This is a genomic window from Halocatena halophila (assembly GCA_027563145.1).
Taxonomy (GTDB): domain Archaea; phylum Halobacteriota; class Halobacteria; order Halobacteriales; family Haloarculaceae; genus Halocatena; species Halocatena halophila.
Map to the genome: position 1 here is coordinate 1581933 of CP071306.1, position 902864 is coordinate 2484796.

At 57.0% G+C, this 902864-nt stretch carries 938 protein-coding genes, 16 tRNA genes, 3 rRNA genes, 4 other RNA genes, 9 pseudogenes and 1 CRISPR repeat array (1 of these 971 only partly in view); of the genes and pseudogenes, 488 read left to right on the plus strand and 482 right to left on the minus strand.

Annotated features, from left to right (window positions below):
- Window positions 1-57: 57 nt before the first annotated feature.
- The 3 genes from JXQ78_RS08425 (at window position 58) to JXQ78_RS08435 (ending at window position 1750) form a co-directional block, all read left to right on the plus strand.
- A complete protein-coding gene (locus JXQ78_RS08425) occupies window positions 58-414 on the plus strand; it encodes a DUF5830 family protein (protein ID WP_330630330.1) in 357 nt (118 codons plus the stop codon).
- 51 nt (window positions 415-465) lie between these two features.
- A tRNA-Met gene (locus tag JXQ78_RS08430) sits at window positions 466-601 on the plus strand.
- A gap of 72 nt (window positions 602-673) precedes the next feature.
- A complete protein-coding gene (locus tag JXQ78_RS08435) occupies window positions 674-1750 on the plus strand; it encodes a hypothetical protein (protein WP_330630331.1) in 1077 nt (358 codons plus the stop codon).
- A gap of 52 nt (window positions 1751-1802) precedes the next feature.
- Here JXQ78_RS08435 and JXQ78_RS08440 read toward each other — a convergent pair whose 3' ends face one another.
- Window positions 1803-2252, minus strand: coding sequence for a hypothetical protein (locus JXQ78_RS08440; protein ID WP_330630332.1), 450 nt, complete (start codon window positions 2250-2252; stop codon window positions 1803-1805).
- Window positions 2253-2672: 420 nt separating this feature from the next.
- On the opposite strand from JXQ78_RS08440, the gene JXQ78_RS08445 reads away from it, so the two are divergent.
- The 10 genes from JXQ78_RS08445 (at window position 2673) to JXQ78_RS08490 (ending at window position 11909) form a co-directional block, all read left to right on the plus strand.
- Window positions 2673-3767, plus strand: coding sequence for a mandelate racemase/muconate lactonizing enzyme family protein (locus JXQ78_RS08445; RefSeq protein ID WP_330630333.1), 1095 nt, complete (start codon window positions 2673-2675; stop codon window positions 3765-3767).
- Between the two features lie 39 nt (window positions 3768-3806).
- Complete coding sequence (locus JXQ78_RS08450) at window positions 3807-5051, plus strand: aminotransferase class V-fold PLP-dependent enzyme (protein ID WP_330630334.1); 1245 nt, start codon at window positions 3807-3809, stop codon at window positions 5049-5051.
- A gap of 181 nt (window positions 5052-5232) precedes the next feature.
- Window positions 5233-6348 carry a hypothetical protein gene (locus JXQ78_RS08455; RefSeq protein ID WP_330630335.1) on the plus strand — a complete coding sequence of 372 codons (1116 nt, stop codon included), beginning with the start codon at window positions 5233-5235 and terminating at the stop codon, window positions 6346-6348.
- A gap of 121 nt (window positions 6349-6469) precedes the next feature.
- Window positions 6470-7492, plus strand: coding sequence for a hypothetical protein (locus tag JXQ78_RS08460; RefSeq protein WP_330630336.1), 1023 nt, complete (start codon window positions 6470-6472; stop codon window positions 7490-7492).
- 248 nt (window positions 7493-7740) lie between these two features.
- Window positions 7741-8829, plus strand: coding sequence for a hypothetical protein (locus JXQ78_RS08465; protein ID WP_330630337.1), 1089 nt, complete (start codon window positions 7741-7743; stop codon window positions 8827-8829).
- Window positions 8830-8893: 64 nt separating this feature from the next.
- Complete coding sequence (locus JXQ78_RS08470) at window positions 8894-9310, plus strand: iron-sulfur cluster assembly scaffold protein (RefSeq protein ID WP_330630338.1); 417 nt, start codon at window positions 8894-8896, stop codon at window positions 9308-9310.
- A gap of 77 nt (window positions 9311-9387) precedes the next feature.
- Window positions 9388-10128 (plus strand): helix-turn-helix domain-containing protein, encoded by a 741-nt coding sequence (locus JXQ78_RS08475; RefSeq protein WP_330630339.1) that lies wholly within the window; start codon window positions 9388-9390, stop codon window positions 10126-10128.
- A gap of 74 nt (window positions 10129-10202) precedes the next feature.
- Entirely contained in the window at window positions 10203-10904 is a 702-nt protein-coding gene (locus JXQ78_RS08480) for a class I SAM-dependent methyltransferase (RefSeq protein ID WP_330630340.1), read from the plus strand.
- Window positions 10888-11610 carry an AzlC family ABC transporter permease gene (locus JXQ78_RS08485; RefSeq protein ID WP_330630341.1) on the plus strand — a complete coding sequence of 241 codons (723 nt, stop codon included), beginning with the start codon at window positions 10888-10890 and terminating at the stop codon, window positions 11608-11610. The genes JXQ78_RS08480 and JXQ78_RS08485 overlap by 17 nt, the downstream gene beginning before the upstream one ends.
- A complete protein-coding gene (locus JXQ78_RS08490) occupies window positions 11607-11909 on the plus strand; it encodes an AzlD family protein (protein WP_330630342.1) in 303 nt (100 codons plus the stop codon). The genes JXQ78_RS08485 and JXQ78_RS08490 overlap by 4 nt, the downstream gene beginning before the upstream one ends.
- Before the next feature lie 4 nt (window positions 11910-11913).
- Here the strand turns inward: JXQ78_RS08490 and radA are convergent, their stop codons facing one another.
- The 4 genes from radA to JXQ78_RS08510 form a co-directional block, all read right to left on the minus strand.
- Window positions 11914-12942, minus strand: coding sequence for a DNA repair and recombination protein RadA (gene radA / locus JXQ78_RS08495; protein ID WP_330630343.1), 1029 nt, complete (start codon window positions 12940-12942; stop codon window positions 11914-11916).
- Window positions 12943-13130: 188 nt separating this feature from the next.
- Window positions 13131-13493: a hypothetical protein gene (locus tag JXQ78_RS08500; protein WP_330630344.1), complete on the minus strand. Its 363-nt coding sequence runs from the start codon at window positions 13491-13493 to the stop codon at window positions 13131-13133.
- Entirely contained in the window at window positions 13483-13722 is a 240-nt protein-coding gene (locus JXQ78_RS08505) for a hypothetical protein (protein ID WP_330630345.1), read from the minus strand. Before JXQ78_RS08505 ends, JXQ78_RS08500 begins: the two co-directional genes overlap by 11 nt.
- Complete coding sequence (locus tag JXQ78_RS08510) at window positions 13715-14095, minus strand: hypothetical protein (RefSeq protein WP_330630346.1); 381 nt, start codon at window positions 14093-14095, stop codon at window positions 13715-13717. The genes JXQ78_RS08505 and JXQ78_RS08510 overlap by 8 nt, the downstream gene beginning before the upstream one ends.
- Before the next feature lie 565 nt (window positions 14096-14660).
- Between JXQ78_RS08510 and JXQ78_RS08515 the strand changes: the two genes are divergently transcribed.
- Window positions 14661-15638 carry a hypothetical protein gene (locus JXQ78_RS08515; protein WP_330630347.1) on the plus strand — a complete coding sequence of 326 codons (978 nt, stop codon included), beginning with the start codon at window positions 14661-14663 and terminating at the stop codon, window positions 15636-15638.
- Between the two features lie 11 nt (window positions 15639-15649).
- Here JXQ78_RS08515 and JXQ78_RS08520 read toward each other — a convergent pair whose 3' ends face one another.
- Window positions 15650-17125 carry a hypothetical protein gene (locus tag JXQ78_RS08520; RefSeq protein ID WP_330630348.1) on the minus strand — a complete coding sequence of 492 codons (1476 nt, stop codon included), beginning with the start codon at window positions 17123-17125 and terminating at the stop codon, window positions 15650-15652.
- A gap of 95 nt (window positions 17126-17220) precedes the next feature.
- On the opposite strand from JXQ78_RS08520, the gene JXQ78_RS08525 reads away from it, so the two are divergent.
- The 3 genes from JXQ78_RS08525 to JXQ78_RS08535 all read left to right on the plus strand — a co-directional run bounded on the left by JXQ78_RS08525 (window position 17221) and on the right by JXQ78_RS08535 (window position 21005).
- Entirely contained in the window at window positions 17221-18171 is a 951-nt protein-coding gene (locus JXQ78_RS08525; RefSeq protein WP_330630349.1) for a D-2-hydroxyacid dehydrogenase, read from the plus strand.
- 173 nt (window positions 18172-18344) lie between these two features.
- Complete coding sequence (locus tag JXQ78_RS08530) at window positions 18345-20339, plus strand: hypothetical protein (RefSeq protein WP_330630350.1); 1995 nt, start codon at window positions 18345-18347, stop codon at window positions 20337-20339.
- Between the two features lie 123 nt (window positions 20340-20462).
- Complete coding sequence (locus JXQ78_RS08535; RefSeq protein WP_330630351.1) at window positions 20463-21005, plus strand: VOC family protein; 543 nt, start codon at window positions 20463-20465, stop codon at window positions 21003-21005.
- 86 nt (window positions 21006-21091) lie between these two features.
- On the opposite strand, the gene JXQ78_RS08540 is transcribed toward JXQ78_RS08535, so the two are convergent.
- The 7 genes from JXQ78_RS08540 to htpX all read right to left on the minus strand — a co-directional run bounded on the left by JXQ78_RS08540 (window position 21092) and on the right by htpX (window position 26960).
- Window positions 21092-21709: a methyltransferase domain-containing protein gene (locus tag JXQ78_RS08540; protein ID WP_330630352.1), complete on the minus strand. Its 618-nt coding sequence runs from the start codon at window positions 21707-21709 to the stop codon at window positions 21092-21094.
- Between the two features lie 212 nt (window positions 21710-21921).
- On the minus strand, window positions 21922-23130 hold the full coding sequence (locus tag JXQ78_RS08545; protein WP_330630353.1) for an MFS transporter: 1209 nt from the start codon (window positions 23128-23130) through the stop codon (window positions 21922-21924).
- Between the two features lie 97 nt (window positions 23131-23227).
- Complete coding sequence (locus JXQ78_RS08550) at window positions 23228-23995, minus strand: SDR family oxidoreductase (RefSeq protein ID WP_330630354.1); 768 nt, start codon at window positions 23993-23995, stop codon at window positions 23228-23230.
- Window positions 23996-24331: 336 nt separating this feature from the next.
- Window positions 24332-24781 (minus strand): MarR family winged helix-turn-helix transcriptional regulator, encoded by a 450-nt coding sequence (locus tag JXQ78_RS08555; RefSeq protein WP_330630355.1) that lies wholly within the window; start codon window positions 24779-24781, stop codon window positions 24332-24334.
- A 299-nt stretch (window positions 24782-25080) separates the two neighbouring features.
- Window positions 25081-25323 (minus strand): hypothetical protein, encoded by a 243-nt coding sequence (locus JXQ78_RS08560; RefSeq protein WP_330630356.1) that lies wholly within the window; start codon window positions 25321-25323, stop codon window positions 25081-25083.
- A 123-nt stretch (window positions 25324-25446) separates the two neighbouring features.
- Complete coding sequence (pspAB, locus tag JXQ78_RS08565) at window positions 25447-26046, minus strand: PspA-associated protein PspAB (RefSeq protein WP_330630357.1); 600 nt, start codon at window positions 26044-26046, stop codon at window positions 25447-25449.
- Between the two features lie 56 nt (window positions 26047-26102).
- On the minus strand, window positions 26103-26960 hold the full coding sequence (gene htpX / locus JXQ78_RS08570; protein ID WP_330630358.1) for a zinc metalloprotease HtpX: 858 nt from the start codon (window positions 26958-26960) through the stop codon (window positions 26103-26105).
- A gap of 125 nt (window positions 26961-27085) precedes the next feature.
- On the opposite strand from htpX, the gene JXQ78_RS08575 reads away from it, so the two are divergent.
- On the plus strand, window positions 27086-28201 hold the full coding sequence (locus JXQ78_RS08575; protein ID WP_330630359.1) for a 60S ribosomal export protein NMD3: 1116 nt from the start codon (window positions 27086-27088) through the stop codon (window positions 28199-28201).
- A 4-nt stretch (window positions 28202-28205) separates the two neighbouring features.
- On the opposite strand, the gene JXQ78_RS08580 is transcribed toward JXQ78_RS08575, so the two are convergent.
- The 5 genes from JXQ78_RS08580 to JXQ78_RS08600 form a co-directional block, all read right to left on the minus strand.
- Window positions 28206-28466: a DUF7553 family protein gene (locus tag JXQ78_RS08580; protein ID WP_330630360.1), complete on the minus strand. Its 261-nt coding sequence runs from the start codon at window positions 28464-28466 to the stop codon at window positions 28206-28208.
- 124 nt (window positions 28467-28590) lie between these two features.
- Window positions 28591-30303 carry an ATP-dependent DNA helicase gene (locus JXQ78_RS08585; RefSeq protein ID WP_330632808.1) on the minus strand — a complete coding sequence of 571 codons (1713 nt, stop codon included), beginning with the start codon at window positions 30301-30303 and terminating at the stop codon, window positions 28591-28593.
- A gap of 93 nt (window positions 30304-30396) precedes the next feature.
- On the minus strand, window positions 30397-31902 hold the full coding sequence (locus JXQ78_RS08590; RefSeq protein WP_330630361.1) for a PH domain-containing protein: 1506 nt from the start codon (window positions 31900-31902) through the stop codon (window positions 30397-30399).
- Window positions 31899-32357: a PH domain-containing protein gene (locus tag JXQ78_RS08595; RefSeq protein ID WP_330630362.1), complete on the minus strand. Its 459-nt coding sequence runs from the start codon at window positions 32355-32357 to the stop codon at window positions 31899-31901. Before JXQ78_RS08595 ends, JXQ78_RS08590 begins: the two co-directional genes overlap by 4 nt.
- A gap of 46 nt (window positions 32358-32403) precedes the next feature.
- Window positions 32404-32835, minus strand: a complete 432-nt coding sequence (locus tag JXQ78_RS08600) for an SCP2 sterol-binding domain-containing protein (protein ID WP_330630363.1) — start codon at window positions 32833-32835, stop codon at window positions 32404-32406.
- 106 nt (window positions 32836-32941) lie between these two features.
- On the opposite strand from JXQ78_RS08600, the gene JXQ78_RS08605 reads away from it, so the two are divergent.
- Together JXQ78_RS08605 and JXQ78_RS08610 are read left to right on the plus strand one after the other, a co-directional pair.
- Window positions 32942-33853, plus strand: a complete 912-nt coding sequence (locus JXQ78_RS08605; protein WP_330630364.1) for an NAD(P)H-binding protein — start codon at window positions 32942-32944, stop codon at window positions 33851-33853.
- Window positions 33850-34572 carry a DUF7530 family protein gene (locus tag JXQ78_RS08610; protein ID WP_330630365.1) on the plus strand — a complete coding sequence of 241 codons (723 nt, stop codon included), beginning with the start codon at window positions 33850-33852 and terminating at the stop codon, window positions 34570-34572. Before JXQ78_RS08605 ends, JXQ78_RS08610 begins: the two co-directional genes overlap by 4 nt.
- Here JXQ78_RS08610 and JXQ78_RS08615 read toward each other — a convergent pair.
- Window positions 34559-34732, minus strand: coding sequence for a DUF5786 family protein (locus tag JXQ78_RS08615; protein WP_330630366.1), 174 nt, complete (start codon window positions 34730-34732; stop codon window positions 34559-34561). The genes JXQ78_RS08610 and JXQ78_RS08615 overlap by 14 nt on opposite strands.
- A 160-nt stretch (window positions 34733-34892) precedes the next feature.
- Here JXQ78_RS08615 and JXQ78_RS08620 point away from each other — a divergent pair, with 160 nt between their 5' ends.
- The 4 genes from JXQ78_RS08620 (at window position 34893) to JXQ78_RS08635 (ending at window position 38373) form a co-directional block, all read left to right on the plus strand.
- A complete protein-coding gene (locus tag JXQ78_RS08620) occupies window positions 34893-35903 on the plus strand; it encodes a DUF5784 family protein (protein ID WP_330630367.1) in 1011 nt (336 codons plus the stop codon).
- A gap of 180 nt (window positions 35904-36083) precedes the next feature.
- Window positions 36084-36995: an ABC transporter permease gene (locus JXQ78_RS08625; RefSeq protein ID WP_330630368.1), complete on the plus strand. Its 912-nt coding sequence runs from the start codon at window positions 36084-36086 to the stop codon at window positions 36993-36995.
- Window positions 36992-37747: an ABC transporter ATP-binding protein gene (locus JXQ78_RS08630; RefSeq protein ID WP_330630369.1), complete on the plus strand. Its 756-nt coding sequence runs from the start codon at window positions 36992-36994 to the stop codon at window positions 37745-37747. Before JXQ78_RS08625 ends, JXQ78_RS08630 begins: the two co-directional genes overlap by 4 nt.
- Window positions 37744-38373 (plus strand): hypothetical protein, encoded by a 630-nt coding sequence (locus JXQ78_RS08635; RefSeq protein ID WP_330630370.1) that lies wholly within the window; start codon window positions 37744-37746, stop codon window positions 38371-38373. The genes JXQ78_RS08630 and JXQ78_RS08635 overlap by 4 nt, the downstream gene beginning before the upstream one ends.
- A gap of 4 nt (window positions 38374-38377) precedes the next feature.
- On the opposite strand, the gene JXQ78_RS08640 is transcribed toward JXQ78_RS08635, so the two are convergent.
- Entirely contained in the window at window positions 38378-38665 is a 288-nt protein-coding gene (locus JXQ78_RS08640) for a DUF5789 family protein (RefSeq protein ID WP_330630371.1), read from the minus strand.
- Between the two features lie 160 nt (window positions 38666-38825).
- Between JXQ78_RS08640 and JXQ78_RS08645 the strand changes: the two genes are divergently transcribed.
- The 5 genes from JXQ78_RS08645 to JXQ78_RS08665 are packed head-to-tail and all read left to right on the plus strand — an operon-like array spanning window position 38826 to window position 41804.
- Window positions 38826-39611, plus strand: a complete 786-nt coding sequence (locus tag JXQ78_RS08645) for a PHP domain-containing protein (RefSeq protein WP_330630372.1) — start codon at window positions 38826-38828, stop codon at window positions 39609-39611.
- Between the two features lie 46 nt (window positions 39612-39657).
- Complete coding sequence (locus tag JXQ78_RS08650) at window positions 39658-40776, plus strand: pyridoxal phosphate-dependent aminotransferase (RefSeq protein WP_330630373.1); 1119 nt, start codon at window positions 39658-39660, stop codon at window positions 40774-40776.
- 59 nt (window positions 40777-40835) lie between these two features.
- A complete protein-coding gene (locus JXQ78_RS08655; RefSeq protein ID WP_330630374.1) occupies window positions 40836-41192 on the plus strand; it encodes a helix-turn-helix domain-containing protein in 357 nt (118 codons plus the stop codon).
- Window position 41193: 1 nt separating this feature from the next.
- Window positions 41194-41523: a hypothetical protein gene (locus JXQ78_RS08660; protein ID WP_330630375.1), complete on the plus strand. Its 330-nt coding sequence runs from the start codon at window positions 41194-41196 to the stop codon at window positions 41521-41523.
- Window positions 41520-41804, plus strand: coding sequence for a DUF7521 family protein (locus JXQ78_RS08665; RefSeq protein ID WP_330630376.1), 285 nt, complete (start codon window positions 41520-41522; stop codon window positions 41802-41804). Before JXQ78_RS08660 ends, JXQ78_RS08665 begins: the two co-directional genes overlap by 4 nt.
- Here the strand turns inward: JXQ78_RS08665 and JXQ78_RS08670 are convergent.
- Window positions 41791-42549: a sensor domain-containing protein gene (locus JXQ78_RS08670; RefSeq protein ID WP_330630377.1), complete on the minus strand. Its 759-nt coding sequence runs from the start codon at window positions 42547-42549 to the stop codon at window positions 41791-41793. The two genes, JXQ78_RS08665 and JXQ78_RS08670, sit on opposite strands and share 14 nt — an antisense overlap.
- Before the next feature lie 148 nt (window positions 42550-42697).
- Between JXQ78_RS08670 and JXQ78_RS08675 the strand changes: the two genes are divergently transcribed.
- The 5 genes from JXQ78_RS08675 to JXQ78_RS08695 all read left to right on the plus strand — a co-directional run bounded on the left by JXQ78_RS08675 (window position 42698) and on the right by JXQ78_RS08695 (window position 45639).
- Entirely contained in the window at window positions 42698-43180 is a 483-nt protein-coding gene (locus JXQ78_RS08675; RefSeq protein WP_330630378.1) for a halocyanin domain-containing protein, read from the plus strand.
- A complete protein-coding gene (locus JXQ78_RS08680; RefSeq protein ID WP_330630379.1) occupies window positions 43177-43728 on the plus strand; it encodes a hypothetical protein in 552 nt (183 codons plus the stop codon). Before JXQ78_RS08675 ends, JXQ78_RS08680 begins: the two co-directional genes overlap by 4 nt.
- The gene (locus JXQ78_RS08685; protein WP_330630380.1) at window positions 43725-44222 is read left to right on the plus strand and encodes a hypothetical protein; all 498 of its coding nucleotides are present in this window, start codon (window positions 43725-43727) and stop codon (window positions 44220-44222) included. The genes JXQ78_RS08680 and JXQ78_RS08685 overlap by 4 nt, the downstream gene beginning before the upstream one ends.
- 241 nt (window positions 44223-44463) lie before the next feature.
- Entirely contained in the window at window positions 44464-44754 is a 291-nt protein-coding gene (locus JXQ78_RS08690; protein ID WP_330630381.1) for a hypothetical protein, read from the plus strand.
- A 42-nt stretch (window positions 44755-44796) separates the two neighbouring features.
- On the plus strand, window positions 44797-45639 hold the full coding sequence (locus JXQ78_RS08695) for a UbiA family prenyltransferase (RefSeq protein ID WP_330630382.1): 843 nt from the start codon (window positions 44797-44799) through the stop codon (window positions 45637-45639).
- Here JXQ78_RS08695 and JXQ78_RS08700 read toward each other — a convergent pair.
- A complete protein-coding gene (locus JXQ78_RS08700) occupies window positions 45636-46496 on the minus strand; it encodes a polyprenyl synthetase family protein (protein WP_330630383.1) in 861 nt (286 codons plus the stop codon). The genes JXQ78_RS08695 and JXQ78_RS08700 overlap by 4 nt on opposite strands.
- Window positions 46497-46656: 160 nt before the next feature.
- On the opposite strand from JXQ78_RS08700, the gene JXQ78_RS08705 reads away from it, so the two are divergent.
- Entirely contained in the window at window positions 46657-47661 is a 1005-nt protein-coding gene (locus JXQ78_RS08705) for an ROK family protein (RefSeq protein WP_330630384.1), read from the plus strand.
- A gap of 60 nt (window positions 47662-47721) precedes the next feature.
- Here JXQ78_RS08705 and JXQ78_RS08710 read toward each other — a convergent pair whose 3' ends face one another.
- On the minus strand, window positions 47722-48786 hold the full coding sequence (locus JXQ78_RS08710; protein WP_330632809.1) for a glucose 1-dehydrogenase: 1065 nt from the start codon (window positions 48784-48786) through the stop codon (window positions 47722-47724).
- A gap of 100 nt (window positions 48787-48886) precedes the next feature.
- Here JXQ78_RS08710 and JXQ78_RS08715 point away from each other — a divergent pair, with 100 nt between their 5' ends.
- The 4 genes from JXQ78_RS08715 (at window position 48887) to ilvA (ending at window position 53765) form a co-directional block, all read left to right on the plus strand.
- Entirely contained in the window at window positions 48887-49804 is a 918-nt protein-coding gene (locus JXQ78_RS08715) for a dihydrodipicolinate synthase family protein (RefSeq protein WP_330630385.1), read from the plus strand.
- An 82-nt stretch (window positions 49805-49886) separates the two neighbouring features.
- Window positions 49887-51125 (plus strand): mandelate racemase/muconate lactonizing enzyme family protein, encoded by a 1239-nt coding sequence (locus tag JXQ78_RS08720; protein ID WP_330630386.1) that lies wholly within the window; start codon window positions 49887-49889, stop codon window positions 51123-51125.
- A gap of 46 nt (window positions 51126-51171) precedes the next feature.
- Window positions 51172-52470, plus strand: a complete 1299-nt coding sequence (locus JXQ78_RS08725) for an AI-2E family transporter (protein ID WP_330630387.1) — start codon at window positions 51172-51174, stop codon at window positions 52468-52470.
- Window positions 52471-52550: 80 nt separating this feature from the next.
- Window positions 52551-53765 carry a threonine ammonia-lyase gene (gene ilvA / locus JXQ78_RS08730; protein WP_330630388.1) on the plus strand — a complete coding sequence of 405 codons (1215 nt, stop codon included), beginning with the start codon at window positions 52551-52553 and terminating at the stop codon, window positions 53763-53765.
- On the opposite strand, the gene msrA is transcribed toward ilvA, so the two are convergent.
- The 3 genes from msrA to JXQ78_RS08745 are packed head-to-tail and all read right to left on the minus strand — an operon-like array spanning window position 53766 to window position 55841.
- Window positions 53766-54302: a peptide-methionine (S)-S-oxide reductase MsrA gene (gene msrA / locus JXQ78_RS08735; protein WP_330630389.1), complete on the minus strand. Its 537-nt coding sequence runs from the start codon at window positions 54300-54302 to the stop codon at window positions 53766-53768. It abuts the gene before it with no gap.
- A gap of 40 nt (window positions 54303-54342) precedes the next feature.
- The gene (locus JXQ78_RS08740) at window positions 54343-55179 is read right to left on the minus strand and encodes an aldo/keto reductase (RefSeq protein ID WP_330630390.1); all 837 of its coding nucleotides are present in this window, start codon (window positions 55177-55179) and stop codon (window positions 54343-54345) included.
- 35 nt (window positions 55180-55214) lie between these two features.
- Entirely contained in the window at window positions 55215-55841 is a 627-nt protein-coding gene (locus JXQ78_RS08745) for a hypothetical protein (protein ID WP_330630391.1), read from the minus strand.
- A 319-nt stretch (window positions 55842-56160) separates the two neighbouring features.
- Between JXQ78_RS08745 and JXQ78_RS08750 the strand changes: the two genes are divergently transcribed.
- Both JXQ78_RS08750 and JXQ78_RS08755 read left to right on the plus strand, forming a co-directional pair.
- Window positions 56161-56349, plus strand: coding sequence for a hypothetical protein (locus JXQ78_RS08750; protein WP_330630392.1), 189 nt, complete (start codon window positions 56161-56163; stop codon window positions 56347-56349).
- A gap of 47 nt (window positions 56350-56396) precedes the next feature.
- Window positions 56397-56558: a hypothetical protein gene (locus JXQ78_RS08755; protein WP_330630393.1), complete on the plus strand. Its 162-nt coding sequence runs from the start codon at window positions 56397-56399 to the stop codon at window positions 56556-56558.
- A 68-nt stretch (window positions 56559-56626) separates the two neighbouring features.
- Here JXQ78_RS08755 and JXQ78_RS08760 read toward each other — a convergent pair whose 3' ends face one another.
- Window positions 56627-57370: a DNA polymerase sliding clamp gene (locus JXQ78_RS08760; RefSeq protein ID WP_330630394.1), complete on the minus strand. Its 744-nt coding sequence runs from the start codon at window positions 57368-57370 to the stop codon at window positions 56627-56629.
- A 70-nt stretch (window positions 57371-57440) separates the two neighbouring features.
- Window positions 57441-58418, minus strand: coding sequence for an NAD-dependent epimerase/dehydratase family protein (locus JXQ78_RS08765; protein WP_330630395.1), 978 nt, complete (start codon window positions 58416-58418; stop codon window positions 57441-57443).
- A 78-nt stretch (window positions 58419-58496) separates the two neighbouring features.
- Here JXQ78_RS08765 and JXQ78_RS08770 point away from each other — a divergent pair, with 78 nt between their 5' ends.
- Together JXQ78_RS08770 and JXQ78_RS08775 are read left to right on the plus strand one after the other, a co-directional pair.
- Window positions 58497-59159, plus strand: coding sequence for a cob(I)yrinic acid a,c-diamide adenosyltransferase (locus JXQ78_RS08770; RefSeq protein ID WP_330630396.1), 663 nt, complete (start codon window positions 58497-58499; stop codon window positions 59157-59159).
- Between the two features lie 164 nt (window positions 59160-59323).
- Entirely contained in the window at window positions 59324-60820 is a 1497-nt protein-coding gene (locus JXQ78_RS08775) for a cobyric acid synthase (protein WP_330630397.1), read from the plus strand.
- Here the strand turns inward: JXQ78_RS08775 and JXQ78_RS08780 are convergent, their stop codons facing one another.
- Window positions 60821-62182 (minus strand): adenosylhomocysteinase, encoded by a 1362-nt coding sequence (locus JXQ78_RS08780; RefSeq protein WP_330630398.1) that lies wholly within the window; start codon window positions 62180-62182, stop codon window positions 60821-60823.
- Between the two features lie 57 nt (window positions 62183-62239).
- Complete coding sequence (locus JXQ78_RS08785) at window positions 62240-63526, minus strand: amidohydrolase (protein WP_330630399.1); 1287 nt, start codon at window positions 63524-63526, stop codon at window positions 62240-62242.
- 90 nt (window positions 63527-63616) lie between these two features.
- Between JXQ78_RS08785 and hisG the strand changes: the two genes are divergently transcribed.
- On the plus strand, window positions 63617-64462 hold the full coding sequence (gene hisG, locus JXQ78_RS08790) for an ATP phosphoribosyltransferase (protein ID WP_330630400.1): 846 nt from the start codon (window positions 63617-63619) through the stop codon (window positions 64460-64462).
- A 2-nt stretch (window positions 64463-64464) separates the two neighbouring features.
- Here hisG and JXQ78_RS08795 read toward each other — a convergent pair whose 3' ends face one another.
- The 3 genes from JXQ78_RS08795 to JXQ78_RS08805 form a co-directional block, all read right to left on the minus strand.
- On the minus strand, window positions 64465-64980 hold the full coding sequence (locus JXQ78_RS08795; protein WP_330630401.1) for a hypothetical protein: 516 nt from the start codon (window positions 64978-64980) through the stop codon (window positions 64465-64467).
- Window positions 64981-65041: 61 nt separating this feature from the next.
- On the minus strand, window positions 65042-65404 hold the full coding sequence (locus JXQ78_RS08800) for a DUF7473 family protein (RefSeq protein ID WP_330630402.1): 363 nt from the start codon (window positions 65402-65404) through the stop codon (window positions 65042-65044).
- A 43-nt stretch (window positions 65405-65447) separates the two neighbouring features.
- A complete protein-coding gene (locus JXQ78_RS08805) occupies window positions 65448-66008 on the minus strand; it encodes a TATA-box-binding protein (protein ID WP_330630403.1) in 561 nt (186 codons plus the stop codon).
- Between the two features lie 102 nt (window positions 66009-66110).
- Between JXQ78_RS08805 and JXQ78_RS08810 the strand changes: the two genes are divergently transcribed.
- From JXQ78_RS08810 to aspS, 4 genes are all read left to right on the plus strand, one after another.
- A complete protein-coding gene (locus JXQ78_RS08810; RefSeq protein ID WP_407934012.1) occupies window positions 66111-67097 on the plus strand; it encodes a methyltransferase domain-containing protein in 987 nt (328 codons plus the stop codon).
- Between the two features lie 61 nt (window positions 67098-67158).
- Entirely contained in the window at window positions 67159-67302 is a 144-nt protein-coding gene (locus JXQ78_RS08815; RefSeq protein WP_330630404.1) for a rubrerythrin-like domain-containing protein, read from the plus strand.
- 80 nt (window positions 67303-67382) lie between these two features.
- Complete coding sequence (locus tag JXQ78_RS08820) at window positions 67383-68090, plus strand: phosphoglycerol geranylgeranyltransferase (protein ID WP_330630405.1); 708 nt, start codon at window positions 67383-67385, stop codon at window positions 68088-68090.
- An 80-nt stretch (window positions 68091-68170) separates the two neighbouring features.
- Complete coding sequence (aspS, locus tag JXQ78_RS08825; RefSeq protein ID WP_330630406.1) at window positions 68171-69475, plus strand: aspartate--tRNA(Asn) ligase; 1305 nt, start codon at window positions 68171-68173, stop codon at window positions 69473-69475.
- Between the two features lie 126 nt (window positions 69476-69601).
- Here the strand turns inward: aspS and JXQ78_RS08830 are convergent, their stop codons facing one another.
- The 3 genes from JXQ78_RS08830 to JXQ78_RS08840 form a co-directional block, all read right to left on the minus strand.
- Complete coding sequence (locus JXQ78_RS08830; protein ID WP_330630407.1) at window positions 69602-70132, minus strand: hypothetical protein; 531 nt, start codon at window positions 70130-70132, stop codon at window positions 69602-69604.
- Window positions 70129-70431, minus strand: coding sequence for a UPF0175 family protein (locus JXQ78_RS08835; RefSeq protein WP_330630408.1), 303 nt, complete (start codon window positions 70429-70431; stop codon window positions 70129-70131). Before JXQ78_RS08835 ends, JXQ78_RS08830 begins: the two co-directional genes overlap by 4 nt.
- A 162-nt stretch (window positions 70432-70593) precedes the next feature.
- Entirely contained in the window at window positions 70594-70734 is a 141-nt protein-coding gene (locus tag JXQ78_RS08840) for a hypothetical protein (RefSeq protein ID WP_330630409.1), read from the minus strand.
- 103 nt (window positions 70735-70837) lie between these two features.
- Between JXQ78_RS08840 and JXQ78_RS08845 the strand changes: the two genes are divergently transcribed.
- From JXQ78_RS08845 to JXQ78_RS08880, 8 genes and pseudogenes are all read left to right on the plus strand, one after another.
- Window positions 70838-71662, plus strand: a complete 825-nt coding sequence (locus JXQ78_RS08845; protein WP_330630410.1) for a pantoate kinase — start codon at window positions 70838-70840, stop codon at window positions 71660-71662.
- A 36-nt stretch (window positions 71663-71698) separates the two neighbouring features.
- Entirely contained in the window at window positions 71699-72442 is a 744-nt protein-coding gene (locus tag JXQ78_RS08850; RefSeq protein ID WP_330630411.1) for a 4-phosphopantoate--beta-alanine ligase, read from the plus strand.
- A 106-nt stretch (window positions 72443-72548) separates the two neighbouring features.
- Window positions 72549-74285, plus strand: a complete 1737-nt coding sequence (locus JXQ78_RS08855; RefSeq protein ID WP_330630412.1) for an alkaline phosphatase D family protein — start codon at window positions 72549-72551, stop codon at window positions 74283-74285.
- A gap of 144 nt (window positions 74286-74429) precedes the next feature.
- Window positions 74430-75338, plus strand: a complete 909-nt coding sequence (locus tag JXQ78_RS08860; protein WP_330630413.1) for a transcription initiation factor IIB — start codon at window positions 74430-74432, stop codon at window positions 75336-75338.
- A gap of 111 nt (window positions 75339-75449) precedes the next feature.
- Complete coding sequence (locus tag JXQ78_RS08865) at window positions 75450-76382, plus strand: sulfide-dependent adenosine diphosphate thiazole synthase (RefSeq protein ID WP_330630414.1); 933 nt, start codon at window positions 75450-75452, stop codon at window positions 76380-76382.
- 8 nt (window positions 76383-76390) lie between these two features.
- Entirely contained in the window at window positions 76391-77158 is a 768-nt protein-coding gene (locus tag JXQ78_RS08870) for a DUF7001 family protein (RefSeq protein WP_407934013.1), read from the plus strand.
- An 87-nt stretch (window positions 77159-77245) separates the two neighbouring features.
- A complete protein-coding gene (locus JXQ78_RS08875) occupies window positions 77246-78265 on the plus strand; it encodes a hypothetical protein (protein WP_330630415.1) in 1020 nt (339 codons plus the stop codon).
- Between the two features lie 151 nt (window positions 78266-78416).
- A pseudogene (locus JXQ78_RS08880) lies at window positions 78417-78729 on the plus strand (UPF0175 family protein).
- A 90-nt stretch (window positions 78730-78819) separates the two neighbouring features.
- On the opposite strand, the gene hmgA reads toward JXQ78_RS08880, so the two are convergent.
- On the minus strand, window positions 78820-80031 hold the full coding sequence (hmgA, locus tag JXQ78_RS08885) for a hydroxymethylglutaryl-CoA reductase (NADPH) (RefSeq protein WP_330630416.1): 1212 nt from the start codon (window positions 80029-80031) through the stop codon (window positions 78820-78822).
- Between the two features lie 100 nt (window positions 80032-80131).
- Here hmgA and JXQ78_RS08890 point away from each other — a divergent pair, with 100 nt between their 5' ends.
- Window positions 80132-81667: an amidohydrolase gene (locus tag JXQ78_RS08890; RefSeq protein ID WP_330630417.1), complete on the plus strand. Its 1536-nt coding sequence runs from the start codon at window positions 80132-80134 to the stop codon at window positions 81665-81667.
- A 35-nt stretch (window positions 81668-81702) separates the two neighbouring features.
- On the opposite strand, the gene JXQ78_RS08895 is transcribed toward JXQ78_RS08890, so the two are convergent.
- Window positions 81703-82260 (minus strand): HD domain-containing protein, encoded by a 558-nt coding sequence (locus tag JXQ78_RS08895; RefSeq protein WP_330630418.1) that lies wholly within the window; start codon window positions 82258-82260, stop codon window positions 81703-81705.
- Window positions 82261-82389: 129 nt separating this feature from the next.
- Between JXQ78_RS08895 and JXQ78_RS08900 the strand changes: the two genes are divergently transcribed.
- From JXQ78_RS08900 to JXQ78_RS08935, 8 genes are all read left to right on the plus strand, one after another.
- Entirely contained in the window at window positions 82390-83076 is a 687-nt protein-coding gene (locus JXQ78_RS08900) for a helix-turn-helix domain-containing protein (protein WP_330630419.1), read from the plus strand.
- A 57-nt stretch (window positions 83077-83133) separates the two neighbouring features.
- Window positions 83134-83916 carry an alpha/beta fold hydrolase gene (locus JXQ78_RS08905; RefSeq protein WP_330630420.1) on the plus strand — a complete coding sequence of 261 codons (783 nt, stop codon included), beginning with the start codon at window positions 83134-83136 and terminating at the stop codon, window positions 83914-83916.
- A gap of 123 nt (window positions 83917-84039) precedes the next feature.
- Window positions 84040-85161, plus strand: a complete 1122-nt coding sequence (gene nadA / locus JXQ78_RS08910; RefSeq protein WP_330632812.1) for a quinolinate synthase NadA — start codon at window positions 84040-84042, stop codon at window positions 85159-85161.
- A gap of 4 nt (window positions 85162-85165) precedes the next feature.
- On the plus strand, window positions 85166-86650 hold the full coding sequence (locus tag JXQ78_RS08915; protein ID WP_330630421.1) for an L-aspartate oxidase: 1485 nt from the start codon (window positions 85166-85168) through the stop codon (window positions 86648-86650).
- Window positions 86640-87458, plus strand: coding sequence for a carboxylating nicotinate-nucleotide diphosphorylase (gene nadC / locus JXQ78_RS08920; protein WP_330630422.1), 819 nt, complete (start codon window positions 86640-86642; stop codon window positions 87456-87458). Before JXQ78_RS08915 ends, nadC begins: the two co-directional genes overlap by 11 nt.
- 42 nt (window positions 87459-87500) lie before the next feature.
- A complete protein-coding gene (locus JXQ78_RS08925; protein ID WP_330630423.1) occupies window positions 87501-88724 on the plus strand; it encodes a potassium channel family protein in 1224 nt (407 codons plus the stop codon).
- Between the two features lie 40 nt (window positions 88725-88764).
- Window positions 88765-89454 (plus strand): hypothetical protein, encoded by a 690-nt coding sequence (locus tag JXQ78_RS08930; RefSeq protein ID WP_330630424.1) that lies wholly within the window; start codon window positions 88765-88767, stop codon window positions 89452-89454.
- Between the two features lie 110 nt (window positions 89455-89564).
- A complete protein-coding gene (locus JXQ78_RS08935; protein WP_330630425.1) occupies window positions 89565-90953 on the plus strand; it encodes a bifunctional metallophosphatase/5'-nucleotidase in 1389 nt (462 codons plus the stop codon).
- Here JXQ78_RS08935 and JXQ78_RS08940 read toward each other — a convergent pair.
- Complete coding sequence (locus JXQ78_RS08940; protein ID WP_330630426.1) at window positions 90937-91218, minus strand: DUF7536 family protein; 282 nt, start codon at window positions 91216-91218, stop codon at window positions 90937-90939. The two genes, JXQ78_RS08935 and JXQ78_RS08940, sit on opposite strands and share 17 nt — an antisense overlap.
- Window positions 91219-91360: 142 nt before the next feature.
- On the opposite strand from JXQ78_RS08940, the gene JXQ78_RS08945 reads away from it, so the two are divergent.
- Together JXQ78_RS08945 and JXQ78_RS08950 are read left to right on the plus strand one after the other, a co-directional pair.
- Window positions 91361-92317 carry a succinylglutamate desuccinylase/aspartoacylase family protein gene (locus JXQ78_RS08945; RefSeq protein ID WP_330630427.1) on the plus strand — a complete coding sequence of 319 codons (957 nt, stop codon included), beginning with the start codon at window positions 91361-91363 and terminating at the stop codon, window positions 92315-92317.
- The gene (locus JXQ78_RS08950) at window positions 92307-93371 is read left to right on the plus strand and encodes a threonine synthase (RefSeq protein WP_330630428.1); all 1065 of its coding nucleotides are present in this window, start codon (window positions 92307-92309) and stop codon (window positions 93369-93371) included. The genes JXQ78_RS08945 and JXQ78_RS08950 overlap by 11 nt, the downstream gene beginning before the upstream one ends.
- 31 nt (window positions 93372-93402) lie before the next feature.
- Here the strand turns inward: JXQ78_RS08950 and JXQ78_RS08955 are convergent, their stop codons facing one another.
- Entirely contained in the window at window positions 93403-94056 is a 654-nt protein-coding gene (locus JXQ78_RS08955) for a helix-turn-helix domain-containing protein (protein WP_330630429.1), read from the minus strand.
- Window positions 94057-94144: 88 nt separating this feature from the next.
- Between JXQ78_RS08955 and JXQ78_RS08960 the strand changes: the two genes are divergently transcribed.
- On the plus strand, window positions 94145-95107 hold the full coding sequence (locus tag JXQ78_RS08960) for an NAD-dependent epimerase/dehydratase family protein (RefSeq protein ID WP_330630430.1): 963 nt from the start codon (window positions 94145-94147) through the stop codon (window positions 95105-95107).
- A gap of 88 nt (window positions 95108-95195) precedes the next feature.
- On the opposite strand, the gene JXQ78_RS08965 is transcribed toward JXQ78_RS08960, so the two are convergent.
- Entirely contained in the window at window positions 95196-96527 is a 1332-nt protein-coding gene (locus JXQ78_RS08965) for a tRNA(Ile)(2)-agmatinylcytidine synthase (RefSeq protein ID WP_330630431.1), read from the minus strand.
- 118 nt (window positions 96528-96645) lie between these two features.
- Here JXQ78_RS08965 and JXQ78_RS08970 point away from each other — a divergent pair, with 118 nt between their 5' ends.
- Window positions 96646-97614 carry a transcriptional regulator gene (locus JXQ78_RS08970; RefSeq protein WP_330630432.1) on the plus strand — a complete coding sequence of 323 codons (969 nt, stop codon included), beginning with the start codon at window positions 96646-96648 and terminating at the stop codon, window positions 97612-97614.
- On the opposite strand, the gene JXQ78_RS08975 is transcribed toward JXQ78_RS08970, so the two are convergent.
- The gene (locus JXQ78_RS08975; RefSeq protein WP_330630433.1) at window positions 97611-98714 is read right to left on the minus strand and encodes a MinD/ParA family ATP-binding protein; all 1104 of its coding nucleotides are present in this window, start codon (window positions 98712-98714) and stop codon (window positions 97611-97613) included. The genes JXQ78_RS08970 and JXQ78_RS08975 overlap by 4 nt on opposite strands.
- An 83-nt stretch (window positions 98715-98797) precedes the next feature.
- Between JXQ78_RS08975 and prf1 the strand changes: the two genes are divergently transcribed.
- Entirely contained in the window at window positions 98798-100042 is a 1245-nt protein-coding gene (gene prf1 / locus JXQ78_RS08980; RefSeq protein ID WP_330630434.1) for a peptide chain release factor aRF-1, read from the plus strand.
- A 411-nt stretch (window positions 100043-100453) separates the two neighbouring features.
- On the opposite strand, the gene fer is transcribed toward prf1, so the two are convergent.
- Window positions 100454-100843, minus strand: coding sequence for a ferredoxin Fer (fer, locus tag JXQ78_RS08985; protein WP_330630435.1), 390 nt, complete (start codon window positions 100841-100843; stop codon window positions 100454-100456).
- Window positions 100844-101020: 177 nt separating this feature from the next.
- On the opposite strand from fer, the gene hisA reads away from it, so the two are divergent.
- From hisA to JXQ78_RS09000, 3 genes are all read left to right on the plus strand, one after another.
- Window positions 101021-101749, plus strand: coding sequence for a 1-(5-phosphoribosyl)-5-[(5-phosphoribosylamino)methylideneamino]imidazole-4-carboxamide isomerase (hisA, locus tag JXQ78_RS08990; protein WP_330630436.1), 729 nt, complete (start codon window positions 101021-101023; stop codon window positions 101747-101749).
- A gap of 144 nt (window positions 101750-101893) precedes the next feature.
- Window positions 101894-102220 (plus strand): hypothetical protein, encoded by a 327-nt coding sequence (locus JXQ78_RS08995; protein WP_330630437.1) that lies wholly within the window; start codon window positions 101894-101896, stop codon window positions 102218-102220.
- Between the two features lie 58 nt (window positions 102221-102278).
- Window positions 102279-103232: a ferritin family protein gene (locus JXQ78_RS09000; RefSeq protein WP_330630438.1), complete on the plus strand. Its 954-nt coding sequence runs from the start codon at window positions 102279-102281 to the stop codon at window positions 103230-103232.
- A gap of 282 nt (window positions 103233-103514) precedes the next feature.
- Here JXQ78_RS09000 and JXQ78_RS19045 read toward each other — a convergent pair.
- From JXQ78_RS19045 to gatB, 9 genes and pseudogenes are all read right to left on the minus strand, one after another.
- A pseudogene (locus tag JXQ78_RS19045) lies at window positions 103515-103859 on the minus strand (aminoglycoside phosphotransferase family protein); the annotation flags it as partial.
- Between the two features lie 184 nt (window positions 103860-104043).
- A complete protein-coding gene (locus tag JXQ78_RS09005; protein ID WP_330630439.1) occupies window positions 104044-104445 on the minus strand; it encodes a hypothetical protein in 402 nt (133 codons plus the stop codon).
- A complete protein-coding gene (locus tag JXQ78_RS09010; protein ID WP_330630440.1) occupies window positions 104435-104851 on the minus strand; it encodes a hypothetical protein in 417 nt (138 codons plus the stop codon). Before JXQ78_RS09010 ends, JXQ78_RS09005 begins: the two co-directional genes overlap by 11 nt.
- Window positions 104852-104881: 30 nt before the next feature.
- Window positions 104882-105337, minus strand: a complete 456-nt coding sequence (locus JXQ78_RS09015; RefSeq protein ID WP_330630441.1) for an SHOCT domain-containing protein — start codon at window positions 105335-105337, stop codon at window positions 104882-104884.
- A 684-nt stretch (window positions 105338-106021) separates the two neighbouring features.
- Window positions 106022-106441, minus strand: coding sequence for a Rieske (2Fe-2S) protein (locus JXQ78_RS09020; protein ID WP_330630442.1), 420 nt, complete (start codon window positions 106439-106441; stop codon window positions 106022-106024).
- Window positions 106442-106564: 123 nt separating this feature from the next.
- Complete coding sequence (locus tag JXQ78_RS09025) at window positions 106565-109051, minus strand: DNA topoisomerase I (RefSeq protein WP_330630443.1); 2487 nt, start codon at window positions 109049-109051, stop codon at window positions 106565-106567.
- A 94-nt stretch (window positions 109052-109145) separates the two neighbouring features.
- On the minus strand, window positions 109146-110699 hold the full coding sequence (locus JXQ78_RS09030; protein WP_330630444.1) for a S8 family serine peptidase: 1554 nt from the start codon (window positions 110697-110699) through the stop codon (window positions 109146-109148).
- A 48-nt stretch (window positions 110700-110747) separates the two neighbouring features.
- Window positions 110748-111371 (minus strand): ArsR/SmtB family transcription factor, encoded by a 624-nt coding sequence (locus JXQ78_RS09035; RefSeq protein WP_330630445.1) that lies wholly within the window; start codon window positions 111369-111371, stop codon window positions 110748-110750.
- Between the two features lie 64 nt (window positions 111372-111435).
- Complete coding sequence (gatB, locus tag JXQ78_RS09040; protein ID WP_330630446.1) at window positions 111436-112914, minus strand: Asp-tRNA(Asn)/Glu-tRNA(Gln) amidotransferase subunit GatB; 1479 nt, start codon at window positions 112912-112914, stop codon at window positions 111436-111438.
- Window positions 112915-113016: 102 nt separating this feature from the next.
- Here gatB and JXQ78_RS09045 point away from each other — a divergent pair, with 102 nt between their 5' ends.
- The 3 genes from JXQ78_RS09045 (at window position 113017) to JXQ78_RS09055 (ending at window position 117693) form a co-directional block, all read left to right on the plus strand.
- Window positions 113017-113982 (plus strand): replication factor C small subunit, encoded by a 966-nt coding sequence (locus JXQ78_RS09045; RefSeq protein ID WP_330630447.1) that lies wholly within the window; start codon window positions 113017-113019, stop codon window positions 113980-113982.
- A gap of 148 nt (window positions 113983-114130) precedes the next feature.
- A complete protein-coding gene (alaS, locus tag JXQ78_RS09050) occupies window positions 114131-116926 on the plus strand; it encodes an alanine--tRNA ligase (protein ID WP_330630448.1) in 2796 nt (931 codons plus the stop codon).
- A gap of 5 nt (window positions 116927-116931) precedes the next feature.
- The gene (locus tag JXQ78_RS09055) at window positions 116932-117693 is read left to right on the plus strand and encodes an alpha/beta fold hydrolase (protein WP_330630449.1); all 762 of its coding nucleotides are present in this window, start codon (window positions 116932-116934) and stop codon (window positions 117691-117693) included.
- Between the two features lies 1 nt (window position 117694).
- Here JXQ78_RS09055 and JXQ78_RS09060 read toward each other — a convergent pair whose 3' ends face one another.
- The 3 genes from JXQ78_RS09060 to JXQ78_RS09070 all read right to left on the minus strand — a co-directional run bounded on the left by JXQ78_RS09060 (window position 117695) and on the right by JXQ78_RS09070 (window position 120170).
- Window positions 117695-118810 carry a DUF373 family protein gene (locus tag JXQ78_RS09060; protein WP_330630450.1) on the minus strand — a complete coding sequence of 372 codons (1116 nt, stop codon included), beginning with the start codon at window positions 118808-118810 and terminating at the stop codon, window positions 117695-117697.
- A 31-nt stretch (window positions 118811-118841) separates the two neighbouring features.
- Entirely contained in the window at window positions 118842-119858 is a 1017-nt protein-coding gene (sppA, locus tag JXQ78_RS09065) for a signal peptide peptidase SppA (RefSeq protein ID WP_407934014.1), read from the minus strand.
- 63 nt (window positions 119859-119921) lie between these two features.
- A complete protein-coding gene (locus tag JXQ78_RS09070; RefSeq protein WP_330630451.1) occupies window positions 119922-120170 on the minus strand; it encodes an amphi-Trp domain-containing protein in 249 nt (82 codons plus the stop codon).
- 177 nt (window positions 120171-120347) lie between these two features.
- Between JXQ78_RS09070 and JXQ78_RS09075 the strand changes: the two genes are divergently transcribed.
- Window positions 120348-120668 (plus strand): transcription factor S, encoded by a 321-nt coding sequence (locus JXQ78_RS09075; RefSeq protein ID WP_330630452.1) that lies wholly within the window; start codon window positions 120348-120350, stop codon window positions 120666-120668.
- Between the two features lie 154 nt (window positions 120669-120822).
- Window positions 120823-123423 carry a succinylglutamate desuccinylase/aspartoacylase domain-containing protein gene (locus JXQ78_RS09080; RefSeq protein ID WP_330630453.1) on the plus strand — a complete coding sequence of 867 codons (2601 nt, stop codon included), beginning with the start codon at window positions 120823-120825 and terminating at the stop codon, window positions 123421-123423.
- Between the two features lie 3 nt (window positions 123424-123426).
- Here JXQ78_RS09080 and JXQ78_RS09085 read toward each other — a convergent pair whose 3' ends face one another.
- Genes JXQ78_RS09085 through JXQ78_RS09095 form a run of 3 tightly spaced genes read right to left on the minus strand, consistent with a single transcriptional unit; the run spans window position 123427 to window position 125016 of the window.
- Window positions 123427-124152 carry a tRNA (adenine-N1)-methyltransferase gene (locus JXQ78_RS09085; protein WP_330630454.1) on the minus strand — a complete coding sequence of 242 codons (726 nt, stop codon included), beginning with the start codon at window positions 124150-124152 and terminating at the stop codon, window positions 123427-123429.
- Complete coding sequence (locus JXQ78_RS09090; RefSeq protein WP_330630455.1) at window positions 124149-124502, minus strand: nascent polypeptide-associated complex protein; 354 nt, start codon at window positions 124500-124502, stop codon at window positions 124149-124151. Before JXQ78_RS09090 ends, JXQ78_RS09085 begins: the two co-directional genes overlap by 4 nt.
- A gap of 40 nt (window positions 124503-124542) precedes the next feature.
- Entirely contained in the window at window positions 124543-125016 is a 474-nt protein-coding gene (locus JXQ78_RS09095; protein ID WP_330630456.1) for a PUA domain-containing protein, read from the minus strand.
- A 95-nt stretch (window positions 125017-125111) separates the two neighbouring features.
- On the opposite strand from JXQ78_RS09095, the gene JXQ78_RS09100 reads away from it, so the two are divergent.
- On the plus strand, window positions 125112-125291 hold the full coding sequence (locus JXQ78_RS09100; RefSeq protein WP_330630457.1) for a hypothetical protein: 180 nt from the start codon (window positions 125112-125114) through the stop codon (window positions 125289-125291).
- Here the strand turns inward: JXQ78_RS09100 and JXQ78_RS09105 are convergent, their stop codons facing one another.
- From JXQ78_RS09105 to JXQ78_RS09120, 4 genes are all read right to left on the minus strand, one after another.
- The gene (locus JXQ78_RS09105; RefSeq protein ID WP_330630458.1) at window positions 125292-126587 is read right to left on the minus strand and encodes a glutamine synthetase family protein; all 1296 of its coding nucleotides are present in this window, start codon (window positions 126585-126587) and stop codon (window positions 125292-125294) included.
- 54 nt (window positions 126588-126641) lie between these two features.
- On the minus strand, window positions 126642-126827 hold the full coding sequence (locus JXQ78_RS09110; RefSeq protein ID WP_330630459.1) for a DUF7333 family protein: 186 nt from the start codon (window positions 126825-126827) through the stop codon (window positions 126642-126644).
- 40 nt (window positions 126828-126867) lie between these two features.
- Window positions 126868-127707, minus strand: coding sequence for an aldo/keto reductase (locus tag JXQ78_RS09115; RefSeq protein ID WP_330630460.1), 840 nt, complete (start codon window positions 127705-127707; stop codon window positions 126868-126870).
- A 92-nt stretch (window positions 127708-127799) separates the two neighbouring features.
- The gene (locus JXQ78_RS09120; RefSeq protein WP_330630461.1) at window positions 127800-129173 is read right to left on the minus strand and encodes a geranylgeranyl reductase family protein; all 1374 of its coding nucleotides are present in this window, start codon (window positions 129171-129173) and stop codon (window positions 127800-127802) included.
- A gap of 353 nt (window positions 129174-129526) precedes the next feature.
- Here JXQ78_RS09120 and JXQ78_RS09125 point away from each other — a divergent pair, with 353 nt between their 5' ends.
- Genes JXQ78_RS09125 through JXQ78_RS09135 form a run of 3 tightly spaced genes read left to right on the plus strand, consistent with a single transcriptional unit; the run spans window position 129527 to window position 131347 of the window.
- Window positions 129527-129820 carry a ubiquitin family protein gene (locus JXQ78_RS09125; RefSeq protein WP_330630462.1) on the plus strand — a complete coding sequence of 98 codons (294 nt, stop codon included), beginning with the start codon at window positions 129527-129529 and terminating at the stop codon, window positions 129818-129820.
- A gap of 56 nt (window positions 129821-129876) precedes the next feature.
- Window positions 129877-130470 carry a DJ-1/PfpI family protein gene (locus JXQ78_RS09130; RefSeq protein ID WP_330630463.1) on the plus strand — a complete coding sequence of 198 codons (594 nt, stop codon included), beginning with the start codon at window positions 129877-129879 and terminating at the stop codon, window positions 130468-130470.
- 25 nt (window positions 130471-130495) lie between these two features.
- On the plus strand, window positions 130496-131347 hold the full coding sequence (locus JXQ78_RS09135) for a DUF7351 domain-containing protein (RefSeq protein WP_330630464.1): 852 nt from the start codon (window positions 130496-130498) through the stop codon (window positions 131345-131347).
- On the opposite strand, the gene JXQ78_RS09140 is transcribed toward JXQ78_RS09135, so the two are convergent.
- Window positions 131348-132052 (minus strand): archaeal proteasome endopeptidase complex subunit alpha, encoded by a 705-nt coding sequence (locus JXQ78_RS09140; protein ID WP_330630465.1) that lies wholly within the window; start codon window positions 132050-132052, stop codon window positions 131348-131350. It abuts the gene before it with no gap.
- The gene (locus tag JXQ78_RS09145) at window positions 132052-132675 is read right to left on the minus strand and encodes an Ntn hydrolase family protein (protein ID WP_330630466.1); all 624 of its coding nucleotides are present in this window, start codon (window positions 132673-132675) and stop codon (window positions 132052-132054) included. Before JXQ78_RS09145 ends, JXQ78_RS09140 begins: the two co-directional genes overlap by 1 nt.
- 105 nt (window positions 132676-132780) lie before the next feature.
- Between JXQ78_RS09145 and JXQ78_RS09150 the strand changes: the two genes are divergently transcribed.
- Genes JXQ78_RS09150 through JXQ78_RS09160 form a run of 3 tightly spaced genes read left to right on the plus strand, consistent with a single transcriptional unit; the run spans window position 132781 to window position 135274 of the window.
- Entirely contained in the window at window positions 132781-133617 is an 837-nt protein-coding gene (locus JXQ78_RS09150; RefSeq protein WP_330630467.1) for a lipoate--protein ligase family protein, read from the plus strand.
- A 27-nt stretch (window positions 133618-133644) separates the two neighbouring features.
- Window positions 133645-134472, plus strand: a complete 828-nt coding sequence (locus tag JXQ78_RS09155) for a deoxyribonuclease IV (RefSeq protein ID WP_330632814.1) — start codon at window positions 133645-133647, stop codon at window positions 134470-134472.
- A 4-nt stretch (window positions 134473-134476) separates the two neighbouring features.
- Window positions 134477-135274, plus strand: a complete 798-nt coding sequence (locus JXQ78_RS09160) for a class I SAM-dependent methyltransferase (RefSeq protein WP_330630468.1) — start codon at window positions 134477-134479, stop codon at window positions 135272-135274.
- Here the strand turns inward: JXQ78_RS09160 and JXQ78_RS09165 are convergent.
- Both JXQ78_RS09165 and JXQ78_RS09170 read right to left on the minus strand, forming a co-directional pair.
- A complete protein-coding gene (locus tag JXQ78_RS09165) occupies window positions 135271-137028 on the minus strand; it encodes a cbb3-type cytochrome c oxidase subunit I (protein ID WP_330630469.1) in 1758 nt (585 codons plus the stop codon). The genes JXQ78_RS09160 and JXQ78_RS09165 overlap by 4 nt on opposite strands.
- Window positions 137029-137180: 152 nt before the next feature.
- A complete protein-coding gene (locus tag JXQ78_RS09170; RefSeq protein WP_330630470.1) occupies window positions 137181-137666 on the minus strand; it encodes a DUF6789 family protein in 486 nt (161 codons plus the stop codon).
- 79 nt (window positions 137667-137745) lie between these two features.
- Here JXQ78_RS09170 and JXQ78_RS09175 point away from each other — a divergent pair, with 79 nt between their 5' ends.
- The 3 genes from JXQ78_RS09175 to JXQ78_RS09185 are packed head-to-tail and all read left to right on the plus strand — an operon-like array spanning window position 137746 to window position 140179.
- Window positions 137746-138687 carry an ABC transporter ATP-binding protein gene (locus JXQ78_RS09175; protein WP_330630471.1) on the plus strand — a complete coding sequence of 314 codons (942 nt, stop codon included), beginning with the start codon at window positions 137746-137748 and terminating at the stop codon, window positions 138685-138687.
- On the plus strand, window positions 138684-139508 hold the full coding sequence (locus JXQ78_RS09180) for an ABC transporter permease (protein WP_330630472.1): 825 nt from the start codon (window positions 138684-138686) through the stop codon (window positions 139506-139508). The genes JXQ78_RS09175 and JXQ78_RS09180 overlap by 4 nt, the downstream gene beginning before the upstream one ends.
- Before the next feature lie 47 nt (window positions 139509-139555).
- Complete coding sequence (locus JXQ78_RS09185) at window positions 139556-140179, plus strand: rubrerythrin family protein (protein WP_330630473.1); 624 nt, start codon at window positions 139556-139558, stop codon at window positions 140177-140179.
- 64 nt (window positions 140180-140243) lie between these two features.
- Here the strand turns inward: JXQ78_RS09185 and JXQ78_RS09190 are convergent, their stop codons facing one another.
- From JXQ78_RS09190 to JXQ78_RS09200, 3 genes are all read right to left on the minus strand, one after another.
- Window positions 140244-140933 (minus strand): DNA-directed RNA polymerase subunit epsilon, encoded by a 690-nt coding sequence (locus tag JXQ78_RS09190; RefSeq protein WP_330630474.1) that lies wholly within the window; start codon window positions 140931-140933, stop codon window positions 140244-140246.
- 51 nt (window positions 140934-140984) lie between these two features.
- Window positions 140985-141563 carry a DUF7090 family protein gene (locus tag JXQ78_RS09195; RefSeq protein WP_330630475.1) on the minus strand — a complete coding sequence of 193 codons (579 nt, stop codon included), beginning with the start codon at window positions 141561-141563 and terminating at the stop codon, window positions 140985-140987.
- A gap of 110 nt (window positions 141564-141673) precedes the next feature.
- On the minus strand, window positions 141674-142453 hold the full coding sequence (locus JXQ78_RS09200; RefSeq protein WP_330630476.1) for a DUF7089 family protein: 780 nt from the start codon (window positions 142451-142453) through the stop codon (window positions 141674-141676).
- 198 nt (window positions 142454-142651) lie between these two features.
- Here JXQ78_RS09200 and JXQ78_RS09205 point away from each other — a divergent pair, with 198 nt between their 5' ends.
- Complete coding sequence (locus JXQ78_RS09205) at window positions 142652-143062, plus strand: hypothetical protein (RefSeq protein WP_330630477.1); 411 nt, start codon at window positions 142652-142654, stop codon at window positions 143060-143062.
- A gap of 16 nt (window positions 143063-143078) precedes the next feature.
- On the opposite strand, the gene JXQ78_RS09210 is transcribed toward JXQ78_RS09205, so the two are convergent.
- The 5 genes and pseudogenes from JXQ78_RS09210 to JXQ78_RS09230 form a co-directional block, all read right to left on the minus strand.
- The gene (locus tag JXQ78_RS09210; RefSeq protein ID WP_330630478.1) at window positions 143079-143690 is read right to left on the minus strand and encodes an OapC/ArvC family zinc-ribbon domain-containing protein; all 612 of its coding nucleotides are present in this window, start codon (window positions 143688-143690) and stop codon (window positions 143079-143081) included.
- Window positions 143691-143708: 18 nt separating this feature from the next.
- The gene (locus tag JXQ78_RS09215) at window positions 143709-144083 is read right to left on the minus strand and encodes a DUF2073 domain-containing protein (RefSeq protein WP_330630479.1); all 375 of its coding nucleotides are present in this window, start codon (window positions 144081-144083) and stop codon (window positions 143709-143711) included.
- Window positions 144084-144088: 5 nt separating this feature from the next.
- Window positions 144089-144619 (minus strand): annotated as a pseudogene (locus JXQ78_RS09220) (Era-like GTP-binding protein); the annotation flags it as partial.
- A gap of 6 nt (window positions 144620-144625) precedes the next feature.
- Window positions 144626-145213: pseudogene (locus JXQ78_RS09225) on the minus strand (Hint domain-containing protein); the annotation flags it as partial.
- A pseudogene (locus JXQ78_RS09230) lies at window positions 145187-145285 on the minus strand (GTP-binding protein); the annotation flags it as partial. The pseudogenes JXQ78_RS09230 and JXQ78_RS09225, both read right to left, overlap by 27 nt.
- Window positions 145286-146275: 990 nt before the next feature.
- Here JXQ78_RS09230 and JXQ78_RS09235 point away from each other — a divergent pair.
- Window positions 146276-147793 (plus strand): Cdc6/Cdc18 family protein, encoded by a 1518-nt coding sequence (locus JXQ78_RS09235; protein ID WP_330630480.1) that lies wholly within the window; start codon window positions 146276-146278, stop codon window positions 147791-147793.
- Window position 147794: 1 nt separating this feature from the next.
- On the opposite strand, the gene JXQ78_RS09240 is transcribed toward JXQ78_RS09235, so the two are convergent.
- Window positions 147795-148532 carry a S26 family signal peptidase gene (locus JXQ78_RS09240; RefSeq protein WP_330630481.1) on the minus strand — a complete coding sequence of 246 codons (738 nt, stop codon included), beginning with the start codon at window positions 148530-148532 and terminating at the stop codon, window positions 147795-147797.
- Window positions 148533-148747: 215 nt separating this feature from the next.
- Complete coding sequence (locus JXQ78_RS09245; RefSeq protein WP_330630482.1) at window positions 148748-149134, minus strand: hypothetical protein; 387 nt, start codon at window positions 149132-149134, stop codon at window positions 148748-148750.
- 145 nt (window positions 149135-149279) lie between these two features.
- Here JXQ78_RS09245 and JXQ78_RS09250 point away from each other — a divergent pair, with 145 nt between their 5' ends.
- The 5 genes from JXQ78_RS09250 (at window position 149280) to pstB (JXQ78_RS09270) (ending at window position 155177) form a co-directional block, all read left to right on the plus strand.
- On the plus strand, window positions 149280-150464 hold the full coding sequence (locus JXQ78_RS09250; protein WP_330630483.1) for an aspartate kinase: 1185 nt from the start codon (window positions 149280-149282) through the stop codon (window positions 150462-150464).
- 171 nt (window positions 150465-150635) lie between these two features.
- A complete protein-coding gene (locus JXQ78_RS09255) occupies window positions 150636-151646 on the plus strand; it encodes a PstS family phosphate ABC transporter substrate-binding protein (RefSeq protein WP_330630484.1) in 1011 nt (336 codons plus the stop codon).
- Between the two features lie 14 nt (window positions 151647-151660).
- Window positions 151661-152629, plus strand: coding sequence for a phosphate ABC transporter permease subunit PstC (pstC, locus tag JXQ78_RS09260; protein ID WP_330630485.1), 969 nt, complete (start codon window positions 151661-151663; stop codon window positions 152627-152629).
- The gene (gene pstA / locus JXQ78_RS09265) at window positions 152629-154305 is read left to right on the plus strand and encodes a phosphate ABC transporter permease PstA (RefSeq protein WP_330630486.1); all 1677 of its coding nucleotides are present in this window, start codon (window positions 152629-152631) and stop codon (window positions 154303-154305) included. Before pstC (JXQ78_RS09260) ends, pstA (JXQ78_RS09265) begins: the two co-directional genes overlap by 1 nt.
- Window positions 154302-155177, plus strand: coding sequence for a phosphate ABC transporter ATP-binding protein PstB (pstB, locus tag JXQ78_RS09270; protein ID WP_407934015.1), 876 nt, complete (start codon window positions 154302-154304; stop codon window positions 155175-155177). Before pstA (JXQ78_RS09265) ends, pstB (JXQ78_RS09270) begins: the two co-directional genes overlap by 4 nt.
- On the opposite strand, the gene JXQ78_RS09275 is transcribed toward pstB (JXQ78_RS09270), so the two are convergent.
- Entirely contained in the window at window positions 155178-155750 is a 573-nt protein-coding gene (locus JXQ78_RS09275) for an IMP cyclohydrolase (RefSeq protein ID WP_330630487.1), read from the minus strand.
- Between the two features lie 102 nt (window positions 155751-155852).
- Between JXQ78_RS09275 and JXQ78_RS09280 the strand changes: the two genes are divergently transcribed.
- From JXQ78_RS09280 to thsB, 5 genes are all read left to right on the plus strand, one after another.
- Window positions 155853-155925 (plus strand) — tRNA-Gln (locus JXQ78_RS09280).
- 137 nt (window positions 155926-156062) lie between these two features.
- A complete protein-coding gene (locus JXQ78_RS09285; protein WP_330630488.1) occupies window positions 156063-157571 on the plus strand; it encodes a hypothetical protein in 1509 nt (502 codons plus the stop codon).
- A gap of 83 nt (window positions 157572-157654) precedes the next feature.
- Window positions 157655-158500, plus strand: coding sequence for a helix-turn-helix transcriptional regulator (locus tag JXQ78_RS09290; protein ID WP_330630489.1), 846 nt, complete (start codon window positions 157655-157657; stop codon window positions 158498-158500).
- A 26-nt stretch (window positions 158501-158526) separates the two neighbouring features.
- Window positions 158527-158607: transfer RNA gene (locus JXQ78_RS09295), tRNA-Ser, on the plus strand.
- Window positions 158608-158817: 210 nt separating this feature from the next.
- A complete protein-coding gene (gene thsB / locus JXQ78_RS09300) occupies window positions 158818-160488 on the plus strand; it encodes a thermosome subunit beta (protein ID WP_407934016.1) in 1671 nt (556 codons plus the stop codon).
- A 31-nt stretch (window positions 160489-160519) separates the two neighbouring features.
- Here the strand turns inward: thsB and JXQ78_RS09305 are convergent, their stop codons facing one another.
- From JXQ78_RS09305 to JXQ78_RS09315, 3 genes are all read right to left on the minus strand, one after another.
- The gene (locus JXQ78_RS09305) at window positions 160520-160846 is read right to left on the minus strand and encodes a hypothetical protein (protein ID WP_330630490.1); all 327 of its coding nucleotides are present in this window, start codon (window positions 160844-160846) and stop codon (window positions 160520-160522) included.
- A gap of 179 nt (window positions 160847-161025) precedes the next feature.
- Window positions 161026-161820 carry a hypothetical protein gene (locus JXQ78_RS09310; protein WP_330630491.1) on the minus strand — a complete coding sequence of 265 codons (795 nt, stop codon included), beginning with the start codon at window positions 161818-161820 and terminating at the stop codon, window positions 161026-161028.
- Window positions 161817-162620 carry a hypothetical protein gene (locus tag JXQ78_RS09315; RefSeq protein ID WP_330630492.1) on the minus strand — a complete coding sequence of 268 codons (804 nt, stop codon included), beginning with the start codon at window positions 162618-162620 and terminating at the stop codon, window positions 161817-161819. Before JXQ78_RS09315 ends, JXQ78_RS09310 begins: the two co-directional genes overlap by 4 nt.
- A 111-nt stretch (window positions 162621-162731) precedes the next feature.
- Between JXQ78_RS09315 and JXQ78_RS09320 the strand changes: the two genes are divergently transcribed.
- Together JXQ78_RS09320 and JXQ78_RS09325 are read left to right on the plus strand one after the other, a co-directional pair.
- Window positions 162732-163727 (plus strand): ornithine cyclodeaminase family protein, encoded by a 996-nt coding sequence (locus JXQ78_RS09320; protein ID WP_330630493.1) that lies wholly within the window; start codon window positions 162732-162734, stop codon window positions 163725-163727.
- A gap of 54 nt (window positions 163728-163781) precedes the next feature.
- Window positions 163782-164045, plus strand: coding sequence for a hypothetical protein (locus JXQ78_RS09325; protein ID WP_330630494.1), 264 nt, complete (start codon window positions 163782-163784; stop codon window positions 164043-164045).
- A gap of 15 nt (window positions 164046-164060) precedes the next feature.
- Here JXQ78_RS09325 and JXQ78_RS09330 read toward each other — a convergent pair whose 3' ends face one another.
- The 11 genes from JXQ78_RS09330 to lipA form a co-directional block, all read right to left on the minus strand.
- Window positions 164061-164255, minus strand: a complete 195-nt coding sequence (locus tag JXQ78_RS09330) for a DUF7535 family protein (protein WP_330630495.1) — start codon at window positions 164253-164255, stop codon at window positions 164061-164063.
- Between the two features lie 44 nt (window positions 164256-164299).
- Entirely contained in the window at window positions 164300-167137 is a 2838-nt protein-coding gene (leuS, locus tag JXQ78_RS09335) for a leucine--tRNA ligase (protein ID WP_330630496.1), read from the minus strand.
- A gap of 70 nt (window positions 167138-167207) precedes the next feature.
- Complete coding sequence (locus JXQ78_RS09340) at window positions 167208-167618, minus strand: Hsp20/alpha crystallin family protein (protein ID WP_330630497.1); 411 nt, start codon at window positions 167616-167618, stop codon at window positions 167208-167210.
- Window positions 167619-167690: 72 nt separating this feature from the next.
- Window positions 167691-168497: a prephenate dehydratase gene (gene pheA / locus JXQ78_RS09345; RefSeq protein ID WP_330630498.1), complete on the minus strand. Its 807-nt coding sequence runs from the start codon at window positions 168495-168497 to the stop codon at window positions 167691-167693.
- 63 nt (window positions 168498-168560) lie between these two features.
- The gene (locus JXQ78_RS09350) at window positions 168561-169172 is read right to left on the minus strand and encodes a Yip1 family protein (RefSeq protein ID WP_330630499.1); all 612 of its coding nucleotides are present in this window, start codon (window positions 169170-169172) and stop codon (window positions 168561-168563) included.
- 18 nt (window positions 169173-169190) lie between these two features.
- Window positions 169191-169964: a DUF4013 domain-containing protein gene (locus JXQ78_RS09355; protein WP_330630500.1), complete on the minus strand. Its 774-nt coding sequence runs from the start codon at window positions 169962-169964 to the stop codon at window positions 169191-169193.
- Between the two features lie 230 nt (window positions 169965-170194).
- Entirely contained in the window at window positions 170195-171622 is a 1428-nt protein-coding gene (gene lpdA / locus JXQ78_RS09360) for a dihydrolipoyl dehydrogenase (RefSeq protein ID WP_330630501.1), read from the minus strand.
- A gap of 3 nt (window positions 171623-171625) precedes the next feature.
- Window positions 171626-173029, minus strand: coding sequence for a dihydrolipoamide acetyltransferase family protein (locus JXQ78_RS09365; RefSeq protein WP_330630502.1), 1404 nt, complete (start codon window positions 173027-173029; stop codon window positions 171626-171628).
- A gap of 25 nt (window positions 173030-173054) precedes the next feature.
- Window positions 173055-174053 (minus strand): alpha-ketoacid dehydrogenase subunit beta, encoded by a 999-nt coding sequence (locus tag JXQ78_RS09370; RefSeq protein ID WP_330630503.1) that lies wholly within the window; start codon window positions 174051-174053, stop codon window positions 173055-173057.
- Window positions 174050-175153 (minus strand): pyruvate dehydrogenase (acetyl-transferring) E1 component subunit alpha, encoded by a 1104-nt coding sequence (pdhA, locus tag JXQ78_RS09375; protein ID WP_330630504.1) that lies wholly within the window; start codon window positions 175151-175153, stop codon window positions 174050-174052. The genes JXQ78_RS09370 and pdhA overlap by 4 nt, the downstream gene beginning before the upstream one ends.
- 203 nt (window positions 175154-175356) lie before the next feature.
- Window positions 175357-176304 carry a lipoyl synthase gene (gene lipA / locus JXQ78_RS09380; protein WP_330632817.1) on the minus strand — a complete coding sequence of 316 codons (948 nt, stop codon included), beginning with the start codon at window positions 176302-176304 and terminating at the stop codon, window positions 175357-175359.
- 183 nt (window positions 176305-176487) lie between these two features.
- On the opposite strand from lipA, the gene JXQ78_RS09385 reads away from it, so the two are divergent.
- Window positions 176488-177426 (plus strand): hypothetical protein, encoded by a 939-nt coding sequence (locus JXQ78_RS09385; protein ID WP_330630505.1) that lies wholly within the window; start codon window positions 176488-176490, stop codon window positions 177424-177426.
- 35 nt (window positions 177427-177461) lie between these two features.
- Window positions 177462-179798, plus strand: a complete 2337-nt coding sequence (locus tag JXQ78_RS09390) for a DEAD/DEAH box helicase (protein WP_330630506.1) — start codon at window positions 177462-177464, stop codon at window positions 179796-179798.
- Here the strand turns inward: JXQ78_RS09390 and JXQ78_RS09395 are convergent.
- On the minus strand, window positions 179795-181432 hold the full coding sequence (locus JXQ78_RS09395; protein ID WP_330630507.1) for a right-handed parallel beta-helix repeat-containing protein: 1638 nt from the start codon (window positions 181430-181432) through the stop codon (window positions 179795-179797). The two genes, JXQ78_RS09390 and JXQ78_RS09395, sit on opposite strands and share 4 nt — an antisense overlap.
- A gap of 132 nt (window positions 181433-181564) precedes the next feature.
- Here JXQ78_RS09395 and endA point away from each other — a divergent pair, with 132 nt between their 5' ends.
- The 7 genes from endA (at window position 181565) to JXQ78_RS09430 (ending at window position 189947) form a co-directional block, all read left to right on the plus strand.
- The gene (gene endA / locus JXQ78_RS09400) at window positions 181565-182593 is read left to right on the plus strand and encodes a tRNA-intron lyase (RefSeq protein WP_330630508.1); all 1029 of its coding nucleotides are present in this window, start codon (window positions 181565-181567) and stop codon (window positions 182591-182593) included.
- Window positions 182590-184125 carry a tryptophan--tRNA ligase gene (locus JXQ78_RS09405; protein ID WP_330630509.1) on the plus strand — a complete coding sequence of 512 codons (1536 nt, stop codon included), beginning with the start codon at window positions 182590-182592 and terminating at the stop codon, window positions 184123-184125. The genes endA and JXQ78_RS09405 overlap by 4 nt, the downstream gene beginning before the upstream one ends.
- Before the next feature lie 153 nt (window positions 184126-184278).
- On the plus strand, window positions 184279-185247 hold the full coding sequence (locus tag JXQ78_RS09410) for an ABC transporter ATP-binding protein (protein WP_330630510.1): 969 nt from the start codon (window positions 184279-184281) through the stop codon (window positions 185245-185247).
- A complete protein-coding gene (locus JXQ78_RS09415; RefSeq protein ID WP_330630511.1) occupies window positions 185244-186089 on the plus strand; it encodes an ABC transporter permease in 846 nt (281 codons plus the stop codon). Before JXQ78_RS09410 ends, JXQ78_RS09415 begins: the two co-directional genes overlap by 4 nt.
- A gap of 246 nt (window positions 186090-186335) precedes the next feature.
- Window positions 186336-187841, plus strand: coding sequence for a phenylalanine--tRNA ligase subunit alpha (gene pheS, locus JXQ78_RS09420; protein WP_330630512.1), 1506 nt, complete (start codon window positions 186336-186338; stop codon window positions 187839-187841).
- Entirely contained in the window at window positions 187841-189547 is a 1707-nt protein-coding gene (gene pheT / locus JXQ78_RS09425) for a phenylalanine--tRNA ligase subunit beta (protein WP_330630513.1), read from the plus strand. Before pheS ends, pheT begins: the two co-directional genes overlap by 1 nt.
- 40 nt (window positions 189548-189587) lie before the next feature.
- Window positions 189588-189947, plus strand: coding sequence for a hypothetical protein (locus JXQ78_RS09430; protein WP_330630514.1), 360 nt, complete (start codon window positions 189588-189590; stop codon window positions 189945-189947).
- A 6-nt stretch (window positions 189948-189953) separates the two neighbouring features.
- Here the strand turns inward: JXQ78_RS09430 and JXQ78_RS09435 are convergent, their stop codons facing one another.
- Window positions 189954-191009 (minus strand): quinone-dependent dihydroorotate dehydrogenase, encoded by a 1056-nt coding sequence (locus tag JXQ78_RS09435; protein ID WP_407934017.1) that lies wholly within the window; start codon window positions 191007-191009, stop codon window positions 189954-189956.
- A complete protein-coding gene (locus JXQ78_RS09440; RefSeq protein WP_330630515.1) occupies window positions 191009-191209 on the minus strand; it encodes a hypothetical protein in 201 nt (66 codons plus the stop codon). The genes JXQ78_RS09435 and JXQ78_RS09440 overlap by 1 nt, the downstream gene beginning before the upstream one ends.
- Window positions 191210-191388: 179 nt before the next feature.
- Here JXQ78_RS09440 and JXQ78_RS09445 point away from each other — a divergent pair, with 179 nt between their 5' ends.
- From JXQ78_RS09445 to JXQ78_RS09485, 9 genes are all read left to right on the plus strand, one after another.
- A complete protein-coding gene (locus tag JXQ78_RS09445) occupies window positions 191389-191703 on the plus strand; it encodes a non-histone chromosomal MC1 family protein (RefSeq protein ID WP_330630516.1) in 315 nt (104 codons plus the stop codon).
- A 715-nt stretch (window positions 191704-192418) separates the two neighbouring features.
- Window positions 192419-193889: ribosomal RNA gene (locus JXQ78_RS09450) — 16S ribosomal RNA — on the plus strand.
- 96 nt (window positions 193890-193985) lie between these two features.
- Window positions 193986-194057, plus strand: a tRNA-Ala gene (locus tag JXQ78_RS09455).
- A gap of 195 nt (window positions 194058-194252) precedes the next feature.
- A 23S ribosomal RNA gene (locus JXQ78_RS09460) occupies window positions 194253-197169 on the plus strand.
- A gap of 102 nt (window positions 197170-197271) precedes the next feature.
- Window positions 197272-197391, plus strand: a 5S ribosomal RNA gene (gene rrf, locus JXQ78_RS09465).
- The 16S, 23S and 5S rRNA genes sit together here with 2 tRNA genes alongside, the layout of an rRNA operon.
- Window positions 197392-197621: 230 nt before the next feature.
- A tRNA-Cys gene (locus JXQ78_RS09470) sits at window positions 197622-197697 on the plus strand.
- A 240-nt stretch (window positions 197698-197937) separates the two neighbouring features.
- Window positions 197938-199176 (plus strand): hypothetical protein, encoded by a 1239-nt coding sequence (locus tag JXQ78_RS09475; protein WP_330630517.1) that lies wholly within the window; start codon window positions 197938-197940, stop codon window positions 199174-199176.
- Between the two features lie 55 nt (window positions 199177-199231).
- On the plus strand, window positions 199232-199663 hold the full coding sequence (locus JXQ78_RS09480; RefSeq protein ID WP_330630518.1) for a DUF6884 domain-containing protein: 432 nt from the start codon (window positions 199232-199234) through the stop codon (window positions 199661-199663).
- Window positions 199664-199946: 283 nt separating this feature from the next.
- Entirely contained in the window at window positions 199947-200573 is a 627-nt protein-coding gene (locus JXQ78_RS09485; protein ID WP_330630519.1) for a uracil-DNA glycosylase, read from the plus strand.
- A 97-nt stretch (window positions 200574-200670) separates the two neighbouring features.
- Here JXQ78_RS09485 and JXQ78_RS09490 read toward each other — a convergent pair whose 3' ends face one another.
- The 4 genes from JXQ78_RS09490 to JXQ78_RS09505 form a co-directional block, all read right to left on the minus strand.
- Window positions 200671-202200: a TROVE domain-containing protein gene (locus JXQ78_RS09490; protein ID WP_330630520.1), complete on the minus strand. Its 1530-nt coding sequence runs from the start codon at window positions 202198-202200 to the stop codon at window positions 200671-200673.
- Window positions 202201-202728: 528 nt separating this feature from the next.
- A complete protein-coding gene (locus JXQ78_RS09495) occupies window positions 202729-203172 on the minus strand; it encodes an SRPBCC family protein (protein WP_330630521.1) in 444 nt (147 codons plus the stop codon).
- Entirely contained in the window at window positions 203169-203318 is a 150-nt protein-coding gene (locus JXQ78_RS09500; RefSeq protein WP_330630522.1) for a hypothetical protein, read from the minus strand. Before JXQ78_RS09500 ends, JXQ78_RS09495 begins: the two co-directional genes overlap by 4 nt.
- A gap of 167 nt (window positions 203319-203485) precedes the next feature.
- Entirely contained in the window at window positions 203486-204223 is a 738-nt protein-coding gene (locus JXQ78_RS09505) for a hypothetical protein (protein WP_330630523.1), read from the minus strand.
- A 215-nt stretch (window positions 204224-204438) separates the two neighbouring features.
- On the opposite strand from JXQ78_RS09505, the gene JXQ78_RS09510 reads away from it, so the two are divergent.
- The gene (locus JXQ78_RS09510; RefSeq protein WP_330630524.1) at window positions 204439-204690 is read left to right on the plus strand and encodes a hypothetical protein; all 252 of its coding nucleotides are present in this window, start codon (window positions 204439-204441) and stop codon (window positions 204688-204690) included.
- Window positions 204691-204947: 257 nt separating this feature from the next.
- On the opposite strand, the gene JXQ78_RS09515 is transcribed toward JXQ78_RS09510, so the two are convergent.
- The gene (locus tag JXQ78_RS09515) at window positions 204948-205454 is read right to left on the minus strand and encodes an anthrone oxygenase family protein (protein WP_330630525.1); all 507 of its coding nucleotides are present in this window, start codon (window positions 205452-205454) and stop codon (window positions 204948-204950) included.
- Window positions 205442-205591 (minus strand): hypothetical protein, encoded by a 150-nt coding sequence (locus JXQ78_RS09520; protein ID WP_330630526.1) that lies wholly within the window; start codon window positions 205589-205591, stop codon window positions 205442-205444. Before JXQ78_RS09520 ends, JXQ78_RS09515 begins: the two co-directional genes overlap by 13 nt.
- Before the next feature lie 139 nt (window positions 205592-205730).
- On the opposite strand from JXQ78_RS09520, the gene JXQ78_RS09525 reads away from it, so the two are divergent.
- Window positions 205731-206180: a winged helix-turn-helix transcriptional regulator gene (locus JXQ78_RS09525; protein ID WP_330630527.1), complete on the plus strand. Its 450-nt coding sequence runs from the start codon at window positions 205731-205733 to the stop codon at window positions 206178-206180.
- A 153-nt stretch (window positions 206181-206333) separates the two neighbouring features.
- Here the strand turns inward: JXQ78_RS09525 and JXQ78_RS09530 are convergent, their stop codons facing one another.
- A complete protein-coding gene (locus tag JXQ78_RS09530; RefSeq protein ID WP_330630528.1) occupies window positions 206334-213443 on the minus strand; it encodes a DUF4011 domain-containing protein in 7110 nt (2369 codons plus the stop codon).
- A 312-nt stretch (window positions 213444-213755) separates the two neighbouring features.
- On the opposite strand from JXQ78_RS09530, the gene JXQ78_RS09535 reads away from it, so the two are divergent.
- The 3 genes from JXQ78_RS09535 to JXQ78_RS09545 all read left to right on the plus strand — a co-directional run bounded on the left by JXQ78_RS09535 (window position 213756) and on the right by JXQ78_RS09545 (window position 218277).
- Window positions 213756-215564, plus strand: coding sequence for a bifunctional metallophosphatase/5'-nucleotidase (locus JXQ78_RS09535; RefSeq protein ID WP_330630529.1), 1809 nt, complete (start codon window positions 213756-213758; stop codon window positions 215562-215564).
- Window positions 215565-215751: 187 nt separating this feature from the next.
- Window positions 215752-217032, plus strand: coding sequence for a dicarboxylate/amino acid:cation symporter (locus JXQ78_RS09540; RefSeq protein WP_330630530.1), 1281 nt, complete (start codon window positions 215752-215754; stop codon window positions 217030-217032).
- 54 nt (window positions 217033-217086) lie between these two features.
- On the plus strand, window positions 217087-218277 hold the full coding sequence (locus tag JXQ78_RS09545; RefSeq protein WP_330630531.1) for an iron-containing alcohol dehydrogenase family protein: 1191 nt from the start codon (window positions 217087-217089) through the stop codon (window positions 218275-218277).
- An 18-nt stretch (window positions 218278-218295) separates the two neighbouring features.
- On the opposite strand, the gene JXQ78_RS09550 is transcribed toward JXQ78_RS09545, so the two are convergent.
- A tRNA-Asn gene (locus JXQ78_RS09550) sits at window positions 218296-218368 on the minus strand.
- Between the two features lie 93 nt (window positions 218369-218461).
- On the opposite strand from JXQ78_RS09550, the gene cca reads away from it, so the two are divergent.
- Both cca and JXQ78_RS09560 read left to right on the plus strand, forming a co-directional pair.
- The gene (gene cca, locus JXQ78_RS09555) at window positions 218462-219811 is read left to right on the plus strand and encodes a CCA tRNA nucleotidyltransferase (protein WP_330630532.1); all 1350 of its coding nucleotides are present in this window, start codon (window positions 218462-218464) and stop codon (window positions 219809-219811) included.
- Between the two features lie 47 nt (window positions 219812-219858).
- Entirely contained in the window at window positions 219859-220338 is a 480-nt protein-coding gene (locus JXQ78_RS09560) for a DUF7529 family protein (protein ID WP_330630533.1), read from the plus strand.
- Here the strand turns inward: JXQ78_RS09560 and JXQ78_RS09565 are convergent.
- Complete coding sequence (locus JXQ78_RS09565) at window positions 220326-221060, minus strand: DUF5806 family protein (RefSeq protein WP_330630534.1); 735 nt, start codon at window positions 221058-221060, stop codon at window positions 220326-220328. The two genes, JXQ78_RS09560 and JXQ78_RS09565, sit on opposite strands and share 13 nt — an antisense overlap.
- A 75-nt stretch (window positions 221061-221135) precedes the next feature.
- Between JXQ78_RS09565 and JXQ78_RS09570 the strand changes: the two genes are divergently transcribed.
- Window positions 221136-221498 carry a universal stress protein gene (locus tag JXQ78_RS09570; protein ID WP_330630535.1) on the plus strand — a complete coding sequence of 121 codons (363 nt, stop codon included), beginning with the start codon at window positions 221136-221138 and terminating at the stop codon, window positions 221496-221498.
- Window positions 221495-222028, plus strand: coding sequence for a GNAT family N-acetyltransferase (locus JXQ78_RS09575; protein ID WP_330630536.1), 534 nt, complete (start codon window positions 221495-221497; stop codon window positions 222026-222028). Before JXQ78_RS09570 ends, JXQ78_RS09575 begins: the two co-directional genes overlap by 4 nt.
- Here the strand turns inward: JXQ78_RS09575 and JXQ78_RS09580 are convergent.
- Window positions 222018-222413 (minus strand): universal stress protein, encoded by a 396-nt coding sequence (locus JXQ78_RS09580; protein WP_330630537.1) that lies wholly within the window; start codon window positions 222411-222413, stop codon window positions 222018-222020. The genes JXQ78_RS09575 and JXQ78_RS09580 overlap by 11 nt on opposite strands.
- 68 nt (window positions 222414-222481) lie before the next feature.
- Here JXQ78_RS09580 and JXQ78_RS09585 point away from each other — a divergent pair, with 68 nt between their 5' ends.
- Window positions 222482-222868, plus strand: coding sequence for a universal stress protein (locus JXQ78_RS09585; protein ID WP_330630538.1), 387 nt, complete (start codon window positions 222482-222484; stop codon window positions 222866-222868).
- Between the two features lie 46 nt (window positions 222869-222914).
- A complete protein-coding gene (locus tag JXQ78_RS09590; protein WP_330630539.1) occupies window positions 222915-224051 on the plus strand; it encodes a DHH family phosphoesterase in 1137 nt (378 codons plus the stop codon).
- Window positions 224052-224054: 3 nt separating this feature from the next.
- Here JXQ78_RS09590 and JXQ78_RS09595 read toward each other — a convergent pair whose 3' ends face one another.
- Entirely contained in the window at window positions 224055-224786 is a 732-nt protein-coding gene (locus JXQ78_RS09595) for an FAD-binding protein (RefSeq protein WP_330630540.1), read from the minus strand.
- Window positions 224787-224872: 86 nt separating this feature from the next.
- Here JXQ78_RS09595 and JXQ78_RS09600 point away from each other — a divergent pair, with 86 nt between their 5' ends.
- Both JXQ78_RS09600 and JXQ78_RS09605 read left to right on the plus strand, forming a co-directional pair.
- Entirely contained in the window at window positions 224873-225640 is a 768-nt protein-coding gene (locus JXQ78_RS09600) for a nucleotide-binding protein (protein ID WP_330630541.1), read from the plus strand.
- Entirely contained in the window at window positions 225640-226179 is a 540-nt protein-coding gene (locus JXQ78_RS09605) for a hypothetical protein (protein ID WP_330630542.1), read from the plus strand. Before JXQ78_RS09600 ends, JXQ78_RS09605 begins: the two co-directional genes overlap by 1 nt.
- Here JXQ78_RS09605 and JXQ78_RS09610 read toward each other — a convergent pair.
- Complete coding sequence (locus JXQ78_RS09610; RefSeq protein ID WP_330630543.1) at window positions 226173-226850, minus strand: hypothetical protein; 678 nt, start codon at window positions 226848-226850, stop codon at window positions 226173-226175. The two genes, JXQ78_RS09605 and JXQ78_RS09610, sit on opposite strands and share 7 nt — an antisense overlap.
- Window positions 226851-227036: 186 nt before the next feature.
- Here JXQ78_RS09610 and JXQ78_RS09615 point away from each other — a divergent pair, with 186 nt between their 5' ends.
- The 4 genes from JXQ78_RS09615 to cysE all read left to right on the plus strand — a co-directional run bounded on the left by JXQ78_RS09615 (window position 227037) and on the right by cysE (window position 231173).
- Entirely contained in the window at window positions 227037-228467 is a 1431-nt protein-coding gene (locus JXQ78_RS09615; protein WP_330630544.1) for an aldehyde dehydrogenase family protein, read from the plus strand.
- A 17-nt stretch (window positions 228468-228484) separates the two neighbouring features.
- Window positions 228485-230248, plus strand: coding sequence for a pyruvate kinase (pyk, locus tag JXQ78_RS09620; RefSeq protein ID WP_330630545.1), 1764 nt, complete (start codon window positions 228485-228487; stop codon window positions 230246-230248).
- A 38-nt stretch (window positions 230249-230286) separates the two neighbouring features.
- On the plus strand, window positions 230287-230535 hold the full coding sequence (locus JXQ78_RS09625; protein ID WP_330630546.1) for a BolA family protein: 249 nt from the start codon (window positions 230287-230289) through the stop codon (window positions 230533-230535).
- Window positions 230536-230615: 80 nt separating this feature from the next.
- Entirely contained in the window at window positions 230616-231173 is a 558-nt protein-coding gene (gene cysE, locus JXQ78_RS09630) for a serine O-acetyltransferase (RefSeq protein WP_330630547.1), read from the plus strand.
- Between the two features lie 33 nt (window positions 231174-231206).
- On the opposite strand, the gene JXQ78_RS09635 is transcribed toward cysE, so the two are convergent.
- The gene (locus tag JXQ78_RS09635; RefSeq protein ID WP_407934046.1) at window positions 231207-232586 is read right to left on the minus strand and encodes an FAD-binding oxidoreductase; all 1380 of its coding nucleotides are present in this window, start codon (window positions 232584-232586) and stop codon (window positions 231207-231209) included.
- Between the two features lie 127 nt (window positions 232587-232713).
- On the opposite strand from JXQ78_RS09635, the gene JXQ78_RS09640 reads away from it, so the two are divergent.
- Both JXQ78_RS09640 and JXQ78_RS09645 read left to right on the plus strand, forming a co-directional pair.
- The gene (locus JXQ78_RS09640) at window positions 232714-233781 is read left to right on the plus strand and encodes a phosphotransferase family protein (RefSeq protein WP_330630549.1); all 1068 of its coding nucleotides are present in this window, start codon (window positions 232714-232716) and stop codon (window positions 233779-233781) included.
- A gap of 42 nt (window positions 233782-233823) precedes the next feature.
- The gene (locus tag JXQ78_RS09645; RefSeq protein WP_330630550.1) at window positions 233824-235449 is read left to right on the plus strand and encodes a rhomboid family intramembrane serine protease; all 1626 of its coding nucleotides are present in this window, start codon (window positions 233824-233826) and stop codon (window positions 235447-235449) included.
- Window positions 235450-235451: 2 nt separating this feature from the next.
- On the opposite strand, the gene JXQ78_RS09650 is transcribed toward JXQ78_RS09645, so the two are convergent.
- The 6 genes from JXQ78_RS09650 to JXQ78_RS09675 all read right to left on the minus strand — a co-directional run bounded on the left by JXQ78_RS09650 (window position 235452) and on the right by JXQ78_RS09675 (window position 242582).
- Window positions 235452-235991: a DUF7529 family protein gene (locus JXQ78_RS09650; protein WP_330630551.1), complete on the minus strand. Its 540-nt coding sequence runs from the start codon at window positions 235989-235991 to the stop codon at window positions 235452-235454.
- A gap of 56 nt (window positions 235992-236047) precedes the next feature.
- Complete coding sequence (locus JXQ78_RS09655) at window positions 236048-237526, minus strand: ABC transporter permease (protein WP_330630552.1); 1479 nt, start codon at window positions 237524-237526, stop codon at window positions 236048-236050.
- 3 nt (window positions 237527-237529) lie between these two features.
- Entirely contained in the window at window positions 237530-238591 is a 1062-nt protein-coding gene (locus JXQ78_RS09660) for an ABC transporter permease (protein WP_330630553.1), read from the minus strand.
- A 134-nt stretch (window positions 238592-238725) separates the two neighbouring features.
- A complete protein-coding gene (locus tag JXQ78_RS09665) occupies window positions 238726-240603 on the minus strand; it encodes an ABC transporter substrate-binding protein (RefSeq protein WP_330630554.1) in 1878 nt (625 codons plus the stop codon).
- Between the two features lie 147 nt (window positions 240604-240750).
- Complete coding sequence (locus tag JXQ78_RS09670) at window positions 240751-241020, minus strand: DUF7513 family protein (protein ID WP_330630555.1); 270 nt, start codon at window positions 241018-241020, stop codon at window positions 240751-240753.
- Window positions 241017-242582: a Na+/H+ antiporter NhaC family protein gene (locus tag JXQ78_RS09675; protein WP_330630556.1), complete on the minus strand. Its 1566-nt coding sequence runs from the start codon at window positions 242580-242582 to the stop codon at window positions 241017-241019. The genes JXQ78_RS09670 and JXQ78_RS09675 overlap by 4 nt, the downstream gene beginning before the upstream one ends.
- A gap of 177 nt (window positions 242583-242759) precedes the next feature.
- Between JXQ78_RS09675 and JXQ78_RS09680 the strand changes: the two genes are divergently transcribed.
- Window positions 242760-243290, plus strand: a complete 531-nt coding sequence (locus JXQ78_RS09680) for a 50S ribosomal protein L16 (RefSeq protein ID WP_330630557.1) — start codon at window positions 242760-242762, stop codon at window positions 243288-243290.
- A gap of 14 nt (window positions 243291-243304) precedes the next feature.
- Here the strand turns inward: JXQ78_RS09680 and JXQ78_RS09685 are convergent, their stop codons facing one another.
- Window positions 243305-243577, minus strand: coding sequence for a hypothetical protein (locus tag JXQ78_RS09685; RefSeq protein ID WP_330630558.1), 273 nt, complete (start codon window positions 243575-243577; stop codon window positions 243305-243307).
- Window positions 243578-243669: 92 nt separating this feature from the next.
- Here JXQ78_RS09685 and JXQ78_RS09690 point away from each other — a divergent pair, with 92 nt between their 5' ends.
- Genes JXQ78_RS09690 through JXQ78_RS09700 form a run of 3 tightly spaced genes read left to right on the plus strand, consistent with a single transcriptional unit; the run spans window position 243670 to window position 244969 of the window.
- Window positions 243670-244059 (plus strand): 30S ribosomal protein S6e, encoded by a 390-nt coding sequence (locus JXQ78_RS09690; RefSeq protein ID WP_330630559.1) that lies wholly within the window; start codon window positions 243670-243672, stop codon window positions 244057-244059.
- Window positions 244060-244074: 15 nt separating this feature from the next.
- The gene (locus JXQ78_RS09695; protein WP_330630560.1) at window positions 244075-244506 is read left to right on the plus strand and encodes a DUF7112 family protein; all 432 of its coding nucleotides are present in this window, start codon (window positions 244075-244077) and stop codon (window positions 244504-244506) included.
- Window positions 244507-244540: 34 nt separating this feature from the next.
- Entirely contained in the window at window positions 244541-244969 is a 429-nt protein-coding gene (locus JXQ78_RS09700) for a DUF5807 family protein (RefSeq protein ID WP_330630561.1), read from the plus strand.
- Here the strand turns inward: JXQ78_RS09700 and JXQ78_RS09705 are convergent.
- The 3 genes from JXQ78_RS09705 to JXQ78_RS09715 form a co-directional block, all read right to left on the minus strand.
- Window positions 244959-245948, minus strand: coding sequence for a glutathione S-transferase family protein (locus JXQ78_RS09705; protein WP_330630562.1), 990 nt, complete (start codon window positions 245946-245948; stop codon window positions 244959-244961). The genes JXQ78_RS09700 and JXQ78_RS09705 overlap by 11 nt on opposite strands.
- A 70-nt stretch (window positions 245949-246018) precedes the next feature.
- Window positions 246019-247194 (minus strand): inorganic phosphate transporter, encoded by a 1176-nt coding sequence (locus JXQ78_RS09710; protein WP_330630563.1) that lies wholly within the window; start codon window positions 247192-247194, stop codon window positions 246019-246021.
- Between the two features lie 53 nt (window positions 247195-247247).
- Window positions 247248-247838, minus strand: coding sequence for a DUF7474 family protein (locus JXQ78_RS09715; protein WP_330630564.1), 591 nt, complete (start codon window positions 247836-247838; stop codon window positions 247248-247250).
- Window positions 247839-247928: 90 nt separating this feature from the next.
- Between JXQ78_RS09715 and JXQ78_RS09720 the strand changes: the two genes are divergently transcribed.
- Window positions 247929-248927 carry a DNA primase regulatory subunit PriL gene (locus JXQ78_RS09720; RefSeq protein ID WP_330630565.1) on the plus strand — a complete coding sequence of 333 codons (999 nt, stop codon included), beginning with the start codon at window positions 247929-247931 and terminating at the stop codon, window positions 248925-248927.
- A gap of 148 nt (window positions 248928-249075) precedes the next feature.
- Here JXQ78_RS09720 and JXQ78_RS09725 read toward each other — a convergent pair whose 3' ends face one another.
- The 3 genes from JXQ78_RS09725 to JXQ78_RS09735 all read right to left on the minus strand — a co-directional run bounded on the left by JXQ78_RS09725 (window position 249076) and on the right by JXQ78_RS09735 (window position 250801).
- The gene (locus JXQ78_RS09725) at window positions 249076-249510 is read right to left on the minus strand and encodes a hypothetical protein (protein WP_330630566.1); all 435 of its coding nucleotides are present in this window, start codon (window positions 249508-249510) and stop codon (window positions 249076-249078) included.
- Window positions 249511-249627: 117 nt separating this feature from the next.
- Window positions 249628-250059 (minus strand): Holliday junction resolvase Hjc, encoded by a 432-nt coding sequence (gene hjc, locus JXQ78_RS09730; protein WP_330630567.1) that lies wholly within the window; start codon window positions 250057-250059, stop codon window positions 249628-249630.
- A gap of 382 nt (window positions 250060-250441) precedes the next feature.
- Window positions 250442-250801 (minus strand): hypothetical protein, encoded by a 360-nt coding sequence (locus JXQ78_RS09735; protein ID WP_330630568.1) that lies wholly within the window; start codon window positions 250799-250801, stop codon window positions 250442-250444.
- A gap of 167 nt (window positions 250802-250968) precedes the next feature.
- On the opposite strand from JXQ78_RS09735, the gene JXQ78_RS09740 reads away from it, so the two are divergent.
- The 4 genes from JXQ78_RS09740 (at window position 250969) to JXQ78_RS09755 (ending at window position 253357) form a co-directional block, all read left to right on the plus strand.
- The gene (locus JXQ78_RS09740) at window positions 250969-251208 is read left to right on the plus strand and encodes a hypothetical protein (RefSeq protein ID WP_330630569.1); all 240 of its coding nucleotides are present in this window, start codon (window positions 250969-250971) and stop codon (window positions 251206-251208) included.
- Between the two features lie 273 nt (window positions 251209-251481).
- Window positions 251482-251706: a hypothetical protein gene (locus JXQ78_RS09745; protein ID WP_330630570.1), complete on the plus strand. Its 225-nt coding sequence runs from the start codon at window positions 251482-251484 to the stop codon at window positions 251704-251706.
- A gap of 126 nt (window positions 251707-251832) precedes the next feature.
- Window positions 251833-252267, plus strand: a complete 435-nt coding sequence (locus JXQ78_RS09750) for a bis(5'-nucleosyl)-tetraphosphatase (protein ID WP_330630571.1) — start codon at window positions 251833-251835, stop codon at window positions 252265-252267.
- Between the two features lie 58 nt (window positions 252268-252325).
- Window positions 252326-253357 carry a DUF5787 family protein gene (locus tag JXQ78_RS09755; protein WP_330630572.1) on the plus strand — a complete coding sequence of 344 codons (1032 nt, stop codon included), beginning with the start codon at window positions 252326-252328 and terminating at the stop codon, window positions 253355-253357.
- 7 nt (window positions 253358-253364) lie between these two features.
- On the opposite strand, the gene JXQ78_RS09760 is transcribed toward JXQ78_RS09755, so the two are convergent.
- The 9 genes from JXQ78_RS09760 to nadE all read right to left on the minus strand — a co-directional run bounded on the left by JXQ78_RS09760 (window position 253365) and on the right by nadE (window position 266422).
- On the minus strand, window positions 253365-253835 hold the full coding sequence (locus JXQ78_RS09760; RefSeq protein ID WP_330630573.1) for a DUF5797 family protein: 471 nt from the start codon (window positions 253833-253835) through the stop codon (window positions 253365-253367).
- Between the two features lie 51 nt (window positions 253836-253886).
- On the minus strand, window positions 253887-254876 hold the full coding sequence (locus JXQ78_RS09765; RefSeq protein WP_330630574.1) for a mechanosensitive ion channel family protein: 990 nt from the start codon (window positions 254874-254876) through the stop codon (window positions 253887-253889).
- Window positions 254877-255078: 202 nt separating this feature from the next.
- The gene (locus JXQ78_RS09770) at window positions 255079-255939 is read right to left on the minus strand and encodes a cytochrome c oxidase subunit 3 (RefSeq protein ID WP_330632819.1); all 861 of its coding nucleotides are present in this window, start codon (window positions 255937-255939) and stop codon (window positions 255079-255081) included.
- A 418-nt stretch (window positions 255940-256357) separates the two neighbouring features.
- Window positions 256358-260893 (minus strand): glutamate synthase large subunit, encoded by a 4536-nt coding sequence (gene gltB / locus JXQ78_RS09775; protein ID WP_330630575.1) that lies wholly within the window; start codon window positions 260891-260893, stop codon window positions 256358-256360.
- A 188-nt stretch (window positions 260894-261081) separates the two neighbouring features.
- Window positions 261082-262530, minus strand: a complete 1449-nt coding sequence (proS, locus tag JXQ78_RS09780; RefSeq protein ID WP_330630576.1) for a proline--tRNA ligase — start codon at window positions 262528-262530, stop codon at window positions 261082-261084.
- 51 nt (window positions 262531-262581) lie between these two features.
- Window positions 262582-263262 (minus strand): carbonic anhydrase, encoded by a 681-nt coding sequence (locus tag JXQ78_RS09785; RefSeq protein WP_330630577.1) that lies wholly within the window; start codon window positions 263260-263262, stop codon window positions 262582-262584.
- A 64-nt stretch (window positions 263263-263326) separates the two neighbouring features.
- Window positions 263327-263890 carry a cysteine hydrolase family protein gene (locus JXQ78_RS09790; protein ID WP_330630578.1) on the minus strand — a complete coding sequence of 188 codons (564 nt, stop codon included), beginning with the start codon at window positions 263888-263890 and terminating at the stop codon, window positions 263327-263329.
- The gene (locus JXQ78_RS09795) at window positions 263887-264708 is read right to left on the minus strand and encodes a YqcI/YcgG family protein (RefSeq protein WP_330630579.1); all 822 of its coding nucleotides are present in this window, start codon (window positions 264706-264708) and stop codon (window positions 263887-263889) included. Before JXQ78_RS09795 ends, JXQ78_RS09790 begins: the two co-directional genes overlap by 4 nt.
- A gap of 40 nt (window positions 264709-264748) precedes the next feature.
- On the minus strand, window positions 264749-266422 hold the full coding sequence (nadE, locus tag JXQ78_RS09800) for an NAD(+) synthase (protein WP_330630580.1): 1674 nt from the start codon (window positions 266420-266422) through the stop codon (window positions 264749-264751).
- 308 nt (window positions 266423-266730) lie between these two features.
- Here nadE and JXQ78_RS09805 point away from each other — a divergent pair, with 308 nt between their 5' ends.
- Window positions 266731-267588, plus strand: coding sequence for a hypothetical protein (locus JXQ78_RS09805; protein ID WP_330630581.1), 858 nt, complete (start codon window positions 266731-266733; stop codon window positions 267586-267588).
- A gap of 61 nt (window positions 267589-267649) precedes the next feature.
- Entirely contained in the window at window positions 267650-268501 is an 852-nt protein-coding gene (locus tag JXQ78_RS09810) for a hypothetical protein (protein ID WP_330630582.1), read from the plus strand.
- Here JXQ78_RS09810 and JXQ78_RS09815 read toward each other — a convergent pair.
- Entirely contained in the window at window positions 268498-268977 is a 480-nt protein-coding gene (locus JXQ78_RS09815) for a hypothetical protein (RefSeq protein WP_330630583.1), read from the minus strand. The genes JXQ78_RS09810 and JXQ78_RS09815 overlap by 4 nt on opposite strands.
- 239 nt (window positions 268978-269216) lie before the next feature.
- Here JXQ78_RS09815 and JXQ78_RS09820 point away from each other — a divergent pair, with 239 nt between their 5' ends.
- From JXQ78_RS09820 to JXQ78_RS09835, 4 genes are all read left to right on the plus strand, one after another.
- Complete coding sequence (locus tag JXQ78_RS09820) at window positions 269217-271130, plus strand: beta-CASP ribonuclease aCPSF1 (protein ID WP_330630584.1); 1914 nt, start codon at window positions 269217-269219, stop codon at window positions 271128-271130.
- 197 nt (window positions 271131-271327) lie between these two features.
- Entirely contained in the window at window positions 271328-271495 is a 168-nt protein-coding gene (locus JXQ78_RS09825) for a DUF6757 family protein (protein ID WP_330630585.1), read from the plus strand.
- A 42-nt stretch (window positions 271496-271537) separates the two neighbouring features.
- Entirely contained in the window at window positions 271538-271999 is a 462-nt protein-coding gene (locus JXQ78_RS09830; protein WP_330630586.1) for a cupin domain-containing protein, read from the plus strand.
- Entirely contained in the window at window positions 271999-272367 is a 369-nt protein-coding gene (locus JXQ78_RS09835; protein ID WP_330630587.1) for a thiol-disulfide oxidoreductase DCC family protein, read from the plus strand. Before JXQ78_RS09830 ends, JXQ78_RS09835 begins: the two co-directional genes overlap by 1 nt.
- Here the strand turns inward: JXQ78_RS09835 and JXQ78_RS09840 are convergent, their stop codons facing one another.
- The 4 genes from JXQ78_RS09840 to JXQ78_RS09855 form a co-directional block, all read right to left on the minus strand.
- Window positions 272368-273525 (minus strand): acyl-CoA dehydrogenase family protein, encoded by a 1158-nt coding sequence (locus tag JXQ78_RS09840; protein WP_330630588.1) that lies wholly within the window; start codon window positions 273523-273525, stop codon window positions 272368-272370.
- Between the two features lie 42 nt (window positions 273526-273567).
- Entirely contained in the window at window positions 273568-273996 is a 429-nt protein-coding gene (locus JXQ78_RS09845; RefSeq protein WP_330630589.1) for a hypothetical protein, read from the minus strand.
- Window positions 273997-274026: 30 nt separating this feature from the next.
- Entirely contained in the window at window positions 274027-274728 is a 702-nt protein-coding gene (locus tag JXQ78_RS09850; protein ID WP_330630590.1) for a type 1 glutamine amidotransferase, read from the minus strand.
- Window positions 274729-274796: 68 nt separating this feature from the next.
- Window positions 274797-275213, minus strand: a complete 417-nt coding sequence (locus tag JXQ78_RS09855) for a DoxX family protein (RefSeq protein WP_330630591.1) — start codon at window positions 275211-275213, stop codon at window positions 274797-274799.
- Between the two features lie 228 nt (window positions 275214-275441).
- Between JXQ78_RS09855 and JXQ78_RS09860 the strand changes: the two genes are divergently transcribed.
- On the plus strand, window positions 275442-275807 hold the full coding sequence (locus JXQ78_RS09860) for a winged helix-turn-helix transcriptional regulator (protein ID WP_330630592.1): 366 nt from the start codon (window positions 275442-275444) through the stop codon (window positions 275805-275807).
- A 46-nt stretch (window positions 275808-275853) separates the two neighbouring features.
- Entirely contained in the window at window positions 275854-276579 is a 726-nt protein-coding gene (locus JXQ78_RS09865) for a diphthine--ammonia ligase (RefSeq protein WP_330632820.1), read from the plus strand.
- 6 nt (window positions 276580-276585) lie between these two features.
- On the opposite strand, the gene JXQ78_RS09870 is transcribed toward JXQ78_RS09865, so the two are convergent.
- A complete protein-coding gene (locus tag JXQ78_RS09870) occupies window positions 276586-277542 on the minus strand; it encodes an NDP-sugar synthase (protein WP_330630593.1) in 957 nt (318 codons plus the stop codon).
- An 86-nt stretch (window positions 277543-277628) separates the two neighbouring features.
- Between JXQ78_RS09870 and JXQ78_RS09875 the strand changes: the two genes are divergently transcribed.
- From JXQ78_RS09875 to JXQ78_RS09905, 7 genes are all read left to right on the plus strand, one after another.
- Complete coding sequence (locus JXQ78_RS09875) at window positions 277629-277919, plus strand: transcriptional regulator (RefSeq protein ID WP_330630594.1); 291 nt, start codon at window positions 277629-277631, stop codon at window positions 277917-277919.
- A 212-nt stretch (window positions 277920-278131) separates the two neighbouring features.
- Window positions 278132-279466 (plus strand): diaminobutyrate--2-oxoglutarate transaminase, encoded by a 1335-nt coding sequence (locus tag JXQ78_RS09880; protein WP_330630595.1) that lies wholly within the window; start codon window positions 278132-278134, stop codon window positions 279464-279466.
- Window positions 279463-280962 carry a pyridoxal phosphate-dependent decarboxylase family protein gene (locus JXQ78_RS09885; RefSeq protein WP_330630596.1) on the plus strand — a complete coding sequence of 500 codons (1500 nt, stop codon included), beginning with the start codon at window positions 279463-279465 and terminating at the stop codon, window positions 280960-280962. The genes JXQ78_RS09880 and JXQ78_RS09885 overlap by 4 nt, the downstream gene beginning before the upstream one ends.
- Entirely contained in the window at window positions 280959-282740 is a 1782-nt protein-coding gene (locus JXQ78_RS09890; RefSeq protein ID WP_330630597.1) for an IucA/IucC family protein, read from the plus strand. The genes JXQ78_RS09885 and JXQ78_RS09890 overlap by 4 nt, the downstream gene beginning before the upstream one ends.
- A complete protein-coding gene (locus JXQ78_RS09895) occupies window positions 282737-283336 on the plus strand; it encodes a GNAT family N-acetyltransferase (RefSeq protein ID WP_330630598.1) in 600 nt (199 codons plus the stop codon). Before JXQ78_RS09890 ends, JXQ78_RS09895 begins: the two co-directional genes overlap by 4 nt.
- Complete coding sequence (locus tag JXQ78_RS09900) at window positions 283329-284684, plus strand: lysine N(6)-hydroxylase/L-ornithine N(5)-oxygenase family protein (protein ID WP_330630599.1); 1356 nt, start codon at window positions 283329-283331, stop codon at window positions 284682-284684. Before JXQ78_RS09895 ends, JXQ78_RS09900 begins: the two co-directional genes overlap by 8 nt.
- Window positions 284681-286483: an IucA/IucC family protein gene (locus JXQ78_RS09905; protein ID WP_330630600.1), complete on the plus strand. Its 1803-nt coding sequence runs from the start codon at window positions 284681-284683 to the stop codon at window positions 286481-286483. The genes JXQ78_RS09900 and JXQ78_RS09905 overlap by 4 nt, the downstream gene beginning before the upstream one ends.
- Window positions 286484-286495: 12 nt before the next feature.
- Here the strand turns inward: JXQ78_RS09905 and JXQ78_RS09910 are convergent, their stop codons facing one another.
- Complete coding sequence (locus JXQ78_RS09910; protein ID WP_330630601.1) at window positions 286496-287638, minus strand: outer membrane protein assembly factor BamB family protein; 1143 nt, start codon at window positions 287636-287638, stop codon at window positions 286496-286498.
- A 105-nt stretch (window positions 287639-287743) separates the two neighbouring features.
- Here JXQ78_RS09910 and JXQ78_RS09915 point away from each other — a divergent pair, with 105 nt between their 5' ends.
- Window positions 287744-289177, plus strand: a complete 1434-nt coding sequence (locus JXQ78_RS09915; protein ID WP_330630602.1) for a carotenoid oxygenase family protein — start codon at window positions 287744-287746, stop codon at window positions 289175-289177.
- Window positions 289178-289188: 11 nt separating this feature from the next.
- Here the strand turns inward: JXQ78_RS09915 and JXQ78_RS09920 are convergent, their stop codons facing one another.
- From JXQ78_RS09920 to JXQ78_RS09940, 5 genes are read right to left on the minus strand one after another with little or no spacing between them, the layout of a single operon-like run.
- Window positions 289189-289602, minus strand: coding sequence for a hypothetical protein (locus JXQ78_RS09920; RefSeq protein ID WP_330630603.1), 414 nt, complete (start codon window positions 289600-289602; stop codon window positions 289189-289191).
- Window positions 289603-289651: 49 nt separating this feature from the next.
- Complete coding sequence (locus JXQ78_RS09925; RefSeq protein ID WP_330630604.1) at window positions 289652-290263, minus strand: METTL5 family protein; 612 nt, start codon at window positions 290261-290263, stop codon at window positions 289652-289654.
- Between the two features lie 37 nt (window positions 290264-290300).
- Entirely contained in the window at window positions 290301-291347 is a 1047-nt protein-coding gene (dph2, locus tag JXQ78_RS09930) for a diphthamide biosynthesis enzyme Dph2 (protein WP_330630605.1), read from the minus strand.
- A 41-nt stretch (window positions 291348-291388) separates the two neighbouring features.
- Window positions 291389-293965 (minus strand): PEP/pyruvate-binding domain-containing protein, encoded by a 2577-nt coding sequence (locus JXQ78_RS09935; RefSeq protein ID WP_330630606.1) that lies wholly within the window; start codon window positions 293963-293965, stop codon window positions 291389-291391.
- 52 nt (window positions 293966-294017) lie between these two features.
- Window positions 294018-295214 (minus strand): MFS transporter, encoded by a 1197-nt coding sequence (locus tag JXQ78_RS09940; RefSeq protein WP_330630607.1) that lies wholly within the window; start codon window positions 295212-295214, stop codon window positions 294018-294020.
- A gap of 309 nt (window positions 295215-295523) precedes the next feature.
- On the opposite strand from JXQ78_RS09940, the gene JXQ78_RS09945 reads away from it, so the two are divergent.
- Window positions 295524-296651 (plus strand): glycosyltransferase family 2 protein, encoded by a 1128-nt coding sequence (locus JXQ78_RS09945; RefSeq protein WP_330630608.1) that lies wholly within the window; start codon window positions 295524-295526, stop codon window positions 296649-296651.
- Between the two features lie 48 nt (window positions 296652-296699).
- Window positions 296700-297101 carry a YlbF family regulator gene (locus JXQ78_RS09950; protein WP_330630609.1) on the plus strand — a complete coding sequence of 134 codons (402 nt, stop codon included), beginning with the start codon at window positions 296700-296702 and terminating at the stop codon, window positions 297099-297101.
- Here JXQ78_RS09950 and JXQ78_RS09955 read toward each other — a convergent pair.
- From JXQ78_RS09955 to JXQ78_RS09965, 3 genes are read right to left on the minus strand one after another with little or no spacing between them, the layout of a single operon-like run.
- Window positions 297092-297703 (minus strand): GrpB family protein, encoded by a 612-nt coding sequence (locus tag JXQ78_RS09955; protein WP_330630610.1) that lies wholly within the window; start codon window positions 297701-297703, stop codon window positions 297092-297094. The genes JXQ78_RS09950 and JXQ78_RS09955 overlap by 10 nt on opposite strands.
- A 9-nt stretch (window positions 297704-297712) precedes the next feature.
- The gene (locus JXQ78_RS09960) at window positions 297713-300388 is read right to left on the minus strand and encodes an AAA domain-containing protein (RefSeq protein ID WP_330630611.1); all 2676 of its coding nucleotides are present in this window, start codon (window positions 300386-300388) and stop codon (window positions 297713-297715) included.
- A gap of 46 nt (window positions 300389-300434) precedes the next feature.
- On the minus strand, window positions 300435-301979 hold the full coding sequence (locus tag JXQ78_RS09965) for a helicase HerA domain-containing protein (RefSeq protein ID WP_330630612.1): 1545 nt from the start codon (window positions 301977-301979) through the stop codon (window positions 300435-300437).
- A 198-nt stretch (window positions 301980-302177) separates the two neighbouring features.
- On the opposite strand from JXQ78_RS09965, the gene JXQ78_RS09970 reads away from it, so the two are divergent.
- Window positions 302178-302492, plus strand: a complete 315-nt coding sequence (locus JXQ78_RS09970) for a hypothetical protein (RefSeq protein WP_330630613.1) — start codon at window positions 302178-302180, stop codon at window positions 302490-302492.
- A gap of 4 nt (window positions 302493-302496) precedes the next feature.
- Here JXQ78_RS09970 and dinB read toward each other — a convergent pair whose 3' ends face one another.
- On the minus strand, window positions 302497-303705 hold the full coding sequence (gene dinB / locus JXQ78_RS09975; RefSeq protein ID WP_330630614.1) for a DNA polymerase IV: 1209 nt from the start codon (window positions 303703-303705) through the stop codon (window positions 302497-302499).
- A gap of 165 nt (window positions 303706-303870) precedes the next feature.
- On the opposite strand from dinB, the gene JXQ78_RS09980 reads away from it, so the two are divergent.
- On the plus strand, window positions 303871-304812 hold the full coding sequence (locus JXQ78_RS09980) for a helix-turn-helix domain-containing protein (RefSeq protein WP_330630615.1): 942 nt from the start codon (window positions 303871-303873) through the stop codon (window positions 304810-304812).
- Window positions 304813-304951: 139 nt separating this feature from the next.
- Here JXQ78_RS09980 and JXQ78_RS09985 read toward each other — a convergent pair.
- Both JXQ78_RS09985 and JXQ78_RS09990 read right to left on the minus strand, forming a co-directional pair.
- Window positions 304952-305183 (minus strand) — tRNA-Trp (locus JXQ78_RS09985).
- 49 nt (window positions 305184-305232) lie between these two features.
- Window positions 305233-305460 carry a DUF5795 family protein gene (locus JXQ78_RS09990; RefSeq protein WP_330630616.1) on the minus strand — a complete coding sequence of 76 codons (228 nt, stop codon included), beginning with the start codon at window positions 305458-305460 and terminating at the stop codon, window positions 305233-305235.
- Between the two features lie 113 nt (window positions 305461-305573).
- Between JXQ78_RS09990 and JXQ78_RS09995 the strand changes: the two genes are divergently transcribed.
- The 5 genes from JXQ78_RS09995 to JXQ78_RS10015 all read left to right on the plus strand — a co-directional run bounded on the left by JXQ78_RS09995 (window position 305574) and on the right by JXQ78_RS10015 (window position 309279).
- Window positions 305574-306275, plus strand: coding sequence for a hypothetical protein (locus JXQ78_RS09995; RefSeq protein WP_330630617.1), 702 nt, complete (start codon window positions 305574-305576; stop codon window positions 306273-306275).
- 133 nt (window positions 306276-306408) lie between these two features.
- Complete coding sequence (locus JXQ78_RS10000) at window positions 306409-307455, plus strand: ferritin family protein (protein WP_330630618.1); 1047 nt, start codon at window positions 306409-306411, stop codon at window positions 307453-307455.
- A gap of 1 nt (window position 307456) precedes the next feature.
- Entirely contained in the window at window positions 307457-307744 is a 288-nt protein-coding gene (locus JXQ78_RS10005; protein WP_330630619.1) for a hypothetical protein, read from the plus strand.
- 6 nt (window positions 307745-307750) lie between these two features.
- The gene (locus tag JXQ78_RS10010) at window positions 307751-308068 is read left to right on the plus strand and encodes a 2Fe-2S iron-sulfur cluster-binding protein (protein ID WP_330630620.1); all 318 of its coding nucleotides are present in this window, start codon (window positions 307751-307753) and stop codon (window positions 308066-308068) included.
- Window positions 308069-308109: 41 nt separating this feature from the next.
- Window positions 308110-309279, plus strand: a complete 1170-nt coding sequence (locus JXQ78_RS10015; protein WP_330630621.1) for a CaiB/BaiF CoA transferase family protein — start codon at window positions 308110-308112, stop codon at window positions 309277-309279.
- Window positions 309280-309581: 302 nt separating this feature from the next.
- Here the strand turns inward: JXQ78_RS10015 and JXQ78_RS10020 are convergent, their stop codons facing one another.
- On the minus strand, window positions 309582-310775 hold the full coding sequence (locus tag JXQ78_RS10020) for a redox-regulated ATPase YchF (RefSeq protein ID WP_330630622.1): 1194 nt from the start codon (window positions 310773-310775) through the stop codon (window positions 309582-309584).
- Between the two features lie 43 nt (window positions 310776-310818).
- Window positions 310819-311694, minus strand: a complete 876-nt coding sequence (locus JXQ78_RS10025) for a polymer-forming cytoskeletal protein (protein ID WP_407934018.1) — start codon at window positions 311692-311694, stop codon at window positions 310819-310821.
- A gap of 105 nt (window positions 311695-311799) precedes the next feature.
- Here JXQ78_RS10025 and JXQ78_RS10030 point away from each other — a divergent pair, with 105 nt between their 5' ends.
- Both JXQ78_RS10030 and JXQ78_RS10035 read left to right on the plus strand, forming a co-directional pair.
- Complete coding sequence (locus JXQ78_RS10030; RefSeq protein WP_330630623.1) at window positions 311800-311997, plus strand: DUF5800 family protein; 198 nt, start codon at window positions 311800-311802, stop codon at window positions 311995-311997.
- A gap of 43 nt (window positions 311998-312040) precedes the next feature.
- Window positions 312041-312172 carry a hypothetical protein gene (locus JXQ78_RS10035; RefSeq protein WP_330630624.1) on the plus strand — a complete coding sequence of 44 codons (132 nt, stop codon included), beginning with the start codon at window positions 312041-312043 and terminating at the stop codon, window positions 312170-312172.
- Window positions 312173-312410: 238 nt separating this feature from the next.
- Here the strand turns inward: JXQ78_RS10035 and JXQ78_RS10040 are convergent, their stop codons facing one another.
- Entirely contained in the window at window positions 312411-313235 is an 825-nt protein-coding gene (locus JXQ78_RS10040; RefSeq protein ID WP_330630625.1) for a hypothetical protein, read from the minus strand.
- 166 nt (window positions 313236-313401) lie between these two features.
- Between JXQ78_RS10040 and JXQ78_RS10045 the strand changes: the two genes are divergently transcribed.
- Complete coding sequence (locus JXQ78_RS10045) at window positions 313402-313569, plus strand: hypothetical protein (RefSeq protein ID WP_330630626.1); 168 nt, start codon at window positions 313402-313404, stop codon at window positions 313567-313569.
- Here the strand turns inward: JXQ78_RS10045 and JXQ78_RS10050 are convergent.
- Genes JXQ78_RS10050 through JXQ78_RS10075 form a run of 6 tightly spaced genes read right to left on the minus strand, consistent with a single transcriptional unit; the run spans window position 313533 to window position 318121 of the window.
- Window positions 313533-314261: an adenosylcobinamide amidohydrolase gene (locus JXQ78_RS10050; RefSeq protein WP_330630627.1), complete on the minus strand. Its 729-nt coding sequence runs from the start codon at window positions 314259-314261 to the stop codon at window positions 313533-313535. The genes JXQ78_RS10045 and JXQ78_RS10050 overlap by 37 nt on opposite strands.
- Complete coding sequence (locus JXQ78_RS10055; RefSeq protein ID WP_330630628.1) at window positions 314248-315261, minus strand: aminotransferase class I/II-fold pyridoxal phosphate-dependent enzyme; 1014 nt, start codon at window positions 315259-315261, stop codon at window positions 314248-314250. The genes JXQ78_RS10050 and JXQ78_RS10055 overlap by 14 nt, the downstream gene beginning before the upstream one ends.
- Complete coding sequence (locus tag JXQ78_RS10060; RefSeq protein ID WP_330630629.1) at window positions 315251-315829, minus strand: NTP transferase domain-containing protein; 579 nt, start codon at window positions 315827-315829, stop codon at window positions 315251-315253. Before JXQ78_RS10060 ends, JXQ78_RS10055 begins: the two co-directional genes overlap by 11 nt.
- Entirely contained in the window at window positions 315814-316581 is a 768-nt protein-coding gene (locus JXQ78_RS10065; protein WP_330630630.1) for an adenosylcobinamide-GDP ribazoletransferase, read from the minus strand. Before JXQ78_RS10065 ends, JXQ78_RS10060 begins: the two co-directional genes overlap by 16 nt.
- Window positions 316578-317486 carry an adenosylcobinamide-phosphate synthase CbiB gene (gene cbiB / locus JXQ78_RS10070; RefSeq protein ID WP_330630631.1) on the minus strand — a complete coding sequence of 303 codons (909 nt, stop codon included), beginning with the start codon at window positions 317484-317486 and terminating at the stop codon, window positions 316578-316580. The genes JXQ78_RS10065 and cbiB overlap by 4 nt, the downstream gene beginning before the upstream one ends.
- Window positions 317483-318121, minus strand: coding sequence for an HAD family hydrolase (locus JXQ78_RS10075; protein WP_330630632.1), 639 nt, complete (start codon window positions 318119-318121; stop codon window positions 317483-317485). Before JXQ78_RS10075 ends, cbiB begins: the two co-directional genes overlap by 4 nt.
- 191 nt (window positions 318122-318312) lie before the next feature.
- On the opposite strand from JXQ78_RS10075, the gene JXQ78_RS10080 reads away from it, so the two are divergent.
- Genes JXQ78_RS10080 through JXQ78_RS10090 form a run of 3 tightly spaced genes read left to right on the plus strand, consistent with a single transcriptional unit; the run spans window position 318313 to window position 319296 of the window.
- Window positions 318313-318765 (plus strand): restriction endonuclease, encoded by a 453-nt coding sequence (locus tag JXQ78_RS10080; RefSeq protein ID WP_330630633.1) that lies wholly within the window; start codon window positions 318313-318315, stop codon window positions 318763-318765.
- Between the two features lie 44 nt (window positions 318766-318809).
- Window positions 318810-319070: a DUF7553 family protein gene (locus JXQ78_RS10085; protein WP_330630634.1), complete on the plus strand. Its 261-nt coding sequence runs from the start codon at window positions 318810-318812 to the stop codon at window positions 319068-319070.
- Window positions 319071-319113: 43 nt separating this feature from the next.
- Window positions 319114-319296: a hypothetical protein gene (locus JXQ78_RS10090; RefSeq protein WP_330630635.1), complete on the plus strand. Its 183-nt coding sequence runs from the start codon at window positions 319114-319116 to the stop codon at window positions 319294-319296.
- Window positions 319297-319373: 77 nt separating this feature from the next.
- Here the strand turns inward: JXQ78_RS10090 and JXQ78_RS10095 are convergent.
- The 3 genes from JXQ78_RS10095 to JXQ78_RS10105 all read right to left on the minus strand — a co-directional run bounded on the left by JXQ78_RS10095 (window position 319374) and on the right by JXQ78_RS10105 (window position 320373).
- A tRNA-Lys gene (locus JXQ78_RS10095) sits at window positions 319374-319447 on the minus strand.
- Window positions 319448-319514: 67 nt separating this feature from the next.
- A complete protein-coding gene (locus JXQ78_RS10100; protein WP_330630636.1) occupies window positions 319515-320180 on the minus strand; it encodes a DUF7119 family protein in 666 nt (221 codons plus the stop codon).
- Window positions 320181-320226: 46 nt separating this feature from the next.
- Complete coding sequence (locus tag JXQ78_RS10105) at window positions 320227-320373, minus strand: hypothetical protein (RefSeq protein WP_330630637.1); 147 nt, start codon at window positions 320371-320373, stop codon at window positions 320227-320229.
- Between the two features lie 310 nt (window positions 320374-320683).
- Between JXQ78_RS10105 and JXQ78_RS10110 the strand changes: the two genes are divergently transcribed.
- The 3 genes from JXQ78_RS10110 (at window position 320684) to JXQ78_RS10120 (ending at window position 323157) form a co-directional block, all read left to right on the plus strand.
- Window positions 320684-321004, plus strand: a complete 321-nt coding sequence (locus JXQ78_RS10110) for a hypothetical protein (RefSeq protein WP_330630638.1) — start codon at window positions 320684-320686, stop codon at window positions 321002-321004.
- Between the two features lie 85 nt (window positions 321005-321089).
- Complete coding sequence (locus JXQ78_RS10115; protein WP_330630639.1) at window positions 321090-322835, plus strand: nitrite/sulfite reductase; 1746 nt, start codon at window positions 321090-321092, stop codon at window positions 322833-322835.
- A gap of 37 nt (window positions 322836-322872) precedes the next feature.
- On the plus strand, window positions 322873-323157 hold the full coding sequence (locus JXQ78_RS10120; protein WP_330630640.1) for a DUF6360 family protein: 285 nt from the start codon (window positions 322873-322875) through the stop codon (window positions 323155-323157).
- Here JXQ78_RS10120 and JXQ78_RS10125 read toward each other — a convergent pair.
- Together JXQ78_RS10125 and JXQ78_RS10130 are read right to left on the minus strand one after the other, a co-directional pair.
- On the minus strand, window positions 323154-324386 hold the full coding sequence (locus tag JXQ78_RS10125) for an MBL fold metallo-hydrolase (RefSeq protein ID WP_330630641.1): 1233 nt from the start codon (window positions 324384-324386) through the stop codon (window positions 323154-323156). The two genes, JXQ78_RS10120 and JXQ78_RS10125, sit on opposite strands and share 4 nt — an antisense overlap.
- Before the next feature lie 256 nt (window positions 324387-324642).
- Window positions 324643-325035, minus strand: coding sequence for a cupin domain-containing protein (locus tag JXQ78_RS10130; protein ID WP_330630642.1), 393 nt, complete (start codon window positions 325033-325035; stop codon window positions 324643-324645).
- Between the two features lie 97 nt (window positions 325036-325132).
- On the opposite strand from JXQ78_RS10130, the gene JXQ78_RS10135 reads away from it, so the two are divergent.
- The 5 genes from JXQ78_RS10135 (at window position 325133) to JXQ78_RS10155 (ending at window position 332205) form a co-directional block, all read left to right on the plus strand.
- Entirely contained in the window at window positions 325133-325594 is a 462-nt protein-coding gene (locus JXQ78_RS10135) for an RDD family protein (RefSeq protein WP_330630643.1), read from the plus strand.
- Window positions 325595-325710: 116 nt separating this feature from the next.
- Entirely contained in the window at window positions 325711-327207 is a 1497-nt protein-coding gene (locus tag JXQ78_RS10140) for a type I restriction-modification system subunit M (RefSeq protein ID WP_330630644.1), read from the plus strand.
- Window positions 327200-328525, plus strand: a complete 1326-nt coding sequence (locus JXQ78_RS10145; RefSeq protein WP_330630645.1) for a restriction endonuclease subunit S — start codon at window positions 327200-327202, stop codon at window positions 328523-328525. The genes JXQ78_RS10140 and JXQ78_RS10145 overlap by 8 nt, the downstream gene beginning before the upstream one ends.
- Entirely contained in the window at window positions 328518-331490 is a 2973-nt protein-coding gene (locus JXQ78_RS10150; RefSeq protein WP_330630646.1) for a type I restriction endonuclease subunit R, read from the plus strand. The genes JXQ78_RS10145 and JXQ78_RS10150 overlap by 8 nt, the downstream gene beginning before the upstream one ends.
- Window positions 331483-332205 (plus strand): M48 family metallopeptidase, encoded by a 723-nt coding sequence (locus tag JXQ78_RS10155; protein ID WP_407934019.1) that lies wholly within the window; start codon window positions 331483-331485, stop codon window positions 332203-332205. Before JXQ78_RS10150 ends, JXQ78_RS10155 begins: the two co-directional genes overlap by 8 nt.
- Before the next feature lie 156 nt (window positions 332206-332361).
- Here JXQ78_RS10155 and JXQ78_RS10160 read toward each other — a convergent pair.
- Window positions 332362-332435 (minus strand) — tRNA-Phe (locus JXQ78_RS10160).
- 63 nt (window positions 332436-332498) lie between these two features.
- Here JXQ78_RS10160 and JXQ78_RS10165 point away from each other — a divergent pair.
- On the plus strand, window positions 332499-333584 hold the full coding sequence (locus tag JXQ78_RS10165; RefSeq protein WP_330630648.1) for a tyrosine-type recombinase/integrase: 1086 nt from the start codon (window positions 332499-332501) through the stop codon (window positions 333582-333584).
- Window positions 333585-333760: 176 nt separating this feature from the next.
- Here JXQ78_RS10165 and JXQ78_RS10170 read toward each other — a convergent pair whose 3' ends face one another.
- The 27 genes from JXQ78_RS10170 to JXQ78_RS10300 form a co-directional block, all read right to left on the minus strand.
- Window positions 333761-334099 carry a hypothetical protein gene (locus JXQ78_RS10170; protein ID WP_330630649.1) on the minus strand — a complete coding sequence of 113 codons (339 nt, stop codon included), beginning with the start codon at window positions 334097-334099 and terminating at the stop codon, window positions 333761-333763.
- A 309-nt stretch (window positions 334100-334408) separates the two neighbouring features.
- Complete coding sequence (locus JXQ78_RS10175; protein WP_330630650.1) at window positions 334409-335860, minus strand: hypothetical protein; 1452 nt, start codon at window positions 335858-335860, stop codon at window positions 334409-334411.
- 62 nt (window positions 335861-335922) lie between these two features.
- On the minus strand, window positions 335923-336603 hold the full coding sequence (locus JXQ78_RS10180) for a hypothetical protein (RefSeq protein WP_330630651.1): 681 nt from the start codon (window positions 336601-336603) through the stop codon (window positions 335923-335925).
- A gap of 44 nt (window positions 336604-336647) precedes the next feature.
- Window positions 336648-337802, minus strand: coding sequence for a hypothetical protein (locus JXQ78_RS10185; RefSeq protein ID WP_330630652.1), 1155 nt, complete (start codon window positions 337800-337802; stop codon window positions 336648-336650).
- Between the two features lie 6 nt (window positions 337803-337808).
- A complete protein-coding gene (locus JXQ78_RS10190; RefSeq protein WP_330630653.1) occupies window positions 337809-338450 on the minus strand; it encodes a hypothetical protein in 642 nt (213 codons plus the stop codon).
- Window positions 338451-338459: 9 nt separating this feature from the next.
- Window positions 338460-339686, minus strand: coding sequence for a baseplate J/gp47 family protein (locus JXQ78_RS10195; protein ID WP_330630654.1), 1227 nt, complete (start codon window positions 339684-339686; stop codon window positions 338460-338462).
- A complete protein-coding gene (locus JXQ78_RS10200) occupies window positions 339686-340009 on the minus strand; it encodes a hypothetical protein (protein WP_330630655.1) in 324 nt (107 codons plus the stop codon). The genes JXQ78_RS10195 and JXQ78_RS10200 overlap by 1 nt, the downstream gene beginning before the upstream one ends.
- A gap of 73 nt (window positions 340010-340082) precedes the next feature.
- On the minus strand, window positions 340083-340610 hold the full coding sequence (locus JXQ78_RS10205) for a hypothetical protein (RefSeq protein ID WP_330630656.1): 528 nt from the start codon (window positions 340608-340610) through the stop codon (window positions 340083-340085).
- Between the two features lie 3 nt (window positions 340611-340613).
- Window positions 340614-341864 (minus strand): hypothetical protein, encoded by a 1251-nt coding sequence (locus JXQ78_RS10210; RefSeq protein WP_330630657.1) that lies wholly within the window; start codon window positions 341862-341864, stop codon window positions 340614-340616.
- Between the two features lie 60 nt (window positions 341865-341924).
- A complete protein-coding gene (locus JXQ78_RS10215; RefSeq protein WP_330630658.1) occupies window positions 341925-342377 on the minus strand; it encodes a hypothetical protein in 453 nt (150 codons plus the stop codon).
- A 10-nt stretch (window positions 342378-342387) separates the two neighbouring features.
- Entirely contained in the window at window positions 342388-344556 is a 2169-nt protein-coding gene (locus JXQ78_RS10220) for a hypothetical protein (protein ID WP_330630659.1), read from the minus strand.
- A 222-nt stretch (window positions 344557-344778) separates the two neighbouring features.
- Window positions 344779-345258 (minus strand): hypothetical protein, encoded by a 480-nt coding sequence (locus JXQ78_RS10225; RefSeq protein WP_330630660.1) that lies wholly within the window; start codon window positions 345256-345258, stop codon window positions 344779-344781.
- 50 nt (window positions 345259-345308) lie between these two features.
- Window positions 345309-345719 carry a hypothetical protein gene (locus JXQ78_RS10230; protein WP_330630661.1) on the minus strand — a complete coding sequence of 137 codons (411 nt, stop codon included), beginning with the start codon at window positions 345717-345719 and terminating at the stop codon, window positions 345309-345311.
- A 66-nt stretch (window positions 345720-345785) separates the two neighbouring features.
- Window positions 345786-347087, minus strand: coding sequence for a hypothetical protein (locus tag JXQ78_RS10235; RefSeq protein WP_330630662.1), 1302 nt, complete (start codon window positions 347085-347087; stop codon window positions 345786-345788).
- Window positions 347088-347114: 27 nt separating this feature from the next.
- The gene (locus JXQ78_RS10240; RefSeq protein ID WP_330630663.1) at window positions 347115-347618 is read right to left on the minus strand and encodes a hypothetical protein; all 504 of its coding nucleotides are present in this window, start codon (window positions 347616-347618) and stop codon (window positions 347115-347117) included.
- The gene (locus tag JXQ78_RS10245; protein WP_330630664.1) at window positions 347615-347794 is read right to left on the minus strand and encodes a hypothetical protein; all 180 of its coding nucleotides are present in this window, start codon (window positions 347792-347794) and stop codon (window positions 347615-347617) included. The genes JXQ78_RS10240 and JXQ78_RS10245 overlap by 4 nt, the downstream gene beginning before the upstream one ends.
- A complete protein-coding gene (locus tag JXQ78_RS10250) occupies window positions 347787-348179 on the minus strand; it encodes a hypothetical protein (RefSeq protein ID WP_330630665.1) in 393 nt (130 codons plus the stop codon). The genes JXQ78_RS10245 and JXQ78_RS10250 overlap by 8 nt, the downstream gene beginning before the upstream one ends.
- A gap of 4 nt (window positions 348180-348183) precedes the next feature.
- On the minus strand, window positions 348184-348492 hold the full coding sequence (locus JXQ78_RS10255; RefSeq protein WP_330630666.1) for a hypothetical protein: 309 nt from the start codon (window positions 348490-348492) through the stop codon (window positions 348184-348186).
- 75 nt (window positions 348493-348567) lie between these two features.
- A complete protein-coding gene (locus JXQ78_RS10260; RefSeq protein ID WP_330630667.1) occupies window positions 348568-348966 on the minus strand; it encodes a hypothetical protein in 399 nt (132 codons plus the stop codon).
- 8 nt (window positions 348967-348974) lie between these two features.
- Entirely contained in the window at window positions 348975-349931 is a 957-nt protein-coding gene (locus JXQ78_RS10265) for a phage major capsid protein (RefSeq protein ID WP_330630668.1), read from the minus strand.
- A 57-nt stretch (window positions 349932-349988) separates the two neighbouring features.
- Window positions 349989-350366 (minus strand): hypothetical protein, encoded by a 378-nt coding sequence (locus JXQ78_RS10270; RefSeq protein ID WP_330630669.1) that lies wholly within the window; start codon window positions 350364-350366, stop codon window positions 349989-349991.
- Between the two features lie 95 nt (window positions 350367-350461).
- A complete protein-coding gene (locus JXQ78_RS10275; RefSeq protein WP_330630670.1) occupies window positions 350462-350860 on the minus strand; it encodes a hypothetical protein in 399 nt (132 codons plus the stop codon).
- Window positions 350861-350896: 36 nt separating this feature from the next.
- The gene (locus tag JXQ78_RS10280) at window positions 350897-351553 is read right to left on the minus strand and encodes a hypothetical protein (protein WP_330630671.1); all 657 of its coding nucleotides are present in this window, start codon (window positions 351551-351553) and stop codon (window positions 350897-350899) included.
- A 2-nt stretch (window positions 351554-351555) separates the two neighbouring features.
- Window positions 351556-351819 (minus strand): hypothetical protein, encoded by a 264-nt coding sequence (locus tag JXQ78_RS10285; RefSeq protein WP_330630672.1) that lies wholly within the window; start codon window positions 351817-351819, stop codon window positions 351556-351558.
- A gap of 10 nt (window positions 351820-351829) precedes the next feature.
- Window positions 351830-353275, minus strand: coding sequence for a phage portal protein family protein (locus JXQ78_RS10290; protein ID WP_330630673.1), 1446 nt, complete (start codon window positions 353273-353275; stop codon window positions 351830-351832).
- A complete protein-coding gene (locus JXQ78_RS10295) occupies window positions 353275-354993 on the minus strand; it encodes a phage terminase large subunit family protein (protein WP_330630674.1) in 1719 nt (572 codons plus the stop codon). The genes JXQ78_RS10290 and JXQ78_RS10295 overlap by 1 nt, the downstream gene beginning before the upstream one ends.
- Before the next feature lie 289 nt (window positions 354994-355282).
- The gene (locus JXQ78_RS10300) at window positions 355283-355999 is read right to left on the minus strand and encodes a hypothetical protein (protein WP_330630675.1); all 717 of its coding nucleotides are present in this window, start codon (window positions 355997-355999) and stop codon (window positions 355283-355285) included.
- A 2797-nt stretch (window positions 356000-358796) separates the two neighbouring features.
- Here JXQ78_RS10300 and JXQ78_RS10305 point away from each other — a divergent pair.
- From JXQ78_RS10305 to JXQ78_RS10390, 18 genes are all read left to right on the plus strand, one after another.
- Window positions 358797-359498, plus strand: a complete 702-nt coding sequence (locus JXQ78_RS10305) for a hypothetical protein (RefSeq protein WP_330630676.1) — start codon at window positions 358797-358799, stop codon at window positions 359496-359498.
- 596 nt (window positions 359499-360094) lie between these two features.
- Window positions 360095-360352, plus strand: coding sequence for a hypothetical protein (locus JXQ78_RS10310; RefSeq protein WP_330630677.1), 258 nt, complete (start codon window positions 360095-360097; stop codon window positions 360350-360352).
- An 86-nt stretch (window positions 360353-360438) separates the two neighbouring features.
- The gene (locus JXQ78_RS10315; protein ID WP_330630678.1) at window positions 360439-360984 is read left to right on the plus strand and encodes a hypothetical protein; all 546 of its coding nucleotides are present in this window, start codon (window positions 360439-360441) and stop codon (window positions 360982-360984) included.
- A 45-nt stretch (window positions 360985-361029) separates the two neighbouring features.
- Window positions 361030-361094, plus strand: an RNA gene (locus JXQ78_RS10320) — hammerhead ribozyme type II.
- Window positions 361095-361099: 5 nt separating this feature from the next.
- On the plus strand, window positions 361100-361402 hold the full coding sequence (locus JXQ78_RS10325) for a hypothetical protein (protein WP_330630679.1): 303 nt from the start codon (window positions 361100-361102) through the stop codon (window positions 361400-361402).
- Window positions 361401-361466, plus strand: an RNA gene (locus tag JXQ78_RS10330) — hammerhead ribozyme type II. The genes JXQ78_RS10325 and JXQ78_RS10330 overlap by 2 nt, the downstream gene beginning before the upstream one ends.
- Before the next feature lie 44 nt (window positions 361467-361510).
- Window positions 361511-362041, plus strand: coding sequence for a hypothetical protein (locus JXQ78_RS10335; protein WP_330630680.1), 531 nt, complete (start codon window positions 361511-361513; stop codon window positions 362039-362041).
- Between the two features lie 63 nt (window positions 362042-362104).
- Window positions 362105-362587 (plus strand): hypothetical protein, encoded by a 483-nt coding sequence (locus tag JXQ78_RS10340; RefSeq protein WP_330630681.1) that lies wholly within the window; start codon window positions 362105-362107, stop codon window positions 362585-362587.
- Between the two features lie 66 nt (window positions 362588-362653).
- Window positions 362654-362902, plus strand: coding sequence for a hypothetical protein (locus JXQ78_RS10345; RefSeq protein ID WP_330630682.1), 249 nt, complete (start codon window positions 362654-362656; stop codon window positions 362900-362902).
- A gap of 10 nt (window positions 362903-362912) precedes the next feature.
- Window positions 362913-362979: hammerhead ribozyme type II (locus JXQ78_RS10350), an RNA gene on the plus strand.
- 51 nt (window positions 362980-363030) lie between these two features.
- Window positions 363031-363972, plus strand: a complete 942-nt coding sequence (locus tag JXQ78_RS10355) for a hypothetical protein (RefSeq protein ID WP_330630683.1) — start codon at window positions 363031-363033, stop codon at window positions 363970-363972.
- Window positions 363973-364152: 180 nt separating this feature from the next.
- A complete protein-coding gene (locus JXQ78_RS10360) occupies window positions 364153-364329 on the plus strand; it encodes a hypothetical protein (RefSeq protein ID WP_330630684.1) in 177 nt (58 codons plus the stop codon).
- A gap of 281 nt (window positions 364330-364610) precedes the next feature.
- On the plus strand, window positions 364611-364844 hold the full coding sequence (locus tag JXQ78_RS10365; protein WP_330630685.1) for a hypothetical protein: 234 nt from the start codon (window positions 364611-364613) through the stop codon (window positions 364842-364844).
- A 296-nt stretch (window positions 364845-365140) separates the two neighbouring features.
- Entirely contained in the window at window positions 365141-365374 is a 234-nt protein-coding gene (locus JXQ78_RS10370; protein ID WP_330630686.1) for a hypothetical protein, read from the plus strand.
- Window positions 365375-365657: 283 nt separating this feature from the next.
- Window positions 365658-366242, plus strand: coding sequence for a SprT-like domain-containing protein (locus tag JXQ78_RS10375; RefSeq protein WP_330630687.1), 585 nt, complete (start codon window positions 365658-365660; stop codon window positions 366240-366242).
- 78 nt (window positions 366243-366320) lie between these two features.
- Window positions 366321-366731 (plus strand): hypothetical protein, encoded by a 411-nt coding sequence (locus JXQ78_RS10380; protein WP_330630688.1) that lies wholly within the window; start codon window positions 366321-366323, stop codon window positions 366729-366731.
- 376 nt (window positions 366732-367107) lie between these two features.
- Window positions 367108-368412, plus strand: a complete 1305-nt coding sequence (locus JXQ78_RS10385; RefSeq protein WP_330630689.1) for a glycosyltransferase — start codon at window positions 367108-367110, stop codon at window positions 368410-368412.
- Window positions 368413-368497: 85 nt separating this feature from the next.
- Window positions 368498-368737 carry a hypothetical protein gene (locus JXQ78_RS10390; protein WP_330630690.1) on the plus strand — a complete coding sequence of 80 codons (240 nt, stop codon included), beginning with the start codon at window positions 368498-368500 and terminating at the stop codon, window positions 368735-368737.
- Window positions 368738-368739: 2 nt separating this feature from the next.
- On the opposite strand, the gene JXQ78_RS10395 is transcribed toward JXQ78_RS10390, so the two are convergent.
- Together JXQ78_RS10395 and JXQ78_RS10400 are read right to left on the minus strand one after the other, a co-directional pair.
- Window positions 368740-369165 carry an ERCC4 domain-containing protein gene (locus JXQ78_RS10395; protein WP_330630691.1) on the minus strand — a complete coding sequence of 142 codons (426 nt, stop codon included), beginning with the start codon at window positions 369163-369165 and terminating at the stop codon, window positions 368740-368742.
- Window positions 369165-369692: a hypothetical protein gene (locus JXQ78_RS10400; protein ID WP_330630692.1), complete on the minus strand. Its 528-nt coding sequence runs from the start codon at window positions 369690-369692 to the stop codon at window positions 369165-369167. Before JXQ78_RS10400 ends, JXQ78_RS10395 begins: the two co-directional genes overlap by 1 nt.
- 583 nt (window positions 369693-370275) lie before the next feature.
- Between JXQ78_RS10400 and JXQ78_RS10405 the strand changes: the two genes are divergently transcribed.
- The 28 genes from JXQ78_RS10405 (at window position 370276) to JXQ78_RS10540 (ending at window position 390253) form a co-directional block, all read left to right on the plus strand.
- Window positions 370276-370773: a hypothetical protein gene (locus JXQ78_RS10405; RefSeq protein ID WP_330630693.1), complete on the plus strand. Its 498-nt coding sequence runs from the start codon at window positions 370276-370278 to the stop codon at window positions 370771-370773.
- A 152-nt stretch (window positions 370774-370925) separates the two neighbouring features.
- A complete protein-coding gene (locus tag JXQ78_RS10410) occupies window positions 370926-371942 on the plus strand; it encodes a hypothetical protein (protein WP_330630694.1) in 1017 nt (338 codons plus the stop codon).
- A gap of 1 nt (window position 371943) precedes the next feature.
- The gene (locus JXQ78_RS10415) at window positions 371944-372159 is read left to right on the plus strand and encodes a hypothetical protein (protein WP_330630695.1); all 216 of its coding nucleotides are present in this window, start codon (window positions 371944-371946) and stop codon (window positions 372157-372159) included.
- A gap of 180 nt (window positions 372160-372339) precedes the next feature.
- Window positions 372340-373902 (plus strand): hypothetical protein, encoded by a 1563-nt coding sequence (locus tag JXQ78_RS10420; protein ID WP_330630696.1) that lies wholly within the window; start codon window positions 372340-372342, stop codon window positions 373900-373902.
- Window positions 373899-374144, plus strand: a complete 246-nt coding sequence (locus JXQ78_RS10425) for a hypothetical protein (RefSeq protein ID WP_330630697.1) — start codon at window positions 373899-373901, stop codon at window positions 374142-374144. The genes JXQ78_RS10420 and JXQ78_RS10425 overlap by 4 nt, the downstream gene beginning before the upstream one ends.
- A gap of 265 nt (window positions 374145-374409) precedes the next feature.
- Window positions 374410-375300, plus strand: coding sequence for a hypothetical protein (locus tag JXQ78_RS10430; RefSeq protein WP_330630698.1), 891 nt, complete (start codon window positions 374410-374412; stop codon window positions 375298-375300).
- Between the two features lie 270 nt (window positions 375301-375570).
- Window positions 375571-376791 (plus strand): hypothetical protein, encoded by a 1221-nt coding sequence (locus JXQ78_RS10435; protein ID WP_330630699.1) that lies wholly within the window; start codon window positions 375571-375573, stop codon window positions 376789-376791.
- 192 nt (window positions 376792-376983) lie between these two features.
- A complete protein-coding gene (locus tag JXQ78_RS10440; protein ID WP_330630700.1) occupies window positions 376984-377376 on the plus strand; it encodes a hypothetical protein in 393 nt (130 codons plus the stop codon).
- Window positions 377377-377394: 18 nt separating this feature from the next.
- On the plus strand, window positions 377395-377661 hold the full coding sequence (locus tag JXQ78_RS10445) for a hypothetical protein (RefSeq protein WP_330630701.1): 267 nt from the start codon (window positions 377395-377397) through the stop codon (window positions 377659-377661).
- Window positions 377662-377901: 240 nt separating this feature from the next.
- The gene (locus JXQ78_RS10450) at window positions 377902-378102 is read left to right on the plus strand and encodes a hypothetical protein (RefSeq protein WP_330630702.1); all 201 of its coding nucleotides are present in this window, start codon (window positions 377902-377904) and stop codon (window positions 378100-378102) included.
- A gap of 18 nt (window positions 378103-378120) precedes the next feature.
- On the plus strand, window positions 378121-378486 hold the full coding sequence (locus JXQ78_RS10455) for a hypothetical protein (RefSeq protein WP_330630703.1): 366 nt from the start codon (window positions 378121-378123) through the stop codon (window positions 378484-378486).
- 111 nt (window positions 378487-378597) lie between these two features.
- The gene (locus JXQ78_RS10460) at window positions 378598-378912 is read left to right on the plus strand and encodes a DUF6378 domain-containing protein (protein ID WP_330630704.1); all 315 of its coding nucleotides are present in this window, start codon (window positions 378598-378600) and stop codon (window positions 378910-378912) included.
- A complete protein-coding gene (locus JXQ78_RS10465; RefSeq protein ID WP_330630705.1) occupies window positions 378909-379313 on the plus strand; it encodes a hypothetical protein in 405 nt (134 codons plus the stop codon). The genes JXQ78_RS10460 and JXQ78_RS10465 overlap by 4 nt, the downstream gene beginning before the upstream one ends.
- Window positions 379310-379522 carry a hypothetical protein gene (locus tag JXQ78_RS10470; protein ID WP_330630706.1) on the plus strand — a complete coding sequence of 71 codons (213 nt, stop codon included), beginning with the start codon at window positions 379310-379312 and terminating at the stop codon, window positions 379520-379522. The genes JXQ78_RS10465 and JXQ78_RS10470 overlap by 4 nt, the downstream gene beginning before the upstream one ends.
- Complete coding sequence (locus JXQ78_RS10475; RefSeq protein ID WP_330630707.1) at window positions 379515-379715, plus strand: hypothetical protein; 201 nt, start codon at window positions 379515-379517, stop codon at window positions 379713-379715. The genes JXQ78_RS10470 and JXQ78_RS10475 overlap by 8 nt, the downstream gene beginning before the upstream one ends.
- 170 nt (window positions 379716-379885) lie before the next feature.
- Window positions 379886-380851, plus strand: a complete 966-nt coding sequence (locus JXQ78_RS10480; RefSeq protein ID WP_330630708.1) for a PD-(D/E)XK nuclease family protein — start codon at window positions 379886-379888, stop codon at window positions 380849-380851.
- A gap of 275 nt (window positions 380852-381126) precedes the next feature.
- Complete coding sequence (locus tag JXQ78_RS10485) at window positions 381127-381561, plus strand: hypothetical protein (RefSeq protein ID WP_330630709.1); 435 nt, start codon at window positions 381127-381129, stop codon at window positions 381559-381561.
- The gene (locus JXQ78_RS10490; RefSeq protein WP_330630710.1) at window positions 381558-381824 is read left to right on the plus strand and encodes a hypothetical protein; all 267 of its coding nucleotides are present in this window, start codon (window positions 381558-381560) and stop codon (window positions 381822-381824) included. Before JXQ78_RS10485 ends, JXQ78_RS10490 begins: the two co-directional genes overlap by 4 nt.
- A gap of 5 nt (window positions 381825-381829) precedes the next feature.
- Window positions 381830-382195: an RtcB family protein gene (locus tag JXQ78_RS10495; RefSeq protein WP_330630711.1), complete on the plus strand. Its 366-nt coding sequence runs from the start codon at window positions 381830-381832 to the stop codon at window positions 382193-382195.
- A gap of 17 nt (window positions 382196-382212) precedes the next feature.
- The gene (locus JXQ78_RS10500) at window positions 382213-383106 is read left to right on the plus strand and encodes an RtcB family protein (RefSeq protein ID WP_330630712.1); all 894 of its coding nucleotides are present in this window, start codon (window positions 382213-382215) and stop codon (window positions 383104-383106) included.
- 308 nt (window positions 383107-383414) lie between these two features.
- Complete coding sequence (locus JXQ78_RS10505; RefSeq protein WP_330630713.1) at window positions 383415-385955, plus strand: DNA-directed DNA polymerase; 2541 nt, start codon at window positions 383415-383417, stop codon at window positions 385953-385955.
- A gap of 2 nt (window positions 385956-385957) precedes the next feature.
- Entirely contained in the window at window positions 385958-386749 is a 792-nt protein-coding gene (locus JXQ78_RS10510) for a nucleotidyltransferase domain-containing protein (protein WP_330630714.1), read from the plus strand.
- Window positions 386746-386994: a hypothetical protein gene (locus tag JXQ78_RS10515; protein WP_330630715.1), complete on the plus strand. Its 249-nt coding sequence runs from the start codon at window positions 386746-386748 to the stop codon at window positions 386992-386994. The genes JXQ78_RS10510 and JXQ78_RS10515 overlap by 4 nt, the downstream gene beginning before the upstream one ends.
- Before the next feature lie 23 nt (window positions 386995-387017).
- Complete coding sequence (locus JXQ78_RS10520; RefSeq protein WP_330630716.1) at window positions 387018-387314, plus strand: hypothetical protein; 297 nt, start codon at window positions 387018-387020, stop codon at window positions 387312-387314.
- A gap of 198 nt (window positions 387315-387512) precedes the next feature.
- Window positions 387513-388493: a hypothetical protein gene (locus JXQ78_RS10525; protein ID WP_330630717.1), complete on the plus strand. Its 981-nt coding sequence runs from the start codon at window positions 387513-387515 to the stop codon at window positions 388491-388493.
- Between the two features lie 242 nt (window positions 388494-388735).
- Window positions 388736-389176: a hypothetical protein gene (locus JXQ78_RS10530; RefSeq protein ID WP_330630718.1), complete on the plus strand. Its 441-nt coding sequence runs from the start codon at window positions 388736-388738 to the stop codon at window positions 389174-389176.
- A gap of 61 nt (window positions 389177-389237) precedes the next feature.
- Window positions 389238-389945 carry a hypothetical protein gene (locus JXQ78_RS10535; protein WP_330630719.1) on the plus strand — a complete coding sequence of 236 codons (708 nt, stop codon included), beginning with the start codon at window positions 389238-389240 and terminating at the stop codon, window positions 389943-389945.
- A gap of 26 nt (window positions 389946-389971) precedes the next feature.
- Window positions 389972-390253, plus strand: a complete 282-nt coding sequence (locus JXQ78_RS10540) for a hypothetical protein (protein ID WP_330630720.1) — start codon at window positions 389972-389974, stop codon at window positions 390251-390253.
- A gap of 391 nt (window positions 390254-390644) precedes the next feature.
- On the opposite strand, the gene JXQ78_RS10545 is transcribed toward JXQ78_RS10540, so the two are convergent.
- The gene (locus tag JXQ78_RS10545; protein WP_330630721.1) at window positions 390645-391295 is read right to left on the minus strand and encodes a hypothetical protein; all 651 of its coding nucleotides are present in this window, start codon (window positions 391293-391295) and stop codon (window positions 390645-390647) included.
- 120 nt (window positions 391296-391415) lie between these two features.
- Window positions 391416-392840 carry a hypothetical protein gene (locus tag JXQ78_RS10550; RefSeq protein ID WP_330630722.1) on the minus strand — a complete coding sequence of 475 codons (1425 nt, stop codon included), beginning with the start codon at window positions 392838-392840 and terminating at the stop codon, window positions 391416-391418.
- Between the two features lie 378 nt (window positions 392841-393218).
- On the opposite strand from JXQ78_RS10550, the gene JXQ78_RS10555 reads away from it, so the two are divergent.
- A complete protein-coding gene (locus JXQ78_RS10555; RefSeq protein WP_330630723.1) occupies window positions 393219-393677 on the plus strand; it encodes a hypothetical protein in 459 nt (152 codons plus the stop codon).
- A gap of 397 nt (window positions 393678-394074) precedes the next feature.
- Here the strand turns inward: JXQ78_RS10555 and JXQ78_RS10560 are convergent.
- Window positions 394075-394148: transfer RNA gene (locus JXQ78_RS10560), tRNA-Val, on the minus strand.
- Window positions 394149-394271: 123 nt separating this feature from the next.
- Here JXQ78_RS10560 and JXQ78_RS10565 point away from each other — a divergent pair.
- From JXQ78_RS10565 to JXQ78_RS10580, 4 genes are all read left to right on the plus strand, one after another.
- Window positions 394272-394781, plus strand: coding sequence for a DUF192 domain-containing protein (locus JXQ78_RS10565; RefSeq protein ID WP_330630724.1), 510 nt, complete (start codon window positions 394272-394274; stop codon window positions 394779-394781).
- Between the two features lie 127 nt (window positions 394782-394908).
- Window positions 394909-395487 (plus strand): thymidine kinase, encoded by a 579-nt coding sequence (locus JXQ78_RS10570; RefSeq protein ID WP_330630725.1) that lies wholly within the window; start codon window positions 394909-394911, stop codon window positions 395485-395487.
- Between the two features lie 70 nt (window positions 395488-395557).
- Window positions 395558-397486 (plus strand): ABC transporter ATP-binding protein, encoded by a 1929-nt coding sequence (locus tag JXQ78_RS10575; RefSeq protein ID WP_330630726.1) that lies wholly within the window; start codon window positions 395558-395560, stop codon window positions 397484-397486.
- Window positions 397487-397562: 76 nt separating this feature from the next.
- Window positions 397563-398291, plus strand: coding sequence for a creatininase family protein (locus JXQ78_RS10580; protein WP_330630727.1), 729 nt, complete (start codon window positions 397563-397565; stop codon window positions 398289-398291).
- A 2-nt stretch (window positions 398292-398293) separates the two neighbouring features.
- Here the strand turns inward: JXQ78_RS10580 and JXQ78_RS10585 are convergent, their stop codons facing one another.
- Window positions 398294-398692 carry a DUF5790 family protein gene (locus JXQ78_RS10585; RefSeq protein WP_330630728.1) on the minus strand — a complete coding sequence of 133 codons (399 nt, stop codon included), beginning with the start codon at window positions 398690-398692 and terminating at the stop codon, window positions 398294-398296.
- A gap of 70 nt (window positions 398693-398762) precedes the next feature.
- The gene (locus tag JXQ78_RS10590; protein WP_330630729.1) at window positions 398763-399101 is read right to left on the minus strand and encodes a dihydroneopterin aldolase family protein; all 339 of its coding nucleotides are present in this window, start codon (window positions 399099-399101) and stop codon (window positions 398763-398765) included.
- A 103-nt stretch (window positions 399102-399204) separates the two neighbouring features.
- On the opposite strand from JXQ78_RS10590, the gene JXQ78_RS10595 reads away from it, so the two are divergent.
- Together JXQ78_RS10595 and azf are read left to right on the plus strand one after the other, a co-directional pair.
- Window positions 399205-399819, plus strand: coding sequence for a translation initiation factor IF-2 subunit beta (locus tag JXQ78_RS10595; RefSeq protein ID WP_330630730.1), 615 nt, complete (start codon window positions 399205-399207; stop codon window positions 399817-399819).
- 109 nt (window positions 399820-399928) lie between these two features.
- Window positions 399929-400708 (plus strand): NAD-dependent glucose-6-phosphate dehydrogenase Azf, encoded by a 780-nt coding sequence (gene azf, locus JXQ78_RS10600; RefSeq protein ID WP_330630731.1) that lies wholly within the window; start codon window positions 399929-399931, stop codon window positions 400706-400708.
- Between the two features lie 3 nt (window positions 400709-400711).
- On the opposite strand, the gene JXQ78_RS10605 is transcribed toward azf, so the two are convergent.
- Window positions 400712-401335, minus strand: coding sequence for a DUF309 domain-containing protein (locus tag JXQ78_RS10605; RefSeq protein ID WP_330630732.1), 624 nt, complete (start codon window positions 401333-401335; stop codon window positions 400712-400714).
- Window positions 401336-401419: 84 nt separating this feature from the next.
- Between JXQ78_RS10605 and JXQ78_RS10610 the strand changes: the two genes are divergently transcribed.
- The 3 genes from JXQ78_RS10610 to JXQ78_RS10620 all read left to right on the plus strand — a co-directional run bounded on the left by JXQ78_RS10610 (window position 401420) and on the right by JXQ78_RS10620 (window position 402922).
- On the plus strand, window positions 401420-401869 hold the full coding sequence (locus JXQ78_RS10610) for a MaoC family dehydratase (protein WP_330630733.1): 450 nt from the start codon (window positions 401420-401422) through the stop codon (window positions 401867-401869).
- A gap of 54 nt (window positions 401870-401923) precedes the next feature.
- Window positions 401924-401998, plus strand: a tRNA-Ile gene (locus tag JXQ78_RS10615).
- A gap of 240 nt (window positions 401999-402238) precedes the next feature.
- Window positions 402239-402922 carry a hypothetical protein gene (locus JXQ78_RS10620; protein WP_330630734.1) on the plus strand — a complete coding sequence of 228 codons (684 nt, stop codon included), beginning with the start codon at window positions 402239-402241 and terminating at the stop codon, window positions 402920-402922.
- Between the two features lie 57 nt (window positions 402923-402979).
- On the opposite strand, the gene JXQ78_RS10625 is transcribed toward JXQ78_RS10620, so the two are convergent.
- Entirely contained in the window at window positions 402980-403978 is a 999-nt protein-coding gene (locus JXQ78_RS10625; RefSeq protein ID WP_330630735.1) for an AAA family ATPase, read from the minus strand.
- Between the two features lie 104 nt (window positions 403979-404082).
- Between JXQ78_RS10625 and rnz the strand changes: the two genes are divergently transcribed.
- The 4 genes from rnz to JXQ78_RS10645 are packed head-to-tail and all read left to right on the plus strand — an operon-like array spanning window position 404083 to window position 409118.
- Window positions 404083-405003, plus strand: a complete 921-nt coding sequence (rnz, locus tag JXQ78_RS10630; RefSeq protein ID WP_330630736.1) for a ribonuclease Z — start codon at window positions 404083-404085, stop codon at window positions 405001-405003.
- 39 nt (window positions 405004-405042) lie between these two features.
- Window positions 405043-405888 (plus strand): PhzF family phenazine biosynthesis protein, encoded by an 846-nt coding sequence (locus JXQ78_RS10635; RefSeq protein ID WP_330630737.1) that lies wholly within the window; start codon window positions 405043-405045, stop codon window positions 405886-405888.
- Between the two features lie 49 nt (window positions 405889-405937).
- Window positions 405938-406792: a sulfite exporter TauE/SafE family protein gene (locus tag JXQ78_RS10640; protein WP_407934047.1), complete on the plus strand. Its 855-nt coding sequence runs from the start codon at window positions 405938-405940 to the stop codon at window positions 406790-406792.
- A complete protein-coding gene (locus tag JXQ78_RS10645; protein ID WP_330630739.1) occupies window positions 406770-409118 on the plus strand; it encodes a heavy metal translocating P-type ATPase in 2349 nt (782 codons plus the stop codon). Before JXQ78_RS10640 ends, JXQ78_RS10645 begins: the two co-directional genes overlap by 23 nt.
- A gap of 2083 nt (window positions 409119-411201) precedes the next feature.
- Here the strand turns inward: JXQ78_RS10645 and JXQ78_RS10650 are convergent.
- Window positions 411202-412986, minus strand: a complete 1785-nt coding sequence (locus JXQ78_RS10650; protein WP_330630740.1) for a hypothetical protein — start codon at window positions 412984-412986, stop codon at window positions 411202-411204.
- A gap of 3 nt (window positions 412987-412989) precedes the next feature.
- Here JXQ78_RS10650 and JXQ78_RS10655 point away from each other — a divergent pair, with 3 nt between their 5' ends.
- Window positions 412990-413340: a hypothetical protein gene (locus tag JXQ78_RS10655; RefSeq protein ID WP_330630741.1), complete on the plus strand. Its 351-nt coding sequence runs from the start codon at window positions 412990-412992 to the stop codon at window positions 413338-413340.
- A 96-nt stretch (window positions 413341-413436) separates the two neighbouring features.
- Here the strand turns inward: JXQ78_RS10655 and JXQ78_RS10660 are convergent, their stop codons facing one another.
- The gene (locus tag JXQ78_RS10660) at window positions 413437-414015 is read right to left on the minus strand and encodes a DUF1102 domain-containing protein (protein ID WP_330630742.1); all 579 of its coding nucleotides are present in this window, start codon (window positions 414013-414015) and stop codon (window positions 413437-413439) included.
- A 316-nt stretch (window positions 414016-414331) separates the two neighbouring features.
- On the opposite strand from JXQ78_RS10660, the gene JXQ78_RS10665 reads away from it, so the two are divergent.
- The 5 genes from JXQ78_RS10665 to JXQ78_RS10685 all read left to right on the plus strand — a co-directional run bounded on the left by JXQ78_RS10665 (window position 414332) and on the right by JXQ78_RS10685 (window position 420236).
- Entirely contained in the window at window positions 414332-414928 is a 597-nt protein-coding gene (locus JXQ78_RS10665) for a DUF7344 domain-containing protein (RefSeq protein ID WP_330630743.1), read from the plus strand.
- Window positions 414925-415509 carry a hypothetical protein gene (locus tag JXQ78_RS10670; protein ID WP_330630744.1) on the plus strand — a complete coding sequence of 195 codons (585 nt, stop codon included), beginning with the start codon at window positions 414925-414927 and terminating at the stop codon, window positions 415507-415509. Before JXQ78_RS10665 ends, JXQ78_RS10670 begins: the two co-directional genes overlap by 4 nt.
- Window positions 415510-415598: 89 nt before the next feature.
- Window positions 415599-416759, plus strand: a complete 1161-nt coding sequence (locus JXQ78_RS10675; protein ID WP_330630745.1) for a signal peptidase I — start codon at window positions 415599-415601, stop codon at window positions 416757-416759.
- A 23-nt stretch (window positions 416760-416782) separates the two neighbouring features.
- Entirely contained in the window at window positions 416783-417928 is a 1146-nt protein-coding gene (locus JXQ78_RS10680) for a DUF5305 family protein (RefSeq protein WP_330630746.1), read from the plus strand.
- A 325-nt stretch (window positions 417929-418253) separates the two neighbouring features.
- Window positions 418254-420236 (plus strand): DUF460 domain-containing protein, encoded by a 1983-nt coding sequence (locus JXQ78_RS10685; protein ID WP_330630747.1) that lies wholly within the window; start codon window positions 418254-418256, stop codon window positions 420234-420236.
- Here the strand turns inward: JXQ78_RS10685 and JXQ78_RS10690 are convergent, their stop codons facing one another.
- Both JXQ78_RS10690 and JXQ78_RS10695 read right to left on the minus strand, forming a co-directional pair.
- The gene (locus tag JXQ78_RS10690) at window positions 420237-420425 is read right to left on the minus strand and encodes a DUF7470 family protein (RefSeq protein ID WP_330630748.1); all 189 of its coding nucleotides are present in this window, start codon (window positions 420423-420425) and stop codon (window positions 420237-420239) included. It lies immediately after the preceding gene.
- Between the two features lie 51 nt (window positions 420426-420476).
- Window positions 420477-421544, minus strand: a complete 1068-nt coding sequence (locus JXQ78_RS10695; RefSeq protein WP_330630749.1) for a zinc-dependent alcohol dehydrogenase family protein — start codon at window positions 421542-421544, stop codon at window positions 420477-420479.
- A gap of 185 nt (window positions 421545-421729) precedes the next feature.
- On the opposite strand from JXQ78_RS10695, the gene eif1A reads away from it, so the two are divergent.
- The 3 genes from eif1A (at window position 421730) to JXQ78_RS10710 (ending at window position 423585) form a co-directional block, all read left to right on the plus strand.
- A complete protein-coding gene (gene eif1A, locus JXQ78_RS10700) occupies window positions 421730-422020 on the plus strand; it encodes a translation initiation factor eIF-1A (protein ID WP_330630750.1) in 291 nt (96 codons plus the stop codon).
- A 114-nt stretch (window positions 422021-422134) separates the two neighbouring features.
- Window positions 422135-422974, plus strand: coding sequence for a serine/threonine-protein kinase Rio1 (gene rio1 / locus JXQ78_RS10705; RefSeq protein WP_330630751.1), 840 nt, complete (start codon window positions 422135-422137; stop codon window positions 422972-422974).
- A 62-nt stretch (window positions 422975-423036) separates the two neighbouring features.
- Window positions 423037-423585: a KH domain-containing protein gene (locus tag JXQ78_RS10710; protein WP_330630752.1), complete on the plus strand. Its 549-nt coding sequence runs from the start codon at window positions 423037-423039 to the stop codon at window positions 423583-423585.
- Window positions 423586-423762: 177 nt separating this feature from the next.
- Here JXQ78_RS10710 and JXQ78_RS10715 read toward each other — a convergent pair whose 3' ends face one another.
- The 3 genes from JXQ78_RS10715 to JXQ78_RS10725 form a co-directional block, all read right to left on the minus strand.
- A complete protein-coding gene (locus JXQ78_RS10715) occupies window positions 423763-424464 on the minus strand; it encodes a class I SAM-dependent methyltransferase (RefSeq protein ID WP_330630753.1) in 702 nt (233 codons plus the stop codon).
- Window positions 424465-424545: 81 nt separating this feature from the next.
- Window positions 424546-425337 carry a hypothetical protein gene (locus JXQ78_RS10720; protein ID WP_330630754.1) on the minus strand — a complete coding sequence of 264 codons (792 nt, stop codon included), beginning with the start codon at window positions 425335-425337 and terminating at the stop codon, window positions 424546-424548.
- Between the two features lie 112 nt (window positions 425338-425449).
- Entirely contained in the window at window positions 425450-425833 is a 384-nt protein-coding gene (locus JXQ78_RS10725; RefSeq protein WP_330630755.1) for an SHOCT domain-containing protein, read from the minus strand.
- Window positions 425834-425941: 108 nt separating this feature from the next.
- Here JXQ78_RS10725 and JXQ78_RS10730 point away from each other — a divergent pair, with 108 nt between their 5' ends.
- The 3 genes from JXQ78_RS10730 (at window position 425942) to JXQ78_RS10740 (ending at window position 428261) form a co-directional block, all read left to right on the plus strand.
- Window positions 425942-426403 (plus strand): MaoC/PaaZ C-terminal domain-containing protein, encoded by a 462-nt coding sequence (locus tag JXQ78_RS10730; RefSeq protein WP_330630756.1) that lies wholly within the window; start codon window positions 425942-425944, stop codon window positions 426401-426403.
- Window positions 426404-426468: 65 nt separating this feature from the next.
- On the plus strand, window positions 426469-427944 hold the full coding sequence (locus tag JXQ78_RS10735) for a sodium-dependent transporter (protein ID WP_330630757.1): 1476 nt from the start codon (window positions 426469-426471) through the stop codon (window positions 427942-427944).
- Complete coding sequence (locus JXQ78_RS10740) at window positions 427944-428261, plus strand: hypothetical protein (protein ID WP_330630758.1); 318 nt, start codon at window positions 427944-427946, stop codon at window positions 428259-428261. The genes JXQ78_RS10735 and JXQ78_RS10740 overlap by 1 nt, the downstream gene beginning before the upstream one ends.
- Before the next feature lie 20 nt (window positions 428262-428281).
- Here the strand turns inward: JXQ78_RS10740 and JXQ78_RS10745 are convergent, their stop codons facing one another.
- The 11 genes from JXQ78_RS10745 to JXQ78_RS10795 form a co-directional block, all read right to left on the minus strand.
- On the minus strand, window positions 428282-429259 hold the full coding sequence (locus JXQ78_RS10745) for a M48 family metalloprotease (RefSeq protein WP_330630759.1): 978 nt from the start codon (window positions 429257-429259) through the stop codon (window positions 428282-428284).
- 81 nt (window positions 429260-429340) lie between these two features.
- The gene (locus tag JXQ78_RS10750) at window positions 429341-430309 is read right to left on the minus strand and encodes a M48 family metallopeptidase (protein ID WP_330630760.1); all 969 of its coding nucleotides are present in this window, start codon (window positions 430307-430309) and stop codon (window positions 429341-429343) included.
- Between the two features lie 63 nt (window positions 430310-430372).
- Window positions 430373-431794, minus strand: a complete 1422-nt coding sequence (locus JXQ78_RS10755; RefSeq protein WP_330630761.1) for an ATP synthase subunit B — start codon at window positions 431792-431794, stop codon at window positions 430373-430375.
- A 1-nt stretch (window position 431795) separates the two neighbouring features.
- Window positions 431796-433562: an ATP synthase subunit A gene (locus JXQ78_RS10760; protein ID WP_330630762.1), complete on the minus strand. Its 1767-nt coding sequence runs from the start codon at window positions 433560-433562 to the stop codon at window positions 431796-431798.
- Window positions 433563-433597: 35 nt separating this feature from the next.
- The gene (locus JXQ78_RS10765; RefSeq protein ID WP_330630763.1) at window positions 433598-433939 is read right to left on the minus strand and encodes a V-type ATP synthase subunit F; all 342 of its coding nucleotides are present in this window, start codon (window positions 433937-433939) and stop codon (window positions 433598-433600) included.
- Window positions 433936-434991, minus strand: a complete 1056-nt coding sequence (locus tag JXQ78_RS10770; RefSeq protein ID WP_330630764.1) for a V-type ATP synthase subunit C — start codon at window positions 434989-434991, stop codon at window positions 433936-433938. Before JXQ78_RS10770 ends, JXQ78_RS10765 begins: the two co-directional genes overlap by 4 nt.
- A complete protein-coding gene (locus JXQ78_RS10775) occupies window positions 434988-435572 on the minus strand; it encodes a V-type ATP synthase subunit E (RefSeq protein WP_330630765.1) in 585 nt (194 codons plus the stop codon). The genes JXQ78_RS10770 and JXQ78_RS10775 overlap by 4 nt, the downstream gene beginning before the upstream one ends.
- A gap of 30 nt (window positions 435573-435602) precedes the next feature.
- The gene (locus JXQ78_RS10780; protein WP_330630766.1) at window positions 435603-435875 is read right to left on the minus strand and encodes a F0F1 ATP synthase subunit C; all 273 of its coding nucleotides are present in this window, start codon (window positions 435873-435875) and stop codon (window positions 435603-435605) included.
- Between the two features lie 321 nt (window positions 435876-436196).
- On the minus strand, window positions 436197-438407 hold the full coding sequence (locus JXQ78_RS10785) for a V-type ATP synthase subunit I (protein WP_330630767.1): 2211 nt from the start codon (window positions 438405-438407) through the stop codon (window positions 436197-436199).
- Complete coding sequence (gene ahaH / locus JXQ78_RS10790; RefSeq protein WP_330630768.1) at window positions 438394-438726, minus strand: ATP synthase archaeal subunit H; 333 nt, start codon at window positions 438724-438726, stop codon at window positions 438394-438396. Before ahaH ends, JXQ78_RS10785 begins: the two co-directional genes overlap by 14 nt.
- A gap of 88 nt (window positions 438727-438814) precedes the next feature.
- A complete protein-coding gene (locus JXQ78_RS10795) occupies window positions 438815-440239 on the minus strand; it encodes a PKD domain-containing protein (RefSeq protein ID WP_330630769.1) in 1425 nt (474 codons plus the stop codon).
- 192 nt (window positions 440240-440431) lie between these two features.
- Between JXQ78_RS10795 and JXQ78_RS10800 the strand changes: the two genes are divergently transcribed.
- Window positions 440432-441046, plus strand: coding sequence for a methyltransferase domain-containing protein (locus JXQ78_RS10800; protein WP_330630770.1), 615 nt, complete (start codon window positions 440432-440434; stop codon window positions 441044-441046).
- A gap of 9 nt (window positions 441047-441055) precedes the next feature.
- Here JXQ78_RS10800 and JXQ78_RS10805 read toward each other — a convergent pair whose 3' ends face one another.
- Entirely contained in the window at window positions 441056-441517 is a 462-nt protein-coding gene (locus tag JXQ78_RS10805) for a type IV pilin N-terminal domain-containing protein (protein ID WP_330630771.1), read from the minus strand.
- A gap of 41 nt (window positions 441518-441558) precedes the next feature.
- Window positions 441559-442821, minus strand: coding sequence for a hypothetical protein (locus JXQ78_RS10810; RefSeq protein ID WP_330630772.1), 1263 nt, complete (start codon window positions 442819-442821; stop codon window positions 441559-441561).
- A gap of 130 nt (window positions 442822-442951) precedes the next feature.
- On the opposite strand from JXQ78_RS10810, the gene JXQ78_RS10815 reads away from it, so the two are divergent.
- The 3 genes from JXQ78_RS10815 to JXQ78_RS10825 are packed head-to-tail and all read left to right on the plus strand — an operon-like array spanning window position 442952 to window position 445858.
- Window positions 442952-444076: a helix-turn-helix transcriptional regulator gene (locus JXQ78_RS10815; RefSeq protein ID WP_330630773.1), complete on the plus strand. Its 1125-nt coding sequence runs from the start codon at window positions 442952-442954 to the stop codon at window positions 444074-444076.
- Between the two features lie 37 nt (window positions 444077-444113).
- On the plus strand, window positions 444114-444908 hold the full coding sequence (locus JXQ78_RS10820; protein ID WP_330630774.1) for an electron transfer flavoprotein subunit beta/FixA family protein: 795 nt from the start codon (window positions 444114-444116) through the stop codon (window positions 444906-444908).
- A complete protein-coding gene (locus JXQ78_RS10825; RefSeq protein WP_330630775.1) occupies window positions 444905-445858 on the plus strand; it encodes an electron transfer flavoprotein subunit alpha/FixB family protein in 954 nt (317 codons plus the stop codon). The genes JXQ78_RS10820 and JXQ78_RS10825 overlap by 4 nt, the downstream gene beginning before the upstream one ends.
- 4 nt (window positions 445859-445862) lie before the next feature.
- Here JXQ78_RS10825 and JXQ78_RS10830 read toward each other — a convergent pair whose 3' ends face one another.
- The 5 genes from JXQ78_RS10830 to JXQ78_RS10850 all read right to left on the minus strand — a co-directional run bounded on the left by JXQ78_RS10830 (window position 445863) and on the right by JXQ78_RS10850 (window position 450260).
- Window positions 445863-447158 (minus strand): amidohydrolase, encoded by a 1296-nt coding sequence (locus JXQ78_RS10830; RefSeq protein WP_330630776.1) that lies wholly within the window; start codon window positions 447156-447158, stop codon window positions 445863-445865.
- Between the two features lie 38 nt (window positions 447159-447196).
- Entirely contained in the window at window positions 447197-447529 is a 333-nt protein-coding gene (locus JXQ78_RS10835; RefSeq protein WP_330630777.1) for an uS10/mL48 family ribosomal protein, read from the minus strand.
- A gap of 99 nt (window positions 447530-447628) precedes the next feature.
- Entirely contained in the window at window positions 447629-448552 is a 924-nt protein-coding gene (locus JXQ78_RS10840; protein WP_330630778.1) for a transcription initiation factor IIB, read from the minus strand.
- Between the two features lie 658 nt (window positions 448553-449210).
- Window positions 449211-450056 carry a DUF5794 domain-containing protein gene (locus JXQ78_RS10845; protein WP_330630779.1) on the minus strand — a complete coding sequence of 282 codons (846 nt, stop codon included), beginning with the start codon at window positions 450054-450056 and terminating at the stop codon, window positions 449211-449213.
- 3 nt (window positions 450057-450059) lie between these two features.
- On the minus strand, window positions 450060-450260 hold the full coding sequence (locus JXQ78_RS10850; RefSeq protein WP_330630780.1) for a hypothetical protein: 201 nt from the start codon (window positions 450258-450260) through the stop codon (window positions 450060-450062).
- Between the two features lie 219 nt (window positions 450261-450479).
- Here JXQ78_RS10850 and aroA point away from each other — a divergent pair, with 219 nt between their 5' ends.
- Together aroA and JXQ78_RS10860 are read left to right on the plus strand one after the other, a co-directional pair.
- Complete coding sequence (gene aroA, locus JXQ78_RS10855) at window positions 450480-451763, plus strand: 3-phosphoshikimate 1-carboxyvinyltransferase (RefSeq protein WP_330630781.1); 1284 nt, start codon at window positions 450480-450482, stop codon at window positions 451761-451763.
- Window positions 451764-451770: 7 nt separating this feature from the next.
- Window positions 451771-453012: an alkaline phosphatase family protein gene (locus tag JXQ78_RS10860; protein ID WP_330630782.1), complete on the plus strand. Its 1242-nt coding sequence runs from the start codon at window positions 451771-451773 to the stop codon at window positions 453010-453012.
- On the opposite strand, the gene ribB is transcribed toward JXQ78_RS10860, so the two are convergent.
- From ribB to JXQ78_RS10880, 4 genes are all read right to left on the minus strand, one after another.
- A complete protein-coding gene (gene ribB / locus JXQ78_RS10865) occupies window positions 453009-453683 on the minus strand; it encodes a 3,4-dihydroxy-2-butanone-4-phosphate synthase (RefSeq protein ID WP_330630783.1) in 675 nt (224 codons plus the stop codon). The two genes, JXQ78_RS10860 and ribB, sit on opposite strands and share 4 nt — an antisense overlap.
- The gene (locus JXQ78_RS10870; RefSeq protein ID WP_330630784.1) at window positions 453670-454362 is read right to left on the minus strand and encodes a DUF120 domain-containing protein; all 693 of its coding nucleotides are present in this window, start codon (window positions 454360-454362) and stop codon (window positions 453670-453672) included. Before JXQ78_RS10870 ends, ribB begins: the two co-directional genes overlap by 14 nt.
- A 102-nt stretch (window positions 454363-454464) precedes the next feature.
- Complete coding sequence (locus tag JXQ78_RS10875) at window positions 454465-454962, minus strand: RNA-binding protein (RefSeq protein WP_330630785.1); 498 nt, start codon at window positions 454960-454962, stop codon at window positions 454465-454467.
- A gap of 52 nt (window positions 454963-455014) precedes the next feature.
- Complete coding sequence (locus tag JXQ78_RS10880) at window positions 455015-455863, minus strand: ATP-grasp domain-containing protein (protein WP_330630786.1); 849 nt, start codon at window positions 455861-455863, stop codon at window positions 455015-455017.
- A gap of 288 nt (window positions 455864-456151) precedes the next feature.
- On the opposite strand from JXQ78_RS10880, the gene JXQ78_RS10885 reads away from it, so the two are divergent.
- Window positions 456152-456376 carry a hypothetical protein gene (locus tag JXQ78_RS10885; RefSeq protein WP_330630787.1) on the plus strand — a complete coding sequence of 75 codons (225 nt, stop codon included), beginning with the start codon at window positions 456152-456154 and terminating at the stop codon, window positions 456374-456376.
- Window positions 456377-456466: 90 nt separating this feature from the next.
- On the opposite strand, the gene JXQ78_RS10890 is transcribed toward JXQ78_RS10885, so the two are convergent.
- Window positions 456467-456539 (minus strand) — tRNA-Arg (locus JXQ78_RS10890).
- 165 nt (window positions 456540-456704) lie between these two features.
- Between JXQ78_RS10890 and JXQ78_RS10895 the strand changes: the two genes are divergently transcribed.
- The 3 genes from JXQ78_RS10895 to JXQ78_RS10905 are packed head-to-tail and all read left to right on the plus strand — an operon-like array spanning window position 456705 to window position 459595.
- The gene (locus JXQ78_RS10895) at window positions 456705-458108 is read left to right on the plus strand and encodes a single-stranded DNA binding protein (protein ID WP_330630788.1); all 1404 of its coding nucleotides are present in this window, start codon (window positions 456705-456707) and stop codon (window positions 458106-458108) included.
- A gap of 51 nt (window positions 458109-458159) precedes the next feature.
- A complete protein-coding gene (locus JXQ78_RS10900; protein WP_330630789.1) occupies window positions 458160-458594 on the plus strand; it encodes a histone in 435 nt (144 codons plus the stop codon).
- Window positions 458594-459595: a histone deacetylase family protein gene (locus JXQ78_RS10905; RefSeq protein ID WP_330630790.1), complete on the plus strand. Its 1002-nt coding sequence runs from the start codon at window positions 458594-458596 to the stop codon at window positions 459593-459595. Before JXQ78_RS10900 ends, JXQ78_RS10905 begins: the two co-directional genes overlap by 1 nt.
- Before the next feature lie 57 nt (window positions 459596-459652).
- On the opposite strand, the gene JXQ78_RS10910 is transcribed toward JXQ78_RS10905, so the two are convergent.
- From JXQ78_RS10910 to JXQ78_RS10940, 7 genes are all read right to left on the minus strand, one after another.
- A complete protein-coding gene (locus tag JXQ78_RS10910; protein WP_330630791.1) occupies window positions 459653-460420 on the minus strand; it encodes a glycosyltransferase in 768 nt (255 codons plus the stop codon).
- Window positions 460421-460742: 322 nt separating this feature from the next.
- A complete protein-coding gene (locus tag JXQ78_RS10915; RefSeq protein ID WP_330630792.1) occupies window positions 460743-461480 on the minus strand; it encodes a sporulation protein in 738 nt (245 codons plus the stop codon).
- 69 nt (window positions 461481-461549) lie between these two features.
- Entirely contained in the window at window positions 461550-461804 is a 255-nt protein-coding gene (locus tag JXQ78_RS10920; protein ID WP_330630793.1) for a glutathione S-transferase N-terminal domain-containing protein, read from the minus strand.
- Between the two features lie 54 nt (window positions 461805-461858).
- Entirely contained in the window at window positions 461859-463301 is a 1443-nt protein-coding gene (locus JXQ78_RS10925) for an NCS2 family permease (RefSeq protein ID WP_330630794.1), read from the minus strand.
- Window positions 463302-463398: 97 nt separating this feature from the next.
- Entirely contained in the window at window positions 463399-464112 is a 714-nt protein-coding gene (locus JXQ78_RS10930) for a phosphoribosyltransferase family protein (RefSeq protein WP_330630795.1), read from the minus strand.
- A 74-nt stretch (window positions 464113-464186) separates the two neighbouring features.
- Complete coding sequence (pyrE, locus tag JXQ78_RS10935) at window positions 464187-464711, minus strand: orotate phosphoribosyltransferase (RefSeq protein ID WP_330630796.1); 525 nt, start codon at window positions 464709-464711, stop codon at window positions 464187-464189.
- Window positions 464712-464801: 90 nt separating this feature from the next.
- The gene (locus JXQ78_RS10940) at window positions 464802-465233 is read right to left on the minus strand and encodes a DUF2391 domain-containing protein (RefSeq protein WP_330630797.1); all 432 of its coding nucleotides are present in this window, start codon (window positions 465231-465233) and stop codon (window positions 464802-464804) included.
- Window positions 465234-465306: 73 nt separating this feature from the next.
- Between JXQ78_RS10940 and JXQ78_RS10945 the strand changes: the two genes are divergently transcribed.
- The 14 genes from JXQ78_RS10945 to JXQ78_RS11010 all read left to right on the plus strand — a co-directional run bounded on the left by JXQ78_RS10945 (window position 465307) and on the right by JXQ78_RS11010 (window position 482332).
- Window positions 465307-465987: a class I SAM-dependent methyltransferase gene (locus tag JXQ78_RS10945; protein WP_330630798.1), complete on the plus strand. Its 681-nt coding sequence runs from the start codon at window positions 465307-465309 to the stop codon at window positions 465985-465987.
- Window positions 465988-466170: 183 nt separating this feature from the next.
- Complete coding sequence (locus JXQ78_RS10950; protein ID WP_330630799.1) at window positions 466171-467769, plus strand: alkaline phosphatase family protein; 1599 nt, start codon at window positions 466171-466173, stop codon at window positions 467767-467769.
- Window positions 467766-468776 carry a lipid II:glycine glycyltransferase FemX gene (locus tag JXQ78_RS10955; protein WP_330630800.1) on the plus strand — a complete coding sequence of 337 codons (1011 nt, stop codon included), beginning with the start codon at window positions 467766-467768 and terminating at the stop codon, window positions 468774-468776. Before JXQ78_RS10950 ends, JXQ78_RS10955 begins: the two co-directional genes overlap by 4 nt.
- Before the next feature lie 52 nt (window positions 468777-468828).
- Entirely contained in the window at window positions 468829-469821 is a 993-nt protein-coding gene (gene hemB, locus JXQ78_RS10960; RefSeq protein ID WP_330630801.1) for a porphobilinogen synthase, read from the plus strand.
- Window positions 469822-469873: 52 nt separating this feature from the next.
- Window positions 469874-471214 carry a glutamate-1-semialdehyde 2,1-aminomutase gene (gene hemL, locus JXQ78_RS10965; protein WP_330630802.1) on the plus strand — a complete coding sequence of 447 codons (1341 nt, stop codon included), beginning with the start codon at window positions 469874-469876 and terminating at the stop codon, window positions 471212-471214.
- Window positions 471215-471292: 78 nt separating this feature from the next.
- Window positions 471293-471502 (plus strand): hypothetical protein, encoded by a 210-nt coding sequence (locus tag JXQ78_RS10970; protein WP_330630803.1) that lies wholly within the window; start codon window positions 471293-471295, stop codon window positions 471500-471502.
- An 854-nt stretch (window positions 471503-472356) separates the two neighbouring features.
- Window positions 472357-472695 (plus strand): hypothetical protein, encoded by a 339-nt coding sequence (locus tag JXQ78_RS10975; RefSeq protein WP_330630804.1) that lies wholly within the window; start codon window positions 472357-472359, stop codon window positions 472693-472695.
- A 1036-nt stretch (window positions 472696-473731) separates the two neighbouring features.
- Window positions 473732-475060 (plus strand): outer membrane protein assembly factor BamB family protein, encoded by a 1329-nt coding sequence (locus JXQ78_RS10980; RefSeq protein WP_330630805.1) that lies wholly within the window; start codon window positions 473732-473734, stop codon window positions 475058-475060.
- A gap of 309 nt (window positions 475061-475369) precedes the next feature.
- The gene (locus tag JXQ78_RS10985) at window positions 475370-476314 is read left to right on the plus strand and encodes a hypothetical protein (RefSeq protein WP_330630806.1); all 945 of its coding nucleotides are present in this window, start codon (window positions 475370-475372) and stop codon (window positions 476312-476314) included.
- The gene (locus tag JXQ78_RS10990) at window positions 476314-478029 is read left to right on the plus strand and encodes a GMC family oxidoreductase (protein WP_330630807.1); all 1716 of its coding nucleotides are present in this window, start codon (window positions 476314-476316) and stop codon (window positions 478027-478029) included. Before JXQ78_RS10985 ends, JXQ78_RS10990 begins: the two co-directional genes overlap by 1 nt.
- 210 nt (window positions 478030-478239) lie before the next feature.
- On the plus strand, window positions 478240-479328 hold the full coding sequence (hemC, locus tag JXQ78_RS10995; protein WP_330630808.1) for a hydroxymethylbilane synthase: 1089 nt from the start codon (window positions 478240-478242) through the stop codon (window positions 479326-479328).
- Complete coding sequence (cobA, locus tag JXQ78_RS11000) at window positions 479325-480125, plus strand: uroporphyrinogen-III C-methyltransferase (protein ID WP_330630809.1); 801 nt, start codon at window positions 479325-479327, stop codon at window positions 480123-480125. The genes hemC and cobA overlap by 4 nt, the downstream gene beginning before the upstream one ends.
- Entirely contained in the window at window positions 480122-480856 is a 735-nt protein-coding gene (locus JXQ78_RS11005; protein WP_330630810.1) for a uroporphyrinogen-III synthase, read from the plus strand. The genes cobA and JXQ78_RS11005 overlap by 4 nt, the downstream gene beginning before the upstream one ends.
- Before the next feature lie 51 nt (window positions 480857-480907).
- Window positions 480908-482332 carry a DHH family phosphoesterase gene (locus JXQ78_RS11010; protein WP_330630811.1) on the plus strand — a complete coding sequence of 475 codons (1425 nt, stop codon included), beginning with the start codon at window positions 480908-480910 and terminating at the stop codon, window positions 482330-482332.
- Window positions 482333-482337: 5 nt separating this feature from the next.
- Here JXQ78_RS11010 and JXQ78_RS11015 read toward each other — a convergent pair whose 3' ends face one another.
- From JXQ78_RS11015 to JXQ78_RS11025, 3 genes are all read right to left on the minus strand, one after another.
- Window positions 482338-484014 carry an alkaline phosphatase D family protein gene (locus JXQ78_RS11015; RefSeq protein ID WP_330630812.1) on the minus strand — a complete coding sequence of 559 codons (1677 nt, stop codon included), beginning with the start codon at window positions 484012-484014 and terminating at the stop codon, window positions 482338-482340.
- Window positions 484015-484223: 209 nt separating this feature from the next.
- Window positions 484224-484853 (minus strand): LysE family translocator, encoded by a 630-nt coding sequence (locus JXQ78_RS11020; protein ID WP_330630813.1) that lies wholly within the window; start codon window positions 484851-484853, stop codon window positions 484224-484226.
- Window positions 484854-484944: 91 nt separating this feature from the next.
- The gene (locus JXQ78_RS11025) at window positions 484945-485628 is read right to left on the minus strand and encodes a helix-turn-helix domain-containing protein (RefSeq protein ID WP_330630814.1); all 684 of its coding nucleotides are present in this window, start codon (window positions 485626-485628) and stop codon (window positions 484945-484947) included.
- 154 nt (window positions 485629-485782) lie between these two features.
- Here JXQ78_RS11025 and JXQ78_RS11030 point away from each other — a divergent pair, with 154 nt between their 5' ends.
- The 7 genes from JXQ78_RS11030 to JXQ78_RS11060 all read left to right on the plus strand — a co-directional run bounded on the left by JXQ78_RS11030 (window position 485783) and on the right by JXQ78_RS11060 (window position 492109).
- Window positions 485783-486034: a hypothetical protein gene (locus JXQ78_RS11030; protein ID WP_330630815.1), complete on the plus strand. Its 252-nt coding sequence runs from the start codon at window positions 485783-485785 to the stop codon at window positions 486032-486034.
- 227 nt (window positions 486035-486261) lie between these two features.
- On the plus strand, window positions 486262-487308 hold the full coding sequence (locus JXQ78_RS11035) for a PstS family phosphate ABC transporter substrate-binding protein (RefSeq protein ID WP_330630816.1): 1047 nt from the start codon (window positions 486262-486264) through the stop codon (window positions 487306-487308).
- 48 nt (window positions 487309-487356) lie between these two features.
- A complete protein-coding gene (gene pstC / locus JXQ78_RS11040; protein ID WP_330630817.1) occupies window positions 487357-488358 on the plus strand; it encodes a phosphate ABC transporter permease subunit PstC in 1002 nt (333 codons plus the stop codon).
- Complete coding sequence (gene pstA / locus JXQ78_RS11045) at window positions 488358-489983, plus strand: phosphate ABC transporter permease PstA (RefSeq protein ID WP_330630818.1); 1626 nt, start codon at window positions 488358-488360, stop codon at window positions 489981-489983. Before pstC (JXQ78_RS11040) ends, pstA (JXQ78_RS11045) begins: the two co-directional genes overlap by 1 nt.
- Window positions 489983-490813, plus strand: coding sequence for a phosphate ABC transporter ATP-binding protein PstB (gene pstB, locus JXQ78_RS11050; protein ID WP_330630819.1), 831 nt, complete (start codon window positions 489983-489985; stop codon window positions 490811-490813). Before pstA (JXQ78_RS11045) ends, pstB (JXQ78_RS11050) begins: the two co-directional genes overlap by 1 nt.
- A 101-nt stretch (window positions 490814-490914) precedes the next feature.
- Window positions 490915-491103, plus strand: coding sequence for a hypothetical protein (locus tag JXQ78_RS11055; protein WP_330630820.1), 189 nt, complete (start codon window positions 490915-490917; stop codon window positions 491101-491103).
- A 55-nt stretch (window positions 491104-491158) separates the two neighbouring features.
- Window positions 491159-492109 (plus strand): oxidoreductase, encoded by a 951-nt coding sequence (locus JXQ78_RS11060; RefSeq protein WP_330630821.1) that lies wholly within the window; start codon window positions 491159-491161, stop codon window positions 492107-492109.
- On the opposite strand, the gene JXQ78_RS11065 is transcribed toward JXQ78_RS11060, so the two are convergent.
- On the minus strand, window positions 492110-493456 hold the full coding sequence (locus JXQ78_RS11065; protein ID WP_330630822.1) for an arylsulfotransferase family protein: 1347 nt from the start codon (window positions 493454-493456) through the stop codon (window positions 492110-492112).
- A gap of 95 nt (window positions 493457-493551) precedes the next feature.
- Between JXQ78_RS11065 and JXQ78_RS11070 the strand changes: the two genes are divergently transcribed.
- Entirely contained in the window at window positions 493552-494571 is a 1020-nt protein-coding gene (locus tag JXQ78_RS11070) for an LLM class flavin-dependent oxidoreductase (protein ID WP_330630823.1), read from the plus strand.
- Between the two features lie 114 nt (window positions 494572-494685).
- A complete protein-coding gene (gene solA, locus JXQ78_RS11075) occupies window positions 494686-495825 on the plus strand; it encodes an N-methyl-L-tryptophan oxidase (RefSeq protein ID WP_407934048.1) in 1140 nt (379 codons plus the stop codon).
- Window position 495826: 1 nt separating this feature from the next.
- Here solA (JXQ78_RS11075) and JXQ78_RS11080 read toward each other — a convergent pair whose 3' ends face one another.
- The 4 genes from JXQ78_RS11080 to JXQ78_RS11095 all read right to left on the minus strand — a co-directional run bounded on the left by JXQ78_RS11080 (window position 495827) and on the right by JXQ78_RS11095 (window position 501138).
- Window positions 495827-496975 (minus strand): hypothetical protein, encoded by a 1149-nt coding sequence (locus tag JXQ78_RS11080; RefSeq protein ID WP_330630825.1) that lies wholly within the window; start codon window positions 496973-496975, stop codon window positions 495827-495829.
- A gap of 125 nt (window positions 496976-497100) precedes the next feature.
- On the minus strand, window positions 497101-499056 hold the full coding sequence (locus tag JXQ78_RS11085) for an archaea-specific SMC-related protein (protein ID WP_330630826.1): 1956 nt from the start codon (window positions 499054-499056) through the stop codon (window positions 497101-497103).
- Between the two features lie 131 nt (window positions 499057-499187).
- A complete protein-coding gene (rdfA, locus tag JXQ78_RS11090) occupies window positions 499188-499838 on the minus strand; it encodes a rod-determining factor RdfA (RefSeq protein WP_330630827.1) in 651 nt (216 codons plus the stop codon).
- Between the two features lie 439 nt (window positions 499839-500277).
- Window positions 500278-501138 (minus strand): DUF7351 domain-containing protein, encoded by an 861-nt coding sequence (locus tag JXQ78_RS11095; RefSeq protein ID WP_330630828.1) that lies wholly within the window; start codon window positions 501136-501138, stop codon window positions 500278-500280.
- A gap of 113 nt (window positions 501139-501251) precedes the next feature.
- Here JXQ78_RS11095 and JXQ78_RS11100 point away from each other — a divergent pair, with 113 nt between their 5' ends.
- The 3 genes from JXQ78_RS11100 (at window position 501252) to JXQ78_RS11110 (ending at window position 506704) form a co-directional block, all read left to right on the plus strand.
- Window positions 501252-503000, plus strand: coding sequence for an ABC transporter ATP-binding protein (locus tag JXQ78_RS11100; protein WP_330630829.1), 1749 nt, complete (start codon window positions 501252-501254; stop codon window positions 502998-503000).
- On the plus strand, window positions 502997-504766 hold the full coding sequence (locus JXQ78_RS11105; RefSeq protein WP_330630830.1) for an ABC transporter ATP-binding protein: 1770 nt from the start codon (window positions 502997-502999) through the stop codon (window positions 504764-504766). Before JXQ78_RS11100 ends, JXQ78_RS11105 begins: the two co-directional genes overlap by 4 nt.
- Before the next feature lie 156 nt (window positions 504767-504922).
- Window positions 504923-506704, plus strand: coding sequence for a M3 family oligoendopeptidase (locus JXQ78_RS11110; RefSeq protein WP_330630831.1), 1782 nt, complete (start codon window positions 504923-504925; stop codon window positions 506702-506704).
- A gap of 9 nt (window positions 506705-506713) precedes the next feature.
- Here the strand turns inward: JXQ78_RS11110 and JXQ78_RS11115 are convergent, their stop codons facing one another.
- Window positions 506714-507151, minus strand: a complete 438-nt coding sequence (locus JXQ78_RS11115) for a GNAT family N-acetyltransferase (RefSeq protein WP_330630832.1) — start codon at window positions 507149-507151, stop codon at window positions 506714-506716.
- A gap of 64 nt (window positions 507152-507215) precedes the next feature.
- A complete protein-coding gene (locus tag JXQ78_RS11120; RefSeq protein ID WP_330630833.1) occupies window positions 507216-507506 on the minus strand; it encodes a class I SAM-dependent methyltransferase in 291 nt (96 codons plus the stop codon).
- Between the two features lie 151 nt (window positions 507507-507657).
- Here JXQ78_RS11120 and JXQ78_RS11125 point away from each other — a divergent pair, with 151 nt between their 5' ends.
- Window positions 507658-509520, plus strand: coding sequence for a cation:proton antiporter domain-containing protein (locus JXQ78_RS11125; RefSeq protein ID WP_330630834.1), 1863 nt, complete (start codon window positions 507658-507660; stop codon window positions 509518-509520).
- Between the two features lie 8 nt (window positions 509521-509528).
- On the opposite strand, the gene JXQ78_RS11130 is transcribed toward JXQ78_RS11125, so the two are convergent.
- The 3 genes from JXQ78_RS11130 to JXQ78_RS11140 all read right to left on the minus strand — a co-directional run bounded on the left by JXQ78_RS11130 (window position 509529) and on the right by JXQ78_RS11140 (window position 513363).
- On the minus strand, window positions 509529-510581 hold the full coding sequence (locus tag JXQ78_RS11130) for a hemolysin family protein (RefSeq protein ID WP_330630835.1): 1053 nt from the start codon (window positions 510579-510581) through the stop codon (window positions 509529-509531).
- A gap of 164 nt (window positions 510582-510745) precedes the next feature.
- Window positions 510746-512923, minus strand: a complete 2178-nt coding sequence (locus tag JXQ78_RS11135) for an amino acid permease (protein ID WP_330630836.1) — start codon at window positions 512921-512923, stop codon at window positions 510746-510748.
- Window positions 512920-513363, minus strand: coding sequence for an NAD(P)-binding protein (locus JXQ78_RS11140; protein WP_330630837.1), 444 nt, complete (start codon window positions 513361-513363; stop codon window positions 512920-512922). The genes JXQ78_RS11135 and JXQ78_RS11140 overlap by 4 nt, the downstream gene beginning before the upstream one ends.
- 254 nt (window positions 513364-513617) lie before the next feature.
- On the opposite strand from JXQ78_RS11140, the gene JXQ78_RS11145 reads away from it, so the two are divergent.
- Window positions 513618-514097: an Lrp/AsnC family transcriptional regulator gene (locus JXQ78_RS11145; protein WP_330630838.1), complete on the plus strand. Its 480-nt coding sequence runs from the start codon at window positions 513618-513620 to the stop codon at window positions 514095-514097.
- Window positions 514098-514173: 76 nt separating this feature from the next.
- Here JXQ78_RS11145 and JXQ78_RS11150 read toward each other — a convergent pair whose 3' ends face one another.
- Window positions 514174-514440, minus strand: coding sequence for a hypothetical protein (locus JXQ78_RS11150; protein ID WP_330630839.1), 267 nt, complete (start codon window positions 514438-514440; stop codon window positions 514174-514176).
- 309 nt (window positions 514441-514749) lie between these two features.
- On the opposite strand from JXQ78_RS11150, the gene JXQ78_RS11155 reads away from it, so the two are divergent.
- The gene (locus JXQ78_RS11155) at window positions 514750-516090 is read left to right on the plus strand and encodes a hemolysin family protein (RefSeq protein ID WP_330630840.1); all 1341 of its coding nucleotides are present in this window, start codon (window positions 514750-514752) and stop codon (window positions 516088-516090) included.
- Window positions 516091-516099: 9 nt separating this feature from the next.
- On the opposite strand, the gene JXQ78_RS11160 is transcribed toward JXQ78_RS11155, so the two are convergent.
- On the minus strand, window positions 516100-516651 hold the full coding sequence (locus tag JXQ78_RS11160) for a GNAT family N-acetyltransferase (protein WP_330630841.1): 552 nt from the start codon (window positions 516649-516651) through the stop codon (window positions 516100-516102).
- A gap of 156 nt (window positions 516652-516807) precedes the next feature.
- Here JXQ78_RS11160 and JXQ78_RS11165 point away from each other — a divergent pair, with 156 nt between their 5' ends.
- Window positions 516808-517008, plus strand: a complete 201-nt coding sequence (locus tag JXQ78_RS11165; RefSeq protein ID WP_330630842.1) for a hypothetical protein — start codon at window positions 516808-516810, stop codon at window positions 517006-517008.
- Window positions 517009-517052: 44 nt separating this feature from the next.
- On the opposite strand, the gene JXQ78_RS11170 is transcribed toward JXQ78_RS11165, so the two are convergent.
- The 4 genes from JXQ78_RS11170 to JXQ78_RS11185 all read right to left on the minus strand — a co-directional run bounded on the left by JXQ78_RS11170 (window position 517053) and on the right by JXQ78_RS11185 (window position 520931).
- Window positions 517053-518024 carry an arsenic resistance protein gene (locus JXQ78_RS11170; protein ID WP_330630843.1) on the minus strand — a complete coding sequence of 324 codons (972 nt, stop codon included), beginning with the start codon at window positions 518022-518024 and terminating at the stop codon, window positions 517053-517055.
- 678 nt (window positions 518025-518702) lie between these two features.
- The gene (locus tag JXQ78_RS11175; protein WP_330630844.1) at window positions 518703-519284 is read right to left on the minus strand and encodes a hypothetical protein; all 582 of its coding nucleotides are present in this window, start codon (window positions 519282-519284) and stop codon (window positions 518703-518705) included.
- Window positions 519281-520243, minus strand: a complete 963-nt coding sequence (locus JXQ78_RS11180; protein ID WP_330630845.1) for a CBASS oligonucleotide cyclase — start codon at window positions 520241-520243, stop codon at window positions 519281-519283. The genes JXQ78_RS11175 and JXQ78_RS11180 overlap by 4 nt, the downstream gene beginning before the upstream one ends.
- A 1-nt stretch (window position 520244) precedes the next feature.
- Window positions 520245-520931, minus strand: a complete 687-nt coding sequence (locus tag JXQ78_RS11185; protein ID WP_330630846.1) for a hypothetical protein — start codon at window positions 520929-520931, stop codon at window positions 520245-520247.
- 278 nt (window positions 520932-521209) lie between these two features.
- On the opposite strand from JXQ78_RS11185, the gene JXQ78_RS11190 reads away from it, so the two are divergent.
- Together JXQ78_RS11190 and JXQ78_RS11195 are read left to right on the plus strand one after the other, a co-directional pair.
- Complete coding sequence (locus tag JXQ78_RS11190) at window positions 521210-521950, plus strand: TrmB family transcriptional regulator (protein ID WP_330630847.1); 741 nt, start codon at window positions 521210-521212, stop codon at window positions 521948-521950.
- An 85-nt stretch (window positions 521951-522035) separates the two neighbouring features.
- The gene (locus JXQ78_RS11195) at window positions 522036-522398 is read left to right on the plus strand and encodes a hypothetical protein (protein ID WP_330630848.1); all 363 of its coding nucleotides are present in this window, start codon (window positions 522036-522038) and stop codon (window positions 522396-522398) included.
- Window positions 522399-522462: 64 nt separating this feature from the next.
- Here JXQ78_RS11195 and JXQ78_RS11200 read toward each other — a convergent pair whose 3' ends face one another.
- Window positions 522463-522858, minus strand: a complete 396-nt coding sequence (locus JXQ78_RS11200) for a DoxX family protein (RefSeq protein WP_330630849.1) — start codon at window positions 522856-522858, stop codon at window positions 522463-522465.
- Window positions 522859-523030: 172 nt separating this feature from the next.
- Here JXQ78_RS11200 and JXQ78_RS11205 point away from each other — a divergent pair, with 172 nt between their 5' ends.
- The 3 genes from JXQ78_RS11205 to JXQ78_RS11215 all read left to right on the plus strand — a co-directional run bounded on the left by JXQ78_RS11205 (window position 523031) and on the right by JXQ78_RS11215 (window position 525853).
- Window positions 523031-523387 (plus strand): winged helix-turn-helix transcriptional regulator, encoded by a 357-nt coding sequence (locus JXQ78_RS11205; RefSeq protein ID WP_330630850.1) that lies wholly within the window; start codon window positions 523031-523033, stop codon window positions 523385-523387.
- A gap of 133 nt (window positions 523388-523520) precedes the next feature.
- A complete protein-coding gene (locus tag JXQ78_RS11210; RefSeq protein WP_330630851.1) occupies window positions 523521-525431 on the plus strand; it encodes an alkaline phosphatase D family protein in 1911 nt (636 codons plus the stop codon).
- Between the two features lie 125 nt (window positions 525432-525556).
- Window positions 525557-525853, plus strand: coding sequence for a hypothetical protein (locus JXQ78_RS11215; protein WP_330630852.1), 297 nt, complete (start codon window positions 525557-525559; stop codon window positions 525851-525853).
- A gap of 101 nt (window positions 525854-525954) precedes the next feature.
- Here the strand turns inward: JXQ78_RS11215 and JXQ78_RS19050 are convergent, their stop codons facing one another.
- Both JXQ78_RS19050 and JXQ78_RS11220 read right to left on the minus strand, forming a co-directional pair.
- A complete protein-coding gene (locus JXQ78_RS19050; RefSeq protein WP_407934020.1) occupies window positions 525955-526176 on the minus strand; it encodes a PIN domain-containing protein in 222 nt (73 codons plus the stop codon).
- 162 nt (window positions 526177-526338) lie between these two features.
- Window positions 526339-526515, minus strand: a complete 177-nt coding sequence (locus JXQ78_RS11220; RefSeq protein ID WP_330630853.1) for a hypothetical protein — start codon at window positions 526513-526515, stop codon at window positions 526339-526341.
- Window positions 526516-526718: 203 nt separating this feature from the next.
- Between JXQ78_RS11220 and JXQ78_RS11225 the strand changes: the two genes are divergently transcribed.
- Both JXQ78_RS11225 and JXQ78_RS11230 read left to right on the plus strand, forming a co-directional pair.
- Window positions 526719-527045 carry a DUF5783 family protein gene (locus tag JXQ78_RS11225; protein WP_330630854.1) on the plus strand — a complete coding sequence of 109 codons (327 nt, stop codon included), beginning with the start codon at window positions 526719-526721 and terminating at the stop codon, window positions 527043-527045.
- Between the two features lie 45 nt (window positions 527046-527090).
- The gene (locus JXQ78_RS11230; protein ID WP_330630855.1) at window positions 527091-527444 is read left to right on the plus strand and encodes a NifU family protein; all 354 of its coding nucleotides are present in this window, start codon (window positions 527091-527093) and stop codon (window positions 527442-527444) included.
- Here JXQ78_RS11230 and JXQ78_RS11235 read toward each other — a convergent pair.
- On the minus strand, window positions 527441-528328 hold the full coding sequence (locus JXQ78_RS11235; protein WP_330630856.1) for a ketopantoate reductase family protein: 888 nt from the start codon (window positions 528326-528328) through the stop codon (window positions 527441-527443). The two genes, JXQ78_RS11230 and JXQ78_RS11235, sit on opposite strands and share 4 nt — an antisense overlap.
- A gap of 212 nt (window positions 528329-528540) precedes the next feature.
- Here JXQ78_RS11235 and JXQ78_RS11240 point away from each other — a divergent pair, with 212 nt between their 5' ends.
- A complete protein-coding gene (locus JXQ78_RS11240) occupies window positions 528541-528699 on the plus strand; it encodes a DUF7563 family protein (protein WP_330630857.1) in 159 nt (52 codons plus the stop codon).
- Here JXQ78_RS11240 and glmM read toward each other — a convergent pair.
- On the minus strand, window positions 528696-530003 hold the full coding sequence (gene glmM / locus JXQ78_RS11245; RefSeq protein ID WP_330630858.1) for a phosphoglucosamine mutase: 1308 nt from the start codon (window positions 530001-530003) through the stop codon (window positions 528696-528698). The two genes, JXQ78_RS11240 and glmM, sit on opposite strands and share 4 nt — an antisense overlap.
- Window positions 530004-530094: 91 nt before the next feature.
- On the opposite strand from glmM, the gene rpiA reads away from it, so the two are divergent.
- Window positions 530095-530784 carry a ribose-5-phosphate isomerase RpiA gene (gene rpiA, locus JXQ78_RS11250; protein WP_330630859.1) on the plus strand — a complete coding sequence of 230 codons (690 nt, stop codon included), beginning with the start codon at window positions 530095-530097 and terminating at the stop codon, window positions 530782-530784.
- Between the two features lie 40 nt (window positions 530785-530824).
- Here rpiA and JXQ78_RS11255 read toward each other — a convergent pair whose 3' ends face one another.
- A complete protein-coding gene (locus JXQ78_RS11255) occupies window positions 530825-530992 on the minus strand; it encodes a DUF1931 domain-containing protein (protein ID WP_330630860.1) in 168 nt (55 codons plus the stop codon).
- Between the two features lie 176 nt (window positions 530993-531168).
- Between JXQ78_RS11255 and larB the strand changes: the two genes are divergently transcribed.
- The 4 genes from larB to JXQ78_RS11270 all read left to right on the plus strand — a co-directional run bounded on the left by larB (window position 531169) and on the right by JXQ78_RS11270 (window position 534042).
- Window positions 531169-531936: a nickel pincer cofactor biosynthesis protein LarB gene (gene larB, locus JXQ78_RS11260; protein WP_330630861.1), complete on the plus strand. Its 768-nt coding sequence runs from the start codon at window positions 531169-531171 to the stop codon at window positions 531934-531936.
- Window positions 531937-532042: 106 nt separating this feature from the next.
- On the plus strand, window positions 532043-532195 hold the full coding sequence (locus tag JXQ78_RS19185) for a DUF7563 family protein (RefSeq protein WP_456237570.1): 153 nt from the start codon (window positions 532043-532045) through the stop codon (window positions 532193-532195).
- A 200-nt stretch (window positions 532196-532395) separates the two neighbouring features.
- Window positions 532396-532632, plus strand: a complete 237-nt coding sequence (locus JXQ78_RS11265; protein ID WP_330630862.1) for a GIY-YIG nuclease family protein — start codon at window positions 532396-532398, stop codon at window positions 532630-532632.
- 36 nt (window positions 532633-532668) lie between these two features.
- Window positions 532669-534042: a phosphohexomutase domain-containing protein gene (locus tag JXQ78_RS11270; protein ID WP_330630863.1), complete on the plus strand. Its 1374-nt coding sequence runs from the start codon at window positions 532669-532671 to the stop codon at window positions 534040-534042.
- On the opposite strand, the gene JXQ78_RS11275 is transcribed toward JXQ78_RS11270, so the two are convergent.
- Genes JXQ78_RS11275 through JXQ78_RS11285 form a run of 3 tightly spaced genes read right to left on the minus strand, consistent with a single transcriptional unit; the run spans window position 534023 to window position 535080 of the window.
- Window positions 534023-534397 (minus strand): GNAT family N-acetyltransferase, encoded by a 375-nt coding sequence (locus tag JXQ78_RS11275; protein ID WP_330630864.1) that lies wholly within the window; start codon window positions 534395-534397, stop codon window positions 534023-534025. The two genes, JXQ78_RS11270 and JXQ78_RS11275, sit on opposite strands and share 20 nt — an antisense overlap.
- Window positions 534397-534597 carry a ubiquitin-like small modifier protein SAMP2 gene (gene samp2, locus JXQ78_RS11280; protein ID WP_330630865.1) on the minus strand — a complete coding sequence of 67 codons (201 nt, stop codon included), beginning with the start codon at window positions 534595-534597 and terminating at the stop codon, window positions 534397-534399. Before samp2 ends, JXQ78_RS11275 begins: the two co-directional genes overlap by 1 nt.
- A gap of 39 nt (window positions 534598-534636) precedes the next feature.
- A complete protein-coding gene (locus JXQ78_RS11285; protein WP_330630866.1) occupies window positions 534637-535080 on the minus strand; it encodes an acyl-CoA thioesterase in 444 nt (147 codons plus the stop codon).
- 133 nt (window positions 535081-535213) lie between these two features.
- On the opposite strand from JXQ78_RS11285, the gene JXQ78_RS11290 reads away from it, so the two are divergent.
- On the plus strand, window positions 535214-535672 hold the full coding sequence (locus JXQ78_RS11290) for a GNAT family N-acetyltransferase (RefSeq protein WP_330630867.1): 459 nt from the start codon (window positions 535214-535216) through the stop codon (window positions 535670-535672).
- Here the strand turns inward: JXQ78_RS11290 and JXQ78_RS11295 are convergent, their stop codons facing one another.
- Together JXQ78_RS11295 and JXQ78_RS11300 are read right to left on the minus strand one after the other, a co-directional pair.
- A complete protein-coding gene (locus JXQ78_RS11295) occupies window positions 535673-536581 on the minus strand; it encodes a PLP-dependent cysteine synthase family protein (RefSeq protein ID WP_330630868.1) in 909 nt (302 codons plus the stop codon).
- Between the two features lie 51 nt (window positions 536582-536632).
- Window positions 536633-536899, minus strand: coding sequence for a hypothetical protein (locus tag JXQ78_RS11300; protein ID WP_330630869.1), 267 nt, complete (start codon window positions 536897-536899; stop codon window positions 536633-536635).
- A 92-nt stretch (window positions 536900-536991) separates the two neighbouring features.
- Between JXQ78_RS11300 and JXQ78_RS11305 the strand changes: the two genes are divergently transcribed.
- Window positions 536992-537348, plus strand: coding sequence for a thioredoxin family protein (locus JXQ78_RS11305; protein WP_330630870.1), 357 nt, complete (start codon window positions 536992-536994; stop codon window positions 537346-537348).
- A gap of 2 nt (window positions 537349-537350) precedes the next feature.
- Here the strand turns inward: JXQ78_RS11305 and JXQ78_RS11310 are convergent, their stop codons facing one another.
- The gene (locus tag JXQ78_RS11310; RefSeq protein ID WP_330630871.1) at window positions 537351-539441 is read right to left on the minus strand and encodes a thioredoxin domain-containing protein; all 2091 of its coding nucleotides are present in this window, start codon (window positions 539439-539441) and stop codon (window positions 537351-537353) included.
- A gap of 38 nt (window positions 539442-539479) precedes the next feature.
- Complete coding sequence (locus JXQ78_RS11315; RefSeq protein WP_330630872.1) at window positions 539480-540133, minus strand: hypothetical protein; 654 nt, start codon at window positions 540131-540133, stop codon at window positions 539480-539482.
- 110 nt (window positions 540134-540243) lie between these two features.
- Here JXQ78_RS11315 and purD point away from each other — a divergent pair, with 110 nt between their 5' ends.
- Window positions 540244-541533, plus strand: coding sequence for a phosphoribosylamine--glycine ligase (purD, locus tag JXQ78_RS11320; RefSeq protein ID WP_330630873.1), 1290 nt, complete (start codon window positions 540244-540246; stop codon window positions 541531-541533).
- A gap of 4 nt (window positions 541534-541537) precedes the next feature.
- Entirely contained in the window at window positions 541538-542047 is a 510-nt protein-coding gene (locus JXQ78_RS11325) for an acyltransferase (protein WP_330630874.1), read from the plus strand.
- Here the strand turns inward: JXQ78_RS11325 and JXQ78_RS11330 are convergent.
- The 6 genes from JXQ78_RS11330 to JXQ78_RS11355 form a co-directional block, all read right to left on the minus strand.
- Complete coding sequence (locus JXQ78_RS11330) at window positions 542044-542538, minus strand: DedA family protein (protein ID WP_330630875.1); 495 nt, start codon at window positions 542536-542538, stop codon at window positions 542044-542046. The genes JXQ78_RS11325 and JXQ78_RS11330 overlap by 4 nt on opposite strands.
- 120 nt (window positions 542539-542658) lie before the next feature.
- Window positions 542659-543444 (minus strand): mechanosensitive ion channel domain-containing protein, encoded by a 786-nt coding sequence (locus JXQ78_RS11335; protein ID WP_330630876.1) that lies wholly within the window; start codon window positions 543442-543444, stop codon window positions 542659-542661.
- Complete coding sequence (gene dacZ / locus JXQ78_RS11340) at window positions 543444-544256, minus strand: diadenylate cyclase DacZ (protein ID WP_330630877.1); 813 nt, start codon at window positions 544254-544256, stop codon at window positions 543444-543446. Before dacZ ends, JXQ78_RS11335 begins: the two co-directional genes overlap by 1 nt.
- Window positions 544257-544327: 71 nt before the next feature.
- Window positions 544328-545722 carry a dihydrolipoyl dehydrogenase family protein gene (locus JXQ78_RS11345; protein ID WP_330630878.1) on the minus strand — a complete coding sequence of 465 codons (1395 nt, stop codon included), beginning with the start codon at window positions 545720-545722 and terminating at the stop codon, window positions 544328-544330.
- A gap of 42 nt (window positions 545723-545764) precedes the next feature.
- Complete coding sequence (locus JXQ78_RS11350) at window positions 545765-545923, minus strand: DUF7331 family protein (RefSeq protein WP_330630879.1); 159 nt, start codon at window positions 545921-545923, stop codon at window positions 545765-545767.
- 204 nt (window positions 545924-546127) lie between these two features.
- The gene (locus tag JXQ78_RS11355) at window positions 546128-546301 is read right to left on the minus strand and encodes a DUF7838 family putative zinc beta-ribbon protein (protein ID WP_330630880.1); all 174 of its coding nucleotides are present in this window, start codon (window positions 546299-546301) and stop codon (window positions 546128-546130) included.
- Between the two features lie 115 nt (window positions 546302-546416).
- Here JXQ78_RS11355 and JXQ78_RS11360 point away from each other — a divergent pair, with 115 nt between their 5' ends.
- Complete coding sequence (locus JXQ78_RS11360) at window positions 546417-547667, plus strand: tRNA (N(6)-L-threonylcarbamoyladenosine(37)-C(2))-methylthiotransferase (protein WP_330630881.1); 1251 nt, start codon at window positions 546417-546419, stop codon at window positions 547665-547667.
- Here the strand turns inward: JXQ78_RS11360 and JXQ78_RS11365 are convergent.
- Both JXQ78_RS11365 and JXQ78_RS11370 read right to left on the minus strand, forming a co-directional pair.
- A complete protein-coding gene (locus tag JXQ78_RS11365; protein ID WP_330630882.1) occupies window positions 547664-548554 on the minus strand; it encodes a cation diffusion facilitator family transporter in 891 nt (296 codons plus the stop codon). The two genes, JXQ78_RS11360 and JXQ78_RS11365, sit on opposite strands and share 4 nt — an antisense overlap.
- 24 nt (window positions 548555-548578) lie before the next feature.
- Complete coding sequence (locus JXQ78_RS11370) at window positions 548579-549112, minus strand: HIT family protein (RefSeq protein ID WP_330630883.1); 534 nt, start codon at window positions 549110-549112, stop codon at window positions 548579-548581.
- 245 nt (window positions 549113-549357) lie between these two features.
- On the opposite strand from JXQ78_RS11370, the gene JXQ78_RS11375 reads away from it, so the two are divergent.
- Complete coding sequence (locus tag JXQ78_RS11375) at window positions 549358-549564, plus strand: DUF7835 family putative zinc beta-ribbon protein (RefSeq protein WP_330630884.1); 207 nt, start codon at window positions 549358-549360, stop codon at window positions 549562-549564.
- Here JXQ78_RS11375 and trpG read toward each other — a convergent pair.
- From trpG to trpD, 4 genes are read right to left on the minus strand one after another with little or no spacing between them, the layout of a single operon-like run.
- A complete protein-coding gene (gene trpG, locus JXQ78_RS11380; protein ID WP_330630885.1) occupies window positions 549561-550154 on the minus strand; it encodes an anthranilate synthase component II in 594 nt (197 codons plus the stop codon). The genes JXQ78_RS11375 and trpG overlap by 4 nt on opposite strands.
- Window positions 550151-551722 carry an anthranilate synthase component I gene (gene trpE, locus JXQ78_RS11385; protein WP_330630886.1) on the minus strand — a complete coding sequence of 524 codons (1572 nt, stop codon included), beginning with the start codon at window positions 551720-551722 and terminating at the stop codon, window positions 550151-550153. The genes trpG and trpE overlap by 4 nt, the downstream gene beginning before the upstream one ends.
- A complete protein-coding gene (locus tag JXQ78_RS11390; protein ID WP_330630887.1) occupies window positions 551719-552348 on the minus strand; it encodes a phosphoribosylanthranilate isomerase in 630 nt (209 codons plus the stop codon). Before JXQ78_RS11390 ends, trpE begins: the two co-directional genes overlap by 4 nt.
- An 11-nt stretch (window positions 552349-552359) precedes the next feature.
- Window positions 552360-553367: an anthranilate phosphoribosyltransferase gene (gene trpD / locus JXQ78_RS11395; RefSeq protein ID WP_330630888.1), complete on the minus strand. Its 1008-nt coding sequence runs from the start codon at window positions 553365-553367 to the stop codon at window positions 552360-552362.
- A 173-nt stretch (window positions 553368-553540) separates the two neighbouring features.
- On the opposite strand from trpD, the gene JXQ78_RS11400 reads away from it, so the two are divergent.
- Window positions 553541-553615 (plus strand) — tRNA-Val (locus JXQ78_RS11400).
- Window positions 553616-553943: 328 nt separating this feature from the next.
- Here JXQ78_RS11400 and JXQ78_RS11405 read toward each other — a convergent pair.
- Window positions 553944-554777, minus strand: a complete 834-nt coding sequence (locus tag JXQ78_RS11405; RefSeq protein WP_330630889.1) for a translation initiation factor eIF-2B — start codon at window positions 554775-554777, stop codon at window positions 553944-553946.
- Window positions 554778-554896: 119 nt separating this feature from the next.
- Between JXQ78_RS11405 and JXQ78_RS11410 the strand changes: the two genes are divergently transcribed.
- The 4 genes from JXQ78_RS11410 to JXQ78_RS11425 are packed head-to-tail and all read left to right on the plus strand — an operon-like array spanning window position 554897 to window position 558642.
- Window positions 554897-555379: a GNAT family N-acetyltransferase gene (locus tag JXQ78_RS11410; protein ID WP_330630890.1), complete on the plus strand. Its 483-nt coding sequence runs from the start codon at window positions 554897-554899 to the stop codon at window positions 555377-555379.
- 44 nt (window positions 555380-555423) lie between these two features.
- Complete coding sequence (locus JXQ78_RS11415) at window positions 555424-556611, plus strand: DNA primase small subunit PriS (protein WP_330630891.1); 1188 nt, start codon at window positions 555424-555426, stop codon at window positions 556609-556611.
- Window positions 556608-557414 (plus strand): hypothetical protein, encoded by an 807-nt coding sequence (locus JXQ78_RS11420; RefSeq protein WP_330630892.1) that lies wholly within the window; start codon window positions 556608-556610, stop codon window positions 557412-557414. The genes JXQ78_RS11415 and JXQ78_RS11420 overlap by 4 nt, the downstream gene beginning before the upstream one ends.
- A 43-nt stretch (window positions 557415-557457) precedes the next feature.
- Window positions 557458-558642, plus strand: coding sequence for a GNAT family N-acetyltransferase (locus JXQ78_RS11425; RefSeq protein WP_330630893.1), 1185 nt, complete (start codon window positions 557458-557460; stop codon window positions 558640-558642).
- Here JXQ78_RS11425 and JXQ78_RS11430 read toward each other — a convergent pair.
- From JXQ78_RS11430 to JXQ78_RS11470, 9 genes are all read right to left on the minus strand, one after another.
- Window positions 558639-559793, minus strand: a complete 1155-nt coding sequence (locus tag JXQ78_RS11430) for an acyl-CoA dehydrogenase family protein (RefSeq protein WP_330630894.1) — start codon at window positions 559791-559793, stop codon at window positions 558639-558641. The two genes, JXQ78_RS11425 and JXQ78_RS11430, sit on opposite strands and share 4 nt — an antisense overlap.
- A 252-nt stretch (window positions 559794-560045) precedes the next feature.
- Window positions 560046-561698, minus strand: coding sequence for a long-chain fatty acid--CoA ligase (locus JXQ78_RS11435; RefSeq protein ID WP_330630895.1), 1653 nt, complete (start codon window positions 561696-561698; stop codon window positions 560046-560048).
- 51 nt (window positions 561699-561749) lie between these two features.
- A complete protein-coding gene (locus JXQ78_RS11440; RefSeq protein ID WP_330630896.1) occupies window positions 561750-562412 on the minus strand; it encodes an O-methyltransferase in 663 nt (220 codons plus the stop codon).
- A gap of 71 nt (window positions 562413-562483) precedes the next feature.
- Window positions 562484-563128, minus strand: a complete 645-nt coding sequence (locus JXQ78_RS11445) for a hypothetical protein (protein ID WP_330630897.1) — start codon at window positions 563126-563128, stop codon at window positions 562484-562486.
- A gap of 153 nt (window positions 563129-563281) precedes the next feature.
- Complete coding sequence (locus tag JXQ78_RS11450) at window positions 563282-563818, minus strand: GTP-dependent dephospho-CoA kinase family protein (protein WP_330630898.1); 537 nt, start codon at window positions 563816-563818, stop codon at window positions 563282-563284.
- A 2-nt stretch (window positions 563819-563820) separates the two neighbouring features.
- Window positions 563821-564018 carry a transcription elongation factor subunit Spt4 gene (gene spt4 / locus JXQ78_RS11455; RefSeq protein WP_330630899.1) on the minus strand — a complete coding sequence of 66 codons (198 nt, stop codon included), beginning with the start codon at window positions 564016-564018 and terminating at the stop codon, window positions 563821-563823.
- Window positions 564019-564020: 2 nt separating this feature from the next.
- A complete protein-coding gene (locus JXQ78_RS11460) occupies window positions 564021-564590 on the minus strand; it encodes a DNA-directed RNA polymerase (RefSeq protein ID WP_330630900.1) in 570 nt (189 codons plus the stop codon).
- 2 nt (window positions 564591-564592) lie between these two features.
- A complete protein-coding gene (locus JXQ78_RS11465) occupies window positions 564593-564961 on the minus strand; it encodes a PIN domain-containing protein (protein WP_330630901.1) in 369 nt (122 codons plus the stop codon).
- Between the two features lie 18 nt (window positions 564962-564979).
- A complete protein-coding gene (locus JXQ78_RS11470) occupies window positions 564980-566209 on the minus strand; it encodes a translation initiation factor IF-2 subunit gamma (protein WP_330630902.1) in 1230 nt (409 codons plus the stop codon).
- 258 nt (window positions 566210-566467) lie between these two features.
- On the opposite strand from JXQ78_RS11470, the gene JXQ78_RS11475 reads away from it, so the two are divergent.
- From JXQ78_RS11475 to JXQ78_RS11485, 3 genes are all read left to right on the plus strand, one after another.
- Window positions 566468-567412, plus strand: a complete 945-nt coding sequence (locus tag JXQ78_RS11475; protein WP_330630903.1) for a DUF5787 family protein — start codon at window positions 566468-566470, stop codon at window positions 567410-567412.
- Between the two features lie 100 nt (window positions 567413-567512).
- Window positions 567513-568379, plus strand: coding sequence for an ABC transporter ATP-binding protein (locus JXQ78_RS11480; RefSeq protein WP_407934021.1), 867 nt, complete (start codon window positions 567513-567515; stop codon window positions 568377-568379).
- Between the two features lie 17 nt (window positions 568380-568396).
- Entirely contained in the window at window positions 568397-569248 is an 852-nt protein-coding gene (locus JXQ78_RS11485; RefSeq protein ID WP_330630904.1) for an NAD(P)-binding protein, read from the plus strand.
- A gap of 7 nt (window positions 569249-569255) precedes the next feature.
- Here the strand turns inward: JXQ78_RS11485 and JXQ78_RS11490 are convergent, their stop codons facing one another.
- A complete protein-coding gene (locus JXQ78_RS11490; protein ID WP_330630905.1) occupies window positions 569256-569660 on the minus strand; it encodes a hypothetical protein in 405 nt (134 codons plus the stop codon).
- Between the two features lie 50 nt (window positions 569661-569710).
- Entirely contained in the window at window positions 569711-571723 is a 2013-nt protein-coding gene (locus JXQ78_RS11495; RefSeq protein ID WP_330630906.1) for a hypothetical protein, read from the minus strand.
- A gap of 140 nt (window positions 571724-571863) precedes the next feature.
- Between JXQ78_RS11495 and JXQ78_RS11500 the strand changes: the two genes are divergently transcribed.
- Both JXQ78_RS11500 and JXQ78_RS11505 read left to right on the plus strand, forming a co-directional pair.
- The gene (locus tag JXQ78_RS11500; RefSeq protein WP_330630907.1) at window positions 571864-572145 is read left to right on the plus strand and encodes a DUF7552 domain-containing protein; all 282 of its coding nucleotides are present in this window, start codon (window positions 571864-571866) and stop codon (window positions 572143-572145) included.
- A gap of 46 nt (window positions 572146-572191) precedes the next feature.
- Window positions 572192-573181: an aldo/keto reductase gene (locus tag JXQ78_RS11505; RefSeq protein ID WP_330630908.1), complete on the plus strand. Its 990-nt coding sequence runs from the start codon at window positions 572192-572194 to the stop codon at window positions 573179-573181.
- On the opposite strand, the gene JXQ78_RS11510 is transcribed toward JXQ78_RS11505, so the two are convergent.
- Both JXQ78_RS11510 and JXQ78_RS11515 read right to left on the minus strand, forming a co-directional pair.
- Window positions 573182-574000, minus strand: coding sequence for an MBL fold metallo-hydrolase (locus JXQ78_RS11510; protein ID WP_330630909.1), 819 nt, complete (start codon window positions 573998-574000; stop codon window positions 573182-573184).
- A complete protein-coding gene (locus JXQ78_RS11515) occupies window positions 574000-575406 on the minus strand; it encodes an ATP-binding protein (RefSeq protein WP_330630910.1) in 1407 nt (468 codons plus the stop codon). Before JXQ78_RS11515 ends, JXQ78_RS11510 begins: the two co-directional genes overlap by 1 nt.
- Before the next feature lie 172 nt (window positions 575407-575578).
- On the opposite strand from JXQ78_RS11515, the gene JXQ78_RS11520 reads away from it, so the two are divergent.
- Both JXQ78_RS11520 and panB read left to right on the plus strand, forming a co-directional pair.
- Window positions 575579-576712: a thiolase family protein gene (locus JXQ78_RS11520; protein ID WP_407934049.1), complete on the plus strand. Its 1134-nt coding sequence runs from the start codon at window positions 575579-575581 to the stop codon at window positions 576710-576712.
- Between the two features lie 65 nt (window positions 576713-576777).
- Entirely contained in the window at window positions 576778-577605 is an 828-nt protein-coding gene (gene panB / locus JXQ78_RS11525) for a 3-methyl-2-oxobutanoate hydroxymethyltransferase (RefSeq protein ID WP_330630912.1), read from the plus strand.
- 54 nt (window positions 577606-577659) lie between these two features.
- Here the strand turns inward: panB and JXQ78_RS11530 are convergent, their stop codons facing one another.
- Window positions 577660-578523 carry a hypothetical protein gene (locus JXQ78_RS11530; protein ID WP_330630913.1) on the minus strand — a complete coding sequence of 288 codons (864 nt, stop codon included), beginning with the start codon at window positions 578521-578523 and terminating at the stop codon, window positions 577660-577662.
- A 210-nt stretch (window positions 578524-578733) separates the two neighbouring features.
- Window positions 578734-579489: a hypothetical protein gene (locus tag JXQ78_RS11535; RefSeq protein WP_330630914.1), complete on the minus strand. Its 756-nt coding sequence runs from the start codon at window positions 579487-579489 to the stop codon at window positions 578734-578736.
- A gap of 165 nt (window positions 579490-579654) precedes the next feature.
- Here JXQ78_RS11535 and JXQ78_RS11540 point away from each other — a divergent pair, with 165 nt between their 5' ends.
- Window positions 579655-581907: an NADP-dependent malic enzyme gene (locus JXQ78_RS11540; protein WP_330630915.1), complete on the plus strand. Its 2253-nt coding sequence runs from the start codon at window positions 579655-579657 to the stop codon at window positions 581905-581907.
- Window positions 581908-581910: 3 nt separating this feature from the next.
- Here JXQ78_RS11540 and JXQ78_RS11545 read toward each other — a convergent pair whose 3' ends face one another.
- The gene (locus JXQ78_RS11545) at window positions 581911-583635 is read right to left on the minus strand and encodes an asparagine synthase-related protein (protein ID WP_330630916.1); all 1725 of its coding nucleotides are present in this window, start codon (window positions 583633-583635) and stop codon (window positions 581911-581913) included.
- Complete coding sequence (locus tag JXQ78_RS11550) at window positions 583635-585554, minus strand: asparagine synthase-related protein (RefSeq protein WP_330630917.1); 1920 nt, start codon at window positions 585552-585554, stop codon at window positions 583635-583637. The genes JXQ78_RS11545 and JXQ78_RS11550 overlap by 1 nt, the downstream gene beginning before the upstream one ends.
- Before the next feature lie 305 nt (window positions 585555-585859).
- Here JXQ78_RS11550 and JXQ78_RS11555 point away from each other — a divergent pair, with 305 nt between their 5' ends.
- The 3 genes from JXQ78_RS11555 to JXQ78_RS11565 all read left to right on the plus strand — a co-directional run bounded on the left by JXQ78_RS11555 (window position 585860) and on the right by JXQ78_RS11565 (window position 588440).
- Complete coding sequence (locus JXQ78_RS11555; RefSeq protein WP_330630918.1) at window positions 585860-586165, plus strand: hypothetical protein; 306 nt, start codon at window positions 585860-585862, stop codon at window positions 586163-586165.
- 175 nt (window positions 586166-586340) lie between these two features.
- Window positions 586341-587597 (plus strand): alkaline phosphatase family protein, encoded by a 1257-nt coding sequence (locus JXQ78_RS11560; RefSeq protein ID WP_330630919.1) that lies wholly within the window; start codon window positions 586341-586343, stop codon window positions 587595-587597.
- Between the two features lie 315 nt (window positions 587598-587912).
- Window positions 587913-588440: a hypothetical protein gene (locus JXQ78_RS11565; RefSeq protein ID WP_330630920.1), complete on the plus strand. Its 528-nt coding sequence runs from the start codon at window positions 587913-587915 to the stop codon at window positions 588438-588440.
- Between the two features lie 1244 nt (window positions 588441-589684).
- Here the strand turns inward: JXQ78_RS11565 and JXQ78_RS11570 are convergent.
- Window positions 589685-589948 (minus strand): hypothetical protein, encoded by a 264-nt coding sequence (locus tag JXQ78_RS11570; protein WP_330630921.1) that lies wholly within the window; start codon window positions 589946-589948, stop codon window positions 589685-589687.
- A gap of 384 nt (window positions 589949-590332) precedes the next feature.
- Here JXQ78_RS11570 and JXQ78_RS11575 point away from each other — a divergent pair, with 384 nt between their 5' ends.
- The 10 genes from JXQ78_RS11575 (at window position 590333) to JXQ78_RS11620 (ending at window position 600455) form a co-directional block, all read left to right on the plus strand.
- Window positions 590333-591205: a DUF7351 domain-containing protein gene (locus JXQ78_RS11575; protein WP_330630922.1), complete on the plus strand. Its 873-nt coding sequence runs from the start codon at window positions 590333-590335 to the stop codon at window positions 591203-591205.
- A gap of 198 nt (window positions 591206-591403) precedes the next feature.
- Window positions 591404-592108, plus strand: coding sequence for a phosphotransferase (locus JXQ78_RS11580; RefSeq protein ID WP_330632822.1), 705 nt, complete (start codon window positions 591404-591406; stop codon window positions 592106-592108).
- A gap of 210 nt (window positions 592109-592318) precedes the next feature.
- Window positions 592319-592720 carry a fluoride efflux transporter FluC gene (locus tag JXQ78_RS11585; protein WP_330630923.1) on the plus strand — a complete coding sequence of 134 codons (402 nt, stop codon included), beginning with the start codon at window positions 592319-592321 and terminating at the stop codon, window positions 592718-592720.
- A complete protein-coding gene (gene crcB / locus JXQ78_RS11590; protein ID WP_330630924.1) occupies window positions 592717-593076 on the plus strand; it encodes a fluoride efflux transporter CrcB in 360 nt (119 codons plus the stop codon). Before JXQ78_RS11585 ends, crcB begins: the two co-directional genes overlap by 4 nt.
- A 56-nt stretch (window positions 593077-593132) precedes the next feature.
- Window positions 593133-594422: an MFS transporter gene (locus JXQ78_RS11595; RefSeq protein ID WP_330630925.1), complete on the plus strand. Its 1290-nt coding sequence runs from the start codon at window positions 593133-593135 to the stop codon at window positions 594420-594422.
- An 82-nt stretch (window positions 594423-594504) separates the two neighbouring features.
- The gene (locus JXQ78_RS11600) at window positions 594505-594666 is read left to right on the plus strand and encodes a hypothetical protein (protein ID WP_330630926.1); all 162 of its coding nucleotides are present in this window, start codon (window positions 594505-594507) and stop codon (window positions 594664-594666) included.
- Between the two features lie 71 nt (window positions 594667-594737).
- A complete protein-coding gene (locus JXQ78_RS11605) occupies window positions 594738-595415 on the plus strand; it encodes a DUF5828 family protein (RefSeq protein WP_330632823.1) in 678 nt (225 codons plus the stop codon).
- Between the two features lie 156 nt (window positions 595416-595571).
- Complete coding sequence (gene glmU / locus JXQ78_RS11610; RefSeq protein ID WP_330630927.1) at window positions 595572-596759, plus strand: bifunctional sugar-1-phosphate nucleotidylyltransferase/acetyltransferase; 1188 nt, start codon at window positions 595572-595574, stop codon at window positions 596757-596759.
- On the plus strand, window positions 596759-598573 hold the full coding sequence (glmS, locus tag JXQ78_RS11615) for a glutamine--fructose-6-phosphate transaminase (isomerizing) (protein ID WP_330630928.1): 1815 nt from the start codon (window positions 596759-596761) through the stop codon (window positions 598571-598573). Before glmU ends, glmS begins: the two co-directional genes overlap by 1 nt.
- Before the next feature lie 136 nt (window positions 598574-598709).
- Complete coding sequence (locus tag JXQ78_RS11620) at window positions 598710-600455, plus strand: Rieske (2Fe-2S) protein (protein WP_330630929.1); 1746 nt, start codon at window positions 598710-598712, stop codon at window positions 600453-600455.
- An 11-nt stretch (window positions 600456-600466) separates the two neighbouring features.
- On the opposite strand, the gene JXQ78_RS11625 is transcribed toward JXQ78_RS11620, so the two are convergent.
- The gene (locus tag JXQ78_RS11625) at window positions 600467-601555 is read right to left on the minus strand and encodes a right-handed parallel beta-helix repeat-containing protein (protein ID WP_330630930.1); all 1089 of its coding nucleotides are present in this window, start codon (window positions 601553-601555) and stop codon (window positions 600467-600469) included.
- A gap of 84 nt (window positions 601556-601639) precedes the next feature.
- Between JXQ78_RS11625 and JXQ78_RS11630 the strand changes: the two genes are divergently transcribed.
- Entirely contained in the window at window positions 601640-602176 is a 537-nt protein-coding gene (locus JXQ78_RS11630; protein ID WP_330630931.1) for a GNAT family N-acetyltransferase, read from the plus strand.
- A 3-nt stretch (window positions 602177-602179) separates the two neighbouring features.
- Here JXQ78_RS11630 and JXQ78_RS11635 read toward each other — a convergent pair whose 3' ends face one another.
- The 3 genes from JXQ78_RS11635 to JXQ78_RS11645 are packed head-to-tail and all read right to left on the minus strand — an operon-like array spanning window position 602180 to window position 604369.
- The gene (locus JXQ78_RS11635) at window positions 602180-602998 is read right to left on the minus strand and encodes an ABC transporter permease (RefSeq protein WP_330630932.1); all 819 of its coding nucleotides are present in this window, start codon (window positions 602996-602998) and stop codon (window positions 602180-602182) included.
- 37 nt (window positions 602999-603035) lie between these two features.
- Window positions 603036-603554 carry a hypothetical protein gene (locus tag JXQ78_RS11640; protein WP_330630933.1) on the minus strand — a complete coding sequence of 173 codons (519 nt, stop codon included), beginning with the start codon at window positions 603552-603554 and terminating at the stop codon, window positions 603036-603038.
- The gene (locus JXQ78_RS11645; protein ID WP_330630934.1) at window positions 603551-604369 is read right to left on the minus strand and encodes an ABC transporter permease subunit; all 819 of its coding nucleotides are present in this window, start codon (window positions 604367-604369) and stop codon (window positions 603551-603553) included. Before JXQ78_RS11645 ends, JXQ78_RS11640 begins: the two co-directional genes overlap by 4 nt.
- Before the next feature lie 276 nt (window positions 604370-604645).
- Here JXQ78_RS11645 and JXQ78_RS11650 point away from each other — a divergent pair, with 276 nt between their 5' ends.
- Window positions 604646-605233 carry a metal-dependent hydrolase gene (locus JXQ78_RS11650; protein ID WP_330630935.1) on the plus strand — a complete coding sequence of 196 codons (588 nt, stop codon included), beginning with the start codon at window positions 604646-604648 and terminating at the stop codon, window positions 605231-605233.
- Window positions 605234-605236: 3 nt separating this feature from the next.
- On the opposite strand, the gene JXQ78_RS11655 is transcribed toward JXQ78_RS11650, so the two are convergent.
- From JXQ78_RS11655 to JXQ78_RS11670, 4 genes are all read right to left on the minus strand, one after another.
- Window positions 605237-606154, minus strand: coding sequence for an ABC transporter ATP-binding protein (locus tag JXQ78_RS11655; protein ID WP_330630936.1), 918 nt, complete (start codon window positions 606152-606154; stop codon window positions 605237-605239).
- 148 nt (window positions 606155-606302) lie between these two features.
- Window positions 606303-606650 (minus strand): hypothetical protein, encoded by a 348-nt coding sequence (locus tag JXQ78_RS11660; RefSeq protein WP_330630937.1) that lies wholly within the window; start codon window positions 606648-606650, stop codon window positions 606303-606305.
- Between the two features lie 114 nt (window positions 606651-606764).
- Window positions 606765-606944: a hypothetical protein gene (locus JXQ78_RS11665; protein ID WP_330630938.1), complete on the minus strand. Its 180-nt coding sequence runs from the start codon at window positions 606942-606944 to the stop codon at window positions 606765-606767.
- Window positions 606944-607207: an NUDIX domain-containing protein gene (locus JXQ78_RS11670; RefSeq protein ID WP_330630939.1), complete on the minus strand. Its 264-nt coding sequence runs from the start codon at window positions 607205-607207 to the stop codon at window positions 606944-606946. Before JXQ78_RS11670 ends, JXQ78_RS11665 begins: the two co-directional genes overlap by 1 nt.
- 98 nt (window positions 607208-607305) lie before the next feature.
- Between JXQ78_RS11670 and mutS the strand changes: the two genes are divergently transcribed.
- Window positions 607306-609975: a DNA mismatch repair protein MutS gene (gene mutS, locus JXQ78_RS11675; RefSeq protein ID WP_330630940.1), complete on the plus strand. Its 2670-nt coding sequence runs from the start codon at window positions 607306-607308 to the stop codon at window positions 609973-609975.
- Entirely contained in the window at window positions 609896-611545 is a 1650-nt protein-coding gene (gene mutL / locus JXQ78_RS11680) for a DNA mismatch repair endonuclease MutL (protein WP_330630941.1), read from the plus strand. The genes mutS and mutL overlap by 80 nt, the downstream gene beginning before the upstream one ends.
- A gap of 4 nt (window positions 611546-611549) precedes the next feature.
- On the opposite strand, the gene JXQ78_RS11685 is transcribed toward mutL, so the two are convergent.
- From JXQ78_RS11685 to JXQ78_RS11695, 3 genes are all read right to left on the minus strand, one after another.
- Window positions 611550-612068 (minus strand): peptidylprolyl isomerase, encoded by a 519-nt coding sequence (locus JXQ78_RS11685; protein WP_330630942.1) that lies wholly within the window; start codon window positions 612066-612068, stop codon window positions 611550-611552.
- A 72-nt stretch (window positions 612069-612140) separates the two neighbouring features.
- Window positions 612141-612647, minus strand: a complete 507-nt coding sequence (locus JXQ78_RS11690; protein ID WP_330630943.1) for a twitching motility protein PilT — start codon at window positions 612645-612647, stop codon at window positions 612141-612143.
- On the minus strand, window positions 612644-613012 hold the full coding sequence (locus JXQ78_RS11695; protein WP_330630944.1) for a UPF0175 family protein: 369 nt from the start codon (window positions 613010-613012) through the stop codon (window positions 612644-612646). The genes JXQ78_RS11690 and JXQ78_RS11695 overlap by 4 nt, the downstream gene beginning before the upstream one ends.
- A gap of 455 nt (window positions 613013-613467) precedes the next feature.
- Here JXQ78_RS11695 and JXQ78_RS11700 point away from each other — a divergent pair, with 455 nt between their 5' ends.
- The 3 genes from JXQ78_RS11700 to JXQ78_RS11710 all read left to right on the plus strand — a co-directional run bounded on the left by JXQ78_RS11700 (window position 613468) and on the right by JXQ78_RS11710 (window position 616649).
- Entirely contained in the window at window positions 613468-615144 is a 1677-nt protein-coding gene (locus JXQ78_RS11700) for a hypothetical protein (RefSeq protein ID WP_330630945.1), read from the plus strand.
- Window positions 615145-615249: 105 nt separating this feature from the next.
- Window positions 615250-615852 (plus strand): hypothetical protein, encoded by a 603-nt coding sequence (locus tag JXQ78_RS11705; RefSeq protein WP_330630946.1) that lies wholly within the window; start codon window positions 615250-615252, stop codon window positions 615850-615852.
- A gap of 404 nt (window positions 615853-616256) precedes the next feature.
- Window positions 616257-616649 carry a hypothetical protein gene (locus JXQ78_RS11710; protein WP_330630947.1) on the plus strand — a complete coding sequence of 131 codons (393 nt, stop codon included), beginning with the start codon at window positions 616257-616259 and terminating at the stop codon, window positions 616647-616649.
- A 205-nt stretch (window positions 616650-616854) separates the two neighbouring features.
- On the opposite strand, the gene JXQ78_RS11715 is transcribed toward JXQ78_RS11710, so the two are convergent.
- A complete protein-coding gene (locus JXQ78_RS11715; RefSeq protein ID WP_330630948.1) occupies window positions 616855-617394 on the minus strand; it encodes an NUDIX hydrolase in 540 nt (179 codons plus the stop codon).
- A 297-nt stretch (window positions 617395-617691) separates the two neighbouring features.
- Between JXQ78_RS11715 and JXQ78_RS11720 the strand changes: the two genes are divergently transcribed.
- On the plus strand, window positions 617692-618117 hold the full coding sequence (locus tag JXQ78_RS11720; RefSeq protein WP_330630949.1) for a hypothetical protein: 426 nt from the start codon (window positions 617692-617694) through the stop codon (window positions 618115-618117).
- Window positions 618118-618162: 45 nt separating this feature from the next.
- Here JXQ78_RS11720 and JXQ78_RS11725 read toward each other — a convergent pair whose 3' ends face one another.
- The gene (locus JXQ78_RS11725) at window positions 618163-619212 is read right to left on the minus strand and encodes an anthranilate phosphoribosyltransferase (protein ID WP_330630950.1); all 1050 of its coding nucleotides are present in this window, start codon (window positions 619210-619212) and stop codon (window positions 618163-618165) included.
- Between the two features lie 48 nt (window positions 619213-619260).
- Window positions 619261-619788, minus strand: coding sequence for a PH domain-containing protein (locus JXQ78_RS11730; RefSeq protein ID WP_330630951.1), 528 nt, complete (start codon window positions 619786-619788; stop codon window positions 619261-619263).
- Window positions 619789-619957: 169 nt separating this feature from the next.
- Between JXQ78_RS11730 and ahbB the strand changes: the two genes are divergently transcribed.
- Entirely contained in the window at window positions 619958-620995 is a 1038-nt protein-coding gene (ahbB, locus tag JXQ78_RS11735; RefSeq protein ID WP_330630952.1) for a siroheme decarboxylase subunit beta, read from the plus strand.
- A gap of 2 nt (window positions 620996-620997) precedes the next feature.
- Here the strand turns inward: ahbB and JXQ78_RS11740 are convergent, their stop codons facing one another.
- Together JXQ78_RS11740 and JXQ78_RS11745 are read right to left on the minus strand one after the other, a co-directional pair.
- Window positions 620998-621258 (minus strand): hypothetical protein, encoded by a 261-nt coding sequence (locus tag JXQ78_RS11740; RefSeq protein ID WP_330630953.1) that lies wholly within the window; start codon window positions 621256-621258, stop codon window positions 620998-621000.
- A gap of 60 nt (window positions 621259-621318) precedes the next feature.
- Window positions 621319-621549, minus strand: a complete 231-nt coding sequence (locus JXQ78_RS11745) for a hypothetical protein (RefSeq protein ID WP_330630954.1) — start codon at window positions 621547-621549, stop codon at window positions 621319-621321.
- A gap of 106 nt (window positions 621550-621655) precedes the next feature.
- Between JXQ78_RS11745 and JXQ78_RS11750 the strand changes: the two genes are divergently transcribed.
- Window positions 621656-624202, plus strand: coding sequence for an ATP-dependent DNA helicase (locus tag JXQ78_RS11750; RefSeq protein WP_330630955.1), 2547 nt, complete (start codon window positions 621656-621658; stop codon window positions 624200-624202).
- Here the strand turns inward: JXQ78_RS11750 and JXQ78_RS11755 are convergent.
- The 4 genes from JXQ78_RS11755 to JXQ78_RS11770 all read right to left on the minus strand — a co-directional run bounded on the left by JXQ78_RS11755 (window position 624196) and on the right by JXQ78_RS11770 (window position 629540).
- Window positions 624196-624609 carry an acyl-CoA thioesterase gene (locus tag JXQ78_RS11755; protein ID WP_330630956.1) on the minus strand — a complete coding sequence of 138 codons (414 nt, stop codon included), beginning with the start codon at window positions 624607-624609 and terminating at the stop codon, window positions 624196-624198. The two genes, JXQ78_RS11750 and JXQ78_RS11755, sit on opposite strands and share 7 nt — an antisense overlap.
- Before the next feature lie 55 nt (window positions 624610-624664).
- Window positions 624665-626170, minus strand: coding sequence for an aldehyde dehydrogenase family protein (locus JXQ78_RS11760; protein WP_330630957.1), 1506 nt, complete (start codon window positions 626168-626170; stop codon window positions 624665-624667).
- Window positions 626171-626222: 52 nt separating this feature from the next.
- Entirely contained in the window at window positions 626223-627845 is a 1623-nt protein-coding gene (locus tag JXQ78_RS11765; RefSeq protein ID WP_330630958.1) for an MBL fold metallo-hydrolase, read from the minus strand.
- A gap of 141 nt (window positions 627846-627986) precedes the next feature.
- Window positions 627987-629540, minus strand: a complete 1554-nt coding sequence (locus tag JXQ78_RS11770) for an aldehyde dehydrogenase family protein (protein WP_330630959.1) — start codon at window positions 629538-629540, stop codon at window positions 627987-627989.
- A 79-nt stretch (window positions 629541-629619) separates the two neighbouring features.
- On the opposite strand from JXQ78_RS11770, the gene JXQ78_RS11775 reads away from it, so the two are divergent.
- Entirely contained in the window at window positions 629620-630267 is a 648-nt protein-coding gene (locus JXQ78_RS11775; RefSeq protein WP_330630960.1) for a hypothetical protein, read from the plus strand.
- A 5-nt stretch (window positions 630268-630272) separates the two neighbouring features.
- On the opposite strand, the gene JXQ78_RS11780 is transcribed toward JXQ78_RS11775, so the two are convergent.
- From JXQ78_RS11780 to JXQ78_RS11790, 3 genes are all read right to left on the minus strand, one after another.
- Complete coding sequence (locus tag JXQ78_RS11780) at window positions 630273-632108, minus strand: carbon starvation CstA family protein (protein ID WP_330630961.1); 1836 nt, start codon at window positions 632106-632108, stop codon at window positions 630273-630275.
- A gap of 71 nt (window positions 632109-632179) precedes the next feature.
- Window positions 632180-633124, minus strand: a complete 945-nt coding sequence (locus JXQ78_RS11785) for an ArsA family ATPase (RefSeq protein WP_330630962.1) — start codon at window positions 633122-633124, stop codon at window positions 632180-632182.
- Window positions 633124-633420: a hypothetical protein gene (locus JXQ78_RS11790; RefSeq protein ID WP_330630963.1), complete on the minus strand. Its 297-nt coding sequence runs from the start codon at window positions 633418-633420 to the stop codon at window positions 633124-633126. The genes JXQ78_RS11785 and JXQ78_RS11790 overlap by 1 nt, the downstream gene beginning before the upstream one ends.
- A gap of 90 nt (window positions 633421-633510) precedes the next feature.
- On the opposite strand from JXQ78_RS11790, the gene upp reads away from it, so the two are divergent.
- On the plus strand, window positions 633511-634188 hold the full coding sequence (gene upp, locus JXQ78_RS11795; RefSeq protein ID WP_330630964.1) for a uracil phosphoribosyltransferase: 678 nt from the start codon (window positions 633511-633513) through the stop codon (window positions 634186-634188).
- A gap of 9 nt (window positions 634189-634197) precedes the next feature.
- Here the strand turns inward: upp and JXQ78_RS11800 are convergent, their stop codons facing one another.
- Window positions 634198-635271 (minus strand): phosphotransferase family protein, encoded by a 1074-nt coding sequence (locus tag JXQ78_RS11800; RefSeq protein WP_330630965.1) that lies wholly within the window; start codon window positions 635269-635271, stop codon window positions 634198-634200.
- A gap of 96 nt (window positions 635272-635367) precedes the next feature.
- Here JXQ78_RS11800 and JXQ78_RS11805 point away from each other — a divergent pair, with 96 nt between their 5' ends.
- Window positions 635368-635604, plus strand: coding sequence for a hypothetical protein (locus tag JXQ78_RS11805; protein ID WP_330630966.1), 237 nt, complete (start codon window positions 635368-635370; stop codon window positions 635602-635604).
- A gap of 29 nt (window positions 635605-635633) precedes the next feature.
- On the opposite strand, the gene JXQ78_RS11810 is transcribed toward JXQ78_RS11805, so the two are convergent.
- The 4 genes from JXQ78_RS11810 to JXQ78_RS11825 form a co-directional block, all read right to left on the minus strand.
- Window positions 635634-635810 (minus strand): hypothetical protein, encoded by a 177-nt coding sequence (locus tag JXQ78_RS11810; RefSeq protein WP_330630967.1) that lies wholly within the window; start codon window positions 635808-635810, stop codon window positions 635634-635636.
- Between the two features lie 107 nt (window positions 635811-635917).
- The gene (locus JXQ78_RS11815) at window positions 635918-636604 is read right to left on the minus strand and encodes an IMPACT family protein (protein ID WP_407934022.1); all 687 of its coding nucleotides are present in this window, start codon (window positions 636602-636604) and stop codon (window positions 635918-635920) included.
- Window positions 636570-636866, minus strand: coding sequence for a DUF424 domain-containing protein (locus JXQ78_RS11820; RefSeq protein WP_330630968.1), 297 nt, complete (start codon window positions 636864-636866; stop codon window positions 636570-636572). The genes JXQ78_RS11815 and JXQ78_RS11820 overlap by 35 nt, the downstream gene beginning before the upstream one ends.
- A 1-nt stretch (window position 636867) precedes the next feature.
- A complete protein-coding gene (locus JXQ78_RS11825; RefSeq protein WP_330630969.1) occupies window positions 636868-637596 on the minus strand; it encodes a tetratricopeptide repeat protein in 729 nt (242 codons plus the stop codon).
- A 52-nt stretch (window positions 637597-637648) separates the two neighbouring features.
- On the opposite strand from JXQ78_RS11825, the gene thpR reads away from it, so the two are divergent.
- The 7 genes from thpR to ftsY all read left to right on the plus strand — a co-directional run bounded on the left by thpR (window position 637649) and on the right by ftsY (window position 641065).
- On the plus strand, window positions 637649-638212 hold the full coding sequence (gene thpR / locus JXQ78_RS11830) for an RNA 2',3'-cyclic phosphodiesterase (protein WP_330630970.1): 564 nt from the start codon (window positions 637649-637651) through the stop codon (window positions 638210-638212).
- 61 nt (window positions 638213-638273) lie between these two features.
- Window positions 638274-638426 (plus strand): 50S ribosomal protein L39e, encoded by a 153-nt coding sequence (locus tag JXQ78_RS11835; protein ID WP_330630971.1) that lies wholly within the window; start codon window positions 638274-638276, stop codon window positions 638424-638426.
- Between the two features lie 3 nt (window positions 638427-638429).
- Entirely contained in the window at window positions 638430-638705 is a 276-nt protein-coding gene (locus JXQ78_RS11840) for a 50S ribosomal protein L31e (protein ID WP_330630972.1), read from the plus strand.
- A gap of 2 nt (window positions 638706-638707) precedes the next feature.
- Entirely contained in the window at window positions 638708-639373 is a 666-nt protein-coding gene (locus tag JXQ78_RS11845) for a translation initiation factor IF-6 (RefSeq protein WP_330630973.1), read from the plus strand.
- 35 nt (window positions 639374-639408) lie between these two features.
- Window positions 639409-639582 carry a 50S ribosomal protein L18Ae gene (gene rpl18a / locus JXQ78_RS11850; protein ID WP_330630974.1) on the plus strand — a complete coding sequence of 58 codons (174 nt, stop codon included), beginning with the start codon at window positions 639409-639411 and terminating at the stop codon, window positions 639580-639582.
- Window positions 639579-640022 (plus strand): prefoldin subunit alpha, encoded by a 444-nt coding sequence (gene pfdA / locus JXQ78_RS11855; RefSeq protein WP_330630975.1) that lies wholly within the window; start codon window positions 639579-639581, stop codon window positions 640020-640022. The genes rpl18a and pfdA overlap by 4 nt, the downstream gene beginning before the upstream one ends.
- An 8-nt stretch (window positions 640023-640030) precedes the next feature.
- Complete coding sequence (gene ftsY / locus JXQ78_RS11860) at window positions 640031-641065, plus strand: signal recognition particle-docking protein FtsY (RefSeq protein ID WP_330630976.1); 1035 nt, start codon at window positions 640031-640033, stop codon at window positions 641063-641065.
- A 190-nt stretch (window positions 641066-641255) separates the two neighbouring features.
- On the opposite strand, the gene JXQ78_RS11865 is transcribed toward ftsY, so the two are convergent.
- Together JXQ78_RS11865 and JXQ78_RS11870 are read right to left on the minus strand one after the other, a co-directional pair.
- Window positions 641256-641326, minus strand: a tRNA-Gly gene (locus JXQ78_RS11865).
- 43 nt (window positions 641327-641369) lie between these two features.
- Window positions 641370-642002, minus strand: coding sequence for a class I SAM-dependent methyltransferase (locus JXQ78_RS11870; RefSeq protein ID WP_330630977.1), 633 nt, complete (start codon window positions 642000-642002; stop codon window positions 641370-641372).
- Between the two features lie 274 nt (window positions 642003-642276).
- Here JXQ78_RS11870 and JXQ78_RS11875 point away from each other — a divergent pair, with 274 nt between their 5' ends.
- Window positions 642277-642525: a hypothetical protein gene (locus JXQ78_RS11875; protein WP_330630978.1), complete on the plus strand. Its 249-nt coding sequence runs from the start codon at window positions 642277-642279 to the stop codon at window positions 642523-642525.
- Window positions 642526-642533: 8 nt separating this feature from the next.
- On the opposite strand, the gene JXQ78_RS11880 is transcribed toward JXQ78_RS11875, so the two are convergent.
- The gene (locus tag JXQ78_RS11880) at window positions 642534-642905 is read right to left on the minus strand and encodes a universal stress protein (protein WP_330630979.1); all 372 of its coding nucleotides are present in this window, start codon (window positions 642903-642905) and stop codon (window positions 642534-642536) included.
- An 85-nt stretch (window positions 642906-642990) separates the two neighbouring features.
- On the opposite strand from JXQ78_RS11880, the gene JXQ78_RS11885 reads away from it, so the two are divergent.
- From JXQ78_RS11885 to JXQ78_RS11895, 3 genes are read left to right on the plus strand one after another with little or no spacing between them, the layout of a single operon-like run.
- A complete protein-coding gene (locus tag JXQ78_RS11885) occupies window positions 642991-643425 on the plus strand; it encodes an HIT family protein (RefSeq protein WP_330630980.1) in 435 nt (144 codons plus the stop codon).
- A complete protein-coding gene (locus JXQ78_RS11890; protein ID WP_330630981.1) occupies window positions 643422-644024 on the plus strand; it encodes an NUDIX hydrolase N-terminal domain-containing protein in 603 nt (200 codons plus the stop codon). The genes JXQ78_RS11885 and JXQ78_RS11890 overlap by 4 nt, the downstream gene beginning before the upstream one ends.
- 31 nt (window positions 644025-644055) lie before the next feature.
- Window positions 644056-645018, plus strand: coding sequence for an AIR synthase related protein (locus tag JXQ78_RS11895; RefSeq protein WP_330630982.1), 963 nt, complete (start codon window positions 644056-644058; stop codon window positions 645016-645018).
- Here JXQ78_RS11895 and JXQ78_RS11900 read toward each other — a convergent pair.
- Both JXQ78_RS11900 and JXQ78_RS11905 read right to left on the minus strand, forming a co-directional pair.
- Window positions 645015-646118, minus strand: coding sequence for a DNA topoisomerase IV subunit A (locus JXQ78_RS11900; RefSeq protein WP_330630983.1), 1104 nt, complete (start codon window positions 646116-646118; stop codon window positions 645015-645017). The genes JXQ78_RS11895 and JXQ78_RS11900 overlap by 4 nt on opposite strands.
- Before the next feature lie 2 nt (window positions 646119-646120).
- Window positions 646121-648493: a DNA topoisomerase VI subunit B gene (locus JXQ78_RS11905; protein ID WP_330630984.1), complete on the minus strand. Its 2373-nt coding sequence runs from the start codon at window positions 648491-648493 to the stop codon at window positions 646121-646123.
- A 181-nt stretch (window positions 648494-648674) separates the two neighbouring features.
- On the opposite strand from JXQ78_RS11905, the gene gyrB reads away from it, so the two are divergent.
- The 10 genes from gyrB (at window position 648675) to JXQ78_RS11955 (ending at window position 661446) form a co-directional block, all read left to right on the plus strand.
- Window positions 648675-650591 carry a DNA topoisomerase (ATP-hydrolyzing) subunit B gene (gene gyrB / locus JXQ78_RS11910; RefSeq protein ID WP_330630985.1) on the plus strand — a complete coding sequence of 639 codons (1917 nt, stop codon included), beginning with the start codon at window positions 648675-648677 and terminating at the stop codon, window positions 650589-650591.
- An 83-nt stretch (window positions 650592-650674) separates the two neighbouring features.
- The gene (gene gyrA / locus JXQ78_RS11915; protein ID WP_330630986.1) at window positions 650675-653098 is read left to right on the plus strand and encodes a DNA gyrase subunit A; all 2424 of its coding nucleotides are present in this window, start codon (window positions 650675-650677) and stop codon (window positions 653096-653098) included.
- A gap of 174 nt (window positions 653099-653272) precedes the next feature.
- Window positions 653273-653722, plus strand: a complete 450-nt coding sequence (locus JXQ78_RS11920; RefSeq protein WP_330630987.1) for a DUF5793 family protein — start codon at window positions 653273-653275, stop codon at window positions 653720-653722.
- A gap of 109 nt (window positions 653723-653831) precedes the next feature.
- Window positions 653832-655196 carry a phosphohexomutase domain-containing protein gene (locus tag JXQ78_RS11925; protein ID WP_330630988.1) on the plus strand — a complete coding sequence of 455 codons (1365 nt, stop codon included), beginning with the start codon at window positions 653832-653834 and terminating at the stop codon, window positions 655194-655196.
- 60 nt (window positions 655197-655256) lie between these two features.
- Window positions 655257-656327 (plus strand): BMP family lipoprotein, encoded by a 1071-nt coding sequence (locus tag JXQ78_RS11930; protein WP_330630989.1) that lies wholly within the window; start codon window positions 655257-655259, stop codon window positions 656325-656327.
- Window positions 656328-656381: 54 nt separating this feature from the next.
- On the plus strand, window positions 656382-657911 hold the full coding sequence (locus tag JXQ78_RS11935; protein WP_330630990.1) for an ABC transporter ATP-binding protein: 1530 nt from the start codon (window positions 656382-656384) through the stop codon (window positions 657909-657911).
- Complete coding sequence (locus JXQ78_RS11940) at window positions 657911-659155, plus strand: ABC transporter permease (RefSeq protein WP_330630991.1); 1245 nt, start codon at window positions 657911-657913, stop codon at window positions 659153-659155. Before JXQ78_RS11935 ends, JXQ78_RS11940 begins: the two co-directional genes overlap by 1 nt.
- Window positions 659148-660173: an ABC transporter permease gene (locus tag JXQ78_RS11945; RefSeq protein ID WP_330630992.1), complete on the plus strand. Its 1026-nt coding sequence runs from the start codon at window positions 659148-659150 to the stop codon at window positions 660171-660173. Before JXQ78_RS11940 ends, JXQ78_RS11945 begins: the two co-directional genes overlap by 8 nt.
- A gap of 30 nt (window positions 660174-660203) precedes the next feature.
- Window positions 660204-660614 carry a cytidine deaminase gene (gene cdd, locus JXQ78_RS11950; protein ID WP_330630993.1) on the plus strand — a complete coding sequence of 137 codons (411 nt, stop codon included), beginning with the start codon at window positions 660204-660206 and terminating at the stop codon, window positions 660612-660614.
- A gap of 25 nt (window positions 660615-660639) precedes the next feature.
- On the plus strand, window positions 660640-661446 hold the full coding sequence (locus JXQ78_RS11955; protein ID WP_330630994.1) for a nucleoside phosphorylase: 807 nt from the start codon (window positions 660640-660642) through the stop codon (window positions 661444-661446).
- On the opposite strand, the gene JXQ78_RS11960 is transcribed toward JXQ78_RS11955, so the two are convergent.
- The 4 genes and pseudogenes from JXQ78_RS11960 to JXQ78_RS11970 form a co-directional block, all read right to left on the minus strand.
- The gene (locus JXQ78_RS11960; RefSeq protein ID WP_330630995.1) at window positions 661447-661896 is read right to left on the minus strand and encodes a hypothetical protein; all 450 of its coding nucleotides are present in this window, start codon (window positions 661894-661896) and stop codon (window positions 661447-661449) included.
- 8 nt (window positions 661897-661904) lie between these two features.
- Window positions 661905-662195 (minus strand): annotated as a pseudogene (locus JXQ78_RS19055) (class I SAM-dependent methyltransferase); the annotation flags it as partial.
- A 62-nt stretch (window positions 662196-662257) separates the two neighbouring features.
- The gene (locus tag JXQ78_RS11965; protein WP_330630996.1) at window positions 662258-663421 is read right to left on the minus strand and encodes an NAD(P)/FAD-dependent oxidoreductase; all 1164 of its coding nucleotides are present in this window, start codon (window positions 663419-663421) and stop codon (window positions 662258-662260) included.
- Window positions 663422-663552: 131 nt separating this feature from the next.
- Entirely contained in the window at window positions 663553-664086 is a 534-nt protein-coding gene (locus tag JXQ78_RS11970) for an HTH domain-containing protein (protein ID WP_330630997.1), read from the minus strand.
- A gap of 249 nt (window positions 664087-664335) precedes the next feature.
- Here JXQ78_RS11970 and rocF point away from each other — a divergent pair, with 249 nt between their 5' ends.
- Window positions 664336-665235 carry an arginase gene (gene rocF / locus JXQ78_RS11975; RefSeq protein ID WP_330630998.1) on the plus strand — a complete coding sequence of 300 codons (900 nt, stop codon included), beginning with the start codon at window positions 664336-664338 and terminating at the stop codon, window positions 665233-665235.
- Between the two features lie 235 nt (window positions 665236-665470).
- On the opposite strand, the gene prs is transcribed toward rocF, so the two are convergent.
- Entirely contained in the window at window positions 665471-666319 is an 849-nt protein-coding gene (gene prs, locus JXQ78_RS11980; RefSeq protein ID WP_330630999.1) for a ribose-phosphate diphosphokinase, read from the minus strand.
- 39 nt (window positions 666320-666358) lie between these two features.
- Window positions 666359-667150 (minus strand): HVO_0234 family beta-propeller protein, encoded by a 792-nt coding sequence (locus JXQ78_RS11985; RefSeq protein ID WP_330631000.1) that lies wholly within the window; start codon window positions 667148-667150, stop codon window positions 666359-666361.
- Between the two features lie 331 nt (window positions 667151-667481).
- On the opposite strand from JXQ78_RS11985, the gene JXQ78_RS11990 reads away from it, so the two are divergent.
- Window positions 667482-669671 carry a PAS domain S-box protein gene (locus JXQ78_RS11990; protein ID WP_330631001.1) on the plus strand — a complete coding sequence of 730 codons (2190 nt, stop codon included), beginning with the start codon at window positions 667482-667484 and terminating at the stop codon, window positions 669669-669671.
- Here the strand turns inward: JXQ78_RS11990 and JXQ78_RS11995 are convergent.
- Window positions 669657-670547 carry a winged helix-turn-helix domain-containing protein gene (locus JXQ78_RS11995; protein WP_330631002.1) on the minus strand — a complete coding sequence of 297 codons (891 nt, stop codon included), beginning with the start codon at window positions 670545-670547 and terminating at the stop codon, window positions 669657-669659. The genes JXQ78_RS11990 and JXQ78_RS11995 overlap by 15 nt on opposite strands.
- 218 nt (window positions 670548-670765) lie before the next feature.
- Here JXQ78_RS11995 and JXQ78_RS12000 point away from each other — a divergent pair, with 218 nt between their 5' ends.
- Window positions 670766-671356 (plus strand): 50S ribosomal protein L15e, encoded by a 591-nt coding sequence (locus JXQ78_RS12000; RefSeq protein WP_330631003.1) that lies wholly within the window; start codon window positions 670766-670768, stop codon window positions 671354-671356.
- A gap of 78 nt (window positions 671357-671434) precedes the next feature.
- Here JXQ78_RS12000 and JXQ78_RS12005 read toward each other — a convergent pair whose 3' ends face one another.
- The 4 genes from JXQ78_RS12005 to JXQ78_RS12020 form a co-directional block, all read right to left on the minus strand.
- On the minus strand, window positions 671435-672004 hold the full coding sequence (locus tag JXQ78_RS12005; protein WP_330631004.1) for a twin-arginine translocation signal domain-containing protein: 570 nt from the start codon (window positions 672002-672004) through the stop codon (window positions 671435-671437).
- Window positions 672005-672298: 294 nt separating this feature from the next.
- Window positions 672299-673261: a transcription initiation factor IIB gene (locus JXQ78_RS12010; RefSeq protein ID WP_330631005.1), complete on the minus strand. Its 963-nt coding sequence runs from the start codon at window positions 673259-673261 to the stop codon at window positions 672299-672301.
- A gap of 186 nt (window positions 673262-673447) precedes the next feature.
- On the minus strand, window positions 673448-675247 hold the full coding sequence (locus JXQ78_RS12015) for a flippase-like domain-containing protein (RefSeq protein ID WP_330631006.1): 1800 nt from the start codon (window positions 675245-675247) through the stop codon (window positions 673448-673450).
- A gap of 98 nt (window positions 675248-675345) precedes the next feature.
- On the minus strand, window positions 675346-677043 hold the full coding sequence (locus JXQ78_RS12020; protein ID WP_330631007.1) for a radical SAM protein: 1698 nt from the start codon (window positions 677041-677043) through the stop codon (window positions 675346-675348).
- Window positions 677044-677486: 443 nt separating this feature from the next.
- On the opposite strand from JXQ78_RS12020, the gene JXQ78_RS12025 reads away from it, so the two are divergent.
- Window positions 677487-678038: a DUF7344 domain-containing protein gene (locus JXQ78_RS12025; RefSeq protein ID WP_330631008.1), complete on the plus strand. Its 552-nt coding sequence runs from the start codon at window positions 677487-677489 to the stop codon at window positions 678036-678038.
- Between the two features lie 2 nt (window positions 678039-678040).
- Here the strand turns inward: JXQ78_RS12025 and JXQ78_RS12030 are convergent, their stop codons facing one another.
- Entirely contained in the window at window positions 678041-678202 is a 162-nt protein-coding gene (locus JXQ78_RS12030; RefSeq protein WP_330631009.1) for a hypothetical protein, read from the minus strand.
- Window positions 678203-678382: 180 nt separating this feature from the next.
- On the opposite strand from JXQ78_RS12030, the gene JXQ78_RS12035 reads away from it, so the two are divergent.
- The 3 genes from JXQ78_RS12035 to JXQ78_RS12045 all read left to right on the plus strand — a co-directional run bounded on the left by JXQ78_RS12035 (window position 678383) and on the right by JXQ78_RS12045 (window position 682476).
- The gene (locus JXQ78_RS12035) at window positions 678383-679603 is read left to right on the plus strand and encodes a glycosyltransferase family 4 protein (RefSeq protein ID WP_330631010.1); all 1221 of its coding nucleotides are present in this window, start codon (window positions 678383-678385) and stop codon (window positions 679601-679603) included.
- Window positions 679604-679623: 20 nt separating this feature from the next.
- A complete protein-coding gene (locus JXQ78_RS12040; protein WP_330631011.1) occupies window positions 679624-680883 on the plus strand; it encodes a sulfatase-like hydrolase/transferase in 1260 nt (419 codons plus the stop codon).
- A gap of 162 nt (window positions 680884-681045) precedes the next feature.
- Window positions 681046-682476: a lipopolysaccharide biosynthesis protein gene (locus JXQ78_RS12045; RefSeq protein ID WP_330631012.1), complete on the plus strand. Its 1431-nt coding sequence runs from the start codon at window positions 681046-681048 to the stop codon at window positions 682474-682476.
- Window position 682477: 1 nt separating this feature from the next.
- On the opposite strand, the gene JXQ78_RS12050 is transcribed toward JXQ78_RS12045, so the two are convergent.
- The 6 genes from JXQ78_RS12050 to JXQ78_RS12075 form a co-directional block, all read right to left on the minus strand.
- Window positions 682478-683755, minus strand: coding sequence for a carboxylate--amine ligase (locus JXQ78_RS12050; protein ID WP_330631013.1), 1278 nt, complete (start codon window positions 683753-683755; stop codon window positions 682478-682480).
- A 68-nt stretch (window positions 683756-683823) separates the two neighbouring features.
- Window positions 683824-684636: an FkbM family methyltransferase gene (locus tag JXQ78_RS12055; protein WP_330631014.1), complete on the minus strand. Its 813-nt coding sequence runs from the start codon at window positions 684634-684636 to the stop codon at window positions 683824-683826.
- Window positions 684633-685307, minus strand: coding sequence for a DHH family phosphoesterase (locus JXQ78_RS12060; RefSeq protein ID WP_330631015.1), 675 nt, complete (start codon window positions 685305-685307; stop codon window positions 684633-684635). The genes JXQ78_RS12055 and JXQ78_RS12060 overlap by 4 nt, the downstream gene beginning before the upstream one ends.
- The gene (locus tag JXQ78_RS12065; RefSeq protein WP_330631016.1) at window positions 685300-686331 is read right to left on the minus strand and encodes a lipid II:glycine glycyltransferase FemX; all 1032 of its coding nucleotides are present in this window, start codon (window positions 686329-686331) and stop codon (window positions 685300-685302) included. Before JXQ78_RS12065 ends, JXQ78_RS12060 begins: the two co-directional genes overlap by 8 nt.
- Window positions 686328-687236 (minus strand): polysaccharide deacetylase family protein, encoded by a 909-nt coding sequence (locus JXQ78_RS12070; protein ID WP_330631017.1) that lies wholly within the window; start codon window positions 687234-687236, stop codon window positions 686328-686330. Before JXQ78_RS12070 ends, JXQ78_RS12065 begins: the two co-directional genes overlap by 4 nt.
- A complete protein-coding gene (locus JXQ78_RS12075; protein ID WP_330631018.1) occupies window positions 687233-688342 on the minus strand; it encodes a glycosyltransferase family 2 protein in 1110 nt (369 codons plus the stop codon). Before JXQ78_RS12075 ends, JXQ78_RS12070 begins: the two co-directional genes overlap by 4 nt.
- A gap of 316 nt (window positions 688343-688658) precedes the next feature.
- Between JXQ78_RS12075 and JXQ78_RS12080 the strand changes: the two genes are divergently transcribed.
- Together JXQ78_RS12080 and JXQ78_RS12085 are read left to right on the plus strand one after the other, a co-directional pair.
- Window positions 688659-689660, plus strand: coding sequence for a GNAT family N-acetyltransferase (locus tag JXQ78_RS12080; RefSeq protein WP_330631019.1), 1002 nt, complete (start codon window positions 688659-688661; stop codon window positions 689658-689660).
- A gap of 70 nt (window positions 689661-689730) precedes the next feature.
- Window positions 689731-691032, plus strand: a complete 1302-nt coding sequence (locus tag JXQ78_RS12085) for a pectate lyase family protein (protein WP_330631020.1) — start codon at window positions 689731-689733, stop codon at window positions 691030-691032.
- Between the two features lie 18 nt (window positions 691033-691050).
- Here JXQ78_RS12085 and JXQ78_RS12090 read toward each other — a convergent pair whose 3' ends face one another.
- Window positions 691051-693180, minus strand: coding sequence for a DUF2206 domain-containing protein (locus JXQ78_RS12090; RefSeq protein WP_330631021.1), 2130 nt, complete (start codon window positions 693178-693180; stop codon window positions 691051-691053).
- 370 nt (window positions 693181-693550) lie between these two features.
- Between JXQ78_RS12090 and JXQ78_RS12095 the strand changes: the two genes are divergently transcribed.
- Complete coding sequence (locus tag JXQ78_RS12095) at window positions 693551-693997, plus strand: VOC family protein (RefSeq protein WP_330631022.1); 447 nt, start codon at window positions 693551-693553, stop codon at window positions 693995-693997.
- A 239-nt stretch (window positions 693998-694236) separates the two neighbouring features.
- Here the strand turns inward: JXQ78_RS12095 and JXQ78_RS12100 are convergent, their stop codons facing one another.
- The gene (locus tag JXQ78_RS12100) at window positions 694237-694764 is read right to left on the minus strand and encodes a hypothetical protein (protein ID WP_330631023.1); all 528 of its coding nucleotides are present in this window, start codon (window positions 694762-694764) and stop codon (window positions 694237-694239) included.
- 349 nt (window positions 694765-695113) lie between these two features.
- On the opposite strand from JXQ78_RS12100, the gene JXQ78_RS12105 reads away from it, so the two are divergent.
- Complete coding sequence (locus tag JXQ78_RS12105) at window positions 695114-695581, plus strand: GNAT family N-acetyltransferase (RefSeq protein ID WP_330631024.1); 468 nt, start codon at window positions 695114-695116, stop codon at window positions 695579-695581.
- Window positions 695582-695733: 152 nt separating this feature from the next.
- A complete protein-coding gene (locus JXQ78_RS12110; RefSeq protein WP_330631025.1) occupies window positions 695734-696450 on the plus strand; it encodes a class I SAM-dependent methyltransferase in 717 nt (238 codons plus the stop codon).
- Between the two features lie 218 nt (window positions 696451-696668).
- Here the strand turns inward: JXQ78_RS12110 and JXQ78_RS12115 are convergent, their stop codons facing one another.
- Together JXQ78_RS12115 and JXQ78_RS12120 are read right to left on the minus strand one after the other, a co-directional pair.
- Window positions 696669-697475, minus strand: coding sequence for an HD domain-containing protein (locus JXQ78_RS12115; RefSeq protein WP_330631026.1), 807 nt, complete (start codon window positions 697473-697475; stop codon window positions 696669-696671).
- A gap of 50 nt (window positions 697476-697525) precedes the next feature.
- The gene (locus JXQ78_RS12120) at window positions 697526-698002 is read right to left on the minus strand and encodes a redoxin domain-containing protein (RefSeq protein ID WP_330631027.1); all 477 of its coding nucleotides are present in this window, start codon (window positions 698000-698002) and stop codon (window positions 697526-697528) included.
- A gap of 118 nt (window positions 698003-698120) precedes the next feature.
- Here JXQ78_RS12120 and tatA point away from each other — a divergent pair.
- The 3 genes and pseudogenes from tatA to hmgB form a co-directional block, all read left to right on the plus strand.
- A pseudogene (tatA, locus tag JXQ78_RS12125) lies at window positions 698121-698307 on the plus strand (twin-arginine translocase TatA/TatE family subunit); the annotation flags it as partial.
- A gap of 359 nt (window positions 698308-698666) precedes the next feature.
- Window positions 698667-698739, plus strand: a tRNA-Arg gene (locus JXQ78_RS12130).
- 282 nt (window positions 698740-699021) lie between these two features.
- Complete coding sequence (gene hmgB, locus JXQ78_RS12135; protein ID WP_330631028.1) at window positions 699022-700362, plus strand: hydroxymethylglutaryl-CoA synthase; 1341 nt, start codon at window positions 699022-699024, stop codon at window positions 700360-700362.
- 4 nt (window positions 700363-700366) lie between these two features.
- On the opposite strand, the gene JXQ78_RS12140 is transcribed toward hmgB, so the two are convergent.
- Window positions 700367-701629 (minus strand): Glu/Leu/Phe/Val family dehydrogenase, encoded by a 1263-nt coding sequence (locus JXQ78_RS12140; RefSeq protein WP_330631029.1) that lies wholly within the window; start codon window positions 701627-701629, stop codon window positions 700367-700369.
- Between the two features lie 114 nt (window positions 701630-701743).
- Window positions 701744-702580 (minus strand): HpcH/HpaI aldolase/citrate lyase family protein, encoded by an 837-nt coding sequence (locus JXQ78_RS12145; protein WP_330631030.1) that lies wholly within the window; start codon window positions 702578-702580, stop codon window positions 701744-701746.
- A gap of 133 nt (window positions 702581-702713) precedes the next feature.
- Here JXQ78_RS12145 and JXQ78_RS12150 point away from each other — a divergent pair, with 133 nt between their 5' ends.
- Window positions 702714-703499: a winged helix-turn-helix transcriptional regulator gene (locus JXQ78_RS12150; protein WP_330631031.1), complete on the plus strand. Its 786-nt coding sequence runs from the start codon at window positions 702714-702716 to the stop codon at window positions 703497-703499.
- On the opposite strand, the gene JXQ78_RS19190 is transcribed toward JXQ78_RS12150, so the two are convergent.
- Entirely contained in the window at window positions 703496-703669 is a 174-nt protein-coding gene (locus JXQ78_RS19190) for a DUF7573 domain-containing protein (RefSeq protein ID WP_456237571.1), read from the minus strand. The two genes, JXQ78_RS12150 and JXQ78_RS19190, sit on opposite strands and share 4 nt — an antisense overlap.
- 75 nt (window positions 703670-703744) lie before the next feature.
- Here JXQ78_RS19190 and JXQ78_RS12155 point away from each other — a divergent pair, with 75 nt between their 5' ends.
- The gene (locus JXQ78_RS12155) at window positions 703745-703957 is read left to right on the plus strand and encodes a hypothetical protein (protein ID WP_330631032.1); all 213 of its coding nucleotides are present in this window, start codon (window positions 703745-703747) and stop codon (window positions 703955-703957) included.
- Here JXQ78_RS12155 and JXQ78_RS12160 read toward each other — a convergent pair.
- From JXQ78_RS12160 to JXQ78_RS12170, 3 genes are read right to left on the minus strand one after another with little or no spacing between them, the layout of a single operon-like run.
- A complete protein-coding gene (locus tag JXQ78_RS12160; RefSeq protein WP_330631033.1) occupies window positions 703951-704931 on the minus strand; it encodes a 5,10-methylenetetrahydromethanopterin reductase in 981 nt (326 codons plus the stop codon). The genes JXQ78_RS12155 and JXQ78_RS12160 overlap by 7 nt on opposite strands.
- Window positions 704928-705680 carry a coenzyme F420-0:L-glutamate ligase gene (locus tag JXQ78_RS12165; RefSeq protein ID WP_330631034.1) on the minus strand — a complete coding sequence of 251 codons (753 nt, stop codon included), beginning with the start codon at window positions 705678-705680 and terminating at the stop codon, window positions 704928-704930. The genes JXQ78_RS12160 and JXQ78_RS12165 overlap by 4 nt, the downstream gene beginning before the upstream one ends.
- A gap of 58 nt (window positions 705681-705738) precedes the next feature.
- Window positions 705739-706230 carry a metallophosphoesterase family protein gene (locus JXQ78_RS12170; protein ID WP_330631035.1) on the minus strand — a complete coding sequence of 164 codons (492 nt, stop codon included), beginning with the start codon at window positions 706228-706230 and terminating at the stop codon, window positions 705739-705741.
- Window positions 706231-706303: 73 nt separating this feature from the next.
- Here JXQ78_RS12170 and JXQ78_RS12175 point away from each other — a divergent pair, with 73 nt between their 5' ends.
- The 4 genes from JXQ78_RS12175 to JXQ78_RS12190 all read left to right on the plus strand — a co-directional run bounded on the left by JXQ78_RS12175 (window position 706304) and on the right by JXQ78_RS12190 (window position 710765).
- The gene (locus JXQ78_RS12175) at window positions 706304-707440 is read left to right on the plus strand and encodes an initiation factor 2B (RefSeq protein ID WP_330631036.1); all 1137 of its coding nucleotides are present in this window, start codon (window positions 706304-706306) and stop codon (window positions 707438-707440) included.
- 71 nt (window positions 707441-707511) lie between these two features.
- On the plus strand, window positions 707512-709302 hold the full coding sequence (locus tag JXQ78_RS12180) for an ArnT family glycosyltransferase (RefSeq protein WP_330631037.1): 1791 nt from the start codon (window positions 707512-707514) through the stop codon (window positions 709300-709302).
- 178 nt (window positions 709303-709480) lie between these two features.
- Entirely contained in the window at window positions 709481-710398 is a 918-nt protein-coding gene (ddh, locus tag JXQ78_RS12185; protein ID WP_330631038.1) for a D-2-hydroxyacid dehydrogenase, read from the plus strand.
- A 37-nt stretch (window positions 710399-710435) separates the two neighbouring features.
- A complete protein-coding gene (locus JXQ78_RS12190; protein ID WP_330631039.1) occupies window positions 710436-710765 on the plus strand; it encodes a BsuPI-related putative proteinase inhibitor in 330 nt (109 codons plus the stop codon).
- 1 nt (window position 710766) lies between these two features.
- Here the strand turns inward: JXQ78_RS12190 and JXQ78_RS12195 are convergent, their stop codons facing one another.
- A complete protein-coding gene (locus JXQ78_RS12195) occupies window positions 710767-711696 on the minus strand; it encodes an NAD-dependent epimerase/dehydratase family protein (protein WP_330631040.1) in 930 nt (309 codons plus the stop codon).
- Between the two features lie 81 nt (window positions 711697-711777).
- On the opposite strand from JXQ78_RS12195, the gene JXQ78_RS12200 reads away from it, so the two are divergent.
- Together JXQ78_RS12200 and JXQ78_RS12205 are read left to right on the plus strand one after the other, a co-directional pair.
- The gene (locus JXQ78_RS12200) at window positions 711778-712317 is read left to right on the plus strand and encodes a tRNA (cytidine(56)-2'-O)-methyltransferase (protein WP_330631041.1); all 540 of its coding nucleotides are present in this window, start codon (window positions 711778-711780) and stop codon (window positions 712315-712317) included.
- Window positions 712317-712892 carry a cupin domain-containing protein gene (locus JXQ78_RS12205; RefSeq protein WP_330631042.1) on the plus strand — a complete coding sequence of 192 codons (576 nt, stop codon included), beginning with the start codon at window positions 712317-712319 and terminating at the stop codon, window positions 712890-712892. Before JXQ78_RS12200 ends, JXQ78_RS12205 begins: the two co-directional genes overlap by 1 nt.
- Before the next feature lie 13 nt (window positions 712893-712905).
- On the opposite strand, the gene JXQ78_RS12210 is transcribed toward JXQ78_RS12205, so the two are convergent.
- From JXQ78_RS12210 to solA (JXQ78_RS12225), 4 genes are all read right to left on the minus strand, one after another.
- A complete protein-coding gene (locus JXQ78_RS12210) occupies window positions 712906-713112 on the minus strand; it encodes a hypothetical protein (RefSeq protein WP_330631043.1) in 207 nt (68 codons plus the stop codon).
- A 109-nt stretch (window positions 713113-713221) separates the two neighbouring features.
- The gene (locus tag JXQ78_RS12215; protein WP_330631044.1) at window positions 713222-713530 is read right to left on the minus strand and encodes a metal transporter; all 309 of its coding nucleotides are present in this window, start codon (window positions 713528-713530) and stop codon (window positions 713222-713224) included.
- The gene (locus tag JXQ78_RS12220; protein ID WP_330631045.1) at window positions 713527-714165 is read right to left on the minus strand and encodes an energy-coupling factor ABC transporter permease; all 639 of its coding nucleotides are present in this window, start codon (window positions 714163-714165) and stop codon (window positions 713527-713529) included. Before JXQ78_RS12220 ends, JXQ78_RS12215 begins: the two co-directional genes overlap by 4 nt.
- A gap of 650 nt (window positions 714166-714815) precedes the next feature.
- Window positions 714816-715940, minus strand: a complete 1125-nt coding sequence (solA, locus tag JXQ78_RS12225) for an N-methyl-L-tryptophan oxidase (RefSeq protein WP_330631046.1) — start codon at window positions 715938-715940, stop codon at window positions 714816-714818.
- A 207-nt stretch (window positions 715941-716147) separates the two neighbouring features.
- Here solA (JXQ78_RS12225) and JXQ78_RS12230 point away from each other — a divergent pair, with 207 nt between their 5' ends.
- Window positions 716148-717578, plus strand: coding sequence for a hypothetical protein (locus tag JXQ78_RS12230; RefSeq protein WP_330631047.1), 1431 nt, complete (start codon window positions 716148-716150; stop codon window positions 717576-717578).
- Here JXQ78_RS12230 and JXQ78_RS12235 read toward each other — a convergent pair.
- Window positions 717575-718558: a hypothetical protein gene (locus JXQ78_RS12235; protein ID WP_330631048.1), complete on the minus strand. Its 984-nt coding sequence runs from the start codon at window positions 718556-718558 to the stop codon at window positions 717575-717577. The two genes, JXQ78_RS12230 and JXQ78_RS12235, sit on opposite strands and share 4 nt — an antisense overlap.
- Window positions 718559-718712: 154 nt before the next feature.
- Here JXQ78_RS12235 and JXQ78_RS12240 point away from each other — a divergent pair, with 154 nt between their 5' ends.
- The 7 genes from JXQ78_RS12240 to JXQ78_RS12270 all read left to right on the plus strand — a co-directional run bounded on the left by JXQ78_RS12240 (window position 718713) and on the right by JXQ78_RS12270 (window position 724040).
- Window positions 718713-719624 carry a transcription initiation factor IIB gene (locus tag JXQ78_RS12240; RefSeq protein WP_330631049.1) on the plus strand — a complete coding sequence of 304 codons (912 nt, stop codon included), beginning with the start codon at window positions 718713-718715 and terminating at the stop codon, window positions 719622-719624.
- A 2-nt stretch (window positions 719625-719626) separates the two neighbouring features.
- Entirely contained in the window at window positions 719627-720001 is a 375-nt protein-coding gene (locus JXQ78_RS12245; protein ID WP_330631050.1) for a PadR family transcriptional regulator, read from the plus strand.
- A complete protein-coding gene (locus JXQ78_RS12250) occupies window positions 719994-720230 on the plus strand; it encodes a hypothetical protein (protein WP_330631051.1) in 237 nt (78 codons plus the stop codon). Before JXQ78_RS12245 ends, JXQ78_RS12250 begins: the two co-directional genes overlap by 8 nt.
- Complete coding sequence (locus JXQ78_RS12255; protein WP_330631052.1) at window positions 720220-720579, plus strand: hypothetical protein; 360 nt, start codon at window positions 720220-720222, stop codon at window positions 720577-720579. The genes JXQ78_RS12250 and JXQ78_RS12255 overlap by 11 nt, the downstream gene beginning before the upstream one ends.
- 457 nt (window positions 720580-721036) lie before the next feature.
- Window positions 721037-721609, plus strand: coding sequence for a hypothetical protein (locus JXQ78_RS12260; RefSeq protein ID WP_330631053.1), 573 nt, complete (start codon window positions 721037-721039; stop codon window positions 721607-721609).
- Window positions 721610-722169: 560 nt separating this feature from the next.
- A complete protein-coding gene (locus tag JXQ78_RS12265) occupies window positions 722170-723162 on the plus strand; it encodes an ABC transporter ATP-binding protein (protein ID WP_330631054.1) in 993 nt (330 codons plus the stop codon).
- Complete coding sequence (locus tag JXQ78_RS12270; protein WP_330631055.1) at window positions 723159-724040, plus strand: ABC transporter permease; 882 nt, start codon at window positions 723159-723161, stop codon at window positions 724038-724040. Before JXQ78_RS12265 ends, JXQ78_RS12270 begins: the two co-directional genes overlap by 4 nt.
- 4 nt (window positions 724041-724044) lie before the next feature.
- Here JXQ78_RS12270 and JXQ78_RS12275 read toward each other — a convergent pair whose 3' ends face one another.
- Window positions 724045-724764, minus strand: a complete 720-nt coding sequence (locus tag JXQ78_RS12275; protein ID WP_330631056.1) for a CPBP family intramembrane glutamic endopeptidase — start codon at window positions 724762-724764, stop codon at window positions 724045-724047.
- Window positions 724765-724878: 114 nt separating this feature from the next.
- Here JXQ78_RS12275 and JXQ78_RS12280 point away from each other — a divergent pair, with 114 nt between their 5' ends.
- Window positions 724879-725508: a phosphoribosyltransferase gene (locus JXQ78_RS12280; RefSeq protein ID WP_407934023.1), complete on the plus strand. Its 630-nt coding sequence runs from the start codon at window positions 724879-724881 to the stop codon at window positions 725506-725508.
- On the opposite strand, the gene JXQ78_RS12285 is transcribed toward JXQ78_RS12280, so the two are convergent.
- The 3 genes from JXQ78_RS12285 to JXQ78_RS12295 form a co-directional block, all read right to left on the minus strand.
- The gene (locus tag JXQ78_RS12285) at window positions 725505-726965 is read right to left on the minus strand and encodes an RtcB family protein (protein ID WP_330631058.1); all 1461 of its coding nucleotides are present in this window, start codon (window positions 726963-726965) and stop codon (window positions 725505-725507) included. The two genes, JXQ78_RS12280 and JXQ78_RS12285, sit on opposite strands and share 4 nt — an antisense overlap.
- 72 nt (window positions 726966-727037) lie before the next feature.
- Complete coding sequence (otsB, locus tag JXQ78_RS12290; protein ID WP_330631059.1) at window positions 727038-727907, minus strand: trehalose-phosphatase; 870 nt, start codon at window positions 727905-727907, stop codon at window positions 727038-727040.
- A gap of 22 nt (window positions 727908-727929) precedes the next feature.
- A complete protein-coding gene (locus JXQ78_RS12295; RefSeq protein WP_330631060.1) occupies window positions 727930-729489 on the minus strand; it encodes an alpha,alpha-trehalose-phosphate synthase (UDP-forming) in 1560 nt (519 codons plus the stop codon).
- Between the two features lie 215 nt (window positions 729490-729704).
- Here JXQ78_RS12295 and JXQ78_RS12300 point away from each other — a divergent pair, with 215 nt between their 5' ends.
- A complete protein-coding gene (locus JXQ78_RS12300) occupies window positions 729705-731552 on the plus strand; it encodes a glycoside hydrolase family 15 protein (protein WP_330631061.1) in 1848 nt (615 codons plus the stop codon).
- On the opposite strand, the gene JXQ78_RS12305 is transcribed toward JXQ78_RS12300, so the two are convergent.
- Complete coding sequence (locus JXQ78_RS12305; RefSeq protein ID WP_330631062.1) at window positions 731549-731905, minus strand: hypothetical protein; 357 nt, start codon at window positions 731903-731905, stop codon at window positions 731549-731551. The genes JXQ78_RS12300 and JXQ78_RS12305 overlap by 4 nt on opposite strands.
- A 101-nt stretch (window positions 731906-732006) precedes the next feature.
- Here JXQ78_RS12305 and JXQ78_RS12310 point away from each other — a divergent pair, with 101 nt between their 5' ends.
- Window positions 732007-732750, plus strand: a complete 744-nt coding sequence (locus JXQ78_RS12310) for a DUF2797 domain-containing protein (RefSeq protein WP_330631063.1) — start codon at window positions 732007-732009, stop codon at window positions 732748-732750.
- Here the strand turns inward: JXQ78_RS12310 and JXQ78_RS12315 are convergent.
- On the minus strand, window positions 732747-733157 hold the full coding sequence (locus tag JXQ78_RS12315) for a hypothetical protein (protein WP_330631064.1): 411 nt from the start codon (window positions 733155-733157) through the stop codon (window positions 732747-732749). The genes JXQ78_RS12310 and JXQ78_RS12315 overlap by 4 nt on opposite strands.
- A gap of 99 nt (window positions 733158-733256) precedes the next feature.
- Here JXQ78_RS12315 and JXQ78_RS12320 point away from each other — a divergent pair, with 99 nt between their 5' ends.
- From JXQ78_RS12320 to JXQ78_RS12330, 3 genes are read left to right on the plus strand one after another with little or no spacing between them, the layout of a single operon-like run.
- Window positions 733257-733472, plus strand: coding sequence for a DUF7525 family protein (locus JXQ78_RS12320; RefSeq protein WP_330631065.1), 216 nt, complete (start codon window positions 733257-733259; stop codon window positions 733470-733472).
- An 18-nt stretch (window positions 733473-733490) separates the two neighbouring features.
- A complete protein-coding gene (locus JXQ78_RS12325; protein ID WP_330631066.1) occupies window positions 733491-733715 on the plus strand; it encodes a DUF7123 family protein in 225 nt (74 codons plus the stop codon).
- 33 nt (window positions 733716-733748) lie between these two features.
- The gene (locus JXQ78_RS12330) at window positions 733749-734174 is read left to right on the plus strand and encodes a CoxG family protein (RefSeq protein WP_330631067.1); all 426 of its coding nucleotides are present in this window, start codon (window positions 733749-733751) and stop codon (window positions 734172-734174) included.
- 139 nt (window positions 734175-734313) lie between these two features.
- Here JXQ78_RS12330 and JXQ78_RS12335 read toward each other — a convergent pair whose 3' ends face one another.
- The 4 genes from JXQ78_RS12335 to JXQ78_RS12350 are packed head-to-tail and all read right to left on the minus strand — an operon-like array spanning window position 734314 to window position 738206.
- On the minus strand, window positions 734314-735849 hold the full coding sequence (locus JXQ78_RS12335) for an aldehyde dehydrogenase family protein (RefSeq protein WP_330631068.1): 1536 nt from the start codon (window positions 735847-735849) through the stop codon (window positions 734314-734316).
- Window positions 735850-735906: 57 nt separating this feature from the next.
- Window positions 735907-736539: a protein-L-isoaspartate(D-aspartate) O-methyltransferase gene (locus tag JXQ78_RS12340; RefSeq protein WP_330631069.1), complete on the minus strand. Its 633-nt coding sequence runs from the start codon at window positions 736537-736539 to the stop codon at window positions 735907-735909.
- Between the two features lie 6 nt (window positions 736540-736545).
- Window positions 736546-737196, minus strand: coding sequence for an HVO_0476 family zinc finger protein (locus JXQ78_RS12345; RefSeq protein WP_330631070.1), 651 nt, complete (start codon window positions 737194-737196; stop codon window positions 736546-736548).
- A gap of 53 nt (window positions 737197-737249) precedes the next feature.
- Window positions 737250-738206: an aminopeptidase gene (locus tag JXQ78_RS12350; RefSeq protein ID WP_330631071.1), complete on the minus strand. Its 957-nt coding sequence runs from the start codon at window positions 738204-738206 to the stop codon at window positions 737250-737252.
- A gap of 145 nt (window positions 738207-738351) precedes the next feature.
- On the opposite strand from JXQ78_RS12350, the gene JXQ78_RS12355 reads away from it, so the two are divergent.
- Complete coding sequence (locus tag JXQ78_RS12355) at window positions 738352-739365, plus strand: type II glyceraldehyde-3-phosphate dehydrogenase (RefSeq protein WP_330631072.1); 1014 nt, start codon at window positions 738352-738354, stop codon at window positions 739363-739365.
- A gap of 26 nt (window positions 739366-739391) precedes the next feature.
- Here the strand turns inward: JXQ78_RS12355 and JXQ78_RS12360 are convergent, their stop codons facing one another.
- On the minus strand, window positions 739392-739727 hold the full coding sequence (locus JXQ78_RS12360; RefSeq protein WP_330631073.1) for a hypothetical protein: 336 nt from the start codon (window positions 739725-739727) through the stop codon (window positions 739392-739394).
- 188 nt (window positions 739728-739915) lie between these two features.
- Between JXQ78_RS12360 and JXQ78_RS12365 the strand changes: the two genes are divergently transcribed.
- Window positions 739916-740302: an Hsp20/alpha crystallin family protein gene (locus tag JXQ78_RS12365; RefSeq protein WP_330631074.1), complete on the plus strand. Its 387-nt coding sequence runs from the start codon at window positions 739916-739918 to the stop codon at window positions 740300-740302.
- Window positions 740303-740304: 2 nt separating this feature from the next.
- Here JXQ78_RS12365 and JXQ78_RS12370 read toward each other — a convergent pair whose 3' ends face one another.
- Entirely contained in the window at window positions 740305-741387 is a 1083-nt protein-coding gene (locus tag JXQ78_RS12370) for an aminopeptidase (RefSeq protein WP_330631075.1), read from the minus strand.
- A 120-nt stretch (window positions 741388-741507) separates the two neighbouring features.
- Here JXQ78_RS12370 and JXQ78_RS12375 point away from each other — a divergent pair, with 120 nt between their 5' ends.
- Window positions 741508-741798, plus strand: coding sequence for a hypothetical protein (locus JXQ78_RS12375; protein ID WP_330631076.1), 291 nt, complete (start codon window positions 741508-741510; stop codon window positions 741796-741798).
- A gap of 40 nt (window positions 741799-741838) precedes the next feature.
- Entirely contained in the window at window positions 741839-742672 is an 834-nt protein-coding gene (gene ubaA / locus JXQ78_RS12380) for an SAMP-activating enzyme E1 (protein ID WP_407934050.1), read from the plus strand.
- Here ubaA and JXQ78_RS12385 read toward each other — a convergent pair.
- Window positions 742651-743547: an ABC transporter substrate-binding protein gene (locus JXQ78_RS12385; protein WP_330631078.1), complete on the minus strand. Its 897-nt coding sequence runs from the start codon at window positions 743545-743547 to the stop codon at window positions 742651-742653. The genes ubaA and JXQ78_RS12385 overlap by 22 nt on opposite strands.
- Before the next feature lie 51 nt (window positions 743548-743598).
- Between JXQ78_RS12385 and JXQ78_RS12390 the strand changes: the two genes are divergently transcribed.
- From JXQ78_RS12390 to JXQ78_RS12400, 3 genes are read left to right on the plus strand one after another with little or no spacing between them, the layout of a single operon-like run.
- Window positions 743599-743949: a DUF1232 domain-containing protein gene (locus JXQ78_RS12390; RefSeq protein ID WP_330631079.1), complete on the plus strand. Its 351-nt coding sequence runs from the start codon at window positions 743599-743601 to the stop codon at window positions 743947-743949.
- A gap of 44 nt (window positions 743950-743993) precedes the next feature.
- Window positions 743994-744572 carry a DUF6663 family protein gene (locus JXQ78_RS12395; protein WP_330631080.1) on the plus strand — a complete coding sequence of 193 codons (579 nt, stop codon included), beginning with the start codon at window positions 743994-743996 and terminating at the stop codon, window positions 744570-744572.
- A 54-nt stretch (window positions 744573-744626) separates the two neighbouring features.
- Window positions 744627-744995, plus strand: a complete 369-nt coding sequence (locus tag JXQ78_RS12400) for a cell division protein SepF (protein ID WP_330631081.1) — start codon at window positions 744627-744629, stop codon at window positions 744993-744995.
- 30 nt (window positions 744996-745025) lie between these two features.
- Here JXQ78_RS12400 and JXQ78_RS12405 read toward each other — a convergent pair whose 3' ends face one another.
- Together JXQ78_RS12405 and JXQ78_RS12410 are read right to left on the minus strand one after the other, a co-directional pair.
- Window positions 745026-745415: a DUF5611 family protein gene (locus tag JXQ78_RS12405; protein WP_330631082.1), complete on the minus strand. Its 390-nt coding sequence runs from the start codon at window positions 745413-745415 to the stop codon at window positions 745026-745028.
- A gap of 37 nt (window positions 745416-745452) precedes the next feature.
- Window positions 745453-746190, minus strand: coding sequence for a DUF7093 family protein (locus JXQ78_RS12410; protein ID WP_330631083.1), 738 nt, complete (start codon window positions 746188-746190; stop codon window positions 745453-745455).
- An 82-nt stretch (window positions 746191-746272) separates the two neighbouring features.
- Here JXQ78_RS12410 and JXQ78_RS12415 point away from each other — a divergent pair, with 82 nt between their 5' ends.
- Together JXQ78_RS12415 and ygfZ are read left to right on the plus strand one after the other, a co-directional pair.
- Window positions 746273-746578, plus strand: a complete 306-nt coding sequence (locus JXQ78_RS12415) for a DUF6432 family protein (protein ID WP_330631084.1) — start codon at window positions 746273-746275, stop codon at window positions 746576-746578.
- Between the two features lie 41 nt (window positions 746579-746619).
- Window positions 746620-747690, plus strand: coding sequence for a CAF17-like 4Fe-4S cluster assembly/insertion protein YgfZ (gene ygfZ / locus JXQ78_RS12420; RefSeq protein WP_330631085.1), 1071 nt, complete (start codon window positions 746620-746622; stop codon window positions 747688-747690).
- Window positions 747691-747719: 29 nt separating this feature from the next.
- Here the strand turns inward: ygfZ and JXQ78_RS12425 are convergent, their stop codons facing one another.
- Window positions 747720-748610, minus strand: a complete 891-nt coding sequence (locus JXQ78_RS12425) for a coiled-coil protein (protein WP_330631086.1) — start codon at window positions 748608-748610, stop codon at window positions 747720-747722.
- A gap of 325 nt (window positions 748611-748935) precedes the next feature.
- Here JXQ78_RS12425 and JXQ78_RS12430 point away from each other — a divergent pair, with 325 nt between their 5' ends.
- Window positions 748936-749364, plus strand: a complete 429-nt coding sequence (locus tag JXQ78_RS12430) for a DUF371 domain-containing protein (RefSeq protein ID WP_330631087.1) — start codon at window positions 748936-748938, stop codon at window positions 749362-749364.
- A 31-nt stretch (window positions 749365-749395) separates the two neighbouring features.
- On the plus strand, window positions 749396-750166 hold the full coding sequence (locus JXQ78_RS12435) for an endonuclease III domain-containing protein (RefSeq protein WP_330631088.1): 771 nt from the start codon (window positions 749396-749398) through the stop codon (window positions 750164-750166).
- A 1-nt stretch (window position 750167) separates the two neighbouring features.
- Here JXQ78_RS12435 and JXQ78_RS12440 read toward each other — a convergent pair whose 3' ends face one another.
- Window positions 750168-751358 (minus strand): 3-dehydroquinate synthase II, encoded by a 1191-nt coding sequence (locus JXQ78_RS12440; protein ID WP_330631089.1) that lies wholly within the window; start codon window positions 751356-751358, stop codon window positions 750168-750170.
- Between the two features lie 105 nt (window positions 751359-751463).
- Here JXQ78_RS12440 and JXQ78_RS12445 point away from each other — a divergent pair, with 105 nt between their 5' ends.
- Window positions 751464-752153 (plus strand): HAD family hydrolase, encoded by a 690-nt coding sequence (locus JXQ78_RS12445; RefSeq protein WP_330631090.1) that lies wholly within the window; start codon window positions 751464-751466, stop codon window positions 752151-752153.
- A 39-nt stretch (window positions 752154-752192) separates the two neighbouring features.
- Here the strand turns inward: JXQ78_RS12445 and JXQ78_RS12450 are convergent, their stop codons facing one another.
- The 4 genes from JXQ78_RS12450 to trpC are packed head-to-tail and all read right to left on the minus strand — an operon-like array spanning window position 752193 to window position 755862.
- Complete coding sequence (locus JXQ78_RS12450; RefSeq protein WP_330631091.1) at window positions 752193-752993, minus strand: 2-amino-3,7-dideoxy-D-threo-hept-6-ulosonate synthase; 801 nt, start codon at window positions 752991-752993, stop codon at window positions 752193-752195.
- Window positions 752994-753030: 37 nt separating this feature from the next.
- Window positions 753031-753852: a tryptophan synthase subunit alpha gene (gene trpA, locus JXQ78_RS12455; RefSeq protein ID WP_330631092.1), complete on the minus strand. Its 822-nt coding sequence runs from the start codon at window positions 753850-753852 to the stop codon at window positions 753031-753033.
- On the minus strand, window positions 753845-755095 hold the full coding sequence (gene trpB, locus JXQ78_RS12460) for a tryptophan synthase subunit beta (RefSeq protein ID WP_330631093.1): 1251 nt from the start codon (window positions 755093-755095) through the stop codon (window positions 753845-753847). The genes trpA and trpB overlap by 8 nt, the downstream gene beginning before the upstream one ends.
- Window positions 755092-755862: an indole-3-glycerol phosphate synthase gene (trpC, locus tag JXQ78_RS12465; RefSeq protein ID WP_407934024.1), complete on the minus strand. Its 771-nt coding sequence runs from the start codon at window positions 755860-755862 to the stop codon at window positions 755092-755094. Before trpC ends, trpB begins: the two co-directional genes overlap by 4 nt.
- A gap of 94 nt (window positions 755863-755956) precedes the next feature.
- On the opposite strand from trpC, the gene JXQ78_RS12470 reads away from it, so the two are divergent.
- Window positions 755957-756412 carry an MGMT family protein gene (locus tag JXQ78_RS12470; protein WP_330631094.1) on the plus strand — a complete coding sequence of 152 codons (456 nt, stop codon included), beginning with the start codon at window positions 755957-755959 and terminating at the stop codon, window positions 756410-756412.
- A 64-nt stretch (window positions 756413-756476) separates the two neighbouring features.
- On the opposite strand, the gene JXQ78_RS12475 is transcribed toward JXQ78_RS12470, so the two are convergent.
- The gene (locus JXQ78_RS12475) at window positions 756477-756698 is read right to left on the minus strand and encodes a hypothetical protein (RefSeq protein ID WP_330631095.1); all 222 of its coding nucleotides are present in this window, start codon (window positions 756696-756698) and stop codon (window positions 756477-756479) included.
- A 363-nt stretch (window positions 756699-757061) separates the two neighbouring features.
- On the opposite strand from JXQ78_RS12475, the gene JXQ78_RS12480 reads away from it, so the two are divergent.
- The 3 genes from JXQ78_RS12480 to JXQ78_RS12490 are packed head-to-tail and all read left to right on the plus strand — an operon-like array spanning window position 757062 to window position 759574.
- Entirely contained in the window at window positions 757062-757952 is an 891-nt protein-coding gene (locus tag JXQ78_RS12480; protein WP_330631096.1) for a rhomboid family intramembrane serine protease, read from the plus strand.
- 3 nt (window positions 757953-757955) lie between these two features.
- Window positions 757956-758699, plus strand: a complete 744-nt coding sequence (locus JXQ78_RS12485) for an endonuclease V (protein WP_330631097.1) — start codon at window positions 757956-757958, stop codon at window positions 758697-758699.
- 53 nt (window positions 758700-758752) lie between these two features.
- The gene (locus tag JXQ78_RS12490; protein ID WP_330632826.1) at window positions 758753-759574 is read left to right on the plus strand and encodes an SDR family oxidoreductase; all 822 of its coding nucleotides are present in this window, start codon (window positions 758753-758755) and stop codon (window positions 759572-759574) included.
- A gap of 6 nt (window positions 759575-759580) precedes the next feature.
- Here the strand turns inward: JXQ78_RS12490 and JXQ78_RS12495 are convergent, their stop codons facing one another.
- Complete coding sequence (locus JXQ78_RS12495) at window positions 759581-760654, minus strand: ArsA family ATPase (RefSeq protein ID WP_330631098.1); 1074 nt, start codon at window positions 760652-760654, stop codon at window positions 759581-759583.
- Window positions 760655-760775: 121 nt separating this feature from the next.
- Between JXQ78_RS12495 and JXQ78_RS12500 the strand changes: the two genes are divergently transcribed.
- From JXQ78_RS12500 to JXQ78_RS12515, 4 genes are read left to right on the plus strand one after another with little or no spacing between them, the layout of a single operon-like run.
- Entirely contained in the window at window positions 760776-761309 is a 534-nt protein-coding gene (locus JXQ78_RS12500) for a CinA family protein (protein WP_330632827.1), read from the plus strand.
- 7 nt (window positions 761310-761316) lie between these two features.
- Window positions 761317-761508 carry a hypothetical protein gene (locus JXQ78_RS12505; RefSeq protein ID WP_330631099.1) on the plus strand — a complete coding sequence of 64 codons (192 nt, stop codon included), beginning with the start codon at window positions 761317-761319 and terminating at the stop codon, window positions 761506-761508.
- 40 nt (window positions 761509-761548) lie between these two features.
- Entirely contained in the window at window positions 761549-761800 is a 252-nt protein-coding gene (locus JXQ78_RS12510; protein WP_330631100.1) for a hypothetical protein, read from the plus strand.
- A 53-nt stretch (window positions 761801-761853) separates the two neighbouring features.
- Entirely contained in the window at window positions 761854-762318 is a 465-nt protein-coding gene (locus JXQ78_RS12515) for a metal-dependent hydrolase (RefSeq protein WP_330631101.1), read from the plus strand.
- Here the strand turns inward: JXQ78_RS12515 and JXQ78_RS12520 are convergent.
- The 5 genes from JXQ78_RS12520 to JXQ78_RS12540 form a co-directional block, all read right to left on the minus strand.
- Window positions 762315-763043, minus strand: a complete 729-nt coding sequence (locus tag JXQ78_RS12520; RefSeq protein ID WP_330632828.1) for a PHP domain-containing protein — start codon at window positions 763041-763043, stop codon at window positions 762315-762317. The genes JXQ78_RS12515 and JXQ78_RS12520 overlap by 4 nt on opposite strands.
- Window positions 763044-763146: 103 nt before the next feature.
- Window positions 763147-763584 carry a transcription elongation factor Spt5 gene (locus JXQ78_RS12525; RefSeq protein WP_330631102.1) on the minus strand — a complete coding sequence of 146 codons (438 nt, stop codon included), beginning with the start codon at window positions 763582-763584 and terminating at the stop codon, window positions 763147-763149.
- Entirely contained in the window at window positions 763584-763757 is a 174-nt protein-coding gene (locus tag JXQ78_RS12530; RefSeq protein ID WP_330631103.1) for a protein translocase SEC61 complex subunit gamma, read from the minus strand. Before JXQ78_RS12530 ends, JXQ78_RS12525 begins: the two co-directional genes overlap by 1 nt.
- Before the next feature lie 93 nt (window positions 763758-763850).
- Window positions 763851-765026 (minus strand): cell division protein FtsZ, encoded by a 1176-nt coding sequence (gene ftsZ / locus JXQ78_RS12535; protein WP_330631104.1) that lies wholly within the window; start codon window positions 765024-765026, stop codon window positions 763851-763853.
- Window positions 765027-765057: 31 nt separating this feature from the next.
- Window positions 765058-766392: a D-aminoacyl-tRNA deacylase gene (locus tag JXQ78_RS12540; protein WP_330631105.1), complete on the minus strand. Its 1335-nt coding sequence runs from the start codon at window positions 766390-766392 to the stop codon at window positions 765058-765060.
- A 105-nt stretch (window positions 766393-766497) separates the two neighbouring features.
- Between JXQ78_RS12540 and JXQ78_RS12545 the strand changes: the two genes are divergently transcribed.
- From JXQ78_RS12545 to JXQ78_RS12570, 6 genes are all read left to right on the plus strand, one after another.
- Window positions 766498-767658, plus strand: coding sequence for a sodium:calcium antiporter (locus tag JXQ78_RS12545; protein ID WP_330631106.1), 1161 nt, complete (start codon window positions 766498-766500; stop codon window positions 767656-767658).
- 25 nt (window positions 767659-767683) lie between these two features.
- Window positions 767684-768475, plus strand: a complete 792-nt coding sequence (locus JXQ78_RS12550) for a shikimate dehydrogenase (RefSeq protein WP_330631107.1) — start codon at window positions 767684-767686, stop codon at window positions 768473-768475.
- 63 nt (window positions 768476-768538) lie between these two features.
- Window positions 768539-769303 (plus strand): helix-hairpin-helix domain-containing protein, encoded by a 765-nt coding sequence (locus JXQ78_RS12555; RefSeq protein ID WP_330631108.1) that lies wholly within the window; start codon window positions 768539-768541, stop codon window positions 769301-769303.
- Window positions 769304-769345: 42 nt separating this feature from the next.
- Window positions 769346-770782 carry an aminodeoxychorismate synthase, component I gene (gene pabB, locus JXQ78_RS12560; protein WP_330631109.1) on the plus strand — a complete coding sequence of 479 codons (1437 nt, stop codon included), beginning with the start codon at window positions 769346-769348 and terminating at the stop codon, window positions 770780-770782.
- Complete coding sequence (locus JXQ78_RS12565; protein WP_330631110.1) at window positions 770779-771393, plus strand: anthranilate synthase component II; 615 nt, start codon at window positions 770779-770781, stop codon at window positions 771391-771393. Before pabB ends, JXQ78_RS12565 begins: the two co-directional genes overlap by 4 nt.
- Complete coding sequence (locus tag JXQ78_RS12570) at window positions 771378-772250, plus strand: aminotransferase class IV (protein WP_330631111.1); 873 nt, start codon at window positions 771378-771380, stop codon at window positions 772248-772250. Before JXQ78_RS12565 ends, JXQ78_RS12570 begins: the two co-directional genes overlap by 16 nt.
- Here JXQ78_RS12570 and JXQ78_RS12575 read toward each other — a convergent pair.
- The gene (locus tag JXQ78_RS12575) at window positions 772238-773302 is read right to left on the minus strand and encodes a saccharopine dehydrogenase family protein (protein WP_330631112.1); all 1065 of its coding nucleotides are present in this window, start codon (window positions 773300-773302) and stop codon (window positions 772238-772240) included. The genes JXQ78_RS12570 and JXQ78_RS12575 overlap by 13 nt on opposite strands.
- A 106-nt stretch (window positions 773303-773408) precedes the next feature.
- On the opposite strand from JXQ78_RS12575, the gene JXQ78_RS12580 reads away from it, so the two are divergent.
- Window positions 773409-773564, plus strand: a complete 156-nt coding sequence (locus tag JXQ78_RS12580; protein ID WP_330631113.1) for a DUF7559 family protein — start codon at window positions 773409-773411, stop codon at window positions 773562-773564.
- A gap of 45 nt (window positions 773565-773609) precedes the next feature.
- On the plus strand, window positions 773610-774023 hold the full coding sequence (locus JXQ78_RS12585) for an Hsp20/alpha crystallin family protein (RefSeq protein WP_330631114.1): 414 nt from the start codon (window positions 773610-773612) through the stop codon (window positions 774021-774023).
- Here JXQ78_RS12585 and JXQ78_RS12590 read toward each other — a convergent pair.
- The 10 genes from JXQ78_RS12590 to JXQ78_RS12635 form a co-directional block, all read right to left on the minus strand.
- On the minus strand, window positions 774020-774826 hold the full coding sequence (locus JXQ78_RS12590; RefSeq protein ID WP_330631115.1) for a DUF7388 family protein: 807 nt from the start codon (window positions 774824-774826) through the stop codon (window positions 774020-774022). The two genes, JXQ78_RS12585 and JXQ78_RS12590, sit on opposite strands and share 4 nt — an antisense overlap.
- 101 nt (window positions 774827-774927) lie before the next feature.
- Window positions 774928-775527, minus strand: coding sequence for an NUDIX hydrolase (locus tag JXQ78_RS12595; RefSeq protein ID WP_330631116.1), 600 nt, complete (start codon window positions 775525-775527; stop codon window positions 774928-774930).
- Window positions 775528-775589: 62 nt separating this feature from the next.
- Window positions 775590-776045, minus strand: coding sequence for a DUF7109 family protein (locus JXQ78_RS12600; RefSeq protein WP_330631117.1), 456 nt, complete (start codon window positions 776043-776045; stop codon window positions 775590-775592).
- A 64-nt stretch (window positions 776046-776109) separates the two neighbouring features.
- Complete coding sequence (locus JXQ78_RS12605) at window positions 776110-777294, minus strand: MFS transporter (protein ID WP_330631118.1); 1185 nt, start codon at window positions 777292-777294, stop codon at window positions 776110-776112.
- Window positions 777295-777368: 74 nt separating this feature from the next.
- Window positions 777369-778457 (minus strand): aldo/keto reductase, encoded by a 1089-nt coding sequence (locus JXQ78_RS12610; RefSeq protein ID WP_330631119.1) that lies wholly within the window; start codon window positions 778455-778457, stop codon window positions 777369-777371.
- Between the two features lie 3 nt (window positions 778458-778460).
- Window positions 778461-779354, minus strand: a complete 894-nt coding sequence (locus JXQ78_RS12615) for an NAD-dependent epimerase/dehydratase family protein (protein WP_330631120.1) — start codon at window positions 779352-779354, stop codon at window positions 778461-778463.
- Window positions 779351-779776, minus strand: a complete 426-nt coding sequence (locus JXQ78_RS12620) for a DUF5791 family protein (protein WP_330631121.1) — start codon at window positions 779774-779776, stop codon at window positions 779351-779353. Before JXQ78_RS12620 ends, JXQ78_RS12615 begins: the two co-directional genes overlap by 4 nt.
- A 21-nt stretch (window positions 779777-779797) precedes the next feature.
- Window positions 779798-780679 (minus strand): ArsR/SmtB family transcription factor, encoded by an 882-nt coding sequence (locus JXQ78_RS12625; RefSeq protein WP_330631122.1) that lies wholly within the window; start codon window positions 780677-780679, stop codon window positions 779798-779800.
- Window positions 780680-780717: 38 nt separating this feature from the next.
- Window positions 780718-782061, minus strand: a complete 1344-nt coding sequence (locus tag JXQ78_RS12630; protein ID WP_330631123.1) for an alkaline phosphatase family protein — start codon at window positions 782059-782061, stop codon at window positions 780718-780720.
- 254 nt (window positions 782062-782315) lie between these two features.
- Entirely contained in the window at window positions 782316-782849 is a 534-nt protein-coding gene (locus JXQ78_RS12635) for an inorganic diphosphatase (RefSeq protein WP_330631124.1), read from the minus strand.
- Window positions 782850-783069: 220 nt separating this feature from the next.
- Here JXQ78_RS12635 and JXQ78_RS12640 point away from each other — a divergent pair, with 220 nt between their 5' ends.
- A complete protein-coding gene (locus JXQ78_RS12640) occupies window positions 783070-783435 on the plus strand; it encodes a PadR family transcriptional regulator (protein ID WP_330631125.1) in 366 nt (121 codons plus the stop codon).
- A gap of 12 nt (window positions 783436-783447) precedes the next feature.
- Here JXQ78_RS12640 and JXQ78_RS12645 read toward each other — a convergent pair whose 3' ends face one another.
- Together JXQ78_RS12645 and rnhA are read right to left on the minus strand one after the other, a co-directional pair.
- Window positions 783448-783966 (minus strand): DUF7108 family protein, encoded by a 519-nt coding sequence (locus JXQ78_RS12645; protein WP_330631126.1) that lies wholly within the window; start codon window positions 783964-783966, stop codon window positions 783448-783450.
- A complete protein-coding gene (gene rnhA / locus JXQ78_RS12650; protein WP_330631127.1) occupies window positions 783956-784552 on the minus strand; it encodes a ribonuclease HI in 597 nt (198 codons plus the stop codon). Before rnhA ends, JXQ78_RS12645 begins: the two co-directional genes overlap by 11 nt.
- 168 nt (window positions 784553-784720) lie before the next feature.
- Here rnhA and JXQ78_RS12655 point away from each other — a divergent pair, with 168 nt between their 5' ends.
- The gene (locus JXQ78_RS12655; protein WP_330631128.1) at window positions 784721-785677 is read left to right on the plus strand and encodes a transcription initiation factor IIB; all 957 of its coding nucleotides are present in this window, start codon (window positions 784721-784723) and stop codon (window positions 785675-785677) included.
- 76 nt (window positions 785678-785753) lie between these two features.
- Complete coding sequence (nreA, locus tag JXQ78_RS12660; protein WP_330631129.1) at window positions 785754-787010, plus strand: DNA repair protein NreA; 1257 nt, start codon at window positions 785754-785756, stop codon at window positions 787008-787010.
- Window positions 787011-787025: 15 nt separating this feature from the next.
- Here nreA and JXQ78_RS12665 read toward each other — a convergent pair whose 3' ends face one another.
- Window positions 787026-787313 carry a DUF5789 family protein gene (locus JXQ78_RS12665; RefSeq protein WP_330631130.1) on the minus strand — a complete coding sequence of 96 codons (288 nt, stop codon included), beginning with the start codon at window positions 787311-787313 and terminating at the stop codon, window positions 787026-787028.
- A 61-nt stretch (window positions 787314-787374) separates the two neighbouring features.
- Between JXQ78_RS12665 and JXQ78_RS12670 the strand changes: the two genes are divergently transcribed.
- The 4 genes from JXQ78_RS12670 (at window position 787375) to JXQ78_RS12685 (ending at window position 791411) form a co-directional block, all read left to right on the plus strand.
- Complete coding sequence (locus tag JXQ78_RS12670; protein WP_407934025.1) at window positions 787375-787836, plus strand: DUF5788 family protein; 462 nt, start codon at window positions 787375-787377, stop codon at window positions 787834-787836.
- A complete protein-coding gene (gene polX, locus JXQ78_RS12675) occupies window positions 787833-789581 on the plus strand; it encodes a DNA polymerase/3'-5' exonuclease PolX (RefSeq protein ID WP_330631131.1) in 1749 nt (582 codons plus the stop codon). Before JXQ78_RS12670 ends, polX begins: the two co-directional genes overlap by 4 nt.
- Window positions 789578-790015, plus strand: coding sequence for a Mut7-C RNAse domain-containing protein (locus JXQ78_RS12680; protein ID WP_330631132.1), 438 nt, complete (start codon window positions 789578-789580; stop codon window positions 790013-790015). The genes polX and JXQ78_RS12680 overlap by 4 nt, the downstream gene beginning before the upstream one ends.
- Window positions 790016-790265: 250 nt before the next feature.
- Window positions 790266-791411: a hypothetical protein gene (locus tag JXQ78_RS12685; protein WP_330631133.1), complete on the plus strand. Its 1146-nt coding sequence runs from the start codon at window positions 790266-790268 to the stop codon at window positions 791409-791411.
- On the opposite strand, the gene JXQ78_RS12690 is transcribed toward JXQ78_RS12685, so the two are convergent.
- Together JXQ78_RS12690 and lonB are read right to left on the minus strand one after the other, a co-directional pair.
- Window positions 791408-792142 (minus strand): CPBP family intramembrane glutamic endopeptidase, encoded by a 735-nt coding sequence (locus JXQ78_RS12690; RefSeq protein ID WP_330631134.1) that lies wholly within the window; start codon window positions 792140-792142, stop codon window positions 791408-791410. The genes JXQ78_RS12685 and JXQ78_RS12690 overlap by 4 nt on opposite strands.
- A 1-nt stretch (window position 792143) precedes the next feature.
- Complete coding sequence (gene lonB, locus JXQ78_RS12695; RefSeq protein ID WP_330631135.1) at window positions 792144-794171, minus strand: ATP-dependent protease LonB; 2028 nt, start codon at window positions 794169-794171, stop codon at window positions 792144-792146.
- 164 nt (window positions 794172-794335) lie between these two features.
- On the opposite strand from lonB, the gene JXQ78_RS12700 reads away from it, so the two are divergent.
- Entirely contained in the window at window positions 794336-794851 is a 516-nt protein-coding gene (locus JXQ78_RS12700; protein WP_330631136.1) for a nicotinamide-nucleotide adenylyltransferase, read from the plus strand.
- Window positions 794848-795609, plus strand: a complete 762-nt coding sequence (locus JXQ78_RS12705; protein WP_330631137.1) for an SAM hydrolase/SAM-dependent halogenase family protein — start codon at window positions 794848-794850, stop codon at window positions 795607-795609. The genes JXQ78_RS12700 and JXQ78_RS12705 overlap by 4 nt, the downstream gene beginning before the upstream one ends.
- Window positions 795610-795618: 9 nt before the next feature.
- Here the strand turns inward: JXQ78_RS12705 and thsA are convergent, their stop codons facing one another.
- From thsA to JXQ78_RS12725, 4 genes are all read right to left on the minus strand, one after another.
- The gene (thsA, locus tag JXQ78_RS12710; RefSeq protein WP_330631138.1) at window positions 795619-797190 is read right to left on the minus strand and encodes a thermosome subunit alpha; all 1572 of its coding nucleotides are present in this window, start codon (window positions 797188-797190) and stop codon (window positions 795619-795621) included.
- 108 nt (window positions 797191-797298) lie between these two features.
- Window positions 797299-798288 carry a glycosyltransferase gene (locus JXQ78_RS12715; RefSeq protein WP_330631139.1) on the minus strand — a complete coding sequence of 330 codons (990 nt, stop codon included), beginning with the start codon at window positions 798286-798288 and terminating at the stop codon, window positions 797299-797301.
- Between the two features lie 53 nt (window positions 798289-798341).
- Window positions 798342-799049 carry a class I SAM-dependent methyltransferase gene (locus JXQ78_RS12720; RefSeq protein WP_330631140.1) on the minus strand — a complete coding sequence of 236 codons (708 nt, stop codon included), beginning with the start codon at window positions 799047-799049 and terminating at the stop codon, window positions 798342-798344.
- Window positions 799050-799138: 89 nt separating this feature from the next.
- Window positions 799139-799540, minus strand: a complete 402-nt coding sequence (locus JXQ78_RS12725) for a PPOX class F420-dependent oxidoreductase (protein ID WP_330631141.1) — start codon at window positions 799538-799540, stop codon at window positions 799139-799141.
- 201 nt (window positions 799541-799741) lie between these two features.
- Here JXQ78_RS12725 and JXQ78_RS12730 point away from each other — a divergent pair, with 201 nt between their 5' ends.
- From JXQ78_RS12730 to JXQ78_RS12740, 3 genes are read left to right on the plus strand one after another with little or no spacing between them, the layout of a single operon-like run.
- The gene (locus JXQ78_RS12730) at window positions 799742-800014 is read left to right on the plus strand and encodes a MarR family transcriptional regulator (protein WP_330631142.1); all 273 of its coding nucleotides are present in this window, start codon (window positions 799742-799744) and stop codon (window positions 800012-800014) included.
- A 53-nt stretch (window positions 800015-800067) separates the two neighbouring features.
- Window positions 800068-800838 carry an MBL fold metallo-hydrolase gene (locus tag JXQ78_RS12735; protein ID WP_330631143.1) on the plus strand — a complete coding sequence of 257 codons (771 nt, stop codon included), beginning with the start codon at window positions 800068-800070 and terminating at the stop codon, window positions 800836-800838.
- A gap of 36 nt (window positions 800839-800874) precedes the next feature.
- The gene (locus JXQ78_RS12740) at window positions 800875-801525 is read left to right on the plus strand and encodes a YkgJ family cysteine cluster protein (protein WP_330631144.1); all 651 of its coding nucleotides are present in this window, start codon (window positions 800875-800877) and stop codon (window positions 801523-801525) included.
- Between the two features lies 1 nt (window position 801526).
- On the opposite strand, the gene JXQ78_RS12745 is transcribed toward JXQ78_RS12740, so the two are convergent.
- Window positions 801527-802228, minus strand: a complete 702-nt coding sequence (locus JXQ78_RS12745) for a CDP-alcohol phosphatidyltransferase family protein (RefSeq protein WP_330631145.1) — start codon at window positions 802226-802228, stop codon at window positions 801527-801529.
- Between the two features lie 142 nt (window positions 802229-802370).
- Here JXQ78_RS12745 and JXQ78_RS12750 point away from each other — a divergent pair, with 142 nt between their 5' ends.
- Both JXQ78_RS12750 and JXQ78_RS12755 read left to right on the plus strand, forming a co-directional pair.
- Window positions 802371-802757 carry a TRAM domain-containing protein gene (locus JXQ78_RS12750; protein WP_330631146.1) on the plus strand — a complete coding sequence of 129 codons (387 nt, stop codon included), beginning with the start codon at window positions 802371-802373 and terminating at the stop codon, window positions 802755-802757.
- A 189-nt stretch (window positions 802758-802946) separates the two neighbouring features.
- Entirely contained in the window at window positions 802947-803186 is a 240-nt protein-coding gene (locus JXQ78_RS12755) for a DUF7123 family protein (protein ID WP_330631147.1), read from the plus strand.
- Here JXQ78_RS12755 and JXQ78_RS12760 read toward each other — a convergent pair whose 3' ends face one another.
- The 12 genes from JXQ78_RS12760 to JXQ78_RS12815 all read right to left on the minus strand — a co-directional run bounded on the left by JXQ78_RS12760 (window position 803187) and on the right by JXQ78_RS12815 (window position 814921).
- On the minus strand, window positions 803187-803795 hold the full coding sequence (locus tag JXQ78_RS12760; RefSeq protein WP_330631148.1) for a winged helix-turn-helix transcriptional regulator: 609 nt from the start codon (window positions 803793-803795) through the stop codon (window positions 803187-803189).
- Between the two features lie 163 nt (window positions 803796-803958).
- Window positions 803959-805083 (minus strand): SPFH domain-containing protein, encoded by a 1125-nt coding sequence (locus JXQ78_RS12765; protein WP_330631149.1) that lies wholly within the window; start codon window positions 805081-805083, stop codon window positions 803959-803961.
- 60 nt (window positions 805084-805143) lie between these two features.
- A complete protein-coding gene (locus tag JXQ78_RS12770; RefSeq protein WP_330631150.1) occupies window positions 805144-805710 on the minus strand; it encodes an SPFH domain-containing protein in 567 nt (188 codons plus the stop codon).
- Between the two features lie 34 nt (window positions 805711-805744).
- Window positions 805745-806317, minus strand: a complete 573-nt coding sequence (locus tag JXQ78_RS12775) for an NfeD family protein (protein WP_330631151.1) — start codon at window positions 806315-806317, stop codon at window positions 805745-805747.
- A gap of 45 nt (window positions 806318-806362) precedes the next feature.
- On the minus strand, window positions 806363-806578 hold the full coding sequence (locus JXQ78_RS12780) for a DUF7312 domain-containing protein (RefSeq protein WP_330631152.1): 216 nt from the start codon (window positions 806576-806578) through the stop codon (window positions 806363-806365).
- Window positions 806579-806590: 12 nt separating this feature from the next.
- On the minus strand, window positions 806591-808633 hold the full coding sequence (gene metG / locus JXQ78_RS12785) for a methionine--tRNA ligase (protein ID WP_330631153.1): 2043 nt from the start codon (window positions 808631-808633) through the stop codon (window positions 806591-806593).
- Between the two features lie 60 nt (window positions 808634-808693).
- Complete coding sequence (locus JXQ78_RS12790) at window positions 808694-809254, minus strand: YqaA family protein (protein ID WP_330631154.1); 561 nt, start codon at window positions 809252-809254, stop codon at window positions 808694-808696.
- Window positions 809255-809347: 93 nt separating this feature from the next.
- A complete protein-coding gene (locus JXQ78_RS12795; RefSeq protein WP_330631155.1) occupies window positions 809348-810499 on the minus strand; it encodes a matrixin family metalloprotease in 1152 nt (383 codons plus the stop codon).
- Between the two features lie 151 nt (window positions 810500-810650).
- Window positions 810651-810959, minus strand: an RNA gene (gene rnpB, locus JXQ78_RS12800) — RNase P RNA component.
- A 39-nt stretch (window positions 810960-810998) separates the two neighbouring features.
- Entirely contained in the window at window positions 810999-812141 is a 1143-nt protein-coding gene (locus JXQ78_RS12805) for a nicotinate phosphoribosyltransferase (RefSeq protein ID WP_330631156.1), read from the minus strand.
- A 55-nt stretch (window positions 812142-812196) separates the two neighbouring features.
- On the minus strand, window positions 812197-813489 hold the full coding sequence (locus JXQ78_RS12810; protein ID WP_330631157.1) for an Hvo_1808 family surface protein: 1293 nt from the start codon (window positions 813487-813489) through the stop codon (window positions 812197-812199).
- Entirely contained in the window at window positions 813482-814921 is a 1440-nt protein-coding gene (locus JXQ78_RS12815) for an Hvo_1808 family surface protein (RefSeq protein ID WP_330631158.1), read from the minus strand. The genes JXQ78_RS12810 and JXQ78_RS12815 overlap by 8 nt, the downstream gene beginning before the upstream one ends.
- A 73-nt stretch (window positions 814922-814994) precedes the next feature.
- On the opposite strand from JXQ78_RS12815, the gene JXQ78_RS12820 reads away from it, so the two are divergent.
- Entirely contained in the window at window positions 814995-815567 is a 573-nt protein-coding gene (locus JXQ78_RS12820) for a cysteine hydrolase family protein (protein WP_330631159.1), read from the plus strand.
- Between the two features lie 46 nt (window positions 815568-815613).
- Here the strand turns inward: JXQ78_RS12820 and JXQ78_RS12825 are convergent, their stop codons facing one another.
- Window positions 815614-816060: a PaaI family thioesterase gene (locus tag JXQ78_RS12825; protein ID WP_330631160.1), complete on the minus strand. Its 447-nt coding sequence runs from the start codon at window positions 816058-816060 to the stop codon at window positions 815614-815616.
- A gap of 44 nt (window positions 816061-816104) precedes the next feature.
- Window positions 816105-816956 (minus strand): hypothetical protein, encoded by an 852-nt coding sequence (locus tag JXQ78_RS12830; RefSeq protein WP_330631161.1) that lies wholly within the window; start codon window positions 816954-816956, stop codon window positions 816105-816107.
- A gap of 50 nt (window positions 816957-817006) precedes the next feature.
- Here JXQ78_RS12830 and JXQ78_RS12835 point away from each other — a divergent pair, with 50 nt between their 5' ends.
- The 3 genes from JXQ78_RS12835 to JXQ78_RS12845 all read left to right on the plus strand — a co-directional run bounded on the left by JXQ78_RS12835 (window position 817007) and on the right by JXQ78_RS12845 (window position 820003).
- Window positions 817007-817681, plus strand: a complete 675-nt coding sequence (locus JXQ78_RS12835; protein ID WP_330631162.1) for a lipoate--protein ligase family protein — start codon at window positions 817007-817009, stop codon at window positions 817679-817681.
- A gap of 44 nt (window positions 817682-817725) precedes the next feature.
- Window positions 817726-818994 carry a dihydroorotase gene (locus JXQ78_RS12840; protein ID WP_330631163.1) on the plus strand — a complete coding sequence of 423 codons (1269 nt, stop codon included), beginning with the start codon at window positions 817726-817728 and terminating at the stop codon, window positions 818992-818994.
- Window positions 818995-819130: 136 nt separating this feature from the next.
- Window positions 819131-820003: a hypothetical protein gene (locus tag JXQ78_RS12845; protein ID WP_330631164.1), complete on the plus strand. Its 873-nt coding sequence runs from the start codon at window positions 819131-819133 to the stop codon at window positions 820001-820003.
- A 50-nt stretch (window positions 820004-820053) separates the two neighbouring features.
- Here the strand turns inward: JXQ78_RS12845 and JXQ78_RS12850 are convergent, their stop codons facing one another.
- The 8 genes from JXQ78_RS12850 to JXQ78_RS12885 all read right to left on the minus strand — a co-directional run bounded on the left by JXQ78_RS12850 (window position 820054) and on the right by JXQ78_RS12885 (window position 830670).
- Window positions 820054-820401, minus strand: coding sequence for a DUF7268 family protein (locus JXQ78_RS12850; protein WP_330631165.1), 348 nt, complete (start codon window positions 820399-820401; stop codon window positions 820054-820056).
- Complete coding sequence (locus JXQ78_RS12855) at window positions 820401-821348, minus strand: ABC transporter permease (RefSeq protein WP_330631166.1); 948 nt, start codon at window positions 821346-821348, stop codon at window positions 820401-820403. Before JXQ78_RS12855 ends, JXQ78_RS12850 begins: the two co-directional genes overlap by 1 nt.
- A 2-nt stretch (window positions 821349-821350) precedes the next feature.
- Window positions 821351-822397, minus strand: coding sequence for an ABC transporter permease (locus tag JXQ78_RS12860; RefSeq protein ID WP_330631167.1), 1047 nt, complete (start codon window positions 822395-822397; stop codon window positions 821351-821353).
- 57 nt (window positions 822398-822454) lie between these two features.
- Window positions 822455-824119, minus strand: coding sequence for an ABC transporter substrate-binding protein (locus JXQ78_RS12865; protein WP_330631168.1), 1665 nt, complete (start codon window positions 824117-824119; stop codon window positions 822455-822457).
- A gap of 53 nt (window positions 824120-824172) precedes the next feature.
- A complete protein-coding gene (locus JXQ78_RS12870) occupies window positions 824173-827016 on the minus strand; it encodes an ABC transporter ATP-binding protein (RefSeq protein WP_330631169.1) in 2844 nt (947 codons plus the stop codon).
- Between the two features lie 35 nt (window positions 827017-827051).
- Window positions 827052-828536 carry an outer membrane protein assembly factor BamB family protein gene (locus JXQ78_RS12875; RefSeq protein WP_330631170.1) on the minus strand — a complete coding sequence of 495 codons (1485 nt, stop codon included), beginning with the start codon at window positions 828534-828536 and terminating at the stop codon, window positions 827052-827054.
- Window positions 828537-828589: 53 nt separating this feature from the next.
- Window positions 828590-830221 carry an outer membrane protein assembly factor BamB family protein gene (locus tag JXQ78_RS12880; protein WP_330631171.1) on the minus strand — a complete coding sequence of 544 codons (1632 nt, stop codon included), beginning with the start codon at window positions 830219-830221 and terminating at the stop codon, window positions 828590-828592.
- Window positions 830222-830596: 375 nt separating this feature from the next.
- A tRNA-Tyr gene (locus JXQ78_RS12885) sits at window positions 830597-830670 on the minus strand.
- A 686-nt stretch (window positions 830671-831356) separates the two neighbouring features.
- Here JXQ78_RS12885 and JXQ78_RS12890 point away from each other — a divergent pair.
- Window positions 831357-831536: a ribbon-helix-helix domain-containing protein gene (locus JXQ78_RS12890; protein WP_330631172.1), complete on the plus strand. Its 180-nt coding sequence runs from the start codon at window positions 831357-831359 to the stop codon at window positions 831534-831536.
- Between the two features lie 2 nt (window positions 831537-831538).
- The gene (ftsZ, locus tag JXQ78_RS12895; RefSeq protein WP_330631173.1) at window positions 831539-832702 is read left to right on the plus strand and encodes a cell division protein FtsZ; all 1164 of its coding nucleotides are present in this window, start codon (window positions 831539-831541) and stop codon (window positions 832700-832702) included.
- A 123-nt stretch (window positions 832703-832825) separates the two neighbouring features.
- Here the strand turns inward: ftsZ (JXQ78_RS12895) and ncsA are convergent, their stop codons facing one another.
- Window positions 832826-833800 (minus strand): tRNA 2-thiolation protein NcsA, encoded by a 975-nt coding sequence (ncsA, locus tag JXQ78_RS12900; protein WP_330631174.1) that lies wholly within the window; start codon window positions 833798-833800, stop codon window positions 832826-832828.
- An 87-nt stretch (window positions 833801-833887) separates the two neighbouring features.
- Between ncsA and JXQ78_RS12905 the strand changes: the two genes are divergently transcribed.
- Window positions 833888-834538, plus strand: coding sequence for a DUF7095 family protein (locus JXQ78_RS12905; RefSeq protein ID WP_330631175.1), 651 nt, complete (start codon window positions 833888-833890; stop codon window positions 834536-834538).
- Between the two features lie 41 nt (window positions 834539-834579).
- Here JXQ78_RS12905 and JXQ78_RS12910 read toward each other — a convergent pair whose 3' ends face one another.
- Window positions 834580-835434, minus strand: coding sequence for a sulfurtransferase (locus JXQ78_RS12910; protein WP_330631176.1), 855 nt, complete (start codon window positions 835432-835434; stop codon window positions 834580-834582).
- Between the two features lie 241 nt (window positions 835435-835675).
- On the opposite strand from JXQ78_RS12910, the gene JXQ78_RS12915 reads away from it, so the two are divergent.
- Complete coding sequence (locus tag JXQ78_RS12915) at window positions 835676-836485, plus strand: sulfurtransferase (protein WP_330631177.1); 810 nt, start codon at window positions 835676-835678, stop codon at window positions 836483-836485.
- Here the strand turns inward: JXQ78_RS12915 and JXQ78_RS12920 are convergent.
- Together JXQ78_RS12920 and JXQ78_RS12925 are read right to left on the minus strand one after the other, a co-directional pair.
- Window positions 836482-836841, minus strand: coding sequence for a hypothetical protein (locus JXQ78_RS12920; RefSeq protein WP_330631178.1), 360 nt, complete (start codon window positions 836839-836841; stop codon window positions 836482-836484). The genes JXQ78_RS12915 and JXQ78_RS12920 overlap by 4 nt on opposite strands.
- 201 nt (window positions 836842-837042) lie before the next feature.
- Window positions 837043-837219 (minus strand): annotated as a pseudogene (locus JXQ78_RS12925) (class I tRNA ligase family protein); the annotation flags it as partial.
- 352 nt (window positions 837220-837571) lie between these two features.
- Between JXQ78_RS12925 and JXQ78_RS12930 the strand changes: the two are divergent.
- Entirely contained in the window at window positions 837572-841300 is a 3729-nt protein-coding gene (locus JXQ78_RS12930; RefSeq protein WP_330631179.1) for a glycoside hydrolase family 97 catalytic domain-containing protein, read from the plus strand.
- Between the two features lie 6 nt (window positions 841301-841306).
- Here JXQ78_RS12930 and JXQ78_RS12935 read toward each other — a convergent pair whose 3' ends face one another.
- Both JXQ78_RS12935 and JXQ78_RS12940 read right to left on the minus strand, forming a co-directional pair.
- Window positions 841307-843415: a heterodisulfide reductase-related iron-sulfur binding cluster gene (locus tag JXQ78_RS12935; protein WP_330631180.1), complete on the minus strand. Its 2109-nt coding sequence runs from the start codon at window positions 843413-843415 to the stop codon at window positions 841307-841309.
- Window positions 843416-843508: 93 nt separating this feature from the next.
- The gene (locus JXQ78_RS12940; RefSeq protein ID WP_330631181.1) at window positions 843509-844183 is read right to left on the minus strand and encodes a helix-turn-helix domain-containing protein; all 675 of its coding nucleotides are present in this window, start codon (window positions 844181-844183) and stop codon (window positions 843509-843511) included.
- A 142-nt stretch (window positions 844184-844325) separates the two neighbouring features.
- Between JXQ78_RS12940 and JXQ78_RS12945 the strand changes: the two genes are divergently transcribed.
- Window positions 844326-845945 carry an NADH-quinone oxidoreductase subunit D gene (locus JXQ78_RS12945; protein ID WP_330631182.1) on the plus strand — a complete coding sequence of 540 codons (1620 nt, stop codon included), beginning with the start codon at window positions 844326-844328 and terminating at the stop codon, window positions 845943-845945.
- On the opposite strand, the gene JXQ78_RS12950 is transcribed toward JXQ78_RS12945, so the two are convergent.
- The 5 genes and pseudogenes from JXQ78_RS12950 to JXQ78_RS12965 form a co-directional block, all read right to left on the minus strand.
- Window positions 845923-846078: a hypothetical protein gene (locus tag JXQ78_RS12950; protein ID WP_330631183.1), complete on the minus strand. Its 156-nt coding sequence runs from the start codon at window positions 846076-846078 to the stop codon at window positions 845923-845925. The genes JXQ78_RS12945 and JXQ78_RS12950 overlap by 23 nt on opposite strands.
- Window positions 846075-847475, minus strand: a complete 1401-nt coding sequence (locus JXQ78_RS12955) for an ATP-binding protein (RefSeq protein ID WP_330631184.1) — start codon at window positions 847473-847475, stop codon at window positions 846075-846077. Before JXQ78_RS12955 ends, JXQ78_RS12950 begins: the two co-directional genes overlap by 4 nt.
- A gap of 150 nt (window positions 847476-847625) precedes the next feature.
- Window positions 847626-847836: pseudogene (locus JXQ78_RS19060) on the minus strand (hypothetical protein).
- The gene (locus JXQ78_RS12960) at window positions 847832-848386 is read right to left on the minus strand and encodes a GNAT family N-acetyltransferase (RefSeq protein WP_330631185.1); all 555 of its coding nucleotides are present in this window, start codon (window positions 848384-848386) and stop codon (window positions 847832-847834) included. The pseudogene JXQ78_RS19060 and the gene JXQ78_RS12960 overlap by 5 nt, the downstream one beginning before the upstream one ends.
- A 47-nt stretch (window positions 848387-848433) precedes the next feature.
- A complete protein-coding gene (locus JXQ78_RS12965; protein WP_330631186.1) occupies window positions 848434-848883 on the minus strand; it encodes a DUF5518 domain-containing protein in 450 nt (149 codons plus the stop codon).
- A 165-nt stretch (window positions 848884-849048) separates the two neighbouring features.
- Here JXQ78_RS12965 and JXQ78_RS12970 point away from each other — a divergent pair, with 165 nt between their 5' ends.
- Window positions 849049-849645 carry a conditioned medium-induced protein 4 gene (locus tag JXQ78_RS12970; RefSeq protein WP_330631187.1) on the plus strand — a complete coding sequence of 199 codons (597 nt, stop codon included), beginning with the start codon at window positions 849049-849051 and terminating at the stop codon, window positions 849643-849645.
- A 9-nt stretch (window positions 849646-849654) separates the two neighbouring features.
- Here JXQ78_RS12970 and JXQ78_RS12975 read toward each other — a convergent pair whose 3' ends face one another.
- Window positions 849655-850941, minus strand: coding sequence for an MFS transporter (locus JXQ78_RS12975; RefSeq protein ID WP_330631188.1), 1287 nt, complete (start codon window positions 850939-850941; stop codon window positions 849655-849657).
- Window positions 850942-851292: 351 nt separating this feature from the next.
- On the opposite strand from JXQ78_RS12975, the gene JXQ78_RS12980 reads away from it, so the two are divergent.
- Entirely contained in the window at window positions 851293-851940 is a 648-nt protein-coding gene (locus tag JXQ78_RS12980; protein ID WP_330631189.1) for a CRISPR-associated protein Cas4, read from the plus strand.
- Here JXQ78_RS12980 and JXQ78_RS12985 read toward each other — a convergent pair.
- From JXQ78_RS12985 to JXQ78_RS12995, 3 genes are read right to left on the minus strand one after another with little or no spacing between them, the layout of a single operon-like run.
- On the minus strand, window positions 851914-852510 hold the full coding sequence (locus JXQ78_RS12985; protein ID WP_330631190.1) for an L-threonylcarbamoyladenylate synthase: 597 nt from the start codon (window positions 852508-852510) through the stop codon (window positions 851914-851916). The genes JXQ78_RS12980 and JXQ78_RS12985 overlap by 27 nt on opposite strands.
- Window positions 852507-853019: a redoxin domain-containing protein gene (locus JXQ78_RS12990; RefSeq protein WP_330631191.1), complete on the minus strand. Its 513-nt coding sequence runs from the start codon at window positions 853017-853019 to the stop codon at window positions 852507-852509. The genes JXQ78_RS12985 and JXQ78_RS12990 overlap by 4 nt, the downstream gene beginning before the upstream one ends.
- Window positions 853016-853276 (minus strand): glutaredoxin family protein, encoded by a 261-nt coding sequence (locus JXQ78_RS12995; RefSeq protein ID WP_330631192.1) that lies wholly within the window; start codon window positions 853274-853276, stop codon window positions 853016-853018. Before JXQ78_RS12995 ends, JXQ78_RS12990 begins: the two co-directional genes overlap by 4 nt.
- Window positions 853277-853488: 212 nt before the next feature.
- Between JXQ78_RS12995 and JXQ78_RS13000 the strand changes: the two genes are divergently transcribed.
- The 3 genes from JXQ78_RS13000 (at window position 853489) to JXQ78_RS13010 (ending at window position 857170) form a co-directional block, all read left to right on the plus strand.
- Window positions 853489-854880, plus strand: coding sequence for a hemolysin family protein (locus tag JXQ78_RS13000; protein ID WP_330631193.1), 1392 nt, complete (start codon window positions 853489-853491; stop codon window positions 854878-854880).
- Between the two features lie 164 nt (window positions 854881-855044).
- Window positions 855045-856523: a TraB/GumN family protein gene (locus tag JXQ78_RS13005; protein ID WP_330631194.1), complete on the plus strand. Its 1479-nt coding sequence runs from the start codon at window positions 855045-855047 to the stop codon at window positions 856521-856523.
- Complete coding sequence (locus JXQ78_RS13010) at window positions 856520-857170, plus strand: zinc metalloprotease (protein ID WP_330631195.1); 651 nt, start codon at window positions 856520-856522, stop codon at window positions 857168-857170. The genes JXQ78_RS13005 and JXQ78_RS13010 overlap by 4 nt, the downstream gene beginning before the upstream one ends.
- 1 nt (window position 857171) lies before the next feature.
- Here JXQ78_RS13010 and JXQ78_RS13015 read toward each other — a convergent pair whose 3' ends face one another.
- Window positions 857172-857585: a cytidine/deoxycytidylate deaminase family protein gene (locus JXQ78_RS13015; protein ID WP_330631196.1), complete on the minus strand. Its 414-nt coding sequence runs from the start codon at window positions 857583-857585 to the stop codon at window positions 857172-857174.
- Window positions 857586-857651: 66 nt separating this feature from the next.
- Here JXQ78_RS13015 and purM point away from each other — a divergent pair, with 66 nt between their 5' ends.
- The 6 genes from purM to JXQ78_RS13045 all read left to right on the plus strand — a co-directional run bounded on the left by purM (window position 857652) and on the right by JXQ78_RS13045 (window position 862665).
- Window positions 857652-858641, plus strand: a complete 990-nt coding sequence (gene purM, locus JXQ78_RS13020; RefSeq protein WP_330631197.1) for a phosphoribosylformylglycinamidine cyclo-ligase — start codon at window positions 857652-857654, stop codon at window positions 858639-858641.
- A 103-nt stretch (window positions 858642-858744) separates the two neighbouring features.
- On the plus strand, window positions 858745-859290 hold the full coding sequence (locus JXQ78_RS13025; protein ID WP_330631198.1) for a hypothetical protein: 546 nt from the start codon (window positions 858745-858747) through the stop codon (window positions 859288-859290).
- An 87-nt stretch (window positions 859291-859377) separates the two neighbouring features.
- Window positions 859378-859986 (plus strand): hypothetical protein, encoded by a 609-nt coding sequence (locus JXQ78_RS13030; RefSeq protein WP_330631199.1) that lies wholly within the window; start codon window positions 859378-859380, stop codon window positions 859984-859986.
- Window positions 859987-860079: 93 nt separating this feature from the next.
- Window positions 860080-860775 carry a halocyanin domain-containing protein gene (locus JXQ78_RS13035; protein ID WP_330631200.1) on the plus strand — a complete coding sequence of 232 codons (696 nt, stop codon included), beginning with the start codon at window positions 860080-860082 and terminating at the stop codon, window positions 860773-860775.
- A 194-nt stretch (window positions 860776-860969) separates the two neighbouring features.
- Window positions 860970-861818 carry a hypothetical protein gene (locus JXQ78_RS13040; RefSeq protein WP_330631201.1) on the plus strand — a complete coding sequence of 283 codons (849 nt, stop codon included), beginning with the start codon at window positions 860970-860972 and terminating at the stop codon, window positions 861816-861818.
- A gap of 217 nt (window positions 861819-862035) precedes the next feature.
- Window positions 862036-862665 (plus strand): hypothetical protein, encoded by a 630-nt coding sequence (locus JXQ78_RS13045; RefSeq protein ID WP_330631202.1) that lies wholly within the window; start codon window positions 862036-862038, stop codon window positions 862663-862665.
- A gap of 25 nt (window positions 862666-862690) precedes the next feature.
- On the opposite strand, the gene JXQ78_RS13050 is transcribed toward JXQ78_RS13045, so the two are convergent.
- Entirely contained in the window at window positions 862691-862819 is a 129-nt protein-coding gene (locus JXQ78_RS13050; protein WP_330631203.1) for a hypothetical protein, read from the minus strand.
- Window positions 862820-862885: 66 nt separating this feature from the next.
- Between JXQ78_RS13050 and JXQ78_RS13055 the strand changes: the two genes are divergently transcribed.
- Complete coding sequence (locus JXQ78_RS13055) at window positions 862886-863098, plus strand: hypothetical protein (protein ID WP_330631204.1); 213 nt, start codon at window positions 862886-862888, stop codon at window positions 863096-863098.
- Between the two features lie 4 nt (window positions 863099-863102).
- Here JXQ78_RS13055 and JXQ78_RS13060 read toward each other — a convergent pair whose 3' ends face one another.
- On the minus strand, window positions 863103-863648 hold the full coding sequence (locus JXQ78_RS13060) for a CBS domain-containing protein (protein WP_330631205.1): 546 nt from the start codon (window positions 863646-863648) through the stop codon (window positions 863103-863105).
- Between the two features lie 51 nt (window positions 863649-863699).
- Entirely contained in the window at window positions 863700-864059 is a 360-nt protein-coding gene (locus JXQ78_RS13065; protein WP_330631206.1) for a DUF555 domain-containing protein, read from the minus strand.
- Window positions 864060-864485: 426 nt separating this feature from the next.
- Here JXQ78_RS13065 and JXQ78_RS13070 point away from each other — a divergent pair, with 426 nt between their 5' ends.
- The gene (locus tag JXQ78_RS13070; RefSeq protein WP_330631207.1) at window positions 864486-864659 is read left to right on the plus strand and encodes a hypothetical protein; all 174 of its coding nucleotides are present in this window, start codon (window positions 864486-864488) and stop codon (window positions 864657-864659) included.
- A gap of 49 nt (window positions 864660-864708) precedes the next feature.
- A complete protein-coding gene (gene psmB, locus JXQ78_RS13075) occupies window positions 864709-865431 on the plus strand; it encodes an archaeal proteasome endopeptidase complex subunit beta (RefSeq protein WP_407934051.1) in 723 nt (240 codons plus the stop codon).
- Window positions 865432-865433: 2 nt separating this feature from the next.
- On the opposite strand, the gene JXQ78_RS13080 is transcribed toward psmB, so the two are convergent.
- The 6 genes from JXQ78_RS13080 to JXQ78_RS13105 form a co-directional block, all read right to left on the minus strand.
- On the minus strand, window positions 865434-868949 hold the full coding sequence (locus JXQ78_RS13080; protein WP_330631209.1) for a hypothetical protein: 3516 nt from the start codon (window positions 868947-868949) through the stop codon (window positions 865434-865436).
- 87 nt (window positions 868950-869036) lie between these two features.
- Window positions 869037-870398 (minus strand): bifunctional hydroxymethylpyrimidine kinase/phosphomethylpyrimidine kinase, encoded by a 1362-nt coding sequence (thiD, locus tag JXQ78_RS13085; protein WP_330631210.1) that lies wholly within the window; start codon window positions 870396-870398, stop codon window positions 869037-869039.
- Complete coding sequence (locus JXQ78_RS13090; RefSeq protein ID WP_330631211.1) at window positions 870398-871420, minus strand: AIR synthase family protein; 1023 nt, start codon at window positions 871418-871420, stop codon at window positions 870398-870400. The genes thiD and JXQ78_RS13090 overlap by 1 nt, the downstream gene beginning before the upstream one ends.
- Window positions 871421-871480: 60 nt before the next feature.
- Window positions 871481-873064: a flippase gene (locus tag JXQ78_RS13095; RefSeq protein WP_330631212.1), complete on the minus strand. Its 1584-nt coding sequence runs from the start codon at window positions 873062-873064 to the stop codon at window positions 871481-871483.
- Window positions 873021-873950: a glycosyltransferase gene (locus JXQ78_RS13100; protein WP_330631213.1), complete on the minus strand. Its 930-nt coding sequence runs from the start codon at window positions 873948-873950 to the stop codon at window positions 873021-873023. The genes JXQ78_RS13095 and JXQ78_RS13100 overlap by 44 nt, the downstream gene beginning before the upstream one ends.
- Window positions 873937-874941, minus strand: coding sequence for a glycosyltransferase (locus JXQ78_RS13105; protein ID WP_330631214.1), 1005 nt, complete (start codon window positions 874939-874941; stop codon window positions 873937-873939). Before JXQ78_RS13105 ends, JXQ78_RS13100 begins: the two co-directional genes overlap by 14 nt.
- 140 nt (window positions 874942-875081) lie before the next feature.
- Here JXQ78_RS13105 and JXQ78_RS13110 point away from each other — a divergent pair, with 140 nt between their 5' ends.
- Window positions 875082-876053 carry a TackOD1 domain-containing metal-binding protein gene (locus JXQ78_RS13110; protein ID WP_330631215.1) on the plus strand — a complete coding sequence of 324 codons (972 nt, stop codon included), beginning with the start codon at window positions 875082-875084 and terminating at the stop codon, window positions 876051-876053.
- Here JXQ78_RS13110 and JXQ78_RS13115 read toward each other — a convergent pair.
- Together JXQ78_RS13115 and folP are read right to left on the minus strand one after the other, a co-directional pair.
- Window positions 876040-877077, minus strand: coding sequence for a lysylphosphatidylglycerol synthase transmembrane domain-containing protein (locus JXQ78_RS13115; RefSeq protein ID WP_330631216.1), 1038 nt, complete (start codon window positions 877075-877077; stop codon window positions 876040-876042). The two genes, JXQ78_RS13110 and JXQ78_RS13115, sit on opposite strands and share 14 nt — an antisense overlap.
- Before the next feature lie 44 nt (window positions 877078-877121).
- Window positions 877122-879548, minus strand: coding sequence for a dihydropteroate synthase (gene folP, locus JXQ78_RS13120; protein WP_330632830.1), 2427 nt, complete (start codon window positions 879546-879548; stop codon window positions 877122-877124).
- A gap of 108 nt (window positions 879549-879656) precedes the next feature.
- On the opposite strand from folP, the gene argS reads away from it, so the two are divergent.
- On the plus strand, window positions 879657-881495 hold the full coding sequence (gene argS / locus JXQ78_RS13125; RefSeq protein ID WP_330631217.1) for an arginine--tRNA ligase: 1839 nt from the start codon (window positions 879657-879659) through the stop codon (window positions 881493-881495).
- Window positions 881496-881508: 13 nt separating this feature from the next.
- Here argS and JXQ78_RS13130 read toward each other — a convergent pair whose 3' ends face one another.
- The 4 genes from JXQ78_RS13130 to purH form a co-directional block, all read right to left on the minus strand.
- Complete coding sequence (locus JXQ78_RS13130) at window positions 881509-882126, minus strand: YIP1 family protein (protein WP_330631218.1); 618 nt, start codon at window positions 882124-882126, stop codon at window positions 881509-881511.
- Window positions 882127-882170: 44 nt separating this feature from the next.
- Entirely contained in the window at window positions 882171-882350 is a 180-nt protein-coding gene (locus JXQ78_RS13135; RefSeq protein WP_330631219.1) for a hypothetical protein, read from the minus strand.
- Between the two features lie 79 nt (window positions 882351-882429).
- A complete protein-coding gene (locus JXQ78_RS13140; RefSeq protein WP_330631220.1) occupies window positions 882430-883398 on the minus strand; it encodes a WD40/YVTN/BNR-like repeat-containing protein in 969 nt (322 codons plus the stop codon).
- Window positions 883399-883473: 75 nt separating this feature from the next.
- Window positions 883474-885051: a bifunctional phosphoribosylaminoimidazolecarboxamide formyltransferase/IMP cyclohydrolase gene (purH, locus tag JXQ78_RS13145; protein WP_330631221.1), complete on the minus strand. Its 1578-nt coding sequence runs from the start codon at window positions 885049-885051 to the stop codon at window positions 883474-883476.
- A gap of 166 nt (window positions 885052-885217) precedes the next feature.
- Here purH and purB point away from each other — a divergent pair, with 166 nt between their 5' ends.
- On the plus strand, window positions 885218-886594 hold the full coding sequence (gene purB, locus JXQ78_RS13150) for an adenylosuccinate lyase (RefSeq protein WP_330631222.1): 1377 nt from the start codon (window positions 885218-885220) through the stop codon (window positions 886592-886594).
- Here the strand turns inward: purB and JXQ78_RS13155 are convergent.
- The 6 genes from JXQ78_RS13155 to dapA are packed head-to-tail and all read right to left on the minus strand — an operon-like array spanning window position 886580 to window position 892224.
- Window positions 886580-887641: a M20 family metallopeptidase gene (locus JXQ78_RS13155; RefSeq protein ID WP_330631223.1), complete on the minus strand. Its 1062-nt coding sequence runs from the start codon at window positions 887639-887641 to the stop codon at window positions 886580-886582. The genes purB and JXQ78_RS13155 overlap by 15 nt on opposite strands.
- The gene (gene dapF, locus JXQ78_RS13160; protein ID WP_330631224.1) at window positions 887641-888507 is read right to left on the minus strand and encodes a diaminopimelate epimerase; all 867 of its coding nucleotides are present in this window, start codon (window positions 888505-888507) and stop codon (window positions 887641-887643) included. The genes JXQ78_RS13155 and dapF overlap by 1 nt, the downstream gene beginning before the upstream one ends.
- Window positions 888504-889748, minus strand: a complete 1245-nt coding sequence (gene lysA / locus JXQ78_RS13165; protein ID WP_330631225.1) for a diaminopimelate decarboxylase — start codon at window positions 889746-889748, stop codon at window positions 888504-888506. The genes dapF and lysA overlap by 4 nt, the downstream gene beginning before the upstream one ends.
- Before the next feature lie 6 nt (window positions 889749-889754).
- On the minus strand, window positions 889755-890591 hold the full coding sequence (locus JXQ78_RS13170; protein ID WP_330631226.1) for a 2,3,4,5-tetrahydropyridine-2,6-dicarboxylate N-succinyltransferase: 837 nt from the start codon (window positions 890589-890591) through the stop codon (window positions 889755-889757).
- The gene (gene dapB / locus JXQ78_RS13175; protein WP_330631227.1) at window positions 890588-891325 is read right to left on the minus strand and encodes a 4-hydroxy-tetrahydrodipicolinate reductase; all 738 of its coding nucleotides are present in this window, start codon (window positions 891323-891325) and stop codon (window positions 890588-890590) included. Before dapB ends, JXQ78_RS13170 begins: the two co-directional genes overlap by 4 nt.
- Complete coding sequence (gene dapA, locus JXQ78_RS13180) at window positions 891322-892224, minus strand: 4-hydroxy-tetrahydrodipicolinate synthase (RefSeq protein WP_330631228.1); 903 nt, start codon at window positions 892222-892224, stop codon at window positions 891322-891324. The genes dapB and dapA overlap by 4 nt, the downstream gene beginning before the upstream one ends.
- Window positions 892225-892537: 313 nt before the next feature.
- Between dapA and JXQ78_RS13185 the strand changes: the two genes are divergently transcribed.
- A complete protein-coding gene (locus JXQ78_RS13185) occupies window positions 892538-893029 on the plus strand; it encodes a LabA-like NYN domain-containing protein (protein WP_330631229.1) in 492 nt (163 codons plus the stop codon).
- Between the two features lie 35 nt (window positions 893030-893064).
- Here the strand turns inward: JXQ78_RS13185 and JXQ78_RS13190 are convergent, their stop codons facing one another.
- The 6 genes from JXQ78_RS13190 to JXQ78_RS13215 all read right to left on the minus strand — a co-directional run bounded on the left by JXQ78_RS13190 (window position 893065) and on the right by JXQ78_RS13215 (window position 899294).
- Window positions 893065-893430: a winged helix-turn-helix transcriptional regulator gene (locus tag JXQ78_RS13190; protein ID WP_330631230.1), complete on the minus strand. Its 366-nt coding sequence runs from the start codon at window positions 893428-893430 to the stop codon at window positions 893065-893067.
- A gap of 283 nt (window positions 893431-893713) precedes the next feature.
- A complete protein-coding gene (locus tag JXQ78_RS13195; protein ID WP_330631231.1) occupies window positions 893714-894715 on the minus strand; it encodes a glutathione S-transferase family protein in 1002 nt (333 codons plus the stop codon).
- Window positions 894716-894741: 26 nt separating this feature from the next.
- Window positions 894742-895158 (minus strand): DoxX family protein, encoded by a 417-nt coding sequence (locus JXQ78_RS13200; RefSeq protein ID WP_330631232.1) that lies wholly within the window; start codon window positions 895156-895158, stop codon window positions 894742-894744.
- A gap of 1539 nt (window positions 895159-896697) precedes the next feature.
- Window positions 896698-897111, minus strand: a complete 414-nt coding sequence (locus JXQ78_RS13205) for a type II toxin-antitoxin system VapC family toxin (protein ID WP_330631233.1) — start codon at window positions 897109-897111, stop codon at window positions 896698-896700.
- Window positions 897108-897257 carry a hypothetical protein gene (locus tag JXQ78_RS13210; RefSeq protein ID WP_330631234.1) on the minus strand — a complete coding sequence of 50 codons (150 nt, stop codon included), beginning with the start codon at window positions 897255-897257 and terminating at the stop codon, window positions 897108-897110. The genes JXQ78_RS13205 and JXQ78_RS13210 overlap by 4 nt, the downstream gene beginning before the upstream one ends.
- 459 nt (window positions 897258-897716) lie before the next feature.
- A CRISPR array of direct repeats spans window positions 897717-898046; the repeat unit is 37 nt; unit sequence GTTTCAATCCCGCATTGGGTTTCTAGGGTCCTGTGAC.
- Window positions 898047-898658: 612 nt separating this feature from the next.
- Entirely contained in the window at window positions 898659-899294 is a 636-nt protein-coding gene (locus JXQ78_RS13215; protein ID WP_330631235.1) for a helix-turn-helix domain-containing protein, read from the minus strand.
- 84 nt (window positions 899295-899378) lie between these two features.
- Here JXQ78_RS13215 and JXQ78_RS13220 point away from each other — a divergent pair, with 84 nt between their 5' ends.
- The gene (locus JXQ78_RS13220; RefSeq protein ID WP_330631236.1) at window positions 899379-900023 is read left to right on the plus strand and encodes a nitroreductase family protein; all 645 of its coding nucleotides are present in this window, start codon (window positions 899379-899381) and stop codon (window positions 900021-900023) included.
- On the plus strand, window positions 900020-900991 hold the full coding sequence (locus JXQ78_RS13225) for a DMT family transporter (protein WP_330631237.1): 972 nt from the start codon (window positions 900020-900022) through the stop codon (window positions 900989-900991). The genes JXQ78_RS13220 and JXQ78_RS13225 overlap by 4 nt, the downstream gene beginning before the upstream one ends.
- Before the next feature lie 108 nt (window positions 900992-901099).
- Here JXQ78_RS13225 and JXQ78_RS13230 read toward each other — a convergent pair whose 3' ends face one another.
- The 3 genes from JXQ78_RS13230 to JXQ78_RS13240 form a co-directional block, all read right to left on the minus strand.
- Window positions 901100-901288 (minus strand): hypothetical protein, encoded by a 189-nt coding sequence (locus JXQ78_RS13230; protein ID WP_330631238.1) that lies wholly within the window; start codon window positions 901286-901288, stop codon window positions 901100-901102.
- A 93-nt stretch (window positions 901289-901381) separates the two neighbouring features.
- Window positions 901382-901981: a hypothetical protein gene (locus tag JXQ78_RS13235; RefSeq protein WP_330631239.1), complete on the minus strand. Its 600-nt coding sequence runs from the start codon at window positions 901979-901981 to the stop codon at window positions 901382-901384.
- A gap of 855 nt (window positions 901982-902836) precedes the next feature.
- Window positions 902837-902864, minus strand: the final stretch of a protein-coding gene (locus JXQ78_RS13240) for a hypothetical protein (RefSeq protein WP_330631240.1). 479 nt of this gene lie beyond the right edge of the window; only the last 28 of its 507 coding nucleotides appear in the window; its start codon lies beyond the right edge, outside the window — the gene reads right to left on this strand; it ends in the stop codon at window positions 902837-902839.

Genomic DNA, 902864 nt, shown 5'->3' on the forward strand with positions numbered 1-902864 from the left:
GGTTGGACGCTTCGACCAACCACAACGTATTACGTTCAACCGTCGATAATCACGGGTGTGACCGAGGATCCAGTGGAACTGGGAGTGCAGTTGCTGGCGCGACTTGAGCACGCAGAGCTCTCGCTGGCCGAGCTCATCGACCGACTCGAGATGATTACCACCCATCCCGCCACCACCAGGGCGATCCTCGACACCGCAGAAACCAGGGGGATCATCGAACGCGACGGCGACACTGTACGGCCAACGAGTGGGCAGTTTCTCTCGTTCGAGAGCGATGTGATCACCAAAACGGGAGAATTTGACTGTCGTCGGTGTGGGACGACGATCTCGACGGGCTATTTCATGCAGTTGCCTGCTGGCGAACACGGGCCCTTTGGTTCGACGTGCATCCGGAAGGTGACGGGCCGCGATTGAGTGCATCGAATTGAGAAGGTTAAAGTCCAACAGGGGGTAAGGGATTACTGCGCCCGGGTGGCTTAGCTGGACATAGCGCCGCACTCATAGGGTAACACCGTGCGGTACCACCGCCTCCCTGGGGTTGCCGTCGCAACCCCATACCTGGGATATGCGGAGATCGTGGGTTCGGAGCCCACCCCGGGCATTCTTCATTACGATTGACTGCGAAAGCAAGCGATTGCGAAACACTGTTACTCCGGCTATCACCAGTTCAGCCATGGGAATGGATCTCTCTTCGTCTCGTCGCGACGCCATCGATCGTCGATGGCGTGCTGTGGTCCTCATAGCGGTATTTCTCTCAACGGCATTCATCTGGGCACTCACACGGCTGTGGACGGTCACAGGAACGAATCCGTCCGGCAAACCGGCAGCCGATTTCACCAGAATCTGGCAACCGCTCGCCGATCGAGTGCTCGCAGGCGCTCCCTTGTACAGTTCCGGCGTTGCGGACAACAAACCACCGCTGTTTCTTGCCGTCGATATCGTGACTGGCTTTGCACCGTCACACGCTGGGGCGTTTATTCTCCTCACGGGCCTCATCAACGGTCTCGTCGCCGTTGTGCTCTGGCGGCTCGGGCGACAGTATGACCGCGAATTTGCTGGCGTGTTGGCCGGGGTGCTGTATCTGGCGTTTGTGCCACTGTTCGATGGACAGTTCATTCAGGCTGGGTCGTACACCGTGTTGTTCGTATTGCTCGCCGTGCACGCCAATCGGGCGATGCTGAGTGGCGTCTGGATCGCCGTTGCTGGGTTATTTTATCAGTATGCCGTGTTGCTCGTCCCTGTCGTGTTCGGCCTGCGACTCACTCAAGATAGGCACACGCCAGTTCGTCGTGGACTGTACTACTGCTTTGGCGGACTCGTAACCGTAGGCCTGGTGTTTCTGGGCGTAGCGCTCCTCTGGTCTCCACGGAGCGCACTGCTTGGCCTCCACTGGTCGTTTGGGCTGCCGACCGGTGTCACGAGTGCGCCAGTCCAATCGTTTACGACCGAGCCAGCGACCTACGCCAGTGGGTTGTGGTTGTTCACCAACCCGAGCAAGTGGGCAGAGGAGATGAGCCACGCCCTGGGCTTTCTCATCCCGCTGCTCATTCCTGTCGGGGTTGCACTTCGAACGGTGCAGTGGCGGATTGCTGATGGTTCTCTCATCTCCCATGCAGTGGTGCTCACCGTCGCTTCGACCATTCCATTGGTAATCAGAACGTATCTGGACTACGTAGTCCTCCTGTTGCCGTTCGTCTGTCTTCTCGCAGCGATTGGACTCATCAAGCTGTTCGAGGCCGCTGACGCGTAGTGTTAGTCCACTATGATTACTGTCCAAAGCGACGACCGAAGGTTCACAGCTCTCAATCGTTCGTCTGTTCGTCTGGGTGCACCAACCCGAAATGATGGCGGAGTTGAGCGTAGCCACCATGCCAGACGAGCAGATAGCTGATCGGTAGCAACGCAAGAACGATACCGGGGGTGTAAAAAACCTGTACGAACGGATCTGGCGGAAGGACTGTTGTTCCAACGAGCAACGCCGTCACCGGTGGAAGTCCGAGCGTCCCGAGTAACCGCTCGCGTCGTGATGGTGGCTGATTTCGCGGGCCAAGTCGATGGCGGACGAGGAGATAGACGAGTCCAAACGGAGCAAAGAAGAAAAACACCGACCCCCAGCGCTCAGGATGTGGCTGGCCACGGGCGGCCACGTCATGGGAGACCCAGCGCGAGACACAGACGCCACTGCAGAGGATGAGGAAGGTCACGACGAGAGCGGATTGAACGCCAAGCGACCCACTGATAGACGGTTCCATGGATGGTAGTAACGTCATGATGGATGAAAAAACGTCCCACCTGCTCATGCGCTACTGGTTGCGGTTCGGGTGAGACTGCAATTTCACCATCGGTTCTCCGTTCCGGCCGACCCCACACCAGACGGCGGTAATAGGTTGATTACCCTGTTGTTCTCGCCGATGGGCTTTTGACTGTAGCTGTCAAACACGAACATGGTCTCTGGCCAGTGATTGGAGACCAATCGATGGGTACTACCGACCCGTCGTGTACATTCTTGGATAGCGGTGCTGGCCGAACAAACGGCCGGCCAGTGTCGTTCTACCACAGATCACCGGCCTTGAGCACCCAGTCTGGACCCCAGTAACAACAAAACGGTGTATTCTAGAATGGCCTCGAATCCGAGGCTAAACGGCTAACCGTTCGTCCCCGCCGGATAGCCCATGCAGATAGCGAACGTCACCCAGTATCACCTCGAACACCCTATGGACGAGCCCTTCTACCCAACGTGGATTCCGGAGTATCCACAATCGGTCCACGAGTGTGAGCTGTTCGAGATCGAAACGGACGACGGGATCACGGGGTACGCGGCGAGTCCGAGTTTCGCCGGCGGACTCGACTACGAAGCCCCGCTCTCGTACTTTCTGCTGGGCGAAGATCCACACAATATCACCGGTATCCGCAAGAAACTCGAGTCCATTGGGCTGATCGGGCCACGTAGTTGGCACGTCGAGCACGCGCTGTGGGATATCATCGGGAAAGATGCCGGAAAGCCAGTGTACGAACTGCTCGGTGGGGAACATGCCGAGATTCCTGTGTACGCATCGACCGGTCAAGTGATGGATACAGACGAGCGGATTGAGTACATTGAACGGCGAATCGCCGAGGGATTCGAGGCCGTGAAACTCCGAATCACCGAGCCAGAACAGACGGAAATCGTCCGGGAAATTCGCGAGGCGTTTCCCGAACTGACGCTGATGGTCGATGCGAACAAGGGATGGGCCGTGCGCGTGATGGACGACGAAACAGCCTGGAGCTACAGCGACGCACTGGCCGTTGCTCGTGATCTCGAATCGATCGGTGGTGTCGCGTGGCTCGAAGAGCCGCTCGATCGTCACGATTTCGATGGCTATGCTCGATTACGCGAGGCGACTGACATCGCGATTGCCGGCGGAGAGTTCGATGATGGCGTCTGGCAGCTCCACGAAGCGCTCAAGCGCGGGGCGTACGACATCATCCAGCCCGATGCAGCGCTGGCAACAGGGATTGAGGGGGGCAAGGAGATTGCGGCACACGCGGCCCAGAACGGCGTCGAATTCGTCCCCCACACCTGGACGAACGGGCTCGGCTTCGTTGCGAATCTCCATCTCGTGTGTGCCGTTGGCGGACGCTGGTGTGAGTACTCTATCGAACCGCCCTGGACGCCAGCCGTCCGCGATTTCATGCTCACCGAGCCGCTCACGCAGGAGGATGGGACGATTGCCCCACCCAGTGAGCCAGGACTCGGCGTCGAAATCGACCCAGCCGTCCTCGACTGACCGAAGCAGTGTTTTGTCTGGGGGACTTTCGTTCAGGTAATGAAAGCGAGCACCACCGAGTCGCTGGATATCGAGGCCATCCGGTCAGACTTCCCGATTCTCCAGCGGGAGGTCAACGAGACGCCGCTCGTGTATCTCGACAACGCTGCGACGAGTCAGACGCCCGAGCCGGTCGTCGAGACGATCGCAGGGTACTACCGCCACACAAATTCCAACGTCGAGCGGGGGATTCATCAGCTGAGTCAGGAGGCTTCGATCGCCTACGAAGAGGCCCACGATCGGGTTGCCGAGTTCATCGGTGCGACCGGCGGCCGCGAGGAGGTCATCTTCACGAAAAACACCACGGAGTCGATCAACATCGTTGCTGCCGCCTGGGGACTCGAAGCGCTCGGCCCTGATGATGAGATCGTGACCACGCAGATGGAACACCACTCCTCGCTTGTAACTTTCCAGCAGCTGGCCGAGCGGACGGGAGCGACGATCAAATTCGTCGAAATCGACGATGATGGCTATCTGGACATGGACCACGCACGCGAGTGCATCACCGACGACACGAAACTCGTCTCCGTGGTACACGCCTCGAACACGCTCGGAACGATCAACCCGGTTGCAGAGATTTCCGAGATCGCCCACAATCACGGCGCGCTCGTGCTCGTTGACGGCGCACAGTCCGCACCACACCAGCCGATCGACGTGGAGGCGATCGATGCGGACTTCTTTGCCTTTTCCGGGCACAAAATGTGTGGGCCGACGGGGATCGGCGTGCTGTATGGCAAACGCGAACTCCTCGAATCGATGCAGCCGTACCTCTACGGTGGCGGGATGGTCCGCAAGGTGACCTACGAGGAGACCACTTTCGAGGAGCTCCCCTGGAAGTTCGAAGCAGGAACGCCAGTGATCGCACAGGGAATTGCGCTGGCCAAAGCGTGTGACTATCTCGATGCAATCGGCATGGAGCGCATCGAGGCTCATGGCCAGGAGCTCACAGCGTACGCCCACGATCGACTCTCGTCGTTCGACGACATCGAGATCTACGGCCCGCCAGCCGACGATCGCGCTGGGCTCGTTTCGTTCAACGTCGATGGCGTTCACGCACACGATCTATCATCGATCGTCAACGACCACGGCGTGGCAATTCGTGCTGGTGATCACTGTACGCAGCCGCTGCACGACACGCTCGGAATTGCGGCCTCCGCGCGTGCATCGTTCTACCTCTATAACACACGTGAAGAGGTCGACGTCCTGATCGAGGCAATCGATGACGCCAGACAGCTGTTTGCGTGAGCAGTGAACTACGACGATACATCAGCCCGTAGGAAAAACCGAAATTTCGGGTGACTCATTCTGTGGCAGTGGGCGTTCTCGAATGAAACTGTAAGTAGTCCGAATTGTGCCTCGAAGATGGGGCGAAATAGAATAAATGCAGAATATTCTTCTAATAGAACGGAGTCATAGAAAATAATTAATGGATAGTAAGCCGTTACTGTCACGAATTGGAACCGCGACGATCATCCTACTGATTCTCATTGGAATGGTGATTCCGCTGGGTGCTGGGGCGGGCGAAAAAGAACCCAATGAACCAAATGACGCGCAAGGGGCCGCCACGCAGATTACGGGTGATTCCATCGATGGGGAGATATCCATGACCGGTGGCACTGACTGGTTCTCGAAGGAATACACCAAAGGAGAAACAATCAATATTGTCATTACGAAGAAACTCTGGGAGCAAGGATTGCAAACATTCCTACATGCACCAAATGGAACACAAATAGACAACAGTACAATTCGACGTGGCGTTGATATTGTACAGCTCTCGGCGGACGCACCAGTATCAGGTCGATACGGTGTCCAGATCACTGGTATGCATGATGGAGTGAGAAGTACTGAATACACAATCCATACCGACTACAGTAAAAAAATAGTCAAAACTGATGTAGAACTCGCATCCGGTGTGATGGAAGAATCAGAACCAAATAATAATAACTCAAATGCAACTCAAATTACAAAAAATGAAATCGTCGGAGCGATAGAACACGACAATTCTGCGGATGAAAAGCCTGACTATTATGCCATTCAGGTCGACAAAGGTGAAAGAATATCAGTTTTACTTCGTAAAACGGTAGACAGTAACAGGGAGACCATGTCTCTGTATCAACCGAGAGAAGCCGATAATGACCTTTTGGTACGGGACTCCCAGGTAATACTGCAGGACGACGATTCTCGCGGCCAGAGCGTTATACACGCAAAACAAAATGGCACAGTAGTTATATTAATTACTGGAGACAAATGGTCGGGTCCAGAGCCGTTACCCTACAGACTCGAAGTTTCAAGCTTCGGTCACGAACCGCTTCCTTCAGAACAAGAGCCGACACCCACTCAGGCTACCGCAACCGCCGAACCAACGGAGCAAGCCACTGAAACTCCGTCCAAGCAAGGGGGTATTGATATCCAGTCAGGGGCAGACTCGGAATCCCCAAACAGTGAGTCTGCGACCACAGAGCTATTTGGACCAGGCTTTACGGGATCTGGGGCAATCGTTGCGCTCTTGCTCTCCGGATTGTTCGGCTGGCGTCGATCCTGACGGTTCTCAAACCCGCAGTTGAAGACCCACTCTGAAGTATAGTAATAAATCAGAACCATACAGTTCGTCAGAATTAATTCAGAATCCTCATATAATAGCAGACGGACGCAATACGTAGTAAATGGATAGTAATATATCACAAACACAGGTTGTCGTTATTACAGTAGTGACAATTATTCTAGTCGGCCTCGTTGTTTCACCGGTTGCAGGCGCAAGTGAAGAAGAGAGCGAACCAAATGACGCTCCAGGTGCAACAACCCTTATCTCAGGCAGTTCCATCGACGGAAAAATCAGTACAGAGGGCGATGAGGACTGGGTTGGGAAAAAATATGATTCGGGAGAGAAAGTCACCTTTACCGTAGCAAAGCCGCTCTGGAACCACGGATTGAAGGTGTCACTGCACGGGCCGAATGGATCACAGTTGGACAACACCACTGTCAGAAAGGGCGTCGATATTGCAACTGTCTCAGTGACCGCAAAGAATGCTGGATTCCACGCTGTCAGAATTCAGGGAATCGGACCAGATCGTCAGGGAGCGAACTACACCGTCCACACCGACCCCGATAAGCAACAGGACCCAACCAAAGTATCCCTCCCCTCCGGAATGGTTCGCGACTCCGAGCCAAACAACGGCTCATTCGACGCACAAAAAGTCGATAAAAAATCCGTAAGTGGTGCTATTAATGATAATAAAGATCGGGACGTATATGCCATACAAGTAACTGAAGGTGAAAAGGTATCAATATTGATTGAAAATATAAATAATGAAAATTGGGTCAAATACGAGATGTATTCACCCGCAGATCTAGATGGCCACCGCAGTGAAATCGCAGAAGGTGAATTCGATGATGACCCACGTTCTCAGGTCGTCGTTACCCCTGAAAGGAGTGGTACTATGCTAGTGAAAATGAGAGGAACTATTAATAAAAATTTGGTGAAGTACAAAATCGATGTTTCGTATCCGGGTCGAACATCCACACCGTCTGACGACAAACAGTCAAATGGTCAATCGGATGAATCAGGAGACACCGAGAATTCGTCCACTGATTCGGAGATGACAAAACTGTTCGGACCGGGCTTTACAGGACCTGCTGCGATTCTCGCGCTCCTCCTCACAGGGCTGTTTGGCTGGCGTCGTACCTGAATCCCTTGTCTTTGTATCGCACAAGTGCTGGCATTCGCTGAGATACCGAGGTGGTAAATCGAAATCAAGATTGATGTCGGGCGATTAGCGTCACATATCTGCCGATCGGGGACCGGTCGAAAAAGCCATCCTGTTCAATTGTAATTGAGGCGTAGCACCTGATCAACTACCGATCAGATTGTATCATCTGGCCGGCTGTTGGAATGCAGAATATTCTTCTAATAGAACAGAGTCATAGAAATTAGCTAATGGATAGTAAGAAGTCACTGTCACGTATTGGAACCGCGACGATTGTCCTGCTGGTGCTCGTCGGAATGGCAGTTCCGCTGGGTGCTGGAGCAGGCGACAAAGAGCCAAACGAACCGAATGACGCGCAGGGAGCCGCTACACCGATAACGGGTGATTCCATAGACGGTGAGATTTCAATATCCGGTGGAACCGACTGGTTCGCAAAAGAGTACGCTAAAGGAGAGTCCATCGAAATCGTTATCACCAAACCACTCTGGGACCGGGGACAAAAAATGTCACTCCACAGCCAAAACGGAACACAGTTGGATAACACCACTGCCCTGCAAGGTGTGGATATCGCTGTCCTTTCAGCAAAAGCACCAGAATCAGGTACGTATGGGGTGAAAATCGAGGGTGCTGAAAGCGACGTCAAGAACTCTCATTACACAGTGCATACGAATTATGAAGGTAGTAAAGAAAGGACAGATGTCGAACTACCGGATGAAACGCTGGTGGAAAAAGAGCCGAACGATAACCTCTCAAATGCAATTCCAGTAACGAAAAAGAAGGTCTCGGGGACGTTAACCGATGATAGAGATAGAGACGAATACGTAATCCAGGCCGAGAAGGGGGAAAAGATGTCAATACTTCTTAAATTAAAGAATAATGGCTATAATTTAGATGGAGCTACAATACATTCAGTAAATCACGATGGGGAGACTATCGGTGCCGATCATATATACCTAAGTGAAGAGAATAGGAGAGGCCAATCAGTTGTGCAAGCTAAACGAGATGGAAGATTAGAATTTATAGTGGATGGTGATGTGATTGACCACGATAAAAACCTGAGTTATACGTTTGAAGTGGAAAGCCTCGGCCAAGAACCACTCCCTTCAGAAAAGGATTCGACATCCACCGAAGAGCCTTCCACAACCGAACAAACGGCACAAGGCACTGAAACGGCCACCGAGCAAGCAGATACTGACACCGGTACTGCGACTGCATCCACCGAATCCGACGCCACGCAACTGTTCGGACCGGGCTTTACAGGACCGGCTGCGATTCTCGCCCTTCTCCTCACAGGGCTGTTCGGCTGGCGTCGATCCTAAAAAACCGGTTGCGCCTCAACAGCACGATACGTTTTTCCGGCGGTAGCGACTATCCAGGATAACGATGGGACTGGGCTCAGATATGTATCGCCAGCAGATCCTCGATCACTACAAAAATCCCCGCAACTACGGTGAACTCGAGGACCCAACGTTCTCACACACCGGCGAAAATCCGACGTGTGGCGACACGATCCAGATGGACGTTGTGCTGGCCGACGACGATGAAACGATCGAACGGGTGGCGTTCTCCGGCGATGGCTGTGCAATCAGCCAGGCAAGCGCCTCGTTGCTCACCGAGATGCTCACGGGAATGACGCTCGAGGACCTCGACGAACTCGATCGCGACGACGTGATCGAGATGCTCGGCGTCGACATCAGCCCGATGCGGGTCAAATGCGCGGTCCTCGCGGAGAAAGTCGCACAGGACGGCGCGAAGATCCACACCGGTGAAATTGAAATCGACTCGACGAAAACCGAGTAACGACGCACTTTGCGGTTATTTTTGCCGAAACGAACGAGTGCGACCGTCTCGACTACATACTGACCAGAGAGAGTGTCATGTCCGATCCGAACACGGAACTACTGCAGGTGGAACTCGACGTGTGGCACCCGGACTGCTGGACGACGGAATTGAACGAAGAAACCGGTGCAGGAGTGCTGGGCCACGGAAGCATGGTAACCGGTGAAGAAGCAAGCGAGCGGTGTACGATCTACGGCCAGTCAGCCCAGCAGGTCGAGACAGCGTGGTCGGTCGCAGATCAGTCCGCACGCATCGAACACATTCATCCACTCCACCCACGACCACGCCAGCGCGCGGGGGACACCGCAGGCATCGGTCGATTCGTCCAGGACGTTGTCATCGAATACGACACGACAGAAGGGATCGGACCAGGATTCGCAGCGCGTGGTTTTCTTCTGGATCGTAGTTCCAGAATGACCGACGGACATGAGCGGTGGCCACTGCTCATAGCGACAGATCGGTCAACAATCGATCGCAAACTCGAGTCGTTGCGAACAGAATACGACGCGGCGATCGATCTCCGAAGGCTCGAAGCTGCCGAACGAAACCGGTCCGACACGTGTTCCCCGTCCGTCGATCACCTCACGCCGCGACAGCGCGAAGCGTTCGAACTCGCACGGAGTCGTGGCTACTACGAATGGCCTCGTGGTGTGAGTGCAACGGATCTTGCAGCCGAGCTCTCGGTCTCGAAAAGCACATTCCTTGAGCACCTGCGGGGTGCTGAGCGACAACTGCTCTGTGGCGAGCAGACCGAAAAACGAAAACACCCGACCATGTGAGGCCAATTGTCTTCTGCAGTGGGAGATTCGGTCCACATGCCCCCGTCACTCCCCGAGTCCCTCCACATTCACCTATGTCGGGACCCAGTCGTGCAGAATGGACGGAACTGTACAGTGAAACGCTCGATAGCGACGCCTGTTTGATGCCGACCGACCCCCTCCCGTTCGTTGACGAAATCGAAGCCATCCTTTCCGAAGAATCCTGCGAGCGTGTTTTAGAAGCAGCCGCTGGCGAAGGGAGAAACACACAACGGCTCGCTGAGACAGTGTCGGAATATCACGCCTGTGATATCAGTGCCGACGCACTAAAGACCTGCAAACGGCGGGCGGGCTCACAGGCCACAATTCGAGAGGCCGATATCCGGTCGTTGCCGTATACGTCGCCCTTTGGAGCCACGATACTGCTCGATGCACTCACGCATTTTCGCGACGTTGAACTCGTCCTGCGTGAACTGCAGCGTGTGACCGAGACGGGCGGCTACGTGATTTTTAACATGCCAATCGATGGCGACGACGCAGCAACCAACGGCGAACTGATCGCCGATTACGGTCCGTTATGCGAATACGAATACCGCAACGACAACTATTCGACGACATATATGTTCATCAGCAATTATAGACAATTCTGTGAACTGCTGTCGTCACTCCAACTGCCCATCGACTGTGTGAGCTCCTGGGAGTGGCGAGATCCACCCCATCCAGAATACCGAAACGAAACACACGATCACAAGAACCTCTTATTATATGCTAGAGTGACAGATGCAAGGGGCAACTGAGCAGACCGATAGCAGTCAGTTCACAGCCGATGGGTTCGTTCGTGGCCTCCATGAGAGCGTCCCCATCGCCGTTGCGGTGTTCACCTACGGTGTCGTGTTTGGCGTTCTTGCACGCCAGACTCCGCTGGGAACCATCGAAACACTGCTCATGAGCGTGACCGTTTTCGCAGCTTCCGCGCAGTTTGTCGTGCTCGATCTGTGGCGCACACCGCTGGCTGTTATCCCGATTGTCATCACGACGGTCGCCGTGAATCTTCGCCATCTGTTGCTGTCAGCGGCACTTGAGCCCTGGTTCTCCCGGCTGAAGCGCGGACGAATCTATGGAACGCTGTTTTTTCTGAACGACGAATCGTGGGGCTTGACGATGCGTGCCCATTCGGACGGTGAAACGGATGGTGCCTATCTTCTCGGGAGTGGCTGTCTCGTTTTCGTTGCCTGGGTGAGCGCAACTGGTGTTGGCCTCACTGCTGGTGGGCTCATCAGTGATCCCACCCGGTTCGGCCTCGATATGGCGTTTGCGGCCGTCTACATTGCGTTGCTGGTGGGCGTCTGGGACGGTCGGTCGGACGCCGTTCCCGTTGCCGTTGGGGGTGGCGTTGCACTCGTGGCGTCGATGATTCTTGCGGGGAGCTGGCATATCATCATTGGTGGACTCGCCGGGAGTCTCGCCGGTGTCGTTCGTGACGAACTGGGTGAACACCAATGAACGCTACCGGCGTGCTCGCGATTGCAGGCATGGCCGTTGGAACGTATCTCACACGAATTGGTGGCTACTGGCTCGTCAGTAGGTTCGAGTTGACATCCAGGGCCAGAGCGTGGCTCGAATACGTTCCAGCAGCAGTGCTGGCGTCGCTGGTCGTGCCAGAGCTCACCACTGGCGGGCCAGAAAAGCTCGTGGCTGGGATGGGCGTGTTGTTCGTTGCCTACCGGTGGGGAAATATCCTTTACTCGATGCTTGCCGGCATCGGTCTCGTTCTGGTTTTCAGACAGCTACCGCTCGGGTGAGTGCCTACTCGGGTTTCAGTCCGGCACCTTCGACGCGCATCACAGATTCGCCATCGGGCAGGTTTGGTGCATCCACGAGTTTGACGATCCGCTTGTTCGCTTTCGATTTTCGCAGATACATGCGGAAGGTGGATTTGTGCCCGAGGATGTTGCCACCGATCGGTTTCGTTGGATCGCCGAAGAAGGCGTCCGGATTCGACTGCACCTGGTTGGTGACGAGGACGGCCGCGTTGTAGAGATTGCCCAGTCGATCGAGATCGTGGAGATGTTTGTTGAGCTTTTGCTGGCGGTTGGCGAGCTCACCACGTCCGACGTACTCAGCACGGAAATGTGCCGTCAGCGAGTCGACACAGACCAACCGCACTGGGTATTCGCTGTCTTCGTGTTCGCTGGCGATTTCCTGGGCCTTCTCGGCGAGCAAAATCTGGTGGTTCGAGTTGAACGCTTTGGCCACGTGGATGTAATCCAGGAACGTGTCGATGAGTTCCGCAACTGCGGCCTCGTCGGTTGCGCTGCCTTCGATATCGCGGTCTTCCATTGCGGCCTCAATCAGTGAGTCATCGAGTCCCCGGACCATCTCGTCGATCCGTTCGGGCCGGAAGGTATCCTCCGAATCCACGAAGATCGCGCTTCCGCCGAGTCCGCCAACCGATTTTGGCAGCTGGACGTTCACCGCGAGCTGGTGGGTGATCTGGGATTTGCCCGCACCGAACTCGCCGTACACCTCCGTGATCGACTGGGTCTCGACGCCGCCGCCGAGCATCTCATCGATTTCGTCGATCTGGAACTGGAGTTTGCCGATGCGTTCGCGTCGCTGGAGGACCGACGCACCCGTCTCGAAGCCACCAATATCCGCCTGCTCACGCGCGGCCTGGATGATATCGTGGGCCGTTGACTCACCCACATCTGCGGTGTTCGAAAGCTCGGCGGGGCTCGCGACCGCAATGCCCTGAAACGAATCGTAGCCGTTGTCCGTCAACTTCTCGGCCGTGGCCGGTCCCACGCCCGGGAGGTTCTCGAGATCTGTCGCCATGCACTCGGCTTGTCCCTCACCACTCATAAACGCTCGTTAACAGCGGAGTGAAAGTGAAACAGTGGGAAGGAGGTGGAGCTGTGGTATGCATCCAATGGAAAGCAAGTCTCAGCCACAGAACCATCTCTGTCGTAAATATGGATCAATATTGTTCGAATAGATATTATAATAAAATGAGCTGGGATAAATTATCCACACTCCTGGTAGATGTCGCCACGGAGGTGTTCGAACCGTGCTGTCGTCCACCAGAGGGCTAGATCATACGTTTCGATGTGAACGCCGACCCTCCGTTGGTCCAGTGGATCGTCAAGATCAGCGATGGGGGAGCCAGATTGGTGTTTGTGGCCAGGCCGCGTATCATCCATCACGGTCCACGTGTTGCCATCCGGCCCACGAAATCGATCGCCAACGGACACATCCGCGACTGGGTTGAGTTTCGTCGACGACCAGAGCCGGCGGCCACAGCTCGCACACTCGGCTTCGATCGTCACCGCAGTATCTTCCACGGAGACGATTTCGGGATTTGTCACGGTGTGCTCGTCACAATCCATCAGGGATCGCCTCAATGAGAATGATCCGCCGACAGCCAAGGCATCTGAACACCACGTTCTCGAACGCGTCTGGATCTCCATGGAGTGGATTCGGGTGCGCACAGCGCTCGTGTGGACAAACCGCCGCGCCGAACACGGCGTTGTCCTGGGGGACGAGTCGGTGGTCAGTAGTGAACTCCCGGCAGCGATGGCGTTCGCCAAATCGATCGAAGGCGGCGTTCTCACCCATTATCTTCCCCCGGCGCGATCGCCCTTGAATGGCCACGGCCCAGGTGTTCGAGCCACGTATCGCCTGGGTAGCGGGCCGAATCAGTGTGTGGCTGCGGTTTCGGTAGCCACGTGTGGTGGTTGGTAATCGTCGCTACTCCAGCATCCGTGATCGCGTAGCTGACTCCGTCAGTCGTTTCGTTCGCCACCACCAACTCCGCTTCGAGCAGTCCGTTCAGATGTGAATAGAGCCGTCGGTAGGTGAGCGATGTCGAGAGTCCTACGCTGACCGTTGATTTGAGGTATGACGGCGAGTGCGGACCGGAACCGGCGAGAATGAGCAACAGATCGCGTTCGACTCCGTGGAGATCACCGAACCGTGTCTGCGATGGCACTACTGACCACCTCGCTTTTCGAGTGGCTGTCGGTGGGAAGCTATCTCGTGTAATCGGGGGGTATCACGGCACGGTGCTGGAATATGGGGGGTCTTGGGGATGTTTCCGAACAGGTGTGATGAATCGACAGAGGGTCCGTTTGTCCGTTCATGTGATGGTGCGTCAGTACGATGGTCGTCACAGTCAAGGAACTGTGCGACCGTAGAGTGATTTGCTCGCTGTGACATTGTGATCACGGTTGGTCGTTATCTTTCGCGGTACGACAGGATACGACAATCAGCGAGCGCCGAACGTACCGGGACTAGGGATCCCGAAGCCCAAGGTGGCCTACCACCCTATGGAGGGCGCGTGCGTTCGATTACTGATTGCCCAGGGCCTTCCTATCAGGTTTTCTCTGGGTTATCTTCTTGATCCGACTATCACGCTGAGTTGTGATACTCAACTAAATATGTATTCTATCTATATGCGCATAAATATTGGGGCCAGACCTGATATCGGGGTCGGGTGGGCCAATTTACATATTCGTGCATCGCTAAAAGTGATGTAACGCCTGTCCGCGTAACCCATGTCCATTGAGTATTCCACATCGGATCTCGTCACAGCAGCAAATCTTCTTCAATCCTTAAATCCCTCAAAAGTGGGATTACTCCTAGTTATCTGTGATGATGAAGTGCAGACTCAAGGGGAGCTTTCGGATCTGATAGGACGCAATCAATCAACTATTTCTTCTTATATTCAATCATTGTCGTCACTTTCCCCACCGTTAGTTGCTAAAGGTCGGTATTACATGATTACGGGCACGGGTGGAAAAGTCATTAGCTTGATCAATGATGTGGCCCGCCGATCCGGTGTTGATTTGCGGACTTTGGACTGGTCCAGTCGGTCCTCCCGATCAACAATTGATGATCTCCTAACCCCATTGCATGATTCACAGATCGATCGGCCTATCTTCGTTCTGGAGGCACTTGGCAACAGGAGTGGGATTGACGGTCCTATCGGGTCACCAGAAGCTGTTAGATTCGCCAATATTGTTCGAGATGTGGAGCAGCGACTAGATGACATGGGGAAGAGTGTAACAAAGGAAGAGATCCGTCGTACTGTGAAAAATCGATTTGAGGCCGTTGGAGTGGTGAGGCTGGAGGATGACCTTATCCATTTAACTGATAAGGGGCATCAACTTGCTTGGTTGTTAAGCGAACTAGTTCACCACATTGAGGAAGAAAACTCGTCCGAGAATGAAATGGAGAGGGAAGAAGTCCTTAGCACTGACCCCCCTCGCTCTAATCAGAAGGATGTTATCAAGGATGCCACAGCTGCATCGGATCACGTGATGCCGGTTTATGCCCCTGAGACAGGAGAGGGCCCCATTCTTCCACTTAACGAAAAGACATCAATAAACGAGCTTAGAACGTCTCTTGATCAAGCTGCAAAGAAATATGGAGAAGATGTTGGTCTAGAGTTGGTGTGGATGATTCAAACCGATAGTGGGTTGTATCCGATGTCTCCAGGCCACACAGATTCATTAGGACACCAAAATCGATGAAAAATCGTCAATTATCGGGCTCTGTCGATCTTTTCATACCAGTCGAGGGTACTGTCCCATTCTTTTTTCCTGCGGCGGATGGCTGTGAGACGAGTTTGATTAATGGAGGGCGGGTGAAGTTTGTCGATCAAGCTTTCTCCCTGCTGGTATAGTCTCTCAAGGTTATCGTGTGGATTTGGCTCACAGACAAGTGAAACACCGATCAATCCAGCAACTTGCGAGATGTCTCCTCTGCTGATCAGCGGTCGTATCTCGTTAGACACCCTCGCAAGAGTCGCGGCATGGTTAGTGATTTTCATAATCTCTTGCCTTCGGGCAGGAGTTTTGGCAAATGGCATTATTTCATTTTCAGCGAGGTATTCAGCTGTGTAGGACATGTCTGGATTTCCGCCTCCCAATCGTTCCAGAATGTTTATAACTTCAATTACTTCCCTGGAAACCCTTTCTTTGTTGAGTCCACTTTCAATTTCATTCTGGATTGTATAAATGTCGAATAGATTGTTGTACTGGGGTATGGCTAAGGTTGGCGAGAAATGCACCCAATCATCATGCTGCACCCCAGTTATTTCTGTTACAACCTCTCCTATTGACTCAAAAGCCTCTCGTGTATGTTTGAGATCTCTCGGATTATGGTCCAGAATACGAGATTGATCTGGAAGGTGGATAGCTGATCCTACGATTCCCCCACACCCAGCTATCGCAGATTCCCCTTCCCCAATTACGTACCTTACATTTAGATGCTCAAAAATTTCGTCCGCAGTGCTCCGAACTTCTAGAGCTGCTGCATATTGATTCAGAACTTTCACATTCCACTCAACAGGATCAAGAATTCCTCGCTTAAGCTTTCTTTGCCGTGATTCTTCCGTTTTTCTGCCTCCTATGAAAATGTCTAGATCCTCACCGAGTTTCTCACGAAAGCTCTCTTGATACTCCCCTCGCTGATAGTTTATGCGTCCTTTTGCTGCGTCAATCGCAGCGCGTTGTTGGGTGTCACTCGAAACTGCATCAAGTACATCTCGGTTTTGTTTGACTATTCTCTTCTGAGTGTGTGCCATATAGAAATTTGAATAATCAATCAGTTGGACGACTCCCCTCCGAAAAAGATGTCCATAAGCCATGGCGAGGCTTTGATTCCATGGCGATTGCTTTTCTTTCAAAGCAATAGCCTGCAACCGGTTGTAATCATGGATATCTAAGAGAATCACGGGACTCGATCTACTGGAACCATATTGGAGATACGCCAGATTGGCCAGTAGAGAAGCCATCGATAACCCAGGGAGAGCTACATAAGCTAACCGTTTACCGTCGGTTGTATTTTTTTGACTGTCCATTGATTGTCTCGCGTTATATTGTACCCAATTTATAATTTTATTTTCTTTCATCAATTGTCCTAACGTAGTTAGAGTGAGAAAACCACCGGTCAACTTGATGACCGACCGCCGTGTCGTTTTTAATCCGCTCGGCTGTGTTCTCCACTCACTAGCCATTATATTACATATTCTGTATAGTTCAATATTAGTTGCGGCAGCTATATCATATCCTTTGAGAACAGATAGGGTCGTGCGATGACTGGGTGTGTAGTATGGAAGAAGACTGGCCGATAGTTCTTCCGTATACGCTTGATTCGGAGGAGGCTAGCGTGCTACTCGACGCTCTGCACTCTGAGCTCCCAGAGGTGTCTATCGAATACCACGCGACACCGTCAGCAACAAAGGAAGCTCTCATCGACGCACCGATCGTGGTAGCGTTTGGGTTTCCTGACGAGTTGTTCTCGTACGCTAAATCACTCCGTTGGGTGCAGGCCCTCAGCGCTGGTGTGAACACGTACAACGTCAACGAATTCGAACAGCGGGGCGTCAAACTCACTACGGTGTCGGGTGTCCATGCCCAGCCAGCAGCCGAACAGGCGATCGGATACATGCTCGCATTCGAGCGCGGGTTTCCTGAGGCGTTTCGTCACCAGCATCGCGGCGTCTGGGAACGCTACGATGTAGGTGAGCTCCACAACTCGACTGTCGGGATCGTCGGTCTGGGGTCGATCGGCGAACGGGTAGCCGAGCTCGCCAGTGCGTTCGGTGTTGAGACGATCGGATTGAAACGCGATCTCTCCACTGGTGGTGATGTGGTTGATGAGTTGGTCGGTCCCGACGGATTGGAATCGCTCCTTGTGCGATCAGATCATGTCGTGCTTGCGTGTCCGCTCACCGATAAAACTCGGAATATGATCGACCGAACCGCTCTCAAGACAATGAATGACAATGGAGTGTTACTAAACGTCGCTCGCGGAGGGTTGGTCAAGCACTCAGCACTGGTCCAGGCGCTCCAACGGGATTGGATACGCGGTGCGGCGCTTGATGTCGTAGCAGATGAACCGCTGGACGGTGATTCTCCATTGTGGGACCTCTCGAACGTTATCCTTACTCCCCATATGGCAGGCCTGACGCCACGATATATGGAGCGCTGTGCATCGATTGTCGCAGATAACTACCGAGCGTTCGTTGCGGGGAATCCGCTGCAGAATCGCATCGTATAGTTGAGGCCAATCAGTGATAGTGATGGTGTATCATCAATACCATTAATCGAATATAGAAAATAATTTATTAATATATTATAATTTGAGTGTTATCCCTTTATAATCTGAAGGCATGCAAGTTAGTATGATTTATATAATGAAAAGTGGTATAACCAGATAACAGACCCATATCAATGCCAAGCTTCATACTTGATCTGGATATACTTGTTGAGAATAATTCTCCAAAACTAGAAGAGGTGGCAACTCAAGTTCAAGTTGAACCTGGTTTCATTAGGGAACTCAAGCGAACATTCGGCAACGATCTAGATTCAGTGTCTGAATTGGAAATAGGGATTCAGATTTCAAACATCTGCGAATTGGCATGGGAAGATAATGAAAATTCAGAAAAGATCCAAAAACACACTGTCGCACTAGCAGAGCGTCTCCATGGAGCCCAAAAGGCAAATAAAGGATTGTTGTTCCATAGCACTTCCTCCGAAGTTCTGATCGCACATTACCGGGAAAACGAGGGGTGGGTAAAGGATTCAGATATACTCATCAGTGGTGATCGGGTTGATAAGGATAGTGTTATCAGTATGTTTGCGCTTGAGGCATCGGCCAGCAATCGTGATGTCTCTGTAGTCAATGCAGATTACTATACCGATTCTACAACGATCATGCAGATTTTCAACGTCTTGTCAGATGATATATTACAGGAAATACCTGATCGAGAGGTCTATCTCAATGGGGAGCCAGTATATGACGGACGTTACTCGGTCAGATACTCTTTCGGGCGATGGCAATGTATCGAAATGCTTGATGACGGGTCGCTTCGTCTTGATTCTGATTCAGAGACATTCACAATTGAAAAACAGCATGATGCTAAGCCTCGCCTCTATAACTATACATTCGATGGTGGACGATTTGGTTTGTTGAGATGTGATAAACTTTGGAAATTTGAACGTGAATATTTCAAACACAAACATGGATGGTTGACATCCAAACGTGTTTACCGCCACCTTGTAAACAAGGAGAACACTTACAAGGAGTCCAGAACGGAGATTAAATTCTCAGACTCAACGATACGGAAATGTGAGAAAGCAACTGACCACGGCCATGTCGTCTTCGCCAAACATAACGACGATGGTGTGCTGACTCAAGAGTTTGCAGATAAGATTATCAGGTCTATCACCAGTAATAAGCAATATCGTCTATACTTTGCCTCACATCAAGACGTTCCGGAACATGAAAATCTGCGGTTCGAATCTGGAGATTATACCCTCGTGTTCCCTAATATTGATGCTGGTTCTATCACGAAAAGGAGGGACGAACTCCAGCTATTGTACGACCAAGCGACTAATGATGGACTTCCCCTAGTCCGTCAGTATATGACTGCTGCGGGTCTCTTAATTGGACTCAGCACGGTCTCAAAAACGTCCTCAGCCAATTCACTCAAGGGTGTAATCGCATCAAGCACCTACGGCGCGATTCAGGGATATATCGAACAAAAGCTAGAAACTGCAGAGACACCAGATGCATTTCGGAGTTCACTGAATGCCTACTTCGACACGGTCGGTACGGAAACACAGCCAGCATCTATCGTTGATGGCAGCTTTGGTTACGACGGCTTCAAGAGGTTGGTTCAGATGATCGACAAGGCTGGCCGGTCCCTGAAGCTTTCAGCGGGCGATTTCAAAGGGCTCAATGAAGAGGGATATCGAAGTGTCATCACCTCCACGATTGGTCAGCGAATCGACGGCAACCTGGTCCGTGAACCAGAAACAGGGCGAGGGCCAGCCGATATCCGGCTACAAGATAATAATGGTGATGTCATCTATATCGGTGAGTGTAAATATTGGACAGAAGACAATACTGGTGCTGAATATAACGTTAAGAAACCACTTGAACAGCTCGATACATACTACCAGCATCAATTATTTGATTCAATTATTATATTCTTTAAATCAGAAGACTATAGTCAGCTTGATATCAATGCTGTTTGGAAGGAAATCGACGAGAAGCTCGCATCTCATGACACAACCTTATCTCTTGAGGATAAAATGTCGGAGACTCCTCGGTCTCGAATATATGAGCGTCAATCAGCCAGGAATAATGAATATCGATACTTATCAATTCACGTATTTGATGTTAGCGCAACACAGCACCATGAAATAACCGCATACGCTTGAATGAGAAGAAGACACTCGTCGCTGTATTTAGCCATGAACACGCTTGGCGAAAGCGTCGTTCTTCTCGGCAAGTGATGGTCCTGGTGCGAACCCTTACCCTCCGCCCGGTCTGAGCTCAGTTCTATGACCGATTCCGATCCGCTTCCCACCGCAGAGTTCGTCCATCATACGGCGCTTACCGTCCCCGATCTCGATGAAGCGGTTGCCTTCTTCGTCAAGGTGCTGGGCTGTGAGGAACTGTATCGGAAGGGGCCGTTTGGTGATCCAGATGGTGATTCAATGAAACGGCGTCTCGGTGTGCATCCGGATGCCGTCGCCGAACTCGCAATGGTGCGATGTGGTCCCGCGATGAATCTGGAACTGTTCGAGTGGGACGCTCCAGACCAGGACGAGACCGCTCCCACTCTCGCTGATAACGGCGCAACACACATTGGAATCCAGGTCGGGTCGATCGATCGGGCGCTATCGGTGCTCTCCAATCGTGAGGATGTCGAAGTACTAGATGAACCCCAAACTAATGACGACGGACCCACAGCTGGCCTCACGTACGTATTCTGCCGGACTGACTGGGGGCTGATGCTTGAACTACTCGAAGCGCCGGATTCACTGCCATACGAGCAAACAACTGATGGACGACTGTTCGATCCTGCCACGTCGTTGAGTTAGTCTAAGTAGCATCTCTCCATTGGCTACAGCACCGAATTAGTGAACACCACACCATACTTCTCCCACAAGAGCCCATCCGCAACTATCTATCCAGATGATGGTTTTTGATAGAGTGCCTCAGTCCCAGCGTGCTGATGTGGCTCGCCCCCGGAGTCGTCATCGAAAACTACGTCATCAGCGTAGAGACAATCCCAATCCTCGTAGTAGGTACTGAGCTCGCCTTCATCGTAGAAATATTCATTGTCACCCCAGTCTGGAGCAGGTGGAATTTCGTCTTTGTCAACGAATGCGAAGAGCGCATGAATGCCACCGGGCCGAGTCTGCGATTTGAAGTGGCTGAACTGATCGTGTCGCTCATCGGGTCGGAGATACTGAATCGTTCCGATCGAATAGAAAATATCGATCGGCGTCGTGAGTGTGAGTGTGTTGATGTCGCCTTGCGCGACCTCGATACTAACGGCTTTCTCCTCGGCCAGTTGCTCAGCTTTTTCGAGTCCGTTCGGAGCGATATCGATAGCCGTTACGGTGATCCCCTGCTCTGCGAGATAGACGGAATCACGGCCCTCTCCTGCACCAACATCAACGGCTGTGAGGGTGTTCTGATCGGGTGCGTGTTCAACGGCACGTTTGACGAGTTCGTTTGGTTCCGTTCCCCAGTAGTACTCGTCCTGTGCGTACAGCTGCTGTAGTTCATCGTATTTCATCTGACAATGACCTCACGACAGGCTACTACTCTGGTGAACAGTAGCCACAAAAACTCTGTCTATATCTCTACCTTATCGCCAGAACCACTTAAAGGAAAACGGACAATCAGTTCCAATGGCAGTGTGCAGCAAGAGCCACGAATGAAACGATTCCTGAAATGAGCACAAAAGGCTTCGCTGCGCCGTTATCGTGAAACTCGGTATGTGCTGAGCTACGATGGCGAACGATCCGCAGACCCAGAAGCTGTTTCAGGGAGAAATACCCAGATCAATATTCCAGTGAGGACCATCGCACCGGCTGCTATCAGTGTCGTTCCTGCATAGCCCACGCGCGCGTAGACAGCACCCGCAAGCCCTCCACCGAGTCCAGAACCGATTTGTCCGACCCCAATAGTGAGATTGATGAACGTTCCTCGATTGTCGCTGGGGACGATTTCGGTCAGCAATGTCTGGAACGGCGTCCCCCTGGCTGCGTACAACCCCATCACGCTAAAGAACAGTCCATAGGCGACCCACATACTGACGATAAAATACGTTGTCAGTACCATGAGGCCAGCAAGACCGAATGATCCGAAAATAATGAAGCGTTTTCGGCCGAAGTGATCCGACAGTGTTCCAGCGGAGGGGCCGGCTACTGTCGTTCCAAGCCCACCGAAGAAGAACATCGTCGCGATCGCCCCACCGCCGACCCCGAGTGTCGTCTGAAGCCACGTTGGAAGATACGTCATGTACAGTGAACTGCCGCTAAACATAATCGCAAAGATCACAACTGCCGCAAGCCCTTCGCGTCGCCGCAGTACTGTTGTGTACCCATCAAGAACGCTATGAATTGACAAGTGGTCCGTGCGCTGAACATCGGGCTGTGGGACGTATCGCCAGAGGAAGCCGATAGTTACGGCGAGGAGAATTCCGAACGCGAGGAATGGCCACCGGTATCCGAACTGCTCCGCGACAATCGTGCCGATAGGAATCCCGGCAATTAGACCGGCAGATGTTCCGCTTCCTACCCAACCATTTGCCCATCCACGACGGTCGCGGGGGAAATAATCGCCGATGTATGCAAGCGACGCACCGGTAAGAATTCCACCTGCAACGCCTGCGAGTGCTCGTACCACGATGAGCGATGCGAAATCCCAGGTAAACCAGTGGAGAATAAGCGCAGCAGCCATGATCGCGTTTCCGATGAGTAATATTCGACGTCTGCCGATTCGATCAGAGATGGGTCCAGCAATAAACGCAAAGACGCCGACGAACACCGCATACGCGGTGATGAGTGTCCCCAAAAGAGACTCCGAGACGGCTACCTGTTCGCTGATGTGTGGAAGCAGGGGTGACATAATGAGCACCTGACTCCCAGAAACAAATGCAAGCACCCATAGAATGAGTATAATCCGATACGAGTTCGTTGCTCGCTGGATCATCTCCTCACCGCAATTGTTCCCTGTGCCACTTCATTCGCCAATCCTTTCTCTGGTCCGGCGCCCGTCTTTTGATTCGGTATCCACATGGTCGTCCTAATTAGACCGGTGTCCATTCACCAGATCCCTCTTCCCACCGTCGAACATCCGTGCGGCTATACACCCCAATCGTCTCTCCATGGTGGTCGCTGTCAGTGGCGAGTGCTACTGCGACCGAGCCGAACGCTTCAGCAGGCAGCCACTCTGGATCAGTGTCTGTCTTGGATCGTGTTATGAGGGGCGTTAACGGAACGAGTTCATTGATTCGCACAGACGCTCCGTATTCCGTGGCATCTTTCGCCAGCGCGTGCATGAGCATGTGCTCTCCCGCTGATGCGACAGCCATCAAACTGGCTGCCGGAGCAGCAATGGTTCCTGTCGGACCCGACAATCCGTTAACCAACGTATAGGTGCTATCGACCCGTTCAGCAAGGATTGGAAGGAATGTGCGCGCCGCGACGAACTGCGCTGTCATGAAATTATCAATGACTTGATCCCATATTTCCAGTGGAACATCAATCAATCGATCAATAGGTTGTGGGCCACCGAGGGATGCGACAACAGTATCGACGTAACCGAACTGTTCAAGAATGGTGTCCCGGAGTTGCTTCGCTCCGTCTATCTGACCAATATTTCCAACGAGAGGAGTGAGTTGGTCGGTCGCCACTCCAGACGATTCGAGATGTCCGTGAAGATCATCAAGGTGATCGGAACTCCGTGAAGGAACGATTACGGTCGCGCCTGTTTCAAGAAATGCTCGAGCGATTCCCGCACCAACTTCGCCTGCACCTCCCGCAACAAGTACTATTGAGTCGGTTTGGTCAGTCATCGTCGGGCTCCCAGTCTCTCAGCCACTGTACAGTTGGACCCTGTGTCTCGCACCATATCATTAGCCTAGTAACCATTAGCCGGCTAAATACTTTTCTACTAGTCAAAAACAGCCATCCTCTTTTCTTGCACCCAATAGATTCGACAATAATTCTCTAGTCAATCGGAATCCCCAATTGCCCTAACTTGGGAGTATAGCGCCATTTATGTCCGAATTTTCTCGTTGTACGAGAATGAACCTATTGAATTGGCCAGTGATCCTTGCAATCTATTAAACCGAAAAGGGGAGCTCCTATCAGAGACACCAACCAAAAATAGTTACTAGTGAAAATATATCTCATTCAGTTGTTTCATACGGCATGTCGATATTCTCTTGGATTTGTATCAGCATTCGCCGTAATAGCAGTCGTTCTTCGGTCGTAAATCCGTCCAGCAGTATCTCTTCTCCACGATTCCAACACGCTTCAATCGGGTCTATCAAATCCTCTCCATCTTCTGTCAAAAAGACTTGCTGAACGCGGCCATCGTCTGGATCTTGCTGACGTTCGATGAGGTCAGCATCTTCGAGTTTTCGTACTATTTTGGTGATTGTGGGTGGTTTTACAGAAAGGGCTTCAGCCAAATCAGCTTGCGAACATCCGTTGGTTTCTGCCAGCTGGGCAAGGACGAGTTCCTGTCCACCTTGAAGTCCTAGTTCGTCAAGCGCTGCGGTGAAGTAATTCCGGTGGTGTTTCGACGCATACGCTAGCTGATAACCGACAGAGTTTTGAATTGTTGAGTTATCCATAGTATATTGACGATAACCGTTACCCGAGTAATAAGATTGACGCTGTTCGTGCCGGGGTATTCTGACTGTTTTCTATGAAGCTCTCGAAGAGTTCGGTACTAACGTATCCAGGGGTGCAGGATCAGAGCGAAGGTTGGCTATTGGCGATGTGAGTGCTGCTGCCTCATCACCTCCATCCATTCGCAAACCCTCGCATCGGAGCATCACCCACAAGGGCCTATCAAGACATTGTAATGGCTCCAGAAATATCACCGCCTGCTATGCGGATCGTATTCAAACCAAAAGTACGTTACGCAGGGTTATCGGCCGATCGCATACGCAGTATAGATCCCTGCCAGGAAGATGCCCCACCCGATGATCAGTGTCGGAATTTCGCCGACGGTCGAATAGATCATTCCCTGTGTCAGACTGGCACCGGCTAACGCGACGTAAATTGCAACCAACAATCCAACATGCACGATCCGAGACTGCGAATCCACCCACTCACGATAGCGAATCAACGCCGCAACGCCGGGGACTGATGAGATCGTTGCGTTTGCCATATCAGCGTCCAGACAGTCCCATGTAATACGCTTTTTGGTTTTTCAATAACCCATCATGAGAGTGCGTTGTCGAATCACAAACGGAGCGAAGCGACAGATCCGGAGAATGCCACAAACGGGCGTCTACTCCCACGGATGCCCACGTCCGTCGGGCCAGAGCGGATACCAGTGATCGGTTTCATCTTCCACATCGAGTTCGCCATCAAGCGTGCTCTGGAGTTTGAACTCGGTCGTCGAATCGCGTTCGTGACCGGATTGGGGAGCAAACGGATAGTACGACCCCCGGCGGAACGAATAGACCCAGTAGACCGGCGAATCCTTCTCAAAGGCAAAGACTGCAGCGAGCAGTCGACTGCCGAACCCCTTCTCGACGAACGTATCCGCGGCAAAATGCATGCTCGTGATCAGATCCTCGAACTCGGGATCCTCAAGAATAACCCACTGATAGCCGTGTGAATCGGTGTTGAAACTGGCCTCGGTGCCAGTCTCTTCGCGACCGGCCTCAAGAATCTCTTTGACTTCCTGTTCGGCCTGTTCGAACGAGGCGCTATCAACGTTCGAAAAACAAAGTGCTGCCTCTCCGGAGGGATCGAAGCCAAGATCGGCGGCCATCGTCAGATAGGCGGTGCTCATCCCGAACAGATCGTCAGGATCTGCCGCGCGGGTGGCGTCAGTTTCGGCACTGGTTCCGAGCATCGCACGAAGCGAATCAAGCAGTCCCATGTGTCACTCACGGTGACGGGAGGGCTTGTGGGTTTCCCCCGAAAAACGATGGCCGATCAGGCGTACTGGAGTTCGCGTTCGAGATCCTGGAGCTTCTCGATCCGTTTTTCCGTGCGTGGGTGCGTGCTGAACAGATTCGCGATGACGCCTTTCTTGATTGGGACGATGAAGAAGGCGTTCATCTCCGATTGATCGCGGAGATCCTGATCGGGAACCTTGTCCATCCGCCCGGAGATCTTCATCAGCGCAGAGGCGAGCGCGCCGGGATTGCCGGTGATGACGGCCGCACCACGGTCGGCGGCGTACTCGCGATAGCGCGATAGCGCCCGGATCAAGAAGAACGAAACGATCCAGACGACGAGCGAGGCAATCACGGCGATGAACCCGCTCGGGTTGTCGTCGTCGGCAAACAACCAGCCCCAGCGGACGACCATGAACGCAATCGTCGAGAGGAACGACGCGATCGTCATCACCATCACGTCGCGGTTTTTCACGTGCGCGAGCTCGTGGGCCATCACACCCTCGAGTTCGTCCTCATCGAGGGTGTTCATGATCCCAGTGGTGACACAGACGGTGGCGTTCTTTTTCGACCGCCCGGTTGCAAACGCGTTCGGAACGCGCGAATCAGTGACGGCGACCGTTGGTTTTGGGAGATCAGCCTGCTGTGAAAGCCGGCCAATCATCGCGTGGAGCTCTGGATACTCGTCCTCGGAGACTTCCCGCGCACCCATCGAATAAAGCGCCAGCTTATCGCTGAAGAAGAACTGGGCGACCATGAAGATCCCCATGGCAGCGAGAAACGGAAACATTCCTGCGTTCGCCATGTACGCTCCGAACACGAGATAGAGGGCGAACAGCAGGAACATCGTGAAGACCATGCGTCCACGGAGGTTCCAATCCGGTTTCCACTCCATACAGGGAATACAGGCGTAGAAACATATAGCACCACCGTTTCGGTTCTATGGTATCATGGCACACAATGGTGTTTGACGACTCCGAGCAGCGTCGTTTATACGTCACGACGGAGTATCGTCTGACAATGAGTTCTGGGCAGTTCTGTCCACGATGTGGAGAGCCGATCGAGCGGTCAGATCGATCGTTACCCGGTAATCCAACCGGCCAGCAGGCGACCCTCTGCGATGCGTGTTACTTCGATTCGTTCGAGCTGGTGGCTGCACCCGACGAGCTTGTTGTCCACACCTGTGCCCAGTGTGGAGCCGTCGAGCGCGGCGCGGAGTGGGTGGACGTAGGCGCGACCGACTACACCGACGTGGCCATCGAGGAAACGACCGAAGCGCTCTCGGTGCACGTCCAGGCCGAGGAGATCGAGTGGGGTGTCGAACCCGAACAGATCGATCAGAATACGATCAAAATGCACTGTTTGTTTCGAGGAATCGTCCGCGAGACGGTCTTCGAAGAAGAAACGACGGTGCAAGTACGGTTCAATCGCGGGACGTGCACCCGCTGTTCGCGCATCGCTGGGGATTACTACGCCAGCACCGTCCAGGTGCGGGCCACCGATCGAACGCCGACGGACGAAGAACGCGAGCGCGCGACCACGATTGCACAGGAACTCGTCGAAAAGCGCGAGGATACCGGCGACAGAAACGCGTTCATCACCGAAATTGCAGAGGACACGGATGGCATCGACATCCGACTGTCGACGACACAGCTCGGCCGTGCGATCGCAGACCACATCCAGCGAGCGCTCGGTGGGGAGATCACCGACTCGCGAACGCTCATCACGGAAGACGAAGACGGGAACGAGGTCTATCGCGTCACCTACGCGGTCCGACTGCCGCCGTATCCATCCGGCACGATCGTCGAGCCGGTCGACGACGACCCCGTCCTCGTCCAGAGTGCACACGGTAACCTGAAAGGAGTGCGACTCACCACCGGTAGCCGATACGAAGCCGACGCTGACGACGGAATCGACCCGGATGTCAAGCGGGTGGGCACCGTCGGTGACGCTGTCGAAACGACTGTCGTCACGATCGAAGACGAACACGCAGTGCAGGTACTCGATCCCGACACGTTCGAGGCGAAAACCATCGCCCGGCCGTCGTATCTTGATCCGGACGCAGACACCGTTCACGTCGTTGCCGTCGGGAGTAACCTCTACGTGCTTCCGTCCGATGCGATCGAAACCGAATAACGAGCTACTCCTGCTGGTCTCGATACACCACCACATCCTGGCCCGCCCGACGAACCGTCACTGCAACGTCGCCGTCGAGTCGGCGGCTGGCAGACCGGATCGTCGTCTCCAGAGAGGCAAGCTGGTCGGCGTCCGGATCGCGCTCGGCCAGGTGCTGACACTGATCGGCCAGCCGGGCCAGCCGCTCGCTGACCACCACGTTTTCGACCGTCTCACTCGCCTCCTCCAGTCGGATGCCTGCACGCCGGAGGGTCTCGCCGCTCATACTATCTTCCACGGGGAATTCAAATATAATCATTCTGATCTTCAGTTTGGGATCAAGGGAAACAACAGACGTTCGTATCAGCGCTCAAATCGACGGGCTACAGGGCTTCATGTCGTGACAGTACTCACTGCCAGACATCATCCAGGGGATGGGAGGCATTGCTGTCCCTGCTGGAAGATCGCCGAGGGGCAGTGTCCGCCGAATCGACAGCGAAGGATGGGTCAAACGGCGGAAGCTCTGGGGTTTGCATTCGATCGAGCTGTTGTTGGAACCACGGCGGAACGTCGGTGGCTGCTCGATCGAACAGTTCGAGGAGGCTGGTGTCTGCGAGATACGTCGCGCCGTAATCCGTCGGCGAGCGGACAACACGGCCACACGCCTGAATGACGGTTCGGAGTGCTGTCCGGTAGTACCATCCCCACTGGCCATCCTCGAGCCGGCGGGCGACGCGTGAATCTTTGGTGTTTGGATAGGGAGCCTTACAGAGAAGTTGCCAGCGCGCGAGATCGTCCGCGAGATCGAGGGCCTCTTCCATTTTCACCGAGAGGAGCACGCTCGTCTCATCGCGCTTCCAGGACGACAGCACGGCGTCGCGGTTCTCCGAATCGTGGCTCCGAAGCCGGTCGCCGACGCCAAACTCCGTCAGCTGTCGTTCGAGTTGCTCTGCGATCGCATACGAGTGACAGTGAACGATGCCCTTCTCGTCAGGATGGTGAGCCATGAGTCTGACCAACAGCCGTGCGATCTTCGGAATCGTCTCATCACGAGCGTCGTAGGTCATCTTTCCCTGGGTGACATCGAACAGCGGCCGGTTTTCGACGGGGAACGTGTGCTCGACATCGACGAACGCGACTCGCTCTGGGTCGAGGCCGGTCTGATAACAGAACGCTTCTGCGTTGAGGATCGTGGCCGAGAGGAGTGCAAACCGGTTCGCTCGATCCCAGACGGTGTGTGAGAGATAGCGCTCGGGGTTGACGGGTTTGATCGTCACTGGGGAGTTCTCACCGCCGTGTTGGTCTGTCACCCAGGTGGTTGCGCTCTCGTGGTCGCTTGCATCGTCCACAAACCAGTTGAGATCACGCACGAGTGACGCCAGGGTATCGCGCTTTTTCACTTCATCCGGCGTGAGCTCGGGCTCGCGCTGAAGTTCATGGCGCTGTCGGTCACACACCGCAGCGAGCGTCCTGGCGTACTCGATCGCATCGTCGACGCCATCGATCGCCGGTGGCGGCGTCCGTTCGAACACCGGAACGGTCTGGGGACGAAGGTCGATCGTGGCGTACATCTCCGCCCAATCGGCCAGTCCGTGGGCCTCATCGATCACGAGTACGTCGCGCTTGCCGAACACCTCAGAGCCGGCCGTTTGCATGAAATACGCCAGCGTCATCGCTGCGATCTGGCGGGTAGCAGCCAGATCGCGGTCAGAAAAGTACGGACAGCGGTGTTTTTGCGGGCAATCGAAGCCGGTTTCTCTCGCACACGGGGCCTGATCGACCGGTGTCGTCGTCTCACCGGGGAGAACACACGAGTAGTTGCCCTTCCCGCGGATGACGCTCAGTGAATCCAGTAGTGGATCGGCAGCTACGTCATCAAGCTGTGAGACCTGTGGCGTGGTGTAGTACGCGCCAAAGGCCTCTTCGGGACCAGCATCTCTGGGTCCACGAGCACTGCCAGCGATTGCGCGTGCCAGCAAGGACTTGCCACTCCCGGTTGGTGCACGAACAAGGACGATATCGTTACCCGCCTCGAAGGCGGCCTGGATGTCACGAATCGCCCCTTTTTGGGCACCCCGATAGCTGGCTGCGGGAAACTCGGCTGGAATGCGATCTGGATTCACGAGTAGGGAGGTCACCACGCAAAGCAGCGGTCGGGCGACCGTACGCAGACGTTCGGTGCCCGGGTCGAAATATGGTGCGCTTTCTGTGCGCCGTTACCGCTCAAGCGCCGCTCGAAATTGCTCGCGCCAGCGGTCGGCATCGGTGCGTGCGTCCTCAAGAGTGATGTCGAACGCCGTCGCGTCGTTGCTGAACAGCACGGTCGCGCTCGCGGTGTCGGCCGTGAGATCGGCCAGCCCGAGCCGTCGCTGGAACACCGAGCGCTGGAGTCGGATCGTCTGGAGGCGGTGATACGGGACGATCCGGGTGGTTCGACGCCAGAAACCATCGCGGACGATGATGTGATCGTCTTCGATCCGATAGCCGCGATTGGCCCATTTCGCGTGTGCCCCAAACGGCACCAGCACGAACAGCAGGGCCGGCGCATACCAGAGCTCGAAGCCACCAACGACCGCCCCGACGAGATAGCTCGCGAGCGTTAACAGACTCACGATGATCGAATACCGCGCCGCGTATCGTCTGCGTGCGATCTTCGGTGGCCGGTTGATGGCAGGCGTTTCGAACGATTCGATCGCGGTCGCGATCCTGAGCGTTTGCTCGCGCGGTGCGATCGGAACGACGTAGTCCGTTCCACCGCGGCCGTCGCCACCGGGCGCGTAGCCGGCGGTTTCGGCTTTCAGTCCGGCCCAGCCGATCAGGCGTGCGAGCACTGGCTCGGTGAGCGTGAGCGTCTGGATCTTCGATTGCGGGATCGATCCACTAGAGCGGTTGAGCAATCCAAACTCATAAAGTAGATCCTCACCCGCACGGCCAAGCACGAAGCCGAACTGACCGACGAACACGAGAAATGCGTTCACCAGCCAGATCCAGAGGCAGGCCGACACCATCGAGACAACCAGCAGAACCAGCGCGTTGTCTGGGGTCAGCGACTCGAGTGCCAGCGATGTCGGACCACCGAACGGCTGGGCAACGGAGAGGACCACTCGCTCTGCAATGGAGCGAACGCCAATCAGCGCGATCGCAGAAAGCATCGCCGAGCCACCCCGAACGTCTGTGAGCGCAAGGACCAGCAGCTTGGGCAGGGTGAGCTCGAACAGCGCTGTAGGCTGGGCCGACGAAGATGTGGTATCATCGGCCGATTCTGATCCATCCGCACTTGTGGTGTCGCGTTTGTGCTCGCGAATCGCAGACTGGAGTCGATCGGCCTCCGATTTGCTAACGAAATCCAGTTCGATCTCCGTCTGTGACCCGCCAGCCGTCTCAACGGAGACGACCGCCATATCGAACAGGCGATGTGACAGGGACTGATGAACGTCGACGTTCTGAATCCGGTGATACGGAACGTCGCGTTCTTGTCTGTTGATCACCCCGGATTCGACATCGAACGTATCAGGGGTGAGGTCGTAGCGAAACAACCGGTAGTGGGCGAGCCCGTAGCCGACGCCACCAACGAATCCGACCGGAAAGAGATACAGCCCGTACATAAAGTCAATCTCGGTGATGAAGTTCAGAAACATCACCACCGTGAACGGGATAGAAGCGATCTGGATACCCAGCCTGAGCGACGTGGACACCGCACTCAGTGGATGGAGTCGATTCATACGGCGTCAATTTCGTCCGTACGCGCGCGTTCGCGTAGCCGTTGCTGGATCGTTCGAGCCCGGTCGGGAGATAACCCAGGAATCGTCACGTCACTCCCGCGCGTCCCCGCAGTGTACACGACCACGCGGGCAAGACCGCTCATGCGGTCGATCGCGGTTCGCTGGGTGTCGACGTGCTGAATTCGAACGTACGGCACCACACTCTCGACGAGCGTGACGACACCATACTCGAGTTCGATAGCGTCGTCGCTGAGAGCGAATCCCCATCGGCGATAGCGCAGAAAGGAATACGAGACGCCGAGAACACAAACCAGCACCGCAACCACGATCGCCGGCCAACTGCCAATGTTCAACACCATTCGATCGACGAACACCACGACGACGCCACAGACGAGGGCCAAAACCAGAGACAGGATCGACCACACGAAGCGGATTCGTGGATGGAGGGTCTCCATGCTGTGACCTATCTGCCGAAACGTATTTTAATTCATGGATATAGTCTCAGTAGTCGAACGCCGTGTCGATCTCTGCTGCCGTTTCGGTCAGCAGCTGAATGGCGGTAGCGTACTGGAGCACTTTCTGGATGTCACCGTCGAGTTCGAACATCTCTTCGCGTCGGCCTTCGACAGGATCGAGATCACCCGTGAGCAGTCGCTTCCATTGTGTGGCGGGCCCGTAGAACCGAAACGCTGCGCTTTGTTCTCTGGGAGCATCGAGATAGCTCGCCCGGACGCAGTTTCCATCGACAACATCAATAAAAAACGAGAGCGTCGGACCGTCGTAGTTGTCGTCCGGGAGAACGTCGAAGCGAAACGAGCCATCGAAATCGACGCCCCAGCCCGCTGCTGCCGAGGCGAATGCGTCGCTCTCGTTGAGTCGGCTGCGATACTCCGCGATCCACTCTGTGGCTGTTGCTGGAAGCACGTACGTCATCAAGCGATGGTTTCGTCGATTCGCTCGTAGATGTTTGCCCTCTGATGGACGGCGCTTTTTCCACGCGGTGGGCTGGCAAACGGTTTTGGTGCTCGGCGGGGTCGTGATGCGTAGACAATCATCATACATGCGAATACTCATCACAGGAGCAACTGGTTTCATTGGGCACCGACTCGTCGAGCGGTTGCTCAATGATGGACACGACGTGGTTGCGCTCTGTCGGAACGGAGCCGACGATCTTTCAGCCGCCGCGACGGTCCTCAGAGGCGATTTGCTCGACCGTGAGAGCTTTCAAACGGCGCTTGAGGATATCGATCTCGCCTACTATCTGGTGCACTCGATGAATAACTGCGCATCGTTCGTCGATTGCGACAGAACTGCAGCTCGAAATTTCGTTGCGGCCAGCAGAGACCACAACGTAGACCGCGTCATCTACCTCAGTGGGCTCGGAGGAGGACCCGAGAGTCCGTCGTCGCATCTTCGATCCCGACGCGAGGTCGAGCAGATACTCGCCGATGGGTCGTATGATCTGACAGTCTGTCGATCAGCAATCGTGATCGGAGCAGAAAGCGCCGGCTTCGAGATCATCAAACAGCTCACAGAACGCCTGGCAATCATTCCGGTGCCGCCGATTATCACAACCCGCTGTCAGCCGATCAGTGTCGACGATGCGATAGCGTATCTCACTGGCATTATCGACATTGACGACACAAGAAACGACACCTACGAAATTGGCGGTCCATCGGTGGTGAGCTACGAGGAACTGCTCGAACGTGTCGGAGCAGCTGTCCGTGGCCAACCACCACGTCTCATCACCGTGCCAGGCCTCTCGCCGACGATTGCTGGCTGGGCAGTTGCCCTGCTGACGGACGTAGAACGATCGATCGCAACGGCACTCGTCAACGGCCTCGGTGATCCAGTGGTCGCCACCGACGATCGGTTACATGAACGGCTATCCGTCGATCGAACCCCGCTCGACGAGGCGATCAAACGCGCCTGTCACACTCCAGCCCAATGAGCTCGACGCCCGAATTCGGTGAGACGTGGGTGTACGAATCGATTGTGATGGCACTTCCAGGGATCGAGATCTCCACACCGGTGGCGATCACCATCCAAATCGGACTGTTCGAGTGTGGCGTTCTGCTCAGCGCATGGTACTACGATCTCTGGAGCGCGGTGGGTGCTGGTACTGTCGCCGTGCTTGTGGCTGCCGTCGGCAGCGTCGAAATGCTTCGAATCTCTACGCTCGTCAGAGGCAATCAAATGCCCGAGCCGTATCGGCGACTCCTGTTTGGCTCGAGTATCGAGGTCGTCCTCGGGGTTCTGACGTTTGTCGCCGTCCTCACCCACCTGTTTGTCTTCGATCAGGCAAAGCTGTTACACGAACTACTCGGGCCGAATCCACCGGTGCTCGTCGTCTATCTACTGTTGTTGATTCTCTGGGACGTGAGCTACCGAATCGGAACGGGCTGGTGGACCTCCGTTACCGCCCTGTGGCGAACGCTCTACTACCGGGGGACGTTCGAAGCCGACACAGCACGCGCCCTTCGGCGTGCAGACATCGAAAACATCTCATTCGGCGTCTTACAGCTGGTTTTGCTCCCGTTCTTGCCGAATCACACCGTCCTCGCAACGGCACTGGTCGCACACGTCTGTGCGGTGAGTGTCGTCACTGGACTGTCGGTTGTGCTGCTCAGTAAACAGATCGCTGATGCAGGGCCACCTACTGCGATTTAATCTGCTTGAACTGATCAAGCAGTACCTCCGTCGAGTCACCGGAGTCGTACGTGAGTGTCCCGTGATACTCCACCCGTTCGTCGTCGAAGTCGGCATCGACCACCCCGTTTTTGGCTTCACGACGTTCGTACTCGTCCTCGTCAAAGGCACCCATTGACATGGTATGAATAATCCTTACGAATTGAAGCTTATCAATGTAACGGTGACACACATTAAAAATGAAGACTGTTAATTGATCTATGGTGAATTGCGTACGAGTTATACGCTGATTTCGTTCGGGAGAGCACAATCGCTTTACTCGCCGACCAGCTAGGGAGGATGTGGCAGGACCCCTTCGGTTTCGTATGGCGAACGATTCGTGGTCTCGCGACCGCGTTCGCCGGGAGCTTCTCGCACCACTCGACGACTCATTCGGGGCGACGATGAGCGACTGTGTCGTTCCGGGTGGGTTCGAAGGGTGTCGTATCGATATGGGCAACGGTGACATTGCGCTGTTTTGCTGGCGAACCGAGCCAGGAACGCCCCACGTAGCCTACTGGCTGGGTAACACGGTGACACCAGAGCCGCTCTGGCGGACCGAGAAGGTTGGATTCGAAGGCGCTCCAGATCCACTCGTCGAGTGGGCGACGGAGCTGTTACTAGAGGAACTGTACGAGCAGTCGCCGTGGCTCGAATCGTACGAGCATCTGAGCTGGTTTTTCCTCCCGGTGTTGCTCTCGAAAGATGGCCGCGAAAGCACGCGGTCGTTTTTCAGCGATCACGCGGCCGGGTTTCCAGACGCAGAGCAATCGGCTGCGCTATCGTTTTACGATGGAATTCTCGAGACCGGCATTCTCGATCCGTATCGAGAAACGATGGCTGGCAAGGTCGGAACCAGCTCACACGTCGATCTCGTCCGGATGAGCGCAGCGATGAGCGAGTTCACGGTTGCAAAACTGTTGAACGACGCTGAATATGCGTTCGTTCCGGAGGTCGAACTCGACAGCGGCTACGCACTCGACTTTCGGGTGCCGACCGCGAACACGCTGGTCGAGGTTACCCGACCGTTACGGCCTGAAGACCGCTCGGTCGACACCCCGATCGGCGCGTTGAAACAGACCGCCGGCGCAAAAACCGACGATCAACTGGCTGCACATCCCGATGCGCTGTTGTTCGTCGACTGTTCGTCGTTCCGTGATGACGAATGGAACACAATTCGTGCAGAACGACCGGCCGTATCCCACCAGCCTGCAGTCATTTTCCGGGCGCGACCAAACGGCGCAATCGAGGGCTATCCCGTGGGTGAGCTCCCATTGAATCTGGACCGAGCGCTGTTGTGGCTCACCGAGTGAGCATCACGGACGTGCAATGTTTTTCAACTGGACGAACTGTTGATACTCGCGAAGGTATATCTGTTTTGTGGTCGTCATTCTCCGGGTAGGACGTGTGTTGTACGCCCTTTAACCTGTAGCAGGAGCTGATAGCATCCAGATATGAACAGGCTTATTACCGCTTTCTGAGATCGATCAGGCATGCGATGGATGCCACTCGCCAAAAAGGAGTTTCGGGGCGTCGTCCGATACAAAGCGACGTGGCTGTTGGTCCCGTTCTTGCTGCTCTGGGGCTATCAGCCCAACTATCTGGCCTACGACGTGTTAGGAAGCGACATCACGCTGGTCTACCTCCAGCACATGACGGGCCCAATTCTCGTCCTTGGAACACTGTTGTTGAGCTATCAGACCGTCCTCAAAGAACGATCCTCCGGGAGTCTGAAGTTCCCACTCGGACTGCCGCTCACCAGAACTGACGTACTGCTCGGAAAGATCGCGGGGCGCACGGCCGGCGTCGGCGCGGTCGTGCTCGTTGCGGACCTGCTGATGGCCGGGATTGGCCTCTATCAGTACGGCCTGTTTTCCCCGTTGGGGTTCGTCGGGATGGTAGTGCTGTCGCTGGTGTTCGTCGGCGTCATCGTGTCGATTGCGACGGCGATCTCGACGGTCTTTGATCGAACGATCACCGCAACCGCAGGCACCTTCCTGCTGTATCTCCCACTGTTTGTGCTCTGGGACAATTTCCTGGTGGCGGAGATCCGAACCCGCCTGCTCCCGGTCTCGAACGAGCAAGGGGGTGGCACAGAAACCCAACTCTCGGGCAACCAGGAGACGATGTTTTATCTCATCGATCGATTCGAACCGATGGGGAACTTTCAGGTGGTAACGAACTGGATTCTCGACGCCGGAAACGCATCGACTGGTGCGGTCAGCGCACTTGCATCGACGAATCCTGAACAAGCCGTATTTGGCGGCGGCGACATCGTTGCCACTGCCTTCGACTCCGTGCCGTTCGTGCTCCACGAGGGATTCAGCGTCGTCTGGCTCGTGCTGTGGGCAGTGGTTCCGTTCGCAATTTCGTGGGTGACGTTCACCCGAGGTGATGTACTATGAGTGTTCCTGCAATCGACATCCAGAATCTCACAAAACGGTTCGACGACACAACTGCGGTCGAGAACCTCTCGTTGACGGTAGAACAGGGCGAAACGTACGGCTTTCTTGGACCGAACGGTGCCGGAAAGTCAACGACGATCAGTATGCTGTTCGATTACCTCCGACCAACGGAGGGAACCATCGAACTGTTCGGGAACGACCCACAAACAGATGGCGTCGCCGTCCGAGAGCGAATGGGCCATCTCCCGGATCCATACAGCCTCTACGACGGCATTACGGCACGAGAACATCTGGAGTTCGTGATCGATACCAAGCGAGCAGACGATGATCCAGCAGAACTCCTAGAACGAGTCGCACTGACGGATGCGATCGACAAAAAGGCCGGTGAGTTCTCACAGGGGATGCAACAGCGGCTTGCACTCGCGATGGCGCTCGTCGACGCGCCGGATCTGCTCGTTCTCGATGAGCCCTTCTCCGGGCTCGACCCCCACGGCGTCAGAACGGTTCGCAATATCGTCGAAACCGAACGCGAACGCGGCGCAGCCGTCTTTTTCTCCAGTCACGTCCTCGGTCAGGTTGAGCTGGTCTGTGACACGATCGGCATCTTACACAAGGGGGCGCTCATCACGGAGGGGACGCTTCAGGATCTCAGAGACGGTATCGATGCCGACGAGGAGGACTCGATCGAGGAGATCTTCGTCGAGTACACCGACGACTCCGTTCGAGCGGTCAAAGAGGAGGTGGTACAATGAGACGGCGCGCGTTCCTCGGTGCGGTCGGTGCGTCAATGGCCGGGTTGGCCGGCTGTATGGGCCAGCCGGAGTACAATCTCTCAAATTTCAGCGCGAAAGGTGCGAGCGGACCGCTCGAATTCGATGCGACGCTTGATGGCGGCGGGATCACGGTTGATAGCTCCGGAACACTAACGCTAACGCTGACGAACACCCAGTCCAATCCCATCACAATCAAAAGCAGAACGTTCTGGCCGTTCGGCGTCCCAAGACTCTCGCTCTCGGAGGACGATCGAGAACAAGAGTTCGGGGATACCAACACAACACGCGACAATGGGTTCGACTCATTTTACGACGTGTTACCTGTAAGAAACAAATACGAGAACTCAGAAGCGATCAACGTCTCGGCAATCAACGAGCCCAGATCAATTGATCTCGAATTCACCGAGAAAGCGATCCAGCCGGATAAAACCATCACCAGGGAGTATGAGATCGGTGGCCGTGGAATCACCTTCGATGGTACGTACGAACTCTATGGCTTCGAGAGCAAATCGCTGTTCGAATACGACGCTGGAAACGGCTTCGAACCGTTCGAACCGTCAGTAACACTCGAAATCGAACGAAAACAGCTCATCCCGTTCATCTAGCCGCTCAGAACGAGACCTGCTGATAGCCCCGTTCACCGGTCGCCACGGGATCGCGATCGGAGTAGTATTTACGGCCAATTGCCTTATCGCTGACCGCACCGTAGACCGCGAGCCGTGCGGCCTCTGCGTTCGGATACGTTTCTTTACCGAGCCGCGAGAGCGCCGTCCCAACCGTTTCCGATCCGTTTGGCAACGAAATCTCAACGTCGCCGTAGGCCTCGATCAATTCCCGCTTTGTCGCCGGGAAGCTGTGCGTCTCAATCCGCTCGTCGGCCTCGGTGAAGAGCTGCATGGACATACATAGCTGACAATCCTTCATAAACTTTCAGTATGAATCCCCTGGTATAGATTACAAACCATTAATGATCATTAAGGACCGTGTCGAATTATTCGTATCGCCAGCGAACTCGTTTGGCCCCACCAGCTAAATCGCCAGACTGCGAACGCAATCTATGACCGTCGCGGATCTGCACGTCCACACCACGAGATCGGACGGCGAGCTTGCGCCCGAAGCTGTCGCAAAAACGGCACGCGCGGCGGGGCTAACCTGTGTGGCTATCACTGACCACGACTGCGTGGCAAGCTTTCTCGACAAGCCTGTCGTCGAACGCGAGGGGCTCACTCTGCTATCCGGGATCGAGCTCCGCGTCGAAACTGAAACCCAGCAACTTGATCTCCTCGGCTATGTTGTCCAGCCGACGGACGCACTGACCACAGAGCTCGAACGGATCCAGGCGGATCGAATCGAACGCGCGCGAGCGATCGTCGAGCGCGTCGAGGCCAAAACCGACGTCAAGCTCGATTTCGAGGCGAAACCGGGGGTGGGTAGACCACACATCGCGCGGGCGATCGCAGCGAGTCCGATCGAGCTCGATTTCGAGGGCGCATTCAGGGAGTTGATCGGCAACGACGGACCGTGTTTCATCCCACGGGACGTCCCCTCGTTCGAGCGGGGTCGATCACTCCTCGCCGAATCGTGTGCGTTCGTGAGTCTGGCGCATCCACTACGATATGCTGATCCTGAAAGCGCACTCGAGTATGCAGCGTCGCTCGATGGCGTCGAGTACCGATACCCGTATACGAATCCGGTGGATCTGGACCCCCTCGTGCGGGCGATCGAGCGCTACGAGCTGATTCCAACGGGCGGCAGCGACGCACACGATCAAAATCTGGGCGTTGCAGGCCTCAATCAGGCGGAATTCGAGCGGTTCGCCGAAGCGATCGGGCTCGCCGTGTGAACGACAACCACCAACACATATATCCATTCGGCGTTGGTGTCCAGCTATGGCAGGCTTTTCATCGCGGGTCGAGGCCGTCTCGATCAGTGGCATTCGCGAGGTGTTCGAGGCTGCAAGCGAGGATGCAATCAATCTGGGACTCGGACAGCCCGACTTTCCAACGCCCGAACACGTCAGAGCGGCTGCAATCGACGCCATCGAGGACGGGGCGGTCGATGGCTACACCTCCAATAAGGGAACGAAAGCGCTGCGCGAGGCAATCGCCACAAAGCACGAGCGTGACAACGGATTCACGGTTGATCCGTCGAACATTATCGCCACGTCCGGTGGGAGCGAGGCGCTCCATCTGGCGATCGAAGCCCACGTTGATCCGGGCGAGGAGGTTCTCATCCCCGATCCAGGGTTCGTCTCGTATGAGGCACTCACGCGACTCGCCGACGGCACACCCCGACCGGTCGAGCTCCGCGATGATCTGACGATGGACCCAGCCGCAGTCGAGGCGGCAATCACTGAGGACACCGCCGCGTTCGTCGTCTGTAGTCCGGCAAATCCAACGGGGGCCGTCCAGTCGAAAGCGGACATGGAGGCGTTTGCCCGCATCGCCGACGAACACGACGTGGTCTGTCTCTCCGATGAGGTGTACGAACGGATCGTTTTCGACGGTGCCCACTACTCACCCGCACAGTTCGCAGAAACCGACAGCGTCATCGTCATCAACGCCTGTTCGAAGGCCTACTCGATGACCGGCTGGCGACTGGGCTGGGTGACGGCCAGCCACGATCGAATCGAGCGAATGTTGCGCGTCCATCAGTACGCCCAGGCCTGTGCCAGTGCGCCGGCTCAGTACGCCGCCCAGGCCGCGCTTTCTGGCCCACAGGACGTGGTCACGGAGATGGTTTCGGCCTTCGAACGGCGTCGTGACGTGCTCCTCGATGGACTCGAAGCGATCGGCCTGGAGACGCCAACGCCCAGCGGCGCGTTCTACGCCATGCCACGGGTTCCGGATGGATGGACAGATGCCGTCATCGAGCGCGATGTGGTCGTCGTCCCCGGCGAGACGTTCGGAGCCAACGGGGCCGGCCACGCGCGGATATCGTACGCGACGGACGTTGAGACGATCAAGGAAGCGCTCGAACGAATGGACCGAGCAACCCAGCACGTCTGAATCCGACGGATGGGCTGCGATCGATCGATCTTGCCGGTGGCCGAGAGAGGGCTGACGTTGTGACCCCGCCAGCAGAGCAGCCGCCGGTCCGAGCGATCGCCGCTCTCCTTGAAGACGAATACGCACATGCGATTCTCGTTCACACCAGTACAGAACCGATGTCCGCAGGCGAACTGAGCGACGCCTGTGGAGCGTCGGATTCGACGATCTATCGCCGGCTTGAACGGCTCCAGGAATACGATTTGCTCGCAGAACAGCTCCAGATCGATCGGGAGGGCCACCACTACACCACCTATCGGGCACGGCTCGACCGCATCGAAATCGAACTCGAGGATGGTGCCTTCGAGGTCACGATCGACTACCAGCCGGACGACGCCGTCGATCGGTTCACCGATCTGTTCGAGGGATTGCGATAACATGATTGGACCGCTCCAGACGGCCGTCGGTGGTGATCCTGCTGTCGTCACCCTGACGATCGTCTTGCTGTTTGTCACCGCTGTCAGTTCACTCGTAGTCGCCTGGCTGATCGTCAAGGGCTATCGTCAGAACAGGGATTCTGCACGGCTGTTTCTGGCGATTGGACTGGTGTTGCTCACTGCCGGGCCGATCGTGAGCCAGTTCGTGCTCACGAACGCCACGTCAGTGTCGTCGCTCGGTCGTGCTGCGGTGGCGAACACCAGCAAGCTCTGTGGACTGGCCGCGATGGTGTATGCAATCTACGTCGTCCCACGGAGGACCGATCGATGAGTGGACCGACTGAAACCATGCTGATGGCGGCCTACGCCGCAGTCGTCGGGATCGTCGGCCTGTACGTCGCGTGGCTGGCCTATCGTGGCTATCGACGGAACGAGAGCCGACCGATGGGTGTACTTTCACTCGCCATTGCCCTGTTGACGGCCGTTCCGGTCGTCGTCCAGTACGGGCTCGACTGGCTGACACCAGCCACCCCGGCGATCATCTTACTGGCGGTCACGCTCGCACATCTCGGTGGCGTGCTGGCGATACTGTATGCGCTCACGCGCGCCTGAACCGTGCGCGGAGGGGCTCCCAGTAACGCTCAGTCGAAAGGAGCCGCTGGGCCACCCGCATCCAGAGAGTAGTGAGCACCGAGGCCAGTTCGAGTGCCACCAGGAGAATCACTGCCCCACCGAGTGAGACGGCAACTGCAGCCCACAACGAATCTACCCGAAACGAGCCGAGCGTCAGCGTCGTCTGCAATCCAACCAGCAGCGAATCCCATCCGAACAGCAACTCGACAGGCATCGGCGTCCGTGGAATCGGTCCATACGCCAGGACCGGCGCGTGCTGGTAGTAGAGTGGCGCACCGAGAAAGCTCACACCCGTCGCTATCATCGCCAAAAGCACGCCCACCGACAGCGACGCAAGCCAGAACGCACCGAACAGATACACCGCCACCCCCCAGGTTTGACGATCGGTCAGCAGTCGTCGGTATCGTTGCCAGTATGACCCAGAGGAGATCGTCGAAGTTGCTGGTCGAATATCGACACCGACGACCAACCGGATCGTCAGCCGCTCTATGGCCGCAATCCAGTGAAACAGCGGTGGAATGGCCCCCAGCACGACAATTCCAACCAGATACACCAGCAACGAGAACCCCACCGCAATAATGGCCGAGAACAGGGCGGTGTACACCGTGACTAGCACGAATAACACCCCGAGATAACAGAGATTGCGGTACGACTGCACTCGAAGCGGCGAGCGCACCAGACGGCTGACCCACTGTCGGACGGACGAACGAGGGGGCAACTCCATTGACTCAGTTCGTATCGTCTGGCGGGGCCCGCTTAAGCCGTGTGGATGGGCCTCTTCGACCAGACATAAGTGTTTCGCCGGACTGCAAGGGCGCGAGCTCTGCTTCGTGGGTTATCTTCGGTCCGGCACTACGAGCAGTCACAGAACGATGACAGAAAACCAAACCACACAGACTGACCACCAGAGAACGCGCCGTGCCGTGCTTGGATCGATCGGCACCACACTGCTCGCGAGTACGCTTGCGGGCTGTCTCTCCGGTGATGAGCAATCCGAGGAGCCCGAAAGCATCGACGCATGGCTGTCGGATACCGATTCGTTCGACGGGGTCACAGACCGGACGGGAGCGTCGTCGGTGGTCGTTGACGTCGGAGTGAGCGGAAACAACGGCTCAAACGGATTCACTCCGGTAGCGATCGCAATCAGCCCAGACACCACGATCCAGTGGAACTGGGTCGATGGCTACCACAACGTGGTTGACACGGCCGACGCGTTCGACAGCGGCGAACCAGAATCGGACGCGACCTTCGAGCACACGTTCACGGAGCCGGGAACCTACACCTACTACTGCAGTCCACACCGCCAGATGGGAATGAAAGGCGCGGTAGTCGTGCGATCGGAGGGGTCACAGTGAGTTGGTCATGGCTCGCTCCCCAACGAGTTGGCGCTGCTGGGATCGCCGGAGGATTGCTTGGGCTCGCCAGTCCCGTCGTGTTTGCAATCGCTGGCGGCGAGCTGGCTGGGTCCGTTGCGCCGGTGACACACGCACTGCAGTTTGCGTTGCTCGCAGTGGGCGCGTTTGGCGCGTCAGTGACGATGGTCCAGTCCGACAGCGCTGATACCGCCGTGGCACTACTGGGACTCGGGCTGCTTGGGTATGCCACCAGCACGATGGTGGTGATGCTGGCTCCATCATGGGAGTTTATGCTCGCCCTCGGTGGCCTTGCTGGGACCGCGTATCTGCTCGTCTGGATCGTCGCCAGTGGGTATGGGGTCTTGCTCTGGAACGAAACCAACGTTTCACGGGTGACCGCCGGACTGTTCATCGTCTGTGCGCCAGCACTGTTCGGACTCGGCGTGCTGATTCAGAGTGGCTTTCCGCCACTGGCAATCGAAGCGCCGCTCTCGATCGCGTTCGTTGCGCTGGGCTATGAGCTCATTACACAGGAGGTGCCCGCATGAACCGACGCCGGCTCGCGTTCGGCGCGACGTCGGTCGCGCTCTGGATCGCCATGATTCATCTCGGCGCACTGCTGTTCGAAACCGTCGTCATGTATCCGAATATCTTCCACGACGTTCCGGCATCACTGGAACTGTCGGTGGAGTTTATGGCGGCTGTTGGGCCACACGACTTTTTCGCACCCGTGGGTGCACTCTCGATTGTGGCCAGCAGCTGTGCCATTGCGGCGAGCTGGCGGTTCAAAAGGATCCGAAACTGGTTGCTCGTCGGGCTGGTCGTGGCGATCCTGGGAGAATTCGTGCTCTCGGCCACCGTTTTCTGGCCGCGAAACACGATCATGTTCTCCGAAGGACTTGCAGTCCACTCCGCCGAGACGCTCAAAACGACGGCAAAAACGTTCCAGCGACTCCACTGGCTCAGAGTCGGTGCAACGGTCGTGAACGCGGCTGCCGTCTTTCGGGCGACGGTGACACTCGCCCAGAAACGTCCCTCGTGATGAACAATCACGCTAGGTAATCACACCACTGTGAACGGCCCCCATCCCGATCGACAATTATATCTAAATATAGATAGAAAACTAGCAGTAGAACTATAATTATACTCATTCATCACCACAGACCGGTTGAACATGCTAAATCATGGGAGTGTAGAGATTACCATGGGTATTGGTATCTCTTCTCTAAACACCTCTAAAATGTGAAGTTTTTAGTACCTGGGTCGTATACGTACGAATGAGAATGATACCAATAGCCCCCCCAACCCAGTCCGAACGGACGCCCGTCGAGCCGCTTCATTCGAGCCCGCAGTCATTGCTGGTCATGCTTGGATTTATCCTCGGAACGCCGATCGCCCTGTGGGCCGTCGAACAGCCGGTACTCGCGGCCCAGATCGGGCTCGTCCTCCTCGCTGTCATCCAGCTCGGACGGCTCGCACTCGCCTACGCCCACTCGCTCGCAGAGGCGGAGACATCGTTCTCCGTACCGGGTACGGGCGTCGCGGTCGAGCTGCGCACCGCCCACCGATCCTGAACTGTCACCTCCCTTTATCGTAGCGTAGGTCCTCGCTGATCTATGGCACTCGCCCACCGTCGGGGGATCTCCGGCGTGGTTCGTGCGTATCGCTCGCAGATTCATCCGGTGTTCATGCTGCCGGCGCTGACAGCGAGTCTGTTCGGTGCGGTACTGGCCGAATCAGTCACCGTATCACTGGCCCTGTTTCATGCAGTCGTGGTTTGTGCCCAGCTCTACACCGCGCATCTCAAAGACGGCTACGTCGATCGATATCTCCGGCAGGAGGACGATCACAATCCGCTGACGCCGCGTGGCTGTCGGGTGGGCCTCCTCGGAAGCTCGCTCGTCGTCGCCGTCACGAGTGGGCTGCTCGCCGTGCTCGTCGATCCGTTCGTCATCGTCCTTCTGTTGCCGGGCTGGGTCGTGGCCTACTTTCACGCACCGCAGTTCGACACCCATCCGCTGTCTGCTACCGGTGGCTACCCGTTCGGAATCGGGATTTCGCTCTGTGGTGGGTATTATGTCCAGACGACGACGCTCGCCACGCCAGTACTCGTGTACGCGCTCGTAATCGGAATCGTCCTGGTCGGGATCAAGCTGATTGACGACTGTACAGACGTCGAGTATGATCGCTCGATTCAGAAACGAACTGCGGCCGTGGTGCTCGGCATCCGTCAGACACGGCAGCTCGGCACCGCAGTTCTCGCGCTGGGAATGGTCGTGCTCGCAGTCAGTGGCCACGTTCGAGTCATACCAATAGAGAGTCTCCTGGCCATTGTGGTGTTCACACCGATCGTGCTGGTCGCACGCCACCGATCTGTGGCTGTTGCAACGATGCTGTTGATCCGCGGAACCTACCTCTTTTTTGCTGTGTTGCTCGTGACGGCTTGGCAGTTTGGCTAACGGTTTCGTGAGACGACGAATTCTGCGAGTTCCTCAAGACAGCCGATCGCCTCCTCGCTCTGGCCGTGGGGATTCGTCTCGATTGTGGCCGTTTCGAGTGCATCGAGTGCGCCATCAGCTTTTTCCCGGGCTCGCTGGTTGGCCTCTTCTGGCGTGAGATCTGCCACCTGGACCAGCGATGGCCGCTCCATCTGGGCATCCTGTCCAGCAGGTTTGCCAAGCGCCTCGGTCTGTCCGGTGGCATCAAGCACGTCATCCCGGATCTGAAAGGCAATCCCCACGCGCTCTGCATATTGGCCGAACGACTCGACCGTGTACGGATCCGCGGCGGCCCCAATCGCGCCGAGTTCTGCTGCCGCCCGAAACAGCGCGCCGGTTTTGCGCCGCGCAAGGACCATATACTCCGCTTCTGATTCGGGTTGGCTGACGAGCTCTGAGGCCTCGCCCTCGCCGAGTTCAACCATCGCCTCTGCAACCACCTGCATAGCGGTATCGTCTCCAGAAAACAGTCCGAACGCCTCGCCAAGCAGCCCATCGCTAGCAATGATCGCCGGGCCAAAGCCAAACGCCGACCAGGCGCTGGCCACGCCACGGCGAAGCTCTGCGTCGTCGATGATGTCATCGACCACCAGCGACGCGTTATGAACCAGTTCAATACCGACCGCAAAATCGAGTGCCGACTCGACGGTTCCACCGGCTGCTTCGCACGCGAGAACGGTGATGGTTGGCCGAACCCGTTTTCCACCAGCCAGCGAGATGTGGCGCAGCTCCGAGCCGAGCGACTCCGGAGCAACGTCGTCGAGGACCGATTCCATCCGTCGCTCGACGCGGTCCCGCCGAGTCTGCAGATACTCCATCGTTTTATATCATTCGTGTGGGGAGGTTTGTAGGTGACGAAAGTAACACTCGCCACCGGCTAGAACGGGCTCAATGAATCGGTATGCGTGACTGTGCGGTTCTCACTCACGTTCGAGTGAATCTATGCAATTAAGTAACGTCGGACCGGTTCTGTAACCGATGGCGTACTACGCGGGCGTCGACCTGGGCGCCACGAACACGCGAGCTGCGATCGCAGACGCGACCGCTACGGTTGTGGGCTCGGCAAAACAACCGACTCCCGAGGGACCGAGCGGCATTGCAGTGACCGAAACAGTGCTCGACGTGATTCGTGGTGCCTGTGACGATGCCGGCATCGAACCGGCCGATATTATCGTCGCCGGAATCGGCTCGATCGGCCCGCTCGATCTGGCGGCTGGACGGATCGAAAATCCCGCCAATCTTCCAGATTCAATCGACGTAATTCCGCTCGAAGGACCGGTGAAATCACTCATCGGCGGCGAGCAAGTCGTCCTGACGAACGACGCAGATGCCGGATTGCTCGGCGAGCGATTCTACGGCGAGTACTCGCCCGACGATATGATTTATGTCACCATCTCGAGTGGCATCGGCGCGGGCGTGGCAGTTGATGGCACTGTGCTCTCTGGCTGGGACGGCAACGCCGGAGAAATCGGACACATTCTCGTCGATCCCGATGGGGAGATGACCTGTGGTTGTGGGAACGATGGCCACTGGGAGGCATACTGTTCTGGCAACAACATTCCGCGCTACGCACAGCGGCTCTACGAGTCCAATCCCATGGATACGAAACTTCCGGTCCACGAACACGCTCCCGGTGATCCGGTCGCGTTTGACGCAGCGGATCTATTCGGGCTAGCCGGATCGGATGCGTTCGTCGATCATGTCATCGATCGGATTGCCGAGTGGAACACGATCGGGATGGCCAATCTCGTCCACACGTACGCACCGCTCGTGATCAATATTGGTGGTGCGGTCGCGCTGAACAATCCGGAACTGATCCTTGAGCCAATCAACGAACGCCTTCCCGAGATGGTTCTGACGAACGTTCCCGACGTGCAGCTTACCTCGCTCTCCGGTGAGGTGGTCGTCCACGGCGCGCTCGCAAGCGCGTTGCTCGCGGATGGCCACTCCAGACCGGATAATCCGGCGAAGTACAGAAAGTGATCACGAGATCCACCAGCGACAACCACATACGAGTAGCAGACGCGAAGGGGAGCGAACTGCTCAGGGCGTCTCGAATTCGATTGCGGTTTTGATCGTCTCGTCGGTATTGACGAACGCGTCGGCAAACGACTCGACCGGAGCGACGGTCGTCACGAGCGCATCGAACAGCCAGTCGGGAAGCGACGAAAGCGTCTCGATTGCGCGCTCGAAATGTGGGCGACCGGAGTTCACCGAACCGACCAGAGCCTTATTCTCCATCACCAGTGCCCGATGAAGGTCGCCACCATCGATCTCGAATGCGTGATCACCGGGAACGCCAACCAGCGCGCCGACACCGTTGGGCGCAAGTGCCTCGATCGTTTCGAACGCGTGCGGGGCGTAGCCGGTCGCCTCATACACCAGATCCATCGGCTCGTACGCACGCGGAATCTCTGCCAGTGCTGTCTCCCGGGAATCAATGTACGTTGCACCCAACCGCTCGATAATGTCGATTGTGGGGTCCGGTCGATCACGTCGGCCGAGACAGTAGACACGATCACAGCGCTGGGCGATCATTGCCGTGCTCAACAGCCCGAGTGAACCGTTCCCGAGGACAAGTGCCGATTCGGGTTCCCATTCGAACGCTGATCGCGTTGTGAGCGCGTGTTCGAGTGCCTTCTCAGTGATCGAGGCCGGCTCAACGAGAAATCCGAATTCGGCCAGCGTCTCGGGAAGTTCGACGAGATACTCCGCAGGACTAGTGAAATACGAAGAACAGTAGCCATGCGCCCCCACGATCCCGCGTTCGACGTACGCGCCCGACGGTGCCATATCCGGTTCACCCCGTTCGAAGTACTGATTCGATCCTGATGGCGGAGGGCGGCGCACCATGGGCACCACCACGGTTCCGGGCGAGAGCCCTGCCGCGTTAGAGTGCGCTACGACGCCGACCGCTTCGTGACCGAGCACGAGACGATCGGCACCCGCCGGTGGCTCACCGTGCTCACCGGAGAGGATCTCGTGGTCGGTGCCATCAATGCCAACGCGCAAAACGCGGACCAGCGCCTCATCCGGTCCGGGTGTTGGGCGCTCCATCGTTGTCAACGCAGGCGCTCCACCGCCTGCAGGGACCGCGATGGCGTCCATGGTCGAAGTTTGCATGCCAAAATAGTTATTCTATCCCGAGTTAAATCTTTGTGAGGGTGAAAACGAGGGCTTACGTTGTCGGCCTCGGACGCTCAAAATGATGGACGGACACACACCAACCCCAGGAGATGAGGACCCACTGGAACTCTCGGGCGTCATTCCGCCGACGATCACGGCGTTTTCGGCGGACGAATCGCTCGATGAAACGACGACGGCTGCCCACGCTCGATACGTGGTCGACGGTGGCGCGACAGCAGTGTTTCCGCTCGGCACGAACGGGGAGTTTGCGCTGTTGACCCCAGACGAACGAGTGCGTGCAATCGAAGCAGTCGTCGAGGAGGTCGGCTCTGCTGTGCCGGTGATCGCTGGTGTCGGCGCACCGAGCACACGAGAGACGATCGAGCACGCACAGCGCGCCACAGCCGCTGGTGCTGACGGGCTCGTGGTCGTGACGCCGTACTACTATCCAGTTGATAAGACCGGGGCGGTTTCTCACTATCAGCAGGTGACCGAAGCTGTCGATAGCCCGGTATACGTCTACCACATTCCGAGTAAAACCGGAAACGCACTCTCAAGGGAGACGCTGGTCGAACTCACGGAACTCGACGGGATCGCCGGACTGAAAGATTCCAGCAAGGACATTCCCCTGTTCGGCCAGGTAATCGCCGACGGTGCGGATGTGAGCTACTTCGCCGGATCGGATTCGTTGCTCGTTCCGGGACTCGATCTTGGCTGTGTGGGTCTCGTGAGCGCGGTCGCAAACGTCGTTCCCGAGCTCGTCGTCGAGTTGTACGACAGCTATGTCACCGGCGAGCGCGAACGGGCACAGCAACTACAGGAGACGGTTTTTGAGGTTCGACGCGCGCTCAAGCGTGGACCATACATGGCTGGCGTTAAAACCGCGCTCGAACTCCGTGGCTTCGAGAGCGGTCCGCTTCGCTCGCCGTTGCGCCGTATGAACACCGAACAAGAGCGTGCGCTCGAATCAGCACTTGCAGAGCTCGATCTACTCGGGTAGTGGTGATCGTTCACAAGTGTCGAGGTGTTTGGTAGCATTCTCGTTCCGATAATCATTTACTCCGTGTCGAGTAAACACTGATATGGGTATTAATTACGACGAGCTCCACGATCCGAACGCAGAATACACAATGCGTGAGCTCTCGGGGGAGACGATGGAATTGACACGATCGCGCGGAGAGACACGCGACGTGTCTATCACCGACGTACAAACGACGATGATCGACGGGAACTTTCCCTGGACGCTCGTTCGCGTCTACACCGATGCGGGCGTGACTGGGACGGGCGAAGCATACTGGGGTGCTGGCGTACCGGAGCTAATCGAGCGGATGCGGCCGTTTTTGATCGGTGAAAACCCCCTTGATATCGATCGGCTGTACGAACACCTGGTTCAAAAGATGTCCGGTGAGGGCTCGATTGCCGGCGTCACCGTCACCGCGATCTCTGGCATCGAGATCGCACTGCACGACGTTGCGGGAAAGATCCTCGACGTGCCAGCCTATCAACTGCTCGGTGGGAAATACCGTGACGCCGTTCGGGTGTACTGTGACTGTCACACCGAGGACGAAGCAGATCCCAAAGCCTGTGCTGATGAAGCAGAGCGCGTGATCGAAGAGCTTGGCTACTCTGCGCTGAAGTTCGATCTCGATGTGCCCGGCGGGCGCGAAACCGACCGGGCGAATCGGCATCTCACCGACTCACAGATCGACCACAAGGCCGAAATCGTCCGAACCGTCACCGAGCGCGTCGGCGATCGCGCAGACGTTGCGTTCGACTGTCACTGGTCGTTCTCCGTTGGGAGCGCCAAACGGTTGGCCAGAGCAGTCGAGGATTGTGACATCTGGTGGCTCGAAGACCCTGTTCCTCCCGAGAACATCGACGTTCAGCGCGAGGTTTCCCGGGTAACGACCACGCCAATCGCCGCCGGCGAGAACGTCTATCGCAAACACGGCCAGCGCCGACTCATAGAAGAGCAGGCGATCGACATCGTCGCCCCGGATCTTCCAAAGGTGGGTGGCATGCGCGAGACCCGAAAGATCGCCGATCTGGCCGATAGCTTCTACATCCCAGTGGCGATGCACAACGTTGCATCCCCCGTCGCGACAATGGCCGGTGCCCACGTCGGTGCGGCGATTCCGAACGTGCTCGCCGTCGAATACCACTCCTACGAGCTTGATTGGTGGGAGGATCTCGTCGAAGAGCCCGTCATCGAGGACGGCATGATCGAGTTGAACGAACGAGCTGGTCTCGGAATCACGCTTGATCTGGACACCGTCGCCGAACACATGGTGACTGGCGAGACGCTGTTCGATCCCGCCTGATCAAACGAGCCCAAAAGCGTTTGTAGTAAACCACCCACCATCGGGTATGAATCACGACCCAATGATGGTACAACATCGCTCACGGATCGCGTGGTGGGCACTCACGCTGGTTCTTGGTGCCATTCTCGCTCTCGTCATCTACGCCTTTCTCGGTTCGTTCGTTCTGGGCGTGTTCATCTACTACGCCACTCGGCCAATCTACGAGCGCTTTGGCGATCGGATTCCATCACCGAACGTCGGCGCAGCTGTTGCGCTGTTAACGATTTCGTTGCCAGTGCTGTTGTTGATCGGCTACACCCTTGCCATCGCTATTTCCGCGTTTGGCGGCCAGCTCGGCTCACTGGGGCCGTTCCAGAACGCGTTTGCGGAGTACATCGACAGCGGCATGATTCACTCACCAGAGGACCTTATCACGATTCTCACGACGAATCCGAGCCAGATAACGTCGATCATCGCACCCGAAACGATCCAGAACGTCGCAGGATCACTCGGAGCGTATCTCGGCATGGTGGCCTCCGGTTCTCTCAAAGCCTTTATCGCGCTCATCGTCGCGTTCTACCTGCTTCGAGACGATCACAAACTCGCCCACTGGGCGCGACACGCTATTGGCCGCGACGACGAAACGCTCATCGCATACGGAACTGCAGTCGACACCGATCTGAAGACCATCTTCTTCGGAAACATTCTCAATGCGTTCGTCGTTGCACTCACCTCCGTCTTTGCGTACAACGCATTGAATCTGATTGCTCCGACTGGTGGTGCGATCCCCACTCCCACACTGCTCGGACTGCTCGCTGGAGCGGCCAGTCTGATACCGGTTGTGGGTATGAAAATCGTCTACGTCCCTGTCGGTATCTACATGCTCGTGACGGGAGGGCTGACGAACATCGATCAGCTCTGGTTTCCGATCGCATTTTTGCTCGTTTCGGTCGTTATCATCGATGGACTTACTGAGCTGATTCTCCGGCCGTACATTTCCGGACGGAATCTCCACGTTGGGCTCGTGCTGTTCGCCTATATGCTCGGTCCGCTGTTGTTTGGCTGGTACGGGCTGTTTCTTGGCCCGCTCCTTCTCGTGTTGATCGTTCACCTGGCACGAATCGTCGTTCCCGAACTCATTCACGGCGATCCGCTGACACCCGGCGCAATCGGGGCCGACCCGATCCCCGATCCGAGTCCAAGAGAGACCGACAGTGACACGGCAATCGGTGGACCGTCGGTGGGTGAACACGGCGACATGGCCCAAGAACACGACGGCGTTGACGATGGTCAAGCGGGCGATGGCGATGATCACGGAACCAACTCGGACCATGACCAGAACGAGGACGACACGGATAAATCATAGACGCGAACGGATCAGTCAGTTGCTGCTAGAATAGCGTTGTGTTTCGTACAATTTTTGAAAGGCCACATAGTGGTCCGGGTATGCCCGAGGTGACACTCGCGGACGTGCAGGCTGCCCGCGACCGTTGCAGTGATGAATCGGTGGTACGGACGACGCCACTCGAACGGAGTCGGTCGTTGAGCAGCTTTTCAGGGGGAGACGTGTGGTTGAAGATGGAACACCTCCAGCGAACCGGCTCGTTCAAGACCCGTGGTGCGTACAACAAGCTGGTACAGATCGCAGACGAGTTCGACCGCGTGGTTGCAGCGAGCGCCGGCAACCACGCCCAGGGAGTCGCGCTCGCGGCGACGAAAGTTGGTGTCGAATCGACGATCGTCATGCCAGAAAACGCTCCGCAGGCAAAAATCGACGCCACACGTGGCTACGGAGCGACGGTCGTACTCGAAGGACACGACTTTCAGGCGGCGCTTGAGCACGCACAGTCGCTGGCAGCCGACGACGACATAGCGTTCATTCACGCCTACGACGATCCGGCGATCGTTGCGGGACAGGGAACGCTGGGGGTCGAAATCCACGAGAAGGGCCCGGACATCGATACGGTCGTCGTACCGATCGGTGGTGGTGGGCTGATCGGTGGCGTGGCGACCGCGCTCAAAACGCTCGATCCCTCGATTCGTGTCGTTGGAGTGCAGGCCAAAGCCGCCGCGACCGTTCCGGAGAGTCTCGATAAGGGCTTCCCCGTCGGTATCGACGATCCCCGAACGATCGCAGACGGCATTGCGACCGGCGGGATCTCAACGCTCACGTTCGAACTGATCGAGGAGTACGTCGACGAAGTGGTGCTGGTCAGCGACGAGCAGATTGCCAACGCCACGTTGCTTCTTTTAGAGCGTGCCAAACAGCTGGTAGAAGGTGCGGCGGCCGCCTCCGTTGGAGCCCTGCTCTCGGACGAGCTGGACGTAACCGACGAAACCGTCGTGGCAGTGCTTGGCGGTGGAAACATCGACATCTCGATGCTTCAGACCGTATTGACCCACGCGCTCAGCGACCGCGAGCAACTGATTCGCTTCCGGGTGCGGATCGACGACCAGCCCGGAACGATGGGCGAGCTCTCGTCGGTGATCGGCGATCTCGGCGCGAATATCCGGTCGGTGCGACACGACCGCGCCGTCGAGGATCTCCACGTCGGAGAGGCATATCTCGTCTTCGAGGTGACGACCAGCGGCGCAGGGCACGCAAGAAACATCATCGACGCCATCGAATCGCGGGGCTACACCGTCGATCGGCTGATCTGATCAGCGATTCGTTTCCGCAACCAGCGTTTCGAACCGCTCTCGGACTTTCTCGATCTTCGGCTGGGCGTGCATCTGACAGTAGGCGTCCGAGGGATTTTTCTCGAAATAATCCTGGTGATAGGACTCCGCTCGCCAGAACGTTTCCAGCGGTTCGAGCTCTGTGACCACGTCTGCCTCGTACTCGGCGTCGAGCGCATCGATATACGATGTGGCAAGCTCACGCTGGCGGTCATCGTGATACAGAACGATCGATCGGTACTGTGTACCGATGTCAGGACCCTGTCGGTTCAGCTGTGTCGGATTGTGGGTCGCAAAGAAGACCTCCAGAAGATCGTCGTAGCCGATCACGTCCGGATCGTACGTGACCTGGACGACTTCTGCGTGGCCGGTCTCACCGCGACAGACCGCCTCGTAGGTTGGATTCTCCGTGTCGCCACCGGCATAGCCCGACGTGACGGATTCGACGCCCTCAAGGGGCTTCATCGCTGCCTCCGTACACCAGAAACAGCCACCACCGAACGTCGCTTTCTCGGTCATACGACGGTGTAGGCTGTCTGTCGGTTTGTATGTGACGCGCTCAGTGTGTCAGTTCGTCATACTCAGCATCTGAGAGTTTAATCTCCCGGGCAGCGACGTTTTCCTCCAGGTGATCGACGCTCGAAGTGCCTGGAATCGGCAAAATTACGGGCGAGTGATGGAGCAACCAGGCGAGGCCAATCTGATACGGGGTTGCATCGTGATTTGCAGCGATCTGTTCGACGGTGGGATCCTCCAGTGTGCCGGCATCGATCGGTGCCCACGGAATGAAACCGATATCAGCGTCTTCACACGCTTTGAGCACGCGCTCGTCGTCGCGCGACGCGACGTTGTAGCGATTTTGTACCGTCGCGATGTCGGCAATCGAGCGGGCCTCCTCGAGCTGTTCGACCGTGACGTTGCTCACGCCAAGCTGTCCAATGACGCCGTCGTCTTGCAGCTCTGCCAGGGCTGTGATCGAATCGGCGTACGGAACCTCGGGGTCAGGCCGGTGGAGCTGATACAGGTCGATTTTCTCGACACCGAGACGGTCCAGACTCGAGAGCACCGCATCGCGGAGATAATCGGGATCGCCACACGGTAGCCACTCGCCCGAACGGTTTCGCAGCAGTCCACCTTTCGTTGCAACAATCAGCTCGTCCGGATACGGTGTGAGTGCTTTACGAATCAGTCGTTCGCTCACGCCCGGTCCGTAGGAATCTGCCGTGTCGATGAACGTCACTCCCAGCTCAACGGCGCGCTGGAGTACGGTGCAAGCGGTTGCTTCGTCGGTCGGTCGGCCGATGATTCGCTCACCCGTCAGCCGCATTGCACCGAATCCGAGTCTGTTGACAGTGAATTCGCCGCCGATCGAAAATTCGGATGGAACGGTTGCCATGGAAAGTACTCTGAACGGATGGTGAAAAAATGTGGCTACCGCCAGTTGTGCAGTCGTGACCGAATCCCGAGTCCGGTGACCGAGCCGTTGGCACCGGTGGTGATCCGCCGAAGACGGTCGCGACGACCGCCGAGTTCGGCGACTGCCTGGGCGGTCAGTCGTTCGCCGCGCTGTCGGCTGTAGCTGCCGACCCACGCCTTCTGATCGATCGAGGTCTCATCCGTGACGTGCTCGTAATCCAGTGCCACGATCGACCCCGAACGCGCGATGCCGATCTGGCCCTCGTCGTCGATCCCCAGTCCGAGCCCAGCCTCGTTGAGTTCCCGTTCAAACTCGGCCACTCGGCGTTCATACTCCTGCTGGTCCATTGATTCGGGCTGGGCGTCGTCGGGATAATCGTAGCCGATCGTCTCGACTTCCTCCATGACGAGCCATTGGTAATCGTCTGCGTGATCGACAACGGGGGCAAAACGGTGGGCAATACCACGATCTCTGGCCTGTTCGTAGATTATCGCTTCCACCCAGTTGCTCATCGCCGTTCGAGGCGTGGCCGGATCGACGCCGAATTCGATTTTCAACACGTAGTCGTGTGGACCGGCAACGATCCGCTCGCCATCAAGCACGGATGGTAGGCGACCGGCAACCCGATTGCCCGAGCCCACACTCCACCCGAAACCGTACAGTGCAGTGAGCTGTTTCCATGTCTCGTATGGCGATGATTCCGAGCTGTCGTACAGATGCTTGGTCAGATGGGAACACAGTTGCCTCCCACGTTCGGTCAGGCGAGTCGTCCCGTCGGCGTGAGTAACAGTTCCAGACACCCTATGCTGGTTGTTTGCCAACGGTCGTATCAATCAATCGGTTTGCAGTTCATTCACATGATCGCAATCAGCCGACAGAAAGTTTATATCCATATGGATATGATATGTAATTATTATACGTGGGCGCGTTTTGAACGAACTGGCTCACAGTCGACGAACAATGAGCGTGATCGATCGACTCAGCGATGTATTTTTCGCCCGCGACACAGAGTGTGAGCCCTACGAATGTCGTCGGTGTGGTGAGAAATTTTCATTTCAGTATCAGGTCTGTCCCGACTGTGGCGGCTACGCAATCGAGCGTTTCGACTGGTCTGCACAACTCGATGACGCTCGTCGGTACGATGAATGACAGTACTGTTGGAAACGATTATGCCGTTTCACACGGTATTGAAAGGCATGGTAGATAGCGACATGCTTTCGAGTGTACCGCGGTGTTTGAACTGTGGTTTCGAGGCACCACATGATGGCGGAGACTGGAACTCCGCTTCGGTCCCACCGCTCGGGGACCTGATGCGCTGTCCGGAGTGTGGAAGCACGAACATTCTCGGGAGAACCTGACTGTTCGGTGGCCGTACACACCGAAAACGCGTGGTGAGTGGATCGACGCAAGAGCGTCGATCAGGCAGTTAATTACCCTGAATGCGAGGGGCAAGCACGTACGTGACCGAGCCATTGCCCTCTGCGATCTCGAACTGAAGGTTGACGGGGAATTCATCGCCAAGATCGACCGTCACCTCTGCGTCCTTGGGGATCGCTTTGTTCATCTCCTTGAGGTAATCGAGACTGAACAACGAGTGGGCGTCGCCGGCCGATAGCGAGATCAGTTCGTCGCGGTCGAGTTCGAAATGCACGTCGTCAGTGTCACCCTCCGCATCGACGTAGAAAAACTCCTCGGCGTCGTTCACACCGAGCGCGATGTGATCGGACACCATATCGGCGGCCGTCACCGCACGGTCGATGTCTCGACCTTCGATGGCGATCGTCGCTGGGAGATCGAGATCGGGGAGGTCCGGTTCCTGCCGGATTGAATCCGGATCGATGAGCGCAAGCGTATACTCCAGGCCGTCGATCTGGATCTGAAGCTTGCGAGTCTTCTCCTCGAGCGTCAGGTTGATCAGGTCGTCTGCGTTCGCCATTCCTGCAATATCTTCGAGGCGCGTGAGATTGACGCCGATCGTCTCGCCGTCAGTCTCGTACGATTCGAACGCGTCTGCCTCCAGTCGGAGATCCACCATGCCAGCACTGGCCGGATCGATGGCCCGAATCGTGGCCCCATCCTCGTCGAGACGAATCTTGCACTCATCGACTAACACACTCACCGAATCGAGCGCAGCCAACAGCGTCCCCGAACTCACGATAGCCGTGAACATGGATGGCGATTCACTTCGACGGGTTAAAAAACGATTCATACAGCTTCAACTGTGTTTCATCGCCAGTAGCTCACTGCACGATTGACTCGAGAACCGGTTGCGTTTCGGAGTGATCAGGACCGACCTCGCTCTCGGTGCCGGTGGCTGTAACGTGCGCAACAGTCGCTGTGACTGCATCTTCGGGTGGCGTCGGCTTCCAGCCCAGTGCCTCGAGTTTGTCCGTCGAGAGGACGTGTGGACGATCGCGATAGAGCGGAAATACATCGGGGTCGAGCCCGACTGCAGCAAGCCGGTGGTGATCGACGAAGACGGGCGTGACAGAAGTTTCACACGCTGTTGCGATCAGCTCGAGCCACTCCGAGAGCGTCGGGATCGTGTGCGTTCCAACGTTGTAGGCGTTGCCAGCGGTTCCGGACTCGGCGATCGTGCGGATTGCGCTCGCAACATCGCGGACGTAAACGAGCTGTCGCAGTTTCGTGTGAGGCACGAGCAGTTCGTCGAACTGTGTGACGCGATCGATCCAGTAGTCGAATCGGCCGGTGTAATCGTGCGGACCAAACACGATCGGGGGACGAACGCTCATTGCACGGACGCCATCAGCAGCTGCCTCGAACACCGCTCGATCTCCGGCAGCCTTCCGGTTGCCGTAGGTGGCGGCGGTTTCATCGCGCGCCTGTGCCGGCGTACACGCACAGAGCGGCGTCTCGTCCTCGCGTTTTGGAACGACTTCCTCGCCGTATGCCGCGCCACTAGAGATGTAGACGTATGCGTCAGCGTCGTCGAAGATCGACGTTGCTTGCTCGACATCGTGGGGGTGATACGCGGTGCAATCGACCACCACGTCAGGGTTGACGACTGTCTGTGCACGAGCAAGTGCGCTGTCGTCCGTTCGATCCCCCTCGATGTGGTCGATCCCCGAGCCCTCGGCGAATGGGTTCTCGTGATGTCCACGATTGAAAATCGACACCGAATAGCCACGATCACGGAACTCGGAGACGGTGTGCCGGCCGATGAACCGCGTGCCGCCGATGATCAGTACGGAGTCCATATCAGAGCCAGTCGATCTGGTGGCAAGTGCGTGCTGAAACGACGCTACAACTATTTCACTGGAGTAACAACTGACGGTATGAGAAGTGACACACCTGGTGGCGGGGACAGACCAACGTCTCAGCCGATTACACCAGCAGCCCCGGCGTCGTTCGGACTCGTGCAGGCCTGGTGGGGTGATGGGAAAGGAAAGACCACCGCCGCACTCGGGATGGGACTGCGCGCCGTCGGTCACGGCTATCGAGTCCATCTTCTCCAGTTCATGAAAGGCGGTGCTGACAGCGTAGAGGCGGTCCGTGGCGAGTACAACGCAATCGCTTCGCTCGATGGATTCAGCTACGAAAACCTCGGTCACTACGGCTGGCACGCGCTCAACGACGGTTCAGACGATGCCAACCACGAACGCCAGGCACGGGCCGGACTCGAACGCACTCGCGAGCTGTTCGATGCGATCGATGAGCGCTCGCTCAAGGAGGCACTCGAACCAGATGGTCCACCGGAAAACGGCGTGCACATGCTGATTCTCGACGAATTGCTGTATGTGGCAGAACGAGGGCTGCTCGATCAGCAGACCGTGATCGAACTCATCGAAGACAAACCTGCCAATCTCGAGCTGGTGCTCACCGGCGGTCACGAACGGCCGGCATTTCTGGAAGGCTATGTAGACCTCCTTAGCAATGTCGCAAAGAATACACACCCGTTCGATGACGGACGGAGAGCACGTCGCGGAACCGAATACTGAATCAACTGACAGTTGCAACGACACAGTACTGGCGAATGAGGCGGCGAAAAGCGAAACGTTGAATATGGCTCCGTTATCGAATTGCGGTGGAGGACAGGGCGGCGCACGCACCCGCTGGTCCTCTCGCGTCCGGCCAGCGTATCGGAGCGACGCACCCACACCCCATGACTCACACGCTCCTCGTCGCAGGGACGAAAAGCCATGTTGGGAAATCAACCGTTGTGGCAGGGCTTTGTCGCCTGTTATCGTCCCGCGGCGTTGCCGTCGCTCCGTTCAAGGCCCAGAACATGTCGAACAACGCTCGCGCAGTGATAACGCCGGACGGCGAGACCGGCGAAATCGGTGTCTCACAGCACACTCAGGCCAGAGCAGCCAATGTGGTGCCCACAACCGACCACAATCCGGTATTGCTCAAACCACGAGGCAATGCCGAGAGTCAGCTCGTCGTCGCTGGACAGCCTATCGCCCATCTTTCGGCCAGCGCATACTACGACGATCACTTCGAGCGAGCAAAACGGGCGGCGTTCGATGCCCACGATCGACTCGCCGGCGAATACGACTACATCATCGCCGAGGGGGCCGGATCGATCGCCGAGATCAACCTCCATCATCGTGATCTGGCGAACATCGAGACGGCGCGAAAAACGGACGCCTCGATACTGCTCGTTGGAGATATCGAACGCGGTGGCGTGTTTGCATCGTTGTATGGTACGCTCGAGTTGCTGCCCGACGATTGCAGAGCGCGGATTATTGGCTGTCTGATCACGAAATTCCGAGGGGACCGATCCTTGCTAGAGCCGGGAATCGAATCATTCGAAGAACGGACTGGCGTTCCGATTCTCGGCGTTTTGCCGTACGAACAGGTGGGACTCCCCCCGGAAGACAGCCTCTCGCTTCCGTCCTCAGCGACACTTCTTGGCGACGACGACGGCGTCAGACCCGAACACGCCGTCACGGTCGGCGTGGTTCGTCTCCCTCGGATTTCGAACTTCACGGATCTGACCCCCCTGTTGCAAACGCCAGGCGTTCGTCTCCGGTTTTGTGGTCTCGATGACGGACATCAGCTCGCGACGTCCGACGCGATCGTCGTCCCCGGAACGAAAAACACGGTTGACGATCTGCTCGCACTGAAAGATGCCGGGCTCGATCGCATTCTCCGGACGTTCTCGGGACCGATAGTCGGTATCTGTGGCGGCTATCAACTGCTCGGCGAGCGCCTTCTTGACGCCCATCTCGAGGGCACTGGGAATACACAAACGATCAGTGGAATCGGTCTGTTGCCCGTCGAAACGCGTTTTTCGAGCGGGAAACGCGTTGTACCAATTGAGCGGACGCTCGAAGGCTGTGGCCCACTCGCCGGCGGGAGTGGTCAGGTGACCGGCTATGAGATCCACATGGGAGAGACGACGGCGTGTGAGACGGTCGATCGGCCGTTCGAATCGAGCGGGGCTGTCTCAGAGCAGGTGCTTGGGACGTATCTCCATGGACTGTTCGACAACGCATGCGCTCGCGAAGCGTTTCTCAGGGCCGTGTACAACCACGCGGGGAAAGCACCCCCTGCCGGCGAACAGACGGCGCGAGCAGATGTCAACAGCGCAGCCGACCGACTGGCCACGTTGTTCGAGCAACACGTCGATCTCGATGCGCTGTTCGAGCCGTGATCACGTACCGTGACGCCAGCTGTTGGCGTACTCTTCTTGTTTGTCCGACATATCGTCGATAGCGATATCCTCGGCATCGAGTTTGATGCGTGCGACTTCCCGGTCGAGTACGTCCGGCACCGGATGCAGCCCTGGCTGGTAGCTGTGATTCGCCACGGCGCTATGGCCCGAACCCCCACCGAATCGGTCGCGAATAGCACCGAGGAGCCGATCTGGAAGCCCAGTCTGGGCAGCACCAACCAGTTCGCGAACGCAGACGGCCTGGACGCCAAAGGACTGATCCATCACTTCGACCGGATGACCAAGCGAGAGCGGTCCTGCGAGATTGACCAGCCGTCCCTCTGCGAGGACGTTCAGCCGGCGGCCGTCCGGGAGCTCGTACGCCCGAACACCGTCTCTTACCTCGGTGATCGAATCGGCGAGCGCAGACAGATCGTCGAGATTCACCTCAATGTCAAAATGGCCCGCGTTGGCGAGCACTGCGCCATCTTGCATTCGCTCGAAATGATCCTCGGTGATGACATCACGGTTGCCGGTTGCGGTGATGAACACGTCGCCGCGCGGCGCTGCCTCACGCATCGAGCAGACCTCATAGCCTTCCATGTGTGCTTCGAGCGCACGGCGGGGATCGACCTCCGTGACGATCACGTGGGCGTTCTGACCGGCCGCTTTCTTTGCCAGGCCACGACCACAGTCGCCATAGCCCGCAACGACGACGGTTTTTCCGGCGAACGAGAGGTTTGTCGTCATTGCAATGTTGGCGAGCGACGATTCGCCCGTTCCGTGGACGTTGTCAAACAGCCGTTTCATCGGCGTGTCGTTCACTGCAAACACCGGGTAGTCGAGTTCGCCGTCCTCATCCATGGCGCGCAGCCGGTTGACGCCGGTGGTCGTCTCCTCACAGCCACCGATGATGTCGTCGATCAGCTCCGGGTGCTGTTCATTGATTCTGAAGACGAGATCTGCGCCATCATCGACCGTGATCGTCGGTTCGGCCGCAATCACGGCCTCCAGCGCGTCGTAATACTCGTCTTCGTCCACCCCGCGGCGCGCGACCGAGGTGATGTTCTCCTGGGCGTCGAGCGCTGCACTCACATCATCGTGCGTCGAGAGTGGATTGCAGCCGGTGATGGTGATCTCAGCACCACCGGCGGCGAGCGTTTCGACGAGCACGGCCGTTTTGGCCTCGACATGCATCGCCATCCCGATTCGCTGACCAGCGAACGGTTCGGTGTCGGCAAATTCGGTTTCCAGAGTTGTGCAGATGGGCATGTGCTGGCGTGCCCAGTCGATCTTCTGTCGGCCGGACTCGACCTGTGATTCGGGATCGTCGAGCAGGTCGGTGATCGGTGACGCACTCATTGGCGTATGATTGCGTTACCCGGCAGAAAACGGTATCGAACGAACGTGTTCGGTTGATCAGGCGACTCGTTCGAATAGATCCCGTGCGTGCTGATTGGCCGAGGCTCTAATGTCGGCTTCATCGAGCGTCAACAACTCGCGGTCTTCCATGAGCACCTTGCCATCACAGATCGTGTGGCGCACGTCAGCGCCAGTGGTGGCGTAGACGAGATGGCTGATGAGGTCCGTCTGTGGCGTCAGATGCAACGCGGAGAGATCAACCACCGCGAGATCGGCTGGCGCGTTGGGCTCAATTCGACCGCTGTCAAAGCCACAACAGGCTGCGCTTCCCTCGGTCGCCATCCGGAAGACGGTCGATGCTGGGACTGCGCTCGCATCATCAGCCTGTAGTTTGCCAAGCATCGCCGCATCGCGCATCTCATCGAACATGTCGAGATCGTTGTTCGAAGCGGCACCGTCCGTTCCAAGACCGACGGTAACGCCGCCATCGAGCATCGATTGAACGGGAGCCATTCCGCTTGCGAGTTTCATGTTCGAGGCCGGACAATGAACCACGCCAGTCTCCGTTTCGGCGAGCGTTTCGATTTCGGCATCGTCGAGATGAACGCCGTGGGCAACGAAATCCGTCGGTTCGAGCAAGCCGTGTTCGCGAGCGAACGTTGCCGGGGACACGTTGTGGTTCTCGATGACCGGCGTCACCTCCGCTGTCGTTTCGCTCATGTGGAAATGGACGGGACAGTCGAGCTGGCGGGCGCGAGCACTGAGACGCTCGATCGAATCGGGCGCCACCGTCGTCAAACTGTGGGGCATGATCGCCGTCGAAATCCGATCGCTACTGAGCGATTCGGCGACTTCGATGCCGGTCGTAACATCGACATCCCGTTCGGCCTCGGATTTTCCGACCGTGACGACGCCGTGGCCAAGGCGCGCACGAAGTCCCGCCGTCTCGACGACATCCGCGATCGTCGGCACCTCGAAATACATATCACAGAACGCAGTCGTCCCCGAGCGAATCATTTCTGCGACGCCCAGCCTGGCTCCTGTGGCCACATCTGACGGCGTCATTGCGCCCTCTGCCGGCCAGATGTCCTCACGAAGCCAGGACTCCAGTGGCTTATCGTCAGCATAGCCACGCAACAGCGTCATTGCGACGTGTGAGTGGGCGTTGATCAGTCCCGGAATCACGAGCGAGTCGGACGCATCGAGCGTCTCATCGGCGCGCTCGCCGGCGGCTGGCTCGACGGCAAGGATCGTTCCGTCCTCCTGATCGATGAGCACGTCTGCGCGTTCGATCGAGTGGTTCGGTCGCAACACCTGCCCGCCAGTGAGTCCGAGCGTCGTCATTGGTGTCGATTCCTGACGGTTCGTCCTCAATCCATCGGATCCGACCCAGAATGCAAACACCAATGGGTCACGGCCGTGCACCCTCCAACGATGCGCGTAGCCGTGCCCAACAAGGGACGATTGCACGATCCGACCGTCGAGCTGCTCGAACGGGCGGGGCTCCAGCTGGTCGACGGTGCGGACCGCAAGCTGTACGCCGACACGGTCGATCCGGAGATCACCGTTTTGCTCGCTCGTGCGGCCGACATTCCCGCCTACGTCGAAGACGGTGCTGCAGCGGTTGGCATTACTGGTCTCGACCAGGCAAGAGAAGCAGACGCCGAGCTCGTCGAACTGCTCGAGCTGGGCTATGGGCAGTGTGAGCTCGTGCTCGCCGCGCCCGAAGCAAGCGCGATCTCGACGGTGGCCGATCTCGAGGGGAAAACGGTGGCCACCGAGTTTCCACGCGTCACCCGCCGATTTTTCACAGATCGAGGCGTCGAGCCAACCATCGTTGAGGTGTCAGGAGCCACCGAACTCACTCCACACGTCGACATTGCCGATGCGATCGTCGACATCACCTCGACCGGAACGACGCTTCGGATGAACAAGCTCGAAATCGTCGAGCCCGTCCTTGAGAGCTCCGTCAGGCTGTTCGGGCGGGCAGACGCGGCCAACAAACCGAAGGTGCAACAGCTCCGCACCGCCCTGCAGTCAGTGCTCGCCGCGGCCGATAAGCGGTATCTCATGATGAACGTCCCCGAAGCCGAACTCGAGACGATCCGGGCGGTGATCCCTGGGATGGGCGGTCCAACCGTGATGAACATCGCCGGCGAGGATGACGTTGCCGTCCACGCTGTGGTCGATGAAGAGCAGGTGTTCGAAACGATCGCCAAGCTCCGGAGTCATGGCGCACACGACATCCTCGTCACCGAAATAGAACGGCTGGTGGAGTGAGCTCAGCTCACCATCGACCGAATCCATGCACCAATTCCGAATAACACGCCAACGACAACGATCAAGCCGACCACCGGAATGGCACCAACGATGACGATCACTACAGATCCAACGATCGCTGTCGAGATGTCGGACGACTCGCCTGACGTGAGCGTCGTGCCCACAAGCAGGGCGATGAGCGCAAGCCCAGGGAGATATATGAAAAGCAGATACGCGAGTGCCAACACAAACGCAAGCGGTGCGAGCACCATCGAAAACACGAACAGAAAGCCAAACGCCACCAGCACGCCGACCACAACACCCCATATCAACTGCTGAAACGGTCGGGTTCTGATCGCTTCGAGCGACTGCTCCGTCCGAGACGGAAACCCTTTCGCGAGCAGCACCGAGACGAGCAGGAGAACGATCCCCTGACCAATAATCCACAGAGGAGCGAGTATACCGATCTCGGACGGTAACGAACGAAGCTGCAATCCGACAGCACTCGTGAGGGAGGTCGCAGTTACTGCAAGGACCATGCCAGCAGATGGAGTTCAATGCGCAAGAATGTGTGGGACGGCGAGCTGTTTGCGAGGGGCCTCAGAGTCCAGCCAGCGAGCTGAGATTGAACAGCGCCACGCCGAGAATCGTGGCAATGGTGAAATGTGCAACCAGGAGGACTGCAGTCCCGCGTCGTTCCAGTCGATACACCATGTGGATCGCCACGGCATCACCGAGGAGAACAGCGAGAATGATGAGCGGCGATCGAACGACAGAAAACAGCATCGAGATCACTGCCGGAACGATGCCGACGGCAGCCGCTCTCTGGTGTGGAGTCTCGCCGAGCACATAGAGCACACCGAGATGCAACGTGATCGCATAGTAGCCCCACCCGAGCAGAAATGTCACCAGATACGCTATGAAGCTACCACCGGGAGGCGCAGTCTGGATCACGATAGTCATAGATCGGATTCGTGTCGACGCTATTTTTCCTCTGCGACTTCCGTCAGTCGAGAAGGCCGAGTTCCGAGAGCCGAGAGACGATCTTATCGACCGCTTCCTCGGCATCCTTGGGCTGTTTGCCACCAGTGATGACGAGCTTGCCCGAACCGAACAACAGCGCAACCACGTCGGGATTGTCGAGCCGGTAGACCAGTCCCGGGAACTGCTCGGGTTCGTACTCGATGTTCTCAAGACCGAGACCGATCGCAATCGCATTCAGATTCAGCGTCCGACCGAGATCGGCACTCGTAACGATGTTCTGCACGACGATCTCCGGGTCGTCGTCGACCTGAATGTTGAGATCACGAAGCTTATCGAAAACAATGCGGAGGCTTTCGTGAACGTCGTCGGTGGATTTCGCACCAGTGCAAACGATTTTCCCAGAACGGAAGATCAGCGCCGCAGACTTTGGACTCTGCGTCCGGTAAACCAGCCCAGGGAACTGCTCGGGGTCGTAATCTGCACCCTCCAGATCCATTGCCACGCTCTGGAGGTCGAGTTCCTGACCGATGCCCGTAGACGCCACGACGTTCTCGATATTGATGGTTTCCTTTGGATCTGTCATCGCTCGACTTAAAGAACGTATTTAAGGCTTATAAAGGTACGGGGGTTGGATCGATCACTCCGTTCTGCGAGGGATCGGTGTACTCATTGGGAGTGGGCGGCGATGGGAGGTGTGTACGTCCTGGAACTGGCGGGGGAAGACGATGCGTTCGCCGCATACGAGGCCCAGAGTCACGGGAGTGACGTGACGGTCGTCGCGCCGGGCATTGGGATGGCGTCAGCGATCGATCGGGTGGAGACGCTCGCGTACACGCGACGTGCGAGCAAGCTGCTCGGCCAGACGTCGGCATCAATCGACGCAGCCGAATCGGTGCTTGCTGCAGAGCAGATCGACCGACAGGGAACGGTCGCCGTCCGCGCCCGCGACGTGCGATCGACCGCGGGGGTTGACACCCAACGAGCAGAGCGACAGCTCGGTGCGATCCTGGTCGATCGGGGATACGCCGTCGATCTGGACGCCCCCGATCACGAGCTCCGGGTGTTATTTTCCGACGACAGCTGTCTGCTGGGCTGGTTCGATCGCTCCAGCGTTCGTGATTTCGGCGAGCGAAAGCCGACGGACCGGCCGTTTTTCCAGCCCGGAAGCATGGAGCCGTTGCTCGCACGAGCGCTCGTCAACATCGCTGGGGCAGCTCCCGGTCAACGCATTCTCGATCCGATGTGTGGCACCGGTGGCCTGCTCATCGAAGGGGCACTCTGTGGCGCTACTGTTGTTGGACTGGACGTTCAACACTCGATGGCGGCCGGGACGCGAAAAAACGTTGAATGGGCAGCCGATGTGAACGCAACTACCATCACAGGATCGGCGAGTGATCTCCCGTTCGAAGACGATTCGTTCGATGGCGTCGTGTTCGATGCGCCGTATGGGCGTCAATCGAAGATCGTCGACGACGAACGATCGACTGACAGGGATCTCGAACGGCTCGTTAGCCAGACACTCGCCGAAGTACGACGAATCGCTCCACGGGTCGTGCTCGTTGCCGATCGACAATGGAACGAGCAGGCAACTGATGCCGGCTGGTCGATCGAGCGAACGTTCACACGGCGGGTACACGCCTCACTGGATCGGCATATTCTCGTTCTGGAGTGAGCAACCCGGAGTAGTGTGTGTCGTGGTAACACTTATATGTGTAGGTGTACTGTTATAAACCATGCCACACGATCCCGCCCCATCGGGGAGTCCGTACTACGAATGCATCGACTGTGGACGCCGTGAGCACCAACAACCGGACGGTCGGCTCTGTTCAAGCTGTGGGGGGTATCTCCAGAATATCGGAGTCCCGCGCCAGCAGTAGCACCGCGTGTGTGGATCGTGGGCACCGTCGTGGCTTTTCGTTTCGAAGCGGTTTAGTTCGGTGGTCGGGTGCGGGGGCATATGCAGCCGTGGAACGGGTGGGATCACATCGTAAAGATCGATCCCGATAAGACGCTTCTTGGCGGCGAGTCAGTCGCAGATGTTGCCAAAACGGGCACCGACGCCGTCATGGTCGGGGGGACGATGGGGATGACAGAAACGAAGATGCAAAAGGTGATCGAGGCGTGTAGCGACCTCTCGGTCCCAGTGTACATCGAACCAAGCGGCGCTGGCGTCGTCGTTCACTCCGATGTGCTAGACGGCTATACCATTCCGATCGTGATGAACGCCGGTGAGGTTTCCTGGCTAACGGGGATGCACAAAGAGTGGGTGCGTCTCGATCCGGAGATCGACTGGGACCGAACCGTCACCGAGGCGTACATCGTGTTGAATCCGGATTCTTCCGTCGCGACACTGACGGAGGCTAACTGTTCGCTCAGTGCCGATGAAGTCGGAGCCTACGCGACGGTCGCCGAGCAGCTGTACAACCAGGAGATCGTCTACGTCGAGTACTCCGGAACGCTCGGTGATCCAGAGCTCGTGGCGGCTGCCCACGACGCGCTGGACGAAGCCACGCTGTTCTACGGCGGCGGGATTCACGATTACGACTCCGCGTACACGATGGGACAGCATGCTGATACGATCATCGTTGGCGATCTGATTCACGATGCGGGGATCGAGGCGGTGGCAGAGACCATCCGTGGCGTGAAAGACGCACATTCTGACTGAGGTGTCGGTCAGTCGACGCCGACCAGTGTCGGGCGGGAGAAAAGAACCGAGTTTAAGACGACCGACCGTGCAGTGTCGGTATGGACGATCGAACACACACAGCAGACGCCGAGCCGGGCGAGCGTGTCACCGTTGCGGGATGGGTGCACGAGGTCCGCGATCTCGGTGGTATCGCCTTTTTGATTCTTCGCGATCGCACGGGAAAGATTCAGGTCAAGTTTGCGACCGACGAGATGGACGACGAACTCGTTGATGCGGGGACGAACGCGTCCAGAGAGAGCGTTCTCAGCGTGACTGGCACCGTTGAAGAGGAACCACGGGCACCAACGGGCGTCGAGGTCGTTCCTGAATCGGTCGAGCTATTGGCCCCGGCAGAACCGGAGCTGCCGCTCGATCCGTCGGGAAAAGTCGATGCTGATCTCTCAACGCGGCTGGACAACCGGACGCTTGACGTGCGGGCGGGCGAGAGCAAGGCAATCTTTGAGATCCGGGCAGAGATCCTGCGTGCCGTTCGGGAGTATTTCCGTTCGGTCGGGTGTACGGAGATCAACACGCCGAAAATCGTTGCGACGGGCACCGAGGGTGGAACGGAACTGTTCCCGTTGACCTACTTCGGCCAGGAGGCGTTCATGAACCAGTCGCCACAGCTGTTCAAGCAGCTGATGGTCGGCTCCGGACTCGAGCGGGTGTTCGAGGTCGGCCCAATCTTCCGGGCTGAAGAGCACAACACGCCGCGCCATCTCAACGAGGCGACAATGATCGACTTCGAGAGCGCCTTTATCGACCACAACGAGGCGATGGATGTCTGTGAGGGCACACTGCTTGCAGCGTACGAAGCGGTCGCCGAGAACTGCCAGGAGCAGCTCGAGGTGCTCGGCTATGGCGATTCGTTTGCAGTGCCGGACGCCGGGTTCCCACGGCTCACCTACGAGGAGGCGATCGAACGGATCAACGCGACCGGCGAGCTCGAAGAGCAACTCCTCTGGGGCGACGACCTCCCGACCGAGGGCGAGAAGGCGCTCGGCGCGGACGTTGGTGGCCACTACTTCATCACCGACTGGCCGAGCGAGATCAAGCCGTTCTACATCCAGGATCGCGACGACGATCCACAGCTCTCGAAGGGATTCGATCTCATGCATCCCGAGATGGAGCTCGTCTCCGGTGGACAGCGTGAGCATCGCTACGATGCGCTCGTGGAAGGCTTCGAACAGCAGGGCCTCGATCCTGAAGCGTTCGAGTACTACACCAAGATGTTCAAATACGGCATGCCACCGCACGCCGGCTGGGCGTACGGCGTCGAGCGGCTCGTGATGACGATGCTCGGTCTGGGCAACATCCGCGAGGCCGTGTTGTTCCCACGGGATCGACAGCGGCTCTCGCCCTGATTGCCTCTCTCACACATAAAGACCCACCCAGAACTGCGTAGGAGTTCTGGTTGGCGGACGAGAGCTTCGCTCTCATGACCTGTAGCACACGCGACCGCCTAATTATGCACAGCGACTGAAACTTCATCACTCTGACCGGCAAGCTTCTGCAGCCTCAATGATGAGTCGGCGAGCCGTTACACGGAGTTCGCCCGTCATATGTAGGCCGTTCGCGTCAAGACGTTGGAGGAGGTCAAGCGCCTGGTCGTGATCGTAGCCTTCCTCGACAGCACGGACAAGCACACCGATAGTTCCAGTGATAGTCGCCCCAAGCCCCTCCGTGACAGTCCGGACACGACGATCGTCGGAGACCACTGCAACTGATTCATCGTGGCCGATATGAAACAGCACACAAGCAAGCAATTGGACGTCACCGATGACGACAGTTGTATCGAGGATAGATTGGGCTCGACTAACGTGGGATTCCTCTGCAGGCATGGTCTGGACGACGGTTTCCGATTCAAAAAATCGGTGACAGTTCGTCTCAGCAGGTTCCGTCGAAATCTCCGACTGGACCGCAGGAACGACAACAGGAGTTCCGTTAAATGTTTCGAGAAGGTTCAGCGATCCGACCGTCCCTAGGGCGATGAGCGTGGTCGCATCCAGATATATATTCATAGTTCCCGAGCAGCTTCAACATCAGATTCCAGCTCTTCGGGAGAAAGCTGGCTCGTGAGATTATTCTCGCGTGCGATCGAGAGCCACTTTCCCAGACTGACATCGGCAATCTCGGCCGCCTGTTTCACGGAAATCTCTCCAGATTGATACCGCTTGATTGCTACACGAACTCGAAGATCGGTGAGTCCCTCTGAAAGGGCTTTCCGGATCGTCGTGCTCCGGTCTTCATCGAGGAGCACTGCAACTTCATCAAGTGCCTCTTTTTCACTGTCTGAGAGCCGAGCACTTATTGTTGCCATGTGTACGTTGTAATACGACGTAGACAGTAATATAGCTGTCGCCGAATTGAACGGGATCCAAAACAACACAATTGACACCATTAAAACAAATAACAAAATGAACTCGTGATGGCCCACAACCAGATTCAGACGGGGTGATCGGTGCGAGTCGATCGAAGCCAGTCAACCGGTATCCCGATCGTTTTGGAGTACTCTGTAGGTTTCGAACAGTTTGTATGGGATGTAGACGATCGCAATCAAAAGCACTGCATACAGGAGCACGATGAGCATCTCTGGGCCACCAGGGACTTGCAATTGGATCATGTTCGTGGTAATTCTTTCCAGAAAATTGCGTTTTTCCCCACCCCAAATGGAGATGATCCCCAAACGGTCAGGTTCAAGGCGAGGACTCACCGAGTGAGACTCGATGGCGAGGGGACCAGAGGCGTTCGTGCCGGGCCACGTAACGGGATTTTTCAGCACACACCCGGCCAACGACGCCGTTCGTGCCGGCTCACGCGGCGCGGGTGTTGCACTGTCAGATGGCGTTACCGTCAGTGCAAGCGACGGCGAGCAGCGCTCGCTCACGCTGAACGGCGAAACCGTCTCGATGGCGGCCGTTGATGGCGTGCTGGACCGACTCGGGGTAGACGCACGGATCGAGGCCGAAACGTCGCTCCCGATCAGCGCCGGCTTTGGCGTCTCCGGTGCGTGTGCGCTCGGAACGGCACTCACGGCGAGCGCATTCACCGGGACGAACCGAACGGAGCGCGAGCTGGTGGCGATTGCCCACGCAGCGGAGGTCGACGCTGGCACCGGACTGGGTGATGTGGTGGGCCAGGCCTACGGCGGCGTTCCGATCCGACTCGAACCCGGTGGCCCACCGCATGGAACGGTCGATGGGCTCATCGAACGTCGCCGGATCGAGTACGTCTCCTTTGGCGAGCTCGACACCGCCGAAATCATCACTGGCGACACGGACGTGCTCTCACGGGCTGGCGAGCAAGCACTCGAACGACTCCGAGAAAATCCCACGATCGAGCGGTTCATGGATCAGTCCCGGCAGTTCGCACGCGAGGCCGAACTGCTCACCGCACAGATCGACAGCGTGATCGAGCGCGTCGAAGACGCTGGTGGCACGGCAACGATGGCGATGCTCGGCGAATCCGTCTTCGCGCTCGACGACGGGCTGACGGCTGCCGGTTTTGACGCCAGACACTGCTCAATTGCCACCGGTGCCCACCGACGATAACGCAAGGCTTTTTTGAATCTCCGATAACCACGACGCATGACCGAGATCGACGTGCCGGAGAGCCACCCACGCTACGAATCGTTGCTCATCCGGCACCGAATCGAGCGGGGGGTCAAAGCGGGGATTGCCAGCCCCCAGGGGCTGATCGCACACGGTCGCGGAGAGGCGTTCGATTACTTGCTTGGAGAACAAACGATTCAATCCGCTGACGAGGCTGCCCGAGCCGCTGGGGCACAGCTGTTGCTCGCTCGACATCCGGTGCTGTCGGTCAACGGCAACGTGGCATCGATCGTCCCGGAGGAGTTCATCGAACTCGCATCCGTCACCGGTGCTGATCTCGAGGCGAATCTGTTCAACCGGACGGACGAACGAATCCAGCGAATCGTCGACCATCTCAAAGCACACGGCGCAGAGACCGTCAAAGGAACTGCCGCCGACGAGCGGATTCCTGGATTGGACCACGAACGCGCGAAGGTGGACGCCGACGGCATCTACGACGCCGACGTGGTGCTCGTCCCACTCGAAGACGGCGATCGGGCAAGCGCCCTCGCCGAGATGGGAAAGACGGAGATCGTCATCGATCTGAACCCACTTTCGCGCTCGCCACAGGCTGCAGCCATTCCGATCGTCGATAACGTCATCCGGGCCGTCCCCAACATCACCGAGCACGCACGTGCGCTCGCCGACGCAGATGAATCGGAGCTGCAAGCAATCGTCGAGTCGTTCGATCCGGACGACGCACTCGAGGACGCTGAACGGACGATTCGGACCGAGTCCTGACGCCACGATTCTCTCGTTGTGAGAAGAGAGCAGATAGTATTGTTATTTACAGATATATACTAACTATTAGCAACTTTATTGTATTTTTATTCAACAGATAAGGTCGATGGAGCGCCGTGAGGACAGCGCCACCGAGCCGTCGAATCGCCCGATAAACCGCCGCGCCTTTCTCCAGGGAGCAGCTTCGTCGGCACTCGTTGGGGGACTGGTAGACGCGTTGAGCCAGCGCGCGATCGCACAGCCCGCCGGAACGAGCCCCAGAGACGAACCGTTCGCCACGACCGGAGGCGACGCGGGAACTGTTTTTCCCCAGTCTATCGCCAGCGGCGGTCCCACGCCGTCGGGAGTGTTGTTGTGGACACGGCTCTCGCCGTCGATCGCCGAGGAGGGCCATTCACTTGGTGTCGAAGTCGCAACCGACGAATCATTCGGAGCGGATACTCTGGTGTATCGTGGCGTTGTGGACGAGTCGGTTGGGCCTGCGAGTGACCACACCGTCACGATCGATCTCGACGGGATACTCGAATCCGATCGATTCTACCACTATCGGTTCGTCTACGACGGTGTCGCAAGCGAGACGGGTCGATGTCGGACGCTCCCCGAGTATGACGCGAGCCCCGATCGGCTCACACTGGCCGTGTTGACCTGTCAGGACTACCAGAACGGCTACTACCCTGCGTACCACCACCTCGCAAACACCGATGTAGACTATCTGCTGCATCTGGGCGATTTTATCTACGAGGCAGCCGACGGGCGGTATCGATCGCCATCAAGTCCCGCATTCGAAGACCGACAGCTGTCGTTGCCCAGTGGAAACTCACTTGCCACCACGCTGGAAGATTTCCGGTATTTGCACCGAACGTACCGGAGCGATCAGCACTTACAGAGTGCCCTGGAACGACACACACTCATCGCCGGCTGGGACGACCATGAGATAGCAAACAACCGCTACTGGGACGACCAGACGGGGGCACCGGTGTTGCCACCGCACGAAAATGGCGACGATCCAGCGTTCGCCACGGAGGTGACCGTCAATGGGATTCAGGCCTGGGTGGAGTTTATGCCAGAGCGGGTGGAGTACGATCCGTCTGCGAACGAACTCCACGAACGACTCCAGCTCTGGCGACGGTTCGAATTCGGCGATCTTGCCGAGTGGATGATCACTGACGAACGGCTGTACCGAGACGCCCAGCCGTGTCCGGATGCAACCATTACCTGCCGGACAGAGGAGCGAGCCGACCGGACGATGCTCGGAGCTGCGCAAAAAGCCTGGTTCAAAACGATCCTCGAAGAATCCGATGCCCGCTGGACAGTGTGGGCCAATGAAGTGCTAACGATGCCGTTAACGGCCGGTGATGGTGCAAACCAGATCGAGTTTCTCCACGACTCGTGGGACGGCTATCAGGCAGAGCGCGCGGAACTGCTAGCGCACGTCGAAGACAGCAGCGTTCGGAACTTCATCTCTGTGACCGGTGATCTCCACGCGGCGATGGCTGGCTATCAGCAGGCCGGATACGGCGAGGTGTCGTGGGATTTCGATCGTGTTGGTGTCGAACTGATGGCACCACCGGTGACGAGCGCCAACGCCGCCGATGTCATCGATTTTCCCAGTGACTGGGATCAAGCACTGCTTGAGGAAATCGCCAGAGACCACAACGAGCATCTGGCGTATCTCGACTGGTACGCCCACGGCTACGCGATCCTCGACCTCGAGCGCGACCGAGCGACCTGGTCGGTCTATGGGGTCGATAAGAACACCAACGACACGGAGAACCCACCTGAGTTGCTCGCAAGCTACGAGATTCCCGACGGAGCGATCGAACTGCACCGGCAAGACGGGTGATTCGGTCGACCCTGGGCCACACGCCGTCCACCAAACGACGGCGTCTATCGACCCAGGACAGTCAATTGCCCAATAATTACTGAAATTGTTAAAAATTGCTAGGGAATGCTTTTGTGAGATAGGAATGTAGACTGTCTAAATCAGATGAGTGGTATCACAACTCGTTCGACGTGTCCACAGTGTGAGGGGCGAGTAACCGAAGATCCAAAACGCGGCGAATACGCCTGTTCAGACTGTGGAACCATCGTACAGGAGGACGTGGTCGATCGTGGTCCGGAGTGGAAGGCGTACAGTGTCGAAGAAAATGATCGTCGATCTCGAGTGGGCGCACCGACCACACAGATCAGACATGACAAAGGTTTATCAACAAAGATAGGTAGTCAAAGATTTGATGCGAATGGGAACGCGCTGTCTTCGAAAAAGCGCTCTCAGATTGCACGCTTGCGGACGTGGAACAACCGCTGTCAAGCGTACAACGGCCCCGAGCGAACGCTCAAACAGGGACTGGTCGAAATCAATCGGATGGCCAGCGCGCTTGGGCTCCCAAAATCCACGAGAGAGACGGCCAGTGTGATCTACCGTCGGGCGCTGTCGTGCGACGTTGTCCGTGGGCGATCGATCGAAGGTGTTGCCACCGGGGCGTTGTACGCTGCCACCCGACAGGAGGGAATCCCCCGAACGCTGGACGAAATGGCAGGGGTCTCCCGAGTCGAATACGGACGGATTGGACGCGATTACCGGGAGATCACCAGTCAGCTTGGACTCTCGTTCGAACCAACCGATCCGACGGCCTACATTCCTCGATTTGCGTCCAAGCTGGGCTGTGACGACGGCGTCCGCCGTCGGGCAACGGCAATGTGCGAGCTCGTCGCCGGAACCGCATTCACCTCCGGAAAGAGTCCGGTCGGCGTCGCAGCCGCAGCGTTGTACGCCGCCGGCCAGCACACCGGACGCCGAATCACCCAGCGTGAAGTCTCGAACGTGGCTGACGTTTCGTGTATGACCATTCGGTGTCAGTATCAGGAGATCATCGACCGCTTTGAAACACAGTGATTGTGATCCCTACCGAGCTGCTGAGCAGTCTATCATTGTTTTTTATGGTGTCGTTTCCTCTGTATGAAAAATCGAAACATCCATCACCACTCGGCAATACCACCGAGTTGTATGTCCGACTCAGAGTTCGGCTCATTCAGTGATGTTGGCGAAGCAGACGTGACGCGGGCGATCGGTCAGGAGTGGACCGACGAGTTCATGGACTTTTCCGACAGCGACGTGATCATCATCGGTGGGGGACCATCGGGGTTGATGGCGGCGACGGAGCTCGCCTCGCGCGGTGTAAAGACGATGATCGTCGAGAAGAACAACTACCTGGGTGGTGGATTCTGGCTCGGTGGCTTTTTGATGAACAAGGTGACGGTTCGATCGCCGGCCGAGGCCGTGTTCGACGAGTTCGACGTGGATTACAAACCGGCCGCAGAAAGCGACGGGCTCTACGTCGCCAACGGGCCACACGCCTGTTCTGCGATGATCAAGGCGGCGTGTGACGCCGGTGCAAAAATCCAGAACATGACGGAGTTTACTGATATCGTCATTCGAGAAGACCACCGGATCGGCGGGATCGTGATGAACTGGACGCCAGTCCACGCGCTGCCGCGAGAGCTCACCTGTGTTGACCCGATTGCGGTCGAATCGAAGCTCGTCATCGATGCGACTGGTCACGACGCGATGGCCATCAAAAAGCTCGACCAGCGTGGCGTGCTAAACGCCCCGGGAATTGAGAGTGCAAAATCCAACTCCGGAATGGACCAGACCGAGGACGGTCAGTACGGCGCTCCAGGGCACGATTCGCCCGGCCACGACTCGATGTGGGTTGGCAAGAGCGAGGACGCCGTCGTCGAGCACACTGGACTGGCACACGACGGGCTCATCGTGACGGGAATGGCCGTTGCAACCACGTACGGTCTTCCACGAATGGGCCCGACGTTCGGTGCCATGTTGCTCTCGGGCAAACGTGCAGCGCAGGTTGCACTCGACGAACTCGGTGTTGACGCCGAACCCGTCGAGCTCAAATCAAACGCGGCCCCTGCTGACGACTAGGTCCCACAATGGTGACAGCACTGTCGCTGTATCGAGCACCCACGACCGTCGCAGATAGCGACGCGATCGCTGACTGGCTCGCGCCAAGAATTGCACCCAGCGTCAGTGTGCGTGACCGATTTTGCTCCCGACACGGTGACGATGAGCTGGCGCGGGCGTTCGCCAGGGCGCGGGTGAACGGCCCGTACGATCGCTCCACCGGCTCGGAGATGTTCGGTATCATCCGCTATGAAGAGCGCGCGCTCGAAACCCCCGATCGGGCAGGTGGCGTTCTCTACGACGGACGTGCGATCCAGGACGCGCTCCGGGAGCGGTTGCCGGACGGTGAACGCGGACTGTCCAATGTGCATATCATTCTCATCGATCGCGTGCTCGGAACGTGGGGCGACCACGACGGGCGCTGGCACAAGCGCGTCTCGATCCTCGGCCAGCCAACGCTCATCTCCGTTCCCGGACTGTACGAAGCGCCCGCCAAACCCGAACAATACTACAAAGCACAACAGCGCCACGCGCTCATCTCCGGCGACACACCCCCACGCGAGGTGCTCGAAACCGAAATTGAAGGCGAGTTCCTGATCGAAGACGACCCGCGGACGACCGACGCGCTCTGTGGCTACGCGCTGAGTGCGTTCCACTTTCTCGACACCGGCACAGCCTTTTGTGACGTCGGACACTGTCGGCTGGCTGACCGACACCGCCATCCAGGCGTGATCGAAGCACAGCTCCGTGACCCCGAGTTCTGTGTGGACCACGCCGAGCTGTACGACATCGATTGATTTTCGCTGACGTTTTCTGGTTCATTTACCGACCTCATCTCAAAATCGAAGAATTCTTATAGATATTTCCAGAGACATACCAATTGGATGTCTGATGAGATGAGAGAAGCGGGAGGGATTAATCGGCGGTCAATGCTACGATCACTGGCGATAGCCGGAGCCAGTACGGGCGCAGTGAGTTCGATGGCGAGTTCCAGCGCCACAGCAGAAGGGACGGTTACTGACTGGGACGCGCAGACGTTGTATCAGGTTGGTGATACGGTGCGTCATGAGGGGGCGATCTGGGAGGCAACGATCAACTCGAGAAACGCTGTTCCATCCGATTCATCGGTGTACTGGGAGCGGATTTCGGACGGCAGTGATGGCGGTTCGTGCACGAAGCCACCAGAAAATGGAACGGAAACAGAGCCCGATCCAACCCCTGTTCAGGGGACCTTCGAAATCGCTGTCTGGCTTTCGGAAGGCCTTACCAGCTGGTCACAGAGCAATTTCGGTGATCCGTGGCGGGCCCAGCAACGGACGAAGACGGCGATCGAGGAGGCCTTCGCACGATCGCACGTTCCATACGCTGTAGACGTGACGTTGCCGAGTATTGCTGTCCCGGCCGTGGAGGTCGGACCGTTTGACTCGTTCACCGGTCCACAAATCGACGGCACTGGCCAGACGACCTACGAGCATCCCCTGGATTTCTACACGGAGTGGCTGCGCTCCGACAGAAAACCGGGCGAGCCAGTACCCCACTCGAATCTCGTCCTTTTCGACGGCGGGGGCGGGGGGCTCAGCTGGGTTGGATCGAACGTGGGCACCTATGCCGGCGGGCGATCGATAGCACGACTCGGTGAGGAGTACGTTCCATTCGCGGCGGAGGGGGTCGGCGATCGCTCCGGTCTCGTTGGAGCACTCCACGAGATCGGCCACAATCTGATCGTTGGTGAACCCACACACCACGATCTGGCCGGGCTGCACGAACGGCCAGAAGGGACAATGAAAACGGTGATGGGTTCGTCCGGGACCGAAAACTACTGTGGCGACCCAGCGCCTACAGAGGCCGACGGTCGGGAGCTGACCTACTCACGCTGTGCTGTGAGTCACTTCAAAGACGTGTAGGTCGACTCGGCCCCTGCTATCCGGATTTCTAAAAAACCATCTGACTCAGCAGCCTTCTATGCAGTTTTTATCATTTTCTGTCCTCGCCAAAATTCAAATACTGTATGAAGTCCATAGCTTGAGTGAAGGCATGTCCTGAACCACTGCTACTATTCCGGACGATCTCACCGATCTACTGGAGGGAGCTGTTAGAGCGGGAATCTTCGAAAACAAAAGCGACGCGATCCGTCATGTTCTCCGTGAGTATTTCACCGAGAATCAGAACGCACGGGTTGCAGCTGCGGTGTCGCTGTATTCCACAGGTGACAGTACCCTTGGCACGGCTTGCCGGCGTCAATCGATTCGAGATGCGAAACATACTCCGAGAAGAAAGTGTTGAACTGCGTTTCGGTCCAGAAGATATGGAGACGGCTAGAGATGAAATTGAATCAGCCCGCAACAGTGACGTGTTTCGCAAAGAGTGAAACGTCAGTTGCGTTCTCTAGCAGTCAAGCGCATCGACGTACTACAATACAGTTGAATAGATCGAATGTCCGCTCAGGCCAGGTCAGTGACTACCGCCCGAGTTCTTCGTGCGCCGACGCAAGATTGTCCGAGGCGAGCGCGCCGAGCAGCGAGAGTTCGCCCGCGAGCACGCCCGTGGCGATGACTTCTGCGAGCGCGTCCGCGTTGGCACCCGCAGGATCGCCACCACCAGCCACACCCAGCAGTTCCAGTCCTTCGGACTGAGTCGGGAGCTTCGTTCCGCCGCCGACCGTTCCCACGTCGAGACTGGCAATCGTCACGCTGGCGTAGAGATCGCCGTCGCGAACGTCGACGCTGGTGATTGTGTTCGCGCCTTCGACGACCTGTGCGGGATCCTGGCCCGTGGCGAGAAAGACCGCGGCAATCACATTGGCCGCATGCGCATTGAAACCGAGACTGCCGGCACGTGCGCTGCCGAGCAGGTTCTTTCTGGTGTTCGCCTCCTCGATCGCCCCTGGAGTCGTATCGAAGCGGTCGGCGACCTGCGATGCCGTGAGCTGAACGTCTGCTGCCACGGTTCGACCGCGTCCCTCGATGAGATTGATCGCCGCGGGTTTCTTATCCGAACAGAGATTGCCACTGAGTGCGACGAGGTCAGCCGTGGTTTCGGCCTCGATCAGCTCACAGGCGGCCTGTGTGGCGATCGTGGCCATGTTCATCCCCATGGCGTCTTTCGTGTCGTAGGCAAACCGCAAGAAGACCGAATCACCGACGACGTACGGGCGAATGTCAAGCAGTTTCCCGTGATTCGTCGTCGCCTCGGCAGCGTCGGCGAGCGCGTCGAAGTTCTCGTCTACCCACTCGGCGAGCGCGCTCGCCGCATGGACGTTTTCCACCCGAAAGACAGGGGCTCGAGTCATCTTCGAATCGAGCACGTGTGCGTTTGCACCGCCCGCCGTCTGGATCGCCGAACAGCCACGGTTGATCGAAGCGACGAGCGCGCCCTCGGTCGTCGCCAGCGGCAGATAACTGGTGCCTGACGCGCTCGAACCGTCGATGGCAACCGGGCCGGCAACGCCGACCGGAATCTGAACGGCACCAACCATGTTTTCGATCGCCGACTGGACCACATCGGCGTCGAAAGTGAACGAACCGACGGCCGAAAGGTCAGCATTAGTTGTCGATTCGAGCAGTTCCCGCCGGGCAGCGGCGGCGGTGTCGGGGTCGGTCTGCGCTTCGAGTTCGTGCAGGGCAATCTCACCCGCAGAAACACGTTCGGCGAGCGCCGATGGCGTGGTCATGCCATCCAATCGGCAGTCAATCGACTAAGACCCGTTGGTAGCAAGGCGAAACAACAGGGAGTCCAGTCGATATTTTGCGTTGGGACCGTTGGCTACGGTCATGACCGACCCCGCAGGATTGGTGCTGACCAATGGACGCATTCACAGCCTGACAGAGCCGGATGAAATCCACGAGGCTATTGCGATTCGTGACGGCGAAATCATCAGAGTCGGATCGAGTTACGAGATCAACTTTCTCCGTGGAGCGACGACGGACGTGCTGGATCTCGATGGTGCAGTCGTACTGCCGGGATTCATCGATGCACACACACATCTCGAACAGCTCGGTCGGCGGCTCGTCCAGGCTGATCTCTCCGGGACCGACGACATCGCCGACGCGATCGACCGGCTCAATGAAGAGCGTGAGCGGACAGATTCGGGCTGGATCTGTGGCTATGGCTACGACGAGACCGAGTGGGACGAGCGACGACGGCTCACGATGGCAGATCTGGATCAGGTGAGTGTGGATCGGCCCGTGGTCGCATTTCGGGAGGACCTTCACACGGGATCGCTGAATTCGGTGGCGTTCGATCAGTTTGCCAATGAATTCCCCGAACACGACGTTCATCGTGAAAACGGCGACCCAACTGGCGTCGTTGTCGAGGATGCGCTGAACGTGATTCACGAGGCGACGACACCGGACGCGACTGCAATGCGCTCGTTGATCGAGGCCGCCCGTGATCGCGCTCACGAACTCGGAATTACCGGCGTTCACGATTTTGTCAGGAATTCCACCGCTCCACAGGTGTATCGGGCGCTCGATCTCGCGGATGCGCTGAATCTCCGGGTGCGGATCAACTACTGGAGCGACCATCTCGATGCGTTGATCGAACTCGGCGAGCGCACAAATTACGGCTCGGAGTTTGTTCGGACAGGTGCAATAAAATCCTTCGCCGACGGCAGTTTCGGTGGACGGACCGCCAAGCTTTCCGAACCGTACGAGGATGGTGACACCGGACAATGGGTCACCGCCCCCAACGAACTCGAAGGGCTGATCGAACGAGCCGACGCAAGTGGATTTCAGTACGCCGTGCACGCGATTGGCGATGTGGCAATCGAAACCGTGCTCGATCGGTTCGAGAGGACTGAAGATCCCGCTGGCGCGCGCCACCGGATCGAACACGCTGAACTGCTCACGGCGGAGCTGATCGATGCGATCGCACAGAGCGGCGTGGTCGTCTCTGCGCAACCCAACTTCCTGAAATGGGCCCGCGAGGGCGGCCTGTACGAGGACTGTCTCGGTGTCGATCGCACGGCACGAACGAACCAGTTCCGTCGGCTGCTCGATGCGGGCGTCGTGCTCGCCTTTGGGAGCGATTGCATGCCGATGAATCCGCTGTTTGGCGTCCAGCAGGCTGTCACCGCGCCACATGAACGTCAACGACTCACCGTCACGGAGGCACTTCGGGCCTACACCACTGGTGGAGCCCACGCTGGCTTTGCTGCGGATCGTCTGGGGACGATCAAGGCGGGAAAACGAGCCGATCTGGTCGTTCTCAATGGATCACCGTGGGACGTACCAGTTGAAGTGATCGCCGATATTGGTGTGACCCACACGATCGTGGATGGAAACGTCGTGTTCGAACGAGAGAGGTAACCGTCGAGGAGCCCTTCGACGGTGGAATGGCCGGGTTATGTCGTGTTGTAATCCGTGTCAGCCTGTGCACGAATTGCAGCCGCTGCGACGGCATCGGCCTGTCGGACGACCGTCGCTTCAAGCGTCGCCGGCTCGATATTCGTTCGATGCGTGTGTGAGAGGACGATATGTGCGAGTTCGACCGGCAATTCGGCTGCCGCGATCACAGACACCCCATAGTACGGATGACCGAGCAGAGTACCAATGGTGGTCGCTTCCATCCCGTCGAACTCATAGAGCTTGCTGACATCGTGGAGCAGCGCGCCAGCGATCACAGTATCGACCGAGAGTGTCACTGACCGACGTTCCTTGAGCGTCGCAACGAGAGCAAGCGCCCCCTGTGTCACGTCTCGAATGTGGGGGACGAGCCGTTCGTTGGACAGATCGAGCGACCGCTGAACCGGTGGGAACCATGGCACGGCTTCGATGTCGGCGATAGCATTGTCAGTCATCGCGATGGCCCACGCCTCGCGAACACTATCGCGAAGCTCGCTGTTCTCGATGGATGCCAGTTCGGGGAACGCTCGTTCGATCGCCTCGTAATGCTGGTCCATGATTCATTGCAGTTGCCGAACGACCGTATCTATTCGCTGCTCGTGTTTGAGAACGCAGATCGATGGAACAATCGAAGAAGCAGAGAGATCGATCGAACGGCAAATTCGTGTGGCAGCCGTTGATCGGACATGGAACTGTTCGCCGAGTTCGACATCAGTTGTCCGGCGTTGCCACTGGTGGACGTTGCCCGGGCAGTTCCCGAAGCGACGATCCAACTGAAAATGCAGTACAACCACGGCCGGCGGCCGCCGTTCGTGGTGACGGTTACCCACGACGACCAGCCAGCGGTCGAACGAGCGTTCGAGACGAGTGAGTTCGTCGATCGATCGGTTCATCTCGGGACGGCTGGCGAAACCAGCCGCTATCAGATCGAACCCGCCCGTAGCGAAACCGAACAACTGAGTAGGAAAATCGACGATCTCGATGGACTCAGAGCACTGGCCAGCGCCAACGCGACGATCGAACGCATCGAGGTGACACCCACGGGCTGGCGTCAATCTGGCTGGTTCGCCGACCGGAAAACCGTCGAAGCATTCGTCTCGTTCTGGAACCGCGAGGGTGCGATTAGTGTCCAACGACTCACTCCAATTGAGGAGGCCGCCACAGCCGGCGACGGGCTGACCGATCCCCAGCACGAAGCGTTGCGGGTCGCCTACGAACGCGGCTACTTTGCGGTGCCACGCGAGACGACGCTCGAAGCGATCGCCGCAGAACTGGATATTGCGCCATCATCATGCTCCGAGCGGCTCCGTCGTGCACAAAAACACCTGCTCGAAACGACCATCGGAACGAGCTGGCCACCACTCCCCCGGTAAAAAAGCCCGTCGTACTGCGAGAAAGCCACTTCCGGTGGCCTGAACAAGGACGACTCCATGCAAACTGTCGAATCAGAAGATGGAACGACGATCGCCTACGACAGCCAGGGAGACGGATCACCGCTCTGTTGTCTCCATGGCGGGGGAACCCACCGCTTTTGGGATCCACTGACCGACGCGCTCGCCGAAGACCACCGGGTGATCCGTCCGGATCGACGCGGCCGTGGTGACAGCGGAGATGGACCGACCTACAGCATCGAACAAGAGATCGAAGATTGCTGTGCGGTCCTCGATGCGATTGACGGGACACCAGTGCTCATTGGACACTCGTTCGGTGGACTCCTCGCGTTAGAGACCGCAAGGCGTCGTCCCGTCCGATCGGTTGTTGCGTACGAACCGGCGTATCTGGTCGGGGAATACCGGAACGAAGCGTCGCTCTCTGAAACGATACAACGCCATCTCGATGATGGTCGACCGCGCGCGGCGGCGAAGGCGCACCTCCGAGAGGTGATCCATGGTGGCGACGTTCCACAGTTCGAGGCGTGGCTCAAGGAGTGGCCAGGATGGCCAAAAAGCGTCACATTCGTCGAAAACAATCTCCGGATGGATCGAGCACTCGAATCGTTCGAACTCGACGACACGCTCGAGATCGACGCGCCGGCACTGTTGCTCTCGGGAAGCGAGGGCCCACAGCATCTCAGAGACTCCATTCGTGTCGTCGACGAGCGCCTGCCGGACAGCAAATTCGTCGAATTCGATGGTGTGGGCCACCTGGGACCAATTACCGCACCGAATCGATTTCTCGACGCGGTCGGTCACCACCTCGAGAAGAGCAGGTAACCACAGACCGCCTCGAACGCGGTTATCACGAAATATTGCCCACGGTTCCGGTTATTGAAGAAAAAAGTTTATCAATATAAGCGATCCATGAATGAGTAACTTCGGTGCCGACCAATGGCAGAAATGGAAACCACGGGGTTCGAGACGGAACTCAGCTTGTTCAAATACGATACGCTCGAACGCCTCCCACCGGCGTACCGCGATCTGTCGGCCGACGAGCGGACTGATCGCATCGAAACGGCCAAAGAACTCCTGGGTGATGACGTTATCATCCTGGGACACAACTACCAGCGCCGAGAGATCGTCGAGCACGCCGATTTCATCGGTGACTCCTACGAGCTATCGAAACGCGCGGCCGAGGCAGACGCCTCCTACGTGATCTTCTGTGGCGTCACGTTCATGGCAGAAAGCGCAGACATCATCACCGATGACGAACAGACGGTGATCCTCCCATCCATGGAAGCGTCGTGTCCGATGGCCGGAATGGCAGAAGCGCTCCAGGTGGACGCCGCCTGGGCGAAGATCACTGAGAAGATTCCCGGCGAGGAGATCATTCCGATCACCTACATGAACTCGTACGCGGATTTGAAGGCGTTCTGTGCCGAGCAGGGCGGACTGGTCTGTACCTCCTCGAACGCGCACAAAGCGTTCGAGTGGGCGTTCGATCGCGGTGAGACGGTGTTGTTCCTGCCGGACAAACACCTCGGGGAGAACACGGCCCACCGGCTCGGGATGGCAGATTCGACCGTCGAGTGGAATCCGTGGGCACCAGAAAGCACCGATGGCGATGTTGCCGACGCTGACGTGGTGCTCTGGGACGGTTATTGTCAGGTGCACGAACGGTTCCGCGTCGAGCACATCGAGGAAGTCCGCAACCAACACGCCGACGCAAACGTGATCGTCCACCCCGAGTGCAGACGTGAGGTCGTCGAGGCAGCCGACGTATCCGGATCGACCTCAACGATATGCTCGACGATCGAGAACGCAGAGCCTGGTGAAACGTGGGCGATCGGAACCGAGATTCACCTCACGAACCACCTCCAGCGCTGGCATCCCAACGTGAACGTCATCCCGCTGTGTGGTGACTCGTGTATGGACTGCAATGCGATGCGCCAGATTGACCCGAACTATCTCACCTGGGTGCTCGAAGAGCTGCTCGAAGACCGCGAACGGAACGTGATCTCGGTCGCACCCGATGAGGCAGAGCTCGCACAGGTCGCACTCGATCGGATGCTGGAGGTGTAAGTTGATGGATATCACAGAGACGACGGATGTGCTCGTGGTTGGCAGCGGTATCGGCGGCTGTGCAACGGCGCTTGCGGCCGCCAGAGCAGGGGCAGAGGTGACGCTTGCAACGAAAGCCACCGAGCCCGAACACGCCGCTTCGTGGTGGGCACAGGGCGGGATCGCCGTGACGCGGGCCGATCCAGAGTCGTTCAAAGCCGACATCCTCGCTGCCAGCGACGATACGGCCGATCCCGAGGCGGTGGAGCTGCTCGTCGAGAACGCGAAACCGGCCGTCGAGGACGTGCTGTTCGAGACGCTCTCGATTCCGTTCGACGGGAATAACGGGGAGTACGCCTACGGCCGCGAAGCCGCACACTCGAAACGGCGGATTCTCCACGTCGATGCCTCGACCGGCCGGCACATTCTGGGGCCGTTTCTCAACCATCTCGCATCACTCGAATCGGTGACGATCCATCAGGATACGGCCGCACTCGAGCTGTTGACCCACGAAGGGCGCGTCCACGGCGCATATTTAGAACACGACGGCGACGTGCAGCCGGTGTTTGCCGGGGCGACCGTTCTGGCAACCGGCGGCATTGGTGAGCTGTATCCCCAATCGACAAATCCCGACGGATCGACCGGCGACGGAATCGCTATGGCGGCGCTTGCTGGTGCTCGTGTCCGCGATATGGAGTACGTCCAGTTCCACCCAACCGTCTACACTGGCGACGATCCGTTCCTTCTCAGCGAGGCTGTCCGTGGGGAAGGCGCTTTCCTCCGGAATGGAGACGGCGAGCGATTCATGCCCGAGATTCACGCCGACGCAGAGCTTGCCCCCCGAGATGTGGTCGCCCGGGCAGTGGCCAACGAACACGAACGAACCGGGGGCGTTCGCCTCGATGTCTCACCGCTCGATTTCGAGGATGAATTTCCAGATCTTGCCACAATGTGTGACGATCGAGCGATCGACTGGCGCGAGGGCATTCCAGTCTCGCCCGCCGAACACTTTCTCTGTGGTGGCATTGCGGTGGACACCGAGGGACACACCACACTCGATCGGCTGTTCGCGGTCGGAGAGTGTTCGGCAACTGGTGTCCACGGCGCGAACCGCCTCGCCAGCACCAGTCTGCTCGAAGGACTCGTCTGGGGGCTGCGAGCGGGGAAAACGGCGGCCGGCTTCGAACCGGAACGAATCGAGGCACCCGATCTGCTCGACAGAGATCCGCCGCTCGCAGAGGGATTCGGTGAGGACAAATCCGTCAGGCTACGCCGTGTGATGGACGAGTACGTTGGTCTCGAGCGCTCTCCGGAGGGGCTCAAACGTGCAACGGGCGTGCTCCGCCGGCTGAAAGGTGAGGTGGACGCGTACATCCGAACCCGTACCTCCCGAGAGCTGTACGAACTCCGTGGTAAGAGCGTCTCTGCGCTGTTGATCGCCAGGGCAGCCGCGGAAAACGAACGCTCGAAAGGATGTCACTACCTGACGGAGCCAGCGCATGCTGATTGAACGCCGGCAGATTGAGGCGTGGCTGGCCGAAGATCTCGGTCACCACGACGTGACGAACGCGGTTCCGGGGACAACGACCGCACAGTTGGTTGCAAAAGACGACGGCGTGGTCGCCGGCATCGATGTGGCCAGCGCGGTGTTTTCCGTACTCGATGCTGAGATCACAGTCGAGCCGGCGGTATCCGATGGTGAGCAGGTTGCTACCGGCGACGTGCTGCTCACGGCGCGTGGGCCGGCCAAATCGCTGCTTCGTGGCGAGCGGGTGGTGGTCAACGCCATCGGTCACGCGTGCGGTGTCGCCACACGAACACACCGGGCGGTTACCGCTGCTCGGGAGATTTCAGAGTCCGTGGCGATCGCGGGAACCAGAAAGACAACACCCGGACTCCGCCGGCTTGAAAAGCGCGCAATCGTCGCCGGTGGCGGTGATACCCACCGGCTTGATCTTTCCCACATGGTGATGGTCAAGGACAACCACATCGCCGAGATGGGACTCGAAACCGCGATCGAGACCATGCGCGATCGCGCATCGTTCACCACGAAAATCGAGGTTGAAGTCGAATCACCCAGCGATGGCCCACGAGCAGCGGCTGCGGGTGCCGATATCGTTCTATTCGACAACATGACACCGGACGACGTCGCGCGCGGTGTTGAAAAACTACCTGCAAACGTTCTGAGCGAGGCAAGCGGCGGAATCACGATCGAAACCGTTCCCGAGTACGCCGCCACTGGGGTGGACGTGATCTCCATGGGGTCGCTTACCCATAGCGCGTCCGCTCTGGACCTTTCATTCCGAACAGGAGAATGAATCGCCCCGTACGTTTTTCGCTCCAGATTGCCAACTGACGCTATGGACAACGAGCGCGAGCAGACCGAGTTGACGCCTGACGCTGTGGAGTACGAGCCCGTCCCAGTGAGCAGGCTGCTCGCGGAAATGAAAGACACGGCAGAGTTACAGATCGACCTCTGTTACTCGTCGGTGCTGTTCGGAAGCCAATCCGTGGCACAGGAGGTCCTGGCGCTCGAACGCCACGTTGACACCCTCCAGCTTCAGGCGCGGATGAGTCTGTTGTTGTCGGCCAGACGGCCCACTGATGCAGAGCAACTGGCCCCCGTTCTCGGCGTCGTCACGGCCACGGAGATGGTCAGCGATGCGGCCGCCGACATTGCAAAAATTGTGACCGAAGCAATCGGCATTCCCGCGGCGATACAGGCCACGCTCCCCGATGCACTCGAAACGCTGGTACGGGCGACTGTTGATTCCGATTCCTCGATCGCCGGACAGACGTTGGGCGATCGCAATCTCGAAACGGACACCGGCGTGCGCGTGATTGCGATCAATCGAGGAGGCGACTGGCTGTTGAATCCGGACCACGAGACCGTCATCCAGACCGGCGATCGGGTGGTGTTGCGCGGACCAACGGCAGGGATTGGATCCGTCTACACGGAGTTTACTGGCGATGCCTACGAACCGCCCGAACTACCACCGGGAACGATCGACGACGTCGATCGTGCGGTCGATACGATCATCTTGATGAAGAACATGAGCGAACTGGCCGTCGATCTTGCCTACAGCTCCGTGTTGTTCGACAACGAATCGCTCGCAAGAGAGGTGCGAGAGCTAGAAGTTGAGATGGACGCATTGCAGTCGCGACTCGAGGCCTGGACGTTGCGCGCGGCGAGACAGCTCGACGATCCGATCGAACTGCGCGGACTCATGCATCTCGCTCGCGCCACGGAGGTGATCTCCGATGCGGCCCTGGAGATCAGCGACGGCGTGTTGCGCGGTCTCGAGACCCATCCCGTCATTGAGGCAGCCGTCGGCGAAAGCGTCGAAATCCTTGTGCGGACGACGATCGAATCCGGAAGTCGCCTCGCGGGGACGACACTCGGTGAGCAGACGCTGAGCACCGAAACGGGAATGCGCGTGATCGCGGTCCGTCGTGGACAGGGCACAGACGCAGAGTGGATCGTATCGCCAACGGCATCGACGCGACTGAAGGCGGGTGATGTTGTCGTCGCAAAGGGCACCCGGACGGGACGCGATCGACTCGAAGCGATGGCTCAGGGGTGACGCCGTTTCATTCATGAACGGGGCTGCTCCAGAGAGGCGTATGTACGCAGCGCCACCCGTGACGATCGATCGATTGCCCGCGGCCGAGCGGCATCGATTCGGATCGTTTCTCGGGGCGTATTTCGAGGGTGATGGGCCGTTGCAGCCGTTGTTGCGGTTTGCGCTCGTCATCGCTGGAGAGAAACCCGCCACCGTCGTGCAGGCCGAGTGGAACTGTACGGGCTCGCCGTTTAGCACCGAACGAGAGTTTATTCGGCTGTTCGAACGGCTCGGCTGTACGACGCGGCGGATCTCTGCCCTCCACGGCTGGATCGTTGGGCACGCTCGCGGGCGATTCGATCTGCTGCCGACCACCTGGAACGTGGCCCGCAACGCTGGGTGGCACCGCCGTCTCGGCGTGGTGTTTGGCTATCCAGCGTGTGACATTCGACGATTTCTGGACGACCGCGAGTGGATCGGCCCACGAGCGCGGGTCAAGGCGGGGACGTTCACGCCCGCGGAGGTGGCCCACACCGCGTTTCTCTGCCATCGGTTCGACGATTCGGTCGATGGCTATCGGCGTGCGATCGCGTGTGGGCGTCGGTTACGTGAACGGTATCAGCAGCTGGCCCAATCGTGGAAACTGCCAGTTCTCGCAGCGATTGCAGACCGGCAGTACGAGATCGCAGAAGCCGTCTATTCTGGAGAACGAGCCGGATTTCGTGGCGAGGTGGTGGCCGTTGATGAGTAACGCCACGAGTAGGTGTTCAGTCAGAACAATTCGTACCGATCACTTTAACTATATGATAGTTACACAGATAGCCAGAAGAACAATTGCAAGCCATCCCCAACAGCTGACACATGTCGTTTTCAATGGTGCAGTTCGCTGACCTGGAGTCTGCATACGACGATCCCGAGCAGATCGCCCGGTTCGTTGGAACTGTTCAAGCGCACAGCGACGATCCGTCGCTCGTCGTTGGCGTCGGCGACAACGTTGCACCGAGTGCGATCTCGCTGTGTACTAACGGTCAGGCCGTGCAGCCGGTGTTCAACGCCTGTGCCGTGGCGTTCGACACCATTGGCAACCACGATTTCGATTACGGGACCGAGACGCTCACGACAGCCATCGCGGAGGCTCCCCAGCAGTTTCTCTGTGCCAACGTGTTCGACGCCGATGGCGGTCGGTTCGGAGCGCAGTCGGGCGTTCTCCCCTGGACGACGACGGAAATCGATGGCGTTCGACTCGGAATCGTCGGCGTTGCTCACCCGTTGACGGCCGCAAAATCACCACCAGCCGCTGACCTGACCGTGACCGATCCGATTGCGGCAGTCAATGAAGCGATCGACGCGCTAGAGGAATCTGGGGTCGATGAAATTGTCTGTCTGGCGCATCTCGGAGACGAGGAGAATCACGGCCAGGGCGAAGTAGACGCACTTGCCGAGCAGACCGACGTGGACGTGATCTGCGACGGCCACACACACGGCCAGCCGCGAATTGAGCAGAACAATGGGTCGCTCCTCTGTCGCACGGCAGGAACTGGCATCGACGTGAACGTCCTCACGTACGACGGTGAGTGGAGCGCCGAGCGAATTTCGTGCGACGGTATAGCGCCAGCAACGGCAATCGAGCGCACATATCACCAGCTCCGGACGGCGCAAGGTCTGGACGAGGTGGTCGCCACCGTCGAGAAACCGATCGAACGATCGTCCGAAACCGTCTTTTTCGGCGAGTCCCGTCTGGGGAATTTTGTGGCCGACGCGTATCGATGGAATGGCTCGACAACAGTGGCGCTCCAGCACAGCCCTGGGATGCGTCCGGGTGCTGATCTCGGCGGGGAGATCACAGTCGCAGAGCTGATCGGTGTCGTTCCGTTTGACACCGAGGTGGTCGTGACGACGATGACAGGCGAACAGCTTCGGGAGACGCTCGTATTCGGTGGCGAAGTCCTCGTTCCAGAGCACCCAGAGTACTGGTTCTTGCACGTGAGTGGGGCAACGGTGACGTTTGATTTCGCCGACCGTGCAATCACTGACCTGTCGGTCGGGGGCAAACCGATCAACCCAGACGAGCAGTATACGGTGGCGATGCCAGAGAACTGCCTGGAGTGGTTTCCGGTAACCGTGTCCGCCAAGCGCAGCCTCGGCCTGCAGTACACACTGCTGACGGAATATGCCAGAGAGTGTGGAATCGACCCATCCATCGACGGGCGACTCACGCTTGTGAATCAGAAATCTACTCCATCCGCTTGACAGCCAGCGCAGCGGTCACGACTGTGAGCGCGGTGGTAACCAGCACGAACGTCCCGAACGCGAGCACGAACGCCAGACTCGCGTACAACAGCGGCGAACCGACTTCTGGAGCCGGACCGAGCAGCTCAAACACACGAATCGCCCACCAGCACAGCGCGAACGCGACGCCAACGATTGCGCCGATGGCCGCGTTCTGAAACACGCCGATTGCGTCGAGAAAGGCCACCGCCGGCGAACGAGCGGACTCCGTCGATCGGCTGGACATACGTGGTGTACGCTGAGCGATCAAATAGGCGCTTTGGGACGATCCGACAGGGAGAATCAAACCAGAGATTCGCTTGCTTGATGGCGAACTCGGGTCCATAAAATCGAACGGTCTAAGAGTGTGGATTTACCGACTATACACAATGACGACGCTCGGCACCGCAACCGCGTGTCCCGGTGAGATCGCCACGGGACAGCTGACCGTCGGTGAAGCTCGCGATGGCAGCGACGTCTCGCTCCCGGTTGCGGTGATCAATGGACAAAACGACGGTAAAACGCTCTACATTCAGGCTGTAAGCGACGGTGACGAACTCAACGGACTGGGCGTGATCCAGCGACTGGTGCCACAGCTCGACCCAGACACAATCGATGGCGAGATTCTCATCGTTGGGATCGTCAACTACCACGCGTTCCACGTGAGCCAGCACCGCAATCCGATCGACGACACGAAGATGAATCGGGCGTATCCGGGCGATCCAAACGGGATGTCCACCGAACGGATCGCACACGCCACGTTTCAGGCGGCCACCCGCGCGGATCTCGCACTCGATCTCCACCAGGGCTCGACCAGTCGCATGATCAACGAAACGCGAGTGCGCTGTGGCTCGCGTCATCGGCTCCACAGCGACTGTCTTGAGCTGGCGAAGGTGTTTGACTGTGGCTTCATCCTCGATCAGAAAGGACCCGACGGCCAGCTCGCACGGGCAGCACCAAACGAGGGCGTCCCCACGATCGATCCGGAGCTTGGCGGTTCGGTCGGCTGGGATCAGGATAGTATCGAACGCGGGCTGCGCGGCATCGAGCGCGTGTTGAAATACTACGGCTTTCTCGAAGGGACGGTCGACATCAATCCACAGACGCGCGCCAATGGCTTCGAACAGTATGGTGCGCCCGCGGGCGGACTGACACGGTTTCATGTCGAGCTCGGCGAACACGTCGATCGAGGCAATCCGTTGTTCGATGTGACTGATCCGTTCGGGCGAGTGAAATCCACCATCACCGCCGATTCGAAGGGCGTGTTCTGGCGGGCACGTCGGCTTCCGCAGGTTGCAACCGGCGAGTACGTCTGTTCTGTCGGGACTGATCTCGATGAGTACTGAACTGCGCTGTCCATCCTGTGAAAAACGGGTTGATGATCGCTGGCGGTGTGAGCACTGTCGCTCCCCGCTCGAGTTTGCGTATTCACAATCACCGCTTGATCGCGGGTCCCTCTCGTTTGCCGATGGTGTCTGGGGATTCTCGGAGCTGTTAGCCGTCGATAAAGCCGTCTCACTCGGTGCGGGTGCCACGCCGCTAGTCGAATCGCCCTGGAACTGCGAGTTCAAACTCGAGTACGTTGCTCCGACGGGAAGTTTCAAAGATCGCGGTGCGACCACGGTGATCGCTCGCGCTGTGGACGTCGGTGCTGATGCGCTCATCGAGGATTCCTCAGGCAATGCCGGTGGCGCAGTCGCAACCTACGCTGGGCGGGCGGGGCTGGACTGTACCATCTACGTCCCAGAGAGTGCTCCGGAATCGAAAATTCGGCCAATAGAGCGCAGCGGGGCCACCGTCAAGCGTGTTGTGGGCTCGCGCCAGGACGTGGTCGATGCCTGCGTTGGAGCTGTCGAAGACGGCGCTGGCTGGTACGCCAGTCACGCCTGGAACCCCGCGTTTTTCGAGGGAACAGCAACGATGGCCTACGAGATCGCCATCCAGCGCGACTGGTCGCTCCCAGACGCGCTCGTCATTCCAGTGGGCCACGGGACGCTGTTTCTTGGCGTCCATCGTGGATTCGAACGATTGCAGGCCGCAGGGCTGATCGAGTCCGTTCCACGGCTGCTCGGCGTGCAGGCAGCCGGCTATGCGCCAATAGCCGACGCGCTCCACGACCCTGTTTCCGGGCACAACGACGTGGCCGATGGGATCCACATCACCGAACCCGTCCGCAACAACCAGCTGTTCGATGCGATCGAATCGACTGCTGGAGACTGCATCGCGATCGAACGCGAGCCCGTCGAGCGTGCGCTCAAGGGGCTCCATGCAAACGGCTTCTACGTCGAACCGACGAGTGCGGTGGCGGTTGCTGGGCTCGAACGCTATCGAGAACTGGGCACCCTCGAGAGTGACGACGACGTTGTCGTGCCGTTGACCGGGAGCGGACTGAAAAAGTAGCCGGAAAACGCACAGTTGCTCGCCAGGGCTGCTACAGACGAGTGGTCTGGAGAATTTTGGACTCGGCCTTTCGGAGGTGTTCGGCTGCCGTACTCGGTGCACAGTCGATCAGTGTTGCAATCTCCTCGACAGAGCCCTGGCGAGGGAGCTGGTAGTAGCCCACTGCTTTCGCGGCTTCGAGCGCCTGCCGTTGGCGTGTGGAGAGCAGCGGTTCGGACACACCCGGTAGCGCGCCCATTCCACTCACCTGCTCAACCGTCACCGCAAACGCGTCAGGAACGTGCTCAAGTGCCGATTGTATCTCCTCGGTTGGTCCAAACAACGAGACCGTCACTGAGCCATCGCCGTAGTTGTACGGTGGAACCATCAGCAGGCTACCAGCCGTGAGCGTTGCAAAGAGTTCTTTTGACGCCGCCGTCAGCTCGTTGTGGAAATACGTGTAGAAACTACCCGCTCCGGTTGCCAGTAACTCGAAATCCAGGACGGACGGATGGGTTGAAATCTGCGATCGAAACGCGTCGATATCTCCCTCGATGTAGATCAACAGTCCAAGACGGTCGTCCGAGGCGTTCAGATGGAGCCCAACGACGTGGTCGAGATACGGTGCACTGGCGAGCACCTGGTACATCGAAGGGCTCTCATCGCGCCCGCCGACCGGTTCGATCGTCAGGCGGAGGTGTTTCATGGCAGTGGTTCCGCTGCATCACCTTTTAAACCCCACGTTGCAGTCTTGCAGTATCGCTACGTCACAGGCCCTCCAAACACGAGCTACAATGCGAGTGTTTATCGCTGGTGCGACTGGCGTGCTCGGCAAACGACTGGTTGCAGAGTTCTCCGAACACGGCTATTCCGTGGTTGGTCTCACACGGGATGTGCGGGGTGACGAGATCGTCGAATCACGCGGCGGAGAACCCCGTCGTGGTGATCTGTTCGACGAAGCTTCGATCGTCGACGCCGCACGGGGGGCGGATATCATCATTCACGCCGCGACTGCGATCCCGACAGACTCGCCCACGCCCGAGGCCTGGGAACGCAACGATCGCGTTCGGACTGATGGGGCTCGGGCGCTCGTGAGAGCTGCTAACGAGGTTGGAGCAGAGCAGTTGCTCCAACAGAGCATCGTGTGGGTTGCCCGCCAGCCTGATGGTAGCAGCTACGACGAGCAGTCCCACACACATCCCGAATCGTGGACACAGTCCGCGCTCGACGCCGAACTGATTGCACAAGATGGTGGCGAGGAGTACGGATTCGACGTGACTGTACTCCGGTGTGGCTACTTCTACGCCCCGGATTCGTACTACACACGGGCTGACGGAGCCGGAATCGTCGATGGAGAGCGACCAATCATCGACGGCACAGACGACGTTGCACTGTCGTATCTGCACGTTGACGATGCGGCGAGTGCGTTCCGTGCGGCCACAGACCACTCACTGAGCGGGCTGTATCACGTCGTTGATGACACACCGGTCAGCGATGCGGAGTTCGTCTCGACGCTCGCCAGAAAACTCGGCAGTACTCGACCCGACGGAGTTTCGACCGAAACGGCCAGCGCCGCGATGGGTGAGATCACCGTCGATCTGTTCACACACCCGATGGCCACGACGAACGACGCGTTCAAAGCAGAGACCGACTGGGAGCCACAATTTCCCTCCTGTACGGAAGGATTGGCACAGGTCGTGAACGAATGGGAAACAGAAGGATATCTCATAGATTCTCCCCAGGTCGACATTGACTAATACGAGATACGAACAACTACCATTCCCAGACACTGCTACTCACAACAAACAGCGAGATTGTCGTGTTGTGAGCGGACTGAAAAAGTAATCACCGCTCGGGATGGGTCACCCCGTCAAATCCACCGCGAACGAGCGGTTTGGCAACATGTCGGCGAGCGCTTGGAGGCACCTCATACCACCCCTCCTCCAGGTCGCGATCAATCGGCTGTTCGACCTTTCCGGGCGCGCTCGTTCCACAGTTCCGACAACGATAGCCCTGGCCTGCACCGGCGCTTTTCATCCGTCGCGCACAGTCGGGGCAGGTGGGCGTCACCCGTTCGGTTTCTGTGAGCGACCGGACGGCGAACTTTTCTAGCTTCAGGGTTCCACCCGAAACTTCCCCGCAGACGGTGCAATCGTCGCCAACCCGAAGCTTTCTGACGTGCGCTCTGAACCGCGCAGTCGGAGCGAACGCCACACAGTCGATCGTTCCGGTCTCATCCATGAGTGTCGTAAACACGTGCCCCCCGCGCTTCGTTTCAGGTGCAGAATCAATCGTGCCGTCAATTCGATAGGCGTGACGATCGCCGAGCTCGTCGATCGAGCTGCCATCCTGGAGATGCGCATCGGTCCCCTGATTCGTCACGAACAGCCGCCGCGCAGCGACGGGTTCGCTCTCGATTGCGCTGGCGACGCGTTCGCATTGGATTGGATCGTCGCCGCGAATGCCGTGTAGAATCGGACACGGAGTGTGTGGAACACAGACTAGCTCGTCGCCGTCCGAATCGATCGTGTCCCAGACCGACGGATATGCGCCCTCGACAGCAGATCGGACCGACGCACCGTCAACCTCGCGAGGAGTCCCCCAGCGATCGCGCTCGCGATAAGAGAGACACTCGTACGTCCACTCGTCGAACGGCGGGAGAGCACGCACACCCTCGGTGATCGACTGCTGGCGAGCGATCATCGCACCGATCGCCGCCAGCGCACCGATCCGACCGCGACCGTTACCCCAACCAGCTGCGCGATAGCCAGCCACTTCGATCACTCGCTCTGCGTCGGCGATGGTCAGCTGCTCGGTGAGTGCCGACCGGGCGAACGCTACCACCGCGTCGTGGGGATCGAGCGCCGTCCAATCGCCGTTGGGTGCGAGAACGACGCCAGGGTTCGTCCGTGGATCGTCGACGACAGCCAGCTCCTCGATGAGTGCTGTCGCAATCGATTGTGCAGGATCGGGATCAAGCGTGGTCTGAACTGCGAGCGCGCCGTTGCCGCGTGTCTTGTGCTCGACGGCAGGATTCAACCTGACGAGCAATGGCCGTCGCACAGCCGGTGGCGTGGCTTCTTCGTCTCGCAACCGCGTTATGAGCCGGTGGGCGACGTACGTCGTGCACATCCCACCAGCGCGCGAATCCGTATCATCAATCCCGATAACCGTCACACCTCTGCTTGGCGTGCGCTCTTCAAACGGGTTTCGCCATGGCCGTTACCCGCGAAAAATCGGTGAATTACGGCCGGCGACACAACGCATATATGGTTCGAATCTCCTACACCTATCTATGTCTCGGTCTGCACTGGTCGGGAACGTGATAGCCATGCTTGAGGATGCGGGCTTTCTCGTGAGCGATCGGTGTGCTGTGCGACCAAAGAGCTTCGATGTGGCGGCCCGACGCGGAGCCGACGTTATTCTGGTGAAGATCCTGGGCAACATCGACTCGTTCGACACAGCCATCGGGACGGAAATGCGACGGCTCGGGCTGTATCTCGATGCCACGCCACTGGTAATTGGCCTTCGCACGCGAGATGAACAGCTCGAACCGGGTGTCGTCTACTTCCGTCACGGCGTTCCCGTGTTGAGTCCGGACACAGCAATGGATCTGTTCGTCGAAGAAGTTCCACCGTTGATTTACGCAGCTCCGGGTGGACTATACGTCAACATCGATGGTAGTGTCCTTGCCGACGCTCGCGAGGATCTGGATTTGAGCCTTGGACAGTTGGCGAGCGAACTCGGCGTCTCCCGGCGGACGGTTTCAAAATACGAAGACGGGATGAACGCAAGCGTTGAGGTGGCGATCCAGCTCGAAGATCTGTTCGATGCTCCCCTCACGGATCCGGTCGACGTGTTCGAACCCGATGATGTTCGCGAGGAAGACTCGCCACCAGAAGATGTTGATGCCGACCCAGACGATCAGCCGCTGGTGTCAGTGCTCACACGCGTGGGCTTCGATGTGCATCCCACGCTCCGATCGCCGTTCAAAGCCGTCTCCGAACACGATGGCGAGCGCATAAAAATGCTCACTGGCCACTCGGCGTTCACCCGAACGGCCGAAAAGCGCGCTCGCATCATGAGCTCGGTTGGACGCGTCACGCAAACAACATCGGTCTACGTCGTCGAAGAGACCAGTCGCGAAGCCGTCGAAGGAACGGCACTCATCCGGCGAGAAGAGATCGAAGCGATCGATGATGGCGATTCACTCCGCGATCTCGTTGCCGAGCGCGTCGAAACCGAACGAACGGAGTCGAACTAGTCGAACAGTTTCCGGAGTCGACCCAGCGCGCTCGCTCGCTTTTCTTCCCGGCGCTCGTCACTGAAGAATGCCTCGCCATCAGACCGTCGTTCGTCGAAGGCCGCCGTCGCCACTGGACCGCTATCGGGGATCGGTTCGTCCGATTCCGTGGCTGATGGAGACTCCTGTGACGATTCATCCGCTTGTGACGCAGTAGAAACTGGCTCCGGTGTGGAGCTCTCTGCGGTGTCTCCGGACCCGTCCGCAGTGGCGCTGGGAGGTTCCTCGGCTGGGGGCTGCTCGGGGGTGGAGGTCGACCCACTCTGTTCGTCGGTTTCGCTTTCAGATTCCGTTTCCGTTGGGGTGGCTTCGGATTCTGCAGCTTCTGTAACGGACTGTTGTGTCGCATACTGCCCATCGATCTCTTCGAGTGCTTCCTCGCCGAGGAGCGTCGCCGCAAGATCAGAAAACGAACGGGCCGCCTCGCTCACTGGTTGAGCGACAATGTTTGACATCGTGATCCGCTCGTCGTTCGGAATCGCAGTGAGTACTTCATCGCCGAGCTCATCGATCAGTTCCTCCGTTTGTGGATCATCGCGCGCACGATTGACGGCAACGCCCTCGACGACGCCGCCAACGCGAGCTGTCAGTTCTCCTGTCTTTGCTGCGTCGCGGATCGCCACGACATCCGGCGTCGTGACGAGCACCACACTGTCGGCCAGCTGCAATGGGGCGATGACTTCCTCCGACAAACCAGCACTCAGATCCAACAGAATAATCTCATACTCATCAGTCAACGGTCCAGTTGCATACTGCAAGCGAGATGGATCGGCACTGGCGTACTCATCGAGCGCCTGCGTGCCAGGGATGACCGCAAAGCCACGATCGGTCGTGTAGGTGGCTTCTTTGATGCCCGCATCGCCCGCGAGCACGTTGTGGATGGTCGCTCCATCATCAGGTTGAATATCGAGAACCGGTCCGAGATTTGCCATCCCGAGATCGACATCTACGGCGACGACATCGTAACCGGCTGCCGAGAGCGCGGTGGCGAGATTGGCGACGGTGGTCGTTTTGCCGACGCCGCCTTTTCCGCCCGCGATCGCGTAAACCCGCCCACTCATATTATGCTATTCTCAGTGAGTGAGACACAAAACTCTTCCCACGGTGCAAAGAGTACTTAGGCTCGATCCGTCTATTCCCACCAATGAATGATGACGCCCAGTCGGACCGTCGGAAATACGAGTTCCGGAAGGTCATCGAAGAGCTGACCGAGTATTCCGGTTCGGGCACGCAGCTCGTCTCCATCTACGTTCCCCCAGACCGACAGCTCAGCGACGTGGTCGCACACGTCACTCAAGAGCACTCAGAAGCCGCAAACATCAAATCGAAACAGACCAGAACCGCCGTCCAGGACGCACTCACGTCGATCAAAGATCGACTGCGCTACTACGATAATCCGCCGGAAAACGGAATGGTGCTGTTTTCCGGGGCGATCGACGCTGGTGGCGGCCAGACAGACATGGTTACGCGCGTGCTTGAGAACCCCCCTGAGCCGATTCAGTCGTTCATCTATCACTGTGATTCTGACTTCCTGACCGAGCCACTCGCAGAGATGCTCGGCGACAAGGGACTGTTCGGGTTGGTCGTGCTTGATAGGCGTGAAGCGAACGTTGGATGGCTGAAAGGAAAACGCATCGAGGCGGTCAAAAGTGCGTCATCGCTGGTTCCAGGCAAACAGCGCAAAGGTGGCCAGTCAGCCCAGCGATTCGCCCGCCTGCGACTTGAGGCAATCGACAACTTCTATCAGGAAGTTGCCGGGATGGCAAACGATCTGTTCGTCCCAAAGCGCCACGAGATGGACGGCGTCCTCGTTGGTGGTCCCTCACCCACGAAAGACGAGTTCCTCGATGGCGAGTATCTCCATCACGAGCTCCAGGACATCGTTCTCGGCAAGTTCGACGTTTCCTACACCGACGAATCTGGGCTTTCGGATCTCGTCGATGCGGCAGGAGACGTGCTGGCCGAAACGGAGATGATGAAGGACAAAACCCAGATGGATGAGTTCTTCAAAGAGCTTCACCAGGGAGAGCTTGCTACCTACGGCTTTGGGGCAACCCGACAGAATCTGATCATGGGTGCCGTCGATCGGCTGTTGCTCAGCGAGGATCTCCGTCAGGATGTCGTCACCTACGTCTGTGCGAACGACCACGAGGAACGAGAGCTCATCGACCGGCGCAAGAACACCACCGACCACGAATGTGAAGAGTGTGGGGACGTGGTGCCCGCCGAGGACGGGACGCGTGAGGATGTCATTGAACATCTGATGGCGATCGCCGAACAGCGCGGCACCGAGACGAAGCTCATTTCAACGGACTTCGAGGAGGGCGAACAGTTGATGAACGCCTTTGGAGGGATTGGCGGGATTTTGCGCTACTCCACTGGGATCTAAGCATAGAGGGTTTGCGTTGCAGATATGGGTCATTAATCACCTATTAGTCAAATTATATCTATCTCCAGATAGAGTAGGTACACCCCTATCGATTTGTTCTACAGCAATCCCGTATTCCGAAAATTCGTGTTTTATACCCATAAATAACAAGTTGTTAATATGTCTATATATTGATTACCATTAGAGAACTGAATCAGATCGCCAATCAATTTCGTCGCCGTAGGCGAAGCGTTGTGTTTTTCTTGCTACTAGACACTTCTCATCGATATCATCGACACCTGAGCTGCAATTTCCAACCAGAACAAATCGATAGGGGTGTGTCTGTCTATCACCACTTCAGCGAGCGCTCAAAACAGAGCATCCTGTGAAAAGCGGTTCGCAGAGCCGACGTAATATCGACGGTGTACCGACTCAGATAACGCGGTTCTGCAGGTAGTCGAGATGCTTTGCGTTGTATACGATCTGGACCTCATCGGCTGCTGGCGAGCCAATGCAGGTCAGCCGGACGTTGCGATCCTGGACTTCCTCGTCCGAGAGGATCTGCTGCATGTCCATGTCGATGTCGCCTTCCGTGACGATAGCCGCACAGTTCGCACACGCACCGGCACGACACGAGAACGGCCAGTCGTAGCCCTGTGCCTCTGCGGCTTCGAGGATGTACTCCCCTGCGTTAACGTCGATCGTTCCGTAGTCCTCTTCGTCGAAGTCCTCACCGGCAGCTTTCTCGAAGAGATCGTCGTCCTCGAGCGACCAGCCGTGGTCGTCGAGCACTTCGTAGTTCAGGTATTCGACAGTGGGCATCAAACGGCGGTTTGACGGCCACCGTGTTAGGCCTTGCTGTTGCAGGTGCACAAACGCTAACGGTTGTAAATGAACAAATCGGGAATTGAGCCCGACTGACGAGTGGCCGACTGAACGGTCCGAGCAAATGGTGGCCGTATCCAACTGCTTTTTTCGAGGGGCCACCCAGTTCGAGTCATGTTTCCGGCATTCGAAGTGATTCCGGCCGTTGACATCCAGGACGGACAGGCCGTCCAGCTTGTCGGGGGAGAACGCGGCACTGAGACGACGTACGGCGACCCCGAACGGGCTGCTCGACGGTGGATCGACGCCGGTGCAGAAACGATCCACTGTGTCGATCTCGACGGTGCGTTCGACGGCGAGCGAAAGAACGAAGCCGCCATTCAGGCGATTGTAGACACTCCAGCCACGGTCCAGGTTGGCGGGGGAATCCGGAGTCCAGAGGCGGCGATATCACTGCTCAATTCCGGCGTCGATCGCGTGATACTTGGCACCCTCGCCGTCGAAGAGCCCACAGTCGTCGAGACGATCAGCGAGCAGTATCCAGACGGCGTGCTGGTGAGTGTAGATGCACGCGATGGAGCGGTTGTCGTCGAGGGCTGGACCGAACGAACGGAGATTGATCCCGCAACCGCCGCCAGCAGATACGAATCGCTCGGTGCTGCCGGAATTCTCTTTACCGATGTCGATGTCGAGGGACAGCTCGAAGGTGTCAGAACCGAGCCAGTCGAACGTGTGGCCAGTGCCGTCGACATCCCCGTGATTGCCAGCGGTGGCGTCTCCACACTCGAGGACATTGAAGCGCTTTCGAAAACCACCGCTGGCGCTGTCGTCGTCGGAACCGCACTGTATGAGAGGGCATTCACACTCCAGGCGGCCATCGAGGCCACACACTACCGGGAGTGAATAATACCTACTCTGATCGAAAATTAAGAGAGACAATCACCGAAGCGGTATCTGATTCTGGTCGAAAATCAACTGCCATCGTATAGTATACACTACTATGCTATAATTAAAAAATTACTTTAAATAGCAAACGAATGAGTATTTATGGTCGTATCCAAGACCATCCAGTTGACCCAGGCTGTTGCTGTTCTGGCCCTCCCCGCTTCGCTGTGTGTGCTCGGCTTTCTCGGTGTCGGTCCGCTCTCTACTACAGGGAGCATCCTGTTGATTGCCCTGCTGGGAGCAGTGCTCGCAGCCGCTGATCGAGCAGTTGTTTCGGCCCTGAGTGCGCTGATGTTTGCCGGGGGGTACGTCACGATTCACTACAACGTCGATCCAAGCGCGGCCTACGTCGTGTTCGGTGCCGTGTTGTTCTGTCTCGGTGGAATCTACCACGTTGGCCACCGGATGGAACAGCTCACAACCGCCTGAATCGATTGCCAATTTCTATCAATTACCTATTTCGTTGTTCGTTACATACAGATGTTTGATGCCACAAATTGAGGACACAACCCGAAACTACCGGCTTGATCCGGACTCGTTTGCCGGCGGATATTTCAGAAACGCGGTGTATCGCCACTGGGATCCATACGAGGACGTTCCCCAGACGTTGCTCGAAAACGATCGGGCCCGCTTGAGTGAGGAAGATGTCGATCGGGCGGAGTTCGAAAGCCTTCGTCGGACGCTCGCGCTGTTTGGAGCCGGAGAGGAGGCAGTGACGGAGGATCTCACGCCGTTGTTACAGGTGACGTCGGACGTGGATCGGGAGTTGTTTCTCACTTCACAGCTCTACGAAGAAGCGAAGCACACGCAGTTTTTCGACCGATACTGGCGAGAAGTGATCGATCCGGTGGCACGTGAACGCGGATTCGAGGTGACAAATCCGACCGACCAGCGCTACTTTTCAGAGGATTACGTGGCGCTGTTCGAGAAAACCGCGACGGCGATGGAGCGGCTGTTGACGGAGGACAGCCCGACGAACCGGGCGCGTGCGTACTGTCATTACCACCTGATCGTCGAGAGCGTGTTGGCACAGACGGGCTACTACGGACTGCAATCGAGTTTCAGTCCGACCGGTGCAGAGCGAACTGGCGAGGACCACATCGATCTTGATGGGTTGATCGAGGGGATCACCCGCGTACGCAGCGATGAGGGCCGCCACGTTGGGTTTGGCATGCACGAAGTCCAGCGACTGATCGGCGAGGAGGATGTCGATCCGGGCGTGGTACAGACCACACTCCAGGAGCTGTTGGGACACGTCGTTGGCATTCTCCAGGCCGGAGAGGAGCTTGAGGAGCCTGCGGTTTCAAACGAGGCGCTGACCAAATACGCCACCGAGAAAACGAGCCGGCGAATCGAGATCATCACCGACGCGAAAGCAGATCTCCCGCCCGTTGACGAGCTCGTTCGGATCGAAGGCGGTCGCGAGGACACCAGCGCCTGACCCGTTCGTTTCCAGTGGAGCTGTGGGTCGGTGTGTCGTGAACGCCGCACCCTGCGAACGTTCTTCTGCGACGCGATTGCACACAGTATGATGAAACTCGGCACAGTTCATCGGTGCCGTTGGTGGTGTTGACAAACGTCTCGCCGTAGTGGTGTAAGAATTACTGGTTTTCATAACCATCGTCACACTGCGTGTAGTTTGACTCGTACACAGTGATAGGACGTACCGGCTAGTCCACCCAGTACCTCCAGCCACACATGGACAGAAAGATCGGGAAGTTGTCTAGCTGTCCGAACGTAGAGGGTGTATAGTCCCAAAATTACGATTAGATCGAATCTTAGTTCCCGACAATTTCTTCGAATGCTGTTCATAGCCCAGTGGGAGCTCTCGAACTGACCGATAGCCGTTCATAAACCAGTCTTGGATCGTGAGAGTATCAAGGGCCAAAAGCTGCCGATCAAGCAAAGTGACAGCGATCGTGATTTGCAGTTCCGGTGGTCCAACCATGACATCCTCCCAGTCAACTATGGCACTGATTGTTGACGTCGAATCGATCGTCACGAGGACGTTCAAGGGACAGAGATCTTTATGGATTATCGTTGATTTGAATTGAAGATCTAAATTCGCTCCGTCGTATGCAGCGGCACTCTATCGAATCTAGGAAATTCTCGATAAATAGAATATCTGCCGTCAGAGATCCCCACCTATGTTTAAGAGACGATGGAAAAATTTCAAAAATTCGTTGAAAAGTTCTGGGTCGGCATACTTCACGAACCGAAGCTGAAGTATTGACTCCAACAGATTGGTAGTCCTATCGATTGTCCGTATACGTCATGCGGGCGTCGTGGCCGGTGTATTGAGCTCCTTCATGCCAAAATATTGCCTCCCAACGCATATCTCCGTCTGGTTTGCACCAGATTTTAATCCGGTGAAAGACGTCAATATCTTGTAATGACTTATGGTAGTCAGCATGGCTCTTCAGATAGTAGTCGTTACCGTTAAAGTTGCTGTCGACAAAACCGGCAGACTCTTTCATCCATCCGGTATCACACCATGTCCTCCAATATCGGTCAACCCAATCCACCTCTCCATTATCTACTGTCCAGTTTGCGAATAATTTTGTCACACACCTGTTAAGAAAGGTCCTTTCAGTAGTAACTACTACACCTCCTTCGTAATTGCCATCATAATCCCAATTGCTTTCACTTCCCATTGTCTTGCTCCCTCTCTATTTCTTGCCCCATATCGTAGTTTCCTGACTTACCTTTATTATCTAGAATTTTACTGATTTTTGGGTTAACTTGGTTACGACCCTTCCCTTCTTCTAAATTGACTCTGAAGTCGTCGGCCGAGTTTTTGATTTGGGGGTTGTAGCTACCAGTTACTGTAACCCGTTGTTGCCCACCTTTGAAGACATCTACCTTTACAGACTCCAATCCTCGAATTGCCGATGTATCGGGCGTAAACTCATTTATTTTCCGGTGTTTCTTCCCTTTTGGACCAGTGACCGCCTTGCGTGGCACGTCTTGTGGTTGCGCACTAACCACCCCTGAGAGGGCAGAGGAGGCAATGGCTCCTCCCCCAATTTTCAGCACTGCTCTTCGGTCTAGCTTGGGCATTTTTGTCATGCCTAACTAACAGATAGACTCTTATATGTTAAGTTTATTTTTTTTATCATATGTGTTCTTACTGGATAGTTCGTCTTGATCTATCATGCTCGGCTGAAGCTCTCTTTGCTCACTCCCCACCTCGTTACTCAGTTCAGTGTTGAGTAGACGCTCGATGTGATGTTCGAATTCTTCATCACTGATTTCCCCCTGAGCATACCTTTCTTGAACAATTGACAGGATTTCTTCTTCAGATCGTTCTTTTTTCTGATTCTCCCCGTCGCGTAACAAGTTTAGTTGCTCCACGATCGGCTCTAAACCTCCTCTACTTAGCACTTCGTATGTGAATATTATCATGCATATTATAGAATATAAATATATAATTGGGACAAATCCGAGGCGAATTAAAATCACTTCCCCTATGACAAAGACGGATAGAAGCTTTGTCCAGTAATAGACGCTGTTACCGTTGCCAGACGTTCTAGGCGTATCCACCATGCCTAAAGGTTGTCACGAAGTCATATAAAATCATCTCAAATCGTAACAACGCCACCACCAGGACTCGAACATGAAGATCTCGTTAACAGGAGGTGCACTACCAACTGAGTTATTGCGGCCCGTTCTGCGTTTGTAGGCGGTGACGTTTCGAGTGTTTAAAATCTATATTGGCCAAAAGTGATGATCTAATAAATCTTGGTGCCGAAATTTGTCTGTTATCAGAAGAATTGTGCGAAAGTCATCCAATTCCACATATTTATCTACAGAGAGATTATAATTGCTGTTCGACACAGTTGCATTATTAGTGAATCATATATGAAAACAACTAGAGTATCTCACATGAGGGGTTGCCACCGCCACAACGAACCTAGACCTTATTAGTTCAGTCGTGGCTCTGACTAGTTCGTCGGCGACGACGAGGAACCGTACGAGATCGTTGTTAGCCTAGACAATGATTCGACGACAGCCACTCTCAGCCCAGCGTATTGTGTTGACATTGAACCCATACTATTACTTTCTTCACCGATAGCCGTCGAAAAGTTGACCCAGAAAATTGGAAATTTTAGGCAGAAACTTGATGCAGATCAGACTCCATCTCAAATGGACTCTACAATCCGAATATCTGAATCGACACAAGAGACTGCAACAACAATATCCGAATGCTCCGAGAGCTGGTTCGATAGCTCAGTACTGAACGTTCGAACTCGATTCTAGCGCCGCCGGATCCGTTTCGATCGGGCCGGCGTGATCGAACGCATAGCCCGCCTCGGTCAACCAGACGGTGCCGTCGTCGGTCGTCACGTCGATCGACTCCAGAACGGCCCCCGGACACGGACCATACGTGCACTCACCAGAGTCGGCGTTGAACATCGCGCCGTGGTTCACACAAACGATCTCGTCGTCGCGCATACTCGCTCCCGAGCCCTTATCGAGCGCCACATCCGTGAGATGCTGACAGTAGTTGAACCAGCCGGCGATCCCATCACCAGTCCGCACCAGGATCGCCTCACGTTGTGTGTCAGTGTCAACCTCTCGAACAGTGAACAAAAATGTGCTCTCATCGGGTACCGAATCGGCGCCGACGATCGCCTCACGCGCAGCCATTAGTACAGACTCTGGGATGAAATCACGTTAACACTTCGAACTGTCAATGAGAATGTTTGATGGTAGCAATTAGCAAGAGTTCATTCTGTGCGCACCGGAACCGAACGCGCCGTTGGATTTGGGCTACACCGCGGCCTGTGTCTGCCACTCCCGAATGCGGTCTTCGCTCACGCCAGATACCTCTCCGGCGAGCTCGTCGGCAACGGCGTCGCGGAGATCCTCGAGCGATTCGATGCCCGCCGCTTTGAGTTTTGCTGCGGTTTTCTCGCCAACGCCGTCGAGATCCTCGAGCGATGAGACGGCATGACGCGCTTGATACTCCTCGTAGTTACAGATCGGACAGCCAAGCTCCCACGGATCGTCGTCCTCGCCGTCGTCTTCGTCGTGCACCTCCAAAAACGGAAGATCGTGAGTCTCACAGAGTTCGTCCGTGACGACGATCTCACCGTGGCGGGGCAGCGGCAAGGAGTACTCACAGTCGGGATAGCGCGTACAGCCGACTAGCCGTGAGCCGGTCCGGAGCTGCTTGATCGCGAGCTCGCCACCGTCTTCCTCGCCACAGGCCGGACAGTCGCCGATGATCCGATCTTCGGTGGCTTCTGCCGTGTCTACCGCACACTGTGGACAGCCGTGAACGAACGTGTCCCTGCCGTCGAGAATCTTCACGTAGTGGAGATCGTGCTCTTCACACACCTCGTCCATGACGACGGGTTCGCCCCGGTTGGGCAACGGAAGCGTGTGATCACAGTCCGGATAGCCATCGCAGCCGATGAAATACGAACCGTGTCGAGAGCGACGGAGCAACAACATGTCGTCGCTTTCGGGACACGGCCCGACCGTCTTATCGGCTTTCAGCGATTTTCGTAATCGGTCGCCAATCTCCTCGTGTGAGCCCGACAGCGACTCAAACACGCGTTCGAGGACCGCTCGCGACTCGTCAGTAACGTCATCGAGCGTCGCCTCCCCATTCGCGATCGCCGTCATGTCGTCCTCGAGTTCGGCCGTCATCGATTCGCTGACGATCAGATCAGCAAACTCCTCGGCGGCGGCCACCACCCCCATCGCCAGCGCGGTTGGCCGTGGCGGATCACCCTCGATGTAGCCACGATCGTAGAGCTTCTGGAGCGTGTTGTGTCGGGTGGATTTCGTCCCAATGCCGAGTTTCTCCATCGTCTCGATGAGCCGCGACTGTCCGCGACGACGGGGGGGCTGGGTCTGTTTCGCCTCGAGACGAACGTCCTCGATCGTGAGTTCGTCGCCCTCCTCGACGGGCGGGACGTAGTTCTCCGTCGTCGAATGATACGGATAGACGTCGTGATAGCCGGGCTCTGTGAGCCGCTTGCCGTTAGCCTTCAAGCGGTGGTCGTTCGCGAGCGCCACCACCTTCAGATGTGCCCAGGTTGCGGGCTCGGCGACCGTTGCGAAAAAGCGACGGACGATCAGTTCGTAGATCTGCTGTTCATCCTCACCGAGATCATCGGGGAACTCGCCGGTCGGATGGATCGGTGGGTGGTCGGTCGTTTCGGTGTCGCCGGCCGTCGGCTCAATCGACTCCTGTTCGAGCAACGCCGTGGCATCGTCTCCAAACATCCGGTGGGCACTAAACGTCTCCAGAAGCGCTTCTGGATCGAGATCGTCCGGATAGACGGTGTTGTCGGTCCGTGGATAGGTGACGTACCCGGCGGTGTAGAGCTCTTCGGCGAGGCTCATCGCCCGCTGTGCCGAAAAACCAAGCGAGCCCGCCGCACGGATGTACTGTGTGGTGTTGAACGGCTCCGGTGGATCGTCGGTTCGGGTTCGCCGGCTGACCGTCTCGACGAGTGCGCCACCAGCCTCACGGAGCTCTGTATCAACGGTCTGTGCCCGCGACTCGTCCCAGAGCCGTTCGGTTTCGGTGCCATCCTCGCGATGGAAATACTGGGCCTCAAACGATTCGCCGGCCGTCAGATCGGCGAACAGCTCCCAGTAATCCTCGGGGTCGAACGCCTCAATCTCGCGTTCTCGATCGACGATCAGCTTGAGCGTTGGCGATTGCACGCGACCAACGCTGATGAAATCGTTGCCGAGCTGCTTTGCAGACAGCGATAGATAGCGCGTCAACGAAGCGCCCCACAACAGATCGATGATCTGTCGGGCCTCTCCGGCGGCCGCGAGATCGAAATCGATCGATTCCGGGCTGGCAAACGCCTCTTTGACCTCCCGGTCGGTGATCGAGGAGAATCGAACCCGCTCGATCGGCCCTGAGATTTCCTCGTCGATGAGCTCGTAGGCCTCTTTGCCGATGAGCTCACCTTCGCGATCGTAGTCGGTGGCGATCACGGCCGAATCTGCGTCGCGTGCGAGCGACCGCAGTGCGGCGACGATGTTTTCTCTGGTTTCTGTTTTGACAATCTCTGCGTCGACCAACTCCCCGGGACGGACGTCCCGCCAGTCGGCATACTCCGACGGAAAATCAATGCCGACCACATGTCCCGAGAGCCCGATACAGCGACGGTTACCCCACCGATAGACGTTGACGCCGTTGTGGCGCTCTGCGGTGGCGCTGCCGTCGCTCAGAATCTCTGCAATTCGACGGGCTGCGTTCTCTTTCTCAGTGATGATAAGCTCCACTTGGCTGTTCCCTCTCGTTATCATTGGGCTAAGCTGAGTCGTTACCTAACCCTTTCGCCGATTCGTGAGAGGGAGTTTCTCCCACGATTTTGCGTCACTCTGACGGACAGGACAGTTCGTCTGTGGCCGTCGAACAGCCCACTGCACGCGTTGCGTTTAAAAGACCCATTCCAGACCGCGGATCGTTCGATTGTGTACCGACATCGTCTGCGCTCTCCAACAGTCGGGTGCGAACGGTTGCGGGTTCGATCGAACTGTCAGCTGCCATCACGAGCGCGCCAACACCAGCAACGTACGGCGCTGCAAACGAGGTGCCACCGGTGACAGAAAGCCCATCGACGGCGACCGAGGAGGGCGCAACCAGCGACGGATTGGAGACGCTGTGATCTGGGATCGACTCGTCCGTGTAGCTCCCAACGGAGAGAACGGTTTCAACAGTCGCCGGCGACGCCGGTCGTGACGGTGATCGGTAGCCCAGTCTGCGGGTGGCAAACAGCTCGAGTTCGGTGGGAGTGGTGGCGTTCGCCATCGGCGTTGTCTGTTCGATCGAGACGTAGTACGTGCCGTGTGGAACTGTCGTCTGCAGATGTGCAACTGAATCGTTGTCACTCCCCGTCGTCTCTGCCACCATCGCATCAGTGCCCGGCTGGCGGCGATACAAGGACAGATCGTACTCGGGAGCACTCCGATTCCAGCGAAGCGTAAGCGAAACTGAGCCACTGAACGATCGACCATCGTTGAGTGGATTTACCTGCGTGTCATTTGCTATCTGAACCCATTTTCCCGTGGTGTGTGTGCCGTTCCAGTACCGAAGGCGGTGATTGCCAACGGAAGTGACAAACAGCAGATCATCGGCCGTCGAGTGGACGATTTGATCGATCGCTCCCGATCCGTTGGCGGGCTGGCTGTAGTAACTGCCGGCGTCGATAATGATGTCCACGCCCGATTGGTTGAGCCAACGCACTGCGCGTTGATACTCGGTTGGCGTCGTCTCCTCGCCGATAGCTGCCAGCGCCAGGCTCGCGTTCGGTGCAGTGTCCGTGACGACGCTTGCCACTGCAGTGCCGTGTTCGGCGTCGGTTGGCTGTCCAAATCTGGCGTACGTACTGACTTTTCCGGCGATTTCCGGATGGCTCGGGCGAAATCCACTGTCGATGACCCCGACGGTGACGTTCTCGCCAGTAATTGAGTGCTCGTGAACGGCGGTGGCGTTCACGCGCTCTATCCCCGCCGCCTGTCGTCCACTCGTTCGCCTGGGTCCATTGCGTATCTGCACTGTTGAGGCGTTCGTTGCTCGCATGAACGATCGGATCGAGTCCATCGGGATCGACCCGTAGACGACGCGCTTGTCGTTGTGCTGAACGATCCGATGGAGTTGAAACGTGCCCAGCGGCGAGCCACCGTTCGAAATGCTCTTGAGCACGCCCGATTCGCTCGCTGTCGTGATGGCCACATCGACGCGTGAATCAACCGCCGGTACCGATGAATTGTGCTCGAGAAGGCCAGTGCGATCGAATGGATCGGTACCGAACGACTGCCATTCAGTGGTAGTAGCCGAGAGCTGCTGGGGTGGACCAAGCGAAAATGAGAGTAACACCGTCGTGACGACGACCAGAACGAACGCGGACCGCACCAGGCGTTGGGTCATCGCCGCTCAAAACGGGCCATCGACGGTTTTGACCACCACCGGCGACGATCAACCATTGAGTGGTCTCGATCCCTGGAGTCTGTGGCCCAGTACGAACAGGCCAACGGCGAGCAAGCCACCAGCAAGAAAGATTAGCCCCGGCGGGAGACCGAACAGCGTCGTGGCCGTCGCATCGGACGGCCCGACGGCATCTCCAACACGCGGGAGCTGCTCGGAGGTGGAGCGGTCGATCGTTGGCGTCACGAACCACTCCACCAGCACGCTCGCCAGCCCGAGGACGGTGAGAATCGGAATGAGACGCCGAAGCGAGTCAAAAAACCCCTGTTTTCCGTCTTCGCGGCCAACAAACACCACCAGGGGCTCTTCGCTTGGGGCGTATACGGTCATCTCACGGCCCTTTTCCGAAAATCGGGTGTCTGCCGTCCTGATCGCACCGACCGTTTCGAGCTTCGAGAGATGATGACGAGCATTCTGTAAGGAGGTGTCGACACGAGTGGCTACCTCCGAGGCAGTTTTTGGTCCATCGTGGAGTTCACTGAGAATAGCACGGGCAGTGTCCGAAGAGAGCGAAGACAACACGGCACCAGTATCATCACTGTCCAACCAGAGCGTCCGAGGTTCGCCATTCTGCTCCGAACTAGCGCTCGTGCCAGTCGGCAACAGCCCTGACATTAACTGCCAATATTCGCTGCAAATACAAATAGTTGCGGTAAGTATTTCCGTTCGGACCGATAGCTCAGCTGGTTAGTTTTTCTTCGAGTAGCTGGTTAACGGTCTGTGGATCGGCTGATCCACCGGTTTCTGCCATCACCTGTCCGACAAGATAGTTGAGTGCTCCATCCTCGCCGGCGTGAAAGTCAGCTACTGCTTCGGGGTGGTTGTCGATCGCCGTCGCAACGGCTGTTGCCACGGCATCGGCGTCGGTTTTTCCGAGCCCTTCGCGCTCAACGATCGTCTCCGGATGGGCACCATCGTCGAGCATCGATCTGAGAACGACCTCTGCGCCGTTTTTCTCGGTGATCGCTTCGGTCGCAACGAGTTCGAGGAGATCTGCGAACGCTTTGCGATCAACCGATTCGACCGAGCGGTCTCGGTAATTGAGCTCACCGAGCAACACGTCGGCGGTCCAGGTGGCGACGAAATCGGGATCGAACTGACCGACGAGTGATTCGTAGAAATCGGCGACCGCTTTGGTGGCGGTGAGCTTACTCGCCGTTTCATCGGAGAGATCGAACTCCGTGCCGAATCGCTCGCGACGGGCGTCGGGAAGCTCTGGAATCGAAATTTGCTCTTTCCAGCCGGCGACGCGTAGTGGTGGAATGTCAGCCTCGCGGAAGTATCGATAATCCTTTTCTGTCGCTTTCGAGCGCATTGAGACGGTGACGCCACGGCTTTCGTCCCAGTGGCGGGTCTCCTGTTCGACGGCACGGCCACGGCGAATTGCATTGCGCTGGCGGGTGATCTCATACGCCAGTGCTTTTTGTGCGCCCTTGTGACTGGAGATGTTCTTCACTTCGGTCCGGTTTGTGTCTTCAAGGGTAGCCACAGCAATCGAGTCGTCCTCGGCAACCGCATCCGCAGACACCATCGAAATGTTCGCATCCACGCGAAGCGAGCCGTCGCGGTCGGCATCGAAGACGCCGAGATACTCAAGGACCTCGGTGAGCTTCTCGAGGAAGGCACGGACCTCCTCGGGACCACGAAAGTCCGGACGCGTGACGATCTCCATCAGGGGCATTCCCGCCCGGTTGTAATCAACCAGCGTGTACTCTGCCTGATCGATCGAGCCGCCCGCGTGTTTCAGACTGCCTGGGTCCTCCTCGAGATGTGCTCGTTCGATCTCGATCAGTCGGTCGCTGTCCTCGACGGTGATTTCGAGCTCACCGTCTTGACAGATCGGGTTGTCGTACTGCGTGATCTGGAAATCCTTCGGCAGATCGGGATAGAAGTAGTTCTTCCGGTGGAATCGCGTCTGTTCTGGGATCGCAGCGTCGAGGGCTTTTCCGACTTTCACTGCCATCTCGACGGCGGCCTCGTTGAGCACTGGTAACGCCCCCGGGAGTCCGAGACAGACCGGACAGGTGTGTGTGTTCGGGTCGGCGTCCGCAGTGTCAGTCGAACAGCCACAGAAGATCTTCGTTTGTGTTTCGAGCTGGACGTGTACTTCGAGCCCAATGACAGGGATGAGCTCGCGCGTACGGGCGGCCTGGGTCATTACTGGGTGAAACCGCCCGCGAACGCTAAAGGGTATCGGGAGCCACGAACCCAACCGAAGAGACTGCAAGTGAGTTAAGTCCAAACGGCCTCTGGGGTGCGTATGAGCGAGACCGCACCCCAGGGGCGGGAGGTCTGGACCGAAAAATATCGTCCCGAGTCACTTGCGGAAGTTGCCGGCCACGAATCGATCGTCGGACGGCTGGAGAATTACATTGCGCGCAATGAGCTGCCACATCTGTTGTTTGCTGGGCCCGCCGGCGTCGGAAAGACTACGTGTGCTGTTGCCATCGCAAAGGAAATCTTCGGCGAACAGTGGGAGGCGAACTTCCTTGAGCTGAACGCCTCCGACCAGCGTGGAATCGACGTGGTGCGCGATCGAATCAAGAGCTTCGCCCGATCGAGTTTTGGTGGCTTCGACTACCGGATCATCTTTCTCGATGAGGCTGATGCACTGACCTCTGATGCCCAGAGCGCACTTCGTCGGACGATGGAACAGTTTTCACACAACACCCGATTCATCCTCTCGTGTAACTACTCGAGTAAGATCATCGATCCAATCCAATCGAGATGTACGGTGTTTCGGTTCTCCCCGCTGGCTGATGACGCAATCGCCGGCCAACTGCGGTCGATTGCCGACACCGAGGGAATTGCCCTTACTGAAGACGGCATCGAAGCGCTGATCTACGCGGCCGGCGGCGACATGCGAACGGCCGTGAACGATCTCCAGGCAGCCGGTGTGCTCGACGATACGGTCGATGAGGACGCAGTGTTTGCGATCGCCAGCAGTGCTCGTCCCGAAGCAATCGAAGAGATGGTGTCGCTCGCAATCGATGGCGACTTCACCGCCGCACGGTCGATCTGCGAACGATTGCTCACCGACGAAGGGATCTCTGGCGACGACATCATCGATCAGCTCCATCGAACTGTCTGGGAGTACGACCTCGACGACCAGCAGGCAGTGGCGCTGATGGACCGCATCGGCGAAGCGGACTACCGGCTCACAATCGGTGCGAACGAACGCGTTCAGCTCGAAGCCATGCTCGCAAGTCTTGCGCTCGAACAGTAGACACGGTTGTGTGATAGTACCACACAATTCATACGTTAAACCAATGTTTCCACATATTTCATAGATATATCTAAAAATATAATACAAAGATTCGTCTAACACGGTTGTTCGGAAGGGTTTTACCCGGTGGTCGGCCAATTGCAATCCAATGAGTGAACTCGACGAGGAGTATCAGCTCGAGTATTTCGAGCGTGAGGGGTTCACACGGAAGACGTGTCCTTCCTGTGGCGCCCACTTCTGGACCCGCGATGAGTCGCGGACGACGTGTGGTGAGCCACCCTGCGAACAGTACAGTTTCATTGACAATCCGGGGTTCGACGAGGCGTATAGCCTCACGGAGATGCGCGAGGCGTTTCTGTCGTTTTTCGAAGCGCACGACCACGAACGGATAGATCCATACCCTGTTGCCGCAAATCGCTGGCGCGACGACGTGCTGTTGACACAGGCTTCTATTTATGATTTCCAGCCACTCGTGACCAGCGGTCAGGCACCGCCACCGGCGAATCCGCTCTGTATCAGCCAGCCCTCAATTCGGATGGACGACATCGAGAACGTCGGGAAGACGGGTAGACACACGATGGCGTTCGAGATGATGGCCCACCATGCGTTCAACACGCAGCCGGACGCCGAAGGATATGCGTACCACGGCGAGGTCTACTGGAAAGACGAGACCGTCGAATACTGCGATCAGTTCTTCGAATCGATGGGGGCGGATCTCTCCGAGATCGTCTACATTGAGGATCCGTGGGTCGGCGGGGGCAACGCCGGACCGGCAATCGAGGTCATCTATCGTGGCGTGGAGCTGGCGACGCTGGTGTTCATGTCGATGGAGCAAGATCCCGACGGCGAATTCGAGATGAAAGACGGAAACCGGTACTCGAAGATGGACACGTACGTCGTCGACACCGGCTACGGGTTAGAGCGCTGGACGTGGGTGAGCCAGGGAACGCCTACGGTGTACGAGGCGGTCTATCCCGAAATGATTGACTACCTCAAATCGAACGCTGGGATTGAGCTCAGCGAAACGGAGGCGACACTGGTACACGAGGCGGCGGCGCTTGCAGGCGCTCTCGACATCGAAGAAGCCGAGGACATGGAGAGTGCCAGAGCCGAGATTGCAACCGAGCTCGGTGTGGATGGCGACCGGCTGAGCGAGCTGATGGAGCCCTTAGAGACGATCTACGCGATCGCAGATCACTCTCGGACGCTGGCGTATATGCTCGGCGACGGGATCGTTCCGAGCAACGTCGAGTCTGGCTATCTCGTTCGGATGGTGTTGCGCCGGACGAAGCGACTCGCAGATACGGTCGGCGTGAGTTCACCGATCGACGAACTGGTCGACATGCAAGCAGACCGGCTCGGCTACACCAACCGCGACACGATCCGGGAGATTGTCCGGACGGAGCTCGAAAAATACACCGAAACGCTAGAGCGAGGCGGGCGACGAGTTCGACAGCTCGCCCAAGAGCACGCAGACAGGGATGCACCGATTTCGACGGCACAGCTCCTTGAGCTGTACGATTCACACGGCCTCCAGCCCGATATGGTCGCAGAGATCGCCACAGAGGAGGGGGCCAACGTGTCCGTTCCTGATGATTTCTTCGCGAGAGTTGCCGCACGCCATACAGACAGCTCTGAGAGCGAGGCCGAAAGCGAGCCATCGAAGTCCACAGCGTCGGTCGACGATCGAATCAGCGAGCTACCACCGACCGAACGGCTCTACTACGACGACCAGGATCGTATGCAGTTCGAGGCGGTCGTCCTCGACGTGATCGAGCGCGAAGAGGGGTATGACGTGGTGCTCGATCAGACGATGTTCTACCCGGAAGGGGGTGGCCAGCCCGCAGATCATGGTACCCTGAGCACCGACGACAGTTCGGTCGACGTGCTCGACGTCCAGCGCACAGACGACGTGATTCTCCACCGAACGAACGGCGATCCCGGGAAGGGCGAGTTCGTCAGCGGACAGCTCGACGGACAGCGACGCCGGCAGCTGATGGCCCACCACACTGCCACCCACATCATCGGTCATGCAGCGAGAGAAGTGCTCGGCGACCACATCCGACAGGCCGGCGCACAGAAAGGCATCGATAGTTCGCGATTCGACGTGACCCACTATCGACGCATCGACCGCGCAGACCGGGAGAAAATCGAGTTGCTCGCAAACCGCATCGTCCAGCAGAACATACCGGTCGTGCAGGAATGGCCGGACCGTAACGTTGCCGAATCGCAGTACGGCTTCGATATCTATCAGGGTGGCATTCCACCAGGATCGAACGTCCGACTGATTCACGTTGGCGATGACGTCCAGGCCTGTGCCGGAACGCACGTCAATCGGACCGGCGACATCGGCTGTATCAAGATTTTCGGCACCGAACGCGTCCAGGATGGAATCGAGCGGATCGTCTTTGGAGCTGGTGATGCCGCCATCGAGGCGATTCAGCGAACGGAAGCCGATCTGGCGGCCGCCGCCGACGTACTTGACGTGTCACCGGCAGGCGTTCCCGAAACAGCAGAGCGATTTTTCAACGAATGGAAAGCCCGTGGAAAACGGATCGAGTCGCTCAAAGAAGAGCTGGCCGAGCTGCGCGCATCGGAGAGTGCGACCGAGGAGATCACGATTGATGGCAACGGAACGACGGCCGTCATCGAGCGAATTGATGGTGACGTAGACGAGCTCAGAGCGACGGCAACGGCCATCGCAGAAGACAAAACGGTGGCCGTTCTTGCAAGCGGTGGCGACAGCGCACAGTTCGTCGTCGCCGTTCCGGACGACGTTGGCGTCAATGCCGGCGAGGTGGTCAGCGAGCTGGCATCCCGCGTCGGCGGTGGCGGAGGCGGCCCACCGGACTTTGCACAAGGTGGCGGACCGGACGTATCCGCGCTCGAGGCTGCACTCGAAGACGCACCGTCGATACTCGAACGGAAGTTGAACGTGCAGTAAGCCCTATGCCCAGGGTCCAGACTGATGGTGGCGAGCTCCGGTACGAAACGACAGGAAGCGGGCCGACGGTCGCCTTTGTAAACGACCTGTCGTTTGGCGTCTGGCAGTGGGCCTTCCAGCAACCAGCGCTCGCTGGGCCGTTCGAAACGCTAGCGTTCGATTACCGCGGAGCGGGAGACTCGACCGGGGGGCCCATCACAAGGGTGGCCGAATTTGTCGACGACCTGGCAACGGTGCTCGCAGACCATGGCGCAAGACGCGTCCATCTCGTTGGGGCTGGACTAGGTGGCATGGTGGCACTCGAATACGCCAGGCAGTTTGGCCGTGCCAGAAGCCTCGTGCTGTTCGGGACCACCCAATCGGGAGACACAATCGTCAATGACGCAATCGAAACGATGTGTGCACAAGACGAGTCTGCGCTCGATCCGTGTCTCGACCGAGAGACACTCGAGAGTGCGCCCGAGATCAACGCACAGATCCAGCACTGGCGAGAAAGTGACGACGCGACAGGACGCGTTCGTGACGGACAGCTGGCGGCGATGAAAGCGTATTCGCTGGATCGTCCCTACGACATCGATCAGCACGCACTCATCGTTCACGGGAACGCAGATCCGGTGGTGCCAGTCGATGCCGGACGAGAGCTGGCAGCTGCACTCCCACGAGGCACGTTCGAGCCGATCGACGGAAAACACATGGCAAGAATCGAAAACGCAGCCCACGCGAACGATCTGCTCGTTGGTTTTCTCGAATCACACGCAGATCTGTAAGTTACTCAGTAGAACTGTCGTTTGATGGCGTGTAGACCCGAGACGTGAGTACGACGCCGAGCAGACTGACAAACACGCCGGCAAAGACGAATACGAGCAGCCGCGTTCGGGCGAGTAATCTGACCGTCGTCGTGGTGAGTGGGCCGATTGCCATCGACGGAACGATCAGCGGCGCTATCAGCGCCTGGTTCTCCAGCAAAAATGCGCTGAATCCCCTGCCAACCAGTCCGAGCGCCAGAATGGCAAACGGAGCGTTGAACAGCGTCGCACGAACCTGCTCGTGTCCGAACAGCCCGTCAAACAGCCGTCCAGTCGTGGCCGTTAGCGCACCGAGGGTGAGCCACGGAATTGCGTTGAAGAGAAACGCAACCACCATGAAGAGCCCTGGTTCGTACTCCTGAACCGCGATTGCGCCCAGAAAACAGCCGATGAGTGCCAGTCCAGCACCCACGACGTACGTGACGAACGACACCTGTCCGGAGTAAAACGCCGAACGAACCATGGCTGGTACTGTAGCGAGTGCATTGTCGAGGCCGAGGCCTTTATAAAGTAAGTAGCCACCAACGGTGGCCGCAATAACGGCAACGGCGACCGTCACCGTGTTAGTGACCGAGAGAATCACCGGCATCGCCAACAGCACGGCACCAATTGGGGTGAACAGCGTCCGACGGAGCTCTTCATCCACGACAAGGCGTTTGAGGAGATAGTAGGTCGATTCGATGTCACGGGCTTGCTGGACGATGACGCGATCGACCGCATCGACACGGAGCCGGCTTTCGATCACCGGAACTGCGAGCTCATCGGCAACGCTGTCAACAACGACGACGGCAGCGTCTGGATCGAACTCCGAAACGAGATCGTCGAGCTGGGTCGCGATTGCACGGTCCACCCCGACCGACTCGCCGGCTCCCGAAACAACGACTGGAACCGCCTGGGTACACGAATCCGACATTGAACGGGCGACGCTGATGGTTTCGAGGAGACAGTTGACCCGACTGTCCTCTGGATCCTCAAGGCCGGCCGTCCGCAACAGCTCGAATAGTGATTCCTCTCCGACCACCGGCTGGTCGATGGTGAAATCGCCGTCTCGATCGACACAGACGACCAGCGTACTCACGTGCGAGGAGAGGGTCTACCGAAACAAAAGCTTATAGCCGGATGTCGAACGCGTCATCGTACCGACCCGACAGCCCGGCACCGAGCGCATACGCCGTTGCCATGACTCCACCCTGGAGGCGATCACGAAGCCCGTACCCTGGTGTGAACTCCTCGACGACCGGAGAACGATCGAGCTCCGATTCGAGCTCCTCAAGCAGCACATTGCGCGTGCCGAGCCGATCGACGAGGCCGCGTTCGATGGCGTCACTGCCGAGATACACCCGCGCTTCGGTGTCGCGAACGGCCGACGCATCCAGATCGCGTCCAGTTGCGACACGATCGACGAAATGATCGTAATAGTCATCGATTAGCCCCTGGAGATACGCGCGATCGTCGTCATCAAGCGACTTGAGTGGCATGCCCGCATCTTTGTACTCGCCGGCAGTGAACTGCTCATAGCTGAGACCGAGTCGGTCTGCGAGTTCGCTTGCGTTCACTCTTGAGCCGATCACGCCGATCGAACCGATCAGCGTCGCTTCGCGTGCCCAGATGCTGTCACAGCCACTGGCAATCCAGTAGCCTCCGCTGGCACAGGTGTCGGTCGCATACGCGATCGTCGGCCCATCGAACGATGACACTGCGTTCCGGATGTCTTCGCTCGGGACGACCTCTCCACCGGGCGTGTTCAACCGAACGATTAGCGCCTCAACGGCACGGTCGGCGTCAGTGCGTTCGATCTGCTCGACGATCGCATCGGCACCTGCCGTCTGGGAGCCCGTTGGCATCGAACCGTACACTCCATCCCTGGTGATCGGTCCGCGGACCGCTACCTCCGCAACGTTGTAGGTCGACAAAAATCCGCCGGCAATGCGGCTGGCGAGTTGCCCAACGAGCACGCCCGAGAGTATAACGAGCACCACCCCGAACACGGTCGTCCTACCGGGAAGGCTCACGAACAACGCCCAGCCAAGCGCCACGCCGAGACCGAGACCAACGAGCGAAATCCCCACCCTGAGAACGCCGGTGAATCTGCGATCTGACGACATCACCGTGTCGAAAGCTGGCATACAACAGGTACTAAAAGGGAGCGTAAAACGATACTGGAATCGGAAAAACACGGCAATATCCGCTTAGTCTTCGTCCGGTGCCCACGAGAGCGTCAGCGTTATCGTCTGGCTATCCTTGCCGATCATCCGCGATCGTTCCGTTACCTCCGTTTCGCAGTCGATTGTCGGCGACGGCTGCAGTGTCACCTCCTTGTTCCCCACGGTCACCCGCATCGGGGACGACTCATCATCGAACTCGGCCGCGATATCGCGCAGATACCTGGCAACTTCTCCTCGACTGAGATCGTCCTCGAATTGCGTCGTATCAGCCATCAGTACCACCGGAGGAAACGTTGTACACCGAGCCATAAATACTGAAACCACCAGATCACTGTCTACTACTGCCCGTTCCAGTGTTCATTGATAGCATTCCACCGACAGCGGTGTCGTTCTGTCGGCTGAAGACACACAATCCAGGCGTTTATACAGTCCGAACAACTGCTGACTGATATGAAGTTCTGCGACGAGTGCGGCTCGATCATGCACAAAGATGGCGAGATCTGGAAGTGTCGGTCCTGCGGATTCGAAACGGGGGGCGACAAAGCCGAGGAGGCCCAAATGATCACCACAGAGCAACAAGAAGACGACGGGATCATCGACGTGAGCGACGCCGAAGACAAAGGCCTTCCAACCACGTCTGTCGTCTGTCCGGAGTGTGAAAACGATCGGGCGTACTACTACATGCAACAGATTCGTTCTGCTGATGAGTCCGAAACACGATTTTTCATCTGTACTGAATGTGAACACCGTTGGCGGGAAGACGACCACTGACGGTCGCTCTCGAGTCAACAAATTCGTCCGTCAAACCGACATTTTGATTACAGGCCACTTCGATACCTGTTATCAATAATGGACATTATTCCGAATTTTTTCTCCCATCGTGTTGAGCGAGTAGCCCCGAGTGGTTCAGACGCAGGAGGCAGCTGTGAGTGACGAGCGTTCTTCAGTTGGTCGGCGGTCGGTCCTCAAGGCGGTGGGTGCGGCGGGGGCTGGAACGGTGGTTTCGGGATCGAAGTCTGCAGCGGCTGCTCCTGCGGGTGAGCCCGACCGACTGCTCCGTTCGGGGACCGAGGAAGAAACGCCGCTCTACGTAAACGATTCGGGGACGCCAGGGATGACTGCACTGGTTGTTGGCGGGATGCACGGCAACGAAACGGCAGGTCATCTTGCTGCCACGGAGATCGCGAACTGGACGCCATCGAGCGGGCGGCTGGTCGTGCTTCCCCGGGCGAACGCAAAGGGTGTCGAAGACGGCGTTCGCGAGCCAAATGGAGATCTCAACCGACAGTTTCCACTGGAATCGACGCCAACCACGCCGCTTGCACGGGAAATCTGGGATGTCGTCACGGAGTTTTCGCCGGATCTGATCATTGATCTGCACGAATCGTGGAGTCGATTCGTGAACGGAGGCCTCGGACAGTCGGTGGCGTATTCGCCAGTTCGGAACCTCCGTGGTGCTGCGACGATCGCCTGTGATACCATAAACGAGACGATCGGAGCGACCAACAATCGGTTTCACGAACGGCTGTTGCCCTCGCCGGCCGAGTATCCACACGGTGTGTTCGTCCAACGGACGGCGTTCGAACTCGGGATTCCGTCGTATCTGATCGAAACGTACGTCGATCTGGGCCGATCCGATCGCGTACACTACCATACGTCACTGGTGAAAAAACTCCTTGACGTTCGAGCCACAACCCACGACGCCGGCGAGCCAGACCACGTGCTGGCAATTCAGAGTACTGGCCAGAAAGTCACGTACGAGGGTGCTGTTGACGGAACGATCACACCAACGGATATGCTTGGGAATGAAGACACGGTTGGTGATGGGGCGTTTTCTGGTGTTGTCTGGGGTGGAACCGATTACTATCAATACAGCGGTCGTCTCACTGATTTCTCGATCACTGGCGGCGATCAATCGGCTATCGAGATTCGCCTCGATGGTGAGCCAAAATCGGTTAATCAGCTCACACCGGCCGATACCAGCCAATTGACGGTCCGTTCGACCGGCGAGCCTGTAGAGTATCAATTAGGCGTTGACAAGCCATTTATCTCGGTGCAGCAGTCCGCCAACGGGTGGGTGTTCGAAGATCGAGCGTACGGAGAGGTTGCTGATGTTCCTGACAGCTACGAATTCGCGTACGATCTCGATCAGTTCGACGTGACTGAGGGAGATCCATCCGATCTGGAGCTTACCCTCGATGGATCACCCATTTCGATCGACGATCTCGACGAAACGCCCTCTCACGAGCTTCTCGTGAATGGGCGTGCTGGAAAAACAACCTATAGATTGACTGTAAATGGAACGATTAAGTCTACGGACTTTATGTCGGACGAATACCATATACAGGGACCAACAGCAGTAGGAACGGTGACTACCGGTGTCGATTTGTACCGGTTTACTGGTGAGATTTTATCGTTCGAGATCGTTTCTGGCGACGAGTCGAACGTGGAGCTCATGGTAGACGGAAACGATCAGACGGTTAGTTCGTTGAATCCTTCATCAGTTCACACCCTATCGATCAATTCAACTGGAGATCGGGTCGACTACAGCGGCACAGTTTCCGAAACAGTGTACCCGACACCCCTTTTGAACGGTTCGGACAGATCTGGTATCGATAAGTTTAGCGGGGGGGTCTGGGGAGGAACTGACCAGTATCTATTCAAAGGAGATCTGACTACATTTTCGATCGATCGCGGGCGCGCGGACGATGTCACCGTTTCTGTCGATGGCGAGCGTATAGCTTTACCCCCGATTGACAAAACTGCCGTCGAAGGTGGATCGCTCACCGTCGACGATCCGTGGCAGACCTACTCGCTTGGGCAATCATTCGATTCTCCTGTGACGACCTGTTCGCCGCTTTCGTATGCGGGCTCACAACCGTGTCACGTGCGGCTCCGAAACGTTGGAAGCAATGGATTCGACGCACGGATCGAGGAATGGGATTACCTCAACGGCGTCCACTACCCAGAGACCGCCTCCCACGTGACGATCGAGGCCGGCGTTCACGAAGTGGAAAGCGGTCGATACGCCGAGGCGGGCCGTACTGTCACCGATCACGAGTGGCGGTCAGTCTCGTTCGACCACGACTTCGACACCACGCCGCTCGTTTTCTGTCAGGCTGAGACTGTCCAGGGCGGACAGGCAATCGTCACACGAGTCCGGAACGTCTCTCGCTCTGGCTTCGACGTGAAAGTGCAAGAATCCGAGGCTCAAGGCACTCATAAAACCGAATCGATCGGCTACATCGCCATCGAACCGGCAACCAACGCGATTGGAGATAGGCCCGCAGAGCTGGGGGTCGTTGCTGTGGATGATGGCTGGACGACCGTTAACTTCGATCGATCCTACGAACAGCCGGTGTTCGTCGCGTGTATGCAAACCACCATCGGCGGAGACGCCGTGGGGCTCAGACGGAAGAATCTCACTGGCAAAAGTGTTGCACTCATGGCCGAAGAAGAGACCAGCCGTGACTCTGAGACGGCACACGCCACCGAGCAGGTTGGCTATCTCGTATTCGAAGAATAACGCTCAGCGGCGGGCGAAAACGAGATATCCGGTGTGACCGACGCCGGCCGTTTGCGGGCGGGTTCCTCGGTCGCCAACGTCCATCGTCCGTTGAATCGTTTCGTACGTCTCGATCGACTGCAATCCAGCTTCGCGCGCCGCTTCGACCACGTCGCGGGTCCCTTCCACGAACGGAACGTACGCGGCGACGAACCCTCCTGGAACCAACAGCTGTGGAGCCTGTTCGACGACCGTCGGTGCGTCCGCAGTATCGAGCGTGAGACAATCGAACGGGGGCTCTGCAACGAGCGTATCGAGCGCTTGCGTCACATCACCCGTTCTGATCGTCACGCCGTCGGCAACGCCAGCCATCGCCATGTTCTCACGGGCGACATCGGCGAACTCCGAATCAGTTTCGTAGCTCGTTACGTTCGCGCCGGCGCGAGCGAGATACGCGCTCAACACACCTGTGCCGGTGCCGGCATCGAGCACGCGATCGCCATCGCTAATTCCGGTGTGGCCCATCACGAGGCCGATATCCCGGGGCATCATCGGAGCACCCGTCCGATCGAAATGGGTGAACAGATCCGGCCCACGAAGTGCCTGTGCGGTGAATTCAGTCCCGAGATGCGTCTCGACGATGTCACCGGGTTCGACGCCGTCTGGTACCTCAAGGACGCCCAGATCAGTTTCTAAGGTTTCACCGGGCGAGAGCAGATATTCCCGGTTGTCGGAAACGAGACGAATCACTCGAGGCGAGCAATTGCCGCGGCGAGATCGCCGTCTTCTGCTTCGAGCGCATTTTGGGCGTCCGACTCGCTCACACCCGCTCGCTCGGCGACGATGTCGATGTCAGATTGCGGAATCGATTCGTCATCGTCTGCAGTTTCGGAGGCCGCGCGGGTGTTTGGTTCACCCACGATCTGGTAGGTTTCCTGGCCCTGTGCGGAAATGCGCTGGACCTCAGGATTCGAAAAGACGAGATCTTCGTCGGCCGTCCGAATGACGACCTCCTCGGCGTTGATATCGTCCGTTTCGATCCCCATCTGTTCCATCATCTGTTGCATCTTTCGCGGATCGAGACCGCCTCCACCAAACATATCTATCCCGAGCGGGGGGAGTGCCAAAAACATACTGCTCTCAGTCGGCACGCACGTCCGGATTACCGGCGCGAACGGAGACCGCAACGCCCGTCTCGAATGCATCCATCGCTTCGGCATCGAGTTCGGCACGCCCAACGGCGAGTAAGGACTCATCGCAGGTGACGAGTACTTCATCACCCGGACGAACGGCTGGATCCACCCGCTGGACGAATTTTGCGAATGCGTTTTTTCCCTCCGTGACGAATGGAATCGATTCGGTTCCGACCGCGACAGCCGGCCCACCGAGTGCCCCGAGCAACCGACGCCCACCAGCTATCCCGAGCGTGAACCGACCATCAACACCGTAGGAAACGAGCCGTTCGCCGGTGGCGGCCGAAATCTGCTGGGGACGTCCAGAAGAGGTTCGCAGGACAGACAGCGTCTCGTCGTCGGGAAAGAGTGTGGTTCCCGCCCCTGCACCGAACTGATACGCAGCAATTGTCTGCAGACGTTGTCGCTCCTGACCGTCCATACTGACACCAGCCAGTCGATCGCCAAAACCCTCTCGACACTGATGTCGAATCAATTTGGTGACGCTTATACGTCCGAAGTGAAGAGTGTACAGTAATGTCGAACCTACTGTCACGCATCGGAGCCGGTGGAGTACTCATCGCTGCGAGCACCGCATTGATTCTGGGTGTCGCCGTCTCAAGCGCCATCCCTGCCCCGATTGCCGGTGTGGCCTCACTGACGATGGCAGCCGGTGCACTCATTCTCGGGCTGTCAGAAGACGGCGCAGGTGTATAATCAGTAGACGCGGCTGAATCGTTCGCGTTCCCACCTGGCAGTCGCCTCGGTAAAGGCCTGCCACTGTCGATGTTTTACTGCCAGATAGCAATCGGTGAGGGTCTCTCCGAGCACGTCAGTGAGAATCGGGTCCGACTCGAGTGCTGTAAGGGCCTCGATCATCGTTGCTGGGAGTCGGTCACCGGGAGCCGTTTCGGAATCACGCCCGGTGTTATGGGGGGCGTCGATCGGTGGTGGTGGAGTGAGATTTCGCTCAATGCCGTCAATTCCTGCCCGCAGCAGCCCTACAATCGCCAGATACGGATTCATCGTTGGATCTGCACCCCTGAATTCGAGTTCGAGTGTCGTGCTGTCGCTTGGTAACTGAGCAGGAAGTCGGATGAGGGCTCGTCGATCGTCACGACTCCAGCAGACGTGCGTGGGACCATCACCCGCAGGATGAAACCGTGCATAAGAGTTCACGGTCCCGGTAGTGAGTCCGAGCAGTCCGTGTGCGTGATCGAGCACGCCGGCGAGAAACGCGTGTGCCAGCCGACTCGGTCGTCCAGAGGACACAAACCGATCGTTCGATTCGTCTCCAAGCGAGAGCCTGATCCGACAGCCGTTGGTCGCCGTTTTCGTTGGATAGGGCAACATCGTCGCCGAAAAGCCACGATTGGCGGCGATCGAGTGGATCGTTTCTTCTGCAAACACTTGCTGGTCGGCTGCCCCGAGTGCTGGCTCACGACCGAGACAGAGCACGTGTTCGTCCGTTCCCCACTCAGGACGATACTCCGCTACGGAGATTCCCTGCCGGTCGAGACTTGACCTAACCGCAGTGACGAACTCGTGGGATGTGAGTGGGATGGACTCTTCGTGGTGTGCGTCGTCGTCCGATTCGTCGCGAATCAGATGAAACTCGCTTTCGAGTGCGACAGTCGGTCGAAGGCCGCGTTCTGTCACCGTGTGAGCGTACCGTCGAAGAACACGTCGTGGATCGCCAGGCCAGGGCGTCCCATCCGGTAGTCGGACGGTACACACCAGTCCGCCGCAGTTACTGGCGAACGGTAATTGTCTGAACGTCTGTACGGCTGGCTGTAGCGACAGCGTCCGGTTCGGAGCATCCGGAACTGTGTCACCGAGAGCGGTCTGCCAGTGAACCCGTTCGGCAATCTCGACGCCGTCACTGATTGCAGCTGCCACCTCTGCACCTGCTATCGATTCCGCGCGCACGACGCCGTTTGGCGTCACAAACAGCAGTCGAAGCAGGTCAATGTCTACAGGGAGCGACTCGCAAGAACGGTCGAGTTTGGTCATGGTGGTGGTGCTCGAACCACCGTAACAAAACTGCCTACTCAAGCTCCGGACCGGTCAGTGAGTTGCCCGATACTCGCCGTGTTTGACCCCAATGAGAAACACCAGCACACCGAAGATGAGCAGACCCGCGCTGATCATCAACGAGAGGGTCGTCCCCATTGGACTCGTGATTGTACCGCCGATCAACAGTGCCAACAACACGACGAGCGCACCGACTGCGTTGGTCTGTGTGAACTCCATGGCTGTCGTTTGTGTGAATCCTGGTTAAGGGTTGTGCGGGTTACCAGGAGCTGGGAGCGAACGATGGATGAACCTGCCTGTCCTCGCGGTCAATCGCGTCAATTGTACGCACTTGCTCTTGATCGAGTGACAGAGACGTTGCTGCGAAGTTGTCGACGATGTGGTCGCGGCTCGTTGCCTTGGGGATCGAGCGGACATCGTGTGCGTCCAACCAGGCGAGGCTAACCTGTGCCTCGCTGACGCCATGAGCGTCGGCGATATCGGTGAGCTCTGGGATGTCGAACACGTCGCCGCGTGCGAGCGGTGAGTAGGCCACCAGCTCGATGTCGTGGCGCGAGCAGTACTCTCTGAGTGCTTCTTGTTGTAACAATGGATGACACTCAACCTGAACGGCGTCAATGTCCACGGACGCAGCCTCCTGGACCTGGTCTAGCTGCTCAGGGGTGAAGTTGCTGAGTCCCACGTGTTCGATCAGTCCTCGCTCTTTCAGCTCGGCAAACGCCGACAGTGTCCTCTCCGGGTCGAAGTTCTCGACCGGCCAGTGGACATACAACAGATCGACGTACTCAACGCCGAGTCGATTGAGACTCGCTTCGGTTGAGGAGATCACGTCATCGTGGGCGAGATTGTCGTTCCACACCTTCGTTGCCAGGATGATATCGTCGCGATCGACGGCGGCCTGTTCGATGCCAGCACCGACAGCGGCCTCGTTGCGGTAGATCTGTGCGGTATCAATGTGGCGATAGCCCAACTCAAGCGCCTGTTTGACGCTCTGGGTGCACTGTTCGGGATCTTCGTTCTGCCATGTGCCAAGACCGAGCGGTGGCAGCGTCTGGACGGTACGGCCGCTCATTGGAGCGCCAGTTGAATCGGCAGTCATGCAGGAATCTTTCGGGTGGAGCGAAAAAAGGGGTTATGGATGCGAGTGCCGTCCGCTGGGCGACAATCGCTTGAAGGCGTGGGTGTAGTATGTCAGTATTTCGGATCGGCGTCCGTGATTTCATACACCTCATCCAGCACGTCGTCACGGCGTTGTTGCCAGTCTGCTAGCCCACTCGCGGTCGTCGGATAGTCGTCGTAGATTGCTTTCAGTTCGGTTGCTTTCTGGTTAACGCGGTGGAGATCGTACAGCATCCCCCAGTGACCAAACGTCTTGACAGCCGTTTTGACCTTCGTAGCCATGCCCATCGCCGTCGAGCCGCTCTTGGCTACGGTTTCGGCGAAATGCTCGGCCGGAAGCTTCGTGACCACGTCGAGAATCTCGTCGAGTTCCGTGCCACTCCCCCAGATGTTGTACAGATCCATTGCGGCAAATCGCTTGCCGAAACCGGTCATTACGCGGTGGTTGTACTCCCAGAGCGCGTCTTCGTCGTCGAGCGTGCCCGCTGCGATCGCCTCAATTGCGGCGTTGGCTGCCCAGTGGCCGGCCTTTGCGGCGCCGGGGATTCCACCACCGGTGATTGGATTGACGTGGGCGGCCGCATCGCCAACGGCGAGATAACCGGGCGCAACAGCAGAGTCGTACGGCCGTCGGGTAGGAAGTGCCGCACCGAGTTTGTTTTTCACGCGCGCGCCAGCAAACTCGGCGCGCTTTTTGAGATCGTCTTTGAGCACCTCAACGAGCTTCATCGGCGGTTTGTTCATCTGAAAGCCGAGCCCGACATTGATTTCGGTGGCCGACCGCGGGAAATACCAGAGATAGCCGAGTTCTTCGGTGGGTTTAAACACAAGCGTGTCGGCCCAGTCGACGGGCTCATCTAGCTCAATAACTTCGCGATACGCCGAGCAGAACTGTGTGTAGTTGACGTTGGTGTCGAAGGTTGAATCGGAAAAATCAACTTTTTCCTGGAGCAACGAGAGTGCACCGGCCGCATCGATGACGATGTCCGCCTCGTAGTTGGTGACCGATCCGTTGCGCGTTGCTTTGACACCACGGACGCGGTCGTCCTGGATGACGTCGTGGACGACCGTGTCGTATTTGATAGTGGCACCCTGACGATCTGTCTCTTCGAGCAACACCTCGCCGTAGCGTTTGCGATCGACAACCGCTCCAGTGACACCACCGAAGCCGAATTCGAGCGACTCGCCGCTCTGTGGATTCTCGAACCGGGCACTCGTGATCGACTCGTTCGTGAACGATTCCTCGCGGAGGTGATCGAGATCGATCGTGTCCGGAAACGTGCTCTTTCCCTTGACGGCATCGCCACAAGCTATGTGCCCCCGCTCGTCCTCGCTCTTGCGCTCTAACAGCGCAACCGACAGCCCCTCGCTGGCAACAGTCGCTGCAGCAAATGCCCCCGCCGTCCCACCACCGACGACGATTACATCATAGGCTTCCGCAGGCATGTATCGGATTTATGTTTACCACCATAAAAATCGGTCGTATGGCCGCCCAGCGGACGCTACAGCAAACCGAAGGGTTGTGGCGGATATTGCCAGTGGGTGTGGTGTCATCGGACAATGAATGAGGTGTTGCGGTTGCTCGTACTGTCATCTCCGGAGTCTTTATCGGGCCATCTCCGGGGATGTGGCACAACGTCGGTCTCCATAGGTTGGCCACAACCTCTCAGTTTGTTGCATTTCCGGGGAGAAAACAACGACACTGGGACAGAGAAGACCCACAGAGAGAATATCTCCCACAGGAACGAGTTTTTCGATCGTGAGTAAATTATTTCATCCAGGAGCCCTTACAGAGGTGTATGTGTGTGCGGGTCGAACTGAACGGCGTGCTAACCGTACGAACTGGGGTTGAGCGATCGAGCGTTGAGGTTCCGGACGAAGCGACGCCTGTTGACATCGTTGAGGCACTGGAACGCGAATGTGGCCCGCAGATTCGTCCAGCACTGTTGAAGGGCGACCGGCTTCGCTCGGATACGGTTGCCATCCGAACCTCCACTGATGGCTCCCAGCAGCTCACCAGCCAGAGCACGATCCGCGACGGCGACACGGTTCGTTTCGAATTCGAAGATCCCGACCTGCCGGCGTACAACTGAGACGGATCATTGCGCCGACCAACAGCTGTTATTCGACTCACGTTCAATTTTGCGTGATGCGTTCAACCACCATCCACTGTTGTTTGTTCGATGGAGCCGACGAACTGGACGTTCTCGGGCCATACGAGGTATTTTCGTGTGCCCAGCGATCTGGTGCACCGATCGAACCGACGCTCGTCGGGCTCGATTCGACGGCTCCGATTCGAGCAAACCACGGCACGACGATCGAGCCGCAGGCGACGCTTGGCACTCCGGACGTGGTTGTGGTTCCGGGTGGCGGCTGGAGCGACGAGAAGGGCGGCGTTCGTGTGCAGGTCGAAGACGGTGCGCTCAGCGACCGGCTCGTCCAGCTTCACGAGGAGGAGACGGTGATCGCGTCGGTGTGTACTGGAGCGATGGTTCTCGCGCACGCAGGCTTGCTCGATGGAAAAGCGGCGACGACACACGACACGGCAAAAGAAGATCTCGAGGCGTTCGAGGCCGTCACCGTGAGCGACGACCGCTACGTTGATGCGGGCGACGTGCTCACCGCCGGCGGTGTCACTTCGGGGATCGATCTTGCGCTGCATCTCACCGAGCGGTTGGGCGACGAAACGACAGCCGAGACGGTGGCCAGCGAGATAGCCCACGAACGGGCCCGTTCAGTTTAACCAGCCTGAACACCAACGAGATCCAATGGGTGAGACCCGCTCATCGAGCGAGGCGTTCCAGCCGCTTGGAAACGAACAGCGGACGGCGGTGATTGAGGCGTTGTACGACGACGGCCCCAAGACGCAATCGTTTTCTGCGCTGGCCGAGGCAATCGAGGCCGACACGACTGCCGGATTCGCCTATCATCTCCGGCAGCTTACCGGCCATTATCTCCGAGAAACGGAGAACGGCTATACGCTGACCGACGCCGGGGTCCGGGTTGCACGGGCAATCGAATCCGGGGCGTTCACCGAAAGCATCGATCGATCGCCAACGGAGATCGACGACCCCTGTCCGTTCTGTGACGCAAGCGCATTGGAGGCTCAGACACACGACAACACTGTCACTGTGCGGTGTTCGTCCTGTGAGGCCAGCCTCCTCCGACTGGCATTTCCACCGGGAGGTCACCGCACCCACACGGACGAAACGATCCCGACGGCCGTCAACCGGCTGTATCGCCATCGGATCAACACGCTCTGCGATGGGTTCTGTCCGACGTGTGGGGCAACGGCGCAGGCAACGATGAACCACCGATCCGTCGGAGAGCTAGAGCGCGCACAGGTCCATCTGGCCTGTACGCGGTGTGGCTATCAGATCGACTGTCCGGTGACGGCAACCGTGCTCGATCACCCGGCCGTCGTTTCATTTTACTACGAACGAGGCGAGACCCTGGAGAATCGACCGCTGTGGAACGTCGGCAGCGAATGGGGAGAGCGCGTGCTCAGCGATAATCCCTGGTGTGTCCAGGTGACCACGACGATCGACGGCGACGAACTCGCGTTGCTGGTTGGTGAGGATACGACCGTCGTCTCGGTCACAGAAACGAGTGGAGTCTGATCAGACGAGCGCTTCGACAGCGTCGCGATCGAGCGTCCGAAAGCCATCTTCGTCGATCACGGCGACCGAAACGTTTTCTGCGTCCATCGAATCGTCCTCATCATCGAGCAACACGGAGACGGCGAGCTCGGCAGCCTCGTCAGTGTTGACTTCTGGGTCGTACTCCGTCTCGAGTGTCGATTCGATCTCGTCGCTGCTCCCACCGATGGCTATTGCCTGCCACTCATAGGAGGTACCCGACGGGTCGGTTTCGAAGAGCTGTGGACGTCCGTCAACGTAGCCACCGACGAGCAGGGCAGCTCCGAACGGGCGGGTGTGTCCGGCCTGGGTAAACTCCTGGATGTGTTCGCTGATCTCGCTGGTGAGCTGTTCGGGCGAGATCGGCTGGTCGTAGCTGAGTCGTTCGATCTGTGCGGTCTGTCGCGCCTCTTCGACGAGCTGGCGAGCGTCTGCGACGTGACCCGCGCTGGCAACGCCGTTGTGCTCATCGATTTTGTGAAGCTTCTCGATGCTGCGTGGTTCGAGCAGTGGCGAGCGAATGCGTCGTTCTGCGGCGAGAACGACGCCATCGGTCGCGCGAACGCCGACGCTCGCACCGCCCCGGCGAACCGCCTCCCGGGCGTATTCGACCTGGTATAAGCGACCGTCGGGCGAAAAGAGACTCGTCCCGCGATCGTACGCCTGCCGGTCATCCTGTCCCCGCATTAGGCCACCTCCGTAGACTCCGTGTACGAGTCGATCATCACGTTTTCGGAGGTAATACGCGCAACGGTGATACCATTACCGCTTGCGGTATCCCGTTCGGTGGCACTTTCGACTGCTTTGGCGGCGACGGTTGCCCCCTCGTCCATGGAGAGGCCCTCCTCGAACCGCCCTTCAAGGACGCCGATCGCGAGTTGCATGCCGCTGCCACTGGCCGTATAGGGCGCTTCAGTGACGCCTCCTGCTGGATCGATCGAGAAGATTCGCGGCCCCGATTCGTCGACGCCGCCGAGCACAGGCATCGACCGTGTGCCACGGAGAAGCCGCCCGGCCGTCTGTGCAAGCGCATCCATCCCCATCTGTTCGCCACGACGAGCCTCGTAGAGATTCGCCGTCGAGCGAAGCTGGCGGATGAATGACTGGGCACCACCGACAGAACCAGACATCGTCACCGCGGCCGACGGGTGGACCTGCTCGATCTTGATGGCCTGTTTGTTCGAGACGAACTTCCCACCAAGGCTGGCGCGACGGTCAGCAGCCAGGACGACACCGTCGGCCGTCACCAGTCCGACCGTCGTCGTTCCGGTCTTCTGGATCTGTGTCTCGGATCCATCATTGGATTGCATACCTGAAGGGAGTGGCTCGGTTCGGAAAAGGACTCGCTAAAATATTCTGTAGCAAGCGGGTGGATCGATCAGGAGGGTTTTTGTCTGGGCCGACGTATGCGCTCCATGCTCGATACCGAGGCCACGGAGTGGCGACTCATCCCCGAAGAGAGCCGACCAGGGCCGATGTGTATGGCGCTGGACGCGGTCGCGGCCGAGACGGCGGCCGCTGGGGGTCCACGGACCGTTCGCGTCTATCAGTGGGAGCCCGCAACGCTCTCGCTTGGATACCACCAGAACGAAGCGACTATCGACTGGGAGTACTGTACAGAGCAGGACATCACCGTCACCAGACGGCCCACCGGTGGCGGGGCGATCTACCACGACGCGTATGGTGACATCTCCTATTCGATCATTGCGCCGGCTGACGAGCTGCCCGGTGATCTGATGACCTGTTATGAGCAGCTCTGTCAGCCGTTGTTGACGGCGTGTGCGTCGATGGGCGTGCCAGCCGATTTCGCCGAAGAACCACGAGAAGCACTCTTCGAACCCGCGTGTTATCTCAGAGATATCCATCCGGCCCACGACATCGTCTACGACGGGAAAAAACTGAGCGGCAACGCACAGTATCGACGACGCGACAGCGTGATCCAGCACGGCTCACTCACCTACCGGGCGACACCAGAGCGAACGCGGTCGTGTTTCGTCGAGCCCGCCACGTCGATTGAGGCTGTCGAATCGCGAATTACCGGGATCGAAGCACACGTTGGGCTTGATCGTGAAGACTGTGTGCGCGCACTCGAATCCGCGCTCGGCGAATGGGCACACGCTGAGGTCGGGACCTGGAGTGATACGGAACTTGATCGAGCACGCACGATTGCAAACGAAAAGTTCGATGCCGACGCCTGGAACCGATCGGGGACCGATCCGTTGGCCGATACCGTCACACAACGAAGCGGATAACCGCACTCAGTGGCTACTGCGGATATGATCAGAGTCGGTGCACACGTTTCGATCGCCGGCGGAGTCGACAACGCCGTCGGGAACGAACTCGATGTCGGTGGGAACTGTGGACAGATTTTCACCCACTCTCCACAGGTGTGGCAGGACCCCGATATCGGAGCGAAAGAAGCCGAACGGTTCCGAGCTCAGACCGACGCGGAGCTCAACGGGCCGTGGGTAATCCACAGCTCGTATCTGGTGAATCTCTGTACGCCCAAACCCGACCTCCGTGAGAAATCTGCCGCCAGCATGCAGGCCGAGATCGATGCAGCCAGCACGCTCGACATCGAGTACGTCAACGTTCATCTCGGTGCACACACCGGCGCAGGCGTCGATACAGGACTCGAAAACGCCGTTTCCGTCCTTGATGAGCTATCGATTCCCGATGACGTGACGGTGCTCATCGAAAGCGACGCCGGGAGCGGAACGAAGCTTGGTGGCGAGTTCGAACATCTCGCAACGGTGCTCGAACGATCCGAGCAGGAGCTCGATGTCTGTCTCGACACTGCCCACGCGTTTGCCGCGGGCTACGATCTTTCCTCGGCGGACGCCGTCAATGCGACGATCGCAACGTTCGACGACGTGGTGGGGCTCGAACACCTGCGCTGTATCCATCTCAACGACTCGAAACACGCACTTGGCACCAACAAGGACGAACACGCGCACATCGGCGAGGGCGAGATCGGCGAAGACGGCATGCGCGCACTCATCAATCATCCTGCACTCGAAACGATCCCCTTCGTGTTAGAGACACCTTCCGAAGATGGGAAAGGATTCGAGTGGAACATCGACCGGGTTCGCGCCCTTCGTAACTAGGCTCGTGCGACGGTTTTCCGCACGCTATCTCGAAGACACTCGTCGAGGGATGTGGGATGGTTCGAGAGACGCACTCGCTCCCCTAGAACTCGACAGCCACGAGCTGATCGTCGACGTTGGCGCAGGAACTGGTGAGCTCACCGCCGTCCTCACAGAAGAGAGTCCGGCCACCGTCGTCGCCGTCGATCGCGATCGGTCGTTGTTACAATCGTTCGACGGATCCGGGGTGCAATCGGACGCGATGGCGCTCGGGATGGCAGACGACACGGCCGATCTGGTGGTGTGTCAGGCGCTGTTGATCAATCTCCCCGATCCTGGGCGTGCACTCGGCGAGTTTAAGCGGTGTAGCAATGACCGCGTTGGCGCGATCGAGCCGGACAACAGCCAGGTTCACGTCGAATCGTCCGTCGGTGCAGAAACACGGCTCACCCGAAACGCGCGCGATGACTACATTACGGGAGTTACGACGGACGTGGCCCTGGGTGACGCCAGCACACTGTTCGAAGATACCGGGTTCGAAAACGTAGAGACGCGTCGATACAACCTCGTTCGAACGATCGAACCGCCATACGATGAACGAGCGATCCGCGCGGCCAAACGAAAGGCGACGGCCTCACGGCTCGCAACGCAAAGAGAGACGTTGCTCGCGGGCGGGATGACAGTTCAGGATTACGAACAGCTCCGAGAGGACTGGCGGGAGATGGGCCGCTCGGTCGTCAAAGCGATGCAAAACGAGACTTACAATCGGAGGGAAACGATCCCGTTCTACGTGACGACCGGAACCGTTCCAGAGAACGCCTAGTCGCCACCGAGTTCGGCACGCCGTTGTTCGAGTCGCCGTTCGAACCACTGCCACTCGGGCGTGAACTGATCGATTGACTTGAGATTCCACACGTCGGCATCGAGAACGATCGGGCCGATGCGAGCGGACTGGACCATATTGTAGAGCCAGATGACCGTACCAAACAAGAGAAGATACGAGCCTGCGGTTGCGAGCTGGTGGATGAGTGCGTACTCTTCTGGGTAGGTGGCATACCGGCGTGGGAGTCCGAGCAGACCGAGAAGCAACAACAGGCCAAAGGTGAGCAACACGCCAACGATGCTGAGCCAGGCGTGAGCCTTCGCCAGCAGCGTATCGTACATTCTGCCCGTGAGAATTGGATACCAGTAGTAGCTCGCCGCAAACGCTGCGAACGTGATCACCCCCATCACGATGAAGTGGAAATGGCCGACCACGTAGTAGGTGTCGTGATACAGCAGATCGATGGGGATTGACGCCAGAAAGACGCCAGTCACCCCACCGATGATGAAAAAGCCGACGCCAGAGACACAAAATAACATTGGCGCGGTCAGTCTGATATCACCGTTCCAGAGCGTCGTCATCCAGTTGAACGTCTTGACCGCACTCGGCACCGCGATCGCCAGCGAGATTGCCATGAAACTGGCTCGAATTCGTGGGTCGATCCCGGTGGTGAACATGTGGTGTGCCCAGACGCCAAACGACAACACGCCGATCGCCAGCGTGGAGTAGACCACGAACTTGAATCCAAACAGCTTTCGTCCCGCAAATTTCGGGAGTATCAGGCTCACGAGACCGAACGCCGGGAGAACGAGAATATAGACCTCGGGATGGCCGAAAAACCAGAACAGATGCTGGAACAAGAGCGGCCCACCGCCATCGACAGTGTAGAACGTCGTCGAGAAATTGCGATCCAGCAACAGCATGATCAGTGTCGATCCCAACAGTGGAAATGCAAACAGAATCACCGAACTCGTCGTGAGCATCGTCCAGGTGAAGATGTCGAGTGTGGCCCAGTTCACCGCTTTTGCGCGCTCGGTGAAGATCGTCACCAGGAAATTTATCGCCCCGAGGACGGTCGCCAGCCCGCTGAGATGGAGCCCTAACAGAAGGAGATTGATCTGTGGATTTTTTAACTGAAGCGATAGCGGCGTGTAGAGCGTCCAGCCCAACGCCGGTGGTTCGAGTGCCCACAACACGGCGATATCAATGCCACCGAGCGCGAGTCCCTTTGCGATCACCTCCGTGATCAATCCCGCCCGAACGAGCAGATACGCCGGTGGGAGTATCCAGAACGCAATCGCGTTGATCCGGGGATATGCCATGTCGTCGGCACCGATCAACAGTGGAAGAAAGTAATTTCCGAGCGCGTAGAACGCTGGCGTTGCGAAAAATAACAGCATTGTCAGCCCGTGCTGGGTGAACAGCGCGTTGTACGTCCCTGGTTCCCAGGGGCCAGCACCCGGCGTGAGCAGCTCCGTCCGAATCATGATCGCATCGATGGCTCCCCACATCGCGGTTGCAATCCCAAACACTGCGTACAAAATTCCGATATCCTTGTGATCAACCGTTGTCAGCCACCGCCGGAGACCCGTCGGCTTGGTCGACACCGTCGGTGTTGTGGTTCCAGCCGAAACACCTCCATCTGAGCGTACCCCGGCCGACCGCCACCCGGACCGAAAGACCAACAGCACACAGAGCAGACCCAGCACGAAACAACTGACGACGACCCCAGGAACGGTAGCGTTTCCGATCATAACTGTCACTGACTGGTTCTCAAAAAATACACGACCATAGTAGAAATATCTGTGCGTTTTACGTACTTTTAGTTTATTTTTTGTTATTTTATTCTGGTGGATGTGATGGGTTTGTGGCGATCACTCGGACGTGACACAGCGCTGGTATGGTGTCACTCGGACGTCTCCCGGAGGTTGGCGTAGACGACACCCAGGGTGAATCCATACGCGACGTGTGCAATGAGTGTCAGCGCACCAAAGACGACCAACAGGGGAAACTCGAGATTGCCACTTCCCGTGATGACGAACACGACCCAGAGCACGAGTCCCAGAAAGACGCCTCTCGTGGCCGGATCCCGATCATCCCCCATCGATTGCTCAAGGGCGACAAACAGCAGTGGCCACGCCAGTACACCGGCCACAACAAACAGTGCAAAGCCGACAAAAACCTTTCCAGGGAGACCAACGAATCGCGCGATCACGTCGAACGTTCCGATCTGGCTTCGGGTCTGTACCTCCGTTAGAATCATGAGCAACGAGAGGACTGCCGTCCCGGCAACACCACCAGCGACAGCACTCAATGGCCGATTCATCTCGATCGCCTCAACGATGGCCGGGCGCAAAAGCCTGGCTTGGAAGCTACTCGAGAAGTTTTTCATACATATCATCAATAGTGATCATCCCAGATGAAATTGAAACTCTTATTCATCTCTTGGAGGTAATCCTATGTGATTAACTGTGTCTGTGATTCGTCTCGAAAACGTGCGTAAGGAGTATGGAGAGCTTACAGCTCTCGATGGCGTGGATTTATCGGTTAAGTCAGGTGAGGTGTATGGCTTTCTCGGCCCAAACGGTGCCGGAAAATCCACGACGATTAACGTGATTCTTGATTTCGCTCGACCGACGGCAGGCACGGCGACGGTATTCGGAATGGACGCCACCGAAGAGAGTCAGGCGATCCGCGAGCGAATTGGCGTGTTGCCCGAGGGGCTCGATCTGTACGGTCGGTTGACTGCGCGCCAGCACCTCGAATTCGTTCGCGAGTCCAAGGGCGTACCATCTGATGCAATCGACTTCGAAGCGATCGTTGAGCGGGTGGGCATTCCCGACGCGATCGACCGGAAAGTCGGGGGCTTCTCGAAGGGAATGCAACAGCGGTTGGCGCTTGGTGCAGCCCTGATTGGCGATCCGGAGCTGATTATCCTGGATGAACCGTCGTCCGGATTGGACCCAGAAGGCGTCCGCACGATGCGAGAGATCATTCTCGAGGAGGTCGACCGAGGCGCGACGGTGTTTTTCTCGAGTCATATCCTGGATCAGGTCGAGGCCGTCTGCGATCGAGTTGGCATTCTTCGCGATGGAGAGCTTGTGGCCCAGGGCCCGATCAACGAGCTGCAGTCGTCGATGGGTGGCGATTCAGTGCTGGAGATCGAAACCAACGGGAGCCAGTCTGGAGCGATTTCGGCGGTTGAGTCGGTCGCTGGGGTTTCGAGTGTCACCACGAACAACGGCACGGTGACAGTCCGATGTTCGCCACCGGCGAAAATCGACGTGCTGAACACGATCCAGGAAGCTGGCGCGACTGTCGAGGACTTCTCACTCGATGAACAGTCGCTCGAATCGCTGTTCATGTCGTACACTGACGATGAGTCGGCTGCGAAGACGGAGGTGCGCGCATGAGCACGCTCACTGTAGCCAAGAAGGATTTCCAGGATGCAGCCCGGTCGCGACTGCTCGCTGGGCTGATTGTGGTGTTTGCGCTGTTTCAGACGGGGATCATCTACTGGATGACGCAGGTTACTGCTGGCGGCGAGTCGATCGAAATGGCGAGCGTTCTGGATCTAATGATTATTCCAACCTACATTCTGTTGCCGATCATCGGCACAATGATTGGGTATAAATCGATCGTTGGAGAACGAAATTCGGGGAGTTTGAAGTTCCTGCTCGGGCTTCCACACTCCCGGCGAGATGTAGTGCTTGGAAAGTTCCTCGGGCGGGGATTGCTCGTTACTGTTGCCGTCCTAGGTGGCTTCATCGTCGGCGGTGGGTTGCTGTTCGCATCCACGTCGTCGTTCGATCCGGCCGTCTTCGTGGGCTATGTCCTCACGACAATTTTGCTCGGGGTCACGTTCGTCGCGGTCGCGGTGGCGTTTTCCTCGGTGACGAAATCTACCTCGATTGCAACCAGTGGGGCAATCGCGCTCGTGATGGTGTTTTTATTCCTCTGGAACGTCGTCATGATGATCGCCAGTGAGCTTGCCATCAGGGCAAACCTGATGGATCGATTGCAGCCAGGAGAGATCCCACCAGACTGGTATCTGTTCTTGCAGAATCTGAATCCCACGAACGCGTACGCGAACGTGATCGCCTCGCTGGTCGGAAATTCTAGTGCAATAGACAGCGTCTTCACAGAGGACTGGTTCGGCCTGCTGGTGCTGGGTGGCTGGATCGTCGTGATGGTCGGGCTTGCGCTGATCCGGTTCGAGCGAGTCGATCTGTAGCTGTCGCGGTCGGCAGCTACAAGAAAGGCGCGCCAGTAACTGTTGGCATGACAGACGCTTCGTTCGAAGACGAGCTTCGCGACGAACACGCAACCGAACTCTCACGGCTTGGTTCCTCGAAGGCGTTGTACGCCGATACTGCCGGCGAGATGGAAGCAGAGACCGTCCTCGCTGCGGTTGCCGACGCAGAGTATGCGGCCACAGAGACGTTTGACTCCTGGGCAACGTCGGAATCCAACGCAGTGGCATCGGTATTCTCGGCGGTTGCCACACAGGAGCGCGATCACTACGAGACAGTCATCGATGCAATTGACGGGGAACACGAACCGGCGAGTGAGCCATCCGCCCTGCAGGCAACGCTGCGCGAACAAACGGACACGTTCGAACGGATCGGTGCATTCATCGGTCGGACAATCGTGGCCGAAAAATCGAAAGAGCAGGTAACCGGCTTTTTCGTCGGCCAGGCGGACCCACAGACCGCGCAGACGTTCCGATCGATGGGATCAGACCTGGACGAACAGCTCGAAAGTGGAGCCACACTGCTCAAGGAGTGCGACGAATCCGAACGTGAACGAGCGTTCGACGCTGCGAGCGATGCAATTACTGCAGCGTATGATGAGTACACAGAACAGCTAGAAGCGATGGGAGTCAATCCAAAACCCGTCTGTTGAACGGACTAACTCCGTCTATATCTTCACCTTATCGCCAGAGCCACTTAAAGGAACGAGCGCTCGATCAGAGATCCGGAAGCGACGAATCCCGATCTGGATTGCGACCGTAGGCGACGCCGTGGAGTTCCTGTTCGTCAAGTTGTTCTTTGAGCACCCGGCGAAGACGATTGAGACTCGTGGTGTCGAGATCCTGTTGCTCACAGAGATGCCGAAACGCTGGATCATCGGTAAGCGAGGTGAACTGCTCGTACAGCGTGGCCATCCGTTCTGGACTCTGTGCCTGAATCCAGTCGGTGTCATCGAGTCCAAGATACCGTTTGCGGTCGGTGTCGACGACGTGTCGAATCACGACGAGCGCGACGGTCTCAATCGCACGACGGCTGCCAAACGCCGTCAGGTCCAACTCGATCATGACGCCGATTGCCCGATCGCGTTGCCAGGGCGTCAGCGACAGCGATGTGGTTAGTGCGTGCGTAATCCGGAGTTTATCGAGACGGTGGGCCCGTTCGCTGTAGCCTTCCATCGCCGGATGGCGTTCTTCGTGAAGACGGCGAATATCGTCCGAAAGATCGCCATCTGGACTGTCCGCACGGCCGATGCGTGTTGCGCTCGGCGTGACGAGCCCCCACCGCCGAACGGTTGCATCGCGCGCGAGCGCCGACCGCGAGACGGTACCGTCACCCGGCCGGCGGCTCACCGATGGCGGACCAGTTGGGCTCCCTGTTGGTTCGTCCGACGACTCGCTCTCTCCCATGTCTTTCAGTTGACTGACTACAGGGTAAAAGCTGTGGACGATCGGGCGTCCCTAGAAATCGCAGCTGACCGATCCATCGTCGTTGAGATGGATCGAGCCGTCGAACAGTTCGCTGAACTCATCGACAACCGCATCGCTGTGTACCGACGCTGCAACGTGAAACAGCCCAACAGCGTCGTGGCGATCGATGAGCGAGACGATCCGTTCGATCGCGTTCACCGTGCGCTGTTCGTTCGAGTAGTAGGCCATCTCCGTGACGGAGTCGATGCTGATCCGTAATTTTCCATCGTGGGCCTCCAGAAAGGTCTGAATCGCGTCGATCATCCCATCGAGATCTTCGGGTGAAGGCACGTATCGGACGTTGGACGATGAGCGGCGTGAATACCCACGCTCAATCGAAAGCGTATCGAGAATGACCGCCTTCGAAGCGTCGACATCGTAGTGGTCCAGTTTCTGTTTTACCTCACGTGCGGTCGTCCGAGTGGATAAGATGAACAGATGGTCGGTGTCGGTTTTGAAAAAATCGGTGTCGACGCGGTCCGTTTCTCCTGTGCTGGGATGTAACAACATCAGGCTCGTTCCTGCCGGGACGGTTTCTGGTGCGGCCGTTATTGCGAGTCGATAATCCATAATGTCGTACCTGATCGCCACCCCATTAACCTTTTGTCAATCAGATGTGTTTTCTATCGATTCGGTTTCGGAGGTGGGCGTTCACGAGGCGTACAGTTACTACGCCATTCCTAGGATGTAAGTTTATCGAAGGTTTTTTCGGCCCAAACGATTCCATACTCAGGTCCTCCTTCTCGGTAAGCAGCGCTGTCGAGCACGTCGAACGGGGTTGGAATGGCCACGTCGTGTTTGATGGCGCTACAGGCGAGCTCTGCGGCGTCAGTAAAGCTCGTCCGACCGGTGGCAACCTCTCTAGAGAGGTCGTCGAGCCGTGGTTCTAAGCGCTCGCCGGCATCCTGCCAGGCCCCAAACAGCGCGGGGTGATCGTCCGAGAAGCGTTCGAACTGCGACTGGGTGTAAAGGCCCCGATAGGCATCGAAGAGTGCTACGGCCAACTGGAAGGTGTCGGTTGGTCCAAGCGGGACTGCCGCGTCGAGATCGAGATACGACTCGCGGAAAAATCCCAGACAGTTTTCCGGCAGGGACTGGCCGATCTCACAAAGCGCTTCGGCGATCAGAAACTCCACGAACGACGCTGGAGACCCTTCGAGTCTGGCCTTTACGAAGACGACCGGTGGATCCGTTTGACTCGTCCAGGCGACACCACCGTCACCGGGGAGACCGATCGCAAACGGCTCTTCAAGCGTGGTTCGGAGCTGTGCTGGAGCACTCTCTGGAAGCCACGATGGATCGTAGGAGATCGGATCGATTGTTTCAACCAGGAGTCCCAGCTCCTCCGCTCTGGCAGTTTCTAGCGTCTGGAAATCTGGGGTGTCGACGATGAGTGCTCCTGGTGCAATCGACGATCTGACGGCGTCTACTGATTGCGATACGTCTCGCCGGTCAAACATCAGGCGAACAGCACTCCAACGACGACGAGCGACAGGATCATTGATCCACAGACAGTCCCGAGTACGACCTTCGTTGCCATGCTCATACGCCCAACTCACACTCCTGGCGGCTAACTATGTTGTGGTTCGACACCACCCTCGATCGTGTGTCCTCGTAGGTAGTTTTTCATACTATACGTTATTGGTATTACTATACCTATGAGAGATACAAGTGAGAATGCGTTGTCGTCCGTCCGTGATCGGAATCTGTGTGGGTTCACCCGGTTCGTGGTCGTTGGGTCGCCCGTACAGATCGGCGTGGGGGAGGCAGAACAAGTGCTCTGTAGCGGGCCAATATCAATTGCACAGCTCATTACAATCGGTCTGGGGTTGATATCGACGTATCTGATCATCAAAGGAGTTCTGAGATTGATGATGGGCGTCGACAACGCGGGTGCAACTGAACTGGTTGGGAGCGACGGAATCCGTCGCACCAAAGCCGCCCCGGCGTACGGCCGTCGACAGGCCCGTGGGGGGATCTATTCGGTTCTTGCTGCGCTGTTGCCAACGATCGTCCCGGTGTTACTGGGTGTGGCAGGAATTAACGTGGTTAGCTGTCTATTTCCGTGATCGAGGTTGTGAACCATCAATTTTCGTTCGATAGCCAGGTTTCGGGCATCTGAATGACATAATGGCCATTTTCCTGGAGGGCAATGATATACTCTTCTCTGCCGTAGAGTTCCATCAAATTGAGCTCGTACTGCCCGGGTTCGAGGATCTTGATCGACTCGAACTGATCGTTGAGCTCTGCTCTGAGTTCGGCGAGATCGGGTTGTTCGCCGGTCGGTTCGCGAATCACGCGCCCGTCGCTCGGCGGCGGTGATGGCCCCGTCGGTGGGGAATCGTCAGTCTCGGGGAGTTGATCAGGATGGACGAACTCGGATCGAGCCATTGCCTGTGCCGAATCTTCGGGTTGTTCGGGAGAAGCGGACGCAGACTCCGATTGCTCTGTGTCCGCAGTGTCGCTGGACTCGGTGGGTTGTCCAGTCATCAACTCTCGCATCATCGACGTGGCCCGGCCCACGTGGGTACCGACGGCTCCTCCCCTGGGTTGGGGTGGTTCTTCGGTGACGCCATCTTCGTCCGAATCTTCCGGCCTGAACTGAAACGTTGTGCCGCCACAATCCGGACAGCCCGACAGCATCTCCTTTGAACCATCTCCAAATACACATCCGCAGTTCGTACACTGGTGTGCCATTAGCGCTCGGTTCGTCTCTTACTGTGTTACGAGTGCTCGAATCAAGTTTTCGTCCTTGTGAAGCGTCTCGATGCGGTTCGCTGGTCCTATCACGGTCAGTTTGTTCGGCGGGTTGCGCCCGAACAGACGGCTGAACAGTCCTGGTTGACTCTCCTGTTGGGGGTAGCTCTCGATTTCAATCCCGGTAAACTCGTCGGGACTGATCTCATTCATCGTTACTTCGATGAGCTTTGACTCCTCGTCGGGAGAGAGTCCTTCTTCAAGGATGACGATGTTGCCGTCGCGGACACCATCGATTATCAACCGGATTTTTTCCATGCTCCGGAGACTCTGCATCCGCTCTCGACTAACGAGATCGATCTGCACCCCGTCAGTCATCGTTATGTCAGCCATCTAGTTCACCCAAAGTACTCCGCTATCTTATCGTAGACCTCCTCCATATTTTCTCCTTCTAGTGCAGACAGTGGAACCACCTCGTGTTGTGGGAACGCATTGACGATACGTTGAATGCTGGCATCGTCAAGATCGATCTTGTTCGCGAAGATCAAGACCGGAAGATCACGACTCTCGATAATACCGACGAGCATTGTGTTCACCTGTGTGAACGGATCACTCGTGCTATCGAGGACGTACACCACGCCGTCTACGTCCTCGCGCAACCAGTGCATCGCTTCTGCGACGCCTTCAGTTGCCTCACGAGAACGCCGGACGGCGTCCTCTTTGTTCATATCATGCTCGAGAAATTCATTGTAATCGACTTTTGTCGTGACGCCCGGTGTGTCCACGATATCGATCGTTACTGTCGAACCGTTGCGTTTTATCTCGACGTTCTCCTTGCGGCGGGCCCGCCTGGTTTCGTGTGGAACGTGGCTTTCGGGACCGACCGCATCGCCCGTCCAGTCGCGCGCGATTCGATTGGCGAGCGTCGTGTTGTGAACCACGAGCCCAGAGCCAGTGGTGAACGTGTGGTGTTCGGGGACGGTCAGATCGTAAATATACCCCGTGTATGATGTGGGCTCTATTGCACTCACGGTGTCCCAGGTCAGCGACAGGTCCGCGACAGGGTCTGTGCGCGAGGAGTGGGCTACAACACCACCATCGGTGAACAGTCGTGATGGCGGCGTCGAAACCGAAGCCACGGTTGTCCCCACGGTTAGCTCGCTGGCTGGCGTCTGCGTAGGACGATCAGAACCGGCAACGATGAACGGATGTGCAGGGCTTACAACCACTTCTCTGCCCGTTTGTGTTTCAACCCGGAACAGCTGGCCGTCGTAGGACTGACGGAACACGTGCGAGACGGTCGCCGGAACGATCTGCTCGGTTTGGGTCATCGCTGGGACGCGAACGCCCGCGTCCGCACAGGAAAGCCAGGTCTCGTTGGGGGCGGTGCTGACATCGGTGGCATCCGGACACCGTCGTTCGACGGTTGAGAACACCGACTCTATTGGGGTGCAGGTGCCGTCTGCGAGCAACACCTCCTCAGTTGCTCCAAGGCACTTTCCTGCGTTCGGTGGCCCATAGATGCCTATCCGCCTCGGTTCGCTCCCCGAGAACAGTCGTGAAATACTGTCTTTGATGCTCGCTATCAGACCCATCCTAACGCGCTCCTCCCACGGCCAGCGGCCGCGTATACCCCAATACCCAAGCCGATGTACTTAAGCGTGCGTCAGACAACCATATTTTAGCTTTGGTATTATATTTGCTACGTTTCATATGTGGTCCTATTTCAATCGGGCTGCCTTCGATTAATTGCTCGGGAGCCATTGTATTATCAGTTGGTTTTCAGTGGACCTGAAAGTGGTCCAGGTCGTGTAGTCCCAAAGATTGTTGTCGTCGATCTGTATTCAGTTGTGCCGACAGGTGATCTGTAGTTATTGTGATGTCTCACCGTAACCCCCCCACCCCTTCGTTTCTACTGGAACGCTCACAGCCGTCTCCTCGATCCACGGATATCGGAAGTATATGACGGTGCCTAGTGGGTTTTCAGAAGGTTCGTCGTTGAAAGATAACGAACTAGCACTAGTTAGTTCAGCGAAAAAACGAACTAGCTAGAAAGCAGCCTAGAAACAAAGAAAACAAAATAATGTATTTTCTTTCTCTTCCACGGTTGTGGTTTAGACTCTTATCTAATAAAGATTCCTCTATCTAGCTAGCATCGTGGGTGGTGGGGGGACCCCCCACCCCCGTTGATTTCGACTCCAGTAGAAACGAAGGGGTGGGGGGGTCTAGAGAACATTGTTACCAAACGTCGAGGGAAAAACACACACGATCAACACTCACTGTCCTCATTCGGATATTCACCAATCGTGATGATATTCCCAAATTGACACCAGATGCTGATGAGAGTTGGGCTACCGACATTGGGTCATCAACATAAATATCGAGGGGGATGGATCTGTATTCGAACCAACTGTAACCGACCGAACCATAACGCTTAATTAGGATCTCTACCTGTTGTTCCCCTGCGTCAGGTGGACATTGGGTGTTCAACCGACACGGTGTAGACACGCTATATCGATACATTACCACGGATATGAAGATTGCGCGTCCCGTTTCCACCTGAAACGAAGGGGTATGTGTAAGGAATGACCGAGACTAATGGAGACGGCGAAACCGAGCCACTGTTCGAAAGTTCGTCCGTTCAGTCTACAGAAGATGACGATACCGGGCCAACAGCACAAGATACGCTCTTTGATGGCCTTCCGAGCGAACAGGAGGCTTCACGAGGACTGTTTGACGATCTATTGAGTGGGGAACCAATTTTCGAGAACAAAGAGGTACTCCGTCCCTCGTACACACCGCGACGACTTCCGCACCGTGAAGAACAGATCAACAACATGGCCACGATTCTCGTAACCGCGCTTCGTGGTGAGACGCCGTCGAACATTCTGATCTATGGAAAAACCGGAACCGGAAAAACGGCCTCGGCGAAGTTCGTCAGCGAGGAACTCGAAAGCACCTCTGAGAAGTATGCCGTCCCGTGTGACGTGCAGTACATCAACTGTGAGGTCACGGACACACAGTATCGTGTGCTCGCACAGCTTGCCAACACGTTCATCGACGAAAACGAAAAGTACATCGAAGAACGGCTATCGACGCTCTCTGCACTCCATGAACGCGCGAGTGAGAATACAGACGCACTCGCAGACACCGCGTTCGATTCGGTGAACGAGATCGACGACCGAATCACAGAGCTAGAAGCCGATCGTGAACGCTTCGAGAGCGTTCCAATGACTGGCTGGCCGACCGATCGAGTGTACACCACCTTTTTCGAGGCCGTCGAGTACGACGAACGCGTGGTCGTGATCATGCTCGATGAGATCGACAAACTCGTCGAGAAAAGCGGTGATGACACCCTGTATAACCTCTCCAGAATGAACTCTGAACTCGAAAACTCTCGGGTCTCGATCATCGGTATCTCCAACGATCTCAAATTCACTGACTTTCTTGACCCTCGTGTCAAATCATCACTCGGCGAAGAAGAGATCGTATTTCCTCCGTACGACGCCCCACAGCTCCGTGATATCCTCCAGCATCGTGCGGAGGTGGCCTTCAAAAGCGGAGCGCTCTCTGATGGGGTCATTCCGCTGTGTGCTGCGTTTGCCGCCCAGGAACACGGTGATGCCCGTCGTGCGCTTGATCTACTACGCACGGCCGGCGAGCTTGCAGAACGAGACCGCACGGATTCCATCCAGGAAGACCACGTTCGACAGGCCCAGGAGAAGATCGAACTTGACCGCGTGGTCGAAGTTGTCAGAACGCTCCCTACCCAATCGAAGCTGGTTCTCTACGCGATCATTTTGCTAGAGCGCCAGGGTGTCAGAAATATCAACACCGGCGAAGTGTTCAACATCTACAAACAGCTGTGCACCGAGATCGGTGTCGATGTGCTCACACAGCGCCGCGTCACTGATCTGATCAGCGAACTTGATATGCTTGGGATCGTCAACGCAGTGGTGGTGAGCAAAGGTCGCTACGGACGCACAAAAGAAATGGGCCTCTCCGTTCCACTTGAGGATACGGAGACGATCTTGCTCAGTGATTCACGACTCGCGGACGTAGAACAGGCCCAGCCGTTCGTTCAGGCTCGATTCGACGAGTGATTCAGGGGATAGGCATGCCAGCCCCACCACCAATCTGTGCTGGCGTGGTTCCAATTGGCCCTGCGGTGATCGATTTCAACAGCAGTCGAATCTCGCCGAGATACGGGATGCGGAACTTTGCGGTGCCGATAATCCATGACGGTTTGACGGGTTCGGACAACCCTGCAACCTGATCGTATCTGTCATTCTCGACTTTGTTGTCCCCCTTGGTAATGAATCCGGCGTGGGGTGCAGGACAGTTCGCTAACTCCTGGCAGTTTTGAGCACCGTTCAAATAGTCCTTGTTTGCCTTATCATACCAGTTTTCACCCGCATCTACCCAGAATCGTGCGCGGTGAATGATCGGCGTCTCAAACTCGTTTCCGTCCGGCTCATAAATAATAACGTCGCCGTAACTATTGAACGTCTTGTACTCATCGTCTTTTGCCACCTGAAAGGGAACGACGCCGGTGGACGATCCGTCAACAGTGACTGCGTTGTCACCCGAAAATCGGTGTTCTTCGGTCACAAAGACGAGATCGCCGGTGTTGATGTGGGGCTCCATGCTCGGGCTTTCGATTGCCACCATCGGTGGCCACACACCACTCACTCCAAAGAGAATGCCACCGACGAGAACCACGATCGCAACTGCGCTAACGATCTCTCGTATGAATGCAATAAACCCTCCCTCTGCGTTCCACACCCGTTTTAGCCAACCAAGTGCGCCGACTGGTCCGTCGTTATCACCGGGGTCTGCCATTACCTCCCAATGTGGCTCATCTCGTTTGAAGCTTCTGGGTTCTGGTCACTCCACCCGCAGGTGATTCCAGGAGAGAACGTTCAATTGATGTGAAATAATTGTAAAAACGCCGGTAGGATAGGCCGACTCATTTCAAATCTCCACACGAAACGAAGGGGTGTTGACGCCGCTCTAAACAGTCGGGACGGTCGCGAATGACGGGGGTTCGAGCGGTGTTAGGTGGGATCGAGCCGATACCGGAGTGTTTTGGTTCCCTCGAAGGTTGGTCCGTTGCCGTCCCGTTCGAATGCCGAGTTTTCGACTGCCTCTTTCGTCTGTGAGTCAGTCGCCGGCACCAGCAGTTCTACGGCCATCCCTTCTTTGTGGGCAAATCGAATCGGTTCGTCGAGCAACTCTTCACAGATGTCTTCGGTACCCTCGAGTTGTGTGATGTGAACCGTATCGCGCCGGGCGTCGAAACTGACGAATCCTTTTACGGTGTCGTCGGTTGCAGCGACCCGCACGGTACGATCATGGACGAGGTTTCGCATGACATCGCGTGGTGCCCCTGTTTTCGAGGCGAGTTCGTCTGCATCGGCTTCGGTGGCGTCCCGTATCTGCATATCTGGTGTAGGGTTCTCTATCAGTATAAAGCCCCATCGGTAGTGACACCTGATCGGCAAGGTTTCGGGTATACAGGGTACTTATGGCCCGCCGGTCGGTAGCCCCGACAATGAGCTACACGAATGTGCAGGGGGGAGTTGAGTAATGCGTGTTGTATCCAAATTCGGGGGGACGAGCCTCGGCAACGGGAATCGAGTGAATCGAGCGGCAGATTCTATCGCGGCCGTCGTTGAGCAGGGCCACGAAATCGCGGTGGTCGCAAGCGCGATGGGTTCGACTACCGACCATCTGTTGGATTCGATCACGTTTGACGCCGACGAAGCCGATCGAGCCGAAATCGTCAGCATGGGCGAACGGACGAGCGTCAGAATGCTCAAGGCAGCACTTTCTGCCCGTGGCATCGATGCCACGTTTTTAGAGCCTGGTGACGAAGAGTGGCCGATAATCACCAACGCGTGGGGTGAGGTCGATGTCGAGGAAACGAAAGCGCGCGCGAAGGTACTCGCTGATAGACTCGACAGCGACGTTCAGATCATCACTGGCTTTCTCGCACAGGACCACGCCGGAAACACAACGACGCTCGGCCGTGGCGGTAGCGATTCGACCGCCGTCATGCTGGGCAATTATATGGACGCAGATGAGGTCGTCATCGTCACGGACGTTGAGGGTGTGATGACCGGCGATCCACACGTGGTTGAGGGTGCGCGAAACGTTGGGCAGATCACTGTCGACGAACTGCGGAACCTCTCGTTCCGCGGTGCCGAGGTAATCGCCCCCAGCGCGCTGGGATATAAGACCGAGGAGTTCGGCGTTCGTGTCGTTCACTACCAGCACGGTGATCTCCTCTCTGGTGGGACGACGATCGAAGGCGAGTTCGAGAACCTGATCGATCTCAGAGACGAATCGCTGGCGTGTATCACGCTTGCCGGCCGATCCGTTCGAAATCAGGAAGGCGTCTTATCACAGCTTTCAGGAGCACTTGCCGAACAGGAGATCAACATCGATGCCGTCGCAAGCGGCATGGATTCGGTGACATTCTACGTGGATGAGGATCTCACAGAGCGTGTCGAAACCTTGTTACACGATGTTGTCGTCACTGATGATCGGCTCTCATCGATCACCGTTGAGACGGATATCGCCGTGATTCGTGTCACTGGCGGCGAACTGCCGAATCAACCCGGTGTCATCAGCGAAATCGTCCAGCCGCTCGCTACCGCCCACATCAACGTTCACGACATCATCACGAGTGCAACGAGTGTTGCGCTGTTTATCGACTGGGACGACCGCGAAGAAGCACTCGAAATCGTACAAAACGAGTTCACACACTGATCTTCGATCCGGCTGTATCGTTCTGTTCGACCACATTTTCCAAAGAACCGACAGTTTACTCCGTATGTCAATTGTTGTCGATGGATGAATACGGATGAGAATATATAGAGATGGAGATTCTACATACTATTTCCGCAAGTCTCATACGAGCTAATCGGCAATTCTCCGGTAATGCCAGCCGAGAGGCTTCATGGTTACGGCGTAACACGTCGACAGTTCGTCGCTACAACAGGGGTGGCGGGCGTCGGGGCGCTTGCGGGGTGTACGGCAAATCCGAAACTCAAAGAGCCCGGTGATGGTTCCGATGGGCCTGGAAAACTCTCGGGGAACGTCGATATTGCGGGGAGTTCGACGGTGTATCCGCTCTCAGAGGCCGTTTCTATTCAGTTTAATTCCGAACACCCGGATGTGGACGTTTCACTGAGTTCCACCGGAACGGGTGGTGGATTCAAGAACTTTTTCAGCCAGGGAAAAACCGATTTCAACAACGCGAGCCGTCCGATCAAGCAAGAAGAACGGACACAGTGTGAGAACAACGGTGTCACTCCGCTTGAACTCCGCATTGCGACGGACGCGTTGACAGTGATCGTCAACACGGATGCCGACTGGGTTGAGTGCGTGACAGTAGCCGAGTTGAAACAGATCTGGGAACCAAACGGGGCGACACACTGGAGTGATGTTCGTCCTGAGTGGCCAAACGAACCGATCAAACGGTACGGGGCGGCCGATACCTCGGGAACGTTCGATTATTTCACCGATGTGATCGTTGGAGAAGAAGGGTCTCAGACTGACGATTACTCCGCAACGGAAAAGGACAACATCATCGTCCAGGGGGTAGAGGGGAACAAGTACGCGATCGGTTATATGGGATTTGCCTACTATCAGTCCTCGAAAGATCGGATCAAGGCGCTTGCCATTGATGATGGTGATGGATGTGTCAAACCGTCGATCGAGACCGCAAAAGACGGTTCGTACACACCACTATCGCGTCCGCTGTTCACCTACGTCGCAAAAGAGTCGCTGTCGGAGTCGCAAGTGGCTGCTTTCGCCCGATTCTTTGTAGAACAGAGCACCAATCAAGGGGTCGTCACCGATCAGGTTGGGTACGTTCCCAACTCTGAGACCACCAAAAACGAAATGCTCGAGAAACTGAACAGCGCGATGGAATCCACGGGGCCCTGAGGAGGCGTCGAACGATGTCATCTATCACGTCTGATTTGACGACGCGGACGGCAAAATCGCCCCGTGAACGGCTTGCGCGCTGGTTTTTCTTCGCCTGTGCGGCGATATCGATCGTCGTCACGATCGGTATCGTCGTGGTACTCGTTCTGGGTGCGCTCAAGTTCTTCCGTTCGACCGGCGTCGCACTCGGGATGGCTCCTGGAGACACCGTTTCGCTCTCGTCGTATCTACTTGAGGGGAAATGGACTCCGGGGAGTGAACCCCAGCAGTTTGGCTTGCTCGCGCCGCTCTCTGCGACGGTCATGCTCATGCTCGGGTCGGCGATCATTGCACTCCCACTTGGGCTCGCGGCGGCAATCTACCTCAGCGAATACGCGAGCGATCGAATGCGGTCGTTTCTCAAACCGGCACTCGAGATTCTGGCCGGGGTTCCAACTGTCGTCTACGGATTTTTCGCACTGGTGTATATCACGCCGCTGTTGGACCAGCTGGTTCCGCTGGGCGTTGGAACGTTCAACATGGTGTCTGCGTGCATCGTGGTTGGAATCATGATCATTCCGATGGTCACCTCGATCAGCGAAGACGCGATGAATGCGGTGCCGGATTCGCTTCGGCAGGCTGGCTATGGTCTCGGGGCAACGAAGTTTGACGTTTCGACGACCGTTGTCGTCCCTTCAGCGATTTCAGGAATCGCATCGTCGTACATTCTGGCGCTTTCGAGGGCGATCGGCGAGACGATGGCCGTGGCAATCGCAGCCGGCAGTCAATCGACGGTGATGAATCCGCTGAATCCAGTGGCGTATTTCAGTCCCAATTCGCCGATCACGGCACAGATGATCCAGCTCGCAACGGGCGACATTTCGGCGCAGGGGGCGGCCTATCACGCCATGTTCGCGCTCGGACTCACGCTGTTTGTCGTCACGCTGGCGATGAACGTCGTGAGTGAGCTCATTTCGAGTCGATACAGGGAGGTGTATCGATAATGGCCACCGACCACGCAGACAACACCGCAACGGTGAGCCGAACCCGTGGTATCGTGTTCCGATACGTGCTGTTGGTTGCCACGCTCTCTGCGCTCGCGTCGCTTGGCCTGTTGCTCGCGAACGTGGCCGTCGATGCGTTCGCACCGTTCAGCGCGGATCCGAGCTGGTATCTGGTCTATCTCTGTACGCTCGTGTTGCCGACGCTGCTCGTTGGCTGGGTGCTGCGTCGTCACGAGCTCCTCGTGGGTGGGATTGAGGCGCTGTTCGTCCCGATTGGAGGGCTGTTTGGGGCTGGGGCGCTGTTTTTGCTGTTCGAAGTCCTCCCGTTCAACGTCTGGTTCGCCTGGGCTGTCGGTATTGCCGTTCCCCTTGCGATCTGGTTGCTTTCCAGTGTGGCTGGCACAAGCGGACGGCTACGAGCTGGGCTCACACTCATATTCGGGGGTGTGTCCCTCTTTGGGCTCCCACTTGTGGACGTTTCAACCACGGGCGTACTCGGACCACTGGTGATGGGGCTTCCGGCGTACATCCAGCTCAAGGTATACTCGATACCGAACTACTACCTGACGTATCTGCTCACGCTTGCGTTGCCGGTCGCCCTGCTGGTTGGCCATCAGATTCGAAAGCGAGAATCATTCAACGCAGGGCTGGCGGCCACCGGTCTGGTAGCCATAGCCAGCCTGTCGGTACTGTTCCAGACGGTGGTTTACACCTACGTGGCGCTCGTGCTGGTGGTAACCGTTCTCGTCCCGGCAGCGTGGTACTGGTATACCCAGTGGCGCGATCGTCCGGACGATCGCCTGCAGTTCGCATTTCCGGCAACCGTGCTCATTGGTGCTGGACTCGGTCGGCTCGCAATCTGGGCACTGTCGATCAGTGGCCCAAACTCGTGGGTTGACTTACAGTTCTTACAGGACGCGCCGACACGATACGCCGAATCGGCCGGTCTGAACCCCGCGCTCGTGGGCTCGTTGTTGTTGATGGTCGTTGTGATCGCGACAGCGTTCCCGCTGGGTGTGGGGGCGGCGGTGTATCTCGAAGAGTATGCCCCAGACAACGGATTCACCCGTCTGATCCAGCTGAACATCTCGAATCTCGCTGGCGTTCCCTCGGTCGTCTACGGACTGCTTGGGCTTGGGCTGTTCATCAATCTCGGTGGCATGAGCGGCGAGACGATATCGCTGTTCGGCCGGACGATTACTTTGAGTGGTATGCCGACCGGGTCAGTACTCGTCGGCGGATTGGCGATATCGCTGTTAATCCTGCCGATCGTAATCATCTCCTCGCAAGAGGCGATTCGCTCGGTGCCGGATTCGCTCCGACAGGCCTCGTTTGGCATGGGCGCTACCCGCTGGCAAACCGTCAAGCACGTGGTGTTACCGCGTTCGATCCCGGGCATTCTGACGGGAACAATTCTCGCAGTTGGGCGTGCCGTCGGCGAGACGGCACCGTTGATCATGGTGCTTGCGGCCAGTTACTCGTCCTCGCCACCTGGTGGGCTGCTGGATAAGGCAACTGCACTCCCGCTTCAGGTGTACTCCTGGGCGTTCGAACCCGACCCCGCGTTCCGCCACGGGGTGCTGGCGGCCGGCGTGGTCGTGATGATCGTGGTACTGCTGGTGATCAACTCGATCGCAATAATCGTACGCAACAAGTATGAGGCAAGGCAACAATGACTGACGGACACAGTGAAGCGGAGACCGAACCGAACGCCACAACCGACTCAGCGACGATGACTGACGACTCGGAGGACGAACTCAAAACGCACTCGGCGGGCTTTGAATCACCACCGACTGGTGAAACGATCATCGAGGCCGAAGACGTCAACGTCTGGTACGATGACGACCGGGCGTTAGAAGACATCTCAATGGCGGTGCCCGAACACAACGTCACGGCTATCATTGGCCCGTCTGGCTGTGGGAAATCCACGTTCTTGCGCTGTATCAATCGGATGAACGATTTGATTGACGACGCACGCGTCGATGGAACGCTCAAACTCGCCGGGAAGAACGTGTACGACGAGGATGTCGATCCGGTTGCGCTTCGCCGTCGCGTCGGCATGGTGTTCCAAAAGCCCAATCCATTTCCCAAGAGCATCTACGACAACGTGACTTACGGGCTGGAGATGCAGGGCATCGACGGCGATTACGACGCGATCGTCGAAGATGCGCTGCGCGAGGCTGCACTCTGGGATGAGGTGTCGGACCGCCTCCACGAGTCGGGATTGGAGCTCTCCGGTGGTCAACAACAGCGACTCTGTATTGCGCGGGCGATCGCACCGGATCCAGAGGTGTTGTTGATGGACGAGCCCGCGAGCGCACTCGATCCGGTAGCGACCTCACAGATTGAGGATCTCATCGCCGAACTTGCCGAGGAGTACACGGTCGTGATCGTCACGCACAACATGCAACAGGCCGCCAGGATCTCTGATAAGACGGCCGTGTTTCTCACGGGCGGGAAACTCGTTGAGTTCGACGACACGCAGAAAATCTTCGAGAACCCCGAACACCAGCGGGTCGAAGATTACATCACGGGCAAGTTCGGTTGATCAGCCGTTGTGGATTGCAGTCTCGATTCCTTTCTCATCGACGCTAACACCAGCTGCACACACTGCGTGTTCGAATGAGCGATCGTACACCGCTCTAGCGGCGTCGATTGGGGTTGTTGCATCCAGCGAATCCGGCTGTGGAGCCTCTATTTCGTAGGTTGCCACGATCGTTGGTTCATCGATCTCTTTGACGAGTAATGCGTCGTGTCGGACAGTCCCGACGTACGCTGTCTGTGACCCAACGACGGCCGCGATCCGGGGCGTATTGTAGTCGTCCTTTTCGTAATCCAGTGCGTGTAATGCTTCGATGAGCGCATCGCGGACGGGATACCCTCGGTCTATCTTTTCGGAAATAGGGTCAGCGTGCGAGCCGTTTGCCAGCACGGCCTGCCCGTTTGGCGTTCGTACGCAGTTGTACGCGATGTATGGGTTGTCGGTTGGAGGTGCGTCCTCGGTTTCGGTTACGGTGAGTACGCCGTCTCGGTCGACGATCTTCCGGTGGGGAAACGACCGTGAGGAAACGCGATACGCACCAATACCAGGTCCAGCAACGATGAAGCGACCAACGTACATGCTCGTGACTCCCAGATATCCGAACTAATACGTGGCGATCCGGTTGCCAGGGAGGGTTCACAACAATTAAGACGGTGTACCGAATAGACCAGAATACATCACAGTCCCATGGGGTAGTGGCCAATCCTTCCGCCTTCTGGGGGCCGAGACCCAGGTTCGAATCCTGGTGGGACTATTCTTCAGCGGTCAATCACAGACCGGACGGTCTCTACGTGCTGGTGGTGGCTCTTGGATAATACTCTCAACTCTGGTTGGATATAAACGAACTATAGCTACCGTATAGTTGAAAAACCCTGGTGACATGGTAATTGTATGTCCGCACCGGATCTTGCAGAGCGTGTGGCTGACCTGCTCACGGTGGATCACGAGGAGTTCAGAACCAGAGTTGAACGCGAAACCGAGTGGTTACAGGAGGCGGTCCGGGACGGTGTCTTCGACAATCCACAGGGAATCGTGGGGCTGGAGTACGAGTTTTACGGCGTTGATGAGGAGACCGACGCCCTCCAGCGCGTTCCCCGACGATTGCTCGAATACATTGGTTTCGAGAAAGAACTCGGATTACACAACGCCGAGATGCAGACCACCCCACAGCCCCTCTCGACGTACGGGCTGGCGGCCCAGGAGGCCGAAGTCCAGGCCAGACTCGACGCGGCGCTCAGAGAATCGAACTCATCCGGTATCAGACTCGTCAGCGATGGGCTCTGGACGGTGCCGCCGGTTGGTGAAAGCGCCTCGTCGTATCTGACCGGCAGCGTCGACGACGACGGTATCACAATCGCCACCAACATGAGCGGGGCCGAGCGCTATCACGCAATGGCGAACGTCGATTTCGGCGCTGACCTCTCACTGTCTGCGCCCCACGTCGATCTCGAGGCCGACACGGTGATGCCTGAAAGCCTGATCACCTCGATTCAGCCACACTATCAGGTGTCACACGCTCCTGATTTGCCCTCGTATTTCCAGTATGCGATCCGTATTGCCGGACTGTTGCTCGCACTCGGAGTCAATTCGCCGTTTTTCCCGCCAGAACTGTACAATGACGACGTATCGACGGAAACGATCATGAACGACGGCTGGCTGGAAAACAGAATTCTGGTGTTCGAATCAATCTTGAACCCGCCCGAACAGCCGAAAGTCTGCTTTCCAGAGGACTTAGAGACGGTCGAGGAGGCGATTGAACGGATTGCAATCGATCGGACCGTCGTCCCAATGCTGTTCGAGAACGGCGACCGATTCGACGATCAGTTCGCTCACTTCAGACACAAACATGGGACCTACTGGCGGTGGGTCCGTCCAGTGTTCGACGGCCCGACCAGATCACACGCGAACGCTCGGATCGAGTTCCGACCGCTGCCGGGCCAGCCGACCGTCCGTGATGCAATCTGTCTCCAGGCAACGTACGCCGGTCTGCTCGAAAGCCTCACGAAACGAGAACATCCTGTCACCAGGCTCGACTGGCAAAAAGCCGAGGCGAACTTCTATTCGGCAGCTCGCAACGGCCTCCAGGGTGATTTCCATTGGCTCACCGCCGATGGCGTCGAGACGACTGATACGGACAGAATCTATGATGAACTCTTCGACTACGCGCGCGATGGGCTCTCCCTTCGCGGACTCGACAAACGCGAAATTGATCGGTACGTCACGCCGCTCAGACAGCGGTTCGAACGACGACTCTCACCGGCGCGCTGGAAACACGAACGTGTTCGCGAAGCGCTCGATGATGGCGCACCGTTCGTTGAGGCCGTCTGGGAGATGCAAACCGAGTACATTAACCGGCAAAAAACGACGTTAATCGAGGGTCTGTTCGTCGATTGGTTCTAATGAGCGGTGGAAATGGTACTCCTGACTGATTGCTCTTCGAACGGACCAGTAAATTTTTTGTGGTATGGTCGAAGATCCCTGGTATGCCAACTCCTGCAGATGTCGTCGAAATTCTAAGCAAGCGTCAGGAGTGGCTTCCACATCTCTGTGGGCAAGCACTGACGAAGCCCGAACTCTGCTCTGCAACTGGGGTCTCTTGGTCAACGATCGATCGAGGAGTAGCCGAACTCGAACGGGTCGAACTCGTCGAACGAACCACCGAAGGATTTCGACTCACAGCGTTTGGCGGTCTTCTCCATCGACTCCAGCGGTCGTACACTGCGACGGTCGAATCGATTGCGGAGGCACAATCGATGCAGACTCCGATACCAACCGGCAAGTTCGGCGAACTGGTAATGTTTAGAGGCGGTGATGTGGTCCTTCCGGACCCACACATGCCCGAAAAACCGACACGGACGATCCTCACGCTGTTGACCGAGGCAGAACAAACGTATGGGTTCACTCCCGTCATTCACGATCAGTACGTCACCACGAGTTACGAGCGAGTAATGCTCCACGACCTGGAGTTCGAATTTCTGATCACGCCGGAACTGTTCGATGGTCTGCTCGATACTTATGCCGAGTGGCTGCTCGAAGCGGTCAAACGCGATCGGTTCGAACTGTATCACCGGCCGACGATTCCCCCGTTTGGACTCACGATCTTTGAACCGGTTGCCGATGAGAATCCCGTCGTGATGATGGCGTTGTACGCTGAAAACGGACTTAGCGCGGTCGTTACGAATGATTCGATCCAGGCCGTTGGCTGGGCGTCAGAACTCTATCGTCGATACAGAAATGATGGCTCGGCAGTCACCACAGAGCTCCTCAAGAAGCGACTCTCAGAACAGTCCGAATCGAACGACGACGCCACTGAGAACGAAAAGGCTTAACGGCCGGTAAAACTACATTCACCTGAGCCGGGATGGCCGAGTGGTAAGGCGCACGCCTGGAAAGCGTGTTCCCTCTGGGATCCAGGGTTCAAATCCCTGTCCCGGCGTCACAACTCGTAGTTTTTGCCAGCACGGTTTTAACCCCAAGCGATGAATACCGTGACGTGTGTCCTTGCGTGTGATCAACGCACGAGGATTACCGGGGAAGTGGCTCATTGCTGGCGATTTATGTTTGTTGTTCTTCATATGGTACAATTTCGCATCCCTTCGCAGACCATACAAACTTATATAGAATCGCAAACAACGGTTGAGTGATTATGAGTCAGCAGATGGGCCAGCCCATGGTCATCCTCGGAGACGATGCCCAGCGGGTGAAAGATCGCGATGCACAGTCGCACAACATTGCCGCCGCGAGAGCGGTAGCAGAGGCCGTTCGGTCCTCGCTCGGACCGAAGGGTATGGACAAGATGCTCGTCTCCTCGATGGGGGATGTAACCGTCACCAACGACGGTGTGACCATTCTGCAGGAGATGGACATCGACAATCCGACCGCCGAGATGATCATCGAAGTCGCCGAGACCCAGGAGGACGAGGCTGGTGACGGCACGACGACGGCGGTCGCGATCGCGGGTGAGCTTCTGAAAGCTGCCGAGGATCTCCTCGAGCGCGACATTCACCCGACGGCCGTGATTCGCGGTTTCCACATGGCAAGCGAACAGGCCCGCAATGAGGTAGATTCGATCGCAACGGAAGTCGAACCTGATGACGAGCAGCTGCTTCGTAAGGTCGCAGAAACCTCGATGACGGGCAAGGGCGCAGAGCTCAACAAGGAGCTGTTGAGCCAGCTCATCGTCGATGCCGTTCGAGCGGTGACAGTTGAGAACGACGAGGGCGAGCACGTGGTTGATCTGGACTACGTGAACCTCGAGACCCAGACGGGTAGCTCGGCGAGCGAATCCGAGCTCCTTGAGGGTGCCATCGTGAGCAAGGATCCGGTGCATCCGGATATGCCGACTGACTTTTCGGACGCATCGCTGTTGCTCGTCGACGAGCCGATCGAAGTCGAAGAAGCCGATGTTGACACGCAGCTCAGCGTCGACAGTCCGGACCAGATCCAGCAGTTCCTCGACCAGGAAGAGGCCCAGCTCAAAGAGAAGGTCCAGCAGATCGTCGACACCGGCGCGGATGTCGTGTTCTGCCAGAAAGGAATCGATGATCTCGCACAGCATTATCTCGCCAAGGAAGGCGTACTCGCTGCTCGCCGGGTCAAAAAATCCGACATCGGCTTCCTGAAAGAGCTGACCGGCGCGCGGATCGTTTCGAGCCTCGGGTCGGCCACTGGCGAGGATCTCGGTACTGCCTCGATCACCCGCGACGACGACGAAGAGCTGTTCTACGTCGAGGGGACCGACGAGCAGGCTCACGGCGTGACGCTGTTGCTCCGTGGCTCCACCGAGCACGTTGCTGATGAACTCGAGCGTGGGCTCACCGACGCACTTGACGTGGTCGCCCAGACCGTTGCTGATGGTCGCGTGCTCGCTGGTGGTGGCGCAATCGAGGTTGAGGTTGCCCGCCGTCTGCGTGACTTTGCCGACTCCGTTTCCGGTCGCGAACAGCTCGCAGTCGAGGCGTACGCCGACTCGATTGAGCTCATTCCGCGTGTGCTCGCCGAGAACGCCGGCATCGACTCGATCGACACGCTGGTTGATCTCCGCTCGGCCCACGAGAACGGCGACGAACACGCCGGACTCAATGTGTTTGGCGGGTCCATTGAGGACACGTTCGAGGCAGGCGTCGTTGAGCCAGCCCACGCCAAAGAGCAGGCGCTTTCAAGCGCTTCTGAGGCAGCAAATCTCGTCTTGAAGATTGACGACATCATTTCGGCCGGAGATCTCTCCACCGAGGGCGAAGAGGACGGCGGCCCAGGCGGTGCCCCCGGCGGTATGGGCGGCATGGGCGGTATGGGTGGCATGGGCGGCGCGATGTAAGCTCGGCGAGCTATCCAGCCCGTTCAGTTTCTCACTCGAACGTCGTTTTCGAATCGTGAGGCTCCTTGATCATAGCGCCTGCCGGTGTGACGTATCTCACCATCGGTCCTGGTAATATGCCGTCGAACTGTTCTTCTGTACTCGCCGGTACATTGTTCCGCTCGGGATGGCCCATCTGTCGACCGTGTCGTTGCGCTTTTGTGCGGAAGATATCGGCTGCCCTGGAGACCAGCTTTTCCACCGAACACGACCGTTTCGTTCGCTCGTCGTAGACCACGCCCTTCGCCAGAACGGTCTGGGCGTTGCTTGTGAACTTCGTCGTTCGGTTCTGGGCAGCGTCTGCATTTACGTTGAACAACAGGCCAGAATTCCGATGTCGCTCTCGTACAGTCCTGGTGGATACTCCTGGATGGGCGATGGAACCGCCGGCGTCACTGATGGTTCTGCGTTCGAATCACTGCCCAGGCAAGCGCATCCTCCCGGCTATAACCACCAGCAGAACACATGGCACCGCACGTACGAGCGACACAGAATGGCTTATTCGTCCGTTCGGTTATCGATCTGCTCGCGTGCGTCTGGTACCCACTCTGGCTGTGTTGGTGGTGTGTCTGCGCGCTCGTAGGTAATTGTCGCGGTGTAAATGCCAGTGGATCCCAGCTCCGGATTTCGAACCGTTGCGTTCCGGATGAATCCGCGGTCGTCGATTACACACTGAATCGTCGCTGATTGGGTCTCCCCGGAGACGTTGTTCTCCTCTGTGGCATACATAATAGTGGCGTTGATTCGATAGAGCGTCCGGTTCGACGATTCATCGATCGGCTTGATCGTTTCGTTACCCGTTCGTGAGAGCGTCTTATTCAGCGTTCCGATCATTCGGAACCGCTGGCGTTCCATGGCGGGCCGTTCGTGAAATTCGACGCTGCCGTTTGCGTGCGCTCGCTTTTGAAGACTCCGGCCGTCTTCGATCCACTGCTCTAGGCTTTTATTTTCTACTAGCCCCGTTTTGCTGTAGCCGATCGATCCATTCGCAGAGAACACGGTTGATGTGTTCTGTCTTTGGGGGGTGGTCTCGTTCTCGAACGCGTATTTCGTGTGATGTGTGATCCGCACGGGGCTCTCATTGAGAACGGATCGGTGTGCGTGGACGAGCTGGTTGCCATCGACGATCGTCTCGTTTGTCACTCCTGGAGCGATCTGGTTTGCTGGCCCCTCCTCTGGTACTGGCGCGGGGGTTACCCTGATGTCGTCGCCGGTTGGCGTAAAGCCACTACAACCGGCGAGAAGCACCACGACGAGCATACTCACGGCAATGAGCGGCTTCGATCTCGTCATGGCGTCGTCCGATTCGTACTGTGTTCTTTTGCCATCGCTACCCAGTCGGGTTTCGATGGGAGCTCTACCCCAGTTTCAAAGCGATATGTGATGCTCATGTTGATAGATCTGTCATAGCGTTCCGTCCGCTCGGTTTGCATCGTAATGTTACGGATGATACCCGCTTTCGTGATGGTCAGTGCAAACGATCTGTTCGGTGTGCGGTGTGTCGCTTCTGGAACGTTATTGTCGGCAGGAACGAACGAGCCGGTGATCCGATAGATCGCCGTGTCATTTTTCGTTTCCACCGATGCTACCTGCTGGGAACTAGTGTTCGAAAGTGGCTCACCGAGTCCGCTGACCTGTTGGAAGCGGTGGCGACCGTCGATTTTCCGATTGGGGTATCGAACGGTCCCATTTGGAAATGTGACACGGTGTAGCTGCTTCGATTCCTGAAACCAAACGGAGTTATGTAGTGTCCCCTTCCCCGGTATTCGTTGCGTACGGGTCGCAGACCACGGCCCTCCGGAGATAGAGAACCAGTTCGAACCGATGTACTGCGTTTTTACACTGCCGTTCGTATACGTGTGGTTCGATCGAAACTGCATTCGCACTGTTGATCCGTTCAGTGCCTGCTGGTGGGCGCGAAACAGTGTGGAGGCGTTTTCGATGCCACGCTCGGTGACACCAGGGGCGATGTAGCTGTTTGGGATCTGTGCCGGTGTGACGGTCGGACTATCGGCCGAACCCTGAAACGGTCCACCCGAACAGCCGGCGAGAACCAGGACAGCGACGAGTATGAGCGGGGCTCGACAGTCCATGTAGTAGATGGCAAATAGTAACCAATTGAATCTACTGATTTATTGCGACGTCCCGCGCTGGACGCCTGTCGTTTCGCGCCAATTTAGTAGGCTGGCGCAAAAGTTGCCAGTATGCAGACGCTGCTGTTAAACCACGACGCCGTCGCGGCGAATGCCCAGATGCCTGCCGTGATCGAGGCCGTTTCGGACGCGTTCGCTGCGTATGAGCGCGGCGACGCCCAGATGCCAGCCAAGTCTTACATCCAACTCGAGCAGTACAACGGTGATTTCCGCTCGATGCCGGCGTATCTCGAGGCAGAGACGTGGGATGCGGCGGGAATCAAATGGGTGAACGTTCATCCGGATAACGCGCGCGATTACGATCTTCCGACCGTGATGGGGACGATGATCTACTCGGATCCAGAAACCGCGTTCCCGCTCGCGATCATGGACGGGACGACGTTGACCCGACTGCGCACCGGTGCGGCAGCAGCCGTTGCGACAGACCACCTGGCCATTGAGGGTGCAACCTCGCTGGGGATTGTGGGTGCTGGCGTCCAGTCATACACTCAACTCGAAGCGATCGCACAGATCCGACCGATCGAGAAGGTTGTCGTGAGCGATCTCGACGACGACCGACTGGCCCGATTCGTGGCTCGCTACGAGGACGATTTCGAGGTCACGACCGGCTCGATCGGTGACGCAGCAGCGTGTGACGTGCTCTCGACCGTGACGCCCGTCACTGATCCGATCGTAGAGCGCTCGATGCTGGCCGAGCACACTCATGTGAATGCGATCGGTGCCGACGCGCCGGACAAACACGAGCTCTCAGACGAGATCCTCACGGAGGCAACGATCGTCATCGACGACCGCGAGCAGACCACCCATTCGGGCGAGATCAACGTGCCGTGGAGTGAAGGGACCCTCACCGACGACGATATCCACGCAGAAATCGGAGAGATCGTCGTCGGTGCGGTTCCGGGACGCACCGCAGACACCTCGATCTCTGTCTTCGACAGCACCGGGCTCGCAATCCAGGACGTTGCCACCGCACACGTGGTGTACGAAGCGGCAAGCAGTGCAGACAACGGAACGCCGTTCGATCTGGTCGATCAGTCGACCGACTGATCCCGGTAGTTGCTGTCCAATAGGTATTTGTTTTGGTCGTTCCAATTGGACGATATGGTCTCTCCGATAGTTCGCGCCCTCCGCGAATCGATTCCGGATACGGTTTCGATCATCTGTGGTTTGCTTTGTCTCGGGCCGTTTTTACTACTGATCGACGTGATGGGTGTCGACATAATTCAATCGCTCACCGCTGGTGATGGAATGGGGCTCCTCTGGCTCGCTGTCTGGGGTGTGTGTTCTTCTGTCATCGGTCACCTTCGTGAGTCGCTTGGAACGACGCTCGAACGCCGCGATGAGTCGATGGAATCCGTTCGGTGAGCGACGCCCTCGCTATTAGTCACTTGAGGGCCCGATCCGATCGATGAGCCAGAGAATGATCATAAACGGCAACAGTGGAATGAGAAGCACGCCGAGGACGATAAACAACAGCCAGCCGATCGCGTCCATCTCGAGATCCGGACGACCGAGGTGGAGTTCCGTCACACTCTCTGTTGGCTCTTCGCCGGCATCATCGGTTGTCACAGCCATACACATAACTACGTGCCCCCGCGAATAAAAGGATCTCCGACGGCCTACTCGATCCGAACGGCTGGTCTAAACGGCGTCGCGTCGCTGGCGTACTCCTGTTCGCTTGCTTCGACGTCAGCTTCTTGTGCGACGGTCACGTCGGCGTCGAAGGTGTCCTCGAGAAAGTCGATTGCTCTCGAATACACCGACGCCTCATCGATTGCTTCTAAGCGCTCAAGCGTCCCCTCGTCGGTTCCCCGATAGCGATCAACCAGTTCGGAAACGAGGTCATTGACCTGTTCTGCGTGAGATTTTAGATTCTCCTGATCCATCGCCACGTCCATCACGTCGCTGTGATCGGGTCCCGCCTCGACGAACACGTCGAACACCTCGCGTTTCCACGGTGCCCGAACGTAAACTGAAATCTCTTCAGGGTCTTTTTCGATCACCTCCTGAATTGCCGTGATGTCGTCGGTGAGCGCATCAACGAGCGATTCCTCGAGTTCAATACCCCTATCAATGGCGTCAGTGTCGGCGACTGGCCAGTTGGTGACTGGTTCGTCTGTGAGTGCTTCGTAACAGTCGTTGGCCAGATGCGGGATGAATGGTGCGAGCAGTTTGAGTCGTGTCTCTAAAACTGTCGCAAGCGTCCATCGTGCGCCTGGTCGGTCCGTCTCGGTCCGTCGTCGATACCATCGGAGCGTGTCTTCAAAGCGGTAGAAACACTCCTGGCTGGCCGTCCGGGTCTCGAACGCTTCGAGCGCATCAGTCACGTGCTGGACGGTGTGCTGGAGCTTCGAGAGGAGCCATTTATCGATTTGTTCGAGTTCCGGGCGCTCGTCAGGAATTTCCGAATCGATCACCGATTGGGCACGGTCGTAGAATCGCTTGAGTTGTCGGTGTGTGTCTTCGACGCGCTCGTCGCGCCAGTCGAAATCTTGCCACGGTTCGGCGTTGTTCAGGAGGAAAAACCGCACCGTATCCGCGCCATACTCCTCAATTGCGGTGCCGGCAAGCACGACGTGGCCCTTCGATGAGGACATTGCCGATCCATCGAGCAATCCCATTCCCATGCTGGTGACGGTCTCTGGCCAGTACGGTTTCTCGAAGAGCTCCGCGTGGTGATAGAGATAGAAGGTGAGATGATTCGGGACGAGATCGCCGCCGGAACACCTGACATCGACGGGATACCACGCGTCGAACTCCTCGTGCAATGAGCGAGCAGTGTCGTCCGGATCGTCAACCGCACCCGGGCCGAAAAACACGGCGTCGAAAAACTCGTGTGTGAGCTTCTCGATGGGGAGATCTTCGAGTCGGTGTGCGATGGTGTAGTAGGCCATATACAGCGTCGAATCCGACAACGGCTCGATGATGAACTCTTCATCCATCGGCAACGGCGTCCCAAGGCCGTAGTTGCGGATGCAGGGCCACGCTTCGAGCCAGTCGATCGCGTGGTCGAACTGGTCGGCCGTGGACGGTGGGATCGTCTGTAGTCCATCGAGTGCGTCGTACGCTTTCTCGGTCCAGTCCTGGTCGTTGTATCGCAGGAACCAGGTTTCCTGTTCAGCGATGATTACTTTTCCGCCTGCCCGTGAGATCACGGGTTCCGGAAAGTCGAACATCGTGGTGGCGACCCCATCCGCAACGAGGTCGTCACGGAACGCCGTGCGAACCTCTCCGATCAGTTCACCCTCGTAGTCGTCGTACATTGCTCGCAGCCGGCCATTGTGGAACTCGGCGCTGTAGAGCTCCTGTGTGATCGTCTCGAGCTCTGGGTCCTCGACCGAGTCGATAGCACGGAATTCGACCGCATCGCGAGCCGGCAGTTCCCCGTACCCTTCAACGTCTGCGATTGCAGTCGGTTCGATCTCGGCGACGATTTCGGGGTCAATATCGTATGGCTCGAGGCGCTCGGGCTCATTTTCGAGTGTTTTGAGCGCCAGCCAGTCGTCAGGACTGTGTGCTGGCACGCTCATGACGACACCCGTCGCGTTCGCTGTATCGACGAATGATGCCGGAAGAATCGGCATCTGTGCTCCCGTCACCGGATTTGTCACCGTCTCGCCGACAAGTGCTTCGCCCTCGATTTGCGCTTCGATTTCGACATCGTGTGTCTGGTGTTCGAGTTTGACGACGGCGTCGGCGGCGACAATCCAGGTGTCGCCATCGACTGTTGCTCGGACGTAGCGTCCGTCGGGGTTGACAAACGCGTTCGTGACGCCGTGGATCGTCTCCGGACGAAGCGTTGCCATTGGAACGATGGCATCGTCCGTTTCGAATTTGAGTAGCGTGTACTCCTGGGACTCCACGTCGTCGCCAACGAGGATGTCGTGTGTTGTAACGGGGGTGTCTTGCTCGATACAGTAGCTCACCGGGTGGAGGCCTCGTTCGAGCAGTCCGCGATCGTTGAGCGTCTCGTACTGCCAGGTGATAAATCGCTGATAGCGCTCGTCCGTCGTGGTGAACGTTCGTCGCCAGTCGATCGAAAGCCCGAGCGCTTCCATGTTCGCTTTGTAGTGGGTGTCGATGAAGTACTGGGCAAACGCCATCGGCGAATCGAGATCTTCGAGCGTCGCTTCGGGAACGTCAAACGTGTCGGTCAAGATCTCGCGCTGTTCCGTGTCGTCGTTGTTGAGCCGCTCTACGGCACCAACGATCGGCGTTCCAGTGACGTGCCAGCCGATGGGAAACAGGACGTTTTCGCCCTGTAACCGCCGGTATCGAGCGAACACGTCGGGGACGGTGTACGTTCGCACGTGACCAACGTGCATTCCACCGTTCGGATACGGATACGGCACCGTTACGAACGTGGTGTCGCCGTCTGGTTCTGCCTCGAACTGACCGGTTTCGTTCCAGCGCTCTCGCCAGCGCGACTCGATGGTATCCGGCTCGTACTCGGTCATGGCGCTACGAATGGGCGGCCCGCCTAAAGAAGTATACAATTCGTTGTGACGTACGCTCGCTGTCGGGCGATCACTCGATTGGGATCGACTGGCCGCCGTCCTGGCTGGTCTCTTTCGAGAGTGCAACCGTGAGCACGCCGTTCGTGTAGGTCGCGTCCGTTTCGTTTTCGACGACGCCCTCGGGGAGTCGGACAGTACGACTTATGGATTCGTGCGATCGCTCGCGCCGAACGTATTCGCCCTCCTCGTCTTCGGTTTCGGCGGTTCGCTCTGCTTCGATTCGGAGGGTTTTCCCCGACAGTCGCACCTCGATGTCGTCTTTGTCGTAGCCTGGCAGGTCGGCTGTGATGACGAAACGATCTCCCTCATCGAGGAGGTCGAGCGGTACACCCTGGGTGAGATTCGTGTCGAACGAGCGGAGGCCTTTGTCCATCTGTTCGAACATGCGCTCGATCTCTTCGAAGGGATTTCGCGATGTCATAGCTGAGGGATACGTTCTCTTCGGGGTTAAATCTAGCACCCATCCGGTGGTTCGAACGACTTTGTCCCACAATCACTCCACGACGTGTTCGGTGTCGTACGATCCCAGTCGTTGGATACTTCCAGCACCGACCTCGGTTTCGATCTCTGCAATGGCGTTCTGGGTTCGTTGTTCGTACAGGCCGGTGTCGATGTCGATGTGGAACAGATAATCACCAAGCCGGTCGCCGGTTGGTCGGGATTCGATTCTGGAGAGATTGATGTCTCGCTCTGCGAATGGTTCGAGCAGTTCGAGCAACAGTCCCGGGTGGTCGGTGTCCGGTGCGACGATCAGTGACGTTTTCCCGCCCGCGTCGGTCCGTTCGATCTCCGGGGCCAACACCACGAATCGCGTGGCGTTCGAGGAGCGGTCCTGGATTCCTTCGGCGAGCACCGTCAGCTCCGCACCGGCGTTGTCGGGGTGGGCAATTGCGGCTGCCGTTGGATCGCTTCGAGCGCGTTCGACGCCCTGGGCGGTTGAGGAGACGGGGACGAGCTCTGCGCTGGGATACTCCGCGGCGAGATGGGCCCGACACTGGGCAAGCGCCTGGGCGTGGCTTTCGATCGTCTCGAACGATGGCCCCTGTGCGATCAGGGCGTGTCGAATTGGCGTGACGATCTCTCGAACGATGGCCACCTCGTGGGTTGCCAGCGCGTCGAGCGATTCGGTCACCGATCCCTCGATCGAGTTTTCGATCGGGATCACGCCCCGGTCGGTGGCTCCAGATTCGACACGTCTGACGATTTCTGTCACTGATTCAGTGAATTCAATCTCGTCGGCGATCGAACGCGTCGCCCGGTGGGAGTAGGTGCCGGCCGGTCCGAGTGTGATGGCGTCCATTACCACGGCAAGTGACTCGCCACCAAAAAGCACGTCGGAGCCGGCAGCAGACGGCTCGACCGATCAGAGTAGCTGGCCGGTAGAAAGCTGATAGAGCCCGGAGAGCCCGAGCATCACCACCACGGCTATTGTCGCGTCTCGTCGCGAGCAGTCGTTCGCCCACTGGAGGCCGGCGATCCAGAGATATCCACTCACGAGAAAGGTCGCTGAGTTTGCGAGTCCGGCGATACGGAGCACCGGTTGATCGTAGTAGCTGGTGGTGAGCTGTTGGAATTCGACTAGCGTCTCTGTTCCGGTGGTGGTTGGTGGCGTCGCAAGGAGTGCTGCGACGATTGTGAGCAGTCCGCCGATCCACGCCGGAAGCAGTCCGTAGGCGGTTATCGTCCAGATACGACGAGACGACCCCTCGTTGTCCTGGAGACGGCTGATCACGACGAATCCGATCGCGAACCAGCCGAGGATGATGAGCGGTGCGAATGCGGTGCCGAACAGAGTACCCACCAGTATTGGCCCATCGAAGAAATATCGAACCGAGAGATAGTTGCCGAAAACGTAGCACAGGGCGAGTCCCCCTATGATGATCATCGGCCAGTTTCGTGCTGGCTCCTCATCGAGCTCGGCGAAAAACGATGCTGGATTTCGGAACAGTTTCTGGAGATTTGGCGGTGTGCTCATTCGTTGAACGCCTCGTTACTAGTTACCAGCCACACCGTCGCCGGCTGGTGTTTCATCCGATGGCTCTTCGGGATTTGATGGCGAGAGTGCGTTTGCACAGCCGCGGCTGAGCACGCGTGCGTTCACCATGTATAGATAGAATGCGATCGGAGTGGTGATGAGCGTAAACACGAGAAACAGCACGCCCATGCCGCCAAAGTTGATGTGGATGACGCCGCGGACAAACTCCATTATTTGCATGAGAATCGTACAGACGAATGCAATCAGGAATGAGACCACGTACGTTCCCGTGGCGACACCACTCGCGATGGTTTTGAAGTCGAACGCCGCTCGGATATCATCGGTTATTGCGTAGTTCGTGACCGCGACGGGCAGCAAGAAGATCTCAATCAACAGCAGCAGGTACGTGAGCAACGTCATCCCCACAGTGAGTCCCGTTACAGCGCCGCCCGATAGCACCACTTCGAGCAGGATCAGTACGAACGGGACCAGGAAATACGCCAGGGCAATGGCGATTGCACTCGCGCCCTGGATCAACAACCGTTTCGGCTGCGCAAAGGCGGGCGGATCACAGGTGGCTCCCTGGGCCTGGCTCATGCAGCGGACGAGATAGCCGAACACAGTCGCCAGCAGGGTGAGTATGACCACGAATGCGAGGAGAAATATCGCTGATGGGAGTGATCGCCCCACCTGGACCAGCAGAACGGTGAGTATCATGAGGGCGCTCCCAATGCCAAACGTCCGTGCCCTGTCGTCGCCCCTGAATGGATATTTCAACGCATCGACAATCATGGAGGGGTGTCTTTTGCAGGCTGACTTATAGCTGTTGGAAACTCGTCGGTAATCTACTGGATTGAGCGCTAACTACTACTCACTGACGACTTTTTACTAATTCAAACCCCTAAATCCGATCGAAATATTGATTATCCAACAATAATCAATTCCGTAGATTGTCACTACAACCAATACCGCTTCCCACGTACTCCACCGCCAGGAAGACCGCCGCAGAACAGCTGCCTCAGTTACCGATTCAGCGTGTGGATTGCCTCGCCCAGCGCGTTGGCGGCGGCCTCCATCACGGCTTCTGAGAGCGTGGGATGGGTGTGAATCGTGCTGGTGAGATCCTCAAGCGTTGCGCCCATTTCGACGGCCAGCGCAACCTCGGCGATCATCTCGGAGGCCTCTGGACCGACAATCTGTCCGCCGAGCACGAAGCCGCTCTCCTCGTCGGCAACGATCCGTACGAAGCCGTCGGATTCCTCCATCGTCAGTGCACGGCCGCTTGCCTGCATCGGCATCTTGCCGACAATCGGCTCGAATCCGTCATCTGCGGCCTCACGCTCGGTCAGGCCAACGGTGGCGATCTCCGGCTCGGTGAACACCGCCGCCGGGACTGCCCGGTTGTCGAACGCCGCGGGCTCGCCGGCGATCACGTCGGCCGCGATCTCTCCAGCGTGCATTCCCTCATGGGCCAACATCGGCTCGCCGGCCACATCGCCAACGGCGAAGATGCCATCGATGTCGGTGCGCAGCTGTTCGTCGGTCTGTAAAAAGCCGTCCTCGTCCGTCGAAAGACCGGCTGCTTCGAGATTCATCGTGTCGGTGACGGGCTCGCGACCGACGGCAACGAGCGTTTTGTCAGCGGCGTACTCGGTGGTCTCGCCGTCTTCGGTCTCGGTCGTGACAACGATGCCGTCGCCGTCTTCTGTCCACTCGCTTGCGGCCTCGCCGAAGTTGAACTCGATCCCGAGCGACTCTGCACGACCCTTGACGACACGCGAAATGTCGTCTTCGTAGGCCGGGAGGACATCGTCCAGCATCTCGACGACGGTCACGTCCGTGCCGAGCCTGGCGAACACCGTCGAGAGCTCCATGCCGATGTAACCGGCACCCACAACGAGCAACTCGTCCGGAATCGTCTCAAGGGCGAGTGCCCCCCGCGAGGAGAGAACCAGCTCGCCGTCGAACTCGAAGCCTGGAACCTCAATCGGCCGACTCCCGGTCGCGACGATGGCGTGCTCGAACTCAACGGTCTCACCACCCTGTCCGGCCCCCTCGTGAATGACCCGCACGGTATTCTCGTCGGCGAACTCGGCGCGACCCTCCATCAGATTGACGCCGTTTGCTTTACAGAGCTTCTCGACGCCGCCGGTGAGCTGCCCAACCACATCGTTCTTCCAGTCGATCATGGTCGGCAGATCGAACTCCGGCTCGTCGAACGACACGCCGAACTGCTCGGCGTTGGTCGCCTGCTGGGCGATATCAGTGGCGTGTAACAACGCCTTCGACGGAATGCACCCGTGATTCAAACAGGTGCCGCCGTACGCATTCTTTTCAATGAGTGTCACGTCGAGATCGTGCTGTGCGGCCCGAATGGCGGCCGTGTAGCCGGCCGGCCCGCCGCCGATCACGACGACATCAGTTCCAGTTGCAATGTCTCCAACAACCATAGATTACAGTAGTAGCAGCTCCGGCGTTTCCAGATAGCGCTTGACCGTGTTGGCGAACTGGGCGGCGGTGGCACCGTCGATCGTCCGGTGATCAATCGAAAGCGAGAGTCCCATCACCGAGCGAACGACGACTTCGCCGTCGACAACACGTGGCTTTTCTTTGATCTCACCCAGCCCGAGAATCGCCGACTCGGGATGGTTGATGATCGGCGTGGCGTGCTCGCCTCCCACCGCTCCGAAGTTGGTGATGGTGAACGTGCCGCCCTGCATCTCCTCGCGCGCGATCGATCGATCGCGTGCCTTCTCGATCAGCTCGTTCATCTCCGAGCTGAGCTGTAACATCCCTTTTCGATCGACGCCATCGACGACCGGCACCATCAGCCCGGCGTCGGTCGCGACGGCGACGCCGATGTTGTAGTAATGCTTCAGGATGATTTCCTCTGCGTCCTCATCGAGCGTTGCGTTGAGTGCGGGGAACTCCTTGAGCCCCTCGACGACTGCCTTCATCACGAACGGCATGTAGGTGAGCGAGACACCCTGCTCGTCTGCAGCCTCGGCGAGCGTTGAGCGCCGTTCGACCAGCTGCGTCACGTCGACCTCGTCGTGGTGGGTGACGTGCGGTGCAGTAAACTTCGAGGCCTCCATCTGCTTGCCGATCGTGCGCCGGACCCCTCGGTAGGGAATCCGCTCTTCGCGCTCGCTCGGCGCGCCGATCGCAGCCACATCGGCTGCCTGAGCGGCCTGCTGTGACTGTGCGTACTGGCGAACCTGCGTTGGCGTGACGAACGCCTCGCCCTCTTGTGTTTGATCGGTGGGGACGGCGTTCAGATCAATTCCCTCCTCAGCGGCCAGTTTCCGAGTCGCCGGCGCGGCGAGTGTCGTCTCGCGGCTTGCGCTGGTTTCTGGCACGCTGTCAGTATCGACCGACTCGATCGCCTGGGTCGGCTCCGAACTGCTCTCATCAGTTTCTGCGTGTGCGCGCACGTCTGCCGTTGTGATGCGTCCGCTCGGGCCCGTTCCCTCGACGGCCTCGATCGACACGTCGAGTTCGCGTGCCAGTCGCCGCGCACTGGGTGGGGCAAACACGCGCTCGCTCTCAGATTCGGTCTCTGACTCTCCGGTCGAATCTGGAACGTCCGATTTTTCCTCGTCCGTGGCCGTCTCCTCGCCTTCTTCCTCGAAGACGATGATCACATCACCGACCGGTACCATCTCACCGGCGTCGGCGCGTATCTCTGCGACGCTGCCATCGACCGGTGAGGGAACGTCGACGACTGCCTTGTCCGTTTCAACCTCTGCAACCGGCTGGTCTTCGGTCACCGCATCGCCGACCTCCACCAACCAGCTGACAATCTCGCCTTCTGCGACGCCTTCTCCAACGTCGGGTAGTTCAAACTCGTATGTCATGCGGGTAGCTGCGTGTCTGTCATCCTCAGAACTCTACGACTTCTCGAATGCCGTCTTTGATCCGCGCTGGCTCTGGAAGATAGTAATCCTCGAGCGCGTACAGCGGGAACGGCGTATCGAAGCCGGTGATTCGCTTGATCGGTGCCTCCTGATAGAGTAGTGCTTCTTCCTGGATGGTTGCGGTGATCTCTCCAGCGAGTCCGCCGGTCTTTGGTGCCTCGTGAACGACGGCCGCTCGGCCGGTCTTTTTGAACGATTCGACGATAGCGTCGGTGTCGAGCGGCGAAAGCGTCCGGAGGTCGACGACCTCCACGTCGATCTCGCCGGCGAGCTGGTCGGCGGCCTCAACGGTTTGTTGAGCCATCGCTCCCCAGGTAAACACCGAAACGTCCGATCCTTCGCGGCGGACGGCAGCCTCACCCAGCGGCGTGGTGTAGGGCTCGGTCGGCACGTCACCACGGAACGCCCGGTAGATGAGCTTTGGTTCCAGAAAGACGACTGGATCCGGATCGCGAATCGATGCGGCGAGCAGTCCCTTGGCGTCTCGTGGCGTCGAAGGAACGACTACCTTCAGTCCGGGTTCGTGTACGAAAAACGCCTCCTTGGATTCGGAGTGATGCTCTGGGGCACGAATCCCACCGCCATACGGTGCGCGAACCACCATCGGACAGGTGAACCGACCGCGCGATCGGGTCCGAATGCGAGCGGCATGCGAAACGATCTGGTCAAATGCCGGGTAGATGAACCCCATGAACTGGATTTCGGGCACCGGCTTGAGACCGTACGCTGCCATTCCGATGGCTGTTCCGACGATCCCGGATTCGGCCAGCGGCGTATCGATCACACGATCGTTGCCGAACTCCTCGTAGAGGCCCTCGGTCGCGCGGAACACGCCACCGTTCTTGCCAACGTCCTCGCCCATGACGATGACCTCGTCATCGCGGTCCATTTCACCGTACAGTCCGTCTCGAACTGCCTGTACGAGCGTCAGATCGTCCGTCTCTGTGGTGTCGTTTGCGCTCATTCCAGAAGCTCCTCGTCGCCGTGTCGGTCACGAAGCCGCTCGAACGCGGCCTGTTGGTTTGCAATCCGTGCTGGCTGTTGATCGAAGACGTGCTGGAAGATCCCAGCGGGATCCGGCCGCTCGGTCGATTCGGCCGCCTCGATTGCCTCAGCCACCTCGTCTTCGATCTCGTCGGTGATCGTCTCGATCCGTTCGTCATCGAGAATTCCTTCCGCGCGAAGATACTTCTCCAGCCGGTCGATCGGATCGCGGTCTTTCCACTGTTCGACCTCCTCGTCGTCGCGGTAGACGCTCGGATCGTCCGCGGTCGTGTGTGCGCCGAATCGATACTGGACGGCCTCGATCAACGTTGGCCGTGGCGCATCACCATCGGGGTTTCGTGCCTTCTCGACGGCGTCCCTGGTTACTTTATACACGGCAAGCGGATCCATTCCATCAACCTGCACGCCATCGAAGCCGTAGGCGGTTGCCTTCTGGGCGATCGTCTGACTCGCTGTCTGACGCTCTCGGGGGACGGATATCGCCCACTGATTGTTGTTACAGAAGAAAATCGATGGGGTATCGAAGACGCCGGCGAAGTTCAGCCCCTCGTGGAAATCTCCTTCGCTGGTTGCCCCATCACCGAAGTAGCACAGAAACACTCGATCTTCGTCTTTTAGCTTCGACGCCCAGGCCAGTCCCGTCGCGTGGGGAATCTGCGTGGCGATCGGAACGGCTGCTGGAAACACTGGCTTGCCGTCCATCTGGTTGCCGCGCTCATCACCCATCCAGTACTGTAGGGTCTCGGCGAGTCCAACGTCCTTGCCGTAGACGGCAGCGTGCTCGCGGTAGGACGGAATGATCCAGTCGTCATTTCTCAGCGCGTGGGCGCTGCCAACCTGTGCGCCCTCCTGGCCCGACATTGGCGGGAACGTCCCCATTCGACCCTGTCGCTGGAGACTCACCGCGCGCTGGTCGAAATGCCGACCCAGTCGCATCTCGCGATACATCTCCACGAGCTGTGCTTCGTCGAGGTCGGGCACTGTGGCCCCGTCACGGACGCGGCCGTCCTCGTCGAGAATCTCCACTCGCGTGTCGGGGTCGCGTTGTAACGTACTCATACTTCCCTCCGTACCATACTCGAAACTTTTCCGCAGACCGTATAGTGTTTTCGTAAAAATCTTTTCTTCGTTGCTATTCTTGCCTTACCGGCGTTGGTTTCGTCAGATTCGATCCGTTCACACCTGGTGGTTCCGGCCGGATCGTGGCGTGGTTCTCACCAACTACTCAGCTTCGTCGAAGAACGCCAATCGGTGTGTCGTGGTTACGCTGAATTCCCGTCGGCAGAAGCTCGGCGTCGAGCGGCCGCAACATCGTCACCATCCCTGAGGACGGATTCGATAAACAGCTCACCCGCCCGGTACGAAGAGCGGACGAGCGGGCCACTCGCACAGTAGGCGAAGTTGAACTCTTCGTGTGCGATCTGCTGGTACGTGTCGAATTTGTCCGGATGGACGTGTTCGGTCACCTCAAGATGCCGTCTGGAGGGCTGGAGATACTGTCCGAACGTGACGATGTCCACGTCGATCTCTCGGAGATCACCGAGCGTCTGGTAGATTTCGTGATCGTACTCGCCGACGCCAAGCATGAGCGACGTTTTGGTGTAGATATCAGAGCGATCGGCGACAGTCGAGAGCACCGACAGCGACTGTTCGTAGCCTGCTCGTCGGTCACGAACCGGCCACTGGAGCCGTTCGACGGTTTCGATGTTGTGCGCGATGACATCCGGTCCGGCGTCGATAATCCGTTGAATCAGCCGCTTTTCGCCCTGAAAATCCGGGATCAACACTTCGATAAGCGTCTCTGGGTGTCGGTCGTTGATCTCGCGAATGGTTTCGGCGAAGTGATTGGCCCCCTGATCCGGAAGGTCGTCCCGATCAACCGAGGTCAAAACAACGTACTCCAGGCCAATCTCGGCAATCGCAGCGGCAACGTTTTCTGGTTCGTCGGGATCTAATGGCTCCATTCCGCCCGTTTGCACGTCACAGAAGTTACAGCCACGTGAACACCGATCACCCATCAGCATGATGGTGGCTGTTCCTGGCCCGTCGCGACCACTCCAGCACTCACCCAGATTCGGGCAGTTGGCTTCTTCACACACCGTGTGCAGATCGTGCTCACGAAGCACCTGCTTGATTTCGGTGAAGCGACGCCCGGATGGCGGCCGCATCTTCAACCAGTCGGGCTTTCGCGCACGACTCATATACTGGATCGTAGTGCTTCGGCGGGTAAAGCCTGTGGATCACCGACCAGGGTGGGTGTGCAACCGTTCTGTCTGTCGGTCTGTTCGGGGGCCGGCGTTGAAATTCCAAACTGTAGTGGCTTGATCCAGGCAATGAATTACAGCAAAATATATGCCAAAAGATATATTGTTTGATTCCGTCTCGGTATAATAATGAGACGCCGGCGGTTCATCGCGGGGTCGGTTTCGCTAACGGCCATGCTATCTGGCTGTGTGTGGGCCGAGAGCTCCGATTGGGAGTCGCCGACCGGCCAGTCGAACGCCGAGACCAGGGCCGAGCCAGTGAAGGTGGAATTACAACCGGCAAGAGGATCTCCAACCCGGACGCCGACGGACACGTCAACCGAAACGACCTCGCTGACACGAACGTCTACGCCGCTTTCACAGGAGGCGTTCGTTTCGTCGTACGAGCAGTCGCTCCAGGCTGGGGGCTATCAGGGCGACTGGGAGCTGTCGATGACCGAATCGTCGGTGACGATCACGTATGCTGCAGGCCAACAGACACACGAACGACTGTTTCGAGTGTTTCTGAGTGCGTTTTTAGACCTGGTTCGTACGAAGGATGAGCCACGAAACGCACAGTTCGTGGTGAATGCTGAGGGCCATCGGTGGTATACGTGGACGCTTTCGAACGAGCGGGTTCGAGAGCATCTCGGCGGATCGCTGGAGAAATCTGCGCTGATTTCGACGGCGTGGGAAGAACGGACGGTGGTTTCGACGCCGACGCCAACCCCAACCCAGACGCCATCGCCGACACCAACGACGACACAGACCCAGACACCGACACCAACGGCGACACAAACGCCGGGGACGGACGAACCGATCACGCTGACGGTAGCCATTCAGTTCGACCACACCTGGTCTGGACGGCTTGCTGCCGGTAGCTACTCTGAGGAGATCAACGGCGACGGCGAGACGACGATCAATGTCGATATGAAACAGCCACAGAAGCTCACTGTGACTGTATGGGCGACTGCACATCCCAGAAAGACACTTACCGTCTCCATCGTTCACCAGGAGGAGGTCGTCGCGGAGGATTCAACCGATCGTGGGACGATTTCGATCGAGTACACCCCACCGCAGGCAGAATGAGAAATTCCTTTGACCCATCGCGTCCGTTCTCGTCTGTGAACGTCGCAGAGCGGATTCCGAAATTCGCCGACGCGTTTCCGTTCGAGTCGTTTAATCGGATGCAATCGACGGCGATCAGCGGGATCTTAGAGCGTGACGACAACGTTGTCGTCAGTGCACCAACCGCGTCTGGAAAAACCGCGCTTGCAGAGCTTGCGATCTGCAGAACGATTGACCGTGACGGCACGGCACTGTTCATCGCGCCGCTGCGGGCGCTGACGAACGAAAAAGAGCGCGAGTGGGAACGGTTTGAGGAGCTTGGCTTTTCGGTGTACGTCGTAACCGGCGAGCGCGAACTACATCCCCGCCGGGCCGAACGCGCCGACATTCTGGTGATGACACCGGAGAAAGTCGACTCTGCGACACGAAAACACGACTCGGGGCGCTATTCGTTTATCACCGAAATCGACTGCTGTGTCATCGATGAGGTCCATCTGCTGGACTCAGAACGACGAGGGAGCGTCCTTGAGGTAACGATTTCCCGGCTGCGACGGCTCTGTGAGCCACGAATCGTCGCGCTGTCGGCGACAATGGCGAACGTCGATGAGGTCGCTCAGTGGCTCGATGCGCCACCGGAAACAACATTTACATTCGATGAGGAGTATCGGCCGATTCCGCTGACGGCGTCTGTCCAGACGTACACACACGGCGATAATCCGTTTGCAGACAAGTATCGCCGGCTCTATCGCGCGCTCGATCTTGCCGAGCCACACATCCGGGATGAGGGCCAGGCGCTCGTGTTCGTGGCATCGCGCTCAGATACGCGCCAGGCCGCAGAGAAAGCCCGCGACGAACTGGCCCAGCGCGATGTCCCGATGGGTGCCCGCGGCAAATATGATTTTCACACCGAGACCCAGCAGCTCTCGAACGAAACGCTCAGAAAGTCAGTACTCGACGGCGTCGGGTTTCACCACGCCGGGCTATCGACCGACGATAAGACGCTCGTTGAGCGCTGGTTTCGCGAAGGAAAGATCCAGCTGTTGTTTTCGACCTCGACGCTGGCGTGGGGCGTGAATCTGCCAGCCAGATGTGTCGTCATTCGAGACACGAAGCTCCACGATCCCCTAGAAGGAGAAGTGGACATGAGTCCGCTGGACGTGTTGCAGATGCTCGGTCGTGCGGGTCGGCCCGGCTACGACGACGCCGGCTACGCTTACGTGGTCTGTGATCAGGCCGACGCCGACCGATACCGAACGCTGCTTGCAGACGGCAAGCCGATCGAATCCCGTCTCGCGGAGGATCTGCCCGCGCATCTGAACGCCGAGGTTGCCCTGGAGACGGTCGATAACGTGGCCGACGTTGTGTCGTGGCTCGAAACGACGTTTTATTTCGTTCGAACAACTGCCGATACAACCCGAGCGGATGCAGACCAGCTGCGCGAAATCGCCGTGGAGACGCTCGAAACCGTAGCCGACGACGGCTTTGTGACGATCGACGACGATGGACAAATCGAACCGACGCCGCTCGGCCAGCTCACCTCTCGGTTCTACCTTCGATTGCCGACGGCACGAACGTTCTCTCGACTTGCCGAGCAGTCTGCGATCGACGCTGATGATGTGCTGGCGACGATCGCCCGCGCGAGCGAGTTCGACAGCGTGGCAGCACGACAGAGCGAGCGCGAAGCGATTGCAGCCGTCGTGTCCGGACAGCCTGGACTGACCGATTTGAGCCACCGGAAAGTGTTTGCTATCCTGCAATCGAGCATGAGCGGCTCGACACCGAGCGCGCTCCAGAGCGACGCGTGGGTGATTCGACACAATGCGCTTCGGTTGCTTGCGGCACTGCGCGCGTTTCTGGATCGATTCGGCGATCCGCCGGCGGCAAACGTCGCCCGCCGCGTTGAAGCCCGCATCGAGAACGCAATCAGCGACGATGCGGTCGGGCTAACCGCGATCGATGGCGTTGGCACCGGTCGCGCACAGACGCTCGCCAGAGCTGGACTGTCGACGCCAGCGGACGTTCGAGCAGCCGACCTTGAAGGACTCGTCGATGCCGGACTCTCCGATGGCGTCGCCCAGCGTGTGCTCGAAAGCGCTCATTCGTTGCCGGCGGTCGAAATCGATTGGGGGGCGTTTCCAGAAACGGTCCCGGCGGGCGAGAATGATCTCCGCGAAGTGACGATTCAGACGACTGCCGGCAGCGCACGTGCGTCGATCGCCGTCACCGTCAACGACGTCTCGATGACCGATACGACCACATATCTGGGCGAGACGACGGTTCCGGTGGGCGTGTTCGGCGGCGATGTCGAAACGCTCGAGTATACGATCACCGTGAGCTTTCCGGAGCTCCCGCTCGTGCCGGTTGTCGAGTCAAAAGAGGTTCGTGTGGTCTAGAGCCCGCTTGTTACGCGACTCCAGTTTCCAGCGCCGTCTGCCCGGTAGCCGATCCACGGCGACACTGCCGTGTTCCAGACGAGTGCTCCCGTGGCGTGTGCGTAGTCGGCGTGTCCGTTCCACTCGCCGCTTGCTGAAGGATCGCCACTGTTGGTGGCCTGACCGTTGAACAGCGTTCTGGTGCCGTTATCCCGGAGGCCATCGCGTGTTAGGCCCTGCACGTTCGAGAGTACCGTCTCGACAGCGCCGTCCTCGACCCTGAGCTGCCAGGAACGACCGCCCTGACAGACCACATTCGAGAGCACGTTTTTTGCACCCGCAATTCGCGCACTGACACGACTCCCGTCTGCGCCACCGAGTCGGACGTTCGAAACGTGATGTTCCGTTCCATCGAGTCTGATGGCCGGTGCGCTTTGCTTTTTCGTTCCAAAGCCATCGACGGCGAGCCCATCGACGACCGTGTTCGATCCCGTGAGCCGAACGACCGAGCCACCAATGTTCGTGGCGCGTATCGTCGAGTACTGTGACTGGCTAGCGCCGGAAACGACCGCGTGCTGTGAGTCTTTGACCGTCGCGTTCGAGACGACGTTGCCGCTCACCGATCGCTCGCGGAACACCGCACCGTCGGCCGTCCCCTCGGCATACACGTTGGTGATGGCATTGTTGACGCCCTGGAGCTCGATGCCGGGCGAACAGTTGTACAGCGAGAGATTCGAGAACTGACTCGTCGAGTTGTTGCTGTAGATCCCGCCCTTCTTTGCACTGATGAGGTGGCAGTTGTCGATCTTTAGCCGGGTGCCCGTCCCGAGATGAACGTTCCACCCCCGGTTGTTCTCGATCCAGCAGTTTCTGATTCGTGTTCCTGAGGTAGAGCCAGCGAGGCGCATCCCGTCGCCCCAGGAGTATCGAACGATCAGATTCTCATACACCGTGTCGATTATGTTGCCGTCGCCCTCGATGAGGTGGCCGGACGATCTGGTACCGTTCGGAAACGTCCCGAGAACGCTCATATCGCTCACGCCACCGAAATTTCCGCTTTCGACGCTCTGGAACGTGATTACCGAGCCGTCTTTTGGGGCGGCGTTCAAAACGGTGGCTCGCACGCCAGCACCGGAGAAATACACCGCATCGTTCTCGTAGTCGCCATCGGACGGCGTTTTCAGCCCCGACGCGCGAAACTGTCCAGGCTCGAATGAAACGTGTCCTCCGGCCGGTACCACCGACGAATCGACGATCCATGGATCGTCTTTCGTTCCATGCCCGTCAGTCGCAAACTGTGCGGCCTGTCGAACGCCGTTCGTCCGCTGGAACCCTCCGTCTGGCCCCGAAACACCCATTGCGTGCCAGTCGTTGCCGATCCAGACGTAGAGCGTCCCCTGTTCGGGAGGATGCGTGACGAAATACTCTTGCCCCGGCGCAGAACCCTTTTCTGGACGCTCTGAAAGCGGCCCCGAAAGCCGCGGTGCGTCGTAGGGCCCCGATGGACGCTCCAGATTGCTCGTGGGCCGATCGTTCGGCTCCGTCGACCCTTCCTCCGAAGACCAGTCAAAACAGCCCGCCAGCGAACCGGCCCCCACTACTGCCGTCGTCCGTAACACCGACCGCCGGGGTATCGATCTTCGATCACCTGTCATTAGAGTTGAACTATTGGAGAAATATAAGGGTCTTGTGGCTCATCTAACGTGTAAGGTAATTTGGAATGTATCTGGTTCGTTCTCGTTGGACCCAATCACAGTGGCTTTGGCAGTCGCCCGTCCAGTAGCGGTATGCACGGCTCGATGGAGGGGGAGACGGTACATGTTCCGTCGCCCGCTCGCGAACGGTTTTACGACAGTCGGGGGTACGGTCATCCACGGGGTGATGGGCTCGCGCTGTCGCCGGCCGAGGCCGCTCATCTGCTGTATCGTGGCGATCTCGACGCAGTGGATGGGAAGGGATTTCAGTCGTTTCTGGCGACGACGGACGCGCTCGTTCCGTTTCTCGTGTACAAGGACCTCAGAGAGCGTGGATTTTATCTGTCTCCTGCGCGGGATGGGTGGGTCGGACGGGACGTGGCTGAACGAGCAGATTTCGTCGTGTATCCGCGCGGAAACGGCCCCTGGGACGGTGTCACCGAGTACGCGGTGCAGGTAGTGGGCGAGCGCGAACCGATCTCTCTGACGGAGCTTTCGGGGACGCTGGCGGTTGTCGACGAAGAAAGCGAGATCACCTACTTCAGCGTCGAACAGCCAACACTGGCGGGTTCGACAGCTCACGATCTTCCAGCCGACGTGCCGGGAATGTTGCTCGCCGATCGCGTGGTGTTGTGGGACTGTCCGTCGGAACTGTACGAGCGGGCGTTTTTCGGACAGGCACTCGGTGATGGCCCATCGGACGATGACGACCCGCTGTCGATTCAGTGCTCGCTGGTCGAGGCGGCGTATCTTGCCGATGCGGGCATCATTCGGATCGATGCGGGAACGGACGGCATCGTCGAGCGAGGCCGCGCCGTTGTGGGTGACCGGTTCGACCGTCGGCTGGCGGTGTATCGCGAACTCAGAGACCGTCAGCTCGTCCCGAAGACGGGCTATAAATATGGCGCGGATTTCCGGACGTACGACGACGTCGAGCACGTTGGTTCGCTGCCCCACTCGAACGATCTCGTTCGCGTCCGTCCGTCGGGAAAAGCGATGTCGACGCGGGATCTGGCGCTGGACGTGCGGATGGCCCACGGTGTCCGTAAGCGAATGGTTTTTGCTCTGACCGACGCGAAAGGCGAGATAGACTGGCGGTCGGTCAGTCGTCTCACACCATGACCGGGCACGAACACGACGCCTCGATGGACGAATCAGACGGAGTCGAACGGACGGATGGCGGGACCGCCGGGGGCACAGACGACGTTGCGCTCGATCCCTGGGGCTCCTCGACGGTCGAAGATTATCGCAAGCTGTTCGAGGAGTTTGGCATCGAGTCGTTCGATGACGTGCTCGATTCAGTGTCACAGCCCCATTATCTGATGCGACGCGGTGTGATCTTCGGCCACCGGGAGTACGAGCGCGTACTCGAAGGCATGGCAGACCACAATGCGGCGGTTCTTTCGGGATTCATGCCGACCGGTGATCCGCATATCGGTCACAAGCTTGTTTTCGATGAGATCATCTGGCATCAGCGCCACGGTGCCGACGCATTCTCATTGATTGCGGATCTCGAGGCTCACTCCGCACGCGGGCTTGATTGGGACGAGATCGAGACTCACGCTCGTGACTATATCTTGTCTCTGCTGGCGCTTGGATTCGACCCCGAAGCTGGAGAGCTCTATCGCCAATCAGAAAACCGCGAGGTCCAGGATTTGGCGTTCGAGCTCGGGATCGAGACGAATCTCTCCGAGCTCCAAGCAATCTATGGCTTCGACGGCGAGACCGACGTGTCTCACATGCAGAGCGTCGTCACGCAGATGGCCGATATTCTCTACCCACAGCTCGAAGAGCCCCGGCCAACGGTGATTCCAGTTGGCCCGGATCAGGATCCACACGTCCGGCTCGCGCGGGATCTGGCAGCACGCATGCGTACGTTCAAAGTGACCGAGGCGTATGCCAGCTTCGAGACCGACGAGTCAAACCGCGAGCTGCTTGGTGCGGTGTACGAACAGCTCGACGGTGAGGATGAAGCGGTCGTTCGGTGTGAAGCGGCTGCCGAGTTCGTCGCCGAACAGTACTCTGCGCCCGAACTCGAATCGAGCCTTCGTGCAGCGGGCAAAGAGCCGCTCAGACACCGGGTGCGGTTTTTGGATAGAAACGCCGACGAGGAGACGTTCACGGCGCTGATCGATGCGATCGATGGCGAAAAACGCGTGTATGAGGGACACATCGACGCGTTCGATCTCGGCCGAACGGATGCGCACGAACTTGCTCGAGAGATCGAAGTCGAGCACGGCGGCTATGGCTTCTATCCGCCGTCCTCGATCTATCACCGGTTCATGACGGGACTCACGGGTGGAAAGATGTCATCCTCGATCCCGGCGAGTCACATCAGTCTGCTCGACGACCCGCAAACGGGCTATGAGAAGGTAAAATCGGCGACCACCGGTGGCCGCGACACCGCCGAGAAACAGCGTGAGCTCGGCGGTGAAGCCGATGACTGTCCGGTGTACGAGCTGTACGCGTATCTGTTGGCCGACGACGATGATGATCTGGCAACAACCGTCTACGAGGAGTGTGTCACCGGCGAGCGACTCTGTGGCGACTGCAAAGAACAGGCCGCAGTACTCATGCGCGAGTTTCTCAACGACCACCAGGAAAAACGTGAGGAGGTTGAACCACTTCTCGATTCGCTGGATATTGGGCTGTAGCACCACGCAAACAGCACAGATACGGACTTGACTCTCGTTTTCTACTCCAGATTTATTTAATAATGGAATAATTTATTATCTACTGTGGGGTAGTTTGGGTATGGTCCTCGATTTGGTTCCTCCACGGAGCGGTCTCGAACGTGGTGATGTCGCTTGAGTTCCACTCCCGCGATCGAAATCGATGGTCTCACCCGACGGTTCGGTGACGTTCTCGCGGTTGATGGGCTGTCTCTTACCGTCCATGAAGGTGAGGTTTTTGGATTTCTGGGTCCAAACGGCGCGGGCAAGTCGACAACTATCCACATGCTGTTAGGCTTTCTTGAGCCGACGGCTGGATCGGCCCGTCTGCTGGGACGCTCGGTAACCGAAGACTCACGCGCCATCCGCGAGCGGATCGGGATTCTTCCGGAGGGGTATGGCACCTACGAAAATCTGACTGGTCGCGAACACGTTGTCTCTGCAATCGAAACAAAAGGCGCTGATGACGATCCGGATACGATTCTCGAGCGGGTGGGATTGGATCCGTCCGCGAGCAGGCGGGCCGTGGGCGGCTACTCGAAGGGAATGGCCCAACGACTGGGACTTGCGGTCGCACTCGTCGGCGATCCAGCGCTGTTAATTCTCGATGAGCCAACGTCCGGTCTCGATCCGACGGGGGTGAAACGCCTGCGACAGATCATCGATGCGGAACTCGACCGAGGGACGACGGTGTTTTTCTCCTCGCACATCCTTGATGAGGTCGAACGAGTCTGTGATCGGGTGGCGATCTTGCACGATGGATCGCTCCAGACGGTCGATTCCGTCGAGGATCTTCGCGCGACGCTTTCGATCGAATCCGTGATCGATGTGACGCTCGCAGACCGGCCAACTGGCGTGGATCTCGAGGCCATCGACGGCGTTGCAGAGACACAGATCGATAACACGAGCGTTCGCGTCCGGTGTACGAAGCCAACAGCAAAAATGCAGATCCTCCGGCAGCTTGACGACGCAGCGACGGTGCTGGATATTGACATCGAAAACGGCTCGCTCGAAACCATCTTCGAGGCCTACACCTCGGCGTCGGACGGGCACGCACTCGCAGCCAATGGAACCACCCAACCACCGACAGAGGTTGAAAAATGAGCACGTTCACCGTCGCTCGCGACGACTTTCGGAACGTCAGGCGCTCGTACGTCATCGCAGGGACGATCGGCGTCTTCTCGGTGCTGGTCGGGCTCGTTTTTCTCGCCGAGATCGACATCTATTCCGACGCCTATCGGACGATTTTCGACGTATCGGCGTTGGTCGCGTTCATTTTGCCGCTGTTCATCGCGTCGATGACTTATCTCTCGGTCGCCGGTGCAGTCGATACGGGAACGATTCAGTATGTCCTTGGTCTTCCGAACAGCAGGGCCGCGTATCTTGCCGGCACATTTCTCTCGCGGGCGGTTATCGGCGTGGCGACCGTGGTCGTCGGTGTCACTGTCGGCTTCATTATCGCGGCTGTGACGTTCGAAAACGGTGCCGACGCCGGACGGTTTCTGTGGTTCCTGGGTGTCTCGATGGTGTATGCCCTGTCGCTCACGGGTCTGTTCGTTGGCATCTCGGCGATGACGAACCGACGTTCCCGGGCGATGATGGGCGTATTCATCGCGTATTTCGTTCTGGTTGGATTCTGGGGCGGGGTTTTGCCGGTCCTCTCGTTGCAGACGCTCATCGACGCCGTGGCCTCGACGCTGGGAGTGACCGTTTCAGAGACGACTCGCGAGTTCGTAGCGGGACTTTCGCCGGTGAACGCGTATTTCGGATCAACGCGGGTGATCTACTCCGGTGTCTTCGAGAGCTATCCGGCGATCGAGGCGATTGCACCCGCCGGCGACGATCTCATCGATCAGTGGTGGTACTACGTGTTGATTCAGCTTGCCTGGACGGTTGTGGTGCCAATGGTCGGCTATCTGCGATTCAAACGAGCCGAACTCACCTAGGGAGGCTGTTGGCGTACGTCCGACCCAGAACGCTTTTCTCCATCGATGGTTCACAGGCACGTATGGCAGAAACACCCCTGTCGGTGAGAACCGATCTGCGAGCACGCGGCGGCTCCAGGGGTCCTTTCTTTTCCGCGTAGGCGACGGTGGAGCGGGGTCGAGCAACAACCAGCTCGATTCTTCGAAACCGATGCCCCACGCGGTAATCACGTGCGCTGATCGACCGACACGATCGACGATAACACCATGCAACTTCCAGAAACACAGGCCAACGTTCTCGAATCGGCAAGTGCGTCCGCACCAACGCCGATCGAAACGATCGCCACTGACATCGACGAACCGACAGCTGCCGTCACTCGTGCAGCGTTCGAACTCGAAGACCACGGACTCATCACGGTCACCGAATCGACGAGTGATTCGGTTTCGCTCACCGAGGAGGGCGAGGAGTACCGACGGGATGGACTCCCCGAATGCCGTCTCTACCGGGCCGCAGCCACCGCTGGCGCAGACGCCGATCCAGTACCGATGGGCGATCTCATTCAGGCGGCCGACCTTGGCGGGCCGGCCGTGGACATCGCGCTCTCGAACTTCGCCAGAAAGGGCTATGGACAGATCGAATCCGGTGTCATCTCGATTGATCCCGACGCCGATCCGGACGCAGACGCCGAGGCACAGGCGCTCGTGGCGCTGGCAGCTGGCGAGCCACAAGATGACACACCAATAGGATCGCTGGAGCGTCGTGGACTTATCGAGCGCGAATCGAGCACCGATCGGTCGGTGCAGCTTACCGACGCGGGCGTCACCGCAATGATGGAGGGCATCGACGTGGCTGACACCGTCGGCGCAGTGACCCCAGAGCTGCTCACCAGCGGCGAGTTCGAGTCCGTCGAGTTCACACCATACAACGTAGCGGCCGACGCCGAACAGACCCCGAGCGGTCGCAAACACGTGCTTCGACGGATCAGCGACCGCGTCAAACGCGTTCTCGTCGGAATGGGCTTTGAGGAGATGGACGGTCCGCACGTGGATGCAGACTTCTGGATCAACGATGCGCTGTTCATGCCACAGGACCATCCCGCACGCACACACTGGGATCGATTCGCGCTTGCGGAACCTGACCGGATCGACGAACTTCCAGAGGAGTTGGTCACCGCGGTCGAACGCGCCCATCGAAATGGCATTGGTGCAGAGAGCGAGGGATATCACTCGCCGTGGGACGAGGAGTTCGCCCGCGCACTCGCGCTCCGTGGTCACACCACCTCGCTGTCGATGCGCTATCTCTCTGGCCACCAGGTCGGCGAGCTCGAACCGCCACAGAAGTATTTCAGCGTCGAGAAGGTGTATCGCAACGACACGCTCGATGCGACCCATCTGCTTGAGTTCTTCCAGATCGAGGGCTGGGTGATGGCCGAGAATCTCTCCGTTCGAGATCTAATGGGGACGTTCACGGCATTTTACGAACGATTCGGCATTACCGACGTGCAGTTCAAGCCACATTACAATCCATACACTGAGCCCAGCTTCGAGCTGTTCGGACACCATCCAACGACGGGTGAGCTGATCGAGATCGGCAACAGCGGCCTGTTCCGCCCGGAGGTACTCGAACCGCTCGGTGTCGAGTGTGACGTGATGGCGTGGGGACTAGCGCTTGAACGGCTTGCCATGCTCATGACCGGTGCTGAAGACATCCGCGATCTCCACGGAACACTCGCGGACCTTGATTTCTTGCGGACAGCGGAGGTGACCCACTGATGCCAGTCGTCGACATCGATACGGACGAACTACGCCGGCTCGCGAGCACGGATGACACTGACGACGAACTGAAAGCCCAGCTGTTCGGTCTCGGCCTCGAATTCGAGGGTGAAACGGACGACGGTGAGCTACAGTTCGAGTTCGCACCGGATCGTCTGGATCGGCTGAGCGTCGAGGGCGTTGCTCGGTCGCTTCGCTACCAGCAGGGGACCGATCGGGGCGTCTATCTCCCCTCGATGAACGATCCGGAGTGGACGATTGCGGTCGATGAGTCCGTTCCAGACGAGCGTCCGTACGTCACCGGGGCGGTCGTCCGGGGACTCGATCTGACCGACGCCGGTCTGGAGTCGTTGATCCAACTGCAGGAGAAACTCCATGCGACGATGGGACGTGGCCGAGCGAAAGGCGCGATCGGCATTCACGACCTGACGCTGATGAAGGGCGAATCGATCGCCACTGACCGCGAGAAATCGATCACGTATCGCGGGATTGATCCCGAGGGCGATCGCTTCGTTCCGCTGGACGGCGAAACCGACGCCACACCGGCGACGGTGCTCGAAACCCATCCAACCGGAGAGCAGTATGCCGACCTCCTCGCGGGGATGGACCGCTATCCAGCGATCTACGACGACATCGGTCTCTTTTCGTTCCCGCCAGTGATCAACGGCCAGCGCACGGAGGTCACGACGGACTCTCGGGATCTGTTCGTCGAACTCACCGGCACCGATCAGTGGACGATCGACAAGATGTGTACGATCATCTGCTATGCGCTTGACGCACGCGGTGGGCGCGTCGAGCGTGTAACCGTGGAGTATCCGGACGGCACCGAACTCGACTGCCCGGATTGTTCGGTGACAGAGAAGACGATCAGTCACGACCGGATCGAATCCGTCATCGGCGTGGCGCTGTCCACCGAGGAGGTGATCGACTATCTCGAGCGTGCCGGACTGGACGCCGACCACGAGGCAGGTGCGTACGAGGTGTCGATTCCGCCCTATCGCGTCGACGTGTTGCATCCAATTGATCTGGTCGACGACGTTGGTCGTGCCTATGGCTTCAACGATCTCGAGCCTCGTTATCCCGATGTGAGCACGATCGGTGGCACCCACGATCGAACCCAGCTCGAAGACGCCCTTCGAGAGACGCTCGTCGGGCTGGGATTCGAGGACATGCTGAACTTCCATCTCAGCAACGTGGAGAATTGCTTCGAACGGATGGGACTCGAGCCACCAGCCGAATCGGTGGTCGGAGGCGGTCGGCCGGCGACGATCGTCGAACCGTACAGCGAGGAGTACACCATCGTTCGCACGTGGGCGCTCCCATCGTTGCTGACAGTGCTCGAAAATAACACGCATCGGCGCTATCCCCAGGCGCTCTCCGAGATTGGTCTCGCCGCGACCATCGATGAGTCCGTAGAAACGAAGGTGGCAGAGCGACAGACGGTGGCAGGCGTGCTAGGGGCGACCAACGCCAGCTACGAGGACGCAAGGGGGCGACTCCAGGCGATCGCTACCGCGTTTGGCGTCGCGCTCTCGACGCCCGCCACCGAGCACCCTAGCTTCATCGACGGCCGGACGGCCACGATCGAGTTCGATGGCGAGCCTGCCGGCGTGGTTGGCGAACTACATCCTCGTGTGCTCGTTGAGCACGACCTTGAGCTTCCGGTCGTCGGATTCGAGTTCGATCTCGCGGCGCTGTCGGCATAGAGGCGGTATTTTTCCAGCTCGGAACTGTTGTGTGGCGTGAATGGATCAAACGTCTCCGCCGAGTCTCCCCGAACGGATCGACGGGCTGTTCTGGGGTGGCTCCGAGCTGGCACTCGGACTGGGTGCCATACTTATCGACACAGAACTCTCCGAGCTGGCCGTCTTGCTCTGGAGTGGCTGCTGGTCTATACTTGGCCTGCTCACGATTGCAGGCCAGTTTATCAGCGTTGACTACCCTCGACTGGAGTGGGTGGGGCTGGTGATTGCGAGCTGGCTCGTGGCGTTTCTCTGGCAGGACACCACCCACGGAATGGTAGCCTTCGTTGCAATCATCGGCGCGGCAGGATTCACGCTGCTGGTGCTCGTCTCTGCTATGAGAACCACAGAACGAATTCCGTAGCGCCGATCACTCCAGATCCACGCCGACAGCCGCTTCGATTGAATCGAAGCCATCGCGTTCTAGCAGCTTCAAGAGCCCCCGGTTGATTTCTCTCGCGATCGTTGGCCCCTCATAGATCAACCCGGTGTAAAGCTGTACCAGCGACGCACCAGCTCGGATTTTGGCGTAGGCACCCTTCGCATCGGAGATCCCGCCAACGCCGATCACCGGAACGTCAGTTCGCTCTGCGACGAACCTGACTGCTTCTGTGGATCGTTTTTCGATCGGATCGCCGGAAAGGCCCCCCATTTCGACTCGGTTGATGCTTTCGAGCGATTCGGGACGCTCCGTGGTCGTATTTGTGGTGATCACACCGTCGAGATCGAGCTCGTCGACGACCGCAAGTGCGTCTTCGATTGCGTCCTCGCTGAGATCCGGCGACAGTTTCACTAACAGCGGGTCTGCCCCGGCCTCGGCGAGTGCCCCGAGAATCGCCGTGAGATGCTCTCGGTGCTGAAGCTTCCGGAGACCCGGCGTGTTCGGACTCGAGACGTTGACGACAACGTACTCACAGCTGGATTTCACTCTATTGAACGTGTATCGATAATCCTCGGGGGCATCCTCCAGGGGTGTCGATTTTGACTTCCCGATGTTCACTCCAACGGGCACCGGTACGCGCGTTCGCGACAGCCGCTCACCGACCGCGTCGGCACCGTCGTTGTTGAATCCCATCCGGTTGATCAACGCCCGATCACTGGCCAATCTGAACAGTCGTGGCCGAGGATTGCCTGGCTGTGACTCGGCGGTCACGCCCCCGACCTCCACGTGGCCGAATCCAAGCCGCCCCACTGCGGCCGGAATCTTTGCGTTCTTGTCGAACCCTGCCGCAAGCCCCACCGGATTCGAGAAGGTCTGACCGAACGCCGAGACAGTCAGTCGTGGATCCGACGCTGTGAGCCGGTCGGCGTAGACCCGATCGAGCCCCAGCGTTTGTGCGCCACGCAATCCCCGTGTTATGAGACCGTGGGCTGTCTCCGGTGGCAACTGAAACAGAAGTGGCTTTGCTACGTCGTAGATATCCATCAGAATTCGTGCTCGAGATCGTCGTCCTCATCCGCCTTCTGGATGATGATCTTGTTATCACGCACGCGAACGAACACCTCATCACCGATCTCCATGCCGGCAACCGTCAGTTCATCTTCGTGGAGATTCAGGTGAACGTTGTGATACTCGCCGTTTTCGTCTTTCGCGCCGCTCGGACTGAGCTTTTTCTTTCGCACCATCGCGCTATCGTATTACAATCTTCGCTATACGATATACATAAGTCTGGCGTGCCCGTCGTTTCTTCGGATTCATTACATTCATCAAAACTCGTATATAAAGTTATTGAGCCTCTGCTGTCGATTTTGGGGATACAGTTATATGACGGTATGTACTGATGTGACATGGAGGTGTGAAAATCATGGCACGCAGTACGAGTGACAAACGAAACTTCGCCCTTCGTGAGACGGGGGGAAAGGAGACGAGTGTTTTCTCCGGTCGAACGCCACGACAGGCAGCACTGAAAGCAGCCCGTCGACTTGAACCGGCATCATCGGAGGAAGACGCCGATCGAACGCCGATCGAACTCAGAGAAAAAGGCACGAAGAAGGTCCACATCTACGAAGGCTGGGCGTGGGAAGAGCCTGCACCTGATGATAAGCCTGACTGGATGCCAGACCGCATCACAGAAGCGAACGTCTCGAAACAGGGCATCGAACATCTAGAGGAGATTTAGGACCCTGCAGTCGGACGTTATTTTTTGCCACTTCACCTGAACGGGGTGGTCACAAAGATCCAATAGTGACCACCACGAATGGACAACTGCGCGGCACTCACTCGCTTTGACCATACGTACGTGCGTGGGATGAGGAGCCGGTCTCCAGCCGCGCAATATTACTGCCCCCAGCCATTGCTGTATCCAACGAAGTGTGTCTGGGATATGGTTGCATGGAAACGGTATCCATGAAATCGCGTGACGTAGCGCCTGTAGTTCGACGGCCTTAAGGTGGTGGTGCCATTCCGATAGAATGCGAACGACGAGATGAAGACCCCAACGGGGGGTCGAAATCCTCGGTCCGACGCCCTTAAATATGTAGGGGCGATCGGATGAAATACGCTTCGAGATCGGGTCTGCGTTGTGGACTCGAACTCGATCCGATGCCTTTATGTATATAGGGGCATTCGGATTAAATACGACGGAGGCAATGTCCGTTGGATCCGGACATTGCCTGGATCGGTCGATGCGGGCCCTTCGATGGGTTTAATACCCTCAATGGCCTACGATCAGATCCGAAGGAGATGAGGATTCCACCCCTACGGTCCGCCGTACAGATGGGATCTGATGTTAGCCCTGATAGTTCGGTGATACTCGGTTGGTCGAGTATTCCCGAACGTCCGATAGATGGTGATGCGACATGCATCCCGCCTCGCCCCTCATTTTGAGGGGCAACATTCCGGTTGATCCTGCCGGAGGCTATTGCTATCGGAATCCGCTTTAGCCATGCGAGTCGCACGGGTTTAGACCCGTGGCAAACTGCTCAGTAACACGTGGCCAAACTACCCTATAGATTCGGATAACCTCGGGAAACTGAGGATAATCCGAAATAGCGCTCTACTGCTGGAATGCTATGAGCGTGAAACGCTCCGGCGCTGTAGGATGTGGCTGCGGCCGATTAGGTAGACGGTGGGGTAACGGCCCACCGTGCCCATAATCGGTACGGGTCATGAGAGTGAGAACCCGGAGACGGTCTCTGAGACACGAGTCCGGGCCCTACGGGGCGCAGCAGGCGCGAAACCTTTACACTGCACGACAGTGCGATAAGGGGATTCCGAGTGCGAGGGCATATAGTCCTCGCTTTTGTACACCGTAGGGCGGTGTACGAATAAGGGCTGGGCAAGACCGGTGCCAGCCGCCGCGGTAACACCGGCAGCCCGAGTGATGGCCGCTTTTATTGGGCCTAAAGCGTCCGTAGCTTGCCAGACAGGTCCGTTGGGAAATCCACTCGCTTAACGAGTGGGCGTCCAGCGGAAACCGTCCGGCTTGGGACCGGAAGACCTGAGGGGTACGTCCAGGGTAGGAGTGAAATCCTGTAATCCTGGACGGACCACCGGTGGCGAAAGCGCCTCAGGAAGACGGATCCGACAGTGAGGGACGAAAGCTAGGGTCTCGAACCGGATTAGATACCCGGGTAGTCCTAGCTGTAAACGATGCTCGCTAGGTGTGACGCAGGCTACGAGCCTGCGCTGTGCCGTAGGGAAGCCGCGAAGCGAGCCGCCTGGGAAGTACGTCCGCAAGGATGAAACTTAAAGGAATTGGCGGGGGAGCACTACAACCGGAGGAGCCTGCGGTTTAATTGGACTCAACGCCGGACATCTCACCAGCTCCGACAGTAGTAATGACAGTCAGGCTGATGGTCTTTGCTCGAGCTACTGAGAGGAGGTGCATGGCCGCCGTCAGCTCGTACCGTGAGGCGTCCTGTTAAGTCAGGCAACGAGCGAGACCCACACCTCTAGTTGCCAGCAACATCTCGCGATGGTTGGGTACACTAGGGGGACTGCCGCTGCCAAAGCGGAGGAAGGAATGGGCAACGGTAGGTCAGTATGCCCCGAATGAGCTGGGCAACACGCGGGCTACAATGGTCAGGACAATGGGATGCTACCCCGAAAGGGGACGCTAATCTCCTAACCCTGGTCGTAGTTCGGATTGCGGGCTGAAACTCGCCCGCATGAAGCTGGATTCGGTAGTAATCGCGTCTCAGCAGGGCGCGGTGAATACGTCCCTGCTCCTTGCACACACCGCCCGTCAAATCACCCGAGTGGGGTCCGGATGAGGCCATTTCCGATGGTCAAATCTGGGCTCCGCAAGGGGGATTAAGTCGTAACAAGGTAGCCGTAGGGGAATCTGCGGCTGGATCACCTCCACAGACCGGGACCAGGTCGATGACCTGGCCCACATTTGCAGCGCGGACGTTCGGTTCGTCCAACCGAGCACTTCAGAACTATCAGGGCTAACAGGTAGGGCCCATAGCTCAGTGGGAGAGTGCCTCCTTTGCAAGGAGGATGCCCTGGGTTCGAATCCCAGTGGGTCCATGTTCACCCGACCGAGATCGATTCCCTTAAGTGGGACTCAGCACTCGTTCGGGTAACGACAGATGCACCATCTCGTGCCAAGCGAGGATGGGAAGGGTCGATAACCACTCAAAACCGCCGAGTGGTTGATGAGACTGTATGTACGTGCAATCCAGGCGCTCACTGGACCCGTTCTCCGGGTTCCAGTTATTATTACCGTCGTGGCTACTGTGCCGCGTGGTGAATAGCTCGGCTCGAGTGCCGACGAAGGACGTGCCAAGCTGCGATAAGCCTCGGGAACCCGCATGGAGGGGTCGAACCGAGGATCTCCGAATGGGAATCCCTACAACAATTGCTTCGCGCAATAGGGAACGTCCAGAACTGAAACATCTCAGTATGGGCAGGAAAAGAAACCGTAAGGGATGTCGTTAGTAACGGCGAGTGAACGCGACATAGTCCAAACCGAAGCCTTCGGGCAATGTGGTGTACGGGCTGGTCAACAACAACGGAGCTTCCGCGAGAAGTCTTCTGGAATGGAGCGTGATACAGGGTGACAACCCCGTATCGCAGAAGCACCGTTGGGGACCAGATCCCTGAGTAGCGGGGGTCGGAAATCCCTCGCCAATGTGGCAGGCATCTACTGCCAAGACTAAATACAACTCGAGACCGATAGTGGACAAGTAGCGTGAGTGAACGCTGAAAAGCACCCTGAGAAAGGAGGTGCAATAGGGCTTGAAATCACGCGGTGATAGAGCGATGGGGCGTAGAAGGCCGATCGAAAAACGACCTGGGGGCGACCCCACTGTAGGAATCGATCGGAGCCGACGTCTTATCGTGCGTTTTGAAAAACGAGCCAGGGAGTGTACCTATGTGGCGAGTCTAACCCGATTATCGGGGGAGACGCAGGGAAACCAACAAGGCCGCAGCATTGCAAGGGCCGCCGTGTTCAAGCGCGGGGAGTCATATGGGTACGACCCGAATCCGAGCGATCTACGCGTAGGCAAGGTGAAGCATGGCGAAAGCTATGTGGAAGCCTGTTAGGGGTGGTGTCCTACAATACCCTCCCGTGATCTACGTGTAGGGGTGAAAGGCCCATCGAGCTCGGTAACAGCTGGTTCCAATCGAAACATGTCGAAGCATGACCTCTGCTAAGGTAGTTTGTCGGGTAGAGCGACCGATTGGGGTGTCTGCCTCCGAGAGGAGTCAGTGCCCCTGTCAAACTCCAAACCGACAGACGCCGTGGATGCAGGGAGTCCGGTGTGCGGGGTAAGCCTGTGCACCATGAGGGAGACAACCCAGAGCTGGGTTAAGGTCCCCAAGTGTGGATTAAGTGCGATTTGAAGGTGGTCTCGAGCCCTAGACAGCCGGGAGGTGAGCTTAGAAGCAGCTACCCTCCAAGAAAAGCGTAACAGCTTACCGGCCGAGGTTCGAGGCGCCCAAAATGATCGGGGCTCAAATCCACCACCGAGACCTAGCGACACGTGTTAGAACGTGATTCCGTAGATTGGCGCTCCGATTGGGTGGAAGTATGGGATAGATTTCATATGGACCGATCGGTGACGAAAATCCTGGCCATAGTAGCAGCGATAGTCGGGTGACAATCCCGACGGCCGAACAGACAAGGGTTCCTCAGCAATGTTCGTCAACTGAGGGTTAGCCGGCCCTAAGTCTCACCGTAACTCGAATGAGACAAATGGGAAACTGGTTAATATTCCAGTGCTGTTGTGCAGTAAACGCCGACGCTTTGGGGTCGTCTGAGCCGGGCCTTCGCCCGGTCGAATCGTCGAAATCCGTGGAAGCCGTAATGGCACGAAGCGGACGAATGTCGAGACAGAGCAATTCAGACCAACCTAGAGCCCGTGAAAAGGCAAGCACAACATCCGTACCAAGATCCGACACAGGTGTCTGTGGCTGAGAACGCCAAGGCCTGTCGGGGACAACCGACGTTAGGGAATTCGGCAATTTAGTCCCGTAAGTTCGCGATAAGGGATGCCTGCCCCGGAATGGGGCAGGTCGCAGTGACCTAGACGCTCCGACTGTCTAGTAACAACATAGGTGACCGCAAATCCGCAAGGACTCGTACGGTCACTGAATCCTGCCCAGTGCGGGTATCTGAACACCTAGTACAATAGGACGAAGGACCCGTCAACGGCGGGGGTAACTATGACCCTCTTAAGGTAGCGTAGTACCTTGCCGCTTCAGTAGCGGCTTGCATGAATGGATCAACGAGAGCGTCACTGTCCCAACGTTGGGCCCGGTGAACTGTACGTTCCAGTGCGGAGTCTGGAGACCCCCAAGGGGAAGCGAAGACCCTATAGAGCTTTACTGCAGGCTGTCGCTGGGACATGGCCGCTGATGTGCAGCATAGGTAGGAGTCGTTACACAGGTAGCTGCTACTAGCAGCCCACCGAGACACCAGTGAAATACTACCCGTCAGTGGCTGTGACCCTCACTCCGGGAGGAAGACACCGATAGCCAGGCAGTTTGACTGGGGCGGTACGCGCTCGAAAAGATATCGAGCGCGCCCTAAGACCATCTCATCCGGGTCGGGAATCCGGAGCAGAGCGCAAGAGCAAAAGATGGTTTGACAGTGTTCTTCCCAACGAGGAACGCTGACGCGAAAGCGTGGTCTAGCGAACCCATTGGTCCCGCTTGATGCGGGCAATGGCTGACAGAAAAGCTACCTTAGGGATAACAGAGTCGTCACCGGCAAGAGTACATATCGACCCGGTGGCTTGCTACCTCGATGTCGGTTCCCTCCATCCTGCCCGTGCAGCATCGGGCAAGGGTGAGGTTGTTCGCCTATTAAAGGAGGTCGTGAGCTGGGTTTAGACCGTCGTGAGACAGGTCGGCTGCTATCTATTGGGGGTGTTTGGTGTCTGATGTGAACGGTCGTATAGTACGAGAGGAACTACGGTTGGTCGCCACTCGTGTACCGGTTGTCCGAAAGGGCATGTGCCGGGCAGCGACGCGACACGGGGTAAGGGCTGAATGCATCTAAGCCCGAAACCCACATAGAAAAGAGACACCGCAGAGATCACTCGTATAAGACGAGGTCGATAGACTTGGGGTGTGCGCGCCGAGGCAACGAGGCGTTCAGCCCGCGAGCACTAACTGATCAAAGCCACTTATTCGTACTGGACTCGAGAACGGGTCCGGGCGCAAACTGGATTGCACGTACGCGTAATACACCGATCGTGGTCTTCGACTACGGTTCGATTCCGTAGATCGGCATTGAGGCGGCCACAGCGGCGGGGTCAACTCCCGTACCCATCCCGAACACGGAAGATAAGCCCGTCTGCGTTCCAGCGAGTACTTGAGTGCGAGAGCCTCTGGGAAAACTGACCCGCAAGGGTGGCCAAGTGCAGGTCGAGGTTTGCCAGCTATAGTACACGCAGGGTTCGTCCCGGTGGAATTAGCGAACAGACTGTCGACGCCTGTTACTGGTGGTTCGCCGCCTTTCCATTCATACTTCATTCATATTTGCCTTGAGCAACAGCTTCGTTGCTCAGGGCTATTTTCATTTTGGAGAGCGACTGCCACATCGCTACCCTTATCTCGTTGTATCCGAAATCCATAGCTAGCGCCAAGGTGGCAGAGTCTGGCCTTACGCGGTCGCCTGCAGAGCGACTATACGCCGGTTCAAGTCCGGCCCTTGGCTTCCGATTTTTCAGTGATGATACGGTCGCCAGCAGGGCGACTATACGCCGGTCCACCGGTACGGTGGGCCAGGGAACGAAATGAACGGAGTGAATGGAGTGACTGAGGTTCAAGTCCGGCCCTTGGCTTCCGATTTTTATGTGTGGTTACGATGGCTAGCAGAGTGGCTCTACACCAAGGATGACCCCCGAATGCCTATGTTAATGAATGTGTATTGAACGTATTAGTAGAAATGTCTGTCATGCTTGCCGAACCTACCGTTCTCGCTGCCGCCAAAGAGTGCCTCTATCCGGATCTCGATCGCAGCCAGGACCAGTATGCAGTCACCGAAACGCAGTTCACGACCCGGACGTGGGGTGGGTGGGAGATTCCAGAAGCCGTGCGCAGTCGCCTCGCGCCGTTCAACACCATCCAGCTCGCAGCGGGTGAGCCGGACCTTCTCGGCATCGGCATGCCGGCTCTCGATGTGCTGAATAGTGAGGCGACAACGACTCCGGTCACCGTGATTGAAGCAAAGGGCCATAACAGTGACCCGAGCACTGCAGACGTTGGCACCGGCATTACGCAGGCTCACAGTCATCTTTCGGAGGTCAACCTTGGATACGTCGCAGCGCCCATCCAGAGTATCTCAGATTACGAGCGGTCGCTTGCGCGCGAGCTGAACGTCGGTGTAATTGGTGTGGTGGAGCCTACGGAGGCTACCCTCCTTGAACCGGCTCGTGTGACCGGCGGCGGCGACTTTTCCACTACGATCGATGCGATCAGATTTCAAGCGACTCCCCATCACCTCACCGACGCGAGCTTTCCGGTGAACCACCCGAAAAACTACCTCGGCTATGTGCTCGCGCACGTGGCTGTTGAGGAGACGAACGAGATGTACTCCAGGCACGTGATCAATGATCCCTCTGCTGGCCGCCATGGTGCAATCTTACTCGGGCTCATCGACGATGGCCCAGAGGGAGAGACGCTTACCCACCTCGGCGCAGAAGTCGTTCGCTTCGCCCGTGCAGAGGAAGGGAGTGTCGCGAAAGCGCTTGAGAAATTCGCGTCGTGGAAGGGGCGACAAAAGCGGTTCACCGAGCTCAATTCACACTGGGCGCAACTCTCGCGCTCGATTGCCATCCAGTACGAACCAACGCAACTCATCGTCGAAGCGCTTGAGTGCCTCCACGGGCGGGGTGTCACCTCCGCAACGATCGACGACGTGGTTCAAGAGGCGTTCAAGCGCAATCGAGCGCTCACCGTTGAGGTGTTTTTCGCCCATGGCCGGCGTGATGGCGTCCTCACCGCCGGCGGCGAGCTTGATGTGTCCACGCTCACCGACCCAGACGTGTACAAAACAGGGATTCACTTCCAATTTAAGCATTTCCTGCGCCACGTCGGTATCGTCACACGCGGTGGGACAGACAAGAAAACAGAGGTACTCTCCAACGAGTGGGCGTTACAACAGTCGGTTACCCAGGAAACGATCGTGTATTAATGCGATTTGGGTGATGATCCTCACGAGCTATTTCACAAGCCCGCAAGCGTTTGGTATGGAAATTGGTCTTGTGAGTTGCACAAAGCACAAGCGCGACCGATCGGCCCGGCCGAAGGATCTGTACGACGAATCAGCCCTGTTCAGGAAAGCGCGCCAGTTCGCTATGGCGAACCACGAGGCGTGGTATATCCTCTCGGCGAAACACGGTCTCCTTGAACCCACTGGCGACCGTATCGAGCCGTACGATGAAACATTGACCGGTGCTCCAATCCAACGGAAACGAAACTGGGCACAAACCGTCTTCACGCAGCTTTGTGAGATTGGGGTACTCACCCACGAATCGCGGCTCGTGTTCCACACTGGCCGCGATTACTACGACGAACTCATCCCGCTTTTGAACGAGACAGACACCGCAATCACAATCGAGACTCCGACAGCTGGGCTCAGATACGGTGAAACGCTCGCCTGGTACAACGACCAGCGGTGACGACAGTCTCGGTGTTGCTCACCCCACGATGCAAGCGGCGAACGTCTCCACGATTCGAACGTGTGACACTCAGCCGATCTCTTTGCACGCTGGTCTTGTAGACCCTCGCCGAACACGCTGTGTTGTCCTCGGTTGTGGTGCCCATTAGGGATGATTCCCAATCGGGTGCTGGTCAAAGACGACTGACATCTCTCTATGTTCGTTTTGCGTGTGGCGTTGGATTGTGATGGCTTTGGGACTGCTGGACCGATACATTCACCGTGATTTGTTACGAATCTGCTCTATGCCCGCGTTTCCTGATTCATCCCTTCAGAATCCACTCACCGTTTCGTGCGAGCGGTGTCCAGAGCTCACCGCCGCGCGCACCTGTATCTCGTGGGGCGTTGGGCCGCCCGATGCTGAGATCGTCGTGGTGGGCGAAGCACCCGGGGCGGGTACTCCCGACGCTGAGCGCTGGCAGGGAGGCAACTGGACCGGGATGGCCTACACCGCGCGTCACTCTGGGCGGCTGATCCGCGAACTCATGGCCGACGTCGGTTACCCCGATGCGTACTATACGAACGCCGTCAAATGTTTTCCGAGCGATGGTGACGGCTCGAATCGCGAGCCAACACAACACGAACGCGACAACTGCCGGCCGTTTCTCCGCGAAGAGATTGAACAGGTTACACCGCGGTGTGTCGTCGCCACTGGCAAGCACGCAACCCAGTCGCTGCTCGCAATCGAGGGCAGACAGATTGATGGCTTCCTCAAGTTGGTGTTGGAGCCGATTGAGTGTCCAACGCTGGGCTATCCGGTGCTTCCGATTTTACATCCCTCCTATCAGGCGGTGTGGCTCTCGCGAATCGGACACGACCGGGATTCGTACCGCGACGCCCTTACAGCCACCCTTGGAGCGATTGAGGACTAGATACGAACGTTCTGATGAGTGTTGTCGCTCGTGTGGACCGCGCATGTTCGTGAACCCGCCTGGATCCCACCAGTTGCATCGGGCATTGTTGTGGCGTTCATTGCGGCTCGAACGCCTCGATCTGCTTGATTGTGGCGGTGGGGTTTTCAGCCCACTTGATGAACGCGAGTACGTTCTCTGACCACCCAGAGATATTGAAGACGTTCTCATAGCCCTCTGGGGTGATCAAGTCGCCGTAGGCCGCCATATCGAGCAGATAGAGCGCAGCATCGGGCGCGAGTTCATCCCGATAGGCGTCGAACTGGGATTTGACGGAGTGCTCATCGCGTTCGGTGAACGGTGTGTTGTCCCAGATCTGCATATCGGTGATGATGATGATCCGATCGACGACGTGCTCAGACGCACGCAGGTGCTCGATCGCCTTCCAGCCGTTCGTGGCGGTGCCAACCTCCTCGTCAATTCCGAGAATGGCGTCCAGGCGCTGCAACACGGGCGTGTCCACGTGTGTGGGGATGCGCTGGAACGCATCGCCAAAGCCACCGACGGTGGCACCCTCATCGGCCAGGATTGCACCGAACAACGCGGCGATCTCTTTCATTCCTAGCGTGCTGTGTTGGGTGAGAAACATATCCATCGAGCCGGACAGATCTACCGCGACGAGCGTGTTGTCAAGGTCGTCAGGAATGGTTTCAACGGCCACATCGATCGCGGCCTCCAACCAGCGCTCGATTTCTGGGGCCTGAATCCCGTCCTCTGCCAGCGCGGCGTAGGCCTGATAGTACCGAAACGGCGAGAGCGGCGCGTTGCGAACCGCATCCAACTCCAGGTGGTCAACGATGGTTTCCTCGGGGACGCCCGCCTGGAGCATGTTCCGGAGGTTCCGAATCGACGCAAAGAGCGGGAGAGAGTACGTCTCGTCCTCGATGAGCCGCTCCCATGCGGCTCGGGTGTTGCCGCGCTCGGAGATGACGGTCTCCCAGGTGTTGGGCGACGCCAGCGGCTCGACGCCGGGATAGTCGTCAAGATCCCCACGCATGAACCGCTCGAACAGCCTCGCTTGCTCGTCATCAATCGGCGTTGGGTGCACGCGGTTGAACACATCAAAGAGCGTCACCTCACGGCGCGAGAGCGTGTACTTACCCAGCGTGTAGGCGTCGGCTTGTGCGACGAGCACGTCCTCGATCCCGCGCCGGAGCGGCCACGGTGCCGTCCCGCCGAACAGCGTGTCGTGAACTGCGAGCGCAGTGGCAGTCTCGTCCAGCCGCTGGATGATCGCTGATGCCCACTCGCGGATGAGCGATTCGGAGGAATTGTCCTTGAACCGCTCATCATTGGCCGCCAGCACGAGCAACACCTGTGGGATTTCGCGTAGATAGCACTCCTGGCGCGCAAACGCCGCGAGTCGGAGGATGAATTCGGGATCTGTGTCCGCCACCGCGTCGAACCGACGGACGAGCGCCGTGAGCTGTTCGTCATCAGCTTCGTAGAACGAACCCTCCAGCAACTGGTTGACCGTCCGCTTATACAGCGCGAGTCGTGGATCGACGGGCGCGAACGCCTCACCCCCCTCGTGGTTGGTGGTCCGCGTGGCCTCGGCTATCGTCTGTTTTGGTGCGTTAAACTCCATACTATCATCTGGTGCACATCGGAAATGAGAGTGTGGCCGGAAAATCGCCAGAGTGGTGCGGGATTTGAACCCGCGCTACACCTGTGGAAGTATCACTCCAGCTCGACGGCCACGATCTCAGCAATCGCGTGCGCGCAGAGACACAGCAGGTCGCATTCACCCCACAGCGTCTCGATGCTATCGCACGAGAATGCTCTCAATCATCACATGTATTCTAACTGTATTAATAATGTCGGTTGTATATCATCGGGTGATACACCTTTGCTGGAGTGTGTTCGAGGTATGTTACCGCTGTATATCCACCGTCTGGCATGTATCGAGGACTCACGAGTAGCGAGTCCAAACATGACTCCTGGTTCATTGTTGGTGTCCGGAACGAAGGTATATCTGATCACCAGACCTGCCTCGTTGATCTCGTCGTGTCGACCAACCCAGTGATCAGAACAGCTGATGTGGTGTGGCCGTTGGTTGGTCTCGTTCGGTACAGCTCCGAGAAATCTCCGAACGATTCGTAAAAATCGTAGTTCCCTAAAGGCGTTCCTCGAGCGTGTCGAGCATCTTCGTCCAGCCCTCGACTACACCGTCCGGTAGCGGCTCGGGAAACTCCTGTGTGAGGACCACGACAGCTCCGTTTCCGGCGTCACTAAATTCGTAGGTGAGCCGGAGCTCACCATCTTCAATTTCTTCGCGGGTGCCGAGCCGTTCGTAGTCGACGACTTCTGTGTACACTCCGTCGTTTTCGATGGTGTGCTCGCCGTCGGTCCAGGTGATTGCCATCGCACCGCCCGCTTCGAGTTCGTTCGCGTGGACTGTCGCCTCCATCCCCTCGGGGACGAACCACTGTTCGAGCTCATCAGCATCGGTGAACGCCCTCCAGACCCGCTCGCGGGAGGCATCGAACGTTCGACGGATTGTGAGTGATCGTTCGCTCGTTTCGATCTCGGTTGTGTCGTCTGCGTCAGGAGTTGTCATCGCTTTACTGTCTCCAGATGGATGGCCAGCTCGCTGGAGCTCTGCTGACCAGCGACGAACTGGCAGGCTGGTTCTCGATCGATTGGGTGTCCAAGCGTCGAACCACTCACGATAAAATCCAGATCATCTGACTGGCGTTCAACCATCTAGTTGAATGCACTCTGCTATGTATATTAAGCACTCGGGAGAATAAAATTGGAACGACATTCAAAGATGGGTGCTCTTAACTCGTTATTTTGTTTCCGCCATGAGCTGTCCTGCTGGGGCATCGAATCAGGATCCGTCGTCAGTTTTCAACGCCAGCGATGATGAGTCAGACCGTCGCTTCGATCGTTTCACTCTCTGCAATGAGCAGTTCGAATGCCGCCGCGATCAATGCTATCTGGAGCACTCCTTGGAGCGCACCGATGAGGGCTGATATAATCTGACCGATAAGTCCCATACCAAAGAGCGAACTGATAGATCCGAGGATAACAAAGACAATGGTGATTAGTACGCCGATTATGAACAACGGAATCCGATTTCCGGATGCGAGCCCCCAGCTCGATTTGAGTGCTTCGATGGCGTTTTCGCCCTCAACGATCACGAACACTGGGAAGAACAATAGTGAAACCATCAGGAAAAATCCTGGAATGATAAGCAAAATGAAGCCCACAAAAATCAAAATACTGGTGATTAACCCTCCAATAAACATATTCACCAATATCCACGCAAAATTGTCCGTGAAGTCATCACTATCGAGTTGATCTGGTCCATCGGAAATGAACGCTCGGTATCCTCCCATGTTTACCATCAGTCCTACAACTCCGAGTAGGAGTATGAAGAGGAGTCCAGTAAGAGGATGAATCGCGCCAAACAATGGTTCGACCATTGCTGATTCCATCGCGGGCGTGTAGGTATCTTGCTGCTTGACTGCCCAGACTGCGATTCCTGCCCCGATCTGTGATGTGATAAATGTTAGAATTGCAACTAATCCGATAAGCTTGGCTCCAGCATCGGAAAAGGTGTGATCGATTCCTTGGCTCAACGTGTCCGAAATATCCAGCGACATACTTGTCTTCGTATCCCCTATTACTTTACTTGTTGGGATGTCAAACACGAATTACGCTCCATTTACTATCATTGCAATGTTTATATTTCTGGAAAGAATAATCGATGTATGCCAGTCACGCTATCCCTGTGTTTTGGGCCGGATTGCAATCACTGTGCGGTCTGTGGGCGATACGCTGCTTGGCGGTGTGGACAACCGTCAGGGAGGCAATAGCGATGAGTTTGCTCACAGCAATCGTGATCTTTCTTGTCGGCCTGGTTTCTGGCATTATCATTAGGGAGTTTGCGGGAATCGCCGCAGTAGGGGCGTTGTTGCTCGTCGTGTTCGGCATCACAACTCCGAACGTCGAAATCATCGATTTCATCGTCTCACAATACTACCAGAGCAATGAACTGCTGTTTCTGGCTGGACTGCTGTTCGGACTTGATGCGAATCGAACTCGTCGCGTGATCACGAGTCGAGACTGACGGAGAGGGTATTATCGCTCCTCGTAAGCGAGGAGCGTTGTCTCACACTACTCTTTGAGAGTTGTTTGGTTCAGGAGAATCCCATGATGCGCCCGCTTCGCCAGAATTCCCCCGAAGATCAGTTATGTGCTCTTAGCCCACCAAAAGCACCCTACGACGTGATCGAAGATAGGTGGATTGCGCCGGGAACCAGCCGTTCGAGTGTCGAATAATGCATCAATCGAACGACTATCGCGTCCATTGCCTATGATTTTCACTCACGCGATCGATACCGTCGCAACGAGCGACAACACGAATGAGACGACGGCAGCCACCGTTCGAACGTGATTCCATCGTGTCCACCGCGATCGGATAGACCGCCAGTCGTTTGGGGGCGACTCGACGGACCACGCTTCGATGGCGTCGTTCATCGGAATATGCATACTCGACGTGACGCCGACAGTCCCGACCAGGTAGACGAGTGACGCTACGATGAACAACTGGCCGTGCAGTAGCATCCAGTGTCCACCGACGAATACTACAAGCGTACCGATGGCCGGGACGACGATCGCACCACCGAAGGCGATTCCAAATGCTGGGTTCAGAATCTTCTCGTTGACTGACTGCATCACTCGCGTGTATGTCGACTCCCCGAGCGTGTTGAGGGCCAGCACCACGCTCACCGAGTAGGCGAAGAAGAGACCGGCCATGAGCCCAATCAGGACGGTTGACGTGGCAAATAACCCAATGAGGAACAGGTCCGACTGTCCGATCAGTCCAGCCATGGATCCTCTCCATGATGTCGAGCTACCGTTGCCGTCCGTTTTGAAACGATCATCTCCCGGAGCCGCTCAAGGACCTCCCAGCCAGTGGCGTCGCTTGCGCCCGTAACGAGGATGTTTGGTGGAGTACGTTGGCTCATATCCTGGAACGTTCTTCGACTGGCAGCGGGAAATAATGTCAAATTTCTGCTTTGAAAGTGACTTTCGTGGAGGTAAGCGGGTTGCCAATTCGGCGCTTCCGTCCGCGGCTATATACAACCATCATTCGTACTGTCACACATGGTAGAATCAGACGAGGACGATTCTTCCTCGCCAACACCCGATCAGGGGGGCGCTCGCTCGCAGGAACACAGCTCTGCGGATGTTGTTACCCAGTATTTTCACCTTCTCGACGGTGTGCCTCCCATCGACCAGACGCCTGAGGAGCTGCATGTAACAGTGAGCGACCTCCTTGAACTGCTCACGAAGGCATACGCTATGGATATCCTCTTTCATCTCTTTTGCGAACATGATGCGCTCCGTTTCAACGAAATCGAAGCTGCTACAGGTGCGTCCCCGAAGGTCCTTTCTCAACGATTGAAGGAATTCGGCGATGCGGGACTCATTACCCGGCGGTCCTATGACGAGATCCCGCCCCACGTTGAGTACGAACCGACGCGTATGGCAGAGGAACTCGATCCCGCATTTCAATTTCTCTACGCGTGGGCGGATCATCATGACATTGATTGACAAACCACCCGTTAAATCGCTTCGCCAGATTCAATGCGTCCTCATCGCGAATCACTCTGCTGACAACTGTCTGTATCTTTCCATGAGTCTTGAGAGGATTAAAACGTCCATATAGCGCGTGCGTCCAGATGGAGTTTGCTCGAACCGGGTGCCCTACGACGACTCGATCGCCTCGTCGATAGCGGTGGTGAGCCGGTCAAGCGCCAGTTCGCGGTTGGTCGTCCAGTTCGGCGACCACACACGGTGGACCGTCCAGCCCAGTTCCTCTAGCACTTCACGGCGCAATCGATCCCGGTCTCGGGCGGTATTGGAGTGGCGATACGCCACGCCGTCGCATTCGATGCCGAGCACGTACGATCCCGGCCGTTCTGGGTGCACAATAGCCAGATCAACGCTGTAGCCAGTGCGATCAGCTGGTCGAACCACGGTGTAGCCCTCGTTTTTGAGCGCTGTCTCGACGGACGCCACGAACAGATCGGTACTGTCGCCGTCAGTATGCTTGAGGCCACCATTTTCGCTTTCCTCGCGAGCGTACGTCAGATACCGCTTAAACAGCTCGACACCCTTGCTGTCTGTCCGTGAACAATCGATTTCCTCGGGCAGGATCGAACTGACGACGGTGACCTGCGATTTTGCCCGGGTAATTGCCACGTTGAGCCGCCGTTCCCCACCAGCTTCATTGAGCGGGCCAAAATTCATCGATAGCTGGCCGTTTTTGTCTGGTCCATAGCCGACGCTAAACAGGAGACGATCGCGCTCATCACCCTGAACGACCTCGAGATTCTTGATGAAAAACTCGTTGAGCACGTCGTCACTGGCGACGAACGAATCGAGCGTGCTGTTCGACGCACGCCGGCGATCGAGCTCATCCTGAATTGCCCGCTGTTGTGCGCTGCTGAACGCGACCACGCCGAGACTTGCTTCGGGTCGCGTTTGTGCGTGGGCTTCGATACAATCGACGACACGAACCGCCTCGGGACGATTCTGGCGCGTGCCGCCGCGATCATACACCCCATCCTCGACATACTCGAAGGTAACGCCGGTCGAATCCGTCGGCTCATTCTCCGGGAACGTCTGCAGCCGACCGTCGTAGAACTGCTCGTTCGAGAAGGCGATGAGCTCCTCTGCGTTACTCCGGTAGTGCCAACGGAGCGTTCGCTCCGGAAGAACCGTTGTGGCCTCCTCTAGAATGCTGGGGCTGTCCTCGCGCACCGCATCGTCGGTCGCGCTCTCGGCCGTGAAAAACGATGTCGGTGGAAGCTGCTTCCGGTCGCCAACGATGATCGCCTGCTCGGCACGAGCAATGCTACTCACCGCATCGTGTGGCTTGATCTGTGACGCCTCATCGAAGATGACCGTATCGAATTTGATCGACGACGACGGACAGTACTGTGCGACAGACAGCGGACTCATCATGAAACACGGCGTTAGCGTCGTGATGAACGATCCTGCCGCGTCGAACAGCGAACGCAGTGGCTCACTCTGCTGATCGATCTGTTGACGGAGAATCACCTCTTCTTCTCCGGGTGTGTGTCGTTCGTCGAACGTTGGCTGGCGGTCTCTCACGCGCCTTCGGATCGCCGCACGTGCTAGCTCAAGCTGTTCGGTGTCGAGTGCTCTGAACGACTCGATGTACCGTTCGAGTTCGGCAACGCTGAATCCGCCGAGATCGGTCTGCTCGTACACGCCATGCAGCCAGTCGGTGTAAAATCCCTTTTCGAATGCCCGAACGAGCTCGTCAGGATCGTAGGATCCCTCAAGGAACCGATCGACGTAGTCGGCACACACCGTCTCGCGGACCGTTTCGAGTTGTGCTTCGAACGTGATGCGCTGTTGGAGTGCTGGTACGTCATCGCGACGCCCCTCGAAATATGACTGGACCGAAGAGAACGGTGCGTTGTGTATTTTCTCGCCGTCAATTCGGATCTCGCTCGTATCCATCATTGTATCGAACGTTGCGTATGCCGTTTCGAACCGCTTGAGCAGTTCGTCGGTCCGCTGGCGGATGGTTTTCACATCGGCGAGTCGATCGTCGAACAGCCGGTCTCGAACGGGGACGATCAGCTCGTCATCGAACGCCTCTAGCCCAGCGATCCACTGCTGGGCCTGGATGAGCGTTTCCCAGTCCGTATCTGCTCCTGCATAGAGTGGCCCCAGCCGATCGATCACGTCGCGATATTCCTCGCGCTCGGCTTCGATTCGCTGGATCTCTGCAAGCTGTCGCGTATCGTCGAGAAGCTGTTCGTGATCCGGTTCGTACCCATCGCGCGCATGATTCGTGATCGTTCGCTTTAGTGATCGGTACGTGGGGTTAACGGACCGAAGGCTGCCGAATGCCGCCAGTTCGTCGGTGAGTTCGATACCATCCAGTGCGAAAAAGCTCCGCCGGTAGTTTGCTTCGAGCTCTCTGGTCTGGCTCTTTCGCGCCCGTTCGAGCGTCGCAAGCGCCTTGAGTCGTGATCCGTCGGTGACGAATGCCTCATCGAACAGCGTGTCCCGCCAGGGGAGCTGTGGTCGATCGTCGAGATGGGCGAGCAAATCGTCGACCGTTCTGAGCGTATCGACGGTTTCTACCTCCAGACCGATCGCCGCCGCTATCGATTCGCGTACGGCATCCATCTCCTTGATCGTCTCACTGAGCGTTTCGAGCGCGCGCTGGGCCTTTGTCCCGGTTTCGACACCCCATTCTGTCAGCCGCGTGTGTCGCCACGGATTCGTCTCATAGCGTTCGATCTCCTCGTCGTATCGTGCCAGCGTGGCGAGCGCGTCGATCGCCGTCGTCACGGCTGATTGTGAAACTGCCAGCGGCTCGACGTCACCAATGTCGATTCGTGGGGCCGAAGATCGACCGGAGCGAATGCCAAACACCTCATAGACGGTCAGATCCCACCCTTCTGGAGCAAATCCCAGCTGATCGCCGTACGCGTTGATCGCCGCTCGGTGCTCGCTAAGCCGCTCGATTGCGCTCTCTCGGTCCACTTTGGGCTCCGCTTTGGCGGTGGTGAGCGCCGCTTCGAGCGTTTCGAGCACTTGCTCTCTGTTCGCTCGCTTGCCGTGGACTTCGAGACAGAACTGATCGAGTCCCACTTCCTCGAGCCGGCGTTTTACCACATCGAGCGCAGCCTGTTTTTCGCTCACGAACAGCACGCGCTCGCCAGCAGCGAGCTTCTCGGCGATGATGTTGGCGATCGTCTGAGATTTTCCAGTGCCAGGAGGACCCTGGAGGACGAAATTCGTCCCGCGCTTTGCGGCCTCGATTGCGGCCTGCTGGCTCGAATCAGCATCGAGCACCTGAAACGTATCAGCAGGATCGACTGTGTCGTCGAGTTCGGCTACTGCGGGCGGATCGATCGATTCATGGGCCGAAAGCAGGGGCGATTGGTTTCCGGCCAACGCCTGCACGACCGGATTGTCCGCGATCAGCGCTCGATTGCGCTCGAGATCGGTGTAGAGGCTGAATTTCGAGGAGTCAAAACAGCCCAACACGACGGTCGGCTCGATCGAGACGTCAGTGACACTGGACAGTGCCTGAAAGACGGATTCGAACGCCGCGTCGATCACAGAAAGCGAAAGCGCCTCGTCTGTTGGCAACTCCACGTCGTGGGTTGTGGCCAGCTTCTTTCGGAGCGCTGGGTTCAACTGGAGTCCACAACCCCTGGTTTCGATGACGAACTCGACTGTGGAGTGTTCCTGTGAGTCCGATCGAGAGAGATCAACCGGCACCAGAAACAGCGGCGACCGTGTCTCGGTAGCGTTCCCGTTGGGGACCCAGCATAGCTGTCCAAGTGCGAGATAGAGCGATTCGACGCCGCGTTCGCGACGGTGTCGTTTGGTAGCGCGTTCGATCGTTGGCAACGCGCGAGCCACGTTCTCATCTATCAGCCCGCTTGAGTGCGCTGCGTCTACGATTACATCAGAGCTCCCATCGCCCGTTTCGGTTGTCGAGTTGCCTATCCACAGCTCACCGTCCGATTCGAGCGCCCTCGCGACCGGAATTGGCCTCGCGTCCTCGAACACTAGCTGCGTATCTGAGGGCTCAAACGAGATCAGATCGTTTCGCCGAGAGAGGTCGAGCAGTTGCGATTGGGCTTCCTCAATGAGTGCAGTAACTGCGTCGTCGCCTGTATCGGGTGCCGATTGGGGACGGTTTGGTGTGACCTCGGAGATTGGTGTGACCGCTTCGTCCCAGAACCGCTCGGTTGTATCCTCATTCGTCGGTGGTTCGGTTTCGGACGCCACATCGACGGCCGGTTCGCTGGGAAACTCTGCAAGCAGCGATCTAGCAGCCGCGAGTTCGTCGGCTGTATCGACAGTGATCGGCAACGGTTCGCTCGATTCCGGCGCAATCGGGCGGACCGGACTGGCAGGTAGCTGTGCCGTGTCGATCCCAGCCAGGTCGTCTTCGGTGAGTGGGACCGTGTCGATGCACTGAAACTCGGTTACGTTGTTGCCGTCGCCGAACAGTTCTCGATACGAGGAGATCGTAAAATCAGTCCGATCACGCTGCTGGTCGCCGTAGCCAGTTGTGGCTCCGTCGAGGCCATCACCGTAGACGAGCGCTTCGAGGTCGGACTGCCACGCCACGATTGGCTGTGACTGGGTGTCTTCTTCCTGAAGTCCACGATGTGTCACGACGTACTGTACTGCAGTCTGAAAGAGCCGGAAGCATTCATAATGCTCGGCGAGTGGACTGCGCGCTTGGTCGTCTGTAGCTGTCGGCTGGTCGTCAGCTGGCTGTGCGTCCGGTGGCTCCGGTTCGGTGGGTGTCTCTGTGTTCACGTTCTCGAAGAACTCTGCAACCCGTGGTGCCGTCTGGGCTGCGTGGTCGATGATTACCTCTCTCGTGAGCAACTTTGCAGGGTCGTCATCGATTGCATCTGCAATGATCGTTAGCGCCTCCTCGTGGAGTTCCTGCAATGGATTTCCTTGATCTTGTGGTGTCTCGATCTCGTCGGGTGGGTGGTCTGCAACGACCTGCTTGAGCGCTCTAATTTCCTCTTCGATTGTCCCTGTGACGCGCTGGATGATTTGCTGTGGGACGGCAGTCGCTTCGAGCGCGTTCGGAATTGGCCCCTCGATCGCCGTTTCGCCATCGTTCGTCGTGTCTGTCGTGTCACGCCCGTCGTGTTGCCAGGTGTACTCCGTCCATGCGCCGAGCATCGCGGTCGCATCAGCGGTGTCAGTCTCACACGCTTTTTTGAAGGCACTGAGATGAGCACGCCGATCGGGGGTCACTTCCCATGAAGCGGCCGGATCTCGTTCGAGCAGGTCGATAAACGCACTGCCATCGGTAAGGAGCGACTCGAACAGATCGGGATCGAGTCCGTCTGCCATCGAAAAACCAGGCAGGCGTTCGAACCGGTCGCCGAGCGCACAGAAAGCGGCTGCGTGTTCGATGAGACGCTTCCCGTCCTCTCTCGGAACGGCAGCTTCACGCGTTGGTGGGACGCCAACCACGTTGTAGAATGTCGCGTGCTTTGTGGTATCGGCGGGGTTTCGGAGTACGCGGCCGATCCGCTGGACGAGCGCCGGGTTAACGCCTCCCGTCGCCATGTTGATCGCGACCGATGCGTGTTGCATGTCGATTCCCTCGCCGAGGAGATCACCGGTGCCGAGCAGGACGTTATTGGAAGCTGGCGTATCGAACGCATCGATCACCGTTCGCTGTTCGTCGCCGGATTGTGCGCTCGTCACAAGAAAGACCGATTCGGGATCTGAAAGCACGTCCTGTAGCCGCGTTTCGAGCGCCTCGACTCCGGCGTTGCTGTCGGCGAGCACGACGACATTTTCGGAGTCTGCGTGTTCGACGACGAGATCGACGATCGCATCCAACGAGGGGGTGAGATTCCACCGCTTGGTCTGTCGAGAAAACAGTCCCGTTACGAGATTGCGAAACGTCTCGTCGTTTCGTTTCAACTCGTTACCAGCGTTCGTGTGTGAGAACTGTCGAACGTCGTCGAACGTGCGCAACGGTGTGTCTGGTGTTCCATCAATATCTTCGCGTTCAAGCGTCGATTGGACCGTCTTGAACGCCGATGTGACGCGGTCGGTCAGCGTCTCGAGCGACGTTCCGACGAGTTCGTACGGCGCATACTGCACTTCCCAGTCGAACGAAGGGATGATGCCGTCGGCTCTGGCTTCCGCGACGGTGTAGCGCCCGAGTTCTGGTCCGACTCCATCAGACAGCCGGGTTGTGAGCGCGTTGCTGTCGTCCCCAGCCGTCCCGACTGATCCAGACAGCGCGAGTACGTTTCCAGAGAACGACTCAAGCAGCGACCCCCAGCCACTGGTCGTTGCGTAGTGGTGTGCCTCATCGAGCAAAACGATGTCGTCGTCGCTCCGTGGGGAATCAAGCAGTCCCTGTGGCGTCCGAAAGTGGATTGTTCCCCACGCGAGAGTGGCGTCGTTGGCTGCGATCCGTTCCAGAGGGACGTTCAAATGTGTTGCAAACAGCCGTCGCCACTGCTCAAGCAACAGCTCATTGTGGGCAACGACCAGTACGTCGGTTCCCTCAATATCCACCTGCAGGCTGTCTGCAGTCTGGTCTGTGGGATGGAGTTCGCCGTAGGCAAGCGCAATCGTTCCGAGCCCAAGGACGGTTTTTCCAGTGGCGGTTGCCATATCAACGTAGCCACGCCCATCGTTTTCACACCACGCCGCGAGTGCCGTCCGCTGGTGATCCCACAACGGCACCATCATCTGGGGTTCGTCAATCAGAGCGCGCAACTCCGCAGTGTCGCTCAGGTCGATCCCGTCAACGATTCGATCGATGACCGATATCACCCCATCGTCTCCAAACAGCCGTGTAGTGACATCTGCAACCGTCCCTCCGGTGACCGTGAGCGATCTCCCCCCGTGTTTCAGGAGCAACTTTTCGATCACTGCTCCCGTTGCCGTCTGCACGTCCGCAATATCGAGATTCGCTGTCGTCAATCGATAGCTAAGATCGTTCAACTCATACACCAGTCCGCCAATCGTCCGGTCAGAGACGTTCTCGAGTACCGACGGAACGTCGGTGTGGGTTCCAGTCGTCGTTTTCACGCCGCGACGGTAGTAAGGTCCCAGCTCCCGACCGAAGTTCGTCTTCGATAGATTCAGATCACTGATCTGAATGTTCGCACTCAGATCCTTCGCGATCTCGTCGATGTAGGTGGCCCACTCCGTTTTCGGGCGGTCGATGAGAAACGAATCGTGGAATTTCTCTCCGGCTGATTTTAGATTCTGTGTCCGATCATCAGCGAGATCATCGATATTCCGCACCATTCTTACCTGGTGTTTGTGCGTCTATCTGATAAATAAATCTAAAATAGTTGGCTATCTTTATGATATGATTGTAAATATGTTTACTACGTAACTATGTTTTTGTGATTCTGAGGTCTGGAGAATCATCCTCCATCGAAGGTTCGGCTATCGAACAGTGAGATATATTCTCATTCGGATCTCCCATACCAACTGCTACGGAGGTTCCCTGCTGTCGAACGCATTGTTGTGAAGCAAGCACGATTGACACGTACGACAGTACCCGTTCTGATCGCGTTGCTGGTGGTGGTGCAACCGATAGGTGCGTCGACTGCTATGCCAACTCAAGCATCATCGACGGACACGACCACAGTGACCGTTATTTCCTACAATGACATCCAGACGGCGATGTCGGATCCGTCGGCGATGGGGGCGCTAGTGGGTGCAATTGAGGAACGCCGTGCTGTGCACTCGAATCCGACGGTGGTTGTCGGCGGTGGTGACGAGGTGAGTCCGAGTTCGCTGTCGCCGGTGAGCAACTGGACGGTTCCGGTGGCGGTGTTGAACGCCATCGATCCCGCGGCGGAGGTAATCGGAAACCACGATCTGGATTATGGTTTTGGTGCGGTGTCTTCGTTTGCGAACGCCTCTTCGTTCCCGTGGTTGCTATCGAACGTCCATGATTCGTCGGGTGAATCCGTCGATGGGACGGAGAACTACACCATCGTCGAGCGCGACGGCGTGCGGATTGGTGTGGTGGGGGTGGTCGATGGGGCGATTGACCCGAAGACGGCCGTTGATTTCGACGAAGCGGGATACAGCATCGAGTCGTTCACCGAGCGGGGTGATTCACTCGCGCGCCAGCTCAAAACCCAGCACGACGTGGACGTGGTGATTGGGGCGGCGCATATTGGCGTTCCCGAATCGAAGGAACTCGCGCGTGCGTCCGAGCACATCGACGTGATCGTCACGGGAGACGATGAGATCGAGTATGCGCCACAAGAAACGTCCGGGACGGTGATAATGGAAGCAGAGGCCCGCGGTGAGCATCTCGCCGAGGTCAATCTCACGGTCGGAGCAGACGGGTCGGTGTCGATGCAGGACGGTCAATTGCTCAATGTTGGTGGGACGGACGCGCCGATGAACGATACTGTTCGCCAGCTCGTTGCAGACGCTCGGTCCCGCCAGCTGGACGAGACGATCGGCACGACGACCGGGCGTCTCGATTCGACGTTCACGGCCAACTATCACGACGAGACCGCCTGGGGGAATCTCATCACCGATGCGTTCCGTAATCGGACGGGTGCTGACGTGGCAGTAACGAACGCAGGCGGTATTCGTGGCGATTTCGTGATGGAGCCTGGGCCGATCACGTACGATGACGTGTACACGTCGCTTCCATTCGGGAACACGCTCGTCACGAAAGAGTTGACTGGAACGGAGCTCCGGTCACTGCTTGAAAGCCAACTCGTCACGCTCGATTCACCCGATGGCAAACGGTACGGCCAGGAGCCATCACTGCAGGTCAGTGGCATTCGCTATGAGTATATCGCGCATGCGAACGTTTCCAATCGGATTCGTGATGTGACCGTCGGTGGTGAGCCGATCGATCCGGACGCGACCTACACTGTGACGGTTAACTCCTACATGGCCGGCTGGGACGATCTCAGCACGCAGCCGACGGTGGCCCACGACTACACGCTCTACGGGACGGCCGTCGCCGAGTACATCGCCTCGATGGGAACCATCGATCCACCCACCGAGGATCGAATTCGCCGCGTTGACCGCGAAATCGCGCCTGGACAACAACGCGGTGCACCGCGTGGCGTCGTCCCACTGCAGTTTTCGGTTCCCGAGAGCGTAACGGCCGTCAACGAATCGACGGCGCGGATTCAGAACCGAACGTCGGGTGTCATCTCCGCTGAGCGCGTCCAGCTCACCAACGATCGACTGCTCGTCTTCGTGGATGGCGAGGCCTATCGGTCGCTCGCCAGCAACAGCTCATCGTTGCAGCTCTTTGTCGAATACACCGATCGCACGTATGATTCGGAGCTCGTGTATTTCGAAAACAGCGTGCTCAATAGTGAGGTAAAGGGATGGAACGGATCGATAAGTGGCGTTTCGAACGGGAAGATGGCGGGCTAATATTTTGTGTTTGTGTATAATTCATATGGAATGAATATAAATGAATCCCTGTCTACCCGCTCGCGCTGACGTGCTCATTCTTTGAGCTAGGGGTAGTTTACAATAAGATGTCCACCACACGTGGCGTAACTGATCACCGGTGTCAGCGTCCAACACATCCATATCTCTCCGAACTGTAGGCCCGTGGATGACAGCGACAAATGGATCTCTGGGACGGCTCTTCTCGCGGTATCGGTCCGTCCCGATCGTGTATCGGTTGGCGGTGGCGTTCTTACTCGGCGTGATTGTCGCGTTCGTTGTTGGGCCCCCAGCCGAGCGCCTCGCGCCGATCGGCGATCTCTTCTTGCGGTTGTTGGAGATGATCGTCGTTCCGGTGGTGGTGTTCAGCCTGTTGGCTGGCGTTCGGCGACTCTCGCCCGCACAGATGGGTCGCGTTGGCGTGTACGTCGTCGGATTTTACGCTATCACCACCACGATTGCCGGAATCATTGGACTCGGGCTGGCGAATCTCCTCCAGCCAGGTCGTGGCGTCCAGTTCACCGGTGGGGCGGCGAAATCAGCCGAGGCTCCCACGATCAAAGAGGTACTGCTGGGAATCGTTCCGACCAATCCGATCACCGCGCTGGCCGAAGGAAACCTCATCTCGATTATCTTTTTCGTGATCGTCTTTGGCATTGCACTCGCGCTCGTCCTGGACCGAACTGACGATGATACGGTCGAAGCAGGCGCAAGCACGGTGTTTGCGATCGCACAGGCGGGAATGGAAGCAATGTTCACCCTGGTGTGGGGTGTGATGGAGTTCGGCGTCATCGGTGTGTTCGCGCTTGTCGCCGCCGAACTCGCCGGCCGCGACGTTGGAGCAATCCTGGCACTGGGATCGCTGGTTGGTGTGGTTGCACTCGCCATCGGCGTCCACATCGTCGTCACCTACCTGTTCGTGATCGTGCTGGGTCTCATCGGTGAGTCACCGATCGCGTTCCTCCGCGGGGCGAAAAACGCGATGACGACCGCGTTCTCGATCCGTTCCTCAAGCGCAACGCTGCCAGTGACGATGACCGACGCAGAAGAACAGCTCCGAATCGACGAACGGGTGTACGGCTTTGCGCTCCCGCTTGGCTCGACCGCGAACATGGACGGCGCGGCGATCCGACAGGCCGTGACGGTGGTCTTCGCCGCCAACGTTGTTGGCCAGCCACTGGCGCTGGGCGATCAGGCAGCTATCCTGTTGATTACCGTGCTCGTCTCGATCGGTACGGCTGGCGTCCCCGGTGCCGGACTGATCATGCTGACGATCGTGCTCCAGCAGGCAGGCCTCCCGCTGACTGTCGTCGGCTTTGTGGCTGCGGTCGATCCGATTCTGGGCCGCATCGCAACGATGAACAACGTCACCGGCGATCTCGCCGTCTCGACGCTCGTCGGCAAACTCACCGGCTCGATCGATCTCGACGACGGCGTCTGGGCGGACTGAATCGCGCGCGACGGCGGGCAGAGGGCTTTGGTGATTGCCCACTAACATCCTGGTATGTCGACTGACGCGTTCAGATTCGAGTACGCGCCGGGGGCCATCCGATACGGCCGTGGCTGTGTCGAGACCCTCGGCGACGAACTCGCCCAACAGGACGCCACGAACGCCCTGCTCGTCACCGGCCAGACTGTTGGCACCACCGAGGCGGTCATCGATCCGGTACTCGATGGCGGCGCAGATCGTATCGGGCCCGTGTTCGATGAAACAACGCCACAAAAGCGCCTTAAAACTGTTCTCGATGGCCGCGCTCTCGCCCGCACCAGAGAAGCCGACGCGATCGTGAGTCTGGGAGGGGGCAGCAGTCTCGATGTGGCTACGGCGATCCGCGCGCTCTCGGCTGACGACCGCGACCCGGAGACGATCCGCGAGGCGTTCGAACGGAACCAGACGCTCTCGGTGAACGCACAACCACAGCTCCCCCTGATCGTGATTCCAACGACGCTTGCCGGCGCGGACTGCTCGATGGGAGCGGGAATCAACGCACAGACAGAAGATGGGGTGATCCGGGGTGGATGCTACGACGCCCGGCTCATGCCGGATGCGCTCTGTTACGATCCGGCGCTCATCGAAACGACGCCCTCGACGGTTCTGTATGCGTCTGCGATGAACGGCTTCGATAAAGGGATCGAATCGCTCTATTCGCCAGCCAGCACGCCAATCACCGACGCCACCGCAGCCCACGGACTGGAACTACTCTCACGGGGACTTCCCGCGCTAGGGTCTGGAAAACGCGACGACGACACCCTCCACGACGCAATCGTCGGCACAATACTGGTCCAGTATGGCGTCTCGCGCGCGGATGGATCGACGCTGTCGGTCATCCATGCGTTTGGCCACGGCGTCAATCGCGGTTTCGACATCCAACAGGGAGAAGCACACGGAATCGTCGCACCGCACGTCCTTGAGGCGGTGTTCGAACGCATCGATGGAAACAGAACAGCACTGGCCCGCGCACTCGGCGTCGCGAACGTGTCTGACGATGATGCCACGGCGGTCGTCAATGCCGTCACCGAGCTTCGGGACGCACTCGGCCTTGCACAAGACCTCCGTTCGATCGATGATATGGACCGTGCGGATCTTTCGGCCGTCGCAGCCACAATCGCCACTGACGGACTCATCGCGAACACGCCCCCCGGACTAGAACTCTCACAATCAGAGATCGAGACGGTTCTCGAGCGCGCGTGGTGATGAAAATGACAGAATGAGCGCCACCACCAGGGCTTGAACCTGGGACAACCTCGTTAACAGCGAGGTGCTCTACCAGCTGAGCTATGGCGGCCCGTAACTGCACCCGAAGGTACTCGCAGTCCCTTGAAATTCCTTTCGTTTTCCACTCCGATATCCTTACCCACGACAGGAGCGTTCGATCGCTATGAGCGATCAGTTCGGGGCGGTAATCGATCGGGTTCGCGACCGCTTCGATCCCGATCCAGACGAGCGTGCCCGCTTGGAGCAGGCGGCGGATGCGTTGCGAGCGCGCGCCCGCCGCGGCGTTTCTGAGCTTCCAGTGTCGGCTGATGTCGTACAGGTTGGCTCGACGGCGAGAGAAACCTGGACCAGCGGCGACCGCGATATCGACGTGTTCGTCCGATTCCCACCCGCTCTCTCACGATCTGCACTCGAAACGCACGGGCTGGCCGTTGGCTGGTCGGTGCTTCCGGATGGCCGCGAGGAGTACGCCGAACATCCCTACGTTACCGGCGAGTACGACGGCTTTGCGGTCGATGTGGTCCCCTGCTTTGCGGTCGAGTCCGCGACTGAAATCCAGTCTGCCGTCGATCGCACTCCGTTCCACAATGCCTACGTCAGTGAGCGTCTTGATTCCGAGCTCGCTGGTGAGGTGCGACTCGCAAAGGGATTCTGTAAAGCAATCGGCGTGTATGGGAGCGATCTCCGGACGAAAGGGCTCTCGGGCTACTGCACCGAGTTGCTCGTCATCGAGTACGGTGGCTTCGAGGCCTTCTGTCAAGCGGTCGCAGACTGGAAACTACCGGTGGCGCTCGATCCCGAATCGCACGGCACCGAGACGTTCGACGATCCGCTGGTAGTGATCGACCCGACCGATCCCACGAGAAACGTCGCGTCGGTCTGTTCGACCACGAACGTAGCCAGACTGATTCATCACACCCGAGCGCTCGTATCTGACCCGAGCGTCGATCGGTTCGATCCCGCCGAGCCCGAACCGCTGACAACAGCGGCGTACAGCGCACATATCGAGCGCCGCGGAACGATCCCGGTGGCACTCCGGTTCGACGCACCGTCGATCGTGGACGACCAGCTCTATCCACAACTTGAGCGATCACTCGAAGGACTCCACGCAGCACTTGAGCGCCATGGCTTCGAGCCGATTCGTGCGACCACATTCGCTGACGAAACCGCCGTGCTCTTCGTAGAATGTGAACGCGCGACGCTCCCGGCGATCGAGCGACACACTGGCCCACCCGTGGATGTCGGCTCGCATGCTGCGGATTTTGTTGAGAAATACGCTGACAGCGACGCCTACGGTCCGTTTATTGACGGCAACCGGTACGTGGCAGAACGCCCCCGAGAAATCCAGACTATCGACGCGCTGATCGAAGCGAAACTGTTCTCAATAAAGCTCGGCGCGGCCGTCAAACGGACGCTCAAATCGGAGTACGAACTGCTCGTTGGACCGGCAACGACAGCTCTTCTCCCGGAGTTCGAGGGCGCACTCGCCCGGTATTTTTCACCGCGTCCCTGACGACCGCGAGGGGCAATCACTTTGCGTGTCGATCCGTTGTGGCGGGTATGGACACCGCAGATGAGGCCGTCACGGACCACTGGACGGCTGTCATTGACGACATGGAGGCCACGGCGAACGAGTATCGGGCGGCCGGCTGGACGGTGATCGAACTCCACCCCGGAGACGTCACCGGCTCGACGGATGAGCCGGCAGGCTTCGACGTTGTCGTTCCCGACAACGAGTTTGCACAGCTCGAAACGGCGGTCGAGGGTGCGGCGTTCGACGACACCGAACTGTTCGGGGCCACCCACGGCGGCACACGATTCGTTCTCTCGGTGACGTTCGACAGCGAGAACGAACTGGCGGTCTGTTGTCCGCTGTATTTCGACGCTTCTGTGGCACGATCGCTGGCCCAAACGACCACTGATGGGCTCGTTACCAGGATTCGACCGCTGACGAACGATCGCGCAGTCACCATCGAATATCACGACCCCGATCCGCTGTTTCCCGAGGAGCTCACCGACCGCGCGGATCAATCGGCCTGATCGTCGTCATCGTCGTCCGCGTCGTCGTCCGTTAGTTCCTCGCTTCTGAGCTCTGCGCTCGCTGCTCTGACTTCTCGCATAATCTCCGAGATTCGCGCTTCGGCTTCGAGCTCCTGTTCGACGGTGAGATCCACCCCTTCAACCTCGAGTAAGAACTTCGCCACTTCCGTCGATTCGTACATGATGTCGTCGAGCTCCTCGGCCGTGAAGAAATCACACATCGCCCCATAGAGAAACGTCGCACCGGCCGTTCTGATCTTCTCTTCGAACGCGGCGCGCGCCTGATTGACCGCCTGCGGTGTGTACGTGTCTTCCATAAACGGCACGAGTTCGGGGAGATTCTCGCCGATCTTCGTCATCTCCACGCCGGTTTCAGTCCGGAAATCCGAACAGAGCCGGGCAATCGCCCACTCACGCGCGGTAATATATGTTCGATCGCGAAGGAACTCGTTCGCCCGGTCGTACTGACTCCCATCGATCTTCTTGAATCGATCGTACTGGGCAATCTCCTCCGAGAGCGCGTCCTCATCGTCATTCGCTTTCTCGTCAATTGATCCGTCGTCGTTCGGTTTGGTGTCGTCTACTTCACCGTCGTTCGGATCCTCGTGGTCCGCTGTCGGTGCGTTGAGCGTCGCTTGTGTCCCCGTATCGGGACTGGGGTCGCTGGAATTGCTGGCTGGCTTCCCTGGCGTCTTCTCGTCGATCCGTCCGTCGTCGTCCATACAGTGGGTGACTCGGGAGAGACGAAAAAGCGTGATGGCGAGAGGCTTTTGGTGAGCGCGGGCGAGCCACCAGTAATGAGGATCCTGGTAGGGATCGATCAGTCTGACCGGGTTGCGCCGGTGCTCTCTGGGGCGTGCCAGCGGCTCTCGGACGGCGATTCACTCACTGTTGCGGTGGTTACCCCCACAGACGAGGCGTCGATCGACGAACTCGAGACGGCAGTGACGGCGTACGTCGATGCAAACGAGCTCGGCGCGACGGTGACCTCGCTCTCTGGGCATCCGGGGAGTGAACTGGTTGAGCTAGCCGAACGCGAGGGATTCGACCGACTGGTTATCGACGGCGGCCGGCGGAGTCCCCTGGGAAAGATTCAGCTTGCTGCACTCACCGAGTTCGTCCTGTTGAACGCCACGATGACGGTCACACTGATACGATGACCCGGATCTACCCCGATACGCCAGCCGGCCCGTTCGATCCACCGCCGGTAGTCTTTACGGACGCCGAGAATCGACAAATCGAGATCCAGACGTACGACGGCGGGCCAATCGATCCGTTCGTCACGATGTATCTGGCGTTCGAACCGGCCGATCGTGCACAGGGAATCCCGCCGACGAACGAATCACGGATTCGCGAGTGGCTCGATCGGATACTCATCGACGACGCGGTTAACGTCTATGCCACCTACGACGGTGGCGTTATCGGCCATGCCACGCTCGTTCCGGATGGGAACGACGCGTACGAGCTGGCCATTTTCGTGCTGCGAGCCTACCAGCAGTCCGGTATCGGAACGCGGCTGATATACTGTCTGCTCGGTGCCGGTCAGGACCGTGGTGTCGAACGGGTGTGGCTCTCCGTTGAGCGGTGGAACGCCGCGGCGCGTGCGCTCTACCGAAACGTTGGATTCGAGCCCACGGACGCAGATGGCTTCGAGTTCGAGATGTCGCTTCGACTCAGTGCTAGACAGTGACGACGGGCGTTGACGCGTATCGAACGACGTAGTCGGCGACCTCACCGAGCACGGCGGGAGCCCTGACGCGGGGCACCACGACGAGATCTGCACCGATATCCGATCGCACGTCGAGCACGACGCTTCCGGGGTGCAGGCGGAGCTGTTCGGTAGAAAAGCCATACATCAACGAGTGAGTGGTGTCGATTGCGCTCTCGTCGATGCAGTCGTGTGCCCGCTCGAGTAGCGCGTTTCCGACTGCCTCGGGATCCGTGCGGCCGTGATCAACGATGAGCAACAGATGGAGCGTCGCGTCGTAGCCCTGCGCTAACCCAACCCCGTGATCGACGACGCGCTCGGTGTCGATATCGTCCGCGAGCGCGACCAGCACCGTATCGATCTCCATACCGACCGTACCGTGAGCGAGCGGAAAAACCCACGGAGTATTTGGCCACGCCGCCACAACCTCCCGCCATGTTCGAGACGGTGGTGGTCGCAACCGACGGCAGTGAGCCGACCGAGCGGGCACTCGAATCGGCGATCGATCTGGCCACTCGCTTCGAGAGCAGCCTCCATGTCGTCTCCGTGGTGGCACAAGGAGATCACAGGGCCAGAGCAACTGCGCAGTCGACACTGCTGGCGCTGACGGGTGATGTCGACCATCCGATCACCAGGGCAGTGCGTAGCGGTCCAACAGCAGAGACGATCATCGAGTACGCCATGACGACGGCTGCAGATCTCATCGTGATGGGCGTCCGCGGTCGTGATGGCCCCTACGAGTACAATCTCGGTAGTGTGACCGAAGCGGTCGTTGCTGATTCCCCAATTCCGGTGTTGACGGTCCGTGGACGGGCGAACTGAGTACCCGAACCACGACCTTCATTGGTGACACCCCCCTCGTGTGGATATGGACGAGTCGCTTATCGATGCTGATTCCTTGGGGCTGGAGCGCAAATCCGTGCTTCCCGGCACCGGTTTTTTCACTCCTGACGACGATGATGACGAGCTCTCTCCGGAACGTGTGGCCGCGCTCGAAGCGGCCAGTGCCGTCGTCATAGCTGACAGTGACGCCGACGGACTGGGTTGTGCGGCGTTGATCCGCACCCAGTACGACGATCCAATTCCGGATGAAATCAGCCCGGAGATGGATACCGAGGAACTTCCCGACCACGAGGTGGCACTGATTCCAGGAGCACCACACAGCCTCACCGAGTCCCAAGAGCAGATCATTGAGCACGCGCCGGCGGACGTGGCCGTATATATCTGCGATCTCGCGCCCGATCGCGACTCCGACATCGAACCCCTTGAGGAACTCGTCGAGCACGCGAGCCAGGTTTCCTGGTTTGACCACCACCAGTGGGACCCTTCGTACGTTACACAGGTCGAGGCGGCGGGCGTGAATCTCGTGCTCGGCGAGTCGGACGAGGAGTGCTCGACTGACGTTACACTCCGGAGTCTCGAAACCTCGTTCGAACCATCATTTGCAGAGCTGGCAGCCCTCACGCGAGATCACGACCTCTGGCTCAAAGAAGATTCTCGAAGCGACGATCTTGCGGATTTTGCAAACTGGACGCCGCCGGAGCTCTACGTCGCAACGGTGCGCCGTCATGGCGTTTCGTTTCCGGATGCGGTGGCGGAGTACATCACCGAGCGCCGGATCGAAAAAGAACGCTTGATCGACAAAGCGATCGAGCGCGCCGAGCTCCACGAACTGTCCGTCGGCACCGGAACTGTCACCGTGGGCGTGACCTATGGGCGCTGTTCGCAGAACGAAGTCGCCGAAGGGCTCCGCGAACAGGGGGCTGATGCGGCCGTAGTGGTCAAACCAAGCGGTCCGGTGAGCCTGCGCGGTACAGATAATTTCGAACGCTGTCACGAAGTGGCGGCAACGCTCGGTGGCGGTGGCCATCCCAAGGCCGCGGGCTGCAAACCGGACATCTACGACGATATGCTCGATTATGCCCACCACTGGACGACACGGGGAGCCATAGCCAAACGACTGGCGTTGAGTGCGTTCAGAGAGCTCGAGGCTTCCGAGGAGTAACCGTTACTGCTCGACGGACGGATGTTGTTCTGGCGGCGGTGACAATTGTGCTTCGAGCAACTGCTGTCGGCGTTGTCGCCCCTCGTGTTCGCGTTCGAGGCGCGTCGTTTTGTCGATCTCCTCACAGCCCGGTGGCATATCTCGTCCGCGTCCAGTGAAATAACCCGCTGGGGCAACCCAATCGTGGTAAAACGGTTCCTCACGGTCCTCGAGAAGGGTGATAGCCACCTCGCTCCCGTGACCGGCTGCCACGATCGTCTGGTGTGGTTTTCCGGCCAGCCGACCCGCCGCATACAGCCCATCCACAGCCGTTCGACCACGCCCGTCCGTAGCGACAAACGACTTCCCTCGATCGACGATCTCGACTCCTGCTAACGAATCGAGATAGCCAACCTCGTTTTTCGTGGCAACGATCGCATTTTCCGCCTGGTAGCGCTCGCCTGCGGCCGTTGTGGCGAGAAACCCATCGGCCGTCCGCTCGAGGGCATCGACTGTCGCCGTTTCAAACTGACAGCCAGCATCGGCTGCTTGCTCGGTCATTCGCTCGAGAAGCACTCTAGCGTTGATTCCGCCCGGTAGGCCGGGATAGTTCTCGAGATGGGCATTTCGTCTGAGCAAGGACGATCCGTCGTCGAGCACGATCGTCTCCAGTCCGTTGCGGGCAGTAAACAGCCCGGCCGCCCGACCTGCAACGCCTCCGCCGACGATCACCACAGCAGTCTCCAACGCATCCATGTGTGTGAACAGTTCGGCTGGACAGCTGAAAAGCGCCGTCGATTCTGGCCAAGGTTTAAATACGAAACCGGGTCCAGACGGGTCCAATGGTCGAAGCGTTCGCGGTAGCGAGTGGCAAAGGCGGGGTTGGAAAGACCACCAGCACGCTTGCGCTCGGAATGGCGCTGTCCGATCGCTACGACGTGACGGTGGTCGATGCGGACACTGGAATGGCGAATCTGCTCTTTCACACGGGATTGGATGGTGTAGAGACAACGCTCCACGACGTGCTCGGGAGCGACGTGCCGGTTTCGGATGCGGTGTACGAGCGGTTTGGCATGCGTGTGGTTCCGTGTGGGACGAGTCTGTCGGGCTTTCGCCGTGCTGATCCGGATCGCCTTCGGGGTGTGGTAGCGACGCTTGCGCGCGACACGGACGTGTTGTTACTCGATTCGGCCCCTGCGCTGGGTGCCAAAAGCGCTGTGTTACCGGTCGTGCTCGCGGATCGAGTCGTCGTCGTCGTTCAGCCGACTATTCCGTCGCTCTCGGACGCATTGAAGGTTCAGGAGTACGCAACCGCGTACGGAACGTCGATCGCCGGCGTGCTGTTCAATCGCGTTCAGCCGACCGATCCGATCGAACGGATCAGCGAGGCCGCAAGCCGGTATTTCGACGGGCCGATCATCGGACGCATTCCCGAACGACCGAGTCCACAGGCAGCACGGCGTGCTGGAAAGCCGGTGCTGGCACACGCCCCGGAGTCATCGGTTGCAGACGCCTATCGCGGGGCTGCCGATCGACTCGAAATCCGGCCAGGTGATGAGACGGCGATCGCCGATCGATTCCAGAGCGCGGTCATTCCCGAGCAGCCATAATGTGGCTCCCACAGGGTCGACTCTGTCGCTCCACTGTCGTCTCGACGGTCAGCTCGGTGCTCGCACTCGCGCTTGATCTGTCGCTCACCGGGTATGGCGTCTTTTCTATGCCAGAAACCCCACGGGCTCCGCGCGGTCTCATCACCTTCGATGGCGGGGTTCCGGGCTGTTGTTATCACCCACAGACCTCGTGGGATTCCACGGCAGCCCTCTCACGAATAGCCTCGTATCGACCCTGTCGCGTGGATCTGTATCAGCTTTCTCGTCCAACCGTCCGTAGCATCCACGATCGCGCCCCAGAAACCGTCGATCCAACGCTCCCTGCCTCCCAGCTCGACGGGGATTCGATACTACTCCAGCGAACTAAACGCCGCCACTCGAAACGCGAATCAAACACTGCACCGACGAACACCGACACCGTCGTCTCGTTTCTCGAGGATAGCGATCGAATCAGGGCGCTCCAGGAAACCACCCGCCAGACCGTTCAGTTGCGAGCCCGACGATGGAATCTTGCGTCGCTGTTGGAGAACGATCACTGAAAATTGACATCTATCGAGTCGAGTGCAACTCCCTGGCTGGGTGTCTGTGCGCCCCCGATCTGTGGGCCAAAGTCTGCCGTGGCCGTCCCAACCTCTGCGCTCGCGCCAAGCGTGGCCGACACGTAGAACAGATACTGCGTCCCTGCTTCAAGTGTGGTCGTTTGTGTCCGTTGGAAATCAGACCTGTACTGTTCAGCACCGAATCGACGGCGATCGTTCAGCACTATAGACTCCTGTGTGCCTGATGGCGACTCGGTGACCGCACTCACCTCGACGAACGACCCACTCAGTCCGAGTCCGGCCTTCAGCTCACCGTTGTACGACCCGGAAAATGTGATCTGTGCGTCCTGGCTCCCATTTCCATTGAACTCCACGGCTGTTCCAAGCAATCCAAACACTTGCCCGGATTGATTCGTGATGAGCCCACTGGCCTGAACACCTGCCGTAATGAGGTTGTTCGCGTCTTGGACGGTAACACCGCCGGTCACGTTTCCAGACATCCCCTCCGAAGCAAACGAGAGCGTTGTGAAGGTGACGTCAGTTCCGAGCGTCGGTGTCTGTGCCGTCGTTTTGGCGGCTACCGGGGTGGTTCCTGCGGATCCTGCCATACCCAGCGCCATCGATGCTCCGACCATCCGAAGTACCGTTCGTCGATCTGCCACTCGTACCATATGCCGTTATTTGCTGTCCAACCAGACAATCATTTTCTAGGTTAATTTATTATAAAAAATAAGATTATAGATGAAAATCATCTTCGTTTCAACAATATAGGATGGAGTATCACATTCGAAATGGTGCCAGATCCATTTAGTACAATGTGAGTAAATCTTTTGTAGATTGGCCGGTGAGTGTCAACTATGGCCACCCACTCTGTGCGGTACGACGAGCACCTGTACGTTGATGGTGCCTGGGAGAGCACCCCGGACCACATTTCGGTTCCCGACCGGGCCCAGGATGGGACGTTCGCGCGGGTCGCAGCCGCGGACGCTGATGATGCTCGGGCTGCGCTTCGAGCCGCCGATCGCGCGAAGGCAGCGATGTCCGAGACGACGATCCCAGAGCGCGCGTCCTGGTGTGAACAAATAGCGGATGGTATTCGCGACCGGGCTGAAGAGCTAGCGACGATCATCGTTCGTGAGGCGGGAAAGCCAATATCGAGCGCGCGCGGCGAAGTCGAGAGTGCAGCCGAGCGCTTCGATCGAGCGGCCTCGGAGATCCGTCATCTGCACGGCGAATACCGCGAGGGAACGACCGCCGGTCACGAGGGTTGGCAGGCGCTGGTGAAACACGAGCCGGTCGGGACGGTGCTTTGTATCACGCCGTACAACTATCCGCTGGGAACGACTGCACTCCAGGTTGCACCGGCGCTCGCCGCCGGCAACAGCGTGGTATTAACTCCCTCCTCGAAGACGCCTGTCAGTGCGGCCATGCTCGCGGACGTGATCAGCGAAATCGAGCTGCCAACTGGTGCGTTCAACTTCGTCCCCGGCCACGGCAGCGAGATCGGTGACGTTCTCGCTGGCGACGACCGCGTCAACACTGTCGCGATGACCGGCTCGTCGGGTGCAGGGAACCACGTAGCCGATGTAAGTGGAATGGTGACACTGCACATGGAACTCGGCGGTAATGCGCCAGCCGTCGTCTGTTCGGATGCAGATCTCGACGAAGTTGCTCCCGCGTGTGCGAAAGGCGCACTCAAATACGCCGGGCAGCGCTGTTCGGCCGTGTCACGCGTCCTCGTTGAGGACTCCGTCCATGACGAGCTCGTCGAGATGATGGCGACGGAGATGGCAACATGGGAGGCCGGCGATCTCTTCGAGGAAGCGACCGATATCGGGCCACTGATCTCCGAATCGCAGGCCGAATGGGTAGACGAACTCGTTCAGGACGCGCTCGATCGCGGTGCCGAGCTGGTGTGTGGTGGCGAGTACGACGGCCGGATGTACGAACCCACCCTGCTGGCAGACGTTCCACACGACGCGCGCATCATCCACGAAGAGCAGTTCGGTCCTGTTGCGCCGGTCGCATCGGTCGCTGATACGGACGAGGCGCTGGCGATCGCAAACGGCTCCGATCTCGGGCTGGATGCGTGTGTGTTCACTGCCGATTACGATCGCGCACTCTCGATTGCAGACCGTCTTGAGGCTGGTGCCGTCCGCATTAACGGTCCACCGAGCCACGGGATCGGTGACATCCCGTTCGGTGGGATCAAAGATTCGGGCATCGGCCGGGAAGGAATCGACGCCTCCATCCACGCCATGCTACGGGAAAAAAGCGTTATTCTGTGAGACCATGGGCCATATGTATGCGAGCTACGTCCCTGGTTTGCACGCTTGGCCCCGCATCGAACGACGAATCGACGATCCGTGCGCTGGCTGACGCCGGCATGGCGGTTGCGCGGATCAACACCAGCCACGGCAATCCACAACAGTACCGAGAAACGATTGAGAACGTACGGGCCGTCGAATCGCGTCTCAACCGCCCGCTCTCGATCATCTTCGATTTGCAGGGTCCAGAAATCCGAACGGCAACCACAGAGGAGTCGGTCGAGCTCACTGCAGGAGACACCCTTGATCTCTCGGCGGGCACAGCGTTCTCTGTCGACGAAATTGGCCTCTCTCGACCGATCGTTGATGGCGAGGCTGGCGCGAGTGTCTTCTTCGATGATGGTCGTATCGAAGGTGTCGTCGAATCGCTCACGGCCGACGGCGACGAATTGACCACAACCGTTCGGATCACAAGCGGTGGCACTCTTGGCTCGAGAAAAAGCCTCGTCGCACCCGCACTCTCGTTTGCTGGCTCGGTTGTCACCGAGCGGGATGAGACCGCCCTCGATGTCGGGCTCGATGCCGGCGTCGATTACGTGGCTGCGAGCTTCGTGAAAGACGCGGCCGACGTGATGGCCGTCGCCGAAGCGATCGAAACCCGTGGTGCTGACACACCGATTGTGGCAAAAATCGAACGCCAGGAGGCGGTCGATTCGATCGAAGGGATCCTCGATGTAACGGCTGCGGTGATGGTCGCTCGCGGCGACCTGGGTGTGGAGTGTCCGATCGAATCCGTCCCGATGATACAAAAACGACTGGTACGACAGTGCCGTCAGGCGGGTATCCCGGTCATCATCGCGACCGAAATGCTCGATTCGATGATTTCTGCCAGCCGTCCGACGCGCGCGGAGGCCTCAGACGTTGCCAATGCAGTGCTTGATGGCGCAGACGCCGTCATGCTCTCCGGTGAGACCGCCGTCGGCGACCACCCCGTCCAGGTCGTCGAAACGATGGACCAGATCGTCCGCAGCGCAGAGCGCGAGGTCAAAGGCGAACAGCACGTTCCAAAGGCCAACGGTACCAGCACGGACGCGCTTGCGCGCTCGGCACGCTATCTGGCACGGGATGCGGGCGCGCGTGCGATCGTCGTCGCAAGCGAGTCCGGATACACGGCGCGCAAAACCGCGAAATATCGCCCGGACGTGCCCGTTATCGCCTCGGCTCCAGATGCAGATGTCCGACGGCAGCTGCTGTTGTATCGCGGCATCATTCCGAGAGCAACCGAGTACACGACTGGCGGTGCCCAGACGATCATCGAGGGGGCCGTCGAAACCGCACTGAACACGCCGGTCGTCGAGAGCGGTGACACCGTGGTGGTGCTGTCAGGCATGATGACCGACCTTCCAGGAACGGACGCGACGAACCTGCTGAAACTCCACGTGGCCAGTGAGGTGCTCACCACCGGCCAGTGTGTGGTTGCAGGAACTGTCATCAACACGGTCGAACGCATTACTGACGGCGATCTTTCCTCGATCGAGGCGGGATCGATTGTCGCCACACCGGAGTCGTTCGACGGACAGTTCACCGGTGATCTTTCGAAGATTGGCGGAATCATCGCCGAACAACGCGGAATGACCGGGTATCCGGCGATCGTTGCCCGCGAACTCGGCGTGCCGATGATCAGCGGCGCAGCGATCGAGTCGCTCGAAGACCAGATTACGCTCGATGCAGAGCGCGGCGTCGTCTATCGCGGTGAAATCACGGGCTACAACACGGATCAGCCGGACGAGTCACGGCCGTAGCCATCGATGTTATCTGTCACCGGTGTCTGGAAACGGCTATGGAGCCAGCTGCAGTCGAGAAACTCATCGAGGAGGGTATCGAGGGTGCGACCGCGACGGTACGTCGCCAGCGGGGCGAACACGACGACGATCATCTCGCGGCGACGGTCGTTGCAGACGCGTTCGACGGTGAGCCCCTCGTCGCGCAGCATCAACTCGTCTACGACGCCCTCGGCGAACACATGACGACCGACATTCACGCGCTCGAACTGTCGACGTACACGCCCGAGGAGTACGAGAACGCGTAGGTCGACCCCATCGGTCGGTTTTGTCCCGACTGAATCGAACCGACAAGCTATATGCATCGGCAACCCAGTAACAGACTGTCATGCTCGAGTGGATCCGCGAAGACATCCAGACGGCCTTCGATCGCGACCCGGCCGCAACGAGCACTGCGGAGGTCGTGTTGCTCTATTCGGGGCTACACGCCATCTGGATCTATCGCATCGCCCACTGGCTGCACAACCGAGGATTCACCTTTACAGCGCGGTTGTGCTCGCAGATTGGGCGGTTTCTCACCGGCGTCGAGATTCATCCGGGCGCACGGATCGGTCGCCGATTCTTCATCGATCACGGCATGGGTGTCGTGATCGGTGAGACCGCAGAGATTGGCAACGATGTCATGCTCTATCATGGCGTGACGTTAGGTGGCGACTCGCTCGAGCCAAAAAAGCGCCATCCAACACTCGAAGACGAAGTTACGATCGGGGCGAACGCTACCCTGCTCGGCCCGATCACGGTCGGTCACAACTCGAGCGTCGGCTCGGGGTCGGTGGTGCTAGAATCGGTCCCGCCGAACTGTACGGTCGTGGGAATTCCGGCCGAACGCGTCGATGACTGTGGCCCCGACTATCTCGCCGACATCACCGAAGGGCTCGGCAAGTAACGTCCGTTTGAAGACGGTTCCCACACGGAGTGCTCAATCGTCTGGAAAGATTTTCCCCGGATTTAGCGTGTTCGTCGGATCCAGTGCTCGTTTGAGCCGCCGCATTGTTTCGACACCTTCAGCTTCGTGTTCTGTCCGCAAAAACGGCCGTTTTCCGATCCCGATCCCGTGTTCTCCCGTTGCAGTGCCGCCGTATTCGATCGCATGCTCGACGATTTCGCGATAGAGCGCTTCACCCCGCTCGACCATCCGTTCGTCGTCCGGATCGACGAAGACGGTGTAATGAACGTTGCCGTCGCCAGCGTGGCCGAAACACGGCACGAGTAGCTCGTATTTTTCCCCCAGCGATTTCGCATCCGCGATGATATCGGGATAGTGGCTGATCGGTACGGTCACGTCACCGGGATGTAACGGCCGCAGCGTGGGATCGTACACTTGCATGGCAACAGCCAGCTCTCGCCGTGCGGCCCAGAGCTCGCTCATTCGTTCGTCCTCGCTCGCAAGCGAGATCGAGTTCGCCTGATTCTCCTCGAAGATCGTTTTCAGTTGCTCGATCGCGTGCTTGCCGGCAACGCCGTGGCACTCGAAAAACACCATCGGGTTGTCAGCCAGACCAGCACCAACGTGTGCGTTCGCTATCTCCGCGCTCAACGAATCGATCAGCTCGAGTGTTGCCACGTCGATTCCCGCCTGCACGGCCGCAGTGACCGCCGTGCTCGCCAGTTCGAGCGATGGAAATATTGCCCGCCCGCCCCGTTTTTGTGTGGGTTCGGTCGTGAGCTCAAGCGTCGCCCGAGTGATCACCCCGAGTGTTCCCTCGCTTCCGACGAACAGCGATTTCAGATTGTAGCCGCTCGATGTCTTGCTCGCTTTTGATCCGGCCGTGAGCACGGTGCCGTCAGCGAGGACGACCTCGAGTTCGAGAATCCAGTCGTGTACCTCGCCGTACTGCACCGTCGTCATCCCGCTGGCATCGTTGGCGATCATTCCACCGATCGTCGCAATGTCGTTTGCTGCCGGCATCGGCGGAAAGTAACAGCCGTGTTCGGCGGCCACTTCATTGATTCGCGAACCGATCACTCCGGGCTGAACGTCGATCTGGAGATCGTCGGGCCGGATGGCGAGCACGTCATCCATCGCCATCATGTTCATGCTGATCCCGCCCTCGGTCGGCACTGGATTTCCCTCGAGACTCGTCCCTGCAGCGTACGGCGTCACCGGGACACCGTGATCGGTCGCCGCTTCGAGAATGGTCGCCACTTCGGCCGTCGTCTTCGGGCGAACGACCGCGTCGGGTGTAGACCGTTCGCCAATGGCCTCCGTCCCAAAATCTGCACTGTGACGATCCCTGGCGTCAGAATCGAACGACGACGACACGTCGAGTGCCGAAAGAAACGAGCAATCATGTCCCATGGTGCGTGTCATCACCCACGACACCAAACATCTATCGGACAGTGTGAGTTTCTATCATGGTGATATTCCTCATGGATGGGAAGCTATTCAATCGTAGAGGCATAGGTGGGATAGAGGGAGATTTCCAGTGAGTGAGGAGTATTTCGATCGTCTCGTCGATACGGATCGCCTCGAAGCATATCTTACCGACACACTCGGCCCGGCCAACCGATACGAGCTCGAACACCACCAGGAGGGTCACTCCAATGAGACAATCTTCGTGACATGGGGTGAACACGAGCTGGTCGTTCGTCGCCCGCCGCCGGGCGAGACCGCAGAGACCGCCCACGATGTGCTTCGCGAGTATCGCGTGATCGATGCACTCTCTGCGACGCCGGTACCGGTGGCTTCAACGGTGTCGGCCTGTTCCGACCACGATATCATCGGCAGCGATTTCTACGTGATGGAACGCCTTTCGGGCGACGTGTTGCGAACGACAGTCCCAGATCGGTTCCAGAACGACGCTGCCCGCGAGGCGCTCGGGACGGAACTGGTCGATACGCTTGCCGCGATTCACTCGGTCGATCCCGCGGCGGTTGGCCTTTCGGAGCTTGGCCGACCCGACGGGTTCACCGGGCGACAGGTGCATCGGTGGCGAAAACAGATCGAGTGGGCACGCGCGGTGACGGCCGACGAACGAGCGGTCGAGACGCTTACGGACGTTGGCGAGTGGCTCGCCGCGAATGTCCCCGAAACAACGCCGTCAACGCTGGTTCACGGCGATTATAAGCTGGACAACGTGATGTATGGTCCTGGCGATGATCCGACGATCGTCGGCGTCTTCGACTGGGAGATGAGCACGCTGGGCGATCCGTTCACGGATCTGGGGTGGATGCTCTCATACTGGTGGGACCCTGACGATCCAGCGCCCCCAACGGCGACCGAGTCGCTCTCGAATACGTTCATGGACCATCCGGGATATCCCACACGGCAGGCACTGATCGAGCGCTACGAGTCGGCTACCGGCTTTACGTACGGCAACGATCGGTTCTACCGTGCACTTGCCGTGTACAAACTCGCCGCGCTGGGTGAGATGTTCTTCCGTCGGTATCTCGAAGGTAACTCCGACGATCCGATGTATCCACGGATGCGCGACGGTGTCCCCCAGCTTGCAGCTCGCGCCCAGCGGATCATCGACGGCGACGAACCACTCTGAGCCACCATCGATTATTCCGTGCTGGAACCCGATCCCCGTAGTATGGCAGCGCAGCTCGGGGACTGGTCTGCTGACAGCGCGTCACTCGCGCTGCTCGCTGTTGTGCTCGTCTGCTCGATCGGTGTCGCCGTTGGCCGCCGTGGGTGGACGATCCATCGCCACAGCCGTGAGCGCCTGTTCTGGGGCGTCCCGATCGGCACGCTGGGCCTTTCGGTGGGGTTGTGTGTGTTCTACTGGACCGTCCAGCAGGGATGGGCCACCCCGCCAACGACGATTCCGTTTCGCTCATGGTCGTATTTCGATCCGGAGGGAATGGTTAGCTCCTCGTTTGCACACTCTTCGGTTCGCCATCTGCTGGGAAATCTACTGGGAACCCTCACGGTCGGAACGTTTGCGGAGTATCACTGGGGTCATTATTCACGGCGGCCACACCGAACCGGCGGTCGGCTCCGGCGCTGGCTCTTTGGCACGGTTCCGGGGCGAATCTGCTGTTTCATCGGTGGCTCACTGTTCGTTGGACTGCTCTCCGGTCTGTTCTCACTCGGACCGACGATTGGCTACTCAGGCGTCGTCTTCGCATACGTTGGATTCACCCTGCTCGGTCGGCCGATCGGGACGGTGCTGGCCTTACTGAGCAGTCGTGTACTCGATCTGTTCTACCGGGCGATCGTGTCACCCGTGGTGACCAGCGGTGGCCACTCCAGTTACGTCACGCCGTGGTGGGCGAGCATCTCGATTCATGGCCATCTACTGGGGCTGTTTCTCGGCGTCGTGCTGGGACTCTGGGTGGTCCGTCGACGAAATCGCACGACTCGACCGGTCGTCGTCTGGGGAGCAACGTTGCTTCTCACCGCGATGGAAGGGCTATGGGCACTCTATCTACCGGTTGGTGGGGGCCAGTTCACGCTGTATCGCGCCGTCGGCGTTGCCGGAGGCGTGCTAGCGGGTCTCCTCTTTGCGCTGGCGGTCGATCGCACCGCTGTGGCCCGTTGGGATCGCTCTGTCGGTTCGGGACTCGTGGTCTCTGTGCTGGTGGTACTCGCGTTTATGGCGGTTCCGTACGGGTTCACGTCAGTGCCAGCAGGCACTCCCGGATTCACCGAAAACAGTTCGGTCGACGTGGATGGCTACACGATCGGCTACGCCGAGGAGGTTCCACACCAGTATATCAACAGCGTTCGACTCCCACTCGTTGGGCAACTCGCGAACGTCACCACCGGTGGCGTGATCGTCGTGAATCAGGACAAAGAACTCTGGTGGCCAGAACGAACGACTCGAGAACTCGCTCATCGCGGCCAGACGACGATCCGGATCGGTGACGTTGGCTGGCAGACACCGGTTACTGCCTCCCGTCGCGCGTGGTCGCCGGTTGGCAATCGCTCGACGTACACGGTGATGCTAAAAAGCGGCCCAACCCAGAAACTCGTTCATACAGCACCGCCGAGTACGGCGTCGCCCGTTATCGACGGTCGGCGTGTCAGAATTTCATCCGGTAATCGGTTCAGCCTCAGCGTGATCGAAAACGGCACGGCGATCGATCACACACTGCTCCCACAACCGAACGAATCGGTAACTGCCGGCGGGCTGACGTTCAGCCGGACGAACGACTCGCTGTTCGCGATGACAAATGACACCCGCGTTCGCGTCGCAACGTATGAACCACCGTAGGCTTACTCGTCGCCGAGCGTCTCGACGATGCGATCGGCCTCGGGGAAGAACTTCTCGTAGCCGTCGTGTTCGAACGAACCAAGATGTGTTCCATCGAGTTTTTGCACGTGGGTGTACATCTGCTCTCGGGCACGCGCTTCGACGGCGAGCTCTCTGGCCTCGATCGCCATGAAGCTCCCCGCGATGTAGATTGCGGTTTCCGTCCCCGGATCGAGCAGCTCGGTCACGAGAAACGCCCACGATTCGGTGGTCCCGCGATACACGTCATATCGGGGAAACTCACCGCGCCCAAACGCATCCCGAAACGCGTCCGCCTCGTTGCCCGGAATGACGTGCACAAGCCCGTACCGATCGGTGTCGCCGGCGTCTGGCGTTTCCGTTCCGGTGTCGCCGGCCGCAATACAGACGGTTTCCCAGCCGAGCTCTTCTCGTCTGGTGGCGAGCCCGTCCATATCCTCGAGCGTCTGCTGCCAGGCGTCGCCACTGCGGGCAGCGCTCTTTGCGATGGCTTCAGTCTGGTCGTTCTCGGAGATTTCTGGCATGGATGGTTATTTGATAACGATTGTGGTAAGGGTTCTGGACGTTCGTTGATTACGATTCAGGCACCACCGCCTGCTGCGCCGCCCTCACCCTCGCCGGGATCAGTATCGCTTTCTGGATCGATCGCGTCGCGAATGCCATCACCCAGCGCGTTGAACCCAACACAGAGGATCGTGATCAGGATACCGGGAATCAACGAAATGTGCCAGGAGGCCTGTGCGACGAACGGCTGTCCCGCATTGATCGCCCGTCCCCACGATGGCGTCGGTGCGTTGATGCCGAATCCGATGAACGAGAGCCCGGCAGTGCTGATGATGACGCCGGCAAAGCTCATCGAGGCGTACACGAGCAGATACCCCATGATGTAGGGGAGCATGTGCGTTCGCATGAGCCGCAGCGGCCGCTGGCCGTAGCTCCGTGCCGCATCAACCCACTCTTCCTGGGCGACCTGGAACGACGGTCCGCGAATTGCTCGCCACATTCCCGGCCAGTAGATCAGCGCAAACAGCAGGGCAAGCAACACTGCACCATCATACAGCGTTGCAACCCAGGTGTCCGAGAACAAATACCCGGCCGCGATCAACAACATGAGCGAGGGAACTGACTGGATCGAATCGCTCACCAGCACCACCGTCAAATCGGCCAGTCCTTTGAAATATGCGGTAGCGAGCGCGAGCAGCGTGGCGATCGTTCCCGCGATGGAGATCGCCGTCACACCAATGAAGAGACTGATCCGCGAACCAAACGCGATGATGGTGAACAGATCCTTCCCGTTGTTCATCGTTCCGAACGGATGGAACCGTCCGAAGTCGTCGGACTGCATGATGCCGACGTTCTGGCTGGGATTTCCTTTCGATACGGACTGGAAGTTCGCATCACCGACCAGGATCGTCGATACCTGGCCAAGATCGTCGTTCCAGTAGGAGATCTCGTAGCTGTAGGGCTCCTGGATGTTCTGATCGATGGTTGTCGGACTCATCGCAGGGGCGAACGCCGCCATGATCAAAAACAGGATGACGACAGTCAATCCGAACATTCCCCAGTTGTTGTGCCGGAGCCGCCGGAGCTGGTCGTCTCTGGGCGTCCAATCCATCGTTCGATACGCAGAGCGGTAGGTGAGATAGCCATACCACAGCGCGAGCACGAACAGACAGCCATAGAGATAGATCAACGCCAGTCGAAGACCCCAGGCCTGTGCCGGTTCGAGGCCGGCGAACGTACCAACCCATTCCGAACCGTTCCAGTGGCCCTGGTTCGGAATCGTCTCCCGTGAGAGTAGCGTCGGGACCGTCTGAGCCTTCCAGGCGAGCCAGTTTGCCGTCTCGACGCCAGGCGTTCCGGGAAGATTCTCCGTTACTGCGACGAGCAATCGTCCGATCGTTTGAAAGAGCGCGCCGGCCTCGGCGATGAACAGGAGGAACATTCCCGCCGCCCACCGGAGTGCCGGCCCAGGGTTTTCCCGAATCCGCTCCCTGAGCCGTCGGTCATCTTCAGTTTCGCTGTGCGATTTCGTCGATGAAGCGTGTGAGACACCCATACGTTAGTCCTCCTGGTACCCCACCCGTGGATCGATCACGGTGTAGAGGAAATCTTGTGCGATATTGATCACGATCAACAACACTGAAAAGAGGAAGATCAGCGTTCCAGCCAGTGGCAGATCGCCCGAGATGATCGACTGCAAGAACAGGTAGCCGATTCCGTTGATGGCAAACACAAGCTCGACGAGCACGGACCCACCAAGCAGCAGATAAGCCTCGGAGGTGATAATCGGCACCAGTGGAATCATTGCATTTCGGAACACGTGTTTCCAGACGATCACACGACGCGTCAGCCCCTTCGCACGGGCCGTCTCAATGTAGTTCGAGTTGATCGTCTCAAGGACTGCAGTTCGGCCGATACGCATTTCGTTGCCCATCGAGGCAGAGCCGAGCACGAGCGCAGCTGGCAGAATCTGCTTGAGCGCGCCCACAAACGAGCCGTCGTCGCCAGGCGTCCACCAGAACGACGCTGGCTCGAACAGCGCGTCAGCTGGCGAAGCGAGAAACGCCAGATCCGGCGGGGTCACGATATCCGTGGGGACGAGCCATCCCGCCCAGTCAAAGCCAAACATCTGCTCAGAGTTGGCCAAAATCGTCATGAGGATGACTGCCAGCCAGAAATTCGGCATGGCCCGCCAGACGATCCCCCCGAACGAGGTGAGATAGTCGTTCCACGAGTTCGAATTTAATCCGGCGTAAAATCCCATTGGGATGCCGATGAACAGCGGGATGAGGACGGCCCAGAAGCCGAGCCAGATCGTCCGTGGCGTGTAACTCCAGATCACGTTTTTGGCCGACTGTCCCGGGTTGATCACCCAGGACTGTCCGAGATCAAGAGTGAACATGCTCGTCATGAAGTTAATATACTGCCCCCACAACGGCTTGTTCATCCCGAGATTTTCTCGGATTTGGGCCGCGGCTTCCGGCGTGTACTGCTGGCCGAGAATTGCCACTACCGGATCAATTGGCCCCAGATACACCATCGCGAAGGCAATGGTGCCGGCGATGATCAACACCGGAAATGAGAGCAGTATTCGCCGTGCGAGATATTGGTGGCGACTCATGGCGTGTTGCTCCCCCGTGATTGTTCGTGATGCGACAGTACAGCGTTGCTACTGCCGGACCGACTGTTCCCCCGTTGCGTGTGATACTGAGCGATCATAGAACTACAAGAGACGAGTACGCGACGCGCCCGGTGTTATTCGGGCCGTGCGTCAGATTCGTGAACTTTGTACTGGTTTTTCATCTGTCGAGAGATTCCCATCGAGCCGGGTTTTGGGAACTCCAGCCAGTCGTACCAGAAGGTGTAGCCCTTATCATGGGCGAAGTTGATGAATCCAACATCCTCCCAGTTGGCCTCCTCGATCTCGAGATACGCTTCCTCGCGCTTTTGCTGTGCCTCGTCGCCCGGACCCGTGTTGTTCATCACCGTTTCGTACGCCTTGGTGGCCACGTCGGCCGCGTCACCGTTCTCAGACGTCCAGTTGATGTACGACGACGGTGCTTCCGAGCTCGTGTCCGTCCGTGGCGGGTAGAGCAGTGCAAGGAAGTTGTCCGGCGCTGGCCAGTCGGCGACCCATCCGAGCGTGTACATGTCGAGATTGCCGTTGAGACCGTTCTCGAGCATCGTGGAGAACTCCATTTCCTTGACGGTAACGTCGATGAACGCCGAGGCCGCCTTATCCCGCACTTTCCCGGCGAGGTTTTTCCAGGTGGAGTCTTTGTAATGGGACAGCGTGAGCTCGGCTTTGTTGTTCTCGCCGTAGCCAGCGTCCTTCATCACCTTTTTCGCCTCGCTCATCATCGTCTTGTTGTAGCCGTACGGATAGCCGTCCTTTCCGTACTCGGTGACAGAGCCCTTACCGGATTTGGCGTGGGCAGTGTACGAATCGGGACCGCCAGGGAAGGCCGCTTTTGGCGTCAGATGATAGCCTGGCGTTTTGCGCTGTTTGAACACGCTCTCGCTGACCTCCTGATGGTTCATGATGTAGGCGATCGCCTGGCGAACCGGTTTGGGGACGTTGTCCATGTTGAACCCCAGATAGCGTGTGTTGACAACCGGTCGGACCATCACGTTGACGCGTTCGTCGACCTCGGAGGTCTCGTACGTTCCCGTCTTTCGGCCGAGATCGTCGGCTTCACCCTCGAGGTTCATCTTCTTCGGGTCGAACTTCGAGGTTGGGATATTGAAGTGGTCGTGTTTCTTCTCCATCGCCGTGGTGAAACTTGCAGTGGAGTCCTCGATCACGGTCCAGTGGATGCCGGCGTTCGTGGCGACCTCACCGTGGTAGTCGTCGTAGCGGGTGACGGAGGCTTCGGTGCCCTGTTTCCATTTTTCGAACTGGTATGGGCCAGCACCGATCGGATTGGACGAGGCAAACTTCTCGTATTTCATCTCCCCATCGTAGCCGTCGATGTCGCCGACAACGCCCTCGGGGACTGCGGCGAAGGAGGTGTAGGCAAGCAACTGAAGCGCTGCGTGGAACGGCTGTGCGAGCTTGATTTCCAGGGTAGTCTCGTCTTTGGCCGTGACACCGATGGTTCCTGGCTTGTAGTTCCCCTCTCCGTCGGTTTCGTGGGTGACGCCAAGATCGTCGAGCAGGAAGTACGCACGCTGGGAGTTCTTCGAGGTCGCCAGCCGCTCGAAGGAGTAGACGAAGTCGTTCGCGGTGACTTTGTCCCCGTTGTGGAATGTAGCCTCTTTGAGCGTGAACGTGTAGGTTTTCCCGTCTTCGGACGTTTCGTAGTCCGAGGCAAGCAGCGCTTCGGCTGTCTTTTTCCCGTTCACGTAGTTCGTCAGCGGATCAAACAGCTGCTGGATCACTCGTCCCGATGCCGTATCGGCGGCGGCGATCGGATCGAACGTCGTGATCGTCGAGTTGTTCGCTCGAACGACGAGATCCTCGTTCACTTCGCCGATATCGGTTGGACCGCTTGAGCCGCCACCGTCGCCGTCGGTGCCACCATCATCGTCACCACCGGAGTTACCGGAACAGCCCGCGAGTGCGGCCGCCGCTGCGACACCTCCCGTTGCTTTCAGAAATCCTCGCCGTGATACTGATTCTCTACCGGACATTATGGATGTATCGTAATTCGTATACAACTTAAGTTCTCTGGTAACAACAATCGCGATTTTTCTTAATGACTGGATACAAATTCCTCTGTTCACACTCACATCAAGGCACACAATCAGACGTTGATGGACAAAAACGTTCGCTACTGCTCACTCGACGGCGTCGTGATGGAGACGTTCGAGGAGTTTTGCCGATCCAGTGTGTTCCTGGTCGTCGAAGCTAGTGATTTCGACGATTGCCCGCGAGCCAGCGAGCTCGGGTGGGGCATCCTCGATGAACAGCTTTGTATCGCCGACACTCGCAACGGGCGTCCCATCGATGACATCGAACACGAACAGCTCGACCGACTCGCCCGGCTCGAACGCCGGCGTGTTCGTTCTGAACTGCCAGCCTTTGAGATATTTTTCGAGCAAGCTCATACCCTGGTCACCTCCGTGGACTCACGGTCGGTAACGTACTCCAGCCCGAAGCCGGTGACCGCCGCCACCAGAAAGACGGCGAACAGGAGCCAGCCGTGGAAGACGTACGGAACAACTTTCGCCGGATTGACGACCATCGACTGGGTAAACCAGTCGAACTGCCCCGGGAGATTCTGGATTGCGGCGTAGCCGACGAGCACGCCACCCGCCCACGGGAAGATGTAGCCCATCGCCGTGGTGTTTGCATCGAGGATGTTTGCGCGCCGATAGCCGTTGATGTTGAATCGTTCGCCGATCCGTGCGATATACGGCGCGATCGTGATCTCTGCTGCCGTGTTGATCGTGATCATGGCATTGACCAGCCCGGTGCCGATAACCATCACGACCTCGGCCCGACGGACGGTGGTGGCCACGCGTGTGAGCAGCCACTCCTGGAGCGCTTCGAATGCGCCTCCGCGGATCATGATCCGAGAGCCAGCGACGATCAACAACACCAGCATTGCCAGTGGGAAAAAGCCCTCAGCGCCACTGTAGATGCTCCCGCCGACGCCGGTGTCTGCGGGCGCAACCAGCTCAACCATCGGCAATCCTGAAAGCGACTGCCCGAGCGCAAACTGATTCGACACTTTGAACACGACCATGTCGCTGATCGATGCGAGCCCCAGGACCACGTTCAGTATCATCGCGACGATCAGCCCCAGGGAAATCGCTTCGATGATGTGCCGGCCCATAATCGCCGTTGTGATCACGACGAACATCGAGAGCAGATGCACGAGACCGATCGGCTCGCTGTTTTGCACGAACAGATCCTGGGCACTCTGTGCGATCTCCTGACCCCCCATAAACTGCCCGGCTACGAGATACGCTATAAATGCCAGCACTGCCGCAACGATGGCGTATTTGAATCGGGAGGCAACCACCCCACCGATGTCTGACTCCTGGGTGACGGCGCTCACGATCGTGGTGTCGCTCACCGGCGCGAGGTTGTCACCGAATGCGGCTCCAGAGAGAATCGCACCGAACAACAGCGTCGGGTTTGCTCCCAGGAGCACGCCAGCCGGAAAGATAAGCGTCGAGAACGCAACGGTCGTCCCGTAACCAGTGCCGATCCCCGTTGCGAGCAACGCCGCTAACACGAACGTCACCGCCGGGAATAGCGCCGACCCGACGTTCAACACGTCCGCCGCCCAGACGAGCCCCGAGACGAATCCACCGACCTGGATCGTCTCCGAAAACATGCCCGCCCACAGCCAGGCGACGATCGCCGTCGCAGCCACGCGCTGGGTCATTCCATCGAACACCGTGTTGGCGTAGGTCTTCCAGTCCCCACGCACGAACAACATCCCCGCGATCAGACTGAGCAACATCCCCGCTACCAGTCCTGTGGTATCGCTGATTCGCAAAATTCCACTCTGGACGATCGCCCATACGATAAACAGCGCGATGGGCAACCCACTCATCCATTTTCCCCCGTAGAACTCGATCCGATCCGCGGATCGAGCCTGCTGGGCCTGTGCCAGCTCCTCGGTTACGTCGCTCGACTCTTCAGCATCCCCACTCATACGATATCCATGGAAATGAGAAGCAACCACTTCAACCTTCATAATTTTAAATGAATTATAAAATTATACTGTGATATCAAAAAATCTGAAATTCATTGTATAGTGGCAGTTGGGGCCACCAGAATATCGGACTGGTTCGAAGGGTTTATTCACAGTCTGGGCGTGATCTAGCGTACTATGGCCGATAAGCCCGCCACGATGTACCGGGATATCGATAAGCCGTCGTACACGCGACGGGAGTACATCACAGGCATTCCCGGTTCGAAGATCGCACAGTATAAGATGGGCGCAATTGACGCCGAACCAGCGTCGTATCCGGTTCAGATCAGTCTCAAAGTCGAAGAGCCGGTGCAGGTCCGTCACGGCTCGATGGAAGCTGCGCGTCTCTCTGCGAACCGACATCTGATCAAAGAGCTTGGTGAGAAAAACTACAAGATGATCCTCCGGAAGTTCCCTCACCAGGTGCTTCGGGAGAACAAACAGGCGACGGGTGCCGGCGCAGATCGTGTTTCCGATGGTATGCGCCAGGCGTTCGGCAAGATCGTTGGCACGGCCGCACGCATCCAAAACGGCGAGCGGCTGTTTACGATCTGGTGTGAGCCCGATCAGGCACCAGTCGCCAAGGAGGCACTCCGTCGTGCGTACAATAAGCTCTCACCGCCATGCCGGATCGTCGTCGAGCGTGGCGAGAACCTGCTCGTCGCCTGAGTGCGGGCGTTGTGTTAGGCTTCGTCGATCGCTCGGACCTGAAACCGTTCGTAACCACCGTAGGCGACGGTCAATGAACCGATCCACCAGTTCCACCGATCGACGAGCGACTCCTCCGGTGCATCACGCAGATTTCCTTCGATCACCGAGATGGTGAGTTCGTGGCCGGTGTCTGCCGTATACCGCCCTGAATCCGCCAGATCGATCGCCTGTCGAACGACGACGCGTCGTTCTGGCGGTTTTGGGGCAAACGCATCGAGTGCGCTTTGCAGCCGATCGCGGTCCATATCTCGTCCTCGGAGAGCATACTCTTGTCTTTGACGACACATTGACGCTTCGTTTCAGTACGCTTTTGGGTCCTGACCGACTCACGAACGATATGGCTGAATTTCAGGTTGCCGTCGCTGATCCGGATGCCGGGGCGACCTACCAGTTCGATGTCGATGGACAAACTGCAAACCGCTTTATTGGCCGCGAACTCGGCGACGAGGTCGATGCCGGTGCCGTTGGTCTCGATGGCTATTCGGTTGAGCTCACGGGCGGGTCGGACAACGCCGGACGGCCAATGCGCGCCGACGTTTCCGGATCGAGTCTGTCGAAGCTGTTGCTCACCGACGGCGTCGGATTCAACCCGTCGGTCGAGGGCGAGCGCAAGCGTGTGACCGTTCGCGGCAGCGAGATCAGCGAAGAGACCAGACAGATCAACGCGAAGATCACCGAGCGCGGCGACGCGTCGATTGACGAGCTGCTCGGCGACGACGAGGAGTAAGTTTCTTTTTTTATTGTGTCTGCGCGTATTCAACACGATCATCCCTCGATTGAGACCGTCCGGGCGACGATCGAACGAGCGGGATCGACAGCCCATCCACGGCTGGTCTTCCCCGAAGAGCCCTCGCTCTTTCCAGAGGGGTTGATTCACGTGACGCTTTCTGACAGCCAGTATCGTGGACTGCTCGATCACAACTTCGAGGGCGTTCCACAGCTTCGGAGCGTCTACGACAACGCACGACTCGCACGCAGTCGCGATCCGGACGCATCCAATCGGCTCCGTGAGTGGTTTGCCAATAGCGACCTCGAATTCGGTCGGTCGGTCCATATTGACGTTATCGAGCCCGGCCATCAGTACGGCATTCGGGTGCCGGGTGCGTCTGCGGTGTACACCCCAGTTTCAAAACCCGACGACTCGCTTGCCTCGATTGCCGAGGAACTCGAGTAGGTCGGCTTTTCCGTTGTGGACCGGTAGCGCTCGTATGAACGAGCGACGACGATCGTTTCTGGCCGGTGAGCGCCTGGACGACGTACTGCTCTATCTGTCCGATGCGGTGGTGTCGAACGCTGAGGAGCTAACAGAGTACGGCGACACCGTCGACGATGGTGTCGTGTTGGTCCTCTCCGGAGAGAAGGGCCGTACCGTTTTCGAGCAGGCGGTTGGCGTGCCGGCGATGACGTTCGCAAGCGGCGCAATGGAGACGGAAGGAACGATCGAACACGACTGCACGCACGGGGACTGTCCCGTGGCCGACCCGAGCGATCCACACGAGCTTCGGTTCGTGCTCGCGTTCGGTGAAGCACAGAACGAGGACGTGGGCGGCATCTACGCGGAGGGTGACGTAATCCACGCGTACGGGGCCTGTACGTGTGGCGAATCGTACTCCGATCGCTGGCTCGCTACCGAGTGAGCTCTGGGGGTGGTCCACCCGCGAAGCGATCGCGATCGTGTGGCGCTGTAAAATCGTGGCCCGGCCCAACGGCGACGATTCCCTTCGGGTTGATATCAGTGTGGGTTCGGTAGTAGTGTTCTCGGATGTGCTTGAGATTCACCGTTTGTGCCACATCAGGTAGCTGATAGAGCTCCTTACAGTAGTTCCACAGCGCGTCGTATTCGCTGATTTTTCGCCGGTTACAGAAAAAATGGGTGTGATAGACGTCATCGAATCGGATGAGCGTCGTAAACATTGCCAGGTCGGCTTCGGTGAGCCGATCGCCGGCCAGATACCGCTGCGTTGAGAGCAGCTCGTTGTACTGATCGAGTGCGTCGAACAGTTCGTCTACTGCCGATTCGTAGGCCGACTGGGTCGTCGCAAACCCAGCCCGGTAGACGCCGTTGTTGATCGGCCCGTAGATCGACTCGATCAGCCGATCGATCTCTTCTCGGTAGCCCTCAGGGAAGAGTGTCACCGACGAGCGCCCGAACTCAGCAAACGCCGTATCGAACATTCGCATGATCTCTGCGGACTCGTTGTTGACGATCGTCTCCGTTTTCCTGTCCCACAACACCGGCACAGTTACACGCCCGGTGTAGTTCGGATCGGCAGCCACGTACAGCTCCCGGAGATATGACGCTCCGGTGGCGGTGTCGGGTGTACAGCCTGCCTTTTCCGGCGTGAACTGCCAGCCGTTTTCATCGCGATACGGATCGACCACATTGACGCTGATCACGTCCGCAAGCCCTCGGAGCGCTCGTGTGATGAGCGTCCGGTGTGCCCACGGACAGGCGAGTGAGACGTACAGGTGATACCGACCGCTCGCTACCGGAAACTCAGCATTCGCATCGGCCGACACCCGCGACCGAAACGTGGTTGCTTCTCGCTCGAAATCTCCATTTTCGTCCGTCAATGCCGCCGGATCGCCCCACTCCCCATCGACGAACTGGTACATGCTGATGGAGAGGGCTTCACACTGGATAAGTTGCTTCGAAAAAATGTTGAAATTATCGTGTTATGGCCGCTCACACGCCGATTACGTATTTGAAGACGAAATACGCGGCGATGGCCGCAAACGACGGCGTGAGCATCCAGAGGACGAACACCCGAGCGGTGGCGGACGGATCGAACAGTTCTCGGGCGGTGAACGTGTTCGGATCAGGGTCGCCGATGTCAGGCACCTCGCGTGGACCGATTTCAACCGACGACTCTGAATGTGCGCCGTGACTGGATGGATCACGGATCGCTTCCGCTGCGACGTGTGAGAGCGTCACGGTTCTCGTCGCGCGTCCCCACCCCAGTCCGACGATACACATCGTGGCGCTCACGGCGAGCGAAGCCGGAATCCCCAGATTCGAGAGCGTCGTGATGATCGTCGCACTGACGATTTCGACGATCAACGCCGCGAGTATTGGGAGATCTGTGAGGTCGTTCCCGACAGTGTCGAGCGTTCTGCGGGCGATCGAAAACGCGCCAATTCCAATGGCAACCGATCCGAGCACGACACCGACGTTCATGCTCAGTGCATTGTTAGCGATCAACGGCGCGACGGCGTTCGCGACGTTCGATGCTCCCGCCGAGAATGCCATATAACAGGCGACCACAACGACGAGCACGTTGCCCAGTAGCTCCATCCGGTCAGTGTTCGGTCCAAGTCTGGGGATCGGGACCGCTCCCGATCGATCAAACACGATGAGTGGCCCATCGCTGTTATCAAGTGGAAATCTGACGGCCAGGTGGGGATAAAGATACCGACCAATGACGGCACAGATCCAAAAGGCCACGATCGGAGCGATTAGCCACCAGACGACGATCTCGCCGAGGACCGCCCAGCGGAGCGTCTCAGTGGCAACGCCGAGGCCAGCAATCGCACCGACGGCCGTCATCGATGTCGAGGCCGGCACCCCGAACAGGTTCGAGATGAGCAGCGCGATCCCAACGAACAACAGAACACCGGCGGCCCCCTCAAGCGTGTACACCTCCCGGGGGACTACGTCGACGCTCATCGTTTTGATGACATTTTTGCCCGTTGTGAACCCCCCCAGGAATGCGAACACAGTCATCAGCGTGGCCGCACCCAGTTTCGACACCGATCGCGATCCGACAGCCGGGCCGAACGCTACACCGGTAGAAGAGCCCCCGATGTTGAATCCGACGAACACCGCCGTCGCTATCCCGAAGACGAGCAAAAGACTGACCATATGGAATATATGAAATCCTGCCTATTTTTACTTCGTGGTTGTTGTGGCTTTGTTCATCGACGGCGTTTGATTACGTTCGCCGCCTCCTCTGCGGCCTGCTTCCAGCCGTAGCCCCGCACGTAAACATGTCGTTTTCCAGTGACGACTGCCTCCGGGGATTCTTCTTCGAAGCCGCCACGGTCCCACGTCCCGGAGTCGCGCAGCCAGTCGGTAACGCGTTCGCGTGTTTCTGGCCAGGAAAGCCCAACCATTTCGTAGTAGGCGACGAGTGCGAACACGGCGTGGTCATGACAGCCCGGCACGCTTCCGTGCTCGTAGATCGTCTGGAGCGAATCGTGTGTTGGCACCGCAACCTGTTCGCTGAACTCCTCGGGTGAGAGGAGTTCGAGCGCGCCGCTGTCGGTTTCTCGGATTCGCTGGTCGTGTCGGAGTCGGCTGAGTGCGGCCGAATGGAGACGATCCCAGCGAACGGGGATGGCTTCACGGAGGTGTCCCTCCCGGAGCGGTCCGTCAGTGAGCGTGCTTAAGATGTTCACGTACGCACGCTCGATCGTGGTCCAGTCGGTTCCATCGAATCGACAGTCGCTCTCGTGGAGGCTGCTCGTTGTTCGACAGTCCGGACAGGGATACTCGAACCGTGCCACGAGCGTGGATACGCTGTGGGATACAGAAAGCGTTCGGATTTGAGCGCTCGGACCGCCGTGTTTATTCTTCGGCACGTCCAATTCGAGCGTATGGAGGCGATCCACGCGCGCTATCCGTTTCTCGACCCGGCTCGCACGGCGGTCGCAGAGGCGGATGTGGATCTTGCCGCACTCATACGAGCGGACGATCCAGCCGTCGCCCGGAGTCAAGATCGCGTTACGATCGCGCTGACCGAGGGGACCATCGAATCAGATCGTCGGGTACCAACCCGCACTGAGTTGCTATCGTATCCCCTCGGTCGGGTGCTGATCTCGTTGATCGACGTCCCTGGTGCGATGGATAAATACGCCGAGGCAGAAGCGAACACCGCCTATGAGCGCATTCGCGAGGATTGCTCACGTGAGGATCGCTCGATCACGCTTGCGGCCATCGCAACGGATCTCGGCGTTGGTGACTCGATCGAGTGGCCGAGCGGCGACGCCGGTCGGTATCGCATTTCTGTCGAGCGGTATCTCGAACTCGCGCCCGACGATGAATCGTGGTCGCTCGCGGTGCGCGAACTGGCCGATGGGTACGTCACCATCGCTCGCGAGGAGTTGCTCGAGTTGCTCCGTCGGACGATCGAACGCCAGGTCCGTGCGGGGTTGCCGTTCGACGTTCCGCCGACGATCGAGGATGCGCTTGCACCAACCGTGGCCGCAATCGAAACACAGCTTTCGGGGGTTTCCTATCCAGCCTCGATTGATCGGTTCGAGCCCGAGGCGTTTCCGTCGTGCATTCGGTCGCTTTTGGAGCGAGCACCATCAGAACCGCTCGATCCGCTCGAACGGTTTGCGCTCATCACTTGCTGTAGCGCGGTTGGTCTTGACGCAGACGAGATCGTCCAGCGCTGTGGTCGCGACGACGAGTCGTTCGTCTACGCCACCGAACGACTCGCCGGCGAGACGCTGCCGTATCCGCCACCGAGTTTCGAGATGCTCCAGGAGGCTGGTATCTGCTCTGGGGAACACGATGGATACGAACACCCGCTTGTGGCGTATGCGGACTCGCTTTCCGATTCGTCTACTGCTGTTTCACAGACCGAATGAGAAGTATGGGGCGCATTCGTCCCGCGTGAACGCTCCACACAACCCCTTCGTTTCGACTGGAGATACTGTATAAACACATGATGTGAATTCACCGGAAGACAACCAGTTTCGATCTTTTAGACTGATTTTAATTGCAGTATGCTAGTCATCAGACGCTCAGTCGAACACCCAGATCATTTTTCAGGGCGAACTCACAGAGGGGTATCAATCGGAGTTCGAACTGCGATTCCCATGCTTCTGGGTCACCTTCTCGTTTCATTGTCCGCTTTCCAGTTCGCAACCGATCGATGAAGGTGCGGATGTCCGCTCCATAGATGATCTCTTGTTCAAGTGTAAACAAACCACTCATCTCAACACCATGAATATCTGATGAAAAGACCTCGCAGATAGGCTTTTTCGGATTCTCTTTGTCTGCAATTCTTTCAAGTGCGATTTCTCTCTGCTTGTTACTGGTAAGCTCTTCCGGTGTGACGTCTGCTCTGAATTCTAGCTCTTTTTTCGCAAGATGATCGTAGTATCTGGTAATTGTGTCGTTACCAAATAGCGTCTGACCGCTATCTTCCAGACAAATTTGGGCGCTCATGATCGGAATTTTCACTCCTCACAGTCACAATCTGCAAACCTCACCCAGCCGTCCACTGACCGATACTAGCGATCTATGCCACACACCACACATCCGCAGCACCACCCACAATCTGGTTCAGTTTGTTCGTGAGAACTCTTCGATCGTCGTTTTCGTCGAGTTGCCGGTGAGCTCCTTGATATCCGTACCGTCTGCGAGCGCCGTTTCGCGTTTGACGCGGTAGTTGCCGCCATCGGTCGTGTAGCAGTCACCCGGATGGAAGAAATACCAGTCCTCTCGGTCGAATCGCACCCCAATTCGGGGCTTTGCGCCGAAGTTCTGGGCGAAAAACACCAGCCCTTCAACCTCCTCACCCGTCAGATAGATCGGATCGCCGCTGGACGATTTTGCCTCGATGGCGAAAAAGGACGTTCCATCGCCCGCCAGCACGTCGGGAAGCTCCCGGTCGGTAGCGGACCCGCTTGCCGGCGCGCGCATCACCGCGAATCCATGGTCGTCCAGCCGATTGACGAGCTCTCGCTCCCGGCGCTCTCCCTTTCGATTGGCCATACCCTCCGATTCATCCGGCACCACCTAAAGTGGTGGCGGTCGCAACCGCACGAAGGCACTGGATTCCTTTAGGGCGATTAAAGCATTTAGAATTATTAATAATTATGTTTATCACGATGGGAGCCAATCAGTGAGATACGCCATGATGGAGTACACAGACACCGAGAACATCGGCGCACCGGCGGTTCCGCTACTGAACGGCGACGACAGCATCGAAACGATGGGCGAGATCGTCTGGCGACAGTAACTACCCTGCTTTGCCTGCAGTCCGTCCCACTGGTTACCAGTTGATAGAGCAATCTACACCGGATGTGTTATTACACCGAATAGCGGTCCTGCTTTTCGAGCTGTATCAGCGTGTTCAATCCGAATTGTCTTCCTGTTACAATTTCTCAGTAATCGGGGCAAACGAGGTTAATTGGTGAACTGGGCGAGTGAGATACCAGTATATAGAAAGAAAGATGAGTAGCAATCCGCTGATGAGCAGGATCGGCTCGCCAATCCCGCTTGAAAACCCTGAGAAGACAAGCAAGAAAAGGCCAATTACAAACCCGAGGCGGCGACCAGCACGACCACGAATCGTGTATAGTTTTGATGTACAGTCTGAACATACATGTGCTGATTCATCAATAACGGAGCGACAGCCACCACACACATAGTCTCCTTCGTGAGTCTTTATTCTCTCCCGATTTTGGTTTTTACCCATCAGCTGTCGCAACAGAAGAATGTCTATTATGTCCATGATGAATAGCAATTATTTACAAAATATATATGTTTTGGTCACACGGCTCACAGCATGTCTCACAGGTCCCAGTGATCGCTTGACGGGGAATCAGTGGTCCAATCACAAGGTGTTTGTTTACTGGCGGGTACGCACTCCCATGGAGCAACACAGCGGGGGGTGGACCGATGCCTGATCCGTTTTCGCAGACACCAAATTTCAGAAAGTTCGCGCTGTATCGCCACGACGACAGTTCTGGCGTCTCCGGAACGGGTGTCGTTGCGTACGGGGTTCAGTTCCCGCCACCGAACGGCAAATGTGTCGTCGGCTGGACTACCGACGTTGGAAGTGTCGGCGTCTACGACAACATCGAGGATGTACAGGCGATTCACGGCCACGAAGGCGGCACCGACGTGATCTGGGAGTGAGATCTCCCATTTCTTAAAAATTTCCAGATGGTTCTGTGTGAATATTGTAGTGGGTGGCTGAGCACGGTGTTTCTTGCGAGCGAGTTGGCTGACTACATGACCGGCGAATCGCTCCTGGTTGATGGTGGCCTGATCAACTGCGAATACATCTCATGAATCAATCCAGCATTTGTGGCTCCGGGACACTTTATACACCACTCGACAGCACCTAGCACCACTGGGAATCGAATCACACACAATCGGGTGCTGTGATTGACCCCAGCCATACGAACCATGACAACGAAACTCCGAACCGCACTAACCGCATTGTTGCTGTTGGGATTGCTCGCTGGCGCTACGGGACCCGCTGTGGCAGAAACAACCGAAATAAACAGTGGCGAGACGACGGTCGTCTCGGACAATGATCTCATCGAGCTTGATCACGTTGCAAACAACATCAGTGTTAACGTCCTCGGCGTGCAAGTTGACGACAGCGAAGCCAGTCTGCTGTCATCGTAACGAAACTGGTTCATTTTTTCACGTTCTACTGGATAGAATCCAGCTTACATCGAACGCGTACCACATTCTGACGAAGAAGGTAGAGAGGGCGACATTCTCTTAACCCAGGGTGGAGTATCAATCGATATGATTGAGGCCACGAGCGCCGGAGCAATCTTGTTCCGTGATACACGTGGCCGTCGAGAGTATCTGCTCCTTAAAAGCCGCACCGGTGATTGGGAGTTTCCCAAGGGCGGCGTCGAGGGCTCTGAGGAATTACAGCAGACGGCCATTCGCGAAGTCGGCGAGGAAGCGGGCATCGACGACATTCGACTCATCGACGGTTTCAGAGAAGATTACGACTACGTCTTTCAGGCGGGCAACGACACGATTCACAAGACAGTCCACCTGTTCATCGCCAAGTCGTTCGAGGCGAGCGCGGAGCTCTCCTCCGAACACAACGATCTCCAGTGGCGAGACTACGACCAGGCGATCAATACCCTGACACAGGACGGGCCACGGGTAGTGCTCAGACACGCCCACGAGTTTCTCAACAACGGAGGGCTCCACGGGGAACTGTAGACTCCCCTGGCGAGCCCAAACGGTCTTTGGCGTCCACGTCAATGACTCCGACAGCGCCGTGTCTGAGTTTCCGTTCGAACTCCGCGTCTGTCAGTGGGCCGAACGAGCCTGGCCGCCAGCGAACGCCACGGCAGACGCTGCGATCGTCGCCAGACAGCTTGGCACCCGCAACCGTCGGTGGGACACGATCGTCGTCGAGAGCACCGACGAGAAACTTCGATCTCGCGCGCGATTTGGTCGTCAGCGTCTCAACGAGCTCCAGCTGTTCGTGCTCACCAACGCGCCCGAATCGTGGTGCTACTACCGGGATGCGCTGGCAGATCCCCCGACTAGCTGGCGGTATATCCGCGAGACGATCAACGAGGCCGCCGATCGAGCCGTTCTGGATCGGCGCAAACGGGGCGGTCGCATCGAGATAAGGCAAAAATGGCCGTATCCAGACTGGATCGATGGGCTCGTGGCGATCGAAAACAAGCCCGATCTCACTGCGAGCGCGGCCGATCAGCTCACAGAACAGCTGGAGTTTGACGTTGCGCTCGGGCTTGCAGACACCGTCTGGGTGGCAACCGAGACAACCAATGAACGCGTCGAACCAGTGTTGTTGGAGTCACTGCCGGTTGCGGCTGGTATCCTCACGTTCGATTGGAACGAAACCCCGCCAGCAACGGTCTCCTGGCGACCACGACGATTGAGAGAATCGACGGGAACACGGATTCTAGAACGTGGTGTGGCCGATGAACACACCCAGCGGGCCGCCCGATTCGAGTACGTAGCGAAAGATTGGCTCCGTTTGAAACGGCTTGCGATCGCCGAGCGAGCCTACGAACGGGGCTGGCGCAGCTACATCGAATCAGTGCGCCCTGACTGTCGGTGGTTTACACTTTCACCAGGTGATGTTCGGGAGATGCCTGACTGTCGTGCACTTGAGCGGTCGCCCACGCCACAGCACTGTCGACAGCACTGTCAGGCGTTCGAACCCGAACCGCCAGGATGGCGAACACAGGGCTGGCCGATCAATGGTGGGCCAGGGGCGGCCATCAAGCGACTGCTCGACCGTCGGCGTCGCCGTCACCGCCCCGGTCTGGAGTGATGATGGCTCATTCGATCCGCTCGATCTCTAGCTCCGATCGATCGATGGCGAGTTTAAACAGCGGCACAGTCGACTGCTCGGTGGTAACGATCCCTCGGTCCTGGAGCTTTCTGAGTGCCGTTCGTACCGAATCGACATCAGTCTCGTCGCCTGTCGCCTCCACGTCATGCAAGACGGAAACGACGCTCTGGGCCGATTCGTCGGGCCCGGCGAGCACGTCGGCGATCGTTGCCTGCAACGGCGGAACCGATACGGCCGTATCATCGGTTTCGACGCCGACGATCGATGCCGCCTCCGGAGTCGCCCTGATCAGGCTGTTTTCGTCGCGGTAGTAGTACTCCTTGAGCTCGGATTCGAGATACTGGTGAATCTCGCTTCCACTATCGATCCCCCAGCGCTCCTGGAGTTCTTTGTTCTTCGTTGGTTGCAACTCGACGATATCGGCCAATCGCTCTTTGGCTTGGTCTGAGAGGGACACTGCATCCCACTACACAACCCGGATACATCCTGATTGCGACATCGGTTGTGTTCACTCGGTGGCGACCGATTGGCGGGCTGATTCGACCCAGCCGTCGATGTTCTCGGCGATATACTCTTTCGAGCCGAGTGCACCTCCCACGCCAACGGCAACGATAAACGAGAGCGCAAGCGCACCCGCGACTGCCGTGGTGACAATCACCAACAGCGTACTCAGTATACCCGCATCGAAGCCGGCTGTCTGGAGCGCGATCGTTACCACGAGATAGTAGACGAATCCTTTCACCGCGATTGAGCCGGCGCGAGCAAACGAACTGGCTTCGCTGGCGATCACTGCACCAAGCCAATCACCCAGCCAGATGCCCACGAGTAACACCACTGCACCGCCAATGAGCTGGGGCACATACTGCGTTATCGTCGAGAGCATCGAGGAAAGGACGCCAATGTTGAGCGCGTCGGCAGCCGCCAGCAGCGCGACAATATACACATACAATGCGACGAGTCGTCCAATGAGCCAGCCAAACGACCGATCTCCCGTCAGCTTTTCGAGCGGCGTTCCCGCTAGCTCTGCGTCGATCCCCATCCCATCGAGAAGATCGACGATCACGTCCTCGAGGAGCCGACCAACGATCACACCCACGACGAGAACGAGTGCCGCACCGAATAGCACCGGCAAGTAGGCACCGATATCTGAGAGCAGTTCCGTCACGATCCGAATCCGAAGAATATCGGCCGCCGAAACGACCGCGAGATAGTAGACGTAGTAGGTGATGAGCGTGCCGACAGCACTCGCAATTCCGGCCGTATCCGTGGGTGCTCGCCCAGCTGTGTCGCCGCCGGGCTGATCAGCTTCTTCGCTGGCTGATCGATCGCCTGGAGTAACGCGCCCGAGGTCGGCCCGAGAAAGCATCCGCGTCACGATCCTTCCGAGGAATTTTCCAACGATCCAGCCCACGAGCAAAACGAACAACGCACCGATGAGCCGCGGTACGTACGCGACAATTTCGACGATCGTTGCTCCGATCGCACTTGTATCACTCAACTGGAGAATGTCCTGCGCTATATACTGAATTTTCGAATTTATTGTCATTGTTCTGTTTCGTTATATCCGACGATTCGCTTCGTGTGAATGGCGAATACGTCGATATAACTGTTTGAACCTCTCCATTATGAAATGTGGTGGTGGACACTCGAAAATAGTGGTAGAAAACTGAAATAAGGCGCGAAAATGCAGATGAGTTTGGTTACAGTTCGACGACCGCGCCGGCGTACAACACGACGACGAGGAAGATCCAGACCACATCGACGAAGTGCCAGTACATCGAGACGGTACTGACCGAGACGTGTCGTTCCTGGGAGTACTGCCCGTAGAGCGCGCGAACGAAGACGATTCCGAGCAACACGGCACCGAGCGAGACGTGGAGCCCGTGCAGTCCGGTGAGTCCGAAAAAGGCACTTGAGAAAACGCCACCGGTGAGCGTTAGCTCTCCGTGGCTGATGAACTCGTAGTACTCATACACCTGTCCACCAATGAAGATGACCCCGAGAACGAGCGTCACGAACAGCAGCTTCACGAATCGAGAGTGATTACCCTTCAACAGCGCGTGATGAGCGAAGTGGAGGGTGAAACTGCTTATGATCAGGATCACCGTGTTGGCGATCACGAGCGTGCCGAGTAGGCCGTGTGGAATGTGTGCACTCGCCCAGCTCGTGCCAGTGCGAACGAAAAAGTAATAGACGAACCCGGCACCGAACGTGGCGATTTCGCTGCCGAGGAAGAACAACATTCCCATGCGCAGCCCGCGCCCGCTGGATTCTGTCGCTTCGCCGCTCCAGAAATCGACGATAAACGCGTGATACAACCAGCCGTACAGTCCAATCAGGAACACGAGCGTGGCACCGACGAAAACGCCCGGCCCGGCGAGTGGCCCTACGAGTGGCTCTTCTCCGTGTCCAAGGAGATACAGTGCAGCACCGATGTAGAGCCCAGCAGCCCCGATTGCCGCGATGAAGGGCCACCAGCTCGCCTCACCGAATCCCCGCGGCCAGTCCTCGACTGCGGGCAAATGATGGTGGTGGTCACCGTGCTCTTCGGAACTCTCCATTGCCATACCCCCGCTTTTGGGCGCGACGGCAAAAAGCCTCTCAAACGTCACAGCGAGGCAACTTTCGACAGAACCGTTCAAATCGGGTGCACTGGTGAAAAATGGCTCACTGGACCAAGAGCCTGGGGAGGGGCACCAACCTCCCGAACCACTGACCATGAACCGCTGAATGCACGAAGTAGACAACGCGGGGAAAGCCGGTGTGGCTCTCCTAATCCACTAGCGTGTGTCTAGGATTGCTCGTCCGTCGGTGTGTCCTGGAATATCCTCCCGGAGCGCAACGCGCTTCATTCGTAGGTATCTCACACAATAATAAAAATGTTGCTACAGTTGATAATATGAATATAAAAGTTAATGATGGGAATGTGGCAATAAAAAGAACCGATATCAGTACCGACAGGCAGGCTGTGGCGTGTTTTCAGTCGGCACCGCCCCTGATGGGCGCGGTGTCCTCACAGAGGGGTGTTGAGCTGTCTGGCAGATCAGAGCGCACATCTTCTGACTCGCGGTTTGCGATCACGTCGGCGTAGGCGTCGGGCATCACTTTCACGAAGTTGTCGATCGCCGCTTCGAAGTTCTCGAGGATCGCCTCTCCTCTGTCGCTATCGGTGTAGGCCACGTGATTTTCGATCAGCCGGCGCACCATGCGTTTGTCTTTCTCATCAAGCTCGCGCGTCGTCGAGATCATACCGCGGTTGACGCGGTCATCGAACGTGTCGTTCCGATCGAGGACGTACGCGACACCGCCGGACATGCCCGCCGCGAAGTTTCTCCCGGTTTCGCCGAGCACTGCGACGACGCCGCCGGTCATATACTCACAGCCGTGATCGCCAACGCTTTCCACGACGGCCTTGACCCCGGAGTTTCTGACGGCAAAGCGTTCGCCGGCCATGCCGTTGATGTAACACTCGCCGTCAGTTGCGCCATAGAGCGCGACGTTGCCGATTAGCGTGTTGTCTTCTGGCTCGAACGGTGCGTCAGGTGGCGTCGACACGATGAGCTTCCCGCCCGATAGCCCTTTTCCGACGTAATCGTTGGCAGTGCCGGTCAGTGCCATCGTCACTCCGCGCGGGACGAACGCCCCGAAGCTCTGTCCGGCAATGCCATCGAAATCGACGGTGATGGTATCGTCGTCCAGCCCGCCCGGCCCGTACTCGCTAGAGAGCGTATAGCCCAACAGGGCACCGACTGCACGATGTGAGTTATCGATGGTCGCATCGATGTACACCGGCTCTTCGTTTTCGATCGCTGGCGTTGCCAGTTCGATTAGTTCATGATCGAGCGCTTCGTCCACGTCGTGTGACTGCCCGGCCGTTTTCGTTCGTGGCCCGTCCGTCTCTGCGAGGATCGCTCCAAGATCGAGATGGCGCGCCTTCTCGTGGGTTACGTCCTCGCGCTGTCGGAGGTGTTCGACCCGGCCGATCATCGATTCGAGCGTTGCAAAGCCGAGCTCGGCCATGATCTCACGGAGCTCCTGGGCGATGAACGTCATGTAGTTGATCACGTGCTGTGGCTCGCCGGGGAACCGCTCGCGGAGCGATTCCGTCTGGGTGGCCACGCCGACCGGACACGTGTTCTCGTGGCACTGTCGTGCCATCACACAGCCGGAGGTGACGAGACTCGACGTGCCAAAGACGTACTCTTCTGCGCCGAGCAACGCGGCAACGGCCACGTCACGGCCCGTTTTCATGCCACCGTCGGCCGTTACCGTGATTCGCGAACGGAGCCCGGTGTGAGAGAGCAGCTGGTTCGCCTCTGCGAGCCCAAGCTCCCATGGGAGCCCGGCACTTTTGATCGAGGTTTTCGGCGACGCACCGGTCCCACCGGAGTGTCCCGAAATGTGAACGACATCAGCCTTTGCCTTGGCGACCCCGGCCGCTATCGTTCCGATTCCGGCCTCAGAAACCAGCTTCACGTTGATGTCGGCCTCGGGATTGGCGGTTTTGAGGTCGTGAATCAGCTGCTTGAGGTCCTCAATCGAGTAGATGTCGTGGAGTGGTGGCGGCGAGATTAGCCCCACGCCCGGCGTCGAACAGCGAACGTGTGCAATCATCTCGTTTACCTTCTCGCCGGGGAGATGGCCACCTTCGCCAGGTTTCGAACCCTGTGCCATTTTGATCTGGATCTCATCTGCCGACGCGAGATACGCACTCGTCACGCCGAATCGGCCGGATGCAACCTGCTTGACGTTGCACTCCTTTTCGGTGTCGAATCGTTCGGGGGGCTCGCCGCCCTCGCCGGTGTTCGATTTCCCGCCGAGACGGTTCATGGCGATGGCGTTGTTCTCGTGGGCTTCGGGCGAGAGCGAGCCAAGACTCATCGCTGCCGTCCCAAATCGGGTAACGATCTCGTGGACGGGTTCGACCTCCTCGATCGGAATCGGCTCGCGATCGCTGTTGAATTCGAGCAGTCCACGGAGCGTCTGGAGGCTCTCGTTCTGCTCGTTGATCTGGGCGGCAAACTCCTGGTAGGTTTCGTAGTCGCCGTTTCGGACAGATTTTTGGAGCGTCCGGACCGTCTGTGGATTCCACTGGTGGGTCATTCCTGACGAGCGGTGCTCGAATTCGCCCTGGCGCTCTAGCGAGGCGCTCTTCTCGCCGTCGGGAAATGCCACGTCGAACCGCCGGCGCAAGTCTCGTTCGACCCCATCGATTCCGATCCCGCCAGTGCGTGCGGTGGTTCCCTCGAAGTATTCGGCGACGAACGCAGCGTCCAGTCCGACCGCCTCGAAGATCTGCGCACCACGGTAGCTCTCGACGGTCGAAATTCCCATCTTGGCCATCGTTTTCAACAGGCCGTCTTCGAGCGCAGTGAGATAGGACTCAATCGCCGTCTCCAGGTCGGCCCCGTCCGGGCCGGCGACGACATCCTCGATCGTCTGGAACGCGAGATACGGATTGACTGCCCCCGCCCCGTAGCCCACGAGCGTCGCCATCTGGTGGACGGTCCGTGGATCGCCCGATTCGACGACAATTCCAACCCGATTTCGCTGGCCGGTACGGACGAGATGATGGTGGACGGCACCCGTCGCGAGCAGGCTCGGAATCGCAAGCCGGTCCGGTCCAGCGTTTCGATCCGAGAGAACGACGATGTCGTGGTCATCTGCTCGATCGCTCACCTGTTCGCGAACGGCCTCGATGGCGCGTTCGAGCGACGTCTCCGGATCGAACGTGATATCGACGACAGTGCTCGAGATTGTGCCATCGAGTTCGGCGATTGCAGCCATTTCAGCGTCCGTGAGAAACGGCGAGTCAATCACCAGCTGTTGTGCGTGTGCGGGAGACTCATCGAGGAGATTCCGCTGTTCGCCTAGCCGGCACTCCATCGAGGTGACGAGCTCCTCGCGGATGTAATCCAGCGGGGGGTTCGTCACCTGGGCAAACAGCTGTTTGAAATACGACGACAGCGGTCGATTGGTCTCTCCAAGCACCGACAGCGGTGTGTCGTCACCCATCGAGCCGACTGGGTCCTTTCCATCGCGTGCCATCGGCTCGATGAGATGGTCCAGCTCGTCGTGTGAGTAGCCAAACAGTGCCTGGTGCGACCGAAGCTGATCGACTGGTGCTGTGATTTCGGCGCCACTGGATAGATCGTCTGGCAGGCGCTGTTGTTCGGTTGCCACCCACTCGCCGTACCGATCGTCGACGAGTGACTCGAACACCTCATCGTCGGGAATAATTCTGCCTTCCTCTGGATCGGCGAGAAACAGCTGGCCGGGTTTGAGCCTGCCGCGCGTTTCGATCCGGGAGGCGTCGTGTTGGGCCTCGAGCGCGCCTACTTCGCTCGACATGACGAGCGTTCGATCGTCGAGGACATCGTACCGACACGGTCGCAGTCCGTTCCGGTCGAGCACCGCACCCACCCGCTCGCCGTCGGTCGCAGCAACGAGTGCCGGTCCATCCCACGGCTCGATCAACGAGGCGTGAAAATCGTACCACTCCTTGCGGCTTTCATCGACACCGGTCTCCTCGCCACGCCAGGCTTCTGGAATCAACATTCGCAACGCGTGACCGAGATCGCGCCCCGTGTTCAACAACAGCTCAAGCGCGTTATCGACGCTCGCCGTATCCGACTGCGTTTCATCGTTGATGATCGGCAAGAGCGTCTCGAGATCGTCGCCGTACGCCGGATCGGCGAGATCGTTCTCTCTTGCGCGCATCCAGTTGATGTTCCCCTGAATCGTGTTGAACTCCCCATTGTGGATCACCCTGTGGTACGGATGGGCGAGATGCCACGCACCGAGCGTGTTCGTTGAATACCTGGCATGGACCATCGCGAACGTAGAGGCGAGTTGCTCATCGTGCAGTTCCGGGTAGTACGTTGACAGCTGCTCGGCGGTCAACAGTCCCTTATAAACGATCGTCTGCCGATCCAGCGAACAGATGGAAAATCGACCGGTTTCATCGAGCTCGCGCGAGTCGATCGTCGTTTCGACTGCCCGACGAGCCACGTAGAGCTGCCGATCGAACGTCTCGTCCGAAGGATCGTTACTCGGGGTGACAAACACCTGTTCGACCGCGGGCTCGGAGTCGCGAGCAGTTTTTCCAAGTCCCGACGCGTCGGTTGGCACCGTCCGCCAGCCGACCACCGACAGATCGTGGCGATCGAAGACGGTCGCAATCGTCTCTTTGAGGCGCTCTATGAGCGTCTCATTTTTGGGGAAAAAGATCGATCCCACCGCGTACTGCTCTGGAAGATCAAAATCGACTGTGGCCGCAAAGAACTCGTGTGGCGTCTGGAGCAAAATTCCGGCCCCATCACCGGTGTTTTCCTCTGCCCCCGTCGTTCCACGATGTTCGAGATTGGCGAGCAAATCGAGCCCGTCGGCAATCGGCTGGTGGCTGGTGTCACCGTCAAGGTCCATGACGACACCGACACCACAGCTCCCACGGGTGTCTGTTGGATCCGCGAGCCCGGCACCGCTCGCGAACGTTGCTGGCTGTTGCTGGCTCATACCCCTCTCTGGCCGATAGCTTCTTAAGTGATTTCCCCTCAAGGGGTAAGGCCATGTTGAAGTCACATAAGGGCATATAATTAGTACCCACGTCTGGGGTAGTACAACGCCAGCTTATGCATTCTCAGTATATTTTCACAAATATGAATATAGATATCAATTAATTACTGATGGAAAATTTATAACAGTCAGTACGTTTTGGCGAAATACGCGGTCGTCTCTGCGGGTTCGCCACAGACACCACAGTCCTCGTGGATCGGTTCGTCGTCGAACGGCACCATCACGATTTCGGCTGCGATCTGGTCTTTGATCTCGGTTTCACAGTCTTGCTCGCCACACCAGCCGGTTTTCACGTAGCCGCCATGTTGACCGATGGTACCGAGAATTTCGTTTCGTGAGGTTGCTTCACGGATATTTTCTTCCCGGAGTTGTTCAGCTGTGGCGTAGAGTTTCGCATACACCGTCTCGAGGTGTTCCTGGACGGTCTCAGCCAGTCCCGTTCGCGATTCGGTCGTCGTCTCACCGTCTGGTCGGTGAACGAGCGACACTTCCTCATCGGCCACTTCGTTGGGACCGACCTCAATGCGCAGCGGGACGCCGTTGAGCTCCCACTCGTTGAATTTGAATCCGGGGTTTCGTTCGTCGCGGTCGTCGAGATGGACGCGAACGCCGTCGTCGTCGAGGGTTTTCCGGAGCTCTTCTGCGTAGCCAAGCACCGTTTCTCTGTTATCCTCCTGGAAGATCGGGACGATGACGACCTGTGTGGGTGCCATCGGCGGAGGCAACACCAGTCCCTGATCATCAGCATGCGTCATGATCAGCGCGCCGAGCGCTCGCCAGGAAAGCCCCCAGGAAGTGGTGTGGGCGGTCTGTTCGGTCTCGTCTTCGTCGAGGTAGGTGATGTCGAACGCCTCGGCGAAGCTCTCGCCCAGATAGTGGCTCGTTGCGCCCTGGACGCTCTTTCCGTCCGGCATCATCACTTCGATCGTGGTGGTAGTGTCCGCACCAGGGAATTTGTCGTGATCGGGCTTTTTTCCGCGAAGCGGTGCCAGCGCCATCACGTCGGTGTAGAGCCGTTCGTACTGATCCAATCGAAGCATCGTTTCATCCCAGGCATCGTCGCAGTCGTGGTGGGCGGTGTGGCCCTCCTGCCAGAGGAACTCCTTGGTTCGGAAGAACGGCTTCGTGTCGGTTGCCTCCCAGCGAACGACCGAACACCACTGGTTGATGCGCATCGGGAGATCACGGTGGCTGCGAACCCACTGAGAAATAAATGGCGTGATGATCGATTCGCTGGTGGGCCGCACGGCAAGCCGCTCGTCGAGTTCGTCGTGGCCACCCTGGGTCACCCACGCCACTTCCGGGTCGAACCCTTCTACGATCTCCTTTTCCTGTTCGAGATACGACTCTGGAATGAACATCGGGAAGTAGGCGTTCTGAACGCCGCTGTCTTTGAACCATCCATCGAGGTGGTTCTGGACGGCTTCCCAGAGTGCATACCCGCGTGGCCGGGTGACGATGAACCCGCCCATGGGTGCATAATCCGCCAGGCCGCTTTTCTGGACGACCTGCGAGTACCACTCGCCAGTCTCGTGTTCTTTGCTGGCGGTGATGCCGAGATCCTGATCGCCGGTCATGTAGGAACGAGACGGCTACCCCTAATAAGCTCGACGTGTCTAACTCCCGTGTCAGTAGCTCCACAGCCGGTTGAATCGGGAGGAAAGCGCTGGCGTGTTTCGTTCGATCGCGTCAGGGGTTCGCGATCCGTTCACGTTGATGAGCTGGAGGCGTCCCCTGTCGTCGCTATACACGTTCTGGAAGTCGTACACCAGTCCGGCGACACGCACATCGTCTGGGACATCATCGCTTTCGAGCAACAGCTCGACCTGCCGGTCAACGTTGTACTCCACCAGATGGTTAATCGCGCTCTCCTCATCGAGTCCATCCGGAAGTGCGTCGACACCTGGTGCGAGCCGGTCTTTCAACAGATCGATCGCGTACTGAATCCCATCTGGCTCGTCAACGCCATCGGTCAGATCCTGATAGGTTGCGGTGACAGCGCCACAGCCGGTGTGGCCGATCACTGCCGCAGTGGCCGTTCCGGCATGAACGAGCGGATAGAGCACGTCGCCGGAGACGGTCGCACCGTCGTCCGTTCGTTCACAGACGCGATTACCGATCACGCCGACGGTAAACACGTCGCCGGGCGTCTCGTTGGTGATCAGTTCGTCCTGCAACACGCGCGAATCCGAACAACAGACGGTGACCAGCCCCGGGGACTGTCCGTCCTGGACCGCATCGAACCGGTCGTTCGAAAATTCACTCACGTGGCGGTCGTTTCGTTCGAGCAACTCGAGTAGCTCCATCATTCGGCCCTCCACGCGGGATCGATAAACACGTTGTGACCGCGGCCGATCGATTGTGCGGATCCCGTCATGAACGGATCTCCTCGAGCAGTGCATCAGTTGTTCGTATCGTCGCGAACTCTCCGGACAGCTGTGCGAGTGCTGTTTCGTGGATGCAGTCTGCGTCGTAGCAAGTTCCATCGAGCGTCCGATCGAACGTCGCACAGGCCGTCCGTGCGACCGTCACCGCAAACCCCCTGTTTTCTGCCATCCTGGCCGTCGTCGAGACGCAGTGGTCGGTCGTCAATCCGGCGATAACCAGGGTTCCGTCACTGCACTCGCCGAGCAACCGTTCGAGATTCGTTCCCACGAACGCGCCGTTGACACGCTTTCGAATCGTATGTTCGCCCGGAGCCGGCTCAAGCTGCGGTTTGAATTCGTATCCTGGACAGCCATCGCGAAGCGGTGAGGCGGGTTCGGTCGAATCGTGGCGAACGTGGATGACCGGCCATCCCACTTCGCGCCAGTACTCGAGCAAGCGAACGGCGGTATCTTCAGCGTCCGGATTGTTTCGCGATCCCCACTGCGGATCGTCGAATCCTCGCTGGAAGTCGATCAGCACGAGCGCCGTTGCAGTATCCGAGACGCTCATCGTGGTGCTCCATCCGATGGCACGTCGATACACTGCGTCGATCGCGGATGTGTGTCTGTGATCGTGATTGGGGGTTTTTGTGGGGCCTGCTGGCGATCGCTCGAAAGCATATACTGGGGCCACTCGCGGTCGCCCTCGACACCCCAGTCGCCGAGATCTGCGTGCGGGCAGACGCCATCGTACGATTCGAGCCGTTCCTGAATGATCGTCCGTGCGTGCTGACCAGCGTCGGTATCGGCCGTCACGTTGAGAGATTCGAACAGCGCGCGTGGCTGGAACGTGATTTCGAGCCCAACCGGGCAGTAACGGCTGTTGCGCTGGTCATAAAACGGTGCCCGACACGTTGGGAATATGGGCTCTCCACCGAAGCAAAACTCCCACCTAGCGTGGTCCGGATCGGTCGGGATCGATTCCGGCCAGGGTGTTGGATCGTGGACGTGCAAAAACTGAAGGATGTGCCACAGTGCGTCGTGATAGGTCGCTTCCGTCGCCACGCGATCATCGGGTGCGAAAAATGCCACCAGAGAGGCACGGTCGCTGTACTCTTGATAGCAATCGAGATACGAACACAGCGTTGATCCAAGTTCGAACAGCGCGTCAGTTTCTGTCAGCGATGGCACGGCCGTGTAGAGTGGCTCTCCGTTTCGAACGGATTTTGCACCGAAAAAACATGGAAACGGCGTTTCGTTTCGGCTTCCGAGCAATCCCTCCCGAAACGTCTTCCAGTGCTGTTCGACCCATGCTGGCACCCTCGAGTTCTCGACAGCCTGCTCCAGCGTTGACTGGGTGCAGAGCTCGTTGACCACGGTGTTCGCCATCAGTTTGATCGTTCCATCGGTTGATTGTTGTTTCTCTGGCTTAGCATTGTCCAATCAGCAGTTCGAGCTCGTGAAAATACGTCTCTCTTGGAGTGTGGCTGGATGTCGGTCCTCGCGGGCGTCGCCGTTTGTGCTGGCTCTCAAGATGGGCACGGGCACACCGTTCGAGCTGCTCTCTGTCGAGGCCACACTCCGCAGCCGTCCTGTCGATTCCACCATTAACATCGACGAGCTGCCAGACGATCTGGTCGAGCGTCTCAGTGTTGAGAGCGCTGGCACAGTCGGGCGGTACCGATCGGTCGATGGCTCCTGGCAGTCCCAGGGTTCGGGCGAGCTGGTCCAGTTCGGTCTCGAACAGGCCGGTGAACGGCAGGAAATCTGCGGCTCCGTTGCCGTGTTTCGTGAACGCGCCGAGCAGCCATGCCGGTCGGCTGAGATCGCCAACAACGAGCCGATCCGTTGTGTTGGCCGCGTGGTAGGCACAGACAGCTCGTACACGTTCTCTGACGTTCTCGAGCGTCCGTTCGGTTGCCCCGTTCGTCCAGCGGTCGGGGAGCACATCCAGCAGTCGGGAAACGAGTGGGGCACAATCGACCGTGGTGTGTGGAATGCCGATCGTTTCTGCGACCGAGACGGCGTCGTGTGTGTTCGATTGGCCCTCAGCGCCACATGGAAGTATCAATCCATATATGCGATCGGGGCCGACGGCGCTGGCTGCAAGCGCTGTAAGCGTACTTGAGCGCTTTCGGCCATCCATTCGGACGACGTAGCCCGATCGATCCGTCGTGCGGAGCGTCCGAGAAAGCGCTCGCTTGAGTCGCGAACGCAGTGGCGTCGCCGTTTTGTGGCTGGTGTTTGGCGGACGGACCGTGTCACCCGGAAGGATCGACCGACCTGTGTGACGTGGTGGCCGTCGTTTGTGCGCCGTCTCGTGGAATTGCTGGGCACACATCTTGGCAAGTGAGCGCTCACAGCCGACGATTTCGGCGATACGCTTCGGTGATGTGTCTGATCTTGATAACAGGTGACAGATCGGATCAAGCAGTTCATATGGTGCTCCAAGCTGAGTGCGATCAGTCTGTCCCGCCCAGAGGCCAGCCGTGGGGGGTTTCTGGATAATTTCGGTGGGAACGTTGTACGCGTTCGCGTGATGACGGATCGTCGATTTGTCCCACGCCCTGAGTGGTGCACAGTCGACAGCGCTGTCGCCGTATTTGGTGACGTAGCCAAGCGTTCGTTCGGTTCGGTTGGTCGTTCCGATGACGAGCCGGTTACGGGCGTTCGCCATGAAGTATACACACGCCATACGGATTCTCCCAACAGCATTGCCGATCGCGTGGCGATCACCATCGGTCGCAATCAGAGGGGCAATCTCGTCTTCGAACAGATCGACGACCGGCTGTAGGTCGATCGTGTCGAACGGAATGTCGAGCCTGCTAGCCATCGTCGTCGCATCAGCAACTGCTGTGGTCGGACTCGCCAGCGTCGGTTGACAGAGCCCGTACACGGCGTTTCGTCCAACTGCGGCTGTAGTGAGTGCAGCAGTGAGTGACGAATCGATCCCACCGCTCATGTTGAGCATCACACCGTCGCATCCCGACGATTCGACTGCCGAACGAATGAACGACTCGACCGCCGTGGGTGGTGGTCCCCCAGCTGTTCGTTCGGACCGGCCAGGTTTGAGATCTTCCCGATCCACTGGTGCTGTTGCCATCTCAGCACCTCGCTCCGGATCGCGTGCGAAAGGGGTGAGCAGCACGTTTAGATCGCCCTCTACAATCAATCAAACGTCTATTATTTCGCTCTATAGGTGTTCTTTGCATACCTATTAACGCGTTCTATGACCAATTATATGTTATTGGTCCCAATTGAGTGGAAATACGCTCATTTATTGTTCAAACGGTCGCCGGTGTCTGGCGTGAGATGTTCTGTCCCCCGGTCATCGGAATCTGAGACGGTTCACCGACTGAAAATGGTAGCAAAAAGGTAATGTAATTACTACTACGTAAACTGAGTAACACAATGGGAAACGGTACGAAGTCCAGCGAGCTGGATAGCCTGGAGGAGGGCCCGATATCGCTCGATGGAGCGTTCGATGGCCAGGCCCAGACGCTCGTCGAGCTCGAGGATGAGCTCGGCTCGGTCCCCGGTGCGGAAATCGCCGACTCGGAGCAGTATGAATCCGGGATGGTGGTTGGTGCCGACCGCGTCGGGGCCAGCGACCTCCCCGAGACGTATCCGATCAGTTTCGAGACCCCACAGCTGTTGCGACTGGACGTTCAGCTCCCGTCCAATCAGGTGACATCAGTTTACGTGGGCTGGCCGGATCAGATTGCTGATGAGACACCGCTGTTTCGATTGCTCGAGGCAATCGGTGTCGGCGTCAATTCGTTCGCTGACATCCTCGGCGAGGAGGTACCCCTCCGCGTTGAAGGGGTGCACTACGTTGCTGATATCGAGTATCCGAGCGCTAGCCCGTTCGAATTCGAACAGACGGTCGAGCAGCTCTCCGTGGACGTTTCGGTCGACACCTCGAAAATGTGGTTCCACCTGACAGTCGCTGGCGTGGCCATGTGGATGGCGATGATTGCCTCGATGCCGATCGATCTACTTGTCCCTGATGGACTGCAGGGACTGTTGGTACTCAGTGGCTGGCTGTTGTTGCCCATCGGAATTTACTTCGATTCGAAACAAGTGGACGCAGTGAGCGACTGGTCGCCAACGAGATGGGCGTATTTTCTCCCAACATTGGTCCCGTTTTTCTGCATTCCAACGAGTATCATCTATCTGATAAAGAGACGGGAGGCAACGATTGCACCAGGATACGATATCGGCCGTCTCGATCGGCTCATCGAACGAGCAAAGGCACTATTCGATTGAGTGAACTGATCGAATCCACAACCAAACAATAATATCGACAGAAGAACTATTTCGGAAAACGATGCCCGATGGTCCCGACGACTTCGTGGCCGACGATCTCTCCGATGGTGGGATCACTATTGACGAGCAGGCAGAGAGTTTGCTAGAATTAGAAAATGAGCTATCAAGCGTCCCCGGCGCAACGGTTGCAACGGACGATCGATACGATGCCGGCTCGGTAGTTGGTGCCAACCGCGTTCCATTGGCTGCGTGTCCGGAGACGTATCCGATCGAGTTCGACTCCGCGCAGTTGTTGCGACTTGACGTGGAACTGCCCTCAACGGACCGAACGTCGGTGTATCTGGAATGGCCGGAGAAAATCACCAGAGAAACGCCACTCTATCAGCTCTTAGAAGCTGTTGATGTTGAGGTCACGTCGTTTGCAGACATCCTCGGCGAAAACATCCCGCTCAGGGTGGCGGACACCCACTACGTTGCGGACGTTACCTACGACACTGAAACCGCCTCCCACCACAGCCAACAGCAGTCCTACACGACCACGACGGTCTCCGTTGATGAGTCCGAAGACACCAGTTCGCGCTGGTATTATGTCGTGCTCGGAAGCTGGCTCGGCTGGCTGTTCCTCTGGATAGTGGTCAGCTCGCCGCTTGATCTGCTCATTCCAGATGCGCCTCTTGGAATGATCGTGTTGCTTTCGTGGGTGCTCTTTCCCATCGGCCTCTACAACGACTGTAAACACGTGACAGCAAACAGCGACTGGTCGCCGAATGAGTGGCTGTACTCGATCCTCTCGTTCATCTGGGCGGTGAATCTGCCGCTCGGCCTGATCTATCTGTATAAACGACACAATGCCACCTTCGATCGAGGGGCAGACACTACTCGTTTCACTGATTTCCTCGAACGACTGGTTTAGGGGTCGGTGTCTATCGCGAACGGCGAGCCCGTTTCTGTCCACTCCCAGCCTGGAAGTCGCGTCTGAAAACCAGCTGCGAGCGCTGCATCCAGATCGTCGTGGCCGGCGGTGCCGTCCGGATGGTGATACACATCGGCCACGTGAAACGTTGCCTGTGCTAGCGTCGCAAGCGGCTGGCCGCCAGCGATAGCGGCTGCGAGCTCTCGGCCAAGCAGTTCGTCTACGATAAACCCGGGATAATCGGCCTCTACGTCAAGATCACGCAACAGCGCGACCAGGGCAGCGATATTGACCGCGAGGTCACCGTCTTCAAACACCTCGTCAACCGCCGCACGATACTGTTCGGACGAAACTGATTCGACAGTCGTGTCGAACGCGACGGCGAGGCGTTCGCGTACGTCAGTGATGAGCGGAGCGATTGGACGGCTTCGAACGAACTCATACTCGGCCACAACACGATCAGGGGTGAGCTTCATGTCGAATCATCCGACCGCAGTGTATTGAACGATGGGCTGCACCGTTGCGAAGAGTTTTATAATCCCCGTGTTGTACACAAGACCAACGCGGGTTTTCCGGGCCGTCGTGAACGGTCGTGATTGAACAGTATGACCTGTTGTTCGGCGTCAGTGCTTGATTCATGGCCGATTGAATCGGCGTTATGTGGTTGTCGTCTGCGGCGTCGCTTGTCCTGGAACCCCGCCCATCTACGTGACCTATGAGCACGGTAGAGAAGCAACTCGACGATTTGAAAGCAGAGATAGCAGCCGAGATCCCGAATGACATCTCCGTTTCTGACGTGACCTACGAGGGGCCGGAACTCGTCATTTACACCCGTGATCCCAAGAAATTCGCGCAGAACGGCGATCTGATTCGGACGCTCGCGGGCAAACTTCGCAAACGAATTACGGTGCGTCCAGACCCGGACGTGCTTGCCCGGCCGAAGGATGCAGAGGCACAGATCCGCGCAATCATTCCTGATGAGGCAGGCGTTTCCGATCTCGATTTCCATGCAGATACCGGCGAGGTCGTTATTGAGGCACAAAAACCGGGAATGGTGATCGGCCGTCACGGATCGACGCTGCGTGAAATCACACAGGAGATCGGCTGGACGCCGGAAGTCGTCCGAACGCCCCCGATCGAATCGGCCACCGTTTCGAACGTTCGTAACTTCCTCAAACAGGAACGCGAAGAACGCCGTGAAATTCTCGAACGCGTCGGCCGCCAGATCCACCGCGAAGAACTCGCCGACGAACAGTGGGTGCGAATCAGCACGCTTGGCTGCTGTCGAGAGGTCGGCCGAGCGAGTTTCATCCTCTCGACCGCAGAAACGCGCATTCTCATTGACTGTGGCGACAAACCCGGCGCGGAAGACGAAGTGCCGTATCTCCAGGCACCAGAAGCGAATCCGCTCAACTCCATCGACGCGGTGGTGTTGACTCACGCCCACCTGGATCACTCCGCACTCATCCCGCTCCTGTTTAAATACGGCTACGACGGTCCGATTTACTGCACGGAACCGACCCGCGACATGATGGGACTGTTGACGCTGGACTATCTCGACGTGGCGGCCAAGGAGGGCCGCACGCCGCCGTATGAGAGTGAGATGGTCCGTGAAGCGCTGAAACACACGATTCCGCTGGAATATGGCGATGTAACCGACATCGCACCGGACGTAAAGCTCACGCTGCACAACGCAGGCCACATTCTCGGCAGTGCGGTGTCGCACTTCCATATTGGCGATGGTCTGTACAACGTGGCATTCTCCGGCGACATTCACTACGAGGATACCCGGCTGTTCAACGGCGCAGTCAACGAGTTCCCGCGCGTGGAGACGCTGGTGATGGAATCGACCTACGGTGGTCGCAACGACTACCAGACTGACCAGGAAGATTCCGAACAGCGGCTCATCGAGATCATCAACGAAACACACGACCGTGACGGCAAGATCCTCATTCCGGCGTTCGCCGTTGGCCGGTCACAGGAGATCATGCTCGTCATCGAAGAAGCGATGCGCGAGGGGAAGATCCCAGAGATGCCCGTCCATCTCGACGGGATGATCTGGGAGGCCACCGCGATCCACACCACGTATCCCGAGTATCTCAGGGATGATCTCCGCGATCGGATCTTCCACGACGATGAGAATCCGTTTCTCTCACCGCAGTTCAATCACATCGATGCGGGCGAGGACGAACGTCGTGATGTGACCGATGGCGGGCCGGCGATCATCCTCTCGACCTCGGGTATGGTCACCGGCGGTCCGATTATGTCCTGGCTCGAACATCTTGGTCCGGATCCAAACACCACCATGGTGTTCGTCGGCTACCAGGCACAGGGAACGCTTGGCCGACGGATTCAGAGCGGATGGGATGAAATTCCGATGAATGGCCGGAACGGTCGTTCAGATACGCTGGCGCTCGATTTCAACGTTGAAACGGTCGATGGCTTCTCCGGTCACTCCGGCAGACAGGGACTCGTCGATTTCGTTCGAACGATGAATCCGCGCCCGGAGAAGGTACTGTGCGTTCACGGCGACGAATCCTCCGTCCAGGATCTCTCCTCCGCGCTGTATCACAAATTCGACATGCGAACGTTCGCACCGAAGAATCTCGAGACGTTCAGATTCAGGTAATCGACGGCAGTCGCCGCCGATTCCGTTCGACGGGACCAGACGAACGGAGTGGAATGGCATCCAATACCGATCGACGGAAGCGGCACGTGGTCCCTATTCATCTTTCCTGTCGTCATCCGCATTAGGTGTGGCGCACTTTGACATATGTTACCGGGAAATTGTCGTACGAAGCGTTGAGTAGCCTCAAGCACGTATCCATGAGTGTGCACTGTCAGTACTGCGCTCGGACTGCAACACTCTCGGTCGAGAAGGATGGGATCGTGGTGTGGCTCTGTGAGCGACATTTCCGCGAGCGATTCGAGGCGCTCCAATCCTCGGGCTGGCTAGAGTCCCTCGCCGAACAACTCGATCTCGAGAATCACTAGCGCCCACCGAGGATTTACGAACAAGTCACTCGATTAGCATCCATGGAACACGTACACATCGAAGATGTGGACGAATGGATGGGCCCGGCTGCCCTAAAGCAACCACTCGGCCGTGCCCTGGGCGCAAGCGATGTCGCAATCAACTACTACGAGCTATTGCCTTCGGAAAGCTTCGCGTTTGGCTATCACCGACACAGCGACCAGGAGGAGATCTTCATCGTTCTCTCGGGGACGGTGACCTTCGAGACGGATGACGGCGAGCGGGTGGTTGAGGAAGGTTCGGCAATCCGGTTCGAACCGGGAGTCTTCCAGCAAGGGGTCAACGAGGGAACTGAGCGCGTTCGCGCGCTCGCAATCGGTGCGCCCCAGGAGTCGGGCGAAACCGAGATTCGTCGGGACTGTCCGTCGTGTGCCGATCGCACGCCACAGTCGATCGAACCGGGCGATGACTGCCTTCACACCGTCTGTAATGTGTGTGAAACAAAAACGGGTAACTTCACCTGATGGCGACCGACCACTCAGTTCTCGTGTACGACGACGACTGTGGCTTTTGCACCTGGTGTGCCCAGTGGGCGGTACGCCGCGGTGGCTTCGAACCGGTTGGATTCTCTGCGCTAGAGCCAGCCCAGCGCGATCGTCTGCCTGACGACTATGAACGCTGTGCACATCTACTCACGTCGTCCTCCGTCTACTCCTGCGGAGAGGCAATGGAACAGGCGTTCGTCGCCTGCTATCCCACGCTGTCGATCCTGGTCTGGCTGTGCAATCTATTGCCCGGTTGGGATCGGTTGCGTGAGTGGGCGTACCGTCGGGTGGCGAACAATCGGAGTCTCTTCGGCCGACTGGTGCGCAAAGAGCCCCCGATCGAGTAGCTATTCAAACGCGGCGATGCCGGTGAGATCCTGCCCGAGAATCAACGAGTGGATGTCGTGGGTTCCCTCGTAGGTGTAGACGGTCTCCATGTTGGTCAGATGGCGCATCGGTGAGTAGTCGGCGGTGATGCCGTTGCCACCCAGCATTTCGCGTGCAACTCGTGATTGTTCGCGCGCCATCGCGACGTTGTTTCGTTTTGCCATCGAGACGTGCTGGGATCTGAGCGCGTCGCGTTCTTTGAGCTCGGCGAGTCTGTGAGCAAGCAACTGCGCAAGCGAGATCTGGGTGGCCATCTCCGCGAGCTTCTCTTGTTGGAGCTGAAATCGTGCGATCGGGCCACCGAACTGCTCACGATCGAGTGCGTATTGACGAGCCGTTTCGAAGCAATCTCTGGCCGCCCCAACCGCTCCCCAGGCGATGCCGTATCGCGCCTGGGTGAGACAGGAGAGCGGTCCCTTCATTCCCTCGACGTTCGGTAACACGTTCTCCTCGGGGACGAACACGTCGCGCAATCCGATCTCGCCGGTGATTGAGGCGCGCAGCGAGAGTTTTTCGGTGAGCTTGGGGGTACTCACTCCATCACGGTCCGTTTCGACGAGAAAGCCGCGTACCGGCCCATCGTCACCCACCCGTGCCCAGACGATAGCCATGTCGGCGATGGGTGCGTTGGTGATCCAGGTTTTCGTCCCGGAGAGCACGTAGCCGTCGCCGTCCGGGCGCGCGCGGGTGGCCATCCCCGACGGATTCGAGCCGTGTTCTGGTTCGGTCAGCCCGAAACAGCCAACCGCCTCCCCGGTTCCCAGTCGTTCTAGCCACTCGTCTTTCTGTGCTGCAGAGCCAAACGCGTGGATGGGATACATCACGAGCGCGCCCTGAACGCTCGCCATCGAGCGCAGCCCCGAATCACACGCTTCTAGCTCTGCCATCAACAGCCCGTACGCCGTCTCGCTCACTCCCGGCAACCCATAGCCCGACAGATTCGGCGCATAAAAGCCCAGCTCACCCATCTCTGGGATGAGTTCGGTGGGAAACGTGCCGTCGATCCAGTGGGTGCCGATCGAATCTGCGAGTTCGTTCTGGACGAATTCGCGGGCCGTATCGCGGACGAGTCGTTCTTCGTCCGTGAGTTCTGCGTCGAGATCCAGATAATCGAGCATGCCAGCACTCAGTTGTCCGTTGGCAAAAACGCTCGCCCACAGCTACGTCGGTGATGTGTCGATTCGGTTGGAGAGTGTCCAACTGCCGACCGCGGCTCCGTAGGCTCCGACAGTGAGTACGCCCACCAGCACGAGATTTGTCTCGACATCACCGCCGACGAGGCCAAACACGGCGAGAAGTTCCACAATCCACACGGAATACAACACCGATAACAGTATCGTGAGCGACTGAAACGACCACCGACGCGTCACGAACGGATAGCTAACGATGAGCGAACTCAAAAACCACAGTCCGTTCGCGCTGATTTCCAGAACGAATGGATCGATTATTCCCAGCGTGAGCGGAAACTCGGGTCCCCACTGCCCAACGAGCATTCCAAACGGGCCAACGAGAAGGCCAGCTCCACAGACCGCCATCAACAGATCGCCGATTGTACCGAGCGTTGAATCAACTGTCGCCGAACGTGTCACGGATAATAAGGTGTTCGCCCCGGTAAAAAATCACTGGGCCTGGGCCTGCTGTCGGTCGGCGACGAGCGTGGTGAACGTCTCGAACAGCTGTTTCGTCTCACAGGCACGGTCGTAGTTTTCTGGGGTGATATCATCGAGTACCGCCTGAATCGTTTCCTCGCCGAGAAACTCCTTGCGTTTCGTGACTGCGGTTGCGCTCTCGGTGTCGTATTCTGGATGGAACTGCACGCCAAACGCGTCGCCGAGCCGAAAGCCATGGACGCCGTACTCGTTTTCGGCGATGAGGGTGGCTCCAGGTGGGAGCTCACTTACACGATCGCCGTGCGTAACGAAGACGGTGAATCGTTCGTCTATTCCCTCAAACAGCTCGCTGTCAGTGTGTTTGACCTCGTGATAGCCGATTTCGAACTCGTCCATCGATTCGACGGTGCCACCGAGCGCGCTCGCCAGCAGCTGATGGCCGAAACAGACGCCGAGAATCGGAAGCCCCCGGTCGTGGGCGGTTTTGATCCACTCGCGGGTCTGTTCGATCCACGGCTCGTCCCAGTAGGCCGACGCCGCCGATCCAGAGATCACCACACCGTCAAAATCGAAGGTTTCCGGGAGCTGTCCGTCCGAGACGACGAATTCCGTGAGCGTCGCATCGAGTTCGCGCCGGAAGTTCCGAGCCGTAGATTCGATCGCGGCCGCCGTGATAGAGGCGTTCAACAGCGCCAGACGCAACTGAGCCATTACCCATACTACCAGCTCCTCAGGCTTTGGGATTTCGATGGTCGTATGATATCACACCTCAAGAAGGGCTAGAACTGAATGACAGCCGCGATGGGCTCCCAGACAGTCACTGACAGCACACCGAACGCGAGCGCGCCGCCAGCGAGTGCCACATTCTTCAAGAAGTGATTCATCTCATCGGCCTGCTCTTCGTCGGGGACGGCCCAGAAGTCGTGGAAGATGAGTGCCGAAACAAGCAAAAAGATCGCTACGGCGAACGATCCCACTGCGGGAAACACGCCAAGAACGATCGAAAGCCCGCCGAGTACCAACAGGACGCCCGAGCCAAGCACTCCGGCTTTCGGTGCCGGAAGGCCCTTGTACTGGGCGTACCCCACCATCTCTTCGGTTCCCTGGAAGTGATGGATCCCCGTAAACGCGATGACACCGCCAAAGAGCACGCGAGCCACCAGCAACACCGCCCACACGACGCCAGAAACCGCCATCAGTCGCGCACCTCCGTCGGTTCAACCGTCTCATCTGTTCGCATTGATTGGTCTCCGATGCATTGCCGTGCAATCGTATTGGAATGCATGAATGTGTCCAGAGGAAGTGGTTCTCACAGTTAAATGATCACGTTCGTTCCCTGGATGTAACTTCCACTGGTGGAAGTGACCCGCTAGATGATTGGCTCCGGGCGTAACATCCAACACTATCGAATCTGTAGTGCTTCTATGGCAAACACGACGATCGCCGATGGCACTGATCCAGGGGCGGTCAGCATTGAGGGTGAGCAGCTGTTCGAACTCCTCGGGCGCGCTCACACGATGGGAATTCTCAAACAGGTCGTGATCGACGAGCGGGAGGTGTTTCGATTCGGCGAACTCCAGGAGGCGCTCGATATTGCACCGAACACGCTTTCTCGCCGTCTCGAGGAGCTTGTCGAGCTCGGCCTGCTAGAGCGGACGCAGTACGATGAAATTCCACCGCGCGTGGAGTACGAACCGACGACGATGCTCGACGACCTCGAGCCCGCGTTCAGGGAGATCGACGCGTGGCTCGATGCGTACAGCTCACGGTCGCTCGACTGTCCGGAGTGAGTTCGTCGATCGCAGTCAGTTTATCCGTCCTCTCCTTACCGCGGATATGGATACTGCACCGTGGGTGAGCTTATTTTCCGGGGGCAAGGACTCGTCGTGGGCGCTTTATCAGGCGCTCGAAAACGAGTATCCCGTCGAGCGACTCGTCACCGTCCACCCGGACGGCGACTCCTACATGTATCACGTTCCCGCAACCGAGCTGGCACAACTGGCTGCCCGCAGCATTGACATTGAGCTGCTTGCGGTTCGTCCAGACTCCTTCGAGACGTCGTCCGTGAAGGACGTCTCCGAGCAGGGTGATGCGGAACTGATCCCGTTAGAACGCACACTCAAGGAACTCGCCGCCGACATCGGTCCTATTGGCGGCGTCACCGTCGGTGCAGTCGAGAGCGACTTCCAGAACGATCGCGTGCAGGCGATGTGCGAACGGCTTGGAGCAGACGTGTACGCACCGCTCTGGCACGAGCCGCCTCGCGAGCTGGCTACAGCGATGATCGATGCCGGCTTCGAGATCACGATCGTTCAGGTCGCAGCCTACGGACTCGATGAGTCCTGGCTCGGTCGAACGCTCGATCACGCGGCAATCGACGAACTGGTGGCGCTCAACGAGGAGTATGGCGTCCACGTGCTGGGCGAAGGCGGCGAGTACGAAACGCTCGTCACCGATGGTCCACACATGGATGTGCCGATCGAACTCGATTACGAAACCGAATTCGATCCGTCGGCAACTCGGGGCCGGCTCCAGATTACGGACGCCTGGCTGGTTGACTGATAGTCCTCAGGACAGGCGCGTGTACGGCCCGACGAGCGCGTTTTCGAGGACTGTATCCTCGATCGAGACGTGCTCGTCGACGACTGAATCGGAGAGCACAACGTGCTCTAAGCGTGCGTCGGGAAAGACGATGGCGTCCTCGATGGTAACGTCTGAAAGATCGGCGTTTGCCATCACGTGGACGTTCTCACCGATTTCACAGCCGTTTGTCGACGCGCTCGGGCTGACGATCGAATCACCATCAAGCGCCCACTGAACGGCCTCGAGGTAGCTTTCTGGCGTTCCAATGTCGAACCACGGCTCGTCGAACGAATACGCAAAGACGGATTCCTGTTCGATCAGCCACTCGATGAACCAGCCCGGCTCGTCGGGATTATTATCACCGGCCAGATACTCCGAAAACCGGATAGAGTCGGCGGGGAACGCATAACAGGCGATCGAAACGAGCGAGCTCTTCGGTTTGTCGGGCTTTTCCTGGAACTCGACGATCTCTTCGCCATCAAGCGCGAGCACGCCGTAGGACGTTGCCTTCTCTCGTGAACCAACGTCGTACGCCGCGAGCGTGGGCTGGGCTCTGTTCTCGAAATAATCGAGGAAATCCGACAACGCAAAGCCTATCAGATTGTCGCCGGCAACGACGAGCAGGTCATCGTCGACCCCCTCTCGATCGACGAGTTGGGCCATAGCGCCGATCACACCGAACTTTTCGCTCTCTTCGGTGGTGTCCTCGACCGAGAGAGACACCTTCTCGTAGCCTTCTGCTTCGATGTGCTTCTCGAACTCGTCTGCAAAATTCTCGTTCGTACTCAGATAGATCTGCTCGATCCGGTCGTCGGCTTCGAGCTCTGTGAGAATCTGATCGATAACGGTCGTCTCGCCAACCGGAAGAAGCATCTTTGGGCGGTGGCGGGTGATCGGCCACATCCGAGTCGCGTACCCACCAGCCAAGACGACTGCGTGCATACCGGTTGTCACTCAACGAGCGTGTATAGCAATTCCGACTTCGGCTCTCCCGATACTCGTTTGTCCGCTGAGCCACTACTACCCCTATGCACGGTGAGCGCGAAACGACGCGCCAGCAGATCGCAGCCCACCTTCGAACAACGCCCTCTCAGCCCGGGACCCTCGCGACGGAGTTCGACATTCGCTCAAGCGATGCGCTCAGCCATGTCGAACATCTTGCCCGCTCGCTTCGTCCCACCGACGAGCAACTGCTTGTCGCCCCACCCGAGTGTCAGGCGTGTGGTTTCGATCGCTTTGACGATCTCATCAACCTCCCCTCACGATGCCCCCAGTGCAAGAGCGAAAACGTCGATGAACCGGTTTTCACCATAGAATAAGGCCGCAGTCGGCCGTTCATCTTCCTCCGAGAGCGACGCCACTATCCGTTCGGTTGTGCGCTCAGCAACGAGTAGCGCCGTGTCTTTTCACCCTCTTATTTTTTCGGCCTGCCTAAAATTCGGAGCCTTTATGTGGTTTAGGTTTGCCTAAAGAAATGAATGCAAACCAATCTACCCATCACATCAGTTGATCGTCACACGGGTGATCGGGTGTGACGACGAACGGACAACTGCTGGCCCAGCAAGCCAACCGGGAATCGAACGCCAGAACGTATCCACGCCACCTTCCGATTGCGCTTGACTCGGCGTCGGGGATGATCGTGACTGACGTGTCGGGTGAGGAGTATCTCGACTGTTTGAGCGGTGCGGGCTCGATGGCGCTCGGACACAATCATCCGGTGGTGACCGAGGCGATAGAGCGGGCGCTCGGGAACGATCGGCCGTTGCACACGCTCGATCTGACGACACCGATCAAAGAGCGGTTCGTCGACACGCTGTTCGAGAGTCTTCCGACGGCGTTCGCTCGCCACGCAAAGATTCAGTTTTGCAGTCCCGCGGGAACGGACGCGATTGAGGCAGCGCTGAAGCTGGTGAAGGCCGCCACGGGCAACGAGGTCGTATACGGGTTCCAGGGTGGCTATCACGGGATGACGGCGGGGGCACTTGGGTTAATGGGCGATGAATCAGTTCGGGCGGGAATACCAGGTCTCCGATCGAATGGACAGCAGCTTCCGTTTCCCTACAGCTACCGGAGCCCGTTCGGCGATGACGGCGACCACACGACGGCGAGCGGCTACGTTGAGCGATTGCTTGACGACCCGAACGCGGGGCTCGACGCGCCAGCAGGATTGCTCACGGAGATCGTCCAGGGCGAGGGTGGGGTGATTCCGGCTCCCGACCAGTGGGTTCGTGAGATCCGCCGTATCACCCGCGAGCGAGAGATTCCGTTGATCGTCGATGAAGTCCAGACCGGTCTTGGCAGAACGGGAGCGCTCTATGCGTTCGAACACGCCGGGATCACGCCCGACGTGGTTGTGCTCTCGAAAGCGATTGGTGGCGGGTTGCCCCTGTCGGCGGTTGTCTACCACGAGCGGCTCGACAGCTGGGCCCCCGGCGCGCACGCAGGAACGTTCCGTGGCGGACAGCTCGCGATGGCAGCCGGCCAGGCCACGATCGATTACGTGATGGAAAACGACCTCGCTAGCCACGCCGATCGGATGGGTGCCAGGCTGCTGGACCATCTCGCACGAATTTCTACCGCCTACCCGACGATCGGGGACTGCCGTGGTCGGGGACTCATGCTCGGCGTGGAAATCGTCGATCCCGACGTAGAGACGGATGGGCCACGACCAGCAGCTCCCGAACTCGCAGCGTCGATCCAGCAGGGCTGTCTCGAACGCGGTCTGATCGTCGAACGCGGCGGTCGCCACTCGGCGACGGTTCGATTTCTCCCGCCCCTCATTGTGACGGCCGACCAGATCGACGAGGTGGCCGAGATATTCGAATCGGCCGTGGAAGCGGCCGCGTTTGGGGGTGCGTCGCCGTGAGCGGATCGTCGTTTGAGGACGCCGGCACGGCCGTCTTTGGGCCTGATACGCTAGAATCCTATCGCAACGCAACGTCGCTGGCGATCGCGGCGTTACAGTCTGGCTATTTCGGGAGCAATACACCGTTTTCGGGGCGTACCCCGGACGAAATCCACGAGGACGTTGCCGAGACCGAGCCATTCCCATCGGCTGGGCAATCGCTCGAGGCCGTTCTCGAACGGGTTAGTTCGCTTGTCTGTGCCGATTCGGTGGGTGTCTATCATCCCCAATCGATGGCCCATCTCCACTGCCCACCGACAGTTCCAGCGCTCGCAGCAGAGCTGATCGTTTCGGCCATGAACCAGTCGATGGATTCCTGGGATCAGAGTCCCGCGGCCACAGCTGTCGAATCGACGCTCATCGAGGGATTGACATCGGTCTGTGGGCTGGGAGCTGGTGCGGATGGGGTGTTCACCAGCGGCTCAACCGAGGCGAACGTACTCGGGCTGTTGCTCGCGCGCAACTGGGCCGTCGCCGACCGGTTCGACCACGACGCCCAACGGTCGGGACTCCCGACGGCTGCCCAGTCGCTGCGGATTCTCTGTTCTGCAGAGGCACATTTCACCGCTCGACAGGCCGCAGGCCAGCTCGGGCTTGGTGATGATGCCGTCGTTGGAATTCCAACAGACGACGACCACCAGCTCTCGATCGAGGCGCTCGAATCAACGATCGACCGGCTCATCGACGACTCGCTCGAACCGTTTGCTCTGATCGGCACCGCCGGCACGACAGATTTCGGGCGGATCGATCCACTGGATCGGCTGGGTGCTGTCGCCGCCGAGCACGACCTCTGGTTCCACGTCGATGGTGCCTACGGCGGACCGCTCGTGTTCAGCGATCGGCACCGCGATCGACTGTCCGGGATCGAGCGCGCCGATTCGATCGCCATGGACTTTCATAAGCTCTGTCAACAGCCGCTGTCGTGTGGGGTGTTTCTTCTCGCCGACGGCGAGCAGTATGATTCGATCGATCGATCGGCGGCGTATCTCAATCCTGATGACACGGGTGCAGAATCGTCACACCACCTCGTCAGCAAGTCATTGCAAACCTCCCGACGGTTCGATGCGCTCAAACCGTACGTCACGTTCCAGACGCTCGGCACTGACACAATGGGAGCCGGCATCGATTCACTGCTGAAGCTCGCTACGGATACCGCCACACTGATCGAAGCGAACGATTCGCTAGAGCTTGCGGCCCGGCCATCGCTCAGTACGGTCGTGTTCCGCTACGATCCCCCATCGAATGACGACGCAACCGATACGACGACTGATCGCATCCGCGATCGACTGCGAGCCGACGGCACCGCGATGCTCGCCAGAACCGCCGTCGATGGCAGTCCTCATCTGAAGTTCACGTTCGTCAATCCGCGAACGTCACTCGACGACGTGATCGAGGTGCTGGATGCGGTCGTCGCTGCGGGTCGTGCGATCACTGAATCCACTCAATCAACATCATGAGTACCAACCACGCTTCAACGACCAGGTCAAACTCCTCGATCGCCGAGGCGGCCACCGTTCACGCGCTGTTGAACTGCTATGACAGAGACACCGACGGCACCGAGCGCACGGTAGCGGACGCGGTTGGGCTCTCGGGAGAGTTTCCTGTTCTTCACTGTCCGCTGTCGGCACTGGGTGTCGAACTCGCCGTGGAGCTGCGCTATGACTCACCCACCGGCCGGCATCTGCTCGCGCTTCCGGTCTATCTCCGTGGCACTGACGACTGGACGCCGGTGTCGTACACGACGGTGGCGTCCTGTCTCTGTCAACAACTCGAGGCAGAGCGAGACGGGGTCAACCGGACGGACGACCTGCTCGGCCGGATCATCCAGAGCTGTCAGAACGTCGCTCGCTACGTTGGCGCCTCAGATTCTGCTCTCGGTCTCGAGCCATCGTTCAGGGCTGCAGAACAGTCGCTGACGTTCGGCCATCTGTTGCATCCGACGCCGAAAAGTCGGATCGGCATCACCCCCGACGAGGCCCCCACATTCGCACCAGAACTTGGAGGCTCGTTCCAGCTCACCTACGTCGCGGCCGATCCGTCGATCGTCGCACACGATAGTGCCCGAGAGACAACTGCACCAGCGTGGGTCCGCCAGCAGCTTGATCCGTCCATTCTCCCGGACGACGATTCGATCGTCATTCCGATGCATCCCTGGCAGGCCAGGCGATGTAGATCACAGCCAGCCGTCCAGACGGCGATCGAGGCGGGTGAACTCAGCTATCTCGGCCAGCACGGCCCGGATTTTTATCCAACGTCATCCGTCCGAACGCTCTACAGCCCCGACGCTCCGTTTATGGTGAAGGGGTCGCTCCACGTCGAGATCACGAACTCGCTGCGAACGAACAAACGCCCGGAGCTCGAACGCGGCGTGGCGATCGCAGAGTTGCTCCAGACCGAGTTCGGCGAGCAGCTCGAATCACAGTTTCCAGCCTTCGAGATCGTCCGTGATCCGGCGTATCTCACGCTCGATATCGGTTCAGGCCAAGAATCTGGCTTCGAGGTGGTGTTGCGAGACAACCCGTTCGACGAATCGACGACGGCAATGCCGGTCGTTGCGCTCTGTCAGGACCACCCAGACAGTGGTCACCTGGGTGGCCCAGACGAACGCGCGCGCTCGTTGCTTTCGGAGATTATCACCTCGATCGCCGACCGCGAAGACCGCTCTCGGGCGGCGGTCAGTCTCGACTGGTTCGACCAGTACTGCGACGTGCTAGTTCGACCCGTGGTGTGGTTACTGCTCGAACACGGACTCGGACTCGAAGCTCACCAGCAAAACAGCGTCCTGGAGCTCGAAGACGGCTATCCTGTCCGTGGCTACTATCGTGACAACCAGGGGTATTATTTCGCCGAATCCACCTACGAGGCGATCGATACCTATCTTCCGGGCGTTGGTGATCGCGCACAGACGATCTGTCGGGATGGTGTCGTGGACGAACGGATCCGGTACTATCTGTTTTGCAACAACGTTTTCGGCGTCATCAACGCGTTCGGAACTGCCGGGCTGATCGAGGAGCGTCGGTTACTCGAACGGCTCGCGGAGGTGCTCTCTGCGCTCACCGCGTTCGATCGAGAAACGTCCACCTTGCTCGATGAACTGCTGGAGCATCCAACGCTGCCGTGTAAGGCGAATCTTCTCACCCGCGTGCACGACATGGACGAACTGGAGGGATCGATCGATGCCCAATCAGTGTACACGCAGATCGACAACCCGCTCTGGGAGGTGGACAATCAATGAGCGGCCCCACCGACGCGATTGCCGAGGGAGATTATCAGGCCTACGACGAGACGATCGACCGAACGATCACGTTCCGTCCCGTCGAACTCGAGCGTGATCTCCTCCGCTTGCATGACTGGTTGACCAGCGAGCACGTTCGGCCCTACTGGCAGCTCCCGGACTCCCTGAGTGAGTTTCGGGCAAAAATGATAGAAAAGTGTAATGATTCACATTTGACGCCGTACATCGGCTCGCTGAATCACGTCCCGATGAGCTACTGGGAGTGTTACTGGGCCGAAAATGACGTGCTCGCAGAGTACTGTGAGACGAAGCCAGCAGATCAGGGGATTCACCTGCTGATCGGCCCACCAGAGTATCTGGGCGCAGGGTATGCGACCTCGCTCGTACGAGCAGTGCTCTCGATGCAGTTCACCCATCCGGCGACCGAACGGGTGTTGACCGAACCGGACGTTCGCAACGACCGGGTCATCCACGTGTTTGAGCGCTGTGGCTTCGAACCAGTTCGTGAGATCGAACTCCCGGAAAAAGACGCGCTGGTGATGGCGTGTTCTCGCAATCGATTTCAGTCCCTGCAGGGGGTGATGGACCGTGCGTGAGTCAGTCGATGTGATTGGGGTAGGTCTCGGGCCGTTCAATCTCGGGCTCGCGGCATTGCTCGAACCGACCGAGCTGGATGGGCTGTTTCTGGACGAATCCGACTCGTTCCACTGGCACGAGGGAATGCTCATTGAGGGGACGACGCTCGAAGTGCCGTATCTCGCCGATCTCGTCACGCTCGCCGATCCGACGAATCCGTACAGCTACTGCAACTATCTGCGCGAACACGATCGCATCTACGAGTTTTACTTCTACGAGACGTTTCAGATCCCGCGTCGGGAGTACGACGACTATCTCCGGTGGGCTGCGACAGAGCTCGAGAGCCCGCAGTTCGACCGGCGGGTGACGGCGATCGAGTTCGAGCCTGCTCACGAGCAGTTCGTTGTCACTGCCGTCTCGCCGAGCACCGGTGACCGGTATGAGTACGTTGCGGATGATGTGGTTGTTGGGGTGGGAACGACCCCACAGTTGCCGGATGGCTTCCGTGGTCATCCCGCCAGTGACGTGTTTCACACCGCCAGCTACCGGTCTCACATCGGTCGGTGTCTTGAGGCGGATTCGATCACTGTCGTTGGCTCGGGCCAGTCAGCAGCGGAGGTGTTCCTGGACCTGCTAGATCGCCAGCCTGCTGGTGCATACCGTCTCGATTGGCTGACCCGCTCGGCTGGTTTTTTCCCGATGGAGTATTCGAAGCTCGGCTTACAGCATTTCACCCCGGAGTACACGCAGTACGTCGCCTCACTCTCCCAGGAAACCCGGGATGAGCTCATCCCCGAGCAGGATCTGCTCTATAAAGGAATCGACGTGGAGACGAGCGCGGCGATCTACGAGTTGCTGTACGAGCGCTCGATCGGCGATCGCGATCCGGCGATCGGATTGCTCGCAGAAACCGCCGTTCAGTCGATCGACCGCGTGGACGATGGCTACCGGCTTTACTGTAATCGAACGCTGACCGACGAGTCGTTCGTCCACGAGAGCGACGTTGTCGTCTGTGGCACCGGCTACGAACGCGCTCGGCCGGCGTTTTACGACCCCCTGTCCGATCGGATCGCGACCGACGAACAGGGTCGGTTCGCAATCACGGCGGACTACCGGCTCCCGATAGATGACGTGTCGGGTCGGCTGTTCGTACAGAACGCCGAGCTACACACCCACGGCGTCGGTACGCCGGATCTCGGGCTGGGTTGTTATCGCAACAGCCGGATTGCAAACCAGCTGCTCGGTCGCACCGAATATCCAGAGGACACCGACACCGTCTTCCAGGATTTCTCGCTGGACGCGTTTCTCGAGGGGACGCCAGCGTCCACGCGACGAACTGACGACGATCGGCTACATCACCACCAATGACACACCAACACCAACAGCAGCAGATTGACAATGCATCGTTCGACGCCGCAGTCTTTGAGACCGTCAGTCGTCGACTTCTTGCAAAATGCATCGAGGAGTTCACCTACGAGGAGATCATCGATCCCGAACCCGTGGCCGACGGCGAATCAACGCGCTATGAACTGCCGATGGCGACGGGAGTGGCCTACCGATTCGACGCCACGGAGCAGTGGCTCGACAGCATCACCGTCGATCCGTCGTCCATCGAGCGCATCACCGACGGAACGAGCGCCCCGGCGACCGATCCGATCGGATTCGTCAGGGATCTCGGCGAAACGATCGAGATCGATTCGATCACGCTCGGCAACTTCGTTCGAGAGCTGAACAACACCCTGTTTGCCGATGCGGTCATCGAAGACCAGACCGATTCAACCGACGTGGCCACACTCGAATACGCCCAGCTCGAGGGCGCAATGACTGGCCATCCGTGGCTCGTCGTCAACAAGGGCCGGTTGGGTTTTGGAGCGAGCGATCACGCCCAATTTGCACCCGAACGCAGCGAACCCCAGCGCCTGCTCTGGGTGGGTGCTCATCGTGAGCTTGCGACGGCTACCACGACCGAGGCCGTCTCCTTCGAGTCGCTACTCCGCTCTGAGCTGGGTGAGACGCTCGATCAGTTCCGAGAGCAGCTCGCAACGAAGGGGCTCGATCCCGATGCGTATCAGTTGCTCCCCGTCCATCAGTGGCAATGGGACAACTACATCGCCCAGCAGTACGCCCGTGAGCTCGCGACCGACCAGCTCGTACTGCTCGGCCCAGGTCCGGATCGGTATCTGCCCCAGCAGTCGATCCGCACGTTCACGAACGTCGATTCACCCGAGCGCCACCACGTGAAAGTGCCGTTATCGATCCACAACACGCTGGTCTGGCGGGGACTTCCGGGCGAACGCACGCAGGTCGCACCGATTGTCACGGAGTTCGTTCACGAACTCGTCGAGAACGACTCGTATCTCAGCGAGGAGTGTGGGCTGGTCGTTCCCGGAGAGATCGCTGCAGTCGACGTTGGCCAGCCTGATTTCACCGCCATCGAGGACGGCCCGTATCAGTATCGCGAACTACTGGGCGCAATCTGGCGAGAATCGATCGATGAGTACTGTGCGGACGACGAGCGCGCGATGACGCTGGCTGCGCTCATCCACGTGCAGGACGGCCAGCCAGTGCTCTCTTCGCTGGTCGAGCGCTCGGAGCTCACCCTCGATGAGTGGATCGAATCGCTCTGTGAGACGGTCGTTCCGCCGCTCATCCACTGTCTCTATCGCTACGGGACCGTCTTTTCACCACACGGCCAGAACGCAATGTTGTTGCTCGAAGACGACGCGCCAAGCCGGCTTGCCGTGAAGGATCTTGTCGACGACGTGAACGTCAGCGATCAGCCCATCCCTGAGCTCGAGGAGCTTTCTCCGGAGCTCACGAGCGTGCTCCGCAGTGAACCACCGGAAGGGCTCTGTCAGTTCATTTTCGCCGGGCTATTTGTTGGGGTGTTTCGCTATCTCGTGAAGATTCTCGAAACCCACCACGACTACGAGGAACGGCGGTTCTGGGAGCACGTCGCAGGATCGATTCGGGCGTATCAACACCGATTCCCCGAGCTCGAAGAGCGGTTCGAGACGTTCGATCTCTTCCAGGATCGGTTCACGAAACTCTGTTTGAACCGCAATCGGCTGTTCAGAGAGGGATATGCGGATGCCTCCGGCCGGCCACACGCAGCCGAGCACGGAACGGTGAAAAATCCCTTGGCCAAACTCGACGATCGGTCCTGACCCACTCATCGGTCACCTCGATTCGATGACAACCAGAACGCTATCGAACCCACGCCGGTAGAGCAATCGACCGTCAACCGGGATGACCTGCGAGCCAACGCCAGTAACGGGCCAGTGGCGCAGTTGCTCGCCAGTGTGGAGATCCAGGAGGAAGATCCCGGTGTTTGCACCAGCACTGACCACCCGATCACCGACGATCACCGGCCCGCTCTGGCTCACACCCGTTCTGTGTGTCCACCGTTGCTTGCCGGTCGTGGCGTCAACTGCGATCGTTCGCTCGCCGTTGCCTGCAGCGACGATCACGGCGTTTGCACCAACTGCCGGCGATTCGTACACCCCTTGTTCGATTGGCTGTTCCCACTGTAGTGAGCCGTCGTCAGTGTCGAGTGCGTACAGCGTCCCCGTTTTCGAGGGAGCGAACAGCGTCCCATTGCCGAGTGCTGGTGTGGCATAGAGCGGTTCGAGTCCGTCGGTGTGCCAGAAGCGATCGCCGTGGTGGGTGATCGCCGTGACTGCTCCCCGATCGTTGGCACCCGCAACTGCATAGACGCGCTCACCGACCGCAATTCCGTTTGCGTCCGCCGATTGCTCCCATCGTTTTTTGCCCGTACCACCATCGATCGCAATCACGCGGCCAGTTTCGCCCACGAAAACGGTCCCATCGTGGGCCACCGGCGAACCATTGATCGAGCCACTGTCCGTCCGCCACAGCTCCCTGCCGTCCGCAAGCGAGTACGCAACCGTCTCGTTGTGTGTGGACACGACCAGAGAATCGCAGGTCACCACTGGACTGACCTCGGTCTCACCAGCCATCTCGACCTCCCAGTACTGCTGGCCGGTGTTCAACGAGCGTGTGTCCACGCGATTCGATCCCGCAGTGTACACGACGCCATCCGTGACCACTGGCGGTGCGTTCGTCACGAAATTGGCAGACTGTGGCACGAACGCCTGTGCTGGTAACGATGTGTCAGGAACGTCTTGAGCGGAAAGCACACTCGTTCGAGCAGCGTCGAACCCAGCCATCGGCCACGCACCACTTGTTGGCTCACACTTCGAACCCTCGCTTTTCAGCACCGAAAACGGCTGAGAACAGCCGCTGATCAAAACCGCCGATCCCATCGCCAGCATCGATCGCCGCGAGAACCGTCTACTCACACGGGAACCATTCCAACAGACTCCCAATATCTATTGCCATCTATTATTGTTCTATAACATTTTCCCCACAATATATTTTATATGATTATAGAATGAATATATTGTATGGGCACGGAGAATCGGATTGCTCCCCGTGAGTCGTCTCACGCGATCGGCTTTCGATCCGTTACTCCCGAGCAGCTTGAGCGAACGCTCACGGTCGAAGGAACGATTCCATCGTGGCTCACCGGGACCTATGTCGTGAACGGCCCGGCGAAGTTCGAGACGAGAGAGCGCTCGCTCAGCCACTGGTTCGACGGCTTCGGGATGCTCCACCGATTTCGGTTCGACGGCGACCGCGTGCACTATCGGCGTCGGTTCGTCGAGAGCGGTGCGTACACCCACGCACGCGACACGGAAACGCTGGGCTACCGGGAGTTCGCCACTGATCCCTCTGAGAGCTGTTTCGATCGTGCGGTCTCGCTGCTCGCGCCGCCGTCGGTGACCGACAACGCAAACGGACCACTCGCCCGCTATGGCGACCGATACGTTGTGACATCGGAGTCCCCAGGAGCGATCGAATTCGATCCGGAAACGCTCTCGACTGTCGGCCAAATCACGTTCGAGGACGATCTCGTCGGACAGGTTTCGTGTGCACATCCCCAGTACGATCCAATCGCCGACGAGACGATAACCTTCTTGACACGAATTGCTCGACAGAGCAGCTACACCGTGGTCCGGATAGCCGACGGAAAGCGAGAGCCGATCGCTTCGATCGCGGTCGATCGCCCCTGTTATATGCATAGCTTCGCGCTAACGCCGACGTACGTGGTGCTGGTGGAGTTTCCGTACGCTATGAATCCGTTCACCTTTCGACTCAGCGACCGGCCGTTCATCGAGCAGTTCGACTGGCGACCGGAGCGAGGGACACGGCTGCTAGTGTTCGATCGCTCCTCTGGGCGGTTGCTCGCAAAGCCACGGATGGACGCCTTCTTCGCGCTTCACCACGTCAATGCGTTCGAGCGTCCGGGCGAGCTGTTGCTGGATCTGCTCACATATCCCACCCCCAAGATCGTCGAGGCGTTTTCGCTCGATTCGATCAGAAACGACCGGATGTCAATTCCGTCGGGCCGTCTCCGACGGGTTCGACTCACGATTGACGACTGGTTGGTCTCCTCGCGAACACTGGTTGCATCACCGCTCGAATGGCCACAGATTGTCGGGCACCGTCGTACTCACCCTTACCAGTTCGTCTACGGTGTTGGCAAAAGCGATCCGTCATCGTTCTACGACCGGCTGTTGAAGCTCGAAACGACCGGTCGAACGACCTGCTGGCACGAACCAGCCACATATCCCGGCGAACCGACGGTTGTTCCAGCACCAACTCCCGCGTCCGAAGACGATGGTGTGGTCCTCTCGCTCGTCCTCGATGGTACTGATGAGCGTTCGTTTGTGCTCGTCCTCGACGGAGAAACGTTCACCGAACTGGCACGCGTCCCGCTTGATCACCCGATTCCGTATCCGAGACACGGCCAGTACTACTCGACGGACGAGTGCTGATCGAGAATCGATCACGAACAGGCTTCGCTCAGTGATTCGCGGTGGACCTCCTTGAAGATAGCATCGCCGCCACCGTCGACTTTGAGCTGTGTGCTGAACCATTTGAGATCCGCACTGTCAGTCTGTGGAACGGCATACACCGGCACGACCGCAACGTGGGTTCGTTGGTTCGTGGTCACCGGAAACCGCTTGAGTACGTCACCAGCGTCGCTGTCACACTCGGTGGAGGTGACGATCTGTACCTCGCCCGTCGTTGGTTGGTCATTGGTCCAGGCGATCGCAGCGTGGGTTTCGTTGATTCGCTCGGTAGTCACCTCCGGCTCGCTCACCCCCGAAAGGGCATCGATTCCAGTGGTGCCCAGCCACAGCACTGCGACGATCCCAATGGCGATGAACGACCCAACCAACACACTTCTCCGTTCCATATCACACCAATGCCATCTCATTGCAAATTATTTGTGGGTAACTCGTCGGTCACCATTCGATTCGATAGGCCTCGGCATCGATCGTTCGGCGTCCTTCGGTGTGGAATTCAAAGCTGTGTGTCACATCGAACGCGAGCGAGAACGCGTGTGTGATCGTGCCGCCGTGTTCACCAACAAATGCCGTGAGAAACTCCTTACTGCCAGCGTTGTGGATCGAGTACGAGACGGCTCCAATGTCGGCAGCAGTCCGCAAAAACGGGCGATCTGCGTGCACGTTCGTCTTCTGTGCGCCAAACGGGGGATTCATCACGACTGTGACGCCATCGCAGTCGATGGGTGGCGAGCTGACATCGCCCTGAATCCACTGCGGTGGGGATGTGAGCAACAATTGACGCTCGTTGCGCTGTGCGACGACCAGTGCGTCTCGATCGCGCTCGATACCGAGCACAGATCTCGCCCCTGCGAGGACCGTTCCGAGCGCGAGCACGCCGGTTCCACAGCCAAGATCGACGACCGGTCGATCGAGGTCGTCATAGAGCGTGGCGAGATGACAGAGATGGGCCGCGACGTCGCCCGGCGTTCGATACTGTTCGAGCGACGCCGTCGGAGCGTCAAAACCCGCAAGCTGAGAAAGTTCCCGTTCGAGCTGCGACCGTCGCATGGATCGCCTACGCGTGGTATGCAGAAAACGCCGGCGGTCACCACGTTCCGTGGAACGTATCGAACGAGAGCGACTCTAACGGCTCGTTGCCGACGGCGATCTCGTACTCGCCGGGTGTGAGCATCGGTTTGTGGAACCGTGGGCCATCATCAGTGGTGATCCGCGGACAGCCGGTGTTCACGAACGCGTCCATATCGAAGTTCCGGAGTCGATCGGGTGTCACCTCGTCCATGGTGATCAGATACGCGTTATCGTTGTTCTCGACGATATCGGTCGCCACATCCCAGCGTCCCTGGCCAATTTTCGTACAGAAGATCACACCCCAGCGCTCTGCGTCCATTGCCCGGTGGACCGCACCGAAACGCTGTTTCATGAACTGCTCGGTGTCGGCAATGGTGACCACGTTGTTCACCGGATCAGCTATTACGACGCGTTTGTCAGGATGCTCCATGGCGAGCCCCAGCGGGTGGAACTTGCCGCCCCCAACGTAGAGAATCTGCTCGGCGTCGATGTCGGCACTGGCGTAGTTACAGCCCAACACTTGCCCCTCGTGAGTGAGTCGCTCGTCACCACGTCGGGTATGGACGGTGTAGCCCTGTGTTTCGAGCCACGAGCGCATGTCATCGAACAGATTCATGTGCTGGGCGGTCGTTACTAGCCCCACATCCGTTTCGGGCAGCTCGTCGATCGCCTCTGTCATGATCGGCTCGACATCGACGTTGGAAAAGAGCGGCACGTAGATGATCTTCTCCGATTCTTTCATCGGCGAATGACCAAAGTGGACGAACACGTCCGTGCGACGCATTAGATACGTGTCGAGATCGCACGCACCGTAACAGGGCTGCCCAGAGATCATCACCGTAACGTCATCATCGAGCAACGTCCGAAGATCGTCGGCAACGGCCGGCCCACGCCGTTTCAACCCTTCAGGAAACTGCAATCCGACGGTTGCTGCCTCGCGTTCTTCGACCGCGCTGACGATCCGGTCGAGTTCGTAATCCCATTCGCGGTCGTGTTTCAACGAGAGGCCCGTTCGCGTGAGGTCGCCCTCGGTCGGATTCGATTCTGGCGATCCATGACTCATTGTCAAATGGAGTGGATCGGGGCGGATAACCGGTGTGGTTCCTACTCGAGCGGTTCGACGACACCGCTTTCCCCGTCGATTCGTACACAGTCGCCGGTTTCGAGTCGGTCTGGCGCGTCGGCGACGGATGCCACTGCCGGCAGGCCATATTCTCGTGCGACCAGCGCGCCGTGACTGAGCTGGCCACCAACCGCCATCACCAGCCCGCTCGCGTTCACGAACAGCGGCGTCCAGCCCGGACCACACGCTGGTGCGACGAGAATTTCACCCGGTTTGATCGTCTCCGCGCTGGGATCGGTGATCACCCGGACACGCCCCTCAACGACACCATCGGAGACGCCCACGCCAACCAGCGCATCATCAGGAACGTCGTCGCGCTCGATTGCTCCCATGATCGTTTCGCCATCACTGAGTATTACGGGCGGTGGTGTTAGCTGTTTGTGGCGATCGAACGCCCGCCGTCGGTCACTGATTGGCGCGTCAATTGGCGTGCCCGCGAGTGCCGTCCGCAGTTCGTCAGGGTGCAAAAACCAGACATCGTCCGGGTTCTCGAGCGTGCCGTCTCGTGTGAGTCGTTCGCCGGCCTCTGCGAACGTGTCGTGAGCCACGTCTAAAAGCCGTGCGACGCCGTGTTTTGGGAGCTCTCGCGTCTGGATTGCACCGCGATACGTGTTGATTGCACGAGCCAGCAGCCACCGCCGGATGGGGCCACCGGTTCGTGCTTCGAGCAGCGTCTGGGAACGTTCGGCCGCTTTCTGGAGCGCTTCAATCCGTTGGTCATGCTCCTGTTCCTCGTCGATTCGCGCGCGAATCGTCGCCAGCAACGGCTCCGGATCGTCCTTCCATCGTGGATTGCTGATGTCGAATTCGCCGGTTGCACGGTGGCCATACTCCTCGAGAATCGACTCGAACGCCTCGAGAAACGCTGGTCCCCCTGGTTTCGTCTCGAGTTCGTCTAGCGTGGCGCCGCGTTCGAGTGCATCGGCCAGTTCTGGGTGCTCGGCGGCGATCGTGGCACAGGCCTCTAGCTCGCCCGTGAGCGTGGTGATCAACTCTTCCGGAAACCCACGACCGACGGCGTTCACCGCCGCGCTGGTTTCGGGATCATCTCCGAACCGATAGTTGAGCCACTGATCGACTGCGATGGCGGCGTAGAGCGCGCCGACCGGGGGATAGTCGAAGGCCGTTTCGCTGTCCCCCAGCACGGCAGAAACACGCTCATCGATCGATTCGTGCGCCGTCATCTGACGGGCCAGCTCAGCACCCCATTCGTTCCACCGTGCGTGTTCGTCGGCCGGCGGCCTGGTCCCTCCTATGAGCGCACCGACAAAATCGCCAAAGAGCGAGCCCCACATCGGAACGAACGCCGTTGCGAGCTCCACTAGCTGCCCGAGCGACTCGCGTGACAACCGACTGTTTGGGCGGTCGGTTCTCGTTCGAAGATCCGACAGCGCGGCACCGATCGAGCCGTTGATCGACCCGAACATGCGTTCGATCAGCAGCCATCCACCTGGCATCGACAGCATCGCGGTAACGTCGATGTACAGCCGTCCACCGGCTTTTACGAGCAACTGATCTGCATCCGCACTCACCATCGAGCGAGCGGTTTCGATCCAGAACGCAGACGCGAGCGGTGGCATGGCGTTTGCGTACGCCTGTCCGTGGCCGACGCTGATGTAGACGTGTCGTTGGTCGTCATCCGGCTGGGGCGAGGGCCGGGGAAACAGCGTGGTGATCGGTCTGGCCTGGAGGATGATCGGCGTGCCCTCGACGATCGCCCATTCGATGTCCTGAGACATTCCCAACGCCGCTTCAATTTGCTTGCTCACTCCGACGAGCTTGTCGATCTCAGAGGCCGAAAGGATCGGTTCGTCGCCCACGGCAGCATACTCCACGATGGTATCCGCTCTCAGATCATACCGGAGTTCGTCTGTCGATTCGGTGCCAGCAACGACGCCAGTTCCGAGCCCGCGTGTGGCCTCAATCACGGCCGTCGAGCGCGAACCACTCTGTGGATCGGCCGTGAACAGCACCCCCGCGCTTTCTGGATGCACCTGTTGTTGTATGAGTACGGCCATAGCAATCTCGTCATGATCGATATTCTGTTCGAGTCTGTAGCTGACCGCACGCTCTGTGAACAGACTCGCCAGACAGTCTCGAATCCGGTCGATCACGTCGGCCCGTTCTACGTCGAGATAGGTCTCGTACTGGCCGGCGAACGACTGTCCAGGCTGGTCTTCGGCAGTTCCACTCGATCTGACGGCGTACGTTTCGCCTGGAACGGCCGAGAGCGCGTCATCGATTTCGGATCGGAGGCTCTCGGGGAGCGACTGCTCGCGAATCCGTTCTCGACATTGTTCGGCGTGTGCTGCGATCGACTGCGTTTCGTCGGGGTCGCAGCTATCGAGCCGATCGATTTCCTCGATGAGGAGCTCACGAAGCGACTCAGTGTACCAGCGTGTCGTCACACAGATTGCTGGCGGAACGAAAATCCCAGCATCGAGCAACCGTGAAAGTGTCGCTGCCTTTCCGCCGACGGCCGCCGTTGGCAGGCGACCGGCTGGCGCGTTGGCGAGTGAAACGACGTACGGGTTCGAACCGCCGGTGTCGGACGACACAGATGCTGTTAGTACTCTGTCGAAGGCTATCATCATTGGGGGTCCCTCTCAGTCAGTGTGTCTCGGTTTCAGTTGAGAGATCATTCCTGACCGGACTGGTTGTCTGCCAGAGCAGCCCACAGATCACTGTGGCCGTGAGACCAGCCACCGAGAGCGCATTGATGACGCCGACTCGATCGACCAGCAGGCCCCCGCCAACGTTTGCGGTGCTTGCTGCGATCGAGAACACCATCGACGCGCCCGAAAGGATCGTCGCCCGCCCAACATCGCCGATTCGATCGTTGAGATACTGATTCTGCAGCGGTGTGAGCAGCGTTCTGAGCGATCGGCTCAGAAATAACACGCCTACGATCGCAACTGGTGTGACAGCGGGAAGGAGGTAGATCCCTCCGATTACCGGCATCACTAGCCAGAAGACGCCATGGATTCCAAAACGGCGCTGGAACCAGTCAGTCCCACCGGCAACGACCGCCGAAACGAGCTTGAATCCCGCATACAGCAGTCCCATCTGCGCCACTGGCACGCCAACCGCGAGCGCAGCAGGCTGTTCGAACGTTCTGGTCATCGAGGCGAGCGCATAGATCACTGCGGCGTACACCACAAACCACCGGATTGTGGATCGACCGAGTTGCATTCGAAGGATCGACATCGCCCGCTCGACGGTGAACGGCGTGGAATCAGCGGCTCTCCCCCCGGGTTCGGGGAGAGACAGCAATACTGGGATTCCGGCCCCTACCAGGAGAGCGTTCGCGAGAAACGGAACGAGCCAGTCGATTGCGGCAAGATAGCCGCTCAGGGCGGCCGTCAGGGCCGAGGTTCCGAGCATCAATGCGCGTGCGCGTCCCGCAATCGCACCGAATCGATCGGTCGCGTCTTTGCGAGCGAGCAACTCGTACAACAACGCATCACTCGTCCCCGAGGCCATCGTCCAGCCGATTGCCCAGACGAACTGCAACGCCATGTAGCCAATTGGTGTCTCGATCCAGACGTACGACAACAGCGCCGCCACAGAGAGGAGTTTGCCACAGATCAACGAGTTTCGGCGACCGAGCCGATCCCCAACGTAGCCCGTCGGAATCTCAGCTCCCACCATTCCGATGGTGAACGCAGCCTGTATCATCCCGAGTGCAAGTCCACCGAACCCCCGAACTTCTAGTAAATACACCGTTCCCACGGGAAGGTAGAATCCGAACGACCGAGTAACACTGTACAGATAGTACTGACCAATCGAAGTCCGCCGGGATAGCACTACTTCATTCTAATACATCCAAAAACAAATATTATTCCTGAATTGAATTCCTGTATGATATTAGGTATATACGAACACCACGAGCAATCTGACGGTACAGCAAAATGATTGTGTAATAAAACTGGGAAAGCGAACCAGATATCATCAAATCCTCCCGTTATCGGCCATGATTCAGGGATAAATAATTAATAGCAAATATTGGTTTCATCCGACATGGTATCTATCAGCACACAATTCGTTGTATCACAAACGTTCATTGTAGATATGTCAGTGAAAAGGTTAATCTCGGGGTAGCACATTATCCTGCCAATGGTCGTAGGAGAATCATTTCATTTTATCACATCAATCCTCCTGTGGGGTATCGTGCTTCTCTCGCTTGGCCTGGTGGGATACTGGTTGTATCTATTGGTTGTTGTGGGCCGTCGGACGGAGTCACGACCGATCGAACACGAGCCCGAAGCCGTTCAGGTTCGAATTTTGACGATCGACAGCGAGTCGGTCGTTCAGGAGGCAGTAAACGCGATTCCGGAGTCGGTGACCGACCGGCACGTCATCGCCGAAGCCCCGCTGTCGATCGACGGCGCTACTGTTCACGTCGTCCCGGATTCGTTCGACTGTGATGCCATTCGGAAGGGACGCGCGCTCGAGTGGGCACGTCGAAACGTGCCATGTTCGAGAGAGTTCGTCCTCTATCTCGACGAGGATACGGATATGAGCACGTTCACGGGCTTACCGGACGCGGATGTCATTCAGTTTCGCGAACGGCCCTGGCGCACAGGATCGCTGTTGTGTTATCTTGCGGAACTGTATCGAATGGGTGCGCAGCTCGAACAGCGCGCGTTTCCGTCGCTTGCGGTGCCGCTGTACGCCTGGGGTGGCGGGATTGCCATTCGGCAATCGATCGAGGATCGCGTGACCTGGGATCGACCGTCAATCATCGAGGATACCACGTTCGTCTGGGATGCGGCTGGGGCGATCGACGATCTGGAGTTTGCGGTTGCGTCGGATCAGTTCCGAACGCAGGCCCCGCCGACGATCCGCGCGCTGATCGGACAGCGTCGGCGCTGGTTTGCCGGCTCCTGGCAGAACGCAGGCCAGCTTTCTGCTGGCTATCGTGCGATCACCACCTTCCGAAATTTGGCGTGGGCCGTCTCCGCAATCGTTCCGCTGATCATGCTCTTGCCGACGGTTGCACCGGATACGGTCATCTTTGGTACCGTCTTCGAAGAACTCTCGGTCCTGATCGTCGTGGCACTCATGGTGTGGATACTTCTTGGCGTTCGCTATCACGACGAGTCAATTCCAATTGCAGTGCTGTCTGTCGTGTTGTTGCCGCTGGTGAGCGTTCTTCACTCGGTCGGTGCGTTTGTTGGGCTGTTGGTACCACCGCGGACCTTTTCGGTAACCGAAAAGGTCGATCCACCAGCCCAGCAGTGAGCTCCTCGTTTCGGTATCCCTAAACGCTCGGCTCTCGAACGTGATGGCATGAGCACCGAGACGGCCGCCGAGACGGATTCCGTGCCAGAAGCGACGGTAACCAGACTGGCGAGCGAACTGGGTACGGCGATCACCGACCTTCCTACCTACCAGGCCTTCATTGACGCCAAAGCGCGCGTCGAGAACAGCGAGGAGGCCCAACAGTCGGTCCGCGAGTTCGAACAGCTCCGCGAGGAGTTCATGCTTGCGCGCCAGACCGGCAACGCGACGGATGAAGACCTCCAGCAGCTCCAGGCTGCTCAGGAACAACTCCATGATATTCCCGTTATGGCGGAGTATCTCGAGTTGCAAGCCGACCTCGAACGCGAGCTTCAGGAGCTCAACAAGATGATTTCTGCGCCGCTGGCCGTCGATTTCGGTGAGAAGGCGGGCGGCTGCTGTCAGGACTGAGCGTCGAGGACCGGTATCTCAAACGGATACGCAAAGCGCTCGCTGGTGGCTGCAGTCGCGAGGAGTCGCTCGATGATCGGCGTTTTTCCACGAGAGTACTCCGTGAGGTCGTCCGTTTCTGTGGCTAGCTCGCGTTTCGTTCGCTCGTATTCGCGTTGTAGCTGTTCGTCTGCCCTGAGAACGTCACGCGTCACGACACTAATTTTCCAGCCCACATCAGAGATTCCGAAGACATGATCGTTGAATCGCTGGCCGTCGTGGCGACGGAACACGGGCTGCCACCCGTCTGAATTTTCTATTCGGGTTCCACCGAGATCGTCTGCGATCAGCCTAGAAACACGCTCGACGGCGTCGTCGGCAACCACAACATCCAGATCGACAATCGGTTTCGCCCTGAGCCCCCGAACGGCCGTCGATCCAACGTGTTCAATCCGTTCGATCGGGCCGTCGATCGTCCCGACAACGGCCTCAATTCGCTCGCGCTCGTCGTGAAACGCTGTTTGCCACCGCTCGTGTGCGGATGGTTGTAGCTCGATCGGGTCGTCGTTCGGATCGACCATACGCCCGGTTGGCGCAGTCGCACAAATCGCTTGTGCGGTCATGGTAGTCGTTCACGAACGCTGTGCCCATTCGAGCATGCGCTCGTAGAACGGATCACTCCGCAGGGCCGTTTCGTCGCCAACGAGACAGAGCGTCTTTTTCGCCCGCGTGAGTGCGACGTTAATCCGGCGTCTGTCCTCGAAGATCGGACTCTCGAGCTCGTCGGTCGCGACGAATGAGACGATGATCACGGCCTTCGAGGAGCCCTGAAAGCGATCGACGGTGTCCACGGTAATTGCATCAGCAACGAGCTGTGAGATCGCACCCACCTGTGCCCTGAACGGCGCGATCACGCCGATGTCCTCGGCTGGCACGCCCGCCGCTCGATACGCTTCGATGAGTGTACCGATCCGTTCTGCCTCCGTCCGGTTGACGTTACCGCTCGTCTTCCCGTCTGGATCGACGAACACCACGCCATCGTCGAGGTGGTCGGGAAGCGATTGCTCTGAGACACCTGGCAGATCGTCGAGCTGCTGGCTCGCGACGGCTGGCGTGGCGGGTCGCAAGGCTCCATCGTAGAACTCCTCGGAGGCAAACCACTGGATCCGCTGTGACATTCGATACTGCCTGGTGAGTGTGATCGCGGCGTCCGGAAACGCCTCGAACAGCCGCTCGAACAGCGACCGGGAGAGATCAATGGGATCGTCGTCGTCGAAATCGGCGCGCACCACGGGTGGAAGCTGCTGGTGGTCGCCAACGAGGACGAATCGGTCGGCCTGATTGATCGCACAGAGCGTCCCCGGCTCAGTGAGCTGACTCGCCTCATCAACGATCGCCACGTCGAACGAACACTCAGACAACACCGGCGAGCTCCCACACGTTGCGGTGGTAGCGGCGACGATTGGCGCGGATTCGAGCTGCTCGACCCGGTCGTCGGGATCGCCACGGGGATCAAGCCGTGCGTCTTGCATCGACTCGCTGACGCCGTGTTCGGTACCGATCCTGACGAAGTCCGTACAGCCGAGTTCGCGGAGCTGTTCTAACGCATTGTCGACCGCCCGATTCGTGAACGCAGAGAGCAACACCCGCTGGTCGCGTTCGAGCAATGCCTGCACGATATGCGCGAGCGTGTACGTTTTTCCAGTTCCTGGTGGCCCATGGACCAGCGCGCAGTCGTTTGCGCCGACCGCCATCTGGACGGCAGTGTTTTGCTGTTCGTTCGAATCGATGAATGTCGTCTCGACCGGCTCGAACGCTGGTTCGCGCCGATCGAACAGCAGATCGCGCCGGGCTGGCTCACCCTTCAGTATCGCGTCGTGGACGCCGCTCAGCAGACGATTCAGTCCGTAATCCGACGGATAGACGTCGAGACGACGCAGTTCGATCGGTTCGTCGGTGTTGATCGCGACGGTCGTGTGCGTTCCGTCGTCGCTCAGCGAGAGAACGCGCGCAAGCTCTGCATCTCCCCGGGTGGGATGGCCATCGCTTGCTAGCACGACATCCCCTGGTCTAATCTTCGAAATCGCGCTCTGGCCAGTTGCCCGGCAGTTCCAGGTGCCATCGGGCTGTTGTGTCGTTCCCGCCGGTTCGAGATCGATCAACGCCTCGTCGTTCGCCGCTCGTTCCGTTGCGGGTTCTTTCCAGAGCCGTGCGTACGCCCGGTGGACCGCCCGCCGTTCGGTTTCGATCGCCTGACAGAGCACATCGAAGTAGCGTCGTTCGGCCGCTGGGAGCGCAGAGCCAATCGCTCCAGCTTTCGACTCCTGATCGAGCCGACCAGCAACCACCATACACGTGTCCTGCTCGAAACAGTACTCACAGATCGCGTCTGCCTCATAGCCGGTTGGAACCGTGCCGGCACATTCGGTGGCCACCAGCTCGTTGCGTGCCCTGACGACATAGCGCAACAGCCCCGAACCGATCGAGAACTCCTTGGCCGGCGAGAGATCGCCGGGCGTTTCGGCACGATCCAGCGCGGCGTTTTTCGTGTACAACAGCGTTCCAGTGTCTGGCGGCGTCTCGTTTCGTTCACCGAGCAACAGCGCATAGCACGCCGCCTGGATCTTGTCTTCGAATCGAGGCTCGCGCTTGGTGTTTTTTCCCGTCTTCAGCTCTACGGGACCACCACGGCGGACCGCGTCGGCTCGGCCCCTGATTCCGAACGTGTCACTCAGCAGCGTCTGCTCAGATCGCCACTCGTCGGTATCACCGAGCGTTCCCTGGTTCAGCCAGCCCTCGATCGCCTGGGCATGGTCGCGAACGTCCGCCAGCACGCTCTCGCGGTCGCGACCCAACAGTCCGAGCTCCAGGCCGGCCTCCTCGACGCGGTCATCGATCGACGCCTCGAGCTCGCGACCACGGAGGAGATCACCGAACACCTCGTGGACGAGCGATCCCTTGATGAGTGGATAGGAGAGTGATGCGTTCGTGAACTTGCTCAGATAATACTGGCGAGGACATTGCACCCACTCACGAATGTCGGTCACCGTAACGACGTACGTTGGCTCGACGATCACATAGGAGTCACTCGATGTCGTCCATTCACCGGCCCCTAGCTGGGTGGCTCCAGTCACACACAGATCCATTCCGGGCTCGAGGACCTCTGCTGTCTCCGACCAGCGATCGGCCATCGCAATCGTCGCCGTCCGCCGGTCTGCACGCGTCGCCCGAATTGTCACGGTGGCGTCGCCGGTGCTGGAGCCGCCACCTGTCGGTTCGATATCGAGTACTGGGCCACGGAGATCCACATCAACAGTCGATCGACACGCGAAAATGAGAGTGTCGGTTGGTAAATCAGAACGTCTGTGTGTCTTTCACGAGCAGCTCCCACTCGATCGTTGCCAGGGATCTCGATCCATCGTCGCTACCACGAGTGTCGTCTGCGATCGCCGCCGGCGCGGAGTAGGTGTACGTCCCACGACCCACGTGCGTGATGAGCGATTCGTTGCGGAGAAGATTGTTTCGCTGGTAGGCTGCCGTCCGGTCTGCGGTGCCCGTCGCGTTACGGTAAGCCTCGAGTGGTGTGAGCGGTCCGTCGGTGTAGTAGTTGGCGAGCATGGCACGTGTCTCCTCATCCAGGGATTCGAGTCGCTGGGCGAACTGTTCGACGGCAGATGACGATTCGGTTGCTTGTGCCGATTCGGTCTCCGGTCTCGATTCATCACCGTCGCCGGTGATACCGTTTTCATCGGTGGTTGCCGCTCGTTGTGTGTCAAAATCGTCCACCTTTGGAGAAGATGCTCCGTTGACACCATTTTCGGCCGTGGATTTCGCCACCGCATCCTCCACCTCTCGGCTCTCGTGTTCGTCAGCGTGGGTGACGAACGCCGACGTGAACTGTTCAGCCAGCTCCCGGAGATCCCGCGCCTGTTGAAGCTCGCGTTCAAGTTGCTCAATGCGATCGTTTTTGGCGGCGAGTTCGGCTTCGAGTGCCTCGATTCGCGCGTTTCGATCTTTATCCTGATTCGCGATCGATTCGAGTTCATCAACGACCGTCTCCTCGACGGACTTCAGCGAGGGGCGCTCGACCGACTCGAGCCCTGGTGTTGCTCCCGCGTCGAACGTCTCCTTTCGGTCGAACTGTATGCGCTGGATATCTGACGACCAGTCGGTTCGCAAAAATGCCTCGCCGTCTTCGAGCGTCTCCACTGCCTGTGCGTACGTCCCGTCCAGCACCCGACGGACGACCTGTGTGTCGTTTTTCCAGGTGAGTCGGTGCCAACATCGCCAGTCACACTGAGTGATGAAGTCCTTTTTCACGTCGGCCGGTCGCTGACTGATGCCGATCATTCCGAGACCCCGCTTTCGCCCGCGTTTGCCGATCTTGATCAACATCCGCCCACAATCGTCGAGCCCACCGCTCTGTGGAATGTACTCGTGAATCTCCTCGACGAGAAGCAAAAACGGCCGCTTGATCGTTCGTTCTTTTGCGAACAGCTGGCGGGTAAGCGCCGTCAACAACGAGCGAGCGTCCGATTCGTCCAGATACGACGAGCTGTCAAGAATGATCGGTACGTTCTCCTCAAGTGCCAGCGTCGCCAGCTTTTCGGCGTGTTCCGGTCCGACGCGGACGTCACACTCCTCGTCGTCACCGACGTGGAGCACTTCATACTGCTCTTTCAACCCGAAGTACTCTCCATCGATATCCACGATCAACAGCGCGTAGCCCCGGTCTAGCAGTCGCTCGGCGATCACACTCACCGAATTTGACTTTCCGGCTCCGGACTTTCCAGTCACGAATCCGCGACCGGTCAGCACGTCAACGATCGGCAGTGAGACTCGCTCTCCCTCGTTCGGGCCATCGCGTATCGTTCCGATGTTGATCGGCTCGTCTGCCATTCGTCTGTGTTCGGACACTCATCCCCGACCATATAACTTTCCGTCAGACGACTCCCTGTCAGGTGGGATCGATCACCATCACTGTCACCTAATCACATCGCCATCGAGAACAGAAATATTTACTACGCTCTGAATTTTAAATTTGGTAACCTCACACCGATGCGACGGATGTCGGTGTGGTGGGGGGATTCTGTAATCATGTGGCAAGACACACTCATCTTCGCTGGTAGCATTGTCGCCATCGCAAGTCTCGTACCGACGATCACGAACGAGGAGGCTATTGTCCCACACACGACGAGCGTTCCGACGCTCGTGGTCCTTTCAGGACAGGGACTGGCCTACTATTCGCTGGATTTGATGGGTGCCGCAATTGGTGCCGCAGCCGGACTGATCGTCTGGTCGTTGATTGCCTATTATAAGGCTCCAGAGGAGAGTGTTCTCGATGCGGGACGCGAGCGATTGCTCGAATCAACGGCACGCGTTCGGTCGGCCGTCGATGGGATCGCTGGGTAGTTGCTCAGCAGAATTCGAACAGGCTACTCTGGCGAGTGCCTCCCCGTTTTCCCTGTCGTTGGTCCTTGCTGTCGGTCTCGTCGTTGAACTGATCGAGCGATGATTGTTCGGCTGCGTCAAACGAGAGATTCGAAAGGCGCACACCGAGTTTTCTGATCGGTTCGCCCTCGAACTCCGTGCTGAGGTCCGTGACGATCGAGCCAACCAGCTCTGGGTCGTCGATTGGTCCGGAGAGTGAGCGCTCTCGCGTATGAATATCGAACGGCGGCGTGACGACCTTGATGCCGATCGTTTTGTACTGCACGTCTCGGTTGGTCGCTCGTTCGGTCACCTGCTCGGTCAGCGCGGACAGCCGTTTGGCCACGGTCGTTCGATCGGTAGTTGGCTCGGCAAACGCCGACTCATTCGAGAGGCTTTTTGGGTTGCCGACCGGTTCGACGGCTCGCTCGTCGATGCCGTGTGCCTGATCGTAAATATCGGCTCCACGCGATCCAAACTGATCGACGATCGCCGTTCGCGGATGGTCAGTGAGGTCTGCGACGGTTTCGATGTCCATCTCCTTGAGCGTGCTGGCCGTCACCGGACCGACGCCATGAAGTGATTCGACGGGAAGTGGGGCGAGAAACGATTCGACAGCGTCCGGGCGCACGACGACGAGTCCGTCGGGTTTGTCGGCGTCGCTGGCGACCTTTGCGGTGGCCATGTTTGGTGCTACGCCGATGCTGGCAGGCACACCAACCTCCTTGCGGATTCGTGCTTTCAGATTGGACGCGAACGATTCGACATCGGACCAGTGTCGCTGTTCGGTCACGTCGAGATACGCCTCGTCGATGCTCACTTTCCGGACGGTGTCTGCGACCGCCGTGAGGATTTCCTGGACTGATTCGCTCACCGACTCGTAGAACGCCATATCCACTGGTCGGTAGTATCCGACGGGTTCGGCGTCTGGATCCGCCGTCGCTGCGCGCCCGAGCAACTCGAGTGCCTGACTGATGGCCTGGGCGCTCTCGACGCCGTGTGCACGCGCTTCGTAGCTCGCGGTGGCGACAGCCCCCGTCGTTTCGCCGGGAGCGTATCCCATGCCGACGACGACTGGTTCACCCCGGAGCGACGGTTCGCGGCGTCGCTCACACGAAGCATAAAAGCAGTCCATGTCTACGTGGAGGACGATCCGATCGCGAGTGTCGGTTCCGGGAAGCCGTCCACCCTGCATGGATGACGATACTTTCTCGAGTGAGTTGAGGCTGTTCTTCCGGTGTGTATTGGTGCGTCTACGGATCGGGGCACAATTTTCACTGACCACGATCAAATGCCGTCAAATAGTAGGTAACAAAATATCTAGATTATGTTTTTATATTTCAATTCATATAATTATAGTATGGGTTCAACAAACGACACTGGTGTAAAAATCGAAGACACGCTTACGGAATTGTTGGCGCTTTCACGGCGACCGAATGCAGACGTTGCGGGTGACATCGGGGTCTCTCCGGCGACACTGTCTGCATACCGTCGGGGGGAAGCCCGGCCGAGTCTTTCGGCGCTCGTTTCGATAGTCGAGGTGTTTGAGGTTAGCCTGGATTATCTCGTGTTCGGCGAACGGCCAGAAAACGCACACATCGAGAGCGGTCCGATCATTCGACAGATGAGCAAGTCATTGCAGAACTCGCTTCGGGAGTCACAACTCCGGCAAGAACGACACACGGCCACGGTTGCCAACGTCGGCCGTCGGCTCTCTACGCTCATCGATGAGACCGTCGAATCGGAACTCGCAGAGATCTCTGAGTCGAGGCCGTTCACAGAAGCAATGAACGACGAGCAGATCGAGATTCTCGAACGCCACAGCGAAACCACCCGGCTGTTCATCAAATCGTTCGAATACAATCTCCTCGATCACGAGAGTAGCACTCCTGGAGAGTATTTTCCGACGGTCGTCCGGAATCTGAGCCGTGGACAGTCCTATCGGTATTTGCTTCCAGCACGGACCAGAGATTGGGAGCCAGTCATTGAGGAGTTTCGTGCGCTGTTAATCGAGAATGTCCCGAACGAAACGACCGTCCACCGGAACTGTGAGTTCAAAATCACGGAGACGCCTACGATGGCTGGCTGTACGATGTACAACCTGGCAATGGACGAACTCGAACAGAACGAACCCGTACTGTACGATCTGCTCACTGAATATGGCTACTGCTCTGCGGGTCAATTCGGGTACGCGATTGCACCATCAATGGGTTCGAAAGGCACGATGGTAATGGATGCCCCTCACCGAGAACAGGCGTTCGAAATCTTTGATGAGCTGTGGGACGCTGGCACTGTGGTGTGATACGCGCTTCAAAAAATCCATGGGGACGGAGGGATTTGAACCAGGCCCAGACGGTCGCTCACTGCGTTCGCGCTGCGACTGGTCGGGTTCAAATCTTTATCTCCCAATGTCACTAGTTCCATTGGTTCAGGACAAAATATGGGGACGGAGGGATTTGAACCCCCGATCGACTGATATCTCCGATCCCGCCTCGGTACTCCAGAGGGTCGTCATCGTGGGCGGTGATCAGCCGTCCACTCGGTATATCAGTTCTGGAGTGTCGTCATCGGACTGCGTCCGATTGTTCACTGAAACACGGTCTGTGTTTCCGTGGTATCACCGGGCGTCTGACCTCTGGAGTCAGTCGCCATGCCTGGCTTGGCCACGTCCCCGTGTGTCCGAAAAAGGCCATCTTCCCTAAAGCGGTTTCGATTCGTACAATCACTCGCGGTCGGTCGTCTGCCAGGCACACTCCTGGCATTTAAAACCGGTGACGAACTCGAGCACTGATGGCATATAGCCAACCGACAGGACCGAGCCACCACACTCCGGACAGTCCCGCTCGGCATCCTCGATCGGCTCTGCGTCCATCACCGATTCACCTTCGATCCGCTCGGCCAGCGACGCCGGCGTCACCATTCGGCCCTCAACCACGCGGTTCTCACTCATGGGATGAGCCTTCGAACCACTGAAACAAAACCGTGTTCGTCCCGGTCGGGGAAATAAATCCCCAGCGATGAAAGCCCCCAGGCTATTGCGAATGGCTCACAGACTGGCGGCACATGACGAGGTGGTTTCCGTCCGAAGAGTGGCTCGAGGCCTACCAGGGGCGACTCAACGCCAACGAGGACTACATCGAATCGAGTGACGGCTGGGGTGAGGAGTTTCTTGGAAGTTTTATCTTCGAGATCAACGGGCTCCCCCTGACAGAAACGACCATCGGTGAACTCCCAGATGAACTGACGGCTCCGTTCCGTACGGCACTGACCGAAGCGTCCGAAGCACGAATCGAAACCCTCAGAGAGACCGCGCCGCCAGCACTGGCACAACGGCTCGATGAGGCCACCGGAGAGCCCCCGCGTGATCGTCTCATTACTGCGCTGTTTGACACCGCGATCGTCAACGCACCGGATGTGGTTTCTACCGAACTCCGAGTCGAACTGCCAGACGATCTCGAGAATCTCCTCGATCAACTCGATCGATACGCACACGACGACACCGTCTATGCCTATCTCGATCTCGAAGACGGTCGTTGTAACGAGGCAGCCGTACTCGAGGACCCAGATACTACCACGGCTGGATTCGTGCTCAGCGCACAGTACCAACAGTGGACCGAACTGATCGATGGCGCAGATGTGATCGAGGCAGTTATGTCACGAGATATGTCGCTCGACGGCGATATCACAAACGTCATCATCTACCCGGAAGCAGCCCAGGAAATGGGTGACACTGCCGGACGACTCGAAACGACGTTCCTTTTCTGAACGACCGAGTGGCTCTCCAGATTTCGAATTTGCATAATAGTATTTATACACTCTACGCACGTTCTCATCCGTTTAAATTACCCAGCATACGGGGCCAAACCCTGATTGTCGTTGGTTAAAGAATGTTGGACGTATGACACAGGGGCTCCAGTCACAGTATTCCGGCCAGCGTGTAAACACTCAGTCCCGGTGGTACACGCTGTTTCAGAAAGGTGTCGAGCTTGGCACCTGGAACGTAGAGAAGTTGTTCGACGAGATCGGCTTTGAGCAGGATCGGGCGTCGTGGGCAGCGCTCGAACCGGCCGAACGGGACCAGATCCGGTATCTCCTCTCTGGCTTTCTCGATGGCGAACGCGAGGTCGCAGGAGATGCAGCGACGAATCTCCAGCGGATCATGCAGTCGCCGTGTCTCGAATCGAACACGGAAAAGGAGATGTACATGACGATGCTCACGCTCACCGAGCACAAACACACGCAGTTTCTGGACGTGTACATGGAGGAGGTGATGGACGACGCGGACAACTACACCGATCTCGATCCGCGCCGTGGCACGCGAATCCCGATCGTCCGGGCGACCGGTCTCGGTGAGGTGTTCGAACACCAGGGGCTGTTGACCGCCAAAGCCGCCAGCACGCGCGACCCGATTGACATCGCGAAGGCGGCGACGAACTACCACCTGAACGTAGAGGGCATCCTCGCACGCGTCGGTTCGAGTGCAATCAGTCGATTCCCGCCACGTGCGGACTTTCCACTCCTGAACTACGCGTTCAAGTTCATCAGCACGGACGAAGGGCGACACATTACACACGGAATCGAACTCCTCAAAGAGCTACTTGAGCACGAACGCGCCGGCGAACCACAGTACCAGGGTGTCGAACGGGCGATCGTCAACACGCTCTATCAGGATGTGCCGTACATGGCTGATTTCGGCTACATGTTCACTGACGCCCTCGACGATCCGCTCGAACTCGATTTCAACGAAGTGTTGATGCGCGGTGGCAACCTCATCGATGGCATGTACAACGAGACGCTCGGATTGGATGTCGATTATATGGAGGTGATATCTGTCGTCCGCGACCGATATCTGGAGATCAACGAGTGGGATATCGAAGAGCGTCTTGCCGAACACGAACAGCAGTATCAGCAAAAACGCGGCGTTGCAGCCGACGGAGGAAACTGAAATGGCACTCGACGACGAACTCAGAGAACTTGCCCGTGGCGCATCGTTCACTGCCACAGACGAGGAAGTCAAAGCGGCAATTGAAGAAACCGCAGACGAACTCGGCCAGTCTCCCGAAGAAGTTCATGAAAACGTTGCCTACATCATGGACTCGACGTTCGAGGAAGGAGGTGTTTCCACGTCGTTCAACGAGATGGTCAGTGGTTCGAGTCTCGAGGACGACCACTCCTCGACCGGCGATCCACGTCTCGAAGCGCTCGAAATGTACAAACTTCGACAGAAGCTCTGATCGGTCGTGAGCGAGCGCTACGAGATCACCTTCGAGTTCGAGGAAGAGACGGTGACGATCCCGGTGGCTGGCGACGAGTATCTACTCGACGCAGGCCACGACGCGGATCTTCCACTCCCGTTTTCCTGTCGTAACGGCAACTGCACGAGCTGTGTCGGCGAACTGTGTGAGGGGACCATTGATCAGAGCGACGGCATGGCGCTCGAACCCGAACAGATCGAGGATGGATACGCACTGCTGTGTAGCGCCTACCCCCAATCTGATTGTCACATTCGTGCGGGTGAACGGATCCAGGAAGAGCTGCTCGGACTTGATCTGTTCTGATCGTGAAAGGATTTTTGCACTGACCGGTGGTTGCACAACGCATGCAACTCGATTCCATTCGGGTGGTCGATTTCACCCGGCTGTTGCCAGGGCCCTACGCAACCCAGTTGCTGGCAGACATGGGTGCCGACGTGATCAAAGTCGAGGACACCGACGGTGGCGATTACGCTCGGTATATGCCCCCAACCACTGACGCAGATGTCGGTGCTATCTTCGATGGGGTCAACCGTGGCAAGCGATCGATTTCCGTAGACTGCACGACGGATGACGGCCAGGAGGTGGTCCACCGGTTGGCTGCGGACGCAGACGTGTTCATCGAGGGGTTTCGTCCGGGCGTCACAGATCGACTCAACGTTGACTACGAGACGATTGCCGAACAGAACCCGGAAATCGTCTATGTTTCTCTGACAGGGTACGGGCAATCTGGACCGCTCGCTGCTCGGGCAGGTCACGATCTGAACTACTGTGGGCGTGCGGGGCTACTTTCGATGACGCGAACGGATTCATCGTCGACGCCTCAGCTGCCAGGATTTCCAGTTGCTGATATGTCGGGCGGGCTGTTTGCGGCGATGGCCGCCCTCGGTGGGCTATGCTCGCGGGCGTTTGGCGAGGATACGGGCGGAACGTACGTCGATATCGCCATGACGGACGTGGTGCTGTCGATGGGCCAGGCCGTCTACACCAGCGTGTTTTCCGGCGACGATCCTGAGGCGGGCACCACCCCACTCACTGGAGCACACCCGTGGTACGATGTGTATGCGACGAGTGACGACGAGTACGTCACGCTCGCGGCTCTAGAACCGAAATTCTGGCGAACGTTCTGTGAGACTGTTGACCGTCCGGATCTGTTACAGTATCATCTGGGCTCCGATCCCGCAACCACCGAAGCGCTCAAAGATGAACTGACCGAACTGTTCGCAGAACGCACCCGCGCGGAGTGGATGGATCGTTTTGCTGGGACGGATGCGATGGTCGATCCGGTGTTCGATCCCGCAGAAGCGATCGCACAGGACCGGGTTCAACGTCGGATCATAACGGACGAACGAGGGTCACCGCGCGTCGGCTTTCCGGCCGTGACCGACCTTCCCGAAACTGACGAACGCGTCCCTGTGCGGGGTGCAGACACCGTTAGTGTACTCTCTGAACTCGGTTACGACCGCGAATCAATCGATCGGTTGGCAGAAAACGGGGTGGTCGAGTCCGACGGATGAGAACCACCGCAGTGGCGTCCATCTCCGCTCGACGGAGTCCGCCCGACCGGACGCCGGGGTTGGAAAGTGTTGGTGTGGATGAAACCGTCACAGGTGGTCTGGCCGACGTCCACTATGACAGTACGAGACACACCAGCATGAGTCTTATGCCCATCACTTCCAGTCCATAAAATTACAATTGTAGTACATTTTTCGTAGAATCATCCGGTACGGTGTTCGTTGACGACGGTTCGAAATGGATGGACCGAGTGTCCGTTCGAGTGGAGCTTCACCTGGTTGCAGTCGAACTGGGGGTACTAGCTTCAGCTTGCTGTGCTGATGATCTTGACGACGTCGCCCTCATCGAGTTCGTGGCCATCACTGATCCGCCGATTCTCTCTGGCATCGATCGCGTGGAGATAGCCCTCACCAATGTCGGAATGGACGGCATAGGCCAGATCGAGTGGCGTGGCACCCTCTTCGAGGAGGAACGCGTCCGGGAGCATCCGGTCTTGGCCGTCCGTCCAGTTGTTTTCGTTCTGCACTGGATAGGACGTGAAGTACTCTAGCATTTCGTATACGGCCTCGTTGAGCGCCTGCTGAATGCCAGTATTTCCAAAGCGCTCGAGCACCGTTTCGATCCGTTCGAGTCCGGCTTTCTGTTCGTCTGTTACCGATTCGAGCACGGTGAACGATTCGTCGCCGGGTTCGTACTCGATCGCACCGGCATCGGCCGCCCGCCGGAGTGCGAGCTCTCCCTGTGCCGTTGCTGGAATCACTCGATCAGCGGCCTCGCGGAGTCGGTCGATCGTTGCTGGGTCTGCTATATCTGCCTTGTTAGCGACGACGAGAATCGGCTTTGTCCGAGCACGAAGCTCACGAGCGAGCCGTTCGCGGTCGTCATCGTCCCAGGAGAGTGGGTCGTCCGGATAGTCGATCGACCGGAGCGTCGCGGCGACGGCCGCGTCGCTGGCCCCGAGATCCCCGAGCAGTTCTGTGAGGGCGTCCTCGAGGTCGAAATTCGGCGATCGCGATCGGCGCTCGACACCCTCAAAGTTGCGGTTGATGATGCCAGCAAGCCAGAGATCCATCTCTTCTCTGATGAAATCCACGTCCTTGACGGGGTCGTAGCTGCCCTGCTCGATTGGTTCTCCCTCCGCGTTGGTCCCGCCGCTGGCATCGACGACGTTCAACACCGCATCGGCGTTCGAGAGCGCATCGAGAAACTGATTGCCGAGTCCCCGACCCTCGTGTGCTCCAGGGACGAGCCCGGCGACATCGAGCAGTTCGACCGGCACGAATCGAATTCCGTCGTGGCAGTTCTCGCTGTCACAGCGGTGCTCGCGATCCAAACAGGGACAGTCGGTCCTGACGTGGGTAACGCCACGATTCGGATCGATCGTCGTGAACGGATAGTTGCCGACCTCGACATCGGCGAGCGTTGCCGCGTGAAAGAACGTGGATTTGCCGGCGTTGGGTTTCCCAGCTAGCGCCAGCGAAAGCGAGCCGCCACTCATTTGCTGTACACGGGTGACCGAACGGAGAATGCCTTTCGATCCGTTATGAAGGCTCGAGTTCCGGTCCGACGCTGAGTGGGGTTTCGTTCGAAATCGACATCTCCCCGGTCGCACGAATTGAGCCGTCGATACGGGCCGCTTCGTGGAGATCCAGGTCGCCACAACTAACGTCACCGAGGATTTCGGCGTTTTTGCCGATCGTCACCGTCCCATGGCGGGTGGTAACGTCGCCGTGAATTCTGGTTCCTTCGCCGATCGAGATACACCGCTTCGTTCGCAAGCTCCCGAACACCTCGTTGTTGGCCCCAAGATCGAGACGTCTGGCTCGGATGTTGCCGTGTAATCGACAGTTGTCTCCAATGACGCCGTCGGTCGATACCTGCCAGGTATCGTCACTCACGCGCGAGCCTCGGGGAATGACGAGTGGCGCGGACTGTTTTGGTCGATCGTCGTCGAGAAACTCCGCGGCCATCTCCCCGGCAGCTTCTTCTTCTCCGATCCGAAGCATATGTGAAAGATAGATGAATAGATAGATGATCGCCGGCATCGGGTTTCTGATGACGATCCAGCCGCTTGCCTCGAATCCTTCATCGATCGTCACGTCGTCGCCGATGTCGAGATCACCCGACACCATCAGCTTGCCGTTCACGTGTACTCGCTCGCCAATGTACGCGTCGGCTCCAACGAGGACGTTTCCGTCGACTTCACACCACATATCGAGTCTGCAGTCCGTTTTGGACTCGATTGACCCACCGAAGACCGTGCGCTCACCGACGATGACGCTGCGTCCTCGAACGCCGAACTCGACCGTACTCAATCCGCCGATGATCACGTCGCCATCGGTAACGAGGTCGTGTTCTTCGACCGTCGTTCCATCCGGAATGACGAGTCGGTCGAGTGCATCTCCTCGAATCGACACACAGGTACCTTACGAGGATGAGGGTATAACATCTTGGGAGCGTATGACGGACGGCAGACGCCCCAGAGCGGCGTACTTTTTATTTCGTCGTACCCAACGGTCTGTATGACCGTTCTATCGTTCGACGAACAGGGAGTCGATGTCGTCTATCAGGATGTTGAATTTCGTCTCGAACGCGAGCTGATCGAAGAAGCAATCGAAAAATCCTACCCCAACGTGACCGACCACGAGGTACTCAAGATCGTCGATGAGGATCCAACGCTCACAGGCGAACCACGCCGGATTCAAGACATTATCGGCTGACGCGACCGTCAGGTTGATTTAGCGGGCTCCCAAGAAGCCACCAATGGCGCTCAACAGGCTACAGCATCCGGCGTTTCGAACCGCAATCGGGACCGCACTCGGCTATGGCGCACTCCTTCTCGTGATGACCGTCGTCCTGTTTGCGATTCCGTACGCGATCTTTGCGGGACTGTAGTATCTACTCAAGCTCGGTACCGTCGAAGCTGACGGTCGTGGGGGTTCTGTGCTCTCGAATTGGGTGGTCGTGATCTCGCCGTCGAGGACCGACTGGAGATTTTCGGTGAATCGTTCGTAGTGCGGGGTCTCCGTGTGGGCTTCGAGTTCCCCACGACGATCACTCGCGAACGGAATAGTCGTTTGTACGACGTACACACGCTGAAATTGCATTTGTCCAACAAAAACCACAATCCGGTTCAAACCACACCGCGATCGCTCGACTCTGCGACGGATTCGAACAGACGCGCACCACAGCCATCACAGGTCAGCGTGAGCACGGTGTGTTCCCGACAGCAGGATTCGACGGTCTCCTGGTCGGGAGTGACCTGTCCCGAACAGCTGGGACAGAGATCCAAAAACACGCGAATTCCACGGATAATTGTCCCCTGCTCGACCACGTTGAACGTCTCCCACTGAGGGACCCACCGCGGGAGCTCACGAACCAGTGCGAGATCTGCGACGAACGCCGCGTGTGATTCCCACTGGCCGATGGACGTTCCATCGACGTGCGCCGAAAACGCCTCACCGTGATCGACGTAGGCAATCTCTCCGTCCGTTTCGAGCGTCTCTAAGAGTGCTGCTCGCTCGGCGTCGTCCGCCGAAATTGATTCCATCCGATCGTACCACGCCTCCCGGAACGTCGGCGTCAAACAGAGGTCGTCGATCTCGGCACACGGCTTCAGTGGCCCAGATTCGATCAACACTTGTTCGGTGTCGATCGACACGGTGTGTCCGTCCCCAGAGTCGCCCGCCGGTGGGGTGAGCAGTTCCACCATCGCCTGCGCTGGCCCCGGAAAGTACTCCGCTACCACCCAGGGCGTCCTCGGGAGCAGATAGCCCCGAAACGCAATCACACCCAGCGAAATCGCACCGAATGCTACCGCCGCTGGTGGCCAGGCCACCCACAGCCAGATGCTAATAACCAGTGTGATTGCAATGTTGTTTATCGTACACGAAAGGCATCGATTCTCGCCAGTGTGCTGGCTATCTCGCAACCGTCCAAACGCTGGCTCTATCGACATACTGAATTCTGTTCACGACAGTAAATATACTTATCGGAGAACAGGTATTTTCTGTTACTTGATCAACGTTTTCTCCAGGTTGGCTGTTGGTACCAATCCGCCCTATGCCAAGAAATGATATATCATTAACTTTTATGATCGTCCATGAAGAATACGGTGGTGCGCCATGACAGACGATCGACCGACAGACGAGATCGAACCGCTGGTGCCGATCGTGGCTCGCCCAAACGTTCGACCAGACGGTGGTGTACTGCGACGGAGCCAATCTGGTCCAGAGGTGTTGCCAGAAAACGAGCGCTATTCGATCGAACCGCTCGTCCCGGACCTTTCCTGAACGGGTTCGACGGTCGCTCGGTGGGTCGTTTGCACACCATAGGGTGACATGTTGGGATCGAACGCCGTTTTTTCGTACCGAGAGTCGAGACTTTGCCGAATGGCATCCCGGACGCCAGCCCTGCATGCGCTCCCCACCGCCGTTGCACTCCCTGCGAACGGCTCTTTTTCGCCGTGACGTGGTGTGCCGACGATGACCGCGTCGGTCGTGGTGCCGGTGATTCCAGCCGTTTTGCACAGCGTCGCGGTCTTTGCCTCGACGACCGTGGCAAGCAGGGTCGCCAGTCCGCCGTCAGTCAGTGGGACCTCTGTGACGGCGACGACGTTGACGGTGCCTGGCTGCGTGGGTGGCCCGTGCTCGGAGGATTTGGGGCGTTCCTCTGGGTCCATCGGCAGCGTTGCCGGATTCGAGAGCCCGGCAGTAGCAACGACGGTCACCGGATCACAGCGAGCAACTCGTGCGTGTTGCTGGTTGACGCCGGTGAACAGGGTGGGACCAACGTGATCGAATCCAGCAGCCGCTCGACGATCGGCTCCGTACTGTGTGAGATCGACGCGCTCCCACGCTTCTGGAACTGATACGTTGTACGCAGCCGGTGCGTTCTGATAGCCACCGTTGGGGCCGGCGGTCAGCCAGCGCGTTGCTGGTCGCGCGATTTGACAGACACCCTCGGATCGTTCAGTCGACACCATCGGTGAGTGCTGCAATGAGCTGGTCGTTTTCGTCGGCCGTTCGGACGGCGATCCGAACGTGGTGGTTGAGGCCGTCGAACGTTGTGGCGTCTCTGATGGCGATCCCTTCCGCGCGCAGTTTGCTACTGAGCGCGCCAACCCGGTCGGGAGTGCCCACGTCGAGCAACAAAAATGGAGCCTGTGAGCCCTGGACATCGAACGGCCCGGCGAGTGCTTCTCGCAGCCGGCTTCGTTCACGACGCACGCGTCGCTTCGTTTCGGCGATGAAGGCTTTCGACTGGAGACAGTGAACGGCGACTGCAGCCGCCGGAACCGACAATGGCCACGGCGTGACGGCAGTCTTGAGTCGTTCGAGGTGGGTGTCGGTGGCGATTACGCTCCCCATTCGGAGCCCTGGTAGGCCGAATAGCTTCGTCAACGAGCGGGCGACAATCACGCCTGGAGTGCCGGCGAGCGAGCGCTGATCGGTAAAGCCCAGAAACGCTTCGTCAAGTAACACTGCAGTGTCGGTCTCCCGACAGCGCTCGACGAACGAACGCAGTGCCGATCGGTCCGGGAGCCAGCCAGTGGGGTTGTTTGGGGTACAGATGATCACCAGATCGTGAGTCCTGGGATCGATCTGGAGGATTTCGGATTCGGGTACTGATACTACTCGTGCGCCCTGGAGCGTGATCTCTCTGGCGTACTCGCCGAACGTTGGCCGACAGAGCGCCACTGAGCCGTCTGGCGTCGTGGTGGTGGCGATCGCTAGCCTGATTGCAGCCATGCCGCCGGCGGTTGGGACGACCTGCTCGGGCTTGCAGTCGACGAACGCGGCCGTTTCGTTTCGAAACGCCCCGTAGTCAGCAGGATACTCTTGGGCCCGCTCGAACGCGCTCGAGTATACTGCGGTGGTGTCAGCTGGCACGCGTGGATTGCAGTTGGCGCTGAAATCTAGCGCCGCGTCGGGATCGCTTCCGTGGACGATGGGTGCACTCTCGGCGATCCCGTCAGGATCCATCGCCGAGCACCTCAAGGAGTCGCGTCCCAATCATCGCGTCACGAGGGCGATTCACATTCACAGCGAGACGGATGGAATCGATGGCCTTGTACTGTGTGGTGTCGGCACGCTCAACGACGTTGAGTCCGCTCGGGAGCCACTCACCGGCCACGATGGCCGTTTCGTCGACACTCACACCGAGTGCTCGTTTTCGGCCGATCGGAACACAGACGGCGAGCGATCGTTCTGTGTGCCGGTCGAGTATTGCATCGACGAGCGCGCCACTGAGCAACGGAAGATCCGCCACAACGGTGAGGACGGGTGGTTCGAGAGCGTCTAGCGCCTGCTTGAGGTCGCTCACATAGCCCGCTCCGGGCGTTTCAATCGTCGTCACGCCTGGATCAGCACGGAGTCGACGTGCCGTTTCTGGGCTGTGTGGTGAGATTGTGGCGTAGGTAGTGTCGATTTGCGATTCGGCCAGCGCCGTGAGGACGCGATCTACCAGTACGCGTCCACCAATCGAGGTAAGGGGTTTTTCGCCCGCTCCGAGTCGGGTTCCGCGACCGCCACACATCACCAGAGCGTCCACGTGATCACCCCCACGTGGAGCGCACACAGACGCCCGATTTCGTTCGCACAGCCAAACACGTCACCGTTGGTTCCATCGAGCGTCCGTCTCGCCCATCGCCAGACGAGCAACGCACCTGCCCATCCCGAACACACGGTCAGCAGCGCAACTGGCGCTAGCAGACAGAGCCCTGCTGTGATCACCGCCGCGAGCGCTATCGGCTTCCGAAGATCTGCTGTGGCGAGTCCAGCCAGCACCGTTGCACCCAGGCCATCCCGAAACGGCGTACCAAGACAGGCGATCGTCGCCATACCACCCTTTGCGCCGAGCTCGCCTGCCAGCACGATGGTGAACACGGCGAGCGATGGGAGGCTCGCGAGCTCGAAGCCGGCTATTGTCACTCCGATCACGACGAGGCAGACGAAAAGCGTTCCCCCAACGCCGAGGGTGGTGTCCGTGAGAACGGCCCGTCGCCGGGAGAGATCACCATGGACTACGGCCACGTCACCGAGATCGGCCACGCCATCAAGATGATTGATTCCGGCAACAGCGTAGAGAACACAGACCACTCCCAAACCGACGGTTCCTGGATGATTCGTACCGAGCACACTCACGATTGTGGCGATCAGTGCCCCGGCGATCCCACCAATGGGAACGGCGGCGAGCACGAAGGCCCCTGGTGTTTCGGTAAACGCCTCGAATGCTCGCTCGTCGGCTCCAACAGGGAGGCGCGAGCAGAACCCGATCGCACCACGAACGGCGTGGAAGTTCACACAACCACCCCACCGAGCCAGACGAGGACAATCCCGACGAGAAAGCTCCATACACCACGGATAGCGACACGATCGATCGCCAGTTGAGCAGTTTCTCCCGATGGCAATTGGGCTGTCGGGTTAAGCGTGTAGACGCCAGGTTTTTCGAGTTTACAGCCGGTAACGGCGGCGATGGTTCCCATCGGCCAGCCGGAGTTGGGTGATGGGACACCCGAAAGCCACGTGCGCTGGGTGGTGATCGCGGACGGTGCGTCGATTCCGAGCGCTACTGCGGTGAGTCTGGCCGGCAACCACTGTACGGCATCGTCCAGGCGAGCACTCGCCGTGCCGAGCGGGCGGTCACGGTAGCCAAGCATCGAATCCAGTGTGTTCACGGCTTTCATCCAGCTCGCAGCGCCACCAGCAGCGGCAACGCCAAGCGGCGAGAAACAAACAAATGCGAACAGGGGGCCAATCCAGCCGTCTGCGAGGTTCTCAGCGGCGCTTTCGATGGCTGCACTCCTGATCTGCCCGGGTGACAACGTTGTTGGATCGCGGCCAGCGAGTGCTCGCAATTGAGTGCGGGCCGTCACTAGATCGGTTTCGCTTGCCGTCACCACCGACCGAGCGGTGTCGATCAGCGATCGCAAACTGATCGACACGAACAGCACCACTCCTCCGGTGACACTCGACAGCCAGGGGTAGAGCTGGCCACTCAAATCGATGAAGACGTACGAACACAACGCCGCCACCGCCGGAATGACGATCGCGATACCAATTCCGCTGTATCGGGGTGCGGGCCAGGATCGGTCGAACACGCCAATCAGTCGCCCCAGCCATGCGACCGGATGGAACCGGTTCGATGGCTCTTTGACCGCCAGATCGAGCAGTCCCGCTATCACGACCGCGAGCCAGACCTGACTCATCGGTCCTTCTGTGCGAACGCCAGCAGTGACTGTTCCTGGCAGTTGATAAACGTTCCACCAACCGTCTCAATCCCGCCGTCTGTTGTGCGATTATCGCCAATGTGTGTTATCGACGCCGGATCCACGCCGAGTCGTGATGCCACCGTCTCGAAGATCTTCGGGGATGGCTTGCGCCAGCCACAGCCAACGCTCGTGACGACCGCGTCGAATGCGTCTTCAATCTGCGTTTCGGAGAGGATCTCCTCGACGAGCCCTACAACGCTGCAGTTCGAACAGAGACCTACCGGTCCACGGTCGGCTGCCAGTCGAATAGCCGCTGTCGTCTCGGCACGGAGGGTTGGTTCGGCGGTAAACGTTTCCCGAACGGCGCGCCGACATAGCGTAGTCGGCACGTCAACGTCACATGCTGCGACGGTCGCCCGAACATGTTCGGTCGTCGAAAGCGCCCTGTCAGGTGGACACTCGAGCTGGGGCTCGTAGTACGCCTGCTCGAACCGCTCGGGCACCGCGAACCCGGCGTCGAGGAAATACGTTCGAATAGCCGCTGCTGGCGCTGTCTCGCGCCGTACGGAAACGAGCGTCCCGAACAGATCGAAAGTAACGACCACGTCTGAACGGTACGCAGTCCATCGCATCAACGTCACGATTCAACAGCTATTGTATTTTACATACCAGATAACTACCATTATACATTACACATTAATTAGAATCAAGATTAAACAAATGGTTTGGTGAAGTGACCGGGTTGAATCCCGATAGAAACGATAATATAAGACAGTTATAGCGTGCCGAAAGGTGTTTGTTCTATTACTTCGTATAATAACATATGGTGAGTGACAATAGTTATTTCAGTTCACTACTTATCTCGAATTCCTCGAGATCTTCGTACAACTGGGACGTTCAGGAACTCCGGAATCTCACCGCAGAAGAGCTAGAACGTGTTGTCGGCGCTCTGTACGCTGCTGATGGCTTTACTGTTGAGGCGGCTGGTCCCCAGAGTGAGAGCGGCATCGACCTGCTCTGTGAGAAACGCGGCTTTTTTCGCTCGAAGCTGTTCGTGGTATCGATCGTCCCGCCCGGTGGCACGGTGACGACGGCCTCAATCGAGTCGATCGAACGCGCACGCAGCATCAACGGTGCAAAGCGCGCAGTACTCGTTCGCCCGGAGGCGTTTGAGGAGACGGTGGCGTCGAAGGCGGCGGCGTACGATGCGCTCGAACTCGTCGATGCAGACCGGCTAACCTGTCGACTGTCGCGCCACGACGTGTTTCCACCGTGATCGCAGCCGACAGAGTGTAGGTGTTGGCCACCAAGATCAATCCGATGACGCGAGAGAAACTCACGGAAGCAAGCGAAACGCTTGCGACGGCTGCACAATCGGCCCCTGAACCGGTCAGCGAACGGCTCGAAACACAGGCCGAACAGCTTGCCCAGCTTGCAGCACGCGATCAGGCCCCCGATCACGGACGGTTGGCCCGTCACATGACGATCCTCCAGGAACTTCACGAGGAGACTGACGATCCAGCCATTGAAAAAGCGTACGAGCAGGTTCGCGAGTACCGTGAAGGCGTCTCCGGAGTGTAGGGCGAACAGCAACCGTTTTACGTGCGTGCCCCAAGATTCGGACATGCAACGACGAGCAACAGCGACGTATTTACTGTTCTTTCTCGTGATCGCCGGCGGTGCGTACGCGATTCGAGCAGCGAACGTTGCGCCACATCGTAATGGCGGTCTCGGAGCCGTGGCGGTGATGAGCGCACTCACGGCGATTCTTCTCGTATCGCTCTCGTATATGCCCGTTCGTGGGTAATCGTCGTCAACTTTCTAAGCAAACAGCTCACTGTCGCAAACCACAGTACAGGAATGAATCTCACGATTCATCAAAAACGGGCTGGGAGGGACTTGAACCCCCGACCGTCTGGTTAAAAGCCAGACGCTCTGCCGGACTGAGCTACCAGCCCTCATCAGGTATTCAACCGCTCACGGTTAAACCGTTACGGAATGGGTGTGTCTCGGCAACCGACTCTGTCACCAGCCCTCAGATCCCACCGCTTTGAGTGCCGTTTCGATCACCTGCTCTGGAGACGAATCGTTCTGTGCTGCCAGCCGTCGCAAGGTGAGATACGTATCTGCCGGGAGTGACAGCGTGAGCCGTCCGAGATCGATCTCTCGTTCTTCGAGTGCCGTCTCGATATCCATGCCATCGTTGATGTCGGTGGCGATCGACCGAACGTCACGAACGGTGAGGTCGTGATCGATCACCGCCCAGGCAAGCTGATAACGAGTTTCACCGGGAATTCGAGCGATGTGCTTCGCTGTCGTCGGGGCGATCTTCCCAGTGGCCACGTATTTGCGGACCGGCCGTGGGAGATCGTGTACTCGGGCCCATTTCCTGATGAACGAGACCGTGATATCCTCACCAGCACGTTCGGCTGCGCGCTTATACGATCCTTCGCCGCGAACGAGCGCTGCACACGCGGCCGCCCCACGGAGCATGTAGATGTTGTCGGGGGCTCCGGCCGTGTTGTTCGCAAAGGCCACGACAGTGTCGGCCGCTTCAGCGACGCTTTCGGGGTCACCTGGATCGAACTGCACCGCCTCAGGAGCACGATCCCCAGAGAACTGGGGGTCGCCACGGATGACCGGCTGACCGACCGGCGACTCGCGATCGGTCGGCGGTGGGGTGTCACTCATTATTCATATACATCGAAGCCAAACGAGAAAAACTTCCCGGCGTCGGTCACTCCTCGCGCTGTTCGGAGAGGTGCTCCCAGATTTCAGTACAGCCACAGCCGTCTTCAACGTCGTCGAGATGCGACGTGTCAACTCGGTCGTTCTCATCCTCGAGCGTGCAGGCAGCGCCATCTGTGGCTTCGACATTACTCATGGCGTGTCCCTCGAGACTCTGTGGTGGTCGTCCACACGTGTCGGACGAACCGTCGTTCGTTGGTCGGTCGGTTCGCGTCTGTCATCATTCAGTCGTACGCTACTGTCATGTATAAAGTCGTGTTCCGCCGTAAGCGTGGCCCATAGTTGCGCATGTCGCTGTTTATTGCCGGTTTCTGTGTTGCATGCGGTGGGGCCAGTGTCGAATGTCGTCGGAGTGGTTTCTCCATTGTGAGCGATCGTTTCTTTGGTGTGGTGCCGTCTCGTGGTAGACCGTCGGGATTACGGCAGTCGGTTCCGTAGGGTGGACTGTGACGACGCCGGTACACCAACTTGATGACGGTGCCTGGATCAGCGTCAACGACCAGCGAGAGATGAACATCAGCGATCTCTGGCAGCTGTATGACCACGATTTCTGTGCCTGTCACGTCGCTGATGTGCTTGCAGAGGGATTCGTCGAGGTGAGTGTCGAGGGTGCCACGGTGACTGCGCGATTTGCTGGTCAGTGTATCAACTGCGGTGAGAGTGCTATCACTGGCTGGCTCACGATGGGCACCGTCGATCCTGATACAGAAACGTTCCGTCGGGTCGATCCCAACAGCATACACCGACCAGCCGGTGGTTCTAGGTAGGGGAAAATATTACCTGGTCTATGGTGTGTGGGGGAGGTTTGTCGGAATACGTGGGGATTTACGCACGGAGTTATTGACAGAAGATATGCCGAGTAAAGTCGAGGGATGGAAAGACGAGGTGTACGGCTCTGAGATTAGAGAGCACCTCTATCGGTTTGCAGAAGAGGGATGGGATTCCATTCCGGAGGACGAACACGATGCGTGGTTTGAGCGATTCAAATGGTGGGGATTGTACCACCAGCGCAAGGGCCAGGAAGGAAACTTCATGATGCGTGTCGGCGTCCCTGGCGGTCGTCTCACGCCACCGCAGCTTCGTGTCGTCGGCGAGATTGCGGCGGAGTACGCTACTGGACCGGTGGAAAATCCAGAATTCGGCGACGGTCTCGTGGATTTCACGACGCGTCAGTCGATTCAGCTCCACTGGATCCAGCTAGAAGACATTCCAGCCATCTTCGAGAAGCTAGAGGATCACGGGCTCTCAACGATTCAGGCGTGTGGTGACTCCTGGCGAAATATCGTTGGCAGTCCCGTGGCCGGTCGCGACGCCGACGAGCACATGGATGTCTGGCCGGTCATTGAGGGACTCAATGACGAGTTCAAGAACAACCCACAGCATTCGAACTTGCCCAGAAAGTGGAAAGTATCGGTGACGGGTGACACGCGTGGTGCCGGACAGGGAGACATTAACGATCTCGCGTTCGAGCCGGCAGTCAAAACGATCGATGGTGAGGAGGTGGATGGGTTCAACGTCCGCGTTGGTGGTGGCCTCGCTCGCAAGGAGCCACGATTCGCCCGCGACATCGACGTGTTTTGCACGCGGGAGACGATCTACGAGGTCGCTGGCGGGATTTCCGCGCTCTTTCGGGAGTATGGCGACCGCGACAACCGATTCAACGCTCGCATCAAGTTCCTGGTCGATGAGTGGGGTCCAGAGAAACTCCGGGAAACGCTCCAGGAGGAGTTCGTCGACTTCGAGCTCCCGACGGCTGGCGAGGATCTGCGCGAGCAGTACGATTACAACGCCGGTCGAAACGACGCCCCTGGCGACTACGTTGGCGTGCACGAACAGCATGACGGGCAGTATTTCGTCGGCCTGAGTCTGCTCGTTGGACGGATGGGCGCAGAGGATGTGATCGAGCTGGCAGATCTCGCCGAGTCGTACGGCTCGGAGCTGATTGGTGTCACCCAGCGCCAGAACGTCATCATTGCGGACATTGCCGAGTCGGATCTCGATACGTTCCTCGAAGAGCCCCTTCTTGAGGAGTTCAGTCCGGATCCTCATCCGTTCATGCGCGGATCGATTGCCTGTACGGGAACGGAGTTCTGTTCACTCTCGATCGTCGAGACGAAAAATCGTATGGTTCGGTATGGTCGCTGGCTTCGCGACAACGTGTCGTTGCCAGATGGCATCGACGAGTTCCACATCCATCTGTCGGGCTGTACGGCGTCTTGCGCCCAGCCACAGATCGCCGACGTGAGCCTTCGTGGGATGAAAACCCGCAAGGACGGCGAGCCTGTCGAAGCCTTCGATATCGGGCTTGGCGGTGGACTGGGTGCTGATCCACAGTTCGCTGAGTGGGTTGAAATGCGCGTTGCGGCCGATGAGGTGCCGGGCTACATCGAGAACTTACTCGAAACGTACGCCGAAGAAACCGACGGTGAGAGCTTCCGGGAGTTCATCGCCTCGAAAGCAACGGACGCCCTCGAATCGCTGGCCGAGCCCAAAGAGACCAGCTACGAGGATCCATACATGCACAACACGAAGATGACGTGGTATCCGTACGCGGAAAACGACGCACTGGAGAACGCGCCCGCCCCCGCCGACGACTGACCACGGCACTTTACCCTCGGCGATCCTTTCTGTTCGTATGCCCGATCGAATCATGACGGTCAACGCGTTTACGACGCTGGATCTTCTCGATGGCGTGGCTGAAGGTCACGGCTTCGAGGAAGAGGCCATGGCAATCGTCAACGTCAGCACGCCACGTTCCGATCCGGATCACGTCGAGTTACAGCTCGAACTCGACAACACGGATCTCGATCGACTCGAAGCCCACGCCGATTCGGTGACGCTTTCTGCAGCGCAAGCCCGAACGCTGGCCAACGAACTCCTCGAGTGTGCTGAAACCGTCGAATCCGCACAGCAGTCCTAGACGACGATCGTTTCGTTCAGCTCGGGTGCGCTGGCGTTGAATCCATCAGTGCTGAGCGCGCTCGCAAACGCAGCGGGATCGTCGCCGTGATTTAAGAGCACTGTCGCGTCCTGGTAGTGGTGCAAAAACCGTTCCAGTCCGGGCCGGTCTACGTGCGCCGAGAAATCGAATCGGTTGACACGCGCGCTCACTGGCAGCACCCGTTCGTTGAGCGCAACCCGACCGGTGTCGATGAGCTGTCTTCCGGGTGTCCCGTCCACCTGGTAGCCAGTGAACGCGATCGCGTTCGTTGGATCGTCGTGGACGGCCGGCAGGTAGGTCATCGCCGGCCCGCCGGTGAGCATACCGGCGGTGGTGAGTATTGTTTCATTTCCGTCTGCAATCTGGCGTCTCGTCCCGTCAGTTCCATTTACGACCCTGGCGTTCGACGTGGCACGATCGAACGCTGCTGGGTCGCGGAGAAAATTGGGATAGTCGCCGAGCAGTTTGGCCACGTGCACGCCCATCCCATCGACGTAGCAGTTGATATCGTTCGCCGCACAGACGAGCTCTAGCTCCTGTGTTCTCCCGATTGCGAAGACGGGCACGACGACGGTGCCGCCATCGTACGTTCGAGCGCGGACGAACTCGACGAACTCGCGTTCGACCTGCTTCCGTGGGCGGTGTTCCACGTCGGCGTAGGTGGTTTCACAGAGCACCACGTCGGCATCCGGTCTGGCGGTTGAGGGACTGACGAGACGCTGCTCGTCGGTGTGAAAGTCGCTGGTGTAGAACAGTCGTGTTTCGCCGTCGTCGACCAGCACGTGGGCGCTTCCCGGGATGTGGCCGGCGTTGAACAGCGTGATCTCGTGGTCAGCGACGGTGAACGGTTCGCCATAATCGTGGACGTGTGACTGCGGGCGCATTCGGCCCACGTCCGTGCTCGTGAACGGACAACTCGGCGTGTGGCCGTGGAGTTTCAGCGTATCGCGGGCAAGCACATGTGCCAGCTCTCGTGTTGGTGGCGTCCAGTGGATATCGGGGCGATCCTTGCCGGACATGAGTGTCGGGAGGGCACCAACGTGGTCCAGGTGGCCGTGTGAGACGATGACCGCATCGGGCGAGATGTCGCCCACCGGATAGCGTGGTGGCGTCTCCGCGGCCATGCCGAAATCCAAGCAAATCGTCTCGTTGACGAGGATGGCACTGCGGCCCACTTCATCTGCGCCACCCAGAAAGCGGAGTTCCATCGTGCGTTCTCTCAGGGGGCCAGCCGTTTGCGTTCGTCGGAATCGACCCTCTGTGGCGACGGTGTCGGTGGACGGATTGTCGTGTCCTGACCGGCGGATCTCGTTTCGTTCAGGGGTACGTCACCTCGTAGGCACCGTCGCTTATCGTCACGTTCCCGTCGTGACTCACGCTGTTTGTTATCGATACTGAAACCCTCCGTCTGAATATATGGTGGTTACATTACTGCTTGATAGTTTCAGTGGTTCCTTCAGAGGATTACTCTTCGACGAGAACTGCTTCTCCCATGTTGTCGTCAGAGCCGACCGGTGGCGCGCCGATCATCAGCCAATGCTGTTCTGTGTTTGATCGGTTGTCGAACCTGCGGGGAGTTTCAGCTGGAACACGGACGACGCCGTTCTCTGGAATCTCGACTTCCTCCCCGTCAACGACGAGCTGTCCTGGACCGTCGAGTGCGACGTACAGCTCCTCTTGCGTTTCGTGCTTGTGGTACGGGCCCTTCTCCCCCGGAGCGATCGTACAGCTGTTGATGCGCACCTCCTCGCAGTTGAGCACGTCTGTGAGAAACGCAAACCGAGTGGCCGAATTCGGATTCGGATCTTCTTCGTGCGTGATCGTCACAACGTCTGCGGTGTCGTAGCCCTCTGCCATGACTCGGGTGCTAGTTCACCGAGCAGTGAGATAATACTGGGTGCGCGTGTTCTAATACCACAGGTACTATACACACTACAGGAAAACTGAGAATTGTATGAGTGCCGAAGATTCTTCCTCGCCGACGAAGTGTGGTGTTGGTATTCGTGGTGTATCGATGGCTATTGATACATTTGTCTGGTTTGCGTTTTTGATGATTGCCATCTCAATCGTTGGTGCAATCACTGGAGAAACGCAGTCGACACCCACTGGATCGGAAACGTACCTGACCGGAACGCCCGCGACTGTTGCACTACTTCTCTGGCTTTTACTTTCGATTGGCTACCATATGGTTCTGGAGTGGCAGTTTGGAAAAACCCTCGGGAAATTCCTAGTAAAAATTGAGGTAACGGCGGCTGATGGATCTCCTCTCACGTTGCGGGACTCTGCTGTGCGCAACGTGTTGCGACTCGTTGATTATCTTCCACTGGTGTATATTATCGGGATTGTTTTTGTTGTTCTATCTGATCGACAACAACGGTTGGGCGACAGGGTCGCCAAGACGGTTGTTGTACGGTAGGATGTTATCAAAGAGACACCCTTGAAATGGCACGATAGGTAGCGCGTTGCCCCCCTGCTCGATCACTTCGGCACGGTTTCGGAGAATATATCATGATCGCTTGAAACAGTTGGAGTATGACTCTCTCCCTCGATGAACTCGAATCTCATTTGTTCAAGTGTGCGGACATAATTCGGGATGCAGTCGATCCAACGGATTACAAGGAGTACATTCTTCCGCTGGTCTACTACAAGTCCATCTCTGATGAGTTCGAAAAGCAGTATTCGCAGAACGTCGAGGAGTACGGCGAGGAGTTCGCCCGTCGGGAGAATTTGTACGATATTCCTGTCGTTTCAGACGGGTATCTGTGGGATGATCTTCGATCAGTTAGCGACAATGTCGATCAGGCGTTAAACGAGGCGTTTGGTGCGCTGACCGAGGCAAATCCGGATCTTGCCGGTGTGTTCCGAGCGGATTATATCGACGCCGACGCGCTGGACGATGACCGTCTCGGACGGCTCGTCGAACATCTCTCGAAGCACGATCTCGACCGCGATAGCGTGCCTCCGGACATGCTCGGAGAAGCGTACATGGATTTGGTTCGTCACTTTGCGGAAGAAGAGGGCAAATCTGGCGGGCAGTTTTTCACGCCGCCCCACATCGTTCGGCTGTGTGTTCGGTTGGTTGATGATTTCGAGGACGGCGATACGTTCCACGACCCGACCGTGGGATCGGGCGGGATGCTCATCGAGGCGGCCGAATATTATCGCGAGGAGCAGGGTGGCGACCCCTCGAAGCTGACGTTCACCGGTCAGGAGGTCAATCCCGACATCGCCGCGATCGCGACGATGAACCTCTCGATTCACGGGTTGAACGGCACGATCGAGCGTGAGGATTCCTTATCAAATCCACAATTTACGGGCGAAGAGGAACTCACGCGATTCGATCGGGTGCTGGCGAATTTTCCGTTTTCCTCCGATTGGGCCAAAAGCGAGTTGCAAGACGATCCGTGGGAGCGGTTCAACTGGCACGAGAAGCTTCCTCGTGCGGATCGAGGCGATTACGCCTTTATCATGCACATGGCAGAGCAGTTGAAGACGCCCGAAAAGGATGGCACTGATGGAAAGGCGGCGATCGTCATTCCCCACGGCGTGCTGTTTCGAAAGCACGAGAAACGGTATCGAAAGCCAATGTTGGAGTCGGATCTGGTTGAGGCGATCGTCGGGTTACCCGAGAACCTCTTTCAGAACAACTCGATTCCGTCGGCTATCTTGGTGTTGAATACCGACAAGCCTGCAGAGCGTGAAGACGAAGTGCAGTTCATTCACGCGGCTGATGAGGCGTTTTACGATGAGCTATCGAATCAGAACGAGTTGACTGAGGCGGGTCTCAGCCACATTATCGAGAACTTTCGGGGGTGGGAAACGGAGGAGCGCGTGAGTCGGACGGTTCCGCTGGAGGAGATCGAGGAGAACGATTACAACCTGAACATTGCGCTTTATGTCGATACGACCGAGCCGGAAGAGGAGATTGACGTTGCTGAAGAGCTTGGGAAGTTGCGGGAGTTGCAGGAGGAGCGGGCGGCAATCGAGGCGAAGATGGACCAGCACATGGAGGCGTTGAACTATGAGTGAAGAGGCTACGCTGGATGAATTCGTGGACCAAGACGATTCAGATGATGAAATCGATAACTGGCCCGTGGCCAGGGTTAAAAACCACATCGAGTTGATTTCAGGAGTACACGTTAAGTCCGATAAAGTCCACAGAGATGATTCTAGTACTCCATATCTAACCGGTCCAGAAGACTTCGATGGACTTGGATTCACAGTCACAAAGTACACTGACGAACCGACGAAGTACTGTGAACCGGAAGATACACTGGTTACGGTCAAAGGGTCCGGTTGTGGAAAGGCGGCTTTTTCAGACCAGCGGGCGTGTATTAGTCGTCAACTCAAAGCACTCCGGCCAGTTTCCACAGTTAATCCTCATTATCTGTATCAATCGATGAAATCAAAAGAACGGTTCTTGGAAACGCTGTCAGAAGGATCAGCAATCCCTGGACTGTCAAATTCCCATCTAACATCGTTAGATATTCCGGTCCCAGACAAGGAAGAACAGCGCAAAATCGCCACCGTCCTCCACAACGTTGATAAAGCGATTCAGAAGACGAAGGAAATAATCAAACAAACAAGAAGGTCCCGTACTGGTATCGTGCAAGATATTTTTACCACGGGGTATTTCAACCACGAAGAAACCCAAGATGTACGACTCGGTCCAGTAAAGACATCTATACCTGAAGATTGGGAATTAGGGAGTGTTTCTGAATCATTCAGAATAATCGATGGAGATCGAGGGGAAAACTACCCAAGTCAATCTGATTTCCAAGACGATGGATATTGTCTATTTTTGAGCGCTAATAATGTGACTGATAGAGGTCTGAGATTTGGAGAGACCGAGTTCATATCCAAGAAAAAGGATAAAGAATTACGAAATGGGAGATTATCTCGGGGTGATATTGTGATGACAACCCGAGGAACCGTCGGAAACTTCGGCTACTATGATGAGGCGGTTGACTATGAACATATAAGGATTAATTCTGGGATGGTAATCTTAAGGCCAAAAGGCGAAGTTACCTGTCCTGAGTTTTATTACCATCTTTTTCGCTCTAGGATATTTCAAAAACAAATTAGCGCCGCAAGTTATGGCACTGCACAACCACAGACCTCGGTGACGGATATTAAAAAAATGAGGGTGGCTGAGTTGAGTGATGAAGAAAAGAGAAAAATATCTGAAGTAATAAGGAATATAAATTCAATAATCGAACAAAGTGAACAGTACAAAGATTACTTGGTGTCAATTAAACAAGCCCTCATGCAAGATCTTCTCTCTGGGAAAGTCCGCACAACCGACACATCCATAGCGGTGCCTGACGAAATCAGGCAACATGGTTAGCATTCCCTCCGAAAGTGGTGTCGAACGATCATTATTATCATGGTTATCTGATTGCGGCTGGGAAACGCACGGACAGGACGGCAGCCGTGGCGCGACGGTTCTCGATGACGTCTACAACCGCCAGAGCCACGAAGTGATCTACTGGGAGCTGCTCGAAGAACGGATTACCACGATTAACGACATTTCCGAAGCCGACGCCAAGCGGTTCATCGAATCGCTCAAACGCGATCTCGACGCCGAGAACCTGATGGACGGGAACCGCGCGTTTCACCGCTTGCTCACGAAAGGCAAATCATTCACAGTCACGAACGAGGACGGAACGAGCGAAACACGGTATATTCACCTGATCGACCACGACGAACACGAGAACAACCGCTTTCACGCCGTCAATCAGTTCTCAATCTCCAGAGAAACGACCATCCGCCCGGACGTGAGCCTGTTCGTCAACGGGATCCCGCTGGTGACGATGGAACTGAAAGGCCTCACACAGGACAACGACTGGCACGATGCGGTCAGCGACCTCCACGATTACGAGGAATCGGTTCCACGGCTGTTCGTCCCCGGCCTGTTCAATGTCGCCGCTGACACGATGGAACTGCGCTATGGCGCGGTCGGCGCACCGAAAGCGTTCTACGAACCGTGGAACGACGCACCCGAGGAACATGCAGATAACAACGAAATGAAACAGGCGGTCAACGCCTTGTGTAATCCCGATGCCGTCCTCGACCTGCTGAAGAACTTCGTCTTTTATGAACGGCGAGCCGGTGGTGACGCGAAGATCATCCCGCGCTACATGCAGTACTACGCGGTCAACGCAATCCTCGACCGCGTCCGTGAGGGCGAGCACAAGCGCGGTCTCGTCTGGCACACCCAGGGATCGGGAAAATCCTTCACGATGCTGTACGCCGCCAAGAACCTGCTATCACGAGACGCCATCAACAGCCCGCAGGTGTTCATCGTCGTGGACACGGATAAGCTCGACAGCCAGATGCGCGATCAACTGGGGAATCTCTCACTAGAGCAGTGGACCAGGGCACAGCGCATCGACCACCTCGAACGGCTCATCGAAGACGGCCAGAGCGAACTCGTCCTCACGACCATCCAGAAATTCCAGGCTGTCGAGCCTGACACACAGGGCAACGACGAGGTGGTCGTCATGAGCGACGAAGCCCATCGATTCATGGAGGCCGACCTCGGAAGTCGCCTCGATGCTGCACTCCCTGACAGCTACCACTTCGGATTCACCGGAACACCAGTTCGGGAAGGCCAACGCCACAAGGATCGCAACACGTTCCGCGAATTCTCACCCGAAGGAGAAGATTACCTCCACCGATATTCGATCAAACAGGGCATTGATGATGAATTAATTCTCCCTGTGTACTTTACGCTCCGCCACGATATGGAGTGGAACATCGACGAATCGGGCCTCGATGAGAGATTCGAACACGAGTTTCAGGGCCTCTCCACCGAGGAAAAACAAGCAGTTATACGTAAAGAGGTAACTGCCACCGATCTCGCTGAAATTGAGCCTCGAGTTGACCACGCTGTCGAGGAGATCGATGGCCACTACGAGGAACACGTCGCGCCGAACGGCTGGAAGGGGATGGTTGTCACGCCGAGCCGTCGATCGGCGGCAATGTACGGTAAGCGACTCATCGAACGTCGTGGCGAGAATGAGGTAAAAGTTCTCTACTCCTCAACTAACGATGATCCCGACCTGATCCAGCAGTTTCAGACCGACCCCGAGGAACGTGACGACATCATAACAGCGTTCAAACGAACCGACGAGGAAGCGGATGAAAAAACGCCGAAGCTCCTGGTGGTCCACAACATGTTGTTGACGGGTTTCGATGCGCCGATTTTGAAGACGATGTATCTGGACCGGAACATCAAAAACCACACCCTCATGCAAGCGATCGCGCGAACGAACCGACCCGCAGAGGGCAAGGAAAATGGCGAGATCGTGGATTTCCAGGGTGTCTTCAAGAACGTAGATGAGGCTCTGGACTACGACGCTGAAACGAGAGCCTACGCTGCCCGCGATAAGGACAAACTGTATGACGAGCTCATTGAGCAATTGGAGGCGGTCATGGCGGTCTTCGAGAATATACCAAAAGATGACTCCCAGGAAGCCGTTTCCACAGCCGTCGAGCGCGTCAGCACTCACCCAGAACGACGCACATTCAAACAAGGATTTCGACGGCTTCAGAATCTCTACGAAGCCGTCGCTCCAGACAAACAACTCGTAAACGAAGGTATTGAGCGAAACTACAAGTGGCTTAGCCGGATACACGTTGCATTCAAACGGACGACAGCGGGCGACGACGATCCCGAAGCGAACATGCGAGAGAAAACGCGGGAGATTATCAGTGAAAATATCGAAATCGAGAAAATAAAGCGCGATTTTCCGACCTACAAGCTCGGGGAGGAGTACCTCGCGGACGTAGAAGGGTTGGATACTCCCGGCGTAAAGGCCTCACAGATTGCCCATGCGACCCGAGAACATTTGCACCCACGTGAGAACCAAAATCCCCGCTATAAGCGTTTGAGCGAGCGTGTTACTGATATCGTCGAACGCTGGCAAGGCGACGCCATCGGAGATCCTGAGGCGGTTGCGGCGCTGAAGTCAGTCGAAAAAGCGGTCCTTGATGTGGAAGACGAGGCCGAAGAGCAGGGGATGGACGACGCGGAGTTTGCCATCTACACGCACTTGACTGAAGAGACGCCCAAAGGGATTGACTCGGAAGCCCAGGCCGAAGCCGTTGCTGAAACGATCGTCTCACAGTTCCACGAACGCGTCGACCGAAAGTATCACGGATGGAAGACAAACCAACAGACCATCACAGAAATCGAGCGTATTCTATTGGACGTACTGGTCAAAGACTACGACCTGGGACATTTGATACGGGAAGACGATGGAATCATAGACACGATGCGAAACTACTGCATCGAGAATTATGAATAGGTTCCAATGCCGAGAAATCGACTTGTTGGGAATCCCCGTCGAGTACGAGGTACGTCATAGTGCTGACGCCACGGATCCTCGGATCGATATCGATATTCACGGCGTGACGGTTGTTATCCCCGAGGCCGAGGACGTTCAGCCAACGAAGTTGCTCGAAGAGAATGCAGCGTGGGTCATCGAGAAGCAACGCAACTACGACAGCTATCGAGAACAAGCACCTGATCGGAATTTCGAGGCTGGTAACTACTTTCCGTATCTGGGTACAGACCGGGAGCTCGTAATCGAATCTTGTAGGAGACACGAGATAACTGAGAATTCGATTCGACTCCGACAGTGTGCTGTCGAGCAGTCATCGGTGAAACAAGTGCTAGAAAACTTCTATCGAAGCCATGCACGGAACCACCTTACTGATCGCGTTGATCAGTACGCTAATCGGATGGATGTAGGCTACAAGACCCTAGAACTCCGTAATCAGCGTACGCGATGGGGAAGCTGTTCGACGAATGGAACGATCAGTCTGAACTGGCGGCTTATCATGGCACCACCGGAAATCGTCGACTATCTTGTTGTTCACGAACTCGCACACCTTACCGAACAGCACCATAAACGAGAGTTCTGGCAACTTGTTGGAGAATACGTCACCGACTACAAAGCGAAGGCTGAATGGCTCGAAAAGAACAGTGCAAGACTGATATTTGATGAAGATGACCTGTAAGGAGATTTGAGAATTGATTATCTCTATTTCGCCAAAATCACTTCCCGGATTTGAACCTCGCCAAGACGTGCTCGCTTCGCTGCGCGCGTCTTGTCTGGTTCAAATCACGCTCGCCGGCATTTTCTCCATCGCTCACTCCGTTCGCGATTCCAAAAATGCCGCCTCCCGGATTTGAACCGGGGACAGCTCGATCTTCAGTCGAGTGCTCTCCCAGTCTGAGCTAAGGCGGCTTACTCAGATCAATGGAGGGTAATTGAAAAAGGGTTTCGAATCGCCACGACCGAAACCGCAACATGGGTCCGGGCGGAGTCGAACCACCGAATCAGCCGCTCTCTGGGCCGTTCGCGACTGATGCCGTGTATAGAGCTGCATATATGCCTGCCACCAAACCCCTACACCAACTGATCGAATTGTTCAACAAATCGCGGCGTAACGAAGTCGCCGCCTCAACGTACTACAACAACAGCGGTCACTTAAACACGTTTTTACAATGGTGTGAGAACAACAACGTCGAAACCAGCGCCGATCTCGATGGCATCACCTTGTTAGAATATAAAATACAACGAGAAGAGGAAGTGAGCCGTGTCACCGTCAGTAGCGAACTTTCAACACTTCGTGTTTTCTTCCGATTCTGCGCCAAGCTCGATGCCGTTTCAAATGGATTTGCTGAAAATGTCCCAGAGATGAATATCTCTAAAAATGAGATGGCAAAAGATGATGACATCGACGTTAACAGGCTTGAAGATATCTTGGAGTACTGTGAGAAATTCGAATACGCAACCCACAGGCACGTTATTATACTCCTGTTCTGGCATACTGGAATGCGTCTCGGTTCACTGTCGTCCCTTGACGTAGGGGATTATAACAACGAGAACGGGCGGGCGTACCTTTACGTCAGACATCGCCCAGAAACGGGCACGCGACTTAAGAATGGGGAGGATGGTGAACGAGACATTACCATCAGTTCGTCAGTCTCAGAGGTAGTAGACGACTATCTGAGCGTCCATCGCCACGATGTGACCGACGAGAACGGGCGCGAACCATTCATTACCAGTAAAAATGGGCGGCTGCATAAAACAGCCATCACAAAAAAGGTATACTCCCTTACTCGCCCCTGCCACATTGGGAAAGACTGCCCCCATGATCGTGATCCGGAGGATTGTGAAGCAACATCGTATAAGGAAGCCTCAAAATGTCCGTCATCAACTTCTCCCCATCCACTGCGTCGGAGTGCGATCACGTTCCATCTTAATGCAGGATGGGAAACCGCAGATGTATCCGGGCGAATGAATGTCTCCTCGAAAGTTTTGGAATTACACTATAACAACCAAACTCACGAAGATAAACGGAAACAAAGAGAGTCAAAATATTTTGATTAACGCATATATTTAAATAGTTCCGGCTGCAATTGCCGGTATGTCCGCGTGTGATAAAATTGATCAATTTATATCGGAAAATGATCTCCCATTGTGGCAAAAAGAGGAACTGCGCCAAATGAGTTCGAATCTGCGTAAAGAAGAGCGATCGGAATAACAAGAAGCGGCTGTTCTCGTTATTACCGCGAAGCTTCAAAAACCGCTAAGAAAATCGATTTTTGAGCGTTCTTTAGTTCTGCGTCAACAAAGTTGTTTGAGGTATTCTGGCGTTCGGAAGTGAGCGTCGTAAGAACATCCCACAGAGAATTGGTCGTGACGTTAGATGACGCCATAATCAATTTCTCATCGAACAACTTTGTAATTTCACTATCTGTTCTTGACCATTCATTACCGCTTGAATCGGAAAGGTAGATGTTACCCTTACTATCAATGGCAGAAACTGAAACATCTACAAATGAGTCTGTCTTTCCGAATTCAGGCCCGAATACTCGGAAGCTATCAGACTTTGTTACTGCCATTACCCTTCGATCTGCTTATCTTCCCAATCGGTATCTCGACTCTTATTAGGGACGCTTTCACTGTCTGCACTGTCTGCACTGTCTTCACTGTTAGTACTGTTAGCACTTCCAGCACTGTAGATACCGTTAGTAACTTGTCCAATTCGGCCACGACGAATAGCAAGAGCCATCGAAAAACCGAGCATGAATGCTGTACTGGGCGGCGTCTGTCCAATCTGCGAAATAATTTCGATCATTGTTATATTAAGTCTGTATTACGTCAATCCTGAAATTAGCGCCATCGCTGGCAACCGTACCAATTTCAGGCGATTAGAAATCTATACTTGCGTTATCGAGCTTTTCTGTAAGGCTGAGCATAACGGGAACGGAGAGGTTTGCGGGCTCACCATTGAGTGTCACCTTCACAAATCCCGTTGTTTCAAATCGAGTGATCTCTGCGTCTTCTCCAAGGCGGTAGGAGTCATTAGCGGGATTAACAATTCCGTGAATGGTGGTGCCCCCCTTCTCGTTATCTTCAATGATATCAGAACCAGATTCTATATCATCGGTTTTGGAGACTTCACCATCGACTTCAATTGTGTATTCAGCATCGATGTTTTGACCATGGATAGTTAGTATCTGCTCCCCGGTTTCCGGTGTCTCACCCCCAGGGTTAGACGACCGAGGAGCACCATGCCCGTCAACAATTTCCGGTCCGTAGATGTTATTATCTGCGCTAAATCGTTTCAGTTCATCACGCCCTTCTTGTAGATATGCATCGCCGTCTTCACCGGCACCAACAGGGCGCTGATTTTTCTTTGTGAAATGTGAGTTGCGAACCCAAGATTGTCTTTCGGGCAAGCCGCGAAGCTTGATTGATTCATCGGGATATTTCCCATTAGGACCGAGACTCATATCGTTCATGAATGTACAATCGTTGATTCGAATCCATTTCCCTGAAACGGGATTATCCTCCGACAGTTCGTGACGATCAATAACATGACCGGAGTAGGGTCCAGGCCCAGCAAGACATCGTCTGATGTGACACGTTTCGGTTGGGTAGCCGTATCCAGCAACAGCGTGACGGCATTCGTCAAAGAAACAAAGGTCGAGCTCGGCATGACCATCAAACTGTGTTACACCGTATCCCAACGTCTCCATGATACACTCATGGAATGAGCATCGGTAAAATCGACCCTGAGTCTGGTAGTTTTTCGCCCCAAGGACAACAGCAGCCCATGTCCAGCCCCAAAATTCGCACCCGACAAAATTCGACGTAGGCTCACGCTTATCCGTCATTACCCAAACGCCTGCGGTATGCCAATCCTCCTTCTTATCAGAGTTCCATTCTGGGCTTTGTGCTCGTTTACGGGGATCGAAATAGCCACGCATAGGCCCTCGAAGACTCACTCCGTACATGTGGAACGGCTGTCGAGTCTTCAGGAAACACTTCTCGTAGTGCGTTTTCCTGATAACCGGTCCACGACCAGCTACATCTGGATTACAGTAGTGACCGACGAGCGCTGTGTTTTCTCCAGGAGTAACTTCATTATATCCGTTGATAATAAATTCATCAACCGATGGATCGAGGCCGACAATTACGTTGTCTTCCTGTATGCGGTTGACGAGTTCGGCTGTAGTCGAAACTTCGTAGTCCCAATCGTTACGATCGGGATATTCATCTGGCGTCGAGGTTTCAGTACCGCCGTGCGTACCTTTACCCAAACTACCACCAATACGTTTATCGTATCCCTCAAGGGGATCTTGATGATTAAGTACCATAAATTAGTTATAAATAAGAATATGTGCGCTCGCGGGTATACCGGTCATCGCCTTCTTGTTAGTTACGGGAGAATGCGAACAGAACCAATTTGACAAACCACATAGGCATTTGTGAAGAAACTAACTGCTGATCCCGAAATTGGGTTGGATGAGTCACTGAGACTTAATTGTCTGAGGTGATTGTTATTGTCATAATCATACCAATTTACAATAATTGTGTAATCGCTTTGCCTCATCTCAACTGTAACACGGTATGTTATTCCCGTCTTGATACCCAATCCATCTCCCGTTGCCTGGATTTTAACATTCGAGCCATTCAGGCGCTTCTCAAGGGACATATCAGAACCAGACGTAGGATCAGATTCCCACTCGATTCTGTATAAGTCGTCAGTATTGTAGTGGTTATTATGGAAATTACATCGGAAAATTCCGGGAGTATTTCTAAAGTTGGTAGGTTTAAAGTAAAATTCCCATGTGTCTCCCCAGTGTGGGTAATTGGGTAACCCGTCACCATCTTTTGAAATAACTCGCCTGTTATCTATTTCTAAGTGACTGGAACTACCAGAGGGACCAATACTTCCTGAAATAACATTTGCGTGTCCAGATGTTGAATTTTCCCAATATTCATTCATATTTCCGTCGCCAAAGTAGTCAATTTCGAGGTGAGATGGCCACACCTTTGTTTTTGAGCCGTTTTGTAGTACGTAAGCAGCGTTTAGATTTTGTTTTGAGCTATTCTGCATTATATGTGGGGTGCGTTTACCACCCCCATTCAATCTAATAGGCATTATGCTGGTTCAAGAAGAATATCGCCGTTTTCTGCTTCAGATGGGAAAGAATTTCCGACATAAATTCTACGCTGCTGAGAGGGCGAAACAACTCCGTATCCTTGTGCTGTTTTAATGTGCTCCTTTGTCTCAAGAACGGTCCCACAAATCCACCTACTACTGGAATTATCATAGCGAAAATCATCTCCCCAAATTGTACTATTTGAATCATCCACCGGAGCTATGAAGAAGCTGGAATCAGATGCGTGCCCTATAATAGAATCTCTAATCCCACCAACATCCATTAAATTAATCCTATTTACAGATACTCCACCGACATCATTAATCGCATTTCCGTCCATGGAGACATTGGAGGTGAATTTTGCAGATTTGAATGTCCAGGTTTCAGTTCCTTTATCGAATGTAATATTGTTACCCCAAAGATTTGTGCCGTCTTTAACTGGAGTTATGTGAGCATTAAATCCTCCATTTGAATTATCGTATGCCCCCATCATGACGCCATCTTCGGGATCTCCTCTACGGGATTGAACTAAGCTGGAGTTAGACGATATAAATCTCCCTCCAGAAATATCACCACTAACATTAATATTATCTACATTAATATCAGCAACATCAATAGCACCACCTGGATTAATTCCAAAGTGCTCTCCAACTCCAGATTCACGTACTTTAAATTTCTCCGAATTGGATTCAATTACCCATTGTTTATTTGAAGCATCAGTCTCAGTGAGTTGGATGTGATCACTTGCAGCTGAGATATTTAATGGTGAATTAAATGTCCAAGACCCAGTGATGGTTTCGTTTTCACTTAAGGTGGCAAATTTAGAGGTATCAAATGCTTCATTTTTAACCCAGTTTTCAGTAGCAACTGTTCTCCACACGCCATCAACATCATTATAATATTCTAAATTGCCATTCGTAGAGTCATACCACTGTTGGCCTTTAGTTGGAGACGTTGGCGCTGTATCGCTTCTTGTCGAATCCAGCCGTTCATTTGTGACATTAATCAAATGGTCAATATCAATCTGAACATTGGAGTTAAAGAAATTGTCCCATGCATCAACTGGCTGTTCTCCTTCAATGTAGCTATATCCGCTGGGGTATTCGGATCCGGAGTCACCCCATGCTGTTAGATTACTTGAGTATGTAGTCATAATATATTATTCTAAAAGTCCAGCGTATGTTCCGCCATTATTTTTAGGATCGCCGTTAGAATCGAGTCCATCGTATGCCTTATTTGCTTCAAAATTGCTATTATTGTAGTCTGTTGGGTTAATGTATGTAAATGTCCCACGAGTAAGGATATCCACATTATAGCTGATTGGAACAAGTTTATCAGCCATTGAGGCAACTTCAGAACCCGAGAGAGCAGTTTGATCAAGTGCAGGAAGGGGAATTGTGACAACTACGCTTCCGTATCCTGATGTGGAATTGTGTGGCTCACTGTAACCAAAATTATTTTCCCTAACATTCAACATCGTAGCCAGACCTCCAAGGAGATCTGAAATTGTACCTTCGCTCGTGACAAGCTGATAATTGGAAATAACCCGAGCACGATAATGTTCGAGTGATTCGTCCTTCTTTGGCAGGACATCTACCATAATTGCCAATCGCTCAATTTCCTCCACAGAATTGGCAGTTTGGGGCATTGTTGCAGCGTTTACATCATCAAGATCACTTTTGAGATCATCAATTGTGTCTGCCAGTGGCGTAAACAGCTGGTAATTTCCCGAGTCCGGGTCCTTAGGCATCCATATCGGCAAACGACTGGCAAGCTCTTCGTTCGTAGATTTCTCAGCCATAACTTGTTGTTATTTTGTGATCGTGATCGAACTATCCAGTGCGCTCACCGATGCCATTTCATTCGCTGCAACCGTGAGATTGGTTGTAGATGTTGGAGACGACGAGAACCCGATATTAAGGGACGATACGTCGGCCACTCCGTTCACAGACATAATTTGGCCAATTATCTTCCGATAGATAACATCATCTCCAACACGTAGATTTCCGTCTTCTTCATCTCCAGAGGACAGCACACCCCCGACATAGTGGACAATCTCGTCTTTAACTTCACTGTCTCCCTCATACACATCGGTTGTCGTAATATTCATATCTATGTAGAGGCCCTTCACAGTCGGTTTGGAAAATTCAACAGTCATAGTTTGACCAGTACCGATTGGCAAATCAAGCGAAACAAGATTTCCCCGAGCTCCGCCAACAGTACCGTCTCCGGCAGCCTTTGTAGTTAAAATCGTTTTTCCAACGTTTTCATGAACATCTGATGTACACTCAACGACCGCCTCGAAGGAGTGTCCTGGCCTCCCACTTGCATCTTCGGAATTTGTATCGTTTACGAATAGTGAAACGGATTTTACGCCATCAACATCAACTAACGCATTGTAGATGCCGATAGCTGTCGAATTCATGCCCTGAGATAGCTCATCCTTTGCCCGTTCTCGAAGATCGTCATCAGATTCTCGACGTTCGCCAGAATGGGTCGCATTAGGATTTGTGACGTGTTCAATACCGGTTGGAGGGTCGGGCATAACAACGATAGCGTTGGAGCCCACATTTCCGCCGATTCCCGGCTCAATAGCTTCAATCGCTACATTCGCAACTTGTGTGTTACCAGATGGAAGAATAGCTGTCTCGGTCGTCTGGAACCGTACAGCGTCGATCTCATCGGTTTGGATCACCGTTCCTTTGGGAATGACATAATCAGTGCTGGCAGCAACATCACGAGAAAATGTAGCCTCTCCGATTGCCGAATCAGCCTTATTACGCCGAACTCCAATGAGTGCGGTAAGAAGATCGAGTGCTCTGTCTTGAGCATATTCCAGTTGTGTTGCGTTCAGAACTTCTCTAAGATCCATCTGAATATCCCGCAACATCACCGCAACGGGTTCGTAGAACGTTCGAATGACAGCAAGATCGTCCGGGTTAAGATTCGGCCCGAATACATCAAACGCATAATCCATCAGAAGATCTAAAATTTCGTCCTTTGTGAGCGGTTCATACCGCCCGTCTATAATAGCCATTATTCAGTTAAATCAATTTGAAATTGTTCATTTGTATTGTAGACGATAGTGAGCTGAACTGTATTAACAGAATCTGGTGAAAATTGTGCTGAAATAGATTTGATATCGTTCAAATATTCACCATCGCTGGCGACGCGTTGTGCTTCCAACTGTATGAGATTCAGAATCTGCTCTTTAGGCAAATTTCTACCAATCACTTCATGAAAATACCCAACAGCACGAATTGCAACACGCTGCTCAAAAGCTTCTCGTCCAGTAATTGTTTCAAGGTCATTCCGCCCACTAAACTGTACGTCAAATCCTTCTCCTAACTTAATATCCATAATTAGATTCAATAGATAGAGACGACGAGAAGGGGGGATATGTGGTTAGTCCCGTTCTCGTTATTTCCAGCGATTAACTCGACGGCGTTTTGTCTTCCTTTGCAAATGGTGCACTGGGTGCGTCAGGATAATCTTTCCAGTTTGTTTCCAGCGATTCCATACCCTTTGGATCGAGCTTCTGTTCATAGGTGTCGCTCACGATCGTGCACTTACCATCACACGCAAGAATCATATCATACGTATCGTCTGCATTTCGCTTGAAACGGATTCCTGTACCCTTGTTGAACTGGAAACAATAGTCTCCTTCGCCCATCTCCTTAGGAAAGGGAACTTCTTTCTCGCGGTTGGGATCATCCTTGGTGTATGGATTACGAACAGCTCGTGCTGTAGGCTGCCGATCGACGTAGTGAATCTCAACGATATCACCGACGTTCGGGACGATCCATTCGTTTTTGCCTTGTGAAATGTATTCCATTTCTCGCGGCTCCTGGTCTGGTCCGATCACCGCATTGACCATGATCTTTCGTCGCTTGTAATCCACCTTTATCGACGTGATACGACCGTACTTTATTTCTGGAGTACCAAGATTCCTATCGCTCATAAATTAAAGTGCGTTGCCTGAATTGTACGCTTCAACATCAGCATACTTCTGTGAGTCTGTTGGGTCGTAAATATACGACTTAGATTCGATGGAATCAGGCACTCCACCGAGATCAACAATAGACTCCCATCCTAACCGTGGGTTGAAATTGTGCTTAACGCCACGAACAATGTAATCCCCACCATCAGCTGAGTTAGAACAGTCGTCGGTTCTCGTTGTTGAAGGGACTGAAATTGTGTCTCCAACCGACAGAGAAGATAAAATACTACTGGACTGTGAGGCCAACCCATTAAATGCAATATTTCCAGAGGTATTTCCCATAGACTCACGGAGTAGATAGCCTTTCACAGCTTCTTCAAGGTCTTTCTGTTTGTAGATATTCAATGGTTCCTCGATCGCCATCACGCGCCCATCATTTGCTCCTGAGACCCATGCTTCGGCAACCGGGTAGATCTTCTCAATGCTGAAAATGTCATCCATCTCCGGAAATTCGAAGCCCCGGTAATCAGTGGCCCCGCGTGCAATAACTCGTTTTATAGGAACTGTAGATTTCGTAATGTTGAGTTCCTTAACTCGAAGTCCATGTCCCCGTGGGTCTACAGTAAGGGAATTTACGGGCCGTGATTCAGGATGTCCTACCCATAGTGTTCCGAGGATATCAACCCATGATTCCACCCCGAATTCATCTTCAACTTTTGCCATCGCCTTTCTTGGCGATATATTATCAAATTGTAGACTCGCAAATGAATCTACGTGGCCAGGAGCGAAGAAATTATTAATATCTTGAATGCTGTTTCCAACAACATTAGCTGCTCCTTCTACGTACTTGACCCCTGGGTATGAGACATCAAACCCACCCCGTAGTGATTCAGAATATGACTGAATCGATTCTGATTGATCTGTCTGTGCTGTAAATTCTACTGATTTAATGGCTCCAAGTGGATCGCTTACCTTCGAGTAAATGAAGTCAACAATATCTCCAAGCGTTGAATCATCAAAGTTTTTCGTGATTGCACCACGTTCCATAATTTTATGAGCATCATCAAGATTGATAATACCATTATCGTTGTTTAACGTGATGCCATCCTGAGGAACGTAGAACCGATTTAATGGAACTCCCTCTATCGAGACTGTAACAGGCTCGAATGCTTTGACTTTGTTGTCAATGAGCTCTCCAGCCTGCCGAGTTACTTTTGCCTGTACATATGAGTAATGTCGGCGCTTTGATCGAGAGTCCAACTCAACGGGTTGCACTACCACACCGGAGTTTTCAAACGTTATTCGGACACCTTCAGAAAGTGCACAAGTCATAGATTACCCGCTTATAATGCCGAATTTGGGAACTTGTCCACCGCCTTCGTCAATGCCAGTTGATACAATGTCAAGACTATAGCTGTAAAGTTGCATCTTATTTATTGGATCATAACCAATCGGACCCTCTAATTCCCCAGCTTCGATCCGAACTTGGCCGGACCAGGCTGGAGTAACAACATCGAACGGTTCGTTCTTGTTTAGTGAGCCATTGAATGCTCCAACTTCATTAGCCCGCAGTTTTCCAGAGATGTGGATAACGCGGTTTTTAGATCCTGTGTCAATAACATCTTGACCACCACAGAAATTATCACTTTTATCCAGTTTGCGTTCTTTATCAATTGATATACGCTCTGGAACATAATATGGTGCAAATGTTACAGGCCCAGATAAAAGAAATGAAGACTGTTCAGCAGATACTGAAGTACTACTACCACCGCCAGCTCTAAGAATCATATATTATATTTTATGTTGATGGGGTTGTTCTATCATCTATGTCTTTTTCATTATCGTAAAGATGCGAATGATCATCCTGAAGTCGTTGATAAGCGCGATTGTTCACATCACCATCGACATTAATAATCGTCGTAGCACCGCCTCCAGGATCATTGCCGTAACCACTACCACTGCTACCACCTGCTCCCGACATTGAATCCATTGTAGACATAGCTGCCATGCCCCCGAGAAGTGCAGCAAGTCCGAGTGTTGCAACAGTAATTGCAGCAGCTAACGTTGCAACAGCCCCGGTTAGTGATCCAATTGCAGGGATCGAGGCTAACGCAGCTTGGATTACCATATACAGGCCTTTAACGACAGCAATCATGGCCTGGCCAGCTGTGATAAACAACTGGGAGTTAAGTGCTGCAACTGCCGCTGACAATGCCCAAACTGCTCCAATAACGGTTCCAATAACAAGAAGGGCGCTCATAAGCCCAACAACGAATTTGTTCGACAGAAGGCTTGAAACGCCAGCCAAGATATTGAACAGAGGTTCGAAGACAGTAAGGACAAACGAAACTGCGCTCATCAAGTTATACAAAATGAACACAACAGAACCAATAATTTTTGCAATTCTCAAGAATGCAGTTTGATTATTGTGTAGTTCTTTCACTAACCCTTTGAATAACTTAATGATCAAATTGCCGAATATTTTCCCAAATTTTCCTCCAATTTCAGTAAGGGGTCCAGAAAGGCTATTAACAGCTACGATAAGCTGTCTGATGAAATCGAATGTGCCACCAACAGCCTGTTCAAAGAATCCTCCAAATTGGCTAAGGTTTTCGAGCGGGCCAACAAGTGACTGCACTTCACCAGGGATCGAAGAGAAGATGGCTTCCACAATGGGATTAAAAGTAGCGATAACAGGCCGCAAAATCCCATAGACAGACTCGGCCAGTTTCTTCAAACGCTTTCTGGCCTCATCCATCGATCCTTCAAGCCCGTCACCGTATCCGAGCAAACCGAGTCCGCCAATAGCAGCTCCAACTCCAGCTAATGCACCAAGCGCAGCGACAAGACCCAATGCCCCAGCCGTAGCTGTAAATAGCATTGGGGCCATCAAAGCAATCAGATTCCACCACTGCTGGATCGTTGGCCGGTATTTCTTTAAAGTGCTACCAAGTTTACTAAATGCTTTATCGGTTTCAGGAATTGATACATTGGCAATTTCTGAAAAAGTATCTTTTGCAGACTTAAAGATACCCCCCTTCTCGTTATCATCATCTCCCCCAAAGATAAGATCAAATCCATTTTTGAATTCGTCTGTATCCGGTATAGAGAACTCGTGCTGTACATCATCGGTAATATCACGAGCTGAGAAATCTGGGTGGAATGAAGCAGTATCAGGATAGATGAAATCATCTGTATCCACTCGATTAACTGTACGAGCAATTTGCTCGTCAACAAGTGATTTGATCTGCTTGTCGAGGAGCTCTTCGAGATGATTTTGAGCGCCTCGATTTACTTTATCTCTGTCCCATTCTCTACCGGACCAATCGGGAGGGAATTCTGATGCCGTTTCTGAACCTGGCATGATGAATTCCCCGGTGTCCCCCTTGTTGATAGTCCGAACTATTTGCTCATCGATAATTCGCTGAGTTTCGTATTCAGACTCGGGAATTGTGTCTGCATGGAAATTTTCAATGAATTCAACAGCATTATCTAATGTTGGTTCTGCAATCTCAGTTTGCCTAACTACCTTTGATACACTTTCCCCAACATTAGATTCGCCCCGAGTGAAGCTTTGAGCATCATTGCGAATTAATTCCTTTAGATAGTTGAAGGACTCCTGTGCCCCGATCTGGGTTGGTGGACCAGAAAGGGAATTGTCATTGATGAGCTCGCCGTCTTCATCAACATCAACGTGTAGCGTTGTGTGGAGATCATCTTCAAGAGCTTCCCGCTTTGCCATTGCATTGCGGGCCTTGACAGCAACCTTCAACGTCGTTCGGATACGCTTTTCGAGAGATTTGAGTGCCTTTTTAGTGCGCTCAATACTCCCATTATCGTTAATTTCAAGGTTGATTTCAAGGTCATCTGCATCGATCTTGTCAAGCTTTCTATCAAGCTTTTCCAGCTCTTTAGAATACTCATCGACAATTTCAACGGCAACCTTGATTGATTCAGATGCTGCCATTACTCTTCTCCTGTATTAACAAACATCGTAGTTTCCCCACGACCGCCTCCAGGTTGTCGGAGTGAATTAACCTGCCCAGCTCCCTGCTGGTTACCGCTTGCAGCTTCTTGCTCTCTCTCAGCTTTCTCTTCGATAGCTTCGATAAGCGCCATTCGCTGAAACGGAGTTAAATCAGCTTGCGTTTCAACAAGAGGCACTCCAGCTTCAAGGAGTGCTAAAACGCTACTGGCTCCCCCGACTTCCCGGAAATTTCTTCACATCACGGACGTTGCCCGAGATCTCCAGGGCCTTGCCACCAAGCTCGACACTATATCCGCCACGCATCATCGACACCATCTTTTCTGCATCGTCCTCGGTATACTCAACCATATTTCCGTCGTCATCATATGATCCGACAATACCGAGTTTGGCCGCATCCTGCATGGCTTCTACAAATTCTTTATCCATGTTAGAAACGTCAACTGTGTCATCTCCTCGTTCCTCAGCCTCCTCTTTGGCTTCTTCAACTCGTTCAACAGCCTCTTCTTCGTCCATGTCGAGATGTCCTTTTAGAAATGATGCGATAGGGAGAAATTCGTTATCAACAATTGGGCTCATAATAACCGCAATTTCCTCACCAAACATCTCAAAGTCATAATCTTCGGTATAATCGTCGCCACGAACGCACATTTCGTACAATTTTCCTTTAGGTTTATCAGACATAATTAATATAAGAAGTGTCCCTGTTATACTGTGGGACAGTCAGTTACTTATTATAGTGGATTCGTATCAACGCTACCGGCACTGCCTTTCCGCATCGCAATATATTCATACGTCGTTGTCGTTGTATCGCCGTCAGAGACTTCATACCCTTCACTGGTACACAAAACTTCATAGAATGCAGTTTCAGAACCATCAAGATGAGTCACTGTAATCGAATCAAGGACTTGAGGTACTCCGTTTCCATCAAAGAAATGGCCATTAATATCGTGCTTATTTCCTTCGCACTCTATTTCTCCTTCGTAGGAAATATGGCCAATAGTATATCCATTTGGGATAGTTTGGCCAGATCCATAGATAGCACTAACATCAATGTCCTTTGTATATGTCATGTTGGCTACGGTAACTTCTTCGGAACCAACATTGACAACAATATCTGCTGTATTTTCTTTTCGTTCTACCATAAATTTAGATTTAGTTAAAGTTGTTACTTTTCGATTGGACTAACGAGAACGGGGAGTTCTGGTTATTTATGCTTCAGTTTCACCAGTTGATTGTCCCTCGATTTCTCCAGCCGAGATGTTGGCAATGATGTTCCGAAGCGGATCGATCGTGTTGATACCAACATTAACACGAGCAGTCATTGCGTCAACCTTTTCAACAGAAATTGTGAATGCAGTAATAGCGTGCGTCGTCCGCAATCGTTCGAGCTCGGAAGTAATTACGGCCCTTAGTGCATTCCGCGCTGACTGGGTGTGCAGTTCGCCAATGAACGGTTCACTGGCTTGGTGCACGATTCCAGTAACGTAATCCACAATGAGTCGATGAAGCGATTGAGACATAGCCGACTCAGCCTGATTGTCGTTAGCAACGCAGGTGACATCCTCGACGATCCTGGCTCCCCGAGCCTCATCGGCAATTGGAACAACATCTTCATTGTATAGATCGGTTTGCTCTCCCTTCGAGAGAGTAACAGCCAGATCGTTTTCGGTGTTCAAGCGTTTGAACATCGGGCTGTTATCAATACCGAGCTCTCCCCGAAGGCCAAGAACCGATCCAACGAAATTCATCCCATCAGCATTCCTCGATGGATAAATGAGCTGAATGCGAGAACTATCGAAACTATTGGCATAGTCTGCTGTATTGGCGATCTTTGTGCTTGTACCAGCCAAGACAATAATGAAATTATACCGTTCAACTTCCTGTAGCACGGCTTGATGTGCGTATTCGACAGCTGCCTGGTTCTCGTTAAGGATACCAAGAAAATCAATCCTTTCAGACCGGTCGGCCATCATCACATCAACTGCGCCAGGATAATCATATGCAGTATAATCGACTGTCCCAGCAGTTGAAGGAGCTTGTGACAGCTTCCAGTTCCCAGTAACAGGATTATAGAGCATTTCATCACTTTGAGCAGTCAGACTGTCGATATTATCCAACGTTTTTACCGCAGTTACTGAGCTGTCCAAAGTAACAGAAATTTCAGACCCGTCTTCAATAACAGGCGTTTCAGTAAAGTTTCCAGTTTGTGCATCAACTGTTTCTGCGGTTACCGTGGTTTCACTCGCGGCAACACAATACACCGGGTATGCCCCCTCAGAAAGCGCGTTTGTAGCATTCTTAGTTAGAGAACTATCGCGTCCAAAGAGGTTCCTGGCTGCAACTGGGGTCCGAATCTCGTATACTTCATCAGTGTTTGCCGTCCCATTTGCAAGATCTGCCTGGCCGATTAGACCAATCTGAGCTGGTGCCCCGATATTGACACTCGTGCTGTTAGCCGATTCAACTTCTGTCTTAATGCCCGGTAGGGCAGTTCCGCCTATAGTTACCATAATTAAAGAATTAAAACCGCAAAACCGCTATCCGCCGATGTTCTCTTGAACCTGTTCGAGCGTATCTACCGTATGCTCGACGCGCTTTACATAGCCGAATTTAACGAGAAGGGTTCCCTCATACCAGTCTCGTTCTACTACAGACTGAGTTTTAGGAACGAATTTACCAACTTCCCATCGGAATGTATCTTTATTAAATAGCTTAGAATCATCCATATAAGGAATGAAGTTATCAGCAAGATCAGGGCCGAGTTCATCACGTTCAGATTCGCTGTATGACCGTAGTAAAATCTCTGCAACAAATGACCCATATCGATGTAATTCACGACCGATGGCATTCCCGTCAGAATCACGGATAGTGCCTGCATACGGGCTTGAACCACCGACTCCAATATCTTGTGATTCCCATTGTAAAATGCAAATTGGAGGTGAAGCATTTTCATCTCCCCCCTTCGTTCGAACATCAAATTTACTGGGAAGTATATTTTTTATCTTCTTTCTCAATTTAAATACTATATCTTGCTCTTTCATAACTTACGCAGCTCATTCCCAATAGCATCTGCTGTTGTATCAGCAGCATTTTCTTCAGCCCATTTTTCTCCAGCTTCCATAAAGTGGATGCCATCAACCCCCTGTTCATAAAGATGAGTTTGTAACCAGAAGGCTAACATTCGCACTTCAGGGTCTAATGAATCAATATCAACCATCTGGATCAAACCCAGTTCCTGCAAGGTTGTCTTCAATCCATGGAATTAGTGACTCTAATGGGGGCATACTATTTTCGTACGAATATGGTGTCTCACGCTTATTCTGTGTGCCAGAAACTCCATGTTCCTGGTATGGACCATGCTCAGCGCTGTTGTTAACCATTACAAGCGTACGGTTGGAAAGTGTAATTGTAGAGTTATAAAATGCCTCTAACATCTCATACCGCCATACAGCATCTTCAGTTCTGATCTTATCTTCGCTCGTTCTCGTTATTCCCCGCGCAATATCATCAGCAGCGTCATCGATGCCAGAATCAATAGCATCACCGATTTTCTCACCAATATCTGTATTAGAAATATTTATTGATCCAGATAATTTTGCCATATATTCACCCACCCTCATCTGTAACAAGAGTTGAATTGGCTTCAAGATGAGTTCTATACCGTGTAATAGCATCGATTTCGTAGGTTTTATCGAGATAACTAACTCTCATTCCAGTCTTGATCTGCGAATCTCCAGTAAAAATCATTAGTGGATGATCAACTGGATACCGACCACCTACTGTACGTTCAAGTTCTCCTTCATTGCTATCAGCACTACGATATACGCGAATAACATTTTCTTCAGATACTGCTATCCACGACTGAACATCACCTTTCCCATAGGGATCTTCAACAATTTCGCCAGGTTCAGTCAATGTACATAGTTCTCCAAGACGTTTGATAGCCAGTGATGCTCGTCGCCGTTGTGCAGGGATAATTCTACTCATAACTTAATTATCGAATTGGTATGTTCTGTCTGAACGGCTTATTTGACCAATTCCCGCTTTAGACCCTGTAACGGCGTTATCTCGATATTTGCGGTAATTTTTAAGCCATCGACTGATCTCTTCCGGGTTTGAAGCTTCATCAACTTGGATCTCTGCTATCTCAAATGCAGGTGCATCCAGTTCCCCAACCTTGATCTTTGAGAATAAACAAAGAAGCCAGAACAACGCCTGATCAGCCTGTTTATTGCCAGTATAGAATCTTGCTGATGTGTCTGTGTCGGCCCAGAACTCGTCTTTCGACAACACAAGTAGCGATTCTAACTCAGAATCAGTCAGAATGCTACTGTCGTAGTCTGTTAGCGACCGAACTAACTCCTTCATTTCAGTATCATCAGCGACCATAGATTATGTTAGGCCAGGTTGTCTGCTGTGAATTTGACTCCAGCAAGTGGATCAGCCATCTTGGCCCCTTTACGGAACGACCCGTAAGCACCAATCAGTGCACCCGGATCACCGTAGGAACCGCCCGACCCACCAACCGGAACGCCCGAGTTGTCCGTAATCTCTATCGGACGAACAGTATTGGTCTTGATGGGCCTACTATCAGACATAATAAACACATCATTGCCATCAAGCCATGCGGTCTGTACGAAATGGGTTCCATCTTCCCGAAGGGTTTGTTCAGGAAGCGCACCCTCACGAAGACCTTCGGCTTCCGGAATATAATAATTAGTGCCGTCAGTGCGTTCTGAAATCAGCTCAGCAGCAATGTTAGAGCTTACAAGCGCAACTGATGGACTTTTACCATGGTGCCTTAGCTGCTTGTTCGCTTCGCGAACGTGTTCGGATACAGTATACGGACCAGTACTCCCGAACAGCGTATTGGTATCCGGGAAAGTGTGGTTATGCGTATCCGTAAACGAATAAGCGCCATGATCAGGCGGCGTAAACCAAAGCTGACTCCCATCAGCAATTCCATTCTTCACAACATCGAAACTAATTTCGAAGTCCTTCGTATCAGCACCTTTAGTAAGTTCACGAAGCTCTTCTCGAAGCAATTCAGAGGGATTATCCTCAATAAATTCACGGCTGAAGCCAAGCGATCGAGCGTACGACTTGACCGAAAACGCCATCTGTTTGCTATCAAGCGTACCAGTCTTGGCGTGCTCCATCTCTGCAACTTCATTCCAAGTCATGTCGCCAGTACGCTGCATAAATACGCGACTTGAGACTTCCTGCGTAAATTGATTTAGAAATCCTTTGGGAGCGTCTCTATACTCATCAATAAGCGTAGTCGCGTACCCAAGAATATCACTAAGTGGAACGTCGTCTTTCGTCGTTAGCTCAGTCTTTCGATAATTTGCCATAATATAAATACCTTTAAATAATTAATTTGTAACCTATAGTCAACAAGAACGGGAGAATTAGACTACCGTCTCGTAACCGTAGTCAACATCAAGGAACATTTCGTTCCCGTCGTTAATAGCAACCCCAAGGATCTGAACAATGTCACCGCTCGCGGAAGGCTTGGTCTGAGTAAATCCACCACCAGTGCCCAGATAGATAGGCTGTCCGGGAGTGAAGCCCCAATCCTCGTCGGAATTAACAAGAATGACCCCGTTCTTAACCGCCGCAATGCGGTTTTCACCAACCAGTTCCCGTTCAGACACAATAACATCCTGAACTTCGGGAACACTGGCAAAGTCAGCGGGATCAGTAACAGGTGCGGCGAGCACGCCAAGCGCATTCACCGCCGTACCAGAGGCGGCATCAGCGGCTACCCACTGGCCATTCGAGTCCATACCAACAGGATCACCTTCCTCACCAGAAACAGTACTAACCGCTCCATGGCGGTTGATAGGCTGTTCAGCGCCGGTCGCAAGTCTAACACGCGTCATTATTCAAGAAACCCCATCTTTTTTAGATCCGCCCGTGCGTCATCACTAAAATCAGACTTCTGACTGTCATCAACAGGAGCCTTTTCGGGCTTGTCCTCAAATTTAGACTCCGTCTCCTCCTTCTCGTCGGTTTCAGCTTCAGAAGCCATCTCAATAATCTCCTCGAACTCGAACCGATCAGCAATCATCTCTGCATCAAGCCGAACGTACTCAGATGCCATCTCCGAAAAGTACGTAGTTGCGAGCTCGATATCAGACTCAAGTTCATCAATCTGTTCTTCAAGCTCCGAAAATTCGGATGAATTTTCTTCAGCTTTACTCATAAAATCAGAGAGCGTCGAACGAAGATTGCTCTCATCCATTTCTTCAATATCGTCTTTTAGATCAAATTCGTACATAATAGTAATTTGAATTGCTGTAGATTCCGTGCGCGCTTACAAACGACGCGCAACCAATCGGCTCTCGCCCCAAGTGGGGGTCATAGAGCCTTCAGCTGTCCCGTTATCGTTGAATACACCAGAAAATTGTGCTGTCAATCCACCGTTGTCATATCCAGCAGGGAACGGCGTTAGACTAAACTCATGGAGCCGCCCATCAGTGAACGTTGCTGGTTCGTTTTTATCCTGGGAAGTTTCGACCTTGAGAGATCGAGGATCAAACCCAACACTGCCGTGCTGAATTGCCGGTGGATCATGGGTGAAGTCAGAGATATAGTCCGATCGAACTTGACTCCCGGTATTGGGAATATGCCCCATCAGCTTCAGAAAGCCATCAGAGAACTTCACTCGATTCGATCGAAGCCAACCAACGTTCGACCGCTGGTTCTTCTCGTGTCCATCCTGAACCGGGAGACGGCTTGTATAATCCTTTGTTGCAACTTTTCGAAGGAACTGTTCAGTGATTTCAACCTCGAAGGGAGTGCCTTCGTGTCTGATTCCCGGCTCCATCGCCGCAAACGTGAAATCAATCGACCCATCGTCAAGCTCACGAACGCCGTATTCGTTAAATCCGTCGTCAATATCACCAAGACGATCAACCTGCGCGAAGTTAACGTTCAGCCACGCACTTTGTGAAACTTCATTTTCAGACATAATTAGAATTTAAAATTGAATAGTCCACCAAGTTTAGAAAGAATCGCTGCAATAGTGGTACTAATCCCAAATGTGATAGCGTTTAAAATTGTCTGATTACGGCTCGAACGTTTATCGATCTCATCAATTCGTTTATCTTGCTTGTCTATATTATCCTCAATAGTTACCATACGACCGCCCATCCGCCCAAGACGGTCGTCGATCTGCTCGGTTCGCTCATCGATTCTGTGCCACACCGCCATTTCATCTTCTTCGTCATCAGGCATTCATACATCACTACTCGTTTGATATGTCCTGCTGTGGCCGGCTGTCAGAATCAGATGTATCTTTCTCCGGGTTCTGGCGGGTTTTCACCGCTCCGTCAGCCGAATTACCACCGCCACCTGTATCAGTTGGAGAGCCACCGTCGGGGTTTTGGATATTATCACCCTTTCCAGCGAGCTGTTGAATCTTTCTAATATGTTCATCAAGCTCGCCTTCCTGGGGCAACTCTGTCTCAGGATCAATTCCAATGCGTCGAGCAGCCGCCTCGAACGTGAGAAGACCGTTGTTAACCAACGTAACAGCCATTTCAGCGTCGAGACGTTCTTCTTCTGAGCTGTGTTGTCCAAACTCAAACTGAGGAGGCAATTCAGATAGTTCAGCGGGATCTGCGTCCCCCGCCATAATAGAAACGAAGATCTGATTACGAACAGCTGACCGAATAGTTGACCGATATCGCTGTATACGCCGGTCAAATTTCGGCATATTCGTTACGCTATCACCACGTGTACCTCCAGAATCGATATTGCCGAGAAATGCTGGAAGCCCAAGTGCTGTATAGATACGTTTCAGTAAGTGCTGAAACGTTGGTTCCAAGCGCATGGCTCCAGCTGAAGACGATGTAGACGTAACGCCAACAACATCGTGATCAACGTCGTGGCCAACCGCCAACATCGAGTCGGGCTGAATGTTTTCAACAGTCGATAGCCACGAATCGATTTGATTTTCAGACCATGGCCGATCTTCCGTTCCCAATTGCCAAATTATAGGAGGATAAGCCTTAGTGGCGATGAATCTCGCCATATCGATCTCCATATCTCGCAACATATCGACCTGCTCTTCACATTTCTCGATAAGCGAACGACCGAAATCCTCACCGGGATGTTCATGGAATTTTAAGACAGCAAGATCATATGGACCAAATTCAATCTCTTCGTTGTCCGGTGTTTCATAAATATAACCCGTCGTATTGCCGAATTCGTCCGTCTGAATCGAAATATTCTCAGCAGAAAGTACCTTGGGCTTGAAAACATCGTCTTCAACAACGATCTCGATAAACGATGTCCCATCAACCAAAGCGTGCCAGACCCACTTTATTAAAACATCTTGAAAGTTAGAGGTTTCAACAAGTGATTTTAGATTCGAAATGTCCTCTGCATTCTGTTCTTGGTCTGTGCCAACAATATTAGCTGGTTGAATCGAAAATCCAGATCCAACCAGATAATCAACAAGTGTGTTAATTCCCTCGCCAATGTGAGGATCAGTGTCCGCAATTAGACGATAATCTTGAATTTTCTGAGTTGGCGGCTCAGATGGACGTGGTGTACCACTGTTCCCTGTCCGCTTAACAACCGCCGTGGAACTATCAAGAGCGAATGTACTTTTGGCGTCGTTGGGGGATACCCCATCGATTTCGCCAGCTACCGCTCGTTGAATGATTCCTTCTTTTACCGTACTCATTATCGTGAATGTCGTCCGTTATATCTTCTTCTTGAATGGCCGCTATTACGACTGCCACCGCGTTTATTTCGTGTACTTGAAAACGATGCACTGGAAGTAACTGGAACGGGCTGTTCAGTGTTTTCTACTCTCCCGTTCTTGTTGCCACGATCGCCCACAGGATGTTCATGTGACCGTTGTTCCTGATCTGCGTTTCGTCCGGGAGAAACCGCGTACCCCGGCGGAAATGCGCCCAGAACCGCCGCCATTGCCGTGTCGTCTTTACCAGTATCGGACTCGTCTTTGCCAGAGAAAGTCGGTGTTGAACCATCCCGCTTTTTCTCTTTGACAATAGCGTTCATCTCCTCTTTGAGCCGATCGTCTTTAAGGAGAGTAACACGATCATTCCGAAGTCCAGCGTTCATATCTCCCATCATCTCGTTGAACGTGTCTCGGTCACTGAAATTGAAGTCGATGACCGCACGCCCAAGCCTGTCTGTGAGCTGTATAGCAAATGTTTCTCCAGGCCCAGTCCGATCAATGGTTACTATGTCAGCTTCCATCTGGTTGTAGATGTGAGCGACATACTGAGCAATCTGATCAGCATTTCCTCGATCGGGTCGTACAAATCCAAAATTTTCGAGTGTTTGGTCTGTTACGACCTCCTGATACCGGTGAAACCGCTTGTTATCAATGTGATCGAAAACCTGAATCACTGTATCATCGCGATTAATGCCAACATCGACACCAATTGCCCGAGTGTCAGCAGTGTTTGGTACTGAAAGGCCGTGTTGATACGCTCTCTTACTGCCACGATCCATTGCACGATCGATTGATTCGGCAGAAAAGAACCGATATTCGTCAAGAATTGGACGACAGAGGTACTCCTGGCCAAATCCGGCTGGATCAGCCGCCCGCTCATCCTCAATCTGATGGATGTTCATGTCGGGCCGAACTGGCTCAACACTCTGTTCCGTTAGTGGTGTATTGATGTCGATCTCATCTGCATTCCAGAACGACGGCTGTTTGATTGAAAGAACAGTTGAATATTCGTCTGTTCCCTCTTCACCGTCCATTCCTTGCGCGGTTCCCCGCTCAAAGGTATTCAGAAACAGGTCATTGTCCACATTCGGCGTCGAGACCTGTACCATCTTTCGATCGTTGCCAAGGGATAGGAATGCACCAAAAGCCCGCTTCGTCCCTTTCTGGTTCTCCATGAAAGCCATTTCATCAAGAAGGACAGATCTTGCGGGCCGATCACCACGGGCACCGTCAGGGTCGCCTGTGTACGCTTTGAACGCCGTTTCATTCCACAGCTCGATGTATCCTTTGTTGTCTGTATTCGTCGGAATCTCGACTTTGGCGTTGTCAATGAGCGTCTGAATATCAGACAGACGCTCTTCTGCCTGTGTCTTCTTCCTCGAAACAACAGGATAGAATGACCGAGGAATGAACATCCCCTGGATGAGATACGACAAACAGTAAATGAATGAGTACCCAATCCGTCGGCCTTTGTAATTACTTATCGTCTGGGCATTGCCGTAAAAATAAGCGTGCATTGCCCGGCGCTGGGTATCGAATAGCTCTAAATCTTTTATTTCGCCCGTATCTGTATCCGGGATCTGGAAAATATCTTCAGCGAGTAAATCTGGTCGCCCTTGCCACCGATCTTCAATGATAGACGGTTCGACCCCCAGTTGGTCAGCAAATTCTCTCAGGAGATCGCTATCTACCTTCATAAATCAAATTTATCGGGGCATCGACCAGCTATAATCAGAGTTTTTCTCGACGAGAAGGGGATCACCGTCATGTGCTGCGTACTGACGACCATCCGGAACCGCAATCGTATCTACAGGAACTGTTCCGTCAGGCTTAATCTTGAAGTGAGACCCACCAACAGTCCCCAGTAGCGGCTCACCAACGATATTCGCCAACTCATAGTAAACGTCGGTAGCGACAATCGCATCTGAGCCAGGGTACACACATGTCTCAAGGCTTGGAACCATCCAATATCCTGCTGAGAATGTTCTAAGCATCGGTCTTATCCCATTTACCAGGATCATACTCCTCATCGGCACCTGTGATAAGGCTGGCACCGACTTCAGCAAAGGATTTCATAACCTCCGTGGCGTCGGCCTCTTTCTCGTTTTGGAGACGCTTTTTTCTGGAGATGCCCAGGTTGTCTTCCATCTTCATAACGAGTTTACGGTTACGTTGGAGCATATCAGAGAGATAGTGAGGAACATTTTCGTACTCAACCTCTCCGTTTGGCCCAAAGACTTTCTTTGAGTTTTCCTCTCCTTGTCGAATAATGTACCCGGAGGCCCGCTCGTTTCTAACCATTTCAACAGCGAGCTCGTGAAACCGATACTTTGCCTGCGGATCTTCGCTAACATCAATATCATATGCCTCAGGCCATTCCTGAGTGATCCAATCGTACAACTCCTGATCGGCGTCACTAAAGTCCTCAATTAGATGTTTAACAGATGCGTTCATACCATGTTTCATTCCAGCGAGTTTGTCCAGGCCTTCAGTACTGCCGGCACCTCCGTGATGCTTACAGATCCAATGTGGATGGATGACCTTCCGAGATACACAATACCGGACTGGGCCATCGTAGTCCTCAGGTTGTCTGGGAATCTTTGCTAAACAGTAGCATTTTTCGAACGACGTTGGATGATCATGTTCTTCTCGTAGTCGTTCGAGCTCTTCATTCGTTTTTCCAGTAACACTATTTACAGCCATAGATATAGCCCATAAAAATAGGATAAAATAACTGCAACATCAAAATAACAAGAAGGGGGCTGTAAAATATCTATGATACGAAGTATCAATCATGATCTAATTTGATAAATATCTACTGAATACTTCGTATTTAAGTTGTATTATATTGGTTCACCGCCTCCTCGGTTTGAACATCAAAACACTGCTTAAAACGACGAGAAGGGGACGGTGTTGTTTAGTCAATATACGGGCTTCTAAACACCTCTTGTGCTTCGCACTAAGCCCTGTTTACAACATAGAATATAATGGGGTAATTTAAGAGAGGATATAGAATATACAGGTTGGATTACCGCTCCGCCCCGCACCCCCTCTTTCTTTTTCTCCCCGTCAACCAATGTAAGGCTGGAGTCCTTATATACCCTGTCGGGGGTTTATAAGTAACTCCTCGGAATTTGTGATACTTTACCCCTATTTAAATGGTGGATCTATGCATGATTGTGTATATTATTCTCTTCTCAGGATTCTAATACTCACGATCGTGTATACTGCTTCTCTGACTCATACTGGCGCGCGGTTACAATGTAACTCATCTTGGAGTAGGTAAATTTATATTCTATGCGCTCACAGAGGGAAATGGGCTATTCACTTTGGTTGGATATCCCGCAATCAACAATATCATCTCAGACTGGTTATCTGGGAAATGTCCGGACTGGTTATCCGGATACGCTTATTCCAAAACAATTATGCTATTGTAAGTTACAGCTCTTATTGGTGGGTGTTATTGGATTGTGGTAGGCTCACCATCTTTTGACACTCACCCGGAGTCCAACGCGGCTCCGTGATTTTCCACCAAAATTTTTGCGCCAACCCCCTCTATTACTCCGTGCGGCCGCGATTGTGATGTTCCAACCTGTACCCACCACCTGCCACCAGGCTGTTCCCAGCCTGATCCCAGCCTGATCGATCACAGCCATGGCTCCGTTCTTGTTACTCCCAGCCATGCCTCCAGCCAGCTGTCAACAGCTTGGTACTATCCTGCACCCAGCCTATGCCCCCAGCCTATGCCCCAATGCGTGCGTATGTTTCTGGTGCTGTACCCAAATCATATTACCAGAGGTAATTTTATACCGGTCGGATTGGCTGTATTCGTTCTGTGTGGCTGAAACGGCCGAAAAGCACCCTTTCAGGCCCTCTACTCCGTCTATGCCTGCTGCCAAGGCTATTATCAGCCACCAACAAGCATGCAAACAACATGGAAGTAACAAGAACAGGCAGCGCAAGCTCTCTACTGCACAAATTCCCACTATTAGCCACATATCAGCAATAATCACCGGTTCCACCCCTTGGCGCGCACCCTCTGGTTCCAGTAGGTACAGAGCCTATACTGCCGATATTCACCGGATAGACAGCGACGCACTCAATCCCAGTACACTGGCCCATTCGCTTCGTAAATATTGCCGGAACCCAAAACCGATTCCTCATTATAGTCGTTTCTATGATATTATTGAGGATGCTAATAGCTGTGTATAGGCTCTATAACGCCAGTTTTCATATTTCACCGGCAATTCTGTAGGTCAAAGACAAGTAGATGAGTGGCCCCTACCTAAGGAGGGTGTAGTCAGCTGATGAAGGCGATCAAGCCCGAGGCGTTTTGCGAATGTAAGCCACACAATGCCCGTAGGGGGCAACCGGCCTTTGTTGCCAAGCCCCTGTACGGCACAAGTGCGGCTTATTGTAAGTGGTTTGCCAGTAAGGGACCAAGCAACCGTGATTCACGGCCTTGAGATACATCTAACCCCGCAAAGCGGGATAGGATGCTTGAATGCCCCGATATGTGGCCATACGCGCTGTGTGGTCGCTAAGACGGTTCGAGACCGTTAAATCGGCTATGACTAACCGCCATAAAGGCGCGATAAACCCCCTCCCTGGGTGTCTGGAAAAACTCAAAGAGTCCAATCCTGGCAAATCACGGGTTAGAAACCCAGACACACCGATTCCCGGTGTGTAAGTTAGCAAATCGACCATAGTTAGGGTCATGTGACTCCATGATCGGGTTCGACCGCTCGACCGGACAAAACCGGTTTTGCACGAGCTCGCTGGGAGTCTAAGACATTGATCATGGCCATACACGATATCTTGAAGTCCGGCGTTAAGGACTAATGACGGTGAAACGGGGTAATGATGGTTCTTAAAACATGATCGGACGTAACAAACCCGACCAGGAAAGGCTTGGTACGGGTTGTGCGTGACCTACTCGAAATCTCGGCAGGCTCGCAGTTCTGTCGGGAGGCTGAAATGCTGAGATGATCGATTAAAAAGCTGCGGTGAATCTATGGGGGTCATTGACATATTCACGAGCACGAGTAAGTGATGTGGAAGTGACACAATAATTGGAGTCATACGACACTATCCTTAGAGATAGCGTTAGTACTCTTGAGCCATATCCATCACCCTGGTGATTACCGTCACATCGTAAACTTAGACGTATCGCTAAGTGTACAGGATAAAGGACAAATGGCCGGAACGCGCATACTCGTTACCAATCTGGTTGTACAGGATATCATCTTTGGCACAATTAACCTGAAATCTCGAAACTCCAGCGAGCGTAGCGAGATAAGAGAACAAAACTGTACATTACTAAACGGCATTCCCTCGCGGGAATGTGCAAATGTGACATCTAAACAGCAGTTTATAGTTCGCCTTTGTGCGAACTGTCGAAATAGCCCCTTAGCGGGTTATAACACCACTGTGGTGAGTGGTGTCTGATGATGACAGCCAGTAGTATCGAGTTGAAACTAACGGTAAACACTCTGTAACAATGGGAATTGATCTTAGCAAATTCGGCAACAATGGCGCAAAGTACACGACTAAAGGCGACGAAAACAACGAGAACGAGAAGAATAACGACGGGCTGTATGACGATCGTATTGAGTCCTTTGAAACGGAATGGAAAGCCCAATCTGTCCGTCGATTTGTCGAACACGTAGCCAATTATTTCGGCGTTGAAGTGAAAGAAGAGGTGGGCTATTCGGAGTGGGCTGATATTCATTTCGAGAAAACCGAGGAAATTTACGGAGATGATGGGCTGAAGGAATCCAACAAACAAGAATATGGTGGGAATCTCCACAAGTACAAACAGCAGTTCGGAACCCCCGACTACAGCTACGAAAAAGTAGACGAGGGCAATGCTGACGAATTCACTAAGGTGGAGGGAATGGCAGAGGAATTTGCCGATGACTATTCACCGATCTATCTACCCAAGAGCTTCGAATCACCTGATGAACTACGGTATCGTAAAAAGGTCGAACCATCAGCTAAAAATATCACTGATAATATCGAAAACATTGCCAAAAATACCAAAGGTATAGGCTCAAAAACAAGAGATCGGTTCACAGAGAATATCAGCAATAACGAGGATTTCGTACTGTCCCTTCACTGTGTCGATGCTATGAAAGCTGCAATCGAAAAGTCTGATGAACTGAACATGGAAGAAATCATCGAATCAGTTACTGGAGAATAGAAAAATGACGTATGACAATTTCAACAGCTACGACGAGTATAGCGAGTGGTCGAGCAACTACGATAGCGACAATGCTGCGAATAAGTGGGCTGAACAACGAAAAAGGGAACAGTCTTTCGGCAAAGCAGTAGACGAAGCTCGTAACGGCGAAATAATTAACGAGTAACGGCATAGCTGGTAGTCTATCTTCGCTTAGATAGTCATGGTTCGATTCTGTGATGTGCCATGTGGTTTTATATAATAGGTTGAGAATTATGTTATTGAAGGGGTTAGACAGCTGCTTAGCCTTGCTCCAATGCCCTATACATTACACTGGTAACACTGTAATAGGTATAGCTGTAAACAGGGTATAAATAACGAGAAGGGGGCTGTTTTAATCACTACAACTACAGCAACAGCACCGCAAACCCCTACATACTCCCTTTGTTGTTTCCCTCTTTCTTCCCCTTTTAGCTGGTAACATGGTTGTCTACAGATTGGTTCGATTCCAATTATCAGCATGAACAGATTCCTTCCTTAACCAAGAAGTGTATTAAAAATCTCCAGACAATGGCAAAACTAACCATCTTGTCCAGCGATTGCGGGGTATCGACACAATGAGTACCAGCAGTGATGATTTCTCGGACGTTTCACGAGATCCTGCTGACTATGCTCCAACAACACACTTCAAGCAACAACGCCGGAAACGATCAGTTGCCGGATGGAAAATCCGTGATGCTATCGAAAACGGAACCATCGAGAAGTCTGAGGAGAATGAAGATTGTGTAGTCTTCAATTCAGACTATATCAATTTGGTAGTTGCCCTGGACGGCGATGTCATAACGGTGTATAATAATGGTGGTGATGTATATTAATGAAATAATCTAACTTAGACTCTCTGTCGTAGTTTGAAATATCTATGAAAGGCACTGCTTCATAATCAAAAGATCAACTTACACCGATGTTTGAAGAAAAACAAGGAAATTTCACGTACCGAATTCCGCTCGATAAACCAACCCACAGTGAAGCCAGTAGGGTATTTCGAAAAATGATCCTCTTAGATCGTCTTGGCCACCGTCTCATTGTCCGTAACCCAAAAGATGTATTTAATAAAGATCCAGTCAGGTATGCAACCTTCCAAACACGAGACAATGAAGGACGTGTTAAGGGTGTTCCAAAACGATTCGAGCATTCCGCTTCATGGAGGGATATGCCAACTGGACCAGGGCGATGGGAAGATCTGGAAATGAAAAATGGCTCAAGTGGTGGAACAACTATCAAAGGGAATGTCTACGTTGGAAATGAAATTTTCCGACGAGTATTCATCAAAACCACAGTTGACCTAACACCCAGTGAGATAGAAGCAGCGTATGAAAACGGCGAGAATGAAGATGACGTAATGTATGTTCTCAATGATGCTATTGGATGGGCTTCTCAAGAAGCTCTTGATAAAGCCCTTGAAGATCACCACAAGAAAATGGAAAACTCAGAGGTAGTTGAGGCATGAGACACGAAATAAAAATGAATGTATGGCATGTGGCTGTAATTTATAAATCGAAACAGCCAGCGCTGGCTGTCGTACCACCGTGGTGGGTGGTACCCGATGAGAAGCCAATACAACAATGTCTACTGAAATTAGAAACAACAACGACGAAGATATCGATACTAAATCAGCGAGATCAATATCAAATGAATTCATTGAGGTACTGAAATCTCAAACAAGCAGTCTCATAACCGTTAGACAGTATGGAATAGTGGATGAATTTATGTTCAAAATTGAACATAAAAACAAAGAGGAATTTGATTATCTCATTGAAACCACGTTAGATAATATCAGAGATGCAGGATTCAAAATTACAAGCGTTCTCTACAAGAAAGAGTGCATTATTGTAGAACCAGACGACCCCTTTATTGTTGAAATATAACCGAAACAGCCATCAGGGCTGTCATACCACTGTGATGGGTGGTATCTGATGATGGTAGTCATTAGCGTATCTGTTGGATCGAGCTGTAATCAATAGCCGAAATAAACCATGTCTGTAGAAACCAACCAAAGTGAAAGTAGTGAAGATGAAGATGCAATGAGAAAACGTTCTGAGAGATTCCTTGAGAAACTCCGTGAGCATATTGTTATCTGCTCTGCTGAGAGATATGGCACCCCTGATATGTTGATGTACCGTGTTGAACTTAAGGGGGATTTGGACGATTATGAAAATAGTATGTCGTCAGTGGTTCTCGACCCAATCTATGATGCTGGATTTAAAATTTCGAGTGTGCTGTTCGATAAAGATGCAATTCTCGTAGAGCCAGACAACGCTGGAATCAATGAGATTTCACAAGAAGAAATAGAAGAAATCTTTGAAGGAGCCTACGACATTCAGGCTGATCACACTACTGAAGGAGGGTATATGTTCAAGATTGATTCTGAAGTTAGATTTGGTAACGATATTGTCTGTCCACTTAGCAACGTTGGGTACGTTATTGATGACGTGAATCATCCTGACGGATTCATGAAGTCTGAATATAAAGTCGTCGCAATTCGGCCAGTAGATTGGATTAGATAGCACCTGATTAGACACCCATTGTATCGAGCTGTGAATAACAAGAACGACGCAACTAATTTCACAATGGCAACTACGTCTAACAACGACAGCGACAACATAGAAACACTCGAAGATATCCTTAGTAGTTTTGAGGAAGTTAAACGTGTGCAATCCAACAAGTACAAAATTGAATCCGAGTATAAGACTATCACAAGTGTAGAAATAGGTAATATTCTTAATGCTGGCTTTGATGTCAATGAAGTTCGATTCGAAGAGAAGACCATTTTAGTCGAGAAGGTCGAAGAAGAGTCTGAACCAGAACAGGAAAAGGCGACTATCGTCGATAAACTTGAGGCAGTCGTTGAAGACTGTGAACACATCGAAGAAATATATGGCGACAGAGATCGGGAGATTATGATTCGCATCTCCGAAGAAAAGTCAATTCTTCTTTCAGCAGTCGAAATAATGGAGATCAAAGATCTCGGTTGGGAAATAGCTTTCATCGGCAATACATCTGGGAATACAACCACAACCAACGTCTATCTAAAGGAGAGAACTGAAAATTAGAACACCCCTTCTCGTTAATTCTATCGAATAGTGCTGTAAGAACGAAGTTAGCGAATAACGTGAGTTATGAATTACGAAAATCTCCAGATCGGTATTGAAAGATGCATCGACGGAATGAATCTTATCGCACAACACGGCAAATACCGTGAACGGCTTGAGCTCTACAAAACGGTTCAAGCGTTCGACTTCTTCAAAGTCCATGAATCATCGGATCAATACGGAGATCAATTCTGCATCGAACTCGAAGAACTCGAAACATTCCTCGAACGTCGATTAGAAGATGAGGATATCGCACAGATTAAGGAAGATCGATAGGTACTGATCATTCCGAAACAGCCAGCGCTGGCTGTCGTGTTATCGTGGTGGATAGCACCTGATGAGTGTAGCCATTAGCGTATCCTGTTGGATCGAGCTGTGAATAACGAGAATGCCCATACAATACAATGAGTGAAACAGAACACGCCAGAATAGTTTACAAAAACCTCTTTGATCACTACCACAAGGAGTCTGTCGATTACTATATGCACCGATACAACGATATAGAAATGGCATTTGTACTACAACGGTTCGATAAATCCCTTCCTGAGCCAGTTCACAAAGGGATATACCGCGAATACGTCGAAGCAGGTTGGGATGTGCTTGAAATGCGGAATACAATGGACATTAACCAAACTACATGTCCAGTTTGTCGTTCGGATCTGTACCACTTTGAATTCTACGCCGACTCTTCTGAATTTGGCGTAATGAATCAATATGGAGATGTAATTAGAGTTACTAACGTCAGAGATACTGATGGGTTCTTTTGGGATCCAGAAGCACAGGCAACAGGAGATCATTTTATGTGTAAACGGTGTAAAGATTCTTTTGGAAATTTAGAAACCAATAGAGGTAGTATTCGACTCCATTTGCCAGAAGGATCGGACTACAACAGCGAGGATCAAATTACAGGGGCTACAACGCATAATGGCGTTGTTCGATTTGACGACTATTGGTATAACGACCGATCGTTGTGGATTCCATTGTGTGATGTCTCCAACAGCCTTGATATGGAGGTGTTCGTTGGAGCAAAAGCAATTGGAAAGACAAAATATGAACAGCATCTCGAAGCAAATGGCTGGAGGGAGATCCAATATCACGAATTTAATGTGAACATGGACCCATTCACTGCCGAGACCAAGCTCCCTCGACTATTCAAGCGAGTTGTTGATGAATGGTCCAAATTGAATACAAAAATAGTCTCAGGTATCGATGAACCGTATCTTATGATCGACGGGAGTCGGCTGTTTACGACTTATGAAGGGTACGATCAGGTATACAACAGGATGGCAACATCTCTACAATCGATAGGTCTTGAAGAAGTTCCATCTTCACATGAATCAGAATGAATTCAGAGCGAACTCCGATTTAGTAGAGTGTAAAAAGTGTGGTCGAGAATTTAATCTTGGTGCACAACTATATTTCGGGCCATGCTGTCCAAGTTGTAGAACAAAGACGTAGCTGATCCCTTCTCGTCGTTCCCTTCGTTTTTGAAATCCCGTGAGTCACTGGCTCGCGGGACAGAAACAATGGTACGACTTGTTAAAGCGTTAAATGGGGCTGATGACGTTCAATTCGCAAACAATAATAAGAGAATGTATGTTCGACATGGCAAAACAGTTGTATTGTTTCGAGTGTCTGATTGGGAAATCATGGATGTTGTTGCTACAGCAACGCTGGATGTAGATAAATTGGCGACTCAATGATAAAAAATTATGCAAATGAAGCTCGTTGATGAGCGAGAAGTAGCACCGAAACGACCAAAAGGGAGCTGTCTTAACTTCAAAGACTGTGAGAACATGACCCCTGGAGGATCAAGTACTCGAAACACGCTTTGTACAGAGTGTATTGACGATATTCGAAATAATGAATAAACTATACAAATGCGTACATTGTGGTGTAGATTCGTTTGAACCAGATGTGATGGATGCATTTACATTCTGTAATAAAAGTGATTCTGGAAATCACCATTTTGAAAAGATTAGTAATGAATAGCACAACACTCAAACTTAAATTGAAATCTATTAATGGAAAAATAACACACGATAATAAATATAGTGGCCAGAACTCATCATGGTGTGTTGTAGAAGTATATTTTACAAATTATAATGGTAGTATTGAAGAGAAACTTGAACAATTTTGCCGTAATACTGAGTGGGAGCTTGATTTGGATTGGGACCCTGAAAATAATGGCGTGTTCTTCGAAAGACGTGTTGAATAGAAGTTAATCATCAAGGTCTCTTCTTTTATTGGCTGTTGAAATCCCAATAGTGGATTCTGTATTCGCTGTTGGGACACCAGCTATGAAAGACAAACTAAAGAACTGGAACGGGCCACCGCGAGAATTCAGCAGCAGTGGGCGATATAAGGAAGAGATGTGTTACTGTGTAAAGTGCGGCAATATCTACGTATGGACAAACGGGAGAAATTGCCCGACTTGTACCGCATATCACGCCTGTATCGAACTTGAAAAGAAAATTGATCAATTGTGTGAAGTATTTGACTAAGAGTAACAATATGATATCAATCAAGTGGACTACGGAGAAGGTTGAAGGGTTTCTAATAGCAACAGCAGCTGGAGAAGTAACTGAAGGCCCATATTATTACAGTGACAATAATGAATATGAAGTGATTCTCAGGGGTGGAAATTTACACCAAAGCTCTTACAATATAATTTCACGATTTTTTGAGGTTAAAGATGTTACAGGTAATGGAGATGATGAGCTCCACATCATTCTTCAACCATCATGACCAGGCTACAAATCGATGATACTGGCTGGCACAGACTCTATCAGTGCTCGACGTTCACAAAATGGGGCTACAAAGATAGCCCCTACCGCGTTATCGCTCATCTCGAAAAGAGTCGAGGCCACTGGTCAGCAATTTTCACAACTACATTCCACAACAGCCGAACACATACTATCCGTGGAAATTGTGGTGGTGGGAATAGCGGACGAACATTAGCTGTGTCGGCAGCAAAGCAATGGATGCGGGAAAATAAAAATGGCTGTCCTCCACCTGGAGAGATTCAATAATGCATAACGACAAACAAGCGGAGTATAATCGAATGGTGCAAGCGATTAACAACGAAAAAGACAACGAGAAGGAGACGGTGTCAAATCCATACGAGCTCGAATCTAAGTCGCCATCTCAACTTCTCAGTATGGCTGATGACTACTCAGAAGAAATCGTTGAAACTCACGACCTACCGATTTCAACAGATGATTTCACAATCGATATCAGTAAACGCATGACTAAAAGTCGGGGTCTGTGTAGAAAACAAAATGATGAGGTTCAAATTCGACTCAGCTGGCCGGATTACGAAAATAATGGTTGGGAACAAACTCAGGAAACAATCCGACATGAATTGATTCATGCCCATCAATACATCAATCACGGTGAGGCTGATCACGGGCCAACGTTCAAGGAGTGGATGGATGAGCTCGATACTTCTGTGTATGCTGATGATCCTGCCTCAAAGGGCAAGTACACGATCCGATGTCCTAATTGCTATAACGAAAATTACCGACACCGGGAGTGTAAGGTTGTTCGTCAACCTGAGAATTACAAATGTACTGTTTGTGGTCACATCGGATTGACTGTAGACATTAACGAATAGAAGCCCAGTTCTCGTTAGTTCTATCTCGCTTTTATCGGTGATATCCCACAGGTGAACGAGTTGCCTGTGGGACATTAGATGAAAGTGACTTCAATGTCATCATTGAAACAAACTAATTCAGACGATGTGATCAGCATTGATAAACAAGTATTGATTAAACAGGCATTCACAATAGCTGGTGAACTGCTTGATTCCCACAATGTTAATATTAACATTGGTGATGAAGAGTATAAAAATATGCCAAATATCTATGAATTAGAAGATTACGTCGAGCATATCGATAAATACCCAGGAAACAGTGTAGAAGAATATAGCATCCACTTTCATGGCGAGACAGAGTCGCACAGATCAAAACTTGTTAGCTCAGGATCTCATTGGCATCCAGCTGAATATGAAACAATCCATATGAAACTTGCTTTCACTCTTATTTATTATCCAGCTGCCAATGGTGGTTTCGGTGGTGTAGAATTAACTATTGATCATCTATAACTAATGATGCCAATTCTAACCCATAAGAATATTATATTGGCTTGGCTATTCTCCGACAATGCCCGAAATAAGACTCGAAACAATGTCCCAGCACAGATGTCATCCAAATGCCTCCGGTTATACAACTGAAAAGACAAATGAATATGGCTCGTTCAAGGTTCACGTTTGTGGTAAGTGCGGTGAAGAAACCCCGATCGACAATTAATAATTAATGAATTGTTCCGGTAATACATCAGGCGATGAGTGGCAACGCTATGCACTGGATTGTACACTAAACCTTAATCCTGAAGGCTATCACGCTGGATTCACACAATCATAGTTAATTTTTAGCTTGTAAATTACACACAATCCTAAGATCAAAGTTAATTAAGAAATAGTGACATCCTTACAAAAAATACCATGGAACAAACTTAGTATTGCATCGCTGTTAACCATCTCAGGTATTGTTCTTCTGAATATTCCAATATTTGGTTATTATAAGTATTCTACGTTTGATTACCTATTTAGATATCCAATATATATTATTGGTCTTGTTGGGTGGTATATTTGCCGGCCATTATTAGCGATAAATCAATGGTATAGGGATAACAAGAAGGAGGGGAATCATCACAACCGACAGTCGGTATCAGTACTGATCCCAGCATATAACGAAAGTCACGGCATAGTTGAAACTGTAGAATCAGTTCTTAAACAAAGTTATAGCGGGCCGATTGAGATAGTGATCACTGATGATGGCTCGACTGACAACACATGGGAAGTCATAAACTGGTTAGCAGCGACGTATGAGAGCGTTCACACAGTCCGTCAGGAGAACGCTGGCCCTGGAGTCGCCCGGAACACATCGTTGGCTCATGCCACCGGAGAGCTTGTCCTGAGTCTCGATGCTGATACGGTTCTTGACTTCAACACAATTCGAAATATGGTTAAACAGTTCGACAACGATGTGGTTGCTGTTGGGGGCAACGTGAATGTCAATAACGATACCGGTGTTCTAACGAAAACTCAGCTGTTCGATTACTCGCTGTCGTTCTCGATCGGTCGGATGTTTCAGTCGCGTCTTAATCACGTCCTGTGTCTCTCCGGATCGTGCAGTATGTTCCGGCGGGCTGTCCTTGACGAAGTCGGCGGTTGGAAGATCGACCCGAAGTATGCTGATGACTTCGAACTCTCGATCAGGATGAGTGAACAGGGACAGATTGGATTCGCCCAGGATGCGATCGCCCATACTGAGGCCCCGACAACGATTCAAGGGCTCTGGAAGCAGCGAACATGGTGGGCGAGACTGGGGTTATCAACGATGATTTTACACTGGCGATCGAATCTCAACCCCTCATATGGTGCAATGGGATTGATTGGGTTGCCACTGAAAACAGCACTAATGATTGGTGCAGTTTTCCAGATCGGACAGCTGATACATGATATTGCAACTGGTTCCCAGCTAACGACAACGATCGCAGCAGTGATCGTCTTTGGAATCATTAGCACAACTGCATTTTCATTGATTATGGTTGCATTGATGGTATTGATTCTTAATAATAAAAAGCCACTTCAATATATCCCATATCTCATCGTCTATTTCACTGTCTATCGTGCGTTCCATACAATGGCACGCCTTGTGGGGATTATGCAAGCCATTAAAAGAGAGTTTAAAGATTTATTGACTAAACTTATTATTGATTGATGAAATTAATAAAAGTAAATAGGAGTGCATATTTCCGGTCTTACAGAAACAACTATAAACTAATACACCTATTATGCTCATAATAATGGTAAAACGATGGCTCAAGTACAACAAATCAGTTGTTGACGGTAATCGTATGGAAGCAAGAATTATTTATGATACTCCAATAGATAAAGAAACGGTCGGAACCATTAGTGTTGAAGTGTTAACTATAATAGAGGAAAATGAAGAGATTAAGAAACAGGTTGATGATGAGTTAGTCCTACTATCGTGCCTTAATTTGGTTACTGAGAAAGAGCTGTTATCGACATTTAAGGAATATTGAGCTTATCGAAGATATTGGCGATCCCATTCAGTAAGCAATTCCACAGTGCGTTTCCTGGCTCGATCTCGACTACCACACCACTCGAAATGGAGTGTATCATACTTGGTCGGCCATTTCTCGACAGTGCCGATAACGGAGTTGGGATGTATATTGCTGAAGTAGTTCCCTCCTTGTGCATTGGCTTTATCTGACTCTACTATAACAGCAAAGCGAGCCAAAGATTGAGCTCGTTTAATTTCTCGTTCGAATCGATCTCGTTCCGATCCACATGATGTGGCGAGATCGTTAAGAGATTTCCGCTCGACGGCAAAATGGCGCTCATAGCCCTTGATAGCGTAGTCTCCAACGTCAAGACGCTGCTGTTCAGTGTTGAAATCGGGAAATGAATATGGCTTTTTCTCCCGATCGTCGATTAAGATTGTGAACATCAGTCCATCACCTCGATCGATGTATCAAGGTTGTCGAGTTGGTGATCTACCTTGCCGTAGCACTTGCGAATGGATCGAGCACGATACCCACAATCATCTGCAAAGTCCGAGAACAGCTCGTCATTGTTCTTAGCACTTCGGCTGGGATGATACATGCGTCCATCCTCTCGAACGGCGTGAGCGGCAACACAGAACGCTACAAGCGGTACATCAATGATTTGGTTAACCCAATCTTCGAGTGGCATCTCATCAAAGAGCTGGCGGCCTCGGCGCTTCTGATAATCAGTAAGCTCAAGCGAAGAACTAACGGCATCGTAGATCGCCAGGTTGTCTTGTCGATAGCGGACTGGTTCATTAGATCCTTGACCAGTTCGCTGATCAATGTTGTACGAGGCAAGTCGTTTGTAAAAATCAGTGTTCAGTTCTGAACCATCGAGTCGTCGGCCAGAAACATCACTGGCTTTGAAACTCGTCTGGTTCGGACTATCCATGTCAGTAATCGGTTCTCCTTCAGATTCGTCAAACATAGTAGATCAAAAAAGACAATTAATCAGAGATTAAAATTCGCCATAGATACATCTCATTAAATTGCCTTCAATAGTATAATACTCACCTCAAAACTTAAAAGTATTGTAATTATTCAAAGATGAATAAGGGAACGAGAAAAGAGATAATAGAGATAAGAGTAAGGGTTTGCTGTAGTTGTAAATCTCTGTTTTTACTCTTTAAACACCGTTAAAACACTGATAGAAACGACGAGAAGGGGAAGAGGTTTTACAGCTTTGTTACCGTCTTAGTTAGGATAACCACCTTGTAACAACCACAGTTAACAGCTACTGCCCCTATCTCTTTTCCTTGGTAGTTTTTCTCTTTCCGGCTTTCTGTCTGCCTTCATTCTGATAAACTACGTTTATACCTTTAAGGCTTGTCTATAAGGAGTTATTATTCTTAATATGTGGTTCGATAGCATACCAATAGAAGACCGCTCTATCTGGTGAGGTATTGGGGTTCGATTCCTCAATAGAGCCTTAGCCAATGCGTGGCTGACAAAACGTGCAGATATGGATTTCACCAATGAGTTTAACACAACCCCCTCTTAATGTCGTTGTAATGGCGAACAACCAATCAAATCCAGATATCGAAGACTGGATGTACCCATATTTGGGTGGCGCACTTGATTTTACTACTGGCCTACGGACTAAGGTTAGAAAATCTAAAAGTCATAAAATTGGATATACAATTACACCAGTTGTTAGGTTTACCAATGTTTCCCGCACGCCACTTGGAATGATCGATGCATTTTGCGACGAGTATAATATAAATACTGTTATGCATCATCGAGATTCTGGGTCATATTTCTTGGAAATTAGCGGTACAACAAATGTTAAAGAGTTATTAGAGTCGTTTAGACCCTATATTCTGGGTTTAACAGAACAAGTAGATATATTGTTAAATAGAATTATTCCAGCGCTGGAACGTGGAGACCATCGTGAGAAGGAAGGCTTTTTGAGTGTAATGAAGAATGTGGAAGAATTCAGAGAGCATAATAATAGAGGTAAATCGTCTAAATATACAAAAGAGTTTTTTGAAGATGAATGGGATTTGTAATTGACCGGTATTATTAAGTGAGAGAATGAGAATTATTCTATTGAAGGGATAGCTGTTGGGCCGGCTTAACCATAATCGGTCCTTTGTTTCCATTCGAGTTTGAGTACCAACGGTGCAACTTCGTTGGGTGGAATTTTTGGCACGCGATAACCATGCGTGCTGTTGATTGCAGAACCGGCGAGAGACAACTATATTCAACCAATATGGCATACTTTGATAGCAGTAACGACGGGAGTACCAACAGCGGTAACAACAGCGGTAACAACGCAGATGATCTTAACCTGCGACTCACACCGAAGGTGGCGATCCGTGGTGAATTGGCGCGGGCATTCGGAACAGATCAAAGTTGGGGGCAGTCGATCGGTCTGGTCTTTGAGAATACGCGACTTGTTGAAGGCTGTATCTATAAAGATACGGAGAAAGAGGTTTACAAAGGATTTTCCTGGAGCGAAATTTGTGGTGTAATGCCTAAAAACGACAAGGGCATCGAGATTACAGAAGATGACGCTCAAAAAATCTATAGTACGACGTATGGAACAACGGAGAAGAGTTACGAGCTCATTGATGCCCGCATTCACGGCGAGAGCGATCCCATGCCGATCGGTGATGGGAACGTGATCATGTGGTACGGCGTAAGTGGTGAGGAGAGTACGCCAAAGGCAGCCTCATTGCGTCTTGGTATGCTGCTTCATCCAGACGCGAATGGGAATGTGCTGAGTGAAACTGACGGTCACAACTGGCTTGGAGATACATCTGGCAGTAACTGGCTTCGTGACGATCTCCAGGGCGAGGAGTTTGATTACTATCTCGATAAGCGACCGTCGTCTGAATCGGATCGGAAATACCACTATCCGGTGCTGATCAAAACATCGATTGGGGAACCTGTGCAGCCAGTTGCAAATGCTGGTGGCAGTGTGGAAAACAGTGGTACGCTTGCTGATTCTAAAGATTCTGAAGTCTCTGGAGAAGAATCAGAGTCCGCTGATAGCTCTAATGATATTCCAGAACCAGTTGAGAACTTCATCTCAACAGCGAGAAAACTTGATATGGAAGATGATGAGTCGAAATTGGCGCTGCTGAACGATCTCATTGGTGATCCGCAAAACGAGCTTGTAATTGAGATGGTTGAGAAAATGGGAGGCAAAAATGAGGTTGCGGGGATGGTTTAAAATGAGTGAAATAACCGATCTTAGTGTGTCGTACAGCGAGAAAAAGCAGGTGAACGATTTTGAACCAGTTGAAGTGAGTACTGAGGCTACGGTATCCCTTGAGTCTGGTGACGACCAGGATGAAGTGTTCGATGAAACACTCGATAAGCTCGAAGATATGGTAGCCCGCGGCCTTGCACAACGACTCATGCGCGAAAAGCGCGATAAAGACGATTGAAATGATCGTGTGTGGTTCAATTGCATTTACCTTTGCCGTGTTATTCATTCCGGTCACTCTTTTTCTACTTTGTTGCTCTATCTTCGCTCTGATTAGTTAGTATGTCCATAGGTCATGAAATAGGTCAATGAAAGTCTGGACTCTACCGTCTCCCTTCTTGTCGATTCTAACAGTAAACACATGTCATACTTTAACGAAGACAACAACGACAGCGACGACACAAGTACTGAAACGACAACTGAACCCGATGATAACGCTAACGAATCAATAGATTTGTATCAGACGGCTGGCCCAGATGTTGATACCCCAGATTTCCACACGATACTACAGATAGTGCGGGATTCGGGGCTTGTTGGCGAGGAAGAGAACATTCTAACAATTGTGCTGGGTATGCTTCGTGGGAAACTCATTATTCTATACGGAGTAAGCCGATCTGGTAAAGATGCGATTATGGAGGCGGCGATTGATCTTTACAAAGATGATTACGTGTACGAGTGGCCGACCGGTGAAAGCCCGACGGCTCCGTTCTACAATGCTGATGAAATTAATGGCTATCCAGTTCAGTATTTTGGTGATTTGGCCCGTGTCCAGGAACATCAGGAGAAGATCCTAAAGGCGTTCGGTGAAGGGAAAGATGCCGAGCGTGATGTAACAGATATTTCGGCACCGGAAGGTGAAGAAACTAAGCTACAGACGCTTAGTTGTCCACGAACAACGACTGCAACGATCGCGCTTGACAATGAGAACGTGGATCTGAACGACTATCCGGAAATGCTTAAACGGGCATTGATGTTGTCTGTTGATTCTTCAAAGCAACAGACAGAGCGAGTTGTCATGCGAAAGCTTCGTGAGCATGCTGATCAGGTTGAGAAGGAAGTTGATGCGGTAGAGAAAGCTGAGGTACGGCAGTATCTTAGTGATATTCCCGTTGAAAAATTCAATGATCATCCTAATAATAAGATTGTCAATCCAGCAGCTATCGAGATTGGCAAACAAAAAATGATGCCAACTGACTTTCCCGAAGCTCGTTTTGATGTTGATCGCTTCGTAGAGTTCATCGGCACGACAACGCTGTTCAATCATGCTGATCGGATGACGATTGATACTGGTCGGGGGCTGAAGATGCTTACAACGCCGACCGATATCTGGTACGGGATGAAAATTCTCGGTGAGCGGATGATTCTCTCGTCGCTGAATCTTACCGATGAGGATCAGGCCGTGCTTCGGTATCTTAGAGAATCGAAAAGTATGTGCGACAAGGCAGATATCCAGATGGGACTCCGTGAAGCTGGATATAATATTAATGACCGCGATATTCGACGGTCGCTGGATTCGATGCGCGAGAAGGGATACGTTCGTGTCGATAAGAGTTCGAGTCCACACAGCTTCTCGCTATCTCCATTCGCATCAATTACTAACTTTGAAGTTGGCCTCGATTACGAGGCAATTGTTGAGGAAGCAAAGGAAGTTGTGTATAATATCGACGGTGTCTCTGATGAAGTCGCTGATGAGTACGTTGAACGGTATTGTGAAGGGACGGGGACATTCGTCACTGACCCATTCACTGGTGAGGAGCTCGATATCACCGAAGACGCCTCTCTCCAGGAGGCTGTAGACAGTCAGACGGAAGCTGTGGCCGATGTTTTTGACGAGCCGATGTTCGGTACCGACAGTGAAGACGACGAGAACAAGGACAGTGACGACTCAGATAACATGGAACTAACTGGTGGAACCCTACAATGAACTCAAATAAAAAATATAGCAACGAAAGGATTATCGGACATAGAGTTTCGGCTGATATCGAAGAAAATAATTTCACTGGTATTTTTGCGGATTCTGATTTGGAGCCACAAATTCCCGAATATATTGTTATCACTGAAAGTGACATTGGTGTGAGTGAGGGTTCTGGATGGACTAAGAGCGTGAAACTTTCACCAACTGAATTGAAGGATATTTATAATTTGTTCTTTTCGGAAGACGAATGAAATGGACTATGAAAACCTAAGAAACTCATTGCGGCTGGTAGCATCGACATATCCTCGACGAGTCGGAAAACACCAACAGACAGCAATCTCGCCAACTCAAGCCGCAGCACTCATAGGGACGGCACAGAAGGACTCAGGTGATTTTCCGTTTATCTCGACGTATTCATTCCCACGGGGCCATTCGTCGGATGGCTATGTTCCACGGGTTGATCGGTTGTTCATCGACTTCGATGTTCCCGACCGGGAGAGTCGGTGGGAAATTGCCATGAGTCGGCTGCTCGTTCGTGTTCGAAAGATTGCGGGGGTAATCAGTAAAACAGATAACGCGTGCGCGTGGCAAGCTTCTCTATCGGGCAATAAGGGCGTTCATCTTGACGTGTCCTTTCCACCAGTGGCTGCCTCGAATGGATATCTGGAGCAATTTAAGGCTGGATTGAGTGACTATGCGTCGAATCTTGTTACAGCGATGGAATCAGCAACAGGCATTGGGGACATTGATGAGTACGTCGATATCTCGTCTGCTGATATGGCCCGGATGCGGCGAGTTCCCAACACTATCCATAGTGGGGCGACAGATAGAGCCGGTGAACCCCGGTATTGTGTACCAGTAACTTTGAGTGAGTTGGAGAAAATCACTCCAGCAGATTATATCGAGCTCACGAAATCCCGTCGGGAGGTCACAGAAGAAATGATGCCAACCCCTTCTCGTCGTGCCCATGATCGTGTTGCAATCGCTGTTCGGACGGCATCGACAACGAATACGCGAACAGTGGGGGAATCACGGTATGATACAGACGTTATCGAGGAGTATAGACGCCAGTCTAATGGTGCAGTCGGCGTTGATGACCTACCATTCATGTTCTCCGATAGACCGTGCATAGAGACGTTCATCAATCGTGATGATGCCTTCGAGCACGGCTCGGCGTCGCACTTGATGGAAATGAAGGTCATTACTGAAATGACTAACCGCAACGTGCCAATCGAGACGATGGTTGATTATTTCAGTCAACACAGCGATTTCGATGAGGCGTATACGAAACAACAAATTCACCAGTACATCGGACGACAGTATGATCCGGTTGCTTGTGAGACGATATGGGATCAAGCGTACCAGTTCTGTATCGGAAGCGATTGCTACCTGTACGATGAGCACTAAATATGCAATGTGAATATGGAACAGCAAAGGCTGGAAATGTATATGACGAGCGGTGTGAGAGAGACGCCGTTCAAGAGTATATGCAGTTATCTGAACCAATCCATCTTTGCGAAAAACATTATGACAAAATTATTCGCGGAGATTACTATTCGATAATGAGATGAGAGATACATCAAATAAAAATGGAAACTATTAAGTGGTGCTATGAGAATTATTTTATTGAAGGCAGATTCTGAGACAGTGTATCTTGTTGAATAGCGAAGCAACCGATTGTTGATTGCAATTTTAATGGCACCAACCAAAACACTTGAGCGAGTAGTATCGCATTTGCCAGCTACAACACCTGAACTGGCAGATGAACTCGATTATAAGAGTTATAGCGGCGTGTATGATGCGGTGAGCAGGCTTCGGGAGCATGGATACGTGATAGACCAGAACGAGGATAACGAATATTTCCTCCACTCGAAACCAGGGGGAAAAGTAGCAGCTGATGGAGGATCAGTTAAGACGAGAGTGTCATCAGGAACAAAACAATCCATCACAAACTCGGCAAAGTCACATCTAATCGAGCTCGAACGGGAGTTGACGGACCGAGCAAATGAACTGTCCCTTCCAGCTAATTCTGGTCTGAATCGTAATCAGGAGATTGAGCCAGGCAATGAGAGTATGGTCTTTTTCCGGAGTGACGATCACTTTGGACAGGTTGAAACCAACCAGAACGGGAAGGAGATCTTCAACTCTGACATCGCTGAGAACTACGTTCGTCGGTACTTCAACCGTGGGCTATCTATCAAACACAAACGCCAAGAGATGGGCACAACGTTCGATGGTGCGTACCTGATCCTTGACGGTGATCACGTTACTAACGAAACGATCTATGAGGGCCAGCCACACAATATTGATGAATCGTTGGATGAGCAGGTTGATCGAGCGGCCCGCATTTACGTTGAATCGATCAGTAGGCTTGCTGCCGCGTTTCCCCAGGTGACGGTCATTACCCAACACGGGAATCACGGCGAACTTCGGATGGGCGGCCAGTCGTCTGGAGCCAACGCCGACGATCTCATGTTCCTAATGGTCAATATTGCCATTGAGCAGTCAGATATTGATAACGTAACGTTCATCCAGAACGAGGATACGAATTCGACGGCGTTCAATCTCAGGAATCATCGGGGATATATCCGACACGGCCAGGATTCGCTTGAACATATTGGCACAAGTTCTGGCAAAGATAGGTGGAAAACTTGGTTTATAGACGCTATGGATAGTAGTCCAGACAACAAGCCGTGGGATATTGCCTATCGGGGCCATTACCACGAAGTTAAGATCGAGCCGATTGCGGGGCGGCCGGTGGTCATGGGTGGGGCGCTTGAGCCGTCTGGCGATTACGCAAACTCGTTGGGAATTGCAAAAAGTCGTCCAGCTGGAATTGTTCACGGTGCTACGGACAAAGAGCCACTCGCATGGTCAGAATTCGTATACTTCAATTAATTTTCCATATAGTTAGGCAATGTTATAATAGAGAAGACTTATAATATACAGATATAGAATATAGTATGCCTACCACAATCAAGCAATATCGGGCGTAAACCACTCGTATATTGCAACTATCGGATGAGTGGATGGGTATGTTGATTGCCAAATAACCAACCAAAGTGAGTTTGTTCACTTGTTGACACTTAGATGAATAACACGCAATGTCGCGCGGACTATGTTGAAGTTACAGATATTAAATCAGACTCATACGCTAAACCACCGGGGGGAGATAGCGGAGATGTATTCCTGGTGACCCGCGATGACGTAGATGAGAAGTGTGTGGGAGATCCACAGCGATACGAAATTGCATGGGAAGTTACAAAGGGAATTTACGGGCCAAAAACGCTGATAAAAGAAGTCCAATGTTCAACCGCAGTTTGCCCTGAATGCGATAGTATCGGGCGGTATGACGAACGAGGCGATGTTTGTTGTGTTAACGATAATTGTGGCGTGGTTATTTCTGGTGGTGCAGAGCCAATTAGCTATGATGTATATAACGGGATGTCTGTAGCGACCGAACCGGAACCGGACGTACAATAGCCCCTTCTGGTTATTCTTATGACTGATAACAACACCAACAGTGACGATGAGACGAACAGTGACGATGAACAGCTTGACGAACTCGTGCAGCAAACTCAGGAGTTCCACACAATGCTTGACAAAATGAAACAATGGTCAGGTGATGTGGCTACTGAAATTCTCATTCGACGTGGCGAAACAAACGATGAAGAAGAAATTGAGCGAATTGACGAGGCACTTAAACTGGTCCGATCGGTTTCGAAGCGAATTGAACAAGGCGACAATCAGCGAGCTCGAAGACCATGACTACGTACCAAAAGCAATACCATCATTTCGGTAGAAATGATAAAATTACTGTTCATGGAGAGATCGTGCATGTTGATCCGTCACCGAAGGGACTATCCCGTGGGGTCAATGTCCTGGTGAGACTCCCTGAAGACGATAAGGGGGAGACGTACTATTGTGATTATGAACGCAATAATGGAAAAGCGTGTTCGAGAGAGGTAGACACTCCCGATGAATCTTGTTGGCAGCATGGTGATGACGATGAGTGATAGCTTGGACGATCGTGTGGTGACGCTTCGACTCGGGGTGAATGAGACATATAATTTACTACAGGCTATTGATATGGCTGAGATGAACAGAAATAGTACTGGTGGTAACTTAAAAAATAAATATGGCTGTCTTATGGATACTGTTGAAGATCAAGTTGACCTGAGTACTTTCAACTCTCTCCCTTCACGTTAGTTCTATCTCCTTTTGTTGGTGAAATCCCGCAAGCTGCGCTTGCGGGGCACTAAACATCAGGAGATGACTATCCTACTGAAAACCGATGAAGATGTTGAGAAGCTAACTGATGTTGCTGATGCGGTCCAGGCAACGGAAGAGAAAGTACAAGTGGTTGGTTTTGATTCGGAAAGCGAGCTTGTTGATGGATGGCTATTCGGTGCTTATGGTCGAGTTAAGCTCTGGGTCGATTCAACACTTAGCGACGAGGTGGCGAAATATGAAGGCGTCACAAATCCGATGACACATCCTGATAATCGAGTGTGGTTCGATAACGATAGTAGGAGATTAACCCAACATGGTCGGATAGCGCGACTAAAAATGCAAAATATAGACGATAACTAATGAACGAATTCGTCTGTAATCATTGTCAGACACATTATACTGACCGACGAGAAACGAACTGGACGGGTCAATGTCCGAACTGTGAACAATTGCGGCGGTTTGTGCTTATCAATGAGTGAAGAGATTCCTGAAATCTTCGAGAAGGCGGCTGAAGCGATTTATGAACGAACTGAGAAGCATGGAGCGGAAGATAACTTCGACACAATTGCAGCCTTCTGGTCTGACTATCTTGAAAGGCGTATTTCCCCAAAGGAAGTGGCCGACTTGATGATCTTACTTAAAATTGCGCGAGCAAAGGACGGATCGTATAATCAAGACGATTACTCTGACGTTTGTGGGTATGCGTATCATGGAAATCAGATCTCTTCTGGAGAAAAGGGACATACTTTGATTCGTAATAAAATGTCCACTGGTGATAGACAATGAGTAAAAGAAAACTAACAATAAACGGCATAGAATTTGACCCTGAAAGATTTAGTTGGGATGACGCATGGAAGAAGCCAGTCAAGGTGCAAGCTGTTCCTTTGATGATGTCATTCGAGGTCGAAACGATGGAAGGAACAATGGAAGCCGAGCGTGGTGATATTCTCATCCGTGGTGTTGAAGGTGAATTATATCCCTGTGATAAAAATATATTCAGTCAGACATATACTACTGATGAGAGTGCCGTTGCCAAGTATACGGATGGTGATATCATTAGCGCAAGGCGTGAGCTATTTGACCACACATTACGCCATGTCTCAACTGGTGTAACGGATACTGACGCTCGTGCTGGTGTTCGCGCGTTTATTGACCTTCTCCGCGAAGGAAATTGTGATAGACAATGAGTGCAGATAGTAATCTAACGTGCCCATCGTGCGGTTTCGAGGGACTATTTGACGGTCAAAATATTTTCTCCAAAACAATTGCTGAAGATGTTAGTTTTGGTGGTAATCTCTTCGTAAATGAGAAGATTCAAACATTTTATGTACATGGGTGTACCAATTGTGGGGATAAATTTGCTGTAATAGAAGAAGAAGAGATAGACAATGAGTGATATTGACCCAGAGGTTATTGACGAAATTGAATCGGTAGATGGGCTAAAGGCCGTACTCCAGTTGATCGGTCGCGCTGGAATGAAAGCCCAGGATGAGGGCAAATGTATACTTTCGTTTGAGATGACCAGCAATGGCCTTACTGTGGTTGAAATCACCGAACACGTAGCGGCACTTGAAGGTGAAACTGAATGAGACAATATAAGTTAGAAGAGTTACTTTTTGAATCTCTGGCTATAACGATGATTCTTCTGCCATTATTTTTTCTTTTGTTGGCATTATACTTTCTTTCTCCTATTATCTTTGGCTCATTTTGTCTAACCTTTATTGTAATATTTGTCACTCTACACAAAACAGAATAGTTTATGCCAGACCAAAGCAATCGCGTAGAAAAATTACGTGAATCCGACGAGAAGTACCCATATCACTCGAAGAGTCGAGTGCTTAAATATGTGAAATGTCCTCGGCAGTTCGAGTATAGCTACCTCAAGGGCTATAAAGAGCCTGAGACGTATCCAATGCGACGTGGGACAGCTATTCATGAAACTATCGAGGACTATTATCACAACGTGAGCCATTACGTCAGTACGTACGTAATCCCACCAACCGTTGGGCAATTGCAACAATTCTTGCCGGATTATAAGCGGTGGCAACCGTACGTCGAGCCGTTCATCAGCAACTTCTTGCGGTTTGAAGCCCGGCGACTTGAAGAGGCATCGAGCATCGAGACATGGCTGCCGGTGGAGGTTGAGGCTGAAGGGTGGGTTGAGGACCCGCTTGATCAAGGCAATGATCCAATCCCAGCTATGGGCTACGTCGATGTGATCTACCATGCTGATTCGATTCCAGGGTTGCTCGACACTGGAAAAGTGATTGTCGATCATAAGACTGGAAAAACGCCTGATGAGCAGTATCGAGACGACGGCATCTATCTCCAGGGCGAATTCTATACAATGCTCTTTGGAGATGAATATAATATAACTGCTGTCGCTGGCTACTATCCGAAAAACGACGATCTGATTGTTTCTACTCCGTCCCGTTCTCGTCGTTCCGATCTGCTGCAAACGATGGGTGACATTGAGACTGCGATTGAGGAAGATCATGTATATCTTGAAACAGATGAACAACCGTTGTGTAAATGGGGCGAAGCTGACGATGAAGAGTGTTCTTACTACCGGATTTGTTCCAGCTCGTGGGGTGAACCATTACGGCACGGTGATACAGTGCGGAAAATGGTTGCTAATGGCTGTAGCCACGGTGAAATAGCAGCTCATCTTAACTGTAGTTACGATTCGGTTAATTACGCCAAATATAAACTCGGACTAAGTTAAAATGTTAGACGAAAAGTACATCGCTTATAAGATGGATGTATCGTTCATAGGCACACTATTGACTATTGAGATAATATTGTGGGTTATCCTTGCGTTAATTGGATTTGAAGTTATTGCACCATGGATTGGCGTTATTGTTTTTATTGCGATTAGCCTGTTTAAATCGGTAATTGCCAATCTTAACCGAAGAAAGTTTCCGATTGATAGATTTAACTACTGATTCTGGTGAATAGCCTAATCAGCTATTAGGTTCGATTCCTATTTCAGTACATTAGGTGACGTTGGTAAAATCAGCTGCACAAGAGTTGTATCGCCGCACAAACGGGGAATTTGAAATTGTGCAAGGAATCAATGATCCAAACGGAACGATCGGCGCTGAACTGGATCGAGATGGCCGTGGCTACGTTCTCGTTGCAAAAGAGTATTCGTACAAGGGGTTGGCATCATTTATGACGGTAATCGTTGAGTGGGCCGTAAACAACGACTGCCAATTAATCTTCTACGAAGATCGTAATGAGACATTCACAGTTTTTGACGAACGATTGGTGCAGCAAGAAGGGGATGATTCCCACGGATCGAGTAAGAAAGAGATGGCTGAGTGGACTGAGATACCGTGTTCACGAGGTTGTTCACTTGAGTCGTATATAGCTGGTCGAGCCTCTCCAGATACGCTTAGTGGAGAAAATGAGACGTTGACTGTATACAAATGAATGATGAAGAACGAGCTGACGTAGAACGGGCATTGGAGAGACTGTCTGATCGAAATCCTGCACAATTCTTTCTAAAACGTGCGCTTGGAAAGGAGACTGAGTATGAAGAAATCAACGGTCATCTATTCAGTGATGATAGTAAGTGGTGTAAACATGGTAGTTGTGAATTGATGAGAAAACGAAAGAACATTGCTGATAAAGTAGACTGTCCGGCACCAATGGAAGGCATAGAATTGCACATCGATAATAAATATATTCATTAATAATAATGAAACTTAACGGAAAATATACCGACGCGACAGTAATAGCGGAAGAAGTAGATAACTATTGTCTTGAGCAAATACAGGAGCTAATCAACCACGAGGCGTTTACAGAGCCAGTAAAAATTATGCCCGACGCTCACGCTGGAGCTGGCGCTGTGATCGGGTTCACAATGCCGGTTGGGGATAAGATCATTCCGAACACGATTGGCGTCGATATCGGGTGTGGTGTTGACGCTATTAACATCGGTTCTGAGATCCCCAATGATCTGCGCGAGCTCGATGAGACGATTCGTGACGTTGTTCCATTCGGTTTAATGTTCACGACGATACAGACGTTGATATTGAGAGTATTGCGCCATGGGTGTCTTTAAATCAAAGAATCTACTTGATGGATATAGATATTGAACTCAGTCCAGAGTATTATAACAATCTCTTAGACAGGGTTGGATACGACGAGAAGCGGGCCAATCAGTCGCTCGGCACACTCGGCGGTGGTAATCATTTTATTGAGGTTGCTCAATCTGAGACCACCGGTGACTATTGGCTTGTTGTTCACTCCGGTTCCCGTGGGCTTGGCCTTTCTATTGCTCAGTATTGGCAGAATAGAGCAACTGATATAATGGACGAGAAAGCGGCTGTTGAGATTGATTACGAAGCGATTCGTGAAAACTTCGACGGCGAAGATATCAAGCATGAGATTAACCGCCGAAAAGTAGAAGGGCCTGATCAAGACCGGAATACCGACCTTGATTATCTTGAAGGAGAAGAGATGGATGGATACCTCGCTGATATGGTGTTCGCCCAATGGTATGCTATGAAAAATCGAAAAATGATACTTGATTCTATTTCCACAGAACTTGATACATTTGAGGAGGGTGTTATTGGAAAATCTATCATCTCTTCGACTCACAATTATATCGACTTTGATGATATGGTTATCCGAAAGGGTGCAATCCAGGCGCATGAAAACCAGAAGGCGGTCATTCCATTCAACATGCGCGACGGAACCCTTCTCGTTGAAGGTAAGGGTAATCCCGACTGGAATAACTCGGCTCCACACGGCGCTGGTCGGATCATGAGTCGAACACGAGCCTTTAACGAGTTGTCTGCTGGTGAATTTGCACGGGAAATGGATGGTATCTTCTCTACATCTGTGGGAAAAGAAACGCTCGATGAATCTCCGATGGCATACAAATCAACTGAGGTTATCGAAGAAGCGATTGAACCAACTGCTACTATCGTAGACCGCTTGAAGCCTGTACTCAATTGCAAAGCTGAATAATGAAACTACCTGATGATTGGGTTGAAGAAGAAAGATATGGTTATAGCCCATCGAGATATGATCCTGATGATGGAAATTATGAATGTAATACTTGTGAGACTAATTTAAGAACATATGGAGATGGACACACTGCCTCGAAGCGTTGCCCTCAGTGTGATGTAACAGTCTGGTTGTACTGACGTTCTTGTTGTTTCTATCGTTCAATATCTCCTGCTACTACTCTTGGTAGGTACAGCACGGTTCGATTCCGTGGTAGTGGCCTCTCTTTTTGTGGTGATGTACAGTTGGAAAGATAACTAAAACAAACTATGAGTACAGAAGAGTTTCTTGTTACAAAAGTTGAAGCATCGTGTGAAGATGGCACAGACATTCACTTATTCGGTCGAGATAACGATAATGAAAGAAAGGAAGTTGTGGTAGAAGATTACTCCCCGTTCTTCTTTGTCCCAAAATCGGAGATTGGTGATGTTCATTCGTTGATTGGGTCGAACGGTATTATATCGATCGAGGAGTCTGATCGGGATGGGTTCTGCACCGATTGCGAGCTCATGAAGGTCACAGTTGAGGAGCCCAGGAACATTCGTAGTGCAAAAAAATTATTCCACCAAACGTTCGGCGCTGATGTTTCGGTCGAGAATCGGTTTCGGATTGAGACAGGCCTGAAGGACGCGATTGCTGTTGACGGGAAGCTTCTTGATTCCGGTTTCACATCGAAATCGTCGCCTGACAATATCAACCCCGTCGAGGGGGATTTTCCCGACGTTACCCCAAGGGTTTGTACACTCGATATCGAGGTAGACGACCGTGGTGAGTTCCCCGAGGCTGGTGAACGTAGGATTACATCGATTGTTGCCCACGACAGTTTCGAGGATGAAATTGTGGGCTTCATCGATCTTGATGGTCGGGAAGTGAATGAAGCCTTTCCTGAGGGGAAACCAGAAGAGGTTGACAAGCTTCATTTCGAGCCTGACGAACGCCGGATGTTGATACGGTTTGCCTGCTGGGTGAGTGAACACAATCCAGATATCCTGACGGGTTGGAACATGGATGATTTCGACGCTCCATACATCATTACTCGAATGGAGAAGATCGGCGTTAATCCTGATCGCCTATCGCCACTGGCAGATGCTGGATTGAACTATAAAGGCAATGCCGAGGTAGCTGGTCGGTCGGTCTATGATATTCTTGAGGCGTATAAGAAAAACTCGTGGGGTAACCTTCGGTCGTACTCGCTCAACTACGTCGCCAACGAGGAACTCGGTGAGTCGAAGATTGAACATGACCGTGGATTCTACGAACTGTGGCAAGAAGATCCAACGAAGTTCATTAACTACAACGCCCGAGATACTGATTTAACTGTTAGGATTAACGAGAAGGGGGACGTGATCGGATTCCGTGATACACTCCGAAAACAAGTTGGGATTAATTTCGAAGATACGCTCAACAGCTCCGACTTCATCGAGATGATGGTACGCCGTAAGCTAAAAGAGAGAGGTGAGGTTGCTCCAACTGCTGATCCAGAAGATGCCGAAGGGTATGAGGGAGCGTATGTATTTGAGCCATATAATGGAGTCGCTGAGAATGTAGTTTGTATAGATATTGATTCTCTATATCCGTGGACGATGTATATGCTTAATGCCAGCCCGGAAATGAAAACTTCCCTTAACGATGCTGAAGAGCATATGTACGACGAGAATGGGAATGCAAAGCCCGGATATGCTTCTTTTGCACCCAATGGAGTCTCTTTCTCGTTGGAAAAAGTTGGTTTATTTAAATCGATTGTTGAAGAAGCTATTAATCTCAAGCGAGAATTTGATGAGTTGAAGTCTGAAGCTGCTGCTAATGGAAACGATGAATTGTACAAAAAATATGATATTCAATATATGGCGGCAAAGGTAATTGTTAATTCTATTTATGGAGTTATCGGTTGGGATAGATTTGTTTTGTATGACCGTGAAACAGCTGAGGCAATTACATTAGCTGGTCAGAAAGTAATTAAAGCAACTGCTGAGTTTGTTGAAAACGAGACTGAAGGAACTGTGGTATACGGAGATACTGATTCCAACTATATTAAATTTCCTTCAGAATGGGATCAACAACAGTGTGTTGAGTATGCACATAAGATCTGTGATCGACTGGAAACAGAGGTGTATCCTGACGTTGCCGAAGGCATGGGGATACCAGCTGAGGAATGTCGGTGGACGCTCGGCCCAGAGATGTACACGCCTCGCTTTTTCCAGTATGGCAAGAAGAAGAAGTACGCTTATCGAGCAACCTGGAAAGAGGGAATGGATATGGATGACGTAGTTGCGGATCCAAAGACGACGATAAAGGGATCGGCAGCGAAACGATCCGATGCTTCTCGTCTTACCCGAGATACTGAAAAGGGTTGCATCAAAGCTATTCTCGACGGAGAACCCGGACGATGTAACGAGATCGTTCACGAAGCGGCGCTGAAACTCGATCCAGACGACCCAGATTGGGAGACGATTGGTATTCCAAGCGGTATTGGAAAGGCACTCGATAATTACGAAACTGATATGCCCCGCGTTCGTGGTGCTCGTTATTCTAACGAATTGCTGGGTACGAATTACGGGAACGGGGATAAGCCAATGCGATGCTATATACAGCCGTTCTACAGCGAAGCTGTGGATGAAGAGATTGATGTAATCGGATATGAAGATGGGAGTGATCTACAACCGATCCTCGACGATATTACGATTGATGCTGGAAAAATGACCCAGACTTTGATCGTGAACCCATTGGAAAATATCCTTGACTCTGTTGGTGTTGATATCAATGCAGCACTGAAAGGACAGCATCAAAATTCTCTGGAGGCGTATTTCTAATGATGAAATACAATAACGATAAACTCAAGAAAATGATTAAGAAACGAATAGACGAACAAGCCAGTGACTTACCGATATACTACGCTGTGTCTGGGAGTCACTTGTACGGGTTCCCGTCGTCCCCGGAAGTCGGTGGGGATATCGATGTTCGTGGGTTTCATATGACTCCCCCATCTCGATATTTAAAGCTTGATCAGCCACAAGTTCGGTATCAAATTAATCAAAGGGGAGTCTCTGATGGATTTGAAGAGTGGTGCGATGCTGAACTTGTAAGTTATGAATTGCGCAAATTCACACAACACGTCTACAACTCGAACTTTAATGTCATTGAGTGGCTAACCGCCGATCCAATATACGGGTTTAACTCGGAAATCTCCGGGCTGTGGGATATCATTAATAGGTATCTACCGATGGATATGGCATCTGGATATATCGGTCTGGCACGGTCGAATCATCAATCCAATTACGATGATCAACCGACCGCGAAACATTGTCTGTACGCTCTTAGAGGACTATTAGCGGCGCTGTATGTAACAAGATCTGGGGCTGTTGAGCCAGACATTACCAAATTAACGACTTGGTATGGCGATTATGACAGTCTTGTATCTAATTTGATCGAAGCAAAACAGACAGGAGAGAACGCTACATTAGACAGCGATCTCCACAATTGGTACATCATGACGTATCGCAATCTTATCGAAGAGGCTGAAGACGCCAAAATTAAATTCCAAAACAACGCGCGCAACGAGCTGAAGAACGATCTTAACGGCTGGATGATGAAATATCGACAATGACTACTAAAAAATACAAAATTACCGTTACGGTAGCTAATGGTGAAGAATTACACGAAGGACAGGCTCTTGCGACAGTTAATAATATTCCGGGCGTTGGTTGTGCTGTCGTAAAACCGTGCTGTCCGGTTTGTGGTGATACATTTGAAGACGCCACTTCTGTTAATAGACGTAAATATGAAGTTGATGTTGAAGACTACGATAATATCTGTTTCCATGAAGATAGCTTAGAAGTCTACCTTCACTAATAAATTGATATTGGATTTTCAAAATGAAAAACAAACAAGTTGGAAATTGGATACAAGTTGAAACGCCCCCAGCAACACTGTATTGCCATAAAGATGGATTAAATACGATAGTTCAAACTTCCAAATATATTGGTGGGAGATATCTTCATAAAGTTTGGGTCGTGTTTCGGGATGTTACTATTCCTGTTTTCTCCAGCGCTAATCCAAAAGGGGGGCATTGGGCTACAAGAGTGGCTAAAGAATTTACTGATTGTTTGGGGAAAGAAGTTCCCCCGGCCCCGACGTTACTTGATCCGTTCTTAGAGCCTTTTGTACAATGACATGGAAGTGTGGTGGTTGTAATGCTGTAGTTTCAGACTCCTTCTTGTGGTGCACTTCTTGTGATCATTGCAAACGTACTTGTGATGATTGTGGCACTGCCCTTCAGTGGCAGAATGAGCGTATCTATTGTCCTAATTGTAGTGCGACGTTTTGGCCGAACTAACTCTCCCCCTTCTCGTTAGTTCCAGGTAATAATTATGAGCAAAAACGTAGTGGCAACACCGTCGGTTGAACAGAAAACGAATATAACGATTCCTGATCGGTATGCTCGGGAAATACGAGAACGGGAACACATTATTGATGCTTGTCCCATAAAAGTGTTCACGAGCTCGATCAACCCGCGCTGGAGTTGGCCGTGGAAGTTGAACGCGGCAAATGAAGCCCGGCCCAGTGTTCCGCCGAGTTGTGATGAGATGATGATCGACCCTGGCCTTAACAATCGTTGTGGGCCATTAGCAGCTGCTCATGCCGCTGCAAAGACTGATGCTGATTACGTTCTCGGCCGTGATCTGCCACCGACTCAGTGCCCTGAGAGAGTCTCTGACGATGAGGTATGGCGCGTCAGTATCGAACGCGTTGCTAACTACATGATTGAACATCGTCGCTTGCGCGAAGCTGATAGTGTGTCCCTCGGGACGTGGGACCTTGCCCATGACGCCGAGGCAATCGCGCCGATCCAACCGCCGTATATTGAGTCGCTCAAATACATGGCTGAACCGATCAAGCGTGATACGCCGCATGGTCCAATGCAGATCACAATCCTCGATGAGACGGATTACATCGCCGTTGGCGGGCTGCTAAGCTTTGATGACGTGACCGAGCGTGTTGAAAAACTTCAAGAGGTCCGTGAACATGTTGGGGATGAGATGAAGATTCATGCACTGGCACCAGGAACTGGTCTTCCGGTTATTCGAGCGATTCGTGACGATCCTGCGCTTATTGACAGTCTTGATGTTTCAACGCCTGAGACAGGCCCCTCGAACGGGCGACTGCCGGATAAGACCTGGACACAGCATGATCATAACCTCCCACGGGGGACAGATTCGACAACGATTCGAGCACAGTATTCTGGCGCGATTGCGTTACAACTTGCATACATGTTGGGACCATACTGTAATGATCCAGTGTTGGATCAAGACAATGACCAAACAGAACAGCAAAGTTTACTTGACGTGTAAAATATCGGTAGTGATGTTGATGCAGCCAGTTCAATCCAAAAGGTTATCCCATAGATTGGATAAGTGAATTCTATACCAACTCATAGAATATCAATGATAACAATAAAGATCAACGGTATGGCGACGATAAGGCGTGCAAACGGCTCTGATGAGAATGTCAAAAACGAAACAGTCGAAATCGAGAAAGAGGACAGAGTAGAATCTGACGGACCAGTCGCGATCAAGGTCGTGGATACATTTTAATGAGCGAAAGTCAAATCACATCGACGGAATACGCCCCAGATCAAGAACTCGCGGAGCTGCTGAGCGAATTCGCAGCGGAAACGACACTTACGACCCATAGCGATGAAAAGATGCAGGGTGCTGAGCAGAAGAAATTCACCGTTCACCATCGGGATCTCGACATTGGTGGGACGGAAACGTACAGTGCGTACGCCGTCATGGGGTCTTACGAAGGTCATCTCGGGTTCGCAGCGTGTCTTATCTTAACGCATGCTATCAACCTTGGAGAACCAACACACTGTTATGTTGACTCATCGGAAACTCTCGATAAGATACGTGAGATGATGGGAACTGACGACGTGTACCGTGACATGACGGCAGAGTGGTTTACCCGGATGCAGTTTCGGCAGGACTCCCGGAAAAACGACTCAACAACCGTATCGGATACGAACACGAAATGATCAAGATGGATAAAATAGAACGGTATGCGCGAGTTTGGCTGCGTGCAGGGAGGGACAAATAATGACTGAAACACCGACTCTAAATGACGAGGAGTGGGAAGCAGTTCAGGAAAGCCTTCGCGGCGCGCTAAACGTCCTCCGCGATCACTACACAAACAGCAAACATGGTGATATCGTCAAAGATGGTGACCGAATAATAGTCTTCTCCGACGGAGCGGGTGAGGAACTGTTCGAGATTGCTGAGAGCGCTGACGTTGATCTGGTATCCTTGAGGCGGATGATGATCGCCAAAGCCAAACGATGGACAGATCATGACTGGGAACAGTCAGATCCTGTTGTGGTCGAGCTTGAGAATGCGGAACTAACGACCGATCCGTCTCCCAGTATTTCCTACAACCGCATCGAAACGAAATACACTGCGCTTGTGAAGGACATGATTGATATCGTCCTGGAGAAAGGTGGTGCGTTCCCAGTCGATCCAGAGTTCACAATCTACCGCTATGAGGACGCGTACATCGAAACGCAGGCGTATATTCCTGATAGCAGGGCGTTCAGAGATCACGCAAGAGATGTTGATCGTCTAAATGTCACGACATCTTTCGATGACGACAAAGGGACAGAACTGGGGGATGCTTTGGAAGAATTAGACGAGATCGTAGACGACTCCCAGAACAACTACGAAGAATGGGACCATTTCCAGAACGAAATAGAGATCCCTGAAGTGGAGGGGTACGAGCGTGTCATTATAATGTGTGAAGTTAACGAATAGCGCCACCGAAAAACACCAACAGAACAATGTCAGACACCGTAAACGAAGTCATAGAAGAGCTGGACCGAATGCAGAAAATGAATCTCGCCGCCGCCCGTGGCATTTTCAACGAGTCAGAACTTGAACGGGCGATGTATACCACGGAGAATGGGGAACTAAAGATAACGGTGTTGATCGCAGGCAGTGGAATTATGGTCGCCACAGATGGCCAGCCCAACGATATGGCCTGGGCAAGCCACGAGGCAGACATTAAGATCATTAACGATCTTGTTGAGTCTGGCCACCTCACCCAAGTCGTTGACGAATAGGCCGACAGAAAACTTATCTTTTTTGTAAAAGGTGAGCCGTCTCCGACCCGTCGTCAGTATCCAATATTCTCGTCGTTTCCAGCCACGGAAACTAAATCATCGTGGGGAGTGATCCCCGCTACATTATCGTCTTACCGTGTTCGTCTTTTGGTCCCGTTAGAGGCGCTTGCCCCAACTGCAACAGATGCAGTCAAGCCATGGGCCTGATTTTACAACTCTACAGTCGCAGTCTTCGCGGGGACATGGGTCCCCATCTTTTACTGCCATAGTACTTTTGGTTATGGTCCGATGTCCGAGCACCAAGGGATTCTAATTTTATATCCCTATCTTGGGACCATTATAATATTAATAAAGACGTATTATAAACATTTCTATTATATTCTATTTGTAATCAATCGGCAAGAATCGGGTCGGCTGTATATCGCTTGATATAATCACTGTGAAGTTGTTCGGTCAATTCAGCCAGTTCTGTGAGTTCCCATTTATCAGATAGCCTGTGTAGACTTTCGTAGTGTTGTTTCCCAATCTCAATTGCCCTGTCGTATCCCTCCTTAGAATATTCTGGACGATAGAATGTAAAGACACAATATGCCATTTCTTCAGCAGAGAATACACCTTCAGAAACGTATTTCTTTCCAGGAAGAATGGCCTCCTCAACCTGTAAAAAATATTCGATATCTTCAAATGGATATCCAAAAAACAAGCCATGACGGCGGACACCGGTATCATTATTTAGTCCAACTGTTGGAAGTAGATCGAACCAATGTGTTGATGGGGACACCATTAAGGCGTAATCTCCCTTCACACGTCGATAACGAAGACCCCATTTTTCAACCAGGGTGCTGGGGCTGTGATCTGGAAAACTGGAGAACATTTCTTCAGGTGGATCAAACGTCGTTGCTGGTTTTTTGCCCCCCATAACGAGAGCCATTTGTAGTGGTTCACCAATATCACCACCAAATTCTTGATGACACGAAATATAGTGTCTGAATAGATTCCGAGGCTCAGTCGGCATATAAGATAGTGTGATACGATCATACATAGAACCATCGAAAAAATACATTTCAATAATATCTGAAATACCACAACCTTTAATACCTATCCTGGTGTACAGTAAAATGTACTTTTGGTTCCGTCGGTGTCCGAGCACTGGCGGTCTATATTAACTTCGCGCAGAATTGGGAGAGTGGTACCAGTCAGTGTCCTTCCCGTCGCCTCGACGTATCTGTTCTCTGTTTCGGAAAAATGAAATTTCGTCGTTTGATATATCGGAGTTTTTCGACCGCACAGAAAGTTGATGTGCCCTTCTCCACAAATCGTCTTCTTCAAATCTGCGTGCAGGATCACTGATAACGGTTGCAGCTACGAGTAATGCTCCGTGAGAGAATTTTTCATTATCAGCGAGCTCGCGCAGTTCGTCGGTATAATGCGCTAAATCTGCCATTCTTTCCAGTCGTTTTTTAACAGGGCCTGGAGCGTTGGGTCCTTCTTCTGCGATAAACTCTGCTTCATAGTCGAGACTTTCAGGGGTCTGTGCGTCTCTTTTAGCTTTAAGATACTCAACAGCCTCCTGGGCTTCCCGTGCTACCCCCTTTGTGTCGTAGAGTTCTATATGCCCACGAGCCGTTATATCTCTGTCAAGAATAGGTACAGAAAATTGGGCACCCAACAAGCAAAAGTCCTGGTCGTCAATACCTGTGAACTCCTTAGTTACGGTTTCAATCTCATCGATTAACCCATGTCTTGCAGCTGGATGACCAGGATAAGGGTGCCCAAATTTATCGATAGTCCCATTCCGAAGCTCGATCGCGTTTGAATCGAGATTTTTCTCCGAATCTCTCAAAATTCGACTAAGTCCGTGCTCTCCACCGTGGGTGATTATAGCTGACACATATGTATTCGTGTGTTTGTTAATACCCCTTCGAACTTCAAGAGCCGCAAGGTATTGTGCGAACACGTTTTCACAGAATTCCAGTGGTTCACCGACGCTACGTTTAAATTTACGCTGTTGCTTTTCAAGTTTCTGCCGTCGTTGCTTGTGTATATCCAAGTTGCCGATAGCTGATCTGAATCGTTCTTGAAAATCTCCACGACGAATGTTTAAATGTCCCTGATTTATATCAAGCGCTGCTGCCTCGATAGAATCATCAGGTAGATCTCTGAGAATCTCCCACATTTGACCTATGTTTCGTCGTTTGTCGGATTCTGAATAGAACTGTGCGTAGTCGATCGTCTCGATATTCCCCCGCTGTTTTAGTGACTCTAACGTTGAAAGCCGAATCTGTGTTTGGCGGTCCTCCGGTAGCGTGGCCGCTTGCGCCTGGAGACGCTTGAAATCGTAGCTATCCATCAGGATAGTATTGACAGTGTCATAGAGAATAGGTAGGCACGAAATAAACATTGTTTGAGAAGCTCCCGGCAAAAGCATGAATGTGTAATTACGATTCATGTCTGATTTGTTTGTTATACCTGAGTCCATCTTGAAGTTACTGGTATGTGTTTCACTATTGATGGATCTTGAATTGATAATGGGCACCGAACCCACTGTAGCTATTTTTTTCAAGAATTGGCGTCGTGGTTGTTTCATAGAACCAGGTAATATCTCGTCAATAGATAATCTCTTCGCCGCCTGTATATTCTGATGAAAACAGCATAACCAGGGCTATTAATTTATAATATTCCTAATAACACTCATAGAAACGACGAGAAGGGGGAGAGGGTTAACAGCTTTGTTACAGCCTTAGTTAGGATAACCAACCTTGTAACAACCACAGTTAACAGCTACCGCCCCCATCTCTCTATCCCCTAAATCCCCTTTCTCTCTTCCGCTCTCTTGGGTTTGTTCTTATGTTAATAAACTACGTTTATACGTATAAACCTTGTCTGTTAGGAATATATGGACATAATATGAGTATGAATAACATGGTGTACACACATCTATAAACGTCCATTATAGAAACATGATATGGGAATACCTGCCCTATCTGATCAAAAGCACCGTAGTCTTAGCATATATATTTGTGATTTATATGAGAATGAAGTAATATCCTTTAATCCTTTGAAAATAGCCCGTGTTTTGGGGAATGACAAACGAGGCGCGTGTATCAATACCGTCCACCATGGCTGGGATCAGGACCCCAATGCCTACCTGCCGTCTTTATTCGATGATCTTGGGCTCTCATATTCTACTATTGATACTGGTGACTGGAAAGTTGCAAAATGTGAATTGGCCTTAGATTTCAATCCCTTTGATGAGTTTCCTGTGTCCCTTGATGAATCTCCCACAGCTATTGCTGAGGCATTAGAACACGAGCGACGAACTAACCGCCAAATGTACAGTAAACTCGCCTATGATTGGCATTTGCCAGAGTTAGAGGATTACGCTTCAATGGTCCATAATATCTATAATACGAAAAGCCCATGAAGGGCTTGTTGACCTAAGGTAAGTTGCTGTTCGTGGCCGGATTGAATCCCGCCATTACCATATACAGTATTATAATATATAAAACTATAGGGAGATACTAACCCAAGATATATTATATATCAGGATTTTAATTACCATGGGGGAGGTACACACGCACACACGTTCCAATTGCACCCTCACGATTCGAGCCCCTGAATGGACCACTGAATTTTAAAGAAACTATTCAGAGCCCCCTTCTCGTTATCCCGAAACTCTTATTATTCTTATATACTTAACGAAAACCGCCACACGGCGTCGGTCCGAACCACCGAGTGGGTGGATTAATTGATCGTATTGCCCCAAAGGGTTATATACATCCTACTCACGTCTTGCGATTCGCGCGAAGGAACTGAGCGCATGGGTCCGGGCGGAGTCGAACCACCGATCTCGTCCTTGTAAGGGACGCGTCATAAACCACTAGACCACGGACCCCAACAACCAAATCAACACACCCCGCCGGAATAACGCTTGTTGTTTCGTGGTTAGCCGACCGAACTGTCACTTCAAATAGAAGGATGTCGGGAAACCTTTCCCCACATCCCACCAACGCTGGGTATGCAGCGCCAGGGCCTCCGTGTGCTCGGAGCGATCGTGACGATCGCCGCCATCATCATTGCGCTTGGAGCAATGGGCTACGTCTCTGTCCCCTACATCACCCCGCAAACGGGCGACTACGACACCACCACCGTCACAATCACAAACACCACGGCCAGCGAACCCCCCCACGTCGAGGCACGGATTGCAGACACGCGACAGAAACGTTACGTCGGACTGAGCGACACTGACCAGCTCGGACCAGACGAAGGAATGCTGTTCACCTACGACCAGGAGCAAAACCACACCTACGTGATGCGAAAAATGGATTTTGGCATCGATATCGTCTATATTGGGGCCGATAACCGAATCAATACGATCCATCATGCACCGAAACCCGACCCTGGCGTCGACGGAAATACGCTCGAGTACCCCGGCCGTGGAAAATACGTGCTTGAAGTGCCGTACAACTGGACCACCAGAAACGGCGTCTCAACCGGCGACCGCGTGCAGATCGACGGCAACGTGTGAATCGCCTCGGGGTCAAGCCCCGGGGCATTCGCCTCGACCGCCTGTAAACGGTATACCTGCCAGCTCACTGTGATTGTTTCGGGCATTCTGACGACAGTCTTTTTGGGCAGACTCGCACTCTCTCGGTATGAACGCGATCACCAACGGCGGGTGGATCGAAGTGATCACCGGCTGTATGTTCTCGGGGAAAACCGAGGAGCTGCTGCGACGAATCCGACGGGCCGAAATTGCCTCACAATCGATCGATGTGTTCACCCCCGCAATCGATGACCGCTACGGCACGGCGACGATCGATACACACACGGGCGCGACATGGACCGCGACTGTCGTTGACGACGCCCACCCCCGCGAGCTCCTTGATCACGTTGTGCCCGACTCGGTCGTCGCGATTGATGAGGCAAACTTCTTCTCGAACGCACTGGTTGAGGTCTGCGAACAACTCGCCAACGATGGCCACCGCGTCATTATCTCCGGCACTGACCAGACGTTCCGTGGCGAACCGTTCGAACCCCTCCCATCGCTTGCCTGTCGGGCTGAATACGTCGAAAAACTCCAGGCGGTCTGCACCCAGTGTGGCGATCCGGCAACCCGAAATCAACGACTGGTAGGTGGCGATCCCGCCCACTACGACGACCCGACGATTGTCGTCGGTGCAGAAGAAACGTACGAGGCACGCTGTCGTGACTGTCACGAACTACGGGGTTAATCAGCAAGCGAGTGGGAACTCCTCACACGGCTAACCAACGCTTTTACTCCCGTCCTTACTACGTACTGCAATGAGTTTTTCCGCAGAGGACGACGACCCGTTTGAAGAACAACGGGAAAACGCAACGAGTCCAATGCGACGGCTATTCGCCAAATACGGGCGGCAAAATCGGCGGGCGCTGGTGAGCGGTATCTCAGCCAGCGTGGCCGCTCGAATCCTCGATCTACTCCCGCCGTTGTTGCTCGGACTGGCAGTGGATGCCGTTTTCAGAAACACGAAACCGTTCGATCTGGTCGTCGTCCCACAGTCGTGGCTGCCAGCCGCCCAGAGCGACCAACTGCTGTTGTTGACGACACTCATCGCCGCGTCGTTTTTCGGCGGTGCTGCGTTCCACTGGATCCGAAACTGGGGCTGGAACTCGTTTGCCCAGACGATCCAGCACGACATCCGCACTGACACCTACGACAACATGCAGCGGCTGAACATGGACTTTTTCGCCGACAAACAGACCGGTGAGCTGATGAGCGTCCTTTCGAACGACGTCAATCGGCTGGAGAAATTCCTCAATGAAGGGATGAACTCGGCCTTCCGGCTGTCCGTGATGGTCGTCGGGATCAGCGTCATTTTGCTCACGCTCAACTGGCAGCTCGCGCTCATCGCGCTGTTTCCAGTGCCGCTGATCGGACTGTTCACCTACAAGTTCGTGCAAGCAATCCAGCCAAAATACGCCGATGTCCGCTCGTCAGTCGGCCAGGTGAACTCCAGACTTGAGAACAACCTCGGTGGCATCCAGGTGATCAAAACGACGAACACCGAGTCGTACGAATCAGACCGCGTTGATGGGGTCTCCCAGGAGTATTTCGATGCAAACTGGGATGCGATCGAAACCCGCATCAAATTCTTCCCAGGACTCAGGGTCATCGCCGGGATTGGGTTCGTTCTCACCTTCGTCGTGGGTGGATACTGGGTGCTCACCTACCAGACGACCAGGACGGCACCGTGGTTTCTCTCGGGACGATTGCTCCCGGGCGAGTTCGTCACGTTCATTCTCTACACCCAGCGATTCATCTGGCCAATGGCGCAGTTCGGACAGATCATCAATATGTATCAGCGGGCGTACGCGTCCGCGGCTCGGATCTTTGGACTGATGGACGAACCGAGCCGGATCGAGGAGGATCCAGCGGCGGACGATCTTGCGGTAGAAGACGGAACGGTTGCGTACGATTCGGTGACATTTGGCTACGGCGATGAGGAGATCGTCGAAGACATCTCGTTCGAGATCGAGGGCGGACAAACGGTCGCGCTCGTTGGCCCGACCGGCGCAGGAAAATCAACCGTGTTGAAATTACTGCTCCGGATGTACGATGTCGACGATGGAACGATACGAATCGACGAACAGGACATCAGAGACGTAACGATCCCGAGCCTCCGTCAGCACACCGGCTACGTCAGCCAGGATACGTTTCTTTTCTACGGCACGGTCGAAGAGAACATTGCGTATGGCTCGTTTGACGCTGACCGATCGGCAATCGTGGAAGCAGCAAAAGCAGCAGAAGCCCACGAGTTCATTACGCAGCTTCCTGATGGCTACGAGACGAAAGTTGGCGAACGCGGGGTGAAACTCTCTGGTGGGCAACGCCAGCGAATCTCGATTGCCCGGGCTGTCCTGAAAGATCCCACGCTGTTGGTGCTTGATGAGGCAACCAGCGACGTGGACACCGAAACGGAGATGCTCATCCAGCGGTCGCTCGATCGGCTTACAGAGGATCGAACCACGTTTGCGATTGCCCACCGGCTCTCGACGATCAAAGACGCTGATCTGATCATCGTGATCGATGACGGACAGATCGTCGAGCGAGGGACTCACGACGAACTGCTGGAGGATAACGGTCTGTACTCGCATCTCTGGGGGGTTCAGGCGGGCGAAATCGATGACCTTCCACAGGAATTCATCGAACGTGCGAGTCGCCGACAGGCAAGAACAGAACTCACAGACTAACGCATCTGGTATGTAACTGCAGAATACTCTTCAATCGGCCCATTCGTTTAAACAGGCTGCAGCCCCTTACAGTGGTATGCAGCTTTCGGAGAGTACGTGGACGGATGTCGAGGAGGGGGCGCCGGATCTCGCCGTGTTGCCTGTTGGCTCGACCGAACAACATGGGCCGCACGCACCGCTCGGAACTGATAGCCTCATCGCCGAGGCGATCGCCGAATCGGCAGCCGAGCAGTATGATGGTGAGATTGCAGTTGCCCCGACCGTCCCGGTCGCAATCGCCGAAGAACATCGTCATTTTCCCGGTACGCTCTGGGTTTCATCGTCAACGTTCAGGGCCTACGTCAGCGAAACTATCGAGAGTCTGTTTTATCACGGCTGTTCTCGCGTCGTGGTTGTCAATGGACACGGCGGCAACGTGAACGCCCTTCGGGAGTGTTGTGCCCGGCTGACACGTGATAATCCGGCGTACGTGGCTCCATTCACGTGGTTCGAGGCAGTGTCCGGACGAATGGGCCATGGTGGCACGCTCGAGACGGCACTGATCAGCCAGATTGCGCCCGAGACGATCAAAACTGAGAAACTCGAAACAGCAGCTGAGGAAGGTGTCGAATACTGGGGAGAGTATCAGTCAGGAACGAATCTCGCGTACGATTCGATCGAATTCACCGCCAACGGCGTCGTTGGCGATCCAACGCAGGCTGATGAGACACTCGGTGAACAGCTGCTCACCGAAGCAACCGAGGCACTGCTCGAACTGCTCGCAACCGTCGATCGACGAGGGCTCAAAGCGCCTGACGTGCCCTGAGATCACTCCGTTTCGTGCTCGGTTTCGAGAGTTTGCTTGAGCTCGGGAAGCGAACGCGTCAGTGATTCGACCTCCTCGTGTGCCGAGTCGAGCGCTTCGATGGTGGTCTCGAGCGTCTCGATCTCTGCGGCCAGCTCGTCTGTCTCTCCGATTGCATCTGCCCGCTGTCCGATCACGAACCACTTTTTCGCATCTCGGAGGTGTTCGGTGGCCGCTGTGGTCTCGAGCGCGGAGTTGAGTCCATTGAGAACACCTAGCGTGTTTGTTGCGTTCGTCTCCCAGAGTGCCTCGACTGCCGGGAGTTCCTCCCAGGCAGCTGTGACACTCGATTCGACGTCGTCTTGAATTTCGGTTGCGGCCTCGCCGAACAGTTCGTCGTCGTCGAGCGTCGCCTGACTCATGGATGGGCGTTTGCGGTCTATCGGTATAAATATCTCCCCCAAAGCATACGAAACTGGCGAAAACGCCGACTCACTCGATGTCGGTCACATCAACCACGTTCATCATTGGGTAGCCCTCTTCCATTGCCATTTCCGCATGCACGACCGCTCCGTCGGTTTCGATCCGGAGCCGCACGTCGAGATACTTTCCCGTCAGCTCGGTGTAGCCGTGTGTCGTTTCCAGTCGATCCGTATGGATGGTAACGGTCGCATCCGTACAGCCCGGCTGATTCTCGATGCTCCGTTCGATTGCTGTTTCGAGACTCGAAGCAGAGGATTCACTCACGGGCGTGCCAGCAAACTGATGATACAACGTGCCAAATTTAATACCGGCCTCGAAACAGGCCGTCTCCCGATCCGTCGGATCCATACGCTATCTCATGATTCCAACAGTAAATGGAGCGCGATTCGCCCCCTGCCATGTGGCAGTGTATCTCGCAACGGGTTTACGGCTAAAGGTACACATGTACAGTATGGATTACGAATCGAGTCTCGATAGAGCCATGGATGCGGTTCCGGATATTCAATCTGAAGGCGAACGGCTGTCTATTCCCGATCCGAATGCCCAGAAGGATGGGGCTTTTACCCGGTTGACGAACCTCGAGGACATCGCACAAACCGTCTCGCGACCACCCGATCACGTACATCGGTTCATCCAGCGAGATTTTGGAACAAACGGCAAACTTACGGACGGCGTTGGCCGATACAACGGCTCGTTTTCCGACAGCGATTTTGCGGCCGTCATCGACGCCTACGTCGAATCGTACGTTCTCTGTGCGGAGTGTGGCCTGCCAGATACACGACTCGTGACAGAAGACGGCACCCCAATGTTGCGCTGTGACGCCTGTGGTGCGTTCCGTCCGGTCTCAAAGCGACAGAGTAGCTCTCAAACCAGTAAACAGGAGGCGATCGAAGAGGGCAACACTTACACGCTCGAAATCGTCTCAACTGGACGCAAAGGTGATGGCGTTGCAGAACGCGGCGAGTACACCATCTTCGTCCCGGGCGCAGAGGAAGGTGACGTGGTCGAAGCGTACATCGACAACGTCTCTGGGTCGCTTGCGTTTGCTCGACTGGTTACGAACTGACACTGCTCGATTCGTCACTTTTCCGTCTCGTTTTTCTGAAAATTATTCTACAAAACAACGCCGAGCAAACCGCACGATTCTTACTGCACAGACCCATCTATCGAATTGAATGGCTACGTCGGTGTTGCTCACGGGGGCTGCGGGGCGGGTCGGCAGTGCAATTCTCGGCGGTCTCGGGCAAAAATACGACTGGCAGCTCCTTGACCGCGAGCCCCCACCGACTGGACGAGAGGATGAAGTGACATATTCTGATCACGAGTACTCGGTGGCGGATCTCAGCGACCGAGCGGCTGTCCGGGAGGCGATGGCTGGTGTTGATGTTGTGATTCATCTGGCGGGCGACCCCAGACCGGAGGCCCCCTGGGACAGCGTTCTGGCCAACAACATCGACGGAGCGCACACAATTTACGAGCTTGCGATCGAAACTGGCGTCGAGAAAGTGGTTTTTGCCTCCTCAAACCACGTCGTTGGCCACTACGAAACCAGTCGCACCCCGGAGATTTATCGGACTGCTGATTCCTATCGCCTTGATGGTTCCGAACTTCCCCGTCCATCGAACCGGTACGGTGTGAGCAAGGCCACGGGCGAGATTCTTGGTCGCTTTTTCCACGACGAACACGATCTCAGCGTCATCTGCGTCAGGATCGGCAATCTCACCAAGGACCACCCGCCGATCGATTATGAGCGCGGCCAGGCGATGTGGCTCTCGTATCGCGACTGTGCGCACCTGTTCGATTGTACGATCACTGCGGACGTTGGCTTTGAGATCGTCTATGGGATTTCAGACAACGATCGGAAGTTCTACTCGCTCGACCGAGCTCGAGAGCGCCTTGGCTACTCACCGAAAGACAACTCGGCCGATTTTGCTGAGGTCGAACCACCCCAGTGAGCATCACTCGAAGAGGTTTTTCACGTCATCGGCCTTCGAGCGACGACGCCGGACGTGTTCGGACAGTCGTTGCTGGACCACGGCCGGCTGATCGCGTACGAGCAGATCGATCACCAGCGTGATGAACGGACTGGTCGGCCGCCCATCGTCACGGTCATTCTTTCCGAACTGGATGGCCTGCTCAAGGAGCGCATCGTCAGTGTCGGTGCAGACGATTCGCACAGCGATTGCAATTGCGTCGAACGAGAGCCCGTCGTACGTGACGATCGTGTCATCGATACGAATCGGCGGCGGGTCGGTGTCTTCGATCCGTTCAGGCGCGCTGGCGAGGGCGTCGAGATAGCTCCGGAGTGGTTTTAGATCGACACCGCGATGGGTTGCAGAGAGTCCATCGAGATACGTCAGCGCCGAACTGGCGAGCCCGGACGTTCCTTTCCAGTTCTTATCTGTTCCATGATAGATTGCGCCCGTGAACTGAATCAATCCCTGTAATAGATCGCGGTCTGTGCCCGAATCGAGTTCGAGCCACACCGATTCCCAGGCGTCGTGCGCGTCGTGATACTGTCCGTCGTTGTAGATGGCGGCTCCTGCATGGAGTGCTGGCGTAATTTCGCTGGGTGTGCTCATACGGAAAGATAGCACCCCAGGATGAAATGTTCCCCGTCGGCGCATATCGGTCCGGTTTTCCACGCTCAGAGTATTGTGTGTGGTATGTATACGGGCTACTTCGAGGAGATCGAGATCGGAACGACCACCGAGTTCGGAACTAGGACAGTAGATCGGGCGGAGATCATCGAATTTGCCGAGCAGTTCGATCCGCAGCCGTTCCATCTCGACCCGTCTGCAGCCGAGGATTCCGTCTTCGGTGAGCTCGTCGCCAGCGGCTGGCACACGGCGTCACTCACCATGCGAGTGATGGTTGAAAACGGAATGAATGACTCACGGGCGATGGGTGCTGTTGGCGTCGATGAGCTCCGGTGGCCCGAACCAGTCCGACCAGGCGATACGCTCACCGTCACCGGAACCGTCGAAGACAAACAACCATGGAGCGACAAACTCGGTCTCGTCCTCGCCCGTACAACCGTTACTGTGGACGAGCGCACTGTCATGTCGATGGTTGGTCGCGTATTGGTCGAACGGCGGCCAGCTGAAACACGATAAGGGCTCCGCTGTCGGCCGGCACGTTAAAGAGGGCTGACCGAAAATTACCACCACGGGCCCTTAGCTTAGTCTGGTCAAAGCGATCCGCTCATAACGGATTGATCGCTGGTTCGAATCCGGCAGGGCCCATCACAGCCACCCCAGTTTAGAAATCGGTCAGCTCCTGGAATACGTATCGAAATCGGCCATTTCTCCAACAGAATTTTCACTAGTCTCGATCGACACACTGGCGGGAAATCAGGGGTATGCGGACCTATGAGACGACTTCTAAGATTATTCTCCAGCATTCATATTCTAACGAACATACTGGGCTTTTTGACTATCGAGCCAACGATGCGCTCATACGGGATGAGTCCAAAAGGAAACCGAATGAGCCGACGTCGAAGTCCACGGGGGAGACAGAGAACTTCCTCGAATGACAGCAGTCAGAAACTCCTTCAAATGATGCTCGTGGGGGCGGGCGTGTTGTTTTTGCTGGTGGGATTGTTGATCGGAACCGGCATCCCACTGCCTGGGTCGGGGTCGTCAGGCGGTGGCGACGCGGGCTCTGGTGAAGCGACGACACAGCAACCATCAACGCCACAGGATACGCCACAGCAGTCCACGCCGACTGACGAAGACGATGACGACGACACACCCGAACAAGAAGACACCGCAACACAGACTCCAACCCCAACGCCGACGCCGACAGCGGAGCCAACACCGGCTGCTGGTTCGATCCAGATTGTCGATGCCAAAGATCCGGACGGCAACGGCTACGTTTCGTCGTTCTCGATCGAAACACCACCGGTAACGGAATCGGAAACAATTCAGGGATCGGACGAAGTCATGTTCGAAATCTGGGTAAACGACGCCAAGTGGACCACGGACGAACTCGATGTCACCCCCGGTCGGGGTCGGTTGTTCGAGATAACGGATAATATGCTCACGAACGAGAATGTCGTTCGCGGGCAGGCAGCCGTCAGGGTTCGTGCCAACGTCATCAAAGGGAACGGAAAAACACAGACGATCGAGGAGTGGGCAACGACTGTCAAATACGAGCCACAGCAGTAATCTCGAACCCCACGCACTTCGACTGGTGTCGATACCGTTTGGTATCTGTCGGATTACTTATTCCCCCAGCTCTGCGAGCAGCCGGGAGAGATGGAGTCGCTCGTTCGTTCCGTCCGTGAGATCGAGATCAACTTCGCCGGCCAGTTGATGGACGGCTGCCAGTTCGTCGCCGGTGTATCGCGATCGTGCGACGGTGAGTACGTCGGAGAGGATCTCTTCTCCGCTGTATCCCTGATCGACGAGGAGTTCATCGAGTTGTTTTCTTGCGTCCGTGAAGTCGCCGGCCTCTGCGTCATCGAGCATTGATTCGACGGTGTCGGTCAGTGTGATGCCACCGAGGGTATCGTACGCGTTCGACATGGTGAGCGTCTCGTGACAGACTACGGTCGTCTGACAGGCAAGCAGTGCCTTTCGTAGGTCACCACCGGCGTAGCCAGCGACGTATTCGACGCCGTCCTCATCGTATTCGACCCCTTCCGTATCGAGGATCTGCGTACACACGTCAACAATTTCGTCGTGAGTGGGCGTCCGCACCGGAATCGTGAATGCGCGCGAGCGCAGCGGTGCGATCAGCTTCGAGGGCTGGCGTGTCGTCAACACGAACTGCGTCGTTCGGTGGTGCTGTTCGATGATCCGCCGCAGCGCCTGTTGAAAGTCTTCACGGACGGATTCGGCGTTGTCGAGGACGATCGTTTTGTACGTTCCCGAAACGGGTGCGTAGCCCGTTGATTCCTTGATCACGTGGTTGATCATGTCACGTTTCGAGAGGCGGCTCCGGCCGACGAGAAACGGTGCGAATCTGGGATCATTTTTGATCTCCGTTTTCGTCCGTGAGAACACGTCATCGACGTTGATCTCGATCAGATCACTCTCTGGGTCCTCGTGGACGCGCTCGGCAAGCGCACGCACGGCGGCGGTTTTTCCGACGCCAGCCGGCCCAGAAAGCACCAGATTCATCGGCTCGTCCACGACGGTGGTAAGCGACTCCCGAACGCTCTGTTGGGGAAGCTCCTCGATCGACGGCTGATGGGATTCGATCCACAGCGGCGGCTCCATGGAACGAAACTCGCTCCTGCAAAGTAAGAATGGGTCGATTCGGACGTGTCGCTCGCGTCGGGCTTTCGAAGCGGCTATCCGACGGGCCTGGCCACTAGTGCAATATGCACGTAACGTTTCTCGGAACGAGCGGGGCAATTCCCTCGGCCGAGCGCAACACCAGTTCGGTGCTGGTCCGTCGGTCGGGTGATCGATTTCTTTTCGACTGCGGTGAAGGGACCCAGCGACAGATGATGCGGTTTCGGACGGGCTTTGACGTCTCGCACGTTTTTCTCTCGCATCTTCATGGCGATCACGTCCTCGGGCTGCCCGGACTCTGTCAGACGTGGGATTTCAACGAGCGCCAGCGACCGCTCGTAGTGCACACTCCACCGGGAACACGTGACAGTATCGAGTCGTTGCTCTCTGTCGCCGGAACGGATCCGTCCTATTCGGTCTCCGTTCGCGTTGCACAGCCCGGTACGGCAGTGCTCACGGGTGACGATTTCGAGATTCGCGCCTTCAGAACCGATCATCGGACGAATTCGGTGGGGTATGCTCTCGTTGAGGACGAACGGAAGGGGCGATTCGACCGTGAACGCGCAGAAGCGCTGGGCGTGCCCGTGGGGCCGAAATTCAGCAAACTCCACCGCGGTGAGGATGTCGAACTCAAGGACGGCACCGTCGTTCGGTCCGATGATGTTGTCGGCCCAGCTCGACCGGGACGGCATCTCGTTTACACGGGTGATACGCGACCGACCGATGTGACCGTTTCTGCGGCTCGTGGGGCAGATCTGCTGATCCACGAAAGCTCGTTTGCCGACGACAACGCAGAGCGAGCGACGATCACGGGCCATTCGACGGCCAGAGAAGCGGCCAAAATCGCCAGTCGTGCTGGCGTTCGACGGCTCGTGCTGACGCATGTGTCGACCCGGTACGGTAGGGCGACCGATCGACTCGAACAACAGGCGGCCGACACATTCGACGGGGAGATCTACCTGCCTGACGACGGCGATGAGCTCGAGGTTCCATTTCCAGACGAGTGAGTGCCCAAGAATTATTTTTACTCCCACCGTGTTGCTGGCGTGCAATTTCACATTGTCGACGTGTTTTCGGCGGATCCGTATGCCGGCAATCAGCTTGCCGTCATCGAGAGCGAACGACGACTCGACTCCGAGCAGATGCAGGCGATCGCCGCGGAGATGAACTACTCCGAGACGACGTTTATCGAGTCGTTCGAGACCTTCGACGTGCGGATTTTCACGCCCAGTGATGAGATCCCGTTTGCGGGCCATCCGACGCTGGGGACAGCAAGCGTCATTCGTAATCGAACTGACGCGGTCGAGCCAACGCTTGCGCTGCCGGTGGGCTCAGTTCCGGTTCACGTTGAGTCGACCCCAACAGGTGACGTGCTGTGGATGACCCAGCAGCCCCCCACGATAGGCGAGACGATCGACCGGTCTCAGGCGGCACAGTCGATCGGCGTCGATTCAGAACACATTGTTGGGCCAGTGCAGGTCGTCTCGACCGGACTTCCGACGATCATCGTCCCGGTCGCAGATCGTGAGATCCTCGAGGCAGCCACGATCGATGACGATGCATACACGGCGCTGGTGCAATCGCGCGAAGCAAAGAACGTGCTCGTGTACTGTGATTCTCCTCGGTCGCCGGCCAACGATCTCGCGGTCCGTGTGTTCGCACCCGCACTGGGTGTGCCCGAAGATCCGGCGACTGGCAGTTCGAACGGTTGTTTGGCGGCGTATCTCCATGACCAGAGGGGCGAACCGATCGAGGCACGGATAGAACAGGGACAATCGATGGGTCGACCGTCGCTATTGTATATCCGCGCTGACGACGATGGGGTGCAGGTTGGCGGCTCGGTGTCACGGGTCGCAACCGGGTCGCTCTCACTTCCAAATCAAAACGGGTAATTGCACACCGGCGTTAGCATCACATCTAGTGGCAGTAAACACCGTTGGGGTGGTGGCTTCGTCGTCAGTGCTGGTTTCTGGAGTGACTTCGCCGATCAGTGGTGGCGCAGATCTCCTCGTCTTTCTGGCGATCGGGCTGCTCGGTGGTGCACACTGCATCGGCATGTGTGGGCCACTCGTGACGACCTACGGCGAACGGATGCAACGCGACGAAGGGTGGGACGGCGCACTGACGATTCACGAGGTGCGCCAGCATGCGCTGTTCAACGTCGGTCGCACCATCGGATACAGCGTTCTCGGAGGGCTGTTCGGGCTGCTCGGAGCGCTCTTCTATGGGACCGTTACACTTGGTGGGATCGTCGGCCCCGTTCAGGGCGCAATGGGTCTCGTCGTTGGATCGCTCATCGTGGTAATGGGCGCAACGCGACTGTTTGGTTATCGACAGGGCTCGGCGGAGGCACTCATTTCGGGGACAGGCGTCGGCTCAATCTTTGCGCGCACGTATGCCGTCGTTTCTGGCCGGCTCGATCGACTGGTCAACGGAACAGGAATCGTCGGATTGGGTGCGATGCATGCGCTGTTGCCGTGCATGTTGTTGTATCCCGCGTTTCTCTACGTGTTCGCGCAGGGATCGCCGCTGTATGGGCTCCTCGCGCTCGGTGCGCTTGGTGTCGGTACGATCCCGACTGTGTTCGTCTACGGTACGCTCGTTCCGTCGGTTGGTCCACGGCACCGACGCCTGCTCCATCGCGCACTCGGCGTCTGTTTCATCGGTCTGGGTTACGTGATGGTCGGCATGGGTGCCCGACGGTTCGGAATCGGACTGTGGCTGCCGGACATTCCGTTCTATCAACCGCTCTCTGTTGTACAACACATCACTCATGCAATCGTGTACACTCTGTGAGCTACCGATTGACGGCGAGCCGATCACTGATGGCGACGCAGTCTACTGCTGTCGTGGCTGTCAGGAGATCGCAGAACTGATCGAGGAACCATCGTCTTCGGTGTCGATTGAGGGGATTCGCAATCGAGTGCAGACCGGATCCGATGCAATGAGCGTCCCAGACGGCGCAGAGACGGTGTATCGGTCGGTCGATGGAATGCATTGCAAAACGTGTGAGGGATTCATCGAGCTGCTCGCCGAGGAGACCGACGGCGTGTACACCACAGACGCCAGCTATTCGAACGAGATGGTTCGGGTGGTGTACGATCCCGACGAACTCGACGAGTCGGCGGTAACTGACGCCGTGAGCAAGTTTGGCTATCAGGCCCGCGATCCGGAGTCGACGGACGAGCCATCGTTGCTCAATCGGCTCTCCTTTGATCGGTATCGCTCGGTCATTTCCGTCATTCTCGCGATGCCGGTGATGTTTCCATATCTGTTGTTCATTTATCCAGTGACGCTTGGGGTGTACGATGATTCGTTTTTGCTTGGGCAGACGATGGGGGCGATGGTGTTCGGTCCGCTTGCCGTCTGGAGCACGCTCATCGTGATTGGGCTTGGCTATCCGTTTTTCAGGGGTGCGTACGTGAGTCTTCGCGTCGGACAGCCGACGATGGACGTGCTCGTTGCAATCGCCGTTCTCGCTGCGTACGGCTATTCGGTCGTCACCGTCGCCACTGGTGGCACCCATCCGTATTTCGATGTGGCCGTGATGGTGCTGGTGGTGGTGACCGTCGGCAATCACATCGAATCACGTGTCAAGCGCTCGGCTGCGGGCTCTCGGGGCTCACTCACGGAGACGCGCATTACGCACGCCGAGCGACTCCGTGACGATGGTCAGACCGAGACCGTTCCGATCGATGAATGCGCTCCCGGCGATCGGCTGCTTGTTCGACCCGGTGAGCGGATTCCAGTCGATGGGACGGTCGTTGCGGGGACGGCCGCGGTGGATGAGTCGTTGATAACCGGCGAGTCCGTCCCCGAAACGAAGCGTTCGGGTGACGATGTGCTTGGGGGGTCGGTTGTCACCGACAGCAGTCTCACGGTGGCCGTCGGACCGGAAGCAACGAGCACGATCGATCGGCTCGTTTCGCTCATGTGGCAGACCAAGAGCCGTGATGGCGGTGTTCAGCGGCTCGTCAATCGGTTTGCCGTGGTGTTCGTCCCGCTCGTGTTGTTGATCGCATTCGGAACGACCGTGGGCTGGTTGCTGGTCGGCGAATCACTCGGAACGGCGCTCATGGTCGGTGTGTCCGTTCTCGTCATTTCCTGTCCCTGTTCGCTCGGCATTGCGACGCCGCTTGCGCTGTCGGCCGGCAGTCGAGATGGCGCTGACAACGGGATTTTGTTGCTCAACGAGACGATCTTGGAGCGGATCGACGACTCGGAGGTCATCGTGTTCGATAAAACGGGGACGTTGACCACTGGCGAGATGCGCGTTGCTGACGTGGTGGCGGACGATCCAGCGGCTGTCCGTTCTCGTGCGGCGGCCGTTGAGCGCCATTCGAGTCATCCGATCGCCGATGCGATCTGTTCGGCTACCGATGCGGCGACGGTGTCGGCGACGGCATTCGAGCGCTCGGCCCGTTCGGTTTCCGGCGTTGTTGATGGTGAGCGGGTGCGGGTTGGTCATCCCGATGCGTTTGCTGGGGCGTTTGAGATCCCGGATTCGTTGCAGGCCACGATCGACGACGCCTACGACGACGGGCTACATCCCACGGTCGTAGGCTGGGCTGGTGCGGTTCATGGCGTCATTCTGTTGCATGATGAGCCCCGCGAGGAGTACGAGCGCGTGCTCAGCTCGCTGGCCACAGCCGATCGAGAGATCGTCGTGTTGACGGGCGATGATGAGCGGATTGCGGCGCGCTTTGGCGACCATCCTGCGGTCGATCACGTGTTTGCTGGCGTGCGTCCGGATTCGAAGCGGGCGATCGTCAGCGGGCTTCGTGAGCGTGGCACGACGACGATGGTTGGCGATGGCACCAACGACGCGCCGGCGCTCGCGAGCGCGGATCTCGGGATTGCGGTCGCCAGTGCGACGGATCTCGCGGTGGATGCGGCGGATGCGGTCATTGTGGATGATTCACTGGAGGGCGTCGAGCGGACGTTCGAGCTGGCGCGGGCGACTCGTGGTCGGATCAAGCGCAATCTCGTTTGGGCGGCGTTGTACAACGTGATCGCCATCCCGATTGCGGTGCTCGGCTGGATCACGCCATTGCTTGCGGCGGCGGCGATGGCGATCAGTTCGTTGCTTGTTGTGTTCAACTCTCGGCGGCGGTTGCTCTGACATCATCGCCGAGCAGCTGAGCGAGTTAGTGGTGAAATTTATCTTGGGCAAATGAATGTTGTACTGCGCGAGTTTGATGGATACAGTAATACTATTACTCGTCGTTAACAACTGCCGTAGGTGAATTTCCGACCTATTTACAAAAATTGGTGGTTTGCATTAGTTCTCATAGTAGCAATTACGTCACCACCGTATTTCTGTGTGGTACAACCCGCCTTGGAAGCAATTCATCCCGTATTTGAGTTATCGCGGTCTGGATCACCTGGTAGATATCCGGATTCTCTTTCTGGGCTAATATATATCTCATTAGTGATGGTTCTTCACTTCACCTATAAAATAAAGATAATAGGATATGGGGGATTGATACCTAGCAAAAGTTACGATGTATTAGTTTGATTTGCTAAATTGAATCTGCAGATAACCCAATATATGTGCGAACTATTGGCTATTTTAATACCATAATTATAAATTTAGGATTATGAGTGTTTGGTTAGTTGGAGCGATTCGGAGACAGCCGGTCTACTCATCGTAATATCTTTCCGAACGATACATTATAGTGGGATTGGTATACAACTTCTATCCTAGATATGAAGCTGCTGATGGGAATTTTAAACAACAGATATGTAGCGATTGCTATTTCTATTACCGTAGTTACTCCTATATATTTTCTTATAATTCAACCGTTCTTGGCATCACTGCATCCCGTTTTCGAAATAACTGCTTCTACATCATACCGGAGATACCCGAATGATTTGGCCCATCTGATCTATATGGTTTCAGTAATGGTGTTTTATATGAAATTTGGATCCGTATTTGTTGATTATGAGTAATCGACAGATATGATTCTCCCTAATCTGTTCTATTGTTCCTTGATCCCGCTGGTATATGTCCTCCATGCCTAAATGACAATACTAGAGCAATCATTCGTTAATTATTTATCAACTGGTTGCTCAGCGGTTACATCTCCTATTGGGCTTTGTGAATCGAATATCTCTATCGCTTTCCCAACGTACTGGAGGGAATCTCCTTTCTGAGATACGAGGTCTCACGCTTTACAACGATGCCAGTGATCTCGCGGTAGGTAACGTTGCCTCGGATGAGACGACTGGCCTCAGTCGGTGATGGCGATCAGTTCGTTGCTCGTCGTGTTCAACTCTCGTCGGCGCTTGCTTTCTGGAGAGCGTTAGTCCGTGGTGATGCGCGCCAGCGCGGGGTGCTGGTCTTCGAGGCCTGTTGGACAGCCAGACTGCGATCTGCTCGTTTCAAACGTCGCGACCACGAGCATTTCTCCCGTCACGCGATAGCCCGTGATACACTCACTCCCAGGCTAATGCTCGTAGCCCGTCTGCTCGTTAACGAGTTCGGTGATTCGCATGGATCGGAGAGATTGTTCGTTATGAGGTCCTATCGCCGCTCAAAGTGGAACCATAACTCTATACTCTTAGTATGACTCGATAATTTACATGAAGTTGATTAAGAAGATCATTAACAATTCTCATATGGGGTTTGTAGTTGCTCTCATTGTTGTTACACCTGTTTATTTTAACATTATTCAGCCACTATTGGCATCAATCCATCCAATATTTGCTTTTCAACCCCCGATGAATTACAGCAGATATCCGAATTCGGTTTCGAATCTAATTTATCTGGCCTTGATAGTCATTGTCTATTTCATTTATAATTTAAAATTTGTGGATTATGAATAGTTGATGGTTGTGGTCTCTTAAGTAACGTATGTGAATCTTCCTCGACTTACTGGAGTACAAACTGATAGTGTGGCAAAGCCCCTCCTCTCGACACGATTTATCCGAAACAATAATACTCCTCTCCAAATAATATAGGTTGCCTTGAGTTACAAACATCATGAAATTGGATACTAGTATATATAAGAATAAAACCGCAGGATTCATAATAATTTTAATAATAACGCTGCCATTATATTTCAATGTAGTTCAGCCAGCATTGGCCACCATACATCCTATGTTTGAGTTTCAAGCAACAACAACTCCCAGTAAATATCCAAATTCGCCTGCCACTATTCTATATTTAGTAATTGTTTTGATATGCCATATTATTTATACGATTAAATTCGTGGATATAGATAGAGAGGAATAATCTGCCGCGAATGTTTATTCTCGGATTTGTTTTTTCTCACCTTTGTGGATGCATAACCATTTACTATTGTATTTATAGTAGGTGCTATTTTTCTTTGCCCATAGGAAAGTGACTCTATTATCTGCCTAGTTGTATCTGGGTTTACTCGAATATATTCGCTAATAGCATTTCTCACCGTTCTAGGTGATTGACCTCCAGTATGTATCTTCCCGACGAGCTTGAGACTGACCCCTTCATCCACGTAGTGTTTGATATCCTTCTTGGGAATCCCTTCGTCGTACCGCTTTCTGACCTGTTTGAGAACATCGCCCGTTCTGAGATACGACGTCTCACTTTTCGAGACAATACCAGTGATCTCGCGGTGGGTGAAGTCGCCTCGGATGAGCCGACTGGCCTCATCGACGTTGGCTCCCTTCTTCGCAAGTCCGACGACCTCACCGTGCGTGAATCCGTCGTGTTTCAGCTGTCTGGCCTTCGATGGCTTGATTCCAGTATCTGCGATCTCCATGACATGGTCGTTGGTGAACCCATCACGCTTCAACAGTTTTGCCGCATCGAAGTCGAAGCCCTGCTTCGATAGCTTCCGAATCCGCTTCGGTGAGAACTTCTGATTTCGCATGTCGGCGACCTTGTGGAGGCTCACATCGTTTTTGACGTAGTATCTGATATCGTCGGCCGGAATGTTTCGTCCCCGGAGCGTCTGCACCCTGTCCAGATTCACCCCCTTCTTGGTGAACTGATCAATGTCTGTCTTAGTGAATTTGGAGTTTTTCACCAGATCATCAATCTGGGCGGGGTTGTAGCCGTCGTCGATATAGCGTTGCATCTTCGAGTCCGATATCTTTTCTGCCTTTTTCCCTTTGGAGAGTCCGTCGAGAATATCCCTCTTTATACTGTCCGGAAATCTCGATAAGATCCCGTCTTTGACGAATGAAACGGCCTTTTTTATATTACTGCCGCCAATCTTCGCCCACATTTTCGCGTAGTGGCCAATCTGGGCGAGATCGCCACCGGTCCCTAGCCCCGGTGCAATCGACGCCAGACCGATGACACTTCCGATGATATCTCCGTTGAGTGCTGCCTGTATCGTATCGCGAATATCCGGGATAATACCGACTATCGGAACCACAGAGGTGATCATCCATCCGGCAAAGTATGTCACTGTTCCCGCTTCTTGGGTTGGTTTTATCCCATTGGGCATTCCCATCGCTCCTGCAGCAGCTCCCACTAATATCTCCCTGCTTTCTTTCGGATGGAGAAGCATCCACGCAACGATGTATCCGATTGGGTGAGGCGTGAGCAAAGCGGCTCGTATGAGTGTGGCTTTGTGTTTCTGGAAGAACTCGGAACCGCTCTGTATGAGATCCATTAGCCCATCAATGAGCCCTTGCTCAGTTTCATTGACAGCAGGCTCCTGGTTTGGCGTCGTCCGGGTGTTCGAATCTGATTGTCTTTCTGTTCCTGTCTGGGTGGTGCGGTCCGAGTTACTGGTATTCGGATTCGTTGCTCCACCCTCCAGATCCGCATCCGCATTCACGACGAGTTCGGTTTCGAGCGATTGCTCACCTGAATCCGTCGCATCGATCTCCACGCCGACGTAAATGGTGTCGCCGGGACTGAGCTGGACGGCATTTTCTTCGGACTCGAACGGCGTTCCGTCCTGCTGGAACTCGACGACGTCGTTCGTGTTTTCGAGCCAGACCCCAACGGGCTGGGGCCCCTGATTCGTGATGGTGAAGATATCCGAAATCACGGTTTGGCTCCCCTGATTGACGCCGCTGCCGGCCGGGCCGTCTTCGAGTGTTCCGTCGAGTCGGAGCGCAAGCTCCCCGCCCTTGTCGGTCGCGTACTGTCCGTTCTCGCCGTCGGCTGGCTGCAAGCCGAGATAGCCCGCCGCGTCGCCGACCACGTTGACGTTTGCGTTTCGTTTGGTCGTGGCCGAGTCGAACGCGCCAGTGGCGTAGATGGCGCTCGTCACCAGCCCAACGGCGATCAGACAGATGGCTATGCGTCGCAGTTGATTCATAAATTCATGGTAATGGTAGTGTCGTCACTGAATTCTCACATCGAAAAACCACGACCGAGGCCACACCGATCACACATGTGAGCACCGGCCGTGTCAGGAAACCGTCCTGCAAATCACACTCCGTGAACGGATCACGGAACAAGCTGCCCTGGGTTCCCCACTGGGAGACGATTCGGCCTACTCGTCGCTATCGTCGTTGGAGGCGTCAGACTCGTTCATGTTGCCTGCGACACTCTTGGCAGCGTCGGAATTCTCTGCTTCGATGATGAAGTCATCATCGAAATCATCCTCTGTGCCGAGACCACTTGCATCAATCTTGACGCCGACAGACACATGCTCTCCAGTTCCGATTTCCTTACCGTCGATGGGGGAACCATCTTCACTGTCGTAGAACGAGAGCCTATCCTCATGCTCGTCTTTCACAGAGACCTGCACGGACTGTGTTCCCTGGTTTACGATATGGAACACGTCATCGAACGTGTACTGCGAATCAGGGTTGACACCTTTTCCACCATCACTAGTCTTATGTTTCTTTGTGAAATCTATACTGAGCTTTCCATCATTTCCGACCTCCGCGAAATTTCCGTTCCCGTTTTCGACTGGTTGTAAGCCGAGATACGCACTTTTATCGCCCGTTACCTCCACGCTCGCCGTCCGCTCGACCGTAGCGCTCGAAAACGCGCCCGAGCCCGTAACAAGGGCCGCCGCAACGACGATCGTAATCAACGCCAGTAGCTTTCCTCGTGGTACGTACATGTTTTCATCCGGTACCTACACGCTGCATGTAGGTTCCTACTCCATACCAAATCCTACAGGTACTTTGTATTCGGGTCCGAGAAGATTTTGAGCGAGTCATTACTGATTGTTTAATTCCGTTCAAAACTGACGATACAAAGCGTTCGAACCAATATCGGATAGATCGCACCCCGATCCGCTCGTATGACAATTGATACCCACCGGAAACCGATTGAACTATCGATTAATTCAAATATCGTTAGGAGTTACATACCATATCGGTTGGGTCGCCCTCTAGACACCTGATGAGTGTTGTCAGGACGTTTCATGCAGATGTATGAATCAATCACACACGCAGGCACGACAAGAAACCGGAACTGAACCGTCGGAGTCGACACTGGGACGGGATGCGCTATTTTCTCTTCTCGGCAATCGCCGCCGACGCTGGGCGATCAGATATCTCACTGCCAACGGTCGCACACAGCTCAGTGAGCTCGCAGAGCAGATCGCAGCCTGGGAGGCAGGCGTCCCCCCCGAGGAAATCTCTGCGAAACAGCGAAAATACGCCTACACATCCCTTCAGCAGAGACACCTCCCCGCGCTCGATGACGCTGGCGTCATCGAGTTTTGTCCTGTAGAGGGGGTCATCGAGGTGACTGACCAACTCGATTCTCTGGATATCTATCTGGAAGTCGTGCCCAGTAACACGATACCATGGAGTATCTACTATCTTGGTATCGGCCTGGCCGGCTGTGTGGTGATGTCGGCAATTGCGATGATCGATTCTTGGCCCGTCACGGCGCTGTCGGTCCACGAATGGGCCATTCTGTTCAGTCTCACCGTAACGATTTCTGCGATCGTGCACACCTACCGCACACGATCGATGCGGCTCGGGAGCCACGAACTCCCACCGGAGGTGACCCACGACCCATGAGCCGTGCGAGATCACAGTCCAGACGGTTCGCTATTGTTCTCGTGGTCTGTGCCATCGTCGTCCTGTTCACTGGCACCGGAGCGTTCGACTCGCTTTCTCAACAGAGAGAGGTGTCCGTCTCAGTCTCAGAGGACTCGGCATTTCTCGCGTTCGAGGGTGCAGAGCCCACGGTTTCGAAAACTGGCGTCGAATACGCTGGTCGCCAGCCGGCACTGGTCGGCGCATTCAGAACGTCCGGCGGAAACACGACAACCGTCACCCTCGGAACGATCACCAACGGACTCTCATCGACACTCTCCTCGTTTGATCTCAGCGTCTCCGTCCCTGACAGCTCGGCGATCACCGTTCGAGACCCCACCGTCACCGAACCCGTGGTGAAAGCAGATCGCTCGAGCCAGCTTGTTGCCACCGTGGAGTGTCCAGACACAGCCCCTGCTGACACGACCGTGACGATCGAAATCACCGCGGAGGGTTCTGATACATCGGTGTCGACGAGTGCACAGGCGACCATCCATTGTGCCGGTGAAGCTGGAGCCAATGGATCAGAATCGAACGGTGCTATCTCCCTCCGGCAACGATGAGTGCGACAGACGACGAGCAGGCACGGTCTGAGACGCTACGCTCGGAGCGACTTACAGTGTTGTCGGTTGAACTGGGTGCCATCGCATAAATGGACCGACGCTTGCTCGGAGCGACTGCACAGTCCGTGCTCGTCCTCGTCCTCGTTGCAGTCGTGATCGGCCAGCTCATCGGCCAACCGGTGTTGCTGGCGTACGTCACAAGTAACAGCATGGAGGATACGATCTCGACCGGAGATGGGTTCATCGTCCTCCCTGCTGTCGTGACCGGTGAGCCAGAAGAAGGCGACATCATCGTATTCAACTCGAAGACGCTGAACGACGACGCTGGCGGCATTACGACACACCGCGTAGAAGAAACCACCAACGAGGGACTGATTACACGAGGGGATAACAACCCGTTCACCGATCAGGATGCCGGTGAACCGCCAGTCAAAGACCGTCAGGTAATCGGCGAAGCCGTCATGATTGGAAGCCAGCCGATTGTCATCCCGCACCTCGGGAGCGCATTTGGCGCAATACGAGGGGGAATCTCGAACATACAGCGTCAAATCGCAATTGCACTCGGCACGCGATCGCTACTTGGAACACAGGGATTGGCGTACATTCTGCTTGGATTTGGCATTCTATTGTATGCCGGGAGCGCGCTTTTCGAAAGCGGTGGAAACCGGTCCAGACGCCGCCGTCGGAAACGAAGCCGGAAACGACGGATCACGAACACGCAGATGGCGATCGTTCTTGGGCTCGTCCTCGTTGGCTCACTGACGGCGACGATGACGTTTGCCGGCGGTATTCAGGAGTTCAGCGTGGTAAGCGCACAGTACAACTCACCGGGACCGACCGTGATCGCCAGCGGGGAAACGGAATCGATGAACTACACCGTTCCAAACGGGGGTGTCCTTCCGATGCAGGTGTATCTCGATCCGGCCGGCAACGGCGTTTCCACACCCGATGATAGTGTGATCGTCGGCCCCGGTGAAACACAAACCATGAATGTGGATTTCTCGGTTCCGGATGAAACAGGATACTATCCACGATACGTCGCCGAACACCGGTATCTGACTATTATACCGCCATCACTAATCGATCTGCTCTACCGGATTCACCCGTGGCTGCCAGTAATCGTCATCGATAGCCTGGTATTCGTCGCCTTCCTGGCGGTCACGACCAAGCTTCTCGGCCGTGGATACGTTCGGTCACGGCCGAGTCGCAGTAGATTTGTCCGTCGGATCAAACGCCTGTTGAAGTACTGAAAGGAACGCTGCAGTCTATAACCATGACCACGAACCAACTCACACGGCTCAAGGTACTGATAGATGACTACTTTTTCGTGTTTGCAGCGGTGCTTGCCATTCTCGTCGCTGCGGGCGGCTGGACGACATATTCGACGGTTGTCGATCCTGGCACGCACGTCGAAGAACGGACTGCGGCGTCGTGGTCCGTCGATGGTGGATTCGACCACCGGGGACGCGTCGTTGAGAACTCGCTCATCTTCCAGAAGAACGAAACCCGGGAGAACAGAATGTTTTACATCACCAATTCGACACCACGTCTCAACACGACGTACTGGTTCAAACTCGGTGGTGAAAACGGATCAGCGGACGTTCACACGCGGGTATCGCTCGTCGATTTTGCACACTACGAGCAGGAAGCAGAGGAGTCCGAGGAGGTTATTCAGCGGCGAATCTGGGAAGAGCGACGGCTACTCGACGTCAAAAACGACACACTCAAACCTGGTGAACGACAGAACGTCTCGTTCAAAATCGATGCTGATGCGCTGCGAAAGCGAACGAAGCGACTACACGAGCGACACAAATCGTTGTATCAAATTTCACAGATCAGGACGCAGGTGTTCGTTACCACGACAATAAACGGGACGGTCGATTCACACCCCGTCAATCGACAGTTTAACTACACGCTGCCGATCAACAGCACGATGGATTATTTCGTGGTGTCACCGACCCGGAGTCCGGTCGAGCAAATGAGCGTAACACAACAGACGACTGTGCCGAATCAACCCGGGACAGCTCCGCAGGTGGGATCGATCGCGTTGTTGATCCTTTCACTGGTGTCGCTTGGAGGACTGTGTTATGGCCGGTGGGACGATCGCTTTGTCGTTTCGGAATCGGTCCGCACGGAGCTCCAGAACAGCAAAATCCAGTCGGAGTTCGAGGACTGGATTACGATCGGGACGGTCCCACAGGATGATCCACAGACCACTATCGAGGTCGACTCGCTTGAGGGGCTCGTGGACGTGGCGTTCGACACGAACCGACGGGTGATTGAGGACGAATCCACGGGGGTGTATTTCGTCCAGGATGCCGATATCTGGTATCGGTACACTCCGCACTGGCTCGACGACAACGCGGCCGATGACGAGATAGAGGCCAGTGATAATCCTGGCTCAGACGACGAGCAGTAAGCCACTGGCCATTCGAAAATATAATACGCTGCTTCTGTTGACACCTTCCCCACCCTGAAAGGCGTCACCAGAAATCAAAGATTTCTGGGTGGCCCACAGGACGTTTTGTGTCTTGTGACCGCGCTAAAGTGGTCGAACTACGTTCGGCTGATCAGCCAGATGTAATCCGGCGAAGTACGGGGCTTTCTCTTTGAATCAGGGTAAACTGTCTGCTCTATAACTGTGAATTACCTTTCGCTGCTTGATCGCGGCTGCCGCCGTTCGCTCCTTACGGAAGAGGACTTACCCTGCAAAAGTTAAATCGCAGTGGGGCATACCATTGACCGTGAGTACGCGCGCGAGTGCACTCGAATCAGTGGTGTTCGGTGTAGACATCCAGAGCGGTGATGTCCGTGGCGACGCGCCGTCGTTCGCCGTGGTTGCGTTCGACGGCACGAACACGGACCGCGATGTCGTTTCATTACGCAAGCTCCGACGACTGCTCCAGCGCGAAGCGCCGGACATACTCGCTGTCGACAATGTCTACGAGCTGGCGGCTGATAAGGACGCCCTCATTCATTTTCTCCGTGAGCTCCCTGCGGAGACGAAACTCGTGCAGGTGACTGGAGACCACGACCCGGAGCCACTCTCAAGAGTCGCCGCGCGCCACGGCGTCGAATACGGCAAAAAGCCGATGAAAGAGGCAGAGGCCACGGCGCGACTGGCAGCCGCAAACGTCGGGCAGGTGGTTCGGGCATTTGGCGATACGATCACCGTGAAAGTAGCCAGGGGACGCGCAACCGGCAGTGGTGGCTGGAGTGAGGACCGGTACACACGCCGCATCCACGGCGCGGTCAAAACGACGGCGCGCGAGGTCGAACAAAAGCTGTCGGACGCTGGCCTCTCGTTTACTGTCGATCGCACCGAGAAATACGGTGGCCTCTCACAGGCCCTGTTCACCGTTTCTGCACGGCCCGAAGATCTGCCGGTAGGTGCGATGCGATCGGGCGACGTTCGCATCGAAATCGAACGCGAGCGCTACGATGGTATCGAGTTCGAACCGCTCGCAAAACGCCGTGATCGTGTCATCGTGGGTGTTGATCCGGGGACGACTACGGGAGTCGCAATCGTTGGCCTGGGTGGAACCGTCCTTGACGTGCACTCGACACGAACTGCGGACACGGCGGCGATCATCGAGTGGATCATTGAGCGTGGCCGCCCGATACTCATCGCAAGCGATGTGACGCCAATGCCTGAAACGGTCGAAAAGTTCCGACGGAGCTTCGATGCGGCCGGCTGGAAACCCGAGCGGGATCTCCCGATCGACCGGAAACAACACCGCACCCGTGACACCGGCTACGAGGATGACCACCAGCGAGACGCGATGGCGGCCGCGCTGTTCGCGTTTGATGCCCATGAGGACCAGCTCTCGCGGATCAGTGCAAAGATCCCAGCACAGCTCGATCGTGGTGCTGTCGCCGAACGCGTGCTTGCTGGGGATGACTCAATTGAATCCGCCGTCGCAACGCTCACCGATGATGGACAATCCGACGATACCGAACAACCACCGGACACCACCGAGCGGACGCCAGAAGAAAAAGAAATTACTCGTCTTACAGAGCGTATTGACCGGCTCGAATCCCACATTGAGTCGCTCGAATCGACGATCGACGAGAAAGAGGAGACGATCGACGCGCTCGAACACGAACTCAGCTCTGTCCGGCGGGACGAACGACTGGCAGTCAAGCGAATGGAGACTGTCACCCGAAAGGAACGCCGGATTGAGGAGTACGAAGGACGGATCGAATCCCAGCGCGAGGAGATTGATTCGCTGACTGCGAAACTCGAACGGCTCAAGGATCTCTGGAAGATCGATCACTCGAACTTCGCTGACGTTTCGCAGAATCGGCAGGGTCTCGTCCCAGTCAAACCAATCGACCAGTTCACTTTGCAAGCGATCGAGCGGGCCGATACTGCCTACGGGCTAATCGACGGCGATGTGCTCTTGCTTCGTGATGCCAGTGGGGCCGGCAAACGGACGGCCAAACGGCTGGCCGAGACTGCCCCTCGAATCGTGCTCAAACGCGGTGGCCTGAGCGACGTTGCGGACACGATTCTCTTTGAGCACGGCGTTCCCGTTGGAAATGCCGAGCACGTCCAAATAAAGGAGATTGATGACCTGGCAGTTGCGCGCGAACACGACGTTGAGGTGGCGATCGACGCCTGGAACGAACGAGCAAAACAGCGCCGCCGCGAGAATACAGCGGCAATGGTTGATCAGCTCATTAGCGAACACCGCGCGAACGAGGGTGAGCCAACAAACGGCTGATTACAACATTCCGCCCATCCCAACCGCTTCGAGTCCGTAACCGATCAATCCGCGGAGCAAGAGCGCCGTTCCGAGGAGTATCAACAACAATCCAGCGGCGACGATCGGACTCTCGATCGCAACGACTGCGAGTCCGATGAGTGCGAGGATGATACCAGCGATGCCGTAGCGTCCAAGTTGCTTGAACATGCTCGCTGTAGCCCCCTGCTAATTGAAAAGGACTCCTGTACGAGCTGCGTGTTAGAATTCGTTGCAGACCGGGATTCCAACCGTGTCGAACTCGTCCATTGCCGCCACCTTCTTGGGCACCTCTGACAGCGAAATCGTCTCGCTGACGATCTTTCCTGGATCAATCTTGCCCGCCTCCATCATGCTGAAAATCTCATCGTACTCGTGTGGCGGCATACCATACGAGCCGTAGAACTCGCGTTCATCCTGTACCATCATATCGATCGGCAGCGGGATCTCACCACCTTCATCAGCAGTCGTCATCCCGATCTGGAGATGTTGGCCGCCTTTATTCAAGGAATTCACCGAATTACGACACGTCTCTTCGATCCCGAGCGCATCGACGCTCACCGCCACGCCACGCGAGCGTTCGGTATAGCCCTTGACTGCCTGTGGAACGTCTTTGACTTCGGCCGCGTTAATCGTGGTTTCAGCGCCAATTTCAGCCGCCATCTCCAGACTGCGGTCGTCGAGATCGACCGCGATTACACGAGCCCCGAGTGCGTCCGCTGTCATGATCGCCGAGAGCCCGACTCCGCCACAGCCATGGACCGCGACCGTGTCTCCCGGATCGATGTCGACCCGGTGGGAAATGCCGTGAAACGCCGTGGCGAACCGACAACCCAGTCCCGCCACGTCGACTGGATCCAGTGAATCTGGGACTTTGATCGCGTTCTGATCGGCCACCCGAACCGGGAACTCTTCAGCGTACGCCCCGGGCTGAAACGAGAGAAACCCCATTGGAACGGACCGCTCACAGATGTTGGCCCGACCCTGCAAACAATGCGGACAGGTCCCGTCGCTCATGTTGAACGGAGCGGTGATCCGATCGCCCTCACTGATGTTCTCAACTTCGGGGCCGACTTCAACAACTTTCCCGCACGGCTCGTGGCCAAAAATCAGCCCCGGCTTCATCATCAGCCCGAGCCAGTCCCAGTCGCCCTTCCAGGCGTGCCAATCTGACCGACAGACGCCACACGCCTCGGTTTCGACGACAATTCCGTCGTCGTCACAGTCCGGCCGATCGACCTCCTCGACCGTCATCGGTTCTTCTGGTCCCTGAAAGACTACTGCTCTCATGTGACTGTATGGAACGATTACAACTGTATAAATCATTGGTGTAAGTTATCAATCACCGCTAACCTGCGGCCACGCTTTTTTCAGTGTGCAAGATTCGATTCGATCGCCCGCCGTTGGTGTGACCAATGGTGGTGTTCGCCACTCGATGGGAGAAACTTAACCGTGCGCCAGTCGAATGACGGAGTATGAGCGATAGTGGGAGTCGCAAGAGCCTGCGAATGCCCGACGACGACGAGGTGTTCGCCGTCGTAACGAACATGCTCGGAGCAAACCGGGTACGGGTACGCTGTATGGATGGCAAGGAACGAACCGCCCGCATTCCGGGTCGGATGCAAAAACGGATCTGGATCCGTGAGGACGATGTCGTTCTCGTCGAGCCGTGGGACTGGCAAGACGAAAAAGCGGACGTGGCCTGGCGATACAACAAGCAGGACGCAGATCAGCTTCGACGGGAGGGACATATCCAGGATATGTAGCATGATCGCAACTACAATGTTCAATGCGTCTCGTTTCGACTGGGTGCCCCACCGCTTTTCGGCCGTGGCCGGACTCCCGCCAGCTGGTGGGTGCCACGGTGTTGCTGGTAGGACATGAGCGACGACTACGGGCTGATTGATTCGGATGCGAGCGCCGTTCCGGGTGACGAGTGGGAAGCAATCGATGTCAGCGACACAGAGTCAGACCGGATCGCCAGAAGGCAAGACCGCGAGTTCCTTTCTTTTCGCAAGCGGATCAAAGACGCAGATCAGTTCAAAGTTGAGGCGTCGGTGTTCGACGACGCCACGTTCGCTGCAATTTATAAGCTAGTTCAGGACGGCTACATCGATGCATTTGGCGGACCCATCTCGACCGGGAAAGAGGCGTCGGTGTACTCGGCGAAAGGTCCTGACGGAACGGTTGCTGTGAAGATCTACCGGATCAACGCCAGCGATTTCCGCCAAATGCGCCAGTATCTCGATGGCGATCCACGGTTCGAGGGAATCGGCAACGACAAGAAGAAGGTAGTTCTCGCCTGGGTGAAAAAGGAGTTCTCAAACCTCGGCCGGGCTCGCGATGCGGGTGTGGCAGTGCCTGATCCGATCACCACCGAGCGCAATGTGCTGGTGATGGAGTATCTCGGTGATGAATCACGTGGCCGGCGACTGGCGGAAGTTGAAATCGAGAATCCACAGACAGCGTTCGAGGTCGTTCGAGAGTATATGCAGCGGTTGTATCGTGCCGGGCTGATTCACGGGGATTTCAGCGAGTACAACGTGGTCGTCCAGAACGGTGAGCTGTACGTCATCGACCTTGGCCAGGCGGTGACTGTCCATCATCCCAACAGCCGCGAGTTTTTAGAACGCGACTGTCATAATGTGGCACGATTTTTCGAAGCGCTCGGCGTGGATGTAACACAGTCGTCGTTACTCGAGTTTGTAACTGGTGTGTAGACAACAACCAGTTCCAGTTCGTCCACCGAATGGTTAATGCGTGATCCGCCATTACACCAATTATGCAGCACGTGACGATACCGCAGGACCGCATCGGCGTGCTCGTCGGTCAGGGCGGTGAAACGATGCGGGAGATCGAGTCGAAAGCAGAGGTTCGGCTCGACATCGATTCTGAAACCGGATCGGTTGCCGTCGAATCGGTCGGTGATCCCGTGCAGGGACTCAAAGGTCCCGACATCGTCAAAGCAATCGGGAGAGGCTTCCGACCGGAAGACGCACTGCGGTTGCTCGAAGACGACCTGATGATGTTCGAGATCGTCGACATCGACGCTGTGGCCCGCAACAAGAACGATCTCCGGCGAAAAAAGGGTCGTCTCATCGGTGAGGATGGCCGGACGCGAGAGCTGATGGAAGAGCTCACCGGCGCGTCGGTCGTGATTTATGGCACGACGCTGGGCATCATCGGCAGACCCGACGAAGTCGAGGCCGTCCGCCGTGGGGCCGAGATGATTCTGGATGGGGCCCCGCACGGTTCGGTGTACTCGTTCCTCGAACGCCGCCGGACCGAAATGAAACAGAACGAACTGAGCTACCACGAGTTCCCCGGGTGAGCATACCTTTTTGCTCACTTCGTTCGTGAACTGAGAGTGGATACGATAGAGCAACGGGAACTCCGTACTTCTTATTTCGATGGTACAATTGATGAGATGATTCCGGAGCGATAGCATTGTGTGCCTGATATGCACACAAAACCCTGCCAGAAACTCGAATCGTCAGATTTCCCGAGATTACACGCCAATGCGAAGGAGTTCGGTCGCCCCTTGCTGGAACTCGAACGGAACGTCGATTCGTGCTGGTTGATAGCCATCTTCTGCTAAAATCTCGATCACGGCATCCAATCGATCGTACGGTTCGGTATCGAGTCCGACGAGCGGAAAAATCCTGACTTCCTCGCTGGCCACGCGACAGAGCTCCCGGATTGCTGTGAGGTGGAACTCGAAATCCAACCGGTCGCCGTACAGAAAGAGCAGGTGTGCAGACAACACCAGCGAGAACGTCTCATCTGCGAACGGCAACGTTGGCAACTGCCCGTAGACGTAGCGTCCCTCGGTCCGTCCCGTTGGATAATCCGAGAGGAACGTCTCAATTGCACGCTCCATCAGTTCGAGCCGGTGGGCAACCGTCCCATAAAAATTCCACTCGAACAGGTCCGCTTTTTCCGGGAGCTGATTCGCAACAGCACCAAAATCGTCCTGAACTCGTCGTTTGAGGACGGCTGGTGGCTGGTCGTAGAGCATGTCTACGCCCGTTATCTCCGCGCCACGATCGGCCGCTTCACGGACGAACGAGCCCGCACCCGACGGACAATCAAGCACCGTTCGATCCGCGAGCGTCTCAATTTCAAGATCGAACATCGCACGATACTCACAGAGTGTGCGGCCGGTGAGGAGAAACTCCGTATCGACGGTGAACTTCTCGTCTGCTTCCATGGACATATTTGTGTATCATTGTACAAATATATGCATGATACAGAGGCGAAGTCGAGTGGTCGTTCGATTCTCACGAGCGCGTTACTGGTGAGAAGCCTCCTTGTGAGTCACAGTAGACTGGTCATCGCCATAGCTGTGATCAACCACGAACGGTGATGTTCCACAAATTTCGGTCTCGATTTCAGGGACCTCCCCCACCAGATCACTGTACTTCTGGTACGCGTCGGTTTCGGCGATTGCAATCAAGAAATCAACGAATTCGTCTTCGTCCGGTTCCTCGAATCCGAGGTCTGTGGCCATATCGCTCCACCAGATGTCAAGCACTGCATAGTGCGATCGTTCGTCGGTTTCCTCAAGGAGGATTGCAAGATCATCTTCGAGGAGTCCTTCGAGACGCGATTTGTGTTCTGGATCATTGTGAAACCACTCCTGTACGTCCGCATTCGTTAGCTCTGGGGATGGTGGGGATGATCCGAACCGCTTTTGCAACCAGCCACGGTCATTTCGGTAGTCCGGTGGAACCAGGAATTTCGGTCGATTCACCGCATCGATGAACATTCCAACGAGCAATCCAGCGATCCCAATCCCTGCAATTACTTGCCCGACAATCATCCCGTCCCCAATCAGGCTATCAGCCACCGCCATCACTCCAATACCGCCAAACAGCAACAGAAATGCCGCGGCTGTCACCGGCCAATTGCGTTTGTTCATCCGCACATTCCGCTTTCCACCACGAGGCTCGGGAACGTGCTCGCCACGCCACACGGCGGGAATCATCGATGCGTACACGAGGACCGAGAGAACGCCAATGCCCACGGCGACCACGATCCCAACGAGCCGAATGATTCCCGATTGAAGCAATATCTCTGACATGTATCTTCGCTTGGTGATTAATAGCTGGTTTATAATAGTCTTATCATACTATGATATCATCCGATTACTATTGTTTGATGGATTCTGACTGTAATCACCAAACAGCGTGAACTCAGGCCGTTTCGGTCATCTCGTTTGAATCGGCTGCGGGATTGCTCACCTCGATTCCTTCGGTTTCAAGCAGCCGTTCCAGCTTCCGTTCGAACTCTGAGTCAGTCAGTTCCCCAGTTGCGTATCGGTGTCGGAGTTCCTCCAGGGGATCACCGTGAAATTCTTTCTTGGCAACTTGACTCGCATCGGTTCTGGATTTTTTGAAGTATTCGTAGAATCGTGCTCCACGATCGATGAGAAAGACGAATAGAAGGATCCAGCCGATCATAACGTGGACCGTGGAAAATCCACCAAACAACAGCACTGCGACCAGAGACATAATCAGGAACTCTCCGACTGGATTTCGACTATACCATTGTTTGATCGCGTTCAATCCATCTGTCATCTCCTTTCACTACTGGATCACAGCAGATAATTGTTGATCAAATTCGTTCTGACTGACCGATCGGTGGTCCGCCGGTAGATTCTTCCCATCGTTCGTTGATATATGGCTATGCCGTACAGTTACGAACCCCACTACTTCGAGGAGATGGACGTCGGAAAAACGTTCGAGAGTGCTGGAAGAACGATCACGGAGGCTGATTTCGTGACACACTCGATGCTGACGGGAGACTGGACCGAACTGCACACCAACACCGAATACGCGGCTGAGGGTCCCTACGGCGAACGGATCGCCCACGGCCCGATGACGTTCATCATGGCGACGGGGCTCGTCCAGCGCTGTGGTTTCGTTGAGCGGACGGTGATCGCGTTTCTCGGAATGAACTACATGGACATTCCGAATCCGCTCTTTGTCGGCGATACGATCACTGCAACGTTCGAAGTGACCGACCGCCGGGAGCTAGAGAGCAGAGACGATGCTGGGCTGGTGGTTATCGATGCCGACGTTCGCAATCAGGATGGTGACTGTGTGTTTGCCGGGGACATGAAGTTCCTCTTTAAACGCCAGTCTTGATCGTGCTGCTGACCGTTCTGATCTGACACAAATATTACTTCTGTTTCTTTCCAGAATAGTAGTTCATGACGAATCAGCGGGCTCGAACGTCGCGGGAACAATGGGGGAGTAGATTCGGATTCCTGATGGCGATGGTCGGCGCGATGGTTGGGGCAGGGAATATCTGGCGGCTGCCCTACGTCACTGGGATCAACGGCGGTGGTGGATTTTTGCTCATCTATCTTCTGTTGTTGTATCTGATCGCCATTCCGGGACTGATGGCCGAAACGCTGCTCGGTCGATACACGAATCGGGGAGTGATCGGGAGTGTTCGTCAGGTTGCCGGCCCTGGTGGCTGGACCGGTGTCGCTGTTGTGGTACTGGTGGTGAACATTGCGCTAATGTCCTACTACGCGCCCATTCTCGGCTGGATTCTCTACTACGTGTATCACTCAATTCTCGGTACGTTCATGCAACCAGGCTTTAACCCGCTCGTATTCTGGACATCGTATACGAACGCGACGGTGTTGGTTATTGCGACGCACACGATCGCCGTCGGACTGGTGGCGATCGTTCTGTTGTTTGGGATTCGTGATGGGATCGAACGGATTGTGCGATGGCTGTTTCCAGCCCTATTAGTTGCGCTTCTCGCAGTGGCAATCCGGAGTTTGACGCTCCCGGGCGCGCTTTCTGGCGTCCGGTATCTGTTCACTCCCAGAATTGAGTTTCTCCTTCGTCCGGCAACGTGGATTGGAGCGCTCGGACAGGCGCTGTTTTCGACCGGACTCGGCTGGGGGATCGCACTCACCTACGGAAGCTATCTGCGCGACCACGACGACGTTGCCCTCGGCGGCGGGTTGTTCACTGCACTCGGTAACACCAGCATTGGCTTGCTTGCGCTGTTAGCCGTGTTTCCAGCGGTGTTTGCCTTTGGCCTCCAGCCCACGGCGGGGTCCAGCCTCACGTTCATTTCGTTGACGTACGTCTTCGGGCAGATGGCAGGGGGGTATTTCTGGGCGATCGTGTTCTATCTCGGCTTTTTCTTTGCGGCGTTTACCTCTGGGCTCGCCATCACTGAAGTGGGTGTCACCACTCTCACCGAGGAGACACGCTTCGGTCGTAACACAGTGGTCGTGCTGTTTTCGGGGGCAATCTGGCTGGTGGGACTTCCAAGCGCGTACTCAGTTGACGTACTCAATCTTATGGATTTCATCTTTGGCACCTGGGGACTCCCGGTGGCTGCGCTGTTGGTCATGCTAGTTGTCGGCTGGAAACTGGGGAGCGATCCCGGACTGGGGCTCGAGTGGGTCCGGCTCGTAGAGCTGAATCGATCCACAGATCTGTACGTTGGCCGGTGGTGGAGCGTGATCGTCCAGTTTGTCATTCCACCAGTGATCGCGTTGATCGTGGTCTACTATGTGATTTCGAATCTCATGAGCCATCCCACCCAGACCGTCGGTGGGGTCGTTCTCATTGGAGCCATCATCCTGGTGAGTGTGCTGGGAATGGCAGTTCTTGAGCGGCCAGGGGCTGATGAGCACGCCAACGGGGGTGGTCAGTGATGGTGCTACCCGCAAGCACGATCGCGGTGTTGCTCATCGCGATGGTCGCATTGTGGGGGGTTGGTGGCTGGGCCCTCGTGCGCTCGCTCGGCGACGAAGAGCGAAAGCTCGAACTGCTGGAGAGACAGGAGACGTTCGACTCCTATTCGCCACGGGTGATGTCAGAACTGCGTGCGTGGATCGAATCGCATCCCGATCACCCGCGTGTCGACGACGCAACAACTGCGTACAATGATTGTGTCGATCGACTTGGCCGTATTGAGGAGACGTTTTACGACTGGGACGAGACCACAATCGACGATCTCGAACGGCTCTGAGACAGGGATTCAATTTCGTGTTACTCCAGTGAGGATAGTTCTAGTTTTTGGAGTCGTTCGATCCGCTCTTTGGGTTCGGGATGCGTTCGAAGGAGCCTGTCGTAGAATTTGGCAGCTCGAGGGTACTCCGTTCGAAGGCTGGTTGGTGGGCGATTGCCATCAGGCCCTAGCATAATTTCGGGCGTAGTATCTCGCTCTGGTGGGAGAAACGAAAATGATGCCATTGTGTCCGGGACGGTTCTCAGGTCCTCACGGTGTTCTTCTTCGAGCGTTCGTATCGCTCCAGCAAGTGGGCCAATGGATCCCATCAGCGCTACTGCCCCGCGATCTGCTGCAAGTTCACGATCACGTGTGAGCAGACGACTGAAGGGTTTTGTTCCATATTCTGCAATCTGACCCAAGGACAATTCTTTGCTCTTGTTGCTGTCTGTTTGTGATAAATCGACGAGAGCTCCCCAGAACCGTTCTGGGATCGTCGCAACCGTCAACACGCCAGTGTCTCGGTGTTTGATGTGCGAACACTCGTGAGCGAGCACCGCCGTCAGTTGCGCATCGTCAAGCACGTGTAATACTGATTCTGACAGAATAATTCGAGCGCTCCTGGGAGTATACCCCGTCGTCATCGCCGTAGGTGTCTCCATAGCAGCGATGACGACGGTTGGTACCGGAATATTGAGCTGCTGAGAGAGTCGTTCAACCGTCCGCAAAACGTCTGGTGGCGGTTCCGCAACCGCTTCGATCTCCATTTGGTGTTGCGGGCGGACAATTTCCGCGATTTGATCGTCGTATCGACGGAACGCTACTGAGACGATGAACAACCAGAACAAGAACGAAACGCCGAGCGTGAGCGAAAACGAGAGCGTCCCCTCACCGCACACCGCAATGAAAATGAATACACAGAGAAACGTGAATGCAATCCCACTCAGTCCACTCACCGTGAGCAGTGCCATCGAGACCACCATCCGAACCAGCAGCCCACGATCGTACGACCAGTCCATACCTATTGCTATAGGACAGTGAACAATTAACATCCATGGACTGTCCTAGGGGACGTGTACCACTGAGAATGGATGGCTCAGTTAGCCACCGTAATCTGGATCCAGTGCTTGTAGTCGCTTAATCCGCTCCTCTGGGTCCGGATGCGTCCGGTACAGTCGGCTCCGCAGCTGAATCACCCGGAGAAACAGTCGGCTCATTGTTCTCGCACCGTTAGCATCGAGAGCAACATCTTCATCGCGCAGCCTGCTGGAAGCGTTCGGGAAAAACGAGAACGCTTCAATCCCGTCACTCCGCGGATCCCTCCCTGAGACACCGTCGAGCGTTCGAATGGCCCCCACCAGGGGTGCTGGACTCCCAATGAGCGCGACCGCACCGCGGTCGGCCACGAACTCCCGCGTTCGACTCACCATTCGTTCGAACACCAGCACGATACCCGCAAACAGTCGCAACAGCCCGTAGTTCTCCGATCGGATCGAATAGCGTTTCTCAACCCCACCACCGAGCCGGAAGGCCCACCGGTGCGGGATCGCAACGATCGTCATTACCACCACATCTCGATTCACGATGTGGGAAATCTCGTGGGCGAGAACGGCACGGAGCTGTTCGTCGGAGAGCTCCTCGATCAGTGCTGTCGTGACGACGATGGTGGTCTGATCGCGAGCGATGCCACTCGTGTACGCCGTGGGGGGTCCATCAGGCGTGATCAACACCGCCGGGGCTGGAATCGACGCCTGGTGGGCCAGTCGATCAACCGTTTGCTGGAGTGCTGGGCTGGCGCGTTCGGCTGGCGTGAGCGCATTCTCAGCAAACTGCCCAACGACCGGTGTGGTGTCAACGGGCGTGTCCAGCACGGTGTTTGCAAGCAGGATAAGCCAGAACGCACCACAGAGCCCAACAACGATCTCGAGCTCACCGGTGCCGACCAACAGCACACCAATCCCGAGGAACAGGAGCGTCGGACCAGCAACGACGAACAATGCGCACACCCCGAGCACACCCACCAGCAACACCATCCGAACCATGAGTGCTCGACTGGCGGGCAGTCTCATGGGTCACACTCATGGAGGGAGCAAAATAAATCCTGGTAGCAACAGAAAGTGATGGCAGAATCGTCAGTCAGCAGCCGCTTCGACCGGCTCGGATTCTGCACCGCCAACGTAGTACTCCTCGATGAGTTCCTCGTCAATCCGGTTGAGCTCGGTCTTTGGCAACATTGAGAGCAGCTCCCACGCGATGTCGAGCGTCTCGTCGATCTCCCGGTCCGTGTGGCTCCCCTGATCGATGAGCTCCGTTTCGAACCGATCCGCGAAGTCGAGATACCGATTGTCGCTCTCGGATAGTGCCTCCCGACCGACAATGTTCACGAGATCGCGCAGGTCCTGACCCTCTGCGTAGGCCGCATACAGCTGATCGGAGACATCTGCGTGGTCTTCACGCGTGAGTCCCTCACCAATTCCGTCGTCCATCAGCCGCGAGAGCGATGGCAGCACGTTGATCGGCGGGCTGACGTCCTGAGAGTTGAGGGCACGATCGACGTAGATCTGTCCCTCAGTGATGTAGCCAGTCAGATCCGGAATTGGGTGCGTCTCGTCGTCACCCGGCATCGTGAGAATTGGGATCTGGGTTACTGAGCCCTCACGCCCGTCGATACGACCGGCGCGTTCGTAGATCTGGGCCAGATCGGTGTACATGTATCCGGGATAGCCACGCCGACCAGGAACCTCCTCACGAGCGGCACCGATCTCACGCAGCGCTTCACAGTAGTTGGTCATGTCCGTCAGGATGACCAGCACGTGATAATCCTTCTCGAAGGCGAGATACTCGGCGGTTGTCAACACCATCCGCGGGGTCACCGTCCGCTCAACTGCCGGGTCGTCCGCGAGATTCATGAAGACGACCGAGCGCTCAAGTGCGCCAGTTCGCTCGAAGTCGTCCATGAACTCGTTTGCCTCTTCTGCGGTGATCCCCATCGCTCCGAAGACCACTGCGAACTCGGACTCTTCGCCCTCCTCGTCGCTTGCTTCTTCTGGCACCGTCGCCTGACGGGCGATCTGGAGTGCCAGCTCGTTGTGTGGCAGCCCTGATGCCGAGAAGATCGGCAGCTTCTGCCCACGCACCAGCGTGTTCATCCCATCGATGGCTGAAACGCCCGTCTGGATGAACTCCTCTGGATACTCACGAGCTGTCGGGTTGATTGCGGCTCCGACGATGTCGTGGCGCTCTTCGGGAACGATGTCCGGGCCACCGTCGATCGGATCTCCGGAGCCATCGAGCACGCGCCCGAGCAACTCTTCGGTCACCGGCATTTTCATCGTCTCGCCGAGGAAGCGAACCGAGGAATCCTGATCGATGCCGTCGGTTCCCTCGAAGACCTGAATTGCGACGTAGCCGCTCGCTGCTTCGAGCACCTGCCCGCGGCGGATCTCCCCGGACGGCGTCTCGATGTCCACGATCTCGTCGTAGCCGATCGGTTCGTCCGTTTCTACGAACACCAGCGGACCGCTGATCTCCGTAATTGTCTGGTATTCTTTCATCTTAGTACTGCTCCTGAAGCTGCGATTCGATCTCGTCGGTGAGATCTGCGACGAACGCTTCGGCTTCGTCGTCTGGCGTCGTTGCGATCCGGTTCAGGCGTGGGGCGGCGTCAATTGTGGTGATCTCATCGACCGGAACGCCTGCCTCAAGTGCCTCGAACGCCTCGTCGTTGAACGCCTTGATCGCCGTGAGGATCTGGAACGTTTTCTCCGGCGGACAGTAGCGGTCCACGTCGTGGAACGCGTTCTGTTGCAACCACGCTTCACGGAGATATCGTGCAACCTCAAGCGTGAGTCGCTGGTCGTCCGGCAGCGCGTCCTTACCGACGAGCTGAACGATCTCCTGTAGCTCTCCCTCTTCGTCGAGCGTATCGATCGCCCACTGGCGTGTCTCCGACCAGTCGGCGTCGATCTCGTTTTCGAACCACGGATCGAGCTGATTCCGATAGAGCGAGTAGGATTCGTCCCAGTTGATCGCCGGGAAGTGACGACGTTCTGCGAGGTCGGAATCGAGTGCCCAGAACGTCTTTACGATACGCAGCGTGTTCTGGGTCACTGGCTCGGAGAAGTCGCCGCCCGGTGGCGAAACCGCACCGATAACCGAAATCGATCCCTCGGTGCCGTTAGCGTTGACGAAGTAGCCTGCGCGCTCGTAGAACTCAGACAGCCGTGCGGCGAGATACGCCGGGTAGCCCTCCTCACCGGGCATCTCCTCAAGTCGCGAGCTGATCTCACGCATCGCTTCTGCCCAGCGCGAGGTCGAATCTGCCATCAACGCCACGTCGTAGCCCATGTCGCGGTAGTACTCCGCAATGGTGATTCCCGTGTACACACAGGACTCACGCGCGGCCACCGGCATGTTCGACGTATTGGCAATAAGACACGTCCGTGCCATCAGCGGATTGCCAGACTGTGGGTCGGGCAGCTCTGGGAAGTCATCGATCACTTCCGTCATCTCGTTGCCACGCTCACCACAGCCGACGTACACGACGATGTCGGCATCGGCGAACTTCGCGAGTGACTGCTGGGTCACCGTTTTTCCCGAACCAAACGGTCCTGGGATTGCGGCCGTCCCACCCTTTGCGAGCGGGAACAGGCCATCGAGAATTCGCTGGCCAGAAACGAGCGGTTTGGTTGGCGTCTGTTTTTCGACCGTTGGCCGTGCTTCACGGACCGGCCACTCCTGGCGCATCTTGATCTCTTCGCCGGATGAGAGCGTCGTAACCGCCTCTTCGACGGTGAATTCGCCCTCTTCTATCGATTCGACGGTTCCACCCTCGTATCCTGGTGGAACGAGGACTTTGTGCTCGATGCTGACGGTCTCATCGACCGTACCGACGACATCGCCGGCGCTGACCTCGTCACCTTCCTCGACGGTCGGCGTGAACGTCCAGGTCTTTTCCAGATCGATGCCCGGCGCGTCAACACCGCGGTCGAGGAACGCGCCCATCTGCGATTCAAGCACGTCGAGTGGGCGCTGGACACCGTCGTAAATGGTGTCGAGCATCCCTGGTCCGAGATCGACCGTCAGTGGCTCGCCGGTGTTTTCGACCGGCTCACCCGGTGCAACGTCTGAGGTCTCCTCGTACACCTGGATCGTCGTTACGTTTCCTTCGATCTCGATGACCTCGCCCATCAGCCCTTCCTCACCGACGTACACCACGTCGTTCATCCGGGCGTCGAGGTCCGTGGCGGTCACAACCGGACCACTCACGCTGTCGATTACACCGTCGTCGTCGACGGTCTGTTCCTGTGTTGCCTGACTCATGTGTTGTGTAGTTCGCTGTGAAATGTGTTCGTCGATCAGGACTCGTCCATCAGATCGATTCCGATCGCGCGTTTGATCTGTTCGCGCAGTCCACCGCTTCCGGCACCGCCACCGAGCGTGACGAGCACGGGATCGACGCTCGTTTCGACCTCGTTGCGAAGATTTCGCGAGAGATAGTCGAGATCTGCTTCGTGCATCACGACAATACCGACGCCATCATCTTCGAGCATCGATTCGACGGCGTCGTCGAGTTTTTCTGGCTTGTCGTCCTCGCTGACGGTTTCGAACCGCCGAATGCCAGCCAGTCGAAAGCCGGTCGTGAACTCCTGACTGCCGATCACGCCGATTTCTTTGCTTGCGGATTCGTGCTGACTCATACGATCACCAACTCCTCTTCGATTTCGTCGGTCGACAGTCCGGCCTGTTTTCCCCTGGCGATTGCCCGGATATTGTCCACTTCGCGCTCTTTGGCACGAATGTAGGCGATCACCGGACAGATCGATAGCGGGAAGCGATTTGTCATCGTGTCGGCGTATTCGAGCAGCGCCTTTTCGAGTGCACGCTCGAAGTCGATCAGGCCGTCAGCCGATTCGAGCTCATCGAGTGCCTCCGACAGATCACGTCCGTAGGTGCTATCGCGGAGATACTCCGTCAGCTGGTCCGGATTCTGGGTTAGCTGGCGCAACTGGTCTGCATCAAACAGCCGCCCGTCCGGAATGAAATACTCGCTCGGGTCGATCTCCGCTCCACTGCGTGCCAATCGGAGCGCGTTCCGGACGTTCCGGAAGTCGATTTCTGCACGGAGCAACTGGACGTACATCGCGGTTCCCTCCGATGGCTCTCGGGGAAATCCACCGAGCATGTCCGAGTAGAATGCGCGATCGACGGCGTTTTCGAGTGCGACGAGCACGCCCGTCTCTTCGTACACCTCGTAGGCCTCCGCAAGTGCGGATCCATACAGCGTCTTCGAAAGCTGCTCGACGACCGATTCGATCGATGTGCTCTCGACGAGGCGATCGAGCATCGCATCGGAGAACTCACCGGCACGGATCAGGTCGTCCTGGATCTCCTGGGTCTCCGAATCGGTGTAGACGCCACGAATGATGGTTTTGATGTTCCACGCGTCGAATTTGCGCAGATAACTGGCGATGTACTCGTTCAGCTGGCCGTCAGCAAATCGCAACAGATCGTCAAAATGTTTCGCCAGATTTTCGTTGAGCGCATATTCGATGAGATCGACGCCATCATAGCGCGATCCGAGCGCGTTCATCTCGGTTTCGTACTCGGTTTCTTCCATGAACCGGGCAATTTCGCCCGGGCCCATGCGAATGAGTTTCCGATAGTCGTTCTCGTCGAACAGCGCCGCTCTGCGTGATCGAACGCGGGCACTGACGTAGCTGTAGTTCGCTGAGCCGACTGTCGCGTTCATTGGTCTGATTCGAACAGTTGTTCGCTGACCTCGCGAAGGTTGTCGTCCCAGACGTCCTCGAAGACCGAATCGAACGTGTTGTTCACCCGAACGCGCGATTCATCGCTTTCGAGTATGACACCGCCGAGACAGTCGCGCTCGCCGGCAAACTCGAATTCGGGGAACTCCGATTCGATGATCGATTCGATCAGCTCCTGGTCGTCGCCACGACCGTAGACGCGCAGCTCGTCGTCCTCGAACTCAGCTGCGCCGTCTTTGAGCAACGCACGGGTCAGCTCTTCGCGGCCTTCCTCGCGCGTGGCGAGCCGTTCACGGGCGCTCTCTCGGACGCTTTCGAGTACGTCACGGCGAACGCCGAGTCGTTCCTGTTTTGCTTCGAGCTTTGCACTCGAGAGGCGCTGTTCACGCTCCTGTTCGATCGTTCGCTCGACCTCACGCTCGCGCTCCTCGACGATCCGATCGGCCTCCTCGTTGGCGTCTGCGATGATCTCGTCGGCCTCTTGCTCGGCCTCCTTTCGAATCGTGTCTGCACGCGCGCGGGCTTCGTCTCGAATGTCCTCTACAACCGTATCAAGGCTCATAATGTCGGTAGGGAAAGTTGGCTGCGGAATTTAACTGACGACGAAGACGACCACGAGGCCGAAAATGACGATCGTTTCCGGAATGACCGTCAAAATTAGCCCTGAAACGAACATGTCGTCGTCCTCGGCGATGGCGCCAACTGCTGCCGAACCGATCGATCGCTCTGCCATTCCTGCACCAATCGCGGACAAACCGAAGGCGATCGCTGCGGCACCTTTGTTTTCGAGCAGCGGCTGGGCCTGTAGTGCTACGTCTGAAACTATCGAACTGATGAACGCCAGTGTGAGTTGTAGCTCAATCATGGTTTTGAGTGGTCCTAGTGGTTCGCTTGTTTCCGAACAGCCGGATATAGCTATACAGAACCCATAAAGGTTCTCAAACTGATTTTGCTAAAAATGAACGATCCCTGTCCTAGCGCCGTTGTAGTGTAGATTCATTATGAATTACTCCATCGTTTTTGAAGATTATTATCAAAATATCGGTGGTGTGTGGTAAAATTTGGAACAATCAATAGACATGCCGGCCGAATGGTCGTCAATGCGACCTGTTGGGAGAATCGCTTCGGTTCTGGACCGGTAACTGCTGGAGCGGAAAATGATAGAAATGGTATGTAAAATTTGACGCTACTCTTTGTTGGTGAATTTCCGAACGTAGCCGAACGGTTCGTACTTTTCACCACCACCGTCGTAGAACTTCTGGAAGAACTCCACCCACTCGAGACGAATGGACTGCAATCCGGCACTCGTCAGCCCAAGCGCGAGCACGAGGAGGTGAGCGAAGATCAAAATCGCGATGCCAGCGATGGCCCCAACGAGAAGCTCTGCGCCCGAACCGTTCACGAGCCCAGGGAAGATCATTTCAGCGTGATGATCTGCGGCGATCTTGGCTGGCGTTTTATCGCTGAAGAAGATGAAGTGATAGACGTCACCATGTCCGTGATCAGTCGTATACGCACCGAACACGAGCAGGTTCGCAGCAAACGCCATCCCAGCCTTTGCGATCAACACGGCAGCAAGCCGTGTGTACGATAGGATGTCTGCAACGACTTTGAGGAAGACTGCTTCGATGAACTCTGCGAGTTCCGTGGTCGCAACGAGAACGAGGCCAACCAAAAACAGTCCGATGCCGATGAATCCAACCGTTTCTGGAAGTCCCGTAAAGCCAAGCTCCAGTGGGTGTCCACTGAACACACCGCTCTCGGACGTCACGATGAAATCCGGCGTGAGACCGTACGGTGGCGTGTTTGCGAACACCCAGGCCCAAAAGCCGAACAACATCATGAACCAGGAACCGGATTCCCGGATTGCATCGCCAACACCGTGCTGGAGGTGCTCGTAGAACGAGAACAGATAGCCAATGCTCTGGTGGACGATACCGAACACGAGCGAGAGGACGATCCAGAGGCTGGCGTAACTATCATGGGCTGGAATCAGTCCCTTGTGCATCGGTGGATCACCACCCCAGACGAGCTCACCGAGCTGGTGGAGTCCGAAGATTTCGCCGTAGAGGACGCCGAACACACCTGTGAAGATGCCTGCCCAGAGCGCCACCCGACCGAGATCAGCGACGATCCCGTCGAACTTCTTCGCAATGAAGTAGCCAATTCCAGCGTACAGCAGTCCGTAGCCCAGATCGCCGATCATGAAGCCAAACATGAACGGGAACGTCAGGAACATGATCAGCGACGGATCGAGCTCCGTGTAGCTTGGTCGCCCGTACGAATTCACGAGCGATTCGAAGGATTTGACCGGATTCGGGTTGCTCTGAATTGAGGGCGGTTCGGAGTAACTCATCGTCGCTTCGGTCCCACCGTCAGTCCGTGCAGGTTCGCCGCCGTCGGTGGCGGTTGCGGTCGGCTCAGCGCCGCCGTGTGAACCGGAGCCGTCCATCCCTTCGCGGTCGACGATGTGTCCGTCGCTGTTGTACGACGCACGCTCTAGCTCGTCGATTTCGATCCGATCGCCGACCGAATCGTGGAGCGTCTCGACGAACTCGCCGAATCGACTCGTCGGAATCCAGCCTTCCGCAACGAACGCGTTTTCGGTTGTCGCGAACGAGAGTGGCGCTTCAGTTCGCTGTACGTCGATTGCCAGCTTCTCTTCGACCGCGAGCAGGAAATCACCGTGTTCGAGCCGGTGGTTTTCCATCTCGCCCTCGACGGTCCGACGTTTCGATTCGAGTTGCTGGCGCTCGTGTTGTAGCTGCTCGACGTACTCGGATGGATCGCTGTCAGCCTCTGGAACGTCGAGTGCGGTGAACGAGGAGCCGACGAGCTGCTCTTCGAGATCGTCAACTTGTGCGGCGACGGCGATCACACCGCTCTCATCGAACAGCTCGTACGTCGAAATCCCGGCGTCTGCGAGCGTTGCTTCGACGCCAGAAACCGAACCCTCTCCGACGACCACGGAGATCGAGTCGTAGCCAGAGAGAAGATCGAGGTCGATGCCGAGCGTTGCGAACGGCTCCATTGCGTCGATCCGCTCGTCGACGCGGCGAAGCTCGTCGTTCAACTCGTTGCGTCGGTCGTCGAGTTCGTTGATCGTCTCGCGAATCTCCTCCAGTTCCGTCTCGAGTGCTTCGTCGGTAACGAGCCGTCCTGGACCCGCATCTTCTTCGTCCACGCCGAGAATGCTCTGGAGCGATCGCACTGTGACGAGCTTTTCGGCGGCGTCGTCAGCTCCCTCGATCGGGTCGCCTGGCTCGAAACCCTCCCATGCGCCGTCGTAGTCGGTCATGTGCAACAGGCGCATGTCGTGAATCGTCCCGATCACGTCGTCCATTACTGTCTGTGCGCCGGTGACCGACACCCGGCTCATTCGCTCAGGTCTGAGCATGAACGGTCTCCTCGAACGTCGCAAGGATCTCTTCGATCACTGCATCCTCCCGCTCGCTCGCGGTCGCTTCGAGGCGGTCGCGCTCGCCTGTACCTGCTTCGATGATCGATTCGCGCTCGGCCTCAATTTCTTCTCGCGCATCGCTGAGCTTTCGCTCGGCGAGCTCCTCGGCGTCACGGTCAGCCTCAGCGCGGATCTCTGCAGCCCGGTCGCGGGCCTCAGCGACGATCTCCTCACGGTCGGCTTTCGCCTCCGCGACGATGTCGTCTACGTCGCCTTCGGCCTGTTTGATTCGATCCAGAACCTCGGGTCTGGCCATAGTTATATCATGAACGAGTTGGATCAGCGGCTATTTGGGCGTTGCGAAGTCCCTCGTCACAAACGGCGAGTCCGTCGCCGTCGATCACTCACTCACTGGTGTACGGAGCAAAAATTTCGGAGAACTCGTACTCACTCTGTTCGATCCCGCTTCGGGTAGGTGAGACCATCCCAGAACCGGTGCCACTGTCCCGGTCGACCGACCAGAACGAGAGCACACCCACACCGTGCTCGTTTGCGAAGTTGAGCACACGATTGGCGTCCTCCTGGTAGAACGTACCGCCAGCGTTGTTGACGCCGATCATCGGCGTGATGCCGACCATCCCCCAGCATTCGCTCGCTGATTTGCTCTTGAACAGCGATTGAAGCTGTTCGTGCAGCTTCGTCGCCGACTGAATCACGGTGTCAGCGTTTGGCTCGACCCATCCATAGTTCATCGTCATGATGTTGACCGTCTCAATGGTGACGCCGGCGTCGATCGCATCGGTAATGACCGACCGCCCCTGCGAGTTCAACCCCCGCGTGGTTGCCGGGAGCGTAAAGCCGACGGAGACCTCCGGCCGTCGCCGCTGGAGTTCGGCCAGTGCCTCGTTACGCCGACGTACGATACTCATGTCGAACTGCTCCTCGTCGATGTCAAGCGTCGTTGCCCCTGTCGCGTCAACGACTGCCTCGAACCGATCGGCAAGCGTCGTTGCGTCTGCGTTTTTCGCCGCAAGATACGGACCTGCAGCCCCGCCGAAGGCGACGACGACTTCTCCGCCACGCTCTCGCAACGCCCCAATTTCTGCCGATACCTCGCTTTCCCCGACGATCAGTGAACTGCTACCATCCCAGGCCGGCGCACCAGACGCGGTTCCCAGGACAAATGCGAGATGGAAGTAGTCGGTTCCTGTGCGGTCTGCCAGCTGCGTGAGCCCGACACCACGCTTGGTTGTGACGTGGTCGTACGGTGCGAACACCTGTGGTGGAAGCGATGAGTCAACGGGTTGTGGCGTTTCGCCGGAGTCCTCTGCTTCGACGACTATCGACGTCGTTGTGGTGTCAGAATCAGCGCCGCCACTCACTCGCAATTCAACCGTATACCCCCCTGGAGATTGATACTGATGTGTTGGAGTTGGACTACTCGACGTGGCACCGTCGCCAAACGTCCACTCGTAGGTTTCAATCGCTCCGTCCGAACCGCTTGCGTCGAACGTCACCGGCTCTCCAACCGGCACCGTGCCGTGGGAGGCAGAGATGGTCGCCGTTACCGTCGGGTCATCCGTTCCGTCACCGCCGGAGTCCGAAACTGCAGCCCAGAAAACCGATTGTGGCGTCGGTTCAGCGTTTCGAGAAGCAATTTCTGCTTCCCAGACCCTCCCATTGTAGGATACCTTCGCGCCAACCTGATACAGCTGGACAGGATCCCACTCCGGCGGTGTCTCCGTAGCCGATGCCCCGGTTGAAGCGACTGTGAGCGATGCGACGACGGCCGATGCGTTTCGCAAATAGCTGCGTCTACTCTGTTTCATAATTGTGGTTTGTGTGACGATTATCCCCCAAGATCTTCACACGTAGCCCGAAAAGTATTGTCTATTGATAAAAAGCATTGCCATTTCCTCTCATTACTAACATTACATAATAATATTCAATTGATATTTGTACCAGTTCGAGAGTCACAGTCAATCCGCAGCGTTAATTTGCTCTGTTGCGAAGGGTGGACGATGGGAATCCTCGAGAACAAGGGTCGCGCTCGCGTTTTCTACAAGTATCTCTCGAAGGTGTATGACGAGGTGAACACGTTCATCTGGACCGAGCAGATGCGGACCGAGGCGCTCGGCTTACTCGAGATCGAATCGGACGATCGGGTGCTGGATGTCGGCTGTGGCACGGGATTTGCAACCGAAGGGTTGCTCGAACACGTCGATGGGGTGTATGGGCTGGATCAGTCGGCCCATCAGCTAGAGCAGGCGTACGGAAAGTTCGGCAAGCGTGGGCCCGTCCAGTTCCACCGCGGCGACGCAGAGCGGTTGCCGTTTGCCGACTCGACGTTCGATATCGTCTGGTCGTCCGGCTCAATCGAGTACTGGCCAGATCCAGTGACTGCTCTCGAGGAGTGTCGGCGTGTGGTCAAACCGGATGGCCGGGTGTTGATCGTTGGGCCAAACTATCCGAATCGGACGTTGTTACAGAAACTTGCCGATCTGATCATGCTGTTTTACGACGAATCCGAAGCCGATCGTATGTTTTCGGCTGCGGGCTTTTCGTCGTTCGAACACCATCTCATGGGCCCACCTCACAGCCCGGAGATCGCCATCACGACGGTTGCAACGCCGTAGCCATCCCGTTCACACGCTGATTTTGATTCGTTCGACGATCACCTCATCTTCGAACAGACGGATCGTTATCTGATCGCCAGCGCGGATTCGTGTGTTCGTACTGGCGAGGCCGATCGTTGCCGTCGTTCCAGCGTGCCAGCGACCCCTGTAGGCAGCGTTGAACGGGCCCGTCGGTCCACTTACAAATCCCTTCGCGGCGAAAAACGGAATGGGTGGCTGGTGGTCGATCGGGACACCGTTGACGCTGATTCGCAGCCGGAGCCGTTCGGGTTCGAGCGGCCGACCGCTATGGTGGGTGAGCGCAATCGTCTGCTCGGTCGGATCGATTGTGGCCACAATGGCCACCGACGATCCAGTGGGTGTCGTGGGTTCGTATGCCAAAAACGCAATGCTGGCGATCGAAACGAGCACGAGGACGGTCGCAAGACATAGTATGACTCCCAGGACCGACGATTGTCCTCGATCGCGCATGTGCGCGTGTGGTACCGTTTCCGTTCAAAAACGTTCGCCGGCTACCGCCGTAGCACTCGGCGCGGCGTCGCTTTCCCGTTTGTCGATGGGCTCTCATTTGAACCGCCGGTTGGTGCGATTGAGAAGGTGGCGCTGTCGGTTACGATTGTGATATTCGCCGTGGCCGCCGGTTGCAGAATGGTGGTTTCACCGTTGACCGTGGTGCTCACCAACTCACCGTCAACGTGCACCTCCCCGTGTGGTGTTTTCCTGTCCTCGTGGGTGATTTCAATCTGCATGGGTCCTCCGCGCATCGATGACCACCAGTTGACTTTGAGCGGTCCCTGACTCGTCTTGTTTTTGTCAAACAGCCCCTTTTTATCGTTGACGATGAGCCGCTCGCCGACGGCGCGAGAGGAAACTGATCCTATGAATACGTGTCGAGCCAGGTCAGGGTTATCGTAGTCCACCCATTCTAACCAGTTCGAGCCGCGAACATTCCAGTTTTCTACCCCATATCGGCTTTTAAAACGCGTTCTGGTGTCTGACTGGGGTGTCCCGTTGGTCAATGAACTTGAAGTGGGGAGATAGGCCTCACGTTTGTACCTAAACTTCTCGTTGTACTCTGTCGTTGCAATGATGACACCACGATTTGATGCCTGGACGTAGTACCGGCCTGGGGTGTTTGAGCCTCCGCGCAAATTCTTCAATAGAACATCTCGCACCGGACCCCTGAGCATCTCGCCGACAACCTGGAGTTGTCTGGTCCGATTGTGAATGGTTCGATACGTTTCATTGTCGGCATCCGACTTGACTGGCCCAATCTCTTCTAAACCCACAGCAGTGGCACCGATCCGGTAGGCACTGGCATCGACGATGGCGAGTTCGACCAGCAAACGCCTAGCGTTTTCTTCAGTTGGGTTGGTGTAGAATCTATTGATTGCGGTTTCTTGGCGCTGAATGAGTTGTTCTTTTTCTCGTTCGAGTGCTGCAGTGCGGTTTTGAAGATATTTCAAACCACCGTTCGTCTCGTTGTCCTCGGCAGCACGATATTCGCGTTGGATTGTATTCCCGATTTCGTCCCCATCGAAGTCTGCCTTCGAAATCGCAACCGAAGCTGCAATATCGCCGTGTAACTGCACGGTCTGGGTCACGTAATCGGTGTGATTCATCTCGAGATATCGCAGCGTACCACTGTCTGCTTTGGTGACTTTTCCACCACCAGGTCTCTCCGGAACCGTGGCTGGCCCACTCGTGGGTGCGGGGATCGTCGCACATAGAACGAGACAGACCACCCCGACAACCACCAGCGTTGATCGACTCATTGGACGAATTTTCTACGCAGAGGTCTATAAATAATGGTGATATGTTACTCGAGCAGAGCTCCTGGTGAACCTGAAGACCTCTCCGTAACCGACAGAAAGTGTTTTCCTACCGGGGATTTCACGAGATAGTATGCGGCCCGTGGTCACAACTGCCCTCTCTGTCGCGGTCTTGTTGCTTGCCCTTGGCCTGACCGCCAGCCCAGCGGCCGCACAAAGTGAGGTGGACGAACAGCCTGACCAGAGGATCGTGTTCGACATTCAGCCACAGGGTGACGCCCATGTGTCCGTTATTTTCACCTATCAACTCGATACGCCCGCCAAAAAGAGCCGATTCAACGATACGGCGAAATTTTTGAAACAGGAAGGATTCGGCGAAATCGGTGGCAAGGAGTATGCGGACAGCACAGTGAAAGCCATTGAGAACGCAGCAAAACAGAAAAACAGCGAGACGGACCGTGAAATTGCGGTTTCGAACAAGACCTACTCCGCCCGCATCGATAACGACGTTGGCTATCTGAATCAGACGTTCACCGTATCGAACTTCACGCGGATGCCAGCCCACGGCGAGCAGGTCAACCTCACGAAGTCGTTCGTCATCAACAATCGGAGCTGGTTCCCGCGAACCTACTCGAATCAGCGTCTCATGATCGTTCGCCCGAAGAATTACGACTTCGAGTATTTCAGTGGTGGGCCGACGAAAAACGGTGACACCCTGGTCTATGGTCCACAATCCTCGTTTACGGGCACAGTAAAGCTCGGCCGGGAAACGGGTGCAAACACGGGTGGACTCCCATCTGGGACTGTACTCCAGGTACTCGCGTTCATTGGTGTTGTCGTCCTCACGACGGTCGCGTTCACCCAGCGAGAGCAACTGCTCGATCGGGTTCCCAGTGGAACTGAGACTGTGACGCCAGCAGATGACTCTTCAGCAGATGATTCTCCTGTGTCACCACAGCCCTCGGCTTCCATCGACGAAAGTGGTCCAGACGCACCACTCGATATGGATCTGCTGAGCGACGAAGAGAAAGTACTCCGGTTGCTCCGACAGAACGGCGGGCGCATGCGTCAGGCGACCATCGTCGAGTCGACCGGCTGGTCGGACGCAAAAGTCTCACAGCTGCTTTCTGGAATGGATGACGACGAACAGATTGAAAAGCTCAGATTGGGTCGAGAGAACCTGATCAGCCTCCCCGACTACGAAGCCGATTCCGAATCATCCACTGACCACGGTTATCACGGTCACAATCGTTCCTAAACGTTTATCACACGACGGTAGCGAGCTTATAGTGTCTATGAAGATACTCGTCACCGTAAAGGAGGTGGCCGAGGCCGAGGATGATTTCGACATCGACGGGCTCGACATCGACGAACGCTATCTGGAATTCGATCTCAACGAGTGGGACGAGTACGCCATCGAAGAGGCGGTCCAGATCAAAGAAGACGGCGACGATGTCGAAGTCGTCTCCGTCACGATCGGTCCAGAACGCGCAGAAGAGACGATTCGAATGGGGCTTGCCAAAGGCGTTGACCGGGCAATCCGCGTCTGGGACGACGCGTTCGCGGATGTTGGCATGCTCGACCCAAAGACCAAAGCGGACGTGCTGTCAGCAGTCGTCGAGGACGAACAGCCAGATCTCGTCCTGACCGGCGTGCAGGCCGGCGACGACAGCTTCGGTGCAACCGGCGTGACGCTTGCCGAAACGATTGACTTCGAGTGGGGCGCAGTCGTTAACGCGCTCGATCTCGACGCTGGGGCCGGCGTGGCAAGCGTTCATCGCGAGCTCGAAGGCGGCATCGAAGAGCTCACCGATATCGAGCTGCCGGCTGTGTTGACGATTCAGACCGGTATCAATGAACCCCGGTACGCCAGTCTCCGTGGCATCCGTCAGGCACAGAGCAAACCGCTCGATCTGCACGAACTCGACGATCTTGGGCTTGAGGAGAGTGACCTCGAATCACCACTGTCACGCACTGCCATGTACGAACCAGAAAGCGAGGGCGACGCGACCGTCTTCGAGGGAAGCGCTGAGGAGACCGCAACAGAGCTTGCATCTCTCCTTCGCGACGTGGGGGTGGTTGAAGGATGAGCGACGTTCTTGCTATCACCGAACACCGCCAGGGCGAACTGCGTGACGTGAGCAGCGAACTCGTGACGGTTGGAAGCGAGCTCGCAGCCCAGCAGGGTGGAGAGCTCCACCTTGGAATCATCGGCGGCGACGTAGACGCATTCGCCGAGGAACTCTCGCTCGAGGGCGTCGAGACGATCCACACTGTCGACCACGGCGATGAGTTCAACCACGACGTGTACACCCAGGCGACGGCACAGCTGTTCGGGGACATCGATCCAACGACGCTGTTGTTGCCAAACTCCGTCAACGGGCTCGATTACGCTCCGGCAGTCGCGAGCGAACTCGACATTCCGCTGGTCACTGACGCGATCGCAATTAGTCGTGATGATGGCCTCGAAGTCACTCGCGAGATGTACGGCTCGAAGGTCGAAACGACGGTTGCGGTCGACGCAGAGGTCGCCGCAGTGAGCGTCCGACCAGCCGAGTGGGAGCCGACCGAGGCCGCCGGCGACCCAGCGATCGAATCGTTCGATGCCGACATCGACGAAGATGCCGTCAAATCAACGGTCACCGGCTTCGAAGAAGTCGCCGGCGGCGACGTTGACATTTCGGAAGCGAACTTTCTCATCTCGATCGGCCGCGGCATCGAAGAGGAAGACAACCTCCCGCTCATCGAAGACCTTGTTGAGGCCACCGACGCGACGCTGTCGTCCTCGCGCCCGATCGTGGACAACGGCTGGTTGCCGAAAAACCGACAGGTTGGACAGTCAGGAAAGGTTGTGACGCCGGACGTGTATCTCGCAATCGGTATCTCCGGTGCCGTCCAGCACGTTGCTGGAATGAAAGGCTCGGATACGATCGTTGCGATCAACACGGATCCGAACGCGCCAATCATGGATCTTGCCGACTACGCCATCGTCGATGACCTGTTCGACGTGGTGCCAGCACTCATCGAAGCACTCGAATAAGCGATTAGCTGTTGCTGGCGGTGCCGTTTGCTGCCAGCTCGCGAATGGTTTTCGAGAGCACGGCTACCCCGATGGCGAGTGAGTCCTCATCGACGTCAAACGTTGCCGTGTGGTGGCCACCAGGATGATCCGTGCCGATGCCGACGTAGGCCGCGGATCCACCGCGTTCCTGGACACGCTGCATGAGATACGTTGCATCCTCACTGCCACCGAGCGAGCCCGAGCGAGGGATCGAATCGACGCCATCGACGCGTTTTGCGACTGATTCGACGACGGAGACGACTTCCTCGTCGCTTGTTGCACTCGGTGCTCCACCAACATCCGTCAGCTCGACCGAACAGTCATGCATTTCGGCTGCGGATTCGATGACGGTTGTGGCCCGCTCGCGCATATACTCTTTGAGCTCGGTCGTCTCCCCCCGCACTTCGGCCACAAAGCGCGCCGATTCGGCGATGATGTTCGGCGCTGACCCTCCCTCGACAACGCCCACATTGATCCGGGTTCCACCGTCTTCGTGTCGCGCAATTCCGTACAGATTCTGAACCGCCGTCGAAAGCGCCTGAATCGCGTTGTCACCGGCGTTGGGCTGGGCCCCCGCGTGTGCGGGCACCCCTGAAAACTCGGCTTCGAAGTGATGAACGGCGAGAAAGCCATCAAGCCCGGCGACGACTTCCCCCGTTGGATGGTCGAGCCCGACGTGTGCAGCAAGCAACTGGTCACAGTCGTCGATCCAGCCACTTTCGGCGACAGCCCGTCCGCCGCCGATCACCTCTTCTGCGGGCTGGAAAATGACTTTCAGCGTCCCCGAGAACGAATCATCATTGGCGATCTCCTCTAACACACCAATTCCAAAGGTGATGTGGGCGTCGTGTCCACAGGCGTGCATCGCTCCCGTCTCGGAGCGAAATCCCTTTGCTGTGGGATTGTGATCCTCGTCCTCGCTCTCGGTTCGTGGAAGCGCATCAATGTCGACCCGAAGGCCGATCGTCGGACCAGGACCGCGTTCGAGGACGGCAAGCGCACCAGTGACGCCACCGGTAGTCGCCTCAAGCACGTCCGGATCGATGTCTGCCTCCTGTGCCGCCACATACCAGGGCTCGATCGCTTCCAGCGACGGAACACCTTGCCGGTCATCGGGATCGATGAACTCACGACCAACGAGGAGCTCGTCAACGCCGATCGATTCGATCTCTGAAACGATGCGGGCGGTGGTTCGAAACTCCCGCCAGGCGGGTTCGGGAAACCGATGGAGGTCGCGTCGTAACGATACGAGTCGGTCTACGCCGTCGTCGACTGCCATACCTCTCGAGTGGTGGCGCGCGAGTAAAAGCTCCTCTCCTACCGATTCGATCCGGCACCAGAAATCCGCTCGACATCAGCCTCGACGTAGATTTCGTCAGGATACTCACGAGCGGTCGTTTCGCGGGCAAACGTCCCGTGGCCCATGATGTTGATTGTTCGCGTGTAGATCGTATACTGCCACGGCTCGAACGTTGCCGTATCGTGACCAGGACATTTCGACTGTGGAACGCGAAGATCGTCAGGTGGCTTTGAATGTGGCCCTTTCAACTCGACGCCCTTCCGGTGGGCTGCCTCCTTGATGTCGTCGACGACCGAATCGAGAAGACGACGGTCGCCGCTGGAAAAACGGAGGGTCGTAACGAAGGTCATAGCAATGTATGCACGGGCGAACGATAAAAACACACTCATCCATCATTTCGCGGTCGTGTGCTCACATACCACGAGGGTCGCGATCGCCCGCAATTTCCGTCAATCGACGCAGTCCGTGCCGTTGGCCTGTGCCATCAGCTCACGATAATGGGTCCGTATCGTCATGCTAGTAATGTCTGATACATTACTTATTTCCTGCTGGGTGATCCGTTCGCCGGTGAGACACGCCGACGCATAAAGCGCAGCGGCGGCAAGCCCGGCCGGATGTTTTCCGCTGGTGAAGGTGGTGCCGGCAACGGTTTCGAGGAGATCGTGCGCCTGGCGCTGGACGGACTGTGGACACTCGAGCGCAGAACAAAACCGGGGGAGATACGCGGTCGGATCGGCTGGCTCAATCTGGAGTCCTAGCTCCGTGGCGATCGTTCGGTAGGCCCTGGCGATCCGTGTTCGCTCAACTCGAGAAACGGATGTCACCTCATCGAGTGTCCGTGGAATGTGTTCTTTTCGCGCTGCAGCGTAGATGGCCGCGCTCGCAACCCCCTCAATGGACCGACCGATCAGTATACCATCGTTGACCGCACGACGATAGATCACGCTGGCCGTCTCCCGCACCGACTTGGGAAGTCCAAGTGCACTCGCCATTCGATTGATCTCCGCGAACGCCTGTTTCAGGTTTCGCTCTTTGGCGTCACGAGTGCGACAGCGTTCGTTCCAGCGCCGGAGGCGACTCATCTGTGAGCGCTTTCGCGCGCTTAGCTGCCGACCGGCGGCGTCCGTGTTGGACGAACCGATGATCGTCGATAACCCTTTGTCGTGCATCGTTGGAGAGGTCGGACTTCCCGTCCGTGCGATCTCCTGATACTCCGCTGCGCTGTAGGCGGTCCATTCGGGGCCATGATCGACCGTTTCGTCGTCAACAACGGTCCCACAGCCAGTACAGACCGCCTCCCCACGTTTTGGATCAGCGGTGATTCCCTCTCCGCAGTGTGGACAGTCCTGGCGTACTGGCGTTGCTAGATCCATCTGTGCCTCCGTGGTACGCTCAGTGATCGACCGATTCTCTCATCTATCACCCATCCAGTGGTTGCTCGGTCGAACGAGTGGACGGTTCGCAAACGGTTCAAAGACGTGTTGTTTCGGTATGCTCGTTGCATCAGTTGTTTCGGTTCGGTTCGGCAATTGGCGATCAGTACGTGGGCCGGTGTTGCCCGTTTGACACCCCGAATTATCTCGCCATATAACAGTTTGTAATGTTGATGGTTCCTCGATAACCGACAGAGCACCGCTTTTGCTGCGATGTTCGTTCAATCGCATTTTGTGCCCGATCTGGATCAATGTGCCCGTAGCCCGACAGCGCCGGAGTATCTCCGGTGCCTTGCTATTACTGTTGGCGAGATGGTATCATTAGCTATCCGTTTGTTTTATGACCGTTTGGCGTCCATACTGGAACAATACAATTCCATCCGTTTATATGTCTGCTAATTTTTACCTCTGGCTGATTTTATACGAGAAGGACACCAGGTTTTCTCATCCTGGATTTTATTTCACTATCTAAATTAAGACAAACTATATCTGGTTGGAGAAAAGAAAAAGCAATAGTCAGTATAATGTGATATGGGCAGACAATTTAGTATTCGTTTGTACTATAGATTAATTAATAGTATCCAATTGATTCGCCCCGTCAGATCCAGGGGGCGTCCTGTTGTGTTGGATCTGTGTCCGTTTCACGGTCGGGCTCTGGATTCGTCGCGGGCTGTGGGTTGCTCACGGATCCGTCGAGGTCCGTCTCCTCTTCTGTGGTTTCGGGATCGAACGAGAAGAGTGCAGTGACGGCCAACACTGCCAGTGCAAGTGGGATCTTATTGCTGATGATTCCCAGCACGGACAGCGAGAGCACACCGAGTGCCACGGCACTCCCGAACCGGAAGTATTCCAGCGAGACCGACCGTCTGAGCGTTGGCCCGAACAGCGCCACACAGAGCGTAAAGCCGACACCGACGAGGGCGGCGGTGGTAGCCCGTGCGATGAGCATCAGATCCGTTGTGAACACTGGCTGGAAGCTCCCCGGATCAAGGCTCGCGAGCAGGCCCAGGCCGATGATGACGCCAGGCGACGGAAGATACTCGCCGATGGTCGCGCTCGCCGTTTTGGCAGCGATGGCGATAATCACGAGCGCGGCGAATCGCTCGAAGGTTTCGAGGACGAGCATCGAGGCGATCATCGGTGCGATCGCGGCTTCGATGGCCGCGAGACTGACCACGCCGGTACCGACGAGCAAAATTGAGGAGATAATCTCTCGACGAGTGCCATCCATTTCGGCGAGCACCACCGACAGGGTGGCGCTGCCACCGAAGACGAGCAAGCCCACCTCGATAATTCCGGGAATCGTATCAAGCCCGCCAGCGATGACGAGCGCTGGGAAGATGCCGTCGATCAAGGGTAGCCCGAGAACGATCGCGAGCAGTCGGGTTCCAGGACCGACGTGGCGTTCCAGGCGAAGCGCAATTGGATGTCGTGACGTACTCATCGATCAGGCACTGTGGCCATACTCACTGGCCGAGGACACTCCTTCGCGATACCGTGGGCGCAGCCGTGCCGTCGCGTTGGAAAACGCGTAAAACCGGCCCATTGTGGCATCATTTCCGAGTCCCATCCGTGTTACAGTCCGATTGAGTCCGACAGCGAATCGTTTGTCACCGGTGCTGCTTGCGATGGGACGTGTGGAGTCCATGACCGAAAGTATTGCCGTTTGTATCATAAACGTTGTGTGAGAACCGGACTCAATCCGAACGATCAAACCGGATTTCGTGATTTTTTGTGTAATTCATTCTTATGAAGTCTGTAGAATTGTACGAACGCCCGAAAATTGCCCAGAGGATCACTGTCTGTTTGCTCTGCCGGTGTGTGGGTGACTCGCAAATCGTAAGGTGGCGGGGCGTTCAACGCGAGTATGGATGTCACAATCGAGCCTGGCTCCGTTTCGGGTCGTGTCTGGGCTCCTCCTTCGAAGAGTTACAGTCACCGGGCGATCCTCGCCGCGGGGTATGCCGATCGCGCGACGATCGAACGCCCACTCGTGAGTGCAGATACCAGGGCCACGATGCAGGCGGTCCGTCAGTTCGGTGGGAGTGTCGACATCGAGTCTGAATCGGTTGCTGTTACGGGCTTTGCCGGACAGCCGGCGGTCCCTGGAGACGTGCTTGACTGTGGAAACAGCGGGACGACCACGCGGCTTGTCACCGGTGCTGCCGGACTGGTCGATGGAACGACAATCTTGACGGGTGATCGTTCGTTGCGCTCGCGTCCACACGGACCTTTGCTCGAAGCGCTCGAACAGCTGGGTGCGACGGCGCGTTCAACGCGGGCAAACGGACAGGCCCCGCTGGTGATCGACGGTCCGATCGAGGGTGGGTCCGTGTCGATTCCTGGAGATGTTTCTTCTCAGTACGTAACATCGCTGTTGATGGCAGGCGCGTGCACCGAGGACGGGATCTCGATTGAGCTGACGACGCCGCTGAAATCTGCACCGTACGTGACGATCACCCGCGAACTGCTCGAGGCGTTTGGGGTAACGACCGAACGCACGGCTGCGGGCTTTGCGGTTCCAGGTGGCCAGCAGTATTCGCTTTCGGACGGGAAATACACCGTGCCCGGCGATTTCTCCTCGGCGTCGTATCCCTTGCTGGCTGGCGCAATTGCAGGCGAGGAATCAGTGACGGTGGCAGGCTGTTATCCGGGTGCACAGGGTGATTCGGCAATCGTTGACGTGCTCGATCGGATGGGTGCACAGATCAGCTGGGATCGGTCGGCTGGAACGATCGAGATTTCCCGCTCGTCGCTGACCGGAATCGAGGTCGATGTCGGTGACACGCCGGATCTTCTCCCAACGATTGCAGTGCTCGGCGCCGTGGCATCGGGGACGACCACAATCACGAACTGTGAGCACGTCCGGTACAAGGAGACCGATCGCGTTTCGGCGATGGCGACGGAGCTCGAAAAGCTGGGTGTCGAGGTCGAGGAGTCACCAGAGACGCTTACGGTCTATGGCACTGAGGGTTCGTTCAGCGGGGCCACCCTGGAGAGTTACAATGATCATCGAATTATCATGTCGCTTTCAGTCGCCGGATTGCTCGCAGACGAGCCGGTGACAATCACGGACGGCGAACACGTCGACGTTTCCTATCCAACCTTCTTCGAGTCGCTGTCCTCACTGGGGGCATCTGTCCAGCACTGAATAGACAATGTTCCGTCACGACGACGCGACGGCGCTCTGTGAACAGACGCTAGCTCCGGGATACGTTCGACCGGACTATGATGGTCACTCGTTTGCCAACGTTGCACCGACTGTCGGCGAGCGTCTCGACGTCTCGGTTGCGGGTGAGCCCCTCGCTGTGTCGGCGTTCGATAGCGATTCGAAAACGGTCGTCCTCGTCGTGATCGATGGGTTTGGTTTCGAGCAGTTCGATCGCCATCGTGATGCGCATCCATTTTTCAGCACGCTTGCCACGCAAACGACGGTGTGGCCACTGACCTCGGTGTTTCCATCCGAAACCGCCGCTGCGATGGGCACGCTCACGACTGGTGTCCCGCCGGTCCAGCACGGCCGGATAGGCTGGAACGTCCCGATCGAGGAAACGATTGTGGAGTCGTTGCCGTTTCGGTGCAAAGATGGCACTGCAGTGAGCGAGCGGTTCGATGTCGATCGACGGGCGTTCATTTCAGGTGCGACGGTCGCTGGACAGCTCGCTGAAGGTGGTGTCCCGACCACGCAGGTCGTTCCAGTGGGCCACGTCACCGTCGATCCAGATCATTCACTGATCGAGCAGCGACGCTACGACAGTCTGGATGCATTCGCAATGGAGCTTCAGCGTGCAGTTCGTGAAACAACTGGCGGGTTCGTGTACGCGTATCTTCCGCACGTCGATGGCGCTGGTCATACACACGGCACCCACGCGCCGGCGTACACCGAGACGGTTGCTTCGGTTGGGTCGGCGCTCAATGAGGCGCTCACCGGGCTCCCGAGTGCGGTTTCAGACCGCACGCAGCTGTTCGTGACGGCCGATCACGGCCAGGTTGACACCGATCCATCAACGAACGTCGATCTGCTGGAGATCCCTTCGCTGTCGTCGTATATCGACCGCGATCAGCAGGGAACGCCACGTCTCGGTGGCGGTGGTCGCAATGTTCATTTGTATCCAGAGGCAGAGGATATCCCTGCACTCAGGAGCGCTCTCGAGTCGGTGTTTGGCGACACCGCGCTCGTTTACTCCCGTGAGGCCGCGCTCGAAGCGGGGCTGTTCGGTCCCGGTTCCCCCAGCGAGACGTTCGAACGGCTCAGTGGTGATCTGCTACTCATCCCGCGAGAGAAGACCGTCTGGCACGGCGAAGCCCCAGAGCTCTCGTTCGTTGGGTTTCACGGTGGGCTGCATCCAGACGAACAGCTCGTTCCGTTCGCTGCGATCGAGCTCGCAGAACTCTCCTAGGCGAATCGATCGACGAGCGAACGCCCTTCGATATACGCAAGGCCGTTGTTGCGGGCGTACGCCTGCGCCCGTGCCGGTGTCAGCGCAGTTCCGGTTTCATCGTCGAGCATCTCACAGACGACGACCGCCTGGGGCTGGGCCGTCTGCTCGGCGAGCGCCAACCCGAGTTCGGTGTGTCCTTCTCGGTCTGCGAGCAGTTCGGGAGCGCCGCGAAGCAGATGCACGTGTCCGGGTGCGTGAAACTCTTCGAGAAAATCAATCTCGTCGGGATTGGCACTCACGGCCCCGAGTCGCTCGATCGTCAACGATCGATCTGCGTCAGTGATCCCAGTGTACGTATCCCGGTGGTTCACCGTGAGCGAAAACGAGGATCGGTCGTCGTAGCCGACATCGGGATCGCGGCTCAACGGATGGTCGATCGCCTCACTCGCAAACGGAAGCTCGAATCGCTCACAGAGCTCGTTGCTGAGTGCAACACAGACCAGTCCACCGGCGTCGTTGCGCAGTCGCGCAACTGCCTCGGGAGTGACTGCGGTGGCCGGATAGACCAGATCCGTTTCGCCCTCGCGATCGGCCGCGTCGTGGATCAACACCGGTTCGCCGCGGCTGAATGCGCTAATCGTCTGCTCGACACTGCTCTCGTGGCGGGGTTCTGGTTCACTTTTCGACATGAGTGGTGAGTTCGTCGCCGTCCGAAATGTCTAGCACAGCGCGGAGTTTCTCCGGAGCGATCAGCTCAAGCTGGTCGTCGGCGTGGTGGGTCCGCTCCGGTGCGATGATGTGTGCCGGTTCGTACGCCTGGTCTTTGACCTCGACGGCAACCGACCAGCAAAAGGCCGGGCCGTACGTCCGGTCGTCGTTCTCCCAGCCATCGATCCGTACCGGTTCGATCGATTCGAGGTCGGCTCTGGCGTGGATGGATGGTTCATCGAGTTCGACGTTGAGCGTCCCTGCAAACGGCTCGTAGTCCAGCTTCGTGATGAATTGGCGCATGTAGCCCGGTAGCGAGATGTAGTGGCTTCCTTCGCCCATCCCGCTGGTAACCGTGCCAGTGAGCCGGATCTCCGGCTGATGTTCAAACAGCCGCCGGTAGTCTGCGTACTGTCCACGGAGCAACTGTTCGCCCGGTTCGGTCGTCCCCACGAGCTGTCCGTCGGCGACGATCTGTCGATCAATCAACTCGGCGTCTTCCAGCCGCTGGAGCCGTCGTGAGACGGTCTGTGTCGACACATCGAGTCGCTCGCCGAGCGCAGAGCACGTCACCTGTGCCCGGCTCTCCATCGCGCCATCGAGTGCGAGCAGTTTCAGTACCTCGCGCTCGTCGGGCCCGATTCCGGCCGATTCTGCCATACGTCACTCTCGGCAGTCGTTCCTGATAAGCGTATCGAATATGATACCCATCTCAAATTTGGAACGGAAAAGGCGTTGAAAGTCGTTGTTTAAACGAGTTCCTTACAGCGAGAGCGAAAAGAGCTCATCGCCCACGTGATGGAGTGAGTCGATCACTTTGCCGCTGTCGCCGACCAGTTCGTCGCCATCGACGCGCGCTCGGCCGATGGCCAGTGCTTTTCCGTGTGATTCTTCTTCGATGACGACGAGATCGTCGGCGGCAATTTCGGCGTCTGCGTCGGCAATCCCGGGTCGCATCACGTCGGCCCCGTCGGAGACGAACGAGACGGCACCGGCGTCGACGGTGACCACGCGGTCGGTTGGCGGGTAGCGGTTTGCGCCGTTGACGGTGAGAAACGGCTCTGGGTTGCCGCCGTCGGGCGCTGGAAAGTAGGTGACGAGCGGGTCGCCGTCCACGAGCACGAGTTCTGTATCGCTGTCGGTGAACTCGACCTGTTCGAAGCTGTCGCCATCGATCTCGACGCCGAGTGCGTCTGCAATCGAGGTGGTGATGCGATCGATCGCGTCACTCCGCAGATGATGGCGCGATTTGACTTCCATAGCTGCCATAGCAACTACGGTGCTATACATCTAGCCACTTGCTGCTCGTCAGTCATCGTCGTTGCGCTCGGATCAGCGCCGCGAGTTCGTCGTAGAAGTCGGTTTCGTATTTTTCGGGATCGTCGATCGTCGGCCGGGCGTTCGTTTCGATGACGTAGGTGGTGCCCTCGCTTTCGAGCAGGTCGACGCCAAGAAAGGGGATGTCGAGCGTTGTGGCCACCCGCTCGACGAGCCGTTGCTGGTGTGCATCGAGGCTCGTGGCGCTGGCGCGTGCTCCCTGGTGGACGTTGTGTTTCCACCGTTCACCATCGGGGTGGGCGCGTTCGACTGCACCCGCGTAGGTGCCGTCGATCACCATTGCGCGGTAGTCGGTCGCCTCGGGGAGATACTCCTGGATGAGAAACGATTTGTCAGCGGTCGTTGGCTCCTCGTGGAGCAGGGTGAGGTAATCGACAACACCATAGAACGAGTCTCTGTCGTGGATTTTCGTGACGCCTGCACCACGGGTTGCGGAGTTCGGTTTGACCACTACTGGTCGGTCGAACGATTCGAACGCGTCCGTGAGCTCTGCTCGATCAACGGGTGAGGAGGCCATCACCGTTCGTGGGATTTCGATCCCGGCGCGCTGGAGTCTGGCGTACGTTGCTGCCTTGTGGCGCGACCGACAGATCGCCCCGCGGTCGTTCACCCAGGGAACGTCGAGAGACGCATCGACGACGCCCCCCTCCGGGAATCGACTTGGATAGACAAAGCCCACGTCGTACTTCTCGAATGGATTGTTTTGGAGGTCGATGATGCGCTCTTTGGGCTGGACGTAGTCCACCTGGATGTCGCGTCTGGCGAGTGGGTCGCGCATTCGCTCGTACGTCTGGGCGTTAGTGGTGACAGCGAGCCGGAGCATAGCGGAGGGCTGGCGTGCATCGACTAAGGTGCTGCGTTCGAAGAGCGCACACACGAATTTTTGGATCGGCCGACGACAGCTGCCTCGGACAAATGAACAGGTGGTTGTCCTGGCGGCACGAACGGTATGCAAGTACTAACTCGGTATCAGTGTCGAAGTAGGTATACGTGGCTCTTCAAATGCAGGACGGTGCCAAAAAGTGGCAACTGAACTCTATTCGATGCTGTTCAGTAACTAATATGAGTTAAAACACAATTACTATATATGACACTACAATATAATTAACGAATGGGACTATTTGGCAGCGATAAAGAGGAAAAAGAAGCCCGCAAGCGACGGGGTGGATTCAAAGTAAAGGATGAATTTCCGACTAGAAGTGCGGTGAGAGTAATTGATGAAGAAGCAGAAGTTGTTATATATGCAAATGTGAGTCATAACTATTCTATGATGTCTGCTGTGCCAATAAAAGACACCGCTCTGGAACTTCCAGATGACGACAATGCAGAGGAGTAAGGGCTGATTGGTAGTACTGTAAAGCCACAGCTCCTTCGTGAAATAACCGACCAAACCGTGTTACTCACCGACGTATCCCCAACAAAATCACGTCCTGACGGAGATTTGAACTCCGGTCCCTGGCTCCGCAAGCCAAGAGGATAGTCCACTACCCTATCAGGACTCACCTGTACTTTCTCGGGTTCCCCTAAAGCCGTTGCGATTCCGGACAGCCGGGCCGATCGGGCCCCATCCCAGGGTTGAAATACGAAACCGGGGCCACACCCGCTATGTGTACCGAATCGATCAACCGACAGGGATTAGCGCCCCACGACCCATGAGCAGTGTAATGAGCGAGATCGAGGACATCTACGCCGAGCTGGACGTAGACATCAGCGAGGAGGAGTTCAGGGAGGCCGTCGAAGCGAAGGTCGAGGAGATGGCGGGACTGGCTGATGAAGCCACGGCCGCACAGCTCGTTTCGCACTCGCTTGGCGGTGGCGAACCCAGCTCGATCTCCGCGATCGAACCCGGTCCAGCTGAAGTGTCCTTTGCCGGCAAAGTCGTCGGCATCGGTGATCTCCGGACGTTCGAACGCGACGACGAAGACGAACCCGGCCACGTGATCAATCTCGACGTGGCCGACGAAACGGGCCAGCTCCGGGTGGCGCTCTGGGACGATGAGGCCATTGCCGCGACTGACGAGCTCGAACGCGGTCAGGTGCTGAAGATCAAGGGCCGCCCAAAGGAGGGCTACGCTGGCGTCGAAGTGAGTGCCAACCGCCTTGAGCCAGCACCCGACACCGAGATCGACGTCTCAGCCGATGACACCACCGCCATCGAATCGCTCTCAATGGGCCAATCCGATGTGACGCTTACCGCCCGACTGCTGGGCACTGAACCCGTTCGAACGTTCGAACGCGACGACGGTAGCGAAGGCAAGGTGTCGAATCTGGTGGTGGGTGACGAAACCGGTCGAATTCGAGTGACGCTGTGGGATGACCAGGCCGACACGGCCGAAACGCTGACGACCGGCGAATCGATCGAGATCGTCGACGGGTATGTCCGCGAACGCGATGGCGATCTCGAGCTCCACGTTGGCTCGCGGGGCTCGATCGACGAAATTGATGAAGAGATCTCGTTCGTTCCCGACACGACGCCAATCGAAGCCCTCGAAATCGAGGAGACCGTCGATATCGCTGGTGTTGTCCGATCGAGCGATCCCAAACGGACGTTCGACCGTGACGACGGCAGCGAAGGGCAGGTGCGCAACGTCCGTATCCAGGACCAGACGGGTGACATTCGGGTGGCGCTCTGGGGCGAAAAGGCAGATCTCGATCTCACACCGGGCGATGAGGTGCTATTCGGCGACGTTGAGATCCAGGACGGCTGGCAGGACTCGATCGAAGCGTCTGCCGGATGGCAATCGACCGTCTCACCGCTCGATCCCGGCACGACACTGGACGATGGAGACAGCGACCCATCGACTGACAGCGAGGGGCTCGAAGCGTTCACCGAAACGGGCGAGTCCTCCCAATCGACGAATACGGATACAGACATGAACACCGATACGGAGTCGGGCGAACACACGGAGTTTACCGGGACCGTGGTCCAGACGGGCGAGCCAGTGATTCTCGATAACGGCGAATCCACGCTCACCGTAGAAACCACCGAAGACGTGCGACTCGGTCAGGAAATCACCGTTCGTGGCCGAATGGTCGGCGAGAAGCTAGCAGCAGACGAACTGTTCTGAGCTGTCCAGAAACGCGGAACGTTTAAGCCTGCGACAGCCGGGTATGTGCCTATGAGCGTCGAGCTACCGTTTGCCCCGGTAGACGCGGTTATCCGTCGGAACGCAGGCAACCTCCGGGTGAGTGGGGATGCTGCAGAGGCGCTTGCACTCCGAATACAGAACCACGGGGCAGCCCTGGCGGTTGAGGCCGCCGAACGAGCCACAGCGGACGGCCGAAAGACGTTGATGACCGAGGATTTCGACGTGTCGTCGGTCGATCGCACCGAAGTAAAGATTCCAATCGCACCCGTCGATCGCATCGCCCGTCTCGACATCGACGACCGATATCGAGTGTCGATGGACGCCCGCGTCGCACTGGCCAGCCGACTCGAAGCGTATGCGGATTCGATCGCTGGAGCGAGTGCTGCGTTCGCGCGCCATGCCGGCCGCCGGACGATCAAAGCCGAAGACATCGAACTGTACTTCGAAATCAAACCGTACTGCTGATGAAATTCGGCTACCGCGAGGAGTGTCTGGCACACGACACCGGGCGTCGCCATCCAGAGTCACCGGACAGACTGCGGGCGATTCGACGCCGCCTTTCGAAGGCTCACGGCGTCGAGTACGTCGCTGCTTCTAGGGCGCCGCGTGAGCACTGCGAACTCGTTCATGACTCGGCGTACGTCGATGCTGTAGCAACGTTCTGTGCCGATGGCGGCGGCCAGTGGGACGCCGATACCATTGCCGTTCCGGCCACCTGGGGGGCCACACTTGCGAGCGTCGGCCTCGCCGAGTGGGCAATCGAAACTGCACTGTCAGGTGCCAGTGGTCGAAACACGCCGTTTTCACTTGGTCGACCCCCCGGACATCACGCCGTCGCCGACGATGCCATGGGCTTTTGCTTTTTCAATAACGCTGCTATCGCCACCGAGATCGCACTCGAACGCGTTGATCGCGTCGCGATCATCGACTGGGACGTTCACCATGGCAACGGCACCAACGACGCGTTTTACGACCGCAAAAACGTATTCTACACCTCGATCCACGAGGAGGGGCTATTTCCTGGCACCGGTGCTGTGGATGCGATCGGAACTGGGGCTGGGACCGGAACCACACTGAACCTTCCGCTCGCACCTGGCAGCGGCGATCCCGAATATCTCGTTGCGTTCGATCGTGCAATTCGCCCTGCCATCGAGCGGTTCGATCCCGACCTCATCGTCGTGAGTGCCGGATTTGACGCCCACGAACGCGATCCGATCTCACGAATGCGGGTAACGACAGAGGGCTTTGGCGTGCTCACAGATCGGGTCCGCTCGCTTGCAAGCGATGTCGGGTGTCCGCTGTCGTTCGTGCTCGAAGGTGGCTATGGCCTGGAATCGCTTGCAGATAGCGTCTATATGATTCATGATGTATTCGATGGCAGACAACCACTGGAACCGGAACCCGAGGATCTTCCTAACGAGCTGTCGGTTGTCGAAACTGCACGTGAACTGGTAGTAGAGCGTTGACACCCTCCCCGCCCTGAAGAGCGAGGTTTTAGCTTGAAACCGCTCTAACGGCACCCCTTACACCGGCACATCCTGGCGATATCGGCCGTACACACGCTTTTGGAGGACGGACGGAACACACCGAATTCCAACGCGCATGCAGAGGTTAAGACACAGCCGAGGCGAATTGATGAATCCTTGTTCGTACCAGTCGACCTGCTGTTCGATCTCTCGCCTGAGATAGCTCAGTCCACGTCGCCGACTGTACATGGCGGTTCCGGCCCGCATTTTCAACAGCACTTCGGGAATATTCGCAAATCGCTTGTTGGCTTGCAACATCCGCACCCATAGATCGTAATCTTCCATGTGGTCGACCGCTCGGTAATTTCCCGCCTCAATGACGGCCGATCGGCGAAACAGCACCGTGGCGTGATTCATCGGGCTGCGAAATCGGGCGAGCCGTTCGATCGCCTCGTGTGACTCTGGCACCTGTCGAACTGCATACGGTGACTCCGGATCGTCGGCAAACTCCACCAGATATCCGCCGACGATATCGATCTCGGGATTCGACTGCAAAAACGTACGCTGCCGTTCGATTCGGTCGCTGACGGCGATGTCGTCGCTGTCCATTCGAGCGATCATCTCGTGGGAGCTCTCGGCGACGCCAACGCGCAATGCATTGCCGAGTCCTTGATTCGTTTCGATCGTGTGCGTCCGGAACTGTCCCGGGTACGCCAGCTCCCAGTGGCGAATCACCGTCTCAATGGCTCCGCCGACGGGCCCATCCTGTATGATGAGCAACTCATCCGGAACATATGTCTGTTCTGCGATACTTTTGATTGCCATATCGAACTGTCGGGGAGAATCTCCACTGCAGACCGGTAATACGGCAGATATCGATGATGGAGTGCCACTAGAACTATCGACCATCGGTGCTCACGCTATCCATTCCGACAGTATCTGCAAAGTAAATTCTGGTAATGTCTGATATAGAAGAGTCTATGAAAAACTGATATTTTATGACTGAGAGATGGTTTGTTGCTACACAAGACGATCTATAGCTTGTATAGATACCTACGAGTTTACAACAATCCCAATTGTAGTAGTATTATTGAAATTTCCGAACGCAACTGCATGCAGTCCGAGAGCTCGTTTGCTGAGTTGTTGCTCAGGCGAGATCGTGAATGATCGGTTCGAGCTTCGTAGCGAGCTGTTCTGGCTCCGTCTCAGTGATGATGAGTTGTTCGTGTCGTTCGTCTGTGTCAGTTAGTTCGGAGAAGAGACTTCCCCGGCGATCAACTTCGATGAATGCCGTGAGTGCGTCCGGGCCTGGTTGACAGACGAATTCAATTTCGTCAACGGCTCCAACGAACGGTCCCTGTTTCGGCCGAAACTCGAACTCCTGGACGAATGACTGCGTGCTTGTATATCGGCCGTATGGATCGGCCTGACAGGACGCATTCGCAAGCGTGAATCCGAGCGATTCGGCAGCGTCGAACAGCGCACGCATGCGTGGGGTGGGATTGACAACGAGCTGGTCGATGTCCTCGGGATCGACTGCCATGTCGATCTCAAGGTCGGTGTCGAGCCAAACATCGACCCGCCCGATCGTGATTGGCGTGTGGTATGGGATCTCAATCGGCGTGGATCGAACGTCTCGCATGTCGGGCTCGATCGTCAACGATTCGGCGAGCCGAGTGCGCCCAATTTCTGCCTCAACGTATCCTTCATCGGTCTGATAGCGTGTTTCGATCGTCAGCTCGATTGCGGAAATCTTCTGCGGTGCCTGGCCTCCTTCGATTGAGATTTCCGCGTCGACCGTCGTTCCTGGTGTCACCGTAGTGGAGGGTAAAACGGTATCGACAGTGGCGGCTCCGATACCGATACTCGTCAGGATTTTCTTCATTTGCTACTATCTATTAGTGATATACCTACAAGTCACTTGTGGAGCTTATTATCCACAACTGTTGATTTGTTATGCTTCGTCGCCGTACGTCTCTTCGAGAAATTCGATGATGTCGCTTGATTCGGGGAGTCCCTCAACGCCGTGGTCGTGATCAACGAGGACCGGGACCCCGGTCTGTCCGCTGATCTCCTCGACAGTTTCACGCTCTGCGTGTGATCGTGACACCATGTGTGACTCGTACTCGAGATCGAGTTCGTCCAGGGTTTCTTTCACCCTGGCACAGAACGGACAGCCTTCCAGCTCGTACAGCTCGATCGATGTCATCAGTGTGATTACGTCCGCCTCGTGTAATAAAATACCGACGATGTCAAGCGGTCTTCAGAAGAATTGTGTGCCTGTCCGTATCCAGAAGTAGCCGACGAACAGACAAAGCAACACGAGATGACCGGGATGGACATCCTCGCGTTTTCCGGCCGCAACCTTGACGATCGGGTAGGAGATGATTCCGGCGGCAATCCCGTAGGCGATTGAGAAGGTAAACGGCATCACGATCACCGTCAGTGCTGCTGGGACGGACTGTGTGAAGTCGTCCCAGTCAATTTCGGTGATTCCCTGGAGCATGAACACCGCAACAACGACGAGTGCGATATGCGAGGCGTGTTTAGGGATGCCGACTGCCAGCGGAACGAGTGCAAGCGAAGCGAGAAATAACAGTCCAACCGTGATCGCCGTTAGCCCGGTCCGTCCACCTTCCTCAACGCCAGTAGCGGATTCAATGTACGTCGTCACCGTGGAGGTGCCAAGAATCCCACCGATCGTGGTGCCAATTGCGTCGGCAAACAGCGGTCGATCCATCCCGGGAAGATTGCCGTCGTCGTCAAGAAAGCCAGCCGCCTGTGAGACACCGGTGAGCGTACCGGCCGTGTCGAAGAAGTCAACGAAAAAGAATGTGAATACGACGAGCGCAAATCCAAGCCCAGAGACGTTCGCGAATCCGTCGAGAAACGCACCGATCAGTGGCGTGATGTCGTAGCTTGCAGTCGAGTACGCGAGCACTGCGAGTGGATCCGTGGCGAGCTGGTCGATCGAAATCGGCGCCAGCTCCACCGAAGAGAGCGTTGTCCCCTCGGGCGTTTTCGCAACTGGCGTATAGCCAAGCGCGGCCGCCACGTAGCTCACCACGGTTGTTCCAAGAATACCGATGATGATCGAACCACGAATGCCTCGGGCATAGAGCGCCAACGTCCCGAACAGTCCGAGAATGGCGATGATCGCCACTGGATCCGCAGCGAACTCGGGATTGAACGCAACGAATGTGCTCGCATCACCGGCCATCACGTGCATCTCTTTCAATCCGATCAGCCCGAGAAACAGCCCGATACCCGCACCAACCGAGCGCTTGACTGGCGTGGGAAACAGCTCGATGATGTATCGACGCGCGCCAACAACGGTCAAAATCCCGAAGATCACACCCTCAACGACGATCGCCGCGAGTGCCGTCTGCCAGGGGATCCCCATTCCGTTGACAACCGTGAACGCGAAAAACGCGTTCAGTCCGAGCCCCGGTGCGAGTGCGAACGGTCGGTTCGAGACGATTCCCATCGCAAGACACGCAATCCCCGCAGAGAGCATCGTCACGACCGTGAGCAGCTCCTGGGTGTGCGGTCCCAGATCGATCGCTGCTCCCATGATCTGTGGGTTCACCACGACGATGTACGACATCGTCAGAAACGTCGTGAATCCAGCGAGTATCTCGGTTCCCACGTCCGTGTCGTGGCCCGAGAGATCGAAGAACGAGGAACTGTCGGATGATCTGGCCATGTTGGATGAATAAGCATAAGTCAAACAAGACAGTTAAATATTACTATCCAAAAATGCAATTTCTATACACGTTCGTGGATATTTATGCGTTGTCGGACTATTCGATGGTGAGCAGCGATCCAACTGGTGCGTTGGTTCGATCCCTGGCAATGTCGATGCCGTCGGAGCCGACAGCAATGAGCGTACAGACACCACAGACGGTGGCCTGGGCGTGTTCGGCGATGTCCAGCAGCAGTTCCTGTGTTTCGCCCGAACGAATCAGATCATCAACGATGAGGACGCGTTCGTCCCGGTCGATGGCGCGAGCGGGGAGATAGTACGTGAGCTCGATGCCGCTCTGGAGTCGTGACCGGGCTTCGATGAACTGTTCGACGGCCGTTTCTTTGGACTTTTTCGCATACGCGATGTTCGCGTCGAAATATCGGGCAATGGCGCTCCCGAAAGTGATTCCGTCGGTTGCGGCGGTCAATACGACATCGGGCGATTCGAGTGCAAACTGTTCGGCTGCAATCGGCGCAATCAGATCCAACAGTCGCTGATCGAAGACGATGGCGGAGTTATCGATGTATCCTTCTTCGTCGCGTTCGATCCGGCGCTCTAGTTCGTGAGCTATCTCGTTGGGGCCGATCGAGGCGAGCAACGACTGTGCCCGATCAACGCCGGGGAGCACGTGGCCGTTGACGTATCGATTTAGATCACCGGCCGGAAATCCGGTGGTGTCGGCCAGTTCGTCGTACGTGCGGGTCTCTTTGAGCATTCTGAGCACGGCAACCGCACGCAACTGGAGGGTCGCTTTCTCTGCGCGGTTCATAGCCTCGCTCGGGAATGCACAGCTTTGGGGTTATCGATTCGGTAACAACGAAAAATATCCACCTTCGTGTAGTGTTACTGCTCGAGCAGCGCGTCGGCAGTAACGAGCGCTTCGAGTTCGAGATCGGCTTCAGCGAGCCGTTCGGTCGCACCTTCCTGGCGATCAACAACGACGAGCACTCGATTAACGACTGCGCCGGCGTCTCGGAGCGCCTTGGCAGCCTCGAGCGCGCTCGTTCCGGTGGTTGCGATGTCTTCGAGCACCACGACCTCCTGGCCGGCCTCGAACTGTCCTTCGATTCTGTTTGCCGTTCCGTATTCTTTGGCCTGCTTTCTGACGATGATATACGGCGACTGGGCTTTCAGGCTCGTCGCAGCAACCAGCGGCACTGCACCGAGTGCCACGCCGGCTGGCAGCTTCCCCTCTAGTCGGTCGGCAAACCCGTCTGCGATCACGTCGAGACAGTGTGGATCCGTTTCGAACAGGTATTTATCCACGTAGTAGTCGCTGGTCCCACCGTGGGCGAGTTCGAATTCGCCAAACTTGACCGCATCAGCATCAGTGAGCGCTGAAATCAGTTCGTCGGTCGCTCCGGTCATACAGCCACTCTGGTTGCTGGCGTGTTAAGTGGACCGAGACATTCCACTCGAAACGAAGGGGTACGGTTTGACGCCACGTGGGTGGTGGTATCAAAAGACGCTGTCGGCGGTTGCCGCCCCAACGACGCTGAACACCGACCCCACACAGATAACTCGAAAGAGCGTGCCAGGGCGCTGTTCCGGTGGAACGTCGAGTGCCGCGAAAAAGGTCGATGGCGCATCAAACAACACGACGAGCAAGATGACCGAGCCAAATGCGACGGCGAGTAGCGAGACGAATCGCAGCGGAACGCCCCCGAGGTCGGATTCGATCTCGGGATCTCTCTTGGCGTCTGCACCATACAGCGCCGTGTAGCCGATCGTGACGACGACGGCGGCGGTCCCCAGCCCGTTGAGCCAGCCCATCCGTACGGCAAGCATCCACACCTCTTCAGTGACGACGAACGGACCGGCGAGCAGAAAGCCACCGATCAGCTGCTGGGCAGTGTCGGCCGCTCGGTATCGTGGTGGACGATTGGGCATAGCTGTCCTGGGGTGGCCGGTGGTATATACGCTGTGTCGAACGAGTTTTTTCGTCCAAAGCCCGAGCACACGCATGGGTGTCAGAGAGGAGTTCGATGCCTGGGCCGCCGCGGGGCGTGACCGGGGGATGGAAGATCGACATTGGAACACCGCAAAGCATGCACTGGCACGTTTGCCTGTGGAATCAGACAGTGTGGTGTTGGACCTTGGGACGGGATCGGGTTACGCACTCAGAGCTCTGCGTGATACCGCGGGCGTCGTCCGTGCGTACGGACTAGACGGCTCACCGGAGATGCTACAGAACGCCAGTTCGTATACGGACGATCCGCGGATTGGCTATCTCTGTGGCGATTTCGATTCGCTCCCGTTTGCTAACAACTCGATCGATCACGTCTGGTCGATGGAGGCGTTCTACTACGCCACATCACCCGAGCAGACGCTCTCAGAGATCGAGCGTGTGCTCACCCCCGGTGGGACGTTCTACTGTGCAGTCAATTATTACGAGGAGAACGTCCATTCACACCACTGGCAAGAAACGATCAGCATCGATATGACACGCTGGTCACGCAATGAGTATCGATCGGCGTTCGAAGCGGCTGGGCTTTCGGTCGCCCAGCAGGACATGATTCCGGACACAGAGACCGATATCCCACCAAAAGATGCGTTTCCGACAGAGGAATTCGATACTCGCGAGGCGATGGTTGAGCGATTCAGGGAGTTTGGTACGCTACTCACTGTTGGCGTAGCACACTGAATGGTAACCAGTAACATAGTTTATAGTCGCGGCGGTTGACCTACGAACCAACGTCATGGCTGTCGCTTTACGAGCAGGGACGCTGTTGTTATGCGATGAGACTGACCGGATTGCAAAGAGCAGAGCTGGCGATCATTGCCAGGGGCGATTTCGTGTCCGGATTGATGCGGGCGCTGAGTGCTGATGGACGTTCTCCTTATCGGCATCGACGCAGCGTGTCGCAGGATTCTCGAGCCGTTGTTCGCGGACGACCGGCTCCCGGCACTCTCGTCGTTGCTCGCTGACGGTGTGGCCGTGCCGCTCGAATCACACGTCCCACCGTGGACTCCCGCGATGTGGCCGTCGATCTACACGGGCGTCAACCCCGGCAAACACGGTGTGTTCAGCTTTCTTCACTACGAGGGCTACGACTGGGATGTCATCAGCGCCGAGCAGGTCCGCGAACACGCGCTCTGGGAACTGCTTGATTACCACGACGAGACCAGTGTGGTGGTGAACGTTCCGGTAACGCACCCGCCATCGTCGTTCGACGGTGCGTTGCTCCCCGGCTATACGGCTCCCGAATCCCCGGACTGTCATCCCCCTGGCGTGCTCAAAGCGGTGACCGACGCGATCGGCCCCTATCAGCTCTATCCCGACCGCGATGGCACTACGAATCCGGATGCGTACACGGAACTCGTCGGCCAGCGTGGCGCTGCGTTTCGGTATCTGGCCGAGCAGTACGATCCGTCGTTTGGATTTCTTCAGTTTCAGGCGACGGACACGGTGTTTCACGAACATCCAGGTGATCACACGCTCGTGGAAGCCATCTACGAGCGCGTCGACACCGAGATCGAACGGACGCTCGATCAGTTCGATCCGAACACCGTGTTCGTGGTCAGCGATCACGGGATCGGCGAGTACACCGGTGTGGGTTTTCGGATGAACACGTTTTTAGAGCGGCATGGCTACGTCGAGACGACCGAAAGCGGCGCTGGGATGCCCTCGTGGGAACCGATTCGTGACGGACAACTCCGCTCTGGCGGAGATGATACGAGTGCATCACCAGAACTACTCACTCACATTGGGGCTGCGCTCTCTCGCGTGGGGATCACGACCCGACGTGTTGGACGGCTCCTTGATCGAGCTGGACTGACGGACACGGTCGCGTCGATCGTCCCCGACGGACTCGTTCGGGCGGGACAGCGCCAGATCGATTTTCCGTCGTCGAGGGCGTTTATGCGCGCCAGAATCGAACTTGGGGTTCGCATCAATCTCGAGGGGCGCGATCCTGCTGGCGTCGTCGCCCCAGAGGAGTACGACGCGGTCCGATCGTCCCTTATCGAGCTGTTGTCAGGAGTCAAGACGCCAGGGGGTGAGCCCGTGTTCGAGAGGGTTGGCCCCCGTGAGGAATTTTTCGATGGACCGTACGCCGACGAGGCGGTCGACATCGTCACCATTCCGAACGAGTACAACCATTTTCTCACGGCCGATCTACTCGCCGAACCGTTCGGTCCACCGGGGCAACCGTGGAACCACAAGCGCGAGGGGATATTCATCGCTGCGGGAACGGACATCGAACACGCACGAATCTCTCCGCACCTGTTCGACGTTGCGCCGACAGTGCTCTCAGCGCTCGAGATTCCACCGTCAGATCGAATGGACGGGACCGTGCTCCCGATTGTCGAACCGGTTGCTCCCCAGTCGTATCCACCGTACGAAACGGATGAATCGGACACGCGTGGTGGCGATGGCGCCGTCGCGGATCGACTCGCAACGCTTGGCTATCTTGACCGCACATGAGTATTGAACTTACATCCCTGACTGCGACAGACGCAGAGGACTGGAACAGCTACGTCGATCGAGCACCGAATGCCTCGCCGTTTCACTACTACGAGGCCCTTGAGTTACTTGCCAGGGAAACGGACGCCACGCTCTATACGCTTGCGGGATTCAAAGGCCAGGAGCCAGTTGGCATTCTCCCCCTGTTCGAACGAACCGTGGGACCGTTTCGATTCGTCGTCTCCCCACCGGAACTGGAGGTGTATTCGCTCGGTCCAGTGGTGTTGAACGCGACGCAGCTCACCCAACGAAAGCGCGAACGACGTCACCGACGGTTCGTCGAACGAGCCCTCGACTGGATCGACACGACGCTTTCGCCAGCGTACATCGATATCCGAACGGTCGCCGAATACGACGATTTGCGCCCGTTTATCTGGAAAGATTTCGATGTTACGCCGTCGTACACCTACCACGTCGCGCTCACGCCCACAGAGGATGCGCTTCTGGGTAGTTTCAGTCGCGACGCTCGCAAATCGATTCGAGCGTTCTCGTCTGGATCGGCTGCCGTCTCAATCGAGGCGGGCGACCGGAGTGCAATCGCTACCATCATCGAGGGCGTGGCCGACCGACATCGCCAGCAGGGCAAAACATATGCGCTGTCGGTCGATTTCGTCGAGCGACTTGCGGATCGACTGCCGGATACCGCCATGACGGTCTATGGGGTTCGTGCGGATGGTCGGCCTGTGGGCGGAATGATCACACTCGCTCACGGCGAGACGATCTATCGGTGGCAGGGCGGTGCGAAACCGGACGGTCCGCTCGAGAGCAACGCCATTCTCGATTGGGAGATCATGACTGACGCGAAGGCGCGTGGCTTCGAACGATACGATCTCGTTGGCGCGAATCTCCCGCGGCTCTGTCGATACAAGGCAAAGTTTGATCCAACGCCCACGGAGTATTACGTTGCGAGGCGTCGCTCATCTGCGCTCAGTGCGGCCAGCTCGATCAAGCGACTCCTCTCCGTATAGGAGCTCGCCAACGAGTCGATAGGTGCAACTGGAATGACTGCGTACCCCCGACATGGAGCACGATCTGACACGCCGTCCACGCCGTCTGCGTCGGGATGGTCTCCGGAATCTCGTCAGCGAAACGACACTCCACGCGAGCGATCTGATTGCGCCGATTTTCGTGGACGCAACCACCGACGAACGGGTTGCGATCCCGTCGATGCCGGGCCACGAGCGCGTTCCTGTCGAGGAGGCAACTGCTCGCGTTGAAGAGGTCCTTTCGAGTGGTATCGAGACGGTGATCATCTTCGGGATTCCGGCGTCAAAAGACGCCGAGGGGACACGCGCGTGGGCCGACGACGGCGTCGTACAGCGCGCAACGCGTGCGATCACCACGGAGACGACTGCCACCGTGATCACTGATGTGTGTATGTGTGAGTACACCGATCACGGCCACTGTGGGATTCTCGAACCCGACGCACGAAACGATGGGACGCTCACGGTCGCCAACGATCCGACGCTTGATCGACTCGGCGAGATCGCGGTGTCACACGCAGACGCCGGGGCGGATATGGTTGCCCCATCGAGCATGACCGACGGCATGGTTGGCGCAATCAGGGACACGTTGGATGGTGCCGGTTACGCGTCCGTGCCGATCATGAGCTACGCCGCAAAATACGAGAGCTCGTTCTACGGGCCGTTTCGCGACGCGGCAGACGGCGCGCCGGCGTTCGGCGATCGTCGCCACTACCAGATGGATCCGGCAAACACCACAGAAGCACTCGAAGAGGTCCGTCTCGACGTCGAGCAAGGCGCAGACGTACTCATGATCAAGCCAGCGCTTCCGTATCTCGATATCATCAGCGAGATCGACGCGGAATTCTCACAGCCGGTTGCGGCGTACAACGTGAGCGGCGAGTACGCCATGCTCCAGGCGGCGGCCGATCGTGGCTGGCTCGATCTGGAGGCGAGTGCCCACGAGTCGTTGCTGTCGATCAAACGCGCCGGTGCAGATCTCATTCTCTCCTATTTCGCAGAGCAACTCGCACCGTCGTTGCCGGCGTAATCTACGATCCCGTCCAGAAACACCTTTAGGGAGTTCGAGCGAACGCCCGCCTATGAACCACGAGCAGTCGCGGACGCTGTACGATCGTGCGCTTTCGGTGTTTCCCGACGGGGTCAACTCGTCGGTCAGGGCCGTTCGGCCGTATCCGTTTTTCGTCGAACGCGGTGACGGCGCACACGTCATCGACGCTGATGGCAATCGCTACATCGATTATGTGATGGGCTATGGCCCGCTCTTGCTCGGACATACGCTCCCCGAGTCGGTGGGTGCCGCGATTCAGTCGGCCGCGAGCGACGGTCCGATGTACGGCGCTCCGACTGAGGTGGGCGTCGAACTCGGTGAGTTCATCACGCGCAACGTTGCCAGCGTGGAGATGCTCAGATTCGTCAACAGCGGCACTGAGGCCACAAGTTCGGCGGTTCGGCTGGCACGCGGCTACACTGATCGCGACACCATCGTGATGATCGACGGTGGCTATCACGGTGCTCAGCCCTCGACGCTCGTCGATGGCTCGCCGGATGGATCGAAGCCCTCCTCGCCGGGCATTCCGGACGCCTTTGCCGAGCACACGATTCCGGTTCCGTTCAACGACGAAGAAGCCATTCGAACCGTTCTCTCAGAGCGCGGCGACGAGATCGCCGCCGTCATCGTTGAGCCGATTCTTGGCAACGCCGGCATTGTCGAGCCGGTCGATGAGTATCATCAGGCGCTCCGGGAGCTCTGTGATGATGCTGGTGCGTTGCTCATTTTCGATGAGGTGATCACCGGCTTCCGCGTTGGTGGCCTTCAGTGCGCGCAGGGCAAATTCGGTGTCGAGCCCGATCTCACCACGTTCGGGAAGGTGATCGGCGGTGGATTCCCAGTTGGGGCGATTGGCGGACGCGCGGAGATCCTGCAGGAGTTCACGCCAGCGGGTGAGGTGTTCCAGTCCGGGACGTTCTCCGGGCATCCGGTGACGATGGCGGCCGGGCTGGCGACGCTCGAATACGCCGCCGAAAACGACGTGTACAGCCACATCAACGCGCTCGGCGAGCAGCTCCGGAGCGGCATTCGTGACATAATCGCCGATCGCGCCCCCGAATACACGGTGGTCGGCACCGACAGCATGTTCAAAACGATCTTTACGCGCGCCAACACGGCCGCTCAGAGCGGCGAGTGCGATGATGGCTGCGTGCAGGACAAGGCGTGTCCACGGTATGGCGGCTGTCCGAAAACCGCGGCTGACGTTGCCAACGCCGAAACTGATCGGTGGGAGCGGCTGTTCTGGCCGGCAATGAAAGAAGAAGGCGTCTTTTTCACCGTCAATCAGTTCGAGAGCCAGTTCATCAGCAACGCCCACACAGCGGCCGATATCGAGGACACGCTTGAGGCCTACAAGGCGTTTTTCGGCTGAGCGTTGGGAATATCGATTTGGGTTCACTTGCTGTGTGGATCTTCTGAGGGGGTGTGGTCCAGATGATGTGTGATTTCGATGTCTTGTTCACCGTGGGCCGTTCATCGCGTAGCAATGGATGAGAACGACGTTCGTGAACTGAAGTGGCTGGTCGTGGGTGCAGCGTTGCTCTCGACTGGGGCAACCTTCTACACCTCAGATGGCGGGGCTCCCTTCCTGGGAGTGATCGGATTTGTTGGCTTAATCGTGGGACTGCTGTTGCTTGTGGCCGGACTGTTCAATATGTAAGTTCGATCTCCTCGTTGGTGGGCTTGGTGTTGGAACAGCACAATATGACCGCCCACCAGTGAATTAAGCAGTTTGGTTTGTAGGTTCATACATCGATTATTATATGTAAATAGTAGTGGATGTAAGTTAGTTAACTGTTATTGTTTAGTATGGATCTTGCATCAATTTTTCGTCCACGAAGAGAGCTTGTGTTTCCATTCTTCGTGCTTATATATTCTCTCTCATGGTATATAAAAGAGAGTGTCAAAAGGGAAACGTTCCCCAAACTGACAAGATCGTCTTTTGTCGATATTTCATTTTGGATAACGATTACTGCTGCGGGATGTTATGTCGCTTCTGCCATTATTATTTCATTACTCCTGGTTGGTGAATCCTCGGAGTTTATTTTATATCCATTTTTTGTTTCTCCATCAAATGTCCTAATCTTTGTAGTTTGTATACTCGCGTTGATGTTGGAAGTAGCGGACGGAATATCAGATACTAAACCAATATCGCATTGGATTATATACATAGTAGATGCTGTTCGTGTTTTCTTAGGATGGCCAATTATTTCGTCCGTTATATTACACTATACTCTTGGTAATTTATTCCCACGTTATAAAACTTCGATATGGATACAGCGACGAATTATGGACATTGAGTTATTGATAAGATCGGTGTGGATTTTTTGTTTGGGAGTGTTGTTTCTTCACCATGATCATACTTTACTACTGTTATAAATGTTGGATTTTTGGAAAATATAGATAATCACAACGCGCCGGTGCTCATCGAGTTCGAATCGATGATGTTCGACTCACCGAACTGGAATCGGACTCCTTGACCGATATCTCACTTCTTACGATGGAGAGTTTGCGATGCCAGCTACCGGTGAGGAAGATCAGTGGTACAAGTGGGTTCGCGAGTTCATTTACGACTCAAAACGAATCCTCACCCTTCGAAATCAGCTTCCATTGCTGCAGTGGGCTCACCAGTACGGGTATGAGTGCGCTGAGCGCAAAGAAGGGATCCAGATTACTCTCTGGGAGATCGACACCGATCGAGCGGATCACCGGAGCTACTACGCCGATCGCCATCTCGACCGAACCCGCAAATTCGTTGAAACAGCGCTTGAAGCGGCTGACGCCACTCACTTACAGCAAGAAACGGACGATGGAAAACGAGCGTTCGGTGATCGGTTACGAAAAAATGCGTAGCTAATCGGGGAGATGTGCGAGTTTGCGCCCAATGTCGTGCGAGTCCCTGCTGAGCTGGGAGCGGTCGCCCATCTGTTCTTCAAGGACTTGCTTGAATTCGTCAAACTCCATTGGTACTCGTTAATCAACGTTGACGCCATATGAATGTAGTCATCGGAGCAATTAATCATAAAGGAGAATGGTAGACTTCAGGTCGGAGGATATCACATTATTTGTATTAGCCTGGTACAATCGAATAGGAGCCGAAAACCTCCGATGGAAGGGTTCGAAGCTCTCCCGGGAGCGTTTCACGGCTGTCCGTGCGTAGTCGGCCTCGTTCGCACGCCATGCACCGATGGCGATGGGCCGCTCGCTCTGTGCGAGGCGGGCGAGGAGCTCGTCAAACGTTTCGTCCTCCCGTTTCGAGCTTCCAGCATCCGTTTGGTGCTATCGGAGACCCGGATTGACGTACTCATGTGTATACATACTAGATACAGTCTCGAGCAGCTTTGATGGAGAGGGTACTGGTATCACGTCTATATGAATTCTTGGCACGCTACAGGGGTCATTGCATCACTTCGGATAAAGCCTGATGTGAAATTATTATACTCTAGAATACAATTACATATCTTACCGATAGTCCCTCACTACACTCAGATTCTCCAAAAGAGGAGCCTGGAGATCGCTCAAACACCGTTGTAAGAAGACCCTCTCGAATACGTATGAACAGGTGGCAATAGTGCCATCTGACGCTACCATAGTATTGTACTGTCTACCAGTGCACAGATTGAGCCAGAAGACATATTCCGAACATCCACCTCTGAACCACAACAATGAATTATCAGAGAAATGGAATTGGTCGTCGATCTTTTCTTTGCGGCACAGCTGTTGCAGTGGCAACCGTTGGCGGATTCTCCACTATGAGTGCACCAGTAGCAGCAACATCGGATGCGATCGGGGACGAGCAGTGGACACATCCCCGAGGGACCACGGCTTCCACTGCGTATTTCCCAGCGTCGGCCCAACAGGGGAGATAACGACGGCGTGGACGGACACAATGGGCGGATTTCATGAGCGAGACTCCGTTTGTGTCGTCGATGGAACGGTGTACGCAACCGGCGATGCGCTGGCCGCCTACGACACAGCAGACGGGAGCAAACAGTGGGAATTCGTCGCTGAGAATCCGGATTCCGTTCGGGATGCGGCGGTCTCTGATGCGAAGAGTCCGACTGTGATGGATGGAACTGTGTTTGTTCCTGTTCGGATGAGTATTTTCGACGACGACAATCCACTGCACGCTGCCCTGATCGCTGTGGACGCAGACAGTGGCGAAAAGGAGTGGCGGATCGACGCGCCGGTAGGAGCTGGATTCTCTGATGTGGCTGCGGTTGATGGGTCCATCTATACGACCGGTCCGGATCTCGACGGTGACACGGGACGATTCGTGTACGCACTCGATCCTGCTGATGGATCAGTTCGCTGGAGGCGGGAGAGTACACAGCCGAACAATGGGGATGGACAGCCGGGACACACACCGGTCGTTACCGATGAGCTGGTAATCATCGAAGAGAAATCAGGTGTCAGAGCACGTGATACGACCAGCGGTGATGTCGTCTGGGAGGCGCTCTCCAACGTGGATGCTTCAATCGCCATGGTATCCGATGGAACGCTGTTTCTGGAGACGGGTGGACCATCGATTGTCGCGCTCAATGTGGCGACTGGCGAACAGCAGTGGAAGCGATCGTACGAGTATTCCCGAATGAGCCTCGAAACCATCGACGCGGAGCGGTTGTACATCCAGACCGGGGCCGAAACGGACGATGTCGTCGCACTTGATCGGACCAGTGGCGAGGAACGCTGGCGAACACCCCTTCCACAACCGTCAGAGGACAACCGGTCGGGAAAATACGTACTAAAAAGCGGGATGGCCCGGGTCGGAGAGCTGTTATACGTTGGCAGTGTCGGACTTGATCCGACCGATGGATCGATCGTGTGGAGTAAGAAAATCAGACCCGGGAGAGCCGCAGGAACTGTGTTACGGGCCGTCGCCGGCGGGCGCATGTACTTCAGAGACGTTGGCATGGATCAACGCCTCATTGTGATGAAGGGCTCTGAAACACAGACCGGTTCGACATCGACTCTCCAACCAGGCACCCCCGATCAACACGACACCGGCACAACGGAACCATCACAGCCCGACGGAACCGATGACCTCACAGTTGAAACCGACACCCCTACTGAGAGCGCTCCTCCTCGGTCTTCGGCCACCAAAGACGCTCCTGACACTGAGGGTACAACAACGAGCACTAACGGTCCGGGGTTCGGTCTGTTTTCCGCACTCGCTGGCGTTGGCGTGGGTGCGTGGCGCTGTCTCAACCGTCCGTAATCGCCAATACTCTTTTATTCCTCTGAGGGTGTTGTCTGACGTGAATGAATTTCGGTTCTTGGCGATTATGTGGGTCGTCAAGCTGCGCCATCGATTGTTTGTATTCTCCTTTTTCGGATTCATCACGCACTTAGAATGCTTTCATCGTCTACTGAATGTATTCCTCAAGAATCATTTATAATCGCTCATCTCATTGATTTGTATTATTCGAAAAATCAAAGACGAGCTTGCTAAGTCGAATCCCAATAGATCAATATATTATCATTAATTGAAGTTTTTATACGTAGATAGATGGTTGATATATTGCATATGGAAAATAAATCGCGACGATCCGTGTTACAGGCGTTGGCTATCGCTGGCGGGAGCCGTTTACTGCCGACTCAGGCAAGAGCGGCTCGAGCCGCTGAAACGACGACCGATCCCCACACCCGAGTGACATTTCGGGCAGTTGTTGACGCAGTCGTGCCGCGAACACCGTCTCTAGAGGATTCTCTTGGTGAAGAGCACGTTCCTGGTGGGCTTTCAGTGAACATCGACGATTTTTTGCTCACGTTCACGAACAGCTTCGTCTCATTTGGTCTCCCAAAGCTTGGTGGACTCGGCAACCTCCGGCTCGCAGAGATTGTCGCGGCCGTACTCGATCTGGGAGCCACGAAGCTCATTGCACTCGGTACGAACGGCCAGCCACCTAAACTAACCCGAGCCCTCGACTTGCTCGCGCCCGATGAGCTCCAACTCGATCTGGGTCAAGCACTGTTTGCGGGACCGTTCGCACGGCTCTCACGGCAAGATCGGCTGCGCGCAATTTACATACTGGATACCATCCAGTTTTCTACTGACGAGCTACCTGGGCCGCTCGTTGAAGGTGATGCTGGTATCATCGGTCAGCTAGTGGTGGGATTCACTGGCGAAGGGTACTACGGTGAGTGGCAAGGATACGAGGATTTCACCGCACCGCCCGGTGAGCGTGGCTTTACGAATGATCCCAGTGCCGTTCAGAGCTGGCGACAGACCGGATATCCAGGGATTGCTGACGGATACGCCGCGCTTCGTGGCTACTGGGGAACGCCATCCAGTCCGCTTGGGAGCGGCGACAGGTGGAAGGAAATTGAGAGCGTCGACAGTTCAGTTGAACTCACGTTCGAATCGGGTCACTTTCGAGAGAATGACTACAACACCGACGGCTACGAGGAAATCTATCCCGATCGTGCCGGCAGCAAAGCAAGCGGGCACACCGAGAAGGTGACAGATTGATGGTTCAGCAGCAGTACGATGTGGTGATCGTTGGTGCCGGGGCCGACGGTCCTGTTGTGGCATGGCGGCTGGGTGCGGCCGGTCTCGACGTGTTACTACTGGAAGCTGGTCCGTTTCATGGTAACGAGCGGTGGCCGAACCCTCACCAAGAGCCTGGGGGTGAACGTTCGTCAGCGATCGATGATCTCAGCGGCACGCTCCTCGATGAACAGTTCACCAAACGCGAAATGGAGATGATCGAGAAGCTGCTGTGGGGTCCCGCCGACCATGAACGCGGGAGCTGGCCCCGGAAGTATCCCGGAGATGGAATCGTCCTCCAGGCGGCTGGCGTCGGTGGGACATCGCTCATGTACGCGGGCAATTACCCGCGGGCGTATCCGGCTGCTATCGATGAACAGCCACACTGGCCCGACACGTTCAGCTACGAGGAGTTAATTCCTTACTATCAGCGCATCGAGAAAATGACGAACGTTTCGCCAGCACCCATCACTGCCAAAGAGGAGCTGTTTTTCCGGGGGGCAGAAGCTGCGGGCTGGGATCTCATCGATGAAAAGAACGTTACGAGTCCTGGCTACCGGCCACAGCCAAACGCCATCACCGAGCCAGATGAGAAGCTCCACGTCTCGAAAGAGTACGGCGGCGATTTTACCTATCCGGACGTAACAGGTGATACGCTTGGACTTGCAGAGGTCGTGGGCAACCCCCACCCGATCGATGCGCCATTTGAGGAGAAGGCAAAGCGCGCGAGCAACGTCGCCTTCGTTCCTCCAGCGCTGAAGACTAACCACGTGACGGTACGCCCGAACGCCTTTGTGACCGATGTGCTAACGGAGACACCCCTGGGAGATACGCCCACCGCAACAGGAGTGGAGTTTCGTGACACGTGGTCCGGTGACACCCAGCGTGTGCATGGCGAGGTAGTAGTGCTTGCTGCTGGTGCCATCGAGACCCCACGGCTGTGGCTCAATACTGGACTTCCGGACAACGGATGGGTTGGAAAGGGACTCACCCACCACCTCCTTGATGGTGTCATCGGTCTGTGGACCGAACGGGATCTCGAACAACGGATCGGAACGAAAACGGTGGATCAGTATATGGGTCAGTTCAGTGGTGGTCGGTTCGATTACCCCGGTCTCGGGATGCTTCAGCCGACCGGATCCCCTCCCGGTTTTGGTACGTATATCGGCTTTGGCGCAAGCCGGTCGGGCTTTGCGTTTATGAACGATTCCGCAGCTGCACCCTGGGACACGATGGGACGGATCGCCGGAACACGGCTCAAACGGATGCTCTCGGACTATCGCCGCATGCTTCCACTGTTTATCCTCACGGACGACCGTCCAAAGCAGAGCAATGGGATCACGGTTGCACCTGGGATTACTGATGAGCACGGACCGATCCCTCAGATCAACTACGTTCCTAGCGAAGCCGATAGAAAACGCCGAGACCGCCTTGCGGAGATTGGTGCACGGATACTCAGAGAAGCAGGTGCAGACCACGTCCACCGATCCGACGCACCGCCGATGGGGATTCATCTTCATTCCACGATGGCGATGGGGAAGGTCCTCGACAACGCCTGTGAGGCGTTCGACGTTGACCGGCTGTTCGTTGCCGACCACAGTGCGCTGGCAAACGGTGTCGGTGGAGTGAATCCAACGAACACTGGCCAAGCGCTTGCGCTTCACACTGCAGACGAGATCAAGCGGCGGTATTTCTAATATCCACGCTACGGAAACGAGGCGAGTCCCCCGAAGTCGTTCGAAGTTCCGGGAACACTCGTCAATTGAGGCCGGCAGTGGACCCCACACGCATCGAAAACAGGGTCACTCCTGATTAGCTGCCAATCCCCCGAATCGGAACGCTCGTAGCCCCCATCATCCACCACGATAGAACCCCTTTTCAGGCACGGTGTCGGAGTGGCTGTATACATGAGCAAACGCACGATCCGGCTTGCGACGCGGGGGTCGTCGCTTGCCCGTCGGCAGGCGGCGACGGTCAAATCCGCCCTCGAAAATCGCCGCCGGTCGGTCGAGCTCGTCACGGTTGAGACCCGTGGCGACCAGATCCAGGACGAGCTGATCCACCGGCTTGGTCGAACCGGCGCGTTCGTCAGGAGCTTAGACGAGAAGGTGATGGCTGGCGAACTCGATGGCGCAATCCACTCGATGAAGGATATGCCAACCGAGATGCCATCCGAACTGGTGGTGGCTGGACTGCCAGAACGGGCGTCGCCAAACGACATGTTGCTCACGCCTGAGGGGCGGACGCTGGATGATCTGCCACAAAACGCCGTGGTTGGAACCTCTAGTCTCCGACGGAAGGCCCAGCTGCTCGCCGAACGACCGGACTTGGAGGTAACGCCACTGCGTGGCAACGTAGACACCCGGATCGAGAAACTCCTGGCACCGTCGCTACAGAGCGAACACGAACGGCGGCTCTCGACCGCGGATGATGATGACGACGAGATCGATCTCGACGACGAGAGCCAGGATTGGTTTGACTCGCTCGCTGAGATCGAACGCCGGGCACTCGAACGAACCGTCGACACCGAATACGACGCCATCGTGCTCGCTGCAGCTGGGTTGGAACGCTCGGGGCTGGCACCCGACGTCCCGACCCAGCCGCTTGATCCAACGACATTCGTTCCCGCGCCCGCACAGGGGACGATTGCCGTGACGGCGCTTTCCGAGAACGCATCAATGATCAGACAATCTATCGATCATCCGCCAACGCGCGTGACGGCGAGCGTCGAGCGCACCATACTCGGAGCGCTCGGTGGCGGCTGTGTCGCTCCAATCGGCGTGTTCGCTCGTCTCCGTGGCGAATACGTCAACACGGTCGTTCGCGTGCTCAGCCAGGACGGCAGCGAGACAATCGAAGCGACGCGGGATATTCCAGTCGTGAACCATCTCGAGAACGCACGAGAGTTCGCCAGCGAACTGCGCGATGCGGGCGGCGCAGAGCTCATCGAACGCGCCACCAGAGAAACACCAACCTCACCATCCAGACAGGAATGACGACAACTGACGATACCGTTGGTCGGGTGTATCTCGTCGGGAGTGGCCCCGGCGACCCCGACCTTCTGACGGTCAAAGCGCACCGATTGCTCGAAACGGCCGACGTGATCCTTCACGATAAACTTCCAGGCCCAGCGATTCTGTCGTCACTGCCCGACGATCGAACCGAAGATGTCGGCAAACGCGCCGGTGGCGATCGGACGCGCCAGGAGTACACCAACGAACGCCTTGTCGAACTGGCACGCGAGGGAAAAGATGTTGTCCGGCTGAAAGGCGGCGATCCGTTCGTGTTCGGCCGCGGCGGCGAGGAAGCCATCCATCTTGCGGAAAACGAGATCCCATTCACGGTAGTGCCGGGCGTCAGCTCCGCTGTTGGGGGTCCCGGCGTGTTCGGTATTCCGCTCACCCACCGCGAACACGCCTCGAGTGTGACGTTTGTCACCGGACACGAGGATCCAACCAAAGCGGAGTCGGCGATCGACTGGAACGCGCTCGCGGCAACCGGCGGCACGCTCGTCGTGCTCATGGGTGTCGGCAAACTCGGCGACTACACTGGGGCACTGCTTGGGGCCGATATGGATCCGGAAACACCCCTGGCGCTCATAGAGCGGGCCACCTGGTCCGACGAACGAATCGCCACAGGAACGCTTGCAACTGCCGTTGCAACCCGCGATCGAGCAGGAATCGAGCCGCCAGCGATCACGATTATCGGCCCGGTTGCAAAGACGCGAGAATCGGTCGCAGAGTGGCTGGTTCGCGACGCTCCTGCAACAGCAATTGGTGAGGAAGATCGATGACAACACCATCTATCGCCGTTTTTCGGCCCGACGACGAACGCCTCGAATCAGCCAGATCGACGCTTGACTCCCTCGGCGCTGAAACAGTTGCGGACCCGATGCTGTCGATCAACCCGACGGGCGCAACTCCGCGCGTGGATGCAGATCACACCGTGTTCACCTCCCGAACTGGTGTGGAGATCGCGGACGATGCCGACTGGACGCCACCAGGGACGATAAGCGCAATCGGCGATCGGACCGCGTCACACCTCTCCGAACGGGGCTACCCCGTTGCTGTCGTTCCGGAAACGTTCTCCTCCGATGGGCTGGTCGGGGCGCTTGCTGATCGTGTGGACGGCGTTCGTATTGATGTCGCCAGAAGCGATCACGGCTCGCCGGTGCTGCTCGACGGACTCAACGACGCCGGCGCGTACGTCCACGAAACTGTGCTGTATGAACTCTGCAGACCGCCGGAAGCTGGCCGATCTGTCGAACTGGCCGCCGCTGGTGCGCTCGACGGTGCGTTGTTCACGTCCTCGCTCACGGTCGAGCATTTCGTGGCCACAGCAACTGACGATGATCGACGAACTGCGGCGATCGAGGGACTGAACGATGCGGTCGTTGGCGCGATCGGCGAACCCACCCGTGAGACGGCCACCGAGCTCGGAATCGACGTTGGGGTCGTCCCGGAGACGGCGACGTTCGAGGCGCTCGCAGCGGCCGTTTACGCACGGATTTCCAGCGAGGAATAACGCCGTGCATCCGGTCACCTTTTATCACGGATGGGGCAGAACAGATCGCGCATGACTGCTGTGACTGGGTCAGAATCACTGTCGGCGCTCAACACACGAGCACAGTCGTGTGCCGAGCGGATTCGATCGTCTGAGGCGGTGTTGCTCGCGTCGCACATCGATGCTGATGGACTGACGAGCGCAGCGATCGCGGCCACGGCGCTCGAACGTGCCGACATCCCCTTCGAGGTCGTCTTCGAAAAGCAACTCGACGACGCAGCGCTAGCATCGATCGCCCAGACGGGCTATGACACCGTGTTGTTCACGGATTTTGGCAGCGGCCAGCTTGACCGAATCGTCGACCACGAGAACGCAGGCGCATTCACACCAGTGATCTGTGATCATCACCAGCCCGCCGAAGGATCGACAACCTATCACTGCAATCCGTTGCTCGAGGGAATCGATGGGGCGAGCGCGCTCTCCGGTGCGGGCGTGGCGTATCTGCTCGCACAGGCGCTCGACGGTGGCGACCGAAACCGCGATCTGGCGGCGCTGGCAGTCGTCGGTGCGGTCGGCGACATGCAAGCCACGGATGACGGGCTCGGTGGTGTAAACGCGACGATCGTCGAGGAGGGAATCGAGGCGGGCGTCCTTGAGGAGCGTCCCGATCTTTCCCTGTTCGGTCGCCAGACCCGTCCGTTGCCACAGCTGCTGCAGTATTCGAACGATGTGCATCTTCCGGGAATCACCAACGATCGGCACGGAAGCATGCAGTTTTGCGATTCGCTATCGATCGATCTCAAGGCAGACGGCGAGTGGCGCACGTGGGTTGAGCTATCGGCTGACCAACGACAGACCGTCGTCAGCGCACTCGTCCAGCACGCTCTCGAACGGGGAGTCACACCCGAGGCCATCGAGGATCTCGTCGGCACCACGTACACGCTGGTGACTGAACCCGAAGGCACCGAGTTGCGGGATGCAAGCGAGTTTTCGACGCTACTCAATGCCACGGCCAGATACGAGCGTGCTGATGTCGGATTGGCTGTCTGTCTTGGCAACCGGGATGGTGCGCTTGATCGGGCCCAATCGCTGCTCGCTACGCACCGACGGAATCTCTCCTCGGGCATCGAGTGGGTGCAGAACAACGGCGTCACACGCTGTGAGCGACTGCAGTGGTTCGATGCTGGCGAGGAGATTCGCGAGACGATCGTCGGAATTGTGGCCGGGATGGCGCTTGGCACGGCAAACATCGATCGCGATCGGCCGATAATCGGCTTTGCAAAGAAAACTGCGACCGAGAGCAAGGTATCTGCCCGCGGAACTACTCGCCTGGTGGCACAGGGACTCGATCTCTCGACGGTGATGGGCGAAGCCTCGCGTGCGGTCGGCGGTGACGGTGGCGGACACGATATCGCGGCGGGAGCGACAATTCCGTCCGACCAGCGCGATGCGTTTATAGAATGTGCCGACGAGATCGTCGTCCAACAGCTGGAGTGAGTGGCCTATCGCTCGATCTGTACGTCTCCGGCCGGCACCCGGAGATGGATGCGCTCAGTTTTTGCAGGATCTTCAGAAGCGTGTTTATCGACACTGTAAACCGTGTACGAACACCCGTTGGGTGTGAATTCGACGACGGCGTAGCCCCAGATCGATGAGTCGAAAAATTCGACGTGTGGATTCGCCAGTTTCACGGCTGGTTCTGAGATGTCGCTGGTCGTGAGCCCGTCGTGGGTTGGAACGACCTCGGAGAGATTTTTCGAAGTGATTGCGGGCGCGACGAACTCGACACCAACGGGGGTCCGGTCTTCGTAGAAGTCGTCACCGCGTTGTTGATAGCCCGCCATTGCCGTGTGGATGTCCCCTGTGAGCGTTACCAGGTTATCCACGTCTGCGAACGCATTGGTGAGAATATCGCGCTCGTGTTGATAGCCGTCCCAGGCGTCGCCGTTCAGCACTGATCCGATGTCAGTGGGCCCAAGCGTTAACGGCATCGAGAGCACTTCGTTGGCCCAGACGGTCCATGTTGTGGAGTGTTCCTCGATCGCATTCAGAAACCACGACCGCTGGTCGTCCCCGAGCATCGACCGTCCCGGGGTATCGCTCTCACCAATTCCTGGTGGCGGATCCCGATACAGCCGTTCGTCAGTAAGGACGAGCGTTACGAGCGATCCGAACGAGAGCGTGTGTTGTAGTCGGAACGCGTTCTGAAGATCTGGATGCGTGGGATTTGGCTCATAGGTCACACGGACTGGGAGCATTTCGATCCAGGCCTGGATTCCGTCGGCCGTGATCTGCGTTGCGGCGTCGGGCTGCATTCCCTGTGGGTGATCTGGCAGCCGTGGACTGTCTGTGCTGTCGTCCCAGTAGCGGTCGTTGGCGATCTCGTGGTCGTCCCAGCAGGCGATCAGGGTGTGCTGTTCGAGTGCCCGCTGGAGATGGCGATCTGAACGGTACTGCCGGTAGAGATAGCGAAAATCTGAAAGCGTATGCGCCACGTCGTTGCCGCTGGGTAATGAAAGCTCTCGATCATCGAACTCGCTACCGGCAAACCGGCCATCGGCAGCCTCGTAGATGAAATCACCCAGATGGAGCAGAAAGTCCACATCTTCTGCAGCGATGTGGCTAAACGCACCGAAATAACCGTTCTGATAGTCCTGACAGGTGGCGACCGCAAACGAGAGACGCTCAATCTGGGCATCTGTCGCCGGTAACGTTCGACACCGTCCGGTGTTGCTTGCCACGCCGTCGGCGACGAACCGGTAGGCATACTCCGTGTTCGACGCGAGCGCGCCCGTGCAGTCGACCGTGATCGTGTGGTCGGTTGCTGGTCCGATTTCCGTGGCCGGAATCGATCGTTCGTACACCAACCGCTCGAACGACGGCGTTGGTGCGATCTGGAGGGCCACTGGTCCGCCAGCGTACTGTATCGGATCGAGTCGCGTCCAGCAGAGCACCCCAGACGGCGTTGGCCCACCGCTGGCGATCGATTGTGGAAAGAGCTCCTCGCTCGTGGTTGTTGCAGAAACTGGCGCTGGACGCTGAGTTGGCTCGGTTGCTGTCGGTGTCGCAACGCCACGATCCGCCAGAATCGAGCCGATCGATCCTGCAGCCAACAATGATGTCGTTCCGGAGAGAAGCGTTCGCCTGTCGAGAGTTTCATCAGAAGTATCACTTTCCATATCTGTCTGGCGACGGTTCGACGGACCAGTTGAAAAAAGGTGATGAGTTCATCATCATTTTATAGATTTTTGATATGTTCAGCCTATAACCCACTACAGATGTGGAGTGTCGAAATATAAGGTAAATGGTGTATAGTTGGGGCCCCCTGCGACATTTGCCACGTCCTGTATTGGAGTGTTTTTATCGAACTCTTTGTTTCACATACCGATCACGTTGTCTGACGCTCCAGAGCGAGTTTCACACCGAATCCGAGAAGAACGCTTCCACTGACAGCACGCAGGGTGGTTTGCACGAATTCGTTTTTCGTAATCACTCGTCTCGCATTCGCTGAGAAAATGGCCAGGAGTGCCTGATACACGAATCCAAGCCCGGCAAACATAAATCCCAGCGTGAAAAACTGTACGGGAACGTTTCCGTCGGTTCGAACGAACTGCGGGAGAAAGGCAAGGAAAAACAGGGCCACCTTCGGATTTAAGACGTTGATTAACAGCGCACTGCGAAACGATTGGATGGGTGTGTATCCGTCGCTTTCTGGTGTTAGGTCGAATTTCTCATCACTTCGCAGTGTTTGGACACCAGTGTAAATCAGGTAGCCTGCTCCCACGAATTTGACCAGGGTGAATGCGAGTGCCGATTGTTGCAAGAGTGCTGATAGGCCAACAACGGCCGCAGTGGTGTGAATGATACTCCCGGTTGAAGTGCCCAGTGCGGCCATTACTCCCGCCGAACGGCCGTCACTGATGGCTCGAGTTAGCGTGAATATGCTATCCGGCCCCGGTGAGATGATGAGCATGAATGCAGCCGGAATGAACGCAAGCAAGACACTCACATTGAGCATGGATACTGATCGAAAGCCATTTGGATATCATCTTTGATCCGTTCGGCAGATTCACAGCCAGCCGTGTTCGCTCTCGCCCTGCGTGGAGCTATCACAGGTCTACCGATCGAATGATCTTCGCTTCTGCTCGTCTGAGATGGTCACCAACCGTGCTTCGTGAGATGCCCAGCTCGGTCGCCAGCTCTCGTTGTGTTGTTTGACGGGGAATTGCGTAGTATCCTGCAGCAATCGCCGTGTCGAGGATTTCGTGCTGACGGGTGGTGAGAGTCCCAGCCACAGTCTCCGGTTGATACGTTCCAGTGCGTTCGAGAACGGGCACAATCGCGTCGGAAAAGCCCTCAATCAACCCCTGGAGGGCTGACTCCTCGCCCACGAACGTGACCCGAAGGCCGTCGGCTGTCTCTTCGATCGGCCAGTTGATGCTTACGGGTTCACCATCGAGGAGTTCGAGCACGGAAGCTTCGAGGGCTGTGGGTTCGTACTGGACGAATGCCAGCCACGACTCACCGCCAGTCACGGCACTGGAAATGATACGTGAACACTCGGCTTCGATCTCTGCTAGCCGCCTGCAATCGCCCCGGAACCGCGCAACACCAACGACCGTCCCGTCGGTAAGTCTGTTGAGATACTGGATCGCAACCTGTTTTGCTATGCGCTCTCCATCGAACCGAATCTCTCGCAGATCCTGCGGATCTCTCCGTAACTGCCCATCCGCTTGCGATCGGACGGATGCTTCAGGACGGAGGATAATGGTGATGTATCGAAGCGCGGTCACTGCTTACCCCAGTGGGGTTGGTCACCAGCTTTGGACCAACGGTTGAGATTTTGACTTTTTGCAATCATCCACCTCCGGAAGTAGCCCAGCAATCATAAAGATAGGGTGCATGACCGACGTAATTGCCAGTAGGGTGTCGCCCGTATTCCGTTCGATGACAATTCAATCGATCACCCCCCGACGAGTGCTCGCGGCGATTACGACGATCCTCGGAACTAGTATCATATTTCTTGGGATCCTGTGGATCGTTCAAGGCCTCGGAATCGTCCAGATCGAGCCAATTCTGTGCGTTTCGAACTGTGAACCGATCACCGAACGGTCGATGACGTGGACGGTCGTCGGTTTGGTGACGACAGCCGTCGGAACCACCCTCGCACTCTTTGGATTCCGCCACAGCCGTCGATGACGTGGCGATATGACTGGCTCAACCCCACAGCCGTGAGCGGCGTCCAGTGTCCAAATCATAGCAATCAGGAGGAACAGACAACCGCAACGTTGGCGAGTACTGTCCGATCAGGAGTGCTATATAGATCACTGATTAAAACTACCACTCTGTACTGCTCTGGATACCTTATGACGAATCTATATTGCTCATAACAAGCTTCATAGTAGTAATCCCCACTGTTTGAACTGATGGCACACGATCGAGCGGGCCTGCCGTCGGGGGTATCGCGACGTGAGTTCCTGGTGGCGTCCGGAACTGCTGGAATACTAACACTTGCTGGATGTACAGCGGACTCAAACAGCGGTGGAGACACTGAAAACGGTGATGGGTCCGGGACAGCAGGTAATGACGCAGGCGATCTCTCCGGAGAGATTCGGATATCAGGCAGCAGCACCGTCTATCCGATTGCACAGGAGATCAGCCGGCAGTTCCAGAAGGAAAACGATGCTGTTGGGTTCAATCTCACACGCGATGGAAGCTCAGGGGGCTTTGAAAACGTCTTCATCCCTGGTGACAGCGACATCAACAACGCAAGTCGGCCAATCGCACAAGAGGAAGTCGAGCAGTGTCGAGAGTCCGGCTTCGAACCGGTCGAGTTTTTCATCGCCCAGGATGCGCTGACCGTCGTCGTCAACAACGATAACGACTGGGTCGAATCGCTCTCGATCGAAACCCTCCAGAAGATCTGGTCACCTGATAGTGCGCCAAAAACGTGGGCCGATATCAACGAGGAGTGGCCGGACGAACCGTTCGATCTCTACGGCGCAGCAACAACGTCGGGAACGTTCGATTACTTCACCGAGGCGGTGGTCGGCGAGGAAGGAAAGATCCGTGACGATTTCGAAGGCACAGAAGAAGACGATCTCATCGCCCAGGGCGTCGAGGGCAACAAACACGCAATGGGGTATCTTCCGTTTGCCTACTACACGAACAACCCCGATAGCGTCACGGCCCTCTCGCTCAGTGATGGCGGTGACGACCCCGTCGAACCGAGTCTCGAAGGCGCACAGAGTGGCAACTACCCGCTGGCGCGTCCACTCTTTTTCTATGCCAACGCATCGAAGCTCCAGGAAAAAACCCACCTCCAGGAGTTCATCCGCTACTACATCAACCAGTCCGACGAGAGTTTCGTCGCCGAACAGATCGGCTACGTGCCAAGCACGAAAGAGATGGTAGATGAGAACCTCTCGAATCTAGAGGCCGGTAGCAACGGCGAGTACGAGTGGAGCGCCTGACCAGTTAGCCAGAGAGCGCACAGGATACACATTCCATCTTCCTTTCAAATGAGCTCCGAATCGAATGCCGCTCGCGAATCGCTCCAACGAAACGACCACGTCGTCCGCACCGAACGACTCTACGCCTGGGCCATCGCTGGAAGTGCATTCCTGACGATTCTCGTCACCGTCGGAATTGTTCTTGCCCTGCTCGGTGAGGCGCTGACGTTCTGGTCTGCAGTGTCACCGCTCTCGTTTTTCACTGGAACGAAGTGGAGCCCCATCATCGACGGTGAATACGGTCTGTTGCCGCTCGTGAGCGGGACGCTCATCGTGACGGTCTGTTCGGCACTGATTGCCCTGCCGACGGGGCTCGCGGCCGCACTCTATCTGAGCGAATACGCAAGCGAACGCACACGATCTTTTCTCAAACCGGCGCTTGAAATTCTTGCTGGCGTTCCGACCGTAATCTACGGCTACATGGCGCTCGTCTACATCACGCCGCTGTTTCAGGGGATACTCCCCGTGTCGATTCGGCTCATCCCACCGGGCCTGGATCCCTTGCCGGCGTTCACACTGGTGATTCCGTCGCTGCAGACGTTCAATGTCCTGTCAGCAAGCATTGTCGTCGGAATCATGATCATTCCAATGGTCTCCTCGATCAGCGAGGATGCGCTGCGATCGGTTCCAGATGAGCTTCGTGCGGCTGCCTACGGACTCGGGTCGACAAAGTACGACGTTTCGACGAAAGTCGTCGTCCCGGCGGCCACGTCCGGAATCGTCGCCTCCTACGTGCTTGCGCTGTCGCGGGCAATTGGTGAGACGATGGCGGTCACGATGGCGATGGGAATGAGCCCACAGCTCCCGTATTTCCCGAATGTCTTCAGAAATCTCGCAGAATCCAGCCAGACGATGACCGGCGCGATGGTTCAGATCGCCAGTGCCGATTCGCTTGGAGGTGTCACGTACGAGGCGATGTTCGCACTCGGTCTGACGCTGTTTTTGATCACGCTTTCGATGAACGTGGCTGCTGAACTTGTCCGCCGGCGCTTTCGAGAGGTGTATCAGTGATGGCTGCCGACGGCAACACTGAACGGACACTCAGCGTCGATTCAAGGGGTCGGCTTTTGGGCCTCCACGCCACGCTGTTTGAGGCGGTCCTGCTCGGTGCAACGCTGTTCGGAATCGTCTCGCTTTGTATTCTGTTTGGTTACATCGCGTTCGACGCCTTTCGGCCACTCACGGCATCAATCCGGTGGTATCTGCTGTTTGCGGGGACGCTCGTCTTGCCCACCACGGCGTTTACCCTGTACGCTCGACGGCGACCGGCCGTTCGGTCTGCGAACACGAAGGCATTTGGCGCCGTTGGTGGGGCGCTCACAGTCACTCTCAGCACGTACATCGTCGTTGATGCGCTGAGTCCGTACGACGTGGTTCTCTGTTTGTTGTTCGGTGGGTATCTGCCGGTCGTTCTCTGGCTGATCGTTCGTCGAACGAAGCGGACGCCACAGACCGGACTCACAATCATACTCGCCGCCGTGGGCGGACTGGCGGTTGCACACGGTGGGTACGATCTCCTTCGTCCGATCGTTGGGATCGCTGCCCAGTGGATCGCGTATTTTGGTATCGTCACGCTGCCTGTTGCGTGCGGGCTGTGGATTTTCGGACGCCGGCGATGGTCACGACAGACCGCACGTCGCGCTGCACTGAGCGCTCTCGGTGTGGTCTTGCTCATCGTGGCACTCGCGCTCGGTCTGGGTATCGATCCGTCGTTCTGGGTCGTGGTCCTCTCGGCCTTTGTCATCCCTGTTGCGGTTGTCATCGGTGAGATCGGTGTGACGGACCCAGCTGGTCGAATCGGCTCCGCTGGTCCGTTCGTTCTCGTCGGTGGCCTTTCGGCCTTTCTCGCCGTCGAACGGCAACTCGGAATCGATGGGCCTGATGGGTATCTCACCGCAACACTCTTGCTGGAGTCCTGGCACGGGCTGAACGCGAGTAGCGCCGGCGTCTACCCACAGATTGTGGGCTCGATCGTTACTGTCGGTGTTATGGGCGTGCTAGCGTTCCCAATTGGCATCGGTGGGGCGCTATATCTCGAAGAGTACGCTCCCAGGACTGGCTGGAGTGGCAGGTTTGCGACGCTCCTTGAGGTGAACATCTCGAATCTCGCTGGCGTTCCATCGGTCGTCTATGGACTGCTTGGCCTTGCGCTGTTTCGGAACGCGCTCGGGTTTCCAACCGGGATCGTTCTCTCTGCGGCTGGAACGTTGGGTTTGCTCATTCTTCCGATCGTCGTCGTTTCTGCACAGGAGGCGCTTCGATCGGTGCCGGATTCGTTGCGAGAAGCGGCGTTTGGAATGGGAGCCAGTCGCTGGCAAACGCTTCGAACTGTCGTGTTGCCAGAAGCAATCCCGGGAATGCTCACGGGAACGATCCTGGCACTCGCCAGAGCAATCGGCGAGACAGCACCGCTTGTCATCATCGCCGTCGCAACGACGAAATACTCACCGCCGGATGGCGTCCTCTCCAGTGCAACTGTCCTCCCACTGCAGATTTTTGCCGCACGGAGCAACGTCGATCCCGCATTCAGACACGGAATTGTCCCCGCCGCGGCAGTCGTGTTGCTGGTGTTGTTGTTACTGATGAACACGGCAGCGATCGTGGTGCGAAATCGATTCGATCGGAGATCCCAATAATGATCAACCAGGAATCCACACCAGCGGTACAATCGACGGCTGAGACGACAGAACACACCGAATCCACGCAGGCCTCGCGCGGGCCAGCGATCGAAGCACACGATCTGTCCGTGACCTACGGCACAGAGACAGCGCTTGAGTCGGTCGATATCCAGATCCCTGACAGGCAGATTACGGCAATCATCGGTCCGTCGGGCTGTGGTAAATCGACATTCTTGCGGTGTATCAACCGTATGAACGACCGCATCGACGCCGCCGCCGTTTCGGGAGCGCTCTCGTTTAAGGGGACGAACGTCTACGACGAGAGCGTCGATCCGGTTGCGCTTCGACGGCGAATTGGCATGGTGTTTCAACATCCCAATCCGTTTCCCAAGAGCATCTACGACAACGTTGCGTATGGGCTGCGGATTCAGGGAATCTCTTCGGAGATTGACGCCCGGGTGAAACTGGCGCTCAAGCGTGCGGCGCTGTACGAAGAGGTCAGCGACTCCCTCGAAAAAAGCGCGCTTGATCTCTCGGGAGGCCAGCAACAACGGCTGTGTATCGCCCGTGCCATCGCGGTCGATCCGGACGTGTTGCTCATGGACGAACCGGCGTCTGCGCTCGATCCGATCGCTACCGCAAAGATCGAAGATCTCATCGCGGAACTCAGCGAGGAGTATACGGTCGTGATCGTCACGCATAACATGCAACAGGCGGCCAGAATTTCCGATCGCACAGCGGTGTTTCTCACCGGTGGCGAACTCGTAGAGTACGACGACACGGAGACCATCTTCGAAAATCCGGAACACGACCGCGTCGAAGACTACATCACCGGCAAGTTCGGATGATGGTGGTGGACGATCGAGTAGCGAACGTCGTCACTGCTGACTGGCAGACACTCAGCCTAAAAACGAAAACAAAATAACACGCAGAGCCACCACATTCGTGTATGTCCTCGCCACTCGAACGACCGATAGTTCACTACGGAATTGGTGTGATGAGTGCCCTGTTGCTCGCTTCCGTCGGGCTACTTCTCGACGGAACGATGCAGCTGATCTTTTTTGGAATCGCAGCGTTTGAACTGATTGTCTTGCCACAGATACTGAAAACGGTGGCAGCCGGGGCTGCGACGGACTGAACGCACAGTCACTGTCGCCCAACTGTTCATCAGTCTGAGTCCCTGAGTGGGCTGTATGTTTTCAGCATCACCGGAGGGCTGGAGTGGAACAGATATCCCTGACCAGTCGGATCGCACGTTCGTCGTCACCGGTGCGAACAGCGGTATCGGCTTTGAGATCACGAAAGCACTCGCACGTGCTGGGGGTGACGTGGTGATGGCGTGTCGGAGTCTCGACCGAGGGACGACCGCGAGAGACGAAATCACTCGGTCGGTACCCGACGCCTCACTCACGGTTTGCGAACTCGATCTGGCAGACAGCTCCTCAATCGAATCGTTTGCGAATTCGTTTCTCTCGGCATTCGATCGTCTCGACGTGCTCATCAACAACGCCGGCGTCATGTGGACACCATATTCGACAACGGCGGACGGATTCGAACGACAGTTTGGCGTCAACCACCTGGGCCACTTCGCGCTTTCTGGCCTGTTACTCGATCGCCTGCGCGAGAGTGACGGCGAGAGCCGGATCGTCACCCAGAGCAGCATCGCTCATGCACAGGGACGGATCGATTTCACTGGACGCGACTGGCCGGCGGCGTACAACCGACAGGCGGCATACGCACGGAGCAAACTGGCAAATTTGTTGTTCACGTACGAACTCGACCGTCGGCTTCGTGCGGTGGGATCCTCGACGATTGGGGTCGCTTCTCATCCAGGACTCACCGAATCCGGGCTCATCACCGGCGACACCGAAACGGAGACTCCCTGGCTCAGGGCTGCGATCGGCGCACCGATCGTTGGACTGTTCGCACAACCGGCCAGCGACGGCGCGTTGCCGGCTCTGTATGCGGCCACCGCTTCCTCCGTTGATGGTGGTCAGTACATCGGTCCGGACGGCTTCAAAGCACTCTGGGGCAACCCGACACACGTCGTCTCGAGCGAGCGCTCGTATGACCCCGAACTCGCGCGACAGCTCTGGACACATTCGGAAGCACAAACGGGCGTCAGTTTCGGACTCGAGACGTGATCAGTCCCGCCGGATGGGCGATTGGAACGAAAGGCTGGACCAGTGCCATTCGGCAGCCAACCAGCAAGCGAGCAAAAGCCCGCCAACGAGCCCAACGAGCAGGTCATCGAACCGCAGCCAGCCGGGGCCAAAGTTGGCGATGCCGTTGACCACTTTGTTCGGCAACAGCTGCTCGATCGTTGTTCGAACGCGAACCACTGGGCCGGCGCTCTCGGGCACAGTGGTGTCCGTTCTGCTGGTGAGCCCAGCGCTCTTTGCACTCGGTCCGCCCGTACTTTCATCGCCCGTCGAGAGCCGCTCTGCCTCGTAGCCGCCCTGGACGGCAAACTCCCAGCCAATCGAGCCGTTGGGTGTGACCTCGAGCACGCGACCACCACGGGTGTCTGTCACCAGCGTGTTGCCGTTGGGGAGCCGGTCTGCGTCTCGTGGCCACTGGAGCGTGCTATCGGTCCAGATCCACGACTGCGTCCAGCCACTGGAGTCCGTGCGCTGATACTCCACGAGTCGGTTTTGCTCCGAATCGGCGACTACCACCGCTGGTCCGCCACGCTCGGAGGATATGAAATCGGGATTGTGCTGTTCGTAGAGAACGTCGTGGTCGTCTTCACCACCGAGCGTCCAGTTCGATTGGCGGCCACTCGATGGATCGATAAACACTACCTGATCCTGATTGCGCAGACTCACCATGATCCGACCATCGTTGAGGCGTTCAACGTCGTTGAGATGAACCCAGTCGTCCGGATATTTGCCACCTTCATCAATGGGATAGGAAGCCTGTGCGCTCCACTCCCAGACGACCAGATCGGTCTCGACGTTCACCATAAAGACCGAGTCCGCATACATGTCGGCAACGAGATAGTGCGTGTCGTTGATTCGATCCGTATCGTGCCATTCACTGGCCTCATATCGGGGCTGAACGTGCGAGTACAGCACCGTCGTCTTGCCAGTGGTGCGATTGAGTCGTTCGATCCGCTGTTTGATGCAGTGGCTTCCGGTCGGTGAACAGGAGTCGTCATCGAAGCGTTCGGTCGCGGTGTAAACCAACTCCTCACTGTCGTTGTCGACCGGATCGACGTCCCAGTAGCCGTCATACGTCGTGTTGTGATAGGTCACGGTCCCGTTTTTCCCGACGATCAACAGCTCGCCGTCGTCGTGTGAACTCACGACTGTTGGGCCATCGGCGGGTGGGGCAACCGACTCGCCCGGCGCAAGCGTTTGTGCAGTTGGTTCCTGTGATTTGGTCAATCCCACGAACGAACTCGCACCCGCGTTCGTCACGATGAGAAAACCACAGACGAGAACGATCCCTGTTGTGAACACGATTCGCCACGTCCGCTGGCTAAACATGTCTTGCGTTCACCAACAGGAGACAATAGCGTTGGGATACGCCGCGTACAGTGACAGATGAGCATCGTTTTCTGGCTCCTCACCGTAGTCCAGCCATGGATCTCTCTATCGTTGATCTTTCACCCGTGCCAGCCGATGGGACGGCGAACGACGCCTACGCGAACACGATCGAGACGGCCCAGCAGGCCGAACGGCTGGGATATGAGCGGATCTGGGTGGCAGAACACCACAGCATGACTTCGCGCATTGCTGGCTGTGCGCCGGAGGTGTTGCTCGGTCGGCTTGCCGGTGCGACCGATTCGATTCGGCTTGGCTCTGGTGCGGTGTTGCTCAATCACTACAGTCCATATAAGGTCGCCGAGCTGTTCGGCGCGCTCGATGGGCTCGCACCGGGCCGGATCGACGCAGGACTGGGCCGGGCAAACGGCTCGCCGGCGGCCGATCGTGCGCTGGGGACCGAACGCCACGCCATGAATCCGGATCAGGACCACGAGGCAAAAATCGAATCGGTCGTCTCCCATCTTTACGACGAGTTTCCGGACGACCATCCGTACAGTGGGCTCCAGATCCCCCGGGCCGGCGATTCTCGGCCAGTGCCGTGGGTACTCGGCTCGAGCCCGTCGAGTGCCGAAATCGCCGGCAGGCTCGGACTCCCGTACTGTTTTGCAGCGTTCATCCGCCCACAGTTTGCAGAACCCGCGTTTGAAGCATATCGGGAGTCGTTCGAGGCTTCCTCGCTCGCGGGTGGAATCAACGAGCCGGCAGGGATGATCGCCGTCAACGCCATTTGTGGTGCAACCGACGAGGAGGCAGCCAAATACCGGGCCGTAGCGGAGGCCTCCTATAAGCGGATGCAGCGCGGTGACCTCAGTGGTGAACTCACGATCGAAACGGCGATCGACGAACTTGGGGGTATTCCTGACCCCACGCCCGAAACGCTTGATGACGGCGAGTGGCCACGGGCTATCTCCGGCAGTCCCGAGACACTCGCCGGACTGCTCGAACAACTCACAGATCGCGTCGGTGTCGAGGAAGCGATGGTCCAGCATATCACACCGACACATGAAATCGGACTGCGTTCACACGAACTGCTTGCCGAGAGCGTCGGACTGTAAGGGCGAAAACGGAGCACTAGAGTCACACGAAGCGAATGGATCGGGACACATCGTGCTGTCTCGAAATCAACACGGTGTAATGGAAACTGGTATGCATCTCATGTCAATAATGACATAAAAATGGCTGATCAGACGACAGATGTGCTTGTGATCGGCGTCGGCGGGATGGGCAGTGCCACGATCGCAGCGCTTGCCGAACGGGGTGTTGACGTAATCGGAATCGAACGCTACGACATCGCACACGCGAACGGCTCCTCTCACGGGAACACACGCATCGTTCGCCGACCGCAGTATGAGGATCTGAGCTATGTTCCACTCGTCGAAGCAGCGATCGAGCGCTGGCATGAGATCGAATCTGCAATCGATACACGGCTGTATCATGCGGTTGGAAGCCTCGATATCGGGCCACGAGACGGGAGTATATTCACCGATTCGAAGCGCTCCTGTTTAGAACACAACATTCCACACGAAGTGCTCGATGGCAGCGCACTCAACCGGCGATTTTCCGGCTACGACGTCCCGCCCGACCACCGGGCGGTGTATCAACCCGATGGCGGCTTCGTCCGTTGTGAAGCGGCGATCATCGCGAACGTTGGGCGTGCCCACGCGGCTGGAGGCACGATTCGGGCCAGAGAGCGTGTCGAATACTGGTCGGCAGCGGAGTCCGGTGTTCGCGTCGAAACTGATCGGGCTACGTATCACGCCGAAACGATGGTTGTTACCGCCGGTGCCTGGACGGGACAGTTGCTGGAGTCGCTCTCCGGGCTGCTGGAGCCAGAACGACAGGTGATGGGTTGGTTTCAGCCTGCCACACCCAGTGAGTACCAACCGAATGCGTTTCCGGTGTTCGTCTGTGACGTGCCGGAGGGACACTACTACGGCTTTCCAATCCATGAGACGCCCGGCGTGAAACTCGGTCGATTCAACCACCGCTCGGAAACGGGCGTACCATCAACACTGGATCACACGCCGGATCGAACGGACGAATCGCTCCTCCGGTCATTCACCGATTCGTATCTATCGGCCGAAATCGGCCCCACCCAGCGGCTCTCTACGTGTCTGTTCACCAACACACCCGATGAGGATTTCCTCCTCGACATCCATCCTGATCACGAATCAGTGATCGTGGGTGCTGGATTTTCAGGCCATGGATTCAAATTCGCGAGCGTCGTTGGCGATATCCTCGCTTCGCTCGCGCTCGACGGAGCAACGGAGCACCCGATCGATCCGTTTGCCATCGATCGGTTCGATTGATTCACTCTTGCACTGCTAACGACAGCACGGACGACCGCGTGTTGGTGTTGGCTCCAGCGCGCTGTCGGAGCCAGTCGCGCCCGCGATCTGTGGCACGCGGTCCGTATTCGTTTGCTCGAACGTCGAACCGCTGGTTCGTATCGACCTTACTCTGAAAAATGATCGACTCCTTCCCGCTGAAACTGAGCGATGGCACCGCCCGGAACCAGTTGTTACGAACGAATGATTGTTCTGTTGAGACGCCGCGTAATCCAACTCCTGGGACGGTCGTGGGTTCGACCACATTATGATGCACTCGAAGATGCGTCCCGGCCAGATTGCCACTGTAGTCGTCGAGATTGTCGGCCTTGCTGTGCATATCGAAAACGTGGCTGACGGCATGGGGCCCGACGACGTTGTAGCGGGCTTCGTAGCCGTTCGTTTCCGACCCGAACGCAGCAACCGAGTGGCGGTTGTAATCGAAATAGTTCCACTCGATTCGTCCCTCGCCGTTGCGGAGATTGACGCCATAGCCAAGCGTCTGCATCTGATTGTGATGGATCGCGTTATGGTGGACCCGTGTCGTGGTCGGAACGTCTGCTGCACCTCCACTGATGGCGGCGTGCGTCCAGCCCGCCAGCTCACAGTGATCGATTTCAGCCAGTTCACCCTTAAAATCGAACGCCTGGGTGTAGTAGCTTGCCGGGGTGCCCTGTGCCGTACGGGGATCAAAAAAGTCGAGCTCTGGCCCCCTGAATCGCACTCCACTCACCCGACAGTGGCCCTCGGTGTGCTCGAAAACGGTGTCGGGATATGACGAGACGGAGAGTTTTGCACCCGGATTCTGCTGTCCACGGTCACTGGCGATCGTCACATTCGGAGCGATGGCGATCGGAAACGGCCCGCTCAGCTCGAGTTCAAGCTCCCCCGGCAGCCACACCGAGGTTCCGTCCTGTCCGACTGCGTCCCGAAGCTCCGCTTCGGTGCGGACAACGACCGCATCCTGGCTGTGGCCAACCGACGCCGACGATGCAACGAACCCCATCGGCGACGGATCAGTGTATCCGGCGAGTGAGAGACACCCACCAGTTGTGCCCACCACTCCGGCCACTGTTCCGAGCAATGCCCGGCGTGAAAGCCGGAGAGGGCCGTCGATTTTCGCGTTGTCCATGGTTCTGGGAGTCTCCATGAACGGCGTCACAATAGGAATTCGGATTCGACTACCGATCCACGTCGACCAGAACGGCTCACATTGCTGAGAAAACAGCCTGTACAAATACTTCTCTTGTGAGGGGCTTAGATTTCGGTAATTCGATCGTACTGCTGGTCGACTGCGGCGGCGTCCTCCGGGAGCAGGGCTGCGACGAGGAATTCGGCGTGCTCGGCCACGTATTCGACGAGCGTGGCGATTCGATCCGAATCGATCGCTTCGAGTGAGTCCAACAACATCACCGGTACCGTCTCGTGGACCTCGTGCACGAGATAGCCCGCAAGTGCGAACACGAGTCCGGTAACCTCTCGTTCGCTCTCTGAGAGGTGGTCAACGGTGTCCTCGTAGGCGACACCGGAGTCGGTCGATCGGATCACGTGGAGATCGAACGTGCGCTCGGTGACTGACCGCCGCCCCCGGGTAACTTGGTGTTCGGTCCGTTCGATCCAGATCCGTTCGAGATTGGCGTACTCCAGGAGATCGAGAACAGTCTCCATGTGGTCGTTGAACTGATCGACAGCCTGCTGTTCGATCTGTTCGATTTTCGTCCGCAGGTCGGCCAGCTCGTCGGCGATCTCTGCTTTCTCCTCTTGAAGGCTGTCTCGCTCGTCGATCCGGGCTTCGATCGATTCGATTTCGGATTCGACCGATTCGCGCTGGGTCTGTAGGCGACCGATCTCGAACTCGATCTTGTTGGCGTCTTTATGGAGATCAAGGATATTGCTGTAGTCTTCTTCCTGGAGGTCCTCGACGTCGGCTTCGAGCGCCTCAATCTCGGCTTCGAGCACGGATCGGTCCTCCTGGAGCGCTTCGACGCGCTGTTCGCGCTCGTCGAGCTCCTGTTCGATCTGCTCGAGTCGGGATTCGAGTGACTCGCGCTCGCGTTCGTGTGTCTGCAGCGAGTTGCGCTTTTCTTGAAGCTCGTCAATGTTCGCGCGCAGGGAGTTTCGCTCCTCAAACCGATCGCTCCGCAGTTCCTGTAACCGCTCGAGTGTTTGTTCAATTTCGGCCTTCTCGACCTCACTGCCGCAGGTCCAGCAGACCACCTGCTCGGAATCAGCCATCAGCTGATCGGTGAGTGACTCGGGGTCTGCGCTCGTCTCACCACGAAGCGATCGGGCGATCTCCGGGCTCGTTCCTTCGAGCATCTCCTCGTTGAACTGGATGATCGTCTGGAGCTCGTTGACGGTCCCATCGATCGATCGCTGGCGTTCTCTGAGTCGGTCGATCTCCGCGTCGATTTCGTCGATATCGCCGCCGGGGCCGCCGGTCAGCTCTGCAAGCTCCGCTTCGATCGACTCGCGCTCTTCGTCAAGCGCGTCGAGACTCTCGCGCTGGGTGTCGAGTTCAAACCTGGCGTCGTCGAGCGATGCGCGCGCGTCGTGAAGCTCATCGAGCGCGCTTTCGAGCTCGCGTTTGTCGGCGCGTCCCTCTTCGACATCAGTGTCTGCCTCCTCAAGTTCTGCCTCCTTTTCTGTCAGTGCCGCCTGCTTTGCTTCGATCTGATCGGTGAGCTGTGCGCGTCGCTCTTCGAGCGACACCAACTCGTCTGCGAGCGAATCGAGGCTCGAAAGCTCCTCTTCAACCGATCGCTGGCGGGCTTCGAGCTGTTTGATCTCGGCCTGTATCGCGTTCGTATCGACGGGTCGCATAATAAGTTCTCGGAGATCATCACCCCGAGCAACGGCCTGTCGCGCCTCGTTCGATTCTAGCAAAAAGGCGAACAGATCGGCGAGCTCCGTCGATTCAAGATACGGATCGCCACCCCTGATGATTGTCCCGTTGCGTCGCTCTAACGTTCGACGATACGTCTCTTCGCCGAGCTGCATCTCGACGGAACCGGCGTCTGCATCACCCTTGAGCGACACCCGATCGCTTCCGAACGCTGCCATGATCGCCTGGAGCAGAGATGTCCGATTAGTTGCGTTTCTGCCAGCGAGTGCGGTTACTCCCGGTGAAAACTCAACGGTCGTGCTGTCTATCCCGCCAATGTTTTCGACGGAGAGTTGCAGCTTTTCTGTCCCGAGTTGCGATGTACCCATATACATACCTCTCGAACGTCCTTCTATTTAACTCCTCAGACTCGTCATCGTTTCTTGAAGATCATAGACGCTGGGGTTACAGCTGTAAGTTCGTAACGGCCATGCCACTCGCCCGCAGAATATAGTTATTGTTATTGACAATCGCAGTGACCGCGTTCGAGCAGATCGACGACGTTGTATCTGGTGCCACAGTCCTGGCAGGTGACGGTAACGTCTACGAGTACGTCAAACGTTCCGATGTCGAGTCGATCGGTGTTTTCGAGGGTCGCGAGGTTGTCTTCGGTCACGCGAAGCGTTCGGTGTGAGAGCCGCTGAATTGCCTGTGTGACGCTCTCGATTCGGTCGCTGTCGTCGGTTTCCGGCGAGGAGTGTCGTGCGCCCCGGTATTTTGTCAGATAGGTGTGAATCGCCTGATGGGAGACGAAATCGCGTTCGAGCGCTTCGATTGCAACGCCATCGTGTTCGAGGTCTTTTCGCGCCTGCGTCCGAACACCACTGCTCACGTCGTCTCCGGTGAGCAGCCGATAGACGTTATCCACCTCGCCATCGATCGGCTGTCGGCCAGCTCGGTCCATTGCAACTTCGAGGAGCTGTTTGTTCAGCCAGTCAGCAAGTTCGCGGAGACTATGGCGTTCTGTGCCGTCCCCCGTCCATTTGGCTTCCATTCGTTCTCCGAGTCCCTCGAGATCGTACTCGACGAGCACACGGCCAACTTTGCTGGCGGTGTGTGACCTGTCTGATCGCTGAGTATCTGAATCGGTGCGATCACCGTGGTCGTTCATAGTACACATCGAAACGCTCTCAATATGAATAAGTGTTCATTTTGTCGCGACTGTTGTCACTGAATCAGTCGCTCTCGATCAACGTACTAACGAGCCAACGTGGATGGATGCAACGTCGCCACCGACTGAACAGGTATCCGTCCGTAGCCGTGTTGATTCACGAGCTGCTATGGGATATCGACCGGAAGCGTACAAAACTAATTGTAATCTTATCCCGAACACATATGCTTTTAGCGACGTTTGGAAGTTGTAAGAAGCGTCCAGTATTTAGTTCGACATAGATTGGGATTGCCGATCCGAGCCGTGTCACAGACTGGAACCTGGTAGCGTGATCATCGTTGTTACAGAGCCCATCACCGACCTTCTCCGTTCAGAATGGTGCAGGCACTTCGGTCGCGGACACGTGGCTTTCGACAAATTCACAGGCCCACTGATGTGGTCATTCGAAACGCACGTCACCGTTTGCGTGCAGTACTGGCTCGATGCGATCGCCGTCGTATTCGAACTCGAAGCGAATCGTTGGGGGCGCTTTGGAGACGATCGTCGAGTTGAATCGATCGAGCGTTGCCCATGCGTGCTCGGCGTGGGCTTCGTGGAGCTCAAGACCGTGTGCAAAAAAGAACTGCTCGACGTGTGGGTGATAGGTGACGACGGACGATCCCGACAGATACAACCCACTGACACACCGCTGGCAGTCGAACAGCACGCGTGATGGCTTCGGATCGGCCGGCGTCCCACCTGGGAGCCGCTCAATCTGTGCAGTGACACGACCTGCACAGACCGGACAGAACCCCATCGTTACGCGCTGGATGAGCACCCGGAGCCACCTGGCGAATGCACGCCCGAGTGCTTCTCGCTCGAACTGTTCGATCGTTCCCGCCGGAAATGGGAACGTCGCACCGCCATCGCAGTCGACACAGCGGATGTGCGCCCTTCCATCGCGATAGCTCGCCTGTTTGGTTCCATCACAGAGCAGACAGCGCCAGTCGAGATCGATCGGCTCGACTGTTTGCTCTGGAGCGAACGAGTTCGCCAGAATCGCTCCACCAACTCGCTTTCCAGCCAGTGTGAGTTCATAGCCATTGGTTTTTTGAACGAATAATCCACGGAGCTGCTGGAGATGGTAGTTGAAGTTTCCACTGTCGGGACAGCTGGTTCGCTCGAACAACGTACGAAATGACAGGGGTGACGAATTCGCCTGGATCAACGCCCGGATGATTTCGAGTCGTGTACGATTTCCTAACAGCTCGAACGGATCACTCATGTGGGTGTCCGGGTGTCCAGTGTCGTCGTCGCTCACGATCGATCGTAGCTTCTAGATTTACTTGATCGTACTGTATCATTTACGTTGCAGTACTGCGGTGCTGCTGAGATTTTTAGCTGTGCCGTCAAACCTTCACAGTAATTGTTTGTATGGCTGTTCCAGAGCAATCCGCGTGGTCGGTTCTCTCCCGGTATACGAGAGCAAAGAGAGACGGATTTGTTGGTGGGATCTGTTTGCTGGTGATTGCAGTCGTCTGTCACCGGATTCCGGGTTTACTCGTCGGATTTGGTGTCGATGCACTCATTGGAAGCTCACCACCGGGAACACAGCCCATCCATAGTTTCGTGCTGGTTGGTACAGTGGGTGTCGCGGTCGTCGTCGAGGCGATCTGTCGCAGATACGGGACGATCATCTACGAATCTGTGGCCCTGGACGTGCAGTCGTCGCTCTACGTCTCACTCACGTCGCAGTTGCTGGCAGTTCCGACGCGATCGATCGACCGCCGGGATCGTGGCTCACTCCAGCAGTTGCTCACCGACGACATAGACGATGTGGGATCGTTGTTCTCCGGGGTCAGGCTCGGTGTGGAGTATTTCGGCGGCCTCTGTGTTGCGTTCGTGATTCTCTTTTGGCTCTCACCAGCGCTCACCGCCGTGTTGCTGGTCATTCCGTTCGGTCTCGTTTTTCTCAGTCGCTGGTATGCACGATTGCTTGCTCCTCGCTACGATGCCGTGAAAGAACAGCTCGGGCGGGTTCACGAGCACGTTCAGTCATCGATTACGGGACTGGCACCGATCAAAGCCAATCAGGCAACGCACAGCCGTCGTTCGTCGTTCGAAACGACAGCAGCAGCGTATACGCGCTCACAGTGGCGAACGGATCGGCTACGTGTGGCGTATAATGGGCTGTTCTGGGCGCTTGGCACCACTGGGATCTGGGTGACGTTCGCGCTCGGTGGCTACTGGATTCTCCAGCCCACGTCGGGAACGACAGTGACGCCGGGGACGCTCGTGACGTTCGTTATGTATGCAGAGTCGTTTCTCGAACCGACCAGACGGCTCGCCGTCGATGTTGTCGACGCAATCGAAGACGGACGGGCTGCCACCCGGCGGATCGGGGAGGTGCTAGCGATCGAAACCGTCGAATCCGGACGGTCAGCTTGTTCGGTTGCTGGGGAACTCACCCTCTCGTCGGTCTCGTTCGCGTACGAATCGGAGCCGGTGGTTCAGAACGTGTCAACAACGATTCCGGCCGGTGCCTTCGTTGGGATCGTTGGCGAGACAGGAGCGGGAAAATCCACGCTTGCAGCACTCATCGCAGGAATCTACACGCCGACAGCCGGCTCGATCGATGCGAAGTTTTCACCGGATACGCCCGGACAACGCTCGGTTGGATACGTGAGTCAGTCGCCGGTGTTGTTTCCGGGAACGGTCGCCGAGAACGTGGCCACGAACGATTCTCCGGATCGGGCGGCCCTCAAGCGTGCCACACGGAAGGCGGGTGTCCATTCGATGATCAGTGAACTGCCAGCAGGCTACGAGACGGTAGTCGGCGCGGATGGGATGGCGCTTTCGACCGGCCAGCGTCGCCGTCTTGCCCTCGCACGAGCGCTGTACGGCGACCCAGAGCTGCTTGTCCTTGATGAGGTGACCAGCGGCCTCGACAGCGCCAGCGCGAATACCATCACCGAACGGCTCACGGCGCTCGCCGGCGAGCACACGGTAGTCGTCGTTGCACATCGGTTGGCGACCGTTCGCAATGGCGATCGGCTACTGGTCATGCATGACGGTCGGTGTGTCGAGACTGGCACACACGCAGATTTACTATCGGCTGACGGTCGATACGCATCGCTCTGGCGCTCTGACGCCACTGACCAGCTCCCGGTGGTGGACCGATGAATCCGCTCTGGCGATTGTTTCGAACACACGGCCGGCCGGAGTTTCAGTGGGGCTGTCTGGCCGTGATCGCCGAGCTGGGAAAGACGGTCATCGGAATGGCCGATATCTATCTGATCGGACTGGCGATCGACGGCATATTCACGGATCGACCGTTCGAGCTCTGGTTGCTGCCGAACGCGTGGGTACAGACGACGCCCGTCGAAACGCTAGCGGTCGTCAGCGTGCTTCTCTGTGTCGTCTCGCTCACGACGGTCCTCGGTGGATCGGTTGCGGAGTTTTCCTGGAGCCTGTTCGCTCGCCGATTCACACACCGGGTTCGTGTCTCAGTACTGTCGGGGGTCATCGAGCAGCCACTGGACCGGATCGAAGCCCACGACACGGGCGATCTCGTGAGTCGAGTGATCGACGACGTTGCAACGCTCGAAACGGTGGCGTCAACGCTCGGTGGAGCGCTGATCTGGATCGTCGTGTCGATCTGTTCGGCGATTGCCTTTATGGCCCTGCTCGATCCGTTTCTGGCCGGAATTTTACTCGTAACCATGCCGATGCTCGGACTGCTGAACTCCTCGTACGCCAGCCGAATCGAACGGGTGACAGAGCGTCGGCGTGCCAACCGAGGAGCGCTCTCGAGCGTGATGACGAACGTACTCGATGGCCGTCGGACGATCGACGCGCTCGGAGTGTCGTCGTTCGCGACGGATCGAACGGAACGCGCAGCTGATGACTATCTGGCCGTCAGTCTCGAACGGCTTGAGCAAACGGTCACCCAGCGGGTGGTCAATCGGCTGTTCGTCGGTGCGTGGGTGTTCGTCGTCCTCACACTCAGCTTGCTCTGGCCGGGTGCTGGCAATTCGATTCTTTCGCCCGGAACGATCGTTCCGTTCGTTCTCTATCTCGAACGGCTCTCGTTGCCGGTACAGAACGCCGTTGGCGTGATCGATGGCTATCACGAATCACGAGCTGCCGCCGACCGACTCGTCGAACTTGAGACCGATTGCTCCTCGGTCACCACCACGGAGGTCACTGATCTCTCCGGGCCAATCCGTGCAGACTCGCTCGCCTACACGTATCCACAGGCCGGAGCGCCGGCAGTGACCGACGTGTCGATGACGATCGAATCCGGAGAAACCGTTGCGCTCGTCGGTCCATCGGGTGGAGGAAAATCGACAGTCGTTCGCCTTCTCACCGGGCTGTACGAATGTGACGACGGTACGATTTCGGTGGGCAAACGGACGGATGTTACCGCTCCAATGCGTCGCGCTCTGGTCAGCTCCGTTGAGCAAGAACCGGTCTTGTTTGCGGGAACGATCGGGGAGAATCTCACGCTCGGCGTTGACAAGCCAGTGGCTGATGAGCAGATGCAGACCATCACACGAGTAGCAGGTGTTCATGAGACGATTCAGTCGTTTGAGGCTGGCTACGACACGTACGTTGGAGCGTCTGGAACCACGCTCTCTGGTGGCCAGCGCCAGCGCATTGCGATAGCTCGTGCGATCATTACTGACCCATCAGTTCTCGTGTTCGATGAGCCACTCAGCCACGTGGATCCCCAAACGCGTGCCATCATCACCGAACGGCTTCGGGAGTACTGTGCCGATAGGACGACGATTCTGGTGTCACACCAGTCGGACGTTCTGGAGTGGGTTGATCGGTGTTTCGTGATCGCCGATGGGACCATCGTTCGATCTGGCACGCACGCAGAACTGCTTGAGAAGAGCTCACACTACGGTTCGATTGTTTCAGATGGAGACACTGGATGTGAGTGAGTGTCAATTCTCCCGAACGTATACAACACTCGGCTCACAACTGACGGATGAATCTGACTGAACGATGACCCGTCACTAGTTTCCGTTCGCCGTCTGCTCGTCCCCACGCGAGGCCGTCGTATCACGCCTTGAGAACCATCGTCACCAAATTCACATATGTCAGACACCACACGATCGGCCGTCAATTCGTCGTACAAATTTGATCTCAGTCACATTTTTGCCGAGCCCGACGACTGGGATCGTTCGTATCGCTCGCTCGCCGACACGATCGATTCGATCACGGCGTTCGAAGAGCCGATCGAGTCAATCGACGCTCTCGAATCGCTCATCGAGCTGGTGCTCGAATCATTCGCAACGGGTGGCCGTCTTGAGCTGTACGCCGCCCTTCGCCAGAAGATCACCGACGATCCTGCTGCCACGGAACGATTGGAGCGCTACCGATCGATCGAGGGCGATCTCGAATTCGCGCTTTCCCACGTCGATCAGCTTCTTCAGGCGAGTTGTCCTGAACTGTTCGATCGATTCGCCGAACATCGGCCGGCGCTTGCATCGTACGTCCAGAACCTTCGGGCACAGGCCAGCCACCGTCGGTCGAGAGCGGAGGAAGAGCTGCTCTCGTCGGTCGATAGTGCATGCACCGCACCGAATCGCATCATTCGATCGATCAAAAACGACGCGTTCGAATCCCCCACGATTACTGATCCCGACGGCGAGACCCACCGGCTTGATTACTCTGGATATTTCACCGCGATGAATTCGACCGATCGAATCTTCCGTCGCCGCTGTTACGAAACGTACTTTGGGGCGCTAGAACCCCACAGTGGACCGCTGTATCAGGCGTACGCGGAGAAAATCCGCACTCTCAGCTCGCTCGCAGCCGTTCGTCACTACGATTCGTTGTGCGAAGCACAGCTCAGAAAGCGTTGCTTTCCCGAAAACGGCACCCGTCAGCTGCTCGATCCGGCGGTTCACGCCACACTCGTTGAATCGATCCAGGAGCACCTGGAACCGTATCACCGATGGCAGGCGCTTCGAGCCGAGCGACTGGGAGTGGATACGCTCCGACCCTGGGATCTTCGCGCACCGCTGATTGCCACAGAACCACCGACGATTCCGTACGAGACGGCAATCGAGCACGTGATCGCCTCGCTTGCGCCACTGGGGAAGTCCTATCAAGAGCAGGCCCGGCGCTTTTTTGAGGACGATCGGGCGGATGTGAAACCACACGCTGGTCGGAACAATGCTATCGGCTACTGTCATTCCTCGATCGCCGATGGACCGTTCGTGCTCTGCAACTACGCCGATACGTTCCGGTCGATGGTCACGATTGCCCACGAACTCGGCCACGCACTCGCAATCGAACAGATCCGCGATCGACCGCTCCAGGAGACGGCCGCCCCCAGGGCCGTTGAGGAGATTCCAAGCGTCACCCACGAACTGCTGTTATATCGCTACTGCATCGATCAGGGTGGGTTGCTCGGCGAGTACGGCGCGGTCCACCGTGCGGATTCGATCGGCGGGCTGCTCTTCGATCAGGCCCGGTACGCTGCGTTCGTTCGGACGCTCGTTGACCGCGTGGAATCCGACAGACAGCTCACGCGAGCGTTCGCCGACGACCGCTATCTCGAACTCCATACCGCGTTCTCACCGACCGTCGAGTTCGTCGAAGAGAGCCGACTGGAGTGGCTCAATCGGAACATTCAGCGCGATCCATTCCACCACTACCAGTACGTTCTGGGAGCCGTTGGCGGACTCGTCGTTGCTGATCGCGTGCGCTCTGGGAGCTGGAGCAACAATGAGTATCGCCAACTGCTCATCGATATGGGGCGACACTCGGCAACGGAACTGTTCGAGTCGATTGGACTTGACATCACCACGCCTGCCCCCTATCAGACGGCTGTGGATGCCTTCGAACCGTTCGTAGCGAAACTGGCCTGATTCGGTAGTTCAGCCCCCATCGGCTGGCGTGAGCGATTTCTCAAACCAGCACTCCGTGTGCTCGAACCCACGCTCCTCGTAGAATCGATGGGCCTCGCTCCGTTCTGTTGCAGATGCGAGGACGATGGTCGCACAGCCTTCCGTGCGCGCCCACTCCTCACATTCGTCGATCAACGCCGTCCCAATCCCCATTCCGCGACGATCTTCGCGAACCACCAGATCGAAGAGCCATACGAATCGATCGAACCATGGTGAAAACATGGTGTACCAGCCGGCGAATCCAACCGGCTCGCCATCGCTGGCACCGAACGCACGATAGCCCGACGCCGTCATTCGCTCCATCGCCTCGAGATACTCGGTCTTCGAATCGATTGGCCAGAACGGTCCCACTACCGAATAGTACGGACGGTAGTCCGACTCCGTGGTGAGTTGCTCGATTGCTGTCACAGGTACTCGATCAATGGAAGCGCACCGATGTAGTTTTACTGACTCTTTCCGAGAGGATGCGCTGCTATCGCCGCAGTGCGCGAACGTGTGAGGGATCTCGGAGCCACTCGAATTCATTCTGATACTTGCCGCGTTCTGCGTGTTCACTGACGACGAGATCAGCAATTCCAACGGTTCCAGCTGGACGACAGACGCGTGTCATCTCTCGAACGACGGCTACTGGGATTTCGATGTGATGGAGCGCGAGACGGCCAATCGCTTCTGGATCAGACGCAACCGGGCTGGCAGCATAGGTCGCAGCCTGTTTCGTGAACTCCGCACGAACCATGCGTTTGTTGGCAGGTGTGTCAGTCATACGGGGTCTTTCTCGTTCCAATTTTCCATCTACTTCTCCTATTATCAATCTGTATACCATTATATTACACATTCTCTGACAAAATCGCCATCCTTTGTGCCATAACCGACGATTTATTTGAGATGCGTGCGTTGTTCGGCCGAATACACACATGAGTGCTGGATCCGGTCTGCTGTTGCTGGTTGTGACGATTCTCGGGCTTGGCGTGTTCGCACAGCTGCTTGCAGACCGATTGCAGATCCCGAGCGTGTTGTTTCTCATTCTCGCCGGGATCGCTGTTGGTCCAGAAGGCCTCGGTGTTGTCGACGTTTCGGCCTTTGGCGGCCACGAAACCCTCTCAGCAATCGTTGGCCTCAGCGTTGCGATCATCGTCTTCGAGGGTGCGTTTCATCTGAAACTCACGAAACTCCGTCAGTCACCGACGGAGGCGCTTCGACTCGTGACGGTGGGCGCGGCGATCACGCTGTTTGGGACAGTACTCGTCGTTCGCTTTGCGCTAGGAACGACCTGGGGGCTTGCGTTTCTCATCGGTGCGTTGTTGATTGCTACCGGCCCGACCGTCATCACACCGATTCTTGACGTGGTTCCGGTTCGCGATCAGGTTGGGGCGGCCCTCGAAACCGAAGGAATCGTCAACGACGTGACCGCCGCAATCCTCGCAGTTGCGGTGTTTGAGGTCGTCGTCATCGGAGAAACGGGCGTTGGGGCACTGCTAGAATCGTTTGTTATTCGACTCGGCGTTGGCATTCTCGTGGGAATTATTGCGGCCATCTTCGTCGCCTATGGACTCAAACACGTGGATATTGCTGCGACGAATGCGGTTCGCAACGCACGGCTTATCGTGTTGATCACGGCGATAGCCACCTACGGCGTCGCCGATGGGATCATCTCCGAGGCCGGTATCGCCGCGGTCGCAACGGCGGGCGTCTTGCTGGGAAACGCCGATCTCCCCTACGAATCCGAAATCGAGGCGTTCAAAGGTGATATCACGCTCATCGTTCTTTCATTCGTCTTCATCTCGCTTGCGACACTGCTCTCGATCGATTCATTGCTTGCACTGGGTGTTGGCGGACTGCTCGTCGTGGTGTTCGTGACCGTGATCATCCGTCCGCTCGCAGTCATTCTGAGCACGCACGGCCACCGGTTTTCCACCCGCGAACAGCTGTTTATGAGCGCAGTTGGCCCGCGGGGCATCATTCCAGCGAGCGTGGCAACCTTATTCGCGCTCGAACTCCAGTCTGAAAACCAGACGGCAGCAGCCGTGCTCGTCGGTACCGTCTTTCTCGTCATTCTCACCACGGTCGTCTTTCAGGGGGGATTCGCTCGCCACATCGCCCAGCTGCTCTCGGTGTTGCCAAAGCGCATCGTCATCGTTGGTGGTGGTCGGGTGGGCCAGAGTCTCGCCGAACGCCTCGAACAGCGCCAGGAGAACGTCATCATGGTCGAAGCGGATCAGGAGACGGTCGAAGCGGCTCGAAACGCCGGCTTCACGGTCTATCACGGCGATGGAACGGACACGAACGTTCTCCAGTCCGTTGGTGGGGACACCGCCCGCGTCGTCGCTGCGGCTACCGGTGATGACGACACGAATCTCCTTGTGAGCCAACTGGCCGACTCGAAGTTCAACACCGAACGAGTGATCGCTCGCGTGAACCGACCAGGAAACGCCCCGGCGTTCGAAGAACTCGGCGTCGAGTCGATCCCAGTCGATGCGGCGATTGCCCAGTCTATCGACAATGAAATCGAACGGCCGGCGCTATCGGCGTGGATGACCGAACTCGGCCGGACGGGTGACGTTCAGGAGATTGAGGTGACCGCAGAGCAGTTCGTCGGGCGAACGATTGCCGAAATCGACGAGTATCTCCCGGAAGGCGTTCTCATCGCGCTCGTCAGCCGGGCAGATGGCTCGCTCGTCCCCGAACACGACGTAACGATTCAGGCAGGCGATCATCTCACGTTCGTCGGTCGGCGAGAGGCGGTCGACGAGGCGATCGAACTGTGTCATTACTCCTGATCGATCCCCTACTCGTCGAGTGGATCCTCGAGCTCGCCCATCACGGCTTCGAGTGCGTCGGTTGCGGTGAGCAGCCCAGCAACGTCTCCATTGTCTAGCACCAGTGCGAGCTCCTGGCCCTCCGTCTGGAACTGATCGAAGGCGTCGCTGATGGTGGTGTCAGCTGCGAGCGTCATCGGAGGGGCGGCAATGTCGGCGAACGTCACGGTTCCATCTTTGAGCCGTTCGAACTGGTCGATGATCGATGGCGCATACACGATGCCGTGAAAGTCGGTTAGTGATTCGCCCACCAGCGGAAACCGCGTGTGTGGCGTGTCTCTGACGCGTTCTAGGTTCTCGCGGTCGGAGTCGGTCGTCGAGAGCGAAACGATCTCGGCGGCCGGGACGATGATCTCACTGACGGGGATCTCATCGATGTCGAGTGCGTTCAGGACCTCCTCTCTGCGTTCGCTCGGGAGCTCTCCTTCCGTGAGCAGTGAATCCATCTCCGCTCGGAGCTGGGATCGTGATTCGAGCACATCAGTTTCCATTTCGAGCCACGCGCCGGTCATCTCGATCCCGAACAACCCCAGCGTTGCCTTGGCAATTCCATCACCGAGCGTGATCACTGGCGAAATGATCCAGTTAAACCAGTAGAGCACTCCAGCACCGTATCGACAGACCTGTCTGGATCGTTCCACCCCGAGATACGTCGGCGTCTGCTCGCCGTGTGTCAGATGCAACAGATTGATGATCACGAATCCAAGCAACGATCCCACACCGATCGACGCCAGCCCAGTGTTCGCGAAGTACGGCTCGAACAGTGCTGCGAGGGCGGGCTCTGCGACGATTCCAACCGCAATGGAGGATGCAGTAATCCCAACCTGACAGGTGGTAAGATAAATTTCTAGATTATTAGTCATCTCCCACGCTTTCTTGAGCGCGGGAACATCACCGACGAACTCGGCTTCGCTGAACTGGCGTGCTCGTGTGAGCGCAAACTCGATTGCCACGAAATAGGCGTTTGCCCCAATGAGAGCGACACCAGCGAAAAGGCGAATCCCAATTTCGATCGGTGTCATCGGCCATACTACCGCGCCTGATCCCTTGAACAGTGTGGTCACTGCGCGGGTGTGCCACCAGAAATATACAATACTAATTATTTGACAATGGGGTAAAAATCCGTCACTGAGTTCGGGGGCGAGCAATTAGTCCGATGGTCCAGGGATTTTGACTCGCGTGGCGTTCAGAAGAGTGTGGTCCTGAACAGTTGGGTGATGAACCCCGGACGGCGTTCGGTCTGTGGATAGACGGTGACGGTAGTGCAACCGGGATTGGGGAATGCTGGCCGGTTGTCGAACAGCACGCTCCGGAGTCGCTGGTCGGCCCCTTCCCGTACGAGCAGGTCTGGAATCGCGGTCTGCCCGCCATCGGTTTTGATGGCTCCAGACACGAGTGGGACGGTCAGTTGCTCAGCTAGCTCCGACTCGTATTCGGCGATTGCATCTCCGTATTCTTCTGTGTTGGTCTGCTGTTTTGCACACAACAACGAGATGCTCCCGTCGTTGGCGTCTGCGATCGATTCTGCGACTTGGACGGCAAGCGATGCGTACGGCACGTCGTCACCGGAGAGCGCAATCTGGTGGGGGTGTGCATCGTTCTGGGGATCCACGAGGAGCACATCACACGGTGCATACCGGACGATCCAGTCGATAGGATCCCCAAACAGCCGAGAACGGAGCCGTAACGGCTCGTGTCCGGCCAGAATCGCATCGACATCGTTGTTCCGGGCGTGGGTGACAATTGCGTGTTTCGTGTCGTGGCTGACAACCTCGTCGGCTTCGATTTGTACGTCTATCTCCGAATCAAGGGCTTCGACCCTCGCCTCGAACGCTCGATCACCAGCGGACTGTGCGGTCACATCCGCAGTGAGTGGTGCCTGATCGGGGATTTCCTGGAACCTGATGACGGAAACCAGACCGTCGTGTGGTCGAACGACATCGGCCGCTAGCTCGATTAGCGTCCGTTCGTAGGCCTCGCTTCTGTGTTTCGTGACCGGAACGAGCACCTGGTGTGTGTCGTCGGATCCTTCCTTATCAAGCGTCTCGATCGCCTCTTTTCCAACCTGGCGTCGAATTGCGTCGGCCGCAACGCCGTCTCGACTGACGCGTGGGCGCACGTACAGATAGTACCAGAGGATGCTCCCGAGCGCGATGAGGAGTGCACCGATCAGGGCCATGTCTCCCATCTGCGTGAGCAACACCACCCCAGAGATCACGCCAAAGACCTGCATCCACGGATACAGTGGCGAACGGAACGACGGATCGTACTCCTCGCTTCCGTTTCGGAACGCGATCGGAGCCATGTTGATCAGAACGAACACCACGATCTGAAACGCACTGGCAAGTTTTGCGATCTCAAGAATGGGTACGAATGCGATAAGCAAGAGCATTACAGCCCCTGTGAGTGTGATCGCTGTCACTGGCGTTCCGAATCGATCGCTCACGGATGAGAACATCTCAGGGGCTAGCTTATCTCGACTCATCGCAAACGGATAGCGCGACGATGAGAGAATGCTCGCGTTCGCCGTTGAGACCAGCGCCAGGATCGCCGCCATAATGACGGCGATCACGCCTGCCTGACCCAGAGTCTGCTCGGCGGCGACCGCAACCGGAGTCAGTGAGCCAGCTACCGAACCGGGATCAGTGACACCGACCAGAACGGCCACGATACCGACGTACAACAGCGTCGTGAACGCAAGCGAGCCGAGAATGCCGAGGGGAATGTTCCGATCGGGCTGTTCGACCTCCTCGGCGATGCTCGCGACTTTCGTGACGCCAGCGTAGGAAACGAACACGAGTCCGGTCGCTGCGAGCAGTCCGCCCACACCCGATGCGAAGAAGTTGCCGTAGTTCGCCGACTGAACACCCGGTGCGCTCCCGGCCGCAAACCAGCCGAGCGCGGCGAGCATGATGACGACGATGATCAACTGCAGGCGTCCGGTCTGTTTCGCCCCGATCAGGTTCACCACGATCAGGACGGCGGCTAGCCCGAGTGCGACCGGTTGCAACGGGAGATCGAACAGGAGCAACAGATACGGGACCCCACCGACAAGCGCAAGTGCGCCCTTGAACGACAGGGAAAACCAGGTACCGATGCCGGCGATCGTTCCGAGCAGCGGCCCCATTCCTCGTTCGATGTAGATGTACGTGCCACCGGCTTCGGGCATTGCGGTGGCCATCTCTGATTTCGAGAGTGCTGCCGGAACAACCAGTAGCCCAGCAACGAAATACGCGAGGATCACGGCGGGTCCCGCGATCTTCAGCGCCATTGCTGGCAGGATGAAGATGCCACTCCCAATCATCGCACCGATGCTGATAGCGAGCACTGACGGCAGGCCAAGGTCTCGTTCTAACTCTTTCATAGGATTGTAACGATTCGGTCGGAACAGGCGGTTGTCACACAGATCGGTTCGTGACCGGCGTCGGCAATGGCAGTGGTTCGATCTGGGTTGTTTGCCAGAACGACGACCCTCGATGAAAAGTGAGCGCGCACGAGCTGTGCAATCAGCAGGTTACGCCGGTCGCTTCTCGTCGCAACGATTGCTGTTGTGTCTTTTGACAGCCCAGCTTCGTCCAACACGGCTGGATCCGTGGGATCGCCCTGAATCCCAGGAATCTCGGCCGTGTCGTACGACGGATCAACGATCAAAACGGCGTACCCTGACGCGTCGAGTCGCTTCGCGATCGTTTCACCCATTTGGCCGCCGCCCAGAACGAAGTACTCGCCTTCTGAGCCGGGCGGTCCGCTCGGCCTGGATGGACGGGACGAGCGTGTGTCTGGTGGAAGGTTGTCGTGATTCATGACTCTCTGGTACGTCGTTATACTCTGGTCTTGGTAACGGAAGCATATAAGAAAGAGGATTTAATCGACGATCCGTCAAAATAATGGTCTTCAATTATGGTTACCGTCAAAGTTGTAGGCGAATATTACTTTGGACACCACTCACAGTTTCTCTTACCGACGGTCCAAAATGGCCTACAGTACGGTGATAACGTTCTCGATACTGTCCCAGAGGGAGAAGACTGAAACCCGGAGTTCTACAACGTACCATCGTGATGAAACGGGGTGAACTCGACACCATTGACAAGCAGATCCTCTATCACTTACAGCAAGACGCCCGTGGAACGTCATCGAGTGAAATCGCCGAGGTGCTTGGAGTGTCATCCAGCACGATTCGGACCAGAATAGACAAGCTCGAGCGCAGGGGCGTCATTCGTGGCTATCACGTCGACATCGATTACGATCTTGCGGGCTTTCCCCTCTACACCAAAATCATCTGTACGGCACCGGTTCCAGAACGAGAGGAGCTAGCACATGCGGCGCGTGAGGTCAATGGCGTGACGGCCGTTCGTGAAATCATGACCGGTGAACGGAACGTGTATGTCAACGCGATCGGGACCGATCACGACGATCTCAATCGGATTGGCGAGGCAATTGATTCGCTCGGCCTGCAAATCGTCGACGAACAGCTGATTCGTGACGAGTTCGTCTGTCCGTATTCGGGCTTTTGTACAGTGGACGATTCAAAAGTGTGAGCTTCGCCGCCGTGATCGGTGACCGATCGATCGTGGCGAGTTCGGTCTGTGTCTGCTCCGAGCGCTGACCCACGGCTCACGCCGATTGGATTGTTTTGGCCCTTAGCCAGTTGCACAGTCCAACGGCACCTGACCCTAATGCAAACAGCGAAAACAACTGTTCGCCGTCAATCCAGAGACCGCGATCGAGCGCAAGCGAGCTGACCAGGTGAAAGCAGATCGCAAGGAAGGCTAGCAGATACATCAGCGCTGATGGAAACTGAGTATGTCCGACTGCCCGTTTCAGTTCGAACCCTAGAACCCCACCAATCACCAGATATGAAATTGCTGTCAGTATCTCCATTGTGCTACAGACGTGAGACAGTCTGGGTGAGTTGGTTTTCGATGCGTGTCTGGCCAGTTAGAATCATTACTATTTGAATACAATTGATTTCCTATAATAATGGCTGTTGCCCTCAAGTATGATGGTTGACACAATTTCTCGACACTGTGTTTCCATCAGACAATCGAAGCCGCTCAGCTCGGTGGAATTGGGCAGATTATTGGGACCTGAGTAACTACGCCACGTATGGCCATTCCTGACGCACGTGTGACCGCAGCCAGAGGCAGCTCACGGCCGGATGTTATCACGACCCCGAGGGGTGAGTGAGCAATGGCAGATCTCGTACTCTCCGTTGTGCAGTTGCTCGGTGCGTTCTTTCTGGTCTTTCTGAACGGTTTTTTCGTGGCCGCGGAGTTCGCGTACGTGCGGATTCGATCCTCGGCCGTCGATCAGCTCGTTGAGGAGGGCCGCGCTGGATCGTCGATCCTGCAGGAAGCCGTCGATAATCTCGACGACTATCTCGCGGTTACGCAGCTCGGCATCACGATCGCCTCACTGGGGCTCGGTCGACTCGGTGAGCCAGCGGTTGCATCGCTCATCGAGCCAGTCCTCGATCCAGTGCTGTCACAGGATATGCTCCATCTTGTCGCGTTCGCCATCGGCTTTGGCACGATTACGTTCCTCCACGTGGTCTTTGGTGAGCTCGCCCCGAAGACGATCTCCATCGTGAAACCCGAAAAGATTGCGCTGGTGGTCTCACCGCCGATGAAACTCTTCTATTATCTCTTCATTCCGGGAATCATCGTCTTCAACGGGACGGCAAACCGGTTCACCCGGCTGATCGGCATTCCCCCAGCCTCAGAAACCGATGAGACGCTCACCGAAGAAGAGATTCGGACCGTGTTGACCCGTGCTGGGCGCGAGGGCGAAGTCGACAGGACGGAAGTCGAGATGATCGAACAGGTCTTCACGCTTGATGATACGATCGCGCGTGAAGTGATGGTGCCACGGCCAGATGTCATCACTATCACCGACGATCTCCCACTCAGCGAGTTACACTCGATCATTGTCGACGCGGACCACACCCGATATCCTGTTCTCGACGCCGAGAATACGGATCAGGTCGTCGGATTCGTCGATGTCAAGGACGTGTTGGGGGCGGTTTCATCGGCAGACGACGGCCAGGAGCAACCGGTTGTCGGTGATATCGTCCGTGAGATGCTGATTGTTCCCGAGTCGACACCCATTGCGGATCTCCTCGCACAGTTTCAGCGCGACCGGTCGCAGATGGCCGCCGTGATCGACGAGTGGGGTGTGTTCGAGGGGCTCGTGACGGTAGAGGATATCGTCGAACAGGTCGTTGGCGACATCCGCGATGAGTTCGACGCCGATGAGCCTTCCATCGACGAACTCGACGATGGCTACCGTGTTGATGGCGCAGTCCCCGTTTCTGCGGTCAACGACCGACTGGATGCGTCGTTCGAGAGCGACGAGTTCGATACCATTGGGGGCTTCGTGCTCGATCGGCTCGGACGCGCTCCCGATCTCGGCGACCAGATCACTGTCGATGCGTACGTGCTTTCCGTCGCCGAGATGTCGGGGGCGCGGATTGCGTCCATTCAGATCCACGAGGAGCAATCGCCGTCGGACGGTGGCGATTCGCAGCCGTAACCCCCTTTATTACTGTTCTCTCCACTCCGCTCTGAGCAACCCGTACAACTGCATATCGTGATACTCCCCGCGATACCAGGCCGCTTCCCGTCGTGTTCCCTCGTGTTGGAATCCGAGCGATTCGAGCAAGCCAATGGATGGCTCATTGAAGCTCCCGACTGCGGCTTCGATCCGTCTGTAGTTTTTGTCTTCGAAGGCGTAGGTAATCAGCTGTGTCGCCCCGTCGGAGCCATATCCCTGGCCGTGATACTCCGGAGCGAGCCAGTAGGCCAACTCGACGGTACGCGAGCGAGCAGTCTCGTCTGGACCGTATCTTGATTCTGTGAGCGAGATGATCCCCAGCGGGTCTGAATCCACACAGATGAGACAGTGAACCCCGTCCGGACTGGAAATCACGGTCTCGAAGAACTCCATCACCTGGGTGGAGTTCGTCGGAGACACGTCGAGTGCCGGCCGCCATACTCGGTGATCGTTCATACACCGTTGAATAAAATCGAGATCCTCCGCATCTGCGGGTCGTAGCGTGACGGTCTCTCCACGAAGAAATACTGGTCCTGGCATACAGGTTTGGTTTCCGTGGACGGCCAAAACGCTGGTGGATGTCTGTATGGTAGTATCTACTATTGGATGGTGGACGGTAGGGGGTCCAGCGGTCTCCCTCATCGTCTGAGGAAAGATATTCTCAATCGCAATGGTCGCACCCACCATCGCCGTCTCGTGGCGTCTCCAGAGAACCATCCCGATCCCGATCGGTTCGCACAGCGGTTCCGTCTCGTCCTTGAGGGTGAAAGCACACTCTCCTATCGACAGATCCACGCCGCGATCGGCACCTGGCCCCGAAGCTTCTGGGAGTTTACCGAGAAACCCGACGAACGGTGGGCGTGGAATCACGCGCCGCTCGTGTGGATTCCGAAATGACGCTCGAAAAACTACACCTTCGACGCCCGTAGTGAGATGAAACGTCACTGACTGTGTGGAACGAGCCATCTCGGAACCACCCGAATGAGGACGACCATCCCGGTCAGTTCGACGAGCGTCTGGGTGACGACCACCGCGGGCGTGAGTGCGAATGCCGGGGGCAAGGCAAGCGCGAGCGGTAGCACCACGAGCGAATTGCGCGTCACGGCCGTGAAAACCAGCGCCCGACTCTCGCCCGCATCCATCCGGAACACCCCCGCGGCCAGTCGCCCGAGTAGAGTCATAATACAAAGAAAGGCCACGTACACCGGAATGACGGGCAGTAGCGCGTCAAGCGATTCCCGAACCCGTGGCAGCTGCGAAGCGATGACCACGAACAGTGTTGCACCCAACATCGGCACTGGCAACCATCCCATCGCCTGCTCCCACCGATTGCAGCGGGCCGACCGACCAGCGACAAACTCCGTGACCCAGGCGAGCGTGAGCGGCAGTGCGATCAGGGCACCGAAGGCTTCGATGAACGGACTGGCCTCAATATCCACCGCTATTTGTGGTCCCATGAACAGCCAGAGATATCCCGGCAGCAGCAGTATCTGCACGACCATCAACAGTGGCGTCACCGCTGTGATCTGCTCTGCGTTGCCGTCCGCAAGCGCAGTGAACGTGATGACGTAATCAATACACGGCGTCAACAGCACCATGAACGCGCCGAGGAGCACGGCCGGATGCTGTGGCAAAAAGTGCGAGAGTCCGAACACGACGATGGGAACGACCAGGAAGTTCATCCCGAGTGCTCCCAGCATGAATCGCTTGTCACGGGCTGCTTGTCTGATCCGAACGAACGGAACCTCCAGGAACGTCACGTAGAGCAACACCGCCAGCACGGGAGTGATCGCACGCTCTAAGAATGGACTCGCCGCTGGAGTGCCAAGCCCAACGAGTATCGCCATGAGAACGGCGACGGCCGCCACACCGAGCTGGTTGTGCTCCAGCCACTGTTTCGAGAGCCGTGTCATGGTGTTGGCTTCGAACTGTTGTATCGTCGCCAACCGGTTATCTTGGTCGACTCCAGCATACGAACACTCCACTATCACTCATCCTCACTCACATCATAGGCAGATATTCTCATGCAGTCGTCGAGCGAGGTATCCCATCCAATAGAGTGGGTCGTGTACAAGTGTCTTGTCGAGCATGCTAACGCACACAAGATGTATTGGTGTCGTCACTGTCATGATTGTTGGTGTGATTACTAAACCGAGGAGTGGCAGGAATGTGACTTGCATCATGGCCCAGAGACGGATGTGCAGAACGACGCCGTTCTATGTTGTCCTTGGTCGGAGTATCGAAGTGAACAGCGCACCACACAACCTATAGCCAGGATAGAGCCCACAGGGAGTATGTTCAGTGTGACGCTGAGAGTTCGCTTCCAAGCAACTTGGTAAGAACCTCTATGGGACTGCCTGAGAAGCCTCGACACTTCTCTCGTAGCATGAGAACAGATCATACGACTTGCGACGATACCGTAACCGGATCTGTCTCTGCGGCTCTGTTATATAAAGTATGATATATTTATTGACGACTAGAGAAGACTTGGACACGACCGAACTGAAGGACTGGTCCGAGATAGAGTGGGTGCAGTTTCCCTAACGGAGTGGCCGGCTGGCAGGCTTCCCTGAAAGTTAGCGTGTCGGTTTCTAGTCTAACTGTTCGCCAGTCTCTTCCCAATTTCTGCCGATAATCGCTTTCCGCATTTCCGGAGTCGTCGAAATTTGCTCCTGTAGTTTTTGTTCTCCACGCACGTACTTGATCCAGTAGTACCAAACGCTGTTTGCATCAGGACTATCCATATTCAAATCACGGCGCCGATCTGCCAGCTCATCAAACCAGTGCTGCACATCGTTATCAGAACACGATGGATCCGGCAGTGACACCATTAGGAAATCACGGAATTCGTCGAACAACGCGTGATGGCGATGCGCTGACCTCCGAAATCGTTCCGATCGTCGATCCGGCTTCGCCGTACGCCGATATCCCGTAATTAATGCCATTAACCCCGGTACTATGAACGATATCCACACGGGCCATACGGTCCAGAGTACCTGTGACACCAGCAATAGACTAGCCGCGAACAACACCGTATCGAGGAACTGATTTAACCACCGGTAGAAGTTTGCTGCTAGAAAATGCTGGTTATATGTATGGTTCAATGAATCGGTTTTAATCAATGCACTCTGCTCAATCCTGTCTCGGACCTTCGATGCTTCGTCGTTAGTCATCGATCTACCCCCTCGCCGATAGCCTCATGATACGCCTTGTCCGCCGCGTCAGCATCCCCCTCCCGACGCAGCCGACTGGCACGGCGGACATGCTCCCTTGCCTCTCTCGCCATCTCAATTGCTTCCCGTCGTTCACCGGGATCCATTTCCGCGTCAATCCGTTGATCATACACTGGTTCCCGCGTTCCGTTTGAGATTCGGCGTGGCAATTGTTCAAAGAAGCCTTCCACCAACTCCGTCGTTGACGCATCCTTGTTTGGGTGCGTGCGGACGTAATGGTACGCCATCACCTCCGCATGATAGGAGGATACAGGGGACCCGTTGCTGTCGTTAAATTTCTTCGCAATCCGAGCCACCTTTTGCAGCCGTCCACCCCGCGCTTGGTCAACAGCATCGAACTGGTTCTTGTACTGCCGGGGATTCGTCTTCATCCACGACTGGCCCTCGCTGTACGAGTCCGGAATTACGTAGCCATTCCTGGTCCGGAACGCCGGTGCCACTTCAGCCGTAAAATCGTGGAACTTTACGGCAACCACATTTCGGTCGATACTGACATCGGAGTTTGGATATCGCTTATCTAACGCTCTCCTCACCGCCTGCAGACAGTTTCGTGCCCCGTTCTCGTCCTGTCGCCATTGTCCGTGCTCGCTTTCGTCGAGCACGACCATGATGTCCGTATCCGAGTCTTGATCCAGTGGCCCGACCATAGTCCCCCGCGTATGCGAACCGAACTGATGACTTCCCTCCACTTCCAGCTCCTCATCCAGCACATCATCGAGTCGTTGACGTCGCTCATCGATTAGCTTGCCTTGTCGATCTGTGATTCCGGCCTTATCGGCGTACTCGTCGATCGACGTCTGGTCATCGTCTTGCTCAGCTGCGGACACGTCAACCCCCCTACCGCCACCGTTTGCACCGGTGATACTATATCGCGAGGGGGGCGAAATTCCGCTTCCCATGCTATGTCCACCCCCGAACAGGGAAGTAGGCCTCAAGCGGAGTCTGTCCGATGCTGAGTGCAGACCGAACCCTGGTCGCCCACTGCTCGTATTGCTGCACGGCTACAGCAGTCGGCTCCGAGCCAACGTCGGTGACGCGACGCCAACGCTGTCCGGCAGCACCGGAAACGACGGGGGGAAGCCGTGGCAGCAGGTTCTCTGACTGCAGGCCGATCACTATGATATCGTTTGGCTCGTATTCGATCGCGATCCTTTGAAGGCGTTCCAGCAGTGCTGGGAAACGGTACCCGTACAAGAAGTATTGCGCGCCGTAGTATGCAACCTTGTCTATGTCGTGGGAATCGAAGACCTCGTAACAGATATCACGTTCGTACGGCGACTCACCTTTCACTAGGGGGATGGGTTCGATGTTCTGGTCACGGTACTGTGGGATGACGTTCGCCAGATTCGAAGCATAGTTGTGAACTGTTTCGACACGGAGTGACTGCGGATCATCGTTGTATATCGGAGTGTCGCACGGAATGATGGCGCTGGCGCCATATTCTGTGCCCACAGTGACTTCACGGTCCGCGAACCAGAGTTCAAGATTCTCGTCGTCAAACGTTGATGTAAGAATGATGTCAACCCCGAGTTCGTCCGGTGTCCATTCGTTTTGTTGGAAGCGGTAGACGTACTGCTCGTCGATCATAGCGGTCTTGATAGACGATGTCTGCTGCACCACAGCGACCTGTGAGAGTTTTGGTTCAAGCCGAGGGATGGGACCAGTAACTTCCATCTACTGATCCACCTGCCGGGACGCGAAACGACCAAGAATTGTGGAGTGATGAGCCATCTGCATATGTTTACTCGTGATGTCATTTGCATATACGAGAGGGAGGAAAATGAAAGGCTAGTTAAACAACTGCTTGTGGTATAATATTCTTTCAACTCGAAACGTTTACAGCACAACAATGTAAGTTGTGGTTCATGGCTGATCTCGACGAAATTCTGCAGGATGTGATGGAGTGGGGCCAGTACCACGCGGCGGTGTACCGGACACTGGTCGAACGCGGGGCACTTGAACCGACTGACGTGTCTACGTGGTCGGACGTTCCGCAGGGTCGGGTATACGATATCTTGGACGACCTATTCCGAGAAGGGGCGGTCAAGAAACAGAGCGACTATCCTACAACCTACGTGGCGCAGCACCCTGAGAAGATCATCAACCGAAAAGAAGAGGAATTCGTCGAGAAAGCGACAGATGCCAAACAACGACTGTTCCAGACGTACGAGGTCAATTTCACCGAGGATCTTGGACGGAACCCGGCATGGGTGGTGGCCGGCCGGTCTGGCGTCGTCGATCAGATTCGCGAACAGCTCGAACTAGCAGAATCACGTATCGACGCGCTCGAAACGGAACCCTGGTTCGGAGACGATGATGTTGATCTCATCCAGTCGATCGCGACCGACGGGTGTGATGTCCGGCTTGTCGGCCGATCAGGGACAGAAGATGAACTCGAACCACTTGCCGATTCTGCGGTCAGCGTCCGGCACTCGACAGAGGTAAAAACGTCGTTCTATTTGATTGACGATGACCGAGTAATACTGAATATCGATCGGGGTGACACCGGGATCGTGTTCCGGGATACTACCATAGCAACTATTTTATCTACAGAATTCAAGGATACATTTAATTCAGCGTCAAAGGTGATCACTTCCGATGCATAGCAAACTCCTGCCATTGGCATTAATGTACGCTAACAACGGAAAGTCAATCGAGGGCCGGACACGACTGCAGAAGATGGTGTTTCTCATGCAAAAAGAACTCAAGAAGCCCGATCAGCCGGGAGATTTCGGGAAGGGATACAATTTTATTCCCTATGATTACGGTCCATTCTCCAAGGAACTTTATGACGATCTGGATGTCATGGTTGAGCAGGATTTCGTGGACGATACTGAAGTACCGCTACAGTCGGGAAAAGTAAAATACGTCTATGAAATTAAGAAGGATGGAGAAAAACTGGTGAATTCTGAGGCTGAGAAGTGGGACGACGTAGAAGCGATAATACAGCTAGCGCAAGAGATTAAGCAAGAGTACAATAATATGCTGCTTTCAGAACTTATTGAATTCGTGTATTCTGAGTATCCAGATTACGCCGAACGTAGTGTCTATTGAGCTTATTAGATATAATATCAAATACAATCAATGTCAATAATTGTATAGGGGGGATGTGTTATCATTATATATGGGTGAAATTATTCTGGGTTCTGGAGATCTTGATCTCCAGGATGATGATGACCAGAGACCCTATCAGGACGGTTGCGTTTTTCCAGTCCAGCCCGGCAAACAGCATTGCAACGATCATCACGGGAACCAGTGCACCGGCGGCGAGCGGTTCAAGCCGCCCGATGAGAAAGAGCACAATCGCCAGCACCTGAATCGAGCCCGCAATAACGACCATCAGTCCCGGAAGGGGAATGCCAAGCGCGTCGAAAAGCGAAACGGAGCGCTCGTACGTGAGTGCCTTGCTCATCGCTGGCTTCAGAAGGATCGCGATGAGTCCGAGCCGAAGTCCAAGACTGAGCAACCGAATGATTGTCTGCTGAGATTCCTCACTGCGATTGTTGTCATCCATACTGAATCGTAGTGTTGCCACCGAATAAGCCTCAGCGACGGCCACACTGATGCACTGCGAGCACCCTGATGGGATTAATAATACTAATGGGATCAACTATGTGTACCGCCTAAGGATTGCTGTCCGCATAACAACGTGCTCATGGCTCCCCAGCATCTACAGCCCCTAACGAATGCACAGCGCAACCGAAGACGAGGGGTGTGTGGCGGCGTGGTGTGCGGATGACGAATGGTGTTCAGTGACGTGTACGGCCCATCTCATCGGGCGAAAGTGGCATCCGGTCATCGTGCATCGACTGCTTGAGAACGGGCCGCTCGGATTCAGCGCCCTCAACGATGAAATCGAGAGGATCTCCAGCACGATGCTCTCGAACAGTCTCGAAGATCTTGAGGAAAAGGAGCTGGTCAACCGGGCGATTATCAACGAGAAACCGTTCCGCGTCGAGTATTCACTCACCGAGCAGGGCGCTGCACTTGAACCCGTGATCGAGGCCATGGCCGCCTGGGGAGAGGGCTATCTTCGCGCCTGAATGATCTAGGGACATCCAAAATAGCCCCTGACTGTGGTCTGTTGCTGTGAGGAGACCAGTTCACAATAGCCGTATATATCAATCATATTTTATTTACGATTGTCTAATTGTGGATGGCATCTTCAGTCCAGCTGTGCCAACCCAACAGTCCAACCCACTCGATCGGAGCAGACGGGAATTCCTTCGCGATGCAATCACGACGGTCTCAATCGCCGGCGTAGCTGGCACAGGACTCGCCAGTGGAGCGCACCCCCAGGGACGCGGACCAACCGGTGGGGATCCGTTCACGCTTGGTGTGGCGTCGGGTGATCCGCTGCCGGAGTCAGTCGTACTCTGGACACGACTCGCGACCGATCCGCTCGAACCGGACGGCGGACTGGGTGAGAACCAGTATCCGGTCCGATGGACGATTTCGACCGACGAAACGCTAACAAACGTCGTTGGAAGTGGAACGACGCAAGCCCGTCCCGAGTATGGGCACTCGATCCACATCGACGTGCGCGGGCTTGCTCCGAACACGGAGTACTACTACCAGTTCGCGGTTGGTCCTCACCGTAGTCCAATCGGGCGGACGAAGACAGCACCGGCTCCCGACGAGTCGGTCGATGCGTTTTCATTTGCGTTCGCCTCGTGTCAGCACTATCCGACCGGGTACTACACCGCACACGCGCATCTCGCCGAAGAGGAGCTTGATCTCGCGATCCACCTCGGCGATTACATCTACGAGGGTGGCAATGATGGCTCGCTGGATCGAGCGCACGAACCATCACACGAGATCGAAACGCTGGACGACTACCGCGTGCGGGAAGCCCAGTACAAAACGGATCCCGATCTGCAGGCCGCACACGCCTCTTGTCCGTGGGTCGTCACCTGGGACGACCACGAAGTGGAAAACAACTACGCCGATGCGATTTCTGAGAACGACGATCCGACGGATGCGTTCTTAGCGCGGCGGGCGAACGCCTACCAGGCGTACTTCGAACACCAGCCGCTGCGACCATCACGAATCCCTGATGGTCCGAATCTCCCGCTGTATCGCCGGCTCTCCTTTGGTGGTCTGCTTGATCTGCATGTGCTCGACACCCGCCAGTATCGTGACGATCAGGTGTATTCGGAGAATGAGGCTGGAGATCCGGATCGCACGCTGCTCGGTGACGAACAGGAGCAGTGGTTGCTAGCGGGGCTGGAGGGATCGACTGCACAGTGGAACGTGCTCGCCAATCAGGTACCGTTCGCCGCAACTGATGAGAATCCGAATCCGGACGTCCAGGAGTTTGGTGGCGGCGATAAGTGGGACGGATACCGGGCTGACCGCCAGTCGCTGTTGGATGTCATGGCCGCTGATTCTGCGCTGAATCCCGTCGTCATCACCGGTGATGTCCATCGGAACTATGCGTACGATCTGAAAGCCGACTTCACCGACCCAGAGTCTCCAATCGTCGGCACGGAGTACATCTGCACGTCGATCTCATCGTTCGGCGATGGAAGCGGGATGACGAGCTACGGGTCGTCGGTTGGTGAACCCTGGCAGCGGTTCTACAACGACGAACGGGGCTACGTCCGCTGTACGATCACTGAAGAGGAGTTCCGGACGGACTATCGCGTCGTTTCCACGGTTGAGGCACCGACCGCAGACGTCACGACCCGGGCGACGTTTACGACGGCCGCCGGTAACCCTGGTGCGAGGCTCGCATCCGAACATCCGTCTGGGACAGCGATCGAAATCACCGACGTGAATCCCGATCAGAACGGCGATCTCACCAACGAGTACGTCGAACTCCAGAACACTGGCAGCGACTCGATCGATCTGGCGGGATTTCAGGTCAGTTTCGAGGGTGGGTACAGCCAGTTCTACACCTTCGACGAGCTCGTTCTTGAACCGGGGTCTACGGTTACCGTCCACAACGGAACCGGCGAGGAGACGGATGCGACGCGATTCGCCGATTTTGGTGGCCCGGTGTTGAACAACAGCACGCCCGACGTGGTCGTCGTTGCGTCCCCTGACGGGATCGTTCTCGATGAAGCGTCGTATTCGCCGGTCTAAGCTATCAGTTTCTGGTTTGGGGTGCGAAATCTGATTGCGAGTTTGATTGCTCGGACGTGGTATGACCGTATGTGATCATGATAGTCTGGTAAAGATTGAATAGGCAATACCAATAATCTATATTTGTGATTGATACTGCCCTCCTCTGGATCGCTTTGACAGCAACTGCGAGTGTTTTTGGCGCGTGTGTATTCTTCATTTACTACCGTAAAACGGGCAACGCAGACCTGCTTGCCGTTGCATGGGTGTTCGTCGGAATAGCTGGGAGTATCGAAATCAGCATGGCAAATGGATACTTGCCAGAAAATGAGTTTTTCAATGGACTCGTTGCTGGCTGTCTGGGTGTTGCAGTTGTCGTAGGGATTGTGGGTGTCCGACGATCGGGGACCGGGTTTCAGCTGTGGAACGACGATGTTAGATAGAATTTGATTCCACGCACGCATCGATCATGCCTCTCGCCATGGGGTCTCTGTATAACGCTTTTACTCTACTTTCGCAATCGGATTCTCGTTGGATATCTCCACTAGAACATCTCTCTGTGGTTGTGGATTTCAATACCGTCAATTCGTTCGAATCCGCTGTCAGCAGTAACGAGTGGAGCATTGAGCGAACGCGCAACGCCTGCGATCATCATATCAGGATGTTGTATTCGTTGTCCTTTCTCTTCTAGTTCGTCTCTAATGCGCACACTCAGGTGCGTGTGATGGCGTGTAGTCAATTCTGTCAATCCATGGCAAGTCGTCATCGATCAAAACGGGATTTCGTCCAAGTTTCACTGCTTCATGATACAGTTCGTAGAATCCAACAGACGTGAGGACGAAACTTTCGTCTGGATGGGCAAGCCGATACTCTTTCGCCACGAATTGGCCACGAAGAAAATCTGCACAAAAGCTACTATCGAGGACTTTCACGATTCCGTCTCAAAATCATTGTCCATCTCCTGCTTGACTTCATTGACCGATTCGTCGATAGCTGTATCACTCCACGCGCCGAATCCCGCTAGCGTATCATCGTCTGTCAATTCGCGCTCGATGACTGCATCGAAGCTTTCATCCCCCGTTTGCGGGCACGTAGTCTTCGCCACGTCTTTTCCGAAACACGAATTGTTTTATTGGCCATGTACACAGCAATATATACGTTACGTAACTTTCGATGTTTCGCCAGCCACCGGCGTTCTGCAGACACCAACACACAGTTCACCGACACGGTCAACCGTCGTTCGAGACTCCCAATAGCCCACTCGACTGGATCGGCCGATTTTTAATCGATTTGCTCCAACAACTTTGTATGAGCGAGTTCGACCCGGAGAAATTCGAGGAGAAATACGTCCACTACTTTCCTGAGCTCCAGGAGGCGTATAAGCGCGCGTTCGAGACGATGAATGAGGCGTACGATTCGGGACTGATTCACGCGATCGACCAGCAAGTGCTCAACGAGTCCGAACCGTTCTACGACGAGGGGACGTTCACGATCGAACTACCCGAGTCACCGGCCGACCGCGTGACTGGCGTCGTCGTCGATGAAGAAAAACTTGAGGCCGTCCTCGATCGCTACGTCACCGAACTACAGACCGAACTCCGCGGGGTCTTCGATCTTGAGGAGACGGCGAACTAGTCGCTGGTGGAAAGCCCTAAGCCTCCCGAGACAAAAGATACCTCCATGAGCACCGAAACGAAGCGGTCGGACGACGAGCTCCGGGAGGAAGTCACGAACTTCCTGCGTCGGAACTTCCCGCAGATTCAGATGCACGGCGGGAGTGCAGCGATCCAGTATCTCGACGCCGAGAGCGGCGAGGTAACGGTTGCGCTCGGCGGTGCCTGCAGCGGCTGTGGCATTTCGCCAATGACGATCCAGGCTATCAAAAGCCGAATGGTCGCCGAAATCCCAGAGATCACTACGGTCAACGCCGAAGCTGGTGGCATGGGCGGCGGGATGGGCGATGGCTCACCGTCGTTCCCGGGCGAGATGACCAGCGATGAGGACACCGACGAAGGCCCACAGGCCCCGTTCTAACGGTCTCGAAGACCGCGTTCGCGCTCGAATGAACGTACCAGCGCCGCCAGCGTCGTGTTCACTGGCGTGTCGTCGTACTCGGCAACGACGCCGTTGATCGCATCAATCTCGGTCCGTTTTTGCGCACGCATATCCTGGCGCATCGAGGAATCGTTTGCAGCTGTCGCGTCGATAACCCGCTCGAGAGCCTCGACTGCGGCCGATTCTGTGAGCGCAATGTCGTTGTGCTGTGCAACGCGGGCCGCCTCGCGGGCCCCGGCCACGGCAATCTCATGTCCTGGGCCTGCTGACAGCCCACCGTTTTGAATCCTGGCCAGCGCTGTCACCGCATTGATCCCGGCATTAACCGCAAGTTTCTCCCAGAGCCGACGTGGCATGTCCTCGACAACCGAACAGTTCAGCCCAGCCGCCTCGAATGCCGCGCCCACGCGCTCCGCTGGAGCCATAATCTCACCGTCTGGCGATCCAAGCTGAATCTCGCCGATTCCGGTGCACCGAACGACGCCCGGATCGAGCGTTGCGCCGTACGTTGCCGTTCCCGCAAGCACTGTGGGATGCTGTTCGGCAAGCACTGCTTCGTTGCCGACACCGTTCTGCAGCGAACACACCACATCCGGACGACAGAGAGTGAGCTCACGCGCCGCAGTTTCCGTATCAAACGCCTTGACCGTCACGATGGCACAGTCGGGCGAAAGCGATTCATCTACCGCTGTCATGGCCGACGGCGACACCGTCTCCGAAATTTTTCCCTCAATCTGCAACCCACCGCGCTTGATCGCAGAAACGTGCGGTTCGCGACCGATCAACGTCACGTCGTGCGCTCTGGCGAGCAATCCTCCGATGAGCGTCCCCAGACTCCCAGCACCGAACACACAGAACTCCATAGCGATCGTTTTTGAACGATCGTAGTATGCCTGCCGATTGAATCGAGCACTCTAACGATGACTAATTTTATTGGAAGGTATTGGTGGCTGTATTTTCTCTTATTTTCTATTGAGTGAGGTTCTAAAACCATCGAATAGTGGGTAGCTATCGATCGCTGTGGTCATACCTACCACACCACCGTTATGTAAAGCCAGATCTTATTCGACACCGTATGCCGGAATGCCAGAACTGTGGTGCGTTCGTGACCCGAGCGTACGCACGCGTGTTCACTCCAATTGGCGTCCAGAATCCCCGTGTCTGTCCCAACTGTGAGGACAAAATCCGGGACGGAGCGAGCGTCCGGAAGGCACGCTCTACCCGTCGTACCTAGTCGAGGACGCTCATCGCTCGATCGAAGACCTCCTCTGCTCGCGATGGTGTGCTGGCTTCTGCGGTGACGCGAACGAGTGGCTGTGTTCCACTGGCCCTGATGAGAAACCACCCGTCACCCAGATCCACCCGGACACCATCGAGCGTTGTAACGTTTTTATCATCGAACGCCGCCCGAACGCCCTCGCGAACGGCGTCCATGGTGGCTTCTTTGTCGTCGGTTTCGACGTTACTGCGGCGGATCGCATACGGTTCGAACGCAGAGAGCCGCGCTTTGAGCGGTTGTTTTGTCGCAAGTTCGACCAGCCGCAAGGCTGCGAGTGGCCCATCCGGACACCGGGTCTGTTCTGGCCAGATCCACGCACCACTCGGTTCGCCCCCGAACGGAACACCCTCACCGACCGCCGCCGCGACGTAGACGTCACCGACCGGCGTGTACTCCACGTCAACGTCATTTTCGGCGAGGAAATCGGCGACCGCCATGCTGGTGTCGACGGGAACGGCTATTGCGTCGTCTGGCTCGGTTGCCTCAGCAGCAAGGATTGCCAGCAGTGCGTCTTTCGGAATGAACTTCCCGGAGCCATCAACGGCCAGCATTCGGTCTGCGTCACCGTCGTGGGCGATGCCGAGATCGGCATCTGTTGTCCCCACGAGTTCGCTGAGTGATGCGAGCGATTCAGCAGTGGGCTCGCTCTCGCGACCGGGGAACCGCCCATCGGGCTGTCCATTGATCGTCTCGACGTGACAGCCGAGTTCGATCAGCGCATCAACCGTAACACCGCCCGCGCCGTTACCAAGATCGACAATGACGTGTGGGGTCTCGTCGGCGGGCAATTCGACGGCGTTGATGAGCGCTTCGCGGTGGCGATCGGTCGCAGACCGCTGGACGAGCGAGCCAACGTTTTTTGCAGAGGCGAGTTCTGTGCTGAGATCGTCTTCGAGCCTGGTTTCGATCGTCGATCGCCGCGTTTCGTCGAACGCCTGGCCACCGGGCTGCCAGAGTTTCAGTCCGTTGTCGGGGGCGGGATTGTGTGATGCCGTGATCGAACAGCCAGCATCGCAGTCGTACCAGTCGACGGCGCGTCCAACAGTCGGCGTCGCCGCCAGTGAGAGATCGACCACGTCAGCACCAACCTCGCGCACGCCAGCGGTGAACGCGTCTTTCAACAGCTTACCGCTCTCGCGAGAATCTCGCCCAACGACGATGCGATCCGCATCAAGGCCAACCGCGCGACCGACCGCCAGTGCGAGACTGGCGGTGACTGTCTCCCCGACCGGACCGCGAATGCCACTCGTACCGAACATGCTCGTGTGTCCCACTCCGGTCGGTAAAAACAACACCGTTTGGCCACCGGCTGTCGGATGGGTTTTTGGCGTCGATCGCCAATCGACGGGTATGAAAGCAGCTGATGGGAGCGAACCCCAAAAGCGACGAGCCGGTGAACGAGCAGCCACAGCCGTCGAAGACGGTATGGTTGTTGGGCTTGGAACTGGCAGCACGGCTGCGTACGCCATTCGAGCGCTCGGGGAGGCCGTCGCTGATGGGCTCTCTATCACGGGAATTCCGACGTCGTATCAGTCTCGAGCGCTCGCTCGCTCTGTGGGGATCGAACTGACCACACTGGAAACTGATCTGCCAGACATTGCGATCGATGGCGCAGATCAGCTCCGTCTGCGCGATGGCTGTTGCATCAAAGGTGGTGGCGGGGCACACACACGCGAGAAAATCGTCGATTCGGCTGCTGACCGCTGTCTCATCGTCGTTGACGAGACGAAACTCGCGACGACCCTTGATCATCCGGTGGCCATCGAACTGCTCGAAGCTGGTTGGCCCACCGTGCAGTCCTCGCTCGAAGCACTCGGAGGATCGGTGACTCTCCGTGAGGCCACTCGAAAAGACGGGCCAGTGATCTCAGACAACGGCAATCTCATCGCCGATTGTACCGGCCTTGACGATCCAGCATCGCTTGCCGAGAGAATTGGCTCACTCGCAGGCATCGTCGATCACGGTATTTTCGTCGATATAGCCGATGCAGTGTACGTCGGTACCGAGAGCGACGTAACTATCCATCAGGTCAACAAATAAAATCGGAGTGTTACGGTGCAGTACCGTCTAATGGTCGGCCTTACAGGTCGCGCGGCTGGACCGTCTTCCGATCGTTTTCTTTCGCACGACGGGAGGCATCTTCGAGCAGCTCCTGGACCTCACCATCGAGCGCATCGTAGAAGTCCGATGCAACATTCATCTCGTTGAGTGCGTCCTTTACGGCGGCTTTGACGATTAGATCTGCCATACAGGACCCCCTTCTCGCACTTCCTTTATAAACTTTCTCAAATAAAAAGCCTCTCCCCGGTGATGACGGCATTTTCTAAACATCTTTAGCATGAATTAAATATTGTTTCGATAGGTGTATTGGATAAACTATCGGCGAGTCGATGGACAGGTGTGTCCTGAACACAGAGCGCGGGTATGCGCGAGCTACTGGAGTCGCTCGCTGCGGGCGAGCGAACGGTTGAGGAAGTTGAGGCGGCGATCGCGGGGTATGCGACCGGCGAAGCCGGACGGTTCGATGCAGCACGTGATCGGCGGACTGGCGTTCCGGAGGCAATTCTGGGCGCTGGGAAGACCCCCGAGGAGGTTGCGTCGCTGGCGTCGGTTGCACTCGAGACCACCGGGCGGGCGCTTTGCACCCGTGTGACAGAGGCGATGGTTGCGGCCGTCGAACGGACGATTGCCGACGCGTATCCGGATGTGTCGGTCGAACACGACCACCGTTCGAAGACGCTCGTCGTCAAGCAACCCTCATTTTCACAGCCGGAGCTTACGGCGTCGGTTGGTATCGTCACGGCAGGGACCTCTGATGGCGGTCCGGCGGGTGAAGCCGCGGTGATCGCTCGGGAAATGGGGGCGGCGGTCCAACGAATCGACGACGTGGGCGTCGCGTGTGTGACACGAACGATCGATCAGCTGGATCGAATGCTTGAACAGGACGTTCTCGTGGTCGCTGCCGGTCGCGAAGGTGCTCTCCCAACCGTCATTGCTGGCCTCGTCGACGTTCCCCTGATTGGCCTTCCCGTTTCGAACGGCTACGGATTTGGTGGCGATGGACGGGCTGCGCTCAGCGGTATGTGCCAGTCGTGTACGCCAATCACGCTCGTCAACATAGACAATGGCTTTGCTGCCGGTGCACAGGCCGGGCTCATCTGTCGTGCGATCGACCGATCTGCAGAAAAATAACTTGTACTTTTATTGTATTCTCTTCTGTGAACTATCGAAATAACGAGGATATATAGGTGTTGAATATCAAAAGGGTACTGCTGACACACACCGTGTCGGTGTAACAATGGCCAAGTGCGACCACTGCGGCGCGCATGTTTCCGGACGCTTTGCCCGCGTCTTTGCAGACGAGACGGGGACGATACTCGCTTGCCCAAACTGTTCGGCGAACGCGGGAATAGCAGAAGTGTCACGGACTCGCGCCGGACACATCCGATAACGCTACCATCGAACCGCCGTTCGAGCGTGATTGAACTCCGCGGGTAACGCCGTGGACGTAATTCGTATTTTGTTTCTTGCTTGGGCCCAGTGGCGTTTGTTTGCGGTGGGCCCCTGCCATTCCACGTCGTGTGTTGACAATACGCTCGTCCCGTTTCACCAGTCCAATGTCTTATCTCAATTCGGTCCGTTCGGCCGGACGTGCACTATGTTTACGTGATTCGGTGTGGTGATGGATCGTTGTACACCGGCTACACGGTCGACGTTGAGCGCCGGTTGTCCGAACACCGGGCAGGAACGGGTGCGAAATACACCCGGGGCCGCGGACCGCTCACACTCGTGCACACCGAATCGTTTGAGAGCCGGTCGGCTGCCCAGCAGCGCGAGCACACAATCAAGCAGCTTTCGAAAGCAAAGAAAGAAGCGCTCGTTGGCTGACGGGGGGTTTTTATTTGAGCCGTCGCCAGTCCGGGTATGGACCCCACTGAGCAGATCACGTTCGGAACGGACGGCTGGCGAGATACGCTTACTAATTTCACTGACGAGCGCGTCCGTATCGTTGCCCAGGCGATCGCCGATCACATCACAAACGGGACGATTGCCATCGGGTATGATGCCCGCGAATCCTCGAAGGCCTTCGCGGACGCGGTTGCCGAGGTGGTAACGAACAACGGTCTTGACGCCTATGTCAGCGACCGTGACTGTCCGACGCCCGTGTTGGCCTGGTCGCTCTCCGATCGGGATTTCGACGGTGGCGTTATGATCACGGCGAGTCATAATCCGCCCGAATACAACGGGATCAAATTTCTCCCCCCGGCTGGTGCGCCGGCACTGCCAGCGGTAACCGATTCGCTCACAGAGCGGTTGGCTGAGCCGAAAACGGTTGCTCGGTCGGAGCGTGGAACGGTTGAAACGGCGGCGTTCGTGCCCGCATACAAAGAACACGCGATCGATTACGTGGGAGCGCCCTCGTTCGATGGGATGACGATTGCCTACGACGCGATGCACGGGAGCGGTCGCGGTGTGACCGACACGTTGCTCGCAGACGCCGGGGCCACTGTCGAACGGCTACGAACCGAGCGCGATCCGACGTTTGGTGGAACACCGCCCGAACCCAGCGCAGACCGTCTCGAAGCGCTTGCCGATCGCGTTCAATCCGGCAATGCAGAACTCGGCATTGCCAACGACGGCGATGCCGATCGCATCGCCATTATCACGCCAGATCGGGGCTATCTCGATCCGAATCTCTACTACGCGGTGCTCTACGACTATCTCCTCGAATCGAACTCTGGGCCGGCGATTCGGACGGTGTCCACAACGTCATTGCTCGATCGCATCGCACACGACCACGGTGAGGAGGTGTATGAGACGCCGGTTGGATTCAAGTGGGTCGCTGATGGAATGGCTACTCACGATGCCCTCATCGGTGGTGAGGAAAGTGGTGGCTACGGACTCACAACCCATCTGCGAAACAAAGACGGCGTCTTGCTCGCATTGCTCACCGTGGCAGCCCATGCAGAGCAATCGATCGACGAGCGGGCGGATGCGATCGTCGAGACCTACGGTGGGATTCATCAGGATCGGCTCAGCGTTGCGTGTCCGAATGACCGCAAAGCGGCCGTCATTGCGGACGTTGAGTCGGTGTTGCCCGAGGAAATTGCGGGTGTCGCCGTCGACTCGGTCGGCACCGACGACGGATTCAAGATCAACCTTGCGGATGGCTCCTGGCTATTGGTCCGTCCGAGTGGCACCGAGCCAAAGATGCGAGTGTATGCTGAGGGCGACTCGGACGAGCGCGTCGACACGTTACTCTCGGCGGGCGAGGAGCTCATCGAACCGCTGGTCTGATCCCACGCAGCCGCTCGCCAGTGTTTGTGATCTCGAAGTCGTTATGCTCGTAGAACGGACGGACCGCGGGGCTGAATCGAGCACAAAGTCTACGGCCTTCTCCGGCTGTATCGATCAGCCGTGAGCCGATCGATTGCCCCCGGCGATTCGGTCGGACCGCAATCGCCTTGATCAGCTCCCCCTCCCGGACGAGTACCCCGACGACGGTCGTTGCAGTTGCAGCAACCAGGACGCTGTTGGCTTCGATTCGCGACCGGACCGTTTCGATAGAACAGGCGAGCAGTCCAGCGTCGATCACACCCATTACGTCCGTGAGCTCGTCTACTGTTGCGGTTCTGATGGTGATGTCGTCCATTAGCCGCCTTTAATCAGTCTGAGAATTCTGACGTGATCTGTCTCGATGGGCTGATCTTCGGGCACTGGCGTGTCATCGACGAGAACGGTTGCCTCGTGCGTGCTCAGCCCGACGGCCGTGAGGAGATCGCCGTAGGTGTCGCCATCTGCCACGTCGATCGTGTGAGTGGTATCGCCAACCACCTCGGCTGTGCAGTCCATGTCGATGCTAGAGGTGTTCGATCCGTTTGAGCGTGGCGTTCAGTTTCCGTCTTCGCCCTCGAGGGCTGCAGTCTGCAGCTCTTTTCCTCGCTCGGACTCGACGGTGAGTGCTGGAACTGGCGTTGGCCGACGATTCTCGTCGATTGCGACGTAGACGAAATACGATTCTGTCGTCTGTTCGCGGGTTTCTGTGCGAGGATCCTCACGAAACGCCCGCAGTCGGACGCGCATGCTTGTCTCTCCCACTGAGTAGACGTATCCCTCGATCGCGGCGAGATCGCCAACCAGTATCGGCTGTTGGAAATCCACTCGATTGATCGACGCCGTCACACACGATTCACCGGAAAATCGCATTGCAGCCATCGCACCAATCTCGTCCATCCATTTCAACACGTTGCCACCGTGGGCCGTATCCAGCATGTTCGCGTGGTTGGGCTGGATCATCCAGCGGTTCTCCAGATACGTCTCCTCTAAGGTTGCCATTATCCTCTGTACGGTGCTCGTGGGGAAGGCTCTGCTGGTGTGTTTCACGTTCGTGGGGTGGTGACAGCCCTGATTCGACAGATTTGACTGTCAGATCACGGAAGTCATTGTGGTGCAATCGGAATGTCGAGCTATGCGCATTCGACCTGCGACCCCAGCGGATCGATCCGAGCTCCCTGCCCTTCATACGGCTACCGTCGAAGCGTTCGGCCCTGAGGCGTACGACCAATCGACGGTTGAGGCGTGGGCGAAAGCCGGCGAGCGCACACCGTCCGATTACGTCACCGACAACACAGAGCATTTCACCGTGGCAATCAAAAACGACGACATCGTTGGCTTTGGGCATCTCATTCCTGAGAAATCGGCCGTGCACGCGGTGTATGTCCACCCAGACCACGCACGAACTGGGGTTGGGAGCGCACTGCTCGCCGAGCTCGAGGGATACGCTCGTGGTTGTGGCTGTGAGGAACTCTCACTGCAGGCGTCGCTCAATGCGGTCGGATTCTACGAGCAGGCAGGATACACAGCCGTCGAAGCAGTCGATCTCGATGGTATCCGCGTCTGTGAGATGACCAAAGCGCTCTGCGTGTGATTACGGTTCTTCGAACATTCCAGTCGACATGTATCGCTCGCCGCTGTCCCAGAAGACGGTGACAACGAGGGGGTCATCGATATCATCTGCGAGTCGGCGCGCGACTCGCTGGGCTGCCACGCTTGAGCCCCCGCTCGATTGGCCAACGAGAATGCCTTCTTCGGTGGCAAGCCGGCGACATTCGGCTTCGGCGTCGTCGATCGAGACGGTTTCGATTGCGTCGATCAGCTCGCGGTCGAGATTCGGGCTGACGAACCCCGGGCCCATCCCCTGGAACGTGTCTTCGCCGGCGTTACCGGTCGAGAGCACGGCGTTCGCTTCGGGTTCGACAGCAACGATCTGAAGGTTGGGAAAGGCTTCGCGGAGTCGCCGACCGGTTCCAGAAAGCGTCCCCCCAGTGCCGACGCCCGCGACCAGGGCGTCGATCGATCGATCGCCCACCTGCTTGAGAATCTCTTCGCCAGTTGTTTCGTAGTGGGCCGTTGGGTTCGCTGCGTTTTCGAACTGTCTGAGCTGGACTATTCCCTCGCTGGCTTCGAGATCGTCCGCACGCTCGCGGGCGTCAGAAATGTCGCCGTCGACCAATTCGATGTCGGCACCGTAGGCACGCATGAGCTGGCGTCGCTCGGGAGATTTCGAGGCTGGCATCACAATTTTGCAATCGTATCCCTTTGCTGCGGCAACGACCGCCAGTCCGATCCCGGTGTTGCCGCTCGTCGGCTCAACGATTGTATCACCTGGCTTGAGCGTGCCATCGCGCTCTGCGCTGGTGACCATCCACAATGCTGGGCGGTCTTTGGCACTCCCACCTGGATTTTTGGACTCGATCTTGGCAGCCACCGTCGCCGTCGATGGCAAATCGATAGCCACGAGGGGCGATCCGATGGCGTCGAGAATAGAGTCGTGCATAGTTCAGTTCACCCGTACGATCCTATAGACGTGGCGAAACGAACAGGTTGCTCAGTCTGAATGCCAGAGTCCCTGTGCCGGATGGAACACCAGATACGCGTCCACATCTGAGGTGTCGTTCGGGTGTGGCGTGTGGATCGAGAGCTGGCCCATGTCCTGGTGGCGCTCGTTCAGTTCGTTCGCCCACTGATCCGCTGCTGTAGGCGTTTCGAACGTCCGTCGAGGCGGATCTGTGGCTGGTAGCTCAAAATCCGACCGCGTGAACGCCGTCTCGCGAAACACGGATGGCTTGAGTTCGACAACAAACGACTCAGTCATGGCTTTGCCATCTCCGCCCCCTCGCATAAACGTCCTGATACGGCGCTGGTGGTAGCACAATCGGTAAGGTGACCAACCTCATACTGCTGATAATGACACTCGAAACGATGGCCCCGAATCCCGTCTGGGACGATGAAGCCCACGAATCAACCGTCTCTGTCCTCGCCGAAAACGACGAGGTTACCTACACGATCTGGGGTGGTGACTGGTGTAAGGACTGCCGATCACAGCTGCCTGATTTTTCAGCTGCGCTTGAGGCTGCCGGCGTTGAGGACGATCGCATCACGCACGTCGCCGTCGATCGAGAGAAAAACGGGCCTGGTGTTGATGAGTACGACATCGAATACATTCCCACGATCGTTGTCGAACGAGATGGCGAGGAGATTGCCAGATTCGTCGAGTCCGAATCGGTTCCAGCAGCCACGTATCTCGCCGAGCAGCTTTCCTGATCTCAGTTGCGTTCGAACCACTCAACTGCGTCACTGACTGACGACTGTGGCGGCGAACAGCTGAACTGCTGACAACAGTACACCGTTGGAACTCCATCTTTGTCAGTTCGATTCGCCCATAGCGGTGGTGGTGATTCGAGCCCGAGCCGGTCGAGCCATCCCGTAAGCTCCGGCGGTCGGGGTGCGAGTAGTCGACGTGGGAGATACATCTCGGCGAGTTCGGTTGATGGCTGTGCTGGCTGTCGATCGACGATTGTCAGCTCTGTGTGACCACTGGTGTACTCGTCCATGGCGAGCGCGAGCGTGACCCGTCGGAGTGGATCACTCTTGATGGCAGCTGCGTGTGTTTCGAGCACGCCAGCGGCGATCTCTGCGAACCGATCGTGAGTGGCGAATCCATCGAGTGCCCCTAACAGCTCGACGGCAACGCCGGTGCTTGAGGGCGTCGACTGATCTGAAAGCTCCTGTGGTCTGGCGAGCAACTCCTCTCCAGATTCGGGAGTGAAATACAGCGTTTGTTTCGTTTCGTCCCAGAACTCTCGTTCGATCGCCTCTGCAAGCTCGATCGCCAGGGCCAGCCAGTCAACCTCACCGGTTGCTTCATAGCAGGCCAGTGCGCCCCGACCGACGAAGGCATAATCCGAGAGAAAGCCAGGTTCACCAAGGGTTCCGTTGGTGCTGTCGTGATACAGCGTTCCGTCCCTCCAGAGTCGGTCGCGGACGAACGTGAGTGCTTTTATAGCCCGCTCGGCGTGGGAGTCGTTCTGAGAGACGATTGTGGCCTCGGCTATGGCCCGGCACATGAGGCCGTTCCAGCCAGCGATCACTTTCTCGTCTCGGGACGGCCGTTCGCGCGTACTTCGCCGTTCGAACAACGCTTTCCTGGCGGCTCTGAGATGCGTCTCGACAGTCGATTCGTCCAGGTCGTGGCTCTTGGCAAGTTCCTCGATCGAGGTATCGATCGTCAACACGGTGGTGTGGTTCTCGAAATTCCCCGCTTCGGTGACGCCATAGCGGTCACAGAACAGCGTCCCGGCGGTGTCGTTGTCGACGGCATCGTGGATTGCTTCGGGTGTCCAGACGTAGAACGCCCCTTCTGTGCCCTCGCTCTGTGCGTCGAGCGTGGCGAAAAAGCCACCATCTGGATGAGAGAGCTCTCGGTCGACGAACTCAATCGTTCGGTTTGCTGCCCGGCGGAACCGCTCAGTATTGCTGTACTGATAGCCAGCTAGCAGTGCGCGCGTGAGTTCGGCGTTGTCGTACAGCATCTTCTCGAAGTGCGGAACGGTCCACTCACGATCCGTGGTGTAGCGGTGAAATCCACCACCGACGTGATCGAACAGTCCGCCAGAACAGATCGCATCCAGTGTGTCGATGGCAGCCACCCCGTACGCATCACGGCCTGTGGTGTCCGCCGCACGAATGAGTGCCTGAATGCGGCCAGTCTGTGGGAATTTCTGTCCCGTTCCGAACCCGCCGAACTGCTCATCGACACTCGAGAGCGCGCGCTCTGCGGCCGATTCGAGGATGTCATCGCTGGGTGAGTGATCAGGCTGGTCGGGGACCGGGGATAGCTCATCCTCGATGGCGTCGCTCCACTGCTCTGCACGTTGTTCCATCTGCTCGCGCTGGTCGGGGTCGGCCCACGATTCGGCTACATTCTCCAGGAGCGTTCCGAACGCCGGAATCTGTCCGCGTGGTTCCGGGGGGAAATACGTCCCAACGTAGAACGGTTTGCCTGCCGGGGTCAGCCAGACGGACAGCGGCCAGCCCCCACCACCGGTGACGAGCTGACAGATCGTCTGATACAAACTGTCGAGATCGGGTCGCTGTTCGCGATCCACTTTGATCGGCACGAACTGCTCGTTCAATGTGGCCGCGATTGCCTCATCCTGGAAGCTCTCGTCTTCCATCACATGACACCAGTGACAGGCGGCATAGCCGATCGACAGAAAGATCGGTACGTCTCGGTCGCGGGCGGCTTCCAGCGCGGCGTCGTCCCACGGCTGCCAGTTGACCGGGTTGTCAGCGTGCTGAGTGAGATACGGACTCGGCGCATTTGTGAGGCGGTTGCGACTGGTCGGATCGGTCATACCTGACCCTACGAACAGCCCGATTGTAAGTGGCAGGCTCAGGCGACGGCTCTCGTGATGGGCTTTGCGAGTCGACGGGGGAGCCAGCTTGCGAACGAAACGAACGGAGTAAACTGCCCCCAGCGGGGCTCAACCGCGACGTAGCCGTTTCCGATCCGTTCGAGCTTTCCCGTCGATTCGAGATAGTCAACGGCTGCTTTCATCCGTTCGGGGTTCATGTCGTGTGCGTTGGCCAGCTGGTCGATCGTTTTGGGCTGGGTGACCGCTCGGAGCCCACGATAGATTGCCCCAATCGAGTTGATCTGATCCATTGCCGCGCGCGGATCCTCGTCGTCGAGATCTGCAAACACGGCTGGTGGGCTCGTTTGTGATTCATATCGAACGGTCGTCGCTCCATCAAGCACGAACCAGCTCCCAGCGATCACGAGCAGCTTTCCGGCCAGCGGATCGACACCGGCAATCCAGCCATAGCAGCCAACCACCAGCAGCGAGCCCCCCGCCAGAAGGCTGTTTGAGCCGTCCGGAAGATCGTAGTGGGTGCCGAGATAGCTACCAATTCCAGCACCAACCACTGGCGCAGTCGCGACGGTTGCTGATAGCACCGTGGTGTCTTGATCAGCCGCGAGCAATCCTGTGACCAGGATGGCCGCGAATAGCCAGCTGAGGGGAGAATCACCATCGGGGAGGGACATACTCCAGCGTATTTTGCACTCGGATATAAACGCTTGCCCGCAGGGATCGTTCGACCGGTTGTGCAGATCGAACGACAACGCTTACGTCTGCGTGGCGCGGTTTCTCGCGCATGAACGAGACGGTGGTACTCATCGGTGGTGGTGGTCGCGAGCACGCGCTTGCGCGTTCGATCGCCGAATCGGACGTTGCGCTGTATGCCTGTGCGTCGAACCGCAACCCTGGAATCACGGCACTCGCTGATGGCTTTGAGCAACTCGATGAAACCGACTCGGAGGCTGTCGTTGAGTACGCCCGCTCGGTTGACGCCACGCTGGCAGTAATCGGTCCGGAGGCACCGCTGGCGGCTGGTGTCGCCGATGCGCTCGATGCGGCTGGAATCTACGCCTTCGGTCCACAGCAGGCCCAGGCCCGCATCGAAACGGACAAATCGTTCCAGCGGACGTTCATGGCCGAAAACGACATTCCGGGCTGTCCGGATTTCGAGACGTTCGACGACATGGACGCCGCCTGTGCGTATATCGAGGAGTACGACGGCGATCTCGCCATCAAACCTGCCGGACTTACGGGCGGGAAAGGTGTCCGCGTCACTGGCGATCAGATCACGAAATCCGAAGCGATCGACTATCTCCAATCGGAAACGTACGACCGCGTCGTGCTTGAAGAGCGCCTGATCGGCGAGGAGTTCACCGTTCAAGCGCTTGTTGCCAACGGCGAGTTCCGCGTCTCACCGGCCGTTCAGGACCACAAACGAGCATACGAGGGCGATGAGGGTCCGAACACTGGCGGCATGGGAAGCTACGCCGACAGCGAGGACACCCTCCCGTTCATGGAGCCAACGGAGTACGCCCAGGCCGTTTCGATCATCGAATCGGTCGTCGAAGCGCTCGATGGCTATAAAGGGGCGCTCTATGGGCAGTTCATGCTGACGGCAGAGGGTGTTTCCGTTGTCGAGTTCAACGCCAGATTTGGCGATCCCGAGGCGATGAACACGCTTCCGGTGCTCGAAACTCCGTTCGTCGACGTGCTCACGGCAGCCCGTGACGGTGAACCCCTGCCAGAGCTCGCGTTCGACTCCCAGGCCACGGTGTGTAAGTACGCGGTTCCCGAGGGCTACCCAACCGATCCGAACGCCGGTGCACGCGTAGAGATCGACGCGGAGAGTGCGGGCGAGGCGCTGTTGTTCTACGCCAGCGTCGACGAACGCGAGGACGCCATCTACACTACCACCTCTCGATCGTTCGCGGTTGTCGGCTGTGCCGATTCGATTGCTGGGGCCGAATCGATCGCCGAAGACGCACTGGCCGTTGCTGGTGAGGAGGGCCTGTCGGTTCGCCACGACATTGGCACCGAGTCGCTCATCCAGCGCCGGATCGATCATATGGCGTCGCTTCGTCAGTGAACGTATGCAGACCGACGGTGGCCCCTCACGACACACCGAACTCGACCGACACCAGACGCCTGGGTCGAAAAACTCGCTGTGGTACTGGACAGACGCAAAACACCCGCTCAGGATTGTCATCAACTACGTTGTCATCGTGCTGGCGCGAATCTCTCCGAGCCTCCGCCTGAAAAATTGGCTGCTGCGTCGAATCGGCGTCACTGTCGGTACTGGTGTCTCGTGGGGACTCGAGTCGACGCCAGACGTGTTCTGGCCGGAGCTGGTCACCGTCGAATCGAACGCCATCATTGGGTACGATGCGACCCTGCTCTGTCACGAGTTTCTTCAGGACGAGTATCGGACCGGTGCGGTGGTTATCGAGGAGAATGCGATGGTTGGTGCCGGTGCGATCGTTCTCCCGGGGGTCACCGTTGGTGCCGGTGCACAGGTTGCCGCGAACTCGCTCGTCGCACACGACGTTCCACCCGAAACGACCGTCGCTGGTGTGCCGGCTACAGAACAACTCCAGCGCTAGGCCAGCAGCGAAAGCGACACCAGCGCAGTCATGAACACGCTCGTTCCGACCGTTGAGTAGATAATATACCGCCAGCGGTCCATGTGAGCCATCCCAGCTGGCATCGAAATGAGCACGCGAACGACTGGTATACAGCGGCCCACCAGTACTGATTTCTCGCCGAACCGATCGAACCAGTCGCGAGTCCAACTACCAATGGTTCTCTCGAACCGGTTCGATGGACCAAGCCGTGCTGTAAGCTCCTCATCAAACCGGTCTGTGACGGCATACACGCCAACGCTGCCAATCACGGTACCAAGTGTGGTGTCTCCGACGAACAGAACGAATGATATGGGATCGTGGACGAGAACGACCGCAGCGACCGGAACGACGAACTCCACGGGGGCAAAATGGAGCAGAAACGAAGCTTCGAGGACCGTGTAGACGAACAGCGCAAGAAATCCATACTGGTGGAGAAATCCAATGAGTGCTGTTGCGACGATCCCAGTCACAAATGATGATACTACCAACGTGCGTATATCACTGCTCGCCAGCTATCTTCTCTTGGACGCCGGCTGCTGGCTATTGTAATCGAGATCGTGCCCGAACAAAGACGGCCGGGTCGGCAGTTCCTAGCGATCTCGCATAATTCCATCGCGCATCACGATGTGATTCGGCAAAATGAACTCCTCACCCTCGCTCTCGATGTATGTGGTGAACAGATCCACCTCCTGGACGATCCCGCTTTTCTCATCGACGGTGATCGTATCACCGATCGTGTAGGGTTGTAAGAATATGAGATATATGCCGGCCGCAGCAGCCGCCAACAGATCTTTGAATGCAATTGCTCCAAAGACGATCAGTCCCAGGATGTACCCACCAAGGACGATCATCAATGGCAGAGTCTCGATCCGGAGCTCTTCGAGTGCGACCAGCGTCGCAACGAACAGGATGGAATATTTCGCGGCGGGTGGGATCAGTGAAACTTCAGTGAGCTTGATATCCTGCAACCAGTTTTGTACTTCGACCTGTACCTTATCGCCCAGAATCAGCCCAACGATGATCACAAGTGCCGCGACGAACACCCGTAACAGATAGCCTCGAAGCAGCTCTGCGTAGTAACTCGTCCCGAGCAGCCCCCCAATCGAGAGCGTCAAGCCGACGGCAAGCGCCAGCACGAACAACGTCACCATCCACGACAGAATTCCCGTCGTTGACGTTCCGAGCCGGTTGACCGTCCGCTCAAACGTCGTTCCCTCAACACTGTCGGGTATTCCGGCCGCCATAAACAGTCGTTTCGATAGCCGTCCGAGGATGATCGCAACAAACACGCCCGTCACGAACACCATCAACGGAACGAGCGAACTCGATATCTCCGTCCAAAACTGGTGCAGTATTCGTTGAATCGCTGTCATCATCAGTACGCCTCCGGATCGAGTTCGAATATAAGTTCACCGCCTGAAAATGCGCGCACAAGCCCATCGCTTTCCGATAAGACGATTGCTATTGAGTTGGTCTCTCTCGTGATCGCACCAGCAGCCATGTGTCTCGTTCCGAGTCCCTTGGGAATGTCCACCCCTTCTGTCGCCGGTTCGAGATACCGGTATGCCGAGACGATCTTGCCAGAATCGGAGATCACGAACGCGCCGTCCAGGCGGGAAAACTCTTTGAGCATCACGTCAACGATCGGATCTCCGACGTGGACGTGTGATTTTTCGAATGGATTGTACGAAAGCGAGCGAGATTTGTTCATCACCTTGCCCGCGTCGCCAACAACGAACAACGCTCCCACCGGCTTTCCTTTCTGGCCTTTCTTGCCGAGTCCGATCACGACTTCGAGGACGGCCCGAATCACGGACGGTTCGGCCCGCGAATTGACGAACAGATCGTAAATCCCGGTCTGAGAGAATTCGCCCGCACGGACGCGCGTAAACGAATCCAGTCCATCGTCGAACAGGCGCAGTGCACAGAGCACCATCGTTCCGGTGTCGATGAGTTCCTGGTCAATACCGCCTTCCAGTGCGAACCTGATCTGCTCTCTGACATCCGTAAACTGCAGTGGAAGCTCAATGAACAACTCGGCACCAACAGCGTTCTCGGTGTCCACAACGACAACCGGCACGTCAACGGTGGCACGAATCTCCTCGAAGTTCGCCCCGCTCGGGGAGAACACGAACAACGCATCGACATCGGCGACAAGATCCGCCACGATCCCCCCCACTCCAGACATACTATTCTCTACTGTTGTTGGAGGCCCGACACAGGAAAACCTTTCCGGCCGTCAATAGCAAGCCCCACTGCTCATTTGGAGAGCGCTGCCGTTGCCTCCCGAAGCAGGCCATCGAGCAGTTCTGGGGTCGTGGGGTGATACGCCCGATCAGGAATCTCACGGCAGTCTAACTCCATCTCGATGATCACCTGCATCGTTTTTGCCATCACGTCTGCGTGGTAGTGGAGTCCCTGATAGCCGAGGACGGTGCCGTCAGTGCCCACGATGAGCCGAGCATATCCCAAAGGAACGGCTTTCGTTTTGAACACGCCGTCATCGCTTGCGTCGCGATCAACCGTGTGGTGATCGATTCCGGCGGCCGTCGCCGACCGTTCCGTGTGCCCGACGCGAACCGCCGGGTAGACGCCGACGCCGGCGAACACGACGAGATGGGTGGTGTTTTCGTACGGTAGTGGCGTCTCCCCACGGTCGATCCGCTGGATGTTTTCGGCGGCAATTGCTCCTTGTTCTTTGGCCACGTGGAGAATCGGCTCCCGGTTGTTGGCGTCCCCGATGATGAACGTCCGATCGTCATCTCGGGCCTGCATTGTGGGTTTCACCCACTCTCCGATGGGATCGACCTCGGTCGTTTCGAGGCCGAGCCCAGAGAGTGCTGGTCGTCGTCCGGTAAAAACGAACAGCTCCGCCGCGCGGATATCGCGCTCGCCGTCGTCGTCAGCGATCGTCACCGCAACTCCATCGCCGTCTCGTTCGACAGATTGTTCGGTCGTGTTCGTCAGAATCTCGATATCGAACTGCTCACGGTAGATGTCGAGTAACTCCTCGCCAAACTCCGGATCGAACGCGTCCAGTGGACGGTCGTCGTGTTCGATCACGGTAACGTCCATCTCCGCGGCCGTCGCCAGATACGCTGCGAGTTCGATCCCCACGAAGCCAAAGCCCATCACAATCGCTGACGCTCCGAATGACGTGCTATCGAGCACGTCGGCACTCGTTCGGTAGGGAACCGAATCGATCCCGGGAAGGTCCGGAATATTCGGGGTCGATCCGGTGGCAACCACCGCGTAGTCGGCACTAATCTCCGTATCATCAACTCGAACGGTCCGGTCGTCGATGAAGCGAGCCGTGTCGTGAATGAACGAAACGTTTGGCCGTTCTGTGAGCTCCTCGATCGTCGATCTGCGATGGGCAGCAAACGAGTGGATATGCTCGTCTTTCGTTGCGACGGTCGCCTCCAGGTCGACATCCGGCGACCGCCCGGTCAGTCTGTGGTCATCTGTTACCTGAAACTGATGGGCACCGGCAGAGAGCAGTTCCTTGGAGGGCATACACCCACGGAGAATACAGAGTCCACCGCCGGGATCGCCGTCATCGATAAGCGTGAGATCATAGCCTGCATCGGCCAGCGTCTGTGCCACAACAACGCCAGCGCTGCCGTACGCTCCAACGACGAGTACGTGCGTCACGAAAAGCAGAGGAACTGCCAACCGCTTAGGTTTTTCTGTGGGTCACACCTGAGAACGGATCTCCACGGACGCGTCGGACTGCACCCACGCGCGGTGATTGGCTGGATCGTAGATCACTACGTCACCCTCCTCGAGTTCGAGGACGATACACTCGCTGTCGGGACCTCCGTCGTTCGGGCTGTCAAATGATCGTGTGCTCATTTTCCTGTCGTGCCGGCCGGATTGATTCCATGTCATAGTATACCACAAGATAATATAAACTTTCAGTATCCGGAAGGTTAATGGGGGTATAATGTTAATTGATAACATTACACAAGTTAACAGTAATCGTAGCAATCGAAAATACAACGAAAACAAACTGGGAACTACTTTCTTCGCCGATCGTCCAGAATCAATTGGAGCGCGCTAGGCAGAAATGCCTGCGTCCGATTCGATCTCACCGATCTTGACGAAGCCATAGTCACAGTCGGTGCACGACCATTTCGTTTTTTCGCCCAGTTGTACGAGCGTGCTCGCAGTCCGGTAGAACGTGGTTACGCTGGCGCACTCGGGGCAGGTATGTTCGATTTCCAGGCTCATACCCCGGGTTGGCTTGCCTGTCACTTTACTGTTTTGAAGGGGGTGCAACTGGATCTCGAGCGTCCGTCACTGAAGCGTCGTGTTTTTCCTGATTCGGGTCGTTGGTACGTTATCGATGGCCCGCTATCACATCGAGACGTACGGCTGTACGGCTAACCGGGGTGAGAGCCGCCAGATCGAGCGCATGCTCAGAGACGGCGGTCACCGTCCGGCTGACGGTCCGGACGACGCCGACGTTTCGATTCTCAACACGTGTACCGTCGTCGAGAAGACCGAGCGGAACATGCTTTCGCGGGCCAAAGAGCTGTCGGACAAATCCGCTGATCTGGTCGTCACGGGCTGTATGGCGCTTGCACAGGGAGAACTGTTCGAATCGGCAGATCTCAATGCGGACGTGCTTCACTGGGATGTGGTTCCCGAGGCGATCCGTAACGGTGAGTGTCCGACGACGACGCCCGACACCGAGCCCGTGCTCGATGGTGTAATCGGTATTCTTCCCATCGCTCGTGGCTGTATGAGCGACTGTTCGTACTGCATCACCAAGCACGCGACTGGAAAGATCGACAGCCCCCCGATCGAGGAAAACGTCGAAAAGGCCCGCGCTCTGGTTCATGCCGGGGCGAAAGAGCTCAGAATTACTGGCCAGGACACCGGCGTTTACGGCTGGGACACCGGCGAGCGATCACTCCACCGGCTGCTAGAGGAAATCTGTGCGATCGAGGGCGAGTTCAGGGTCCGTGTCGGGATGGCCAATCCCAAGGGTCTCCACGGTATTCGCGAGGAACTGGCGACCGTGTTCGCCGAAAACGAGAAGTTGTACAACTTCATCCACGCGCCAGTGCAGTCGGGATCGAACGACGTGCTCGGCGATATGCGCCGCCAGCACCAGGTCGAGGAGTTTCTCGAAGTGGTCGAAACGTTCGACGATATGCTCGAGTACTGGACGCTCTCGACGGATTTCATCGTCGGCTTTCCGAGTGAAACCGACGCTGATTTCAGACAGAGCCTTGCGCTCATGGGTGAAACGCACCCCGAGAAGATCAACGTCACCCGGTTTTCGAAACGTCCCGGGACGGACGCCGCCGACCTCAATGGGCTCGGTGGGACCATCAAAAAAGAGCGCTCAAAGGAGATGGTCGAGAAGAAAATGGGCATCGTCAGCGGTGCCTACGAGTCGATGGTGGGAGAAACCCACGAGGTACTCGTCGTCGAACCGGGCACCGGCGATTCGGTCAAATGCTACGACGAGGCCTATCGACAGGTGATCATCACGAACGCCAGCGATCACGGAATTGAGCCTGGAGAGTTCTGCACCGTCGAAATCACGGGTGCAGAGCGCGTGTACTGCTTTGGCGAACCGGTCTAGGACTCCTGTTCGTCTTTCCACTCGCCGAGCTCTTTCGGATCGAGATGAACGAACACGTCGTCGATTTCGGGGATTTCCCGGATCGACGTGACGACATCGGTTTCAATTTCGTGCGCATCGAACAGCGAGCGCTCGCCTTCTATTTCGAGGTGGAGGCTCACGTCGATTTCGGGACCGACATAATGAGGAACCACGTCGTGAACGCCGTTTACATCAGGGTGGGAAAGTGCTCGCTCAACGATCTCCGCCTGGAGGTCCTCTGGGGGAGCGCCACCAACCAGATAGCCGAAGTTGTCGATCACGATCTCCAGCCCGGTGTAGATGATGCCGATGGAGACGAGCCCCCCAGCGATCGGATCGAGAAATGGATAGCCGGCAACACCACCGATGACACCAACCAGTGCCGCCCCGGCGGTCAACACGTCAGCACGATTGTCGAGTGCGGTGGCCTCGATTGCCGGTGAGTGGTAGGTCTTGCTCATCCGGAGACAGTATCGATACAACAGAAATTTGATGATTGCTGCACCACCCAGCACTCCGATCGCTGCGGTGCCACCGACTGCGGCGTGTCCCTCGAGGATCGATCGGATCGCGTTGGCCAATACGGCAAGGCCTGCTCCGATGATGCCGATCGCAACGAACAGCGAGACGAACGGTTCGATTCGCTCGTGGCCGTGGGGATGGTCGAAGTCCGGTGGCTGGGTTGTCACGTACAGCCCCCCGACGACCACGATGCTGTAGACGGCATCGGCGACGCTGTTGACCGCTTCCGAGCCCACAGCGATCGACCCCGTGGCGAGATAGACACCACCTTTTGCCAGCGCCAGCACGAGATTCACCGCCAACACCATCAGTCCGACGCGACGCAGGGCGGCGGCCCTGTTCATCGGTTTCTGGTCTGATTCATCGGGTTACAACGTTAGTGTGACCGCGCCGGAGTCCGACTGTCTTGCACCATCCTGTGTCAGAAAGGCAGCGTGCAGTCGATCATACGTTTCAGAGAGCGCTTCGACGATCACTTTCGTCTCACCAATCACCGGCATGAAGTTCGTATCACCCTCCCACCGGGGAACGACGTGGGTGTGGAGATGATCACCGATCGACCCGCCTGCACCGGTCCCGAGATTTCGCCCCGTGTTGAAGCCGTCGGGATCAAACGCTCGATTGAGTGCCCGAACCGACCGCTGTTGAAGCAGTGCCTGCTCAAGCAATACAGCTTCCGAGACATCTGGCAGCGACCCAGTGTGCTCTCCGGGAATTACCATCAGATGGCCAGGGCTGTATGGATAATTGTTGAGCAACACGTAGGCGTTCTCACTCCGTGCAACAACCCGGTTCTCTCGGTCAGTATCGTCCTCATCAAACGAACAGAACACACAGCCGCCGTTCTCCGTCTTCTCTCGCTCGACCCACTCGATACGCCACGGGGCGAACACCTGATCCATGTGATTGGCATTTCGAGGGCGCTGCTACTAAGCGCGTTGGCCTGACGGTGCCACGTTCGTTTATTTAAATATATTGGGCGATCTGCAACTGTTTACGGATGAAACGGACTGAGAAACGGTTCTAAACGCTTTGAATCGTTCTCGAGCCGTTATGTAGAAAATCGACTCACGTATGGCGAATTTCGGCGTAAACGACCGCTAACGGAAGTGGGTTTTTATACTCTGCTGCAGGGTAGCAAGCGTTGATGAAAGCCTCCAAGCAGCACGCCAAACACGCAGATATCCACGAACTCTGTGGTGACTGTGGGCGATCGACTCCACACGACGTTTCGGTGACGATTCTCACCGAGAGTTCGAAACAGGAGAACGCCCAGTTCTCTCGTGAGCCCTATCGGGTGAGCGTCTGTCAGATCTGTGGTTCTGAAACGTCGCTTCGGATGAACAACGCCTAGAGTCGAGTCAAGAAGTTTCTGATCAACTGATGACCGCCACTTGAGAGAACGCTTTCTGGGTGAAACTGGACGCCTGCCAGCGGATACGTTTCGTGACGGACACCCATCACCAGCTCAGTGTCGTTGATTTCCGCAGCCGTCGTTGCGCTCACATCGAAACAGTCCGGGACGGAGCTGGCGACGAGTGAGTGATAGCGTCCACCACGGATCGGCGATTCGAGCCCATCGAAGACGCCCTTGCTATCGTGGTCTATCTGGGCGGATTTGCCATGGACCGGAGCGGGTGCGTGATCGATCGATCCTCCGTAGGCGTACACTGCGGCTTCGAGACCGAGACAGATTCCAAGCGTTGGCACTGTTGGACTCAGTTCCTCAAGCACGGGAATCGTCACACCGACATCGCGCTCGTTTTTCGGATGTCCCGGTCCAGGACTGATCACGATACCGTCCGGATCGATTGATCGGAGTTGCTCGAGTGATGTCGTGTTCCGAACGACCGCGACGTCGGCGTGCTCGCTGCAGTACTCCACGAGATTGTACGTGAACGAATCGAAATTATCGATCACACAGATCGTTGGTTCGTCCCTCATGGTTCGGACCCGTCGATCGTTTCGAGTGCGGTGAGCACGGCATCCATTTTCTGTTCCGTTTCCGCGTATTCAGCGACTGGATCGCTGTCAGCAACGATTCCCGCGCCGGCCTGAATCGTCACTCTGTCGGTGCCATCCGGCTGATGCGTGAGCTGGGCGGTTCGGATGACGATCGCCAGCTCTGCGTCACCGTTCCACGAGAAATACCCAAGTCCACCTGCGTAGACCCCTCGTGGTTCCGGTTCGAGCTCGTCGATGATCTCCATCGCTCGAATTTTCGGCGCGCCGGTCAGCGTTCCGGCTGGAAACGCAGCCCGTGTCGCATCGAACGCCGTCGCATCCGCTTGCATTGTCCCCGTCACCGTGCTTTCAATGTGCTGTACGTGGCTGTATTTGAATACGTTCATGAACTCCTCGACAGCCACGCTGCCGGACTGGCTCACCCGTCGGACATCGTTTCGCGCAAGATCGACGAGCATCGTGTGTTCTGCTCGCTCTTTGTCGTCTGCAAGCATCTCGCCGGCCAGCTTTCGATCTTCGACGGGGCTGTCTCCTCGTTTGCACGTTCCCGCCAGTGGATAGATCGAGACAGTCGAATCATGAACCGAGACCAGCGTTTCCGGGCTTGCTCCAACGATCGTGCTGTCTCCATGGTCCAGCAGATACATGTACGGTGAGGGGTTGATCGATCGGAGCGTAGTGTACAGGGTGAGCGGATCGATATCGCCGGTGAGCTGTCTGGTTCGAGAGATCACGCCCTGATAGATATCGCCGTCGAGCACGTGCTGTTTGGCGGTTTCGACGGCTGATTCGTAGATGGACTGTTCGCCCACATCCAGCTGTGAAAGGTCACAGCTCCCATCTGGGAGTGAGGGCGACGACTCGAGCGTCGATCCAATCTCGCTCGCTCGCTCCTGGAGTTCGTCAAACACTGCAGCTGCGTTGTCTTCGGGGTGGAGCAGTGGCGTGAACACGAGTTCAACCTCGTCAGTCAGGTGATCGAACACGACCGTGGTGTCACAGAGCACGAACTGTGCGTCGGGGTGTGCACACTCTGGTCGGTCGTAATCGAGCTCGGAGAGGAACATGTCGTACACTGCTTCGTAGGCGAGCACGCCGACAAGGCCGCCGTCGAGGCGCTGTCGTGGTCTATCAGGGAGCCCTGAGACGGTCACGTCGGGAAGCACTCCTTCGAGTCGCTCAAGCACGTCCGCACCGGGTGGATCGGGGTCAAGCAGCCCAGCGTATCGTTCTTCGAGCAGTTCGACTGTCACGTCGGTTCCAGTGACGGTGACGACTGCGCCTGGCTCGGTACCGACGAACGAAAATCGTGCGTGTCGGTCGTCGGTCCCTGTGGATGGGCTGAACGCTCCATTTGGGTCGCTTGAAGCGATTTTCTCCCCGCTTTCGAGCAAGAAGCCGTGCGAGCCCTGCTCGTTGAGCGCGGTGTACGCTTCAACAGCCGAACAATCGGTATCGAGAGACGTGGTTGTGTGAATAACAACCGGTTCGTCGTCAGCGGTGGCGCGTTCGACGAATGCAGACCGTGAGAGTGAAAGCGATGTCACGCACGCACCCCCACCGATCGCGCGGCCCTGATGAACGCGGTCACTGCGTTGGAACTTTTTCGTCCGCCGGTCTGTTCGACGCCGCTCGCGACATCGACACCGTACGGTTGAGTTTGTTCGATTGCGTCCGCCACGTTCTCTGGGGTCAGTCCTCCGGCGACGATCACCGGAGTGGTCGTTTCGGCCACACACGCACGCGTTTGGTCCCAGTCATGGGTCGTTCCCGTTCCACCAGCACCTGCGTCGTCCAGCGAGTCAACGAGCAGTCCATCGCAGCAGCCATCGTACTCGATTGCTCTGCTGGGAGCAACTGCTGCAAGTACGTCAGCCTCGGCTTTCTCGTGCAACTCTCTCACAGCCGTGGATTCCAGTCCGTGGATCTGGATTGCATCAGCCCCAACGCGTTTGATGAGCGTGCGGGCGTTCCCAACGGTGTCGGCCATAGTAACCAGCACGGTCGAGACGAAGGGGGGCGTCGCATCTACCAACGACCGTGCGGTGACACAGTCGATCTCGCGTGGCGTCTCGACTGGCACGTCCACCAGCAGCCCGATCGCGTCCGCACCGGCCTCAACGGCGAGCTCCAGGTCGTCTCTGGTGGTTATTCCACAGATTTTCGTACGCACTGGCCCGCCGGTCATCGTGCGATCGAAGCGGTGCGAAGCTCGGTCAACACTGCGCTTGCAGCTCCGGCGTCGATCGCCTGCTCGGCCAGTTCAACACCGTCTTTGAGCGTCGACGTTTCGCCGCTGACGTAGATCGCCGCGCCGGCGTTGGCGAGCACGATCTCTCGGGCTGGGCCGGTTCGCTCCCCACGGAGGATTCCATCGAGCGTTGCGGCGTTTTCAGCGGGCGAGCCGCCAGCGACCGCCTCGATCGGTGCGCGTTCCAGGCCGAGCGATGCGGGTTCGATCGTGTATTGCTCGATTTCCGTGCCAGACACCTCCGCGACGGTTGTTTCACTGTGGAGACAGATTTCGTCCAGTCCGTCGCCGTGGACCACCAGCGCGTGTTCGACCGGGAGTCGAGCGAGTGCGCTCGCGACCGTTTCGACCAGCGCCGGGTCGTAGACGCCAACGATCTGGCCGTCTGCACCGGCCGGATTGGTGAGTGGCCCGAGCACGTTGAAGATCGTTCGGAGTCCCAGCTCGCGTCGTGGCCCGATCACGGCTTTCATCGCCGGATGGAAGACGGGTGCGTGCATGAAGCCGATTCCGTGGCGTTCGATCAGCCCTTCGACGACGGCTGGTTCCTCGGTGGCGGGCACCTCCAGTGCATCGAGGACATCAGTGCTTCCGGATTGTGATGAGACGGAGTAGTTGCCGTGTTTGGCGACTGGAACGCCAGCACCTGCTGCAACGATCGCACTCGTCGTCGAGACGTTGATCGTGTCGTAATCGTCGCCGCCAGTTCCACAGGTGTCGACGAGGCCTGCCTGGTCGGGTTCGATCGTTCGGGCAGCCTTTCGCATCCCCCGGGCGAAGCCTGCGATCTCTGCTTCGGTCTCGCCCTTTGCGCGGAGCGCTGCCAGCAACGCACCGATCTGGGCCTCCGTTGCATCTTCGAACACCGCCGTTGCGGCCTCGGTTGCCTGCTGTTCGGTCAAATCCTCACCGTCGGTGAGCTGCTCGATATACGTGTTCATAATGGACACTAATGTTCGATAGTGGCTTACTATGATCATATATGTACATTCTCTTAATTCTGTTGGTAGTGTTAGGGGTTCTCAGGCATGACTGCTCGATCGACTGCCGTCGGTCAGTCAGTTTCGCAAAGGTCAAGTATCCCTCCCAGTTACTCGTGAGTGTAAGCAAGACGGGGTTCGTGGTCTAGGCTGGTTATGACACCTCCTTGACATGGAGGAGGCCGGCGGTTCAAATCCGCCCGAACCCATAGGAATTTTCGAAGTTGTTTTTTCGAGGCCGGCATTGCGACGTGGAGTGAGTGAACGTCGCGGCCAGACAGTCGATCGTCGAACGGAGTGAGCCGGTCGTCTGTCACGGGTTCAAATTTATTCTCTGAGTGATTGGAGAACGAAAGCCGCGGATTTGAATCAGGGAGTGGAGCGTGTGGAACGACCGTGGTTCAAATCCGCCCGAATTCATGGATATTTTTCGGCGTCGTGAGATTCGATACTGAGATCGCACGATCTGAGTGTATCAACAGGAGAGTCATCCGAAAGCTCGAAGCGGGATAGAAAGCAAGAGTTGCGATTCCTGCCTCAATCCGTGATCACATCATCGATCAACCCGACAGGAGTGGCATCATAGGCAGGATTTCGAATGCTGAACCCCTCAGCTGGCTCAAGCATCACCTCGCTTGCCGGCCGATATTCGTTTTCGAAAACGAAGCCGTCTTCGATGATCTTTGCCCCGGAACCGACGACCCAGACAGGGACGTCAGCCGTGCTGGCAGCGGCGGCGATCGGATACGTCCCGACGCGATTGTACAGATGGTCCTCGACGATACAGTCCATCCCGACGACAACCCGATCGACATCGTCGAGCACCGTCCCGGCGGCGCTGTCGACCAGCAGCTCCGTCTCCACCCGATCGATCGCGCCGAGCACGCGTGCCGTTTTCCGACCGAGATACCGGGGCCGGGCTTCGGTTGCGTACACCCGAAGATGCGTCCCATCGCTCGCCGCCCGTTCGATCCCCTCGAGGACGGTCGACGAGTAATCGTGTGTCAACAACACCATCTCGTCCTCGAGTTGGTCAGCGAACTGCGCTGCAGCCTCGCGCTTTGCGGTCTCAACACGATCAATGACGGAGTCGATCGCCTCCGCGGTTAGCTGCTTTGCAGCGTCTACCGAGGCCGGTTCAGCCTCGCTGACCGTCTCGACGATCGTCCGCTGTGTGGTGTGTAACGATGCATGTGAAGGATTTGCACGCCGCAACGCCCCAGAATTGCGTTCGAGATCCCGAATATACTCCTCGACGGTGGCTGCCTCGCGCTCAGTAAGCGTCTCAAGTGCGCGTGCGGCCTTGATCGCGACAACAGACGAACTGTGTGTCTGCATCTCGCTGATCTCCGCAACCGTCTCGTCTATCATACCCGAACTCTTCGCAGTTCGTACTAAAGAACTTCTGGCTCTGCATCGGCCGTAACAATCATTTGCATTGAAACGAACCCCCGGTGGAGTTATATTCGTTCCAGCAGTAACGAAAGCCAGTGAGCGTTAACGTTGACCGCCGGATCGTCCGCCCTGGCCAGGACACCTACGTGGACGACGCCTGGGATCTCAAAGAACGGATTCGGCAATCCGATGGCGTGTTACAGCAACGACGCGGCTTCTTCACGGATGCGTATCGACGATCCAAAATCTACTGTTATCTCTCTGAGGGACAAGAGGAACGACTCATCGGCTTTGCGGCGGTTCGACGCGACGGCTACATCCTGTTTCTCGCCGTTGCACCAGAGTTTCGTGGAGACGGTTTCGGCCGGCGACTCGTTTCTGGCGTCGCAGAAAATTACAACGGCGTGAGCTGTCACGCACGAACGACGAACGAACGAGCGCTTGGATTCTACGAGCATCTTGGTTTCGAAGTCGAGCGTCGTGTAACCAGCTACTACGAAGACGGTGGCGACGCCTACTACTTGCGACTGGGCGATGAGGGGTTGGCGGAAACGATATCGCGATTCGTCCGTTTCTGATCGGGTATCGAGAGGTTCTTTGTGCACACGTTCGTTCGTAGGATATGAACCAGCGGACGCGTGCGTACCTGCAGGGTCGGTTCGGCGATTACTACCGCCGAACGGAGCTTTCGCTACCGCCCGCGCCCGGGCTGCGTGAATGGGGGGTTATCCCGTTTACGGAGGGTCCAGGGACCACGATGGTCCGCCACAAAGAACTCGTAGAGCTAGGTGATCTCTCGACGTTTCTGGTGGACGAATCACCACGGCACGTGTATTTTTCGGCCGGCCAGTACGACGATCCGGGCGCGCGTTCGATGGCCGAGAAAGGATGGCAGGGTTCGGATCTGGTGTTCGATCTCGATGCCGATCATCTCCCGGCTGTCGATCCCGAAACCGATAGCTACGCCTCAATGCTAGAAACGTGTAAAGCGGCGCTGCTCCGACTGCTCGAATTCTTGCGGACGGATTTTGGTTTCGAGGACGACGCGCTCACGGTCGTTTTCTCGGGGAGTCGTGGCTATCACGTCCACGTCCGGACGGACGCAGTGCGTCCACTGGACCGAGAGGCCCGCAGTGAGATCGCCGCGTACCTGCTCGGAGAGGGCATTTCTGGCGTTGAAGCGCTGACGAGCGAAGAGACCGTTGCCGGTCTCGGTCGATCGACGCCGGCACAAAAACACACGCTCACGACAGATGGCGGCTGGGGACGACGCGTCCACAACAGGCTCTGTACGCTCGTTGAATCCATCCAGGAACTCGATGAGGCGGCTGCAATCGAGCGCCTCCACTCGTTCGATGGCATCGGCGAGAAGGGTGGGAAAATGCTGTATCAGGCGATCCTCGATCGTCCGGAGCAGTTCAGTGCTGGAAATCTCGACGTGGCCGGTCAGTACAGCCACACGCTCGCAAATCAGTTGCTTGAATCGGTGATCGAGGAGAGTGCAGTGCCCATTGACGAACCCGTAACGACAGACATCAATCGACTGATTCGTTTGCCGGGCTCGATCCACGGGGGGAGTGGGCTGGCCGTGTGTGAACTGTCGCTCGATGACGTCGAATCGTTTGATCCGTTAATAGAGGCCGTCCCGGAGCCGTTTTCAGGGGCCGAAATCACCATCAACAACCGAGAGCAACGGGCGGTCCAGCTGAGTGGGGAAACACATAAGATCCCAGCCGGCAATGTAACGGTCCGGGAGTCCATTGGCATCTTCCTCATGGCCAGAGGACACGCTGAAAAGGCACCAGAATGAACCTCGACGAGCTCCAATCAGTTCAGAGTCGCGAACGACAGATCGATAGCCTCCAGCAGCTGCACGACACATTTTATCAAGACGCAGGGCGATTCGTTCGACAGCTCCGCGAAGAGCGCGAATCCGTTGCCGAACGGGCGGCCGACCCGTTCGACTCCCCGGACGTCCAGCGGTTGACAAACGAGATCAACACCGCCGAACGGACCGTCGAATCGATTTATGAGCGCCGGATCGGCAAGCTCGTCAAACAGGCGAGTCTCGATGCCGCGGGAATGGCAGCCGACGTTGATGGATTGACGAGTGAAGAACGCGAGACGTTCGATCGACTCGTCGCTACCATCGAGGACAGCCGCTCTCGCGTGCTCGATACCGTCCTCGCCCAGGAAGCCGCCGCCGAGACCGCACCCCCGAGTGATGATGAGGATTCTGCAGGCCCCTCCGAAGCGAAAGCGTCTGCGAGTGAGCTCCGTGCGTCCTCGGCGATGGGATCCGGCGAAGATGTTACTACCGACCGGGAAACGCCACAACCCCCGCCGGACGAACCCCTTGAGACCGAGTCCGCTCCCGTTCAAGAAGTGGACGAGCCGACAGCTCCACAGCCACCAGATGAGACACCGACAGCTGGCGAGGATACGGACGATGTAGAGCGGATGACGGTCCGAATCACCAGCGATGTCGGCGAGATTCTGGGTGTTGATGACCGGGCGTATGAACTGTCGACTGACGACGTTGTGCGCCTCCCCACGATGAACGCGGATCCGTTGCTTGAACAGGACGCTGCGATCCAGCTCGACCAGTCTTGACCGAAGGAGTGAGAGCTTTGGTCGTGGCTCGGTAGGGTTAGGCATGCCGACGTATCGATCAGTTGCTGACTCGGAGCTCCACGCGTATCGAGCGCTCACTGCGTATGCGTTTCGTCCCCACGAGGTTACCCCCCGATCTGGTGAACAAACGGAGGAGACGCCACCCTGGGCCCAGCTCTCGGCCGACCGAGGGCTGTTCGACGACGGCGAACTCGTCAGCACGATCGCTCACTACTGGCATACGCTCAGGGTGCGCGGCGAGTGGCACACGGTAGGCGGGGTGGCAAACGTTTCGACACCACCAAAACACCGGCGAAACGGCTATGTTCGAACGATGCTCGCCGAATCACTCGCCGAGTATCGCGAGAAAGAGATCGCGTTTTCGGCACTGTGGCCGTTCGACACCGAGTTCTATCGCCGGCTAGGCTACGAACGGTGTGCAGATCAGTACAGGATCACGTGTAGTCCGGACGCGTTGGCGTTCATAGGTGACGAGTCAGCCGGCGGAACCTTCGTGGAGCTGACCCCCGAGGACATTCCAGCACTCGATGCGGTGTACACCACCTGTCACGACCACGATCTTGCGATGGACCGCACTGAAGCGTGGTGGCAAAAGCGGGTGTTCGACTATCGCACCCAGCCATTCGTTGCAGGGGTTGAGCGCGACGGAACGCTCGTCGGATATCTCGTCTACACGATCGAGGACACCGATGATGGCCGCCAGCTAACGGTTCACGAGCGGAGTTATCGCGATGTGCGTGCCTACCGCGAACTGCTGCGATACTGTCGGTATCACGACTCGCAGGTAACCTCGCTTCAGTTTGATGTCGAACAGCCCCTTCTCTGGGAGCTGACTCCCGATCCATCGAGCGTGCGGGTTGAGCGTCGATCTGGTGCCATGTTTCGCGTTGTTGACGTTGAACGGGGGCTCTCTGCGATCGACTACGCCGACACAGGCAGCGTCGTCCTTGAGATAGCCGACTCGGATGCCCCGTGGAACGATGGGCGCTTCGAACTCACGGTGACCGACAATTCTGCCACCTGTGTCCCCAGTACAGATCCCTCTGCGATCGAACTCGATATCTCTGCACTAGGTGCAATCGTCAGTGGCTATCGTTCGCCAGCGACGCTCGCCGAATACGAAACGATCGAGGGCACCGACGCGGCAATCGAGACGCTGGACCGGTTGCTTCCGGCAACCGAGCCATCACTCGTGGAGTTTTTCTAGGTCGGCGTCTGGCTGTAGATGAGATTGCGCTGGATTTCGTTTGCCCCTTCGTAGATGACTGGAATCCGAGAATCGCGAAACACGCGTGCGATGCGGCGGTCGTTCAGCACGGATCGGCCGCCGTGAAGCTGCATGCCGTTTTCGGCACACATCGTTGCCATCTCCGTCGATTTCGTCTTTGCCAGTGCGCCCCAGAAACCGGGCTGGTCGTTGTTAGCGACGGCGCGTGCCGCTCGCCAGTTGAGCGCGCGTGCGGCCTCGAACTCCATGCGCATCTCCGAAAGGCTGTGTTGGACCGATTGAAACGCATCGAGCGTGCGCCCGAACGCCTCTCGGTCGTGAACGAACGACCACGCTTCCTCGATTGCAGCAGCTCCCAGTCCGAGTCCGTGGCCGCCAACGATCACGCGTCCGTGATTGAAAAATTCGGCGAGCATATAAAAGCCGGCACCCTCCGGACCGATTCGGTTCTCGACCGGAATCTGACAGTCAGTGAGCGTGATGTGTGCCTGTTTTGACGCACGCATTGCCATCTTCTCCGGGATGTGCTCTGCGTCGTAGCCGTCAGTGTCGGTTGGCACGATAAAAATCGAGTAGTTGCCGTATCGATTCGACTCATCGTCGTCGGTTTTGGCATAGAGGGTCACCCAGTCGGCCTCCACACCGTTGCCGATCCAGTATTTCTCTCCGTTGATGACGTACGAATCACCCACTCGATCGGCAGTGGTCGACATCCCCGCGAGATCGCTTCCACCATCCGGTTCGGAAACTGCCAGTCCCGTTATCTGGTCGTTGTTCGCAACCGGTTTGAGATACGTCTCCTTTTGTTCTTCAGAGCCGTGATCTTCGAGGATTTCTGCGCCGAATGACGCGAGCATCAGCGTCAGCCCGATGCCGGCATCTGCTCGAAAAAGCTCTTCGGCGACCGCAAGCAGCTCTTCGAGTGAAAAGCCACGTCCACCGTAGGCTTCGCCGATGTCCTGGGCGACGATGTTCGCGTCCATTCCAGCCTCAAGCACGTCCAAGGGATACTCTCCGCTCCGATAGTACTGCGCAGCGACCGGCTCGATTTCGCTTTCGGCAAACTCCCGTGCCTCCCGTTTTGCTTTGTGTGCTGACTCGGGAACGACAGTATCATCTAACAACTCCATCGGTACGAGCCACTTCGATGGCGACGGTAAAGTGACTTCTCCCCCGCCTAAAGTTGCCAGAACGAAGCTCTGGCAGCCCGCCGGATGTAATCCGGCGAAGTAGTCAAGCGAAGCTTGACTGATCAGCCAGAAATTGAAGATTTCTGGTCAAGTGGCAAGAACCCATAGCGCTCTTGCTGATCAACCAGAAATCGAAGATTTCTGGTCAATCCGTAGACTTTTTCCTCGAATTTCTGTAATCCTGATCGGAGATTACTCCTCTGGTGGTGCTTTTGCAGATGGGGAGGTGTCGAACTGATCTGTGCTGTCGTACTGCTCTCGCAGAACGCGCTTTGCAAACTTTCCAGTGGCAGTTTTCGGGACGGCGTCGATGAATTCGAACGCGTCTGGTACCCACCATTTCGGGAACTGTTCTGTGAGCGACGCTTCTAGTTCGGCGGTTAGTTCGTCGCGTGATGCTGAATCGTCGGCAACGACAAAGGCAATCGGGCGCTCTTGCCATTTGTCGTCCCCAACGCCCACCACGGTCGCTTCCTCGACGCCATCATGGCCCATAATGGCATTTTCGAGTTCGACCGAGGAGATCCACTCTCCTCCGCTTTTGATCACGTCCTTGATTCTGTCGACGATTTCGAGATAGCCGTCTTCGTCCACCGTCACTACGTCGCCCGTTTTCAACCAGCCGTCTTCGAAAGTTTCAGCAGTCGCGCTCTCGTTTGCGAAATACTCCGTCGTTACCCACGGCCCCCGCACCCAGAGTTCGCCGAATTGCTCTCCGTCCCAGGGGACTTCGTCTCCGTTATCATCGATCACACGGAACTCGAGGCCCGGCACGGCGAGCCCTTGCTTTGCCCGCTTTGCCCGTCGTTGTGCAGCACTCGCGTCTTCGAGTCCAGCCTTTGCATGTGAGACAGTCCCGATCGGTGCCATCTCCGTCATTCCCCAGGCGTGAAGCACTTCTACACCGTGGCTATCGAACCAGTCGATCATCGATTCCGGCGCAGCAGAGCCGCCGATGACCACCCGCTCTAGCGTTGAGAGATCCACCGCAGTGTGTGTCATATACTCTTTGAGTCCGAGCCACACGGTTGGCACGCCGGCTGCAATGGTGACGCCCTCGGATTCGATCAGTGATCCGAGTTCTGCCGGCTCGGGTGCCGGTCCAGGGAACACCTGCTTTGCGCCCCCAGCCGTGGCCGAAAACGGCATTCCCCACGCGTTGACGTGGAACATTGGAACGACCGGAAGGACGACATCATCGTCGTCAATCGGAATCCCCTGTGGAGACTGTGTGGCCATCGTGTGTGACCAGAGCATCTGGTGGGTGTACTCGACGCCTTTTGGCTTTCCGGTCGTTCCTGATGTGTAACACATCCCCGCTGGGGCCGTCTCTTCGAGCGCTGGCCACTCGAACGCCGATTCATGGGCGTCGAGATATGACTCGTAGTCTTCGATCGGGTCGAGTGCGCTGGCGCTCGCCGAATCATCCATCACGACAAACTGTGTGATGGTGTCGGTTTCGGTCGCTGTGAGGGCTTCAGTAACGGTCTCTACCAGCGATGGATCGACGAACACCACACGATCACCGGCATCGTCAATGATGTGGCTGATGTGATCGGTTGGCAATAGCGGATTGATCGTGTGTAACTGTGCGCCCATTGATGTAACCGCGAAATACAGCTCGAAATGACGGTGATGATTCCAGCAGAGCGTGGCGACGCGATCGCCGGCGGTGACACCAGTTGCCCGGAGAGCGCTGGCAAGCTGCTTGACGCGACTGGAATACTCACTATACGTGTATCGCGTCAGTCCATCGTGACCGCGAGAAACGATCTCCGTCTCCGGATAGAGTCGCTCTGCACGCCACAGAAACGGTCGCAGTGTCTGATCGGTTGCGCCTGGCATACGATCACATAGCAGTCAACCATACTAACTCTTCTCACGAAACGTCCGTGCTCACTGTCGATGGCTCACGGCAAGCCCCTCCCCGAGCGGAAGCAGTGCGGTCTCGAACGCCGGATCGGCTCGAACGGTTTCGAGATACTCTGCAATCCCGCGCGTGGAGGCGGTGGTTTCGACGCTCGTTCCCGAGAGCAACTCCGTGAGTGAGGAAAATTCGATCGATCCGGCGTCGATCATGTTATCGGCGAGGACGATCCCGCCCGGAGAGACCTTCTCTCGGACGACTTCGAATGCTTCTGCGTACCGGTCTTTTTCGTTGTCGATCAGCACCACGTCGAACGGCCCGTCGTACGACTCGATCGTTTCGATTGCATCTCCACGCTCAAAGCTGGTGGTGCCCTCAAACGCCGATCGCTCAAGAAACGTGGCAGCTTGCTCAAGATTTTCCTCATCGAGGTCGGTGAGCACGAGCTGTCCGTCGTCGGGGAGCTCTCGAGAAAACCAGTAGGCCGAGTAGCCAAAGCCAGAGCCAAACTCGAAGACTGATCGAGCATCGACCATGCGTGCGAGGACGGCCAGCCAGCCTCCAACAGCTCCTCCGACGATCGGAAACGACCGCTCGCTGGCGAGCGTTTCCATCTCCGTTAGGACGGCGTCACTCTCCGGACCAAGGGTCGTCGCAAACGATTCGAGGTGTGCACTGATCGTTGGATCCATGGTCGTGGGTGGCTCCCGTCGGTGAAAAATTCACGGGCACTGTCGGCAGCCACTCGATTCGTTCGCGATTGTTACTTTTCAGTACTGTCAGAAATGGAACGAATAACCGGAATCGGTCCAGAATCAGCCTCTTCTTCGACCCAGCTCTCTGAGCCGGGATCGTCCGTCGCTTCGAGCGTGTCGTCTTCGGTCTCACCGCCGTCGGTTGTAGAGCCCCAGTTTCCGTCATCGTCCGTCTGTGGCTTTGCTTCGCTCGATCGACTCGTGTTCGCCTCGAACTGTTCGGTGGCTGTGTAGACGTTTTTTTGCTCGAGTATTCGATCGACAGCCTCGCGGGCTGCGTCGTCCTGACTTTTGATCACGACCGTCACTTTCATTCCAACTGCCAATGCCATTGCCATAGCCGCACCCCCAACCGTGCCGAACAGCATTTTTTCCGTCGAGCCGACTGCGACACGAGAGATCATTGCTCCGGCAAACCCACCGAAGAGACCGAACCAGATCATCGATCGCAGTCGAGCAGGATCCCACCCAGTGAATCTTCGGAGCAACAGCGCGACGATGCCGATGACCGCGACGCCGGCGAATGTGCCAAGCGGGACGATGTTGATCCCATATCGAAGATTCGGCTGAAACACCACGCCCGAAAGCGCGGCGAACAGCCCAGAAAGCAACAACAGTTCGAGGTGGATCCGGTCGAGTTCAATCCGTATCATTGGTTGTTGACTCCGCGATCGTGCGTCTCTCCCCCGCGAAACCGCCAAAAGGAGAGTACGCGCCGAGTCCGATCGCTGATGTAAGGTTGCATACCCCTAAAGGATAGGGGGGTACTTTATTTGTTTGATACGGATCAGCGAGCAAATTGGCACTCACCAACCGCTCACAGCATTATTCTCGAGCAAATCGAGCGTTTCGTCTACGTCGCCGTCCATTCGCTTGAGTAGCCCCTTGATTTCGTCACGGACGGCGCTGTCGACAGCGACGTGCACCATACCGACATCCGGCTGGCCGTACACCACGCTTGCCTCCGATGGAGCGAGCATAATCGCGGGGAGTGTCGCCAGATCTTCTTCGCCATCGACGACAATCACGGTCGAATCGTCGGTAGCGATGGCCGTCCCGAGCGCTTCGATCAGCGCTGGTGAGATCGTTGCGGCGTCGTTGACAACCGAATGTTCGTTCGAGAATGCGGTGCGGTCGATCGACTCATCGAGTGGCGTACGCTTGGTCTGATCGTCAATGACGGCGACGGCCGGTGTGCAAACAGCCAGCAGCGTCTCAGTGACGACATCACCGACGGTGATCAACGGCGTTTCTGCCACGGACAACAGCTCGTCTGGATCGGTGTACACCGTTCCCATCGGTGATTTGAGTGCCGACCGTAGCGACGGAGGAAGTGTGAGCACGATCAGCGGACCTTCAACGCGTACGCACCTGCGCTGGTGACGTTCATTTCGTCTGCCACCTCGCTTTGCTCGGGATGTGCGATGACCACGTAGCCTGCCCAGTCCTCGGTCAGGCTGCTCGAACCACACTGCGTGCAGTTCTGTGCGTCGGGACCGTTGACGAGGTGGCACTCACGACAGGCGAGGCGTTTGTTCGCCACGCTCACTCACCCGTGGCGGCCGGTTCCTGCTCCCGACGCTCTTTCAGCCAGCCGAGCTTGCCAAGGCCTGGCTGTTTGGCCGTGAGGCCAATTTTGCTGTCACGCGGATTGCGCTCGTCGATGCTTTTGGTGACAATGCGCGCTCGGACGGAGTCGCCCGCCCCGATCGTGCTGTTCGATTCGCGCGAAGCGAGCTGCTGGTTCTCCTCGTCGTACGCCAGATATTCATCGGAAATCTGTGAGACGTGGAGCAGTCCATCGACCGGTCCGATGCCGATGAACGTACCGAAGTTGACGACTTCGACGACTTCGCCATCGACCACTTCCTGCATCTGTGGATCGAACGTGACGGCGTCGAACACCGCCTCGTAGTAGACGCCTGGACGGTTTGGCAACACCGTACCGTCACCAACCTCGACAACGTCGACAATGCTGACGACGCTGCCAACGTCTTCGTCCATCCGCCCTTCGAGCTTGTCTTGTAGCAGTCGTTTCACCAACGATTCCGAAACGTCGGCCAGGTGCCGGGGTGGCACCTCGACCGTATCGCGTAGTCTGACCCGTTTGTACATAGTTACTGGATAGCGAGTTTGTTCTGACCCCTTACACAAATTACTGCGACAGAGAGGCGGTCACGCAGGGGTCTGTCGTTCGTGACCACGTAGTCACACGCCCCATCGTTTGCGAGTTCGACGAGTGCGTCGTCGGCGTAGGCCGCCTCGGTCTCGAGTATCCCACAGCGCGCTGTGAGGTCGTGGCCAACGCGGGCCGCGGTCGATTCGGTGCCGTGGCCGCTCTCGGCCAGCGTTTGCAGCTCTGCAACCACCGGTTCGACGGTGTAACACTCATACGTTTCGAGCAGTCGATCGAGCTCCTCGAACACGCGGACACCACACTCGACCGGCATCATCAACGCGTTCGTGTCAAGGACGACTCGATCCATGCTCTGTTTCGATTTTCGTTACTCTCCGACGAGCGTTCCCACGCCGATGAGCCGCCAGCGCGTTCCGACACGGCGATTGATCGCGATCTTCGCGCCCGGTTCGGCACACACTGGTCGTTTGAGGTTCACTTCACACTCCTGGTTGCGCGCACTCGTCACCGCGCCGACGGTGGTGGCGGTACCAACGGTGAGCATCAGGGGCTCACCGGTGTTGATCGGTTCGATCTCGTCGCCACCGACCAGGCGATCGAGCAGTTCGACTTCGATTTCGAATTCGTTCCACGTTGGCGGTAGCGTTCCCGGTGGCCCGGCGACCTGTCCGGCGAGCGCATCGCCTTTGGTGATCGACGGATCGAGGCCAGTGCCGACGCCAAGCAGTCCACCCGGTCCGACGGTATCGGGCATTTCGTTGCCGGCCTGAATCGACCGAACCGTCGTCGTGATCGGTCGGTATTCGGATTGACCACCTTCTTCGAACTCGCGGCCTGGCCGGAGTTCGAGCTCCTGGTCGGTCGAAAGCTCACCCTGCACGAGACTCCCGCCGAGTACGCCGCCATGGAGCTCGTCGAATCGGGTTCCCGGTCGGTTGATGTCGAAGCTCCTCGCGACTTCCATTCGGGGCTCCGTTTCGGGCGATTGCTCCGGCGTTGGAATCTCCGTTTCGATCGCCTGCATCAAGAGGTCCATGTTGACCTCCTGTTGGGCGGAAATCGGGACCACCGGTGCGTCTTCGGCGACGGTTCCCTCGACGAACGACTTGATCTGCTCGTAGTTGTCGCGGGCCGTCTGGTTGTCGACGAGGTCGATCTTGTTCTGTGCGATGACGATGTTCTCGATGCCGATAATGTCGAGCGCCATCAGGTGCTCTGCGGTCTGGGCCTGTGGGACCTGCTCGTTCGCCCCGACGACCAGCACCGCGCCGTCCATCATCGCCGCGCCCGAGAGCATCGTTGCCATCAGCGTTTCGTGACCGGGAGCATCGACGAACGAGACCGTTCGAACGAGCTCGCTCTCAGTGCCGTCCGGACACTCCGTCTCGACGGTGAAACACTCCGGGGCGTCCATCTCGGGACACCGCCGGAAGGTGGCGTCGGCGTAGCCGAGCCGTATCGATATCCCGCGCTTCATCTCTTCGGAGTGCTGGTCGGTCCACTCGCCACTGAGCGCCTGAACCAGCGTCGTTTTACCGTGATCGACGTGGCCGACGAGACCGATGTTCACCTCCGGTTGTCGGTGTTCCCTTGTCATCTCGTTAGTAATACGGTCACCTACCCTCGTGGCGAGCATAAACCTGCTGTTTCTCAGACTCACGCCGCTCACCAAATCTGACAGTCACTCGCCACCCCCTGCGTGGCGGCCAAGCAGTCGCTGTGTCCCGATCTACGCTCCCGTGTGCGTTCACTGACCTGGTCCAGAGCGGCCCACCAGCTGTCGAACCAGCATGGGCTGGGCAACCAGACGATTAGCTGACGAGTCGCTTTTATTCAGGCCATTCGAAGCGGTTTTGTGGACGAGTTCGGATTTGAGCTGTCGCTGTGTGCCACACTCGAGGGCAACGAGACGCCCCAGATCGTGAGCCGGCAGCTTGGCGCGAGCACCACCGGCTCCCGGATCGTCGATGTCGTCACTGTGACGCCAGGATCGGCGTTCGGAGCGCGCACACGGATCTCTCCCGCAACGATTCCGGCGCTGGCGATCGACGCCGACGTTGGCGTTGGTCGATATCGATACTGGAAGGCGGCGTTTGACTGCAATGCTGACCGTGCGCGGGCAGTGATCGACCGTGCCGTCGAGATTGGCTTTTTCGAGCGCGAGCGCCGTGGTGGTCGGACATACATCCGCCAGACTGCTCGCTATCCCGACTGGATTGGAACGGTGCGCGCTATCGAGAACAAACCGGACCTCGGTGCTCCAGGTGCGCTCGAACGCCAGCTCCAGTTCGATGTGAGCCTCGGCGTCTGTGATGAAGTGGTGTTGGCGACGAACTCACACGTCACCGGTGCCCATCTCAATCGTATTCCAGAAGCGGTCGGCGTCTGGGAGTTCGATCCCGACACCACAGAGTGCGACGTGATCCGTTCGCCGACGCCACTTTCGGACGGTCCCGGCGTCGAACCGACCGACCGTAAACCCTCTCATACGGCGATCGAACTCGTGAGCGACGCTCAGAAACAAAGGCTCCGTCGGACGATCGCAGAACGCGCGTACGGCAACGGCTGGCGCGTCCCGTTTCCAGCCTGCCCGCACGTCGAAAACCACACCGTTGGCGGGGTTGATGGCATTCCGTTCTGTACGAACTGCGAGGCAATCGTTCGCCCAGCGACTGCGTGCGAGTCGGCTGGTGGCTATCCCCACCCGATCGATCTCGACGAACGCCGTAACGCCCATTCTCCGTGGATCAGACGGCCGCCGGACGCCCGCACAGAACAAGGATCGCTCGATGCATTCTGAAACGACCCGTTCCGAAAGTTCTTTGGTGTAGTTTAGGCTATCCAAAAACAGAACGCGCGGTGTTCGCAACTGCGTGCGGGAACCGAACGGCACACAGATCATGGCGAGTACAACGGAGTCTCTAACGGGCGCAATCGAAGAACAGAGCGACGACACGGAGCGTGACTCGGGACGTGTCCAGTCGAGCATGCTGTCTGGCACCGAGCTGTCGCTATCGTATGCGACGAGCGAGCAGCCGGTCGTAGAGTGTGAACGAATCGACATTCCTGAGGGAGAGATCACGGCGATCGTCGGTCCGAACGGCAGCGGCAAATCGACGATGTTGGCCGCGCTCTCGGACCATCACACGCCGGATGCGGGGTCGGTCGTGCTCGATGGCCAGACGATCGAGGAGTACGGCAACAAAGAGCTCGCCCGAGCGCTCGGTCATCTTTCACAGGAACACGGTTCACCCGACAGCGTCACCGTTGCGGATCTTGTGGCCCACGGGCGCTATCCCCACCGCGGTCCGTTTGAATCGCTGACGGAAGCCGACGAGGCGGCGATCGAGCGTGCGCTCACGCTTGCCGGCGTCGAGTCATTGCGCGAGAAGCCAGTCGGTGATCTGTCTGGTGGGCAAAAACAGCTGGCGTGGATCGCGCTCGTGCTCGCCCAGGAGACTGACACGCTGTTGTTAGATGAGCCAACGACGTATCTCGATCTCCACCACCAGCTTCGGGTGATGGAGACGGTTGAGCGGCTCAACGAAACCGACGACGTAACCGTTGCCGTCGTGCTTCACGACATTGCCCAGGCGGCTCGGTTTGCGGACAATCTCATTGCGATGTGTGATGGCGAGCTGTACGACTGGGGACCCCCACGCGACGTGTTGACGGAGTCGTTGCTCGCAGACGTATTCTCCGTAAAGGCGACCGTCGTGTATGAACCGGCCCTGCAGATCATTCCCGAACGTTCGATCAGCGACTGAGGAGACACTGAAGATCCATGACGACAGTGACAGGCGAAAAGCGGAGTGAACCGTCCAGCAGTGAGTACGACGTGGCGATCGTCGGTGGTGGCGCGGCAGGCCTTTCGGCGGCCGTCTTTACCAGTCGGTACGACCTCTCGACTGTGGTGTTCGACCGGGGGCCATCGGCGATCCACCGGTGTTACAACATCGAAAACTATCTCGGCTTCGTGGGGATCGATCCCCAGCAGTTCCTCCAGTTGGGCCGTGCCCACGCCCAGTATGAGGGCTGTGAGATCGTCGATGATTTCGTCGAGACCGTCGAACGCCCGGATTCACTCGATGGCGGGTTCCGTATTGAAACTCAGCAGGACGAGGTTGTGACGGCGACGCGGGTTATTGGAGCCTCGGCGTACACGGCCGACTATCTCAGTTCGCTCGATGACGGCGCATTCCACGAGCCAGGAACACATCCCGTCGAGTGCGATACAGAAACCGGTCGCACGTCGATCGATGGGCTCTACGTGGCGGGGTGGCTCTCCGGTGAGCCCCATCAGGTAATCATTAGTGCTGGCCACGGCGCACGCGTTGCAAAATCACTGATCACCGATCTGCGGGTCGAAGCGGGCTTTTGGGACGAGGTCGCAAGCTACTGGGACTGGCGGGTTGAAGGCGGGACGTATGGCGACGCTGGATGGAACGAACACATCGAGGAGTGGGTTGCCGAGACGATTCCCGATGAGGCCTCAATTGCAGACGAACGGCGCGAACGGGTCACAGAAGCGGTCATCGAAGAGCGGCGTTCCTTTCAGCTTTCCGAAGAAGGACGCGAGCAACGAACCACGGACAACCGCCAGTTGCTCGAAACACATCTTTTCACCGACGAATAGTTCGTTTTCAAGGTCGAGTGGGCTCTCGTGTGCGCCCCCTGCGGTAGTACGCAAGGGCCGTCACGAGCGTTCCGACCACACCGAACGCCGTGTACCATTTGATCACGCCCATCGGTCTCGTCCATCCAAGAGAGAGCATCCATCCACCGGCGAGCGTCCAGAGCGCACAGACCGCTCCGAACGTCAGCTCGCCAACACCAATCGCCGTTGCGTTCGGCTGCGCTTCGAACTGGTGTTCCATCAGCTGTGGTGCGACCACTAGCATCACCAGGAGGATTCCCAGCACCACTCTGGGCACCCAGGTTGCAGGTGAGTGCCCGCCCATCGCCACACGAACGCCCAGCCATGTCTCGAGGATTCCGTATCCGAGCACAGCCAGCTGTATTGCACGGAGTCGAACCGAAGCGCCCATCACACGCTCCCTATTTTCTTACTCTATATAAATTTATGCAATAAATGGGGTCATCGGGTGGGGACCGTACAGATTTGTACTGCATCGTTCGCATAGATCACATCAGCGTCACGAGGACAGATGACCTCCCTCGAAACGCGGGGCGTGTGCGCCATGCTCGCATTCTGATGAAAGAGTCCAAAATAGGCTGCGCCGCGTCGTTGATAGGAGCGGTAGATCCTGGTCTCTGCGGGCCGAACCACGGTCGTAGTCGTTCCACTGACGTTCCGCGTAGAGCGTGCATATCCAACGACCGTTCCGGACTGGGTACTAATCGTTGCACTTTCCATGTTGTGTGCAAGCGTTCGATTGACTACCACCGTGTACGGATGGTCCGTGACCCAGTTTCTGGATTTATTTTTTGCGTACCGATCGATCGCCTCAATAGCGGCCAGCTCTGCGTGCGTGAAGCTGTATCGGGCCTGCGTGTTCTCGAACGGTGGGCTATCGATGGTGCTGTCGCTCGCCAGCATCGACGTGGTCGGAAAGCAGAGAATAACCACCAGAAAGACGGTGCCAGCGATTCTGGGAGACGTGGTAGCACTGAGATGTGCGAGCCCAATCACTGCTACTACAGCCATCGGTGCGAGCATGAACGCAAACCAGCGGCCTGGAACGAACGTTCGAATTCCAAACAGGGGAAAGCCAAACACGAAGACGGACATTATCCCCACGCTGAACACCGGCGTGAATGCGGCCTGAGATCGATTCTGTTGCTGTAACACCCAGAGACTTCCAACGATAGTGAGACAAAACACCAGCAGAAAGCCGGCCACGTCGAGATACTCGACGATGAACTCCATCGTCGTCTGCGTGGGGACGACGGTTGGGGACAATCCGCCAGCATCAGCAGTTTGGCCGAGTCCCGCGGTGATGAGCGTCTCCGAGAAGTACGTGCCGATCGTCGTCAAGAAGGTAGCACCCTGATAGGGCGTCAGCGACCACATGAACGTGATCAATCCGAGATCGAACACCAGTAATCCGGTGAGATTCACCGTTTCTGCGGTGTGTGCCATCCGCCAGCGCGTTCTGGTCGAAGTAAGTATGCCCGAACTGATCACGAGCGAAGCGAGCACGGCACCGCCAGTCAGCACGAGCATGATGAACGAGGACACCTGGTGTGTGAGAATCACTGAAATACTGAAAAAGACGACGAGAAAGAAATCCCGTGGCGTATAATCCACCTTGAGCATCCGTTCGAGCGAGTAGAACACACCGAGAAAAAATACCAATCCCAGACTTGTCGGAATGAGATGTAGCCCCCACTCGATCACTGCCCCGCTCATCGAGTAGAGTGCCCCAGCGAAGACGGCCCAGCGCTGGGTAACGAACGAACTCGCGGTGGCGTAGACGAACACCACTGAAAGCGGCATCGACACACCGATAACGAGATAGAGCGCGGATTTGATCGACACGTCGAGCAAGAGACTCGATCCAACGACGAGCAGGTGATAGAGCGGTGATGCGTAGTATTTCTGGCCGCTGATCGGCTGAAGCGATCGGGCGGCGTGTATGTCCTGTGCCCAGTGGGCCATGTGTGTCCACACGTCGATGCCGATGTAGCCTGGGGTGGTGTACAGCGCCACCAGTCGAACGATCATGCCAAAGACGATGATCAAAAACAACCACAGCGTCGGCGAAATATCCTCCTCATCGGCAAAGATGATCAGCACAAGAATGGCAGTCCCCACCGCACTACAACAGAGATACCAGGCGAGCGATCGTTCGCCCTGAACCCCCGCGATGAGAACCAACATCGCCATCCCGATGACGATTACTGACGGAAGCAACCGTACAGCCGTTCTAGTGAGTCGTGGGATCGCCGTGTTGCGATCGACGCTCACTGAGAGCAGATACAGACCTGCCGCACAGCCCGTTGCGATCGGCAGTGTCCGCGCAAACACGTCAGTGAGAACTAGCTGGAGTGGTAACAGCACAATTCCCATCAGAAGGCCCACGCCAGCAACCAGCACATCGAATGGAACGTCCCTGAGCCGGTCCATTGGCGATTGCTGGATACGCATTCGGTACTGACCAGAATCCAGAATTGTCAACCGTATCAGTTTTGTGGTTCCGGAGCAACCAACTGGCAGTTTGCATTCACCAGAACGAATTGCGACCCGAAGCTATTACTCGCCAGGAGTTTTAGGCCAACCTAAAGAACATGCGCCAGTTATGTACACTCCGTCGACAGATCGAAGAGCTATCGACAGTTTCTGGGGGCTACCGTGTCGTTTGCTCACAGTGTGGGATGCGACCGGTTCCAGTCTCCGGATACGCTTTCGAGACGCACAGTGCGGCCGATCGGGCACGCCAGTTGACGATGGCCTACCGTGATCGACTTCGGCAGTTTGATCCACAGACCACAGTCCACGATCTCACCGTTCGTTCTGCGCTGGCAGTCTGTCCCGTTGGATCTGCGTGTGGCCATAGCCACACGCAGTGAGCGGTGTTCCCGGGTGATTTTTGGACTGTTGTGATCACGTACAAATATGGAAACACGACCTCTGGGCAGTACTACCATTGCTCCGACGGTGATCGGTCTCGGCACGTGGAACGTCGGGCCGGTCTGGGGCGACGTGAGTGATTCACGGATTATCTCGGCGATCGAGACGGCACTGGACGAGGGGATAACGTTTCTGGACACGGCAGAAGTGTACGGCGACGGTCGGGCCGAGCGGCTGATCGGCTCCGTGCTTGCCGGTCGCGATCGCGCGGAGATCGACGTGGTGACGAAGGCGAAACCTGACCCGGACGGTGGCCATTCCCGGGACGGACTTCGTGCGTCGGTGACTGGCTCTCTGGACAGACTCGGCGTCAACTCGCTTGATCTGGTGCAGCTTCACTGTCCGGACACGCCGGCGTACTACGATCCATCGGTCTTCGAGACGCTCGAGTCACTGCGTGAAGAGGGAGTGATCGACCACGCCGGTGTCAGCGTTGAACTCGTCGAACAGGCCCAGAAGGCGATCGAATACGACGTTATCGAATCGGTGCAAATCATCTTCAATCCGTTCCGGTTGCGCCCGCGCGAGTGGTTTTTCGAGGCCGCAGCAAAACACGATGTCGGCGTCATCGTTCGCGTACCGCTTGCCTCTGGCCTGTTGGCCGATGCATTTGACGGCTCGAGTACGTTCGATGCAGACGACCACCGTCGCGGTGCGATCGAGGCAGGCGTAACTGCGGGTGTCGGAACGAAAGGCGGTGAAACGTTCGCTGGCGTTCCCTTCGACGCCGGAATCGAGGCCGTCAATGCCCTCAGAGCGCACGTTCCCGAGGCGATGACGATGGCGCAGTTCACACTCCGCTGGATTCTGGACCACGACGCTGTCACGACAGTCATTCCTGGCTCAACGTCTCCCGAGCACGTCGCAGAGAACGTAGCCGCCGCGTCGTTCGAGCCACTGTCACACGAGGTCCACGGCGCAGTGACCGACATTTACCAGGAGACTGTCAAAGGGTACGTTCACCACCGCTGGTGATCACAACGAGAACTGTTCACCATCGACGGCTGCTTCCGGCCGAAACGCTTCTTCGGGCGTTGGAAAGTGTGAAATGTGGACCAGGCGCGTTCGATCAGCGCGAAGCTCCGAAGCCAGATCGAGTGCTCCCTCGGTCGTCATGTGTTTGGTGCCGAACGTTCGTGGGACGCCCGCTGTTGTTTTGTGTGTCCCGCCGAGTGGATGGTGTGAGCAGAGTCGGGCGGGAACGATCGCGTCGGCAAGCAGCAAGTCCGCGTCGGCGAGCTGGTGTCGGGAACGGTCTGGGATGGCAAAGTTCGTGTCGCCGGTGATCGATAGCTTGGCATCGTCGGATTCGACGGTGAGTCCATAACAGAGCAGCGGTGGGTGCTCGACAGGGACGAGCGTAATCTGCAGTCCACAGACCTCAACCGTCTCGAACGGCGTCTGTGGATGCACGTCGATCGCATCGAGATAGTCGAACCGCCGTTCGATCGTCTCGGCCACGCTTTCGTCAGTCTGTGGATCCGTTTCGTCGGCGGCGTACACCGGCACCGAATCGAGCAATCGGTAGGCGTTGCCGAGTCCGTCGAGGTGATCGAAGTGAATGTGTGTGATGACGATCGCGTCGGGCAACGACAGCCCATCCCGCAGGAACTGATATCGGAGATCTGGACTCGCATCGATGAGCACCGACTCGCCGGTCCTTTCGTTTGTGACGTGCACCGAAAACCGGGTGCGTTCTACGTCTCGGTCGTTCGCGGCCGTACACGTCGGACATGAACATCCCGGGGTCGGCGTTCCCGTCGTATCGCCAGTTCCGAGCAGTGTGACCTCCATTAGTCGTCGGTGTGGTGGTGACTGTGATCGTGGCCACCATCATCAGAGCCTGCAATGAGCGCGTCTGGGTCTCCGTTGATCATGTCCATGTTTTTGAGGTTGTCGCGCTCTTCGAAGCCATCGACTGCGTGCAACAGATCCTCCTGCGTGAGTGTGGTGCGCTCTTCTGTGAGCGCGTTCAACACCGCCTCTCGCATCACGAGACGGAGATCGCTGCCAGTCAACCCCTCGGTGCGTCCTGCGATCTCTGCTGGATCGAAGTTCTCGATCTCCATTCGTTGAGTGATTACTCGCAGAATGTCTGCGCGCATCTGGTCGTCTGGTTTTGGGAAATTGACAATTTCGTCGAACCGACGCCAGGCGGCAGCGTCCAGCTGATCGGGGTGATTCGTCGCGCCGATCAACAGCACGTCGTCGCGGATCAGACTCACTTCGTCGATCGACTTGAGCAGCGTATTCACCGCCCGTTTGATTGCGGCGTGCTCGTCGCTCGATCTGGTCTTCGCGACGAAATCGAATTCGTCCATGAAGAAGATACACGGTGCGAGTCGCTTTGCCACCTCGAAGGCCTTATCCACGTTCTTTGCCGTCTCACCCAGATACTGGCTGGTGATCATCGAGAGCTTCACCTCGACGAACGGGAGTTCGAGCCCATGAGCCAGTGCCCGGGCAACGGACGTTTTTCCCGTTCCGGGCGGACCAACGAGCAGTAGCTTCCCGATCTCTCGGAGGCCGATCTCGGCGAGATACTCCCGGTGTTCGATCGCTTTGACGATTTTCTGGATTTCGGCCTCCTGATTCTCCGTGAGGACGAGATCATCGAGCGTCATCTCCATCTCCTGCGGAGAGCGGACTTCGACGAGATCGAGCATCTCCTCGTCATCTTCGTCGAACACCTGCTCGAGCAGGCTATCGATCCAGACGCGGTCTGCGTGCACCGGACGATTCATCGATTGTGCAGTCTCATAATCGACCGCCTCGATTTCGTCTTCAAATCGCCACGCGAGCGTCGGATTGGTGAGCAGCCGCTCGTCGTCAGTTCGTTTCAGATACCACTGCTCTGCCATCTCTTCGTCGGAGAACGAGAGCTTTCCCGTAAACTCCTCGCGCTGTGTGAACAGTAGTTCAGATACCACATCCCAGGGGTGTGAGATTCCGGTCGCCTCGGAGATGCGCGTGTTCGTCACAGTGAGCGGTCGCTGGATCGTTCCGGGAACGTGTCGGTCGGCTGCATCCGTACTTTCGGAGTCGGTGTCTGAATTGCCGTCGTCCACGTCGCCCGAGGCCGTGCGCCAGAATGCACGGCGATACGACGGAGGTAGATCGCCCGGATCCAGAGCGTGCTCCTCGTTGTAGATACGGGCGGTTAGCATGAGTTCAATAACGTCGAGCGCCGGGCCAGTCATTCCCCAAACAGTTATCGTGGAACGCGTATAAGATCGTCGGACCGAATTTTCACGCTACGTGGTGACATGTATCGGCGCACCGATAAACTCTTTTGCAGTGTGAACCGGAACTGCCGGGCGAAAAGTTGTTAGCGGGCTGTTTTAACACGCTGAAGCAGTATATGAGGGTATGGTGGATACGACACCAGTAGTGGTCAAGGCGTACCGAACTCCGCAGGGTAAAGAGGATGGCGTGTTTGCGGACGTTCGTAGCGAGGATCTTTCAATTCCGTTGATCAACCAGATCTTGGCAGAGACTGGCCTTTCGGGCGAGGATATCGACGATCTGATGTGGGGTTGTGCCCAGCAGCGCGGCGAGCAGGGGAACAATCTGGCCCGTGTGATCGCGTTGCTCTCCGATCTCGGTGAGTCCGTCCCGGCAACGACGGTCAACCGCTGGTGTGCGTCCTCGGCGCAGTCGGTCATTTCGGCCAGCGACGCGATCCGTGCCGGCCAACGCGATGCGATCATCGCCGGCGGCGTCGAGAGCATGTCTCGCGTGAAGATGGGGCAGAACACGCAGAACGCCCATCCCGGGATGAACGATGAGTACAACATCGCGAAGCTCTCGATGGGGATGACGGCCGAGGAGGTTGCTGACCGCTACGACATCAGTCGTGAGCGCCAGGACGAGTATGCCGCTCGTTCACAACAGCGCGCCGTCGAGGCGACCGAAGAAGGTCGGTTCGACGACGAAATCATTCCGATCGAGACCGAAGACGGCACGGTCAGCGAGGACGAGGGGCTTCGTCCGGGGACCACCGCAGAGAAGCTCGCCGGACTGCCCACGGTGTTCAAAGCGGACGGGACGGTCTCGCCAGGTAACGCATCGCAGGTGTCCGACGGCGCTGCGGCGTTGCTCATCACCTCGAAAGCGTTCGCCGACGAGCACGATCTCGACGTGATGGCAGAAATCGGAGCCAACAACGTCGCCGGCGTTGACCCCGAAGTGATGGGCATCGGTCCGGTCCCGGCCGTCGAAGGGATGCTAGAGCGCAACGGCCGATCGATCGATGAGTACGGACTCGTCGAGCTCAACGAGGCCTTTGCCAGTCAGACAGTGTACTGCCAGGAGGAGCTCGGTTTTGACGACGACATCTTCAACGTCAACGGCGGTGCAATCGCCATTGGCCACCCGCTCGGTGCCAGTGGCGCACGACTGCCGGTGACGCTCCTCCATGAGATGGAAAAACGCGACGTTGAGCGCGGTATTGCGACCGAGTGTGTCGGCTTCGGACAGGGTGCGGCGATCGAGTTCAGCCGATAGTCGAGGATCGGTTGGGGTGTGGAAGCGTCCACAAACGCTATTCTTTGCCAACACGACGATCGTCCATGGGACGGACGACAATCCGCGATATTGAGGCCAAACACGACGCTGGCGAGCAGCTGACGATGTTGACCGCCTACGACGCGCCGATCGCCCGGTGTGTCGATGCTGGCGGCATTGATATGATTCTGGTTGGTGACACCGCCGGTCACAACCACCACGGCTACGATGATACGCTCCCGGTGACGATGGACGAAGCGCTCTCGAACACTGCCGCCGTCGCCAGGGGGACCGAAGAGGCGATGGTGATCGCGGATCTGCCGTTTTTGAGCTACGGCACGTCACTGGAAACGTCGCTGGAGAATGCGGGGAAGTTCATGAAAGAGGCCGGTGCGGACGCCGTCAAACTTGAAACACCACCAGAGGGTGGAACGACCGTCGAGATTGTCGATCGGCTCACAGAGCTGGGAATCCCCGTGATGGGACATCTCGGGCTGACACCCCAGCGAATGAACGAGATCGGCGGGCCGGTCGTACAGGGTCGAGACGGGCCGGACAGTGCTGTTGCCGATCAGTTCGTTGAGACCGCACAGGAACTGGTCAGCGCGGGCGTGTTTGCGCTCGTTCTTGAGGCCGTCACGGAGCCGGTGGCCAAACGGATCACCGAGGCGATCACCGTTCCAACGATCGGGATCGGTGCCGGTCGGCACGTCAACGGCCAGGTGCTCGTGATCACGGATCTGCTCGGACTTGGCAACGAAGGCTACCGGTTCGAGAAGACGTACGCGGATCTGGAAACCGAGATCACCGATGCAGTCGGGACGTTTGTTGATGATGTCAGCCAGCAGGCGTATCCAGCGCGAGAGCACGTCTATGAGCCGATTGATGAGTGAGTGAATACCCCAGACCTGGGCGAGTCCACGCCAACCTCATTCCAACTGTATAATTTACTTCCTGTTCGTGATTGCGGTATCGAACCACGATGGACGCGCAACGGTTGTCGAGTTAATCGACGTAAATTGGACGGTATGGGTTACGTCGACTGACGTGTTCTCGACCGTAGTCGCTTCTGTTGGGGGATTTTTCAGCATGGCGTGATACTGCGCTGTATAGTTGTAGATTCGTCCCTGTGGACCAACGACGGCTGTTGTGTAACTATCTGCTGGTGTTATCAGTTGATCAGTAATGACTGTCGGTGGTGGCTGTCCCGTCACTTCAATAACTGTTCGATTTTCTGTCTGGAACTCAACGACGTTCATTTCACTTGCAGCATACGAGGTGGTGAATCCTGTCCGCGTTCTGGTCCACTCTTCGATGACAACCGAACGATTTCGTCGTGTGTCAGTCCGATAGCTTGTATTGGACGAACTATTTCGTTGGGAGACTGCTTGGGTTCGATTCGCCCACAGTTCGTATGTAATTGCGGAGTGTCCGGAAGAGGCGTGTGCACTCTGGGTAATGCTGATGAAAATACGACTGCGGTCATCCGTCACGCGGGCTGTAAGATTGAATCGATCTCGGATGGTTCCGTTGGCAAAGACGGCAGTCACGGTTTCCGTCCGTGTGTACGAAACATTTTGTAGACTTTCGTGGTGCGCTGTTGAGAGTGCATTGAGATCGGTGACACCGTATGACGCTACGCCTGGTGCAAGCTGAGCGGGCGAAGGTGTTTGTGAGGACGCTGTCGGAATCGGTGCGGGCGTCAGTTCCGATGTGCCACCAGATGACGGCCCAGTAGCAGGGAGCGAATTGCAGCCTGCGAGGATGAGGAGTCCGACAACCAGGCTATGAATGATTATTCGTCGGTACATGCGAATGGATACCAATCATTGTCTCAAATAGTATTAATATTGACTGTTTGTCTGGTGTACTCCTGTACTACGCAAGCACGTCTTCGAAGCAGCCGTACCGACTCGGATCCTTCGAGACAGTTGGTGATCGGCAGCTCAGTTATGCGCCTGAATCGACTATTCTACTCCAACTATGAACACACCTAATGGGTGAACGCTTTCACCACTGCCTCACTCATCGGTACGACCGGACGCCAGCCGCCGCAGCTGACTGCGAACCGTTTTCAGTGTCTCCGTGAGTTGGCCATCGGGATCACGTTTTGTGGGTGCGCTTTCATCGTCGGAAAAGTCGGGCTGGACGAAAAGCAAGACGACTGCCACGCCGATTTCGACGCCGATCACGGCCATCAACAACACCACTATCACCGAGCTTTCGACGCCGTGGAGTCGGCTTTCGAGCAGCGCGACGAACAGCCCGGAGATGAGAAACACGCCACCACCCCCTCGCAGGACCGAATCGAACAGCGAGTGTTCACGACCGCTGTGAAGGCTGTACACCAGCATTGCGCCGCCAACGAAGTGGAGACAGAACGCCCAGAGCCACGCCGGGACGACGGTGGGAAGCGCGATGTTCAGCCCAGCAAACGGGCTGAGAAGCACCGACACCAGCCCGTCGATGAGCAGCTGACTCAGTTTTAGCCAGGCCGCCAGCATGTCGTCGTAGAAGCCCACTCCCCAGCCGGCGACCGTCAACTCGATCTCGAACAGTATCGTCCCGAGCCGTCTCCAGATCTCCCAGCCCGTTACCTCGCCGAGCAAAAACAGCAAAAACACTGGCAGCAATCCGAGAACACCGAAGATCATCGCGAGGGTAACCCACACGCGACGACCGCGCCAGAGGACGACCCACGTGCAATACAGCGCTGGCAACAGCGGAATGACCAATAGCGGCGTTTCCAGCACCAGGTCGATCGTTGTCTCAAACATCGGAGGAATACATCTGGAGGCGATCCAGATACGCAGGTTCGCTCCGAGAGCTAAAAGATTTTGTGGGATTGACAGTGCCGGCGCAGCAAGGGCAGCCACGAGCGCTCAGAGGTGCGTTCGCGTGTCCCACGCAGAGTGGAAATACGCCGTTCTCCAACGTGGGGTATGGGACTGGACGAGGATTCTCTGGCGTATCACAGCAACGAGCCGCCCGGAAAGATCGCCATGGACACGACAAAATCGACGAGCACACAGCGCGATCTGAGTCTGGCGTATTCGCCCGGTGTCGCCGCACCGTGTCTGGAGATTGCAGACGATTCGGCCGACGCCTACCGCTACACCGCCAAGGGCAATCTCGTGGGAGTTGTCTCCAACGGCTCTGCGGTGCTTGGACTCGGTGATATCGGTGCACAGGCCTCAAAACCCGTGATGGAGGGCAAGGGCGTCCTCTTCAAGCGCTTTGCTGACATCGATGTCTTCGATCTCGAACTCGATGAAGGGGACGTTGGGGCGTTCGTTGACGCCGTCGCGGCGATGGAGCCGACGTTCGGCGGGATCAACCTTGAGGATATCAAAGCGCCCGAGTGCTTCGAGATCGAGCGCCAACTACGCGAGCGAATGGACGTGCCGGTGTTTCACGACGACCAGCACGGCACCGCCATCATCTCCGGAGCCGCGCTGTTGAACGGAGCCGATATTGTGGATAAACCCCTCGACGAACTCAAGGTCGTCTTCGCCGGTGCGGGCGCAGCGGCCACTGCGACGGCCGAATTTTACGTCTCTCTGGGTGTCGATCGCTCGAAGATCACCATGTGTGACATCGATGGCATCCTCACCGAACGACGAGCGAGTGCTGGAGCGCTCAACGAGTACACCGAACCGTTTGCCCGCGATCTTCCCGATGGCGAACTGGCCGACGCAATGGTTGATGCTGACGTGTTCGTGGGGTTGTCGGTCGGTGGCATCGTTACCGAGGCGATGGTCCGCTCGATGGCGTCCGATCCGATCATCTTCGCGATGGCGAACCCTGACCCGGAGATCGATTATGAGAGCGCAAAAAATGCCCGCGATGATGATGTCATCATGGCGACCGGTCGATCCGATTACCCGAACCAGGTGAACAACGTGCTCGGCTTTCCGTTCATCTTCCGGGGTGCCCTTGACGTGCGAGCAACGGAGATCAACGAGGCGATGAAAGTGGCTGCTGCACGTGCACTCGCAGATCTCGCTCGCGAAGACGTGCCAGACGCCGTCATGAAAGCGTACGGTGATGATCCGCTGCAGTTCGGTCCGGAGTATATCATCCCCAAACCGATCGATCAGCGCGTGTTGTTCGAGGTGTCGGCGGCGGTTGCTGGGGCCGCGATGGAAAGTGGTGTGGCACGAGAATCAGTGTCCCTCTCGGAGTATCGCGAGGCACTCGAAGCGCGCCTTGGCAAATCCCGAGAGCTGATGCGTGTCGTGTTGAACAAGGCTCAGTCCTCCGAAAAACGGGTTGTGCTCGCGGAAGGAACGAACGAGAAGGTGATCAGGGCCGCCCACCAGCTGATTGAGCAGGATATCGCCCAGCCAGTGCTCATCGGCGAACGGCGGGTGATCTGGGAACGGGCGGCCGATCTCGGGCTCGATATGGATCCCGAAATCGTCGATCCGACCGAAGACTCGCTTGAGGCCTACGCCGACTATCTCTACGAACGTCGGAAACGAAACGGGCTCACGCGTCGGGAAGCAGACGAGATCATTCGCGATGGCAACTACCTCGGCAGCGTGATGGTCGACCTTGGCGATGCAGATGCGTTGCTGACGGGGCTTACCCACCATTATCCGTCAGCGTTGCGCCCGCCGCTGGAAGTGATTGGCACCGCAGAAGACGCTGAGTACGCCGCCGGCGTCTATATGCTCACGTTCGACGACCGTGTGGTGTTCTGTGCTGATGCGACCGTCAATCAGGATCCGGACGAGGAAGTGCTCGCCGAGGTGGCAACCCACACCGCCGAGCTGGCGCGCCGGTTCAACGTCTCACCGCGGGTTGCATTTCTGTCGTACTCCGATTTCGGTAGTGTCCGCACCGAGGGAACCGTCAAACCACGCACTGCAGCCAACCGGCTGCGTGAGGATCCAGGCGTTGACTTTCCTGTCGATGGCGAAATGCAGGCAGACACCGCCCTCGTCGAGGAGATGTTGCGCGGAACGTACTCGTTCAGCGAGCTTGAAGCGCCTGCGAACGTGCTGGTGTTCCCGAATCTCGAAGCCGGAAATATCGGCTATAAACTCCTCCAGCGACTCGGCGGCGCAGAAGCGATCGGTCCGATGCTCGTCGGGATGGATAAACCCGTTCACATCCTTCAGCGCGGCGATGAAGTGGCCGATATCGTCAATCTCGCCGGCGTTGCTGTTGCCGATGCCACTGAGCGGTAAGGACTACTGCATCCACCAGCGAGCGTCGTGAATGCGGAGTTTCAGCCGTGCCGGAAGCCCCCTGACCGCGTGATCGTCCGGGAACAGTGATTCGTCGAGGCGATAGCGATCGTACAGCTCATCACGTGGCGGCCAGGCCGGCTCGAATGCCTCGAGTAACGGCACCTTCCGACGAAGGAATCGCTGGATCTGATTCAGTCGAACGGATCCGAGCGGCTGACTCTGTGGTCGGTGTTTGAGTATGTCGTCGTCGATGGCTCCAACCGCTTTCCGGAACGTATCGTAGCGTCGGTACTCTGGGGGCGTTTTGAGATGCCAGTCGAGCAGTTCGCTGTCGATGGCAACGAATCCCTCGTAGTAGTTGTCGGCGAGATGAACGTGCATTGGCATCACCGGCTGATTTTTGATGACAAGCAGATCCATCGCGTTGTGAACCGACTCGGTACGTTCCCAGCAGGTTTCGAGCTCGGCCTCGAGCTGTGATCGCAAAAACGCCGTCGGTGACTCCTCAAGCGTGAGATCGACATCGAACAGTGCTTTGGCCGCCTCGGCAACCCGCTCGCTCTCGGCCGGGAAAAAACCAAGCGTGTTGAGCAGCGAATCGATCGGGTCGGGATCCGGCGCAAGCCCTTTCGATGGCAGTTTCATCCCGAACAGTTCGAGTCCGTCGCGTTCGAGGAAGTAGCCCTTGAACAGCGTATCGAACAGCGTCCCGTGATACACCGACTCCATCTCGAACGTGTCGTTGAAGCCGGCGTGGTGAATGTGCAGTGCCTCTTTGATCCCTTGCGTGTAGCGACTCTTCTCGTCTGTTGGCAGCAGATATCGCTCGTCGGGTTGTAACACGGTGTGTGAGACGTCGTACTGGCCAGCAAGATTTTGTGCCACCGTGACTTCACGGGAGTTCGGATTGCCGATCGTGTAGCTTTCTGCTATCGACGGCATCTCAGTTAGAAAAATACGCGAATCGTGGCCTCCCGAGAGCAACAGTCCGGCGGGGTCGGGCGACGTGGCACGCCGATCCACTGCCCGCACCAGCCGCTCGGAAAGCTCACGCGCGTAGTCGAACGACGTCGGCTCGTAGACGAATCGGTCGAGCTCACCGACGTGATCGGCGTTGAGATAGCCGTCAAAGGGCACTCTGTCGATCGACTGGAGGAGCGTCCGTTCGCCGAGCACCGTCCCGAGATGAATGTACTCCAACAGCGAGTCCCGTCGGTACGAAAGCGATGAGCGACGCTGCGTCAACACGGCGAGGTCGGTGCTGAACAGGCGGTCGCCGTCGATATCAGTGTAGAAACACTCCCAGGATCGGACGGGATCGGTGACGACGGTGGCTTGCTCGTCGGTCGCAAACACCGCGAGAAACGAACCGTTCAGTGCATGTACTGCGTCGATCCCCTCTCGATCAAACCGCCCAAACAGCCACTCGGCGAGCGATTCTGCGGCTTTGAGCTCATCGTCTGCGTAGCGCTCGCGTGGATACACCTCGCCCCAGAGACAGCAAAACCCATCGCCGTCGTCGTACACCGAACTTCGACCGTCAACGGCGAGGCCTGGATCGCGAATCCCAACCGTCATCGTCGACGTGCTACAGATCGTATCGAACGTGTCGGCGTTGCGGTGGCGGTCGAACAGCGACCGATCACCAAAGCAGCCGAACAGCTCTTTGTTCATTTTTCGACTCGAAGCAACTGCGTCATCCTGTGTTCTGAGTGTGTACGTCATCACGGTTCTCCTTCAGGAACGGCTGGTTTACTTTCCGAATCTTCATCGTTCTCCATGGTCCTGTCGATCAGTTCCTCACAGACGGCGTCAGTAACGTCCATCGAGAGGAGCGTGAACAACGAGTAGAGAATCGGTGTGTTGTCCTCACCGTCGAGATGCTCGTGGTAGGTTTGCCAGGCTCCCGGTCGGTTCAGTGATGGGAGCGTTTCGAGAAGTGTCTCTCCGGAACGGAGCGTTTCGGTCGGGAACGACTGGGCTCTGATGAGCTCGGTCCGATTTGGCCACGGCGAGTGGTCGTGATACGGCTCTGGCCCCTCGCTGTCGGCAACGTGTTTCCACCAGAAGCCGTGGATGTTTTTCCCCAGGAAATCGATTGGGAACTGGTATTTGATCGGCACACCTGTGTGTGCGTGCGGAATTTCGGCGAGTGTGGGCTCGACCGCTTCGATCGCCTCGTTGACGAAGTTCCGGCGAAGGAAGAATTTCGCGGGAACCTGTTGCTGGAGATCAACAATTCGGTTATCGAGAAACGGCGTCCGATACGGACGCATGTGGGCGAGGCTCTCGGAGAAGATCGCATCCGTATCAGCACTCAGCGGATAGAAGCTGCTGTACATCGCCATATCACGGAGATTCTCAAATCGGACGCCGTGATTTACGTAGCCATCACCGTCGGCCGTGATGTTCCGTTTGAGCACGTCTGCAATCGAGTAGTCGTCTGCGTCGCTGAAGTATGAGAGCGGCTCGATCGTTTCGCTCAGCTGTGCCGAGACGTATTCGTCGATTGTGTCAACCGACTGTGCGATCGGTAGCGTGAGCTTTCCGATGGCGTTGAGTGAGAGCGTTCGTGTCTCGAGTGGGCCGCCACCGAGCAGCGTGTCGGCGTACAATCCAGAGACGAGCACGTCCACATCGTTGCGGATCTCCTCGTCGAAGCCCAGAAAGTACGCCTGATCGAACCAGCCGCTGAAGTTCGAGAGTTTCGGGCCGGTTTCGAGCAGTTCTGCGTCGTAGGAGTCGCCACGTTCGAGCAGTCGGAACGTGTTTCCGGTTGCGAGTGCCGATCGCTGGGCCACTTTTGCCTCCCGGCTCATCCAGTCGGCGTTGTGGAACGTCGTCACCGGCTGGTCGATCGCTGCGAGTGCGAGCCGCGAGTCGCTTCCACCAGAGAGCAACACACCATAATCCAGGTCGTCGTCAGTCCATTCGGAGAACACCTGCTGAATCGTTTCGGTGAACCGATCCTGGAAGTACGAAAACGGCTTGTCGATCGGATCGTGGTGCGGTCGCCAGTACGTTTCGGTCGTTCGCGAAAGCGTCGCCAGATCGATCGTGACGATCGAGCCGGGCGGGAACTGTCTGACCCCGGCGATCGGGCTTTCGATTCCGCCGACACCACGGAGTTCCAGATACTCATACAGATACTCCTCGTCGAAACCAGCCGGCAGCGCCGGGTGTGTCACCAGCGACTGCGATTGTGAGGAGACCAACATGGTGTCCGATTCCGGCTCGGCGAAATAGAGCGGCCGCGTGGCGAATCGGTCGGTTACGAACGAGAGTTCGTTCGCCGACTGATCGTAGATCACGAGCGCGAAGTTTCCGTTGAGTCCACGGACGAAGTTCAGTCCAAACAGATCGTACAGGTGGGCACAAAATGCGGCACTGCCGTCTGGTGGGCCGTTTCGTGGAGAGTAATTGTCTGCCACGCCATAGCCATAGATGTCTCCCCAGACCCAGATCAGTACGTCGTCGCCGGCCCGTGCCGGTTGTTCGCCGGCCAGCAACGAGTGCATCGATCCCTTGAGATCGAGTCGGTCGTCCTGGTACTCGATCGTCTGTTCGTTCTCGTGCCAGCTGATGGCCGATTCCATTCCCGCTGACAGTTCATCGTCGCCAAGTACTGCGCTTATTCCTACCATCTCCCTCCCCCAGTTACGCGTCGTTCGTGTCCAGCGATCCAGTTGGTGGCCTCCTCCCCGAGGCGTATCCAACCGGACATCATCGCTGCTCGGACACGAAAAACGGTCATCGAGTATGTGTACACCCTGACGTTATTTATACGATACGCAAGAGGGCTGTCGTGCTGAACGACCACTATCGATTGGGATGTGCCATTGCAGTGGTGTGCTTTTGTGCTCGACAAACGCTATCGAGCAGGCCACACAGCTCCGTCCACGAGCAATCATCGAGTAGATATTTCACTGAAGAGTGAGACGTATGCGTGATGCTATCAGCACACCGGATGCGAGATTTTGGATCCATCTTGCGCACGCTGTTGTGTGCGGCTTTCGCCACGGCTGTGTTTTTCACTCCGGCAATCTCAATGGCAAACGATCTCGCTGGCACGCCACTCATTCAGTCGACGATCACGAACCTCTCGCTTCTTTTGGCGCTGCTTGTTGGGCCACTGTTTGCTGTCGGCGTTCTCTCGCTCGATCACCTGCTGGATCTGTGTCTCCTTCTCTATCTGAGTAGTGTCGGGTTGTTCATCACGAGCGAGATCATTGTGTCTGTGTTTCAGTTCGAGTGAAGTCTGGGCCCTGCGTCGCCGATCCTGTGGGGAGTGGCGTATGGAATCTGTCTCGTGGTTGGGATCAGATTGTACACGCCAATTGGCTGGGTGGATTCGACACCATAGTGTTAGCAGGAGTGGTGATCGATTACATATCAGAAAATTAATTTACTCAGAATCTGAGTCACTATTTGTGAGGACGAACCTCGAACGCCGGCTCCGGAACCGCGGGCCGGACGGCGTCGTGTATCCCGACTACGCCGGTCACTGTTTCACGAACGTTCCAGGATCGATCGGTGAGGCGCTCAACATGGAGCTGGGTCGCTCTGTTGCGGGAAACGCAATCCCCACCGACGATATTGACACCGTCATCTGTGTGTTGCTGGACGGGCTTGGGATTGAGCGATTTCGCCGGGACGGCGATTCGGTGTCGTTGCTCCGTCGGCTGTCGGACGCCGGCAGCGTTTCGACGCTGACAGCCCCGTTTCCATCGGAGACGGCGGCCGCGATCGCGTCGTTTCACACGGCACGCCCGCCGGCGGCCCATGGCCTACTCGGAGGCACGCTGTGGTGTCCGGCTGTCGGTCGTGTGTTGCGAGCGCTCCGGTTTGCAGTCCCCGGTGGCGAGCCCGAGAGCGGGGTTCAGTTCGGGCTGGATTCCGGGATTTTAAACGACGGCGACACGATCCACCAGCGACTGACTAACGCGGGCGTTGCAAGTCACTGCGTTCAGCCGACACCAACGACGACTGGCACCTACACCGACGCGTTTCTGGCCGGTGCGACCCGTCACGGCTACGATGATCCCACCGAAGCGGGTCGCCTGCTCCGCCGGAGTGTCACCGACGCTGCTGGTGGACCGTCGTTTACGTACTGCTATCTCCCCCACGTCGATATCACCTCCCACGCGCACGGTCCTGATGACGATCGCTATCGGACGGCGATGCGCGATGCGTGCGCCGGCGTCGAGTCAGGACTGGATGCGATCCAGGCGAGCGACGCCGTCGATGTCGATCGGACGCTCGTGGTGTTGCTCGCAGATCACGGCCACGTGAGTGCTGACCCGGAGCGGTTCACCCGATTCGATGCGGATCCGGTGATCGCAGACGCGATGGCTGCGGGACCCCCTCCCGCCGCGCTCACCGGTGGTCCGCGAAGCGTGTTTTTCCATCTTCCGCCGGGGCGTCTCGACGGGGTTCGCCGTCGGCTCGAAGGGCGATACGACGGCCACGTGTTCACCAGGGCGGAGGCGCTCGATGAGCTGGGACTGTTCGGCCCCGAGCCAGGCGCTCGTGCACGTGCGCGGTGTGGTGATCTCGTCTTCGTTCCCGGGGCTGATGGTGCGGGTGGGGAGCTGCTCGCAAGCGAGAAACACAGTTATCACGGCGGACTCAGCGAACGCGAGATGTTGGTGCCCCTCATTGCAGCGCGGCTTGGGGATCTCGACTGAGGTGGTTGTTAGAGCTGTCACTGCGTGTGTCTTTCACATTTATTTCAACACAACTTTATAAGCAATCGGGAAGGCATAGCAACACGAGAGCACAGGTGCGCCGCACGGGCGTTGCGCGTTCGTGTTGAATGCGCCGGGTGCTAGACCCACCCGACGCTGGGCTCTCGTCAAGGAGATACCCATGCAATGGGAGAACACACGCGACCGTAATTGTACCGACTCACTAACCTACTACAGCCACAGCTGTGTCGTCTGCCGGCGACAGCTTCGCGGCCATCGCGATCACCACCTGTGCTGTCCGCTGTGGGGGCGACGATGACACTGCCGCTGTTTCTCTTTCGTGACGAGGATCGCAACTGCGTGAACCTCTCGACCGTCGATTCGCGCGATGAGCTCTCTGAGGCTGAGCTCTATCACGTGGTAGATATCGGCCAGGGGACGTGGTGTCGTCCGTGCCAATCGACTGGCTGTCCGCACGCCACTCGGATCGAACAGATCCTGACAATGGTAGATCTGGCGAGCGAGCGGACGAGCTACGAGCACTTGCCTGGGATTGAGCGGATCACGCGCTATCGCGCAACGGGAGAAACCGTCGTGGCAGCGACGTTTGATACGGGCGCAAAAGTCCGCTATCACGAAACGAACACTGGAGAAATTCACCAGCTCACCTTCTCCGCTGAAGATCCGCAATCACCACTGGAAACGATCGACCGGCCGGGCTGTGCGAGTGCAGCTGATGGCTTGATCGATTTGCTTGATTCCTATGGTCGGTATCGCAGTCTCGGCTGTCCGACTGGGCTTGCTGATCAGCATGCTGCCGTTGGACGGATTACGATTGAGTAGACGATCCGGAAGCGATTTCCATCTCAAATAATTTTTATGTAATAATTAGGTGCCATCCCCTCGATGAATGGTGATTATAAGGGATATTACTCCTCCTCGTCCCACAACAAAATAACTTTAATTATATGATATGTTATGAGGACGATTACGTAGATACTTATATACAATAATCCAGCCACTGAGTCAGGATACCGACCTGCTGAGGGTTCAGCGGGCATGGAAAAGATGCCACTGATAGCTGCCAAAAATGGCTGTAAGAAATTCAAATATAGATATAGTACTATCAATCCAATAATAATTGCCTCAATATAGAAAATAACGTGATCTAATTCGTCATCCATATGCGATACTATTGGAATGCTTACATACGATCTGTGGTTTTACAGAGTACGATATCGCAACTCCCAGCCACAACGCGCACCCATTCGACGAGAGAATGTAACAGTGAATCGTGATTTCATACATCAGGTGATTCAATAAATACTACATATATACAAATTAGTACAGCTACCGTTGCCAGAAACGCCCACCCTGCTGGTGTTTGCGGCGCTGGTCCTCGTATATTCTCGTACTGAACGGGATGATCCTTGAACATTGGATGGATTACGATCAATAGAGGCTGGACTACATACTCGAAAATAGGATAGGCGACAACAAGGAATAAGAATGCCTTCAATCGGTATTTCGTCCGTCGTCTCACTAATTGACGTGTTGCCAGGCAGTGATAAGAAGTTTCTGTTTGACTCAAACCACCGTACGGCTTTGTTGTTGTCCCGTATTCATTTCGTATCGTCGGATCGCTACGCACACCTGGTTTCCAGAACCGCTTGTGGATTCTGGAATTTATTATAATAACCTTTTCGACTGTTCAGAAGAATAGCGTTCCAGGCGCGCCCTCTATTGTGATTTGCTGATCTACAGAATCAGCAGCTCTCGTCATCCCAGATTCGGACGCTAACGGATAATGGAGCGAATGTCGATGAGATACCGCAGATGAAGTGCATGGGCTTTACCAACAAGCACGTCACGACGCTTGCTGAGAACGGAATGGAGTATAAGAAGACCCGAAAGCTCGATTATTCCGCTTTCGATGCGGAGCAAATCACAACGCTCGCTCGAAAACTGGGTGTCCGCATATAACGCGAATTAAGCAGATCCTCACGATGGTGTAGTTCGACAAACCTGAACAAGTCGGAAGTCGAAAGGTGTAGAGAATTGGCTGAACCTCCCCTTTGAAATAGTTCTCAATCTCCAGTCTCGAAGATATATTTAATATATGGTTCTATAAAGAACACAGAAATAATAATTATAGATATCATAGTGGTAATGAATGCCCATCCTGCAGGAGTCTGGGGTAGATATCCACTCACTTGATCGGCAGGCATATTTTGGTCCTTAAACATTGGATGCACTAAAATCAGGATTGGCTGAACTACATACTCGAAAATTGGGAATGTAATGATGAATGCAATAAAGGCAGCTATTCGGTCTTTACTTTCCGCTTTCATATCACTCACGCCTTATTCTATATTTATAATTCTTTGTATATTTGTTTCAACCATCGAAGTGTACTCTCCACCGATATCGACTTTAACGTCATCGTTCCATTGACAGTGCCTTAAGCCCACTCCAGCGGTCCGCCATCCAGTGTAGGGTATTCGATGTACAATCTGAAGCCACTACGCTAAGGATACCGCTTCAGTACCATCAGTCCGCACAAACCGCCAGATGAACTCCATAATATATAAATTATTGACATCTAGCATTGTCTCATAGATCACACACACCACCGCCATGCGCTTCGAACTATCACTGATGTATAAAGATACGGAAATATGAGAGATATTTTCAGCCATGCGAAGAGATAACCGGCTCCGCTGCCCTGTGAGAGTATGCCATCGTCCAAATCAATCAGCGGGCAGACCCAGCAACGGCTGGAACTACTTGGAGACCGCACACGCCTCGAAATCCTGCTCGTTCTCGCACAGTCTCACCGACACGATCCACTCTCACCATCGATGCCAGAGTCCGACCTCCGTCGTCGCGTTGGGGTTGCAGATCCAGGGAGTTTCGGCTACCATCTCCAACAGCTCGCTGATACGTTCGTCGATGAGACCGACTCGGGCTTCCGGCTGACGCCACTCGGAACCGATGTCGTCGGCACGGTTGTCGCCGGACTCGGCGAGGGGCCGACAATCGAACCGACACCCCTGGGCATTGACTGTCCGGGCTGTGATCGTCCGATTCAACTCTCCCACGCTGACGGCCGGCTACAGGTTGGCTGCGCCGACCACCACCTCAACCACCCGATTCGACCGAATCTCCTGCGCGAGCGCTCACCCCACGACCTGGCGGCGACGGCGGTGCTTGGGCTGCTCCAGGAGACTGAATCGATGCGACGTGGCTGCTGTCCGCTCTGTGCCGGCCACTGCGCCACCACAATCGAATCCGGTGACGGCGATACACCGACTTCCTTCGGGGCTTCCTGTGATAGCTGTGGCAATCACACGACGCAGCCGCTCGGCGTGCTGCTCGCTCGCCAGCCAGCGTCGATCGCACTCGCGGAGGCCTCGGGCGTTGATCTGACCGGACTGGAGCTGGTCAGCTGGACGCTTCGTGGCGCTGTCGCTCCGGTTCAAACGCCATCGACCGACCGCAACGTGGTGACCATCGAAACAGAAACGGGCGCGGTGACGTTCACGCTCGACGAAAACGCAAGAATTCTCGATGTCGATTCGTCGGTTTGCAGGGCCACACCGAACTGATCGGCAGCGTTCTGTGCGTGCTGTCCGAACGTGGTACTGAATGACAGCAGTCGACCGCGATATGGTTCGTGACCGCTGCGCACGGCTCCCTGCTGGAGAGCTGTTCAACGCACCACCACTGACGACGCAATTGTTCGACTTGAGGGTGGGGTCAACGAACTGTTCGCCGTCACCACCGCTTCCTCTGACGCCCAGCTAATCGTCAAGTTCGGAACGCACCACTCGGCCAACCACCTCCGTGCCGGCGTAGCCGCCACCGAACTGCTGGCCCACTGGACGACGCTCCCCGTTCCGACGGTGCACGCCACGGCGTTTGAGGACTCACCCCCGTCGGTCATCATGGACCGCTGTCCGGGAACACCGCTCGCCGATGGCTTCGATGACACCGAACGGCTGACTGCCCCCAGCGCGGTTCGGACGCTCGGGCGCGTGATTCGGGACTGCTGGACGGTGCCTGCTTCGACACTGGAGGGCTACGGACGCATTCGATCGCTGGAAGGAACTGCAGATAGCCCACGCGTCGGGGCCGAACACGAGACATTCCGGTCGTGGGTGCGTGCGTACGCCAACCGCTGTTATGGTAGCCCGGCCGCACACGACGCGCTCGAAACCAGTGCGCCGGATGTACTGGAGTATCTCTGTAATCGCACGGCGGTGCTCCCCGAATCACCACCACAATCGCTCATCGTCACGGATCTCTCTCCCGAGAATCTCCTGACTCTCGATGGCATGCCACCAGCGTCACCCACCGAGCTCACTGGATTCGTGGATCTCGACGGGGCGAAAATCGGCCCCCTCGAATTTGCGGCGGTCAACGTTGAGTATTCTGCTCACGCGCGGCGTGGCCGACCCCCAACCGATTCGTCGCGCGCTGTACGACCCACTACCGATCGACCCGGATAGTCCAGAACGGGACTGCTACCGGCTGCTCGCCATGGGCCGGTCTGTCACCGCGCTCGATCGCTGGTACGATCCAACCGGTGAGCGCTTCCAGCGGCGTGGAACGACAATCGCCGCCGAACTCGAACGAATTATCGAGTAATCACAGCCGTTCACAGAGCGCCAGCCCTAATTCGCCCACCTTCGAACGCTCACGCGGACGCACGTCACAAAATGAGTTCTGTCACCAATCACCCGCTCGTTCGACTGGAAACGCTCGTGTTGATCGCTATTGGTGGCTTTGCCGGCTCGAATCTCAGATACGTCGTCGGATTGTTGCTCGCCCCGCAGGCGATTGGTGCCACGCTGGTGGTGAACACGCTGGGGAGTTTCGGTCTGGGGTTCATCCTCTATGAGGCCGAATTCACGGGGCTGCTTGCCGATCGAACCCGGTTGATCGCCGCAACTGGCTTTCTCTCATCATTCACCACCTACAGCACGTTCGCCGTCCAGACGGCACAGCTCGGAGACCCATTCACAATGGGTGTGAACGTCATCGCAACCCACGGCCTCGCCGTTGCTGGCGTCCTGAGTGGTCGCTGGCTCGCCTCGAAAATCCCACGAGGTGCGCAATGACGACGGTCGATCCGGCACACATCGTCGGCACTGGCGGTGCGCTTGGGGCAGTGTTGCGATACGAACTCAGCATGCGAATCGACACCGAGGAGCTTCCACTGGGAACGCTCACGGTCAACGTGGTGGGAAGCTTCGTGCTCGCACTGCTGGCGTTTGTGAGCCCATCGGAGTCGCTGCAGCTGTTCTTCGGAACGGGTGCGTGTGGCTCGTTCACCACGTTCTCCTCGTTCTCGTACGAAATCGTCCGGTTCTGGGAGGCCGGCGAGAAAATCCGAGCGATCGGCTACAGCATCGGGACGCTCAGTGGGGCGGGCGGTGCTATTGGGCTGGCGTGGCTGCTTGCGACCTTCGTTTGAGCGGTCAATTTTCCGGCTTTCGTGGCTTTTTGGTCGAACCAGTCAAACGGGCAAGGGTGTCGCGTAGTATTGTGTCGATGTTGGGCAACCGGGAGTTTCTCGCGCTCTCGGGGACGGCCTTTGCCCGTTCGCAGGCGTATTCGACGATCCTCATCGCGCTGGCGCTGTATGCCGACCAGTTCAACACGACCGGGGCCGTTGAGGGACTGTTCGGAACGGCAATGGCGGCCGCCCAGTTGCTGATCGTCCTCCCCCTCGGACGGTATATCGACACGCACAACGCAAAACGCATTCTCGTCTTCGGGCTCGTGTTCAACGTCCTTGTGTTCGTGGGCTACGCACAGGTACAGACCGTCGCTCACGTGATCATCATGCGGGTTCTTCAGGGCTTTGGCGCGTCTATCCTCTGGATCACCGGCTCAGCGGTGGTCGGCACCGTCGCTCCCGGCGGCGAACGCGGCCAGTGGCTTGGCTCGTACAACCAGGTCGGGGCGTTTTCCTCGCTGGCCGGCGATATGATCGGTGGCATACTGCTGGCCGTGTATGGCTTTCAGGCAACCTATGCGGTTCTCAGCGCGATTACGGTTCTTGCGGCGTTGTTTGCGCTCTGGTTTCTCCGTGATAATCCCGGTGGCAGAAAAGATCCAGAGGAATCGACCGGCGTCGAAACGTTTCGCCAGCTTGGCCGTCGGCAGGCCATCCGTGCGCTGGTGGTGTTTCGTCTCGGCATGTCCTTCGGGAAAATGGCCGTCATCACGTTTGTCCCGATCTACGCCCGCACCGCGTTCGGGATGTCGCCAGTACTCGTCGGCGGTATTCTTGCCGGCGGCAAGCTGACCAAGGCCGCCACACAGGGGATCGTCGGCGGATTCACCGATCAGTTCGGACAGAAACACCGCTTTATCATCGCGGGAGCGTTCTGTTATGCTATCGGCACGGCGATGATCCCGTTGGCTGGCGTTGCATCGCAGTTTGGCTCGGCAGTAACGCTTCACACCGGTGCGATCACTGGGCTCCCCTCCACTGTGACCATCGTTCCGGCGTTTTTCGTCCTGTTTGTCGCCTACGGCGTCTGTGGGGTGGCCGATAGCATCCGGCTTCCGGCGAGCATGGCACTGTTCGTCGAAGAGGGAGAGCAGTTCCAGGCAGTGGCTGGCGCGCTCTCGCTGCGCTCAATCGCCTGGAAACTCGGTCAGGTGATTGGCCCCGTCGTCGTTGGTGTGATCTGGGATCTCACCGACGTGGTAACCGCATTTGGGGTGGCTGCAGGAATCATTGCCGGTGCGACGCTGGTGTTTGGACTGTTGTTCCACGCCGAACCAACGACAACGGCAACGCCAGAGTGATCACTACCACACTATTCAACACGTTGGATAGTGAACACAACCCATGGATGATACTCACACTGAATCGTGTGGTCGGTGTTCGATGAGTGTTGCTGCTTCGATGACCGATGGCGAGCCAGTGATGGCCGACAACCGCATCGAATGTTCCGAACGAGCGCTCAAACGGGCAATGTGGCCACAGCGATTGATCCATCGGATTGCCCACCGGTTGAACGTCGTGGCGACACAATTTGTTTATGGGTGATGGATATGCAATAATATGGGTCTCGGGTGCCAGAGGAGTTTTTGCTGTCGATACCGAAAGGGCGGATGCAGATGGAAGAAAGCGTGACCGGGTTTATTGACCGGGGGACGTGGGGAGACGTGGTTGAATTCGGCGAGCGCATCACGCTCGCCCTTCAGGATAACGGCGTCTCCGGTGGTGATTTCGAAGAGTGGGACGAGTGGCGACCGAAGAGCCACGAACGACTGGACGTCGATGTCAACGAAAAAACCGCCCAGCAGGCGAGCATCGACGAGAGCAAAAGTGAAAAGGAGGGCACCGAACCTGACGACGACATCAAAACGGCGGGCGAGAAGCTCACAGAGTCGTACCAAAAACTCGATGAGGATACGGGCGAGGCGGTCGATAAGTGGAACGAATCGATCGATCACGTCGCTAGAGCGGCGGATTCGGCCGGTCGTAAGGCAATTCGCGCCGTCGAAGGTGCGGTTTATAAAAAGGTGATGACACAGCTCGGGCCGTACTACTTCGATAACGATGTCGTAAGTGCGAATCTCCAGCGGATCGACAACGACGAACCCACCTACCGACTCGAGGTGAACATCAACGACGACGATCTCCGCATCCACATCTCAAACGCGCTTGCGGATTACGAGCGAACAGTGGATCGCTGGCACGTAGACTGTGAAAAAGACACCGAAGCACTCGAAACGGTCGAAGGGATAGAAGTGCCTGAAACTGCCGTTGATTCGGAACCCACGACGAATTAAATCACACAGATCATTACGATATCTGTATTATTTTGTTCTATTGAATCACTCTACAGTGACCAACTTCTCATAAAGCTGATTAATTCTTCTACGTTTTCCAGTTCAATCGAACGGCAAGTCAGAACATTCACAACACTGGCGGGAGTGACGTTTGATATGCCAACCGACACCGCTGTGGTTCTCGCGGCGGGAGAAGGGACTCGACTCCGTCCTTTGACCCGTAACCGCCCGAAACCGATGCTTCCAGCGGGCAATCGTCCGATACTGGAGTACGTGTTGGACGCGCTCATCGAAGCCGGCATCGAGCGGCTCTGTTTGATCGTCGGCTACAAGCGCAGCCGGGTCCAGGAACATTTCGGTCCGACCTATCGTGATGTGCCGATTGAGTACGTTGTCCAACCAAAACAGCTCGGAAGTGGTCATGCTCTCCAGCAAGCCCGTGGGAAACTCGACGGGTCGTTCGTCGTGGTCAACGGCGACCGCGTTATCGAACCGTCGCTCGTTACCGACGTGCTAGAGGCATCAGAGTCGGATGATGCCGCAACGCTTGCCGTGCTCGAACGGCCAGCAGCGAACCGATACGGTGCGGTCGTGATGCGTGATTCGGCAATCGTCGAGCTGATCGAAAAGCCCGAAACGGAGTACCAGCTCGTCAACGGCGGCGTGTACGTCTTCGACGAGCGGATCTTCGATGCACTTGCCGAAACACCCCGTCGGAACGGGAGTTTGCTGTTGACCGATGCGGTCGATATGCTCATCTACGAAGCGACCGTTCGCGGAGTTCGCACAGAGGGGCTGTGGGCCGATGCCACCTATCCGTGGGATCTGCTGACCGTTTCGCGTGCGTTGCTCGAACACCAACTCGTCGATCCGACGGCGCATGAGTCCGATGTCTGGATCGCAGAGAGTGCGATCGTTCACGAGAACGCCACGCTGCAAGGACCAGTTGTCATCGGGCCGGACTGCGAACTCGGTCCCGGAAGCGTTGTCGGACCGAACGTTGCACTCGGTCGCAACGTCACGGTCGGGGCGAATTCGACGCTTGAATCGAGCGTGATCGACACGGACACACGCATCGGTCCGCAGAGTACGCTGCTTGATTGTGTTACCGGACAGGACGTTGATCTCGGTGCTGGAACGATCGTTCCGGGCGGGCCTGCAGACGTGCAGGTCAACGAGAGTCTGTTCCGTGATGAAGATCTCGGAGCCGTGTTCGCCGATCGCGTGACCTGTGGTGGTGGCGTTCGATGTGAGCCGGGCGCGCTCGTGGGAACGAACGCAACGATCGGAACAGGTGTGGTCGTCTCCGGTCATGTGCCGGAGCGAGCAGAGGTGATACGCTAATGTGTGGAATCATCGGCTGTGCTGGTCGGGGCGATTCGACGCTCGACACACTATTGCACGGCCTTTCGAAGCTGGAGTATCGTGGCTATGATTCGGCTGGCGTCGCGCTTTCGGACGACGATCTTACGGTCCGTCGCAAAGCCGGTAAACTCGACGCCCTGGAGACCTCGCTGGGGGCAGATCCACTGCAAAACGGTTCGGGATCTGTGAGCGACAATCCGGTCGGGATCGGCCACACTCGCTGGTCAACCCACGGGCCACCGACCGACGGCAACGCTCACCCCCACCGTGACTGTACGGGTCGGGTCGCCGTCATTCACAACGGCATCATTGAGAACTACCAGGAGCTTCGCGACGAACTCGCAGCCAGTGGCCACGAGTTCGAAAGCGACACTGACACCGAAGTGGTGCCACATCTGATCGAGACGGCACTCGACTCCGGAATGGCACCCGAGGAGGCGGTTCGCGATTCGATCGATCGTCTCGAGGGAGCGTACGCCATCTGTGTGGTAATCGCCGGCGTCGATCAGGTGTTCGCCGCAAGAAACGACTCGCCGCTCGTGCTCGGCGTCAGTGATGATGCGTATTTCTTTGCCAGCGACGTGCCGGCGTTTCGTGAGTTCACCGATAAGGTGATCTATCTCGATGACGGCGAGTTTGCTGTCATCAACCAGAACGGCTACCGCGTGACCGACAGCAACGGGGCGGTCGTCGAAAAGACCGTCAACACCATCGAGTGGGATCCCGAAGAGACCGGCAAAAGCGGCTACGACCACTACATGCTCAAGGAGATCCACGAACAGCCGCGTGCACTCCGGCAGTGTCTCCAGGGGCGTGTCGACGAACTCGCCGGTGAGGTCATTCTCGAGGAGTTGGGTGATGTTAATCCCGATGCCGTTCAGTTCGTCGCCTGTGGTACGTCGTATCACGCAGCACTATATGGCGCACAGCTGTTCCGGTCGATCGGCATTCCTGCCCAGGCCTACATCGCCAGCGAATACGCCACGAGCGTGCCGCCGATCGACGACGATCTCGTGATTGGCGTCACCCAGAGTGGTGAAACCGCCGATACGCTGAGCGCACTCAGGGAGGCACGGCGGCGTGGTGCGAAAACGATGGCTGTGACGAATGTCGTCGGATCGACGGCAGCACGCGAGTGCGATGAAGCGCTCTACATCCGGGCCGGCCCGGAGATCGGCGTTGCTGCGACCAAGACGTTTGCCTCACAGCTCGTGACGCTTGCGCTGCTCAGCCTGTGGATCGACGGTGAGGAGGACAATCGCGACGTAATCGCCGGCTTCAGGGATCTGGCCAGTAACGTTCAGGCCATCCTCGATGACACCAACGCCAGAAAAATTGCCGAGGAGTACCACGATTCTGATGCGTACTTCTTCATCGGTCGGGGGCTTCACCATCCGGTAGCGCTCGAGGGGGCCCTCAAATTCAAAGAGATCAGCTATGAGCACGCCGAGGGCTTTCCGGCTGGGGAGCTCAAGCACGGCCCACTGGCGCTCGTCACCGATAATACGCCAGTGTTCGCCGTCGTCACCGGTGAGGGTGAGCAGGCACGAAAGACCATCGGCAACGTCAAAGAGGTTGAGGCCCGGGATGCACCCGTCATCGCCGTCACAGACGGCCAATCTGATGTCGAACGCTACGCGGACCACGTCCTTGAGATCCCAGAAAGTACACCACGGACAGCGGCCGTGCTGGCAAACGTTCAGCTCCAACTCGTCTCCTACTACGCAGCAGCGCAGCTTGGACGGCCAATTGATAAACCACGGAATCTGGCCAAAAGCGTCACCGTCGAATAATACCATAGCGAACCCGCCTTTTTCTGGACCAGCCTTCTGCTGTATCGAGATACTGCCGCACTTCGGGAGTCGCCAGTATAATTACAAAAACTTCATTCAGGGAATTATTTTCTGTTCGAACGCCGAACACAGTGCTATGGCAACCAGTGATTCGGAGTTCGTAGCAGTCGCCGCGCTGTCAGATATCGAACGAGAGAAACAGACCGTTGTCAGCGTATCGGGACAACCAATCGCGCTGTTCTATCACGATGAAGAAGTGTTTGCCGTCGATAACCGGTGTCCGCACATGGGATTTCCGCTCACTCGCGGAACTGTCGAGGACGGCATTCTCACCTGCCACTGGCACCACGCTCGTTTCGAACTCGAGGAGGGCGATACGTTCGATCTCTTCGCTGGTGACGTGCAGACGTTTCCGACAGAAATCAGAGAGGACACGGTCTATCTCGATCCAGACCCCGAAAGCGAACTCGAACCGGCGGTTCGGTGGCGCAATCGGCTCGCCGATGGACTCGAAGAAAACATTTCGCTCGTGATGGCAAAATCAGTCATTCATCTCGATGGTGCCGGTGATGGGTATCGCACGCCGCTTGAAACGGCGCTCACGTTCGGCACTCGGTATCGCGCGCAGGGCTGGGGTCGAGGACTGACGACGCTTGGCTGTATGGCGACGCTCAGCGATCACGTTGGCGACCGTGATCGACGGCGGGCGATGTTTATGGGTGTGCGCGAGGTTGCCGACGACGCAGCCGGCGAACCGCCTCGCTTCCAGCGATACGCGTTCGAGAATCGGGACCTTTCGAAATCACGGCTAAAGAGCTGGTTCCGTGAAACGTGTGAGGTTCGTGACACTGATGGCGCAGAGCGGTGTCTGCTCACGGCAATTGAGACGCTTGAACCAGCAGCTGTGGCGGAGATTGTTTTCGCGGCGGCGACCGACCACCGCTATCTTGACAGCGGTCACACGGTCGATTTCATCAACACGGCGTTCGAAACCGCGATGGAACTCGGCTGGGAAGAACACGCTCAGAGCGCCCTCGCGTCGACGGTTCCGCTCATTACGGACGCAACACGCTCGGAGGAGCTATCGTCGTGGCGCCAACCGGTCGATATCGCCGCGCTCTGTGCTGGTGCCAACGACGAGCTCGACTCGCTCGTGGCGGCAGGCACAAATCAGGAGTGGACACGACCGGCGGATTTCATCGAGCGGTTGCTTTCGGATGATCCATCGGCCATCATTGATGCGCTGACTGACGCGATTCGAGCTGGGGCAACGACAACACAGCTGGCAGATGCGGTTACCCGTGCAGCCACACGGCGCGTGCTCTGGTTTGCCACGAACAACGAGTTCAGAGACTGGAACACCGTTCATCATACGTTTACCTACGCGAATGCCGTGCATCGGGCCACCATGAAAACGAGCACCCCGGAACTGTATCGGGCCTGTTTCGACGCGGCGATGTCGGTGTATCTGGATCGGTTTCTGAACTCACCGCGTGCACCAGTTCCAGAGCCTGGTGACAGCGATCGCGACCCAGATGCAATCCGCACTGAACTGCTCGAGACGCTTGACGAACAGGGCGGTGTCAATCGTGCGGCCGCGCTCGTCGGCGAGCATTTTGACGCGGCCGGCGATCCATCGGCGCTGAAACACACGCTCGGACGAGGACTGCTTCGCGAGGACGCCAACTTCCATACGCTCCAGAACGTTACCGCCGCGTTCGAGCGATTCGAGGTTCTGGAGGACAGATCAGCACAGCGACGCGCGCTCATGGCCTGTGCACGGTATATGGCGGCACACTTTCCCACACGACGGTCGGCAGAACAGACGTTTTCGATCGCAACGCGTCTCTACGACGGCGAGCGGCTGCACGAGGTGGAGTGACGGCGATTGACTCACCACCCAGAAAACGATGCGGTGATTTTCGAACGGAGCCGTTCGACCGTGGTTGATCCGTTTGGGTTTCGTCGTCGACAGCCGATCTCCGGATCATCGGGGGGTGATGGCCCGTAGCTGTTCCGTTCGCCGATTTCGAGGCGTTGAAACGGATCGTCGATCCCCTGTCTGACAGCGGCTCCTCGGCTGCTGTCCGGTGGGGCTTCGTGTGCGAACCAGTTTCGATCAACGAGCGATTGCTCAGCAGTGACCCCACGGAGATCGACCGCTTCCTGTGGCCGATCGAGCGTGTCGTGTGTGTAGGCGACCGTGTTTCGGACGATCCGGATTGTTTTTCCTGCGAGCAGTTCATCCTCGCAGGTGACGTTCTCGGACAGGCGGTGCATGTCGAATGCGTGTGAGAGTGGATGCTTTCCGACGAGGTTGTTACACGCCACAAAGCCGTTCGTCTCGTGACCAAACGCGGTGACGGCGTGGCGGTTGTAATCGAAGTAGTTTGCGTCGATTCGTGCCCAGCCGTCGTAGAGTTCGACGCCATACCCCAGTGTTTCCATGCGATTGTGGTGAATCGTGTTGTGATCAGCACGGGCGGTGATTGGGTGGTCTTTTGCGCCAAAGGCTATTGCCGCGTGTGGCCATCCCCAGAGCTCGCAGTTGTCGACGCGGGGATCGGTTCCAAAGAGGTGGAGTCCACAGCTGTAGTACTGTTCGGCGGCTCTGGGACGCTCGCGTGGATCGAACTGTTCGGTTCGCGGGCCACGTATCCGCAGGCCAGTCACTCGAACGTCGGGTGCGCGGGATCGAAACAGCCATCGCTGGTGGTCGTCGGTGAACACCAGCGCTCCGTCCGAGCGCCCGCGTCCAGAGGCGAGCGTCACCCCTGCCGGGAGGTGGATCGTTTCTGCGCTCGTCAGATCGATTTCGGCGTCATCGCGCACATAGATTGTGGCGTTACGGTCGGCAGATTCGATGGCCGTCTGGAGTTCACTCGCGCAGCACACCACGCGGTCTGCGGTGGCTGGATCGACGGTGGGCTCGATTGTGCCACCGATCTCCGGGTGAGTTCGTTCGAGCATCGATTTGGGCATGGTATGTAGTGGTGGTGGCGTCCGAAACCGCTGTGGGTCGGTCGGTTCGTAACAGTTAGTTGATGAGGAAACGCCTGGATGAGTATGCAGTTTGTCTCTCTGGAGGCGACCGAACCGTCCGTTTGCCGGTTCACTGAGGAGCTCTGGCTGTCGTACAATCGAACGCTCGAGCAAACGGTCAAGCGCTTTGCGTTGAACGATGACGACGAACTGATCGACGCCGAGGTCGAGTTCCGGTTGGATCGGCTTACAGAGCCGGAGTACGAACTGCTCGTCGTACTCAACACCGACGATCCGGTTGAATCAATCGCCAGCACTGATGCCGAGCTGGTGGGTTTCATCTCAGCGGAAATTGAGGACTCCCCAGCGGTTTTCGACGCGCCGGATTCGCTCCGAATTGGGGATTTCTTCGTCACAGAACCGTTTCGAGGGTCGGGGCTTGCGGCGGAGCTAGTGGCATGGGCCGTTGATCGGGCTGACCGTGAGGACTGTCCGGAGCTCTCCCTTGAGGTGGACATCGATAATGAGCGTGCAAAGGCGTTCTACGACCGGCTGGGATTTGAGACGGTCAAACAGACGCGTGCGGTTTCGAGAACGACGGTCGAAGCACGATTAGAGTGAGTTTCAGGCGAGATCGCTGTCTCGGAATCGCCAGTAAGCAATCACGAGCGGAACGACGAGCCAGGCGATGATGATCACCCATCCGAACCAGCCTTCGAGGAAGAAGGGATCTGGACCTTCGATATAGATGGATGGGGTCTCGAGGAACGCACGACGTGGATTGAGACGTTGGAGGAAAAGGACCCAGTTTGGTCCGGGATCCGGCTGATATCCTCCAGTTTGTGGATTGAACTCCATAGGGTCGATGAATCTTGCGAAGTACCCGTAGATCAAGTCCCACAGAAACGAAAACAAAATCGTCAACCCAAGTGCGCCAATTGCGGCCTTCATTGAGGAGCGCATGGCGGTCGAAAAGGCCACTGCGATCGCCACGAAGACAACACCGAACAGCGTGATCTCACCGATGGCGAGGAAAAACTCGGTTACCGAAAAGAGATCAGTGAACAGTATCGTCTGCACACCGACGAGCGCGAAGCCGATCGCCATCGTCACGAGGACGATTGCAGCTCGGCCGATGAACTTCCCGAGAAGAATGTCTCGTCGGCTGTGTGGCAGCGTGAGCAGCAGTTTGAGACTTCCCGACTCTCGCTCGCCGACAACGGCCTTATAGCCAACCATCACGCCGAGCAACGGTATTATGACACCGAGTTTTCCGAGAATGCCATCGTAGAGATCGATGAAGGTTCCACCCGGACCGAGTCTGGAGCGATGGTAATGGAAGGTGAGCGATGTGAATCCCACGAAAAACGCCACCAGCAACTGGAGTGTCCGCGCCCGGATGGCGTCCTCGAAATCTTTCTTAGCAATCAGTAGCGTGCTCATATGCGATCACCAGGGGTGGTGTGTGGTATCTGAAATCTCATAGCGTTCTCGTGAGCCATCGCTGGCAGCCGAATCCGAATGCGCCGATCGCTCCGATGATTGCACCTAGTCGGAGCAAAACCGCCTGCAGCGGTGGGCGTGGACTGATCCGAATGAGGACAATAGAATGGTAGCGACCATCCCTTTCGACCTGTACGATCCTCTGGATTTTCGTGTGTCGACGCTGCACTTCGGCCTCTGTGGTCGGGGGAGCCGTCGCTTCGCTTCCAGGTGGTGCAATCGACAGCCAGGGCTCTGGCAGCTTCTTGATTGGAGTGACGGTGGTTTCATATTGGTTGTCACTCTGTGGAACGTCGTCGAACCACCGTTGCGCCGAGGGTGAGAGATTCTCGTAGTGAATCGTGGCGTCCGCATGCTCCAGTGGCTCTGCCGTACTGTTTGGATCACGCTGGGTCTCGACGGCGGGATCCTGTGCAGGCAGTGACCCAACGAGTACAACCGCGTACAACAGCAGACCGACCAGCAACAGCACAGCCCAGAGGGACGGGCGCTTCACGCGAGATCACTCCGTTCGAAGTGGAGATACGCAATCCCGAGTGGAACGACGAGCCACACCACCAGAATGACGACGCTAAACCACGGTTCGAGATAGAATGCACTACCGTCGTACAGCGGCGGGGTGACATCCGCGAACGCGTGGCGAGGGTTGAATCGCTTGAGCAGATAGAACCATTCGGGAAGTTCGGATATCCCCACTGAATCGTTCGAGGCTGGTTCCAAAAACGACTTGACGAGCGTGAGCACCGAATCCCAGAGAAAGACAAACAGTACCATCAGTCCGAATGCTCCCCACATGGCAAGCAAGGACGAACGCAGTGTGGTCGAAAACGCGATGGCGATTGCCACGAAGGTCACGCCGACCAGTGCCGTTTTCACTGCAGCTGTTGCATAGACCGTAATCGAAAATAGCTCCGAGCTGGCAGCGAACTGCACCCCGACAACGAAAAAGGCGAGAAACACCGAACAGACCATCACCATTGCTCTCCCCAGAAATTTTCCGAGAATGACGTCCCGTCGGCTGTGTGGCAGTGTGAGCAGCAGTTTGAGACTTCCAGATTCACGTTCGCCGACGATTGATTTATAGCCCAGCAACGTCCCGACCACCGGAATGAGAAACAACAACTGCTCTGTCAACCAGGGTCCGATAGAACTGGGTAGCCAGAGGGCTGATAATCGTGCACTCCTATCGACGTATAACTGAAAGTACAGCAGAATCACCAGAACTATCGCCAGCAACATTGTCACTCCCACGAACGCCCGTGAACGGAGTGCGTCCTCGAACTCCTTTCTGGCTATTGTGAGTGCACTCACAGATTCTCACCACGACCTCTGATAGGTATTCTGCACCTGAATTGTCACTGTGATTGAGTGATAACGCAGCTATCGTGAACGTTTCGATTCAAATGATTTTGTTGCAGCTATTTCATCCTTGATCTGGTAGAATATAGTAACAAATCATTCAGTATTGATTGTGGATAACTGGTTGCTTGTGTTGAATTTCGACGCGTTCATTGCGTGTCGGTTGATTATCACGACAGATCATGTACTCACATTCCATCGAAGTAATTTCATCGAGGTGGCGATGAGATGTGGCCCTGGACGCACGTTGCTGTCGGCTATCTCTGCTATTCGATCGCCTGTCGATACAGCGACAGTCGTCCGAGTGCCGACGCAACCGCAACGGTCCTGCTTGGCGCTCTGCTCCCGGATCTGATCGATAAGCCCCTCTCCTGGATTGCTGGATTGTTTCCGCAGGGATACGCTATTGGTCACTCGATCGTGCTCGTCGTTCCGCTTGGTGCTGGTGGCTATCTGTTTGCACGAAGCCGTAATCGACGGGCCCCAGCCATTGCATTCATGGTGGGACTGTACTCGCACCTGCTCGGTGATCTCCTGTTCGGCTGGCTGCGATCGAGTCCATACGCACTCGATCGCGTGCTCTGGCCGCTGGTGTCGTTGCCGCCGTACGACCGCCCGGTGATCGTTCGTCTCGAAGAGTACGTCTCCGTCTTTACCGGCTTTCAGACCACCGGCGAAGCGCTGATTGTCATCGTCGGTGCCGGCATCGTTTATGCGACGCTTGGGCTCTGGGTTCTCGATGGCCGGCCCGGAATCGGGCCGATCAAGCGCGCACTGGAGCCGTCCTACGAGGAGTACGCCGACCGCTCCGAATGACGATCAGTGGGTGGCCGCCGACGGATCGTTCGTGTACTCGGCAAACAACGCCTCGAGCGAGCGTTCTTCGGTGCTGAAATCCTCGACGGTGGCGTGCTCATGAATGGCTGTCAACACTGCGCTCTTTACGTCGTCGCTTGCCTCAACGGTGACCGTTCGATCATCGATCGTCACTGAGCTGACGCCGTTGAGCGCTTTGAGGATGGACGCAAGTGACGATGGGACGGTTTCGAGCTCGAACGCTAGCGTGGTCTCGCTGTCGAGTTGCTCGCGTAGTCCGTCGATCGTGTTCTCAGCAACGAGTTCACCGTCCCGGAGAATGCCCACCCGATCACAGACGGCCTCAACCTGTTCGAGAATGTGACTTGAGAAAAAGACCGCCGTGCCGCGTTCGTTTTCGGTTCTGATCACCTCGCGAAGCTCCTGTGCGCCGTTTGGATCGAGTCCGGTCGTTGGCTCGTCGAGAATCAGTAGCTCCGGTGACCCGACGAGCGCCATCGCGAGCACGAGACGCTGTTTCATCCCTTTCGAATACCCTCCGGCTGGACGATCTCCGGCACCGTCGAGACCAACACGGGATAGCAACTCGTCGGGATCGTCGTCACTCCCTTTCGAGTCGATCGCAAACTGAAGATGCTTTCGCCCGCTCAGCCGGTCGTAGATGTCATACCCCTCTGGAACGACACCGATGCGCTCACGGATCGCTGTCGAATTCTCGTTTGCGTCCTGGCCGAGCACTCGTGCAGTCCCTGCGGTCGGACTGATCAGATCCAGCAGGATGTTGATTGTCGTCGATTTTCCCGCCCCGTTCGGCCCAAGAAAGCCATATATTTCACCAGTCTCCACTGTCAACTCCACGCCATCGACTGCCGTCACGTCATCGTACTCCTTGGTTATCCCACGGAGCTCGATCGCTGACATATCCCTCCCTCCAGTGGACTGCTTCTAATACTTTCGGGTATAGATATACTTCCTGTTTGTCACTCTGTCCGATCTTGGAGTCGAGTTTGACACCCAGCGACGGCGTACTGGACGGCTGCAAGCACGCCCGTTGCAACGAAGATGTAGGCTATTGAATCGCTGGTGAGATGAACAGCCCTGGGAGTCCAACCAGGTCCCACAGGCCACTGATCCCGTAGATGGCGATGGCTGCAAGGAACCACGGTCCCACGAGTACCAACAGTCGACCGTTTGCTCTGAGCACGGCTGCAGGGGAGGTGGGATGTGGCTCGGAGTGCTGTTGGTCTGCTCCCTGGACCACAGCATAGTAGAGCCCGATGACCAGCCCGGTGTAATTGAGCCCTCGACCGACGATGGGAACCCATGCAAACCAGGAGAGCATCGTCCAGAACCCGATGACAATAGCGATCGAGATCGTATCTGGACTGCGATCAAAAATGTCACTTGATGTGGACATAGTGCGGCATTTGGTGGCAATGCAAAGTGTGCAACGATTCAATAGGGCTACAGCCGGTTCGATCAAAATCGCTCAGGCGTCTCGACCATCTATCGGATCCGACACCACATTTTATTACCAGCCGAGCTGCTGTCGCCTCTGCTCTGCGCGTTCGATTGCGGCCGCTGTCCAGGGTGGCACGGCTGGATGGTCGTAGAGTGTGGCGGGTTCGTACCAGTCAACCCGAGCGAGTTCGTCTGGCTGGGCAGCGACGGCGGTCCCAGTTTCATATCGACAGAGAAACTCCACGTTCATCACTCGGTCACCATTGTCTGTTTCGAAGATCCGACTCGTGAGATACACCGTTTGGCTTCGATCTCGACCGTGGTCTCTTCACGAATTTCACGCTGGAGCGTGGATTCGAGGGCGGCCGTCGCTGGGACATCCGATTCGACGGTGCCACCGATCAGACTGCGCTGGCCCCCAGCGTGTGATTCCTCCATAGCACGCTCACCGATGAGATAGGCTCCATCACGATAGACTGCGCCCTCGACGTTGACACAATAGTTGTCGGCCACAATGATTGATAGCACGCCATGGCAGGAAATCCCTTCTGCACCCGCCGACCGACGAGGAGTCCACACAGGCTAAGTGGATGGATCGTGGGACTCCAGCTATGAAGGGAACGGGAACGCCGGCCGCGATGGCCGAGTGCGAGGACGAACTTACGCCGATGATGAGCCAGTATTTCGAGCTCTGTGCGGAGTACGATTCGGCGATGGTGTTGTTTCAGGTCGGCGATTTCTACGAGACGTTCTGTGAGGCGGCCGAACGCTGTGCACGACTGCTCGAAATCACGCTGACGAGCCGTGAGGATTCGACAGGTGAGTATCCGATGGCCGGCATTCCGATCGACAATGCGACCTCCTACGTCGAAACGCTGCTCGATGCGGGCTATCGCGTGGCGATTGCAGACCAGATCGAAGATCCCTCAGAGGCCTCTGGTGTCGTCGAACGAGCCGTTACGAGGGTGATTACGCCGGGAACCGTCCTCGACGATGCACTGCTGGGTGCTGATAACAACTATCTGGCCTGCGTTGGCGCGGACGAGGAGGAGTCGCTGGCCGTCGCGTTTCTGGACCTCTCAACGGGCTCATTCCGTGTGGCAAGCGGTACCGAGCGGGTAATTCAGGACGAACTCGACCGCCAGCAGCCAACTGAACTGCTCATCGATCCACCACTCGAGGGAACCATTTCGACTGACTGCACAGAAACGATCGACGACAGCATCTCGTTCGAATCCGACGCGGCAAAACAACGCGTCGGAGCGTACGTTCCCTCCCCGGAGGCGGTCTTCGAAACGACCGCTGAGCTGATCGCGTGTGGTGCACTGCTGGCGTACGCCGAGTACACGCAGGGTGTCTCTCCCGGTGGTCTCGCGTCGGTTACTCGCATCAGTCGGTACGCTCCGACCGAGACGATGGGATTGTCTGGAACGACTATTGAGTCGCTCGAACTGTTCGAAAACCAGCACGGTGACGACGACCACACCCTGCTGGCTGTGCTCGATGAGACGACCACCGCGATGGGCAGACGCACGCTCGCCGACTGGCTCCGTCGGCCGCTTTGTGATGCGTCTGCCATCCAGTGCCGGCTCGATGCCGTTGAGACGCTGGTGGCGACACCGCTCGTCCGAGAAACGCTCCGGGAGTTACTGGCCGACGCGTACGATCTCGAGCGGCTGATTGCTCGCGTCGCTGATGACCGTGCGAACGCGCGGGACTGTCGTTCGTTGCAGGCCACCCTGGAGATTCTTCCGGCGGTTGCTGGGGCGTTGGATACAATCGACTGCCAGCCACTTGCTGATCGTCGGGATGCGCTGCCAGCACTGGACGGGGTCTGTGAGCGCATCGACGCGGCGATTCAGCACGACCCGCCGATCGAACTGACCGACGGCGGAATCATCACCGATGGCTACGACGAGCAGCTCGATTCGCTCCGGTCAACACAGCGCGAGGGTGAACAGTGGATCAACGAGCTCGAGGCAACCGAACGCGACCGGACCGGTATCGACTCGCTGAAAGTCGGATACAACGAGGTGCACGGCTACTACATCGAGGTGACGAATCCGAATCTCGATGCGGTCCCCGAGGAGTACACCCGACGCCAGACGCTGAAAAACGCCGAACGATTCTACACGCCGGCACTGAAAGACCGAGAAGACGCCATTCTCGGTGCGAGCGAACGCGCCACCGAACTCGAATATCAGCTGTTTTGCGAGCTCAGAGCTGACGTTGGTGACCACACCGATCGGATCCAGCAGGCCGCGACGGTGCTTGCAGAACTCGACGTGCTGACGACGCTTGCAACGGTGGCCACCCGCCGTGATTACGTCCGGCCAGCGTTCGACGGCACCGGCAGCAATGGTGCGATCGAGATCGAAGGTGGTCGCCATCCGGTCGTGGAGACGACACAACCGCTGTTCGTTCCCAACGATACCACCCTTTGCGACGAACGAATCGCTATCATCACCGGGCCCAACATGAGCGGGAAATCAACCTACATGCGCCAGATTGCCTTGATTCAGATCATGGCGCAGCTGGGGAGTTTCGTTCCGGCGGATCGGGCACGGCTGCCGATCGTCGATCGGGTGTTCACCCGGGTCGGTGCAAGCGACGACATTGCTGGCGGACAGTCCACATTCATGCGAGAAATGAGTGAGCTCTCAACGATTCTCCATTCGGCCACGCCGTCATCGCTGGTGATTCTCGACGAAGTTGGTCGTGGTACTGCAACCACTGATGGGCGAGCTATTGCCCGGGCAACGACGGAGTTTCTCCACGACGAAATCGGTGCGCTCACGCTGTTCGCAACGCATTATCACGAATTGACTGAACTCGCCGACGAGCTGGCGGCCGTCACCAACGTTCATTTCACGGTTGATCGCGACGGTGAGGAGCTGACGTTCTTACACACCGTGCTCGATGGGGCCGCCTCCGGATCGTATGGCGTCGCCGTGGCACGACTGGCTGGCGTTCCTGACCCAGTAATCGACCGCGTCGAGTCGCTCCATGACGAGGACACTGATGCGAATCAAACTGCAACGAGCACCACTGAAACTGATGATTCAATCGACAGTACTACGACGATAGACGACAGCAGTTCTGATACAATCGAGACGCACGTCGGCGATCGCTCGCTCCGTGAGACGATTGCTGAGCTTTCGATCGCAGACACGACGCCACTCGAAGCACTGCAGACGCTCTATGAGCTCCAACGCCGAATCGACACCACCAACGGTCCGCCGACTGGACGCGAAAACGGTCGCTCGCATCGCAGCGGGTGAGGTAATCACCCGTCCGGCCGATGTCGTTCGTGAGTGTATCGAGAACGCGCTCGATGCCGGTGCGAGCCGGATTCACGTGGCCGTGACTGACGGCGGACTCGAGACGATTACGGTTCGTGACGATGGCCACGGCATGACTGGCCGTGATGCAAAACGCGCTGTTGAACGGCATACAACCAGCAAAATCAGCGACCAGACGGATGTTGAGAGCGTACAGACGCTCGGTTTTCGTGGTGAAGCGCTCGCGAGTATCGCGACCGCCGGTCGGCTCACGATAACGACACGGACAGGAGCGGAGTCGATCGGCACACGGGTGATCGTTGACGATGAGCCGGTCGTCGAGCGCGCTGGACACGACGAGGGAACGACAGTGTCGGTCTCGGAACTGTTCGCGACGATGCCTGCCCGACGTGCCACGCTCGATGGACCGCGCGGAGAGTTCGCTCGCGTGAGTCGGCTCGTCGGACGCTATGCCCTCTGTCAACCGGCGGTTCGATTCGAGCTCGAGCACAACGGATCGACGGTGTTCTGCTCGCCCGGAACGGGCGCGATAGACGCCGTGATGGCGGTGTACGACCGCTCAGTGGCTAGTCATGCCACAACGATCGAGTCCGCCGAGTCCGCAGTGTGTACGGTTTCTGGCATCCGTGTGTCTCCGGCAGAACATCGATCGAGACGCCATCACGTTGTCACCGCCGTCAACGGCCGGCCGGTGACACACGATGCGCTCGAAAATGCTATTATAGCCGGCTACGGCTCGACGCTATCCGGTGATCGCTATCCAATCACGGCGATCACGGTGTCAGTGCCGGCGGACACCGTCGATGTGAACGTTCATCCGGCGAAGAAAACGGTCCGGCTCGCCAGCGTCGATCGAGTGACGTCGGCCGTCGAGTCAGCAATCGCGGCGTCGCTGCGTGAGGGTGATCTCTCGACGTCGATCGATTCGGAGCTCTCTGTCGAACCGATCGGTGGTGAGCGCCAGCCTCCGTTTGATGAACTCACCGTCATTGGGCAGTTCCGGGAGGCGTATCTGCTCTGTGAGACTGACGAACTGCTGGTTATTGATCAGCACGCCGCCCACGAGCGGATCATTTTCGAGCGTTTACAGCGAGCGCTTTCGGACTCGATCACGTCGCATTCCCTCGATCCACCACAGACGGTGTCGCTCTCGCCCGGCGATCAATCGGAACTTGAGCGCAACCGGGCGGCGATCGAGGCGCTGGGCTATCGGCTCAGTTCGTTCGGTCCGTCGTCGTATCGCGTCACGGCAGTTCCAGCGCCGCTTGGCCACACGGAGTCGGCCGATTCACTTCTGGAGCTCCTCGATGCGTTGCGTGCTGGAGAATCAATCGACGATCCGCGAACGGAGTTGCTTGCCGAACTCGCCTGCCATCCCGCCGTCAAAGCCGGCGATCAGCTATCGACGGCGACGGCAACCGAACTGGTTGACGCACTCGGGCGGTGTGAGCAGCCGTTTGCCTGCCCACACGGTCGCCCAACGGTGGTAACGATCGACGAAGCGACGCTCGCCCGGGGATTTTCACGCTCTTCGATGCGACTTGAGTGAGAAACTATCGGTGGATGGTGACCGATTCGAGCAGCACGTCTTCGTGTGGTTTGTCGTTGGCGTCGGTTTCAACGTCTCCGATCTCGCGTACCACGTCCATTCCGTCGGTCACTTTACCGAACACTGAGTGGCGACCGTCGAGGTGGGGCTGGGCGTCGAGCGTGATGAAAAACTGCGAGCCGTTGGTGTTCGGGCCGGCGTTGGCCATCGAGAGCACGCCGGGGCCGTCGTGACTGAGTCCGTCGACGAACTCGTCGTCAAACTCGTAGCCAGGTCCGCCGCGGCCGGTGCCGGTCGGGTCGCCGCCCTGGACCATGAACCCCTCGATGATCCGATGGAAGAGCACGTCATCGTACAGGGGCTCGCCCTGTTTCGTCTCGCCCGTTTCCGGATCCGTCCATTCTTGCTCTCCCGTTGCCAGGCCGATGAAGTTCTCGACGGTTCGCGGGACTCGCTCTTCGTACAGTTCGACCTCGATCGTTCCAAAGTTGGTGTTGAGTTTCGCGTGCGGATTGTCGCTCATACGCTTCGATCTTATCCGGCGGATGGAAAAGACTCCCGGTCGGGGTTGCTGGGTGGTTGCATGCAGGATTGGTTACCGATACTCTGAGATCGATTTGTAGGGAACGTAGTAGCCAATCTCGTCGATCCACTGTGAAAGCCATTCATCAGCTGTGGCTTCTGTGATTGATCCCGCATCGATTGCCCCTAGCAAAACCCCAACAGAACCGATCACTCTTACTCCCTGTTCTTTCGAAAATCTTCGTGCATCGCCGTCGTCGGTGAGAAGTTGCCCATTGTGGACGTCAGCCAGGGCAAACGCCTGTGCCTCACCGGGATCCAGATGCGTGCTGACGATCGATTGTCGGTTTGCAACCGTCTCGGAAATTGTTGCCACTGGAATTCCATCGTCGAGGCTATCGAGCGCCTCCGTAAGATACGGATGATTCTCGACTCCGTTCTGCAGTTCGTGTCGAACTACTGGAACAGTGCAGCTTCCAGCGATGTCACCGAGCAATTGAATTTGGTTACAGTAGGCAAAGTTGGAGAGGACAGCTGTGTCGAGGACAGTCGGCTCTGGTGGCGGTGTCCAGTCTGTCATTCGGTGTCGGACTCCTCACGATTAGTAGTCTCATCTTCAAATTCGAGGTGCTGTGGGGCCTCCCGTTCGTAGGCTGCGTCGTCCTCGTTCATTAGGCCAAGCCGGAGATCGACACCGTGCTCGCGGAGAATCTCCCGCATTGTCCATCGGTCAACCTGCGCCAGCCGTGCTGCGTCTCCAAGCGTGATCCGTTCTTGTTCATAAAGGACAACCACTGCCGAAATTCGCTTGTTCTCGTGAGCGGCAAAATATTCCCGAACGAACTCACGTAATGCGTCGCTTTTTCCGCCAAATACACCCGCCTCGACAGTCCCCTCGATGAGTAGTTCCAGATCCTCTGGGTAGGAGCCGGTAATTCGGGTCATCAGTATCAGAATAGGTGTTCATACTATTTATGAAATTCGCCAGTTTTGATTCTGTATGATTATTCTCATATACTAGGGGTTTCAAGAGGATTTTTGTTTGCACTGCAAGCCAGTATTCCTCATCGAAATCCTCCAGAACCTGTTATTTGAACAGTCATTACAATCACACGTGCTTGGTCTGTCGTCGCCAGTTTCGTGGGCACCGCGATCACGCGCTCTGCTGTCCGCTGTGGGGTCGTCGATGATGCTGCCACTGTTTCTGTTTCGCGAAGGGGATCGCAACTCTCGGCGGTGGCTGTAGCGGTACCGAACTCCGTTGGTGGTTGCATTTCTGTGTGGATCCCTCGATTGTAATTGAGATGCTCATTTTCGAAAGTATAAAGTAAAGTAACTATAATCATGTGATAACAACGACGCTCGCAGCTGGTTCCCAGGCGAGTGGTTTGTGGAAGTCAATGATCTCTGTACGTCGTCTTGGTATTGCGTTGGTAGCGATTGGGGTGGTGTTGAGCGCGGTGTACGCGACGGGCGCGTTCGACAGCATGACAGCCAGCCGGACGGCGACAGTAAACGTCGCAGGTGATGCGTCGGGCTACCTCGGGTTGCAGCCAGCGCCGGGTCCGAACGGGAAGTACGCCACCGACAAAAACGGGAAGTTGCGGGTAGCAGTGGATGAGACGGCAGATGCAGCGGGGGCGGGGGTAAATGCGCATTCGACGGCGCGGTTGGCGAACGTTTTCACGGTTACTAATCAGGGGACAGCGCCGGTAGCGCTCTGGTTTTCGGAGACAGATGACGCTGTCACATTAGAGCGGGGCACGACGAAGAAGCCGATTGAAGGGTCTGGAAATGCGGTTGCACTGGATCCTGGCTCGACGGTGTCCGTGACGCTGGCTATTGACGCGAGCGAGACGGGGCCTGAGACGACGTTTCGGCCACTGCTATCGTTACACGGGAGCAGCGATCTGGATACAGTTTCAGCATCTGGTGGTGCGTCGGGGCAGGCGAGCGATTCGGCTGGTGATCCCTCCGATGGTGAGGGGACGCCCCGTCCAGAGTCAGTGGATCCAGTTGCCGGCAATGGCTCGAAGCCCTCCGATTCGAAAGCGACGCCACCCCCAGAGGAGGAGACGGTGTCGTTCGGGCCCCTGGAGATCAAAGAGTCGGACGCGCAGGCGTTCAAGGACGGGCTGTTGTACGGTGAGGTGGGGATGCCTGGTGGTGTGGCTCCCAAGGACACGTCGTCGTCGCCGTACTACATGCTGGCGCAGTTTGCGATCGGGTTCGTGCCTGGGCTCGGTGATTTCGCGGATGCTCGTGATGCCATCCAATCGGGCCTGAAAGGCGATGTAGCTGGGATGGTGCTCTCCGGAGCGGCGGCGATTCCAGGGCTTGGATTTGCGGCCGACGGGACAAAGCTCGTTGACTTTACGAAAGATTGGATCAAACGCTTTAGCTCGAAGACGAAGGCGCTCTCGAAGGCGTTCGCGAAACACGTCGCCACGCACATGCCCGACAAGCAGGTGATACAGCTGCTTGATCTGTTCTCGGGTGGACGAGCGAGCGAGCTTAAGGAGAGCGGCAAATCCGTCGATGAGATCATCGAGCTGGCGGAGAAAGGATCGCTGAAGAAGGATCCGAACGAAGGGAAGAAGCTAGTTGCTGATGGTGGGAGTTCGAAAACTTACAAAGGAGCATCTACAAAGAAAATAAATGATAAAATAGATAAAATACATAAATATAAGAGTTCGAAACTTACTTCAAAAATAGATAAATCTGATATTAGTAATGCTGGAAAAGATAGTGATGGAGATACTATACTGTTATTAGATACTAATAAATGGAATCCAGATAAGACTAATCTTGTCCAAACTCCAGGTTGGCGTCATATAATTGCTAGACATGTTCATCAAGACTCTAAATATTATAAAAAATTCAAGAGAAGGGATGGATATCCAACTGAACCGGCGAGGAAGGCAGGCCATAGTAAAGATCCGCCGACAATGTTCCCTAAAAATATGAAGCCGGATGAAATAAAATCGCTAATAATGGTGAGTGCTAAGAAAGGGGATGTTGTTAAAGATCACGATTATGTGAAAAAAAATAGTGTGGTCCATACCGAAAAGCAGTAAAATATATAAGAAGTACGGGATAGAAGAGATGACTGTTCTCACACGGCCAAAGGAAGGTATAATAAAAACTGCGCATCCTTCAAAAGGTGGTGTAAAGTATAGCCCATGACATCCGATCTTTCAATATCTGTTGGGTTTCCCTTTCCTCCTGTAGATGCTGATTATACAAGCTTTGTCGATGGTGGCATAAGAGTGGAAATTGATGGTACAGCCCTCACTCAATATACTGAATCAAATTGGGATCGAATAATGTATGATAAAAATGGGGATGAAGTAACAAATTCAGATGAATATGTTGGGATGTATCTAAGTTTTACACTGATGCACCTCAAAGAAGCTATCATACGCTACTCAATTGGTGATATTGGTCGCTACGAGGAGGTCCCCGCAGAAATTGGAGCAGATGAGCCATTCGGTTGTTTTGTTCTGTCATTTTGTGATGGGGACGATATACGCATTGCATTTCAACCGATTACTGAAGAGCATAGAGATTTCTTTTCGACACGAGTAGCCATCGGATATGCTGTTAGTCCGAGAGACCTTTGTGAAGAGTTACTCACCTGTTATCAGGATTGTTTCACTTATGTCGATAATTATCATGGTGATGAATCTTGGAATGACCCTATGTGGGAAGCATATGAATGGTCACAAAACAATATCCAGGATTTACAGAATGTTCTTGATGAAAATAGCCATTTTGACGATTGAATCCGACTCATAGTGTGTGATTGGCAATTGGACCCTCACATCGTTCGTATTACCAGCCAGAAATCCCTTCGACACTATAAGATCCACTGCTTTCTAGAATTTGTTATTTGAACAGTCATTCACAATTATTCCAAAATAACTTTATAAGCGATCGGGAAGCCATACTATCACGAGGACTTCGGTTGCGCCGTACGGGCGTTGTGCGTTCGTGTTTGAACGCGCCGGGTGGTAGTAGCACCCGACGCCGGGGTTCTCAGATCGGAGAATCCCATGACAGGGAACGATTCATACACACGTAACAGTACCGGCTTGAACAGTCATTACATTCACACGTGCTTGGTCTGCCGTCGCCAGCTCGGTAGGCACCGCGATCACGCCATCCTTTGTCCACAGTGGGGTCGGCGATGACGCTGCCACTGTTTCTGTTTCGCGACGAGGATCGCAACTGCGTGAATCTCTCGACGGTGGATTCCCGGAGTGAGCTCTCCGAAGCGGAGCTCTACCACGTGATCGACATCGGCGAAGGAACATGGTGCCGGCCGTGTCAATCGACGGGTTGTCCGCACGCCACGCGAATCGAGCAGATTCTGACGATGGCCGATCTGGCGAGTGAACGGACGAACTACGAACACTTGCCCGGAATCGAACGGATCACGCGCTATCACGCCACCGGCGAAACGATCGTGGCGGCATTTTTCGACACCGGCGCAAAAGTGAGATATCACGAAACGCGCGATGGGGAGATCCACCAGGTGACGTTCCCCGCTGGATCCAAAATCGCCACTGGAAACGATTGACCGCCCCGGCTGTGCGAGTGCGGCTGACGGCTTGCTCACGCTCTTGGATTCGTACTGTCGGTATCGAAGTCTTGGCTGTCCAGCTGGACTCACAGACCAACACCCAGCGCTAGCCAGATCACCACTGATTAGAGGAATCCCACCGCTTTCATGCGCTAACCGATTGTGACCCTCACCCCCTGGGCTGTCGATACAGGTGGAAAGCTCAGAGCAGACCGTCTTCCTGTGCTATGAGCAACGTCATGAGCGTCATGCCATTTGCGGGTGGCGTGCGCGCTACGTCGATAGCGTCCTCGATCGGGACCGTTCGAAGTTCGATGAACTCGCCGTCATCCATGGCCGACTCCCCTGGAGTAAGTTCCGACAGCCAAACCACGTGCAACTGGTGTCGAAGCAGCCCAGGGAGTGGATTGTGCGTGTACAGGTGCGTTCCGGTGTCGGCCCGATACCCTGTTTCCTCGCGAAGCTCACGGATGGCGGCCTCCACCGGTGATTCGTCCGGCTCGACGATACCGGCCGGACACTCAAGCACCTGATCGTTTGCAGGAGGGCGATACTGTTCTACGAGAATGATCTCGTCTGCTGTTCGTGCGACAATCACCACGATGTCGGGCACTGAGATCCAATCGTACGATTGCGTCTCGCCGTCAGGCCGTCGCACCCGATCGTGCCCTGCAGAGTAGAGAAATCCTTCGTGATCGACTGTTGAATCGAGTGTGGACCACGCGTTTTGATGATTCGTCATGCTCAGAAATTGGCTAAATGAAATTTTCCCACCTAACCCTGTCGATTGCTGTCGGGTGGTCCTGATCGACAGATATCCGCTCGTCCCGATGTGCCCGCGAGCCTCCAGGTGGCTTCTATCTCGAAACAGGAAGCAGAATTCGACCGGGGTGGATTATCACGCTGTCAATCGCGGGCTGGACGTGTCTGGCTGTCTGTGGAGCAGTTTCTGGTTCTTCAGACCAACAGAACGGGATTGTGTGAATGGCCAGTTGCAAGGGAACAAGATATTTATGAATTCCGTGTGATTATATCGCCCATGTCATATACGAACTCGCCGGTCCTGTTTGGACGCGATAGCCGCCGGACACGACAGACGCTGGCGATTGCTGGTCTCGTGTTTCTCGTGAGCCTGGTTCTGTACACCAGCTTTCCAGTGTACGACGGTGTTCCGTACACCTATCTGCTCATTTTGCCCTCAATACCGCTCATAGCAGCTGCAATGACGGTGGCGAGTGCCTACCGGAACGAAGGCCTCATCGTGAGCGCGCTCATCCCAGTGATGGCAGTGTTCGGCCTGGAACTCTCTCTCGGTATCTGGCTCTATTTCAACCTCGTACCGAGCTATGATCCATCCGGATTTGGATTCGTTCCACTGTATCCGATTGTGGCGTTCGTCATAGGGCTCGTCCTGGCCGGGGGCGGTGCAGCTGTCCGGCGATTGAGACGCACGATTCGTTCGTGACCCCGCCCGTAGTGTGAACCCCACTCTCCTGCGTCGATTCGGCCCCTAGAACTTTCGGGCCGCTTCGAGCACCGCACTCGCCGAACCATCCTCGATCGCCGCCCGTGCCATCGTCAGCCCCTCATCGATCGAAGCAGCATCCTCACGGGCGAAAATCCGCAACGCAGCGTTGAGCGCAATCGCATCCGCGAACGCATCCGAGCGCTCGCCGCTGAGAACCGCCTCGGTGATCGCCGCAGATTCTTCAGCAACGTCGTCCACCGCGAGATCGTCTTCGGTCATCGCCATCCCGTACTCGGCAGTCTCGATCGTGAAATCATCCAGCTCGCCGTCCGCTCCGACGGCAACTGTCGTCGAGCCGGGCCGAACGTCGTCGTAACCCTCCATCCCCTGGAACATCACAACGCGATCGATCTCGTAGCGCTCGCTGGCTTCATACGTGTCAATGATCCGCTTAGCATAGGGTAAATGATAGAAACTCCCGAGATGGACGTTTGCACCGGCGGGATTGGCGAGCGTCTCGATCGTGTTGATGAACGTTCGAACGCCCATCTGATCGCGTCGATCGTTCAACCCGTCGATCCCCGGATTGAACGCTGGCTGATAATAAAATCCGAAGCCAACGTCATCAACCATCGACGCGCTCGCTTCGGGTTCGAGCGCCGTCCGGACGCCGAGCGCATCGAGAACGTGCTTGTAGGCGACGCCCTTCTGTGTCGGGACGCGATCGCCGCTGTGGGTGACGATTGGCGTGCCGGCCGCCGCGGCGAGGAGTCCAGCGCCGACACCGAGCAACGCCGTCCGAGATTTTCCGTCGTAGTTCGCCCCACAATCGACCGGATCGGCGTCAGGCTCGGCAAATGCCACCGACTGCTCTGCCATCACGTCGATGTACGTCCCTAACTCCTCTGGCGTGTTTCGCTTCCAGCGATTTGCCAACCAGAACGCGCCGAGCGTCGTTTGATCGGGTTCGCCAGCAAGAATCCGCTCGAAGGCTTCTCGAGCCTGTGCGGGCGTCATATCGTCTGCGGATTTGTGCCCCGAACCGACGACCTCTGTCATGAGCCGCTTGAGTGTCCACTCACCTGTCGCCATGATGGAGCGTTCGAGTCCACTGCGCAAAAATATCCCGTTCGAGCCGGATCACGCCTCGGGGGAAGGCTCCTGTTGTTCCGGTGGGTTCGGCCGAACGTTGTCGAGCTGTTCGGTGATCAAACCGTTGACGCGTTCGGGGTTGGGAACGTCTGTCAACACGATGTCCGTGCCACCAGTTCCTGCGGTGTCGATATGCACCGATCCGAACGTCATGAATCGCTCCGGTAACGACTGACTGTACGAGGTGTTCTGTATTCGATCGAGCCGGATATTGGTCACGTTACGGGAAATAAGCCCGGATTTTTTATACACCTCCTCGCTGGTTAGAACGTACTGGGTGCTCCGATAGTTGACGTACGTCGCACCAACCATCAAAATCCCAATTCCGACGAACACCAGCGCGAGCAGGCGCGCAAGGCCGTCATTGAATATTCCAACTCCGATCCCAGTAACGACGAGAATGAATCCAACGAGAAACGAACCACCGGCCGAAAGCAAACTTGGATGCCCACTCCAGACGAGTATTTCCCCCTCAGTCAACGTAACCCACGACGGTGCGTCTGAATTTTCCTGCATATACTAGTACTATGTTTTGGATCAACTTGTCAGTATCCCTCATCTGAGTGGAAATTTACACTCTGTGGTCGCGAACCGAAGTGGACGGACGTGAGTGTCATTTCGTTCTTCTACGATGTGGACGATCGAAAACGACAAACGGTAAACACCGGATCGCGTAGTTATTGCGATGAGTAGCCTGGAGGGTGACTGGCGAGTGCCCCTCGATAGCGTGGACGCGAGCCTCATCGACAGCTTTCAGAGCGGCGTCCCCGTCGAGCCCCGTCCATTTCAATCGATCGGCGCATCGCTCTCGATTTCGGAGACTGCGGCGCTAGACCGTCTTGAGCGGCTGCTGGAGCTTGGAATCGTCCGTCGGTTTGGTCCGGTGTTGAATCCGCCGGTGATCGGGAGCTCGACGCTCGCGGCGGTGCAAGTTCCAGAAGACCGGTTCGATGCGGTGGCCGAAACGATCAACAGCTACCGGCAGGTGAACCACAACTACCGACGCGATCACGAGTGGAACATGTGGTTCGTCCTGACGGCCGGCACGAAAGCCAGACGTGATGCGATTATCGATGAGATCGAGGCGGTGGCCGGTTCAGTGCTGGTGTTGCCGCTGGTGACTGATTACTACATCAATCTTGAGTTTCCAGTGGTGAACGGCGATCAGTTTGCCAAAAGCACACACACTCAAGCGACAGTCGAACCGACGCCGGTGAGCGAAACGCGGATGGCGGATCTCTCCCCGCTCGAGTGTGAACTGCTGTTGGCGGTTCAGGACGGCTTTCCTCTGTCACTGACGCCGTATCAGGATGTGGCCGAGCGGATCGGTTCGGACGTAGCGACTGTCGTCACAGCGATCGAGACGCTTCTCGAAACGAACTGCATCAAACGCATTGGCTGTATCGTGAATCACGTAACGACGGGGTTTGACAGCAACTGTATGGTCGTCTGGGAGGTCCCTCTCGAGGCTATCGACCGCTATGGCAGCCGAGTTGGGGCGATCCCGTACGTGACACTCTGTTATCATCGTCCCCCACGACCGGAACAGAACTGGCCATACACGCTGTTTACGATGATCCACGGCCGCGACAGTACCGCAGTCGACGAGCGGATAGACGAACTGGCGACAGAACAGCTACCATTCAACCACGAGCGACTCTATTCGACGGAATCGCTCAAACAGACTGGTGCTCGATACGACGAACTGATCAGCGATTTTTGAGCCTACCGGTCCATGATAACGATCATCGGACCGACGAAAATCAGGCCGACACCCAAAAAGTGGAGCACCCATTCGTTGCCCATAAGACTCAACGGCGTGATCAAAAACAGAAAGCCGAACGTTCCGAGAAACAGCCCGGTAACGGATTTGCTCCGCAGGGGCAACGTCCCCAGCAGCCCCAGCACGAGCACGAGCACCAGCACGTCTCCGAGGTTGTAGTTAAGCAGGAAATTGTCGATTACCTGTAGTGGGAGCGCGTACATCCTTATCCACCATTCACGACGGTGCGGATTTTAAGGTTCCGTTACTCGACGGTTGGCTGCTCACTGCGCGTGGCGCTCGCCGAAATTGATCGGTCGGATCAGATAATGCCAGCCGATGAACACCGTCAGGCCGTAGCCGACGATCCACGCAAGCTCTGGTGATCCTGAAGGGCCGGCGTGAGTCAGATAGTTTGCCAGCAGTCCGGTGGCGATCAGCCCGATCGCACCGGCGACCACCCCGCGTACCACTTGCGGTGTGTCCGTCTTGCGTTCGAGTGGTTCCTCAGCCATACGGACGATTCGTGCTCCAGTGCCGTGAACGTCCCGATCGGTGGACTCTCGCGCAGCCAACACGGAAAGTCGAGCGTTTATAGGGCATGCCACACGATGGTTGGACGTGACCCGCGTGGCCGACCAGTCCGTTCCACGCGATTCGATCGCCGCGTCGTGGGCCGACCTGTTCCCGTTCGATCCGTATCCACAGCAAGTTGATGGCGTCGAGCAGGCTCTTTCGACCTGTGGCGGAGCGGAAACCGGCTATCTCCTCCTCGAGGGAGCCTGTGGAACGGGAAAAACCTTACTCGCACTCGTGGCGGGCCGAGAGCTGTTGGAACGGGAGGCTGCTGAGCGACTGCTGGTGGTAACGCCCGTGAAACAACAGCTCGCACAGTTCGTCACCGATCTGCGTGCACTCAACCAGCGCGCCACAGCCACCGACTACGAACGGACGAACGGCATCGTTCTCGTGGGCAAACGCGATCTTCTCCCGTACGCCCGCACGAACACGCTTGGAACGGACGACGGAGAGAGCGTCCATGACACGGCGAGTGCTCTCCGCGATACCACGGTTGAGCTCGTTCGTCGCAACTCCGTCTACGAACTCGCCGTTCAGCCAGGCGATCTCGATGGCCGCGTTTCAGTCTGTATCGAATCGGACTGCAACCGGAACGCCTACGATGGGCCCTACTGTCCGGACCACCGGTCGTCGAGCGATGAGGAAGACGAATCGTGGTACGATCCCGTCAGGGCCGCGGCCGTGACAGATCTCGTGGCGGCTCTCGAAGGTGATCGCCTCCAGACGGCCGACGTCTCGGCACCGTTTCCCGAGCGCCCGCCCACGATCGCAGACGTGGTTGTCGAATACGGTGGATCGTTCGAGGATGACCGACAGTTCGACCCGTTTTATGCCAACTACTTTGCGAGCGAGGAATGGATTCCGTTCGGATTTGACCAGGGCACCCACGGCGTCCTCGACAGTGATGCGGTGGTGGCTACCGCCGTTTCGCGGGGGCTCTGTCCCCACGAGGCGATGGCGTCGCTGATGGCCGATGCCGACGTGCTGATCGGCAACTACAACCACGCGTTCGATCCCGTAACTCGACAGCTGACTGACGCGAAAGCCGGCGTGCTCGATGAGAACACGCTGCTGGTAGTCGATGAGGCACACATGCTCGAAGAGCGCCTCAGAGACCTGCTTTCCCAGCAGCTCGGGCTGCATACGCTCCGAACCGCGCATCGCGATCTCGTCCTGGCCAGGTCGTATCTGGCAGGCACGGGCGGCGACGACCCCGGGACGGATCCGACGCTGCACAAACAATCAGCCCAGCGCGTTCTTGCCGAATTTTCGAGCCTCACCGACGGCGATCTCGCTCGCACTCAGTCGTTTCTCGAGTGGCTGATGGAGGCGATCGACGAGCACGTCAGCGACTATCTCGATGCGCAATACACAGACTGGCAGCGGAGCTTCAAAGATCGAACGCTTCCGGAGATTGACCACGAAATCGGGCTCCGTCCGCCACAGAGCGACGAACGATCGACGCTCACGAACGACGCCGTTGGTGCGTTCGACGAAGAGATTTTCCAGACCGCAGCGACCGCGTGTCTTGTGGCGGCAACGATCCACGAGGAAGACGGCCAGACCGAGCGCACGCCAGCAGCCGACGGCGTCGGGTCGTTTTTCGACGCGTGGCATCGAGCCGACACCGCCACTCATTTTCGCGAGATCGAACTTGAGTACGCACCAAAACCGAACGTCGATACGAGTTTGCCCGCGTGGGCCCGCGCGTACAACGCCAGGCTGTCGCTGTTCAACTGCTTGCCCCACGATCCACTGGCGAATATTTTCGACGAACTGGGTGGTGGCATACTGATGTCGGCCACACTCGCACCGTTCGACGTGTACGAGCGGGTCAGCGGACTCAAACAGCTCGCCTGTGAAACAGAAACGACACAGTATGGTCTCTCGTTTCCGCCGGAAAATCGGGCAAGCTGGATTGTCGAGTGTCCGGCGTTTACATATCGCAATCGCGGCCCACCGGCCGCAAGCTACGACGCGATGTCTGCAACCCGGCAGGCACACGCCGCAGCGATGGTCACGATTGCCCGGAGTCCCGGAAACGTACTGCTCTGTCTGCCGTCGTACGCCGAGGCCGACTGGGCAGCTACCCTGCTCGAAGACGCCATCGACAAGCCGGTCTTACAGGACCAATCGAGCGATATGGCCACCACAGACGCGATGCTCGAACGGTTTTTCAACGACGACGAGACCGATCGCGTACTCGTGAGCAGTGCGCGCGGGACCGTCACGGAAGGTGTCGATTATCGGGGAGAGCGACTGCACACGGCGGCCGTCATCGGCATTCCGTACGCGAACACGGCCACACCGCGAATGCAGGCGGTCCAGTTTGCCTACGACCGCGCGTTCGACGGCGCTGGCTTTGAGTACGCGGTGGCAATTCCCGCCATCCGCAAAGCACGCCAGGCGATTGGGCGCGTCTTGCGCGATCCAGAAGAGATCGGTACGCGACTACTGGTTGATGAGCGATACGACCGAACTGCTCCGCGGTCGGTGAACGCGCCAATCGCGACCGATCAGGAGTCGTTCACGACGGTAAGCACCGACATGCTCGAATTCGCACTTGAGCAGTTCTGGGACGATCACTGATCCAGTGCTGGCTCGAACTGACGAATCCGATCGTGCCACTCCTCGGGAATCGACCGCGGCTTGCCGTTATCATCGACGGTGACCAGAACGGAAGCGCCGGTCGCCGCAATGCCCGCAGCCGTGGCGAGTTCAAACGACATCGTTACTGATGAATCCCCGATGTCGGTCGTCTCAACCGTGATCGCAACCGATTCGTCGTCCAGCGTGATCGGCCGCCGGTAATCGATTTCTAGATGTGCAATCACCAGCCCGCTCTCGATGACGGAATCGCCGATCACAGCATCGATGTAGTTCGTTCTGGCGGCCTCGATGTACGTGCCGTAGACGGCGTTGTTGACGTGGTTCTCCGGATCGAGATCTCGATACCGTATCGGGATTTCAGTCTGAAATCGAGCGTCCTCAGTCATCGATCCAGCTACGGTGAGCGGACGGATGGGAATGTCGATTCAGGTTACCGATCTATCACAGTGAAATGTCGATACTTTTGGTCTGTGTGTACGCATCAAGCGTCTCCTTGCCGCGCTCACGGCCGATTCCCGACTGTTTATAGCCACCAAACGGCATCCCTGCTGGAAAATCGTTGTACTGGTTTACCCAGACAGTGCCGGCCTCAAGATCGTGTGCGGTCTCATACGCTCGATCGATGTCGCTCGTCATGATCCCCGAGGCAAGACCATAATCCACGTCGTTCGCAAGCTCGATCATCTCGTCGTACTCCGACCAGGAGAACACCTCGAGAACGGGGCCGAAGATCTCTTCTTGGACTGCCTCGTGATCGTGATCGATATCGCTGATCACTGTTGGCTCAACGAAACAGCCGTTCGAAAGCGCCGGCTTATCTGGAACACCGCCGCCGGTCAGGATGGTCGCCCCGCTATTTCGGGCGGCGTCGACGTAGGACAACGTTCGTTCGCGCTGTTCATCCGAAACCTTCGCGCCAAGCTGGGTGTCATCGTCGAGTGGATCGCCGATCGTTAGCGATTCGGCGGCCGCGGTGAGCTGGTCGATAAACTGCTCCTCGATCGATTCGTGGACGAACAGTCGTGATCCGGCAGAACAGCACTCGCCAGTGTTGTAGAAGATGGCAATGGTTGTCGATCTGACGGCCGTTTCGAGATCAGCATCCGGGTGGACGATGATTGGATTTTTTCCGCCGAGCTCGAGTGTCACGTCCGTAACAGTGTCGGCGGCGTTTTTCATCACCTGCTTGCCGATGGCCGTCGAACCAGTGAACGCGAGCTTTGCAACGTCTGGATGTTTCGTCAACGGCTCACCAGCGTCGGGACCAAACCCGGTGACGAGATTGACGACGCCATTGTCGAGCACGTCGTCGATCGTTTCCATCAACAGGAGTGCAGATAGCGGCGTTTGCTCGGCCGGCTTGAGAACGACGGTGTTGCCGGCTGCAAGCGCTGGCGCTAGCTTCCAGGCGGCCATCAACAGCGGAAAGTTCCACGGAATGATCGCTCCGACGACGCCGTAGGGCTCTTTGAGCGTTTCAACCCGCCGAGAGCCATCAGTCGGCACGCGCTCGCCCTCGTGACCGCGGATAAGCCCGGCGAAATACCGGAAATGCTCCGCTGCCAGATAGGCGTCGCCGCGCGCTTCGGTGAGTGGCTTTCCGTTGTCGAGCACATCGAGCCGGGCGAATCGATCAAGATCATTCTGAATTCGGTCAGCGATCGTCTCGAGCGTGCGCTGGCGCGACGCCGGTGACTCGGCTCGCCACGACTCGAACGCCCTACTGGCTGCTCTGACGGCGTCGTCAACGTCATCAGCTCCACCTGCAGGGATCGTTGCCAGCGTCTCGCCGGTCGTTGGATTCGCCGTCTCGAACGTTGCACCCGAATTGCTGTCGTGCCACGCGCCGTCGATGTAGAGCTGTTGGTGGTCGGGCAACACCGATGCAGCAGTTTCACGATGGCGCTGTGCAACCGACGTGGCAGCCGTCTCCGAATCAGATGCCATACCCTCCCTACGACGGCGAGCCCAAAAGGGTACCTGAAAATGATCGGACAGATTACAATTCATCAGGGTTACTGACGGCGACGTGATCGCCAGCAGTAATTTCTGGGAACGTTCCATCGACCCTGACGATGGTAACGCCGTCGGTCACGTCGAGCACCCGGCCAGTCTGGCGGTTCGATTCGAGTATTGTGTTCTGGATTGTGTTTTCGAGCCGTTCGATCCGTTCGGTGAGTGATTCGATTGCATCCGGTTGGTTCGGCTCGGTCTGTGACTGTTCGGTGGAGGATGCTGGCGCGAGAGGATACTTTCCGCCCTCGAGCTCGGATCGCTCCGGTCGAACGTCGAACGCCCCGAGGGTGAGCCCTTCAGCAGACAGATCTGGTGATTTCTGTCGTTCGATCGTGGGAAAGTCGAGCTCGGGATCTGTTACCGTCCGGTGTGCATCCCGGCCAGTGATTCGCCAGGTGTGAACCATCTCTTCGGTGTGCTCGGAGACCCACCCAGGTGGCGTCCAGACGCCGTCCTCGAGGAGGGTATGTTCGAGCCGGTCTGCGGTTACCCAGACGTAGCTGTGATATCTGTCCTTGTACCGATCGGCGTTCGGACCCGTCTCGTGAAGCACGACGAGATGGATTGGCTCTAACGACCGGACGACCGCATCGATCGTCTCGGGTGTGGGATGGTTCTGTACCCGCTCGGTGTGTATCGTACAGCCAGCCCCGTCGACCGGCGGGCCATCGGTGGGCACCTGGATGAGCGTCGCGCCCGGATCGTCACGGATCTGCTCGAACAGCTGACCCGCTCCGGCAGCGGGATTCTTTGCTGGCGTGCCGGGATTGGCGACCGTGATCGATCCCGATTCAAGAACCTGATCGGGCTCGAATGCTGCCGTCGTCGTACAGTGCGGAATCGAGTAATCGAGTCGTTCGGCCAGTTTCGCCGACTCGCCAGCCAGCGTGACAGTCGTTGTGAGCTCCTGTTCGTCGATCGTGTGGCCGAGCAGATAGCCAAACTGGAGACCGACCTGTCCACTGGCCGTGACGAGCACCGTCGAGCCGTCGAGTGCCCGCTCAATCGATCGCTCGATCACACCGGTCAGATCCTCCTCGAACGTTTCGTTTGCAGACGCAGAGAGAAGACAGACATCGACATCCACGGGCAACTCCGGATCGAAGCCCGGATAGCCGGCCGCCTGGCGACGGGTAAAATCGCCAGTTGCCAGCACGGTTCTCTGGGTGGTCCCGTCATCGATTGCCAGCATCAGACTGCTTGCTCCCGGTGCGTGACCCGCTGGTAACGCACGAATCGAGACGCCCTGGACGATGGACGTCCAGCCATCGATAATCCTCGTATTCGATAACACCGTCTCCTTTTCCCCCCGTTCGGGCGGAACGCTGTCGTAGACGGCCGACAACAGCTCTTTTGTCTCGGCCGTCATGTAAACAGACGCTCCATGGCGTAGATTCTCGGCAAGACTCCGATAATGGTCGTAATGTGCGTGTGTGAGACAGATTGCCGTCAGATATTCATCCTCTCGTAGCAACTCATCGACGTTCACCCCCTCGCCTGCGTCGATGAGGATACAGATCGTCTGGTCCTCGAACACCCCCGAAATCCGAAGCAGCACCGACTCCCGCCCCGAAAATGGGTTTGCATGCTGATACCGTAGTTTCACGGTACAGTCACTCTGTGACACAAACCCATCAATCCCACTGAACCAACCGAGCGCCTCTGTCTCTACAATTTTCACAATATTATATGCGAAATAAGGCTACCGTCCGTCGAATTTGTGATTCTTTCGAGACTGTGTTTTCGCTCAGCCCAGCCGTGGCATTCGGCCGTGGTTGATGACGACGGTCTTCGTCTGGCGGTAGCTATCGAACGCTTCTCTGTCGAGTTCGCGTCCGAGTCCGGACTGTTTGTAGCCACCGTGGGGGACGTTGTCGAACAGATCGTTGTACGTGTTGACCCAGACCGTTCCGGCCTCGATCTTTTCGGCGGTTTCGTGTGCGGTGTCGAGGTCGGTCGTCCAGATGGCCGATGCGAGCCCGTATTCGGTGTCGTTGGCCGCCTCGATGACGGCGTCACGGTCGCTCCATTCGTGGACGGAGACGACAGGGCCGAACACCTCTTCGCAGGCGATCGTGTCGTCCGGATCAACGTCGGTGAGCACCGTCGGTTCGAACAGTGGTGCGCCAGCCAGCGACGGATCATCGGGTGTTTTCCCGCCGACGACGATGGAGGCACCCTCATCGAGGGCGGTGTCAACATACTCGGTGACGTGGTCGAGATGAGCATGATCGACGAGGGGGCCGATATCCGTCAGTGGATTGATCGGGTCGCCGACGGTGAGTCGTTCCATCTCCTCGGTGAGCAACTCGAGGAACTCGTCTTTCACCTCGCTGTGGACGAAGATTCGCGACCCGGCAGTGCACTGTTCACCCTGATTGAAAAACGATCCCACGAGTGCGCCCTCGACTGCCTTCTCCAGGTCGGCGTCGGGGAAGATGATGTTGGGGTTGTTGCCGCCTAGCTCGAGCGAGACGGCCTTGAGATTCGACGTTGCACCCTCCATCACGGCCTTTCCAGCACGGGTCGAGCCCGTCATCGACACCTTTCTGATCTCTGGATGGGTCGTAATCTGTGCGCCAACGTCCCCACCGGTTCCCGGCACAACGTTGATCGTTCCGTCGGGCAGGTGTTTTGCCATCGTTTTGGCAACCTCCAGGGTCGAGAGGACGGCTCGGGGAGACGGCTTGAACACCAGCGTGTTACCGGCTGCAAGCGCCGGTGCCATCTTCCATGCGACGAACATCGACGGGAAGTTCCAGGCGCTGATCTGCCCAACGACGCCGTATGGCTCGCTGGTGGTGTAGGCGAACTTTTCGGTCGCCGTCGATGGCCGTCGCCCCTCGTCTGCGGTTCGTGCCACCGACGCGAAGTATTTGAACTGCGAGAGCATCATCGTCGTGTCGACGAACAACGAGTGCTGATTCGCTTTGCCCATCTCGAGGGAGTCAATCCGGGCGATATCTTGCTTTCGCTCCTCGAGTTCCGTGGCGATCGCATCGAGCGCGTCGGCACGCTGCATCGGACTGTAGTTCCCCCAGGTGTTCTCGAAGGCAGACTTTGCGGCCACGACCGCCGCATCTACGTCCTCGGCGGTTCCCTGTGTGTATTCAGCAAGCGTCGCACCGGTTGTCGCATCGACGGCTTCTTTGACGACGCCAGTCTCGCTTTCTGTCCACTCACCGCCGATCAACACCCCGTATGGCTCATCTGGAAAGATTCCTGCAGCAATCTCGCGATGGTTTGCTCGAATCTCCTCTGCAATACGTCCTCGGTCGGTGTCGAAATTTTCTCGTTGCATGTGTTCCCTGGGAGAAATTCCCACTCGAAATGCTACGGAGACCCATGTTGTTTACCAACATATATTTTTGTGAACGAAAATGAACGTGACAGTCGTGGTCCAACGCCGACGCGTCATTTTTGAGGATCGATTCCATCGGTGGGATATGGGCCAGCAGACGGGAGATGAGGGTTCGACGGAGACAGAGGCGTATCTCGAGCGAGTGCTCGATCGGCTGCGACACAGCTACGATCTCACGGCCGACCGAACGGTCGACGGTCGCACCTTCGACTGGTATGGACACTGCCGAATCGAACACCAAAAATCGTTTCTCCATCCGTCGATCAGCTACGGCGATCATGCCTCGCTGGATCATCTGTTCGTTCAACGACGCGATGGTGTAGAGCAGTCGGATCTGACCGAGTTCGCCGAGGTTGCCCATTCGATCGCCAGCGACTGGATCGACCCGTCGCCGACACATTATGAAACGTCGTTCACGTTCGCGGTGCTCGTCCCGGAGCTATCCCCTACAGTGGAGTCGTTCGTTTCAGAGTTTACAGACCGGACGCTGTTGCGGTATGGACTGCACGGTCGTTACGATGTGGCGTTCGTCGTGGCCGCGCCGAGCGACCAGCAGATGGCAGCGAGCCCCGAGGCGGAGGTGGCACGGGCATTTTCGTTCACAGAGCTCGACCCCCCTGAAAAACCGTCGGGCCTGCGTGGACGACTCAGATTGCTATTCGGGTGAGTGACTCAGTCGTCTGCAGGTGTCTTACCACTGAGCTCGTCCATATCCCGTTCTTCGAGGATGTGCTCAATGCCAATTTTCGCCACGACGAGTGCAAGTGCGACAAGTACGAGCGCCAGTATCGACTGTACGATGAGCGAGACCTGCCCGAGCGTCGTCGCGTCGCCGAGCCGACTCGGATTCTGAATGAGTGCGAGCCAGCAGAGTGCAACGACGGTCATAAGCAGCATGAAGACCATCGGAATGCCGGTCGAGAGCAGCTGCTTGGTGTCGTCCCAGTTGACGAGCCAGACCGTAGCGGCAAGCAACGCGAGCGCGGCAAGCGTCTGGTTTGCCCCACCGAACAGCGGCCAGAGCGACGCCCAGGTACCGCTTGCGATCAGCACGTACGCCAGAATGCCCTGGATGACGAACGCGTTGGTGTAGCGATTCACCGCGAAAGCCTCGAGTTTCGCACGGAGGTTGCTGTCAGTGTCTGTTCCGGGGGTGCCGACGATCTCTTCGATCATGTAGCGGCCGAGTCGAACGGCCGTGTCGGTACTGGTCAACAGGAAGCTGACGAACACCAGCCCAATAAACGGCTGACCGTACTCCATCGGGAGTCCGAACGTTGAGAGCATCACTGCACCACCGATGGGGAAGTTCGCGAGCGCGCCACCGACGCCCGAACCAAACTCCGTGACGCCGACGATCATCAGCGCTGCGACGGCGGTGGTGGCGAGCAACCCCTCACCGAGCATTCCACCGTACCCGATCATCCGGGCGTCAGACTCCGTGTTGAGTTGCTTTGCGGTCGTTCCCGAGGAGACCAACGAGTGAAAGCCACTGATCGTTCCACACGCGATCGTCACGAACAAGAACGGGAAGATCGGCCCGAGATCACTAGTCAGCCCCATGAACGGATCGAGCTGTGAGGTGAGCGTATACTGTGTTCCATCGACAGTGACGGGCTCAAACAGGCCAAACGTGCCGACGATGGTGGCGAGCAACATTCCACCAATCCCCGCGTAGAGCAAAAACGAGGAGAGAAAGTCGCGTGGCTGGAGCAACGTCCACACCGGTAACACCGCGGCGATCACCGCGTAGATGATGATCACCGGTGCCCAGCCCGCCATGTTCGGGTTCTGTGCGCTCGCCAGCGGTAACCACGAGCCACCCTCACCGAACAGCACGATCACGTTGCTTTCGAGCCCCGAGTGCGCAAACAGCGCGATCGGATACTGCACGCCGAGATAGACGCTCGCGAAAACGCCCGTAACGAACACGAACGTCCCCGGAACGAACGGCAGATCGAGCTGGTACAGATAGACGCCGAACACCAGCGCCAGTCCGATGTAGAGCATGCTCGCCGTCGCCGCGCTCGGAAACTGATCGAACACGAGCGCGACCACATACGCAAAGACGGCGAGCACGAGAATGATCGTCAGGAAGGCAAACCATAACAGCAGGTTCTTCCCGCGATCACCGAGGTACTCGCCGATGATGTGTCCGATCGAGCGGCCATCATGGCGGAGACTCGAACTCAACGACATGAAATCATGAACCGCGCCGAACAGCGGATTCCCGATCGCAATCCACAGCACCGCCGGCAACCAGCCAAACGCCGCCCCCGCCGTGATCGGACCGACGATGGGCGCACCGCCCGCAATCGAAGAGAAGTGATGGCCCAGTAAGACGGATTTTTTCGCCGGCACGTACTCCTGTCCGTCGTTGTGTTCGTGTGCCGGCGTCGGATTGTCGTCGTCGAGCTCGACGAACTGTGCCAGATATTTCGAGTAACTCAGATAACCGATACTGTACAGTAACAATACACCAACGATGAGCCAGAGTACTTGTACCATGGGTTCGAATAGCTATGATAAGTTATTCACCATAAACGTTAGTATCAGCTGGAACGTTCGCACGGATCGGTTTACTCGAGGGTGATTGCCTGTGACAGTTCTTCTAGCTGATCACCAGCGGGCGGCTTGTGTTGTGACTGGACGGTGGCGACGATCGGCGGGCCGATCGATTCGATGGCATCGAGGTGCTTGCGTTCGGTCGCTCGACGAGCTCGTAAAAACGCAGCACCAGCGCCACGCTCCGATTCGTCGGGTTCGGGCGTGAGTTTGTTGACGATGAGCCCTGCAACACAGAGTCCATTCGCCGAAAGCCGATCACTTGTCCGCTGGGTTTCGCGAATCGAGAGCTCGTCGGGTGTAACGACGAGATAGAACGACGTGTCCGATCGTAGCGTTGTGGCTGCGAACTCGAATCTATCTTTTCGCTCCTGGAGTCGTTCTACGATCGGATCGCCAGCCCTGGTTCGACGGGGCGTTCGATCGCCGATCGCCGCTGATTCGAACAGCTCGATAGATCGGGTTCGTTTTTCGAGCAGCCGATCGATCCACGTCTCGAGTGCGTCCGGCAGTGCGAGTAGTCTGAGGGTTCCGCCAGTGGGTGCTGTGTCGAAGACCACCCGATCGTACGTCCTGGCGGTCTGGAGAATGTCGATCACGCGATCGAAGAGCGCCGCCTCGTACGCCCCGGCAGAATCGTGAGCCAGCTCGAGCTGTGGTTCGATCGCGTTGACAATCGCCGGACTCACCTGGTCAGTGAGCGCGCGTTTCGTTTCCTGGAGATGGTCTTCGACCGCCGCGTCGGGATCGATCTCGATCGCATCGAGCCGATCGTAGCCGTCGATCGGCGTCGGGTCGTCTCCAATTGGCTGTTCGAACAGATCGCTCGTCGAGTGAGCTGGATCGCTTGAGACGACGAGCGTCCGCTCGCCGGCCATCGCCCGCTGGATGGCGGCTGTTGTTGCCATCGTCGTCTTGCCGACCCCACCTTTCCCACCGATGAAGAGAAACTGATTCATCAGAAGTGATACTGTTGGCCTTTCCGTTCTAGCAGCGACGCCCGGTCCCAGAGGCGTCGCTCGAATGCCTCGAGCTCGCCATCGAGATATGGGAGCAACTCGGCGGTGTAGTAGGCGATTGGACTCGGTATGCCAAAGACGTCCGGGAAACAGGCCAGCAAAAACGCATCATCGACATCTTCGGCCTCCTTTTCGATCAGTTCGTAGGCCGGATGCTCGACCATCCCGTGATACAACCCTCCGAGCACGGTCCGCAGCTCCTTCCAGTAGCGTTCAATTCTGCTGGCCAGTGTCATGTGCTGGCGGTCACCGATGGGTCACTAAAAACGTGTCGGCCCAACACCGGCTGGCTGATGTGCGTGCGCGTTCGACAGTAGCGTGTACGCATGGCTATCGAAGATCGGGATCACGTCAAGCTACTAACACACGCGCTCGCACGCGATACGCTCTCGACGCTCCGGGACCACGAAACCGAACAAGTGACGTTTCGCAAGGGGCTCGTCAAGCTGGGACGGATCTGTGGCTACGAAATCATTGATGGGTTGATGGAAACCGAATACGTGCCGGTGACGACGCCGTTGACAGCCATGACCGGCGAGCGGCTCACCGGCCTGGACGACGTGGTGATCATCAACGTGTTGCGTGCTGCGACGCCGTTTGTCGAGGGGCTATTGAAGGCGTTTCCGGAGGCCCGTCAGGGGATCATCAGCGCTGGTCGCAACGAGGCGGCCGGTCGTGACGCAGATGGGACGTTTCCGATCACGGTCGATTACGTTAAGCTACCGACGATCACGGAAGACGACACGGTCATCGTGGCAGATCCAATGCTCGCTACCGGTTCGACGATGTGTGCGGTACTCGAGCGGGTGCTCGACGAACAGCACGCACCCGCAGAGCTGTACGTGCTCTCGGCGGTGAGCGCTCCGGATGGGGTCCTTCGCGTTGCGGAGTCGGTCTCGGATGCGACAATCTTGACGGTAGCGCTCGACGACCATCTCGACGAGAGCGGCTTTATCGTCCCGGGGCTGGGCGATGCCGGCGATCGGGCGTTTGGAACCGACTGACTCCGTGGTTTACTCCTCAGTCAGTTTTACACAGAAGCGAGCCAGCCACTCGATGTACGGCCCCCAGTCGCTTTCGCCGCTCGTCTTGCGTGCCGATCGGTCGAGGGTGGCCCAGACGGTGGCGAGCGAGAACCCACCGAGCACGCGAAAGAACCGCTCGTGCTCGATCGTTGTCCCGGTCTGGCGTTCGTATCGTTCGATAAGCGCTGTCCTGGTTGGACTGCCTGGTTGTCTCGTGAACGGTGCAAGACCGTCGGTGGTCATCGACGTGATCTCCTCGCGCACAGCATCGCTCGCGTTCTGCGTGTCGATCATACCCGGTGCAACCGTGGGATCGCCCGGTTCGTGCCATCGAAAGCAGAGATATCCCAGATCGAGCCGCGGATCGCCCAGCAGTGGGGTTTCCCAGTCGAGCACTCCCGTGAGCTCTGGCGTCTCAGTACCCTGAAAATGGATGTTTCCGGGCCTGAAATCGCCATGATTCAGCACGATTTCCAGCTCCGTGGGTGCGTGTTTCGAAAGCCACGCACCGACGTCTTGGAGCTGCTCGCTTCCCTGTGTCCGCTCGTCTGTGATTCGATCACACTGTGAGCGAAGCATTGTTATCCCCTCTGCGATCGACCGCCGATCGCAGAGCGCTTCGAACGGCTCGGTCGGTTGTGTGTGAAGCGTGGCGAGCTGATCAATCAGCGCCGTTCCGATCGCTCTTCTTGCGGATGGATTTTGAAACGTCTCGGGAAGTCGGTCGCCAAGTGGTATCGGTTTCCCGGGAACGTACGTCATAAGCACGAACGGCCCATCGATCGGTGCGCCGACAGTTCCGTATGCTACCGGTTTCGGAGCCTGGATTTCTGCTGGGAGCCGGCCTAGCAGCTCGTACTCCGTGCTGAGATCGCAGATTCCCGGGAAAGACTCCCGGTCGATGGGTGTGCGCAGGATGTACGGCTCGTCTCTAGACGCGGTTTCGATCGCGTACGTTCGATTTAAACTCACCGAGAGCAGGGAAACGGCGGTCACCGACACCGCACACACTCGTTCGATCGCCGCCGTTATCGCGGCCGCTTCGTCGGCGTCGGGATTCACGGTCGAATCTCCGAGAGCCCGTAGCGAAAGCTGTTTGGGTAGGTGTTCGCCAACCCAGCCGGCAGGACTTTGCCCCTCACTACCGAAGAGTGTGGTATGCACAGACGGAAGGTGTTGCGACTGGCTGGTGGTGGACTCGTGAGTATGAGTGTTCTTGCGGGCTGTATGGGCCCTGGTGAGGACGATGGTGGCGATGAAGAGGGTGATGGCGGAGACGAAGGAGGCGACGACGGTGATGGTGGCGGTGGTGGATACGGCGATGGCGACGAGGAGGACCAGGAAGAACAACTCGCCGACGAGAGAGCGAACGCACTCTCACGTCCGCAGCGCTGACAGACAGCGTGTCTGGCGAGGCTCGGCTCTTACTCGTCGTTTTCGCCGGACTGACGCGCAGCAATCCCTGCGCCAACCGCAATTCCGATCGCAACGCCCACCGCGATGTTGTCCATGGCAACGCCGATTCCAACACCAATTATCAGACCGAGACTTATCCCCCTGACCGAGTCGCCTGTGATGGAGTCGGGAACACCGAATTTCATACGATTTCCACACCTCCGTAGTATATCAATTGCTATGGTGGTTTCTCCCAGGAAATAGTCTTCGAGCCCTGTGGCGGTAGCAATCGTTACACTGGCGTGAGTGACAGCTATCGATCCGTGCGGCAATCATCTGATTGGGAACGCTCAAGCGTTGCCCGGCCGCTCGTCGCGCTCTGGAGGCGATCGGCGACGCTTGCAAGTTCGTCCGTCGGTACACGAATTGAAAACGTCACCCGCTCGTCGTAGTCGGCGTCGAACGCGACGCCTTCGCTCTCGAGTACGGTTCTGACGACACCGGAGTCATCGTAGTCGACGGTGATCGACCGGTGTGCGTGCGGGACGCGCTCGGTGACGCCGGCCGCTTCGATCGCCATCGTGGTTGCCTGGGAGTACGCCCGCACCAGCCCGCCAACGCCGAGTTTGGTGCCGCCATAGTAGCGGGTGACGACCACAGCAACATTCTCGAGTGATTGTCCGTCGAGAACGTTCATGATCGGCTTTCCCGCCGAGCCGGAGGGCTCGCCATCATCGTTTTGATACTCACGGAGAAACTGCCCAGTGTCATCGGCGTGCACTCGATAGGCGGGCACATTGTGGGTCGCATCGGAATACTGCACACACATCCGATCACAGAAGCGTTCGGCGGCCGCGACCGTTTCAACGGGCTCAACGGAGCCAATAAATTCCGAGCCCTGGACAGTAAACTGCGCACTTGCGTCGGTTTCGACGGTCAGAAACGAATCATCATCGGGGCCCATTTTACAGCCGCAAGAGCTGGGCGTGACGCGTGCCATCGAGATCCAGCACCGCACCTTCGTCGACGATTTCGTGTTCGATCGCGAGCTCAACGGCCTCCGTGCCAACGATATTGGCGATCGCTGCCCGTGAGAGCGCCTCGACGACGGCATCGGCGTCGACGGTATCAGCATCCTCGGCGTAAAACGCCTCCTCGACGGTTAGCCGAGCGCCGTCGCCCTCGAAGGTGTCGCCGACGACATCGTCGTCACAGACGGCGACGAGCAGTCCCTGTTCGGTCTGGTGCTGTGTGAGTAACATCTCACTCCATCAGTCGGCTCTCGGCGCGCTGCCGTAGTTCTTCTGCTTCGGCAGCCACCTCCTCTGCCTGTTCGTCCTCGCCGATTTCCTCGAGTGCCCGTGCTTTCTCCTCGAGGAGTTCTGGCGTGTGCATGCCGAGTCGCTGTGCGTTGTCGAAACACTCGACGGCCGTCTCAGCGCGTCCCCGTTCGGCGAGGAAAAAGCCACGATTGTACCACGCCTGTCCGAACCGGGGATCGAGTTCGACGGCACGCTCTGCGTGCTCAAGTGCCTGCTCGGAGCGTCCGGCCTCCCAGAGCGAGTAGGCCAGATTCGTCTCGGCCGACGCGGCGTGCTCTGAGTCGTCATCAATCCGGAGCGCTTCCTGGTAGGCACCGATCGCGGCGTCGTACTCTTCGAGTTCGGCGTGTGCTGCGCCTTTGTTCACCCAGGCCTCCTGTTCGAGCCGGTCGTCGTCGGCGAGTCTGGCCGCGCGTTCGAACGTCTCGGTCGCCTGCTCGTGGCGATTGATATGTATATACTCGATGGCGACCTCGATGAGTTGTTCAACGTCTACCTGCTCTTTTGGCAGGTGGTTCACGTCGAGATTGTCGGTGAGCACCCGCGAATCCACCGGATCGACCTGTCCGGGATCGATCTCGAATTCGGGATCGAGATCGAAGCCCTCGTACGGATCGTCGAATCCCTCACCATCGGAGAAGCTGTGGGACTCCGCGCCCTCATCAACCATACTCCAGATAGGTAACAAGCACGGTTAAGGGCTGCGCACCGGAGAATTCACCATGCGACTGTTCATCAGCATCGACATCGAGCCCACGCCGGAACTCAAGGCAATACAGGCCCCGTTCGCGGAGCTTGAGGGGGTTCGGTTGGTCCCGTCGGAGCAGGTGCACGTGACGCTGCAGTTTCTGGACGAACAGCCAGCTGAGCGGTTGTCTGCGATCACAGACGCGATTGACGCGGCGATCGAGTCGGTGCGTGTTGAGCCGTTTACCCTCTCGCTTGCGGGCTATGGTGTGTTTCCGGATCGCGAGTACATCACGGTGATCTGGGCGGCAATCGAACAGGGCACAACACAGCTCAATCGGCTCAACGAGGCGATCGAGTTCGAAATGAGCGCGCTGGGAATCGAACCAGAGGATCGCGCGTTCGTTCCACACGCGACGATCGCCAGAATGGATCACGCGGCGAGCAAAACCACCGTCCAGTCGCTGATAGAGACGACGACCGAAACCCACACCCAGCGTGTCACAGCGGTCGAACTGCTCGAAAGCACGCGTACTGGCGATGGCCCAAAATACGATCGCCGGTACGCGCGGAGGCTCAAGTCGGCCACAGCGGGGTAGCGAGTGGCGTTCGCACGAAAAGGAACAACCATTTAACCACCGCAACGAAAATACCGACACTATGGGTAAGAAATCGAAGGCCAAGAAAAAACGGCTGGCGAAGCTCAATCGTCAGAACTCTCGCGTCCCGGCGTGGGTCATGATGAAAACTGACCGAAACGTCATGCAGAATCCGAAACGCCGCAGCTGGCGGCGCGGCAACACCGACGAGTAATCCATGAGCACGAGCGATTTCGAAGAGCGCGTCATCACGGTGCCGCTTCGTGACGTTCTGGCACACGCAAAACACGAACGCGCTGATAAGGCAATGAGCATCGTTCGCACCCATCTGGCGAAACAGTTTGCGGTCGACGAAGACGCCGTTCGACTCGATCCCTCGATCAACGAGGCCGTGTGGTCCCGTGGACGCAAGAAGCCACCAAGCAAGCTTCGCGTTCGCGCGGCTAGATTCGACGAAGAAGGCGACCAGCTCGTCGAGGCTGAAGCTGCGTAAGCGTGCTTCGTGCGACCCTCGCGGGCTCGTCGTACGTCGGCGTTTTCGCCGCTGTAACCGACGACTGTCTTCTCATCCGCCCGGACCTCGACGCGGAGCTTCAGGACGCGTTCAGTGCTGAACTCTCCGTGCCAGCGATTGCCACGTCGATCGGCGGTTCGGGTACCGTCGGGGCGCTCGTGACTGGCAACTCGAACGGACTGCTTGTGAGCAACCGAATCGAAGACCGCGAACTCGAACACATCCGCTCGGTCGTCGAACTGCCGGTTGTGAAACTCCCCGGCGCGATCAACGCGGCGGGCAACGTCGTGCTAGCGAACGATTCCGGTGCGTACGTTCACGCCGACCTCGACGACGACACGCTCGAAACGATCGAATCAACGCTGTCGGTGCCGGTAGAGCGCGGCGAGCTCGCCGGCGTGCGGACGGTCGGAACGGCGGCAGTTGCGACGAACGAGGGCGTGCTCTGTCACCCGAAGGTCACCGACGAGGAACTGGACTATCTTGAGTCGTTGCTCGACGTTCGAGCAGACATCGGCACGATCAACTACGGCGCTGGCCTGGTTGGCTCCGGGCTCGTTGCCAATACGAACGGCTACGTTGCCGGCGAGGATTCGACCGGGCCAGAACTTGGCCGGATCGAGGACGCGCTTGGCTACATCGACTAGCAACATTCTTCCCGCTCTAAGCCACACTGTAGCGTATGAGTACCTTCACGGTTAGTGGCCGCTTCCAGACTCGCGATGGATGGCAGACGTTCGAACGAACTCTTGTGGCACCGAACGAATCCGTTGCGAAAGAGCATACGTACGCCAACTTCGGCTCGGAACACGGTTTGAAACGAACACAGGTATCGATCGACGGTGTTGCACAATGAGCGCCGGTGGGGGCGGCATGCGCCAGCTTCAGGAACAGCTTGAGGCAATTAATAAGGAAGTCTCATCGCTCGAAGAGGATATCGAGCAGCTCCGCACGGAGAAAACGAAGGCTGATGAGGCAATCGATGCGATCGATCGGCTCGAAAGCGACGATGTAGTGCAGGTGCCACTGGGTGGCGACGCCTACGTTCGTGCCGAAATTCAGGATATCAACGAGATCGTCGTTTCGCTTGGTGGGGGCTATGCGGCCGAGCGCGATCAGGACGGGGCCGTCAAGAGCCTCAAAGCCAAAAAAGAGACGCTTGATGAGCGGATCGAATCGATCCAATCGGAGATCACCGAGCTGCAGGCCGAAAGCGACGAACTCGAACAGCAGGCCCAGCAGATGCAACAACAGCAGATGCAACAGCTCCAACAGCAGTTCCAATCTGACGAGTAAGCGTTCGCATGTTCGAGGGACTCAAAGACACGCTCGGTCGTTTCAAAGACGATGTCGAGGAAAAGGCAGACGCCGACGGTCCAGCCGACGCTGAGGCTGGCCCCGACGACAGTGAACCGGCCGAAAGTACTGACGGTGAGCCTGACGAGACCGCCAGCCTGGGCAAGCGCGCCAAGGCGTTCGCCACTGGTGGGGTGATCATTCAGCCCGAACACCTCGACGAACCGCTCGAAACCCTCGAACTCTCGTTGTTGTCGAGCGATGTCGAGATGGGGGTTGCAGAAGAGATTCTCGACGGGATACGTGAGAATCTCGAGGGCACGATCCGTGCACAGGTGCAATCGACTGGAATGGTCGTCGAATCTGCACTTCGCGACGCACTGCTCGATGTGATCAGCGTCGGCCAGTTCGATTTCGACGAGCGAATTGCCGAGACGGATTCGCCAGTCGTGATCGTCTTTACGGGCGTCAACGGCGTCGGCAAAACGACTACGATTGCAAAGCTGAGCCAGTATTTCGAACAGCAGGGTCTCTCAACTGTGCTCGCCAACGGCGACACCTATCGGGCTGGTGCCAACCAGCAGCTCCAGGAGCACGCAGACGCACTGGGGACGAAGCTGATCAGCCACGAACAGGGTGGCGATCCGGCGGCCGTCATCTACGACGCCGTCGAATACGCCGAGGCCAACGATGTCGATATCGTGCTCGGTGACACGGCCGGTCGGTTGCACACGAGCGACGACCTGATGGCCCAGCTCGAGAAGATCGACCGCGTCGTTGAGCCCGACATGACGATTTTCGTCGATGAGGCCGTTGCCGGCCAGGACGCCGTCCAGCGCGCCACTGAGTTCGACGCCGCCGCCGCAATTGATGGCTCGATACTCACGAAGGCCGACGCCGATCCACAGGGCGGAGCGGCGATTTCGATCGCTCACGTCACTGGCAAGCCGATTTTGTTCCTCGGCGTTGGCCAGGAGTATCACGACATCGAACGGTTCGATCCAGAACAGATCGCCGACCGTCTCCTTGAGAGCGAGGACTGACGCTCGGCGACGTTTTTACAATCAATCGAGAGACAGAGAGCCACGCGAATGGTGCTCACTGAAAGCGATATTCAGAAATGGAGCACACTGGCCGGGATTTGAACTGAGCAAGACGGTCGCTCACTACGTTCGCGCTGCGACGCACGTGTTCAAATCCAGCCAGGATAGTCCGCTCGCAAAACTCGCTTACTGCACCGGCCGGGATTTGAACCCGGGCTGTGGGCTTGGAAGGCCCAAGTCCTACCACTAGACCACCGGTGCCTGCCGGTACTTTCGTCTGCGTGCCGCCACCTAATAAGGGTGGTCATCCATCGCCGTCGCCCTCGACGACGGCATAGCAGTTGCCGTGGCTCTCGAATCGGTCCACGACGGTGAGCGAGGCGGCCTCGAGATCCCGATCGAACTCTACAGGATCGTAGATATGATAAAATCGATCGACCACCGTTCCGTCGGGAAGCGTCCAGTCGACGGTCGTGTCGAATCCACTCGTGCGGTCGAACGTTGGATGCGTGGTTGCCCAGACACTCACGAGTCCTTCTCCGCCGGCCGTGAGAACACGACCGAGTTCGGCGAGGCTCTGTCGTCGCAACGACTGTGTGGGGAGGTGGTGCAACGCAGCGATATAGACGGCCGCGTCGATGGTGTTGCGTTGTAAGCCAATCGCGGCGCCGTCGACCTGCACGAACTCTATACTCGCCGATTCGAGTCGCGTCCGTGCCGTCTCGAGCATCGGTCGGCTGAGATCAGCACAGACGACTCGATCACCGCGGTCAGAAAACAGCTCTGCGTGACGCCCGTTGCCACAGGCGAGATCCAGCACAACGCCGTTCGGTGCTGACTCAACGAACGATTCGACATCTTCCCAGGCGTGTGCCCGCGTCTGTGCGAAATGCTCGGCGATCCGGTCGTACGTTGCTCGCACTTCGCGCCGGCTCATGAATGTTTTAGCTCACCGGCCGCTATGAGCGTGTGGATCCGAACGGGGCAGACAATCGGACACCGCTCTCATAGCTCACAGGAATGCTCGGTGATTTCTGATCGTATATGTATTGCTCTGTCATCATTATACCAGGCTATTATAACAAAATGATACCGTGGCAAGAAATATATCAGGGCTCTACATTGACCGTCGATCGTCAGAACGCATCGAGACGCATCTTTCAATCATCACTTGTGGAAGGGTTTTTGGTATCCACTCCGTATGCTCTGGTATGATCGTCGCCCAACAGGGGATTCGACACGCAGAACAGGTGTTGTGTCAGAGCGGCGTCGCCATCGGAGAGGTGGTGGTTCTCGTCATCGCGGCCATCTCGGCGTATTTTCTCCTCCGGGCGTTTTACCGGCTGGTGAACCGAGAGCTCCGGGGTGGACTCTACTCGTTCGTTGCCGGCGTGTTGCCCCTTTTGATCCCGGCTGGACTCACGATTGCGGGGATCGAGACGAGCTGTCTGCTCGTCTAGCCTATCCGTCACTCGAGAGGATGACAGACGAGGACGGGACGTTCTGTGCTGGCGATCACTGACTGGGTGACGCTGCCGAAAATCGCCTTGCCGGTTGGTGTTCTTGAACGACTTGTCAGACAGATTCGGTCAACGTCGTGTGATTCTGCGGTTTCGAGGATCGTGGTGGCTGGGTCGCCCCGAACACAGATCGATTCGGTTGTAAAGCCAGCGCTCGCGAGCTGGGATTTGAGCCCCTTGAAAAATGATGGTGGCGAGTCACCGACGTGTAACAGCCGGGCCGTCATTCGATCGTGATCGCCTGGCGTCTCGAGAACGGTCTCGATCTGTGCCTGTGCGCGGGCTTTCTCGTCGTCGATGGTGAGTAGCAGTTCAAACATTCGACGTTGACGGTGGCGTTCCCGAACGCCTTGAATCTCCGCCCGCCGGGAAACGTTTAGGTGTGATGGGTGGGTGAGTCAAGCTATGGCAGCGGACTGCATCTTCTGTAGTATTGTCGATGGATCGATCCCGAGTCGGACCGTGTATGAGGATTCAGAGACACTTGCGTTTCTGGATGCGAACCCGCTTGCGCCGGGACACACCCTGGTGATTCCACGCGAGCACTACGCCAGACTCGACGATCTGGACGCCTCCCTTGCTGGATCCGTACTCGAAACCCTCCACGAGCTGGTAGAACCGGTCGAATCGGCCGTCGAAGCCGATGGCTCAACCGTGGCGTTCAACAACGGCCCGGCTGCCGGTCAGGAAATCGACCACGTTCACGGACACATCATCCCACGGTTCGACGGCGATGGTGGCGGGCCGATCCACGCCGTTGCTGGTAGTCCACCGGAGCTCGAAGAATCTGAGCTTGATTCGATTGCCGAGTCGATCACCGACAGCCACGACGGCGAATGAGCGACAGCACGTCGCCGTTCGAACTGTTCGACGAACTCCGGATCATCGCACACAACGGTCTCGCCTACGCAGACGACCCATACGACAGAGAGCGTTACGAACGCCTGGAGGAACTCACAAGCGAGTGGTACGGCCGGACGCTCGAAATTGACCCAGAGACGGTTTCGGAGCGCTTTCGTACAGAACTCGGTCACATCACGCCGAAAGTGAGTGCGGACGCAGCAATCATCAACGAGGACGGCGAACTGTTGCTCCAGCGTCGGATCGACGACGATAGCTGGTGTCTGCCGGGTGGGTACACTGAACCAGGTGAGTCTCCGGCCGACACCGCCGTCCGTGAGGCGAATGAGGAGACGGGGTTAGTGGTGCATACAGAGTCACTTGCGACGGTGTACACCCGCCGGCCGGCAGAACACACTGGTCCACACGGCCTCGTTGGCCACGTGTATCTCTGTTCGGTGACGGGTGGCGAACTGTCAGTCTCACATGAGGGCTCTGCGTTGGCCTATCGTGATCCGTCGTCGGTCGATCTCTGGCACGCAAACCACAAAACGCTGGCTACAGACGCACTCGCGGCGGCGAACGCGAATCGTCGGTAGGTTTTGGAGGCTCCGGGTTCGACAGTGAGTCATGGTTGGGAAAGTTCCGCCATCGGTGCTCGAATCGCTCGTTTTCGAGCGATTTTCCGGGACGGATCCGACGGTACTCCAGGGGCCGGCCTACGGTGAGGACGCGGCTGCTATCGAGTTCGACGATTCAATTCTCCTCGTCAACACGGATCCGATTTCGATGGCGATCGAACGGATCGGCACGATCGGCGTGACGATCGCCGCAAACGACATCGCCGCCTCGGGTGGAACGCCACGGTGGCTGACGCAGGTGTGTCTGCTTCCAGAAGACGGTGTAGATCTATTGGAGACGATCACCGAAGGGGTTGCAACGGCCGCCGACGCGATCGGCGTTTCCGTCGTGGGGGGACACACGGAGACCCACGCGGAACTCGATCGGCCGTTGCTGTCGATGACCTGTCTGGGAACGACAGATCGCGTCGTCCACACTGGCGGTCTCAGCCCCGGCGACCGGATCGTGCTCGCAGGCTACGCCGGCACCGAGGCGACGGCGATTGCAGCCTCCGATCTCACCGACGAACTGGGTGCTGTCGATCCATCGTTGATCGAGAACGGACTGGACTGTTATGCAGAACTGTCCGTCCTCGAGTCGGCACACGTCGTCCGCAATCTCGCGACAGCGATGCACGATCCAACCGAGGGTGGCGTTCTCGCCGGACTCGATGAACTGGCACGCAGTAGCGCGCTCCGGATCGATACCGAACGCGATGCGATTCCAATCAGAGATGTGACGAGAACGATATGTGACGCGCTGGCCGTGGATCCACTGCGGACGTTCGGCTCGGGTGCGTTGCTCGTTGGTGTCTCACCAGAGGCGACCGAAACCGCGATTGAAAGACTCGAGGCACAAAACATCACCGGCACCGTCATTGGCACCGCCCGTTCGGGAACTCCAGGCGTCAGCCTCGACGAAAATCGGCTGGAATCGCCGATCGAAGACGACCTGTATCAGTTCTGGACCTAGATGACACCCATCTCGTCCAGGCGAGAGGGGAGATACTCGTCGGTGACGAAATCCAGACCGCGTGCGGCAAGCGCCTGCTGTTCTGCCTTTTTCCCGATGTCCAGCTGATGTTCGATTTCGGTCGTCCAGAAGTCGTCCTGGAACCGCGGATCTTCGAGTTCGTTCTCGAGTGCGTTGATGTCGGAATCCGAGAGCGGATCGGTCGGCAGATCGTACTCGACGATGTCGGTGGGCTGGATGCCGATGTACTGTGCATCGGGCGTGGCGAGATACTCCGAAAGATGGGCGCTCTTGATCGAACCGTAGGCCACCGAGGCGAAAATGCGATACGACCAAGGGTCGCCGTCAGTGAACACCACCACTGGCAGATCAAGTTCGTCGTGGAGTCGACGAGTGATTCGTCGGGTCGCACGCGCGGGTTGGCCCTTGAGATGGACGATGATCGTGTTGTACTCGTCGTCGAATCCGTTCTCGACGAGCCGATCGCGCATACCACCGGTCTCTACACAGAGGACGAAGTCGGCATCATTGTCAAGAAATTCGATCGTGTCCGGATTGTTCGGAATCTGATAGCCGCCTTCACCGACGTCTTTCTGACAGTGAATATCCCGCTCGCCGCGTCTGGTCTGCTCGCGCAGCTGCAACGGTCCCATCAGCGTCGCACCGGATTCCTCTGGGCGCATGTGGAAATCCTCACGACTAACATCGGAGACGATTTCTAGATCCTCGATCAACTGATTCGACTCGTTCTGATCGCTGAACTGGGCGATCTCGTGGTCCCACGACTCGCTGAGGTAATAGAGCTCACGAAGGGTCGACGATCGGTCTTCATCGAGTTGCGTGGAGAGAAAGTCGATGACGTAGATCGCCTTGAGCAGCTTTTTCGCACCGGAGACGGTTTTTGCCGATCGGGTCGAGTGCCGGTCGCCGTACACCCATACCTCTGCGTCTTCGTCGTATTCGATGTTGGATTTCGTCCGCGTGGGGATCTGCATCGACGGGACGGCCCCGTCTGCGAACTGGTCGTAAAATTCGGCCGCGAGATCGAGCAGTTGCTCGCGGGCCACAGCTTCGGATTGGTTGGTTGTGTCTGTTGCCATAATCAGGCGGTTACTGAGAGTTTCTCGGCTTCGATTCCTTCGACGGAGATGTCGAACTCTGCGTCGCCGTCGAGATCGTACTGCAAGCGAGCGGTTTCGCCGCTTTCGACCGTCGGTTCCCAGGTGACGAACCACTCGCCGTCCATCTCGACGACGGTTGCCGACTCTAGCGAGCCGGGATCGACGCTCACGATATCGGTCACCGAAAGCTCTGTGGTTGTGTCAGTGTGATTCGTGACGGTGAGCGCAACCCCATCGTCAGTCGTCGTTCGCTCGATGAGCACGTTGCTCATGATTCGTGCAAGCGAGTCCTCGATCATGAGCGACTGCTGGTCGGTCATGTCGGCGAGCTTCTCTGCCATCGTCGGCAGAATATCGGCGATAACGTTGCGTTTTCGCTTTCTCTGCTGGAGCGATCGTCGCTTTTTGAGATACCGCTTGAGATCACGCGCGGCATCACGAATCGCGAGCTCGATTTCGTGTTCGATCTCGGGGACGTTGGCGATTGCATCTTTCGATTCGCTGGTAAACGGCACGTTCGTCGAGGCGACGTGGATCAACACGACCGCCGGCCCGTTTGGCGTCCCGCTTCCACCCGGTTGATCGAGCCCATAGTTTCGCCAGTTGATCGACGTGATCACGTCGGCTGTCGCACACGCGCCACGCTGATAGACCAGCGGCACCCGATTGGCAAACCGGAGCACATCTATCGAGCCGTCGGATTGAATGTCACCACCGTAGGCGATTCCCGCCTCGACGATGAACGGATCGCCACCATGAACCTCGGCGTCGCGTGTTGTAGCAGCGTAGAAATCGGCGTCGAACTCCTTTCGAAGGCCCTCTTCGACCAGTTCGTCGGTGATCGGTGCGAGACAGTCCGTTGGTGGGGCAAGAATGTCCGTCTCGCGCATCGCCTCGAGGAGCTCACTCGCGAAATCACGATCGTTGCTGACGGCAGTGACTGACGGCGGATCGTCGGGAACCGTGCTACTGATCGACCAGACCCCTTCGATCACCTTCTGCTGGGCGGTTTCACCGAATGTCACGTCATCGCGCTGTTCGGTCTGTGTTGCAGCGCGTTCGACGAACGATTCGATATCACCGTGCGTGAGACGATGGCGATCGACGCCGTTGAGCTTCGTGACGAGCCGGCGAGCCATCCCGTCGATCGTCTCGTCGGATTTTCTCGCGGTCGTCACCTCATCAATCAGCTCGGTGAGCTCAGATTCGACGCCATCGAGTGTGAGCTCCCAGATCGCCTCGACGGTGTGTCCTTGCACCGTCGATCCAAACGTCGATCCTGTTGTAGATTTGACGTGGTCGGCTGCGTTAGCAACGATCGCCCGACACTCGTGGTGGGCCACCCGTGGCTGTTCGGAGACGGCACCCGCCACGCGCTGTGCGAACGTAGCGGTTGCGTCGGGTGATTTGTTGTTGACAACGTCGCTTACGGCGGATTCGATCACAGGCGCGGGTGCCGGCTTCCAGGCGAGTTCGCGACCGTAATGTCGATCCCGGAAGGCGGTGACGATCGATTCGGCGGTTTTCTGTCCAACGCGGGTGAATTCGGACTGCAGAAAGCCAGAAAGCGTGTGCGACGCCGATTCATCCAGGAGCTTTATCAACGAGCCCAGTTCGATCCCGTGGGGATGTGGTCGGATCTCCTCGGTCTCGGCTGGCAACTGGTCGGTCACGCGCTCGAATTTGAGCCGCTCTCGCGGTTCTTCGAATTCGATTCGCGCGTGGGGGTTGACAACGGCCGTGTGTTTGATGTAGTCGTGGAGCTGCTGGCGTGCCCGCATGTTCGCTTCCATCTCGAGTTCGATGCGGGTGCCGTGTGGGCGCTCCCAGGAGGTGGTGGTGTCGACGGAGATCTCCGGCTCGTTCGAATCAGTATCAACGATCAGCTCGAAATACTGCGCATCAGAGTCGCCGTCGGTCCGGGAGGTGATCATCGCCGGCTTTCCGCTCGTGAGCTGTGCGTACAACACGGCTGCGGAAATGCCGATACCCTGCTGTCCGCGCTTTTGTTCACGAACGTGAAACCGCGAGCCATAGAGCAGTTTGCCAAACACTTTTGGAAGCTGCTCTTTCGTGATTCCTGGCCCATTGTCCTCGACGACGAGTCGATAGTAATCGCCAGCTTCCGTGATACTCACGTAAATATCCGGAAGAATACCTGCCTCCTCGGTGGCATCGAGTGCGTTGTCTACTGCTTCTTTAACAGCGGTGACGAGTCCGCGTGCACCACTGTCGAATCCCAACATATGCTTGTTTTTCTCGAAGAACTCGGCGATGGAGATGGAGCGCTGACTCTCAGCCAACTCCTCGGCGACGTTTGAGCGCCCCCCGAGCTCCGATTGATACGAAGTCATGCTACGCTGGCGTACTGCACCCGGGGTTAAAACAGCCGCGACACCGGAGTGAAAGTGAATACTGTACCGTGGTTCGAACGAAGAATCCAGTGTTCGGTCCGGTTATGAAATTTACTTGGGAGTCTTCGCGCGCGTGCGAGGGGTTTATAGGGAAAACGCTGTTAACTGTAGCAAGTAGTTTATGTCGAAGAACTCTGAATACGGGGCCGGCGATATCCAGGTTCTCGAGGGGCTTGAAGCCGTTCGAAAACGGCCTGCGATGTACATCGGCTCGACCGACGCGCGTGGGTTACATCATCTGGTGAACGAGGTGGTCGATAACTCGATCGACGAGGCGTTGGCGGGCCACTGTGACCAGATCGAGGTCACGATCCACGACGACAACTCCGTCACCGTCGCCGACGATGGACGGGGGATTCCAGTGGATGAACACCCCGAATATGGTCGCCCTGCGCTGGAGGTGATCATGACAGTGTTGCACGCCGGCGGAAAGTTCGACAGCAAATCCTATCAGGTGTCCGGGGGACTCCACGGCGTCGGCGTCAGTGTCGTCAACGCGCTATCTGCGAAACTGACCGTCGAAGTCAAATACGATGGTGGGGTCTACACCCACCGGTTTGACCACGGTGAGCCGGTTCGCGACGCGTTCACTCGCGTGCGCGATCTTCGTCCTGATGAAGAAACCGGGACGGAGATCCGCTTTTGGCCGGATGACACCATCTTCGAGACGGTCGAATTTTCGTTTACCACGCTCGAAAACCGACTCCGCGAGCTTGCATTTTTGAATTCAGGCGTGGAGATCGCCATTCGATCGATTCCTGGCGGTGAGCAGTCCACCTTCGAGTATGAGGGCGGCATTCGGGAGTTCGTCGAATATCTGAACGAAACCCGGACCGTGCTCCACGACGATGTGATCTACTTCGACACTGAATCGCAGGAGATTCAACTCGAAGTGGCGATGCAGGCGACAGACGGCGTGCAGGGATCGATCCACGCGTTTGCGAACAACATTCACACTCGAGATGGCGGCACACATCTCACGGGTTTCAAGACGGCGCTCACGCGGCTGATCAACGACTACGCCAACAAAGAGGGTTTTACCGACGATATCGAGGGCAATCTGAAGGGAGATGACATTCGGGAGGGACTCACAGCGGTGATCTCGGTGAAACACCCCGATCCGCAGTTTGAGGGCCAGACCAAAACCAAACTCGGCAACAGCGAGGTTCGGGGAATCGTCGAGAGCGCGGTGCACGAACAGTTCGGCACGTATCTCGAAGAACACCCCGACACCGCAGCGGCGATCGTCTCAAAGGCAGTCGAGGCGGCAAAAGCACGAATCGCTGCAAAAAAAGCAGAGGAGCTGACGCGACGAAAGAGCGCGCTTGCGAGCACGTCACTTCCAGGCAAGCTCGCGGATTGTCAGACGAAAGACACGGATCGAGCAGAGCTGTTTGTCGTGGAGGGTGACTCTGCGGGTGGCAGCGCAAAGCAGGCGCGCAATCCCGAGTTTCAGGCGATTTTGCCGCTGTTTGGGAAGATTCTCAACGCCGAAAAACGGCGTCTGGACCGCGTGCTCGAAAACGAGAAGATTCGGAGTCTCATCACGGCGATCGGGACTGGAATCGGTGAGGAGTTCGACCTCGCCGATCTGCGCTACGATAAGATCATCATCATGTCCGATGCCGACGTTGATGGGGCCCACATTCGAACGTTGTATCTCACGTTCCTCTATCGACATATGCCCGAGCTGATCGAGGACGGCCACGTATATGCTGCACAACCCCCTCTCTATCGGATTCGAGACAATGGAACCACCTACGACGCGATGACCGAGGCCGATCGCGAACGGATCGTCGAAGAGATCGCAAACGGCAGTCCAGATCAGGTACAGCGGTTCAAAGGCCTCGGCGAGATGAACCCAGAACAGCTCTGGGAGACGACGATGAATCCCGACAACCGTATCTTGAAACAGATCACCGTTGAGGACGGTGCCGCGGCCGATCGGATGTTTTCTGTATTAATGGGTGAGGCGGTTGAGCCCCGAAAGCAGTTCATCAAAGAACACTCCACTGAGGCCGATTGGGTCGATATCTGAGTAGTTAGCATGGATTTTGACGACACACCAGCAGAACGACAGCACCGCACGGACGAACAGCCACAGCCGAGGTGCGATAATCGATGAGTTCTGACATTCCGGAGACGACTGATCAGTTGCGAACGGTACGCATCGAAGACGAGATGGAACAGAGCTACATCGACTACGCGATGAGCGTCATCGCTGGTCGTGCGCTCCCGGACGTGCGAGACGGGCTGAAACCCGTTCAAAAACGGATACTCTATTCGATGGGCGAAGCCAACATTACGTCGAACGCTGGCCATCGAAAGTGTTCGAATATCGTTGGCGACACGATGGGGAAATATCATCCCCACGGCGACAGCTCGATCTACGACGCGCTCGCGCGGATGGCACAGGAATTTTCGCTGCGCTATCCCCTCGTCGATGGACAGGGGAACTTCGGCTCGGTCGATGGCGATCCACCGGCAGCAATGCGATACACTGAGGCGCGGATGAGCCCGGTTGGTGAGGAGATGCTTGCCGACATCGATAAGGAAACGGTTGATTTTCAGGCCAACTACGACGACCGACTCACCGAGCCGCTCGTCTTGCCGACAAAGCTACCAAATCTGCTGTTGAACGGCTCCTCAGGCATTGCGGTCGGCATGAGCACGAACATCCCGCCACACAATCTTGGCGAGGTGGTCGATGGATTGATTCGGCTGATCGAAACGCCCGACTGTACGGTCAGCGATCTGATGGAAGACGTTCAAGGCCCAGATTTCCCCACCGGAGCGAACATCGTTGGACGCTCTGGGATTTACGACGCCTACACCACCGGTCGTGGGAAAGTCCGCGTTCGGGCTGAGATCGAAATCGAAGAATCCGAGGGCAAGATCATCGTCACCGAACTGCCCTATCAGGAGAATAAAGCCCGCCGGATCAAACGCATCGCTGATGACGTGAACGATGGGACGATCGAGGGCATCCGTGACATTCGCGATGAGTCCGACCGTGATGGAGTCCGCGTGGTGATTGAGCTCAAACGCGGTGCGAACCCGGACGTGGTGAAAAATCAGCTGGTGAAACACCACCTCGAACGGACGTTTTCGATCATCATGCTGGCGCTTGTGGACGGCCAGCCCCGAATTCTTGATCTGAAGCAGCTACTGAAGTCGTTTCTTGACCACCGACGCGACGTGGTTCGGCGTCGCTCACAGCACGAACTTGATGAGGCCTCAGAGCGGGCCCATGTGCTCGAAGGCCGGCTGCTGGCACTCGAAAACACCGACGAAGTCGTCGAGATCGTTCGCAACGCCGAGGATCGCTCTGCGGCGAAAACCGGTCTCAAATCGGCGTTCGATTTCACCGAGCGACAGGCAGACCACATCGTCCGCATGCAGTTGGGGAGTCTCACTTCGCTCGAAACCGAGGCGATCGAAGACGAGTACGACGATCTCACCGTGGAGATCGAGCGCCTGGAGACAATTCTCACCGACGAGAGCGAACTGCTCGGAGTCATCAAAGACGAACTCTGCGAGATCAAAGCAAACTACGACGACGACAGACGAACCTCGATCGTCGAGGATGTCGGCACCGTTACTCACGAAGACCTCATCCCAGAAGAGGAATCAATCGTAGTGCTCACCGAATCGAACTACGTAAAGCGGATGTCCCTGTCAACGTTCGACGCTCAACACCGGGGTGGCAAAGGAATCATCGGAACGAAGCTAAAAGACGGTGATCGGGTGAGTACGGTGTTCCACGCCAGCACCCACGATTATCTGCTCTGTTTCACCAACCACGGGCAGGTCTATCAGCTCAAGACGTACGACCTTCCGAAGATGGGACGGACCGCACGCGGGAAATCGGCAGTCAACGTTCTCAATCTCGCGAGCGACGAAGACGTGACCGCAATCGTCAACACCGATGCGTTCAACGGCGATCAGTGGCTCACGATGGTGACAAAACAGGGCTACATCAAGCGCACGCCGACCGACGATTTCAACAACATCCTCTCGACAGGCATCCGTGCGGTGTCGCTAGAAGAGGGCGACGAACTCGTCGATGTGACCGTTACGGATGGGAGTGGTGATGTACTGATCGGCACCGAAGGCGGGTGTTCGATCAGATTCAGCGAGGACGAAGTCCGTCCGATGGGCCGCTCCGCACGCGGTGTCAACGGGATCAAGCTCACGGATGACGATCGTGTGGCCGGACTCGTCTCCGTCGTCGATGACGACAACACCCTGTTGACAGTTACCGAACACGGCTACGGCAAGCGAACCCCGCTTGAGGCCTACAGCCCACAGTCACGGTACGGAAAAGGGCTCGTTGACATCAAAACTACCGAACGAAACGGTGGAGTCGTCGCCCTAGAAGCCGTCAGCGAAGGGGACGATATCGTCTTGATGAGCGGCGACGGCCAGATCGTCAGAACGCACGCAAACGAGGTGTCCGTCCAGGGACGCAACACCATGGGCGTCCGTGTGATGAAAACTGACGGCGACGACCGTGTCTCGACTGTTGACGTCGTTCCCGAGTGACCGATCTTCGACCTACTGTGTAGTAGCAGTTATCGTATCAACCCCGACTTATAAAAATCAACGAGATCTCACGCCGGGTTCAGGCACACTTCTTATATTTTTCAACACTAAATATATAAGATATTACATAGCCGTTACGTTCATGGTATTTGATCGCATAGATCTATACGGATGATGCGAGATTATTTCGCTCTCGATGTCACCGCCGAATCCACCACTACACCCGTCATTCGCGTCACGTTCGACGGTCCGGTGTCGTCGCTTGTGGGGAGTGACGACGACGGAACAGCAGTGTTCGATATCGACGATCCAGACCGGCTCGACATGTCGTATCGAATTCACGATGAGGCGATGACGGACGACACATCGGGAGTGCTCGCGGTCACCGATAGGGTCACCGGTGATTTCATACTGGAATGCAACTGCAGCGCCGAGAAAATTGCTTCGCTCGTTGGGGCGGCGCGCGAATCGGACACGCAGAAAGGCGATGGACTGTACCAGTTCACGCTAACTATCAACGATGAAGATATACTCAGTGTGGACCGTGATCTGTTCTTGGTCTACAATGTGGACGGGGATCTGTTGCGCCAGCACAGTCTGATCCCGAGCGGCGTCGAGCTGTAGGCCCAAATCGTCCGTCACGGAGTGGCGACTGATGGGCGACGTGAACCGTTCTCACAACGTATGCCTCGTAGTTGAAAGAGGTAAATATCGACCGCTCGGTAGCTGACGTATGGACGTATTTGGGACCGCGGGAATCCGCGGAGACGTGCGTGACCAGGTGACGCCGTCGCTTGCGCTGTCGGTCGGTCACGCCGTGGGCGTCGATGCAGAGACGGTGGTGATCGGCCGGGATGGCCGGGTCACCGGACAATCACTGGCGGCGGCCGTCGCGGCCGGCGTCACCAGTGCAGGAGCGCGCGCACTCCGTGCAGGCATGCTCCCCACCCCGGCGCTTGCGAAGGCTTCGGAGGGCCGGTACGGAATCATGCTCACAGCGAGCCACAACCCACCATCTGATAATGGTTTGAAATTATTTATTGATGGTGAAGAGTATGACAGCGATCTGGAGGCGACGATTGAGGATCGACTGGCGAGTACACACGAGCCAACTACCTGGGATCGGTTCGGATCGGTCGAACGAATCAGCCCGCTCGATACCTACCGAGCGGCTGTCGTTGACTACGCCACCTCGATCGCAACGCCCGGTGAACTCTCGGCGCTGACGGTGGTCGTCGACTGTGCGAACGGGATGGCAGCACTGGCGACACCGCAGGTGCTTCGATCGCTCGGTGCGCACGTGATCACGCTCAACGGAAATGTCGATGGACATTTCCCCGGCCGACCGAGCAAGCCAACGCCGGTGACGTTGTCTGACTGTCGAGCAATGGTTGCATCGACCGAGGGCCCAGTGATTGGAATTGGCCACGACGGCGATGCCGATCGGATTGTCGTCATCGACAGCGAGGGCGAAATCGTCCACGAGGACACAATTCTTGCGGTGCTTGCAGAGCACTACGTTCGACGGAGCGACGCCGACGAGCCCGTCGTGCTGACGACGCCCAATGCCTCCGACCGGATCGACGAACGCGTTAGGATAGCCGGTGGTCGAACGGAACGAACCCGGCTTGGTTATCTCCACGACGGCATCGAACGACGCAGAAATGCCGGCGAAACGGTGGCATTCGCGGGCGAACCGTGGAAACACGTCCATCCCGCGTTCGGCCCGTGGATCGACGGCGTCGTCAGTGCAGCTGTGCTAACCGCCCTGATCGCAAGCGAGAGCGACGGTCTCAACGGGGTTCGCGAGCCCATTACCGAACGACCGTATCGGAAGGTGAACGTTGATTGTCCGGATGAGCTGAAAGTGCCCGTTATGAACAGACTCGAGACGAAAATTCCCGCAGCGTTCCCGTCGGCCACAATTTCGACCGACTACGGCGTCCGTGTCTCACTCCCGGACGACAGTTGGACGCTGGTCCGTCCCAGCGGCACCGAACCATACGTCCGCGTGTACGCAGAAAGTCCAACGGTGGACGATCTTATTGGGACTGTTCGAGACGTGGTTACCGAAACCGTGGAAAACGTTGACGTATAACCGGCTACAGAGGGAAACGACGTTTTTATCGTTATAAATCTCTGAACAATTCATACGATCATGGAGAGACGCACTTTCTTGCGTGCCGTCGGCCTGTCCACAATCGCAGGACTCGCCGGCTGTACGGGTGGCCCAACCGAGAGCGGTAGCACGACAACCACGACCAATGGGAGTGGGACGTCCGTGGCGATGGTGTACGCCACGGGGGGACTGGGTGATGGCTCGTTCAACGACCAGGCCCAGACCGGTCTCGAACAGGCCGAAGGGGAGTTCGATATCAACAGCGAGCACTCACAGCCGGGGCGGACCTCGGAGTTCAAACAGCACCAAAGCCAGTACGCACAGCAGGGTGACTGGGATCTGATCAGCTGTATCGGCTCGTTGCAACACGACGCCCTGGCGGAAGTTGCCCCTGAATATCCCGACCAGAAGTTTATGGTCGTGGATACCAAGGTCGATGCAGATAACGTCGAAAGCTACCAGTTCCGTGAGGAACAGGGATCGTTCCAGGTTGGCTATCTCGCCGGTCTGGTGACGACGAAGGGGCTTTCGACCGCCAATGCTGAATCCACGGATCAGAAGAAGGTCGGGTTTGTGGGCGGCAGTAAAATCCCGCTCATCGAGAAGTTCGAAGCTGGCTACCGCGCCGGAGTAAAACATGTTGATTCGTCGATCACCGTCTCAAGCAAGTACGCCGGGTCGTTCAACGACATCGCGAAGGGCAAAGAGGCGGCGCTCTCGCAGTACAATTCTGGGGCAGACGTGGTCTATCACGCGGCTGGGAACACCGGAACCGGCGTGTTCAAGGCCGCAAAGGAGGCCGGACGATTCGCCCTCGGTGTTGACAAAGACCAGTCCAAAACGGCTCCGAAATACGCAGATTACATCCTCGCGAGCATGGTCAAACACGTTGACATTGCCGTGTACGATGGCATTTCGAACGTCGTCAACGACGAATTCGAGGGCGGCTCTGCAACCACGCTCGGACTGGAAAAGGACGGCCTCGAAACGGTGTACGGCGACACGCTCGGCTCGGAGATCCCTGATTCGTTTAAATCCGAGCTCGAATCGACGAAATCGAAGCTCACGGCGGGCGACATCTCCGTCCCGACCGACCCATCGAACGTCTAAGATTGTATCAATGTCTCGGCATTCGACTCGCCACCTCTCACTGAGCGGAGGCAGATGACGACAGCCGTCCAGCTGGATGGGATCACAAAGCGGTTTCCAGGCGTTCTCGCGAACGACGATGTCGATCTGACGGTCGAGCAGGGGACGGTCCACGCCCTGCTCGGCGAGAACGGCGCTGGAAAGACGACGTTGATGAACATCCTGTACGGATTGTACGAACCGACCGACGGCCGGATCGTCGTTGATGGCGACGAACGGTCGTTCGAATCTCCACGCGCGGCCATCGATGCTGGCATCGGAATGATCCATCAGCATTTCATGCTGGTTGAGCCGATGACAGTCGCCGAGAACGTCACGCTCGGTGCCGAACCCCGAAAGTGGGGTGGGCTGGCAGTCGATGCCGACGCCGCCGTTCGCGAGGTGGCGGCCCTCTCAGAGCAGTACGGACTCGACGTTGATCCCACTGCCCCGGTCGAAACGCTCAGCGTTGGCGTCCAGCAGCGGACAGAAATCTTAAAAGCGCTGTACCGGGGCGCAGATGTGTTGATTCTCGACGAGCCAACTGCCGTGTTGACGCCACAGGAAGTCGAGGAATTGCTGTCAATTTTTGACCACCTCACCGATCAGGGCAAGACGATCATTTTTATCACACACAAACTCGGTGAAGCGATGGCTGCGGCGGACGATATTACTGTCCTTCGTGACGGCCAGACAATCGGCTCGATCGCAGCAGACGACACCTCTCGCGAGGCGCTCGCAGAGATGATGGTTGGCCGCGAGGTGTTGCTGGAGATCGAGCGTCCACCGGTCGAGACTGGTTCGACGCTGTTAACGGTTAAAAACGTTTCAACGCCCAGTCAGCGCGGTGTACCGGCGGTGTCGGACGTTTCGTTTTCAGCCCACGCGGGCGAGATCTTCGGAATTGCGGGCGTGGACGGCAACGGCCAGCGCGAACTGATCGAGCTGCTCACTGGGCTCTCGACACCGGCGTCGGGGTCGATCGTCTTCGATGGCGAGGTCATTACGCACGCCAGCCGTCGTGAACGAATCGAGCGCGGAATCGCATACGTTCCTGAAGACCGCCACGCACAGGGGCTGGTCATGCCGTTCGATCTGGTCGAAAACGGCCTGCTCGGCAATCAGCGCACCAGTTCGTTTGCGAATGCCGGTCGCATTGACTGGGCTGCGTGTAAGGAACACGCGTCATCGATCATCGAGGAGTACGACGTTCGCCCACCGAATCCGTCGGCCAGCGCAGAATCGCTTTCCGGTGGGAACCAGCAGAAGTTCATCGTTGGTCGTGAGCTCGCTCGTGATCCAACGCTGCTCATTGCGACACATCCAACCCGTGGCGTCGATATCGGCTCGACGGAGTTCATTCACGAGCAGCTGCTCGCACTCCGTGAGGCCGGCGTCGCCGTGGTGCTCGTCTCTTCGAAACTCGACGAGGTTCGGGGGCTCTCTGATCGAATGGCCGTGATGCACGACGGCATGTTCGTCGATACGGTCGATCCCGACGCGGTCACCGAAGAGGAACTCGGGCTGTTGATGGCCGGCGAGCATCCAACGGGGGGTGAGCAGTAGTGACAGATTCACGCTGGCGTGCACTGCTCCAACGGATCGTCTACGCGTCGACGTTCGAGCGGGTGGTGATCAGTCTCGCGGCGCTGTTGCTCTCGATACTGGTTGGGGGTGTGCTCATTCTCGTCTCCGGTCGGTTGACAACCTGTCCGACGGCCGCGGCAACCTATCTGGGCGTTGGCTTTTGTTATGATCCGATCACCGTGTTCGATCGCCTGTTTTTTGGGGCGCTCGGTGATCCAATGAACCCGCTGTTCCGGCCGTTCGCTGGTGAGTTTGCGCCGCCGTTCCGTGCGGGCTGGAGTCCGTTCAACTCAGAGATGGCGGTGACACTCCGTGAGACGGCTGTTCTCATCTTCACCGGACTCTCGGTGGCCGTTGCGTTCCGTGCGGACGTATTCAACATCGGAACACAGGGCCAGCTCGTCGTTGGTGCGATAACGAGTGCGGTGTCGTTGACCGCCCTCGGTCCAGTTGCCCCCTCGGGAATCGCCGGATCGCTGTTGTTGATCCCTGCAGGACTGCTCGCCGGTGCAATAGCCGGCGGGCTCTACGGAGCAATCCCTGGTGCGTTGAAGGCGTACGCCGACGCCAACGAAGTGATTACCACGATCATGCTCAACTTCGTCGCTGCGAAGGTGGCGCTCTTTCTCGTCTCCGGGCCGCTCCAGCGTGCTGACAGCCAGATTGCACAGACCGAACCGATCCCGGCGGCGGCATCCATCCCGTCGGTGCTGTTCGACGCTCGCACCGGCTTTTCGCTGGTCGCACTTGCCGTGGCCGTCTGCACAGCACTCGCCTGTTATTATTTGTTGAATCACACGACCCTTGGTTACGAGCTGCGCACCAGCGGGCTACAGGCCGCCGCCGCTCGATACGCCGGCGTCAAAACCGATCGAACGATCGTCGGTAGTCTCGTCTTGTCGGGCGCACTCGGTGGGCTCGGCGGGGCGATCTACGTGATGATGATTGTCGGTGATTTCCAGACGGGCGTTCCGTCGTACGGCTTTGATGGGATCACCGTCGCGATTCTGGCTGGTTCGAACCCGCTCGGCGTGTTGCTAGCCGCGCCGCTGTTTGGCATCATCCAGAGCGGCTCGATCGTTATCGATACCACGACGAATGTGCCGCCACAGCTGGTGGACGTTCTGCGCGGGCTGATCGTCCTGTTCGTGGCGATGCCAGAGTTTTTCCGCCAGTTTGGCCGTCGCTTTTTCGAGGACGACGGAGGTGAGATCGATGGCTGAGATAGCTCAGCGTCTCAAACGCCGCTGGCTCGAACTGGCGCTCGTGAGTGCCCTGCTGCTCGCACTGGGCGTGTTGTTCGAGACGACCGGGCTAACGCTCGGTGATGTGATCTCAAAACGATTCCTTGGGGCGACGCTGCGGCTTTCGGTGCCGATTGCGTTTGCCGCGCTCGGGGGGATCTTCGCTGAGAAAAGCGGTGTGATCAACATTGGTCTGGAAGGCCACCTGATCATCGCCGCGTTCGCCTCGATCGCTGGCGTCATTTTGACCGGCTCGGTCTGGGCTGGCTTTCTGGCTGGCGTCCTCGCGAGCACGCTGTTTGCCGTGCTGTTCGCGGTCGTCTGCATTGAGTTCCAGGCGGATCAGGTGATCGCCGGGCTGGCGATCTGGCTGGTGGCGCTCGGTCTCGGGCCGTTTCTCTCGACGGTGCTGTATGGAAGCGTCAATACGCCACAGACGGGGAGCTTCCAGGCGATTGCCATTCCAGGGCTGGCCTCGCTCCCCGTCATTGGCGCGCTGTTCGATGTCACACCGCCGGTGTATCTGTTGTACGTTGCGGTAATCGGCTGCTGGTACGTGCTGAATCACACGGCGTTCGGTCGGTGGGTGAACGCCAGTGGCGAGAATCCACAGGCGCTCGACACCGCCGGCATCGATGTCACCCGCGTCCGGTATGTGAGCGTCATTCTCTCGGGAGTGCTCGCCGGCATTGGCGGCGCTGGCTATGCGCTTTCGATCGGGCAGTTCACCGGCAGCGGAGAGACCATGATCGGCGGTCGCGGGTTCATTGCCGTGGTGGCCTATCTGCTCGGCAACTACAATCCAATCGGGGCGTTTCTCTCGACAACGCTGTTTGCTGGCTTGCAGACGCTGCAGATCCAGCTCCAGACGGGTGTTCTTCCCGCCTCGCTCGTGCAGACGGTGCCCTACATCACGGTGATTGTCGTGCTCGCCGCGGTTGGCCACACCCGAACGCCTGCAGCTGCGGGCGAACATTACGAATCCGGCGACGAGTAACCATTTTGTCGCTCCGGCCGTCCGTTCGGTATGAGCGATTCACTGATTGCGCAGGCTCGCACGGCGCTCGAAAACGCCTACACACCGTATTCGACGTACGCCGTCGGTGCAGCGATTGAAACGGCCGATGGAACCGTGTTCACCGGCTGCAACGTCGAAACGGCGAACTACTCGAACACGCTCCACGCAGAGGAAGTCGCCATCGGAACGGCCATCGCGGCCGGTCATCGATCGTTCGAGCGACTCGCGGTCAGCTCGGCCGCTCGCGACGGCGTGACGCCGTGTGGGATGTGCCGACAGACGCTGGCCGAGTTCTGTTCAGAATCATTCGAGATCCACTGCGATGGAGATTCGACCGTCGATCGGTACACGCTCGGTGAGCTGTTACCGGCCGCGATTTCAGAATCGACGCTCCGTGGGGCAACCGAGAACGAGGATTGAGGGCGATGGGGCGTGAACAGCTGGTATGGAGGGAGCCGACGACCGACAGTATCACCTTGCTGTCGCTCCGGGCGACGTGGCCGAAACCGTTCTGTTGCCCGGCGACACCGAGCGGGTCGCGAAAATCACCGACCAGTGGGACCACGCCACCGAGGTCGCATCTCACCGGGAGTATCACACCGAAACGGGGGAAACGAACGGAACGCCGATCTCGGTCACCTCAACTGGCATCGGGAGTCCATCGGCGGCGATTGCCGTCGAAGAGCTCGCAGCGGTTGGTGCAACGACGTTCATCCGTGTGGGCTCCTGTGGCGCGATCGACCCCGAACTTGAGCTGGGGGATGTCGTCATCACGCGCGGTGCGGTGCGCGTCGAAGGAACGAGCGACGAGTACGTCCGCGAGTCGTATCCGGCCGTCGCCGACGAACGCGTCGTCACGGCGCTCGTCACCGCCGCAGAAGAACTCAACATTCCGTACCACGTTGGGATCACTGCCAGCACTGATAGCTTCTACGCCGGGCAAGGTCGCCCGGGCTTTGGGGGCTATCAGTCCGCCGCGGGAATCGATCGGTTCGAGGCGCTGAAAAACGCGGGCGTTCGCAACTTCGAAATGGAAGCCAGCGTCCTGTGTACGCTCTCATCGCTGTTCGGACTGCGGGCAGGGGCGGTCTGTACGGTGTACGCCGACCGGGCAGGCAACGAGTTTGAGGTGACTGGCCAGCGCCGAGCGGTGCGCGTCGCAAATCGTGCGGTCGAGATTCTCGCCGCAATGGATCAGGCAGTTGCCGATGCCGACGCAGAGCGTTGGCACGCCGGGCTCACGATCAAGTAGCTATTTCTTGGCACGAACGACCAGGCGATCTGCCGTGTGATCGAAGGGATCGCCCGTGAGCGAGCCAAACACGGATATCGAATCGAAGCCAACGCGTTCGAGCAGCTGCGTGAGCTCGTAGGCCGAATAGAGCCGGTGTGAAACCGAATACTCCGCAACCGTGCCGTCATCGATCACCGTCCAGCTGTTCTCGATCCAGGAGAAGTTGTCTTTGATCGTTCGCTCTTCAAGAAAATACGTATCATCGACCGTGCTCCAGCCACGCGGTTCGAAATCCGCACTGATCGTCTCTTTGCTCGCCAGACTCATCAGCAACGTACCGCCAGGAACGAGCGAGTCGTACCAGTTCTGTGCGGTCCGTTCGTCGTCTGCCCGCGATTCGAAATAGCCAAATGAGGTGTACAGATTGAGCAGGCAATCGAACGTCTCCGGGCGGACGAACTGTCGCATATCTCCCTTGAGAAACGTACACCGCTCAGCAACGCCCGTTCGGTGGCGCGTGCTCTCGCTCGTTCGAGATACTGTTCGGTCAGATCGACGCCGGTCACCTGATAACCCCGATCTGCGAGCTCGACGGCGTGTCTCCCCACGCCCCACGGGAGATCACAGACGTGTGCCCCTGGAGATGGCTCGAGCAGCTCCAAGAACGTCTCCACCTGCTCCGATGCGGACTCGAGATGGCCTGGAGAGAACACGAACGGCGCAACGGTCTCCCAGAACGATTCATCCTCGTGCCACGATTGATCCATACTCCACCGTGCCAGCCAGCAGAGTAAAAAATGAGCCGATCAGACGGTCACGGCTGTCGATCTCACATGTCGGGCCAGGCTTTGAGTGCCCGCTTGTAATCGGTGATCTGATTGATCCATTTGGCGGCAATTCCCTTTTTGAGCGCCTTGGCACCGTATCCACCGAAGGTGTCGAACGGAACGCCGACGACGTTACTGGCGACAGCGGACTCGCCGACGGAGATGGCCGTTCCTTTGTCGTCGTACGTCCAGCTGCGCAGTGGCCGTCCATCGATCGACCGACTGATGTTCTCACCGACAACTTCGGCGGCCTGCCAGGCAGCTTGCGCAGTCGGCGGTGCACCGTCGCCGGAGGGCTGCTCAATGAGAGCGGAATCTCCGATGGCGAACACGCGGTCATCGCTCGTTTCGAACGTGGATTCTGCCTGGAACCGATGGCTGCGTTCGTCCTGGTCGAGATCAACTGACGCTGCCATCTCCCGACCGGTGATGCCGCCGGTCCACAACAGGACGTCGTATTCGAGCTCTTTTTCGTCGCCGATGTAGACGGTCTCTCCGTCGACCTCGGTGATGAACTCGCCGGTGTGGATCTCGATGTTCTTCTCGTTCAACAGCTTCGTGAGCTTCCCTTGCACTTCGGGGTCGCCCGGTGGGAACACGCTGTCGAGCCCTTCGACGAGATGGATGTCGATCGGCGCACGATACTGATCACGGAAGACGGCAATCTCACCCGCGCTCTGGATTCCCGACAGTCCTGCACCGCCAACGACAACCTGGGCAGGATCCGTTCTGGAGGCGTCTTTCGAGGCACGTTTGATGTCATCGTGAATATCGAGCGCATCGCGGAGGCTCTTGAGCGTGTGTGAGTACCGCTCAAGCCCGTCAATGCCGAAAAAGGCAGTACTCGATCCGATTCCAACGACACAGTAATCGTACGCCACGTCGTCGTGGTCCGCCAGCTCGACCGTGCGGTCGTCGAGATCGAGACCCGTCACTTCAGCCTGGATAAATTCGGTCTGTGGGCCCTTGATCTCCTCGATTGGAATGCGAACCTTCTGCTGAATCGACGGATCGCGAATGCACCGGTGTGCCTCGTGCAACACTAGATGGTGGTCAACGTCCGAAATCCACGTGATGGTTGCCCGATTTCCAACCTCCGCTTCTAAACTTTTGATCGCACCGGCACCGGCATACCCCGAACCAAGGACGACGACGTTCTCCGTCATATACCTTTGTCCGGTTCCCGGAGATACAAAGCCTTTGAAACGCATGTTGAGAGTTCGATCGTGGAAAGTGCTAACTGAGCCAGCAGAGAAAGAGAGCTGTCGCTATTGCGAGCAGGAGCTGGGGGGCCGCCTCAGTGGCTCGGATCGCCGACAGGTGCCTCCATGCTCGTGGTGGAGACGATCAGAACGTTATCAGTTTCGTCTTTCCCGTCGATCGTGCCTTCGATGAGCAGCCCGGAACGTGGCGTTGGACCGATCGAGACGGCATCACCCTCGTGAAAACGATTGATCGATCCGTGGAGGCGAATCTCCGCCCGACAGAGATCTGGGTGGTGAACGCTCGTCAGGTCGATCTCCTGGACGTTTGCGTCGTCGATATCCTCGCCGTTGTGCGCGAGCGGGACGTTTGCCGGTTCGTCGAGATTCTGTACTCCGAGCGCTTCGTACGCGTTCGCAGTCGGCTTGTATCCACCTTTTGGACCGGGTACCCCCTCAACGAGCTGTAGCGCCTTCAGCGACTGCATCTGGTTGCGAATCGTCCCCGGATTCCGGTTGACCCCCTCCGCGATATCCTCGCCTTTGATCGCTCGCTCCGATTGTCCATACAGGTTAATCAGCTCCCGAAGGATGTCTTTTTGACTGGTCGTAAGCTCGATTGACGACATGCCAAACTATTTGATACCGCCTTTGATAAGTCTCGCGGTGGAAGAGCTCGCTCGCCCTGCGTTCTGCGTAGCCGTCCGAAAAACCGGCCCGCTTTCTCGCATATTCATTCCAGATGCGCTTTCGCCTCATCAGCCTGGTCGAATGACTGATTGCTCCGAATCGACCGATTTCCACACCCCGCGGACAGTTTTTCCGTATCAGCCGGCTGGATCGAGATCCCTATATTATTGTAACGGTTACCATGAGTAATGCCAGATTCGATTCGAACCATCGGCGTCCCGATGGATCTGGGGGCTGACAGACGGGGTGTCGATATGGGTCCGTCGGCGATTCGCTACGCCGGTCTCGCAGACGAACTGATGGAACTGGGCTACCACCACGAGGATATCGGTGATCTGACCGTCGCCAACCCCGCAGAAGGGTCCCACGAGACCGACGAAACCGGCTCGATAACGGCGAAATACATCGCCGAGGTCGAGGACGTCTGTGAAGAGCTCACATTCACGGTGGCCTCATCGATCGAAGACGGGGCGACGCCGCTGGTTCTCGGTGGCGATCACTCGATCGCCATCGGATCCGTCCGCGGTAGCGCTCGCGACGGCGATATTGGCGTCGTCTGGTTCGACGCACACGGCGATTTCAACACCCCCGAAACCTCTCCAAGCGGCAACGTTCATGGCATGCCACTCGCCGGACTGTGTGGGCATGGCTGGTTCGAATCCACCGACTGGACACAGGCAGCGATCGATCCCGAACGAATTGTGATCGTTGGTGTCAGAAATCTCGACGAACAGGAACGTGCGGCGCTCCAGGACAGTCCAATCACCGTGTTTACCATGAGCGACATCGACGAACGGGGTGCGAGTGCTGTCACTCAGGAAGCCCTTGAGATTGCAACTGGACCGGATGGTGTTCACATCAGCCTCGATCTCGACTGGCTCGATCCTGACGAAGCACCAGGTGTCGGTACGCCCGTCCGTGGCGGTGTCACTTACAGAGAGGCACACGCCGCGATGGAATCGATCGATGCTGCATCGATCAGATCGTTCGAACTCGTCGAAGTGAATCCCATTCTCGATACGCACAATACGACCGCCGAACTCGCCGTGGAACTCGTTGCCAGCGCGTTCGGTAAACGCATTCTCTGAGCTCATATTATTTTCCAATTTTTCTGAACTATGTATCAACAGTTTGAGAAAGTATTAAATTACACCCCATATTCTATAAAATTGCATGCCAAAAACTTGTGATGCATGTGGTAAGCCGATTCAGAGACCCCAGACGAGTTGTTCATCCCATGGTGGATCATACCACGATGGGTGTACCTGTCCGGAGTGTTAGGGCACCGCTGTGGTGTGACCGTTCCTCTGGTTTGTCCTTTTTTTACCTGAGTTCGGTTGCAATGGCAGGAGCGACGCTGACAGTACTGACAGACCGCTCGATTGTATCGGTGCCGAACAGTTTGGTAACGCCTGCACCACCGAGTGTTGCCTGAGCGCTATCGGCGAGCACTGGATGAATACAGCCGGCGTAAATCGACCGTGCTGCCTGGCCATTGAGCTGTTCGATTGCTGTTGCCATCGTTGAGCCGGTCGCTATGATATCGTCGGTGAGGATCACGTCGCGGTCAGCCACATCGGTGTCGTGTGGTTCGATGCTGACAGTACCGGTTTTTCTGTCCCTGTGCTTTTCGAAATAATCGGTCTCGCCGGATCCGTACGCGTCTCGGACCGCGCCCGCGAGTTCCGTTGCCCCCTCGTCTGGTGCGAGAAAGAGCGGGTCCGTGAGCCCTTCCGGGAGCCCCTCGGCGAGACGTGGTGCCCCATCGACGATTGCACACGGCACGTCGAACAGCTCGGTGATGGCTGGCTCGTGCGGACTGACCGTGAAGACGCGATCGGTCGTCGTTGAGATTGCCTGGGCTACCGCTCGTGCAGTCACTGGCTCGCCGTCGCGAAAGGCGCGATCCTGTCGGGCATATCCCATATATGGGAGGATGGTGAGCACTTCGTCTGCCTCGCGTGAGGCCACCTCCTGGAGCTGGAGCAGCTCGATGTGTGCGTCCGCGGTCGTCGTAGAGCAGACGATCACGGCGCGGTCGTCAGTTGACGGCAATTGGAGTTTGAATTCGCCGTCAGCGAATCTGGTGATCTCGGGCACAGCGAGCTCCTCGTTCAGATGGTGTGCCAGCCTGGTAGCGACAGACTGGGCCGTCGAAGCGGGTATGATCATGTCCGTGGAGTACAGATCGGTGGATAAACCGGTTTCCGTTCAGCGAACGGCCAGTCCGGCGACAGCTGGCACGCCGATCGAGCGCGTTCGCCACCCATCGCCGTCTTCGATACAAATCGTTCCATCGATGGTCACGACGTAGATCCGGTCACCTATTGCGACGCCTGCCAGCGGTTCGTCGACCGGCAGCTGCTGTTCGACCCACTGAGACCCGTCTGAATGCGTGTAGAGACGATCGTTGGAAATAGCAACGGTTAGCGCTTCAGCTCGGGCAATATCTACCACGGTCCCATCGAACAGTCGATTCCAGCCGTTTTCGAGCCGATACAGTCCCACGCCTGTCCCACACAGCACCGAGTTATCGACGGAGATCCCCCGGACATCGTCAAGTCCGACCGGCGTTGGCTCGCCATTTCCGAGGCGAAATACGCCGGAGGGCGTCCCAACGAGTGTTCCACCGACCGCCGTGATCGACTCCCAGGGAGGTGATTCCGACTGATAGCACGTTTGCCAGCTGCCATCCGTGTATCGTGCAATCCGATCCGTACGAGCGCCAACGATTCCATCGTCGAGCGTAAGTGCCGTTGCCGGACCGAATCCGGTCGGCTCGAATTTCCCGTCGTCAAGTTGGAGGAGATCATCCGCTGTTGTGGCTATGACTACCGATCCGTCCCCGTCGATTGCCGTCGCAGTGGTCCGATCGAGCAGTCCGAACTCTCCAACCATCCCACCAGAACATTCGACGCGGACAATTCCGACCTCCGAAGCCACGAACACCGTGGTGGTTCCCATAGAATCGCTGAACACGCGTTTCTCGTCGATGGTGCTCATGGTAGAACAGCGCGCGCCAGCACCCTACGTATTCCGAACCGGCCTGTCTACGGTCGCATTTACACGACCAACTACGTAAAAAATATGATGGGTTCGGGGTGAACATGATCGGGATGGGAATATGACCGTCGCTACCAGGGACCATGCAAGTAAACGGATCGTTACTCCAGCTGGAAACATTTCGCATAATTTATAATATCGGGTGTGGGCCGTAACTGATTTTAGTGCTGGATTGGAACCGAACTGTCGTGTGACTCGTTCGTTTCCAGGCCGGCAGAGTCTAGCACCGTCGTCTGCACACGTCCCCAGTGCCCAGTACGTCTGAATATCTATGGGTTCGCCGATACGAGTTCTGGTCTATGACTCCACTCCTTCGGGTGCTGAGTCGATCGGTCGTCGACTTGAGGGGGCTGACGACGAAATAGCTGCACAGGCAGCAACATCACCCCGGGCAGTGACGACGGGGCCGGTTGACTGTCTGGTTTGTGCACATGATTCGGAGTCTCACGATGCGATCGAGCTGATCGAAGAGCTTCGCTCACAACCTGGCTGTAGAGCCATTCCTGCGATCGTTTTCCCCAAGTCTGAGTCTACGACACTTCTGCGGCGTGCGCTTTCTGCGAATGTGGCAGACTGTGTCGTGCAGACGAACGATGACTCGTGTTATGAGGCGTTGGCAGACAGTGTGCGAGAGGTGACTGCCACATCGCGATCAGTGGACCATCCCGGTCGGGTCGGTGGATCGAATGGGTCGTCTCTTTCGCCGATGGACGCAATCGACCTCCGTCGACTCGCGGAGTCGAATCTGGTTGGGACGGTGTTGATTCAGAATCTCGGGTTCGAATACGTTAACGATCACGTGGCAGAGCTGTTTGGATACGATCGGACGACGTTTCTTGAGGAGCTATCGGTGACTGATCTGGTGTATGAGCCGGACAAACCACATCTCGTGGAGTATCTCCAGCGCCGGGAGTGGAATCTCGCCGAAGAGAGTCTCCACACGTTTCGTGGCGTCCGCGAGGATGGAACGATACTCCAGGTCGAACTCAGGAGCGACCGGATCGACGCACGCGGCAGTCCGCAACTGCTCGGATTGCTCTCCGATGTGACCCCACGAAAGCGTCGTGAAAAAGAGCTGAAGCGCTACCGATCGATCGTCAACACGGCGGGTGACATCGTGTACGCGCTGGACTCTGATGGTAAATTCACGTTCGTCAACGATCGCGGACTGGGTCTCACCGGCTACGATCGTGGTGAAATTATTGGCTCGCACGTCTCGAAACTGCTTGACGAGCAGGCGGTCGAAAAGGGCGAAACTCACATCAGAGAGCTCCTCAACACCGAGGGCCAGACCCAATCGAACAAGACCTACGAAATTGCACTGCGGACTGCAGACGGCGAGACAGTCCCCTGTGAGGCAAACATCACCATTCTCACCCACAACGGTGAGTTCAGTGGAACTGTGGGTGTCGTTCGCGACATTTCGAAGCAGCAGGCCCTCGAAGCCGCTCGGCGTGCCGAACGCGATCAGTTTGCTGCGCTCTTTGAGAACATCACTGATCCCGCGGTTCAGTATGAGATGCGCGATGGAAAACCCCATGTCATTGCGGTCAATCCGTCGTTTGAAGCCGTGTTTGGCTACTCACAGGCAGAAATCGAGGGCGAGTCGCTTGACGATGCCATCCTGCCAGACAGCGCGGATAACGCCCAAATCTTAAACGAACACGTCGATGCCGGCAACCAGATCGAAGTCGAAGTGACCAGAATGGCCAAAGACGGCCCGCGCATCTTCCGGCTCTCGACCGCACAAATCGTCTCTACTGCCACGCCGAAACGTGGCTATGCGATCTACAGCGACGTGACCGAACAGAAACGCCGTCAGGACGAACTCGAACGACAGAACCAGCAGCTAGAGGAGTTCGCCAGCGTCGTCTCACACGACCTTCGACAGCCACTCGGCATCGCGATGGGAAAGCTCAGCATCCTCAACGAAACGTACGACTCGGCCCATATCGACGACATCGAGGATGCACTTGACCGGATGGAGTCACTCATTCAAAACGTGCTGACGCTTGCCCGGCAGGGCCGCATCGTGGACACTCCCACGCCAACATCGGTAAAGCGAGTCGTCACTGGGGCCTGGGAGATGGTCGAGAGCAAACGTGCATCGCTCAACATTGATCCGCCACTCGGATCGATCGATGCCGACCAACAGCGCCTGCAAGAGCTCCTTGAGAACCTCTTTCGGAATGCGATCGAACACGCTGGACCAACGGTAACTGTCACTGTCGGGTCTCTCTCGGGTGGTGGATTCTACGTCGCCGATGACGGTCCTGGCATTCCACCTGACGAACGCGATCGCGTTTTTGATCGTGGATTCACCACGACAGCCGATGGCACCGGACTGGGGCTCGTCATCGTCAAGACGATCGTTGATGCTCACGGCTGGGAGATAACGGTCACCGAGTCAGAAACTGGCGGCGTCAGGTTCGAAATAACGGACCCGTCACCGTTTCGCTGAGTCGATGCGCTCTGTGTGTTGAACCGCCAGTGATCCGTCGAGCTCGACGAGTAAGGTCTGCTCATCCGCCGAAAGCGCGACTTCGATCCGCCAGGGATCGGTCTGCAGCACCGTCGTACAATCATCAGAGACACACCAGTCGAACCGCCAGTACGGCGTCGACGAACAGTCGATTCCATGATCGGCGTAGAACGACACGACATCGGACTGATCAAGCAGTCGGAGCCCAATCGCGGAACACAGCTCGTGATTGCAGTTGGCACAGCTGTGTTCGGCGCGCAGACCGACGCCAAGACAACAATCACCCTCGGGAACAATCGTCGTCTCCATTCGCCCGCTACAAACCGGACAGACGCCATCGGCTGCCAGACAGTGACGGTGACGAACGCGCTGATCGAACGCCCTGAGCAGTTCCGATCGACTCCGGTCAGTTAATCCCCCCGGTGGAAACGTGTACGTCCCGTGGCCTCGACCACAGTCCTCGCAGTCGATTGCTAGCTGCTCGTCTTCGTAGCGCACCGAAAGCGGGGTTCCACAGTTCGTGCACGGATCCGAGAGCGCGAACGGCTCGACGTACGGGTGTTCGTTGAATGACCCCGAGAGTACCGCCTGAACCACCCGTTCGCCGGCAGTTCGGAGGTCGTACCCGGCGTCGGTTCGAACAACAAACTGTGGCGTCAGTTTATCGAGATGGTAGTTGAACTGTGCACTATCGCGCAACCCGACCGTCTTTCTGAGCTCGGAGAACCGAACCGGACGCTCGCTGTGTTCGAAGAGGGCCTCAAGGATCGACAGCCGAGTCTCATTGCCGACGATCGAAAACGCCTCGGCGGGGGCCACACAGTCGTCGCTCACCTGAATGTCCGCGCGACTCATTGAGACAGTGTTGATCGTCCGCCGATTAAAGTGTTCTCTCAAATAGATTTTTGTAAGATTTATTACTCATCGACAGATAGCTTCGAAGCCGCTAAGTACGAACCGTCCGAACAAACGATATCTCGCTGGCTATGACGGGCACCAGTGGGCACCTGTTGTAACAGGTCGGGATGTGACCGCTTGCCGGTTGAACCATACAACGCCCGTCGGTGATCGAAATGGCACGAAGCTTCTATTCACACATCCGTGAGGCGTGGAAAACGCCAAAGGAAGGAAAGCTCGCAGAACTGCAGTGGCAGCGCCAGCAAGAGTGGCGCGATCAGGGAGCGATCGAACGGATCGATCGACCGACCCGGCTCGATAAGGCACGATCGCTCGGCTATAAAGCAAAACAGGGTATCATCGTCGCTCGCGTGAGCGTCCGCAAAGGTGGTGCGCGAAAACAGCGATTCACGGCCGGTCGTCGGTCGAAGCGCCAGGGTGTCAACCGCATCACGCGGCGCAAGAATCTCCAGCGGATTGCCGAAGAGCGCTCACAGCGCAAGTATCAGAACCTCCGGACGCTCAACTCCTACTGGGTTGGCGAAGACGGCTCGCAGAAATGGTTCGAGGTCATTCTCGTCGATCCGGAACACGGCGCAATTCAGTCGGACGATGATCTCAGCTGGATCTGTGACGCCACGCAGAAAGGACGCGCGTACAACGGAGCCACCAGCGCTGGTAAGCGCGGGCGTGGGCTCCACAACCGTGGAAAAGGCGCAGAACACGTTCGTCCGAGTCTGAACAGCAACGACGGCAAAGGCAAGTAATCTACACGCACGACTCCGACGGTCGTGTGGTCATTTTTTTGAGAAAGAGAACGTGTTTTTGACGTTCAGTTGCACCACTCAGTACGACTGTTTCTGGTAGGCCTTGGCCGTTGGTGAAGAAAGGACACCGGTCGAATCGACCGTCTCAGTAACCTCTGCGGTGGTGTCGGTAACGACCGATCCCGAGGAGGAGTCACTGAGTGCGCCCGTTGGATCAACGACATTTGTGAGCGTCTCGGCCGTAAAGGAGTCGCCGTCGCTCGTCGTTCCTTCTGCCACGACCGGTAGCGACTGGCCGTTTTTGAGATCGTGGTTCGTCAACAGATCAAAGACACTGACCACGGCGGTCGTGGCGTCGTTTTCTGTGGCGTACATCTGCACCGTTGATGTCGGCTTCCCATCGACCAGCACGTCGAGTGATTCGACCTCCTTTGGCGCGAGTTTATCGAACGTCATCGTGAGGAATTTGTTCGCCGGTACGAGTCCGTCTGCAGTGAGTCCTGGTTTGTCCATCGTCTTCGAATCCGTCGATGCTGCGTCTGCGGTGCTACTCAGCGAACCAATTCCCGCCGTTGCCACGCCGGTTCCTGCAAGCAACTGCAAGAACGTCCGCCGCGTGTTATCTGTCGTGTGTTCTGTGTGAGACATCGATACTACGGTTTCACCCATCGATACGGAGTTGCGATATCGTAAAAATCCTTTTTGTTGTGAGGTATTACTCTGGTATATTATTTAATGAATGGCTTCTGTTATATAAATATCCATTGGCTGCCACAGTATTACTAAATCGCCGATAGATTGGCTCTATCTCCAATATCTCTCAATTTGACTCCTTACTCAGAATAGTAGTTATTTCAACAAATTGAATACTGGATGCTGAGTCAACTACTCAAATAAAATAAAAACAACAATTATTCAGGGACGTTCTTCGAGACGAAACAGTCAGGCTGGGAGATCCTGTTCGGCTTCGAGCAGTTCGTGATAGCGGTTGCGGATAGTGACCTCTGATATGTCTGCTACTTCGCTGACGGCAGCCTGGGTGGTCTTTTCGTTCGTGAGCAGTGCAGCGGCGTAGACGGCGGCTGCAGCCAGCCCAACGGGGCTTTTTCCCGAGTGAACGCCCTGTTCTTTTGCGCTTCGCAACAGCTGTCGAGCACGGTTTTCTGCTTCGTCGGAGAGTCCGAGCGAGGAGGCAAATCGTGGGACGTAACTCTCGGGATCGGCTGGTTTCACTTCCAGGCCGAGTTCTCTGACCACGTATCGATAGGTCCGAGCGATCTCGCTTTTCTCAACGCGTGAGACATCTGATATTTCGTCGAGACTCCGTGGAACACCTGCCTGTCGAGCGGCGGCGTACACCGCAGAGGTTGCCACGCCCTCGATCGATCGTCCCGGGAGAAGGTTCTCATCGAGTGCTCGCCGATAGATGACACTTGCGGTCTCCCGAACCGTTTCTGGGAGGCCAAGCGCAGAGCTCATTCGGTCGATCTCACCGAGTGCCTGCTTTAGGTTGCGCTCTTTGGAGTCGCGCGTCCGAAAGCGTTCGTTCCACTTTCGCAGCCGTTGCATCTTCGCACGCTGTCGTGAGCCAAGCGAGTTGCCGTAGGCGTCTTTATCCCGCCAGTCGATGTTGGTTGACAACCCCTTGTCGTGCATCATGTTCGTGGTTGGCGCCCCGACACGCGATTTCTTGTCCTTTTCTGTCGCGTCGAACGCTCGCCACTCCGGACCGCGGTCGATCTCGTCAGTCTCGACGACCAGGCCACACTCGATACAGACCGTCTCGCCGTGTTCGCTGTCCGTTGCCAGCTTGCCGCCACACTCGGGACAGTCTACTTTCTCTCCGGTGTCCTCCGTCTCCTGTTCCTCTGTGCGTTCTCGGATTCGTGTGTTCGAATCACTCATGGTGAGGGCGGGTGCTATCCGGGATAAACCACTCCCCATACCCCCGGATGTCCGCTTAGTATTTTTTATGTTCGGTCGAAACCTTCTTAACCGTTCCGGTATCCTTTGTATGGGTTATACACTCCCTGCAGAAGAAACTCCGTTCGGGACGTTTGGAGTTTATTCGGTGGATAATTTTTAACCAGTTCAGTCCGATTCGCTCGCCTGAATCTCGCGGCTCTCCTGGACGGCGGTCGTCAGCGACACGTTCAGCACCCACGTCGAAATCACGCCACCGGCCATGGTCGCTACGTTTTTGATGAAGTGATCGACGACGGCGGCCGCGAGCGCCATCGATCCTGGTACCGGCGTGAACACCGTCACGATGAAGGCAAACGCTGCCTCGTATAAGCCGACGCCGTTGGGCGAGAGCGGAAGCACCTTCGAGAGGTTGCCAACACAGACGGCGAAAAAGCCCACCGAGACGAACGTGACGAACGAGACGGTTTCGATGCCAAAGGCCCCGAACACCAACAGCGCGGTCACCACATCGAGCACCCAGATTGCGGTGCTAGAGACACCCACCTTCAAAAACGACCGGGGTGAGTTCGTCACCGTCTGAATGTCACCGGCAAATCGTTCGAACATACTCGCCATGTAGTCGGCGTAACTGTCCGAACTCAGCCGCGTGATCAGGGTGCGTCCGATGTTCGTCTCGGCGCGCGCGCTGAGAACGATTCCGATAGTGACGACGACCGCAGCGACTGCCACGCCGGCTGCGACAACCAGCGCGGTGTGTCCCTCCTGGGCTCCCGAGCCAGCAGTGGCCGAAAACAGCTTGCCAACGTCGATGCTCGTCATCGCCAGCGTTGCGAACACGATACCAGAGAGTGCCGTGATAGTCAACAGATCGAAGACGCGCTCGATAGCAAGCGAGGCAAACCCGGAGGTGTAGGGGATGTTCCGGCGCATTTTCAGCACGTACGCACGGACCGCGTCACCGATTCTGGCTGGAATCACCAGATTTCCCGTTTGACTGATAAACACCGCACCAGTCAGAAACCAGGCATCTTCGGTGTAGCCCTGCTCTGCGAGGATGTCACGATATCTAATCCCTCGCAGCGGCCAGGAACAGAGATACACGGCACTGGCGATGCCGAGCAGCAGTGGGTCTGCGCCCTGAATGTGTGCGAACGCCTCCTCGAAATCGATGTAGTGGTTCATCAAAAACAGCGCCAGCGCAACCATCACCACACCACCGGCAATCGTCACCGGGCGACTGATCCGTGGTTGGACGGAAAACGCCCACCAGCACCGCAAGATCTGGCTTCCCATCCCGAAAACATCACGGACGAGGTCCACTTTGGTGTCACCGACGGGTTCCCATTCGACGGGAAACTCCTTGATCCGGTGACCGCGTTTTTGTGCAGTCACCAGCAGTTCGGTGTCCCAGAACCAGTGTTCGTCCTCGATGTCATCGAGCAACGATAAGAGGACGGTTCGATCGAACGCCTTGAATCCACACTGATGATCTTTGAGTTCGGAGCCAAGCAACAGCCGAACGAGACCGTTGAATCCGCGACTCGGAACGCTCCGTTTGATGGGTCGGTCAACTACTGCCCCCGGAAGCCACCGTGAGCCCGTGGCCACGTCGTACTCGCCCGATCTGACGCTCTCGACGAGCTCTTCGAGGTGTGACATATCCGTGGCGAGATCCGTGTCATAGTAGACAAGGGTGTCACCGTTGGCTCTCCGAAAGGCGTATTCAAGCGCTCGACCACGACCGAGCCGTTGCTCGCTGTGAACGTGTCTGACACGGTCATTCGCCGCCGCCATTCGGTCAGCGATCTCGGGGGTTGCGTCGTCACAGCCGTCTTCGGCCACGATCACCTCGTAGCTTCCGTCGGGAAGAAACGAGGCCAGCGTGTCGAGTGAGGTTTGGACTGTCTCTTCGATGGTCCCTTCCTCATTATACGCTGGAAGGACGACACTGACCGCTACACTCATTAGACAGTTGTGCAACAGCCATCGATAAAGGCATTCCGTATCCGTTCTCTTCTGAGAATACGTATCGAATAGTAGTTCACGCTGTGAACGAGTTCTACCTACTCCATGGGAGCAATGGTGAATGGATCGAGATCGCCACCCGTCTCGTGTGGGAGCTCTCCGAGCGAGGCGTACGGTCGATTCACGACGATGTCACCAGCACGGCGCTGTCCAACGCCAGGAACGGCTGTCAGCTCGTCTAAGCTCGCTGAATTGGGATCGAGGGGAAACTCCACGCCGCTCACGGATCGATATCCATGGCCGGTGACAGCCACGTCGATCGTTTTCCCGAGCTCTCGTTTCCCAGGCACAGCCACGAGCAGTGGATACGTTCCAAGCTGTCTACCGAACGTTTTCCCGTCCTTGTGATACTCGAGATGAAGATCGGGAAGGACCGTCCCAACGGGCGCGACGCGTTGTAACATCGGGTTGTCGATCGTCTCGCGCACCTCCCGTTTGTAGCTCTTGAACTGTTGTTTGTGCTCGCGGGCGATTGACGCGCCGGTGTCGCTCATCTCGGTGCCATCGAACGACATCACCTGTCGGATATTCACTCGTCGGACCATCAGGCCGGCGTCGTACACGCGCTGGAGGAACTCAAGGTTGTGGTCGTAAGTTTCTGCCCGCTCACCCTTCAGTCCGTGGAGTAGATTGATTCCCGGCAACAGCTTCGGCAGTCGAGACGGTCCGTGAGTGTCGTCTTCGGGTCGCCAGCCGGCTGCCTCGTTGACGATCCGTACCGCTTCGAAACACTCCTGGGCGGAGACGTTGAGGTTGTTCTGCTCTTGAACACGGGGATCCGCGCTCTCCAGTCCGAACGCCGCGGTGTCGCCGGGCGTGTTGTGCGTTGCGATGATTCGAATGCCCTCGCGTGCCAGCTCTGGCCACTCGACGATCGTAATCGGATTCATGTTGTCCAGATGGATCGTCCGTGGGCTGTCGTCCGGAATCGCGGCGTCGATGCCGCCGTAGAGCGTTTCGAGCGCGTCGGGGTTTGGCCGTTCGCCGTCTCCGCCGTAGGCGAGAATGTCTGCCTGCCGTCCAAGTCGCACATTCGTGACCCCACACTCGACGAGCGCCTCAACCTCACTAATGACCGTTTCAGGGGGTCTGAACGTTGGCGTTCCGTACAGTGGCTCGGTGCAGAACGAACAGCGGTACGGACATCCCCGTCCGGTTTCGAGCTCGGCGATGAGATACTCGGGATGGTTCGGATGCTGTTCGACGACAAACGCGCCGTTGCGTGCCCAGCGGGTCACTTCTTCGGTGTCACGCATCCGATTGCCAAACCCTTCGAGCCCGGACGCGACGAGATCATGGGCAGCAGCCTCAATGTCGCCCTTTGCGACGAAATCGTAGTCGAGATCGTCGCGTTCAGTTTCTGTGGCGCCTGCATTCTCCTCACCCACGCCGAAACGAACCGGCCCGCCGACAAGCGTCGTCCCGTTTGCGGCCCACGCCAGCCGCCGAACTTCTTCGGGTTCGGCCGGCGTGCCACCGACGTAGCTTCCAGGAACCGTCATTCCGCCGATGTACACGAACAGGTCGGCGGATTCGACGGCCGCCCAGTGTGACTGATCGTCACGGAGTGCATCAATCGTGAGATAGGTGATCTGTTCTTTGGGGACACCAGCATCGATCAGTGCACCAGCGGTATACCGGGGATACGTCGAAATGTACGGTGGAACGCCAAAGTGGGCCGGCTCGTCGACGTAGCCATCGACGATCGTTACGTCGAGTGTTGCCGGATCAAGCATGTTCGAACTGAAGAACTCAGGCCGTATAACGATGTTCGGTTCGAACTGAATACAAACGATTTCCCGGCGCAAAAAGATGGAATAAAATATTTTTCTATTAACTGAATTATTAATTATAATGGCCAATAGAGTTATTGTCTTATCATACGAATTCGAATCAAAGGATGCCATCAGGCCACAAAACTTATTATTATGATATGCAATTCTACCCATACGAAATGGATAAAACATGTCATTCTGAAATTATGTTGTTATCAGATACTCCACAACCCTGTGATTCCAGCCCACGTTCGTTACAGTATAATGCAGGTAATAGCTGTGATTGCCGACAATTTCTGGATGGGAAGTCCCAAACCGAACCTATACATCAGTTGTCGAATTGATGATTGCCAGCCCTGTGTTCAAAGAAATACTATTGAATTGTCATTGTCGGGTGATCGGGCATGGCGATCAGTGATGCCGTCGAAGTGACCGAATCGTCGCGGGCGGACAGTCTCACGAAGTTTGACATCCACGATGTGCTCAGAAACGAGCGACGAACGCGCGTGCTAGAGCATCTTCACGGTCGAAATCAGCCCGTTCCGCTCCGAGAGCTTTCAGAACGCCTTGCGGCGCTCGAAACGGGCGAAGACCCTCCACCGCGAAACATCCGAGAGAGCGTGTACAATTCGCTTCACCAGACGCATCTCCCCAAACTCGACGAAATGGGGATCGTTTCGTACAACGTCGATCGAAAGCTCGTGTCGCCGGCAGCAGGTTTCGAGCAGGTAACGGTGTACATGGAGGTTGTTTCTGCGGACGATGTGACGTGGTCGACGTACTATCTCTTACTTGGCGTTCTCGGACTCTGTGTTGCTGGATTGTCGAGTCTCGACATATCGGTGTTTGGGATGCTGTCGGTGCCGACATGGACCGTTTCGTTTCTGGTGATCCTGGGTTGTTCTGCGATACTCGAGCGATACCGTGACGACACCGTATTGGTATCGCTTCGGTGATCTCACAGCAGGGTCCCGACGACAGACCCCACTCCGGCAACAATCATTCCCAGAATAAATCCAACGAACAAAACGACAAGTACGTTGCGCTTGGTGGCGTGCGGGCGTAGTCCCGGGAATGTGAGGATCACGAGCTGATACAGGCGTCCGGTGCGTTCGATCATTTGGATAGCGGCCACACCTCAGTTGTGGGTGCAGGTTGTTTGTGAGTGGGACTACATAGCTATGCACTCCACCAACGATCTCGAACGACCGATTACTGTGCCGTAATCACCCGGTAGAGTGTGTAGATCGGATGAACGACCGGCTCCTCTTTTATCACACGTGGACGTAGCACGGCACGTATGCGGGTTGCCTACGTCCTTTCACAGAACCAGGGTGGACTACCTCATTATGCGGCTGAGCTGGCGAACGCCGTGAGCGAGCACGCCGAGGTGGCAGTGTTCAAACCGACCGATACGACCGCTGATACGTTGTTTTCCGACACCGTCGAAACGGTGTCCGCGTTCGAGAACATGACACTCTCGATTCCGGACCTCTATGGCGGCAACTTCGACGTGCTGGAGAATGTGCGAGCGCTATACTCCTATCGAAACATCGACCGGATACGCGAGTTCGATCCTGATGTGGTCCACGATCCAACCGACTTTTTCCCCCAGGTGAAACTATTTACCAAGCTCCACGGGATCGATCGAGAGTTTCCGTTCGTCGTAACGTATCACGAGGTTCCACCGCCGATATTCTCGCTCGGTGATCCGTTTGCCACGGTCGAATCGGCGCTTGACCGTGTGATACCAGATGTGGACCACGACCGGTTGATCGTCCACTCCGAGGCCCAGCAGCGAGCGTTCGGTCGTCGGTTTGGCCGCCCACAGACGATCGATGTTATTCCACACGGTGCATACGACTTTTTCACCGACCAGCCCTACACTCCTCAGCCCGAAGAGTCTGCCACCGTGTTGTTTTTCGGCAATATTTTTCCGGGCAAAGGGCTGGATGTGCTTGCTGAGGCGATCACGCTTGCTGCGGAGTCGGTTCCGGAGCTCACGCTGGTGATCTGTGGAGATGGCGAATTCTCAGACCAAACGCAATCAATCATCGACTCAAATCCCGATCGGTTCGAGGTGCACAATTACTTTATTCCGAACGATGATGTAGGGGAATTTTTCACACGCGCGACGCTCGTTGCTCTTCCGTATCGGCCGGCGGCGACAGACGGCACGAAAGGACACAGTGGAGCCCTCTCGACGGCGCATGCCTTTGGCAAGCCAGTCGTTTCAACCTCGATCGGTGACTTTCCTCGGCTGGTCGGTGACGCCGGAGCCGGTCGCGTCGTTGAACCCAACGATCCCGACGCGCTCGCCGAAGCGATACTCGAAATGCTCTCTGATGATGAGTTGCGATCGTCGATGGCAGAGCGTAGCTCTGAGCAGGCAGACAGACACTCCTGGGAGTCGATCGCCCGACAACACCTCGATGCGTACGCCGCGGCGATCGAGCGATTCGAACGCCGTACGACCTCTAGTGAGTCGTTGGGCGTGTCGAACGAATTAATAGCTGAGTAGGTCGAGCGGAAAGTCATCGTATGGACTCCGCGTCGCCAGAGCAGCCACGAGCACTGTCGTCGCTCGCCGCTACCGATTCGGTCGAGAACGTCGTCATTTTCGTCTCCGACGCACTCCGATACGATTCGGTCCCCGAACAGATTCGTCGGCGAGGCATAACGGCACGAGCGATCGCCCCAAGCACCTTCACGGCCAACGCACTTCCTTCGATCACGAGCGGGAAGTATCCAGCAACCCACAAAGTCTGGCGGTTTCAAGACGACCGTCTCGCCAGTCGACCGGCCCTGTTCGACGAGGCAGCGGTGGATGTCGGCTTCAACGCCGAAACCGTCTGGTTGATGGACGATTCGTCAGCCAAGCCACCACTTCGCTGGAACCATCTCACTGAAGAGCGCACGATCGACGAGTTAGAACCGCCGTTCGTTCATTTCATTCACGACGTTGGCCCGCATGCGCCCTACGGGGTCGACAACACCGTCTGGGACTCTACGCGTGAATTCTTCGCGGCGACAAACGATCCGATGACGCTTTGCGAGCGCTATCAAGACGACTGTGTCAACTCGGCCGATCGATTCGACCCCGTCTACGACTATCTCCAGTCGTCAGGTCTGCTTGAAGAGACGCTCGTGATCTACACCTCGGATCACGGCCAGGTCCTGGGTGAGTCCACATACGGTGGTCAGTTTGGTCACGTTGATCCGATGTGTCCAGAACTCGTCGAGATTCCAGTCACGTTTATGGGTGCTGGTCTGCCGACAGATCACGAGTATCCTGGCCTCGTTTCGGGCACTGACGTTGCTCCCACCGCGCTCGCTGCACAGGGACGGTCGGTACCAGATGAGTGCGATGGCCAGCAGCTCTGGACGGCCACACCAGGGACCGATCGCACCGTCCGGTGTGATGCGTGGGCATACAAACCCATTACAGTGCGCGATACGACTATCCCGATCACGGCCTACGCGGCGACAGGCGTCTGGGATCGTGGAGGCGGTCACGTGTTCCAGCGCCGGTCTCGTCTCCTGCGCTGTGCGTATCTGGCACATAAGCTGCTCCGCGGAACGCAGGCCCCCGTCTGGCGACCGAATGCGTCATTCGAAACGCTGGCTGGACTCGCACGAACGTATCTCCGTTCAGAACACAGTTATGGTAGCCCCACCGTGACGGCTGACGCCGCGAGAGCCGCCGTACCAGAACAGTTCACTCGTGCGTCCGATCGGTCGTTCGACGCGAGCGACGAAGCGCTAGAGGAGAAACTCGCTGACCTTGGCTATCTCTCGTGAGCTGTTACTTTCCGAACCGGCACCATCATGTTTGCATTTATCTTCACCGATGCTGTTCGATACAATGATGGGTAAGAGTCCCCCCAGTCCGGTCACCTGTACAGGGTGTCGTGTCAGCTCTCAATCTCTCCGACCCTTTCATAGACTGTACACAGAATTGGAATGAGCTATCGCCGCATACTACGATCGTCGATCGGGACGTTTGCGACGCGCATCGGCCTGTCTGTGACGGTGTTTGCCGGAACGTTCTATCTGGCCTGGGCAACGAGTGCGTGGGTACTTGGCGTGTTCTCGTTGTTTGCTGCGCTCGTTCGAGTCGTCGATATCGTCACCAACGTTGGGATGAACGAAGCCGCCAAAAAGCGAATCAGCGAGGGTACCGACCAGGGGGCGTATTTCACGGCCACCATTCTCGTTCGAGTTGCGCTGTTCGTTCCGATCGCAGTGACCGTCTATGGTCTCAGTGGGACGATCGAGGCGTACGTCGGATACGACATTGCACACTACATTATCGCTGGTGCTGGCTGTTATCTCCTCCGTCGCGTGCTCGAATCCGGACTCATCGGACAGAAACGGGTCGCGAGAGCTGGGCTCGTCCAGTTTCTTTACGGCATCGTTCATCTGCTCTCCTGGGTCGTGCTCATCTCCAGCGGGTTTGGCGTTGAGGGCGTGTTTCTTGGCTATCTGATCGGACAGATCGCCGCATTGGCTGGCGGTCTGGCGCTTACGTCGCTTCGGCCGGCCAGACCATCGAAACGACATTTCTGGAGTCTGTTCGAGTACGCGAAGTTTGGCTGGATTGGAGCGATGACAACTCAAATGTGGGTCTGGACGGACACGCTCGTGCTGGGTCTGTTTGTCACGCCGGAGTTGATCGGCGTGTACGAGCTTGCCTGGCGAGCAACCGGCGTGCTCTTTTTGCTCGCATCTGCGATCGGCTCGACGCTCTTTGCAAACGTCAGCGAACTCGCGGCAGATGGTGCCCGCGATCGTGTTACGGAACTGCTCGAACGGTCACTCGCGTTCACTGGTGTGCTCGCAATTCCGGGTGCCGTCGGGGGAGCGCTGCTCGCACCGTCCTTGCTCGGCCTGTTTGGCCCTGTATATCGGGTTGGTGGCACCGTGATGACGTTGTTGATCGTAGCCCGTGTGTTTCACAGCTACGAGGTGATTCTGAGTAAATTGATCAACGCTCTTGATCGTCCGGATCTCACGTTCCGAACGAACAGTTTGTTCATTCTCTGCAATCTTGGTCTGAATGTTCTCGCAATCTGGGCGATCGGCTGGACGGGTGGGGCTATTGCGACGATGTCGGCAATGATTCTCAAGTTTGGGCTCTCTTATCGGTACAGTCGGTCGCTCCTGTCGTACTCGATTCCGTTCAAGACAATCGGTCGGGAAGTGGTTGCAGCCGGCGTTATGGGTGTGGTGCTGGTCGGTACGATCCTCACCTTCAGTCCCGCGACGGATCCTCTCATGACGACAACGTACGTCACGGTCGGCGGAGTAGTGTACGCTGTCGCCCTGTGGACACTGATCGGCGAGGTACGGACGATCATCTTGCGCTTTGTGGGCTCACAGGTGTCCAAGTGACTCATTCGCCCGCGACGAGCGTGTCATCCCGAGAGCCGACCGGCAGCTGGTTTCGGATGGCAGTGAGCAACGGGCGGGGATCGTCAAGTCGGACGAAATCGAAATGGGGATCGGTGACACAGGAGCGTGCGACCGCAATTACCGCCGACTGGAGGGATGGCGGTTCGATATCAGGATACTCCTCGCGGACGATACTCAACAGATACTGGAGCTCCCCGAACAGGAGATGATTTCCGGTATCAACCGTGTAACCCGTCTCGATCGCCTGCTCGCCTGTCGTCGCGAGCTGCCAGTGTGCCACGGGAAAGTTCGCGCCCGCACACACGTCCATCTCTAGAGAGGCCCAGACCCGTGGGTTGATCTCCGTGAACACGTAGTTGTCCAACGCCGGGTCGTAGAGATACTGGACTGAGGCGAGACCGTGCCAGTCGAGATGAGACAGGAGCTGGCGACTGTACTCGTCAATTTTCTCATCTGCCATCGTTTTCCGGTAGACGCTAGCCCCGCCTGCGTAGCTTGTCCCCCGTATTTGGCGCTTCTGACAGGTCAGCGTCGTCTGGCCGCGATCACAGAGCCCCCGAAAGCCATACTCTCTCGCCGTGTGATCGACGCGCTCTTGAACGACCGGAATATGATCCGAGATCTCCACCCCTGCAGGATGCATCCGTTGTTGGATGTCCGCGAGAGTGGGCCGTTCACCACGTTCGAGATAGATCGGTTCCATCTTCCCGATGCAGTCGTCATCATCCAGTGAATCGACGTGGCCGCCCGTGAGAAACGCATACCGTGGTTTGACGATCAATGGCCGATCCCAGTCCGGCACGGCATCGAACGACCAGGTGTTCGGCGTTGGAACACCTGCATCCTGTGCGGCATCTGCCATTGCCAGACTGTCTTGTACGGTCTGCACCTGCTCAAACGTCGGCCACAGCGGTGTTACGTGCTGGGCGAATTCGTCGTGGTATTTCGCGAGGAGATAGCTGTCCATCTCTCGGTGTGGGATAATTGTTGCGACGCTCGGACGACGGGCACCAGCAAGCAGTGCGTCCTTATACGCGAGCAGGTCCTCGTACGGCGATGGTACGACCATCTGCTCGTCACAGAATCTGGAGACCAATCCGGGACAGGTCACATGCTCCGAAACGGCAACCGTCCGAACGCCGTGGCTATGGAGGGACCGAAGACACGAGAGACTGCTTCCCGAGTGATTGATTGGAAGCAGTACGGCGTTTCTCTCGACAGTGGTGTCTTTCATCTGTCCGTTTATCCGTGTAGTCATTGCTTGAAATTACCGGTTTTCATATTATTATGAGATGTTGATCCGTTCACTATAGCTGCCGCATCTGGTTATTTCTGGGCGAAACAGAGATACACGGATCCTCGTCCGTTGGTTGGTTCGCCGCAGTTGACCAGTGAAAAGCCAGCCCCACGAAGCAGTGATTCCACCTCGTTTGGAGTGGCGTCGTAGCGCTGGAGCTTTGTGGGGTGGATTTCGACGACACAGGTGTGGATGTCCTCCAGCAGATCACCACAGCCACGTAACACGGCGAGCTCTGCTCCTTGCACGTCAATTTTCATCACGTCGGGTGCGGATACGTCGCCAGCCTGGACGAGCGAGTCTCCCCGACGAGTCTCGATCTGGATAGCAGTTCCATCGGTTGCGAGAAAGTGATGGCCGACGCCGGCCTCAACGTATTCCGAATCGAGAAATAGCGATTCATTTTTGTCCCACAGCGCGACCGGCAGAATCTGATGGTTCTGTGTGGGTCCATTCCGTTCGAGATTCACCGTCAGCCGGTCTCGATTCGTGGGTTCGGGTTCGAATGCAACGAGGCGGCCGTCAGCAAGTTTCTCCGTGAGAAAGCAGGCGTAGGTGCCGACACAGGCACCAACGTCCCAGACGGTTTCGTCGCCCTCAAGCGTCGAGAGCAGCCGCCGAATGACGGCTCGCTCGCCACAGAGATCGCTGGCACGTCGATACTCCATCCGGGTTGAGAGATCGAACGTCGCCGTCACGTCGTCGACCGTCACGCGCCGCGTTCCACTGCGTGCGGCGATCTGGAGCTTTCGTACGAGCGCATCGAGTCGCCAGATCGCGCTCGCAACGCCAAGCCGGTTTGCGATGACCGCCGCCAGCTGTCTGTGTGTGGACTGACTCATTTGTGAACGCCACGCGGTTGTGTCTGTACCGCCCTGTCAGTGAGCTCGTCCCCAACCGTGTGACAGACAACCTCTAGTTCGTTGATGTTGTCCGCACCGGTTCCGCCAGTGGCGAGCTGGTCTGTTCCACCGGCACCACCGCCTGCATGGTCGGTGATTTCGCGTGCAATGTCGCTTGCGCTGTAGTGATCCGTGAGCTCCTGACCGACGGCGACCCCAAGCGAAGCGTCAGCACCGCCGACCAGGATGGCGATCACTGGTTCGTCCATTGCTTGCTTTGCGAGTACTGTCACGTCGTCGTGATCGCCTTTCGTTAGCGTGGCGTGAACCACGGACGGCCGATCGTCCGTATCGTCGTCGGGAGCGACCGTGTGCCACCATTGGGCGGCCCAGTGTTCTCTCACAGTGTCGATCTCGTTTCGTAAGGATCTGCGCTCGTCGTCGATCGCCTGGACACGAGCTGGAAGTTCCGAAACGGAACAGTTCAGCGTCCGTGCGGCGGCAGTGGCTGCCTGGCGGGTTTCGGGCGAATCTGCCGTGCGCTCGCGGGCGTCAAACGTCTGGCTGGTGGTGAGCCCCTCGCGAACGATACGTTCGCGACGCCGCCAGTAGAGCGACGTGGCGAGGAGCGCAATCACTGCAAACAGTCCGACGATGATGGTGTCATTCATGGAGATATCGTTTGAGGGCAGGTCCGATGGTGGAATTGGTCAGAATCGGTGCGAAATACGGGGTGATCGAGCCAATGCGGCCGTACGCATCGAGCGACGCTCGGCCGGCCCGGTGTGGTGGTGCGACGAGGCTCACGAGATCAGCCGGCGTTCCGCCAAACTGTGCTTTAAACTCGTGAACGCTCGATCCTGGTCGTGAGCGGCCAAAATCGACGATCGATCTGCCGGCCGAACACGCCCGTTTGATCGCTTCGAGGTAGAGGAGGTGATTTGGCCGGTGCTCCCAGTGAGCAGCGAGCGAGGCTGGCGTCCAGATCGTGGTCGTATCGCCGTATTCGTAACAAAAGACGCCAGCGATGGGCTGCTCTTCAAGCCTGGCGATGAGAATCGTGGCTGCGTCTCCGAGCTCGTTTCTGAACGCTGAAAACAGCTCTGGTGGAAATTGTGGACTGCCGAGACGTTCCATCGTCGCGAGATAGAGCGGATAAAACGTGTCGACGGTCCCTGGCGTAACGGTCACGCCGTTTGCGCGTGCGGTTCGCACACAGCGGCGAACGTCTTTGTCGAATCGCTCGTGCCACAGCGCATCAAACGACGAGGTGAGTCCGAGTCGTATCGCCGTGCCCGTCTCGGTGCCACCGAATCCGGCGCTGTTGTAGCCCCGAACGGAGCTCCAGGAGGCGTCTTTGATGATCCGGGTGCCACCGCGTTCGGTGATGGCCTCAAGGAACGCAACTGGATCAACCCCATCGGTGAGAAGTGGAAAGCCATACTCGGCAAACGGAACGACGATGCTTTTCCCAAGCCCATCTCGCACGGTGACGCCAGGCACTAGCCCGGTGATTTTCCCGTCTGGACCTCTGCAGACGAGATGTTTCGGTTCGTAGCCGAAGGTCGCTTCGATCGCAGAGAACCACTCCGGGGTGTGAAAGACGGTGGCGTCCTCGTGGTCGGCGACGAATGCGGCCCAGTCGCTGTCAGTGGCTGCGATTGGTTCGAGGGTGAGGGTCTCGTTTTTGCTCATTCGGTCCTCCTCGCGTTCGTGATCGTCTGATCGCCTTCTGCCGTATCGGACTGTCCGCCCGGTTGTGCTCTGGCAACCGATGCAGCCGTCGTGAACGAAAACGTCTCGAGAAGCGTCCTGAGCGTTGCAGAGAGCCCATCGATGCCGTGAAAGCTGACAAACCGCTTGTGGAGCCCTGGTTCGTCGGTGGTGACGGCCGGGTTGAATTCCCAGGGATGGAAATAGAGCGTTGCTGGAATCCCACGGGCGTTCAGCCGTCGGATTCCTGCAACGAGCAGTCGCCTCGGGAGCAGCCGTGCGTAGAATCCACCGGCGATGGGAACCCTGAGTTTCGGGTGGGCAACGGCGAGTGGCAGTTCAACGAGCGGACTGTTGACTGTCCCCTGTTCGAATGGACGGGCTGGATCGAGTCGGTACGGTTCAAGTGGCACTCCATTGACGCCATACATCGGTGTCCGGACCGGAAATACGCTGGAATCGTATCGATAGCCTGCCTCATTGAGCACTTCGATCGCCCACCTCGTTTTCGGTGTCACCGAGAAATTCGGTGCTCGAAAGCCGATCGGCTGTGTTCCCGTTGCCGTCCTGATTGCCGCAGTCGATGCTGCGATCTCCTCTCGAAATGACGCTTTCGAGAGGTCGAACAGCGGCTGGTGGGTGTGACCGTGCGAGCCAATTTCGTGGCCCGCCCGATCAATACGTGCGATCAGCTCCGGATAGCGCTCTGCCACCTGCCCAACGACGAAAAAGGTGGCCTGTACGTCATAGTCGGCCAGTATCGAGAGCACGCTCTCGACGGATTCTGTGAGATGATCGGTTGGATCGGACACCGAATCACGAACTAGCGTGGCCGAGTACCAGTGTTCGACATCGAATGAGAGAACATTCGTGGGGGCCGAACTCATCTGACCCTCCGTGGGGTGGTGTCGGGTGGGAAGTACGTGCTGAGCGCATGCAACACGATGGCGGTAAAGCAGGCGAACACGCCGAGTACCAGACAGATGGCCGTCAGCAGGCCGTGCCCGAACGGGAACGTCCCCGACTCGACGTAGTTCGAGACGGTCCAGTAGCCCGCTGTAAGCCCAAACACACAGAGGACCATCCCGGGCAGTCCGAGAGCGGACAGTGGCCGCTCACGTTCGACCGTTTTCAGAATGTTTCGTATCAGGACGATCGCGTGACGAACCGGGTGGATCGTGTTGGCGTTCGAGACGGCGTAACTCATTGAGACCGAAATCTCCTCGATCTCGTAGCTGTGGTGGTGAGCGTGATACAGGATATCCGTGCTCGCGTCCATCCGATTGCCGATCGATCGGTCATAAGCGAGCGAACGAATCATCTCCCGGTCGAATGCCCGGTATCCGCTCTGCGTGTCGCTCACTCGCGATTCGGAGCGAATCACTCCCATACTCAGGTTCGTAAGACCATTGATGATTCGTAGCCCCAGTCGCCGGGACCACGGCACAGTGTGGTGGTTAGAGTCCAGGAATCGACTCCCGATCACGAACTCTGCATTCGACTGATCGAGCGCGTTCGTAAGCCGCGGAATATCGGCTGGATCGTGTTGCCCGTCGCCATCGATGAGGACGAGCTGTGACACGCCAGCCGTCACTGCCGCTTCAAACGCCGTTTTCAGGGCGGCACCGTAGCCAAGATTCTGTCGGTGCTCGATCACGGCCGCGCCACACGATTGGGCCCGGTCTGCGGTGTCATCATCGCTTCCATCGTCGATGACGACGACCTGATCGGCGTGCTTGATAGCTCCCTCCACTACCCGCTCGATCGATTCTGCTTCGTTGTACGCTGGAATTGCAACTAGACACTGACACTGGATAATCTCAGCCAGTGCTTCTGATTCCAGTTCTACTGGCTCATCGGATTCGGACCGCCCAGCGTCCGTCCCGATGTGCCGGACAGACGGACGAACGGCTCCGCGGTGTGGCCCGGCGGTCGCCGTTCGACTTCCGTCGATCGGTTCCTCTACGTGGGCGTCATCTACTCTGCCAGTCATCGATCTTCATGCGAGGGAATTATCGGTAATTGGTGGTAAATATCAAGGGGTTAGGTGTGTCAAATTCAACATTATCCTTTCCAGCCCATCAGACTTTCTCCGTGTATGCACCAATTAGACTGTTTTAACAGGATAATAGAGAAATAATTTATTAATTATTGATTATTAATTTTATTTATGAAGTATTAAAAACTATTTGCGGGAAGAACGATTTAGCGGCAGTGAATCGAATGAACTGTCCATAACTTCCGATAGTGATATGTGGATAGGAATCGTACCTAAATAGCTATAATCGATAATATATCTGTGGGTTATCATGCATATTGAAACTGTCAATTTTGGCGAGTGGGAAGCTGCGTTGCCGGCTTCTGGATTCGGATGGGCTCATACTCCGGAAGCGCTCCGTGTTCTCGGCGATCACACGCCCGGTTCTCTTCGTCTGTATGGTGGATTCAAGGGCGAACAGCCGATTGGGCTCTGTCCTGTGGTTGAGATTGATGGGCCGGTCGTGACGGCACAGGTGTCGCCACCGCCCGGGTTTGCGATCCCACAGCTCGGTCCCATCGTGTTTCCTGCAAGCCCGAAACAGCGCATGCAAGAACGGGTCAATCGGCGGTTCACGGAGGGGCTCTTAGAGCAACTTGGGGCATCACGACGGTCGACGATCGTCGGGTTGGCGTGTCATCCCTCCTACACCGACCCTCGACCGTACGAATGGGCAGACTTTGATGTCTCCACGAGATTCACATACCGGCTTTCGCTCGATTCGGTCACGCTTGATCAATTGCAACGCTCGTTCAGTCGAGAGACGCGCCGGGCGATCCGAGACGCCGAGTCGTCGGGACTGCGGGTTTCTACGGGAGGGGTGACCGACGCGCGGCGAGTGTATAAAGCGCACGAACGGCGTCGTGACGAGCAGGGCGATGACTTTCCAGTCAAATGGCCATATATCCGGGATCTCGTTCGGTCACTCGGTGATCGGATACGTGTTTACGTCGGCGAGGATGCAAACGGTGACTTTCGGAGTGGGCTGCTCGTCGTCTACTCGAACGACGACGCCTACTGCTTGCTCGGTGGGACACGATCGGAATCGACCGGCAGTGGCATCAACGAACGCCTTCATTGGCAGGCAATCACGGATATCGTGACCGATCCTGTTCTCGATTCGATCGCCAGATACGATTTCGGCAATGGAAATCTCGAATCGCTGGCGTACTACAAAAGCCAGTACGGTGCCACCCCCGTTCCTCGCTATCTCATCACGTCGGGAAAGCTGATGGAACTCGCAAAATCACTGTACGAAACGATCGTTTACTGATGGCTACTCCGTTGCAATCGCGTATAATGAGTCAATACCCATTTCGACTGAGACTGTTAGGTGAACCAGTATGACCTCACCGTCGATGTCGATAGATCGGCGGACGTATCTCGCGCTCGTTTCGGGTGCGGGCGTGTTCGCTGCCGGGTCGTTTGATACTGATATCGGTCGGTTTGGGGTCGAACAGACTGCGCTCATGACACTCGATACTGTGTATCAGATCTCACCCAACTACTACGTTGGACCGAAGACTGAACGACCGCCTGCCTCAGAGGCCAAAGGAACGATCTGGGAGGTGACTGATCCTGATAACAGTCGTCCAACAGAGCGAACGCTCTCAGATGGAAACCGATGGCTGTCGATATCGGTCACCGATGGTATTCGTGAACCGGGTGAGTTCTATCTCACCCCAGATGATGGGTTCGAGGCGATGCAGACAATCATCGATCAGCACGCTCCGAACGTGCTGATTCGACTCGCACCAGGAACCTATGAGGGGAGCGATCTCGTCTTAGAAAACGGTGTGAGTATCGTTGGTTCCGGGCCAAACGCAACCATACTCAAGCTCGCACCCGGTGCCAACACGGATTTGCTCACGACACCCACACCTGCGAGCCGCAATGTGATGTCCTGTTGTGTGCGTGACATCACGTTCGAGGGAAACAGCGACACAAACGACACGGGGACGCTCGTGTACGGTGCGTTCTGGAACAGCCGGTTCCAGAACTGTTTTTTCCGGAACAGCCCCGAAAACGGCCTTTGGCTCGCCGGCTCGGAGGCCAGCACGGATGACAATTACGTCAACCAGTGTCAGTTCATCAATAATCGTGGCGACGGTATCCGCGGTGGGTCAAATCGAGAGGCACATCCTGCGGTTGGCGTTGTTCGGGTAGATACGAACTGGTTCGGCCATAACGATGGACCGGCGATCAGGGCCCGCGGCAACGCCTGGAGGATTACGAACGCGAAGCTGTATCACAATGCCAAACAGCGCGGCACGTCGATCCAGATCGACCGATCGAAATTCACGGCAGTGAGTGGCTGTGACAGTTACGTTTCTCACCCGGATAGAGCTCACATTGCCATTCGTGCCCATTCTGGTGTCGACTGTGCTAGCATCCAGATCAAGGACAACGATTTCCGTGGTGAGTTCAAGGCCGGTGTGCGGTGTGTCGCAGATGGTAACGATCTGCGGGCAATCCAGATACGCGGCAACACGATGTATACCGACGCTGGCACTCCCCGTGGCGTACTCGCCGAGGGAGACGGCGCGTACCAATCGTGTGCGTTCACCGATAATATTCTCAGCAAAGAATTCGGCTCACAGATGCTCGATTTGCCTGATGGCTGGATGATTCGAGACAATCTGTGAGTACGGTCGGGTTACAGATCAGGACTGGACGTGGTAGATCGTCACTCGTTCATTTTCGTAGACCACGGATGCGTTGGCGAGCTGATTCTCGTGGATGGTTGTATTGGTCGGATCGATGTAGTCGGAGTCGCTTTCGAGTGTTCGCATGGGTTTGTGACTCACGTAGACGTATGCGTCGGTGGTGAGTCGCTCTCGTTCGAGCCAGATTGGTTCGATCTCGTGGACAGGAACGACTTCGCTAACGAGCAGTCCATCGCGGCTTTTGATGTGCTCCCATTCGTTGATGACGGCCACCGTGTCGCTGGGATCGGTGTGATCTTCGAGCCAGCGCGTGGCGGAGACTTCTGCGTCGGTGTAGGCCGGCCACCCGGCGCTTTCGTTCAGATTCAGGTTGTACGGTGGAACCGGCGCTCCCGTGGCGGTGAACGCGACACCAGAGCTAAAGACGAACAGAACGGCAAGCACGACAGCAAACAGCTGATCGCCGGTTTCTGGTCCCCATCGATTGCTATACTGTGGTCGCACGCGATGTGCGATTTCACTAATGAGTTCGATGGCTGTTCTAGCGCCGATGACGGCGAACGGGCCGAGGACGAACAGCGCGATCTGCAGCGTTCGGTCGAAGCCCATTCCGAACGTGAACACGACGGACGCACCGAGAAAGCCAAAGACGCCACATGAGAGCAAGACGTATTCGGTGGCAACGGTCTGGCGATCGAACCAGCTGTCGAGCAGCGAGCGCAGTAATCCGACGCCGATCAGCCCGACCAGCACGAAATACAGCAGCTTGTACACCACCCACACCGGCGAGCCAAAGCCGGTGGTTGCGTAGTCCGCACCGCTCCGATCGGAGGCGGGGAGGGGCAATGATTCCAGCAACACCAGTCCCGCACTGACGACGCGTTCGAGATTGACTCCGTCGGCGGTTATCCCGTACCAGCCAATCCAGAGGACGATGAGCGAGATAACGATCCAGGGGCGACTCACACGCGTTGCGATCGGCTGCTCCTCAAGCAGCTTCGTTCGATCGAGGATCATTCTGGCGAGCAGTGTGGCACCGAGAAACGCCCCAAACAGCAGGCTCACGCCGTAGTGGCTTCCAACGAGTCCGAATCCCATGACGAGTCCGAGCAGGATCTGGTCTCTGCGAGACAGTCCGTCGTCGAGTAAGACGACGAGCAATAGTGTCGCGTAGAGTCCCCCCAGCAGCTGTTTGTCGGGCATGTCTTTGAAAAAGCCGTAGTAGAATACCAGCGCGAACGGTGCCAGGGTTGCGATCCGGCGATCGCTGGTGGTTGCCCGGACGATATACCAGATTCCCACCGGGAGCAGTGCCACCATGATCGGCACGAGTAGTTTATACACCCAGACCAGTTCGAGTCCTGTCACGGTGGCGTAGTTCGCTCCCAAAAGCGTTACCATGACCAGGGAGTTGCTCGCCGACTCCATTGTCGGGTTCCAGTGGCCTCCGCGGAGGATTTCTCGTGCGGCGTGGAACTCAAAGTGGATGTCGAATCCCCAGATGTGATTCGAGATGAGCGTCATCTGGAGCAAAACGGCCGCGGCGATCGCCCAGATTCCGTAGCCGGTGAGTCGGTCGGTGTCGGCCCACAGCAGGACCATTGGAAGCACGGCGATCACGCACAACACCCCCGAAAGGAGCCACGTCGGCCCGATGCGCGTGAGTACGCCGGCAGCGAGCACTACCAGCGTGAGCAATCCAGTTCCGAGCAGTACTCGTGTGGATGGAATCTCTGGGGCGGTAAACTGGTGAATTTCTTTCTGGCGGTAGTAGTGGATCGACAGAAACACCGCGGTGAGCAGACCGGTCGTAGTCACGATCGACAGCGGGGTGAGTGGTCGATCAACTCCCAGCCAGCCGAGCTGGTTGAGGATGATTGCACCGGATACCATCAGTACCTGGCTTGCGGTGAGGCTATACAGTCCAACGCGTCCCAGTGGTCGGTCGTCGAGTTCAAGCAGGACCAGGAGTGCGTAGCCAGGGAGGACGCCCAGCGCGAGCAGTCCCAGCGGTACGCGAAGCACGTCCATCCCCGGGAGGCTGCCCTCAAGGTGGATTGTGAGCAACAAGAGTGGATACAGTACACCACACACTACTGGGAGCGAAAAGAGGATCCGACGGTCCATTGGTCCTCATACAGTTATGGGCGGACCGTGATAACAAACATGGGGATAGGCGAGCGTAATCGGTGATTAGGTGGCCGTTTCCAGATCGGTATCTGTTACAATTTCGAAATTCTACACATGAATCGGCATCGTCTCGATTCGGACGGTTGTGTACGATTTGCTCTCGAAAACCAGGACAAAGCGTCGTTGCTCGTCCGGTTCGTTTCCGTCTTTGGGCCATGCCAAATCCGGCGGTCGATCCAACCGGTGACTTGTTCGAGTGGTCGTCGCAACCGATGTCCGGTGATGTCAGTACAGATAGCAAACTCCACGCACGTTTCCCTCGCCAGCAAAGCCTATTTACGCACCACTCACCTGCTCTTCTCGGACTATGACGATCAAGCGAATGGACAACGTCCTCATCGTGGTCGAGGACCTCGAAGCGGCGAAGGCGTTTTTCACGGAGCTTGGCATGCAGTTGGAGGGCGAGACGCGCGTCGAGGGAGGGTGGGTGGATCGCGTCGTCGGCCTTGAGAACGTCCAGTGCGACATCGCCACGATGCGGACCCCCGATGGCCACAGCCGCGTCGAGCTCTCGAAGTTCATCACGCCCGAGGCCACCCACGACGGATCTGAAAAACCGGCGGTGAACTCCCTGGGGATCCGCCGCATCATGTTCGCCGTCGACGACATCGACGAAGTCCTCGATCGCCTCCGCTCCCACGAAGTCGAACTCGTGGGAGAAATCGCCCAGTACGAAGACGTGTACCGCCTCTGCTTCGTGCGCGGCCCCGAAGGCATCATCGTCGGGTTGGCCGAGGAGCTTGACGGAGCCTAGTAGATCGCCCCACGCTCTCGGCGGTCATCAGCCCAGTCATTCCCAGGAATCAGGTCAGCCCGAAACAGGTCGATTTGTTGCCGGTCTCGATCGAGAAAGCCGTCTTCTCCGCGATGAGCCGTTCCAGAATGGGGTCTTCCGGCGGGTTTAGGGACGCAGGTGACCATCATCCTCGAAGCGGTCGAGGACAGTGCCAAGATGACTGTGCCCCAGAGGGGAAGTCAAGCCTTTTTCCCGTCCTACTCGGTCGTGATTCGGGCTACTGCAGGATGCTGATCCTCGAGCCCGGTCGGACAGCCGAGGCTGCGATAGCGACCATACGAGTCAAGCAGATCGATCATCCCATCAGCCGCACTCGCACAGCCTGGCCGGTCGATCGTTTCGAGCGGTGATTTCTGATCTGCAGCGGGGAATGTCAGCTGATGAATTTCGCCGGTTCGCGTTTCATGGTAGCGGACTTTTGCACCTGTATCGAACGTCGCGGCCACGACGGTTTCTCCCGTTGCGCGATAGCGCGTGATTCGCTCAATCCCAGGCAAATGCTCGTAGCTCGTCCGTTCGCTCGCGAGATCAGCCATTGTGAGGATCTGCTCGATTCTGGTGGCGTGTGGACAGCCGGTTGATTGACACGGTCGACACCAGGCTCTCTGGCCGATATCCACCACGTGATAGAGCTCAGCCTCCGAGAGTTCGTCGCGTGAATCCACAGTGGAAAGGTTCACGCAGTTGCGATCTTCGTCCCTGAATAGAAATAGGGGAAGCGTCATCGTCGCCCCCACAGCGGACAGCACAGATGGTGGTCACGATGTCCGCGAAGCTGGCGACGACAGACGACACAGCTGTGGCTGTAGTAGTTCATCGAGCCGGTACAATTACGTGCGTCTGTGTTCTCCCATTGCATGGGTGATCAGCTCGTTGAGAGCCCAGCGTCGGGTGGTTTCAGCACCCGGCGCATTCAACACGAATGCGCAATATCTGTATGCTGTCGCTGTGCCCTCGTGTTGCTATGCCTTCCCGATCGGTTATAACGTTATGTAGGAATAATTGTGAAAGACTGTTTGAGCAACAGATTTTATGCGAGAAAGGACACAAGACTGCGCGCCGGGAGCTGCTAGTATGAAACTCGTCGAAGCTACTGAAGATGATCTTGCGGAACTCGCCGACCGATGGTACGCACTCGCCACAGCGATGGAAGCGTACGATGACTTGAACGAACTTGCTTCCGATCAGCGCGCGGACATCTCGATAGATGGCTTTCGAACCCATCTCACCGACGAGGCGATCACTGACTACCGCATCGTCCACGAAACCGAAACCATCGGTTTTGTGACGCTCCGTGAGGGATACCACCCGTCGCGGGAGTACTCCCATTATCTCCGGATCGTGAACCTTGCCCTCGACGACGGCTACCGGAACCGTGGCCACGGCAGCGCAGTCGTCGAACGGGTTACGGAGATGGCCCGCAATCGCGATTGCGATCTCCTCACAGTTTCCTGTGAGTGGGCCAACGAGGATGCGAGACGGTTCTACACCAACGCAGGCTTTCGAGAGAAGCAAGTCGATTTTGCACGCCCACTGGACTGACCCACGCCGCTCGACAACTCCGTACGTCGCAGTTGCCGCCACGGACTGCGGAACCGATCGAGTGAGTGGTACTGATCAATCGACCCAGTCTTGTCCCCTGGTACCGACATTCATTATGGATTTATTACAATTGCGATGTGGTAGTTTGCTGTATGGCAACACGATTTTCTCGCGCGCTGGCTGACGAGGTTGCCGGCGACCGTGACGCACCGCTGTACGAATGCTGGGGTGCAGATCGATCCGAACACGAACAGCTTGAATCGCTCTATCTCCAGCCGTTCACCCCCGACGATCCCGAGGACGACTGGCTATGCGAGCACGTCTCCTCCGGACCGATGCTAGATGTTGGCGCAGGCGTTGGTCGTCATACGCTCTTTTTCCAGGACCGCTTTGCGTCGGTCGCTATCGAGTCGGATGCGCCGCTGATCAGTGCCATGCGCGAGCGTGGCGTCCACGACGCCCGCCAGGCGGATATGTTCGACCTGCCCAGCGCGTTCGAGCGCGATCGGTTCGCCACTGCACTCGTAATCGGAACGCAGGTGAACCTCACCGCATCGATGGACGGTTTGCGTGCGTTTCTGGGTGACCTGGCACGGATCACCACCGAGAACGCGACTGCGATCTTGGATTCGTTCGACCCAACGCACCCAGACGTGACCGAACTGCCTGGCTACCGAGCGGATCCGACGCCGGGGCTTGCCCACCGAACAATGCAGTTCGAATACGAAAGCGAACGGGGGAAACCACTGCTGTTCCGGCTGTTCAGTCCCGAGCGCGTCGCGGAAGCGACGATCGGCACCGACTGGAGTGTCCACGACCGATTCCAGGCGGAGTCGCCATACTACCGAATTGCACTAACGAAGCAGTGATCACAAGGAGATCTCGATGTCCGCGGGAGCCAGTTTGGACGGTTCCCCATCTAGTTCACTCTCTCCAATAGCGATCTAATAGACGGACAAATCGGGAACGAATTTTCGCGGTGCTGTTCCAGAGTATCGCACCGCGAGCGAAGCTCGCGGCCTTTTTTCATCAACCTTTTTTGCTGGAGGGGTGAGCGGAGCTCACCCCTCCTGGAAAAAAGGTTGGTTTACAGCTCAATCCGTTCGAGTAAATCGTCTTCACGGGTGTTCACCGCTACGATCCGAATGAACTCCTCGATGCGCGAATCATCGAGCTTTGCCTTTAGCAGTTCATCCACCTGATAGACGCCGGCGGCGTCGGACATGGTGATCTCGACGAGCACCGGCTGTTCTTCACCCGTTCGCAACGCCACATTGGTGATCGCTTGACTCGAGAGGGTGTCGATCCCACGACCACCGCGCTCGTAGGGCATGCGCGAGCGTCCACGTTCCATATCCAGCGCGTCGGCGACGCGGACCACGCCAGCCTCGCGCGTCAGTGGTTGTTCGGGCGTGTGATGGCAGATAATCGCATGCAGTATTTCGCTTTTCACGCGCACGCGTTCAGCAGTGTCGTAAAACTCCGGCAGGATGCGATCGAGAATGTCGGCCGCGATCGGCACCGAATAATACGGATGGCGGTCTCGATGGACGACGTGTCCAACATCGTGTAAGATCGCCGCCAGCGCGATGATCACTGGCTCGTCGGCCTCTTCGAGTCCTTGCTCGCGCGCGCCATTGAACCCGATGCCGCCGGCTTTGAGCAGATTGAACAGGGACAGCGCTCGATTTTTCACAATGTTCACGTGCGTGGCTCCGTGATCGTTGTAGCCTTTGCGCGCAACTGGATTGACGTTCTGTGCTTCGAGATACGCGGTGATCTCTGAGTCGTCCTCGACGAATCTGAGGATTTCGTTGACCCGGTGTGACGGAAACGCGTGTTCACCGTCGGGATTGTACGTGTGACCGCCATCGTCCAGCACATCGTCATCCATACTACCGGCTGCGTTGCGTGAGCAAATAAAATATCGCGGAGGGAGTGTCCCTAGTTGGCGGCGTTGACGGCTTCGATAACTTCCTCGTACTCCGGTTCGACGCCGGGATCATCACTGACCCAGGTGAACGTGATTTCGCCATCGGAGTCGATGACGAAGACGGCTCGTTTTGCCACATCGTAGACGCCCAGCGCGTCGAAATCCATCGACACATCGTACTCCTCGATCAGCGATTTTTCGGCGTCGCTAATGAGATCGAAATCGATTCCGAGCTCGTCGCGGAACGCGTTGAGCGCGAATGGCGAATCGACGCTGACACCGTACAGCGTCGCGCCATTCTCGGCGATTTTACCGAGTTGGTCATCGAAGGTGGACATTTCGTGCGAGCAGACGCTGGTGAACGCTCCTGGGAAGAACGCAAGCACGAGTGGACCATCGGAGAGCTCCTCGGAGAGCGTGAACGAATCGACGTCGCCGTTTGCAAGCGGTGCCGTAAAATCGGGTGCCGTATCGCCAGTTGCAGGCATCACTAACCGCTAGAACTGACAACAGTAAATACCTCTCGTCGTCGAATCTGTAAGTATGGGTGGCTGAAGAAGCCGAGCAAAAGGCCTATAGTTCGGAATTCACAATTCTGTAGTAGTGATGCCAACCAGCTTAGTACCCCTGTTCCCGGGGCTCCCCGGCGGGCCGGAGATGATCGTCATCCTGCTGATCGTCGTCCTGCTGTTCGGGGCTAACAAGCTTCCGAAACTCGCACGCTCCAGCGGGCAGGCGATGGGTGAGTTCAAGAAAGGTCGAGAGGAGATTGAGGAGGAACTCAGCGAGATGCGTGGCGGCAACAATGAGCCCGATCCTGACGACTCCTTCGACTCGAACGACGAGGAGTTTGAATCTGAGGACTCGTTCGGAAGCCAGGGCGGCTTTGAGCAGGCTAATACTGGCCAACGTGGCGGTAGCAATCAGCCCAACTCCGGTGGTAACCAGCCCAATCGTGGCGGAAATCAACCGGGCCGTGGTGGAAGCCAGCAAGACCGTGGTGGCGGCCAGCAGAACTCCGGTGGCGGTTGGGGGAACACCGACACCAATCGAGAACGCTCCCGCCGATAACCCGCTGCGCCCTCTGGAGAATCGGGAACGCTGCGATTTTTCCGCAATCGTTTTTACCTGTACTTGAATGTATTCGGTGTAGGGCGTGTGGCCTAGCGGACAGGGCGAGAGGTTCCTAACCTCTCGATCGCGGGTTCGAATCCCGTCACGCCCGTAATTTCAGAACGTTTAATTTGGGATTCGAATAAGGGAGGTCGCGCGCAGCGTAGCGAGCACGTCCGAGTGGGGTTCGAATCCCGTCACGCCCGTAATTTCAGAACGTTTAATTTGGGATTCGAATAAGGGAGGTCGCGCGCAGCGCAGCGAGCACGTCCGAGTGGAGTTCGGTGGAGTTCGAATTCCCAACCAGATCAATGCGTAAGCTACCCGTACCACATCGACGATTGTCGAATTCTCCGTCGTCAAACACTTATAGGAGAATTGCTTTGTTACCACTATGGTAACTGTCGGGATCGATGCACTCGAAATACACACCGGTAAGCTCGCCCTAGACCTGGGAGAGACGTTCGCCCCAGCACAGGGGGAAGATCCGGACAAGTATCGCAAAGGGCTCGGACTGTATGCCAGCTCGTTCCCGGACGCCCACGAAGACATCGTCACGATGGGTGCAAACGCGGCCTATCGCCTGCTCAAACGAAAGGGGCTGGAGCCGGCGGATATCGGCCGCATTGATGTCGCAACCGAAAGCGCATTCGATAACTCGAAACCGGTCTCGACGTACATCGCCGGCTGTCTTGAGCAGGTGTTCGACTCGAACTTCCACCACGCGAACAAGGGAGAACGAAAATTCGCGTGCATTGCCGGCACACAGAGTCTCGACGATGCATACAACTGGATCCGTGCTGGGCGCAATCGCGGCCGCTCTGCGCTGGTGATCGCAACCGACACGGCGCTGTACGCCCGTGGCGACGCCGGTGAGGCAACACAGGGGGCCGGTGCGGTGGCCATGCTGATCAGCGAGGACCCATCGCTTCTCGAACTCAGCCCAGAACAGGGCTTTGGCAGTGCCGACGAAACCGACTTCCTCAAGCCGAATCAGCAGTTCCCGAGCGTCGATGGCAAACGCTCTGTGCAGGTGTATCTCGCCCGCATGCGCGAGGCTCTCTCTGATTTCGAATCTGTCAGCGGATCGATGCACCCGGATGATTTCGCATACGTGCCGTTCCACACGCCGTTCCCCGGGATGGTCCGCAAAGCAGCGCTCCTTGGCTACCGACACATCATCCGCGAGACCCCGATCGAAGCGGAGCTGGCGAGCGAAATCGGCCGCCAGCCACGTCCTGAAGCGTTCGATGATGAATCGACGTATCTCGATGCCGTCCGAGAGTACACCGACGAGCTCAAAACGACCGACCGCTACCAGCAGTGGTACGAGGCCACGATCGAACCGACACTCTCGATCTCTCGATCGGTCGGCAACTGGTACACCGGCTCGGTCCACATCGCACGGGCTAGCGCATTAAAACACGCTCGTGAAACTGATCGCCAGCTCACCGGCAAACGACTGCTCGTTGCCTCCTACGGCAGCGGTGCGCAGGCCGAAATCCACGCCGAAACGGTGCAAAGTGGCTGGCAAGAAGAAATCGAGTCGCTCACGATCGACGAGCAACTCGACATGCGACATGATATCTCGTTCGAGGAGTACGAACGCATCCACGACGTTCACAACCACGACCTGAGTGCCTCCGACGTGGACTCATTCACGGAGCCAGCCGACGAATTCATCTTCGACGGCTGGGGTGAAATGGGTGAACGACAGTACACCTACGTCGAGTAATCGCTCACGGCCAGCTTCCGGCCTGTTCGAACGCCCTAGCGACCCGCTCGATCGCGACTGCGTAGGCCGCAATTCTGAACGTGGGAAGATTTCGCTCTTCATATGCTGTGACCAGTCCATCAAACGCATCGGTGATCACTCGCTCTAACTCTTCGTTCACGCGCTCTTCAGTCCAGTAGAAGCGCTGACGGTTTTGCACCCACTCGAAATAGGAGACTGTCACACCGCCGGCGTTCGTCAGAATGTCCGGAAGCACCAGCACGTCACGCTCTGCGAGCACATCATCAGCATCCGGCGTGACTGGCCCGTTGGCCGCTTCGGCGATCACATCGGCCTGCACGTCGGTTGCGATCGTCGTGTCGATCGCATTTTCAAGCGCGGCAGGGACGAGCAGATCGACATCCATCGTCAACAGCTCCTCGTTCGAGTACTCCTCGACGGCACCACCATACCCGCTGACACTCCCGGTTTCGTGTTTGAACTCCTTGACGGCGGTCGCATCCAGACCATCGGGGCTATAAATTGCCCCACTGGAATCCGAGACGGCGACGATCGTCGCACCGAGCTCATCTTCAAGCAGCTGTGCGGCGATCGACCCAGCGTTGCCATAGCCCTGAACTGCCACCGTCGCATTCTCGATGTCGCGACCGAGATACGAGAATGCCTCGCGTGCCGTGAGCATCGTCGAGCGCCCAGTAGCTGCGACCCGGCCAGCACTCCCACCACTGTCGATTGCCTTCCCGGTCACGACGCCGGGTTCGGTCGTCCCTTCGAGAGACTCATAGGTGTCTTTGATCCAGTTCATCTCGCGCTGACCGGTGTTTACATCCGGTGCGGGAATGTCCTGGTCCTCGCCAATGAGTGGTCTGAGCTCCGTGGCGAACGAGCGAGTGATCCGCTCTAGCTCGCTCGTCGAGTACTCTCGAGGATCGATGACGATACCGCCCTTGCCGCCACCGTACGGGATATCAACGATAGCACATTTATACACCATCCATCCTGAGAGCGCTTTGACCTCATCGCGGGAAACGTCGGGATGAAATCGAATCCCTCCCTTGTACGGCCCACGGTCGCCGTTGAACTGCGATCGAAACGCCGTAAACACCTCCAAACTTCCGTCGTCCATCTCCACCGTCAAATTCGTCTCCAGGACGCGCTCTGGACGCTTCAGACGGGCGATCACGTCGTTGTCCAGCGTCGGCAGATACGCCGCAGCGTCGTCGATCTGCTCCTGTAGGTGGAAAAACGGGTTCGCGGAATCTGACATACTCCCATCTCACGGAGTCGGCTGTTAAATGGTTCGAAAAACAGAGGTGGCGAGATGGCCCACACAGTGTGTCTCTCTTCCCAAAACAACCACATTCGGCCCAAATGTATCGCGTTACCCGTCCTGCTCGTCAGTGATTCCAGCGCGATTGAGGATGGTTTTTGCCTGTTTGATCAGTGGACCGTCGATCATTTCGTCGTTTACTCGAAAGACACCGTCATGGGTTTTGGCGGCTTCGATGACAGTGGTTGCCCACTCGATCTCCGATTGCTCGGGTGTGAACGCTTCGTTGATCGGTTCGACCTGCGCGGGATGAATCGCCATTTTTCCGTCGTAGCCCAGCTTCCTGGCGGAGCTCGTGGCTTCGAGGAGGCCGTCAGTGTCCTCGAAATCGGTGTAGACCGTATCGATCGCCGTGACGTTTGCCGCGCTTGCCGCGAGTACGACCCGCTGTCGGGCGTACTGGAGTTCGGTGCCAGCCGCCGTTCTGGTGGCACCGAGGTCGGCGGCTAGATCTTCTCCGCCAAACGCGATCGCAGTGGTTGGCGTCGCATCTGCAATCTCACTCGCGTTGAGGACTCCCCGGGCAGTCTCACAGAGTGCGATAATCGGACAGTCCAGTCCGTTGTCGGTGAGCGTCTCCGAGAGCGATTCGACTGCCGTTGCGGATGCAGCTTTCGGGAGCATTACTAGCGACGGCGACAAATTGGCCGTCGCAAGGATTTCACAGTCGGCCACTGGATCTCGACTGACTCGCACGCAGATTTCTGGATCGGGATCGAACGACGAATCGTCGAGTACGGATTTCACAGTCGTCCGCGCCGCGGGCGTCTCCGCAGGGCCGACCGCGTCTTCGAGATCGAAAACGACGATGTCGGCACTCGTTTTAGCCGCCTTATACAGCAGTTCTTGCTGATCGCCCGGTGCAAACAGGACGCTCCGTCGTGCCATGGTTGCCGTTCGTCGTGTGTGTTTGAATCGGCAGCGATTGAAGTGGGGTGTGTGTCACCGTATCAATAGACCTACAAACGAGGCGACCAAGTAGTAGATCCAGACGGTCCCCACAACCATCTGGAGATCACACATGACGGATTCGAAATCGGCTGCTGTGATGCATATTACCGCTGCGATCTGTTTGATACTGCTCGGCCTCGCGTCGAGCTCGATCGCGGTAGCAACGGTCACGTCTGCTGGAGCCGGCCCTGCAGATCACTCGATGGCACACTGTGTGCTTCCCGGGGAGGATGGGCCAAATTCACAGGCGTCGATCGTCGACCGGCCAGATCTCCTCTCGATGTTCTCTCCCGTACAGCCAACGCTGTTTGTGCCTGGTGGTGACGGTGGCGACAGCGTTGCACCACCGCTGTGGGCGGTGGTGTTGCGGTATAGCCGTCACGACAACTCTGACCCGCTCGAAAACGACGTTCGCGAACGCATCTTCCAGTCAATCGAACGCTCACCAGGAACGTACATCACGGAACTGAGCGACGAACTCACCGTGACACGCTCAACCGTTCGATATCACGTACGAATACTTGAGGACGAACGTCTGGTGGCGACCGAGCGAACGGACGGCAAACACCGGCTGTATCCCAGAAACTCCACAGAAAATCCGGAACTCGCGGCCGCGTTGAACGATGACGCGTCGGCGCGAGTGCTCAGATCGGTTGCGCGCATGGAACCCGTCGATGTTTCGTCGCTGGCCCGGGCGATCGATCGGACGCCCGGCACGATCTCGTACCATCTCGACCGACTCGACGATGCGGGACTCATCGAACGCGAACGCGTTGGCAACGCCGTCCATACGCGCCTGGCTGAAGGAATCGATCTTGACGCCACAGGGTCATCGATGGCACTCAACGCAGACTAGTCCCAAGATTTACACGATTCACAGACGGGACCGTTTTCGGTTGACCATCGGCGGGAGACAGGCGTTTCACAGACAGCACACGGGCTGGGATTCGGGCGAAATTCCAGCGTTATTGACGGCAAATCAATCATTTCATCCTCTGTGAACGCTTCGAGCGAGCGATCTGCCATGGCGACCAATCGGTGGACATCCACAAAGCGATGGCGGAAAGACACGCACAAATACGCTCAATCCAAGCATAGTGTATGACAGAGCTTCTTCCAGAACTGGTTGCAAGTATCCCCGAGATGGCCCAGGAGTTCGCAGCACTGTTCAGTGCAAGCGCGCCCCAGGCGGCGTTGATGGCCGTTGGCGGTATTCTCGTCGGGGTTTCCGTTCTCGTGTTTGGCTATCTAACGCTCGGTGCGGTGTCGACGTTGTTGCTCCCGACCCCAGGTCGCGGCCGCACACATCAGTGACCGAGCCGGTCGCCAAGCGCGTCGGCGAGTAGTTCGATTGCCTCGTCAGGATCGGGCCCAAGCGGCGCTGCAATGACGATGCTGTCGGTGATGTCGGTGAGTGCATCAAGTTGCTCGCGGACGACAGCGGGCGTCCCAGCGACGGAAAACGCCTCGATCATGGCAGGCGTCACGAGATCGAAGGCCTCGCTGAACGCGCCGCGTTCGATCGCCGTTCCGATCTCCTCGGCAATCGTCGGATTGAGCTCGTGTCGCTCAAGCACTGGTGCTGGTGCGCCGGCAGTGATGAATGCGACCGGCGGGCGAACAGCAGCGATTGCCCGCTCTGATTCTCGTGCGATCGAAACGGCGGCGTAGGCCGCGAAATCGAACGCGGGATGTGTGGCTGGTCGCTCTTCGAGTCCGATTTCGACCTGCTTGTGTGCCCACCGTAGATCGTCCGGATGTGCGCCGTTGAATAAGAGTCCATCTGCGTGTTTTGCGGCCATTCGACACATGTGTGGGCCTTCACCTCCGACGTACACTGGAGGAGAACTGGCTTCGTAGTTCAACCCGGCGTTGTTGGCCGTAAACAACCCATTGTGGCTGACTCGCTCGCCGTTCCAGAGCCGCCGTGCCGTTGTAAGTGTCTCAAGAACTACTCGCAGTCCCCGTTCGTCGGCCAGACCGAGATTTGCAAGTGTTGACCGATCACCGGGGCCGATGCCGAAGACGGCACGACCGTCGCTTGTTTCCGATAGCGTCGCCATCGAAGAGGCGAGTCGAACTGGATGGATCTCGAGCGGATTGATTACGCCCGGGCCGAGTCTGATCGTCTCCGTACACTGTGCGAGCTGTCCGAGCAACACGAACGGATCTCTGTTGTTGTAGTGACAGCTCGTGAACACCGTATCGAAACCGGCCCGTTCGGCAGCGACACCACGTTTTCGGAGGTCCCCTAGCGGTTCCTCCGGCGTGAGTTCAATTCCGATCACGGCTGGTACTCCCACTGATTGAGTGCCTGTCCGACGAGATCCGATTCGGGATCGCGAAACAGCTCGTTGCTGCCTCCGTGCTCGCCAAACTCGAACGATTCGATAACGACCACTGGAGTGCCGCCATCACCTTCACCGCTCAACAGATTCGCCGTCGCGGCGAGTTCGTCCACCACCGATTCGACGGTCACTTCGAGTTCGTGGCCGTTTCTGTCGGTTTCGCCCCGCCAATCTCGACTGGCTGGGAGCCCGGCCCAGCCGATTGCTACGCCGCGCTGACCGTGTCGGAACGGCCGGCCACAGGTGTCCGTGATGATTACCGGCGCATCGAGCGCGTCTGCTAACTGGCTGGCGCTGGCCATCGGATCTTCGGGCAACAACAACAGATCGTGATTTGGCACGTTTGAGCGGTCGATTCCCGCGTTCACTGTCACGTGGCCAAAGTGCGTTCGGGTGAGCAAAAACGGCGCTGTGGTGAGTAGCTCGCTCGCTTCCTCGAGGACGACCTGTGCGAACCGGGGATCTTTTGGCTCGTCAGTGATCGTCGCCAGCCGGTCGGCGATCGACCGCGCACGCTCGCCCGCCGTGATCGATTCGAGATCAACAAACCGGTTTTCTGCTTTCGAGACGATCGTACTCGCGACACAGACCACGTCGTCCTCGGCGATATCGGCCTTCTGAGCAAGTAACGTGCCGAGCGACTCGCCGGGGTGGATCTCCCCCAGCCCCGCCACTGTCCGGACGTTCATGTCACTCCGAACGGTTGGCGGGGCTAAAAATAACCCAGATAGCGGAGATTGGCGCCGATCATTGTGTTCCTTTTGTGGTGATCGAACACGAGCCGTTCTCGACGGTCGCCACCATGACCGTCGCGGCGTTTGCCGGGGAAGCACCGGTGGCACTGCCCGGGTTGAGTAGCCGATTGCCGTCTACAGTCCGGTCATGCACCTGGTGGGTGTGTCCAGAGACTCCGACCGTCGGTCCGTTGGCGTGTTCGGTGACGATTTCAGCAACCCGCTCGTCGTAGGTTTCCAGCGGGCCAGTGCCGTGCGTGATGACAAAGCGAACGCCAGCCAGATCCACCGTCGCCACCTCGGGGAGATCCAGTTTGCCGTCCATATTTCCGGTGACCGCTGTCAGCTCGGCGGCTAGCTGCTCGATCGTTTCATAGGCGGCTGGTGTCTCGAAATCGCCGGCGTGAATGACGTGATCGGCCCGTTCGAGCGATTCGGCCACCCAGTCGGGGAGGTCTCTGGCTCGTGACGGAATGTGTGTGTCACTGAGCAACAGTACGCGCATGCTACGACGAAATGTGTCGCTGTCGAGATAGCTGTTCCGGTCACTGATGGCCGTCCAGGTGGAAAGGGGTGGTATGTCCCCCCCGGCCGTCGTCTGTCTCGTTCGGAATCGATCCTCGATTCTTCGAGTGCCTTCGCTGTCCGACGACACCACTCCGTGGGGGTCGATCGCAGCTGTAGGAACGACCGATCCGGATGTGGTATTCGAAGGCCTCCCCTCGATTGGATCCATCGCAACGCTCGTCCGACGCGGTGAGCCCCGCGAAGTTGATCGTGGGCCGACGGGTGGTCCTGCTACGCTGCATCCCTATCTCTACGAGTGTCCCCACCGGGAGCCATTGGCCGATGGTGTCGGCGAGTGGGTCTCTCCGGCACCCGCTCGTCGGTCGCCAGACACCAGCTGGGTCTGGAAAGCGTACGAACGCGTCTGGCCAACGCCCGAGACGATAGCCGCCGATGAAACCCACGGCGCGTCGTATCTGTCCTGCCGTGCGCTCGAAGTACTCCGCGACCGGGCTGGTGCAGGTGCAGATTGGGATGAACTCGTAGCGATTGCCAAACGACTCCGGACCGTGCGGCCCTCAATGGCGGTCGTCACAAATCGGATCGATCGCGTGATGTCGGCGAATGGAACGGTGATGTCGGTTATCGACGAAGAAATCGAGCGGGCCCACTCGCTCGTCGACCGAGTCGCAAGGACTGCGAGTGCTCACATTGAGGCCGAGGATATCATGACGCTTTCTCGATCTGGAACCGTCAGATCCTGTCTGGAACGGTGTGATGGATCGATATACGTTCTCGAATCACGCCCCGGTGGTGAGGGATCCGAGGTCGCGGCGACCCTCGATGCGACCGTTCTTCCTGATGCGGCCGGGGCACACGCGCTCGCAACGTCGGTCGATGCCGTGGTCGTCGGTGCAGACACCATCTATCCTGACGGATCGATCGAAAACAAACTCGGCACGCGAGGGATCGCAATCGCTGCAACGTACGAGTCCGTGCCCGTTTACGTGGTCGCGACCAGCGATAAGGTCACATCGGCATCGCCACCAGCCGGTGATACATCCCTCGCACGCGATGCTGTCCCAGCGTTCGATCACACCCCCGCAGACTGCGTTCGGATTCTCACCGAATCCGGCGAACGATCGCCGACAGAGATCAAATCGATTGCAGACCGCCAGGCCAAACGCGCGGCGTGGCACGAAGACTGACTCGTCATCCAGCCGCCGACGTTCACTCCATTCGACAACACTTACGTTCGCTGTTCAAATATCCTCTAGCAATGGCTGTTCCACTCGGCTCGCAACTGCGTCGAAGCTACCGACGAGTGGTTCGCGATTACCGGTCCGATCCGTATCTTCGATACATTCTGCTTGGTGCACTGTTGCTCAGTGGATTTTTCTTCTGGCATCTGATCCCGAACTTTGCCACGCGCGACGAACGCGACCGAATTTTCGACGTGCTCTACTGGTATGGCTCCGTCATCGAGACGCCGACAATCGAATCGGCTCGTGCGGGCGTCGTCTGGGGTCGGGTGCCGTTCGGGCCAACGTTCTATCTGTATGGCCTGTTGTTTCTTCCGATTGTCGCCATCATTTTGCTGACGGGCAATGAATCGATACTGACAGCGTTCGCTCGTCCGGATCCGTATTTCATCTGGCATTCGACCTGGAGCGCAACTCCTGAGTGGTTCTGGATGGTGACGATCGGCGTTGTTCGCCTCTCGTCAGTGGCATTTTCGGTCGGGATCGTTTATCTGGGCTATCGAATCGGGTCAACCGTCCGGGATCGCCCAACCGGTCGGCTCGCTGCCGTGTTTCTCACGCTCACCCTCGGGATTTTGATGCTCGCACACGAGGGAGGTGAAGACATTCCGGCACTGTTTTTCTATCTGTTGAGCACCTACTGTGCGATCTGGTATGTCTCCTCTGGAGATCGTGATTCGTTCATCGCAGCGTGTGTCGCTGGTGGTCTGGCAATCGGTTTCAAGCTCACGACTGCACCGGTCGTGGTTGTCATCGGACTCGCGTTTTTCCTCCGTGGGGTGGAACCAGCAGCTGGCCTTCGGGAGATCGCCAGACCAGGACTGTTTCTTTCAGGAGCGCTCCTTGGCTGTATCACCATCGTCTCTAGCTATCCAGATGTGTTCGCTGTTGGTCCGGAGCCACTGGTCAAACGGATTCTACACGGTGCGTCCGTGGGCCCAAGTCGCGACTTCGGACCGAGTGCCGAGCGCTGGTGGTGGTATGGCCGTGCGCTGTTCAATGGTCAGGGACTCATCCTGTCGATTGCCAGTCTGAGTGCGCTCGTTGCTTTGCCGTTCAGCTGGCGAGATCGTTCGTTCGAAACGCTCTCTAGCGCCCTCGTCGTCGCAGGTGCTGCTGGATCTCTCTTATTATTTATTGATTGGCATGATTTCCGGACGCATCACCTCGTGCCGGCGATGGCGTTGCTCGCGATCGTTCTGGCGATCGCACTCGCTCGCCTTCGATCGAGAGCGCCAGCGGTGGGTCGGGTGATTCTCGCCGTTCTCGTGCTCACCAGTGGTGTCTACGCCACGGCTGGGGTGCTGGGCTACGGTTCACAACCTCGTGGTGTGGCTGCCGACTGGCTCGGGGCCAATGCCGACGAGAACGATACGGTTGAGGTGTATCGACACGACTGGCAGGAGACTGGGCTTGCCCTCGACACGTCGGTTTCGAGCCCCAACGGTCGTGGAACGTACGGCACTGATCGGACGAGTGGCTGTCCAACGTACATTCAACTGGGCTATCGGGATCTGTACTATCTCGATTCGGATACGTTCCGGAAAGACGATCCCGACCGCAGTCGGTATATTCGAGCGCTGGTTTCGAATCGGACGCAGTATCGGGTCGTTGCGACGTTCGGTGAACGGCCGCCCGTGGCCGAGATTGCGCCGTCGAATCCGAACTCCGTTCGCGATCTCATTCGTGTGGGGCTGACACCTCTGGTTGCCCAGTACGGCGACGAACAGGAGGTTGGCCCAGAGCAGTATGTCGTGATTCTCGAACGACAGGGCTCGTGTCCATCGGTCTGGAATCCACCGTTCTGAGTGCACCTGCGGTCGGAGGGTTTACGGCCGCTCGCGGCCTGCAGTCGATAGGAAGTGGGGTCGAACACCCTTGGTGGCAATGACGAGGTGTTACCCCCGCTGAGCCCCTTGTGATGAGGGCATACAACGACCGAGCCACCGAAATTTTGACAGTAATGCACACGTAGTCGGACAGTACATGGAGCTAGCCGTCCACGAATCGATATCGTTCAGTGTTCCACCAGACCGACTCGCGACCCAGCTCGAACGGCGGGGTCACAAGACGAGACTCATTGGATCGGACGAATCGGTTGGGTCAGTCGGTGGAGTGGTGACGTTCGATCACGAGCCGACGTTTTTCGATGCGCCCTGGGTGCACTGCGTTCGCGCCGGCTACGATGCGTTTCCGGTCGAAGCGTACGCCGACCGTGGGACGGTATTAACACACAGCCCCGGCATTCACGCGGCGACGGTTGGAGACACTGTGCTGGGATTCATGCTCCAGTTCGCCCGGAATCTCCACCGCTATCGCGATCTCCAGCACGACTGTGAATGGGAGCCCCAGTCCTACGATGATTCGTTCACGCTTGATGGCGAGCGAATCACCATCGTCGGGCTCGGTACGCTGGGTCGGGGGGTGCTCCGGCGGGCAGACAGACTCGGCATGCACATTGATGGCGTTCGTCGCCGTCCACAGCCGCTTGAGGGCGTAGAAACGATCTATCCGCCAGCAGAGATCGAGGCAGCCGTCGCTGATTCACGGTTTGTCGTCCTGTGCGTCCCACTCACTGCGGATACCCGGGGGATGATCGATGCGTCGGTGTTTTCGGCGATGGCAGAGGACGCGTATCTGATTAACGTGGCGCGTGGCGACGTCGTTGCACAAGACGCACTCCACACTGCACTCGAAACTGGACAGCTCGCGGGGGCAGCCCTTGATGCGCACTCACCAGAGCCGCTCCCGGCCGACGATCCGCTGTGGTCGCTCGAGAACGTGATCATCACGCCGCATGCGGCCTCGCTCACTGATACGTATCCAGAGGAAATCGCTCGGCTGGCTGATCGAACGGCCCAACGAATCGCAGCTGGCAAGGAGCCGTTCGATCGCGTGGCCTGACCCCAGGACTATTTGTCGTGCTGTCCAACAATCAACTATGCTCGACAGTTCGATTGCTATCGAATCCACCGACGGCGTGACGTTCGTTCTGACAGTACACAATACTGGCGACGATCCTGTCGAAATCACGTTTCCAGACGCCTGTCTCGCCGAGTTCGTCGTTTCGTCGGACGACGACGAACAGTGGCGATACAGCGATGGCCGAATGTTCGCACAGATGGTCCAGACACAAACGATCGCTCCCGATGATGCGCTGACGATCCGAGCCAACTGGGACTCACCCACACCGGGTGCCTACACCGTGCGGTCGTGGCTCACCGGGGATGTCGACTGCAGCGCAGAATCGGAATTTCGCGTGCCAGCCTGATTCAGAGTTCCGCAAGTAGCTCGCGGGCGACGCGACGAACTGACTCATCGGAGGAGAGTTCGTTTTTCCAGCCCAGCTCGAGCAGCTTATCGATCGGCAACAGGACGGTAGAAACGTCACCCTCCCAGCCGCGTTCGCCGCCGGTGTAGCTGTACTCTGGGTCGAGACCCATCTCATCGCTCACGATGTCGGCGATGGTGTCGACGTCCGTCGTTGTCTGTGTGGCGAGATTGTAGGTGTTGACCGGCTCGTCGGCGTGTTCGACGACATAACACATCGCATCAACACATTCGGTGACGTGCATGTAGGATTTCGTCTGTTTTCCGTTGCCGAGAATCGTCAGTGACTCCGGATCATCATCGAGCTTTTCGACGAAATCGGGTACCACACCGGCACCAAAGCGTGGGCCGACGATGTTGGCAAAGCGGAACGTCCAGACGGTAAAGTCGTGGGTGTTGCCATACACGGAGAGAAGTGCCTCTTCACCGAGCTTGGTCGCACCGTAGACGCTGATCGGTTCGAGCGGGCCGTACGATTCTGGCGTTGGCTCGCCGGCTTCGCCGTACACGGTACACGAGGAGGTAAAGGCAATATTGGTCACACCGACCTCATCCATCCGTTCGAGGATCGTGTGGGTCATCGAGCTGTTGGCCTCGAACTGCTGGCGTGGGTTGTCGGTGTCGACGTATTTGTCGGCCGCTGCAAGGTGGAACACGATATCGATCTCGTCGGTGATGATGTCAGCGACCACCGCTTCGTTCGTCAGATCGCCCTCGACGAACGTGGCCGCTTCGGGGACGGACTCGCGCACACCGTTCGAGAGGTCGTCAACAGCGATAACGTCGTTATCAGTGGCGAGCTGTTCGACCAGCGGTGAGCCGATCAGCCCAGCACCGCCAGTAACGACGATCTGTTTGCCGGTGAGTTCCATATCGGGAGTGGTAGCGATCGGCGTAAGTGTATTCCGATCGCTGGTGCAGAAGGTGTTTGGTCGCCCACGACAACGGTCAGTATGGAAGATCGTACAGTCAGCGTGTTGCGCCTGGGTCACCGACCCGGTCGCGACGATCGCATGACCACCCACGTGGGGTTGACTGCGCGCGCGCTGGGCGCTGAGCGGGTCTATCTTTCACCCAGTGCGTCGCACTCAGAGCGGACGATCGCCGACATCACCGATCGATTTGGCGGTCCGTTTGCGGTGGAGCTGACCGACGAACCCCGACGCGTTCTCAACGAGTTCGACGGGACGATCGTTCATCTGACGATGTATGGGCTCCCAGTACAAACCGTCGAAGCGGAGATTCGTGAGCCTGCCGACGATCTGCTCTGTGTCGTCGGCTCACAGAAGGTTTCGTTCGACGTGTATGAGCGTGCTGATTACAACGTCGCCGTGACGAACCAGCCACATTCGGAGGTTGCGGGGCTTGCCGTGTTTTTAGATCGGTTGTTCGAGGGCGATGAGCTCGATCGGGAGTGGGACGATGCCGATCGGCGGGTTATTCCGAAGGAAACGGGAAAGAAGGTGGTGCCCACAGAAACGCTCGATGAGTGATGGAACGGAGTGGGCTCAAGCAGCTGGCTGCTGATTCGCTTTCCGGTGGCGAGCGGTACTCGCTCGGCGATTCGCTGGGAACGGAGGCCTGTGCGATAAACTGGTATGTGATCGAGCCGGGTGGGGAGCTGCCCGGCGGTGTTCACGCTCACGGCGATCAGGAAGAGCTGTTCGTGGTGCGTTCGGGAACGGCGACGTTCGAGACGTTCGACGGGCGCGTTTCAGTTGGTGCTGACGAGGCGATTCGATTCGAGCGAGGAGAGTTTCATCATGGCTACAACGCTGGCTCGTCGACGCTGGAGCTAGTGGCTATTGGTGCACCGAAAGACACCAGCGAGATTTTTGTGCCGTTTGCGTGTGCCGACTGTGGTCACCAGTGGCTTCAATTGGAAACTGACGGGCGGGTCACCTTCGAGTGTAACGGCTGTGGAACGACGAAAACACCGCTATTGCGCTGTCCGGAGTGTGAAACAGGTGGGCTCTCGTGCCGGCTTGATGCGGACTGTGTGCCGATCGTTCGGTGTGATGAGTGTGAGAAGGCGTTCGATCGTTCGAATTTCGATTTGGGGTTCTAGGAAACTGGACTGTTTATTCATAAGCAGTGATCAATAAGACAATAAGGAAACAACCGGCTGCAATGAGAAAGAGTAACGAATCGCTCCCGGCTATCTCACCGGACCATAGCACATTCCGCAAGCCGATATACCCATTCACAACAAATGCGATAGCGATCGCAAGAATTCCAAGCGCATCTTTTAGATTCTCAGCAATAATATATCTCTTTTTGTCTACCATACATAAACTAAGAAGTTCTAATATACTAAGATATTAGGATGCAACGTGATCCTAGAAATCTTAACTAGATTGAAGCTGAGTGATTGCCAAGCAAAGGATACAGCAGCACTTACTCAGCCAGTCCCTGTCCCACACCGAGCGCAACGGCTAGCGTGAGCACGGTGCCAACCGCTCCAGCAATGAGCGTGCCGGCGGCGGTTCCCAGCCCAGGAATCCCATACTCAGTGAACAGCCCTGCAACGATCACCGTCGCATGTGTTCTCGCACCAGTGAGTTCGGCGGCGTGTTCCAGCGGTTCGATGTAGCCAACGGCTTCTGCGCCGATCGCAAACAGCGGCGACACAGCCACCAACAGGGCAAGTCCACCGATCGCTTTGATCATCCAGTCGCGATCGATATGTGAACCCTGCACGCTCATGCCTGTGCCCCCTGTCGGCTCACATCACTCGCCGTCGATCCAGTCGTCTCCAGCAGCCACACGCCGAGCAGCGTCAGTAGCCCTTCACCGACGCCGAGCAGCGCGTGACCGCCACCCATGACGACGACCGTCGTCACCAGCTCGTAGCCAAACGCGGGGCTGAGTCCCAGTTCGATCCCAGCAGCGAGTGCTGCGAGCGTGATCGACCCCCAGCCGGCAGCCACGATCGCGGTCGGCCGGTGGTAGCCAGCGAGCAGCTGATAGATCGCATAGCCACCAAGCGTCTCAACAATTGCCATGTTGAACACGTTCGCACCCAGCGCGAGCACGCCGCCATCACCGAAGACGAACGCCTGAATGGCGAGCACGATCGACACCGACACGATCCCGAGCCGTGGCCCGAGGACGATCGCCGCCAGCGCACCACCGACGAAATGCGCACTGACGGGCGTGGGAAGCGGCCAGTTGAGCAACTGCGCCGCGAAAATCCCCGCGGTAACGATGGCAAACAGCTGAATGCGCGCCGTCGAAAGCGTGCCACGAAGTCTGTGTAAACACGTTCCGACGACGAGACTCGAAACGACGAGCAACGCGCCAACCATCCATGGATGTAAAAATCCGTCTGGTGTGTGCATACGTCTGATCTGTTCGTGATCACTAATAAACGCTCGTCCGCGACTGTGGCTCCGCCTTCATACCGATCCCCGCAAGAGAAATGATATGAAAAATCACGACGCAGTTTCGACTCATGTCATTGTTTACCTCGATGAGGTTCTGGAGCAGGCAAAGTGGCTCGTGGGGAACGGATCTGATATTTGAGGATCAGTGAACTACCGCGCCCAACCGCCCTCGGGGCTACTCGCCCCTCGTTGTAGAGGACGAGGATTCCTGTATCGACGTCAGAACTTGCATCCACGGTAGACACAGAAGTTATAGACTCCGCAGGCGATTTCCCTTCACAGGCGGTTTGGAGTGTCCCACTCCTACGAATCGACACTCGAACCACACATCAGCCGCACGCTTATTGTCGCGTTTGAACGGCGGACGCGATATGGTGAGTATCGTAATATCTTATTGTGAACGATTGGGTAGTAACTTTGCCGAATTGGACGGAAGCAACCAAAGACGGCGGTAACGAATCGCAGAGCGATTCGTTTGCTAACCAGAAGCCGGAAGCTTCTGGTGAACACTGTCCCCCCTCCCTGCTCACACATTCGGTGCTCGCTGAGGAAAGGGGTCTGAGCGACTAATTTCAGGTAAAATGTTCGCAGGTGAGATTCACTTTTCAAAACCGCTCCACAGAGAACGCACTCGCATCAATTGGTGAGGTATCTTCGGCCACCAACGCTGCGGCGAGTTCACCGACTGCAGGTGCCAACTTAAACCCATGTCCAGACATCCCGACAGCCACAACAACCCGATCACGTCCCGGAAGATGATCAATGATAAAGTCACCGTCGGGCGTGTGCGTAAGCACACATTCGCGTATCCCCATCGTTGAGCCATCACCCGCAGGGGCGAAATCCTGTGCGAATCCCCTCGCTGCGTCAGCCTCATCTAGTGACGCGCTGGGATTGTCTTCAGGATGAACATCTACTCCATCGACGTGGGGAGCGCCCACCTTGAATCCCCCTAGTCGGGGTTCTGGCATGCCATAGAAGTGCCGCCCGTCAACAACATCCATTACGAATACGGGGAACGATTCCGGTGCGAACGCTGCGCGATCGGTTGGAAGGAATCGACACGCGACGGACCGTTCGCGTTCCAAGACCGATCCTACAGTCTCAAGGCTGTGGGCAGCCCATGCTCCGGATGCAATAACAATTTTCTCTGCTCGCCACGTCGTCATGGGAGTTTGCACTGCAACCCCATCACTGGTTTCGGTCCAATTGGTGACTGGCTCACGGGCACGGAGCCGTGCTCCCGAGTTGAGTGCTGCATCAGCTAACGTAACAAGACACTGGTGGGCGTCGAGCACCCCTCCTTCAGGTTGATAGACAGCTCGATACTCGTCGGGGAGTTCGTAGGCTGGGAACCGATCGTTCACCGTCTCAGCGTCCAATACTTCATGGTTGATGTCATGGACACGGCACGTTTCAAGCGCACCAGTGAACGTGTCACCGTCGCTCTGACCGATCGTGAGTGAGCCAGTTGTGACGAATAGGTTCTCGGATGTGGAGTTGTCAAGTGTGAGCCACCGCTCTCGACTCCGCTCCAGGAGGGGAAGGTATTTCTCTCCCTCGTGGTAGGCAAACCGAAATATTCGACCCGAACCGTACGATGTGGCCGTTGGATTGGGGAAATCTCCCGCCTCAAGAATGAGAACGTCCTGTCCCTCTTTCGCGAGGTGGGCAGCGGTCGCACACCCGACAATCCCTGCACCGACTACGATGATGTCAGCTTCATCCATATTCAGTCATTGTATCGCGTCTACTCCTTACTTTCGCCCCTAAAATAATCTGTAATCGAACCTTCTATCTATGGCACATTTACTAACTTCAATCTAGAAAAATTGACATGTATCCTGAACTAACCAACAACGTTAACAAATATCATGGCATACCTATATGACATGAGGCAGACATGAAGGTCGCTGATCCGAACTCTTGCAGGAGCTATGACCGTTTTCGGAGGAATCGATGGTGGAGCGCTAGCAGCTTCATCTACCGGTACCGTTAATATAGATAAAAAACAACAATCTGGTCTCTATCAGACCATGCAACAGGAAGGATATACAACACTTCCAGGACTATGTTTTACAACACTGTACTCTCATCTTCCTCAAATACTCAATCAGAGTCGTCACCAGCCGGTTATTTTCATCGACACATATGATTATGAGCGGTTGCGCGGACAAGCTGTGCGACAACGAGACAATGAGTACGCACAGATTCGTGCGATGATCACAGAGACTCTCCAACAGCAAGGGATCATCCGGGTAATCGACTATTCACGCTTCTACTCTGCTTCGAAAAAAGAGCGGTACCTGCGCCGCTACCGGAGAGCGCTTGAATCGCTCTCGGAGCACGAGAACCAAAGAATCGCAAGCCAGGCCCTTGATGGCTACGCTCAATTCGGCCGGGGAAGCTACGCACGGGCGTTCCGAGAAGCCTTGGACAACTGGGATATCAACAAAGACAAACTCAGGCAACTACGATCTCATCAAGACCGGATCGAGCGCGGGCTTGCTGATCCCATCCAATTCAACGAGGATCTTGCGGCACAGTATCTCGCGGCACTGGCCGTTCGAGAGGGAGCTAACAGGTACTTCGACGGAATCAATGTTGTCGGCACTATTGGTCAAGGTGAGCAAGAATCCATCGCAAACGTACTTCGTGAGACTGATGTCCCAATTAGTGATGATGTGCTCGGACTGAGTTCGAGCGGACAATCTCTTCGGACAGTTGGCCGCCCCAGCATCGAAGAAACAGCAGGCTATCACCGCGTTTTCGAGGCAGTCAAGACCGCTGCTCAAGAGGCATTAGACGTCCAGCACAACAATTGGTACACTCTCGGCTCCCGATTAGCAGTCCCATTGCACTCAACTCTCTTTGCTGGCACTAGCCTCTCCAAAGTTGAACAGAATCCACAGGAAATAGCTAAGGAAACGAAACAGGTCCTCGACCGTCTCGATCAGCGCGCCGAGACGAACCAAATAGAACATATCCAATACCAGGCTGAGCGGATCGCAGAGGAACACGAAATGACGAACCAAACGACAAACAAGATAGAGAGCCAACTCAGGGAAGCCGCGAACCTCGCCAACTTTTCCGACGATATCTACGAGTTGCAGGATACAGGAGATTATTCTTCAGAAGCGTTATTCACGGCAGCTGCGATAAAAACTGATCCGCACCACCGACAGAACACAGATGCAATTCATCGACGAGCTGAGTCGCTCCAACGCTGGCTCTCGTCGGTCACAGCACCCGATCATGAGCTGACAGACTATTTTGACCGGGCAGACTTCAAACGGAAAGAAAAAGATCGAAGTAGAACCAACGGATTTTGGGTCTTTTCCCAGCAGCAACGAGCAATTTCAGGCTAACGTCCCTTGTTATCGAGTTCTCCAAACATTAAGCTGACATCTTCAGTTTGAGGTTGTATCATCCACGTCAAATCGAGAGGGGTATCTTCGTCGTATTCTTCTCGTAGACGTACCGCTTCTTCAACGAACTCCCCAACGGTCACCGTGTTCGAAAGCGTTAAGACTGATTTATTCCCCAGTTGGTACTCGGGGACGATTGCCATTTTGTCTGATGCGGTATCGACCGTGAGGGGTATTCCACTGTTTTGAGTGGGAGGGGAAGCGATGAGCTGGTCCTTGGCCGACGAGGGTTCCCATACCGGTGGATCATCCCCACGCGTATTTCCCACGGATTTTATAACCTGTTCGATAAATCGTTCCTGTGCCTCGCCTTTGTCAGTGAGTGTTACTGTTGCATCTTCAAATATTATAGAACCAGCTTCTGCCAACTTTGTTACTTGTTGTCGAACGTGCTTTCGCTCGACTGTTTCCCCACGTTGATCCTGACGTGTACGAACATCAGAAATGATCGTAGAGAGTTTAACTGGCTCTTGCTTGAGAAGATCGATCTGTTCACCGACAGAATTATTCACGCCAATTGAATGAAAGACTAAAAATGAGAGTGGCCCACGAGCAGCAGGTAGTGGATCGAGACATCTCTCTACCTCTGCAAGTTCGGCATCTTCCTGCCAGTCAATACTCGCAAGAGATACTCCAAGGCGATGTAGCAGAGAATCGATCTCCCCATAGATCTCAGAGCCTACAGTAGTGAGCGTGTTATCTGGTTTGTTGACAATTGGTGTTGGGAGATTGCTAAGTGTCGTTAGATGCTTTGAGATCAAGGATGAGGAACATCCTAGCTCTTCTGCCATCTCAATTTGAGTGTCATGACCATCCCCCAAGACCGCCAGTGTTGCCAGTCGTGTCGCGGTTAAATACTGGATAATTTCACCAGCTTCGATTATTAACTTCGTTTCCCTTTCGGGACGTTCGGCAGACATATCTAGTCACAACGAAGAGGCCAGTAAAGAAATTTGTGATAACTTTCCATATCCACTCTTTTCGTGGTTAGATAGTGATATCCATATATAACAGTGGATGATTAGAAGTTAGTAGGAAATATTTTAATAGTATAGGTGATAAACATGGGTGTGCATGAACACATATTCCGTGGCCCAGTCTTGCATAAACTGCGACGGGCCAGTTGAAAAAGACCCAAAACACGGTGAGAAGGCATGTGCAGAGTGTGGCGAGATACTTAGTGACAAAGAAATTGATCACGGACCCGAGTGGCGCTCGTTCAGCTTCGAAGAGAGTCAGCAGAAATCTCGCGTCGGCCCGCCAACGGGTCGATCACTCCACGATCGTGGCCTGTCGACCACGATCAGCTGGGCTGACAAGGACGCGAACGGAAACGTCCTGCCGGCGCAGAAGCGCCGGCAGATGAACCGGCTTCGAACATGGCATTTTCGCTCTCAGACGCCTGACTCGAAACACCAGTATCGCAAACAGGCACTCGGAGAGATCGATCGTATGGGCTCAGCGCTCGGTCTTCCAACGGATGTCCGCAAGACAGCAGGAGATATCTTCCGGCAGGCACACCAGAACGGAATCGTGGTTGGTCGATCAATCGAGGCAGTCGCAGCGGCTGGGCTGCATATCGCCGCCGCAATCGCTAGCCTCCACCGAACTCTTGACGAGATTACCCACGTCGCTCGTGTCGAGCGGACAGCCATCGCACGGGCAAAACGCGCAATCAACGCCGAATTCAATCTCGCGCTCGAACCCAGTCACCCATCGACATTTCTGGAGCGGTTTGGATCGGAGCTCGATCTGAACGCAAAATCTATCCAGAAAGCACGGGCGGTGCTTGAATCAGCTCCTGAGGAGTATCTCGGCTCGGGAGCCAGCCCCGTCACCATTGCGGCCTCTGCACTCTATCTCGGAGATAGACTCACCGGCGGACCAGCAGTCACCCAGCAGGAAGTCGGAGACTGTTGTGATATCTACGACAGGGTGATCCAGAACCACTACCCACAGCTCGAAGCGTTCTACGAGGTGCGCTGATCATGGCTGCGTACACAGGATTCACCGATCTGAACGCGCCCAAGCGAGATCTACTAACTGTCCTTTCGCATGGAGAGCCAGTGAAAGAGGCGGAAATAGGGACCAATCTCGAAGAAGAGACAGGGAAAGTTGTGAGCTACGCTCGCATCTACGACCAGCTCAAAGCGCTCGAAGAACGGGGGTTTGTCGTCAAACAAACGGGCGACTGGGCCACCTATCAGATCACGCCGCTTGGTCGAGCTGTCGTACAGGAGTACTACCGATTGCTCTGTGACTTTCTTGGCGAACCCGATCAGAAGCGTGACGCGTTCGAGCTCGTGTACTCCGGTGGCGGAGCGTGCCGATCAATCCCACCTGGAGGGCCAGACGATGACTAGCGACAGTAGCACAAAGCAATTCGACGAAACACATCGTTGTCGAACGATCACGACGGATCACCGGATGGTTAGAACCTGCGAGTCAGTGTTTGGCGCTGCCATCTGTCCACACAACGGCTGTCGGACACCGCTTCATGGAGATCCATCGGCGTTTGAAAACACCGCCTTCCGCTGTCTTGGATGCAACTGGATCGTCATCATCGACCAGGTGGCCATCGATGGCCTGTGAGCACGAGCCCCAACGCATCAGCATCGTCGAAACCTCCGGCACAACGGTCGAAATCGAGACCAAGTGTCGTCACTGTGGGACACAGTTATGGACAGCAGCAGAATTGATGGCTGTTGGGGATCACTCAGTCGGCGATGCGTTTGAGGGTCCAGAGGGACGTTGTTGGACGATTCTCAATCCAAGAACACCAGGTCAGGCGGGATCAGCAGGACTGAAAATCGAACAGCTCCACGATCCACTCAAAGATCGTACAGTTGGCGTCCACTTGAGAGCGGACGACGGCGACGAACAGTGGTTTCAGCAAGCACAATTTGAGTCCATCGTTGGTGACATCCTCGTGGAACTCTGATGAGTCCTAACTGTGATCACCAGTTCGAGGTGGAGGATGTCCTCAAAATCCGACAACGTGGCCCTCAAACAACTGAAGTCTCGTGTCGACGGTCTCATCCATGTTTCCCAGGGCGATTCCACAAGAACGTATCCATCGTCCGCCACAACCTAAGGGTCGAGCGTTCGTTACCGTCCAAGACGGCTTAGGATCGGACGACTGCGCTTCGAAGGCGGCGTCTGCTATCAGTTTCGAGAGACACCAGACGGTACCGTCGAGGAACTGCACGGCGACTGATAGTTGGCCCCTCCGATTCTTCTTGAAGTTATTGATAAAAATAAATCATATTTATGTGCAGTCGGAGCTAATAGAGTGCATGTTCGAGCCAGTGGCATGCGCTCCCGGTCTACCAAGCGAGTCAAAGGACTTGCTAAGCGACTTTCTGAGCCGATTTGGCGATACGGAGGACATGGATTCCATGCCGGCATTGGTTTTCGTTGATGTGTTGGCTGGAGAAAAACCAGCGATGATTTTCCAGCCCAACGAGAATCAATTTCCCAACCATCGCTTTGCGCCACACCAGGGGCTTGCTGATCTCTGTGATCAGCTTGGATTACACGTGTCGTTTCGTGCTGGCACGAATTTCGTTTTTGTGGCTGCCAGTCGTGGACGCCTTGATCTCGTTCCAACCAATGGCCGTCGCAAACGGTCACGAGGATGGGCCAAGCGCCTTGGCGTGATCCTCGGTTATCCTCCATCAGCGGTGCAGACCTTCATGAGTCAGGACCAGCCATGGACAGAACCAGCTGATCACGTTCGGGATGGCCATTTCACACCCGAAGAGATTGCTGACGTAGGGTTTGTACCATATCGTATGGATGATTCCGTGCAAGGCTACGAACGGGCGATTCAACGCGGTCAGCGCGCACGTGCAAGGTATGAACGGTTGGCGGAGGAATGGGACTTGCCCCAGCTCGCCAAATGTGTCGAACAGCAGCGCGAAAAATTCGTTGCGAATGCAACTCCCAAAGTTGTGTCTGCAGATGACTAATCGTAGACGAACTGATCACAGCCCTCACAACGAGGGTTGCCATTCTCTCCAGGATCAATCTCCACAGTTCGTCCACAGTTTTGACAGGAAACTTTCTTTCCCATACATTCAAAAATTAGTTGATAGATAATAACTCATATGTGAAGTGTTGATGGATTCATATGGGTGAAAATGAAATTAGCATGTTCTGATTACAGCACGAGTCCGGTATGAGATAGACACCGAAAAAGGTGGTAAAGACAGGCAAATATCATATATATATGGGAAGCGAATATCTTTGGGTCCATCCATTTACCGCTGGATCGAACCCAGATATAGTTACGAATTTATAATATAAAAACTATTAGTAAATAATTCACATTAAGTTTGATTAGTTTATACAGCCACCATACAGATGGCAGCGAGCCATTACCTTTGCACCTGTGGTAACACAGGTGCCCCTTCAAGATACACCGAGTAGTAGTTTTCATTGGAAGTTACTTCCTTCATTTCTTCGAAAACTGTACTCGAATTGATGCGTTTTTCACAACGAATTAGTGGTGTGGGGGGCCACGGGCTGTATGGCAGCGATCTCCGCAACCGATGTCGAGCTGGTGTACGCTGATGGCACCCGCGCCGTCAGGGGAGTGTCACTCGAAATTCCGGAAGGCGAGTTCTTTGGCTTTCTCGGTGCCAACGGTGCGGGCAAAACGACGATGATCAAAACGCTGGTGACGTTGCTGCGTCCCACCAGCGGGACGATCACCGTCAACGGCTACGATGTCACCGACCGACCACGGGCGGTCCGCAGTTCGATCGGCTACATGGCACAGGAGACTAGCATCGACGAAGAACTGACCGCACGAGAAAACATTCGATTCGCGTGTGATGCTTACGGCGTCCGGTCGGCTGATCGTTCCGAGCGAATCGACACACTGCTCGATCTCGTCGACCTCCAAGCGGAAGCCGACTCGCTCGCAAAGAGCTTCTCTGGAGGGATGAAAAAACGCCTCGACGTGGCGACCGCGCTGGTCCATCAGCCACCAGTGGTGTTTCTGGACGAACCGACGACGGGACTCGACCCGGAGGCCAGAAACCGCCTCTGGGACTACTTCCGAACGATCAACGATGACGGCACGACCGTCTTTCTGACAACGCAGTATCTTGAGGAGGCAGACCAGCTCTGCGATCGAATCTCGGTCATTCGCGATGGCACTATCGTTGCGGACGGCTCACCAGCAGCGCTGAAATCGACGGTTGGTGGCGACGTGATCGACATCACCCTCACAGAACCGACGCCCGAAACGATCCAGCGCGCCAGGGCGACGATTGATGCAATCGAGGAGGCAGAACTTTCGGTCGAACCGACCGAATCGGGGATTGCGGTTACCGCATCGAACGCGCACTCACTCGGCCCGGAGCTGATCACGACGCTGGCAGAATCGTTCGAAATCGCCGGCTTTCAGACCAGATCACCAACGCTCGACGACGTCTTTCTCGCGCTCACAGATGAATCGAATGAGCACGGCAACGCGAGCAGCGACGCGCCAATGGATCTGGAGGCTGACCAATGAGCTCCCCACCCGCTGGCACGCGAAATCCATTCGTCGTGGACTGCTGGATCAATCTTGAGCGGTGGCTCCGGAAAACCGTCCGAAATCCGTTCGTTGTGGTCTCTTCATTGTTGAATCCGATCATCTTTCTCTGGCTGTTTACGGCCGTGTTCGGCTCGGTTACCGGCGGTGCACTGACGAGCACACTCGGGGAAAACGTCAATTATATCACGTATCTCGTCCCGGCAATCGTCATCCAGACCGCCCTGATTGCCGCATCGTCATCCGGGATTGGGCTGGTTGACGACATCGAGAGCGGAATGTTTGAGAAGGTGCTCGTCAGTCCGATGCGCCGATCGGCAGTGTTTCTCGGCAAAGCCCTCTCTGAGGTGTTGCGAATCGTCGTCCAGGTGTCGATCGTGCTGGGACTTGGCTACGTGTTGCTCTGGGCCGACACCGGCGGTGCCGTGGGAACGTACGTCGCGACTGGCTGGCCTGGCGTCGTTGGCATCTTTTTCATCAGCATCTGCTTTGCCGTCTGGTTTACGGCGCTGTCGAATCTGATGGCGCTGTGGACGCGAGATCAGGAGTCGACGATCATTGGCGCGAATCTGGTCCAGCTGCCGTTGCTGTTCGTTTCGAGCGCGTTTTTGCCGCTTGCGGTGTTACCGGGCTGGATCCAGACCGTCGCCCGCTTCAATCCGGTTACCTACGGAGTGGACGCGGTGCGTGCGCTCATGCTCGGCCAGGATCTGCTCACTGTAATTTCAATCAACTGGTTCGGTGGCGTCTGGAACACGCTCGTGCCGGCACTGGGCGTGCTCATCGGCCTTGATCTGGTGCTGGGTGGAATTGCCGTCTGGTCGCTGAATCGCGCGACGAGCGCCGACGTAGAATAACCACTCACCCGATCGTCTGATAGAGCGCAGCGAAGAGAATGGCGTTGTACAGCCCGTGGGCAAACGCGGGAACGACGAGCGTTTCGGTGTACTCATAGAGCGATCCGAGCAAGAGCCCAAGGACAAATGTGGTGAGAATGTAGCTTCCCACGCCGGCTGGAGTTGTGGCGATGATCGCAGGGATGTGCATCAAACCGAACAGCAAACTCGCCAGTGCGATCGCCGCTTTTGCCCCGAACGATTCCCGGAGTCGACCCTGGACGCAGCCACGAAACAGTAGCTCCTCGGACGGGCCGATGAGAAAGAACGCGATCGGAATGAGCGCGAGCAACAGCTGGGGATTGCTCCGGGCGATCCGCTCGATCTGGTTGGTTCCCCCAGGCACGTCCAGTTCCATGAACAACCAGCCGAGCAGCTGTGCGAGCCCGAGCAGAGCAATTGTTCCGAGAACAATGAGACCGAGGTGTCGAATCGTTGGCCGACGAATATTGAGTGAAACGCCGCTGTAGCGACTATACGCGACTGCCACGCCGATAAACACGACCGCCTGCGTAAGAAACTGTAACACGTAGCTTGGTGGACTGGTGAGTGCGATGTCGGCAATCCACAGTGCGCCGACCACCACGAACCCAACGACGTTCGTGAGAATCCACGTCACCACAATCAAACCGATCACAGAACCAACTGCCCGGAGTGTCTCCCTGTTCGAGCGATTACGCTGCATGTCCGACGAGATTCGCCTGCCAGGTGAATATCTCCACCGGTGGTCTGCCCACTGGACTTGACGTCGGGGTCGCGTTCGTCTCGGAGGTGCATACTTACCAGTAGAGCGTTAAGTATGGGTATGACCTTCACGGATCGAACGGACGCCGGCACCCAGCTCGCCCACGCGCTCAAGGAGCGATCGATCGACGGTGATGTCGTCTGTGCGATTCCCCGGGGTGGGCTTCCACTCGGCCGTCAGGTAGCGGATTCGCTTAATCGGCCCCTTGACGTGGTGGTGGCCACAAAAATTGGTGCGCCACACAATCCAGAGTACGCGATTGGAGCGGTGGCAAGCGATGGCAGCCTCTGGCTGAACGACGAGGCGATCGAATCACTCGGTGTCGATGATGCGTATATCGATTCGAAGACCGAAGAGCTGGCTGGGGCTGCGCGTGAGAAGGCACGGCGATATCGCGACACGGAGACGCTCCGTTCGTTCACAGACCAGTCAGTGATTCTCGTCGACGATGGGATCGCAACCGGGGCGACCGTTCGTGCGTGTCTCAAACGGCTCGTCAACGACGACGTGGCTCGGGTTGTGCTCGCCGTTCCGGTCGGCTCTCCTCGATCGATCGCTGCAATCGAGGCCGACTTCGAGGCCGTCGTCTGTCTCGAAACCCCCGAGGCCTTCCGAGCTGTCGGACAGTTTTACGACCAGTTCGAGCAGGTAAGCGACGAACGGGCGATGTCCTATCTGGACTAGCCCTTCACGTTGCAGACGGGAAACAGCCGCGCCACTGGCGTTCCGATCCCCAGTGACTCGGACACCGCCACCACGTCGTCGATATCTTTGTAGACGCCCGGAGCCTCCTCGGCGATCGTCGCGCCGCTATCAGCCTTGACGAACACCCGATTTTCTCGTTCGAGCTCGTCTTGCACGTCGCCGCCCCAGTACTCCTGTTTGGCCTGCGTGCGGCTCATGATCCGCCCGGCGCCGTGGGCAGTCGAGCCGAACGTCTGGATTGGACCACCAGCACTGCCACAGAGGACGTAGCTTCCGGTGCCCATGCTGCCAGGAATCAACACCGGCTGGCCGACGGTCCGGTAGGCAGCTGGGATTTCGTCTCGACCGGCCGGGAATGCACGCGTCGAGCCTTTCCGGTGGACGAACAGCTCACGCTGTTCGCCATCGACCGTGTGGGGCTCGAGCTTGGCGCTGTTGTGTGCCACGTCGTACAACAGCTCTATCGCCATGTCTTCGAAGTCCGTCTCGAAGACGGATTCGAACACCCGCCGTGTTTCGTGGGCGATTACCTGTCGGTTCACCCACGCGAAGTTGATCGCCGCACACATTGCGCCGTAATACTCGCGGGCGAGTCGGCTGTCGGCCGGAGCGGCTGCCAGCTCATCGTCAGGCAACCGCTCAAGCAGATCGGCGTGTTCGGTTTCAATCGCCTCGAGGTAATCCGTACAGACCTGATGGCCGAGTCCTCGACTGCCGGTGTGAATCAACACCACGATCTGGTCGGTGGAAAGCTCAAACTGTTCGGCGATCGACGGATCGAACACGTCTGTCACCCGCTGGACTTCCAGGAAATGATTACCACTTCCAAGGCTTCCGACCTGCTTTTTCCCCCGGTTTTTTGCGGTCTGAGAGACGGCCGTCGGATCGGCATCCTGTCGCCGGCCGTGGTCTTCACAGTGTGTCAGATCAGCGTCCACGCCGTAGCCCTCCTCGATTGCCCACTCGACACCATCCTCAAGTATCGCATCGATATCGACCGCATCAGCGTCGATCACGCCACCGCTGCCCAACCCGCACGGAATCGCATCGAACAACGATTCGACGAGCGCACGCTCGTTGCCCTGCAGATCGTCGTACGTGAGGTTCGTCCGCAGCAATCGAACGCCACAGTTGATGTCGTAGCCAACAGCACCTGGCGATATGCAGCCCCGTTCGGCGTCGATGGCGGCCACGCCACCGACGGGAAAGCCATACCCCTGATGGCCGTCGGGCATGCACAGGGCGTGTGTCGTTATGCCGGGGAGTTCGGTCGTGTTTCGCAGTTGCTCTAACGTCCGGTCGTCGCTGATTTCATCGAGCAGCGACTCGTTTGCCAGCACGCGGGCCGGCACGTTCATTGAGCCTGTCTGTGGAAGCTCCCAGACGTGCTCTCGCACCCGTTCGAGCGTGAATTCGCCGGTTTCATAGGTGCGCATTGGTGATCGGTTCACCTAGGAGTCCCATGGCAATATATCACAGGGTGGGGCCGAGACGACGACGCTACCCGATCACAAACACTCAGATCCCGTCTCGCACAGCCACTCCAAGAGTTCGGACACCGCAGCCGGGCCCGACACCTGAAAATCTGCAAGCGTTTCTGCAGTGCCCACGTGAATCCCGATACCTGCCGTCCTGGTGACGCTAAATGCGTCTTCGTCGGTCGTGTCGTCGCCGATGAACAGTGGAATCACACTGGCCGTTTCCTCGTCGATGAACTGCCTGAGAGCTCTGCCTTTGTCCCAGTCTATCGGGGGTCGCAACTCGATTACGTCGTGGCCGGTCGTCAGTCTGAGTTTCCCGTCGTCGGTGGTGGCGTCACTGACAACCGCGTCGATCAGCTGATACAGCTGTTCGGGTTCGTGTCCGTCCGTTTCGACATCACGGTAGTGGACCGATGCGGTAATACCCTTGTTCTCGATCTGTACGCCGTCGATCGAAGCCAACTCTCGCTCGAGCATTCCACAGACCCGACCGATGGTCGATCGCACCGAATCCGGCGACTCGAGCGGTGGATTCGTGTCCATCTCGAGGCCGTGATTGCCCGCATACCGAATGCCATCGACATCGACACGCGACCGAAGATCTGCGAGCTCACGACCGCTGATAACCGCAACGGTGAATTTGGGGTGTGCCGCGAGTCGTTCGAGCAACTTGTGATTTCCCGAACGCATCGCTGCGCTGGTGGGATCGTCAACGTGTGGCGCGAGGGTTCCATCGAAATCCAGCCCAAGAAAGAGCCGTTCAGCATCGCTCGTTTCGAGACAGTGCCGAAATCTGTCTTTTCGCTTGCACAATAGCGGTGCTGGCGTTGGTGTAGGAGCTGGCGAGCGGTTCGTTTGCGCCGTATCGGCAACACTGTCGTTCGTGGAGTTTGTCATTTGAGTGAATGTACACACTGTGTTACGGTCCGGTTTCGTCCGATTGACGCTCCGTGACGGTCGAGAACACGTCTTCGAGCCAGGCGGTGAGATCGTTTTCGTGGACGCTTCGTCTGAGCCGCCGACAACGGTGTCGGCGTTCTGCTTCTGGCATCGTGAGTGCCCGCTCGATGGCATCGGCCTGTCCCTCGATGTCGTAGGGGTTGATCGATAGGACGGCATCGCCGAGTTGCTCGTGCGAGCCGGCGAGCTCGCTCAGGATCAACACGCCATCATCGTCGACCTGCGCGGCGACGTATTCCTGGGCAACGAGATTCATCCCGTCTCGAAGCGGCGTGACGAGTGCCACATCGCTGTATCGATACAACCCAGAGAGCTGTTTTCGCGAGAGTGCAGCGTCGATCAACACGACGGGCTGCCACTCGTCGGTTCCAAAGCGCTCGTTGATTCGTGTGCTGATTTCGCGTACAGTCTGCTGGAGCTGTTGATACGCCTCGATCTGTGAGCGGCTCTCGGAGCCCTTCTGAACGTACGTGAATCTGCCACGCCACCGAGGGCGCTGTTCCCACAGGCGTTCGAGCGACCGGAGCCGCTCGGGTATCCCCTTGGTGTAATCGAGCCGGTCAACGCCGAGAACGAGCCGAACGTCCGGATCGATTCCCCGGTCAGCTTTGAACGAGCGCCACGTCGATTCGGCGACGTCCAGACTTCGGCGCTTGATCCGTTCTGCGTCGACCCCCATCGGATACGCACGGACGGCAGTTGTCCGCCCGTTGTAAGTGATCTCACCGGCTTCTACGTCGACTGAACTCTCCGCTAACAGCTCCGAGACGCAGTTGCAGAAGTTCCGACAGTACTCCGGCACGTGAAACCCGATGAGATCGTTGCCGAGCAGCCCCTTCAGGAGTGCCCGCGCCTGCGGACAGATTCGAAACACCGGCACTGAGGGCCACGGAATGTGCCAGAAGTGTAACAAAAATTGCTCGTCGCCACACTGCTCGCGAACCATTGCCGGCGCACACGCCAGATGATAATCCTGGAACCAGATCACACTCTCGGGCGTCGTGTGCGCTAAGATTGCCTCAGCAAACGTCTCGTTTACCGCTCGATACCGCCGATACTGCTGGGTGTCGAATTGCGTATTCTCCAGTGAAACGTGACAGAGTGGCCACAACGCCTGGTTGCTGTAGCCATAATAATACTTGGCAACGTCCTCTTCGGAGAGCCACACCCGCTGGAGCGTGTACGTTGGCTCTTCGGGGGGGACACGAAGCTTTCCGTCGCTATCTGCGACCGTTCGGTCTGCGTCGCCATCACCCCATGCGATCCAGGTGCCGTTCAACCGCTGCATCACTGGATCGAGCCCTGCTGTCAGGCCACCGGTCGGACGATCGACAGCCACCGATCGATCGCCATCGTCGGGGGATTCGAATCGGTGGCGATACGGCTGTCGGTTCGAAACGACGATGACGGACTCGGCCTCCAGCGCGGACGTGATCGTGTCGTCCTGCTCTGGCACGTCGGTTTCCTGGGAATGGCGCTGTCCCAGCCCGCTGATTGAAGACCACCAGTCGTTAGACATGTTGTTGAGGGTGAATCACTTTACTCGCCGGCCAACTACACTCTGGTCGACCTTTTGTGTACCGCTGATCCGCCGATCGTGAGAAACGTTCGTCATCCTCTCCCTAATAATTATTTGGCTATCGAATCATAAATTAGTATTGGATTTCCGTACGAAACGTCTCAACGAGCCTTCGCCACCGGAGACTTAACCCCAGAGCGATCGAACGTACGGATATGTCGAATGGTGGCGTTCACCAGCCGCTCGAACGCTACGGAATTATTGGCAATCTCGAGACCTGCGCACTGATCTGTGCGACGGGGTCAATTGACTGGTGGTGTGTGCCGACACTGGGGGCTGAAAGCGTCTTCGCCCGGTTGCTCGATGCAGACTCTGGTGGCTGCTGTCTGGTCCAGCCAACGGCCTCATTCGACGCCACGCAGTCGTACCGTGGACGAACGAACGTGCTAGATACGACGTTTCGGACGGCCGATGCCAAGGGGACGGTGACGGATTTCATGCCCGTGGCTGGACGAACCGACGCCGGACCAACGGCGATCTATCGCCGGCTTTCCTGCGATCGCGGGCCACTAGAGCTATCCATCGAGATTATGCCCCGATTCGATTACGCGAGAGCGACCGTGTCCATGCAGCCGACGAGCGGGGGTGTGATTGCACGGGCCGACGAAACCGATCTGTTCGTCCGCACCGAGTATGGACTGACGATCGAGTCGGCTGCCGACGGGAGCGACATGGCGACCGGAACGATCACGATAGCGCCCGGCGAGACGAGCTGGCTCGTCTTGCAGTACAACCGACGTGACCCGCTACCGAACGCTGCGTGCGAGTCAGAACTCGGGGCTACCCTCGATTTCTGGCGATCGTGGTCCCACGAGTGTACGCATCCGAACCGCTGTCTGTTTGCTGGCCCGCATCATGAGATGGCAGTCCGCTCGACGCTGGCACTGAAGCTGTTGAGCAACTGGCGCACCGGCGCGCTGGCTGCAGCCGCGACGACGTCCATCCCGGAAGTTGTCGGGGGGACGCGCAACTGGGATTACCGATTCAGCTGGATCAGGGATTCGGCGTTCACGATTCAGGCGTTGTACGAGCTCGGACACGTTCGCGAAGCTCGACGTGTGTATGATCGCTGTCTCGCACAGTGTCACGCGACCGAAAAAACCCGAAACAGCCAGCCACTCTTCGGGCTCACAGAGCGCGAGGAGACAACCGAGCGGACGCTCGAACATTTTTCTGGCTATCGAGGCTCGACACCGGTCCGGATCGGTAATGCGGCATCTACACAGCTCCAGCACGACATGTACGGCGAGCTGTTGCTTTCGATCCACCGCGCGTATCGCTACGGCGAGCCGATCTCCGAGGCCACCTGGGAAATGATCAGGGGCGTAGTCGATCGCGTCTGTTCCGTCTGGGAGCAGCCGGATCACGGGATCTGGGAGATACGGACGGCACCCAGACAGTACGTCCACTCGAAGGTGCTCTGCTGGGCTGCCATCGATCGGGGGATCAAAATTGCTGCTGACGGGGGTTTCGATGCCCCCATCGATCGCTGGGTACGCACCCGTGATCGGATTCACACGACCGTCATCGATCGTGGATTCGATGCCGATCGGAATAGTTTCGTTCAGTCGTTCGACGACAGCTCGCGCCTTGACGCCGCCACGTTACGGATCCCGCTGGTGGGCTTTCTCGATGCGACTGACGGGCGCGTGGTCGGAACGATCAACGCGATCGAGCGATCGCTCACCACCGAGGAGGGGCTCGTGTATCGGTATCGCGGTGGTGACGGGATCGAAACGACTGATCATCCGTTCATCGTCTGTACGTTCTGGCTCGTCGATTGTCTGGTGCTCCGAGGCGAGATCGAGCGGGCAAGACAGCTGTACGAGACCGTTCTGGACCATGCGAGCCCGCTCGGGCTGTTCGCAGAAGAGATCGACCCAGAAAGCGGAGAGCTTCGGGGGAATCTCCCGCTCGCGCTGAGCCACGTGGGGCTGATCAACTCAGCGCTCTATCTCCGCTATGCAGACGGTGAGGCCGGTATTCAGCCGCCGGGGGTCTAGGGAGGGGTCACAGCGGCTGGCCGTGTCCGTTCGAGTGTCCTGCAAAGTGCCATAATGGGCGGTCGTTTTCCACCATCGCTGACTGACCTGATCGCATCCAGATACGCCGTGAGTGCTGTGGTCAGATCGTGATAGCTTGCGGCATAGCCAAGCAGCTCCGTCCGTTCGAGCCCATCGAACTTGAGCGTGTACGTGATCGTCCACCGCGTGGAGTGATCGATTGCCGGGCTGCTTGTGGCCGTTTTCGCACCTTCCAGCGTGAGCTGTCCGTCGGCGGCGGCGATCGGGATTGCGATCGCCTGTCCCGTCTCGTCAGGATGGCTGTGTGATTCCCAGAGGGGTTCGGGCTGCACGAGTACACGTAGCAGTCATACTGGTATAGGGAACCCCCCTGCCTGTGCCAGAAGCAGCTCGACGAGACAGAATTTTATCGGTACCACGTCTACCAACTGTCGTGCAGATCGTTGGCTACCGTGCCTCCTCGGGCACGCTCATGCTCGCATGCGATGGTGAGCCACAGTCGATAGCGCTTACGCCGGGCACCGAACTGTCGTACGCACTCGGTGAGCGCCACTGTGCCGGCGTGCTCACGGCCGACAGCCACCAATCCTGTGAGAAAACGGGTGCACCGTACTGTCAATTACACGACCAAACCTGGATCTGTGCCCGCTGTATCGGGACGTGTTTGAAAGACGAAATGGACTGTACGGTCCCGCATGCGGTGTATCTCGCCGCATTCGCACCAAATACGTTCAAAGTCGGGGTGACAAAGCGCGATCGGCTCACGACGCGACTCAAAGAACAGGGCGCAGACCGGGCGGCCCACCTCGAAACGGTTGCAGACGGCCGCATCGCCCGACAGCACGAAGCCGATCTCGCAACCAAACTCACCGATCGCGTTCGGATCGATACGAAAATCGCCGGGCTCACTCGATCTGTCGATCCTGTGGCGTGGTCGTCGCTGCTAGATCGGCATTCGCCGGTCGAGACGTTCACATTCGACTACGGACTCGATCTCGAACGACCGCCGGTTCATGAAACCGTGTTGAGTGGGACGGTTCGTGGACGAAAAGGCCGGCTCGTGGTGCTCGAACGGGAAACAGAAACGTACGTCGTCGACTGTCGATCGCTGGTCGGCTATGAGATCACACGCGGTCGTCCCGATCGGCCACTCCAGCGCTCAATCGGCTCGTTCTAGTCTTCGAGTGCGTCTGCGATACGCTCTAGTTCACGACGGGCGTCGTGGACCTCATCGCGGAGCTTTCGGAGCTCGCGGACCATCTCCTCGTTACTTTCGCCACCACCAGCACGACCGCCTGGGCCACCGCCCATGCCACCCATGCCGCCGGGACCGCCGCCGCCGCCCATCATGCCGCCCATCATCTGTGCGAATGGGTTGCCACCGCCACCACCCATGCCGCCGGGTGCACCGCCGCCGCCGAACGGATCGTCTGGGCGGTCGTCACCCTCAGATTCACTCTCACGACGCTCGCGAATCTCCTCGACGCGCTCGCGGAACGATTTTTCCTCCTCGGACGACTGGTCTGCGTCGTCGTCGGCCGGTGTAGATTCGTTGGACTCCTCAGATTCGTCGTTCTCGGACATAATCGCAGTTTTCGCCCGCCTCACAAAAGCGTGGTGTCTCGGTGGCGTGACAGGCTGAGAGCGGGGGCTTTTTACCCGAGCAACACCCCTCACAGCACAATGAGCGAAACGGTAACAGCCGAGTCAGACAAACGAACTGGGATCGCAATGGTCTTTGGCGTGCTCGGTCTCGTCGGCGCGCTGGTGATGCTCGCGATGGGATTCCAGCACGAGCAGTTGTTGGCAGCGTGGGGCTTTGCAGGCGCAATGGTCGCTGGTGCACTCTGTGTCACGGCCGTTCACCTGTCTGGATCGTCCGAAATCATTAATCCATAGAGCACATAGGTACTTTCCATGGCCACCCTCACCGACGAGGATCAACGTATCCTCGATTATCTCCACGAGAGCGTCGAGTCCGGTAAACGCTATTTCAGGGCCAAGCGTATCGCCGACCAGCTCGGACTCTCATCGAAACAGGTCGGTGCACGGCTCCCACGGCTGGCCGACTCGGCCGAAGATGTCGAAATCGAAAAGTGGGGCCGTGCTCGCTCGACGACCTGGCGTGTGACACCAGAGTAGGTGTGCTTTTTGCTCGGGTCCCGAAGGGCACATATGACCGTGGAACTCTCACAGACGATCGAAATTGCGGCTGCACCAGAGGCAGTCTGGCGATTTATTGCCGACCCCGAAAAACGCGCACAGGCCATTAGCGTCGTTCAGGAGTACGAAGCGGTCGGTCCCCAAAAGGCCATCTGGCACGTCGAACTTCCAATTCCACTCGTTCGTCAGACCATTCCGATCACCACCACAGAGACCGACCGCGAACCACCCGAATACGTTAGATTCACGGGTCGTTCCTCGGCGGTTACGGTGATTGGTGAACACGAACTCGAGCCGATGCCGACAGGAACGACGCTCACGAATACGTTTTCGGTGACCGGGAAGCTCCCCGGCGTCGAACGGTTTTTCAGACGAAATCTGGACCGGGAGCTCTCCAATATCGAAGCTGCACTGCAGAAAGAACTGAATCGTTGCTGAGTTGGGCGGGATAACCGAGTGTAGTGAGGCGAACATTTATAGCGGGCCGAAATGTTACGGTAACTGCCGGCACGGCGCTTTTCTCGTCGGACCGGCGCAATCCGCTCGTCACCGTCGCCTCCTCACCCCTCGGTTTTCCTCAGTTGTCGGTTGTGATGTCTGCCGACAGTCCCTGTGCCATTTCAATATCTTTGGAGTTGTTGAGCGTCCAGGCAGTGCGCTCGGTGACGGCTTCGATCACTTCACGCGCGCTCGGGTAGCCGTTGCCCGACTTTTTCACGCCGCCGAACGGGAGATGGACTTCGGCACCGATACACGGGAGATTACCGTACGAGAGCCCGAGCTCTGCGTGGTCGCGGTAGTAGTTTATCTGACGGTAATCTTCTGAGATGATCGCGCCGGCAAGCCCGTACGGGGTGTCGTTTTGGATCTCGACGCCGCGTTCGATGTCGCCTGAGTATTTCATCAGCGCGACGTGAGGGGCGAACACCTCTTCGCGGATCGAGCGGAGCTCGCCCGCATCATCGTAGTCGATTTCGTAGACGAACGGGCCAACCCAGTTTCCATCCTCGTGGCCGTCGGGAATCTCTTCTGCGTCGAGTTCGGCGCGGTCAACGAGGACGGTTGCGCCCTCATCGCGTGCGAGCTGGTTGTACTCGAAGAATCGCTCGACCTGGCGCTCTTCGATCAGCGGCCCCATGAACGTGTCTTCCTCGAGTGGATCGCCAACCGCCACGTTTTCGGCGAGCTCAACGTAGCGCGATTTGAACTCGTCGTACACGTCTTCGTGAACGATCAGCCGCTCGCTTGAGACACAGCGCTGGCCAGTCGTCTTGAACGACGACATCACGGCGCTGTGGACGGCAATGTCAAGATCTGCCTTCTCGGTGACGAGCACGGCGTTTTTCCCGCCCATCTCGCAGGCACACGTGGTACCGGGTTGCTGTGCGACCTTCCCGGCAATCTCGTGGCCAACCTCTGCGCTGCCGGTGAACAACACCGAATCGATCTCTGCGGAATCGACGATCTCCGCGCCAGCATCGCCAAAGCCCTGGACCATGTTGAACACACCGTCCGGGATCCCCGCTGCGTCGAACATCTCGGCGATAACCTGCCCACAGAGCGGCGTCTGCTCTGCTGGCTTCCAGACCACGGTGTTCCCCTCGACGAGCGCAACGGCCATGTGCCAGAACGGAATGGCGACCGGGAAGTTCCAGGGCGTGATACAGCCGATCGTCCCGACCGGCTTGCGGCGCATGTAGGCGTCTTTCGATGGAATCTCACTTGGGACAACGTCGCCGTGTGGGTGGCGAGCGTCGCCGGCAGCCCATTCGACCATGTGAGCGGCCTCGACCACGTCAGCACGCCCCTCCGAGATCTCCTTACCGCACTCTTTGGTGACGATCTCGCCGAGCTCATCCGTTCGTTCTTTTAGCTCGTGGTAGATCTCCCAGAGATACTCCGCACGGCGAATGTGCGATAGGTTGCGCCACTCCTCGAACGCCGCGTTCGCGCTCTCGATTGCGCGCTCGATGTCGGCTGTCGTCCCGCGTTCGAAGGTGCCGAGCGTCTCGCCCGTTGCCGGATTCTCCGAGGTGAACGTCTCGTCTCCCGTCCCAGAGACGAACTCACCGTTGATGTACTGCTGGTGTACAACCGTTGACTCTCGACTCATGTGGCAATACTTGCACTAGGCAGGATAAAAACCAACCGACTGTGTGTCTCTGGGCCGTTAGTTCTCTTCGGACTGCATTTGGACGAATCTGACGGCACCGTCACTCGATCGTGTTAGTGTCCCGTCCGCGCGTTTTCGTGCGATGATGAGCTCCTGTGCTGTCGATCCGATGGGTGCCACGATCGTTCCGCCGGTGGTGACCTGATCGATGATGCCCTCGGGAATCTCGGCAGTGGCACACGTCAGATACGCCGCGTCGTAGGGCTCGTGTTCGGGCCAGCCGTCGTGGCCATCACCGTGTTTGACCCGAACGTCATAGCCGAGACGGTCGAGTTGTTGTTGGGCGGCTGCTGCGAGTGGCTCGATCAGCTCCACACTCGAGACGGGCCTTTCGACGAGTTCGGCCACGACCGCCGCGTGATAACCACAGCCCGTGCCGATCTCGAGGACGCCATCGTCAGGGGCGAGTCCGAGCGCGTCGGTCATGATCGCCACCATGTGTGGTGCGCTGATCGTCTGACCGTGCCCGATCGGGAGCGGTCGATCGTGATAGGCGTGCTCTTGCTGGTCGTCAGGGACGAACTCGTGTCTTGGAACCGACCGTAGCGCCTCGAGGACGGCCTCGCTCTCGATTCGTCCGCTGCGTTCGAGGCCATCAACGAGTCGATTGCGAGCCGCGTCGTGTGTCATGGGTACTTACCAGGCAGACCAGGCCGAAGAGGTTTCATCGTCGGCGTAGATGCGCAGTACGTCTTTTGCATACGCGCTGTCACCGCTGAAATCGAGCTGTTCGTGGTCGTAGCCCGTTGTGTCGTCTCGCAGTTTGATGGATTTGATCGTGAACTCCTCGTCGGCCATCGACCGGGTGCTTCCAACAGCAAACTCCTCGTCACCGGGGACGAGCACCTCAAAACTCCGAGTGTCCTCGTGTCGGCCGTCGTTGGGATTGACGGTGACGTTCACGGAGACGTTGTCGACTGCACGTGTCCAGATCGTCGAGACCGCATCCGCGCGTGCCTCCTCTTCTCTGCCGTCAGGGAGTTCCAGTGAGGTGATTCGCACGGTCATCAGCGCCATCTCGCTGTCGACGACGAACTCCTCGCCGACGGCAATCGTCTCGGTGGGCGGTGCTTCAACGCGCGTGTGAAACGACTCGCCATCCTGTGAGACGATCACGTCGCATTCGATCGTCGGCTCGCGTTCGATCGTCGTTTTGTGGACGTGGTCGCAGTCCGTACACCGGACGGTTGGTTGTCCGCCTGGTGAGAGCACCTCGTGGGCGGTCTCGTGTTCCGGAGAACAGGCCGGACACGTCGCTGGGACGTGACTCGGCGTCGTATCGCTCATATCACGACTACTGGCTGGGCGCGTATAGGCGGTTCGGCACGGCTGTGGCCTGGCTACTCGTCAGCCGTGGGCAACGAGATCGTCTCGCCGTCCACCGTCACGGTGGGGTCGGTGATGATCCCGTCGAGATGCAACGGCGCACTCACGTCGCCACCGATCGATGCATCGTCGCCAATGGCGATGTGGACCGTTTGCGCTGCCTTTTCGTCGAGCAACACCGAGCCCACCAGCTCAGTGACAGCGACGTTCGTGCCGATCCCGAGTTCTGCGAGGTTGTAGGCTGCCTCGCCAACCTCCTCGGCGGCGGTTTCGATCTGTTCGCGGATTTTTGGATCCTCGATTTCGGTGACCTGCCCGTCTTCGACAGTGAACGCGAGCGTCTGGCCGTCGTCGAGCAGTCCATGGGGCATCATCGTGCCGTCAACGACAAACGTGCCGGTGGCTGAGACGGGACTGACGAACGCTTCGCCCGCCGGCAAATTCGACATTTCGCCCGCCGAGTGGACGATACCGGTGTCCTGTTGGAACTGTCGGTCGCCGATCTCGAACGTGATGTCGGTGCCCGCTGGGGCCGTGACTCGAATGGTCTCTGCGTCGCTGACGGCATCGAACACCTGCTGGGTGTGGCGCTCGATTGCAGCGTAATCAACATCCAGCCCGGTGGTGAACACCCGTTCGGTGATTCCTGGGAGCGTTGCGACGCGGGCACCGGTTTCGTTGGCGTCCGAACGCGCACGAGTGTGGCTCAGGCTTTTCGTCGTCGGTGCGAGCACCACATCGGCCGCCGCCATCGCGGCAGCGACGGGGGCTGGTGGCTCTTCGCCGTGCTGGTCACCGGGGGGATACCGGACGATCGTGGTGTCCGCAGAGATCGTTCGGGCAACGTTGTAGAGTGCTTCGCCAATCGGTTGGGTCCCATCATCGGCGACAATCACACACCGCTCGTCGGCTGTCAGTCCCAAACACTGGTTGATGGCGGTTTCTGCGGCCGTTTGCAGTTCGCTGGTCATGATCTACCCTGGGTGGAGCTCGAAAAAGCGTTTGTCCTTCCAGTCTGTCTGCTCGGCTGAGAACTCACTCAGAAACGAGTAAACGGGCAATAGAGCGCTCGATAACCTCGAAACGTTTACCCACGTCGGTAGAGCACACTCAGGTATGATCAGCGTCGGAGTGAATGGCTACGGCACGATCGGCAAACGGGTTGCGGATGCTGTCGTCGCGCAACCGGATATGGAGCTCGTCGGCGTCGCAAAGACGCGACCAAATTTCGAGGCAGAGACAGCGGTTAAAAACGGTTATCCCCTCTTTGCGGCCATCGAAGAGCGGATTGAGCAGTTTGACGACGCCGGCATCGAGCTTGCCGGCACCGTTGACGAGCTGGTAGCAGCGAGCGACGTGGTCGTTGATGCCTGTCCGTCCGGGATTGGTGCTGAGAACAAGTCGCTGTATGCAGAACACGACACGCCCGCGCTCTATCAGGGCGGCGAGGACGCCGATCTCGTCGATGTGAGCTTCAACGCGCGGTCGAACTACGACGCGGCGACCGGCGCGGACCACGTTCGGGTCGTGTCCTGTAACACGACGGGGCTTTCCCGACTGCTCGCGCCGCTGGAGTCGGCGTATGGCGTCGAAAAGGCACGTGTGACGCTCGTGCGTCGTGGTGGCGACCCGGGACAGACTGGCCGCGGGCCGATCAACGACATCCTCCCGAATCCCGTGACGCTGCCGTCCCACCACGGCCCTGATGTCAACACGATCTTCCCCGAGCTCGACATCGACACCCTTGGGATGAAAGTGCCGGCCACGCTGATGCACACCCACAGCGTCAACGTCACGCTCGAGACGGTGCCGGACGAGGCGGACGTGCGGGAGCTTTTGGCGGACGAATCCCGGCTGTTTTGCATCAAGCCATCGATGGCGATTGATGGCTCGGGAAAGCTAAAGGAGTACGCCCACGACGTGGGGCGTCCGCGTGGCGATCTCTGGGAGAACTGCATCTGGGAGGAGTCGATCAGCATTGAGGGCGACGACCTCTACTGCTTCCAGGCGATCCACCAGGAGAGCGACGTCGTTCCGGAGAACATTGATGCGATCCGTGCGGTCACCGGCGTGGCCGATGCAGACGAGAGCATCGCCCGGACGAACGAAGCGATGGGAATGGGGTTGTAGGGCGTCCATCCACGGCGAAGTTCTTCTCAGCGAATGCTGGTCTCGGTGATCCACGCACCGAGATCATCGATGACGGTCTCCGTGACGTTCTCAAACGTGAACGTGACCGAAATCCCTCCGTCCTGCTCGGTGATGTTTCCAATTGAGGTTGGCGTACCGTACTGGGCGTGGAGCCCCCACCAGTACGATTCGAGCACATCGGTTGCATCCATCCCATCGCTGGGCAGAAACTCGGGACATTCCTCGACGATTGTGGCTCGTCCATCGTCGGTGAGCATGTGTGTTGCAGCCACAAACTGCCGTTCGATGAATCGTGATGCGAACGTTTTGACTGTCGCCGTGGAGAGTGGCTGCTCAGCCATCGTCGTTTCATTTGAAAGTGGCAATTTGATAACTCTTCCGCAAGTGTTCGGTATGCTGGCTGATACTTTGGTGACAACTCTCACACACCACAGGTACGGTTCAATAGAAATTGCTATTAATTTAATGGGGGTGGTTGAAAGGGTCGCGTTCAGAAGGCTTTTGATCACACGGAGCTTCAGGTTTAATCATGGGATCGCGCGACCGGGACCCGTTCGACGACATCTTCAACGAGCTCAGTCGGATGATGGACGAGATGATGGGTGGCAATTTCGACATGCATGTCGAAAATGGTGACTCAGGCTTTGGGACGGACGTTCACCTCACCACCCAGACTGACGACGACCACGTCTACGTCATCGCCGATCTGCCAGGGATCGACAAGGAGGCGATTGACGTGAAATGCGATGGGAAGACGTTGACCATCTCGGCCAGCACGGAGCACCGGGAGTACGAAGAACAGCTTCGGCTCCCCGTCTCGGTGGATGAACACGCTGCCAGCGCAACGTTCAACAACAACATCCTGGAGATCAAATTCGAACGGAACGACTCCTCGGCCAACATCAACGTCGAGTAACGCTACGACAGCTGGAACTGCCCGTTTTTGAGCACCGTCTCACCATCAATACTGAGCGATGCGTCCGTGCTCATGTCCACGAGCATATCCACGTGGACCGCGCTGTCGTTGCCGTCTTCATCGGCCGGAAGGCACGCATCATACGCTCGCCCGAGCGCCAGATGGATCGTTTCGCTCATTTTCTCATCGAACAGGATGTTATCGGTGAACCGATCGATGCCGTCGTTCATTCCGATGCCCAGCTCGCCGAGCCGTCGCGCGCCGGGATCAGTTTCTAGAATCGTCTCAAGCAACTCGACGTTATCCGCGTCGTAGTCGGTTACCACGCCGTCTTCGAACGTGAGCTCGACTCTCTCGAACCGCTCGCCGGCGTAGGTCAATGGCAGATCGAACACGACAGTTCCCTCGGTGGTTGTCGGTGCAGTAAACACCTCTCCGGATGGAAGATTGTGTGAGTCGTATTCAACGGAGGCCGCGCTGTTGATTGCGGTCCGGTTCGCGATCGAGAGGGTGAGATCCGTTCCTGCCCCCGTTTGAATACGGACGGTCTCGCCGTCATCGAGCGCGGATTTGAGCTGTGCCATCTTGGAGGCGAGTGCCTCCCAGTCGCGCAGAATGGCGTCGTAGACGAACTCCTGGTAGGCTGCAAATGACATTCCGGCCTGTTGTGCGAGCGCTCGGGTCGGATGGATCGTCGACACCCAGTCGGTGTCGAGACGCGCCTCTCGAATTGGAGCCCTGGCGGTGGCGAAGGCCTGCTGTGTCGCATCCGCGATATCGCTGGCTTCGCTGGTGTTCGTCGGCCCGCGGAGACTCAACACAACGTCTGCGTGTTCGTACAGCTGCTGTTCGTATGCGGGCGCAGCAGTGAACTCACCGTCGTGTGCACGGAGATACGCGCGGGATATCTCACTCGAGGCCGCGAGCGTGAGCATGTTCGCGTCGCGTTCGCCGAGCTCGTTCGCCACGGCAACCGCCAGCTCGTGTGCACCATCGCCAACCAGAACGACGACATCGTCGCCCGCCTCGACGCCTGCGCTCCACTCCGTGAGAATCCGTGCGTGTTCTCGAATTCGTTCGTCCATGACGGTGTGTGCCGATTGGCCGCCCTAACGATTGCGAATCGGCTCGCTCTGTCCGGTATGATGGTTGCGTGATGGCTTGGCAAACGCTGAAGGAAACGGCCGCTGATTGAGCGCATAATTGTGCGTGAAAACTCCACTCGAACGGTCTCTCGACGCCGGTTTGGGGCGATCATCGGCGGTGCAGGAACGCTTTCTGGCACGGGCGCTCGTGACACCATCGCACAGCTGACCGAAACGGAGCCGCCACAGAACGCTGCCACTGATGGTGATGACGATGAGGTTTCTCCGAGTCTACAGTTGATGCTCGTGGCCGTGGTGGCAGGAGTACTCTCGCCGATCGTGCTCGGACTGTTGCTCTGGCGCGGTGCCAACGAGACAAACGCGGACGAACTTGATGATTCACGACGGTGATCCATCAGTTTATTCCGATGCAAACCAACTGACGAGTATGGTGGCGCTCGATCTCGATGCGACGCAGCTCGATCGGTATTCTCGGCACCTGATTATGGATGCTGTCGGACCGGAGGGCCAACAGCAACTGCTCAACAGCCGTGTTCTCTGTGTTGGTGCAGGTGGGCTGGGATCGCCGGCGATCGAGTATCTCGCTGCGGCGGGCGTCGGAACGCTGGGTATCGTCGATGACGATGTCGTCGAGCGATCGAATCTCCAGCGCCAGGTCCTCCACACCGAGGCCGACATCGGCACGCCAAAAGTCGAGAGTGCAGCCGCGTTCGTCGAGGCCCAGGCTCCAGACGTGACCGTCGAGCCGATCGAACGGCGGCTCACGAAAGCGAACGCCCGCGAGCTGGTTGCATCGTACGACATTGTACTCGATGGCTCTGATAACTTTCCCACCCGATTTCTGCTGAATGACGTCTGTTGGCTGCGTGGGACGCCGCTCGTTCACGGGGCTGTCCTCAGATTCGAGGGGCAGGTCACGACGATTGATCCACGTGCTGATGGTCCGTGCTATCGCTGTCTGTTCCCGTCTGCACCGCCAGCTGGCGCGGTTCCCGGCTGTGCAACGGCGGGCGTGCTCGGCGTTCTTCCAGGGACCGTTGGCTGTTTCCAGGCGACTGAAGTGTGTAAACTCATCATGGAGACTGGCGATCCACTCGTCGGTCGGTTGCTCAGCTACAACGCTGCTGGGATGACGGTTGATACGGTGGAGTACGCGGCCAATCCGAACTGTCCCGTCTGTGGGACGAACGGCATCGACTCGATCGAAGAAATCGAATACACGGAGACGTGTGCCATCGACGATCACTGCGCCGGTGGCAGCTGATCGAACCCGACCGCGAGATCTTCGTCCGGTTGTCCACAGAGCGCTGGATGCAACAGCTTCCCCAGTTGTTCTGCCGTGTCTGCGAGCGTGGTTCCAGGGCGATGCAGCAATCGATCCCCATCCATTGCGTAGACGCTATCGGACTGTACAGCCCGCAGCTGGTCGTATTCTTCTCGGCTTGTGAGCTCATCTCGGTTGGCAGCCGTTTGTTCGATCGCAAAGCCACACGGTGCGATGACGATCACCGCCGGATCCGCCGCAATGATCGCCTCGAACGACCGTGGAATCGATCGCTCGGCCACAAATGCCGGTTCACCGCCGGCAATCTCGACCAGTTCGGGGACCCAGTGACCCGCCGTCATGATCGGTTCGAGCCAGTCGAGCACGGCAACCGTCGGTCTGCCGGAGGCATCGGCGGTGGTGGCTTTGACATTCTCGATTCGCTCGTCGAACGTCTTCTGGACGGTCGCTGCGGTCTCGGTGACGCCGATTGCCTCACCAATGCGCTGGATGTCTTCGCGAACGTCATCCAGGCTGTGTGGATCGGTGGTGAGCACAGAACAGTCCAGCTCAAGCGTTTCGACCGCCTCGGTAACGAGCACGCGATCGACGGCACAGACATCACAGAGCCCTTGCGTGACGATCAGATCCGGGTCGAGAGCTTCGAGTCTGTCGAGATCGATTGCGTAAACACCACCGTTTCGTTCGGCCTGCAGCACCTGCCGATCTATCGCTCGACTTGAGGCGGTGGCGTCGATCCGGCTTTCGGTTACGGCGGGCGCTGGGTGGTCACACTCGTGGGAGACGCCCACTGGATCGACACCGAACGCAGTCACGATGTCGGTCGCAGACGGTAACAGTGTGACAACGCGCATGGTAGTCGTCTAGCCAGTCAGCCTATTGGTCGTTGCGTTCTACTGGCGAGCATGAAACGAGTCCTCAGAGCCGGGATCGTCGAGACATACACCGTGGTGCGGGTCGCGCTGGACCGGCGCTCACCACACCAGCTTCGGCTCGTGGTTATTTTGCTGTTCGTTGGCGGCTATCTGCTCTCGCCGGTTGATGCTGTCTCTGATCTTCTTCCCGTCGTGGGTCTTGGCGACGATCTGCTCGTGGGCTTGCTTGGTCGGCGATTGATCTATGGAACTACCCCAGCAGAGCTTCTCGAAGAACATCGAGAGGTGGCCCGATCGCAGTTCCGGCTCGCAGCGGTCGTGGTCGGGCTGTTCGTACTGTTGTTCGTTGTGATCGTCGTTCGTTCGCTCGGACTGCTGTAGCGCCAATCGACAGGATCACCGCATTCGAGAGCAAACTGTCCACCATGACTACTGGCTCGTATCGCGTCCTTGAGAGCACTCGCGAAACAGACGAGCTATTATTGCTTGAGACGACGGACGCAGATCCCGTCTACGTCAGCACGGTTGGCTACGAGCAACCGCTTGCCTCGACTGTCGAATCGATCGATCCCGGCAATCTGCTTGCTGCCTCGTTCGACTGGTCACAATCGCGTCCCAGATTCGAAACCATCACCATCGAAAGCACGACAACGTTCACGTTCGTTTCAGGGGCGACAAATCTCTTCGAGGCGGCGATCAACTGCTGGGAGAACGCCAGAGCGAGCGGCGAACCGATGAACTCTATGGTGACTTACGACACGGATCGAAATCCCAATGGCGTCGTCTACGCCTTTGCCGAACAGTCCGGTGAGCAATCGCTGTTCGAGGAGTTTCGCGACGGGATCAAACCGCTCGATCCGCTGCTCGAACCGATCGAGCGCGTCAAGCCACCGTACGCCCTGTTCTGTCTCGATCCAATAGAGTATCCCTGCGTGATCGTCACCATCGCCTTCGATCAGTCGGGACTGTTCGCGAAAACGGTGCGCGATACGTACGTCGAGTGAGCTGTCCCTCCCCACGGCGTAAGAACTATACGCTCACCGGGCGCGCTTCGACCTATGGGGTTTATGGATCGATTGCTGAGCGAAGGCGGGGGCCGAAGCCATCAGCACACCGTCGACGACTACGTCGAGATCGATCTCGACGCACTGGACTCGGAGGTTCCAGACGCCGGAACCAATATCCACGTCGCAAAACTCGACAACAAACAGGATGTGATCGTCATCAAAGACGCAATCTACGACGGCGATATCGTCATCGCCGACATCACGCGACACTCAACGAGCGATCGCACAATGGAACACATCACTGATGAACTGAAACAGGTTGCCAACGAAGTGGGGGGTGATATCGTCCAGAAAGACGACGATCAGCTCATCATCACCCCGAGTGGCATCGGCGTTAGTCGAAAAAAACTGGGGCGATAATCCCCCCGCTAACACACCGCAACGACGGTATCAGGAGAGATCCGGCTCGTCGCTGTCTTCGACCGATCGCTTCATCGAGTCGCGTCGGCTTTTTGCATCCCGTCCGGTTGCCTCGAGTAGAAAGTCATTTTTCGCGTTCACTGCGTTTTCAGCCGCATCGATGTGTCCCTCTGCGATGACTTCCTCGGCTGGGCGCTCTTTGAATTCGACAGCAAGCTTGTCTTTTTTCCCCGAGTACTCAACAGTGCCGGCGACGATCCGCTCGAAGACGGGGTTTTTGGGCTCATCGATCACGAAGAGATCGCTGTTTTTGAACGTCTTCGTCCCGGTGATCGGTCCAAAATACTCCTCGACCGTCGACTCCATGTCCGGGATGCGTTCGTCGAGATGCTCTCCCCGTCGCATCTTGTATTCGCGCATGGAATGATCTTATCGAGAATCGGTTTAGGGTTTCCGTTCACCCGGTCGATTCGTTATCGGTTGACATCCGCTGTGGCGAAGAGAGATACGTCTCATGACAGTGTGGACAGAGATCTCCGGCTCGGAACGGACTGTCTCGGTTTCTCACGTCGAACGAACAGTGTACACACTCGAGGACGGCCACAGACTGCGTCGTAGATTCCTCCTCAGGGGTGGTGTCGGTGGGGGCTGTCGGTCCTGTAGTGATGATTTCGCCGTCGTCGGACGCCGGACTGATTGGCTCTGCAAGCTGTGTCTCGCCCGATCCAGTGGCGCGAGCAGTCCCATCGCCCGAGATCGAAATCTCCGCTTTTGTCCCTCGATCGTGAGCCCACTGGCCATCAGCAGACGTGCTATCACTCGAGAGTATGACAGCGTCGTCATCGGCCGGTGGTGCAGGCTCATCACGCTCCGTCCAGCCATCGGCTGTCGGATGATCGGTCTCGCCAGTGGCCGTCTCGTCCACTGTGGCCTCTGCGTCGGCGGACTCGGACGTGGGCGTCGACTGTTCGGTGTCCGTTGGCACCGTCGTTTTTTCAGCCGAGGACTGATCACCCCCTTCACGTGTCTGAGATGTGATCTCTTTTCGTTCTGCGAGGATCCGCTGCTCGCCACAGATCGAACAGTCCATGACCCGGCGTCGAACGGTGATGACCTCGTTTCCCCGCCGTTCACGCTCTGTTATGAGTTCCGGCTCCTCGAACCGGTGGCCAAGAACCGAACACTTGAACCCCATTGGTGGTATTTGTCACGCTTTATCCATAAATGCTCCCCTCGATTGGGGAACTGGTATATTCGAACCGAGAGTACGCAACGACATGCGCGCGAACGAGGAGTATCGGAATCGCGATGCGACGGAAGTTTCGATACTCGACGCGCTGGTCGAGCGATCTGCAGAAGGAATGACAATTCTCGAGCTCCGGACCCGTGTTGGCGTAGAGATCGACGTTCTCGAGACGGCACTGGCGTCGCTGAACGACGACGGACTGCTCGAAACGTCCCGAACCGATGGGCAGTTGTTGCTCAGACCGGCCGACCGGGTGATTCCGGAGACGGCCACGGACGATCCTGGAGAGCCGACGCTGATCGAACGCCTCCGCGATCGGCTGTTTGGCGACAGGTAGCGACCGGGTGGTTAATTTACGCGGCGCGTCGAGTGTCATCCATGAATGGGCTGGAGTCGGTTCACAACGAGTTCGGGGCGACGTTTACAACCGTCGGCCCAAAGCGCGTCGTCGCCGATTACGGCAAGCCAGCACGCACGAGCCGTGCGGTGCGCAAGGGTGTCGGCGTGATCGAACACGCGTTCGATGTGATTGCGGTCACTGGCGACGATCGCGTGTCATTCGTGGATAACGCGGTGACAAACCACGTTCCACGTGACGATGGCACGGGTGTGTACGCGCTGCTCTGTGATCCCCGGGGCGGCGTCGAAACCGACTGCTACGTGTTCGTGACTGACGGACAACTGCTGGTCCTGACGCCGCCCCAACGAAGTGAGTGGCTGCTTGAGGAGTGGCGCTCGAAAGTGTTCCTCGATGACGTGACGATTACGCATCGATCGGAACTGGCCGTGTTCGGCGTCTATGGAGGGACGGCGACGGAAAAAGTCGCCTCCGTGCTCACGGGTCCAGGTGCCCCAGCAGAGCCGCTTTCGTTCGTTCGTGGATCGATGGACGATGTGGGTGTCACCGTGATTGCCGACGATTACTGCATCGGTGATGAGGGCTATTTTGTGGTCGCCGATGCTGACCGCAGCGAACGGCTGTTCGATATCCTCCTCAATATTGGACTGAATGCCGTGCCGTTCGGTCATACCGTCTGGAATGCGCTGACGCTAGAGGCTGGAACGCCGTTGTTCGAGTCCGAACTCCAGGGTCGCATTCCGAACGTCACCGGCGTTCGAAACGCCATCGATTTCGAAAAGGGCTGTTTTCCGGGCCAGGAAGTGATCGCTCGGGTTGAAAACCGGGGGCAACCGTCACAGACGCTTTCTGGCGTGATGCTCTCTTCGACGGTCGCGCCCGGTACCGAACTGACCCATGAGGGATCAACCGTTGGAACGATCACCAGAACAACGGCCAGCTCTCGGCTCGATGGTGCGATCGGGATGGCGCTTGTTGACGGTGACTCGCCACCGAACGCCGTCTCTGCTGATGGTGTCGAAGCGACGCTTTCGGCACTCCCGCTGGCTGAGATGCCACATCGTTCGGCTCGCTGTCCACGATACGAGTAACGGGCGGAAAATCGATTCAAATTGCGTTCTTATAAGAGACCGGACTTCTGGAGCTTCATGAGATCCTCGGTGTCGAGGGTCTCTCCTTCTTTGAACTTCTGGTAGATGTCTTCGGCTTCTGCGCGCGCCTCTTCGCGCTTTTGTGCGCGCTCGTCGCGACGCTCTTTTTCCTCTTCTTTGTCCAGCTCACGGAGCCGTTTCTGGACACGAACGAAGTCCTCGTGGTGTCGGTCGGCAGACTCCTGGGCCTCGACAAACCGCTCGTGGGCTTCGTCGGCCTCATCACGGATGTCGTCGGCTTCCCGATAGGCTGCGATCATCTGGTTGTGGTGCTCCTGTGCCTTATCGGCCAGCTCGGTCACCTTCTGGTGGTGCGTCGAGGCCTCAGAGCGGATCTCCTTTGCCTCCTCGCGGAGCTCCTCAATGTCACCTCCCTGGTCCAGCTTTTCCTTGCGGTTCTGGTACTGGTCGCGCTTTTCTTCGATCTTCTCGATGAGCTCGCGCTCGTCCTCCGAGGAGAGCACCTCGGTCTGCTGGCGGAACTCGAGCTGCTCGATTTCCTCTTCGAGCTGGTCTAGGCTCTCGCCGTCGTCGAGGTCAAGCTCGGATTTTGTCTCATCGACCTTCGAGAACAGTTCGTTGGCCTCCGCGTTGAGCTCGTTTCGCTTTTGTTTGTGCTCCTGGACTTTGTTGTTGAGCTCGTCGCGTTTTTCGCGGTGATGCTGGGCCTCATCGACCTTTTCGCGAGTTTTGGCGTTGAGTTCATCACGCGTTGAGGCGCGTTCTGAGGCCTTCTGATTCAGTTCGTTGCGTCGGTCACGCAACTGTCCGGCGCGCTTGATCAGTTCGCCTTTGGAGTTGTTCTCGAGTTCGTCGTCGGTGAGGTCTACGTTCTTGGATTTATCGATTGACTGTGCCATAGTTGGTTTGAGTGCTATCCATTACCGCCTCTGGCGATAGCGGGAGCCGGCCGTCTGTAACAACCATCGAATAAGCAGTGTTCCGTTTCATTCTGGTCGCCGAACGATGCTCCTCGAAACGCTAGAGGCGTTCTGGTGCTAGAACATACTGATACAATCTACTTAAACCTTTCTCCACTGTGAACCGTCGAAACCTCCATCAACGGTGGGTACACGCCTCGTTAACGGCTAGCACAATTGTGCATGGATACTTAAATCATGCGAGTACCCATGGAACGGACCGACACCGAACGGGTGAAGACGGTGAGTCTGTCAGGATATAGTAATGGGCGGAGACGGAACAACGGTTGTGGTTCGGGCACAGGGACACGAACACGTTCGTGCAGAGCACGAATCGACGCTTGAGGTGACGACTGATGACTGGTTGACCCCTGCTGGCGACTGTATTGTTGGCGTTGAGGCTGACACGACGCTCGCGTCGTTCGATCCAGCGGTTGTCACCGCGTGTCAGGATCGTGCAACGGCAATCACCGTGACGCTTGCGGCTGGTGGCCACGAAGACACCGTCAGCGGCCACGGTCATCCCGAACTCACGTTCGAAGACGACCGGAGCATGGTGTTGCGCACGAGTGAGCACACCGACGATCGGACGCTGCTGGTTGGTGCGGACAAGGCGGCGTCGGATCTGGACCGGGAGCTTATCGCAGCGCTTGCTGACGGTGCCGATCTGACGGTGACGATCACCGTTGCGTAACGTTTTGTGACCGAAGTCCATGGATTCATTCATGCCCACGGAACCGACCGAGAACATCAGTGGTGGGCCGGCTGGGGGCGCAAGGAGCGATTCGTTCGATCGAGCGGAGAACCCAGCCACCGCCGAGCGGGTGATCGACCGGCTGGGTGAGCTGTACTGGGAGAAAACGTACGGCGGACAGGATGCGTTCGTCTGTCTCGTCCGGACGATTCTCAGTCAGAACACCACGGATGCGACGAGCCAGCCGGCCCACGACGCGTTGATAGAGCGCTACGAGGGTCCCGAAAGCGATCTTGCCCGCACACTTGCGGCTGCTGATCACGACGAGCTCGCCGAGACGATTGCGCCGGCCGGGCTCCAGCACCAGAAGGCAACGTCGATTATTCAGGCCGCAGAGAGAATCACAGAAGAATTCGACAACGCAACCGAATTCGACCGATTCGTCCGAGACACCACAACAGCGACGGTCCGCGAAACCTTACTCGAGTTTCACGGCGTCGGGCCGAAAACCGCCGACTGCGTGCTGTTGTTCGCCGGCGGCCAGTCCGGCGTGTTCCCGGTTGATACCCACGTTCACCGGATCTACCGGCGACTCGGTGTCGCGCCACCGGACGCCGACCACGAAACGGTTCGTGAGTCACTCGAAGCCACAATCCCACCGAAAAAGTGTGGCTTTGGACACACTGCGTCGATTCAGTTCGGTCGCGAGTACTGCACGGCCCGCCAGCCGGTCTGTGTCGACGATCCCAGTGCGTGTCCGCTATTCGATCTCTGTGATCGGGTGGGTGTCGAAACCGACTGAACTACTTCTCAATAATTGACTCTTCGACGGATTCACCGAAGTGACGCGCGACTTCCTCGTGATAGACCAGTACTTCATCGCCAACCTCGAGTTCGGTCACCGCTTTGCGTCCCTCGCTGGTTGCGACCTTGATCGTCTCTGCGTTCTGGAGCAGCGTTTCGATCACGTCACCGTTTACCTCCGCCTGGATTCGGAACATCGGTCGGCGTTCGATCTTCACGCGTCCCACGATCGCTTCGCGGGTGTTCCCGTCGGTGTCTACGACCTGGATTTCGTCGCCGCTGCCGAGCTCAGAGAGATATTTCGTCGTTCCGTCGGGCGTTCGAGCGTAGGCGTGAACGGCACCGGCGTTCACCCGAAACGGCCGCGAGGCCACATACGGTGAGTCTGCGGTTTCTGCGTGGACGAAAAACAGGCCACGACTCATCGATCCGACGAGCATCCCCTCATCGTGTTCGAAGAGGCTACCGGTGTCGACACAGACCCGGTCGGCAGAGCCAGTCTGTTCGATGTCCGTAACGACAGCCGGCGTGAGATCGACCGTCTCTCGACCGATCGACTCGGAGACGGTGACCGTCTCTCTGATCGCGTCGGGATCGTCGCTGTCGAGCAACACGGCGTCAGCGCCCTGTTCTAGGGTTTCGAACGCCGTTCGTGCTTCTTCGGCGGTCTGCACGCCGGCGATGAGCGTCGTCTCCTCGCCGATCCGGGCGATCAGATTTTCCAGTGGGATGATCGTCCAGTCCTCACCGATTACGATCGTATACGCTCCGAGTTCGGCAGCCGATTCGGCGAACGACTCGTACGATTCGCCCAGGATACGGACGAACGCACCGTTCGTGTCGGTGTCCTCGCGCTCAAGAAGATTGCAGTCTGCAGAACCAGAGAGATCGGCAGGAAGATCCAGCGTGCCGTCGCCTTCGCTGTTCTTGCCGGTGATGAGCGCATCAGGCTCGGCGGCAGTTCCGCCGTCCGTGTCGGCTGCTGGTACGGATTCGGCCGAACTGACGTGGACGCTGTCGTTGCCAAACGCTGCGACATTTACCGAGCCGAGTTCACGGACGCGCGCTACGTCCTCATAATCGACGAGTACCCAGTCGACACCGGCCTCGAGCCCTGTAGTGATTCGCCTGCGGCGGGCGTCCCAATCACCCACCTCGTCGTCGGCTTTGAGCCAGACTTCTCGAGTCATTATCTGTAACTGAACGTGAGACCCCTTGAGTATGCTGAAACAGTGTCGTGATACTGATTGACAAGATTGCGTGAGGCTTTTCTCACACCGCACCCATTGCAATGAATGGACGTCGATACCGTACTGTTCGATCTGGATGGGACGCTGTGCACCCATACTGTATCACCCGACCGCCAGCTCGCAGAGCTGTTCGACCGGACCGGTGTCGAGCCGTTTTTCGATCTTTCAGATGTTCACCGGACTGCTGCTAGCATCGATGCTCCCTCACGCGCGTCGTTTCAGCGCCAGCTCTACACACGACTCACGGCCGAGAACGAGAAGCCACCAGGTGTTGCCGATCGGCTGATCGCCGATGAGCCTCCCTACGATCCGACGAATGTGATGTTTCGAGACGGTGCAGAGCAACTGCTTGAGACGGTCGCAGGCTCCCATCGGGTAGGGCTCGTCACGAACGGCGACGAACGAACCCAGCGCCAAAAGCTCCAGCAGCTCGATATCGTCGATCTGTTCGACACGACAGTGTTCGCGGGTGGCGACCTGCCGACAAAACCCGCGACGGTTCCATTCGAGCTGGCGCTTGATGGGATCGATAGTGCCCCCAATATGACCGTTCACGTTGGCGACTCGCTCTATGCCGACGTGGCGGGAGCACACGCGAGCGGGCTCGAATCTGTGTGGACGCCCCTCGCACAGTCTCCACCGGAGTCGCCTGGAGCATACGAGACCACACACGGAGTGCGACAGCCAACCGCGGCCGTCAGCGAACTCACTGGTGTGCAGTCGTTGCTCCGGTGAGTTCGACACGTGCGTGAATGAAGATCGAGCCGATAGGTCCTACGCTTCGATCGCGAGGCCGGCCTGCTCAAGCGCCGCCTCGGCACTGAGATCGTCGTGTACGACGCCGGCGACCGCTCGCGTGATCGCGGCCGGGTCGTCGTGCTGGAAAATCGTCCGTCCCATCGAGACACCGGCCGCTCCAGCGTCCATTGCGCCACGAACCGCAGCCAGCGACTCTCGGTCCGAATCCGGAGCCCCGCCCGCGATCACAACGGGCAGTGCCGTGGCAGCACAGACCTGCTCAAAACTGGCCGAGTCTCCACTGTAGGCCGTTTTTACCAGGTCTGCACCCAGCTCCTCACCGAGCCGGACGGCGTGGCTCAACGCCGCTGGATCGTGCTCGTCGACGCCCGGTCCGCGGGCGTACGTCATGGCGAGCACCGGAATGCCAAACTGATGGGCTTTCTCGGTAATCGTCGCGAGATCCTCGATCTGTTTTGGCTCGTGGTCGCTCCCCACGTTGATGTGAAGCGAGACGGCGTCACCCCCTCGGCGGATCGCGTCGGTGACGCTGCCAGTGATTCGTTTATCGTTCGTGTCCGGTCCCGATACCGTCGAGCCGTTCAGATGAACGATGTACCCCGCACCGTTCGTGTTGCCGTGAACCCGTGGTGAGATCCCCTTTTGCGTCAACACGCTGTCTGCGCCACCACGCGTGACGGCGTCGATCGTCGATTCGATCGCTTCGAGCCCATCAACTGCGCCAAGCGTGATCCCGTGGTCCATCGGGACGATAACGTACCGTCCGGCTGTTCCGATTCGTTCGAGTCGTGCCTGTCTGCCTGTTTCGATACCCATGATAGTAATTACCAAGCCTTCCAAAATGCGATTGCGGTCATGGCTGTTGTTGCAGCTTTGTGATGGCCGTTGTAATTTCTCTCGATTTAGCTTCGAGTCTCTGTGCGACCATATCGGGCGAATCGCCTGCCCGATGGCCCTCGCCGATGATCTCAACCAATGCACTCCCGACGATCACGCCATCAGCACCGCTTTCGATCACTGTCCGGGCGTGCTCGCCCGACGAAATGCCAAAGCCGACGGCAACCGGGAGCTCGATGTCGGTGAGCCGGTCCAGACTCGCAGCCGTCTGCTCGCTCACGTCGGAACGGGCACCTGTGACACCGAGTCTGGCCTGGACGTACAGATACCCAGAACAGAGCGAGACGAGCCGTTCGAGTCGGTCGGTCGTCGTCGTTGGTGCAACGATCGTGATCAGATCGAGTCCGTGACTCTGACACGCGCTGTGCAACGGGCCGGCCTCTTCGGCGGGGAGATCCGGAACGATGATGCCATCGAGCCCCGCTGTGGCCGCTCGTTCGACGAACGGTCGTGGGCCATCGTGCGTTCCGTACTGGTAGATGAGGTTGTAGTAGGTCATACAGACCAGCGGAACCGTCACGTCGAGTTGCTCGAGGAATTTGAAAAATCGAACGGGCGTCATTCCTCCCTCGAGCGACCGACTGATCGCGTTCTGGATCGTTTTTCCTTCCGCGATCGGTTCGGAAAACGGAAGGCCCAGCTCGATCACGGACGCACCACCCCGTTCTAGCGCCTGGACATACTCCAGTGAGGCTTCAAACGTCGGATCACCGGCCGTGAGATACGGGACAAATGCCGGCCCAGTGTCGAACGCTGCAGTGATTGCGCTGTTATGCATCGGTTCCTCCATTGGCTGGTGGGTCAAACACGTCCATGTCTGGCGTTTCGGGAATGTTTCGTCGAGTTGATTCTTCGAGTACGGTCTCCAGATCTTTGTCTCCACGTCCGGAGACGGTGAGAACGATCTGCTCGCCGAGTTGCGATTCGGTTGCCTCCTCAAGCCAGCCCACGGCGTGTGCGGTTTCGAGCGCCGGAATGATTCCTTCAGTCTGTGAGAGGCGGTGGACGCCTGCGAGTGCCGTCTCGTCATCGACGGTGTGTGCACTCACTCGACCGGCATCGACGAGATGAGCGAGTTCGGGCCCGACCCCGGCATAATCGAGGCCGGCAGAGACGCTGTGACTTGCCATGATCTGGCCGTGTTCGTCCTGTAAGACGCGGGTTCGTGCGCCATGGAGCACACCCTCGCTGCCGGTCTGAAGCGTCGCTGAATTCGGAGCCACGCCCGCATCGGCGTCGACCGTCAGCGACTCGCCGCCGGCCTCGACGGCGTGCAGGGCAACGTCGTCGTTCAGAAAGGTGGTGAACGATCCCATCGCGTTTGAGCCACCGCCGGCACACGCTACGACGCTCGTGGGCAACGATCCCGTCCGATCACGAATCTGTCGACGACTCTCCTCGGAGATCACCGACTGGAACTCCCTGACGAGCTTCGGAAACGGATGCGGACCGACGACGGAACCGATTACGTAGTGTGTCGTCTCCACGCTCTGGGCCCAATCTCGCATCGCCTCGCTGATCGCCTCCTTGAGCGTTCCGCGACCGACATCGACTGGTGTCACCGTCGCGTCGTTGAGTCGCATCCGAAACACGTTCGGTCGCTGACGGTTCGTGTCGGTACGGCCCATATAGATCTCACACGGCATGTCAAGATGGGCGGCAGCCATTGCGGTCGCCGTCCCGTGCTGGCCAGCACCGGTTTCGGCGATAATCCGTTCTTTGCCCATATATTTTGCGAGCAGCACCTGTCCCAGTGCGTTCGTGAGCTTATGCGCACCCCCATGGACCAGATCCTCTCGTTTGAGATAGACATCCGTGTCGTATCGATCCGAGAGCGCGTCGGCTCGCTGGAGTGGCGTCGGACGACCGCCGAACGAGCGCATCCGCTCGTGGAACTCGTCCATGAAGCCGTCTGCGTTTTCGAGCACGTACTGCTCGTAGGCCCCTTTCAACTCCGTCAGGGCGGGCATCAGCGCCTCGGGAACGTACTGCCCGCCGTATCGGCCGAAAGTTCCGGTCATTGGGCTGGAGTCGTCAGATCCCGCGTGGTCGTCGTCACGTCGCCGTCCATGATCGCCGTCCCGATCAACAGCGCATCTGCGCCAGCTGCTACCATACGACGACAATCGGCGGGGGTGCTCATGCCGCTTTCGGCAACCACGAGTCGATCATCTGGAACCGCCGGCGCAAGTCGCTCGAACGTGCCGAGATCGACCGTCAGCGACGCCAGGTCCCGATTATTGATGCCGATGATGGACGCTCCTGCCTCGATTGCCGATCGGAGTTCTTCGCGCGAGTGTACCTCGACGAGCACCTGAAAGCCACGCTCGCGTGCTGCGGCTACCATCGCTGGAAGGTCATTACAAAAGCGTGCGATCAACAACACCAGATCGGCCGCAACCGCATCGAGCTGTGACTCACGGAGAATGAAATCCTTCCGTAACACCGGAACTGAGACCGCGTTGCGGACGCGTGTGAGCGTTTCAATCGAGCCACCGAAATGATCCGGCTCGGTGAGCACAGAGATCGCGGCTGCCCCGCCCGCAATCATTGACTGTGCCAGCGCAACCGGATCGTCCGCTCGAATCCCGTCGGTCGTCGGACTGGTTGGCTTTATCTCTGCGATCACCGGTCGCCGGTCGTCTCCCAACGCTGCCAGTCGATCAGGGAATGACCTGGCATCTACTGACACTCGATCGGTGTCTCCCGATCGGGTGCGCGCGCTGTGAAGAATCGATCGCACCGCTGGTGCGACCGAAGACTCCACAGGCGGTGTTCTATCAACCATTGTTGTACGCTAATGAACTCATCTGTACATAAGACTTGCGTCGTTGGGCCCGATGACCACATCGTTGATGGCGACGATCGCCCTACGAGAACGTATGGACGCTCCAGGGGAGGCAGGCATTTTCGCGCGAGAGGCACCGACACTCGACCGAACATTGCAGTGTGGGGTTGCTGGCAGCCGGTTGCTTTCGGTCAGCTTTCCAGCGGAGCCCGATCCGTCGGCCAGCGGCTCACACCAGATTCTCGACCGAATCAGCGAGTATCTGCAGGGAGCGACCGATTCGTTTGACGATGTGACGGTCGGGCTGACCGTCCCGACCGACCAGCGGGCGGTGCTCGAGGCAACTCGGAAGATTCCGTACGGCGAGACGGCCAGTTGCGAGCAGCTCCGCTCGATGGCCGGGCTCGATGAGGATGAGACAGCGACCGTTCACACGGCGCTGCGTAGTAATCCGATTCCGATCGTGGTGCCGGATCATCGCGTTTCCGACGGACCGAGTGCCGTACCGTCCGCAATCGAACGGCGGCTACGAGCGCTCGAAGGCCTGTAAGGCCACGGGCACACACGATTGGTCTCGTTCAGTTCCGTTCAGCTGGCGATTCGAAATGGTTCTCTTATGCTACGTCCAGGAACAGATCCAGAAAGTCGTTGTCCTGACTGTTATCGATTACAACGTTGTTCGAGTCGTCGATATCAACGCCATCGTTATCGACACCACAGTTGTCGTCGTCGTAGGTCACGTCAGTACCACTTGCGGCCGCTGGTGCTGCGCCTGCTCCGGCGAGGAGGCTAACCAGCACGAGTGCGGTCAGTGCAACGTTGAGTACTCGTTTCATGGGTTTTTCGGCTGGGCTGTCGCTAACGGGTGGCCCCCGCCAGGGTACCCAGATGACGGGTCCACCCCGACGACGTCCCAGTGAAATGGTCTTCTTGGAGATGTATTATAAACATTACTATTTATTGTAGATATAGATAGAAAATTCACATGTTTATGAAGGTGCTGTTTGTAAACTGGATCGAGCTGATAATTCGATTAGAAGGTCTGAGATCGGGTTTTTCGAACTTCCAAAATGTGGGCTCACTACAACTTTTCAATTATACTATCATTTTATAATTTCGACGAATTGGAATCGAGCCCGCCGCACTCCGGTGTCTGTGCATCCCAAACCCCTTTGTTGGTTGTCCCGTATCTTGGCGTAATGCCGACGTGTGATATCTGTGGGGAGCAGGTCAGCATGCCCTATCAGTGTCATCATTGTGGTGGCACGTTCTGTGGCAATCACCGGCTCCCCGAGAGCCACGACTGCTCTGGACTGCAAAATTGGGGTGATCCGGGCGGGGTGTTCGATAGCGGCTTTGACGATAGTGTCGCAAACGAGCAATCCACGCTTGGCTCGCGACTCTCCGGCCCGAGTTCCATCATTGGCTATTTCCGCGGGAATATGTCGATGGTCTTTCTGGCCGCGATGATGATCGTGTTCCTGTTCCAGTTCATACTCTACCCCGCGATGTCGATTCCCCCCGGCTCACGGCTGTGGAATATGTCATTCACGCTTGATTCACAGCACCCGGAGTATCTCTGGACGTGGATCACGTCAATTTTCTCTCACGGCGGCATCTACCACATCTTTGCCAACGGTCTGGTGTTGTTCTTTTTCGGACCGATCGTCGAGCGCAAGCTTGGCTCGCGGGATTTCACGCTGCTGTTTCTGGGCAGCGGGCTCGCGGCCGGGCTCGCACAGTTACTGCTCAGTTACGCCACCGGTGAGCCGGCGTTGTTGCTCGGTGCCAGTGGCGCGATCATGGCCGTTATGGGCGTACTCACGGTGTTGAATCCAGATCTCAAGGTGTTGTTGTACTTCTTCATTCCCGTCCCGATCTGGCTGCTCACGGTTGGCTATGCGGCACTGTCGGTGTTGGGCATGCTCTCGGGCTTCCAGGGCGGCGTTGCCCACGGCGCACATCTTGCTGGGCTCATCATCGGACTCATCTACGGAAAACACGAGAAAAACAAGGGCGTCAGCGCGCCGGGCGAACTGCAGTTCGGACGACGGCGCGGACCGGGTGGCCCCGGTCGAGGTCGGTTCTGAACGATGCAACTCGACGATCGGTTTCGACCGGATCCAGCGCTGGACCGCGAGGCAAAGCTCGCCCTCCAGGCGGAGATCGCAGACGCTGCGACGTTCGATGATCAGCTGTCGTTCGATCACAAAACTATCGGCACGGGAACTGACGAGCCGCTCATCGCCGGTGTGGATCAGTCGTTTCCCGACGATCGAGTGGTGAGCGCAATCGTCGTTCTCCGCGGTGACACCGTCGTCGAACGGACGTACTCGGTCACCGAGCAGTCGTTTCCGTACGTTCCCGGACTGCTGTCGTTTCGCGAAGGAGGGCCGATCGTCTCCGCGCTCGAAACGCTTGAGATCACGCCCGATCTTCTCGTGTTCGACGGCAGCGGTCGCATCCACTATCGGGAAGCTGGCCTGGCCGTTCATCTCGGGGTGGCATTCGATCTGCCAGCCATTGGCGTCGCCAAATCGCTTCTCTGTGGAACGCCCGAACGATCCACTGACAGCCTCCACACCGGCGAGAGCGTCCCGATCCGTGCTAACGACGAAATGAGCACCCCGAATGGAACGACCGTTGGATATGCACTCCAGACGCGCCAGTACGAGAACAACCACCGGATCAATCCGGTGTACGTCAGCCCCGGCCACCGGCTGTCGGCGGCCACTGCCACTGAAATCATCGATCAGTGTGGTGGTGAGTATAAGCTCCCCGAGCCGACGCGTCTGGCCGATCGGTATGCCGACCATGCGAAAGAATTGGAAATTTAATAATTGCAATCGAAAAACGTAGGGTACGTAGGACTCCAGTGAAAGCACACAGTATGGAAAAGACGGTGTTACTGACGGGCTGTTCGTCCGGTGTTGGAAGAGCGACCGCGAGTGCGTTTTTGGAGGACGGCTGGACCGTGTTCGCGACGGCCAGGGATCCGGCTGATATCGAAGCGCTTGGAGAGGCCGGCTGTCGGACGCTTTCGTTGGATGTGACCGATGACGATTCGATCGACGCTGCCGTCGAGACGGTGTTCGACGCGGTCGAAACGCTGGACTGTCTCGTCAACAACGCAGGGTACGGGCAGTTCGGGCCGATCGAGGACGTACCAGTCGAGGAGGTCGAGGCCCAGTTTGACGTAAACGTCTATGGGCCCCACCGCCTGCTGCGGGCGGTGTTGCCGAAGATGCGCGAGCAGGAGTCTGGAACGATCATCAACGTCTCGAGTGTCGCTGGACAGGTTGCTGCGCCGGGGATGGGCACATACGCCGCCTCAAAATTCGCCCTGGAGGCGATGAGTGATGCGCTTCGGACAGAGCTTGCGCCGCTTGGCGTGGACGTTGCGCTCGTCGAACCGGGGCCGGTAGCCACCAACTTCGCGGATCGAGCGGACGATGAGTTGGCACAGCTCGAACGCACTGACGACTACGACACGGTCTACACCTTTTACGAAGACACCTCGCTGTTCGGTGGCCAGTCACCCGTGGCTGTCTCCCCCGACATGGTCGCAGAAACGATTCTTGAGGCCGGCGTCTCGCCGAATCCGAACGCCAGATATCCAGTCGGTCCGATCGCCTCAACGCTGCTCAAAGCGCGATTCCTCCCCGACAGCGCCCGGGACTGGCTGTTTACGCAACTGCTGCGGTTGCTGTGAGCCAGTTCACGTGAGACAGGCCGCGACGAGCCGGAGCATCGCCGGCCCGCGCACTTCCGAGCCAAACAGCGGCACCCGCTTGATCGACCGACCACGGAACACGTCCTGTGCTCGCTGGAGGGCCTCCTGCTGGCTCTCCCAACGGTGTTTGCAAAATTCACAGGACTCGACGTCCGGCGTGACAACCTGTTCGGGATCGATCTCGGTGAGCTGGTCGGCAGACTCGGTCACCCGGTTGACGATCAGCGTCCCTGTGGCGATCCCGAACTCATTGAGTCGATCGAGCAGTCGCTCGGACTCCAGAATGCTCAGCTGCTCGGGCACCATCACCACGCGAAACTCCGTCCGTCCCGGGTCGCGAAGCACGGTCCGGAGGTGTTCGATCCGCTCGCTGAACGTTTCGAGCTGACTCGTCGTCTCGTCGGTGTCCACACCGAACGGACCGGGCATCGAACCCAGCATGCCGCGCATTCGCTCGCGGAACGAGAGCAGCCGTCCCATCATTGAGTCCATGATGTCCGGGAGCTCCAGCAATCGAAGCGTGTGACCGGTCGGAGCGGTGTCAACGACGACGCGATCGAAGCGTGGATCGTCGAAGTACTCGAGCAACAGCTGCAACGCGGCGGTTTCGTCGCCACCCGGGACTGTTCCCCCAGCGCTGGCTGTCGGTCCCCCCTCAAACGGTGCGTCTATTCCGTCAAAACCTTCAAAGCCCAGCCCGTCCGCATCAAAATCGTCGAACAGATCGTTCATTTCTGCCACGTCGGCGTTCATCGACGACGGATCGATTTCGACGCCGTACAGCGGATGGGCATCGCTGATTCGCGCGGGCTCGTCCGGCACCGGAAGCTGTAAGATATCAGACAATGAGTGTGCCGGATCGGTCGACACGATCAGGGTCGGGGTGCCGTCGTTGGCGCTTGCGAGCGCGGTCGCAGCGGCGCACGTCGTTTTCCCGACGCCGCCTTTGCCACCGTACAGAACGAATTCGGGCGCATCGACGCCGGACGGCTCGGCAATCTCCGTCGCAACGTCGATAGTTTCGATGGAATCGACCGGTTCAACCTCGATATCGCTCATACGGGTAATTTTCTCGCGAGTCATGTGTACCCGTCGATCTATCGGCAGCCAGAGTCGTCTGCTGGCCGAGACGGGCTGTGCCACACCAGAGTACAAGTCGGTTGCACTCCAGAGCAAACGTATGGCTTCGACCGACGCCGACATCGAGCACGCGATCGGAACGGCGCTTCGAGAGACCAACACCACAGTAGCGGTGGCAGAATCGGCCACTGGCGGGCTGCTTGGCTCGCTGCTCACCAATGTTTCGGGATCGAGCGACTATTTCGATCGGGGCGTTATCACCTACTCTTATGGCGCAAAGCGCGAGCTGCTCGGCGTCGCTCGTGAGCATCTCGACAGCCACGGCGCTGTCAGCGAACCAGTCGCAAAGCAGATGGCCAGGGCGATTCGTGACACCTCTGGCACCACCTGGGGCGTCAGCACGACCGGGATCGCCGGTCCAGAGGGTGGATCAAGCGAATCCTCCGTCGGCACCGTCTACATTGGCGTTGCCTACGCTGGCCCGTGGGGCTCGAATCGATCGAACGCCACGGTCGAGCGCTATGAATTCACGGAGCTTGACTCCCGAATCGAACGCAAAGAACAGTTCGCCAAACAGGCGCTTGAAGATCTCTACGAGCGGATCGAGATCGAACGCGAGGAGACAGACGCCTGAGTTACAAATGACGGTCGATCCAGAGCAATCGTGTGTGTTCTGTGGGACGCGCGTGATTGACCATGATCCGATCAGCGTTCGTTCTCATCCGCCAGCGACCGACGAGCCGGCGTTCTACTGTAATTACGCGTGTCTGTCAGCACGGATCGAGGAGCAGGGACTCCACCTCGGCGATGCGTGTGCGTGGAATCCTGAGTGATGGAAAAGATAGTTATCGGTTGCTGGTAATGATTTCAGATATGGAAACAGCAACTATCTATCATGTTTTGAACCTCAGTATGGGCATCCTGTTCGGTCTCTATGGGCTGCTGGAATCGACGGGGCTTGGGTTCGTGTTGATTGGGATCGGTAGTGTGATGATCATCGTCGGTGCACTCTATCAGTTGTTCTCCGATGACGGGACAACGAAGGACATTTCTCCGGGATATCTCAAATTTCAGGCCGTTGTGGTCTTGCTGATGGCACTTAGTGTCGGACTCACCCTCCTGTAACGGACGCGTCGAACGGCAAGCGCTAACTGTAGTGACCCAAAACCAATCTGACAATGAATAAGGATGGGCACGTGCTCAACGGGTTGTTGTTCGGCATTGGTGTTGGCTTCTTGCTGGACCCATCAGGGAAAGAGACGACGATCATCTCGATCATCGAGGTGACGATCCCGGTGACGCTGGGCGCGCTAGTTCCCGACATTGACACGGAGTTCGGCCGTCACCGAAAGACGCTGCACAATCTGCCGGTGTTAGGGCTGTTCGTTGCGTTTCCATACGTGTTCGGAAACCTCCACTACGTCTGGCTTGGGGTGTTGACACATTACATTCTCGACATCGTCGGTAGCAAGCGCGGCATTGCGCTCTTTTATCCATACACGCAGGAGTATGGCTTTCCAACCGGCGTCGCAACGAAAAACAAATACACGAACGTGGTCACGCTGGCGATCACGGCCGGCGAGCTGCTGGTCGTGTTCGCTGTGGTGCAAGGGCTCGCTCGCTATGGCGTGTCCATCGCCTAAACGACCCGAACATCCTCGAAACGGCCCTCATAGGCGATGTGGCCAGGATGCGTCGGTTCGGTTCCAGAAAGGAGCTTGCGGTCGATCTTCCCCCAGCTGTTCTCATAGCCCAGATGTGCAAATTCTGCCAGACAGCGAAGATCGTGCTCGACACCGGAGCGATGGAGCACGCGCCGGTCGGCGAAGCTTTTGAGCGCGCGAACGAGATCGTTGGTCGTCTCGATTGGCTGTTCGAACGCCGTCCAGGCCTCGCCGATCGTCCCTGGAAGATGCGCATAGGATGAGGTAAATCCGGGGAGGCCGGTCTCGCGGGCGATCGCCTGGGCGCGCTCGTTGTGCATCGATCGGTGTTTCGGATTGTACGTCTCGACGGCGTGAACCGGATAGCGCCTGATATCGGCCATTTCCAGTCCGACCGTCAGAAACTCCGGATGGGGTGCAAGAATGGCTGCGTTCTGGCGCTTGCACTCCTCGATCGCTCCCGAGAGCGTGATGAAATCCGGAACCGGTTCCTCAAGCCCGATCGCGAGCACGTGCTTGCGGTCGTGCCAGGTGCCGGTGAACAGCTCACGAGCGGGAAACACCGTGAGTTCGTCGTCCGAGTACGCCCGCGCACGCTGTGTGATGGTATCGAGTCGCACAAAATGGGGCGCATACACGAGCCCGTCCAGCCCGCGTGCCTTCGCTCGCTCGACGACTGCGTCGGTGAGAATCTTCACGTGCATGTCGATGCGAGTCTCAGTCGCGTCCCCGGCTGTCGTCACAGCTGACGGTACTCGGAGTCGATAGAAAACGATGACGCTTGGCGCTCAGCCCGTTTGGTAGCAGTTATCGATCTTCGCTGTCGAGGACGCGGATCTGATCGCCACGTACCGTCACTGGGATCGGCACTGTTGCCTCGTACAGTTCGACTGTCACCTGGTCTTTGCCCTCGTCGATTCGCTGGACCTGTGCCTTCTCGCCTTTGAACGGTCCGGCGATCAGCTCGACGATGTCACCTTCTGCAATGCCCTCAACATCGGGCTTTGGCGAGAGAAAATGCTCAACCTCGGCGATCGAAGACTCGCCCTGCACGAGTCCGCGAGCGTGTGGAATCTCATCGAGAATCCGCTCGAAAACGCTCGCATCGTCGGCCTCGACCATCACGTAACTCGTGAGTGAATCCGGTGCGAGCGCTGCGTGCACGGACTCTTCCTCGCGATTAATGATCATGTCGGCGACGGTTCGTTCCTGGCTCGCAGTGGTTTTGACGGCGTAAATCGACATCAGATGCCACCCACGATGAAGCCCATGACGGTGAAGATGAGAAAGCCGAGCAGTCCAACCAGCACAATGCCCGCACCAGCGACGAGCGACACCTGGCCGAACTCCTGTTGGGAGGGAGTGCTCGCCAGTTTGAGCACCCGAATGTACGAGCTGAGTTCTGTCGGGATATCCATAGCGCCTCTTGACGTGGCGTGTTTTTCACTCTTTCTTTCGAGCAGTAGCCCACCGACCGACCTCTTGCACGATGCGCCCAACGACAGACGGGATCAGTCGATAAAATCGATCGATTCCGCGGTCGATGACCGCGTTCGAGCCTCCTTGTCGGCCTCGCTCCGACCGTAGATCTGTGGGGATTCGACGCCGGTGACGACGACCATCGTCTCCATCCGGTTTTCGAACGTCGGATCGACCGACGCACCCCAGATGATCCGTGCGTCCTGATCGATCCGTTCGTAGATCTCCTCGACGACGCCTTCTGCCTCCTCAATAGACATGCCGGGACCGCCGACGACGTTGATGAGCGCGCTGTTTGCGTTAGAAAACTCCACATCGAGCAATGGCGATCGCAGTGCCGACCGGATCGAGTCCCTGGCTTTGTTGTCCGATTCGGAATCGCCAAGGCCGATCATCGCAACGCCACCGTTTTCCATGATCGCCTTTACGTCAGCAAAGTCCACGTTCACCAACCCGGGCTTGGTGATCAGCTCGGTCATCCCCTTCACCGAGCGCATCAATACGCGATCACAGATCTTGAACGCATCCTGCAGCGGCAGATTTGGCGCATAATCTAGCAGCCGGTCGTTCGGGATCACAATGACCGTGTCGGCGACCGAGCGGAGTCGTTCGAGCCCAGCATCGGCGTTCGACCGCCGTCGTTTCCCCTCGGCGGTGAACGGAATCGTGACGACCGCGATCGTGAGCGCGCCCGCTTCCTGGGCCGCTTCGGCGACAACTGGCGCAGAACCGGTACCGGTGCCACCACCAAGCCCGGCCGTGATAAACACCATATCCGAGCTCCCGATCGCGGCGTCGATGTCGTCTCGGTTTTCGAGTGCTGCCTGCTCGCCGATCTGTGGTACCGAACCGGCACCGCGTCCGCCCGTCTGTTTGCGACCGATGAGAATCTTCGAATCCGCAGTGACCTGCTTTGCAAGATGCTGTGCGTCCGTGTTGGTGGCGATCAGCTCCGCGCCGTGGATCCCTTCCTGGGCCATTCGCGTCACCGTATTCCCGCCTGCACCACCACACCCAAACACTGCGATGTTCGTTTCGAGCTCTTTGACGATGTCTGCGAGCTCGTCATCGGTCATCGTGCCGGACGTCGAAACCGTGGCATCCTCGGCCTCCGGGGCTCCATTGGCCTGGGGTTGCTCGACGCCCCCGCCGCCTCCGTCAGGGTCGCCCTCGGCCTCGTTGATCGCGTCCTCGATGATCGAGTCCATGCGTGCGTTGGATTTCAGCAACGCTGGATAACTATCTTTCGCCACTAGTATGACGTGTGTCAGACAAACATACTGAGGAAAACATATGCGTCTGTCGTTCGCGAACGTCTTCTGGATTGATGGTTTCGCCATCGAGATCGATGGCCTGACCGTTCGCGAGGCGACCAAACGCCGGCCCATCGGGGATGCCCAGTTCGCGAGCGCGCTCTGGGACGAACGCGGATCGGTGGACGATCAGTCGATCGTCGTCGCGTTCGACGGCGTCGTATTTACGGTGTAAGAGTCTGGTAACTAGATCCATAAGTTCGTTTCGGTCGACACCCTCGTCAGTAACGACGAGTTGGCCCGCCGTTGCCCCGTTGTCCGTGGTCGTAAACGCAACCGAAAGCGCCTCGAGTTCAGCCCGGAGTTGCTCGCGGTCGATGCCGTTCAGTTCGGCCAGCAGTTGTTCGGGGATCTCGAATCGGTTGAGCGATGCCGGATCAAAAACGGCGGGCGCACGCTCGCCAAGCCGGAGACCATCTTCGATGGCACAGACCGACGATTCGAGTCGTTCGACGAGTGAAATAGCGACGCCATCGGTTTCTCTGAGCCAGGTTTCGCTCACGACGCGATAGCCTAGCGACTCGATCGCCGATCGGAGTGCTGGCTCGTCGTCGAGCACGGCGAGCGAGGCGTTCGACTGTTCGAACAGCTCGTCGATCACGCCCATATTCGACTGGGGATTGCCCATCGCTTCAAGCGCCCAGTCGACCGCTATGTGGCCGACTGCCCAGTCGGTTTCGCGGACGATTCGCTCGAACCGTGGCACGTAGTGGCCGCCTCCGAATCCGACAATGGCACGATCGGTGTCGGGCTCGACGCCGCGAAGATCGAGTATTGCGCTGGCGACCGCGCGGGCACCAGAAAGATCCTCCCATTGTTCGGGGCCGCTACCGAGTTCAATAAAGATTGCGGGCGTCGACAGCTCCGATGGCCCGTGGTGGGTGCCCTCAAGCCCCGTTTCGTACGATGTTGGAGCGTGACGGTCCAGCGCCGCGAGGGCGTGTGCGATCGCGTTGGGTCCAGTGCGAGCGAGCGAGCCGTCGGTCCCGCCATACTCGGCTGGCCCGAGATTTCCAGTGGGATGGGCGCTCAACAGCGGTCCGGTCTCTCCTCGGTGTCGTGAGGCGAACACGAGCAGATCGCAGCCCTCGAACTCGCGATCCACTCCATCGAGCTCGATATGCAACGAGTCGAATTCGCGCAGCACTGCGCCGTCAGTTCGGGCGCCGCCATCGATCGGCTCGAACTCCGTGAGCGACCGGAGCGCCTCGCCGATCAGGACGCTCGCGGGATCCGCCTTGCTGATGACGATTCCTATCACATCGGCCCTCGGCGAGCGGGCGGCTAAAACGCTCCGTCTCAGTCGAACCTGACTGACTGGTCGGTAAATAGCACGGCTTAACTGGACCAGGACGATAGCCGAGATATGGTTGTCTCGAGCGCGATCGCGTCGATCGCGCTGGTGAGTTCGACGACAGCGGTTCGGGCTGTCCTGCTCGCTGGTGCATTCGTCCTGCTGTTGTTTGGCGCAGAGCTGTTCACGAACGGTGTGGAGTGGCTAGGCTACCGTCTCGGATTAGGATCGAGCGCGACGGGGTCGATACTGGCGGCGGTCGGAACTGCACTCCCAGAAACGATGATTCCGGTGATAGCGATCGTGAGCGCATATCTCGCTCACGACACGTCTGGGCGTGCAGAAAGCATCGGTGTTGGTGCGATTTTGGGCGCGCCGTTTTTGCTCGCAACGATCGCCACGTTTCTGATCGGCGTGAGCGTCTGGTGTTTTCGGGACCGACGCGATCACGGTGATCGATTTTACGTCAACCGGGCCGCCACCAGCCGGGATCTCCGGTTTTTCCTGCTGGGCTATGGCTTGGCCGTGCTCGCAGCGTTCGTCCACGTGGAGCTGGTGTCAGACGCGATTGCAGTTGTGCTGGTGGGGATGTACGGGGTGTATCTGTATCGCTCGCTCGCTGCTGATGAGTTCGTCGAGGACGAGTCCGATCTCGACGAGCTGCTCGTTGGTCGACTGTTTGCGGCCCGCGGTGTGACCGGTTCGAACCACGCCTCCGATCCAGGGCTGTGGATCGTCGCGCTCCAGACGGCGATCGCACTGGCGTTCATCATCGGGGGCGCGGATCTGTTCGTCTCCGAGATCGAGTTTTTCTCGACGGAGGTGTTACACATTCCTGGTGCCATACTCTCACTGTTGTTGGCACCGCTTGCCACCGAACTGCCGGAAAAGTTCAACAGTATTCTCTGGATATCACAGGATAAAGACACGCTCGCACTGGGGAACATCACGGGCGCGATGGCGTTCCAGGGGACGCTACCGGTGACCCTCGGCATCCTCTTTACGCCGTGGGATCTGTCGATCCGCTGGGGAACGACGGGCTTTCTGAACGCCACTTCGGCGCTACTTGCGATCGTGAGTGGATTCGTGCTCTATCTCCGGGTTCGAAAGCTTTCTGCGGAGCGAATGCGCCCAGCGCCGTTTCTGATCGGTGGGTGTTTCTATCTGCTGTTTATCGCCATCACGCTGTATCACGTTCTCGTGCTTGGTGTCGCGACCGTACCAGGCCACTGATAGTGACTGGTTCACAAACCGTGATATGGACGTTTACGGACTGCTCGGTAATCCAGTCGAGCACTCGCTCTCACCGCCGCTCCACGAACGAGCCTACGAACTGCGCGAACTCGACGCACGTTATGTCACCTTCGAGGTCGCCCACGGAGAGCTCGAATCGGCACTCGAGGGTGCACGCGCGCTCGGCATCGATGGACTCAACGTGACGATTCCGTTCAAACGCGAGGTCTGTGAGTTCGTCGAACTCGATCCACTCGCCGAACGGATCGGTGCGGTCAACACGATCGATCTCGAAGCGAACGTCGGGTACAACACGGATGCGATCGGCGCAGTGCGCGCGCTCACCGCACACGGTGTCGATCTCGATGGCACTGCCGTCGTCGTTGGTGCCGGTGGTGCTGGTCGGGCTATCGCCTTTGGTCTCGCGGACGAAGGCATGCGCGTCCGGATCGCGAATCGGACGACCGAGCGCGCCAACAGCCTCGCTAGGGCGGTTCCGGGTGCCGATGGCCACGGCCTCGATGCACTCCCCGAGCTGCTCGCAGACGCCGAGGTGCTCATCAACGCGACGAGCGTCGGCATGGATGAAGACGCCACGCCAGTCCCACAAAGTGCGCTCTCTTCGGAGCTCACCGTTCTCGATGCGGTGTACACACCCATTCAAACACGCCTGCTAACCGAGGCAGATGCCGTCGGCGCACAAACCGTTGATGGTGCCTGGATGTTGTTGTATCAGGGCTGTGCGGCGTTCGAGCGGTGGACGGGATACGACGCACCTGTCGACGCGATGAACGAAGCCCTGCGTAAGCAGTTGTAGATTAAGTATCAAACCGATCTAATCTGGTGCGTATTTAAGTACTGTGACTCTCTATCACCGTCCATGAACCTGCTCAAGAAGATCAAATCGATCCTCAACGTGGACGAGCGAGGGTCCAGTAGTGAAGATGATACGAATGACGTTTCCATTCCCTCCGTTGGGACCGACGACGACGAGACGGAGTCGTCAAACGGAGCCAGTGGTTCGTCGAGTTCGGATGGCTTGTCGGACGGCGACGGGCTCGTGGAGGTAGAAGAGGCAGAATCTTCTTCCGATAGCTCGATGGACTCGACCGAGGAATCATCAGTAGAGACTCCGATTAATTCGTCGGATGGGGGCGGTGGCACAGCACAGCTGACAACTGAGCCACAGTCATCGTCGGAGGTCTCGACAACGGAGAACGGGATCCAGGCGAACGAACAGACGACCGAATCGGAGAGCGCCACCAGGAGCGCGTCCGGCAATGGTGGGACGCAGACGGAATCAGCTGATACTGCGGCCGACACGAACGGGACGCAGACGGAATCGACTGATACTGCGGCCGACACGAACGGGGCGCAGACGGAATCGACTGATACTGCGGCCAACACGAATGGAACGTCGACGGAATCGACTGATACGACGACACAAAGCGATACGACCTCCACGCCGAGCGAGCCAGTCGATACGATCAAGGGCGTCGGTTCGACGTACGCACAGCGACTCGAATCTGCCGGCATCGAGACCGTCGACACGCTCGCGGAGGCTGACGCCGAGGCGCTTGCTGAAGAGACAGACATCTCACCGAAACGGCTCGAGCGCTGGATCGGGCGTGCCCAACATCGCTGAACTTTCGCAAGAGGAATATCGACGCAGCGATTGGAACTGGTGATGAGTACCGTCGTGACCGACCGTGAGACGTACCGTCAGCTCGCCCGTCCAGGCGTCCGCGTCCCGGTTGAACGGCGGCTGACAGTAGCGGATCCGTTCGTCGCGTATCAACGCGCCCGAGAGGAAACTGGAGGCGTTTTTCTCGAAACGACGGGAGGACAGGACGGCTGGGGCTATTTCGCCATCGCTCCTGAGGAGTGGCTCACGGTCGACAGTGGCGAGTCTGGTGCGCTCGACCGGCTACTCGACCGACTATCTCGGGAGACGCTCGTTCGCGGCGAGTGTGACGTTCCGTATCCGTGCGGTGCGTTCGGCTGGCTGTCGTACGACATCGCACGGGAACTCGAATCGCTCCCGGAGACGACAACAGACGATCGAGCGTTGCCACGGCTTGAGGTTGGAATCTATCCGTGTGTCGCAGCCTGGAAGGCGACGGATGATGATGCGATAACGCTCCGGCTCACGGCGTGTCCGCGCATCGACGATGGAGCGTCACTGGATGGGGCCTACGATCGGGGGGTTGCGATGACGGCCCGCCTCGAAGCGGCGATCACCTCCGGCGACCCATCGCATTCGCCCCCCCCAGCGACGACCGAGGGGTCGTTCACGAGCGAATGCGGTCGTGGAGCGTTCATCGAGCGTGTCGAACGCGTAAAGGAGTCGATTCGAGACGGCGATACCTTCCAGGCGAACATCTCACAACGGCTCAGCGGTCCGGCGTCGGTGCATCCGGTCGCCGCATACGAATCGCTCCGGCGGGTGAATCCAGCACCCTACTCGGGACTGCTCGAGTTTCCGAGTTGTGATCTCGTCAGTGCGAGTCCAGAGCTATTGCTCGAACGAGATGGCGATCGCCTCCGGACCGAACCGATCGCCGGAACACGCCCTCGGGGGACGACGCCGGCCGAGGACGAACGGCTCGCAGAAACGCTCACCACCGACGAAAAAGAGCGAGCCGAACACGCGATGCTGGTCGATCTCGAGCGCAACGATCTCGGCAAGGTCAGCGAATACGGTTCCGTGGAGGTCACGGATTACCGTCGGATTGATCGCTACTCGGAAGTGATGCATCTCGTCTCAGAGGTCGAAGGGACGCTCAGAGACGACTGTGATCTCGCCGATGCGATCGCGGCGGTGTTTCCCGGCGGCACGATCACGGGCGCACCAAAGCCAAAGACGATGGCGATCATCGACGAGGTCGAGAACACACAACGCGGTCCCTACACCGGGAGCATGGGAATTTTCGGCTTCGATGACCGGGCGACGCTTAACATCGTGATCCGAACGCTCGTCCGCTGTGATTCGACGTACACGCTCCGTGTCGGTGCCGGGATCGTCCACGATTCCGTTCCCGACAAGGAGTACGAGGAGACGCTCGCGAAGGGAAAAGCACTGCTGAGAGCCCTTGAAATCGTCGCGAAACCGCCCAACAAATGACAACGGAGAAAATTCTCGTCATCGATAACTACGATTCGTTCGCGTACAATCTCGTTCAGTACGTTGGCGAGGCCATCAGCCAATACGAGGACACTTCGGTGGTCGTTCGTCGCAACGACGCGATCGACGTGGCCGGAATCGAACGGCTGAATCCTGCCGCTATCGTGGTGTCGCCCGGACCGGGCACTCCATCGACGGCGGGCGTCTCGGTGGAGGTGTTCGCGGACTGTTCGTATCCGACGCTCGGGGTCTGTCTCGGCCATCAGGCACTCTGTGTCGCCGCCGGTGGGACGGTGAATCATGCACCCGCTGTGGTGCACGGCAAGCCCTCGACGGTTACACACGACGGCCGTGGCATCTTCGAGGGGCTCTCTCAGGAGCTATCCGTCGGTCGATACCACTCTCTGGCGGTGACCGAATCGCTGCCACCTGCCCTGATCGAGACGGCAACAACGACGGATGAACGGATTGTGATGGGTGTGAGACACCGGAATCGCCCCCACGTCGGCGTCCAGTTTCATCCCGAGAGCATTCTAACGGCGGATGGGTATCAACTAATCGAAACGTTCTGTGACCGCGCACTCACGGATGATCCATGTACGTTCACGTAAACGGAGAGCTTTGTCCGGAGTCAGACGCGACGGTTAGCGTCCGTGATCGTGGCTTTCGGTACGGTGACGGCGTGTTCGAAACGTTGCGGGCCTACGGCGGATCGATCTTCGAATACGAGGCCCATCGTGATCGGCTCCACCGGAGCGCGAGTGCACTTGGAATGGCAGAGGCGATTCCAGCAGATCTGGCCGAACGAATCAACGAGACGCTCGCGAAAAATGAACTCGAAGACGCCTACGTTCGAGTGTCGATCACCCGTGGCGTTCAGCCAGGAAAACTCACGCCCCGCCCAGCGACCAATCCGACGATCGTCGTTGAGGTTGCACCACTGGAACGCGGGGGCATCAACGGCTCTCGCGTCTGGGACGGACCGGCGGTCGTCCAGTCCGTCCAGACCCGACGCGTCCCAGACAGTGCCCAGCCGGTGGCGGCGAAAACGCACAACTATCTCGATGGCATCATGGCTCGCCTCGAACTCGCCCAGGCCGCTACTGAGGACTATCGGGCTGATGAGGCGTTACTGCGCGCCACGGATGGAACGGTCGCCGAGGGCGCAACGAGCAACTGCTTTTTCGTTGATGAAGGGACGCTCAAAACGCCCGCTGAGGGAACGATACTCCCGGGCATCACGAGAGCCGTGGTGCTCGAACTCGCCCGCAAGGAGTCGTTTCCCGTGGAAACGGGCCGGTACACGCTTGCGGACGTTCGCTCGGCCGATGAGGCGTTTTTGACGAACACGACCTGGGAGCTTCGCCCCATCGAATCGCTCGATGGCATCGCGATCGGTGGCGGGCCAATCACGGCATTGCTCACGCGACTGTTCGACGAACGGGTCGAACGGCTCTACGACGACTGAGGTTCCATCGCATCTCGACGGACGACGCCGTCGAACGAGAGCACAAACTCCGGACCAAACGCGTTCGCTGGCGTCTGGTAGCCGATCGGAACGTCGCCCTCAAGCGTTCGTTTTGTACACTCAATGGCAGTTTTTGCGGTGAGCGCGTAACCGTTTGGTGCTTTGAGTCTGGCCACTCGTTCGGTGGTGCCGTCGGTCACCCGCCCCCAGAGCCGCGTGATGCCCGATTCGAGCTCGTCCTCGCTTGGTCCCGAAATCGTCCGTCGGATAACTGACTCAAGCGTTCGTTGTACTGGTGGGTAGCCAAGCAGTGGTGTGAGTCGGCCAGCGAGCGAGAGTGCGCGGATTACTGCCGGCGGGAGTGCCATGTAGAACTCGATCGATTCGATGCCCGTCGTTCGGTAGGCCGTGGAGACGTCGCCCCACGGAATCGTGACGGCCGCCCGATCGCCCTCGCCAAAGTCGATCGTTCGACGGTTGTACGCAGGATCGACCGATTTGAGCGAGCCACCTTCGCGAATCATGCCTCCACCAGCCAGCCCTTCGAGCGTCGACAATGCCGTCCCCGTTGTTGGCGAACCGAGCGAATCGAATCCGAGCTGGAGCGACGTGGGATCATCAAGCGCGCCGGCAAGATGTGCACCCAGACAGTCAGACGGAACGACATCGAACCCCACCCCAGGTAACAGCGTCACGCCGGCCGCAGACGCTGGCTCGTCTTTCTCTGCGATCGCCTCGAAGACGCTGATCTCACCGGTAATGTCGAGATAATCCGTTTCGGTTTCCAGACAGGCCTCAACGATTGGCTCGTAGGTGGCTTCGAACGGGCCAGCACAGTTGAGCACACAATCTATCGATTCTAGCTGGCGAGCGACAATGTCCGCGTGTGTGGTCTCGAACACACGGTGTTCGAGGCCGAGCTCATTGGCCTGTGTTTCTACTTTCGAGACGTTGCGTCCTGCGATCACCGGCGTCATACCGCGTTCGATCGCTTCTGCAACGATCAGCTGACCAGTGTATCCGTACGAACCGTAAACGAGAAGCGTTCCCATCGGTGAAACTGTCGCTGCTCACCGAGTAAATAACTGCGGCCGAACGAGATTTCTATACATTCTGTGGGCCACGAAATTGATTACGCTCCCAGCACTACGTGCAGCCATGCCAAAAACCGTTGAAGCAAAATGCACGAACACGGAGTGCACTCTCGATATGATGGAACTGCACTACACCTACGAGATGCCAGACGAAACGACCGTTGATGACTTCGTCTGTCCGTACTGTGAGTCCTCGACGCTCGAAGAGCTGGTTGTATAGCGTGCGATCCAAACGACTTCCCCGTTCGATGATGTATTATCAGTTATGTTTCAGGATTACGTGACGGCGGCCGGACGAGCGATGGTCGAAACGCTGGGGCGCACCTCGAGCTGTCTCTATGCTCGACGACCGCTGGCGGTCGATCTCCTCGAAAGCGAGGATGCGTATCTCGCCGTCTTCGATGCGCCAGGGGCAACGTCTTCTTCGGTGGCCGTCGAATATGAGGCCCCAACGATCACGGTGACGGTCGATCGCTCACGGGAGACACCCGGTGAGGTGCGCTTTGGTGGACGACCCCTGCACCAATCCCGGTCCGTGCAACTGCCAACTAGCGCGGTCGATTTCGACGGTGCAACGGCTGAGCTGACTGGAAACGGAACCCTTCACGTTCAGATTCCCAAAACAGAATCCGGATTCGACGAACCGATTCGGATCGATCCGACAGAGGGCGACGCCTAGGCAAGCGTGACAGCCGCGGGATGGCAGATCACATCCGTCACGCCACTCGCTCTAAGCGATTCGATTCGCTCTGCCACAGTGTTTCGGTCGCCGGCAATTCCGTACTGGTTTGTGGCCGTTCGCAACACCGATCGTGCCTCGCCAGTCGCATTGCTGTCAGTGTGATACGACCGGTCGAGCGCGCTAAGCGCCTCACGAACGGGCTTTCTTCTGGCGACGTAGTCGCCAAGCGCATCGAGCACCACATCGTCGTTGTCCGAGAGAACCGTTGGCGCATACACCGCGATCGGGGCGTCGTATCCAGCGTTCCTGAGCGCCCGTACCGTTCGACCGGTGGATTTCGAAAGGAGTTCGTACTGGACGCCACCGATCGCCATGGCGATCCGTTCGACGCTCTCAGTTCCGATCCAGGGCTGGTGAGCCAAATTGTCAGCCGCTACCGCCTCACGAAGGCGTGGGGCGATTGCTCGCTTTGCTTCCGTGCCATTGAGATACGCCGGATGCCCGGCGACAAGGACCCGGCCAATATGCGACGGAAGCTCCTCGACGATCGAGTGATCGCCCAGCGGGTCGAAGCCATCGGCACGAACTGGCGTCGTCACAAACACCTGGTGGTGCTCGGCGAGTGCGTCAAGCACGGCGCGCTCTGGAACGTGCTCGTGGCCCTCAAAATCGATCACCAGCCGATCGACATCGAGCGATCGATCGGTGAGCGATCGAAGCTCTGTGGCGGTCGGTTTGAGCGCTAGCCCGTCACAGGGAATGTCTGCAACGGTGGCGAGCTGCTTACGTTGTTGTGCCATCGGTGAACACTGTCAAGCCATTGTCGGTCACGTAGGCGACCATGTGACCAATCGGTCGGCCTGACCCAAAGCAATGGCGCCTGCGGCAGGTGTTTCGTCGCTCAAACCGGAAAGTCAGCATCAGGATCGACCTGGCGATCCGGCGTTTCGGGGACGGTCCAGTCGGTTACCAGCTCCAGAAACTGAACGAGCATGCGAGCCGTTGCACCCCAGACGGTGTAGCCATTGACGCGGAAGTAATGGAGTCGGATCTCGCCCTCGACCGGATGATCGCGTGCTTCGGATTCGTAGTTTGCCGGATCGGTGAGTGCCTCGATCGAGAGATGGACAATCTCGGCTACTTCTCGCTCGTCCGGTCGGTACGTCCGGTCCGGAACCGTCGCGACGACCGGGCAAATAGCATACTGCGTGACGGTCTGAATACAGTCGAGTCGCCCAAGCACGGCAGCCTCCGAGCGAACGAGTCCGATCTCCTCGTGGGCTTCACGGAGCGCGGTCGCGGTCAGATCCCGGTCGAACGGCTCGACACCACCACCTGGGAAACTCATCTGTCCAGGATGCTCCTCGAGATACTCTGCCCGTTTTGTAAACACCAGTGCAGGATCCACACCAGAGTCAATAACTGGAACGAGAACAGCGGCTTCCCGCCCGGCTGAACAGAGGGGAACTGGATCGTGGTCGGAGACCCGTGACAGATCCATACACAAACCACTCTCCGGACGGATATATTTCCCGCGGTCACCGCCACGGATTTCGCCGGCGGTCACACGCTCTGTGTCGGTTCGGGGAGTAAGGATCGGACCTCCTCGAGATCGACTGCCGTCCAGGTTTCGAGATCGTAGCTCACATCGAGCAGTCGCCGGATCGTCTCGTGGTCGTCGGCTGCGACCGCCTGTGCGGTTTCCTGTCGAAACCGCCGCTCGACGGCGTTGCCGATCGCGTCACGATCCACGGCTCGCCGCTCGATCTGTAGAATGTGCGGAAGATCAACTGCATCCGCTGGAAGCGTCGGAAACGCTGTCGGGCCGACGACGAGCAGTTCATCGGTTCGCACGAGGTGATACGTTGCGATAGCGTCCTCGACGATCGACTCCGGCGGTGGGGCGACACCATCTTTGAATGCAAGCTCTTTGGCTGCCTGGTGTAGCTCTGCGTCGGTGAGTGCCCCAAACAGATCGACGATTCCTGCCAGTTCGTCGGGCGTGAGCTCGAGCGTCATCAGTCGGCTCAGTGATTCGTGCTACGAACGCATAAGCTACCGCTTACCAGTTATCAGGAGCCAGCTACTGTCCGATTGGTGACCCCATTCCTGGGAACCGACCGGTGGCGTACAGGCCGGTAGCCCCACACATGACGACCAGAATGACGCCAGCCAGTCCGAGCAACACGGTATCGAACGGCACACCGGAGCTGAGTAGCGAGCCAATGACGGAGCTGCCCGGTGCCTGTGCGATCATCATGCCACCGCTGTAGACGGCATAGGCGCTGGCGCGGTGTTCGTCAGGGAGTGCTGAGAGCATGAACGTATCCACCGTCGGAAAGAGCCCGTGGATGACATAGCCCATCACGAATGAGATGACAAACAACGGAACGTAGCCGGTAGTGTGGGTTAACACGACCAGACAGCCGGCAAACAATCCACAGATACCGAGCATGAGCGGCCCGTTCGGGAGCCGCTCGGCGAGATAGCCCGTGATAACGAATGCTGGAATGCCAGCGCCAAACAGCACCGTCAACAGTCCCTGGGCGGCCGACTGAGAAATCGCCTTCGTGGTGACGAGATAGGTGACATAAAAATTGAACAACCCGTTCCAGACGAAACTCGTGACGCCAACGATCACGACGGCGACGAGAATGAGCCGCCACTGGTGAATGGCTGCCCCAAAGAAATCACGGTCATCGCCGCCCGCTCGTGGGAGTTCCGTGCGGAGCGTTGCCAAAACCAGCACAATCGTAGTAACCACGCCAACGCCCGCGAGCAACAAGAACGTGACCCGCCAGGAGCCAACAAACAACATCAGTGCGATCACCGGTGGTGCGACGACCGCGGCGAACTGGCTTGCCATCCCGTGGACACCGATCATGTCACCGACGCGGTCGGGAAACAGCTCCGTGATCAGCGGATTCGCGGCGGTGAAATATGCCCCACTGGAGATGCCCAGACAGAGTGCAGCCACCATCAACACCTCGATGGTTCCTGCAGTGGCTGCAAACAGTGCCGAGCCACTCAACACACAGCCAGATAGCAACACGACCGTGTGTCGGTCGACGCGCGTGAGCAGATAGCCGACCGGAATCCGTGGGATGGCGCTGCCAAACCAGACGAGCGTCGCCAGCAGACCGACCGCCGCATCCGTGACGCCAAACGTCGCTTTCAGTGGCTCGAGTAGCGGCGAGAAGACGACTCTCCCGAAATTAACCAGAAAGACGAGCGAACAGAGCGAGCCGAACAGCTGACGACGTGACACAGCAGCTCTCCGTGGCCAGTCCCATCAACTCTTTTGGATCCTCTCTATGTATGTGTGAAATTAGCGTGCTAGGCTCACTCGAACGTCTCGTCGAACGCGGTTGCACCCATCGGCTCGAATCGTCCGGCGTCGATCGCCGCTTTGGCGTGGGCGATCGATTTCGTCCCGATGAGTGCGCTGGTGACGCCGGGTGCGCTGCGGGCGAAGTTGATTGCTCGTTTGGCTGCCGTGTTCCCCGAGAGCTTTGCGTCCACGGCGTCGGGAATGGCACTCTCATTCGTTAGCGCACCCTGCTGGAGCGAGGCGCTGGTAAACACCGAAAGCCCGGCGTCGTGCGCAAAGCGAAGTGCGCTTTTGGTGCCCTCGGATGATTCATGAGCGGCCACGGTGAAGGCGTCGGCCATCTGCACGTTGAACGGCAGCTGGATCGCCCGAAAGTGTGTTGCGGTGCTGTCTGCAGCTCGGGCCGCCCGTCGGGCCCGATCGACGACAACCGGCAAGGAGAGATACGACGCATGCGATGGTGGCACGCGGAAACATTCCCAGGAGGCGATTCCATAGTGACGGATGTCACCGTTCTGTGCCCGTCGTTCGAGGCGAGTAAACGTTGCCTCTAGCTGGTCATAGACGGCATCGGTAGATTTCGTTGTTAGCTGTGTTTCCGGATTGTGGACGTAGTAGCAATCGATCGTTTCGAGCCCGAGATTCTCCAGCGAGCGATCAAGCTGATCGTCGATGAACGCTGGCTGGATACAGTTGCCATGGACCAGCTCGTCCGGATCGATCAGCCCAGAATCGAAATACTCGCGCTCAATGAATTCGTGTGGTTCTTCGGGCTGTGTGCGATCGAACGGCACGAAGCCGCCTTTTGTTGCCACGAGGACGCTTTCCCTGTCGGTCGTTGAGTCATTGAGTGCCGCGTTTACCGCTCGTTCGCTGCGCTGATGTCGGTAGTTGATCGCCGTGTCGATGACGTTACACCCACCATCGATCGCGGTCGTGATCGTCTCGCGGTAGGCATCGTCCACCTCGTCGGTCGGCGCGCCGAGATACGTACCGATACCGACCGAGGAGACGATGCTCTCGCCAAACCGTCGGAAGTAGGTCCGCGCAAATTCGTCGTGGTCGTCACGGTACGCCCAGGTTTCGCGTTTTCTCGCCATGGGTTATTCCTCCGCGTCGGTCTGTGTGGCCGACTCGATCGCTCGGCGATAGCCCGATCGAAATGTTGGATGGTCGAACTCGTAGCCAGCGGTGCGGAGCCAGTCGTTCGAGCACCGCTTTGCGGTGTGCAGCCGTCGTTTTGCCGGCACGGAGAGATCACCTTGCTCAAGCCGTTCGGCTTTCGTCTGTAGCGGTGGTGTTTCGGTGTCACATTCGGCTGCGAGCCAGCGTGCCAACGTCCATTTCTCGACCGGTTCGTCGTCAACAGCAAGCACGGTGTCGGTATCCGGCTCCGTTTCGAGCAGCCATCGCAGAATTCCAGCCGCATCATCGCGGTGGAGCATGTTCAGTATCCCTGCCGTGACTGGGCCACTGCAATAGCGCTTGAGTCGGTATCGCCCTGGTCCGTACAGTCCTGCGAATCGCACGACGGTGCCGTCGATGTCGTGCGATTGTGCCGTTTCCCGAGCAATCCGTTCTGCGGTCGCGAGAATCTCCGTTTTCTCCGTTGTTGGCTCGATTGGCGTCGCTTCGGTGACCCAGTCGCCGCCGTGGTCGCCGTAGACGCTCGTTGAACCGGTGTAAAGAAGGCGCTCAGGTGGATGGTCGCGGTCGGCGAAGGACTCGATGACGGTTCGGAGCCCATCGACGTACGCCCGTCTGGCGTCGTCGCCGCTGCGTCCGCCGGCGCTCACCGCATAAACGATCGCATCGACATCAGGAACTGCTTCGAGGTCGTTGTCGTCGGTAACGTCGGCCTGAATCGGCGTTGCGCCTGTGGCTTCGATCTGATCGAGTCCGTCAGCCGATCGTCGAACGCCGTACACTGTCCTCTCTTCGAGAGCTTCACAGAGCGCCAGCCCGACGTAGCCACAGCCGAGCACCGCGACGGTCATCGTTTGTGCGCCTCGATCGTCGATAACAATAGCGCAAACTCGCCGAGGGTCATTGGCGCTCGCCCCTCAATTTTCTGTTGAATCGCCCGCGCTTCGATGCGGTCGTCGATCTCGCCTTCGAGCGTGTCGACATCGAGCACGGCCGTCGTCATCCCGAGCAACAGGGCATCTCTGGCTTCGATCACCACGGTCTCACCGTCTGGTGCGCCGTTCGTGAGCGCGTAGATCGCCCCCGCTTCGTCGAGATCGATCTCGGTTTCCCCGTTCGTGATCGCTTCCAACCGCTCGGCGTCGATCGCCGTTGCGTCGGTGACTTCTGCGGGACCAACGTCTTCGACGATCGCAGCGAGCCGTTCGACGTAGCGATCGCGGAGCGTTTCGGGGGGCATGCTGGCTGGCTCCTCGACGAGCGTCTGTAACATATCACTGCGTAGTTGCGCTCGCTACAAGTGTGGCTCGCTCTCTATAATTGCGAACGTCTCATCGAGCACCAGCTCAAGGCGATCGCCGTCGAGTTCGATCCACACGTCGATCGACAGTGGATCGGTCGATCGAATCGCCGCGTGTGGTTCGAAGGGCCACGAGAGCTCCCACAACGGCGTTGTGGCGATGTCGATTCCGTGTTCGTAATGGAACACAATGACGGGCGACGCTCCGAGCACCAGTCCCCCCACGACTGACGAATACGTCGCACCACACCACTCACACGTCAGCTCGACCGGGAGCAGGTCGGCAAACGCGTCGGGAATGGCGTCGAGATCCACCAGGGTTGTGCTGACGGGACCATCACAGCGCCAGCAAAAGCCGTTGGTCACGTGCCCGTGACTCGAGCGAGCCCAGCGCTCGAATGTTGTTGGCAGATCGTCGTGGCCGGTTCGTTCGATGAGTGCTGGTGGGACGCCTGCCGAAATGAGTGAATACTCACAGCTGCAACACGCTACCGAAAGCTGCTCGGATTCATACTGCAGCTTGAGCCGAGTGTCACAGCGCACACAGCTGGCCGCAAGGCGCTGCGATTCGATCGACACCTCTCGGGTGAACGATCCCGATGCGATCGAGCCAACGATCCGGTTGCCGGCGTAAGTGAGCGTGTAACCGGTTGTTCCCTGCCCCGACTGCTTTCGCACGAAGGTGCCGACGAGCTGGCCGAGGTGATAGTTGAACCGCCCGGAATCCTCGATGCCAGCGTGTGCGCGGAGTTCAGAAAACGTGCATGGGTCGTCCCGATCGAACAAGCACAGCAGAATCTGCACGCGCGTCTCATCTGAGAGCAACGAAAACGCATCACGAACGGCCACCGGATCGAAGCGTTTCTCGTCTGTCACTCCTGATAGTTGACGGCACAAATCAAAAATCCAGTCGCTCAGACAAGACTCGCGCCGTCGAACGCGCTCCGGTCGTATTCGACTTCCATCAGATCGAGCAGCGTCGGTGAGATATCGAACAGATCGACGCCATCAATATGCGCCGATGGATCATCGACGAACAGACAGGCGTTCTCGAAGCTGTGCATGCCGTTGCGCGGTCCATGATCGAACACGTCGGTGTCGTCTTTGAACCCGGACTTCAGATCGAAGCCGTGGTTCGGAATGACGGTGAGATCCGGAGCGATCGCGTCGTGTTCGCCACGGAATGCGTCCTCATTTTTCACGATCCGCTGGGCGACCGGCTCGCCGTCGGGCCCCTCAAGCCCTTCGATCAGCTCGATGAGCTCCTCACGGGTCTGCTCGTACTCGGATTCGGGAACCGATCCACGCGGCTCACGACCCTCGAGATTGATGTAGAACCGGCCGGGAATGAGCGAGTACGCTCTGGTATCGTCCGAAATGTCGCCGAGCTCGCTGTGATCGTCGCCGTCGAAATCCAACCAGCCCTCCTCGCGGAGCCACGTGTTGCAGTGGACTTCCCAGTCTTCGCTGGTGAAACCGTGGTCGCTGGCCACCACGAGCGTCGTGTCGTCGTCGAGTTGCTCGCGGAGCTTTCCGATATACTCGTCGACTTTCTTATAAAATGAGAGGAACTCGTCGTGGTTCTCGCCGTCCTCCTCGTAATCCTTAAAGAGGAAGTGATTGACGCGGTCGGTCGTCATGAACACGCCAAAGAACAGATCCCAGTCGTCCTCGGCGATATACTGACTGAACGCCTCATACCGGGCGTCGAGCGTCTCGTGGGCGTCGGCCATGAACTCGGATTTGTCGTCCTGGTGGCCGAGCTTGGCGTTTACGTCGATGCGATAGTCGAGCGATTCGAGCGAGGAGCCGAGCGAGTCCGGATAGGACGCTTTCTCAACGTCCGGTGAGAGAAAGCCCGACACCATCCGCTGGACGTTGCGCTGGGGCGGGAACGTCACGGGAACGTTCATCACCGTCGCGTCACGACCGGCGTCGGTCACGCGGTCCCAGACGCGCGTCGCCTGCACGTCCCGACCCATTGGAACGTACGTGTCATACGAGCCGACCTCTCGGTCCTGAAAGCCGTACACGCCCGTTTCGCCGGGATTAACGCCGGTCGTCAGCGATGGCCAACAGGCGCTCGATTCCGGCGGCACGATGCTGTCGATCGCTCCGCCAGAACCGGCGGCCTCGATCGCGTTCAAATTCTCGAATACGTCCGGATTGTCCGCAACGAGGCTGTACGGCACGCCGTCGATCCCGATAAACGCTACGCGCGGTCCGTCGTCACCTCGGAGTCGGTCGAACAGTCCCATACCGCCGACTGCGCGAGCGACACACAAGAACCTTCTTTTCGACGCCGATTACCCCCGTTTGTGATCACTGTCACGCTCTTCGACGCCACGTTCGCCCTTCCTGTTCTCGGGCACGACTGTCAGGTGGTCGATGCCGATTGGACACGGCTGTGCCATACTATACGAGTACGTCTCCAGTGAAGAAATAATTACCCATGCTCATAATGCATCACGATAGCGCTCGTGATGTTTCGCGGGCATGTCCGCGTAGACGATCAGTTGAATGTTTCGTCGTAAAGCTCCTGTGCGTGCTCGATCGCGTCAAGCGCCGCGGCTTTGTCCTCCCAGCCGAGCGTTTCGACTTCCTTGCCGGCCTCGAGGTTTTTGTACGTCGTAAAGAACTCGTCAATCTCGTCCTGTTGTTGCTGTGGGATGTCCTCGAGATCCTGGATATGATCGAATCGTGGATCTTCTTCGGGGACGGCGATCACCTTATCGTCCTGTTCGCCGTCGTCGTCCATCCGCATCAACGCAACCGGTCTGGCCTCGATTACACAGCCGGGGAACGTGGCGTCCTCGACGAGCACTAGCACGTCGAAGGGGTCTTCGTCGTCGTAATACGACTGCGGAATGAACCCGTAGTCCGATGGGTAGTGGACGTTGCTGTGGAGCACGCGGTCGAGCACGACGCCTGGCACGTCCTTGTCGTACTCGTATTTGTTGCGTTCGCCCTTCAGACACTCGATCACGGCATAGATCGTCTCTGGCGGATTTGGTCCCGTTTCGAGATCCTCCCAAAGGTTTGTCATCGACGACACTGCGGGTGATGGCCAAAAGTTTCTTTCGACATCCGGCCCGTCAGCCATAATTTTCCATTGATTATAACATCAGAAACAAAACAATATCATTTTATAATGCCATGTATGAATGGCAATTTATAGAACCAAACCGCATGACGTGACGCAGCTATCAAAATAAGCACTTGATGGTTGAAAAGTTTTAAATAGAGTGGTGACATTTGTATAGGTCATGTCAGAGGCACAGTCAGTCTCCGGCGTATCGCGCATCGAACGCGACCTGACCGCGTTCCAGCAGAACATCCTGGTCATCCTTTCGGAGGACGCCCGCTATGGCCTGGCGATCAAACGAGAGCTAGAGCAGTACTACGGATCGGAGGTCAATCATGGTCGACTGTACCCCAACCTCGACGATCTGGTGGAGATGGGGCTGGTCGAAAAGAGCGAACTCGATAAACGGACCAATCAGTACGCACTAACCGAGGAGGGACACGACGCAGTCATCGATCAGCTGTCGTGGATCTTCTCGCGATTTGCGACGAACAAGAGCCGTGCCGACGAGATTCGGGCGCTCGTCGAGTCAGCCCAGCAGCATTGATCGATATCGCGCTCACTGTCGGGCACAGTCGAGTGCGAGCCTGATCGATTCCTCCACGACCACTCTCTGAGATTTGCTTGGCCATGCGTTCCGCGGATAGTACTCTTCGAGGAACTCCTCTCGGTGAATGTCGCTGCTCTCTGCGATCGTGACGCCGTAATGGTTCGAGCAGAAATCAGCGAACGCCCTGACGTTTTCGCCATGGGTCTCACCCCACTGCTCGGTCACCCGCTCGACCACCTCGCGGTTGCGTGCATCGACGGTTTCCCAGTCAGCACTCGAGGTTAGCAGTGGGCGTTCGATCGCCCGCTCGGTGTCGTCGATCCGATCGATTTCGACAGTTCCATCGACGATCCAGTCGTCAGGATAGCAGACGAGTGTTTCGTCTGTTTCACGCTCTCTGGCAACGTAGCCGTGTTCGGCCAGCAACGCATCGCGTCGTTCGCGGGCGGCGGTTGCCACCTCGTCAGCCCCATCGCGTGCAATGCGCGTGAGCCGAGTGACCTCCTCGACCGTCTCCTCAGGAATCATTGTCGAACGCTTCGTTGGCAAGGCTATCGGCCCGTTCGTTCACTTCGCGTGGCACGTGTTGGAGTGACCAGCTATCGACCGAGGAGAGCAGTTCACGAACGCGAACCCGACGCTCTTTCAGGCCCGGATCGTTCGTGTTCCAGGCACCCGTCACCTGCTTGACGATCAGCTCGGAATCACCACGGATCTCGAGGTGGTCGAAGCCGTAGTCAATTGCCACTTCGATCGCTCGAATCAGCGCCTCGTACTCCGCCCGGTTGTTCGTGGTCTCACCGATCGTTTCGCTTCCCTCGGTGACGATCCCGCCGTCGGTGACGATCACCCAGCCGATCGCTGCAGGCCCCGGATTGTTCCGTGCAGCGCCGTCGAAATAGACGTGTGCACGCCCGCCGTACTCACCAAGGAGCCCAACCAGACGATCGGTATCCTGACCCTGAATGAGAACCTTCTCGTCGTAGGCGACAGCCGTCGCGTTCTCGGTGGTGACTCGCCAGCGTTCGTGGTCGGTGTTTCCCGATGAAACCTCGAACCCGGCGGCTTCGAGGTGCTCTCTCGCGTCAGCCGGGTCACACTCGATGACTGGCATACCAACCGCTCGCCCGTGCGCTGATAAGTGCGTTCCGGTCGATTCGCCACAAACACGTGGACTGCTCACAGGATGCGTTCGTGATCACTTTCGGGCACCGAAAATGCGGCAGATTACTCCAGGTTACGGAAGTCCTAAATATGCTCACCGAGGTAGTATAAAAATGCGATGACACGGTCCACCCGTACGCGGGAGCGCGAGCAGGAAACGGAAAATGAAACGGAAAGCACGCGAGAATGTCCCGAATGCGGGTCCGACCAACTGATAAAGAGTTCGGATCGTGGTGAACTCATTTGTGACGACTGTGGGCTCGTCATCGAGGAGGAGAAAATCGATCCTGGTCCAGAGTGGCGAGCGTTCAACCACCAGGAGCGCCAGCAAAAATCCCGCGTCGGTGCACCAACCACGCAGACGATGCACGACAAGGGGTTGACGACGACGATCGACTGGAAGGATAAAGACGCCTACGGACGATCGATTTCCTCGAAAAAGCGGAGCCAGATGCACCGACTGCGCAAATGGCAAGAGCGCATTCGCACGAAAGACGCTGGGGAACGCAATCTCCAGTTTGCACTTTCTGAGATCGATCGGATGGCCAGCGCACTGGGTGTTCCCCGGTCAGTTCGTGAGGTTGCGTCAGTGATCTATCGTCGCGCGTTGAACGACGATCTGATTCGCGGGCGATCGATCGAGGGGGTGGCCACGTCTGCGCTGTATGCCGCCTGTCGGAAAGAGGGAATCCCACGGAGTCTCGAGGAAATATCGGAGGTGTCGCGGGTCGAACGCAAGGAGATTGGCCGCACGTACCGATACATCTCACAGGAACTCGCCCTGGAGATGGAGCCGGTCGATCCCAAAAAGTACGTCCCCCGATTTTGTTCGGAGCTTGATCTTTCAGAAGAGGTCAAAGCCAAAGCCAACGAGATAATCACCACAACCGCAGAAGAGGGCCTGTTGTCGGGAAAATCACCGACAGGGTATGCGGCGGCGGCAATCTATGCCGCGTCGCTGCTCTGTAACGAAAAGAAAACACAGCGGGAGGTCGCAGATGTCGCACAGGTAACCGAGGTTACCATCCGGAATCGCTACCAGGAGCAGATCGAGGCGATGGGCATTCATAGCTGAGGCTGGTCACGGTTTCGGATCTCGTTCTCCCCGTTTTTGCTCAAGGTTGAAATCCGTCGAGTACCTTCACTACACAATGAATCTCGAGGAGTTCATCGACGACTTCGAGCGTGACGAGGAGGCACAGCGCCGTCGTCTCGCTGCAGAGAAGTCCTATGCAATCACTGAACATCTCGAGGCCGTCGAGGACAGACTCGAGGCGACGCTGCAGGGCGATTCGCTCTTTGGCTCGACTGCGCCGGACATTTTCGTCGGTCGCTCTGGCTATCCCTCGGTTTCTGCGGGCGTTCTTTCGCCGGTTGATCCGGACACCGATGCCAGTCGCTATGTCACCAGCAGCGACTGGTACGAGCGTGGACTATCGATCGATTCGGTATTTCAGGCCCGATCCGGGCTGTTGAATGCGAACCAGCCGACGAACGTCCACGTCGCCGACGCCTGGAATGGGTTCACCGGCGTTCGGCGCGAGGTGGCGATCGCTGACCGGCCGGTCGATGTGGAGGTAGAACTCGCGAATCAGCCAACAGTGGATCTCTCGGTCGATTCGATCGCTTCGCCGAGCGGTCCGAGGGCGACGGCTGACGACGCCCAGCTAGCGGAGAATCCCCACGTTCCCCGTGCGGTCGAAAAGACGCTCTCGGACGACGATTGGCGGGCCACGGGAGCGATGACGTATCTGTACAACCGTGGGTTCGACGTCTACGAGATTAACACGATTCTTTCGGCGGGGGCGCTAGGACAGACGAGCCAGCGCAAGCTCGTTCCCACCCGATGGTCGATCACTGCGGTGGACGATACGGTATCGCAGTATCTCCGCGGGACGATACGGAACGCCTCCTCGATCGATCAAACCGAAGTACGATATGCCGAATTCCTCGGCAACCAGTTCTGGGTCATACTCACGCCAGGGCGCTGGGAGTTCGAGCTGGTGGAGATGAAAGCACCCCAGAGCGTCTGGAATCCACGGGGTGGCGACTACTGGATCGGCAGCGACCACGAGTCGTTCGAGGGTCGGACGGAGTACGTTGACGAGACCGCTGGGGCGTACTACGCCGCCAGACTCGGCGTTCTTGAGGCGCTTGCAGAACGGGATCGCCAGGCGACTGCGCTCGTGTTGCGCAACGTGACCGATGCGTACTGGGGCCCGGTTGGCGTCTGGTTGATCCGCGAGACCGTTCGCGATGCCGTCTCGAACGAGTCGGCGACGGCTGAATCGTTCCACGGCGCGATCGAACGGATCGCGAATGAACTCCCGATCAGCCACGACAGACTCCAGCGTCACTCAGTGCTGACGGCCGGTCGACAGACGACGCTCTCGGCGTTCGATCGGTGAAAAACTGAGATATCCTTACTCCTCGGCCGTGACAACGGGACCGTCGCCGATCACCGATCGGATGGCGTCGGTGAGATCCTGTTCGCGTGGGAAGTACGTCTCATCGATGTCGGCGAGCACGTCGGCGAGGTCCTGTGGGCCATCGGCAGTTCGGATTGCCGAATCTCCCTCGCGGCGAACGACCTCGCTTTTTGGAATGCCGTAGTGGAGTCGTGACGTGATCCGGGCAAGCGGTGCCCCCTCCACCGGTGGCCCCCTGCCGAGCTCGACGGCCGGTTCGGACTCCTCGTCAGTGTCAGCCATGTCGGTATCTCCGGCCGGTTTACGATTAATACTGTCGGTTCAGCTGTGCGGTGTTCCTATTGTGTCCGAGATCCTACGCGGTTGTATGGAACCGTTCGAGCGAAAGCAACTTCTCGAGCGCATCGATCGGGACGGCGCCACCGTCGGCCGGCAGATCCCGGCCGAAATCGACGTGCAGGGCGAAACCGTCGAACTGCGATCGTTCGTGTTCGAGACCAAGCGCCTGGCCTCCATTCCTAGCGAGCGCCGCGAACGCATCGAGACACTAAAAGTTGCGTTGCGGCGCGAGCGAACCGAGCGCGTCGATCGCATCGAAAACGAGGACCTCGAATACGAGACTGCAGACCAGCTCGCAGACAGCGTGATCGGTATCGATCGGGCGCTGTCGGCGCTTTCACAGCTCGGCCCAGTCGATCTCGAGGCCGAAATCGCGGCCAAAGAAGCCGCGGATTCGAAACGGTGGCAGCACTTCCTCAAGCAGGCACTCGGGAAGGACGAAACCACAAAGCGAGGCCGGCGATGACGAGTAGCAACGACGAACTCGCGAGCCTGTTCGAAGAGCTCGCCGACCGCCTTGAGGCCCAGGATGTGGCCTACAAACCGACAGCGTACCGTCGAGCAGCAGAAAACATTCGTGAGTTTCCCGACACCGTCGCTGCGCTTGCCGAAACCGACGGGGCCGAGGCCGTCCAGCAGATCGATCGGGTGGGCGAAGCGATCGCCGAGAAGATCGTCGAATACGTTGAAACCGGCAAAATCGAAGAACTCGAAGCACAGCGCGAGGCGCTGCCCGTAGACATTGCCGGACTCACGAGCGTCGAGGGTGTCGGACCGAAATCCGTGGGAACGCTGTATTCGGCGCTTGGCATCGAAACGCTCTCTGATCTCGAAACTGCTGCCGAAGACGAACAGATCCAGACGGTTTCCGGGTTTGGCCCGAAAACCGAGTCAAACATCCTCGAGAACATCGAATTTGCAAAACGGGCTCAACAGCGCCAGCTCCTTGGCGAAGCGCTCCCGATTGGGACCGATCTCATGGCCTATCTCGATGAGATTGCGGCCGTCGAACGGTGTGAAACGGCGGGCTCGCTCCGCCGATGGCGTGAAACCATCGGCGACGTGGACGTACTGATCGCAAGCGACGATCCCGCTACGGTGATCGACGCCGTCGAATCCTGGCCTGCCGTCGAGAACGTAATCGAGGCCGGCAGCCAGAAAGCAAGCGTCAGAACCGAGGGGGTTCGCGTGGACTGTCGAGTGGTCGATCCAGCGGAGTTCGGTGCGGCGCTCCAGTATTTCACCGGCAGCAAAGAACACAACGTCCAGCTGCGCAATCACGCGATCGATCGTGGGCTGAAAGTGAACGAGTATGGCGTGTTCGACGTTTCTGCGATCGACGATCCCGACGCCGGCCAGCGCGTCGGCGAACGGGTTGCCGGAAGCACTGAACGCGGCGTATATAACGCGCTGGGGCTGTCGTACGTGGAACCCGAGCTCCGGGAGGGCCGTGGTGAGATCGAAGCCGCAACGGCTGGGGAGCTTCCGAATCTGATCACTCCCGACGACATCCGTGGCGACCTTCACGTTCACACCACTAGCTCTGACGGAACGGAGTCGATCGAATCGATGGTCACGGCCGCCACAGATCGTGGATACGAGTATCTCTGTATCACCGATCATGCAGCCGGTCCCGGCATGGTCGGTGGCGTGGGACTGACCGACGACGAACTCGAAGCACAGCTCGCTACAGTCCGAGAAATCGACGACGACGCGGATATCACCGTCTTTGCCGGCGTGGAGGCAAATATTCACGCAGACGGCGAAATCTCCGTCAGTGATGATCTGCTCGAACAGCTCGACTGCGTCGTTGGCTCACCACACGCCGCCCTCGACGGTGATGGCACCGACCGACTCCTTGAGGCCGTGAACAACCCGCTCGTCGACGTGATCGGCCATCCAACCGGTCGGCTGCTCGGCCAGCGCTCTGGACTCGACATCGATAGCTCTACGCTTGCCATCGCGGCGGCCAATACCGACACCGCGCTCGAAGTCAACGCGAATCCACGCCGGCTCGACCTCGATGGCACCCGGGTCCAGGCTGCAATCGACGCCGGTGCAACCATCGCCATCAACACCGACGCACATCGCTCGGAAAGCTTCGGATACGTCGACTATGGCGTCCACACCGCCCGCCGGGGCTGGGCACAACCCGACGACGTGCTCAACAGCCACTCCGTCGATGCAGTACGGGCGTTTTTCGATCGATGAGCCACAAGCGACTTCTTCTCGATGTAATGTGTGGCGACCTCCGAAGTTATCTCCGAATGTGTGGCCACGACACCGTGTATGCGCTGGATCGAGGAATCGAAGACGACGACCGCATTCGATCGATCGCCCGGACAGAACGCAGAACACTGATCACCCGGGATCGACAGCTCGCCGAGAGCGTCTCCGATGCGATCATCCTCACCGCAACCGAGACCACCGAACAGCTGCGGACGCTGCGGGCTGTGGGAATCGAGCTCACGCTGTCGGAACCACAACGGTGTGGACGCTGCAATGGCCCTCTCGAGCGTACGCACTCCCCACGGGCGGACTCCATCCCTGATGACAATCCCGTCTGGCAGTGTTCGGACTGTGGGCAGTTCTTCTGGAAGGGTTCACACTGGGAACACGTACGGGCAACGCTTGATTCGCTCTGACAGATGCCGGCGAAACTAGAAAATGGATTGTCGTATCAGACTTCGAAATTTAAAGGATAAGATCTATTGACAGTATCTTTCATTTCGATACGCCGATGATGCGGCCAGAACTCGTAAAAGCGACAAACCGGTAGGTAGCACGCATATTTGGTCTACATTGGAATTACCGTAAGTATCAGTATATCACATTACAAACCTATAATAAAACTTCGAAAATCTATTTTAGGAATGTGACAGTACTCCAATTCGGATGACGGAAGATGACCATGGCCGTCCGGCAACCGACAGGGTACACAGCAAGCTGTCACCGGGGATGAGTCGCCGCCGCCTGCTGTCCTCACTCTCTGGGCTTGGCTTCTCGCAGGTGACCGCCCAGTTTTTGACACAGGAGGATCTTGCGGGGGCAGCATCGGACCAGGTGCCGATCGTGTGTGGCATCCACCGTGACGATCAAAACTCGGAGTACGATACGCACACGCGAAACGTTCCAGCGGACTGGTACAACGACTATCGCCACGCGACGACAGTGAAAGAAAACCTCGAATCGAAGCTATCGAAAAAAACCGGCGTCGTGAGCGTTGGCGTCGAGCCCGGTGAACTCGGCGGAGACAACTCTCGGTTGATCGTTCGGATGGCAGAGTCGAAGATCAACCGGATGATGGGTGAGGTGCCGACGGAGATAGAGGGTGTCGAGGTCGCCGTCGAATCAGCCTCTGGCTATCGTCGACTCGGCTGTCGCAATGATCTCCGGAACTGGTCGTCCTCACGGCGGACGATCCACGGCGGCTATGAGGTACAAGGCAATGCGTCCGCACCGATCGGAACGACCGGCGCAGCCGCATTCAAGAACGGACAACGCTATCTCGCCACCTGCCAGCACATTTTCAGCGGCAAGAACGTCTCGGGTGCCACGTTGAAACATCCAAACGGGACACCGCTTGGCACGGTGAAGATGAATCGGTGCATGGAAGACTACGCTATGGTGAAGCTCAACGCCGACTATCGGGTCGACCGATCGATCCGACATTCCGGATTCAACGGCATTACCGGCCATTTCACCTACGATGGCCTCGGTCGGCTGAAGAGTCAGGGCGCACGGACACAAAAGGTCGGTCGAACGACCTGCCGAACGAGCTTTGCGAAGCTCCAGACGACCGCAGAAACGATCTACACGGCTCCGGGCTGTGTCCCAAAGCCGTATTCGGTGTTTCACAAGGACGATTCCGGTGGAAGCGACCTCAAGCGAGGTGATAGTGGGTCGATCAGCTTTCACCAATCACCGAACAACTCCAACAAGTGTTGGCTCGTGAGCTTCATCAACTACGAGGACAGCAACACGAACGACGTGTTCGGCATCGGGATGTATCGGCTAAACGACTTTGGCTTTGGCTTCTAGAAGGCACTCGTGTGCCGACCGAGCAGGCGTTCGATTCGGTCGGTACAGAGAAATTCGAGTGCGTTCACCAGATAATGGGCGACCACAACCGCGAGCAGGCTGTTCGAGATGATGAACACGACGGCAAGCGCAAATCCGAGTACGCCCGTTACGAGCATGCCGAGTCGGCCCTGAACGCCGTGGCCCACGGCAAACACCACTGAAGAGCCTCCCGCAAAAAGCCAGGGCGACAATCCGGTCCCTACGCTCGTCACTCCAATGAGAATGGCTCGAAACAGTAGCTCTTCGAAGACGGCGATGATGGGCAACACGCCCACCAGGAGCAACACCCACGCGCTGTGGGAGTCGGGTGTAAGCTGCTCGCGAAGCCTGGCGTCGAAATCGACGTCACGAGCCTTCGCAACCATCGAACCGGCCACGTTGAACAGATACAGGAGTATTCCTGCAGTGATTCCGGTGAGCAGTCCCGTCAGTCCAACACTCGCCTGACTCGAGAACTCGACGCCGAGTGCAAATGGCGGTATCGATGTGATCCAGACTGCGATCACGAGCACCGTCGCGAACAGTCCCTGTGAGATTGCCACGTTCGCGAGCAACACGGCCGTCGATTCGTTGGCTATCGGCTCGCGCTCTGTGCTGTCGGTGACGGCTCCAGAAGAAAGTCGAGCAAGAACGAGTAACAACACGAGGACGACGCCGGCGATCGCAAAGAACGTCGTCCAGTCTGGCACGTTACTGCGGGCTTGGACTGCTTGGGCCGGTTGCAGAGCCTGACTCGAGTGCTTGCCCGGTGATCGATTTGAGGCGATCGACGAGCGAATCCTTCTCGGGCTCTCCAGCGAGTGCAATGTCGAGGACTTCGCTGATGTGTGTGACCGGAATGATCTCGATCTGGTCTTTGAACTCGTCTTCGATCATCACGTCCTGCTCGTTAGCAGCCGGAATGATCACCGTCGAAATGCCGGATTTCGCCGCCGCCTCGATCTTGTGGGTGACTCCACCCACAGGCAGCACGTCACCACGAACCGACAGCGACCCCGTCATCGCGACCGACTGATCCACAGGGATCTCCTCGAGCGCGCTGATAACTGCCGTTGCCATCGTCACGCTCGCTGAATCCCCGTCAACACCCTCGTAGGACTGGACGTACTGGATGTGCACGTCCCTCTGTGAGATGTCCTCGTCGGAGAACTTCTTGATGATCGCCGAGACGTTCTGGACTGCCTCCTGGGCGATCTCCTTTAGGTTGCCGGTGGCGATCACTTCTCCAGGACCCTGTGACGGGGCGATCTCTGCCATCACTGGAAGCAAGATGCCTGAATCCTCGCCCATCACGGCGAGTCCGTTCACACGACCGCTCACGTCGCCCTGTGCGACCGTCATGTCGTAGTCCTTGCGCCGATCAATGTAGTCGTCGGCAAGTTGCTGTTCGATCGACCGTGATCGACCCTTTGCCTGCAGGACATGATCGCGGGTGGTGATCTCTTCGCCGCTTGCGCGGGCGATGTCGCCAGCCACGCGAACCAGTCCACCGAGCGTCCGGAGCTCGAGTGTGAGGTGGTCTTTCCGACCGGCCTGTCGGCGAGCCTCCAGAATCACTTCTTTGGCTGCATCGCGGCTGAAGTGTGGGAGTCGGCCGTCGCGCTGGACCTCCTGGGCGATGAACCGAACGTACTTCCGGCGCATCGAAGGGGAGTCCTGAATGGTGTCGTCCATGTACACCTCATAGCCGTATCCCTTGATCCGGTTGCGAAGTGCCGGATGCATATTCTCCATCGCATCCAGGTTCCCGGCCGCAACCATAATGAAGTCAGTCGGAACGGCTTCGGTCTGCACCATCGCACCCGAAGAGCGTTCGGACTGACCGGTAATTGAGAACTCACCCTCCTGAATCGCCGTCATCAGCTTTTGCTGTGACCGAATGTCGAGGGTGTTGATCTCATCGACGAACAGGACGCCTTTGTTGGATTTATGAATCGCTCCCGGTTCGACACGATCGTGGCTAGGCGTCTCCATTCCGCCTGACTGGAACGGATCGTGTCGAACGTCGCCGAGCAGTGCACCGGCGTGGGCACCAGTGGCGTCCTCGAACGGTGCCGTCTGCTTGTCTGCGTTGTTCACCAGGAGGTTTGGAATCATCGCCTCGTTCCCGCGGTTGGTGTAGCGGAAGAAGAGATAGACCGCTACAGCCGCGATTACGCCAAGCAGAACCTGCCCACGAATGATAGCAAAGCCAAGCACCACGATAACCAGAATCCACATCAAAAACGACCGCATCTGGTTGTGTTTTCTGGCCTCTTCTTTGTGGGCGTCGATGATCTGCTCTCCTTTGCCCGCTGGAACCGTCCGGATCTTCGGCTCGTTGCCGTCGTCCGGATTGTGATACACGAGGATGTCCTGGAGTTCTTCCCGCGGCAGCAGCTGACTCATCGCCTTTGCGAGCATCGACTTGCCCGTCCCGGGCGAGCCGATCATCATCACGTGGCGACGCTGTTTGGCTGCTTTCAAGACGATGTCGCGGGCGCGATCCTGGCCGATAACCTGATCGACGAGTCGGTCCGGAACCTCGATGTCGGCGGTCGTTTCGATAGTCAATCCACCGAGAAGATCCTCCGTCGACCCCTCATCGATCTGATCGTCGTCGATCTGCTCCTGACCGAGTTCCTTTACCACCTCGGCGGAGCTGTCTCCCGATGGAGACAGCCTCTCGTCTGTCTCCTGGTGTTCCGGGAGCGCCTCATCTTGATTGTTGTCGCTCATAGAACCGTGCTCTCAACGTATACGACGAGATGTTTACTGATATACTTTCTCCCCTTGGGACGGAACCCTCAGTAAAAAATCGCCAGCAAGCAGCTGTTATGACAATAATTATATCTGAATGTGTGGATCACTGTCCTTAATAAGGAACCGGTGAAGTTCTATGCATGCGCGGATTCTTCATCGGACGGTTCCAGCCGTTTCACGCTGGCCACCAGTCGCTCGTCGAAACGATAGCGACGGAGGTGGACGAGCTGGTTCTGGGCATCGGCAGCGCTGACCAGTCACACACGCGTCACGATCCGTTCACCCCGGGTGAGCGGATCATGATGATTACCAAATCGCTCGAACCACTCGATTTGACGACATATGCTGTGCCGATCGAGGATTTAAACCGGAACGCAGTGTGGGTGAGTCACGTACAGAGCATGACGCCGGAGTTTGACGTGGCATATTCGAACAATCCGCTGGTAGTGCGGCTGTTCGAGGAGGCGGGTGTCGAGGTCCGCTCTACCCCGATGATCCGTCGCGAGCAGTTCGAGGGATCGGCCGTTCGTGAACGGATGAGTCGCGGCGATCGCTGGGAGCATCTGGTTCCGGATCCGGCGGTTGGTGTTATCGAAGAGATCGGGGGCGTCGAACGGCTCCAGCAGGTGAGCGAGTCCGATTCGAACGGCCGATGATCACGCTCGCCTCGGATTTTGGCGCTCCCTATCCGGCGGCGGTGCGTGGGGTGATCGCACGCACGACGACGAGTCGAATCATCGATATCAGCCACGACTTCCCACGACAGGACGTTCGCACGGCGGCGTTCTGGCTCAAAGAACTGCTCGTGACGTTTCCGCCGGCGGTTCACTGTGCAGTTGTCGATCCCGGTGTTGGGACGGATCGAGCGGCGCTGGTGATTCGTGCTGGTTCACACGCCCTCGTCGGGCCGGACAACGGACTGTTGCTTCCAGCGGCGCGAGCGCTCGCGGATACGATCGAGCCGTTCAAATGGACGATCGACGACCCAGACAGCGCAACCTTCCACGGAAGAGACGTGTTCGCGCCGGCCGCCGCCCGCATCGATACGGTTGGTGTCTCCGCGATCGAGGAACTCGAACCGGTCTGCCCGGTCGATTCCGTCGTCGACTATCAGTTTCCCGAACCGACGATCGAAGACGGCCGAGCCAGCGGCGAGATCCTCATTGTAGACAATTTCGGCAACGCCGTGACGAACATTCCTGGAGAGATGGTTCCGATCGCTCCCGGGAGTTCGCTCCGGGTGAACGGCCAGCCCGTGCCGTTCGAACGGTCATACGCACACTGTCCACGAGAAACATCGCTAGTGACGGTTGGAAGTCATGGCAACCTCGAACTCGCGGTGAATCAGGGGCGTGGAGACGAGGCGTTCGGCGTCAACCCGACGACGCCGGTCACAATAAAATGGGCCGACTAATCGCAGTCGTTAGCTTGCCGAGATCACGTCGTCAATACGCGTGATCATCGTTGCGGCTTCGGTGGCGCTCTCGATCGCTTCGCGTTTGACGGCTGCCGGATCGAGCACGCCGGCTTCGAGCGGGTCAGTCACACGGCCATTCTGGCCTTCAACGATGATGCCCGCAATGCCGTTGCTGTCGTGGGTCGAGCGCAGTTCGACGAGCGCGTCGATCGGATCCATTCCGGCGTTCGTCGCGAGCGTCCGCGGGAGCACATCCAGGGCGTCGGCGAATGCCTCGACGGCGAGCTGTTTCCGGCCAGTAACCGAGGCTGCTTCCTGACGAATGGCGTCGGCGATGGCGATCTCGATCGCACCGGCACCGGCAACGACACCGCCCTTTTCGATTGCGGCTGTGACGACATCAAGCCCGTCGTTGAGCGCACGCTCAAGTTCGTCGGTGAAGTGGTCCGTGCCGCCACGGACGAAGACGGTGACTGCCTCGGCGTTGGAACCGCCCTCGATGAATGCGAGTTCGTCCTCGCCGAACTTCTCGACGCGGACGCGGTCTGCGCTGCCGAGGTCGTCGGCTTCGAGATCGTCGATCGTGCCGACGAGTGAGGAGCCCGTCGCACGGGCGATCGATTCTGCTTCATCGTCCGAGACGCTCTCGAAGGCGAGCACGTCTTCGGTGGCAAGTGAAGAGCCAACGCGGTCGTCCACGTCGCCGGTGATGAAGGCCACGTCGACGCCGCTATCGATCAGGGTGTCGGCGTACTCTCGAAGCTCGTTGGCTTCGGCATCGAGTGCTGCGTTGAGCTGATCGACGCTGCTAACGTTGTACTCGGCATCGATGTTCGACTCGCGCACTTCGAGGTCAACGTCAAGCACGGCGATCGAGGCGTCCTCGACGTTGGTAGGCATGTTCTCGTGGACCGGTTCCTCCTCGGAGATGATCCCTTCGATCAGTTCGGTTGCAGAGGAGGACGCCCCTTTTTGCGTACGGACATCCACGCTGTCGCGGTCGACGCCGTCGGTTTCGACCATTCGGATCGCATCAACAACGGTTTCGGCGAGCGGTTCGGCACCGATGTCTCCGGTGCCCTTGCCGGTCATGCTCGTCACGGCGACCTGCGTGAGCTGCTCGTCGTCAACCGTGCCGTCGACGACGTGCTCGTCGATCGTCTCCTGGGCGATCCGGGACGCTTCGTGGTAGCCCTCGACGATTGCCGTCGGGTGTACATCGTCGTCGAGTAAGTCCTCCGCTCGCGAGAGGAGCTCGCCGGACAGGACTGCTGCCGTTGTCGTCCCGTCGCCAACCTCCTCTTCTTGTGTGCTTGATACTTCGACGATCATTTGCGCGGCCGGATGCTCGATGTCCATCTCCTCGAGAATTGTCGCGCCGTCGTTGGTGATGACAACGTCGCCAGAGTCAGACACGAGCATCTTGTCCATCCCGCGCGGACCAAGCGTCGAACGTACCGTGTTACTCACGGCCTTTCCAGCCTGAATGTTGGACGACTGCGCGTCGTCGCCCTGGGTTCGCTCGGTGTCCTCTGCCAGAATAAACATCGGTTGTCCTCGCTGAGCGGGTTGTGACATAATCATAGAGAGATGGATTGCGATTCTATATAAATCTTCCTGTCTCTCATCGAATAACCACCCAACACAACGGCTTGCTGATTGGTATGCCGAGCTGTAACATCCCTTTTATTCCCGTTCGTCGTAGACGGCAACCGCGCGATCGGCGCGTTTCGACCGACCGTTGTGATTTCGCCGCGGTGTCCGATCTCGAAGTCGCGCGAGCATGCCATCTCTGAGTCCCGTGGCCGTGCCGTTGATCATCGATTTCGAGCTGTCTACCCAGTCGGATGGCCGGCGAGTTCCGCGCGCGATTGCAAGCGTCGCATCGACACCATCACCCACCGCGTGTCGACCCACCCGCCAGAGCGAAGACGGTCCGTAGTTTTTCACGAGCCGATAGGTGAGCGACCGATACCGCCAGTTCCAGTCGCGCTCGCCGCTGGTTGCTTTTGGATCCTGTGGACGAAACCCGAGCGATTCGGTCGTTTTCGCGCTGTGTGGCGTACTTCGCTGATGGGTCACACAGAGGCGATGGTCATATGCAACTGTATAGCCGAGTCGGGCGAGCCGATGCGCACAGTCGCGTGCACCCCCGGTGACGAGATACTCGTCGAAGCCGTCGAGTGCAGCCAACGCTTTGCGACGGAACGCAACGTTTCCCCCATCGAAGTAGGTCACGGACTGCCCATCGATCGTTCGTCGGTCAGCATGCTGGCGCTGCTCGTGTCGATGGGGGTGATGTATCGGCCCAGTGATCGCCCCGGCAACCGGCCGACCGTGGCCGCTCTCTCGGTGGGCAATGCCGGGACGGTCGAGCGTCTGCTCGATTGCTGTAACCCACGACGGCTCTATACAGACCCAGTAGTCGACGAATGCGACCACCGTTCCGGTTGCACGATCAAGGCCGGCGTTTCTGGCAACGTTGACGTTTCGGTCACCGATCTCGACTAACACGTCAACGTCGTCACGGCGTCTGACCATCCCAGTCGTTCCATCAACACTCGGACCGTTCACGACGATGATCTCTGCGGCTGGCGCGTGCAGTGACAGCGCATCGAGACAGTGAACCAGGTGCTCGCGACCGTTCAGCGTCGGCACGACCACCGAAAGCTCCATACAGATAGGCTACTGATTCCTGGGCGATAAAACGATTGGAAACGGGCCTGGATTTACTCAACGGTCGCGTTCCAGTAGGAGACTGACGCCAACAAGTTACCTACCTTCGTTTCTCCCATAGTCGTGTCTGCATCTCTGAATGTTGAGGCAATTTCCCCAGGTATCTGCCGGTAGAAGCCGTATGGGAGGATAAAGTCGTGGGACTCGTCGGTCAGCGTGAGATTTGCGCGACCGAGTAAGGATTCGACCTCGGATTCGGAGTAGAGCCGCGAGCCCATCGGTAACAACCAGTTGTAGATGGTTCGCGTGCTGTAGCGGTTGAATGTGTCGAAAAACACCTGCGTACGCGAGACACGGCTCATCTCGGCGAGAAACGCCGCTGGTGTTTCGGCGAGGTGGAAAAACCGCATGGCGAACACCGCATCGAAATGGTCGTCCGGAAACGGCAGTCTGGCGGCATCACCTCGCATGAACTCGATATCGTTGGAGACGCCGTTTTGACGAACCTTCTGGCGACCTTGTTGGAGCATGGCCGATGAGATGTCGAGCCCGACGATGTCGGCACCGTTACTCGCGAGCATCGCCGTAAACCGCCCGGTCCCACAGGCTATCTCGAGGATTTTCTTGTCTTCGACCGGTGAGAGTGCCTCTAGGACGGCCTGTTTCTCCCGCTGGTCGATGAGCTGTCCTCCCCGGGAGAATCGCTTCGAATCGTATTCATCGGCGATCTCCTTCGCCTGATACCACTCCTGGCCCTTCACACTAGCTCACCAAATTCATTGTGGAAATAAAACGATACTGGATCAGTATGCACATTGGTACCGTCTCTATTCGGGCAGACGAGGCTGTTTCAGGCTTCGACGGCTCTGACCTCGTCGGGATGAATCCGCAGTATCAGCCGCTCGTTTGAAGAATCGAGATTTGGATACTCCTCGACACCCATATAGCGGCCAGCGAGCTCGTTGATGTGATCAACGGCACCGTCCGGAGTGATCTCCGTTACGGTTCCTGTCACGGAGAGACTGCGATACTGATTGTCCGGATCGACCATACTGATCCCAACGACTGGATCGGATCGAACGTTGCGGGTTTTTCGGCGTCCCCGGGCCGTATTTATTAACAGCTCGTTTGCGTCGCTGTCGTAGTCGACCCACACGGGCGTGACGTGTGGTCGTCCGTCGGGAAGCGTCGTTGAGAGGTGGGCGAATGTCTTCTTCTCGAAGAGGTCTTCGTAATCGGCTGGAACGTCCATACGACAGCCCCCATGCGGGCTGTTACCAAAAAGCTCCCGACAGTTCATCTGTCGAAACCACGCCATCTTTTTTGTGTGTGGGTACGGGCAATACCTGTCGAGTATCTATGTATAAGGGTGACAATCATACATTGTAGTGTACGTATTGTTTTGTGGAGGTTATAGCGAAGATTTACAGTCTCGTTCGACTGACGGCCCGTTATGAGTACGAATGCGGAAAATCAGCCCGCCGAGACATTCCTCACTAATCCCGATTTCCGTGACCGTCTCCGTGAGCTTCCACCGAGTGCAAAGCTCGTGGCCAAGGTACTCGACGACGAATCACCACTTTCGCAGGGCCAGCTTGCACAGGAATCGTTGCTCCCGGACCGGACCGTTCGCTACGCGCTCAATCGCCTCGAGGAAGCAGATCTTGTCAATTCCCGATACAGTTTTCACGACGCGAGAAAGCAGGTGTATTTCCTGATCGAGTAGTCGTTGTGCTTCGTGCAGGTATCGATATGTACACCGAGTGAGTAGCTTCCAGCATGGATATTGTTCGCATACCCGTTCCGGTAGCTTCTGCACCCACTGGATCGACGAACGCCTACGTAATCGGTGCTGAAGAGGCGCTATTGGTCGATCCGCCAAGCGAATGTAGCGCGCTTGATGTGGCACTCGAACGCCGAACGATCAGCCATATTGCGGTAACTCATCACCACCCAGATCACACGGGTGGCGTCCGTGCGTACGCAGAGCGGACCGGAGCGACCGTCTGGGCACGGTATGGCCGGACGGCGTCGTTCGAGGCGGCGACTGACTGTTCTCCCGATCGGACGTTTCGAACCGGAACGACGATACCAACCTCTGCTGGAGGAGTTCGGGTGATCGAGACGCCAGGGCACGCTCCGGAACACTGTGGATTCACCGCGGGGTCGACGACGCTCGTCGGTGATCTCGCGATTCAAAACGGTAGCGTTGGAGTGGCCAAGCCGGACGGTGATCTTCGTGCCTATCTGGGATCGCTCCGTCGGATCGGGCAGCTCGCCCCAGAAATGCTTTATCCCGGTCACGGACCAACGATCGATGCACCGGTCGAGACGTGTTATCGACTCTACAACCATCGACGTGATAGAGACTCCCAGATCCTGTCTGCGGTCGCTGAGGGCGCATCGACGGTCGAAGCAATCACTGACATGGTGTACGACACAGAGGGACTCGAACTGCGGACGCTCGCCGAGGGAACCGTTCGCTCTCATCTCCAGAAGCTCGCCGTTGAGGGCCAGCTCAGCTGGGATGGGTCGGTTGCAACCACATGAGCAGGGCTTATCGGTGGTGATCATGTGGAACTCTGTATGGACGATCGCCAGGCGCTAGCAGACGAACGCGATCGTGCCAGAGCGCTCTCGACGGCGGAACTGGCCGATGCAATTGAAGCAATCGGATTTTCGTGCACTCGATGTGGAGCCTGTTGTACCGCCCACGACGACGAGGAGCACACCGCCACCGTCTTTCCCGATGAGGTACGAACGCTTCAGACCAACACGGAGCGCTCCTGGAACGACGTTGCTCGGCCGATGCCGTACGGGATTTCTGAAGCCGGCGGCGAGACGTTCGAGTGGGCGTTGCAGACCACCGGCTGTGGAGACTGTGCGTTTTACACGGAGGACGCAGACGGCACTGGAGGGTGTACCGTCCACGAGGATCGTCCGCTGATCTGTCAGACCTATCCGTTCAGTCTCGCGCTGTCGGGGACCAGTCAGCCGCTCGGTGAACCGGTGGATGGTGATGGACTGTTGCGCGCCCACGAGTGTGAGGGACTTGGCCGATCGATCGACCGGGATCGAGCGCTTGAGCTGGCAGCCACGCTCAAAGAACGGGCGATCACCGAGCTCACGGAAGCGATCGAGCTGCTAGAACGGTATGAACCAGCCAATCCACCGGATCGAACGGTCGTCGTCCACGATTCGGAGGGCGCAAAACGACCGGACGGCACGGAGCTGTAGCTTACTTCATAATCCCGCGGTTACGATACAACGAGGGCCCACCAAGCAGATAGGCGAGGGCCACGACGACCAGCAGGCCAGCCAGCAAGCGACCGACCGGCGGCGGAAGGACGATTGCCAGCGTCTGGACGCTCCCAACGCCGACGGCGTCGACCCGCTGTAGCCCTGGATACGGCGTTTCGATCACCATCAGATAGGCAAACAGCCCAGCCAGCACCGCGAGCGCCAGGGGGTCATCGAGTCCTGCCAGATAGCTTCCAGCAAGAATAACTGCTCCCAGGGTGTTCGGGACGCCACGACGAAACGCCTGGGCGTCCTCCGTGGTGTAGATCGCCGTTCGGACAACCGCACCTACGACGTACGCGCTGGCAAGCCCGGCGACCAGGAGGTGCCCGCCAGTCGCGTCGACTGACCGATTGGCAAGGGTGACGACGAACAGGCCAGGTGCCACACCGAACGTGACGACATCGACGACCGAATCGAGGACGGCACCGATCTGCGAATGGTTGCCGTAGCGAGCGAGCAGTCCGTCGAGTCCATCGGCAATCGCACCGAGCAGTATGGCTCGTGCCCCTATCGCGTGACTGTCGAGCCCACCGACTGTTGGCTCTGTGAGCACACAGATTGCCCCAAACCCAACCAATAGATTCGTAATCGATACGCCGTCGGCGAGGCTAACTCGACAGAGTGGATGGGGGCGCACAGTTGCGATCGCTCCTTGCCAATAATATAGCTTCGCAACTCGCGGCTCGTCTGATGGTGTGGTGAGCAATTAGGGATAGAACTCGTTCTGAGCCGATACCTTCTTTACCTCGTGCCTGTGACAACGTTTTCAGAGGTCTACCATGGAAATCTCAGAAAAGCTCCTGTGTCTGTTTAGCGCCGAGGTGTCCGACGAGGGTGACAGCTACACCGTCGAGATCCCTAGCCGTGAGATCGAAACCGGTTCGGTCGCTCCTGGAGACACGTATCGCGTCGCGTTGATCGCTGGTCCGGACGGTGAGCAGCCCACACCTTCTAGCTCGCCGACATCTGACCAGCCACAACCACCCGTCGAGACCGGCGAGATCAGATACGTCGAAATCGAAGATCTCGGCAAGCAGGGCGATGGTATCGCTCGCGTTGAACGTGGCTATGTGATCATCGTTCCGGATTCTGAGGTCGGAGAGCGTGTGAAAGTCGAAATCACGGAAGTGAAGCCCAACTTCGCCGTTGGAGAGATAATCGAGTGAGCTGGCCCCGGTGGGCATGTCGGTTCGACACAGTTCGCCGTGAGCAACTGGCCTGGAGTTAGCTGGCCGTACCAGACCCACTCTCTATTCGACCACTTTACGTGGACGCGATCGGGAAAACCGCAAGACGGCGTCGTGTTATCTCACTGTACCAAACTCACTATAAGGATTTCTCCCGTGTGACTCATCATGAGCGTTCGAACCCAGTCGGCGGTCGATCTCACGGAAAAACAAACGGCGATACTCAGATATCTCCGCGAGCATTCGGAGACGAAAACGTATTTCAAATCCCGCCTTATCGGTGACGAACTCGGATTGAGCGCAAAAGAGGTTGGCGCGAACATGCGCTCGGTGCAAAAGGCGGCGTTCGATTTGACGATCGAAAAGTGGGGCTACTCTTCGGGGACGACCTGGAAGGTAACGCGATAATCAGGGATCGTATCTGACCAGCGAATCGGCCTCAGCGGCGAGTGAGGTGGCCGCAGGGCCGAACGAATCGGCGTATCGAACGAGCAGGGTAAGCACGGTTTCGGGTTGTTTGACCGTGTAGCCGTTCTCTCTACTCAACAGCCCTGCCCCTTCGAGCTCTTTTGCGTACGTACTCACGGTTGGTCGAGAGACACCGACCGTGCCGGCGATCGTGCTGCCGGTGGCATCCGGCTCACGAAGCAGCGCGATCAACATTCCTCGAGGGGTCTCCCGGCGGAGATAGCCCAGCGCAACGAGTTCGAACTCGCTAAAGCGATCCCCCTCGACGTATCGACGATACTCTCCATCGCGGAAACTATCGATTGCGCCCGACTCTACGAGCCGTCGGAGGTGATGCTGGGTTTCTCCCGTTCCGAGCGATAGATCGTCTCGAATCTTCGAAAAATGCGCACCGGGAGTCGTCGACAGGTAGCCGACGATTGCATCGCGAGTGCTGGATGATGGTCCATCAACCAACCGAGACAGCGGCCCGGCCGCTCCGAGTGCAGCGAATCGACGGAGCGTCGCCCGCTTTTCCGTGTCGACGCTCTCCCCCACCTCATCACTCATTGCACCAGTCTTATACTGTCTATGTAAAATAAGTTGTCGTTTCGTGCAGGTGTCTGGAGATGTCTGGACAGCACCGGGGAAATTTTCAGCTGATTTTATCCATTACTCCACCGCTTGCGGGCGTTTTGAAAAATTGACCAGACCGATGTGTTTCGTGTCAGTACTATTCTTTTTCTAGTTCCACGTCGGCGCGTTCGTCCATCTCTTCGATCACTTCGTCGGTGTCTTTGATGTCGGGTGAGGCGTCGCCTTCACGAATGGCCTGGGCTTGCTCGTCCATATCTTCGACATCGATTTCTGCGGTGTCATCAATCTGGCCGAGTATCTCTTCGATGTTGTCGAGGCCGAGCAGCTCTCGGGTCTCATCGTCGAAATCGAGGCTGTCGAGGTCGTCGGTGTCTAACGCAACGTCGCTGTCGGTGAGGTGTTTACCGTATCGACCGACCAGCGAGGTGAGTTCCTGTGGGAGCAAGAAGGTTGTCGATTCGCCCTGCCCAATCTCTGCGAGCGTTTCCATTCCCTTATCGATAACTGCGCGCTCGCCCATCGATTCCGCAGATTTCGCCCGGAGCACGGTCGAGAGCGCATCACCCTGTGCTTCGAGGATCTGCGCCTGTTTTTCACCCTGTGCGCGGATGATGTTCGATTCTTTTTCACCTTCTGCGGTTTCGACGGCACTGCGTCGTTCACCCTGTGCTTCGAGAATCATCGCGCGTCGGCGTCGCTCTGCTGAGGTCTGTTGTTCCATTGCCTGCTGGACTTCAGGCGTTGGGTTGACCTCGCGCACTTCGACGCTCTCGACGCGGACACCCCACTCGTCGGTCGGCTCGTCGAGTTCTGCCCTGATGCGGCCGTTGATCTCCTGGCGTTTGTTCAGCGTGTCATCGAGGTCCATGTCACCGATTACGGCCCGGAGTGTCGTCTGTGCGAGATTTGAGACGGCGCGTTTGTAGTCATCGACTTCGAGAAACGCCTTTTTCGCGTCCATTACCTTGATGTAGACGACGGCGTCGGCTGTCACGGGCGAGTTGTCGCGAGTGATCGCTTCCTGGCGGGGCACGTCCAGCGTTTGTGTTCGCATATCGAACGAGTAGGTCGCAGACACGAACGGCGGAACGATGTTCAGCCCTGGCTCAAGCAGTTTGCGGTACTCCCCAAGCACGGACAGTGCCCGCTTTTCGTACGCCCTGACGATCTCGACCGATTGCCAGAGCGCGAAAATCAACAACAACAGGACTGCGATTCCCACGAACCCAAGTATTTCTGATTGTAACAGGAGGGCCTGCATGAGGTTGCCTTAGTACACTGGCATTAAAAGGGTTCGCTATGTAATCTATCGGGAATGTTTTCACAATCTGTTGCTCTCACTGCGTTTTTGGCTCCGACTGTGCCGTTTTTCCTTCGGGCTCACATCAGTCACCGTGACGCTCTCGATGTCGATTCCCCACTCTCTGAGGGGTGCTTCGAGCTCCGTTTGGATGCGATGGGCGATTATCCGCTCGCCATACAACACGTCATCACGCTCCATGTCGCCGATTACGGCCCGACGCGTCGTCATCGAGAGGTACTTGACAGCCTGTTTGTGGTCTTCGACCTCACGGATCGCTCGTTCGGCATCGAAAACAGTGATCGTTACTTCTGCGACAGCAGTGACCGGACGGTCGTCCCAGGTGATCGCTTCTTGGCGGGGAACGTCGATCGTCTGGGGCTGCATGTCGATCGATTCGGTTATCGAAATAAATGGTGGGACGTAGTTCAGTCCTGGCTCAAGTATCTTTTTGTACTCTCCGAGCACCCACAGCGCTCGCCGTTCGTGCGGTTTCACGATTTCGACGGTCTGGTACACACAGAAACTGAGCACCACCAGCACCAGGATGCTACCAGGCAAACCGATCTGCAACGGGAGGGCGTGCATATAAACAGTTCCGACGAGCGGAGTAAAAATGTTCTTACGAGGATTCAGGTTCGCGTTCCTCGCCGGTGGAGCCAAGCCCGAGCTCGCCGTCGATGTCGTCTTCGATCACGGATAGCGATTCGACCTGAATCACGTTTCCGCCACCGGGGTCGGTGACGATCACTTCAGCACCGACTGGGATTTCGCCCGTGAGTGTCCGTGCCTGGTAATTTGGATTGAACCCGCCGTTCTGGAGTTTGACTTCGCCGCTGGACGGGGTGACACGCTCGGTAACGCGTCCGGTTTTTCCTCGCAGTGCATCGGAGTCACTCGTCGATTCCGAGCGGCCACTGGAATACAGATCGAACTCTCGGTAGGCATACAGCGTCAGTGCTCCGCCAACGAGCACGGTCAACCCCATTCCGAGCGTCACTGCGATCGCACCGAGTCCCATCGCATTGAGTCCGACGCCAACCAGCCCGGCGAGAAAGAGCGCGATCCCGACGACGATGAAGTGTGCACCGGGTGCGAGCGCTTCTGCGAGCAACAAGCCGGTGCCGATCAGCACGAGCAAAATCGGGAGCGGATACGGCAGCCCCTCGAGGAGGAGGGGGATGATCGAAGCCATACGTGGCGATTGGTGTGTCGGTGTGTTAACCCTTCGGGGGCGCGGTCACACCACGCCAATCAGCAACAAAAACACCCAGAGCGTCGCAGCCACACCCAGCCCAAAGAAGATCGTCCCTTCGATCGTCGGCTGACCAGGCTCTGGGTCTTTTTCTCGCAGTGCCTGGAGTTTGGACTGCTTTTTGTCGCGTTCGTTTAGCTCGTCGATCTCCTCGACCGTGTACCGCCACCCCTCCTCGTCGTCCGTGGGCTCCTGATTCATGTGCAGGATCCCTTACTGGACTTTCGTTCCTGGATCGCTGTCTTCGTGCGTGGTGAGCAGATCGGCATCCTCACCAGCAGCGAGCACCATGCCGTTCGATTCGACGCCGAACAGCTCGGCTTTTTCGAGATTCGCAACGATGACGACGCGCGTGCCAGGAAGCTGGGACACGTCGTGTAGCTGGGCGAGCCCGGCGACGATCTGGCGCTCTTCGGTGCCGATATCGACCGTCAGTCGGAGGAGTTTATCCGCTCCATCGATCGGCTCTGCGTCAAGAATTTCGCCAACACGCAGATCAAGCGCCTGGAACTCATCGAAACTGATGCGGTCGTCGTTAATTTCGTCGGTGGTGGTCTCTGTCTCCATGGATTCGTCGTCGGTAGTTGCTTCGAGTCGGTCGGTAAGCGTTTCGACGTGGTCGTCCTCAATCGGCTCGAACAGCTCGTTCGGTTCGTCGAACGATGCGGGCGGTGGCGAGTGTGCGTCCTCAAGTTTGCTCTCGGTGACGGACGCCGACTCACCGAGCTGTTCGAACAGCCGTGTGGCGATTCCAGGCGTCGTTGGATGGCTGAACACTGCAATCGCCTTTGCGAGCTGCACACAGCCACGAATCACCCGCTTTGCCTCCTCTGGGTCCTCGTCGACGAGATTCCAGGGCTCGTTCGACTGGATATATTCGTTGCCAAAGCGTGCGAGTTCGACCGGCACCTGGCTGACATCGCGGACCGAATAGGCGTTGACGCCATCGGCGAACGCATCGATCGACTCGTCGATCCGTTCGGTGACACCGTCCGGACACGCTATGTCCGGCGTCCCACCGTAGTTGCGCTGTGCAAACAGCAACGATCGGTAGACGAAGTTGCCGAGCGTCCCGATGAGTTCGCTGTTGATACGCTCCTGGAACTGCTCCCAGGAGAAATCCAGATCCTGCTGGAAGCTACTCTGCGTGGCAAGGTAGTACCGCAACAGATCCGGATCGAACCCTTCTTCGAGATACTCATTCGCCCAGACTGCTCGATTTCGGCTGGTCGAAAAGCCTGCGCCGGCAAGCGTCACGAAGCCACACGCCATGACAGCACGCGGCTCGTTGTATCCAGCGCCATCTAACATCGCCGGCCAGAACACGGTGTGATGCTGGATGATGTCCGGCCCGATCACGTGAACGATCTCACCGTCCTCTTTCCAGACGGTCTCCCAGTCGTACTCGTCGGCTCCGACCTGGTCTGAATACTCCTTGGTCGCTGCGATGTACTCGATCGGTGCATCAACCCACACGTACAGCACGAGATCAGTGTCGCCACTCTCGTCGGGATAGTCGATCCCCCAGTCGAGATCGCGGGTGATACACCAGTCTTGCAGTTCACCCTCGATCCACTCGCGGGGCTGGTTTCTGGCGTTGTCCGTTCCATCAAGCCGGTCGATGAACGACTGGAGATACTCCTGAAACGCAGACAGCGTGAAGAACTTGTGCTCTCGGGTGCGGTACTCCGCCGGATTGCCGGTGATCGTGCTCCGTGGCGATTCAATCTCGCCCGGCTCGAGGTGGCGACCACAGCCCTCATCACATTCGTCTCCGCGGGCCGTTTCCCCACAGTACGGACAGATCCCCTCGACGTACCGATCGGGCAACGGCTGGTCTTCCTGTGGGTCCCACGCCACGTCGATCTCGCGTTCGGTGACGTAGCCACCGTCGTCCAGTTTGGAGACGATCGACTGCGTCAGCGCAACGTTCGATGGCTGGTGTGTGTGTCCATAGTAGCCAAAATCAACGTTGAATCGCTCAAACGTCTCCTCGAACTGTTCGTGATACGATAGAGCAAGTTCTTCGGGTGTAACGCCTTCCTCGTCTGCGTTCACCGCAATGGGAGTTCCGTGCATGTCGGAGCCACAGACGTAGGTGACTGGCTGACCGAGCGCATCGAGCGCTCTTGCGTATACGTCTGCAGCGAGATTCCCACGGAGATGACCAATGTGGAGTGGACCGTTGGCGTAGGGCAGCCCACAGGTCACCACTGCCGGTCGATCCGTGGGAAACGGCTCGTGGTGCTGGCTCATACCAGTCCTCTGCCGTCGATCGCTGTAAAGCCGCCGATACGATTCGACAACCGTGTTGGATCAGAAAACGAGATAGACGATTTTGGCCCCTGCAATCCAGATGACCAGCCGGCCAGCGCTTCCAATGAACGTCGCGATCGCAAACTTCAGGTTATCCTTTTCGATCACAGTGAAGGCATAAATCGAGAGCGTGTCGGGAAACCCCGGAATCGATAACACCACTGCGAGCCCGAGATAGCCGTATTTCTGGGCAACCTCAACGGCCGTGCGCTGTGAGATACTCACCACGTCGATTCCGAGCCGGTCTAGCGCTCCCAACACTGGCCCAGAGGTGGTGGCACGATCGCCGATCTGAAGGGCAACAATGCTACCAAGCGCCTTTCCGAGGCTGCTAATACCAATGATGAAGGCAATTGTCAGCCAGTTTGGAAGCCCGAGATCGATCGGCGCGAGGAGAACGATTTCACCGGGGAACGGAAGGATAACGGCGATTAGAAAGGAGTAGACGAATATCACACCGAGTCCAACGGGTCCAACGGCGTGCTTGACAGCATCGGTGATGCTAAGGGCTCCAAGAGATATGAGTACAGCTGACAGTGAGCCAAGCTGATCCGCAATCACATCAGATACTGCAGAGGCTGCACCCCTAAGTGTTGCGAACCTAATAACTGAACTGGCAATAAAAAATGGATTGTCTGGGCTGTACTGTCCGGTTTACTCCCACCAGCGTGACGTCCTGACGGATTCTGGTTGTGAAGAGCGCAATGGGGTGGGAAACTCACCGATACTGGTGTATCCCAGCGCTCCAATACCGATCCGTCGGGCGACATACCAGCCAACGGCGTCCGGATTCGCATCGGAGACGGAGATCTCGGTGAACGCGTAGTTTTCGAGGCGATTGTCGTGGTCAGGGTCGTAGCCGAACGGCTGTGCGCAGTCACCGGATTGGGAACAGGTACTCGACGAATCGACCGTGATTTTGATGTCAGCATCCTCCATCGAATCAACCCGCCTGAACGAAGCCTGTTCAGGAATGTGGCTACCTGCCTTGCTGTTGTAGTAGTTGATTGCTGCGTCTACCTGTTTGGAGACTTTCTGCTGTTTGTGCGGTGCGACACTACTCGTGTCCACGGCGACGGTGAGCGGCGTGTGATCCCAGGCCCAATCCTTTTCGTGGGCGTCGGTTTTTGGAATCGTGGTGAAGTCGGATTTCGCGGCCATGATCTGCTTTGGCGCATCACCGTGGCGGAGCCCGAGTGTGTGACCCAGTTCGTGGATGACCAACAGCTTCGTTGAGGTCTCGTTGTACGTCCCCTGGATCTCTACGTTGGTCGGTCGCTTGATCTGGTCTTCTGAAACGTACAGCGGCGCACAGCCCTGTACGTTCTCCTTGGTGTTACACGACTCAATATTCGGGACGAACGAGATGACGAGATCTGCAGCTTCTGCGTCCGATCCGATCTCATACTCGATCGGATAGCCCGCATATTTCTCGCTGTTTTCTTCCCAGTAAGAGAGTGCGTTTTCGACGATCGACTCGTACGCTCGACCATCGTCCATCTGGTCGTCGATCGCGACGGTGAGCGTGCGCTCACCCCATGGATTGTCCTCTGAAACCGGCTTGTCGCCCGTCGAGTCCGCTGGCGTGTCGGTGGGCGTCTCCGTCTGTTCGGTTTCGTTTTCAATCGGTCCTTCTGTTACCACAGTGCCGGTGGGTGGGGTGTTGTCAACTGTGTCTCCGCCATCGTGCGGGCCAGCGGTTCCCGTATCGGACGGACTGTCGGTGAGTGGATTCGTTACTCCACCGGAACAGCCCGCGAGAACCATCATCACGATGAGGGATAGAATGGTGAGACGGCGTCGCATTTGATGGATGATTGGACACCCCGTAGAAGACACTTTTGATTAGAGACGGCCAAATGAATAGTAATAGTGTTCACGGACGAAGAATCTATAAACTATAAGTGGATATCTGATATTAATTTATTAGTATAGTTAGTAAAAATCGAAGGAACGTGGCTGTGGGCCGTAAGCCCCCTTCTGTTCTATCCAGCATTCGGCTGAGCACCCGTTTCGTGTCCGGGCTACCATAGTGAAACGGGCTTGCACCGGTGAGGATTCGCCGTTCCATCCGTTCTCCACCATCGGTCCTCGGTGGGTTAGCTGACCAGCGTTTGGGCTGGCGTCGCACACCTCATTGGTCCGGTAGAGTGGTCTCGTTTCTGTTCCAGAGCCGACGGTCTCCCGCCCCGGGCTTGCACCCGGTCACCTGCCCAGACGGTGGGGGGACTTTCCTCGCTTGCGCGGCAGCTGAACACCCACTGCCACAGAGGAGTTAGCATTTCGCCGGGGGTAAGTCGTTCGATCACGGCTCATCCTGGAGTGGCTCGAATCCAACGAGGGATGCGTCGTCACGCGCCCGCGTCGCGGCCTCGTCGATGTTGAATGTACGGACGGTTTCGCCGTCATCGACGAGCGGTTCGAGCAACGACTGCTCGCTGGGAGTAGCCTCGGTCGCCGGTTGGACGACGTGCTCGCCATCTTTAGTTCGAACGACAGTTTTTGGGCCCGGGAGCTTTCCACGTTTACCGATCGTCTCGCCATCGACGGATACGATATCAAGCGAGAAATCAACCGGTGTGGCGTTACTCACATACTCACCAACGCCAAAGCCGTCGGCCAGCTCGCGTAGCTCCGCGAGCTCCGTTGGGGTGAGCCCGCCAGAGAGGAACACGCCAACGTCTTCGAAACCAGCTTCATCGAGTCGCCATTTGACTTCATTAACGATCGCACGGAAATCGCCGCGCCGTGATCGTGGGGTGTCGAGTCGGATGCCGTCGAGATCGACGGTTTCTGCCGCTCGAATCGCTTCGATGCCCTCGTCGTCGAAGGTGTCACAGAGCAGTATCCGCGGGACGGAGTCATCGACATGGGTGTCGAACGCCTCCCAGGCTGGCTCTTGCTCGCCGAAACAGAGCATGAGCGCGTGTGGCATCGTTCCCGATGGCTCCCGATCGAGAAGCTCTCCGGCCGCCACGTGTGAGAAGCCATCGAACCCACCGATCAGTGCCGAGCGCTCGACGACTGCTGCGATCGATGGGTGGACATGCCGCGCACCGAAACTCAGGAGGTTCGTTTCCGGGGCCACCAGCCGTGCCCGCAACGCGTTCGTGGCAATCCCACTTGCCTGAGAGAGAAATCCCAACAGTGCCGTCTCCAGCCGGGCAAACTCGGTGTACTGCCCCTCGATTCGCATCACGGGGCCGCCATCGAACAGTTGCCCCTCTCGGAGTGCATAAACGGTCACCTCGCGTGTGGCCAGCAGCTCTGCTGCGTCGTTCAATCCTGCGAGTACCTCGAATGTGCCGGTTGGAAACTGGTCGGCACTGACTTCTGCGACGACGTGTGGATCGCGACCCGCTCCCGTTAGCGCATCGAGCGTCCGATCGAAGTAGGCGTCGGTCGCACGACCCTCTCGGATCGCCGCAGGTGAAATGATATCGAACATGTACACTCTTACGCCGGTCGGGGGAAAAAGGATCCCCTAAGCGCTAGTCCGTCGTTCACGAGACCGTCGCGAGCTCCGAGACTGCCCGTGGCGTCGGCCCATTCACGACCCTGACAGTGGTTCCTTCCCGTTCGAGTAAAAACGCGTCGGCGTACGGCCCTTCGGGCACGGTAATGACGCCATCGCCAGCCCGTTGGCCGCCATGGCGCTCTAGCAGGACTCGATATGCCGTTTCAAACGCTTTGGCATCGGCAGGCGACTCCCAGACCGTCTTCCAGACGTAGCCGTTCGCACCGTTGGGCTGTTCGAATGGGACCAGCCGATCACCGGCCCAGCCATCGGAGAACTGGCTGCTGTAGTTTCGCGTTGTCGTTTCGTTCGCTCCGATCATACCGTTCGTCCGTCCCATCGTGTAGATCGCGGCTTCGCCGACGGTCTCTCCCCGTGGATTGGTGTCGAACCGACGCCACTCTCCGTCCGGGTTGCCCGCCAGGCTGACCGACGCTGGCTGGTCTTCGGGGTAGTCGTCTGGATGAATGATCTGTTCGGTGCTGTTGGGGACGCGATCATACGCGCGGTTCACGGCCGTCCAGTCATTACCAGATCGAAGCGCGCCGACGAATCGTGGGCCCTGCACGTAGGGCATGATGACGGTGTCGTAGATGCCGTCGTTCGGCTCGAGACCGCTGACCGACCGGTCCGGTCGTTCGAGACAGTTCCACTCTTGCTCACACCGTTTTTGATACGCGCTTTCGACGACGTTCGCATCGCCCTCGATCAATCCGTTGGTGGCGAGCCGGCTGTCCAGTGTCGATGTGGAATAGGAAAGCGAGAGCTGCTGATCCTGGAGTGCGTGTGTCAGTTCGTGTGCCAGCGTGTACGGATCGATGCGTGGCGTCTCGCTGTCGGAGACGATGACGATCTGCCCATCGCTGTAGTAGCCGAGGACCCCACTGGCGTAGACGCCATCAATCTCCTCGCTTGCGTTGGTGTGCTCGTCCACGAGCCAGAGTGCTTCCCACACCTGGTTCGTCCACCCGGGCGGCTGTCCCCCAGCGATGGGTGCCACGACAGATTCGTTGTGGTACGTTTCCCGTGAAATCACGCGCACGGGAACGTCCTCGGTGAATTCGAGGTCACGAATCGTCTCGACGCGTGCCATCGTTCGGTGGACTACCTGTTTGCGTTCCGATTCGTTCAGGCCGTCCCCGTCGGTGATCGAGAGGGAGTCAGTGGCGCTTATGCCTCCCTCTCGGCCGATATCCTCCATCTGTGGTATGAGTGACGAGCAGCCTGCACAGACGAGGAGAACGACCAGGGCAATCGCTCGAATGCCGTCGTTAGCCATCCTCTTCGGAACGGATCGCGGTGAGATCCGCCTGTGTTGGCCCGTTCACGATGACGACGGTCGACCCATTCGTTCGAATTGATACGGCATCAGCGAACGGTCCGTCCTCAATCACCCAGGTGTTTGACGCAACTGAACTGCCACCCCAGTGTGACAGCAGCCGTTCGTAGTTCTCGACGAACTGGGTGGCGTTTTTCTGATCGTCCCAGACGAGCTTCCAGACGTAGCCCGTCTGTCCATTCTTCTCGTAGACGTGGAGCCGGTCACCATCCCAGCCGTTGGTTATCGGGAGGCTGTAGCTGAGCCGCGTCTGTCCGTTCTCTCTGGTTATGATATCGTTACGCGTGGCCACGGCCGAGTTGTTGTACGAATCAAAACCCGTCTGTGCGAACATCGCAGTGAGTGCGGACTGACCCATGACCGCATGATCGGGGCGGTCTGCGCCACGGGCCTCCGGATTGAGCCTGACACGCTGCCAGCCCGCAGTCGCGCGATCCTCGATTGCAACCGCTGTCGGCTCGTCACTCCCGAGCGCACTGGGATGGATCACCTGCTCCGCACTCTGTGGGGGATTCTCATAGAGGCGATCGACGCCGTCCCAGCCCTCGCGTTCGTAGACGTCAGAGACGAGCGCTTCGCCCTCCCCATACGGGAAGTAGTTCAACAGATGGACGCCCCAGTTGCTGGGCCCCTCACCGGAACTCTCATCGCTAGCCGTTGGGAGACAGTCCCACTCCGTGCCACACCGGTCCATATACTGGCGCTGGACGACGTTTGCCTCGCCCTCGATCAGTCCGTTGACTGCGTTGTATTCGTCGCGAGTTCGCTTTTCGAACGAGGAAAGGTTGAACCGCTGATCCTGGAGTGCGTGTGTCAGTTCGTGCGCCAGCGTGGCCTCCCCGTCCAGCGTTGGTGTCTCGCTGTCTGAGACGATGACGATCGATTTGTTCTCGTAGCTGTAATAGCCAAGCACACTCGAGCCTCGGCTAGCCTCTTGTACTTCGAGCGAATCTTCGTCCTCGCCGATCAGAAACAGTGCCTCGAACTTCGCGTTATCGAACCGTCTGAACGCCGACGTCGTGTTAGAACTCTGGTGTTCGTTCCGGAACGACTCCCGTGATCGGATTCGCACCGGAACGTCAGCCGTGATATTCACACCGCGAATCGTTTCGATCCTGGCGATCGACCGTGAAACGGCCGCGTTTAGCTCTGATTCATTGAATCCGTCGTCTGGATCGATGGCAAGCGACGTGTCGGCCGTGTAGCCGTTGTGTCGGCCGATGGGTCCGCTGGTATCGACAGTGGATTCCGTCGAGACGTTCGAACCCTGCACGTCGTTCGAATCGGTCGACGAGTCGGGCCCCCCAAATGGCATCGCAGTACACCCCGCCAGAACGACCATACACAGCACCAGAACCGGACGGACTCGCATACGTATCCGTACGCGGCAACTGGGAAAAAACCACGGAAGAAGCGTTTTGAACGCCGCTACCAAACCATCTGGTATGGAGTTCGATCCGTCGACCACCGCGTGCGTCGTCGTGGACATGCAAAACGGGTTCTGCCACCCAGATGGGAGCCTGTACGCTCCGGCGAGCGAGGAGGCTATTGATCCAGTTCATGATGTCGTCGAGTACGCCAGAGAGGCCGGCGTGCAGGTGGTGTTCACCCGCGATGTGCACCCTTCTGAGCAGTTCGACGACAGCCACTATTACAACGAGTTCGACCGATGGGGCGAACACGTTCTCGAAGACAGCTGGGAGGCCGATATCGTGGATGAGCTGGCCGTTGAGGCCGACGATCACGTCGTCACGAAACACACGTACGACGCGTTCTATCGGACGGATCTCGAGGGGTTTCTTGAGTCACACGGAATCGATGATCTGCTCTTCTGTGGGACGCTCGCGAACGTTTGTGTGTTGCACACGGCCTCCAGCGCGGGGCTTCGGGATTATCGGCCGGTCGTGATCGACAACGCCGTCGGCTGGATCGAAGACCACCACCGCGAGTACGCCCTCGAACACATCGACTGGCTGTTCGGCGAACGGACATCACTCAAGTCCATCGAATTCGCCTGAGAACGGATCGTTTCATACCTGTCTCGCAAGTCATCGTCCTGATTTGTTAGCCCTGAAAGAGCCGATAGGCACCCTGTCCGACGGCAACTGGCTGGACACCATCATTGGGCGTATCACTCTCGACAATGACGCGGCTCACGCCGACCGACCCACCAACGCGAACGACCTCTGCGGTTGCAGTGAGCTCGCCCGCTGCCCGTCGGAGATAGTTCACGTTGAGATTGATCGTTGCAACGTCGTCGCTCACGGGATTCGAAAGATGGGGTCGCAGCGCGATTCCGCCGGCTGTATCGATGAGAGTAGCGGCAATCCCGCCGTGCATCGTTGGGGGCTGCGTGGGATTGGTGAGCTTCTCGTCGTAGGGAATTGTCATCGTCATTCCATCGAGCGTAAACGACTCGACGGTGACCCCAAGCCAGGAGAGATAGCCGTGGTGCTGTTCGATGAATGATTCGACCATTTCCGTGACGTCATCCGGAAATTCCTCTTCCATGTGCAGTTCTCACAGACGAGCGGGTTTGTACCCACCGATCAGCGTCACAGCGGCTGAATTTGTACGCTAACCGTCTCTCCGACGGCGAACGTGTGTGCGGGACAGACGAGCTTCACCGTCGGTGTTGACCGCGTAAGAAAACACGAGAGACCAGTGATCTGCCGTCCGTTCGCAACCACTGTGAGTGTATTCCACTCCAGCGTTCGATCGTCACACGTGCCGATCGGCCGGCCGAGAAACGAGACGGGAGTCTCTTGAGGAGGCGGTTCGGCAGAGAGCCCACACCAGCCACCGTTCGAATAATGGGCGAGACCGCCATCGATCGCCATTCGCTGTCCATCGGCCGATTGCAGTGTGAGTCCAACGAACGAATCGGAGCCCAGACGCTCGCTCTCAATAGCCAGTCGGGCGGCCGTCTCTGTGGTTTCGATGACCGTTCCCGTTCCATCCCAGTCGATTGCTTGCACGTCAACATCGAGATCGATCGGTTCTGAGCCCTCCGCCCGATACGGATTGGCGTCGTGCGACCGGAATCCCAGATGGATATGCTGGGCAACCCAGGGATCGAAGAACCCAGAGCGCACGTACTGGCCGATCGGATCGCCAACGGCCACGGTCATTCCTGGTTCGACGGACGGTTCAACGTGGAGTATCCTGGCGAGCCACGCGCCCGTGTCGATCACCACCAGAAATTCCGGTGTCGGTTCGGCAGTAGAGGCTGGTCCAGCAACCTCACGAACGTCGGTTACCCTGCCGGAAACGGGGCTGTGGGCTAGGTGCTCACCGGCCGGTGGGTATAGATCGATCGCACAGCCCCGATCGTGGGCCGGATATGGCGAGTTGTATCTGGAAAACCGCTCGAACGGCTCCAGGGCCCTCGCTCCGAGCGTTACCATGCAGAGCGTTCGAGCGCGAACTTTTAGCGTCGTCGGTCGGTATCAGGCGTATGCGCGTGCTCAGGGGGCGTGGTGAATCGATTGGGGCGGACCGAGCAATCACTCGACGTCTCCGCGAGCACACCGCCACGACCGATGAGCCAGGCCTTCGCGTCTGGCAGCCACCACGGCAGCTCACCTTTGGCCGACGGGACCGACGCCGTCCTGGATACGACGACGCCCGGGCCATCGCCACGAAGATGGATTTTCCGCCGGCAGAGCGTCCGGTTGGTGGCCGCGCCGTCGCCTACACCGGGACGACGATAGCCTTCGCCCGGACGGAACCCGTCGTGGAGGATCGAACGGGCATTCAGGATCGGTATCGAACGATCAGTACCGACGTACAGGTTGGACTTGGGGAACTCGGCGTGCACGCCCTGCCAGGCGAACCACCAGAGTCGTTCTGTCCAGGAAGCCACTCGCTCCAGGCCGAGGGCAAGGTTGTCGGCATCGCTCAACGGATCAGTAACGGTGTCGCACTGACCGCCGGCTGTCTTCTCGTTGCCGATCACGACGCGATTGCGGCCGTGCTTTCTGCCGTCTATGATGCGCTTTCGGTACCGTTCGATCCAGATAGTGTCGGCAGTGTCTCGAAGGCGGGTGGACCAGACGACCCAGAAATCGTTCGATCGACGATCGAACGCGCGCTCCTGACGACGACAGAACCGACGATCGAGTCCGTCTGAACGGGATCGTCGCAGTCAAGTTTCTCATCGGAGTACTGTCGGCCATGCTCATCACCAACGCGACGCTCGCGGATGGTCGTCGCCGCGACGTTCGTGTGAACCGGACGGGCCGAATCAATGCCGTCGAACCACGCATCGACCCTGCCGGTGACGAAACCGTCCGCGACGTTGCCGGAAAGCTGTTGCTGCCGGGAATGATCGACATACACGTCCATTTTCGCCAACCGGGTGCTGGTCACAAAGAGACCTGGAAAACCGGCTCACAGAGTGCCCTGGCCGGTGGTGTCACCACCGTTGTTGACCAGCCCAATACCGACCCTCCGACGATCTCCGGACCGGCGTTCGAGCAGAAGGCTGCCTGTGCGACGGATTCGTACGTCGATTTTGGACTCAACGGCGGCGTAACTGACGACTGGGATCCAGACTCGCTGTTCGAGAAACCGCTGTTCGCGCTTGGTGAGGTGTTTCTCGCCGATTCGACCGGCAACATGGGTATCGACACCGATCTGTTCGAGGTCGCCCTCGAGCGTGCCAGTGCCAACGACGTTCCCGTGACCGTACACGCAGAAGATGGATCCCTGTTCGACGAGTCGGCGACCGACCGAACTGACGCCGACGCCTGGAGTGCCTATCGGACGCCACGAGCCGAGGTGGCGGCGATCGAACGCGCCTGTACACTCGCTACGGCCCACGACACTCCGATTCACGTCGCGCACACTAGCACCCCGGACGGCATCGATACTGCCACTGCAGCCGGAATGACATGTGAAGTGACACCTCACCACATGCTACTCAGTCGGGAGGATTATCCACGACTGGGAACCCACGGTCGGATGAATCCGCCGCTCCGTTCGAAAGAGAAACAACAGGCCGTCTTCGATCGAGTGTGCGATGGCACTGTCGATATCATAGCCACCGATCACGCCCCACACACCCGAGCGGAAAAGGATGCGTCCATCTGGGAGGCACCCAGTGGCGTTCCTGGCGTCGAAACTGCCCTTGGGCTGTTGCTTGCGGTTGCACGGGACGGTCCACTTTCGATTGAGACCGTTCGTGATCTCACCGCCCGCACTCCCGCGGAGCTGTTCGATCTCGAGAAAGGCCACATCGAACCCGGCTACGAAGCCGATCTTGTCTGCTTCGATCTCGATGCCGTCGAACCGATCCGGGCGGAGTCGCTCCACACGAACTGTGAGTGGACACCGTTCGAAGGAATGGACGCGATCTTCCCCGAGTGGACCATGGTCGGTGGCTCGATTGCCTTTCACGACGGCGAGTTCGAAGCTCCTGTTGGCACGAATGTCCACTCATGACTGCAATAATTAATTGATCCTTCTACCTGTTCTGGATTTTGGTTGAATCATCCGAGATATTTCGTAGTCGGGTTCATAAAACACATTTTATCTTAACTAGCTTTATTACGACTGCCGCAATATTTTCTATCCGACTATGGCGGAAAGTAACTTCACGCGGCGGAGTGCACTTCGGACGATTGGGGCAGGAATTGCGGGAACCGCTGCCCTCTCCGGAACGGGGTCGGCCCACTGTGTCGAGGTCTCGGACAGTCGCACGTCGTATCGACCGGCAGCAAATACGCCACTGTTTACTCCTCGCTGGGAGTTCGATACGTTCACAATTAATGATGCCATCGACGGCTGGTCGTCCAGTCGGACACAGTCGTTGCCGGAGTGGTCACAGCAGTCGGGAATCGAGTTCACTCAGTCCGGCGATTCGGTATTTGATCGGGCAACTCTCCAGCTTGATAAGCGGTATTCGAACATCTGGGGGTCGGTATCACAGCTCTCGGTTGTTGGGGCACCGGTACACATCGATCTCGACGAGCTCTCGGTGGGTGAAGCCACCCTGTCGGTCGACATTGACGCCAGCTATGCGGGCGCAGTCGAACTGTCGGGGAGTCCGAGTGACTCCACGCAGATCGACATTCGCGGCGCAGTCGGATTTGGTCCGTATACGGATGTCCGCCAGCAGACGAAAGCTCCGGGGCTGTCCAGTTCATTTGTGAGCGCGAGGGGCGTTGAACGATCGCTGTTCGATAAGCGCATCAGCGGTTCCAATCAGCGTCGGCTCATCGAGCAGTCGCCATCGATGATGACGCTTACGACTGAAGTGACACAGTCGGACACGTACGTCGTCTACGGCGTCCTCGAGTCGGTCGCCGACATCGAGTACGAAAACGACGCTGCGAAGGTTGATTTCAGTTCGAATGGACCGGACATGCGTGGATCGGGCTTTGTGGATCTGGATGTCCCCCACGGACTGTCGCTTGAGCAGATCCGCATTCGGGCAAACGAGCTCCGTTAACACCAATCCAGAACCCGATCGAGCACCGCAGCGACTGGTGTTTCGTCAAATCAGGGTCCAAACAACAGTCCGACGACGGTCACTGCGCCCATGATCCCGCCACCGAAGCCGGCAACTCTGGCCATTGCGCGCCGGGAGCTGGCTTCTGTCCAGTCACTTTCTCTATCGAGATGGCGATGGACCGTTTCGATCGACCGTCCCAGCAACACCGAGCCGGACCAGCCGAGCAGTCCAAAGCCAAAGACGAGTGCACCGACGGCGAACAGCTGTGTGGTTACGGTCTGGGAGTCATATCGGACCCCCCCGACGAGCAAACCGAGCGCGCCGATGGCAACCCCAGCGAGTAGACTGCCTCCCACAATTCTGACTCGAGTCTCGAGCCAGTTGGTTGCAGCCATCAGTCGATCGCATCGCGCATTCGTGGATCGAGTGCATCACGCATGCCGTCACCGAGAAGGTTGAATCCGAGGACGGTCAATGCGAGTGCGAGACCGGGGAAAAACGGCCACCACCACGCCGAGTGCAGCCCGTTTTCCACGCCGGCCGAGAGCATCATTCCCCAGGAAGGCGCGCCTTCTTTGGCACCAAATCCGAGGAAAGAGAGCGCCGCCAGATCGATGATGGCAAGCCCGAAGTTCAGCGTGCTCTGGACGGTCACCGGCGCGAGACAGTTCGGCACGACGTGGCGAGCGAGCACCCGAAAGTCTTTCGCGCCGATCGCGATCGTGGCGTCGATGTACTCATCTTCGAGCACGGCGAGGGCTGCGCCCCGAACGACGCGAGCGAATCGGGGCGTATACACCAGTATCAGTGCAACGACTGCGTTCTGCAGACCGCTTCCGAGAATCGACACCAGCGCAAGCGCGAGCAACAACGACGGGAACGCGAGCAACACGTCCATTGTTCGCATCACGACGTTGTCCACGAGATCACTGTAATACGCGGCAATTACGCCGAAACTGACGCCGAGAACGGTCGAGACAGCAACCGTCACGGTGCCCCATTTCAGCGCGAGCCACGATCCAAACAGCACGCGTGGGAAGATAGATCGCGCCTGTCCATCGAGACCGAACGGATATTTCGGACTCGGCGGCGCTTTTGCCATATCTGCGTTCCCAGAGAGGTTTGAGCCCATGATTTCGCCGTAATATCCTTCGATCGGTCCGACGCCGCCGATGAAGATTCGGGCGTACAGGGCAATGACGACCATCAACGTGATGATCAACAGCCCGATCATTGCCAGCCGGTTTGCCGCCAGATTCGAGAGGAACCGCGAGTGTCGGAGCCGATGGATAAAGCCGCGAATCCCCCGTCGCCGCCGTCGTTGTTGTGTTTGTGTGCTCATTGTTACTGCTGAATTCGTGGATCGAGATACGAGTATGTGATATCGACGGTGAGGTTAACCAGCGTGAACAGCATGGCAAACACGAGCACCGCCGCCTGTACAACCGGATAGTCCCCGGCCTGGATTGCATTCACCAGAATGACTCCAAGCCCACTGATTCCAAACACCGTCTCGGTCAGCACGGCACCACCGAGCATCGTGCCGAACTGAATCCCGATCACCGTGATCACCGGGATGAACGCGTTTTTCAGCCCGTGTTTCAACATGGTGATCTTTTGGCCCTGTCCCTTCGCGCGTGCAGTCCGGATATAGTCCTGCCGGACGACCTCAAGCATCGACGATCGCATCATGCGCGAAATCAGCGCCATCGAGTAGATCCCCATCACTGCCGCCGGCAACAAGAGATGTTCGACCGCGGAGACAAACGCGTCAATGTTGCCAAGCAACAGCGTATCTATCGTCATCAACCCCGTTAATGGCAATTCGTGGCCAAAGAACGCCCACGGCCCCTCGATGAAATACTGCGTGTCGATTCGGCTACTGGCAGGTAACACGCCCAGAATGTTCGCAAACAGAATAATGAGTAGGGGACCGCTCCAGAAAATCGGCACGCTGATTCCCGCGAGCGCACCGATTCGTGTGATGTGATCGGTCAGCGAGTTCTGTTTGATCGCGCTCAACACGCCGAGTGGCACGCCGAGCATCACGCCAAACAGCTGCCCGTAGATCGCGAGCTCGATCGTCACCGGAAGCTTATCCGCAAGTATCGACCCCCATACCGGTTGGCCGGGCTTTAGCACGTAGGATTCTCCGAAGTCGAACTGCGATACGTCGCTTAGAAATCGAGTGTACTGGACCCAGATCGGATCATCGAATCCGAGCTCGGATCGGATCGTCTCGATCTGCTCCTGTGATGCCCCCTGTCCGGCCATCACGGCGGCCGGATCGTTCCCCCCAAGATGCAAAATTGCGAAAACGACCGTTGAAATACCGATCAGTACCGGTATCAACAGCAAGAGCCGTTTGATAACGAACCATTTTGACGCCATCTACCCGATGGCAGAGTCGAGTGTTGAAAAAACCAACTATTCGTAACCCCTGTCAGCTCACTCCACGGAAACGAGATCCAAGAACGGTCCACCGACGGGAGCGATCTTAAAGCCCGATACCGCGTCTTTCACGCCGCGGAGTTCGTCTGCGTGATCTAAGAACACCCACGGCGCTTCGTCGTGGGAGATCTGATTCGCCTCGTTGTAGAGTTTCATGCGGGCGTCGTCGTCGTCGATGATCGTCTGTGCCTCCTCGACTTTCTGCATGAACTCCTGGTTGGCCCACCCAGACGCGTTGTAGACGTTGTAGCCCTCAGCAGAGAACGAAGCCCAGTCCTGTCCGTCCGGACTCTCGATGCCCGGATGCAACAGCGGTCGCAGGAAGTTGTCCGGATCACCGTTGTCGGCGTTCCAGCCAAGGAAACACGCGTCGTGTTTGCCGGCGATCGTGTAGTTGAGGAAGTCGTTCCACGATTTCTTCTCGATCGTGACGTTGATGCCGACTTCTTTCAGATCCGTTCGGACCTTCTGGGCCGCCTGTGACGGTGACGGGATGTACGGGCGCGGATTCGTAAACGTGGTCAGCGTAAAGTCGAATCCGTCGCCGAATCCGGCCTCCTCGAGCAGGGATGTCGCCTGCTGTTGATCGTACGGATACGGATCAAGGTCCTCGTTGTGTCCCGGCACGGCCGGTGGGACGGCCTGACTCGACTGGGAGGCAAAGCCCCTGAAGATCGAATCGACGATCGCCTTCGTATCGACCGCATAGTTCAGTGCCTGGCGCACCTTCGTGTTCCGGAACTCCTCGCGTTTTTCGAGGTTCATCGCCATATAGCCCGTGACGAGTCCTGTTTTCTGGACCAGCTCGACGCCGTCTGCCTTATCGATCCGGTCTGCACCCTCGGCGTCAATACCGTCGATGATGTGGATGTCTTCGCTCGTGAGCTTCGAGACACGCGTTGAGTTTTCACCCACGGCAAGGAAGATCACGAATTCCGACTTTGGCGTTTCTCCCCAGTAGTCGGGATTGGCCTTCAGCCGGATTTTCTCGCCCTCGTTCTGCCACGCATCGAGCGTGAACGGCCCCGTGCCGACGGCCGTGCTGTCGAACTGCTCGCCGGTTTCAATCTCTTTTTCGGACATCACGCCCGCGGCGAAGACGGCGAGGTTTCGCAACATTGGGGCGAATTTCTTTTTCGTCGTGATGGTGACGGTCGTTTCGTCGGTCGCCTCGACACTTTCGACCTCTCCGAACGTGTTGCCGGCGTACGACGTGGCGTCCTCCTCACCGATGTAATATTCGTATTCTGGATCGGTGAATCGTTTGTACGTCGCGACGAAATCTGACGCCGTTAGATCCTCGCCGTTGTGGAACGTCACGTCCTCGCGAAGCGTCAGCGTGATCGTTTTCCCTTCGGTTTCCCACTCCGTGGCCAACCCTGCCTCGATCTCGTTTTTGCCCGGAACAAACTGCACCAGCTTATCGTAAATCTGGTTCGTCACTTTCACCGACTCGCCGTCGTCGATCTTGTGGAGATCGAGCGATTTCGTCGCTGCACCCCGCGCGTAGTTGATCGTTCCCGACGCCTCACCACTGGAACCCCCGTCTGTACCGCCACTCTCGTCTGTCGACCCCGAACACCCTGCCAGAGATACCGCCGCGATCGTTCCTCCCGTGGCTTTCAGGAATGATCTACGACTGTGATTGCCATCCACGTCCATACCCACACAGGGTGAATGGTTTCTTATAAGTTTGACGAATTGGAAAACTGACGCTAATTATTGCCGTGGTCAGGTTGGTTGTAAAGATGACAGGCTGCCGGGTGCGGTTCTTTTTGCAACACCGGCTCAGACTGCTCGCAGATGCTGGCAAACTTGTTGTCGAGCGTCGCTTCGGCTTCGCCCCATTTGCCGTTGCTGATGAGTTCGATCACGTAGGCGATCGTCATTCTGTTTTCTCCGCCGAGGGCCGTCTCGAACAGTTGATCGACTAGCTCCTGGGGTGAGGCCTCTCCACCCTGTCGAGTCGACTGGGGTCTCGCCACGTTGGTTCCACCATCGGTGGCGTACGCAACTTCCTGCATCGCCTCAATATCGATGGCCCGCTCTTTTACCTGCTGGCGGAAATGCATCACCTCGCGGTAGGCCTCCTGGGAGATGTCGATGTCATTGGGCGGAATAATCGACGGACAACGGGTTCTGAACGAACAGCCCGATGGCGGATCGACGGGGCTCGGGACAGTTCCTTCGAGGATGATCCGGTCTGTATCACGCGTTGGATCCGGAACCGGAATTGCAGACAGCAACGACCGAGTGTACGGATGCTTCGGCTCGGCGAACAGCTCATCTGTCGGCGCGATCTCGACGATCTGGCCCAGATACATCACCGCGATACGGTCGCTGATGTGGCGCACGACAGACAGGTCGTGTGCGATAAAGAGGAAGGTGAGCCCGAACTGTTGCTGGAGATCCTCTAGCAGGTTGATAATCTGAGCCTGCACACTCACGTCGAGCGCGCTCACTGGCTCATCACAGACAATGAAGTCCGGATCGACAGCGAGTGCTCGCGCGATCCCAACGCGCTGGCGCTGTCCTCCCGAAAGCTCGTGGGGGTAACGATCTCGCTGAGTGGGATCGAGCCCGACAGCACTCAACAGCTCTGTGATCCGCTGGTCGCGAACGTCCCATTTCTCCCGGTCGATCTCGACAGACAGGGTAAGCCCCCGGTGACTTGAGGTCAGGTCGATGTCGAGATCCTCCTCCGAGAGGATCGGCGTTCGAATCTCAAGCGAACCGATTTCGTCGTTTCGAATCGTCACCGCGATGTCGCTGTCGTCCCGGTCGACGAGTTCTCCAAGCAACGAGTCGGAGCCGGTGAGATCGATCTGTTTTCCACCGACGACAGTCGCCGAAATGTCGAATCGCGGCCGATCGTGGATCTGTAACGGCTCTTCGATCGTCTTGCCAACCGTCTGGCGCGGATCGAGACTCGACAGCGGATCCTGGAAAATCATCTGCATGTCTCGGCGTGTTTTGCGCAGTTCAGATCGGCTCAAATCGTCCAGTGGCTCGCCTGCGAACAGCACTGAGCCGTCTGTCGGCTCGATCAATCGCATGATCGATCGACCAGTTGTGGACTTTCCACAGCCCGACTCACCAACGAGTCCCAGGGTTTCACCCTCGTACACGTCGAGGTCGATTCCATCAACCGCTTTGACCGTTCCATCACCGAAGAGCCGACCGAGAATGCCACTCTCCTGTGAGAAGTGTTTTGTCAGCTCGCGTGTGGAAATCAACGGCTCCTCGGTCGTGTCTACGTCTTTCGTCGAGCTGGCACGAACCCCTTCTGGCTGATACCGCGAGATGTCGTACTCCGGGAGGATGCATTTCGCCCGGTGGTTGGTCTCATCGCTCCCGTGCTGGAGGAAGGGTATCTCCCCGTGTTCACACTCGGGTTTCGACCACGGACATCGTGGTGCAAAATGACACCCGTCAGGCATATTTATCAGATCGGGAACGTTGCCCTCGATCGGTGTGAGCCGATCGGTTCCTTCGTGTGGGATCGATTCTAGCAGCGTGTAGGTGTATGGATGCGATGGATTCGTGAAGATTTCCTCGACGGGGCCTTCTTCGACGATTTCTCCGGCGTACATCACCGCCACGCGATCGCAGGTTTCGGCCACGACACCGAGGTCGTGAGTAATAAACAGCACCGACATTCCGATTTCCTGCTGAAGATCTTTGATCAGATCCAGGATCTGCGCCTGGATCGTGACATCGAGCGCGGTGGTTGGCTCATCGGCGATCAACAGCTTTGGTCGACACGCCAGTGCGATGGCGACGAGGACGCGCTGGCGCATTCCTCCGGAGAATTCGTGTGGATACTCGTCGACCCGCTGAGTGGGTTCTGGAATACCAACCTCATCGAGCAGTTCGATCGTTTCTTCTCGAATCTCTTCGCTCATCCGTCCGGGAACGAGCGATTCGAGAATTGCGTTTGGCCAGTTGTCTTTTCGTTTGCCGCCGTATCGGTGGAGTCGAAGGCTTTCGGCGATCTGTTCGCCGATCGTGAGCGCAGGATTCAACGACGTCATCGGATCCTGGAACACCATTCCGATGTCGCCCCCCCGGATGTCACGGAGGAGATTTTCGGGCGCTTCGCTCAGATCGATCCAGCCATCATCGATGGAGAGAGAACCCCCTTCCGAATCCGGAGTGATGATCTCTTCGGGCTGGCGTCGCGCCATCGAGGCGAGTCCATCAGCCCGATCCGGAGGCGTCTGTCCCGACGGTATGGCGTTCGGATCGATCGACGCGTCGTTGATGTGGATGAATCCTTCGTGTCGAGCGGTGACGATTGCTTCTGGATAGTCTCTCGCGATTCGACTGACAGTCGCGGAGTCGTGAAACGCAACTTGACCGGCAGTCACTTCCCCCGGTGCGTCCACGAGATCCATCGCAGAGAGTGCCGTTACCGACTTCCCAGAACCACTCTCTCCCACGAGTCCGACGGTCTCACCCGCTTTTATGGTGAGGTCGATATCGTTCACCGCCTCGACGACACCGCGATCGGTGTCGAACTCTGTTCGCAGACCTGACAACGAGAGTAAATCGGGCACGGTTGAGAGTCGTTAGAATAGGACAGTTAAATCATTTAGGAACTTCGCTGTCGCCATCCGGCGAGCATGAGTGCTACAGCGCCGCCGAGCAGCCCGAATCCAGCGCCCTCAGTCGATGTGGCCGGAATCGTCTCCGTTCGCTTATCGGGAGATCGACTATCGGTCGTGGCAGAATTTGGCTGGGTAATGGGCGTGTCTGAATTCGGGGTGTTTTCGTCGGGAGTGACTTTCGAGTCGTCGGTGTGAGCTGCAGCATCGACAGATTCGAGGACATGCATCGAACCACCGTGAAAGTAACACCGTTCGTCGACGACAGCGGCCAGCTCGAGCCCGCCGATTTCGGGCCGGGTGATGGCGGTGGTAGAGCGAATCGTTCCGTCCGTGGGATCGAGCGTGCTGCCACCAGCGTACAACAGCGATCCCACCCGTGCGAGGCCGGCAGTTGGCACCTGTCCAGTCGGTGAGCGATCATCGGTTGGCGGCGTCTCCGGGAGCGTTTCTCGCCAGAGTTCGGAGCCATCCGATCGGTCGAGGGCAATGATGGTGTTTGCGTTGTTCATCGAGAGATACACTCGATCGTCGTCGATCGCCTCGACGGCGACGATGGTTTCTCCGCCGTAGGCTGTTTTCCACAGCTCCGTTCCCGTTATGACATCGAGGGCGATGAGCGTCGAACCGGGATAGGCGGCCTCCCAGACGATCAGCGTGTCGTTCCAGACGGCCGGGACGTTGCGGGCGTTAACGTCTGGTAGTGCATCCCACAGCACCTTTCCGCTCGGTGCATCGAGTGCTGTCACGCCTTCGGTTTCGGCGACGAACACACGTCCATCGGCAACCAGTGCCGTGTTCTGTCCGGGGGTGTCGAGATCGATCGGTGCTTGCCAGAGGATAGAACTGCCCTGGGCGTCGATTCGATAGACGTAGGACTGATTGGACCCAGAGAGCGCTGGCCCACAGCAGAACACCGAATCACTGTATGCTGTCAGTGGCGAGAACGTCTTTGGACTATCAACGCCGAGTTGCCATCGTTTCGAGCCACTGTCGGCTTCCACGGCGACGATTGTCGCGTGTGCGGTCTCGTTTTCGTTACCGATTCGAACCGGAGCCAACACGATGTCGTTTACAACACTCGGGACGGCGATGTCGGCGCGCATCGAATCGTCGTAGTCGGATTGCGGGACCGTCGCTTTCACCGACCATCGTTCGGTTCCATCGGTTGCGTCGTATGCCCGGATCGCTGAATCGGCGGCGTACACCGTTCCGTTCACGATCGCCCCAATCTCCGTTTTGCTCCCATCGCGGGTTTCCCCCACGCTCCATGCTGTCGTCAGCTCACCGGTGGGTCCAGTTCCCTCCGGGAGCCACGACGTTTTTCCCGCTGTTGCTCCGGGTTGTGTCCAGCTAACGTCAGCGTCAGCCCCCTCCGATACACCACTGCCTGCTGCCACTACACCCAGCCCAATGCCGGTGACAGCAGAAAGAAACCCCCGCCGAGAGATCGCGTCGGTCGAACTGGTCATCGATGATGGATTTTAGAACTGCGCGTAATGTGTCTTCTGTCCTGGCAGTGCTGTTACCGCCGTCGTCGCCAGCCGGCAATGCCCAGCGCGGCGATCGCTGCCGGGATGGTGAATCCGGGACCGTTGGTAGCGGTGGTTTCATCCCCTGCGGGTGTGCTTTCTGTTCGTTCTGCGGGTGGGATTGCAGTTGTCGATGGGCCAGCATCCGTGGTTCGGGCCGTCGAACTCATTTTCGTTGATTCTGGTGTGGCTGCTGGTTCAGTGGCTGTCGGTTGTGGGGTCCCTTGCTGTGTCGTCTCGCCCTCGACGACGATGAGACCCCCACCGCCAAGAAACAGCTTTCCGGCTGTGATCGCTTCGACTCGATAGGTAGTCATCACTCCAGCATCGTGTGTGAACGTCTGCTTGATTGTGCCCGTTGCTGGATCGAGGATAGCGCCACCGGCGTACAACAGCGATCCAATCCGGGTAAGAATCCCTCGCGGGACCCGTTCAGTGGACTCCTCCTCATGCGATCGATCCACATCCGTGGTTCGCCACTGTTCGCTCCCGTCGGTGCGGTTGAGGGCGACGATGGTACCATTTTCTCCTCTCCTATAAATATCTACATAGAGATGGTCCACATCGGTTGCCATCTCTGTGACGTATCCGTTCTGGGAGAACGCCTGCTTCCATCGTTGCTCACCAGTCTCTGCGTCGAGAGCGATAACGGTAATCCCCGGATCAGTGCTTTCGTGCACGTAAATCGTGCCGTCTGCGATGGCTTCTATGGATAGCTCTTGTACCCGTGGTAGTGCAGACCAGAGTTCATCACCGGATGTGCGGTCGTAGGAAACGATCCCGCGTGCTCGCGTGATGAATAGCTGCCCGTTTGCACTCTCCTGGTCCTTGATTGGTGTCTGCCTTTGACTGACCGACCACACCGTCTCGCCCGTTCGTGTGTCGTACGCCGTGACCGTTTCGGGCTGTGTGGCGATCACGAGACCGTTTTCAACGTGTGGTGCCCCCGCTGTACTGTGTTCCTCACGGTCTATTCGTTGTCGCCATCGAACAGAGCCATCCTCTGGCTGGAGACAGTACAGATAGGTGTACTCACCACCGTCAATGTCGCCCCCCACAACGTACAGGAGTCCATCGCCGACTGTCACGGACGATAGCTCTGCTTTGACTGGGAATTCGACCCGCCAGCGTTTTTTCCCAGTCTCTGCATCGAGTGCAACGAGCGCAGCCTGGACGTGGTCGAACGCGTCGAACACGCCATAATGGATCGGTGCGTACACTGTTCCGTCGACAACCGTCGGTGGCTCAACGTCAGGATGATCGGCTTCGGGGTTTGGCTCCGGTGGTGGGCCGCCTGTGAAGATCCATTGCTCGGTCCCGTCTTCGATATCGAACGCTCCAAGTCGCTCACCTGCTGCGTACACTGTCTCACCGACGATCGGTCCCACCTCAACGCCGTTTCGCCATGCACTCACACCGCCACCCCAGGCCTCAGAAAGGGATCCTGCGGGACCAACCTCTCCAATGGCACCGTCTCTCTGGGCGCTGTAATCCACTGGCTCCATCTTGGACACTTGCGTTGAACTCGCCGTCTTTGCCGAGACCCCACCGCTACCAACTACCAACCCAGCTGCCGTCACTCCGAGAAATTTCCGCCGAGAAAGTCCTTCAGAACTATATTTCATTATCGGATCGTGGGTGGGTTCTATAAAGTGTCTTGTGGGCTGGCTCCTGTTTTCGATCTCTTCCAGCGATATTTTTCTCCCATAATATGGGAACTTTGAATCCATTTTCGACAATTGAGATAATACGGACGGTGTTGTCTATACAATTGACAACCTTCATTCCCCGGCATTTGCAACGAATTAATTTTCCCGTCTCTTTGTGAGCGCACGTGTGCGTTATACAAAGTCATATAGTACAGATTTTCGGTCGTTTGATTGTTCTCGATCCATGTGGACTCTGAATCAGCGTATACTGGGGTTGTTAGCGCTCACATGTTCGTATCGTTACCGAACCGAGATCTGATGGGTCTACTCACGGATTCGGAGACAAAGGAGTCCGCTCTCCCCGATTTGAACGGGGGGCAAGTCGATCTACAGTCGACTGCTCTGCCAGACTGAGCTAAGAGCGGTTATCCTTCCGTATGGCAATCCACAATTTAACCCTTTCCCTTCATCAGCGTTGAGTCACTCGGTTTCACACACCATTCAGAGTGTAGCCACATCCATGCAAGCCATCCACAGCAATCATCACGCCACACGTTTACACCGGCTTCATCAGGCTATACGTCCAATCGGTCCAGTTCCCTGAATTCAGTTCGAAGACCGTGGATGGGACAGACAGTGTAAGACGCGTAGTACGGATACACCTGTCCCTAAAAAAGAGCCGACTACACCACCAATCGAACCCAATCCGCGTAAATCATCGTATAAGACGCTTCAACGGCAAATTGGGCGAATCTGTCTACAATTATATTCGACAGTATAACTGGACTAATTTACAGATTTCTGCCTAACTGGCGGCTCTAATTGCAAAATTCGGATGAATAGAAGATAATCCACCCTCGCTGAATCGCTGTAAACGCAAATTTACCGGGATAGATGGCCTCAGTTCTGTGTTCCGGTCTGAGTTTTCACTCGTGTCATACACAGGGCAAAGATTTATTATACCGGCGATAATGCACTCACCTGCGTAAGACGACCGTCTTACACGGCAGTGCGTGCGTAGAAAATCGGTCGGTTGCTGGCGATTTCGTCGTGTAGGACGCCCGGCGGAAGGCTGTCCGCCCACTACGTCTTACCGGAAAAGGGGAAAATCATGGAGCGTGTGACACTACGGATTCCAAAACAACAGATCGAAGCAGTTGAACAACTGGTCGAGACGGGTGAGTTTCCCAACCGGAGCGAAGCGATTCGGTCAGCAGTCCGGGAAATGATCAACGAGGAGGACCCAGAGCGCAACCGACGAGAGTCCAAGCGTCAGTGGGCGCGTGTGTGACGATGCAAGACCTCGTCAACGATGCGCTTGAACACGCCGAGGCTGAAGAACGCAAGGCGGCCAACGTCGAAAATATCGACGAATTCGGCGATCCTCGGATCGTCGTGGTCGGCTGTGGCGGTGCCGGTAACAATACGGTCAACCGGCTATACAACATCGGCGTCGAAGGCGCAGACACGGTTGCGATCAACACCGACAAACAGCACCTACAGATGATTGAAGCCGATACCAAGGTGCTCGTCGGTAAATCACTCACACAGGGTCTCGGTGCTGGCGGCGACCCTGCGATGGGTGAACGTGCGACGGAAATGGCCCGTGGAACGATTAAAGAAGTGCTTAGCGGTGCAGATCTAGTTTTCGTAACTGCCGGCATGGGCGGTGGAACGGGGACCGGCGCTGCACCCGTGATCTCGAAACTGGCCAAAGAACTCGGTGCGATCGTGGTGGGCATGGTGTCGACGCCGTTTAACGTCGAACGCGCCCGAACGGTCAAAGCCGAGGAAGGCCTCGAACAGCTGCGAAATGAGGCCGACTCGATCATCGTTCTCGACAACAACCGCCTGCTGGATTACGTCCCGAACCTCCCGATCGGCAAGGCGTTCTCGGTGATGGATCAGATCATCGCCGAAACCGTCAAAGGGATCTCGGAGACGATTACCCAGCCATCGCTGATCAACCTTGATTACGCGGATATGACCGCCATCATGGGTCAGGGCGGTGTGGCTGTCATGCTGGTTGGAGAGACACAGGACAAAAACAAAACCGAAGAGGTGGTTCGCGACGCGATGAGCCATCCGCTGTTGGATGTGGATTATCGAGGCGCGACGGGCGGACTCGTCCACATCACTGGCGGACCGGATCTGACGCTCAAAGAAGCCGAGGGCATCGCACAGCGAATCACCGAACGGCTCGAAGCCGATGCAAACGTCATCTGGGGCGCTCGGATCCAACAGGAGTATAAGGGCAAGGTCCGCGTGATGGCGATCATGACCGGCGTCCAGAGCGCACAGATTCTCGGCCCGACCACGCAGAAACAGGCCGACGCATCTCGCCGTGCAGCACTCGACCGGGTCGATACGGACGCCGAAACGGCATATGGGAGCGCCCAGTCCGACGGTGGGCAGGACTCGATCGAGAAAAACAACGGTCTCGACGTTATTCGGTGAGAACAATACACAACATGCCCAGAACAGTTCGTATTCGCGTATAATTTTCATCCGACATCGTTGATATTCTATAGGATGAACGTATCTATCCGATTGTAACTGCCCGTGACCAGGAGCACGCGCTCACGCAGTGTGTATGGATTCGACTAGTTGACACTTTCTGCAGATGTCACCGGTGGTAGGTGACCCACACCGTTCACAGTCCTGAAGGTCCGGTTGTTCGTCCGTGTCGTACTGTTCGGCGACAACGTGGGCGATTTCCTCATATCCTGCCATGATGGAATGTCGCGTTCCGGGATGTTTGGATTCGAGCCCGAGCAACAATTCCTGGATTTCTCCTCGGTATGCTTCGCTGGCGTGGGGACACTCAGCCATGTGGACGGGGAGATCTTTCAGATGAGCATATAGTGCAACTTCCTTTTCGGGGATGTCTCGAAGGGGTTTCGCCCGTGGGACGAACGGCTCGTTGTTGCTCCCAGATGGGCGGTCGGGAAATGGCCCGAGACTGGCGTCGAAATGCTTTGCAATCTGTTTGACATCTCCTTCGAGAACGTTCATTAGCGCGGTTTGTGCCTCATCATCCAGATTGTGACCGGTGAGAAGCTTATCCGCCCCGTACTGCTCGGCATACCGAGAGAGGATATCGCGCCGGAAGACGCCACAGTATGCACACGGAGCCATGTTTTCGGGATCAGATTCGGCGACCGAATCCATCTCGAGGTCGAATTCGGACGCGTAACTCACCACCTCGTGTCGCAGCTCCATCCCGTCAGTGAGTTCGACACACGCATCGACGGAGGCGTCACGATAGCCCTCGATCCCTTCGTGAATCGTCAGCGCAACCAGTTCGATCCTCGGATCCTCAGCGAACGTATCATAGAGTAAGTCCGTGAGAACGACGCTGTCTTTGCCCCCAGAGAGGCCAATCACCCACGTTTCTGGATCATCGGGTGTAGTTCGGTTGTCGATGAGTGCATCCTCACGAATCCGACGCTTGACGCGCTTTTCGACTGACCGGAGAAAATGGCGCTCACAGAGATGCAGCCCGGAGTACGCAGCGTGCATGACTGCAGACGCTCCGCACTTGTCGCAGTCCATGACTGTCGTTATGGGGAGAGCCGAATAACGGTTCCGTCACTCATCGCCGAGCGTGGCAGTTTTCGGCTTCGAAAGAAAAGCACCTCTATGGCGCAGTTTTCCCGCTCGGCAGCCGTCGATCGACTCGAACGACTGATCGAGCAGGTTGAAACCGAATCGATGGCGGTCCCCGTTCGCGAACTGTGGGTCTACGGAGATCTCGTGCTGGGCGTCGATCCGGTCGAACGGCTGTCGGTATACTGTACGAAAGAGTTACTGTTCGAGAACGATGACGCTGCGGCGGCTTCATTCCGGGACTCTCACGGGATCGACGGCGTCGGAAAAACGGTGAGTGCCGAGTGGGCCCGCGAGTTTCCCGAGGCGCTTCGTGCGAACGCAAACGGCCACGTGGCCCCCGAAAAATGTCTCGCAGCACAGTTGATTGACGACGAACCCATTCATCTTGAAGTGTGTAACACCGGCTTTGAGCGCAACGTCACCCAGCGGTTGAAAGGGGCAATGGCCCGGTCGGACTACGAACAGATTCTCGATCCACGAGGGGTCTGTCTCTGGGTTGATGGTACTCGCTCGACCGATGCGTTCGAGAAGCTCAGGGCTGGCGAGCTCGTTTTTCCAACGCTCGCTGAGTCGCTTACGATGCTCGGAATGGACCAGGAACAGGCAACTGAGGCCGCCACTACCGTAATGGAGTATCGAGAACGCCAGGACGGTGTGACCGTTCGTGGTGATATCGTCTAAGAACGTATCCGTCAGCGAAAGCGAAACGCTCCGAGGAGCGCTCAGTTTCCGGTTTCGATCGGTGCGTCCACGAGGTTGCCCCACTCGGTCCAGGAGCCATCGTAGTTGACGGCCTCCTCGTAGCCGAGCAGTTCGTGGAGCGCAAACCAGGCGATCGAGGACCGCTCACCGATTCGGCAGTAGGCAATTACATCGCCGTCGCCGTTGATGTCCTCGGCTCCGTAGAGCGCCTCAAGGTCGTCTCGACTCTTGAATCGCCCATCATCCTGAACGACTGCAGCCCAGGAGACGTTGCTCGCACCCGGGATGTGGCCGCCGCGCTGAGCGGTCTCCTGCAGTCCCGGTGGCGCAAGGAGTTCGCCACTGAACTCCTCGGGCGAGCGAACGTCCACGAGCGGGACGCCGTCACCGATCGCGGCCTCAACGTCACTCCGGTAAGCACGAATCGACTCGTTGGGCTCACCAGCCGTGTATTCGACCGCCGCGAACGAGGGCTCCTCGTCGGTCAGCGGGTAGTCGTTGTCGAGCCAGTAGTCACGTCCACCATCGAGTAGTCGAACGTCGTCGTGGCCGTAGTATTTGAACTGCCAGTAGGTGTAGGCAGCGAACCAGTTGGAGTTGTCACCGTAGAGAACGACGGTAGAGTCGTTGGCGATCCCGTGCTCGCCAAGCAACGACTCGAAGTCGGACTGATCGAGCAGGTCGCGTCGCGTCTGATCCTGCAGCTGCGTCTCCCAGTTGAAGCCAATCGCACCGGGGGCGTGTCCATCGCCGTAGGCCTCCGTGTCTACGTCGACTTCGACGAGTCGATACGAGGAATCGTCGGACTGAAACTCATCGAGGTGGTCTTCGACCCACTCCGCTGAGACGAGAACATCATTCGCGTACTCACTCATGATACAGTTGAACTCACAGTTCCAGCGATATATCCGTGTTACTGTCGGCTCCTTTCGCCGCTCGTTTGTCCTACCGGAAACAATTGCCCCTACGACTGGTGGCGTAAACGTCTCTCAACGGTGGGATGGTGGAAACGGTCCCCACGGAGCACTGACGAACCACACTTCAGGATGTATTTGCCGGGAGCTCAGAGAATGTTGAGAGTAAACAATTCAAGGTCGATCACACGTAGAAGATGACATGGACACAGTGGTTGGGCTCTCGACGGTCGCGGAGTGGCTTGGCGTCGATGGTGGGTCAGCCTCGACAGACGACGTTCGCGTCGTCGACGTTCGAGACGCCTGGGAGTACGACGGGATCGGTCATCTCCCTGGCGCAGTGAACGTGCCGTTCGACTCGTTCCGTTCGGCTACAGGCGGTGACGATGGGATGTTGCCTGGGGCGGACGCCTTTGCAGAGCTGGTCGAATCGGTTGGGATTTCTTCGGACGATCGGCTCGTCGCGTACGACGACATGCACGGGGTGTTCGCCGCCCGGTTTCTGGTGACGTGTGAGCTCTACGGTCACGACCCGGACCGGCTTCATCTTCTGAACGGCGATTACAGCGCCTGGAATCAGTCCTATCCGGTCGATCAGGACACTCCATCGGTTTCGGAGGGGACCTACGACGCCACGGTACTTGAGGCGGGTCCGCTGGTGGGTGTAAAAGCAGTCGAGCAGGCGATGGACGATCCGTCGACCGTACTGGTTGACACGCGAGAGAAAGACGAGTATGCTGCTGGGCACATTCCAGGGGCAGTACGATTGAACTGGATGGAACTGGTCGATGAGACCGATCGCGGGGTAAAATCGGATGCGACACTCCGATCGATACTCGAGAGTGTCGGTATCACGTCGGATCGATCGATCGTCCTCTACTGCAACACTGCGCGGCGGCTGAGCCACACGTACACGGTGTTGCGCCATCTGGGCTATCCAGCGCTCTCGTTCTACGAAGGAAGTCTGACGGAGTGGCGAGACCGTGATCTTCCACTCACAGCGGACGATTAAGCCTGTTCTCTGGACGTGGAGGGAGTTGTTCGTGATCGGTTCGTCGCGTGTGCAACGAGGATAATGAAAAGTGCGCACCCGATTGCGCCGGCGGTCCGAAAGAACCCCCTTCCCGTGGGGGCGACGTAGGTCGCATATCCCAGTGCGGCCATTCCGTAGGTGAACGCGTCGAGTTCTTCATCGTAGCGGGCGGCGAGCGCACCGAGGGCAAGCAAGCCCATCACGAGACCTCCATCGAGCAGTTGTGGCGTTCGAAGGCCAAACGCTGTCGTCGAATCACTGGCTGCGAGCGCGCCCGTCAGTGTGAGAAATATTACGAGCGCCAGCAGACTCGTTTTCTGGTACGATCCGTCCATGTCGGTGCGTGCACGGCGATTCTCTTACCGTTTCCGACGGTCTTGTTTGATGACGATCACGGCGTCTTCGAGCTCTCGCACGTCACCTGTCGTCTCGAACGTTCGATCGATGACGGGCTCGTACAGCTCAGAATCGAGCTCCAGGCCGGCAACCGAAAGCGTGTCGTCGCTGATCGAGAACGCACCCTCTGCGATCGCCTGTTCGATTTCTGCGAGCCGCTCTGAGGCGATCCCGTTGTCATCGAAACCAAGCGGGAAGTAGACGCCGCCGTCGGTCATCGATCGGTAACGGGCGACGATGTCCTGGAGGACCGTCATGTACAGGTGGCCGATGTGGAGCTCGCCTGAGATCGTCGGCGGTGGACTGTCGATGGTGTAAGCGGCTGGTGAGTGTCCGTCTCCGCGCTGTCGTCGGTTGGTGTGTTTTCCATGATCTGTGGATTGTCTCATAGCTCTGACTACGATCCGTCGAACCGATCCAGAAAATGGAGAGAGTGGCCCCTATTGGGGGCCTACGAACGCACCGCTACGGGATGTACCTGCCATCGAACCGATGGAGTACGCCCACATACGACGACGCAGTCGTCGCGGTCGCTTAACTGTTGTGTCTCTTCTCATTCATTCTTCGCCCTCTTTTCTTTATGACTGATTGATGAGAATGGAACAAATTGTGATGAACTATTTCAACAATAATCAACTTTTATAATACAGTCGTCCTGATGTGTCTTGTATGCCGTTTACCAGTGGTCCGGACAATGATGGTGACGCGTCAGACGAGGGGCAACGATTCCCGCGAGTTGATCGGCGTGGCTTCGTTGGTGGACTCGGCGCGCTGCTCGCCGGCACCGCGTTCACCCGATCGATCGACGCCGAGATGGCCGCACCCGTCGTTGACGGCGATGCCAGCCCCAGCCACGTCGTCACCTCACCGAATGGCGCACTCGCGGTGACGTTCGACGTTGCGGATGGGACGCCTCGCTACCACGTGGAGTACGACGGTCGGACCGTGCTGTCGGACTCTGCGATTGGCTTTGAGTTTCGGGACCAGCCACCGCTCACCGACGGATTCGTCGTCACGGGGAGCACGCGAACGTCGTTCGACGAGACGTGGACACCAGTGTGGGACCAGCACGAGACGATCCGCGAACGATACGAATCGCTTCGGGTTGGACTCGTAGAAACGGACGGCCGTGAGCGCGCGCTGACGGTCGCGATCCGGGTTTTCGACGATGGGGTTGGGTTTCGCGTCGAGTTTCCACGAGACAGCGGCGTCGGTGCGTTCGCCATTACGTCCGAGCGGACGGAGTTTGCGTTCCCGGACGATCCCACGGCCTGGTGGATTCAGAACGACTTCAACAGTTACGAGTATGCCCACGAAACGACGCCGCTCTCGGAGCTGCACACGACGAGTCCGACGGGGGGAGCCCACACGCCGCTGACGATGCAGCGAGACGATGGACTGTATCTGAGCCTCCACGAGGCGGATCTGGTGGATTACGCGGCCATGGGGGTGACGCCGCAATCGGCCGGCAGTACGGTGCTCGAATCGACGCTCGCCCCCATGCCAGATGGGACAGCAGTGCTGGGCAATGCGCCCCACCGAACGCCGTGGCGAACGCTTCAGGTCGCCGAACAGCCGGGTGAGCTTATCGAATCGAATCTGATCGTCAATCTCAACGAACCGCTAGACGCCGCGGCGTTTCCAGACGGCACCGACTGGATCGAACCACAGAAGTTCCTCGGCATCTGGTGGTTGATGATTACGAATCGGGCGGACTGGCAGTATCACGACACGGAATCGGGCAACCACGGCGCACAAACCGGGCGGATGAAACAGTACATGAAATTCGCCAGCGAACACGACATTCCGAGCGTGCTCGTCGAGGGATGGAACGATGGCTGGCGGTCTTATCCCGGTGATGGGAGCGCAATGGACTTCGATACGACCTATCCCGACTTCGATCTCGATGCGGTGACCGCGTTCGGCAAGCAACTTGACCCGCCGGTCGAGATGACGGCACACAACGAGACCGCTGGAGCGATCACGAACTACGAATCACAGCTTGAGGCAGATTCTAGTCCGTTTGCCACCTACGAGCACCACGGAATCCACTCGATCAAGACGGGCTACGTGGCCGATGACGGCGTGACGATCGATGGTGCCACCTACAACCACCACTGTCAGCCGATGGTCAATCACCACCGTCTGGTGTACAAACAAGCGGCGAAACACAGACAATTGCTTGAGATCCACGAGCCGATCAAACCGACCGGTGAACGCCGCACGTATCCGAACGTGATGACTCGCGAGGGCGTCCTCGGTCAGGAGTACGATGCGTTCGGTCGGATCGAGCCGTCTCACCACGTGACGCTGCCGTTCACCCGGATGCTCGCGGGACCGATGGAGTACACGCCCGGCATCTTCGATCTCGATTCCGGTGCGGGTGGGATCGAGACGACGCGTGCCAAACAGCTCGCGATGTATCCGGTTTATTTCAGCGGCCTCCAGATGGTTGCCGATCTCCCGAGTTCCTATCTCGCCGACCAGCCAGCGACTATCGAGCCAGGAACGGTCACTCAGGCCGAATTCGGCCAAATCGAAGGTTTCGAGACGGGTGCCCGGTGGGCGAACGCACAGGGTGAACGCTACGTCCGGATCGATCCCAACACCGCTGTGGAGAACGCCTCGGTCGCCTGGACGGTCACAGACGACGTGTCTGGCGAGTATGATCTCCATCTGCGGTGTGCTAACGACGCCGAAGACAATGCCGTTGGCCGTGGAACGCCACGAACGGCGACCATCGTCGTCGATGGCGAGCACCGAACTCAGGTGATAGTTCCCGAAACCGACTACTGGAACGACTGGACCACGCTTTCGACCACGCTCTCCATCGACGATTCCGCGACGACGGTCGCGATCGAACTGACCGATGACGACACTGGTGGATTCAATCTCGACGCCGTTGGGCTGAGTGCGCCCGGTGAACTGATGGGGACGCCAGCGCGCGCACCGATCCGTGGGCCGACCGTCCCGGCGTTTGACTTCATCGAAGCCGTTCCTGCCGGCAGTTGGGATGAAACGCGCGTGCTCGGTGGCGAAATCGGCGAGCACGTGGTGGTCGCCCGCCGACACGGTGAGGAGTGGTTCGTGGGCGCGATGACGGACGAGAACGAACGCGTCCAGTCGATTGGGCTCGAATTTCTCGATGGGGCACCCGGGCGACGACGCGGCCACGGGACCAGCAACGGCACCGGTCACCACGCTGGCGCGGGCGACCGTCGAGGGCACACGAAGGGGACGTACGTCGCCGAGATCTACGCCGATGGGCCCGATGCGACGTTTCCGGACGACGGCGACGCCGTCGCGGTGTACGAACGGCTCGTGAGGCCCGACGACACGATCACTGTGTCGATGGTGCACTCTGGTGGCCAGGCGATTCGGATTCGACCGGCAACGGCCAGCGATCTGGCGTCGGTTCCCCGCTATGGGGCTCCATCGCAGACGTACGATGGCGGCACCATTCCGGACACGGCAGTCATCAATTCGTCGTTCATCAGCGTCAGCGGAACCAACGAGGGGAACGTAGTCGGTGGTGAGGAGCTGACGATCACCGTCGATGGAGCGCCAGTAGACACGGCGCTCGCTCGCTTTGGTCCGGGAGCTAACACCCAGACGCTCTCGTTTTCGCTGTCGTCGCCCGGAACGTACGAGGTTGCAGTCGAAACGCCCGACGGGACGACCATCACGAGCAACACCGTCACCGTCCACGTCACTGACGGCGAACAGCTCGCCGTTTGGCGTGACGCCACCGGTGACGACCACGGTCCCGGTTCATACACGTATCCAACCGGCGAAATGTTCGAGGACGGCGTACTCGATCTCAGCGAGGTCGCTCTCTACGAGCAGGACGACCGCTATCAACTCATATACTGGTTGGATGGCCCGGTCACGAATCCGTGGAACGTCTCCGGTGGCTACTCGCTACAGCTGTTGCAGCTCTACGTCCGGGATCCGACGGTCGGATCGGCAGTCCCTGCCACCACCACGGGGCGTGCCGGGACGAACGTCACGTTCGAACGACCGTACCACTACCGCGTCATCGCGGCCGGTGGGCTCCAGACGGTCGAGAACGCCGCTGGCGACACCATCACAGAAGACGTTCACACCCGGGTCCATTCGTCGATCGACGCCATCGAGGTGACGTTCCCCAAACAGTCGGTCGGCGGCGCGCTTGAGGAGGCAGAACTGGCGGTGTTGTTGTTTGGAGCCGATGGCTATCAATCCGGGCATGTCCGTCCCGTACAGGCCTCGAACGCGACGTATCTCTTCGGTGGCGGTCGTGACGACAATATGAACCCGAATGTGATCGACATGCTGACGCCAGAAGACACGACACAGACAGCAGTGCTTGATTACTCCGATACCGAAAATGCGATCATTCCGTTCTTGAACCGCTGAGCGACTTCAGTCGTCGGCCACCATCGTATCGGCGGTCACCGCTTCTGCAAGCAGCTCGGAGAGCCCGACGATCTCGATGTCGTCTTCGAAGCCGCCGGTCTTGCGCCCGTCTTCGTACATCGTCATGCACATCGGACAGGCGACGACGAACGTCTCGATCTCTGCGCCGGCGTCGGTGTCTTCGAGCGCCTCACGGAGCCGCTCTTCGCTCGGTTTGGTCTCCTCTTCGAGATCCATCCAGAGGCCACCACCGCCACCACCACAGCAGTATGAGTTGGCGCGGTTTCGCGGCATCTCGTGGAGCTCACAGCCGGTCTGGCGGACGAGTTCGCGCGGTGCCTCGTACTCGTCGTTGAACCGCCCGAGATGGCACGGATCGTGATAGGTGACGGTGTAATCCAGCTCGGATCCGGTGAGGCCGAGTTGCGGAACGAGCTCTTGAACCAGCTGCGTGTAATGATAGACGTCGATCTCGCCGTCTTCGTTCCAGCCGAACTCTGGATACTCGTTCGTGAATGTGTTGAACGAGTGGGGATCCGTACAGACGATCGATTCGAACTCGCAGTCTTCGAACTGCGCGACGTTGTCCTCAACGAGCATCTCGTAGAGTCCTTCTTCACCAACACGACGGATGTCGTTGCCATCGTTTTGCTCATCATCGTAGAGAATGCCGTAGCTCACGTCGGCTGCCTCCAGGATGGTCGCCAGTGATTTGGCAACTTCCTGATTGCGCTCGTCGTAGCTCGGATAGTCTCCAACGTACCAGAGATACTCGACAGGTTCTTCGCGGGCGTCTGGCACCTCGAAATCCAGATCGTCCACCCAGTCCGGGCGCTTTCGCTCGGGGTCGCCGAACGTGTTTCCGTTCTGGAAGACGTTCATCATCGCCTCCTGGACGGTTTCAGTCATCTGGCCGGATTCGGTGAGCCGGCGGTTCATCTCCGTGAACTGCGTGACATGCTCGATTTCGACGGGACAGGCGTCCATGCAGGCCATACACGCCATACACGAGTCCATCGTCGAGCTGTCGATGACGCTCGTGCCGCCATCGGCGATGATCGGTTTCGATTCCGTCCGACCAGCGTCGAGCTCTTTGCGATACTCTCTGAGATCGAGGATCACGTCGCGTGGGTCGAGCGGCCGACCGGACGCTTTCGCCGGACAGACCGACGAACAGCGCCCACACTTCGTACAGGCGTCGTGATCGAGCAACTGCTTCCAGGAGAAGTCCTCGATGTCGCTCGCACCGATCTCGTCGGGAGAGGCGTCTTCTGGCACGCCAGGAAGTCGGATGCCCGCCTTCTCATCGCGGGTGACGACGTTGGCGAAACTCGAGATCATGTGGAACGGCTTGGCAAGTGGGATTGAGGCGATGAAGACGAACGCCAGCAGGGCGTGGGACCACCAGGCGAGTGGATAGATCGTCGTGGCCATCGACTCAGTGACACCTACGAGCCCGAACACGTCGGCGACGAACCAGCCGACGAAGCTCACGGTCTCGAAGTCCGGAAAGCCGCTGGCGAGGATGCGGACTCCCTCAACGAGATAGCCACCGACGCCGAGCAAAAACAGCATCCAGACGAGATAGCCGTCTTCAGCACTGGTGTGGCGACCCCAGAGCCGCTCGTTACGGGTGACATAGCGACGATAGAGCGCAACGCCGAGTCCCACGACGAACAACAGCCCCATCGCGTCCATCACGAACGAGTAGGAGAGGTAGAACGCCCCCTCAAAGAAGGACTGCTCTGTCCCCATTGCGGCCGTGATCTTCCGGTAGAAGTCCATGTCGATCATCAGGATCGTTGTCCCGATGAGCAGGGTCAGAAAGCCCCAGAGGATGAATGAGTGCATGAGGCCGCCGACGAAATCTCGGTTGAACTGCTTTTCGTTGGAGCCGACGATCTTCGCGGCGCTGACGATCCGTTTGGGTAACGCATCGAGTCGATCGAACGGGTCGTCAGTTCCATCCGTGTATCGCGCGAACCGCCGGTAGGCAAGCGCTCCGAACACCAGAACCGTCACGACAGCGAGGTAGTAAAACACTGCCTCGCCTATCGGTCCAATGAGCCAGAACGTCTCACGTGTCGGCGTTTGTGCCTGCAAGAGGCTCGTCATGGATTATCAGGATAGAAGGAGAAGGTTAAGTCTTACCAACAACCTTTCCACAGAAAGGAGTTGTTTTGGGGGTGAAGCTCCCGATATTCGCAATTATCGCCAGGTCGTGTTCACGAGCCACTCGGTGAGCTCGCGCTGGGCTTTCCGCAGATGTTCGGATGCTGTTCCAGTCGCACAATCGAGACGCTCTGCAACGTCGTCGATCGACCCTGATCGTGGCACGTCGAAATACCCGCACGCGTTCGCTTTTTTGATCGCGTCGTACTGTCGGTCGGTCAGTGCTGGACCAAAACCACCGCGCAAGCGCTCGTAGTTTCCGACCTGTTCGATTGTCACGTTCATCTCCTCTGGAAGGTGGTTGATCGTCGTTTGCAGTCGCTCGGCCCGTCCAACCATCGTCATCCGGGCAGCTCCGTCGGTACAGAAGTCCACTGGTGGTACGACGATCACTCCCGTTCGTTCAAACACCGCAAACAGCTGCTCGTCAGGAGTGATTGGCTCCTGTTCGATGTACGCAAAAAATGTTCCAGGCGAGCTGGTCGTGTCCGGGTTGCTCAACTCGTAAAATGAGATCTCGGGCACGTCTTCGAGTGCTTGCTCGTAGAGCTGCCGGTCTCCCTCCACCGCAAACAAAAACGTGTCCGGCCCGGTCGTTCGGGTGCCATAGAGCAACCGATCTCGTGAGAGCCCATCGTGTTCGACGATGCGTTGGTGGACGGGGTGGATAAACTGCTCTGAGAAATCAATAGCGAGACGAACGTATTTCATTGGCTGTGGCCACTCATTCCGGCGTATAAACGATATCGCATCCTTGTGACACTCTCTGTCAGTACTCCGAACGATCGTTTCAATATAAACTGCCGCACAGCTTCGCCAGCAGCCGTTCAATCTGCCGGTTTCTATCGGTAGTATGGCCGTTCAACAGCGTTTGTCTGGAGCGATTACGTCGCTTGACGGTGTGATTGGTCGCGAGGAGCATCTAAATGCTCCAGCGATCGTCGTTCGACCGGACGCAGTCCAGTCGGTGCTCAACCGGTTGCGATCAGAATTCGATCACTGTGCCTGCGTGACCGCACAGGAGTATCAGGACCGCTTCGAGACGATCTATCACCTCAGGCGGTATGATGAACCGACGACGGAGCTCTCGGTCATCGTTCCAACGACGGTCGAAGGTCCGCACAGTCAGAGCGCGTCAGCCGTGTATCCAACCGCAGAGTGGCACGAACGCGAGGCCTACGACCTCCTCGGGATCGACTACGACGGCCATCCTGATCTGCGCCGGATCCTCCTCCCAGAAACGTGGGTTGGCCATCCGTTGCGATCGAGCTACGATCAAGAACAGCCACAGATCGTCACGCTCTCAGAACACGACAATCCCCTGGAGGACGATCGTGCGCTGGGATCGGACACGATGGTGATCAATGTTGGTCCGCATCATCCAGCAACCCACGGCGTGCTCCATTTGCTCGTAACGCTTGATGGGGAACAGGTCGTGGGTGTCGAGCCACAGCTCGGCTATATCCACCGCTGTGAAGAGCAACTGTGTCAGTCAGGGACGTATCGCCACCAGATCATGCCGTATCCTGACCGCTGGGACTGGGGTGGTGGCGGACTTTTGAACGAATGGGCGTACGCGCGTGTGGCCGAGGAGCTTGCGGATCTCTCCGTTCCAGAATACGCACAGGTGATCCGGACGATGAGCGCGGAGCTCTCACGGATGTTGTCGCACTTTCTTGCCATTGGGACGTACGCGCTCGACGTGGTTGGCGAGTTCACCGCAGTGTTTATGTACGCAATCCGTGACCGTGAGCAGATCCAGTCGCTTCTCGAAGCGCTCACCGGACAGCGTTTGATGTTCAATTACTTTCGGCTTGGCGGCGTGGCGTGGGATCTTCCCGAACCGAGAGAGGAATTTTTCGAGGGGGTTCGAACGTTTCTGGAGACGCTCCCGGAAAAAATCGAGGAGTACGACGATTTGTTGGCGCACAATGAGATCTTTCAGCGTCGCTGTGTCGACACTGGAGTACTCGATGCTTCGACAGCGAAATCGTTCGGCTGTACGGGGCCAGTCGCCAGAGCTTCGGGGATCGATTACGATCTCCGGCGTGACGATCCATACGGCTACTACGAGTCGCTCGACTGGGAGGTCATTACGGCAAGTGCTGGAGACAACTTCTCGCGCGTGCTCGTCCGGCTTCGAGAGATCGAACAGAGCGCACGGATCGTCGAGCAGTGTGTCGAGCTGCTCGAATCGTGGCCAGCAGCCGATCGAACGATCCAGTCGAACGTTCCTCGAACGATCAAACCACCCGTGGATGCCGAGTGTTATCGCGCTGTGGCGGCTGCCAAGGGAGAACTCGGCATTTACATCCGCAGCGACGGGACCGACACGCCGGCGCGGTTCAAAATCCGAGGGCCGTCGTTCAGCCACCTCCAGGCGCTCGAATCGATGGCCACTGGCGAGTACGTCGCCGATCTGATCGCTACGCTCGGAAGTCTCGATACGATCATGGGCGAAGTCGATCGCTGAGCGATTCGAGTTCGGAGACGGGAACGAACGGCTCTGGATCGGCCGATGTGTGCTGGTCATGTGCAAGGAGACCGATCAGCCGCTGGTCGTGGCCATTTCCAGATGCTACTTCGGCGTTCCTCGCCGACTTCACTCCAGAACAGCAACGATATCGGATAGATCGAAGAGCCGAAGATCATCACGCTCGTCTGCAGCTTCCTCGACGGAGCGTTTGAACCCAGAGCGGCTGAACAGGGCGAATTCATACGTCGGCTCCCCACCGCCAGTGGGTGTCCAGTCGATGTGCTCAACGCCGTCTTCGAGATTCGCGAGAACGTCATAGCCGAGGGGTGTGTTGGTAAATTTCGCTTCGCCAGCAATCAGCACTGACTCGTCAGTGGGAGCAACCACATCTATTTCCTGGTCCTTATACCACCACTGGCTGGGCACCTGTGTGAGCTGGTAGTCTGCAAAGAGGTCCGGGACTGCCTGGTGACAGAGCGATTCGAACGTTTCGCTGACGAAGTCGGGCAATTCCGGTTCGATGAGATCCGCGTAGGCGTTCTCGCCGTAGAGTTCGTACTGTCCCTCGCGACCGTAGAGATATCGGAAGTAAAACCGGAATACGGGATCAAGAATACGGTATCGCGTCCGCTTGCTGCGTGCCGGATCGGTGAGTGCTGGATAGTGTTTCTCGATGATCTGGAGCGTTTCTAGCCGGTCGAAGTAGTACGACGTGTTGGTGCTCTTGATGCCGGCTCCCTGGGCGATCTCGTTTCGACTGCGGTTCCCTGTGGCCATCGATTCCAGCACGGAGAAATACGTGTTCACCTCGTTGAGTTCCATCTGGAGGACGGTTTCGGGCTCGTCGTGGAGTGGGCCATCCGGATCGTACAGCAGCTGTGTGATGTTCTCTCCAAGGCTCTGTGATGGATCAAGAGGGCTGAGATATCGGGGGGTGCCGCCGAAAACGCCATAGGTGAACACCCGTTCTTCGGGATCGTACATCGGCACGAACTCTTGAATGGAGCGAAATGGCAGCTGGATGAGTTCGAGGCGGCCATTCGGTGTCTGGGACACCCGACCGTAGAGTGGCGCACCACCATCGAGGACGTGGGTATGAATCATGCCGATTGCAGAGCCTGTGAGCACGAGCGTTGCCTGACTCTCCCCGACAGCTGTATCCCACAGGTGTTGGATGACCGATGGAAGCCCCTCGTTCGATTCAATGAGATATGGGAATTCGTCGATGACGATGATGGCATCCCTGTCGGTGAGGTACGTTAAGAGCGGTTCCCATTCCTCTTTGATAGCCGTGATGTCTGGGTAGTTCGTCGCTGCTGCCTCGACGAACCGTCTAAGCTGTGTCGTCGCAGTTCCCTGGACTGCCTGATAGTACACGGCATCATCGCGGTCGGCAATCGATTGACGGACAAGCTCGCTCTTTCCGATCTGGCGACGCCCATAGATAATTGCGAGTTCTGCAGCGTTACTCTCATACAGGGTCTGCAACCGATCGAGTTCATCGATACGATTGACGAACTGATCCATATCTTCCGTCTCTGTGGGAGATACATATGTGCTCCGGAGTTAGGGACCAGACTATAATAGTCTGAACTATAATATTCTGATTTCTACTATTGGGAAAATCATTCGATCATACACTCGACAGAATTCCGATAGATAGCACCGAATATCCCATCAGTCGTCCTGGGGGTGGATTTCACTGGCCCGCTGTTCAGCCAGTAGAGGATCTGGACGCGCTGTTGCCTCGCGTTCTCATAGACGCCCGCAGCGTCTCCATGTCGTGAATCGTCACGGAGCCAGCGTCGATGAGTCGAGTGTTTGGCGGATTGAGTTCCGTGCCCCGGGCCAGAACTGCGTTCACAGTCTTTGAATGGACAAAATCAATCGCTGAGTGACTCAAGTTCGGAGACGGGAACGAACGGTTCTGGATCGTCGGTCTGGGTGCGTATCGTCCGTTGCCAGTGCCCAACGTCGTGCCATGTGCCGTGTTTATAGCCCACGTTTTCGAACGAGGCCACGCGTTCGAACCCCATTTGCTCGTGAAACGCGACGCTCTCGGGGTTTGGGAGCGCGATGATCGCAATGGCCGAACGGACGCCTTGCCGTTCGAGGACGGAAAACAGCGCCGCATAGAGCTGCTGGGCAATTCCCTGGCGTTGTGCTGGTGGGCTCACATAGACAGACACCGTCGCGGTCCACTGGTATGCTGTGCGTTCGTGGAACGAACTCGCGTAGGCGTATCCGAGGATATCTTCGTCGAGTTCACAGACGAGCCAGGGGTAGCGCTCAGTCGTGCGCTCAATTCGCCCTGCCATCTCGGTCGCGTCGGGCGGCGTCGTCTCGAAGGTGACGTGCGACGATTCGACGAACGGTGCGTAGATATCAGCGATTGCCCCCGCATCTGTCTGGTTTACGTGTCTGATGAGCGAGTCCATGTCCGTAGCTCACGAACGAAGCATGAAGGACACTCCGATCGCTGCAATTACGACATCGCACTGTTTCGGGTGTTGGCGAGCCAGGTTCCAAAACGGGCACACCATCTCCCGACCAGGACAAGTATCACGCACATCACCACGGTAGAGAGCACCGCAAATCCATTGAATAGGAGCCCTATTGGAATTGACACCTTCCATGAACGCATCAGTGCTCCGGAATTGCCGATTATCCAGAGTGGAACGATTCCACACAGCGTTACGATCGCGACAGTTTCACCGGCCTCCTGTGCTTTGACAGCTCGTGAGTTATATCGATAGCCCGCGAGCACAGCCCCAGCGACCAGTGGGACGCCATCGACATCGACGACCGGTTGCACAAGACTCGACACCACGGTGAGACACACTGCGAAACCGCCGATAACCGCCGCTTCCCGATGAGCGGGATCCGTCAAACGAGCGCGAATAGCAAGCACTCGATAGTGGAGGGCACTGGGCATACGCGAACATGGATGAATCCTCTCACAGATGGAAAACTGTTATGAGTAATAGGGCGGGTACAACCCATTCTGTTCGAGATCGTTGGATGGTTGTTCCGAGTAGATTGCCGGCGTTGTGCATGCCGGGAACAGATTCAAATAGTCGTGCGCTCTGTGCATAGTCCAATGAACGAAAAGACCGCCGAGCTCCGCGATATCTTCATGGAGGTAACCGATGACGACACCATCACCGAAACCCAGGAGGAAACGCGGGGATCGCTCGCCGAGGACGAACAAGAGATCACAGAAAAGCTTCGTGGGGCGATCGAACGCATGCGCGATGATCTCCCGTTCGACACAGACCTGTCTATCGACGAGTACGAATCGGTTGTTCGGGGGTTCTACGACGACAACGGGGACACAGCAATAGCCGATCGGCTAGCGATCGATAAGGAGACCGTTCTCGATGCTCGCCACGATCTCCATCTCGTTCGCGACGCAGAACTCGACGTGGCGTTCGACGACGAACGGTTCCGTGAGCTGTACACGGCCGATGAATCCATCGCGGAGATAGCTTCTGCGCCCGAGATCGACGACGAGACGGCACGGGAGTTCCGTGCGGTGCTCGAAACACAGATGGCGAACCGCCGAGTGAACGGCCGATACACCGACGAATTCGAAGAGCTACTCACCGACGCCGACCTCGAAGAACGGACCGAAGATGTTACCGAATCTGGCCTCGATGAAGCCACCGAGGGGATGGAGACGAACGTTTCGATGTGAGCACTTCCGTTATTCGTCCTTGAAGTCGTCCTCCAGCCCGAACGTAGTGGCGGTCATGGTATCTACCGATGGGAGCCGACGGAGTGGCGTTCTGAGTGTGTAGTAACACCCACTGAATCCGTAGCCACACCCGGCGAGCGCCATCGTGAGCTCGGGACCGAGCGCCGCCCCAATTAAGCCGCCCAGAAGCGAGCCAAGTGGAAGCGTTGCGCCGGTCGCCGCTCCTTTCGTCGCGCTGATTCGTCCGAGCGCGCTCGTGGGGAACACTGACTGATTCATCGTTGCCACGAGTACGCCGGTGAGCCCCGCCGGAATCCAGGCAAGCCCGAACAGGGTGACGGCGAGTTCGGGCGTCCCGGCGTATACTGATCCGATCCACAGAGAGGCGGCGACGAGATTCGTGCTGGCAAGCAATCGGCCAAAGCCGACGCCGGTGAACCAGGAACCAGACAGCGAGCCGAGCATTCGACCAATGCCGAGCGCACCGAGCAACAGGCCATACACCGCCGGCCCGTACTTGCTGGCTGCGAACGCCGGCAACACGGCAAGCGCTACGCCTGTCGTGAAGTTGAAGACTGCCGTGCAACCGATCATCTCCACGAACAGCGTTCCGCGGAGGACCGATACCCCATCGCGCAACTGTTCGACGTAGCCAGTGATCCCTCCGTCAGCTGTCGATGAACTGGTGGATGGGACGACCATGCCGGCGAACAACGCCGATGCAATGGCAAACGAGAGCGAATCGACCACGAACAGCGTCGTGGTTCCGACGAGCGCGATGAATAGCCCACCAACCGCCTCGAGCGCCATATCTAGTCCCAAGGTCACAGTGGCTAGCGCAGAATTTCCCGCTGAGAGCTGCTCTTTGCGAACGATTCGGGGAAGCATCGAGTCCACTACTGGCTCACAGGCAGTCGTCAACAGCGCAAGCACCGGAATCACACAGAACAACAGTTCGATCGACCGGCTATCGAGCATCGTAGCGATCGGTATGATGAGCACGACCAGCCCCTGGAGTAACTGTGCGCCCACCAGCAATCGCTTCGTTCGCCAGCGGTCAACCAGTGGGCCGGCAAATAGCTGCAACAGCCACGGCGAGAGCAACATCGCGTTGGCGATCCCCGTCAGGACAGTGGAGTTGGCTTCGGTCTGGATCACCCAGAGAATCGCGACCGTGTAGAGACTGTCCCCTGCGTTGGTGACGAGCTGTCCGGAGAGAAACCGGACGAACGTCCGGTTGTGCCACAGTGACTGCTCACTGGGTGTTGTGGGGGTAGAGGAGTCGGTTTCAGTCATCGACACCACCACGGAGCTGGTGACGGTCGATTTGGTCGGAAAACTATCCGATACGACGAACTGCAAATCTGTGGGCCTGTATGGCCGTAATACTGTGATTTCATCTGCGTGAGTGGCGAAGAAGATACGAACTACGGACAGCCGTAGCGAATCGATCCGATAGCTGTGGCTACCGGACCGTGATTTTCGCCGTGATCACCAGCGGAATAAATGGCTGGCGATCGACACGCAGTGGAGACACTCGTCGATCTGTCGGGCTTTGACGGCGATACTGTAAATATGTGTTGGGGGCGTGTCAGATTGTGCCATGGATGTGAATATTCAAATACCGGGAGGTGAGCAACGGTTCTCGTGATCGCGTTCACCGAGCTCGCGCTGGCGGCGTACTGTCCGCGAAAACTCTACTACCGCCGGCAAAACGATGAATTCGAGAGGGCGGCACAGCCGGGATTCGAGCTCGCGTTTCGATATCCGTCGCTGTTGGACGCAGCAACGGACCTCACCGAGGAGCCGATCGCCGTTTCGCCCTCATGCTTTCGGGAGAATCTTCGGAGCGCACGACGGCGCGTCGATCGGTTCGACGAGTTGTGTTCGCCCACCAGACGGTCGGTCTATCTCGCCGGAACGGACGCTCACGGCGTGGCCCACAAGCTACTGGCCAATCCCCCAGCACCGTCGATCGTTTCGGTCGGGACACCTCCTTCGACTGGTGTCTGGGAACCACACGCCGTCAGGGCCGTTGGGGCGGCTAAGGCGCTCGCATACGAGCGGGAAATGAGGATCGAAACGGCGTACGTCGAGTATGCGACCCACGGCGTGATCCGCGAGTTCGAGATCACTGGCAGACGACGCGCACAGTACCGACGTGCAGTCCGGACAGTCGAGACGCTCGGTGATCCACCGCCACGGTTACAGCAGCGGACAAAATGCAACTCGTGTGAGTATCGCGAGTCCTGTGGCGTCAGAACGGAGTCACTGTTCACCAGACTGTTCGGTTAGCCAGGTGTCGATCGAATCGGCGAGCGCACCACGTCGATGGATCGTTCCGGTTGCGGGATCGACGACCGTGCTTTCGGTTCCCGGTAGCTGCCCGTCGTCAATCACACACTCGACAGCCTCGCGAAACGTTGGATCGATCTCCGCGACCGTTCGAGCGCTTCCCGCGCCGCTCAGATTCGCACTCGTTGCGGTGAGCGGTCCCACTCCGTCGAGCAACTCAAGCGCGAGCGGATGATCGGGAATCCGTATCCCAACCCGATCCGCACCGGCAACGAGCGCGTCGGGGACGATCGAGCGCCGTCTGAGGAGAACGGTCACCGGTCCCGGAAGAAATGCCTCCATGAACGCACGCTCGCGGTCGGTCACAATCGTATACTCCGTGGCAGCCGCCACTGACGGGACAGCCATCGAAATTGGCTTCGAGCGCGCGCGTTGTTTGAGCGAGAACACCCGTTCGACCGCGTCGGGGTCCAGTGCGTCCGCACCAACGCCGTAGACGGTTTCCGTCGGATAGACCACACAGGCGCGCTCTTCGGTGGTGAGCGCGTCAATCGCCGCCTCCAGTGTCATAGTGCAGCGATGGCGTCCTCGATGGCGTCGTACTCGGGAAACTCTGGCCACTCCGAGGCGACCCAGTCGTACAGAACCGTCCCGTCAGTGTCGATCAGAAAGACCGCTGGCCGTGGCTCGCTGATTCCCGCCATCCCGTCGAGATCGTTGACGATGTCGAACTGCTCGGCAACCTCGTTGGCTGGATCGGAAAACAGGGACGCGTCGATCTCGGTGGATCGAAGGAGTTCCGCGTGCGCGTACGGCGTCGAAATCGAACAGCCGACGAGCTTGATCCCGTCATGGGTGTCGATTCCCCGGGACTCGAGTGTATCGTAGATATACGTCGACGGGAAGGCACCGTCCATCGGATGGAAAACGAGCAACACAGGCTGGTCTGCATACACATCAGCGAGCGAGCGATCCTCCCAGAACTCCTCGGTGACGAGCGGTCGAGTGAACGATGGCACCGTCTCGCCAACGGTTGGATGATCTGTGTCGCCAAGTGTCACCACGTCGAACTCCATCATTGTGACTCACCGTACGTTGCTTCGAGATACTCGACGATATTCGCGCTTTCGGCCATTGTAACCCCCGTCCGTTCGTCGACGATCGCAGGCACCGTCCGCACGCCACATAGGCGCTTGACGACCGTTCGCCTGGAGTGTAACGGCTCGACGAACCGCGACTGGTAGGAAAGCCCAAGCGATTCGAGCGTACTGATGACTCGCTCGCAGAACGGACAGGCCTGTAACCGATACACAGTGATCGGTGGCTCACTCGACATTATACCGGACCATACGGTCGTGACCGCCTAAACGTTGGCGTCCGTAACGGGTAAAATCGCCGCCCTGACTGTGTTGCTGATGGATTGAACGGTTTGATCAACAGAATCGGCGACAATCACACAGGAGTCGGGATAAACAGTGGGGTATCGTCCAGTATTACTTCGAGATGATGGCAACGTTTAATCTCCCAGACCTGTAATGAGGAACGCGAATGGGTTTATCAGCCGCGTATACACTGGTTTCCGTGACGACAGACGCAACGATCGTCTCGCAACTGGCTCTCGGCGATGGTATTGCTATTGGTACGGATCTCATCGCAGCCCTTGGAGCGGCCAGTCTTATCCTCCTCATCGGCCTCTCGGCGTTCTTTTCTTCCTCTGAGATCGCGATGTTCTCGATTGCCTCCCACCGGGTCGAAGCGCTCGCTCAAGAGCGCACGGCAGGAAAAACGCTCAAAGCATTGAAAGACGACCCACACCGGCTGCTCGTGACGATCCTGGTGGGGAACAACCTCGCCAACATCGCGATGTCGTCGATCGCCACCGGCGTGCTGGCGATGTACACCGACCAGGGAACGGCCGTCGCGGTGGCTACGTTCGGAATTACCGGGCTCGTCCTGTTGTTCGGCGAGAGCTGGCCGAAATCCTACGCAATCGAAAATTCGGAGTCGTGGTCGCTCCGTGTGTCACGCCCGCTAAAAGTCGCCGAATATCTCCTGATGCCACTCGTGGTGTTGTTCGATTTTCTCACCCGACAGATTAACCGGATCACTGGCGGCCAGACGGCGATCGAATCGTCGTACGTCACCCGCCAGGAGATCGTCGACATCATCGAAACCGGCGAGCGTGAGGGTGTCCTCGACGCCGAAGAACGGGACATCCTGCAACGGACCCTTCGGTTCAACGATACAATAGCCAAAGAGGTGATGACGCCTCGGCTCGACATCACAGCCCTTGAATCGAGCGCGAGCATCGATGAGGGTATCGAACGCTGTATCCAGAGCGGCCACGCGAGGCTCCCGGTGTACGATGGCAGCCTCGACAACATCGTCGGCGTCGTTCACGTTCGGGATCTGGTTCGAGATCGCACGTACGGCGAGGGGACCGACGTCGATCTCGAGGATCTCACCCAGCCAGTCTTACACGTCCCAGAGTCGAAAAATGTCGACGAACTCCTGCGTGAGATGCGCGAAAATCGCATGCATATGGTCGTCGTTATCGATGAGTTCGGCACTACTGAAGGACTGATTACCATGGAAGATGCCGTCGAAGAGATCGTCGGCGAAATCCTCGAAGGGGGTGAGGACGAGCCGGTCGAATTCGTCGATGAGGAGACAGCCATCGTCCGAGGCGAAGTCAACATCGAGATCGTCAACGACGCACTCGACATCGAACTCCCCGAGGGCGAAGAGTTCGAAACGATCGCGGGATTCGTCTTCAATCGCGTTGGCAGGCTCGTCGAACCCGGCGAAGCTGTCGAGTATGAGGATGTTACCATTACGATCGAACAGGTTGACAACACGCGCATCATGAAAGCCCGCATCGTCAAAACATCCACAGACCCAGTTGTGGAGGCTGATAGCCCAGAAACGATTGAATCGTAGTATTAGTTACAATTTTTCGACAGTGAAGGCGACACGGTGTCGGGGACCGCGGGCTGGCGAGACCGTCGCTCTGTACCGATTCTGGCGGTGGGTAGTTCACAGAGTCCCCAGCGATTGATATGGTCTCGAAATATTGATGGGTCCGGAACCGGTAGCGATTCCCAATGAATGAGCGGGCCACGAAACGTGGGTCTGTGAACGTCGTTGGGACAGCACACGTCTCAGCGGAGAGTGCAGAACGTGTCGAGCAGGTTATCGACGAAGAACAGCCCGATGTCGTCGCCGTTGAGCTCGATGAGGGCCGTTACCGGCAGCTGAAAGGTCACGAACCGGAGGATCTCGACGCCGGTGATCTTCTTCATGGCAACACTGTATTCCAGTTTTTGGCCTACTGGATGCTTTCGTACGTACAAACCCGACTCGGTGAGCAGTTCGACATCGATCCCGGTGCGGACATGCTGTCGGCAGTGGAAACGGCAGAATCCAACGACATCGATGTAGCGCTCGTCGATCGAGACATTCAGATGACGATTCAGCGATTCTGGGCACGGCTCACTGTACGAGAGAAGATTCGTCTCGTCTGCGAGCTTGGCTACGGACTGGTTGGTGGTCCGATGGTTGGATTGTACGTCGGACTGTTCATCGGAATCATTGGCGCGGTCGTGATCTCGGGATTCGGTGGCCCGTTTGTGTTGACCTCATTGGGGACTGGAACCCTCATTTCGATTCTGGATACGATCACGATGGCGCTGTTGATCGGTGGGACAGTCGGCTTGCTCATCACCACCGTCGTCACCCTCGCTGTCGATCCTGAAGAAGAAGACATCGATGAGTTCGATATCGAGCAACTAACCGAGGGTGATGTCGTCACTGCCATGATGGAGGAGTTTCGGCGATTTTCGCCCGGTGGAGCCGAGGCGTTGATCGATGAGCGTGATGCGTTTATTGCACACAAACTGGTTGCCCTTCGTGAGAGCGGTCGTGATGTCGTCGCCGTCGTGGGTGCCGGACACCGCGCGGGGATCGAGTCGTATCTCAGCCAGCCCGAGACGCTCCCACCGATGGAGTCGCTGGTTGGCGAACAACGAAGCAGTCGGTTTTCTGCCTACTCACTCTTTGGGTACCTGCTCACGATCGGATTTCTCGCCTTTTTTGCGCTGATCGCGATGGCCGGCGTCGGTAACGCCTTTTTTCTGAAGGTGATCGGGGCGTGGTTTCTGTTTAACGGGCTGATCACAGTTGGGCTCTCGCGACTCGGTGGTGCACACTGGCCGAGCGCGTTCGTCGGCGGTGCCCTTGCCTGGCTCACCTCGTTGAATCCAATGCTTGCGCCCGGCTGGTTCGCCGGCTACGTGGAACTGCGATACGTGTCGGTCAACGTGACGGACATCGCCACGCTAAATGAGATCCTCAGCGACGAAGAGAGCCCCCTGTTCGATCTGCTCGCCCGCATGCGTGAGGTCCCACTGTTCAATCTCATTCTCGTCGTTGCGATGACCAACGTCGGCAGCATGATTGGGACGTTTCTCTTTCTCGGCGCGATTCCACATCTCTTCGGAGATGTATCAGTCGTGCAACTAATGGTGACGGGCGCACAAGAGAGCTTTAGTATGGTACTGGATTCACTCCAGGGGATCCTATGAGCCACGAGCGGCGGTCGATTCGGTTCAGCGGTCGAGAGATTCAGGATCTGTTGATCGCGTGGATCGCACTGGGCGTTGCGTTTGCGTTTTTGCTCAACCGTCAGCTGGTGAGTGCGCTGTTTGGCGCGACCGGCATCGTTGCCGTTGACGATGCCATCATCACCGTCGGGGTTAGCATGGCGACGGTTGGCGTTGGCTTTCTGTTGCACGAACTCGCACACAAGGTCGTCGCGATCAAGTTCGGTCGAGTAGCGGAGTTTCGGGCGGACTACTCGATGTTGTTGCTCGCGGTCGGAGCCGGGATCGCAGGCTTTCTGTTCGCCGCTCCTGGCGCGGTGTATCACGCCGGCCGGGAGATCACGGCCAGGGAGAACGGCCTGATCGCGATCGCTGGCCCAGTGACGAATCTGTTGCTCGCGGGGCTGTTTTTCCCGCTTGTGGTGCTCGCGCCGTCACCGATCGTCTACCAGGCCGGACAGCTCGGCGTGACCGTCAATCTCGTGCTGGCGGCGTTCAACATGATCCCGTTCGGGCCGCTCGATGGGCGAACGGTGATCAGCTGGTCGGTCATCGTGTTTGCGCTCGTGTTCGGGCTCTCGGTGGTGTTGACCTATCTGTCGTGGACGCGGATTGGACTGGGATTCTAGGTCACCACGTTCTGGTTGGTAGCAAGGTCGCAGGGGAAACACGGTGTGGGACGCCCTCGAGTGGAACGATCACGTCGATATCGTAGTCCATGAGCAGCTCTCGACACGCTCCACACGGCGGAACGACCGCAGGAACGTCCGAATCGAACGCAACGGCGACAGCGCACTCGAGATCATCATGGGCGTTTCCGTCCGCGATTGCTGTGCCGATGGCAGACGGCTCCGCACACTGTGAAACCCGTCCAATGTTTGCCGGAAGGCTAACCCCATCGTAGGAGTCGCCAGCTGCCGTCCTGATGGCAGCAGCGACGATGTGCGCTCCGTCGAAAAAGTTGGGATCGTACGCCCCTTTACACGTCGTTCGCGCTCGATCGAGCAGCCGTTCGTCTCGGTCTGTGAGTGTCTTTGCATCCATGGCAACTGATCGTGTGTTGGCGTGCATGACAGTGCCCTTTTGGGCCCTGGCGGCTGAGCGTCTCGTATGACCGACGAGGAGGGGATGACGTATGCTGAGGCGGGTGTCGATATCGATGCCAGTGAGGCCGCCACGGCTGCGTTGCTCGATGCCGTCAGCGCACAGGTAACCGACGAAACGGACAGCGACTACGCCGGCCTGATTGATATCGGTGATCGGTATTTGGCGCTCGCAACCGACGGCGTCGGCACTAAACTGCTCGTTGCCGAAGCGCTGGGCGATTACTCCACTGTTGGCATCGATTGCATAGCGATGAACGTCAACGACCTCGTTGCGGCCGGCATCCAGCCCGTGGCGTTCGTGGACTATCTCGCCATCGACGAACCCGACGACGAAACCGCCACCCAGATCGGCGAGGGGCTCGCGGCTGGTGCCGAGCATGCCGAGATGGCGCTGGTCGGCGGCGAAACTGCGGTGATGCCCGACGTGGTCAGCGGCCTTGATCTCGCGGGAACCTGTGCTGGGTTGGCACCGAAAGACGCCGTCCTCTCTGGAACTGTAGCCCCCGGCGATCGACTCGTTGGCGTTCCATCTTCGGGAATCCACTCGAACGGGCTGACGCTTGCTCGAACGGCCGCCACGAGCGACCACAGCTACACTGATCCGTTCCCACTCGACACCAATCGAACGATCGGAGACGTACTGCTGGAACCAACCCGTCTCTACACCGATCTGCTCGAGCCGATCTGGGAGCACGCTGTGGACGCGGCCGCGCACATCACCGGCGGGGGATGGACGAACCTCCTGCGGATGGGTGAATTCGACTACGTCATCGACGATCCGTTCGACGCACAACCAGTGTTCGAGTTCATCCAGTCCGAAGGAACTGTTAGCGACGAGGAAATGCACCGAACGTTCAACATGGGCACTGGCTTTGTGATGGCTGTCGATCACACCGACGCAGAACACCTCGCCAGCGCTGTTGATGGTCGAGTGATCGGCCACGTCGAAGATGGTGACGGCACCGTCTCAATCAGAAATCTGCAACTTTCCTGAACGACGGGAAACAACCCTTTAACCGATTGACTGCAGTATCTGCGGGGAAATTTCCACCACATTAATAAAATGTGGTATATGGGTCGGCGGAAAATATGGGCGTATGAGTCGCAAAGCAGTGTTGATGGTGGTCGTGCTGCTGGTACTGCCGATGATGGCGGGGTGTAGTGGTTCTGAGCAACCACCAACCCCGGGCGAACAAACCCAAACGTCGCCTGAAGCCGACAGTAACGTCCCAGCGACGGAGACAAACACAGAAACTGCGGGACCACAGACGACGATGGGGCCGACGGACGAACGAATGGAGTCGTTCCAATCCGAACTCGAAGATCGTGGGATCATGGTCCAGCGTATCGAACACGACGGCGACCGGATTGATGTCTGGTACCGAACAATCAAGCGCACACGGTCGCATCACCTCCGAACGATGGACGACTTCACCGACGAGTATGCGAGTTTGCTTCGAAACGGTGGAACCGCAGATCGACTCGAAGTTCGAATGCTGAACGGCCACGGAGAGCCGATTGGCCGATTCCACATCATGCGCGGCTGGATTGAGTCATTCGACAACGGCGGAATGACAGAACGAGAGCTAGAAAATCGAACCGTTGAGACCTTAGAGCCATCGGATCCCGAATTCTTCCGGTAGGGGCGATACGAGGTGATGCTATCGATTGAATATTCGTTCTTCTATCGAATAAAATGAGGTTAGTGAATGTAGCTACACTAGGTGTATATGCACCGAAAGTCGGTTGTAGTGGTGTTCGTGTTGATCGGTGTCGTTGTGGCGGGCTGTAGCAGTCAGCCCACCGAAGGGCCACAGACAGAGAACGTACCGGCGACAATTTCTGAGACGCAAACGTCCGACTCGTCGACCTCACAGATGCCAGCAACGCCAACGGCGACGACCACGGCGGAAGAATCGTCGCCGGAGGTTCGGGCTCTTAGAGACGAGCTCACCGACCGAGGCATCTCCGTTCGCTCGCTTGAGCAGTCCGGCGATCAGATTGATCTGACCTACGGAACGATCGAAACGCGACTCGACGAACATAGTCACGAACGGGCGGTCGTCGTGCGATCATACTACCAGGTGTACCGTACGGGGGGATCCTCCGAGCGCCTCAACGCTCAAATCGTCGATCAGAACGGCGAATCGATCGGGAGCTATCACGTCGATAGCGACTGGCTCTCGGCGTACAGCAACGGCGGGTTGACCGACAGGGAACTCCTCGAACGGGTGAGTAGCACTCTCGAAACGTCGAAGCCATCCTACTTCCAGAACACGAGCGAATCGATCCGATCGATACCCTCCAGCGGTAACTGGCTCGATCGCTCCAGTCAGTAATATCAGAAACTTGCTTTTAATTCATTCTTGAATGGTGTGGTCCATCGATAGAATGCCCGTAACGCAAAAGTACTGGCTCACAAATAACGGGATATGACTATCAATAAATTGGTATCTAGGCGGAATTTCATCAGGGCTGCCACGGGAGCCACATCGGTCGCAACCGTCCAACCGGTGGCGGGACAGACAGGAACGAACAACACTACCGACAACGAAACAGGAGAGAACGCGACGGACAACGCCACCGGCAATGCAACAGGAAACGCAACTGGAACTGGCGCACAACAGACCGGTCCGATCGACTTCGGTGGATATCTCGACGATCTCACCTACTGGGATGGGCAGGCCGTCGATCTCACGGGACAGGGGGCGGTTCAGATCACCGTCGGAGCAAGCGCGAACAACAACCTCTCCTTTGAACCAGTGGCGGTCCACGTTGATCCGGGAACCGCTGTCACGTGGGAATGGAGCGGCGACGGTGGCGCACACAACGTCGTTTCCGAAACAGATGCGTTCACCAGCGGCAGCCCGACCGGCACAGCCGGCACGACCTTCTCATATACGTTCGAAGAAGATGGAATTTTCAACTACTACTGCGACCCACACCGCGCGTCCGGCATGCTGGGATCGGTTGCAGTTGGCTCTGTCCCACGGAAAGCTCCAGTGACGCCGGCTCCTCCCGCCGTCAATACTGGTACGAAACAACTGGCTGTTGGTGCCGCTGGAACGATGGCTGGCGTCCTTGGACTGGTGTTTTTCTTTCTCAAGTATGGTGGTGACTATGAATAAATATCATTAATATTAGATTTATAAAAGTTTTTCACATGGTAAAATGACATCTGTAAAACGATGTTTTCCCCCTACAAACACCCATTTTACGATACATCTATTCAACCCTTAATACATATGCTTCCATGATTTTCTAATATTTTTATCATTATAACTGAGGACAGCTATAAGATGGGAGAATTCGAACAGCAGCTATGCCGCTGACCAACGGTACTGATGAACAGTGGTCGATGGATCGTCGGACGCTCTTAAAGCGGACGGGCGTCGCTGGAATTGGACTTGCTGGGACGGCCTCTGCAATCGATCGCACAGCCGCACAGACCTCCTGTGGTGAGCAGTCGTTCATGGTTGCCTACGAAGAGCTGCGTCCCAAACGGGCCGACTGGGACTACAACGACTTCACACATGAAGTGCGCGTAGCGTTTAACGAACCGAACGATCAGGCGAAGCTCACCGTCAGTCCGATTGCTGCACTCGCAGGACTCAAAAGCGATCTTGAGATCCACCTCCCGAAATCGCTCATTCACTCCAACGCATCGTATCGCGTCGAACGACGGGATATCCCGACACAGACGGTGACGAAAGTCCAGGAGGGCCACGTCTCACGGGGAACGAGCCTGAACACACGTCTCGTTAACACGGTCGGTGATGCGGTAACGAGCGGCTCTGCCGATAGCTGTCCGATGACTCGCCATGAGCTCACGCTGACGGTCGATTTCGAACGATCGTTCCCCTCGGAGACCGCATGTCCGTGGCCCCTCCCCACGAAAGACGAGTTTGGCACGCACGGCAGCGAGCTGTTTTTCACACCCGCGCTGCGCAGGCTTGACACTGGCAAGCGGGTTATGCCCGGTGACGATCGATTCTTGTTGCTCCCCTCTCCACAAGACGAATCAAGCTGGGCGCGACCCAAAGAGGGCGTCCACATCGCAGACGCATACGAGAGCGTTTCACGAACCGAACAGAGCAGTGTGCCGTCGTTTGACCGAAAGGACTGGTTCCGGCGCGAGTACGCGAACGAAAAATTCGTTTATAACTGCTAAGGCTCAACTTGCGTTCTGTCGAGTGAGCGCCCGTGTTCCCATCCGTGCTTTGCTCACATGAGTGAGCCGACCTTCCGAAATCGATACGCGACTGCATCTTTTTCTTCTAAGTCGGTATTATACAATTACATTACTAATATATTAAAAACAATAATGAATAGAAACTATTATTAATAAATATTTCTCAATTGTTAATGAATTCGGTGTACATCCGAGAATGTCCAATAAATCACGGTCACGGCGAGCAGTGTTGGGAGCAATTGGGGCAGTGGCGTTACTGGGAGTCACACCGGCTGCTCGAGCAACGACAGATCGCATTGATACGTCGTTCGACCCATCCAGCGAGTCGGCCATCCGTTCGTTCGCTACGAATTTCCGAACGCTCGCTCCTGAGCGACGCAGAACCGTCTTTGAATCACTCACAACCGAACAACGGACGGCGACGAAACGAGCGTTCGCTCCAGAGCGGATCGAATTCGACCAAAATGTATCACCCCAGAGGACGGCGCAGGACACCAACGTTGTCAGAACTGCTCGAGCGAAGGGCTGGTCGTTGCTTGGATTTCATCTCTGGACCTGGAACCACAGGGCGAGCTGGTCGCACGAGGAAGATTCAGTCTATGACGTGCAATCATCGGATTTTGCCACCGTTCACGATCCCACGTGGGCGTACAAGGGGACGGCAGCCCACTCGAAAGACGTCGATGGCGACCATTTCGAGGTGTTTCGACAGGGAAAGCTCACCTTCCTTGGGGGCCGGTATACGCTTTCGGCGAGTCCGTACGCCCGCATCCGAGGCAACGCAGACGGGAGTTCGACGGTCCTTGCAGTGGACGATGGCTACTGATCGGCTGCTTTCTTCTCCGCTTGTATTACTGGGAGTTTTCCGCGATCGAATCACCGACACTGGCAATCCTCGGGACGGATGCTTGGTGTTGGCCCTCCAGATACCGCTTTCGGTCGGTCTGCTCGTGGGTGGACTCGCCTCGGTGCGCGCTCACCATTGGCCTCTATTGGCGTGCAGTTGTTCTCTGGTCGCTCATCCTTCCCGCGATCGGCTGTATAGGGTGGGTAATGCAGCCGGACCGTACCAGGCAGTGGTGTTCGAACTGCACGAAGCCGGCCAGTCGCTGACGAACGTGCTGGTGGTCGAAAGCACGTTTCCAATCCCGCCAGCGTATCTCCATCCACTACTGGGTGGGGTCGTTCTCGTCGGCTGGTGTGCGATCGTCTGGATGATCCTCCTTAGTGTGATAAAAGAGCGTCCCACCAGTCGGTGAGCAATCAGGAGATGTGGGCGGCGACGTCCGCCTCGGTGATGATCCCGATCATCTTCCCGTTTTCGATCACGATGATCGCATCGTGGTGGTTGAGATGGGTATCAACTTCTGAAAGCGTTGCGTCGGGAGTCACTGTGGTGATCGACTCGCGCATGACCTCGGCAATCGGGAGCGCACCTGGCTCCGAATCGTCGTCGATTTGGCGAATGTCGCTGTTCGAGACGATTCCAACCGGATAGCCGTCTCGAATTACCGGGAGCTGGGAGTAGCCCTCGGGTGTCATCTGTTTGGTTGCTGCTTTCACGCTGTCATCGGGTGCAATTCCGACGACAGGACTGTGCATGATATCACCGGCCCGTCGAACCGACGCACCGGCTTCGTTGAGCGCGGTAACGATCCGGCGGAGCGTCGACAGCCGCGGATCAACGTCGCCTCCCTCAATGCGCGCGATCAACGGCTGGGAGACGGACGCCATCTCGGCGAGTTCGCTCTGGGTCAGATCCAACTCATGGCGGCGTTCTCGAAGGTCCTCCGGCGTCGGAAGTTCCATGTTCGAGATAACCACTAGTTATACAAAAGTGTTGCCGAACGGCCGATCGCCTTATTGGTCGGCGTCGTCCTCGATCTTTGCCGTGTGGATAACCTTCAGTGGAACGTTTTTGAGTGCGCCACCAATTTCGCTTTTTGCGACTCGCTGGGCGTGCTGTTCGCTGTCGACGTTGAAAACGTCCATCTCGAGGATGAGACCGACCAGTGCGGTGTCTGCGGCGATGTACGCCGAGTCGAACGCTTCACCACAGACCGGACACTCCGTCGCACCGATCTCGACCTCCACGTAATCCATCTCCGTTTCGTTCAATCGCTTGCCGGCTTCGCTAACCGCGACACCAATCGCATCGTTTATACTTTCGACATCTCTCACAAGCCACGCAGCCTCGACGGCGACGAGATAGTTGCTCATGAACCGTCTTAGAATTCGAGGATATCCATCTTTGTGGTTCGACAATGTGATTTTAAGATTACATCTAGGGACGAAATGGTATATAGACGAATCTAATATCAATGTAAATGGTAATTAAGTGGAACGTAACTCTCCGGATCTGTTGGAAATTCGCCGGTGATATGCGTAATTATGGTAGGAGTTTTCGCCACGGACGAATGTGTGTCTCGATTCGCGGATGACACAGTAATCTCGCCCATAGGTTATGATGAACCAATGAATCAGTGGTGTGTCATCTTCACGATTGATACGCTATTGCATCGGTGGTAGCGTCGTGAGCGACGTCGTGAGTTTCATGGGATGAAACCACCAGACGGTAGCGTGGTGGACTGATTTGGGCGGTCGGAATCCTTTTCTGTCTCAAGTTTGTTTCCGGCAGGTGAGGACATGTTGAGACGGCTTCGGTCAATAGGCCTGTTCGCACTGTATCAGATCATCATCGTCACAGGGATTGTGCTGCTTCCGTTTGGAATGGTGGCCACACGAATGGGGGTCCCGTTCCCGTTCCAGCGACTCCTCCGTCTGTGTGCACCGTCGGAGGCGACGACGGACGGTCGGTGAACTGCTCGAAGGAGTGCTTTTATCAGCACTGGGTGGGTACGCGCTACTAATGCGCGAACACCAGCTTTCGGGGCAGGTTTCCGTCCCAGACCGGCGAGATTACCTACCGCCAGTGCACGAACCGGAGCTCGGTTCACTGCCGGATGTATCGAATACTGATATGGATTCGGTGAACAAGACTGGAACGACGACGATCGGCATCGCTGCCGAGGATGGTGTCGTCATCGCGACCGACATGCGCGCGAGTCTGGGAGGTCGGTTCGTTTCGAATAAGAACGTTCAGAAGGTCGAGCAGATCCATCCATCGGGGGCGATGACTCTCGTCGGAAGCGTTGGGGGTGCCCAATCGTTCATTCGCAACATGCGTGCGGAGGTAAATCTGTACGACGTTCGGCGTGGCGAGGAGATGTCGATCCACGCGCTCGCAACGATCGCGGGCAACTACGCTCGTGGGGGGCCATTCTTCCAGATCAACCCGATTCTCGGTGGCGTTGACAGCGATGGATCGCACGTTTACTCGATCGATCCGGCCGGCGGTGTGATGGAAGACGACTACACCATCACTGGCTCCGGTCTGACGGTCGCCTACGGCACGCTAGAACGCGAATACGAGGACGATCTCTCGATTTCGGAGGCGAAATCCGTTGCAGCAAGCGGTATCAAAGCCGCAGTTGAGCGCGACACGGGCTCCGGTAACGGAGTCTATCTCGCCGAAATCACCGAAGAAGGCGTCGAGATTGCGGGCCACAAGGCGTTCGACGACGTCCTGTAGCGCTATCTGTGGGGCTGGGGGAGCTCTCCATCGTCGGCCGCCGGTAGAATTGCACGCATCGCAGTTTCTCGCAGAAATTCGTCTTCAGTTTCGAGCAACCCGACCAGCTTCTCGATCGCGTCAGTGATCGCAGCCGGATTGGCTTCGGCGATCGCAGCGATCGCTGCCACGGCGTTTTTCTGTACGATCGCATCCTCGGCGTCAAGCAGCGTGACCAGATTCTCGACCGCGGCGATGGCGGCGTTTGGCGCGTAGTTGGTTATCTCTTTGATCGTTCTGACGGCGAGCTCCTGTGTCGTCGGCTCACCGTTCAGATGGCCAACCAGCACGTCGATCGCGGGTGCCGCCGCGCCGGGTGTCGTGGTCGCGATCGCCGCGGTTGCCCTAGCCGCCCGTCGCTGGACGGCTGGAGCCGGATCGTCGATCATTGTCCCAAACTGTCCAACCGGTGGAATCGAAAGGCCTGTCGGAGAGAGTGCGATCGATTCCAGCGCGGTAATGGCCTGGCGTCTGACGTAGGGATCGTTCGCTCCAAGACAGCGTTGAAGCTGCTTTTCTGCAGTGAGCGTCGCGTCAGGATCGTGTTCTGCAGCCCGGGCGATCGCGTAGATTGCCGTCTTCCGGACGATCGCTTCAGGGCTGTCGAGAAACGAGGCGAGCGATTCCGTCGCTGGGACGGCGACGGCGGGATCGCTTTTTGCGATCCAGCCAATGCCGATCACGGCACCGTGCTGTAAGTAGCGATTCTCGTCGTCGAGCAGCTCAATGAGCGAACTGACAGCCGGGAGTGCTGTGGCCGGCGATCCGTAGGCAATCAACACCGTTGCCTGTACCGCGAGCTCTTTCGTGTACGGATCGTCGACCGAGAGCAATGGAATGAGCGACTCGATGGCCGTTCCAACGGTCTTCGGGGCGTCATCTGCGAGCACAGCCATCGCCGTCACGGCGATCGAACGTCCGATCGTCGCTCCGGAGCCAAGCAGCTTTGCAAGCGTTCGAACGGTCGATTCGGTCAGCTCCTCGTCTGGTTCGACGCGTGCGAGCGCCTCAAGTGCCCCAACAGCCGACCGTTGGGCATCGAGGGCGTTTGCACCGAGTCTTGGCAACAGCGCATCCACTGACGGCGTCGATGTGGGTGGTAGCTGGATAACAAACGAGACGATCGTCCGTGTGGCAGCCTTTCTAACCGGCACAGCATCTGCGGTGAGCTGTGGAACGACGATATCGATAACGGGAATGATAGCTTCCGGGATCGACGCTGCGATCTCTGCGATCGCGTACAGCGCGTTTTCCTGGACGGTCTCGGATGGATCGCCGAGCATCGTTTCGAGCAGCTCGACCATGCCGGCGATCGTTTCCGGCTCGATCCCGCTGATCGCGGCGATCGTCCCGGCAGCATGCTCGCGTACTTCGCGTGGCGTGTTTTCGTTCGTGAGGACTTCAGTAACCACGTCGGTGGCCGGAACGACTGACTGTGGGTCGGCGGTTGCGATCGCCTGTAGCGCTGCTGCGCTGTGGTGTTGGAGCAGTTCGTCATCAGCAACCACACATGCAGAGAGTTCATCCACGGCCGAACTCGCTGCTGTGGGCCGTTCGGTTGTGATCTCTGCGATGATCCTCACTGCTTTGGTCTGAAGCGAGAGCCACTCGCTCGAAAGCAACGGCGTGAGCGTCTCGACGGCACCGCAGGCAGCACTCGGCGCGACAATAGCCACGTCGCACAGCGCACAGATTGACTTCCACCGGATGAGTCGCTCGTCGCTTTCGAGGAGCTCGATCAATGATGGTGTGGCCCCAATCACTGTCCGTGGAGCCACCTCCGCTATGGCGGCGACGACACGCGCTGCGTTGGCCCGAACGCTCCGGTCGTCGGCCTCAAGCAACGGAATGATGGCCGGTGCTGCTGGTACGACTGCATCAGGCTCCTGGATGGCGATCTCTGCGAGCGCACGAACGATGAGCGCATCCGTGTCGGGATCCTCACCGAGGAGCGTCGTCAGTGGTCTGACAGCCGGTGTGGCTGCCCGTGGAGAGGTTGTGCCAACGACCATGATCGCCGCCGCAACGTATTTCCGCACGATTGGTCGATCAGAGTCGAGCAAGAACAACAGCGGATCAACGGCGGGCACCGCACCGTCTGGAACGTCCGAGGCAATCTCCACGATCGAGCGCAAGGCGAGCTGCTGGCCGATCGATTCATCAGCGTCGATCAGCGTCGCCAGCGCGTCGACGGCCCTGATCGATGGGCGGGCAGCCCCCTCGGTCAGGGCGGCAATCGTCCGTGCCGCCTGTTTTCGCACGAACGACTCGTTGGTGTCCAGCGGTGCCAGTATCGAATCTACCATCGGCGTCACCCGATCGGGCATACTTGCGGTGATGGCAATCACGGCGCGGATCGCAGACCGCTGGATTGTAGAATCGTCTGCGGTCAGCAGCCCGAACAGTGGATAGTAGGCATCAACAACGTTTTCGGGCGATTCCTGTGCCACGGCGGCGACGATGTGGACCGCTGCACTGCGAGTGATGGCATCGTCGCAGTCGAACAGCTCGACGGCCGCATCGACCGCCGGAACGACCGCTTCGGGATCGATATCTGCGATCTCTGAGAGCGAACAGATCGCGATTTTTCGGTGATAAGATTTCTTTGCGGTAAGTCGTTCGACGAGCGCGTCGATCGCTGGGCGCACCGCGCTGGGTGATGAGAGCGTGATTCCGGCAAGTACCTCCAGTGCGGCCTGCTGGCCGCTCGAATGGCTGGTCTGGAGGATCGAAACCAGATCCGTGACGGCAGCATCAGGAATCTCGGCTGTAGTCTCTACAATCTGTTTCAACGAATGGACTGCCAGTGAGCGGAGTGGGTCAGATTTCTCATCGAGAAGCGCAACGAGCGGTTCGATGGCGGGTTCACAGCGGGCAGGGCGCGCTTCAGCCAGAGTCCCAACCGTATCGAGTGCTCGTCTTAAAAGCGCGTTGTCTGCGGTCCACAGCACCGAACAGATCTCTTCAATTCCCTGAATCGCACTGTCGGGGGCCTGCTCTGCGGCGACGGCGATCGCAAGGAGCGCTGCTCGCTGGATGACCGGTTCGGTATCATCCAGGAGCTCTGCCAGCGTCGGAACGTGTTTGATGAACTCGTTCGACACTGGAGAAGGAGAATCGTTCTCGAAGATTGCGAGCACGATCTGTGCGGTCTGTCGGCGCAACGCCGTGGAGTTCTCGGCCGGCTGTAGCCGATGAACGATTGGCTCTGCGTGTGCCGCAATGACATCGTGAAAGCCGTTTTCTGCGAACAGACACAGGCGAGTGGCCGCAAGCAGCTGGTTCTCGTCGGTGTCGCCTCCTGCTTGGTTACTCCTGGATTCTCGTGTTGCTGCCACGAACGGGCGCGCAAACGGCGTCACCCCGCTGTCGAGTATGGTGATGAGACGGGGAATTTCGGTGGCAGCAACGTCCTCAGGATCGGGATAGATCTGATCAAGTGAGGTGACGAACGGACCAGTGTCGCATCCCGGTTCCATATCTGCTACTATATGGTAAATGTGATAATCGTTTGGGATGCGAGCGTTCGACATGGCCACATCGCTCTCACAGGGTGGTCGTCTGGATCACTGCTCATCGAGTGCCCCTTCGACGGTTCGGACCCTCTCTACCAGCGTCTCTGGCCCTTCGGCGAGCAGTTTGATGATCGGCTCTTTTCCGTGCGCGCCGTCGTCGAGGACGGCCACTGGCGTGTCTGAGACCGACTCGTAGGCCATCCGTGCCCCCCAGCCCATCGTGGCGTTTTCTTTTTTGGCCGTCGGCTCATCAGCACGGTCATACGCCGCAATCGGACCAGAAAGTGCTTTTACCGCCTGTTTGATGGCGTCCGTGTGCCGGCAGTTGATAGCGAATCTGACCGTGGGATCGCACTCGCGCATGGCGAGTAGAAACCTGGCCATATGACTCGACGCGCCGAATCTGACGCCGCGGTTGGGATGGATCCCGTCGATCGTTTTCGTGATTCGTCCTTCGACGGCGGCGATTTCTGTCGTCGTCTCCGCGAACGGTGTTGCGCCGACGACATTCATGCCAACCTCCGGGACGAGCTCGCGGACGCCGATTTCAGTGAGCGTCTGGACGATTTCCGTGACGGTCTCCTGGAGTGGCTGTCGGTGAGCGGTTTCTCGAAGGCCAACGAGATGGTGGACAGCACCCGGACCACCACCAACGTCGTGGTGATAGCGAATTGCCCGTCCCACCAGGTCACTGGCCGAATCGATGGCACGATCGATCGACTCGCCGTGTGCTAGCCTTGCTGTGATTGCACTCGAGAGCATACAGCCGGTGCCGTGCGTTGCGGCCGTCGCTACCCGTGGATGTGACAGTGTGGAAGTGTTTTCGGACGTTGCCAGCACGTCGATCACGTCCTCTGTGGGCAGATGGCCGCCGGTGAGGAGGACGTTCTCTGCTCCGTGGTCTCTGAGATCTGCCGCGACAGAGCGAGCGTCTGTGGCGTTCATTGGCTCGGTGTCGGTCAGGACGGCCGCCTCGTCAGTGTTGGGCGTAATGAGTGTCGCGTGCTCGAAGAGCCGGTCGTACGCCTCGACTGCGGCGGGCTCTAGCAGTCGATCGCCGCTGGTGGCGACCATCACGGGATCGACGACGATCGGTCCATCGAACGTGGCGGCGAAGTCGGCGACCAGATCGATCACCGGCTCACTCGCCAGCATGCCGGTTTTCACGGCGGTGATCTCGAAATCGTCGGTGATGGCCGCAAGCTGCGCCGCAATCTCTGCAGTGGGAAGGACGTGTGTCGATGCAACGCCCTGTGTGTTCTGTGCCGTCACAGCGGTAATGATGCTCGTCGGGAACGCACCACAGGCTGCCATCGTTTTACAATCCGCCTGGATACCGGCGCCGCCGCCGGAGTCGCTGCCTGCGATCGAAAGCGTCACGGGCCGTTCGTCCGGCGCGGGCTGTCGTGTCATTACTCGTCCACCTCCGCACTCATCTCTGCGACGGCACCCCAGTACGGATCCACCCGTGGGTGTTCTATTCGGTCGCCATCGACGACGACGCCAGCGCCGTCGGTGACGCGGCCAACGTCAGCAGCCGGAATGTCGACTCGTTCGAGTGCTGTGAGCACGTCATCGACACCGGACGGATCGACGGTTGCGATGAGCGTTCCCTCGCTGATCGCCGCCCACGGATCGATTTCGAACGCCTCACAGACGGCCATCACACCCGGTAATCGAGGAACTTCCTCGCGAGTGATCTCGATGCCGACGTCACCTGCCCGTGCGATTTCGTACAGCCCGCCGTGAATGCCACACTCCGTCGCGTCGTGCATCGCCGTCACGGGGCCGCCAGCAGCCGCCGTCAGGGCATCACGCACGGGACTCATGTCGTAGAACCGGGATTGGGCGGCCGAAACCGTCTCCTCTGAGAGCTCCTCACGGAGGAACTCCTCAAACTGAAAGGAAAGCAACCCCGTCGCCTCAATGGCTGGCCCTTTCGTGATCACGACGCGGTCACCAACCGTCGCGCCGTCTGGCCGGACCACGTTCTCGTGTGCCCCAACGGCAAGTGTCGTCGCTCCACCCACCATCGGATACGAACAGCCCTCATACCGCGCGGTGTGACCGGTCACGATGCTGACGTCCAACTTCCTCGCCTCCTCGTCGAACGTAGTCCAGACGCGTTCGAACTCCTCGTTGGTGATCTCCGGTGGCAGATTGAAATCCACGCTCAGATGCGTCGGTGGAAGTCCCGACACCGCCACGTCGCTCAGCAGAATGTGAAACGCAAACCAGGCCGCACGCTCATACCCCAGCGACGGCAGCAAAAACACTGGATCGGTCGCCATCACCACCGCCGTGCCATCAACATCGATTGCACCGAAATCCACGCCGTGATTCGGCCAGAGCACCACGTCATCTCGCTTTGCACCGAGGTTTGGCTGGATGTACTCGTCAAAAAACGTCCGATCAATTTTTCCGAGATCTGCCATACCTGGTGGTACAACCCGGTGGTGTATATGTTGGCTGGTTCACACTGCTGATGGATGGTTTTAGGTGCGTGCGAACCATTCGACCCGGTCCCGTAGATTGGTGTCGAACCGCTGATCAACCCCGTCGAGCAACTCGAGCTCCCGTTCGTCGATCCCCACTCTGAGACAGAACACCAGATAGCCCCCACCGAACAGGAACACGGTGAGTAACAGCTCACGGTACGGAGCAGTAAGCAGCCAGCCGAGCGTCCCCACCACGGTGATGAGCAACAGCGTCGCTCCCAGCGCGATCGTTCCCAGCGATTTCGACAGCGGATGCATCCCGGTTGCCCGGTAGAGCTGGGTGGTGTACAGGACGTTGAGAGTGCCGTAGGCGACTGCCGTTGCAATGGCCGCGCCGAGAAACGACAACCGTGGGATCAACAGCAGATTCAATCCCATGTTCAACAGTGCCACAATCAGATCGTCGAGCATGACGAGTCGTGTCTTTCCGATCGCGGTCAGGCAATCGAGATTCGGCCCGGCGATCGCATGCGTGAAAAATGCCAGCGAAAGCACGAGGAGTGCCGTCGCCCCGTGAGTGTAGGCACTTCCGAACGTGAGCCCAATGAGCTCTGTGGGAAAGCAGACGAGCAGCCCGAAGATCGGAAATGCCCCGAGGAAGATCCATTTGGTGGTGCGCTGATACAACGTCGCCATGGTGTCGGTGTCTCCGCGCTCGTGGAGTCGTGACAGCACTGGCATCACGATGAATCCAACCGAGCTCATCGGAACAACGAGTAAGTGTGCCAGCGGATACACCGTATTGTACGTCCCCACGTCAGCCGTTGGCGAAAAGTAGCCAAGCATGAACGTATCAACGTCTGAGAAAATAAACGTCATTGCAGCAGAGATCACGAGAGGGAGCGAGAAGGCAACGAGCCGTCGTTTGTACGGCGTCGGCGAAATCGTTCGATCGAACAGCGAAGTTTCTCTGGCGACGATGAACAGTCCGACTGTCGCCGCACAGAAATACGCCACGCCGTAGGCCCACGCCACTCCGACAGCACCAAGGCCGGCAACGATGACGACGGCTATTGCCACAAAGCGAGTAATCGGCAGGATTATGTTTCGGATCAGCACTTTTGGCCGTGCGGCCTCGAGACCCTGACTCACGCCGACATCGAGTTTCAGCAGCGCTGCAACCGGGATGATGGGTCCGAAGACGCGCAACACTGGTATCACTGCCGGATCGCGAAAGAGTTTCGTGGCAATCGCCGGCGCGAACGCGACGACAACCCCACCGGCGGCGACGGCAATTGGCAGGGCAATACCGAACGCCGCGATGAGTACGCCTCGCCGATCGCTGGCGTCTTCGAATCTGGGGAGAAATCTGGCGACACCGATGTCGAGTCCACCGAGAACGAGCGTCGAAACGACGACCATTGTCGTCACGCCAAGCGAGACCACGCCGTACTCCAGTGGGCCGAGAACGCGCGCGATGACGAGTTTGGCAAGAAAAGAGATGCCTAGCTCGATCACGAGGCCGAGAAATACGACCGAGCCTTCGGAGGCGACCGTCGAGAGCGCATCGTCGAGATCGTCAGACACGGCGCGTAGTTCAGTCCCGTTGTGGTAGTGCGTACCGGTTTTCGTCGGTGGCATACGCCTTGAGGGTGGATGGAACGGGCACCACGATCTCCTCGTAGGTCGGCCGAGCGGACATCTCGGTTATTTCCCGCCAGGATTTCTCCCGGGCAGTGTACACCCGGCCGTCGATCGCTCCAGCCACGACGCCGGCCGCGTAGATCGGCGTTCCCACGATCGCCAGCGCCAGCGGATGGTTCGCGTACAGAAAGTGCCCGAGCTGTGCGGGCGTAAAGCCGATCCGGTAGAGTGCTTTCGCGGATCGAAATGCCCGCCGAATTCGCGTCCGAATTGCCCGCGAGTCAGAATCGACGGTGGTCGTGTTCGCCACTGGAAGATATCTGAGGACCCCAGCATCCTCAAGCCGGTCGGTGAGCTCGTGGTCTTCGCCGCGCATCAGTGGCTTATAGCCCCCAATTTCGAGCAAGAGCGCTCGAGGTGCGATAAAGAGATTTCCTGCCGTCCGGAGCGCGATCTGTCCCTCACTCGCAGACAACTCGGTATACACCTCGAGAATGGAGCCAAGAAGCTCGCCGTACTCCTGATCGAGGTCGTAGTTCGAAATTATGTGCGTACCACGCGCCGCTTTGAGCGCGTGCTGGCGGCCCTCTCCACGATTCGCACCCGGCTCGACGAGCACACGGAGCCGTTCGGATTGCGCTGTGAGCTCCCGTAAGGTTTCGAGACTTCCGTCATCGCTGCCAGCATCGACGATCACGACTTCCATCGACGGCTCGAGCTGTGTCAGGATGCTCTCGAGGCTCCGTTCGAGCGTTGCGCCCTGATTGTAATGCGTGATACAGATCGAGTAGGTCGGCGAGTCGTCGGCCGCTTCCATTGTGAGTGGGTAGTTCTTCGATCGGTGTGAAAGGTGTGGTCGAATGGCCGTGTTAGCTCCTGGCACAATTACGGATCACTCGCTCGTAGATCGATGCGACAGCCTCGATATCGTGGTCAGCTGCCCGTTTCCGGAGTTCGTCTGACGGGCCACTCTCTGTTGCTCGCCTGATGGCCGTCGCGACGGATTCGGGGGTTGGATCACAGAACGTTACCTGCCCCTCGAACGTCGCACGCGCACGCCCGTCGACCTGCACGACGGGCAGTCCTGCCGCGCCGTATTCGAGGACTTTCAGCGTGTGTGGGTCGTCCACCAGACTGATACCGACATCACAGGCGTGCAGGTAGCCAGCGAGCAACTCGTTGTCCACGAGCCCAGGAAAGACGACGCTGTCAATTCGTTCTGCGGCGCGTTCGACCCGATCTTCGAGACTCCCTGCTCCGAGGACCACGAGCGTCCAGTCAGTCAGTTTTTCTGTTGCTTCTAGCAGGGTTTCGATCCGGTAGATCGGCTCTAAGCCTCCGACGTACACCAGCCGTCGGTCCGGGGTGTCGAATTCATCGAGATGGGCGCGTGCACGCTCGATGACGGTCTCCGCCGGGCTGGCGAATCGATCGAACTGGATTGCCAGCCGGCTTTTCGTCACGCTGCTATCGGATCGATCGATGCGCTTTCGCTCCCGGTCATAGTGATAGATCACGTGATCGGCGCGAGAAAACGCGAGTCGCTCGACGACATCGACAGTGCCGGCGAGCCACCACGGGCTGGTCGCTGCAAACTGCTCGATCGGATCGACGTGATCGACCACGAAGGCTCCCTCAGAGAACATCGAACCGAGAAGCCCGAGTCCCGCACCTGCGCGGGTTGTCCCAACGATCACGTCGTAGTCGTTGCGATTGCGAAACAGTGCTCCGATCGCGTCGGGCGTGGCCGTGCGCTGGGTCACAGACAGTCCGCGCGCCGAAAGCGCCGACGCGATCCACGAGCGACCCTCGCTGATCCCGTCGGGCGTATGCGGTGCTAGCCAGAGCACGCGAACAGCGGTTGCGGTGGACACTACCGGAACTGTCGATTCCGATCCGTGAAAAACGCCCGATCCGCTCACACACCAGTTACTCACCGATCAGCAGCGAGTGAATTCATCGCTGAAAGTATTGAATGCCAATGAATATTATGCTGGCAACTGAACGGTCGACCATGGCGACGCCTGGGATACTGCGGTTGTTACAGACAATAGCTGACGGCTCAGTCGAACGATTCTCGCCGTCGATCACCGACGATGGGGGTGTGAACTATCCGACGGTTGAGCGCGAGCTCCCGCCGTCGGACGGCGATCCGGTTGAAGCGCTCGAACGACTCGCGGAGATGGGGGTGTTGTTCCGCGAATTTCAGGAAAAAGCGTACGTCTGCCCCGAGTGTCGCGCCGATGGCATGCGCTATACGACGGTGTGTGCAGACTGTGGTTCAGAGCACACGATCGAACGCCAGCAACGAGAACACCCGCCGTGTGGCGTCATTGCTCCCGAAGCGGAGTTTCAGGCCGAAAACGGCGGCGTGTGTCCCCACTGTGAGCAAGGCGTTGCAATCGAGGACCTGCCCGTGGTCCACCAGCATGTCTGTCAGACCTGTGGGAGCTACGCCGACGGAACGGTCGGTGCCCTGCGCTGTCGTGAGTGTGCGGCGGTGTTCGACCCGCAGAATGCGATCGAGTGGGTGCTCTATGGCTATGGGATCGAAGAGTACGGCCACCAGTGGCTCACCACCCAGCTGAACGCGAGAGCCGCACTGCAATCGATGTTGGTCGATCGCGGCTTCGAAGTGGAAGTTGATACGGTCGTTCGAACGGATGACGGCGATCGCGACGTGCATCTGTATGCGACCGAGGAGCTTCTTGACGACCGAGTCATCGGTGCCGTGCACGACCGACCGGACGAAACCGACGTTGATCGGTTGCATCGGACCACAACGGCCGCAAACGCGCGTGGCGTGCTGGCAACGACCTCGGGCTCCGTGACAGAGCGGGCCGATACGCTCGCCGAAGACTATGACATCAAACTGCTTCGATACACACAGGAGGGTTCTCTAACTCCGGATTACACCACAGACTGTGAGCGATCAGATCGCTCGCGATCGTCCGTATTCGAGCGACTCACCGCTAGTTTTCGGTAGTATTTCGAAGATTCTCGCTTGCGACGACGGCAGCGACACCCCCACCGACAACGGTCGGAATGACGTAGATCACGAATCGGTGGATGAGTACGGCCGCGAGGATCGTCGGCCTCGCGATTGACACTAGTGTGAGCAAGACGCCCACCAGCACCAGATCGATCGCACCCAGGCCGCCGGGCAACGGCGTCACGCCGGCGATCGCCCCGATCGGAATCGCGATCAACACGACCATTGGTGACACGGTGTGTCCGAGAGAGAGCAATGAGAGCCAGAGCGCACCCACCTGTGCGATCCAGCCCACTGAGGAGAGCAACAACGCGACGAGCAGCGTTTTTGGTCGGGTGCCGATCCGTTCGATCGCCGAGAAAAACCCACCAATCCGTCGCTCTATTGCCCCCGTCGTGATCGTCTGATTGCGAATCCGCGAGAGGAGCCTAACGATCGGCCCCAGCGTGGCAACGACACCCCGCTGGAGGTGGTGTCGGTACTGCCAGCTAATGGCACCACACAGTGGAACGAGCACGGCCAGCGCGAGGAAGGTCCCGGCCACGACCGGGAGCTGTGTCGTGTTGGGTGCGTCAACGCCGAGTATCAGGAGTCCACAGAGCGCGAGCCCAATCGAGGGAATGAAGTTCAACGCATCAACGCTGGCGATCGCGGCCAGCCCACGCTCGTAGCGCTGGTCGGTAATCCGTGAGATCAACAGCCCACTGATCGGCTCACCACCGGCCTGTCCGAACGGCGTGACGTTGTTGGCAAAGAGCACCCCAGAAAATATTGCCGTAGATTGCGCCACCGAGATGGACGCACCGAGTTCACCGAGCACCGTTCGGAGCGCAAGTCCCCAGGAAGTCAGCCACACCACGCCACACAAAAAAACGAGTCCCAGAACGAGTGGATCGGCCGCATGGACCGCATCGATCGTCGCCGACGGATCGACGCCAGCGAGCCAGTAGAGCACGCCAAACACCACCAGCGAGCCCGCAAACCCCAGGGCGATCGATCGACCGTTGATCCTGTCCATACGCTGTGAAGTCCTGGCAGGCGCTTATACGCACCGTTCTGTATTCATCGTCGTGTGGCTTGTTGGGTGTCTATCGCCGCGACCGTCGCCCCAACATCGTGAACGCGAACGATATCCGCACCGCGCTCTGCGGCGATCGTTGAGGCGGCGACGGTTGGAATATGTCGTTGGTCAGGACCGTGTCCAATCAGCTCGAACATCGATTTGTGTGAGTGTCCAATCAACACCGGACAGCCAAGCGCGTGGAACTCGTTGGCCCGACCGAGCAGTTCGAAGTTCTCAGCGGCGGATTTCCCAAAGCCGAGTCCGGGATCGACGATGATCTGCTCGCGGTCGAGCCCGGCTTTTTCGGCACGGAACACGCGTTCTCGCAGGGCATCGATCGTGTCACTCACCACATCGTCATACTCGATCGTCGTGGTCGGATCAACCGGGGTTTCGTTGCTGTCCATCACCACTACCATCGCGTCATAATCGGCGACAACGCCCGCCATCGCGGGGTCCTCGAGTCCGGAAACGTCGTTGACGATGTCAGCACCGGCCTCGAGTGCTGCGCGGGCTACCGCTGCCTTTCGGGTGTCGACAGAGAGGAGACAATCAGTTCCGGCGAGTTGCTCGATCACGGGAACGACCCGGTTGATTTCGGTCTGGACTGGGACAGGGTCGGCACCCGGCCGGGTACTTTCGCCACCGATGTCCAGGATGTCGGCTCCTTCCTCGATGAGCGTCTGGGCCCGTTCGAGTGCTCCACCGGTGCTGTCGTACTCGCCCCCATCGTGGAAGCTGTCCGGCGTCACGTTGATGATTCCCATCACGGCCATCCCCTCTTCCCATGGATAGCCGTGTGCCGGTGATTCGGTCTGGATTGAAAGTGCTTGGCGCAGGTCCGTTCCGAGGTGGTCAAGACCGTGTGGTTGGCTTTCGAGCTTCCCAATCAGGCGCTTGAACTGGAACAAGGTGCCCATCAGGACCACGTTCAGATATCGTGGCTCGTGCGTGTGTGATGAGAGTCCAGAGATCGAACACTCACCACCGAGACTCAACAGCTCTTCTTTGAGAAAGCGGGCCTGTCGGCCGAGCACGCGAAGCGAGACGGCGCGGTGGACGCCTTTCGCTCGCATTCGCCAGACGCCTTCGCGCGTGACATCACGCTCTCTCAACAGCGATCTGGCACCGTCAAGCGTTTCGAGCCGTGAAACCGTCGGGGTGGCCGTCCATCGGTCGCGCGCCTCGGCGACAGTGTAGAGCGAGCCGGTAATGAGCACGCAGTCGTTCTCGTCTGCCCGTTCGAGGGCGGTTTCGACTGCCGATCGAACGGATCGAACGACGGTTGCGTCGCTCTCAGTGGTGCGCTCGATTGTGCGGACGAGTACGTCTGCGTCTTCAGCCCGTTCGGTTGCGGGTTCGCACGCGATCACGCTCTCAGCACTCGGGAGCGCGGTGAGCGTTCCTGCGTGGTCTTTCTCGCTCATCGCACCGTAGATGAGATGGCAGTCGTCGTAGTCGAACGACGAGAGCGTTTCGGCAGTCGTCTGGGCCCCACCGGGATTGTGTGCGCCATCGAGGACAACCAGGGGGTTCTGGCTCAGCACTTCGAAGCGACCCGGCCAGTGGGCGGCTTCGAGTCCACGAACCAGCGTCTCTGCAGTGATGTCGGCAACCTGCTTGCAGAGCACGCTGGCAATCGCTGCGTTTCGCGCCTGATGAGCGCCAAGCAACGAGAGCCTGGGGGTGATCGTCCACGATGGCCCCTCGATTTCGACGGCCGATCGCAGTCCGTCCCGGCCGCGATGTTCGACCGAAATGGGTGTGTCGCTGTCTGGCCCCCCGACGGCGACCACCGATCCGGCAACGTCGGTGATCGCCGATTGTGCCTCGTCGGTGACGGCCGTCACGAGTGGGTTCTCACCGGCGACGTGGGCTTTATCCCGGGCAATTTCCTCGCGAGTGTCGCCCAGAATATCCGTGTGCTCGAGCGTGACCGCCGTCACGGCGCTTGCAACCGGATCGACGACGCTCGTGGCGTCGTGTTTGCCGCCAATACCAACTTCGAGGACAGCAACGTCAACGTCCTGTCTGTCGAACTCGAAAAGCGCCAGTGCAGTGAGCGTCTCGAAGAACGTTGGTGCGTTACCGTCGCTTGCCGCTTCGAGAATGTGGTCGTGTGCCTGCTCGACAAACGAGGTGACGGCGGCCTTTCTGATCGGTCGGCCGTCGATACGGATCCGTTCGCGAACGTCGGAGAGATGTGGCGACGTGTAGAGTCCGACGGAGAGTCCTGCCTCGCGAAGCACCCGCTCGACCATTCGTGCGGTCGATCCCTTGCCGTTCGATCCGGCGATCTGAATGCATGTGAGCTCGTCGTGCGGATCGCCGAATGCACCCAGCAATGCGCTGGTTGCGGCCGTTCCCTTGCGTGAGGGGTATCGATTGAGGTCGAACAGAACGTTCGCGGCCTCGTAATACTCCATACAGTTCGTTTTCTCAGGGTTCGCTTTACGCTGTCGAACGCCACTCCGGGGTGAACGCGCCGTATCCATACATTGAAACCACTCCACAGCAAACCCAAGCGCACGTGTATGCTGGAAGTTCTACGTGATCGTCTCGTCGAGGAGATATCGGCGATTCTACGCGAGTGGGGCTGTGCGTCGGCAGTGTCGCCGGTGCCCGTGGAGATCAATGAATACGGCGATGCCGAGAAGGGGCTGCTCGCCTCGCCGGTTGCGTTTCAGCTCGCCGGCGAACGCAATCAGCCGCCGGCAGAGATCGCAGCCGAACTGGCAGAAACACTGTCTAGCAGGCTCGATGGTGGCTGGATCGACCGAATCGAATCGACGGGTCCCTATCTCAACGTCTACGTCGACGATGATCACGTTGCGACTGAAACGATGGCTCGAATTCTCGATGCGGGAACGTCGTATGGCGTCGTCGATGACCGCAACTGGTCGGCCGTGTTCGAATTTTCCTCGCCGAATGTGGCCAAGCCGATGCACATTGGCCATCTCAGAAATACCGTTCTCGGCGACGTGCTCGCGAACGTCCTCGACGCGCAGGGCTATGAGCTGATTCGTGACAACCACATCGGCGACTGGGGAGTGCAGTTCGGCCACATGCTGTATGAGTACGAACAGGCCGACGACACCGAGCGCTTCGAAACCGAACCGATCACGTATCTTCTCGATCTCTACCAGCGCTATGGCACGCAGGAAGCCGAACTGGCTGACGCTGGCGATGAAGACGCACTCGAAGCGCTGCGTGACACTGGCCGGTCGTACTTTGCGCGCCTCGAAGATGGTGATCCAACGCTCCGAGAGCGCTGGGAGGCATTTTCTGCCGCGAGTCTCGATCGATTTAAGGAAACGTACGACCGGCTGGGCGTCGAGTTCGACACCTGGCACGGCGAAAGCTACTACGTCATCGAGAGCTGGACGAGTCAGATCAGATCCGAAGCGCTCGCTCGATCGATTGCCGTCGAAACTGATGATGGCGCACAGATTATCCCGGTGTTTGACGACGAACTCGACGGCGTAGAATCACCAGAGACTGCCGATGTGCGAACCGACCCGATCGACGAGCTTCCCGACGATGACGATAGCTACGGCTCGCTCGTCCTCGAAAAGCGCGATGGAACGACGACGTATGGAACGCGAGATCTCGCCACAATAGCCTATCGCGTCGCAGAAGGCTTCGACGAGCTGATCTACGTGGTTGCAGAAGAACAGCGCGAGTATTTCCAGCAGGTGTTCGCCGCCGCTCGGAAGCTTGGCTTCACCGACGTGACGTTCACGCACGTTGAGTACGGAATGGTCGATCTCCCCGAGGGAAGCATGTCAACCCGTGCTGGGCGGATGATATCTGCGGTTGCTGTGCTTGATCGCGTCCACGAGGAGGCGCTGTCTGTGGTCCAGGAGAACTATCCGGAGCTCTCAGAAGACGAGGCGTCCCAGATCGCCGAGGGTGTCACGCTCGGCACCGTCACCTTCGAGAACGTCGACAAACGCCGCACGAAAAACAGCACCTTCGACATCGAGCAGGCAACGTCACTTGAGGGCGACACTGGCCCGTACGTGCAGTACGCCGCAACCCGCGGCGTGAACATTCTCGATCGTGTTGAACAGTCGGTTCCTGATCCAGCGTCGGTTGCCGATGAGGCGTTCAACGAGTACGATTATCAGCTTGCCGTCGAGCTTGCTCGCTATCCGCTCGTCCTCGAACAGAGCCGCGAACGGTACGATCCGTCGCCGCTCGTCCAGTATCTCCTCGATCTCGCCAGGACGTTCAACAAGTTCTACCACGAAAACCGCGTCATCGACGACGAAACCGTCCGCGAACGGCGGCTCGCGCTGGTCGCAGCGTCCGTCACCGCCTTTGAGGCTGGCTTCGAGCTCGCCAACGTGCCGATGCTCGATCGGATGTAATCGGACGCGTTGCTCATAAGATCCCATAGAAGAAGCCGAACACCGCAACAGCTGATGGAATGACGAGCGCGAGCGAATGCCCCAGACGAATTGCTCGGGCTCGACTGAGAATCACCGCCCACACCAACACGCTCACGCCGAACAGTACGTTCGTACCGACTCCAACCAGCATGAACAGTGGAGACGCCCGAAACGCTGTGACACCTGCCGGAAGGTTCGCAACCGTGGCGGCGGTCCCACCGGGATTGACGACCCCGACAACGACCGTCACGACCGTGAGCACCACGCCGGCCACACACAACGGAAGATAGCCCCACCCGAGCAACACGAGCAGCTGTTCGAACGAACCATCACGGTCAAACAGCGCCGAAAACGCCTGAAGAACCCCCGCGAAAACGAACCAGCTACCGACCGTTCGGATCGTCCATTCGACCACCACACCATACAGCCCGCTGGTCAGCACGAACCAACCATCCGAGAGAACGAACGCAAGCAACACCAGCTGTGAGAGGACCGTGCTCACGATCGTTCCGACCACGACGGCGACCGATCCGCGTGTCGATGGTTCTCTGAGCTGGTGGCTGAGGAACGTGTCGGCAGCGTCGTACACTAACCGCACGTGATGTATCATCTATCCGCACAGTAAGGGGCAGCCAAAAAGAGTGTTGTGGGTGATCAATCGACCTGTCTGCGGAGATCGAAGCCGACGAAGAGACTTACCAGCACAACTGCTGCTGCCACCGAGGGCTGGTGGCTGACGACCATCGGCGTGGACACTGTGTACACGCCAAGGGCGAGTAAGACGACCGTAACGAACATCAGTCCGATTACGTAGGTGGTTGTTTGGAGGGCCATGAGCTATATATTATGCACTGGATCAATATTAAATTAACTATAATATATTATAATTTACTTTATTTTCGCTCGAGTGTTATTAGATCGATGCAAGCGATCTGATGGGTGCTGAAAGTCTACAGGACCGTTCGAAGCCACGCTCGGTCCGTCTGAGAATCGATCCGTCGTTTGTGCCTGCAACAAGTGCGTTTTCGGTCGCTTCGAAGGCGAGAACGAACTCGGTGGGTTCGCCGGGATACGCTACCTGCTCGAACGTGTCGCCACCATCTGTCGATTCGAACAGTGCACCGTCAGTTCCTCGAGGACCACCCCAGCTCCCTGGCGGATTGCGGGTAGCGCCAGCAATCAGTCGGTCGTCAGTTTCGTACGATTCGCGGAAATAGGAGTGTTCGAATCCGTCGTCGATACGATCGTATTCGGTGCCGCCGCTGGTTGTCCGATAGAGTCCACCGCCGGTGGCAACGATGAATCGGTCGGGATCAGTCAGCAACACGTGGTGAACGTCATTGCTATACGTGCTGTCGAACGCGTCGAGTCGTCGTTCTGTGATGGTTTCTCCTCCGTCGTCGCTCAGATGGACGCCGCCAACCTCGATGCCGACGACCAGTCGATCCGGTCGATCCGGGTGTGTACAGAGCGATCTGACGTGCGATACGTTGCGGTGGCGTGGCGTGTGCCAGTCATCTCGTGAGGGAAGGTTCTGGAGCGCAGTCAGTTCCCGCCACGGTGGGGATTCGCCACCTGGCGTGAACGATTCCGTGACATACAGGTGCGACGGATGGGTGCCGGCGTAGAGGCGATCACCGTTTGGTCCTGCCACAACGCTGTATACCTCCGTCTGTGGCACGCCGAGATCGGTCCAGGTCGTTCCATCCATCGTGTGATAGAGTCCATCCTTCGTCGCTGCAAACGCACCCGGAACAGCCGAGAACGTCCGCACTCGCATCGTTCGCCCACGTTCGAGTACACTGTCGCTCGGAACTGACCCAGCGCTTTCAGTCGGTTCCGCAATTCGGTAGACGCCGTCGTCCGTGCCTGCCAGGAGCATACCAAACGCTATGGGATGAACCGGGTTATTCGTTTCCTGAAGGAATTTATAGAATAAAAGTTGATATTTCTGCCGTCAGTCGTGTCGGAACGCTCGCTGGCCGGTGAACACCATCGCCATGTCGAGTTCGTTGGCCGCTTCGATGACGGTATCGTCGTTTTTCGACCCGCCGGGCTGGATAACGGCCTCAATTCCGTGTTCGGCGGCCGCTTCGACGCCATCGGGGAACGGGAAGAAGGCGTCGGAGGCCATCACCGCTCCATCCGGTGATTTCCCCTCTGCGTGTTCGGTGGCCTTCATTCCCGCCAGTCGGACGGCATCCACGCGCGACACCTGCCCCATGCCGATCCCAACGGTTTCGGTGCCATCGGCGAAGATGATCGCGTTTGATTTGACGTGTTTGATCACCGACCAGGCGAACAGCATCGATTCGAGCTGTTCGTCGGTTGGCTGGCGGTCGGTAACGACCTCGAGATCGTCGATCGTGAGCAACTGTTCGTCGCGTTCCTGGACGAGTCGGCCACCGACGATCTGCTTTTCGGTGAATTGTTCGGTCCGCTCAAGCTTCTCTCCCACGTCGAGCACGCGGAGATTCGATTTCGTTTCGAGGATTTCGAGCGCTGGCTCCGTATAGCCCGGGGCGACGACGACTTCTTTGAACGAGTCAATGATCTGTTCGGCAGTGGCCTCGTTGCACTCGCGGTTGAGCGCCACGATCCCGCCGAACGCGCTCATTGGGTCGGTCGAAAGCGCTTTCTCATACGCTTTTGTGAGCGTTTCCGCGCTCGCACAGCCCGCCGGATTCGTGTGCTTGATCACCGCCGCCGCGGGCTCGTCGAACTCCTTGATCAGGTTCAACGCTCCATCAGCGTCGTTGTAGTTGTTGTACGAGAGCGCTTTGGCTCCCTCGTTAAGCTGCTCTGCACCCACCACACTCGCCTCACCGCACGATCGATCCGCGTAGAGGGCCGCCTCCTGGTGCGGGTTTTCCCCATAGCGCAGCGACGCCACTCGATCGCCGGTCGTGTACCGACGAGTCGGTAGCGCTCCATCGTCGTCGCCGGTAACGGTGACGGCGTCGCCATCAAATGACACTCGACCCTCGGCGATAGCCTCAACGGCACGCGGATACGCGACGAACTCGCCGTCGTAGAGCACCCGGTCTTTCAGGTCAGCGGCGGTGTCGTCCTCGTACACCGGTACTGGCTCCTGTGCGACGATCGGACCCTCATCGACCGCTTCGGTCACCACGTGGACCGTACACCCGGTTGTTCTGACGCCGGCGTCCAGCGCATCTCCCCAGGCGTCCATCCCCTTGAACGAGGGCAGCAACGACGGATGGACGTTCAGCGTCAGCGGAGCCGCCTCAAGAAACGTCTCCGTCAGTACACGCATGTAGCCATCCAGACAGACGAGATCCACATCGTACGACGAGAGCCGATCGAGAATGCGCCGTTCGTGCGATTCGCGCGATTCGTCCGCGTCTCGCTCGACGACCTCAGTCGGAATGTCACGTTCGCTGGCAGCTGAGAGCACTGGTGCCGACGCGTCGTTCGTGAAAATCACCGAGAACTCCGCTCCGCCAGGCGATCGATCCGCAATGTTGCGTAGATTCCGGCCGCGATTACTGGCCATCCCCGCGATCTGTACCATATCTACGTGAGACGGACCCGCTCCCAAATGAATGTCGATTCATCCGCAGAGACGTGTATCAGTCTCCCACGAAACGCTTATACTTATGCATGTTTGTGTATATTTCCACCCTCTCCCGTGGGGATGGCTTCGATACGCTTTTTCGGTGGCTCCTCCGAGCACCGGTATGAGTAGTCCGTTGGCAGCCATCTCACCGCTTGACGGCCGATACGCCGATCGGACGGCGGTGCTGGCACCGTATGCGAGCGAAATGGGATTAATGAGAGCACGTGTTCACGTCGAGGTAGAGTATCTGATCGCGCTTGCTGATTGCTCCGCGATACCGCTCGAAATTCCCCCGGAAGATCGCTCCGCACTGAGAGCGCTCTATGAGGAGTTCGAAGAGGCGGACGGGGCCACGATCAAGCAGATCGAAACGGAGGGGTATGGCGAGTTTCCAGCCACCAATCACGACGTGAAGGCAGTCGAGTATTTCATTCGTGGTGCAATGAGCGAGTACGGTCCGTGGATTCATTTTGGGCTCACAAGCGAGGATGTGAACAATCTGGCCCACCGGCTTTTGCTCACCGGCGCGCGCGAACACGTGATCCTGCCAGATCTGCGCTCGATTCGTGATCAGCTGACTGAACTTGCCCACGAGCACGCCGATCTGGCGATGCTCGCACGGACCCACGGCCAGCCGGCGACGCCAACGACGTTCGGCAAGGAGATGGCGGTGTACGCTGCCCGTCTTGGGCGTGCGATCGGTGCGATTCAATCGGTATCGCTGTCGGGTAAACTCGCCGGAGCCAGTGGCACGTACGCTGCACACACGGTGGCCTATCCCGAGGTAGACTGGCCTGCCTTTGCCGAATCGTTCGTCGAATCGCTCGGTTTCGAGCACATTGGACTGACAACGCAGGTGAATCCGTGTGACGATGTAGCGGCGCTGTTCGACGCACTCAGACGGGCAAATCAGGTGCTCATCGATCTCGATCGGGACTGCTGGCGCTACATTAGCGATCGATATCTCGGCCAGCGCGCCGAAAGCACCGAGACCGGCTCGTCAACGATGCCACATAAGGTTAATCCGATCGACTTCGAGAACAGCGAGGGGAATCTCTCGAAAGCAAACGCGGATCTCACATTTTTGGCGGAGTACATCACCACGTCCAGACTCCAGCGCGATCTCTCCGATTCGACCGTCAAACGGAACAACGGAGCCGCGCTCGCCCACTGTCACATCGGCTACACCAAACTCCAGACGGGACTCGAGAAAATCGTTCCCAACGAGCAGGTGATGGCCACTGAGCTGGCAGACACCCCAGAGATCATCGGCGAGGCCGTCCAGACGATTCTTCGCCGTGAGGGCCACGAAGATGCGTACGAACGCGTGAAAGATCTCACGCGAGGCCAGAACGTGACAATTGAGGATTTCCACGCGCTGTTCGGCGATCTGGACGTTTCCGCGTCAGTTCGTGAGGAACTCCAGTCACTCACTCCTGGGGGCTACACCGGCATTGGAGAGACCCTGGCTCGTGAATCCGGCTCACCCGAGGAATGAGCCAATCGCGCGTTCGAGTATCTCCGTTGCCCGAACGATGGTGTCCCGTTCGATGTACTCCCGGTCTGCGTGTGCAACCGGGCCCTCGTCGTCGACGAGGACGCCCGGACCGAAGACGACTGTCGGCTCGTCTGCGAAGTAGGCCGCCTCCGTGGCCGCACCGAACGGCCGTGGCTCGCCGGCCCCTGCATTCTGTAGCGTTTCGACGAGTGTCTCATCGTGTGCGGTCGCAAAGGCCTCGAGAAACGGGCTTTCGCGGTCGGTGAGCGCAAACGAAGCGTCGACACCCGTCGTTTGCAGGTGCTCGTTCAGTGCGCGCTCGAATTCGTGTGCGCTCTCTGGAGGGACGCTCCGTCGGTCGATGGCGATCGTACACTCCGCTGGGAGCTGATTGACCGCGTCGCCGCCTTCGATCACCGTTGGGGTCAGTGTTGGCTCGCCAAGCGTCGAATGTGTCCCTGGTCCGTACTCCGAGTCGAACGTTTTCAGCGCCTCAAGAACGGGGGGAACACCCACAATCGCGTTCGTTCCGGCGGCCGGATTGGCCGCGTGTGCGTTCGTTCCGTTGATGGTGATCGTCCCTTCGAACCGACCGCGGGCACCGGTACAAACGTCGAGGCCGGTCGGCTCGCCAACGATGTAGCCGTCAGCATCGAACGCGAGCGCATCTGCTCCGAGCGAGCCGGTCTCCTCGTCGGGTGTCACGGCGAGCGTGAGCCGGCCGCGTTCGACGGAGACACCGTAGAATGCGCCCAGCAACGCCGCAAGCGGTCCCTTTGCGTCACACGCTCCCCGACCGTAGACGGTCGAGCCAACCCGTTCGTAGGCCACCGGTGGACTCACGGTGTCGAGATGCGTGTTCAACACCAGATGCGGGCCGTCGGCCGTGGCTCTGCGGGTGACAATCGTGTTCCCGCGCGCATCAACCACTGGCTCGAATCCGAGCCCGTCGAGCGAATCGACGAGTAGCGATCGCATCTCGGAGACCGATTCGTGTGATGGCGTTTTGACAGCCGCCGTGTGGAACTCAAGGGGATCGAACGCCATCAGCCGATGACTCCAGGCTCGGCCACGGGAAGTTCAGTGCTGTAGGACCGCTTTGCCGGTCCCCGCATGATTGCACCATCGCCGCGCCAGTCGATCGTCACGGTGCCGCCGGGAAGTGACACCGCTGCGGGATTAGAGCCGTCGATTAGCCCGAGTTTTCGGGCGACTGCGACCACTGCAACGGCACCCGTCCCACAGGAAGCCGTCTCACCCTCGACGCCGCGTTCGTACGTCCGCTGATCGAACGCGGGCGGCTCCGACCTTCTGAGCGAACCGAGCGTCAGATTCGCTCCCTCGGGAAAGACGGACGCGTTCCGAACGATTGGACCAACGGCTTCGAGATCGATCGCATCGACGGCCTCAACCATTGCAACCGCGTGGGGAACGCCGGTGTTGACAGCCGTCACCGACAGGTCGTCGATCTGGCTGTCGATCAACGGCGAGGTTCCTTCGAGTGGAACGATATCGGGATCAAACGAAGGGACACCCATCTCGACATGGACGGTGTCGTCTTCGATACGCGCGTGTCGGGTTCCGGCAAGCGTATCAATCATCAGTTCGGTCGCACCGGTGCGGCTTCCCGCCCAGTGGGCCGCACACCTGACACCGTTGCCACACATCGGTGCCACGGAACCATCCGGCTGAACGAGGGTCATGATCACTCGCGGTGGGGAGTACTGCTCTTCGAGCGCGAGAAACAAGACGCCGTCTGCGCCCCGCTTTCCGGTCTCTCCTGTGGGTGGTTCGATGCCATCGGTTCGATCACAGTATCGTCGTGCGAATGCTCGTCGGTCGGGAACGGATCGCTCTGGGCCGACAACGATGAAGTCGTTGCCAGTGCCGTGGTATTTCTCTACGTGAATCATCGGTTCGTGGTTGCTATGGAGTGTTCGAGTCTGGTGCAGTCCGCGACAGTTTCCCGGCGGACGAGTGTGGTGCCCTCGATCGAAACGACGGCCGGTCGGGGTCGTGAGTTGTACTGGCTCGCCATCTCATAGCCGTACGCGCCAGCGTTGCCGACGGCGATCGTCTCGTTGCACTCGGGCTTCGGAAGCGTTCGATCCCGACCCAGCACATCGGCTGTCTCACAGATCGGTCCTGCCACGAGACAGTTGATCGACGGGCGCGATTCGTCGCTCGCGTTCAACAGGCGGAGTTCGTGGTGGGCGTCGTACAGCGCCGGCCGCGCGAGCGTCGTCATGCCGGCATCCACCCCGACAACGGTCGTGTCTGGTGTCCGTTTGACCGTGGTTACGTCGGTGAGTAACACGCCAGCATCAGCGAGCAGATAGCGACCCGGTTCGATCGCAAGCTGTGCGTCGCAATCACCGAACGCGTCTCGGGTTGTCTCTGCGACAGCGTCGAGATCGAGCGGTGGCTCCGATGGTCGGTAGGGAACACCAAACCCTCCACCGACGGAGACGAACGAAAGCCCACCGATCTCGCCGGCGAGCGAGGCGAGTCCCTCGACGAGCGCGCGGTGGGCCTCGAGGCCGTCGCCACTGATTCCGCTGCCGGCGTGCGCGTGGAGTCCAGCGAGCGCAAGCGTTGGCTCACGGTCACGGATTCGTGCACAGAGCGCCGGGACGCGATCGAACGGAACGCCAAACTGTGGTGCGTCGCCGGTGCGGACCTTCTCGTGGTGGCCCGCTCCGACACCGGGATTCACCCTGACGCACACCGATCCCGCAAAGCCTCGATCGAGCAGCCGATCGAGCGTGTCAACCGCTCCGAACGTCACGGTGAACTCCTGATCGGCGGCCAGTGAGGCGATCTGATCGAGGTCAGCCGCTGGCGGATTGACTGCTGTGTACCGAATACGATCGCCAGGGAAGCCGGCTTCGAGTGCTCTTTGTGTCTCACCAGCCGACGCACACTCGGCGTCGAGCCCGCTCGCGTGGATCGTTTCGAGCACCGCACGCGTGCTGTTCGCTTTCACGGCGTAGCTGCAGTGTGCGTCCGGAAATGCCGATTGCAGTCGGCTCCCGTTCTCTCGAACGCGCTCGAGATCGAGCACGTACAGTGGTGTTCCGTGGCGGTCTGCGAGCGCCAGCAGTCGCTCGGCCGGCCAGTCTGACAGCCGTCGAATCGGTGGTCCGTGGCTCATGGATGGCTACGATCGTAACAGCGCCTCGCGCTCCGTGCCAGAGAGCGTCGTCGCCTCGATGTCGGTCGCCACGACGGCTGGCTTAAACGCTCCCCCATCGAACAGGTCGTGTTCACCAACGCTGGATTCGACAAAGCGGGTGAATGCACGGCGTTCTGGTGGGAGGTGTCCGTAGTAAATCTCCTCGTCGACGAGATCGTACACCGGAATTCTGGGTGTCAACAGCGTGTTCTCGCCGATCACACAGCCCTCGCCGACGACGAACCCGGATGTGATTCGACAGCCGGCACCGACGGCAACGTCGTTCTCGACGATCACGGGTGCGCTCTCGACCGGCTCTAACACGCCACCGATCAGCGTGTTCGCCCCGAGCTTCACGTTGGCACCTATCTGTGCGCATGAACCAACCGTGTCACAGGAGTCGATAAGCGTTCCATCGCCAACGTGTGCGCCGACGTTGACGAATGCGGGACTCATCAGAATTGCGTCGCTTCCAATCGCCGCGCCTCGGCGGATCACGGTACCATCAGGCGTGTTTCGCGTGCCACGTGCGGGGAGGTCGTCGGTTGATCTGAGTCCGAGCACGTCGTGATAGTCGACGGCGCTCGAATGCTGCACGTCGATAGCCCGACAGACGAAGTTCAGCAAAATTCCGCGTTTTACCCATTCGTTGGCCACCCATTCGCCATCGCGCTTGTGCGCCGCTCGGACGGAGCCGTCTTCGAGCGCGTCGAGAAACGCATCGAGCGTGGACAGCTCCTCGCGTCCGGCTCTCTCGGCCGAGAGTGATTCGGTTTCGTGTCGATTCCACAGGGATTCAATGTCAGATTCGAGTGTACTCATTGCTCAGCTACTACCTCTGAAAACGCATACCGACCAGCCGGTCGATCGGCCAGCCAGCGCGCGCTATCGAGAGCGCCCGCTGCGAACACGCGGCGGCTTTCTGCACGGTGCGTGATTGTCAGCGCCTCGTCGTTTCCAGCGAGCAGTATCTCATGCTCGCCGTGGATCGATCCCGCCCGACGGACATGGACGCCGATGTTACCGTCGGATCGCGGCTGGTGTCCCTCCCGTCCGAACACTCGATCATCGAGTTCGCGCTCTGCTTCGATCGTTTCGAGCAGGCTCTTTGCCGTCCCGCTCGGGGCGTCGCGCTTGCGGTTGTGGTGGGTTTCGGTCAGCTCGATGTCGTACGATTCGAGGAGACCGACTGCCTCACGGACGAGGGTTTCTAACGCGTGGACACCACGCGCGAAGTTGCTCGCTTTCAACAGCGGAATCTGTTCACTGGCCCGGTCGAACCGTTCGCTCGCCTCGACCGCAAAGCCAGTCGTGCCGATGACGAGCGGTGTTTTGGTTGCCACACAGGCGTCGATCACTTCGTGTGTCCGCTCTGGGACCGATACGTCGATCACTGCGGCGGGGGTGCGCTCTTCGAGGTGGCGCTCCAGCTCGGCGGGCTCAATCGACCCGTCAAGAGAACGCGAGCAGGCAATCGTTTCGATATCGCGCTCGGCGGCCGCGTCTCTGATGGCGGTTCCTAGCTTGCCACTTGCCCCGGTGACGACGATCGTCATTGGCTGATCTCCTGGGGCTGTTCGAGTGATTCGAGCGCCGATTCGAGTGCCGGTCGGTGTTCGTCGGAGAGCGTCGACAGCGGTGATCGAACGCGTTCGGGGGCGTATCCACAGTACGCCATTGCGGCCACGACCGGGATTGGATTCGTCTCAACGAACAGTAACCGAAACAGCTCGCCGAGCTCGTGATGGAGCGTTCGCGCCGTGTCAAAATCACCGTCGAGTGCGGCGTGAACCATCGCTGTCAGTCGCTCTGGAACAACGTTTGCCCCTACGCTGATACAGCCGCTCGCACCGATCGAACAGAGCGGAACCGTCATGGCGTCATCACCCGAGAGCACCGCGAAGTTCTCGGCTCTCGTGTACTCGATGATTTCGGAGATTCGGTTGGTATCCCCGCTGGCTGCCTTATAGCCCACTACGTTTTCGTGACTTGCCAGCGAGCGGACGGTTTCGATCGCCATCGATCGACCCGTTCTGCTGGGAACGTTGTAGACGATCTGTGGGAGATCAACGCCATCGGCGATCGTTCGGAAGTGTTCTTCCATGCCAGCCGGCTCCGGATTGTTGTAGTAGGGCGAAATCAACAGCAAGCCATCTGCGCCGGCGTCAGCCGCACGCCCGGCGAGATCGAGTGCTTCGTGTGTAGCGTTCGATCCTGCGCCGGCGATAACGGGCACGTCCGTTGCTGCTTCGACGACAGTTTCGATCACGGCCACGTGTTCGTCGTGGGTGAGCGTGGCACTCTCGCCGGTCGTTCCGACCGGAACGAGGCCATCGACGCCGGCGGATTCGAGCCGTCGAACGTCGTTGGCGAGCTGTTGATGGTCGATATCGAGCGATTCGGTAAATGGCGTCGTGAGAGCTGGAAAGACGCCGGTGTATGGTGTGTGTGACATTCGTTCGGTTGGTGGCTGCTGTGACGGTCGCAGTACAGTTCAATCGGTCAAAAAATAGCCCGCGACGGGGTCCCAACCCGCCACAGACCCATCTCAGGGTCGTTTAGTTTTTGTCCGCCGCACCAGCCGCTCACACCCGCCTGCAACCCTGGATGTGATGGCGTCCATACTACACGTTCGGTCCCCGCCGGTATTATCGATTGCGTCACCCCCCAAAAGCTGCCACTACCCGTGTCGCGTGTCATAGCCGGTGATAGTCACCGATTCAGAGCCAAATACCAAGGACTAACCACCTCGCCAAGGGAGTCTGAATATGGCGCCATACCATTCGGGCCAGCGCGTTGCCGTCCTTGCAGACGCGCAGAATCTCTATCACAGTGCTCATAGTCTCTTCTCGCGGAACGTTGACTACGCTGCCGTGCTTGAACGTGCCGTGAACGACCGCGAACTCGTCAGAGCAATTGCCTACGTGATTCGTGCGCATTCGCCGGACGAAGAGCGGTTTTTCGAAGCGCTCGACGATATTGGCTTCGAGACCAAGATCAAGGATCTCAAGACGTTCGAAGACGGCACGAAAAAGGCTGACTGGGACGTTGGGTTGAGTCTCGATTCGATCACGCTCGCCTCACACGTCGATTCGATCGTGTTGTGTACCGGCGACGGGGATTTCACCCGTCTTTGCTGGCATCTCCGCCACGAGGGCGTTCGCGTCGAAGTGATGAGCTTCGAGCCCTCAACGGCCGAAGATCTCATCGATGCTGCCGATTCGTTCGTCAATCTCGGTGAGGAGGAGTTTCTGTTGTAAGCGCTGCGTTGTCTTGCAGATTCGTGGTCCTTCGTTTACGGTTCGGTTTCGTCGGCTGACGCCCCATCGATCCACTGGTCTGCCCACTCGGCAAGTTCATCAAAGACTGGCTTGAGGGCCTGACCCTTCTCAGAGAGGCTGTAGTAGACGGCGATCGGGGCGGCCTGTTCACTGCGTCGGTCGACGTATCCGTTTTCACGGAGCGAGTCGAGCGCGTTCGAGAGGGTCCGTGAACGTGCGTTCGTTGCTCGCTTCAACTCGTTAAATCGCATCTCCTCGTCCATCAATGCGTGGAGGATGTTGAGTCGCCAGATCTCTCCGATCTCATTGAACGAGCGAACCGACGGACACGCACTCTCGTTGCGTGCTTGAATCTCCAATTCGCGGTCGTTTCTCGCCATTAACACAACCAGGTTGTTTCCAAAAATAGATAAGGGCAGTGGAAATTCAAATAAATACGGATTAAACTGTGGGGTGTGAGGTGATACCACTGTTGGAGAAGGCGAACTACAGGTTTCTGCAACGATATTTTGGACTATTCCTATATGCTATTCATGGTATCTGTTCGATCTCTGGTGAAATATTATCGAATAAAATAATCCGTTTGTGGATTGGACGAGTGTTCTGTTATCCGGGGTTTCTCTCGTTTGTGCTGTCCTGCGGACGGTCCGTTTCTCGGAACGACTAGTGGTGCTCGTCAAAGCCGGTTGTCCCGGGGAGAGAGTTGCGCTGGTGAGGTGATCGAAACGGAGGGACGCCACCGAGGGGGATGAGTCCGGACGGGTTTCGGTCGGTGTGGCTTCGGTAGTAGTGTTCTTTGATGTGGTCCATATTCACCGTGCGAGCGACGCCCTGGAGCTGATAGAGGTCCCTGGTAAAGCCCCAGAGATGTTCGTATTCGACGAGTCGTTTGCGGGTGCATTTGAAATGCGTGTAGTAGACGGGATCGAATCGCACGAGTGTGGTGAACAGCCGCAGATCGGCCAGGGTGAGCCCCTCGCCGACGAGAAACCGGCGTTCGGAGAGCCGGGAGTCGTACTCCTCAAGCGCGTTGAACAGCTCGTGGACGGCACCGTCGTATTCACTCTGGCTGTCGGCAAAGCCAACTCGATAGACCGCGGTGTTGACCGATTTGTACAGTTCATCGATCGTGGCATCGATCCGTTCGCGCTGTTCGGCCGGATACAGTTCATTCCCACCGAATTGGGCGTATTCGACTGCGAGCTGTCGCATGATCTCGATCGATTCGTTGTTGACGATCGTTTCGGATTCAGTGTCCCACAGCACGGGGACGGTAACGTTCCCGGTGTAGGTCGGATCGGCCCTGGTGTAGATGTCGCGGAGATACGAGCCAGAGTGGATTGCGTTTTCGTTCGGGGTGGCGATTTCCTGGCTATCGCGGGTACAGCCCGGTTTTTCGGGTGTGAACGCCCAGCCATCGGATTGGCGGTGGGGATCCACGATGTCCATGGAGATCTCGTCTTCGAGGCCGAGCAGTGATCGAACGAGCATCACCCCGTGTGCCCACGGGCAGGCTCGTGATGCGTACAGGTGATAGCGATTTGATTCGGTCGGGAATTCAGTACTCCCGAGCGTGTTTCTGAACGTCGTTGGCGTTCGTGTTCGGTTGGGGTTCTCGGTCAGTTCGGTTTCGGTCATCCAGTTGCCGTTGATGAGTTGTCCCATTGGAGTGTGGTGAATTTTCGGCGTGGTTACAGGCCGATGCCGAGCGCGTACGGCCAGTCTGTACTCGCGAGGCTCGCCAGGAGCAGCGCTCCACCAGCCAGTCCCACGTTTTTCAGGAAGCTTATCTGTTCGGTCTGTCGGTCCATCCCATCGGCGTTCCAGAAGTCGTGCATGATCGGGGTGATGATTGTCAGGAATCCACCGATGATGAGCCCACCAACGAGTGGATACGCTCCAACCAGTATCGACATCGCCCCAATCACCACCAGTCCACTGCTGAGTGGGACGGAGATAGAGGGGAACGGCGCGCCCTTGCTCTGTGCGTAGCCAACTGTTCCCTCAAGGTCGAGTAGATTACCAAGCGCCAGATAGCCCAGCACCGCGGCGAAGAGCACCCGCCCTACGAGAAACAGCACGTCCGTGAGTTCGGCTGCGAGGGTCATTGTCTGACCTCTGTTTTTGTCGCGATTGGTTGTCGAATCGGTTTTGTTGTGTGCAGTGCGTTCATCACAGTCTGTTCTTCTGTGTGTCTATAGTTATAATTCAGGCAACATATATGATATCAGGTATGGCGGGGGACAGCAGGTGTAGTGGCCTACACCACAACCTTTTTTGAGGGAGGGGTGAGCAAAGCTCACCCCTCCCGGAAAAAACGTTGATGAAAAAAGGTCGCGAGCGAAGCTCGCGGTGGGTGTTGCTGGTCATATACGGTCTGGAAAAATTCCGTGTGGTGGGAAGTCGTCGTGTGCTGGAGAGACGAGCAGTCCGAGGGGTACAGGCAGCCACTCCTGTGCGATATCAGTATGCAGGATACTCATGAATCGACTCTCCCGAGGTTATAGTTCTAGGGAACTGCGACTGATACAATCGTCTTTATCGGCGATCATATCGATGTGTTTCAATCCCGTGCTGGGTTTCTGGGGTACTGCGACCAGATATGAAACCGGCTAATCGATTTGGAGAAGGTGTTTCAATCCCGCATTGGGTTTCCAGGGTACTGCGACCTCAGCGACTGGCTTGCGGAGCAAGAGGAGCAGTGTTTCAATCCCGCTTTGGGTTTCTAGGGTATTGCAACCCATGAATATTCGCAGTGCTCACGAGCGGCCTGATGGTTTCAATCCCGCTTTTGGGTTTCTAGGGTATTGCAACTGACGGAGTGGAAAGCCCCGTGCAGATGCCTGACGGTTTCAATCCCGCTTTGGGTTTCTAGGGTATTGCAACGTCTCCAACGGTCGCGCAGATCCACAACGCGGCGATGGTTTCAATCCCGCTTTGGGTTTCTAGGGTATTGCAACAGGGGGTGATTGTTGGAGTATAGGCCCTATAATCGTTTCTGCACCGGCGAGAATCAGGACCGTCTTCGTGGACCCCCCCTGTACACTGATTTTATAAAGGTCCACGAAGGTCACGCCGTCGTTCCACCGAACCCACATCCAGACTCCGAATTCACGTCTGCTCTCACTGTCCGATGTACGTCAATGTTCCGCTGGAACAGGTAAATCCAGCCGGCGTTCACCCCGGTGCAGAGTACTACAGCCACAATTCCGTGTACACAACGCACCTGCGTCGAGTCGCTCCGTTATCCCATTTGTTACCTCCGTAGACGCCGTCACTGGCGTAAGATACTGACAGGACATGCTCACTGAGCGTTCGAAGCTGAATCGAAGCTCACCACTGCGTCGATATCACGTTGCTCGCAGTGGTGGATGATCGACGCGTCGGGTCGTCGTATCATCGAAACGTTTCCAGCACTGCATAGATATCAGCTGGCTCAACGACGAGGACCTCGAACCCCTCCGGGAGCGAATCCTCATCGAACTGCCGGCGAGCAATGGTGTCTGCTGCGTGGGATGTTCGTCCGCGCCCGCGTGAGGGTATGACGATCTCGTCGCGAAACCGGTTCGAGTGTACTTCTTCGTTTAAGTGGTTCTGGCGATAAGGTAGAGATATAGACGGAGTTTCTGGGACTCTTACTCGACTGATTACTGGCCTGTCGAGGAGTCGTCTTCGAGCACTGTTTCTGGAGCGACGCCACCGTGATCGAGAAGTTCTCCATCGAAGGTTACCAGTGTCGCGTCCACATCGTCCGCTAAGGCAAGCAAGATACAGTCCATGGCATAGAGTAAATTGTCTCGTTGTAATTCGTAGGCAGTGATGTGATCGCTTATCTCGGGGGCATAGATATCGACTCGGTTGTAGATATCCGATAACACTTCCTCAACACGCTCTTGTTCAATGTGATTTTTCTTTGTCAGCACAGATCGAAGCTCCATGAGGTTGATAATCGATGTACAGAAGTCGTGATCCTCGTTAAGCAATCGTGTTGCAATTTCTCCTCGTGACGGTTCGTCAGTTAGACTGGCAACAAAGATATTAGTATCAACAAAAAGTTTCATTCTGGATTCCGTTCGTCGCGCACTGCCTCCACTGAATCAATGTCAACATCCGCAAATTGGCCCGAAAGCACGTCTCCCAGTTGTCGCCCGTCACTCTCATTCGCATGCTTATCGTCCCAGCTCGGCGCTCTTGCGTAACTTCCCATTAGTGGCAGTTACAGAGCGACCTGTAAATCAGTTTCTCCGCTCTAGCGTTCTCTATAGCGGATCCTGTAGCCGATGAACAGATGCCCTCTGATCTGCGTTCCCGACGTAGTAAGATCAAACAGCTGTCCACCAGCCACTTGCTCGTAGGGCATTGAATCAGCTGCTTCGAGCAGTTCAGGCATCTGTCTCAGTCTGTCCGGCAGAACACATACGTGAGGCCAGCCGTCGGTGCTCGTCGTTGATCAGTGTGGTTCGTCACGTGTATCGACATCCTCACGGTCGGAAAGGGATACTATCGCTGACTCGATGGATCTACTCACATCCAAATGGCTCTCTCCGCTGGATCCGCACATTCGAGCCACCACCTTCGACCCTATGGTAACGCAGGTATCCTTTCAACACCTATTTCAGCATACTGTCTGGAGTGCTATCTCGAATAGTTGCAGCCATCTCCAATTGTTTCAATCCCGTGTTGGGTTTCTAGGGTGCTGCGACATTCGTAACAGCCGAGCTTGCCTGTGGGACGGGGAAGTTTCAATCCCGCATTGGGTTTCTAGGGTCCTGTGACCCTCCCAGTCCCCGATATCGTCAGCGGTGACTTTGGGTTTCAATCCCGCATTGGGTTTCTAGGGTCCTGTGACGAGGCTGTCATCTACGGCGAGGAGGCCGCTAACGACAGTTTCAATCCCGCATTGGGTTTCTAGGGTCCTGTGACGATTCCTGCGCGGCGATCGAATTCGCGAGGCGTCATGTTTCAATCCCGCATTGGGTTTCTAGGGTCCTGTGACAGGGGGTGATTATTGGAGTATTGGCCCTATAATCGTTTCTCCACCGGCGAGAGTGAGGGTCGTCTTCGTGGACCCCCCCTGTACACAGACTTTATAAAGGTCCACGAAGGCTACGCCGTCGTTCCACCGAACTCACATCCAGACGCCGAGTTCACGTCTGCTCTCATTGCCCGACATACGTCAATGTACCGCTGGTACCGGTAAACCCAATAAACCTGTACTTCAACGTTTTTCCGCTCGGGTTCGCTCCGCTCACCACTCGCCCCTGGCGAGACGGTCGCTCTCGCTGGTCGCGCTGGGTGAGACTCGCGGTGCTCGTCTCACTTGCTCACACTCACTCCGTTCGCGTGAACTGTGACTCGCCTGCTCTCACTCGCTGCACTCCCACCTTTTTTGATTTCGGGTGCACTACGTGCACCACTCAATCAAAAAATCTGGACCAAAAAAGACCGCTCGCTCCGCTCGCGGTGAGTGATCCTGGCCACTCGTGGAATCAAAAATTCCGATGTTGTTGTTAGTCGTCCTGTCAGATCTCGACCTTGTCCCGTTCGTTCGATGCGCGATACGATTCGAGCTCAGAAACTCGTTCGCGTAACTGCTCGGCTGTCTTGACTACGGTGCCGCCTCGGTGACGAACGCCAAGATGATACGACTTTCAGCTCGGTGACGCAAGCGACTCATCGCTGATAGATTGATGTCGAGCGTCTCTGCCAGATCGGTGAGCGTGCAATCTCGGGGAGTATTGTAGAAGCCGTGCTCGACCGCTGCTGTAACGAATTCCCATTGGCGTTCCGTGAGCAACTCGCTCGATTCATGCGATTGAGATAATGACATAATTTCGTACGGAATGTCAGCAGCGTCTAACTCGTCCGTGTACTCCGCCAACCGATCTTGTGAGGACGTTATCTCCTTAGAAAACCATCCATCCTGGAGGTGAGCAGGATATCGGAGGGGAATTCCCGCAGCACGGAGCGCCGTATACGTCTCCGAGACAGAGACCATGAACTGGATTAGTACCATCTGGTCATCGGTATGAATCACCTCATACGATCGCACCTCGGGTGCGTCCTCGAAATGACGAACGAGAGTGTCCCTGTCCGGCGTTGTTACTTCGACGATTTCGAATAAGCGCTCGTCCATGGGCAGGGTCGCCAGCACTTTGAATTCAGCGTCCGGGAATTTAGTTGAGGTGTCGGCCAACCAGTCTTCCACCGGCGCACCGTTGATCCGTACCTGTATGCGAGGCATAGCTATCGTTGACTGTTGTGTCACTTAAAGGCAGAAAGTAATTCACGCGTGAACTCACGGTAACTTCTCGTCTACTCTCTAAACATGGTTGTGCAGAATCCGCACCATGAGATCCGCACCGACGTCCGCGAGCATCGGTCTCCAAAGTACGATATCGCCCCACTGTTCGTGAATCGCTGGTCGCCGCGATCGATGACAGGCGATCCCGTGGACGAAGCCGAGTTCATGCCGCTATTCGAGGCGGCTAGGTGGGCTCCGTCATCGTACAACAACCAGCCCTGGCGGTTCCTCTATGCAACCAGAGACAGTGATCACTGGGAGGACTATTTCAACCTTCTCTCGGAGGAAAACAGGAGATGGGCTAAGCGGGCGGGTGTGCTTGTCGTGATCGTCTCGAAAACAACGTTCGACTACAACGGTGACCCTTCGCAAACGCATTCGTTTGACACTGGTGCCGCGTGGGAAAACATGGCGCTCGAAGGAGCAAGACGGGGGTTGGTCGTCCATGGGATCGGTGGCTTTGATTATGAGCAGGCAGCAGTAGTCCTCTCACTTCCAGCGGACTACGCTATCGAAGCGATGGCTGCAATCGGTGTACGAGGATCGCCGGAGACACTCCCACCTGAGATGCAAGCGCGCGAAGCGCCAAGCGACCGAAAGCCCCTGACAGACATTGTTATCGACGGAGCGTTTGATGGCTGTGACAATGGAGGTGAGGAGACGCGATGATTCGACCTGACACGGTATCCCGCCGTTCGTGGGCGGTCCCGCTCGCTTCCCTTCTCGGAGCGAGTGCTTTCCTTGGTATTTCAACTAATCTCGCCAAACTCGCCGCCGGGGCCGGTCTCGATCCCTTGGCCTTTCTCGCGTGGTCGGTCGTCGGGGCCACGGTCGTCCTCACTGGTGTCGGCGTTGTTCGTCACCGACTTCCCCCACTCAACGCCCGCACCATAGAGTACTTCGTGGTCGCAGGTCTCATCGGGTTCGCTGCGCCCAACCTTCTCTCCTTTGCCGCCGTCCCCCACGTTGGGGCCGGCTTCGTCGCGCTCTCGATTGCCTTCCCGCCGCTGTTGACATACCTCGGCGCGCTCCTCCTCGGTATGGAGCGGTTTCGTGTTCGTCGAGCAGTTGGTGTCGTGCTCGCACTGGGTGGTGCTGTCCTGCTCAGCGTCCTCAAGCTCTCTGAGCCGGACGTAGACGCGTTCTGGGTCGCTGTGACGCTCACCGCCCCCATTTTCCTTGCTGGTGGCAACATCTATCGGACAGCCCGCTGGCCGGAGGGAGTCGGCCCCGATGAGCTTGCTCCCGGTATGCTTGCCGCCTCTGGAGTCATGCTCCTCCTTGTCGGCGCGATCGTGGAGACCTTCTCGGGGAGTGGGGGAATGGCCGGATTCTCCCTCACCGTCTCAATGGATCACCTCGTGACTCCCCTCCTGATTCTCGCCCAAACGGCGGTGTTCTCCGTCCTATATCTCCTGTACTTTGTTCTCCAGAAGACCGGAGGTCCAGTCTATCTCAGCCTACTCGGCTCGGTCGGCGCCATTGTCGGCGTCCCCATTGCCGTCCTTTTGCTTGGGGAGGCCCCACCACAAGGGCTTGCCGTCGGTGGTGTCCTGATTGCGGTCGGCGTTGGCCTCCTCACACTTGGCGACCCCAGGGGAGATAGAGAGTCAACAGCTGCCCCAACAAACGGCTGATTCCACTTCTCGCTCCGCTTTCGATGGATAATATTTGACCTTTCTGATTTGAAAAATTCCACTGAGGAGGTTAGTCGCAGTGCGTTGGAGAGACTAGCAACTGGAGGATCATGGGAGTTCCTCGGTTGATCGTGCTTCACAGAACGGAACGACAGCCTCTAGCAAACAGCTCGCAGCCGAGATAGCCTCGTCCTGCGTCTGCGCCCGTGCCGGATCCTCCGGACGATCGGGAGAAGACGCCAACAACGTCACCGTCCAACCTTTTTTCGACTCGGGTTCGCTCCGCTTACCACCCATCAGGCAAAAAACGTTGATGAAAAAAGGCCGCTCGCTGCGCTCGCGGTGGGTGACTCTAGCCACACGCGGTTTCGAAAAATTCCTCCATAGAGGTTATTCGCAGTTCGTTGGAGAAACCAACAACTGGAGGATCGCTGGAAGTTCCTCGGTCGATCGAGCCTCACAGAGCGGAACGACAGCCTCTAGCAAACAGCTCGCGGCAGACACTGCTTCGTCCTGCGTCTGTGCTCGCGCCGGATCCTCCGGACGATCGGGAGAAAACGCCAACAGCGTTATGTCACCGCTCCGTTGTTCGTGCGCCCGCAACCGAGCATCATTATCGAACCAGGCGGTGTAGATCGTCTCACCCTGCGATCGAAACCGAGTAATCCGATCCAGGGACGGAAGCTCATCCGGACCACTGCCCGAGCGCTCGCTCAGATCAGCGATCGCCAGCACCTCCTCAACTTGACGGCTGTGCGTACATTCCGTTGACTGACAGGGCCGACACCAGCAGTTCTCAGCGATATCCACCACGTGGTGCAGCTCAGCAGAGGAAAGCTCTTCACGATCCTCAATTCCTTCGAGCGTGCTGATCTGTCCGTCCGTCGTTCGGAAACTGAACTGTGGGAGGCTCACGAGCCAACCCTCCACGACGGGCACCCGGTCGCGTGCGCCCGCGGCCGAGCCACCGGCTGACCACAGCGAGCGCACTGTGTGGCAGTCATTGACGATACGACAGGATTACAGTACCGCAGCGTTATTCCCTTCATGGGTTTTCCATTCCAGGGAACCCCAGCGTCGGGTGTCCTAGCACCCGGCGCGCCTTTCGATGACGCACACCTTACACGGGGCTGGCGTCCCCTACTCTCTGTGCCTTCCGCTTCCGTTATAAACTTTCGTATGTGTTAGATTTCCATAGAATTATGTGATTGCTCAGAACCGTCACTGTCGTTGCTGCGTTGAACCGGGAGATACACCCTGTAGCCGCCGTACGACCGACTAAACTCGGTGACCGCATCGACATGGTTTTCACCAATATCTGCCGATTGATTCAGAAAATTGACTGGTCTTCTGAAATTCACTCACCGGCGGTGATTGGGTCAGATCACTATCAACATGTTCATCATATATCCAATTGAATGGAATGCTGTGGATACACGTGACTATTATTCGAACTGGTGGTATGGTATCTCCATCCCGATTTTCAAAGCGATAGGCTGGTTGGTTGTAATTCCATTTTTGGAACAGCAGACCCTTCAGACCCTTCCGCTTTCCGGGATTGCAATTCTCTCTGGTGGATTCTTGATTATTACGTCTGTCTTTCTTACACCAGCGTTCGTCTGTTGTTTGTGGCTTGACGCTCGGAAACTCAGTCGCAGTGATGCGCCCTGGTCACCGAATCACTGGCTGTGGGGTTCGATGGGGGGGATAGCAATCCTTGTTGGCTTTCTTTTCTCGTATCTCTGGCCGGAGGTTTTCATTTCCCTCACCTATCTGTTTCGACGATATCGCCGTATCGGGTTGTTTGGAGACACCGCTGTTACACTAGAGCAACAAGTAGGGTAGTTAGCTGTTCTCGTCCGGTGTTTCGTCG

Coding starts and splice junctions, on each gene's coding strand:
- JXQ78_RS08435 (WP_330630331.1), top strand. CDS start 674: ATGGGAATGGATCTCTCTTCGTCTCGTCGCGACGCCATCGATCGTCGA.
- JXQ78_RS08440 (WP_330630332.1), bottom strand. CDS start 2,252: ATGGAACCGTCTATCAGTGGGTCGCTTGGCGTTCAATCCGCTCTCGTC.
- JXQ78_RS08445 (WP_330630333.1), top strand. CDS start 2,673: ATGCAGATAGCGAACGTCACCCAGTATCACCTCGAACACCCTATGGAC.
- JXQ78_RS08450 (WP_330630334.1), top strand. CDS start 3,807: ATGAAAGCGAGCACCACCGAGTCGCTGGATATCGAGGCCATCCGGTCA.
- JXQ78_RS08455 (WP_330630335.1), top strand. CDS start 5,233: ATGGATAGTAAGCCGTTACTGTCACGAATTGGAACCGCGACGATCATC.
- JXQ78_RS08460 (WP_330630336.1), top strand. CDS start 6,470: ATGGATAGTAATATATCACAAACACAGGTTGTCGTTATTACAGTAGTG.
- JXQ78_RS08465 (WP_330630337.1), top strand. CDS start 7,741: ATGGATAGTAAGAAGTCACTGTCACGTATTGGAACCGCGACGATTGTC.
- JXQ78_RS08470 (WP_330630338.1), top strand. CDS start 8,894: ATGGGACTGGGCTCAGATATGTATCGCCAGCAGATCCTCGATCACTAC.
- JXQ78_RS08475 (WP_330630339.1), top strand. CDS start 9,388: ATGTCCGATCCGAACACGGAACTACTGCAGGTGGAACTCGACGTGTGG.
- JXQ78_RS08480 (WP_330630340.1), top strand. CDS start 10,203: ATGTCGGGACCCAGTCGTGCAGAATGGACGGAACTGTACAGTGAAACG.
- JXQ78_RS08485 (WP_330630341.1), top strand. CDS start 10,888: ATGCAAGGGGCAACTGAGCAGACCGATAGCAGTCAGTTCACAGCCGAT.
- JXQ78_RS08490 (WP_330630342.1), top strand. CDS start 11,607: ATGAACGCTACCGGCGTGCTCGCGATTGCAGGCATGGCCGTTGGAACG.
- radA (WP_330630343.1), bottom strand. CDS start 12,942: ATGGCGACAGATCTCGAGAACCTCCCGGGCGTGGGACCGGCCACGGCC.
- JXQ78_RS08500 (WP_330630344.1), bottom strand. CDS start 13,493: ATGGATTGTGACGAGCACACCGTGACAAATCCCGAAATCGTCTCCGTG.
- JXQ78_RS08505 (WP_330630345.1), bottom strand. CDS start 13,722: ATGGGTGAGAACGCCGCCTTCGATCGATTTGGCGAACGCCATCGCTGC.
- JXQ78_RS08515 (WP_330630347.1), top strand. CDS start 14,661: ATGTCCATTGAGTATTCCACATCGGATCTCGTCACAGCAGCAAATCTT.
- JXQ78_RS08520 (WP_330630348.1), bottom strand. CDS start 17,125: ATGGCTAGTGAGTGGAGAACACAGCCGAGCGGATTAAAAACGACACGG.
- JXQ78_RS08525 (WP_330630349.1), top strand. CDS start 17,221: ATGGAAGAAGACTGGCCGATAGTTCTTCCGTATACGCTTGATTCGGAG.
- JXQ78_RS08530 (WP_330630350.1), top strand. CDS start 18,345: ATGCCAAGCTTCATACTTGATCTGGATATACTTGTTGAGAATAATTCT.
- JXQ78_RS08535 (WP_330630351.1), top strand. CDS start 20,463: ATGACCGATTCCGATCCGCTTCCCACCGCAGAGTTCGTCCATCATACG.
- JXQ78_RS08540 (WP_330630352.1), bottom strand. CDS start 21,709: ATGAAATACGATGAACTACAGCAGCTGTACGCACAGGACGAGTACTAC.
- JXQ78_RS08545 (WP_330630353.1), bottom strand. CDS start 23,130: ATGATCCAGCGAGCAACGAACTCGTATCGGATTATACTCATTCTATGG.
- JXQ78_RS08550 (WP_330630354.1), bottom strand. CDS start 23,995: ATGACTGACCAAACCGACTCAATAGTACTTGTTGCGGGAGGTGCAGGC.
- JXQ78_RS08555 (WP_330630355.1), bottom strand. CDS start 24,781: ATGGATAACTCAACAATTCAAAACTCTGTCGGTTATCAGCTAGCGTAT.
- JXQ78_RS08560 (WP_330630356.1), bottom strand. CDS start 25,323: ATGGCAAACGCAACGATCTCATCAGTCCCCGGCGTTGCGGCGTTGATT.
- pspAB (WP_330630357.1), bottom strand. CDS start 26,046: ATGGGACTGCTTGATTCGCTTCGTGCGATGCTCGGAACCAGTGCCGAA.
- htpX (WP_330630358.1), bottom strand. CDS start 26,960: ATGGAGTGGAAACCGGATTGGAACCTCCGTGGACGCATGGTCTTCACG.
- JXQ78_RS08575 (WP_330630359.1), top strand. CDS start 27,086: ATGAGTTCTGGGCAGTTCTGTCCACGATGTGGAGAGCCGATCGAGCGG.
- JXQ78_RS08580 (WP_330630360.1), bottom strand. CDS start 28,466: ATGAGCGGCGAGACCCTCCGGCGTGCAGGCATCCGACTGGAGGAGGCG.
- JXQ78_RS08590 (WP_330630361.1), bottom strand. CDS start 31,902: ATGAATCGACTCCATCCACTGAGTGCGGTGTCCACGTCGCTCAGGCTG.
- JXQ78_RS08595 (WP_330630362.1), bottom strand. CDS start 32,357: ATGGAGACCCTCCATCCACGAATCCGCTTCGTGTGGTCGATCCTGTCT.
- JXQ78_RS08600 (WP_330630363.1), bottom strand. CDS start 32,835: ATGACGTACGTGCTTCCAGCAACAGCCACAGAGTGGATCGCGGAGTAT.
- JXQ78_RS08605 (WP_330630364.1), top strand. CDS start 32,942: ATGCGTAGACAATCATCATACATGCGAATACTCATCACAGGAGCAACT.
- JXQ78_RS08610 (WP_330630365.1), top strand. CDS start 33,850: ATGAGCTCGACGCCCGAATTCGGTGAGACGTGGGTGTACGAATCGATT.
- JXQ78_RS08615 (WP_330630366.1), bottom strand. CDS start 34,732: ATGTCAATGGGTGCCTTTGACGAGGACGAGTACGAACGTCGTGAAGCC.
- JXQ78_RS08625 (WP_330630368.1), top strand. CDS start 36,084: ATGCGATGGATGCCACTCGCCAAAAAGGAGTTTCGGGGCGTCGTCCGA.
- JXQ78_RS08630 (WP_330630369.1), top strand. CDS start 36,992: ATGAGTGTTCCTGCAATCGACATCCAGAATCTCACAAAACGGTTCGAC.
- JXQ78_RS08635 (WP_330630370.1), top strand. CDS start 37,744: ATGAGACGGCGCGCGTTCCTCGGTGCGGTCGGTGCGTCAATGGCCGGG.
- JXQ78_RS08640 (WP_330630371.1), bottom strand. CDS start 38,665: ATGCAGCTCTTCACCGAGGCCGACGAGCGGATTGAGACGCACAGCTTC.
- JXQ78_RS08645 (WP_330630372.1), top strand. CDS start 38,826: ATGACCGTCGCGGATCTGCACGTCCACACCACGAGATCGGACGGCGAG.
- JXQ78_RS08650 (WP_330630373.1), top strand. CDS start 39,658: ATGGCAGGCTTTTCATCGCGGGTCGAGGCCGTCTCGATCAGTGGCATT.
- JXQ78_RS08660 (WP_330630375.1), top strand. CDS start 41,194: ATGATTGGACCGCTCCAGACGGCCGTCGGTGGTGATCCTGCTGTCGTC.
- JXQ78_RS08665 (WP_330630376.1), top strand. CDS start 41,520: ATGAGTGGACCGACTGAAACCATGCTGATGGCGGCCTACGCCGCAGTC.
- JXQ78_RS08670 (WP_330630377.1), bottom strand. CDS start 42,549: ATGGAGTTGCCCCCTCGTTCGTCCGTCCGACAGTGGGTCAGCCGTCTG.
- JXQ78_RS08675 (WP_330630378.1), top strand. CDS start 42,698: ATGACAGAAAACCAAACCACACAGACTGACCACCAGAGAACGCGCCGT.
- JXQ78_RS08685 (WP_330630380.1), top strand. CDS start 43,725: ATGAACCGACGCCGGCTCGCGTTCGGCGCGACGTCGGTCGCGCTCTGG.
- JXQ78_RS08690 (WP_330630381.1), top strand. CDS start 44,464: ATGATACCAATAGCCCCCCCAACCCAGTCCGAACGGACGCCCGTCGAG.
- JXQ78_RS08695 (WP_330630382.1), top strand. CDS start 44,797: ATGGCACTCGCCCACCGTCGGGGGATCTCCGGCGTGGTTCGTGCGTAT.
- JXQ78_RS08700 (WP_330630383.1), bottom strand. CDS start 46,496: ATGGAGTATCTGCAGACTCGGCGGGACCGCGTCGAGCGACGGATGGAA.
- JXQ78_RS08705 (WP_330630384.1), top strand. CDS start 46,657: ATGGCGTACTACGCGGGCGTCGACCTGGGCGCCACGAACACGCGAGCT.
- JXQ78_RS08710 (WP_330632809.1), bottom strand. CDS start 48,786: ATGGACGCCATCGCGGTCCCTGCAGGCGGTGGAGCGCCTGCGTTGACA.
- JXQ78_RS08715 (WP_330630385.1), top strand. CDS start 48,887: ATGGACGGACACACACCAACCCCAGGAGATGAGGACCCACTGGAACTC.
- JXQ78_RS08720 (WP_330630386.1), top strand. CDS start 49,887: ATGGGTATTAATTACGACGAGCTCCACGATCCGAACGCAGAATACACA.
- JXQ78_RS08725 (WP_330630387.1), top strand. CDS start 51,172: ATGAATCACGACCCAATGATGGTACAACATCGCTCACGGATCGCGTGG.
- ilvA (WP_330630388.1), top strand. CDS start 52,551: ATGCCCGAGGTGACACTCGCGGACGTGCAGGCTGCCCGCGACCGTTGC.
- msrA (WP_330630389.1), bottom strand. CDS start 54,302: ATGACCGAGAAAGCGACGTTCGGTGGTGGCTGTTTCTGGTGTACGGAG.
- JXQ78_RS08740 (WP_330630390.1), bottom strand. CDS start 55,179: ATGGCAACCGTTCCATCCGAATTTTCGATCGGCGGCGAATTCACTGTC.
- JXQ78_RS08750 (WP_330630392.1), top strand. CDS start 56,161: ATGAGCGTGATCGATCGACTCAGCGATGTATTTTTCGCCCGCGACACA.
- JXQ78_RS08755 (WP_330630393.1), top strand. CDS start 56,397: ATGGTAGATAGCGACATGCTTTCGAGTGTACCGCGGTGTTTGAACTGT.
- JXQ78_RS08760 (WP_330630394.1), bottom strand. CDS start 57,370: ATGTTCACGGCTATCGTGAGTTCGGGGACGCTGTTGGCTGCGCTCGAT.
- JXQ78_RS08765 (WP_330630395.1), bottom strand. CDS start 58,418: ATGGACTCCGTACTGATCATCGGCGGCACGCGGTTCATCGGCCGGCAC.
- JXQ78_RS08770 (WP_330630396.1), top strand. CDS start 58,497: ATGAGAAGTGACACACCTGGTGGCGGGGACAGACCAACGTCTCAGCCG.
- JXQ78_RS08775 (WP_330630397.1), top strand. CDS start 59,324: ATGACTCACACGCTCCTCGTCGCAGGGACGAAAAGCCATGTTGGGAAA.
- JXQ78_RS08780 (WP_330630398.1), bottom strand. CDS start 62,182: ATGAGTGCGTCACCGATCACCGACCTGCTCGACGATCCCGAATCACAG.
- JXQ78_RS08785 (WP_330630399.1), bottom strand. CDS start 63,526: ATGACGACGCTCGGACTCACTGGCGGGCAGGTGTTGCGACCGAACCAC.
- hisG (WP_330630400.1), top strand. CDS start 63,617: ATGCGCGTAGCCGTGCCCAACAAGGGACGATTGCACGATCCGACCGTC.
- JXQ78_RS08795 (WP_330630401.1), bottom strand. CDS start 64,980: ATGGTCCTTGCAGTAACTGCGACCTCCCTCACGAGTGCTGTCGGATTG.
- JXQ78_RS08800 (WP_330630402.1), bottom strand. CDS start 65,404: ATGACTATCGTGATCCAGACTGCGCCTCCCGGTGGTAGCTTCATAGCG.
- JXQ78_RS08805 (WP_330630403.1), bottom strand. CDS start 66,008: ATGACAGATCCAAAGGAAACCATCAATATCGAGAACGTCGTGGCGTCT.
- JXQ78_RS08810 (WP_407934012.1), top strand. CDS start 66,111: ATGGGAGGTGTGTACGTCCTGGAACTGGCGGGGGAAGACGATGCGTTC.
- JXQ78_RS08815 (WP_330630404.1), top strand. CDS start 67,159: ATGCCACACGATCCCGCCCCATCGGGGAGTCCGTACTACGAATGCATC.
- JXQ78_RS08820 (WP_330630405.1), top strand. CDS start 67,383: ATGCAGCCGTGGAACGGGTGGGATCACATCGTAAAGATCGATCCCGAT.
- aspS (WP_330630406.1), top strand. CDS start 68,171: ATGGACGATCGAACACACACAGCAGACGCCGAGCCGGGCGAGCGTGTC.
- JXQ78_RS08830 (WP_330630407.1), bottom strand. CDS start 70,132: ATGAATATATATCTGGATGCGACCACGCTCATCGCCCTAGGGACGGTC.
- JXQ78_RS08835 (WP_330630408.1), bottom strand. CDS start 70,431: ATGGCAACAATAAGTGCTCGGCTCTCAGACAGTGAAAAAGAGGCACTT.
- JXQ78_RS08840 (WP_330630409.1), bottom strand. CDS start 70,734: ATGATCCAATTGCAAGTCCCTGGTGGCCCAGAGATGCTCATCGTGCTC.
- JXQ78_RS08845 (WP_330630410.1), top strand. CDS start 70,838: ATGGCGAGGGGACCAGAGGCGTTCGTGCCGGGCCACGTAACGGGATTT.
- JXQ78_RS08850 (WP_330630411.1), top strand. CDS start 71,699: ATGACCGAGATCGACGTGCCGGAGAGCCACCCACGCTACGAATCGTTG.
- JXQ78_RS08855 (WP_330630412.1), top strand. CDS start 72,549: ATGGAGCGCCGTGAGGACAGCGCCACCGAGCCGTCGAATCGCCCGATA.
- JXQ78_RS08860 (WP_330630413.1), top strand. CDS start 74,430: ATGAGTGGTATCACAACTCGTTCGACGTGTCCACAGTGTGAGGGGCGA.
- JXQ78_RS08865 (WP_330630414.1), top strand. CDS start 75,450: ATGTCCGACTCAGAGTTCGGCTCATTCAGTGATGTTGGCGAAGCAGAC.
- JXQ78_RS08870 (WP_407934013.1), top strand. CDS start 76,391: ATGGTGACAGCACTGTCGCTGTATCGAGCACCCACGACCGTCGCAGAT.
- JXQ78_RS08875 (WP_330630415.1), top strand. CDS start 77,246: ATGTCTGATGAGATGAGAGAAGCGGGAGGGATTAATCGGCGGTCAATG.
- hmgA (WP_330630416.1), bottom strand. CDS start 80,031: ATGACCACGCCATCGGCGCTCGCCGAACGTGTTTCTGCGGGTGAGATT.
- JXQ78_RS08890 (WP_330630417.1), top strand. CDS start 80,132: ATGACCGACCCCGCAGGATTGGTGCTGACCAATGGACGCATTCACAGC.
- JXQ78_RS08895 (WP_330630418.1), bottom strand. CDS start 82,260: ATGGACCAGCATTACGAGGCGATCGAACGAGCGTTCCCCGAACTGGCA.
- JXQ78_RS08900 (WP_330630419.1), top strand. CDS start 82,390: ATGGAACTGTTCGCCGAGTTCGACATCAGTTGTCCGGCGTTGCCACTG.
- JXQ78_RS08905 (WP_330630420.1), top strand. CDS start 83,134: ATGCAAACTGTCGAATCAGAAGATGGAACGACGATCGCCTACGACAGC.
- nadA (WP_330632812.1), top strand. CDS start 84,040: ATGGAAACCACGGGGTTCGAGACGGAACTCAGCTTGTTCAAATACGAT.
- JXQ78_RS08915 (WP_330630421.1), top strand. CDS start 85,166: ATGGATATCACAGAGACGACGGATGTGCTCGTGGTTGGCAGCGGTATC.
- nadC (WP_330630422.1), top strand. CDS start 86,640: ATGCTGATTGAACGCCGGCAGATTGAGGCGTGGCTGGCCGAAGATCTC.
- JXQ78_RS08925 (WP_330630423.1), top strand. CDS start 87,501: ATGGACAACGAGCGCGAGCAGACCGAGTTGACGCCTGACGCTGTGGAG.
- JXQ78_RS08930 (WP_330630424.1), top strand. CDS start 88,765: ATGTACGCAGCGCCACCCGTGACGATCGATCGATTGCCCGCGGCCGAG.
- JXQ78_RS08935 (WP_330630425.1), top strand. CDS start 89,565: ATGTCGTTTTCAATGGTGCAGTTCGCTGACCTGGAGTCTGCATACGAC.
- JXQ78_RS08940 (WP_330630426.1), bottom strand. CDS start 91,218: ATGTCCAGCCGATCGACGGAGTCCGCTCGTTCGCCGGCGGTGGCCTTT.
- JXQ78_RS08945 (WP_330630427.1), top strand. CDS start 91,361: ATGACGACGCTCGGCACCGCAACCGCGTGTCCCGGTGAGATCGCCACG.
- JXQ78_RS08950 (WP_330630428.1), top strand. CDS start 92,307: ATGAGTACTGAACTGCGCTGTCCATCCTGTGAAAAACGGGTTGATGAT.
- JXQ78_RS08955 (WP_330630429.1), bottom strand. CDS start 94,056: ATGAAACACCTCCGCCTGACGATCGAACCGGTCGGCGGGCGCGATGAG.
- JXQ78_RS08960 (WP_330630430.1), top strand. CDS start 94,145: ATGCGAGTGTTTATCGCTGGTGCGACTGGCGTGCTCGGCAAACGACTG.
- JXQ78_RS08970 (WP_330630432.1), top strand. CDS start 96,646: ATGTCTCGGTCTGCACTGGTCGGGAACGTGATAGCCATGCTTGAGGAT.
- JXQ78_RS08975 (WP_330630433.1), bottom strand. CDS start 98,714: ATGAGTGGGCGGGTTTACGCGATCGCGGGCGGAAAAGGCGGCGTCGGC.
- prf1 (WP_330630434.1), top strand. CDS start 98,798: ATGAATGATGACGCCCAGTCGGACCGTCGGAAATACGAGTTCCGGAAG.
- fer (WP_330630435.1), bottom strand. CDS start 100,843: ATGCCCACTGTCGAATACCTGAACTACGAAGTGCTCGACGACCACGGC.
- hisA (WP_330630436.1), top strand. CDS start 101,021: ATGTTTCCGGCATTCGAAGTGATTCCGGCCGTTGACATCCAGGACGGA.
- JXQ78_RS08995 (WP_330630437.1), top strand. CDS start 101,894: ATGGTCGTATCCAAGACCATCCAGTTGACCCAGGCTGTTGCTGTTCTG.
- JXQ78_RS09000 (WP_330630438.1), top strand. CDS start 102,279: ATGCCACAAATTGAGGACACAACCCGAAACTACCGGCTTGATCCGGAC.
- JXQ78_RS09005 (WP_330630439.1), bottom strand. CDS start 104,445: ATGGGAAGTGAAAGCAATTGGGATTATGATGGCAATTACGAAGGAGGT.
- JXQ78_RS09010 (WP_330630440.1), bottom strand. CDS start 104,851: ATGCCCAAGCTAGACCGAAGAGCAGTGCTGAAAATTGGGGGAGGAGCC.
- JXQ78_RS09015 (WP_330630441.1), bottom strand. CDS start 105,337: ATGGTGGATACGCCTAGAACGTCTGGCAACGGTAACAGCGTCTATTAC.
- JXQ78_RS09020 (WP_330630442.1), bottom strand. CDS start 106,441: ATGGCTGCGCGTGAGGCGATCGTCGGCGCCGATTCGGTACCCGATGAG.
- JXQ78_RS09030 (WP_330630444.1), bottom strand. CDS start 110,699: ATGACCCAACGCCTGGTGCGGTCCGCGTTCGTTCTGGTCGTCGTCACG.
- JXQ78_RS09035 (WP_330630445.1), bottom strand. CDS start 111,371: ATGTCAGGGCTGTTGCCGACTGGCACGAGCGCTAGTTCGGAGCAGAAT.
- gatB (WP_330630446.1), bottom strand. CDS start 112,914: ATGACCCAGGCCGCCCGTACGCGCGAGCTCATCCCTGTCATTGGGCTC.
- JXQ78_RS09045 (WP_330630447.1), top strand. CDS start 113,017: ATGAGCGAGACCGCACCCCAGGGGCGGGAGGTCTGGACCGAAAAATAT.
- alaS (WP_330630448.1), top strand. CDS start 114,131: ATGAGTGAACTCGACGAGGAGTATCAGCTCGAGTATTTCGAGCGTGAG.
- JXQ78_RS09055 (WP_330630449.1), top strand. CDS start 116,932: ATGCCCAGGGTCCAGACTGATGGTGGCGAGCTCCGGTACGAAACGACA.
- sppA (WP_407934014.1), bottom strand. CDS start 119,858: ATGCCAGCTTTCGACACGGTGATGTCGTCAGATCGCAGATTCACCGGC.
- JXQ78_RS09070 (WP_330630451.1), bottom strand. CDS start 120,170: ATGGCTGATACGACGCAATTCGAGGACGATCTCAGTCGAGGAGAAGTT.
- JXQ78_RS09075 (WP_330630452.1), top strand. CDS start 120,348: ATGAAGTTCTGCGACGAGTGCGGCTCGATCATGCACAAAGATGGCGAG.
- JXQ78_RS09090 (WP_330630455.1), bottom strand. CDS start 124,502: ATGTTTGGTGGAGGCGGTCTCGATCCGCGAAAGATGCAACAGATGATG.
- JXQ78_RS09095 (WP_330630456.1), bottom strand. CDS start 125,016: ATGGACGGTCAGGAGCGACAACGTCTGCAGACAATTGCTGCGTATCAG.
- JXQ78_RS09100 (WP_330630457.1), top strand. CDS start 125,112: ATGTCGAACCTACTGTCACGCATCGGAGCCGGTGGAGTACTCATCGCT.
- JXQ78_RS09105 (WP_330630458.1), bottom strand. CDS start 126,587: ATGACCAAACTCGACCGTTCTTGCGAGTCGCTCCCTGTAGACATTGAC.
- JXQ78_RS09110 (WP_330630459.1), bottom strand. CDS start 126,827: ATGGAGTTCACACAGACCAACGCAGTCGGTGCGCTCGTCGTGTTGTTG.
- JXQ78_RS09115 (WP_330630460.1), bottom strand. CDS start 127,707: ATGACTGCCGATTCAACTGGCGCTCCAATGAGCGGCCGTACCGTCCAG.
- JXQ78_RS09120 (WP_330630461.1), bottom strand. CDS start 129,173: ATGCCTGCGGAAGCCTATGATGTAATCGTCGTCGGTGGTGGGACGGCG.
- JXQ78_RS09125 (WP_330630462.1), top strand. CDS start 129,527: ATGTGTGTGCGGGTCGAACTGAACGGCGTGCTAACCGTACGAACTGGG.
- JXQ78_RS09130 (WP_330630463.1), top strand. CDS start 129,877: ATGCGTTCAACCACCATCCACTGTTGTTTGTTCGATGGAGCCGACGAA.
- JXQ78_RS09135 (WP_330630464.1), top strand. CDS start 130,496: ATGGGTGAGACCCGCTCATCGAGCGAGGCGTTCCAGCCGCTTGGAAAC.
- JXQ78_RS09140 (WP_330630465.1), bottom strand. CDS start 132,052: ATGCGGGGACAGGATGACCGGCAGGCGTACGATCGCGGGACGAGTCTC.
- JXQ78_RS09145 (WP_330630466.1), bottom strand. CDS start 132,675: ATGCAATCCAATGATGGATCCGAGACACAGATCCAGAAGACCGGAACG.
- JXQ78_RS09150 (WP_330630467.1), top strand. CDS start 132,781: ATGCTCGATACCGAGGCCACGGAGTGGCGACTCATCCCCGAAGAGAGC.
- JXQ78_RS09165 (WP_330630469.1), bottom strand. CDS start 137,028: ATGATCGGAAACGCTACCGTTCCTGGGGTCGTCGTCAGTTGTTTCGTG.
- JXQ78_RS09170 (WP_330630470.1), bottom strand. CDS start 137,666: ATGAAAAACTTCTCGAGTAGCTTCCAAGCCAGGCTTTTGCGCCCGGCC.
- JXQ78_RS09180 (WP_330630472.1), top strand. CDS start 138,684: ATGAGCACGCTCACTGTAGCCAAGAAGGATTTCCAGGATGCAGCCCGG.
- JXQ78_RS09185 (WP_330630473.1), top strand. CDS start 139,556: ATGACAGACGCTTCGTTCGAAGACGAGCTTCGCGACGAACACGCAACC.
- JXQ78_RS09190 (WP_330630474.1), bottom strand. CDS start 140,933: ATGGGAGAGAGCGAGTCGTCGGACGAACCAACAGGGAGCCCAACTGGT.
- JXQ78_RS09195 (WP_330630475.1), bottom strand. CDS start 141,563: ATGGATTATCGACTCGCAATAACGGCCGCACCAGAAACCGTCCCGGCA.
- JXQ78_RS09200 (WP_330630476.1), bottom strand. CDS start 142,453: ATGTTTGACCGGCGAGACGTATCGCAATCAGTAGACGCCGTCAGATCG.
- JXQ78_RS09205 (WP_330630477.1), top strand. CDS start 142,652: ATGAGAGATACAAGTGAGAATGCGTTGTCGTCCGTCCGTGATCGGAAT.
- JXQ78_RS09210 (WP_330630478.1), bottom strand. CDS start 143,690: ATGGCACACCAGTGTACGAACTGCGGATGTGTATTTGGAGATGGTTCA.
- JXQ78_RS09215 (WP_330630479.1), bottom strand. CDS start 144,083: ATGGCTGACATAACGATGACTGACGGGGTGCAGATCGATCTCGTTAGT.
- JXQ78_RS09235 (WP_330630480.1), top strand. CDS start 146,276: ATGACCGAGACTAATGGAGACGGCGAAACCGAGCCACTGTTCGAAAGT.
- JXQ78_RS09240 (WP_330630481.1), bottom strand. CDS start 148,532: ATGGCAGACCCCGGTGATAACGACGGACCAGTCGGCGCACTTGGTTGG.
- JXQ78_RS09245 (WP_330630482.1), bottom strand. CDS start 149,134: ATGCAGATACGGGACGCCACCGAAGCCGATGCAGACGAACTCGCCTCG.
- JXQ78_RS09250 (WP_330630483.1), top strand. CDS start 149,280: ATGCGTGTTGTATCCAAATTCGGGGGGACGAGCCTCGGCAACGGGAAT.
- JXQ78_RS09255 (WP_330630484.1), top strand. CDS start 150,636: ATGCCAGCCGAGAGGCTTCATGGTTACGGCGTAACACGTCGACAGTTC.
- pstC (WP_330630485.1), top strand. CDS start 151,661: ATGTCATCTATCACGTCTGATTTGACGACGCGGACGGCAAAATCGCCC.
- pstA (WP_330630486.1), top strand. CDS start 152,629: ATGGCCACCGACCACGCAGACAACACCGCAACGGTGAGCCGAACCCGT.
- pstB (WP_407934015.1), top strand. CDS start 154,302: ATGACTGACGGACACAGTGAAGCGGAGACCGAACCGAACGCCACAACC.
- JXQ78_RS09275 (WP_330630487.1), bottom strand. CDS start 155,750: ATGTACGTTGGTCGCTTCATCGTTGCTGGACCTGGTATTGGTGCGTAT.
- JXQ78_RS09285 (WP_330630488.1), top strand. CDS start 156,063: ATGTCCGCACCGGATCTTGCAGAGCGTGTGGCTGACCTGCTCACGGTG.
- JXQ78_RS09290 (WP_330630489.1), top strand. CDS start 157,655: ATGCCAACTCCTGCAGATGTCGTCGAAATTCTAAGCAAGCGTCAGGAG.
- thsB (WP_407934016.1), top strand. CDS start 158,818: ATGAGTCAGCAGATGGGCCAGCCCATGGTCATCCTCGGAGACGATGCC.
- JXQ78_RS09310 (WP_330630491.1), bottom strand. CDS start 161,820: ATGACGAGATCGAAGCCGCTCATTGCCGTGAGTATGCTCGTCGTGGTG.
- JXQ78_RS09315 (WP_330630492.1), bottom strand. CDS start 162,620: ATGGACTGTCGAGCCCCGCTCATACTCGTCGCTGTCCTGGTTCTCGCC.
- JXQ78_RS09320 (WP_330630493.1), top strand. CDS start 162,732: ATGCAGACGCTGCTGTTAAACCACGACGCCGTCGCGGCGAATGCCCAG.
- JXQ78_RS09325 (WP_330630494.1), top strand. CDS start 163,782: ATGGTCTCTCCGATAGTTCGCGCCCTCCGCGAATCGATTCCGGATACG.
- JXQ78_RS09330 (WP_330630495.1), bottom strand. CDS start 164,255: ATGGCTGTGACAACCGATGATGCCGGCGAAGAGCCAACAGAGAGTGTG.
- leuS (WP_330630496.1), bottom strand. CDS start 167,137: ATGACCGAGTACGAGCCGGATACCATCGAGTCGCGCTGGCGAGAGCGC.
- JXQ78_RS09340 (WP_330630497.1), bottom strand. CDS start 167,618: ATGACATCGCGAAATCCCTTCGAAGAGATCGAGCGCATGTTCGAACAG.
- pheA (WP_330630498.1), bottom strand. CDS start 168,497: ATGGACGCCATCACACTCGGACCGGCCGGCACCTACTCCCACCGGGCG.
- JXQ78_RS09350 (WP_330630499.1), bottom strand. CDS start 169,172: ATGAGCACACCGCCAAATCTCCAGAAACTGTTCCGAAATCCAGCATCG.
- JXQ78_RS09355 (WP_330630500.1), bottom strand. CDS start 169,964: ATGATTGTCGATGCGTTGAAATATCCATTCAGGGGCGACGACAGGGCA.
- lpdA (WP_330630501.1), bottom strand. CDS start 171,622: ATGGTTGTTGGAGACATTGCAACTGGAACTGATGTCGTCGTGATCGGC.
- JXQ78_RS09365 (WP_330630502.1), bottom strand. CDS start 173,029: ATGACATACGAGTTTGAACTACCCGACGTTGGAGAAGGCGTCGCAGAA.
- JXQ78_RS09370 (WP_330630503.1), bottom strand. CDS start 174,053: ATGAGCGCAAACGACACCACAGAGACGGACGATCTGACGCTCGTACAG.
- pdhA (WP_330630504.1), bottom strand. CDS start 175,153: ATGAGTACGTTACAACGCGACCCCGACACGCGAGTGGAGATTCTCGAC.
- JXQ78_RS09385 (WP_330630505.1), top strand. CDS start 176,488: ATGAGACGCCGGCGGTTCATCGCGGGGTCGGTTTCGCTAACGGCCATG.
- JXQ78_RS09395 (WP_330630507.1), bottom strand. CDS start 181,432: ATGACAGGTGATCGAAGATCGATACCCCGGCGGTCGGTGTTACGGACG.
- endA (WP_330630508.1), top strand. CDS start 181,565: ATGCACGGCTCGATGGAGGGGGAGACGGTACATGTTCCGTCGCCCGCT.
- JXQ78_RS09405 (WP_330630509.1), top strand. CDS start 182,590: ATGACCGGGCACGAACACGACGCCTCGATGGACGAATCAGACGGAGTC.
- JXQ78_RS09415 (WP_330630511.1), top strand. CDS start 185,244: ATGAGCACGTTCACCGTCGCTCGCGACGACTTTCGGAACGTCAGGCGC.
- pheS (WP_330630512.1), top strand. CDS start 186,336: ATGCAACTTCCAGAAACACAGGCCAACGTTCTCGAATCGGCAAGTGCG.
- pheT (WP_330630513.1), top strand. CDS start 187,841: ATGCCAGTCGTCGACATCGATACGGACGAACTACGCCGGCTCGCGAGC.
- JXQ78_RS09430 (WP_330630514.1), top strand. CDS start 189,588: ATGGATCAAACGTCTCCGCCGAGTCTCCCCGAACGGATCGACGGGCTG.
- JXQ78_RS09435 (WP_407934017.1), bottom strand. CDS start 191,009: ATGGATATCTACGACGTAGCAAAGCCACTTCTGTTTCAGTTGCCACCG.
- JXQ78_RS09440 (WP_330630515.1), bottom strand. CDS start 191,209: ATGGTGCGAAAGAAAAAGCTCAGTCCGAGCGGCGCGAAAGACGAAAAC.
- JXQ78_RS09445 (WP_330630516.1), top strand. CDS start 191,389: ATGGCACGCAGTACGAGTGACAAACGAAACTTCGCCCTTCGTGAGACG.
- JXQ78_RS09475 (WP_330630517.1), top strand. CDS start 197,938: ATGCTTGCCGAACCTACCGTTCTCGCTGCCGCCAAAGAGTGCCTCTAT.
- JXQ78_RS09480 (WP_330630518.1), top strand. CDS start 199,232: ATGGAAATTGGTCTTGTGAGTTGCACAAAGCACAAGCGCGACCGATCG.
- JXQ78_RS09485 (WP_330630519.1), top strand. CDS start 199,947: ATGCCCGCGTTTCCTGATTCATCCCTTCAGAATCCACTCACCGTTTCG.
- JXQ78_RS09490 (WP_330630520.1), bottom strand. CDS start 202,200: ATGGAGTTTAACGCACCAAAACAGACGATAGCCGAGGCCACGCGGACC.
- JXQ78_RS09495 (WP_330630521.1), bottom strand. CDS start 203,172: ATGACAACTCCTGACGCAGACGACACAACCGAGATCGAAACGAGCGAA.
- JXQ78_RS09500 (WP_330630522.1), bottom strand. CDS start 203,318: ATGGTTGAACGCCAGTCAGATGATCTGGATTTTATCGTGAGTGGTTCG.
- JXQ78_RS09505 (WP_330630523.1), bottom strand. CDS start 204,223: ATGTCGCTGGATATTTCGGACACGTTGAGCCAAGGAATCGATCACACC.
- JXQ78_RS09510 (WP_330630524.1), top strand. CDS start 204,439: ATGAGTTTGCTCACAGCAATCGTGATCTTTCTTGTCGGCCTGGTTTCT.
- JXQ78_RS09515 (WP_330630525.1), bottom strand. CDS start 205,454: ATGGCTGGACTGATCGGACAGTCGGACCTGTTCCTCATTGGGTTATTT.
- JXQ78_RS09520 (WP_330630526.1), bottom strand. CDS start 205,591: ATGAGCCAACGTACTCCACCAAACATCCTCGTTACGGGCGCAAGCGAC.
- JXQ78_RS09525 (WP_330630527.1), top strand. CDS start 205,731: ATGGTAGAATCAGACGAGGACGATTCTTCCTCGCCAACACCCGATCAG.
- JXQ78_RS09530 (WP_330630528.1), bottom strand. CDS start 213,443: ATGGTGCGGAATATCGATGATCTCGCTGATGATCGGACACAGAATCTA.
- JXQ78_RS09535 (WP_330630529.1), top strand. CDS start 213,756: ATGCCAACTCAAGCATCATCGACGGACACGACCACAGTGACCGTTATT.
- JXQ78_RS09540 (WP_330630530.1), top strand. CDS start 215,752: ATGACAGCGACAAATGGATCTCTGGGACGGCTCTTCTCGCGGTATCGG.
- JXQ78_RS09545 (WP_330630531.1), top strand. CDS start 217,087: ATGTCGACTGACGCGTTCAGATTCGAGTACGCGCCGGGGGCCATCCGA.
- cca (WP_330630532.1), top strand. CDS start 218,462: ATGAGCGATCAGTTCGGGGCGGTAATCGATCGGGTTCGCGACCGCTTC.
- JXQ78_RS09560 (WP_330630533.1), top strand. CDS start 219,859: ATGGACACCGCAGATGAGGCCGTCACGGACCACTGGACGGCTGTCATT.
- JXQ78_RS09565 (WP_330630534.1), bottom strand. CDS start 221,060: ATGGACGACGACGGACGGATCGACGAGAAGACGCCAGGGAAGCCAGCC.
- JXQ78_RS09570 (WP_330630535.1), top strand. CDS start 221,136: ATGAGGATCCTGGTAGGGATCGATCAGTCTGACCGGGTTGCGCCGGTG.
- JXQ78_RS09575 (WP_330630536.1), top strand. CDS start 221,495: ATGACCCGGATCTACCCCGATACGCCAGCCGGCCCGTTCGATCCACCG.
- JXQ78_RS09580 (WP_330630537.1), bottom strand. CDS start 222,413: ATGGAGATCGATACGGTGCTGGTCGCGCTCGCGGACGATATCGACACC.
- JXQ78_RS09585 (WP_330630538.1), top strand. CDS start 222,482: ATGTTCGAGACGGTGGTGGTCGCAACCGACGGCAGTGAGCCGACCGAG.
- JXQ78_RS09590 (WP_330630539.1), top strand. CDS start 222,915: ATGGACGAGTCGCTTATCGATGCTGATTCCTTGGGGCTGGAGCGCAAA.
- JXQ78_RS09595 (WP_330630540.1), bottom strand. CDS start 224,786: ATGGATGCGTTGGAGACTGCTGTGGTGATCGTCGGCGGAGGCGTTGCA.
- JXQ78_RS09600 (WP_330630541.1), top strand. CDS start 224,873: ATGGTCGAAGCGTTCGCGGTAGCGAGTGGCAAAGGCGGGGTTGGAAAG.
- JXQ78_RS09605 (WP_330630542.1), top strand. CDS start 225,640: ATGTGGCTCCCACAGGGTCGACTCTGTCGCTCCACTGTCGTCTCGACG.
- JXQ78_RS09610 (WP_330630543.1), bottom strand. CDS start 226,850: ATGGTACGAGTGGCAGATCGACGAACGGTACTTCGGATGGTCGGAGCA.
- JXQ78_RS09615 (WP_330630544.1), top strand. CDS start 227,037: ATGGCCACCCACTCTGTGCGGTACGACGAGCACCTGTACGTTGATGGT.
- pyk (WP_330630545.1), top strand. CDS start 228,485: ATGCGAGCTACGTCCCTGGTTTGCACGCTTGGCCCCGCATCGAACGAC.
- JXQ78_RS09625 (WP_330630546.1), top strand. CDS start 230,287: ATGGAGCCAGCTGCAGTCGAGAAACTCATCGAGGAGGGTATCGAGGGT.
- cysE (WP_330630547.1), top strand. CDS start 230,616: ATGCTCGAGTGGATCCGCGAAGACATCCAGACGGCCTTCGATCGCGAC.
- JXQ78_RS09635 (WP_407934046.1), bottom strand. CDS start 232,586: ATGGGACATGATTGCTCGTTTCTTTCGGCACTCGACGTGTCGTCGTCG.
- JXQ78_RS09645 (WP_330630550.1), top strand. CDS start 233,824: ATGGCAGCGCAGCTCGGGGACTGGTCTGCTGACAGCGCGTCACTCGCG.
- JXQ78_RS09650 (WP_330630551.1), bottom strand. CDS start 235,991: ATGCCAGAAATCTCCGAGAACGACCAGACTGAAGCCATCGCAAAGAGC.
- JXQ78_RS09655 (WP_330630552.1), bottom strand. CDS start 237,526: ATGGGTGTCTCACACGCTTCATCGACGAAATCGCACAGCGAAACTGAA.
- JXQ78_RS09660 (WP_330630553.1), bottom strand. CDS start 238,591: ATGAGTCGCCACCAATATCTCGCACGGCGAATACTGCTCTCATTTCCG.
- JXQ78_RS09665 (WP_330630554.1), bottom strand. CDS start 240,603: ATGTCCGGTAGAGAATCAGTATCACGGCGAGGATTTCTGAAAGCAACG.
- JXQ78_RS09670 (WP_330630555.1), bottom strand. CDS start 241,020: ATGAGCTTGCTCGAAAAATATCTCAAAGGCTGGCAGTTCAGAACGAAC.
- JXQ78_RS09675 (WP_330630556.1), bottom strand. CDS start 242,582: ATGAGTGGGGATGCTGAAGAGTCGAGCGACGTAACCGAGGAGCTGGCA.
- JXQ78_RS09680 (WP_330630557.1), top strand. CDS start 242,760: ATGGCCGATAAGCCCGCCACGATGTACCGGGATATCGATAAGCCGTCG.
- JXQ78_RS09685 (WP_330630558.1), bottom strand. CDS start 243,577: ATGGACCGCGATCGGCTGCAAAGCGCACTCGATGCGTTTGCCCCAAAA.
- JXQ78_RS09690 (WP_330630559.1), top strand. CDS start 243,670: ATGGCTGAATTTCAGGTTGCCGTCGCTGATCCGGATGCCGGGGCGACC.
- JXQ78_RS09700 (WP_330630561.1), top strand. CDS start 244,541: ATGAACGAGCGACGACGATCGTTTCTGGCCGGTGAGCGCCTGGACGAC.
- JXQ78_RS09705 (WP_330630562.1), bottom strand. CDS start 245,948: ATGTACCAGTTCGTCGATGGGGAGTGGGGCGATCCGGCGGCATTGACG.
- JXQ78_RS09710 (WP_330630563.1), bottom strand. CDS start 247,194: ATGGTCAGTCTTTTGCTCGTCTTCGGGATAGCGACGGCGGTGTTCGTC.
- JXQ78_RS09720 (WP_330630565.1), top strand. CDS start 247,929: ATGGAGGCGATCCACGCGCGCTATCCGTTTCTCGACCCGGCTCGCACG.
- JXQ78_RS09725 (WP_330630566.1), bottom strand. CDS start 249,510: ATGAGCGCCCAAATTTGTCTGGAAGATAGCGGTCAGACGCTATTTGGT.
- hjc (WP_330630567.1), bottom strand. CDS start 250,059: ATGGCCAATCGAAAGGGAGAGCGCCGGGAGCGAGAGCTCGTCAATCGG.
- JXQ78_RS09735 (WP_330630568.1), bottom strand. CDS start 250,801: ATGGACATAATAGACATTCTTCTGTTGCGACAGCTGATGGGTAAAAAC.
- JXQ78_RS09740 (WP_330630569.1), top strand. CDS start 250,969: ATGCCTGATCCGTTTTCGCAGACACCAAATTTCAGAAAGTTCGCGCTG.
- JXQ78_RS09745 (WP_330630570.1), top strand. CDS start 251,482: ATGACAACGAAACTCCGAACCGCACTAACCGCATTGTTGCTGTTGGGA.
- JXQ78_RS09750 (WP_330630571.1), top strand. CDS start 251,833: ATGATTGAGGCCACGAGCGCCGGAGCAATCTTGTTCCGTGATACACGT.
- JXQ78_RS09770 (WP_330632819.1), bottom strand. CDS start 255,939: ATGGAGAGTTCCGAAGAGCACGGTGACCACCACCATCATTTGCCCGCA.
- gltB (WP_330630575.1), bottom strand. CDS start 260,893: ATGAGCCAGCAACAGCCAGCAACGTTCGCGAGCGGTGCCGGGCTCGCG.
- proS (WP_330630576.1), bottom strand. CDS start 262,530: ATGACCGGCGATCAGGATCTCGGCATCACCGCCAGCAAAGAACACGAG.
- JXQ78_RS09785 (WP_330630577.1), bottom strand. CDS start 263,262: ATGATGGAGCTACTCGAGTTGCTCGAACGAAACGACCGCCACGTGAGT.
- JXQ78_RS09790 (WP_330630578.1), bottom strand. CDS start 263,890: ATGAGCGTCTCGGATACTGCAACGGCGCTCGTGCTGATCGACTTCCAG.
- JXQ78_RS09795 (WP_330630579.1), bottom strand. CDS start 264,708: ATGGCGAACACCGTGGTCAACGAGCTCTGCACCCAGTCAACGCTGGAG.
- nadE (WP_330630580.1), bottom strand. CDS start 266,422: ATGGCAACAGCACCAGTGGATCGGGAAGATCTCAAACCTGGCCGGTCC.
- JXQ78_RS09805 (WP_330630581.1), top strand. CDS start 266,731: ATGGGAAACGGTACGAAGTCCAGCGAGCTGGATAGCCTGGAGGAGGGC.
- JXQ78_RS09810 (WP_330630582.1), top strand. CDS start 267,650: ATGCCCGATGGTCCCGACGACTTCGTGGCCGACGATCTCTCCGATGGT.
- JXQ78_RS09815 (WP_330630583.1), bottom strand. CDS start 268,977: ATGAAGCTCACCCCTGATCGTGTTGTGGCCGAGTATGAGTTCGTTCGA.
- JXQ78_RS09820 (WP_330630584.1), top strand. CDS start 269,217: ATGAGCACGGTAGAGAAGCAACTCGACGATTTGAAAGCAGAGATAGCA.
- JXQ78_RS09825 (WP_330630585.1), top strand. CDS start 271,328: ATGAGTGTGCACTGTCAGTACTGCGCTCGGACTGCAACACTCTCGGTC.
- JXQ78_RS09830 (WP_330630586.1), top strand. CDS start 271,538: ATGGAACACGTACACATCGAAGATGTGGACGAATGGATGGGCCCGGCT.
- JXQ78_RS09835 (WP_330630587.1), top strand. CDS start 271,999: ATGGCGACCGACCACTCAGTTCTCGTGTACGACGACGACTGTGGCTTT.
- JXQ78_RS09840 (WP_330630588.1), bottom strand. CDS start 273,525: ATGCTCGATTATCTGGATCTCGACGCAGAACTCACGGACGAAGAACGA.
- JXQ78_RS09850 (WP_330630590.1), bottom strand. CDS start 274,728: ATGGCTCAGTTGCGTCTGGCGCTGTTGAACGCCTCTATCACGGCGGCC.
- JXQ78_RS09855 (WP_330630591.1), bottom strand. CDS start 275,213: ATGGCGGTTTCTGGCGTCGTGTGGGCGGTGTTGCTGGTGGCTCGCGTG.
- JXQ78_RS09860 (WP_330630592.1), top strand. CDS start 275,442: ATGGCAAACACGACGATCGCCGATGGCACTGATCCAGGGGCGGTCAGC.
- JXQ78_RS09865 (WP_330632820.1), top strand. CDS start 275,854: ATGGATACTGCACCGTGGGTGAGCTTATTTTCCGGGGGCAAGGACTCG.
- JXQ78_RS09870 (WP_330630593.1), bottom strand. CDS start 277,542: ATGCACGCAGTCGTCTTGGCTGGTGGGTACGCGACTCGGATGTGGCCG.
- JXQ78_RS09875 (WP_330630594.1), top strand. CDS start 277,629: ATGCACGGTGAGCGCGAAACGACGCGCCAGCAGATCGCAGCCCACCTT.
- JXQ78_RS09890 (WP_330630597.1), top strand. CDS start 280,959: ATGAGTACCAACCACGCTTCAACGACCAGGTCAAACTCCTCGATCGCC.
- JXQ78_RS09895 (WP_330630598.1), top strand. CDS start 282,737: ATGAGCGGCCCCACCGACGCGATTGCCGAGGGAGATTATCAGGCCTAC.
- JXQ78_RS09905 (WP_330630600.1), top strand. CDS start 284,681: ATGACACACCAACACCAACAGCAGCAGATTGACAATGCATCGTTCGAC.
- JXQ78_RS09915 (WP_330630602.1), top strand. CDS start 287,744: ATGGGCACGGAGAATCGGATTGCTCCCCGTGAGTCGTCTCACGCGATC.
- JXQ78_RS09920 (WP_330630603.1), bottom strand. CDS start 289,602: ATGGAACGGAGAAGTGTGTTGGTTGGGTCGTTCATCGCCATTGGGATC.
- JXQ78_RS09925 (WP_330630604.1), bottom strand. CDS start 290,263: ATGCGACGGTCGCAGCTCGAACGGGAACTTTCTCAGCTTGCGGGTTTT.
- dph2 (WP_330630605.1), bottom strand. CDS start 291,347: ATGAGTCATGGATCGCCAGAATCGAATCCGACCGAGGGCGACCTCACG.
- JXQ78_RS09945 (WP_330630608.1), top strand. CDS start 295,524: ATGGTCGTAGGAGAATCATTTCATTTTATCACATCAATCCTCCTGTGG.
- JXQ78_RS09950 (WP_330630609.1), top strand. CDS start 296,700: ATGAGCACCGAGACGGCCGCCGAGACGGATTCCGTGCCAGAAGCGACG.
- JXQ78_RS09955 (WP_330630610.1), bottom strand. CDS start 297,703: ATGACCGCACAAGCGATTTGTGCGACTGCGCCAACCGGGCGTATGGTC.
- JXQ78_RS09965 (WP_330630612.1), bottom strand. CDS start 301,979: ATGGCAGACGAGCCGATCAACATCGGAACGATACGCGATGGCCCGAAC.
- JXQ78_RS09970 (WP_330630613.1), top strand. CDS start 302,178: ATGTGGCAAGACACACTCATCTTCGCTGGTAGCATTGTCGCCATCGCA.
- dinB (WP_330630614.1), bottom strand. CDS start 303,705: ATGCAGGGTGGACGGCTTCCCGGAACCGACACTCGCGATCGGATCGTC.
- JXQ78_RS09980 (WP_330630615.1), top strand. CDS start 303,871: ATGGGTTCAACAAACGACACTGGTGTAAAAATCGAAGACACGCTTACG.
- JXQ78_RS09990 (WP_330630616.1), bottom strand. CDS start 305,460: ATGAGTGAGAACCGCGTGGTTGAGGGCCGAATGGTGACGCCGGCGTCG.
- JXQ78_RS09995 (WP_330630617.1), top strand. CDS start 305,574: ATGACGAGGTGGTTTCCGTCCGAAGAGTGGCTCGAGGCCTACCAGGGG.
- JXQ78_RS10000 (WP_330630618.1), top strand. CDS start 306,409: ATGACACAGGGGCTCCAGTCACAGTATTCCGGCCAGCGTGTAAACACT.
- JXQ78_RS10005 (WP_330630619.1), top strand. CDS start 307,457: ATGGCACTCGACGACGAACTCAGAGAACTTGCCCGTGGCGCATCGTTC.
- JXQ78_RS10015 (WP_330630621.1), top strand. CDS start 308,110: ATGCAACTCGATTCCATTCGGGTGGTCGATTTCACCCGGCTGTTGCCA.
- JXQ78_RS10020 (WP_330630622.1), bottom strand. CDS start 310,775: ATGAGTGGCGGCTCGCTTTCGCTGGCGCTAGCTGGGAAACCCAACGCC.
- JXQ78_RS10030 (WP_330630623.1), top strand. CDS start 311,800: ATGACCGTTCTATCGTTCGACGAACAGGGAGTCGATGTCGTCTATCAG.
- JXQ78_RS10035 (WP_330630624.1), top strand. CDS start 312,041: ATGGCGCTCAACAGGCTACAGCATCCGGCGTTTCGAACCGCAATCGGG.
- JXQ78_RS10040 (WP_330630625.1), bottom strand. CDS start 313,235: ATGTCGATAGAGCCAGCGTTTGGACGGTTGCGAGATAGCCAGCACACT.
- JXQ78_RS10045 (WP_330630626.1), top strand. CDS start 313,402: ATGACAGACGATCGACCGACAGACGAGATCGAACCGCTGGTGCCGATC.
- JXQ78_RS10050 (WP_330630627.1), bottom strand. CDS start 314,261: ATGGTGTCGACTGAACGATCCGAGGGTGTCTGTCAAATCGCGCGACCA.
- JXQ78_RS10055 (WP_330630628.1), bottom strand. CDS start 315,261: ATGGATCCTGACGGGATCGCCGAGAGTGCACCCATCGTCCACGGAAGC.
- cbiB (WP_330630631.1), bottom strand. CDS start 317,486: ATGAGTCAGGTCTGGCTCGCGGTCGTGATAGCGGGACTGCTCGATCTG.
- JXQ78_RS10075 (WP_330630632.1), bottom strand. CDS start 318,121: ATGCGATGGACTGCGTACCGTTCAGACGTGGTCGTTACTTTCGATCTG.
- JXQ78_RS10080 (WP_330630633.1), top strand. CDS start 318,313: ATGGTGAGTGACAATAGTTATTTCAGTTCACTACTTATCTCGAATTCC.
- JXQ78_RS10085 (WP_330630634.1), top strand. CDS start 318,810: ATGACGCGAGAGAAACTCACGGAAGCAAGCGAAACGCTTGCGACGGCT.
- JXQ78_RS10090 (WP_330630635.1), top strand. CDS start 319,114: ATGCAACGACGAGCAACAGCGACGTATTTACTGTTCTTTCTCGTGATC.
- JXQ78_RS10100 (WP_330630636.1), bottom strand. CDS start 320,180: ATGAGTGACACCCCACCGCCGACCGATCGCGAGTCGCCGGTCGGTCAG.
- JXQ78_RS10105 (WP_330630637.1), bottom strand. CDS start 320,373: ATGAGTAATGTCGAAGCCACAGATGGCGCTGCCTGCACGCTCGAGGAT.
- JXQ78_RS10115 (WP_330630639.1), top strand. CDS start 321,090: ATGCCGAGTAAAGTCGAGGGATGGAAAGACGAGGTGTACGGCTCTGAG.
- JXQ78_RS10120 (WP_330630640.1), top strand. CDS start 322,873: ATGCCCGATCGAATCATGACGGTCAACGCGTTTACGACGCTGGATCTT.
- JXQ78_RS10125 (WP_330630641.1), bottom strand. CDS start 324,386: ATGGAACTCCGCTTTCTGGGTGGCGCAGATGAAGTGGGCCGCAGTGCC.
- JXQ78_RS10130 (WP_330630642.1), bottom strand. CDS start 325,035: ATGGCAGAGGGCTACGACACCGCAGACGTTGTGACGATCACGCACGAA.
- JXQ78_RS10135 (WP_330630643.1), top strand. CDS start 325,133: ATGAGTGCCGAAGATTCTTCCTCGCCGACGAAGTGTGGTGTTGGTATT.
- JXQ78_RS10140 (WP_330630644.1), top strand. CDS start 325,711: ATGACTCTCTCCCTCGATGAACTCGAATCTCATTTGTTCAAGTGTGCG.
- JXQ78_RS10145 (WP_330630645.1), top strand. CDS start 327,200: ATGAGTGAAGAGGCTACGCTGGATGAATTCGTGGACCAAGACGATTCA.
- JXQ78_RS10150 (WP_330630646.1), top strand. CDS start 328,518: ATGGTTAGCATTCCCTCCGAAAGTGGTGTCGAACGATCATTATTATCA.
- JXQ78_RS10155 (WP_407934019.1), top strand. CDS start 331,483: ATGAATAGGTTCCAATGCCGAGAAATCGACTTGTTGGGAATCCCCGTC.
- JXQ78_RS10165 (WP_330630648.1), top strand. CDS start 332,499: ATGGGTCCGGGCGGAGTCGAACCACCGAATCAGCCGCTCTCTGGGCCG.
- JXQ78_RS10170 (WP_330630649.1), bottom strand. CDS start 334,099: ATGGCAGTAACAAAGTCTGATAGCTTCCGAGTATTCGGGCCTGAATTC.
- JXQ78_RS10175 (WP_330630650.1), bottom strand. CDS start 335,860: ATGGTACTTAATCATCAAGATCCCCTTGAGGGATACGATAAACGTATT.
- JXQ78_RS10180 (WP_330630651.1), bottom strand. CDS start 336,603: ATGCAGAATAGCTCAAAACAAAATCTAAACGCTGCTTACGTACTACAA.
- JXQ78_RS10185 (WP_330630652.1), bottom strand. CDS start 337,802: ATGACTACATACTCAAGTAATCTAACAGCATGGGGTGACTCCGGATCC.
- JXQ78_RS10190 (WP_330630653.1), bottom strand. CDS start 338,450: ATGGCTGAGAAATCTACGAACGAAGAGCTTGCCAGTCGTTTGCCGATA.
- JXQ78_RS10195 (WP_330630654.1), bottom strand. CDS start 339,686: ATGGCTATTATAGACGGGCGGTATGAACCGCTCACAAAGGACGAAATT.
- JXQ78_RS10200 (WP_330630655.1), bottom strand. CDS start 340,009: ATGGATATTAAGTTAGGAGAAGGATTTGACGTACAGTTTAGTGGGCGG.
- JXQ78_RS10205 (WP_330630656.1), bottom strand. CDS start 340,610: ATGAGCGATAGGAATCTTGGTACTCCAGAAATAAAGTACGGTCGTATC.
- JXQ78_RS10215 (WP_330630658.1), bottom strand. CDS start 342,377: ATGATTCTTAGAGCTGGCGGTGGTAGTAGTACTTCAGTATCTGCTGAA.
- JXQ78_RS10220 (WP_330630659.1), bottom strand. CDS start 344,556: ATGGCAGCATCTGAATCAATCAAGGTTGCCGTTGAAATTGTCGATGAG.
- JXQ78_RS10225 (WP_330630660.1), bottom strand. CDS start 345,258: ATGTCTGATAAACCTAAAGGAAAATTGTACGAAATGTGCGTTCGTGGC.
- JXQ78_RS10230 (WP_330630661.1), bottom strand. CDS start 345,719: ATGGTAGAACGAAAAGAAAATACAGCAGATATTGTTGTCAATGTTGGT.
- JXQ78_RS10235 (WP_330630662.1), bottom strand. CDS start 347,087: ATGGTAACTATAGGCGGAACTGCCCTACCGGGCATTAAGACAGAAGTT.
- JXQ78_RS10240 (WP_330630663.1), bottom strand. CDS start 347,618: ATGAAAGAGCAAGATATAGTATTTAAATTGAGAAAGAAGATAAAAAAT.
- JXQ78_RS10245 (WP_330630664.1), bottom strand. CDS start 347,794: ATGGTTGATATTGATTCATTAGACCCTGAAGTGCGAATGTTAGCCTTC.
- JXQ78_RS10250 (WP_330630665.1), bottom strand. CDS start 348,179: ATGGCAAAATTATCTGGATCAATAAATATTTCTAATACAGATATTGGT.
- JXQ78_RS10260 (WP_330630667.1), bottom strand. CDS start 348,966: ATGGTCGCTGATGATACTGAAATGAAGGAGTTAGTTCGGTCGCTAACA.
- JXQ78_RS10265 (WP_330630668.1), bottom strand. CDS start 349,931: ATGGCAAATTATCGAAAGACTGAGCTAACGACGAAAGACGACGTTCCA.
- JXQ78_RS10270 (WP_330630669.1), bottom strand. CDS start 350,366: ATGGACTCGAATGGCCAGTGGGTAGCCGCTGATGCCGCCTCTGGTACG.
- JXQ78_RS10275 (WP_330630670.1), bottom strand. CDS start 350,860: ATGTACGAATTTGATCTAAAAGACGATATTGAAGAAATGGATGAGAGC.
- JXQ78_RS10280 (WP_330630671.1), bottom strand. CDS start 351,553: ATGTCTGAAAATGAAGTTTCACAAAGTGCGTGGCTGAACGTTAACTTC.
- JXQ78_RS10285 (WP_330630672.1), bottom strand. CDS start 351,819: ATGCCTGATGACGAAGAAGATGAAATGGCGGTGTGGCACAGAATCGAT.
- JXQ78_RS10290 (WP_330630673.1), bottom strand. CDS start 353,275: ATGAGTACGGTAAAAGAAGGAATCATTCAACGAGCGGTAGCTGGCGAA.
- JXQ78_RS10295 (WP_330630674.1), bottom strand. CDS start 354,993: ATGAAGGTAGATAGCGATCTCCTGAGAGAATTTGCTGACCAACTGGGG.
- JXQ78_RS10300 (WP_330630675.1), bottom strand. CDS start 355,999: ATGGCTGTAAATAGTGTTACTGGAAAAACGAATGAAGAGCTCGAACGA.
- JXQ78_RS10305 (WP_330630676.1), top strand. CDS start 358,797: ATGGGAATTGATCTTAGCAAATTCGGCAACAATGGCGCAAAGTACACG.
- JXQ78_RS10310 (WP_330630677.1), top strand. CDS start 360,095: ATGAGTACCAGCAGTGATGATTTCTCGGACGTTTCACGAGATCCTGCT.
- JXQ78_RS10315 (WP_330630678.1), top strand. CDS start 360,439: ATGTTTGAAGAAAAACAAGGAAATTTCACGTACCGAATTCCGCTCGAT.
- JXQ78_RS10325 (WP_330630679.1), top strand. CDS start 361,100: ATGTCTACTGAAATTAGAAACAACAACGACGAAGATATCGATACTAAA.
- JXQ78_RS10335 (WP_330630680.1), top strand. CDS start 361,511: ATGTCTGTAGAAACCAACCAAAGTGAAAGTAGTGAAGATGAAGATGCA.
- JXQ78_RS10340 (WP_330630681.1), top strand. CDS start 362,105: ATGGCAACTACGTCTAACAACGACAGCGACAACATAGAAACACTCGAA.
- JXQ78_RS10345 (WP_330630682.1), top strand. CDS start 362,654: ATGAATTACGAAAATCTCCAGATCGGTATTGAAAGATGCATCGACGGA.
- JXQ78_RS10355 (WP_330630683.1), top strand. CDS start 363,031: ATGAGTGAAACAGAACACGCCAGAATAGTTTACAAAAACCTCTTTGAT.
- JXQ78_RS10360 (WP_330630684.1), top strand. CDS start 364,153: ATGGTACGACTTGTTAAAGCGTTAAATGGGGCTGATGACGTTCAATTC.
- JXQ78_RS10365 (WP_330630685.1), top strand. CDS start 364,611: ATGAATAGCACAACACTCAAACTTAAATTGAAATCTATTAATGGAAAA.
- JXQ78_RS10370 (WP_330630686.1), top strand. CDS start 365,141: ATGATATCAATCAAGTGGACTACGGAGAAGGTTGAAGGGTTTCTAATA.
- JXQ78_RS10375 (WP_330630687.1), top strand. CDS start 365,658: ATGCATAACGACAAACAAGCGGAGTATAATCGAATGGTGCAAGCGATT.
- JXQ78_RS10380 (WP_330630688.1), top strand. CDS start 366,321: ATGAAAGTGACTTCAATGTCATCATTGAAACAAACTAATTCAGACGAT.
- JXQ78_RS10390 (WP_330630690.1), top strand. CDS start 368,498: ATGGTAAAACGATGGCTCAAGTACAACAAATCAGTTGTTGACGGTAAT.
- JXQ78_RS10395 (WP_330630691.1), bottom strand. CDS start 369,165: ATGTTCACAATCTTAATCGACGATCGGGAGAAAAAGCCATATTCATTT.
- JXQ78_RS10400 (WP_330630692.1), bottom strand. CDS start 369,692: ATGTTTGACGAATCTGAAGGAGAACCGATTACTGACATGGATAGTCCG.
- JXQ78_RS10405 (WP_330630693.1), top strand. CDS start 370,276: ATGGCGAACAACCAATCAAATCCAGATATCGAAGACTGGATGTACCCA.
- JXQ78_RS10410 (WP_330630694.1), top strand. CDS start 370,926: ATGCGTGCTGTTGATTGCAGAACCGGCGAGAGACAACTATATTCAACC.
- JXQ78_RS10415 (WP_330630695.1), top strand. CDS start 371,944: ATGAGTGAAATAACCGATCTTAGTGTGTCGTACAGCGAGAAAAAGCAG.
- JXQ78_RS10420 (WP_330630696.1), top strand. CDS start 372,340: ATGTCATACTTTAACGAAGACAACAACGACAGCGACGACACAAGTACT.
- JXQ78_RS10425 (WP_330630697.1), top strand. CDS start 373,899: ATGAACTCAAATAAAAAATATAGCAACGAAAGGATTATCGGACATAGA.
- JXQ78_RS10430 (WP_330630698.1), top strand. CDS start 374,410: ATGAGTCGGCTGCTCGTTCGTGTTCGAAAGATTGCGGGGGTAATCAGT.
- JXQ78_RS10440 (WP_330630700.1), top strand. CDS start 376,984: ATGAATAACACGCAATGTCGCGCGGACTATGTTGAAGTTACAGATATT.
- JXQ78_RS10445 (WP_330630701.1), top strand. CDS start 377,395: ATGACTGATAACAACACCAACAGTGACGATGAGACGAACAGTGACGAT.
- JXQ78_RS10450 (WP_330630702.1), top strand. CDS start 377,902: ATGAGTGATAGCTTGGACGATCGTGTGGTGACGCTTCGACTCGGGGTG.
- JXQ78_RS10460 (WP_330630704.1), top strand. CDS start 378,598: ATGAGTGAAGAGATTCCTGAAATCTTCGAGAAGGCGGCTGAAGCGATT.
- JXQ78_RS10465 (WP_330630705.1), top strand. CDS start 378,909: ATGAGTAAAAGAAAACTAACAATAAACGGCATAGAATTTGACCCTGAA.
- JXQ78_RS10470 (WP_330630706.1), top strand. CDS start 379,310: ATGAGTGCAGATAGTAATCTAACGTGCCCATCGTGCGGTTTCGAGGGA.
- JXQ78_RS10475 (WP_330630707.1), top strand. CDS start 379,515: ATGAGTGATATTGACCCAGAGGTTATTGACGAAATTGAATCGGTAGAT.
- JXQ78_RS10480 (WP_330630708.1), top strand. CDS start 379,886: ATGCCAGACCAAAGCAATCGCGTAGAAAAATTACGTGAATCCGACGAG.
- JXQ78_RS10490 (WP_330630710.1), top strand. CDS start 381,558: ATGAATGATGAAGAACGAGCTGACGTAGAACGGGCATTGGAGAGACTG.
- JXQ78_RS10495 (WP_330630711.1), top strand. CDS start 381,830: ATGAAACTTAACGGAAAATATACCGACGCGACAGTAATAGCGGAAGAA.
- JXQ78_RS10500 (WP_330630712.1), top strand. CDS start 382,213: ATGGATATAGATATTGAACTCAGTCCAGAGTATTATAACAATCTCTTA.
- JXQ78_RS10505 (WP_330630713.1), top strand. CDS start 383,415: ATGAGTACAGAAGAGTTTCTTGTTACAAAAGTTGAAGCATCGTGTGAA.
- JXQ78_RS10510 (WP_330630714.1), top strand. CDS start 385,958: ATGAAATACAATAACGATAAACTCAAGAAAATGATTAAGAAACGAATA.
- JXQ78_RS10515 (WP_330630715.1), top strand. CDS start 386,746: ATGACTACTAAAAAATACAAAATTACCGTTACGGTAGCTAATGGTGAA.
- JXQ78_RS10520 (WP_330630716.1), top strand. CDS start 387,018: ATGAAAAACAAACAAGTTGGAAATTGGATACAAGTTGAAACGCCCCCA.
- JXQ78_RS10525 (WP_330630717.1), top strand. CDS start 387,513: ATGAGCAAAAACGTAGTGGCAACACCGTCGGTTGAACAGAAAACGAAT.
- JXQ78_RS10530 (WP_330630718.1), top strand. CDS start 388,736: ATGAGCGAAAGTCAAATCACATCGACGGAATACGCCCCAGATCAAGAA.
- JXQ78_RS10535 (WP_330630719.1), top strand. CDS start 389,238: ATGACTGAAACACCGACTCTAAATGACGAGGAGTGGGAAGCAGTTCAG.
- JXQ78_RS10540 (WP_330630720.1), top strand. CDS start 389,972: ATGTCAGACACCGTAAACGAAGTCATAGAAGAGCTGGACCGAATGCAG.
- JXQ78_RS10545 (WP_330630721.1), bottom strand. CDS start 391,295: ATGTATGATCGTATCACACTATCTTATATGCCGACTGAGCCTCGGAAT.
- JXQ78_RS10550 (WP_330630722.1), bottom strand. CDS start 392,840: ATGAAACAACCACGACGCCAATTCTTGAAAAAAATAGCTACAGTGGGT.
- JXQ78_RS10555 (WP_330630723.1), top strand. CDS start 393,219: ATGGGAATACCTGCCCTATCTGATCAAAAGCACCGTAGTCTTAGCATA.
- JXQ78_RS10565 (WP_330630724.1), top strand. CDS start 394,272: ATGCAGCGCCAGGGCCTCCGTGTGCTCGGAGCGATCGTGACGATCGCC.
- JXQ78_RS10570 (WP_330630725.1), top strand. CDS start 394,909: ATGAACGCGATCACCAACGGCGGGTGGATCGAAGTGATCACCGGCTGT.
- JXQ78_RS10575 (WP_330630726.1), top strand. CDS start 395,558: ATGAGTTTTTCCGCAGAGGACGACGACCCGTTTGAAGAACAACGGGAA.
- JXQ78_RS10580 (WP_330630727.1), top strand. CDS start 397,563: ATGCAGCTTTCGGAGAGTACGTGGACGGATGTCGAGGAGGGGGCGCCG.
- JXQ78_RS10585 (WP_330630728.1), bottom strand. CDS start 398,692: ATGAGTCAGGCGACGCTCGACGACGACGAACTGTTCGGCGAGGCCGCA.
- JXQ78_RS10590 (WP_330630729.1), bottom strand. CDS start 399,101: ATGGATCCGACGGATCGGGAGACGGCCTGTTTCGAGGCCGGTATTAAA.
- JXQ78_RS10595 (WP_330630730.1), top strand. CDS start 399,205: ATGGATTACGAATCGAGTCTCGATAGAGCCATGGATGCGGTTCCGGAT.
- azf (WP_330630731.1), top strand. CDS start 399,929: ATGGCTACGTCGGTGTTGCTCACGGGGGCTGCGGGGCGGGTCGGCAGT.
- JXQ78_RS10605 (WP_330630732.1), bottom strand. CDS start 401,335: ATGAGCACACCCAGCGAAATTACGCCAGCACTCCATGCAGGAGCCGCC.
- JXQ78_RS10610 (WP_330630733.1), top strand. CDS start 401,420: ATGTATACGGGCTACTTCGAGGAGATCGAGATCGGAACGACCACCGAG.
- JXQ78_RS10620 (WP_330630734.1), top strand. CDS start 402,239: ATGAGCCGACGTCGAAGTCCACGGGGGAGACAGAGAACTTCCTCGAAT.
- JXQ78_RS10625 (WP_330630735.1), bottom strand. CDS start 403,978: ATGGAGCCGCCGCTGTGGATCGAATCCCATCAGCCGTCGATCGAGGAG.
- rnz (WP_330630736.1), top strand. CDS start 404,083: ATGCACGTAACGTTTCTCGGAACGAGCGGGGCAATTCCCTCGGCCGAG.
- JXQ78_RS10645 (WP_330630739.1), top strand. CDS start 406,770: ATGCAATCGTGTACACTCTGTGAGCTACCGATTGACGGCGAGCCGATC.
- JXQ78_RS10660 (WP_330630742.1), bottom strand. CDS start 414,015: ATGTACGTACCACGAGGAAAGCTACTGGCGTTGATTACGATCGTCGTT.
- JXQ78_RS10665 (WP_330630743.1), top strand. CDS start 414,332: ATGAATCAATCACACACGCAGGCACGACAAGAAACCGGAACTGAACCG.
- JXQ78_RS10670 (WP_330630744.1), top strand. CDS start 414,925: ATGAGCCGTGCGAGATCACAGTCCAGACGGTTCGCTATTGTTCTCGTG.
- JXQ78_RS10675 (WP_330630745.1), top strand. CDS start 415,599: ATGGACCGACGCTTGCTCGGAGCGACTGCACAGTCCGTGCTCGTCCTC.
- JXQ78_RS10680 (WP_330630746.1), top strand. CDS start 416,783: ATGACCACGAACCAACTCACACGGCTCAAGGTACTGATAGATGACTAC.
- JXQ78_RS10690 (WP_330630748.1), bottom strand. CDS start 420,425: ATGTTCAAGCAACTTGGACGCTACGGCATCGCTGGTATCATCCTCGCA.
- JXQ78_RS10695 (WP_330630749.1), bottom strand. CDS start 421,544: ATGAGAGCAGTAGTCTTTCAGGGACCAGAAGAACCGATGACGGTCGAG.
- eif1A (WP_330630750.1), top strand. CDS start 421,730: ATGAGCGATAGTGGGAGTCGCAAGAGCCTGCGAATGCCCGACGACGAC.
- rio1 (WP_330630751.1), top strand. CDS start 422,135: ATGAGCGACGACTACGGGCTGATTGATTCGGATGCGAGCGCCGTTCCG.
- JXQ78_RS10710 (WP_330630752.1), top strand. CDS start 423,037: ATGCAGCACGTGACGATACCGCAGGACCGCATCGGCGTGCTCGTCGGT.
- JXQ78_RS10715 (WP_330630753.1), bottom strand. CDS start 424,464: ATGGAAGCAGACGAGAAGTTCACCGTCGATACGGAGTTTCTCCTCACC.
- JXQ78_RS10720 (WP_330630754.1), bottom strand. CDS start 425,337: ATGTCAGAGATATTGCTTCAATCGGGAATCATTCGGCTCGTTGGGATC.
- JXQ78_RS10725 (WP_330630755.1), bottom strand. CDS start 425,833: ATGACAGATGGATTGAACGCGATCAAACAATGGTATAGTCGAAATCCA.
- JXQ78_RS10730 (WP_330630756.1), top strand. CDS start 425,942: ATGCCGTACAGTTACGAACCCCACTACTTCGAGGAGATGGACGTCGGA.
- JXQ78_RS10735 (WP_330630757.1), top strand. CDS start 426,469: ATGACGAATCAGCGGGCTCGAACGTCGCGGGAACAATGGGGGAGTAGA.
- JXQ78_RS10740 (WP_330630758.1), top strand. CDS start 427,944: ATGGTGCTACCCGCAAGCACGATCGCGGTGTTGCTCATCGCGATGGTC.
- JXQ78_RS10745 (WP_330630759.1), bottom strand. CDS start 429,259: ATGGACTGGTCGTACGATCGTGGGCTGCTGGTTCGGATGGTGGTCTCG.
- JXQ78_RS10750 (WP_330630760.1), bottom strand. CDS start 430,309: ATGAGACTGCCCGCCAGTCGAGCACTCATGGTTCGGATGGTGTTGCTG.
- JXQ78_RS10755 (WP_330630761.1), bottom strand. CDS start 431,794: ATGAAAGAATACCAGACAATTACGGAGATCAGCGGTCCGCTGGTGTTC.
- JXQ78_RS10760 (WP_330630762.1), bottom strand. CDS start 433,562: ATGAGTCAGGCAACACAGGAACAGACCGTCGACGACGACGGTGTAATC.
- JXQ78_RS10765 (WP_330630763.1), bottom strand. CDS start 433,939: ATGAGTCAGCACGAATCCGCAAGCAAAGAAATCGGCGTGATCGGCAGT.
- JXQ78_RS10770 (WP_330630764.1), bottom strand. CDS start 434,991: ATGAACGCGACAGTCGGCTCAGCGAACTACAGCTACGTCAGTGCCCGC.
- JXQ78_RS10775 (WP_330630765.1), bottom strand. CDS start 435,572: ATGAGCCTTGATACGGTTGTAGAGGACATTCGAGACGAAGCCCGCGCG.
- JXQ78_RS10780 (WP_330630766.1), bottom strand. CDS start 435,875: ATGATTGAGCTACAACTCACACTGGCGTTCATCAGTTCGATAGTTTCA.
- JXQ78_RS10785 (WP_330630767.1), bottom strand. CDS start 438,407: ATGCTCAGACCTGAGCGAATGAGCCGGGTGTCGGTCACCGGCGCACAG.
- ahaH (WP_330630768.1), bottom strand. CDS start 438,726: ATGGCCAGACCCGAGGTTCTGGATCGAATCAAACAGGCCGAAGGCGAC.
- JXQ78_RS10795 (WP_330630769.1), bottom strand. CDS start 440,239: ATGAAACAGAGTAGACGCAGCTATTTGCGAAACGCATCGGCCGTCGTC.
- JXQ78_RS10800 (WP_330630770.1), top strand. CDS start 440,432: ATGGGAATCCTCGAGAACAAGGGTCGCGCTCGCGTTTTCTACAAGTAT.
- JXQ78_RS10805 (WP_330630771.1), bottom strand. CDS start 441,517: ATGCGCGATCGAGGACAATCGTCGGTCCTGGGAGTCATACTATGTCTT.
- JXQ78_RS10810 (WP_330630772.1), bottom strand. CDS start 442,821: ATGAGTCGATCAACGCTGGTGGTTGTCGGGGTGGTCTGTCTCGTTCTA.
- JXQ78_RS10815 (WP_330630773.1), top strand. CDS start 442,952: ATGCGGCCCGTGGTCACAACTGCCCTCTCTGTCGCGGTCTTGTTGCTT.
- JXQ78_RS10820 (WP_330630774.1), top strand. CDS start 444,114: ATGAAGATACTCGTCACCGTAAAGGAGGTGGCCGAGGCCGAGGATGAT.
- JXQ78_RS10825 (WP_330630775.1), top strand. CDS start 444,905: ATGAGCGACGTTCTTGCTATCACCGAACACCGCCAGGGCGAACTGCGT.
- JXQ78_RS10830 (WP_330630776.1), bottom strand. CDS start 447,158: ATGGCAGTCGACGACGGCGTAGACCGACTCGTATCGTTACGACGCGAC.
- JXQ78_RS10835 (WP_330630777.1), bottom strand. CDS start 447,529: ATGACCTTCGTTACGACCCTCCGTTTTTCCAGCGGCGACCGTCGTCTT.
- JXQ78_RS10840 (WP_330630778.1), bottom strand. CDS start 448,552: ATGGATCTAGCAACGCCAGTACGCCAGGACTGTCCACACTGCGGAGAG.
- JXQ78_RS10845 (WP_330630779.1), bottom strand. CDS start 450,056: ATGAGTACGTCACGACATCCAATTGCGCTTCGCCTGGAACGCCACGTC.
- JXQ78_RS10850 (WP_330630780.1), bottom strand. CDS start 450,260: ATGGACTCCACACGTCCCATCGCAAGCAGCACCGGTGACAAACGATTC.
- aroA (WP_330630781.1), top strand. CDS start 450,480: ATGGATGTCACAATCGAGCCTGGCTCCGTTTCGGGTCGTGTCTGGGCT.
- JXQ78_RS10860 (WP_330630782.1), top strand. CDS start 451,771: ATGTTCCGTCACGACGACGCGACGGCGCTCTGTGAACAGACGCTAGCT.
- ribB (WP_330630783.1), bottom strand. CDS start 453,683: ATGTCGAAAAGTGAACCAGAACCCCGCCACGAGAGCAGTGTCGAGCAG.
- JXQ78_RS10870 (WP_330630784.1), bottom strand. CDS start 454,362: ATGGCAGAATCGGCCGGAATCGGGCCCGACGAGCGCGAGGTACTGAAA.
- JXQ78_RS10875 (WP_330630785.1), bottom strand. CDS start 454,962: ATGGAAGTCAAATCGCGCCATCATCTGCGGAGTGACGCGATCGATCGC.
- JXQ78_RS10880 (WP_330630786.1), bottom strand. CDS start 455,863: ATGCTCCGGCTCGCTGTCACCACTAACGCCCAGACGTACGAGCGAATG.
- JXQ78_RS10885 (WP_330630787.1), top strand. CDS start 456,152: ATGGGACTATTTGGCAGCGATAAAGAGGAAAAAGAAGCCCGCAAGCGA.
- JXQ78_RS10895 (WP_330630788.1), top strand. CDS start 456,705: ATGAGCGAGATCGAGGACATCTACGCCGAGCTGGACGTAGACATCAGC.
- JXQ78_RS10900 (WP_330630789.1), top strand. CDS start 458,160: ATGAGCGTCGAGCTACCGTTTGCCCCGGTAGACGCGGTTATCCGTCGG.
- JXQ78_RS10905 (WP_330630790.1), top strand. CDS start 458,594: ATGAAATTCGGCTACCGCGAGGAGTGTCTGGCACACGACACCGGGCGT.
- JXQ78_RS10910 (WP_330630791.1), bottom strand. CDS start 460,420: ATGGCAATCAAAAGTATCGCAGAACAGACATATGTTCCGGATGAGTTG.
- JXQ78_RS10915 (WP_330630792.1), bottom strand. CDS start 461,480: ATGAAGAAAATCCTGACGAGTATCGGTATCGGAGCCGCCACTGTCGAT.
- JXQ78_RS10920 (WP_330630793.1), bottom strand. CDS start 461,804: ATGACATCGATCGAGCTGTACGAGCTGGAAGGCTGTCCGTTCTGTGCC.
- JXQ78_RS10925 (WP_330630794.1), bottom strand. CDS start 463,301: ATGGCCAGATCATCCGACAGTTCCTCGTTCTTCGATCTCTCGGGCCAC.
- JXQ78_RS10930 (WP_330630795.1), bottom strand. CDS start 464,112: ATGAACCGCGCAGAGAAAGCGACCCTCCAGTTGCGTGCGGTTGCCGTG.
- pyrE (WP_330630796.1), bottom strand. CDS start 464,711: ATGACCGGAGCGACCGACGAACTGATTTCAGCGCTCACTGATGCTGAT.
- JXQ78_RS10940 (WP_330630797.1), bottom strand. CDS start 465,233: ATGCCCAATCGTCCACCACGATACCGAGCGGCCGACACTGCCCAGCAG.
- JXQ78_RS10945 (WP_330630798.1), top strand. CDS start 465,307: ATGGGTGTCAGAGAGGAGTTCGATGCCTGGGCCGCCGCGGGGCGTGAC.
- JXQ78_RS10950 (WP_330630799.1), top strand. CDS start 466,171: ATGGACGTTCTCCTTATCGGCATCGACGCAGCGTGTCGCAGGATTCTC.
- JXQ78_RS10955 (WP_330630800.1), top strand. CDS start 467,766: ATGAGTATTGAACTTACATCCCTGACTGCGACAGACGCAGAGGACTGG.
- hemB (WP_330630801.1), top strand. CDS start 468,829: ATGGAGCACGATCTGACACGCCGTCCACGCCGTCTGCGTCGGGATGGT.
- hemL (WP_330630802.1), top strand. CDS start 469,874: ATGAACCACGAGCAGTCGCGGACGCTGTACGATCGTGCGCTTTCGGTG.
- JXQ78_RS10970 (WP_330630803.1), top strand. CDS start 471,293: ATGTCTTGTTCACCGTGGGCCGTTCATCGCGTAGCAATGGATGAGAAC.
- JXQ78_RS10975 (WP_330630804.1), top strand. CDS start 472,357: ATGCCAGCTACCGGTGAGGAAGATCAGTGGTACAAGTGGGTTCGCGAG.
- JXQ78_RS10980 (WP_330630805.1), top strand. CDS start 473,732: ATGGGCGGATTTCATGAGCGAGACTCCGTTTGTGTCGTCGATGGAACG.
- JXQ78_RS10985 (WP_330630806.1), top strand. CDS start 475,370: ATGGAAAATAAATCGCGACGATCCGTGTTACAGGCGTTGGCTATCGCT.
- JXQ78_RS10990 (WP_330630807.1), top strand. CDS start 476,314: ATGGTTCAGCAGCAGTACGATGTGGTGATCGTTGGTGCCGGGGCCGAC.
- hemC (WP_330630808.1), top strand. CDS start 478,240: ATGAGCAAACGCACGATCCGGCTTGCGACGCGGGGGTCGTCGCTTGCC.
- cobA (WP_330630809.1), top strand. CDS start 479,325: ATGACGACAACTGACGATACCGTTGGTCGGGTGTATCTCGTCGGGAGT.
- JXQ78_RS11005 (WP_330630810.1), top strand. CDS start 480,122: ATGACAACACCATCTATCGCCGTTTTTCGGCCCGACGACGAACGCCTC.
- JXQ78_RS11010 (WP_330630811.1), top strand. CDS start 480,908: ATGACTGCTGTGACTGGGTCAGAATCACTGTCGGCGCTCAACACACGA.
- JXQ78_RS11015 (WP_330630812.1), bottom strand. CDS start 484,014: ATGGAAAGTGATACTTCTGATGAAACTCTCGACAGGCGAACGCTTCTC.
- JXQ78_RS11020 (WP_330630813.1), bottom strand. CDS start 484,853: ATGCTCAATGTGAGTGTCTTGCTTGCGTTCATTCCGGCTGCATTCATG.
- JXQ78_RS11030 (WP_330630815.1), top strand. CDS start 485,783: ATGACAATTCAATCGATCACCCCCCGACGAGTGCTCGCGGCGATTACG.
- JXQ78_RS11035 (WP_330630816.1), top strand. CDS start 486,262: ATGGCACACGATCGAGCGGGCCTGCCGTCGGGGGTATCGCGACGTGAG.
- pstC (WP_330630817.1), top strand. CDS start 487,357: ATGAGCTCCGAATCGAATGCCGCTCGCGAATCGCTCCAACGAAACGAC.
- pstA (WP_330630818.1), top strand. CDS start 488,358: ATGGCTGCCGACGGCAACACTGAACGGACACTCAGCGTCGATTCAAGG.
- pstB (WP_330630819.1), top strand. CDS start 489,983: ATGATCAACCAGGAATCCACACCAGCGGTACAATCGACGGCTGAGACG.
- JXQ78_RS11055 (WP_330630820.1), top strand. CDS start 490,915: ATGTCCTCGCCACTCGAACGACCGATAGTTCACTACGGAATTGGTGTG.
- JXQ78_RS11060 (WP_330630821.1), top strand. CDS start 491,159: ATGTTTTCAGCATCACCGGAGGGCTGGAGTGGAACAGATATCCCTGAC.
- JXQ78_RS11065 (WP_330630822.1), bottom strand. CDS start 493,456: ATGTTTAGCCAGCGGACGTGGCGAATCGTGTTCACAACAGGGATCGTT.
- JXQ78_RS11070 (WP_330630823.1), top strand. CDS start 493,552: ATGGATCTCTCTATCGTTGATCTTTCACCCGTGCCAGCCGATGGGACG.
- JXQ78_RS11080 (WP_330630825.1), bottom strand. CDS start 496,975: ATGGACAACGCGAAAATCGACGGCCCTCTCCGGCTTTCACGCCGGGCA.
- JXQ78_RS11085 (WP_330630826.1), bottom strand. CDS start 499,056: ATGGGTACATCGCAACTCGGGACAGAAAAGCTGCAACTCTCCGTCGAA.
- rdfA (WP_330630827.1), bottom strand. CDS start 499,838: ATGAACGACCACGGTGATCGCACCGATTCAGATACTCAGCGATCAGAC.
- JXQ78_RS11100 (WP_330630829.1), top strand. CDS start 501,252: ATGGCTGTTCCAGAGCAATCCGCGTGGTCGGTTCTCTCCCGGTATACG.
- JXQ78_RS11105 (WP_330630830.1), top strand. CDS start 502,997: ATGAATCCGCTCTGGCGATTGTTTCGAACACACGGCCGGCCGGAGTTT.
- JXQ78_RS11110 (WP_330630831.1), top strand. CDS start 504,923: ATGTCAGACACCACACGATCGGCCGTCAATTCGTCGTACAAATTTGAT.
- JXQ78_RS11120 (WP_330630833.1), bottom strand. CDS start 507,506: ATGACTGACACACCTGCCAACAAACGCATGGTTCGTGCGGAGTTCACG.
- JXQ78_RS11125 (WP_330630834.1), top strand. CDS start 507,658: ATGAGTGCTGGATCCGGTCTGCTGTTGCTGGTTGTGACGATTCTCGGG.
- JXQ78_RS11130 (WP_330630835.1), bottom strand. CDS start 510,581: ATGACACCGATCGAAATTGGGATTCGCCTTTTCGCTGGTGTCGCTCTC.
- JXQ78_RS11135 (WP_330630836.1), bottom strand. CDS start 512,923: ATGAAAGAGTTAGAACGAGACCTTGGCCTGCCGTCAGTGCTCGCTATC.
- JXQ78_RS11140 (WP_330630837.1), bottom strand. CDS start 513,363: ATGAATCACGACAACCTTCCACCAGACACACGCTCGTCCCGTCCATCC.
- JXQ78_RS11145 (WP_330630838.1), top strand. CDS start 513,618: ATGAAACGGGGTGAACTCGACACCATTGACAAGCAGATCCTCTATCAC.
- JXQ78_RS11150 (WP_330630839.1), bottom strand. CDS start 514,440: ATGGAGATACTGACAGCAATTTCATATCTGGTGATTGGTGGGGTTCTA.
- JXQ78_RS11155 (WP_330630840.1), top strand. CDS start 514,750: ATGGCAGATCTCGTACTCTCCGTTGTGCAGTTGCTCGGTGCGTTCTTT.
- JXQ78_RS11160 (WP_330630841.1), bottom strand. CDS start 516,651: ATGCCAGGACCAGTATTTCTTCGTGGAGAGACCGTCACGCTACGACCC.
- JXQ78_RS11170 (WP_330630843.1), bottom strand. CDS start 518,024: ATGACACGGCTCTCGAAACAGTGGCTGGAGCACAACCAGCTCGGTGTG.
- JXQ78_RS11175 (WP_330630844.1), bottom strand. CDS start 519,284: ATGACTAACGACGAAGCATCGAAGGTCCGAGACAGGATTGAGCAGAGT.
- JXQ78_RS11180 (WP_330630845.1), bottom strand. CDS start 520,243: ATGGGAAGCGGAATTTCGCCCCCCTCGCGATATAGTATCACCGGTGCA.
- JXQ78_RS11185 (WP_330630846.1), bottom strand. CDS start 520,931: ATGATCGACGAGCAGTACGTCTACCGCTTCCAACAAAACGAATGGACA.
- JXQ78_RS11190 (WP_330630847.1), top strand. CDS start 521,210: ATGGCTGATCTCGACGAAATTCTGCAGGATGTGATGGAGTGGGGCCAG.
- JXQ78_RS11195 (WP_330630848.1), top strand. CDS start 522,036: ATGCAAAAAGAACTCAAGAAGCCCGATCAGCCGGGAGATTTCGGGAAG.
- JXQ78_RS11200 (WP_330630849.1), bottom strand. CDS start 522,858: ATGGATGACAACAATCGCAGTGAGGAATCTCAGCAGACAATCATTCGG.
- JXQ78_RS11205 (WP_330630850.1), top strand. CDS start 523,031: ATGCACAGCGCAACCGAAGACGAGGGGTGTGTGGCGGCGTGGTGTGCG.
- JXQ78_RS19050 (WP_407934020.1), bottom strand. CDS start 526,176: ATGACGACTTGCCATGGATTGACAGAATTGACTACACGCCATCACACG.
- JXQ78_RS11225 (WP_330630854.1), top strand. CDS start 526,719: ATGAGCGAGTTCGACCCGGAGAAATTCGAGGAGAAATACGTCCACTAC.
- JXQ78_RS11230 (WP_330630855.1), top strand. CDS start 527,091: ATGAGCACCGAAACGAAGCGGTCGGACGACGAGCTCCGGGAGGAAGTC.
- JXQ78_RS11235 (WP_330630856.1), bottom strand. CDS start 528,328: ATGGAGTTCTGTGTGTTCGGTGCTGGGAGTCTGGGGACGCTCATCGGA.
- JXQ78_RS11240 (WP_330630857.1), top strand. CDS start 528,541: ATGCCGGAATGCCAGAACTGTGGTGCGTTCGTGACCCGAGCGTACGCA.
- glmM (WP_330630858.1), bottom strand. CDS start 530,003: ATGTTCGGTACGAGTGGCATTCGCGGTCCGGTCGGGGAGACAGTCACC.
- rpiA (WP_330630859.1), top strand. CDS start 530,095: ATGAAAGCAGCTGATGGGAGCGAACCCCAAAAGCGACGAGCCGGTGAA.
- JXQ78_RS11255 (WP_330630860.1), bottom strand. CDS start 530,992: ATGGCAGATCTAATCGTCAAAGCCGCCGTAAAGGACGCACTCAACGAG.
- larB (WP_330630861.1), top strand. CDS start 531,169: ATGCGCGAGCTACTGGAGTCGCTCGCTGCGGGCGAGCGAACGGTTGAG.
- JXQ78_RS19185 (WP_456237570.1), top strand. CDS start 532,043: ATGGCCAAGTGCGACCACTGCGGCGCGCATGTTTCCGGACGCTTTGCC.
- JXQ78_RS11270 (WP_330630863.1), top strand. CDS start 532,669: ATGGACCCCACTGAGCAGATCACGTTCGGAACGGACGGCTGGCGAGAT.
- JXQ78_RS11275 (WP_330630864.1), bottom strand. CDS start 534,397: ATGGACGACATCACCATCAGAACCGCAACAGTAGACGAGCTCACGGAC.
- samp2 (WP_330630865.1), bottom strand. CDS start 534,597: ATGGACTGCACAGCCGAGGTGGTTGGCGATACCACTCACACGATCGAC.
- JXQ78_RS11285 (WP_330630866.1), bottom strand. CDS start 535,080: ATGGCAACCTTAGAGGAGACGTATCTGGAGAACCGCTGGATGATCCAG.
- JXQ78_RS11290 (WP_330630867.1), top strand. CDS start 535,214: ATGCGCATTCGACCTGCGACCCCAGCGGATCGATCCGAGCTCCCTGCC.
- JXQ78_RS11295 (WP_330630868.1), bottom strand. CDS start 536,581: ATGCACGACTCTATTCTCGACGCCATCGGATCGCCCCTCGTGGCTATC.
- JXQ78_RS11300 (WP_330630869.1), bottom strand. CDS start 536,899: ATGACTGAGTCGTTTGTTGTCGAACTCAAGCCATCCGTGTTTCGCGAG.
- JXQ78_RS11305 (WP_330630870.1), top strand. CDS start 536,992: ATGACACTCGAAACGATGGCCCCGAATCCCGTCTGGGACGATGAAGCC.
- JXQ78_RS11310 (WP_330630871.1), bottom strand. CDS start 539,441: ATGACCGATCCGACCAGTCGCAACCGCCTCACAAATGCGCCGAGTCCG.
- JXQ78_RS11315 (WP_330630872.1), bottom strand. CDS start 540,133: ATGTCCCTCCCCGATGGTGATTCTCCCCTCAGCTGGCTATTCGCGGCC.
- purD (WP_330630873.1), top strand. CDS start 540,244: ATGAACGAGACGGTGGTACTCATCGGTGGTGGTGGTCGCGAGCACGCG.
- JXQ78_RS11325 (WP_330630874.1), top strand. CDS start 541,538: ATGCAGACCGACGGTGGCCCCTCACGACACACCGAACTCGACCGACAC.
- JXQ78_RS11335 (WP_330630876.1), bottom strand. CDS start 543,444: ATGATGACAGCGATTCAACGAATACTGCACCAGTTTTGGACGGAGATA.
- dacZ (WP_330630877.1), bottom strand. CDS start 544,256: ATGTCTGGAGTGGGGGGGATCGTGGCGGATCTTGTCGCCGATGTCGAT.
- JXQ78_RS11350 (WP_330630879.1), bottom strand. CDS start 545,923: ATGAGCACACGATCATTTGACAGCCCGAACGACGGAGGTCCCGACAGC.
- JXQ78_RS11355 (WP_330630880.1), bottom strand. CDS start 546,301: ATGAGCCTGGAAATCGAACATACCTGCCCCGAGTGCGCCAGCGTAACC.
- JXQ78_RS11360 (WP_330630881.1), top strand. CDS start 546,417: ATGGCCCGCTATCACATCGAGACGTACGGCTGTACGGCTAACCGGGGT.
- JXQ78_RS11365 (WP_330630882.1), bottom strand. CDS start 548,554: ATGAACAGGGCCGCCGCCCTGCGTCGCGTCGGACTGATGGTGTTGGCG.
- JXQ78_RS11370 (WP_330630883.1), bottom strand. CDS start 549,112: ATGGATCAGGTGTTCGCCCCGTGGCGTATCGAGTGGGTCGAGCGAGAG.
- JXQ78_RS11375 (WP_330630884.1), top strand. CDS start 549,358: ATGAAAGCCTCCAAGCAGCACGCCAAACACGCAGATATCCACGAACTC.
- trpG (WP_330630885.1), bottom strand. CDS start 550,154: ATGAGGGACGAACCAACGATCTGTGTGATCGATAATTTCGATTCGTTC.
- trpD (WP_330630888.1), bottom strand. CDS start 553,367: ATGAACACGTATATCGAGCAGCTCACCGACGGTGAGGATTTGACCGAA.
- JXQ78_RS11405 (WP_330630889.1), bottom strand. CDS start 554,777: ATGATAGACGAGACGGTTGCGGAGATCAGCGAGATGCAGACACACAGT.
- JXQ78_RS11415 (WP_330630891.1), top strand. CDS start 555,424: ATGAACCAGCGGACGCGTGCGTACCTGCAGGGTCGGTTCGGCGATTAC.
- JXQ78_RS11420 (WP_330630892.1), top strand. CDS start 556,608: ATGAACCTCGACGAGCTCCAATCAGTTCAGAGTCGCGAACGACAGATC.
- JXQ78_RS11425 (WP_330630893.1), top strand. CDS start 557,458: ATGCCGACGTATCGATCAGTTGCTGACTCGGAGCTCCACGCGTATCGA.
- JXQ78_RS11430 (WP_330630894.1), bottom strand. CDS start 559,793: ATGGAGTTGTTAGATGATACTGTCGTTCCCGAGTCAGCACACAAAGCA.
- JXQ78_RS11435 (WP_330630895.1), bottom strand. CDS start 561,698: ATGCCAGGCGCAACCGATCAGACACTGCGACCGTTTCTGTGGCGTGCA.
- JXQ78_RS11440 (WP_330630896.1), bottom strand. CDS start 562,412: ATGGATCCAACGATCAGTGCACACCTCGAATCGTTTGCGACGACCCTT.
- JXQ78_RS11445 (WP_330630897.1), bottom strand. CDS start 563,128: ATGATACGGATTGAACTCGACCGGATCCACCTCGAACTGTTGTTGCTT.
- JXQ78_RS11460 (WP_330630900.1), bottom strand. CDS start 564,590: ATGTACAAACGGGTCAGACTACGCGATACGGTCGAGGTGCCACCCCGG.
- JXQ78_RS11465 (WP_330630901.1), bottom strand. CDS start 564,961: ATGGATCGAGTCGTCCTTGACACGAACGCGTTGATGATGCCGGTCGAG.
- JXQ78_RS11470 (WP_330630902.1), bottom strand. CDS start 566,209: ATGACAAGGGAACACCGACAACCGGAGGTGAACATCGGTCTCGTCGGC.
- JXQ78_RS11480 (WP_407934021.1), top strand. CDS start 567,513: ATGGCGAGTACAACGGAGTCTCTAACGGGCGCAATCGAAGAACAGAGC.
- JXQ78_RS11485 (WP_330630904.1), top strand. CDS start 568,397: ATGACGACAGTGACAGGCGAAAAGCGGAGTGAACCGTCCAGCAGTGAG.
- JXQ78_RS11490 (WP_330630905.1), bottom strand. CDS start 569,660: ATGGGCGCTTCGGTTCGACTCCGTGCAATACAGCTGGCTGTGCTCGGA.
- JXQ78_RS11495 (WP_330630906.1), bottom strand. CDS start 571,723: ATGCGTATCCAGCAATCGCCAATGGACCGGCTCAGGGACGTTCCATTC.
- JXQ78_RS11500 (WP_330630907.1), top strand. CDS start 571,864: ATGCGCCAGTTATGTACACTCCGTCGACAGATCGAAGAGCTATCGACA.
- JXQ78_RS11505 (WP_330630908.1), top strand. CDS start 572,192: ATGGAAACACGACCTCTGGGCAGTACTACCATTGCTCCGACGGTGATC.
- JXQ78_RS11510 (WP_330630909.1), bottom strand. CDS start 574,000: ATGGAGGTCACACTGCTCGGAACTGGCGATACGACGGGAACGCCGACC.
- JXQ78_RS11515 (WP_330630910.1), bottom strand. CDS start 575,406: ATGACTGGCCCGGCGCTCGACGTTATTGAACTCATGCTAACCGCCCGT.
- panB (WP_330630912.1), top strand. CDS start 576,778: ATGGGACGGACGACAATCCGCGATATTGAGGCCAAACACGACGCTGGC.
- JXQ78_RS11530 (WP_330630913.1), bottom strand. CDS start 578,523: ATGTACCGACGAATAATCATTCATAGCCTGGTTGTCGGACTCCTCATC.
- JXQ78_RS11535 (WP_330630914.1), bottom strand. CDS start 579,489: ATGTTTGAGACAACGATCGACCTGGTGCTGGAAACGCCGCTATTGGTC.
- JXQ78_RS11540 (WP_330630915.1), top strand. CDS start 579,655: ATGGGACTGGACGAGGATTCTCTGGCGTATCACAGCAACGAGCCGCCC.
- JXQ78_RS11545 (WP_330630916.1), bottom strand. CDS start 583,635: ATGACGTACACACTCAGAACACAGGATGACGCAGTTGCTTCGAGTCGA.
- JXQ78_RS11550 (WP_330630917.1), bottom strand. CDS start 585,554: ATGGTAGGAATAAGCGCAGTACTTGGCGACGATGAACTGTCAGCGGGA.
- JXQ78_RS11555 (WP_330630918.1), top strand. CDS start 585,860: ATGCTATCAGCACACCGGATGCGAGATTTTGGATCCATCTTGCGCACG.
- JXQ78_RS11565 (WP_330630920.1), top strand. CDS start 587,913: ATGACACTGCCGCTGTTTCTCTTTCGTGACGAGGATCGCAACTGCGTG.
- JXQ78_RS11570 (WP_330630921.1), bottom strand. CDS start 589,948: ATGAAAGCGGAAAGTAAAGACCGAATAGCTGCCTTTATTGCATTCATC.
- JXQ78_RS11575 (WP_330630922.1), top strand. CDS start 590,333: ATGCCATCGTCCAAATCAATCAGCGGGCAGACCCAGCAACGGCTGGAA.
- JXQ78_RS11585 (WP_330630923.1), top strand. CDS start 592,319: ATGAGTTCTGTCACCAATCACCCGCTCGTTCGACTGGAAACGCTCGTG.
- crcB (WP_330630924.1), top strand. CDS start 592,717: ATGACGACGGTCGATCCGGCACACATCGTCGGCACTGGCGGTGCGCTT.
- JXQ78_RS11600 (WP_330630926.1), top strand. CDS start 594,505: ATGAGTGTTGCTGCTTCGATGACCGATGGCGAGCCAGTGATGGCCGAC.
- JXQ78_RS11605 (WP_330632823.1), top strand. CDS start 594,738: ATGGAAGAAAGCGTGACCGGGTTTATTGACCGGGGGACGTGGGGAGAC.
- glmU (WP_330630927.1), top strand. CDS start 595,572: ATGCCAACCGACACCGCTGTGGTTCTCGCGGCGGGAGAAGGGACTCGA.
- glmS (WP_330630928.1), top strand. CDS start 596,759: ATGTGTGGAATCATCGGCTGTGCTGGTCGGGGCGATTCGACGCTCGAC.
- JXQ78_RS11620 (WP_330630929.1), top strand. CDS start 598,710: ATGGCAACCAGTGATTCGGAGTTCGTAGCAGTCGCCGCGCTGTCAGAT.
- JXQ78_RS11625 (WP_330630930.1), bottom strand. CDS start 601,555: ATGCCCAAATCGATGCTCGAACGAACTCACCCGGAGATCGGTGGCACA.
- JXQ78_RS11630 (WP_330630931.1), top strand. CDS start 601,640: ATGCAGTTTGTCTCTCTGGAGGCGACCGAACCGTCCGTTTGCCGGTTC.
- JXQ78_RS11635 (WP_330630932.1), bottom strand. CDS start 602,998: ATGAGCACGCTACTGATTGCTAAGAAAGATTTCGAGGACGCCATCCGG.
- JXQ78_RS11650 (WP_330630935.1), top strand. CDS start 604,646: ATGTGGCCCTGGACGCACGTTGCTGTCGGCTATCTCTGCTATTCGATC.
- JXQ78_RS11655 (WP_330630936.1), bottom strand. CDS start 606,154: ATGTCAGCGATCGAGCTCCGTGGGATAACCAAGGAGTACGATGACGTG.
- JXQ78_RS11660 (WP_330630937.1), bottom strand. CDS start 606,650: ATGTCCACATCAAGTGACATTTTTGATCGCAGTCCAGATACGATCTCG.
- JXQ78_RS11665 (WP_330630938.1), bottom strand. CDS start 606,944: ATGAACGTGGAGTTTCTCTGTCGATATGAAACTGGGACCGCCGTCGCT.
- mutS (WP_330630940.1), top strand. CDS start 607,306: ATGAAGGGAACGGGAACGCCGGCCGCGATGGCCGAGTGCGAGGACGAA.
- mutL (WP_330630941.1), top strand. CDS start 609,896: ATGAGCTCCAACGCCGAATCGACACCACCAACGGTCCGCCGACTGGAC.
- JXQ78_RS11685 (WP_330630942.1), bottom strand. CDS start 612,068: ATGAGCGACAATCCGCACGCGAAACTCAACACCAACTTTGGAACGATC.
- JXQ78_RS11690 (WP_330630943.1), bottom strand. CDS start 612,647: ATGACAGACTGGACACCGCCACCAGAGCCGACTGTCCTCGACACAGCT.
- JXQ78_RS11695 (WP_330630944.1), bottom strand. CDS start 613,012: ATGACCCGAATTACCGGCTCCTACCCAGAGGATCTGGAACTACTCATC.
- JXQ78_RS11700 (WP_330630945.1), top strand. CDS start 613,468: ATGATCTCTGTACGTCGTCTTGGTATTGCGTTGGTAGCGATTGGGGTG.
- JXQ78_RS11705 (WP_330630946.1), top strand. CDS start 615,250: ATGACATCCGATCTTTCAATATCTGTTGGGTTTCCCTTTCCTCCTGTA.
- JXQ78_RS11710 (WP_330630947.1), top strand. CDS start 616,257: ATGACGCTGCCACTGTTTCTGTTTCGCGACGAGGATCGCAACTGCGTG.
- JXQ78_RS11715 (WP_330630948.1), bottom strand. CDS start 617,394: ATGACGAATCATCAAAACGCGTGGTCCACACTCGATTCAACAGTCGAT.
- JXQ78_RS11720 (WP_330630949.1), top strand. CDS start 617,692: ATGTCATATACGAACTCGCCGGTCCTGTTTGGACGCGATAGCCGCCGG.
- JXQ78_RS11725 (WP_330630950.1), bottom strand. CDS start 619,212: ATGGCGACAGGTGAGTGGACACTCAAGCGGCTCATGACAGAGGTCGTC.
- JXQ78_RS11730 (WP_330630951.1), bottom strand. CDS start 619,788: ATGCAGGAAAATTCAGACGCACCGTCGTGGGTTACGTTGACTGAGGGG.
- ahbB (WP_330630952.1), top strand. CDS start 619,958: ATGAGTAGCCTGGAGGGTGACTGGCGAGTGCCCCTCGATAGCGTGGAC.
- JXQ78_RS11740 (WP_330630953.1), bottom strand. CDS start 621,258: ATGTACGCGCTCCCACTACAGGTAATCGACAATTTCCTGCTTAACTAC.
- JXQ78_RS11745 (WP_330630954.1), bottom strand. CDS start 621,549: ATGGCTGAGGAACCACTCGAACGCAAGACGGACACACCGCAAGTGGTA.
- JXQ78_RS11755 (WP_330630956.1), bottom strand. CDS start 624,609: ATGACTGAGGACGCTCGATTTCAGACTGAAATCCCGATACGGTATCGA.
- JXQ78_RS11760 (WP_330630957.1), bottom strand. CDS start 626,170: ATGGCATCTGATTCGGAGACGGCTGCCACGTCGGTTGCACAGCGCCAT.
- JXQ78_RS11770 (WP_330630959.1), bottom strand. CDS start 629,540: ATGCAACGAGAAAATTTCGACACCGACCGAGGACGTATTGCAGAGGAG.
- JXQ78_RS11775 (WP_330630960.1), top strand. CDS start 629,620: ATGAACGTGACAGTCGTGGTCCAACGCCGACGCGTCATTTTTGAGGAT.
- JXQ78_RS11780 (WP_330630961.1), bottom strand. CDS start 632,108: ATGGTACAAGTACTCTGGCTCATCGTTGGTGTATTGTTACTGTACAGT.
- JXQ78_RS11785 (WP_330630962.1), bottom strand. CDS start 633,124: ATGAATCAGTTTCTCTTCATCGGTGGGAAAGGTGGGGTCGGCAAGACG.
- JXQ78_RS11790 (WP_330630963.1), bottom strand. CDS start 633,420: ATGACACTGGCCAGCAGAATTGAACGCTACTGGAAGGAGCTGCGGACC.
- upp (WP_330630964.1), top strand. CDS start 633,511: ATGGCTATCGAAGATCGGGATCACGTCAAGCTACTAACACACGCGCTC.
- JXQ78_RS11805 (WP_330630966.1), top strand. CDS start 635,368: ATGCACAGACGGAAGGTGTTGCGACTGGCTGGTGGTGGACTCGTGAGT.
- JXQ78_RS11810 (WP_330630967.1), bottom strand. CDS start 635,810: ATGAAATTCGGTGTTCCCGACTCCATCACAGGCGACTCGGTCAGGGGG.
- JXQ78_RS11815 (WP_407934022.1), bottom strand. CDS start 636,604: ATGGCACGCGTCACGCCCAGCTCTTGCGGCTGTAAAATGGGCCCCGAT.
- JXQ78_RS11820 (WP_330630968.1), bottom strand. CDS start 636,866: ATGTTACTCACACAGCACCAGACCGAACAGGGACTGCTCGTCGCCGTC.
- JXQ78_RS11825 (WP_330630969.1), bottom strand. CDS start 637,596: ATGGTTGATGAGGGCGCGGAGTCCCACAGCTTCTCCGATGGTGAGGGA.
- thpR (WP_330630970.1), top strand. CDS start 637,649: ATGCGACTGTTCATCAGCATCGACATCGAGCCCACGCCGGAACTCAAG.
- JXQ78_RS11835 (WP_330630971.1), top strand. CDS start 638,274: ATGGGTAAGAAATCGAAGGCCAAGAAAAAACGGCTGGCGAAGCTCAAT.
- JXQ78_RS11840 (WP_330630972.1), top strand. CDS start 638,430: ATGAGCACGAGCGATTTCGAAGAGCGCGTCATCACGGTGCCGCTTCGT.
- rpl18a (WP_330630974.1), top strand. CDS start 639,409: ATGAGTACCTTCACGGTTAGTGGCCGCTTCCAGACTCGCGATGGATGG.
- pfdA (WP_330630975.1), top strand. CDS start 639,579: ATGAGCGCCGGTGGGGGCGGCATGCGCCAGCTTCAGGAACAGCTTGAG.
- ftsY (WP_330630976.1), top strand. CDS start 640,031: ATGTTCGAGGGACTCAAAGACACGCTCGGTCGTTTCAAAGACGATGTC.
- JXQ78_RS11870 (WP_330630977.1), bottom strand. CDS start 642,002: ATGAGCCGGCGCGAAGTGCGAGCAACGTACGACCGGATCGCCGAGCAT.
- JXQ78_RS11875 (WP_330630978.1), top strand. CDS start 642,277: ATGATCGTCGCCCAACAGGGGATTCGACACGCAGAACAGGTGTTGTGT.
- JXQ78_RS11880 (WP_330630979.1), bottom strand. CDS start 642,905: ATGTTTGAACTGCTACTCACCATCGACGACGAGAAAGCCCGCGCACAG.
- JXQ78_RS11885 (WP_330630980.1), top strand. CDS start 642,991: ATGGCAGCGGACTGCATCTTCTGTAGTATTGTCGATGGATCGATCCCG.
- JXQ78_RS11890 (WP_330630981.1), top strand. CDS start 643,422: ATGAGCGACAGCACGTCGCCGTTCGAACTGTTCGACGAACTCCGGATC.
- JXQ78_RS11895 (WP_330630982.1), top strand. CDS start 644,056: ATGGTTGGGAAAGTTCCGCCATCGGTGCTCGAATCGCTCGTTTTCGAG.
- JXQ78_RS11900 (WP_330630983.1), bottom strand. CDS start 646,118: ATGGCAACAGACACAACCAACCAATCCGAAGCTGTGGCCCGCGAGCAA.
- JXQ78_RS11905 (WP_330630984.1), bottom strand. CDS start 648,493: ATGACTTCGTATCAATCGGAGCTCGGGGGGCGCTCAAACGTCGCCGAG.
- gyrB (WP_330630985.1), top strand. CDS start 648,675: ATGTCGAAGAACTCTGAATACGGGGCCGGCGATATCCAGGTTCTCGAG.
- gyrA (WP_330630986.1), top strand. CDS start 650,675: ATGAGTTCTGACATTCCGGAGACGACTGATCAGTTGCGAACGGTACGC.
- JXQ78_RS11920 (WP_330630987.1), top strand. CDS start 653,273: ATGCGAGATTATTTCGCTCTCGATGTCACCGCCGAATCCACCACTACA.
- JXQ78_RS11925 (WP_330630988.1), top strand. CDS start 653,832: ATGGACGTATTTGGGACCGCGGGAATCCGCGGAGACGTGCGTGACCAG.
- JXQ78_RS11930 (WP_330630989.1), top strand. CDS start 655,257: ATGGAGAGACGCACTTTCTTGCGTGCCGTCGGCCTGTCCACAATCGCA.
- JXQ78_RS11935 (WP_330630990.1), top strand. CDS start 656,382: ATGACGACAGCCGTCCAGCTGGATGGGATCACAAAGCGGTTTCCAGGC.
- JXQ78_RS11945 (WP_330630992.1), top strand. CDS start 659,148: ATGGCTGAGATAGCTCAGCGTCTCAAACGCCGCTGGCTCGAACTGGCG.
- cdd (WP_330630993.1), top strand. CDS start 660,204: ATGAGCGATTCACTGATTGCGCAGGCTCGCACGGCGCTCGAAAACGCC.
- JXQ78_RS11955 (WP_330630994.1), top strand. CDS start 660,640: ATGGAGGGAGCCGACGACCGACAGTATCACCTTGCTGTCGCTCCGGGC.
- JXQ78_RS11960 (WP_330630995.1), bottom strand. CDS start 661,896: ATGCGACAGTTCGTCCGCCCGGAGACGTTCGATTGCCTGCTCAATCTG.
- JXQ78_RS11965 (WP_330630996.1), bottom strand. CDS start 663,421: ATGACGGAGAACGTCGTCGTCCTTGGTTCGGGGTATGCCGGTGCCGGT.
- JXQ78_RS11970 (WP_330630997.1), bottom strand. CDS start 664,086: ATGTCGTCAATCGAGCTTACGACCAGTCAAAAAGACATCCTTCGGGAG.
- rocF (WP_330630998.1), top strand. CDS start 664,336: ATGCCAGATTCGATTCGAACCATCGGCGTCCCGATGGATCTGGGGGCT.
- prs (WP_330630999.1), bottom strand. CDS start 666,319: ATGATCATACCCGCTTCGACGGCCCAGTCTGTCGCTACCAGGCTGGCA.
- JXQ78_RS11985 (WP_330631000.1), bottom strand. CDS start 667,150: ATGAGCACCATCGACGAGAAACGCGTGTTCAGCGATTCTATGGGAACC.
- JXQ78_RS11990 (WP_330631001.1), top strand. CDS start 667,482: ATGGGTTCGCCGATACGAGTTCTGGTCTATGACTCCACTCCTTCGGGT.
- JXQ78_RS11995 (WP_330631002.1), bottom strand. CDS start 670,547: ATGAGTCGCGCGGACATTCAGGTGAGCGACGACTGTGTGGCCCCCGCC.
- JXQ78_RS12000 (WP_330631003.1), top strand. CDS start 670,766: ATGGCACGAAGCTTCTATTCACACATCCGTGAGGCGTGGAAAACGCCA.
- JXQ78_RS12005 (WP_330631004.1), bottom strand. CDS start 672,004: ATGTCTCACACAGAACACACGACAGATAACACGCGGCGGACGTTCTTG.
- JXQ78_RS12010 (WP_330631005.1), bottom strand. CDS start 673,261: ATGAGTGATTCGAACACACGAATCCGAGAACGCACAGAGGAACAGGAG.
- JXQ78_RS12015 (WP_330631006.1), bottom strand. CDS start 675,247: ATGAGTGTAGCGGTCAGTGTCGTCCTTCCAGCGTATAATGAGGAAGGG.
- JXQ78_RS12020 (WP_330631007.1), bottom strand. CDS start 677,043: ATGCTTGATCCGGCAACACTCGACGTAACGATCGTCGATGGCTACGTC.
- JXQ78_RS12025 (WP_330631008.1), top strand. CDS start 677,487: ATGGCGATCAGTGATGCCGTCGAAGTGACCGAATCGTCGCGGGCGGAC.
- JXQ78_RS12030 (WP_330631009.1), bottom strand. CDS start 678,202: ATGATCGAACGCACCGGACGCCTGTATCAGCTCGTGATCCTCACATTC.
- JXQ78_RS12035 (WP_330631010.1), top strand. CDS start 678,383: ATGCGGGTTGCCTACGTCCTTTCACAGAACCAGGGTGGACTACCTCAT.
- JXQ78_RS12040 (WP_330631011.1), top strand. CDS start 679,624: ATGGACTCCGCGTCGCCAGAGCAGCCACGAGCACTGTCGTCGCTCGCC.
- JXQ78_RS12045 (WP_330631012.1), top strand. CDS start 681,046: ATGAGCTATCGCCGCATACTACGATCGTCGATCGGGACGTTTGCGACG.
- JXQ78_RS12050 (WP_330631013.1), bottom strand. CDS start 683,755: ATGACTACACGGATAAACGGACAGATGAAAGACACCACTGTCGAGAGA.
- JXQ78_RS12055 (WP_330631014.1), bottom strand. CDS start 684,636: ATGAGTCAGTCCACACACAGACAGCTGGCGGCGGTCATCGCAAACCGG.
- JXQ78_RS12060 (WP_330631015.1), bottom strand. CDS start 685,307: ATGAATGACACCATCATCGTCGGACTGTTTGCAGTGATTGCGCTCCTC.
- JXQ78_RS12065 (WP_330631016.1), bottom strand. CDS start 686,331: ATGAGCAAAAACGAGACCCTCACCCTCGAACCAATCGCAGCCACTGAC.
- JXQ78_RS12070 (WP_330631017.1), bottom strand. CDS start 687,236: ATGAGTTCGGCCCCCACGAATGTTCTCTCATTCGATGTCGAACACTGG.
- JXQ78_RS12075 (WP_330631018.1), bottom strand. CDS start 688,342: ATGACTGGCAGAGTAGATGACGCCCACGTAGAGGAACCGATCGACGGA.
- JXQ78_RS12080 (WP_330631019.1), top strand. CDS start 688,659: ATGCATATTGAAACTGTCAATTTTGGCGAGTGGGAAGCTGCGTTGCCG.
- JXQ78_RS12085 (WP_330631020.1), top strand. CDS start 689,731: ATGACCTCACCGTCGATGTCGATAGATCGGCGGACGTATCTCGCGCTC.
- JXQ78_RS12090 (WP_330631021.1), bottom strand. CDS start 693,180: ATGGACCGTCGGATCCTCTTTTCGCTCCCAGTAGTGTGTGGTGTACTG.
- JXQ78_RS12095 (WP_330631022.1), top strand. CDS start 693,551: ATGACGATCAAGCGAATGGACAACGTCCTCATCGTGGTCGAGGACCTC.
- JXQ78_RS12100 (WP_330631023.1), bottom strand. CDS start 694,764: ATGACGCTTCCCCTATTTCTATTCAGGGACGAAGATCGCAACTGCGTG.
- JXQ78_RS12105 (WP_330631024.1), top strand. CDS start 695,114: ATGAAACTCGTCGAAGCTACTGAAGATGATCTTGCGGAACTCGCCGAC.
- JXQ78_RS12110 (WP_330631025.1), top strand. CDS start 695,734: ATGGCAACACGATTTTCTCGCGCGCTGGCTGACGAGGTTGCCGGCGAC.
- JXQ78_RS12115 (WP_330631026.1), bottom strand. CDS start 697,475: ATGGATGACGATGTGCTGGACGATGGCGGTCACACGTACAATCCCGAC.
- JXQ78_RS12120 (WP_330631027.1), bottom strand. CDS start 698,002: ATGCCTGCAACTGGCGATACGGCACCCGATTTTACGGCACCGCTTGCA.
- hmgB (WP_330631028.1), top strand. CDS start 699,022: ATGGTAACTGTCGGGATCGATGCACTCGAAATACACACCGGTAAGCTC.
- JXQ78_RS12140 (WP_330631029.1), bottom strand. CDS start 701,629: ATGTCAGATTCCGCGAACCCGTTTTTCCACCTACAGGAGCAGATCGAC.
- JXQ78_RS12145 (WP_330631030.1), bottom strand. CDS start 702,580: ATGGCACGACGGAGCGTCCTGTTTGCACCGGGCGATCAGCAAGAACTG.
- JXQ78_RS12150 (WP_330631031.1), top strand. CDS start 702,714: ATGACGGATTCGAAATCGGCTGCTGTGATGCATATTACCGCTGCGATC.
- JXQ78_RS19190 (WP_456237571.1), bottom strand. CDS start 703,669: ATGGCAGATCGCTCGCTCGAAGCGTTCACAGAGGATGAAATGATTGAT.
- JXQ78_RS12155 (WP_330631032.1), top strand. CDS start 703,745: ATGACAGAGCTTCTTCCAGAACTGGTTGCAAGTATCCCCGAGATGGCC.
- JXQ78_RS12165 (WP_330631034.1), bottom strand. CDS start 705,680: ATGAACGTCCGGACAGTGGCGGGGCTGGGGGAGATCCACCCCGGCGAG.
- JXQ78_RS12170 (WP_330631035.1), bottom strand. CDS start 706,230: ATGCGCGTACTGTTGCTCAGTGACACACACATTCCGTCACGAGCCAGA.
- JXQ78_RS12175 (WP_330631036.1), top strand. CDS start 706,304: ATGTCCCCCCCGGCCGTCGTCTGTCTCGTTCGGAATCGATCCTCGATT.
- JXQ78_RS12180 (WP_330631037.1), top strand. CDS start 707,512: ATGGCTGTTCCACTCGGCTCGCAACTGCGTCGAAGCTACCGACGAGTG.
- ddh (WP_330631038.1), top strand. CDS start 709,481: ATGGAGCTAGCCGTCCACGAATCGATATCGTTCAGTGTTCCACCAGAC.
- JXQ78_RS12190 (WP_330631039.1), top strand. CDS start 710,436: ATGCTCGACAGTTCGATTGCTATCGAATCCACCGACGGCGTGACGTTC.
- JXQ78_RS12195 (WP_330631040.1), bottom strand. CDS start 711,696: ATGGAACTCACCGGCAAACAGATCGTCGTTACTGGCGGTGCTGGGCTG.
- JXQ78_RS12200 (WP_330631041.1), top strand. CDS start 711,778: ATGGAAGATCGTACAGTCAGCGTGTTGCGCCTGGGTCACCGACCCGGT.
- JXQ78_RS12205 (WP_330631042.1), top strand. CDS start 712,317: ATGGAACGGAGTGGGCTCAAGCAGCTGGCTGCTGATTCGCTTTCCGGT.
- JXQ78_RS12210 (WP_330631043.1), bottom strand. CDS start 713,112: ATGGTAGACAAAAAGAGATATATTATTGCTGAGAATCTAAAAGATGCG.
- JXQ78_RS12215 (WP_330631044.1), bottom strand. CDS start 713,530: ATGAGCGTGCAGGGTTCACATATCGATCGCGACTGGATGATCAAAGCG.
- JXQ78_RS12220 (WP_330631045.1), bottom strand. CDS start 714,165: ATGCACACACCAGACGGATTTTTACATCCATGGATGGTTGGCGCGTTG.
- solA (WP_330631046.1), bottom strand. CDS start 715,940: ATGGATGAAGCTGACATCATCGTAGTCGGTGCAGGGATTGTCGGGTGT.
- JXQ78_RS12230 (WP_330631047.1), top strand. CDS start 716,148: ATGACCGTTTTCGGAGGAATCGATGGTGGAGCGCTAGCAGCTTCATCT.
- JXQ78_RS12235 (WP_330631048.1), bottom strand. CDS start 718,558: ATGTCTGCCGAACGTCCCGAAAGGGAAACGAAGTTAATAATCGAAGCT.
- JXQ78_RS12240 (WP_330631049.1), top strand. CDS start 718,713: ATGAACACATATTCCGTGGCCCAGTCTTGCATAAACTGCGACGGGCCA.
- JXQ78_RS12245 (WP_330631050.1), top strand. CDS start 719,627: ATGGCTGCGTACACAGGATTCACCGATCTGAACGCGCCCAAGCGAGAT.
- JXQ78_RS12250 (WP_330631051.1), top strand. CDS start 719,994: ATGACTAGCGACAGTAGCACAAAGCAATTCGACGAAACACATCGTTGT.
- JXQ78_RS12255 (WP_330631052.1), top strand. CDS start 720,220: ATGGCCTGTGAGCACGAGCCCCAACGCATCAGCATCGTCGAAACCTCC.
- JXQ78_RS12260 (WP_330631053.1), top strand. CDS start 721,037: ATGCCGGCATTGGTTTTCGTTGATGTGTTGGCTGGAGAAAAACCAGCG.
- JXQ78_RS12265 (WP_330631054.1), top strand. CDS start 722,170: ATGGCAGCGATCTCCGCAACCGATGTCGAGCTGGTGTACGCTGATGGC.
- JXQ78_RS12270 (WP_330631055.1), top strand. CDS start 723,159: ATGAGCTCCCCACCCGCTGGCACGCGAAATCCATTCGTCGTGGACTGC.
- JXQ78_RS12275 (WP_330631056.1), bottom strand. CDS start 724,764: ATGCAGCGTAATCGCTCGAACAGGGAGACACTCCGGGCAGTTGGTTCT.
- JXQ78_RS12280 (WP_407934023.1), top strand. CDS start 724,879: ATGGGTATGACCTTCACGGATCGAACGGACGCCGGCACCCAGCTCGCC.
- JXQ78_RS12285 (WP_330631058.1), bottom strand. CDS start 726,965: ATGCGCACCTATGAAACCGGCGAATTCACGCTCGAACGGGTGCGAGAG.
- otsB (WP_330631059.1), bottom strand. CDS start 727,907: ATGACAAACTCCACGAACGACAGTGTTGCCGATACGGCGCAAACGAAC.
- JXQ78_RS12295 (WP_330631060.1), bottom strand. CDS start 729,489: ATGTCTAACGACTGGTGGTCTTCAATCAGCGGGCTGGGACAGCGCCAT.
- JXQ78_RS12300 (WP_330631061.1), top strand. CDS start 729,705: ATGTCGAATGGTGGCGTTCACCAGCCGCTCGAACGCTACGGAATTATT.
- JXQ78_RS12315 (WP_330631064.1), bottom strand. CDS start 733,157: ATGTCCGAGAACGACGAATCTGAGGAGTCCAACGAATCTACACCGGCC.
- JXQ78_RS12320 (WP_330631065.1), top strand. CDS start 733,257: ATGAGCGAAACGGTAACAGCCGAGTCAGACAAACGAACTGGGATCGCA.
- JXQ78_RS12325 (WP_330631066.1), top strand. CDS start 733,491: ATGGCCACCCTCACCGACGAGGATCAACGTATCCTCGATTATCTCCAC.
- JXQ78_RS12330 (WP_330631067.1), top strand. CDS start 733,749: ATGACCGTGGAACTCTCACAGACGATCGAAATTGCGGCTGCACCAGAG.
- JXQ78_RS12335 (WP_330631068.1), bottom strand. CDS start 735,849: ATGAGTCGAGAGTCAACGGTTGTACACCAGCAGTACATCAACGGTGAG.
- JXQ78_RS12340 (WP_330631069.1), bottom strand. CDS start 736,539: ATGACACACGACGCGGCTCGCAATCGACTCGTTGATGGCCTCGAACGC.
- JXQ78_RS12345 (WP_330631070.1), bottom strand. CDS start 737,196: ATGAGCGATACGACGCCGAGTCACGTCCCAGCGACGTGTCCGGCCTGT.
- JXQ78_RS12350 (WP_330631071.1), bottom strand. CDS start 738,206: ATGACCAGCGAACTGCAAACGGCCGCAGAAACCGCCATCAACCAGTGT.
- JXQ78_RS12355 (WP_330631072.1), top strand. CDS start 738,352: ATGATCAGCGTCGGAGTGAATGGCTACGGCACGATCGGCAAACGGGTT.
- JXQ78_RS12360 (WP_330631073.1), bottom strand. CDS start 739,727: ATGGCTGAGCAGCCACTCTCCACGGCGACAGTCAAAACGTTCGCATCA.
- JXQ78_RS12365 (WP_330631074.1), top strand. CDS start 739,916: ATGGGATCGCGCGACCGGGACCCGTTCGACGACATCTTCAACGAGCTC.
- JXQ78_RS12370 (WP_330631075.1), bottom strand. CDS start 741,387: ATGGACGAACGAATTCGAGAACACGCACGGATTCTCACGGAGTGGAGC.
- JXQ78_RS12385 (WP_330631078.1), bottom strand. CDS start 743,547: ATGCGCGTTGTCACACTGTTACCGTCTGCGACCGACATCGTGACTGCG.
- JXQ78_RS12390 (WP_330631079.1), top strand. CDS start 743,599: ATGAAACGAGTCCTCAGAGCCGGGATCGTCGAGACATACACCGTGGTG.
- JXQ78_RS12395 (WP_330631080.1), top strand. CDS start 743,994: ATGACTACTGGCTCGTATCGCGTCCTTGAGAGCACTCGCGAAACAGAC.
- JXQ78_RS12400 (WP_330631081.1), top strand. CDS start 744,627: ATGGGGTTTATGGATCGATTGCTGAGCGAAGGCGGGGGCCGAAGCCAT.
- JXQ78_RS12405 (WP_330631082.1), bottom strand. CDS start 745,415: ATGCGCGAATACAAGATGCGACGGGGAGAGCATCTCGACGAACGCATC.
- JXQ78_RS12410 (WP_330631083.1), bottom strand. CDS start 746,190: ATGGGGTTCAAGTGTTCGGTTCTTGGCCACCGGTTCGAGGAGCCGGAA.
- JXQ78_RS12415 (WP_330631084.1), top strand. CDS start 746,273: ATGCGCGCGAACGAGGAGTATCGGAATCGCGATGCGACGGAAGTTTCG.
- ygfZ (WP_330631085.1), top strand. CDS start 746,620: ATGAATGGGCTGGAGTCGGTTCACAACGAGTTCGGGGCGACGTTTACA.
- JXQ78_RS12425 (WP_330631086.1), bottom strand. CDS start 748,610: ATGGCACAGTCAATCGATAAATCCAAGAACGTAGACCTCACCGACGAC.
- JXQ78_RS12430 (WP_330631087.1), top strand. CDS start 748,936: ATGGGCGGAGACGGAACAACGGTTGTGGTTCGGGCACAGGGACACGAA.
- JXQ78_RS12435 (WP_330631088.1), top strand. CDS start 749,396: ATGCCCACGGAACCGACCGAGAACATCAGTGGTGGGCCGGCTGGGGGC.
- JXQ78_RS12440 (WP_330631089.1), bottom strand. CDS start 751,358: ATGACTCGAGAAGTCTGGCTCAAAGCCGACGACGAGGTGGGTGATTGG.
- JXQ78_RS12445 (WP_330631090.1), top strand. CDS start 751,464: ATGGACGTCGATACCGTACTGTTCGATCTGGATGGGACGCTGTGCACC.
- JXQ78_RS12450 (WP_330631091.1), bottom strand. CDS start 752,993: ATGGGTATCGAAACAGGCAGACAGGCACGACTCGAACGAATCGGAACA.
- trpA (WP_330631092.1), bottom strand. CDS start 753,852: ATGCATAACAGCGCAATCACTGCAGCGTTCGACACTGGGCCGGCATTT.
- trpB (WP_330631093.1), bottom strand. CDS start 755,095: ATGACCGGAACTTTCGGCCGATACGGCGGGCAGTACGTTCCCGAGGCG.
- trpC (WP_407934024.1), bottom strand. CDS start 755,862: ATGGTTGATAGAACACCGCCTGTGGAGTCTTCGGTCGCACCAGCGGTG.
- JXQ78_RS12470 (WP_330631094.1), top strand. CDS start 755,957: ATGGACGCTCCAGGGGAGGCAGGCATTTTCGCGCGAGAGGCACCGACA.
- JXQ78_RS12475 (WP_330631095.1), bottom strand. CDS start 756,698: ATGAAACGAGTACTCAACGTTGCACTGACCGCACTCGTGCTGGTTAGC.
- JXQ78_RS12480 (WP_330631096.1), top strand. CDS start 757,062: ATGCCGACGTGTGATATCTGTGGGGAGCAGGTCAGCATGCCCTATCAG.
- JXQ78_RS12485 (WP_330631097.1), top strand. CDS start 757,956: ATGCAACTCGACGATCGGTTTCGACCGGATCCAGCGCTGGACCGCGAG.
- JXQ78_RS12490 (WP_330632826.1), top strand. CDS start 758,753: ATGGAAAAGACGGTGTTACTGACGGGCTGTTCGTCCGGTGTTGGAAGA.
- JXQ78_RS12495 (WP_330631098.1), bottom strand. CDS start 760,654: ATGAGCGATATCGAGGTTGAACCGGTCGATTCCATCGAAACTATCGAC.
- JXQ78_RS12500 (WP_330632827.1), top strand. CDS start 760,776: ATGGCTTCGACCGACGCCGACATCGAGCACGCGATCGGAACGGCGCTT.
- JXQ78_RS12505 (WP_330631099.1), top strand. CDS start 761,317: ATGACGGTCGATCCAGAGCAATCGTGTGTGTTCTGTGGGACGCGCGTG.
- JXQ78_RS12510 (WP_330631100.1), top strand. CDS start 761,549: ATGGAAACAGCAACTATCTATCATGTTTTGAACCTCAGTATGGGCATC.
- JXQ78_RS12515 (WP_330631101.1), top strand. CDS start 761,854: ATGAATAAGGATGGGCACGTGCTCAACGGGTTGTTGTTCGGCATTGGT.
- JXQ78_RS12520 (WP_330632828.1), bottom strand. CDS start 763,043: ATGCACGTGAAGATTCTCACCGACGCAGTCGTCGAGCGAGCGAAGGCA.
- JXQ78_RS12525 (WP_330631102.1), bottom strand. CDS start 763,584: ATGTCGATTTACGCCGTCAAAACCACTGCGAGCCAGGAACGAACCGTC.
- JXQ78_RS12530 (WP_330631103.1), bottom strand. CDS start 763,757: ATGGATATCCCGACAGAACTCAGCTCGTACATTCGGGTGCTCAAACTG.
- ftsZ (WP_330631104.1), bottom strand. CDS start 765,026: ATGGACTCGATCATCGAGGACGCGATCAACGAGGCCGAGGGCGACCCT.
- JXQ78_RS12545 (WP_330631106.1), top strand. CDS start 766,498: ATGGTTGTCTCGAGCGCGATCGCGTCGATCGCGCTGGTGAGTTCGACG.
- JXQ78_RS12550 (WP_330631107.1), top strand. CDS start 767,684: ATGGACGTTTACGGACTGCTCGGTAATCCAGTCGAGCACTCGCTCTCA.
- JXQ78_RS12555 (WP_330631108.1), top strand. CDS start 768,539: ATGAACCTGCTCAAGAAGATCAAATCGATCCTCAACGTGGACGAGCGA.
- pabB (WP_330631109.1), top strand. CDS start 769,346: ATGAGTACCGTCGTGACCGACCGTGAGACGTACCGTCAGCTCGCCCGT.
- JXQ78_RS12565 (WP_330631110.1), top strand. CDS start 770,779: ATGACAACGGAGAAAATTCTCGTCATCGATAACTACGATTCGTTCGCG.
- JXQ78_RS12570 (WP_330631111.1), top strand. CDS start 771,378: ATGTACGTTCACGTAAACGGAGAGCTTTGTCCGGAGTCAGACGCGACG.
- JXQ78_RS12575 (WP_330631112.1), bottom strand. CDS start 773,302: ATGGGAACGCTTCTCGTTTACGGTTCGTACGGATACACTGGTCAGCTG.
- JXQ78_RS12580 (WP_330631113.1), top strand. CDS start 773,409: ATGCCAAAAACCGTTGAAGCAAAATGCACGAACACGGAGTGCACTCTC.
- JXQ78_RS12585 (WP_330631114.1), top strand. CDS start 773,610: ATGTTTCAGGATTACGTGACGGCGGCCGGACGAGCGATGGTCGAAACG.
- JXQ78_RS12590 (WP_330631115.1), bottom strand. CDS start 774,826: ATGGCACAACAACGTAAGCAGCTCGCCACCGTTGCAGACATTCCCTGT.
- JXQ78_RS12595 (WP_330631116.1), bottom strand. CDS start 775,527: ATGGATCTGTCACGGGTCTCCGACCACGATCCAGTTCCCCTCTGTTCA.
- JXQ78_RS12600 (WP_330631117.1), bottom strand. CDS start 776,045: ATGACGCTCGAGCTCACGCCCGACGAACTGGCAGGAATCGTCGATCTG.
- JXQ78_RS12610 (WP_330631119.1), bottom strand. CDS start 778,457: ATGGCGAGAAAACGCGAAACCTGGGCGTACCGTGACGACCACGACGAA.
- JXQ78_RS12615 (WP_330631120.1), bottom strand. CDS start 779,354: ATGACCGTCGCGGTGCTCGGCTGTGGCTACGTCGGGCTGGCGCTCTGT.
- JXQ78_RS12620 (WP_330631121.1), bottom strand. CDS start 779,776: ATGTTACAGACGCTCGTCGAGGAGCCAGCCAGCATGCCCCCCGAAACG.
- JXQ78_RS12630 (WP_330631123.1), bottom strand. CDS start 782,061: ATGGGACTGTTCGACCGACTCCGAGGTGACGACGGACCGCGCGTAGCG.
- JXQ78_RS12635 (WP_330631124.1), bottom strand. CDS start 782,849: ATGACAAACCTTTGGGAGGATCTCGAAACGGGACCAAATCCGCCAGAG.
- JXQ78_RS12640 (WP_330631125.1), top strand. CDS start 783,070: ATGTCAGAGGCACAGTCAGTCTCCGGCGTATCGCGCATCGAACGCGAC.
- JXQ78_RS12645 (WP_330631126.1), bottom strand. CDS start 783,966: ATGATTCCTGAGGAGACGGTCGAGGAGGTCACTCGGCTCACGCGCATT.
- rnhA (WP_330631127.1), bottom strand. CDS start 784,552: ATGCCAGTCATCGAGTGTGACCCGGCTGACGCGAGAGAGCACCTCGAA.
- JXQ78_RS12655 (WP_330631128.1), top strand. CDS start 784,721: ATGACACGGTCCACCCGTACGCGGGAGCGCGAGCAGGAAACGGAAAAT.
- nreA (WP_330631129.1), top strand. CDS start 785,754: ATGAATCTCGAGGAGTTCATCGACGACTTCGAGCGTGACGAGGAGGCA.
- JXQ78_RS12665 (WP_330631130.1), bottom strand. CDS start 787,313: ATGGCTGACACTGACGAGGAGTCCGAACCGGCCGTCGAGCTCGGCAGG.
- polX (WP_330631131.1), top strand. CDS start 787,833: ATGACGAGTAGCAACGACGAACTCGCGAGCCTGTTCGAAGAGCTCGCC.
- JXQ78_RS12680 (WP_330631132.1), top strand. CDS start 789,578: ATGAGCCACAAGCGACTTCTTCTCGATGTAATGTGTGGCGACCTCCGA.
- JXQ78_RS12685 (WP_330631133.1), top strand. CDS start 790,266: ATGACGGAAGATGACCATGGCCGTCCGGCAACCGACAGGGTACACAGC.
- lonB (WP_330631135.1), bottom strand. CDS start 794,171: ATGAGCGACAACAATCAAGATGAGGCGCTCCCGGAACACCAGGAGACA.
- JXQ78_RS12700 (WP_330631136.1), top strand. CDS start 794,336: ATGCGCGGATTCTTCATCGGACGGTTCCAGCCGTTTCACGCTGGCCAC.
- JXQ78_RS12705 (WP_330631137.1), top strand. CDS start 794,848: ATGATCACGCTCGCCTCGGATTTTGGCGCTCCCTATCCGGCGGCGGTG.
- thsA (WP_330631138.1), bottom strand. CDS start 797,190: ATGTCACAACCCGCTCAGCGAGGACAACCGATGTTTATTCTGGCAGAG.
- JXQ78_RS12715 (WP_330631139.1), bottom strand. CDS start 798,288: ATGGAGCTTTCGGTGGTCGTGCCGACGCTGAACGGTCGCGAGCACCTG.
- JXQ78_RS12725 (WP_330631141.1), bottom strand. CDS start 799,540: ATGGACGTTCCAGCCGATTACGAAGACCTCTTCGAGAAGAAGACATTC.
- JXQ78_RS12730 (WP_330631142.1), top strand. CDS start 799,742: ATGAGTACGAATGCGGAAAATCAGCCCGCCGAGACATTCCTCACTAAT.
- JXQ78_RS12735 (WP_330631143.1), top strand. CDS start 800,068: ATGGATATTGTTCGCATACCCGTTCCGGTAGCTTCTGCACCCACTGGA.
- JXQ78_RS12740 (WP_330631144.1), top strand. CDS start 800,875: ATGGACGATCGCCAGGCGCTAGCAGACGAACGCGATCGTGCCAGAGCG.
- JXQ78_RS12750 (WP_330631146.1), top strand. CDS start 802,371: ATGGAAATCTCAGAAAAGCTCCTGTGTCTGTTTAGCGCCGAGGTGTCC.
- JXQ78_RS12755 (WP_330631147.1), top strand. CDS start 802,947: ATGAGCGTTCGAACCCAGTCGGCGGTCGATCTCACGGAAAAACAAACG.
- JXQ78_RS12760 (WP_330631148.1), bottom strand. CDS start 803,795: ATGAGTGATGAGGTGGGGGAGAGCGTCGACACGGAAAAGCGGGCGACG.
- JXQ78_RS12765 (WP_330631149.1), bottom strand. CDS start 805,083: ATGCAGGCCCTCCTGTTACAATCAGAAATACTTGGGTTCGTGGGAATC.
- JXQ78_RS12770 (WP_330631150.1), bottom strand. CDS start 805,710: ATGCACGCCCTCCCGTTGCAGATCGGTTTGCCTGGTAGCATCCTGGTG.
- JXQ78_RS12775 (WP_330631151.1), bottom strand. CDS start 806,317: ATGGCTTCGATCATCCCCCTCCTCCTCGAGGGGCTGCCGTATCCGCTC.
- JXQ78_RS12780 (WP_330631152.1), bottom strand. CDS start 806,578: ATGAATCAGGAGCCCACGGACGACGAGGAGGGGTGGCGGTACACGGTC.
- metG (WP_330631153.1), bottom strand. CDS start 808,633: ATGAGCCAGCACCACGAGCCGTTTCCCACGGATCGACCGGCAGTGGTG.
- JXQ78_RS12795 (WP_330631155.1), bottom strand. CDS start 810,499: ATGCGACGCCGTCTCACCATTCTATCCCTCATCGTGATGATGGTTCTC.
- JXQ78_RS12805 (WP_330631156.1), bottom strand. CDS start 812,141: ATGTTCGATATCATTTCACCTGCGGCGATCCGAGAGGGTCGTGCGACC.
- JXQ78_RS12810 (WP_330631157.1), bottom strand. CDS start 813,489: ATGGCTAACGACGGCATTCGAGCGATTGCCCTGGTCGTTCTCCTCGTC.
- JXQ78_RS12815 (WP_330631158.1), bottom strand. CDS start 814,921: ATGCGAGTCCGTCCGGTTCTGGTGCTGTGTATGGTCGTTCTGGCGGGG.
- JXQ78_RS12820 (WP_330631159.1), top strand. CDS start 814,995: ATGGAGTTCGATCCGTCGACCACCGCGTGCGTCGTCGTGGACATGCAA.
- JXQ78_RS12825 (WP_330631160.1), bottom strand. CDS start 816,060: ATGGAAGAGGAATTTCCGGATGACGTCACGGAAATGGTCGAATCATTC.
- JXQ78_RS12830 (WP_330631161.1), bottom strand. CDS start 816,956: ATGGTAACGCTCGGAGCGAGGGCCCTGGAGCCGTTCGAGCGGTTTTCC.
- JXQ78_RS12835 (WP_330631162.1), top strand. CDS start 817,007: ATGCGCGTGCTCAGGGGGCGTGGTGAATCGATTGGGGCGGACCGAGCA.
- JXQ78_RS12840 (WP_330631163.1), top strand. CDS start 817,726: ATGCTCATCACCAACGCGACGCTCGCGGATGGTCGTCGCCGCGACGTT.
- JXQ78_RS12845 (WP_330631164.1), top strand. CDS start 819,131: ATGGCGGAAAGTAACTTCACGCGGCGGAGTGCACTTCGGACGATTGGG.
- JXQ78_RS12850 (WP_330631165.1), bottom strand. CDS start 820,401: ATGGCTGCAACCAACTGGCTCGAGACTCGAGTCAGAATTGTGGGAGGC.
- JXQ78_RS12855 (WP_330631166.1), bottom strand. CDS start 821,348: ATGAGCACACAAACACAACAACGACGGCGGCGACGGGGGATTCGCGGC.
- JXQ78_RS12860 (WP_330631167.1), bottom strand. CDS start 822,397: ATGGCGTCAAAATGGTTCGTTATCAAACGGCTCTTGCTGTTGATACCG.
- JXQ78_RS12865 (WP_330631168.1), bottom strand. CDS start 824,119: ATGGACGTGGATGGCAATCACAGTCGTAGATCATTCCTGAAAGCCACG.
- JXQ78_RS12875 (WP_330631170.1), bottom strand. CDS start 828,536: ATGACCAGTTCGACCGACGCGATCTCTCGGCGGGGGTTTCTTTCTGCT.
- JXQ78_RS12880 (WP_330631171.1), bottom strand. CDS start 830,221: ATGAAATATAGTTCTGAAGGACTTTCTCGGCGGAAATTTCTCGGAGTG.
- JXQ78_RS12890 (WP_330631172.1), top strand. CDS start 831,357: ATGGAGCGTGTGACACTACGGATTCCAAAACAACAGATCGAAGCAGTT.
- ftsZ (WP_330631173.1), top strand. CDS start 831,539: ATGCAAGACCTCGTCAACGATGCGCTTGAACACGCCGAGGCTGAAGAA.
- ncsA (WP_330631174.1), bottom strand. CDS start 833,800: ATGGACTGCGACAAGTGCGGAGCGTCTGCAGTCATGCACGCTGCGTAC.
- JXQ78_RS12905 (WP_330631175.1), top strand. CDS start 833,888: ATGGCGCAGTTTTCCCGCTCGGCAGCCGTCGATCGACTCGAACGACTG.
- JXQ78_RS12910 (WP_330631176.1), bottom strand. CDS start 835,434: ATGAGTGAGTACGCGAATGATGTTCTCGTCTCAGCGGAGTGGGTCGAA.
- JXQ78_RS12915 (WP_330631177.1), top strand. CDS start 835,676: ATGGACACAGTGGTTGGGCTCTCGACGGTCGCGGAGTGGCTTGGCGTC.
- JXQ78_RS12920 (WP_330631178.1), bottom strand. CDS start 836,841: ATGGACGGATCGTACCAGAAAACGAGTCTGCTGGCGCTCGTAATATTT.
- JXQ78_RS12930 (WP_330631179.1), top strand. CDS start 837,572: ATGCCGTTTACCAGTGGTCCGGACAATGATGGTGACGCGTCAGACGAG.
- JXQ78_RS12935 (WP_330631180.1), bottom strand. CDS start 843,415: ATGACGAGCCTCTTGCAGGCACAAACGCCGACACGTGAGACGTTCTGG.
- JXQ78_RS12940 (WP_330631181.1), bottom strand. CDS start 844,183: ATGAAATACGTTCGTCTCGCTATTGATTTCTCAGAGCAGTTTATCCAC.
- JXQ78_RS12945 (WP_330631182.1), top strand. CDS start 844,326: ATGGCCGTTCAACAGCGTTTGTCTGGAGCGATTACGTCGCTTGACGGT.
- JXQ78_RS12955 (WP_330631184.1), bottom strand. CDS start 847,475: ATGGATCAGTTCGTCAATCGTATCGATGAACTCGATCGGTTGCAGACC.
- JXQ78_RS12960 (WP_330631185.1), bottom strand. CDS start 848,386: ATGGACTCGCTCATCAGACACGTAAACCAGACAGATGCGGGGGCAATC.
- JXQ78_RS12965 (WP_330631186.1), bottom strand. CDS start 848,883: ATGCCCAGTGCCCTCCACTATCGAGTGCTTGCTATTCGCGCTCGTTTG.
- JXQ78_RS12970 (WP_330631187.1), top strand. CDS start 849,049: ATGAACGAAAAGACCGCCGAGCTCCGCGATATCTTCATGGAGGTAACC.
- JXQ78_RS12975 (WP_330631188.1), bottom strand. CDS start 850,941: ATGACTGAAACCGACTCCTCTACCCCCACAACACCCAGTGAGCAGTCA.
- JXQ78_RS12985 (WP_330631190.1), bottom strand. CDS start 852,510: ATGACACTGGAGGCGGCGATTGACGCGCTCACCACCGAAGAGCGCGCC.
- JXQ78_RS12990 (WP_330631191.1), bottom strand. CDS start 853,019: ATGATGGAGTTCGACGTGGTGACACTTGGCGACACAGATCATCCAACC.
- JXQ78_RS12995 (WP_330631192.1), bottom strand. CDS start 853,276: ATGTCGAGTGAGCCACCGATCACTGTGTATCGGTTACAGGCCTGTCCG.
- JXQ78_RS13000 (WP_330631193.1), top strand. CDS start 853,489: ATGGGTTTATCAGCCGCGTATACACTGGTTTCCGTGACGACAGACGCA.
- JXQ78_RS13005 (WP_330631194.1), top strand. CDS start 855,045: ATGAATGAGCGGGCCACGAAACGTGGGTCTGTGAACGTCGTTGGGACA.
- JXQ78_RS13010 (WP_330631195.1), top strand. CDS start 856,520: ATGAGCCACGAGCGGCGGTCGATTCGGTTCAGCGGTCGAGAGATTCAG.
- JXQ78_RS13015 (WP_330631196.1), bottom strand. CDS start 857,585: ATGGATGCAAAGACACTCACAGACCGAGACGAACGGCTGCTCGATCGA.
- purM (WP_330631197.1), top strand. CDS start 857,652: ATGACCGACGAGGAGGGGATGACGTATGCTGAGGCGGGTGTCGATATC.
- JXQ78_RS13025 (WP_330631198.1), top strand. CDS start 858,745: ATGAGTCGCAAAGCAGTGTTGATGGTGGTCGTGCTGCTGGTACTGCCG.
- JXQ78_RS13030 (WP_330631199.1), top strand. CDS start 859,378: ATGCACCGAAAGTCGGTTGTAGTGGTGTTCGTGTTGATCGGTGTCGTT.
- JXQ78_RS13035 (WP_330631200.1), top strand. CDS start 860,080: ATGACTATCAATAAATTGGTATCTAGGCGGAATTTCATCAGGGCTGCC.
- JXQ78_RS13040 (WP_330631201.1), top strand. CDS start 860,970: ATGCCGCTGACCAACGGTACTGATGAACAGTGGTCGATGGATCGTCGG.
- JXQ78_RS13045 (WP_330631202.1), top strand. CDS start 862,036: ATGTCCAATAAATCACGGTCACGGCGAGCAGTGTTGGGAGCAATTGGG.
- JXQ78_RS13060 (WP_330631205.1), bottom strand. CDS start 863,648: ATGGAACTTCCGACGCCGGAGGACCTTCGAGAACGCCGCCATGAGTTG.
- JXQ78_RS13065 (WP_330631206.1), bottom strand. CDS start 864,059: ATGAGCAACTATCTCGTCGCCGTCGAGGCTGCGTGGCTTGTGAGAGAT.
- JXQ78_RS13070 (WP_330631207.1), top strand. CDS start 864,486: ATGTTGAGACGGCTTCGGTCAATAGGCCTGTTCGCACTGTATCAGATC.
- psmB (WP_407934051.1), top strand. CDS start 864,709: ATGCGCGAACACCAGCTTTCGGGGCAGGTTTCCGTCCCAGACCGGCGA.
- JXQ78_RS13080 (WP_330631209.1), bottom strand. CDS start 868,949: ATGGAACCGGGATGCGACACTGGTCCGTTCGTCACCTCACTTGATCAG.
- thiD (WP_330631210.1), bottom strand. CDS start 870,398: ATGACACGACAGCCCGCGCCGGACGAACGGCCCGTGACGCTTTCGATC.
- JXQ78_RS13090 (WP_330631211.1), bottom strand. CDS start 871,420: ATGGCAGATCTCGGAAAAATTGATCGGACGTTTTTTGACGAGTACATC.
- JXQ78_RS13095 (WP_330631212.1), bottom strand. CDS start 873,064: ATGCCACCGACGAAAACCGGTACGCACTACCACAACGGGACTGAACTA.
- JXQ78_RS13110 (WP_330631215.1), top strand. CDS start 875,082: ATGGCGACGCCTGGGATACTGCGGTTGTTACAGACAATAGCTGACGGC.
- JXQ78_RS13115 (WP_330631216.1), bottom strand. CDS start 877,077: ATGGACAGGATCAACGGTCGATCGATCGCCCTGGGGTTTGCGGGCTCG.
- folP (WP_330632830.1), bottom strand. CDS start 879,548: ATGGAGTATTACGAGGCCGCGAACGTTCTGTTCGACCTCAATCGATAC.
- argS (WP_330631217.1), top strand. CDS start 879,657: ATGCTGGAAGTTCTACGTGATCGTCTCGTCGAGGAGATATCGGCGATT.
- JXQ78_RS13130 (WP_330631218.1), bottom strand. CDS start 882,126: ATGATACATCACGTGCGGTTAGTGTACGACGCTGCCGACACGTTCCTC.
- JXQ78_RS13135 (WP_330631219.1), bottom strand. CDS start 882,350: ATGGCCCTCCAAACAACCACCTACGTAATCGGACTGATGTTCGTTACG.
- JXQ78_RS13140 (WP_330631220.1), bottom strand. CDS start 883,398: ATGCTCCTGGCAGGCACGGACGACGGCGTCTACCGAATTGCGGAACCG.
- purH (WP_330631221.1), bottom strand. CDS start 885,051: ATGGTACAGATCGCGGGGATGGCCAGTAATCGCGGCCGGAATCTACGC.
- purB (WP_330631222.1), top strand. CDS start 885,218: ATGAGTAGTCCGTTGGCAGCCATCTCACCGCTTGACGGCCGATACGCC.
- JXQ78_RS13155 (WP_330631223.1), bottom strand. CDS start 887,641: ATGGCGTTCGATCCCCTTGAGTTCCACACGGCGGCTGTCAAAACGCCA.
- dapF (WP_330631224.1), bottom strand. CDS start 888,507: ATGATTCACGTAGAGAAATACCACGGCACTGGCAACGACTTCATCGTT.
- lysA (WP_330631225.1), bottom strand. CDS start 889,748: ATGAGCCACGGACCACCGATTCGACGGCTGTCAGACTGGCCGGCCGAG.
- JXQ78_RS13170 (WP_330631226.1), bottom strand. CDS start 890,591: ATGAGTACACTCGAATCTGACATTGAATCCCTGTGGAATCGACACGAA.
- dapB (WP_330631227.1), bottom strand. CDS start 891,325: ATGACGATCGTCGTCACCGGGGCAAGTGGCAAGCTAGGAACCGCCATC.
- dapA (WP_330631228.1), bottom strand. CDS start 892,224: ATGTCACACACACCATACACCGGCGTCTTTCCAGCTCTCACGACGCCA.
- JXQ78_RS13185 (WP_330631229.1), top strand. CDS start 892,538: ATGGCGCCATACCATTCGGGCCAGCGCGTTGCCGTCCTTGCAGACGCG.
- JXQ78_RS13190 (WP_330631230.1), bottom strand. CDS start 893,430: ATGGCGAGAAACGACCGCGAATTGGAGATTCAAGCACGCAACGAGAGT.
- JXQ78_RS13195 (WP_330631231.1), bottom strand. CDS start 894,715: ATGGGACAACTCATCAACGGCAACTGGATGACCGAAACCGAACTGACC.
- JXQ78_RS13200 (WP_330631232.1), bottom strand. CDS start 895,158: ATGACCCTCGCAGCCGAACTCACGGACGTGCTGTTTCTCGTAGGGCGG.
- JXQ78_RS13205 (WP_330631233.1), bottom strand. CDS start 897,111: ATGAAACTTTTTGTTGATACTAATATCTTTGTTGCCAGTCTAACTGAC.
- JXQ78_RS13210 (WP_330631234.1), bottom strand. CDS start 897,257: ATGGGAAGTTACGCAAGAGCGCCGAGCTGGGACGATAAGCATGCGAAT.
- JXQ78_RS13215 (WP_330631235.1), bottom strand. CDS start 899,294: ATGCCTCGCATACAGGTACGGATCAACGGTGCGCCGGTGGAAGACTGG.
- JXQ78_RS13220 (WP_330631236.1), top strand. CDS start 899,379: ATGGTTGTGCAGAATCCGCACCATGAGATCCGCACCGACGTCCGCGAG.
- JXQ78_RS13225 (WP_330631237.1), top strand. CDS start 900,020: ATGATTCGACCTGACACGGTATCCCGCCGTTCGTGGGCGGTCCCGCTC.
- JXQ78_RS13230 (WP_330631238.1), bottom strand. CDS start 901,288: ATGGGTGGTAAGCGGAGCGAACCCGAGTCGAAAAAAGGTTGGACGGTG.